This is a genomic window from Asanoa sp. WMMD1127, from assembly GCF_029626225.1.
GTDB lineage: Bacteria > Actinomycetota > Actinomycetes > Mycobacteriales > Micromonosporaceae > Asanoa.
Window position 1 is genome coordinate 5,682,427 of sequence record NZ_JARUBP010000001.1, and the last position, 902,996, is coordinate 6,585,422.

The 902,996-nt window shown below is 72.5% G+C and carries 865 protein-coding genes, 1 tRNA gene, 1 other RNA gene, 9 pseudogenes and 2 riboswitches (2 of these 878 only partly in view); of the genes and pseudogenes, 419 read left to right on the forward strand and 457 right to left on the reverse strand.

Annotation, left to right across the window (positions count from 1 at the left end):
- The 6 genes in view from O7635_RS27075 to O7635_RS27100 are tightly spaced (at most 38 nt apart) and all read right to left on the reverse strand, a layout consistent with a single transcriptional unit that may run on beyond the window.
- A protein-coding gene (locus O7635_RS27075; RefSeq protein WP_278083298.1) for an NAD-dependent epimerase/dehydratase family protein crosses the window boundary here: on the reverse strand, window positions 1-978 show its 5' portion. The gene continues 51 nt to the left of window position 1, outside the view; 978 of the gene's 1,029 nt are visible here — the first part of the coding sequence; its start codon is at window positions 976-978; its stop codon lies beyond the left edge, outside the window.
- A gap of 38 nt (window positions 979-1,016) precedes the next feature.
- Window positions 1,017-2,012, reverse strand: coding sequence for a branched-chain amino acid ABC transporter permease (locus tag O7635_RS27080; RefSeq protein WP_278083299.1), 996 nt, complete (start codon window positions 2,010-2,012; stop codon window positions 1,017-1,019).
- A complete protein-coding gene (locus O7635_RS27085) occupies window positions 2,009-2,890 on the reverse strand; it encodes a branched-chain amino acid ABC transporter permease (protein WP_278083300.1) in 882 nt (293 codons plus the stop codon). The genes O7635_RS27080 and O7635_RS27085 overlap by 4 nt, the downstream gene beginning before the upstream one ends.
- Complete coding sequence (locus O7635_RS27090) at window positions 2,887-4,131, reverse strand: ABC transporter substrate-binding protein (protein WP_278083301.1); 1,245 nt, start codon at window positions 4,129-4,131, stop codon at window positions 2,887-2,889. Before O7635_RS27090 ends, O7635_RS27085 begins: the two co-directional genes overlap by 4 nt.
- A 21-nt stretch (window positions 4,132-4,152) precedes the next feature.
- Window positions 4,153-4,845: an ABC transporter ATP-binding protein gene (locus tag O7635_RS27095; RefSeq protein WP_278083302.1), complete on the reverse strand. Its 693-nt coding sequence runs from the start codon at window positions 4,843-4,845 to the stop codon at window positions 4,153-4,155.
- A complete protein-coding gene (locus O7635_RS27100; protein WP_278083303.1) occupies window positions 4,832-5,590 on the reverse strand; it encodes an ABC transporter ATP-binding protein in 759 nt (252 codons plus the stop codon). The genes O7635_RS27095 and O7635_RS27100 overlap by 14 nt, the downstream gene beginning before the upstream one ends.
- A 178-nt stretch (window positions 5,591-5,768) precedes the next feature.
- Between O7635_RS27100 and O7635_RS27105 the strand changes: the two genes are divergently transcribed.
- From O7635_RS27105 to O7635_RS27155, 11 genes are all read left to right on the forward strand, one after another.
- On the forward strand, window positions 5,769-6,956 hold the full coding sequence (locus O7635_RS27105) for a sensor domain-containing protein (RefSeq protein ID WP_278083304.1): 1,188 nt from the start codon (window positions 5,769-5,771) through the stop codon (window positions 6,954-6,956).
- The gene (locus O7635_RS27110; protein WP_278083305.1) at window positions 6,944-7,588 is read left to right on the forward strand and encodes a response regulator transcription factor; all 645 of its coding nucleotides are present in this window, start codon (window positions 6,944-6,946) and stop codon (window positions 7,586-7,588) included. Before O7635_RS27105 ends, O7635_RS27110 begins: the two co-directional genes overlap by 13 nt.
- 47 nt (window positions 7,589-7,635) lie before the next feature.
- On the forward strand, window positions 7,636-8,100 hold the full coding sequence (locus tag O7635_RS27115) for an SRPBCC family protein (RefSeq protein WP_278083306.1): 465 nt from the start codon (window positions 7,636-7,638) through the stop codon (window positions 8,098-8,100).
- Window positions 8,101-8,158: 58 nt separating this feature from the next.
- Window positions 8,159-8,902: a class I SAM-dependent methyltransferase gene (locus O7635_RS27120; RefSeq protein ID WP_278083307.1), complete on the forward strand. Its 744-nt coding sequence runs from the start codon at window positions 8,159-8,161 to the stop codon at window positions 8,900-8,902.
- Window positions 8,903-8,932: 30 nt separating this feature from the next.
- Window positions 8,933-9,499, forward strand: a complete 567-nt coding sequence (locus tag O7635_RS27125) for a TetR/AcrR family transcriptional regulator (RefSeq protein ID WP_278083308.1) — start codon at window positions 8,933-8,935, stop codon at window positions 9,497-9,499.
- On the forward strand, window positions 9,489-10,145 hold the full coding sequence (locus tag O7635_RS27130; RefSeq protein ID WP_278083309.1) for a maleylpyruvate isomerase family mycothiol-dependent enzyme: 657 nt from the start codon (window positions 9,489-9,491) through the stop codon (window positions 10,143-10,145). The genes O7635_RS27125 and O7635_RS27130 overlap by 11 nt, the downstream gene beginning before the upstream one ends.
- A 9-nt stretch (window positions 10,146-10,154) precedes the next feature.
- Entirely contained in the window at window positions 10,155-10,508 is a 354-nt protein-coding gene (locus O7635_RS27135; protein ID WP_278083310.1) for a cupin domain-containing protein, read from the forward strand.
- Window positions 10,509-10,570: 62 nt separating this feature from the next.
- The gene (locus O7635_RS27140; protein WP_278083311.1) at window positions 10,571-10,858 is read left to right on the forward strand and encodes a DUF1905 domain-containing protein; all 288 of its coding nucleotides are present in this window, start codon (window positions 10,571-10,573) and stop codon (window positions 10,856-10,858) included.
- 35 nt (window positions 10,859-10,893) lie between these two features.
- Window positions 10,894-11,898, forward strand: a complete 1,005-nt coding sequence (locus tag O7635_RS27145) for a hypothetical protein (protein ID WP_278083312.1) — start codon at window positions 10,894-10,896, stop codon at window positions 11,896-11,898.
- A 7-nt stretch (window positions 11,899-11,905) separates the two neighbouring features.
- Window positions 11,906-12,565, forward strand: a complete 660-nt coding sequence (locus O7635_RS27150) for a M23 family metallopeptidase (protein WP_278083313.1) — start codon at window positions 11,906-11,908, stop codon at window positions 12,563-12,565.
- Window positions 12,562-13,158: a DUF4291 domain-containing protein gene (locus tag O7635_RS27155; protein WP_278083314.1), complete on the forward strand. Its 597-nt coding sequence runs from the start codon at window positions 12,562-12,564 to the stop codon at window positions 13,156-13,158. Before O7635_RS27150 ends, O7635_RS27155 begins: the two co-directional genes overlap by 4 nt.
- A 7-nt stretch (window positions 13,159-13,165) precedes the next feature.
- On the opposite strand, the gene O7635_RS27160 is transcribed toward O7635_RS27155, so the two are convergent.
- Complete coding sequence (locus tag O7635_RS27160; protein WP_278083315.1) at window positions 13,166-13,792, reverse strand: VOC family protein; 627 nt, start codon at window positions 13,790-13,792, stop codon at window positions 13,166-13,168.
- Window positions 13,793-13,839: 47 nt separating this feature from the next.
- On the opposite strand from O7635_RS27160, the gene O7635_RS27165 reads away from it, so the two are divergent.
- The 3 genes from O7635_RS27165 to O7635_RS27175 all read left to right on the forward strand — a co-directional run bounded on the left by O7635_RS27165 (window position 13,840) and on the right by O7635_RS27175 (window position 15,991).
- A complete protein-coding gene (locus O7635_RS27165) occupies window positions 13,840-14,556 on the forward strand; it encodes an SDR family oxidoreductase (protein WP_278083316.1) in 717 nt (238 codons plus the stop codon).
- Between the two features lie 72 nt (window positions 14,557-14,628).
- Complete coding sequence (locus O7635_RS27170) at window positions 14,629-15,021, forward strand: SCO5389 family protein (RefSeq protein ID WP_278083317.1); 393 nt, start codon at window positions 14,629-14,631, stop codon at window positions 15,019-15,021.
- Window positions 15,011-15,991 carry an LLM class flavin-dependent oxidoreductase gene (locus O7635_RS27175; RefSeq protein WP_278083318.1) on the forward strand — a complete coding sequence of 327 codons (981 nt, stop codon included), beginning with the start codon at window positions 15,011-15,013 and terminating at the stop codon, window positions 15,989-15,991. Before O7635_RS27170 ends, O7635_RS27175 begins: the two co-directional genes overlap by 11 nt.
- Window positions 15,992-16,011: 20 nt before the next feature.
- Here O7635_RS27175 and O7635_RS27180 read toward each other — a convergent pair whose 3' ends face one another.
- The 6 genes from O7635_RS27180 to O7635_RS27205 all read right to left on the reverse strand — a co-directional run bounded on the left by O7635_RS27180 (window position 16,012) and on the right by O7635_RS27205 (window position 22,271).
- A complete protein-coding gene (locus O7635_RS27180) occupies window positions 16,012-17,094 on the reverse strand; it encodes an aldo/keto reductase (RefSeq protein WP_278083319.1) in 1,083 nt (360 codons plus the stop codon).
- Between the two features lie 70 nt (window positions 17,095-17,164).
- Window positions 17,165-17,536, reverse strand: coding sequence for a VOC family protein (locus O7635_RS27185; protein WP_278083320.1), 372 nt, complete (start codon window positions 17,534-17,536; stop codon window positions 17,165-17,167).
- 11 nt (window positions 17,537-17,547) lie between these two features.
- Window positions 17,548-18,447: an NADP-dependent oxidoreductase gene (locus tag O7635_RS27190; protein ID WP_278083321.1), complete on the reverse strand. Its 900-nt coding sequence runs from the start codon at window positions 18,445-18,447 to the stop codon at window positions 17,548-17,550.
- 175 nt (window positions 18,448-18,622) lie between these two features.
- Complete coding sequence (locus tag O7635_RS27195; protein ID WP_278083322.1) at window positions 18,623-19,243, reverse strand: SRPBCC family protein; 621 nt, start codon at window positions 19,241-19,243, stop codon at window positions 18,623-18,625.
- 146 nt (window positions 19,244-19,389) lie between these two features.
- Window positions 19,390-21,468, reverse strand: a complete 2,079-nt coding sequence (locus tag O7635_RS27200; protein WP_278083323.1) for a PQQ-dependent sugar dehydrogenase — start codon at window positions 21,466-21,468, stop codon at window positions 19,390-19,392.
- Window positions 21,469-21,806: 338 nt separating this feature from the next.
- Window positions 21,807-22,271: a hypothetical protein gene (locus tag O7635_RS27205; protein ID WP_278085580.1), complete on the reverse strand. Its 465-nt coding sequence runs from the start codon at window positions 22,269-22,271 to the stop codon at window positions 21,807-21,809.
- Between the two features lie 84 nt (window positions 22,272-22,355).
- Between O7635_RS27205 and O7635_RS27210 the strand changes: the two genes are divergently transcribed.
- From O7635_RS27210 to O7635_RS27220, 3 genes are all read left to right on the forward strand, one after another.
- A complete protein-coding gene (locus O7635_RS27210) occupies window positions 22,356-23,519 on the forward strand; it encodes a M20 family metallopeptidase (RefSeq protein WP_278083324.1) in 1,164 nt (387 codons plus the stop codon).
- Window positions 23,520-23,654: 135 nt separating this feature from the next.
- On the forward strand, window positions 23,655-24,023 hold the full coding sequence (locus O7635_RS27215) for a hypothetical protein (protein ID WP_278083325.1): 369 nt from the start codon (window positions 23,655-23,657) through the stop codon (window positions 24,021-24,023).
- A 55-nt stretch (window positions 24,024-24,078) separates the two neighbouring features.
- The gene (locus O7635_RS27220; protein ID WP_278083326.1) at window positions 24,079-24,396 is read left to right on the forward strand and encodes a hypothetical protein; all 318 of its coding nucleotides are present in this window, start codon (window positions 24,079-24,081) and stop codon (window positions 24,394-24,396) included.
- 236 nt (window positions 24,397-24,632) lie between these two features.
- On the opposite strand, the gene O7635_RS27225 is transcribed toward O7635_RS27220, so the two are convergent.
- From O7635_RS27225 to O7635_RS27235, 3 genes are all read right to left on the reverse strand, one after another.
- Window positions 24,633-26,117, reverse strand: coding sequence for an MFS transporter (locus tag O7635_RS27225; RefSeq protein WP_278083327.1), 1,485 nt, complete (start codon window positions 26,115-26,117; stop codon window positions 24,633-24,635).
- A gap of 165 nt (window positions 26,118-26,282) precedes the next feature.
- A complete protein-coding gene (locus tag O7635_RS27230) occupies window positions 26,283-27,161 on the reverse strand; it encodes a hypothetical protein (RefSeq protein ID WP_278083328.1) in 879 nt (292 codons plus the stop codon).
- Between the two features lie 57 nt (window positions 27,162-27,218).
- On the reverse strand, window positions 27,219-27,674 hold the full coding sequence (locus O7635_RS27235; RefSeq protein ID WP_278083329.1) for a hypothetical protein: 456 nt from the start codon (window positions 27,672-27,674) through the stop codon (window positions 27,219-27,221).
- 71 nt (window positions 27,675-27,745) lie between these two features.
- On the opposite strand from O7635_RS27235, the gene rpsD reads away from it, so the two are divergent.
- Complete coding sequence (rpsD, locus tag O7635_RS27240; protein WP_278083330.1) at window positions 27,746-28,354, forward strand: 30S ribosomal protein S4; 609 nt, start codon at window positions 27,746-27,748, stop codon at window positions 28,352-28,354.
- A 50-nt stretch (window positions 28,355-28,404) separates the two neighbouring features.
- On the opposite strand, the gene O7635_RS27245 is transcribed toward rpsD, so the two are convergent.
- The 16 genes from O7635_RS27245 to O7635_RS27320 form a co-directional block, all read right to left on the reverse strand.
- Complete coding sequence (locus O7635_RS27245; protein WP_278083331.1) at window positions 28,405-30,519, reverse strand: M14 family zinc carboxypeptidase; 2,115 nt, start codon at window positions 30,517-30,519, stop codon at window positions 28,405-28,407.
- Window positions 30,520-30,580: 61 nt separating this feature from the next.
- Window positions 30,581-31,213 (reverse strand): hypothetical protein, encoded by a 633-nt coding sequence (locus tag O7635_RS27250; RefSeq protein ID WP_278083332.1) that lies wholly within the window; start codon window positions 31,211-31,213, stop codon window positions 30,581-30,583.
- Window positions 31,214-31,241: 28 nt separating this feature from the next.
- The gene (locus O7635_RS27255; RefSeq protein WP_278083333.1) at window positions 31,242-32,042 is read right to left on the reverse strand and encodes an endonuclease/exonuclease/phosphatase family protein; all 801 of its coding nucleotides are present in this window, start codon (window positions 32,040-32,042) and stop codon (window positions 31,242-31,244) included.
- 21 nt (window positions 32,043-32,063) lie between these two features.
- Complete coding sequence (locus O7635_RS27260; RefSeq protein WP_278083334.1) at window positions 32,064-32,357, reverse strand: DUF202 domain-containing protein; 294 nt, start codon at window positions 32,355-32,357, stop codon at window positions 32,064-32,066.
- Window positions 32,354-32,707, reverse strand: coding sequence for a DUF202 domain-containing protein (locus tag O7635_RS27265; RefSeq protein WP_278083335.1), 354 nt, complete (start codon window positions 32,705-32,707; stop codon window positions 32,354-32,356). Before O7635_RS27265 ends, O7635_RS27260 begins: the two co-directional genes overlap by 4 nt.
- The gene (locus O7635_RS27270; RefSeq protein ID WP_278085581.1) at window positions 32,700-33,575 is read right to left on the reverse strand and encodes a formylglycine-generating enzyme family protein; all 876 of its coding nucleotides are present in this window, start codon (window positions 33,573-33,575) and stop codon (window positions 32,700-32,702) included. The genes O7635_RS27265 and O7635_RS27270 overlap by 8 nt, the downstream gene beginning before the upstream one ends.
- Window positions 33,576-33,673: 98 nt before the next feature.
- A complete protein-coding gene (locus O7635_RS27275) occupies window positions 33,674-35,170 on the reverse strand; it encodes an arylsulfatase (RefSeq protein ID WP_278083336.1) in 1,497 nt (498 codons plus the stop codon).
- Window positions 35,167-36,795 carry a hypothetical protein gene (locus O7635_RS27280; RefSeq protein WP_278083337.1) on the reverse strand — a complete coding sequence of 543 codons (1,629 nt, stop codon included), beginning with the start codon at window positions 36,793-36,795 and terminating at the stop codon, window positions 35,167-35,169. Before O7635_RS27280 ends, O7635_RS27275 begins: the two co-directional genes overlap by 4 nt.
- 20 nt (window positions 36,796-36,815) lie before the next feature.
- Window positions 36,816-38,216 carry a sulfatase gene (locus O7635_RS27285; RefSeq protein WP_278083338.1) on the reverse strand — a complete coding sequence of 467 codons (1,401 nt, stop codon included), beginning with the start codon at window positions 38,214-38,216 and terminating at the stop codon, window positions 36,816-36,818.
- Complete coding sequence (locus tag O7635_RS27290) at window positions 38,213-39,097, reverse strand: carbohydrate ABC transporter permease (protein ID WP_278083339.1); 885 nt, start codon at window positions 39,095-39,097, stop codon at window positions 38,213-38,215. Before O7635_RS27290 ends, O7635_RS27285 begins: the two co-directional genes overlap by 4 nt.
- Window positions 39,094-39,993 (reverse strand): sugar ABC transporter permease, encoded by a 900-nt coding sequence (locus tag O7635_RS27295; protein WP_278083340.1) that lies wholly within the window; start codon window positions 39,991-39,993, stop codon window positions 39,094-39,096. Before O7635_RS27295 ends, O7635_RS27290 begins: the two co-directional genes overlap by 4 nt.
- Window positions 39,990-41,390, reverse strand: a complete 1,401-nt coding sequence (locus O7635_RS27300; RefSeq protein WP_278083341.1) for an extracellular solute-binding protein — start codon at window positions 41,388-41,390, stop codon at window positions 39,990-39,992. Before O7635_RS27300 ends, O7635_RS27295 begins: the two co-directional genes overlap by 4 nt.
- On the reverse strand, window positions 41,387-43,429 hold the full coding sequence (locus O7635_RS27305; RefSeq protein ID WP_278083342.1) for an ADP-ribosylglycohydrolase family protein: 2,043 nt from the start codon (window positions 43,427-43,429) through the stop codon (window positions 41,387-41,389). The genes O7635_RS27300 and O7635_RS27305 overlap by 4 nt, the downstream gene beginning before the upstream one ends.
- Entirely contained in the window at window positions 43,429-43,812 is a 384-nt protein-coding gene (gene rbsD, locus O7635_RS27310) for a D-ribose pyranase (protein WP_278083343.1), read from the reverse strand. The genes O7635_RS27305 and rbsD overlap by 1 nt, the downstream gene beginning before the upstream one ends.
- Window positions 43,805-44,710, reverse strand: a complete 906-nt coding sequence (locus O7635_RS27315) for a ribokinase (protein ID WP_278083344.1) — start codon at window positions 44,708-44,710, stop codon at window positions 43,805-43,807. The genes rbsD and O7635_RS27315 overlap by 8 nt, the downstream gene beginning before the upstream one ends.
- Complete coding sequence (locus tag O7635_RS27320; protein WP_278083345.1) at window positions 44,707-45,729, reverse strand: LacI family DNA-binding transcriptional regulator; 1,023 nt, start codon at window positions 45,727-45,729, stop codon at window positions 44,707-44,709. Before O7635_RS27320 ends, O7635_RS27315 begins: the two co-directional genes overlap by 4 nt.
- 193 nt (window positions 45,730-45,922) lie before the next feature.
- On the opposite strand from O7635_RS27320, the gene O7635_RS27325 reads away from it, so the two are divergent.
- Genes O7635_RS27325 through O7635_RS27350 form a run of 6 tightly spaced genes read left to right on the forward strand, consistent with a single transcriptional unit; the run spans window position 45,923 to window position 51,734 of the window.
- Window positions 45,923-46,309, forward strand: coding sequence for a GntR family transcriptional regulator (locus O7635_RS27325; protein ID WP_278083346.1), 387 nt, complete (start codon window positions 45,923-45,925; stop codon window positions 46,307-46,309).
- A complete protein-coding gene (locus O7635_RS27330; RefSeq protein WP_278083347.1) occupies window positions 46,306-47,196 on the forward strand; it encodes an ABC transporter ATP-binding protein in 891 nt (296 codons plus the stop codon). Before O7635_RS27325 ends, O7635_RS27330 begins: the two co-directional genes overlap by 4 nt.
- Complete coding sequence (locus O7635_RS27335; RefSeq protein WP_278083348.1) at window positions 47,196-48,116, forward strand: ABC transporter permease subunit; 921 nt, start codon at window positions 47,196-47,198, stop codon at window positions 48,114-48,116. Before O7635_RS27330 ends, O7635_RS27335 begins: the two co-directional genes overlap by 1 nt.
- 35 nt (window positions 48,117-48,151) lie before the next feature.
- Window positions 48,152-48,682 (forward strand): 2Fe-2S iron-sulfur cluster-binding protein, encoded by a 531-nt coding sequence (locus tag O7635_RS27340; RefSeq protein ID WP_278083349.1) that lies wholly within the window; start codon window positions 48,152-48,154, stop codon window positions 48,680-48,682.
- Complete coding sequence (locus tag O7635_RS27345; RefSeq protein ID WP_278083350.1) at window positions 48,679-49,668, forward strand: xanthine dehydrogenase family protein subunit M; 990 nt, start codon at window positions 48,679-48,681, stop codon at window positions 49,666-49,668. Before O7635_RS27340 ends, O7635_RS27345 begins: the two co-directional genes overlap by 4 nt.
- Window positions 49,665-51,734 (forward strand): xanthine dehydrogenase family protein molybdopterin-binding subunit, encoded by a 2,070-nt coding sequence (locus O7635_RS27350; protein ID WP_278083351.1) that lies wholly within the window; start codon window positions 49,665-49,667, stop codon window positions 51,732-51,734. The genes O7635_RS27345 and O7635_RS27350 overlap by 4 nt, the downstream gene beginning before the upstream one ends.
- Here O7635_RS27350 and O7635_RS27355 read toward each other — a convergent pair.
- Both O7635_RS27355 and O7635_RS27360 read right to left on the reverse strand, forming a co-directional pair.
- Window positions 51,731-52,360: a maleylpyruvate isomerase family mycothiol-dependent enzyme gene (locus O7635_RS27355; protein WP_278083352.1), complete on the reverse strand. Its 630-nt coding sequence runs from the start codon at window positions 52,358-52,360 to the stop codon at window positions 51,731-51,733. The genes O7635_RS27350 and O7635_RS27355 overlap by 4 nt on opposite strands.
- Window positions 52,357-52,971 (reverse strand): TetR/AcrR family transcriptional regulator, encoded by a 615-nt coding sequence (locus O7635_RS27360; RefSeq protein ID WP_278083353.1) that lies wholly within the window; start codon window positions 52,969-52,971, stop codon window positions 52,357-52,359. The genes O7635_RS27355 and O7635_RS27360 overlap by 4 nt, the downstream gene beginning before the upstream one ends.
- Before the next feature lie 72 nt (window positions 52,972-53,043).
- Between O7635_RS27360 and O7635_RS27365 the strand changes: the two genes are divergently transcribed.
- The gene (locus O7635_RS27365; protein ID WP_278083354.1) at window positions 53,044-53,949 is read left to right on the forward strand and encodes a homocysteine S-methyltransferase family protein; all 906 of its coding nucleotides are present in this window, start codon (window positions 53,044-53,046) and stop codon (window positions 53,947-53,949) included.
- Between the two features lie 13 nt (window positions 53,950-53,962).
- Here O7635_RS27365 and thiD read toward each other — a convergent pair.
- The 10 genes and pseudogenes from thiD to O7635_RS27415 form a co-directional block, all read right to left on the reverse strand.
- Window positions 53,963-54,751: pseudogene (gene thiD / locus O7635_RS27370) on the reverse strand (bifunctional hydroxymethylpyrimidine kinase/phosphomethylpyrimidine kinase); the annotation flags it as partial.
- A complete protein-coding gene (locus O7635_RS27375; protein WP_278083355.1) occupies window positions 54,748-55,323 on the reverse strand; it encodes a thiamine phosphate synthase in 576 nt (191 codons plus the stop codon). The pseudogene thiD and the gene O7635_RS27375, both read right to left, overlap by 4 nt.
- Entirely contained in the window at window positions 55,320-56,093 is a 774-nt protein-coding gene (locus O7635_RS27380; protein WP_278083356.1) for a thiazole synthase, read from the reverse strand. The genes O7635_RS27375 and O7635_RS27380 overlap by 4 nt, the downstream gene beginning before the upstream one ends.
- A 5-nt stretch (window positions 56,094-56,098) precedes the next feature.
- Complete coding sequence (gene thiS / locus O7635_RS27385; RefSeq protein WP_278083357.1) at window positions 56,099-56,296, reverse strand: sulfur carrier protein ThiS; 198 nt, start codon at window positions 56,294-56,296, stop codon at window positions 56,099-56,101.
- Entirely contained in the window at window positions 56,293-57,390 is a 1,098-nt protein-coding gene (thiO, locus tag O7635_RS27390; RefSeq protein ID WP_278083358.1) for a glycine oxidase ThiO, read from the reverse strand. The genes thiS and thiO overlap by 4 nt, the downstream gene beginning before the upstream one ends.
- A complete protein-coding gene (thiE, locus tag O7635_RS27395; protein ID WP_278083359.1) occupies window positions 57,387-58,004 on the reverse strand; it encodes a thiamine phosphate synthase in 618 nt (205 codons plus the stop codon). The genes thiO and thiE overlap by 4 nt, the downstream gene beginning before the upstream one ends.
- Window positions 58,001-59,311, reverse strand: a complete 1,311-nt coding sequence (locus tag O7635_RS27400) for a cytosine permease (protein ID WP_278083360.1) — start codon at window positions 59,309-59,311, stop codon at window positions 58,001-58,003. The genes thiE and O7635_RS27400 overlap by 4 nt, the downstream gene beginning before the upstream one ends.
- A riboswitch (TPP riboswitch) is annotated at window positions 59,305-59,416 on the reverse strand. (Overlaps the previous gene by 7 nt.)
- Window positions 59,417-60,552: 1,136 nt before the next feature.
- Window positions 60,553-61,038, reverse strand: coding sequence for an MSMEG_6728 family protein (locus O7635_RS27405; RefSeq protein ID WP_278083361.1), 486 nt, complete (start codon window positions 61,036-61,038; stop codon window positions 60,553-60,555).
- The gene (locus O7635_RS27410) at window positions 61,038-62,843 is read right to left on the reverse strand and encodes a glycoside hydrolase family 15 protein (protein ID WP_278083362.1); all 1,806 of its coding nucleotides are present in this window, start codon (window positions 62,841-62,843) and stop codon (window positions 61,038-61,040) included. Before O7635_RS27410 ends, O7635_RS27405 begins: the two co-directional genes overlap by 1 nt.
- Before the next feature lie 11 nt (window positions 62,844-62,854).
- A pseudogene (locus tag O7635_RS27415) lies at window positions 62,855-63,802 on the reverse strand (glycoside hydrolase family 5 protein); the annotation flags it as partial.
- 156 nt (window positions 63,803-63,958) lie between these two features.
- Here O7635_RS27415 and O7635_RS27420 point away from each other — a divergent pair.
- From O7635_RS27420 to O7635_RS27440, 5 genes are all read left to right on the forward strand, one after another.
- Window positions 63,959-65,386, forward strand: coding sequence for an MFS transporter (locus O7635_RS27420; protein WP_278083363.1), 1,428 nt, complete (start codon window positions 63,959-63,961; stop codon window positions 65,384-65,386).
- Window positions 65,387-65,867: 481 nt separating this feature from the next.
- Window positions 65,868-66,503: a DUF1275 family protein gene (locus O7635_RS27425; protein WP_278083364.1), complete on the forward strand. Its 636-nt coding sequence runs from the start codon at window positions 65,868-65,870 to the stop codon at window positions 66,501-66,503.
- A gap of 9 nt (window positions 66,504-66,512) precedes the next feature.
- Window positions 66,513-66,863, forward strand: a complete 351-nt coding sequence (locus O7635_RS27430; protein WP_278083365.1) for a hypothetical protein — start codon at window positions 66,513-66,515, stop codon at window positions 66,861-66,863.
- Between the two features lie 118 nt (window positions 66,864-66,981).
- Window positions 66,982-67,617 carry a DUF998 domain-containing protein gene (locus O7635_RS27435; RefSeq protein WP_278083366.1) on the forward strand — a complete coding sequence of 212 codons (636 nt, stop codon included), beginning with the start codon at window positions 66,982-66,984 and terminating at the stop codon, window positions 67,615-67,617.
- 38 nt (window positions 67,618-67,655) lie between these two features.
- Window positions 67,656-68,141: a GNAT family N-acetyltransferase gene (locus O7635_RS27440; RefSeq protein ID WP_278083367.1), complete on the forward strand. Its 486-nt coding sequence runs from the start codon at window positions 67,656-67,658 to the stop codon at window positions 68,139-68,141.
- Here O7635_RS27440 and O7635_RS27445 read toward each other — a convergent pair.
- Together O7635_RS27445 and O7635_RS27450 are read right to left on the reverse strand one after the other, a co-directional pair.
- On the reverse strand, window positions 68,138-69,166 hold the full coding sequence (locus O7635_RS27445) for an ATP-dependent DNA ligase (RefSeq protein WP_278083368.1): 1,029 nt from the start codon (window positions 69,164-69,166) through the stop codon (window positions 68,138-68,140). The two genes, O7635_RS27440 and O7635_RS27445, sit on opposite strands and share 4 nt — an antisense overlap.
- Before the next feature lie 61 nt (window positions 69,167-69,227).
- Window positions 69,228-70,373: a serine hydrolase domain-containing protein gene (locus O7635_RS27450; RefSeq protein ID WP_278083369.1), complete on the reverse strand. Its 1,146-nt coding sequence runs from the start codon at window positions 70,371-70,373 to the stop codon at window positions 69,228-69,230.
- Window positions 70,374-70,537: 164 nt separating this feature from the next.
- Between O7635_RS27450 and O7635_RS27455 the strand changes: the two genes are divergently transcribed.
- From O7635_RS27455 to O7635_RS27470, 4 genes are all read left to right on the forward strand, one after another.
- Window positions 70,538-70,993 carry an SRPBCC domain-containing protein gene (locus O7635_RS27455; RefSeq protein WP_278083370.1) on the forward strand — a complete coding sequence of 152 codons (456 nt, stop codon included), beginning with the start codon at window positions 70,538-70,540 and terminating at the stop codon, window positions 70,991-70,993.
- The gene (locus O7635_RS27460; protein ID WP_278083371.1) at window positions 70,990-71,337 is read left to right on the forward strand and encodes a metalloregulator ArsR/SmtB family transcription factor; all 348 of its coding nucleotides are present in this window, start codon (window positions 70,990-70,992) and stop codon (window positions 71,335-71,337) included. Before O7635_RS27455 ends, O7635_RS27460 begins: the two co-directional genes overlap by 4 nt.
- 3 nt (window positions 71,338-71,340) lie before the next feature.
- Window positions 71,341-71,784, forward strand: a complete 444-nt coding sequence (locus tag O7635_RS27465) for an SRPBCC domain-containing protein (protein ID WP_278083372.1) — start codon at window positions 71,341-71,343, stop codon at window positions 71,782-71,784.
- Window positions 71,785-71,849: 65 nt separating this feature from the next.
- The gene (locus O7635_RS27470) at window positions 71,850-72,224 is read left to right on the forward strand and encodes a DUF6220 domain-containing protein (RefSeq protein ID WP_278083373.1); all 375 of its coding nucleotides are present in this window, start codon (window positions 71,850-71,852) and stop codon (window positions 72,222-72,224) included.
- An 18-nt stretch (window positions 72,225-72,242) separates the two neighbouring features.
- On the opposite strand, the gene O7635_RS27475 is transcribed toward O7635_RS27470, so the two are convergent.
- Window positions 72,243-73,493: a hypothetical protein gene (locus O7635_RS27475; protein WP_278083374.1), complete on the reverse strand. Its 1,251-nt coding sequence runs from the start codon at window positions 73,491-73,493 to the stop codon at window positions 72,243-72,245.
- Window positions 73,494-73,587: 94 nt separating this feature from the next.
- On the opposite strand from O7635_RS27475, the gene O7635_RS27480 reads away from it, so the two are divergent.
- A complete protein-coding gene (locus O7635_RS27480) occupies window positions 73,588-74,553 on the forward strand; it encodes a GNAT family N-acetyltransferase (RefSeq protein ID WP_278083375.1) in 966 nt (321 codons plus the stop codon).
- Here O7635_RS27480 and O7635_RS27485 read toward each other — a convergent pair.
- Together O7635_RS27485 and O7635_RS27490 are read right to left on the reverse strand one after the other, a co-directional pair.
- A complete protein-coding gene (locus O7635_RS27485) occupies window positions 74,545-75,486 on the reverse strand; it encodes a hypothetical protein (protein WP_278083376.1) in 942 nt (313 codons plus the stop codon). The genes O7635_RS27480 and O7635_RS27485 overlap by 9 nt on opposite strands.
- A gap of 32 nt (window positions 75,487-75,518) precedes the next feature.
- Complete coding sequence (locus O7635_RS27490; protein WP_278083377.1) at window positions 75,519-76,232, reverse strand: alpha/beta hydrolase; 714 nt, start codon at window positions 76,230-76,232, stop codon at window positions 75,519-75,521.
- Between the two features lie 154 nt (window positions 76,233-76,386).
- On the opposite strand from O7635_RS27490, the gene O7635_RS27495 reads away from it, so the two are divergent.
- Window positions 76,387-77,142 (forward strand): SDR family oxidoreductase, encoded by a 756-nt coding sequence (locus tag O7635_RS27495; protein WP_278083378.1) that lies wholly within the window; start codon window positions 76,387-76,389, stop codon window positions 77,140-77,142.
- Between the two features lie 71 nt (window positions 77,143-77,213).
- Window positions 77,214-78,584, forward strand: a complete 1,371-nt coding sequence (locus O7635_RS27500) for a peroxidase family protein (RefSeq protein ID WP_278083379.1) — start codon at window positions 77,214-77,216, stop codon at window positions 78,582-78,584.
- 3 nt (window positions 78,585-78,587) lie between these two features.
- Here the strand turns inward: O7635_RS27500 and O7635_RS27505 are convergent, their stop codons facing one another.
- A complete protein-coding gene (locus O7635_RS27505; protein ID WP_278083380.1) occupies window positions 78,588-79,076 on the reverse strand; it encodes a MarR family transcriptional regulator in 489 nt (162 codons plus the stop codon).
- Between the two features lie 92 nt (window positions 79,077-79,168).
- Between O7635_RS27505 and O7635_RS27510 the strand changes: the two genes are divergently transcribed.
- From O7635_RS27510 to O7635_RS27525, 4 genes are all read left to right on the forward strand, one after another.
- Window positions 79,169-79,801, forward strand: a complete 633-nt coding sequence (locus tag O7635_RS27510) for an NAD(P)H-dependent oxidoreductase (protein ID WP_278083381.1) — start codon at window positions 79,169-79,171, stop codon at window positions 79,799-79,801.
- 23 nt (window positions 79,802-79,824) lie between these two features.
- Complete coding sequence (locus O7635_RS27515; protein ID WP_278083382.1) at window positions 79,825-80,694, forward strand: hypothetical protein; 870 nt, start codon at window positions 79,825-79,827, stop codon at window positions 80,692-80,694.
- 145 nt (window positions 80,695-80,839) lie between these two features.
- On the forward strand, window positions 80,840-82,330 hold the full coding sequence (locus O7635_RS27520) for an RICIN domain-containing protein (protein WP_278083383.1): 1,491 nt from the start codon (window positions 80,840-80,842) through the stop codon (window positions 82,328-82,330).
- A 124-nt stretch (window positions 82,331-82,454) separates the two neighbouring features.
- Entirely contained in the window at window positions 82,455-83,420 is a 966-nt protein-coding gene (locus tag O7635_RS27525) for a hypothetical protein (protein WP_278083384.1), read from the forward strand.
- Here the strand turns inward: O7635_RS27525 and O7635_RS27530 are convergent, their stop codons facing one another.
- Both O7635_RS27530 and O7635_RS27535 read right to left on the reverse strand, forming a co-directional pair.
- Window positions 83,421-84,317, reverse strand: coding sequence for a hypothetical protein (locus O7635_RS27530; RefSeq protein ID WP_278085582.1), 897 nt, complete (start codon window positions 84,315-84,317; stop codon window positions 83,421-83,423). It abuts the gene before it with no gap.
- A complete protein-coding gene (locus tag O7635_RS27535) occupies window positions 84,212-84,841 on the reverse strand; it encodes a hypothetical protein (RefSeq protein WP_278083385.1) in 630 nt (209 codons plus the stop codon). The genes O7635_RS27530 and O7635_RS27535 overlap by 106 nt, the downstream gene beginning before the upstream one ends.
- Window positions 84,842-85,017: 176 nt before the next feature.
- On the opposite strand from O7635_RS27535, the gene O7635_RS27540 reads away from it, so the two are divergent.
- Window positions 85,018-86,901 (forward strand): GAF domain-containing SpoIIE family protein phosphatase, encoded by a 1,884-nt coding sequence (locus tag O7635_RS27540; protein WP_278083386.1) that lies wholly within the window; start codon window positions 85,018-85,020, stop codon window positions 86,899-86,901.
- Window positions 86,902-86,946: 45 nt separating this feature from the next.
- On the opposite strand, the gene O7635_RS27545 is transcribed toward O7635_RS27540, so the two are convergent.
- Window positions 86,947-89,208 carry a catalase gene (locus O7635_RS27545; RefSeq protein ID WP_278083387.1) on the reverse strand — a complete coding sequence of 754 codons (2,262 nt, stop codon included), beginning with the start codon at window positions 89,206-89,208 and terminating at the stop codon, window positions 86,947-86,949.
- Window positions 89,209-89,295: 87 nt separating this feature from the next.
- The gene (locus O7635_RS27550) at window positions 89,296-89,790 is read right to left on the reverse strand and encodes a GNAT family N-acetyltransferase (RefSeq protein ID WP_278085583.1); all 495 of its coding nucleotides are present in this window, start codon (window positions 89,788-89,790) and stop codon (window positions 89,296-89,298) included.
- Window positions 89,791-89,864: 74 nt separating this feature from the next.
- Between O7635_RS27550 and O7635_RS27555 the strand changes: the two genes are divergently transcribed.
- On the forward strand, window positions 89,865-90,785 hold the full coding sequence (locus O7635_RS27555) for a PfkB family carbohydrate kinase (protein ID WP_278083388.1): 921 nt from the start codon (window positions 89,865-89,867) through the stop codon (window positions 90,783-90,785).
- A 109-nt stretch (window positions 90,786-90,894) separates the two neighbouring features.
- A complete protein-coding gene (locus O7635_RS27560; RefSeq protein ID WP_278083389.1) occupies window positions 90,895-91,500 on the forward strand; it encodes an N-acetyltransferase in 606 nt (201 codons plus the stop codon).
- 37 nt (window positions 91,501-91,537) lie between these two features.
- Here O7635_RS27560 and O7635_RS27565 read toward each other — a convergent pair whose 3' ends face one another.
- Together O7635_RS27565 and O7635_RS27570 are read right to left on the reverse strand one after the other, a co-directional pair.
- Window positions 91,538-92,095 carry a GtrA family protein gene (locus O7635_RS27565; protein ID WP_278083390.1) on the reverse strand — a complete coding sequence of 186 codons (558 nt, stop codon included), beginning with the start codon at window positions 92,093-92,095 and terminating at the stop codon, window positions 91,538-91,540.
- A 61-nt stretch (window positions 92,096-92,156) separates the two neighbouring features.
- Window positions 92,157-92,465, reverse strand: a complete 309-nt coding sequence (locus O7635_RS27570) for a hypothetical protein (RefSeq protein ID WP_278083391.1) — start codon at window positions 92,463-92,465, stop codon at window positions 92,157-92,159.
- 131 nt (window positions 92,466-92,596) lie between these two features.
- Between O7635_RS27570 and O7635_RS27575 the strand changes: the two genes are divergently transcribed.
- From O7635_RS27575 to O7635_RS27600, 5 genes are all read left to right on the forward strand, one after another.
- Window positions 92,597-95,134, forward strand: a complete 2,538-nt coding sequence (locus tag O7635_RS27575; protein WP_278083392.1) for a tetratricopeptide repeat protein — start codon at window positions 92,597-92,599, stop codon at window positions 95,132-95,134.
- Window positions 95,135-95,226: 92 nt separating this feature from the next.
- A complete protein-coding gene (locus tag O7635_RS27580; RefSeq protein WP_347405304.1) occupies window positions 95,227-99,138 on the forward strand; it encodes a ThuA domain-containing protein in 3,912 nt (1,303 codons plus the stop codon).
- Window positions 99,139-99,199: 61 nt separating this feature from the next.
- Window positions 99,200-100,807 (forward strand): SpoIIE family protein phosphatase, encoded by a 1,608-nt coding sequence (locus tag O7635_RS27590; RefSeq protein WP_278083393.1) that lies wholly within the window; start codon window positions 99,200-99,202, stop codon window positions 100,805-100,807.
- Window positions 100,808-101,326: a 2'-5' RNA ligase family protein gene (locus O7635_RS27595; RefSeq protein ID WP_278083394.1), complete on the forward strand. Its 519-nt coding sequence runs from the start codon at window positions 100,808-100,810 to the stop codon at window positions 101,324-101,326.
- Window positions 101,327-101,406: 80 nt separating this feature from the next.
- Window positions 101,407-102,300: an aldo/keto reductase gene (locus tag O7635_RS27600; RefSeq protein WP_278083395.1), complete on the forward strand. Its 894-nt coding sequence runs from the start codon at window positions 101,407-101,409 to the stop codon at window positions 102,298-102,300.
- A gap of 80 nt (window positions 102,301-102,380) precedes the next feature.
- On the opposite strand, the gene aceB is transcribed toward O7635_RS27600, so the two are convergent.
- A complete protein-coding gene (aceB, locus tag O7635_RS27605) occupies window positions 102,381-103,922 on the reverse strand; it encodes a malate synthase A (RefSeq protein ID WP_278083396.1) in 1,542 nt (513 codons plus the stop codon).
- On the reverse strand, window positions 103,922-105,187 hold the full coding sequence (gene aceA / locus O7635_RS27610; protein ID WP_278083397.1) for an isocitrate lyase: 1,266 nt from the start codon (window positions 105,185-105,187) through the stop codon (window positions 103,922-103,924). The genes aceB and aceA overlap by 1 nt, the downstream gene beginning before the upstream one ends.
- A 173-nt stretch (window positions 105,188-105,360) precedes the next feature.
- Between aceA and O7635_RS27615 the strand changes: the two genes are divergently transcribed.
- Both O7635_RS27615 and O7635_RS27620 read left to right on the forward strand, forming a co-directional pair.
- Window positions 105,361-106,749, forward strand: coding sequence for a short-chain fatty acyl-CoA regulator family protein (locus tag O7635_RS27615; protein ID WP_278083398.1), 1,389 nt, complete (start codon window positions 105,361-105,363; stop codon window positions 106,747-106,749).
- 23 nt (window positions 106,750-106,772) lie between these two features.
- The gene (locus O7635_RS27620) at window positions 106,773-108,425 is read left to right on the forward strand and encodes a RecQ family ATP-dependent DNA helicase (protein ID WP_278083399.1); all 1,653 of its coding nucleotides are present in this window, start codon (window positions 106,773-106,775) and stop codon (window positions 108,423-108,425) included.
- A 57-nt stretch (window positions 108,426-108,482) separates the two neighbouring features.
- On the opposite strand, the gene O7635_RS27625 is transcribed toward O7635_RS27620, so the two are convergent.
- From O7635_RS27625 to O7635_RS27635, 3 genes are all read right to left on the reverse strand, one after another.
- Entirely contained in the window at window positions 108,483-108,878 is a 396-nt protein-coding gene (locus O7635_RS27625; RefSeq protein ID WP_278083400.1) for a DUF805 domain-containing protein, read from the reverse strand.
- A 93-nt stretch (window positions 108,879-108,971) separates the two neighbouring features.
- On the reverse strand, window positions 108,972-109,772 hold the full coding sequence (locus O7635_RS27630) for an SDR family NAD(P)-dependent oxidoreductase (protein ID WP_278083401.1): 801 nt from the start codon (window positions 109,770-109,772) through the stop codon (window positions 108,972-108,974).
- Window positions 109,769-110,275 (reverse strand): emopamil-binding family protein, encoded by a 507-nt coding sequence (locus O7635_RS27635; protein WP_278083402.1) that lies wholly within the window; start codon window positions 110,273-110,275, stop codon window positions 109,769-109,771. Before O7635_RS27635 ends, O7635_RS27630 begins: the two co-directional genes overlap by 4 nt.
- Window positions 110,276-110,337: 62 nt before the next feature.
- Here O7635_RS27635 and O7635_RS27640 point away from each other — a divergent pair, with 62 nt between their 5' ends.
- The 6 genes from O7635_RS27640 (at window position 110,338) to O7635_RS27665 (ending at window position 113,876) form a co-directional block, all read left to right on the forward strand.
- On the forward strand, window positions 110,338-111,114 hold the full coding sequence (locus tag O7635_RS27640; protein ID WP_278083403.1) for a hypothetical protein: 777 nt from the start codon (window positions 110,338-110,340) through the stop codon (window positions 111,112-111,114).
- Between the two features lie 70 nt (window positions 111,115-111,184).
- Window positions 111,185-111,490 carry a hypothetical protein gene (locus tag O7635_RS27645; RefSeq protein ID WP_278083404.1) on the forward strand — a complete coding sequence of 102 codons (306 nt, stop codon included), beginning with the start codon at window positions 111,185-111,187 and terminating at the stop codon, window positions 111,488-111,490.
- 18 nt (window positions 111,491-111,508) lie between these two features.
- Window positions 111,509-112,183 carry a hypothetical protein gene (locus O7635_RS27650; protein WP_278083405.1) on the forward strand — a complete coding sequence of 225 codons (675 nt, stop codon included), beginning with the start codon at window positions 111,509-111,511 and terminating at the stop codon, window positions 112,181-112,183.
- Window positions 112,184-112,196: 13 nt separating this feature from the next.
- Complete coding sequence (locus O7635_RS27655) at window positions 112,197-112,625, forward strand: YbaB/EbfC family nucleoid-associated protein (protein ID WP_278083406.1); 429 nt, start codon at window positions 112,197-112,199, stop codon at window positions 112,623-112,625.
- Between the two features lie 9 nt (window positions 112,626-112,634).
- Window positions 112,635-112,799 carry a hypothetical protein gene (locus tag O7635_RS27660; protein ID WP_278083407.1) on the forward strand — a complete coding sequence of 55 codons (165 nt, stop codon included), beginning with the start codon at window positions 112,635-112,637 and terminating at the stop codon, window positions 112,797-112,799.
- Between the two features lie 273 nt (window positions 112,800-113,072).
- The gene (locus tag O7635_RS27665) at window positions 113,073-113,876 is read left to right on the forward strand and encodes an SDR family NAD(P)-dependent oxidoreductase (RefSeq protein ID WP_278083408.1); all 804 of its coding nucleotides are present in this window, start codon (window positions 113,073-113,075) and stop codon (window positions 113,874-113,876) included.
- Here the strand turns inward: O7635_RS27665 and O7635_RS27670 are convergent.
- The gene (locus O7635_RS27670) at window positions 113,857-115,080 is read right to left on the reverse strand and encodes an MFS transporter (RefSeq protein WP_278083409.1); all 1,224 of its coding nucleotides are present in this window, start codon (window positions 115,078-115,080) and stop codon (window positions 113,857-113,859) included. The two genes, O7635_RS27665 and O7635_RS27670, sit on opposite strands and share 20 nt — an antisense overlap.
- A gap of 126 nt (window positions 115,081-115,206) precedes the next feature.
- On the opposite strand from O7635_RS27670, the gene O7635_RS27675 reads away from it, so the two are divergent.
- From O7635_RS27675 to O7635_RS27700, 6 genes are all read left to right on the forward strand, one after another.
- Complete coding sequence (locus O7635_RS27675; RefSeq protein ID WP_278083410.1) at window positions 115,207-116,364, forward strand: exo-alpha-sialidase; 1,158 nt, start codon at window positions 115,207-115,209, stop codon at window positions 116,362-116,364.
- A 35-nt stretch (window positions 116,365-116,399) separates the two neighbouring features.
- Window positions 116,400-117,098, forward strand: a complete 699-nt coding sequence (locus O7635_RS27680) for a cation:proton antiporter (protein WP_278083411.1) — start codon at window positions 116,400-116,402, stop codon at window positions 117,096-117,098.
- Window positions 117,099-117,166: 68 nt separating this feature from the next.
- Window positions 117,167-118,033: a LysR family transcriptional regulator gene (locus tag O7635_RS27685; protein ID WP_278083412.1), complete on the forward strand. Its 867-nt coding sequence runs from the start codon at window positions 117,167-117,169 to the stop codon at window positions 118,031-118,033.
- A gap of 2 nt (window positions 118,034-118,035) precedes the next feature.
- On the forward strand, window positions 118,036-118,911 hold the full coding sequence (locus O7635_RS27690) for a LysR family transcriptional regulator (protein WP_278083413.1): 876 nt from the start codon (window positions 118,036-118,038) through the stop codon (window positions 118,909-118,911).
- 100 nt (window positions 118,912-119,011) lie between these two features.
- Complete coding sequence (locus O7635_RS27695) at window positions 119,012-119,227, forward strand: DUF3311 domain-containing protein (RefSeq protein WP_278083414.1); 216 nt, start codon at window positions 119,012-119,014, stop codon at window positions 119,225-119,227.
- A 29-nt stretch (window positions 119,228-119,256) separates the two neighbouring features.
- Window positions 119,257-120,981, forward strand: coding sequence for a sodium:solute symporter family protein (locus tag O7635_RS27700; RefSeq protein ID WP_278085585.1), 1,725 nt, complete (start codon window positions 119,257-119,259; stop codon window positions 120,979-120,981).
- Here O7635_RS27700 and O7635_RS27705 read toward each other — a convergent pair.
- Window positions 120,952-121,260, reverse strand: a pseudogene (locus O7635_RS27705) (GNAT family N-acetyltransferase); the annotation flags it as partial. The gene O7635_RS27700 and the pseudogene O7635_RS27705 sit on opposite strands and share 30 nt — an antisense overlap.
- Window positions 121,261-121,949: 689 nt before the next feature.
- Between O7635_RS27705 and O7635_RS27710 the strand changes: the two are divergent.
- Window positions 121,950-122,639 carry a hypothetical protein gene (locus tag O7635_RS27710; RefSeq protein WP_278083415.1) on the forward strand — a complete coding sequence of 230 codons (690 nt, stop codon included), beginning with the start codon at window positions 121,950-121,952 and terminating at the stop codon, window positions 122,637-122,639.
- Here O7635_RS27710 and O7635_RS27715 read toward each other — a convergent pair.
- Window positions 122,636-123,379 (reverse strand): TIGR04222 domain-containing membrane protein, encoded by a 744-nt coding sequence (locus tag O7635_RS27715; protein ID WP_278083416.1) that lies wholly within the window; start codon window positions 123,377-123,379, stop codon window positions 122,636-122,638. The genes O7635_RS27710 and O7635_RS27715 overlap by 4 nt on opposite strands.
- 290 nt (window positions 123,380-123,669) lie before the next feature.
- Here O7635_RS27715 and O7635_RS27720 point away from each other — a divergent pair, with 290 nt between their 5' ends.
- A complete protein-coding gene (locus O7635_RS27720) occupies window positions 123,670-124,359 on the forward strand; it encodes a DUF1152 domain-containing protein (RefSeq protein WP_278083417.1) in 690 nt (229 codons plus the stop codon).
- On the opposite strand, the gene O7635_RS27725 is transcribed toward O7635_RS27720, so the two are convergent.
- Window positions 124,325-125,086 (reverse strand): phytanoyl-CoA dioxygenase family protein, encoded by a 762-nt coding sequence (locus tag O7635_RS27725; protein ID WP_278083418.1) that lies wholly within the window; start codon window positions 125,084-125,086, stop codon window positions 124,325-124,327. The two genes, O7635_RS27720 and O7635_RS27725, sit on opposite strands and share 35 nt — an antisense overlap.
- 114 nt (window positions 125,087-125,200) lie before the next feature.
- Here O7635_RS27725 and O7635_RS27730 point away from each other — a divergent pair, with 114 nt between their 5' ends.
- The 5 genes from O7635_RS27730 (at window position 125,201) to O7635_RS27750 (ending at window position 131,019) form a co-directional block, all read left to right on the forward strand.
- On the forward strand, window positions 125,201-126,217 hold the full coding sequence (locus O7635_RS27730) for a beta-L-arabinofuranosidase domain-containing protein (protein WP_278083419.1): 1,017 nt from the start codon (window positions 125,201-125,203) through the stop codon (window positions 126,215-126,217).
- Between the two features lie 115 nt (window positions 126,218-126,332).
- Window positions 126,333-127,682, forward strand: coding sequence for an extracellular solute-binding protein (locus O7635_RS27735; protein WP_278083420.1), 1,350 nt, complete (start codon window positions 126,333-126,335; stop codon window positions 127,680-127,682).
- Window positions 127,683-127,696: 14 nt separating this feature from the next.
- Entirely contained in the window at window positions 127,697-128,647 is a 951-nt protein-coding gene (locus O7635_RS27740; protein ID WP_278083421.1) for a sugar ABC transporter permease, read from the forward strand.
- A gap of 2 nt (window positions 128,648-128,649) precedes the next feature.
- Window positions 128,650-129,513 carry a carbohydrate ABC transporter permease gene (locus tag O7635_RS27745; protein WP_278083422.1) on the forward strand — a complete coding sequence of 288 codons (864 nt, stop codon included), beginning with the start codon at window positions 128,650-128,652 and terminating at the stop codon, window positions 129,511-129,513.
- A gap of 9 nt (window positions 129,514-129,522) precedes the next feature.
- Window positions 129,523-131,019, forward strand: a complete 1,497-nt coding sequence (locus O7635_RS27750) for an alpha-N-arabinofuranosidase (protein ID WP_278083423.1) — start codon at window positions 129,523-129,525, stop codon at window positions 131,017-131,019.
- On the opposite strand, the gene O7635_RS27755 is transcribed toward O7635_RS27750, so the two are convergent.
- Together O7635_RS27755 and O7635_RS27760 are read right to left on the reverse strand one after the other, a co-directional pair.
- Window positions 131,008-132,021 carry a LysR substrate-binding domain-containing protein gene (locus O7635_RS27755; protein ID WP_278083424.1) on the reverse strand — a complete coding sequence of 338 codons (1,014 nt, stop codon included), beginning with the start codon at window positions 132,019-132,021 and terminating at the stop codon, window positions 131,008-131,010. The genes O7635_RS27750 and O7635_RS27755 overlap by 12 nt on opposite strands.
- Before the next feature lie 91 nt (window positions 132,022-132,112).
- Window positions 132,113-133,138, reverse strand: a complete 1,026-nt coding sequence (locus O7635_RS27760) for a LacI family DNA-binding transcriptional regulator (RefSeq protein ID WP_278083425.1) — start codon at window positions 133,136-133,138, stop codon at window positions 132,113-132,115.
- 145 nt (window positions 133,139-133,283) lie between these two features.
- Here O7635_RS27760 and O7635_RS27765 point away from each other — a divergent pair, with 145 nt between their 5' ends.
- Complete coding sequence (locus O7635_RS27765; RefSeq protein WP_278083426.1) at window positions 133,284-136,286, forward strand: bifunctional diguanylate cyclase/phosphodiesterase; 3,003 nt, start codon at window positions 133,284-133,286, stop codon at window positions 136,284-136,286.
- On the opposite strand, the gene O7635_RS27770 is transcribed toward O7635_RS27765, so the two are convergent.
- Both O7635_RS27770 and O7635_RS27775 read right to left on the reverse strand, forming a co-directional pair.
- On the reverse strand, window positions 136,287-136,856 hold the full coding sequence (locus O7635_RS27770; protein WP_278083427.1) for a universal stress protein: 570 nt from the start codon (window positions 136,854-136,856) through the stop codon (window positions 136,287-136,289).
- The gene (locus O7635_RS27775; protein ID WP_347405305.1) at window positions 136,853-138,103 is read right to left on the reverse strand and encodes an SLC13 family permease; all 1,251 of its coding nucleotides are present in this window, start codon (window positions 138,101-138,103) and stop codon (window positions 136,853-136,855) included. The genes O7635_RS27770 and O7635_RS27775 overlap by 4 nt, the downstream gene beginning before the upstream one ends.
- Window positions 138,104-138,270: 167 nt before the next feature.
- Between O7635_RS27775 and O7635_RS27780 the strand changes: the two genes are divergently transcribed.
- A complete protein-coding gene (locus tag O7635_RS27780; RefSeq protein ID WP_278083428.1) occupies window positions 138,271-139,821 on the forward strand; it encodes an alkaline phosphatase D family protein in 1,551 nt (516 codons plus the stop codon).
- On the opposite strand, the gene O7635_RS27785 is transcribed toward O7635_RS27780, so the two are convergent.
- From O7635_RS27785 to O7635_RS27795, 3 genes are read right to left on the reverse strand one after another with little or no spacing between them, the layout of a single operon-like run.
- Window positions 139,818-141,479 carry a TlrC/CarA/OleB/SrmB family ABC-F type ribosomal protection protein gene (locus O7635_RS27785; protein WP_278083429.1) on the reverse strand — a complete coding sequence of 554 codons (1,662 nt, stop codon included), beginning with the start codon at window positions 141,477-141,479 and terminating at the stop codon, window positions 139,818-139,820. The genes O7635_RS27780 and O7635_RS27785 overlap by 4 nt on opposite strands.
- A gap of 20 nt (window positions 141,480-141,499) precedes the next feature.
- Complete coding sequence (locus tag O7635_RS27790) at window positions 141,500-142,120, reverse strand: TetR/AcrR family transcriptional regulator (protein ID WP_278083430.1); 621 nt, start codon at window positions 142,118-142,120, stop codon at window positions 141,500-141,502.
- 51 nt (window positions 142,121-142,171) lie between these two features.
- A complete protein-coding gene (locus O7635_RS27795; protein ID WP_278083431.1) occupies window positions 142,172-143,098 on the reverse strand; it encodes a sensor domain-containing diguanylate cyclase in 927 nt (308 codons plus the stop codon).
- A gap of 182 nt (window positions 143,099-143,280) precedes the next feature.
- On the opposite strand from O7635_RS27795, the gene O7635_RS27800 reads away from it, so the two are divergent.
- Both O7635_RS27800 and O7635_RS27805 read left to right on the forward strand, forming a co-directional pair.
- A complete protein-coding gene (locus O7635_RS27800; protein ID WP_278083432.1) occupies window positions 143,281-145,644 on the forward strand; it encodes a phosphoketolase family protein in 2,364 nt (787 codons plus the stop codon).
- Entirely contained in the window at window positions 145,641-146,738 is a 1,098-nt protein-coding gene (locus O7635_RS27805) for an acetate/propionate family kinase (protein WP_278083433.1), read from the forward strand. Before O7635_RS27800 ends, O7635_RS27805 begins: the two co-directional genes overlap by 4 nt.
- Here O7635_RS27805 and O7635_RS27810 read toward each other — a convergent pair whose 3' ends face one another.
- Together O7635_RS27810 and O7635_RS27815 are read right to left on the reverse strand one after the other, a co-directional pair.
- Window positions 146,739-147,626, reverse strand: coding sequence for a fructose bisphosphate aldolase (locus O7635_RS27810; protein WP_278083434.1), 888 nt, complete (start codon window positions 147,624-147,626; stop codon window positions 146,739-146,741).
- Window positions 147,627-147,722: 96 nt separating this feature from the next.
- On the reverse strand, window positions 147,723-150,398 hold the full coding sequence (locus O7635_RS27815) for a cellulose binding domain-containing protein (protein WP_278083435.1): 2,676 nt from the start codon (window positions 150,396-150,398) through the stop codon (window positions 147,723-147,725).
- Between the two features lie 193 nt (window positions 150,399-150,591).
- Between O7635_RS27815 and O7635_RS27820 the strand changes: the two genes are divergently transcribed.
- Window positions 150,592-150,879 (forward strand): hypothetical protein, encoded by a 288-nt coding sequence (locus O7635_RS27820; RefSeq protein ID WP_278083436.1) that lies wholly within the window; start codon window positions 150,592-150,594, stop codon window positions 150,877-150,879.
- A 16-nt stretch (window positions 150,880-150,895) separates the two neighbouring features.
- Here the strand turns inward: O7635_RS27820 and O7635_RS27825 are convergent, their stop codons facing one another.
- Both O7635_RS27825 and O7635_RS27830 read right to left on the reverse strand, forming a co-directional pair.
- Window positions 150,896-152,044 (reverse strand): site-specific integrase, encoded by a 1,149-nt coding sequence (locus tag O7635_RS27825; RefSeq protein WP_278083437.1) that lies wholly within the window; start codon window positions 152,042-152,044, stop codon window positions 150,896-150,898.
- A gap of 3 nt (window positions 152,045-152,047) precedes the next feature.
- Window positions 152,048-152,602 carry a hypothetical protein gene (locus O7635_RS27830; RefSeq protein WP_278083438.1) on the reverse strand — a complete coding sequence of 185 codons (555 nt, stop codon included), beginning with the start codon at window positions 152,600-152,602 and terminating at the stop codon, window positions 152,048-152,050.
- A gap of 164 nt (window positions 152,603-152,766) precedes the next feature.
- On the opposite strand from O7635_RS27830, the gene O7635_RS27835 reads away from it, so the two are divergent.
- From O7635_RS27835 to O7635_RS27870, 8 genes are all read left to right on the forward strand, one after another.
- Window positions 152,767-152,955 carry a helix-turn-helix domain-containing protein gene (locus tag O7635_RS27835; protein WP_278083439.1) on the forward strand — a complete coding sequence of 63 codons (189 nt, stop codon included), beginning with the start codon at window positions 152,767-152,769 and terminating at the stop codon, window positions 152,953-152,955.
- A gap of 165 nt (window positions 152,956-153,120) precedes the next feature.
- Window positions 153,121-153,876, forward strand: coding sequence for a hypothetical protein (locus tag O7635_RS27840; protein ID WP_278083440.1), 756 nt, complete (start codon window positions 153,121-153,123; stop codon window positions 153,874-153,876).
- The gene (locus O7635_RS27845) at window positions 153,873-154,055 is read left to right on the forward strand and encodes a hypothetical protein (protein ID WP_278083441.1); all 183 of its coding nucleotides are present in this window, start codon (window positions 153,873-153,875) and stop codon (window positions 154,053-154,055) included. Before O7635_RS27840 ends, O7635_RS27845 begins: the two co-directional genes overlap by 4 nt.
- Window positions 154,052-154,315, forward strand: a complete 264-nt coding sequence (locus O7635_RS27850) for a hypothetical protein (protein ID WP_278083442.1) — start codon at window positions 154,052-154,054, stop codon at window positions 154,313-154,315. Before O7635_RS27845 ends, O7635_RS27850 begins: the two co-directional genes overlap by 4 nt.
- The gene (locus O7635_RS27855; protein ID WP_278083443.1) at window positions 154,312-154,797 is read left to right on the forward strand and encodes a hypothetical protein; all 486 of its coding nucleotides are present in this window, start codon (window positions 154,312-154,314) and stop codon (window positions 154,795-154,797) included. The genes O7635_RS27850 and O7635_RS27855 overlap by 4 nt, the downstream gene beginning before the upstream one ends.
- Window positions 154,794-155,177 (forward strand): hypothetical protein, encoded by a 384-nt coding sequence (locus O7635_RS27860; protein ID WP_278083444.1) that lies wholly within the window; start codon window positions 154,794-154,796, stop codon window positions 155,175-155,177. Before O7635_RS27855 ends, O7635_RS27860 begins: the two co-directional genes overlap by 4 nt.
- Before the next feature lie 19 nt (window positions 155,178-155,196).
- Window positions 155,197-155,880 carry a hypothetical protein gene (locus tag O7635_RS27865; protein WP_278083445.1) on the forward strand — a complete coding sequence of 228 codons (684 nt, stop codon included), beginning with the start codon at window positions 155,197-155,199 and terminating at the stop codon, window positions 155,878-155,880.
- Between the two features lie 514 nt (window positions 155,881-156,394).
- Window positions 156,395-156,622: a hypothetical protein gene (locus O7635_RS27870; RefSeq protein ID WP_278083446.1), complete on the forward strand. Its 228-nt coding sequence runs from the start codon at window positions 156,395-156,397 to the stop codon at window positions 156,620-156,622.
- Window positions 156,623-156,743: 121 nt separating this feature from the next.
- Here O7635_RS27870 and O7635_RS27875 read toward each other — a convergent pair whose 3' ends face one another.
- From O7635_RS27875 to O7635_RS27885, 3 genes are all read right to left on the reverse strand, one after another.
- A complete protein-coding gene (locus O7635_RS27875) occupies window positions 156,744-156,953 on the reverse strand; it encodes a hypothetical protein (RefSeq protein ID WP_278083447.1) in 210 nt (69 codons plus the stop codon).
- 112 nt (window positions 156,954-157,065) lie between these two features.
- Window positions 157,066-157,263 (reverse strand): hypothetical protein, encoded by a 198-nt coding sequence (locus O7635_RS27880; RefSeq protein ID WP_278083448.1) that lies wholly within the window; start codon window positions 157,261-157,263, stop codon window positions 157,066-157,068.
- Window positions 157,264-157,470: 207 nt separating this feature from the next.
- Window positions 157,471-157,902, reverse strand: a complete 432-nt coding sequence (locus O7635_RS27885) for a hypothetical protein (RefSeq protein ID WP_278083449.1) — start codon at window positions 157,900-157,902, stop codon at window positions 157,471-157,473.
- A 92-nt stretch (window positions 157,903-157,994) separates the two neighbouring features.
- Here O7635_RS27885 and O7635_RS27890 point away from each other — a divergent pair, with 92 nt between their 5' ends.
- The gene (locus O7635_RS27890) at window positions 157,995-158,678 is read left to right on the forward strand and encodes a cyclase family protein (protein WP_278083450.1); all 684 of its coding nucleotides are present in this window, start codon (window positions 157,995-157,997) and stop codon (window positions 158,676-158,678) included.
- A 114-nt stretch (window positions 158,679-158,792) separates the two neighbouring features.
- Complete coding sequence (locus O7635_RS27895; protein ID WP_278083451.1) at window positions 158,793-159,596, forward strand: PRC and DUF2382 domain-containing protein; 804 nt, start codon at window positions 158,793-158,795, stop codon at window positions 159,594-159,596.
- A gap of 7 nt (window positions 159,597-159,603) precedes the next feature.
- Here the strand turns inward: O7635_RS27895 and O7635_RS27900 are convergent, their stop codons facing one another.
- A complete protein-coding gene (locus O7635_RS27900; RefSeq protein WP_278083452.1) occupies window positions 159,604-159,867 on the reverse strand; it encodes a hypothetical protein in 264 nt (87 codons plus the stop codon).
- Complete coding sequence (locus O7635_RS27905; protein ID WP_278083453.1) at window positions 159,864-160,769, reverse strand: DMT family transporter; 906 nt, start codon at window positions 160,767-160,769, stop codon at window positions 159,864-159,866. Before O7635_RS27905 ends, O7635_RS27900 begins: the two co-directional genes overlap by 4 nt.
- Window positions 160,770-160,839: 70 nt before the next feature.
- Here O7635_RS27905 and O7635_RS27910 point away from each other — a divergent pair, with 70 nt between their 5' ends.
- The 3 genes from O7635_RS27910 to O7635_RS27920 all read left to right on the forward strand — a co-directional run bounded on the left by O7635_RS27910 (window position 160,840) and on the right by O7635_RS27920 (window position 168,222).
- Window positions 160,840-161,757: a LysR family transcriptional regulator gene (locus tag O7635_RS27910; protein WP_278083454.1), complete on the forward strand. Its 918-nt coding sequence runs from the start codon at window positions 160,840-160,842 to the stop codon at window positions 161,755-161,757.
- A gap of 19 nt (window positions 161,758-161,776) precedes the next feature.
- Entirely contained in the window at window positions 161,777-162,571 is a 795-nt protein-coding gene (locus O7635_RS27915; protein ID WP_278083455.1) for a methyltransferase domain-containing protein, read from the forward strand.
- Window positions 162,572-162,774: 203 nt separating this feature from the next.
- Window positions 162,775-168,222, forward strand: coding sequence for a biotin carboxylase N-terminal domain-containing protein (locus O7635_RS27920; protein WP_278083456.1), 5,448 nt, complete (start codon window positions 162,775-162,777; stop codon window positions 168,220-168,222).
- Window positions 168,223-168,260: 38 nt separating this feature from the next.
- Here the strand turns inward: O7635_RS27920 and O7635_RS27925 are convergent, their stop codons facing one another.
- The 3 genes from O7635_RS27925 to O7635_RS27935 form a co-directional block, all read right to left on the reverse strand.
- A complete protein-coding gene (locus O7635_RS27925; protein WP_278083457.1) occupies window positions 168,261-169,001 on the reverse strand; it encodes an MBL fold metallo-hydrolase in 741 nt (246 codons plus the stop codon).
- On the reverse strand, window positions 168,998-169,786 hold the full coding sequence (locus O7635_RS27930) for an alpha/beta hydrolase (RefSeq protein ID WP_278083458.1): 789 nt from the start codon (window positions 169,784-169,786) through the stop codon (window positions 168,998-169,000). The genes O7635_RS27925 and O7635_RS27930 overlap by 4 nt, the downstream gene beginning before the upstream one ends.
- 81 nt (window positions 169,787-169,867) lie before the next feature.
- The gene (locus O7635_RS27935; protein WP_278083459.1) at window positions 169,868-172,585 is read right to left on the reverse strand and encodes an AAA family ATPase; all 2,718 of its coding nucleotides are present in this window, start codon (window positions 172,583-172,585) and stop codon (window positions 169,868-169,870) included.
- 104 nt (window positions 172,586-172,689) lie between these two features.
- Between O7635_RS27935 and O7635_RS27940 the strand changes: the two genes are divergently transcribed.
- Complete coding sequence (locus O7635_RS27940) at window positions 172,690-173,628, forward strand: BTAD domain-containing putative transcriptional regulator (RefSeq protein ID WP_278083460.1); 939 nt, start codon at window positions 172,690-172,692, stop codon at window positions 173,626-173,628.
- Window positions 173,629-173,639: 11 nt separating this feature from the next.
- On the opposite strand, the gene O7635_RS27945 is transcribed toward O7635_RS27940, so the two are convergent.
- Window positions 173,640-175,982, reverse strand: coding sequence for a helix-turn-helix domain-containing protein (locus O7635_RS27945; protein WP_278083461.1), 2,343 nt, complete (start codon window positions 175,980-175,982; stop codon window positions 173,640-173,642).
- A 42-nt stretch (window positions 175,983-176,024) separates the two neighbouring features.
- Window positions 176,025-176,918 (reverse strand): arginase family protein, encoded by an 894-nt coding sequence (locus O7635_RS27950; protein ID WP_278083462.1) that lies wholly within the window; start codon window positions 176,916-176,918, stop codon window positions 176,025-176,027.
- Window positions 176,919-177,001: 83 nt separating this feature from the next.
- On the opposite strand from O7635_RS27950, the gene O7635_RS27955 reads away from it, so the two are divergent.
- The 5 genes from O7635_RS27955 to O7635_RS27975 are packed head-to-tail and all read left to right on the forward strand — an operon-like array spanning window position 177,002 to window position 181,758.
- Window positions 177,002-178,255, forward strand: a complete 1,254-nt coding sequence (locus tag O7635_RS27955) for a M48 family metallopeptidase (protein WP_278083463.1) — start codon at window positions 177,002-177,004, stop codon at window positions 178,253-178,255.
- 39 nt (window positions 178,256-178,294) lie between these two features.
- A complete protein-coding gene (locus O7635_RS27960; protein ID WP_278083464.1) occupies window positions 178,295-178,894 on the forward strand; it encodes a sigma-70 family RNA polymerase sigma factor in 600 nt (199 codons plus the stop codon).
- The gene (locus O7635_RS27965) at window positions 178,878-179,957 is read left to right on the forward strand and encodes a hypothetical protein (protein ID WP_278083465.1); all 1,080 of its coding nucleotides are present in this window, start codon (window positions 178,878-178,880) and stop codon (window positions 179,955-179,957) included. Before O7635_RS27960 ends, O7635_RS27965 begins: the two co-directional genes overlap by 17 nt.
- On the forward strand, window positions 179,954-180,922 hold the full coding sequence (locus O7635_RS27970) for an ABC transporter ATP-binding protein (protein WP_278083466.1): 969 nt from the start codon (window positions 179,954-179,956) through the stop codon (window positions 180,920-180,922). The genes O7635_RS27965 and O7635_RS27970 overlap by 4 nt, the downstream gene beginning before the upstream one ends.
- Complete coding sequence (locus O7635_RS27975) at window positions 180,919-181,758, forward strand: ABC transporter permease (protein WP_278083467.1); 840 nt, start codon at window positions 180,919-180,921, stop codon at window positions 181,756-181,758. Before O7635_RS27970 ends, O7635_RS27975 begins: the two co-directional genes overlap by 4 nt.
- Here the strand turns inward: O7635_RS27975 and O7635_RS27980 are convergent.
- The 9 genes from O7635_RS27980 to O7635_RS28020 all read right to left on the reverse strand — a co-directional run bounded on the left by O7635_RS27980 (window position 181,755) and on the right by O7635_RS28020 (window position 188,995).
- The gene (locus tag O7635_RS27980) at window positions 181,755-182,678 is read right to left on the reverse strand and encodes a hypothetical protein (RefSeq protein ID WP_278083468.1); all 924 of its coding nucleotides are present in this window, start codon (window positions 182,676-182,678) and stop codon (window positions 181,755-181,757) included. The genes O7635_RS27975 and O7635_RS27980 overlap by 4 nt on opposite strands.
- Window positions 182,679-182,747: 69 nt before the next feature.
- Window positions 182,748-183,434 carry an NAD(P)-binding domain-containing protein gene (locus O7635_RS27985; RefSeq protein ID WP_278083469.1) on the reverse strand — a complete coding sequence of 229 codons (687 nt, stop codon included), beginning with the start codon at window positions 183,432-183,434 and terminating at the stop codon, window positions 182,748-182,750.
- A 1-nt stretch (window position 183,435) separates the two neighbouring features.
- On the reverse strand, window positions 183,436-184,467 hold the full coding sequence (locus O7635_RS27990) for an LLM class flavin-dependent oxidoreductase (RefSeq protein ID WP_278083470.1): 1,032 nt from the start codon (window positions 184,465-184,467) through the stop codon (window positions 183,436-183,438).
- 145 nt (window positions 184,468-184,612) lie between these two features.
- Window positions 184,613-185,440, reverse strand: coding sequence for a MauE/DoxX family redox-associated membrane protein (locus O7635_RS27995; RefSeq protein WP_278083471.1), 828 nt, complete (start codon window positions 185,438-185,440; stop codon window positions 184,613-184,615).
- 15 nt (window positions 185,441-185,455) lie between these two features.
- Window positions 185,456-186,058, reverse strand: coding sequence for a cell wall protein (locus tag O7635_RS28000; protein WP_278083472.1), 603 nt, complete (start codon window positions 186,056-186,058; stop codon window positions 185,456-185,458).
- Between the two features lie 12 nt (window positions 186,059-186,070).
- The gene (locus tag O7635_RS28005; RefSeq protein ID WP_278083473.1) at window positions 186,071-186,481 is read right to left on the reverse strand and encodes a hypothetical protein; all 411 of its coding nucleotides are present in this window, start codon (window positions 186,479-186,481) and stop codon (window positions 186,071-186,073) included.
- 114 nt (window positions 186,482-186,595) lie between these two features.
- Window positions 186,596-187,525, reverse strand: a complete 930-nt coding sequence (locus O7635_RS28010; RefSeq protein ID WP_278083474.1) for an NAD(P)-dependent oxidoreductase — start codon at window positions 187,523-187,525, stop codon at window positions 186,596-186,598.
- A 50-nt stretch (window positions 187,526-187,575) separates the two neighbouring features.
- Window positions 187,576-188,349 (reverse strand): NmrA family NAD(P)-binding protein, encoded by a 774-nt coding sequence (locus O7635_RS28015; protein ID WP_278083475.1) that lies wholly within the window; start codon window positions 188,347-188,349, stop codon window positions 187,576-187,578.
- Window positions 188,350-188,437: 88 nt separating this feature from the next.
- Window positions 188,438-188,995 carry a TetR/AcrR family transcriptional regulator gene (locus O7635_RS28020; protein WP_278083476.1) on the reverse strand — a complete coding sequence of 186 codons (558 nt, stop codon included), beginning with the start codon at window positions 188,993-188,995 and terminating at the stop codon, window positions 188,438-188,440.
- 120 nt (window positions 188,996-189,115) lie between these two features.
- Between O7635_RS28020 and O7635_RS28025 the strand changes: the two genes are divergently transcribed.
- On the forward strand, window positions 189,116-191,287 hold the full coding sequence (locus tag O7635_RS28025) for an MMPL family transporter (protein ID WP_278083477.1): 2,172 nt from the start codon (window positions 189,116-189,118) through the stop codon (window positions 191,285-191,287).
- Window positions 191,288-191,443: 156 nt separating this feature from the next.
- Entirely contained in the window at window positions 191,444-191,722 is a 279-nt protein-coding gene (locus O7635_RS28030) for a hypothetical protein (protein ID WP_278083478.1), read from the forward strand.
- A 50-nt stretch (window positions 191,723-191,772) separates the two neighbouring features.
- Here O7635_RS28030 and O7635_RS28035 read toward each other — a convergent pair whose 3' ends face one another.
- From O7635_RS28035 to O7635_RS28065, 7 genes are all read right to left on the reverse strand, one after another.
- Window positions 191,773-192,126: a hypothetical protein gene (locus tag O7635_RS28035; protein ID WP_278083479.1), complete on the reverse strand. Its 354-nt coding sequence runs from the start codon at window positions 192,124-192,126 to the stop codon at window positions 191,773-191,775.
- A gap of 52 nt (window positions 192,127-192,178) precedes the next feature.
- Window positions 192,179-193,504, reverse strand: a complete 1,326-nt coding sequence (locus O7635_RS28040) for a hypothetical protein (protein WP_278083480.1) — start codon at window positions 193,502-193,504, stop codon at window positions 192,179-192,181.
- Window positions 193,501-194,001, reverse strand: coding sequence for a SigE family RNA polymerase sigma factor (locus O7635_RS28045; RefSeq protein WP_278083481.1), 501 nt, complete (start codon window positions 193,999-194,001; stop codon window positions 193,501-193,503). The genes O7635_RS28040 and O7635_RS28045 overlap by 4 nt, the downstream gene beginning before the upstream one ends.
- Before the next feature lie 148 nt (window positions 194,002-194,149).
- On the reverse strand, window positions 194,150-194,752 hold the full coding sequence (locus tag O7635_RS28050) for a hypothetical protein (RefSeq protein ID WP_278083482.1): 603 nt from the start codon (window positions 194,750-194,752) through the stop codon (window positions 194,150-194,152).
- Entirely contained in the window at window positions 194,745-195,341 is a 597-nt protein-coding gene (locus tag O7635_RS28055; protein WP_347405306.1) for an RNA polymerase sigma factor, read from the reverse strand. The genes O7635_RS28050 and O7635_RS28055 overlap by 8 nt, the downstream gene beginning before the upstream one ends.
- Window positions 195,342-195,546: 205 nt before the next feature.
- The gene (locus O7635_RS28060) at window positions 195,547-196,167 is read right to left on the reverse strand and encodes a DAK2 domain-containing protein (RefSeq protein WP_278083483.1); all 621 of its coding nucleotides are present in this window, start codon (window positions 196,165-196,167) and stop codon (window positions 195,547-195,549) included.
- 7 nt (window positions 196,168-196,174) lie between these two features.
- Entirely contained in the window at window positions 196,175-197,191 is a 1,017-nt protein-coding gene (locus O7635_RS28065; RefSeq protein ID WP_278083484.1) for a dihydroxyacetone kinase subunit DhaK, read from the reverse strand.
- 118 nt (window positions 197,192-197,309) lie between these two features.
- Here O7635_RS28065 and O7635_RS28070 point away from each other — a divergent pair, with 118 nt between their 5' ends.
- Entirely contained in the window at window positions 197,310-198,893 is a 1,584-nt protein-coding gene (locus O7635_RS28070; RefSeq protein WP_278083485.1) for a glycosyltransferase 87 family protein, read from the forward strand.
- A 252-nt stretch (window positions 198,894-199,145) separates the two neighbouring features.
- On the opposite strand, the gene O7635_RS28075 is transcribed toward O7635_RS28070, so the two are convergent.
- Window positions 199,146-202,175, reverse strand: a complete 3,030-nt coding sequence (locus tag O7635_RS28075; protein WP_278083486.1) for a BTAD domain-containing putative transcriptional regulator — start codon at window positions 202,173-202,175, stop codon at window positions 199,146-199,148.
- Between the two features lie 68 nt (window positions 202,176-202,243).
- Here O7635_RS28075 and O7635_RS28080 point away from each other — a divergent pair, with 68 nt between their 5' ends.
- The 4 genes from O7635_RS28080 to O7635_RS28095 are packed head-to-tail and all read left to right on the forward strand — an operon-like array spanning window position 202,244 to window position 206,459.
- Window positions 202,244-202,765, forward strand: a complete 522-nt coding sequence (locus O7635_RS28080; protein ID WP_278083487.1) for a PadR family transcriptional regulator — start codon at window positions 202,244-202,246, stop codon at window positions 202,763-202,765.
- The gene (locus tag O7635_RS28085; RefSeq protein WP_278083488.1) at window positions 202,762-203,433 is read left to right on the forward strand and encodes an ABC transporter ATP-binding protein; all 672 of its coding nucleotides are present in this window, start codon (window positions 202,762-202,764) and stop codon (window positions 203,431-203,433) included. Before O7635_RS28080 ends, O7635_RS28085 begins: the two co-directional genes overlap by 4 nt.
- A complete protein-coding gene (locus O7635_RS28090) occupies window positions 203,430-205,664 on the forward strand; it encodes an FtsX-like permease family protein (RefSeq protein ID WP_278083489.1) in 2,235 nt (744 codons plus the stop codon). Before O7635_RS28085 ends, O7635_RS28090 begins: the two co-directional genes overlap by 4 nt.
- A 30-nt stretch (window positions 205,665-205,694) precedes the next feature.
- Window positions 205,695-206,459, forward strand: coding sequence for a YaaA family protein (locus O7635_RS28095; RefSeq protein ID WP_278083490.1), 765 nt, complete (start codon window positions 205,695-205,697; stop codon window positions 206,457-206,459).
- 26 nt (window positions 206,460-206,485) lie between these two features.
- On the opposite strand, the gene O7635_RS28100 is transcribed toward O7635_RS28095, so the two are convergent.
- The 4 genes from O7635_RS28100 to O7635_RS28115 all read right to left on the reverse strand — a co-directional run bounded on the left by O7635_RS28100 (window position 206,486) and on the right by O7635_RS28115 (window position 213,010).
- Window positions 206,486-207,616 (reverse strand): Gfo/Idh/MocA family oxidoreductase, encoded by a 1,131-nt coding sequence (locus O7635_RS28100; RefSeq protein ID WP_278083491.1) that lies wholly within the window; start codon window positions 207,614-207,616, stop codon window positions 206,486-206,488.
- On the reverse strand, window positions 207,613-210,027 hold the full coding sequence (locus O7635_RS28105) for a hypothetical protein (protein ID WP_278083492.1): 2,415 nt from the start codon (window positions 210,025-210,027) through the stop codon (window positions 207,613-207,615). The genes O7635_RS28100 and O7635_RS28105 overlap by 4 nt, the downstream gene beginning before the upstream one ends.
- The gene (locus tag O7635_RS28110) at window positions 210,024-211,892 is read right to left on the reverse strand and encodes a beta-L-arabinofuranosidase domain-containing protein (RefSeq protein WP_278083493.1); all 1,869 of its coding nucleotides are present in this window, start codon (window positions 211,890-211,892) and stop codon (window positions 210,024-210,026) included. The genes O7635_RS28105 and O7635_RS28110 overlap by 4 nt, the downstream gene beginning before the upstream one ends.
- A gap of 71 nt (window positions 211,893-211,963) precedes the next feature.
- Entirely contained in the window at window positions 211,964-213,010 is a 1,047-nt protein-coding gene (locus O7635_RS28115) for a LacI family DNA-binding transcriptional regulator (RefSeq protein WP_278083494.1), read from the reverse strand.
- A gap of 329 nt (window positions 213,011-213,339) precedes the next feature.
- On the opposite strand from O7635_RS28115, the gene O7635_RS28120 reads away from it, so the two are divergent.
- The 6 genes from O7635_RS28120 to O7635_RS28145 are packed head-to-tail and all read left to right on the forward strand — an operon-like array spanning window position 213,340 to window position 222,321.
- Window positions 213,340-214,746: a sugar ABC transporter substrate-binding protein gene (locus tag O7635_RS28120; protein WP_278083495.1), complete on the forward strand. Its 1,407-nt coding sequence runs from the start codon at window positions 213,340-213,342 to the stop codon at window positions 214,744-214,746.
- Entirely contained in the window at window positions 214,743-215,699 is a 957-nt protein-coding gene (locus O7635_RS28125) for a sugar ABC transporter permease (protein ID WP_278083496.1), read from the forward strand. The genes O7635_RS28120 and O7635_RS28125 overlap by 4 nt, the downstream gene beginning before the upstream one ends.
- A gap of 11 nt (window positions 215,700-215,710) precedes the next feature.
- A complete protein-coding gene (locus O7635_RS28130) occupies window positions 215,711-216,562 on the forward strand; it encodes a carbohydrate ABC transporter permease (protein ID WP_278083497.1) in 852 nt (283 codons plus the stop codon).
- Window positions 216,563-216,566: 4 nt separating this feature from the next.
- A complete protein-coding gene (locus tag O7635_RS28135) occupies window positions 216,567-218,633 on the forward strand; it encodes a hypothetical protein (protein WP_278083498.1) in 2,067 nt (688 codons plus the stop codon).
- Window positions 218,630-221,269 carry a sugar-binding domain-containing protein gene (locus O7635_RS28140; protein WP_278085587.1) on the forward strand — a complete coding sequence of 880 codons (2,640 nt, stop codon included), beginning with the start codon at window positions 218,630-218,632 and terminating at the stop codon, window positions 221,267-221,269. Before O7635_RS28135 ends, O7635_RS28140 begins: the two co-directional genes overlap by 4 nt.
- Window positions 221,269-222,321, forward strand: coding sequence for a glycoside hydrolase family 172 protein (locus tag O7635_RS28145; protein ID WP_278083499.1), 1,053 nt, complete (start codon window positions 221,269-221,271; stop codon window positions 222,319-222,321). Before O7635_RS28140 ends, O7635_RS28145 begins: the two co-directional genes overlap by 1 nt.
- 5 nt (window positions 222,322-222,326) lie before the next feature.
- Here the strand turns inward: O7635_RS28145 and O7635_RS28150 are convergent, their stop codons facing one another.
- Window positions 222,327-224,285: a glycoside hydrolase gene (locus O7635_RS28150; RefSeq protein ID WP_278083500.1), complete on the reverse strand. Its 1,959-nt coding sequence runs from the start codon at window positions 224,283-224,285 to the stop codon at window positions 222,327-222,329.
- 95 nt (window positions 224,286-224,380) lie between these two features.
- On the reverse strand, window positions 224,381-224,956 hold the full coding sequence (locus O7635_RS28155) for a dihydrofolate reductase family protein (RefSeq protein ID WP_278083501.1): 576 nt from the start codon (window positions 224,954-224,956) through the stop codon (window positions 224,381-224,383).
- A gap of 41 nt (window positions 224,957-224,997) precedes the next feature.
- Here O7635_RS28155 and O7635_RS28160 point away from each other — a divergent pair, with 41 nt between their 5' ends.
- Window positions 224,998-225,954 carry an RNA polymerase subunit sigma-70 gene (locus tag O7635_RS28160; protein ID WP_278083502.1) on the forward strand — a complete coding sequence of 319 codons (957 nt, stop codon included), beginning with the start codon at window positions 224,998-225,000 and terminating at the stop codon, window positions 225,952-225,954.
- A 3-nt stretch (window positions 225,955-225,957) separates the two neighbouring features.
- On the opposite strand, the gene O7635_RS28165 is transcribed toward O7635_RS28160, so the two are convergent.
- Window positions 225,958-226,824, reverse strand: coding sequence for a hypothetical protein (locus O7635_RS28165; protein WP_278083503.1), 867 nt, complete (start codon window positions 226,822-226,824; stop codon window positions 225,958-225,960).
- 148 nt (window positions 226,825-226,972) lie between these two features.
- On the opposite strand from O7635_RS28165, the gene O7635_RS28170 reads away from it, so the two are divergent.
- From O7635_RS28170 to O7635_RS28180, 3 genes are all read left to right on the forward strand, one after another.
- Window positions 226,973-231,226, forward strand: a complete 4,254-nt coding sequence (locus tag O7635_RS28170; protein WP_278083504.1) for a hypothetical protein — start codon at window positions 226,973-226,975, stop codon at window positions 231,224-231,226.
- Between the two features lie 89 nt (window positions 231,227-231,315).
- The gene (locus O7635_RS28175; RefSeq protein WP_278083505.1) at window positions 231,316-231,816 is read left to right on the forward strand and encodes a hypothetical protein; all 501 of its coding nucleotides are present in this window, start codon (window positions 231,316-231,318) and stop codon (window positions 231,814-231,816) included.
- Window positions 231,817-231,882: 66 nt separating this feature from the next.
- Complete coding sequence (locus tag O7635_RS28180) at window positions 231,883-232,281, forward strand: DUF630 domain-containing protein (protein WP_278083506.1); 399 nt, start codon at window positions 231,883-231,885, stop codon at window positions 232,279-232,281.
- Window positions 232,282-232,330: 49 nt separating this feature from the next.
- Here the strand turns inward: O7635_RS28180 and O7635_RS28185 are convergent, their stop codons facing one another.
- A complete protein-coding gene (locus tag O7635_RS28185) occupies window positions 232,331-233,251 on the reverse strand; it encodes an anti-sigma factor (RefSeq protein ID WP_278083507.1) in 921 nt (306 codons plus the stop codon).
- On the reverse strand, window positions 233,248-233,919 hold the full coding sequence (locus O7635_RS28190; RefSeq protein ID WP_278083508.1) for a sigma-70 family RNA polymerase sigma factor: 672 nt from the start codon (window positions 233,917-233,919) through the stop codon (window positions 233,248-233,250). Before O7635_RS28190 ends, O7635_RS28185 begins: the two co-directional genes overlap by 4 nt.
- 105 nt (window positions 233,920-234,024) lie before the next feature.
- Here O7635_RS28190 and O7635_RS28195 point away from each other — a divergent pair, with 105 nt between their 5' ends.
- From O7635_RS28195 to O7635_RS28205, 3 genes are read left to right on the forward strand one after another with little or no spacing between them, the layout of a single operon-like run.
- Entirely contained in the window at window positions 234,025-238,260 is a 4,236-nt protein-coding gene (locus O7635_RS28195; protein WP_278083509.1) for an FtsK/SpoIIIE domain-containing protein, read from the forward strand.
- On the forward strand, window positions 238,257-238,820 hold the full coding sequence (locus O7635_RS28200) for a hypothetical protein (RefSeq protein WP_278083510.1): 564 nt from the start codon (window positions 238,257-238,259) through the stop codon (window positions 238,818-238,820). Before O7635_RS28195 ends, O7635_RS28200 begins: the two co-directional genes overlap by 4 nt.
- A 49-nt stretch (window positions 238,821-238,869) precedes the next feature.
- Complete coding sequence (locus O7635_RS28205; RefSeq protein WP_278083511.1) at window positions 238,870-240,150, forward strand: hypothetical protein; 1,281 nt, start codon at window positions 238,870-238,872, stop codon at window positions 240,148-240,150.
- On the opposite strand, the gene O7635_RS28210 is transcribed toward O7635_RS28205, so the two are convergent.
- Complete coding sequence (locus tag O7635_RS28210; RefSeq protein WP_278083512.1) at window positions 240,147-240,617, reverse strand: PPOX class F420-dependent oxidoreductase; 471 nt, start codon at window positions 240,615-240,617, stop codon at window positions 240,147-240,149. The two genes, O7635_RS28205 and O7635_RS28210, sit on opposite strands and share 4 nt — an antisense overlap.
- Before the next feature lie 9 nt (window positions 240,618-240,626).
- Entirely contained in the window at window positions 240,627-241,640 is a 1,014-nt protein-coding gene (locus O7635_RS28215) for an aldo/keto reductase (protein ID WP_278083513.1), read from the reverse strand.
- A 55-nt stretch (window positions 241,641-241,695) separates the two neighbouring features.
- On the opposite strand from O7635_RS28215, the gene O7635_RS28220 reads away from it, so the two are divergent.
- A complete protein-coding gene (locus O7635_RS28220) occupies window positions 241,696-242,391 on the forward strand; it encodes a TetR/AcrR family transcriptional regulator (RefSeq protein ID WP_278083514.1) in 696 nt (231 codons plus the stop codon).
- A gap of 10 nt (window positions 242,392-242,401) precedes the next feature.
- Window positions 242,402-243,241, forward strand: coding sequence for an aldo/keto reductase (locus tag O7635_RS28225; protein ID WP_278083515.1), 840 nt, complete (start codon window positions 242,402-242,404; stop codon window positions 243,239-243,241).
- On the opposite strand, the gene O7635_RS28230 is transcribed toward O7635_RS28225, so the two are convergent.
- On the reverse strand, window positions 243,238-244,623 hold the full coding sequence (locus O7635_RS28230) for an amino acid permease (protein ID WP_278083516.1): 1,386 nt from the start codon (window positions 244,621-244,623) through the stop codon (window positions 243,238-243,240). The two genes, O7635_RS28225 and O7635_RS28230, sit on opposite strands and share 4 nt — an antisense overlap.
- 128 nt (window positions 244,624-244,751) lie before the next feature.
- Between O7635_RS28230 and O7635_RS28235 the strand changes: the two genes are divergently transcribed.
- Window positions 244,752-244,988: a hypothetical protein gene (locus O7635_RS28235; RefSeq protein WP_278083517.1), complete on the forward strand. Its 237-nt coding sequence runs from the start codon at window positions 244,752-244,754 to the stop codon at window positions 244,986-244,988.
- A 73-nt stretch (window positions 244,989-245,061) separates the two neighbouring features.
- Window positions 245,062-246,192, forward strand: coding sequence for a hypothetical protein (locus O7635_RS28240; protein WP_278083518.1), 1,131 nt, complete (start codon window positions 245,062-245,064; stop codon window positions 246,190-246,192).
- Window positions 246,193-246,257: 65 nt separating this feature from the next.
- Here O7635_RS28240 and O7635_RS28245 read toward each other — a convergent pair whose 3' ends face one another.
- The 4 genes from O7635_RS28245 to O7635_RS28260 all read right to left on the reverse strand — a co-directional run bounded on the left by O7635_RS28245 (window position 246,258) and on the right by O7635_RS28260 (window position 250,703).
- The gene (locus O7635_RS28245) at window positions 246,258-246,692 is read right to left on the reverse strand and encodes a TetR family transcriptional regulator (RefSeq protein ID WP_278085588.1); all 435 of its coding nucleotides are present in this window, start codon (window positions 246,690-246,692) and stop codon (window positions 246,258-246,260) included.
- A gap of 176 nt (window positions 246,693-246,868) precedes the next feature.
- Window positions 246,869-247,051, reverse strand: coding sequence for a hypothetical protein (locus tag O7635_RS28250; protein WP_278083519.1), 183 nt, complete (start codon window positions 247,049-247,051; stop codon window positions 246,869-246,871).
- 47 nt (window positions 247,052-247,098) lie between these two features.
- Window positions 247,099-249,852, reverse strand: a complete 2,754-nt coding sequence (locus O7635_RS28255) for a glycoside hydrolase family 2 TIM barrel-domain containing protein (protein ID WP_278083520.1) — start codon at window positions 249,850-249,852, stop codon at window positions 247,099-247,101.
- Complete coding sequence (locus O7635_RS28260; protein WP_278083521.1) at window positions 249,849-250,703, reverse strand: SMP-30/gluconolactonase/LRE family protein; 855 nt, start codon at window positions 250,701-250,703, stop codon at window positions 249,849-249,851. Before O7635_RS28260 ends, O7635_RS28255 begins: the two co-directional genes overlap by 4 nt.
- Window positions 250,704-250,763: 60 nt before the next feature.
- Here O7635_RS28260 and O7635_RS28265 point away from each other — a divergent pair, with 60 nt between their 5' ends.
- Complete coding sequence (locus O7635_RS28265) at window positions 250,764-251,414, forward strand: class I SAM-dependent methyltransferase (protein ID WP_278083522.1); 651 nt, start codon at window positions 250,764-250,766, stop codon at window positions 251,412-251,414.
- On the opposite strand, the gene O7635_RS28270 is transcribed toward O7635_RS28265, so the two are convergent.
- Entirely contained in the window at window positions 251,398-251,643 is a 246-nt protein-coding gene (locus O7635_RS28270) for a hypothetical protein (protein ID WP_278083523.1), read from the reverse strand. The genes O7635_RS28265 and O7635_RS28270 overlap by 17 nt on opposite strands.
- Window positions 251,644-251,720: 77 nt before the next feature.
- Here O7635_RS28270 and O7635_RS28275 point away from each other — a divergent pair, with 77 nt between their 5' ends.
- The gene (locus tag O7635_RS28275) at window positions 251,721-252,680 is read left to right on the forward strand and encodes a hypothetical protein (protein ID WP_278085589.1); all 960 of its coding nucleotides are present in this window, start codon (window positions 251,721-251,723) and stop codon (window positions 252,678-252,680) included.
- Between the two features lie 78 nt (window positions 252,681-252,758).
- Here the strand turns inward: O7635_RS28275 and O7635_RS28280 are convergent, their stop codons facing one another.
- Entirely contained in the window at window positions 252,759-254,186 is a 1,428-nt protein-coding gene (locus tag O7635_RS28280) for an OFA family MFS transporter (protein WP_347405347.1), read from the reverse strand.
- Between the two features lie 148 nt (window positions 254,187-254,334).
- Between O7635_RS28280 and O7635_RS28285 the strand changes: the two genes are divergently transcribed.
- Window positions 254,335-255,435, forward strand: coding sequence for a pyridoxal phosphate-dependent aminotransferase (locus O7635_RS28285; RefSeq protein WP_278083525.1), 1,101 nt, complete (start codon window positions 254,335-254,337; stop codon window positions 255,433-255,435).
- Here the strand turns inward: O7635_RS28285 and O7635_RS28290 are convergent.
- Window positions 255,425-255,793 carry a hypothetical protein gene (locus tag O7635_RS28290; RefSeq protein WP_278083526.1) on the reverse strand — a complete coding sequence of 123 codons (369 nt, stop codon included), beginning with the start codon at window positions 255,791-255,793 and terminating at the stop codon, window positions 255,425-255,427. The genes O7635_RS28285 and O7635_RS28290 overlap by 11 nt on opposite strands.
- A 186-nt stretch (window positions 255,794-255,979) precedes the next feature.
- On the opposite strand from O7635_RS28290, the gene O7635_RS28295 reads away from it, so the two are divergent.
- Both O7635_RS28295 and O7635_RS28300 read left to right on the forward strand, forming a co-directional pair.
- Window positions 255,980-256,840, forward strand: coding sequence for an arylamine N-acetyltransferase (locus tag O7635_RS28295; RefSeq protein ID WP_278083527.1), 861 nt, complete (start codon window positions 255,980-255,982; stop codon window positions 256,838-256,840).
- Window positions 256,841-256,883: 43 nt separating this feature from the next.
- Complete coding sequence (locus tag O7635_RS28300) at window positions 256,884-257,747, forward strand: endonuclease/exonuclease/phosphatase family protein (RefSeq protein ID WP_278083528.1); 864 nt, start codon at window positions 256,884-256,886, stop codon at window positions 257,745-257,747.
- A 134-nt stretch (window positions 257,748-257,881) separates the two neighbouring features.
- Here O7635_RS28300 and O7635_RS28305 read toward each other — a convergent pair whose 3' ends face one another.
- Complete coding sequence (locus O7635_RS28305) at window positions 257,882-258,355, reverse strand: lamin tail domain-containing protein (RefSeq protein WP_278083529.1); 474 nt, start codon at window positions 258,353-258,355, stop codon at window positions 257,882-257,884.
- Window positions 258,356-258,597: 242 nt separating this feature from the next.
- Here O7635_RS28305 and O7635_RS28310 point away from each other — a divergent pair, with 242 nt between their 5' ends.
- Window positions 258,598-259,776, forward strand: a complete 1,179-nt coding sequence (locus tag O7635_RS28310; RefSeq protein WP_278083530.1) for a cytochrome P450 — start codon at window positions 258,598-258,600, stop codon at window positions 259,774-259,776.
- A gap of 160 nt (window positions 259,777-259,936) precedes the next feature.
- On the opposite strand, the gene O7635_RS28315 is transcribed toward O7635_RS28310, so the two are convergent.
- The 5 genes from O7635_RS28315 to O7635_RS28335 form a co-directional block, all read right to left on the reverse strand.
- Complete coding sequence (locus tag O7635_RS28315; RefSeq protein WP_278083531.1) at window positions 259,937-260,266, reverse strand: metalloregulator ArsR/SmtB family transcription factor; 330 nt, start codon at window positions 260,264-260,266, stop codon at window positions 259,937-259,939.
- Window positions 260,253-260,687, reverse strand: coding sequence for an SRPBCC family protein (locus O7635_RS28320; protein WP_278083532.1), 435 nt, complete (start codon window positions 260,685-260,687; stop codon window positions 260,253-260,255). Before O7635_RS28320 ends, O7635_RS28315 begins: the two co-directional genes overlap by 14 nt.
- A gap of 88 nt (window positions 260,688-260,775) precedes the next feature.
- Complete coding sequence (locus O7635_RS28325) at window positions 260,776-261,546, reverse strand: D-Ala-D-Ala carboxypeptidase family metallohydrolase (protein ID WP_278083533.1); 771 nt, start codon at window positions 261,544-261,546, stop codon at window positions 260,776-260,778.
- Between the two features lie 113 nt (window positions 261,547-261,659).
- Complete coding sequence (gene ligD, locus O7635_RS28330) at window positions 261,660-263,246, reverse strand: non-homologous end-joining DNA ligase (protein ID WP_278083534.1); 1,587 nt, start codon at window positions 263,244-263,246, stop codon at window positions 261,660-261,662.
- The gene (locus O7635_RS28335; RefSeq protein ID WP_278083535.1) at window positions 263,243-263,572 is read right to left on the reverse strand and encodes a DUF3040 domain-containing protein; all 330 of its coding nucleotides are present in this window, start codon (window positions 263,570-263,572) and stop codon (window positions 263,243-263,245) included. Before O7635_RS28335 ends, ligD begins: the two co-directional genes overlap by 4 nt.
- 39 nt (window positions 263,573-263,611) lie before the next feature.
- Between O7635_RS28335 and O7635_RS28340 the strand changes: the two genes are divergently transcribed.
- Window positions 263,612-264,181, forward strand: a complete 570-nt coding sequence (locus O7635_RS28340; protein WP_278083536.1) for a GNAT family N-acetyltransferase — start codon at window positions 263,612-263,614, stop codon at window positions 264,179-264,181.
- Here the strand turns inward: O7635_RS28340 and O7635_RS28345 are convergent.
- The 5 genes from O7635_RS28345 to O7635_RS28365 form a co-directional block, all read right to left on the reverse strand.
- Window positions 264,178-264,942, reverse strand: a complete 765-nt coding sequence (locus tag O7635_RS28345; protein ID WP_278083537.1) for an isocitrate lyase/phosphoenolpyruvate mutase family protein — start codon at window positions 264,940-264,942, stop codon at window positions 264,178-264,180. The genes O7635_RS28340 and O7635_RS28345 overlap by 4 nt on opposite strands.
- A 41-nt stretch (window positions 264,943-264,983) precedes the next feature.
- Window positions 264,984-265,592 (reverse strand): response regulator transcription factor, encoded by a 609-nt coding sequence (locus tag O7635_RS28350; protein WP_278083538.1) that lies wholly within the window; start codon window positions 265,590-265,592, stop codon window positions 264,984-264,986.
- On the reverse strand, window positions 265,589-266,662 hold the full coding sequence (locus tag O7635_RS28355) for a sensor histidine kinase (protein ID WP_278083539.1): 1,074 nt from the start codon (window positions 266,660-266,662) through the stop codon (window positions 265,589-265,591). Before O7635_RS28355 ends, O7635_RS28350 begins: the two co-directional genes overlap by 4 nt.
- On the reverse strand, window positions 266,659-267,804 hold the full coding sequence (locus O7635_RS28360) for an alpha/beta hydrolase (protein ID WP_278083540.1): 1,146 nt from the start codon (window positions 267,802-267,804) through the stop codon (window positions 266,659-266,661). The genes O7635_RS28355 and O7635_RS28360 overlap by 4 nt, the downstream gene beginning before the upstream one ends.
- Before the next feature lie 71 nt (window positions 267,805-267,875).
- Window positions 267,876-268,496, reverse strand: coding sequence for a DUF998 domain-containing protein (locus O7635_RS28365; RefSeq protein ID WP_278083541.1), 621 nt, complete (start codon window positions 268,494-268,496; stop codon window positions 267,876-267,878).
- A 233-nt stretch (window positions 268,497-268,729) separates the two neighbouring features.
- Between O7635_RS28365 and O7635_RS28370 the strand changes: the two genes are divergently transcribed.
- Together O7635_RS28370 and O7635_RS28375 are read left to right on the forward strand one after the other, a co-directional pair.
- Window positions 268,730-270,265, forward strand: a complete 1,536-nt coding sequence (locus O7635_RS28370) for a DHA2 family efflux MFS transporter permease subunit (protein WP_278083542.1) — start codon at window positions 268,730-268,732, stop codon at window positions 270,263-270,265.
- Window positions 270,266-270,530: 265 nt separating this feature from the next.
- Entirely contained in the window at window positions 270,531-271,397 is an 867-nt protein-coding gene (locus O7635_RS28375; protein ID WP_278083543.1) for an expansin EXLX1 family cellulose-binding protein, read from the forward strand.
- An 86-nt stretch (window positions 271,398-271,483) separates the two neighbouring features.
- On the opposite strand, the gene O7635_RS28380 is transcribed toward O7635_RS28375, so the two are convergent.
- A complete protein-coding gene (locus O7635_RS28380) occupies window positions 271,484-273,250 on the reverse strand; it encodes a discoidin domain-containing protein (protein ID WP_278083544.1) in 1,767 nt (588 codons plus the stop codon).
- A gap of 180 nt (window positions 273,251-273,430) precedes the next feature.
- Between O7635_RS28380 and O7635_RS28385 the strand changes: the two genes are divergently transcribed.
- On the forward strand, window positions 273,431-276,490 hold the full coding sequence (locus O7635_RS28385) for a discoidin domain-containing protein (RefSeq protein WP_278083545.1): 3,060 nt from the start codon (window positions 273,431-273,433) through the stop codon (window positions 276,488-276,490).
- Window positions 276,491-276,545: 55 nt separating this feature from the next.
- Here O7635_RS28385 and O7635_RS28390 read toward each other — a convergent pair whose 3' ends face one another.
- Window positions 276,546-276,911 carry a VOC family protein gene (locus O7635_RS28390; protein ID WP_278083546.1) on the reverse strand — a complete coding sequence of 122 codons (366 nt, stop codon included), beginning with the start codon at window positions 276,909-276,911 and terminating at the stop codon, window positions 276,546-276,548.
- 122 nt (window positions 276,912-277,033) lie between these two features.
- On the opposite strand from O7635_RS28390, the gene O7635_RS28395 reads away from it, so the two are divergent.
- The 3 genes from O7635_RS28395 to O7635_RS28405 are packed head-to-tail and all read left to right on the forward strand — an operon-like array spanning window position 277,034 to window position 280,245.
- Entirely contained in the window at window positions 277,034-278,479 is a 1,446-nt protein-coding gene (locus tag O7635_RS28395) for an MFS transporter (protein ID WP_278083547.1), read from the forward strand.
- A gap of 1 nt (window position 278,480) precedes the next feature.
- Window positions 278,481-279,368 (forward strand): SDR family NAD(P)-dependent oxidoreductase, encoded by an 888-nt coding sequence (locus O7635_RS28400; RefSeq protein WP_278083548.1) that lies wholly within the window; start codon window positions 278,481-278,483, stop codon window positions 279,366-279,368.
- Window positions 279,369-279,384: 16 nt separating this feature from the next.
- Window positions 279,385-280,245, forward strand: a complete 861-nt coding sequence (locus tag O7635_RS28405) for a fumarylacetoacetate hydrolase family protein (RefSeq protein WP_278083549.1) — start codon at window positions 279,385-279,387, stop codon at window positions 280,243-280,245.
- Here the strand turns inward: O7635_RS28405 and O7635_RS28410 are convergent.
- Window positions 280,242-281,474 carry an acyl-CoA thioesterase/bile acid-CoA:amino acid N-acyltransferase family protein gene (locus O7635_RS28410; protein ID WP_278083550.1) on the reverse strand — a complete coding sequence of 411 codons (1,233 nt, stop codon included), beginning with the start codon at window positions 281,472-281,474 and terminating at the stop codon, window positions 280,242-280,244. The two genes, O7635_RS28405 and O7635_RS28410, sit on opposite strands and share 4 nt — an antisense overlap.
- Window positions 281,475-281,503: 29 nt before the next feature.
- The gene (locus tag O7635_RS28415; protein ID WP_278085590.1) at window positions 281,504-282,292 is read right to left on the reverse strand and encodes an endonuclease/exonuclease/phosphatase family protein; all 789 of its coding nucleotides are present in this window, start codon (window positions 282,290-282,292) and stop codon (window positions 281,504-281,506) included.
- 107 nt (window positions 282,293-282,399) lie between these two features.
- Between O7635_RS28415 and pgm the strand changes: the two genes are divergently transcribed.
- Window positions 282,400-284,043: a phosphoglucomutase (alpha-D-glucose-1,6-bisphosphate-dependent) gene (gene pgm, locus O7635_RS28420; RefSeq protein ID WP_278083551.1), complete on the forward strand. Its 1,644-nt coding sequence runs from the start codon at window positions 282,400-282,402 to the stop codon at window positions 284,041-284,043.
- Between the two features lie 3 nt (window positions 284,044-284,046).
- On the opposite strand, the gene O7635_RS28425 is transcribed toward pgm, so the two are convergent.
- On the reverse strand, window positions 284,047-284,475 hold the full coding sequence (locus O7635_RS28425; RefSeq protein WP_278083552.1) for a DUF1810 domain-containing protein: 429 nt from the start codon (window positions 284,473-284,475) through the stop codon (window positions 284,047-284,049).
- 70 nt (window positions 284,476-284,545) lie between these two features.
- Here O7635_RS28425 and O7635_RS28430 point away from each other — a divergent pair, with 70 nt between their 5' ends.
- Window positions 284,546-285,022 (forward strand): GNAT family N-acetyltransferase, encoded by a 477-nt coding sequence (locus O7635_RS28430; protein ID WP_278083553.1) that lies wholly within the window; start codon window positions 284,546-284,548, stop codon window positions 285,020-285,022.
- Here the strand turns inward: O7635_RS28430 and O7635_RS28435 are convergent.
- The 7 genes from O7635_RS28435 to O7635_RS28465 all read right to left on the reverse strand — a co-directional run bounded on the left by O7635_RS28435 (window position 285,019) and on the right by O7635_RS28465 (window position 289,622).
- Complete coding sequence (locus tag O7635_RS28435) at window positions 285,019-285,600, reverse strand: TetR/AcrR family transcriptional regulator (RefSeq protein WP_278083554.1); 582 nt, start codon at window positions 285,598-285,600, stop codon at window positions 285,019-285,021. The genes O7635_RS28430 and O7635_RS28435 overlap by 4 nt on opposite strands.
- Window positions 285,601-285,632: 32 nt before the next feature.
- A complete protein-coding gene (locus O7635_RS28440) occupies window positions 285,633-286,871 on the reverse strand; it encodes an MFS transporter (RefSeq protein WP_278083555.1) in 1,239 nt (412 codons plus the stop codon).
- Between the two features lie 83 nt (window positions 286,872-286,954).
- Window positions 286,955-288,139, reverse strand: a complete 1,185-nt coding sequence (locus tag O7635_RS28445) for a PP2C family protein-serine/threonine phosphatase (RefSeq protein WP_278083556.1) — start codon at window positions 288,137-288,139, stop codon at window positions 286,955-286,957.
- On the reverse strand, window positions 288,136-288,438 hold the full coding sequence (locus O7635_RS28450) for an STAS domain-containing protein (protein WP_278083557.1): 303 nt from the start codon (window positions 288,436-288,438) through the stop codon (window positions 288,136-288,138). Before O7635_RS28450 ends, O7635_RS28445 begins: the two co-directional genes overlap by 4 nt.
- 4 nt (window positions 288,439-288,442) lie before the next feature.
- The gene (smpB, locus tag O7635_RS28455) at window positions 288,443-288,943 is read right to left on the reverse strand and encodes an SsrA-binding protein SmpB (RefSeq protein ID WP_278083558.1); all 501 of its coding nucleotides are present in this window, start codon (window positions 288,941-288,943) and stop codon (window positions 288,443-288,445) included.
- A gap of 46 nt (window positions 288,944-288,989) precedes the next feature.
- Window positions 288,990-289,370: a hypothetical protein gene (locus tag O7635_RS28460; protein ID WP_278083559.1), complete on the reverse strand. Its 381-nt coding sequence runs from the start codon at window positions 289,368-289,370 to the stop codon at window positions 288,990-288,992.
- Window positions 289,371-289,418: 48 nt separating this feature from the next.
- Window positions 289,419-289,622 carry a DUF3072 domain-containing protein gene (locus O7635_RS28465; protein WP_278083560.1) on the reverse strand — a complete coding sequence of 68 codons (204 nt, stop codon included), beginning with the start codon at window positions 289,620-289,622 and terminating at the stop codon, window positions 289,419-289,421.
- Between O7635_RS28465 and O7635_RS28470 the strand changes: the two genes are divergently transcribed.
- The 10 genes and pseudogenes from O7635_RS28470 (at window position 289,621) to O7635_RS28515 (ending at window position 300,760) form a co-directional block, all read left to right on the forward strand.
- Window positions 289,621-290,772, forward strand: a complete 1,152-nt coding sequence (locus O7635_RS28470) for a hypothetical protein (protein WP_278083561.1) — start codon at window positions 289,621-289,623, stop codon at window positions 290,770-290,772. The genes O7635_RS28465 and O7635_RS28470 overlap by 2 nt on opposite strands.
- A 79-nt stretch (window positions 290,773-290,851) precedes the next feature.
- Window positions 290,852-292,486, forward strand: coding sequence for a carbamoyltransferase C-terminal domain-containing protein (locus tag O7635_RS28475; protein ID WP_278083562.1), 1,635 nt, complete (start codon window positions 290,852-290,854; stop codon window positions 292,484-292,486).
- On the forward strand, window positions 292,483-293,526 hold the full coding sequence (locus O7635_RS28480) for a glycosyltransferase (protein WP_278083563.1): 1,044 nt from the start codon (window positions 292,483-292,485) through the stop codon (window positions 293,524-293,526). The genes O7635_RS28475 and O7635_RS28480 overlap by 4 nt, the downstream gene beginning before the upstream one ends.
- Window positions 293,447-295,060 carry an HAD-IIIA family hydrolase gene (locus O7635_RS28485; RefSeq protein ID WP_278083564.1) on the forward strand — a complete coding sequence of 538 codons (1,614 nt, stop codon included), beginning with the start codon at window positions 293,447-293,449 and terminating at the stop codon, window positions 295,058-295,060. The genes O7635_RS28480 and O7635_RS28485 overlap by 80 nt, the downstream gene beginning before the upstream one ends.
- The gene (locus tag O7635_RS28490) at window positions 295,057-296,019 is read left to right on the forward strand and encodes a glycosyltransferase (RefSeq protein WP_278083565.1); all 963 of its coding nucleotides are present in this window, start codon (window positions 295,057-295,059) and stop codon (window positions 296,017-296,019) included. Before O7635_RS28485 ends, O7635_RS28490 begins: the two co-directional genes overlap by 4 nt.
- Complete coding sequence (locus tag O7635_RS28495) at window positions 296,004-297,185, forward strand: glycosyltransferase (protein ID WP_278083566.1); 1,182 nt, start codon at window positions 296,004-296,006, stop codon at window positions 297,183-297,185. Before O7635_RS28490 ends, O7635_RS28495 begins: the two co-directional genes overlap by 16 nt.
- Window positions 297,182-297,739: pseudogene (locus tag O7635_RS28500) on the forward strand (SIS domain-containing protein); the annotation flags it as partial. The gene O7635_RS28495 and the pseudogene O7635_RS28500, both read left to right, overlap by 4 nt.
- 17 nt (window positions 297,740-297,756) lie before the next feature.
- Complete coding sequence (locus tag O7635_RS28505; RefSeq protein ID WP_278083567.1) at window positions 297,757-299,136, forward strand: PfkB family carbohydrate kinase; 1,380 nt, start codon at window positions 297,757-297,759, stop codon at window positions 299,134-299,136.
- Window positions 299,133-299,831 carry an SDR family oxidoreductase gene (locus O7635_RS28510; RefSeq protein WP_278083568.1) on the forward strand — a complete coding sequence of 233 codons (699 nt, stop codon included), beginning with the start codon at window positions 299,133-299,135 and terminating at the stop codon, window positions 299,829-299,831. The genes O7635_RS28505 and O7635_RS28510 overlap by 4 nt, the downstream gene beginning before the upstream one ends.
- The gene (locus O7635_RS28515) at window positions 299,828-300,760 is read left to right on the forward strand and encodes a glycosyltransferase family 9 protein (protein WP_278083569.1); all 933 of its coding nucleotides are present in this window, start codon (window positions 299,828-299,830) and stop codon (window positions 300,758-300,760) included. The genes O7635_RS28510 and O7635_RS28515 overlap by 4 nt, the downstream gene beginning before the upstream one ends.
- Here the strand turns inward: O7635_RS28515 and O7635_RS28520 are convergent.
- Together O7635_RS28520 and O7635_RS28525 are read right to left on the reverse strand one after the other, a co-directional pair.
- Entirely contained in the window at window positions 300,687-301,853 is a 1,167-nt protein-coding gene (locus tag O7635_RS28520) for a sigma-70 family RNA polymerase sigma factor (protein ID WP_278083570.1), read from the reverse strand. The genes O7635_RS28515 and O7635_RS28520 overlap by 74 nt on opposite strands.
- A 63-nt stretch (window positions 301,854-301,916) precedes the next feature.
- A complete protein-coding gene (locus O7635_RS28525) occupies window positions 301,917-302,654 on the reverse strand; it encodes an STAS domain-containing protein (protein WP_278083571.1) in 738 nt (245 codons plus the stop codon).
- Window positions 302,655-302,740: 86 nt separating this feature from the next.
- Between O7635_RS28525 and O7635_RS28530 the strand changes: the two genes are divergently transcribed.
- Genes O7635_RS28530 through O7635_RS28540 form a run of 3 tightly spaced genes read left to right on the forward strand, consistent with a single transcriptional unit; the run spans window position 302,741 to window position 306,441 of the window.
- Window positions 302,741-303,781, forward strand: coding sequence for a chemotaxis protein CheB (locus O7635_RS28530; RefSeq protein ID WP_278083572.1), 1,041 nt, complete (start codon window positions 302,741-302,743; stop codon window positions 303,779-303,781).
- Between the two features lie 40 nt (window positions 303,782-303,821).
- The gene (locus O7635_RS28535; RefSeq protein WP_278083573.1) at window positions 303,822-305,684 is read left to right on the forward strand and encodes a CheR family methyltransferase; all 1,863 of its coding nucleotides are present in this window, start codon (window positions 303,822-303,824) and stop codon (window positions 305,682-305,684) included.
- Window positions 305,685-305,703: 19 nt separating this feature from the next.
- A complete protein-coding gene (locus tag O7635_RS28540; RefSeq protein WP_278083574.1) occupies window positions 305,704-306,441 on the forward strand; it encodes a GAF and ANTAR domain-containing protein in 738 nt (245 codons plus the stop codon).
- A gap of 1 nt (window position 306,442) precedes the next feature.
- Here the strand turns inward: O7635_RS28540 and O7635_RS28545 are convergent, their stop codons facing one another.
- Entirely contained in the window at window positions 306,443-306,808 is a 366-nt protein-coding gene (locus tag O7635_RS28545; protein WP_278083575.1) for an STAS domain-containing protein, read from the reverse strand.
- A 131-nt stretch (window positions 306,809-306,939) separates the two neighbouring features.
- Window positions 306,940-307,458: a DUF6328 family protein gene (locus O7635_RS28550; RefSeq protein WP_278083576.1), complete on the reverse strand. Its 519-nt coding sequence runs from the start codon at window positions 307,456-307,458 to the stop codon at window positions 306,940-306,942.
- Window positions 307,459-307,553: 95 nt separating this feature from the next.
- Between O7635_RS28550 and hrpB the strand changes: the two genes are divergently transcribed.
- The 5 genes from hrpB to O7635_RS28575 all read left to right on the forward strand — a co-directional run bounded on the left by hrpB (window position 307,554) and on the right by O7635_RS28575 (window position 314,223).
- Window positions 307,554-309,950, forward strand: a complete 2,397-nt coding sequence (gene hrpB, locus O7635_RS28555; RefSeq protein ID WP_278083577.1) for an ATP-dependent helicase HrpB — start codon at window positions 307,554-307,556, stop codon at window positions 309,948-309,950.
- Window positions 309,951-310,011: 61 nt separating this feature from the next.
- Window positions 310,012-311,406, forward strand: coding sequence for a M1 family metallopeptidase (locus O7635_RS28560; RefSeq protein WP_278083578.1), 1,395 nt, complete (start codon window positions 310,012-310,014; stop codon window positions 311,404-311,406).
- Window positions 311,403-312,425: a nitronate monooxygenase gene (locus O7635_RS28565; protein ID WP_278083579.1), complete on the forward strand. Its 1,023-nt coding sequence runs from the start codon at window positions 311,403-311,405 to the stop codon at window positions 312,423-312,425. Before O7635_RS28560 ends, O7635_RS28565 begins: the two co-directional genes overlap by 4 nt.
- A 340-nt stretch (window positions 312,426-312,765) precedes the next feature.
- On the forward strand, window positions 312,766-313,134 hold the full coding sequence (locus O7635_RS28570) for a UBP-type zinc finger domain-containing protein (protein ID WP_347405307.1): 369 nt from the start codon (window positions 312,766-312,768) through the stop codon (window positions 313,132-313,134).
- 81 nt (window positions 313,135-313,215) lie between these two features.
- Window positions 313,216-314,223 carry a LacI family DNA-binding transcriptional regulator gene (locus O7635_RS28575; protein ID WP_278083580.1) on the forward strand — a complete coding sequence of 336 codons (1,008 nt, stop codon included), beginning with the start codon at window positions 313,216-313,218 and terminating at the stop codon, window positions 314,221-314,223.
- 394 nt (window positions 314,224-314,617) lie between these two features.
- On the opposite strand, the gene O7635_RS28580 is transcribed toward O7635_RS28575, so the two are convergent.
- Genes O7635_RS28580 through O7635_RS28590 form a run of 3 tightly spaced genes read right to left on the reverse strand, consistent with a single transcriptional unit; the run spans window position 314,618 to window position 316,907 of the window.
- Entirely contained in the window at window positions 314,618-315,193 is a 576-nt protein-coding gene (locus tag O7635_RS28580) for an AAA family ATPase (RefSeq protein ID WP_278083581.1), read from the reverse strand.
- Window positions 315,190-315,627: a hypothetical protein gene (locus O7635_RS28585; RefSeq protein WP_278083582.1), complete on the reverse strand. Its 438-nt coding sequence runs from the start codon at window positions 315,625-315,627 to the stop codon at window positions 315,190-315,192. Before O7635_RS28585 ends, O7635_RS28580 begins: the two co-directional genes overlap by 4 nt.
- Window positions 315,628-315,668: 41 nt before the next feature.
- The gene (locus tag O7635_RS28590) at window positions 315,669-316,907 is read right to left on the reverse strand and encodes a beta-ketoacyl-[acyl-carrier-protein] synthase family protein (RefSeq protein ID WP_278083583.1); all 1,239 of its coding nucleotides are present in this window, start codon (window positions 316,905-316,907) and stop codon (window positions 315,669-315,671) included.
- 29 nt (window positions 316,908-316,936) lie between these two features.
- Here O7635_RS28590 and O7635_RS28595 point away from each other — a divergent pair, with 29 nt between their 5' ends.
- Window positions 316,937-317,515 (forward strand): TetR/AcrR family transcriptional regulator C-terminal domain-containing protein, encoded by a 579-nt coding sequence (locus tag O7635_RS28595; protein WP_278083584.1) that lies wholly within the window; start codon window positions 316,937-316,939, stop codon window positions 317,513-317,515.
- 95 nt (window positions 317,516-317,610) lie between these two features.
- Here the strand turns inward: O7635_RS28595 and O7635_RS28600 are convergent, their stop codons facing one another.
- From O7635_RS28600 to O7635_RS28620, 5 genes are all read right to left on the reverse strand, one after another.
- Complete coding sequence (locus tag O7635_RS28600; RefSeq protein WP_278083585.1) at window positions 317,611-318,387, reverse strand: ABC transporter permease; 777 nt, start codon at window positions 318,385-318,387, stop codon at window positions 317,611-317,613.
- Complete coding sequence (locus O7635_RS28605) at window positions 318,384-319,343, reverse strand: ATP-binding cassette domain-containing protein (protein ID WP_278083586.1); 960 nt, start codon at window positions 319,341-319,343, stop codon at window positions 318,384-318,386. Before O7635_RS28605 ends, O7635_RS28600 begins: the two co-directional genes overlap by 4 nt.
- Window positions 319,344-319,423: 80 nt before the next feature.
- Window positions 319,424-320,266: a DUF4097 family beta strand repeat-containing protein gene (locus O7635_RS28610; RefSeq protein WP_278083587.1), complete on the reverse strand. Its 843-nt coding sequence runs from the start codon at window positions 320,264-320,266 to the stop codon at window positions 319,424-319,426.
- A 34-nt stretch (window positions 320,267-320,300) separates the two neighbouring features.
- The gene (locus O7635_RS28615) at window positions 320,301-320,813 is read right to left on the reverse strand and encodes a toxin-antitoxin system HicB family antitoxin (protein ID WP_278083588.1); all 513 of its coding nucleotides are present in this window, start codon (window positions 320,811-320,813) and stop codon (window positions 320,301-320,303) included.
- A 39-nt stretch (window positions 320,814-320,852) separates the two neighbouring features.
- On the reverse strand, window positions 320,853-322,034 hold the full coding sequence (locus tag O7635_RS28620; protein WP_278083589.1) for an FAD-dependent oxidoreductase: 1,182 nt from the start codon (window positions 322,032-322,034) through the stop codon (window positions 320,853-320,855).
- A 133-nt stretch (window positions 322,035-322,167) separates the two neighbouring features.
- On the opposite strand from O7635_RS28620, the gene O7635_RS28625 reads away from it, so the two are divergent.
- From O7635_RS28625 to O7635_RS28640, 4 genes are all read left to right on the forward strand, one after another.
- Complete coding sequence (locus O7635_RS28625) at window positions 322,168-323,169, forward strand: Ku protein (RefSeq protein ID WP_278083590.1); 1,002 nt, start codon at window positions 322,168-322,170, stop codon at window positions 323,167-323,169.
- Between the two features lie 20 nt (window positions 323,170-323,189).
- Window positions 323,190-324,143 carry a Gfo/Idh/MocA family oxidoreductase gene (locus O7635_RS28630; RefSeq protein ID WP_278083591.1) on the forward strand — a complete coding sequence of 318 codons (954 nt, stop codon included), beginning with the start codon at window positions 323,190-323,192 and terminating at the stop codon, window positions 324,141-324,143.
- A gap of 604 nt (window positions 324,144-324,747) precedes the next feature.
- Entirely contained in the window at window positions 324,748-325,077 is a 330-nt protein-coding gene (locus tag O7635_RS28635) for a hypothetical protein (protein ID WP_278083592.1), read from the forward strand.
- Between the two features lie 103 nt (window positions 325,078-325,180).
- Complete coding sequence (locus O7635_RS28640) at window positions 325,181-325,330, forward strand: hypothetical protein (RefSeq protein ID WP_278083593.1); 150 nt, start codon at window positions 325,181-325,183, stop codon at window positions 325,328-325,330.
- Here the strand turns inward: O7635_RS28640 and O7635_RS28645 are convergent.
- From O7635_RS28645 to O7635_RS28660, 4 genes are all read right to left on the reverse strand, one after another.
- Window positions 325,327-325,965, reverse strand: a complete 639-nt coding sequence (locus O7635_RS28645; RefSeq protein ID WP_278083594.1) for a dihydrofolate reductase family protein — start codon at window positions 325,963-325,965, stop codon at window positions 325,327-325,329. The two genes, O7635_RS28640 and O7635_RS28645, sit on opposite strands and share 4 nt — an antisense overlap.
- 51 nt (window positions 325,966-326,016) lie before the next feature.
- The gene (locus tag O7635_RS28650; protein ID WP_278083595.1) at window positions 326,017-326,601 is read right to left on the reverse strand and encodes a DUF6597 domain-containing transcriptional factor; all 585 of its coding nucleotides are present in this window, start codon (window positions 326,599-326,601) and stop codon (window positions 326,017-326,019) included.
- Window positions 326,602-326,705: 104 nt separating this feature from the next.
- Window positions 326,706-328,328, reverse strand: coding sequence for a glycoside hydrolase family 9 protein (locus tag O7635_RS28655; protein ID WP_278083596.1), 1,623 nt, complete (start codon window positions 328,326-328,328; stop codon window positions 326,706-326,708).
- A complete protein-coding gene (locus O7635_RS28660) occupies window positions 328,325-329,674 on the reverse strand; it encodes an AI-2E family transporter (protein WP_278083597.1) in 1,350 nt (449 codons plus the stop codon). Before O7635_RS28660 ends, O7635_RS28655 begins: the two co-directional genes overlap by 4 nt.
- Before the next feature lie 117 nt (window positions 329,675-329,791).
- Here O7635_RS28660 and O7635_RS28665 point away from each other — a divergent pair, with 117 nt between their 5' ends.
- From O7635_RS28665 to O7635_RS28680, 4 genes are read left to right on the forward strand one after another with little or no spacing between them, the layout of a single operon-like run.
- A complete protein-coding gene (locus O7635_RS28665) occupies window positions 329,792-330,529 on the forward strand; it encodes an ABC transporter ATP-binding protein (RefSeq protein ID WP_278083598.1) in 738 nt (245 codons plus the stop codon).
- Window positions 330,526-331,833, forward strand: a complete 1,308-nt coding sequence (locus O7635_RS28670; protein WP_278083599.1) for an ABC transporter permease — start codon at window positions 330,526-330,528, stop codon at window positions 331,831-331,833. Before O7635_RS28665 ends, O7635_RS28670 begins: the two co-directional genes overlap by 4 nt.
- The gene (locus O7635_RS28675; protein ID WP_278083600.1) at window positions 331,830-333,047 is read left to right on the forward strand and encodes a sensor domain-containing protein; all 1,218 of its coding nucleotides are present in this window, start codon (window positions 331,830-331,832) and stop codon (window positions 333,045-333,047) included. Before O7635_RS28670 ends, O7635_RS28675 begins: the two co-directional genes overlap by 4 nt.
- Before the next feature lies 1 nt (window position 333,048).
- Entirely contained in the window at window positions 333,049-333,702 is a 654-nt protein-coding gene (locus O7635_RS28680; RefSeq protein ID WP_278083601.1) for a response regulator transcription factor, read from the forward strand.
- A 278-nt stretch (window positions 333,703-333,980) separates the two neighbouring features.
- Here the strand turns inward: O7635_RS28680 and O7635_RS28685 are convergent, their stop codons facing one another.
- Complete coding sequence (locus O7635_RS28685; RefSeq protein ID WP_278083602.1) at window positions 333,981-334,628, reverse strand: SDR family oxidoreductase; 648 nt, start codon at window positions 334,626-334,628, stop codon at window positions 333,981-333,983.
- A 10-nt stretch (window positions 334,629-334,638) separates the two neighbouring features.
- Window positions 334,639-335,424, reverse strand: coding sequence for a helix-turn-helix domain-containing protein (locus O7635_RS28690; protein ID WP_278083603.1), 786 nt, complete (start codon window positions 335,422-335,424; stop codon window positions 334,639-334,641).
- Between the two features lie 63 nt (window positions 335,425-335,487).
- Between O7635_RS28690 and O7635_RS28695 the strand changes: the two genes are divergently transcribed.
- Window positions 335,488-336,063: a TIGR03086 family metal-binding protein gene (locus tag O7635_RS28695; RefSeq protein WP_278083604.1), complete on the forward strand. Its 576-nt coding sequence runs from the start codon at window positions 335,488-335,490 to the stop codon at window positions 336,061-336,063.
- A gap of 97 nt (window positions 336,064-336,160) precedes the next feature.
- Complete coding sequence (locus O7635_RS28700; RefSeq protein WP_278083605.1) at window positions 336,161-339,127, forward strand: glycosyl hydrolase; 2,967 nt, start codon at window positions 336,161-336,163, stop codon at window positions 339,125-339,127.
- A 19-nt stretch (window positions 339,128-339,146) separates the two neighbouring features.
- On the opposite strand, the gene O7635_RS28705 is transcribed toward O7635_RS28700, so the two are convergent.
- The 4 genes from O7635_RS28705 to O7635_RS28720 are packed head-to-tail and all read right to left on the reverse strand — an operon-like array spanning window position 339,147 to window position 341,726.
- Window positions 339,147-339,485: a DUF952 domain-containing protein gene (locus O7635_RS28705; RefSeq protein WP_278083606.1), complete on the reverse strand. Its 339-nt coding sequence runs from the start codon at window positions 339,483-339,485 to the stop codon at window positions 339,147-339,149.
- Window positions 339,482-340,039 (reverse strand): GNAT family N-acetyltransferase, encoded by a 558-nt coding sequence (locus O7635_RS28710; protein WP_278083607.1) that lies wholly within the window; start codon window positions 340,037-340,039, stop codon window positions 339,482-339,484. The genes O7635_RS28705 and O7635_RS28710 overlap by 4 nt, the downstream gene beginning before the upstream one ends.
- An 11-nt stretch (window positions 340,040-340,050) precedes the next feature.
- A complete protein-coding gene (locus O7635_RS28715; protein WP_278083608.1) occupies window positions 340,051-340,881 on the reverse strand; it encodes an ABC transporter permease in 831 nt (276 codons plus the stop codon).
- Window positions 340,878-341,726 carry an ABC transporter ATP-binding protein gene (locus O7635_RS28720; protein WP_278083609.1) on the reverse strand — a complete coding sequence of 283 codons (849 nt, stop codon included), beginning with the start codon at window positions 341,724-341,726 and terminating at the stop codon, window positions 340,878-340,880. The genes O7635_RS28715 and O7635_RS28720 overlap by 4 nt, the downstream gene beginning before the upstream one ends.
- 145 nt (window positions 341,727-341,871) lie before the next feature.
- Here O7635_RS28720 and O7635_RS28725 point away from each other — a divergent pair, with 145 nt between their 5' ends.
- The 3 genes from O7635_RS28725 (at window position 341,872) to O7635_RS28735 (ending at window position 345,025) form a co-directional block, all read left to right on the forward strand.
- Window positions 341,872-342,777: a MarR family transcriptional regulator gene (locus O7635_RS28725; protein WP_278083610.1), complete on the forward strand. Its 906-nt coding sequence runs from the start codon at window positions 341,872-341,874 to the stop codon at window positions 342,775-342,777.
- A gap of 100 nt (window positions 342,778-342,877) precedes the next feature.
- Window positions 342,878-343,780: an MHYT domain-containing protein gene (locus tag O7635_RS28730; RefSeq protein ID WP_278083611.1), complete on the forward strand. Its 903-nt coding sequence runs from the start codon at window positions 342,878-342,880 to the stop codon at window positions 343,778-343,780.
- A gap of 18 nt (window positions 343,781-343,798) precedes the next feature.
- A complete protein-coding gene (locus O7635_RS28735; RefSeq protein WP_278083612.1) occupies window positions 343,799-345,025 on the forward strand; it encodes an FAD-binding protein in 1,227 nt (408 codons plus the stop codon).
- Here O7635_RS28735 and O7635_RS28740 read toward each other — a convergent pair.
- The 4 genes from O7635_RS28740 to O7635_RS28755 all read right to left on the reverse strand — a co-directional run bounded on the left by O7635_RS28740 (window position 345,022) and on the right by O7635_RS28755 (window position 350,985).
- The gene (locus O7635_RS28740; protein WP_278083613.1) at window positions 345,022-345,585 is read right to left on the reverse strand and encodes a TetR/AcrR family transcriptional regulator; all 564 of its coding nucleotides are present in this window, start codon (window positions 345,583-345,585) and stop codon (window positions 345,022-345,024) included. The two genes, O7635_RS28735 and O7635_RS28740, sit on opposite strands and share 4 nt — an antisense overlap.
- Window positions 345,578-346,390, reverse strand: coding sequence for an alpha/beta hydrolase (locus O7635_RS28745; RefSeq protein WP_278083614.1), 813 nt, complete (start codon window positions 346,388-346,390; stop codon window positions 345,578-345,580). Before O7635_RS28745 ends, O7635_RS28740 begins: the two co-directional genes overlap by 8 nt.
- Window positions 346,391-346,422: 32 nt before the next feature.
- Entirely contained in the window at window positions 346,423-348,888 is a 2,466-nt protein-coding gene (locus O7635_RS28750; protein ID WP_278083615.1) for an FUSC family protein, read from the reverse strand.
- Between the two features lie 1,233 nt (window positions 348,889-350,121).
- The gene (locus tag O7635_RS28755; RefSeq protein WP_278083616.1) at window positions 350,122-350,985 is read right to left on the reverse strand and encodes an NAD(P)-dependent oxidoreductase; all 864 of its coding nucleotides are present in this window, start codon (window positions 350,983-350,985) and stop codon (window positions 350,122-350,124) included.
- A 91-nt stretch (window positions 350,986-351,076) separates the two neighbouring features.
- On the opposite strand from O7635_RS28755, the gene O7635_RS28760 reads away from it, so the two are divergent.
- Window positions 351,077-351,667 carry a TetR/AcrR family transcriptional regulator gene (locus O7635_RS28760; protein ID WP_278083617.1) on the forward strand — a complete coding sequence of 197 codons (591 nt, stop codon included), beginning with the start codon at window positions 351,077-351,079 and terminating at the stop codon, window positions 351,665-351,667.
- Between the two features lie 529 nt (window positions 351,668-352,196).
- On the opposite strand, the gene O7635_RS28765 is transcribed toward O7635_RS28760, so the two are convergent.
- Both O7635_RS28765 and O7635_RS28770 read right to left on the reverse strand, forming a co-directional pair.
- Window positions 352,197-353,519, reverse strand: coding sequence for a GMC family oxidoreductase (locus O7635_RS28765; RefSeq protein ID WP_278083618.1), 1,323 nt, complete (start codon window positions 353,517-353,519; stop codon window positions 352,197-352,199).
- A 42-nt stretch (window positions 353,520-353,561) separates the two neighbouring features.
- Complete coding sequence (locus O7635_RS28770; RefSeq protein ID WP_278083619.1) at window positions 353,562-355,220, reverse strand: MFS transporter; 1,659 nt, start codon at window positions 355,218-355,220, stop codon at window positions 353,562-353,564.
- A 19-nt stretch (window positions 355,221-355,239) separates the two neighbouring features.
- On the opposite strand from O7635_RS28770, the gene O7635_RS28775 reads away from it, so the two are divergent.
- Complete coding sequence (locus tag O7635_RS28775; RefSeq protein ID WP_278083620.1) at window positions 355,240-355,812, forward strand: CGNR zinc finger domain-containing protein; 573 nt, start codon at window positions 355,240-355,242, stop codon at window positions 355,810-355,812.
- Here the strand turns inward: O7635_RS28775 and O7635_RS28780 are convergent.
- From O7635_RS28780 to O7635_RS28800, 5 genes and pseudogenes are all read right to left on the reverse strand, one after another.
- Window positions 355,779-356,756 (reverse strand): Gfo/Idh/MocA family oxidoreductase, encoded by a 978-nt coding sequence (locus O7635_RS28780; RefSeq protein WP_278083621.1) that lies wholly within the window; start codon window positions 356,754-356,756, stop codon window positions 355,779-355,781. The two genes, O7635_RS28775 and O7635_RS28780, sit on opposite strands and share 34 nt — an antisense overlap.
- A gap of 10 nt (window positions 356,757-356,766) precedes the next feature.
- A complete protein-coding gene (locus tag O7635_RS28785) occupies window positions 356,767-358,461 on the reverse strand; it encodes an MFS transporter (RefSeq protein WP_278083622.1) in 1,695 nt (564 codons plus the stop codon).
- An 88-nt stretch (window positions 358,462-358,549) separates the two neighbouring features.
- Entirely contained in the window at window positions 358,550-360,253 is a 1,704-nt protein-coding gene (locus O7635_RS28790; protein WP_278083623.1) for a glycerol-3-phosphate dehydrogenase/oxidase, read from the reverse strand.
- A gap of 68 nt (window positions 360,254-360,321) precedes the next feature.
- Window positions 360,322-361,839 carry a glycerol kinase GlpK gene (gene glpK / locus O7635_RS28795; RefSeq protein WP_278083624.1) on the reverse strand — a complete coding sequence of 506 codons (1,518 nt, stop codon included), beginning with the start codon at window positions 361,837-361,839 and terminating at the stop codon, window positions 360,322-360,324.
- Window positions 361,840-362,160: 321 nt separating this feature from the next.
- Window positions 362,161-362,925 (reverse strand): annotated as a pseudogene (locus O7635_RS28800) (MIP/aquaporin family protein); the annotation flags it as partial.
- A gap of 541 nt (window positions 362,926-363,466) precedes the next feature.
- Between O7635_RS28800 and O7635_RS28805 the strand changes: the two are divergent.
- The 3 genes from O7635_RS28805 (at window position 363,467) to O7635_RS28815 (ending at window position 365,684) form a co-directional block, all read left to right on the forward strand.
- Window positions 363,467-364,957, forward strand: a complete 1,491-nt coding sequence (locus O7635_RS28805) for a HAMP domain-containing sensor histidine kinase (RefSeq protein WP_278085592.1) — start codon at window positions 363,467-363,469, stop codon at window positions 364,955-364,957.
- Window positions 364,958-365,028: 71 nt separating this feature from the next.
- Complete coding sequence (locus tag O7635_RS28810; protein ID WP_278083625.1) at window positions 365,029-365,403, forward strand: DUF1622 domain-containing protein; 375 nt, start codon at window positions 365,029-365,031, stop codon at window positions 365,401-365,403.
- An 11-nt stretch (window positions 365,404-365,414) separates the two neighbouring features.
- Entirely contained in the window at window positions 365,415-365,684 is a 270-nt protein-coding gene (locus tag O7635_RS28815; RefSeq protein WP_278083626.1) for a hypothetical protein, read from the forward strand.
- Here the strand turns inward: O7635_RS28815 and O7635_RS28820 are convergent.
- On the reverse strand, window positions 365,681-366,280 hold the full coding sequence (locus tag O7635_RS28820) for a dihydrofolate reductase family protein (protein ID WP_278083627.1): 600 nt from the start codon (window positions 366,278-366,280) through the stop codon (window positions 365,681-365,683). The two genes, O7635_RS28815 and O7635_RS28820, sit on opposite strands and share 4 nt — an antisense overlap.
- Window positions 366,281-366,374: 94 nt before the next feature.
- Here O7635_RS28820 and O7635_RS28825 point away from each other — a divergent pair, with 94 nt between their 5' ends.
- The gene (locus tag O7635_RS28825) at window positions 366,375-367,697 is read left to right on the forward strand and encodes an N-acetylmuramoyl-L-alanine amidase (RefSeq protein ID WP_278083628.1); all 1,323 of its coding nucleotides are present in this window, start codon (window positions 366,375-366,377) and stop codon (window positions 367,695-367,697) included.
- 73 nt (window positions 367,698-367,770) lie between these two features.
- On the forward strand, window positions 367,771-369,105 hold the full coding sequence (locus tag O7635_RS28830; RefSeq protein WP_278083629.1) for an N-acetylmuramoyl-L-alanine amidase: 1,335 nt from the start codon (window positions 367,771-367,773) through the stop codon (window positions 369,103-369,105).
- Here O7635_RS28830 and O7635_RS28835 read toward each other — a convergent pair.
- Window positions 369,069-370,070 (reverse strand): AraC family transcriptional regulator, encoded by a 1,002-nt coding sequence (locus tag O7635_RS28835; RefSeq protein WP_278083630.1) that lies wholly within the window; start codon window positions 370,068-370,070, stop codon window positions 369,069-369,071. The two genes, O7635_RS28830 and O7635_RS28835, sit on opposite strands and share 37 nt — an antisense overlap.
- A gap of 82 nt (window positions 370,071-370,152) precedes the next feature.
- On the opposite strand from O7635_RS28835, the gene O7635_RS28840 reads away from it, so the two are divergent.
- The 5 genes from O7635_RS28840 (at window position 370,153) to O7635_RS28860 (ending at window position 373,450) form a co-directional block, all read left to right on the forward strand.
- Window positions 370,153-370,968, forward strand: a complete 816-nt coding sequence (locus O7635_RS28840) for an NmrA family NAD(P)-binding protein (RefSeq protein ID WP_278083631.1) — start codon at window positions 370,153-370,155, stop codon at window positions 370,966-370,968.
- Window positions 370,965-371,852 carry an oxidoreductase gene (locus tag O7635_RS28845; protein ID WP_278083632.1) on the forward strand — a complete coding sequence of 296 codons (888 nt, stop codon included), beginning with the start codon at window positions 370,965-370,967 and terminating at the stop codon, window positions 371,850-371,852. Before O7635_RS28840 ends, O7635_RS28845 begins: the two co-directional genes overlap by 4 nt.
- A gap of 145 nt (window positions 371,853-371,997) precedes the next feature.
- On the forward strand, window positions 371,998-372,333 hold the full coding sequence (locus O7635_RS28850; protein WP_278083633.1) for a heavy metal-binding domain-containing protein: 336 nt from the start codon (window positions 371,998-372,000) through the stop codon (window positions 372,331-372,333).
- A gap of 115 nt (window positions 372,334-372,448) precedes the next feature.
- Window positions 372,449-372,898: a hypothetical protein gene (locus O7635_RS28855; protein WP_278083634.1), complete on the forward strand. Its 450-nt coding sequence runs from the start codon at window positions 372,449-372,451 to the stop codon at window positions 372,896-372,898.
- Window positions 372,899-372,952: 54 nt separating this feature from the next.
- Window positions 372,953-373,450 (forward strand): hypothetical protein, encoded by a 498-nt coding sequence (locus O7635_RS28860; protein ID WP_278083635.1) that lies wholly within the window; start codon window positions 372,953-372,955, stop codon window positions 373,448-373,450.
- Window positions 373,451-373,553: 103 nt separating this feature from the next.
- Here O7635_RS28860 and O7635_RS28865 read toward each other — a convergent pair whose 3' ends face one another.
- Complete coding sequence (locus O7635_RS28865) at window positions 373,554-374,891, reverse strand: diacylglycerol kinase family protein (RefSeq protein ID WP_278083636.1); 1,338 nt, start codon at window positions 374,889-374,891, stop codon at window positions 373,554-373,556.
- Between the two features lie 108 nt (window positions 374,892-374,999).
- Between O7635_RS28865 and O7635_RS28870 the strand changes: the two genes are divergently transcribed.
- The 4 genes from O7635_RS28870 to O7635_RS28885 all read left to right on the forward strand — a co-directional run bounded on the left by O7635_RS28870 (window position 375,000) and on the right by O7635_RS28885 (window position 380,341).
- On the forward strand, window positions 375,000-377,885 hold the full coding sequence (locus O7635_RS28870) for an AAA family ATPase (protein ID WP_278083637.1): 2,886 nt from the start codon (window positions 375,000-375,002) through the stop codon (window positions 377,883-377,885).
- A 101-nt stretch (window positions 377,886-377,986) separates the two neighbouring features.
- A complete protein-coding gene (locus O7635_RS28875) occupies window positions 377,987-378,406 on the forward strand; it encodes a VOC family protein (RefSeq protein ID WP_278083638.1) in 420 nt (139 codons plus the stop codon).
- Window positions 378,403-379,521 (forward strand): serine hydrolase domain-containing protein, encoded by a 1,119-nt coding sequence (locus tag O7635_RS28880; protein WP_278083639.1) that lies wholly within the window; start codon window positions 378,403-378,405, stop codon window positions 379,519-379,521. Before O7635_RS28875 ends, O7635_RS28880 begins: the two co-directional genes overlap by 4 nt.
- A 19-nt stretch (window positions 379,522-379,540) precedes the next feature.
- Window positions 379,541-380,341 carry a class I SAM-dependent methyltransferase gene (locus O7635_RS28885; RefSeq protein WP_278083640.1) on the forward strand — a complete coding sequence of 267 codons (801 nt, stop codon included), beginning with the start codon at window positions 379,541-379,543 and terminating at the stop codon, window positions 380,339-380,341.
- On the opposite strand, the gene O7635_RS28890 is transcribed toward O7635_RS28885, so the two are convergent.
- Window positions 380,327-381,301 carry a serine hydrolase domain-containing protein gene (locus O7635_RS28890; RefSeq protein WP_278083641.1) on the reverse strand — a complete coding sequence of 325 codons (975 nt, stop codon included), beginning with the start codon at window positions 381,299-381,301 and terminating at the stop codon, window positions 380,327-380,329. The genes O7635_RS28885 and O7635_RS28890 overlap by 15 nt on opposite strands.
- A gap of 195 nt (window positions 381,302-381,496) precedes the next feature.
- Here O7635_RS28890 and chvE point away from each other — a divergent pair, with 195 nt between their 5' ends.
- From chvE to O7635_RS28945, 11 genes are all read left to right on the forward strand, one after another.
- Window positions 381,497-382,627, forward strand: coding sequence for a multiple monosaccharide ABC transporter substrate-binding protein (gene chvE, locus O7635_RS28895; protein ID WP_278083642.1), 1,131 nt, complete (start codon window positions 381,497-381,499; stop codon window positions 382,625-382,627).
- Between the two features lie 71 nt (window positions 382,628-382,698).
- The gene (mmsA, locus tag O7635_RS28900; RefSeq protein ID WP_278083643.1) at window positions 382,699-384,237 is read left to right on the forward strand and encodes a multiple monosaccharide ABC transporter ATP-binding protein; all 1,539 of its coding nucleotides are present in this window, start codon (window positions 382,699-382,701) and stop codon (window positions 384,235-384,237) included.
- On the forward strand, window positions 384,234-385,475 hold the full coding sequence (mmsB, locus tag O7635_RS28905) for a multiple monosaccharide ABC transporter permease (RefSeq protein WP_278083644.1): 1,242 nt from the start codon (window positions 384,234-384,236) through the stop codon (window positions 385,473-385,475). The genes mmsA and mmsB overlap by 4 nt, the downstream gene beginning before the upstream one ends.
- Window positions 385,476-385,480: 5 nt before the next feature.
- Window positions 385,481-386,539, forward strand: coding sequence for a LacI family DNA-binding transcriptional regulator (locus O7635_RS28910; RefSeq protein ID WP_278083645.1), 1,059 nt, complete (start codon window positions 385,481-385,483; stop codon window positions 386,537-386,539).
- Window positions 386,540-386,542: 3 nt separating this feature from the next.
- Window positions 386,543-388,207 carry a ribulokinase gene (gene araB / locus O7635_RS28915; RefSeq protein WP_278083646.1) on the forward strand — a complete coding sequence of 555 codons (1,665 nt, stop codon included), beginning with the start codon at window positions 386,543-386,545 and terminating at the stop codon, window positions 388,205-388,207.
- Window positions 388,204-388,887: an L-ribulose-5-phosphate 4-epimerase gene (locus O7635_RS28920; protein ID WP_278083647.1), complete on the forward strand. Its 684-nt coding sequence runs from the start codon at window positions 388,204-388,206 to the stop codon at window positions 388,885-388,887. The genes araB and O7635_RS28920 overlap by 4 nt, the downstream gene beginning before the upstream one ends.
- An 11-nt stretch (window positions 388,888-388,898) precedes the next feature.
- Window positions 388,899-390,410, forward strand: a complete 1,512-nt coding sequence (gene araA, locus O7635_RS28925; protein ID WP_278083648.1) for an L-arabinose isomerase — start codon at window positions 388,899-388,901, stop codon at window positions 390,408-390,410.
- A 91-nt stretch (window positions 390,411-390,501) separates the two neighbouring features.
- Window positions 390,502-391,410, forward strand: coding sequence for a LysR family transcriptional regulator (locus tag O7635_RS28930; protein WP_278083649.1), 909 nt, complete (start codon window positions 390,502-390,504; stop codon window positions 391,408-391,410).
- A gap of 75 nt (window positions 391,411-391,485) precedes the next feature.
- Window positions 391,486-391,917, forward strand: coding sequence for a nuclear transport factor 2 family protein (locus O7635_RS28935; RefSeq protein ID WP_278083650.1), 432 nt, complete (start codon window positions 391,486-391,488; stop codon window positions 391,915-391,917).
- 44 nt (window positions 391,918-391,961) lie between these two features.
- A complete protein-coding gene (locus O7635_RS28940; RefSeq protein ID WP_278083651.1) occupies window positions 391,962-392,345 on the forward strand; it encodes a MerR family transcriptional regulator in 384 nt (127 codons plus the stop codon).
- Window positions 392,324-392,656, forward strand: a complete 333-nt coding sequence (locus O7635_RS28945; RefSeq protein ID WP_278083652.1) for a thioredoxin domain-containing protein — start codon at window positions 392,324-392,326, stop codon at window positions 392,654-392,656. Before O7635_RS28940 ends, O7635_RS28945 begins: the two co-directional genes overlap by 22 nt.
- 160 nt (window positions 392,657-392,816) lie before the next feature.
- Here the strand turns inward: O7635_RS28945 and O7635_RS28950 are convergent, their stop codons facing one another.
- Complete coding sequence (locus tag O7635_RS28950; RefSeq protein WP_278083653.1) at window positions 392,817-393,722, reverse strand: hypothetical protein; 906 nt, start codon at window positions 393,720-393,722, stop codon at window positions 392,817-392,819.
- Window positions 393,715-394,218 carry a sigma-70 family RNA polymerase sigma factor gene (locus O7635_RS28955; RefSeq protein WP_278083654.1) on the reverse strand — a complete coding sequence of 168 codons (504 nt, stop codon included), beginning with the start codon at window positions 394,216-394,218 and terminating at the stop codon, window positions 393,715-393,717. The genes O7635_RS28950 and O7635_RS28955 overlap by 8 nt, the downstream gene beginning before the upstream one ends.
- A gap of 206 nt (window positions 394,219-394,424) precedes the next feature.
- Between O7635_RS28955 and O7635_RS28960 the strand changes: the two genes are divergently transcribed.
- Window positions 394,425-396,374, forward strand: coding sequence for a TetM/TetW/TetO/TetS family tetracycline resistance ribosomal protection protein (locus O7635_RS28960; RefSeq protein ID WP_278083655.1), 1,950 nt, complete (start codon window positions 394,425-394,427; stop codon window positions 396,372-396,374).
- Here O7635_RS28960 and O7635_RS28965 read toward each other — a convergent pair.
- From O7635_RS28965 to O7635_RS28980, 4 genes are all read right to left on the reverse strand, one after another.
- Window positions 396,371-396,901: a hypothetical protein gene (locus tag O7635_RS28965; protein WP_278083656.1), complete on the reverse strand. Its 531-nt coding sequence runs from the start codon at window positions 396,899-396,901 to the stop codon at window positions 396,371-396,373. The two genes, O7635_RS28960 and O7635_RS28965, sit on opposite strands and share 4 nt — an antisense overlap.
- Before the next feature lie 63 nt (window positions 396,902-396,964).
- Window positions 396,965-398,419, reverse strand: a complete 1,455-nt coding sequence (gene gndA, locus O7635_RS28970; protein WP_278083657.1) for an NADP-dependent phosphogluconate dehydrogenase — start codon at window positions 398,417-398,419, stop codon at window positions 396,965-396,967.
- 119 nt (window positions 398,420-398,538) lie between these two features.
- Window positions 398,539-400,449: a 4-alpha-glucanotransferase gene (malQ, locus tag O7635_RS28975; protein ID WP_278083658.1), complete on the reverse strand. Its 1,911-nt coding sequence runs from the start codon at window positions 400,447-400,449 to the stop codon at window positions 398,539-398,541.
- Window positions 400,449-400,799 carry a hypothetical protein gene (locus O7635_RS28980; RefSeq protein ID WP_278083659.1) on the reverse strand — a complete coding sequence of 117 codons (351 nt, stop codon included), beginning with the start codon at window positions 400,797-400,799 and terminating at the stop codon, window positions 400,449-400,451. The genes malQ and O7635_RS28980 overlap by 1 nt, the downstream gene beginning before the upstream one ends.
- Window positions 400,800-400,947: 148 nt before the next feature.
- On the opposite strand from O7635_RS28980, the gene O7635_RS28985 reads away from it, so the two are divergent.
- From O7635_RS28985 to O7635_RS29015, 7 genes are read left to right on the forward strand one after another with little or no spacing between them, the layout of a single operon-like run.
- The gene (locus O7635_RS28985) at window positions 400,948-401,424 is read left to right on the forward strand and encodes an Asp23/Gls24 family envelope stress response protein (protein ID WP_278083660.1); all 477 of its coding nucleotides are present in this window, start codon (window positions 400,948-400,950) and stop codon (window positions 401,422-401,424) included.
- 11 nt (window positions 401,425-401,435) lie between these two features.
- Window positions 401,436-401,753 carry a hypothetical protein gene (locus O7635_RS28990; RefSeq protein ID WP_278083661.1) on the forward strand — a complete coding sequence of 106 codons (318 nt, stop codon included), beginning with the start codon at window positions 401,436-401,438 and terminating at the stop codon, window positions 401,751-401,753.
- Window positions 401,750-401,950, forward strand: a complete 201-nt coding sequence (locus O7635_RS28995) for a hypothetical protein (protein ID WP_278083662.1) — start codon at window positions 401,750-401,752, stop codon at window positions 401,948-401,950. Before O7635_RS28990 ends, O7635_RS28995 begins: the two co-directional genes overlap by 4 nt.
- Window positions 401,947-402,417 carry an Asp23/Gls24 family envelope stress response protein gene (locus tag O7635_RS29000; protein WP_278083663.1) on the forward strand — a complete coding sequence of 157 codons (471 nt, stop codon included), beginning with the start codon at window positions 401,947-401,949 and terminating at the stop codon, window positions 402,415-402,417. Before O7635_RS28995 ends, O7635_RS29000 begins: the two co-directional genes overlap by 4 nt.
- On the forward strand, window positions 402,417-402,950 hold the full coding sequence (locus O7635_RS29005; protein WP_278083664.1) for a DUF6286 domain-containing protein: 534 nt from the start codon (window positions 402,417-402,419) through the stop codon (window positions 402,948-402,950). The genes O7635_RS29000 and O7635_RS29005 overlap by 1 nt, the downstream gene beginning before the upstream one ends.
- On the forward strand, window positions 402,950-403,525 hold the full coding sequence (gene amaP / locus O7635_RS29010; RefSeq protein WP_278083665.1) for an alkaline shock response membrane anchor protein AmaP: 576 nt from the start codon (window positions 402,950-402,952) through the stop codon (window positions 403,523-403,525). The genes O7635_RS29005 and amaP overlap by 1 nt, the downstream gene beginning before the upstream one ends.
- Window positions 403,526-403,558: 33 nt before the next feature.
- Window positions 403,559-405,199: an AMP-binding protein gene (locus O7635_RS29015; RefSeq protein ID WP_278083666.1), complete on the forward strand. Its 1,641-nt coding sequence runs from the start codon at window positions 403,559-403,561 to the stop codon at window positions 405,197-405,199.
- A gap of 100 nt (window positions 405,200-405,299) precedes the next feature.
- On the opposite strand, the gene O7635_RS29020 is transcribed toward O7635_RS29015, so the two are convergent.
- Both O7635_RS29020 and O7635_RS29025 read right to left on the reverse strand, forming a co-directional pair.
- A complete protein-coding gene (locus O7635_RS29020) occupies window positions 405,300-406,283 on the reverse strand; it encodes a sporulation protein (RefSeq protein ID WP_278083667.1) in 984 nt (327 codons plus the stop codon).
- A gap of 115 nt (window positions 406,284-406,398) precedes the next feature.
- Window positions 406,399-407,292, reverse strand: coding sequence for a L,D-transpeptidase family protein (locus tag O7635_RS29025; RefSeq protein ID WP_278083668.1), 894 nt, complete (start codon window positions 407,290-407,292; stop codon window positions 406,399-406,401).
- Between the two features lie 29 nt (window positions 407,293-407,321).
- On the opposite strand from O7635_RS29025, the gene O7635_RS29030 reads away from it, so the two are divergent.
- Window positions 407,322-408,050 (forward strand): M15 family metallopeptidase, encoded by a 729-nt coding sequence (locus O7635_RS29030; protein WP_278083669.1) that lies wholly within the window; start codon window positions 407,322-407,324, stop codon window positions 408,048-408,050.
- Here the strand turns inward: O7635_RS29030 and O7635_RS29035 are convergent.
- On the reverse strand, window positions 408,031-408,624 hold the full coding sequence (locus O7635_RS29035) for a GNAT family N-acetyltransferase (protein WP_278083670.1): 594 nt from the start codon (window positions 408,622-408,624) through the stop codon (window positions 408,031-408,033). The two genes, O7635_RS29030 and O7635_RS29035, sit on opposite strands and share 20 nt — an antisense overlap.
- A gap of 48 nt (window positions 408,625-408,672) precedes the next feature.
- On the opposite strand from O7635_RS29035, the gene O7635_RS29040 reads away from it, so the two are divergent.
- Both O7635_RS29040 and O7635_RS29045 read left to right on the forward strand, forming a co-directional pair.
- Window positions 408,673-409,035 (forward strand): hypothetical protein, encoded by a 363-nt coding sequence (locus tag O7635_RS29040; RefSeq protein ID WP_278083671.1) that lies wholly within the window; start codon window positions 408,673-408,675, stop codon window positions 409,033-409,035.
- Complete coding sequence (locus O7635_RS29045; protein WP_278083672.1) at window positions 409,032-409,652, forward strand: NIPSNAP family protein; 621 nt, start codon at window positions 409,032-409,034, stop codon at window positions 409,650-409,652. The genes O7635_RS29040 and O7635_RS29045 overlap by 4 nt, the downstream gene beginning before the upstream one ends.
- A gap of 11 nt (window positions 409,653-409,663) precedes the next feature.
- Here O7635_RS29045 and O7635_RS29050 read toward each other — a convergent pair whose 3' ends face one another.
- The 3 genes from O7635_RS29050 to O7635_RS29060 are packed head-to-tail and all read right to left on the reverse strand — an operon-like array spanning window position 409,664 to window position 412,823.
- Window positions 409,664-410,428: an ABC transporter permease gene (locus O7635_RS29050; RefSeq protein ID WP_278083673.1), complete on the reverse strand. Its 765-nt coding sequence runs from the start codon at window positions 410,426-410,428 to the stop codon at window positions 409,664-409,666.
- The gene (locus O7635_RS29055; RefSeq protein WP_278083674.1) at window positions 410,425-411,903 is read right to left on the reverse strand and encodes an ABC transporter permease subunit; all 1,479 of its coding nucleotides are present in this window, start codon (window positions 411,901-411,903) and stop codon (window positions 410,425-410,427) included. The genes O7635_RS29050 and O7635_RS29055 overlap by 4 nt, the downstream gene beginning before the upstream one ends.
- Window positions 411,900-412,823 carry an ATP-binding cassette domain-containing protein gene (locus tag O7635_RS29060; protein WP_278083675.1) on the reverse strand — a complete coding sequence of 308 codons (924 nt, stop codon included), beginning with the start codon at window positions 412,821-412,823 and terminating at the stop codon, window positions 411,900-411,902. The genes O7635_RS29055 and O7635_RS29060 overlap by 4 nt, the downstream gene beginning before the upstream one ends.
- Before the next feature lie 135 nt (window positions 412,824-412,958).
- Here O7635_RS29060 and O7635_RS29065 point away from each other — a divergent pair, with 135 nt between their 5' ends.
- From O7635_RS29065 to O7635_RS29085, 5 genes are all read left to right on the forward strand, one after another.
- Window positions 412,959-414,044 carry a sensor histidine kinase gene (locus O7635_RS29065; RefSeq protein ID WP_278083676.1) on the forward strand — a complete coding sequence of 362 codons (1,086 nt, stop codon included), beginning with the start codon at window positions 412,959-412,961 and terminating at the stop codon, window positions 414,042-414,044.
- Window positions 414,041-414,703: a response regulator transcription factor gene (locus O7635_RS29070; protein ID WP_278083677.1), complete on the forward strand. Its 663-nt coding sequence runs from the start codon at window positions 414,041-414,043 to the stop codon at window positions 414,701-414,703. Before O7635_RS29065 ends, O7635_RS29070 begins: the two co-directional genes overlap by 4 nt.
- A gap of 84 nt (window positions 414,704-414,787) precedes the next feature.
- The gene (locus tag O7635_RS29075) at window positions 414,788-415,120 is read left to right on the forward strand and encodes an Lrp/AsnC ligand binding domain-containing protein (protein WP_278083678.1); all 333 of its coding nucleotides are present in this window, start codon (window positions 414,788-414,790) and stop codon (window positions 415,118-415,120) included.
- Window positions 415,056-416,405 (forward strand): diaminopimelate decarboxylase, encoded by a 1,350-nt coding sequence (gene lysA / locus O7635_RS29080; RefSeq protein WP_278083679.1) that lies wholly within the window; start codon window positions 415,056-415,058, stop codon window positions 416,403-416,405. Before O7635_RS29075 ends, lysA begins: the two co-directional genes overlap by 65 nt.
- Window positions 416,406-416,449: 44 nt before the next feature.
- On the forward strand, window positions 416,450-417,082 hold the full coding sequence (locus O7635_RS29085) for a LysE family translocator (protein ID WP_278083680.1): 633 nt from the start codon (window positions 416,450-416,452) through the stop codon (window positions 417,080-417,082).
- Here O7635_RS29085 and O7635_RS29090 read toward each other — a convergent pair.
- A complete protein-coding gene (locus O7635_RS29090; RefSeq protein ID WP_278083681.1) occupies window positions 417,079-418,059 on the reverse strand; it encodes a LysR family transcriptional regulator in 981 nt (326 codons plus the stop codon). The two genes, O7635_RS29085 and O7635_RS29090, sit on opposite strands and share 4 nt — an antisense overlap.
- A 56-nt stretch (window positions 418,060-418,115) precedes the next feature.
- Between O7635_RS29090 and O7635_RS29095 the strand changes: the two genes are divergently transcribed.
- The 7 genes from O7635_RS29095 to O7635_RS29125 all read left to right on the forward strand — a co-directional run bounded on the left by O7635_RS29095 (window position 418,116) and on the right by O7635_RS29125 (window position 429,935).
- Complete coding sequence (locus tag O7635_RS29095; RefSeq protein ID WP_278083682.1) at window positions 418,116-418,997, forward strand: serine hydrolase; 882 nt, start codon at window positions 418,116-418,118, stop codon at window positions 418,995-418,997.
- A gap of 121 nt (window positions 418,998-419,118) precedes the next feature.
- The gene (locus O7635_RS29100; RefSeq protein ID WP_278083683.1) at window positions 419,119-420,090 is read left to right on the forward strand and encodes an MBL fold metallo-hydrolase; all 972 of its coding nucleotides are present in this window, start codon (window positions 419,119-419,121) and stop codon (window positions 420,088-420,090) included.
- A complete protein-coding gene (locus O7635_RS29105) occupies window positions 420,087-420,647 on the forward strand; it encodes a DUF4232 domain-containing protein (protein WP_278083684.1) in 561 nt (186 codons plus the stop codon). Before O7635_RS29100 ends, O7635_RS29105 begins: the two co-directional genes overlap by 4 nt.
- Complete coding sequence (locus O7635_RS29110; protein WP_278083685.1) at window positions 420,644-421,273, forward strand: LysE family translocator; 630 nt, start codon at window positions 420,644-420,646, stop codon at window positions 421,271-421,273. Before O7635_RS29105 ends, O7635_RS29110 begins: the two co-directional genes overlap by 4 nt.
- Window positions 421,274-421,614: 341 nt before the next feature.
- Window positions 421,615-424,731, forward strand: coding sequence for a family 16 glycoside hydrolase (locus tag O7635_RS29115; protein ID WP_278083686.1), 3,117 nt, complete (start codon window positions 421,615-421,617; stop codon window positions 424,729-424,731).
- Window positions 424,732-424,746: 15 nt separating this feature from the next.
- Window positions 424,747-425,937, forward strand: coding sequence for a multicopper oxidase domain-containing protein (locus O7635_RS29120; RefSeq protein WP_278083687.1), 1,191 nt, complete (start codon window positions 424,747-424,749; stop codon window positions 425,935-425,937).
- A 29-nt stretch (window positions 425,938-425,966) separates the two neighbouring features.
- Window positions 425,967-429,935 (forward strand): ThuA domain-containing protein, encoded by a 3,969-nt coding sequence (locus O7635_RS29125; protein ID WP_278083688.1) that lies wholly within the window; start codon window positions 425,967-425,969, stop codon window positions 429,933-429,935.
- A 40-nt stretch (window positions 429,936-429,975) separates the two neighbouring features.
- On the opposite strand, the gene O7635_RS29130 is transcribed toward O7635_RS29125, so the two are convergent.
- Window positions 429,976-431,109 (reverse strand): anhydro-N-acetylmuramic acid kinase, encoded by a 1,134-nt coding sequence (locus O7635_RS29130; RefSeq protein WP_278083689.1) that lies wholly within the window; start codon window positions 431,107-431,109, stop codon window positions 429,976-429,978.
- Window positions 431,110-431,170: 61 nt separating this feature from the next.
- Between O7635_RS29130 and O7635_RS29135 the strand changes: the two genes are divergently transcribed.
- Window positions 431,171-431,992, forward strand: coding sequence for a hypothetical protein (locus O7635_RS29135; RefSeq protein WP_278083690.1), 822 nt, complete (start codon window positions 431,171-431,173; stop codon window positions 431,990-431,992).
- On the opposite strand, the gene O7635_RS29140 is transcribed toward O7635_RS29135, so the two are convergent.
- Window positions 431,968-433,125 (reverse strand): hypothetical protein, encoded by a 1,158-nt coding sequence (locus O7635_RS29140; RefSeq protein WP_278083691.1) that lies wholly within the window; start codon window positions 433,123-433,125, stop codon window positions 431,968-431,970. The two genes, O7635_RS29135 and O7635_RS29140, sit on opposite strands and share 25 nt — an antisense overlap.
- Before the next feature lie 124 nt (window positions 433,126-433,249).
- Here O7635_RS29140 and O7635_RS29145 point away from each other — a divergent pair, with 124 nt between their 5' ends.
- Together O7635_RS29145 and O7635_RS29150 are read left to right on the forward strand one after the other, a co-directional pair.
- Window positions 433,250-433,801, forward strand: coding sequence for a carboxymuconolactone decarboxylase family protein (locus O7635_RS29145; protein ID WP_278085593.1), 552 nt, complete (start codon window positions 433,250-433,252; stop codon window positions 433,799-433,801).
- A 68-nt stretch (window positions 433,802-433,869) separates the two neighbouring features.
- Window positions 433,870-434,694: an NmrA family transcriptional regulator gene (locus tag O7635_RS29150; RefSeq protein WP_278083692.1), complete on the forward strand. Its 825-nt coding sequence runs from the start codon at window positions 433,870-433,872 to the stop codon at window positions 434,692-434,694.
- A gap of 162 nt (window positions 434,695-434,856) precedes the next feature.
- Here O7635_RS29150 and O7635_RS29155 read toward each other — a convergent pair whose 3' ends face one another.
- The 8 genes from O7635_RS29155 to O7635_RS29190 form a co-directional block, all read right to left on the reverse strand.
- On the reverse strand, window positions 434,857-435,222 hold the full coding sequence (locus O7635_RS29155) for a hypothetical protein (RefSeq protein ID WP_278083693.1): 366 nt from the start codon (window positions 435,220-435,222) through the stop codon (window positions 434,857-434,859).
- An 87-nt stretch (window positions 435,223-435,309) separates the two neighbouring features.
- On the reverse strand, window positions 435,310-437,148 hold the full coding sequence (locus O7635_RS29160; RefSeq protein ID WP_278083694.1) for a xylan 1,4-beta-xylosidase: 1,839 nt from the start codon (window positions 437,146-437,148) through the stop codon (window positions 435,310-435,312).
- On the reverse strand, window positions 437,145-438,683 hold the full coding sequence (locus O7635_RS29165) for a glucoamylase family protein (RefSeq protein ID WP_278083695.1): 1,539 nt from the start codon (window positions 438,681-438,683) through the stop codon (window positions 437,145-437,147). The genes O7635_RS29160 and O7635_RS29165 overlap by 4 nt, the downstream gene beginning before the upstream one ends.
- A gap of 8 nt (window positions 438,684-438,691) precedes the next feature.
- Window positions 438,692-439,543 (reverse strand): carbohydrate ABC transporter permease, encoded by an 852-nt coding sequence (locus O7635_RS29170; protein ID WP_278083696.1) that lies wholly within the window; start codon window positions 439,541-439,543, stop codon window positions 438,692-438,694.
- Window positions 439,540-440,484: a sugar ABC transporter permease gene (locus O7635_RS29175; protein WP_278083697.1), complete on the reverse strand. Its 945-nt coding sequence runs from the start codon at window positions 440,482-440,484 to the stop codon at window positions 439,540-439,542. The genes O7635_RS29170 and O7635_RS29175 overlap by 4 nt, the downstream gene beginning before the upstream one ends.
- 16 nt (window positions 440,485-440,500) lie before the next feature.
- Entirely contained in the window at window positions 440,501-441,763 is a 1,263-nt protein-coding gene (locus O7635_RS29180) for a sugar ABC transporter substrate-binding protein (RefSeq protein WP_278083698.1), read from the reverse strand.
- Window positions 441,760-442,806, reverse strand: a complete 1,047-nt coding sequence (locus O7635_RS29185; protein ID WP_278085594.1) for a LacI family DNA-binding transcriptional regulator — start codon at window positions 442,804-442,806, stop codon at window positions 441,760-441,762. The genes O7635_RS29180 and O7635_RS29185 overlap by 4 nt, the downstream gene beginning before the upstream one ends.
- A 94-nt stretch (window positions 442,807-442,900) precedes the next feature.
- Complete coding sequence (locus tag O7635_RS29190) at window positions 442,901-443,821, reverse strand: endonuclease/exonuclease/phosphatase family protein (protein WP_278083699.1); 921 nt, start codon at window positions 443,819-443,821, stop codon at window positions 442,901-442,903.
- A 118-nt stretch (window positions 443,822-443,939) separates the two neighbouring features.
- Here O7635_RS29190 and O7635_RS29195 point away from each other — a divergent pair, with 118 nt between their 5' ends.
- From O7635_RS29195 to O7635_RS29210, 4 genes are read left to right on the forward strand one after another with little or no spacing between them, the layout of a single operon-like run.
- The gene (locus tag O7635_RS29195; protein ID WP_278083700.1) at window positions 443,940-444,761 is read left to right on the forward strand and encodes an ABC transporter ATP-binding protein; all 822 of its coding nucleotides are present in this window, start codon (window positions 443,940-443,942) and stop codon (window positions 444,759-444,761) included.
- Window positions 444,758-445,738, forward strand: a complete 981-nt coding sequence (locus O7635_RS29200; protein ID WP_278083701.1) for an iron-siderophore ABC transporter substrate-binding protein — start codon at window positions 444,758-444,760, stop codon at window positions 445,736-445,738. The genes O7635_RS29195 and O7635_RS29200 overlap by 4 nt, the downstream gene beginning before the upstream one ends.
- Window positions 445,738-447,846, forward strand: a complete 2,109-nt coding sequence (locus O7635_RS29205; protein WP_278083702.1) for an iron ABC transporter permease — start codon at window positions 445,738-445,740, stop codon at window positions 447,844-447,846. Before O7635_RS29200 ends, O7635_RS29205 begins: the two co-directional genes overlap by 1 nt.
- Complete coding sequence (locus tag O7635_RS29210) at window positions 447,843-448,727, forward strand: siderophore-interacting protein (RefSeq protein ID WP_278083703.1); 885 nt, start codon at window positions 447,843-447,845, stop codon at window positions 448,725-448,727. The genes O7635_RS29205 and O7635_RS29210 overlap by 4 nt, the downstream gene beginning before the upstream one ends.
- Window positions 448,728-448,773: 46 nt before the next feature.
- Here the strand turns inward: O7635_RS29210 and O7635_RS29215 are convergent, their stop codons facing one another.
- From O7635_RS29215 to O7635_RS29235, 5 genes are all read right to left on the reverse strand, one after another.
- Window positions 448,774-449,694 (reverse strand): NAD-dependent epimerase/dehydratase family protein, encoded by a 921-nt coding sequence (locus tag O7635_RS29215; RefSeq protein ID WP_278083704.1) that lies wholly within the window; start codon window positions 449,692-449,694, stop codon window positions 448,774-448,776.
- Between the two features lie 125 nt (window positions 449,695-449,819).
- Window positions 449,820-450,380 (reverse strand): AAA family ATPase, encoded by a 561-nt coding sequence (locus O7635_RS29220; RefSeq protein WP_278083705.1) that lies wholly within the window; start codon window positions 450,378-450,380, stop codon window positions 449,820-449,822.
- Between the two features lie 126 nt (window positions 450,381-450,506).
- Window positions 450,507-451,133, reverse strand: coding sequence for a hypothetical protein (locus O7635_RS29225; RefSeq protein WP_278083706.1), 627 nt, complete (start codon window positions 451,131-451,133; stop codon window positions 450,507-450,509).
- A gap of 157 nt (window positions 451,134-451,290) precedes the next feature.
- The gene (locus O7635_RS29230; RefSeq protein WP_278083707.1) at window positions 451,291-451,515 is read right to left on the reverse strand and encodes a DUF2188 domain-containing protein; all 225 of its coding nucleotides are present in this window, start codon (window positions 451,513-451,515) and stop codon (window positions 451,291-451,293) included.
- Window positions 451,516-451,527: 12 nt separating this feature from the next.
- The gene (locus tag O7635_RS29235) at window positions 451,528-452,712 is read right to left on the reverse strand and encodes an MFS transporter (protein ID WP_278083708.1); all 1,185 of its coding nucleotides are present in this window, start codon (window positions 452,710-452,712) and stop codon (window positions 451,528-451,530) included.
- Between the two features lie 53 nt (window positions 452,713-452,765).
- On the opposite strand from O7635_RS29235, the gene O7635_RS29240 reads away from it, so the two are divergent.
- On the forward strand, window positions 452,766-453,719 hold the full coding sequence (locus O7635_RS29240; protein WP_278083709.1) for a TAXI family TRAP transporter solute-binding subunit: 954 nt from the start codon (window positions 452,766-452,768) through the stop codon (window positions 453,717-453,719).
- On the opposite strand, the gene O7635_RS29245 is transcribed toward O7635_RS29240, so the two are convergent.
- Together O7635_RS29245 and O7635_RS29250 are read right to left on the reverse strand one after the other, a co-directional pair.
- On the reverse strand, window positions 453,716-455,110 hold the full coding sequence (locus tag O7635_RS29245; RefSeq protein WP_278083710.1) for a HAMP domain-containing sensor histidine kinase: 1,395 nt from the start codon (window positions 455,108-455,110) through the stop codon (window positions 453,716-453,718). The two genes, O7635_RS29240 and O7635_RS29245, sit on opposite strands and share 4 nt — an antisense overlap.
- Before the next feature lie 6 nt (window positions 455,111-455,116).
- Window positions 455,117-455,806, reverse strand: a complete 690-nt coding sequence (locus O7635_RS29250; protein ID WP_278083711.1) for a response regulator transcription factor — start codon at window positions 455,804-455,806, stop codon at window positions 455,117-455,119.
- A 131-nt stretch (window positions 455,807-455,937) separates the two neighbouring features.
- Here O7635_RS29250 and O7635_RS29255 point away from each other — a divergent pair, with 131 nt between their 5' ends.
- Genes O7635_RS29255 through O7635_RS29265 form a run of 3 tightly spaced genes read left to right on the forward strand, consistent with a single transcriptional unit; the run spans window position 455,938 to window position 458,958 of the window.
- Entirely contained in the window at window positions 455,938-456,966 is a 1,029-nt protein-coding gene (locus O7635_RS29255) for a tripartite tricarboxylate transporter substrate-binding protein (protein ID WP_278083712.1), read from the forward strand.
- 1 nt (window position 456,967) lies between these two features.
- Window positions 456,968-457,429: a tripartite tricarboxylate transporter TctB family protein gene (locus O7635_RS29260; RefSeq protein WP_278083713.1), complete on the forward strand. Its 462-nt coding sequence runs from the start codon at window positions 456,968-456,970 to the stop codon at window positions 457,427-457,429.
- A 20-nt stretch (window positions 457,430-457,449) separates the two neighbouring features.
- On the forward strand, window positions 457,450-458,958 hold the full coding sequence (locus tag O7635_RS29265) for a tripartite tricarboxylate transporter permease (RefSeq protein ID WP_278083714.1): 1,509 nt from the start codon (window positions 457,450-457,452) through the stop codon (window positions 458,956-458,958).
- Here O7635_RS29265 and O7635_RS29270 read toward each other — a convergent pair.
- Together O7635_RS29270 and O7635_RS29275 are read right to left on the reverse strand one after the other, a co-directional pair.
- Window positions 458,915-460,705 carry a hypothetical protein gene (locus O7635_RS29270; RefSeq protein ID WP_278083715.1) on the reverse strand — a complete coding sequence of 597 codons (1,791 nt, stop codon included), beginning with the start codon at window positions 460,703-460,705 and terminating at the stop codon, window positions 458,915-458,917. The two genes, O7635_RS29265 and O7635_RS29270, sit on opposite strands and share 44 nt — an antisense overlap.
- 437 nt (window positions 460,706-461,142) lie before the next feature.
- Complete coding sequence (locus tag O7635_RS29275) at window positions 461,143-461,739, reverse strand: TetR family transcriptional regulator (RefSeq protein ID WP_278083716.1); 597 nt, start codon at window positions 461,737-461,739, stop codon at window positions 461,143-461,145.
- Window positions 461,740-461,912: 173 nt separating this feature from the next.
- On the opposite strand from O7635_RS29275, the gene O7635_RS29280 reads away from it, so the two are divergent.
- Window positions 461,913-462,413, forward strand: a complete 501-nt coding sequence (locus O7635_RS29280) for a universal stress protein (RefSeq protein ID WP_278083717.1) — start codon at window positions 461,913-461,915, stop codon at window positions 462,411-462,413.
- 3 nt (window positions 462,414-462,416) lie between these two features.
- On the opposite strand, the gene O7635_RS29285 is transcribed toward O7635_RS29280, so the two are convergent.
- Window positions 462,417-462,797, reverse strand: coding sequence for a helix-turn-helix domain-containing protein (locus O7635_RS29285; RefSeq protein ID WP_278083718.1), 381 nt, complete (start codon window positions 462,795-462,797; stop codon window positions 462,417-462,419).
- A 98-nt stretch (window positions 462,798-462,895) separates the two neighbouring features.
- Here O7635_RS29285 and O7635_RS29290 point away from each other — a divergent pair, with 98 nt between their 5' ends.
- Entirely contained in the window at window positions 462,896-463,765 is an 870-nt protein-coding gene (locus O7635_RS29290) for an SDR family oxidoreductase (RefSeq protein ID WP_278083719.1), read from the forward strand.
- On the opposite strand, the gene O7635_RS29295 is transcribed toward O7635_RS29290, so the two are convergent.
- Entirely contained in the window at window positions 463,762-466,734 is a 2,973-nt protein-coding gene (locus O7635_RS29295) for an alpha-mannosidase (RefSeq protein ID WP_278083720.1), read from the reverse strand. The two genes, O7635_RS29290 and O7635_RS29295, sit on opposite strands and share 4 nt — an antisense overlap.
- Window positions 466,735-466,798: 64 nt before the next feature.
- Here O7635_RS29295 and O7635_RS29300 point away from each other — a divergent pair, with 64 nt between their 5' ends.
- Both O7635_RS29300 and O7635_RS29305 read left to right on the forward strand, forming a co-directional pair.
- Complete coding sequence (locus O7635_RS29300) at window positions 466,799-466,999, forward strand: hypothetical protein (RefSeq protein ID WP_278083721.1); 201 nt, start codon at window positions 466,799-466,801, stop codon at window positions 466,997-466,999.
- 94 nt (window positions 467,000-467,093) lie between these two features.
- Complete coding sequence (locus O7635_RS29305) at window positions 467,094-468,746, forward strand: MDR family MFS transporter (RefSeq protein ID WP_278083722.1); 1,653 nt, start codon at window positions 467,094-467,096, stop codon at window positions 468,744-468,746.
- Window positions 468,747-468,975: 229 nt separating this feature from the next.
- Here O7635_RS29305 and O7635_RS29310 read toward each other — a convergent pair whose 3' ends face one another.
- Entirely contained in the window at window positions 468,976-470,322 is a 1,347-nt protein-coding gene (locus O7635_RS29310) for a hypothetical protein (RefSeq protein ID WP_278083723.1), read from the reverse strand.
- Between the two features lie 177 nt (window positions 470,323-470,499).
- Between O7635_RS29310 and O7635_RS29315 the strand changes: the two genes are divergently transcribed.
- The 3 genes from O7635_RS29315 to O7635_RS29325 are packed head-to-tail and all read left to right on the forward strand — an operon-like array spanning window position 470,500 to window position 472,625.
- A complete protein-coding gene (locus tag O7635_RS29315) occupies window positions 470,500-470,739 on the forward strand; it encodes a hypothetical protein (protein WP_278083724.1) in 240 nt (79 codons plus the stop codon).
- A 24-nt stretch (window positions 470,740-470,763) separates the two neighbouring features.
- Window positions 470,764-471,591 (forward strand): class I SAM-dependent methyltransferase, encoded by an 828-nt coding sequence (locus O7635_RS29320; RefSeq protein WP_278083725.1) that lies wholly within the window; start codon window positions 470,764-470,766, stop codon window positions 471,589-471,591.
- A complete protein-coding gene (locus O7635_RS29325) occupies window positions 471,588-472,625 on the forward strand; it encodes a zinc-binding alcohol dehydrogenase family protein (protein ID WP_278083726.1) in 1,038 nt (345 codons plus the stop codon). The genes O7635_RS29320 and O7635_RS29325 overlap by 4 nt, the downstream gene beginning before the upstream one ends.
- On the opposite strand, the gene glgA is transcribed toward O7635_RS29325, so the two are convergent.
- Entirely contained in the window at window positions 472,604-473,797 is a 1,194-nt protein-coding gene (glgA, locus tag O7635_RS29330) for a glycogen synthase (RefSeq protein WP_278083727.1), read from the reverse strand. The genes O7635_RS29325 and glgA overlap by 22 nt on opposite strands.
- A gap of 80 nt (window positions 473,798-473,877) precedes the next feature.
- Here glgA and glgC point away from each other — a divergent pair, with 80 nt between their 5' ends.
- Window positions 473,878-475,110 carry a glucose-1-phosphate adenylyltransferase gene (glgC, locus tag O7635_RS29335; protein WP_278083728.1) on the forward strand — a complete coding sequence of 411 codons (1,233 nt, stop codon included), beginning with the start codon at window positions 473,878-473,880 and terminating at the stop codon, window positions 475,108-475,110.
- Between the two features lie 424 nt (window positions 475,111-475,534).
- On the opposite strand, the gene O7635_RS29340 is transcribed toward glgC, so the two are convergent.
- The gene (locus O7635_RS29340; protein WP_278085688.1) at window positions 475,535-475,696 is read right to left on the reverse strand and encodes a hypothetical protein; all 162 of its coding nucleotides are present in this window, start codon (window positions 475,694-475,696) and stop codon (window positions 475,535-475,537) included.
- A 430-nt stretch (window positions 475,697-476,126) separates the two neighbouring features.
- Here O7635_RS29340 and O7635_RS29345 point away from each other — a divergent pair, with 430 nt between their 5' ends.
- Window positions 476,127-478,076, forward strand: a complete 1,950-nt coding sequence (locus O7635_RS29345) for an alpha-1,4-glucan--maltose-1-phosphate maltosyltransferase (protein ID WP_278085595.1) — start codon at window positions 476,127-476,129, stop codon at window positions 478,074-478,076.
- Window positions 478,077-478,124: 48 nt separating this feature from the next.
- Window positions 478,125-480,227 carry a 1,4-alpha-glucan branching protein GlgB gene (gene glgB, locus O7635_RS29350; RefSeq protein WP_278085596.1) on the forward strand — a complete coding sequence of 701 codons (2,103 nt, stop codon included), beginning with the start codon at window positions 478,125-478,127 and terminating at the stop codon, window positions 480,225-480,227.
- 43 nt (window positions 480,228-480,270) lie between these two features.
- On the opposite strand, the gene O7635_RS29355 is transcribed toward glgB, so the two are convergent.
- Complete coding sequence (locus O7635_RS29355) at window positions 480,271-480,897, reverse strand: SGNH/GDSL hydrolase family protein (RefSeq protein ID WP_347405348.1); 627 nt, start codon at window positions 480,895-480,897, stop codon at window positions 480,271-480,273.
- 154 nt (window positions 480,898-481,051) lie between these two features.
- Between O7635_RS29355 and O7635_RS29360 the strand changes: the two genes are divergently transcribed.
- The 22 genes from O7635_RS29360 to O7635_RS29470 all read left to right on the forward strand — a co-directional run bounded on the left by O7635_RS29360 (window position 481,052) and on the right by O7635_RS29470 (window position 495,727).
- A complete protein-coding gene (locus O7635_RS29360) occupies window positions 481,052-481,696 on the forward strand; it encodes a hypothetical protein (RefSeq protein ID WP_278083729.1) in 645 nt (214 codons plus the stop codon).
- A gap of 198 nt (window positions 481,697-481,894) precedes the next feature.
- A complete protein-coding gene (locus tag O7635_RS29365) occupies window positions 481,895-482,377 on the forward strand; it encodes a WhiB family transcriptional regulator (RefSeq protein WP_278083730.1) in 483 nt (160 codons plus the stop codon).
- A 90-nt stretch (window positions 482,378-482,467) separates the two neighbouring features.
- A complete protein-coding gene (locus O7635_RS29370; protein ID WP_278083731.1) occupies window positions 482,468-482,830 on the forward strand; it encodes a hypothetical protein in 363 nt (120 codons plus the stop codon).
- Window positions 482,831-482,902: 72 nt separating this feature from the next.
- Window positions 482,903-483,736, forward strand: a complete 834-nt coding sequence (locus O7635_RS29375; RefSeq protein WP_278083732.1) for a PD-(D/E)XK nuclease family protein — start codon at window positions 482,903-482,905, stop codon at window positions 483,734-483,736.
- Window positions 483,729-484,157, forward strand: a complete 429-nt coding sequence (locus O7635_RS29380) for a hypothetical protein (RefSeq protein WP_278083733.1) — start codon at window positions 483,729-483,731, stop codon at window positions 484,155-484,157. The genes O7635_RS29375 and O7635_RS29380 overlap by 8 nt, the downstream gene beginning before the upstream one ends.
- Before the next feature lie 62 nt (window positions 484,158-484,219).
- Window positions 484,220-485,029, forward strand: coding sequence for an AAA family ATPase (locus O7635_RS29385; protein WP_278083734.1), 810 nt, complete (start codon window positions 484,220-484,222; stop codon window positions 485,027-485,029).
- The gene (locus tag O7635_RS29390) at window positions 485,022-485,231 is read left to right on the forward strand and encodes a hypothetical protein (RefSeq protein WP_278083735.1); all 210 of its coding nucleotides are present in this window, start codon (window positions 485,022-485,024) and stop codon (window positions 485,229-485,231) included. Before O7635_RS29385 ends, O7635_RS29390 begins: the two co-directional genes overlap by 8 nt.
- A gap of 638 nt (window positions 485,232-485,869) precedes the next feature.
- Window positions 485,870-486,541, forward strand: a complete 672-nt coding sequence (locus O7635_RS29395; protein WP_278083736.1) for a toprim domain-containing protein — start codon at window positions 485,870-485,872, stop codon at window positions 486,539-486,541.
- The gene (locus O7635_RS29400) at window positions 486,534-486,899 is read left to right on the forward strand and encodes a dATP/dGTP diphosphohydrolase domain-containing protein (protein WP_278083737.1); all 366 of its coding nucleotides are present in this window, start codon (window positions 486,534-486,536) and stop codon (window positions 486,897-486,899) included. The genes O7635_RS29395 and O7635_RS29400 overlap by 8 nt, the downstream gene beginning before the upstream one ends.
- On the forward strand, window positions 486,883-487,287 hold the full coding sequence (locus O7635_RS29405) for a hypothetical protein (RefSeq protein ID WP_278083738.1): 405 nt from the start codon (window positions 486,883-486,885) through the stop codon (window positions 487,285-487,287). Before O7635_RS29400 ends, O7635_RS29405 begins: the two co-directional genes overlap by 17 nt.
- Window positions 487,284-487,964, forward strand: a complete 681-nt coding sequence (locus O7635_RS29410) for an RNA ligase family protein (RefSeq protein ID WP_278083739.1) — start codon at window positions 487,284-487,286, stop codon at window positions 487,962-487,964. Before O7635_RS29405 ends, O7635_RS29410 begins: the two co-directional genes overlap by 4 nt.
- Window positions 487,961-488,161, forward strand: coding sequence for a hypothetical protein (locus tag O7635_RS29415; RefSeq protein WP_278083740.1), 201 nt, complete (start codon window positions 487,961-487,963; stop codon window positions 488,159-488,161). Before O7635_RS29410 ends, O7635_RS29415 begins: the two co-directional genes overlap by 4 nt.
- Window positions 488,154-488,936 (forward strand): ribonuclease H-like domain-containing protein, encoded by a 783-nt coding sequence (locus tag O7635_RS29420; protein ID WP_278083741.1) that lies wholly within the window; start codon window positions 488,154-488,156, stop codon window positions 488,934-488,936. Before O7635_RS29415 ends, O7635_RS29420 begins: the two co-directional genes overlap by 8 nt.
- Window positions 488,936-489,607 carry a hypothetical protein gene (locus O7635_RS29425; protein WP_278083742.1) on the forward strand — a complete coding sequence of 224 codons (672 nt, stop codon included), beginning with the start codon at window positions 488,936-488,938 and terminating at the stop codon, window positions 489,605-489,607. The genes O7635_RS29420 and O7635_RS29425 overlap by 1 nt, the downstream gene beginning before the upstream one ends.
- On the forward strand, window positions 489,604-491,682 hold the full coding sequence (nrdJ, locus tag O7635_RS29430; RefSeq protein WP_278083743.1) for a ribonucleoside-triphosphate reductase, adenosylcobalamin-dependent: 2,079 nt from the start codon (window positions 489,604-489,606) through the stop codon (window positions 491,680-491,682). The genes O7635_RS29425 and nrdJ overlap by 4 nt, the downstream gene beginning before the upstream one ends.
- A gap of 93 nt (window positions 491,683-491,775) precedes the next feature.
- Window positions 491,776-492,510, forward strand: coding sequence for an FAD-dependent thymidylate synthase (gene thyX, locus O7635_RS29435; RefSeq protein ID WP_278083744.1), 735 nt, complete (start codon window positions 491,776-491,778; stop codon window positions 492,508-492,510).
- On the forward strand, window positions 492,503-492,670 hold the full coding sequence (locus O7635_RS29440) for a hypothetical protein (protein WP_278083745.1): 168 nt from the start codon (window positions 492,503-492,505) through the stop codon (window positions 492,668-492,670). The genes thyX and O7635_RS29440 overlap by 8 nt, the downstream gene beginning before the upstream one ends.
- Before the next feature lie 246 nt (window positions 492,671-492,916).
- Window positions 492,917-493,300 carry a hypothetical protein gene (locus tag O7635_RS29445; RefSeq protein WP_278083746.1) on the forward strand — a complete coding sequence of 128 codons (384 nt, stop codon included), beginning with the start codon at window positions 492,917-492,919 and terminating at the stop codon, window positions 493,298-493,300.
- Window positions 493,301-493,612, forward strand: coding sequence for a hypothetical protein (locus O7635_RS29450; protein WP_278083747.1), 312 nt, complete (start codon window positions 493,301-493,303; stop codon window positions 493,610-493,612). It abuts the gene before it with no gap.
- Window positions 493,613-493,614: 2 nt separating this feature from the next.
- The gene (locus O7635_RS29455) at window positions 493,615-493,968 is read left to right on the forward strand and encodes a DUF2493 domain-containing protein (protein ID WP_278083748.1); all 354 of its coding nucleotides are present in this window, start codon (window positions 493,615-493,617) and stop codon (window positions 493,966-493,968) included.
- Between the two features lie 756 nt (window positions 493,969-494,724).
- Window positions 494,725-495,390, forward strand: coding sequence for a hypothetical protein (locus O7635_RS29465; protein ID WP_278083750.1), 666 nt, complete (start codon window positions 494,725-494,727; stop codon window positions 495,388-495,390).
- Window positions 495,391-495,541: 151 nt separating this feature from the next.
- Window positions 495,542-495,727, forward strand: a complete 186-nt coding sequence (locus O7635_RS29470; RefSeq protein ID WP_278083751.1) for a hypothetical protein — start codon at window positions 495,542-495,544, stop codon at window positions 495,725-495,727.
- Window positions 495,728-495,948: 221 nt separating this feature from the next.
- Here the strand turns inward: O7635_RS29470 and O7635_RS29475 are convergent, their stop codons facing one another.
- Window positions 495,949-496,191, reverse strand: coding sequence for a GntR family transcriptional regulator (locus O7635_RS29475; protein WP_278083752.1), 243 nt, complete (start codon window positions 496,189-496,191; stop codon window positions 495,949-495,951).
- A gap of 173 nt (window positions 496,192-496,364) precedes the next feature.
- Here O7635_RS29475 and O7635_RS29480 point away from each other — a divergent pair, with 173 nt between their 5' ends.
- From O7635_RS29480 to O7635_RS29520, 9 genes are all read left to right on the forward strand, one after another.
- Window positions 496,365-496,718, forward strand: a complete 354-nt coding sequence (locus O7635_RS29480; RefSeq protein ID WP_278083753.1) for a hypothetical protein — start codon at window positions 496,365-496,367, stop codon at window positions 496,716-496,718.
- 190 nt (window positions 496,719-496,908) lie between these two features.
- Window positions 496,909-497,049, forward strand: a complete 141-nt coding sequence (locus O7635_RS29485) for a hypothetical protein (protein WP_278083754.1) — start codon at window positions 496,909-496,911, stop codon at window positions 497,047-497,049.
- Between the two features lie 46 nt (window positions 497,050-497,095).
- Window positions 497,096-497,698, forward strand: coding sequence for a DUF2637 domain-containing protein (locus tag O7635_RS29490; RefSeq protein ID WP_278083755.1), 603 nt, complete (start codon window positions 497,096-497,098; stop codon window positions 497,696-497,698).
- A gap of 11 nt (window positions 497,699-497,709) precedes the next feature.
- On the forward strand, window positions 497,710-498,051 hold the full coding sequence (locus O7635_RS29495; protein WP_278083756.1) for an Lsr2 family protein: 342 nt from the start codon (window positions 497,710-497,712) through the stop codon (window positions 498,049-498,051).
- A gap of 146 nt (window positions 498,052-498,197) precedes the next feature.
- Window positions 498,198-498,464, forward strand: coding sequence for a hypothetical protein (locus O7635_RS29500; protein WP_278083757.1), 267 nt, complete (start codon window positions 498,198-498,200; stop codon window positions 498,462-498,464).
- Between the two features lie 145 nt (window positions 498,465-498,609).
- On the forward strand, window positions 498,610-498,795 hold the full coding sequence (locus O7635_RS29505) for a hypothetical protein (protein ID WP_278083758.1): 186 nt from the start codon (window positions 498,610-498,612) through the stop codon (window positions 498,793-498,795).
- A 153-nt stretch (window positions 498,796-498,948) separates the two neighbouring features.
- The gene (locus tag O7635_RS29510; protein ID WP_278083759.1) at window positions 498,949-499,242 is read left to right on the forward strand and encodes a hypothetical protein; all 294 of its coding nucleotides are present in this window, start codon (window positions 498,949-498,951) and stop codon (window positions 499,240-499,242) included.
- 69 nt (window positions 499,243-499,311) lie between these two features.
- Window positions 499,312-499,635 (forward strand): hypothetical protein, encoded by a 324-nt coding sequence (locus O7635_RS29515; protein ID WP_278083760.1) that lies wholly within the window; start codon window positions 499,312-499,314, stop codon window positions 499,633-499,635.
- Window positions 499,636-499,886: 251 nt separating this feature from the next.
- The gene (locus O7635_RS29520) at window positions 499,887-500,375 is read left to right on the forward strand and encodes a hypothetical protein (RefSeq protein ID WP_278083761.1); all 489 of its coding nucleotides are present in this window, start codon (window positions 499,887-499,889) and stop codon (window positions 500,373-500,375) included.
- A 249-nt stretch (window positions 500,376-500,624) separates the two neighbouring features.
- Here the strand turns inward: O7635_RS29520 and O7635_RS29525 are convergent, their stop codons facing one another.
- Window positions 500,625-500,972, reverse strand: a complete 348-nt coding sequence (locus O7635_RS29525) for a hypothetical protein (RefSeq protein ID WP_278083762.1) — start codon at window positions 500,970-500,972, stop codon at window positions 500,625-500,627.
- A 237-nt stretch (window positions 500,973-501,209) separates the two neighbouring features.
- On the opposite strand from O7635_RS29525, the gene O7635_RS29530 reads away from it, so the two are divergent.
- Both O7635_RS29530 and O7635_RS29535 read left to right on the forward strand, forming a co-directional pair.
- Window positions 501,210-502,100 carry a helix-turn-helix transcriptional regulator gene (locus tag O7635_RS29530; protein ID WP_278083763.1) on the forward strand — a complete coding sequence of 297 codons (891 nt, stop codon included), beginning with the start codon at window positions 501,210-501,212 and terminating at the stop codon, window positions 502,098-502,100.
- Window positions 502,072-502,260, forward strand: coding sequence for a DUF397 domain-containing protein (locus O7635_RS29535; protein ID WP_278083764.1), 189 nt, complete (start codon window positions 502,072-502,074; stop codon window positions 502,258-502,260). The genes O7635_RS29530 and O7635_RS29535 overlap by 29 nt, the downstream gene beginning before the upstream one ends.
- A gap of 375 nt (window positions 502,261-502,635) precedes the next feature.
- Here O7635_RS29535 and O7635_RS29540 read toward each other — a convergent pair whose 3' ends face one another.
- From O7635_RS29540 to O7635_RS29625, 18 genes are all read right to left on the reverse strand, one after another.
- Complete coding sequence (locus tag O7635_RS29540) at window positions 502,636-502,914, reverse strand: hypothetical protein (protein WP_278083765.1); 279 nt, start codon at window positions 502,912-502,914, stop codon at window positions 502,636-502,638.
- Between the two features lie 12 nt (window positions 502,915-502,926).
- Entirely contained in the window at window positions 502,927-503,760 is an 834-nt protein-coding gene (locus O7635_RS29545) for an N-acetylmuramoyl-L-alanine amidase (protein ID WP_278083766.1), read from the reverse strand.
- On the reverse strand, window positions 503,760-504,101 hold the full coding sequence (locus O7635_RS29550; RefSeq protein ID WP_278083767.1) for a hypothetical protein: 342 nt from the start codon (window positions 504,099-504,101) through the stop codon (window positions 503,760-503,762). The genes O7635_RS29545 and O7635_RS29550 overlap by 1 nt, the downstream gene beginning before the upstream one ends.
- The gene (locus O7635_RS29555) at window positions 504,098-504,622 is read right to left on the reverse strand and encodes a hypothetical protein (RefSeq protein ID WP_278083768.1); all 525 of its coding nucleotides are present in this window, start codon (window positions 504,620-504,622) and stop codon (window positions 504,098-504,100) included. Before O7635_RS29555 ends, O7635_RS29550 begins: the two co-directional genes overlap by 4 nt.
- A gap of 71 nt (window positions 504,623-504,693) precedes the next feature.
- Window positions 504,694-507,636, reverse strand: coding sequence for a hypothetical protein (locus tag O7635_RS29560; protein WP_278083769.1), 2,943 nt, complete (start codon window positions 507,634-507,636; stop codon window positions 504,694-504,696).
- Between the two features lie 43 nt (window positions 507,637-507,679).
- Complete coding sequence (locus O7635_RS29565) at window positions 507,680-509,587, reverse strand: phage tail tape measure protein (RefSeq protein WP_278083770.1); 1,908 nt, start codon at window positions 509,585-509,587, stop codon at window positions 507,680-507,682.
- A 301-nt stretch (window positions 509,588-509,888) separates the two neighbouring features.
- A complete protein-coding gene (locus tag O7635_RS29570) occupies window positions 509,889-510,209 on the reverse strand; it encodes a hypothetical protein (RefSeq protein WP_278083771.1) in 321 nt (106 codons plus the stop codon).
- A 16-nt stretch (window positions 510,210-510,225) separates the two neighbouring features.
- Window positions 510,226-510,642: a hypothetical protein gene (locus tag O7635_RS29575; RefSeq protein WP_278083772.1), complete on the reverse strand. Its 417-nt coding sequence runs from the start codon at window positions 510,640-510,642 to the stop codon at window positions 510,226-510,228.
- A gap of 86 nt (window positions 510,643-510,728) precedes the next feature.
- Window positions 510,729-511,697 (reverse strand): phage tail tube protein, encoded by a 969-nt coding sequence (locus O7635_RS29580; protein WP_278083773.1) that lies wholly within the window; start codon window positions 511,695-511,697, stop codon window positions 510,729-510,731.
- Between the two features lie 136 nt (window positions 511,698-511,833).
- On the reverse strand, window positions 511,834-512,259 hold the full coding sequence (locus O7635_RS29585) for a hypothetical protein (RefSeq protein ID WP_278083774.1): 426 nt from the start codon (window positions 512,257-512,259) through the stop codon (window positions 511,834-511,836).
- A complete protein-coding gene (locus tag O7635_RS29590; protein ID WP_278083775.1) occupies window positions 512,256-513,065 on the reverse strand; it encodes a hypothetical protein in 810 nt (269 codons plus the stop codon). The genes O7635_RS29585 and O7635_RS29590 overlap by 4 nt, the downstream gene beginning before the upstream one ends.
- A gap of 3 nt (window positions 513,066-513,068) precedes the next feature.
- Complete coding sequence (locus O7635_RS29595) at window positions 513,069-513,296, reverse strand: hypothetical protein (protein ID WP_278083776.1); 228 nt, start codon at window positions 513,294-513,296, stop codon at window positions 513,069-513,071.
- A 62-nt stretch (window positions 513,297-513,358) separates the two neighbouring features.
- Complete coding sequence (locus tag O7635_RS29600) at window positions 513,359-514,582, reverse strand: phage major capsid protein (protein ID WP_278083777.1); 1,224 nt, start codon at window positions 514,580-514,582, stop codon at window positions 513,359-513,361.
- A gap of 98 nt (window positions 514,583-514,680) precedes the next feature.
- A complete protein-coding gene (locus O7635_RS29605; protein ID WP_278083778.1) occupies window positions 514,681-515,304 on the reverse strand; it encodes an HK97 family phage prohead protease in 624 nt (207 codons plus the stop codon).
- Complete coding sequence (locus O7635_RS29610; RefSeq protein ID WP_278083779.1) at window positions 515,291-516,556, reverse strand: phage portal protein; 1,266 nt, start codon at window positions 516,554-516,556, stop codon at window positions 515,291-515,293. The genes O7635_RS29605 and O7635_RS29610 overlap by 14 nt, the downstream gene beginning before the upstream one ends.
- A 117-nt stretch (window positions 516,557-516,673) precedes the next feature.
- On the reverse strand, window positions 516,674-518,440 hold the full coding sequence (locus O7635_RS29615) for a terminase TerL endonuclease subunit (RefSeq protein WP_278083780.1): 1,767 nt from the start codon (window positions 518,438-518,440) through the stop codon (window positions 516,674-516,676).
- A gap of 16 nt (window positions 518,441-518,456) precedes the next feature.
- On the reverse strand, window positions 518,457-519,254 hold the full coding sequence (locus O7635_RS29620) for a hypothetical protein (protein ID WP_278083781.1): 798 nt from the start codon (window positions 519,252-519,254) through the stop codon (window positions 518,457-518,459).
- The gene (locus O7635_RS29625) at window positions 519,247-520,083 is read right to left on the reverse strand and encodes a hypothetical protein (RefSeq protein ID WP_278083782.1); all 837 of its coding nucleotides are present in this window, start codon (window positions 520,081-520,083) and stop codon (window positions 519,247-519,249) included. The genes O7635_RS29620 and O7635_RS29625 overlap by 8 nt, the downstream gene beginning before the upstream one ends.
- A 16-nt stretch (window positions 520,084-520,099) precedes the next feature.
- On the opposite strand from O7635_RS29625, the gene O7635_RS29630 reads away from it, so the two are divergent.
- On the forward strand, window positions 520,100-520,384 hold the full coding sequence (locus O7635_RS29630; protein WP_278083783.1) for a hypothetical protein: 285 nt from the start codon (window positions 520,100-520,102) through the stop codon (window positions 520,382-520,384).
- On the opposite strand, the gene ssrA is transcribed toward O7635_RS29630, so the two are convergent.
- Both ssrA and O7635_RS29640 read right to left on the reverse strand, forming a co-directional pair.
- Window positions 520,383-520,463: a transfer-messenger RNA gene (gene ssrA, locus O7635_RS29635) on the reverse strand. The two genes, O7635_RS29630 and ssrA, sit on opposite strands and share 2 nt — an antisense overlap.
- A 166-nt stretch (window positions 520,464-520,629) precedes the next feature.
- Window positions 520,630-521,082: a phage terminase small subunit P27 family gene (locus O7635_RS29640; RefSeq protein WP_278083784.1), complete on the reverse strand. Its 453-nt coding sequence runs from the start codon at window positions 521,080-521,082 to the stop codon at window positions 520,630-520,632.
- 958 nt (window positions 521,083-522,040) lie between these two features.
- Between O7635_RS29640 and O7635_RS29645 the strand changes: the two genes are divergently transcribed.
- The 3 genes from O7635_RS29645 (at window position 522,041) to O7635_RS29655 (ending at window position 523,843) form a co-directional block, all read left to right on the forward strand.
- Window positions 522,041-522,268, forward strand: coding sequence for a hypothetical protein (locus O7635_RS29645; protein ID WP_278083785.1), 228 nt, complete (start codon window positions 522,041-522,043; stop codon window positions 522,266-522,268).
- Window positions 522,269-522,597: 329 nt separating this feature from the next.
- A complete protein-coding gene (locus O7635_RS29650) occupies window positions 522,598-523,131 on the forward strand; it encodes a hypothetical protein (RefSeq protein ID WP_278083786.1) in 534 nt (177 codons plus the stop codon).
- Between the two features lie 304 nt (window positions 523,132-523,435).
- Window positions 523,436-523,843 (forward strand): hypothetical protein, encoded by a 408-nt coding sequence (locus O7635_RS29655; RefSeq protein ID WP_278083787.1) that lies wholly within the window; start codon window positions 523,436-523,438, stop codon window positions 523,841-523,843.
- Between the two features lie 315 nt (window positions 523,844-524,158).
- Here the strand turns inward: O7635_RS29655 and O7635_RS29660 are convergent, their stop codons facing one another.
- The 4 genes from O7635_RS29660 to O7635_RS29675 form a co-directional block, all read right to left on the reverse strand.
- Complete coding sequence (locus tag O7635_RS29660) at window positions 524,159-525,214, reverse strand: site-specific integrase (protein WP_278083788.1); 1,056 nt, start codon at window positions 525,212-525,214, stop codon at window positions 524,159-524,161.
- A 132-nt stretch (window positions 525,215-525,346) separates the two neighbouring features.
- On the reverse strand, window positions 525,347-525,535 hold the full coding sequence (locus O7635_RS29665) for a hypothetical protein (RefSeq protein ID WP_278083789.1): 189 nt from the start codon (window positions 525,533-525,535) through the stop codon (window positions 525,347-525,349).
- 173 nt (window positions 525,536-525,708) lie between these two features.
- Window positions 525,709-526,809, reverse strand: coding sequence for an epoxide hydrolase family protein (locus O7635_RS29670; protein ID WP_278083790.1), 1,101 nt, complete (start codon window positions 526,807-526,809; stop codon window positions 525,709-525,711).
- Between the two features lie 204 nt (window positions 526,810-527,013).
- Window positions 527,014-529,086, reverse strand: a complete 2,073-nt coding sequence (locus O7635_RS29675; RefSeq protein WP_278083791.1) for an EAL domain-containing protein — start codon at window positions 529,084-529,086, stop codon at window positions 527,014-527,016.
- 270 nt (window positions 529,087-529,356) lie between these two features.
- On the opposite strand from O7635_RS29675, the gene O7635_RS29680 reads away from it, so the two are divergent.
- The 5 genes and pseudogenes from O7635_RS29680 (at window position 529,357) to O7635_RS29700 (ending at window position 538,194) form a co-directional block, all read left to right on the forward strand.
- Window positions 529,357-531,081: an endo-1,4-beta-xylanase gene (locus tag O7635_RS29680; RefSeq protein ID WP_278083792.1), complete on the forward strand. Its 1,725-nt coding sequence runs from the start codon at window positions 529,357-529,359 to the stop codon at window positions 531,079-531,081.
- 843 nt (window positions 531,082-531,924) lie between these two features.
- A complete protein-coding gene (locus O7635_RS29685; protein WP_278083793.1) occupies window positions 531,925-533,379 on the forward strand; it encodes a hypothetical protein in 1,455 nt (484 codons plus the stop codon).
- 550 nt (window positions 533,380-533,929) lie between these two features.
- Window positions 533,930-534,457 carry a 2'-5' RNA ligase family protein gene (locus O7635_RS29690; RefSeq protein WP_278083794.1) on the forward strand — a complete coding sequence of 176 codons (528 nt, stop codon included), beginning with the start codon at window positions 533,930-533,932 and terminating at the stop codon, window positions 534,455-534,457.
- A 54-nt stretch (window positions 534,458-534,511) separates the two neighbouring features.
- A pseudogene (locus O7635_RS29695) lies at window positions 534,512-537,034 on the forward strand (DUF4118 domain-containing protein); the annotation flags it as partial.
- A gap of 476 nt (window positions 537,035-537,510) precedes the next feature.
- Complete coding sequence (locus O7635_RS29700; protein WP_278083795.1) at window positions 537,511-538,194, forward strand: response regulator; 684 nt, start codon at window positions 537,511-537,513, stop codon at window positions 538,192-538,194.
- A 12-nt stretch (window positions 538,195-538,206) separates the two neighbouring features.
- Here the strand turns inward: O7635_RS29700 and O7635_RS29705 are convergent, their stop codons facing one another.
- Window positions 538,207-538,701, reverse strand: coding sequence for a GNAT family N-acetyltransferase (locus tag O7635_RS29705; protein WP_278083796.1), 495 nt, complete (start codon window positions 538,699-538,701; stop codon window positions 538,207-538,209).
- Complete coding sequence (locus O7635_RS29710) at window positions 538,701-539,348, reverse strand: DUF899 family protein (protein ID WP_278083797.1); 648 nt, start codon at window positions 539,346-539,348, stop codon at window positions 538,701-538,703. The genes O7635_RS29705 and O7635_RS29710 overlap by 1 nt, the downstream gene beginning before the upstream one ends.
- Window positions 539,349-539,405: 57 nt before the next feature.
- Here O7635_RS29710 and O7635_RS29715 point away from each other — a divergent pair, with 57 nt between their 5' ends.
- The 3 genes from O7635_RS29715 to O7635_RS29725 are packed head-to-tail and all read left to right on the forward strand — an operon-like array spanning window position 539,406 to window position 542,662.
- Window positions 539,406-540,410, forward strand: coding sequence for a DUF4037 domain-containing protein (locus tag O7635_RS29715; RefSeq protein WP_278083798.1), 1,005 nt, complete (start codon window positions 539,406-539,408; stop codon window positions 540,408-540,410).
- 9 nt (window positions 540,411-540,419) lie between these two features.
- Window positions 540,420-541,523 carry a Xaa-Pro peptidase family protein gene (locus tag O7635_RS29720; protein WP_278083799.1) on the forward strand — a complete coding sequence of 368 codons (1,104 nt, stop codon included), beginning with the start codon at window positions 540,420-540,422 and terminating at the stop codon, window positions 541,521-541,523.
- Complete coding sequence (locus tag O7635_RS29725; RefSeq protein WP_278083800.1) at window positions 541,520-542,662, forward strand: acyl-CoA dehydrogenase family protein; 1,143 nt, start codon at window positions 541,520-541,522, stop codon at window positions 542,660-542,662. The genes O7635_RS29720 and O7635_RS29725 overlap by 4 nt, the downstream gene beginning before the upstream one ends.
- Here O7635_RS29725 and O7635_RS29730 read toward each other — a convergent pair.
- Window positions 542,645-543,760 carry an epoxide hydrolase gene (locus O7635_RS29730; RefSeq protein WP_278083801.1) on the reverse strand — a complete coding sequence of 372 codons (1,116 nt, stop codon included), beginning with the start codon at window positions 543,758-543,760 and terminating at the stop codon, window positions 542,645-542,647. The two genes, O7635_RS29725 and O7635_RS29730, sit on opposite strands and share 18 nt — an antisense overlap.
- 63 nt (window positions 543,761-543,823) lie before the next feature.
- Between O7635_RS29730 and O7635_RS29735 the strand changes: the two genes are divergently transcribed.
- Both O7635_RS29735 and O7635_RS29740 read left to right on the forward strand, forming a co-directional pair.
- On the forward strand, window positions 543,824-544,789 hold the full coding sequence (locus O7635_RS29735; RefSeq protein ID WP_278083802.1) for a YafY family protein: 966 nt from the start codon (window positions 543,824-543,826) through the stop codon (window positions 544,787-544,789).
- 9 nt (window positions 544,790-544,798) lie between these two features.
- Window positions 544,799-545,962: a DUF6596 domain-containing protein gene (locus O7635_RS29740; RefSeq protein WP_347405308.1), complete on the forward strand. Its 1,164-nt coding sequence runs from the start codon at window positions 544,799-544,801 to the stop codon at window positions 545,960-545,962.
- 14 nt (window positions 545,963-545,976) lie between these two features.
- Here O7635_RS29740 and O7635_RS29745 read toward each other — a convergent pair whose 3' ends face one another.
- A complete protein-coding gene (locus tag O7635_RS29745; protein WP_278083803.1) occupies window positions 545,977-546,327 on the reverse strand; it encodes a YciI family protein in 351 nt (116 codons plus the stop codon).
- 105 nt (window positions 546,328-546,432) lie between these two features.
- On the opposite strand from O7635_RS29745, the gene O7635_RS29750 reads away from it, so the two are divergent.
- Window positions 546,433-546,903, forward strand: a complete 471-nt coding sequence (locus tag O7635_RS29750) for an Lrp/AsnC family transcriptional regulator (RefSeq protein WP_278083804.1) — start codon at window positions 546,433-546,435, stop codon at window positions 546,901-546,903.
- Here O7635_RS29750 and O7635_RS29755 read toward each other — a convergent pair.
- Entirely contained in the window at window positions 546,875-547,447 is a 573-nt protein-coding gene (locus tag O7635_RS29755; RefSeq protein WP_278083805.1) for a histidine phosphatase family protein, read from the reverse strand. The genes O7635_RS29750 and O7635_RS29755 overlap by 29 nt on opposite strands.
- Window positions 547,448-547,563: 116 nt before the next feature.
- On the opposite strand from O7635_RS29755, the gene def reads away from it, so the two are divergent.
- Window positions 547,564-548,067 (forward strand): peptide deformylase, encoded by a 504-nt coding sequence (def, locus tag O7635_RS29760; protein ID WP_278083806.1) that lies wholly within the window; start codon window positions 547,564-547,566, stop codon window positions 548,065-548,067.
- 165 nt (window positions 548,068-548,232) lie between these two features.
- On the forward strand, window positions 548,233-548,742 hold the full coding sequence (locus O7635_RS29765) for a hypothetical protein (protein ID WP_278083807.1): 510 nt from the start codon (window positions 548,233-548,235) through the stop codon (window positions 548,740-548,742).
- Between the two features lie 12 nt (window positions 548,743-548,754).
- Here the strand turns inward: O7635_RS29765 and O7635_RS29770 are convergent, their stop codons facing one another.
- The gene (locus O7635_RS29770) at window positions 548,755-549,402 is read right to left on the reverse strand and encodes a hypothetical protein (RefSeq protein WP_278083808.1); all 648 of its coding nucleotides are present in this window, start codon (window positions 549,400-549,402) and stop codon (window positions 548,755-548,757) included.
- 42 nt (window positions 549,403-549,444) lie between these two features.
- Between O7635_RS29770 and O7635_RS29775 the strand changes: the two genes are divergently transcribed.
- On the forward strand, window positions 549,445-550,458 hold the full coding sequence (locus O7635_RS29775) for an arginase family protein (protein WP_278083809.1): 1,014 nt from the start codon (window positions 549,445-549,447) through the stop codon (window positions 550,456-550,458).
- 140 nt (window positions 550,459-550,598) lie between these two features.
- A complete protein-coding gene (locus O7635_RS29780; protein ID WP_278083810.1) occupies window positions 550,599-552,590 on the forward strand; it encodes a sigma-70 family RNA polymerase sigma factor in 1,992 nt (663 codons plus the stop codon).
- On the opposite strand, the gene O7635_RS29785 is transcribed toward O7635_RS29780, so the two are convergent.
- The 4 genes from O7635_RS29785 to O7635_RS29800 are packed head-to-tail and all read right to left on the reverse strand — an operon-like array spanning window position 552,572 to window position 557,500.
- Entirely contained in the window at window positions 552,572-553,372 is an 801-nt protein-coding gene (locus O7635_RS29785) for a hypothetical protein (RefSeq protein WP_278083811.1), read from the reverse strand. The two genes, O7635_RS29780 and O7635_RS29785, sit on opposite strands and share 19 nt — an antisense overlap.
- Window positions 553,373-553,381: 9 nt before the next feature.
- The gene (locus tag O7635_RS29790) at window positions 553,382-554,506 is read right to left on the reverse strand and encodes an alanine racemase (protein ID WP_278083812.1); all 1,125 of its coding nucleotides are present in this window, start codon (window positions 554,504-554,506) and stop codon (window positions 553,382-553,384) included.
- On the reverse strand, window positions 554,496-556,088 hold the full coding sequence (locus tag O7635_RS29795) for an IucA/IucC family protein (RefSeq protein WP_278083813.1): 1,593 nt from the start codon (window positions 556,086-556,088) through the stop codon (window positions 554,496-554,498). Before O7635_RS29795 ends, O7635_RS29790 begins: the two co-directional genes overlap by 11 nt.
- Complete coding sequence (locus O7635_RS29800; RefSeq protein ID WP_278083814.1) at window positions 556,085-557,500, reverse strand: IucA/IucC family protein; 1,416 nt, start codon at window positions 557,498-557,500, stop codon at window positions 556,085-556,087. The genes O7635_RS29795 and O7635_RS29800 overlap by 4 nt, the downstream gene beginning before the upstream one ends.
- A 189-nt stretch (window positions 557,501-557,689) precedes the next feature.
- Here O7635_RS29800 and O7635_RS29805 point away from each other — a divergent pair, with 189 nt between their 5' ends.
- The 3 genes from O7635_RS29805 to O7635_RS29815 all read left to right on the forward strand — a co-directional run bounded on the left by O7635_RS29805 (window position 557,690) and on the right by O7635_RS29815 (window position 559,613).
- Window positions 557,690-558,487 carry an endonuclease/exonuclease/phosphatase family protein gene (locus O7635_RS29805; RefSeq protein ID WP_278083815.1) on the forward strand — a complete coding sequence of 266 codons (798 nt, stop codon included), beginning with the start codon at window positions 557,690-557,692 and terminating at the stop codon, window positions 558,485-558,487.
- 212 nt (window positions 558,488-558,699) lie between these two features.
- Window positions 558,700-559,047 (forward strand): hypothetical protein, encoded by a 348-nt coding sequence (locus tag O7635_RS29810; protein WP_278083816.1) that lies wholly within the window; start codon window positions 558,700-558,702, stop codon window positions 559,045-559,047.
- 119 nt (window positions 559,048-559,166) lie between these two features.
- Entirely contained in the window at window positions 559,167-559,613 is a 447-nt protein-coding gene (locus O7635_RS29815) for a GNAT family N-acetyltransferase (protein ID WP_278083817.1), read from the forward strand.
- Here the strand turns inward: O7635_RS29815 and O7635_RS29820 are convergent.
- Window positions 559,600-560,058, reverse strand: a complete 459-nt coding sequence (locus tag O7635_RS29820; RefSeq protein WP_278083818.1) for a hypothetical protein — start codon at window positions 560,056-560,058, stop codon at window positions 559,600-559,602. The genes O7635_RS29815 and O7635_RS29820 overlap by 14 nt on opposite strands.
- Window positions 560,059-560,528: 470 nt before the next feature.
- Between O7635_RS29820 and O7635_RS29825 the strand changes: the two genes are divergently transcribed.
- From O7635_RS29825 to O7635_RS29840, 4 genes are all read left to right on the forward strand, one after another.
- A complete protein-coding gene (locus O7635_RS29825) occupies window positions 560,529-561,368 on the forward strand; it encodes a patatin-like phospholipase family protein (protein ID WP_278083819.1) in 840 nt (279 codons plus the stop codon).
- A gap of 91 nt (window positions 561,369-561,459) precedes the next feature.
- Window positions 561,460-562,209 (forward strand): hypothetical protein, encoded by a 750-nt coding sequence (locus tag O7635_RS29830; protein ID WP_278083820.1) that lies wholly within the window; start codon window positions 561,460-561,462, stop codon window positions 562,207-562,209.
- A gap of 3 nt (window positions 562,210-562,212) precedes the next feature.
- Window positions 562,213-562,689 (forward strand): pyridoxamine 5'-phosphate oxidase family protein, encoded by a 477-nt coding sequence (locus O7635_RS29835; RefSeq protein ID WP_278083821.1) that lies wholly within the window; start codon window positions 562,213-562,215, stop codon window positions 562,687-562,689.
- 194 nt (window positions 562,690-562,883) lie between these two features.
- The gene (locus O7635_RS29840; RefSeq protein ID WP_278085599.1) at window positions 562,884-563,684 is read left to right on the forward strand and encodes a lysophospholipid acyltransferase family protein; all 801 of its coding nucleotides are present in this window, start codon (window positions 562,884-562,886) and stop codon (window positions 563,682-563,684) included.
- A 134-nt stretch (window positions 563,685-563,818) separates the two neighbouring features.
- Here O7635_RS29840 and O7635_RS29845 read toward each other — a convergent pair whose 3' ends face one another.
- Window positions 563,819-564,343 (reverse strand): LuxR family transcriptional regulator, encoded by a 525-nt coding sequence (locus O7635_RS29845; RefSeq protein WP_278083822.1) that lies wholly within the window; start codon window positions 564,341-564,343, stop codon window positions 563,819-563,821.
- A gap of 13 nt (window positions 564,344-564,356) precedes the next feature.
- Window positions 564,357-567,281, reverse strand: a complete 2,925-nt coding sequence (locus tag O7635_RS29850) for a LuxR family transcriptional regulator (RefSeq protein ID WP_278083823.1) — start codon at window positions 567,279-567,281, stop codon at window positions 564,357-564,359.
- 73 nt (window positions 567,282-567,354) lie between these two features.
- On the opposite strand from O7635_RS29850, the gene O7635_RS29855 reads away from it, so the two are divergent.
- From O7635_RS29855 to O7635_RS29870, 4 genes are all read left to right on the forward strand, one after another.
- Window positions 567,355-567,510, forward strand: a complete 156-nt coding sequence (locus O7635_RS29855; RefSeq protein WP_278083824.1) for a hypothetical protein — start codon at window positions 567,355-567,357, stop codon at window positions 567,508-567,510.
- The gene (locus O7635_RS29860; RefSeq protein WP_278083825.1) at window positions 567,507-569,027 is read left to right on the forward strand and encodes a dynamin family protein; all 1,521 of its coding nucleotides are present in this window, start codon (window positions 567,507-567,509) and stop codon (window positions 569,025-569,027) included. The genes O7635_RS29855 and O7635_RS29860 overlap by 4 nt, the downstream gene beginning before the upstream one ends.
- A gap of 70 nt (window positions 569,028-569,097) precedes the next feature.
- Window positions 569,098-570,945 carry a dynamin family protein gene (locus tag O7635_RS29865; RefSeq protein WP_278083826.1) on the forward strand — a complete coding sequence of 616 codons (1,848 nt, stop codon included), beginning with the start codon at window positions 569,098-569,100 and terminating at the stop codon, window positions 570,943-570,945.
- Window positions 570,942-571,565: a hypothetical protein gene (locus O7635_RS29870; RefSeq protein ID WP_278083827.1), complete on the forward strand. Its 624-nt coding sequence runs from the start codon at window positions 570,942-570,944 to the stop codon at window positions 571,563-571,565. The genes O7635_RS29865 and O7635_RS29870 overlap by 4 nt, the downstream gene beginning before the upstream one ends.
- Before the next feature lie 46 nt (window positions 571,566-571,611).
- On the opposite strand, the gene O7635_RS29875 is transcribed toward O7635_RS29870, so the two are convergent.
- From O7635_RS29875 to O7635_RS29920, 10 genes are all read right to left on the reverse strand, one after another.
- On the reverse strand, window positions 571,612-572,055 hold the full coding sequence (locus O7635_RS29875; protein ID WP_278083828.1) for a VOC family protein: 444 nt from the start codon (window positions 572,053-572,055) through the stop codon (window positions 571,612-571,614).
- Window positions 572,056-572,168: 113 nt separating this feature from the next.
- Window positions 572,169-573,851, reverse strand: coding sequence for an acyl-CoA dehydrogenase family protein (locus tag O7635_RS29880; RefSeq protein WP_278083829.1), 1,683 nt, complete (start codon window positions 573,849-573,851; stop codon window positions 572,169-572,171).
- A gap of 355 nt (window positions 573,852-574,206) precedes the next feature.
- Window positions 574,207-574,896 carry a hypothetical protein gene (locus tag O7635_RS29885; RefSeq protein ID WP_278083830.1) on the reverse strand — a complete coding sequence of 230 codons (690 nt, stop codon included), beginning with the start codon at window positions 574,894-574,896 and terminating at the stop codon, window positions 574,207-574,209.
- Between the two features lie 263 nt (window positions 574,897-575,159).
- Entirely contained in the window at window positions 575,160-576,755 is a 1,596-nt protein-coding gene (locus O7635_RS29890) for a hypothetical protein (RefSeq protein ID WP_278083831.1), read from the reverse strand.
- Complete coding sequence (locus tag O7635_RS29895) at window positions 576,752-577,630, reverse strand: ABC transporter ATP-binding protein (RefSeq protein ID WP_278083832.1); 879 nt, start codon at window positions 577,628-577,630, stop codon at window positions 576,752-576,754. The genes O7635_RS29890 and O7635_RS29895 overlap by 4 nt, the downstream gene beginning before the upstream one ends.
- The gene (locus O7635_RS29900) at window positions 577,627-578,424 is read right to left on the reverse strand and encodes a hypothetical protein (RefSeq protein WP_278083833.1); all 798 of its coding nucleotides are present in this window, start codon (window positions 578,422-578,424) and stop codon (window positions 577,627-577,629) included. The genes O7635_RS29895 and O7635_RS29900 overlap by 4 nt, the downstream gene beginning before the upstream one ends.
- Window positions 578,421-578,966, reverse strand: coding sequence for an RNA polymerase sigma factor (locus O7635_RS29905; RefSeq protein ID WP_278083834.1), 546 nt, complete (start codon window positions 578,964-578,966; stop codon window positions 578,421-578,423). Before O7635_RS29905 ends, O7635_RS29900 begins: the two co-directional genes overlap by 4 nt.
- Before the next feature lie 55 nt (window positions 578,967-579,021).
- On the reverse strand, window positions 579,022-579,693 hold the full coding sequence (locus O7635_RS29910; protein ID WP_278085600.1) for a thymidine kinase: 672 nt from the start codon (window positions 579,691-579,693) through the stop codon (window positions 579,022-579,024).
- A 55-nt stretch (window positions 579,694-579,748) separates the two neighbouring features.
- Entirely contained in the window at window positions 579,749-581,149 is a 1,401-nt protein-coding gene (locus tag O7635_RS29915; RefSeq protein WP_278083835.1) for an MFS transporter, read from the reverse strand.
- 21 nt (window positions 581,150-581,170) lie between these two features.
- Window positions 581,171-581,974 carry a glycerophosphodiester phosphodiesterase gene (locus tag O7635_RS29920; protein WP_278083836.1) on the reverse strand — a complete coding sequence of 268 codons (804 nt, stop codon included), beginning with the start codon at window positions 581,972-581,974 and terminating at the stop codon, window positions 581,171-581,173.
- Here O7635_RS29920 and O7635_RS29925 point away from each other — a divergent pair.
- Window positions 581,973-583,277: an Hsp70 family protein gene (locus O7635_RS29925; protein WP_278083837.1), complete on the forward strand. Its 1,305-nt coding sequence runs from the start codon at window positions 581,973-581,975 to the stop codon at window positions 583,275-583,277. The two genes, O7635_RS29920 and O7635_RS29925, sit on opposite strands and share 2 nt — an antisense overlap.
- Before the next feature lie 13 nt (window positions 583,278-583,290).
- Complete coding sequence (locus O7635_RS29930) at window positions 583,291-583,887, forward strand: dihydrofolate reductase family protein (protein WP_278083838.1); 597 nt, start codon at window positions 583,291-583,293, stop codon at window positions 583,885-583,887.
- A gap of 159 nt (window positions 583,888-584,046) precedes the next feature.
- Here the strand turns inward: O7635_RS29930 and O7635_RS29935 are convergent, their stop codons facing one another.
- The 5 genes from O7635_RS29935 to O7635_RS29955 are packed head-to-tail and all read right to left on the reverse strand — an operon-like array spanning window position 584,047 to window position 588,137.
- Window positions 584,047-584,925, reverse strand: a complete 879-nt coding sequence (locus O7635_RS29935) for an ABC transporter ATP-binding protein (protein WP_278083839.1) — start codon at window positions 584,923-584,925, stop codon at window positions 584,047-584,049.
- A 12-nt stretch (window positions 584,926-584,937) separates the two neighbouring features.
- The gene (locus O7635_RS29940) at window positions 584,938-585,750 is read right to left on the reverse strand and encodes a hypothetical protein (RefSeq protein WP_278083840.1); all 813 of its coding nucleotides are present in this window, start codon (window positions 585,748-585,750) and stop codon (window positions 584,938-584,940) included.
- Window positions 585,747-586,427 carry a hypothetical protein gene (locus O7635_RS29945; RefSeq protein WP_278083841.1) on the reverse strand — a complete coding sequence of 227 codons (681 nt, stop codon included), beginning with the start codon at window positions 586,425-586,427 and terminating at the stop codon, window positions 585,747-585,749. Before O7635_RS29945 ends, O7635_RS29940 begins: the two co-directional genes overlap by 4 nt.
- Before the next feature lie 52 nt (window positions 586,428-586,479).
- Complete coding sequence (locus tag O7635_RS29950) at window positions 586,480-587,574, reverse strand: zf-HC2 domain-containing protein (protein WP_278083842.1); 1,095 nt, start codon at window positions 587,572-587,574, stop codon at window positions 586,480-586,482.
- A complete protein-coding gene (locus O7635_RS29955) occupies window positions 587,571-588,137 on the reverse strand; it encodes a sigma-70 family RNA polymerase sigma factor (RefSeq protein ID WP_278083843.1) in 567 nt (188 codons plus the stop codon). Before O7635_RS29955 ends, O7635_RS29950 begins: the two co-directional genes overlap by 4 nt.
- A gap of 130 nt (window positions 588,138-588,267) precedes the next feature.
- Between O7635_RS29955 and O7635_RS29960 the strand changes: the two genes are divergently transcribed.
- Together O7635_RS29960 and O7635_RS29965 are read left to right on the forward strand one after the other, a co-directional pair.
- Window positions 588,268-588,699: an Hsp20/alpha crystallin family protein gene (locus O7635_RS29960; RefSeq protein WP_347405309.1), complete on the forward strand. Its 432-nt coding sequence runs from the start codon at window positions 588,268-588,270 to the stop codon at window positions 588,697-588,699.
- 65 nt (window positions 588,700-588,764) lie between these two features.
- The gene (locus O7635_RS29965; RefSeq protein WP_278083844.1) at window positions 588,765-589,079 is read left to right on the forward strand and encodes a helix-turn-helix domain-containing protein; all 315 of its coding nucleotides are present in this window, start codon (window positions 588,765-588,767) and stop codon (window positions 589,077-589,079) included.
- Here the strand turns inward: O7635_RS29965 and O7635_RS29970 are convergent, their stop codons facing one another.
- Together O7635_RS29970 and O7635_RS29975 are read right to left on the reverse strand one after the other, a co-directional pair.
- A complete protein-coding gene (locus O7635_RS29970; protein ID WP_278083845.1) occupies window positions 589,080-590,330 on the reverse strand; it encodes an MFS transporter in 1,251 nt (416 codons plus the stop codon).
- Window positions 590,327-590,902, reverse strand: coding sequence for a metalloregulator ArsR/SmtB family transcription factor (locus tag O7635_RS29975; protein WP_278083846.1), 576 nt, complete (start codon window positions 590,900-590,902; stop codon window positions 590,327-590,329). Before O7635_RS29975 ends, O7635_RS29970 begins: the two co-directional genes overlap by 4 nt.
- A 91-nt stretch (window positions 590,903-590,993) precedes the next feature.
- Between O7635_RS29975 and O7635_RS29980 the strand changes: the two genes are divergently transcribed.
- Window positions 590,994-592,169, forward strand: a complete 1,176-nt coding sequence (locus O7635_RS29980; protein WP_278083847.1) for a winged helix DNA-binding domain-containing protein — start codon at window positions 590,994-590,996, stop codon at window positions 592,167-592,169.
- Between the two features lie 379 nt (window positions 592,170-592,548).
- Here O7635_RS29980 and O7635_RS29985 read toward each other — a convergent pair whose 3' ends face one another.
- Window positions 592,549-593,511, reverse strand: coding sequence for a tyrosine-type recombinase/integrase (locus tag O7635_RS29985; protein ID WP_278083848.1), 963 nt, complete (start codon window positions 593,509-593,511; stop codon window positions 592,549-592,551).
- Between the two features lie 54 nt (window positions 593,512-593,565).
- Complete coding sequence (locus O7635_RS29990; protein ID WP_278083849.1) at window positions 593,566-594,351, reverse strand: AraC family transcriptional regulator; 786 nt, start codon at window positions 594,349-594,351, stop codon at window positions 593,566-593,568.
- Between the two features lie 50 nt (window positions 594,352-594,401).
- On the opposite strand from O7635_RS29990, the gene O7635_RS29995 reads away from it, so the two are divergent.
- On the forward strand, window positions 594,402-594,815 hold the full coding sequence (locus tag O7635_RS29995; RefSeq protein ID WP_278083850.1) for a DUF2000 domain-containing protein: 414 nt from the start codon (window positions 594,402-594,404) through the stop codon (window positions 594,813-594,815).
- Here O7635_RS29995 and O7635_RS30000 read toward each other — a convergent pair.
- The gene (locus O7635_RS30000) at window positions 594,790-595,368 is read right to left on the reverse strand and encodes an XRE family transcriptional regulator (protein ID WP_278083851.1); all 579 of its coding nucleotides are present in this window, start codon (window positions 595,366-595,368) and stop codon (window positions 594,790-594,792) included. The two genes, O7635_RS29995 and O7635_RS30000, sit on opposite strands and share 26 nt — an antisense overlap.
- A 68-nt stretch (window positions 595,369-595,436) precedes the next feature.
- Between O7635_RS30000 and O7635_RS30005 the strand changes: the two genes are divergently transcribed.
- Window positions 595,437-596,360, forward strand: coding sequence for an NAD(P)/FAD-dependent oxidoreductase (locus O7635_RS30005; RefSeq protein ID WP_278083852.1), 924 nt, complete (start codon window positions 595,437-595,439; stop codon window positions 596,358-596,360).
- Between the two features lie 394 nt (window positions 596,361-596,754).
- Here the strand turns inward: O7635_RS30005 and O7635_RS30010 are convergent, their stop codons facing one another.
- Complete coding sequence (locus O7635_RS30010; protein WP_278083853.1) at window positions 596,755-597,978, reverse strand: MFS transporter; 1,224 nt, start codon at window positions 597,976-597,978, stop codon at window positions 596,755-596,757.
- Window positions 597,979-598,025: 47 nt separating this feature from the next.
- Between O7635_RS30010 and O7635_RS30015 the strand changes: the two genes are divergently transcribed.
- Window positions 598,026-598,439 (forward strand): helix-turn-helix transcriptional regulator, encoded by a 414-nt coding sequence (locus O7635_RS30015; RefSeq protein ID WP_278083854.1) that lies wholly within the window; start codon window positions 598,026-598,028, stop codon window positions 598,437-598,439.
- Here O7635_RS30015 and O7635_RS30020 read toward each other — a convergent pair.
- The gene (locus O7635_RS30020) at window positions 598,436-599,104 is read right to left on the reverse strand and encodes a nucleotidyltransferase domain-containing protein (RefSeq protein WP_278083855.1); all 669 of its coding nucleotides are present in this window, start codon (window positions 599,102-599,104) and stop codon (window positions 598,436-598,438) included. The two genes, O7635_RS30015 and O7635_RS30020, sit on opposite strands and share 4 nt — an antisense overlap.
- Before the next feature lie 56 nt (window positions 599,105-599,160).
- On the opposite strand from O7635_RS30020, the gene O7635_RS30025 reads away from it, so the two are divergent.
- Window positions 599,161-599,808 (forward strand): HAD family hydrolase, encoded by a 648-nt coding sequence (locus O7635_RS30025; RefSeq protein WP_278083856.1) that lies wholly within the window; start codon window positions 599,161-599,163, stop codon window positions 599,806-599,808.
- A gap of 2 nt (window positions 599,809-599,810) precedes the next feature.
- On the opposite strand, the gene O7635_RS30030 is transcribed toward O7635_RS30025, so the two are convergent.
- On the reverse strand, window positions 599,811-600,713 hold the full coding sequence (locus tag O7635_RS30030) for a phosphotransferase (RefSeq protein WP_278083857.1): 903 nt from the start codon (window positions 600,711-600,713) through the stop codon (window positions 599,811-599,813).
- A 141-nt stretch (window positions 600,714-600,854) separates the two neighbouring features.
- Between O7635_RS30030 and O7635_RS30035 the strand changes: the two genes are divergently transcribed.
- Window positions 600,855-601,616: a nucleotidyltransferase domain-containing protein gene (locus tag O7635_RS30035; protein WP_278083858.1), complete on the forward strand. Its 762-nt coding sequence runs from the start codon at window positions 600,855-600,857 to the stop codon at window positions 601,614-601,616.
- Between the two features lie 59 nt (window positions 601,617-601,675).
- Here O7635_RS30035 and rox read toward each other — a convergent pair whose 3' ends face one another.
- The 5 genes from rox to O7635_RS30060 form a co-directional block, all read right to left on the reverse strand.
- Window positions 601,676-603,106: a rifampin monooxygenase gene (gene rox / locus O7635_RS30040; protein ID WP_278083859.1), complete on the reverse strand. Its 1,431-nt coding sequence runs from the start codon at window positions 603,104-603,106 to the stop codon at window positions 601,676-601,678.
- A 150-nt stretch (window positions 603,107-603,256) separates the two neighbouring features.
- Entirely contained in the window at window positions 603,257-603,676 is a 420-nt protein-coding gene (locus O7635_RS30045; RefSeq protein ID WP_278083860.1) for a VOC family protein, read from the reverse strand.
- A 24-nt stretch (window positions 603,677-603,700) separates the two neighbouring features.
- Window positions 603,701-604,051 (reverse strand): helix-turn-helix transcriptional regulator, encoded by a 351-nt coding sequence (locus O7635_RS30050; RefSeq protein WP_278085602.1) that lies wholly within the window; start codon window positions 604,049-604,051, stop codon window positions 603,701-603,703.
- Window positions 604,052-604,118: 67 nt separating this feature from the next.
- Window positions 604,119-605,069, reverse strand: coding sequence for a pyridoxal-phosphate dependent enzyme (locus tag O7635_RS30055; RefSeq protein WP_278083861.1), 951 nt, complete (start codon window positions 605,067-605,069; stop codon window positions 604,119-604,121).
- A 144-nt stretch (window positions 605,070-605,213) separates the two neighbouring features.
- A complete protein-coding gene (locus O7635_RS30060) occupies window positions 605,214-605,996 on the reverse strand; it encodes an alpha/beta hydrolase (RefSeq protein WP_278083862.1) in 783 nt (260 codons plus the stop codon).
- A gap of 50 nt (window positions 605,997-606,046) precedes the next feature.
- Between O7635_RS30060 and O7635_RS30065 the strand changes: the two genes are divergently transcribed.
- Window positions 606,047-607,252 (forward strand): sigma-70 family RNA polymerase sigma factor, encoded by a 1,206-nt coding sequence (locus O7635_RS30065; protein ID WP_278083863.1) that lies wholly within the window; start codon window positions 606,047-606,049, stop codon window positions 607,250-607,252.
- Here the strand turns inward: O7635_RS30065 and O7635_RS30070 are convergent.
- On the reverse strand, window positions 607,237-607,518 hold the full coding sequence (locus O7635_RS30070; protein ID WP_278083864.1) for a DUF2087 domain-containing protein: 282 nt from the start codon (window positions 607,516-607,518) through the stop codon (window positions 607,237-607,239). The genes O7635_RS30065 and O7635_RS30070 overlap by 16 nt on opposite strands.
- Window positions 607,519-607,560: 42 nt before the next feature.
- Window positions 607,561-608,304, reverse strand: coding sequence for a TetR/AcrR family transcriptional regulator (locus O7635_RS30075; protein ID WP_278083865.1), 744 nt, complete (start codon window positions 608,302-608,304; stop codon window positions 607,561-607,563).
- Between the two features lie 83 nt (window positions 608,305-608,387).
- Here O7635_RS30075 and O7635_RS30080 point away from each other — a divergent pair, with 83 nt between their 5' ends.
- Window positions 608,388-609,338: an ATP-binding cassette domain-containing protein gene (locus O7635_RS30080; RefSeq protein ID WP_278083866.1), complete on the forward strand. Its 951-nt coding sequence runs from the start codon at window positions 608,388-608,390 to the stop codon at window positions 609,336-609,338.
- Window positions 609,335-610,135, forward strand: coding sequence for an ABC transporter permease (locus O7635_RS30085; RefSeq protein ID WP_278083867.1), 801 nt, complete (start codon window positions 609,335-609,337; stop codon window positions 610,133-610,135). Before O7635_RS30080 ends, O7635_RS30085 begins: the two co-directional genes overlap by 4 nt.
- Here O7635_RS30085 and O7635_RS30090 read toward each other — a convergent pair.
- Entirely contained in the window at window positions 610,132-610,761 is a 630-nt protein-coding gene (locus O7635_RS30090) for a class I SAM-dependent methyltransferase (protein ID WP_278083868.1), read from the reverse strand. The two genes, O7635_RS30085 and O7635_RS30090, sit on opposite strands and share 4 nt — an antisense overlap.
- 104 nt (window positions 610,762-610,865) lie before the next feature.
- Between O7635_RS30090 and O7635_RS30095 the strand changes: the two genes are divergently transcribed.
- On the forward strand, window positions 610,866-611,975 hold the full coding sequence (locus tag O7635_RS30095) for a hypothetical protein (protein ID WP_278083869.1): 1,110 nt from the start codon (window positions 610,866-610,868) through the stop codon (window positions 611,973-611,975).
- 265 nt (window positions 611,976-612,240) lie between these two features.
- Window positions 612,241-612,582 carry an RNA polymerase-binding protein RbpA gene (locus O7635_RS30100; RefSeq protein ID WP_089243573.1) on the forward strand — a complete coding sequence of 114 codons (342 nt, stop codon included), beginning with the start codon at window positions 612,241-612,243 and terminating at the stop codon, window positions 612,580-612,582.
- Between the two features lie 285 nt (window positions 612,583-612,867).
- On the opposite strand, the pseudogene O7635_RS30105 reads toward O7635_RS30100, so the two are convergent.
- The 9 genes and pseudogenes from O7635_RS30105 to O7635_RS30145 form a co-directional block, all read right to left on the reverse strand.
- Window positions 612,868-613,314 (reverse strand): annotated as a pseudogene (locus O7635_RS30105) (FxsA family protein); the annotation flags it as partial.
- A gap of 45 nt (window positions 613,315-613,359) precedes the next feature.
- Window positions 613,360-614,157: a polyprenol monophosphomannose synthase gene (locus tag O7635_RS30110; protein WP_278083870.1), complete on the reverse strand. Its 798-nt coding sequence runs from the start codon at window positions 614,155-614,157 to the stop codon at window positions 613,360-613,362.
- Window positions 614,154-615,731 (reverse strand): apolipoprotein N-acyltransferase, encoded by a 1,578-nt coding sequence (gene lnt / locus O7635_RS30115; RefSeq protein ID WP_278085603.1) that lies wholly within the window; start codon window positions 615,729-615,731, stop codon window positions 614,154-614,156. The genes O7635_RS30110 and lnt overlap by 4 nt, the downstream gene beginning before the upstream one ends.
- A gap of 1,109 nt (window positions 615,732-616,840) precedes the next feature.
- Window positions 616,841-618,331, reverse strand: a complete 1,491-nt coding sequence (locus O7635_RS30120) for a glutamate mutase L (RefSeq protein ID WP_278083871.1) — start codon at window positions 618,329-618,331, stop codon at window positions 616,841-616,843.
- The gene (locus tag O7635_RS30125; protein WP_278083872.1) at window positions 618,328-618,699 is read right to left on the reverse strand and encodes a hotdog domain-containing protein; all 372 of its coding nucleotides are present in this window, start codon (window positions 618,697-618,699) and stop codon (window positions 618,328-618,330) included. The genes O7635_RS30120 and O7635_RS30125 overlap by 4 nt, the downstream gene beginning before the upstream one ends.
- On the reverse strand, window positions 618,696-619,427 hold the full coding sequence (locus O7635_RS30130; RefSeq protein ID WP_278083873.1) for an OAM dimerization domain-containing protein: 732 nt from the start codon (window positions 619,425-619,427) through the stop codon (window positions 618,696-618,698). The genes O7635_RS30125 and O7635_RS30130 overlap by 4 nt, the downstream gene beginning before the upstream one ends.
- Window positions 619,424-620,983: a lysine 5,6-aminomutase subunit alpha gene (locus O7635_RS30135; protein WP_278083874.1), complete on the reverse strand. Its 1,560-nt coding sequence runs from the start codon at window positions 620,981-620,983 to the stop codon at window positions 619,424-619,426. Before O7635_RS30135 ends, O7635_RS30130 begins: the two co-directional genes overlap by 4 nt.
- Window position 620,984: 1 nt before the next feature.
- Window positions 620,985-622,541, reverse strand: coding sequence for an amidohydrolase family protein (locus tag O7635_RS30140; RefSeq protein ID WP_278083875.1), 1,557 nt, complete (start codon window positions 622,539-622,541; stop codon window positions 620,985-620,987).
- Between the two features lie 4 nt (window positions 622,542-622,545).
- On the reverse strand, window positions 622,546-623,571 hold the full coding sequence (locus O7635_RS30145) for an L-erythro-3,5-diaminohexanoate dehydrogenase (RefSeq protein WP_278083876.1): 1,026 nt from the start codon (window positions 623,569-623,571) through the stop codon (window positions 622,546-622,548).
- Window positions 623,572-623,696: 125 nt separating this feature from the next.
- Here O7635_RS30145 and O7635_RS30150 point away from each other — a divergent pair, with 125 nt between their 5' ends.
- On the forward strand, window positions 623,697-625,073 hold the full coding sequence (locus tag O7635_RS30150) for a lysine 2,3-aminomutase (RefSeq protein ID WP_278083877.1): 1,377 nt from the start codon (window positions 623,697-623,699) through the stop codon (window positions 625,071-625,073).
- Window positions 625,074-625,118: 45 nt separating this feature from the next.
- Here O7635_RS30150 and O7635_RS30155 read toward each other — a convergent pair whose 3' ends face one another.
- On the reverse strand, window positions 625,119-625,310 hold the full coding sequence (locus O7635_RS30155) for a CsbD family protein (RefSeq protein WP_278083878.1): 192 nt from the start codon (window positions 625,308-625,310) through the stop codon (window positions 625,119-625,121).
- Window positions 625,311-625,389: 79 nt separating this feature from the next.
- Window positions 625,390-625,836: an SRPBCC domain-containing protein gene (locus O7635_RS30160; protein ID WP_278083879.1), complete on the reverse strand. Its 447-nt coding sequence runs from the start codon at window positions 625,834-625,836 to the stop codon at window positions 625,390-625,392.
- 137 nt (window positions 625,837-625,973) lie between these two features.
- Between O7635_RS30160 and O7635_RS30165 the strand changes: the two genes are divergently transcribed.
- The 4 genes from O7635_RS30165 to O7635_RS30180 all read left to right on the forward strand — a co-directional run bounded on the left by O7635_RS30165 (window position 625,974) and on the right by O7635_RS30180 (window position 630,268).
- A complete protein-coding gene (locus tag O7635_RS30165; RefSeq protein WP_278083880.1) occupies window positions 625,974-626,672 on the forward strand; it encodes an NUDIX domain-containing protein in 699 nt (232 codons plus the stop codon).
- Window positions 626,673-626,852: 180 nt separating this feature from the next.
- Window positions 626,853-627,350: a hypothetical protein gene (locus tag O7635_RS30170; RefSeq protein ID WP_278083881.1), complete on the forward strand. Its 498-nt coding sequence runs from the start codon at window positions 626,853-626,855 to the stop codon at window positions 627,348-627,350.
- Between the two features lie 78 nt (window positions 627,351-627,428).
- Window positions 627,429-629,384 carry a hypothetical protein gene (locus O7635_RS30175; protein ID WP_278083882.1) on the forward strand — a complete coding sequence of 652 codons (1,956 nt, stop codon included), beginning with the start codon at window positions 627,429-627,431 and terminating at the stop codon, window positions 629,382-629,384.
- Between the two features lie 8 nt (window positions 629,385-629,392).
- Window positions 629,393-630,268, forward strand: a complete 876-nt coding sequence (locus tag O7635_RS30180) for a hypothetical protein (RefSeq protein ID WP_278083883.1) — start codon at window positions 629,393-629,395, stop codon at window positions 630,266-630,268.
- Here the strand turns inward: O7635_RS30180 and O7635_RS30185 are convergent.
- Entirely contained in the window at window positions 630,265-631,566 is a 1,302-nt protein-coding gene (locus O7635_RS30185) for a chorismate-binding protein (RefSeq protein WP_278083884.1), read from the reverse strand. The two genes, O7635_RS30180 and O7635_RS30185, sit on opposite strands and share 4 nt — an antisense overlap.
- A gap of 122 nt (window positions 631,567-631,688) precedes the next feature.
- Here O7635_RS30185 and O7635_RS30190 point away from each other — a divergent pair, with 122 nt between their 5' ends.
- The gene (locus O7635_RS30190; protein WP_278085604.1) at window positions 631,689-631,892 is read left to right on the forward strand and encodes a DUF5999 family protein; all 204 of its coding nucleotides are present in this window, start codon (window positions 631,689-631,691) and stop codon (window positions 631,890-631,892) included.
- A gap of 1,264 nt (window positions 631,893-633,156) precedes the next feature.
- On the opposite strand, the gene gcvP is transcribed toward O7635_RS30190, so the two are convergent.
- Entirely contained in the window at window positions 633,157-636,012 is a 2,856-nt protein-coding gene (gene gcvP, locus O7635_RS30195) for an aminomethyl-transferring glycine dehydrogenase (RefSeq protein ID WP_278083886.1), read from the reverse strand.
- Window positions 636,013-636,097: 85 nt separating this feature from the next.
- A riboswitch (glycine riboswitch) is annotated at window positions 636,098-636,196 on the reverse strand.
- Between the two features lie 64 nt (window positions 636,197-636,260).
- On the opposite strand from gcvP, the gene mgrA reads away from it, so the two are divergent.
- The 3 genes from mgrA to O7635_RS30210 are packed head-to-tail and all read left to right on the forward strand — an operon-like array spanning window position 636,261 to window position 639,033.
- Complete coding sequence (mgrA, locus tag O7635_RS30200; protein ID WP_278083887.1) at window positions 636,261-637,259, forward strand: L-glyceraldehyde 3-phosphate reductase; 999 nt, start codon at window positions 636,261-636,263, stop codon at window positions 637,257-637,259.
- A gap of 31 nt (window positions 637,260-637,290) precedes the next feature.
- Entirely contained in the window at window positions 637,291-637,965 is a 675-nt protein-coding gene (locus O7635_RS30205) for an ElyC/SanA/YdcF family protein (protein WP_347405310.1), read from the forward strand.
- A gap of 24 nt (window positions 637,966-637,989) precedes the next feature.
- On the forward strand, window positions 637,990-639,033 hold the full coding sequence (locus O7635_RS30210; protein ID WP_278083888.1) for a hypothetical protein: 1,044 nt from the start codon (window positions 637,990-637,992) through the stop codon (window positions 639,031-639,033).
- On the opposite strand, the gene O7635_RS30215 is transcribed toward O7635_RS30210, so the two are convergent.
- The 17 genes from O7635_RS30215 to O7635_RS30295 all read right to left on the reverse strand — a co-directional run bounded on the left by O7635_RS30215 (window position 639,030) and on the right by O7635_RS30295 (window position 649,869).
- Window positions 639,030-639,644: a dihydrofolate reductase family protein gene (locus O7635_RS30215; RefSeq protein WP_278083889.1), complete on the reverse strand. Its 615-nt coding sequence runs from the start codon at window positions 639,642-639,644 to the stop codon at window positions 639,030-639,032. The two genes, O7635_RS30210 and O7635_RS30215, sit on opposite strands and share 4 nt — an antisense overlap.
- Window positions 639,641-640,108 carry an SRPBCC domain-containing protein gene (locus tag O7635_RS30220; protein WP_278083890.1) on the reverse strand — a complete coding sequence of 156 codons (468 nt, stop codon included), beginning with the start codon at window positions 640,106-640,108 and terminating at the stop codon, window positions 639,641-639,643. The genes O7635_RS30215 and O7635_RS30220 overlap by 4 nt, the downstream gene beginning before the upstream one ends.
- Window positions 640,105-640,437, reverse strand: coding sequence for a helix-turn-helix transcriptional regulator (locus O7635_RS30225; RefSeq protein ID WP_278083891.1), 333 nt, complete (start codon window positions 640,435-640,437; stop codon window positions 640,105-640,107). The genes O7635_RS30220 and O7635_RS30225 overlap by 4 nt, the downstream gene beginning before the upstream one ends.
- Before the next feature lie 53 nt (window positions 640,438-640,490).
- Window positions 640,491-641,081, reverse strand: a complete 591-nt coding sequence (locus O7635_RS30230) for a MerR family transcriptional regulator (protein ID WP_278083892.1) — start codon at window positions 641,079-641,081, stop codon at window positions 640,491-640,493.
- Between the two features lie 204 nt (window positions 641,082-641,285).
- Window positions 641,286-641,753: a bifunctional nuclease family protein gene (locus O7635_RS30235; RefSeq protein WP_278083893.1), complete on the reverse strand. Its 468-nt coding sequence runs from the start codon at window positions 641,751-641,753 to the stop codon at window positions 641,286-641,288.
- A gap of 175 nt (window positions 641,754-641,928) precedes the next feature.
- Window positions 641,929-642,606 (reverse strand): MerR family transcriptional regulator, encoded by a 678-nt coding sequence (locus O7635_RS30240; protein ID WP_278085606.1) that lies wholly within the window; start codon window positions 642,604-642,606, stop codon window positions 641,929-641,931.
- 72 nt (window positions 642,607-642,678) lie between these two features.
- Entirely contained in the window at window positions 642,679-643,131 is a 453-nt protein-coding gene (locus tag O7635_RS30245; protein ID WP_089243529.1) for an FHA domain-containing protein, read from the reverse strand.
- A 172-nt stretch (window positions 643,132-643,303) separates the two neighbouring features.
- Window positions 643,304-643,681 carry a glycine cleavage system protein GcvH gene (gene gcvH, locus O7635_RS30250; protein WP_278083894.1) on the reverse strand — a complete coding sequence of 126 codons (378 nt, stop codon included), beginning with the start codon at window positions 643,679-643,681 and terminating at the stop codon, window positions 643,304-643,306.
- Between the two features lie 17 nt (window positions 643,682-643,698).
- On the reverse strand, window positions 643,699-644,610 hold the full coding sequence (locus O7635_RS30255; RefSeq protein WP_278085607.1) for a DUF881 domain-containing protein: 912 nt from the start codon (window positions 644,608-644,610) through the stop codon (window positions 643,699-643,701).
- A 276-nt stretch (window positions 644,611-644,886) separates the two neighbouring features.
- Window positions 644,887-645,219: a small basic family protein gene (locus tag O7635_RS30260; protein ID WP_278083895.1), complete on the reverse strand. Its 333-nt coding sequence runs from the start codon at window positions 645,217-645,219 to the stop codon at window positions 644,887-644,889.
- Window positions 645,220-646,086 carry a DUF881 domain-containing protein gene (locus tag O7635_RS30265; RefSeq protein WP_278085608.1) on the reverse strand — a complete coding sequence of 289 codons (867 nt, stop codon included), beginning with the start codon at window positions 646,084-646,086 and terminating at the stop codon, window positions 645,220-645,222.
- 38 nt (window positions 646,087-646,124) lie between these two features.
- Window positions 646,125-646,739, reverse strand: coding sequence for a CDP-alcohol phosphatidyltransferase family protein (locus O7635_RS30270; RefSeq protein ID WP_278083896.1), 615 nt, complete (start codon window positions 646,737-646,739; stop codon window positions 646,125-646,127).
- 168 nt (window positions 646,740-646,907) lie between these two features.
- Complete coding sequence (locus O7635_RS30275; protein ID WP_278083897.1) at window positions 646,908-647,684, reverse strand: alpha/beta hydrolase; 777 nt, start codon at window positions 647,682-647,684, stop codon at window positions 646,908-646,910.
- Window positions 647,685-647,882: 198 nt separating this feature from the next.
- Entirely contained in the window at window positions 647,883-648,215 is a 333-nt protein-coding gene (locus O7635_RS30280) for a type II toxin-antitoxin system PemK/MazF family toxin (RefSeq protein WP_278083898.1), read from the reverse strand.
- A 25-nt stretch (window positions 648,216-648,240) separates the two neighbouring features.
- A complete protein-coding gene (locus tag O7635_RS30285; RefSeq protein ID WP_278083899.1) occupies window positions 648,241-648,522 on the reverse strand; it encodes a DUF6510 family protein in 282 nt (93 codons plus the stop codon).
- 10 nt (window positions 648,523-648,532) lie between these two features.
- Window positions 648,533-649,300, reverse strand: coding sequence for a ferredoxin reductase (locus O7635_RS30290; RefSeq protein ID WP_278083900.1), 768 nt, complete (start codon window positions 649,298-649,300; stop codon window positions 648,533-648,535).
- On the reverse strand, window positions 649,270-649,869 hold the full coding sequence (locus O7635_RS30295) for a sulfite oxidase-like oxidoreductase (RefSeq protein WP_278083901.1): 600 nt from the start codon (window positions 649,867-649,869) through the stop codon (window positions 649,270-649,272). The genes O7635_RS30290 and O7635_RS30295 overlap by 31 nt, the downstream gene beginning before the upstream one ends.
- Window positions 649,870-650,038: 169 nt before the next feature.
- On the opposite strand from O7635_RS30295, the gene O7635_RS30300 reads away from it, so the two are divergent.
- Window positions 650,039-650,608: a sugar O-acetyltransferase gene (locus tag O7635_RS30300; RefSeq protein ID WP_278083902.1), complete on the forward strand. Its 570-nt coding sequence runs from the start codon at window positions 650,039-650,041 to the stop codon at window positions 650,606-650,608.
- Here O7635_RS30300 and O7635_RS30305 read toward each other — a convergent pair.
- The 8 genes from O7635_RS30305 to O7635_RS30340 form a co-directional block, all read right to left on the reverse strand.
- Window positions 650,592-651,818, reverse strand: coding sequence for an MFS transporter (locus tag O7635_RS30305; protein WP_278083903.1), 1,227 nt, complete (start codon window positions 651,816-651,818; stop codon window positions 650,592-650,594). The genes O7635_RS30300 and O7635_RS30305 overlap by 17 nt on opposite strands.
- Window positions 651,818-652,384 carry a TetR family transcriptional regulator gene (locus O7635_RS30310; RefSeq protein ID WP_278083904.1) on the reverse strand — a complete coding sequence of 189 codons (567 nt, stop codon included), beginning with the start codon at window positions 652,382-652,384 and terminating at the stop codon, window positions 651,818-651,820. The genes O7635_RS30305 and O7635_RS30310 overlap by 1 nt, the downstream gene beginning before the upstream one ends.
- Before the next feature lie 39 nt (window positions 652,385-652,423).
- Window positions 652,424-653,824: a Si-specific NAD(P)(+) transhydrogenase gene (gene sthA / locus O7635_RS30315; RefSeq protein ID WP_278083905.1), complete on the reverse strand. Its 1,401-nt coding sequence runs from the start codon at window positions 653,822-653,824 to the stop codon at window positions 652,424-652,426.
- A 45-nt stretch (window positions 653,825-653,869) separates the two neighbouring features.
- The gene (locus O7635_RS30320; RefSeq protein WP_347405349.1) at window positions 653,870-654,304 is read right to left on the reverse strand and encodes a DUF4383 domain-containing protein; all 435 of its coding nucleotides are present in this window, start codon (window positions 654,302-654,304) and stop codon (window positions 653,870-653,872) included.
- Between the two features lie 76 nt (window positions 654,305-654,380).
- Window positions 654,381-655,736 carry a M20/M25/M40 family metallo-hydrolase gene (locus O7635_RS30325; RefSeq protein ID WP_278083907.1) on the reverse strand — a complete coding sequence of 452 codons (1,356 nt, stop codon included), beginning with the start codon at window positions 655,734-655,736 and terminating at the stop codon, window positions 654,381-654,383.
- A gap of 14 nt (window positions 655,737-655,750) precedes the next feature.
- On the reverse strand, window positions 655,751-656,683 hold the full coding sequence (locus O7635_RS30330) for a metallophosphoesterase (RefSeq protein WP_278083908.1): 933 nt from the start codon (window positions 656,681-656,683) through the stop codon (window positions 655,751-655,753).
- Window positions 656,684-656,709: 26 nt separating this feature from the next.
- Window positions 656,710-657,804 carry a glutamate--cysteine ligase gene (locus O7635_RS30335; RefSeq protein WP_278083909.1) on the reverse strand — a complete coding sequence of 365 codons (1,095 nt, stop codon included), beginning with the start codon at window positions 657,802-657,804 and terminating at the stop codon, window positions 656,710-656,712.
- A complete protein-coding gene (locus tag O7635_RS30340; RefSeq protein WP_278083910.1) occupies window positions 657,801-658,766 on the reverse strand; it encodes a class I SAM-dependent methyltransferase in 966 nt (321 codons plus the stop codon). Before O7635_RS30340 ends, O7635_RS30335 begins: the two co-directional genes overlap by 4 nt.
- An 83-nt stretch (window positions 658,767-658,849) precedes the next feature.
- Here O7635_RS30340 and O7635_RS30345 point away from each other — a divergent pair, with 83 nt between their 5' ends.
- Window positions 658,850-659,581, forward strand: a complete 732-nt coding sequence (locus O7635_RS30345; RefSeq protein WP_278083911.1) for an alpha/beta fold hydrolase — start codon at window positions 658,850-658,852, stop codon at window positions 659,579-659,581.
- Here the strand turns inward: O7635_RS30345 and O7635_RS30350 are convergent.
- Together O7635_RS30350 and O7635_RS30355 are read right to left on the reverse strand one after the other, a co-directional pair.
- Window positions 659,548-659,895: an STAS domain-containing protein gene (locus O7635_RS30350; protein ID WP_278083912.1), complete on the reverse strand. Its 348-nt coding sequence runs from the start codon at window positions 659,893-659,895 to the stop codon at window positions 659,548-659,550. The two genes, O7635_RS30345 and O7635_RS30350, sit on opposite strands and share 34 nt — an antisense overlap.
- Window positions 659,892-661,103 (reverse strand): PP2C family protein-serine/threonine phosphatase, encoded by a 1,212-nt coding sequence (locus tag O7635_RS30355; RefSeq protein WP_278083913.1) that lies wholly within the window; start codon window positions 661,101-661,103, stop codon window positions 659,892-659,894. The genes O7635_RS30350 and O7635_RS30355 overlap by 4 nt, the downstream gene beginning before the upstream one ends.
- Window positions 661,104-661,242: 139 nt before the next feature.
- Here O7635_RS30355 and O7635_RS30360 point away from each other — a divergent pair, with 139 nt between their 5' ends.
- Window positions 661,243-661,584, forward strand: coding sequence for an STAS domain-containing protein (locus O7635_RS30360; protein WP_278083914.1), 342 nt, complete (start codon window positions 661,243-661,245; stop codon window positions 661,582-661,584).
- Window positions 661,585-661,596: 12 nt separating this feature from the next.
- Here O7635_RS30360 and O7635_RS30365 read toward each other — a convergent pair whose 3' ends face one another.
- A complete protein-coding gene (locus tag O7635_RS30365; protein ID WP_278083915.1) occupies window positions 661,597-661,845 on the reverse strand; it encodes a hypothetical protein in 249 nt (82 codons plus the stop codon).
- A gap of 420 nt (window positions 661,846-662,265) precedes the next feature.
- Window positions 662,266-662,655: a nuclear transport factor 2 family protein gene (locus tag O7635_RS30370; protein ID WP_278083916.1), complete on the reverse strand. Its 390-nt coding sequence runs from the start codon at window positions 662,653-662,655 to the stop codon at window positions 662,266-662,268.
- A gap of 88 nt (window positions 662,656-662,743) precedes the next feature.
- On the opposite strand from O7635_RS30370, the gene O7635_RS30375 reads away from it, so the two are divergent.
- On the forward strand, window positions 662,744-663,529 hold the full coding sequence (locus O7635_RS30375; protein ID WP_278083917.1) for a helix-turn-helix transcriptional regulator: 786 nt from the start codon (window positions 662,744-662,746) through the stop codon (window positions 663,527-663,529).
- A gap of 227 nt (window positions 663,530-663,756) precedes the next feature.
- On the opposite strand, the gene O7635_RS30380 is transcribed toward O7635_RS30375, so the two are convergent.
- The 5 genes from O7635_RS30380 to O7635_RS30400 all read right to left on the reverse strand — a co-directional run bounded on the left by O7635_RS30380 (window position 663,757) and on the right by O7635_RS30400 (window position 669,039).
- Window positions 663,757-664,212, reverse strand: a complete 456-nt coding sequence (locus O7635_RS30380) for a MaoC family dehydratase (RefSeq protein ID WP_278083918.1) — start codon at window positions 664,210-664,212, stop codon at window positions 663,757-663,759.
- Complete coding sequence (locus O7635_RS30385; RefSeq protein ID WP_278083919.1) at window positions 664,209-665,381, reverse strand: acyl-CoA dehydrogenase family protein; 1,173 nt, start codon at window positions 665,379-665,381, stop codon at window positions 664,209-664,211. Before O7635_RS30385 ends, O7635_RS30380 begins: the two co-directional genes overlap by 4 nt.
- A gap of 514 nt (window positions 665,382-665,895) precedes the next feature.
- Window positions 665,896-666,657 (reverse strand): 3-oxoacyl-ACP reductase FabG, encoded by a 762-nt coding sequence (gene fabG, locus O7635_RS30390; protein WP_278083920.1) that lies wholly within the window; start codon window positions 666,655-666,657, stop codon window positions 665,896-665,898.
- Window positions 666,658-666,687: 30 nt separating this feature from the next.
- A complete protein-coding gene (locus O7635_RS30395; RefSeq protein ID WP_278083921.1) occupies window positions 666,688-667,872 on the reverse strand; it encodes an acetyl-CoA C-acyltransferase in 1,185 nt (394 codons plus the stop codon).
- A gap of 18 nt (window positions 667,873-667,890) precedes the next feature.
- On the reverse strand, window positions 667,891-669,039 hold the full coding sequence (locus tag O7635_RS30400) for an acyl-CoA dehydrogenase family protein (RefSeq protein ID WP_278083922.1): 1,149 nt from the start codon (window positions 669,037-669,039) through the stop codon (window positions 667,891-667,893).
- A gap of 94 nt (window positions 669,040-669,133) precedes the next feature.
- On the opposite strand from O7635_RS30400, the gene O7635_RS30405 reads away from it, so the two are divergent.
- From O7635_RS30405 to O7635_RS30415, 3 genes are read left to right on the forward strand one after another with little or no spacing between them, the layout of a single operon-like run.
- The gene (locus O7635_RS30405) at window positions 669,134-669,817 is read left to right on the forward strand and encodes a TetR family transcriptional regulator (protein ID WP_278083923.1); all 684 of its coding nucleotides are present in this window, start codon (window positions 669,134-669,136) and stop codon (window positions 669,815-669,817) included.
- A gap of 3 nt (window positions 669,818-669,820) precedes the next feature.
- Window positions 669,821-671,272 carry an aldehyde dehydrogenase family protein gene (locus O7635_RS30410; protein WP_278083924.1) on the forward strand — a complete coding sequence of 484 codons (1,452 nt, stop codon included), beginning with the start codon at window positions 669,821-669,823 and terminating at the stop codon, window positions 671,270-671,272.
- Window positions 671,273-671,311: 39 nt separating this feature from the next.
- A complete protein-coding gene (locus tag O7635_RS30415) occupies window positions 671,312-672,391 on the forward strand; it encodes an alcohol dehydrogenase catalytic domain-containing protein (protein WP_278083925.1) in 1,080 nt (359 codons plus the stop codon).
- 143 nt (window positions 672,392-672,534) lie between these two features.
- On the opposite strand, the gene O7635_RS30420 is transcribed toward O7635_RS30415, so the two are convergent.
- From O7635_RS30420 to O7635_RS30445, 6 genes are all read right to left on the reverse strand, one after another.
- Window positions 672,535-672,945 carry a VOC family protein gene (locus O7635_RS30420; protein WP_278083926.1) on the reverse strand — a complete coding sequence of 137 codons (411 nt, stop codon included), beginning with the start codon at window positions 672,943-672,945 and terminating at the stop codon, window positions 672,535-672,537.
- A 53-nt stretch (window positions 672,946-672,998) separates the two neighbouring features.
- Window positions 672,999-674,435 carry a sugar porter family MFS transporter gene (locus tag O7635_RS30425; protein ID WP_278083927.1) on the reverse strand — a complete coding sequence of 479 codons (1,437 nt, stop codon included), beginning with the start codon at window positions 674,433-674,435 and terminating at the stop codon, window positions 672,999-673,001.
- Between the two features lie 397 nt (window positions 674,436-674,832).
- Window positions 674,833-675,441, reverse strand: a complete 609-nt coding sequence (locus O7635_RS30430) for a TetR family transcriptional regulator (protein ID WP_278083928.1) — start codon at window positions 675,439-675,441, stop codon at window positions 674,833-674,835.
- On the reverse strand, window positions 675,438-676,193 hold the full coding sequence (locus tag O7635_RS30435; RefSeq protein WP_278083929.1) for an SDR family oxidoreductase: 756 nt from the start codon (window positions 676,191-676,193) through the stop codon (window positions 675,438-675,440). Before O7635_RS30435 ends, O7635_RS30430 begins: the two co-directional genes overlap by 4 nt.
- A complete protein-coding gene (locus O7635_RS30440) occupies window positions 676,190-677,275 on the reverse strand; it encodes an acyl-CoA dehydrogenase family protein (RefSeq protein ID WP_278083930.1) in 1,086 nt (361 codons plus the stop codon). Before O7635_RS30440 ends, O7635_RS30435 begins: the two co-directional genes overlap by 4 nt.
- On the reverse strand, window positions 677,272-678,480 hold the full coding sequence (locus tag O7635_RS30445) for an acyl-CoA dehydrogenase family protein (RefSeq protein ID WP_278083931.1): 1,209 nt from the start codon (window positions 678,478-678,480) through the stop codon (window positions 677,272-677,274). Before O7635_RS30445 ends, O7635_RS30440 begins: the two co-directional genes overlap by 4 nt.
- A gap of 211 nt (window positions 678,481-678,691) precedes the next feature.
- Between O7635_RS30445 and O7635_RS30450 the strand changes: the two genes are divergently transcribed.
- The 3 genes from O7635_RS30450 (at window position 678,692) to O7635_RS30460 (ending at window position 680,984) form a co-directional block, all read left to right on the forward strand.
- The gene (locus tag O7635_RS30450; protein ID WP_278083932.1) at window positions 678,692-679,114 is read left to right on the forward strand and encodes a TOBE domain-containing protein; all 423 of its coding nucleotides are present in this window, start codon (window positions 678,692-678,694) and stop codon (window positions 679,112-679,114) included.
- Window positions 679,115-679,127: 13 nt separating this feature from the next.
- Window positions 679,128-679,757, forward strand: a complete 630-nt coding sequence (locus tag O7635_RS30455) for a maleylpyruvate isomerase N-terminal domain-containing protein (RefSeq protein ID WP_278083933.1) — start codon at window positions 679,128-679,130, stop codon at window positions 679,755-679,757.
- A 117-nt stretch (window positions 679,758-679,874) separates the two neighbouring features.
- Window positions 679,875-680,984, forward strand: coding sequence for an acyltransferase family protein (locus O7635_RS30460; protein ID WP_278083934.1), 1,110 nt, complete (start codon window positions 679,875-679,877; stop codon window positions 680,982-680,984).
- Window positions 680,985-681,036: 52 nt separating this feature from the next.
- On the opposite strand, the gene paaK is transcribed toward O7635_RS30460, so the two are convergent.
- Window positions 681,037-682,311 (reverse strand): phenylacetate--CoA ligase PaaK, encoded by a 1,275-nt coding sequence (paaK, locus tag O7635_RS30465; RefSeq protein ID WP_278083935.1) that lies wholly within the window; start codon window positions 682,309-682,311, stop codon window positions 681,037-681,039.
- A gap of 8 nt (window positions 682,312-682,319) precedes the next feature.
- Window positions 682,320-682,610: a DUF4287 domain-containing protein gene (locus tag O7635_RS30470; protein WP_278083936.1), complete on the reverse strand. Its 291-nt coding sequence runs from the start codon at window positions 682,608-682,610 to the stop codon at window positions 682,320-682,322.
- A gap of 198 nt (window positions 682,611-682,808) precedes the next feature.
- Here O7635_RS30470 and O7635_RS30475 point away from each other — a divergent pair, with 198 nt between their 5' ends.
- From O7635_RS30475 to O7635_RS30485, 3 genes are all read left to right on the forward strand, one after another.
- Window positions 682,809-685,601 carry a M14 family zinc carboxypeptidase gene (locus O7635_RS30475; RefSeq protein ID WP_278083937.1) on the forward strand — a complete coding sequence of 931 codons (2,793 nt, stop codon included), beginning with the start codon at window positions 682,809-682,811 and terminating at the stop codon, window positions 685,599-685,601.
- A gap of 111 nt (window positions 685,602-685,712) precedes the next feature.
- Entirely contained in the window at window positions 685,713-686,921 is a 1,209-nt protein-coding gene (locus tag O7635_RS30480; RefSeq protein WP_278083938.1) for an FIST N-terminal domain-containing protein, read from the forward strand.
- 4 nt (window positions 686,922-686,925) lie between these two features.
- Window positions 686,926-689,253, forward strand: coding sequence for a GGDEF domain-containing phosphodiesterase (locus O7635_RS30485; protein WP_278083939.1), 2,328 nt, complete (start codon window positions 686,926-686,928; stop codon window positions 689,251-689,253).
- A gap of 162 nt (window positions 689,254-689,415) precedes the next feature.
- On the opposite strand, the gene O7635_RS30490 is transcribed toward O7635_RS30485, so the two are convergent.
- Window positions 689,416-689,964, reverse strand: coding sequence for a hypothetical protein (locus tag O7635_RS30490; RefSeq protein ID WP_278083940.1), 549 nt, complete (start codon window positions 689,962-689,964; stop codon window positions 689,416-689,418).
- A 158-nt stretch (window positions 689,965-690,122) separates the two neighbouring features.
- Between O7635_RS30490 and O7635_RS30495 the strand changes: the two genes are divergently transcribed.
- The 8 genes from O7635_RS30495 (at window position 690,123) to O7635_RS30530 (ending at window position 698,357) form a co-directional block, all read left to right on the forward strand.
- On the forward strand, window positions 690,123-691,130 hold the full coding sequence (locus O7635_RS30495) for a LacI family DNA-binding transcriptional regulator (RefSeq protein ID WP_278083941.1): 1,008 nt from the start codon (window positions 690,123-690,125) through the stop codon (window positions 691,128-691,130).
- 109 nt (window positions 691,131-691,239) lie between these two features.
- Window positions 691,240-692,598, forward strand: coding sequence for an extracellular solute-binding protein (locus O7635_RS30500; RefSeq protein WP_278083942.1), 1,359 nt, complete (start codon window positions 691,240-691,242; stop codon window positions 692,596-692,598).
- The gene (locus O7635_RS30505) at window positions 692,599-693,567 is read left to right on the forward strand and encodes a sugar ABC transporter permease (protein ID WP_278083943.1); all 969 of its coding nucleotides are present in this window, start codon (window positions 692,599-692,601) and stop codon (window positions 693,565-693,567) included.
- A complete protein-coding gene (locus O7635_RS30510; RefSeq protein WP_278083944.1) occupies window positions 693,564-694,391 on the forward strand; it encodes a carbohydrate ABC transporter permease in 828 nt (275 codons plus the stop codon). The genes O7635_RS30505 and O7635_RS30510 overlap by 4 nt, the downstream gene beginning before the upstream one ends.
- Window positions 694,375-695,253: an NAD(P)-dependent oxidoreductase gene (locus O7635_RS30515; RefSeq protein ID WP_278083945.1), complete on the forward strand. Its 879-nt coding sequence runs from the start codon at window positions 694,375-694,377 to the stop codon at window positions 695,251-695,253. The genes O7635_RS30510 and O7635_RS30515 overlap by 17 nt, the downstream gene beginning before the upstream one ends.
- Complete coding sequence (locus O7635_RS30520) at window positions 695,250-696,500, forward strand: enolase C-terminal domain-like protein (RefSeq protein ID WP_278083946.1); 1,251 nt, start codon at window positions 695,250-695,252, stop codon at window positions 696,498-696,500. The genes O7635_RS30515 and O7635_RS30520 overlap by 4 nt, the downstream gene beginning before the upstream one ends.
- 106 nt (window positions 696,501-696,606) lie before the next feature.
- Window positions 696,607-697,593 (forward strand): ATP-binding cassette domain-containing protein, encoded by a 987-nt coding sequence (locus O7635_RS30525; RefSeq protein WP_278083947.1) that lies wholly within the window; start codon window positions 696,607-696,609, stop codon window positions 697,591-697,593.
- Window positions 697,590-698,357 carry an ABC transporter permease gene (locus O7635_RS30530; RefSeq protein ID WP_278083948.1) on the forward strand — a complete coding sequence of 256 codons (768 nt, stop codon included), beginning with the start codon at window positions 697,590-697,592 and terminating at the stop codon, window positions 698,355-698,357. The genes O7635_RS30525 and O7635_RS30530 overlap by 4 nt, the downstream gene beginning before the upstream one ends.
- Here O7635_RS30530 and O7635_RS30535 read toward each other — a convergent pair.
- Together O7635_RS30535 and O7635_RS30540 are read right to left on the reverse strand one after the other, a co-directional pair.
- Window positions 698,312-701,395, reverse strand: coding sequence for a BTAD domain-containing putative transcriptional regulator (locus tag O7635_RS30535; protein WP_278083949.1), 3,084 nt, complete (start codon window positions 701,393-701,395; stop codon window positions 698,312-698,314). The two genes, O7635_RS30530 and O7635_RS30535, sit on opposite strands and share 46 nt — an antisense overlap.
- A gap of 59 nt (window positions 701,396-701,454) precedes the next feature.
- Window positions 701,455-702,378, reverse strand: coding sequence for an EamA family transporter (locus O7635_RS30540; protein WP_278083950.1), 924 nt, complete (start codon window positions 702,376-702,378; stop codon window positions 701,455-701,457).
- 72 nt (window positions 702,379-702,450) lie between these two features.
- On the opposite strand from O7635_RS30540, the gene O7635_RS30545 reads away from it, so the two are divergent.
- Complete coding sequence (locus tag O7635_RS30545; RefSeq protein ID WP_278083951.1) at window positions 702,451-703,371, forward strand: LysR substrate-binding domain-containing protein; 921 nt, start codon at window positions 702,451-702,453, stop codon at window positions 703,369-703,371.
- Between the two features lie 141 nt (window positions 703,372-703,512).
- Complete coding sequence (locus O7635_RS30550) at window positions 703,513-704,292, forward strand: alpha/beta hydrolase (RefSeq protein WP_278083952.1); 780 nt, start codon at window positions 703,513-703,515, stop codon at window positions 704,290-704,292.
- Here the strand turns inward: O7635_RS30550 and O7635_RS30555 are convergent.
- The 9 genes from O7635_RS30555 to O7635_RS30595 all read right to left on the reverse strand — a co-directional run bounded on the left by O7635_RS30555 (window position 704,245) and on the right by O7635_RS30595 (window position 712,512).
- Entirely contained in the window at window positions 704,245-705,108 is an 864-nt protein-coding gene (locus tag O7635_RS30555; protein ID WP_347405311.1) for an alpha/beta hydrolase, read from the reverse strand. The two genes, O7635_RS30550 and O7635_RS30555, sit on opposite strands and share 48 nt — an antisense overlap.
- A gap of 12 nt (window positions 705,109-705,120) precedes the next feature.
- A complete protein-coding gene (gene rhaI / locus O7635_RS30560; RefSeq protein WP_278083953.1) occupies window positions 705,121-706,278 on the reverse strand; it encodes an L-rhamnose isomerase in 1,158 nt (385 codons plus the stop codon).
- Window positions 706,278-706,604 carry an L-rhamnose mutarotase gene (locus O7635_RS30565; RefSeq protein WP_278083954.1) on the reverse strand — a complete coding sequence of 109 codons (327 nt, stop codon included), beginning with the start codon at window positions 706,602-706,604 and terminating at the stop codon, window positions 706,278-706,280. Before O7635_RS30565 ends, rhaI begins: the two co-directional genes overlap by 1 nt.
- A 21-nt stretch (window positions 706,605-706,625) precedes the next feature.
- Window positions 706,626-707,687 (reverse strand): rhamnose ABC transporter substrate-binding protein, encoded by a 1,062-nt coding sequence (rhaS, locus tag O7635_RS30570; RefSeq protein ID WP_278083955.1) that lies wholly within the window; start codon window positions 707,685-707,687, stop codon window positions 706,626-706,628.
- Window positions 707,684-708,721, reverse strand: coding sequence for an ABC transporter permease (locus tag O7635_RS30575; RefSeq protein WP_278083956.1), 1,038 nt, complete (start codon window positions 708,719-708,721; stop codon window positions 707,684-707,686). The genes rhaS and O7635_RS30575 overlap by 4 nt, the downstream gene beginning before the upstream one ends.
- Window positions 708,711-709,724, reverse strand: a complete 1,014-nt coding sequence (locus O7635_RS30580) for an ABC transporter permease (RefSeq protein WP_278083957.1) — start codon at window positions 709,722-709,724, stop codon at window positions 708,711-708,713. Before O7635_RS30580 ends, O7635_RS30575 begins: the two co-directional genes overlap by 11 nt.
- Entirely contained in the window at window positions 709,721-711,202 is a 1,482-nt protein-coding gene (locus O7635_RS30585; RefSeq protein ID WP_278083958.1) for a sugar ABC transporter ATP-binding protein, read from the reverse strand. Before O7635_RS30585 ends, O7635_RS30580 begins: the two co-directional genes overlap by 4 nt.
- Window positions 711,203-711,285: 83 nt before the next feature.
- Window positions 711,286-711,960 carry a hypothetical protein gene (locus O7635_RS30590; RefSeq protein ID WP_278083959.1) on the reverse strand — a complete coding sequence of 225 codons (675 nt, stop codon included), beginning with the start codon at window positions 711,958-711,960 and terminating at the stop codon, window positions 711,286-711,288.
- Window positions 711,961-711,972: 12 nt separating this feature from the next.
- A complete protein-coding gene (locus tag O7635_RS30595) occupies window positions 711,973-712,512 on the reverse strand; it encodes a CGNR zinc finger domain-containing protein (protein WP_278083960.1) in 540 nt (179 codons plus the stop codon).
- A 55-nt stretch (window positions 712,513-712,567) separates the two neighbouring features.
- On the opposite strand from O7635_RS30595, the gene O7635_RS30600 reads away from it, so the two are divergent.
- Window positions 712,568-713,518 carry an EamA family transporter gene (locus O7635_RS30600; RefSeq protein ID WP_278083961.1) on the forward strand — a complete coding sequence of 317 codons (951 nt, stop codon included), beginning with the start codon at window positions 712,568-712,570 and terminating at the stop codon, window positions 713,516-713,518.
- Here O7635_RS30600 and O7635_RS30605 read toward each other — a convergent pair.
- Together O7635_RS30605 and O7635_RS30610 are read right to left on the reverse strand one after the other, a co-directional pair.
- Window positions 713,510-713,899, reverse strand: a complete 390-nt coding sequence (locus tag O7635_RS30605) for an Imm1 family immunity protein (RefSeq protein WP_278083962.1) — start codon at window positions 713,897-713,899, stop codon at window positions 713,510-713,512. The two genes, O7635_RS30600 and O7635_RS30605, sit on opposite strands and share 9 nt — an antisense overlap.
- A gap of 4 nt (window positions 713,900-713,903) precedes the next feature.
- The gene (locus O7635_RS30610) at window positions 713,904-714,440 is read right to left on the reverse strand and encodes a hypothetical protein (protein ID WP_278083963.1); all 537 of its coding nucleotides are present in this window, start codon (window positions 714,438-714,440) and stop codon (window positions 713,904-713,906) included.
- A 141-nt stretch (window positions 714,441-714,581) separates the two neighbouring features.
- On the opposite strand from O7635_RS30610, the gene O7635_RS30615 reads away from it, so the two are divergent.
- A complete protein-coding gene (locus O7635_RS30615; RefSeq protein WP_278083964.1) occupies window positions 714,582-715,742 on the forward strand; it encodes an acyltransferase in 1,161 nt (386 codons plus the stop codon).
- A 6-nt stretch (window positions 715,743-715,748) separates the two neighbouring features.
- On the forward strand, window positions 715,749-716,351 hold the full coding sequence (locus tag O7635_RS30620; protein WP_278083965.1) for a dihydrofolate reductase family protein: 603 nt from the start codon (window positions 715,749-715,751) through the stop codon (window positions 716,349-716,351).
- Here the strand turns inward: O7635_RS30620 and O7635_RS30625 are convergent.
- From O7635_RS30625 to O7635_RS30635, 3 genes are read right to left on the reverse strand one after another with little or no spacing between them, the layout of a single operon-like run.
- Window positions 716,344-716,910, reverse strand: a complete 567-nt coding sequence (locus O7635_RS30625) for a class I SAM-dependent methyltransferase (protein ID WP_278083966.1) — start codon at window positions 716,908-716,910, stop codon at window positions 716,344-716,346. The genes O7635_RS30620 and O7635_RS30625 overlap by 8 nt on opposite strands.
- 9 nt (window positions 716,911-716,919) lie before the next feature.
- Complete coding sequence (locus tag O7635_RS30630; protein WP_278083967.1) at window positions 716,920-717,327, reverse strand: HIT family protein; 408 nt, start codon at window positions 717,325-717,327, stop codon at window positions 716,920-716,922.
- 48 nt (window positions 717,328-717,375) lie between these two features.
- Entirely contained in the window at window positions 717,376-717,666 is a 291-nt protein-coding gene (locus O7635_RS30635) for a DUF2277 domain-containing protein (RefSeq protein ID WP_278083968.1), read from the reverse strand.
- Between the two features lie 173 nt (window positions 717,667-717,839).
- Between O7635_RS30635 and O7635_RS30640 the strand changes: the two genes are divergently transcribed.
- A complete protein-coding gene (locus tag O7635_RS30640) occupies window positions 717,840-718,940 on the forward strand; it encodes a ricin-type beta-trefoil lectin domain protein (protein ID WP_278083969.1) in 1,101 nt (366 codons plus the stop codon).
- 142 nt (window positions 718,941-719,082) lie between these two features.
- Here O7635_RS30640 and O7635_RS30645 read toward each other — a convergent pair whose 3' ends face one another.
- A complete protein-coding gene (locus O7635_RS30645; protein ID WP_278083970.1) occupies window positions 719,083-720,249 on the reverse strand; it encodes a hypothetical protein in 1,167 nt (388 codons plus the stop codon).
- Between the two features lie 271 nt (window positions 720,250-720,520).
- Between O7635_RS30645 and O7635_RS30650 the strand changes: the two genes are divergently transcribed.
- Complete coding sequence (locus tag O7635_RS30650; protein ID WP_278083971.1) at window positions 720,521-720,982, forward strand: hypothetical protein; 462 nt, start codon at window positions 720,521-720,523, stop codon at window positions 720,980-720,982.
- 83 nt (window positions 720,983-721,065) lie between these two features.
- Here O7635_RS30650 and O7635_RS30655 read toward each other — a convergent pair whose 3' ends face one another.
- From O7635_RS30655 to O7635_RS30675, 5 genes are all read right to left on the reverse strand, one after another.
- On the reverse strand, window positions 721,066-722,265 hold the full coding sequence (locus O7635_RS30655) for an RtcB family protein (RefSeq protein WP_278083972.1): 1,200 nt from the start codon (window positions 722,263-722,265) through the stop codon (window positions 721,066-721,068).
- A 23-nt stretch (window positions 722,266-722,288) separates the two neighbouring features.
- Window positions 722,289-722,376: transfer RNA gene (locus tag O7635_RS30660), tRNA-Cys, on the reverse strand.
- Window positions 722,377-722,684: 308 nt separating this feature from the next.
- A complete protein-coding gene (locus tag O7635_RS30665; protein ID WP_278083973.1) occupies window positions 722,685-728,801 on the reverse strand; it encodes a type I polyketide synthase in 6,117 nt (2,038 codons plus the stop codon).
- Between the two features lie 20 nt (window positions 728,802-728,821).
- Window positions 728,822-730,141, reverse strand: coding sequence for a beta-ketoacyl synthase N-terminal-like domain-containing protein (locus O7635_RS30670; RefSeq protein WP_278083974.1), 1,320 nt, complete (start codon window positions 730,139-730,141; stop codon window positions 728,822-728,824).
- An 88-nt stretch (window positions 730,142-730,229) separates the two neighbouring features.
- A complete protein-coding gene (locus O7635_RS30675; protein ID WP_278083975.1) occupies window positions 730,230-731,231 on the reverse strand; it encodes a LacI family DNA-binding transcriptional regulator in 1,002 nt (333 codons plus the stop codon).
- Between the two features lie 101 nt (window positions 731,232-731,332).
- Between O7635_RS30675 and O7635_RS30680 the strand changes: the two genes are divergently transcribed.
- Genes O7635_RS30680 through O7635_RS30700 form a run of 5 tightly spaced genes read left to right on the forward strand, consistent with a single transcriptional unit; the run spans window position 731,333 to window position 736,910 of the window.
- A complete protein-coding gene (locus tag O7635_RS30680; RefSeq protein ID WP_278083976.1) occupies window positions 731,333-732,847 on the forward strand; it encodes an alpha-N-arabinofuranosidase in 1,515 nt (504 codons plus the stop codon).
- Between the two features lie 16 nt (window positions 732,848-732,863).
- Window positions 732,864-734,192, forward strand: coding sequence for an ABC transporter substrate-binding protein (locus tag O7635_RS30685; RefSeq protein ID WP_278083977.1), 1,329 nt, complete (start codon window positions 732,864-732,866; stop codon window positions 734,190-734,192).
- Window positions 734,193-734,215: 23 nt separating this feature from the next.
- On the forward strand, window positions 734,216-735,100 hold the full coding sequence (locus O7635_RS30690) for a sugar ABC transporter permease (protein WP_278083978.1): 885 nt from the start codon (window positions 734,216-734,218) through the stop codon (window positions 735,098-735,100).
- Window positions 735,100-735,924 (forward strand): carbohydrate ABC transporter permease, encoded by an 825-nt coding sequence (locus O7635_RS30695; protein ID WP_278083979.1) that lies wholly within the window; start codon window positions 735,100-735,102, stop codon window positions 735,922-735,924. Before O7635_RS30690 ends, O7635_RS30695 begins: the two co-directional genes overlap by 1 nt.
- Window positions 735,921-736,910, forward strand: coding sequence for a glycoside hydrolase family 43 protein (locus O7635_RS30700; RefSeq protein WP_278083980.1), 990 nt, complete (start codon window positions 735,921-735,923; stop codon window positions 736,908-736,910). The genes O7635_RS30695 and O7635_RS30700 overlap by 4 nt, the downstream gene beginning before the upstream one ends.
- On the opposite strand, the gene O7635_RS30705 is transcribed toward O7635_RS30700, so the two are convergent.
- Window positions 736,907-737,638 carry an OBAP family protein gene (locus O7635_RS30705; protein WP_278083981.1) on the reverse strand — a complete coding sequence of 244 codons (732 nt, stop codon included), beginning with the start codon at window positions 737,636-737,638 and terminating at the stop codon, window positions 736,907-736,909. The two genes, O7635_RS30700 and O7635_RS30705, sit on opposite strands and share 4 nt — an antisense overlap.
- Before the next feature lie 111 nt (window positions 737,639-737,749).
- Between O7635_RS30705 and O7635_RS30710 the strand changes: the two genes are divergently transcribed.
- The 5 genes from O7635_RS30710 to O7635_RS30730 all read left to right on the forward strand — a co-directional run bounded on the left by O7635_RS30710 (window position 737,750) and on the right by O7635_RS30730 (window position 744,443).
- On the forward strand, window positions 737,750-739,450 hold the full coding sequence (locus O7635_RS30710) for a family 43 glycosylhydrolase (protein WP_278083982.1): 1,701 nt from the start codon (window positions 737,750-737,752) through the stop codon (window positions 739,448-739,450).
- A 205-nt stretch (window positions 739,451-739,655) separates the two neighbouring features.
- The gene (locus tag O7635_RS30715; RefSeq protein WP_278083983.1) at window positions 739,656-740,714 is read left to right on the forward strand and encodes a 3-deoxy-7-phosphoheptulonate synthase; all 1,059 of its coding nucleotides are present in this window, start codon (window positions 739,656-739,658) and stop codon (window positions 740,712-740,714) included.
- Between the two features lie 114 nt (window positions 740,715-740,828).
- Entirely contained in the window at window positions 740,829-742,766 is a 1,938-nt protein-coding gene (locus O7635_RS30720; protein ID WP_278083984.1) for an acyltransferase family protein, read from the forward strand.
- A 28-nt stretch (window positions 742,767-742,794) separates the two neighbouring features.
- Entirely contained in the window at window positions 742,795-743,979 is a 1,185-nt protein-coding gene (locus O7635_RS30725; protein ID WP_278083985.1) for a zinc-dependent alcohol dehydrogenase, read from the forward strand.
- A 239-nt stretch (window positions 743,980-744,218) separates the two neighbouring features.
- Window positions 744,219-744,443 carry a hypothetical protein gene (locus tag O7635_RS30730; protein ID WP_278083986.1) on the forward strand — a complete coding sequence of 75 codons (225 nt, stop codon included), beginning with the start codon at window positions 744,219-744,221 and terminating at the stop codon, window positions 744,441-744,443.
- Here the strand turns inward: O7635_RS30730 and O7635_RS30735 are convergent.
- The gene (locus O7635_RS30735; RefSeq protein ID WP_278083987.1) at window positions 744,406-745,275 is read right to left on the reverse strand and encodes an alpha/beta fold hydrolase; all 870 of its coding nucleotides are present in this window, start codon (window positions 745,273-745,275) and stop codon (window positions 744,406-744,408) included. The genes O7635_RS30730 and O7635_RS30735 overlap by 38 nt on opposite strands.
- A gap of 25 nt (window positions 745,276-745,300) precedes the next feature.
- On the opposite strand from O7635_RS30735, the gene O7635_RS30740 reads away from it, so the two are divergent.
- Window positions 745,301-746,020 (forward strand): TetR/AcrR family transcriptional regulator C-terminal domain-containing protein, encoded by a 720-nt coding sequence (locus O7635_RS30740; RefSeq protein ID WP_278083988.1) that lies wholly within the window; start codon window positions 745,301-745,303, stop codon window positions 746,018-746,020.
- 362 nt (window positions 746,021-746,382) lie between these two features.
- Window positions 746,383-747,204: a class I SAM-dependent methyltransferase gene (locus tag O7635_RS30745; RefSeq protein ID WP_278083989.1), complete on the forward strand. Its 822-nt coding sequence runs from the start codon at window positions 746,383-746,385 to the stop codon at window positions 747,202-747,204.
- Here O7635_RS30745 and O7635_RS30750 read toward each other — a convergent pair.
- The gene (locus O7635_RS30750) at window positions 747,127-747,840 is read right to left on the reverse strand and encodes a VOC family protein (protein WP_278083990.1); all 714 of its coding nucleotides are present in this window, start codon (window positions 747,838-747,840) and stop codon (window positions 747,127-747,129) included. The genes O7635_RS30745 and O7635_RS30750 overlap by 78 nt on opposite strands.
- Window positions 747,841-747,949: 109 nt before the next feature.
- Between O7635_RS30750 and O7635_RS30755 the strand changes: the two genes are divergently transcribed.
- On the forward strand, window positions 747,950-749,116 hold the full coding sequence (locus O7635_RS30755) for an FAD-dependent monooxygenase (RefSeq protein ID WP_278083991.1): 1,167 nt from the start codon (window positions 747,950-747,952) through the stop codon (window positions 749,114-749,116).
- Between the two features lie 10 nt (window positions 749,117-749,126).
- Here the strand turns inward: O7635_RS30755 and O7635_RS30760 are convergent, their stop codons facing one another.
- Window positions 749,127-750,086 (reverse strand): sensor histidine kinase, encoded by a 960-nt coding sequence (locus O7635_RS30760; RefSeq protein ID WP_278083992.1) that lies wholly within the window; start codon window positions 750,084-750,086, stop codon window positions 749,127-749,129.
- Window positions 750,086-750,874 carry an MEDS domain-containing protein gene (locus O7635_RS30765; protein ID WP_278083993.1) on the reverse strand — a complete coding sequence of 263 codons (789 nt, stop codon included), beginning with the start codon at window positions 750,872-750,874 and terminating at the stop codon, window positions 750,086-750,088. Before O7635_RS30765 ends, O7635_RS30760 begins: the two co-directional genes overlap by 1 nt.
- Window positions 750,875-751,005: 131 nt before the next feature.
- Here O7635_RS30765 and O7635_RS30770 point away from each other — a divergent pair, with 131 nt between their 5' ends.
- Window positions 751,006-752,529 carry an alkaline phosphatase D family protein gene (locus tag O7635_RS30770; protein WP_278083994.1) on the forward strand — a complete coding sequence of 508 codons (1,524 nt, stop codon included), beginning with the start codon at window positions 751,006-751,008 and terminating at the stop codon, window positions 752,527-752,529.
- A 15-nt stretch (window positions 752,530-752,544) separates the two neighbouring features.
- Window positions 752,545-753,753, forward strand: a complete 1,209-nt coding sequence (locus O7635_RS30775) for a hypothetical protein (protein WP_278083995.1) — start codon at window positions 752,545-752,547, stop codon at window positions 753,751-753,753.
- Between the two features lie 288 nt (window positions 753,754-754,041).
- On the opposite strand, the gene O7635_RS30780 is transcribed toward O7635_RS30775, so the two are convergent.
- The 5 genes from O7635_RS30780 to O7635_RS30800 form a co-directional block, all read right to left on the reverse strand.
- Entirely contained in the window at window positions 754,042-754,872 is an 831-nt protein-coding gene (locus O7635_RS30780) for an alpha/beta hydrolase (RefSeq protein WP_278083996.1), read from the reverse strand.
- A gap of 85 nt (window positions 754,873-754,957) precedes the next feature.
- On the reverse strand, window positions 754,958-755,890 hold the full coding sequence (locus O7635_RS30785) for a Dyp-type peroxidase (RefSeq protein ID WP_278083997.1): 933 nt from the start codon (window positions 755,888-755,890) through the stop codon (window positions 754,958-754,960).
- A 23-nt stretch (window positions 755,891-755,913) separates the two neighbouring features.
- Window positions 755,914-756,234, reverse strand: coding sequence for a hypothetical protein (locus tag O7635_RS30790; protein WP_278083998.1), 321 nt, complete (start codon window positions 756,232-756,234; stop codon window positions 755,914-755,916).
- Window positions 756,235-756,273: 39 nt separating this feature from the next.
- A complete protein-coding gene (locus O7635_RS30795; protein WP_278083999.1) occupies window positions 756,274-759,009 on the reverse strand; it encodes a hypothetical protein in 2,736 nt (911 codons plus the stop codon).
- Window positions 759,006-760,778, reverse strand: coding sequence for an HSP90 family protein (locus tag O7635_RS30800; RefSeq protein WP_278084000.1), 1,773 nt, complete (start codon window positions 760,776-760,778; stop codon window positions 759,006-759,008). The genes O7635_RS30795 and O7635_RS30800 overlap by 4 nt, the downstream gene beginning before the upstream one ends.
- Window positions 760,779-761,122: 344 nt before the next feature.
- Between O7635_RS30800 and O7635_RS30805 the strand changes: the two genes are divergently transcribed.
- Entirely contained in the window at window positions 761,123-761,857 is a 735-nt protein-coding gene (locus O7635_RS30805) for a Crp/Fnr family transcriptional regulator (RefSeq protein WP_278084001.1), read from the forward strand.
- A 7-nt stretch (window positions 761,858-761,864) separates the two neighbouring features.
- On the forward strand, window positions 761,865-762,281 hold the full coding sequence (locus O7635_RS30810) for a hypothetical protein (protein ID WP_278084002.1): 417 nt from the start codon (window positions 761,865-761,867) through the stop codon (window positions 762,279-762,281).
- A gap of 1,047 nt (window positions 762,282-763,328) precedes the next feature.
- Here the strand turns inward: O7635_RS30810 and O7635_RS30815 are convergent.
- Entirely contained in the window at window positions 763,329-764,489 is a 1,161-nt protein-coding gene (locus tag O7635_RS30815) for a low temperature requirement protein A (RefSeq protein ID WP_278084003.1), read from the reverse strand.
- Window positions 764,489-765,271, reverse strand: coding sequence for an SDR family oxidoreductase (locus O7635_RS30820; protein WP_278084004.1), 783 nt, complete (start codon window positions 765,269-765,271; stop codon window positions 764,489-764,491). The genes O7635_RS30815 and O7635_RS30820 overlap by 1 nt, the downstream gene beginning before the upstream one ends.
- A 68-nt stretch (window positions 765,272-765,339) precedes the next feature.
- On the opposite strand from O7635_RS30820, the gene ppk2 reads away from it, so the two are divergent.
- On the forward strand, window positions 765,340-766,260 hold the full coding sequence (gene ppk2 / locus O7635_RS30825; RefSeq protein ID WP_278084005.1) for a polyphosphate kinase 2: 921 nt from the start codon (window positions 765,340-765,342) through the stop codon (window positions 766,258-766,260).
- Here the strand turns inward: ppk2 and gap are convergent.
- From gap to O7635_RS30840, 3 genes are all read right to left on the reverse strand, one after another.
- A complete protein-coding gene (gene gap, locus O7635_RS30830) occupies window positions 766,257-767,267 on the reverse strand; it encodes a type I glyceraldehyde-3-phosphate dehydrogenase (RefSeq protein ID WP_278084006.1) in 1,011 nt (336 codons plus the stop codon). The two genes, ppk2 and gap, sit on opposite strands and share 4 nt — an antisense overlap.
- Window positions 767,264-767,848 (reverse strand): TetR/AcrR family transcriptional regulator, encoded by a 585-nt coding sequence (locus tag O7635_RS30835; RefSeq protein ID WP_278084007.1) that lies wholly within the window; start codon window positions 767,846-767,848, stop codon window positions 767,264-767,266. Before O7635_RS30835 ends, gap begins: the two co-directional genes overlap by 4 nt.
- A gap of 73 nt (window positions 767,849-767,921) precedes the next feature.
- Window positions 767,922-768,881 carry a YihY/virulence factor BrkB family protein gene (locus O7635_RS30840; RefSeq protein ID WP_278084008.1) on the reverse strand — a complete coding sequence of 320 codons (960 nt, stop codon included), beginning with the start codon at window positions 768,879-768,881 and terminating at the stop codon, window positions 767,922-767,924.
- 121 nt (window positions 768,882-769,002) lie between these two features.
- On the opposite strand from O7635_RS30840, the gene O7635_RS30845 reads away from it, so the two are divergent.
- Window positions 769,003-769,605 carry a hypothetical protein gene (locus O7635_RS30845; RefSeq protein ID WP_278084009.1) on the forward strand — a complete coding sequence of 201 codons (603 nt, stop codon included), beginning with the start codon at window positions 769,003-769,005 and terminating at the stop codon, window positions 769,603-769,605.
- Window positions 769,606-769,608: 3 nt separating this feature from the next.
- Here the strand turns inward: O7635_RS30845 and O7635_RS30850 are convergent, their stop codons facing one another.
- Together O7635_RS30850 and O7635_RS30855 are read right to left on the reverse strand one after the other, a co-directional pair.
- A complete protein-coding gene (locus tag O7635_RS30850) occupies window positions 769,609-771,339 on the reverse strand; it encodes an ABC transporter ATP-binding protein (RefSeq protein WP_278084010.1) in 1,731 nt (576 codons plus the stop codon).
- Window positions 771,336-772,952 (reverse strand): ABC transporter ATP-binding protein, encoded by a 1,617-nt coding sequence (locus O7635_RS30855; protein WP_278085610.1) that lies wholly within the window; start codon window positions 772,950-772,952, stop codon window positions 771,336-771,338. Before O7635_RS30855 ends, O7635_RS30850 begins: the two co-directional genes overlap by 4 nt.
- A 196-nt stretch (window positions 772,953-773,148) precedes the next feature.
- On the opposite strand from O7635_RS30855, the gene O7635_RS30860 reads away from it, so the two are divergent.
- Window positions 773,149-773,913: a peptidoglycan DD-metalloendopeptidase family protein gene (locus O7635_RS30860; protein WP_278084011.1), complete on the forward strand. Its 765-nt coding sequence runs from the start codon at window positions 773,149-773,151 to the stop codon at window positions 773,911-773,913.
- A gap of 78 nt (window positions 773,914-773,991) precedes the next feature.
- A complete protein-coding gene (locus O7635_RS30865; protein WP_278084012.1) occupies window positions 773,992-774,729 on the forward strand; it encodes a ZIP family metal transporter in 738 nt (245 codons plus the stop codon).
- Window positions 774,730-774,773: 44 nt separating this feature from the next.
- On the opposite strand, the gene O7635_RS30870 is transcribed toward O7635_RS30865, so the two are convergent.
- Window positions 774,774-776,303 carry a M1 family metallopeptidase gene (locus tag O7635_RS30870; protein WP_278084013.1) on the reverse strand — a complete coding sequence of 510 codons (1,530 nt, stop codon included), beginning with the start codon at window positions 776,301-776,303 and terminating at the stop codon, window positions 774,774-774,776.
- 170 nt (window positions 776,304-776,473) lie between these two features.
- Between O7635_RS30870 and O7635_RS30875 the strand changes: the two genes are divergently transcribed.
- Window positions 776,474-777,013, forward strand: coding sequence for a hypothetical protein (locus O7635_RS30875; protein WP_278084014.1), 540 nt, complete (start codon window positions 776,474-776,476; stop codon window positions 777,011-777,013).
- Between the two features lie 175 nt (window positions 777,014-777,188).
- Here the strand turns inward: O7635_RS30875 and O7635_RS30880 are convergent, their stop codons facing one another.
- Window positions 777,189-778,649, reverse strand: a complete 1,461-nt coding sequence (locus O7635_RS30880; RefSeq protein WP_278084015.1) for an aspartate aminotransferase family protein — start codon at window positions 778,647-778,649, stop codon at window positions 777,189-777,191.
- Window positions 778,650-778,729: 80 nt separating this feature from the next.
- Between O7635_RS30880 and O7635_RS30885 the strand changes: the two genes are divergently transcribed.
- On the forward strand, window positions 778,730-779,197 hold the full coding sequence (locus O7635_RS30885; protein ID WP_278084016.1) for an Lrp/AsnC family transcriptional regulator: 468 nt from the start codon (window positions 778,730-778,732) through the stop codon (window positions 779,195-779,197).
- Here the strand turns inward: O7635_RS30885 and O7635_RS30890 are convergent.
- On the reverse strand, window positions 779,175-780,125 hold the full coding sequence (locus O7635_RS30890; protein WP_278084017.1) for an AsnC family transcriptional regulator: 951 nt from the start codon (window positions 780,123-780,125) through the stop codon (window positions 779,175-779,177). The two genes, O7635_RS30885 and O7635_RS30890, sit on opposite strands and share 23 nt — an antisense overlap.
- Window positions 780,126-780,211: 86 nt before the next feature.
- Between O7635_RS30890 and O7635_RS30895 the strand changes: the two genes are divergently transcribed.
- The gene (locus tag O7635_RS30895; RefSeq protein WP_278084018.1) at window positions 780,212-781,600 is read left to right on the forward strand and encodes an MFS transporter; all 1,389 of its coding nucleotides are present in this window, start codon (window positions 780,212-780,214) and stop codon (window positions 781,598-781,600) included.
- A gap of 64 nt (window positions 781,601-781,664) precedes the next feature.
- On the forward strand, window positions 781,665-782,579 hold the full coding sequence (locus tag O7635_RS30900) for a zinc-binding dehydrogenase (protein ID WP_278084019.1): 915 nt from the start codon (window positions 781,665-781,667) through the stop codon (window positions 782,577-782,579).
- Here the strand turns inward: O7635_RS30900 and O7635_RS30905 are convergent.
- Entirely contained in the window at window positions 782,576-782,959 is a 384-nt protein-coding gene (locus O7635_RS30905) for a hypothetical protein (protein WP_278084020.1), read from the reverse strand. The two genes, O7635_RS30900 and O7635_RS30905, sit on opposite strands and share 4 nt — an antisense overlap.
- 47 nt (window positions 782,960-783,006) lie before the next feature.
- On the opposite strand from O7635_RS30905, the gene O7635_RS30910 reads away from it, so the two are divergent.
- Complete coding sequence (locus O7635_RS30910; protein ID WP_278085611.1) at window positions 783,007-784,080, forward strand: DUF3592 domain-containing protein; 1,074 nt, start codon at window positions 783,007-783,009, stop codon at window positions 784,078-784,080.
- A gap of 59 nt (window positions 784,081-784,139) precedes the next feature.
- Here O7635_RS30910 and O7635_RS30915 read toward each other — a convergent pair whose 3' ends face one another.
- The 3 genes from O7635_RS30915 to O7635_RS30925 form a co-directional block, all read right to left on the reverse strand.
- On the reverse strand, window positions 784,140-785,102 hold the full coding sequence (locus tag O7635_RS30915) for an acetylxylan esterase (RefSeq protein ID WP_278084021.1): 963 nt from the start codon (window positions 785,100-785,102) through the stop codon (window positions 784,140-784,142).
- 80 nt (window positions 785,103-785,182) lie between these two features.
- Window positions 785,183-786,820, reverse strand: coding sequence for a lectin (locus tag O7635_RS30920; RefSeq protein WP_278084022.1), 1,638 nt, complete (start codon window positions 786,818-786,820; stop codon window positions 785,183-785,185).
- Window positions 786,821-786,932: 112 nt separating this feature from the next.
- Window positions 786,933-788,822, reverse strand: coding sequence for a lectin (locus O7635_RS30925; protein WP_278084023.1), 1,890 nt, complete (start codon window positions 788,820-788,822; stop codon window positions 786,933-786,935).
- A gap of 114 nt (window positions 788,823-788,936) precedes the next feature.
- On the opposite strand from O7635_RS30925, the gene O7635_RS30930 reads away from it, so the two are divergent.
- Both O7635_RS30930 and O7635_RS30935 read left to right on the forward strand, forming a co-directional pair.
- The gene (locus tag O7635_RS30930; protein ID WP_278084024.1) at window positions 788,937-790,037 is read left to right on the forward strand and encodes a sulfite oxidase; all 1,101 of its coding nucleotides are present in this window, start codon (window positions 788,937-788,939) and stop codon (window positions 790,035-790,037) included.
- A 56-nt stretch (window positions 790,038-790,093) separates the two neighbouring features.
- The gene (locus tag O7635_RS30935; protein ID WP_278084025.1) at window positions 790,094-790,609 is read left to right on the forward strand and encodes a hypothetical protein; all 516 of its coding nucleotides are present in this window, start codon (window positions 790,094-790,096) and stop codon (window positions 790,607-790,609) included.
- A gap of 3 nt (window positions 790,610-790,612) precedes the next feature.
- Here O7635_RS30935 and O7635_RS30940 read toward each other — a convergent pair whose 3' ends face one another.
- Window positions 790,613-791,509, reverse strand: coding sequence for a LysR family transcriptional regulator (locus O7635_RS30940; protein WP_278084026.1), 897 nt, complete (start codon window positions 791,507-791,509; stop codon window positions 790,613-790,615).
- 62 nt (window positions 791,510-791,571) lie between these two features.
- Here O7635_RS30940 and O7635_RS30945 point away from each other — a divergent pair, with 62 nt between their 5' ends.
- Entirely contained in the window at window positions 791,572-792,426 is an 855-nt protein-coding gene (locus O7635_RS30945) for an oxidoreductase (protein WP_278084027.1), read from the forward strand.
- Here the strand turns inward: O7635_RS30945 and O7635_RS30950 are convergent.
- Window positions 792,406-793,437 (reverse strand): NAD(P)H-binding protein, encoded by a 1,032-nt coding sequence (locus O7635_RS30950; RefSeq protein ID WP_278084028.1) that lies wholly within the window; start codon window positions 793,435-793,437, stop codon window positions 792,406-792,408. The genes O7635_RS30945 and O7635_RS30950 overlap by 21 nt on opposite strands.
- 71 nt (window positions 793,438-793,508) lie before the next feature.
- Here O7635_RS30950 and O7635_RS30955 point away from each other — a divergent pair, with 71 nt between their 5' ends.
- Window positions 793,509-794,456, forward strand: a complete 948-nt coding sequence (locus tag O7635_RS30955) for a helix-turn-helix domain-containing protein (protein WP_278084029.1) — start codon at window positions 793,509-793,511, stop codon at window positions 794,454-794,456.
- Here the strand turns inward: O7635_RS30955 and O7635_RS30960 are convergent.
- Window positions 794,446-795,201: pseudogene (locus O7635_RS30960) on the reverse strand (methyltransferase domain-containing protein); the annotation flags it as partial. The gene O7635_RS30955 and the pseudogene O7635_RS30960 sit on opposite strands and share 11 nt — an antisense overlap.
- A gap of 217 nt (window positions 795,202-795,418) precedes the next feature.
- Between O7635_RS30960 and O7635_RS30965 the strand changes: the two are divergent.
- Both O7635_RS30965 and O7635_RS30970 read left to right on the forward strand, forming a co-directional pair.
- Window positions 795,419-795,865, forward strand: a complete 447-nt coding sequence (locus O7635_RS30965; protein ID WP_278084030.1) for a hypothetical protein — start codon at window positions 795,419-795,421, stop codon at window positions 795,863-795,865.
- Window positions 795,866-795,925: 60 nt separating this feature from the next.
- Window positions 795,926-796,651, forward strand: a complete 726-nt coding sequence (locus tag O7635_RS30970) for a Type 1 glutamine amidotransferase-like domain-containing protein (RefSeq protein WP_278084031.1) — start codon at window positions 795,926-795,928, stop codon at window positions 796,649-796,651.
- A gap of 51 nt (window positions 796,652-796,702) precedes the next feature.
- On the opposite strand, the gene O7635_RS30975 is transcribed toward O7635_RS30970, so the two are convergent.
- The gene (locus O7635_RS30975) at window positions 796,703-799,039 is read right to left on the reverse strand and encodes an AbfB domain-containing protein (protein WP_278084032.1); all 2,337 of its coding nucleotides are present in this window, start codon (window positions 799,037-799,039) and stop codon (window positions 796,703-796,705) included.
- Window positions 799,040-799,307: 268 nt separating this feature from the next.
- Here O7635_RS30975 and O7635_RS30980 point away from each other — a divergent pair, with 268 nt between their 5' ends.
- Window positions 799,308-800,330 carry a LacI family DNA-binding transcriptional regulator gene (locus O7635_RS30980; protein WP_278084033.1) on the forward strand — a complete coding sequence of 341 codons (1,023 nt, stop codon included), beginning with the start codon at window positions 799,308-799,310 and terminating at the stop codon, window positions 800,328-800,330.
- Between the two features lie 1,623 nt (window positions 800,331-801,953).
- Here O7635_RS30980 and O7635_RS30985 read toward each other — a convergent pair.
- Window positions 801,954-803,141: a hypothetical protein gene (locus tag O7635_RS30985; protein WP_278084034.1), complete on the reverse strand. Its 1,188-nt coding sequence runs from the start codon at window positions 803,139-803,141 to the stop codon at window positions 801,954-801,956.
- A 325-nt stretch (window positions 803,142-803,466) separates the two neighbouring features.
- Here O7635_RS30985 and O7635_RS30990 point away from each other — a divergent pair, with 325 nt between their 5' ends.
- Window positions 803,467-806,400: an AAA family ATPase gene (locus tag O7635_RS30990; protein ID WP_278084035.1), complete on the forward strand. Its 2,934-nt coding sequence runs from the start codon at window positions 803,467-803,469 to the stop codon at window positions 806,398-806,400.
- On the opposite strand, the gene O7635_RS30995 is transcribed toward O7635_RS30990, so the two are convergent.
- The 8 genes from O7635_RS30995 to O7635_RS31030 form a co-directional block, all read right to left on the reverse strand.
- On the reverse strand, window positions 806,370-807,413 hold the full coding sequence (locus O7635_RS30995) for a phosphotransferase family protein (protein WP_278084036.1): 1,044 nt from the start codon (window positions 807,411-807,413) through the stop codon (window positions 806,370-806,372). The genes O7635_RS30990 and O7635_RS30995 overlap by 31 nt on opposite strands.
- On the reverse strand, window positions 807,410-808,147 hold the full coding sequence (locus tag O7635_RS31000) for an SDR family oxidoreductase (RefSeq protein WP_278084037.1): 738 nt from the start codon (window positions 808,145-808,147) through the stop codon (window positions 807,410-807,412). Before O7635_RS31000 ends, O7635_RS30995 begins: the two co-directional genes overlap by 4 nt.
- Window positions 808,140-808,751 carry a TetR/AcrR family transcriptional regulator gene (locus O7635_RS31005; protein ID WP_278084038.1) on the reverse strand — a complete coding sequence of 204 codons (612 nt, stop codon included), beginning with the start codon at window positions 808,749-808,751 and terminating at the stop codon, window positions 808,140-808,142. The genes O7635_RS31000 and O7635_RS31005 overlap by 8 nt, the downstream gene beginning before the upstream one ends.
- Window positions 808,748-810,709 (reverse strand): acetoacetate--CoA ligase, encoded by a 1,962-nt coding sequence (locus O7635_RS31010; RefSeq protein WP_278084039.1) that lies wholly within the window; start codon window positions 810,707-810,709, stop codon window positions 808,748-808,750. Before O7635_RS31010 ends, O7635_RS31005 begins: the two co-directional genes overlap by 4 nt.
- Entirely contained in the window at window positions 810,706-811,914 is a 1,209-nt protein-coding gene (locus O7635_RS31015; RefSeq protein WP_278084040.1) for a hypothetical protein, read from the reverse strand. Before O7635_RS31015 ends, O7635_RS31010 begins: the two co-directional genes overlap by 4 nt.
- Window positions 811,911-812,678, reverse strand: a complete 768-nt coding sequence (locus O7635_RS31020; protein WP_278084041.1) for an ATP-binding cassette domain-containing protein — start codon at window positions 812,676-812,678, stop codon at window positions 811,911-811,913. Before O7635_RS31020 ends, O7635_RS31015 begins: the two co-directional genes overlap by 4 nt.
- Window positions 812,679-812,734: 56 nt before the next feature.
- Window positions 812,735-813,739: a substrate-binding domain-containing protein gene (locus O7635_RS31025; protein ID WP_278084042.1), complete on the reverse strand. Its 1,005-nt coding sequence runs from the start codon at window positions 813,737-813,739 to the stop codon at window positions 812,735-812,737.
- A 227-nt stretch (window positions 813,740-813,966) separates the two neighbouring features.
- Window positions 813,967-815,721: an NAD(P)/FAD-dependent oxidoreductase gene (locus O7635_RS31030; RefSeq protein WP_278084043.1), complete on the reverse strand. Its 1,755-nt coding sequence runs from the start codon at window positions 815,719-815,721 to the stop codon at window positions 813,967-813,969.
- Window positions 815,722-815,858: 137 nt separating this feature from the next.
- Here O7635_RS31030 and O7635_RS31035 point away from each other — a divergent pair, with 137 nt between their 5' ends.
- Complete coding sequence (locus tag O7635_RS31035; RefSeq protein ID WP_278084044.1) at window positions 815,859-817,016, forward strand: acyl-CoA dehydrogenase family protein; 1,158 nt, start codon at window positions 815,859-815,861, stop codon at window positions 817,014-817,016.
- Here the strand turns inward: O7635_RS31035 and O7635_RS31040 are convergent, their stop codons facing one another.
- From O7635_RS31040 to O7635_RS31050, 3 genes are all read right to left on the reverse strand, one after another.
- Window positions 817,017-817,700 carry a class F sortase gene (locus tag O7635_RS31040; RefSeq protein WP_278084045.1) on the reverse strand — a complete coding sequence of 228 codons (684 nt, stop codon included), beginning with the start codon at window positions 817,698-817,700 and terminating at the stop codon, window positions 817,017-817,019.
- Window positions 817,684-818,109: a hypothetical protein gene (locus O7635_RS31045; protein WP_278084046.1), complete on the reverse strand. Its 426-nt coding sequence runs from the start codon at window positions 818,107-818,109 to the stop codon at window positions 817,684-817,686. The genes O7635_RS31040 and O7635_RS31045 overlap by 17 nt, the downstream gene beginning before the upstream one ends.
- Before the next feature lie 108 nt (window positions 818,110-818,217).
- Window positions 818,218-818,559 carry a VOC family protein gene (locus O7635_RS31050; RefSeq protein WP_278084047.1) on the reverse strand — a complete coding sequence of 114 codons (342 nt, stop codon included), beginning with the start codon at window positions 818,557-818,559 and terminating at the stop codon, window positions 818,218-818,220.
- Between the two features lie 28 nt (window positions 818,560-818,587).
- Between O7635_RS31050 and O7635_RS31055 the strand changes: the two genes are divergently transcribed.
- Complete coding sequence (locus O7635_RS31055) at window positions 818,588-819,196, forward strand: class I SAM-dependent methyltransferase (RefSeq protein WP_278084048.1); 609 nt, start codon at window positions 818,588-818,590, stop codon at window positions 819,194-819,196.
- On the opposite strand, the gene O7635_RS31060 is transcribed toward O7635_RS31055, so the two are convergent.
- Together O7635_RS31060 and O7635_RS31065 are read right to left on the reverse strand one after the other, a co-directional pair.
- Complete coding sequence (locus O7635_RS31060) at window positions 819,186-821,510, reverse strand: DUF4132 domain-containing protein (protein WP_278084049.1); 2,325 nt, start codon at window positions 821,508-821,510, stop codon at window positions 819,186-819,188. The genes O7635_RS31055 and O7635_RS31060 overlap by 11 nt on opposite strands.
- Window positions 821,507-821,839 (reverse strand): hypothetical protein, encoded by a 333-nt coding sequence (locus O7635_RS31065; protein WP_278084050.1) that lies wholly within the window; start codon window positions 821,837-821,839, stop codon window positions 821,507-821,509. The genes O7635_RS31060 and O7635_RS31065 overlap by 4 nt, the downstream gene beginning before the upstream one ends.
- Before the next feature lie 143 nt (window positions 821,840-821,982).
- Here O7635_RS31065 and O7635_RS31070 point away from each other — a divergent pair, with 143 nt between their 5' ends.
- Window positions 821,983-822,963 carry a polysaccharide deacetylase family protein gene (locus O7635_RS31070; protein ID WP_278084051.1) on the forward strand — a complete coding sequence of 327 codons (981 nt, stop codon included), beginning with the start codon at window positions 821,983-821,985 and terminating at the stop codon, window positions 822,961-822,963.
- A 19-nt stretch (window positions 822,964-822,982) separates the two neighbouring features.
- Here the strand turns inward: O7635_RS31070 and O7635_RS31075 are convergent, their stop codons facing one another.
- Window positions 822,983-823,786 carry a carbon-nitrogen hydrolase family protein gene (locus tag O7635_RS31075; RefSeq protein WP_278084052.1) on the reverse strand — a complete coding sequence of 268 codons (804 nt, stop codon included), beginning with the start codon at window positions 823,784-823,786 and terminating at the stop codon, window positions 822,983-822,985.
- A 114-nt stretch (window positions 823,787-823,900) separates the two neighbouring features.
- On the opposite strand from O7635_RS31075, the gene O7635_RS31080 reads away from it, so the two are divergent.
- Entirely contained in the window at window positions 823,901-825,832 is a 1,932-nt protein-coding gene (locus O7635_RS31080; RefSeq protein WP_278084053.1) for a peptidoglycan recognition family protein, read from the forward strand.
- Window positions 825,833-825,957: 125 nt separating this feature from the next.
- Here the strand turns inward: O7635_RS31080 and O7635_RS31085 are convergent, their stop codons facing one another.
- Window positions 825,958-826,857, reverse strand: coding sequence for a phosphotransferase (locus O7635_RS31085; RefSeq protein ID WP_278084054.1), 900 nt, complete (start codon window positions 826,855-826,857; stop codon window positions 825,958-825,960).
- 77 nt (window positions 826,858-826,934) lie between these two features.
- Between O7635_RS31085 and O7635_RS31090 the strand changes: the two genes are divergently transcribed.
- From O7635_RS31090 to O7635_RS31105, 4 genes are all read left to right on the forward strand, one after another.
- Window positions 826,935-828,404, forward strand: a complete 1,470-nt coding sequence (locus O7635_RS31090) for an APC family permease (RefSeq protein ID WP_278085612.1) — start codon at window positions 826,935-826,937, stop codon at window positions 828,402-828,404.
- A 48-nt stretch (window positions 828,405-828,452) separates the two neighbouring features.
- Window positions 828,453-829,586, forward strand: coding sequence for a Vms1/Ankzf1 family peptidyl-tRNA hydrolase (locus tag O7635_RS31095; protein ID WP_278084055.1), 1,134 nt, complete (start codon window positions 828,453-828,455; stop codon window positions 829,584-829,586).
- 105 nt (window positions 829,587-829,691) lie between these two features.
- Window positions 829,692-830,408, forward strand: coding sequence for an SPW repeat protein (locus O7635_RS31100; protein ID WP_278084056.1), 717 nt, complete (start codon window positions 829,692-829,694; stop codon window positions 830,406-830,408).
- 478 nt (window positions 830,409-830,886) lie between these two features.
- Window positions 830,887-831,372: a hypothetical protein gene (locus tag O7635_RS31105; RefSeq protein WP_278084057.1), complete on the forward strand. Its 486-nt coding sequence runs from the start codon at window positions 830,887-830,889 to the stop codon at window positions 831,370-831,372.
- A 5-nt stretch (window positions 831,373-831,377) separates the two neighbouring features.
- On the opposite strand, the gene O7635_RS31110 is transcribed toward O7635_RS31105, so the two are convergent.
- The 16 genes from O7635_RS31110 to O7635_RS31185 form a co-directional block, all read right to left on the reverse strand.
- Window positions 831,378-831,806, reverse strand: a complete 429-nt coding sequence (locus O7635_RS31110; protein ID WP_278084058.1) for a hypothetical protein — start codon at window positions 831,804-831,806, stop codon at window positions 831,378-831,380.
- A 53-nt stretch (window positions 831,807-831,859) separates the two neighbouring features.
- Complete coding sequence (locus tag O7635_RS31115; RefSeq protein WP_278084059.1) at window positions 831,860-832,417, reverse strand: hypothetical protein; 558 nt, start codon at window positions 832,415-832,417, stop codon at window positions 831,860-831,862.
- Window positions 832,401-833,003, reverse strand: a complete 603-nt coding sequence (locus O7635_RS31120; protein ID WP_278084060.1) for a hypothetical protein — start codon at window positions 833,001-833,003, stop codon at window positions 832,401-832,403. Before O7635_RS31120 ends, O7635_RS31115 begins: the two co-directional genes overlap by 17 nt.
- Window positions 833,004-833,062: 59 nt before the next feature.
- A complete protein-coding gene (locus tag O7635_RS31125) occupies window positions 833,063-833,716 on the reverse strand; it encodes a class I SAM-dependent methyltransferase (RefSeq protein ID WP_278084061.1) in 654 nt (217 codons plus the stop codon).
- Between the two features lie 10 nt (window positions 833,717-833,726).
- The gene (locus O7635_RS31130) at window positions 833,727-834,434 is read right to left on the reverse strand and encodes a DUF6390 family protein (protein WP_278084062.1); all 708 of its coding nucleotides are present in this window, start codon (window positions 834,432-834,434) and stop codon (window positions 833,727-833,729) included.
- Between the two features lies 1 nt (window position 834,435).
- Window positions 834,436-835,491, reverse strand: a complete 1,056-nt coding sequence (gene hypE, locus O7635_RS31135; protein ID WP_278084063.1) for a hydrogenase expression/formation protein HypE — start codon at window positions 835,489-835,491, stop codon at window positions 834,436-834,438.
- Window positions 835,488-836,594, reverse strand: a complete 1,107-nt coding sequence (gene hypD / locus O7635_RS31140; RefSeq protein WP_278084064.1) for a hydrogenase formation protein HypD — start codon at window positions 836,592-836,594, stop codon at window positions 835,488-835,490. The genes hypE and hypD overlap by 4 nt, the downstream gene beginning before the upstream one ends.
- The gene (locus O7635_RS31145; protein ID WP_278084065.1) at window positions 836,591-836,839 is read right to left on the reverse strand and encodes a HypC/HybG/HupF family hydrogenase formation chaperone; all 249 of its coding nucleotides are present in this window, start codon (window positions 836,837-836,839) and stop codon (window positions 836,591-836,593) included. The genes hypD and O7635_RS31145 overlap by 4 nt, the downstream gene beginning before the upstream one ends.
- A gap of 14 nt (window positions 836,840-836,853) precedes the next feature.
- Window positions 836,854-839,391 carry a carbamoyltransferase HypF gene (gene hypF / locus O7635_RS31150; RefSeq protein WP_278084066.1) on the reverse strand — a complete coding sequence of 846 codons (2,538 nt, stop codon included), beginning with the start codon at window positions 839,389-839,391 and terminating at the stop codon, window positions 836,854-836,856.
- A gap of 1 nt (window position 839,392) precedes the next feature.
- Window positions 839,393-839,869, reverse strand: coding sequence for a hydrogenase maturation protease (locus O7635_RS31155; protein ID WP_278084067.1), 477 nt, complete (start codon window positions 839,867-839,869; stop codon window positions 839,393-839,395).
- A gap of 112 nt (window positions 839,870-839,981) precedes the next feature.
- Entirely contained in the window at window positions 839,982-841,334 is a 1,353-nt protein-coding gene (locus O7635_RS31160; protein WP_278084068.1) for a hypothetical protein, read from the reverse strand.
- Window positions 841,331-841,969, reverse strand: coding sequence for a DUF6084 family protein (locus O7635_RS31165; protein WP_278084069.1), 639 nt, complete (start codon window positions 841,967-841,969; stop codon window positions 841,331-841,333). Before O7635_RS31165 ends, O7635_RS31160 begins: the two co-directional genes overlap by 4 nt.
- A complete protein-coding gene (locus O7635_RS31170) occupies window positions 841,966-842,592 on the reverse strand; it encodes a DUF5947 family protein (RefSeq protein WP_278084070.1) in 627 nt (208 codons plus the stop codon). The genes O7635_RS31165 and O7635_RS31170 overlap by 4 nt, the downstream gene beginning before the upstream one ends.
- On the reverse strand, window positions 842,589-843,137 hold the full coding sequence (locus O7635_RS31175; RefSeq protein WP_278084071.1) for a hypothetical protein: 549 nt from the start codon (window positions 843,135-843,137) through the stop codon (window positions 842,589-842,591). Before O7635_RS31175 ends, O7635_RS31170 begins: the two co-directional genes overlap by 4 nt.
- The gene (locus O7635_RS31180) at window positions 843,134-844,924 is read right to left on the reverse strand and encodes a nickel-dependent hydrogenase large subunit (RefSeq protein ID WP_278084072.1); all 1,791 of its coding nucleotides are present in this window, start codon (window positions 844,922-844,924) and stop codon (window positions 843,134-843,136) included. The genes O7635_RS31175 and O7635_RS31180 overlap by 4 nt, the downstream gene beginning before the upstream one ends.
- 19 nt (window positions 844,925-844,943) lie before the next feature.
- Entirely contained in the window at window positions 844,944-845,999 is a 1,056-nt protein-coding gene (locus O7635_RS31185) for a hydrogenase expression protein HypE (RefSeq protein WP_278084073.1), read from the reverse strand.
- Window positions 846,000-846,115: 116 nt separating this feature from the next.
- Between O7635_RS31185 and O7635_RS31190 the strand changes: the two genes are divergently transcribed.
- The 3 genes from O7635_RS31190 to O7635_RS31200 all read left to right on the forward strand — a co-directional run bounded on the left by O7635_RS31190 (window position 846,116) and on the right by O7635_RS31200 (window position 848,051).
- Window positions 846,116-846,445, forward strand: a complete 330-nt coding sequence (locus O7635_RS31190; protein ID WP_278084074.1) for a hydrogenase maturation nickel metallochaperone HypA — start codon at window positions 846,116-846,118, stop codon at window positions 846,443-846,445.
- Between the two features lie 45 nt (window positions 846,446-846,490).
- Window positions 846,491-847,123: a hydrogenase nickel incorporation protein HypB gene (hypB, locus tag O7635_RS31195; protein ID WP_278084075.1), complete on the forward strand. Its 633-nt coding sequence runs from the start codon at window positions 846,491-846,493 to the stop codon at window positions 847,121-847,123.
- Window positions 847,124-847,184: 61 nt separating this feature from the next.
- Complete coding sequence (locus O7635_RS31200; RefSeq protein WP_278084076.1) at window positions 847,185-848,051, forward strand: S41 family peptidase; 867 nt, start codon at window positions 847,185-847,187, stop codon at window positions 848,049-848,051.
- Here O7635_RS31200 and O7635_RS31205 read toward each other — a convergent pair.
- Window positions 848,040-849,311, reverse strand: a complete 1,272-nt coding sequence (locus O7635_RS31205) for an SGNH/GDSL hydrolase family protein (protein WP_278084077.1) — start codon at window positions 849,309-849,311, stop codon at window positions 848,040-848,042. The two genes, O7635_RS31200 and O7635_RS31205, sit on opposite strands and share 12 nt — an antisense overlap.
- Before the next feature lie 87 nt (window positions 849,312-849,398).
- Between O7635_RS31205 and O7635_RS31210 the strand changes: the two genes are divergently transcribed.
- On the forward strand, window positions 849,399-851,516 hold the full coding sequence (locus tag O7635_RS31210; RefSeq protein WP_278084078.1) for a glycoside hydrolase family 3 C-terminal domain-containing protein: 2,118 nt from the start codon (window positions 849,399-849,401) through the stop codon (window positions 851,514-851,516).
- Here the strand turns inward: O7635_RS31210 and O7635_RS31215 are convergent.
- Both O7635_RS31215 and O7635_RS31220 read right to left on the reverse strand, forming a co-directional pair.
- Window positions 851,473-852,063, reverse strand: a complete 591-nt coding sequence (locus O7635_RS31215) for a DUF1707 domain-containing protein (protein ID WP_278084079.1) — start codon at window positions 852,061-852,063, stop codon at window positions 851,473-851,475. The genes O7635_RS31210 and O7635_RS31215 overlap by 44 nt on opposite strands.
- A 39-nt stretch (window positions 852,064-852,102) precedes the next feature.
- Window positions 852,103-853,116, reverse strand: coding sequence for an iron-containing redox enzyme family protein (locus O7635_RS31220; RefSeq protein ID WP_278084080.1), 1,014 nt, complete (start codon window positions 853,114-853,116; stop codon window positions 852,103-852,105).
- A 71-nt stretch (window positions 853,117-853,187) separates the two neighbouring features.
- Here O7635_RS31220 and O7635_RS31225 point away from each other — a divergent pair, with 71 nt between their 5' ends.
- Genes O7635_RS31225 through O7635_RS31235 form a run of 3 tightly spaced genes read left to right on the forward strand, consistent with a single transcriptional unit; the run spans window position 853,188 to window position 855,692 of the window.
- Window positions 853,188-853,406: a CDGSH iron-sulfur domain-containing protein gene (locus O7635_RS31225; RefSeq protein WP_278084081.1), complete on the forward strand. Its 219-nt coding sequence runs from the start codon at window positions 853,188-853,190 to the stop codon at window positions 853,404-853,406.
- A gap of 34 nt (window positions 853,407-853,440) precedes the next feature.
- Window positions 853,441-854,151, forward strand: a complete 711-nt coding sequence (locus O7635_RS31230; protein WP_278084082.1) for a hypothetical protein — start codon at window positions 853,441-853,443, stop codon at window positions 854,149-854,151.
- Window positions 854,152-854,195: 44 nt separating this feature from the next.
- Window positions 854,196-855,692, forward strand: coding sequence for an MFS transporter (locus O7635_RS31235; protein WP_278084083.1), 1,497 nt, complete (start codon window positions 854,196-854,198; stop codon window positions 855,690-855,692).
- Window positions 855,693-855,934: 242 nt separating this feature from the next.
- Here the strand turns inward: O7635_RS31235 and O7635_RS31240 are convergent, their stop codons facing one another.
- Both O7635_RS31240 and O7635_RS31245 read right to left on the reverse strand, forming a co-directional pair.
- Window positions 855,935-856,954, reverse strand: a complete 1,020-nt coding sequence (locus tag O7635_RS31240) for a hypothetical protein (protein ID WP_278084084.1) — start codon at window positions 856,952-856,954, stop codon at window positions 855,935-855,937.
- A gap of 98 nt (window positions 856,955-857,052) precedes the next feature.
- Window positions 857,053-858,771: an IlvD/Edd family dehydratase gene (locus O7635_RS31245; protein ID WP_278084085.1), complete on the reverse strand. Its 1,719-nt coding sequence runs from the start codon at window positions 858,769-858,771 to the stop codon at window positions 857,053-857,055.
- Between the two features lie 46 nt (window positions 858,772-858,817).
- Between O7635_RS31245 and O7635_RS31250 the strand changes: the two genes are divergently transcribed.
- On the forward strand, window positions 858,818-859,834 hold the full coding sequence (locus tag O7635_RS31250) for an alcohol dehydrogenase catalytic domain-containing protein (RefSeq protein ID WP_278084086.1): 1,017 nt from the start codon (window positions 858,818-858,820) through the stop codon (window positions 859,832-859,834).
- A 29-nt stretch (window positions 859,835-859,863) separates the two neighbouring features.
- Window positions 859,864-860,334: a GtrA family protein gene (locus tag O7635_RS31255; protein ID WP_278084087.1), complete on the forward strand. Its 471-nt coding sequence runs from the start codon at window positions 859,864-859,866 to the stop codon at window positions 860,332-860,334.
- 46 nt (window positions 860,335-860,380) lie between these two features.
- Here the strand turns inward: O7635_RS31255 and O7635_RS31260 are convergent, their stop codons facing one another.
- Both O7635_RS31260 and O7635_RS31265 read right to left on the reverse strand, forming a co-directional pair.
- Window positions 860,381-860,983 (reverse strand): HAD family phosphatase, encoded by a 603-nt coding sequence (locus O7635_RS31260; protein ID WP_278084088.1) that lies wholly within the window; start codon window positions 860,981-860,983, stop codon window positions 860,381-860,383.
- Window positions 860,984-861,033: 50 nt separating this feature from the next.
- Window positions 861,034-861,525, reverse strand: a complete 492-nt coding sequence (locus O7635_RS31265; RefSeq protein WP_278084089.1) for a GNAT family N-acetyltransferase — start codon at window positions 861,523-861,525, stop codon at window positions 861,034-861,036.
- A gap of 143 nt (window positions 861,526-861,668) precedes the next feature.
- Between O7635_RS31265 and O7635_RS31270 the strand changes: the two genes are divergently transcribed.
- The gene (locus O7635_RS31270; protein ID WP_278084090.1) at window positions 861,669-862,841 is read left to right on the forward strand and encodes an acyltransferase; all 1,173 of its coding nucleotides are present in this window, start codon (window positions 861,669-861,671) and stop codon (window positions 862,839-862,841) included.
- A 100-nt stretch (window positions 862,842-862,941) separates the two neighbouring features.
- Here O7635_RS31270 and O7635_RS31275 read toward each other — a convergent pair whose 3' ends face one another.
- Window positions 862,942-863,559 carry a sigma-70 family RNA polymerase sigma factor gene (locus O7635_RS31275; protein WP_278084091.1) on the reverse strand — a complete coding sequence of 206 codons (618 nt, stop codon included), beginning with the start codon at window positions 863,557-863,559 and terminating at the stop codon, window positions 862,942-862,944.
- Window positions 863,560-863,645: 86 nt separating this feature from the next.
- On the opposite strand from O7635_RS31275, the gene O7635_RS31280 reads away from it, so the two are divergent.
- The 3 genes from O7635_RS31280 to O7635_RS31290 all read left to right on the forward strand — a co-directional run bounded on the left by O7635_RS31280 (window position 863,646) and on the right by O7635_RS31290 (window position 867,987).
- The gene (locus O7635_RS31280) at window positions 863,646-864,458 is read left to right on the forward strand and encodes a zf-HC2 domain-containing protein (protein WP_278084092.1); all 813 of its coding nucleotides are present in this window, start codon (window positions 863,646-863,648) and stop codon (window positions 864,456-864,458) included.
- Between the two features lie 31 nt (window positions 864,459-864,489).
- Complete coding sequence (locus O7635_RS31285) at window positions 864,490-865,806, forward strand: DUF1254 domain-containing protein (RefSeq protein WP_278084093.1); 1,317 nt, start codon at window positions 864,490-864,492, stop codon at window positions 865,804-865,806.
- A 96-nt stretch (window positions 865,807-865,902) separates the two neighbouring features.
- Entirely contained in the window at window positions 865,903-867,987 is a 2,085-nt protein-coding gene (locus tag O7635_RS31290; RefSeq protein ID WP_278084094.1) for a PAS domain-containing protein, read from the forward strand.
- Here the strand turns inward: O7635_RS31290 and nhaA are convergent, their stop codons facing one another.
- Window positions 867,988-869,379, reverse strand: coding sequence for a Na+/H+ antiporter NhaA (gene nhaA, locus O7635_RS31295; protein ID WP_278084095.1), 1,392 nt, complete (start codon window positions 869,377-869,379; stop codon window positions 867,988-867,990). It lies immediately after the preceding gene.
- A 7-nt stretch (window positions 869,380-869,386) separates the two neighbouring features.
- A complete protein-coding gene (locus O7635_RS31300; protein ID WP_278084096.1) occupies window positions 869,387-869,893 on the reverse strand; it encodes a thioredoxin domain-containing protein in 507 nt (168 codons plus the stop codon).
- A gap of 68 nt (window positions 869,894-869,961) precedes the next feature.
- Here O7635_RS31300 and O7635_RS31305 point away from each other — a divergent pair, with 68 nt between their 5' ends.
- Together O7635_RS31305 and O7635_RS31310 are read left to right on the forward strand one after the other, a co-directional pair.
- The gene (locus O7635_RS31305; protein ID WP_278084097.1) at window positions 869,962-871,170 is read left to right on the forward strand and encodes an MFS transporter; all 1,209 of its coding nucleotides are present in this window, start codon (window positions 869,962-869,964) and stop codon (window positions 871,168-871,170) included.
- 127 nt (window positions 871,171-871,297) lie between these two features.
- Window positions 871,298-871,612, forward strand: a complete 315-nt coding sequence (locus O7635_RS31310; protein ID WP_278084098.1) for a hypothetical protein — start codon at window positions 871,298-871,300, stop codon at window positions 871,610-871,612.
- A gap of 16 nt (window positions 871,613-871,628) precedes the next feature.
- On the opposite strand, the gene O7635_RS31315 is transcribed toward O7635_RS31310, so the two are convergent.
- On the reverse strand, window positions 871,629-872,606 hold the full coding sequence (locus tag O7635_RS31315; protein WP_278084099.1) for an aldo/keto reductase: 978 nt from the start codon (window positions 872,604-872,606) through the stop codon (window positions 871,629-871,631).
- A gap of 76 nt (window positions 872,607-872,682) precedes the next feature.
- Window positions 872,683-874,167 carry an APC family permease gene (locus O7635_RS31320; RefSeq protein WP_278084100.1) on the reverse strand — a complete coding sequence of 495 codons (1,485 nt, stop codon included), beginning with the start codon at window positions 874,165-874,167 and terminating at the stop codon, window positions 872,683-872,685.
- Between the two features lie 178 nt (window positions 874,168-874,345).
- On the opposite strand from O7635_RS31320, the gene O7635_RS31325 reads away from it, so the two are divergent.
- Window positions 874,346-875,026, forward strand: coding sequence for a GPP34 family phosphoprotein (locus O7635_RS31325; protein ID WP_278084101.1), 681 nt, complete (start codon window positions 874,346-874,348; stop codon window positions 875,024-875,026).
- 56 nt (window positions 875,027-875,082) lie between these two features.
- On the opposite strand, the gene O7635_RS31330 is transcribed toward O7635_RS31325, so the two are convergent.
- From O7635_RS31330 to O7635_RS31350, 5 genes are all read right to left on the reverse strand, one after another.
- Entirely contained in the window at window positions 875,083-876,978 is a 1,896-nt protein-coding gene (locus O7635_RS31330) for a primary-amine oxidase (RefSeq protein WP_278084102.1), read from the reverse strand.
- A 58-nt stretch (window positions 876,979-877,036) separates the two neighbouring features.
- Window positions 877,037-879,142, reverse strand: a complete 2,106-nt coding sequence (locus tag O7635_RS31335) for a xanthine dehydrogenase family protein molybdopterin-binding subunit (RefSeq protein ID WP_278084103.1) — start codon at window positions 879,140-879,142, stop codon at window positions 877,037-877,039.
- Complete coding sequence (locus tag O7635_RS31340) at window positions 879,139-880,122, reverse strand: xanthine dehydrogenase family protein subunit M (RefSeq protein ID WP_278084104.1); 984 nt, start codon at window positions 880,120-880,122, stop codon at window positions 879,139-879,141. The genes O7635_RS31335 and O7635_RS31340 overlap by 4 nt, the downstream gene beginning before the upstream one ends.
- Window positions 880,122-880,619 (reverse strand): 2Fe-2S iron-sulfur cluster-binding protein, encoded by a 498-nt coding sequence (locus O7635_RS31345; protein WP_278085613.1) that lies wholly within the window; start codon window positions 880,617-880,619, stop codon window positions 880,122-880,124. Before O7635_RS31345 ends, O7635_RS31340 begins: the two co-directional genes overlap by 1 nt.
- Before the next feature lie 62 nt (window positions 880,620-880,681).
- On the reverse strand, window positions 880,682-882,052 hold the full coding sequence (locus O7635_RS31350; protein WP_278084105.1) for a DNRLRE domain-containing protein: 1,371 nt from the start codon (window positions 882,050-882,052) through the stop codon (window positions 880,682-880,684).
- 119 nt (window positions 882,053-882,171) lie between these two features.
- Between O7635_RS31350 and O7635_RS31355 the strand changes: the two genes are divergently transcribed.
- Genes O7635_RS31355 through O7635_RS31370 form a run of 4 tightly spaced genes read left to right on the forward strand, consistent with a single transcriptional unit; the run spans window position 882,172 to window position 886,344 of the window.
- On the forward strand, window positions 882,172-883,410 hold the full coding sequence (locus tag O7635_RS31355) for an MFS transporter (protein WP_278084106.1): 1,239 nt from the start codon (window positions 882,172-882,174) through the stop codon (window positions 883,408-883,410).
- The gene (locus O7635_RS31360; RefSeq protein WP_278084107.1) at window positions 883,407-884,378 is read left to right on the forward strand and encodes a hypothetical protein; all 972 of its coding nucleotides are present in this window, start codon (window positions 883,407-883,409) and stop codon (window positions 884,376-884,378) included. The genes O7635_RS31355 and O7635_RS31360 overlap by 4 nt, the downstream gene beginning before the upstream one ends.
- Window positions 884,379-884,409: 31 nt before the next feature.
- Window positions 884,410-885,105 carry a phosphatase PAP2 family protein gene (locus O7635_RS31365; RefSeq protein ID WP_278084108.1) on the forward strand — a complete coding sequence of 232 codons (696 nt, stop codon included), beginning with the start codon at window positions 884,410-884,412 and terminating at the stop codon, window positions 885,103-885,105.
- Between the two features lie 12 nt (window positions 885,106-885,117).
- Entirely contained in the window at window positions 885,118-886,344 is a 1,227-nt protein-coding gene (locus tag O7635_RS31370) for an MFS transporter (RefSeq protein ID WP_278084109.1), read from the forward strand.
- Here the strand turns inward: O7635_RS31370 and O7635_RS31375 are convergent.
- Window positions 886,341-886,889, reverse strand: a complete 549-nt coding sequence (locus tag O7635_RS31375; protein WP_278084110.1) for a hypothetical protein — start codon at window positions 886,887-886,889, stop codon at window positions 886,341-886,343. The genes O7635_RS31370 and O7635_RS31375 overlap by 4 nt on opposite strands.
- 64 nt (window positions 886,890-886,953) lie before the next feature.
- On the opposite strand from O7635_RS31375, the gene O7635_RS31380 reads away from it, so the two are divergent.
- Window positions 886,954-887,880, forward strand: a complete 927-nt coding sequence (locus tag O7635_RS31380) for a 5'-3' exonuclease (RefSeq protein WP_278084111.1) — start codon at window positions 886,954-886,956, stop codon at window positions 887,878-887,880.
- Here the strand turns inward: O7635_RS31380 and O7635_RS31385 are convergent.
- Window positions 887,870-890,641 (reverse strand): DEAD/DEAH box helicase, encoded by a 2,772-nt coding sequence (locus O7635_RS31385; RefSeq protein ID WP_278084112.1) that lies wholly within the window; start codon window positions 890,639-890,641, stop codon window positions 887,870-887,872. The genes O7635_RS31380 and O7635_RS31385 overlap by 11 nt on opposite strands.
- A gap of 124 nt (window positions 890,642-890,765) precedes the next feature.
- Here O7635_RS31385 and O7635_RS31390 point away from each other — a divergent pair, with 124 nt between their 5' ends.
- On the forward strand, window positions 890,766-891,485 hold the full coding sequence (locus O7635_RS31390) for an HAD family hydrolase (protein ID WP_278084113.1): 720 nt from the start codon (window positions 890,766-890,768) through the stop codon (window positions 891,483-891,485).
- Here O7635_RS31390 and O7635_RS31395 read toward each other — a convergent pair.
- The 6 genes from O7635_RS31395 to O7635_RS31420 form a co-directional block, all read right to left on the reverse strand.
- Window positions 891,472-892,380, reverse strand: coding sequence for a diacylglycerol kinase family protein (locus O7635_RS31395; RefSeq protein WP_278084114.1), 909 nt, complete (start codon window positions 892,378-892,380; stop codon window positions 891,472-891,474). The two genes, O7635_RS31390 and O7635_RS31395, sit on opposite strands and share 14 nt — an antisense overlap.
- A 39-nt stretch (window positions 892,381-892,419) precedes the next feature.
- Complete coding sequence (gene tatC, locus O7635_RS31400) at window positions 892,420-893,358, reverse strand: twin-arginine translocase subunit TatC (protein WP_278084115.1); 939 nt, start codon at window positions 893,356-893,358, stop codon at window positions 892,420-892,422.
- A 21-nt stretch (window positions 893,359-893,379) separates the two neighbouring features.
- Window positions 893,380-893,661, reverse strand: coding sequence for a Sec-independent protein translocase subunit TatA (gene tatA / locus O7635_RS31405; RefSeq protein ID WP_278084116.1), 282 nt, complete (start codon window positions 893,659-893,661; stop codon window positions 893,380-893,382).
- Window positions 893,662-893,813: 152 nt separating this feature from the next.
- Window positions 893,814-894,065, reverse strand: a complete 252-nt coding sequence (locus tag O7635_RS31410) for a hypothetical protein (protein ID WP_278084117.1) — start codon at window positions 894,063-894,065, stop codon at window positions 893,814-893,816.
- A 10-nt stretch (window positions 894,066-894,075) separates the two neighbouring features.
- Window positions 894,076-895,065, reverse strand: coding sequence for a YafY family protein (locus O7635_RS31415; RefSeq protein WP_278084118.1), 990 nt, complete (start codon window positions 895,063-895,065; stop codon window positions 894,076-894,078).
- Window positions 895,062-896,051 (reverse strand): WYL domain-containing protein, encoded by a 990-nt coding sequence (locus tag O7635_RS31420; protein WP_278084119.1) that lies wholly within the window; start codon window positions 896,049-896,051, stop codon window positions 895,062-895,064. Before O7635_RS31420 ends, O7635_RS31415 begins: the two co-directional genes overlap by 4 nt.
- A gap of 146 nt (window positions 896,052-896,197) precedes the next feature.
- Between O7635_RS31420 and O7635_RS31425 the strand changes: the two genes are divergently transcribed.
- Window positions 896,198-897,151 (forward strand): cation diffusion facilitator family transporter, encoded by a 954-nt coding sequence (locus O7635_RS31425; protein ID WP_278085614.1) that lies wholly within the window; start codon window positions 896,198-896,200, stop codon window positions 897,149-897,151.
- Between the two features lie 11 nt (window positions 897,152-897,162).
- Window positions 897,163-898,239, forward strand: a pseudogene (locus O7635_RS31430) (DUF3866 family protein); the annotation flags it as partial.
- 30 nt (window positions 898,240-898,269) lie between these two features.
- Here the strand turns inward: O7635_RS31430 and O7635_RS31435 are convergent.
- The 4 genes from O7635_RS31435 to rfbA form a co-directional block, all read right to left on the reverse strand.
- Window positions 898,270-898,449 carry a hypothetical protein gene (locus O7635_RS31435; RefSeq protein WP_278085615.1) on the reverse strand — a complete coding sequence of 60 codons (180 nt, stop codon included), beginning with the start codon at window positions 898,447-898,449 and terminating at the stop codon, window positions 898,270-898,272.
- A 110-nt stretch (window positions 898,450-898,559) separates the two neighbouring features.
- Entirely contained in the window at window positions 898,560-899,918 is a 1,359-nt protein-coding gene (gene pafA / locus O7635_RS31440) for a Pup--protein ligase (RefSeq protein WP_203716865.1), read from the reverse strand.
- Between the two features lie 100 nt (window positions 899,919-900,018).
- Window positions 900,019-900,612, reverse strand: coding sequence for a dTDP-4-dehydrorhamnose 3,5-epimerase (rfbC, locus tag O7635_RS31445; protein WP_278084120.1), 594 nt, complete (start codon window positions 900,610-900,612; stop codon window positions 900,019-900,021).
- Complete coding sequence (gene rfbA / locus O7635_RS31450) at window positions 900,609-901,490, reverse strand: glucose-1-phosphate thymidylyltransferase RfbA (RefSeq protein ID WP_278084121.1); 882 nt, start codon at window positions 901,488-901,490, stop codon at window positions 900,609-900,611. Before rfbA ends, rfbC begins: the two co-directional genes overlap by 4 nt.
- A 47-nt stretch (window positions 901,491-901,537) precedes the next feature.
- Here rfbA and rfbB point away from each other — a divergent pair, with 47 nt between their 5' ends.
- On the forward strand, window positions 901,538-902,524 hold the full coding sequence (gene rfbB / locus O7635_RS31455) for a dTDP-glucose 4,6-dehydratase (protein WP_278084122.1): 987 nt from the start codon (window positions 901,538-901,540) through the stop codon (window positions 902,522-902,524).
- A protein-coding gene (gene rfbD, locus O7635_RS31460; RefSeq protein ID WP_278084123.1) for a dTDP-4-dehydrorhamnose reductase crosses the window boundary here: on the forward strand, window positions 902,521-902,996 show its 5' portion. It continues 388 nt past the right edge of the window; the window shows 476 of its 864 coding nt (coding positions 1-476); its start codon is at window positions 902,521-902,523; its stop codon lies off the right edge, out of view. Before rfbB ends, rfbD begins: the two co-directional genes overlap by 4 nt.

A 902,996-nucleotide genomic window follows, 5' to 3' on the forward strand; every position in this document is an offset into this window, starting at 1 on the left:
GCTGGCGGCGCCGGCCCCGCGGGCGGCGGCGCGGCGGGTGGCGAGCACGGTCAGCCGCGCGTCGTGGGCGGGGCGCCAGCCGAGCTCGGCGCGGGCCCGGGCGCAGTCGAGCAGCGGCGTGTCCATGACGAGGTCCAGCCAGGATCCGTCGAGGGGCTGCAGCCGCAGGCACCAGCTCGCGTCCATGGCGGTGCGGAGGGCGGCGCGGGGGACGGCGAGGTGGCGGCCGCCGAGGAGCCGGGCCAGCACGGACGGGGTGATCGGCGGTTCGTCGGCGGCGTTGAAGGCGCCGGTCGCGCGGGCCAGGATCGCCCGGCCTGCCAGGCTCGCGACGTCGTCGGCCGCGACGACCTGTACGGCCGCGTCGCGCGGCAGGGGCAGCAGCGGCACGCGTCCGCGTACGACCCGGACGAGGGGCGCCGCCCGGCCGGCGATCATGGTGACGATCTCGCTGGCCGCCGCCGGCTGCACCACCGCGGGCGGCCGGATGCGGGTCACCCGGAGCCCGTCGGCCTCGACCTCGTCGAGCCGGTCCTCGACGTCGACCTTGTCGCGGCTGTAGGCGGAGGTCGCGATGCCCCGGCGCGGCCACTCCTCGGTGACCGGGGTGCGCTGCCGGTGCGGCGAATAGACGGCGGCGGAGGAGAGGTGCACGAGGTGCGGCACCCGGGCGCGCACGACGGCATCCACGAGGTTGCGGGACCCGACGCGGTTGGTCCGCGCGTGCGCGGGCCGGTGGTGGGCGGGGACGATGTCCCAGGCGAGATGCACGACGGCGGCGGCGCCGTGCACGATCTGGGCCAGGTCGCCGGCGGTCCGCAGATCCCGCTCGAACCAGCGCACCCTGTCGTACGGCGCGTCGGCGGGCGGCCGGCGGCGCGCGAGGCCGACGATCTCCGTCACCTCGGCCCGCCGCGCCAACCAGCGCACCAGCGCCGTCCCGATGTTGCCGCTCGCCCCCGTCACCGCTACCCGCATAGCGCGAAAATGCCCCGAAACGGGCGGCATACACCCGCCTAGGTTCTCGGCGTGCGGCGGGCGCGGCGGCGCAGGAGGTCGGCGGCCGTGCCCCAGATGCCGCGGCGGAAGACCAGGACCACGACGACGAAGAGGCCGCCGGTGACCAGGCCGACCGCTTCGAAGCCCGAGAACGACAGCCAGTCCTCCAGGCGCACCAGCAGGCCCGCACCCAGCACGCCGCCCCAGAGGGTGCCGATGCCGCCGAGGACGACCATCACCACCGCCTTGCCGGAGGTGGTCCAGTGCAGCGTGTCGAGGGTGACGAAACGGTGCGCCATCGCGAACAGGCCGCCGCCGAGGCCGGCCAGGAACGCGGAGAGCACGAAAGCCAGCAGCTTGTAGCGGTGGACCGGATAGCCGAGCGCCCGCGCCCGCGCCGGATTGTCACGGATGCCGACCAGCACCCGGCCGAACGGCGAGTTGACGATCCGCCAGGCCGCCCAGAGACCGAGGGCCACGATCGGCAGGGCCGCGTAGTAGAAGTAGTACGCGTCGGTCAGGTCGAGCCCGAACAGCTCGCGCGGAACGCTCTGCAGCCCGTTCTCGCCACCGGTCAGGCCGCGCCGGTTGTTGGCGATGTAGTAGATCATTTGCGCGAAGGCCAGCGTCACCATCGCGAAGTAGATGCCGGTCCGGCGCACGGCGAGATAGCCGATCGGCACCGCCAGCGCGGCGGCGAGCAGGGCGCCGGCGAGCACCGCCACCGGGAACGGCACGCCGAGATGGATCGCGACGAGCCCACTGGCGTACGCGGAGGTGCCCCAGAACGCGGCGTGCCCGAACGAGAGCAGTCCCGTGTAGCCCAGCAGCAGGTCCACCGCGACCGCGAACAGCGCCCAGCACAACATGTCGACCGCGACCGCCGGGTAGAGCCCGTTGGGCAACCAGAGCGCGACCGCCAGGCCGGCCACCAGCAGCACCCACCGCAACCAGCGCGGCGCCCCGACCGCCGCCCTTAACAGGGACGGCGCGGGCTTCGTCACCACGCTCATGCCGGTGCCTCCTCGCGCCCGAACAGCCCGGCGGGGCGCCACAGGAGCACCACCGCCATGATGACGAAGACCGAGGTCTGCGCGACGATCGGCCACTGGTCCAGATAGGACTCGCCCCAGGCCTGCACCAGCCCGATGCCGAAGCCGGCCGCGACCGAGCCGAAGATCGAGCCGAGCCCGCCGATCACCACGACCGCGAAGACCACGATGACGAGGTCGGCGCCCATCAGCGGGTTGACGGCCCGCATCGGCGCGGCCAGCACCCCGGCCACGCCGGCCAGCGCGATCCCGAAGCCGAACACCGGCGTCACCCACCGGCCGACGTCGATGCCGAGCGCCCGGGTCAGCTCCGGCCGCTCGGTGGCGGCCCGCACCACCATGCCGACGCGGGTGTGGCCGAGCAGCCACCAGACGGCGACGCAGGCGACGGCGGCGAAGGCGAGCACGAACACGCGGTACGCCGGGAAGTCGAACAGTCCGAAGTCGACGGTTCCGGTGAGCCCGGCCGGCGTGCCGTAAGGGCTCGACGTCGTGCCGTACCGCAGCTTGACCAGATCCTGCAGCACCAGCGTCAGGCCGAAGGTGAGCAGGAAGTTGTAGAGCGGGTCGAGGCGGGCCAGCGGGTGCACCAGCGTGCGCTCGACGGCCATCCCCGCCAGCCCGAGCACCAGCGGCACGACGAGCAGCGCCCACCAGAACGGGATGCCGAACTCGGTCAGCAGCAGGTAGGTGCCGACCGCGCCGAGCATGTAGAAGGCGCCGTGCGCGAAGTTGACGACCCGCAGCATGCCGAAGATGACGGACAGGCCGAGGGCGAGCAGGGCGAGGAACGCCCCGCTCACCAGGCCGTCGAACGTGTGCTGGAGGAAAGAACTCATAGCTTGCAGTCGGGCGACGGGGTACGGAACGCCTCGGCCGCCGGGATGGTCTTGAGGATCTTGACGTAGTCCCACTCCTCCGTCACCTCGGCCGCCGGCTTGACCTGGGCCAGGTAGGCGTCGTGGATGACCCGGTGGTCCTCCGCCCGGATCTTGCCGTTGCGCAGGAAGACGTCGTTGATCTCCTTGCCCTCCAGCTGCTTGACCACCGCGTCGGCGTCGTCGGTGCCGGCCGCCTGGACCGCCTCGAGATATTGGAGCGCCGCCGAGTAGTTGGCCGCGTGGGCGAAGGTGGGCCGCGAGCCGGTCTCCTTGAGGAAGCGGTCGGCGAAGGCCCGGTTCTCGGCGTCGAAGTTCCAGTACCAGGCGTCGGTGTAGGTGGTGCCGGCCAGCGCCGCCGGGGTCAGCGAGTGGATGTCGGTGAGGAACATCAGGCCGACCGACAGCCCGACGCCCTTCTCCCGCAGCTTGAACTCGTTGTACTGCTTGACCAGGTTGACCAGGTCGCCGCCGGCCTGCATGGTGCCGAGCACGTCCGGCTTCGGGTTGAGTGTCGGCGCCTTCAGCAGGAACGTCGAGAAGTTGTCGTTGGGGAACGGCGTCGCGTCCTTGCCGACGATCGTGCCGCCGGCCCCGGTCACCGCGGTCGAGAAGCTCTTCTCCATGTCCTGCCCGAACGCGTAGTTCGGGTAGACGATGTACCAGTTCTTCGCGCCCTCCTGGGTCACCGTCTTGCCGGTGCCGTTGGCCAGCATGTACGTGTCGTACGCGTAGTGGAACGTGTACTTGTTGCACGACTTGCCGGTCAGGTCCGTGGTGGCGCCCGTGATGTTGAAGTAGAGCTTCTTCTTCTCCTTGGCGACGTCGGCCACCTTGAGCGCCGCCGACGAGGTGGGCACGTCGAGGATGGCGTCGACGCCCAGCCGGTCGTACATCTCGGCGGCCTTGGTGTTGGCCACGTCCGGCTTGTTCTGGTGGTCGGCGCTGGCCACCGTGATGTCCTGGGTGATCGCGTCGCCACTGTGCTTCGACTTGAAGTCGGCGATGGCCATCTCGACGGCCTTCACCGAGTTGGTGCCGGACAGGGCGAGGTAGACGCCCGACTGGTCGTTGAGCACACCGAGCACGATCTTGTCGCCGGACAGCTTGCTATCCGAGGACCCCTGCGGTCCGCCGCCACCGCAGCCCGTCACTAGAAGCGCGAACGCGGCCGCGGCCGCCACACCGGCACGTCTATCCATTGCGGAGCCTCCACTGTGTAGTCAGATGCCCAGGTACGTGAGCAGCTCGCCTTCGCGCTCGCGTACCTCGTCGTTGCGGAGCGTCTCGACCATCCGGCCCTCCGCGAGGAGGTGATGGCGGTCGGCGACGCCGGTGGCGAAGCGCAGGTTCTGCTCGACGAGCAGCACCGCGACGCCCTGGTCGCGGACCTGGCGCAGGATGTCGCCCACCCGGGCGACCAGCAGCGGCGATAGCCCTTCGGTCGGCTCGTCGCAGAGCAGCACCCGTGCGCCCATCCGCAGCACCCGGGCCAGCGCGAGCATCTGCTGCTCGCCGCCGGAGAGCTGGGTGGCGGCGGAGGCGCGGCGCTCGCGCAGCACGGGGAAGGTCTCGTAGACGCGGTCCAGCGACCACGGGTCCGGGCCGACCGCCGGCGGCAGCGTGAGGTTCTCGGTGACGGAGAGCGAGGCGTACGCGCCGCGATCGTCGGGCACCCAGCCCAGCCCGAGCCGGGCCCGGCGGTGGGCGGCCAGGGGTCGCAGGTCGCGGCCGTCGAGCGTGACCGTGCCGCTCTGGCCGGGGTGCAGGCCCATCACGCAGCGCAGCAGGGTGGACTTGCCGGCGCCGTTGCGGCCGACGAGCGTGACCACCTCGCCCGGCGCCACGCTCAGCGCGACGTCGCGCAGCACGGTGGCCTCGCCGTACCAGGCGCGCAGGCCCTCAATGCGCAGCATCGGCCGCTCCCAGGTAGGCGGTGATCACGCGTTCGTCGGCGCGGACCTCGTCGTAGGGCCCCTCGGCGAGCACCCGGCCGGCCTGCAGCACGGTGACCCGGTCGGCGAGGCGGCCGACCACGCTCATGTTGTGCTCGACCAGCACCACCGTGCGGCCTTCGCGGATCCGGCCGACCAGCTCGACGGTGCGGTCGACGTCTTCGAGGCCCATGCCGGCGGTCGGCTCGTCGAGCAGCAGGACCCGCGGGTCGAGGGCCAGCGCCAGGGCCAGTTCGAGGGCGCGCTTGCGGCCGTACGGCAGGGCGTCCGACGCGACCTCGGCCAGCTCCTCGAGGCCGACCATGGCCAGCAGCTCGTCGGCCCGCTCCCGGAACCGGCCGAGCAGCTTGGCGGAGCGCCAGAACCGCCAGCCGAGCCGGGTGGTGCCCTGCAGGGCCAACTCGACGTGCTCCCGGGCGGAGAGCATCGGGAACAGGCTGGTGATCTGGAACGAGCGGGCCACCCCGAGGCCGGCGATCCGCTCCGGCGGCAGGCCAGTGATGTCGTGGCCGGCTACCTCGATCCGCCCGGAGGTGGGTCGCAGGAACCCGGTCAGCAGGTTGAACAGCGTCGTCTTGCCCGCGCCGTTGGGGCCGACCAGCGCGTGGACGGTGCCGGCCGCCACCGCGAGGTCCACGCCGTCGACCGCCCTGAAACCCCGGAAGTCGCGGGTCAGGCCGTGGGTGGCGAGCACCGTCTCCGCCATTCGCGCCTCCCGTCCCTGTAGCCTGCGTCACACCCCCGCGACGCATTCCGGAAACTTACGAGCGGATGAGTGCCCGTCGATATGTCGACCGGCCACATAAAGCGACCCAGTTCGATGTGTGCTGGTGGTGGGGTTTTCCCTACCGACATCCGGGCGCTGAGCGGCCACAATGGCAGCGATGGACTGGGAACAACGGATCCGGGCGGCCCGCACCGCCATGCGGCGCGGGGTCGAGCTGGCGGCGCGGTCGCTGGCGCTCGGGCTGCCGCTGTTCGTGGCGACGGTGATCTCGATCGCCCTGGTGCCGGCCGGCCTCGGGCTGCTGCTCGCGCCCCGGGCGCTGGCCGCGGTGAGGCGGTTCGCCGACGCCCAGCGGGAGCGCGGGCAGGAGTGGTCCGGTGTGCGGGTCGACCGTCCCTACCGCGGCCCGGCCCGGGGCCTGCGCCCGTTGGCCGACCCGGCGACGTGGCGCGACCTGCTGTGGCTGATCCTCAACGTGCCGATCGGCACGGCGACCGGCCTGGTCCCGCTCGGGCTCGCCGCGTGGGCGGGGTTCGGCCTCGTGATCGCTCCCGTCGTGACCGCGACCGGCGGCGAGGGTGACTTCTGGCCCGTCGCCATCGCCATCGGCCTGACCGCCGCCGGCGTCCTCGTGCTCGGCACACCGGCCGTCCTCGACCTGTACGCCCGGTTCAGCGCCGCGCTGCTCGGCCCGCCGCGCGGCTTCCTGGCCGCCCGGGTCGACCGGCTCGAGGAGACCCGCGCCGACGCGGTCGACGCCGGCGCCGCCGAGCTGCGCCGGATCGAGAAGGACCTGCACGACGGCGCCCAGGCCCGGATCGCCGCCCTGGGCATGACCATCGGGCTGGCCGAGCAGCTTGTCCGCACCGACCCGGCGAAGGCCGAGGCGCTGCTGGCCGAGGCCCGTGACACGAGCGGCCAGGCCCTGGCCGACCTGCGCCGGCTCGTCCGCGGCATCCACCCGCCCGTGCTGGCCGAACGCGGCCTGGTCGAGGCCGTCCGCGCGCTCGCCGTCGTGTTGCCGGTGCCGACGGAGGTGGCCGCCGATCCCGGCGTGCGGGCGGCGCCGCCGATCGAGGCCGCGCTCTACTTCGCGGTCGCCGAGGCCCTGGCCAACGTGGCCAAGCACAGCGGCGCGGCGCACGCCTGGGTCAGCCTGCGCGCACCGGAGGGCCGGTTGGTGGTCGAGGTCGGCGACGACGGCACCGGCGGGGCGGCGGTCCCGGCGGCCGGCGGCCTGGCGGGGGTGCGGCGGCGGTTGGCGGCGTTCGACGGACGGCTCGCGGTGGCCAGCCCGCGCGGCGGCCCGACGGTGCTGACCATGGAGGTGCCGTGCGGGTCGTGATCGGCGAGGACCAGGCGCTCCTGCGCGACGGTCTGACGAGGATCCTGACGGCGTACGGCGAGACGGTGGTGGCCGCGGTCGCCACGGCCCCGGAGCTACGGGCCGCGCTCGCCGACGTGCCGGCCGACGTCGCCATCGTCGACGTGCGGCTGCCGCCGTCGTTCACCGACGAGGGACTGCGGGTGGCGACCCAGGCGCGGGCGCGTATCCCCGGTTTCCCGATCCTGGTGCTGTCGCAGCACGTCGAGGTGCTCTACGCACGGGAGCTGCTCTCCGACGGCCGGGGCGGGCTGGGCTATCTGCTCAAGGACCGGGTGGCCGACGTGGCCCGGTTCGTCGAGGCGATGCGGATCGTCGCGGCCGGCGGCACGGTGCTGGATCCGGACGTCGTCGCCGACCTGCTGACCCGGCGCGGCCACGAGTCGATCGGCCGGCTGACGCCGCGCGAGCGCGAGGTGCTGCGGTTGATGGCGGAGGGGCGGACCAACGCGGGCATCGCGAACCGCCTCGGCGTCACCGAGAAGGCGGTCAACAAGCACATCAACAACATCTTCGCCAAGCTCGGCCTGCTGCCGGACCACAACGACAACCGGCGCGTGCTGGCGGTGCTCAACTACCTCGAAGCCCCGTAGGGTGAATGACCACCATGGACACTGCGACCGGCGTACGCTGACAGGCCGTGACCGATACCTATAGCGTCTCGCGGTCGGTCGAGATCGCGGCCCCGCCGGCCCGGATCTACGACCAGATCGCCGACTTCCACAAATGGACACAGTGGTCGCCGTGGGAGGATGTCGACCCGGCGATGGAGCGCGAATACTCGGGGGCCGACTCGGGCCCCGGCGCGGCGTACGCCTGGTCGGGCAACAACAAGGCCGGCAAGGGCCGCATGGAGATCGTCTCGGCGTCGGAACCGTCCGCGGTCGACATCGACCTGGCGTTCGAGAAGCCCTTCAAGTCCCGCAACGACATCCACTTCACCATCGAACCCAGCGGCGCCGGCTCGAAGGTGACGTGGACGATGGTCGGCCCGAAGACCTTCGGCATCCGGCTGATGTCGCTCGTGAAGCCGATGGACAAGATGATCGGCCCGGACTTCGAGAAGGGCCTCGGCCGCCTGAAGACCCTCTCCGAGACGGGCTGACGCCCCTGGACCCGGAAACCGGTGGCGCGGGCCGGTGGAGGTGGTTAGCGTCCCGGCGATGAGTGACGCTCCCGCGGTGGGTTCCGGCACGCGACTCGACTTCAACGGGCCTCTGTCCGGCGCCCGGGCCGACCGGCTAGCGGCGGAGCTGGCCCGTGGCCGGCCCGCGACCGTCGTCGACCTGGGGTGCGGGTGGGGTGAGCTGCTGCTGCGCGTGCTGGCGGCGGCGCCCGACGCGCGGGGCGTCGGTGTCGACAGCCACGGTCCGGACGTGGTCCGGGCCCGCGCCAACGCCGCCGAGCGCGGCCTGGCCGAGCGGGTCACCTTCGTCGACGGGCCGGCCGCCGCGCACCAGGAGCGGTCCGACGTGGTGCTCAACGTCGGCGCGTACCACGCGCTCGGTGACGTCGACGGCGCCCTGCGGGCGCTGCGCGAGCTCGTCGCGCCGGGCGGTCGGCTGCTCTTCGGCGCCGAGTTCTGGGAGCATCCGCCCCCGCCGGAGCGGCTGGCGCGCATGTGGCCCGGCGCCACCGCGGCCGACTGCGACGACCTGCCCGGTCTCGTCGACCGCGCGATCGCGGCCGGCTTCCGCCCGCTGCGGATCGAGACCGTCACGGCCGACGAGTGGGCCGAGTTCGAGTCGGGGCTCGCCGCCGACGGCGAGGAGTGGCTGCTGGCGCACCCTGACGACCCGGCGGCGGCCGAGCTGCGCGCCCGGCTCGACAGCCAGCGCGACACCTGGCTGCGCGGCCACCGCGGCCTGCTGGGCTTCGCCTACCTCACGCTCGGACTACAGTTGTAGTGGAATGCACTACGGATGTAGTCTGACCGGGTGAGCCGCCGCGACGACGTGCTGGACGCCGCGATCAGCCTGCTCGGGCAGGGTGGGGTGCGGGCCGTGACGCACCGCGCGGTCGACGCCCGGGCCGGGCTGCCCGCCGGCGCCACCTCCAACCTCTTCCGCACCCGCGACGCCCTGCTCGGCGCCGTCGTCGAGCGGTTCGCGGAGCGCGAGAAGGCCAACTGGGACGAACTCGCCGCGCACGGCACCCCGGCGACGCCGGCGGAGCTGACGGCCTTCCTGGCGGCCGTCGCCCGGGACGCGGTCGGTCCACACCGGACGCTGACGCTGGCCCGCTACGTCATCCTGGTCGAGGCAGCGCACCAGCCCGCGCTGCGCGCCCCGCTGCTCGCCGCCGGCCGCCGGGCCGACACCTGGTTCACCACCTGGCTGCGGCTCTGCGGGTCGGCCGATCCGGGGCGCGACGCGGCCATCCTGGCCAACGCCTACAGCGGGCTCGTCCTGCACGAGCTCGCGAACCCCGACCCCGACTTCGATCCCGGCCGGCGGCTCGGCCCGATCGTGGCAGCGCTGATGGGAGGCACCGATGGACCGTGACGAGCTGTGGCGGGTCGTCGACGACCAGCGCGAGGCGCTGACCGCGCAACTCGAGGACCTCACCGACGAGGAGTGGCGGCGACCGTCGCTGTGTGCACAGTGGTCGGTGCGCGACGTCGTGGCCCACCTGACGTTGCAACACGTCGGGGTCGGGGAGGCCCTGGCCGGGGTCGTGCGGGCGCGCGGCAACGTCGCCAACGCCATCCGCGACGCCGCCCGGGCCAAGGCGGCGGCGCCGACGGCCGCGCTGACCGCCGAGATCCGCGGCCACATCGGCTCGCGCCGGCACGTGCCGTTCATGACGGACCACGAGGCGCTGATCGACGTCGTGGTGCACGGTCAGGACATCATGCTGCCGCTCGACCGGCGCCTCGACGTGCCGCCGCACGCGGCCGCGGCCGCCGCCGCCCGGATCTGGGCGCGACCGTCGCTGTTCGCCGCGATGAAACCCCTGCGGGGGTACGCGTTCGCGGCCACCGACACCGACTTCCGGGTCGGCGACGGGCCGCTGGTCGAGGGGCCGGCGGTGGCGGTGCTGCTGCTGATGACCGGCCGCCCGGTGTTGCTGCCCCGGTTGACCGGCCCCGGCGCGCACGCGCTGCGGGGCCCCTCTGAAACGGCCCCCGGCGGCGCCACCGGTGGTTAGCGTCGAAGGATGGAGAGCAGGTCCTTCGACACACCCGACGAGACCCGGCCGTTCCAGGGCAACGGGTTCGCCGAGTTGATCAACATTGCCGGGCGGCCGGTCAGCCGCGGGACGTTCGAGCCCGGGTGGCGCTGGTCGACCAACCTCAAACCGATCGTCGGCACACCGTCCTGCCAGACCTCGCACCTGGGCTACGTGCTGTCCGGCCGGATGCGGATCACCATGGACGACGGCGCCACCATGGAGGTCGGGCCGGGCGACCTGCTGGCGATCGAGCCGGGCCACGACGCCGAGGTGCTCGGTGACGAGTCGTGCGTGATGGTCGACTTCGGCGAGATCGGCGACTACGCCCGGCCCCGCTGAGCGGGCGCCACGTACCGGTGATCTAGGGAGCGATCTGCCGTGTCGCGCTGGATACTGCTGTTATGACTGGTAACGCAGGTGCGCTCGACAAGGCGTTCACCGCGATGTTGGTGAAGAGCCCGGCGAAGGGCGGACATACCTATGTGGTCTGGCCGGAGTCGGTCGCGTACTTTGGCACCCGGGGCCTCGTGAAGGTGCGCGGCACGATCGACGGTCACCCCTTCCAGAGCTCCTTCATGGCGATGGGCGACGGGCGCCACAAGCTTCCCGTCAAGGCCGAGGTACGCAAGGCGATCGGCAAGGAGGCCGGCGCGTCGGTGACCGTGGTGCTGGCGGAGCGCATCGGATAGCACCGCCGTAACCTGAGTGGTCTACGGTTTCCGCCATGCGTGTTGGCTGGCGGACTGCGGTGGCGATCGGGTGTGCGCTCGGCGCCGCTGTCCTGTGGGGGGTCGACCTCGCGCGGTGGCAGCCGGTCCTCGAGTTCGGCATCGGCCAGAACAACACCTACTGGGCCCGCGACCTGCGCTTCTCGGCGATCGTCGCGATCGTGCTGGCGGTGCTGCTCGCCGGCCGCGGCACCCGGCTGTCGCGGTGGGCGGGTCCGGCGGTCGGCATCGGCTGGATCGGCGCCGACCTCGCCATCGACCGGGCCGGCATCGAGGGCGGCGGGGTCGCCGTGGCGCTGGCGGCCGCCGGTGCGGCGGTGGCGGTCGCCGCCGCCGTGCTGGTGTCGCGCCGCGCCGAGGGCGAGCCGGGCCGGCGCACGCTGACGGTGAGCGCCGCGATCGCGGCGGCGCTGACCCCGCTGGTGGCGGGCATCGAGTCGCCGACCGACACCGAGGCGGCTCTCACGCCGGCCGCCGTGTCGCTCGGGGCGGTCCTGGCGACGCTGACGGTCGCGCTGGCGCTGACCACGGCGCCCCGCCGGGCGTACGCCGTGGCGGTGGTGGTGGGTTTCGTCGCCGTCGTGGGGCTGGTGCTCTGCCGGGTGCTCGACCCGGGCAACCGGCTAGCGCCGATGATGCTGCTCGGCACGGCGCTGCTGGCCGGTGTCGCCCTGCTCACCGGCGACCTGCCCCGCGGCGCGCTGGAGGTGCTGCGCCACCTGCCGAAGCTGCTGGTCCTGCTGGTGCTCTACCCGGCGGTGGTGCTGTTCATGGTGCTGGCCACCGCCTACCTCGTCCCGGTCCCGGCGTGGCTGACCGCGCTGAGCGGCAACGCGCCCGTCAACGCCGCCGACTCCGACACCCTCTACGCCCTCGTCGGCGTCGCCACCGGCTACGTGATCGGCTGGCTCCTGCTAGCCATCGACCGCGCGTTCGTCCCGCCGCCCGTCCCGGCCGAGGAACCGCCTTCCCGCGTCTCCGCAGGACACGCCCTAGACTGAGCTGGCCATGGATCCGGTCGTGCTGAGCCTGCCGTTCCGCGGGGAGTGGCTGGCCCGCAACAGTCCCGCGCGGCGGGTGCCCAGCCACGGCACCCACCTGTTCGCCACCACGTACGCCATGGATTTCATCGCCGTGCGCGGTCGGCGCACCGCGGCCGTGCGGGACTGGCGGGCGCTGCTGACCACCGAGCCCGTCGAGCGGTTCCTCGCCTTCGGCCAGCCCATCCTGGCCCCGGCGGCGGGACGGGTGGTGGCGGTCTACGACGGCCGCTCCGACGAGGTGGCGCGGCGCTCGGTGGTGGCGCGGATCCCGTACGCGCTGACCCAGGCGAGACGCGTCAGGGCCGGCTCGGGCGCGATCGCCGGCAACCACGTGGTGCTGGAGGTGGGCGACGCCTTCGTGCTGCTGGCCCACCTGCGGGCCGGCTCGGTCCAGGTGCGGGTGGGCGACGCGGTGACGGCCGGCCAGCAGCTCGCCGCCTGCGGCAACTCGGGCAACTCGACGCAGCCGCACCTGCACATCCAGGCGATGGACGGTCCGGACGCGTACGTGGCCCGCGGCCGCCCGATCGCCTTCCGTTCCTACCGGGCCCGCCGCCGCGGCCGCGCGCCGGTCGAGGTGGCCGAGGGCGTCCCCGCCGAGGGCGAGGTCGTCGAGCCGCGGTGAAGCCCCGTTACGAGGTTCGCGCCCGCTACACCGCCGAGACGATCACGGTCTACCAGGCGTACGCGCCGGAGATCGCCCTGCCGGCCCTCGCGCGCGGCCGGTTCGGGCCGCCGTTCAAACGCGAACGGATGACCTGGATCAAGCCCTCGTTCCTGTGGATGATGTACCGCTGCGGCTGGGCGACCAAGCCGGGCCAGGAGCACGTGCTGGCGGTCGAGATCACCCGGGCCGGGTTCGAGTGGGCGCTGGGTCGCGCCTGCCTGAGCCACTTCGACCGGGACCGCCACGGCACGAGCGAGGCGTGGTCGCGGCAGTTGAAGGCGAGCCCGGTGCGGGTGCAGTGGGACCCGGAGCGCGACCTCGACCTGCGCCCGCTCGACCACCGGTCGCTCCAGGTGGGACTCTCCGGCGAGGCCGTCCACCGGTACGTCGACGAGTGGGTCACCGGCATCACCGACGTCACCGCGACGGCGCGGCGGGTGCACGCGCTGGTCCGCGCCGGCGACCGGGCCGCCGCGACGGCGCTGCTGCCGCCCGAGCGGCCGTACCCCCTGCCGCCGGACGTGGCGGCCGCCGTGACGCCCGGGCCGTGACCGCGGGTCAGGTCGGGAGGTCGGCGCCGGACTGTTCGTTGACCATGTAGAGGGCGTACCAGTCCGGCCAGTTGGCGTCCTCCGCGCCGATGCGCTTCTCGTGCTCGCCGTGTGCGGCGGACGCGCGGCGCATCGCGTCGGCCAGGTCCGCCACCGACGCGTACGTGGTGGTGGCCGGGTCGACGCGGCCCGGCAGGCGGGTGGTGACCTCCTGGAGGAGCCAGGTGTTGCCGTCCGGGTCGCGGAAGGACGCGAACGAGCCGTAGCTGCCGCGCTCCGGCGCCGGTCCGCTGGCCGGGCCCGAGGCCGTGACGTGCCAGGTGTCCTCGACCGCGGCGCCGTGCGCGGCCAGGGCCGCCCGCGCCGCCTCGATGTCGGTGACGATCAGCCACAGGCCCTCGGCCGAGCCGGGCGCCGCCGAGGTCTTGTTGACGCCGAACTGGACCGAGCAGCCCGAGCCGGGCGGCGTCAGCTGGATCGTCCGGACGTCGCCCTGCGCGATGTCGGCGTCGAGCCGCCAGCCGAGGCCCGCGTAGAACTCCTTGGCGCGGTCGGGGTCCGACACGGGAATGACGACCACCTCGAGCTTCATGTCGATGGTCGGGGCGTCGCTCATCGCAGCCTCCAGATTCATGCCACTATCGTCCGAGTTGCCAGTATCGCGCGGGGGCGGTGGGAGCCATGGCGGAACTCGCCGGGCAGACGGTGGTCCTGATCGGCGGCAGCGCGGGGATCGGGCTCGAGACCGCCCGCCGCGCCCGCGCCGAGGGCGCCGACGTCGTCCTCACCGGCCGCGACCCCGACCGGCTCGTCCGGGCGGCCCGCGAGGTGGGGGCGCGCGACACGGCTGCCTTCGACGCGACCGACAGTGCGGCCCTGGCGATGTTCTTCGAGGACCTGCCGGCCGTCGACCACGTGCTCGTCACCGCCGGCGGCCCGCGCTACGGCCCGATGCTGGAGATGACCGCCGACGACGTGCGGGGCGCGCTGGCCGACCACGTGCTGGTCGCGCTCGACGTCGCGCGCAGCGCCGCGCCGAAGATGCGGCCGGGAGGCACCCTGCTGTTCATGGGTGGCACGGGCGGCCGGCGGATCAGCCGCGAGCTCGGCATCGCGTCGGCGGCGACCGCGGTCCTGCCGCCGTTCACGGCCGCGCTGGCGCTGGAGCTCGCGCCGGTGCGGGTCAACCTGATCGCGGCCGGCTTCGTCGACACGCCGCTCTCGGCGACCCTGCTGGGCCAGCGCCTCGAGGAACGCCGCACCCAGCTGCGCTCGACCCTGCCGATCGGCCGTGTCGTCGGCCCGACCGACGTGGCCGCGCTCGCCGTGCACATCATGACCAACACCGCCTTGACGGGCGCGACGTACGACATCGACGGCGGCCAGCAGTTCGTCTGACACGAGGCCCTGGTCATCGACGGCGATCACTAATAGTATTCGGGCGGATACCGTCCGAAGGGAGAACCGCCCGTGTCGCTCACCGTTTCGCCTGACCTGCTCGCCGAAGCCGAACGCGGCGAGGTGGCGCCCGCCGACTTCGTCGCCTGTGTCCGCGAGTCGCTGCCCTACGCCTGGCAGCTGATCAGCCGCGTCGTCGACGACCTGGCCCGCGGCGATGCCGAGTTCGCCGACAACGTGGTGCCGCCACCGTCCGAACAGGAGCGTGGCCAGTTGTTGCGGGCGCTCGCCAGCGACGCGATCCGCGGTGGGTTGGAGCGGCATTTCGGCGTGAAGCTGGCCTTCCAGAACTGCCACCGCGTCGCCGCGTTCCGGCCGGAAGCGGTCGGCGGCGACACCTATGCGCGGTTCACCTCGGCCCGCGGCCAGCTTCTCAACCAGTCGCCCGAGCTGCGTGACTGCTGAGCGACACCTGTTCCTCCTCGCCGGGCGGTTCCCCGGCGTTAGTCACGCGGACACGCTGGCGTCGGCGGTCGGCTACGCGCTGACCGCCGAACGCGTCGGGTTCGCCGGCGTCTGGCTGGCCGAGCATCACTTCATCGGGTACGGCACGTGCCCGTCCGCGATCGCTTTCGCCGGCCACCTGCTCGGCGCCACGAGCCGCATCCGGGTCGGCACGGCCGCCTGCGTGCTCTCCAACCGGCATCCCGTGGCGCTCGGCGAGGAGGCGGTGCTGCTCGACGAGCTCTCCGGCGGCCGGTTCGCCCTCGGCGTCGCCCGCGGCGGCCCGTGGGTCGACCTCGAGGTGTTCGGCACCGGCCTCGACCGCTTCGCCACCGGCTTCCCGGAGGCGCTCGACCTGCTGCTGGCCTGGCTGTCCGGCGCGCACCGGATCGGCGCCACGGGTCCGCTGTTCCGGTTCCGGCCGGTCGACGTGGTGCCCCGCCCGCGCCGTCCTCTGCAAACCTGGGTCGCGGCGACCTCGGAGGACACGGTGGACCTCGCCGCCGCCCGCGGCCTGCCGCTGCTCCTGGGCATGCACGCGACCGACGCGGAGCACGCCGGCCTGCTGGCCCGCTGGCGGCGCGCCGCGCGAGAGCACGGCCACGACCCGGACGCCGCGCCGCACGCCAGCGCCCACCTGGCCCAGGTCGGCAGCGCCGCGCTGGTCCGCGAACGCCTGCCGAAGCTGCTCGCCGGAACGCGCGACTACGTGCGGCTCGACGGCCGGCCGCCGAAGCACCGCGACCTCGACGCCTACACGGAGCACCTGATCAGGATCGGCGCGGTCGGCGACGCGGCGGAGGTGCGGCGCCGGCTGGACGAGTCGGCCGCGACCACCGGCGTACGCCATCAGCTCCTGATGGTCGAGTCCGCCGGGACGCGCGCCGAGGTGACCGCGAACATCGAGGCCCTCGCCGCCGCGCTCCGTTAGGCGGTCGTGGCCCACCGCTTTCAGTAGCGCACCGTGCTCTGCAGCAGCGGCGGGTAGACCGTCGACTCTCGACCGTCCACTGTGGTGCCGGCGAACTGCAGCATGGCCTGCTGCGCGCCGTGCATCGGGGCAGGGTAGTCGAGGTCCGGCGCGGAGACGGCGTCGAGGGTTCTGCGCTGTTCCGCGGTCAGCCGCACGGTCAGGCCGGCGAGGTTGTCCTCCAGGTGGGCCACCTTGCGGGCGCCGACGATCGGGACGACCGTGCCCGGGCGGGCGCGCAGCCAGGCCAGCGCGACCGCGGCCGAGGTGGTGCCGAGCTCGTCGGCGACCCCGGCGACCGCCTCGATGACGTCGTAGTCGGCCTCGCTCGGCCCGCCCACGAAGGCGGTGCGGGCCGAGTCGGCGACCTGGCCGCCGCGCCGGTACTTGCCCGACAGGAAGCCGTTGCGCAGCGGGCTCCACGGCACCAGCGCCAACCCCTGGTCGAGCGCCAGCGGGCCGATCTCGCCCTCGACGGTGCGGGCCAGCAGCGAATATTCCACCTGCAGCGCGACCAGCGGCGTCCAGTCCTTCAACCGGGCCATGGTCTGCGCCTGCGCGGTGACCCAGGCCGGCGTGTTGGAGAAGCCGACGTAGCGGATCTTGCCGGCCCGGACCAGGTCGTCCAGGGTCCGCATGGTCTCCTCGATCGGCGTGTGCCGGTCCCAGTTGTGCATCCAGTAGAGATCGAGGTAGTCGGTCCGCAGCCGGCGAAGGGTCTGCTCCAGCTGGGCGATGATCGAACGCCGCCCGGCGCCGCCGCCGTTGGGGTCGCCGGGGAACATGTTGAAGAAGAACTTCGACGCCAGCACCACGTGGTCGCGCCGGCCCGGCCGGGCGGCGAACCAGTCGCCGAGGATCTTCTCCGAGTGGCCGTTGGTGTAGAAGTTGGCGGTGTCGACGAAGTTGCCGCCGCGCTCCAGGTAGGTGCCGAGGATCTTCTCGGACTCGGCGACGTCGCAGCCGGCGCCGCCCGGGTCCGTGCCGAAGGTCATCGCGCCGAGCGCGAACGGGCTGACCCGCAGGCCGGATCGGCCGAGGGTGACGTAGTCGGTGAGTGCCATGTGTCCATCGAACGCCGCCGGCGCCGCCGCGCGTAGACCGATCGGCGCGGGCTCTTGCCTGATCCTGCCGTCACGGAAGCACGGCTTGCGCCCAGCTCGGGAGCGGGATCAGGCAGAACGGGTGCCCGGCCGGGTCGGCGTAGACGCCCTCGCCGTCGAGCTTGCGGGCGCCCAGGGCGAGCACGGCGGCGCCGGCCGCGGCCGGGTCGTCGACCATCACGTCGAGGTGGATCTGCTGCGGCACGGCGGGGTCGGGCCAGGTCGGCGGCCGGTGGTCGGGCGCCCGCTGGAAGGCCAGGCCCGAGGCCCGGTCCGAGGACGAGACGACCGCGAAGTCGTCGTCGCGGTAGGTGACCGGCAGCCCGAGCAGCGCGCTGTAGAACCGCGCCGACTCGTCCGGGTCGGGACAGTCGATGATCGTGTGGTGCAGCCGTCCAATCATGTGTCCGCACGCTAGACCCTCAGGACGACCTTGCCCCGCCCGTGGCCGGCCTCCACCTCGCGGTGGGCGTCCGCGGCGGCCGCCAGCGGATAGCCGCGGCGCACATGGATCCGCAGCCCGCCGCGCTCGTGCAGCGCGACCAGGGCGGCCAGGCGGGCGGCCGAGCGCAGCGGCGGGGTCACCCGTACGCCCAGCTCTTCGGCACGACCGTGGTCGACCAGGGTGAGGATCCGGGAGCGGTCGGGCACGAGCTCCAGTGAGACGTCGAGGGCCGCGCCACCGGCCCCGTCGAGGGCGGCGTCGACACCGTCGGGCGCGGCCGCGCGGACCCGGTCGGCCAGGCCGTCGCCGTACGCCACCGGAATCGCGCCCAGGTCCCGCAGGTAGGCGTGGTTCTCGGGACGGGCGGTGGCGATCACCGTCGCGCCGGCCGCGCGCGCGAGCTGCACGGCGACGGTGCCGACCGCGCCGGCCGCGCCATGCACGAGGAGCGTCTCGCCGGGCGCGGGCGCCAGCCCCGCGAGCGCGATGTGGGCGGTCTGCGCCCCGGCCGAGAAGCCGCCCGCGACCTCCCACGGCATGCCGGCCGGCTTGGCGACGACCTGGTCGGCCGGCACGGCGAGCAACTCGGCGTACGCACCGAGCTGGCCGAAGCCGAGCACCTCGGTGCCGGCCGGCAGCCCGGGCGCGCCCACCTCCAGCACGCCGGCGAACTCGTTGCCGGGGATGCGGGGGAGCGTGGGCGGCACGCCGGCCGGCAGCCACCCCGCGCGGACCGCGCAGTCGTAGGGCTGCACGCCGGCGGCCCGCACCCGGACCAGCACCTCGCCGTCCGCCGGCACCGGATCGGGCAGCTCCATCAGGCGCAGGACGTCGGGACCACCGGGTGTGTCGAAGGCAGCGGCACGCATGGGCGCCAGTCTGCGACCTCAACCCGACTTGAGGTCAACGCGTCGGCAGGCGTCCTCCGCGGCCTGCACCTTGGCCAGCGCGCTGGTCCGGTCGAACGGCGGCAATGGTGGTCGGTCGCTCACCCGCCGACGGTATCCCCGCCCTGCCCTGCGCGGCCGGGCGTGGATCCGGGGCTCAGCCTTCGGGAGCGAACTGCGCGACGGCCATCTCCCGGCCCGCGGCGGTCTGCTCCGCGGTCGCGGTGCCGGACGCGGCGACCACGGCCTCCCAGGCGTCGATCGAGCCGCGGTTGAACTCGATGACCTCGGGCGAGCCGGCCATGGCGATCGGGTCCTCGACGACCTCGCCGGCCAGGAAGAGGGCGAGGCCCAGCAGCGCGCCGTCCCAGCCCGGGCCGACGAACAGCGCGCCGGCGCCGCTGCCGGCCATCTCGATCGGGACGGTGTGGGTGAGCTCGAGCTCCGTCTGCTCGCCGGCGCCGGGGGAGAGGCGCAGGTCGACGACGCTGGTCGGGCCGCCGAAGGTCACGGTCAGCCGGCGCGGCGGCTCGCAGTGGCGGATGTCGCCGCCGGCGTTGCCCTCGAGCTGGAAGGTGCCGCCGGCCCGCAGGTCGCCGGTGAGCGGGTAGAACCAGCGCTTGATCCGGTCGGGGTCGGTCAGCGCGTTCCAGACGTCGTCGACCGGGGCCGCGTACGTCCGGCGGAGCACGACCCGGACCTCTTCGCCACCGCCCTGCGCCGGGCCGGTCCCGACCTCGCGGTGGATCTCCTTGAGGTGGTGGACGATGTCGATCATCGCGGCTGTCCTCTCGGTCGGCGGCGGGCCGGTTGCCCGCGCGGTGCCGGAAGACAGTCTGGCAGTAGCCGCTTATATAAGTCCAGAGTTAATTCAAAGGTGGCGCCGGGGTGGCGCGGACCGGGTCCGCGCCACCCCGGGAGCCGTCAGGGGTTCGTGCTCGGGGTCAGGACGACCTGGTCGGTGCCGACCAGCCCGTCGGAGTCGGTGTAGGTCGCCACGAACACGGCGGCCAGGTCGTCACCCGGCCCGTGCCCGGGCGCCGACGTGGTGATGGTGCCGCTGCACCCGGTCGCCGAGGTGATCGGGTGGCCGTGCTCGTCGTGGCCGAGGATGTAGTTGACGGTCACGTTCGCGCAGTTGACCGGCTCGTTGTCGAGCACGTCCACCTGGAAGCTGACGGTGTCGCCGAACTCGAAGGCCTGGCCTTCCTGCGGCTGCGTCAGCGTGACCTCCGGGGCCCGCGGCCCGACGACGAACTGCGGGATCTCGGCCGAGGCCGAGCGGCCGGTGCTGTCGGTGACCTTCAGCGTGGGCCGGTAGGTGCCGCTCTCGGTGAACGTGTAGGTCGGGTTCGCCTCGCGCGAGTCGACCGTGCCGTCCGCGTCGAAGTCCCACGCGTAGCGCAGGGCGTCGCCGTCGGGGTCGGTGGTGCCGGCGCTGGAGAACTGCACGGTCAGCGGCGGGTCACCGGCCAGCGGGTCGGCGCTGATCACCGGGATCGGCGTGCGGTTGCCGCGCACGAAGTCGATGCGGGCCAACTGCGCGTCCGGGTTCTCGGAGAAGAAGCCGTCGCCGTACTCCAGGACGTAGAGCGCGCCGTCGGGGCCGAACTCCATGTCCATCGGGTTGTCGAAGACGATCGACGGCAGCACCGGCCGGATGTCGTCGACGTTGCCGCGCCGGTCGAGGCGGAACTCCTTGACGTAGTCGCGGCTCCACTCGTAGAACAGCGGCACGCCGTCGTAGTAGGCCGGCCACTTGAACCGCGAGTCGCTGCGCCGGCTGTAGTCGTAGGCCGGGCCGCCCATCGGGCCGATGCCGCCCTCGCCGAGCTCGGGGAACTCGGCCGAGACGCCGTAGGAGTATTCGACCTCGGCCTGCTCGACCGGCGGGAGGCGGGTCAGCCCCGTGTTGTGCGGTGACTCGTTGACCGGCCGCCGGCAGTCGAACGGCTCGCCGGACGTGTTGGTCGCGAAGTCATAGTCCACATAGGGCAGATCCGGGCTCACGCAGTACGGCCAGCCGTAGTTGGCCGGCTTGTCGACGCGCATCCACCGGCCGTGGCCGGCCGGGCCCCGCTCGGGGTCCGGCTCGCCGGCGTCCGGGGAGTAGTCGCCGACGTAGACGTCGTTCGTGCGCCGGTCGACCGCGAAGCGGAACGGGTTGCGGAAGCCCATCGCGTAGATCTCGGGGCGGGTCTTCGGCGTGCCGGGCCGGAACATGTTGCCCGACGGGATCGTGTAGCCGCCGCCCGGCTTGACCCGGATCCGCAGCAGCTTGCCGCGCAGGTCGTTGGTGTTGGCCGAGGTGCGCTGCGCGTCGAACGCCGGGTTGCGGTTGGCCCGCTCGTCGATCGGCACGTAGCCGTCGGAGAAGAACGGGTTGGTGTCGTCGCCCGTCGACAGGTAGAGGTTGCCCTTGCCGTCGAAGTCGATCTGACCGCCCACGTGGCAGCAGATGCCCCGGTCGGTGTTGACCTGGATGATCTTCTGCTCGCTGGCGAGGTTGAGGGTGTTGCCCTCCAGCTTGAACCGGGAAAGCTGGAGGTGGCCCTTGAACGGCGCGAAGTCCTCGGCCGTGCCCTCGAACGGCGCGTCGCCCTCGTTCTCGTCCGGCGTCGCCGGGTCGTCGGTGGGCGTGTCGAGGACGGGGGAGTAGTAGAGGTAGACCCACTTGTTGCGGGCGAAGTCGGGGTCGATCGCGACGCCTTGCAGGCCTTCCTCGTCGTGTTCGTAGACCGGCACGTCGGCGGCCAGGATGTTGAGGCCGGAGCGCGGGTCGTGGATGCGCACCTCACCGGTGCGGGCGGTGTGCAGGACCCGGCGGTCGGGCAGCACGGCGAGGCTCATCGGCTCGCCGGGGAAGTCGTTGAGGGTCACTTTCTGGAAGTTGCTGTCGGCGGGTGGTCCGCCGGATGGTGCGGCCGCGGCCGGTGACAGCGATATGCCGCCTCCGGTTACCGCCAGGAGCGGCGCGACGACCAGGGCAAGCTTCTTGCGCAACTGACGCCTCCAGGGCTCGGGTGAACAGAGCGCACCCGGACCGGCGCAGCGTCACGCGCCGTTCGTCGCCGACACGAAGGCACGCCGGACGCCGGATCGGTCTCGAGTGACCAGGCGTTCGCCGGCTGGTGCCACCAGGGGCCGACGAGGATGGTGACCACGGCGAGACCGCCGCGCGCGGGCCGGCGCTTGGTGCGGGCCTTGCCAGGGGCCCGCGCACCGATCGGCGGCGAGGATCTCGCACAGCGTTGTGAGTTCCGGACCCCCCATCGATTGATCGGAACGTCTCGATCCTGCTCGACACCCTACGCGCGGCGCTCGTGACGCGCAAAAGCTGGTCAGGTCCGCTCCAGCGCGACCAGCGTGGCGTATGTGACGGTGCCGTACACCAGGTGGGGGATCAGGTCGCTGAGCCAGTCCGTGACCGACCACGTGCGCGGATCGGAGACGCGCAGACCGGCCAGCGAGCTGTCGGAGACGGCCATGGCGCCCAGGCCCACCGCCGCCGCCCCGGCGGGCAGGGCCGGCCGCCAGCCGGCGGCGTGCAGCAGCCCGAAGGCCGCGCCGACCGAGATGCCGGTGAGCACGCCGGAGAGGCCGCCGAGGCCGTTGAGCCGGTTCTGGCGATGGGAGTTGTGGCCGGGGACGTCGAGGTGGAGATGCTTGGCCAACGCCTCGACGGTTTCGGCCGGCACGGCACTGCTCGGGCGTCCGCGTACCGCCATGTCCAGATAGGTGGTGGCGTCGAGCGCCGCACATCCCGCGGCCCCCGCCGCGGCGCCGGCGGTGGCGCCGGACAGCATCGTGAGTTCCATGGGTCCACCTCCGCCCCGCACATGCCCCTGCCTGCCGCGACCAAACGGCTGCGGAGGCATAGGGTGGCGGCCGTGGACATCCCCAGCGCGGCGCTCGACCTGTCCCCCGTCCGGCGCTGGGTGGTCGACCACCGCGCCGACATGCTGGCCGAGATCGGCGACTACGTGTCGCGGGAGACCCCCAGCAACAGCAAGCCGCACCTCGATGCCGGCCTGGACTGGCTGACGGAGCGGCTGCTCGCCGTGCTCGGGCCGGCGGACTCCGTGGAACGCGTGCCGGCGCCCGCACACGGCGACACGCTCGTCGCCGACTTCGCGGGTTCGGGCGCGCGCCGGCTGCTGGTGCTCTGCCACTACGACACGGTCTGGGACGCGGGCACGCTCGCGCAGCGACCGTTCACTGTGGATGGTGACGCGGCGCGCGGGCCGGGGGTCTTCGACATGAAGGCCGGCCTGGTGCAGTTTCTCTGGGCGGTGCGGGCGCTGGACGCGGCGGGCCTGTCCCGCCCGCCGCTGCGGGTGGTGCTCAACGGCGACGAGGAACTGGGCAGCCTCGCGTCCCGCCCGACCATCGAGGCGGCGGCGGCCGGGGTCAGCGCGGCCCTGGTGCTCGAGCCCGGCCTCGGCGGCGCGCTGAAGACCGCCCGCAAGGGCATCGGCCTGTTCGAGGTCGACGTCACCGGCGTGGAGGCGCACGCCGGCCTCGACCCGGAGAAGGGCGTCAGCGCGATCGACGAGCTCGCCCGGGTCGTGCTGCGCCTGCGGGCGCTGGAGGACCTGGGCCGCGGCACGAGCGTCAACGTCGGCACGATCGCCGGGGGTACGCGCAACAACGTCATCGCCGGCCACGCCCGGGCCACGCTCGACGTGCGGGTGAGCGAACCGGCCGAGGCGGCCCGCATCGACGCGGCGCTGGCGGCCGTGCCGAGCGACCCCCGCCTGACGGTGACGGTCGGCGGTGGCTGGAACAGGCCGCCGATGCCGCGTACGCCGGGGATCGCCGCGATGGTCGACCTGGCCCGCGCCCTCGCCGTGCCGCTCGGCGACGACCTGCCGGAGGTGGCCGTCGGGGGCGGCAGCGACGCCAACTTCCTGGCCGCCCTCGACGTCCCGCTCCTCGACGGCCTGGGCGCGGTCGGCGCCGGCGCCCACGCCCTCGACGAACACATCGACATCCCCGCCACCGTCGCCCGCACGGCCCTGATCGCCGGGCTCATCCACGCGTTCGCCCATTAATCCGGGTGCCCGCGACGGCGTCCGCTGGCACCCTCGTCCTATGAACGACCGGTTCCGCGACCCGGCGGTCTGGGTCGAGAGCTTCTCGGTGAACCCGATCGACGTGTCTGCCCCCGCTGCGCCGGCCGTGCGCGCGTGGTTTCCTTGCCGGACGCCACCGAGCCGCTCTGGCGCCGGCCGCGCCGGCTGGTCTGTGACAGCTGCGGCCATGCGGCGTCGTGGGCGCCGTCGAGTTCGGCCACCATGTGGGGCGGTCCCGTCGATCCGTTCTTCCGCCGCCCGTTGTGGCTGCGGGCCGAGTGCTGTGGTGGCCACACCCTCTGGGCGTTTAACCGGGCGCATCTCGACCTGCTGGCCGAGTTCGTCGGCGCGGGCCTGCGCGAGCGCGCGCGGTCACCGCACCGGATGACCATGGTGGCGCGGCTTCCGGCCTGGCTCAAGGCGGCCAAGCACCGCGACGAGGTGATGCGCGTGCTCACCCGCCTGCGCACGACGCTCGACTGAGCTGTCAACGAACCGGGCCGGGGCGGCGTCTGATGTGGTGTTAGACAACGCCGCTGTGCCCAACCAGACCTCGCCGGTCGAGGTCGGCGGCAAGCCCGCGGTGCTGTCGCAGGAGCAGTTCGACTGGGGCCCGCACCAGTGGATCACCTGGCACCCGGCGGACGGGCTCACCGCCCAGGTCAGCCTCGTCGCGCCGGAATCCCTGTCCGTCGACGGGAGCGCGCCGCCGAATGCCGCGGGGATGGTGAGCCTCGCCGACCTGACCGCGTTCGCGAACGCCGTCGGTCCTCGACGCGACGACCGCGTGCGCCGCACCGCTGCCGCATCCTGTCGACGGACCAGACCCCGACGAGGTCGGTACGACCGGGCCTGAGCGCCTGGGCCTCCTACCAGCCCGGCGGCGAGGCGGAAGCCACCGCGGTGGTGGACGGCCTGACGCCCGCCGGCGACCCCGACGATCCGTCAACCTGGCCACGCCCCTAGACCCGGCCTGCTCCGGCCCGCCGCCCGGCTTGTCCCGCGCGGCCTGGGCCGGGCCGCCCGCGCGGCCCGCCTGGCCTGGCCCGCCCGCCGCGGCGCCGGGCCTGTCCCGGCCGCGCCGCCCGCGGGTCACACGCCGACGTGTTCGGGCGCTTCCTTTCCGACGTTGCGGCGGAAGGCGGCCAGCAGGGGTGGCGAGTACCAGGCGTCCTCGCCGCCGAACCACTTCGCCAGCGACGGGGTGGGTGGGCGGCGGACGCCGCCGGTGAGGTAGAGCGAGATCGCCGCCAGCGTTCCGGCGCCGGCGATGCCGAGCGCGATCCACAGTGCGGTCCGGATGCCCGCCTGCTGAGTCGCCCCGACCGTCAGCGCGATGTAGACCAGGATCGGCGCGATCATGAAGGCGGCCACCGCGCGGAGCAGTTCGATGATGGCGAAGACCCGTTGCAGGTTGGTGTTGCGTAACGAGAAGCCCGCGATGAACAGTGACGGCGCCACGGACGCGCCGACGCCGAGGCCGATCAGCGCCGTGCCGACGAGGGCCACGATCGTCGACGGTGGCAGGCTCGTGGCGATCAGCGCGATGCCCGCGGTGAGGCTGAGCAGGCCGCCGAGAGCGAAGAAGTGCAGCCCGCGGGAGGCGAACAGCACGGCGAACAGGATCGCGGTGAGCACCGCCCCGCCGAACTCGGGCAGGTAGATCAGGCCGAGCTTGAGCGGCGAATAGCGGTCGGTGAGCAGGATGCCGGTCAGCGTGATCGCGGAGACCGACGCGGCGGCGGCCGACATGGCCGCGATGATGCCGGCGACCGGCAGCGTGGTGGTCAGCGGCCGCAACACCAGCAACGGGCGCCGCGCGCGATATTGCTGGACCAGCAGGACGAGGATCAGCGCCACGCCGGCGATCAGCGGGGCCAGGGTCGCGGCGTTGAGGTCCTGGTGGGTCAGCAGCTGCGCCGCGCCGTAGAACGCGGCGATGCAGCCCGCCGCGGCCATCAGCACGGCGGTGGGCGCCTTGGTCGACGTGGGGTCGGCGGGCGGCGCGTAGCGGTAGGTGGCCAGCACGAGGAGCAGCGCCACCATGGCGATCGCGGCGATCACCCAGAACATCGGGCGCCAGCCGTTGGCGTCGGCCTGGATGCCGCCGATCAGCGGGCCGAGCGCGACCGCGCCGAAGATGGACAGGTTCAGCACGACCGCGGTGTAACGCACCTTGGCCGGTGGGAATCCGGTGACCAGCGGGGGCACGGCCGCGATCAGCAGGAGGCTGGTGCACAGGCCCTGCAGCACGTGGCCGGCGATGAAGGTGACGGGCCCGACCGCGGCGGCCGCCAGCACGGAGCCGATGACCAGCACGACGGCGTAGACGATCAGCATCCGCCGCTGTGGCAGGTGCTGCGCCAGTTGCACGGACAGGACGGTGCCCAGCGCGTAGCCGGCGTTGGCCAGGCCGGTCGCCAGGTTGATCTCCTCCGTGCTCATGCCGAGCTGTTGCTGGAGGACCGGCATGACCGGTTCCAGCGCGGCCGAGAGCACGAGGTAGGGAATCAGTGCCAGCACGACCATCGCCGCCACGGCGGGATAGTGCCCAGCGAACGGACCTTGCCTCGTCATCAGCGGAACCCCCCGGGCGCAGGCCGGCGTGCAGTTCCGTGCCGGCGGCACCGATCCGTGCGCCTGTGCGGGGACGACCCGCCGTGGGCGGCCCGCGAGCGACGCGGGCAGCCAGCTCAGGCGTCAAGCCCAAGCTACCCCGGCCGAACACCCGTCCGGGCGACATTACGGAGCTTCGAGGCGCCCGTAGGAGACCAGCGTCCGCAGGTTTTCCAGGGTGACGATGCCGCGCCACTCGAGGACGGCGGCCTGGCCCGGCGGCTCCCAGGTGATCGGCCAGCCGCCGTCGTCCTGCTGGTCGCGCTCCATGCGGTCGAGGTGGCCCTGGATGACGTCCTCGTCGAAGAGCGCGCGCCACGGGCTCTCGGCCGAGGAGGCGAGGCCGAGCGGGGTCACGCCGTATTCCGGCGCGTCGGGGTCGAGGTTGAAGTGACTCGCCGTGTCGAGGGCCGCCCGGACCTTGGCCGCCGCCGCGGTGGCCCGGTCGCGCTCCGTGCCGTGCTCCAGGAACACCAGGATCTCCCGTAGGGCGTGGGCGTCGGTCGGCAGGTCCTCGTCGAGCCGGGCCCAGCACCAGGCTGCCGCCGTCGTCACCCACGGGTGCTCGACACCGAGGCGGTGGAGCAGGCCGACCAGGCCGGCGGTCGGGTTGAGCGAAGGCGCGTAGGTCCACTCCGTCATGTGATCCGCCCGCGGATAGCCCTCGATCACCGGATCGGCCAGCGGGACGGCGCCGCCAGCGTCCACATCGGACGCGACGCGGGCGAGGAAGTCGGCCGCGCCGCGGGCCAGGGGCAGGTCGACGACGCCCGCCGTCGCCATCGCCTGCAGGGCGACCTCGACGTCGAGGGGAAGGCTGGCGGGACAACGCTTGTCGGGCTCGAGCGCGTGACCGAACCCGCCGTCGTCGTTGGCATAGCCGCGCAGCACGTCGACGACGCGGCCCCCGGGCGCGCCCTCGAAGCAGGTGGCGAACAGCCGGCGCTCGAGCAGCCGGCCCTCGCGTCGCAGGAACTCACGCCCGTCGGCGAATCGCTTGTCCATGCGGGGGACGCTACCCGCGGCGTACGACAGTTGTATTGAACGAATCGGACGCGCGGCTCAGCCCTCGGCGTACGCCTCGGGATCGATCTCGATCCAGCGGCCGTCCGGATGTTCGAGGCGGACCTCGGCGACGTCCATGCGGTGGAGAGCGTGGCCCTGGCCCACGTCGAGGAGGTCGGCGACCGGCCGGTGGGCAGCGAACTCGAGCGCCGCCCGGCGTGCCAGCGGCTCGCGCAGTCGGGTCGACCAACCCGAGATCCAGATGCGGCTGCCGTCGGGCGCGGCGATGCCCAGGACGGCCGCGACGTCGTGGCTGTCGGGCGCGGTCAGCGCGAGGTCGACCGGGTCGTCGGCGGTGACGAGCAGCAGCGGCGAGCCGGCGCCGTCGAGCGCGTGCCGGACGGGGTAGGGCCCGCGGCGGCCGGTCGCGCCCCGGGCCACCTGGACCATCCCTGGGTGCTGTCCGGCGGCGAGCGCGCGGACGTGCGCCACGAGGTCGGTGGACTGCGTCATGGTGCCTCCCGGGATGCGTCTCCTCATTAGGTTAGGCTAACCTCTGGCACAAGCCAACCAGTGGAGGCAAGGTGAACCAGTCGCGGCCGAAGGCGAGACTCTCGCGGGCCCTCGGCATTCCGCTGACGCCGAAGTGCGTCAAGTACTTCGAGCGCCGGCCCTACCCGCCGGGCGTGCACGGCCGCGCGCGCCGCAAGGAGACCGACTACAAGGTGCGGCTGCTGGAGAAGCAGCGGCTGCGCCATCAGTACAACGTGAGCGAGGTCCAGCTCCGCCGCGCGTTCGCCGAGGCGCACCGCAGCAGCGGCAAGACCGGTGAGCGCCTGCTGGTCACGCTGGAGTGCCGGCTCGACGCGCTGGTGCTGCGGGCCGGTTTCGCGCGCACCATCTACCAGGCCCGCCAGGCCGTGGCGCACGGGCACATCGCCGTCGACGGACGCAAGGTCGACCGGCCGTCCTACCGGGTGCAGCCGTACCAGACGATCGAGGTGCGCGAGAGGAGCAGGGCCAAGACGCCGTTCCAGGTGGCCGCGGCCGGCGCCCACGTCGGCGCCCGCACCGCGCCCTACCTGTCGACCTCGATCGAGGACCTGCGCACGACCCTGGTGCGCCTGCCCGAGCGCACCGAGATCCCGGTGCTCTGCGACGAACAGCTCGTCGTCGAGTTCTACAGCCGCTGAGACGGGGGACGGCCCCCGGGCATCGCCCGAGGGCCGTCCACAATAGAAGGTTACGGCTGGACGGCGCCCTCGGCGCTGAGGTCGCGGGCGACCCGGACCAGCTCGACCAGGCCGGCCGCGTACTCCTGCGACTCCGCGTGGGCTTCCTCGTAAGGCGGCTGGAAGCCGACGCCCTCCCACTCCTGGGTCTCCGCGTTCCACAGGTCGTTGCCGACCTCGAAGTCCCAGGCCAGGATGCCCAGCTCGTAGTAGAGCTGGTCGGCCGAGTTGCCGGCCGCGGAATAGAGCACGTCGGCGACCGGCCCGGTGTACGACGGCCAGGTGACCGTGCCGCGCGAGCTGCGGATGGCGCCGATGATGCGCTTGGCGCTCTCCATGAAGTACGCGGACTCCTCGATGGACGGACGCGGCAGCGTGATGCGGCCGTCCGCCTTGTAGGCCCCCGGCGGCCACATGAAGTAGCCACCGTAGCTGTGCACGTTCATCGCGAACTTGATGTTCGGATGCGCCGACGCCAGGGCGATGACGTTGCGGCTCTCCGCCTCGGACAGCTCCGCCGTGCCGGAGTAGGTGCCCGACAGGCAGTTCGCGCTGCCGCCCACGTACCCGTCGAAGTAGGAGCCGACCGTGTAGTTGCGGTTGATGTCGACGCCCCACGAGTTGGCCAGCCGCGGGTCGCGTTGCGCGCCCGTGCAGTGGTTGACCAGGTTCTTGCGCTGGAAGTTGTAGTCGTTGAACGAGTAGTTCGCGCCGTCCGGGTTGACCATCGGCAGCACGAACACGTCGACGTTGTCCAGCAACGACTTCGTCTCCGCATCGGTCGCGTAGTTGGCCAGCAGGCGCTCCGCGAACTCCAGGGTCACCAGCGGCGTGGCCCATTCACGGGCGTGCTCCTGCGAGTACGCCATGACGCCGATCTTGGAGCCGTCGCGGACCGACCCGATGCGCATGGCCTGCACCGTCCACGGCTTCTTGGACACCTCGCTGCCGTCGAGACCGTCGTCGAGCCGCGCCGGGCCGGCGACCGGCATGACCTGGCCGGCCGAGCCGTCCTCGACGAACGCCCGGAACACCTGCGGGTAGCGCGCGCTGATGAACGCGGCGACCTGGTCGGTCGTGCTGATCACCGCGCCGGTGCTGTCGGTGGCCAGCGAGACGGTCAGGACCCGGTCCTTGTACGTGGCGTTCAGCGGCCGGTTCCGCCGCCCCGGGTCGACGGTCTTGACCTGGACGCCGTTCATCTTCTGGTCGCCGAACTTGACCGACTCGACCACGACGGCGGTGACGGCCGGGTCACCGAGGTACGCGGTCGCGGTGCGCCGGTAGCCCTGGGTCTTGTTGGGCAGGTCGATGACGTCGACCAGCGCCGGGTACTGCCGCGCGAGCCGCTTGATCCGCGCCTGGATGTCGGTCGGCGTCATGTAGGCGGCGATGAAGTCCTTCTGGTAGCCGGCGGGCAGGGGCGGCGGCGCCGCGCCGGGCCAGGCGCTCGGCCGGATGGCCCGGGTGGTGCCGCCCAGGCTGGAGCTCGCGGTGACGGTCACCGGCTGCGCGGGCACGGGCTGGGGGAGGGCGACGTGGTACTGGTATTCGCCCGAGTCCTCGAACCGGGAGAGGGGGAAGGATCCGGTGGTGCCGTCGGCCGTCTTCCACGTCACGGTGATCTCGACGTCGGGGTCGTCGGTCGCCGTCGTCGCGACCTGCACGGCGAGGAAGGTCTGGCCCTCGGTGCTCCACCAGTAGGACTGGAGGAACTGGAGGGTGTCGGCGGCGAGCGTGCGGGCGCCGGCGGCGCGCTTGCTGGCCGCGACCCGGGCGGAACCCTCGGACGCGGTCTGGATGAGCTGGGTGGCCACGGCGCCGCGGGCGGTCAGCGCGGCCAGTTCCTGGTCGGTGACGACCAGGTCGACCTGGACCTGGCCGAGCGTGGTGCGCGGCCGGGCGGCGACGTCGGCGCCGCTGGCGACCAGGTCGCGCAGCATCGCCTCGTCGGGAAGGCGGAACCGGACGAGCGCGGTCTGGCCGGCGGCCAGCTTGACGGCGGGACCGGCGGCGGGTGCGGCGGTGTCGGGCGGGGCGGCGACGCTCGACCCTGGTGCGGCGAGCAGCCCGACGGTCAGAACGGCTGCGGTGGCGCCGGCCACCCAGATCCGTCTGGTTGACATGAAACCTCCTGCGGACATCGAAGGACGTTGGGTCCTACATCAGTCCACAGATCGAGGTATGTCAACCGTTCGAAAGATACGCCAAGATAACTTCCGGATGATCGCCCCAGCGGCCGGCGAGCGCGGCGGCTGGAAGGTCACCGTCCGTGAATCGGCGGTTGATGACGATCCGTAGCGAGCCCACGTGGACCACCGTGCGGTCGCCGTGGTCCTCGATCCGCCGGATCTCCTCGACCGGCGGCACCGTGCCGCCGGGCACGCCGGTGCCCCGCGCGGTCATCGCCGGCGCCCGACGCTCCAGCGTGCCCCGGCCGTCGACGTCGACGAACTCCTCGGCCTCGCCCGTGCCCGCGACGATGGCGCCGGCCAGCGCACACAGGTAGACCGGGTCACTCGCGCCGTCGTAGACCCAGCGCTTGCCGAGCACGGAGTGTTCCGCGGTGCCGAGCAGCCAGACGTCACAACCGGGGATCGGCGCGTCACGGTAGGTGAGGGGCACGTGGTGGACCGGGCCGTCGCCGTAGCGGACGAGCATGGTCTCGATGCCCACCGCCCCGGCCGGATCGTCGAACCGGAACGCGGCGACCCGTTCCAGGTCGCCGGCCGCGCCCTGGTGCCAGCGCCGGCCGGGCAGCCAGCCGGCGATCAGGTCGAGCTTGCTGGGCGTCACGGTGGCCCGGTGCAGGAGCGCCATTGCCGGATCGTACGCCGGTCGCCTGTGCTCAGGTCGGCCCGGTCAGGCCCACGGTGACCAGCAGCCCGGGGTGGTCGGTGCTCCGGGCCAGGTCGACCGCCCGCATGGTCGGCTCGGCGAGGTCGGTGGTGGCGAGCACGTGCTGCAGCCCGCCGTCGCCGAGCCACCGGTAGCCCGCCGGCATGCAGTCCCGCAGGTCCGGCGGTGCGCCGTAGCGCAGGTTGAGGTCGCCGGCCACGATCGTCGGGTGGTAGCCGGCCCGCCGGTGCAGCGCCGGCAACGTCACCCCGAACAGGTGCTGGCACTGGTGCAGCGCGGCCTGCGGGTCGAAGCCGGCGAGGTGGGTGGTGCAGACGTCGACGGCGGCGAGCAGGCAGAGCCAGACCCGTTCCTCCGGGTCGACCGGGTCCTGCACGGGATAGGCGCCGCCGACCACCTCGTGCGGCACTGCCGGGCGGCGGGCGACGAGGCCGATCCCGTACGGCTGGCCGTTGCGCCCGCAGATCGTCGGACCGCCCGAGGGCCGGTCGGGCGCCGCCCGGAACCCGGACGCGACCGGCTCACCGTGCACCTCGCCGAGCACCGCGCCGAGGGTCGCGATGTCGCCCTCGCAGATCTCGTTGAGCGTGACCACGTCGGGCCGGGTGGCCCGGATGACCCGAGCGGCCTCGTCGATCGACCGGCCGGTGTAGCAACCGGCCTGCCCGCTGGCGCACAGGTTGAGCTGGAGCAGCCGCACGGCCCGTTCGGTGGGCGTCACCGAACCGCCGAGCAGCGCCGCGGCCGCGAGCAGCCAGGCGACGAGCAGGAACCACCGCCGGGACGCCATCGTGGATCAGTCTAGGTAACGTCAGGCGGCGGCGAGTACCCCGGCGACGGCCAACACGCCACAGGCCGTCGCCAGGCCGGTGAACACGAGCAGCGCCCGGGGCCGGACCGCCGTCGTGGCGGTGACCACCCGGCGCCGCCGTCGCCAGCCGGCCAGCACCGCGAGCGCGCCGGCGGCCGCCGCTCCCACGAACGGCAGTGGCGCGCCTCCGTGCAGGCCGAGGCGGGCGAGCAGGACGCCGGTGACCAGCGCGACCGCGGCGGTGCGCGTCCACGCCAGTGCGGTGCGCTCGGTCTGCAGACCGGGTCGGGTCACGACACCACCGCGAGCACCACCAGGCCCGCGCCGAGCAGGCCGACGACACCGGACACCACGGCCAGCAGCGGAGTGAACGGCAGCGGCCGGTCGTTGCGCATCGCCCGCTGGACCGCCGACCACCGCCGGTAGGCGACCACCGGCAGCAGCGTGCCGCCGATCGCCAGCACGGCGGCGAAGGCTGTCCGCAACCCCGAGAGGGCCGAGCTCGGCAGGAACTGGATGACCGCGATCGCGCCGGCCAGCAGCGCCAGCGCCGTCCGGATCCAGGCCAGGAAGGTGCGCTCGTTGGCCAGCGAGAACCGGTAGTCGGGCTCCGCGCCCTCCCGCTGCCAGCGTGGTTCAGCCACCCGCGCGGTCCGGTTCGTCGATGGCGCACCGGAAGCCGGCGTGCCCGGTCGTGCTGTCCGGTGTGGACGACGTCCGCGCCGAGACCCGGTAGCGGTTGCAGTAGGACTCGTGGCAGAGGTAGGAGCCGCCGCGCATCACCCGGGTGGCGCCGTCGGGCGGGCCGGTCGGGTCGCGCCGGGTGGCGTCGGATGCCGGCGCGTGCCAGTCCGCGCTGAACCAGTCGGCGCACCACTCCCAGACGTTGCCGGAGGTGTTGTAGAGGCCGTACCCGTTGGGACGGAAGGCGTTGGCGGGCGCGGTGCCGAGATGGCCGTCGGCGCCGGTGTTGTGCCGGGGAAACGTGCCCTGCCAGGTGTTGCAGCGGTGCTGCCCGCGAGGCGTGAACTCGTCGCCCCACGGGAAGGTGGCCCGCTCGAGCCCACCGCGGGCCGCCTTCTCCCACTCGGCCTCGGTCGGCAGCCGCTTGCCGGCCCAGGCCGCGTAGGCGCTCGCGTCCTGCCACGACACGTGCACCACCGGGTGGTTGGACCGGCGCGCGACGTCGGAGCCGGGTCCCTCGGGCGTCCGCCACGCCGCGCCCTCGACCGGCAGCCACCACGGCGCGCCCGGGACCTGCCCGTCGAGCACGCGGTGCGCCGCCTCGCCCCGGACGAACGCGTGGAAGACGTACGACCACCCGAACCGCTCCGCGTCGGTGACGTGCCCGGTCGCCTTGACGAACGCGGCGAACTGGGCGTTGGTCACCGCCTTGGGATCGATCCGGAAGGCCGCGACCTCGACCTCGCGGACCGGCCCTTCCCCGTCGTCCGCGAACGTGTCCTCGTCGTCGCTGCCCATCCAGAACGCGCCGGCCGGGATGCGCGCCATCCCCCGGGCCGCCTCGTGGGGGTCGACCCGGCGCACCGGCAGCGCCGGCGGCGCCGGGGACGACCCGTGGCCGCCGCCCGGGGCGCAGCACGAAGCACTCAAGACGGCACCTTGACGTCGAACGGCAGGCCACTGCTCTCGTCGCGGCAGATCTCCCGCAGCTGGTCGTAGAGCCCGGCGACCACCTCGGGCTCGTCGGCCCACCGGTCGGTCGTCTCGAAGGGGTCGGCGTGCACGTCGTAGAGCTGGCCGGTCGGGTGGTCGGCGTCCCACGGCGGGTTGGCGTGGGCCTTTCCGGAGCCCGAGGCGAACAGCGCGTCGATCGACGGCTCGGAGAAGCCGCCGCCGGAACCCTCCGCGAACACCGCCTTCCACCGGCCCGCCCGCAGCGCGAACCGGCCGCCGAGGCTGTGGTGCACGATCGGGCGGTCGGCGGGCGGGGGAGCGGCCTGGCCGGTGAGGGCGCCGAGAAGGTCGACGCCATCCTCGGCCGCGCCGCCCGGCAGCGACACGCCGGCCGCGGCCGCGACCGTCGGCAGCACGTCGGTCAGGCAGACGGGCGCGTCGAGGACGGCGCCGGCCGGGATGCGGCCGGGCCAGTGCGCCACGAACGGCTCGCGGTGGCCGCCGTCCCAGAGGTCGCCCTTCTGCCCCCGCCAGTCGCCGTTGGGCCGGTGTGCCGAGACGTCACCGTCGTCGGTGAAGATCGTCGGTGCGCCGTTGTCGCTGGTCACGATCACCAGCGTATTGTCGCGCTGACCACGGGCGTCGATGGCGGCGACCAGCTGCCCGACCGCCCAGTCGACCAGGCAGACGCCATCGGCCCGGTCGCCCAGCCCGGAGTGCCCGCGCACCACGTCGGGCGGGACGTTGGGCCGGTGCGGGGCCGACGGCGTGACGTAGCAGAGGAACGGTTGGTCGGTCGACACGGTCGACAGCCACCGCACCGCCTCACCGACGAACCGGACATCCGCCTCGTCCTCCCGGAAACCGGGCGCCTCGAGCCCGGGTCGCTGCTCGGTCAGGTAGACCTGCTTCTCCCGATCGGGCACGCCGACGGTGCGATCCTGGTCGATGAAGGCGTACGGCGGCATGTCGAGCGACCCGGCGATGCCGAAGAACCGGTCGAAGCCCAGCGCGGTCGGGCCGCCGCTGACCGGCGCCGTGTAGTCGATGTCGTGCCCGAAGTCGGTCTCCACGTCGTCGTGCAGGGTCGCGCCGGGCGCGAACGCGTCGCGGACCGACCCGTCCCGGTGCCGCCAACCGAGTCCCAGATGCCATTTGCCGAACGCGCCGGTGGCGTAGCCGGCGTCCCGCAGCACCGATGCCAGCGTGGGCCGGTCGGGCTCGATCAACGCCGGGCCGTGCCCCATCAGCACGAAGTTCTTGAGCGGCCCGCGCCAGGCGTAGCGCCCCGTCATCAGCGCGTACCGGCTGGGCGTGCAGACCGCGGACGCCGAGTGCGCGTCCGTTGCCCGCGCACCGCCGGCGGCCAGCGCGTCGATGTGCGGTGTCGGGATGGTGGACCCGTAGCAGCCGAGGTCACCCCAGCCCATGTCGTCGGCCAGCACGACCAGGATGTTGGGTCGAGTCACGTGCGGCAGCTCCCGTCGGTGCTGCGGTAGATCCGTACCGCGTTGGTGGTCGCCGGGTCGATGTCGAAGGAGCCGGCGTTGTTCAGGCACGCCCCGTTGGCGTACACGTTCTGGAAGTTGATGTTGCGCATCTTGTGCGTGCTGTCGATGCCCCGCACGATGTTCGGCTTGGTGTAGCTCGTGTAGGCGTGGATGTTCCGGAAGATGAGCTGCTCGATCTCGCCGTAGCCGCGCGCCGGGTCGTACCACTTGTTGTTGTCGATGGTGAGGTTGAAGAGCCGGAAGGTGGCGTTCTCGATCCGGATGTCCTCGAACAGATAGCGCGACAGCGTGCCGCTGCCGGCGTGCAGCGCGCGGAAGATGCCGGACTTCTCGATCTGGTAGTGCTCGGCGTGGATGACGTCGTTGTCGTAGACGTGGAACGTCGAGCTGTCCTCGTGGATGTTCCAACTGATCATGAACGGCGCGCCGTTCTCCAGCTGCCAGATGGTGTTGTGGCGGGCGATCGTGTCGCCCCAGAACAGCTTGATCGAGTCGTCGTTCGACTTCACGAAGTTGTGCTGCAGCACGCTCTTGTTGCCGCCGACCATCCCGTCGGTGCTGTACCACCAGGACATCGTCTTGACATTGTGGATGGTCGTGTACCGGGCCAGCGCACGGACGTTGAACCGGGGAGCGTCGACGAACGTGATGCCCTCGACGAGGAGGTTCGACGAGGTCTGGTCCGCGATGTCGATCATGCCGGGCTGGTTCTTGTTGGCGTCCTGGTCGCCCGTGTCCATGAACAGTCCGGAGATGACGCCGCGGCCCTTGATGGTGACGTCGTGCACCGAGCCGGTCGCGATGAACGCGGCCGAGACGAACGCACCGCCCGCGACGTAGATCGTCTGGCCGGAGGTGATCGGCTGGCCTGACCCGACATTGTGGACACCGGGGCCGAAGTAGCGGACGTTCGGGTCGCTCGGCGACGGCACGTCCACCTCGGGCGGGTTCGCGAACACCAGCATCGGGTGGAGAACCGGGTTGTGGATCTCGGGCTGGAACTCGACGGACAGGTTGCCGGGCCGGGTGAGCGTGAACGTGCAGGTGCTGCCGGCGAAGCTGGTGACCACCGCGGCCGAGTAGGGGCGCACCAGGCAGCCGGTCGCGCCGGGCGTGGTCTTCGTGACCCGCACGGTGACCGCGCCGGAGAACGAGAACGAGGTCCACGAGGTGTCCGCCTCGCGGTTGGTGTCGGCCTTCTTGGCGGTGGACCTGTAGACGAACGACGGCACCGGGCCGCCCGCCTGTTGCACGGTCACCGCGTACTGGTCCGAGGCCGGGATCCCGGCCGGCCCGGGGTAGGTGGTGAGCTGGTCGGGCGTGCCCGGCGCCGGGTCGATGCCGCCGTAGGGCAGCGTCGCCCGGTGCGCGGCGATCTCGTCGACGGTGGCCGCGGTCGACGCCGCGATGCTGTCGGCGATGTCGTCGACGACCGGCACGGTCCCGCTGATCGGGGTGACCGTGCCGCCGAAGTCGTACTGCGCTCCGGTGTAGGGCGGTCCGTCCGCGCGCGCGGTGCCCGCGGGCAGCAGGGCGGCCACGAGCGCGGCGACGGCGACGAGGGGGCGGAGGGTGCGTGGCATGGGCGTACCCGCTTCCTGGCTCAGCCGAATCGGCGTTGGTGTTTGGCTTCCGGGTCCCACTCGTTGAGGCCCGCGGCACCGAAGGCCGGCGCCAGCACGTAGTGGTCGTAGGTCTGCGCCAGGCGGTCCCGCAGCAGCGCGTGGTGCCGCGCCACCTCATCCGCGTGCGCCGGGTCGTCGACCAGGTTGGTCAGCTCGCACGGGTCGTTCTCGAGGTCGAAGAACTGCCAGGGCCGGCCGCCGTGCGCGTCGCCGAGCACCGTGTACTTGTAGCGGCGCGTCCGGATGCCCCGCCACGTCTCGTCGTGGAACGGCAACCCGGGCCGCATCTCGGCCACGAACTCGAGCAGCACGCCCTCCCGGTCGACGGAGGAGCTCTCGCCGCGCACCAGCGGGCTCAGGTCGATGCCCGGCTTCGGGTCCCGGGGCGTCACGCCGGCCAGGCCCAGCAGGGTCGGGAAGAGGTCCTCGGTGCAGACCGGGTCACCGACCACGGACGCGGGCGTGCCGGCGCCGGAGACGATCAGCGGGATGCCGAGCGACTCCTCCCACGGCCGCTGCTTGGCCAGCAGGCCGTGGGAGCCGAGCAGCTCGCCGTGGTCGGCGGTCAGCGCGATGACGGTGTTGTCGAGCTGACCGTTGGCGCGCAAGGCGGCCACCAGCCGACCGACGTTGTCGTCGAGGTTCTCGATCATCGCGTAGTAGACGCGCAGGTCGTCGAGCAGGTCCCGGCCGTGCGGTCCCCGCTTGTTGTAGTCCTTGCCGAGCTCGACGTTGTCGCGCAGGACCAGCTCCCGGTCGCGCCAACGCTCGACATATGACTCCGGCGCGGTGAAGATCGGGTGCGGCGGCTCGACCGACAGCACGGTGGCGAACGGGCGGTCGCCGACCGCGCCCAGATGTTCGATGGCCAGGTCGAAGAGCCCGTCGGTCTGGAACCCCTCGATCTTGTGGGGTGTCGGGTCGTCCTCGTTCCAGAAGTAGGTGTCCCACGGGTCGTTGCAGATGTCGAAGCCGCCGAACCGCTCGAACCGGCCCTGGAACGGCCGGGGGACGGGCGTACGCGACGCCTTGACGACGTTGTGGCCCGGATAGTGGCCGAAGTTGCCGTAGAGGTGCCACTTGCCGAACAGCGCGGTGGCGTAGCCGGCGTCGTTGAGCTCGTCGGCGAGGGTCCGCTCGGCCGGCGACATCCGCCACTCGATCGACGGGATGAACCGCGTGTGCGCGTACTCCCCGGTCATCAGCGTGAACCGGTAGGGGACGCAGACCGGATAGGTGGAGGACGCGGCATCGAACCGCGTGCCCGCGGCCGCCAGCGCGTCGATGTGCGGTGTGCTGACGTTGGGGTCGCCGTAGCAGCCGAGCGCCTGCCGCCGGAGCTGGTCCGAGATGATGAGGATGATGTTGGGCCGGCTCACTTGATGCCTCCAGAGGTCAGGCCGCTGACGAACTTGCGCTGCAGGGCCAGGAACAGCAGCACGACGGGCGCCATCATGAAGATCGCTGCCGCGCTGGTCAGGCCCCAGTCGGTGGAGTTCTGGTCCTGGAAGGCGAGGAAGCTGGTCGACACCGGCCGCAGCTCGGGCGTGTGGATGAACGTGATCGCCCAGAAGAACTCGTTCCAGGACCACAGCGCCACGATCAGCGCGACGGTCAGGAAGCCCGGCCAGGCCAACGGCAGCACGACCCGCCAGGCGATCTGCAGGCTGGACGCGCCGTCCAGCCGGGCCGCCTCGGTGAAGTCCTTGGGAATCTTCAGCAGGAACGACCGCAGCAGCAGCGTCGCGAACGGCGCGTCAGTGGCCCAGTAGATGATGATCAGGCCGAACAGGTTGTCGGTCAGGTGCAGCTGGGTCCAGAGGAAGAACAGCGGCACCAGGAACAGTTGGACGGGCAGCGCGCTGCCGAGGAACAGGTAGCCGATGACCGCGCCGCCACCCGGCACGTTGAGCTGGCTCAGCGCGAACGCCGCCAGCCCGGCGATGACGCACGTGCCGAGCACCGACCCCGCGCAGATGATCAGGCTGTTGCGCATGGTCGTGGCGAAGTCGCCCTGGGTCCACGCGGTGGTGAAGTTGTCGAGCGTGAACGAGGTGGGCGGCGCCAGCGGGTTGCTGCCGATCTCCGCGTTGTTCTTGAACGCGTTGAACAGCACGGCGACCAGCGGCCCGACCGCGAACAGCGCGAGCACGATCAGGATCAGGTAGTACGTGCCGCCCTGCAGTCCGAACCGGCGGCGACGCGGCGCGGGCGGCGCCACACCGGGCGAAGCCGGTCGTTGGAGAGTCGTGGCGCTCATGCGTCCTCCCAACCCTTGCGGCGCATCCACTGGTAGACGGCCAGGATCACGGCGGTCACCAGGGTCATCGACAGGCCGAGGGCGGCGGCGTAGCCGGCCTCGTACTCGTTGAACGCCTGCTTGTACATCAACGTGGAGACGACCTCGCTGGAGCCGGCCGGCCCACCCTGGGTCATGATGAAGATGTAGTCGAACGCCTTGAGCGTCCAGATGACCGTCATCAGCACGATGAACACCATCGTCGGGCGAATGCCGGGCAGCGTGATGTGGCGATACTGCTGCCAGTTGCTGGCACCGTCCACTTTGGCCGCGTCGTAGAGCGCCGGGTCCACGCCCTGCATCGCTGACAGGAAGATGACGGCCAGGAAGCCCCACCAGTGCCAGTCGACGACGAAGTTGACGCTCAGCAGCGAGGTGCGGGTGTCACCGAGCCACGACTGGTCCGAGCCGAGGAGATGGCCGACCCCGCTGGTCGGCGAGAGCAGCATCTTCCACACCGCCGCGTTGACCACGCTGGCCACCACGTACGGGATGAAGTAGAGCGCCCGGAACAGCATCTGGAAGCGCGTGACCTGGCTGAGGAGGTAGGCGCCGAGCAGGCCCATGGCGCCCGGCACCGACAGGAACAGCACGAACCAGATCAGGTTGTGCAGCAGGGCTTCGTGCACCTTGGCGTCGCGGAACGCCTCGACGTAGTTGTCGAGACCGATGAAGGTGGCCGGACCGAGGCCGGACCAGTCGGTGAACGAGTAGTACACGGTCGCCACGGACGGCCCGGCCACCACGACCAGGTTCAGCAGGAGCAGCGGCGCGAGGAACGCCCAGCCGACCACCGCCGCGCGCCGCCGTGCCCGGCGGGCGCCCGACCCGGTTCTGGGCGCGGCGGTGGCGGTCACTGGCCGGACCCCTTGGCAGGCAGTTGCGGCAGGTTCCCGTCCGCCTTCTCCTCGGTGAACATCTGGTCGAGCTGCTTGCAGTAGTCCGCCGGCGTCAGCTTGCCGGTCAGCACCTGCTCCAGGCCCTCGTAGACGAACACGTCGGTCTTCGGCGGCCACCAGGTCCAGGTGACGAAACCGTAGTCACCCGAGGCGACCGCCTTGTTGACCGCGGCCAGCGCGCGCCCGGAGCGGGGGTCGATGCTGGTCGGAACGTCGCTGTCGGCGAAGTCGATCGGGATGTTGTAGGTCGAGGGGACGTCGGCCATCCGCTTGAGCGCGGCCGTCTTGTCGCCGTAGTACCAGTTCAGATATTCGGCGGCGGCGTCCTTGTTCTTGCTCGCCTCGTTGATGGCGAACGAGCCGCCGATGCCGATCGGCAGCATGTCGGCCTTGACCTCGGCCCGCAGCGGCGGAGTGGGCATCCAGTCCCACTCGTTGTCGTTCTTGGCCTTGGCCCCGAAGTACTGGCCGACCTGGCTCATGAACCAGTTGCCCTGGGGCACCATGGCCACCTTGCCCTTGCCGAAGTTGGCCCCGATCTCCTGCGACGGCACGGCGAAGTACTTCTCGACGCTGCCGCCGATCCAGCCCTTGTCGAAGTAGCCCTTGATCAGGTTGACCGCGTCGACGAACACCGGGTCGGTGAACTTGATCTCGCCCGTCAGCGCCTGGCGCAGCGCGTCCGGGCCGGAGTAGTGGTTCCAGAAGACCGTCATCAGCCATTCGCCGGCGGCCTTCCAGTCGACGTTCGACGAGCCGAACGGTGTGATGCCCTGGCCGGCCGCCTCCGTGGCGAGCGCCTCCAGCGACGCCCGGTCGGTCGGCTGGCTCCAGCCCTTCTGCTCGAACAGCGTCTTGTTGAAGTAGAGCAGCATCGTGTCGACCCGCATCGGCAGCGCGTAGAGCTTGCCATCGGTCGTGAACGCGTCCATCGCCCAGCGCGACAGCTTGTCCTTCAGACCGAACTTCTCGACGTACGGGTTGAGGTCCGCCAGCAGGTGCGCCTTGCTCCAGGCGATCGTCTGGGTGGCGCTCGGGCCGCGCACGACGTCCGGGCCGGACCGCGACTGCAGCGCCGTCTGCACGAGCCGGCGCAGGTCCTCGCCCTTGTAGAACGTGGTGTTGAGGTCGATCTCGGGCTTGGCCTTCTCGAACGCGGCGGCCACGTTCTCGGTGAAGTACTTCTGGTTGGCGTCGCCCTGGATGTCGAGCCAGAGGTCGACCTTGCCGGTCCCGGTGCCGGCCGAACCGCCGCTGTCGCCGCAGGCGGCGAGCAGGAGGCTGGGGCTGGACAGGCCGAGGGCGGTCAGGCCCGCGCCGGCGAGGAAGCGCCGGCGGGACAGCGATGCGGTCATGCTGCGTCCTCCGAGGGGATGGGGGTGATCTGGACGGACTGCGTGGCGGTGCGGCCCTGCTCGATCAGCAGCGCCACGCCGCCGCAGTCCAGGGCGGTGTCGTCGAGGTCCAACAGCTCGGCGCCGTCGACGAAGGCGGTGATCCGGGTGCCGGCGACGCGCAGCGCGAGCTGGTGGGTGTCGCCGTACGCCCAGGGAAAGGGTTGGGAGGCCAGGACCTCGGGCGCCGGGGCGTCGAGGTGCCGGACCAGCTCGACCCGGTCGCGGCCGGCCAGCCGCAGCGCGTAGTAGCGGCGCAGACCTTGCACGCGCGCGGCGACGCCGGTCGACTCGGCGAGGTGCGGCGTGACGTCCGCCGTGACGGTGTAGTCACGCCACTCGCGAGCGCCCTGGATCAGCAGGCCGGTGCCCCGGTTCTGCACCAGCCGGAACGGCTCGGGCCAGTGCGGGTCCCAGCGGTCGACGGCCTTGACCCAGGCCCGCCGCCACATCGCGCCCGGGTCGCCACCGTGCCCGACGTGCGCGTTGGCGGGCCGGGTGAAGGTGACCGTCGGGGCGCCGTCCCAGGTGAGCGACTCGAGCTCGATCGGGCCGGTGGATCGCAGGCCGATGTAGACGACCGGCTGGCCGCCGAGGTCGGGCACGGTCCACTCGGTGGCCCCGGCCGGCCCGTCGACCCAGGCGAGCGTGTCACCGTCGTCGGCGTAGTGCGCGAGGGTGAGGTGGAAGCCCGCGCCGCCCCGGACCTGGGCGCGCACGGTCTGCCCGCTGTAGAGGGTGGGGCTGGCGATCAGACCGTAGATCGGCATGTCCCGCGCCTCGGGCGGGATGAACGTGGGCGTGACCACGGTGGCGGCCCCGCCGACGGCGAGCCGGCCGCCGGGGTTGTGCAACCGGGCATCGCCGTCGTGCACGGAGAAACCCTGCAGGCTGTCCGGCAGTCCGAAGTGGAACCGCTTGCCGCGGGCCAGGTCACGCTCCGGCTGGCCGGCCCACGCGCGGCCGTGCGCGGCGAGCGTGAGCGCCTCGCGGGCCGCGTCGGTGACGGTGGAGCCGCCGTCGGTGCTGGGCAGATACATCCGGTCGGCGATCGGCCCCCGCCAGTCCGGGCCGTCGGCGATGCCGACCAGCCCGCCGAAGACGCCGCAGATCGCGCCCACGTCACCGGCGTTGGAGTCGGTGTCCCAGCCGGAGGTGTTGACCACCGTCATCGCCGGCAGGAAGGCGCCGCCGCTGCGCGCCAGGGCATGGACGACGGTCGCGTGGTTGGGCACCACATGGCAGTTGCCGCCGAAGAGGTGGTAGCCGTAACGCTCGTCGATCCGGGCTCGCGTGGTGGTCCAGTCAGCGTCGGCCGCGGCCCACTCGCGCACGTCGTCGACGACCCGCCGGATCAGGCTGTCCGCCGGTATGAGGCTGACCGCCACGTTCAGCAGCTTGTCCATGTCGGTTTCGGTGAAGGCGCCCGCGACGAGGGCGGCCACGACCCGCGCGGCGTGCACGGACTCGCCGTCGTGGCTGACCCGGGCGGCCCGCTCGACCAGGTCGGCCGCCGCCTCCGGGTCGCCGGGCCTGGTCATGGCGAAACCCTCGACGAAGATCTGCGCACCGACCTGCTCGGCCACGACGACGCCGTTGCGGGCGACCGAGCCGCTGTCGGGCGCGCGTACGCCGTCCTTGAGGTGGAGGTAGGCGGTGTGCTCCGTGGAGTTGCCGACGCCACCCCACCAGAGCACCGACGTGCCCTCGAGGATCTCGTTGAGCCAGGTGTCGCCGATCCGCTCCGACGCCGGCTCCGGGCCGTGGTCGCGCAGCGCCCGCGGGAACACGAAGGTGCCGCTGATGTCGTCGTCGGTGACCACCAGCAGGTGGTTCTTCAAGGGCAGGTCCACACGGTGGTTGACGTATCCGGTGATCTCGCCCAGCTCGCGGCTGATCCGGTCGTAGGTCCAGCCTTCGAACGGGCGGCCGAGGTAGACCGCGATCACCTTGCCGAGCACGCCGGCGTAGACGCGCTCCTCGTAGTCGGTGGGGAACATCAGAAGGGCACTCCCGCTCGCAGGATCACATTGGCGTACGGCGTGGCCTCACCGGTCCGCACCACCGCGCTCGCCGTCGCGCAGCGGTGCTTGAGCTCCGTGTGCGGCACGCTGTCGACCGGCACGCCCAGCGCGCGGACGCCGGCGAGCACCGCCTCGTCGGTCAGCTCGGCCGCGACGGTGGCCGCCTCGATCACGAGGTCACCCGCCATCGCCGCCAGTACGGCGCGGAACGACGGCACGCCGCGGGTCAGCGCGAGCTGAACCGTCTCGACTCCCGCGGGCACGGGCAGGCCGGCGTCGGCGACCACGATCGTGTCGGTGTGGCCCAGCCCGGCGACCAGCGAGGCCAGGCGCGGATGCCACAGTCCGGTGTCACGCATGAGCAGCCTCCTTCTCGGCGGCCAGGAACAGGTCGAGCTCGGCGCCGGTCGGCATCGCCGACTGCGCGCCCATCCGGGTCGTGGCCAACGCGCCGGCGGCACACCCTCGGCGCACCGCCTGGTCCAGGTCGATCCCCGAGGCCAGTCCGACGGCCAGCGCGCCGCAGAAGGTGTCGCCGGCCCCGGTGGTGTCCACGGCGTCGACGGGGAACGGCGGGTGCGTGCGGGCGCCGGTGCCGTCCGCGCTGACCGCGCCCCGGGCGCCCAGCGTCACCACGCAGGCCGCCGGCCCGTGCCGCAGCAACGCCCGCGCGTCGCCGCCGAGCTGCCGCGCCTCGCCCTCGTTGACGACCAGCACGTCGACCACGCCGAGCAGCTCGGTCAGCGCGGCGGCCCCGGCCGGCGGCAACGGCGCCGCGTTGAGCAGCACCGAGGCGCCGGCATCGCGGGCGCGCCGGGCCGCGGCGAGGCAGGTCTCCAACGGGATCTCGAGCTGCAGCACCAGCACGTCGCCCGGCGCGAACAGGCCGTCCAACGAGGAATCGTCGAGCCGCGCGTTGGCGCCGGGCGCCACCACGATCGTGTTCTCGCCGGCCGCCTCCACGACGATCAGCGCGACGCCGGTCGCGATGCCGGCCCGGGTGACGAGGCGGTCGAGCGGCAGCCCTTCGCGGGCGAGCGCGGCGCGCAGGTCGGTGCCGAACCGGTCGTCGCCGAGCGCGGCGACGAGCAGCGTCTCGGCCCCCAGCCGGTGCGCGGCGACCGCCTGGTTGGCGCCCTTGCCCCCGGGGCCGGTGACCACGTCGGATCCGAGCACGGTCTCGCCCGGTGCGGGTAGCCGCGGCACGCCGACGACGAGGTCCAGGTTGGCGCTACCCACGACGACCACGCGGCTCATGCGCCTGCCTCCTCGCCGGCCGGGTCGCCGCCGGGTGGGTCGGGGCAACCACACGAGCCGCGTCTGACCAGCGTGACCGGCAGCACGTCGGTGGGCGCCGTGGGCTGGGTGAGCAGGTGGTTGACGGCGGCGCGGCCCACGGCGGCGATCGGCTGGGCCATCGTGGTCAGCGCGGGCAGCGTGTAGGCGGCGCCGGGAATGCCGTCGAACGAGGCGACCGCGACGTCGTCGGGGCAGCGCAGCCCCGCCTCGGCGATGGCGCGCAGCACGCCGACCGCCTGCTCGTCGCTGGCGACGAAGACGGCGTCGGGTCGTTCGGGCCGGCCGAGCAGCTCGCGGGCCGCGCCGTAGCCACCCCGTCGGCCGAACGGCGCGTGCACGACCGGCATGGAGATGCTCTCCGCGTCGAGCGCGTCGCGCCAGCCCTCGACGCGGTCGGTCGCGGGCCGGACGTCCCGCGGCCCGCCGACGCAGGCGATGCGGCGGCGGCCGTGGTCGAGCAGGTGCCGGGTGGCCGCGAAGGCGCCACCGCGGTTGTCGACGAGGACGCCTGGCGCGGCCGCCCCGGGCACCTGGCGGTCCAGGCACACCCACGGCGTGCGCGCGCGCTCCAGGTCGCCGAGGAAGCCGGCGGGGCCGTGGGCGGGCACGATGAACAGCCCGTCCACCTGGCGGGCGAGGAAGGTCCGCACGTACGTCGTCTGCCGCTCGTCGCTCTCGGCGGCGTTGCCGATCAGCAGCGTGTAGCCCTGTGCGAACGCCTCTTCCTCGATCGCCCGGGCCAGCTCCGCGAAGAACGGGTTGGCGTTGTCCGGGATGACCAGGCCGAGCGTCATGGTGCGGCTCATCCGCAGCGAACGGGCGATGCCGTTGGGGCGGTAACCGAGCTGTTCGATGGCGGCGAGCACCTTCGCCCGGGTCTGCGCGGAGACCGGACGCGGTCCGCCGTTGACCACGTAGCTGACCACCGCGGGTGAGGTCCCGGCGAGCCGGGCCACGTCGGTGCGTCGAACCGCCACGCTGGTACCTCCGGTCAACACGAGTTGCGCGAGATGTGCTGCACATCATGCGAAGCGGTTCTCAGGTTGCGCAACACGTGTTGAATGGCCGTTACCGGACCGAGACCCGTGATCATCGCGTTGCGTTCCGTGCGGATTGACATCACCCGAGCGCTAATCCACCATTCCACTAACCACTTAGTGGAGGATGCAGATGATCGCCTTCCGGCTCGACGCGCGGTCGGGCGTGCCGACCTACCTGCAGCTGGTCAACCAGGTCAAGCACGCGCTGCGGCTGGGCCTCCTCGAGCCCGGCGACCGCCTGCCCACCGCCGCCGAGGTGGTCGCCGCGCTCGCCATCAACCCCAACACCGTGCTCAAGGCCTACCGGGAGCTGGAGCGCGAGGGCCTGGTCGCCGCCCGGCCCGGCGCCGGCACGTTCGTGCAGCGCACGCTCGGGCGCGTCAGCGCCATCGACCGGGCCCGGCTCCGGCGGCAGCTCGTCGGTTGGATGCGGTCGGCGGCCGAGGCCGGCCTCGACCGGGAGGACATCGACGCCCTCGTCGCGGCCGCCCGCCTGGACGCGGAGGCGGCCGCGTGACGGCCGCGGTGGAGACGGTCCGGCTCGGCCGGCGGTACGGGCGGACCTGGGCGCTGCGGGACTGCGGCCTGACCGTCCCGAGTGGACGCGTCGTGGCCCTCGTCGGGCCCAACGGCGCGGGCAAGACCACACTGCTCAACCTGCTGGCCGGGCTGATCCGGCCGTCGGCCGGCCACGTGCTGCGGTTCGGTGAGCCGGTGCGCGACGACACCGCGTCGCTGTCCCGGGTGGCCTACATGGCCCAGGACTCGGCGCTCTACCCGACGTTCCGGGTCGAGGAGCTGCTCACCTTCGGCCGCCGGCTCAACCCGGGCTGGGACGACACGCTGGCCCGCGACCGGCTGGGCCGGCTCGGCATCCCGCTCGGCAGGCGGGTGCGGCAGCTCTCCGGCGGCCAGCGCGCCCAGTGCGCCCTCGTGCTCGCCCTGGCCAAGCGGCCCGACCTGCTGCTGCTCGACGAGCCGCTGGCCAGCCTCGACCCGCTGGCCCGGCACGACGTGATGGCGGTGCTGATGGAGATGGTCGCGCTGCACGACACGACCGTCGTGCTGTCGTCGCACATCATCGCCGACCTGGTGGAGACCTGCGACTGGCTGGTCGCCGTCAACCGGGGGCGGGTGCAGCTCAGTGGCGCCATCGAGGAGCTGCTGGCCGGGCACGCGGTGGTCGGCGGACCGATCGAGGCGCGGCCGATGCTGCCGGACCGGTTGCCGGTGGTGACCGAGACCGCCCGGGGACGGCAGGTCGACCTGCTGGTCCGGTCGACCGCGGAGGCGCACGGGCCGGCCTGGACCGCGCGGCCGCCGTCGCTCGACGAGCTGGTCCGCGGCTATCTCGGCGCGCCCGACGCGAGCGCGCTGCCCGGCCCCACAGCGGTGGTGCGCTGATGCTCTGGCTCGTCTGGCGCCAGCACCGCTGGCAGTTCCTCGCCGTCACTGCGGTCACAATCGTCTACTGTGGATACATTGCCCGGATCGGCCTCGGGGCGCCCGCGGCGGTGCGCGCCTGCACTGGCGCCTGCGAGGCTCTCAACGCCGCCAGGAGCGACTGGAGCGGCGCCGTCTACCTCGGCAACCTCCTGCCGGCCGCGGTCGGCATCTTCTGGGGCGCGCCGCTGCTGGCCCGCGAGACGGAGCAGGGGACGATCCGCCTGGCGCTCACGCAGTCGGTCAGTCGCCGCCGGTGGCTCGCCACCAAGCTCGGCGTTCTCGCGGCCGTCGCCGCCGTGCTCGGCCTGACCGTCGGGACGACGGTCAGCTGGGCGGGCGCCCGGTTCGGAGCCTTCGCCGACCGGCCGTTCGGCAACGACGTGGTGTTCAGCCAGGCGGGACTCGTCCCGGTCGCGATGTGGGTGTTCGCGCTGCTCGCCGGCGCCGCCCTGGGCGCTGTCCTGCGGCGGCTGATGCCCGCCCTGGCGGCCACGGTGCTGGTGCTGGCGCTCGCGTTCGGCGGCCTCGTCGCGCTGCGTCCCCATCTCGTGCCACCGGTGACGGCCGTCGCCGGAGCGGACCGGATGCTGCCCGACCCCTGGATGGAGGCCGACGAGCGCGGCTGGATCCAGGACGTGTCCTACGTGGACAGGGACGGTCGCGTGCTGAGCCCGGCCGGCGCCGGCCTCGTCTGCGCCGATCCGGCCAACACCTACCCGACACCCGCGTGCCTCGCCCGGACGGGCCTGCGCCAGCGGGCGGTATACCAGCCGGCCGACCGTTACGTCTGGTTCCAGCTGATCGAGATGGGCCTGTTGCTGGTGGTCTCGGCGGGACTGGGGGTGGTCGTACGCCGGAGGGTGGTCGACGCCGTTTAGCTGAGCCCTCGAAAGCCCCCGCGTAAGGTCGGGGTGTGGTCGACTCCGACCTGCTGCGCGGCGAGGTGGTGCTGCGCGTCAACGGCGCGGACCGGGTCCTGCACGTGGACAACCGGGTCACCCTGCTCGACGCCCTCCGGGAGCACCTCGGCCTCACCGGCACCAAGAAGGGCTGCGACCACGGCCAGTGCGGCGCCTGCACCGTGCTGCTCGACGGCGACCGGGCAAACAGCTGCCTGCTGTTCGCGGTGGCCGTGGACGGCCGTGCCGTGACCACGGTGGAGGGCCTCGCCGACGGCGACGACCTGCACCCGTTGCAGCGCGCGTTCATCGCGCACGACGGTTTCCAGTGCGGCTACTGCACACCCGGTCAGCTGTGCTCCGCGGTGGGCATGCTGGCCGAGGCGGCCGACGGCATGCCCAGCTGGATCAGCCCCGACCTCGACGACCGGGCGCCGATCGACCTCGACGACGAGGAGATCCGCGAGCGGTTGAGCGGCAACCTCTGCCGGTGCGGCGCGTACGCCGGGATCGTCGCCGCGGTCCGCGAGGTGGCCGACGGATGAGGGCGTTCCAATACGCGAAGGCCGGCGAACCCGGCGAGGCCGCGGCCCTCGTCGCCGGCGTGCCGGGCGCGGTGTACCTCGGCGGCGGGACCAACCTGGTCGACCTGATGAAGCTCGGCGTGCTCCGGCCGGGGCTGCTGGTCGACGTGAGCGCGCTGCCCTATGACGCGGTCGAGCACCGGCCCGACGGCGGCGTGCTGATCGGCGGGACGGTCCGCAACCACCGGCTGGCGCTGGACGCCGGGATCCGGCGGCGCTTCCCCGCCGTCGCGCGGGCCGTGCTCGCCGGCGCGTCCGGCCAGATCCGCAGCCAGGCGACCGTGGCGGGCAACCTCCTGCAGCGCACGCGCTGCCCGTACTTCCAGAACACCACCACGCCGTGCAACAAGCGTTCCCCCGGCACCGGCTGCTCGGCGATCCGCGGGCACCACCGGGACCTGGCGGTGATCGGCACCTCCGACGCCTGCGTGGCGTCCCACCCGTCGGACCTGGCGGTCGCGTTGGCCGCGTACGACGCGGTCGTCGAGGTGCGCCGGCCCGACGGGGTCGAGCGGTTGGTGCCGATCCACGACCTGCACCGGCTGCCTGGTGACACGCCGTGGATCGAGACCGTGCTCGAACCCGGCGACCTGCTCACCGGGGTCCAGCTGCCGGCGCCGCCGGAGGGCGCGGTGGCCACCTACCGCAAGGTGCGCGACCGGTGGTCGTACGCGTTCGCCGTGGTCTCGGTCGCGGCCGTGCTCCGCCGCGGCCACGGCGGCCGGCTCGACGAGGTGCGGCTCGCGCTGGGCGGGGTCGGGCCGAAGCCGTGGCGGTTGTGGGCGACGGAGCGGTTGCTGATCGGCGCCGATCCCGGTGACGACGACGTGCGGGCGGCGGTCGAGGCGGGGCTGGCCGACGCGCGGCCGTTGCCCGACAACGCGTTCAAGCTGTCGCTGGCGGCCGACCTGGTCGCGGCGGTGCTGCGGCCGGGAGGCGCCCCGTGACCGCCGGCACCGGGCTGTCCAGGCTGGAGGGACGCGACAAGGTCACCGGCGCGGCCCGCTACGCCTACGAGTACGAGGTGCCGGGCGCGCTGTACGTGTGGCCGGTCGGGTCCACAGTGGCCAGCGGTGTGGTGACCTCGGTCGAGGGCGCGGCGGCGCTGGACGAGCCGGGCGTGGTCGCCGTCCTCGACCACACCAACGCGCCGCGGCTGCGGGCGGGCGTCGCCGAGGACCAGCTGGTGCTCCAGACGCCCGAGGTCTCCTACCGGGGGCAGGTCGTCGCCGGGGTCGTCGCGACGACGCCGGAGGCCGCGCGGGAAGGCGCCGACCAGGTGCTGGTCCGCTACGCGGAGCGCCCGCACAAGGTGGTGCTCGACCCGGACGACCCGGACCTTTCGCTGCCCGAGGTCACCAACGCCGGCTTCCCGGGCCTGTCGGTGATCGGCGACGTCGATGCCGCCCTCGCCGCGGCGGACGTGGTGGTGGACGCGGTCTACCGCACCCCGCCGCAGCACAACAATCCGATGGAGACGGTGGCCGTCATCGCGTCGTGGTCCGGTGACCGGCTCACCGTGTGGGACTCCAACCAGGGCCCGTGGCGGGCTGCGGTGGGGTTCGGGATGCTGTGGGGGATCCCGCCGGAGCAGGTCGAGGTGATCACCGAGCACGTCGGCGGTGGCTTCGGCAGCAAGGTCTGGCCGACGGCCGGCGCGGTGCTCGCGACGCTGGCCGCCCGGGTGACGGGCCGCCCCTGCAAGCTGATGCTGACCCGGCAGCAGATGTTCACGATGGCGCCGGCCCGCACCGCCACGCGCAGCCACGTCCGGCTCGGCGCCCGCCGCGACGGCACGCTGACCGCGATCGACCACGACGCGCTGCAGTACAGCTCGGTGATCCACGAGTTCGTCGAGCAGACGGGCACGGCCACCCGCACCATGTACGCGTCGGACGCGCTGCGGATCCGGCATCGGCTCGCCCGGCTGCACCTGCCGACGCCGCGGGTCATGCGGGCGCCGGGCAAGACCCCCGGCATGTACGCGCTGGAGTCGGCGATGGACGAGCTCGCGTACGCCCTCGGGCTGGATCCGTTGGAACTGCGCGTGCGCAACGAGCCGTCGGTCGAACCGGCCACCGGCCTGCCGTTCGGCGGCCGCCACCTGGTCGAGTGCCTGACCACCGGCGCGGACCGGTTCGGCTGGTCGTCCCGCGATCCCACACCGGGCGTGCGCCGCCGCGGCCGCTACCTGTTCGGCACGGGCCTGGCGTCCTCGGTCTACCCGGTCTACCAGGGCCCCGCCCGGGCGACGGCCCGGGCGGAGCCGGACGGCACGTTCCAGGTGCGGGTCGGCGCGGTCGACATCGGCACGGGCGCCCGCACGGCGCTGTGGCAGCTGGCCGCCGACGTCTTCGGTGTGGCCCCGTCGCAGGTCACCATCCACCTCGGACGGTCCGCCTACGGCGAGGCGGCGGTCGCGGGCGGCTCGGCCGGCACGGCGTCCTGGGGCGGCGCGGTCCGCAAGGCGTGCACGGAGCTGTGCCGGCGGCTGGCCGAGCACGGGGGAGCGGTCCCGGCCGACGGCCTGGAGGTGGTCGCCGACACCACCGAGGACCAGCCCGCGCCGGACCACGCGTGGCACTCCTACGGCGCCCACTTCTGCGCGGTCCGGGTCGACGCCGACACGGGCGAGGTCCGCGTCGACCGCCTGCTCGGCGTCTTCTCCCACGGCCACGCGCTCAACGCCCGCACGGCACACTCCCAGCTCATCGGCGGCATGGTCATGGGCGTCTCGATGGCGCTCGACGAACAGACGGTGATCGACCCGCACCTGGGCCTGTTCGTCAACCACGACCTGGCCCAGTACCACGTCGCGGCGAACGCGGACATCCGCGGCCTGGAGGCGCATTCGCTGGAGCACGCCGACGACGACGTCACCCTGGTCGGCGGCAAGGGCATCGGCGAGCTCGGCATCGTCGGCGCGGCCGCAGCGGTGGCCAACGCGGTTTATCACGCCACCGGCGTACGCGTCCGCGACCTCCCCATCACCCTCGAGCGCGTGCGGGCCTAGAGCCGTTCCCGCAGCACCGCCACGCCAGGGCCCGTCAGGTCGTCGAGGTATGCGGGCCGGCCGGCGATCGCCATGGTGAGCGCCAGCGTCGGGCCGCTCACCAGTGGGCCCGTGCCCGTGGCGAACGGGCCGTCGGTGGCTTCCAGGCGCAGGTCCTTGGCCTTGGTGCGGCTGTCGACGGTGAAGTCGCGGCTCGTGAAGAACGTCGCGACCGCGGTGGCCGACTCGACCGACGGGGTGCGTGGCAGGCCGAGCGGGCGCCGGATGTCCTGGCCGTGCACGACCACCTCGCCGAGCCACGCGGCCGTGTCGCCGGTCGGGGCCGTGGTGGAGGTGACGACGTGGCGGAAGCGGTCGAGCGTCTCCGCGGGCGTCGCGCCGCGGTGCTCGGCCATCCGCCGCTGGTTGTGCACGTCCGCGTCGAAGCGCGCGCCGACGATGCTGGCCAGCCAGCGGAACCGGCCGGTGCTGGCGCCGGCGGTGAGGTGGGCGACCACGTCCTCGACGGTCCAGTCGCCGCACAGCGTCGGCCTCGACCAGTCGTCGTCGGCCAGCGTGGCCAGGTCCTCGGCGAGCGCCGCACGCTCGGCGCGGACGGCTTTCCAGAGCGGGTCGGTGCTGGTCACGGATCAGCTTCTTCCTTGCCGAGGAGGGCCTGCAGCAGTTGACGGTAGACCCGCAGCTGGGCCCGCATCGCCGAGGGGTCGGTGTAGGTGCGGCACAGGATGAACGCGCCTTCGAACGTGGTGTAGAGATGGTCGGCCAGCGCCTCCACGTCGATGTCCGGCCGACCGGCCAGCGCCGGCCGCAGCAGGTCGGTCAGGGCGTCGCGCCACGCGCGGGTGGCCTTCGCGACCTGGTCGTTGATCTCGCTGCCGGTGAACTCGCGCTCCGCCAGGACGGTGGCGTAGAGGCAGCCCGACTGCTCCGACATGAGCGCGTCCGCGCCGTCCTCGTAGTGGCGGACGAAGGCGACCGCCCGTGCCGCCGGGTCGGTGTGGTGGGCGGTGGCCGCGAGGCCCGCGTCGAGGTGGGCCAGGTCCGCGGCCACGTAACGCTCCACGAGCTGGACCGCCAGGTCGGTCTTCGAGCTGAAGTGGTGGAAGAACGCGCCCTTAGAGCTGGCCGCCTCGGCGATCACCTGGTCGACCGAGGTGGCGCTGTAACCCTGGTCGGTCATCAGCCGCTCGGCGACGCGCAGGATCCGCTCCCGTGTCGGGTTCCCGTCCCTCGGCATTTCTCCGTTGTACCAGACCAACTGGTCTGCTAGTAACAGACCATTCAGTCTGGTACGCGAGAGGACCCGCTCATGCCCGCACTGCCGCAGCTCGCCGGCCGCCCGGTGGTCACCGACGGCGGCCTCGAGACCGACCTCATCTACCACCACGGCGCCGACCTGCCCGAGTTCGCCGCCTTCCCGCTCCTCGCCGACGACCACGGTCGCGACCTGCTGCGCGCCTACTACGCCGGCTACGTCGACATCGCCCGCCGGGCCGGGGCCGCGCTGCAGCTGGACACGCCGACCTGGCGCGCGAGCGCGGACCACGGCGCCCGGGTCGGCTACGACGCCGCCGCGTTGCGCGGCGCCAACCGCGCCGCCGTCGGCCTGCTCCACGAGGTGCGCGCCGGCGCCGGCCTCGAGACCGTGCTGATCAGCGGCTGCGTCGGCCCACGCGGCGACGGCTACGTGGCCGGCGAGCGGGTCGACCCGGACGAGGCCGCCGCCTATCACGCGCCGCAGATCGAGGCGTTCGCCGAGGCGGGCGCCGACCTGGTCACCGCGCTGACCCTGACGGGCGCCGGCGAGGCGATCGGCGTCGTCCGCGCCGCCCGCGCGGCCGGCCTACCGGTGGCGGTCTCGTTCACGGTCGAAGTGGACGGACGCCTGCCCGACGGCACCGGCCTCGGCGACGCCATCACCGCCGTCGACGCCGCCGGGAGCCCCGACTACTTCATGGTCAACTGTGCGCATCCCACCCACATCGCGCCGGCGCTGGGTGACGGGCCCTGGCGGGACCGCATCGTCGGCCTCCGCGCCAACGCCTCGACGCGCAGCCACGAGGAACTGGACGCGGCCACCGAGCTCGACGAGGGCGACCCGACCGCCCTGGCCCACGCCCACGACGCCCTGCGCCCGCACCTGCCGAACCTTTCGTTGCTCGGCGGCTGCTGCGGCACCGACGCCCGCCACGTCGCCGCTCTCTGGGGTGTCTAGCCGGCCCAGCCGAATGGTCGAGGGGGCCGTGGCCAGCGCCGAGGTGCCAGGCGGCGCCGCCGGCGATGCCGCGGCTGACGAAGGCCTTCGCGGCCGTGAGGGCCGTCCGGAGGTCGTCGCCTAGGGCCAGGTGGGCGGCGGTCGCCGAGGCGAACGAGCAGCCCGTGCCGTGGTTGTTGGGCGTGTCGACCCACGGCGCGGTCAGCTCGTAGGTCTCCTTGCCGTCCCAGACCACGTCGACCGCCGTGTCGTCGCTGTCGGGCGTCGGGTGGCCGCCCTTGACCACGACGGCGGCCGGGCCCAGGTCGCCGAGGGCCTGCGCGGCCGCGTGCTGGTCGGCGCGCGTGCGGATCTCCTTGCCCAGCAACGCTTCCGCCTCGCGCCGGTTGGGCGTGACCACCGCCGCGTGTGGGAAGAGCGTCTCGCGGTAGGCGGCCTCGGCGGCCGGTTCGAGCAGCCGGTGGCCGCTGGACGACACCATCACCGGGTCGACGACCAGGTGGGGGAGGCGGCCGCGGGCGGCCAGCGCGGCGACCGCGTCGACCGTCGCGGCGGTGGCCAGCATGCCCGTCTTGACCGCGCCCACCGGCAGGTCGTCGAGGACCGCCTCGATCTGGGCGACCACGAACTCCGTCGGCGTGGCGTGCACGCCGCGTACGCCGAGGGTGTTCTGTGCCGTCAACGCGGTGATCGCGGTCGTGCCGAAGACCCGCAGGGCCGCGAACGTCTTGAGGTCGGCCTGGATGCCGGCGCCACCGCCCGAGTCGGAACCGGCGATGGTCAGCGCGACGGGCGGGTTCACGGGCGGTCCTCCTCGAGTGCGTCCACATAGTCAGCGACGGAACCCGGGTCGCGCATCACCGCGCCCATCACGGCCACGCCGCGCGCGCCGGCCGCGCGGCACGCCGCCACGTCCGACGGCCGCACACCACCCAGGGCGTACGCCGCCGGCGCGGGCCGGGTCAGCGCGGCCAGCCCGGCCAGGCCCAGCGGCGGGCCGTAGCCGGGCTTCGACGGGCTCGGGAACACCGGCGAGACGGTCACGTAGTCGCAGCCCTCGGCGGTGGCCGCCGCGACCTCGGCCGCGTCGTGGCAGGACCGGCCGACCAGCGCCGGGCGGGGCGCGGGGAACGGGTCGCGGGCGGCGAGGTGGACGGCGTCGCCACCGGTGCCCGCCCGGATCAGCGTCCCGTCCACGAGACTCAGTATGCCACCGAGCTCCGCCGCCAGCATGGCGCGCGACTCGGCGGGCAGGTCCTTCTCGCGCAGCACCACCGCTCGCGCGCCCGCCTCGACGGCCGCGGCGACGGTCGCCACCAGCGATCCGGCGCACTGCGTGCGGTCCGTCAGCACGAGCAGGCGCGGCAGCCTCACAGCGCGGCCAGGCCGGCGTTCTGCGTCGACGCCTCGGCGTGCCAGCGGCGCTCGATCCGGCCCGCGCGCAACGCCAGCCGGCCCGCGTCGACCGCGTGCCGCATCGCCAGCGCCATCCGCTCCGGGTCGCGGGCCCGGGTCACCGCGGAGGCCAGCAGCACCCCGTCGCAGCCGAGCTCCATCGCGAGCGCCGCGTCCGAGGCCGTGCCGAGGCCCGCGTCCAGGATGACCGGCACGTCGACGGCCTCGCGGATCAGCGCGATGTTGTGCGGGTTGCGGATGCCCAGGCCGCTGCCGATCGGCGAGCCGAGCGGCATCACCGCGACGCAGCCGGCGTCGGCCAGGCGGCGGGCGGTGATCGGGTCGTCGTTGGTGTAGGGCAGCACCTGGAAACCGTCGGCCACCAGCTGTTCGGCCGCGTCGAGCAGCTCGACCGGGTCCGGCAGCAGCGTCCGGTCGTCGCCGATCACCTCGAGCTTGACCCAGTCGGTCTCGAACGCTTCGCGGGCCAGCCGGGCGGTCCGCACCGCCTCGCGGGCGGTGAAGCACCCGGCCGTGTTGGGCAGCAGCCGCACGCCGCACCGCTCCAGCACCTCGGAGAGCGCCCCGCCGGTGGTCGCCTCGACCCGCCGCAGCGCGACGGTGACCAGCGCGGTGCCCGACGCCACCACGGCCCGGGACAGCACGTCGAGGCTCGGCACGCCGCCGGTGCCGAGGATGAGCCGGGACGGCAGTTCCTCGCCGGCCAGGACGAACGGGTCGTCGGTCATCGCCGTCACCCGCCCGCCACCGCGGCGAGGATCTCCACCTCGTCGCCCTCGGCCAGCGCGGTGGTCACCCACTGGCTGCGTGGCACCACCTCGCCGTTGCGGGCCACCGCGATCCGCCGCTGGTCGGTCCGGCTCGCGACCAGCGCGGCCACGGTGACCGGCGGCGTCAGGTCGACGGCCTCGCCGTTGACGGTCAGCGTCATGGCATCCTCCCGTCCACTGTGAACGGCGCCGCGTACGGCGGCAGCGTTCCGTCGGTCAACAGGTCGGCGATCGCGTCCGCGGTCGCCGGGGTGAGCAGCACACCGTTTCGGTGGTGCCCGGTGGCCAGCACCAGGCCCGGCAGCGGTGACGGGCCCAGCAGCGGCGCGTTGTCGGGCGTGCCGGGCCGCCACCGGGCCAGGGTCTCCACGAGCTCCAGCTCCGCGACCTCGGGCACCACCTCGATGGCGTCGCGGAGCAGGTCGTGCACGGCGCCCGCGGTGACCGTGCCGTCGAACCCGCGTTCCTCGACGGTGGCGCCCACCACGAGCCCGTCGGCGCCGAACGGCACGAGATAGACCGACTCCCCCCGGACCAGCGCCCGCACCGTGCCCGTCAGCAGGCCCTCCGCGCCGCCGCGCAGGCGCAGGATCTGGCCCTTCACCGGCCGGACCGGCAGCGGGGGAGCGCCGGGCAGGCTGCCGCTCCACGCGCCCAGCGCCAGCACCACGGTGTCACCGGTCAGCACCGCGCCGTCGGCGAGGCGCAGCCCGACCGCCCGGCCGTCCTCGACCACCAGCGACCCGATCCGCGACCGTACGATGTGGACGCCGGCGTCGGCCGCCGCCGCCAGCAGCGCGGCGTGCAGCCCGCGTGGCTCGATCGAGTGGTCGGACGGCGCGTGCAGGGCGCCCCGCACACGCGGGCTGAGCGCCGGCTCGCGCCGCCGGGCCGCGCTGCCGGTGAGCCGGGTGACGGGCAGGTCGGACTCGACGTAGTAGGCGTGCAGCCGGTCGAGGGCCGCCATGTCGTCGGCGTCGAAGCCGACCTCCAACGTTCCCTCGGTCCGCAGCTCGACCCCGCCGCCGAGCTCGGCGAGGAACGCCGGGTACCGGGCGAGCGACTCGCGGCTCAGCGCCCGCAGCGCCTCCTCGCCGTACGCCGCCTCGGTCAGCGGCGCCAGCATGCCCGCCGCGGCCCGGGACGCGCCGGAGCCGGGCGCCTCGTCGACCACGGTGACCGCGAGCCCGCGCCGCGCCGCCCGCCACGCGATCGCGAGCCCGATCAGGCCGCCGCCGGCCACCAGCACGGTCATCGGGCGCCGTCCAGTGCGGACAGGAGTGACGCGGCCGCGGCTGCCGGGTCGGGCGCGTCCGACACCGCGGACACCACCGCGACACCGTGCGCGCCGGCGGCACGCAGCGACGGAACCCGGGCCGCGGTCACGCCGCCGATCGCGATCACCGGCACCTTGACGGCGGCCGCGACCGCGCCGACCCCGGCGGGTCCGATGGGGTCCGGCAGCCCGTCCTTGGTGACGGTCGCGAACGCGGGACCCACGCCGAGGTAGTCCGCCCCGGCCGCGACGAGCTCCGCCGCCCGCGCCGGATCCCGGGCGGTGCCGCCGATCAGGTGGGCCGGCCCCGCGATCCGGCGCACCACCTCGACCGGCAGGTCGTCGGCGCCGACGTGGGTGCCGTCGGCCCGGGCGGCGAGCGCCAGGTCGACCCGGTCGTTGACGATGCACAGCGCCCCGGCCGCCCGGCAGAGCAGCACCACCTCACGCGCGAACGCGTACCGCGACCGGTCGTCGCTCGTCTTGGTGCGGACCTGGACGACCGGCGCCCCGCCGGCCAGCGCGGCCCGCACGGCCGCGAGCGCCGCCGCGCCCCCCGCGGCGGAGGTGACCACGTGCAGCCGGCCGATCATGCCGCCACCGCCCGGCGCCGGCCCGGCAGCAGGAACAGCGCCGTCAGCACCGCCGCGACCGCCAGGCTGACCAGGGACGCCGACCAGCCGTTGGCGGGATCGATGCCGAGGTCCTCCTGGCGCGCCGTCCACCAGGCCGTCCAGCCCTGGCCGGCCGACGGGAACAGCGTCGGCAGGGTCAGCTGGTAGGCGACGAAGCCGGCGGCCCACGGGATCAGCAGCCACGGTCGCGACGGCGCGGTCGCGGAGACGTCCCAGCGGCCGCGCGGCAGCACGAAGTAGGCGACGGCGAAGACCGCGACCAGCGGCACGAACACCGCGCCGATGAGGAACAGGAACGGCTCGTACGAGACGATGTCGACGGCCAGGGCCAGCAGCGTGGCGAGGGCGCCGACGGCCACCGCGAGCACCCGCCGGTCGACGCGCTCGAGGATGTTGTTGCCCGACACCGAGGTGGAGTAGACGTTGGCGAACGCCTCGTCGACCTCGACGACCACCAGCACGGCCAGCGCCACCGCGCCGAAGGGCACCGCCAGCAGCGCGTCGACGACGTCCAGCCCGCCGGCCCCGTACGCGGCGAGGGCGAGCGCGCCCAGCACGAAGCAGGCGATCGTCGCGGTGCCGTAGCCCACGGCGGCGCCGGCGAACGCGGCCCGGCCGCTGCGGGTGTAGCGGGTGTAGTCGGCCACCAGCGGGAACCAGGAGACCGGCATCGCGATGACCAGGTCGACCGAGGTCCAGAACGAGCCGCCGTCGCCGCTCAGCGGTTGGGGTGAGGCCCGGAGCACCTCGACGAACAGGTACGCGCCGGCGATCAGCGCGGCCCAGACGGCGTAGCGGGCCAGCAGTCGGAAGGCGCCCAGCGGCCGCAGCGCCATCAGCGTGGCCACGGCGCCGCCGATCAGCACGAACGGCCACCGCGGCGCGTCCAGCACCCGGGCGGCGGCGGACGCGATGATGAAGATCTCGAAGGTCGCCCAGCCGACGCACTGGAGGAGGTTGAACACCGTCGGCAGGTACGAGAGCCGGCGGCCGAGCAGACCGCGCAGCAGGACCATGGTCGGCGCGCCCTCCCGCGCGCCGGCGGCCGCGCCGAGGCCCAGCAGCAGGGAGCCGATGACGGCGCCGACCACGATGGCCAGGACGGTGACGCCGAGCGGCCGGCCGGGCAGCACGGCAAAGGTGGCGGCCACCGGCAGGAGCAGGCTGACGCCGAGGCTGCCGAAGAGGCCCGCGGTGTCGCGGAAGCCGAGCGCGCGCGTGGGGGCCGCCGACTCGGCGACGGCGGTTGACGAGGAAAGAGACACCTTCAGACGCTCCCTACGCCGGCATTACCCGGACCAGGTTCCGACGGTCGGCGGCGCCTCAGCCGCCCTCTCAGCCCGGTGCTCCGAGCTCCCGTTTGTGACTTCCGGCAGGCTAGTGACCGGCACCGCCCACGGTCAACCAGGGTGGCGCAGGTCTCCTACCGTCGACATTACGCTCCAGGCCGCCAGACCACGGCCGAATCTCTCCGTTGTCCGCCCAAGGGCGAGCGACTCACAGACCACCGCGCACTCGCCGCGACAACGACCTTGTTCACGCCGGATGGCGCTCGCGCGACCCGAAGGCCAAGTGTCTACTATGGATTACATGCGGTTTCCGATTTGGCACAGCGATAATTTCACTGACGGAATTTACGGGGAGATCGAATGGTGGCTGCGTGAGCTGGCGTTCGAGACAACTCTTCTATGCGGCAGCTCCAACTCTTTCCGGCGGCTCAATCGGCCGCCGTGCGGGATAGGAATCGGCGCAATTATTCGGTCGCGGGTGAGGATTTTCGTCGTGAGCATGCGCGGCATCGGGAATGGGGTCTGGGTCAGCGGCATGCTCGGAAGTTGCGCCGCGCGTATGGTTATGTTCCCGATGACGCGGAGGTGCTGGCGGCGTGGGATCAGCGGTTGAGAGCGGCTCGGACGGTCGAGCCCATCCCGGCGATGCCGGCCGAGCGAGTTCCGCCGCGAGAATGCGGAGTTTCGGGCCTGGTGCCTGGGTGCCGCGGGTGCGCCGCCGGCTGGCCGATCCCTAGCCGGGCCGAGCACGGCCGGTCCTGTCGAGCGCACGGCGATCAGCGTCCCGTCCGGTGGGCTGACCTCGACTCGGGTCGCGTCTGCCGAACCCGTCGCGGCCGGTCCTGTCGAGCCCGGGGCGATCAGCTCCGCTTCCGGGGAGATGGCCCCGACTCGGTCGCGCTTCCTGAGCCGGACGCGAACGGACCGGTTGAGCGTTGAATGGCGAAGCCGGTGGCGGCCAATCCGGCCCTTGTCGAAACCGAATCGTATGGTTATCAGAGCCGCCATCGACTGCGGGATGCCAGATCCGCGCAGTTATATGTCGAAGATTAGACGCAAGCGGCGGTTCCGTTTCGGCGGCAGGCCGTCGACTCTGGACGACCGCTGCGGACGCAGACCTGAACAAGCAGAGAAGCATGCGACGCCGAGCGGTTGGCGTGTCGAAAGCTCCGGCGATTTCCGGCCGCAGCCACGTAGGCGGACCGGGACGGGAGCGCCTATTCACCCGGCGCGCAGCCGTTGGGGCGGTCCGAGGGTGGCCAGACGTAGGGGAGGTCCGGTGGGACGTCGCCGAAGATCGGGGCGTAGAAGGTGGCGTCCTTGCGCATCAGGGCCGACTGGTGTGAGCGGTGGAAGGCCTCGTCGCCCAGCCAGGGTGGCAGGTCGCCGGCGGCGGACAGGGCCGGGACCTCGCGGACCTCCGTGATGCCGCACGACGCGGCCAGGTCCGTCGTCAGGGTCGTGGCCGTCGTGTCGGCGCGGCCCGTCGCCGTCCAGGTCGCGGCGACGATCAGGCCGTAGCGGACCAGGGCCTCCTCGTAGCCCGCCCACATCTTCACCGCCGGGTGGTGGCGGAAGCCGTGGCCCGCCACGGTGAGGCCGCGCAGGATCTGGACGTTCTCGACGCGCTGCTTGCCCAGCCGGGGTGGGTCGAGGACCGCCGCCGACCGGGCGAAGTCGGGGAAGGGGAGGAACGTCTGCATCAGCCGAGCGCGCGGTCGATGTTGAACGCGGCGCTGATCAGCGCGAGGTGCGTGAACGCCTGCGGGAAGTTGCCGAGCTGTTCGCCGGTCGGGCCGAGCTGCTCCGCGTACAGGCCGAGGTGGTTCGCGTAGGTGATCATCTTTTCGAAGGCGAGGCGGGCCTCGTCGACCCGGCCGGCGCGGGAGAGCGCCTCCACGTACCAGAAGGTGCAGATGGACATCGTGCCCTCTTCACCCTCCAGGCCGTCGGGACTCAGGTGCGGGTCGTAACGGTACACCAGGGTGTCGGAGACCAGCGTGTCACCGAGGAGGTCCAATGTGGTCAGCCACCGCGGGTCGGTCGGCGCGACGAACTTCGACAGCGGCATCATCAGCACCGACGCGTCCAGGGTGTGGCCGTCGCGGTGCTGCACGAACGCCCGCAGGTCCGGGTCCCAGAAGCGGTCCATGATCTGGTAGTAGATGGCGTCGCGGGCCTGGCTCCAGCGCACCAGGTCGGCCGGGAGCCCGCGCTGGTGCGCCACCCGGATCGCCCGCTCGATGGCGACCCAGCACATCAGTCGGGAATAGAGGAAGTCACGCCGCCCGCCGCGGATCTCCCAGACGCCCTCGTCGGGCTGGTCCCAGTTCTTGCAGACCCACTCGACGAACGTCGTGACGCCCTGCCAGACGCCGCTGGAGATCGGTTGGCCCCACTTGTTGTAGAGGTAGATGGAGTCGACCAGCGCGCCGTAGATGTCGAGCTGCAGCTGGTTGATCGCGTCGTTGCCGACCCGCACCGGCGCCGAGCCCTCGTAGCCCTCGAGGTGGTCGAGGCGGCGTTCGGAGAGCGACTCGCTGCCGTCGACCCGGTACATGATCTGCAGCGGGCCCTCCGGGTCCGGGTCGCTCTCCCGCACCCGGGCGGCGAGGAAGGTCATGAACTGGTCGGCCTCCTCGGTGAAGCCGAGCCGCAGCAACGCGTAGATGCAGAACGCGGCGTCGCGCACCCACACGTAGCGGTAGTCCCAGTTGCGCTCGCCGCCGAGCCGCTCCGGCAGGCTCGTCGTCGGCGCGGCCACGATCGCCCCCGTGGGGGCGTAGGTCATCAGCTTCAGCGTCAGCGCCGAGCGGTGCACGGCCTCCCGCCAGCGGCCGCGGTAGCGCGAGGCGGACAGCCAGCGCCGCCAATATTCCACTGTCGACGTGAACGCTGCCTCGGCCTCCTCGGCCGTGCCGTAGCGCGGCGGGGTGGTCGTCTCGGCCCGGTCGAGGCAGAACACCACCGTCTCGCCCTGCTTGAGGCGGAACGAGCTGAGCACGTCGCCGTCGACCATCTCGAACGGCGCCGTCGAGTTGAGCGCCAGGGCCATCGACGCCGACTCGAAGACCGCCCGGCCGTCGTGCTCGCGCAGGGTGTGCGGCTGGAGCCCGTAGTCGAACCGCGGCGCGATGTGGGCGCGGAACGGCAGCTCGCCGCGCACGCAACTGACCCGGCGGATCAGCCGGAAGCTCTCGGCCTCGTGCCGGTCACCGGGCACGGGCATGAAGTCCTGGATCTCCGCGATGCCGTCGTCCGACAGGAAGCGGGTGATCAGCACGTTCGTGTCGGGGAAGTAGAACTGTCGTGTGGTCGCCGCGACATCTGTGGTCAGCGAGAAGAAGCCACCCCGGTCACGGTCGAGGATCGAGGCGAAGATGCTCGGCGCGTCGAAGCGGGGCACGCAGCACCAGTCGATGGTGCCGTCGGTCCCGACGAGCGCCACGGTCCGAAGGTTACCGATGAGGCCATGCTCGCCGATGGGGAGATATCGCTGCTCGTCCACCGCCTCCGACGTTACGCGCCGGGCGGGGCGGCGGGTGCGGAAACCGGCGTACGCAGGCGGTCGCGCACCCAGCGGCCCGCCGGCTTCAGCCGCGCCGGGTCGGCGTACGCCCCGGCCTTGCACGTGCCCTTGGTGAACACGGCGCCGGAGCGCTTGTCGTCACTCCAGTTCCAGTTGACCCACCCGATCCGTTTCGTCGCCATCAGGTCCAGATAGGACTGTGAGCGCGCGAAGTCGTTGCCGCCGTCGCCGGTGTAGGTCTGGGTGCCGAACTCGGTGACGAAGATGGGCAACGTGTCGGCGGCCCGGGACAGGGTCTCGAGATAGCGCCGGCCGTGTGAGGCCGCGTAGAAGTGGAACGTGTACATCACGTTGCTCGCCCGCACAGGGTTGGCGACGATCTCCCGCTCGTCCGCGCCGTCCGAGACGCCCAGCGACGACCACCCGCGGGTGCCGACCAGCACGACCGCGTCCGGGTCCGCGGCCCGGATCACCGGGATCACCTGCTCGGCGTACGACCGGATCCGGCTCCAGCTGACGCCGCTGGGCTCATTGGCGACCTCGTAGAGGATGTTGTCGGCGCCCCGGTGGCGACCGGCGATCTCGGCGAAGAAGGTGCGGGCGCGCTCGAGGTTGGCCCACGGGTCGCCGGGGTCGAGGATGTGCCAGTCGACGATCACGTAGAGTCCGCGCGCCGTCGCCAGGTCGATGTAGTCGTCGACGAGCTCCGTGAACCGGCGCGGGTCGCTGGCGTAGCCGTCCTCCTGGACGTACATCGAGACGCGGAGCACGTCGGCACGCCAGTCGCGGGCCAGCACGTCCAGCGCCGGCCCGGTCACGCAGTTGCCGTACCACTGGATGCCGTGGGTCGACATGCCGCGGAGCTGGACCGGCCGGCCCGCGCGGTCGCACAGGTGCGTGCCGCAGACGCGCAGCGCGCCATGCGTGGAGACCGGGGTCGGAACGGGCGCCGCCATCGCCGGTCCTATACCGACAGTGAGTGCGCCGATGACGCCGAGTAGCCAGATCCGCATGACATGAAGAGATCACGCGATCCGGGCAGTGACCGGGCACACCCTGGCGTTGTCACCCATCCGGGTGGAAGGTGGGAAGACGTGCCTGCCACCCCCTCTGTCACCCCCTCCGTGACCTCCGGCGTCGGCCTGCGGTCCGAGCGCGGCCCCGTGCTCGCCGCCGTGATGCTCTCGACCGCGCTGGTCGCCATCGACTCGACCATCATCGCGACCGCCGTCCCGTCGGTGGTCGACGACATCGGTGGGTTCACCCAGTTCCCCTGGCTCTTCTCGGTCTATCTGCTGGCCCAGGCGGTGACCGTGCCCGTCTACGGCAAGCTCTCCGACCTGTTCGGACGCAAGCCGGTGATCCTGTTCGGCATCGCCACGTTCTTCGTGGGCTCCGTGCTCTGCGGCCTGGCCACCAGCATGACCATGCTGATCGTCTTCCGCGTCGTGCAGGGCCTGGGCGCCGGCGGCATCGCCCCGGTGACCGTGACCATCGTCGGCGACCTCTACACGGTGGCCGAGCGGGCCAAGGTGCAGGGCTACGTGGCCAGCGTCTGGGGCATCTCGTCGGTGGTCGGCCCGACGCTCGGTGGCGTGTTCAGCGAGTACGTGTCCTGGCGCTGGATCTTCTTCATCAACGTCCCGCTGTGCCTGCTGGCCGCGGGGATGATCTGGCGCAGCTACCACGAGCGGCGCACGCCGGCCAAGCCGGTGATCGACTACCGGGGCGCCGTGCTGCTCACCGCCGGCCTGACACTGGTCATCCTGGGCGTGCTGGAGGGCGGGCAGGCCTGGGCCTGGGACTCGCCGGCCAGCATCGCGGTCCTCGGCATCGGCGCGCTGCTGCTGGCCGGTTTCCTGCTCGCGCAGCGCCGCACCAGCGAGCCCGTGCTGCCGCTGTGGGTGTTCCGGCGCCGGCTGCTCGTGGCCAGTGGGGTGGTCTCCGCCGGCGCGGGCGCGATCCTGCTGGGCCTGAGCTCCTACGTGCCGACGTACGCCCAGGAGGTGATCGGCGTCGGACCGCTCGTGGCCGGCCTGGCGCTCGCGGCGCTGACGCTCGGTTGGCCGATCGCGGCGTCGCAGTCCGGCCGGCTCTACCTGCGGTTCGGGTTCCGGGCCTGCGCGCTGGCCGGCGCGAGCATCATCGTGCTCGGCAGCGCCCTGCTGCTCCTGCTCGGCGGTGGCAGCAACGTCTGGCAGGTCGGCCTGACCTGCATGGTGATCGGCTTCGGGATGGGCCTGACCGTCAGCCCGACCCTGATCGCGTCACAGTCCAGTGTGGGCTGGACGGAACGCGGCGTGGTGACGGCCAACAACCTGTTCCTGCGCTCGGTCGGCAGCTCGCTCGGCACCGCCGTCTTCGGCGCGGTCGCCAACGCCCGGCTGCGCGGCGGCCACGACGCCGTCCGGCTCACCAGCGCCGTGCACCACGTGTTCGTCGGCGTGCTGCTGGTGGCGGTCGTGGTGGCCGGCGCCGCGTTCCTGTTCCCGCGGGGCGACGTCGCGGCGGCGGCCGAATAACAGAAAGTTTCCGGCGACTTTCCGTTATTCATCATCGGTCTCGCGGCGGCCGGTCGAGTGACTTGTAAAGCCCGCTTATGTTCGGCTTAACCGGCCGGCCGCGGGCGCTCACCCGTACCTACATTCAGGTCCCGGCCGCCACGCGCCGACTGGCGACCGCGGGGTGCTCGCCTCCACGGCCGTGGCCGTCCCGCCGGCCGTGGCGGCGGCATCCGCCTCAAGGTCCGCTTAGGTTCGGGTTAAGGACGCACCGGACCCGCCGATCGCCTCGTAGAGTCGGGCCGCACCGCCCACCGAAAGAGGCCCCTCGATGCACCGTCCACGTTGGTCCGCCCGGTGACCTCCCGACCGCCGGACCCGCGCCGCCGCCCGCGCGTCGCTCCGCGCCGGCCGCGGCGTCGCCTGCCCTCGGCCCGCCGACCACCCCGCCGAGTGGGCTGATCCGTTTTCACCGCACCTGTCCGGATCTGCCGGTACGGTGATGCCTGTGGTGCTGGCGGGGTTGGCCCGGCGCGGCGGGCGCCGGGTCACCCCGCTCTCCCTTGCCGCCTGCGCCGGCGTGGTCGACCTCGTCGCGATCGCGGCGCTGGGCGGCGCGTTCGCCAGCATCGTGACCGGCAACCTGGTCACCGTCGGGCTCGGCGTCGGCGCCACCGACGACCACGTCTTCGCGCCGCCGGCCGTGGCGGTCGGGGCCTACAGCGCCGGCGTGCTGGCCGCCCAGGCGACGATCCGGCTGCGCTGGCCCGGACACCTGCTCGCGGAGTTCGCTCTGCTGGGCGCCCTGGCCGCCGGCTTCGCCGCCACCGACGGCCGGCCGGGCCGGACCACGTCGCTGCTGCTGCTCGCGACCGCGGCGCTGGCGATGGGTGTCCAGAGTGTGGTGGCGCAGCGGATGCACGAGTCGACCACCTATCTGACCGGCACCCTGACCGGCGCGCTGCAGGAGCTCGTGTCCGGCCGGCGTGGCCGGCGCGGTGTGGCGCTCGGCCAACTGGCCGCCCTGACCGCCGGCGCCGCGGTCGCGGCCGCGCTGCTGCAGGCGGTGCGCTGGACGCCGCCGCTGCTGGCGCTGGCCCTGCTGGTGGTGGCGATCGTGGCGCGGCGCCGTGACTAACCTGTCGGCATGGCGTCTGCTGACGATGTGCGCACGCTGGCGCTCGGGCTGCCGCACGTGGTCGAGATCGACAGCGACGGCTTCGACTTCCGGGTGGCCGACAAGGGCTTCGTCTGGTCCTATCCGGAACGCGTCCCGGGTCAGAAGCGCGTCATCCGCACCGACATCGCGGTGCTCTACGTGGGCGACGAGGCGGAGAAGCAGGCCCTGTTGCTCGGCGAGCCGGACCTCTTCTTCACGACGCCGGCGTACGACGGCCTGCCGCTGGTGATGCTCCGCCTGGCGCACGTCGACGTCGACCGCCTGCGCGAGCTGGTCACCGACGCGTGGCACATGCGCGCGCCCGCCGACTTCTCCTGAGCCCCTTGACGCCCGAACGACAACCGATAGGTTGTACAACCAACAGGTTGTTTAGAGAGTCGGGCGGTGCTCCATGGTCGATGACAAGCAAGCGAGAGGCGCGTTGGCGGCCGGTGCCGTGGCCGGACCTTTGTTCGTCGGTTCGTCCGTCGTGCAGGGTCTGCTGCGGCCCGGGTTCTCCTTCACCCAGCACCCGCCCAGCGCGCTCGCGCTGGGCGCGGCCGGCTGGGTCCAGACCGTGACGTTCGTGGTCGCCGGTTGCCTCTTCGTCCGCGGCGCGTGGGGTCTGCGGCGGGTGATGACCGGGCCGGGAGCGAGGTGGGCGCCGCGGCTGATCGCCGTGTTCGGCGCCGCGCTGGTCGCCGGCGGGGTGTTCCGCATGGACCCGGCGTTCGGCTTCCCGCCGGGCACGCCGCCCGGAGCGGGCGACAGCGTGTCGTGGCACGCCGCCGTGCACGGCGTGCTCTTCCCGCTCGGTTTTGCCGCGCTCGTCGCGGTCGCGTTCGTCATGGCCCACCGGTTCCGCCGGCAGGGGCGCCGTGGCTGGCAGTGGAGCGGCATCGGCACCGGACCGCTCGCTCTCGCGCTGTGCCTGTGGCCCAACCTCGCCGCCCGCCCGGACGGCCGGTTCCTGCCGATGTGGTTCGGCGTGGCCGCGGCCTTCCTCTGGACCAGCGCGGTCATCGCCGACGCGCGGCGTCAGGTCATGCCGACCCGTCCAGCCGTGACCGACGCCCACCCTCGCCGGATCTGACAGGATCGGGCGGTACGCGACGGAGGGGAGCCGGGCTCATGACGCGCATCGTTGCCTACGAGCCGAGGTACCGTGCCGCTCTGCTCGAGTTGTCCATGCGGGCCTGGGAGCCGGTGTTCCCGATGATGGCGGACGACGTGCCCGCCTTCGTCTACGAGTCGTTCTGGCCCAACGGGTGGCGCGAGCGCCAGCACCACGAGCTCGCCGCGGTCATGGACGGCGAGCCGGAGCACATCGACGTCGCGCTCGACGGCGACCAACCGACGGGCTGGGTGTGCACGCGGCTGCACCCCGAGGACAACATGGGCGAGATCCACGTGATCGCCGTCGACCCGCGCCACCAGCGGCGAGGTGTCGGTCGCGCCCTCATGGAGCGGTCGTTCGCCCGGGTACGCGAGGCCGGGATGCGGATGGTCATGGTCGAGACCGGCGGCGACAGCGGGCACGCCCCGGCCCGGGCGGTCTACGAGTCCGCGGGCTTCGAGCGCTGGCCGGTCGCCCGCTACTTCAAGGACCTCGCCTAGTCCTCGACGCCGAGCAGCGGCACGTCGTAGACGGACAGGTCGCGGCGCGGGCGGACGTAGTGCACCGGGTGGCGGTAGCGGCCCTGGTCGACGGCGGTGTCGACGAGCAGCTCCGCGACGACCTCGGGTTCGACCTGGGCGTACCGCTGCGGCTCCGGGCGTTGCCACGATCCCGACCAGGCCGCCGGCAGCGGTTGGGGCCACGGGTGGGCCACCGGGGCGCCGCGGCGGCGGGCGGCCGGCGGGGAGAGCAGCGGCGCCAGCTCGACCCGCTGCTCGTCGGTCAGCGGCAGCGACCGGCCGAGGTAGCGCAGCCGGCCACCGGCGTCGAACCGGCCCACCAGGACGGTCTGCGGCGCACTCGGCCAGCCGGTCACGCCGCCGATGACCGCCTCGGCGGTGGTGCGGACGCGCAGCTTGCGCCAGCCGCCGCGGCCGGCCCGGTAACGCTGGTCGCGGCGCTTGGCGACGACGCCCTCGATGCCGGTGCTGGTCCACGTGTCGATCCACTCGCGGGCGACGGCGGGGCTGGTGGTGTGCGGGCAGAGCACGAGCTGGTTGGGCACGTCGGCGAGCAGCCGTTCGAGGTGCTGCCGGCGCTCGGCCAGCGGCGCCGGCAGCAGCGACTGCTCCGGCGTGGCCAGCAGGTCGAAGACGACGAAGTGGGCGGGGTAGCGGTGGGCCAGCCGCAGGGCGTGCCGACCGGCGGCGGCGCGGCGCTGGAGCAGCGCGAAGCTGGACCGCTCCCGGTCCTCGTCCCAGACGACGAGCTCACCGTCGAGGACCGTGCCGGCCGGGACCGTCTCGCGCAGGGCCCGGGTGATGTCGGGGAACTGCAGGCCGATGGGGTGCCCGTTGCGGGTCTGCAGCTGCACCCGGCCGTCCCGCACCCAGGCGACCTGCCGCCAACCGTCCCATTTCGGCTCGTACGCCCAACCCGGCCCGACCGGCAGCTCCGGCACCGAGGTCGCCACCATCGGCGCGAGCGGGTAGCGCAGGCTCGCGCGGTCGCGTTCCGCCGCCACCTCTCGATCGAACGCCCGCCCGTGCGCCCGGCGTGCGCAGATGGACCGGAACGAATGCCGGTCACACCTGCGGCGGGTTGTCCGGGACGAGCAGGGTGGCGATCTCCCTGCCCAGCGGCAGCGCGTTGTCGACGTCGGCGTCGGACGTGGGCCCCAGCGTCACGTAGGCGACGACCAGGGTCCGCGTCTGCGTGTCGTAGTAGACGACACCGTGGTAGCCGCCGTAGGCCGGGTTCATGAAGAACCAGCTGCCGGCGTGCCCCACACCGTAGGCGAAGTACTTGTCCTCCGTGAGCGCACCGAGGCCCGCCGTCGAGGGCGCCATCATGGCCTCGTGCTGCTCCGGGGTGAGCAGCGTGCCGTCGGCCAGGGCGCGGATCCAGGTGGCCACGTCGGCGACCGTCGTCGTCATGTTGCCACTGTGGAGGAACGCCGTCGGGTTCCAGAACGAGGAGTCCTCGAAGACGCCGCGCTCGTTGGTGTAGCCGTGCAGGTAGGGCTCGTCGATCTGCGCCGTCAGCACGACATTACTGTCGTCCATGGACAGTGGGTCGAGGATGCGCTCCCGCAGCAGGTCCGCGAGAGGCTCGCCGGTCGCCTTCTCCAACACCTGGCCCAGCAGGACGAGATCGCTGTGGGCGTACGCGAAGTCCGTGCCGGGCGCGAAGAGCGGGGGTCGCTCGTTGGCCAGCGCGATCAGCTGCTCGCCGGTGAACCCAGTGAACGGGTTGGCGTAGAACTGCTTCAGGAAGTTGGGGTTGGTCACGTAGTCCGAGACGCCCGACGTGCTGCTGGCCAGCATCCTGGGGGTGATCTCGGCCGCGCGCGGGAAGTCGGGCAGCCACGTCGCGAGAGGCGCGTCCTGGTCGAGCACGCCTTCGCCGTCGAGCTGGAGCAGCACGGTGGAGAGCATCGGCTCCATCGGCTGACCGATCCGCACCCGCATGTCGGTGGCGGCCGGCAGGCCGATGGGCGAGTCGCCGACGGCGCCCGTGGCGACCAGCTCGTCGCCCTGCCACACGCCGTACACCGCGCCCGTGAGGTCCTGGTCCCGCAGGTTCCGTTCGACGATCTCGGCGACCCGCTCGGCGGTCGGATCGGCGACCTGCTCGGGCGGGGCGCCGTCGCTCGCACTGATGAGGCCGACGGCGAGAGCCGCGACGCAGAGGGTGGACGGCCAACGCCGCAGCCGGCTCGAAACGATCATCGACGGCCTTCCTTTACGGAGAAACGAAGGAGCCTCGTGTTCGTGAAGTTACCGGCAGTGACCTTGGGGTGACGGTGTTTTGCCAAACGCAACCGATGGTTGCGCATAACGATGATCGCGGGTAGCCTCTGGAGCAACCAAAGGTTGCGAAAGGTCGCATGAGCATGGAGTACGGATCGATCGAGCGGGACATCCACGTCGACGCCTCGCCGGAGGTGGTCTTCGAGGTGATCAGTCGGCCGGAGCACATCCAGGAGTGGTGGCCCGACGAGGCGCGCTTCGACCCGGTTCCCGGGGCGCCGGGCGAGCTCGTCTGGCACGACGCGGACAGCGGCGACACGATGACCGTCGCGCTCTCCGTCGTCGAGGTGGACCCGCCGAAGCGGTTCTCGTTCCGGTGGGCCTACGCGGAGCCGGAGCGGGCCGGGCCGGCGCTGCTGGTCACCTTCGACCTGCTGCCGGCCGGCGGCGGCACCCGGATCCGGATGACCGAGACCGGCTTCCGCGAGATGGGCTGGGAGGTCGCGGTCCTCGAGGAGCAGTACCGCGAGCACGTCGAGGGCTGGGACCGCTTCCTGCCCGCGCTGGGGAGCTATGTCGCGCGGGTGTCGTCGTCATGAGCACCGCGGTCGACGACGACCTGTGGTCGGCGATCGGCGACCCGACCCGGCGCACGATGATCGACCTGCTGTTGGCCGGCGGCCCGGGCACGGCGACGTCGCTGAGCGACCGCCTGCCGGTCACCCGCCAGGCCGTGGCCAAGCACCTGGCCGTGCTCGACCGGGTCGGGCTGGTGCACGGCGCGCCGGCCGGGCGTGAGCGCCGCTACCGGGTCGACGAGGCCCAGCTCGCCCGCGCCGTCGCCCAACTTTCGGCGGTCGGTGCCAGCTGGGACGCCCGGCTGCGCCGCATCAAGCGGATCGCCGAGGCGATCCACCGCAACCGTGAGTCCGAAGGAGACTGAGACATGGTGGACATCCTGCACAGGGTGGGCATGGTCGCGCCGCTCGACGACGTCTATCAGGCGATCGCGACGCCGGAGGGCATCGCCGGCTGGTGGACCGTCGACACGGTCGGCAAGAGCGAGGTCGGTGGGCAACTGGTGTTCCGGTTCGGCGACCTCGGCGGTTTCGACATGGAGGTGCTCGAGCTCGACCCCACCGGCCGCGTGCGGTGGCGGGTCACCGACGGGCCGGCCGAGTGGATCGGCACGGAGGTGGACTGGCGGCTCGAGCGACGCGGCGACTGGACGGTCGTGCTGTTCACACACGCCGGGTGGCGCGAACCCGTCGAGTTCATGCACCACTGCAGCACCAAGTGGGCGACGTTCCTGCTGAGCCTCAAGGACCTGGTCGAGACCGGTCGCGGCCGGCCGGCGCCCGACGACGTGCGGATCAGCGACTGGCACTGAGCCTGTCACGTTCCCGGCCGCTGTCTCGTCCGACGGGGCGAGACAACGGATCCGGGGGAGGAAACGTGCGGAAAGCGTTCGTCGGCCTGTCGGCCCTGCTCGTGCTGGTCGTGGTGGCCCAGTTCTACTTCGCCGCGACCGGCGCGTTCGGCAGTGACTTCGCGGCCCACCTGGCGCTCGGCTGGGCGGTGTTCTTCCTGCCGGTCGTCCTGGTGCTCGTGGCGGCGGCCGGCCGGCTGCCGGGGCGGCTGATCGGGCTGCCGGCCCTCGTCGCGGGGCTGGCCGCGCTGCAGGTGGGCATCGCCGCGGTGGCCGACGCGCTGGGCGACGACAGCACCGCCGGTGTGCTGGTGTTCGGCCTGCACGCGGTCAACGGCCTGGCCATCCTGGGGGTTTCGGTCGCCATCCTGCGCGCGACCCTGGAGCGGGCTCTCGAGTGAGAGCCCGCTCCCGGCCGGTCAGCTCGTGACGATCCGGCCGTCCGGCTGGCGTACGCAGGCGATCGTGCGGTTGCCGGTCGTGGCCGCCGCGGCCAGGCACTGGCCGAGCACCTGGTGGCCCGTCGAGTTGGGGTGCCAGGACTCCTGGCACGTCTGGAAGTACGTGACGCAGGCGTTGGCGATCCGCTGAATGGCGATCTTGTCCTTGCCGGACAGGCTGGTCACCGGCACGCCGGTCGGCCCGTCCTGCAGCCGGATCGGGGTGGCCAGCGCCCCGGCCGGGCTGGCGTCGAACTCGCAGAGCCGGGCGCCGTCGAAGGCGCGCTGCACGTTGAGATAGACGATGTCCTCGCCCGGGAACTCGGCGGCCAGCGTGTTCTGTCCATTGCGGACGATGGTGCCCAGCCCGGCGGAGAACCAGTGTCCGGCGGCGAGACTGGCCCGGTGGATCGGGCAGCCGGCCGCGTAGCGCTCCGCGCCCAGGTCGCGGAACTTGTCACGGTCGTCGGCCCGGCCGTCCTCGGTCCAGAACCGCTGGGCGAGGTCGAACGGCAGCGGGTTCGTGTAGTCCTGCAGCACGATCCGGTGCTGGCCGTCGGCGTCGACCTGGCGCAGCGTGGTGACGATCTGCCGCACGGCGGCCAGCGTCTCCTGGCCGGCCGCGGCCATCTGGGCGTCGGTGGCCAGGTCGCTGGTAGCGCAGGGCGCCTGCTCGACCGGGCCGTTGAGGTAGGCCCAGAACTCCCACCAGCCGGTCCAGGCGTCCGCGATGAACCGGTTGGCGCACTTCTCCGCCACGTTGCCGAACGTGAACTGGCTGTTGTTGGAGCCGAGGCCGACCAGCACCACGTCGATGTCGTGCGTCTGCGCGACGGCCCGCAGCTGGTCGAGCTGCGACGCGACCGTGCGGCCCTTGGCCCGGGTCGCCGACGCTGAGGCGATGTCGTAGGGCTGCCCGCCCGAGCACGCGAGGTTGAACCGGGCGGCGATGCCGGGCAGGGCCGCCTGCTGGATCGAGGCGTTGGCGGAGCGGTGACAGAAGAAGGCGTTGCTGTTGGCCGCCGACCAGCCGGGGAAGCTCTGCGCCACCCCGTTGAGGTCGGTGACGGGCTGGTAGCTGCCCGCCCCTTCACCGCTGACGAAGCTGTCGCCCAGCGCCACGGCGGCGGTCGGCAGCGCGGCGGACGCGGGTGGACTGCTGCCGAGCACGGCGACGACCCCCGCGGCGAGCGCGGTGAGCGTGGCGGCCAGGAACGCGGGACGACGCATGCGACCTCCAGAACATGAAAGAAACTCTGAGATCGCGATCAGATCATCGCCGCACGACGTACGTCAATGCGTCGATCCGTGGGATCGTGAGCCGGTGACGGTCGCACCGTTCCACCCCGGACTGGCGACGCCCGCCGACCTGGCCGCCTGGGCCGCGGTGTTCAGCGACGGGCAGCTCGCGTTGGCCGGAAGCTCCGCGTCCGCCGACGAGGTCGCCCGCCGCCTGTCGACTCCGGACGGCGCACGCCGGTGGGCGGCGCGGTCGTCGGAGGGACGGATCGTCGGCGTCGCCTCGCTGAGCCCGCAGCCGCACGATCGCTCCATCGGCTTCCTGCGGTTGTTCGTCGCGCCGCAGGCCCGCCGCCGGGGCATCGGGTCCGCGTTGCTCGCCGCCGTCCGGGCGGAGGTGGCCGGCCTGCGCGCCGTCCAGTCGACCGTCCTGGCCGGACCGCCCGGAGAGCCGTTCGCCCGGACGCACGCGGGACTGCGGGTGCTGCTGCGTCTCGAGCTCCAGCGCCAGCCGGTCGACGCGCCGGACACGCTGCGGCGGTGCCGGGAGATCGTGGCCGTTCCGCCCGACGGCTACACGCTGCGGCACTGGTCCGGGCCGGCCCCGGAGGCGGCGGCGGCCGGGCTCGGCACCGTGCTGGCGCGCGTGCGGGACGCCCCCGGCGCGGTGCTGCAGCTGCCGGACCGGCACTGGGACCCGGCGGCCGTGCGCGCGTGGGAGGCCGAACTGACGGCCGGCGGCGCGCGGTTGCTGGTCGGCGCCGCGACGCACCGCGGAGAGGTCGTCGCCGCGACGGCGCTCACCGTGCCAGCGGCCGGTGGGCCGCTGGCCGACCAGCACGACACGGCGGTGCTGCCCGCTCATCGCGGCCGCGGTCTGGCCCGCTGGATCAAGGCTGACCAGACGCTCCGGCTGGCGGCGGCCTTCCCGGCCGTGCGGGCCGTCACCGTGACCGTGAACCAGGACAACGGCCCGATGCTCGCGGTCAACCGCGCCGTCGGCTACCGGCGTTCCGCCGAGCGCCTGCTGCTGGAAGCGCCCTTAGCGTAGGAGGTCGCGGCGTTCCGTCTCGATCGCGGTCAGGCGGGCGCGGGCGGCGGCGGTGCGGTGTTCGAGGCGGGCGTGTACCTCGTGCACCAGCTGCTGGCACCGCTCGACGTTCGCCTCCGCCTGCCGGATCCGGTCGCGGACCGCGAGGTCGGTGAAGATGTTGTCGAACCAGACGTCGACGAACCGGGTCAGCCCGTCGATCGCGAGCTGCGGCGCCGCCACCGCGGCCCCGTCGACGTCGGCCAGCTCCGTGCGCAGCACGGCGAGGCTCCGGTCGGCGCGGGCCGCGGCCTCGGCGGTCTCGTCGAGCCGCGAGTGCTTGATGGCGCTGCCGATCACGCCGCCCCCGAAGAACGTGTCGTACGTGGACCAGCCCGACGCGCTGCGCAACCTCTCCTGGACCCGCGCCAGGTCGGCCGCCGCCGTGCGGGCCGCCTGGATCGCCTCGGCGATCTCCCGCAGCTCCCCGCCGAGCCGACCGCGCTCGTCGGCTAGCGCGAGGAGCCGGGACCGGCGCGGATCGCCGGACGCCGCGAGGTGGCGCTCCTTCTCGTCGAGAGCGGCCGCGTAGCTCGCCGGCGCCGCGGCGAGCTCCTCGTGCCGGGCGACCGCGGCGGCGTGCTCCCGGCGCAAGGCCGCGAGCCGGGCCTCGGCCTCCGCCACGCGGTAACGCGCGGCGTCGGCCTCGGCCCGCTCGCGACCCAGGGCGTCCTCGCGGGAGCCGCGCAGCGCCGCCAGCACCCGGGTCAGCGAGAGCCCTTCGAGCCGGTCGACGTCACCCTGCTCGGCCGCGTGCTCGGCGCGCAGGCTGGCCAGCCGGTCGGTCAGCTCGTCGACCCGCTGCCGCAGGTCGGCGACCCGGCGGCCGACCACCTCACGCTCGCGGACCGCCTCGGCCGCCGTCGCCAGCCGCTGCTCGATGTCGTCGACCATGCCCTCCATGACACACCGCCCGCGCAAGCGGCTCAGGCCGCCACGGCCGCGCGGATGGTCTCGGTGACCGCGGCGGGCTGCGACACGCTGAGCGCGTGCGACGCGCCCGCGATCTGGTGTGTCTCCTTGGCGCCCGCCCGGTCGGCCATCCACCGGTGCAGCGCGACCGGGATGTTGCGGTCCTGGTCGCCGAAGACGAACCAGGACGGCCGCGACCGCCACGCCGGTGACTCGGTCGGCAGCCCGGCGATGAGGGCGGCCTCCGTGACCGGGCGCTGCGTCGCGGCCAGCACCGCCGCCTGCTGCGCCGGCACGTCCGCGGCGAACTGCGCGTGGAACGCCTCCCGGCGGATGGCGAACTCGTTGCCACCGAACGACAGGGGGTACGCCGTCAGGGCGTCGCCGAGCGTCCCACCGGGGAACTTCGTCGACAGCTGCAGCGCCGACTCGTCGTGGTCGGGCGCGAACGCGCACACGTAGACCAGCCCGGTCACCCCGTCGTTGCCGGCCGCCGCCTGCGTGATCACCATGCCGCCGTACGAGTGGCCCACCAGCACCACCGGCCCGGGGATCGACGCGACCACGTCCCGCAGGTAGGCGGCGTCCCGGGCGATCCCGCGCAGCGGGTTGGCCACCGCGACCGCCTCGATCGACCGCGCCCGCAGGCGTTCCACGACGCCGGACCAGCTGGCCGACTCGGCGAAGGCCCCGTGCACCAGGACGACGGTCGGTTTCCGCTCACTCATGTCGTGCTCCCTTCGAAAGGTTCCGTCGCCAGCTGAGACCGCGCGGGGGACGCGGCGCGTGACGGCCGCGCGGCACGTCACACTTCGCCGCGCGACCCGGTCCTAGCTGGTGTCGGGGCCGCACGGGGCGCCCCACGAAACCGGAGGAGTGGACATGAAGGTCGTGGTGATCGGTGGTACGGGCCTGGTCGGGTCGCAGGTCGTGCGGGAGCTGGGTGATCTGGGCCACGAGGCCGTGGTGGCGGCGCCCCGGACCGGTGTGAACGCGCTCACCGGCGCCGGGCTCGACACGGCGCTGGCCGGAGCGGCGGTGGTGGTCGACGTGTCCAACGCACCGTCCTTTGCGGACGATGCCGTGCGGGAGTTCTTCGAGACCTCGACCCGCAACCTGCTCGCCGCCGAGGTCGCGGCGGGCGTGGGCCACCATGTGGCGCTGTCGGTGGTGGGCACCGACCGGCTGCAGGACAGCGGCTACTTCCGGGCCAAGCAGGCGCAGGAGAAGCTCATCGAGAGCTCGGGCCGCGCGTACACGATCGTGCATGCCACGCAGTTCTTCGAGTTCGCGGGGAGCATGGCGGACGCGGCCGCCGACGGTGCGACGGTGCGGTTCGCGCCGGTCCTCTTCCAGCCGATCGCCAGCGCGGAGGTCGCGGCGGAGGTCGCCCGGGTCGCCGTCGCCGAGCCGGTGAACGGCATCGTCGAGGTCGCCGGGCCGGAGCGGTTCCGGATGGACGACTTCTTCCGCGAGGCGCTGTCGTTCCGCAACGACACGCGCTTCGTGCTCACCGACCCGCACGCCGCCTACTTCGGCGCGGAGCTCGGCGAGCGGACCCTGCTGCCGGGAACCGACGCAACCCTGGGCCGGATCCGGTTCGGCACGTGGCCGGGCCGGGACGGCTCCCGGCACTGATCGCACCGGACGCACCGGCCACAGTCGTCACACCAGGAGTGGACATGAGCAGCCCGACATACCCTCGGCGGATGGGCACGCCACACGTGCACGGCGTCCACGCCGCCGCCCGGGACCACTGCCTCGGCCCCGGCCGAGGGGCGGTGGACCGGCCCACCGGACCGGCCCGCTACGGCCACATGTTCCGCGACGTCGCCCCGCTCGGCGCCGACCCGTGGGTGCTGATGCGGGCGGGCAGCCACGGCGGTGTCTGTGACGCCGCGGCGGTGCTCGACGAGCTCAACGCCGACGCGGACGACGCCACCGAGGCGGCCGGCTGGCCGTTCTTCGGTCAGCTCGTCGCGCACGACCTCACCGCCGACCGCTCGCCGATCACCGGGGGAGTGGCCGCCGAGGCCCTCCGCAACGCCCGCGCCCCGATGCTCAACCTGGAGATCCTCTACTCCGACGGCCCGATCGGCTCCGCGTTCCTCTTCGACGTGCACGACCCGGCCCGCTTCCTGCTGGGCCCGGACGGCGGCGACGTGCCTCGCAACCAGCAGGGCGTGGCCCTGATCGGCGACCCGCGCAACGACGTGCACCTGTTCACGCTGAGCCTGCACGTCGCCCTGCTGCGCGCGCACAACGGCATCGTCGACCGGCTGCGCCGGCAGGGCGTGCCGGAGGGCGAGGTGTTCACCTGGGCGCGGGAGTCGCTGGTCCGGCACTACCAGTGGATCGTGGTGCACGACTTCCTGCCGCGGCTGGTCGGCCGCCCGCTGGTCGACGAGGTGTTGGCGGAAGGCGGGCGGTGGTTCGCGCCGGCGCCGGGCGAGGCGTTCATCCCGCTGGAGTTCGCGGACGCCGCCTACCGCTACGGGCACGGGCAGATCCGCCACCGCTACCGGCTGGTCGAGGGCGGGCCGGCGGTGCCGCTGTTCCCGGACCTGGTCGGCTTCGGCCCGCTGCCGGCCGACCGCCGGCTCGACCTCGCGCAGATCTTCGACCTGCCGGGCCATCCCCCGGCCCAGCGCGCGAAGCGCCTCGACGGCACGCTGGCCGCGAGCCTGATCGGTCTCCCCGAGCAGGTGACCGGGGCGGTCGACGCCGACGCGTACCGGTCGCTGGCGGTCCGCGACCTGCTCCGCGGCGAGACCACCGGCCTGCCCAGCGGCGAGCAGATCGCCCGGCTGGTCGGCGTCGAGCCGTTGAGCATCGACGAGCTCGGCATCGAGTGGTCGCACGGCACGCCGCTCTGGTTCTACGTCCTCAAGGAGGCGGAGCACCGCGGCGACGGCGACCGGCTCGGCCCCGTCGGCGGCCGGATCGTGGCCGAGGTGCTGATCGGCCTGCTGCGCGCGGACCCGGCCAGTTACCTCAGCGAGGACCCCGACTGGACCCCGGACCTGACGGCGGCCGGCGATCGTTTCGGCCTGGCCGACCTGCTCATGGTGGGCCGGTGAGCGTCAGGAGCGGTCGTCGGGCGACGGGAACGGCACGTGCGCGTATCCCTCGGCGGCCGCCACCCGCTCGGCGATCGTGGCCAGCTGGTCGATCTCGGCCGGACTGAGCCGGTCGACCAGCACGGCGCGGACCGTCTCGACGTGGCCGGGCGCCGCCGCGGCGATCTTCTCGTAGCCCTTGTCGGTCAGCCGCACCATGGTGCCCCGGCCGTCCGTCACGCAGTCGGCGCGCGTGATCAGGCCCCGCTGCTCCATCCGCCGGAGCTGGTGCGATATCCGGCTGCGGTCCCAGTTGAGCCAGGCACCCAGATCGCGTACCCGCAGCGTGCGCTCCTCGGCCGTCGACAGCGGGACGAGCACCTCGTACTCGGCCCGGGTCATCCCGGCGGCGCCGAGCTGCCGGTCGACGGCGACCTCGATCGCGCGCTGCATGCGCAGGAAGGCCACCCACATCCGGCCCTCCCGCTCGTCGAGCCAGCGGGGTTCGGTCATGCGTCACAGCGTACCGCCTTTTGTTGACGCATCAGCAATCGCGGCCTAGCTTTGCTGACACGTCAGCAATACCGATCCGAGGAGTACCTCCCATGTCCCTGTTCCGGCTCGACGCCAGCATCCGGGTCGACGGCTCGCACAGCCGCGCGATCGCCGACATCGTCGAGAGCGAGTGGCGCGCCGCCCACCCCGACGACCGCGTCGTGCGCAGGGACGTGGGCACCGCCGTCATCCCGGCGACGACCTGGGCCGACGCCGCGACGGCCCGCTACCTGCCGCCGGCGGACCGGAGCCCGGCCCAGCGGGCCGCCGCCGGGCTGGCCACCCGCTTCACCGACGAGCTGATCGACGCCGATGCGCTGCTCTTCGCCGTCCCGCTCTACAACTACGGCGTCTCGCAGCACTTCAAGGCGTGGGTGGACGTCGTGGTGGCCGACCCGCGGATGGGCGCCGGCGCCGAGCCGATCCTCGCCGGCAAGCCCGCCGTGCTGGTCACCGTGCGCGGCGGTGGCTACGGATCCGGCACGCCGCGGGCCGGGTGGGACCACGCCACCCCGTGGATGCGCCGCATCCTCGGCGACCTGTGGCAGCTGGACCTGAAGGTCGTCGAGGCCGAGCTCACCCTCGCCGCCGAGACTCCGGCGATGGCCGCGTTCGCGGCGCTCGGCGCGACGTCCCGGGCCCGGGCCGAGGAGCTCGCCCGCGCACACGGCCGCGCGCTGTAGAACCGCTATACTCATCGGGGTCGATGCGATCCGGAGTGGCCGTGATGGACGCCGTGCTCTTCACCGGACCCTTCCATCTGGCGCTCCGGAAGGCGATCCGGGACCGTGGCCTGACCCTCGACCGGGTCTGCGCCCACCTCGCCCGCCGCGGCGTCTCGCTCGCCCTGTCCAGCCTCAGCGACTGGCAGACCGGGCGCTGCCGGCCGGTCAACCTCGACACGGTGGCCGCGCTCGAGGACGTGCTCGGGCTCGAGACCGGCGCGCTCGCCCGGCTGCTGGCCGACAGCGGCCGGCTCGCCGACATCGGACCGGTGGCCGAGCTGCTCGACGTCGTCGCCGACTCCGACCCGCGCGACCTCGAGCTGGTCAGCGTCCAGCAGCGCATCGACGTCGGGGACGACGGGCGGCTCGCCCGGCTGTGGGTGCGCACCGCCATCCGCGCCCGGCGGGACGGCGTCGACCGCTACGTCGCCCGCTTCTACGGCGACCACGGCTGCGACCCGCACCGCGTACGCACCCGGGCGTTGCGCAATTGCCGCCTCGGTCGGCGCCTCACCCACCCGTCGGCGCCGGCGCTGGTCTACGAGCTCGTCTTCGACCAGGCACTGCGGGCCGGCGACACCTGGGTGTTCGAGAGCCAGCTCGTCGACCCGAGCGCGGGCGTGTGCGCGGAGGCCGCGTTCGGCTTCCGCTATCCGGCCGAGCAGTGCCTGCTGGAGGTGCAGTTCCACCGGGGCGCGGTGCCGACCGGCACGCGCGCGTTCGCCCAGCGCGACCTGGCCGGCCCGCGGCACGGCCTCGGCGGCCTGCCGGTCAACCGGCACCACGCCGTGCACCTCATCGCGTCGGGCGTCGACTCGGGCGTGCTCGGCATCGCCTGGGACTGGCGCTGAGCCGGCGGCACTTTACGGACCGGCCCGGCGGGGGTCAAGCGGCGGAATTCCGCAGGTTGCCGGGGCGCGAGGGGGATGGGACAACGAACGGCACAGCGGCGCGCGCGTGCCGCTCACCGTCCCCCAGCGTCAAGGAGTGTCCACCATGCCCCTCCGACCGATCATCGCCCGCACAGCCGCCCTCGGCGGGCTCGTCGCGGCGCTGCTGACCGGCTCGCCGGCCCACGCCGCGGCCCCGCGCGACCAGGTGCCCCTCGTCGACGCGGCGACCGTCGTCCGCTCCGCCGCCGAAGCGCTCGGCGGGGCCGGCCTCGCCTCCGTCGTCATCGAGGAGCGGACCGTCGCCGTGTTCTGGAAGGGCGACCTGCCGCCGGCCGTACGCGCCGCCGTCGCCCGGGCGCGCTCGATCGCGCCGGTCCGCGTGGCCGCGGCGAAGTACTCCAAGGCCGAGCTGCTCGACGCCTCCGCGCGGATCGAGGCGCAGCTGGCGGCCGATCCCGGCTTCCACGGCATCAAGGCCCGGCCTGACGGCTCCGGCCTGGTCGTCAAGGTCGACGCGTCCGGCGCCCGCACGCTCGCGGCCACGGGCGGCGTCCCGGTCACGTTCAGCGTCGAGGAGCGGCTGCGGCCGGTCGCCCGCAACAACGACAGCGCGCCCTGGTCGGGCGGCGCTCAGATCATCAACACGTCGATCGGGGCTGGCTGCACGGGCGGCTACGGCGTCAACACCCCGAGCGGGCCGGCCATCCTCTCTGCCGGCCACTGTGGACAGCCGGGCAACCGGATCACCGACGGTGGCGGCGAGTTCATCGGCAACATCGGCGGCGACGACAACACCTACGACGTGCTGGTCATCCCGACCAGCACGGTCAGCAACCGGATGTACGTCGGTGGCGGCGCCAGCAACCAGCAGTTGACGGTCACCGGCGGCGGGGCGCCGTTCGTCGGCGAGCGCCTGTGCCAGTCGGGCAACACCAGCGCCAACGCGGTCGGCGGCCAGATCTGCAACCTGCAGGTGCGGTTCGAGGGCACCGACTCGCAGCGGCTGTGGGAGGCAACGCAGACGGACGGTCAGATCGCCGCCCGACCCGGCGACAGCGGCGGCCCGGTCTACCTCGACCGGGGCGACGGCACCGTGACCGCCCGCGGCACCACGACCCGGGTCGCCGGTTCCGGGTTCGGCTTCGCGGGCTTCGAGAAGGCCCAGCAGCGGTTCGGGGTGTCCATCCCGGGCGGCAGCGGCGGCGGCCGGACCGGCCAGGTCGTCGGCGCCACGAGCGGCAAGTGCCTCGACATCAACGCCGGCGCCACGGCCGACGGCACGAAGATCCAGATCTGGACCTGCAACGGTACGACCGCGCAGCGCTGGACGATCGGCGCCGACGGCACGGTGCGCGGGCTGGGCAAGTGCCTGGACGTGCGGTCGAGCGGCACCGCCAACGGCACGATCGTGCAGCTGTGGGGCTGCAACGGCACGGGCGCGCAGGTCTGGGCCGCCGGGGCCAACGGGTCGCTGGTCAACCCGCGGTCGGGCCGCTGCCTCGACGTGGCCGGCAACGGCACCGCCGACGGCACGCAGATCCAGCTCTGGGACTGCAACGGCACCGGCGCGCAGCGCTGGACCCTGCCGGCCTGACCGGATGTCGGCGGGCCGCCCACAGCGGCCCGCCGACGGGACAGCGGCCGGGACGCGGGCGCATTATCTTGATGCCGGTCTGTGGCCGACCGCGGCGACAGCGCGTGACCCAGGCAGAGGCGAGATGACCGGCTGGCAGCCCCACGACCCTTATTCCACCGGGCAACCACAGCCCTGGCCGGCCGGCGTGCCCGCCGGTGGTTACCTGCCGCCGCCGCAGCTGGGGCAGCCGGGCGCCGACCCGCTGGTCAGCCTCGACTTCAACGGCTGGTGGCAGCGGGGCATCATGATCGTCCGGCGCGGCTGGCGACCGCTGGCGGCGGTGCAGGCGGCCGGCGTGCTGCTGACCCTGCTCGTGCAGGCGCCGCCGGCCATCTACCTCGTGCTGACGGCGGACGACCTCGAACGGACGTTCACCACGACGGACACACCGGTGGCGGCCGACTTCGCGCCGCTGCTCGGTGTGCTGGGCCTGACGGTGCTCGCCACCCTGCTCGGCGTCGTGGTCAGCGCGGTGATCACGCTCGCAGTCGTCCACATCGGAGTGAGCGCCGCGCTGGGGGCGCCGCAGCGGGTCAACGACGCGCTCAAACTCGCCGCCCGCCGGGTCCTACCGCTGATCGGCTGGCAGCTCCTCGCGATACCCCTCTACGTGGTCGCCGTGTGCTTCTGCGTTCTCCCGGTGTTCTACGTGATGGCGGTGTTCGCGGTGCTGCCCGCGGTGGTGGCCGTCGAGCGGACCAACGCGTTCAGCCGGTGCTTCACCCTCTTTCACCGCGACTTCGGCGCGTCCGCAGCCCGGATCGGCACGGTCATCGGCCTGCTGATCGCCACCGGCGTGGTCGGGGGCCTGCTCGGCGGCCTTGCCGAGGCGGCGATCAACGCCGCCGTCCCGGGCACCGGCGGCCTGGTGGCGGGCGCCGTTGTCGCGACGCTCGTCGGCGCGCTCCTCGGGGGAGCGGCAGCCGTGTTGGTCGCGCCGCTCACCCTCACCGCCTACGCGGACATGCGCGCCCGCACCGAACCCGTCAACGCACTGGTCATCGCCCAGGAGCTGGGCATCGCGGCGCCGGCCAGCCAGCCGTGGTGATCAGCGCACGACGCGGAACGTCTCCAGCGACGGGTCGGACGCGTCGGGAATCGTCATCCCGGCGGCCTTTCCGGCCCGCAGATAGTCGACCACCGCGGCGTTGAAGCGCTCGCCCGGCAGGATGGCCGGCACGCCCGGCGGGTAGGGGCTGACCATCTCGGCCGACACCCGGCCGACCGGATCGGCGACCTGCTCGGTGCGGGCGAAGAAGGCGTCCCGCGGCAGCATCGCCTGCTCGAGGTTGAGCTCGTCCAGCGGCGGCACCCGCGGCGCCGGGCGGTCAGGCTCCGGGCGTCGCCGCACCAGATCCTCCAGCGCGGCCGCCAGGCGGTCGAGCGCCTCGTCGTCGTCGCCGAAGGTGAGCGAGAAGATCACCCGGCGGGCGTCGCCGAGCTGCACGACCAGCTCGTGCTCGGCCAGCATCCACTCCTTGACCTGGTACCCGGACAGGCCCAGGCCCGACACGTCCACGGAGAGCTTGTAGGGATCCCATTCCGCGACGCCGTCCTGGCCGATGATCGAGTCGTCGATGACCGTGAGGTCCGGCAGCTCGGCGAGCCGGTCACGCAGCCGGCCGACCCGGTGCAGGCCGTCGCCGATCAGCCGCTTCCCGTCGGCGACCATGCGGTGCCGGAAGCCGTCGATCGAGCCGTACATCAGGGCCGACGGGCTCGTCGTGGTGATCAGGTCCAGCCGCAGCCGCAGGTCGACCGGGTCCACCAGGTCGCCGCCGACGATGATGATCGACGACTGGCAGAGCCCGCCGTCGGCCTTGTGCAGGCTCTGCACGCTCAGGTCGGCGCCCGCCCGGACGGCCGGCGTGGGCAGGTCCGGGTGGAACGGGTAGTGGGCGCCCCAGGCCTCGTCGACCAGCAGCGGGATGCCCCGGCGTGGCAGGCCTCGGCGGCGCCGTGCACGTCCGCGCCGGTGCCGTACTCCGTCGGGGTGATCATCAGGACGGAGCTGATGTCCGGGTCCCGGTCGAGCGCGGCGGACAGGTCGTCGGCGGTGGCCGGATGGGCGATCTGCCGCTCCTCGTCCCAACGGGGCCGCAGCCAGACCGGCCGGGCGCCGGCGAGGATCAGCGACGCCAGCACCGACTTGTGGATGTTGCGGTCCACCAGCATCGTGCGGCCGGGCCCGGTGACGGTCAGCACGGCGGTGTGCACGGAGATGCTGGAGCCGCAGGTGGTGAAGACGGTGTCACGGGCGCCGATCGCCTCCGCGAAGAGCCGTTCGGCCTTACCCACCGCCTGCTTGGCGCTGATGACGTCGGCCGCGAAGGCCCCGGGCGACAGCACGTCCGCGGCGCGCTGGTCCATGCTGCGGCCGAGCCGGTGCCCGGGTAGGGCGAACGTGTAGCCGCCGGCCTCCCGGAGCTCCTCGATCGCCGTCAGCACGGGTGTCTGTTCCTGTCCCATCCCGGCGGCGTACCCGGTCCGCGGTGGCCTAATCCGCCTACCGCTCGTCTATGGCCTCGATCAACATCGGGTGCGTACCCGCCTCGTTCGGGGGTACACGCCGGCCGGTCGGCGGCCGAACTGGCGCTAGAATTTCCGTGCCATCGGGTCGCACTGGAGAAGGGTGCGGGGTGCACGTGATCGAGGCATTCCGCGTCACGGAGCTCGGGCTCGCCGAAGCGCTGCGCCTGGGCGCCGGCCTGCGCGCCGCCGCCACCCCGGCGACCGACCTCGCCGCCGCCTGCGCCGCCGTCGCCGACGCCCTGCACGCCGCCCTGGTGGGCGACGACGCCGACCTCGCGTTGATGTCGGTGCGCCTCTACCTCAGCGAGCCCGGGGCCGATCCGGCGCTCGTCGCGGCCGCCGGCGACGCGCCACCGCAGATGGCCACCGTTCGGGTGACGGCCAACCCGGCGCCGATCGACCTGGTCGTCGCCACCCTCGGCCCCGCGGCCGAGGCGGCGCCGCGCACCGTGTCGCCACGGCACGCCGTCGTGCACGCGCACCCCACCGACGACCAGCCGCTGCTCGTCGACGGCGCGGTGTCCGCGTTCGGGTTCGGCGCGGCGCTGCCCGGTGGCCGGCTCTTCGCGGTCGCGGCGTTCGCGCGGGTGCCGCTGCCGTGGGGCATCGGTCACCGGTTCGACATCGTCGCCGCCAACGCCCGGGTGGCGCTCCGCGCCGCGCTCGCGGAGCCGGGCGACGAGGCCTGGAGCGATCTCGCGGCGCTGCTGACCGACACCGCCCGCGCCGAGGCCGACCGGGTGGACCTGATGGCCGCGCAGGCCCGGGCCGAGGCGGAGCTGGTCGGGACCCTGCAGCGGGTCGGCCGCGACCTGACGGCCGAGCTCGACCTGACCAGCCTCGTGCAGGCCGCCACCGACGCCGCCACCCGGGCGACCGAGGCCGGCTTCGGGTCGTTCTTCTACAACGTCACCGACCAGCGCGGCGAGTCCTACATGCTCTACACGCTGTCGGGCGTGCCCCGCGAGGCGTTCGCGCGGTTCCCGATGCCCCGCAACACGGCGGTCTTCGCCAACACGTTCGAGGGACGCGGCACGGTCCGCAGCGACGACATCGTCGCCGATCCACGCTACGGGCGGATGGCGCCGCACCACGGCATGCCGGCCGGCCACCTGCCCGTGCGCAGCTACCTCGCCGTCTCGGTGGTCTCACCGTCCACCGGCAACGTGCTCGGCGGGTTCTTCTTCGGGCACCCGGAACCGGCCCGGTTCAGCGACCGGCACGAGCGGCTGGCGGAGGGGATCGCCGGCCACACCGCGATCGCGATGGACAACGCGCGCCTCTACGCCCGGCAGCGTGGCACGGCCGCGACGCTGCAGCAGGCGATGCTGCCCGACCTCCCCGAGGTGCCGGGCATGACGGTCGTGTCCCGCTACCTGCCCGCCGCGACCGGCGTCGAGGTCGGGGGCGACTGGATGGACGTGATCCCGTTGGCGTCCGGCGGGCGGACCGCCTTCGTCGTCGGCGACGTGATGGGCCGCGGCGTCCACGCGGCCGCGCTGATGGGCCAGATCCGCACGGCCGCCCGCGCGTACGCCCTGCTGGACCTGCCGCCCGCCGAGGTCATGACGCTGCTGTCCCGCACCGCCCGGGGCCTGCGGGCCCACTTCATCACCTGTCTGTACGCCGTGCACGACCCGGCCGCCGGCACGCTCACCTACGCCAGCGGCGGCCACCTCCCGCCCGCGGTGATCGACCCCGACGGGCAGGTGCGGCTGCTGATGGAGCGCATCGGCATCCCGCTGGCCGTCGGTGACCGCTACGCGCAGCGCGAGATCGCGTTCCCGCCCGGCAGCGGCCTGTTCCTCTACACCGACGGGCTGGTCGAGGACCGGCGGCGCGTGCTCGACGACGGCCTGGACGCGCTCGTCGGGCGGCTGCGCGACCTCGCGGCCGCGGCCAACCCGGAGGACGAGTGCGACAAGCTGATCGTCGACCTCACCCAGGGCCAGCACGACGACGACATCGCGATCCTGTACGCGCGCCACAGGGGCTGAGCCGGGGCGGCGCGATCGCCGCGCCGCCCCGGCTGCCTGCGTGACTCAGGCGACCGTCGCCAGGAACCGGTCCCAGACGCGGTGCTTGGCCATCAGCGCCGACACGGCCGTGAGCGCGTCGGCGCCCGTCTCCGCGCCGACCACCCCGGGCGCCTCGGCGACGTCGGCCAGGTCGAGCGCGGCCCGGCCGGGACCCCACGCGCCGATCGCCTTCGCCTGCCGCCAGCACTCGTCGATCAGCAACGAGACCCGCGGGTCGAGCAGCGGCGAGCCCGGGGCGCCGGCCTTGTCGTCGCGGGCCGGCAGGGCGTCCGGCGCGGGCACCGGCGCGGTGGCCAGCAGGAGCGCGTCGAACTCGATCGACCGGGCGGTCGCGAACGTGCGCTGGACCGGCAGGTCGCCGACCATGCCGCCGTGCGGCGCGATCAGCAGTGGCACCATGCCGGCGGCGAACACGTCCCGGCGTACGCTCGCCACCTCGCTCAGGTCCGCGTCGGTGTCGACGACGATGCCCACGATCCGGCCGTCCGGCGGCCACTCCTGGCCGACCTGCGACAGCGCCGGGCTCGGCTCGACGTCGGCCAGGGGCACCGTCGGCTCGGGCGCCGGCAGGCCGAGGGCGGTCGCGACCTGCGAACACAGCACCGGGTCGATGTTGGCCAGGCAACGCAGCTGGCGCTCCTTGATCGCCTGTTCGTAGCACTTGCCGAGCTCGAACGCGTACGCCCGGATGATGTGCTCCTTCTCGACCGGCGACATGCTGCGCCAGAAGAGCCGCACCTGGCTGTAGTGGTCGTCGAAGGACACCGGGTTCGCGCGCACCTTGGGCGCTTCGGCGACGACCACCGGCACGTCGAGGAACGCGTGCTCGGCGTCGCCGGCCGTGAACGGGTTGCCGCCGTCGAGCGAGTTCGGCCGGTACGGCGCCACGCCCGAGTGCACGGCCTGCTGGTGGAAGCCGTCGCGGAGCATGTCGTTGACCGGCGCGTGCGGGCGGTTGATCGGGATCTGGTGGAAGTTCGGACCGGCCAGACGGGTCAGCTGGGTGTCCAGATAGGAGAACAGCCGGCCCTGCAGCAGCGGGTCGTTGGTCACGTCGATGCCCGGCGGCAGGTGGCCCAGGTGGAACGCGACCTGCTCGGTCTCGGCGAAGAAGTTGCTCGGCACCCGGTTGAGCACGAGCCGGCCGACGGCCTGCACCGGCGCCAGCTCCTCGGGCACGATCTTGGTCGGGTCGAGCAGGTCGATCCCCGCGAACGTCTCCTCGGGCGTGTCCGGCAGCAACTGCAGCCCCAGCTCCCACTCGGGGAACGCGCCGGCCTCGATGGCATCGTAGAGGTCGCGCCGGTGGAAGTCCGGGTCGACGCCGGCCGCGATCTGCGCCTCCTCCCAGGTCAGCGAGTGCACGCCGAGCTTGGGCTTCCAGTGGAACTTGGCCAGCGTGGTCTCACCCGCCTCGTTGACCAGCCGGAAGGTGTGCACGCCGAAACCTTCCATCGTCCGGTACGAGCGGGGGATGCCGCGGTCGGACATGTTCCACATCGTGTGGTGCTGCGCCTCGGTGTGCAGGGAGACGAAGTCCCAGAACGTGTCGTGCGCGCTCTGCGCCTGCGGGATCTCCCGGTCCGGGTGCGGCTTGCCGGCGTGGATGATGTCGGGGAACTTGATCGCGTCCTGGATGAAGAAGACCGGGATGTTGTTGCCGACCAGGTCGAAGGTGCCCTCGTCGGTGTAGAACTTCGTCGCGAAGCCGCGGGTGTCACGGACGGTGTCGGCCGAGCCCCGCGAGCCGAGGACGGTGGAGAAGCGGACGAAGACCGGTGTCTCCACGCCCTCCTGCAGGAAGCGCGCCCGGGTGACGTTGGCGGCGCTGCCGTAGGCGGTGAACACCCCGTGCGCCCCGGCGCCGCGCGCGTGCACGACCCGCTCGGGAATCCGCTCGTGGTCGAAATGCGTGATCTTCTCGCGGAAGTGGTGGTCCTGAAGGAGGATCGGGCCGCGCGGGCCGGCCTTGAGGGAGTGGTCGGTGTCGCGGAGCCGGGCCCCCTGCGCGGTGGTGAGGTATTCGCCGTGCTGGGCGTTGACGGTCGGCGGCGAGCCGTACTCGGCCCCGGTCGGGGTGCGGTTCTCCGGCGTGCCGTGCTCGTGCTTGGGCGGCAACGGGTCACGCGGCGCGGTCGGCTCGTCGACCGTCGGCGGCTCGCTGCCGGGCGCCCCCGGCACCTTGTCGGTCAGTATCTCGGCCACCTTCGACGCGGCGGCCTCCACGGCGCCCTTGACCTTTTCGGTGGCTTTGCGCGCTTCCACGTATCCGGCCCTTTCGTCAGCTATTGCACGTCCGGGGCCGGGCTACCCGCGTTTCGGAAGGTCAAACTCCGTGGTGCCCCGATCCGGTCATCGGCCGAGGTCCTTCACGAGGAAGCGGCACGGGTCGGCCACCTCGTGGCGGGTGCCGGCCTCGTCCACGTAGCTGTAGTGGTCCACGTAGCGGCAGTTCGGGTCGGTGTAGCCGAGGCGGGCGTACAACGCCGCCGCTCGGGGGTTGTGGTCGTCGACGCCCAGGCCGACGCGGTGGTGGCCGCGCTCCGCGGCGAGCGCCTCGGCCGCGCGGACCAAGGCCGTGCCGATGCCCTGCGACTGCCGGCCCGGGGCGACCGCCAGGCCGTTGATCTCCGGGCAGTCCGGGATCCGCTCCCGTACCGCCGGCTCCTTCGCACCCGCCCACAGGACCTCGCCGCAACCGACCAGTACGCCGTCGATCTCGGCGACCAGGAAGGTGCTCAGCCCGTCGGCCTGGCGGCCGTAGCGGGCCTCGTGGAAGCGGCTCGGGCCCGTGGGCATGGTCTGCTCGAGCCGTTCGACGTCGGCCGGCCGGCTTTGTCGGATCATCACGGTTCACTACTTTGCCGGATGTTCACCCAGTTCGTTGGTCAGGCTGCTTGCCGGTGGGCAAGCTTGGAGGCATGGGTGATGACCGGGTCATGGTGTTCGCGCCGGCGCCGCAGCTGACGATTACCGTCGAGCAGCCCGCCGACCACGTCGAGATCCACGTGCATCCGGGTGGTCAGGGTGTGTGGCAGGCCCGCATGCTGGTCAACCTCGGCGTCGAGGTGGTCTTCTGCACGACGCTGGGCGGCGAGCTCGGCCGTGTGCTCCGGCCGCTGCTCGCCGCCGAGGACGTGGACCTGCGGGTGGTCGAACGCGAGATGAGCAGCGGCGGCTACATCCACGACCGGCGGGCGGGGCAGCGGGAGGAGATCGCCGACGTGCCGGGGCACCCGCTCAGCCGCCACGACATGGACGAGGTCTACGACGTGGCGCTCGCCGCGGGGCTGCGTACCCCGGTCAGCGTGCTGTCCGGACCGTCCGACCCGTCGATCGTCGACGCGGACCTCTACCGGCGGCTGGCCACCGACCTGGGCGCCCACGGCGGGCGGGTGGTGATCGACCTGTCGGGCGACTACCTGAGCGCCGCGCTGCCCGGACGGCCGGCGTTCGTCAAGGTCAGCCACGAGGAGCTGATCGCCGACGGCCGCGCCGCCGACGACTCCGAAGCGGCCCTGCTCGCCGCGCTCGAGTCGCTGTGCGCCGACGGCGCCGGGTCCGCGCTGGTCAGCCGGGCCGGCGCGGGCGCGCTGGCGATGCTCGACGGGAAGCCCTACCGCGTCGCCGCGCCACGGATGGAGGCGGTCGACCCGCGCGGCGCCGGCGACTCGATGACCGCCGGCGTCGCCGCCGTGCTGGCGCGCGACGGCGACCTGCGGGACGCGGTGCGCACCGGCGCGGCCGCGGGCGCCCTCAACGTCACCCGCCACGGCCTCGGCACGGGCCACGCCGAAGCCATCGCCACCCTCACCGAACGCGTCACCCTCGAAGCGCTGTAGGGCGAGCCAGGGCAGAGTGATCTTGCGCACCACCGTCGACATTGCTCTTCGCGAGCCGATCGCATTAGTCTCCGCGCGACTGTCGCACCCCGACACCACAGGAGAGCTTGTGTCGACAACCCCTCGTGTACGCCCCGCCTCGGCAACCGATGTGCCGGCCCTCAAGTCGGTCATCGCGGCGGCGTTCATGGCCGATCCGATCGCCGACTGGATCTTCCGGGACGAGGCGACGCGGCACGCCGAGCACCTCGTGTTCTTCGGCGCGTTCGTGGACCTCGCCCTGGCCGCTGGTACGGCGGAGACCGTCGACGACCACAAGGGACTCGCGCTCTGGCTCGACGTGGACGTCGACGCGCCGGAGCCGGAGGACGACGGGTCGATGGGCGCCGCGTTCGAGGCCGGTCTCGACGGGGAGACACTCAAGCGGGTCGGGATGCTCGACGAGCTGATGGCCGCCGGTCACCCGCACGACCGCAGCCACGCGTACCTGCCGTTCATCGCCGTCCACCCGGAGCACCAGGGCGCCGGCGTCGGCGCCGCGCTGCTCCGGCACCGGCTGGCGGAGCTCGACGCGGCCGGGCGTCCGGCGTACCTCGAGGCGAGCAACCTGCGCAACGCCGCGCTCTACGAGCGGCTGGGCTTCGCACGCCTGCCGCGCACGATCGACCTGCCGGAAGGGCCGTCGCTCTACCCGATGTGGCGCGACCCGCGCTGAGCGCACGAGGGGCGCCGCACGAGCGGCGCCCCTCGGCCTACGCGACCTTGCGGTCGGAGTCCTCCGCGCCGAAGCTGACGCGGGCGACCTTGCGGCCCCGCCGGGCGGCCGGCCGGGCGTCGGTCTGCGGGAAGACCCACTTGCGGTAGGCCCACAGCCGGAACACCATGGCCAGCAGCGTGCCGATGATCATGCCCCAGGCGAAGTCGGAGACTTCCTGGGCGGTGCGCGAGATGTGCGGGGTCTGCAGCTGGAACGCGTACCGCGCCAGATAGAGCGGCGCCGAGTTGAGCGCGATGCCGACCGCGTTGATCAGGATGTAGAGGCCGAGCTCGTGGTGCGCCCGCCGGCCGCCCCGGGTGCGGAAGGTCCACTCGCGGTTGAGCGCGTAGGACACGAACGCGGCGATGACGGTCGCGACGGTCAGCGCCGTCACCGGCTTGCTGGCGAAGACGGTCACCTTGAGCGCGTAGTTGATGACCGCGGTGAGCGCCCAGCAGAACCCGCCGACGGCGATGAACTTGACCGCCTCGCGGCGCCGGAACACCTGCTTTCGCAGCGGCGCGGGCAAAATCTGCAGCAGTCGGCTGGTCATGCGCACCGGCGCACTCTACTGCTCCGGCATGAGTGCCGGAAATCAACCGGCGCGTCGCGGGTCAGCCGCGCGGCGGGCGCCGATCGGCGGCGACGTAGGAGGCGGCCGCGGTCAGGGCCGACACCGCCAGCACCGAGGGCCACGAACCGATCCGCCTGGCGAGGGGATGGGAGAGCCCGAAGGCGCCGACGTACGTGGCCACGAGCGCCCCGGTCACGGCGGGGCTGGTCCGCCGGGCCCACTCGCGACCGGCCAGCACCCCGCCCGCGGCGAGCACGGCCCCGCCGAGCGGCCGGACGCCGGTCTGCCGCGCCAGCTGCCACCCACCGATGAGCGAACCGGCGGTGATGACCGCGGTAGGAATGCGCATCTCCCGACCGTACACCGCCCGCTGTGACCACTGTGGACGGATCGACGGGCAGCGGCAATGATCACAGCGAATGGATAAATACCCCAAATCGGGGTAATGTGAGTGCGCCTCGAACGGGGGGATGGGGCGACATGGTTCTTCAGGGCAGCACGGACGAGGCCGCCTTCGTCACCCGTACGCCGGATCGCCGGTTGCGGGTTTTCGTCTCGTCGGCGCTCGACGAGCTCGAACCCGAGCGGCTCGCCGTCCGCGACGCGATCGCCCGGATGCGGCTGGTGCCGGTGATGTTCGAGTTGGGTGCCCGCGCCCGCGAGCCGGCCTCAGGCGACGTCTACCGCGACTACATCGAGCCCAGCCAGGTGTTCGTCGGCATCTATTCGGAGCGCTTCCACCCGGCGATCGAGGAGGAGTTCGACCTCGCCGGTGACCTGCCGAAACTGATCTACGTCAAGTCGCCCGCGCCCGAGCGGGACCCGCGCCTGGGTGCGCTGCTCGACCGGATCCGCGACGACGCCCAGGTCAGCTACCGGCACTTCCGCACGGCCGACGAGCTGCGGCGGGTCGTCGGCGAGGACGTCGCCCTGCTGCTGACCGAGCGGTTCAACCCGCCCGAGCCACCGGCCGTCGGCGAGGACCTGCCCGTGCGCCCGGGCCGGCTCTACGGCCGGACCGCCGAGCGGGAGCGCCTGCGCGAGCTGCTGACCGGCGATGTGCGCCTCGTCACGCTGATCGGGCCGGGCGGCGTCGGCAAGACCTCGCTCGCCGTGGAGTGCGCCGCGTCTCTGCGGTCCATGTTCGCCGACGGCGTGCGGTTCGTCGACCTGTCCGCGGTCCCCGAGCCCGAGCTGGTGCCGCCCGCGCTGGCCCACGCGCTGGGCCTGCGCACCATGCCGAACCGGCCGGCGGTCGACGACATCGTGACCTACCTGCGCGACCGCGAGCTGCTCCTGCTGATCGACAACTGGGAGCACCTGGTCGACGCCGCGCCGCTGATCGGCACGATGCTCAACGCGGCCCGCGGCGTCTCCGTCATGGCCACCAGCCGCGTGCCGCTGCGGCTGACCGGGGAGCACGTCTTCGACGTCCCGCCGCTGCCGGTGCCCGGCCCCGACGACGACCCCGAAGGAGCGATCCGGGGCGACGGCGCCGCCCGGCTGTTCGTCGAGCGGGCCCGGGCGGTGGCGTCCGACTTCGCGGTGGGCCCCGAGAACGCCGCGGCGATCGTCGAGATCGTCCGCCGGCTCGACGGATTGCCGCTGGCGATCGAGCTCGCCGCGGCCAAGGTGCGGGTGCTGACCCCGCAGGGCCTGCTCGACCGGTTCGGCGGCCGGCTCGGCACGCTGGCCGGCGGCCCCCGCGACCTGCCCGCCCGGCAGCGCACGCTGCGCGACACCATCGCCTGGAGCTACCACCTGCTGCCGGCCGAGGGGCAGGAGGTCTTCGCCCGCCTCGGCGTCCTCGCGAGCCCGTTCGACCTCGACGCGGCCCGCGCGGTCGCCGGCCTCACCGAGCCCGGCGCCGGGCTGGAGGCGCTCGGCGCGCTGATCGAGAGCAGCCTGGTCACCCAGGCCGGCGACCAGGAGCCCCGGTTCGCGGTGCTCGGCGTCATCCGGGAGTACGCGCTGGAGAAGCTGCACGAGGCCGCCGACTGGCGCGAGGTCTGCGACCGGCACGCCCGCTACTTCCTGGACTTCGCCGAGCACACGTCGCCCCGGGTCGGGCAGATCTCCACCGATCCCGAGGCCGTGCACCGGCTCGAGGTCGAGCACGCCAACCTGCGGGCCGCGATGAACTGGTTCCTGCTGACGGACCAGATGGAAGAGGCGGTGCGGCTGGGCTGGATGCTGTGGCCACTGTGGTGGCTGCGCGGCCACGCCGAGGAGGGCGCCCGGACCATCGGCCGGATGCTCGAGCACGCCGACTCGCTGTCGCCCAGGGCGTACGCCCACGTGTTGTTCGGCGAGGGCGCGCTGGCGTTCATCAGCGGCGACCACACCCACGCCCGGCCCACCCTCGAACGGCTCCTGCCGATGCTGCGCGAGCTCGGCGAGCAGGACGTGACCGCCCGCACGACCGGGATGCTGGGCCAGCTGGCGCTCGCCCGCGGCGACTGGGAGCAGGCCCGCGAGCTGCTCGAGGAGACGAGGCGGATCAGCGAGGGGCTCGGCGAGCACTGGATGGCCGGGCTCTACCACACCCGGCTCGGGACGATCCCGCTCACGCAGGGCGACTACGCCGCGGCGACCGAGCAGTTCGCCGACGGCCTGCGGGTCGCCCGGGAGACCAACGACCACCTCGGCGCGGTCGTGGCGCTCTACAGCCTGGCCGTCACCGCGACGACGGAGGGCGACCAGGAACGCGCGGCCGAATACCTGGCGGCCGGCCTGCAGGAGTCGGCGGACGCGCGCGACGAGGCGGGGGCGGCGCTCTACCTCGCCGCGTTCGCGGACCTGGCCGTGCTGGTCGGCGACGAGGAGCGGGCCGTCCGGCTGGCGGCCGTGGCGCAGAAGCTGCAGACCCGGGCCGGCGCCGCCTGGATGCAGGCATATGTGCCGCCCTGGCCGGCTCGGGCCTTCACCCTCGACACCCGCGCCTACGCCCGGGCCTATGCGCGGGGCACCGCGGACACCCTCGCCTCCGCGGTCGCGTACGCCCTCGGTGAATATTGAGGGATTGACGGAGAGCGCTCTATCGGACATCGTGTGGGCACGGCGTGGTCGGCGCACGTCTTCATGACCGTCCCCATGAGAAAGGTCCGATCATGTTGCGCAGAGCGCTGCTCTGCGTCGCCCTCGTGGCAGCGACTCTCGTCGGTATTCCGGCGAGTCCCGCTCTCGCGGCCGACTTCACCGTGCTGGTCTTCAGCAAAACGGCGGGGTTCCGGCACGACTCGATCCCGGCGGGCATCGCCGCGATCCAGCAACTGGGCGCGCAGAACAACTTCACCGTCGAGGCCACTGAGGACGCCACGGCGTTCACGGCGGCCAACCTGGCGAGATTCCAGGCCGTCATCTTCCTGTCCACCACGGGCGACGTGCTCAACGCCGCCCAGCAGACCGCGTTCGAGGGGTACATCCGCGCCGGCGGCGGCTACGCGGGCGTGCACGCCGCCGCGGACACCGAGTACGACTGGTCCTGGTACGGCAGCCTGGTCGGCGCCTACTTCCTGCAGCACCCGGCGATCCAGCAGGCCACGGTGCGGATCGAAGACGCCACCCACCCGTCGACGGCCGGCCTGCCGGCCAACTGGGTCCGCACCGACGAGTGGTACAGCTACCGCACCAACCCGCGGTCCAACGTGCGCGTGCTGGCCAACCTCAACGAGGCCACCTACACCGGCGGCGGGATGGGCGACCACCCGATCGTCTGGTGCCGCGCCTACGACGGCGGCCGGAGCTGGTACACCGGCATGGGCCACACCCAGGAGAGCTACGCGGACACCAACTTCCGCAACCATCTCCTGGGCGGCATCCGGTACGCGGCCCAGGGCACCGGAAACTGCTCGACAGGGTCCGGCCCGGTCGACCCGCCGGGCTCGTTCGCCCAGGTGACGCTGGCCAAGGGCGTGGCCGAGACCGGTGAGCCGATGGGCCTGACGGTGCTGCCCGACCGGGGCGTGCTGCACACCTCGCGCGACGGCACGGTCCGCTACACCGACGCCGCCGGCAACACCAAGGTGGCGCTGACGCTGCCGGTCTACACGCACGACGAGGAGGGCCTGCAGAGCATCAAGGCCGACCCGGCGTTCGCCACGAACCGCTGGGTCTATCTCTACTTCGCGCCACCACTGTCCACACCGGCCGGTGACTCGCCGACGACCGGCACGGCGGCGCAGTTCGCGCCGTTCAACGGCGTCAACCGGTTGGCCCGCTTCACGGTCCGGGCCGACAACACCATCGACCCGGCGTCGGCGGTGACGGTCATCGAGGTGCCGTCGAGCCGCGGCCAGTGCTGCCACGTCGGCGGCGACATCGACTTCGACGCGGCGGGCAACCTCTATCTGTCCACCGGTGACGACACCAACCCGTTCGACTCGGGTGGCTACGCGCCGCTCGACGAGCGGGCCGACCGCAACCCGGCCTTCGACGCGCAGCGCTCCTCGGGCAACACCAACGACCTGCGGGGCAAGGTCCTGCGGATCAAGCCGTCGGCGGCCGGCGGCTACACGATCCCCTCCGGCAACATGTTCGCCCCCGGCACGGCCAACACCAGGCCCGAGGTCTACGCGATGGGCTTCCGGAACCCGTTCCGGATGAGCGTCGACAAGGCGACCGGCATCGTCTACCTCGGTGACTACGGGCCGGACGCCGGCACCGCCGACCCCAACCGCGGGCCGGCCGGCACGGTCTCCTACGAGCGGATCACCCAGCCCGGCTTCTACGGCTGGCCGTACTGCTCCAACTACAACACGCCGTACCACGAGTACACGTTCCCCAGTGGACCGTCGCTGGGCACCTACAACTGCGCGGGCGGCCCGACCAACAACTCGCGCAACAACACCGGCCTGACCACCCTGCCGGCGTCGCGGGCGGCATGGCTGCCCTACGGCGGCGGCCAGGACCCGCCCGGCATCTGCTGCGGTAGCCTCTCGCCGATGGGCGGCGCGGTCTACCGCTACAACGCCGCGCTCAACTCGTCGGTGAAGTTCCCGCCCTCGTACGACGGGAAGTTCTTCGCCACCGAGTTCGGCCGCCGGTTCATCAAGACGATCAACATCAACGCCAACGGCACGCCCGGCACGATCACGAACTTCCCCTGGACCGGCACCCAGGTGATGGACTACGAGTTCGGACCGGACGGTGCGCTCTACGTGCTCGACTACGGCACCGGCTGGTTCGGCGGCGACGCCAACTCGGCCGTCTACCGCATCGAGTACCAGGTCACCGGCGGCAACCGGCCACCGGTCGCGGTGGCGTCGGCCAACCCGACGGGCGGCAACGCCCCGCTGACGGTCCAGTTCTCGTCGGCCGGCTCCACGGACCCGGACGGCAACCCGCTGACGTACGCCTGGGACTTCCAGACCAACGGCTCGGTGGACTCGACCGCGGCCAACCCGTCGTTCACCTACACCGCCAACGGCCAGTACACGGCGACGTTGACCGTGCGCGACCCGTCCGGCGCGACCGCCACGGCCAGCGTGGTGATCGGCGTGGGTGGCCCGACGGTCAGCGTGTCGCTGCCCCAGCCGGGTCGCCTGTTCAACTTCGGTGACCAGGTGCCGTTCACGGTCAACGTGACCGACCCGGCCAACCCGACGATCGACTGTTCCCGGGTCACGGTCAGCTACGTGCTCGGGCACGACTCGCACGGCCACCCGATCACCAGCGTCAACGGCTGCTCGGGCAACATCCAGACGACGGTGGACGGCGAGCACGACGTCTCGGCGAACATCTTCGGGATCATCAACGCCGCGTACACCCCGCCGGGGTCGACCACGGCGATCAACGCGACCCCGGTGGTGCTCCAGCCGCGCCAGCGCCAGGCCGAGCACTTCGGCGGCCAGCAGGGCGTCAGCATCGTGACGTCGAGCGCGGCCCAGGGTGGCAGCGCGGTCGGCAACGTCTCCAACGGCGACTGGATCTCGTTCAACCCGTACTACCTGTCCGGGCTGGCCACCGGGTTCACCGCCCGGGTGTCGGCGCCGGCGGGCGGTGGCGGCACGATCACGCTCCGTTCGGGGTCGGCCACCGGCGCGGTCGTCGGCACGGCCACGGTCGCGGCGACGGGCTCGTTCGACACGTTCGCCGAGGTCAGCGGCACGATCACCGCGCCCACCGGGTCCGGGCCGCTGTTCCTGGTGTTCACCGGCGGGGCCGGGGCGGCGCTGTTCAACGTCGACTCGTTCGCGTTCACCAGCGGCGGCACCCCGCCGACCGGGACCAACCTGGCGCTGAACAAGCCGGCGACGGCCTCCAGCACCGAGGACGCGGTCGCCTACCCGGCCTCGGCGGCCGTGGACGCCTCGGCGACCACCCGCTGGTCGAGCGCGTTCGGCGACCCGCAGTGGATCCAGGTCGACCTGGGCCAGACGTACGCGATCGACCGCGTGCGGCTGCTCTGGGAGGCGGCGTACGGGTCGGCGTACCGGATCGAGACCTCGACCAACGGGACCACCTGGACCGTCGCCCGGACGGTGACGGGCGGCAACGGCGGCGAGGACGACAACACCGGGCTGAACGCCAGCGGCCGCTACGTGCGCATCTACGGCACGGCCCGCGGCACCGCCTGGGGCTACTCGCTGTTCTCGTTCGAGGTCTACGGCGGTGGCGGCCAGCCTCCGACGGCGACCAACGTGGCGCTCAACAAGCCGGCGACGGCGTCGAGCGTCGAGAACGCGGCGTTCCCGGCCTCGCAGGCCGTGGACGCCTCCACCACCACCCGGTGGTCGAGCGCGTTCGGTGACCCGCAGTGGATCCAGGTCGACCTCGGCCAGACCTACTCGATCAGCCGGGTCCGGCTGCTCTGGGAGGCGGCGTACGGGTCGGCGTACCGGATCGAGACCTCGACCAACGGCACCACCTGGACCGTCGCCCGGACGGTGACGGGCGGCAACGGCGGCGAGGACGACAACACCGGCCTCTCCGCGAGCGGCCGCTATGTCCGGATCTACGGCACCGCCCGGGGTACGGCGTACGGCTATTCCTTGTTCAACCTGGAAGTGTTCGGAAGCTGACCGGGTCCGGTGGGGGGTGCGCTGCCGCACCCCCCACCGCTTCCGGAGTTAGGCTGTGCGCGTGATCGAAGCGGCCACCGACAGCGACGAGCGCCTACGGCGCCTCGAAGCCGTCACCGACGCCGCCCTTTCCCACCTCGACGTCGACGAACTGCTCGCGGAGCTGCTCGAGCGGATCCGTGACCTGCTGCACGTCGACACCGCGGTGATCCTGCTGCTCGACCCGCACGCCCGGCAGCTGGTCGCCTCCGCCGCGACGGGTCTCGACGAGTCGTTCCGGCTCGGCGCGCGCGTCCCCGTGGGCCGGGGGTTCGCCGGCCGGATCGCCCGCGACCGCAAACCGGTGATCGTCGACGACGCCACCGAGGAGAGCGACACCAGCCCGCTGATCCGCGGGCGCGGCATCCGGTCGCTGCTCGGGGTGCCGATCTACGGCGGCGGCGAGCTGGCCGGCGTGCTCCACGTCGGCAGCATGCGGCCGCGGGCGTTCAACGCCGACGACGTGCGCCTGCTGGAGATGGTCGCCGACCGGGCCAGCGTCGCGACGCACACCCGGGCCGGCACCGTCGACCGCGACACCGCGCTCGCCCTCCAGCGCAGCCTGCTGCCGACCGCCCTGGCCGAGGTGCCGGGCGTCGAGATGGCGGCCCGCTACCTGCCGGGCCACGACTCCGGCGTCGGCGGCGACTGGTACGACGTGTTCACCCTGCCCTCCGGCTGGCTCGGTGTGGTGGTCGGCGACGTGTCCGGCCACGGCCTGCAGTCCGCCGTGGTGATGGGCCGGCTGCGCAGCGCGCTGCGGGCGTACGCCCTGGTCTGTGCCGATCCGGCCGACGCGCTCGTGCACCTCGACGCGAAGGTGCACCATTTCGAGACCGGCAACCTGGCCACCGTGCTCTACGCGATGATCCCGCCGGAGCGCGACAGCATCCACGTCTCGGTCGCCGGCCATCCGAGGCCGGTGCTGGTCGACGCGGCCGGGCACGTCGAGCTGCTGCGCGCGCCGGCGGACGTGCCGCTGGGGATGGGCCGGCCGAGCACGCGGCGGCGCACCACCGTCGTCGACTTCCCGCCGGGCGCGCTGCTGGTCTGCTACACCGACGGGCTGATCGAGCGCCGGCGCGAGTCGATCGACGTCGGCCTCGACCGGCTCCGCGCCACGGTCTGGCCCGGCGAGCCCGACGAGGTCTGCACCGCGCTGATGCTCTCCGTGGGCGCCGAACGCCCGTCCGACGACACGGCCCTGCTGGCCATCCGCCGGATCGGTCCGCCGCCGGCGCCCGAGCCGCGGGTCCTGGTCGACGCCGCGTTCGACCGGGCCGGGGTGGCGTCGCTGCGCCGCCGGGTCGCCGACGCGGCGGAGCGGCACGGCATGACCGAGGAGGCCGCCGACGACTTCATCGCCGCGGTCAACGAGGTGATGACCAACGCGATCCGGCACGGCGGCGGCACCGGGATGCTGCGCCTGCTGGGCGACGGCCGGCTGGTCTGCGAGGTACGCGACCACGGCGGCGGCTTCCCGGCGGCCGACTTCCTGGCCCGGCGCGAGCGCCCGATCCCGTCGTCGACGGGCGGCATGGGCCTGTGGATCGCCCAGCAGACCAGTCACGCCTTGGAGATCGAGAGCACTCCGGCCGGAACGCTGGTGCGGATCACCGCGGCCGGCTGAATGGTCGCGGCGCTCGAGCTCTACCTCGACACCGACGCCACCCGCCGCCTGCGGGCGCTGTGGCAGGCGCTCGAGGCGGAGGGGATACCGACGCTGGCGTCGCTGCAGGACTCGAAGCACCGCCCGCACGTCTCGCTGGCGGCGGCGTCGCGCCTGTCACCGGCGGCGGTGGCCGACGCCCTGGGCTCTTTCCCGGTCGGTCGTGGGCTGGAGCTGGAGATGGACTTCGTGGGCCAGTTCGTCGGCCGGGTGCTGTGGCTGGGCGTGACGCCGACCGCGGAGCTGCTGGACCGCCACCGGGCGGTGCACGACCGCCTGGCGGCGGGTGGGGTCGAGGTCTGGGAGCACTACCGCCCGGGTCGCTGGGTGCCGCACTGCACGGTCTCGCTGCGCGTCCCGAACCCGCTGATGGGCCAGGCGGTCCGCCGCTGCCTGGAGATCCTCCCGCTGCGCGCGACGGCCACCGGCGCCTCGATCACCGACCACGCCAACGACATCGCCCACGCCCTGCCGGGCTGACCCTTCCTAGGATGCCCTACGCCATGTGGCGGTCCGCGGGTCTGAGCAGCGGCGGCGGCGGGAGAGGGCATGCTGTCTGGGTGGGTTTTGATCGACTGGATCTGACGGCGCCGGTCCGCCGGGTGGGGTTGGGGCTCGCGGCGTTGGGGCGGCCCGGCTACATCAACCTCGGGCGCGACCGGGACCTGCCCGCCGAGCGCACCGTTGATGCCATGCGGCGCCGCACGCACGAGGTTCTCGACGCGGCGTACGCGGCCGGGATCCGCTACTTCGACGCCGCGCGCTCGTACGGTCGGGCCGAGGAGTTCCTCGCCAGCTGGCTGCACGACCGGCCCGACGTCGTGGTCGGCTCGAAGTGGGGCTACACCTACGTGGCCGGCTGGCGGGTCGACGCCAAGGTGCACGAGACCAAGGACCACAGCGTCGGTACGTTCGACCGTCAGGTGGCCGAGACCCGCCAGCTGCTCGGCGACCGGCTCGACCTCTACCAGATCCACTCGCTCACGCCGGAGAGCAGCGCGCTGACCGATCCCGTGTTGCACCGCCACCTCGCCGACCTCGGCGCCCGAGGGGTGACCGTCGGCGTGTCGACCAGCGGCCCGCGGCAGGGTGACGCGATCCGGGCCGCCCTGGCGATCGAGGTCGACGGCGCGCCGCTGTTCCACAGCTTCCAGGCCACCTGGAACCCGCTCGAGCCGTCCGCCGGGCCGGCGCTGCGCGAGGCCCACGAGGCCGGCCGCCACGTGATCGTCAAGGAGGCCGTGGCCAACGGCCGGCTCGCCGCCCGGGACGCCGACGTGCTGGCGCACGCGCTGGCCCAACCCTGGGTCGACGTGGTCCTCTCCGGCGCGGCGACCACGGCCCAGCTCGCCAGCAACCTGCGGGCCCTCGACGTGACCGACCCGGGGCCGCTGCCCGCGGCGGAGACGCCGGCGGACTACTGGCAGCACCGCGCGTCGCTGCCCTGGTCATAGTCGGCCGAGGCCGACCGGCAATGACCCCGACGGCTGCCGTTGTCCGTCGGGGCCACTGTCGCCGGGGTCACCGGCAAGCGTCAGACCAGATAGCGGGCGTACGCGTCGGGCGTGAAGAACGCCGGCAGCTCCTCGGCGAGCGCGGTCTCCAGGAAGATCCGCGCGGCGGCGGGGCGCAGCCCGGCCTCTTCGTCGTCCACGATGGACCGCACCAGGTCCTCGGTGACGACGCCGCCCTCGAACAGCGGCGTGCGGTGGTGCACCCACTGCCACACCTGGCAGCGCGCGATCTCGGCCGTCGCCGCGTCCTCCATGAGGTCGAAGATGGCCGCGGCGCCGTTGCCGCGCAGCCACGCGTCGAAGTAGCGCAGCGCGATGGCCACATTGGACCGCAGCCCGGCCGCCGTGACCGCGCCCGGTGTCAGGTCGACGGCGAGCAGGTCGTCGGCGTTGACGGCCACCTCGTCGCGGCGTCGGTCGAGCTGGTGCGGCCGGTCGCCGAGCACCGCGGTGAACGCCGTCTCGCACGTCTCGACCAGGCCCGGGTGGGCGACCCACGAGCCGTCGAAGCCGTCGCCGGCCTCCCGCTCCTTGTCGGCCCGCACCTTGGCGAACGCCGTCTCGTTGACCGCCGGGTCCCGGCTCGGGATGAACGCGGCCATGCCGCCGATCGCGTGCGCGCCGCGCCGGTGGCAGGTCTTCACCAGCAGCTCCGTGTAGGACCGCAGGAACGGCACGGTCATCGTCACGTCGGCGCGGTCCGGCAGCACGAAGTCGGCGCGCTGGCCGAACTGCTTGATGATGCTGAAGATGTAGTCCCACCGGCCGGCGTTGAGCCCGGCCGCGTGGTCGCGCAGCTCCCACAGGATCTCGTCCATCTCGAACGCGGCCGTGATGGTCTCGATCAGCACGGTCGCCCTGATCGTGCCCTGCGGGATGCCGAGGTAGTTCTGCGCGAAGACGAAGATGTCGTTCCACAGTCGAGCCTCGCGGTGGCTCTCCAGCTTGGGCAGGTAGAAGAAGGGACCCTTGCCGGCGTCGAGCTGCCGCTGCGCGCAGTGGAAGAAGTGCAGCCCGAAGTCGACCAGGCTCGCCGAGATCGGCCGGCCGTCGACCACGATGTGCTTCTCGGCCAGGTGCCAGCCGCGCGGCCGGACCACGATGGTCGCCGGGTCGCCGCCCACGGCGTACCGCTTGCCGGAGGCCGGGTCGGTGAAGTCCAGCTCACCGTCCAGGGCGGCGATCAGGTTGGCCTGGCCCTGCATCAGGTTGTCCCACGTCGGCGCCAGCGCGTCCTCGAAGTCGGCCAGCCACACCCGGGCGCCGGAGTTGAGCGCGTTGACGGTCATCTTCCGCTCCGGCGGGCCGGTGATCTCCACCCGCCGGTCGACGAGCCCGGGCGCCGGCGGGGCCACCCGCCAGCTCGCGTCCTTGCGGATGTGCGCCGTCTCGGCCAGGAAGTGCGGCAGCTGCCCCGCCGCGTAGCGGGCCCGCCTGGCCCGCCGGGTGTCGAGCAGGGCCACCCGGCGACCGGCGAACTCACTGTCGAGCGCGACCAGGAAGTCGAGCGCCTTCGGGTCCAGGATCTCGTCGTAGCCGCTGCCCAGGACCTCGATCCTCATCAGAACTGCTCCTCTTCGGTCGATCCGCGCAGTGCGGTGGTCTCGCCGGCCGGGTTCAGCACCGTGCTGATCAGGTCGAAGTAACCGGTACCGACCTCACGCTGGTGCTTGACGGCGGTGTAGCCGTGCTCCTCGGCGGCGAACTCCTTCTCCTGCAGCGACACGTACGCCGGCATGCCGTCGGCGGCGTAGCCGCGCGCCAGGTCGAACATCGAGTAGTTGAGCGCGTGGAAGCCGGCCAGGGTGATGAACTGGAACGCGTACCCCATGTGGCCGAGCTCCCGCTGGAACTTGGCGATCGTCGCGTCGTCCAGGTGCTTGCGCCAGTTGAACGACGGCGAGCAGTTGTAGGCCAGCAGCTGGTCCGGATAGCGCTGCTTGATCGCCTCGGCGAACGTGCGCGCCTCCTCGAGGTCCGGCGTGCTGGTCTCCATCCAGATCAGATCGCTGTGCGGGGCGTACGCCAGTCCGCGCGCGATGCACGGCTCGATGCCGGCGTGCACCCGGTAGAAGCCCTCGGCCGTGCGCTCGCCGGTCAGGAACCGCTGATCCCGCTCGTCGATGTCGGTGGTGAGCAGGTTCGCGGCGTGCGCGTCGGTGCGGGCCACGATCAGGCTCGGCACCCCGGCGACGTCGGCCGCGAGCCGGGCCGCCTCCAGCGTGCGGATGTGGTGGCCGGTCGGGATCAGCACCTTGCCGCCCAGGTGGCCGCACTTCTTCTCGGAGGCGAGCTGGTCCTCCCAGTGCACGCCGGCCGCGCCCGCGGTGATCATCGCGGTCATCAGCTCGTAGGCGTTGAGGACACCGCCGAAGCCGGCCTCGGCGTCGGCGACGATCGGCGCCAGCCACTCGGTGTCGTCGTTGCCCTCGGCGTGGGTGATCTGGGCGGCGCGCAGCAGCGCGTTGTTGATCCGGCGCACGACGGCGGGCACCGAGTTGGCGGGGTAGAGGCTCTGGTCCGGGTAGGTCTGGCCGGCCAGGTTGGCGTCGGCCGCGACCTGCCAGCCGGACAGGTAGATCGCCTTGAGCCCCGCCCGCACCATCTGCACGGCCTGGTTGCCGGTGAGCGCGCCGAGCGCGTGCACGTAGTCCTCGTCGTGCAGCAGGGTCCAGAGGCGTTCGGCGCCCCGGCGGGCCAGCGTGTGCTCCTCCTGGATCGCGCCGCGCAGGCGGACCACGTCGTCCGCGCTGTAGGTGCGCTCCACGCCACGCCAGCGCGGTGCGGTCGCCCACTCCTGCCGCAACTGCTCCGCCGATATGGTCATCGCCGACTCCTTACGTCGAAAAGCCTCCTGCCGGTCACCGTCGCACAGTGCGGAATGAGCGCGCGAGACACGGAAACAGCCAATTCTTGAAAAGTCCGCACCCCCATTTTGCGAAGTTGCGAATGGCCGATTGGCAACGTGCTAACATCGCGACAGGTGTGGGAGGTGAGGTTATGGCGAAGACCTTTGCCGGCGCCCGCCTGCGCCGCCTGCGCGAGGATCGCGCCGTGTCCCAGATCGACCTGGCGCGGCAGCTGGGCATCTCGCCGAGCTACCTCAACCAGATCGAGCACGACACGCGGCCGCTGACCGTTCCGGTGCTGATGCGGATCACCGAGGTGTTCGGGGTCGACCCGGCGTTCTTCGCGCCGCACGACACGCCGCGGCTGGTCGCCGACCTGCGCGAGGCGCTGCCGACCCGGGCCAGCCTGCACGACCTGACCGAGCTCGCCACCAAGCTGCCCGAGGTGGCCGAGGCGGTGATCGACCTCTACCGGCGCTACCGGCAGACCGACGACCAGCTGGCCGAGGTCGTCGGCGACCGTGACCTGGTCGCCGGCCGCAGCCCGCACGACCAGGTCAGCGACTTCTTCTACCGCCGGCAGAACTACATCCCCGCGCTCGACGAGGCCGCCGAGGAGCTGGCCGCCCGGATCGGCGCGGCCCGCGGCGAGATCATCGAGGCGTTGCGTGACCGGCTGGCGCAGCGGCACGGCGTGCGGATCGTCCGCGAGGACCACGGCCGGCTCGGCGGCGACCTGCACCGCTATCAACCGCAGTCCCGCACGTTGCATTTGTCGCTGTCATTGCGACCGGGCCAGCAGGCAATTCGGATGGGTGCGCAGATCGCGTTGCTCGAATATGCCGATGCGATCGACGAAATCATCGAGGAAGAGAAGTTCGACGACGTCCAGACGCAGATTCTCACGCGGGTCGGGCTGGCCAACTATTTCGCGGCCGCGCTGATTCTGCCCTACGGGGCGTTCCTGGCGGCCGCGGAGCGCATGCGCTACGACATCGGCCTGCTGACCGAGCACTTCGGGATGGGCTGGGAGAGCGTCTGCCACCGCCTGTCGACGCTCCAGCGGCCCAAGGCGCGCGGCGTCCCGTTCTCGTTCGTGCGGGTCGACCGGGCGGGCAACATGTCCAAACGCCAGTCGGCGACCGGGTTCCCGTTCTCGCGCTCCGGCGGCACGTGTCCACTATGGAACGTCTACGAGGCGTTCAACGCGCCCGGCCGGGTGATCACCCAGATCGCCGCGATGCCCGACGGCCAGCGCTACCTGTGGATCGCTCGCACGGTCATCCACCAGCACGCCGGCTACGGTCAGCCGGGCAAGGCGTTCGCGATCGGGCTCGGCTGCGAGATCCGGCACGCCGGCCGCCTGGTCTATTCCGCGGGAATGGACCTCGACGCCGTCGACGGCGCCACTCCGATCGGTCCGGGCTGCAAGACGTGCGAGCGACTCACCTGCCCCCAGCGGGCCGCCGCGCCGATCGGCCGCCGGCTCGATCTCGACGAGAACCGCAGCACGTTCATCCCATATCCGCTGATGAGCTGAGCCCCTGACGTAGCCTCGGTGCGATGGGGGAAATCGACCGCGTCGCGCAAGCGGTCTTCGGGTTCGACCTGCGGCCGGGGCAGCGCGCGGCCGCGGACTCCGTCGTCTCGGGGCGCGACACGCTGGCCGTGCTGCCGACCGGCAGCGGCAAGAGCGCGATCTACCAGGTCGCCGGGCTGGTGCTGGGCGGGCTGACGGTGGTGGTGTCGCCGCTGATCGCCCTGCAACGCGACCAGGCGGCCGCGCTCGGGCGCCGGGTGAAGCCGTCCGGCGAGCCGGTCCGGGTGGTGCAGCTCAACTCGTCGCAGCACCACGGCGAACGGGCCGACGCGCTCGCCGGCCTGCGCGCCGGCCAGGTCGACTTCGTGATGCTCGGCCCGGAGCAGCTGGCAAACCAGGAGTCGGTGTCGGCGCTGTCGGGCGTCAACCTGTTCGCCGTCGACGAGGCGCACCTGGTCAGCCAGTGGGGTCGCGACTTCCGGCCCGAATATCTCCGGCTGCCGATGGTGGCCGAGGCGTTGGGCGGCCCGACGGTGGTCGCGCTCACCGCGACCGCGGCGCCGCCGGTGCAGGCCGACATCACCCGCGAGCTCAAGATGCGCCGACCACGTATCGTCGTCACCGACTTCGACCGACCCAACATCCACCTGGCCGTCCGCCGCACCCGCCACGACCTGCCGGAGGACCGGGCGATCGACGACCGGACGGTCGAGGTGGTGCTGGCCAACGACAGCCCGACCCTGGTGTACGCGCTGACGCACGCCCGCTGCGAGTCCCTGGCGTCGCGGCTGGACCTGGACGCGTACCGGGCGGCGCCCTATCACGCGGGACTGCCGGCGGCGCGCCGCGCGCAGGTGCAGGACGACTTCCTCGCCGGCAAGCTCGACGTGGTCGTGGCGACCAGCGCGTTCGGCATGGGGATCGACAAGCCGGACGTACGCACGGTCGTGCACGCGGGCGTGCCGGGCAGCCTCGACGAGTACTACCAGGAGATCGGCCGGGCCGGCCGCGACGGGCGGCCGGCCCGCGCCGTGGTGGTCTACGACCCGCGTACCGTGCGGATCCCGCGGTTGCTGGCCGCCCGTTCGCGGATCTCGGCCGACACCGTCCACAAGGTCGTCGACGCGGTCGAGGCGGCGCCGGGCCGGGTCGCGGTCAAGGCGGTCGTCGACGCGAGCGGGGTCAGCCGGCAGCAGGTCCTGCGGGTCGTCCAGGAGCTGGCGGAGCTGGGCTTCCTCGAGCCGGACGGCAGCGACGGCGTGGTCCGCGCGGACCAGCTGCCGCCGGACACGTTCGCGCTGGTGACCCGGGAAGGCGGCCGCCAGCAGTCGATCCTGCGGTCGCGGATCGAGGCGGCCCGCGAGTACGCGGAGACCGACCGGTGCCGCCGGTCCGAGCTGCTGGGCTACTTCGGGGAGCACTACGACCCGCCGTGCGGGGCCTGCGACAACGACGAGGCGGCCGCGGCGGCGCGGGCGCAGCCGTCCAAGGCCCAGGTCGGTCGACGCCACCACACCCCGGACCCGGCGGCGAAGCGGGTCCGGCACCGGTTGTGGGGCGAAGGGACGCTGTTGTCGCAGGACGACCACGAGCTCACCGTCGCGTTCGACTCGATCGGCTACCGGCACCTGACCCCGGCGGTGCTGGAGAACGGCATCCTGACCGTCGAGGACTGACGTCCACTGTGTACGCGGCGGCGGCCGGACCTCGACGGGCCCGGCCACCGCGGTGCGTCACGCGAAACCCGGGGCGGCGACCGCCTGCTCCTTGGGGTTGGCGCCGAAGCGGTTCTGGCCCGGCTTGCTGTCGCCCACCATGAAGACCAGCAGGACGATCGCGCCCACGAGCGGGATCAGCGCGATCAGGATCCACCAGCCCGAGCGGTCGGTGTCGTGCAGGCGGCGCACCGCGACCGCCAGGCCCGGCAGGAACAGGGCGAGGCCGACGATGATGCCGAAGATGCCCGGGCGGCCGGGAGTCGCGTCGAACAGCGCGCTGTCGAGGATGCTGGCGACGGCGTTGACGAGGAAGGAGAAGAGCACGAACCACCAGTACTCGGACCGGCGGGCGCGGCCGCTGAATCCGACGTACTGGGTGAGGACGGACTTGATGGCGGTGGTGAAGGACATGACCGTCTCCGGTGTCGATGGATGGGGCTGCACGAGCGCAGCCAAGGGAGCGAAACAGATCGACGTACCGGAATCAATGGCCGAGCAGCCAGTTCAGGAAAGCCCGCTCGGTTGATCATTTCTCGTCAGGTCGCGGGAGGCGCGGGCGATGACGGCGATCGCGGCCCGGCGGGGGAGCAGCCGTGTCATCACGACCGAGGAGACGCGCATGCCCAGCCCGGGCACCACCCGGGGGCCGCGGCCCAGGCCGCGCAGCGTCGCGCGTACCACCTGGTCCGGGGTTTGTGTGCCAGGAGCGGGGCGGGCCTTCGCGTCCGCGAGGTTGGGAGTCGCGACCGCGCCGGCGACACAGGTGACGACGTCGACGCCGGTGCCGCGCAGCTCCGCCCACAGGCCCTCGGCCAGGATGGCGCCGAACGCCTTCGTGGCCGCGTAGGCGCTGATCGGCGGTGACCCCTGCTGGCCCGCCAGCGACGACATCACCACGAAACCGCCGTGGCCGCGGGCCGCCATCGGGGGCAGGAAGTGGTGCGCGAGCGCCAGCGGCATGTGGCAGTTGAGGTCCAGGGCGCGGCGGGTCTCCGCGGGGTCCAGGTCGAGGAAGCGGCCGATCGGCGAGTACGCCGCGTTCGCCACCACCAGTCCGACCTCGCGCCCGACGGCCGCGTCGGTCACCGTCCGCACGCCGTCCACTGTCGACAGGTCGGCGGCCACGGTGACGGTTTCCGTCGGCAGGGTGTTGGCCAGGGCGGCGAGTGGCTCGGGGCGGCGGGCGGCGAGGACCAGGTTGAGGCCCCGCTCGGCCAGCCGGCGGGCGAAGGCGGCGCCCAGCCCCTCCGACGCGCCGGCCACGAGCGCCCACGGCCCGTAGCGGTCGGCGAAGCGGGCCTTCACGCCGCGGCCAGGCGGGTGAAGGGGCGGTCGTGCCACATGCGCCAGATCATCAGGAACGGCGTGAGCAGCCACATGGCGTTGGCCGCCACGACGATGGCGAAGTTGGGCGCCGGGGTCACGCCGTACCGCTCGTCCATCAGGATGATCAGGACGTTGGCCAGCATCGTGCCGGACCAGACCAGCGCCGGGACGCGGATCCAGTCGCGACCTCGGATGAACGCGTAGAGGGCGAAGAGGTAGAACGGCCCGAAGAACACCAGATCGATCCAGATGGTCATCCGCCAGAACGGTGGGCGGGCCATCAGCAGCGGGTCGTAGTGCGATCCCCACCAGTGCACGAGGTCGATCGCCGGGCCGGGCGGCCACAATGGATAGTCGAAGTCGGCCGGGTCGGCGACGACGATCTGCTCCAGGTCGACGACGTAGGTGATGACGGTCGCGTTGAGGGCGAGGAACGCGACGAAGTACAGGTCGTACTTCCGGTCGCGCAGCGGGACGGTCATGGCCCCGATCCTGGCGTCCGCCGGCCGCGCCAACAAGGTCTGAGCCGTGACACAGTGGGCGGATGGTCGCGCGGTGGGTCGACGGGGCGGTGGCCGGGCTGTTGACGGCCGGCGGTGTCGCCGCGACGTCGGTGGCGCTCGCGGACCGCGACTTCGGCGCGACGGCCGGGCCGATCGCCGGCGTCTGGGCGGCCGGGCTCGCGACGACGGCCGTGGTGGCGGTCTACACGCTGGTGCGGCGGCTGACGGCGGCGCACGTCGCGGTACCGCTGGTCGCGATCGTCCTGGTGCCGTTGGGGGTCGCGATCGGCGGTCCGGCCCGGGACGGGCCGGCCGTGGCGGTCTGCTGGGCGGCTGCCGCGTTCGTCGCCCACCTCGCCGTCGCCCACGGCGCACGGCTGGCCGGCGCGGGCGTCGTGCTGCTGGTGGTGGTCGCGGCGGTGGCCGTCGGGCGGCTCGGGCAGCCGGTCTGGCGAGCCGGTGACTTCCGCGCGGTGGGCGTACCGCTGATGGTGGTCGACCTTCCCGGTTTCGCCCCGACGCGGGCGGGCGCCGGCCGGTGGAGCGTCCAGGTGGTCGTCGCCGAGCGGCCCTATCCCGACGAGGCCGCCGGCCGGCAGCTGACCGTGACGATCGCGCCCGCGTGGACGCCGTGCGGTGCGGCGGGACCCACGGTCGTCGCGCCGGACACCGCGCGGTGGTGCCTGACCGAGCACGTCGTGTTCGTCCACACCCGGGGGTGGCGCGTCGAGTCGGCGCTGCCGGCGATGGCGTTGCGACCGGTCGAGGCGAAGGAGTTGGCCCGGCTTCCCGCGGCGAGCCTCTGGGAGGCCGACTGAGCGGGGGCGGCGCGGTTGCGACGTGGCCGGTACGGTGAGTGGCGACGGCGCGGCTAAGGAAGGAAGCCCGATGGCCAAGCACATCTCGTCGGAGGCGATCGACGCCGTGGCGACCTACCTGCGCGACCAGGTCGCCGACGGGGACAACGGCGTCGCCGGCGCCAAGGCGCAGCTGCCCGCGACCGAGGTGGGCTTTCCGGGCTTCGGCATCGTGGGCATCCCGCTCGCGGTGTCCTACGGCGACCTGTGCCAGCGTGTCGAGACGACGCTCGACGAGATGGGGCGCACCGTCGACGACTACGTGACCGAGCTGGGCAGGGCGCGCGACGCGTGGGTCGCCGCCGAGAACGCCAACACCGTCGTGGTCAAGGGCTGAGGGAAAGGATCGGGAGCCGTGCCAGGAGTCGAGGGCGCGATTCTGTTCGCGCTCGTCATGACCAAGCTCAAGGCCAGCGCCGGCCTCGCGCCGACGGCCGCCTGGGGCGTCGCGCTCGCGGCGTCGCTCGCCGCCAACCCGCTGGGCATGTACGACGCGAAGAGCGAAGGCTGGGAGCAGATCTCCAAGCGGCTCGACGGCATGGTCAGGCACATCGACCAGGCCCTGCTCGAAGGGATCGACTGGGTCGCCGACGACAAGGACGCGTTCAAGCGGTCGCTGATCGACTTCAAGGTCGAGGTGCTGGCGCTGAAGAAGGCGGCCGACGACGCCGGGGCCATGCTGGCGGTGACCGGCACCGCGTTCATCACGACCTACGTGGCGATCCTGACCTTCGTCGGCGCCGTCCTGCTGACGCTGATGGCGCTCCTCGTGCTCCGTCTCAACCCGATCACCGCGGCTCCCGCCACGGCGATGTCACTGCAGCTCGGCAACATGATCAGCTTCTTCATCGCCCAGGCCTCGGTGATGGTCAAGGCGCTCGTCGTGGCGCTGGCGGCCGCCGTCGCCTCCGTCGGTGTCGGTTTCGCGCAGACCAAGGCCGCCAAGGACGGCGTGCCCACCCCGGAGCGACTGCGGCAGTTGCAGATCGACTACCGCACGCCGACCGTGTTCGAGGCCAAGAGCGTCTGACGGAGGAGCCGACATGGACGATGCGCGACTGGAAGACCTCGACCGGTCGATCCGCGAGACCGAGCAACGCATGCGCGGCCTCGGCGACCTGCAGCGCACCCTCGCCGAGACCACCGCGGCGTTCACCACCGAACGCGGCCTCGTCACCGTCGAGATCGGCGCCGACCAGGCCCTTCGCGGTCTGGAGATCCACCCCACCGCGCTGCGGCTGACACCCCAGGAGCTCGCCGCCGAGATCATGACCGCCCACGCCGGCGCCCGCGAAGCGCTGGCCACGTCGGTCAACGCGGCGCTGGCCGGCGTGCTCGGCACCGACAGCCCGACCGACGTCCTGCGCGACGCCGCGAAGCTCGAGGACACCATGACCGAGACCCTCGGCGAACTGAGCCGCTCGATGAACGACGCGATCGTCGCCGTGAGTCGCCTGCAGTCGCGGAGTTAGGCGGAAACCATGCGCGGAGCCGTCGTCGGCGCCATCCTCTGGCCGGTCTTCGTCATCGTCTTCTTCACGGCCCTCTGGTACGGGCTGCACGCGTACTTCCGCCGGCGGCGCGCGCGCAAGGAGCGCGAATTCCACGAGAAGCCCCCGCACAAGCGCCCCCGCCGGCACTTCTGACGCGCTGGGCCGTCCCGCCGAGGAGGGCCGGGGTGGCGGCGGAGTCTTAGGGCACGTCACACAGAGTGAACCAACCGGGTGGTCTCGACCTGCGCGGCAAGCGGGCCGTCGTCACCGGCGCCACGTCGGAGATCAGCCGCGGGACCGCGCTCGCCCCGGCCCGGGCCGGGGCGATGTCACGATCACCGCCCGCGACCTCGCCGTCGACCCGCGACTCGCCGACCGGATGTGAGACGCCACCCTGGCGACGCTCGACGGCTAGATTGATCCACGATGGACCCGACCGACCGCACCGTGGTGCTGACCGGCGCCACCGACGGCATCGGCCGCGCCACGGCGGTCCGGCTCGCGGGCCGGGTCGGTCACCTGGTCCTGCACGGTCTCGAGCCCCGGGCCGAGGTGGAGGGCTTCCTGAGCGGCCTCGGCGGCCGGGTCACCTACCTGCCGGCGGACTTCGGTCACCTCGACCAGATCGCCGCCCTCGGCGCCGCGATCGGCGAGACGGCGGACCGCGTCGACCTGCTGGTCAACAACGCCGGCCGGCCCGGGGCGCGGCGCCGCACGGTCACCGACGACGGCATCGAGGCGACGCTCCAGACCAACTACCTGTCCACAGTGGTGCTCAGCACCGTGCTGCGGGACCGCGTCGGCCGGATCCTCAACATCGCGTCCGCGACCCACCTGTCCGAGCGCCTGGACCTCGCGGACCTCGGCCTGGCGGTGGGCGGCTACTCCGGCGTCACCGCGTACGCCCGATCGAAGCTCGCCATCGTCACGTACACCTGCTGGCTGGCCACCCGCCTCGACGGCACGGCGGCCGAAGCGGTCAGCATGCACCCGGGCGTCATCCACTCGCGCCTGCTGAGCGGCATGTTCTCGATCCAGGGCGACCCACCGGAGGTCGGCGCCCGCAACATCCTGCATGTGGCCGGCCTGCCGGGCCCGCTCAACGGCCGCTACTTCGACGAGAGCGAACCGGCCCGCCCGAACCCGGCCGCCACCGACCCGACCATCCAGCACGATCTCCTCGACCGCACGGCCGCCCTGCTGACCCCCATCACCATCGACCCACGCTGACCACCGACTCAGCCGGCGGCCGGACCCGCCACGTCGCCGGCACCGCCAGTGCGGCCAGGGTGACGACGACCGCGAGCACGCCCACGGCGGTCAACGTCGTGCGGGTGCCCACGGCGGCCGCGATCGGGCCCGCGAAGGCCATGCCGATCGGCGCCGCGACCACGCCGCCGAGGGTGAGCACCGATGTCGCGCGGGCGATCAGGTCGGCGGGCAGGTCCTGCTGGACCGTCGTCGCCTGGAAGACGTTGTAGACGGTGGCCTGCGCGCCGCCCAGCAGGCTCGCGGTCACGACCAGCCACAGCGGCGCCGGAGCGGCGAGCGCGGCCGCCAGCGGCACGATCAGCAGGAAGCCGGCCAGCGCGGCGGCCATCGGGCGGCCCGCCGGCCACGCGGAGCTGACCACCCCGCCGAGCAGGCCGCCCACCGTGTAGCCGATGCCGACCGTCGCCCACGCCGCCGCACCGCCGAGGTGGCGGTCGGCGACGTACGGGCCCAGCACGAAGAGGGGCGCGATGACCAGCATGTTGATGAGGCTCGCGTGCGCCGTCCACAGCCAGAACCAGCCGCGGCCCCGCAGCGCGGTCAGGCCCTCCCGGATGCCCGCGAGCAGCCCCGGGCCGGCCGTCGGCGTCCCGGCGACCCGCAGGCCACCGAGGAAGGCCGCGCTGACCAGGAACGTGAGCGCGTCCACCCCGATCGCCCACCCGGGCGCGGTCAACGCCACCAGCGCTCCGGCCGAACCCACCGCCAGGATCGCGGTCGCGCTGCGCGACATCGCCAGCAGCGAGTTGGCCCGCCGCAGTCGCCCCGCGTCGACCACCGACGCCACCAGGCCCTGGGCCGCCGGGGTGAAGAACGCCGCGCCGGCACCGGCCACGAGTTGGAGCACGATCAGCATCCACAGCGACGCCACGCCGGTGAGCAGGACCGTGGCGGTCAGGCCCTGCGCGACGAACCGCACGACGTCGGCGGCCACCAGCACCGTCCGCCGGGCGAACCGGTCGCCGACCGCCCCGCCGACCAGCGCGAGCACGATGACCGGCAGGCGCGTGCTCAGCAGCACCACCCCGAGCGCCGAGGGCGAGCCGGTCAGCTCCAGCACCGCGAAGGCCAGGGCGAAGGGCGTCAACGCGTCGCCGTACGCCGAGGCGGTGAACCCGACGTAGTAGCGCCGGAAGTCGCGTACCCGCAGCAGGTCGATCATGGCCGTCAGGCTGGGCCCTCGACCGGGTCGAGGGTCAAGCGGTTGACATGGAACGATGTTTCATATGAACTTCCATCGATCCAGCGCGCGCCAGGAGCTCCTCCGTCGAAAGGGATGACCGCGCAGATGAACAGCAGAAGACTGTGGGCAGCGCTCGTGGCCGTCGTCGTCGCGGCGATGGCCGTCGGAGTCAACCCGGCGCCGGCGGCCGCCGTCACCCAGCTGATGAAGCTCTACCAGGAGCCCGGCGACTACGAGGCCCGGTTCCCCGACATCCTCAAGCTCGCCGACGGCCGGCTCATGGCGGTCTGGCACAAGGCGAAATCCCACCAGGGCGACCCGGGGACGGTGCAGCTGTCCTACGGCACCGCCAACGGCACGAGCTGGTCGGCGCCGGTCCCGGCGCTGGCCCACCCGTCGCTGATGGCCGGCAAGGACATGCGCGACCCGAAGCTCGGCAAGATGAACGACGGCGCGGTCGTGATGACGTTCTTCGTGCCGGGCGACGGCGTCTACTCGTCGGTCTGGAAGCCCGGCTGGACCAGGTTCGACGACCCCGAGAAGCTCGTCGTCGCCGGCATCCCGGGCAGCGTGCCCGCCCAGCACGCCAGCGTCCTCGCGCTGCCCGACCAGGGCGGCTCGGTCAACCAGGTGCTGATCGCCGTCTACAACAACACCGGCGCCTGGTTCGTGCGGGCCACCTGGCGGCCGGTGACCGCGCCGCGATTGCTGGCGGCCGACGCGTTCCAGCTCGCGGCCAACGCCCCGGCCGCCAACGGCTTCACCCACACCTACACGGAACCGAGCTTCGTGCAGATCGACGGCACGGTCGTCGCGGTCGTGCGGCACGAGCTCAACAACGGCTCGGTGTCCAACGGCGCGCCGGCCAAGGTGCTGAAGTGGAACCCCTACACGTTCGCCGGGCCACAGAGCTACTACGACGTGCAGGACCTGCCGGTCCAGGCCAGCTCCCACCACCTGCTGGTGACCCAGGACAAGAAGGTGCTGTTCACCTTCGGCGACAAGGCGGTCAGCCTCCGCCCGACGCAGGGCATCCTGATCGACAGCCCGCTGGCGCCGTGGCCGACGACCGGGCTGCGGAAGGTGCTGATCTACAACTCCGGCTCGGGCGACCAGGCGAACCCGTCGAGCGTCGAGGTGTCGAGCGGGCGCTTCCTCACCCTGGCCTACAACGCCAAACCCAAGAGCACGGTCGAGGGCGGCGGCGCCTCACCGAACGGCGGCTCGCTCTGGATCATGCAGAGCTACGCCAGCGAGTACTGAGCATCCGGCGGCGGCGTCGGGCACGATAGCAGCCTATGGAGGGACTGCTGCTGGTCGTCGTGCTCGGCGCCACCGTTCTGGTCGGCACGGCGATCGGTCAGCGGTACAGCGTCGCCCCGCCGGTCCTGCTCATCACGTTCGGCGCCCTGCTCGCCCTGATCCCCGCGCTCTCGGACGTGCGGCTGCCCTCCGACGTGGTGCTGCTGCTCTTCCTGCCGCCCATCCTCTACTGGGAGAGCCTCAACACCAGCCTGCGGGAGATCCGCTCCAACCTGCGGGTCATCATCCTGTCGGCGGTCGTGCTGGTCATCGTCGTGACCGTGCTGGTGCAGGGCCTGACGCTGCCGGCGGTCGTGCGCTGGTCGGGCCAGACCGGCGACGAGGCGCGGGAGGAGGAGACCCGGCTGGCACGGATCCGGGCGTCGGAGGAGGCGTTGCGGGCGCTGCCGGACGTCGCGACCCGGTTCGGCGCGCCCGACGAGGTGGTCGCGCGGATCCGCGAGGACTACGAGGGGCACCTGGAGCAGCTGCGGGCCGAAGGCCCGGACCACGGCGTGCAGGCGTGGCAGGACCAGGTCGACCGCCGCGTACGCCTGGAGGTGCTCGACCACAAACGCCGCGCGGTGACCCGGATGCGCGACGACCGCGAGATCGACGACATCGTCCTGCGCGACCTGCAGGCCTCGATGGACATCGAAGAGGTGCGCCTGCTCGGCCCGGCGCCCACCGACTAGGGTTCGCGGCTTCCCGCCGCCGGGTGGACGGGATGGCGGGAGCCGGGCGGGGGCGTAACACTGACGCAATGGACCCGCGTCAGGTGCGCAACTTCCTCGCGGTGGTCGAGCACGGCGGGTTCGGGCGTGCGGCCGCCGCGCTCGGTCTCGCCCAACCGACGCTCTCCCAGTCGGTCAAGGCGCTCGAGCGGGAGCTGGGCGTGGCGCTGTTCCGCCGGGTCGCCCACGGGGTGGTGCCGTCCGGCGCCGGGCGCCGGTTCGTCGGCCCGGCTCGGCAGCTCATGCACGACGTCGCGCGGCTCGGTGCCTCCGTCGGCGGCCACCAGCGGGCGGTCCTGGAGCTGGTCGCCGGCGCACCGCTGGCCGTCCATCCCGGGGCGCGGCTTGTCGGCTCCTTCGTGGCGGCCCACCCGGACGTGCTCGTGCACCTCGACCGCGCGCCGGACTGGTCGGCCGGCGACGCGGTGGTGACGCGGGTCCGCACCGGCGTCAGCGAGCTCGGCCTCGACTACCTGCCGGCGCCCCTCGACGACCTGCACACCGTCGCGCTGGGCCGGCACACCTTCGTGCTCGCCTTCCCGCCCGGCACGTCGGTGGCCGCCGGGCCGGTGCCGCTGTCGACCCTCGACGGCCATCCCCTTGTCGGGGTGCCGCACGGGTCCACCCAACGGCGGCTCGTCGAGGCGGCGCTGCGGGACGCCGGCGTCCGGCCGCGCCTGGTCGTCGAGTGTGGACAGCGGGACCTGTCGACGGCGCTCGTGCTCGCCGGCGTCGGCGCGGCCTTCCTGACCGACGCGGCGGCGCCGGAGGTGGCCGCCCGGGGCGCGGTCGTGCGGCCGGTCGAACCACCGCTGCGGCTCGCCTACGGTCTCGTGCACCGGCCCGGCGCGCTCACCGCGATCGCCGCCGCCTTCGTCGACCACGCGCGGGCGTGAGCGTGGACTTCCGGCGCCTGGCCTACTTCGTCGCGGTCGTCGAGCACGGCGGCGTGAGCGCGGCGGCGGCCGCCCTGCACGTGGCGCAACCGTCCCTGTCACAGTCGATCCGCGCGCTGGAGCGGGAGCTCGGCGTGGCGCTGTTCGAGCGGCGGCACCGCGGGCTCACGTTGACCGCCGACGGCAAGGCGCTGCTCGACCCGGCCCGCCGGGTGCTCGACGACCTGGCCGCCGCCCGCGCCGCCGTGCCCGGTCCGTCGAGTGTGGACCTGGCGGTGCACGACGGGCTCGCGGTCGAGCTCGCTCCGGTGCTGGCCGACCTCCAGCGGGCGCGGCCGGACCTGTCCGTGCGGCTCTTCGGTCCCAAGGACGACGACGACCTGGTCCGCATGCTGGTCGACGGGCACTGCGAGGTGGGCCTGACCTACCTGCCGGTGCGGCATCCGGAGCTGCGCAGCCACGTGCTGGAGAGCCGGCTCGTCAGCCTCGTCCTGCCCGCCGACTGCGCCGCCCTGCCGGACCCGGTGCCGCTGGCCGCCCTGGCGGGCCGGCCGCTCGTGGAGACGCCGAAGGGATCCACGGCCGCCCGGGCCGCCGTCCGCGCCGCCCTGGCCCGGCATCGGGTGGCGATGCGGCCCGCGGTCCGCACGGCGCACCGCGAGGCGGTCGTGCCCCTGGTGCTGGCCGGCGCCGGCGTCGCGTTCGTCTCCGAGGCCTACGCCCGGGACGCGGCGGCCCGCGGCGCCGTGGTCCGCCGGCTCGACCCGCCGATCCCCGTCGCCTACGGCCTGCTGTTCCGGGCGGGCGCGCTGTCGGCCGCCGCCCAGCTGTTCGTGCGGCGGATGCGCCAGGCCGCGACGCCGGACACATCGATGTAGAGCACTGGCCTATGGGGACAGTGACGTTTCGTCTTTGCTTTCTCGCCCTGCACCGTTTGTGATCGAGCGCGTCCCGATCGGTGACAGTCGAGGAGGAGACGTGGCGCGGCCCGCTCGCCCATCCCGGACGTGGCACCTGCTGCTGGTGCCGCCGACGGTCGCCCCGTTGCTCACGCCGCTCTACAACCGGGCCGAGCCGGCGCTCTGGGGCCTACCGTTCTTCTACTGGTACCAGCTGCTCTGCGCCGTCTTCGCCAGCGTCGCCATCACCGTCGTGCACCTGGCCACCCGCGAGCGGCGGGACAGCTGGCGGTGACCGTCGAGGTCGGGGTGTTCCTCGCGTTGATGGCCGCAATGCTGCTGCTCGGCTTCGCGGCGGCCCGCTGGCGGCGGCCGACCGACATCCACACGCTGGAGGAGTGGGGCGTCGGCGGCCGGGCGTTCGGCAACTGGGTCACCTGGTTCCTGCTCGGCGGCACGATGTACACCGCCTACACGTTCGTCGCCGTGCCGGCGCTGACGTACGGCGTGGGCGCGATCGGGTTCTTCGCCGTGCCGTTCGCGATCATCACGACGCCGCTGGCCTTCGTGTTCACCGCCCGGATCTGGTCGGTCGCCCACCGGCACGGGCTGCTCACCCCGGGGGAGTTCGCCCGCGCCCGGTTCGGCTCGCCGGGCCTGGGCGCGCTCGTCGCCGTCACCGGGATCCTCGCGACCATGCCCTACGTGGCCGTCCAGCTGCTGGCCCTGCGGGCCGTCTTCCGCACGGTCGGCGTGACGGGCGAGTGGCCGCTGCTGGCCGCCGTCGCGGTCGTCTCGCTGAGCACCTTCCGGTCGGGCCTGCGCGCCCCGGCGCTGCTGTCCATCGCCAAGGACGTGCTGCTGGCCTGGATCGTCGTCTCGGCGCTGCTGGTCGTGGCGATGTCCAGCGGCTGGGCGGGCATCTTCCGGCGCGCCGGTGCGTACTTCGCCAGCACGCCGTCGCCCAACGACGGGCTGCTGCTCGCGCCGACCGGACAGCTCGGCTTCGTGACGCTGGTGGTGGGTTCGGTGCTGTCGGTCTTCGCCTACCCGCACGCCGTGACCGGCATGCTCGCGGCCAAGGACCGGGCGACGGTACGCCGCAACATCGCCGCGTCGCCGGTCTACTGCCTCGTGCTCGGGCTGATGGCGCTGCTCGGCTTCTTCGCGCTGTCGGAGGGCATCCGGCCGATCGACGGCGACCTCAACACCGTCATGCCGCAGATGTTCCACTCGCTGTTCCCGGGCTGGTCGGCCGGGATCGCCTACGCGGCACTCGGCATCGCCGCGCTCATCCCGGCCGCGGTCATGTCCATCTCCGCAGCGAACGCGTTCACGCGCTCCATCTACCGGTGCTACCTGCGCCCGGACGCCTCGCCGGCCGAGGAGGCCCGGGTGAGCCGGTGGACCTCGCTGGTCGTCAAGTTCGGCGCCGTGGCGTTCATCGTGCTGCTCGACCCGTCGTACGCCGTCGACCTGCAGTTGATCGGTGGGGTGATCATCCTGCAGACGATCCCCGCCGTCTTCTTAGGCCTGCTGACGGGCTGGTTCGACCGCCGGGCGCTGGTGGCGGGCCTGGTCACCGGCCTGGCCGCCGGCGTCTTCCTCCTGTGGGACACCGCGCAGACGGGCGCCGACGGCCGGGTCGTCAAGGCCCACTTCGGCGGGTCGAGCATGCCGGTCGGCGACAGCACCATCTACATCGGACTCGTCGCGCTCGCCGTCAACCTGTTGGTCGTGCTGGTGTTGACGGCGCTCCTGCGGCTGCTGCGGGTGCCGCCTGGCCGCGACGAGACCCGGCCGGACGACTACGTCGCCGACGCCGACGACCCGATGGTCAAGCGGCTGGACGAGATCCTCGACGGGTTGCCGAACCGGCCCGCCGGCGCGCACGCACGAGCCGGCGGGCCGCGCTCGGGGTCAGTCCCAGGTCATGTCGACCTGTCGCTCGAACACGTGGTACCCGGCCCGCGCGAACGCCCGCGCCATCGGCACGTTGCCGACGTCGGTCGCCGCCCGGATCCGCGGAACACCTTCGGCCGCGAGTAGCCGGGTGCCCTCCGCCAGCAGCTCGTCGACGTAGCCCCGGCCACGGTGCGCCGGCGCCACACCGATATAGGCGATGATCGGGTTGTACGAGTTGCGGGCGGGGATCACGAACCCGACGGGGTTGTCGTCGGCGTCGACCCCGATCCGCCACCACTCTCGTGGGGACGGGTAGCCGAGCAGCTCCTCGTCGTACTGCCGGGCGGCCTGTTCGGCCGGGGTCGTGCCGGCGAGCTCGGCGCGGCTGTGGGCGTCGAGGGTGCCCTCGAGCACGTCGGCCATGAGGGCGACCAGCTCGGCGCGGCTGTCGACGGGGCGGAAGGTGAGCGTGCGTTTCGGCCGCGGCACCGCGCGCTCCGGCAGCCATTCGAGCCGGAGGCGTTCGACGAGCAGGCGCGCGCCGGTCCGTTCGAGGGCGGCGATCCGGTCCTCGATCGGACCCTTCGCCCCGGGGTCGTCGTGCCAGTCGGGTGGGGTGAACCGGATGTAATGGGGCAGCGTGCCGCCGTCGGGGAAGACGGCCTTGGTGGCGGCCGCGAACAGGTCGAGGGCGACCGCGACGCTGCCGGGGGAGTCGTCGAAGTCGAAGAAGTCGAGCGCGTACGGCGACTCGCCGCGTCGCCAGGTCCACCAGCCGAGGCGGGCGATCACCCGATCGTCGCGGACCGCGACCCAGAGCCACTCGGGCCTGCGGCGGCCGTCGGCCAGGTCACGGTCGAGCTCACCGTCGAGCTGGTAGCGGAGTTGGCGGAACAGGGGCAGTTCGTCCGGCCCGCTGATCGGGCGCAGGATCGTCTCGGTCAAGGCACATCCCTCTGTGTTCGGGTGGTGTGCCCGCCTCACGTCTCACACGGAGGTCGGGGCACGACGGCGTTCATCAGCGCGACCTCCCTTCGTGTTCGTGGACCCTCATCCTTGGAGTGATCCCGGCATGCCGCAACCGATTTTCGTCGGCCGACGTTGGTCCCGGCATGGATGTGGCGGTCGCACCTGCGCGGGTGACCACGGCGGCGGCCGGCGGCCTGGTCCTGGTGTGCGCGCTGGCAGCGTCCGCCGCGGCGGCCGTCCCTGGGCGGAACGAAAGGGCGAACGGCCTCGGCACCGAGTACGGCTGGAACTATCCGTTCACCGTGTGGCCGATGCTGGCCTGTCTCGCGGCGGCGGGCCTGGTCATCGCGTGGCGGCGGCCGGGTTGGGCGCGTCCGGCCGCGGTGGTCGCGGCGATCGTGGGGGCTCAGGTCGCCGGCTTCGGCGTGGTCGCGGTCCGGGACTGGTTCAACGTGAACGGCGCCTGGTCGATGGGGCAGCACAACCTTGCCACGGTGGTGACCTTCGCGGCCGGGGTCGCGGTGTGCGGCGCGGTCGCGACCTGCGTCGCCGTGGGTGTGGTGTGGCGCGAGCCGGACGACTGGCGTCCGGGCCGGCCCGCCCAGGTCGGGCTCGGCGCCGTCGTCGCGGTGGGGTTGCCGCTCGAGCTCGGCCTGGCCTTCGGGGACCCGGACATCACGAGCCTCGGCCAGTACGCGCTGACGTACTCCCTGCCCTGGGGTGTGGCCCTGGCCGCAACCGGCTGGCTCGACCGCACGGCCGCACTCGCGGCGCGCGCGACGGTCGCCGGGTCCGCCGTCCTCGTAACCCTCGCCGGCTGGGCCTGGCACTAGGGTGAGGCGGGGTTGTTGTCGTTCATCTGGTTCGACGCGGTCTCGGTCCAGTCGCCGTAGCCGCCGTTGCCGTGGTGGACGAATCGGCTCCATCGGCCGCCGTCGAGCAGTCCGACGCCGCGGGCGAGGCGCGGCATGATGCGCAGCAGGGCCGCGTCGCCGAAGAGCGCCACCGCCAACCCCTGCTGTTCCGGGGACAGGTTCTCCTCGGCGTCGATGAGGCCGGCGTGGGCGGCGCGCAACCGGCGCAACTCCCGCGCGCCGGCCAGCCGGCGGCGGGGCAGGAAGAAGCAGGCCGCGACCGCGCCGCCCGCGACCAGCCACACCGCGACGGTCGGCGAGACGACGCCCCGACCGGCCAACCGGGCCACGAGCCAGCCGGGCACGACGGTCAGCGCGAGCGGCGCCAACACCCGCACATACCAGCGCCGGAGCAGCCCGCGCCGCTCGAGGCCGCGGCGCAGCTGGACCAGGGCGCGCCGCATTCGTGGCTTCTCCGCCACCTCGCGCGCGCCGCTGCGGCCGACCAATGCCGTGAACAGCGCCCGCTCCAGCGGCTCGCCGGCCCGCGGCGAGCTCCCGCGCCGCTCTATCCGCCCGGCCATGTTGGTGCCGAGCAGGCCGCGCGCCAACAACATCACCAGCCCGGTGCGGGTCGCCCCCCACCGCCCGCCTGCCAGACAGGCGACCTCCGTCACGAGAAGCTCGCGTCGCGCCCCCATGCCGGCAGTGTGCGCCATCCGCGCACGCGTATGCCTACCCTGTAGCGATCAAAACCAACGCGCTCTTCTCCGCCCTCGCCACCTGCGAGCACATACTCGTCGCCGGAGCCGGCGGCGGCTTCGACGTCTATTCGGGCCTGCCGCTGGCGCTGTCGCTGCGGGCCGAGGGCAAACGGGTTCACCTCGCGAACCTCTCGTTCACCGAGCTCCACCTGCTCGACCTCGACGTCTGGGACGACGAGAACGTCGCTCGAATCACCCCGGCCACGGCCGGCCCGGACGACTACTTCCCGGAGCGCACTCTGGCGGTGTGGCTGGCGAACAACGACCTACCCTCCACCGTGTACGCCTTCCCGCAGATCGGTGTCCGGCCGCTGCGTGCGGCGTACCAAGGCCTGGTCGACCGGCTCGGCATCGACGCGATCGTGCTCGTCGACGGCGGCACCGACATTCTGCTGCGCGGCGACGAGGCCGGCCTGGGCACGCCGGCCGAGGACATGACCAGCCTCGCCGCCGTCGCCGGCCTCGACACGGTGCCCGTGCGGCTCGTGGCGTGCATCGGCTTCGGCATCGACGCCTATCACGGGGTCAACCACACCCAGGTCCTCGAGAACATCGCCGACCTGGACGCCGCGGGCGCGTACCTCGGCGCCTTCTCCGTGCCGAGCCGATCCACGGAGGCGGCGCTCTACCGCGCCGCGGTCGCCCACGCCCAGGCCGCGACGCCGCTGCGTCCCAGCATCGTCAACGGCCAGATCGCCGCGGCGCTCGCGGGTCGGCACGGCGACGTCCGCTTCACCCGGCGCACGAGCGACACGCGCCTGTTCGTCAACCCGCTGATGGCGATGTACTTCACCTTCGACCTCGCGGGCATCGCGGCACGGAACCTCTACCTGGACCGGCTCGAGCAGACTGTCGGCATGCGCCAGGTCTGGACCCGCATAGAGCAGTTCCGCGCCGAGATCACACCACGGACGCCTCGGGCCTTCCCGCACTGAGCCGGGAGATGATCTCGACCAGCATCATCCGCGGGGTGGGACCGGTGTTGGGGGACGGCGCGTGCAGGGTGCGCGGGTGCATGAGGACCACGTCGCCGGGGTTCCCGGTCAGTTCGCGTACCTCGACGCTGATTCCGTCCAGGACGGCCTCGTCGCCTGGTTCGCGGTTGCCGCGCCAGGTTTCGCGCAGCCACGGGTGCGCGGCGGTGAGGGCGGCCTTCACCTCGGCCGGTCGCCAGGTGCCGGTCGTGGCGATGTGCCGGTTGACCAGGTGGTGCGAGCCGGCCAGCACGGCCGTGCCGCCGCCGGCCGCGGCCACCGGGAGCAGGAACGCGAAGACGGTCACGCCCGGGAGGTCGTGCTCGGGCCCGTACGAGTCGACGTGCCAGCCGGTGGCCGGCAGTCGCCAGCGGCCGGTGCGGGGGAAGGTGACCAGCGGCAGGCCCCAGGAGGTCGGGCGCCGCCAGACACCCAACAGATCGTCGAGCGCGCCGACCACCTGTGCGCCGCCCAGCGGCGCGAACGCGCCCGACCGCCGCAACGCCTGGAGGTGGCGGGGATGCTCGACCGTCCACGTCACCGGGTCGTCAGGCCGCAGTCCGTGCTCGGCCGTCAGGAATGACCAGAACCGGTCACGCATGGCGGCGACGTCCGGGTCGGGCAGGGCGGCCGGCAGCCGCAACAGCCCATGAAGCGCGAACGCGGCGCGTTGCGGCGAAGAGAGCATCGGCTGTCCTCCAGAGCATGGAGCCCGGCGGGCGACAACTTATCAGTCGCGGCGAAAAGTGCCTGCGCGATTCGGTGGTTGCGGCCACCCGGCCACGGAGCGTTCGCTGGCGGCATGCCGAGCGCGGGGCCTGTCGCCCCCACCGCCGCCGCGGCCTGCAGGCTGCGTCCGCTGCCGCTCGGGGCCGTCCGGATCACCGGCGGGCCGTGGGCGGCCCGCCAGCACGTCAACCGGACCGTCGCGATCCCCGCCGGCCGCACCGACTCCGGGCACGTCTGCCAGTGGCTCGAAGCCCTCGCCTGGGAGTACGCCAGGCAGCCCGCGCCCGATCTCCTGAGCGCTCAGCGGGAGGCCACCGCCGAGCTGCTCGCGACCCGGCCCCCGCCGACCGCCGACCTGATCCACGCCGCTATCGCCCAGGTGAGGGCGACCGGCGACCGCGACCTCCTCGCCGTCGCCACCGACGTAACCGACGACGACCCCGACGCGGCGAGGGCGCTCGTCGAGCTGTTCCGCGAGACCGACAACCGCCGCTTCCTCGACCTGGCCGGCAAGCTCGTGAAACACGACACCGCCCAGGCCGCGGCCGGCGCCGCGGACGTCGCCACCGAGTGTGACGACCGTGAGCTGCTCGAGACGCTGGCCGCCCGGTTCGCCGCCACCGCGTTGACCGCCGACCACGCGTACCCCATGGTGCAATGGGCCTGGCGCATGCTGCTCGCGACCGGTGACCCACGCTACGCCCATGCCACCGATCGCCTGCTGCACAACGGTTTCGCCGCCGGCCCCGCCCGTGACACCAGGCGGATCCTGTCCACCATGGACAACTACCTCGCCACCGCCGACGCTGACGGCGTCCAGATCCAGCTGCACGCGCCGTGCGTGCTGACCGCTCGGCTGGGCGACGGCCGCATCACGCTCGCCGTCGAGATCGCCAGAACCGACGTGACGGTACGCGTGTGCGAGACCCCGGCCAGGGAATGGACGCTGTCGCTGCGGGTGCCGCCCTGGGCCACCCGCGCCGAGCTGACCGTCGCCGGCGGGCGACCACAGCCGACCCGCGCCGGCACCTACGCCGACGTCGAACGCGCCTGGCGACCCGGTGACGAGCTCACGCTGCGCGCACGGTGACGATCTTTCGCGATTCGCGCCCGGGCCATCTTGATTTGCGAAGATCAACCCGTGGACGTCCCGTCCGCCCGGCGGCAAGGCTCAGTCAACGCGCCGGCGCGGAAAGGACGGAGCAATGACGCTTGATCCTGATCGGCGAGAATCGACCGGCGGCTGGTCCCGACGCCGCCTGCTGGGCGCCGCGGCGGCGGCCGTCGGGCTCGGCGCGACCGCCGGGTGCTCGTCGGTGGCCAGCGGCCTCACCGCCGCCCGGGACACCGGGACCCTGGACTACTGGAACCTGTTCGGCGGCGGCGACGGCGTGCGCATGCAGCAGATGCTCGACGCCTTCCAGCAGGAGCACCCCGGGATCGAGCTCGCCGCGGTCACGCTGGCCTGGGGCAATCCCTACTACACGAAGCTGTCGCTGGCCACGCTCGGGGACCGCCCGCCGGAGGTCGCCATCTCGCACCTAACCCGGATGAAGAACCTCGTGCGGGCCGACCTGCTGGAGGAGCTCCGCCCCGAAGACCTGGCCCGGCACGGGATGACGCCGGACAAGTTCAACCAGCGGGCGTGGGAGGCGGGTCTGGTCGACGGCAAGGCGTACGCGATTCCGATCGACACCCACCCGTTCGTGATGTTCTACAACACCGACATCTGCCAGGAGGCCGGCCTGCTCGACGCGGGCGGCAAGCTCAAGCCGATCGACAGCCCCGAGGCGTTCGTCGACGCCATGCGCAAGGCGAAGGAGGTCACCGGCACGGTCGGCGGGGTGGTCGCGTTCGTCTCGGAAACCTCGACGCCGTGGCGGATGTTCCAGTCGTTCTACTCGCAGCTCGGCGGGCAGATGCTGGCCGACGACGGCACGCGGGTGGTGATCGACGACGCGAAGGCGACGCAGGTCCTCGAGTTCATGCAGGCGCTCACCCGCGACGGGTTGTTCCCGAACCCGATCGACTACCAGGGCTCGATCGCGATGTTCGCCAACGGCGACGCCGGCTTCTTCTTCCAGGGCGAGTGGGAGATCACGACCTTCCAGACCGCGAAGCTGCCGTTCAGCATGACGCTGTTCCCGAACGTGTTCGGCGGCGGCAACTACGCCGTGCAGGCCGACTCGCACACCTTCGTGCTGCCCCGCCAGCCGCACCGCGACCAGGCCCGGATCGACCGCTCCCTGACCTTCGTGCGGTCCATGTTGGACCAGTCGAAGACGTGGACCGAGGGCGGCCACGTGCCGCTGTGGCTGCCGTTCGCCCAGAGCAGCGAGTTCGCGCAGATGACGCCGCAGTCCAACTACGCCTCGGCCGCCGACGCGGCCGCGTACGACGCCGAAGGCTGGTACTCCGGCTCCGGCTCCAACTTCGAGATCATCACCGGCTCCGCCATCGGCGACGTTCTGGCCGGCGCCTCGACACCGCAACAAGCCATCGCACAGATGCGCGGCAGCCTGGAGCAGTTGGCTGCCACCGCGTCGCCGCTGTAGACCGGGAGGCGCCCGTGTCCACACAGACCTCACCCCAGACCGAGACCGACACCGGTCGCGGCATCGCGCCGACCGCGCCCCCGCCGGGAGCGCCGGCGCGGCAGGGGCGGCCGGCGGCGGCGTTCCTCGCCCCCTTCGTGGTCCTCTATCTGGCCTTCGTCATCGGCCCGGCGCTCTACGGGCTGGTGCTCAGCTTCACCGACGCCAGCCTGGTCAAGCCGGGCCTCAACGGCGCGGCCGGGTTCGGCAACTACACCGAGGCGTTGGGCAGCGCCGACTTCTGGTCGTCGCTGTGGCACACGCTGTGGTTCACGATCCTGACCACGCCGCCGCTCGTCATCCTCGGGTTCGGGCTGGCGCTGCTGGCCAACCGGGTCGGGCGGGGACGGTGGTTCTACCGGCTGGCGTTCTTCGCGCCGTACATCCTGCCGTCCGCGGTGGTGGCGCTGATCTGGATGTGGCTCTACACCCCGGCGCTCGGCCTGTTCGACACGGCGATCACCAAGCTGGGCATGACGCCGCCGAGCTGGTTGGGTGACGCCGCCTGGGCGATGCCGTCGCTGGCCATCACCACCATCTGGTGGACGCTCGGCTTCAACTTCGTGCTCTACCTCGCCGGTCTGCAGGAGATCCCGCGCGACCTCTACGAAGCGGCCGCGATGGACGGGGCGAGCCCGTGGCAGCAGATCCGCCGCATCACCATCCCGATGCTCGGCCGCACCACCACACTGGTCGCGGTGCTGCAGGTCATCGCCTCGCTCAAGGTCTTCGACCAGATGTACCTGATGACGGCGGGCGGCCCGAACTTCGCCACCCGCTCGATCCTCCAGTACGTCTACGACGAGGGCTTCACCAACTACCGGGTCGGCTACGCCGCCGCCGTGTCGATGCTGTTCTTCCTCGTGGTGCTCGCGGTCTCGGCGATCTGGTTCACGCTGGTGCGCCGGCAGGAGAGGGTGATGTGACGATGGCCAGCACGACGACCGACGCCGGCGTGACGATGGAGCGGATCCACAGCCGGGAGAAGCTGTTCAACCGCATCTGCGCCGGCGTGCTGATCGCGTTCGCGCTGCTGTGGCTCGTGCCGTTGCTGTGGGCGGTGGACACGGCGATCAAGCCGAACGCCGAGACGACCCGCACCACCTGGCTCATCGACAACCCGACGTTCGACGCGTTCACCCGCACCCTGCGTGACACCGACATGTGGAGCTGGTACGGCGCCTCGTTCATCGTCTCCAGCCTCGCCGCGCTCGGCACGGTGGTGGTGGCCAGCATGGCCGCGTTCGCCCTGTCGCGCCTGCGGTTCCGCTACAAGAACGTGGTCTTCTGGGCCATCCTCGCCGGCATCATGATTCCCGGCCAGGTGCTGATCGTGCCGTGGTTCCGCGAGTTCGACGCGCTGCGGCTGCTCAACACCTACTGGGCGGTGATCCTGCCGCAGATCCCGGCCGCCATCGCGGTGTTCATCTTCAAGCAGTTCTTCGACGGTCTGCCCCGCGACCTCGAGGAGGCGGCCAGGATGGACGGGGCCGGCTTCTTCCGCGTCTACCGGCGGATCGTGCTGCCGCTGGCCCGGCCCGCGGTCGCCGCCGTCGCCATCTTCACGTTCGTCACGACCTGGAACGACCTGCTGTGGCCACTGCTCGTGCTGAGCAACCCGGACCTGATGACCGTCCCGGTCGGCCTGGCGACGGTCCAGGGCGCCTTCGGCATCCGGTACGCGGACACGATGGCCTCCGCGATCCTCGGCGCGATCCCGCTCGTGGCCGTCTTCCTGCTCTTCCAGCGCCAGATCGTCCAGGGCATCGCCGGCTCCGGACTCAAGGGCTAAGGAGAATTCGTGCACTTCGCCGCGCTCACCGTCGATCCCGCGTTCCGCGTCGGAGAGGTGGATCCGCGCCTCTACGGCAGCTTCGTGGAGCACCTCGGCCGCTGTGTCTACGACGGCATCCACGAGCCCGGTCACGCGGAGGCCGACGAACACGGCTTCCGGCGCGACGTCGCCGCGCTGACCCGCGAGCTGGGCGTGCCGATCGTGCGCTACCCGGGCGGCAACTTCGTGTCCGGCTACCACTGGGAGGACGGCATCGGGCCGGTCGCCGAGCGGCCGACGCGGATCGATCTCGCGTGGCGGAGCATCGAGCCCAACCACGTGGGCGTCGACGAGTTCCAGCGGTGGGCCGGCTCGGTCGGTGCGGAGTCGATGATGGCGGTCAACCTGGGCACGCGCGGCATCGACGCCGCCCGCAACCTGGTGGAGTACTGCAACCACCCGTCCGGCACCTACTGGTCGGACCGGCGGCGGGCCAACGGGGCGGCCGAGCCGCACGGCATCAAGGTCTGGTGTCTGGGCAACGAGATGGACGGTCCCTGGCAGATCGGCCACAAGACGGCGCTCGAATACGGCCGGTTGGCGGCCGAGGCCGGCAAGGCGATGCGGCTGGTCGACCCGTCGATCGAGCTGGTCGCGTGCGGCAGTTCAGGGCGGGGCATGCCGACGTTCGGGTCGTGGGAGGCGACCGTGCTCGGCGAGACCTACGACGTGGCCGACTACGTCTCGCTGCACGCCTACTACCAGGAGCGCGACGGCGACCGCGGCAGCTTCCTGGCGTCGGCGGTCGACATGGACGCGTTCATCGAGGCGGTGATCGCGACGGCCGACCACGTGCGCGCGGCTGGCCGCCACCGCAAGCGGATCAACCTGTCGTTCGACGAGTGGAACGTCTGGTACCAGAGCGACTTCGCCGGCGAGGAGAACCTGCCGATCCAGCGGACGCCGAGGCTGATCGAGGACGTCTACTCCGTGACCGACGCCGTGGTGGTCGGCAACCTGCTGATCAGCCTGCTCAAGCACGCCGACCGGGTGCGCATCGGCTGTCAGGCCCAGCTCGTCAACGTGATCGGGCTGATCATGACCGAGCCCGGCGGGCCGGCGTGGCGGCAAAGCAGCTACCACCCGTTCGCCCTGACCTCCCGGCACGGCCGCGGCACGGTGCTGCGCACGGAGCCGACCGGCCCGACGTACGAGACCGCGGTGCACGGCGAGGTGCCGGTGCTCGACGCGGTGGCGGTGCACGGCGACGAAGGTGTGGTGCTGTTCGCGGTCAACCGCGACCAGGAGCGGGAGCTGACGCTCGACGTCGACGCCCGGTCACTGCCGGAGCTGGCCGTGGCCGAGCACGTCACGCTGGCCGACGACGACCCGGACGCGGTCAACACCGCGGCCGCGCCCGACCGCGTGGCGCCGCGTCGCCTCGACCCGCCGAAGGTCGACGGTGGACGGGTTCAGGCCGTCCTGCCGCCCCTCTCGTGGAACATGATCCGGCTAACTCGCTAGCTCGACGCGGCGCGGATCCCGCCAGCCCTCGGCCCGGGACAGCTCCCGGGCGATGGCGACGAACGCGCGCACCTCCGGCGACGGCCGTTCCGCGCGCCACAGCACCGACCACGGATAGCGCGGTACGGCCGGGGCGAGGGGGCGCCACCGGGTCGGCGCCGCCAGGTCCGCGCTCGACGCGGGCGCGCACATCACGCAGGCGCCGGCCGCCACCAGGTCGACGGCGGCGCGCAGGTTCTGCACGGTGCCGGGGTGAGCCCTGGGCACGAAGCCCGCCGCCCGGCAGACCTCGGCGACGAACTCGGCGAGCTCCGGCGCCCGGGACTCGTCCGGCAGCAGCACGGGCTCGTCCGCCAGCGCCGTGACCGGCACGACGGGCAGCCGGGCCAGCCGATGGCCGTCGGGCACCAGCACGCCGAGCGGGTCGAGCCGGAACAACTCGGACGCGATCTGCGCCGGCGCGCCGCAGCTGCGCCCGATGCCGACGTCGAGGCGCCCGTCGGCGAGCAGCCGGCACTGTTCGGGAACGCCCGCCTGGACCTGGTGCACCTCGACATCCGGATGGCGGTCGCGGAGCGCCCGGAGCACCGGCCGGGCGGCCTCGTAGCCGTCGTCGAGCAGCCCGACCCGCAGCGCGGGCGGCGTCTCGGTCAGCCCCTGGGCGAGCCCGGCGGCCCGGTCGACGTGCTCCAGGATCTGCCGCGCCTCCAGCAGGAACCGGGCGCCGGCCGGCGTCAGCTCGATGTGCCGGGTGGTGCGCCGCACGAGCAGCACGCCCAGGGTGCGCTCGAGCCGCTGGACCTGTTGGCTGAGCGCGGACTGCACGATGTGCTCCCGGGCGGCGGCCCGCCCGAAGTGCAGCTCCTCGGCCAGGGAGACGAAGTAGCGCAGCTGGCGCAGCTCGATGCGGGCCGCGGCGACGGCGTCCGGGACGCCGGAGGTCGGTCGGTTGACGGGTGCGATCTGGCGATGGAAGGCGGGGGATGCGCCCAACTCGGCCATGTCGGCGCGCCTCTCGTGATACGAAAATGAATGTTAGCGTTAACATTCATCGATCGGCGGCGGGATGTCAACCGTGTGACGCGACGGTTAATCAGCGGATGGAGCTCTGCCGGATCACCAGCTCGGCCGGCACGACCGCCCGGCGCTCCAGCGGTCGACCGGCCGCCACCTGCTCGACCAGCAGCTCGATGCTGCGCCGGCCGACGGTGGTGAAGTCCTGCCGCACGGTGGTCAGCGGCGGCGTGAAATAGGCGGCCTCGGGCACGTCGTCGAAGCCGGCCACCAGCACGTCGCCGGGTACGCGTACGCCCGCCTCGTGGAACGCCCGGAGCAGCCCGAGCGCCATCTGGTCGTTGGCGACGAACACGGCCTCGACGTCGTCGCGCGCCGCGAGCCGGCGCCCGGCCTCGTAGCCCGACGACGGGCTCCAGGTGCCCCGCAGCGGCCGGTGCACGGTGGCGCCGGCCGCACGCAGCTCACGCCGCCAGCCGAGCACCCGGCCCTCGGCCTCGATCCAGTCGCCCGGCCCGGCCACGTGCCACACGGTGGACGCGCCCTGGTCGAGCAGGTGCCGCGTCACCCGCCGGGAGCCGTCCTCCTGGTCGACGCTGACCGCGCCGAGGCCGGGGACCGTGCCGCCCTCGACCACCACCGCCGGCAGCTCGCCGGCCAGCGCCGCCAGCACCTCGGCGGTGCCGGACAGCGGCGCGATCACGATGATGCCCTCGACCGCCTGCTTGCCCAGCCGGTCGAGGGCCGCGCGGACGGACGTCGCGGTGAGCGCGGTCAGGCTGTCGATGGTGACCACGAAGCCGGCGTCGCGGGCGGCCTGTTCGATGCCGAAGAGGGTGCTGGCCGGGCCGTACAGCGTGCTGTTGAAGGTGATCACGCCGAGCGTCTGCGAGCGCCGGGTGACGAGAGCGCGAGCGGCGGAGTTGCGGCGGTAGCCGAGGTCTTCGATCGCCTTGAGCACGCGGGCGCGGGTGTCGGGCCGCACGAGCGGATGGTCGTTGAGCACCCGCGAGACGGTCTGGTGGGACAGGCCCACCCGCCGGGCGACATCGGCCATCGTCGCGGGCCGGCGCGGCGCCCGGTCCCCATCGGCGGTGCCAGCCACTCGTCCGATCCTAGTCGGGGCCGCTCGCGTTTGACCACATAGGACGGCGGTGTGGCCCGTGAGGCCGTCGGGGCGGCAGGGAGCGAATTGGCGGGATATGAGCTGAATGACCGTGTAAGGACGAGGCCCCGGGGTACCCCACGGCGTGACCGACGCGCGGCGGGCAGGGCGGCGGCTTCCCGGCTGGGGACCCGCCGCCATCGTGCGGGAGCTCGGCCGCCGCCTGACCGTGTGGCACTGGCTCTATCTGGCGATCGTCTCCGTGATCGGCCCGGTGCTCTACGTCTTCGGCCTGACTCGGACCACCGCGGTGGTGCTCGTCGGCGGGGCCAGCGTGGTGTCCATCCTCGTCGGCGTGCACCGCCGCACCGTGCGCCGGCCGGGGGCCTGGCTGTTGATCGCGCTCTCGGCGACGCTGCTGACGATCGGCGACGCGTTCTTCGCCACGGCCACCACCGGGGTCATCCGACCGTCGGACTTCCCGCAGATCCTCGATCTCGTGTTTCTGTGCGCCTACCTGCCACTGGCGATAGGCGTGCTGCGGCTGACCCAGCCGTCGCCCACCTCCCGCAGTCCCCTGCTGGTGCTCGACGCCGCCGTTCTCACGCTGGCCGGATCGCTCATCACGTGGATTCTCGTGCTGCGCCCGGCGATCGAGTCGATGGACCAGGACCGGTTCACCGCGACCGTCGCGGTGGCCACGCTGGTCGGCTACGTCCTCGTGGTGGCCGCCGCCGTCGGCGCCCTGATCACCATCGGCCGCAGTGTCGCGCTGCTGCTGATCGCGGTCGGCACGGGTGTGTTCCTCTTCGCCGATCTCGCCTACGTCCGCGCCCGCGTGCTCGGCACCTGGGGCGACTCGGCACCGGTCGGGTTCCTCCTGCTCACCTTCGTGGTCGCCTGCGGCCTGGCGGCCCAGCTGCCGGCGCGCGAGAGCGTGCCCGAAGCCCCCCGGATCAGCCGCGGGTTCGGCCCGGTCGGCCTCGGGATCATCGCGGTCGCGTTGGTCGCCGCGCCGACCGCGCTGCTGGTCGAGGCGGGCCGCGGCGTGGTGCGGACGGGAGCGGTCATCGGCATCGTCGCGATCCTCGTCGCCGTCCTCGTCGTGGCCCGGATGGCGGTCTACGCCCAGGCGAGCCGGCGGCGGGCCGGGGTGACCTCGGTCGTGCGTGACACGCTGCGCATCCTCGCCGTCGCCACCGACGAAGGCCAGGTCCGCGGGGCCATCCGCGCGGCCGTCCGGGACGTGCTGCCCGACAGTGAGGTCAAGCTGGTGCGCGACGGGCGCCGGGGCGCGTTGCCGGAGGTGCGCGCCGGGCCGGGGGACCGCGGTGAGCTGGTCTATCCACTGGACACCGGTGCGGCGATCACGACGGACGCCGTCACGACCACCGGCGGTGTCGCCATCGTGACGGCGCCGGTCAGCCTGCTCGAGGACTACTACCAGGCGCTGCAGGCGATGCTCGACCAGGCCGCGCTCGCCCTCGACCGGATCGACCTGATGCACCGGCTCCAGGAGCGCGAACGGGAGCGCTACTTCCGCAGCATCGTGACCACCAGCACCGACGTGATCCTGATCAGCCAGGAGGACCACATCGAGTACGTCAGTCCGTCCGCACAACGGATGTTCGGGCGCGACGTCCGGGGCGAGCGCTTCGACCGCCTGGTGACGCCGACCCAGCCGGACCGGACGGGATGGCGCAGCGTCGAGGACGGCGCCGAGGGGCACGTCGACGCGCCCGACGGCAGCACCTCGGTGGTGCAGGTGTTCCGGCGCGACCTGACCGCGGATCCGACTGTCCAAGGGGTGGTGACCACGTTGCATGACGTCACGCAGGAACGGCTGTTGCGCCGCGACCTCGAGCGCCGGGCCAACGAGGACCCGTTGACCGGCCTGGCCAACCCGAACCGGTTCGGCGAGCAGTTGCGGGCCGGCTCGGGCTCGGCCGGGTGGGCCGCGCTCTTCGTCGACCTCGACGACTTCAAGGCCGTCAACGACACCTTCGGGCACCAGGTCGGCGACGGCCTGCTCGTGTTCGTCGCCCGCCGGATCGAGGACTGCGTACGCGCGGAGGACCTCGTCGCCCGCCTCGGTGGGGACGAGTTCGGCGTGCTGCTGCGCGACCTCGACGTGGAGACGGCGCGCGGGATCACCCAGCGGATCTCCGACGCGCTCGCCGAGCCCGCGATGATCAACGGCCTCCGGGTCGACGCGCAGGCCAGCATCGGGCTCGCGTTCATCGCCGACGACAGCGATCCCGACATGCTGATGCGCGAGGCCGACAGCGCGCTCTACAGCGCGAAGGCCGCGGGCAAGGGCCGCTGGCGGCAGTACCGGCCCGGGATGCCCGCGCCGACCCGGCAGCACCTCGGCGCCCGTGACCGGTTGGCGCGCGCCCTCCGGTCGGACACGCTCACGTTGCGCTACCAGCCGATCGTCGAGACGGCCACGGCGCGGCCGGTCGGTTTCGAAGGGTTGCTGCGGCTGCGCGACGGTGGGCCGCCGATGACCGCCGCCGAGATCATCCGGATCGCCGAGTCGACGGGGCTGGTCGCCGAGGTCGGCGACTGGGTGCTGGCCCGGGCGCTCGAGGACCTGCCGAGGCTCAACGACGGCACGGCGGCCCGGCGCTACGTGTCGGTCAACGTGGCGCCGCGCCAGCTGCGCCTGCCCGACTTCGGCGACCGGGTCGTCCAGCAGCTGACGCACTCCGGCGCCCGGCCGGACTCGCTCGTGCTCGAGATCACCGAGGGCGACCTGGTCGGCGAGGACGAGCGGGCCTGGACCTACCTCGACGACCTGCGGGCCGAGGGCGTGCGGGTGGCGATCGACGACTACGGCACCGGCTACGCGTCGCTGTCCTACCTGCGCCAGTCCGCGATCGACATGGTCAAGGTGGACGGCTCGTTCCTGGCCGACCCCACGTCGGCCCGATCGCGCGTGCTGGTTGAGACGGTCGCGGACCTCGTCGACCGGCTGGGGCTCGACATGGTGGCCGAGGGCGTGCACGACCCCGCCAGCCGCGACCTGCTGCTCGACGTCGGCTGCCGCTACGCGCAGGGCTACCACTTCGCCCGGCCGATGCGGGCGGACGCGGCCGCCGGCTGGCGCTTCAGCGAGGGCGTGCCCGCGGTCGACCGCGGTTGATCATGGCGGTGGCGGCGGGGCCTTACGCGGTGGGGCGGCCTTGTGCGGCGCGGCCTTGTGCGGCGCGGCCTTGTGCGGTGGGGCGGCCTTGTGCGGCGGTGGCGGTGGGATCGTCTCCACCGGTGGCGGCGCGGTCGGCCAGACGAGCAGCACCGCGCAGGGGGCGTGGTCGAGCACGAACCGGGTCGGCGGGTTGAGGCTGCGCGGGCCCAGCCGGGTGACCGGGCCGTCGCGGGCCACGACCAGCAGGTCCGCGCCCTCGGCGGCGGCCACGACCTCGCGTTCGAGCCGCCCGTGCCGCCGCACCGGGTCGGCCGGCCGGTCGAGGCGGGCCGCGGCGGCGGCCAGCAGCGCCTCCTCGGCGTGCGCGGCTGCCGCCCCGACGGCGGCCCCCGGATCGTCGCGGGAACCCCGGCCCACCATCCCGGCGTAGGCGTCGGACACGTCGGAGGCCAGCGCCGGGTCGGTGACGTGCAGCAGGGTGATCGAGGCGGACGGCGGCGCCACCTCGGCGGCGGCGTCGACGCACGCCTGCCAGGTGCCCTCGGCCAACCAGACGACGACCCTCACGACACAGTGGATAGTTTCAGAGCCACCCACAGCGCCGCTACCGCCGCGAGCAGACACGCCGGCACGGAGATCGCGCCCAGGCGCAGGAACGCCGCCGTCGCCGGTGGCTCGTCGCGGGCATGCAGGATGCGCCGCCAGAGCAGGGTGGCCAACGAACCGACGTACGTGAGGTTGGGTCCGACGTTGACGCCGATCAGCGCGGCCAGCACGAGCCCGGGGGTGTGCGCGACGACGGGCACCAGCACCAGCGTCGCCGGGACGTTGTTGACCAGGTTGGCCAGCAGCGCGGCGAGGCCGGCGACCGCGAGCAGCCCGAGCAGGTCGGCGTGGCCGGGGGTGAGCGCGGCGATCAGGTCGTCGAGGCCGTTGCGGCGCAGGGCGAGCACCACGACGCCCAGGCCGAAGACGAAGAAGCAGAACAGCGGGTTCGTCGACAACGCGATCCGCACCGCGGTGCGGCGGTGGTCGGTCGCGCGTACCACGAGAGGGATTGCGAGGACGAGGGCGCCGGCGGCGGCGACCCAGGCCGGCGCCACCCCCATCGGCTCGGCGGCGGCGAAGCCGGCCAGCGTCAGGGCCAGCACGACCAGCGCGAACCGGGGCGGCGGCGGCGCCTCGACGGCGGCCGGGCGGGCCGGCGTGGCGAGGTCGCCGGCGAAGAACCAGCGGAACACGGCGTACTCGACGGCGAGCACCGCGAGCCACGGCAGCGCCATCAGGCCGGCGAAGCCGAGGAACGTGAGGCCGGTCGCGCCGAACGCCAGCAGGTTGGTCAAGTTGGCCACCGGCAGCAGCAGCGAGCCCGCGTTGGCGAGATGGGTGCAGGCGTACACCTGCGGACGGGCCCGCACCCCCGCGGCGGCCGCGGTCGCGAACACCACCGGGGTGAGCAGCACCACGGTCGCGTCGAGACTGAGCACGGCGGTGACGGCGGCGGCGATCCCGAAGACGACGGTGAGCAGCCGGGTCGGGCTGCCCCGGGCCGCCCGGGCCGCGAGCGCGCCGGCGTAGGCGAACACGCCCCACCGGTCGGCGAGGTGGGCCAGGGCCAGGATCGCCGCGAGGAACCCGACCGTCGGGCCGAGCATGATCATCTCGTCGCGGGCCGCCGGCCACGGCACCAGTCCGCCGCCGACAGCGATGGCACCGGCCGGCACGGCGGCGGCCGCCTCCGGCAGCCCGCGGGGCCGGACCACGGCGAACGCCAGCACGACGGCCAGCAGCAGCACGGCCCACACGGTCGACACAGAGCGCCAGGGTACGGCCGGTAAGTGGCCTCCGCCCGGCGGCGGCGCGCCGGAGACCCGTCAGCCGGTCGCCGCCGGATGCTCAGCCGGACGCAACCCGTACCTCATCTCAATCGTGATCATCAATGGGGAATGCGTTGTCCATCTGGAAGGGCGTATCCCGACCCATGTCGTACCGCATCGACCGACGCCAGCTCCTCACTCTCGCCGGCGCCGGTGGCGTCGGCCTGGCCGCCACCGTCGCCGGCGTCAGCGCCGCGCCCGTCATGGCCGACCCCAAGCACGAGCTCGACCCGTTCACGCTCGGCGTCGCCTCCGGCGACCCGTTGCCGGACGGCGTCGTCCTCTGGACCCGGCTCGCCCCCGAGCCCCTGATCGCCGACGGCCTCGGCGGGATGAGCGGGCACGTCGTGCCGGTGCTCTGGGAGGTCGCCGAGGACGAGCGGTTCCGCCGCGTCGTCAAGCGCGGCCTCGAGCGGGCCACCCCGGAGCTCGGCCACTCGGTGCACGCCGAGGTGCACGGGCTGCGTCCGGACCGCGAGTACTACTACCGTTTCCGCACCGGCGGCGCGGTCAGCCCGGTCGGCCGCACCCGCACCGCGCCCTCGGCGCACTCCCGGCCGCGCGAGCTGTCGTTCGCCTTCGTGTCGTGCTCCAACTATCCGACCGGGTACTTCACCGCCTACCGGCACCTCGCCGAGGAGGAGCTGGACCTGGTGCTGCACCTCGGCGACTACATCTACGAGGGTCCGGCGGCGGGCACGCTCGGCCGGCCGCACCTGCCGGCCGCGGAGATCTTCTCGCTGGCCGACTACCGGGTGCGGCACGCGCAGTACAAGACCGACCCCGACCTGCGGCTCGCGCACGCCCGGTTCCCGTGGGCGGTGACCTGGGACGACCACGAGGTCGAGAACAACTATGCCGACGAGACCTCGGAGGACGCGGCGCAGAGCCCGGAGTCGTTCCTGCGCCGGCGGGCGGCGGCCTACCAGGCCTACTACGAGCACATGCCGCTGCGCCGCTCGGCGGTGCCGCACGGCCCCGACATGCGCATCTACCGGCGACTGCGGTACGGCCGGCTCGCCGAGTTCAACCTGCTCGACGGGCGCCAGTACCGCTCGGACCAGGTGACCACGCCGGAGGAGCTCGCCGACCCGGCCCGCTCGATGCTCGGCGCGGAGCAGGAGCGGTGGCTGACCGACGGGCTGAGCCACTCGGCCGGCACCTGGAACATCCTGGCCCAGCAGACGGTGATGGCGGAGGCCGACCGCGACCCCGGCCCGGGCGAGCTGCTGCCGAACGACAACTGGAACGGCTACGAGCCCGCCCGGCAGCGCCTGTTCGACACGGTGGCCCGCCGCCGGATCGAGAACCTGGTCGTCGTCACGGGCGACGCCCACTGCAGCATGGTGGCGGAGCTGAAGCAGGACTTCGACGACCCGGCCTCGCGTACGGTCGGCGTCGAGTTCCTGGGCACCTCGGTCACCTCGGGCGGCGACGGGGCGCCGATGGACACCCGCGGCACGGAATGGCTGGCCTCGAACCCGCACATGAAGTTCTACGACGGCCGCCGGGGCTACGTCCGGGTCACGGCCGACCATCGCGCGCTGCGCACGGACTACCGCGCCGTGCCGGCAGTGTCCACCCCGGACGCCGCCGTCTCGACGATCGCGAGCTTCGTGGTCGAGGAAGGCCGCCCAGGCGTGCGCAGCTCTTAGCAGGCGGTCGCCAACGGGGTGGTCTCCCGCAGGTGTGCGATGTGGCCCCCGCGCAGCTCCAGGTGGGTGCCGGTGAAGCGGGCGCGCATGCGGCGGTCGTGGGTGACGATGACGACCGCGCCCGGGTACGACGCCAGGGCCTGCTCCAGTTCCTCGACCAGCGCGGGGGAGAGGTGGTTCGTCGGCTCGTCGAGCAGCAGCAGGTCGACCGGTTCGCTGACCAGCCGGGCCAGCTCGATGCGGCGTCGTTGCCCGTACGACAGTTCGCCGATCCGCAGTCTCAGGTCGGCCGGGCGGAACAGGCCCAGGGAGAGCAGCTCGTCGGTGTGCTCGTCCGGGTCGCCCGGCCGGCCGTGGGCGAATGCCCGCGGCAGCGTCAGGTCGGCGGGCCACGGGGATTCCTGTTGGCGCAGGTGCCCGATCCGGCCGTGCGTGCGGACCGTTCCGGCGTCCGGTCGCAGTTCGCCGGCCAGGACCCGGACGAGGGTGGTCTTGCCCGCTCCGTTGGGGCCGGTGACCAGGAGCCGTTGCCCGGCCCCGATCCGCAGCGCCGGCACGTGGAGCCGGTCGGCGACGCGGATCCCGGCCAGCTCCGCGGCCGCCTCCGGCGCTTCGCCGTCGGCGCCGGCGATGGTCGGGGCGAAGACGAGCGGGTCCGGCGGCGGCGTGACGGGGTTGCCGGTGAGGCGCTCGATGCGCTCCTTGGCGTTGCGGATGCGGCCCATCGCGCCGTGGTCGCGGCCGCGGGCCCGGAAGGCGCCGTGCCCGAACTTGGCCATCGGGGACCTGCGCGGGATGGCGTCCAGGCGGACCGCGTTCGCGGCGGCCAGCCTCCGGTTGCGGGCCAGTTCGGCGCGCCAGTCGTCATATTCCTGGAGCCGGCGTCGGCGTTCGGCGGCCTTCGCGGCGAGGTAGCCGTCGTAGCCGTCGCCGTGGCGCGTCACCGTGCCCTCGCCGACTTCCAGGATGGTGGACGTGACCCGGCTCAGGAACTCCCGGTCGTGCGTCACGGCGAGCACCGTGCCGCGGTGCGCCCGCAGGTGCGTCTCCAGCCACCCCACCGCCTGGTCGTCCAGGTCGTTGGTCGGCTCGTCGAGCAGCAGGAGTTCCGGCTGGGACGCCAAGGTGGCGGCCAGGGCCAGCCGCGACCGTTCACCGCCGGACAGCGTGCCCAGCGGCCGCGTCCGGTCCAGGGCCGGCAGGCCCAGCCCGTGCAAGGCGATGTCCACGCGCGTGTCGGCCGCGTACCCGCTGCGCGCCTCGTAGCGGGCGACGAGGTCGGCGTATGCCTCCAGCGCGGCCGCGAGCCGTGCACCCGCCAGGCCGTGCAGTGCGGTCTCGGCGTCGCGCATCCGCGACTCGAGCGCGCGCAGGTCGGCCAGGGCGAGGTCGATCGCCTCCTGGACGGTCGCCTCGGCCGGCAGCGCCAGCGACTGGGGCAGGTAGCCGATGCCACCGGGCGCGACCACCGTCACCTCGCCGTTGTCGGGCCGGTCGACCCCGGCGAGGAGCCGCAGCAGCGTGGACTTGCCCGCGCCGTTGTCGCCGATGATGCCGGCCTTCTCGCCCGGCTTGACGGTGCAGGAGACGGTGTCCAGCACCACGCGGTCGTCGTAGCGGCGGGTGACGTGGTGCAGCGAGAGTTGAGCGGTGAGCAAGAAGGCGATCTCCTGTCGGTTCAGCGGTGGGCCGGGCGTGGGCGCAGGCCGTCGAGGGCGGTGGTGACGAGGCGGTCGGTGTAGTCGGCGGTGAGCGGCCCGCTGCGGTGCAGCCAACGGTTGAGGACGGGCCCCCAGATCAGCTCCGCGGCCACGTCGAGGTCGAGGTCCCCGGCGAGTTGCCCGGCCTGCTGAGCGCTGCGCAGCCGTTGTCGCTTGGCCTCCTTCAACGGCCCGTCCAGCCGTTGCGCGTAGGCGGCGGCCAGCTCCGGGTCGTGCGCGATCTCGGTGGCCAGCGCGCGCATCGGCTGGTCGTAGCCCGGATCGTTGAGCTCCGCGATCGTGGCGCGCAGCACCGCCTTGAGGTCGGCTTCCAGGTCGCCCGTGTCGGGCAGCACCGGGGGCTCACCCTCGGCGCCTTCGCTGAGCAGGAGGAAGGCGTCGAAGATGACGGCGCCCTTGGACGGCCACCAGCGGTAGATGGTCTGCTTGCCGACCCCGGCCCGCGCGGCGATGCCCTCGATGGTGAGCCGGCCGTAGCCGACCTCCCGCAGGAGGTCGAACGCCGCCGTGAGGATCGCCCGGCGTGAGGCTTCCTTCCGGCGGGCCGCGTCGGGCGCCGCTCTGCGCTGCGTCGTCATGCGGCGACGATAGCACAGACGAGACGGACCGTCTCGTCTCGCTTCAGGGTGTCAGTCCCTCGACGCCCAGGTGCCGCGCGCGGTGCGCTTCGCGTGATAGAGCGCCGCGTCGGCCTTGCGGAGCAGCCCGTCCAGGTCGAATCGGTGGTCGGAGAACGCCACACCCACGCTGGCCGACACGCTCAGTCGCATGCCGTCGATGCTGAACGGCGGGGCCAACGCATGGATCATCCGGTCCGCCGTCGCCCCCACCTCGTCGACGTCGCGGGGGTGGGCGATCAGCACGACGAACTCGTCGCCGCCGAGGCGTCCGAGCAGGTGCCTCGAGGAGTCCGCCAGCCGCCGGAACCTGTCCGCGACGGCCGCCAGGAGCCGGTCGCCCGTACCGTGTCCATAGTGGTCGTTCACCTGTTTGAACCCGTCGAGATCAACGAAGCAGATGCCGAGCCGCATGTCGCCGTCGGAACGCGCGCGGTCCTGGACCCACTCGTGCAGATAGGCACGGTTCGCCAACGCGGTCAGAGGATCCTGCCGGGCCTGGTCACGCAGCCGGATCCGCAGCAGGTGCTGCTCGGTGATGTCGACGCCGATCACCAGCACGAACGGCGAGCCGTCGATGATGCGGGACAGGACGAGCAGGGTCCAGCGACCATGGCCCGGTGAGTCGCGTACCCGCGCTTCAACCTGGAAGGCGTCCGGTGGCGCGGGGCCCATGGCGCCGAGCTGGCCGACGACGTGGTAGAGGTCCAGTTCCTGGTTGGCGGGTTCGAACAGGTCCGCGAGCAGCCGCCCGGCCGTCGGTCCGTGCTGCGACCCGACGATCGTGTCGAAGGCCGGATTCACGTCGACGAGCTTCCCGGCCTGGTCCACCACCGCGATGCCGACGCCCGCGTGATGGAACGCCGCCTTGAACCGCGGGATGACGCCGTCGCTCGGGTCGTCCGCGCCGGGTTCTCCCATGAAGATGGATCCCGCCACGCCCATGGGACCTACCCGGGCTCAGCGCAGGGAAACCCGGCGGACGGGCGCCGCGGCGTGGGCGGCCCGCGAGGTTTGCGACCGGCCGTTCTCCGTGACCGGACCCCGGATCGAGAACCGGCGTAACCGACTGTCCCGCGGGTACGCAGGGACAGCCGGCCCGCGTACCGAGGGGATCGAACATGACACAGTCGACGGCTCCGGCCGTTCCGGACGCCGCGCTGCTGGCGCGTTACCGGCGGACGGCCGACTATCTCGCCGCGGCGATGATCTTCCTGCGGGACAACACACTGCTGCGGGAGCCGCTGCGCCCGGAACATCTCAAGCCGCGCCTGCTGGGCCACTGGGGCACCTGTCCCGGTATCACCTACGTCTACGCGGGACTGAACCGGCTCGTCCGCCGGACCGGGCAGCGGACCCTGCTCGTCACCGGGCCGGGCCACGGCGCCCCGGCGATCCACGCGAACCTCTGGCTCGAGGGCACGCACGGCGACGTCGACCCCCGGCTCGGCCGCGACGGTGCCGGGCTGGCCGAGCTGGTCCGGCGGTTCTCGTGGCCGGGCGGGTTTCCTAGCCACCTCTCACCCGAGGTGCCGGGCGTGATCCACGAGGGTGGTGAGCTCGGCTACGCGCTGGCGACGGCGGCCGGGGCCGCGCTCGACGACCCGGACCTGTTGGTGGCCTGCGTCGTCGGCGACGGCGAGGCCGAGACCGGACCGACCGCCGGGTCCTGGCACGTCACCAAGTTCCTCGACCCGGCCACCAGCGGCACCGTGTTGCCGATCCTGCACCTCAACGGATACAAGATCGCCTCACCGACCATCTACGCCACCATGAGCGACGGCGAGCTCACCGACTATTTCGCCGGGGCCGGTTGGTCACCCCGCCTGCTGGACGTCACCGCGGTGGACGATCCGGACGCCGCGTTGGCGGAGGCACTGGACGCCGCCCGGACGGACGCGGCGGATCTCCGCGAGCGATGCCTGGCGGGGGACCGGCCCGACCGTCCGGTGTGGCCGATGCTGGTGGTCCGGAGCCCCAAAGGCTGGGGCGTGCCGGACACCGACGCGCACGGGGAGCCGCTCGGCGGCACCTTCCACGCCCACCAGGTGCCGCTCGAGGACGCCGCCGACGACCCCGACACGCTCGCCCTGCTGGAGCGCTGGCTGCGCTCGTACCGCCCGGACGAGTTGTTCGACGACAACGGCCGGCCGGACCCAGGGCTGCTGTCCGTGCCGCCGGAGGGCGGCCGGCGGTTGGGCAGCGTGCCGCAGGCCAACGGTGGGCTACTGCGCCGGGACCTGCCGCTGCCGCCGGTCGCGCCGGCGGCGGTCGAGGTGGGTGGGCCCGGCGAGACCTTCGCGAGCCCGACCGGCGCGCTGGCCGGATGGCTGACCGAGCTGTTCCGGGCCACCGCCGGCACGCGCGACTTTCGCATCATGTGCCCGGACGAGTTGGCGTCCAACAAGCTCGACGCCGTGCTGGCGGCGACCGGACGGGCCTACCAATGGCCCGTCCACGAGTACGCCGAGCACCTGGCCACCGACGGCCGGGTCATGGAGGTGCTGTCCGAGCACCTCTGCCAGGGCTGGCTGCAGGGTTACCTGCTGACGGGCCGGCACGGCCTGTTCCCCTGCTACGAGGCGTTCGTCTCGATCGTCGACGGGATGGTCAACCAGTACGCCAAGTTCCTCAAGATCTCTCGCGAGGTGCCGTGGCGGGCGCCGGTGGCCGCGCTGAACTACCTGCTGACCAGCGACGGCTGGCGCCAGGAACACAACGGCTACAGCCACCAGGGGCCCGGGTTCATCAACAACCTCCTGACCAAGAAGGCGTCCGTCGCCCGGATCTTCCTGCCGCCGGACGCCAACACGCTGCTGGTCACGATGCGCCGTTGCCTGACCTCGACAGCCGTGATCAATCTCGTCGTGGCCGGCAAGCAGGACGGTCCACAGTGGTTCGACATCGACACCGCGGAGGCGCACTGCCGCGCCGGCGCCGGCGTGCTCGACTGGGCGTCCACGTCGGACAGCCCACAGGTCGTGATCGCCTGCGCCGGAACGACTCCCACCACCGAGGCGGTGGCGGCGGCGTGGCTGCTGCGCCGGCACGCGCCCGAGCTTCGCGTACGCGTGGTCAACGTCGTCGACCTCATCGGCCTGGCGCCGCGGGACCGGCACCCGCGCGGGATGACGGAGGACGACTTCACCGGGCTGTTCGGCGCCGACGTGCCGGTGGTGTTCGCGTTCCACGGCTACCCGTCGGCCGTGCACGAGGTGCTCCACGGTCGCACCGACCCCAACCGGTTCCACGTGCACGGCTACCTCGAGGAGGGCACCACCACCACGCCGTACGACCTGCTAGCGGCCAACGCGATGACCCGGCACGACCTGGCGGCGCATGCCGTGTCGCTGGCCGACGGCTGGTCGTCGCGCGGTGGCGACATCGTCGACGACCTGAGCCGCGAGCGGGACCAGTGGGTGGCGCACGCCTATCGCACCGGCGCCGACCCGAGCGCGTTCACCGACTGGCGGTGGACGTCGTGACGGTGCTGACCGTCAACGCCGGCTCGCACAGCCTGCACCTGGTGTTCGTCGAGGGCGAGCGGCCCGGCGCGCGGCTCGACCGGTCGGACCCGCCCGGTTCCGGTGAGGCGGCGGACGCGGTTCGGGCGTTCGTCGCCGCGCACAACCGGCCCCGGGCCGTCGCACACCGGCTCGTGCACGGCGGCGCCGTGGTGACCCGGCCGGTCACCGTCGACGACGACCTGCGACACCGGCTCGACGCGGTGGCCGACCTCGCCCCGCTGCACGTGCCGCCGGCGTTGGCGCTGCTGGACCTCTTCCGGGACCTGCTGCCCGACGTCCCGCACGTGCTGTGCCCGGACACGGCCTTCCACGCCGACCTGCCTCCGCGGGCCGCGACCTTTCCGCTGCCGGCCGAGTGGCGGCGCCGGTTCGACCTGCGCCGCTACGGGTTCCACGGGCTGTCGTACGCGTACGCCACCCGGCGCGCCGCCGGGCTGCTCGGCCGCCCGGTCGACCAGCTCCACCTCGTGCTGGCCCACCTCGGCGGCGGTGACTCGGTCTGCGCGGTGCGCGCGGGCCGCAGCGTCGACACCTCGATGGGCCTGACGCCCCTGGACGGAGTGCCGATGAGCACCCGCTCCGGCGCGGTCGATCCCGGGATGCTGCTCTGGCTGCTCGACACCGGCCGGCTGACCCGCGACGAGCTCGCCGAGGGCCTCTACCGCTCGTCCGGGCTGCTCGGACTCTCCGACGGCCGCTCCGGCGACACCCGCGTTCTGGTGGCGGCGGCCCGCGACGGCGACGCCGACGCGGCCCTCGCCCTCGACGTCTACACCCATCGCGTGCGCCGGGAGATCGCCGCCGCCGCGACCTCGCTCGGCCGCCTCGACGCGCTGGTCTTCACCGGTGAGATCGGCTGGGACCAGCCGGAGGTACGCGCCGACATCTGCGCCGGCCTGCAGCTGCTCGGCGTCGCCGCGCCCACGATGGGCAACCGGCCGGACGACGGCCCGGTCAGTGCCCCGGACGCCGCGGTTGCCGTGCTGGTGATCCGCCCGCAGGAGGAGGTCCAGCTCGCCCGGGACACCGCGACCGCGCTCGCGGTGGACTGATCAGGTCGTCGAGGCCGCGTAGATGGCGGCGACGGACGCGTCGAGATTGCGGTCGAACTCCTCGTCGCTCTGCTTCCGTTCCAGACCCTCCGTGAAGGCCCGGGAGAAGCTGGCGATGAGGTCGTGGTTGCGGGCGAGCCGTTCGGTGGCCTCCGGCCGGGAGTAGCCGCCGGAGAGGGCCACCACGCGGGCCACCTTCGGATGCCGGACGAGGTCCAGATAGAGATCGTCCTGGGTCGGGATGGAGAGCTTGAGCATCACCTGCCGACCGTCGGGCACGCCGCCCAGGCGGTCCGCCACGCCCTGCTTGAGCAGGTCTTCGGCGCGCGCCTTGGCCGGGCTTTCGATGTCGACCTCCGGCTCGAGGATCGGCATCAGGCCGGCGTCGAGGATCTGACCGGCGTACGCGAACTGCTGGTCCAGCACGGCGGCGATGCCACCCGGGTCGGCCGCGCTGATGAACGACCGCATCTTGGTGCCGAAGACCTGCCGATCGGTCGCCCGTCGCAGGAGGGAGTCCAGCTTCGTGAACGGCTTCATCAGCCGCACGCCGTCGGCCTCGTCGGCGAGCCCCTCGTCGACCTTGACGAAGGGCACCACGTTCTTCCGCTCCCACAGGTAGTGCGGGGCAGGCAGGTCGGCGATGTCCCGGTCCATCGTCTGCTCGAACAGGATGGCCCCGATGATCCGGTCTCCGGTGAACGCGGGGGAGGTGATCAACCGGCTGCGGAACTCGTGCATCAGGTCGAACATCTGCTTCTCGCCCGAGTAGTCCGACTCGGGCACGCCGTAGAGGGCCAGCGCCTTCGGGGTGCTGCCGCCGCTCTGGTCGAGGGCGGCGATGAAGCCGGTTCCCCGTGCAACCTTGTCCAGCTGAGCCTGATTCATGGTCCCGTCTCCTCTGGGGCCCACCTACCCATCTCTCGGTGACCGAAACCTGAGGCCGCATGGAGTGCGTCGGGGACGCACTCCATGCGGCTCGGCTCAGCCGCGTTGACAGCTCACTGTGGAGGGTGGGGTGGCGTTGCCGTTGGCCAGCAGGCCGAAGGTGGTGGTGAGGTTCGGTGCCAGGGCGCCGTTCCAGGACGCGTTGCGGACCGTCACGGTGGTGCCCGACTGGGTGTGGGCGCCGCCCCAGAGCTGGGTGACCTGGGTGCCGGTCGGGTAGGTCCAGGTGACCGTCCAGGCGCTGGTCGGCGTGCTGCCCGTGTTGCGGACCGTCACCTCCGCCTGGAAGCCGCCCTGCCACGAGCCCGTCACCCGGTAGGCGGCCGAGCAGCCACCCGGGCCCGGCGACGCGGTCGGCGACGCGGTGGGCGTCGCGGTGGGCGTCGCGGTGGGCGAGGCCGTCGCCGTGGGCGTCGGCTCCGGGCCCGTCCGGTCCGCGACCAGGATGCCGCGGCCGTTCGTGCCCAGGTAGACCCGGCCGAACACCCGTGGGTCGCCGGTCAGGGCCTCGCCCGCGTTGCCGTACTGGTGCTGGTCGTCGTTGATCCGGACCCACGTCGCGCCGGTGTCGTCGGAACGGAACACGCCCCGGACGCCGTCGACGGTGCCGACCAGGAAGACCGCCGGGTACGCACGCCCCGGCGCCGCCTTGCCGAAGCCCACGTTGACCGCGCTCGACACCGACGCGAGACGGCCGAACGTGGCGCCGTTGTCCGTGGACCGGTAGAGGCCGTCCGAGCCGGCGACCCAGACGTCACCGCCGACCGTGCGCAGCTTCCCGTCGGACGGCAGGCCCGACGCGGCCGCCGCGAAGGTGCGGCCCCCGTCCGCGCTCGCGTAGACCCGGCCCGCCGCCAACCCGAAGAAGCGGGACGCCGCGCTCCGGCTGGCCTCGACCGTGGCGCCCGCAGGGATGCCCGACGCCGGGCTCCACGAGCTTCCGCGGCTCGTCGAGAAGTGCACGCCGGCGCCCTGCGGGCTCCAGACGACCGCGCTGGCGTCGGTCGACAGCGCGACCGTGCCGCCGCCCGTGACACCGCCCGGTTCCTGGCCCTGGTACCACGTGCGGCCGCCGTCCGTGGACACCCCGATCCGGTTCAGGTTCGGGTTGGCCGCCCGGTCGCCGTTGCCCACCCGGACCATCACCGCCGGGTTCGCCTCGGCGAAGTCCAGGCTCGTGTTGCTGCCCAGGTTGGGCGTGTCGTGGAACGACGCCGGCACCGCGGTCAGGTCGTCGTGCCGGAAGCCGCCGATGTCGCCCAGCGCGCTGACGAGCGGCGGTCCGGACGGCGGGCTGGCCAGGTCCAACACGGCGGTCTCCTCGAGCCCACGGGCCATCGGCCGGACCGTGAACGTGCCCGTCGCGCCGTCCCACGCGGTGAGGTCGGTGGTCGCGTACACCGTGGCGCCGGTGCCGTAGAGCATCCGGTCGGAGTCGAACGGGTCGATCTCCAGCGACTCCGTCATCCAACCGAGCTTGGGGGTCTGCTCGGGGGCCGACGGCGCGGTGTTGAAGTCGAGCCACGGGTTGGCGGAGATGTCCATCGTGTAGCGGTTGACCCGGTTGGGATAGCCGTTGTAGTCCCACACCCGGGACCACGTGGCGCCGCCGTCGCGGGTGCGGAAGAAGACGACGTCGGGCCACCACGAGATCTGCGTGGCGACGACCAGGGTGCCGGGGTTCTGTCGGTCGATCGTCAGTCCACTGTAGCCGAAATAGGCGTCGGCGCTCGTCGACGGAACCGGGCTGATCCGGGTCCACGCACCGGTCGACCGGGACAGCTTCCAGACGTCACCCTTGCCACCGTCGTACGGGCCGCCGGTGTCGCTGGTCGCGATGTAGAGGAACCCGCCGGCCGGGTCGACCACCGCCTTGTGCGCGAGATAACCCGTCGGCTGGTCCGGGATCCGTTGCCACGTCACGCCGGCGTCCGTGCTGCGGTAGACCGGGTTCTGCTTGTCGGCCACCCCGACGTAGATGGTGCGCGTCGGCGATCCGGTCGACCCCGTCGACGGGTCGAACTCGACCCACGTGACGCCCTGGTTGCCGGTGAGATAACCGTTGGGATCGGCGGGATCCTGCGTGTAGTTGCCGGCGTTGGGGAACGCGGTCACCCGCGACCAGGACACCCCGTAGTCGGTGCTGCGCCACAGGCCGTTGCCGCCCTCGGCGCCGTAGTAGAGGACCCGGCCGTCGTTGGGATCCACCGCCAGCCGCTCGCCCTGCCCCCGCCCGGGCATGTTGCCGCCGACCTTGAACGGCAGCTGGTACGCCGACCAGCTGTTGCCCCGGTCGGTGGAGCGCAGGATCGCCCCGTTGTTGGGGTCCCAGCTGTTGGTGTACATGCCGACGGCGGCGTACACCCGGTTGGTCTGCACCGGGTCGGCGGCGATGCTGAGCACGCCGTTCCAGCCCCAGCGGTCCCAACCGACCCAGTCGAGCAGAGGGATCCACGAGCCGGTCGACGGATTCCACCGGTACGCCCCGCCGATGTCCGTGCGGGCGTAGATGAGGTCGCGCTGGCCCGGGTTGAAGACGATGCCGGGCACGAACCCGCCGCCGTCGATCCGGACGTTGCGCCAGTTGTAGGTCTCGGCCGCGGCCGCGACCGGTTGCAGCGCCGGTCTCGGCGCGACGAAGGTCAGGGCGGCCGCCGCGGCCAGCACGGTCGCGGCGAGGGCGGCCGGCCCCCAAGAGCGGATCGATCGCATTGTTGCCTCTCGGTGTGCGTGCGCAGCGCACAGCGGAGGCCCACGACCGGCGCTGACGGGGGAACGGCGATCGGGCGGCGCACCTGCCCTGGCGCCGCACCCGGCCCGGCTCCCGCGCTCGGCCTCGCCGCCGAGGTTCACACGTGCGATCGGACCCTGTCAATGGTGCGGCCGGAGTGGTGTGATGGTCGGCATGTGCACGACGCAGGAGTGTCCATCACGGACGACCACGACGGCCGCCACCGTCACCCGGCGGGCGGCCCTGTTCGGCGGCGCGCTCGTCGCCGCCGGCGCGGCGCTGCCGACCGCGCCGGCCAGCGCACACGGCCGGCGCGGGCTGGCCGACCTGACCTATCCGCTGACCACCACGTTCCCGGCGTTCGCGCCGGGTGAGGAGGCGGCCCGGCGGACCTACGTGACCATCGAGGACAACGGCTACTACATGCAGGAGTGGACGGGGGAGGGCGGGCACGTGCTCTGACCTGCGTCAAAGGAGATCACGCCTCCTTCGCGGGGCGCACCTGGGGCACATCGCGTCGGAAAGCGTCGTCGATCGCCTGCCGCGACCGGTCCTCGTCGCTCGGCCACAGGTGGCTGTAGACATTCAGGGTCATCGCCGCGTTGGCGTGACCGAGCAGCTTCGCGACCGCCTTCGGTGACAGACCGGCCGCGATCAGGAGGCTCGCGTAGAAATGCCGCGTGTCGTGGTAGCCGGCGTCCGGCACCCCGGCGGCCACCCGGGCCGGTGCCCACACCTCGTCGTTGAAGCGGTTCCGCACCAGCGGGCGCCCCTTGGCGTCGCTGAACACGAACCGCGCCAGCCGATGCACCGGGCGCTTCCCGGTGGTGTCGAGCACCTCAACCTCGACCGGCGGGTACGCCTTCATGTGCGCGGCGAGCTCGGCCACCGCGACGTCGCCGAGCGGCACCGGCCGGTACGACGCTTTCGACTTCAGCGGGCAGACCACCACGCCGCCGCCGCGCTGCGGCTGTAGCTGCTGGTCGATCTTCACCGACTTGCGCAGGAAGTCGATTCGGTCGACCTCGACGGCGAACGCCTCGCCCTGCCGCGGGCCGGCCGCCGCGCCGAGCACGACCAGGCCGCGGTATCGCGGCTCGATCCGGTCGGCGAGCGCGTCGACCTGGTCGATGGTCAGCGGCACGATCTCGGCGTGCGTCAGCTCGGGCAGCTTCACGCCGAGCGTCGGGTCGACGCCGATCGCGCGGTCGCGCACGGCCGCGGCGAAGACGGCTCGCACCGTGCGCCACACCGACCGGGCAGTCGACGGCGCCAGCTCGAGGCCCGTCACGAACCCCTGTAGCTCGCTGAACCGCAGAGCCGCGACGGGCCGGCCGCCAAACGCCGGGTACGCATGGGTGTGCAGCTGCGACTTCACCCGGTCGCGGGTGTTGGGCCGATGCGGCTGGGCCACGCGCCACCGCTCGGCGTACGCCTGGAAGGTCTCCTTGCCGGCCTGCGGGTCGACGTACGCGCCGGTGTTCAGGCTGTGCTCGATCGACGCCCGGAACCGGTCCGCCTCGACTTTGCGCGCGAAGGCTCGCTTCCGCTGCCGGCCGGCCTCGTCGCGCCAGCGGACCTCCCACGGCTTCGGCCGGTCGTCGGTGCGTCTCTTGACGGTCGCCATGGCTCAGCCCGCCCGACCGCGCCGCGCGGGCGGCAAGTGGCCGCGTCGCCGAGCCTCAGCGATCCACCGGTGCACGGTCGGCACCGGCACGCCAGCCTCGTCGGCGAGCGCCGGTGCGACTGCCTTCGTGTTGGCCAGCTCGGCGACGTACCGCTCGGCGACCAACCGGTAGAACGCCTCCGGGTCGCTACCGTCGGGTCGACTCAGCTTCTGCTTCGGCGCCTCGTCGTCGAGCACCTCGGGCAGCTCACCGAACAGGAACTCAGCTGAGAACTTGTGGATGGCTACCGCGAGCGGGTCCTTCCGCGGGCTGTCGGACTCCATCCCGTTCAGCGTCGCCAGTGCCGCCGGAGTGTTGATCATCCGTTCTAGCCAGCCGATCGGGAACGACTTCAGGGTCGCCGACGTGACGCCGGGCGGCCACGGGTCGGTGAGCAACATGAGTCGGCTGATCAGCCGACGCCCGTCCTTTTCGACGGTGTGGGCGTAGGCGGCAGGTAGGCCGTCGATTCCGTCGACCCGGACCCATCCGTGCTTGCCGTAGGTCACCAAACGCATGGCGCACATCCTCCACCATGGCGGTTAACCGCGCAAGTAACGATTCTCTCGCGCTGACGTTGCGCTACTTGCTCGCTCATGATCGCTCGTGTTAGACCTATCGCATAAGCAGCGCGACTTACTCGGTGACGTCGCGCGGACCACCGCTTTCGGAGGGGAGCACGATGAGCGACAGACGACCGCTCGGCACGCCTGCGGAGGTCGCCGAATACCTGCGCAAGCCGGTCCGAACCTTGGAGCAGTGGCGGTACGTGGGCACCGGCCCGAAGTTCGTCAAGGCAGGTCGTGACGTGCGCTACCGATGGTCCGATGTAGACGCCTGGCTCGACCAGCAGACCGCGGCGGCCGCCTGAGATGACCAAGAACGCCGAACGCCGCCCCGGGGGTAACGGGGCGGCGCCAAAGACGGCCGGCGAGGACGTCGCGGTCAAGGTACCGCGACCGATCGAGCGCGTCGAGATTGACCGCTGCCCCCGCGGCACGTGGGGCGTCTACGCCTGGCGGCCGGCGGCGTCCTGATGGCCAAAGCACCAACCCACCAGGGGCCAACGTGGGCCCAGATCTTCCGTGACGCCGTGTGGGAGGCGGACCCGGACCAGCTGTCCTCCACAGAGGCGCTGGTGCTGCTCGCGTACGCCGACCACCTCAAGGGCGGCGACACCGCGTGGGTTGCTCAGTCGCGGCTGATCCAGCGGTGCAAGTTCGGGTCCAAGGGCACACCCTCCCGCGTCCTGGCCACCCTCGTGGCAAAGGGCTGGATGGAGCTGCTGAGCCCGGCGCAGTGGGCGAACAAGCAGTCGCCGCGATACCGCCTGCGGATCCCAACCGCCCCGATGAGCGGGGCGGTCGAGGCGGTCGAACCGCCCCGATCGGAGACGAAAGCGCCCCGATCGGAGACGAAAGCGCCCCGATCGGTGGCCCAAACCGCCCCGCTCATCGGGGCGAAGCTCCCCGCTGATGAGTACCGACCCTCTATAGAGGGACCCTCTAGACCCTCTATAGGGGAGAGCGCACCGCGCACGGCTACGCCGCGCGGCGCACTCCCCGAAGACGAAGACCCGTCGGACAGCGTCGAGCCGTTGGCGAACGCAAGGGAAGTGGCGCTCGCTCTCGCCGCGGCGGCGAAGCGCCGCGACGTGGTGATCAGCCGGTGGCCGACGAAACCGCCGGCCGACCCGAACCCGGACTACGACCGCGGCGTCGCCGCCCTGGCCGCGATCGCGGTAGCGGGGCAGTGGCAGCCCGCCGGAGACGAACCAACGGAGGAGCCATGAGCGACGCCGCCAACTTCGTGCCGACCGAGGACGAGATGCAGCAGCGTCTCCGCGCGGCCGTCGCGAAGACGCTGCGCCACCGGGCGGACCGCCGACGGCAGCGGGCCGACTTCGCCAGCGCCCGGGCCGTCGGCCTCACGCGGCGCCACGCCGACAAGCTCGCGAGGCGGCAGCCATGACCGCCGTCCCGCCCGTCAGTCGGTCCGAGGCGCCCGATCTCGTCGTGGCCGCCCTTCGGTATGCCGCCGCCGCGATGCGGCAGGACGGGGCGACGCTGGCCGCCATCACGTCGGAGTGGGGCGACCGGCTCGCGCAGCCGCTCGCGTCGTTGGTCGGCGCGCTGGCCACCACGGTCCACGGCGACGGCGCCGTCGACTACCTCGACCACCTGGCGCTGACCGCCGACGTCAACGCCGCCTGCCGGACGGACGAACCGTGAGCGACCGTACGCCGCCGTGCTGCGTCGACGACCCGCGCGGCCAGTGCCCGCAGCACCGCCAGGCCGCCAAGGTCGTCGGTCACGTCGGGCTGCGCACCCACGGCCCCGCATGGCGGCCGTCCGGCTACTCCCGCCGCGACGTCGCCGCAGGGGAGCGGGCCAACCAGGAAGCGGCCCAGCGACGCGCTGAGCGGGCCGACCGAGCGACACCACGCGGCACCCGCGGAACGAACCGCGGCCGCGGACCAACCGAAGGAGAGGCCATGTCCATCCGCCTGACCGATGCCCAGTACCGCGTGGCGCTCGGCGACGTCGACGGGCGCACGTTCACCGTCGTCGCCGCCCTCGTCAGCCTGCCCGTCATCGACGACAACGGCGTCGCCGCCTGGCGCGACTTCCACGCCGGTGACACCGCGACCCGGGTGCCCCGGATCTTCGCGGTCGCCGCCGTCAATGAGCGCGAGATCGAGGTGTCCCTGTGACGCTGCCCAACCCCGCCGAGCGGATCCGCTCCGTCCGCGACTTCATCCGCAACGAGACCGCCAAGCTGCCGCCCGTCGACCACAACGGGCACACGCTGCCCGTCGACGAGCCGCCGGCCGACGACGACGGCGCGGCGATTCTTGAGCCCGTCGAGCCCGCCGACGGCGCCGCCACGGTCCCCGCTGCCGAGCCGCAGCGACGCAACCCGGTGGCCGACCCGTCGCAGGGCGGCGCCGTCACGCCCACCGTCACGCCGTCACGCGAGCAGCAGATGGCCGACGCGAAGGCCCGCGGCGACGTCCGCGAGCAGCTCCGCTTGATCAACTCTGCCGCCGGCCAGCCCCGGCGGTTCCCCGGCATGCCGCCGTACGCCGCCTGAACCGAGAGGACCAACCACCGTGAGCACCACCACCAACTCCGCCAGCTACCTGCCCGCAGCACCGCCGCCCGGCACCCGCGTGCTGCCCGAACCGCCCAAGCTGCCCCGGACCACCGGCTGGTACACCGATCCGGAGAGCATCGAGGACGAAGGCGTGCGCGCCGCCGTCGCCCACGTCCACCAGCTCGCCGCCAACTACCAGGCCGCCAACCAGCACTACTCGCAGATCGGCGACAGCGCCCGCGACCGCGAAGCTGCGATCGCCGACCTCGAGCTGGCCCGCCAGGCCGCCGAAGCGGGCGGCGAGTTCGTCGACCCGGGCACGCCCACGCTCGACAAGCTGGCCGAGGACCGCGCCGCCGCCCACCGCCAGGCCCTCGCGACCGGCGACGTCTACGCCATCGCGCACGTCAAGCTGAGCACAGCCATCCGCAAGGGCGTCGGACTCACGGCCGCCGAGAAGTACCGCCAGCGGCGCGCCGCCGCCGCCAACGAGGCCGCGGCCATGCTCGAGCGGCTCGCCGAGCTCGGCGCCGAGGTCGACTGGTGCGACGCGTGGACGGCGTGGCTCGCCGCCCCGATCAACCAGCAGGCCGGCGATGGTCGGCTCTCCCGCGTGCCCGGCAGTCGTCGCACCCCCACCGCGGGCGCGGTGGGCGACGCCGTCGAGGCCATCCGCGCGCACCTCGGGCGCGGGCAGTAGACCCGTGGATGCCGCCGCCCGCGTCAACGTCACCGCTCTCTCGTCGGTACCGCCGAGCGCACACGAGGGCAGGGGAGCGATGGTCGCGAGCGCGTCCTTTCCGCGCGGAGACCGGCCAGCGCGGGCGGCGGCATCCACACCGCATCCCTTCCCCACCAACGAAAGGCGGCCCTGATGCCGACGAACACGTTCGTGCGCCGCGGTGGCGCATGGGTCCCGGTAGGCACGGTCACGCCCCTGCCCGGCCCGGACCCGGCCGACCTGCCGCCGCAGCCGTCGGACATCACCCACGGCATCCAGCTTCCCCGCACGTCGCTGGCCGCCCTCGACGTCATCGGCCCGCGCGGGACGCTGACGCCCTGGACGGCGTCGACGACGCTGTCCGGCACGCAGGTGATCGAGGGCCGCACCTTCAACAGCAACATCACGATCGCCGCCGGCGTCTGGGCCCGCCCGGTACGCGTTCGCCGAGCCGGCTACCGGTGGCGAGGCCTTCATTCCGCGCAACGGCAACATGTCCCGCTCGCGAGCGATCGCCGAGCGGGTCGTGGAGAACTGGCTCGGCGGCGCCGTTCAGTGGCGCGGCCAGGCCGGCACCGCGGCGTCTGCCGCGCCGGCAGCGAACGTGACGTACGACAACCGGCTGCAGGTCTACCCGCGCGAGGCGACGTTCAGCACGGCGCAGCTTCAGCGCGAGCAGCAACGCCAGGAGGTCCGGGCCCGGGTCGGAAGGGACAACTAGCGAGCGCACGACAACGGCCGGGCACCCCAGGGAGGTTGGGTGCCCGGCCGTTGCTGTGCCGAGAGGAAAGTCGGCGGCCCGCCGCGCACGGGTGCCAACCCAGGGCGCGCGGCGGGCCTGTCTAGATGGCCCGGTACACCGCGCCCAGGCCGCCGTGGTGGATCAGGCGCCGGATCGCGCAGCGGAAGGCCTGGCACCGCTCTGGGTCGTCGCTCGGGCAGACCAGGCAGGTGCCCTCGACGTGGACCCGCACCGTGTACCGGGCGGCCGCGACCTCGAAGGGGATCTCGATCTCGGTCACGGTGCTGAGTTGGAACACGCTCGCTCTCACGACTGACCGTCCAGCCACAGCGTGTAGATCGTGACGACCGCGGTGATCGCGATGATGACCAGGCCCGGCCAGTCCGCGCGGTGCAGCCGGCGCAGGAACTCGCGCAGCGGGCTCACCACCGGCCGCCGTTGCGTCGCACCTCGTCGAGCAGCCGCTCGCGTGCGGCGATCTGCTGGGCTTCCTCGCGCGCATCCAGCGCCGCGGCCGTGACGCGGGCGCGTTTGGCCGCGATTCTCGCCGCTCGCCGCCGCCAGGGTGTCAGCCACATCGGTAGCCTGAACATCGGGTCGACCTCCAACCGGTCGATCAAGGCCCCTCGTCGGCGTTCCTGCGCTGGCGTGGGGCCGTCCTACTTTGAGTAGTCGGACCTCCACAGGCTGGCATAGGGTTGAACAGCTATCAACCCCCCGGTTGACCCGTGTTCAACGGGTGCACCGAGAGGTTGACGGCTGTGGCTGAGGTGATGGCGCTCGCGGAGATCGCCGACTACCTCGGCGTGTCGAAGCAGCGGGCCGCACTACTCGCCAACCGGCCCACCTTCCCCGAGCCCGTCGCGCACCTGAGCGTCGGCCGGATCTGGCGCTCGGCGGACGTCCGCGAGTGGGCCAGCAAGCGCGCCGGTCGCGACGAGGCCTGACGCCCGCAACCCCTCGATCTGGTACGCGGCCTCCTGCAGCGCGACGGAGAAGACCCGCGCCTCGGCAACACTGAGGACACCGTCTCCCGCGTCCGCCTGCACTGCGAGGTCGCCGATGCTGCCGGCGTCCTGGTCGTCGGTGTCGATCGCGACGTCAGCACGGGAAACCACGACCCGCAGGCCGCGTCCCCCCTCGAAAATCTTCTTCGTGTGCAGCCGGACGTCGAGCGGCGCGAACTGGTCTTCGTGCTCTTCCTGGCACCAGGCCGGGCAGGGCAGGAACGTGAACGGGACCGAGGGCAGTACGGTCATGGGGGGTCGCCTCCTGGGGCGATTCAGGGGGCCCGGCGCTCAGGTGTTCCAGCACCTGCCGGGCCCGTCTAGTTGGGGCACATCTGGGGCACATGCCGCCGCGAAATGCCGTGAGTGAGTGTGAGTCCGCGTGGGGTCAAATCCCCTGGTCACGGGCCGTTTGCGCGTACCTCCGCAGGTCAGGGCGCTGCGGGGGTTTCTCCATGCAGGAGTGGCGGATCCTCGAGCACTACGGCACGCACGTCGACGCGCCCGGCCACTTCGTCGCGGGCGGCCGGCTGGCCACCGAGATCGGCATCGACGAACTCGTGGCGCCGGTCGTGGTCGTCGACATCGCCCGCCGTGCGGCCCGCGACCCCGACGCCACGGTCAGCGTCGACGACCTGCTGGCCCACGAACGCCGCTACGACCGCATCCCGCGCGGCGCGGCGGTGTTCATGTTCTCCGGCTGGGGCGCGAAGGTCGGCGACCCGGACGCCTACCGGGGCACCGACGCGGCCGGCACGCTGCACTTCCCGGGGTTCAGCGTCGACGCGTGCGAGTGGCTGCTGCGCCGGCGCGGCATCCGCTGCCTCGGCGTCGACACGCTCAGCATCGACCCCGGCGTCTCGGCCACCTTCGACACCCACCTGGCCCTGCTCGGCGCCGACCGCTACGGGGTCGAGAACGTGGCCAACCTCCACCGCCTGCCGAGGCGCGGCGCGACGGTCATGGTGGGCCTGATCCCCTACGAAGGGGGCTCCGGCGGTCAGGCACGCGTGTTCGCGACCTGGTAGGCAGGTTCTCCCTTTCTCCACTACACACCCGCGATCTCCGGTGCGGGGCGCAATTCACGAAATATGTGGGTTTTGCCTGGTCGCGGGTACCGGCGGGGAGAGAGGAGCTGCACAATGATCAACGCTCAAGATGCCGCCAAGCTGACCGGCCGGGACGTGTACGGCAGCAACGGCGAGAAGATCGGCACAGTCGGGCACGTGTGGGGCGACGCCGCGGGCTCGCCGGCATGGGCCAGTTTGAAGACCGGCATGTTCGGTTCCAAGGAGTCGATGGTGCCGCTCGCGGACGCGGACATGCGACGGGGCCGGCTCATGGTGCCGTTCGACCGGTCCGCGGTGAAGGACGCGCCACGGATCGACGGGTCGAGCACCGAACCGCTCGCGGCGGACGAGTTCGCCCGCCTCTACGACTACTACGGGATGTCGGGTGCGGGTGGGAGCGCGGGCATGGCCACCGGAAGCGCCTCGGCCGCGGGAGGCGCGTCGGCCGCCGGCTACACGGCCGCCGACGTGGTCGAGGACCGGGCCATGGCCGACAACGTCATGACCCGATCGGAGGAGCGGCTCACGGTCGGCACCGAACGGGAGCGCATCGGCGTCGCGCATTTGCGCAAGTACGTGGTGACCGAGGAACAGCAGATCACCGTGCCGGTCTCCCACGAGGAGGTCCGCCTGGTGCGCGAGCCGATCACCGAGGAGAACTGGGCGGCCGCCACGTCCGGCGCGGACCTCACCGAGTCGGAGCTCGACATCGAGCTCTACGGCGAGCACGCGATCGTCAGCAAGGAGACGGTCCCGATCGAACGGATCCGCATGGTCAAGGAGACCGTGACGGACCAGGAGACCGTCCGTGGCGAGATCCGCAGGGAGCACATCGAGGCCGCCCTGCCCAACGAACAGAAGATGGACCTCGACTGAAGCACCGCTACTCGGCCGGGCGGCGCAGCGAGTAGGTGACGCCGTAGAGGCGGTGCGGCTCGTTGGGGAAGTAGGTCGCGCTGCGGTCGTAGGCCTGCCAGCCCGCCGCGCCCGCCCGGTTGAGGTGGCGCATGTCGTTGAAGCGCTCGTCGGTGCCCCACCGCTGCGCGCCGCCGGCGTGGTGGAAGGTGGCGTTCCAGTCCATGAACTGGTCCTCACCGTAGGTGCCGGCGGCGCGGTACTCGAGCCGGGCGTACTCCCATTTCGTCACATCGAGGATTGTGCCGGGCTGCGGGTCTCGCGGGCCAGAGCGGGCGCCGCCGGGGCGGTCGGGCGGGTGGACAGCCAGCAACCGGCGACGATGAGCGCGAAGCCGAGCACCGTGCTCAGCCCTATGGGCTCGTCCAGGATGGCCACGCCGAGCAGGACGGCGACCACCGGGTTGGCGTAGGTGACCAGGCCCGCGCGGCCGGGGCCGGCCTCGCCGATCAGCCGGTAGAAGGCCAGCAGCGCGACCGCGGTGCAGAGCAGGCCCAGCGCGAGCAGTGCCGTCCACGAGCCGGCGCTGACCGGCGCGGTCGGCAGCGTGAACGCCGCGAACGGCGCGAGCACCACCGTGCTGACCGTGGTGGTGCCGGCCACCAGCGCGGTCGGGGGCAGGTCGGCGGCTTTGCGCTGCACGTACACCGTGGCGACCGCGTACATCAGGGTGGCCAGCAGGATCATGCCCGCGCCCAGCAGGCCCCAGCGGTCGCCGGAGACGTCGAGGCCGACCAGCACACCGACGCCGACCAGGCCGAGCGCCAGGCCGGCGACCCGCACCCGGGTGAGCGGCTCGGCCCGGATCATCAGCAGCGCGATCAGCACCGGCTCGATGGCGATCAGCAGGCCGGTCAGCGACGAGCTGATGTGCACCTCGCCGTAGGTGATCAGCAGGAACGGGCCGACGATGTGGACGATCCCGAGGAACACCACCGGCGGCCAGTGGCGGCGCAGCGCGCCCAGCGTGCCCTGCAGGGCGGCGACCGGCACCAGGACCGCGGCGGCCACCGCCACCCGGCCGGCGACCACCATCATGGGCGAGAGCTCCTCGATGGCGATCTTGATCAGCAGGTACGGGATGCCCCACAGCACGGCGACGATGGCGAAGAGGATCCAGGCTCGACGATTCACAGCATGAGCTTCGCGCCGTACCGTATGAAGCGGTAGTGATGATTTGGGTTGCTCGTGTTAAGGAAAACTGATGATCGATGTGCAGCGCCTGCGCGTGTTCCGTGAGGTCGCCCGGCACGGCAGCTTCAACCGGGCCGCCGCGGCGCTGCGGTTGACGCCGTCGGCCGTCTCCCAGCAGATCAGCGCGCTGGAGCGGTCGCTGGGCACCAGCGTCGTCTGCCGCAGCACCCGGGGTGTCGAGATCACCGAGGCGGGGCGCGTGCTCGTCGACACGGCCGACACGATCGCCGCCGAGCTCGACTGCGCCGCGCGCGAGATCGCCCGGCTCTCGACCGTCGGCCCGCGGTTGACCGTGGCGACCTTCGCCAGCGGCGGCCAGCGGCTGCTGCCCGGGGCCCTCATCCGGTTCCGGGCGACGCATCCCGAGGTGTCGCTGACCGTGCTGGAGAGCGAACCCGACGAGAGCCTCCTGCAGGTGCGCTCGGGCGCCGCCGACCTCGCGCTCACCTATCACTTCGAGGGCCCGCCACCGGTACGACCGGACGACCGCTCCGGCCTGACCTGGATCCCGCTGCTCGAGGATCCGATGTGGATAGTCCTGCCGGCCGGTCACCGGCTGGCCGGCCGCGAGTCGCTGACCATGACCGACCTGGCCGGCGAGCGGTGGGTGCAGGGCTGCCTGTCCGCGACCGACATGCTCGACCACTACGCGGCGCTGGCCGGCTTCGAGGTCGACGTGGCCTGCCGCGGCACCGACTACGTGTTCGCCCAGTCGCTCGTCCGGGTCGGCGTCGGGATCAGCCTCGTGCCGCACACCGCGCTGACCGCCGACGCCGACGGGCTCGCGATGGTGCCGCTGGAGGCGCCGCGGCCGGCCCGGCACATCGGCGTGGCCGTCGCCCGCCGCCGGTCGCAGGACCCGCCGACCCGCGCGCTCGTCGACGCCCTGTCCCAAGAAGTAGGAGTGCCCTCCCGCATCTCAGGATGACCGGCGTACGGTCGGCGGCATGGCCGTCTACACCCACGGGCACCACGAGTCGGTGCTGCGCTCCCACCGCTGGCGCACCGCCGCGAACTCCGCCGCCTACCTGCTGCCGCACCTGACACCCGGCGCGCGCCTGCTCGACGTCGGCTGCGGACCCGGCACGATCACCGCCGACCTGGCGGAGCGGGTCGCCGCGGTCACCGCCGTGGAGACCGCCCCCGCCGCGCTCGACGCCGCCCGCGCGGTGGCGGCCGACCGCGGCCTGGCCGTCGACTTCGCCGTCGAGGACGTGCACGCGCTCAGCTTCGCCGACGACACGTTCGACGTCGTGCACGCGCACCAGGTGCTCCAGCACGTGGCGGATCCGGTCGCGGCGCTGCGGGAGATGGCCCGGGTGTGCCGGCCGGGCGGCGTCGTCGCCGCCCGGGACAGCGACTACGCGGCCTTCGCCTGGTGGCCCGAGGTGCCCGCGCTCGCCGAGTGGCGCGACCTCTATCGCAGGGTCGCCCGGGCCAACGGCGGCGAGCCCGACGCCGGCCGCCGGCTGCTCTCCTGGGCCCGGGCCGCCGGCCTGGACGCCACGGCCACGGCGTCGGCCTGGTGCTTCGCCACGCCGGCGGACCGCGCCTGGTGGGGCGGCATGTGGGCCGACCGCGTGGTCGGCTCGGCGCTGGGGGAGCGGGCGGTCGCGCTCGGCCTGGCGGACCTGTCCGACCTGCGCCGGCTGGCCGACGGCTGGCGCGAGTGGGCCGCAGCGGACGACGGCTGGTTCCTCGTGCCGCACGGCGAGATTCTGGTCAGGTCCGTCGCCACCTAGCGCGCGGGTTCACCCGATCAGAATCGGTCCGCTACGGACAGTGATTCGTGTTTTGTGGAGTCTCCACAACGTGTCGGCCACGCCGTGCGCGGGTGGTGCGTTGGTGTACCGGAGGGTAATCGGGCAAGGTGTGGGCTGGTGCAGGCGACAGCCCGAGATCCGGACGCCGCCTCCCGCAGATGCGCCAGTAGGAGGCTCAACCGGTGTTCAGTCGTGTCGCCATCGTCAACCGTGGAGAGGCCGCGATGCGGCTCATCCACGCCGTCCGGGACCTGTCGGCGGAAACCGGTACGCGGATCGAGACGGTCGCGCTCTACACCGACGCCGACCGCACCGCCACGTTCGTGCGCGCGGCCGACATCGCGTACCCGCTGGGTCCCGCCTCGGCCCGGCCCTACCTCGACCACGCCGTGCTGGAGCGCGCCCTGGTCGAGACCCGCGCCGACGCCGCCTGGGTCGGCTGGGGATTCGTCGCCGAGGACCCGGCGTTCGCGGAGCTCTGCGAGAAGCTGGGTGTGACGTTCGTCGGCCCGAGCGCCGAGGCGATGCGCAAGCTCGGCGACAAGATCGGCGCGAAGCTGATCGCCGAGGAGGTCGGTGTCCCGGTCGCGCCGTGGAGCCGCGGCGAGGTGGCCACCCTCGACGACGCGTTGGCGGCGGGCGAGCGGATCGGCTACCCGCTGATGCTCAAGGCCACGGCCGGTGGCGGCGGCCGCGGCATCCGGATGGTCGCGTCGGGTGCGGACCTGGCGGAGGCCTACGAGCGGACCAGCCAGGAGGCCCTGCGCGCCTTCGGCTCCGGCGTCGTCTTCCTGGAGCGCCTGGTCACCGGCGCCCGGCACGTCGAGGTGCAGGTCATCGCCGACGGCCAGGGCACGGCGTGGGCGCTCGGCGTCCGCGACTGCTCGGTGCAGCGCCGCAACCAGAAGATCATCGAGGAGTCGGCGTCGCCGGTGCTCGGGCCCGAGCAGACCGCCGAGCTCAAGGCGTCGGCCGAGCGGCTCGCGGTCGCGGTCGGCTACCGGGGCGCCTGCACGGTCGAGTTCCTCTACCACCCCGGCGAGAAGCTGTTCGCGTTCCTCGAGGTCAACACCCGCCTCCAGGTCGAGCACCCGATCACCGAGATCACGACCGGCACCGACCTGGTCCGGCTCCAGCTGCACGTGGCCGCCGGCGGTCGCCTGACCGGCCCGCAACCGCCCGAGTCGGGGCACGCCATCGAGGCCCGGCTCAACGCCGAGGACCCCGACCGCGACTTCGCGCCCGCGCCCGGCCGGATCGCCCGGCTGGTGCTGCCCGCCGGCCCGGGCATCCGGGTCGACACCGGCGTCAGCGAGGGCGACACGATCCCGGCCGACTTCGACTCCATGATCGCCAAGATCATCGCGTACGGGCACGACCGCGAGCAGGCGCTCGGCCGCCTCCGCCGGGCGATGGCCGAGACCACCGTGATCATCGAGGGCGGCGCCACCAACAAGAGCTTCGTGCTCGACCTGCTCGACCAGCCCGAGGTGGTCGACGCGACCGCCGACACCGGCTGGATCGACCGCGTACGCGCGCAGGGCCGCCTGGTCAGCCACCGGCACTCCGCGGTCGCGCTGGCCGTCGCCGCGATCGAGGCCTACGAGGACGAGGAGGAGATCAGCCTCCGCCGGCTGCTCGCCACCGCCCACGGCGGCCGTCCGCAGGTGCAGCACGACCCCGGCCGCCCGCTCGACCTCAAGCTCCGCGGCGCCGGCTACCGGGTCAGCGTCGCCCGGGTCGCGCAGCGGCGGTTCCGGGTCGGGATCGGCGACGCGTGGGCCGACGTCGAGCTCGACCGGTTCGACGCGCACAGCGGCCAGATCGTGGTCAACGGCAACCGCTTCCGGATCGTCTCGGCCACCCACGGGCCCGTGCACCTCGTCGAGGTCGACGGCGTCACCCACCGGGTCAGCCGGGACGAGGGCGGTGTCGTCCGCTCACCGGCCCCCGCGCTGGTGGTGGCCAAGCCGCTCGCGGTCGGCGACGAGGTCGAGGCCGGCGCCCCGATCCTCGTGCTCGAGAGCATGAAGATGGAGACGGTGCTGCGCGCGCCGTTCCGCGCCCGGGTCCGCGAGTGCCCGGTGGCGGTCGGCAGCCAGGTGGAGACCGGCGCCCCGCTGATGCGGCTCGAGCCGCTGGGCGGCGAGGAGGCCGTCGAGGCCGCCACTGCCGCCACGGAGATCGAGCTTCCCGCTCCGCCGGCCGACGGCTCGGCGGCCGAGCGGGTCGCCCGGGGCCTCGCCGACCTGCGCGGCCTGCTGCTCGGCTTCGACGGTGACGCCCGCGACCACAAGCGGGTGCTGTCGGCCTACCTGGCGGCCCGTGCCGAGCGCAACGTGCCGCCGATCGAGGGCGAGCTGGGCCTGCTCACCGTGTTCGCCGACCTGTCGGAGCTGAGCCGCAACCAACCGGCCGGCGAGATCGACGCCGAACCCGAGGGCCCGGTGCACAGCCCGCGCGAGTTCTTCCACAGCTACCTGCAGAGCCTCGACGTCGACCGGGCCGGTGTCACCGAGAGCTTCAAGGCCAAGCTGACCACGGTCCTGGCCCACTACGGCGTCGACGGGCTCGACCCGACGCCGGAGCTCGAGGCCGCGGTCTTCCGGATCTTCCTGGCCCAGCAGCAGATGAGCACCTCGGTCGCGATCGTCTCGGAGCTGCTGCGCCAGTGGCTGGCCGGCGCCCCGCCGGCCGAGGCGCTCGGCGAGCGCGCCGGCCTGGCGCTCGAGCACCTGGTCGCGGCCACGCAGGTGCGCTTCCCGGCGGTCTCCGACCTGGCCCGCGGCATCGTGTTCCGCTGGTTCGCGCAGCCGCTGCTGCGCCGCAACCGGGCCAAGGTCTACGCCGCCGTCCGCGCCGACCTGCGTCACCTCGACCAGCACCCGGACGCACCCGATCGGGCCGAGCGGATCCAGGCCATGGTGGCCAGCAACGAGCCGCTGGTCCGGCTGATCGGCCAGCGGGCCGGCCGGGCCGGCCGCGACCACGCGCCGCTGCTGGAGGTGCTGACCCGGCGCTACTACGGCAACCGGGCGCTGTCGGCGGTCACCGTGCGCGAGTCGGCCGGCTGTCGGTTCGTCACCGCCGAGCACACCGGCGCCCGGGGCGCGACCCGGGTCGTCACGACGGCCGTCGACATCGCGGCGCTGCCCGACGCGTTGGGCGCGGTCGCCGGGTTCGCCACCGACGCGTCACCGCGGGGACTGGTCGCCGACCTCTACGTGACCTGGGAGGACCAGCCCGACGCCGACGCGGTCGCGGTGCGGCTCCAGGAGCTGATCGACGCGTGTCCGCTGCCCGAGGGCGTACGCCGGATCACCACGACGATCGCCGGCACGAGCGGCGCCGTCGTGCACCACCACTTCACGTTCCGGCCCGAAGGCGCGTCCTTTGTGGAGGACCGGCTGATCCGGGGCCTGCACCCGCAGATCGCCCAGCGGCTGCAGCTCCAGCGGCTCCGCGAGTTCGACCTGACCCGCCTGCCGTCGGCCGACGAGGAGATCTATCTCTTCAAGGCCGCGGCGCGGAGCAACCCGGCCGACGAGCGCCTGATCGCCATGGGCCAGGTCCGCGACCTGACGCCGCTGCGCGAGGCCGACGGACGGCTGGTCGCGCTGCCCGCGCTGGAGGACGCGATCACCGCGGGCCTCGACGCGATCCGCAACATCCAGGCCCAGCGGCCGCAGAACCGGCGCTACGACACCAACCGCATCATGATGTACGTCTGGCCGTCGACCGAGCTGACCCGCGAGGAGCTGGAGGCGCTGGTCCAGCGCATCCTGCCGACCACGGCCGGCGCGGGGCTCGAAGAGGTGCAGTTCATCGCGCGGCAGCGCAACGCGGCGGGCGAGCTGGCCGAGGCGGCCGTCCGGATCACGCTCGACCCGGGGCACGGCGCGACCCTGCACGTCGACAAGCCGTCGACGGAGCCGCTGCGCCCGATCGACGACTACCGGCAGAAGGTGCTGCGGGCGGCCCGGCGGGGCAACGTCTACCCGTACGAGCTGACCGCCATGCTCGGCGACTTCGTCGAGCACGACCTCGTCGACGGCGCGCTCGTGCCGGTCGACCGGCCCAAGGGGCGCAACGCGGCGGCGATCGTCGCCGGTGTGGTGACCACCCCGACCGAGCGGCACCCGGAGGGCATCACCCGGGTCGTGCTGCTCGGCGACCCGACCAAGGCGCTGGGCGCGCTGTCGGAACCGGAGTGCGCGCGGGTGATCGCGGCCCTCGACCTCGCCGAGCGCATGCGGGTTCCGCTGGAGTGGTTCGCGCTGTCGGCCGGCGCCCGGATCTCGATGAGCTCCGGCACCGAGAACATGGACTGGGTCGCGGCGGCGCTCAAGCGGATCGTCACGTTCACCCAGGCCGGCGGTGAGATCAACATCGTCGTCGCGGGAATCAACGTCGGCGCCCAGCCGTATTGGAACGCCGAGGCGACGATGCTCATGCACACCAAGGGCATCCTGGTGATGACGCCGGACTCCGCGATGGTGCTCACCGGCAAGCAGGCGCTGGACTTCTCCGGCGGCGTGTCGGCCGAGGACAACTACGGCATCGGCGGCTACGACCGGGTGATGGGGCCCAACGGCCAGGCGCAATATTGGGCGCCCAACCTGGCGGCCGCGCGCGACGTGCTGATGGCGCACTACGACCACACCTACGTGGTGCCGGGGGAGCGCACGCCGCGCCGGGCGCGCACCAACGACCCCGTCGACCGCGACGTGTCGGACTTCCCGCACGTCTTCGCCGGCAGCGACTTCACCACGGTCGGCGAGATCTTCTCGGCCGCGCACAACCCGGACCGCAAGCGGGCCTTCGACATCCGCACGGTGATGCGGGCGCTGGCCGACCAGGACCACGCGGTGCTGGAACGGTGGGCCGGGATGGCCGACGCGGAGACCTCGGCGGTGCAGGACGTGCACATCGGCGGCTATCCGGTGTGCCTGATCGGCATCGAGTCCCGCTCCGTGCCGCGGCGCGGCTTCCCGCCCACCGACGGCCCCGACGCCTACACGGCGGGCACGCTGTTCCCCTGGTCGTCCAAGAAGACCGCCCGGGCGATCAACGCCGCGTCCGGCAACCGGCCGCTGGTCGTGCTGGCCAACCTGAGCGGCTTCGACGGCTCGCCGGAGTCGATGCGCAAGCTCCAGCTGGAATACGGAGCGGAGATCGGCCGGGCGATCGTCAACTTCGAGGGCCCGATCGTGTTCTGCGTGATCTCGCGCTACCACGGCGGCGCGTTCGTGGTCTTCTCGAAGGCGCTCAACCCCAACATGACGGTGCTGGCGTTGGAGGGCTCGTTCGCCTCCGTGCTCGGCGGCGCGCCGGCCGCGGCGGTGGTCTTCTCCGGCGAGGTCAACAACCGCACCGCCACCGACCGGCGGGTCACCGACCTGCAGGCGGCGGTGTCGGCGGCCAGCGGCGCCGAGCGGGCCGCGCTCAACGCGCAGCTCGCCGAGGTGCAGGCGGCGGTCCGGGCCGAGAAGCTGGGCGAGGTGGCGGCGGAGTTCGACCGGGTACACAGCATCCAGCGCGCGGTCGAGGTCGGCTCGGTCGACGCCATCATCAGCGCGGCCGAGCTGCGCCCGCGGATCATCGAGGCGATCGAGCGCGGGCTGGCCTGAGCCGCGCTGGGCCGGGCCGGGGGGCCCGGCCCGGCCGCTCAGACCTCCTGCGCGACGCCCGGCGTCAGCCAGGTCAGGGTGTCGGGCGGGAAGGCCGCGGTGATCTCGGCGCGACCCTCGTGGAAGTGCGACCAGCCCTCGTAGTGCACCGGCACCACCCGCCGGGGCTTGAGCTGCGCGACCAGCCGGGCCGCGTCCCTACCGGCCATCGTGTACTTCACCGGGCCGGTCAGCCCGAAGCCCACCTTGCCCAGGTGCAGGACGGCGGTGTCGACGGTGAGCCGCTCGACGACCTCGCGGACGCCGCCGAAGAAGACGGTGTCCCCGGAGATCCAGACGACTGCGTCGGCGCCCGGTGGCCGCAGCGCGAAGCCGATCGAGTCGCCGACGATCGGGCGGCTCAGCGGTGGCCCGTGCCGGGACGGCGTGGCGGTCACCTCGACCTCGGCGACGGTCGCGCTCTGCCACGGCGCGAGGCCGGTGGCGTTGCCGCCGAGCCGGCCCGCGCCGCTGACCGTGGTGAGCACCCGCGGGACGGACGGCAGCAGCGCCCGGCCCGCGTCGTCGAGGTTGTCGGCGTGGTGGTCGTGGGTGAGCAGCACCGCGTCGATCCGGCCGAGCGCGGACACCGGCACCGCCGGCCCGGTGAGCTTCACCGACGACGTGCCGAGGCCGAACGCGTACCGCCGGCCCGGCTCGTCGAAGGTCGGGTCGGTGAGCAGCCGTACTCCGGCGATCTCGATCAGCGTGGTCGGCCCGCCGATGTGGGTGATCCTCATTTGGCGTGCGCCAGCGCCCACTCCAGCACCTCGTCGGCGATCCGCTCCCAGCCCGCCTGGGCGGGCAGGAGGTGCGCGTAACCCTCGTACTCGCGGATCTCGGTGACGGTGTTGGACTTGTAGTGCTTGTGGTTGGAGCGCTGGATCTCCGGCGGCATGATGTGGTCCTCGGAGCCGGAGACGAACAGCAGCGGCGCGCGGTTGTCGTTGTGGTAGTCGACCCAGGTGTCCTGGTGGCCCGGCTGGAAGTTGGCGAGCACGCTGCCCCAGAGGATGCCGCCGTTGGCCGGGATCGCGTAACGCTCGTAGAGGGCGCGCGACTCCTCCGGCGTGAACGTGTTGGTGAACGCGTAGGTCCACTGCTCCAAGGTCAGCGGGACCGCCTTGTGCCGGTTGGCGGGGCTCTTCAGCACGGGGAAGGTCGACTTCACCTGCGACAGCGGCACGACCCGGACGCCCTCGGTCGGCGCCGAGTTGAGCGCGACGCCGGCCGCGCCGAAGCCGTGGTCGAGCAGGATCTGGGTGAACGCGCCGCCGGCCGAGTGGCCGATGATGATCGGCGGCTCGGGCAGCGCGCGGATCTGCTCCTCGATGTGCTCGATGATCTGCGGCACGGTCACGTTGACGATCGGGGTCGGGTCGGCGTTGAGCGCCTCGACCTCCACCTCGAAGCCCGGGTAGCCCGGCGCGATCACCTGGTGGCCCTTGGCCTCGTAGTGCGTGATCCAGTTTTCCCAGCTGCGCGGGGTGACCCAGAAGCCGTGGACCAGAACGATCGGTTTCATGCGTCGTGCTCCTTCAGAAACGGCGGCATGGCGCGATCGTCGTGGGAACGCGCCCAGCGCCGCATCCCGTGCGGCACGTAGTCAGTCGTGTAACACGTCGCGCAGCTCGCGCCGCGAGGCCACGCCGAGCTTCCGGTAGACCTTGCGCAGGTGGTAGTCGACGGTGTTGGCGCTGAGGAACAGGTGGGCGGCGATCTCGGCGTTGGTGCCGCCGGCGCGGGCGAGGCGGGCGACGGCGGCCTCCTGCGGGGTCAGGGCGGTCTGGTCGTCCATGGGCGCCGGTCGGTCGAGAGTGTGGCCGAGGGCGGCCAGCTCCCGGCGGGCCCGGTCGACGAACGCGGTCGCCCGGACCCCCTCGAACATCTCCAGCGCGGTCGTGAGCTGTTGGCGGGCGTCGCGCCGGCGGCGGCGCCGGCGGAGCCACTCGCCGTGCACCAGGTGCGCGCGGGCCAGGTCGCCGTGGGCGAGCGTGCCGGTCAGCGTCTCGGTCGCCTGCCGGTAGTGCTCCTCGGCCTGGTCGGCGCCGGCCAGCAGCGCCCGGGACCGGTGCAGCAGGCCGCGCGCCCACGGGGTGCCGGCCCGGCGGGCCGCCTCGGCGAGGTCCGCGCAGGCGCTCTCGGCGGTCCGGCGGTCGCCGGCCCGCAGGGCGGCCTCGACCAGATCGGGCAGGACGCGGGCGTAGCGGCCCGGCCGGCCCGGCTCGACCAGCGGGCGCAGGCGGTCACGGGCCGACGCGTAGTCGCCGTGGCCGAGGTCGCTGATCGCCAGGCTGTGCTGGGTCAGCGTCACCATCGAGCCGAGGCCGACCTGGTGGAAGAGGTCAAGGGCCGGGCGCAGCGTGTCGCGTTCGGCCCGCCCGAGGCGCCAGGCGACCAGTTCGGGATGGCGCCAGACCAGCTCGCGCTCGGCGGTGATCCCGATCGCCCGGCGCAGCCGGATCCCGGCCATGTCGTGCCGGTCGGCCTCCGTGAGCCGGCCGAGCGCGGTGTCGCTCATCGTCGCCATGAAGTGGATGACGCCCAACGCCTGCAACGCGCCGGTCCGCCGGGAGGCCGCCTCGCCACGGTCCAAGATGGACTGTCGTGCCCGGTCGTCCCAGAGCACCGTGCACAGGTGGACCGCCACGACGAGATGCGGGAGCAGCTCGGCGGCGGGCAGCCGCGGGTCGTTGACGGCCGCGACCGCGCGCCGCAGGGCCTGCGCGCCGGGCCCGATGCCGTCCTCGATCAGGGCCGCGTAGCCGGCGAGGAGCAGCGCGGCCGTCCCGGTCGGCCGGTCGCCGGCGAGCCGGCGGGCCGCGGCGGCGAGGTCGGCCTCGGTGGTGTCCTCGATGAGGTGCTCGACGGTGATGGCGTGCTCGACGGCGTGCAGCACGGCCGCCCTGGCCTGCTCGGGCCGGGTCGCGCCGAAGGCCTCGGCGGCGGCGAGGCAGATCGCGGAGGCGCGCCGGTTGGCCTGCGGCACCCCGGCGGTGACGGAGGCGTTCGCCTGGATCAGCAGCGCGGTGCCCCGCTCGGGTTCGACGGCGCGCGCCCCTTCCTTCAGCAGGTGCAGGGCCCGGGTGGCGGCGCCGGCCTTGTGCGCGGCCTCGGCCGCCCGGACCAGGCGGACGGCCCGTCGCTCCGGGTCGACGGTCAGCTCGGCGGCCTTGGTCAGGAACGCGGCCCGCGCGGTGTGGCCGCCCCGGGCGCCGGCCCGGTCGGCGCCGCGTTCGAGCTCGGCGGCGACCGCCTCGTCCGGACCGGTGCTGGCCGCGGCGAGGTGCCAGGCGCGCCGGTCGGCGTCGGTGCCCGGGTCGGTGACGGCGGCGAGGGCGGCGTGCACGGCGCGGCGCTGGGCGGGCGCGGCGCTGCCGTAGACCGCCGAGCGGACCAGCGGATGCCGGAACTCGACCGGCGGCGACCCGGTGACCAAGCGGTCCGCTTCGGCGGGGCCGGCGGCCGAGGCGTCGATGCCGAGCCGGTCGGCGGCGGCCAGCGTGCTCGTGCTGCGGCCCGCGTTCGCCGCGACGAGCAACAGCCACGTGCGTGTCTCGGCCGGGTAGCCCCACACCTGCGCCGAGTAGTGCGCCTCCAGGCGGCTGCCGATGGGCGCCGGGTCGGGGAGCGGGGCGGAACCGCGCAGCTGGGCCGTGGTCAGCTCGCGGGCCAGGTCGGTCAGGGCGAGCGGGTTGCCGCCGGTGGCGTCCGCGATCCGCCGCGCGAGGTCCGGGTCGACGGGCGCGCCGACCACCTCGGCGAGCAGGCGCGTCGCCTCGTCCGGCGGCAGGCCGCCGATCTCCAGGACGGGCAGGCCGGCGAGCAGGTCCGCGTCGCCGGCCTCGGGTCGCACGCCGAAGAGCAGCACCACGCCCTCCGCGTGCAGGCGGCGGCCGACGAAGGCCAACGCCCGCAGGGACTCCCGGTCGAGCCACTGGGCGTCGTCGACGACGAACAGCCGCGGCGTTCTCGCCAGCAGGGTCAGCGCGGCCAGGCTCACCAGGAACAGGTCAGCCGGTGGGCCGTCGGCGAGGCCGCAGGCGACCTCGATGGCCGCCCGCTGGCTGTCGGGCAGCCGGTCCCGCTGCGGGAGCAACGGGAGGAGAAGCCGGTGCAGGGCGGCGTACGGGAAATCGGCCTCGGACTCGACGCCGCTGATCGTGTGGGCCGCGGCCGCCGACCGCTCCGCGTGCCGCAGGAGGGCGGTCTTGCCGACGCCGGCCTCGCCGCGCAGCACGAGGGCCGCGCTGTGCCCCGACCGCGCCTGCGCGAGCAGGGCGTCCAGGGTCGCGCACTCGGAGTCGCGCCCGACGAGCCGCACGCCGGCAGCTTATCCAGCCACTGTTGCGCGGCCGCGTCGGAACTTCGGGTCAACTGCGGCCCCACTGCGTGGTCTGCGTCCCGCCAATGGGACACCGTGAGCGCATGGTGCTCATGCGGATCGCCCTCCTCGGACCCGTGCGGGTGTACGCCGCCGACGCCCCGGTCGCCGTCCGCGGCCTGCGCGCCCGGCGGGCGATCGCGTTGCTGGCGTTGAACGCGGGCCGCCCGGTCGCCGTCGACCACCTCGTCGACACGCTGTGGCCTGAGGACCCGCCGGCGACCTGCCGGGAACAGGTCTACAACTGCGTGGCCGGCCTGCGCCGCGCGCTGGGCGCGACCGTGATCCGCGGCGACGGCGGCTACACGCTCATGGTCGCCGCCGACCGCGTCGACGCGCTGGCGTTCGAGGCGTCGGTCCGGTCGGCCGCGGCGCCCGACCGGGCCGCGGCGGTCGCGGCCCTCCGCGCCGGCCTGCGCCTCTGGCACGGCGACGCGCTCGAAGGAGTGGCCGGCGGGCCGCTGGGCCGGGTCGCCACCCGCCTGGACACGCTGCGCGGGGACGCCTGGGAGCGGCTGTTCGACCTGGAGCTGGCGGCCCGCCGGGACACGGACCTGCTGGCGGAGCTGGCGGCGGTGGCCGAGCGGTATCCGCTCCGGGAGCGCCTGACCTGCCAGCTGGCGACGGCGCTGTGGGAATGCGGTTGGGCGGCGCGGGCGCTCGAGGTGTGCCAGGAGCACCGCCGCCAGGTCCGTGCGGAGTTCGCGGTCGAGCCCGGGGCCGCCGTGCGAGAGCTGGAGGCCCGCATCAGATCGGGCCAGACCGCACCCGCCCGACCCGCTGCGTCGCCCGCCGCCGGCACGGCTGCGAGCCGGAGCCCGGGCCGCCGGCCCAGGCCGGCGCCGCATGCCGGTGCGGCGCCGGTCGAGCGGGCTCGGGTCGATCGGTTGCTGGCCGAGGTGCGGGTGCTGCTGGCGGAGGTGCGCGGCCTCGTGGCCGATGCCGGCGGCTTCAGCTGCCCGACGTGCCCGCCGGGGACGTGACGGCGCCGCCGCTATCCCGGGTCGGCCGCGCTCGTCGGGTCGGCCGCGCCTGTCGGGTCGGCCGCGCCTGTCGGGTCGGCCGCGCCCGCTGGTTCGGCCAGGCTCGCTGGGTCCGCCGCGCTCGCCGGGTCGGGGAGTTTGATCGAGTCGCGCCAGAGCTGTTGGGCTGTGGGCAGGTCGCCGAGGGCGCGGTGGGCCAGGCCCAGGACCACGCGGTAGGTGTCGGCCGCGTTGCGGTCGCCGAGGCGCTCGAAGTCGTGCACCGCCTCCGTCAGGTCGTCGCGGGCCGCGGTGGGCTGGCCGGCGGCGAGGTGGGTGAGGCCGCGCTCGCTCAGCACATAAGCCGCGCCCTCGCGCATTCCGTGGCGCCGGGTCGCCTCGAGGCAGGTCTCGTGCTCGGCGAGCGCCTCGGCGTGGCGGCCCAGCGCGTGCAGGCAGCGCGCCGTCTGGTGGCGGAGCATCACGCCGGCCACCTCGGCGCCGGGTGGGACCTGGCGGCGGGCTTCGGTCAGTACGGCCAGGCCCTCGGCGCCGCGGCCCTGGGTGGCGAGGCATTTCGCGAGGTTGATGCGGGCGTTGACCGCTCCGGCCACGTTGCCCAGCGTCTCGAAGAGGTCCAGCGCCGACCGGTGGGCCTCGATCGCCGCCCGCGGGTTGGCCTCGCAGAACCGCAGCAGCCCGATCAGGTTGAGGGTGCGGGCCTGCGCCGCGCGGTCGCCGAGCGTGCGGGCCAGCGCCGCGGCGGCCGACAGGTGCCCGCCGGCCAGTGTGTAGTCGGTGCGCAGGATCGCCAGGTGGCCCAGGTTCATGGTGGCCAGCAGCGCCGCGGGGCCGTTGCCGTCGCGGAGGGCGATCTCGCGTACGGCGTCGGCGAGCCGTTGCCACCCGTCCCACTCGCCCGCGGCCCGCAGCTGGGGACCGAGGGCGCGGACCAGGTCGGCGCAGGCCTCCGGGTCGACGTCGGCCCGCACCTCGGCCGCGAGCGCGACCGCGGCCACGATCAGCGGGGCCTCGGCCGCCAGCCACCCGGTCGCCGCGGCGGCGTCGGCGAACGGTGGCGTGGGCAGCTCGTCGATCGTCTGCAGCGCGGCGACGGCCGTCTTGCGGTAGCCGTCGACCAGCCGGCGGACGAGCCGGGCCGTGGTGTCCGGCGGGTCGACGGCGTGCGAGACCTCGCGGGCGAACAGCCGCGCCAGGTCGTGGTAGCGGTAGCGGCCGGGGCCCGGCGAGAGCAGCAGCCGGGCGTCGACCAGCTCCTCGGCGATCTCGGCGGCGGTGCCCGCGTCGAGGTCGAGCGTGGCGGCGGCCGAGTCGACGGAGATGTCGCCGAGCCGCGGCCGGGCGAGCAACCGGAAGGCGTCGGCGAGCCGGGGTGAGAGCGCCTGGTAGCTGAGCGCGAAGCTGGCCCGCACCGCCTCCTCGGCGCTGGGGCCGAGCTCCCGCAGGCGGCGGTCGCCGATGAGCCGGTCGGCCAGGTCCCGCATGGACCAGGCCGGCCGCGCGGCCAGGCGGGCCGCGGCCAGCCGGACGGCGAGCGGCAGCCGGCCGCAGGCGTCGACCACCGCGGCCACCGCCGCCGGGTCGGCCGCCGTCCGGTCGGCGCCGGTGACCGTCGACAGCAGGCGCGCGCCCTCGTCGACCGAGAACAGGTCGAGGTCGACCGCCACCGTCACCGGCAGGCCGGCCAACGGCGCTCGGCTGGTCAGCAGCAGCGCCGCGGGCCCGGCGCCGGGCAGGAGCGGCAGCACGCCGCGGGCGCCGGGGACGTCGTCGACCACCATGAGCACCGACCGGTCGGCCAGCACCGACCGCAGCAGCGCGGCCCGCTCGGCGGCGTCGGTCGGCACGGCCCCGGCCGGGGTGCCGAGGGCGCGCAGGAAGCGGCCGGCGGCCTGGTGCGCCTCGGCCGGCCCGGCGTGCCGCAGGTCGACGAAGAGCTGCCCGTCGGGATAGCGGCCGCGGACCCGGTGCGCCACGTGCAGCGCAAGGCTGGTCTTGCCGACGCCGCCGAGCCCGGAGATCGCGACCACCACCGGCTGGCCGCCCGGCCGGAGGGCCTCGACCAGCCGCTCGACGACCGGCTCCCGCCCGGTGAAGTCGGGCAGGTCGGCCGGGAGCTGGGCGGGGGACGGCACAAGGTCGTCGCCCGTCAGCGCCCGCACGAAACGGTCACGCTCGGCGTCGCGGAGGCCGAGGGCGTCGGCGAGCAGCCGGATCGTGGTCGACCGGGGCGAGCGGACCCGCCCGGACTCGAGCGCCTGGATGCTCCGCACGCTCAACCCGGTGGCCGCCGCCAGCTCCTCCTGCGACAGCCCCAGCCGCCGCCGCAGGACCCGCAGTGGGTGTGCCGCCATGTCCACATCGAACACCTTCTGTGTGTGCCGGCCCAGCGGATATCACCCAGTGGCGAGCGACCCGGCGAAGGTGGTCACGAACCGGCGCAGATCGGCCGGCTCGGGGGCGTGGTCGGGGTTGATCTCGGTCAGCACCAGCCCCGCGAAGCGCGGGCTCGCGGTGAACACGGCCAGGCTCGCGGCCAGCTCGCCGAGGCGCAGGCCGGTGGGTTCGTCGCCCGAGTCGGGGACGTCGGCCAGCGGGGTGTCGTTGAACGACAGCACGTCGACGTCGCAGTGCAGCACGAACCGTGGCCCCGCCGCCTCGATCGCCGCCAGGGCGCGAGCGGCCGCGCCCGCCGGATCGGCATGGACCTCGTCGGCGTGCACGTGGAAGATGCCGAGCTTGTCGAGCAACGCCAGCTCCACGTCGCCCTCGGGCAGCGAATGGCCGTAGGAGACGACCTCGCCCGCGGTGAGCAGCGGCGCCCGCGGCCCGGCCACCTCGGGGACGTGCCCCGGGATCGCCAGCAGATGGGCCACCCCCATCGCGTCGAGGTTGCCGTTGGCCCGCGTGTCGGGCGTGTAGAGGTCGGGCCCGCCGTCGACGTAGAGGAGCGCCGGCGGCGATCCGTGCGCGACGAAGCCCGCCACCACCCCGACGGTGATCGAGCAGTCGCCGCCGACGACGAGCGGCGTCTGCCCGGCGGCCAGGATCCGCGCGGTCGCGGCGGCGGTGTCGGCGGCCACGCGGGCCACCGCCGCGGCGTTCTTCGCCGTGGGCCGCCCGGGATCGGGCCGCCAGCGGAACCCCGGCACGTCACCGTGGTCGGCCACCCCGCCGGGCAGCAGCTCGGCCAGACCGGCGGCCCGCACCGCGGACGGCCCCTGCTCGAGCCCGGGCGTGTGCGCGCCGGCGCTGGACGGCACCCCGAGCAATCCCCACCGAACATCCATGCCCGTCATGCTCACACGCACCACCGACAAGAATCCGATCGGCCGATGCCAGCCGCGGCGAACCGGTGGAGGATCTCGCGACGATGAGCGCCGAGACCTGCCCCCGCTGCCTGACGACCACCGTCACCCTGGACCGCGCCGCGCCCTGGTGCCCCCGCTGCGAGTGGAACCTGGACGCCTTCGACCAGGACCGCCGCGCCCCCGAGCTGGGCTGGCGCTGGGTCGACCGGCGGCTGCACCGGCTGGCCTTCCGCCTGGCCCACGGCCAGTACGCCGACCTGGTCAAAGCCGACCTCGCCCAGCGGGCCACCCTGCCGCGCGTCGTGATCGGCACCGTCTCGGTGATCCTGCTGGCCGTCTTCCTGGCCCTCGTGGTGGGCGGCGTGCTGCTGATCGCCCGCGGCTTCCCGAGCTGGTGGCTCGTGCCCGGCGCCGTCCTGCTCGCGGTGGCCTGGATCCTCCGCCCCCGGCTGGGCCGCCTGACCGACCTGGACGGCGACGAGATCACGAGGGACGACGCGCCGCACCTGTTCGCCCTTCTCGACGAGGTGGCCACGGCGGTCGGGACGACCACGCCGCCGACCGTGCTGGTCGATCACGAGGTCAACGCGTACACCACGACCGTCGGTTTCCGCCGCAGGCGGGTGCTCTGCCTGGGCCTGCCGCTCTGGGCCGTGCTCGAACCGCAGGAGCGGGTCGCCCTGCTCGGCCACGAGTTCGGCCACTTCGTCAACGGCGACGGCCGCCGGTCGATGCTGGCGCAGCCGGCCCTGCGGATGCTCGGCGAGGCCGCGATGCTGATCCGCCCGGGGTACGAGTCTCCGGGCGGCAACGTGCTGGTGATCCTGGCGGAGCTGGCCGCCCGGGGCGTGCTGCACGTGCTGAGCAACCTGCTGCTCCTCGGCCAGGTCGTGCTGCTCTGGATCGGGCTGCGCGACGGGCAGCGGGCCGAGTACCAGGCCGACGGCATCGCGGCGCGGGTCGGCGGGAGCACGGCCACGAGCACGCTGATGGAGATCATGGCGGCCGGCGACGTAGTGCACATGCTGATCCGCCGCGACGCGCGGGTCGGACTCGGCCCGGCGGACTGGCGGTCGTCGGTCGCCGGGAGCGGCCTGCGCGGGGGCCCGCGTACCGCCGCAAGGCTCCAGCTCTCCGTCCGGGACGACGCGTCGCTGTTCGCCACCCACCCGCCGGCCGGGCTGCGGTCCCGGATGCTCCGCGAGCGGACCCACCTCACCCCGGCCGTCACCCTGACCCCCGCCCGGGCCGAGAAGATCGACGCCGAGCTGTCCGCGCTCCAGGAGGCGTTCCGCCGGGAAGCCACCTACGCGTAGGGGGTGTCACATACTCGGTGGCGGCGGTGCTCTCCAGATGTGGACGTCGAAGGGCAGGGGAGCGCACTGCCGATCACGCTGGCCGGAGGCGCCCGGCGCACCGGTCGGAAGGGCGGTTCGGTGTCGAGTCCGTCGAGCCGGGAGGCCGTCCGGGGCGATCTCGAACAGGTGTTCCGCTCCGCGTACCCGCGGGTGGTGGCCGTCGCGGCCCGGGTGCTGGGCTCCCGCAGCGAGGCCGAGGACGTGGCCCAGGAGGTGTTCCTGACCTTCGGCCGGTCGGCGGTGCCGGCAGCCGAGGCGATGGGCTGGCTCTCCGTGGCCGCGGCCCACACGGCCCTCAACCACCTGCGCACCCACCGGCGCCGCGCGGCCCGCGAGGTCGCCGTCAGCAACGGGCACGGCGCCGAGCCCGACGTCGCCGACGCGGTGGTGACCCTCGACGAGCGCCGGCGGGTACGCGCGGCGCTGTCCCGCCTGCCCCGCCGGCAGGCCACCGCCCTCATCCTGCGGCACAGCGGCCTGAGCTACGCCGAGGTCGCCGCCGCCCTCGACCTTTCACCCGGCAGCGTGGGCACCACCGTCCGGCGCGCCGAGTCCGCCCTTCGCGAGGAGTTGAAGCGCCATGCGTCATCCGAATGACGGCACGCTGCGCCGGCTGCTGGACGAGCCGGCCGGGGTCGCCGACGCCGACCGCGCCCACGTGACCGACTGCCCGTCGTGCCGGACCACCCTCGCCGCGATCCAGCGGGACGCCGCGGCGGTCGCGACCGCCCTCGGCGCCGACGTCACCGCCGACGTCGACGCCGGCTGGCAGCGCTTGAGCGCCGCGGCCACCGCCGAGCGCCCCCGGGCCACGGCCCGCCCCGCCCGCCGCTGGCGGACCCTGCTGCGCAGCCCGGTCGCGGCCGGCGTCGGCGTCGCGGTCGTGCTGGTCGGGGCCGGCGCCGCGGCCGCCGGCGACTGGCTGCAGGTCTTCCGCACCGAGGCGATCGCGCCGGTCACCGCGCCCGAGGCCGACCTGATCCAGATCCCCGAGCTCGACGAGTTCGGCGACCTCGTGGTCACCGAGCCGGTCCGCATCCGGCCGGCGACCGGCGCCGACGAGGCGGCCAAGGTCAGCGGGCTGGCCGTGCCCACGGTGGCGAGCCTGCCACGTGGGGTCTCGGGCGAGCCCAGCTACCACGTCGGTGCGCGGGCCAGCGCGCTGTTCACCTACCGGGCCGCCAAGGCGGAGCAGACCGCCCGGGCCAAGGGGCACACGCTGCCGCCTCCGCCGCCCGGTCTCGACGGCAGCCAGTTCCGGCTCACCGCCGGCCCCGGCCTCGCCGCGGTCTGGTCGGCCGACCGCCCGACGCCCGGCCTCGTGGTGGCGCGTGCGGTGGCGCCGACGGCGTACTCCACCGGTGTGCCGTTCGGGACCGCCCGCGACTATCTGCTGTCGCTGCCGATCCTGCCGGCGAACGTCGCGGCGCAGCTGCGGAACTTCTCGGCCGACGGCACGACGCTGCCGCTGTTCACCTCGGTCGAGCACATGAAGACGTCGACGGCCGAGGTCGGCGGCCTGCCGGCCACGGTGCTCAGCTCGCGTGACGAGACGCTGTCGGCCGTGGTCTGGCTCGACGGTCCGGTCGCCACGGTGGTCGCCGGCCCGCTGCGGACCGACGAGGTGCTGGCCGTAGCGCGTGCGCTGGGGTCCCGTTGACGGCGGGGGAGGCGCAGCTCGACACGATGCTCGCGGAGCTGCCGCCGACGGCCGCGGTGTGGGCCTCGGGCCTGCGCAAGCGCTACCGGAAGCGGACGGCGGTCGACGACGTCTCGTTCACCGTCGGCCGGGGCGAGGTGGTCGGCCTGCTCGGCCCCAACGGCGCCGGCAAGACCACGGTGATCAAGATGTTGCTCGGGCTCGTTCGGCCGGACGCGGGGGAGGTGCTGCTGCTCGGCCGGCCGGCCGGCGACCCCCGCGCCCGGGCCAAGGTCGGCTACCTGCCGGAGCTGTTCCGCTATCAGCCGTGGCTGAGCGCCACCGAGGTGCTCGCGCTGCACGTGCGGCTGGCCGGGGCCACCGTACCCGTGGCGGAGCGGATGGAATGCCTCGAGCTGGTGGGCCTCGCGGACCGCGCCGGCGACCGGGTCGGCGGCTTCTCCAAGGGCATGCAGCAGCGGCTCGGGCTGGCGGTCGCGCTGGTGGCCCGGCCCGAGTTCGTGGTGCTCGACGAGCCGACCAGCGCGCTGGACCCGCTGGGCCGGGCCGACGTGCGCGACCTGCTGCTCTCGCTGCGGGCCCGCGGCGTGGCCGTGCTGCTCAACTCGCACCTGATCGGCGAGGTCGAGCGGGTCTGCGACCGCGTGGTCATCCTCGACAAGGGCCGGATCGCGGCCGCGGGCACGCTGGCGGAGCTGCTGGGCCAGCGCGAGCTGCGGCTCCGTCTGGACAAAGTGGACGCTGTGGCCGAGGAGCGGCTCGCGGCGGCGGGTCGGGTGGCGCGCGACGGCGACGACTGGACCGTCGAGCTGCCGGCCGAGACGGATCCGGCGGTCGTCCCGGATCTGGTGGCCGATCTGGTCGGGCTCGGGGTGCGGGTGCACGCGGTCGAGCCGGGCCGGATCAGCCTCGAGGAGCGGCTGCTCGACATCCTGCGCACCGGCCAGCACGAGGAGAACCGATGACCGTCCTCACCGTCGCCGCCCTGACGCTGCGGGAGGCCGCCCGCCGCAAGGTGCTGCGCGCCCTCGCCGTGATGACCGTTCTGCTGCTCGGGTTGAGCGCGTGGGGCTTCTACCGGCTGGACGCCGAGTTCGGCGGGCTCACCAGCGGCGAGGCCCGGATCGCCTCGTCGATCGTGCTCAACCTGGTGATGTTCGGCCTGAGCCTGATCGCCGCGCTCGGCACCGCGTTCCTCGCCGGCCCGACGATGGCGGGCGAGATGGAGTCCGGCACGGCGCTGGCGATGCTGGCCCGGCCGGTACGCCGGTCGGCGGTGCTCGTCGGCAAGTGGCTGGGCCTCGCCGTGTTCGGCAGTGGGTTCGTCGCGGTCGCCGGGCTCGCCCAGTTCCTCATCGTCTGGATCACGATGGACTACTGGCCGCCCCGACCGGTGCTCGGCCTGCTGCTCCTGGCCGCCCAGACCACCGCGCTGCTCACCCTCGGCCTCCTGCTGTCCACCGTCATCTCGCCGATGGCCTCGGGCATCGTCGCGGTCGGACTGTTCGGCGCGACCTGGATCGCCGGCGTCGTCGGCGGGGTCGGGCAGGCGCTCGGCAACGCGAGCGTCGAGCGCATCGGCACGGTCTCCCGCGTCATCCTGCCCACCGACGGCCTGTGGCGCGGCGCGATGAACGCGATCCAGGACCCGTCGGCGCTGCTGGGCCTCGGCCCGGGCATGCGGGGCCACCCGTTCATGAGCGACGCTTCGCTGACCCCGGTGTACGGCGCGTGGGCGATCCTCTGGGTGGCCCTGATCCTCGGCCTGGCCGCCCTCTCGTTCCGCCGCCGCGATCTCTAGTAGAGGTCCTCGCAGCCGGTGACGGTGTCGACGCCGTCGAAGTCGCAGCGGTCGCCGGCGCCGGCGCCGCCGTTGAGGGTGTCGGTGCCGGCGTCGCCGACGAGCCAGTCGGCGCCGCCGTAGCCGAACAGCAGGTCGTCGCCGCCGTAACCGAACAGGGTGTCGTCGGCCGGGCCGCCGATCAGCACGTCGGCGCCGGCGTTGCCGGTCAGGCTCACCTGGCCGGCCCCGGCCACGAGCCCGTCGTCGTGCGCGCTACCGGTCAGTCCCGCGATCCCGCCGCAGACGGTGTCGCCCTCGCCCGGCATCCCGTCGTCCCCGGCCGGCCCGCCGCCGACGGATACGAACACCCCTGCCGGATGGTCGGCGTAGCTGACGTAGCCGCCCACCGCGCACAGATCGTCGGCACCGGCGCCGCCGTCGATGCGGACGAAACTGTCGCCGGCCGTACGCGTGATCACGTCGTCGCCGTCCCCGCCGTACGCCTCGACGTAGGGGTCGGCGTCGTCGGCGATGGTGATGGTGTCGTCGCCGGGACCACCGCGGATCCGGGTGTACGTGTCGAAGAAGGCGTCGAAGACGATCGTGTCGTCGCCGGCGCCGAGGTAGACGCCGAACCAGGAGATGGTGTCGTCCTGCTCGGTGCAGACGACCTTCGTGTTGTCACCGGTGACGGTGGCGCAGCCGGCGCCGGCCACGATCGGGCTGCTGTCGTCGATCAGCCACTGCGTGACACCCGGCAGCCGGCCGTAGTTGGTCACCGTGACGGCGTTGGTCTTGCCGATCCCGCCCTCGTAGCGCAGAACGTTGTCGTCGAGCCAGTAGGCCTGGTTGGGCGTCGGCTGCGGCGCGGCGGTCGCGGCGGTCGGCACGACGATGGCGAGCAACGCGCCGAGCGCGGCGGCGCAGACCCTTCTCATGTGCGACAGCGTGGGGGACGGGCGGACTGTCCACAGTCACCCTTCCGACGCTGCGACCGGCAGAAGTGCTCAGCCGGTGACCGCGGCCGACCGTGCCTCGGCGACGACCCGGCCGCGGTCGGAGTTCGGGAAGTCGTCGAGCATCGCCCGGATGTCGGCCGCGTCGGTGTTGGCGCCGAACACGCTCGTGCCGGGCTCCATCCGCATGCCCTCGGCGAGGCCGCCGGCGTTGACGGGGTCGAAGCCGAGCGCGTCGACGATCTCCGCCACGGCGGCCACCGCGGCCGGGTCGTCGCCGGCGACCGCGATCGCCTTGCGGTCGGGCGCACCGGTGGGGCGGGCGCCGTCCTCGAGGTCGTGGTAGCCCATGTGGTTGAACGCCTTGACCACCCGCGACTCCGGCAGGAACGCCTGCACGATCTCGCTGGACGAGGTGAGCGGATCGGTGAGGTCGGCGCGGATCCCGTCGACCTCCCACCAGTAGTTCATCGCGTCGATGACCAGCTTGCCGCGCAGCGCTTCGGTCGGGAGCGCGCGGTGCTTGCCGAGCGGCAGGGCGAGGATGACGACGTCGGCCCGTTCCGCCGCCTCGGCTGAGGTCACCGCGACCGCGCCCGGCGCCAGGATCTCGACGACCAGCGCGATCCTGCCCGGGTCGCCCGAGCCGGCGATGACGACGTCATAGCCGGCGGCGACCGCCAGCCGCGCGAGAACCGTGCCGACCTTGCCGGCGCCGATGATGCCGATGGTGGTCATCTCAACCCGCCACCATGTCGCGGACCATGGGCGCCACCTTGCCGCCGAACAGCTCGACCGCGCGCATCCGGGCGCTGGCCGACGCGGGCCCGGCGCCGTAGATCATGTCGAACCGGCCGACGCCGAGCGCCTTGACCGCCCGCGCGATCTTGCGCGCCACCGTCTCCGGCGAGCCGACGTAGAGGGAGCCGTGCGCCACCTCGGACTCGAACTCCTCGCGGCGCAGCCGTGGCCAGCCGCGCTGGGCGCCGATCCGGTCGCGCATCACCTTGTAGGGCGCGTAGTAGCGCTCGACGGCCTCCTCGTCGGTGTCGGCGACGAACCCGGGCGAGTGCATGCCGACCGGGTGCGCGACGGTCCCGAGCTGGTCGGCGGCGCGGCGGTAGAGGTCGATGTAGGGCCCGAACCGCTCAGGCGCGCCGCCGATGATGGCCAGCATGAGCGGCAGCCCGTAGCGGGCCGTGCGCACCACGGACTGCGGCGAGCCGCCGACGCCGACCCAGGCGGCCAGCCGACCGGAGTCGGTCTTGGGAAACACGTCGGCGTTCTGCAGCGGCGCGCGGGTGGTGCCGCTCCAGGTGACCGGCTTCTCGTCGAGAAGCTTCACGAACAGCTCGAGCTTCTCCTCGAAAAGCTTGTCGTAGTCGGCCAGGTCGTAGCCGAACAGCGGGAAGGACTCGGTGAACGAGCCGCGTCCGAGGATCACCTCGGCCCGGCCGTCCGAGAGCCCGTCGAGGGTCGCGAAGCGCTGGAACACGCGTACGGGGTCGTCGGAGCTGAGCACCGTGACGCCGGAGCCGAGCTTGATGCGCCTGGTGCGACCGGCGATGCCGGCGAGGACGGTCTCCGGCGTGGAGATCGAGTATTCCGGGCGGTGGTGCTCGCCGAGCGCGATCGCGTCGACGCCGAGCTCGTCGGCCAGCACGGCCTCGTCGACCACTTGCCGAATGGCGGCGCCGTAGGACACCAGCTGGCCGGCGTCGTCCACCGGCACGTCGCCGAACGTGTCGAGGCCGAGAATCAGGTCGGTCATCGCGCGCCACCCCTAAGTACTTGACTCGTCAATCAGTCTAGCTCCGATACTTGACGCGTCAACGAAGAGGGGTGGGCCGTTATTCCGGTGGCGTCAGGCGGGCCACGGGGATCACCGCCGATGGTGACCCCCGTGACAGCTGGTGCTAATGCTGTGCGGCCAGGAGGTCGGTGTCCCGCAGGGACAGGAGGGTGGCGCCGGTGGTGTCGTCGACGAGCGCCACCCGGACCGCTTCCGGGGTGTACGCGGACAGGGGCACCGCGAACACCGCCGTCGCCGCCCGACCCTGGTAGCGGGCCGCGTAGCAGATCATCCGCCAGTCGTCCTCGTCCCAGTGCTCGCGCACGTCCGAGTTGACCAGCGCGCCCACCCGGCGGAACACCGCGCTCTGCTGCAGTTGCTGCATCGACCGCAGCAGCGGCACGCCCGACCCGCCACGCAGCGGATGGGTCACGTCCGCCCACGCCTGCCGCAGGGGCAGCAGCCACAGGTGGTCCAGCTCCGGCGACAGCGAGACGACGACCGCCAGCGACGCCGCCACCACGGCGGTTCCGCGGAGCGGGTGTGCCGCGAGGACGTCGTACCAACCGGTGGTCGACGAAGCGGCGACGGCGCTCGCCAGCACCAGAACACCGGCCCGGGCGATGCTGCGGCCCGACACCGGGGCCGACGCCGCGCTCAGGCAGCCGCACGAAGCGTCCGGGGCCGCGCGTCGCGCGTACACCAGATAGCCCAGGAAGCCCACCGACAGCGCCGTCGCCGCGTATCCCTCCAGCGCGACCAGCGGAGGCAGCAGAAGCGACGCGCCGACGACGAGCTCGACGCCGCCCAACAAGCGGTACGCCGGCAGGGCGCGGGACGGGCCGACCAGCCGGGTCAGCGCCGACCGTCGGGCGCTGGCCTCCGCGTGCCGGCTGAACAGTTTGACGCGCGCCGCCCACAGCAGCACCGCGCCGACGACCAGGGTTTGCAAGGCCGCGATCATCGGTCAGGCCGCCGCGTAGACGGTCGCGATGGAGATCTCGTTGGTGTCGGGGTGCCAGGCGCCCAGCACCTGCACGTGCCGGCCGACCTTGAGCAGCGACAGGTCCGAGACCGCGGGGGTGCTGTTGTAGACGGCCGCCGACAGGCCGGGTACGACGTGCGCGACGATCCGCTGTCCTTTGTGGTCAAGGTGCAGCAGGTTGCGGCCCACCGCGGCGATGTGGGCATGCAGGTTGACGATGTTGACCCAGATCGAGTCCGCGGCCAGGGTGCCGTCGGCGAGCCGGACGCCGCGCGCGTAGAGGCCGTCGCCGACAGCAACCTGGTCGAAGGTGGTGGGATAGAGCTTCCAGATGCTGGTGCCGTTGGTGACGTGGATCGAGTGCAGCACGCCGTCGGAACCGTTGGCCAGCAACGTGTTGCCGCTTATCTTGCTGATCCGGCCCTCGGCGAAGTTGGGGTCCGGAGCGCCGGGCTCGATCTGTTGCGCCTCGGCCGCGAAGGCCGCCTCGGGGGCGAGCGAGCCGAGTGTGGTCGCGCCGACCAGGCCGGCGCCGCCGAGCACGGCGGTGCTGAGCAGCCGCCGCCGGTCAATCCTGTTGGACATCGGGACCTCCTGTCACACCACGTCGACCGAGCAGGGGCGCAGACCCGACGAGAGGCTGGCGATCACGCTGTACGCCGCCGGAGTCAGGTCGATGATCCGGTTGGAGCCGCAGGCCGATCCGCAGCAGCTGCGCTCGCCGCAGAAGAGGTCGGTCTGCGGGCCGCAGTCGGCGATCGTGGTGCCGACCCGCGCCCCGTTGCACCGGTTGGTCGTGTAGTGCCGGAAACCGCAGCCACGCCGGGCCATGCTTACGCCGCAGCTGTCCGGCCGGGTGATGGTGAAGCAGGCGGCCGAGGCGTTCGGCCAGGCGTGCTGGTAGTTGCCCGAGCTGCAGGTGCCGCAGGCCCCGCGGCCGACCGAGCCGCACGGGCCCCAGGCGTTGCCGCAGCAGAACCAGGACATCTCTCCGATGATTGCCGCCATGGTGCCTCCTTCCACGCTCAACTAGAGCGACGGTCATCAATATTGACAACCATCCTTGAAAGGAAGCGACGAAGTCAACGACTTCGATGAAGTTTTCCTACCGCAGCGTCAGGATCAGGAGCCGACCCAGGCCGGGAAGCCGTCCCGCCAGCTGGGGAAGCGGGGCCGCCAGTCCAGCTCCCGCTTGGCCTTCGCGTTGGAGACCCCGCGGGCCTCCGTCATCTGCGTGACCACGAACTCGCCGGCGAGCGGCCGGGCGAGCCAGGCCGGCAGGTGCCGGGGCGGTTTGGCGCCGGCGACCTCGGCGAGGTAGGGCAGCCACTCCTTGACCGGGGCCGGGTCGTCGTCGGCGATGTTGTAGACGCCGGGCTCGCCGCGCTCGATGGCGGCGAGGGTCGCGGCGGCGCCGTCGCCGGTCTCGATGAACGACCAGACCCCGGTGCCGCCGCCGACCACGGGCATCTGCCGCTTCCGCACGGCGCTCACCATCGGATCCGCGTCGGGGTTCCCGCCGTAGAACGTGCCGTACCGCAGCACGATTCCTTCCGGCACCGTGTTGGGCACGACGTCGTCCACGTACCGGATCGCCGCCATCGCCTGCGCCGCGGACCGCACCGGTCGCTGGTCGAGCGGGTCCTCCTCGGTCTTCACCGGGCCGCCCGAGCGCTCGTAGATGAAGTTGTGGCCCTGTGCCACGACCCGGCGGGTGCCGGCCTCGGCCGCGGCCGCCAGCAGGTTGTCGGTGCCGCGGGTACGCAGCTCGCTGGTCGCCGCGAACTCCTCGTCGAGCTTGCGGAGGCTCTGCATGTCGGACAGGGCGGTCATCTGGTGCACGATCACCTCCGGCTCGGCCTCGAGCACGGCGCTGATCACCGCCTCCCGGTCGAGCGCGTCGACGACCACCGGCTCCGCGCCCGCCGCGCGCAGCCCCTCGACCTTGTCCGGGGACCGCGTCGTCGCGGTGACCTCATGGCCCGCACCGACCAGGGCCGGCACAAGATGCCGGCCGAGCGCTCCAGTCCCACCGGTAACGAAGACTCGCATGTCCGCACCTCCACGAGCCGCATTCCCAGTGGAGGCGGGTACTCAACACGTCAGGCCAGGGCGATCGGCGGGCGACCGGTCAACTTCTCGACCGCGTCGCCGGTCGCCGCCCAGCGACCCTGGCGAACCGACGCGAACATCGAGGCGTACGCGTAGATCCACCACTGTTCCTCCCCGAGCCGGCCCAGCGCGGCGGCGAACTCGGCCGGGCTGGTCTCGGCGTACGCGTACCCGGCCGCCGTGGCGACCTCGGCCATCGTCAGGCTGGCCGGCCCCGTCACGTCGTGGTGCGAGTCGGTGGGCTCGCCGAGCGCGAGCGCGGCGAGGCAGGCGGCCACGTCGTCGCGGGCGACCAGGCTGACGCGGTCGTCAGCGGCGGCCGGCAGCGCGACCGACCCGGTGCCGGCGGCGACCTGCCGCATGAGGTCCAGGACGAACTCGGTGTAGAGCCCGGCCCGGACGACGGAGTGCGGCTGCCCGCCGGCGCGCAGCAGGCGTTCGGTGTCGCCGTTGGTGAACGCGTAACAGAACGGGGACTCCAGCGCGACGTCGAGCCCGCTGAGCTGCACGACGTGCCTGACGCCCCGGTCGGCGGCGGCCGCGAGCACGTTGCGGTGGTGGACGACCACCCGGGCCGCCTCGCCGTCGCTGGACACGAACACGAGCGTGTCGACCCCGTCGAGCGCGGCCCGCAGGGCGCCGGGATCGTCGTACGGCGCCGTCCGGCTCGACAGCGCGACCACCTCGTGCCCGCCCGTCGCCGTCAACAGCTCGACGACCCGCCCGCCGACGCGCCCCGTGCCTCCGGTGACCGCGATCCTCATCCACGCCTCCCCATACTCGGCGCCTACAGCCTGCCCTCCACCGCCGACCGCCGCGTCGGCAGCGGCGCGGGCGCCGGCAACGGTCACACTAGGGCCCGGTCAGCACGAGCTCGGCCGTCTCCAGCAGCGTCCGGCGGACCAGGGCGTCCGGCACGTCGCCGAGGGTCGCGCCGGCGGTCAGGGCCGCGCGCAGCAGTTCCATGACCGCTACCGCGCGGATCCGGGCCACCGGTGTGGGCGCCGGGCCCGCGAGCCAGTCGCGCAGCCGGCTGTTGGTCTCGACGATGTCGCCGATCAACGGCGCCAACGCGGGGAGGATGCCGGCGGTGTCGCGCAGGAAAAGGTTGGCGACCGCGCGGTGGGCCAGCATCGTGTCGACACAGCGGCGGAGCACCCGGCGTACGTCCTCGGGGGTGTGCGGGCTGGCCTCGGCCGCCGTGACGACGTCGTGCCACTGCGTGAGCAGCGGCCGGACCACCGCGACCAAGAGGTCCTGTTTGGACGGGTAATGGTAGTAGAGCGACGCCTTCGTGATGCCCACCCGGTCGGCGATCTCGCGCAGGCTCGCAGTGGCGTACCCGCGGTCCAGGAACAGCGCGAGCGCCTGCTCGCGGATTCGGTCGCTCGTCGCGCCGCTGACGTCCATGGGCCACCTCGTCACGCCAACTCAGCCGGCTCTCAGCCGCGCCCCGCGAGGATATGGGGCGGCGCGGGGCGGCGCCAGCGGCGTACGATCTCATCTACCGTGCGGCAGGTTGGGGGAGCGATGTTCGAACGGTTGGGGCGGTTCGTCGTCTACAAGCGATGGTGGGTCATCGGGGCGTGGCTGATAGCCGCGGCCGCGACGGTCGCCTTCGCGCCGTCGCTCGGCGACGTGACGACGTCTGATCAGGCAGAGTTCCTGCCGAGCCGCTACGAGTCGATCCAGGCGACCGAGATCGCCCAGAGCGCGTTCGGGCGCACAGACGGCGCCACCGCGACGATCGTGGTCAAGCGGGCCGACGGCGGGCCGCTGACCGAGGCCGACCAGGCCACCGTGGGCAAGCTGGCCGAGACGATCTCGGCGGCCGGCATCCCCAAGGTGACCGGCGCCGTCACCGCGCCGCAGGCGGTCTCGCCCAACCGGCTCGTCCAGCTCGTCACCGTCGGCCTCGGCGACAACCCGCAGGACCCGACGTTGACCGCGGCGATCGCCGACATCCGCACCGCCAGCGATCCGGTGCTCGCCGACACCGGGCTGCAACGCCTGGTCACCGGCGACATCGCGATGTACGCCGACAACGAGGACGCGTTCAACGACGCGTTGGTCATCGTCGGCGCCGCGACCTTCATCCTGATCATCGCGCTGCTGCTGATCATCTATCGGAGCCCGCTGGCGGCCCTGCTGCCGATCGTCACGGTCGGCGTCGTGACCACGGTCTCGACCGGCCTGATCGCGACGATGGCCAAGCTGTTCGGCATGGACGCCGATCCGTCGATCGAGATCATTTTGACCATCGTGCTGTACGGCGTCGGCACCGACTACATCCTGTTCCTGCTCTTCCGTTTCCGTGAGCGCCTGCGCGCCGGCGACCAGGTGAAGCCCGCGCTGGTCACCTCGGTGCACCGGGTCGGTGAGGTGATCGCCTCCGCGGCCGGCGCCATCGTCATCGCGTTCCTCGCGCTGCTGCTCGCGGTGTTCGGCGCGTTCCGCAGCCTCGGCCCGGCGCTGGCGATCGCCGTCGTCATCATGGGCCTCGCGGCGGTCACGCTCGTCCCGGCCGTGGTCTCGCTGACCGGCACGGCGGTGTTCTGGCCGTCCAAGAGCTGGAAGCGCACCCCGAAGGGCACGACCTTCCAGCGGCTGGGCCGGTTCACCGGTCGCCGGCCGGTGGTGGTCGCCGTGCTCTCCGGCGGCCTGATGATCGGCCTGGCGGTCGGCTCGCTGTTCATGAAGACCGACTACGACCAGAACGCGCAGCTGCCCAGCGGCACCGAGTCGGCCGAGGGCTACGAGGCGCTGCAGGCGGGCTTCCCGGCCGGCGCGCTGGCGCCGACCCAGATCGTGTTCAAGGCCGACAACGGTGGGCGGATCGACCCTGCCTCGTTGACCGCGGCCGCCGACAAGCTGCGCGGCGTGCCAGGCGTCGGCAGCATCATGCCCGGCCCCGACGGGAGCCCGGCCACGGTCAGCCCGGACGGCACGGTCGCGCGCGTCGACCTGTTGCTGGCCGGCAGCCCCTATTCCAACGAGGCGCTCGACCTCGCGGGCGGTGAGCTGCGCGACGTGGCGCACGCGGCGGCACCGCCGGGCACGCAGGCCTACGTGGGTGGCCTCAGCTCGGTGTTCGCCGACATCAAGGACGCCAACGACCGCGACCTGCGGGTCATCTTCCCGGTCGCCGGCCTGCTGATCGCCGTGATCCTCGCGCTGCTGCTGCGCAGCCTGGTCGCGCCGCTCTACCTGATCGTCGCTGTCGTGCTCGGCTTCTTCGCGACGCTCGGCGCGACGGTCATCGCGTTCCAGGGCATCGGCGGCCGACCGGGCCTGTCGTTCACGCTGCCGATCATCCTCTACCTGTTCGTGGTCGCGATCGGCACCGACTACAACATCCTGATGATCGCCCGACTACGCGAGGAGGCGCGGCTCGGCCACGATCCCCGCACCGCCGCGGATCTGGCGGTCGAACACGGCGGCCCCTCCGTGGCCGCGGCCGGGCTGATCCTCGCCGGCACGTTCGCCTCGATGTTGTTGGCCGGCATCGCGTTCCTGATGGAGATGGGCTTCTCGGTCTCGGTCGGCATCCTCATCGCGGCGTTCGTGATGGCCATGTTCCTCGTGCCGAGCGTCACGGCGCTGGTCGGCCGCCGCGCCTGGTGGCCCGGCCACACCGACACCGGGCCACCGGCGCCGGCCGAACCGGACCTCGCGTTGGCGGGCCGGCCCGCCAACGAATGACGGTGTCCACTGTCGATTGACGACGGACCGAACAGGAAAGGATGCGGAGCGCAGCCGGCCGATGATTTCTCGATCGCATGCATTGACAGCGGTCGAGAAACCTGGGACACCTATCAGGTCATCGGCTCCTCGAGAAAGAGAAAGGCTGTATCCGACATGAATTTCCTCTTCGCCGTCATCATCGGCGTGGTCATTGGTCTGGTTGGTGGGCTGGCTCTGCGGGGCCGGCAGCCCAACGCCATCTGGCTCGCCCCCGCGCTCGCCGTGGCCGGCGCCCTCGTCGCCGCGGTGCTCGCGCTGATCTTCGGCGACGACCGGCAATACGGATGGAAGGAAATCACGCTGCAGATCGTCCTGGCGATCGCCGGCGTGGCCGTCACCTATTTCCTCGGCGCCCGCAAGCCGGCCGACACCGCGGCCACGCCCGCGCCGTGAGATAGCTGTGGCGGTCCGGGAAACCGGACCGCCACATCGGCACTCCCGCCTCAGAGCGCGGCATCCGCCGCCTGGATCTCCTTGCGGAACTTGGCGTGCGACCACGTCTTCTCGTCGCCGACGTTGATTCGCGCCCAGATGCCCTTCGCAGGGCCGATCCGCGTCTGCCGGGGCAGGCGGCGCACCACGTCCTGCGGCTTGGTCCCGTTCCAGTCGGTCGCGAAGACCACAATGGACCGATCCGTCACGGCGACGATCCGCCGCCGCACCATTGCCTGACCGAACAGGCCGGCGAACCCGCTGAGCCAGGGCGACGCCCCGGACTGCGCCAGGAAGACCTGTTGCACCTGCTCGCCCGGCAGCAACGGCTGCGTCCGAGCGACCAGCTTGTCGCGCATACTCATCCCCGTGCGTTCCTCTCCACTGCGTTGATCAATCGCCGCAGTGTAGAGCCTGTCACCACGGCACGACGTCCGGATGGGGCGGCGGATCCACGGAGACCTTTCCGGTGCCTACCACCGCTCCGGCGGTGTCGAGGGCTTCGAAGGTGAGACGGGGCGCGTCCGGAGCGAGCAGCGTGGCCGCCCGGCCGCGTACGTCGGCGCTGTCGATGACCGTCCCGTCGCGGACGGCGCGCACCGTGCGGACGCCGTCGGGCACGAGGACCAGCACGTCGGCGCCGCCGCCGAACTGCACGGGCAGCACGATGTCCGGATCGGCCGGGTCCTGGGCGACCCAGGTGCCTGTGACCTCGTCGCCGACCCCGACCCTGAGGTGCCAACCCCCGCCGGCCCCTGGGGTGGTGACGACCGCCGCTTTCGCGCCGTCGAGCACGCCACCCCAGAGCACCCGGGCGGGGCCGGTGGTCTGGTTGGCGTTGGTCCGCATGGCGTCGAGGGTCTCTCGCGCCTGTTCCCGGTCGACCTGACCACGGGCACCGACCACCGCCGCTTCGAGCTCGGCGTCGGTGACCGGCTCGGTGCCCCGCACGGTCGGCGCGGGCCGCTCCTCCTTGACCACGCCGTCGCACACGACGCGCCACCACTCCGCGCGTTCGGTCGCGGCGTCACGCACCACATAGGACCCCGTCGGCTCGGCCGTCCACGTGTCGACGGCGGGCAGTGGCGCGGACTCCACGACGCATCCGGCCGGGGCCAGCCCGACCGCGACGGCGGACGCCTCCGCACCCGGGCTCGAGGGCTGGAAGCGCACCTCGAACGGCTCGAGCCCGTCCCCGATGCCGGCCGTAGCGGCGGGATCGGCCAGCTCCGCCGCCGACGCGCCCGGTCGGGCCACCAGCCACGCGTTGGCGTTCTCCCACGCCGTCACCGGGTCCGGCACGGCGAGGTGGAACGCGACGAACGCCACCCGGGCCGCGCCGACGTCGTCGACGTAGAGGACGTTGACCTCGCTGACCGCGTCGGTCACCCCCTGGTACGCCCCGGCCCGCTGCCGCTCGCCCACCAGCCGGGTCAGGTCGGCGACGAAGCGCGGATCGGATGCGCCGACCGCGCCACGCGCCGGACTCAGCCGCAGCCGCTCGGCCCAGCCGTGGATGTCCTGCGGCTGCTCGGTCCGCCCGATCGTCGGGTCGCCCTCGGGCAGCTGGGGCACCGCGACGGTCACGGCCGCGACCACCGCCAGCGCCGCACCCGCCACCGCGATCCGGCGCCGCCGCACCCGGGTCCGCCGGATCCGCAGGCGCCCGTAGGGATCCGGCGCGGACCGCACGTCCGTCGCGACCTCTTGCAGCGCCGCACGGACGCGTTCGTCCACGGTCATCGCTGTGTTCCCTTCGTGAGTTCGCGGTCGCCGAGCGCGGCCCGCAGCCGGGCCAGCCCGCGCGACGCATGGCTCTTGACCGTGCCGACCGGCCACCCGAGCAGCGCCGCGACCTCGGCCTCGGGCAGGTCGTCGAGATAACGCAGGACGACCACCACACGGGTACGCGGCGGCAGGTCGCGCAAGGCGGCCAGCACCGCGTGCCGGCGCACGACCCGCTCGGCCGTATCGTCGCCGCCGTGCTCGGGCGGTTCGGCGCCGACCACCTCGCGGGAGCGCACCCGATGCCACACGCTGATGTGCTGGTTGGCCATGGCCCGCCGCAGGTAGGCGAACGGATCGTCGATCCTCCGCCAGCGCCGCATGACCTTCAGCAGCGCGGTCTGCACCAGGTCCTCGGCGTCGTGGGCGGAGCCGGTGAGCAGGTACGCGATCCGCAACAGCTCGCCGTACCGCAGGTCCACGAACTCCCGGAACCCGCCGTCGTCATCCGCCACCCGCACCCCTCCGAAGGCCGTCGCTACCTACACGACCCGAGCGGCGGCAGAAACGTTGCGACGCCCGCGCGGATTGTCCGGGCGGCGCCGGCCGGTGCCCAGCGGCCACTCGGAGGGTGCCGTCGTCCTGCCTGCGCGCCTGACCCGGTCAGCCGGCGTGACCGGGCGGCGTGGCGTGATCCGGCTTCTTGGACTGCCCGGGCGGTTCCGGCTTCTTGGGTGACTTCGACGGTTTGGGTGACTTCGATGGTTTCGCCGGCTTCGATGGCTTGCCGATGCCGTGCCCGCGGCCCCAGCCGTTCCCGTTGCCCTCGCCGGCCGGTCCGCCGGACGTGGCGGGCGCCGACGGTGGCACCGCGGTGGGCGGCGGCAGGACCGGCGGTGGTGGCGCGTCGCTCGTGCGGTCGTTCACCACGCCGCCGGGGCGGCCCGGTGTGCCCGGGTCGACGCCGGCCGGCCGGTCCGGGAGCGGGCCGGGCAGCGTGCCGGTCGCCGCGGCGACCGCGAGCCCGCCGCCGGCCAGCACGACACCGGCAGCGGTGATCTTGATCGCGAGCGCCCGACCGACCAGCCGCGCCCGCCGGCCGGCTGTCGGCGTGGGCCACGACTCGCGGGCCGCGCGGAACGCCGCCGTCGCGGCCTCCTCGCCGCGCAGCTCCGCGGGCTGGGCCGGGCCCCGCAGCGCCGCGGCCAGCGCGGGCGGCAGCATCCGCTCGAGCTCCGCGTCGTCGGGCGGCAGGCGGTCAGCCATGGTGTTGCTCCAGTGTCTCGGCGAGCTTGCGCAGCCCGCGGTAGGCCGCCGTGCGTACCGCGCCCGCGCGCTTGCCCAGCACCCGGCCGGCGCTTTCGGCGTCGAGCCCGACCACCACGCGCAGCAGCACCGCCTCCGCCTGGTCGCGGGGGAGGGTCGCGACCAGCGCCAGCGCCCGCTCGGTGGCGATCGCGTCGCTCGCCGCGAGCGCGGTGTCGGCCGGGCCGGCGAGCGTGGCCAGGTGGTCCTCGCCGGCCACCGTCTCCGGGCGGCGGCGCACGCGGCGCAGGTGGTCCAGGGCCCGGTGCCGGCCGACGGTGGCACACCAGGCCCGGAAGCCCGCCGGGTCGCCGGTGAACGACGGCAGGTCGCGGCAGACCTGCAACCAGGTCTCCGACGCGACGTCCTCGGCCTCGGCGCCGACCAGGACCCGCAGGTAGCGCAGCAGGCCCGGGTGCACGGCCCGGTAGACCAGGCGGAACGCGGTCTCGTCGCCGGCGCGCGCGGCGGCCAGCGCCGCGGCCAGCGGGTCGATCGCGGGGCGATCGCCGGGCTCGGGCGGCGACGGACGGCGGGACGCTAGAACCACGGCATGGCGGGGCAGCGGTCGGACGGCACGGAACGCTCCTCCCCGAGTGGAAGCCGGACGCGTGGTGACGATTCCACCACTGCGCCCGGCGCACAACCCGGGGCGCCCGCCAGTGCCCCGCCGGCGGGCTGTCGCGGGCCCGCTCATCCCGACCCCGGGCCGTGCAGCTCCCACGACATCAAGAGCGCCGGCCGGCGGACGGATGTCACATCGGTCGGCCGGGATCGGGCAGCCGGTCACGCGCGGTGGGGTCGCGGTAGACGGCGAGTGCCCAGAACAGCAGCGCCATCCCCATCGCGCCGGCGTCAGGGGTGCCCACGGCGCGCTCGCCGACGTACGACGCGCGGCCCATCCGCGGTGACAGCTCGGCGGTCGCGCGGGCGTGGTCGAACGCCTGGTTGGCGATCATCGTCCAGTCGACCGGCGGCCGGGCGGTGTGCAGGTCGTCGAGGGTGGGGCCGAGACAGTCGAGCATGGTCCGGTCGCCGACCTTGGCCTCACCGACGCGCGAGATCGCGGCCGTGCCGGCGTCGAGGCCGGCGACCAGGGCGGCGTCGTCGTCGCCGCCCCGCTCGAGGCTGGCGCCGACGTCGGTGAAGAGCAGCCCCACCAGCGGCCCGCTGGTGCCGCCGACCTGGTCCAGGAAGTACGTGCCGGCGGTCTCGAACTCGGCCGCCAGGTCCGCGTCGTCCGGGATGCGGCCCACCGCGCCGCGCAGCCCTTCGCGCAGGTTGTCGCCGTAGTCGCCGTCACCCGCCGCCTGGTCGAGCCGGGTCAGCTCGCCGTACGCGTCCTGCGCCGCCGACAGGTAGAGCCGCATCAGCATGGCGACCTCACTTCCGGTAGCCCGCGGTCCAGGCCGGCGCGTCGAACAGCGCCGTCCACCCGCCGGAGGGGTGCGCCTCCATCGTCGGCTCCAGCATGGTGAGCGTGATCGAGAAGCCCTTCATGTCGAGCGCCGGCGTGTACGGCCCGACGAGGCTGCGCTCCACCGCGATGTCCCGGGCGGCGAGCGCGTCGACGGCCTCGGCGAACACGTTGTAGAGCTCGATGTACGTGGTGCCGCCGAGCCCGTTGACGAACAGGAACACCGATCGGCCGCCGGGCAGGTGGCTCACCACGTCGTCGACCATCCGCTCGACCAGCTCCTCCAGCGGCGGCCGCGGGATGGTGTGCTGCGCCCGTTCGCCGTGGATGCCGACGCCGTACTCGAGCTGGCCGGGCTCGAGGTCGAACCCCGGCCGGCCGGTGACGGGCGACGTCTGGGCCAGCGAGGCGACCGCGATGCTGCGCGACCGGCCGACGACCGTCTCGCCGAGCGCCACCAGCTCGTCGAGTCCGGCGCCCCGGTCGGCGGCGGCGCCGAGCAGCTTCTCGGTGAGCACGGTGGCCCCGGTGCCCCGGCGTCCGGTCGCGGTCCGCTGGCTCTCGGTCGCGACGTCGTCGTCGACCAGCACCCGGGCGACCGGGATGCCGTCGTGCCGCAGCCGCTCCGCCGCGATGCCGAAGTTGATCCGGTCGCCCGTGTAGTTCTTCACGATGTGCAGCACGCCGGCCGGTCCGGCAGCGGCGCGGCTCCCCTCGTACACCTGGCGGTTGTGGGGTGAGGCGAAGACCCGGCCGGGCGCCGCGGCGTCGAGCATGCCCCGCCCGACGAGGCCGACGTGCATCGGCTCGTGGCCGGAGCCGCCGCCGGAGAGCAGGCCCACCTGCCGGCGCGGGTGCCGGTCGACCGACCGCACGAAGACCGGGTCGGTGGACAGCTCCACGATGTCCGCGTGGTCGCGGGCGAAGCCGAGCAGGGCGCGGTCGACGTACTCGGACTTGGAGGCATAGAAGGGTTCCGCCATCGGCCTCTCGATTCCTGGTCGGTGAGTCCATCATGCGACGGGCCCCGGGCCGCCGTCCGGGCCTCGGCGAGGCGTCACGTTCCCCCCACGACGGGCGGAATGTGGCTAGATTGCCGGCATGGGACAGCCGGGCCGCCGGGCGGTGGCGCTCTGGATCGTCTTCGGCGCGGTGGCGGTGATCTCCTGCGCGCTCGTCCTGCGCCGCCCGGACCGCCTCTCCGACCTGCACATCTACTACGGCGCTGTCGAGCACCTGCGCTCCGGCCAACCGCTCTACGGCTACGTCGCGGAGAACGGCGGCCCGTTCACCTACCCTCCGTTCGCCGCGCTGGCCCTCGGGCCGATCGCGTTGGTGCCGGAGGGTCTGCTCCAGCCACTGTGGATGGTCGCGACGATCGCCGCGCTGGCCGCGATCGCGGCCGCGGTCGGCCGGGGTCGGCCCGACGTGGTCGCCGCGGTCGCCTGCGGCCTGCTGCTGTCCGCGCCCGCGCAGAGCAACCTGCGGTTCGGTCAGGTGAGCGTGTTCGTCGTGCTGCTGGCCCTGGTCGACGCGCTCGGGCTGACCCCGGCCCGCTACCGAGGTTGCCTGGTCGGCCTGGCCGCCGCGGTCAAGCTCACGCCGCTGCTGTTCGTGGTCTACTTCCTGGCCGCCGGCCGCCGTCGGGACGCCGCTCGCGCGTTCGGCGCCTTCGTGGGCGCGGCGGCCGTCGCTGCCCTGGTGCTGCCGGGGGAGAGCTGGACCTACTGGACCGGCACGATGCTGGAGACCGCACGCATCGGCGACCTCGCGTCGCTGGGCAACCAGTCGGTGCAGGGCATGCTCCTGCGCCTAGGGCTGCCACCCGCGGCGCTGCCGCTCGTCTGGGCCGCGCTCGTCGGCGCCGTCTGCCTCGCCGCGTTGCTGCGGGCCCGCCGGCTGTTCCATGATGGACATTCGACGAAGGCCGCCGTGCTGGTGGGTTGCGCCACCGTCGCCGCGTCGCCGGTCTCCTGGACGCACCACCAGCTCTGGCCGGTGCTCGCCGCGATGCTGCTGATCGGCACGCGCGGCGCGGTGCACCGGGCGGCCGGCGGCGCGCTGCTCGCCGCCATGGTGCTCTCCCTCGGCGTCGTGCTGGCCGGCGTCTCCCTGACCCCGGGCGTCCAGTTCGTGCTGGAGAACGCCCGCGCCCTCGGCACCGTCGGCATCTGCGTGCTCGGCTTCGGTGCGGCTGCGGCCGCGGCCGCGCGCCGCACGGCCCGCCGGTGGACGCTCGCGGGCGCGGCCGCCGTGGCGATCGCCGTGGTCGCCGTCCAGCCGCTGCCGGCCTCGGCCGACCCGACCTTCAAGGCCTACCGGCTCGCCGACACCGCGAACCCGCGCTACTTCTACGTCTGCCGCGACGACACGAGCTGCGCGGCGTTCATCGGTGACCTGTCGATCCGCTTCGGCGTGGTCGCCGAGAAGACGAAGGTACGCGTCAACGGCGTGGTCGGCCCGGCCGTGGCCCGGCTGGAATACCGGTCGGCGCCGGGCGGACGGCCGCGCGAGATCCCGTTGCTCCCGCTCTGGGACGCTGGTCGGGTGTTCTCGTTCCGTTCGGCCAGCCTCGCCCACGGGCGCCTGGTCGCCTACGACTCCGCCGGCAACGAGATCGCCAGTTACCGCCGCGAGCTGACGCCCGCGGCCGCCCTGGCCGGCGAGCCGCGCGGCGGGCGGTAGGGAGGACGAACCCGCCCGCCGCACAGCCCGCCGGCGACGCGTCCGGGCCGGCGCGCCGGCCGAACCGGCGCCAGGCGGATGCCGGGCAGCTTCCGCCTCCCCCGCTCGGCCCACGCCGAACCTAGGGAACAACGCCGTCGTCCGACAGAGCCGCCGGCGCGCGGCCGCCGCCTCAGATCGGGGCAGAACCCCGGTGACCTCGGGGTTAGGGCCGTCTTCAAGATCGCAGACGGATGGCGGCCGGATGGCGGTTCAGTGCGGGAGGTCGGCCAGGGCGGTCCCGGCCCGCTCGTCGAGCCGGGGAAAGCCGTGCTCCCGGGCCAGGGCGCGGCCTTCGTCGATCCGTTGGCGGGCCGCGTCGGCCCGGCCCAGCCGGCCGAGCGCCACGCCCTGGGCGATCGCCACCTCGGCCCGCTGGTAGGCCAGGTCGCACTCCCGGCTGCGCCGCTCCGTGGCGGCCAGCACGGTGAGCGCCCGCTCCAGTCGCCCTTCGGCGATCGCCAACTCCGCCTCGGCCAGCTCGATCAGCCCGATCACGACCGGGTCGAAGGAACCGGGCGACCGGTCCCGGATCTCCGCTGCCAACCGTCCGCTGCGCCGTGCCTCGTCCAGGTCGGAGCGTTCGACGGCGAGCAGGCTCAGCTCGGCGTACGCGTGCGCCACGGTGTCCTGGCGGCCCAGCTCGTCGAGGAGGGCGGCGGCGCTCTCCAGCCGGGTGCGCGCCAGCTCGAGTTGCCCCGCGTCCCGGGCGGAGAGGCCGGCGTTGAAGGTCACCATCGCCAGCAGCCGGCTCGACCCGGTCTCGCGGGCGATGTCGCCGGCCCGCTCGAAATGCGCCAGGGCCTCGACCGGCCGGCCCGCGTTGTGCTCGAGGTTGCCCAGGTTGCCGAGGGCGACGCCTTCCGCGTTGCGCCAGCCGAGCTCGCCGCTGAGCCGCAGGTCCTCCTGGAAGCACTGGGCTGCCGCCGGCACGTCACCCATCCGCGAGTGCACGAGACCGAGGTGGCCCACGGCGACGGCCTGGCCCTCCCGCCAGCCCACCGAACGGGCCAACCGCACCGCTTCCTCGTACGAGCCGGTCGCGTCGGAGTGCCGTCCGCGCCGGCGCTGGGCGTCGCCCAGGCCGAGGTGGTGCAGCGCCCGGCCGTGCGTGGCGTCGTCGGCCTCGGCCGCGGCGAGGCCGGCGGCGGACACCGCCCCGAGGTCGAGCCAGGCGGCCGTGCCCGCCAGGTACCCCCGCAACCGGGCCGCCAGCCGCCAGGCGAGACCGTCCAGGCCGGACTCGCGTGCGACGTCGACCGCCCGCAGCAGGTTGCCGCGCTCCGTCGCGAGCCAGGACCGCGGGTCGCCCGGGTCGACTCGGGGCGGTCGGGCCGCGACGGCGCTCGCGAGCAGCGGCTCGGCCTCGGGATAGAGCCGGCGGCCGGCCGCGTCGAGGCCGTCCAGGAACCAGTCGAGCGTCGCGGCCGCCGCCGCCCGCCGGGCGTCCGGCGCATCGTCGGCGAGCAGCTCGACGCCGAACGCCCGGGGCAGGTCGTGCAGCACCAGCCGCCCGGGCGCTGGCTCCTCGACGAGGTGGACGGCGCGCAGCCGCTCGATGTCGGCGCTCGACGCGAACTCGGCGACGGCCGCCACCGGCAGGGCGTCGAACGGCAGGCCGGCGAGCAACCGGAAGGCCCGCTGGGCCTGCTCCGGCAGCCCGGCATAGGTCGAGCCCAGCACCGACCGCACTCCGGCTGCCATGTCACCCGGGTTGTCCAGGGCCGTCAGCCGCTGGGCGCGCAGCGCCCCGACCTGGGCGTCGAGCCGCTGGGCGGGGGCGTCGGCGAGGTTGGCGGCGACGATCCGGATCGCCAGCGGCAGCCCGCCGCACAGCTCGACCAGGTCCGCCGCCGCGGCCGGCTCGGCCGCGACGCGCGCGGCGCCGACCACGCGGGTGAGCACGTCGAGCCCGTCGCGCGGCCGGAGCGTCCGCAGGCGCACGCGGTCGGTCGCGTGGCTGGCCCGCAGGCCCGGCAGGGTGTCGCGGCTCGTCACCAACACGAAGCTCGCGCCGCCGCCCGGCAGCAGGTCGCGCACCTGGGCCGCGGATCGGGCGTTGTCGAGCACGACCAGGCAGCCCTTGGCGGCGGTGCGGGCCCGGAACGAGGCGGCTGCCTCGTCCACATCGGACGGCAGCTCCGCGCGCGGCACGCCGAGGGCGACCAGCAGGCGGTGCAGCGCGGCCAATGGCGCCAACGGCTGCTCGTGGGCGTCGTAGCCCCGCAGGTCGACGAACAGCGTGCCACCGGGGAAGCGGGCGGCGTGCCGGTGCCCGAACCGCACGGCGAGCGCGGTCTTCCCGACCCCGGCGATGCCGGTGACCAGGGCGATCCGCGGCCCGGCGAGGTCGTCGGCGAGCGCGGCGAGGGCGGCCAGCTCGCTGTCGCGCCCGCTCAGCAGGGGCACGTCGAGGGGGAGCTGGTTGACCGGCGTCGCGGGCGGGGCGGGCGGTGGCGAGGGTGGTGGCGCGGCCGGCAGCCCGCCCTCGTGCAGCACCGGATCGTCGCGCAGGATCCGCCGCTCGAGCTCCGCCACCAACCAGGCCGGGTCCAGCCCGTGCCGGTCGCGCAGCAGCCGCCGCACGTCCCGGACCACCGCGAGAGCGTCCATCCGCCGGCCGGCGCGGAACAACGCCAGCATCAGCAGCGCCACTGCCCGGTCCCGTTCGGGGTCGGTGTCGACGAGCTCGCGCAGCATCGCGATCGGCTCGTCGTGAGCGCCCAGCCGGATCCGCGCCTCGGCCAGCACCTCGATCGCATCAGCCCGTTGGGCGGCGAGCCGGTCCCGCACCGGCCCGGCGTACGGCGCCTCGACGTCGGCCAGGGCCGGACCGGTCCAGAGGCCCAAAGCCGTGCGGGCGGGGCGGACCACGGCCGTCCAGGCGCCCCGGCCGGCCGCGGCGGTCGCCCGGGCCAGGTGGCGCTGGAACACGCGCTCGTCGACGTCGGTCGGGTCGGTGGACAGCTCGTACCCGCCGCCGCGGGTCCCGATCGTGACCTGCGCGCCGGCCAGCTCCTTGCGCAGGGCGGCGACGTCGTTCTGCAGCTGGGTGCGGGCCGTGGCCGGCGGTGCGGCGCCCCAGATCGCGGCGCCGAGCTCCTTCGTGGACACCGCCCGGCTCCCGGCCTGCAGCAGGTAGGCGAAGACGGCCCGCCGCCGAGGCCGCTCCAGCCGCATCCAGCCGGCGCCGTCGCGCACCTGCACCGGCCCGAGCAGGCGGAACCGAACTTGATCACCCATGGCGCGACATCATACGGCTCCACTCGGTGTATACGCTCAGCGTATACATGTGGTGTATGGTCCTCGTCATGAGCGTCCCCCTGACCCTGCTCGGCCTGCTCGAGCGCGAGCCCAGCCACGGCTACGACCTCAAGCGCGACTACGACACGTTCTTCGGCCGGGGCAAGCCGCTCCCGTTCGGCCAGGTCTACGCGACCCTGGCCCGGCTGGCCCGCGACGGCAAGGTGGTGATCGCGGTCGAGCCCGGCGACGGTCCGGAGCGCAAGCGCTACGTCATCACCGAGACCGGCGCCTCCGAGGTCGACGCCTGGCTGGTCGAGCCGCTCGAGCCCGAGCCGCACCTGCAGACCGTGCTGTTCGCCAAGGTGGTGCTCGCGCTCATGCTCGGCCGCCCGGCGGAGGAATATCTCGACACGCAGCGCCGGGCACACCTGGCCCGGATGCGCGAGCTGACCGAGGTCAAGCGCTCCGGCAACCTGGTCGACGGGCTGCTGGCCGACCACGGCCTGTTCCACCTGGAGGCCGACCTGCGGTGGATCGACACGACGGTCGCCCGGCTCGGCGCCCTGGCGAAGGCGGTGGCCCGATGATCGAGGCGCGCGACGTCACGCTCTCCTTCGGGGAGACGCCGGCGCTGCGGGGCGCGAGCCTGGCGGTGGCCGAGGGCGAGATCCTCGCCGTCATGGGCCCGAGCGGCTCGGGCAAGTCGACACTGCTGCACTGCCTGGCCGGCATCCTGGTGCCCGACTCGGGCGAGATCCACTTCGCGGGCCGGCGGATCGACCGCCTCGACGAGGGCGCCCGCAGCGCCCTGCGCCGCGACCGGTTCGGCTTCGTCTTCCAGTTCGGCCAGCTCGTCCCCGAGCTGACCGCGGTCGAGAACGTGGCGTTGCCGCTGCTGCTGGCCGGCACGCGGCGGCGGGCGGCGGTGGCTGAGGCGAGCGCCTGGTTCGGCCGCCTCGACCTCGACGGCCTGCAGCAGCGCCGCTCCGGCGAGCTGTCCGGCGGCCAGGCGCAGCGGGTCGCGCTGGCCCGGGGGCTGGTGGCCCGGCCGCGGGTGCTGTTCGCCGACGAGCCGACCGGCTCCCTCGACTCGCTGACCGGCGAGCAGGTGATGGACCTGCTGGTCGGCTCGGCCCGCGAGCAGGGCACCACCGTCGTCGTGGTCACCCACGAGGCCCGGGTCGCCGCGTACGCCGATCGGGAGGTCATCGTCCGCGACGGTCGCGTGGCCGTGGGCCAGGCGGCGCTGTCGTGATCGGTCTCGGACTCCGGCTCGCGGTGGCCGGCGGGCGGGAGGCGGCCGTCCGGCTGGTCGTGCTGGCCGCCGCGGTCGCCCTCGGCACGGGCCTGCTGCTCGCCACCCTCGCCGGCATCAACGCGACCAAGACGCAGAACCTGCGCTACGCCTGGCTCAACACCGGCAGCGCCGAATCCACCACTGTGCAGCGTCCCGGGGTCGACCCGGTTTGGTGGCTCATCCGGGGCGACCAGTTCCGGGGTCGGGAGCTGGGCCGGATCGACGTCGCCCGGACCGGGCCGGCCGCCCCGGTGGCGCCTGGCCTCCCCACGCTGCCCGGGCCAGGGGAGTACTACGTCTCGCCGGCGCTGCACGACCTGCTCCGCACGACGCCGGCGGACGAGCTGGGCGACCGGTTCCCCGGCCGCGAGGTCGGAGTGCTCGGCGACGCGGCCCTGCCCTCGCCCGACAGCCTGCTGGCCGTCGTCGGGCACGCGCCGGAGACGTTGGCCACGCAGCCCTTCGCCAACCGCGTCAGCGCCGTGCTGACCACCGATCCGGCCGGCTGCAGCCGGTGCATCGTCGGGCTCGACAACACGATGTTCACCGTCTCGCTGTCGGTGATCGCGGCGGCGCTCATCTTCCCGGTGCTCATCTTCATCGGCACCGCGACCCGGCTGTCGGCCGCCCGGCGCGAGCAGCGGTTCGCCGCCATGCGGCTGATCGGCGCCACCCCGCGGCAGGTCTCGCTGCTGGCCACCATCGAGTCGACAGCCGCGGCCGCGGTCGGCGCGCTGCTCGGCTTCGGCGTCTTCTTCGCGGTCCGGCGCGGGCTGGCCGAGATCCCGTTCACCGGCGCGACCTTCTTCCCGAGCGACCTGGTGCTGCGCACCGTCGACGTGCTCGCGGTGGCGCTCGGCATCCCGCTGGGCGCCGCGGTCGCGGCCCGGCTCGCGCTGCGCCGGGTGCGGATCTCGCCGCTCGGCGTCACGCGCCGGGTGACGCCGAGGCCACCGCGCGCGTGGCGGCTGATCCCGCTCGTCGCCGGTGTCGCCGAGCTGGCGTACTTCGTCGGGCGCAAGCCGGAGACGACCGACGGGCAGACGTTGGCCTACCTGGTCGGCGCCGTGCTGATGGTGATCGGCCTGGTGCTCGCCGGGCCGTGGCTGACCATGCGCGCGGCCCGGTTGGTCGCCCGCCGGGCGCAGCGGCCCGCCGCGCTGATCGCCGGGCGGCGCCTGGCCGACGACCCGATGGCCGCGTTCCGTGCCGTGAGCGGCCTGGTGGTCGCCCTGTTCGTGATGACGGCCGCCAGCGGGGCGATCACCTCCTACGTCGCCGAGCGGGTCACCCCCGCGGGCGAGTCCGTGGCGGCCACCGCGCTGACGCAGGCGTTCTGGCCGGAGCGGCTGCCGCCGGGCGTACCGTCACCGACCACATCGGACATTCCCGCCGGGCTCTCGGCGATCCCGGGCGTCGAGGCGGTGCTCGTGGTGCGCGAGAACGACCCGGAGATCGTGCGGAACCTGCCCGGTCCGACCGGCTCGGGGCTGGTCTCCTGCGCCGACCTGGCCCGTGCGCCGGGCTTCGGCGTGTGCCCGCCGGGCGCGAGCGTGGTGTCCGTCTGGCACGACCTGATCGGCGTCCGCGAGCCCGGCGTGTCGCCGGAGCAGCGGGTCTGGCCGGCGGCCGAGGTGACCGACCTCGAGTCCAAGCGGATGCTCTCCGTGGTGGTGCAGACCGACGGGTCCGACGCCGCCAAGGAACGCGCCCGCACGATGCTCGCGACGATGGCCCCGTTCGCGGAGCCGGCCGCCACCGACGCGGAACACGAGACGGACTCGACGCGGACCCTGGTGCAGTTCCAGCGCCTGGCCGACGTGGTGATCCTGGCCAGCCTGCCGATCGCGGGCTGCAGCCTCGCGGTCAGCGTGATCGCCGGCCTGACCGACCGCAAGCGCCCGTTCAGCGTGCTGCGGCTGACCGGGGTCCGGATGCGGATGCTCCGCGCCGTGGTCGGTCTGGAGACGGTCGTGCCGATGCTGCTGGTGGCCGCCGTGGCGATCGGCGCCGGCTTCCTCGCCGCCGCGCTGTTCCTGCGGGCCCAGCTCGACTATCCGCTGCACGCCCCCGGCGCGGGCTACTACGCGCTGGTGGGCGGCGGTCTGGTCGCCTCGCTGGCCATCATCGCGGCCACCCTGCCGCTGCTGCGCCGCATCACCGGCCCGGAGACCGCCCGCAACGAGTAACCCCAGGCCCGGGCGGGCAGAATGGGCACCGTGATCATCCTGATGCACAGCTCGAAGACGATGCGCCGGCCGAGCACGGGCCACCGCCCGACCGGCGCACCGGCGCTGCTGGACCGGGCGCAGGAGCTCGTCGACGAGCTGCGGGCGCTGCCGGTGGCCCGGCTGGCGAAGATCATGGCCGTCTCGCCGGACCTCGCGGAGAAGACCCGCCAGCAGTACGCGGACTGGTCGACCGACCCTGACGCGCAGGCGCCGGCCGCGGAGTCGTTCGTGGGCGACATCTACAGCGGGCTCCAGGTCGACACGTTCACCGCCGCCCAGCGCCGCTACGCCGACACTCACCTGCGGATCCTGTCGGGCCTCTACGGGATCCTGCGCCCGTTCGACGGCATCGCGCCGTACCGCCTGGAGATGGGTTACAAGCTGCCGAGCGGCAACCTCTACGCGTTCTGGGGACAGGCGATCGCCGACCAGCTCCCGGCCCGCGGCCCGATCGTCAACCTGGCGGCGGTCGAATACAGCAGAACGGTGACGAAGTACGTCGACGCGGCGCGGGTGGTCACGCCGAAGTTCCTCACGGCCGACCCGAAGACCGGCAAGCCGAAGTTCGTCACCGTGCACGCGAAGATCGCCCGGGGCGCGTTCGCCCGGTGGCTGGTCACCTCCGGCGCCAAGGACCTGACCGCCTTCACCGACATCGGCTACCGCCACGAGCCGGAGCACGGCACCGACCGCGAGCCGGCCTTCGTCTGCACGGAGTTCGGTGGCAAAGGCCTGTCCATCCGGCTGACCTGACCATCGCCGCCGCGCACAGCGAAGGTTCAGAGGCCGACCTGGGTGCGCAGGTCGGCCACCTCGACCGAGGCGCCGCCCGCGCGGGCCGAGCGACGGACCGCCTCCATCAGGCAGAACGTCTCGATTCCCTCGACGAGATCGGGAGAGTGCGGCGTACCCGAGGTGAGGGCGTCGGCGAAGTGTTGGAGGTAGTTGGCGAACTCGCCGTAGTGCATCCCGTGCACCTCGTTGTTGAAGTGGAAGTGCCGGTACTCGTAGAGCATGTCCTCCACCACCTCCGTTCCGTCCGGGGCGGTGTGCAGGTAGCGCATGTCGTGGTACTGCGCCATCGACGTGCCGGCCGAGCCGTAGAGCAGGCATTCGATCGAGTTGCGGGCCCGCGGGAGCTCGTGCGTGCCGTAGTGGCCGAACACTCGACCCAACCGTCCGTCGGCCGTGGTCGCGTTGACCGAATAGATGTCGTACGACGCGCAGCCGTGCTCCCGTGCCAGCGCCGACCGGCTGCCCACCGCGGACACCGTGGCGACCGGACCGAGGTACCAGCGCAGCAGGTCCAGCGGGTGGCTGAGTCCGAGGTACACCCAGTCGGTGCCGTCGACGATCCACGGCGCGCGGTCGTAGTACCAGTCCATCCGGTGCGTGTAGTGGGCTTCCACCACTTCGACGTCTCCCACCTCGCCGCGTTCGAAGGCGGCCCGCTGCCGGCGGAACGACTCGAAGAAGCGGGTCGACTGCCCGACCAGCAGCCGCCGGCCGGTGCGCCGGGCCGCGGCCAGCACCGCGCGCGCGGCCGCGGCGTCGTTGACGATGGGCTTGGTGCAGACGACGTCCTTGCCGGCCTCGAAGGCCGCGACGATGTGCTCGGCGTGCAGGTGGTCCGGGGTGTAGACGCCGACGATCGCGACGTCGTCACGGGCCAGCAGGTCCGCGTACGACGCCGTCATCGCCACCTCCGGCGCCTCCGCCGCCACCGCGGCGCGGGTCGCGGCGTCGAGGTCGCAACCGGCCACCGGGCGGACGCCGCGGGTGCGGTACGCCGCCAGCAGCGCCGTTCGCCCCTCGTGCAGGCCCACCACGCCCAGGCCGAGCGGCGCCGGGTCCGAGTCGTCCCGCGGGTAGGAGTGCACTCCGCGGGCCACCCGGGGGAAGTAGCTCATGACGCCTCCTCGGTGCGGTGGACGGTGGCCCAGACCTCGCGGTGCGCGTCGAGGTCGCGGTCCTGCTTGCGGGCCTCGACCAGGTCGAGCACCACGGTGGTGATCTCGAACGGCCGCAGCGGCACGGACACCACGCCGTCCTCGACGGCGAGCGGCTCGCGCAGCTCGCCGAGCGTGCTGGCCCGCCACGCGGCCGCCACCGTGCCGGCCACCACGAGCGACGCCGCACCGCCCGTGCCGGCGAACTCGACCAGCCGCATCAGCACCGGCCGGTCGAGCGTCGCCGCGGCGTGCCCCGGCAGCCCTGTCCCGGCGTACGACGTCTCGCGGTAGACGGCGGTGATGGCCGCGCCGGGCACGCCGTCGAGCCGGGCCAGCGAGAAGGCCGTGGGTCCGTGGCCGGCCTCCGTCGGGCGGGCGACCAGCACCGGCCGGGTGAACTCCTGCGCGAGCCGCCACCGGGTGGCCGGATCGAGATCCCCGCCGTGCGGCACGACGCGCATCCGGGCGTGCAGCGCCGCCGAGAAATGCGACTCGTCCCAGGGGTCCCGCATGGACAGCACGTTCCAGAAGCCGGACTCGGCCCGCAGGAAACCCTGGCTGCCGTCGTGCAGCCAGAGCAGCCCGCTGCCGTCGGCGGTCACCAGGTCGACCAGTTGCAGGCCGGTGAACGGGTCGACGATCTCCTCGAACTCCTGCGGCGAGGTCATCCAGTCGCCGGTGGGGTACTTGCGTGGATAGCGGCCGCGACCGGTCACCGATGTCACCGCGTACGGGGTGTCGTGCAACACCGTCCGCACGTCGACGGCCGGCTCGACCAGGGTCATCAGGCTGGCGTGGTGTCGCCCGTCGGGTGGCGCCAAGGCGTCGGTGTCGAACGACAGGTCGACCGCGTCGAGCTCCGGCGCGAGCGCCACCGTCAGCCGCAGCTCGTCACCGGCCGGAGACGCCAGGCGCACGACCACCTGGTCGCCGGCGACGTCGACGGCGGCCGGCGTGTAGAGCTGCTTCATTCCGCCGCGCTCGCACCGCAGCCCGCCGAGGCCGGAGGGTCCACAGTCGACCCCACCGACCCGCGTCACCACCCCGCGCCGCCGGTCGACCGTCACGGCGAAGCCTCCCCGGCGCAGCGTGACCTCGACGCCGCTGACGTCGACCGCCACCGGCGGCACCGCCGGACCGGCGTCCGGACACACGGTCCAGCCCAGCGCAGGCACCTCGACCCGCCACCCGTCGACCACAGTGGACCGGCCCCAGCCGAGCGGGTTGAGCACCACGGTCCGGCCGGCCGGGCCGCCCACCCGGTCGGCCAGCGTCGCCACGGTCCGGTCCAGCACCGCCCGGCCCAGTGCGTGGCCGCGCTCGAGTCCCGCGTACCCGACGTGCCCGCACAGCCCTTCGCACTCGTCGTTGTCGTGGTGCTGGAAGGCCAGCAGCTCGCGCCAGCCTTCCTCCAGCTCCCAGACCGGATAGACGTCCCAGTGCGGATACGGTCGCCCCAACCGCCCGGCCAGCACGCTGAGCGCCTCGGCGGAGAGCAGCACCTGCTCGGTCTCGCGGCTGCGCCGGTGGCCGCGGTCGCCGTTCTTGCCGAGGCTCATGCCGTGGAAGACGTCGTCCATGGTGTAGCGCCGCACCGGAGCGTCCGACCCGACCGCGTCGAGCACCTCCGACAACGTGCCGAACCGGATGTCGACGCCCGGCATGGCCAGCAGCTCCGTCATCCCGTCGACCAGCAGCTCGGACCGGCACATCCAGTCCGGCGAGGGCAGCAGCTCCAGCCACTGCTGGACGACGGGAGCGGGCGAGTCGGTGAGCAACGGGTGGGAGCGCAGCGCGGCGAAGTCCTCCGGCCACTGGTGCAGGTTGAGTGGACCCCGGGGCGTGCTGAGGATCCGGGTGCCGTCGAGGCCCTCCCACCGGATGGCCGGCGCGTCCTCGACCGGGACGTGCGGCGTGTGCCAGGTCCACTGGAAGAACAGCGACGCGTAGCGGTAGCCGGTGTCGGCCAGGAGCTGCGGCAGCTGCGGGTAGAAGGAGAACTCCTCCTCCCAGAAGCTGACCGGCCGGACCCCGAGCAGGCGGGTCACGGCCCGGATCCCGTACGTCAGCTGGCGCACCGCCGACTCGCCGTGGTGGAACAGCGGGTACGGCTGACCGTAGCTGGCGCCGACGACCTCCACCGTGCCGTCGGTCACCGCGGCCCGCAGCGCGTCGAGGGCCGCCGGCTCCTCCGCCGCCATCCGCTCGAACCCCACACCGTCGACGTTCAGGTTGCCCCGGGCGCCGGTGGCCGCGCTGAACGCCAGCATGTCCCGCACGGACGCGCCGAGCACGCCGTACCCCCACAGCCACTGCATGTCGACCCAGTGGAAGTGGTTGCCGAACGTGTACCAGACCGGCCGGCTCACCGGTCGGCCAGCGGCACGAACACCCGCATCGCGCCGGGCTCCCGGTTGGCCCAGGCGTAGTAGGGGATGGCGGTGACCCGCGCGGCCGTGCCCGGCGCGGGAGCGGCGGCGAGCGGCCGGTACAGCGGGCCGTCGTCAGGCGCGACGGCCGACCCGTCGGCGGTCAGCGTGGTGACGCCGCCGAGCAGATCCGGCCGGTGGTCGGCCGTCCACGCCTCCGCGCCCGTCAGCCGCAGGTCGTCGACCGGCACGTCGTGGTCGGCCTGCTCGACGCAGTAGACGAGGGGCCCGCGGGCCAGCGCCACCCGGTGGTGGGTGGCCGCCACCCGCGGGTGCGCGACCAGCGCCCGCACCGGCGTGCCGAAGGTCAGCTCCACGACGTCGCCGGGGGCCCAGGTCCGCCGCAGCGACACCCATGGCCCGGAGACGGTTACCGGCGCGCCGTTGACCACGACCGTCACGTCGTCACCGGCCCAGCCCGGCAGGGGCAGGAAGAGCGTGAACTCGCTGGGAGCGGCCGGCGACACGGTCACCCGCACGGCGCCGTCCCACGGCAGCGAGGTGTCCAGCGCGACGGACACCGGCGTGCCGTCCGCCAGCCGCAGCGCGGCCTCGTTGCCGATGTAGAGCTGCGCCCACAGCCCTTCCTCGCTGGTCGTCCACAGGTAACCGGGCAGCGAGGCCAGCAGCCGCGCGATGTTGGGTGGGCAGCAGGCGCAGTCGAACCACGGCTCCCGGCGATGCCGGCCGGCGTCCGCGAGCGGGTTCTGGTAGAAGAACTCCGTCCCCGACTGCGACAGCCCGGGCAGCACGCCGTTGTGCAGTGCGGTCTCCACGACGTCGCGGTACTGCGGCTCGCCGGTGAGCAGCAGCAGCCGCCAGGCCAGGAAGATGTGCGCGATCGAGGCACAGGTCTCGTTGTAGGCACGGTCCGGCAGCTCGTACGCGTCGCCGAACGCTTCGCCGTCCCATCGCGCGCCGACTCCCCCGGTGACCGCGGTCTTGCCCCCGGCCAGGTCGGCCCAGAGCCGTTCCAGCGCCGCCCGCAACGAGGCGTCGCCGGTCTCCAGCACCACGTCCGCCATCCCGGCGTAAAGGTAGAGCGCCCGCACCGCGTGCCCCGTCACCCGGTCCTGCGCGCGCACCGGCTGGTGGTCGATCAGGTACTCGCTGCCGTCCAGCACTCCCCGACCGCGCGAGTCCAGCTGCCAGGTGGCCAGCCTCAGCCAGCGCTCGTCGCCGGTGGTCCGGTAGAGCTCGACCAGCGCCATCTCGAGGCCGGGGTGACCGCACGTGCCCGGCGCCTCGCCGGGGGCGAAGCGGGTGGCGATGTGGGTGCAAGCCGCCACCGCGACGTCGAGCAGGTCGGTTCGCCCAGTGGCCCGCATGTGCGCGACAGCCGCCGCCACCAGGTGCCCGATGCAGTACATCTCGTGCCGCACCACCAGGTCGGTCCAGCGCTCGCCGACCCGGTCGACCGAGAAGTACGTGTTGAGATAGCCGTCGGCGTCCTGCGCCCCGGCCACCAGCTTGATCACCGCGTCGAGCCGGTCGGCGAGCTCCGGGGACGGGTCGGTGGCAAGGGTCCACGAGGCCGCCTCGATCCATTTGTACACGTCGGAGTCGGAGTAGTAGCGGCCGCTGAAGCCGCCGCCGACGCTGCCGGCCGCTCGGGCGAAGTTGCGCAGCGCGCCGGTCGTCTCGCACTGCTGGTGCTGCGCCGGGATGGTCACCTCACGGTTGCGCCGCAGCCGGGGCGCCCAGAAGTCGTCGGTGATCCGGACGTCCCGTGGCGCGACCGGCCGGAGCCGGGCGTGCCCGCTGGCGGTGGTGTCGACGACGGGGCCGGGGCGGTGCTCAGACATGCGGAACTCCCATGCGGTCGTGCGGGGGCGCCGCGCCCGGCGGCCGGGCACGGTGCGCGATGGTGAGAGGGTCAGGCGTCGGGTACGAGCGGTGAGTCGTCCAGCCATTCGGTGCTGTCGGTGATCGGGGCCGGGCAGGACGCGCGGACTGCGAGCGAGCAGGGCAGCTTCTGGATGCCGGGTTCGGGTGCGCCGTCGATGGCCCGCAGCAGGCTCTCGGCGGCCAGCCGGCCCAGCCGGTAGAGGTTCATGTCGACCGAGCAGAGCGCCGGCCGGGTGGCCGCGGCGATCAGCGTCCAGTTGTCGAAGCCGACCAGAGCCACGTCGTCGGGGATCCGCACGCCCAGGCCGCCGAGCGCGTCCGCGACACCCCGGCCGATCTGGTCGCTGCCGCAGAAGATGCCGTCGACCTGCCGCTCGGCCAGCAGCTTCTGCGCGGCCTGGAAGCCGGTGCGCTCGGTGAACGGCCCGTACGTGATCAGGTCGTCGGGCAGCTCCAGGTCGGCCTCGGCCAGCGCCCGCCGGGCCCCGGCGATCCGCTCCCGGACGGCGAGCACCGACGCGGGCCCGGTGATGTGCGCGATCCGCCGGCAACCTTGGCGCAGCAGCTGCCGGGCCGCCAGCCAACCACCATGCTCGTCGTCGACCGTGAGGCTGCTGTCGGCGGGATCGCGCGACGTGGTGTACGCGTAGACGACCGGGAACGGCAGGCTGCGGGGCAACGGTGGGGCGGGGTCGGTGGCCCGACCCGTGATGATCAGCCCGTCCACCCGGCGGGCGGCCAGCACGTCGAGGTAGTGCCGCTCCCGCACCGCGTCGCGGCGGGCGTCACAGAGCAGCAGGCTCGCCGTGTCGACCGACAGTGCGTCCTCGACCCCGCCCAGCAACGGTGGCGTGAATCGGCCGTAACCGTCGCGGGTCAGCAGGCCGACCGTGTAGGTGCGGCCCGTGGTCAGCGAGCTCGCGTTGCGGTTGGGCCGGAACTCCAGCTCCCGCGCGACGTCGAGGATCCGTTGCCGGGTCTCCGGCCGCATCCGTCCCTTGCCGTTGAGGCCCTTGGAGGCGGTGGCCACGGAGACGCCGGCAGCACGGGCGATGTCGCGGATCGTGGACGCCACTGCCACCCCTTCAGGCCAGGTTGAGAAAACGCTTGCGCGGTTTCGGGAAGCTTGCGGGCCGAGCTCGCGATGCGGCTCAGGCTCGGATGGCTACCGAACGTAGACGGGCGCGGCGGTGAACGCCAGAGGTCGAGCGCGGTTCATGTTGGGAAACTGGTTTCCCTGAGCTTGACCATTGACGCCGTTTCCCTGGCGTGGTTACGGTCCCAGCCAAGTTTCCGGCGGAACGTTCCCTGGCGACAGCGAGGTGTCGGCCCTCGCTCCGCCCTCGTGTCTGCATCCCGGCGTCCGTGCCGGGCCCACGTCCCACCCCCCACGGCAGGAGCGAGATGAACGACAACGACATGCGCGGCGGCTCGACGAGCCGCCGGACCTTGTTGCGCTGGGGATTCGGCGCCGCGGCGGCCGTGACCGCCGGCCCGCTGCTGGCCGCCTGTGGATCAGGCGACGACGAAGCGTCGGCCGACGGCGAGGTCACGCTCAAGGTGGTCGGCTTCCAGGTGCCGCCCGAGGAGAAGGGCTCCGACCTCGACAAGGCGTACCAGAAGTTCCTCGGCGACTTCCAGGCGGCGAACCCGAAGATCAAGATCGACTCGATCCAGGCGCCGCCGAACTTCGACACGCAGATCATCGTCGACCTGGCCTCCGGCAGCGCCCCCGACCTGTGGTCGCAGGACGCCTCCAGCCTGGCTCCGCTGATCCAGCGCAAGCTGCTGCTCGACATGCGGAAGATCACCGAGGCGCTGCCGGCGCTGGACACCGGCCGGTTCTTCCCCCAGGTGCTGGAGATCCACAAGGGCGAGGACGGTGGCATCTACGGCCTGCCGAACGACTTCACCCCGATGGTCGTCTACTACAACCCGACGCTGTTCACCAAGGCCGGCATCACGCCGCCGCAGCGCGGCTGGACCTGGGACGACCAGCTCGCCGCCGCGCAGAAGCTGACGCTCGACAACAAGGGCCGCAACCGGCTCGACCCCGCGTTCGACGAGAACAACGTGGTGCAGTGGGGCTACCGGCTCAGCCAGTACGCGTACCAGTGGGTCTACCGAATCTGGCAGAACGGCGGCGACGTGGTCTCGCCCGACCACAAGACAGCCACCGGTTTCCTGGACGCGCCGGCCGCGGTCGAGGCGATCCAGTGGTACGCCGACCTGGTGCTCAAGCACAAGGTGGCGCCGCCACCGTCCACGTTGGAGAAGATGACGAACGCCTCGGACGCCAACGCGCTGTTCCTCGACGGCAAGTTCGGCATGTACGACAGCGGCCACTGGGCGCTGGTCGGCCTGACCGGGGCCAAGGGCTACTCGCCGGACAAGGTGGGCGTGGTGCCGCAGCCGAAGCGGGCGACCGAGGCGACCGCGCTCTACGAGTCGAGCTTCGTGCTCCGGCACGACCTGCCCAAGGCCAAGCACAAGGCGGCCGCGCAGTTCATCGAGGCGGCGACGAACCGCGGCTACCAGGACACCAAAGCGATCACCGGTATCGCGATCTCGGCCAATGCGCAGGCGGCCGACGCGTCGCTGTCGAGCGACGCCGCCAAGTTCGCGACGCTGGACAAGGTGTTCGTGGACGCGACGACGGCCGGGCGACCCCCGTACGGCTCCAAGATCGGCGCTTACCCGACGATCGAGAAGGCCCTCGACGGCATGATGGAGAAGATCCTCCGGGGCGAGCCGGTGCAGGCCCAGATAGCCGCGACGATCACCGCGATCAACCGTGAGCTAGGCAAGTGACCAGCGCCGTCGAGGCCGGCGCCGGGCCGGACGCACCCGCCACGAGCGGTGACCGTCCGGCCCGGCGCCGCCGGCGCCGGCGCTCCGAGCGGGCCGGCTACCTGTTCATCCTGCCGGCCACCGCCCACCTCGTGCTGTTCGCGCTGGTGCCGATCCTGTTCAGCCTCTACCTGTCGTTCCACGAGTGGACCTCGCCGAGCTTCCTTGAGGCGCCGTTCGTCGGCTTCGACAACTACGTCTCGCTGATGAGCGACGATCCGTTCTGGCACGCGATGTGGAACACCGCCTACTACACGGTGCTGTCGGTGCCGATCGGGATGGCGGTCAGCCTCGCGCTCGCGGTCGTGGTCAACACGAAGCTGCGCGGCGTCAACGTGTTCCGCGCGGTCTTCTTCCTACCCGTGATCACCTCTTGGGTGGCCGTGTCGGTCATCTGGATCACGCTGCTGTCCCCGGACGCCGGCCTGCTCAACTACCTGTTCCGCCTGGCGCATCTGCCCGAGCAGAACTGGCTGGACGACCCGCACTTCGCGATGTTCGCCATCGTGCTGATCAACACCTGGAAGACCGCCGGCTTCAGCATGGTGATCTGGCTGGCCGGGCTGCAGGCCGTGCCGCGCGAGCTGCTGGAGGCCGCCTCGATCGACGGCGCCGGCCGCTGGCGGCAGTTCTGGCACGTGACGCTGCCGCTGCTCGCGCCCACGACCATCTTCCTCGTCATCACTGGCGTGATCGGCGGGTTCCAGGTCTTCACGCCGATGTACGTGATCACCGAGGGCGGGCCGCTGGGCGCCACCGACGTCGCGGTCTACCACATCTACCAGCGGGCCTTCGAGGAGTTCTCGATGGGCTACGCGTCCGCGCAGGCCTGGGTGCTGTTCGCGGTGATCTTCGTAGTGACCCTGGTGCAGCTGTGGTTCATCCGCCGGCGCGGCGAGTCGAACCTGATCTGACGGAGAGCCTGATGTCCCGACGCAAGACCCTGCTCGGCGCGCTGCGCGCGGTGCCGCTGTACGCGATCCTGGCGCTGGTCGGCGCCTTCATGCTCGTGCCGTTCCTGTGGATGGTCACGACGTCGCTGAAGCCGTCCGGCACGACGTTCTCGTACCCGCCCGACCTGATCCCGGACACATTCGACTTCGGCAACTACGTCAACCTGTTCACTCTCGCGCCGTTCGCCACCTACGTGCTGAACAGCGTGGTGGTCACGACGGTGACGGTGGTCGGGCAGGTGGCGTTCTGCGCGAGCGCGGCCTACGGGTTCGCCCGGCTGAACTTCGCCGGGTCGAAGTCCATCTTCGTGCTGTTCCTGGCCACGATGATGATCCCGTTCCAGGTCACGATGATCCCGCTGTTCCTGATCGTCTTCAAGCTGAACTGGGTCAACACGTACCAGGGGCTGATCGTGCCCGGCGTCTCCAGCGCCTTCGCCATCTTCCTGCTGCGCCAGGCGTTCCTGACGATCCCGCGGGACTACCAGGACGCGGCCCGCATCGACGGCGCGAGCGAGTTCACGGTCTTCTTCCGGATCTTCCTGCCGCTGGTGAAGCCGGCCCTGGCGACCGTGGCCGTGTTCGCGTTCATGGGCACCTGGAACGACCTGCTCTGGCCGCTGCTGATCGCCCGCGACGAGAACATGCGCACCGTCGAGCTCGGGCTGGCCTACTTCAACGTGACCTCCTCGGCGTACGAGCAGCCGAACTGGCCGTTGATGATGGCCGCCTCGGTGGTTTCGCTTGCGCCGGTCGTGTTGGTCTACCTGTTCGCGCAGCGCTACTTCGTGGCCGGCATCTCGCTGTCCGGCGTGAAGGGTTGAACCCGTGGTCTTCCCGCTCGACGACTACACCCCGCACGGCTACCTCGACATCCCGGCGCACACGCGGCGACTCAGCCCGCACGGCGTGGTCCGCTCGCACGACGTCGGTTTCCGCTGGCACTTTCCGGCGTACGCCCGTAACTACGGCGGCCGCCGCGAGGTCTACCGGGCCGGCGTGCGGATCGTGGCCGACGGGGTGACCGGCGCCGAGAGCGCGCCCTACCACTCCAAGGACCGCGTCGAGTTCCGGGCCGGCCCGGTCACGGCCGAGTTCCACCTCGCCGGCCCCGACGTGCTGGTGGCCCGGGTGCGCGGCCGGGTCGGCGCGCGCCTGACCGTGCGGGCCGACTACACCCGGCAGATCGGCGCGGACCTCGGCTGGGGTGAGTCGGGCCTCGTGGGGCGGCAGGACGGCGACACCGTGGTCCTGCAAGGTTTCGAGGACGGCGAGGCGTTCGCGCTCTGGGTCTCGGAGCCCGGCGGCGCCGTCGCGGTCACCACCGACGCCGGCGCGGCCGACGGCTGGACGACGGACGGGTTGCCCGCCGCCGCGGCCGGTCCGGTCACGGCGCTGGGGGAGCGGGGCGAGCGCGTCGACCTGGCCGCGGTGGTGGAGTTCGCGGGCGCCCGGGACCACGACCTCGTGGTGCTGCTCGCTCGCGGCGGAACCGCGAGCCAGGCGCGGGAGCGACTGGCCGATGCCCGTGGGACGCACTCGGCCGTGCGCGCGGCGCTGGTCGAGGAGGACCGGCGGTTCTGGTCGACCGCGCCCGTTCTCGCGGGCGACTGGCCGGCCCACTGGCGTCGCGGACTGGTCTACGACCTCGAAACGCTGCGGATGATGGTGAAACCACCCGTCGGCGTCTACTCGCTGCCCTGGGACGCCATGCAGATCCAGGCGCCGCGGGTCGTCCTCGGCGAGGCGGCCATCGACGCCCTGTTGCTCGGCTACGCCGACCCGGCGCTGGCCCAGCGCCTGCTGCTCGGGACGTTCCTGGACGCGGCCGAGCCCAACGTCCCGTGCTCGCGCGAGGACGGCAGCTACAACATGGTGGCCGCCGACGGCAGCGCGTGCGGTACGGGTCCACAGTGGGGATATCCGTGGCTGGTCCTCGGCCACCTCTGGGACGCCAACCCGGACCGCGACTGGCTGGAGCGGATCTACCCGGCGTTGGCGTCCTATCTGGACTGGTGGCTCGCACACCGGTCCGACGGCGAGGGTTGGCTCGGGCACGCCTGCAGCTGGGAGTCCGGCCAGGACCTGTCCCCGCGGTTCGGCGACCAGCCGCTCGGCGGCGGCCACCCGACCCGCCACCTGCGCCCGGTCGACCTGCACGCCTCCGTCGCCCACGCCGCCCGGACCATGTCCCGCTTCGCCGGGATCCTCGGCCGGGACCGGGACGTCACCGGCTGGGCCACCGTGGCGGACCGCTACGCCGCGGCCACCGCGAAGCTGTTCACCGGCGACCGCTACGCCGACGTGGACGCCCGGACCGGCGCGCCGACCGATGTCGACGACGTGATGCTGTGGTCGCCGCTGGCGCTCGGGCTGGCCGGCCCGGACCAGGCGGACGCCCTGCGGGCCGCGATCCGCGCCGTCGACCCGGCCGACCTGGTCTGGCCGATGTTCGTCTGGACCGTCGTCGACGCCGCCCGGGCGGCCGGTGAGCACGGGACCGCGGCCGCCGTGGCCGCCGACATCGTGGACCGGGCCTACACATTCTGGGACGCCCGCACCACCGACGACGAGCGGACGCTGCCCGGCATCGCCTGCGAGTACTGGCCGCTGTCCGGCCGGTGCGGCGGCGAGGGCTACGGCTGGGGCGCCTTCGGCGTGCACCTGCTGCTCGGCGTCCTGGTCGGTGCCCGGTTCGCCGGTGACCGGCTGCTGGTGCGCCCGAACCTGCCGGCCGTGCTGCGCACGCCGGGAGGCCGTTACGAGGCGCGGCTGAGCCACCACGGGCGGCCGGTGCCGGTGACGCTGCGGCCCACCACCGACGGCTGCGACGTGACGGTGGCGGGCCGGTCCACCGTGCTCGCCTGGGGCGAGGAAGGCAGTTGGGAACTGTGACGACCCTGGTCGAGGGGTGGGAATGCCGGCTGGCGGGTGAGCCGGAGTGGCGGCCGGTGCCCGTGCCGGGCTCCTGGGAGCAGGTCGGGATCCCGTTGGACCACCCGGGGCCGGTCGAGTACCGCGCCACCCTGGACGTGCCGGCGTCCGCCGTGGGCCGGCGGGTCCGGCTGCGGTTCGGCGCCGTCAGCTACGCCTGCGAGGTGCTGGTCGACGGGCGCGAGGTCGCGCGGCACGTCGGCATGTGGGACCCGTTCGAGGTGGACCTCACTGGCGTTGTGACCCCGGGCCGGCCGGCCGCGCTGCTGATCCGCGTCGAGAAGCCCGCCAGCCTGACCGGCGGCCCGGACGCGCCGCCGGTGCCCGGCCGCTACCCGGCGCGGGAGACCCTGGCGGGCTTCCTGCCATACGTCTGGGGTCACTCGCACGGCGGCGTCTGGCAGCCAGTGTGGTTGCTCGTGACCGGCGACTGCGCCCTCGGCGACGTGGACGTCTCCGGCGGGGCCGAGGGCCGGCTCTCGGTCGCCGCCACGCTGCTGGCCCCCGGCGAGCTCACCGTCGAGGTGCACGATCCGGACGGCAAGCCGGTCGCCGAGGCGCGGCAGCGCGGCGACGGCCGTATCACGGTGGTGCTCACCATCCCCGACCCGCGTCCCTGGTCGCCGCACGAACCGGCGAGGTACGCCGTCACGCTGCGCACCTCGGACGGCGACGAGCGAACCGTCCACACCGGACTGCGTACGTTCGCCGCCGACGGTTCGCTGCTGCGACTCAACGGCGACCCGGTCTATCCGCGGATGATCCTGTCGTGGGGCTGGTACCCGGACCGGCTGCACCCGGATCCCGGCCCCGAGCGGGTCCGGGCCGATCTGCTCGAGCTGCGCCGGCTCGGCTTCAACGGCGTCAAGCTGTGCCTGTGGTTCCCGCCCGACTACTACTTCGACCTGGCCGACGAGCTGGGCATGCTGCTCTGGGTCGAGCTGCCGATGTGGCTGCCGCATCCAACCGCGCACTTCCGGCAGCAGCTGTTCGCCGAGTCGGAGCGGCTGGTCCGCGCTGCCGCCAACCATCCGTCGGTGGTGCTGCTCACGCTCGGCTGCGAACTGTCCGCGGCCGTCGGGGCGGACGTGCTCGGGCCGCTCTACGACCTGGTGAAGCGGCTCGCGCCCGGCACGCTGGTCCGCGACAACAGCGGCTCCGGCGAAGCGTACGGCGGCCTGCTGGACGAGTTCGCCGACTTCGACGACCACCACTTCTACTGCGAGCCGGCCTGGTTCCGGGCCACCCTCGATCACTTCGCGCCGCGCTGGCGGGCGCCTCGGCCGTGGCTGTTCGGCGAGTTCTGCGACCTCGACACGTTCCGTGACCTGCGCCGGTTCGGCGCCGACCGGCCCTGGTGGACCAGCGCCGACCCGGAGGTCAACCCGCAGGGCGCGCGCTGGCAGTACGACGTGCAGCGGCACGAGGAGACGTTGCGGGGCAACGGCTTCTGGGACCGCGGCGCCGAGCTGGAACGGATCTCGGTGCGGCAGGCCGTGTTGCACCGCAAGGTGACCCTGGAGGCCGTCCGGGCCCGCGCCGACACCAGCGGTTACGTCATCACGGGTGAGCGGGACACCCCGATCAGCACGGCCGGCGTCTTCGACGACTTCGGCGCGCTCAAGGTGGCGCCGGACGACTTCGCGCGGTTCAATGCCGATCTGGTGGTGAGCCTCGACTGGGACCGCCGGCGCGCGTGGACCGCCGGAGGCGATCGGCCCGCGCCCTGGGACACCTGGTGCTACGTCGCGGGCGCCCCGGTCCGGCCTCATCTCGTGCTGGCCCACCACGGAATGGCCGGCGGGCGGGCCGACGTGCGCTGGCGGGTCGACCTCGCCGACGTGGGTCAGGTGGCGTCCGGCCGGCTGGCGGCGGACGTCGTGGCCGGGACGATCTCGGGGCTGGGCATCGCGGCGTTCACCGCGCCGGCGGTCGACCGGCCGCGGCGGGCGGTCCTCCGCGTCGAGGTCACGTGCGCCGGCCTGCGTACGGCCAACACCTGGTCGTTCTGGTTCCTGCCCGACGACGGCTGGTCCGGTGCCGGGCCGGTGTCCGTCGTCGACCCGGCCGGCCGCCTCACCGGTGTCGCCGCGCTCGCCCCGGAGACGGTCCCGGCCGACACGACCGACGCGGTGCTGCTGGCCAGCGCCTGGACCGAGGCCGCCCGCCGGCACGTACGGGCCGGCGGCACGGCGGTGCTGCTGGTCGACGCCGCGTGCGCGCAGCCGCCGTTGCCGGTCGTGGAGATGCCGTTCTGGCGCGAGGCGGTCAAGGTGGTCGAGCCGCACGAGGCGTGGGGCGACTTCCCGCACGACGGCTGGACCGACCTCCAGTTCGCCGGGATGTCGCCGGACCTCGCCCTCGACGTGTCGGCCGCACCGGTCGGCGCCCGGCCGCTGCTGCGCCGGGTCGACACCCGGACCTGCGCCGTGCACGACTACGCGGTCGAGGTGCCGCACGGCGCCGGCCGGCTGATCGTCACCTCGTTGCGGTTCGACGGCTCGCGCGGCGACCAGCCGTTGGGGTTGCGGCGCAACACGGGCGCCGCGTACCTGCTCGGACAGTGGGTCCGGGCCCTGGGCCAGGGTAGGCACTGATGCTGGGACCGTCGTTGCTGACGTCCGGGCGGAGCCGGTCGATCAGTCCGGAGAACCCGACCGGCGCGCCGGGCGCGGGCGGAGGCGCGACCACGGGGACCGGCGCGGCGGCGGCGCGCGACCTCGGCCCCGGCTGGAAGGTCTCGCCCAGCGTCGAGATCCCGGCGGGTGCCACCTACGTGCTCGGGGAGATCGGCGGGCCGGGCGTCATCCGGCACCTGTGGTGCACCACGCACCAGCGGCACTGGCGGTCGCTGGTCCTGCGCATCTACTGGGACGGCGCCGCCGAACCGGCCGTCGCGGTGCCCCTCGGCGACTTCTTCTGCTCCGGCTGGGGCGAATTCGCGCAGGTGAGCTCCGTGCCGGTGGCGGTCAACCCGCACGGTGGGTGCAACGCGTACTGGGAGATGCCGTTCCGGGGCGGCGCCCGGCTCACGGTCGAGAACCTCGGAGCCGATCCGGCGGTGCTGTACTACCAGGTCGACTACGAGCTCACCGATGTGCCGGACGGCGCGGCCTATCTGCACGCCGCCTGGCGGCGCAGCAACCCGCTCCCGGACCGACAGCCGCACACGATCCTGGACGGTGTGCCAGGGCCCGGCCACTATGTCGGCACCTATCTCGCCTGGGGCGTCAACAGCTCGGGCTGGTGGGGCGAGGGCGAGGTGAAGTTCTATCTGGACGGTGACGACGCGCTGCCGACCATTTGCGGCACGGGCACGGAGGACTACTTCGGCGGCGCGTGGAACTTCGACGTCCCAGGGCAGGGCTACACGCCCTTCACCACTCCTTATCTCGGCCTGCCGCAGGTGCTCCGACCCGACGGCCTCTACCGCAGCCAGCAGCGGTTCGGCATGTACCGCTGGCACCTGCCCGACCCGATCCGATTCGTGTCCGACCTGCGGGTCACCGTGCAGGCGCTGGGCTGGCGGTCGGGCGGCCGCTACCTGCCGCTGCGGGACGACATCGCCTCGACGGCCTGGTGGTATGCGGCCGCGCCGGACCACGGGCCGGTCGGCGCGTTCGACGTGGACCAGCTCGAGGTGGTCTGAGCGGCTCAGTCGCTGAACGCTACCGTGTCCACATCGAACAGTTGACCCCGGCCGCCGCGGAAGACCAGGTAGAGGTCGTGGAATCCGTTGGCGGCCCCGGGGCTGGTGTCGATCCAGGTCGTCGCCGTCACCCACCCGTCGCCGGGCGGGACCGTCACCTGCCCGACCACCTTTCCGCGGGGGCCGTCGACGCGGGCCTCGATGACGCCGCCGGCCCGTGGTGCGACCGTGGCGTGCAGGCGCAGCTCGCCCTTCTGGTCCGCGAAGCCGGCCGCCGAGCCGTCGGCGAAGTTCACATTGGCCCACCGGATGAAGCTGCCGTCGCGTACGCCGGTGATGATCGGTCCTCGTTCGTCGGTGCGGCGGACCCGCAGGCCGGGGGAGTGGCCGTCGTTCTCCTCGGCCAGGTAGGTCGAGAAGACGTCCTTGCGGTCCGGGAACGCGGGCTGCGCCGCCCGGGCCGGCACGAACGTGGTCACGCTCTGGCCCCGCAGCGTCGTGGTGAACGACCGGCCGCGTGTGTGGACGGCCGGCAGCTTCCGCATGTTCTCGCTGGCCGAGGTGCGGTAGGGCACGACCGCCTCGTGGCGGCCCAGGTCGACGTCGATCGTCACGTCGGCCGGGTTGTCGTTGACCACCACGATCGCGAAGTCGCGGCCGCGCTTGTAGGCCGTCAGCGTCAACCCTGGCGCCGGGTGCTTCGTCGCGCCGACCATGACGCTGCCCTGGTCGACGAACCGGCTGTACTGGCCGATCGTGTAGTAGCGCTTGAAGATGCGGTACTGGCCGTTCTCCGTGGGGTTGCCGCTCTGCGGCGTGCCGGTGTTGACGAGCCGGATCAGGTCGGAGCCGTCGGCGCCGTTGTTGGCGACGGGCCACCACCAGAAGTACGCGTTGAGCCGCGTCTCGTCGAACAGGTTGGCGATCAGCTTGGCGTAGCGAAGGCCGTCGCTGATCGTGTTGTTGACGAAGAGCCGGTCCCGGGGCGCGCCCTGGTTCATGTATTCCGTCTGCCAGATCGTCTTTCCCCGCGCCCGTGCGTTGGCGAAGGCGTCGGGCGCGGCGCGGGTCGCCTCGTCCACCAGGCCGGCGTAGCCGTGCGCGGCCACCACGTCGACGTAACGGTCGGCCGCCGGGTCCGTGATGGCGGGCAGCGCGAACCGCTCGTCGAACGCGACACCCTCGCCGAGCACGATCTTCGCCCGTACGCCCCGGCGCTCGAACGTCGGACCGAGGTGGTCGCGCACGAGCGTCCGCAGTTCCTCGGCCGTCCACTGGCTGCTCGAGTAGCCGGTGGTCACCTCGGGCTCGTTGGTCGGCGAGACGTGCGTGATGCGGATGCCGAACTCGCGCTCGTAGCCGAGCACATATTCCGCCAGGTAGTCGGCGAACGCCTGGAACATGTCCGGCCGGATCTTGTTGGGTGGGCCGTCCGGGCCGGACGACACGACGCTGTTGTTCTGCTTCATCCACGCCGGCGGGCTCCAGACGCTCGCCATGAACGTGGTGACGCCGCGCTCGCGGGCCTCGCGCATGAGCCAGATCTGGTGGGAGTCGAACGACGCCTTCTTCGCCGGCCAGTCCGGCTGGTCCCAGACGAAGACGCCCGGCTGCGGTTGGATCGTCTCGGTCGGGCCGTCGTAGAGCTGGTCGCCCCAGACACCGACGCCGCCGTCACCGACCATGACCCGCACGATGTCGAGCCCGATGCCCGTGCGGTCGTCGAAGACCATGTCGAGCAGCTGCGAGGTGAGCGGCTCGCCGAGGCGCTGGATCCCGCCGGCCTTGTGGAACGCGAAGGACCCGCCGAACCCGTCGATCGTCTGCCGCTCGTCGTGCCAGTCGACGACGGCCGTCGGCCGGGCCGGTGGATGGGCGGCGCCGCCGGTGGGCGCCAACAAGGTGCCGGCGGCGCCGACCACGACGGCCAACCCGATCGTCCACCCGCCGCGCCGTCGTCGCACCGCGCCACCTCCATCGATATCCGCAAATCAAGCTAGAAGCGGTGGAGCGCGGCGGCAAGAGTCCCAGCTTGTCCAACATTTCCGGAAATCAGACATCAGCGTACGCACCGGTACGTGAGCCGGGCGATCCCGTCGCCGACGGCGCGGGTCCCGACGAGGCGCAGGGGGCCGGCGGCCAGTCCGGTGTGGCCGAAGAGTCGCGGGCCGTCCCCGAGGACGAACGGGAACACCATCAGCCGCACCTCGTCGACGAGGCCGTGGTCGAACAGCGCCGGAATCAGCCCGTGGTTCGCGTAGACGACGATGTCACCATCCACAGTGGTCTTCAGCGTGGTGATCGCGTCGATCGGGTCGCCGTCGAGCACGGTGGAGTTGGCCCAGGTCGCGTCCAGCGGGCGGCTGGTGACGACGTGCTTCGGGAGGGCGCGCAGGCGGTCGGCCCAGGCCCCGGTGCGGACCGACCAACGGCCGGCGAACCAGTCATAGCTGCGCCGGCCCAGCAGCAACGCCGCCGCCGACTCGGCCTCCGCCGCCTCCGCCGCGGCCCAGGCCGCCCGATCGGCCTCAGCGACGCGCTGGAACCAGCCGCCGCGGTCGAACCCTTCGTCGCCGGTCGGGTCCTGCCCGACGCCGTCAATGGTGCTGTTCTCGCTGATGATGATGCGTCCCATGCCCAGGTAGACACCACACGACCGGCGAAGGGGGCGGCAGGATGGACGGTGTGACGGAGGACGTGGTCGCGCGGGCGCGGGCCGGGGACGATGGGGCGTTCCGCGAGCTGACCGCGCCGCACCACCGTGAGCTCCTGGTGCACTGCTACCGGATGCTCGGTTCGATACAGGACGCCGAGGACGTGCTGCAGGAGACGCTGCTGGCCGCCTGGCAGGGGCTCGACGGCTACGCGGGTCGCGCGTCCGTCCGCACCTGGCTCTACCGGATCGCGACCAACCGCTGCCTCAACGCGCTCCGCGCCACCGCCCGGCGACCGGCCAAGGCGTGGGACGTGCCCCAGGTCGACCCGCCCGAGCCGACCCGCCTCGGCGAGGTCCCCTGGCTCGAGCCGATCCCCGACCCGCTGCTCGACCCGGAGGCCCGGTGGGAGCGGCGGGAGTCCGTCTCGCTGGCGTTCGTGACCGTGCTGCAGTCGCTGCCGCCGCGCCAGGTCGCGGTGCTGTTGCTGCGCGACGTGTTGGACTTCCCGGCAGTCGAGGTGGCGGCGATGCTCGACACCACCGTCGACGCGGTGAAGAGCACGCTCAAGCGCGCCCGCGCCGGTGTGGCGCGGCGTGACCGGGCCGCCGCGCCGCCGGCCGACTCGGCTGCCGAGCGGGCGGTCGTGGCCCGGTTCGTCGACGCGTGGCAGTCGGCCGACGTCGCCGCCCTGGTCAACCTGCTGACCGACGACGTCTTCATGTCGATGCCGCCGATCCCGTTCGAGTACGTGGGCCGCGCCGCCGTCGCCCGCTTCTGCACGGCGATCTTCGCCGCCGGCCGCCGGTTCGACCTCGTGCCGACCCGGGCCAACGGCCAGCCGGCCTTCGGCGCCTACCTGCGCGGTGGCGGCGGTGTCGGGCTCTACGTGCTGACGCTGTCCGGCGACCGGATCAGCGCGCTGACCCGCTTCGAGAGCCACCTCCTGGGCCGCTTCGGCCTGCCGCCGGCGCGCTGACCGTCACGCCGCGCGGCCGGCGCTGTCGAGGGCCGCCAGGTGGCCGACGTGCTGCACGACGATGTCGACGTCGAGCGCCGACCCGACCGCCCGGGTGACGTCGTCGCGGAGCCGGGCCAGCGCCGTGTTGCCCAGGTCCCGCAGCCAGGCCCGGATCAGCAGCAGGCGGACCTCCGACCCGGCCAGCTCCGCGATCTCCAACCGGCCGGCCTCGTCGACGCGGGCCAGCAGGCGGTCCGCCAGCGCGTCGGGCGCCTCGATCTCGCGGCCCGTCAGGCTCAGCACCAGCCGGTGCTGCTCCATGCGGGCGGCGAGGGCGTCGGCGACCAGGACGACGCCGGTCGTGGCCCAGTGCCGCACGACCGGGTTGTGCCGGCACACCGCGGCCATCACCGGGCTCAGCCCGAGGTGGTCGGCCTCCCGACGCACTTCCAGAAGGTACGTCGTCGTCAGCGCCTGCAGCCGCCGCTGGGCGCGACTGACCGGGTCGAGGCCGGCGACCCGCTTGACGCCGCCCGACAGTGGCCGCAGCGACTGCAGCGCCCGCTTGGGGCTGTCCTCGAATGCGTCCACCACGGCCTCCTCGAGCTCCGCGCGTTCCTCCGCCGTGATCGCCTCGCCGGCCATGAACTCCGTGAACGCCACCACCTCGGCCAGGTGACCGCGGGTCAGGCTGAATCCCCGAGCCCGTGCGACGACCGTCCGGTGCGGCTCGGCCGGCGGGCCGGCGGTGACGATCCCGCCGGCGGGGAAGCCGCTGCGCCCTTCGAGCCAGTGCGCGGTGGCCAGCGGAGTGCCGGCCCAGCGGGCGGCGGCGTCGGCCTGGGCCTGCGCGGGGTCGTACACCGGATCTTTGACCTGAGTGGACATGGTGGCCTCCCGGGGCTCGCGTCGCGGATCGACGTCGGGCTTTCGTCGCGGACCGGCCCGGCGGTTCCCGGGAACCGCTCGGGCCCCACGCGGCGAACCCCAGCTGTCGTGACCTCAGCCGGGGGCGCGCGGGGGAAGGAGCCGGACGATGGCGTACGTCGGTATCGACACGCAGGGCGCGCGGAACCTGGGCCAGCAGCTCCGCGAGTCGGCGGCCAGGGCGGAGGCCGCGCGGCGGCAGACGGTCGGGGCGCTGGAGCTGGCCGACCTCACCAGCCAGGCCCCGCTGCAGCTGGCCCTGGTGCAGGACGGCTTCACCACCCTCGGCGCCGGGCTCGTCGAGAAGGCCGAGCTCGCCGAGCGTTTCGCGATCGACCCACGGCGCACCGCGGAGACCATGGGCACCGGGCAGGCCGAGCTCGGCAGCGCGCTGGCCGCGCTGCTCGGCTTCGCCGGCCCGCGCGACCTCCGCTCCGTCCTCATCGGACTGCCGCCGCGCGGACGCGACGCGCGCCTCGACGCCGCGCTGGACCGCCTCACACCGGCGCTGCTGCCCGCCCTGCTGGCTGGGCAGCGCCCGTCCGTGCCCGTCGAGCTCGCGCCCGACCTGCGCCTGCTCGCCGTGGCGCTCGGCATCGAGCACGCTGGGCCGCCGGCGTCGGCGGTGCCACAGGTCGTGGAGCGTGGTGGCGGGTTCCTCGGGCTGTTCCGCCGGAAGGTGGTGGAGACGCGTACGACCGAGGTGTTCTGGCAGGACTTCTGGTCCGGTGGCGGGACCGTCGCCGACGTGCTCACCGACCCGGACCGGCTGCTGGACTGGGTGGCCGGCACGTTCGAGCTGGACCAGCGGCTGTCGCGGGCAGCCGCCCCGCCCACCCTCGGCGACGTGCTGGCCACGCATGACTTCGCGACGGCCAACAGCGACCCGGCCCAGGTGGAAGCCATGATCGCGGCGGCCCGGCAGGAGTTCGCGGCGATCGAGGCGTATCTCCCGTCGCTGCTGGCCGGCCGGACCGCCGCGGCGCCGGACCCGACCCAGCTCGCGCAGACGCTGGCGTTCGGTGCCCGGGTGGGTTGGACGGATCCGGGCGCGGCGGTCGCCACGCCCGACGCGCGGTTCGCCGCGGCGGTCGCGTTCCTGCGCGCCAACCGGATGCTGCAGAGCGCGCTGCTGCCCGTCGGGTTCGAGGGCGACTCCGAGCCGCTCGCGTTCTTCAACGCGCCCGGCATCGCGCTGACGCTCCAACACGGGCTCACCTCGGGCGTGATCGACTCGTCCTATCTCAGCGGCCTGGCCGGGCTGGTCGACCGGGCGCTGGCGACGGTCGACGTGGACCTGACCGCGGCGACCGCCGCCCCGCTGACCGAGCCGGCACAACAGGTGCTCTTCGGGCTCGTGGCGAGCCAGATCCCGCGGTCCCTGGTGGAGTCTCCGGCGATCCAGGCGCAGTTCGTGGCGGCGCTGAGCCACCTGCGCGGCGCGACCAGCGGTCCGGAGCTGCGGGCGCGGATCGTCGAGGTCGTCGCGGCGTTCCGCACGCTGGCCGTGGCCGGCGCGCCGGCGCTCACCGAGCGCGAGCTGACCGCCGTGGTCGGCGCCAACGCGCTCGGCGTGCTGGGCCGCTCCCGCCTGCGGCTGCGCACACGCGCGGCGGTCGAGGGCAGTCCCGAGTTCCTCATCCTGGCGCGGCAGTTCGGGATACCGGGCAGTCGCAAGCAGAAGCTCGGCAAGTACACCTTCGGGTTCACGTTCGACGAGCTGGGCGTGTTGACGGACATCGCGCGGAAGAAGCAGAAGAAGAAGGGCCTGCTCGGGCGGATCGTCGACACGGTCAAAGGGATCGGCAAGGCGATCGCGGCCGCCTGGGACGACAACCCGTTCAAGGCCATCTTCCAGGTGGGCAAGATCGCGCTCGGCGTGGCCAGCCTCGTCGTGCCGGGTCTGCAGGTGGTCGGCCTGGCATCGTTGGCGGTCAACGCCGTCGAAGCGGTCTCACATGCCATCGACGGCAACTGGTTGGGCGCGATCGGCGCCGGCCTGGCGGCGGTCACGGGCGGCGCCGACATCCTGGGCACGGCGGCCGGCGCCGCCCTGATCACTGGCCAGAGCACAGTGCTCGGCGACCTCTTCGGCAACGGTGCGGCGCTCGAGGTGCTGCGCAACGCCAAGCGCGCGTTCGACATCGGCGCATCGGTGTTCCAGGCGACCCGGGCCGACTCGCTGGCCGGTGTGATCGGCGCCGGCCTGGGCGCGGCCGCCAGCGCGCTCGGCAACGGCGGCAAGCTGCTGGAGAGCATCGACGCGATCGACGAGAGCTTCGCCCGGGACCTGGCGCGGCTGGGCACCTCCGTACGCGACGTGTCCCGGTTGGTCACCCCGGCCGCCGGGTTCGTGGCGGCGCTCGAACGGGGCGACGCGCTCAACGCGTTCGCCAGCGGCCTGTCGGTGGTGTCGGCCGGAGCGGCGGCGCTCGGCAACCCGAACGGTGTGCTGGTGTCGGGTACGGCGTTCGACTTCACGGCGGGCGACCGGGCCACGCTGGCCTCGCTGGCGACCGGGAGCGGGATCGCCGCGAACCTCGCCCGGGCGGTCGCCGCCACCAACGCGGGCAGCCCGTTCGCGGCCGGCCAGGCGCTGGCGCAGGCGGCGCAACTGGCGAACGGTCTGCCGCGGGCCGGCACCGTCGACCAGGCCGAGGTGGCGAAGCGGGTCGCGGAGGTGGGCATCGTCCTGGAGGCGGTGTTCCGCGGCGCCGACCCGCGCCTCGCGGCGCCGGTGGTGCTGCAACGCCTCAACACGGCGATCGCGTCACTCCGGCCGGCGTCCGCGGCCCGGCCCACGGACCCGTTCGCACCGGTCCCGGTGGGTTCGGCGCCTGAGCCGGTCGACGGCGACACCGTGGTGACTCTCGGGTCGAGCACGCTGCTCTCGTCCGAGTCGGCCGACCTGCTGGTCGGCGGCAGCGGCGCCGACACGCTCGACGGCGGGGCATCGGGCGATCTGCTGCTGGCTCAGGCGCCGGGCGGTGGGGGCGACGGGCAGGTGCACATCCGGTTCCCCGACGGGACGGTCATCAGTCCGCAGGAGGGCATGTTCTTCGTGCCGCGGGGCGCCGAGGTGGTCACTCCGGACGGCCAGGTCTACGGCGGTCCGAACGGACTCGACCTGCTCGACCGTGGCCTGTTGACGGTGCCGGAGCGGGAGTCCATTCCCGGCGGCTCATTGGACATCCCGGGGTTCCCGAACCTTCAGCTGTTCTTCCCGGACGACGACGAGCGGATCCCGGTGTCCCAACTGGACCTGTTCGGCACCACGCTGTCCGGCGGCTCGGGCGATGACCTCCTCGTCGGCGGAGGCGACGACGACGAGATCGGCCGCATCGACCTGGGTGACGGGCTGCCGTTCGGCCTCGACCCCAACTTCTACGAGCGCGTGCCGGAGCGGGCGCCCCTGGACCCGCTGGAACTGATGTTCGCGGACCCGCCGACCGGCGAGCCGCCGTACGTGTGGGCCGCCGCCGACAACCTCGCCTTCGTGCCGAACCACGTGCTGGACGGCGGGCCGCGTACCAAGGAGTTCATCCTGCCGTTCCTCGGCTGGGGCGCCTCGGCGCGCGGGGCGTTCGAAGCGTCCGAGAGCGCGTACGTCGGTGCCAAGCTCGGCTACGCCCTGGTCGACAACGGGTCCTCGCCGGTCGACGGCGTGACCGTCGGCGCGACGGCCAGCGTCGGCGCGCAGTTCGGCACCAGCGGCGGGCTCATCCAGGGCGCCGGCGAGCTCAACCTCGGCCCGATGCTGGATCTGGAGCTGCCGACCGCCACCACGGACTACATCGCCGGCGGGAACTTCGCGCCGACCGACACGACGCTCGGCTTCCGGGCGACCAACGGCGAGACCCGCTGGCTGGAGTCGGGCGACTTCTCGGACGCCCGCTACGTCGGGCCGGCGGTGATGCTCGGCGTCAAGTATCCGATCTACGGCGACCTGGCCGTGCAACGGATCGCCGAGCTGGCCGAGGTCTCCGAGGACGACGTGCTGCTCGCCCAGCAGCTGCCGCCCGGCAGCCAGCTCGCGTTCGACGTGCGCGACGGGTTCGGGGCGCCGTTCGACCCGGGGTTCGCCGGCCTACCCGGTTTCCCGCCTCCGCTCGACGACGAGTTCTGGAGCCAGTTCGATGTGCCCATGGCCGACGATCCGGGCACGGCGCCGCTGATGGGCTCGGCGTTCGGCTCGGCGTGGGACGACAGCGCGCCGCCGTCCTTCGACGCGGAGCCGTCCTTCACCGACCTGTCCGTTCCGGACGGTTTCTCGCTGGACTACACGGCGCCGGACTTCGGTGGCGAGTTCGACAGCTTCGACAGCTACGACCTCGGCGGTGACGACGCCTGGTCGGAATGGTGAACGAGGGAACCAAACCGTTGCACCGCAACGAATGCAGATGACCGCGGCGACACACGGGTCGTCCGGGCAACAGATCGGGAGGAGCAGTCATGAACGTCGGAATGCTCGGTGGGGACGTCGCCCAGATCCAGGAGCAGGCCAGCCAGTACCGGGTTCTCGGCGAGAACCTCGTCGCCTGCGGCGGCAACGTCGTGTCGACCACGGACGCCGCCGTCGCCGGCCTGCAGGAGCAGATCAGTAGCGCGCAGACGGCGGTCGAGTCGGCGCTGCAGGCGGTCAGCCAGGAGTCCCGCTCCGTGACCGCCGGCTTCGGTGGCATCTCCTGGACCGGCGCCAACCGCGCCCAGGCCGAAGAGGTCGGCGTGGAGCTCGACGCGCGGGTCAGCGAGACGACGGCCCGGGTGCAGGAGATCTTCGAGACCTTCCGGGCCGACCTGGGCCGGCTCGGCGGCGAGCTGACCGACGTCGCCACGCAGTTCCAAGCCGTGACGGCCGCCGCGGGCGAGTCGGCGGGCTCGCTGAGCCAGGCGATGGACGCCCAGGCGCTGCAGCTCGACGAAGTGATGAACACCGGCATCACCCGGGCCTGACGGGTACGACGGTCGATGGCCGGGGCGGTTCGACCGCCCCGGCCGGCGCATGGAGGAGGACGGGCGATGCCATTCGCCGAGGACTACGAGGCCGCGGCCGCCGCCCTGGACAGTGCGGCGCAGACGACCGGCACCCTCATGGAGTCCGCCCGGGCGGCGATGGGCGCCGGCGTCATGGTCGGCGGCCAGGTCACCGCGGTCGTGACCGACGAGCTGGACGCCGGCGCCGCCGTCCTGGACCAGGTCACCACCGAGCTGACCCAGCTGGCCGCCACCTGCCGCGAACGCGCCGAGGCCTGTCGCCAGGCGCTCGGGGCCGAGCGGGACTACGCCACCGCGCACGCGGAATATCGCACCGAGCTGCGCCAGTGGCAGGACGACGCGGACGCCGGCGCCGCGGATCCGGGAGAGCCGCCCCGGCCGCCCGAGCCGCCGGCCACACCGCCGGAGTGGGCCAACCGCTGAGGAACAGAGGCCCCGCACCGAAATCCGGGTGCGGGGCCGCTCGCTGTCGTCAGCGGGTCAGGGACGCCGTCATGACGACCAGGCCCGACGGTGTCGGCGGGTCGCCCTCGGCCTGCAACGTCACGCTGAGGGTGGTGTAGTCGTCGACGTCGACGCCACTCCACAGCTCGATCGGCACACCGGTGCGCCGCTCGTGGAACGACCCGATCGGCACGGTCCCCTTAGGACCTTTCAACCAGGCGGCATAGTACGAGCCCGGCGCCGCGGCCGGCAGTCCCGCCGGCTCGAGCACGATGGAACTGCCCGACGGCGTGTCCACGACGGACACCTCGGCCGTCGCGCCGGGCGCCAGCCCGGTGCCGGTGGCCGCATAGACCTCGCCCCGCGGCGGGTCCGGCGCGAGCGCCCGGTCGACCGCCAGCACACCGGCCGTGAACACGGCGGCGGCGAGCGCTCCGACGGGGATGGCCCAGGTGAGCCGCCGGGCCCGCGGTCGCCAGCTACCCGGTCGCCACCACGCCGCCGCGGGCCGGTCCCGCTCCGGCCGGTGAACGGGCCGGTCGACCGGCTCCGGCGCGGCTTCCGGCTCCGGAAGGGGGTCAACCGCCTCCGGCTCCGCCGGCTCGGCCACCTCTGGCTCGGCCAGCTCAACCGGCTCCATCGGCTCGGCCGCCTCCGGCTTCGCAGGCGCCGCGGCCTCCCGCTCGGTCGCGATCGGTGACGGGGAGACGGCCTCGTCTGTCGCATCGCGGGTCTCGGTCCGGATCCGGGCCAGGATCATGTCGCGCAGGCCCGGTGGCGGGCCGCCCCACGTCGCTTCGGCGGAGAGCTGGTCGGTCACCGCGCCGAACAGCGCCTCCCGGCCGGCGTCGGCGTCACCGCCGGCGGCGGGCGCCAACGATCGCTCCGCGCGCTCGTCGAGGTGCGCGGTCAACAGGTCGGCGAACCGGTCGTCACGCTCGGTGCTCACCTGTCATCCCTCCCCTCTCTGCGCGATCCTCCGATTGGCATTCGCCCCGTCCCGCCCGGCTGGTTCCCGCTGTCGTCGAAATCGGGCACGTCGCGTAGGTGCGCCAGCAGCTCGGCCAGCCTGCGATGCGCCCGGTGCGAGCGCGACTTGACCGTACCGATGGGCAGGTCCATCCGCTCGGCTATCTGGGTGTGGGTCAGGTCGTCGAAGAAGGACAGGCGCACGATCTCACGCTCGTGGTCGGCCAGCTGGCGCAGGGCGCCCTGCACCGCCCAGGCCAACCACGCGTGGTCGATCTCCGGCGCCTCGACCACCGCGTCCTGCTCGGCCTCGTGCCCGCCGCGGGTCGGGCGCAGCTCACGCCGCAGCAGGTCGAGGGTGGTGTAGCGGGCGATGGTGAGCAGCCACGGACCCAGGTCGCGCCCCGGATCGTAGGTCGCCGCCGACTTCCACGCCCGGATGAACGTCTCCTGCACCGCCTCCTGCGCGAGGTGGTCCGCGTGGGTGACGGTCATCGCCAACGCCCAGACCGACCTGGCGTAACGGTCGTAGACCTCACCCAGCGCGTCGGCGTCACCGTCGCGGAAGCGCACCAGCACGGTTTGCGGCAGCTCGTCGCGACCGGCCCCCGTGGACGGTGGCGCCGGCGACGTCATGCTTTCGGCCACCGGCCCACCCTACGTGGTGGATCAGAACTTGTGGATCCGCCGATGTGGAACCGCTCACGGTCGCCGCGGCGAAACCCCTGCAGGAGCGGGCTTCGGGAGGATCGGATGAGAGTACGCCTCAGCGTCTGCGACCGGCGCGGGAACGGCGGGCAGATGATCGACGTGACGCTGGGCGCGGTCGCCGCCGACGCGACCGTCGCCGAGCTCCTGGCGCAGCTCACCGGCAGCAGGCCGACACCCTCGGACGAGGTCGACCTCGACGGCACACCGGTGGACTCCACCGACCGCCTGGTCGACCTGCCGTGGTGGGCCGGTTCGGTGCTCACGGTGCGGTCCACACACCTACTGATCGAGCGCCCGACGAGCGCCGACCGCCCGGTGGTCGACCTGGTCCGGGTCGCCGGCCCCGACACCGGCCTGGCCCTGCCGCTGACCAGCGGCACGTTCGCGGTCGGCCGGACCCGGACGAGCGGGCTGACGCACGGCCCGGTCGCCCGGCCGATCGCGACCCTGGAGATCGACCCGGACGGCGCCGTCCGGATCGCGGGAACCGGACGCGTGGACGGCCGCGAGGTCACCGGCGACGACCCGGTCGACGGCACCTTCCTGCGCGTCGCCGATGCCGCCTTCCGCCTGGCCCCGGCCACCGGGCGCCGCGCCGCCACCCTGGACGCGGCGCCCGACGAGGCCGGCCGCGAGCAGCTCATCCGCACGCCCCGGGTGGCCGGTGCGACCCCGCCGGCCCACGTGCCGGTCCCACCGCCGCCGGCGCCGGCCGCCGTACCCGCGCCGTTGTCGTGGCTCCTGCTCATCGCCCCGCTGCCGATCGGCATCGTGATGGCCTTCGTGTTCAGCCCGTTCTTCCTCGTCATGGTCGCGATGACGCCGATGATGGCGCTGGCCCGCTGGGTGGAGTCCAGGCACCGGGCCAAGAAGGACAAGGTCCGGATCGCGGTGGAGACGGCGGCGGCCGCGGAGCGCTTCGCGGCCGACCTCGACGCCATCCGCGCCCGGATCGCCGCCGCCGCCCGGCTGGCCCACCCCGACCTCGCCGACCTGGGCCGCCGGGCCGTCGACGGCCGCGGCCTGTGGGAGGTGCGCCCCGGCGACCCGGACGAGCTGCGCGTGCCGGTCGGCGTCGGCGCCAGGGGCTGGCTGCCCGAGCTGGGCCGGCGGGGCGGCGACGAGCTGGCCGGGCGTCCGGAGCTCGCCGAGGCGCTGGCCGGGCGGGCCTGGCTGGACGACGTGCCGCTCCACGTCGACCTGCGGGAGCGCACCGGCCTCGGTGCGGTGGGCCCGGACGCGCGGCGCGTCGTCGCCACCGTCGTGCTCGACCTGGTCATCCGGCACGGACCGGCCGACCTCGCGCTGGCGTTGGTCGTCGAGCCGGCCCACCTCGGTGAGTGGGACTGGCTCAAGTGGCTGCCCCACCTGGCCGGCGACGACGGCACGCTGCGGGTCGCGACCGAGCCCGCGGCCGCCGAGCACCTGTTGACCCGCGTGGTCGCGGACACGGCGCCGCCGGCCCGCGGCGCGGCCGCCCCCGCGCGGCCCACCGGAACCACGGTGGTCGTGGTGGACGGCGACGACCTGCTCACCGGCCGGGTGGCGGCGCTGCTGGGCCGGCTGGCCCGCGGGTCCGGCCGGGCGCTCGTCGTGGCGTCCACAAGGGACCGTCTGCCGTCCGTCTGTGGTGCCTTCCTCGAGCTGGGCCCGGACGGCACGGCGGAGCTGACGGACGCGATCACCGGCGAGCGTACGACCGGACTGCTCGCCGCCCGGGCCGCCGGCGCCGTCTGCCGCCGCACCGCCCGCGCGCTCGCCCGGTGGACCGACCCCGAGCAGGCCGCGGCGGCCGCGCTCCTGCCGACCCGGGCCCGGCTCGTCGAGCTGCTCAAGGCCGTCGTCGCCAGCCCGCAGGGCCTGGCCCGCCCGGTCGACGACCTCGACAGCACGGTGATCGAAGCCTGGTGGCGCCGTGACTCCCGCGGCCTCGAGGCGACGATCGGCGTGACCGAGCGGGGGCCGTTCACCCTCGACCTGCTCGCCGACGGCCCGCACGGCCTGGTGGTGGGCACGACCGGCGCCGGCAAGAGCGAGCTGCTGCGCACCGTGGTGGCGTCGCTGGCCTGCGCGTACTCGCCGGATGACCTGACCTTCCTGCTCGTCGACTTCAAGGGCGGCGGCGCCTTCGACGCCTGCGCCGGCCTGCCGCACACGGTCGGGCTCGTCACCGACCTCGACGAGCACCTGGCCGCCCGGGCCCTGCGCTGCCTGCGGGCCGAGGTGCGGCACCGGGAGCGGCGCCTGCGCGAGGCCGGCGTGAGCGACCTCGGCGACCTGGTGGCGCCGGACCGGCCGTTGCCGCGGCTGCTCATCGTCATCGACGAGTTCGCGACGCTCGCCGTCGAGCTGCCCGGTTTCCTCTCGGCGCTGGTCGACGTGGCGCAACGGGGCCGCAGCCTCGGCATCCACCTGCTGCTGGCCACCCAGCGCCCGCAGGGCGTGGTGGACGGCAAGATCCGGGCGAACACCAACCTGCGGGTCGCGCTGCGGGTGCAGGACGAGGCGGACTCCCGTGACGTGCTCGGCACGAAGCAGGCCGCCGACATCGACCGGCGCCGGCCCGGCCGGGCGTACGTGCGGCTCGGCGCGAGCGAGGTCGTCGGTGTCCAGACGGCCCTGGTCTCCGCGAGCACCCCGCAGGGCCAGCGGGACCGGATCGAGGTGACGCCGTTCGCACTGGTGTCCGAGCTGGAGCCGGCCCCGGCCGACGTCCCGGGCGTCCCCACCGACCTGGAGCGGCTCTCGGCCGCCATCGCGGAGGCGGCCCAACTGGGCGGCTACCAGCCGCCACGGGTGCCGTGGCCGCCACCGCTGGCGACCGAAGTGGACGCCTGGACCTTGCCGGCGGGCGGCGCCGACGACGCCGTCCCGATCGGCACTGTCGACCTCCCGGACGAACAGCGCTCCGACGTCTGGCGCTGGTCGCCGGACGCCGGCGGAACGCTGGTGTTGGCCGCCGACCCCGCGGCGGTGGGCGCTGCGCTGACCACCGCGGTGCTCGGGCTCGCCCGGTGCCGGCCGCCCGATCGGCAGCAGGTCTTCGTGCTGGCCGGCATCGACGCGGGCCTGCGGCCGCTGGCCGACCTGCCGCACGTGGTCGCCGTGGTGGGCGTCGACGAGCGGGAGCAACTGGGGCGCGTCCTGGACAGGGTGGAGCGGGAGATCGCGGCGCGCCGGGCCGGCGGGCCGCGCGGCGCGGACGTCCTGGTCGTGGTGGTCGGCTGGGACGCCTTGGTCGAGGGGGCCGAGCAGGCCGGCATCGTCGAGGCGGGCGCGCGGTTGGAGCGGTTCCTGCGCGACGGGGCGCCGGTCGGTGTCCGGTTGCTGGTCTCGGCCGCGCATGAGCGTGGCGTGCCGGGGCGGGTGCTCACCCAGCTGGCCACGAAGCTGTGCCTGCGGCTGGCGGACGCCGCGTCCTACACGGCCCTGGGGCTGCGCGCCCGCGACGTGCCGGAGCTGGCCGGGCTGCGCGCGATCGACCTCCAGACCCGGCACGAGCTGCAGATCGGCCGGTACGGCCCGGACGCGGTGGCCCGGATCGCGGCCGCCTATCCCGGTGCGGCGCCGACCGGCGGCGTGACGGTGCTGCCGGAGCTGGTGCCGGCCGGTGAGGTCCTGCCCGCGTCCACCGTGGTCGGTCAGACCTGGCGGCTCGGTGTCGGTCGCCACTACCGGGATCTGGCCGTGGCCACCATGGACCTGGGACCCGGCATGCACGCGGTGGTCGCCGGCCCGGCGGGCAGCGGCCGCACCAGCGCCCTGCGCCTGCTCGCCGCGGCCGCGCGCGCCGGCGATCCGGCGGCCACGGTGGCGGTGGTGACCGCCGACCCGGACGTCTGGGCCGGCGCCGCGGTGACCTGCGCCCGCGCCGTGGGCGACCTGCCGCCGTGGACCGCCGCCGGGCGCGGACTCCTGCTGGTCGACGGCATGGAGTCGCTGGGCCCCGATGCCGGGACGGCGCTGGACCGGCTGCTGCCGGGTCTGTCGCCAGGCGTGCACCTGGTCGTCGCCGGCCGGGCCGACACGTTCCGCGGCATGCAGCCGTGGCAACGCGCGGTCACCATGTCGCGGACCGGTCTGCTGCTGCGGCCGGCCGCCGACGACGGCGAGGTGCTGCGGATCCGCCTGCCCCGCGAGGCGCCGCCGCGGCCGCTGCCCGGCCGGGGCTATCTCGTCGAGGCCGGCGGGCTCGCCCAGGTCCAGGTCGCAATGTTGCCACTGCCGCCGGCACCGCTGACGCTGCCGGTCGGCGTCTTCGCCGGAGGTGCGCGATGAAGCCCGCGTACGCCGTCGGTGTCTGCCTCACCGCGACCGGCGCCGTGATCGCCGCCGTCCGGACCGACCCGCTCCGGCTGGCCGCGCTGGCGGAGGTGGCCACGCCGTCGGGCCTGTGGACGTCGGACGCGGGTGGTCGGCCGGCCGCGGCCGCGGGCCGGACGGTGGCGCGGGCCCGGCGACGGCTCGGCCTGTCCAGGTGGTGCCCCGTCACCGTCGTCGGTGGACCGTCGCTCGGCGCCGAGGTCGCGGCGGGGTCCACCGCCACGCTGCTCGCCCGGGCGGGCCTCGCCGTGGCCCGGGTGGTGGAGGCCGAGCGACTCGGCCTCCACACCGACGGCGTGGCGGTCGACGAACCGCTGCGGGCCGCGCTGGTCGACGCGGAACACGCGCTGGCGTTGGCCGCGGCCCTGTGCATGCTGGACGGACCCGGCCCGGCGGCCGACGATGACAGGTCAGGCATCGGTGACGGAGAATGGGACGCCGCTGCGGGATGGGCCGTCGAACGGATCGGTCCAGCCCGCGAACCGCTGGCGCCGACGACGACGAACTCCCGGTGAGCGGCTGTCCACGGCAGCCGGCGGTGGAACGGAGGACACCATGCCTGGCGTGAAGGTGATCAGGGCGAAGGGCGAACGGGGACGCCTGCGGTCGGTGGGCCGCTGGCTGGTCGTCGCCCTCTGCATGGTGGTGGCGTCGGCGGCCGTGCTGGTGGGCGCGCGGTTCGCGGCGAACGCCGGCACCGACGAGCAGGCGGCGCCGCCGGCCACGCCGGCCACCGCCCTCGACGCGCGGGCGGTGGAGTCGGCCGCCCGCGACGTGCCGGGGTCGGCGCGGCTGACCCCGGTCGGCCCCGAGCTTCTCCTGGACACCCGCGAGACCGAGCCGGTGCCGGCCGGCGCGGAAGTTACCGTGCCGGTGCCCGGCCTGCCGGCGGGCGTCGGCACGGTGCTCGTGGAGGTGACCATCCTGGCGGCCACGAAGGCCGGCGAGGTCACGGTGGGCTCGGGCGCCGAGGAGACCACGGTGCTCCGGGTGGCCAGGGCGCGGGCCCAGCAGTCGGCGACCGTGGTGGCCCGGCTCGAGGACGGCCGGCTGCGCTTCGGCGTCACCGGCGGGGGTGACCTGCTGATCCAGCTCGTCGGCGTGTTCGAGACCGCGCAGAGGTCCGGCGCCGGTCGGGTCGTGGCCGTGCCGGCCACCCGGGTCGTGCGCCTGGTGCCGCGGGTCGACCGGAAGAAGACCGCGTTCACGCTCGCCGACGTGCCCCAGCTGCGCAGGGCCGGGCCGATCGCGGCGGTGCTGCTGCGCGTGTCGGCGGACGTCGGCCGGCACGGCGGCTTCGTCAAGGCCGGTCCGGCACCGTCCAAATTGGAGCAGACCGTCTACTGGTCCGCGACCAGCGGCGCCGACCGCACCCGTGGCGGCCTGCTGTTCGTACCGGTGACCGGCGGTTCGGTGCACATGCGCTACGAGGCGGGCACCGAGATGCGGGCCGACCTCGTCGGCTACGTCACCGGTGATGGCGCCACGGAGGAGGTCGCGGGACTGGTGGTGCCGCTGCCGCCACGCGGGGCCGAGCCGGTCCGGGTGGCCGCGCGCGGCGGGGTCGACCTCGACCTGACGGCCACCGCCCGGCTCGCGGGCGTGCCGGCCGACCGGATCGCCGCCTCGTTGCTGACGGTGACCGCCCGCGGTGACGCCGTGGGCGGCGTCACCGTGCGCGGGCCGGGTGCGGCGAAGCCGAAGACCCCGACCCTGGTGGCACCGAAGAGCGGCGCCCGGCCGGAGCTGACCCTGGTGCCGGCCGCGTCCGGCAAGGTCCGGGTCGACAGCGCCGTCGGCGCCGACATCACCGTCACCCCGCTCGCGCTGGTCCTGACCGGTTAGGCCGGGGCCCGGCCCGGCGGGAAGCCGCCCGTGGCGATCGGGCCCCAGGAGTCGATGGTGATGCGAACGAGCGACTTGCCCTGGCGGCGCATCGCCTCGCGGTATTCCGCCCAGTCCGGGTGCTCGCCGGAGATGCAGCGGAAGTATTCGACCAGGGCGTCCTCGGTCTCGGGGGCCGGCATGTCGAGGACCTCGGCGGTGCCGTCGAGCTGGACGTACGGGTCGTTCCAGTCGTCGGAGTGGACCAGCACGCTGGCGGCCGGGTTGCGGCGGAGGTTGACCGCCTTCGCACGGTCCGGATAGGTGGAGATGACGATCCGGCCGTCGTTGTCGACGCCCCCGGTGACGGGGGAGAGCTGCGGCCGGCCGTCGCGGCGGAAGGTGACCAGGGTGAGCCGGTGGCGGGCGCGGACGAACTCGAGGAGCTCGGCGCGCCCGACCCGGTCGGCAGTGGCGATCTTGGGCACGGGCCCAGGCTACCCCCGTTCGCTGTCGAGCAGGTGAAGCTGCGCGTCCATGTAGCGGTTGCCGGCCGCGGCGCCGGCCGGGATCGCCGCCTCGATGCGGGCGAGCACCTCGGGGGTGAGGGTCAGCCCGGCCGCGCCCAGCGACTCGGTCAGCCGGTCGACCCGGCGGGCGCCGACGAGGGGCACGATGTCGGCGCCCTGGGCCGCGACCCAGGCGATCGCGACCTGGCCGGTGGTGGCGCCCAGCTCCGCGGCGACGCGGCCGAGCTCCTCGACGAGGCGCAGGTTGGCGGCCAGGTTGTCGCCGTTGAACCGGGGCAGGGCGGCGCGGAAGTCGTGGGCGCCGACCTCACGGTCGACCGACCAGTGGCCGCTGAGCAGACCGCGGGACAGCACGCCGTACGCCGTCAGGCCGATGCCCAGCTCGCGCAGCACCGGCAGGATCGCCTCCTCGGGGCCCCGCGACAGTAGCGAGTACTCGATCTGCACGTCGCTGATCGTGGCCACCGCGGCGGCCCGGCGGATGCTGTCGGCGCCCACTTCGGACAGTCCGATGTGGCGGATCCAGCCGGCCTCCTGCATCTCGCGCAACGCCCCGACGGTCTCCTCGATCGGGATCTCCGGGTTGAGGCGTGACGGCCGGTAGATGTCGATGTAGTCCGTGTCGAGCCGGCGCAGGGACTGGGCGAGCCGGTCGCGCACGGCGACGGCCGAGACGTCGTAGGGCGCCGGTTGGAACGAGCCGTCCGGGTTCTTGCGGCTGCCGAACTTCACGCTGAGCACGACGTCCTCGCGGCGCCGCTCGCGCAGGGCGCGGGCGATGAGCAGCTCGTTGTGGCCTGAGCCGTAGAAGTCGGCGGTGTCGATCAGGTTCATCCCCGCGTCGAGCGCGGCGTGGATGGTGGCGATGCTCTCGCGCTCGTCGGCCGAGCCGTAGAGGTCGGACATGCCCATGGCGCCGAGGCCGAGGGCGCCCACGACCGGTCCGGTCGTGCCGAGCTTGCGCGTGCCGATTGTCGTCATGCCCGCCACGTTAGCACCGCTCACGCAAGAACGTTATCGGTGCTAACATGTGGTGATGACGACACCTCGCGCGCGGATCCTCGACGCGGCGGCCCGGCTGCTCGCCGAGGGCGGCCGGGACGCCGTCTCGACCCGGGCGGTCAGCGCCGCCGCGGGTGTGCAGGCCCAGACCATCTACCGCCAGTTCGGCGACATGGCGGGCCTGTTCGCGGCGGTCGCCGACGAGGCCTGGGCCCGCTACCTGGGTCAGAAGAAGGCGGGCGAGCACCGCGCGGACCCCGTCGCCGACCTCGTCGCCGGGTGGGACCTGCACGTCGAGTTCGGGCTCACCAACCCCGCGCTCTACAAGCTGATCTACGGCGACCCGCGACCCGGCGACCCCTCGGCGGTCAGCGGCGAGGGCTTCGACCTGCTCACCGGCATCCTGCGCCGGGTCGCGGCCGCCGGGCGGTTGCGGCTGCCGGTGGAGGCGGCGGCCCCGATGGTCTACGCCGCCAGCGTCGGCGCCACCCTCGCGCTGATCGCCGCGCAGAGCGACGGCACGCTCGACGCGCATGCCGGCCTCTCCCGCAACCTGCGTGACGCCGTCATGGCCGCCGTGCTGACCGAGGCGGCGGCCGGCGGGGTCGCATCGCGCGCGCTGGCGTTGAAGGCCGCGCTGCCGGCGGTCGCCGACCGGTTCAGCGCCGCCGAGGAGGTGCTCCTCACGGAATGGCTCGACCGCATCGCCGCTGCGCCGCGGCCGACCTAGGCTGGGGATCATGGCTTCGATCGACATTCCGACCCGTACGCTCAACGACGGCCACGAGATGCCCTGGCTCGGCCTCGGCACCTATCCCGCGAAGGGCCGCCAGCTGGTCGAGGCGATCCTGGCCGCGGTCGAGTCGGGCTACCGCCTGCTGGACACCGCCTACAACTACGGCAACGAGGACGCGGTCGGCACCGCGATCCGGGAGAGCGGCCTGCCGCGCGAGGAGTTCTTCGTCACCAGCAAGCTGGCCGGGCGCCATCAGGGAAAGCCGTACGTGCGGGACGGTTTCTCAGCGTCGTTGGACCGGCTCGGACTGGACTATGTGGACCTCTACCTCATCCACTGGCCGCTGCCCAAGGTCGGTCGCTACGTCGAGTCCTACGAGGAGATGCTCGCCCTGCGGCAGGAAGGGCTGATCCGCTCGGTCGGCGTCTCCAACTTCCTCGACGAGCACATCCGGGCCGTGGTCGACGCGACCGGGGTGGTGCCCGCCGTCGACCAGCTCCAGGTCTCGCCCAACCACGCCCGGGTCGACGTCGTCGACGAGGTGGCCCGGCACGGCACGGTCGTGCAGGCGTGGAGCCCGCTGGAGCGCAACAGCGGCGTGCTCGAACACCCGACGGTCGTCGGAATCGCCGACCGGCTGCGGATCACCCCGTCGCAGGTCGTGCTGCGCTGGCTGGTCGACCGCGACATCACCGCCGTGCCGGCCTCCACCAACCCGGACCGCCAGCTGCTCAACGCCGACATCTTCGGCTTCGCCCTCGAACCCGACGACGTCGCGGCCGTCAACGCCATCGACGTCGGCGCGCCCGTGAAGCAGGACCCGCGTACGTGGGAGGAGTTCTAGCGGTTGAGGCTCGAGTGCCGGCGGCTGTAGGCGAAGTAGACGGCCAGGCCGAGCAGTAACCAGACGGCGAAGCGCAGCCAGGTGACCGGGCTCAGGTAGGTGATGAGCCAGATCGAGAAGGCGACGCCGATCAGCGGGACCACCGGCATGAGCGGCAGCCGGAAGGTGCGCGGCAGGTCGGGCCGGCGGTAGCGGAGCACCACGACCGCGACGCAGACGACGATGAAGGCCAGCAGGATGCCGATGTTGGTGAGCTCGGCGGCCTCCTCGATCGGCAGGAAGCCGGCGATGAGCCCGGAGCCGATGCCGACGATCCAGGTGACCCGGGTGGGCACCCTGCGCACCGGGTCCAGCTTGGCGAACCAGCGCGGCAGCAGGCCGTCGCGGCTCATCGAGAACCACACCCGGGTCACGCCGAGCATGAAGGTGAACATCACCGTCAGGATGCCGATGATCGCGCCGACCGCGATCACGCTGGCCAGGCCGGACAGCCCGACCGACTCGAACGCCGAGGAGAAGCCGCTCTGCGGGTCGACGTCGCGGTAGTTCTGCATGCCGGTCAGCACCAGCGTGGCCAGCACGTACAACACCATCGAGATGGCCAGTGAGTAGATGATGGCCTTCGGCATGTGCCGGCGCGCGTCGCGCGACTCCTCGGCCGCCGTGCTCATCGCGTCGTAGCCGAACACGGCGAAGAACACGGTCGCGGCGCCGGTGATCGCCCCGCCGACGCCGAACGGGAAGAACGGCGTGTAGTTGGCGGTCTTCACGTGGAAGAAGCCGACGACGATCACCAGCAGGACGACGGCCACCTTGAGGCCGACGACGAACGTCTCGAACCGCGCGGCGCTGCGGATGCCGAGGGTGAGCAGGTAGGCGATCAACAGGCAGAGCACGAGGGCGAACAGGTCGACCACGTGACCCTCGCCGGTGCCGGGCGCGCCGAGCATCCAGTCCGGCAGGTCGGCGCCGAGCTGGTTGACCAGGAAGCCGAAGTAGCCGGAGATGCCGATCGCCACGACGGCGACGATCGCGGTGTATTCGAGCAGGAGGTCCCAGCCGATGAACCAGGCCGCCAGCTCGCCCAGCACCGCGTAGCCGTAGGTGTAGGCGGACCCCGCCTGCGGGATGAGCCCCGCGAACTCGGCATAGGACAGCGCGGCGGCGGCGCTCGCCACGCCCGCGATCAGGAACGAGACCAGTACGGCCGGGCCGGCGGTCTCGTTGGCCACGGCGCCGGCGAGGGCGAAGATGCCCGCGCCGATGATGCCGCCGACGCCGATCGCGGTCAGCTGCCAGAGTCCCAGCGTCCGTGACAGGCCGGTGTCCGCGGTCTCCGCGGCCTCGACCGGCTTGCGCCGGAACAGTCCAGACTCGCGCACGGGTCGCTCCCTCCACACCGAGGACATCGACATATAGCAATCTAGTCGGCCTAAGAGCATTCGCAAGTCTGGATTAGATGAGCGTTAATTCGCGGTCGCTCCGCCGGCCGTCCGGCTACCTTGTTGGCGTGTCCGAGCCCAGCCACCGCGCCGTGGTCGTCCGCCGGCTGCTGCGGGCCGGCTTCATCGCGCTGGCCGTCGTGGTCGTGACCGTGCTGTTCTTCGCGCCGTCGGCCGAGGGGCGGGCCCGGCCGCCGGTCGCCGATCCGGGCGCGTGGCCGATGGTCTCCCTGGTCGCGCTGGCCGTGCTCGCGATCGTGGTGCCGGCCAGCCTCGTGGTGCTGGTGCTGCGCCGCCGGTACTAGCGTCTGTCGTGGGAGCTGCGTCACCGTACCGTCGCATGATCTTGGGTTTTGTGATGATGTTGCCGGTGTGATCGTGACCCGACGGGGGCTGGTCGGCAGCGCCGTGGCCGCGGCGGTGACCGGCGCGTTCGGCACCGCCGGCGCCGGCTACTACTTCTCGGGCGAGCTGCTCGGCGTCTCGCACACGCAGGAGCTCGCCGTGCGGGTGCTGGCGGTGGCGGGCGACGAGGTGCGGCTGCGCCGCGACGTCGACACCGTGAAGCCGATCGAGCTCGGGCTGATCTGGCCGGAGGGCGCGGCCCGGTTGACGCCTGCGGTGCGGCTGGCCGGCAACGCCGTCGTGCGCCGGGTCGCCGAGGTGGAGCTTGGTGCGCTGCGGCCGGGGCTGGCGGCGGCGGTGGACTACAACGTGTTCAGCACCGACCCGAAGGCGGCGTTCGGGCTGGACTTCGCGACCGTCGCGGTGCCCGGTGAGCTCGGCGAGCTGCCGGCCTGGCTGGTGCCGTCGCCCGGCGGCGCCGGGGTGTGGGCGATCGCGATGCACGGTCGGGGCGCGACCCGGCACGAGGCGCTGCGCGTGCTGCCGTCCGTGGTGGACGCCGGTCTGTCCACATTGGTGATCGGCTACCGCAACGACCCGGACGCGCCGGCGAGCCCGGACGGCTACTACCACCTCGGCGACACGGAGTGGCGGGACCTGGCCGCGGCGATCCGGTACGCCCGCGACGGCGGCGCCACCGGGGTCGTCCTGTTCGGCTGGTCGATGGGCGGCGGCGCGACGCTGACCGCGCTGCGCCGGCTGCCGGTGGCGGACGCGGCGCTGGTGCGCGGGCTGGTGCTCGACAGCCCGGTGCTGTCCTGGGACGCCGTGATCGACTACCAGGCGGAGTTGCGCCACCTGCCCGCGCCGATCACCTGGTCGGCGAAGCGCTTCACGGAGTGGCGGGGTTCGCTCTCGCTGGCGCGCCTCGACCAGCACCCGGGCGACCTGACCGTGCCGGCGCTGCTCTTCGTCGACGAGGCGGACCAGCTGGTGCGCACGGACCGGGCACACGCGTACGCGTCGGCCCGGCCGGACCTGGTGACGCTGGTGTCGACCCGCGACGGCGGCCATGTCGCGTCGTGGAACGTGGACCCCTCGGGGTACGCGGCCGCGGTGACCACGTTCCTCGAGCGCGTCGCTTCCGCCACGCGGGCGCGCTGACGACGTTCTTCGGCCCGCCGCGGCGGGCGTCTCAGCCGGTGGGTCGGCGTGCGGGTGCGGCGCGGTCAGGTGTGGGCCTTTGCCGGTGGGCCGGCGATCAAGGTGCGTAGGTCGGCGAACGACGCGCGGATGATGGCCGGCAGGTCCGGCTCGCCGGGGTCGCGGACCCAGCGCTCGAAGGCCACCCGGAACACCGCCATCGCGGCCTGGCTCGTCAGGCTGGCCGCCGGTTCAGGGATGCCGCGGTCGCGGAGGGCGGCCGCCAGCGTCGTGGCCAGCGTCGCCAGCTTGATCAACTCGCGTTCCTGCAGCTCAGGGGTCGCGTCGATGATGGCCTGACGCCGGCGGGAGTGGTCGTGGCGGCCGTCGAAGATCGCGCCCACGGATCCGAGGGCCGCGGTCACCAGGTCGATCGGCGCGGCGCCGGCGGGAGCGGCGGCGACCGGGCCGACCAGGGCCTCCGTCAGGGCCTCGAGCCGCCGAAGAGCCGCCGTGACCAGCGACCTGCTGCACTGGCACCCGACCCAGCCGGGCCTCGTCGACGACCTGGACAAGGGCCACTACTTCAGCGGCGTGCGCTGAGGGGCAGGGTCAGTCCCGAAGTCTTGACCCGGCTGCGGCGGCCCAGCCGACGCCTGGGCCTCGCCTCGCTGCGGCCACGACGTCGAGACAGAGGCTAGGGATAGCGCCAGTGGCTGTCGTCCAAGTGGTTCTCCGGGCGGAGTGGACGCTGGTCGGTCTCGTGGAGCTCGACCAGGTCCTCCGGTAGCACCCGGGCCGGCAGCTCGCCGAACCGGACATGCCGAAGGAAGGCGGCCTCCTCGTCGGTGAACAGCACGTGCTCGTCCTCGTCGGCCACGGCGCACCCCCTTGGGCTCATTGTGCGCCGCGGGGGCGGCCGTCCGCTCAGAAGATCGGGCGGAACGTGATGGTCAGTTCGAACGGTTCGGGATGCAGCACGGCCCACGGCGCCGGGCCGGGGCCGCAGGCGGCGGTGCCCAGGCCGTGGTGGCGGTGGTCGAGGTGCAGGTGGATGTCGGGGCCCGGCACGAGGTCGCTGGTGTGCCGGGCGGCGGTCAGCTGCGCCGTCGACCACCGGCGGGCCGTCAGCTCGACGGTCGGGTGTCCGAGGATCTCCAGCCCCGCGCCGGCCGGGTCGGTCAGCCGGGCCCACCGCACCCCGGTCCGGTTGCCGTTCTCCTGGGGCCGCACATAGGGGGTCTGCAGTCCATCAACGGTGGACCGATAATGGCCGATCAGCGCCGCCTGGCGAGAGTCCACATAAGCCTCGCCCGGCCCGCCGCCGAACCACTCGACGGAGCCGAGCAGGCCCGGGACCGCCATGGACACGCCGGCCCGGGGGAGCGGCACGTCCCAGTCGCCGGTCGGCTCCACCCGCAACGCCAGCGTCACCGCGTCGTCGTCGGCGGTCCACGTGTAGGTGGCCAGCAGCGCACGGTCCGTGCCGGCCGCCGCCACCCGGGTCGACACGACGAGCCCACCGGCGGTGCCCGCCACCGAGACCGTGCGGTGGGTCATCCGGTCGAGGCCCGCGGCCCGCCAGCGCTCGGCGACCGGGTCGGGCCCGAACACGTCGTTGTCGATCGGCGCCCGCCACACGTCGAGCCGGGGTCCGCGCACCGGAAGGTCGCCGATCGCCACGAGCGCGCCGTCGGAGCGGAACCGGGCGAGACCCGACCGCCGCGCGCCCCGGCGCGGAGCGCGCGCCTCCGCCGGCCGCAGGCAGGTCTGCCCCGCGCCGACCTCCTGCCCGTCGGCCAGCCGCGCGGTCACCGTCAACCAGGCCTCGCCGTCGCCGGGCGGCGCGACCGCCTCCGCCGGCAGCGGCACCGGGGCCGACGCGCCGGGCGACAGCGAGGGCGCCGGCACGGTGCCGGCCGCGACCGGCGCCCCCTCGACGGCCACGGTCCAGTCGAGCGTCACGCCGGCCAGGTCGCGATGGTCGTACCCGTTGCGGATCGTCCCGTCCGTGAACCGCACCGGCGCGAACACCGCGCCCAGCTCGGTCAGCCCCGGCGACGGCGTGCGGTCCGGGAACACCAGGCCGTCGATGACGAAGTTGCCGTCGTGCACCGGCTCGCCGAAGTCGCCGCCGTAGGCGAAGTGGTCGCCGACCCTGATGCCGTGGTCGAGCCACTCCCAGATGAAACCGCCCTGACAACGCGGATAGCGCTCGAACAGCTCCCGGTAGCTGGTGAGCAGGCCGGGTCCGTTGCCCATCGCGTGCGCGTACTCGCACAGGATGAACGGCAGCCCCGACTGCGCCGCGCCGATCTCCTCGACCTCGGAGGGCGTCGCGTACATCCGGCTGTGGACGTCCGTGTGCGCGCAGGACCGGTCGCCCTCGTAGTGCAGCGGCCGGTCGGGGTCGATCTCCCGGGCCGCGGCGGCCAGCGCGGCCAGGTTGCGGCCCACGCCCGCCTCGTTGCCCAGCGACCACATCACCACGCAGGGATGGTTCTTGTCGCGGTGGACGGTGCGGCGCATCCGGTCGACCAGCGCGTCCGTCCATCGTGGATCGTCGGTCGGGTTTCCGCGCCAGTCGTTCTGCTCGAAGCCGTGCGTCTCGAAGTCGTTCTCCACCACCACCCATAAGCCGAGCTCGTCGCAGAGGTCGAGCAGCGCGGCGTCCGGCGGGTAGTGGCTCGTGCGGATCGCGTTGACGTGGTGGGCCTTCATCAGCTCGAGCTCGGCCCGGACGACGTCCTGGGGCACCACCCGGCCGAGGTCGGGGTGGAACTCGTGCCGGTTGACGCCGCGGAAGAAGATCCGCCGGCCGTTGGCGGTGAGCAGACCGTCGACGACGGCCACGGTACGGAAGCCGATGCGCAGCGAGACGGTCTCCGCGGCAGTCGACACGGTGGCCGGGTAGAGCGCGGGAGTTTCCGGCGTCCACGGTGCGACGCCGTCCAGCACGTGGTCGGTGTTGACCGCCACGTCGCGCAGCCCCAGGTCGGGCACGGACAGCAGTGCCCCTGAAGGCGCGTCGACCCGCAGCGTGCCCCGCCCGGCCGAGAAGGCCGCGTGCACGAACACGTCGTCGAGCCCGCCCGCCGGCCGCACCGACAGGCTCACCCGCCGGAAGATGCCGGGCAGCCACCACATGTCCTGGTCTTCGAGATAGGAGCCGGCCGACCACTGCCGCACCCGCACGGCCACCACGTTCGCCGCGCCCGGCCGCAGGTGCGCCGTCACGTCGAACTCGTGGGTCAGCCGGCTGCCCTGCGTCGACCCGACCTCGACCCCGTTGACCCACACCTGCCCGTACGAGTCGACGCCCTCGAAGCGCAGCAGCACGCGTTGCCCGGCCCAGTCGGCCGGCACGTCGAACACCCGCCGGTGGTCGCCGGTCGGGTTCTCGTCGGGCACGTAGGGCGGGTCGACCGGGAAGGGATAGGTGATGTTGGTGTACGCCGGCCGCCCGTACCCGTGCAGAGGCCAGCTCGACGGCACCGGCAGCACGTCCCAGCCGTGGTCGTCGTAACCGTCGGCCCAGAACTCGTCGTCCGGCGCGACGGCGGGGGAGAAGCGGAACCGCCAGACGCCGGACAGGTCGATCGACGGCGCGTCGGTGTGCAGCGCGGCCCGCGGCGCCACCGTGCCGTGCGGCCGACCGAAGTCGCCGATGTGGTCGGTCATCCGGCGAACCGGTAGTCGGCGAACCCGGTGACGCCCGGTCGCGCCCGGAACAACGCCCCGCTCGGCTCCGGGTCGTCCGGCCCTTGCCGCGACGTGGTGATGTAGAGCTCGTCCAGGGAAGGGCCGCCGAACGCGCACGCGGTCGGCCGGGCCACCGGCATGGGGATCACCGCGGCCAGCTCGCCGTCGGCGTCGTAGCGGTGCACCGCCGCGCCGTCCCACAACGCCACCCAGACCCCACCCTCGGCGTCGAGGCAGAGCCCGTCCGGCGTGCCGACCTCGGCCGGCACCGTCACGAACGGCCGCCGGTCGACCAGCTCGCCGGCGCCGTCCACGGTGAACAGGTCGATCCGCTGCGTCCCGGAGTCGACGTAGTAGGCCGTCCCGCCGTCCCGCGTCCAGGCCAGCCCGTTGGAGATCGACACACCCTCCAGCACGACGGTGACGGACAGGTCCGGATCGAGCCGGTAGAGCGCGCCTCCGCCGGGCCGCTCGTCGGTCGCCATCGAGCCGCAGTAGAACCGGCCGCGAGGGTCGCAGCCACCGTCGTTCATCCGGACCGTCTCGTCGGACCACACCTCGGGCAGGATCCGCGGCGCGCTCGACCCCGGGTCCAGCAGTGCGAACCCGCGTTCCACGGCGAGCACCAGACCACCGCCGCGCCGCGGTCGGATGGCGCAGACGACCGACGAGACGGGCGTACGCGTGACCGCGCCGTCGCCCGGCGCCAGTGAGAGCATGTCGCCGGCCATCATGTCGACCCAGTGCAGCCGCCCGGTCGCGGCGTCCCACGCCGGCCCTTCACCGTGCCCGGCCAGCCGGTCGGTGACCTGTTCAACGTCGATCTTCATTATCGGCTCATCCTGCCATGCGCCGCGCGACGCCGCCGAGGCCCGGAATAGGCTGCGATCATGGCCGACATCACCAGCCCGGCGATCAGCGACTACCTGCTCGCCCACTCCTCGCCCGCCGACGACCTGCTCCGCGAGCTCGCCGCCGAGACCACGCGGACGTTCCCGGACGCGGCCGGGATGCAGATCTCGCACGACGAGGGTGAGCTGCTCACCATGCTCGTCCAGCTGGTCGGCGCGACGAAGGCGGTCGAGGTCGGTGTGTTCACCGGCTACTCGTCGATCTGCATCGCCCGCGGCCTGGCGCCCGGCGGCTCGCTGCTGGCCTGCGACGTGAGTGACGACTGGACCTCGGTCGCCCGCCGCTACTGGGACCGGGCCGGCGTCGCCGACCGGATCGAGCTGCGGATCGCGCCGGCGATCGAGACGCTGCGGGCGCTGCCGACCGACGAGGACATCGACTTCGCGTTCGTCGACGCCGACAAGCCGGGCTACCCGGCCTACTACGCGGAGCTCGTGACGCGGCTGCGGCCCGGCGGCCTGATCGTGCTCGACAACGTGCTGCGCGGCGGCCGGGTGGTCGACCCGAACGCCGCGGGCGAGGGCGACGTCGCGATCCGTCAGGTCAACGAAGCGGTGGTCGCCGACCCGCGGGTCAGCGTGGTCATGCTGCCGGTGCGCGACGGCGTCACGCTCATCCGCAAGCGCTGATCGGCTGCTGCTCGTCCGGGCCCGGCCGGGTCGTGAGGTCGAGCGCCGCCCGGAGGCGTTCGGCGTCCGCGACGGCCAGCCGGAAGGACGCCCGGCAGAACACGCCGGACCAGAGCGAGAGCACCACCATGTCGCGGTCGGTGTGGACGCTGACCCGCATGGTCCGGCCGCCGTCGCGTACGTCGTCGAACGTGTCGCCGACCCCGGGGAACGGGTAGACCTCACCCATGGATCGAGGATGCCGGAAGCGGGCCCGGGAGGGAACCCTCGTTCGGTAACGTCGCATCCGTGGCATCCCAGGTCAAAGTGCCACCAAACATCTTCGGCATGCCGTTCGGACTGACCGGCCTGGCGCAGGTTTGGGCGATCGCGGAGTCGTTCGGCGTCACCCCGGCGGGGGTCACCGACGCGCTGCTCATCCTGGCCGCCGCCGTCTGGGTGCTCTGCTGCCTGCTCTACTTCAGCCGGCCGCGGGACGTGCGCGCGGACGCGCTCGACAACATCGGGGCGCCGTTCATCGCGCTGGCCTTCATCATCCCGATGCCGCTCGCCGCCCTCGGCCTGCAACCCCGGGCGCACACCGCCGCCGTGGTGGTGGTCGACGTCTTCCTGACCCTCACCGTCCTCTACGGAGGCTGGCTGACCGGCCAGTGGATCTACGGGCCGGTGGACGCGGCCAAGATCCATCCCGGCTACTTCCTGCCGACCGTCGCCGGTGGACTGGTCGCCTCCGCCGCCGCGACCGCCGTGGGGCAACGGCGGCTCGGCGAGTTCATGTTCGGGCTGGGCCTGATCTGCTGGCTGGTGTTCGGCTCGGTCATCATGAACCGGCTGTTCGTCAACCCGTGGTACCCGCCGCCGCTCGTGCCCACGCTGGCCATCGAGGTGGCGCCGGCGCCGGTGGCGAACCTGGCCTACTTCGCGCTCGACGGCCGGCGGATCGACGCGTTCGCCGCGGCCCTGGCCGGCTACGGCATGCTGCTCGTGCTCGCCCAGTTCCGCTTCCTGCCGGCGTACGCCCGCCTGAGGTTCGGTCCGCCGTTGTGGGCCTTCACCTTCGCCTATGCCGCCGTGGCGAGCGTCTTCCTGTTCTGGATCAACCTCGGGCGGCCGCCGGGGCAGCGCGCGCTGAGCTGGCTCGTGCTCGGCGCGATCACGCTGCTGGTCGGCGGCATCGCCGTGCGGACGGTGGTCGCGGTCGCGCGCGGCCGTTACTTTCCGCCACGGGCGACGCCGCCGCCGGCGGGCGTCATTGGAAAAGCTTGACCGCCGTGATCACGGTCTGCACCACCCCGTAGCCCAGGAGAACCGCCACCAAGGCCCAGGACACCACCAGTCGCGCAGTCATGCCGTCGCCCCCTTCACGGGCTCGGTCGGTTTCGCCTGGGCCGGCACGCTCGTGGGTTCGTCGTGACCGGTCTCGTGGTAGCGCTCCGGCACCGGCCGGATCAGCAGGTTGGCGACGAACCCGATCGCGAGGACGCCGACCATGGTGAACAGCGCCGGCCGGTACGCCTCGGCGGTCAGCGAGCCCGGCTTGCCCTGCGCGTCGAGGAACCCGTTGATGATCAGCGGGCCCGCGACGCCCGCCGCCGACCAGGCGGTCAGCAGCCGGCCGTGGATCGCGCCCACCTGGTAGGTGCCGAACAGGTCACGCAGGTAGGCCGGGACCGTGGCGAAACCGCCGCCGTAGAACGACAGGATCACGCCCGCGAGCAGCACGAACAGCGCGGTCGCGGAGTGGCCGAGCGAGGCCAGCAGCGCGTAGAGCACCATGCCGACGCCGAGGTAGACCATGTAGATCGGCTTGCGCCCGATCACGTCCGAGGTGGAGGACCAGGCGAACCGGCCGGCCATGTTGAACAGCGACAGCACGCCGACGAAGCCGGCCGCCGCGGCGACGCTGACGCTGGACGTCGTGCCGTCCCGGAAGAAGTCCTGGATCATCGGGCTCGCCTGTTCGAGGATGCCGATGCCGGCGGTCACGTTGCAGAACAGCACGATCCAGAGCAGCCAGAACGAGCGGGTCCTGATCGCGTTGGCGGCCGACACGCTCGCGGTGGTGACCAGCGGCTTGGCGGCCACGGTGGCCGGGTCGAAGCCCTCCGGTCGCCAGCCCTCGGCCGGCACCCGCACGTTGAAGACCCCGAACATCATGATCAGGAAGTACGCGATGCCGAGCGTCAGGAAGAGCGCCACCAGCGCCCCGCCCGAGGCGACCGAGGTGGCGACGTTGGGGTCGTACCCGGAGTCGTAGAACGACAGCAGCTGGCGCGAGGCCGGGCCGGCGATCAGCGCGCCGCCGCCGAAGCCCATGATGGCCAACCCCGTGGCCAGGCCGGGCCGGTCCGGGAACCACTTGATCAGGGTCGACACCGGGGAGATGTAGCCGATGCCGAGGCCGATGCCGCCGATCGCGCCGTACCCGAGGTAGACGAGCCAGAGCTGTTCGGTGGCGATGCCGAGCGCGCTGACGAGGAAGCCGGCCGCCCAGAACGAGGCGGAGACGAACATGGCCTTGCGCGGGCCGTTGTTCTCCACCCAGGTGCCGGCCACCGCCGCGGACAGGCCGAGCATCACGATCGCGATGCTGAAGATGATGCCGATCGCGGTCTGGCTGGTGCCGAAGTGCGCGACGAACGAGTTCTTGTAGACGCTGGTCGCGTACGCCTGGCCGATGCACAGGTGGACGGAGAGCGCCGCGGGGGGAATCAGCCACCTGCTGAACCCCGGTGGCGCGATGGTGTGCTCACGATCGAGAGCGGATAACAGGGCCATGGTGTGCCTCCTGCCGCATGAACCGTTTCGATGCTAAGACGATCATGGATGCTTCGCATTTCGGGGCGAGCGGGGTTACCCCCGCGGCGGGCGGTCATGCCGGCGCGTTGACCGGCGCGCCGTTGCTGGTCAGGATCGGCGGATGGACCGCTTCCCGCCCACGCCGATGTCCGACCTCGTCGACGAGCCGTGCCGCTACGACCTGGCCGAGAGCACGAGCCCGCCGCTGCGGCTGGGCACCCTGCTCACGCCGGCGGTCCGGGACGAGCTCGACCAGCTCGCCGTCGCCTACGGCACCACGCCCGGCGACGGGCCGCTCCGCGCGCTGATCGCGAAGGACCTCGACGTCGCGGCCGACCAGGTCCTGCTCACCCCGGGCGGCGTCGCCGGGATGTTCCTGCTGGCCCTCGTCAGCTGCGAGGCCGGCGACCACGCGGTGGTGGCCACGCCCTGCTTCCCGCCGGCCCGTTCGGTGCTGACCTCGTTGCGGGTCGAGGTCACCGACGTGCCGCTGCGCTTCGACGACGGCTACCGGCTCGACGTGCCGGCCGTCCTCGCCGCCGTGCGGCCCACGACCCGGCTGGTCTCCGTCGCCTCACCCCAGAACCCGTCGGGCGTACGCATGGCCGCGCGCGACCTGGCCGACCTCGTGGCCGGGGTGGCCGCCGTCGCACCGGACGCGGTGGTGCTGGTCGACGAGACCTACCGGGACGCGGCGTACGACGACGCGGTGCCACCGTCGGCCGCCACGCTCGGCCCGTCGGTGGTGACCTGCTCCTCGCTCTCCAAGGCCTACGGCGTGCCCGGCCTGCGGCTCGGCTGGCTGACGGCGACCGATCCCGCCCGCTACGAGCGACTCCGGCGGGCCAAGTTCACCACGCTGATCACCGGATCGGGCGTCGACGAGCTGCTGGCGGCCGAGGTGCTGCGGCAACGCCGGCGGATCCTCGGCGAACGGCGGACGGTGCTGCGCGACGGGCTGGCCACCCTGACCGACTGGGCCTCGTCGCGTCCCGAGGTCGAGCTGCTGCGGCCGGACGCCGGCGCCCTGTGCTGCGTGCGACTGCGCCCGTCGGTGTCGCCGGAGCGCTTCTACGCCGCCCTGCCCGCGCTGGACGTACGCGTGGCCAGGGGATCGTGGTTCTTCGAGTCGGATCGCGTGTTCCGGGTGGGCTTCGGGCACCTGCCGCCCGCCGACTTCGCCGCCGCGCTCGAGCGGCTCGGCGAGGCGCTCAGGCCTTGACCGTCCCGCCCGCCGCCCGGGCCGCGGCTGCGGTGGCCACGTCGGCGCGGTAGGTGCGCCGGGCCCGCACGAGCAGCAGGCCGTTGAGCAGCAGCGGCACCAGCATGAGGAGGAACGCGTCGCGCAGCCCCGCGCCGCGCCCGCCCGAGCCGCCGAACTCGTCGGCGACGAAGCCGAACGCGATCGGGCCCGCGGCCTCGGCGGCGAGCTGCAGCACGGTGCGGACGCTCTCGGCCCGGCCCCAGAGCGCGGCGGGGACGATGTCGAGCCGGGCGGCGCCCAACGGCGGGTTGGCGGCGGCGAGGAAGCCCGCGCCGAGCGTGAAGAAGCCGAGCGACACCCAGATGTCGGCCGCCACCAGGCCGGGCCGATCGTGAGCGCCAGCAGCCGGATCCGCGCGGTGCGGTCGGCGGGGACCGGCCCGCCGAGAGCCGCCGACAACCGGGCGGGCAGCCGGCCCCACACCGCTGCCGCATACCCGTCGGTCCGGCCCCGATGCGCTGGGGGACCGAAAACGTCGTACGCCGGCGGTAGCGTGCCCGCCATGGTCGACGTCCCCGCCTACCTGCGCCGGCTCGGGCTGCCGGCCGCGCCGCCCAGCGCCGCCGCGCTGGCCGCCATCCACCGCGCCCACGCCGAGCGCATCGCCTACACCACCTTCGACATCCACCTCGGCCGCACCACGACCGTCGACCCGGCCGAGTCCGCCGACCGGATCGCCCGGCTGGGCCGTGGCGGCTACTGCTACCACCTCAACGGCGGGCTGTCGGCGCTGCTGACCGCGCTCGGCTACGACGTGCGCTGGCACGTGGGCGGTGTGCAGGGCCACGGTGAGCCCGAGCCGGTCGGCGCCACCGCCAACCACCTCGTGCTGACCGTGCACGGTCTTCCGACGCCCGAGTGCCCGGCCGGCGTGTGGTTCGTCGACGTCGGTCTCGGCGACGGCCTGCACGAGCCGGTCCCGCTGGCGCCGGGCCCGATCCGCCAGGGCCCCTACGCGTTCGACCTCGACCGCTCGACGGTCGTGCCCGGCGGCTGGCGGCTGACCCACGACCCGGTCGGCGCCTTCGTGGGCATGGACTTCGCGGTCGGCGAAGCGGGGCCGGCCGACTTCGCCGCGATGCACACCGAGCTGTCCACCTCGCCGACGTCCGGCTTCGTGCGGGTGCTCACCGCACAGCGCCGCCACGCCGCCGGCGCCGACATCCTGCGCGGCCTGACGCTGACCACCGTCACCTCGACCGGCCCGGCCCGGCGCGAGGTGACCAACCGGGAGGAGTGGTGGGGCATGGTGACCGGCCTGTTCGGCGTGGGTGTCGACGACGTCACCCCGGCCGAACGCGCGGCGCTGTGGGACCGCGTCCGCTCGTCCCACGAGGCGTGGGTGGCCGCCGGCCGGGCCTGAGCCCGCGGTTTGGCACCGTCCACGATGGGTAGGCCGGGTTCCCATGCGAGTTCTCACGGCCAACATCTGGGCGCGCAGCGGCCCCTACGCCGTGCGCGAGCCGCTGCTCCGGCAGGAGCTGGCGTTGCTGGCCGCGGACGTCGTCGCGCTGCAGGAGGTCGCCGCCGGCGGCGCGGGCGGCAACCAGGCCGCCGAGCTGCTGGGTCCGCTGGGCTACGAGGTCGCCTACGAATACCGGGAGGGCGACAACGTCGGCGACCCCGGCATCGCCGTGGCGTCGCGCCATCCGATCGTCGACCGGCGGCTCATCGAGCTTCCGCACGGCGGCGCGGCCGTCGCCACCCGGATCCAGGCGCCGGAAGGCACGTTCTGGTTCTGCTCCGCCGCGCCCTCGGCCTGGCTGCCGGGCCAGGAAGGGCAGCGGGAGGACGACGTGCTCGCCCTCGACGAGGCGCTGACCGGCATCGCCGCCGGCGACGACCTGCCGCCGATCCTGGCCGGCGACTTCAACGCGACACCGGACTCGGCCGGCATCCGCTTCCTCTGCGGGCTGCAGAGCCTGCGCGGCCGCGACACCGCCTGGTACGACGCGTGGGCGCTGGCCGGCGACGGCGGCCCGGGGCACACGTGGACGTCCGACAACCTCTACGTGGCGCCGTTCGCGGCCGCGGTCTTCGCACAGCCGACGCACCATCGCCGCATCGACTACGTCTTCGTGGCGGCGCCGACCCGCTGGCGCCCGCGCGTCGTGGTGCGCTCGTGCCGGGTCGTACTGACCGGCACCACCCAGGCGGCGCCCTCCGACCACTTCGGCGTGCTGGCCGACCTCGACCTCGACGGCATCGCGCTCGGCGACGGCCGGGGCCTGGAGACCTGGCCCGCGACCGAGGCGACGCTCTGGCCCTGAACCACGCCGTTCCGGCCCGCGACCCGGCTGCTCCGTCGTCCGCTACGCCGTGCCGACGAGCTGATCCGCTGCCCGCACGGCCGTGCGGGCCCCGGTGGCCGATGCCACCGAGGCCCGCAGGCGTTCCTGAGGTGTCAGCAGATGACGCGGCTGCGGCCGGCGCGCTCGCGGTAGGTGCACGAGTCGAGCGTGCGACCCCGCGGTCCGCTCAGCGTGGCGGTGTCGCCGTTGTTGTTCCAGATGTAGCTGCGGCTGTCCCAGAACAGCTGGCGACCCTCGTCCTGGCCGAAGCCGGTGTGCACGACGAGGCGGCCGCCGTCGCCCTGGATCCAGACGTTGCCGAAGCGGTAGACGTGGTTCGCCCGGTCGCTGATCGTGTAGCCACGCAGGTTGACGGCCCGGCGGCCGTTGTTGACCAGCGAGATCCATTCGGCGTTGCGGCTCGCGTTGGTGCCGGTGTCACGGCCGGGGGAGTCGTACTGGATCGCCGCGATCTGGACGTTGGCGATCGGCCGCTGCGGGCCGCGGGGGCCACGGTCGCCCGGGTGGTGCGGGTCGGCCGAGGCCGCGCCCGCCGCGCCCGCGAGCACGGCGCCGAAAGCGATCAAGGACGCAGACGCGAGTCCGATAAATTTGCGCATGATTCCTGTTTCCTCCGGAGAAGTTCCGTGTGGTGCTGGATGTCCCAATCAAACAGGACAAACACGTCCCCGTCATCAGGAGAAACATGCCTCGGCGTCCGTTTCGTCTGATTCATCCGGTTGCGGTCGCCGGTGCGGGCAGGGCCGGCTGACCGGTCGGCGAGGGCCCTCGGCCGTTAGGGTGGCGCAGAGCCGGGGGAGGGCAGCGGATGGACTACGAGACCGCGCTGACGTCACTGTTCACGCCGGAGGGTCGCGACGATCCCTACCCGGCGTACGACGTGCTCCGCGCGCACGCGCCGGCGTTCCAGGCGCTCGACGGCCGCTGGTTCGTCACCACGCACGCGCTGACCAACCGCCTGTTGCGCGACCCCGGCCTGCGGGTCGCCGACGCCGCTGACTACGACCGGTTCTGGCCGACCTGGCGCGAGAACCGCGGCGTCGCGTCGATCGTGCAGTCCATGCTGATGACCAACGCGCCGGACCACACGCGGGTACGCCGTGCGGCCGCCGCCACCTTCACCGCCCGGCGTGTCGCGGCGATGCGGGACGTGATCGCCGGCCTGGTCGAGGAGCTCATCGACGCGATGCCGGCGCGGGCGGACTTCATGACCGCGTTCGCGTACCCGTTGCCGATCGGGGTCATCTGCGCGCTGCTCGGCGTGCCCGACGCCGACCGGCAGTGGTTCCGGCAGCGGGCGGCCGACCTGACCGTCGTGCTCGAGCCGATCAGCACGGAGGAGGAGATGCGGCTGGCCGACGTGGCCGGGCGCGAGCTCGAGGACTACTTCGTGGGCCTGATCGCCGAGCGCCGCCGGTCGCCGCAGGAGGATCTGACCACCGCCCTGGCCGACGCGGAGCTGACGGGCGCGGAGCTGCTGTCCAATGTGGTGCTGCTGCTGGTCGCCGGCTTCGAGACGACGACCAACCTGCTCGGCACGGGCCTGCGCGTGCTGCTGGACGAACCCGCGCAGGCGGCCCGCTTGCGCGCCGACGCGGACCTCGCGCCGGCCTTCGTCGAGGAGCTGCTGCGGTACGACTCACCGGTGCAGCTCACGTCCCGGTTCGCCGGCGCGGCGCTGGACCTGGACGGCCTCGCGCTGCCGGCCGGCGCGGAGCTGACGATGCTGCTCGGCTCGGCCAACCGCGACCAGGCCCGCTACCCGGACCCGCACCGCTTCGACCCCGACCGGCCCAACGTCCAGCCGGTCTCCTTCGGCGGCGGCGCCCACTACTGCCTCGGCGCGCCGCTGGCCCGGCTGGAGGCGCAGGTCGCCTTCCCGCTCCTGTTGACCCGGCTCCCCGCCCTGACCCTGGCCGGCGAACCCCGCCGCCGCGACCGCCTGGTCCTGCGCGGCTACGCCGAGCTGCCGGTCGCCACCGGTTAGGGCCTGTCCTGCCGATCAACGCGGCCTGCGACGGGCCCAGCTGCCGCCTGGCGGCGTCCCGGAATCACCCGGATACAACACCGGTATCCGGGTAATTCCGGGCCACCCCCAGACGACACCTGGACTCCGTCTCGGCTCACGTTGATCGGCAGGACAGGCCCTAGCCCAGACGGTCCCGCAGCGCGGCGAGGGGGCCGTCCCAGTCGCGGGCCAGGGCCGCCAGGAACTGTTGGGCGACCTTCATCGGCCCCGAGTCCAGGCGGTAGCGGACCCGCCGTCGTTCGCCGGGTTCCGCCGTCACCAGGCCCGCGTCGGCCAGCAGGCCGAGGTGCTTCGCGATGGCCTGGCGCGTGATCGGCAGCTGGGCGGCCAGGTCCGTCGCGGTGGCCGGGCCGCCGGACGCCAGCGCGGCCAGGATGGCGCGTCGGCTCGGGTCGGCGAGGGCGCTGAAGACCTCCTGCGCCACCGCCTCCAGGTCAGGCTCGGGCATCGAGGTAGGCCACCAGCTCGCCCAGTTCCCTCGTCCACCCGTCGTCGTTGCCGGGGAAGGCGGCGCGGTGCTCGGCGTCGGGCAGCTGGGCGAAACCGCTCTCGACCATCGTCAGCGTCGTGCCGCCGTCGCGGGGGGTCAGGGTGAACTCCACATAGGTCCGGCGCGGGTCGTCGTCCGGGAGCCCGTAGATGGGCCACGTGTAGCCGAACACCCTTGGCGGCTCCAGCCGCTCGATGGTCAGCACCGCGGTGTCGCCGCTGTCCCAGGTGAGCGTGGCGTGGCCGCCGACCCGCAGGTCGACCTCGGCCCGGTTGCCGAACCAGGTGCCGAGCCCGTCGGCGGTCGTCAGGGCGTCCCAGACCCGCTCCGGGGGTTGGGCCAGCTCGATCGTCCGCTCGATCTGGTCGGGGAATGCCATGTCCGCCTCCGTGTGGCAACCGTTCGGTTGCCACCAACGGTAGCGGTGCGGCCCGGGGCGCGCCATCGCGCCCCGGGCCGGGTGCGTGTCAGCCCTCGATCGGGTCGCGCATGCTGCGGCTTCCGACGCCGCAGCTCGGCGCCGACCAGAAGCGGCTCGGGCGGCCGTCGACGTGGGTGTGGTCGTTGTGGCCGGGGTAACCCGGGCCGAGGATGCCGGCGAAGCCGTGGTTGCGGGCGGCCTGGGCGAACGTGCAGAGCGAGTGCGGGCCGGCGCCGAGGTCGGCCGCGTCGCCGTAGAGGTGGCGGCTGCTGGTCGCGCCGCCGACCGCGGCGTTGCAGGACTGGCTGCGGAAGCCGCTGGTGACCCGGATCTGCTGGTCGCCCAGGGCGTGCCGCATCGCCTGCAGCTTCCACATGGTCACCAGGGCGTTGAACCGCGCGGTCGCGGCTGAGACGTTGCCGCCGGCCCAGGTGCTGTTGCAGGTGTTGAGCTCGGCGTAGGAGAAGTTCACCGGCGTGCAGTCGTTGTCCTGCAGCGCGTAGAGCCGGTTGAACGTGTTGGGGCCGGCGATGCCGTCGGCGGCCAGGCCGTACGCCTGCTGGAAGCGGATCACCGCGGACCGGGTCGCCGGGCCGAACGCGCCGTCGATGCCGAGAACGCCGCCGGTGCCGGGGTAGCCGGCGACCCGGATCTGGAGCTGGCGCACGTCTTCGCCGGACATGCCCTGGGACAGCTGGCGACCCCAGGTGTAGCAGCCGTCGGCCTGCGCGGCGCCGGTGGTGGTGACCAGGCCGACGGCCGTCGACGCGACGGCCAGTGCGAGCACCGCGAGAGTCTTGGTGAGAAATCGGCGCATGAAGCGCCTCCCGTCAAGTGGTGGGGGCAGCATTGACGGATGGAAGTATCTCTATGCTGAGTGGACTCGTCAATAATCGCCGGCTAACCTGGCCGGGACGGCGAAAAGCTACATCAGCGGAGCTTCGGGAGCTTCTGCCGGGCGAGCAGCACGTCGTGGAACGGGTCGCCCTCGGTGGCCAGCCGCTTGAGGATCGTGCGCACGGTGAACCTGTCGGGCTTGAGCTTCGGGTCGTCGAGCTCGTCCCAGTGGATCGGCGCGGACACCGGCGCGCCGGCGGCGGGGCGCGGGCTGTAGGGGGCGACGAGCGTCTTGCCGATGACGTTCTGGGTGTAGTCGAGCCGGGCCAGGCCCTGCCGCTCGTCCTTCTGCCACTTCCAGCTGACCAGCTCCGGCACCGCGGCCGCGACCGACTTGGACAGTTGCTCGACCCAGGAGCGCACGGCGGCGTACGACGGCCCGCGGGTGATCGGGATCCAGATCTGGATGCCGCGCTTGCCGGTCAGCTTGGCCCGCGCCACCAGGCCGAGGTGGTCCAGCGCCTCGCGGTGCAGCTTGGCCAGGGTAACCAGGTCGGCCCACGTGGTGTCGGCGCCCGGGTCCAGGTCGATCAGCGCGTACGTCGGCTTGTCGGGCTTGTCCACCTGGGACGTCCACGGGTGCCACTCCAGGCCGCCGAAGTTGGCCGCCCACAGCAGCGCGGCCGGCTCGTCGACGACCAGGTAGGTTTGCGACTCGCCGGGGTCGGCATCGGGGTTGTCCCACCGGGCCAGCCACTCGGGCGCGTGCGACGGCAGCTCCTTCTGCCAGAAGCCGCGCGTGCCGGCGCCGTCCGGATAGCGGTGCAGGTTGATCGGCCGCCGGGTCAGGTAGGGCAGGATCGTCGGCGCGATCTGCGCCGTGTAGCGCAGGAGGTCCCGCTTGGTGATCGGCTTCTGCCGCCCCTTGCCCGGGAACAGCTCCTTGTCGAGGTTGGTGACCCGCAGGTCGCGGCCGAAGACCTGCCAGGTGCCCTGGTTCTTGAGCTTGTCGAGGGCCTTCAGCTCGTCGGGATCCACCTCGTCGGCGGCGTCGGCCTTCAGCGCCAGGCTGGCCGTCGCGGCGGGCAGGTCCGACCGCCACAGCCGGTCCGGGTCGGCCTTCACCTCGTCGTTGGTGCGCCCCGACAGCACCGACTTCGGGTGCTTCTCAGGATCCCAACCGGGCTTCGCGTACGCGTCCTTCTTGTGCAGCAGGATCCAGTCGTCGGCCCGCGTGCGGACGAACACGAACCGGCCGTTGAGCTTCTCGCCGTGCAGGTCGGCGTGCAGCTCGCCATCGGCGATCGCCTTCGCCGGGTCCTCGCCCTCCGCCGGGTCCCAGGTGCCGGTGTCCCAGACGATCACGTCCCCGCCGCCGTACTCGCCCGCCGGGATGACGCCCTCGAAGTCGATGTACTCCATCGGGTGGTCCTCGACGTGGTACGCGCCGCGGCGCACCCCGGGCGCCAGCGTCGGCCCCTTCGGCACCGCCCAGCTCACCAGCACCCCGTCGACCTCGAGGCGCACGTCGTAGTGCAGGTTGCGGGCCCGGTGCCGCTGCACCACGAACCGCCGGTGCCCGTCGGCACCGGGCGTGGTCGCGCCGGACGGCTCGGGCGTCTTCCCGAAGTCCCGCTTGCGGCGGTACGGCGCCAGCTTCTGGCGCGGCGTCGTCGTCACCGTCGTCGCCAGCGCGGGCCGGCGTTGCGGCCCACCATCCAGGTCAGCGCGGCGAGCGCGGCGCAGACGCCGAGCGCGGCCACGCCGGGGCGGTCCCAGGTGATCAGGAGCAGCGGGACCAGGGCGAGCAACGCGACGACGATGACCATCGGCACCACCAGCCGCACCCACTGCCGGTTGCGCCCCCGCATCCGTCTGGCGAACCGTGGATCCTCGGCCGCCAGGTGGCGTTCGATCTCGGCCAAGCGCTGCCGGTCGCTCTGACTGAGCACGGCCATCGCCTCCGTACACACCGTCGTCGTGTCGTACACCGCGCCCATACCCATGCTTCGGGACGCTTATGCCGCCTGATTTAGGGTCGGACCGTGCCTTCTCTCGCTGCTCCCGCGGTGCCGCCCGGCACGCTGGCCGGAACGAAACAGCCCGTGATCGACGGTGCCGGTGTCCGGTTGCGGCCCTGGCGTCCGGATGACCACGAGGTGGTGCGCGCCGCCTACGCCGACCCCGCGGTGCAGCGCTGGCACGTCCGTTCGATGGACGCGCTGGAGGCGCAGGCGTGGGTCGCCGCGTGGTCCGGGCGGTGGAAGGGCGAGAGCGGCGCGGGGTGGGCCGTCGAGCGGGACGGCGCCGTCGCCGGGCAGATCAGCCTGCGCCGGATCGACCTCCACGACGGGCTGGCCGAGGTGTCCTACTGGGTGCTGCCCGCCGCCCGGGGCGCCGGGCTCGCCGGCCGGGCGCTCACCGCGCTGACCGCGTGGTCGTTCGGCACGCTCGGGCTGCACCGCATCGAGGTCGCCCACTCGACCGCCAACCCGGCCTCGTGCGCGGTCGCCGCGCGCGCCGGCTTCGCCCTGGAGGGCACCAAGCGCAGCGAGGCCCGGCACGCCGACGGCTGGCACGACATGCACCTGCACGCCCGCCTGGCCACCGACTAGCCGCGGGCGTAGCGGAGCAGGCGGTCCTGCATCACCTGGTACGGCGTGGCCGCGGGCGGTGGGGCGCCGTCGCGGACCGCGGTGGCGACCGCGACCGCGGCGTCGAGGGCGGCGCGGTAGGGCAGCGAGCCGGTGCTGACCCGCCGGATGCCGAGGTCGGCCAGGTGGGCCAGGGACAGCTCGGGGATCACCAGCACGTTGACGGGTACGGGCAGGTTGGCGGCCAGGTCGCGCAGCTCGGCGGGCTTCGTCGCGCCCGGCACGAAGACGCCGTCCGCCCCGGCCTCGACGTACGCCGCCGCCCGCTCCAGCGTGGCCGACAGGGTGGCGTCCTGGCCGAGCCAGTACGTGTCGGTGCGGGCGTTGACGTACACATCGGGGTTGCGGGCCTTGACCGCGGCCACCTTTGCGGCGTGCGCGGCCGGCTCGACCAGGCGGCCGCCCGTGCTGTCCTCGAGGTTGACGCCCGCGACACGCAGACCCGCGACGTAGTCGGCGACCTCCTCGGGCGATTCGGAGTAGCCGTCCTCGACGTCGACCGAGACGTGCGCGGGAAGGGCGGCGAGGGCGTGCGCCAGCGCGCGGGTCGCGTCGCGGGTGGCGCCCCGGCCGTCGGGCGCGCCGGCGCCGGCCGCCACGCCGAAGCTGGTGGTGCCGACGGCGGGGAAGCCGGCCTCGACGAACGCGATCGCCGAGGCGACGTCCCAGGCGTTGGGCAGCAGCAGGGGCAGCGCGCCGTCGTGCAGCTCGCGGAACGTCATGATCGGACGCTACCGGGCCGGACCCCGTCGCGCGGCGGCAATCAGAGCCAGCCATGCTCCCGCGCCCGGGTCAGCGCCTCGCCGCGGTTGCGGGCGCCGGTCTTGCCGATCGCCGCGGACAGGTAGTTGCGGACCGTGCTGGGTGACAGGTGCAGCCGGGCCGCCACGTCGCCGATCGTCGCGCCGCCCGCCGACGCGGCGAGCACCTCGCGCTCCCGGTCGGTCAGCGGGTTGGGCCGGGCGCTGAGCGCCTGCGCGGCCAACGCCGGGTCGACGACGATCTCACCGGCCAGCACCCGGCGGATGGCGGCCGCCAGGTCCTCGACGGGGTCGTCCTTGACCAGGAAGCCCCGGGCGCCGGCCTCGAGCGCGCGGCGCAGGTGGCCGGGTCGCCCGAAGGTGGTCACGATGACCACCCGGCAGCCGGGCCGGGCGGCGGACACCTCCGGCACCAGGTCGAGGCCGCTGCGACCGGGCAGCTCGATGTCGAGCAGCACCACGTCGGGCGCGCTGTCGCGGACCCGCGCGACGACCTCGTCGCCCCGTGCGACGGTGGCGACCACGGTCAGGTCGTCCTCCAGGTCGAGCAGCGTGGCCAGCGCCGAGCGCATCATGCCCTGGTCCTCGGCGATCAGCACGCGGGTGGTCATGCCGCCGGCACCCGCGCCGAGAGGGTGAAGCCGCCGGCCGTCGACGTCGTGGTGAGGGCGCCGCCGGCCGCCTCCAGGCGCTCGCGCAGGCCGCGCAGCCCGCTGCCGGGCGCGCCGCCCGGGTCGCCGTGGCCGTCGTCGGTGATCTCCACCCGGGCCACCTCGTCGTCGACCGACACGGCGATCCGGCAGGTACGCGCCTGCGCGTGCCGCAGCACGTTGGTGATGCCCTCGCGGACGACCCAGCCGAGCAGCGCGTCGACCTGGCCGGCCAGCGTGGCGGGCGCGGGGGAGACCTCGGCCCGCACGTTGCCGGCGGCCAGCGCGGTGCGGGCGTTGGCCAGCTCCTCGCCCAGGCTCATCGCCCGGTAGCCGCTGACGGTCTCGCGTACCTCCGTCAGCGCCTGCCGGCCGATCGCCTCGATGTCGCGGGCGTGCTCGGCGGCCGCCGGCGGGTCACGGTCGAACAGCCGGTGCACCGCCTGCGCCTTGACGACGATCACCGAGAGCGTGTGGCCGAGCAGGTCGTGCAGGTCGCGGGAGAAGCGCAGCCGCTCGGCGGCGACGGCGGCCACGGCCAGCCGCTCCCGGGTCTCGGTCAGCTCGGCCACGACGCCCACCAGGTAGCGGATCAGGAACGTGGCGACGCCGGCGACCAGCGTAGCGAAGCCCAGGAACAGGCCGGTGTCCAGCGAGCGGGCCTCGATGCCGGCGGCGACCGCGCCGCTGATCGTCACGGAGGTGACCAGTCCCAGCGCCCAACGCTGCCGCACGGCCAGCGCCGCCGCGATCGACAGCAGCGGGAAGACGAACTGCCGGTCGGTGTGCCAGAGCACGAGGTAGCCGGTGCACAGCGCGGTGAAGCCGACGAACGCCCAGGTGCCGCGGCGCAGGACGGCCAGCGTGAACGCGACCGCCAGCGCCACCAGGTAGCCCGCGCGGCCCGGCTGGCCGCCGGTGATCGCGTCGACCAGCGGCGCGATCAGCAGCACGGGCGCCCAGATCAGGCCGAACCACGGGCCCGGATGGCGGGCGAGCCAGTCCAGCGTGGGCTCGCGCTCGACCGTCATCGGATCATCGTAGGCGCGGGCCGGCGAGCCGACACCCAGGCCGCGAACGCCTCGATCCCGTCGATCACCGCCGCGTTGCGGACCGAGTGGAACAGGTCGAAGGCGTGCTGGCCGCCGCGCAGCTCGGCGTGGACGACCGGGTTGGCGGAGACCGCGCGCACGCCGGCGACGTAGTCGCGGGCCATGCTCGCCGGCACCTGCGAGTCCCGGTCGCCGTGCACCACGAACATCGGCGGCATCGCGGGGTTGGCGTAGTCCAGCGGGGCCGAGCGCACCGGCGGGTCGTCGTAGTAGCCGCCGAACCAGCCGTAGAGCGGGATGGCGGCCGCGATCGTGGTGTCGACGTCCTCGAAGCCGGGCTGGAATTCGGGGGCGTTCGGGGTGGCGGCGCAGATCGCGGCCAGGTGGCCGCCCGCCGAGCCGCCCGCCACGACGATCTGGTCGGGGTCGGCGCCGTACTCCGCCGCGTGCGCCCGGACCCAGGCCAGCACCTTCTTGGCATCGATCAGGTGGTCGGGCCAGCCGACCTCGGGCCGCAGCCGGTAGTTGGCGCTGACGCAGATCCAGCCCTGGCCCGCCAGCCGGTGCAGCAGCGGCTTGCCCTCGCGCCGCTTGTGGCCGCTGTAGTAGCCGCCGCTGTGGAAGTAGACCAGCACCGGCCCGGCGGCCGGGCGTGACCGGTGGCGGTAGACGTCGAGGGTGTTGCGCCGGTGGTCGCCGTAGCGGAGGTTGCCGACTCGCCGCACGTGGCGGCCGCCACGACCGGCCAGCGGGGCGAGCAGGATGCGGGCGAGGTGGTTGCGGCGTCGGGTCCGGATCCCGAGCGTGTCGGCCAGCGCGGCGTCGATCGTGGCCCGGGCGGTGCCGGCCCGCGCCACGAGGACGCCGAGCCCGGCCAGGGTGAGCGCGGCCAGGCCGGCCGCCAGGGCGCCGCCCGGGCCGGCCAGGTCGCCCTGGACGAGCGCGAGGACCGTCGAGGCGACCAGGCCGTACGCGAAGAGGAAGGGAAGCTCGTTGACCACGAGGCTGCCGATGTAGCCGACCCAGCGGACGGGGCGCGGGCGGCGGGGCGGCGCGAGCGCGGACAGCACACCGATGCCGAGGATCACGACGCCGGCGAGGTAACCGAACGGAACATCCATGACCCGACGCTATGGCCGGGCCCCCTGGCACCGGCAGATGTCGATGTCCTCGGTTCGGCAGGACGAATGTCCTAGCTCGGCTCGTCGGAGACCAGCTGTTGGGCGAGGGCGGGCTTGAGCGCACGGGCGTTGAGCACCACCACGAGCGGCCAGATTGCCTCGGCGGCGGCCAGGAAGCGCTCGGTGATGCCGATCTGGTCGCCGCGGTTGAACAGCTCGGTCGCGAACCAGAACATCAGCCCGATCATGATGGTGGTGGCGAGTATCGACGCGGTCGGGCGCAGCGACCAGGGCGCGGTCGGCTCGGTGCGGAACGCGAACGCCGGCCAGACCGCGAGCGCGATGAAGCCGGCGCCGGCCATCAGCCCGTGGACCAGGGAGGCGCCCTGGATCGGTTGGGGGAAGAAGACGGCGGTCATGGAGACGATGCCGCCGAAGATCAGGGCGAACCGGCCGGCCGGGTACGCCGGGCGCAGCCCGATTCCGGTCAGCGTGAAGCAGATGCCCATCCCGGTGAACGCGACCACCATGATCCAGCGATCGGTGGCGCCGAGGCCGGCCAGCGCGCTGATCGTGTCGCGGGTCGAGCTGTAGCTGGCGGACTGCCGGGCAGGGGACAGCACCAGTCCACCCAGGAGGAAGATCGGGGCCAGGATCGCCGAGACCACGGCCCACCCCGGCACAGCTCGCACCGCGCCAGTTTGGCATGATTTTTCGCTTTCGAGCGTGCCTTTGCCGATCACCGTGTGCGGCCGCATCGATAACCGCGAGTAAGCGGACCAATGCGGTCAATTGTGGATGGATAGCCTTGCCCAAACGTGAGCGCCGTCACCCAACGTGAAATTCGTTTCAGCATTCGTACGCGTGTCTGGGACCATGCTCTGGCCTCGATCGGGGCATGTCGATCCTGGGGGGATGATCGCGGATGACAACGCAGGCGGTGCCGTCGGCTGGCTCCGACAAGCTCGACAGCGGCGTGCTCAAGGTCGCTGGTGTGGTGGTGCTCGGCGCCATCATGTCGATCCTCGACATCACCGTGGTGAGCGTCGCGCTGCCGACGTTCCAGCGGGAGTTCAACGCCACCTACGCCACCGTCGCGTGGACGATGACGGCCTACACGCTGGCCCTCGCGACGGTCATCCCGATCACCGGTTGGGCCGCCGACCGGTTCGGCACCAAGCGGCTCTACCTGCTCTCGCTGGTGCTCTTCGTCGGCGGTTCGGCGCTGTGCAGCGTCGCCTGGGACATCGGCCCGCTGATCGTCTTCCGGGCGCTGCAGGGCCTGGGCGGCGGCATGTTGATGCCGCTCGGCATGACGATCATGACGCGGGCCGCGGGCCCCGACCGGGTCGGCCGCGTGATGGCCGTGCTCGGCGTGCCGATGCTGCTCGGTCCCATCGGCGGCCCGATCCTCGGCGGCTGGCTGATCGAGGCCGCGAGCTGGCACTGGATCTTCCTCATCAACGTGCCGATCGGCATCGTGGCCTTCGTGCTCTCGCTGCGGATCCTGCCCAAGGACCGGCCGCAGCCGTCGGAGTCGTTCGACTTCCTGGGCATGCTGCTGCTCTCGCCGGGCCTCGCGCTCTTCCTCTACGGCGTCTCGTCGATCCCCGGTGAGGGCAAGGTCGGCTCGGCCAAGGTCCTGATCCCCGCCCTGATCGGCCTGGCGCTGGTGATCGCGTTCGTGCTGCACGCCCTGCGCAAGCAGCACGCGCTGATCGACCTCGGCCTGTTCAAGAACCGCAACCTGACCGTCTCCACGGTCACGCTGACGCTGTTCACGGTCGCGTTCATGGGCGCGATGCTGCTGCTGCCGAGCTACTTCCTGCAGGTGCGGGGCCAGTCGACGCTCGACGCCGGCCTCCTGCTCGCGCCGCAGGGCCTCGGCGCCATGGTCACGATGCCCATCGCCGGCCGGCTGACCGACAAGATCGGGCCGGGCAAGCTGGTGCTGCCGGGCCTGCTGCTGATCGCGCTCGGCATGGCCACGTTCACGCAGGTGACGCCCGACTCGTCGTACCCGCTGCTGCTCGGCTCCCTGTTCGTCAGCGGCCTCGGCATGGGCATGACGATGATGCCGATCATGTCGGCCGCCCTGGCGTCGTTGACCCACCAGCAGGTGGCCCGCGGCTCGACGATGATGAACATCGTCCAGCAGACCGCCGGCTCGATCGGCACCGCGGTGATGTCCGTGATCCTCACCAACCGGGTGCTGGACAGCCAGGAGGCCACCGCCTACAGCGCGGTGACCCAGGGCCAGGTGCCCGCCTCGCAGGTGCCGCCGGAGGTCCTCACCGCCGGCCAGGCGTCCCTCGCCGACGCGTTCGGCCACACCTGGACGGTCGCGGTCGCGCTGCTCGTCCTCTGCCTGGTGCCGGCCCTGTTCCTGCCGCGCCGCCGGATCGAGAAGGCCCCGGACCCGTCCGGCGAGGCCGTCGCCGTCCCGGTGGCGATGCACTGACCCGGTACGACCCGATCGCGGCGTCCGCTGGCCTCGTCCGGCGGTCGCCGCGTCCCGGATCCGCGTTCCGGCTCGGCCGATGGTGGCGCGGTGGCCGCCCAATGCGGACGCCCTCCGCCCGGATTGACGCCGCACGCGGCCGCGCCTAGTCCGGATCGCCGGCGCCCGGGGCCGAGTGACCAACGCGGACGAACCGGGCGGACTACGCCCGGCGGCTGACCTCCGGCCTGGCGGGGGCGGCGTGGTTGCGGCAGGATCGGTCGCCGTGACCGGAGCATGGCAGCGGCGCTGGTGGTTGGTCGGCGGGGTGCTCGTCCTCGCCGCCGCGGTGACGGCCGTCTTCGCGCTGCGCGGGGCGGGCAGCGCCTGCGCGGCGGCGGCGACCAGCGGCAAGGCGACCTTCTACACCGACAGCGGTGGCAACTGCTCGTTCCCGAGCCCGCCCGACGACCGGCTGTTCGTCGCCCTCTCGCCCGACGAGTACGCCGACGGCGCCAAGTGCGGCGGCTACCTGGACGTGAAGGGGCCGGACGGCAGCGTGCGGGTCAAGGTCGTCGACCAGTGCCCGCCCTGCGAGTCCGGCCACATCGACCTGAGCCGCGAGGCGTTCGCGAAGATCGGCGACCCGGTCGACGGGATCATCCCGGTCACCTACACGACCGTGGCCAGCCCGCGCACGGACAACCTGACCTTCCGGATCAAGGAAGGCGCGTCCGCGTACTGGTTCGCCGTCCTGGTCGACAACACCGGCAACGCGCTGCGGTCGGTGCAGGCCAAGGGGCCCGGCGGCAGCTGGCGGTCGGCGCACCGCGAGCCCTACAACTACTGGCTGATCGACGGCGGCATCGGATCGGGCCCCTACAGCATCCGCGTGACCGACGTCCGCGGCCGCCAGGCCACCGCCACGGGCGTCAAGCTGTCGCCCGGCACGACCCAAACCTCCGGCGTACGCCTCGGCGGCGCCGGCACCGCCCCCGCGGTCAAGAAGTCGCCGACGAAGAAGCCGACCCCGAAGCCGACCGCGTCGCCGACCCCGACCGCCGTCGCGCCCACCACCCGACCGGCCGTCCCGCCCACCGAGGCCGCAGTCCTGGCCGGCGGCGAAGCGGGGTTGGGCAGCCGCTGCGACTGACCGGGGACCGGTGGCCCGCACCTGATGCCTGGGCGGACAGCCGCCGGCGCTACCCGGCCCGTGGGTGGGCCGGGTAGCGACGAGCGTCACCAGCCGACGGCCACCAGTAGCCACTGCGGGTTGCCGTGGGAGATGAACGAGGACTGTTCGGCGTAGTCGTCGTACGGGAAGCCGTACGACAGGTTGTTGATCGCGCGGTCGTGCCAGAACTTCGAGTAGTAGTTCGCCGGCGGGGCCTGGTAGAAGTTCGCCGGGTTCGACCACTGCGACTGCGGCAGGTGCGCCACGTGGCGGTTGAGCGCCGCGCAGCCCGCCGCGTTGTTGGCCAGCGGGCCGGCGCAGCCGAAGACGTCCGAGGTGGACGCCGGCAGGCCGTTCTGCGCCGCGTAGGTGGACATGTAGTTCTGGTAGACCCCACCGGCCCGGAACTGGGGTGAGTTGCCCGGCGACGGGATCCGGTACGGCGCCTGGATGGTGGCCAGGTGCTTGAACTCGGCGGGCATCGCGTCGGAGAAGCGCTGGAACGTGACCGCCCGGTCCTCCGCGAACGTCGCCTCCGTCTCGCCGACCGCCGCGTCGTAGCCGTCGCGGGCGTGCAGCCGCATGGCCAGCTTGAGGCCGAACGCGTCGACCCGGGTGGTGTTGCCGTTGAACACCGCCGGCCCGACCGTGAACTCGATGAAGTCGCTGTACTGGCTGTTCGGCGACCCGAGGTAGAAGTACATCCGGCCGGCGGTGTTGGCCGGCATGTCGAAGTAGGGCTGCTCGGCGATCGAGTGCGTCTGCCCGTTGTAGCTCCAGTAGACCTGGCTGTCCGGGTAGCGGCCGTTGGTCCGGTTCAGGATCTTGACCATGACGACGTTCTGGGCGGCGGGGATGGTCGACGTGTCACCCCAGAAGCCACCGGTCGGCGGCGGGTTCGTCGTGGGCGGCGGGGTCGGCCCGCCACCGGTGGTACGCACGACGAACTCCCAGAGCGAGTACCCGTACGCCGTGGCCCGCGCGGTCCCGTTCATCCGCACGTAGCGACCCGACCCGGAGACCGCGAGGGTCTGCGTGCCGCCCGTGCCGGTGGTCGTCGAGTAGACCGTCTGCCACGGACCGTCCGGCCCGGCGGAGACCTGGATCTGGAAGGCCCGGGCGTACGCGGGCTCCCACTGCAGCACCACCTGGCAGAGCGTCTGCGTGCTGCCGAGGTCGACGCGCAGCCACTGCGGGTCGCCGAACGCGCTCGACCAGCGGGTGGCCGCGTTGCCGTCGACGGCGGCCGAGGCCGGCATGGTGGCGTTCTCGACCGACGACGCGGCGGCCGGCCGGTTGAGCGCGGCGTTGCCGGAGCAGGTCTGACCGGTGTCGATCAGGCCGTAGACCTGGAACTCCCAGAGCGAGTAGCCGTAGGGCGTGCCCCGCGCGGTGCCGTTCATCCGCACGTAGCGGCCCGTGCCGGAGACGGTCAGCGCCTGGGTGCCGCCGGCGCCGGTGGTGGTCGACCAGATCGTCGTCCACGGCCCGCCGGCGGCCGCCGCGACCTGGATCTGGAAGGCGCGGGCGTACGCCGCCTCCCACTGCAGCACGACCTGCGCGACCTGGGTGGTGGCGCCGAGGTCGACCTGGATCCACTGCGGGTCGCCGAAGGCGCTGGACCAGCGGGTGCCGGCGTTGCCGTCGACGGCCGCGGAGGCGGGCGACGCGGCGTTCTCGGTCGACGAGGCCGTGGCCGGCTTGCCCTGGGAGACCAGGACGAGCGCGGCGTCGGCGGCCGACCGGGTGGTCACGACGAACAGTGCGGTGAGGAGGATGACCGCGGCGGCCACGGCGAGCGCGGCGCGGCGGCGGGACAGGGCATGGGGCATCGCGACTCCTGCGGGGACGGAAGCAGGGCGAGAGAGCGCTCTCAGGCGGAGACGTTCGTCCGGCCGGGCGCGCTTGTCAAGAGACCAGCACGAATATTTGCGCCCTTGACTGGAGCGCCCGTAGTCACGACTCTGTTGGAGAGCGCTCTCCAAACCGTCCGTCCCCGCATTGGAGTGCACATGCCAGCCCCGCCCCGCCGCCGGCTGCTCGTCGCCGGCGCGATCCTCACCCTGCTCGTCGCCGGGGCCCTGCGGGCCACCCCGGCCGCCGCCGCCGGCCCGCTGATCTCCCAGGGCAAGCCGGCCACCGCCTCGTCGGCCGAGAGCGCCGGCACGCCCGCCTCGGCCGCGGTCGACGGCAACACCGGCACCCGCTGGTCGAGCGCCTTCAGCGACCCACAGTGGATCCAGGTCGACCTCGGCGCCACGTACGCCGTCGACCAGGTTGAGCTCGTCTGGGAGGCCGCCGCCGCGCGGTCGTTCCAGATCCAGGTCGCGGCCGCGGCCGGCGGGCCCTGGACCACCGTCTACTCGACCACCACCGCGACCGGCGGCACGCAGACCCAGGCCGTCACCGGATCCGGGCGCTACGTCCGCATGTACGGCACCGCCCGGACCACCGGCTACGGCTACTCGCTCTGGGAGTTCCGGGTCTTCGGCACCACCGGCGGCGGCGGGCCGACCGACCCGCCACCGGCCGGCGGCACGCCGATCTCCGCCTTCAAGAACGTGGCCGCGTCGTCGCACGAGGGCGGCAACGCGCCCGCCGCCGCGGTCGACGGCCGCACCACCACCCGCTGGTCGAGCCAGTTCAGCGATCCACAGTGGATCAGCATCGACTTCGGCGGCACGGCCAGCATCACCCAGGTGGTGCTCAACTGGGAGGGCGCCTACGCGTCCGCGTACCGGCTGGAGACCTCCGCCGACGGCAGCTCCTGGACGCCGATCCACACGACCACCGCCGGGCGCGGCGGCGTCGAACGGCTCGCGGTCACCGGCACCGGGCGGTTCATCCGGATGTACGGCACCGCGCGCGCGACCGGCTACGGCTACTCGCTGTGGGAGTTCCAGGTCTTCGGCACGGTCGACACCAGCGCGTCCACGCCGCCGCTGCTGTCGGGCCCCACCCGGCCGCCGGGCACCACGGGCCAGTTCGCGCTCACCGCGCCCGGCGACGGCGCCATGGTCACCACCACCCGGCGCCCGACGCTGACCTGGGCCGCGGTCGGAGGTGCCACCCGCTACCAGGTGTGGATCAACGTCAGCCGCACCGACTACGACTTCGCGGCGTCCGGCAACCTCATCGACCTCTACACGCGGGTCGCCGACGTGACCGGCACCAGCTACACGCCGAGCTGGGACCTGGCCGACCGCTGGACCTACAAGTGGTACGTGACGGCCGGCAGCAGCACGTCGTCGATCCGCCGGTTCAGCGTCTACGTGCCGACGCTGGAGACCGTGGCCGACGGGGTCAACCTCGTGGCCGGCGCGCGTGACCTCGACCGCAACGGCACGATCGCGCCCTACGAGGACTGGCGCCAGCCGGTCGAGACCCGGGTCAACGACCTCCTGGGCCGGATGACGGCCGAGGAGAAGGCGTACCAGATGTTCTACAACGCCCAGGCGTTCCCGCGCGCGGGCTGGCACTTCGGCCCGGCCGGCGCGGCCGACCTGCACGCCGCGCTGCTGGGCTCCTCCGGCACGCGGCTCGGCATCCCGTTCATCTCGGCCGGCGACACGATCCACGGCTACCAGACCACCTATCCGACCCAGAGCGCGCTGGCCGCGGCCCGCAACTACCCGCTGCAGTACAAGCTCGGCGACATGCAGCGCCGCGAACAGCTCGAGGTCGGCACCCGCGGCGTGCTCGGCCCGCTGGCCGAGGTCGGCACGAAGGTGCTCTACCCGCGCATCCAGGAGGGCAACGGCGAGAACGCGACCGTCGCCGCCGCGCAGGTGCGAGCGCTGGTGGCCGGGCTGCAGGGCGGTCCGGAGCTCAACCCGCGCTCCGTGCTGGCCACGGTCAAGCACTGGCCGGGCGAGGGCGCGGGGGGCGAGGCGCTGATCGTCTACGACGGGGTCACGATCAAGTACCACATGATCCCGTTCCGGGCCGCGATGGAGGCCGGCGCGGTCAACATCATGCCCGGGTACGCCGGCTCGTCCTTCCTGGACCCGGGCGGCCCCGGCGCCGGGGACAGCGCGCCGATCCTCGCGTACCTCCGGCAGAACCTCGGCTACCAGGGCCTGATCACCACCGACTGGCTGCCCTGGGGCGCCTGGGTCGGCGCGGCGCGGGCCGGCTCCGACGTGATGGGCGGCGCCGACCCGGGCGCGGCCGGCTTCTCGATGGCGACGTTCACCGCCAGCGTGCCGGCGGCCCGGATCGACGACGCCGTGCGCCGGGTGCTGCGGATCAAGTTCCAGCTCGGCCTCTTCGAGAACCCGTACGGCGATCCCGTCAACGGGCCGTACCGCATGCACCAGCCCGCTTACACGGCGCTGGCCAACCAGGCGTCCCGCGAGGCGATGACGCTGCTGAAGAACGACGGCGCGGTGCTGCCCCTGCGGCTCGCGGCGGGTGACACGGTGGTCGTCGCCGGCCCACGCGCCACGGACACCTCGGCGTGCTGCATCTGGACCAGCTACTTCCACCAGGAGTACGGGTCGCTGACGATGCTGGACGCGATCCGGGCCCGCGGGCAGCAGGCCGGGGTCAACGTGGTGTCCGGTGACGCCCCGGCGCCGAAGCTGGTGATCGTGGCGGTCGGGGAGGGCTCCTACACACACGGGACACAGTGGGTGAAGGAGCAGCCGTACCTGCCGCCGGACCAGCTCGCGCTGATCCGCAACTTCCGTGCCCGGGGCATCCCGGTGGTGGTGGCGCTGGTGATGCCGCGGCCCTACGTGATCACGGACTGGCACAACGACGCGAACGCGATCGTGGTGACCTACCGCGGCGGCGAGGAGATGGGGCCGGCGCTGGCCAGCCTGCTGTTCGGTGACTACGCGCCGAGCGGCAAGCTGCCCTGGCAACTGCCGCGCAGCCTGGCCGACGTGCTCCGGCCGGGCGGCAGCGACGTGCTGGCCGACGCGACCGAGGCCTGGGACCTGCCCTACGACCTCGGCGCCACGGCCGCGCAGCGCACCACGCTGCGGTCGCAGATCGACGCGGGCCAACCGCCGACACCGACGGGCAACCCGCTCTACCAGTACGGCGCCGGGCGCACCGGCTTCTAGCGGTGAAAGGAACGGTCCGTTGTTAACGCTATGCGTTAACAACGGACCGTTCCTTTCACCTGACCTGGGTCAGGGCGAGGTTGTGGCCGTCGGGGTCACGGAAGAACGTCATCCACAGCTCGCCCTGCTCGTCGCGATGCACGGCATGCGGCTCGTCGAGGAACTGGACCCCCGCCTCGACGAGCCGCGCACGCTCGCCGTCGAGATCGTCGACACCGAAGTAGAGCGTCACCTTGCTGGCGAACGCCTCGGACTCGGGCACGCCGAGGTAGAGCCGCACGTCGCCGCTCTGGAAGAACGCCATCGACTGCCCGGGCACGGCGAAGAGGAACGGCACCCCGAGCACGTCGCGGTAGAACACCACGGACCGCTCGATGTCGCTGACACTGATGTGGATCTGCGAGACCGCACCGACCGCCATGCGCTCCACCTCACCAGCCCGCCGTGAGCGGCGCAACACGACGCGTCATCCGACCGACCAGTGGTCGCTGGTGACGGCCGCGAAACCCGGCGGATCCGCCGAAAACGTCACAGAATCATCTTATGGGCAGCGCGGGGGAGCTCGGCACCATCCGGACGAACGTGCCCGCGCGGCTCGACCGGCTGCCGTGGGCGCGGTGGCACTGGCTGATCGTGATCGGACTCGGGACCGTGTGGATCCTCGACGGGCTCGAGGTCACCATGGTCGGCAACCTGTCGGGCCAGCTGTCCAAGCCGGGCAGTGGCATCGACATCTCGCAGTCCCAGATCACCGGGCTCGGTGCCGCGCTCTACGTCGCCGGCGCGTGCACCGGCGCGCTGTTCTTCGGCTGGCTGACCGACCGGTTCGGCCGCAAGAAGCTCTTCATGATCACGCTCGTCGTCTACCTGGCCGCGACCGCGCTCACCGCGATCTCGGTCGAGGCCTGGATGTTCTTCCTGTTCCGGTTCCTGACGGGCTTCGGCATCGGCGGCGAGTACGCGGCGATCAACTCGGCCATCGACGAGCTGATCCCGTCGCGGCACCGCGGCCGGATCGACATCATCATCAACGGCACCTACTGGGCCGGGGCGGCGGCCGGCGCCCTGATCACGATCCCGCTGATCAACTTCCTGCCGGTCGACGTCGGCTGGCGGATCGCGTTCGGCGTCGGCGTGGTGCTCGGCCTGGTCATCCTGCTCGTGCGGCGCAACGTGCCGGAGAGCCCGCGCTGGCTGTTCATCCACGGTCGCGAGCGGGAGGCCGAGCGCCTCGTCGGCGGGATCGAGCAGGAGGTCGAGCGGGAGACCGGCAAGCGGCTCGACCAGCCGGACCGCTACATGACGATCCGCCAGCGGCACTCGATCGGGTTCGGGACGATCGCGAAGACCATGGTCCGCAGTTATCCGAAACGGACGGTGCTCGGCTTCTCGCTCTTCGTCGGCCAGGCGTTCCTCTACAACGCCATCACGTTCGGGTTCGCCCAGATCCTCGAGACCTTCTTCGACACGCCGTCAGGGAGCACCGGCTACTACTTCGCGGTGATCGCGGTCGGCAACCTGCTCGGCCCGCTGCTGCTCGGGCCGCTGTTCGACACCGTGGGGCGCAAGCCGATGATCGCCGGCACGTACCTCGTCTCCTCGGTCTCGTTGCTGGTCACCGCCTGGCTGTTCAACGAGGGCCACCTCAACGCCGTCACCATGACCGCGGCCTGGAGCTTCGTGCTGTTCTTCGCGTCCGCCGGGGCCAGCTCCGCGTACCTCACCGTCAGCGAGGTCTTCCCCATGGAGACCCGCGCGCTGGCGATCGCGTTCTTCTACGCGATCGGCACCGCCGCCGGCGGCATCACCGGCCCGCTGCTCTTCTCCAAGCTGGTCTCGACCGGCGTCGTCACCGACACGGCCTGGGCGTTCACGATCGGCGCCATCCTGATGGGCCTGGCCGGCATCGTGGCCGCGTTCCTCGGCGTCAAGGCCGAGCGCCGCGGTCTGGAGGACATCGCGAAACCGCTCACCGCGCAGGAGGCGTGACATGGCGTTCGGCGCCGAGACGACCGCGGCCGAGGTGCTGGCCGGCATCGACCTGGTCGGCCGGCGGGCGGTGGTCACCGGCGGCGGCTCCGGCATCGGCCTCGCCACCGCGCGCGCCCTCGCGGCCGCCGGCGCGGACGTCACGATCGCCGTGCGCGACCCCGCGCAGGGGCGGGCCTCGGGGCTGCGCTGGGAGCTGCTCGACCTGGCCGACATCGGCTCGGTGCGGGCGTTCGCCAACCGGTGGACCGGGCCGCTGCACATCCTGGTCAACAACGCCGGCGTCATGCGCACGCCGTTCGCCCACTCGGCGCAGGGCTGGGAGCTCCAGTTCGCGACCAACCACCTCGGCCACTTCGCGCTGGCCGTCGCGCTGCACCCCGTGCTGGCCAACCCCGACGGCGCCCGGGTCGTCGCGGTCACCTCCGCGTCGCACCTGCGGGCGCCGGTCGACTTCGACGACATCAACTTCGAGCGGCGGCCGTACGGTCCGACCATCGCGTACGACCAGTCCAAGACGGCCAACATCCTGTTCGCGGTCGAGGCCGCGCGGCGCTGGATGCACGACGGCGTCACGGTCAACGCGGTCAACCCCGGTGGGCTGCGGGGCAAGCTCCAGCGGCACCTGTCCGAGGCGGAACTGTCCGAGATGGACGCCCGGGCCGTGCGGGGGCCGGGCTGGAAGACGCCGGGGCAGGCGGCCGCGACGTCGGTCCACGTCGCCACGGCGCCGGGGCTGGCCGGGGTGTCGGGCCGTTACTTCGAGGACTGTCACGAGGTCGGCCTGCACCAGCCGGGCACGGCCACCGGCGTCGCCCCGTTCGCGGTCGACCCGGCCAACGCGGCCCGGCTGTGGGAGATCTCCCTGGAGGCGATCGGCGGGGCATAGCCGTACGCTGCCCGTCATGCACATCGTCCGCTACCGCCGGGAGCACGACGAGACCGCCCGGGTGGGCGTCCGGGTCGACGGGGTCGTCCGCGAGCTGCCCGTGCCGTCCGTCGCCGCCCTCCTCCGCGAGCCCGTCGCGGCCATCCGGACCCTGCTGGACTCGCCCGGCGACGAGGTCGGCGACGCCCGGCTGCTGGCGCCGGTCGACGGGGCCACCGAGGTCTGGGCCGCCGGGGTGACCTACCTGCGCTCCCGCGAGGCGCGGATGGAGGAGAGCAGCGAGGCCGACATCTACGGCCGGGTGTACGAGGCCCCGCGCCCCGAGCTGTTCTTCAAGTCCGCCGCCTGGCGGGTCGTGGTCGACGGCGACCCGGTCGCGATCCGCGCCGACTCCGGCCTCGACGTGCCCGAGCCCGAGCTGGCCCTGGTCGTCAACCGGCTCGGCGAGATCGCCGGCTACCTCGTCTGCAACGACATGAGCTCCCGCGCCATCGAGGGGGAGAACCCGCTCTACCTCCCACAGGCCAAGGTGTACGCCGGCGCGTGCGCCCTCTCGGCCGGCATCCGCCCCGCCTGGGAGGTGGACGGCGCCGACCTGCCCGTCGCGGTGCGGGTGACCCGCGAGGGCGTGGCCGTCTGGTCGGGCGCCACGTCGACCGCCCGGATCAAGCGGCCGCTCCAGGAGCTCGTCGACTGGCTGTTCCGGGCCGACAACTTCCCGGACGGCGCGGTCCTCTCCACCGGCACCGGACTCGCGCCGGCGATGGACTTCACCCTCCAGCCCGACGACGTCGTCACCATCACCATCGACGGCGTGGGCGAGCTGACCAACCCGGTCGTCGTGGGCAAGGAGCACTTCGCCTTCCAACACCCCTAATCCGCCGCTAGGGCGAGAACCCGGGGCCAGCTGTCGATGCGGGCCGCGGCGTTGGCGTCGCGGGTGCCGCCCATCATCCGGCCGCCGACGATCGTGCCGGCGGGGAGGTAAGGGAAGCTGCCGACGTGGTGGCCCGCTTCCGGGTAGATCAGGACCTGGTGCGCGGCGGTCACCTCGGCGTCGTCGAGGCGTCGCATGATGCGCTGCGCCTGCTCGGCGGAAGACCAGACCCGGTCATCGCCGCCGGCGATGGCGAGGACCGGGCCGCGCACGCGGGTGACCGGTATCGCGCTCTGCGGCACCGGTTCGCCGTCGATGGTCCACGCGTTGCCCCGCTTCGGATAGCCCGCCCAGACGGTGTCGCTGGGCGCGTACAGGATGGTGCCGTGGACGAGGTCGGGGTAGTGCTGTGCGAGCAGCAGCGCCGCCTCCGATCCGCGGGAGTAGCCGCTGACCACCACGTCGTCGGGGTCGGCCCCGGGCTGCCTCGTCAGCAGTCGCGCCGCCGTGGCGAAGTACTCCAGCGGTATGTCGTCGAGGTATTTGGGGAGACCGGGTGCGCCGAAGTAGCCCAGCGCCAGCGTCGGGTGGCCGCGCGACGCGAGCAGGGCAGCTTCGTACCTCCTCCCGATGCCACCTTCCGAGCCCCCGAAGAGCAGAACTCCGGTGCGGCGCTGCCCACCGGGAGCGGGCAGGAAAATGACACCGGCGAGTCCGTCGGCGCCAACCGTCAGAGTGCGGTGGGTCACGCCCGGCGCGACCCACCGCCGGGTCACCGTGCGGGCCGCGATCTCCCGACCGGCGGCTGACACGGTCAGCCGGACCTCGTACGCCCCCGCCTCCTCGGGATAGCCCAAGCGGAAGAGGGCCCACTCCGGATCACCGGTGGCTGGACGCATCGACCAGAACAGTCCCATCCCGTCGACTCCGCTGTAGGTGCCCGACGCGGGTGCGGAGCGGGCGAGGTCGACGACGCCGTGTCCATCCGCCTCGAATGTCGCGTCGGCGCTCCACCGCTGGCCGTCGCGATCGTCCACCTGCGACGCGACGGTTACGGTCTCACCGGCTCTCAGGCCCGACACCCGCACATGAATGGGCTGATCGGCCAAGGCGACAGCCGCGTCGAACTCGATCGTGGCATTTGTGGAAACGACTGCCGAACAACCAACGACGCCACCACCGGTCACGAGGACCGCGGCGACGCCGGCAAGCCATCGACGGACGCCCATGCTGGCCAAGATAGCGACCGCGACACACCCTAGTCGCTCAGGTCGGCCACCACGGCCGCGTGGTCGGTGGGCCAGACGCCGGCGACCGGGGCGGTGCCGGCGCGGTGGACGGCCTGGACCCGGCCGGCGCGGTGGGCGCTCTGCAGCACGTGGACGTAGTCGATCCGGCCGCTCGGCGCGACCCAGGCCGCCGCGTGCGGGTTGGCGCGGTCCCAGGTGAAGCCCGGATCGCCCGGGTCGGCGAACCACCACGCGTCGAGGAGCACCTGCTCCGGGACGTAGCCCGTGGTCAGCACCCCGGTGAAGCGGCGCAGCTCGTCGGAGTCCGGCATCGCGTTGAGGTCGCCGACGACCACCGGTGGGTGACCGTCGTGCGGCAGGCCGGCGACGTGCCGGGCCAGCCAGTCGAGCTGCGCCGAGCGGCCCGCCGAGCCGGACAGCACGCTCAGGTGGGTCGTCACGAACGGGATCGTCCCGTGTGGAGCGTCGACGAGCACGCTGAGCGCGGCCCGGCTCGGGTCGCCGGGCAGGTCGTACGCCTTCTCGGTGCGGATCGGCCAGCGGCTGAGCACCGCGACGCCGTTGCGCAGGCCGGGCCCCCCGCCGACCCGCACCCGCCAGGTCTCCTGGTCGCTGCCGCAGCCGAACGCCCAGTGCAGGCCCAGCTCGTCGGCCAGCCAGCCGGCCAGGTTCTCGTCGCCGTCGGCCCAGACCTCCTGCAGGCCGACGAGGTCGGGCCGCTGGTCGCGGAGCACGGCGAGGATCGCCGCCCGCCGCCGCTCCGGCTCGCCGAACCGCCACCACAGGTTCCACGTCATCACCCGCACGCCGATCACCGTCGCACATCCCCGCCCGGGGCCGCCGACCCCACTCCGCCGCGGCGGAGATCCGAGCCGGGTCCGATCACCGGCGTTACGATGCGGGCGTGGCGAACAACCCGCGGGCCGGGCAGCCGGCCGAGCCCGGTGACCTGATCGACGTCGACGCCGTGCTCGGCGCCTACCACGACCTGCACCCGGACCCGGCGGTGCCCGCGGAGCGGGTCGCCTTCGGCACATCGGGGCACCGCGGGTCGAGCCTGCGGAAGGCGTTCAACGAGGACCACATCGCGGCGACCAGCCAGGCCATCGTGGAATATCGGGCGCGGCAGGGCACCACCGGCCCGCTCTTCCTCGGCCGCGACACGCACGCGCTCTCGGAGCCCGCGACGCAGACCGCGCTCGAGGTGTTCGCCGCCAACGGCGTGCCGGTGCTGATCGACAGCCGCGACGGGTTCACGCCGACGCCGGCGGTGTCCCACGCGATCCTGACCTACAACAAGCGGGGCCCGGCCGCGCGCGCCGACGGTGTGGTGGTCACCCCGTCGCACAACCCGCCCGACGACGGCGGCTTCAAATACAACCCGCCGCACGGCGGGCCGGCCGACACCGACGCCACCAGCTGGATCCAGGACCGGGCCAACGAGCTGCTCCGGGCCAAGCTCGACGGCGTGCGCCGGATGCCGTACGGGCGGGCCCGGGCGGCCGAGACCACCCAGGAGTTCGACTTCACCGCGTCCTATGTGGACGACCTGCCCTCGGTCGTCGACCTGGCGGCCGTCCGCGACGCCGGTGTGCGCATCGGCGCCGACCCGCTCGGTGGGGCCAGCGTCGGCTACTGGGCCGAGATCGCCGAGAAGCACGGGCTCGAGCTCACCGTCGTCAATCCGGCCGTCGACCCCCGGTTCGCGTTCATGACGCTCGACTGGGACGGCAAGATCCGGATGGACTGCTCGTCGCCCTACGCGATGGCGTCCCTGATCGCCAAGCGCGACCAGTACCAGGTCGCCACCGGCAACGACGCCGACGCCGACCGCCACGGCATCGTCACGCCCGACGCCGGCCTGATGAACCCCAACCACTACCTGGCCGTGGCGATCGACTACCTGTTCCGCAACCGCGAGGGCTGGCCGGCCGACGCCGCCGTCGGCAAGACGCTGGTCTCCTCGTCCCTGATCGACCGGGTCGCCGCCGACCTCGGCCGCACGCTCCTCGAGGTGCCGGTCGGCTTCAAGTGGTTCGTGCCCGGGCTGCTCGACGGCACGGTCGGTTTCGGTGGCGAGGAGAGCGCCGGCGCGTCGTTCCTGCGCCGCGACGGTGGTGTGTGGACGACCGACAAGGACGGCATCATCCTCTGCCTGCTCGCGTCGGAGATCATCGCGAAGACCGGGCGCACGCCGTCGCAGCACCACGCGGCGCTGGTCGAGCGGTTCGGCAACCCGGCCTACGCCCGGGTCGACGCGCCCGCCACCCGCGAGCAGAAGGCGGTCCTCGGCAAGCTGTCGCCGTCGCAGGTGACCGCCACGTCGCTGGCGGGCGAGCCGATCACGGAGATCCTGACCGAGGCGCCCGGCAACGGCGCGGCGATCGGCGGCCTCAAGGTCAGCACCGAGAACGGCTGGTTCGCCGCCCGCCCGTCCGGCACGGAGGACGTCTACAAGATCTACGCGGAGTCGTTCCACGGCCCGGACCACCTGGCCCGCATCCAGGAAGAGGCGCGCGCGGTGGTCGGTGCGGCGCTGAAGGGCTAGGCCCTAGCGCAGCCGGGACAGCGTCGCGTCGTCCTCGGCGCCGCCGTAGAAGCGGTCGAGGACCGCGCGGAACACCGGCTCGTCCGGCGCCGCGTGTGCGAACAGGGTCATCGACGAGCGGAGCTTGAGCGCGTCGACCGGGCCGAAGATCCGCTCCGCGTCGCTGGCCGCGCCGTCGACCAGGGCGGTCGCGGACTCGCGCAGCCGCGGCCCGAGCACCGGGTGCGCCAGGTAGGCGCGGGCCTCGTCGAGCCCGGAGATCGCGTACGCCTGGGCCATGGAACTGCGCCCCAGGCCGGCGATCTGCGGGAAGACGAACCACATCCAGTGGCTGCGCTTCGCACCGGCGCGCAGCTCGGCCAGCGCCCGCTCGTGGACACCGTCCTGGGCGTCGACGAAGCGGCTCAACCGGTAGGGATCGTCGTCGGTCACCGCCCCAGCCTGGCCACCCCCGCCCGCGTCGGTCAAGGCGCCGCTCCGTGCCGGCTACCCTTGACGCATCATGACGTTCACTCTCGTTCCGTTCACCGCGGACCGGGCGGCGCTGGTCGCCGGCTGGGTCCGGTCCGCCGACGAGGCCGACATGTGGTGTTCCCGCGCCGAGCATCCGTTCCCCGCCGACGTCGTCGCCGGGTGGTCCACGCAGGACGACGTGGCCGCCTACCTGCTGCTCGACGGTGGCCGGGCGGTCGCGTACGGCGAGGTGTGGTCCGACGACGAGGAGGACGAGGCCGAGCTCGCCCGCCTGCTGGTCGACCCGGGGGAGCGGGGCCGGGGCGTCGGCAAGGCGCTGACCCGCGCGCTGGCCGACCGGGCCGGGTTCGACGACGTGTTCCTGCGGGTCCGGCCCGACAACGCCGCCGCGCTGGCGACCTATCGCGGCGCGGGGTTCGCCGACGTCGCGCCCGAGCTGCAGGAGGCGTGGAACGCGCCGCAGCCCCGCCCGTACGCCTGGCTGCGCTGGACCGGCAGGCCTTAAGCGGGGCCCAGTTCGGTGTCGAGCAGGGTCGCCGCCAGCGCGCGGCCCGAGCGGACCGCGGCCGCCGGGTCGCGGTCCATCCGCGTCGAGATCGCGACCCCGTCGTAGATCATGCGTAGCTGGTAGCCCAGCGCGTCCGGGTCGGCGGCGCCCGCCTGCGCGGCCAGGTCGGTGAACAGCCCGCGCACCCAGGCCCGGTAGTCGTCGGCCGCCGCGACCGCCGCCGTGCCGGTCGCGGCCGTCTCGGCGGTCGCGGAGACGAACGGGCAGCCACGGAAGTCCGGCTCGGCGAAGCGCGCGCCCTGGACGTCGAAGACGCCGAGGATCTTCTCGCGGGCGCTGGGGTAGGCGGCCAGTCCCTCGGTCACGCGCTTCTCGATCGCCCGGTGCCGACCCTGCAGATAGGCCCGGATCAGCTCGTCCTTGCTGCCGTAGGTGTTGTAGAGCGTGGCCTTGGCGACGCCGGCGTGCTCGATGACGCGGTCGATGCCGACCACGTGCACACCCTCGCGATAGAACAGCTCGTCCGCCGCCGCGAGGAGCCGCTCGCGGGCCGTCGGCCGGGTAGCCGTCGCCATGTCGGTCACCGCCTTTCCGCGCCCATCGTAGGTCAGCCCGCCGTCCGGATCCGGGGCGTGCCGCGGCGCAGCAGGCCGACCCCGGCGAGGGCGGCCAGCACGATCACGGCGACGCCGTACTCCCGGGCGGTGTCGAGGAGGCCGCCGGCGTGCACCACCAGGTAGCCGGCGACCACGGCGGGCAGGCCCAGGCCGAGGTACGAGACGACGTAGAGCAGCGACAGCACGCCGGCCCGCTCGTGGGCGGCGACCAGCGGCACCACGATCCGGATGGCGCCCTGGAAGCCACTGCCGAAGCCGATGCCCGCGACGCCCGTGGCGATCAGGAAGCCGACCGTCGAGCCGGCGGAGATGGCCACCAGCGTGCCGGCCACCCCGACGATGAGGCCGACGATGCCGACGCTGAGCGCGGTGCGGGCGGGTCGCTTGTCGATCGCCAGTACGGCCAGGGCGGCGACGGCGGCCAGCACGAACAGGCCGAGCCCGCCGTAGACCGCCGAGGTCGACGACGCGAGGTTGCGGACCAGGGCCGGGCCGAGCGAGGCGTAGAAGCCGGCCAGCGCCCAGACGGAGAAGAGCACGGGAGCGGCGATGGCCACGGGGCCGCGTACCTGGCGGGGCAGGCGGATCTCCGGGATCAGCGAGTGCCGGGCGCCGGGCGCGCGGGACACCGTCTCGGGCATCAGGGCCACGCCGACCGCCTGCGCCGCCAGCACGCCGAGCAGCACCAGGTAGATCAGGTGGGTGGGAGCGGGGAGGAACTGCACCACGAGGGCGGAGAGCAGGGCACCGCCGCCGGTGCCGATGCCGGGCGCGACCGCGTTGGCGGTGGTGCCGCGGACCCGGTCGATGTCGAGCATGCCGGCGCCGAGCGCCGCGAGGGCAGCGCCGGTGGCCAGGCCCTGGACGACGCGGGCGGCGAGCAGGGCGGGCACGCCGCCGGCGAACGCGAACACGACCAGCGCGGCGGCCTGGACCAGCAGGGCGACGAGGAGCACCGGGCGCCGGCCGACGTGGTCGGAGAGGCGGCCGAAGACGAGCAGCGACAGCAGCACGGCGACCGCGTACACCCCGAAGACGACCGTGGTGGTCATCGGCGAGAAGCCCCATTCCGCCTGGTAGGTGGCGTAGAGCGGGGTCGGCGCGCTCGACGCGGCCAGCAGCGAGACGACGATCGAGGCGAGCAGGACGAGGGAGCCGGTGCCGCCGAGGCGCCTGGTGCGTGGCGTGCGGGTCCCCGGCCGCTCGGCGAGGGTGACGGAGTGGCTCACGGGACTCCTTAGGTAGACCAGTCTGTCTAACGCGCAGCCAACGTTAGACAGACCTGTCTAGAAGAGTCAACGTGATCCAGGTCTTACGGCACCGCGCGGTGAGCGGCGGCCGCGGACCACTCGAGCAGCACGAGGGTGGCGTCGTCGCGGGGCGGGCCGTTCTGGTGGTCGATCACCGCGTGGGACAGCCGTCGCAGCGTCTCGGGCGCCGGCAGGTCGGTCTCGCCCACGCTCTCCACCAGGTCGACCAGGCGGTCGAGTCCGAACTGGACGCCGGCGGGGTCGCGGGCCTCGGTGACGCCGTCGGTGTAGAGGAGCAGGCGGTCGCCGGGCTCGAGGGTCGTCTCCGCGACGGTCGGCGGGTCGGCCGGCACGCCCAGCGGGGTGCGGTTGCCGTCGTCGAGGGTCCGCACCGCCCGGCCGGCGCGAAGGAGGACCGGTGGCGGGTGGCCGGCGTTGACGTAGCGCAACCGGCCGTCGTTCAGCGAGAGCTCGGCGAGCACGGCCGTGACGAAGCGGGAGTCGGTGAACTCGCCGAGGAGCATCCGGTCGACGGCGGCCGCCCGGGCGGCGAGGTCCGCGCCGGCGATCCGCTGGGCCCGGGACGTGCCGATCGCCGCCGCGGTGGTCAGCGCCGCCCGCATGCCCTTGCCGACGCCGTCGTAGATGGACAGCCGCGCCACGTCGCCGTCGACCGCGTAGTCGAACGCGTCGCCGCCCACGTCGTAACAGGGCTCCAAGGACGCGGTGATGACCATCCGCTGGTTGGCGAACGTCAGTGGCGGCAGCAGCCTCCACAGCAGATCGGCGGCCGGCGTCATCGGCCCCGACCGGCGGATCCGTTGGAGGTCGTCCCCGTAGTGGTTCTTCGCGGTGATGAGGTGTCCGGCCATGCCGGCGACCAGCCGGGCGCCGGCGAGCAGCGCATCCGGGTCAGCGCCGGCCGGCGGCGTCACCCGCAGGACGCCGAGCCGTTCGGTGCCGTTGACGACCGGCAGCCAGGCCGGTGGCCCCGCGACGGGGCGGCCGGCCGCGAAGGCATGTCCGGCGTCGCTGCCGTCCACCGGCTCGGGACCGCCGCGGCCGGGCGGCACGGGCCGCAGTGCCCGTTGCTCGTAGTCGACCAGGTAGAGCACCACCTCGGCGCCGGTCGGCGCGACCGCCTCGGCGAGCAGGTGGCCCAACTCGGCCGGGCCGGTGAGGTGCCCGGCTTCGACCAGCGTCGCGAGCGCGTCGCGCCACTGTGCCCGGCCGGTCGGGCCGGTCATGCCGGCGGGAGCCCCAGCAGCGGCGCCACCTGGGTGAGGCGGAGCACCTGGGCGACGATCGGCTGCGGATCGCGGACGGTGAGCCGGGCCTGGCGATCGAGGGCGACGTTGCGGGCGTGGATCAACGCGCGTACGCCGCTGGAGTCGAGAAACGGCACCTCGGAGAGGTCGACGACCACGGGATCCGCCCCGGCCTCGATCGCCGAGACGATGGCGGCTTCGACGTCGAGGTGCGAGTCGAGGTCGACGTCGCCCGTCAGGTGGATCACGGTCCCGCGGTCGGGCTGCTCTCCGGTCATCGGGTCAGCGTAGGTCACGCCCGGCCGGTCGGCCCTTGAGCCGCCGCCCGAACTCCCGCGCGATCTCCCGGTTGGCGTCGCGCTCGGCCAGGACCTGCCGTTTGTCGAAGGACCGCCGGCCGCGGCCGATGCCCAGCTCGACCTTGGCCCAGCCGTTGTCGAAGTAGAGCGCCAGCGGCACGAGGGTCAGCCCCGGCTCGCGGATCTTCGCCAGGATGCGGTCGATCTCGACCCGGTGCAGGAGCAGCTTGCGGGTGCGCCGGGGTCCGTGTGGCGACCAGCCGGCCAGGCCGTACTCCGCGATGTGGAGGCCGTAGAGCAGCAGCTCGCCGTCGCGTTCCTGGGCGAATGCCTCGGCCAGCGAGGCGTGCCCCAGCCGCAGCGACTTGACCTCGGTGCCGAGCAGCACGAGCCCGGCCTCGTAGGTCTTGAGGATCTCGTATTCGTGGCGGGCGCGCTTGTTGGTGGCGATCATCCGCCGCGGCGTCTCGCGCTCCCGGCTCATGACGGTCAAGTCTGCCGCACCGGCGCCGGTCGGCGCCGCCGCTTTATCAGCGCTCCCGGAACCCTTCGCGCATGCGGCGGAAGAAGCCGCCCTCGCGCGGCAGGGCCGGCGCCGGCGCGACCGGCCGCGCGGCCCGGCGGGCCACCGGCTGCTCGTAGTCGGTGTTGGCGATGGCGTCGACGACCTGCGTCTCCGAGAAGTCCTCGGAGCCCGCGATCGCGGGCACGAAGCCCACCAGCATGCCGTCGCGCATCACCTGCGCCTCGAGCCCGGCGGTGCCGTCGGTGTCCCAGAGCGCCTCGCGGTCGCCGGGGAGCACGACCCGGATGCCGGTCTGCGACCGGCCGGCGCTGGCCTGTGCCACGTGAGCCGGAACGCCGCGGTCACGCAGCGCGTCGACCACCCGGCGGGCGCGGTTCTCGTCCATGCCCAGGACGGTAGCGCCCGCCGTTGGGAATCGGCTGTACGTCGCCTGTCAGCGGCCTCGGCCGGTCTTGGCCTGCAGCTCCTCGATCAACTTGGCGGCATCGGCCTTGGTCAGCTCGGCCGGTGCCTCCTCGCCGGCCTCCCGCGCCAGCGTCTCGAGGTAGGACCGCTGCGCCGCGGTCGATGGCTCGTCGCCCGTGACCCACTCGTCCGGGTCCTTGATAGCCGCATTGTCCGGGTTCTGATCGCTCATGTGTTCGAACTACCCCGTCGACGGCGTCGCGAACCACCTGACGTTCTCGCGACTCGTCACGATTATGCGAAGCCTCGGCGCGGCCCTCGTCCTGCTCCTCGCCGGCTGCTCGACCGCGGCGCCGGCGCCGCCCACGATCGTCCCGTCCGGCGGCGCGACCGTGATGCGGCTCGCACGGGCCGCGCACACCGCCACCCCGCTGCCCGACGGCCGGGTGCTGCTGGTCGGCGGCTGCGCGACCGACGGCTGCGGCGGGACCACGGCCGAGTCGGAGATCTTCGCCGGCGGTCGGTTCGGCGCCGGGCCGCCGCTGGCCGAACCACGCTTCAACCACACGGCGACGGCGCTCGCCGACGGGCGGGTGCTGGTCGCCGGGGGCTTCCCGAGCGAGACCGCCGGGCCGAGCGGGACCGCGGAGATCTTCGCCGGCGGGCGCTTCGGTCCCGCCGTCCCGCTCACCGCGCCGCGGGCCAACCACACCGCGACCCGGTTGCGCGACGGCCGCGTCCTGTTGGCCGGCGGCGTCTCGGGCCGGTCCGCACTGGCGTCCGCGGAGGTGTTCGACGGCACCGGGTTCCGGGCGGTGGCGGCGATGCCGGACGCGCGCTCCCGGCACGGCGCCGCGCTGCTCGCCGATGGGCGTGTGCTGGTGGTCGGCGGCCAGGGCGGCACGGCGCACGGCGACCGGCTGCTGGACACGGCGCTGCTGTACGACCCGGCGCGGGACGTGTGGCAGGAGGTGCCGGGGCGCATGCCGGCGCCGGCCTACAAGCTCGCCGTGGCCGCGCTGCCGGACGGCCGAGCGCTGGTGGTCGGCGGGCAGACCGCCGACGACCCGGCCGCCCGGCTGTCCACCACGCTGCTCTTCGACCCGCGGACCGGCGGGTTCACCGCGGGCGCGCGGATGGCGGAGCCGCGCTACAAGATCTCCGACGCGGTGGTCGCCCTGCCCGGCGGGCGGGTCGCGGTCGCGGGCGGCTTCGGTGTCGAGGTGTACGCCGAGGGCCGCTTCCGCCCGGCCGCGCAGGACACGGTGGAGCGCCAGTATCCGGCCGTCGCGGTGCTGCCCGGCGGCGCGCTCCTCGTCACCGGTGGCTACGACGACCGCACCCGGGTCACCGCGACGGCGCTGGTGGTCGACGTCGCCTGAGCCCACGATGTCAGCGGCGCCCGGCCCTGGCGGGCCACGAGCGCCGGTTAAGCGGGCCGAAGGCGGGTATGGCCGCGCCATGCGCGTACTCGGGATCAACGCCATCTTCCACGACCCGGCGGCGGCCCTGGTGGTCGACGGGCGGGTGGTCGCCGCGGCCGAGGAGGAGCGGTTCAGCCGGCGTAAGCACGGCAAGCGGCCGGTGCCGTTCGCCGCCTGGGAGCTGCCCGACCTCGCCGCCGCGTGGTGCCTGGAGGCGGGCGGGCTGCGGCCGGCGGACCTCGACGCGGTCGCCTACTCGTTCGACCCCTCCCTGTGCCGCGACGCCGCCGATCTCGGCCTCGCGGACCCGTGGGACTGGCTGCGCGTCGAGTACGCCAAGCGCGCCCCCCAGTTCCTCGCCAGCGCGCTGCCCGGCCTGGACCCGGCGAAGGTGCGGTTCGTGCCCCACCACGTCGCCCACGCCGCCTCGGCCGCGCTAGCGATGCCCCGCGACGGCGATGCCGCCGTGCTCGTGCTCGACGGCCGGGGCGAGGTCGCCAGCCACCTGGCCGGCGTCTACCGCGGCGACGCGCTGACCCCACTGTTCACCCAGGAGCTGCCGCACTCGCTCGGCCTGCTCTACGAGGACCTCACGCGGCACCTCGGCTTCCTGCACTCCAGCGACGAGTACAAGGTCATGGCCCTGGCGTCGTACGGCAAACCGCGCCACCTCGCCGCCTTCCGCGACCTGGTCCGCGCCGCCGACGGCGGCTTCACGGTCGCGCCCGTCGACTGGGCCGGCTTCGCGCCGCGCCGCACCGGTGACGCCGAGCTGTCCGAGGACCACGCCGACCTGGCATCCACCGTGCAGACCCGCCTGGAGGAGGTCATCCTCGACCTCGGCCGGTGGCTGCACGACGCGGCCGGCGGCCCGACCACGATCGCCCTGGCCGGCGGTGTCGCGCTCAACTGCGTCGCCAACGCCCGGCTGGCCCACGAGGGCCCCTACGAGCGGGTCTGGATCCAGCCCGCCGCCGGCGACTCGGGCACCGCGCTCGGGGCCGCGCTGCACGTGGCCACGACCGGCGCCGACCCGCTCCAGCCGATGCCCGGCGTCGACCTCGGTCGCGGCTGGTCCGACGAGGAGATCGAGGCGGAGCTCCGCCGCGCCGCCCTGCCCTACGAGCGGCCGGACTCGATCGCCCACGCGGCCGCCCGCGTGCTGGCCGGCGACGGCGTGGTGGCCTGGTTCCAGGGCCGCAGCGAGTACGGACCCCGCGCGCTCGGCCACCGCTCGCTGCTGGCGCACCCGGGCCGGTCGGACACCACGGCGCGGATGAACGACATCAAGGGCCGCGAGCAGTTCCGCCCGATCGCGCCGATGGTGCGGGCCGAGCGGGCCGCCGAGGTGTTCGAGGGCGTGCTGCCCAGCCCCTACATGCTCTTCGTGCACGGCGTCCGTCCCCAGTGGCGCGACCGGATCCCGGCGGTGGTGCACGTCGACGGCACGGCCCGCGTGCAGACCGTCGACCCGGCCGACGAGCCGCTGGTGGCGGCGATGCTGGCCGAGTTCGACCGGCTCACCGGCATTCCGGTCGTGGTCAACACCTCGCTCAACACGGCCGGGCGGCCGATGGTCGACACGCCGCGCGAGGCGATGGAGCTGTTCGGCAGCGCGCCGGTCGACCTGCTGGCGATCGGCCCGTTCGCGGTGCACCGGCGGCGCCTGTGATCAGCCTCGTCGTGCCGACGCTCGGCCGGCCGTCGCTGCGCGTGCTGCTGGACGCGCTCGCCGCGCAGATCGGCGCCGATCCCGTCGAGATCATCCTGGTCGACGACCGGGCCGACGGGGCCGCGCTGGAGACCGGCTTCCGGGTGCTGCGCGGCGGCGGGAACGGCCCGGCGGCCGCCCGCAACGTCGGCTGGCGGGCCGCGCGCGGCGACTGGGTGGTTTTCGTCGACGACGACGTTGTGCCCGATCCCGGCTGGTGGGCGCGGTTGCGGTCCGACCTGAAGGTTCCTGGCGACGTGGGCGGTGTGCAGGCCCGGGTGAGCGTGCCGCTGCCGGCCGACCGCCGCCCCACCGACTGGGAGCGCAACACCGCCGGCCTCGCCGACGCGCCGTGGATCACCGCCGACATGGCGTACCGCCGGGCCGCCCTGGCCGAGGTCGGCGGCTTCGACGAGCGCTTCCCCCGCGCGTTCCGTGAGGACGCCGACCTGGCCTACCGCGTCCGCGCCGCCGGGTGGCGGCTGCGCCGGGGCGAGCGGAGCATCACCCACCCGGTGCGGCCCGCCGACCTGTGGGCCAGCGTGCGGGTGCAGGCCGGCAACGCCGACGACGCGCTGCTGCGTCGCCGCTACGGCGCAGACTGGCGGTCCCTGCTGGAGATTCCCCCCGGCCGGCGGCGGCGGCACGCGGTCGTCACCGGCGCCCTCGCGGTCGGCCTCGCCGCCGCGACCGCCGACCGGCTGCGCGGCGGAAGCGGGCCGCTGCGGGCCGTGGCCGCCGCGGGCGGGCTGGTCTGGGCGGTCGGCACCGCCGAGTTCGCCGCCCGGCGCGTCGCGGCCGGGCCGCGTACGCCCCGGGAGATCGCCGCCATGGCATTGACCAGTGTGGTCATCCCGCCGGTCGCGATCGGCCACTGGATCCGCGGTTGGATCCTGGCCGCGACCAGGGGAGAAGTCGTTGATGTTTACTTCTCTTCTCCCCGGGCAAGCGCTCCCGGTGACGGCAACCACTTCGATCAGTGCAGGTCAGAGGCTGTTTGACGCGGTCCTCTTCGACCGCGACGGCACTCTGGTCGAAGATGTGCCCTACAACGGCTCGCCGGACAAGGTGCGCCCGATGCCGGGTGCCCGGGAGGCTGTCGACCGGGCCCGCGCCGCGAATCTCCGGGTAGGAGTGGTCAGCAACCAGTCGGGGCTGGCACGCGGTTTGTTCAGCGCTGCGGACCTCGCCCGGGTGAATGCCCGGGTGTCCGAACTGCTCGGGCCGTTCGACACCTGGCAGATCTGTCCACACGGGCCGGGCGACGGCTGCGCCTGCCGCAAGCCCGCGCCGGGTCTGGTCCGCGCTGCCGCCGCCGACCTCGGCACCGTGCCCGAGCGGTGCGCCGTGATCGGCGACATCGGCGCGGACGTCGCGGCGGCCGAGGCCGCCGGCGCGACGCCGGTGCTGGTGCCCACGCCCGTCACCCGGCCGGAAGAGGTGGCCGCCGCCCCGGTGGTGGCCGCGACCCTCGGCGAGGCGGTGTCCCACCTGCTCGAGCGGCAGGACCGGGTGGCGCCCGCCGCGCCGCGGCGGGGCGGCCGGGTGCTGGTCGTGCGCACCGACTCCGCCGGCGACATGCTGGTCACCGGCCCGGCCATCCGGGCCGTGGCCGCGGGCGCCGAGTCCGTCGTGCTCCTCTGCGGGACCCGGGGCCAGGACTCGGCAGCGCTCCTGCCGGGCGTCGACGAGGTCGTCACCGCCGACCTGCCCTGGATCTCACCCGACCCCGCGCGCGTCGACCCGGGCGCGATGACCGGCCTGGTCGACCGGCTGGCCGCCCTGGCCGTCGACGAGGCGATCGTCTTCACCAGCTTCCACCAGTCCGCGCTGCCACTGGCCCTGCTGCTGCGGATGGCCGGCGTCGCCCGGGTCAGCGCGATCAGCGACGACTACCCGGGCAGCCTGCTCGACGTCCGGCACCGCGTGCCCTACGGCATCCCCGAGCCGGAACGGGCCCTGTCGCTCGCGGCCGCCGCTGGCTACGGACTGCCGGCCGACGACCAGCCGACGCTGCGGGTCGCGACGGGACCCCGCCCGGCGCGGCGGTCCTATGTGGTCGTCCACCCCGGCGCCTCCGCGCCCGCCCGCGCCTGTCCGCCCGACGTCTGCGCGGCCATCGTCGCCGCCCTCGCCGCGGCAGGCCGGCGGGTTTTGGTGACCGGTGGACCGGACGAGACCGACCTCACCGCGTACGTCGCCGCCAACCATGCCGTCGACCTCGGCGGCGCGCTGACCTGGGCCGAGCTGGCCGGCGTGCTGGCCGGCGCGGAGTGCCTCGTGGTCGGCAACACCGGCCCCGCCCACCTGGCGGCCGCGGTGGGCACGCCCGTGGTCAGCCTCTACGCGCCCACCGTGCGGTTCGGCGCCTGGGCGCCCTACCGCGTGCCCACCGTGCGGCTCGGCGATGCGGCGGCGCCGTGCCGGGACACCCGGGCGACCGCCTGCCCGGTGCCCGGCCACCCCTGCCTGTCCACACTCGACCCGGCCGCCGTCGCCGACGCGGTCCGCGTGCTCACCGGAGGTCCGGCGTGAACATCCTGGTCTGGCACGTGCACGGCTCCTGGATGACGGCGTTCGTCCAGGGCCGGCACCGCTACCTCGTCCCGGTCAACGCCGCCCGCGACCCGTGGGGCCTCGGCCGGGCCCGCACCTACGACTGGCCGTCGTCGGCGGTCGAGGTCACGCCGGAGGAGCTGGCGACGGCCGACATCGACGTGGTGATCGCGCAGCGGCCCGAGGAGATCGCCCTGGCCCGCCGGTGGACGGGCCGCCGGCTGCCGACCGTCTACGTCGAGCACAACACCCCCAAGGGCGACGTCCCGGCCACCAGGCACCCCGTGGCCGACCGCGACGACCTGCTGCTGGTCCACGTGACCGGGTTCAACCAGCTGTTCTGGGACGCCGGTGGCACCCGCTCAACGGTGGTGGAGCACGGGATCGTGCCGCCTCTCGCGTCGTACGAGGGTGATCTGCCTCGGCTGGCCGTGGTGACCAACGAGCCGGTCCGGCGCTGGCGGGTGACCGGCACGGACCTGATGCCGCGGTTCGCCGACGTGGCGCCGCTGGACGTCTTCGGCATGGGCGTCGCCGGGCTGCCGGCGCGGCTCGGCCTGCCGCCGCAGCGGCTCACGCCGCACGAGGACGTGCCGCAGGGCGCGCTGCATCCGGCGGTCGCGCGCCGCCGTGCGTACCTGCATCTGTGCCGCTGGACCTCCCTGGGCCTGAGCCTCATCGAGGCGATGGCGATGGGGATGCCGGTGGTGGTGCTGGCCAGCACCGAAGCGGTCGAGGCGGTGCCGTCCGGCGCGGGGGTCCTGTCCACCAAGGTCGACACGCTCGTCGAGGCGGCCCGTTGGCTGCTCGACGACCCGGCCGCCGCCGGGGAGCTCGGCGCCGCCGCTCGCAAGGCGGCCACCGCCCGCTACGGACTCGATCGGTTCCTGGCCGACTGGGACCACCTCTTGGAGGAGGAACGATGCGCATCGCGATGATCTCCGAACACGCCAGCCCGCTCGCGGCGCTCGGCGGCGAGGACGCCGGCGGCCAGAACACCCACGTCGCCGATCTGGCGTCGGCGCTGGCCGGGGAGGGACACGACGTGCGCGTCTACACGCGACGCGACGGCGACCTGCCCGAGTCCGTGCGGGTCCGCCCGGGCGTGACGGTGGTGCACGTGCCGGCCGGCCCGGCCGAGCCCATCCCGAAGGACACGATGTTGCCGCACATGGGCGCGTTCGGTGCCTGGCTGGCCGACGACTGGGCCCGCTGGCGGCCCGACGTGGCGCACGCCCACTTCTGGATGAGCGGGCTGGCCGCCCTGACCGCCCGGAAGCGCACCGGCGTGCCGGTCGCGCAGACCTACCACGCCCTCGGCACCGTCAAACGGCGGCATCAGGGCGACCGGGACACCAGCCCACCCGGCCGGATCGGCTTCGAACGCACGCTGGGTCGGCAGGCCGACGCGGTCGTCGCCCAGTGCCAGGACGAGGTCGACGAGCTGCTCCGGATGGGCGTGCCCCGCGCCACGATGAGCGTCATCCCGTCCGGAGTGGACAGTGAGCGGTTCACGCCCGACGGCCCGGTCGCACCGCGCACCGACCGGCCGCGGCTGCTCAGCATCGGGCGCCTCGTCGAGCGCAAGGGCGTGGCCGACGTGATCGCCGCGCTGCCCCGGATCGGCGACGCGGAGCTGGTCGTCGTCGGCGGCCCGCCCGTCGCCGAGCTCGACGCGGACCCGCTGGTGCGCGACCTGCGGGCGCAGGCCGTGCGGCTCGGCGTCGACGATCGGGTGCGGTTCGTCGGCGGGCAGTCCCGCGACGAGGTGCCCGCCTGGTACCGCTCGGCCGACATCATGGTGACGACACCCTGGTACGAGCCGTTCGGGCTCACCCCGTTGGAAGCCATGGCCTGTGGCGTGCCGGTGGTGGCGGCCGAGGTCGGCGGGCTCACCGACACGGTGGTCGACGGCGTCACCGGCGACTTCGTGCCGCCCCGGGACCCCGCGGCCCTGGCCGACACCGTGCGGCGGCTGCTCGCCGACCCGATGCGCCGGGTCGCGTACGCCGCGGCCGCGCTCGACCGGGCCCGGATGTCCTACAGCTGGAAGCGGGTGGCCGCCCAGGTCGGCGTCCTCTACGACGGGCTGGTGGTCGCATGACCAGCCTGGTCGACACCCACCTGAGCGGGCTCGCCGGGGCCCTGCCGGCGTTCGCCCGCGAGGCCGCCAAGCTGGCCCGCTGGGGGGCCGAGCTCGCGCACACGCTGTCCGGCGGCGGCCGGCTGCTGGTCGCGGGCAACGGTGGCAGCGCCGCCGAGGCCCAGCACCTGACCGCCGAGCTGGTCGGCAAGTTGCGCGACGACCGCACGCCGCTGTCGGCGATCGCGCTGTCGGCGGAGACCTCGTCGCTGACCGCGATCAGCAACGACTTCGGCTACGACACCGTGTTCGCCCGGCAGGTGCGGGCCCACGGCCGTCCCGACGACGTGCTCCTGCTGCTGTCCACGAGCGGTGCCAGCGCCAACCTGCTCGAGGCCGCGGCCGCCGGCCGGGACGCCGGGCTGCGCACCTGGGCGATGACCGGCCCGGCGCCGAACCCGCTCGCCGACGCGTGCAAGGAGGCGCTCGCGGTGCCGGCGCCGGACAGCCAGGTCGTCCAGGAGCTGCACCTGGTCTCGGTGCACCTGCTCTGCGAGTACGTGGACCTCGCCCTGGCCGGCGGGAGCGCGCGGTGACGGCGCACGTGGTGGTCGTCGGCGACGTGCTGCTCGACCGCGACGTCGACGGCACCACCACGCGACTGGTCCCGGACGGCCCGGGCGCCCCGGTGCTCGACGAGACGTCCTCGGTGGAGCGGGCCGGCGGGGCCGGGCTGGCGGCGTCGTTCGCGGCCGCCTCCGGCGCCCGGGTCAGCCTGGTCACCGCGCTCGCCGACGACGAGGCCGGCGCCCGGCTGGCCGGCCTGTTGACCGGCCTGGGCATCGAGCTGTTCCCGCTGCCGGTGACCGGCGGGACGACGGTGGAGAAGATCCGGCTGCGGGCCGGCGGACGGACCCTGCTGCGGCTGGACCGCGGTGGCGGCGCCACGCCGGCGGACCCGCCGGACGCCGTCACGGACCTCGTCGCCGGCGCCGACGCGGTGCTGGTGAGCTGCTACGGCAACGGTTTGCTCCGGGTGCCCGGGCTGCGCCACGCGCTCGCCGGCGCCGGGGGACCGGTCGTCTGGGACCCGCATCCCCGCGGGCCGATCGCCGTGCCGGGTGTCGCCCTGGCCACGCCCAACGAGGGCGAGCTGCGGGCGCTGACCGGCGACGACGGCGGCGGCCGGCGGTTGGCCGCCGCGACCCGCGGCGCGCAGCGACTGCGCCAGCACTGGCGGGCCTCCGCGGTGGCCGTCACGCTCGGTGCGGACGGCGCGCTGCTGTCCCATGCGGCGGCCGCTCCGCTGGTGCTGCCGCCGCCGCACGGGCTCGTGCCTCCCCCTGGCGCGGACCCGTGCGGCGCCGGCGACCGGTTCGCGGCCACCGCGGCCATCGCCCTGGCCGACGGCGCGTTGACCTCCGAGGCGGTGGCCGCGGCGGTCACCGAGGCCTCGCGGTACGTCGCCGAGGGTGGCGCCGCCACCCGGCGGCCGCGCGCGGAACCGCACGACGTGGTCGCGCACACGCGGGCCGCCGGCGGCACCGTGGTGGCCACCGGCGGCTGCTTCGACCTGCTGCACGCCGGCCACATCGCCACGCTGGAGGCGGCCCGCCGGCTCGGGGACTGCCTCGTCGTCTGCCTCAACTCCGACGCCAGCGTGGCCGGGCTCAAGGGCCCCGGCCGCCCACTGACGCCGCAGGCGGACCGCGAGCGGGTGCTGCGCGGATTGTCCTGTGTGGACGACGTCGTCGTGTTCGACGAGTCGACACCGGAAGCGGTGCTGTCCTGGCTGCGCCCCGACGTCTGGGTCAAGGGCGGCGACTACACGGGCGCCGAGCTGCCCGAGTCGGCCCTCGTGGAGCGGTGGGGCGGCCAGACCGTGGTCGTGCCCTACCTCGGCGGTCGGTCCACGACCGCCACCATCGCCGCCGTCCGCGACGGCGGTCGCCAACTGGAAGGAGCATCATGACGATCGACCCCTCCACCGGACGGGCGGTGCTGGTCACCGGCGGCGCCAGCGGACTCGGTGCGGCCGTGGTCGACGCGGTGGCCAAGGCCGGCGGCCGGCCCTTCGTGCTCGACCGGCAGCCCTCCGCGGCCGGAGTGCCCTGGGTCGAGTGCGACCTGGCCGACACCCGCGCCGCCGAGCGCGCCACCGTCACGCTGGCCGAGCAGGCCGGCGGCCTCGACGGTGTGGTCACCGCGGCGGGCACGGATCTCCCCGGTCGGCTCTCCGACATCCCCGGTGACCGGTGGGACATGGTGGTCACCGTCGACCTGCTGGCCACCGCCGCGGTCGTGCGGGCGGCGCTGCCCTACCTCGAACGGTCGCACGGCACGGTCGTCACCGTGGCCTCGACGCTGGGCCTCAAGGCGGTCAGCGACGCGACCGCCTACTGCGCGGCCAAGTTCGGCGTCGTGGGCTTCACCCGCGCGCTGGCGGCGGAGACGGCCGGCCAGATCGGCGTGACGCTGCTCATCCCCGGCGGCATGCGGACCGCGTTCTTCGACGGGCGGACCGAGCAGTACAAGCCCGGCCCGGACGCGGTGCTCAACGACCCGGCCCAGGTCGCCGCGGCGGTGCTGTTCGCCCTCGAACAGCCGCCCGGAAGCGCGATCCGGGAGATGGTTGTCTGCGCCGAGCAGGAGTCGTCCTACCCGTGATCCTCGTGCTGCGGGCGCTCGGCCTCGGCGACCTGGCGACCGCCGTGCCGGCCCTGCGGGGCCTGCGGGCCGCGTTCCCGGGCGAGGAGATCGCGCTCGCCGCGCCCGGCTGGCTGGCGCCGCTGGTGCCGCTGACGGGCGCGGTCGACCGGCACATCGCTGTGCCCGGCTTGAACCTGCCACAGTGGACGCTGCCGGAGCGGCCGGCGCTGTCGGTCAACCTGCACGGCCGTGGCCCGCAGTCGCACCGGCTGCTGGCCGTGGCCGGCGCGCCCCGCATGTGGGCGTGGGCGCTGCCGGGCGAGGATGGTCCCCTGTGGACGGCCGACGAGCACGAGGTCGACCGCTGGTGCCGGCTGCTGCGGGAGCACCGCGTCGAGACCGACCGGGACGACCTCGACCTGCTGCCGCCGCCCACCGCCGGGCCGCCCGGGCTGACCATCGTCCACCCGGGCGCGAAGGCGGCGGCCCGCCGGTGGCCCGTCGACCGCTTCGCCGCGGTCGCCCGTGAGCTGACGGCCCGCGGCCACACGGTCGTGGTGACCGGTTCGGCCGTCGAGCGGGGACTGGCGGAACGCGTGGCGGCCGGAGCGGGGCTGCCGCGGTCGGCGGTGCTGGCCGGCGACACCGACGTGGGCGACCTGGCGGCGCTGGTGTGCGGCGCGCGGCTGGTGGTCGCGGGGGACACCGGGATCGGTCACCTGGCGACCGCGTACCGGATCCCGTCGGTCCTGCTTTTCGGTCCGGTCGCGCCGCGGTTGTGGGGGCCGCCCGCCGACCGGCCCTGGCACCGGGCGCTGCATCCGCCGGCCACCGGCGATCCGGTGGACGGCGTCGACCCGCGCCTGGCCGCGGTCAGCGTGGCCGACGTGGTGCGGGCGGCCGAGCTGGCGCTGACGTGCGCACCTGACCGCCCAGTCCGGCGATGACCAGCGACCGGGCCACGGTGCGGCCCGGGTTGACCAGCACGAGCCGGACGCCGCGCCGCCACGCGAGCCGGTAGGCGTCGGCCAGTGCGCCGATCGCCGCCGCGTCGACGAACGGCACGTGCCGCAGGTCGACGGCCACGCCGGCCCGGGCGTTGCGGCAACAGAAGACGAGGGTGGGCCGCAGCTCGTCGACGTTGTCGTGGTCGATCTCGCCGCGGACAGCGATCCGGGCCACACCGCGGTCGTTGCTGACCGCGATCTCCAGGGTCCGCTCGTCGGGACCCTCGTCTCCCATGCCGGGGTAGGGGGCCGCGGTGTCCGTCAGCAGGCCCGCCCGCAGCCACTCCAGCGTGCGGGACAGCAACCGGGAGACGTGCATCTGCGAGATCCCCGTCGCGGCGGCGATCTCGGCCTGGCTCCGGTTGCCGTAGAACCGCAGCGCGAGGATCTCGCGTTCCCGCGCGGGCAACCGGGTGATCAGGCCGCGGACCGTCTGGACGTCGTCGACCTTCGCCAGATCGCGGTCCGGGGCGCCGATCAGGTCGCCGACCTCCTCTGACTGCTCGCCGGCGTCCTCGCTGGCGGCCGGGCGGTTGAGGGACCGGGCGCGGTAGGCCTGCCGGGCCTGCAGCGCCAGTTCGAGCTCGTCGGCCGGCACGTTCAGGCGCTCGCAGAGCTCCGACCGGGTCGGTTCGCGGGACAGCTCGTACGTCAGCTCCTCGATCGCGCGCGAGGTCTCCAGCATCAGCTCCTGGACGCCGCGCGGCACATGGGTGTCCCAGCAGGCGTCGCGGAAATAGCGGCGCAGCTCGCCGCGGACGGTGGTGGCGGCGTAGCCGGTGAAGGACCCGCGGTCCGGAGCCACGCCGTTGACGGCCTTGACCATCCCCAGCCGGGCGACCTGGCGCAGGTCGTCGATCGGCTCACCACGATGGGCGAACGAGCGGGCGAGCCGGTCGGCCATCGGCAGGGCCTGTTGCCACAGCAGCTCCTGCCGCTGGGCGACGTCCTGGCCGGTGCGCCGGGCCTCGGCGTACTCGCGCGCGATCGCGTCGAGCGGTGCTTCGGGGCCGGCTCCTTGTGTCAAGGGCATCTTGGGCATCTACCCACAACCCGGTGTGGTAGTCGTCCGTGGGCCGCTTTCATCCGGGAGATGTCACACCCGCAGGACCGCCCAGACGACCTTGCCGGCGTCCGTGGACAGCCAGCCCCAGCGGTGGCTGAGCGCTTCCACCAGGCCCAGGCCACGCCCGGGACCGCCGTCGTCGTGTGCGGGCATCGGCAGCCGTTCGGGCAGGCCGGCGCCGCCGTCCTCGACCGCGAGCAGGAGCCAGCGCCCGCGATGTGACAGTCGCAATGTCATGGTGGTGTCGGCGTGCCGGGTGGCATTGCTGATGAGCTCCGTCGCCACCGCGCACGCGGGACCGACCACGCCGGCGAATCCCCAGCTGAGGCAGCTTTCCGTGATCACCGCGCGGGCGTGTCGGGCGGCGCCGCGGATCGGGGGCAGAATCTCGCGTACGGTCGGTTGCGCCTCACCCTGGTCGATCGACTCGAGCGCCGCCGCCACCGTCGGACGCACCGGGACGGCGCGGGAAAATCCCAGCCGGTCGAGGTCGGTCAGGACGTCCCGCCGTGACTCGACGACCACGAACGGCACCGCCGGCCAGATGCTCGCCTGCCGCGCCACGGCCGACAGGACGGTCAGACACCCTCGCTCGGCCACCTCGATGCGGGTGAGGTCGAGGATCACGGCACTGGGCTGGTCGACGAGGCACTTGTGCAGCGTCGAGCGCAGCGCGCTGGACGTGCCCGCGCTCAGCGTCCCGTCCGCCGTGACGACGGACGCGCGTTCGTCGGACTCGACGGCGAACCGCAGCTGACTTTCCCGCATGGTACGTAAAGTCTGCCCCGCCGGGCCGTTCGCCGCCACTTGCCGGGGGGAGGCATGACCATGGTGCACAGGGGTATACCGGAAAGGTGACGCCACATGTGATCGTCGCCGGCGCCTCGGCCGGAGGCGTCGAGGCGCTGCGGGCCATGGTTGCCGGGTTGCCGGCCGACCTGCCGGCCGCGGTGCTGATCGTCCTGCACGTTCCGCGCACCTCGCCGAGCGCGCTGCCGGCGATCCTGAGCCGGGCCGGCAAGCTGCCGGCGCACACCGCGCGCGACGGCGAGACGCTGGAGCACGGACACATCTACGTCGCCCCGGCCGACCATCACCTGCTCGTGCTCGACCACCGCCTGCGGCTGTCCCGCGGACCGTCCGAGAACGGCCACCGCCCGGCCATCGACCCGCTCTTCCGGTCGGCCGCTCGGGCCCTCGGCCCACGGGTGGTCGGCGTCGTGCTGTCCGGCGCGCGCGACGACGGGGCCGCGGGCCTCGGGACGATCGCGCAGCGCGGCGGCCAGTGCGTGGTCCAGGAGCCCGACGACGCGCTCCACGCGTCCATGCCACGGGCCGCGATGGAGCGCGTGCGGGTCGACGCGGTCGCCTCCGCCGCCGCCATGGGCGAGGTGCTGACCAAGATGGTGAAGGCCGCCGCGGAGCGGCTCACCGCCGGGGACGATGAGTCCCGACCCCTGCTCGACGGAGAGATTGCCATGTCGGAGCTCGCCGACCTGACCAGTGAGGATCTGGCCCTCGAACCAGCCGGTTACGGATGTCCGTCGTGCGGGGGATCGCTGTTCGAGATCAGCGACCAGCCGGTGCCGCGCTACCGCTGCCGGGTGGGGCACGCCTGGTCGCCGCAGAGCCTGCTCGACGAGCAGGCCGTCGCGCTCGAGGGAGCGCTCTGGATGGCGCTGCGGGCCCTGGAGGACAAGGCCTCGCTGAGCCGGCGGATGGCCGAGAGCGGCCGCCGCCGCCACGTCGGCACCGAGGCCCAATACACGTCGAGCGCGGACGAGGCCGACCGGGCCGCCTCGCTGATCCGCGACCTGATCGGACGGATCGGCTCGACCGCCACCGAGGAGGCGGCGATCGTACCTGGGCTGATGCCGGGCGACCGCGACGAGTAACGTCAACCGGGCGAAGTCACCATCGACGACGAAGGCGCCCATGACGAGTCCCGACCCGCACTTCGAGTCGCTGCTGCTCTATCTCAAGGAGCAGCGCGGCTTCGACTTCACGGGCTACAAGCGGTCGAGCCTGATGCGGCGCGTCGGCCGGCGGATGGACCAGGTCGGCACCTCCGACTACGTCGAATACCTCGACTACCTGCAGGTCCATCCCGACGAGTTCACCGCGCTGTTCAACACGATCCTCATCAACGTCACCGGCTTCTTCCGCGATCCGGAGGCCTGGGACTACCTCTCCGACCAGGTGCTGCGCCCACTGATCGACGCGCTGCCACCGACGGCGCCGTTCCGCGTGTGGAGCGCCGGGTGCGCGTCCGGCGAGGAGGCCTACACGCTGGCGATCGTGCTCGCCGAGCTGATGGGCGTCGACGCGTTCCGCCAACGCGTCAAGATCTATGCCACCGACGTCGACGAGGAAGGGCTGGCGGAGGCCCGGCTGGCCACCTACGGCGAGCGCGAGATCAAGGGCCTGCCCGAGCGCTTCGTTAGCACCTACTTCGAACCCGTCGCCAACCGCTACGCATTCCGCAAGGACCTGCGCCGGTCGGTCATCTTCGGCCGCAACGACCTCGTCCAGGACGCCCCGATCTCCCGCATCGATCTGCTCGTGTGCCGCAACACGCTCATGTACCTCAACGCCGAGACGCAGGCGCGGATCCTCGGCCGCTTCCACTTCGCCCTCGGCGACAGCGGCGTGCTCTTCCTGGGCAAGGCGGAGATGCTGCTCAGCCACGGCCACATGTTCCTGCCGGTCGACCTCAAGCGCCGCATCTTCAAGAAGGTGCCGCGCAGCAACGGCGGCAACGGCTCGCTGTTCGCCACCATCAACGAGAGCGCGACGCGGCAGCAGCTGATCGGTCTCGACCAGCTGCGTGACCAGGCGTTCGTGGGCAGCCCCGTGGCGCAGATCGTCGTCACCACCGAGGGCCTCGTGGCGCTGACCAACCGCACCGCCGACGCGATGCTGGGCGTCTCGGCCCGCGACATCGGCCGGCCGTTCCGCGATCTGGAGATCTCCTACCGCCCGACCGAGCTGCGCAAATACATCGAACAGGCGCAGGTCGAGCGGCGCACCGTCCAGATCAACGACATCGAGCTCGAACCCCTCACGGGTGATCGGGTCCACCTCGAGATCCAGGTCAACCCGATCGTCGGCAGCGACTCGGGCCTGCTCGGCGTCTCGCTGTTCTTCCACGACGTCACGGCGACCCGGCGCATGCAGGACGAGCTCCGCGACGCCAACCGCCAGTTGGAGACCGCCTACGAGGAGCTGCAGTCCACCAACGAAGAGCTGGAGACCACCAACGAGGAGCTGCAGTCGACGGTCGAGGAACTGGAGACGACCAACGAGGAGCTCCAGTCGACCAACGAAGAGCTCGAGACCATGAACGAGGAGCTCCAGTCGACCAACGACGAGTTGCAGAGCATCAACGACCAACTGCGTGACAGCAGCATCGAGCTGGACTCCGCGCGTACCTTTCTCGAATCGGTCCTGTCCAGCCTCGAAGCGGGCGTCATCGTCGTGAGCCCCGACCTCCAGGTGCAGGCCTGGAACCGCGGCGCCGAGCAACTGTGGGGCCTGCGCCGCGAGGAGGTGGTGGGGCAGCACCTCCTCAACCTCGACATCGGACTGCCGATCGACGACGTCCGCCCCGCGCTGCGGCGGGCCCTGGCCGCCACCGACAACAGCCAGAACGCGCGCGAGGAGATCCGCGTCGGCGCGGTCAACCGGCGTGGTCGTCCGGTGACGCTGCGGCTCACCTGCGCGCCGCTGCTCGCCGGCGGGTCCGTGTCAGGGGCGATCATGGCGATGGAGCCCATCGAGGTCGCCCAACCCGGCTGACGGTGGGATCATCGCAGGTGTGACCGAACGACAGACGGCGCAGGGCCGGCCGTCGGAAAGCTTCGCGGCGGACCCGGCGGTCCTGGAGACCCTCGCCACCAAGTTGAGCGATCTGGCCCGTGCGCTCCAGGCGGAGAGCAGCCTCGGCGGGACGCTGGACGCGATCGTGGCGACGGCGATCGGCACCGTTCCGGGAGCGGACTTCGCGGGGATCTCCCAGGTGGAGAATCGACGTCGCGTCCGCACGACCACCGGCACCGACGACCTGGTCTTCGACGTGGATCAGTTCCAGTACGACCTCGGCGAGGGGCCGTGCCTCGACGCGCTCTACGAGCACCGCACGGTCCGGGTCGACGACATGGCGGTCGAGGGCCGGTGGCCGCGGTTCAGCGCCGCGGCGCACGAGCGCGGCATCGCCAGCATGCTGGCGTTCCAGCTCTACGTGGTGAGCGGCAACCTCGGCAGCCTCAACCTCTACTCCCGGCACGTCGGCGCGTTCGACGACGAGTCCGAGCGGATCGGCCTGCTGTTCGCGGCGCACGCGGGCGTGGCGCTGGCGGACGCGCAGCAGCTCAACCAGCTCTCCCGCGCCCTCGACGTCCGCGATCTGATCGGTCAGGCCAAGGGCATCCTGATGGAGCGGCACAAGCTGACCGGCGACCAGGCGTTCGCCCTGCTGGTGGCGGCGAGCCAGACCACCAACACCAAGCTGCTCGAGGTGGCGCGCTACCTGGTCGAGACCGGCGAGCTGGGCTGACTCAGTCGCCGGCCAGCTGCACGTCGAGGGTGTCGACCAGGCCGCACAACAGCAGCATCCGATAGATCAGCGGCTGCGGATTTCGCACCAGGAAGGTGAGGCCCGCGTCCTTCACCTGTTTGCGGCATCGCAGCAGCGCGCTGATCCCGCTCGCGTCCATGAACGTGACGCCGGTGAGGTCGACCTCCACCGTGGCGCCGGGACGAGCGGGCAGCACGCGCGCGAGCGCGTCTTCCAGCGGCTCGAGCACGTCCATGTCGACCTCACCGACCACGGTCACGACGGTGGTCAGCGGATGACGGCGCTCGAGGGAGACCTGGAGACCCGCGGGAACCGGTGTGGCAACGTATGTGCGGAATTGTCGCATTCGAGAAAGCCTTTAGGCCGCTAGTTTCAACCCTCGCTGCAGAAGGCGTGAACCCACCTAGAACCGTAACACCGATCACGGCGAACGGCCCGGCGCGGGGCGCCGGGCCGTTCGCGGACCACAATGGAGCGTCACTTCACCTCATAGGGCTCCGGGTTCTCCCGCCGCTCGTCGGTCTGCTCCTCGGTCTTGTCGGGCTCGCCCCAGTCGCGGCGGGACCACGGAAGGATGGCCCAGAACGAGACGAAGAAGAGCCCGGTGCACAGCGAGATGACCAGCGCGGCCGGCCATGGCAGCACGTAGTCGGTGATGAGCAGGACGGCGGAGACCATCGACACGAACATGAAGAACAGGCCGCCGGTGGCCACCTTGTGCGCGTACTTCACCAGTTCGGGTTTGCGACCCTGCCGGAACAGCGCCCGGTGGAAGGCGACCGGCGAGATGATCAGCGCGGTGGCGCAGGCGGCCGCGATCAGCGCGACGATGTAGACGTCCTTCTGGAACGGCGTGGTGCGCGGGAACCCGTTACTGAACGGCAGCGTCAGCAGGAACGCGAAGAGGATCTGCACGCCCGTCTGCGCGACGCGCAGCTCCTGCAGCAGGTCGCTGAAGTTGCGGTCCCACCTCTGCTTCTCGGTCTCTTTGACCATGCCGTCCCCTCCGCCAGGATGTGAAAGTCCGGGCACATTTCCCGATCGCGTTGCGGGCGAAACGTCGGGCGCCGCCGATCGGCCATCATGGTGCCGTGCTGCCCGACGAACCCGACCTGCCGATCCGCCGTGTGCTGCCGCAGGTGCGGGCGGCGTTGGACGGCCACGGGAGCGCGGTGCTGGTCGCGCCCCCCGGCACCGGCAAGACCACCCTCGTGCCGCTGGACCTCGCCGCGCACGGGCGGGTGCTGGTCGCCGAGCCCCGCAGGCTGGCGACCCGGGCGGCCGCGCGGCGGATGGCGGTGCTCGTCGGGTCCAGGGTCGGTGACGCGGTCGGGTACGCCGTGCGCGGTGACCGCCGCTCCGGTCCGGCGACCCGGGTCGAGGTGGTCACCACCGGGCTGCTGGTGCGCCGGCTGCAGCACGACCCCGCCCTGGACGGCGTCGACACCGTCATCCTCGACGAGTGCCACGAGCGGCACCTCGACTCCGACCTCGCGCTCGCGTTCTGCGTCGACGTGCGGGCCAACCTCCGGCCGGACCTGCGCCTGCTGGCCACCTCGGCGACGGCCGACACCGCCCGGCTCGCCGACCTGCTCGGGCCGACCGTCACCGCCGACGACGCGTTGCACCCCGTCGACGTCGTCTGGGCGCCACCACCGAAGGTCGACCCGCCGCACGGCCTGCGCGTCGACCCCCGGCTGCTCGACCACGTCGCCGCCGTCACCCGTCGCGCCTTCCACGAGCGCGACGGCGACATCCTGGTGTTCCTGCCGGGGGCCGGCGAGATCGCGGCGGTCGGCGAGCGGTTGCGGGACCTGCCGGTGCATTCGCTTCTGGGGCGGCAGGACGCGGCCGCGCAGGACGCCGTGCTGCGGCCGTCGGCGCGGCGCCGGGTCGTGCTGGCCACCGCGGTCGCGGAGAGCAGCCTGACCGTGCCCGGCGTACGGGTCGTCGTCGACGCCGGGCTGGCCCGGGTGCCCCGCACCGACCACGCGCGCGGGCTCGGCGCGCTGGTGACCGTGCCGGTGTCGAAGGCGGCGGCTGAGCAGCGCGCGGGCCGGGCGGGCCGCGAGGCGCCGGGCGCCGTCTACCGCTGCTGGTCGCAGGCCGCCCACGACCGGCTGCCGGCTCGGCCCGAGCCGGAGATCGCGGCCGCCGACCTCACCGGGTTCGCGCTCGACCTGGCGCTGTGGGGCGCGCCGGGCGGGTCGGGGCTGGCGTTGCCCGACCCGCCGCCGGCCGGGCCGCTGTCTGTGGCCACGGAGACGTTGCGGGCGTTGGGCGCTGTCGACGCCGCCGGGCGGGTGACCGAGCGCGGCCGGCGGATCGCGGGGGTCGGCACCCACCCGCGGCTGGCCCGGGCGCTGCTCGACGGGGCCGCGCTGGTCGGCGCCGAGCGGGCGGCGTCGGTGGTCGCGCTGCTCGACCGGGATCTCGCCGGCGCGGACCTGGTCGCGGGCTGGCGCCAGGTGCGGGGCGAGCCCGCGTTCAGGGAGGAGGCGCGCCGGCTGCGGAACGCGCTCGGGCCGGTGCGCGACGGGCCACGGGCTCCGGACGATCTGGCCGCCGGGCTTGTGGTGGGGCTCGCGTACCCGGAGCGGTTGGCGAAGGTTCGCACGGCGGGCGGGTCCGCGTACCTGATGACCGGTGGGACCGCGGCCGACCTGCCGCCGGGGTCCGGGCTGGCCGGCGCCGACTGGCTCGCCGTCGCGGCCGCCGACCGACCGCCGGGGCGGGCCTCCGCGCGGATCCGGGCGGCGGTGGCGATCGACGAGGCGACCGCGCGGGAGGCGGGCGCGGACCTGCTGACCACCGACGAGGAGGTGCGGTGGTCGGGCGGCGACGTGGTGGCCCGGCGGGTCGAACGGCTCGGCGCGGTGCCGCTTGTCGAACGTCCACTGTCGACGCCCGCGCCGGCGTTGGTCGCGGCGGCGCTGGCCGACGGGTTGCGCCGGGAGGGCCTGGGCCTGTTGCGGTGGGACCGGGCGGCCGTGGCGCTGCGGCAGCGGCTGGCGTTCGCGCGGCAGGCGCTGGGCGAGCCGTGGCCGGACGTGTCCGACGCGGCCCTGCTCGACCGGGCCGGCGAGTGGCTCGACCTCGGGGCGGCGCGGCGGCGGGCCGACCTCGGCCGGATCGACGTGGCCGCGGCCCTGCGCCGGCTGCTGCCATGGCAGCTCGCCGGCCGGCTGGACGCGGTCGCGCCGGAGCGGGTGGCCGGGCCGGGGGAGCGGCGGCTGCGGGTCGACTACAGCGATCCGGAGGCGCCGGTGGTCGCGCTGAAAGTGCAGGAGGCGTTCGGTTGGCTCACCACGCCGTTGGTCGCCGAGGGCCGCGTACCCGTGCTGCTCCATCTGTTGTCCCCCGCCGGGCGGCCGGTCGCCGTGACCCGTGACCTCGCGTCCTTTTGGGAGAACGGCTATCCGCGGGTACGGGCGGAGCTGCGCGGCCGGTACCCGCGGCACGCCTGGCCCGCCGATCCGACCGGCTGACTCGTTTTTGTCGGTGGGTGGTGCGAGGATCGGCTCGCCGCTCTCGACGAGGAGGACCGCCGTGCCGTCTGTCCTGTTGCGACGCGCCGCCGCCGCGGCCGTCGCCGCGCTGACCGCCCTCGCGGTCGCCACTCCGGCCGCCGCGGGCGGGTCCACGATCGGCTCGCCCGGCCTCGGCGACCCCTACTTTCCGCTCGCGGGCAACGGTGGCTACGACGTCCGGCACTACTCGCTCGACCTCGACTACCGCCGTGCCGGCAACCAGCTCGACGCGACCGCCGTGATCACCGCCCGGGCCACGCAAAACCTGACGCGGTTCGACCTCGACCTGCGCGGCTTCACCATCAGCTCGTTGCGGGTCGACGGCGCGCCGGCCTGGTTCACCCGCGACGGCCAGGAGCTGGTCGTCAGTCCGCGCCGGCTGCTGCGCGCCGGCCGCACGTTCACGGTGCGGGTCGACTACGCCGGCCAGCCCACCGAGGTGATCGACCCCGACGGCAGCAGCGAGGGCTGGGTGACCACACCCGACGGCGCGTTCGTGGTCAACGAGCCGCAGGGCTCGCCGGGGTGGTACCCGGCCAACGACAACCCGCGCGACAAGGCCACCTTCGACTTCGCGATCACGGTGCCCAAGGGGATCACCGCGATCGGCAACGGCCGGCTGGTCTCGGCGCGCTCCCACCAGGGCCGCACCACCTGGCGCTGGCGCGAGGACTCGCCGATGGCGCCCTACCTGGCGACGGCCACCAACGGTGTCTTCGAGCTGCGGGTCAGCCGGGCGGGGCAGATCCCGCTCTACCACGCGGTCGACCCGGCCGAGGTGCCCAACGGCGCGTTCGACCGGTTGGCCGCCGAGGCATCGGTGATCGAGTTCTTCTCGGAGCTCTACGGGCCCTACCCGTTCAGCAGCGGCGGCGGGGTGGTCGACCACGCTCCGGAGGTGGGCTACGCGCTCGAGTCGCAGACCAAGTCGCAATACGACCAGACGCCCGATCCGTCCACCGTGGTGCACGAGATCTCCCACCAGTGGTTCGGCAACAGCGTCAGCCTGACCGTCTGGCCCGACATCTGGCTCAACGAGGGCTTCGCGGCCTGGTCCGAGTGGATCTACGACGAGCGGCACGGTGGGCAGACGGCCCAGCAGGCCTTCGACGCGTCCTTCGCGCGGCCGGCGTCGGCCTCCTTCTGGCAGCGTCCGCCGGCCGACGTGGGCGGTCCGGAGGTCATGTTCAGCGGCCCGGTCTACGACCGCGGCGCGATGACGCTGCAGGCCCTGCGGGTGAAGATCGGTGACCGCGCGTTCTTCTCCCTGCTCCGCGACTGGTACCACCGCAACCGCGACGGCAACGTCACCACCGCCGACTTCATCCGGCTGGCCGAGAAGCACGGGCGGCAGCAGCTCGACACGTTCTTCGACGTCTGGCTCTACCAGCCGACGAAGCCGACCACCTGGTGACCGGCCCGCTTCCCGACCTGTCGCTGCCGGTCGTCGCGGCGCCGATGGCCGGCGGCCCGGGCGCGCCGTCGCTGGCGGCCGCCGCGGGCCGGGCCGGCACGCTGGGCTTCGTGGCCGGCGGATACCTGCCCGCCTCGGCGCTCGCGGCGGAGATCGCCACGGTGGCGTCGGCCGGTGTGCCGTTCGGGGTCAACCTGTTCGCGCCCAACCCGGTGCCGGTCGCTCTTCCCGCCTACGAGTCCTACGCGGCGTCGCTGGCGCGGGAGGCGGCGCGCTACGACGTGGCGCTGCCGGCGTCGCCGGTCTCCGACGACGACGCGTGGGCGGCCAAGATCGAGGTGCTGCGGGAGCGGCCGGTCCCGCTGGTCAGCTTCACGTTCGGCCTGCCGCCGGCCGCCGACGTGGCCCTGCTGCGGGCGACGGGGGCGGTGCTGGCGCAGACCGTGACGTCGGTCGCGGAGGCCCGCGCGGCGGCCTCGGCGGGCTTCGACGTGCTGGTGGTGCAGTCGGCGGCCGCGGGCGGCCATTCCGGCACGTTCACGCCGTCGTCGCCGGTGCCGGACGTGCCGCTGCCGGAGCTGGTCAGGGCCGTGCGTTCTGCCGTCCCGCTGCCGGTGATCGCGGCGGGCGGCGTGGGCACCGCCACCGACGTGGCGGGGGCGCTGGGCGCGGGGGCGTCGCTGGTCGCGGTCGGCACGGCCCTGCTGCGGTCGCCGGAGGCGGGGACGTCTTCGCCCTATCGGGCGGCGCTGGCCGACCCGAGCCGGATTGGCACGGCGGTGACGCGGGCGTTCACGGGGCGGCCGGCCCGCGGCCTGCGCAACGACTTCCTGGACCGCCACAGCGCGGCCGCGCCGCTCGGCTATCCGGCCGTGCACCACCTGACCCGCCCGATCCGCCGAGCGGCGGCCGCCGCCAACGACCCGGAACGCCTGAACCTCTGGGCCGGCACCGGCTTCCGCCATGCCACCGCCGACCCCGCGGCGACCACCCTCACCCGCCTGTCGGCGGCAGCCTGACCGCACCACTCCAGCCGGCGCGGCCGCCCTTGCGGACGCGGGCGGGTGCGATGTTCGCGTCGCGGTCGCGGTCGCGGTCGCGCAGGTGCCAGTGCCGGCGATGGCAGGCCGGACCTTGCCCCCGCATGGTCTGCGGAGTGGCCAAACGGACTACCAGAGGGTCCGCGCTTGCGTGCACTCCTGCCCGGCGCCGCCCTCGTCATGGCCGCGCTGGCCCGCGCAGTCGTGGTCCGCCGCCGCCCTCCACGCCGCCGATGATCGCCGCCGCGCCACGACACGGCGGGCGTCGTCGGCGGACACCACGACCCGCGCTGTACGTTGGCCGGGTGGGAGCGACATCGTGTTGAGGCGGCATCGGGGCGGGTCCGGAGAGGCGGACGACGAGCGCCGTGACAAGCCGTTACGCCTGTTCCGGCAGCTCGTCCGCTCGGGCCAGCTGCCCGTCTACCAGCCGGAGCTGTGCACGCACCTCGACGCGGCGCCGGCGCGGGACGTCGGCCGGCCGGACACGTGCGAGGACCACCTGCCGACCGACGAGCCGGTGGTGCACCTGCGGGTCTGCCTGACCTGCGGGCACGTGGCCTGTTGCGACTCGTCGCAGCCCCGGCACGCGACCAAGCACGCCCACGCCACCGGCCACCCGGTCATCCAGTCCGCCGAGGTCGGCGAGTCGTGGCGCTGGTGCTACCCCGACGAGCTGCTCGGCTGAGAGTTTCGATAACGGTTTCGCTTTCCCGACCAGCGGTGTACGGTGCCCGAACACCCCTGCGATCGAAGGTTTTCGAAATTTATGGCGGGCACCGGCCGACCGACCATGGCGGAGATCGCCAAAGAGGCCAACGTCGCGATCTCCACGGTGTCCAAAGTGCTCAACGGCCACACCGACGTGTCGGCCGCGACCCGCAGCCGGGTGGAGCGCCTGCTCGCGGAGCGGGGCTACCGCCGACCACGTGCCGTGCGCCGCGCCGGCCGGGGCAGTGACCTCGTCGACCTGGTGATCAACGACCTCGACAGCGTCTGGGGCCTGGAGATCCTCTCGGGCGTCGAGGAGGTTTTGGAGGCGGCCGGCCACGCCCTGGTCGTCTCGACCGTCCACAACCGCCAGTCACTGACCCGCCGCTGGGTCGAGTCGGCGCTGGCCCGCGGCTCCCTCGGCGCGATCCTCGTGCTCTCGGAGCTCACCGGCCGCCAACACGCCGACCTCGACCGGCGCGGCCTCCCGATCGTCGTGGTCGACGGCGTGAGCCAACCGCCACCCGAGGTGGCGTCGATCGGAGCGACCAACTTCGCCGGCGGGTACGCGGCCGCCGAGCACCTCATCAGCCTTGGCCACCGCCGGATCGGCGCGATCGGCGGCCCGGAGCGCCTGCAGTGCACCCGGGCCCGCATCGCCGGCTACCGCGCGGCCCTGGAATCCGCCGGCCTGCCCGTGGACCGCCAACTGGTCCGCTACGGCAACTTCATGCACGAGGGCGGCCTCCGCGGCGCCCAGGCGCTGCTGGCCCTGCCGGACCCGCCGACCGCCATCTTCGCGGGCAGCGACCAACAGGCGACCGGCGTCTACGAAGCGGTGCGCCGCGCCGGCCGGACCATCCCCGCCGACGTCAGCGTGGTCGGCTTCGACGACCTGAACTTCGCCGAATGGACCGCGCCACCGCTGACCACGGTCCGCCAGCCCCTGCACGAGATGGGCGTGGCCGCGGCCCGGACGCTACTCCGCATCGTCAACGGCGAACGCCTCGAATCCACCCGCATCGAACTGGCCACCCACCTGGTGGTCCGCGGCAGCACGGCCTGACCGCCGTCGGCCGAGCATTCGGGCCGATCCGCCGTTGCGGCCGGCCCCCGGCTGGGCGGCGGGCTGGGGCGTCGCCGATCCGACCGCGGTCGCGGCCGAGGAAGTTGAGGCCGGTGCCCGAAACGCCGTGTGGTTGGCCGGACGAGCTGCCCGGGCTGGCCTCCTCTGCGGCCCGACTCGGTGGGCCATGTGCGTACATGCGAAGCATGTCGGCTTCGGCAGCGACTCACCGCCCTTCGGTGACCCCTCCACGCAGGCTTTGCTCTGCAGCCAAATACGCAACGCCCGACGGAGAGGGTGTTGCGTATTTGGCTGCAGAGCAAAGCCTGCGTGCCGAGGATCGCCGCCCGCCCGCCGGCCGGCCGGCTCGGCTAGGCGGCGGCGGAGCGGACGGTCAGGTGGTCGACTTGCGGAGTGGGCCCGTGAGCCAGGCTCGGGCCTCGTCGCGGTCGCGCAGGCGCACCACCGGGAGGTCGGGGCGGTCCTGTGCGAGGTGCAGCACGCGGGCGGAGTTCGCGTGGTGGGTGCGCCACGCCCAGCGCAGGATGTGGTCGCGGTCCGTGAAGACCGTCCACAGCGGACTCTCCACGTTGCCGTTCCACAGCTCCTGCCGCCGGAAGCGGCGCACGAAGGTGCGGCGGGTCAGTTGGCGCATGACCACCCCGCGCGGCAGGTCGAGCCAGATCAGCAGGTCGGCGCGGGCGGCCAGGCGGGCGCGGACCGCGCTGTACTGCCACTCCGTCACCCACTCCGGCTGCGCCGCGAAGCGCTCCACGTCCGCCTCGAAGGTCGGGCGCGGCGTCCACCCCGGGCCGTGGAAGAGGGAGTCGATCTCGATGTGCGGTGCGCCGAGCGTCGTGGCCGTCTGCCGGGCGACCGTCGTCTTGCCCGAGCCTGAGGTGCCCGCCACCAGCACCCGGTGCGGTCGGGTCGGCAGCGGGTCCGCCGCCGTGAGCAGAGGCGGGCTCATTCCGCGTGTTGGGCGAGTTCGGTCGCCGCCGCTTCCAGGCGGGCGGGGAACGCCGCCGGTTCCACCAGGTGGGTGACCAGCAGGACGGCGTGGCGGGCGGAGACGTCGGGTTCGACCGGTGGGTCGTCCGGGTCCGGCTCGTGGACGCCCAGCGCGCCGGCCAGCAACAACAGGAACACCTGCGGGTCGAGATCGGTCTGCCATTGTCGGGCGTCCGTGACGACCGCCGTCAGGGTGTCGCGGATGTCGTCGCTGCCGAGACCGTCCGGATGGCCCGACTCGAGGGCGTGGCGCACCACCGTGCCGAGCAGCAGGCCCACCTGGGCCGGGTCGTACGTGCCCAGCCGCGCGACGGCCGACGCGAAGGACGGCGCGTCGAGGGCGCCGGCCGCGCTCACCGCCTCCTCCGCGGCGTCGGCGATCGGTCGCGCCACCGCCGGTACGGCACTCCACCTGCGTCCCACGAGAGCCCAGCCTACGGGGTGAAGATCACGCTGACGTTCTGGCCGCCGAAGCCGAACGAGTTGCTCAGCACCGGGCCCGGCCGGACGCGGCGGGTGTCGCCGGCGACCACGTCCAGGGTCACGTCCTTGTCCTTGGACTCGAGGTTGAGCGTGCGCGGGATCACGCCCTCGACCGCGGAGAGCAGCGCGACGATGCCCTCGACCGCGCCGGCCGCGCCCACCAGGTGGCCGATGCTCGACTTCGGCGCGGTGAGCACCGCGTCGGGGCCCAGGGCCGCCACCACCGCGGCCGACTCGCCGACGTCGCCGACCACCGTCGACGTGGCGTGGCAGTTGACGTGGACGATGTCGGTGGGCGACAGGCCGGCGTCGGCCAGCGCCTTGCGGATCGCGCGGATCTGGCCGGCGGCGGTCGGGTCGGGGCCGGTGATGTGGTAGCCGTCGGCGGTGATGCCGAAGCCGGCCAGGCGGCCCAGCACCCGGGCGCCGCGGGCGGCGGCGAAGTCGGCGCGTTCGAGCACCATCGCGCCGGCGCCCTCGCCGAGGACGAAGCCGTCGCGTTCGGTGTCGAACGGCCGGGACGCGGCCTGCGGGTCGTCGTTGCGCCGGCTCAGCGTGCGGGCCTGGGCGAAGCCGGCGATGGTCAGCGGGTTGATGGCCGCCTCGGCGCCGCCGGCGATCACCACGTCGGCCTCGCCGTCGCGGATCAGCCGGGCGCCCAGCGCCAGCGCCTCGGCGCCCGACGCGCACGCCGAGACCGGGGTGTAGACGCCGGCGCGGGCCCCGTACTCGATGCTGATCCAGGCCGCCGGGCCGTTGGGCATGAGCATCGGGACGGTCAGCGGCGAGACCTTGCCCGGGCCGCGGGCTTCGATGAGGTCGTCCTGGTCGAGCAGCGTGTTGACGCCGCCGATCCCGGTGCCCATCGCCACCGCCAGCCGCTCCGGCTCGACCCCGGGCGCGCCGGCCGCCGCCCAGGCCTCGGCGGCGGCGACGAACGCGGCCTGCTCGGCGCGGTCCATCCGGCGCGCCTGCACCCGGGTCAGCACGTCGGCGGGGGAGACCGCCATCGGCGCCGCGATCTTGGCGGGCAGGTCGTCGGCGAACGCGAACCCGGCGACCAGGTCGTCGATCCGGCGGACCCCGGAGCGGCCGGCGAGCATGCCCTGCCACAGGGCCTCGACGTCGCCGCCGAGCGGGGTCGTCGCACCCAATCCGGTGACGACGACGTCGGCTGGGGTGGTGGACATGCCATAGTTGTATCGCATACAACTTAAGAGTGTCCACCGCAGTGCCGCCGCGGCTGCGCGGGCGGCGCACCCGTGCGCTGATCCTCGAGCAGGCCGTCCACCTCTTCGCCGAACGCGGGTTCGACCAGGTCAACGTGGCCGAGATCGCCGCGGCGGCCGGGGCGCATCCCCACCAGATCACCTACTACTTCGGCTCCAAGGACGCGCTCTTCGTGCACGCGGCGTTCCTGATGCTGTTACGCGACGCGGCCCGCATCGAGCCGATCGGCCGCCGGCAGCGCACTCCGGCGGCCTTCCGGGCGGCGCTGGCGCGCACCGCGTTGGCTCTGCCGTCCGTGCCCGCCGTGGTCGAGGCCATGTCGATCACCCGGCGCCGGCCGGAGCTGCGGTCCCTGGCCGAGCAGAATCTGACCGTGCTGTTCCGCCAGGCCGAGCACTACCTGACCGCGATCCTGACCCGCCGCGGCTGGAGCGTCGACCGCGCGCCGGAGGTCGAGGCCCGCACCTTCTGGAGCGCCGTGCTGGGCGCCCGGCTGATCGCGGAGTCCGGCTACCCGGGCACGTCCGCCGACGTCGACGTCGCCGGCGTCCTGACCGTCCACGCGTGACGGACCCGACGCGGCCGCGCGCCGCGCCGGGTCCGGGCGTTAGGAACGGTCCGTTCCTATGCGGAAAGCGTTAGGAACGGACCGTTCCTTGCCCTTCAGGTGCCGCGGGGGCGGTTGTAGAGGGCGCGCGACCAGAAGAAGCCGACGATCGACAGGACCACGCACCAGCCGACCGCCCACAGTGCACTGTCGCCGATGCCCGACCCCATCAACAGGCCGCGGATCGTTTCGATGACCGGGGTGTACGGCTGGTGCTCGGCGAACCAGGCGACCCCGGCCGGCATGGAGTCCGTGGGCAGGAACGCGCTCGAGATCAGCGGCAGGAACTGGAGGATCAGCGAAAGGCTGTTGGCACCCGCCACCGTCTTGGTGAGCAGGCCGAACGCCACCGCCAGCCAGGTCAGCGCGAACGTCAGCATGGCGAAGACGCCCAGCGCCGCCAGATATTCCACCGGCGTCGCCGACGGCCGGAAACCCAGCGCCAGCGCCACCCCGACGACCAGCACGACGCTGAGGATCGTGCGGACGAGGCTGCCGACCACCTGGCCGGTCAGCACGGACATGCGGGCGATCGACATCGTCCGGAGCCGGGCGATGAGGCCCTCCTGCATGTCCTGGTTGATTTTGATCGCGGTGGCGGCGGTGCCGGTGCCGGCGGCCATCAGGATGATGCCGGGCGCGATGTAGTCGACGTAGCGGCCGCCGCCCTCCGGCAGGAAGTCCGCGCCCAGCGCGTCGCCGAACACGCCGACGAACAACAGCAGGAAGAAGGCCGCCGTGCCGATGCCGCTGATCGTCATCATCGGGAAGCGCAGCGCGTGCGTGATGTCGCGGCGGAACAGCGTCACGGAGTCGAGCATGGCGGTGGTCATCGGGCACCATCCTTGGTGGACAGAGCGGCGGGGGAGGCCGGCGCGGTGGCGGTCAGGGCGAGGAACACGTCGTCGAGGTCGGGGGTGTGCACGGCCAGGCCGTCGGGCTCGACCCGCTCGTAGGCGAGCCGGTCCAGCAGCGTGCGCAGCGAGGCCACGCCGCCGTCGCCGGGCACGTCGAGGGTGAGCGCGTCGTCGTCGCGCGTACCGTCGGCGAACCGGCCCGCCGCGTGGTCCAGCCGCGCCGGGTCGCTGAACTGCAGCCGGACGTGGCCGCCCGGCACCAGCCGCTTCAGCTCGGTCGGCGAGCCCTGCGCGACCAGCACGCCCCCGTTGAGCACCGCGATGCGGTCGGCGAGCTGATCGGCCTCCTCGAGATATTGCGTGGTGAGGAAGATGGTGGTGCCGGCGGCGACCAGCTCACGGATGCTCTGCCACATCGTGTGCCGGCTGCGCGGGTCGAGGCCGGTGGTCGGCTCGTCGAGGAAGATGATCCGCGGCGTGCCGACCAGCGTCATGGCCAGGTCGAGCCGGCGTCGCATGCCCCCGGAGTACGTGGACGCGGGCCGCCCAGCCGCGTCGACCAGGTCGAAGCGCTCCAGCAGGTCGCTCACCCGCTGCCGGCCGGCGCGCTTGCCGAGGTGGCGCAGGTCGGCCATCAGCTGCAGGTTCTCCCGGCCGGTGAGGATGTTGTCGACCGCCGAGAACTGGCCGGTCACGCCGATCGCACTGCGTACTCCCTCGGGATTCCTGGCCAGGTCGTGGCCGCCCACGACGATCCGGCCGGCGTCCGGGGCCTGCAGGGTGGTGAGGATCTCGACGGTGGTGGTCTTGCCGGCGCCGTTCGGGCCGAGCAGCGAGAACACCGACCCCTCGGCGACGTGCAGGTCGATGCCGTCGAGCACGGTGTGCTTGCCGTACGCCTTGCGCAGGCCGGACACCTCTATCGCGGTCATGGTGCGTCCTTTCCAGGGCAGCATTGGTAGCCATGGCAGCACTGCTGCCGCGGCGGTGGGCGGGATTGATCGGGGGAGGGTCAGGCGCGCTGGATCGAGATGTCTCCGAAGTACGTGCGGGCGCGGATCTCGACCTTCTCGTCGGTCTCGTCGGGACCCGTCGTGCCGGCGAGGTTGTTGCGCACCGCGCCGTTCTTGACGTCGAGGTCGAGCCAGGCCGCGGTGCCGGTGGGGATGCCGACCTCGATCGAGCCGGCCGCCGTGTCGAGCGTGACCTGGCCCCGCACGGCCTCCCGGACGCGCAGGCTGCCGTTGGCGGTCTTCAGCGTCGCGCCGCCGGTGACCCGGTCGACGTCGATGCTGCCGTTGGCGCCGTTGGCCCGCAGCGTCCCGACGGCCTCGCCGATCCAGGTCTCGCCGCTGGAGTTCTTGACCACGGAAGCGCCCTCGACCTTGCCGACGTGCACCCGGCCGGTGCCGGTGGTCACCTCGGCGTCGCCGGCGGCGCGGTCGACCGTGATGTCGCCCGCCCCGGTCTCGAGCCGCAGCCGGCCGGTCTCGCCCAGCCGCAGCGCGCCGAAGCCGGACTTGTAGCGGGTCTCACCGAGCGCGCCGACGACCCGCAGGTCACCCGCGTCGGTGCTGCCGGTGAGCCGGGAGCCGGCCGGGACGGCGATGTCGACCTCGATCCGGCCGCTCGAGCCGGCGAACCAGCGCGCGAGGCCCTTCGGGGTGCGCACGGTCAGCCGGCCGTCGGCGTAGGCGACCTGGGTCTCCTCGACCATCTTGCGCGACCTGGCGTTGTTGTTGCCGGGCCGCACCTCGACCTCGGTCGTGTCCCGTTCGCTGGCGGTGACCCGCACGTGGCCGACGATGATGCTGATCTCGACGTCGATGGGCGTCGGGGTGTCGAAGGTGGGCATGGTGGTCCCCTCGTGTGGTGGTGACGATCGGTGGCTAGCGGACCCAACCGGTGAAGCGCTGGCCGGCGCCGCCGTCGGGGGCGCTGGTCGCGGGGCGGTGGCGGTCGGCGTCGAGCGCGGCGGCCGCGGCCCGGACGAGCCAGGTGTTGACGGAGACGTGGCCACTGGCCGCGGCGGCCTCGACCCGCGACTTGAGCTCATCGGGCAGGCGCAGGTTGATCCGGGCCGAGGCGGCGCCCGCGGTGAGCGCCTCGTCGACGGCCGGCTCGGCCGGTGCCGGAGTTGGTGTCGCCGTGGTGCCACTTGGCACCACGGCGACGACGAACTGCGGGTCGCGCCCCCGCAGCCGCACGTCGACCGAGCCGGGCGCCAGCTCACGGGTGATCTCGTCGGCCGCGGCGGAGAGCGCCTCGAGGAAGGCCAGGCGGACGGCCGAATCCAGGGGAGCGGTCAGCCGCTCGGCGAGCGCGCGGGCCTCTTCGCCACCGGCCTCGGCGGCGACGGCCAGCTCCTCGCGAAGCTTGTCGACGTAGGGCGTCAGGTCCATGGCACTACTATGGCACCACGTGGCACCACGCGCAAGTGCTCAGTAGCTCGGGAGGTCGATCGCCGTCGCGGCCCGGTGGATCGGCTCGACGACCTTGGCCAGCATGCGCTCCTTGCCGGGCAACCGGTTGACCACGGCCAGCATGCGCATCGACATCCGCACCTGGCCCCGGCTGCGCAGCACCATGCGCTTGATGTTGGCCGGGCCGAGCTTCTGGTTGGCGGCGACGAACGGGCGCATCAGCCGCTCGTAGCGGGCCGGACCCTGGTCGAGGCCGGCCGCGGCCAGCTCGCCGGCCAGGACGTAGGCGCCGACCAGGGCGAGGCTGGTGCCCTGCCCGGACGCGGGGGAGGCGCAGTAGGCGGCGTCGCCGATCAGCGTGACCCGCCCACGGGACCAGCTGTCGAGGCGGGCCTGGCTGACCGTGTCGAAATAGAAGTCGGTGGCCCCGGGCAGCGCGTCGAGCAGGCGCGGCACCTCCCAGCCCTCACCGGCGTACGCACTGGTCAGGAACGCGTGTTGGGCCGCTCGCCCGCTGGGTCGCGGACCGCCGGGGTCGGTGAACAGGCACATCGCCTTGGCGTCGGCCTGGCCGGCGGTGCTGTAGACCAGCGCGGTCCGCCCCGGCCCGACATAGGTCAGCTCCTCGCGGTCGAGGCCGAGGTGGTTGGGCACCGACCAGATCGCGACGTAATGGCCGAGGTCGTGCACGCCGCCCCCGCCGAAGGCCAGCTCCCGGGTCCGCGAGCGCAGACCGTCGGCCCCCACCACCAGGTCGTACGCCGTGCGCTGCCCGCTCTCGAAGGTGACCTCGCCGCCGGCGGAGACGCCGGCCACCGCATCGCCGAACCGGAAGTCGACGCCGGACGCGCCCTCGCGCAGCAGCCGGGCCAGGTCGCCGCGGAGGAGCTCGGCGTCGTCGTGCACCCGGCCGCCGAACGTGTCGGCGTCCATGCTGGCCACCCGCCGGCCGGTCGCGTCGACCACCGAGCCGGTGCGCACCCCGGTGCGGTGCGCCCGCACCGACTCCAGCAGCCCCATCCGCTCGACCACGGCCAGCGCCGCGCCGCGGATGTCGACCTTGTAGCCGCCGTCGCGCGGGGACTCGGCCCGCTCGACGACCGTCACCCGCGCCCCGCGCTCGGCCAGCCACCAGGCGAGCGCGGTGCCCGCGATGCCGGCGCCGCAGACCAGGATCTTCGCGTTCTCGATGCGTGTCATGCCGCAGATGGTACGCACGTCTGAGACATATGTGCAAGACGATTGTTTCACACATGGTGGGCGGATTGTGATGCGAGGCTCGCGGGTAGTACCGCCGGAAAGCGACGGGCGGCTGGCTGCGGAGGTGGTGGGGATGGCGCGTCCGATCTGGACCGGCGTGATCAGCTTCGGACTGGTGGCGGTCCCGGTGCGGATGTACTCGGCGACCCGCGAGCACGAGGTCTCGTTCCACCAGTTCGAGAAGGGCACCAGCGACCGGATCCGCTACCAGCGGGTCAACGAGCGCACCGGCAAGGAGGTCGACTACGCCGACATCGTGAAAGGCGCCGACGTCGGCGGCGGCCAGTACGTGATCCTCGACCCGGACGAGCTCGACGCCGTCGCGCCCGGCCGGTCGCGCAGCCTGGAGATCCACGCGTTCGTCGACCTGGAGGAGATCGACCCGATCTACTACCAGAAGACCTACTTCCTCGGGCCGGGCAGCGACGAGTCGACCCGTACCTACGCGCTGCTGCGGGACGCGATGGCCGACGCCGGCCGGGCCGCGATCGGCACGCTGGTGATGCGCGGCAAGGAGTACCTCACCGCGATCCGCAGCGACGGCGACCAGCTCGTGCTGCAGACCATGTTCTTCGCCGACGAGGTGCGCGACCCCGGCGACATCGCCGACATCCCCGGCAAGGTGAAGCTGAAGCCGGCCGAGCTGAGCATGGCCGCGCAGCTGCTCGACTCGATGACCTCCGCGTGGAAGCCCGAGGAGTACCGCGACACGTACACCGATCGGGTCAACGAGCTGATCGAGGCGAAGAAGTCCGGCGAGGAGATCACCGAGACCGAGGCGGCTCCCGAGGCGACCGGCGTCAGCGACCTGATGGAGGTGCTGCGGCGCAGCGTCGAGGACGCCCGGTCGCGGCGCGGTGGTGCCGGCCGTGCTTCCGGCGCCGCTTCGAAGAAGGCGGCGAAGAAGGCCCCGGCCAAGAAGAGCGCTGCCAAGAAGGTGCCGGCGAAGAAGAGCACCGCGAGGAAGACGCCGGCCAAGGCCGCGGCGAAGAAGAGCACGAAGTCGTCCACTGCCAAGAAGTCGTCCGCGGCGAAGAAGACGACGGCGAAGAAGGCAACCCGCAAGGCTGCGTAGCGGGTGGCGACGGGGGCGTCATGATCGGTGTGGGCATCATCGGCACGGGCTACATCGCGGCGGCGGCGCACGGGCCGGTGGTGATGGCGTCCCGGGACGCCCACCTGGCGGCGGTGCTGTCCCGTCAGGAGGCGGCGGGCCGGGAGTTCCTGGCCGGGCTGGGCGCCGACGACGCGCGGGCGTACGACGATCTGGGTGCGTTCCTCGGCGACCCACGGGTCGAGCTCGTCATCGTCGCCTCGCCGGACGGGCTGCACTTCCCGCAGGCCGAGGCGAGCCTGCGGGCCGGCAAGCACGTGCTGGTCGAGAAGCCGATGGCGTTGAGCGTGGCCGAGGCCCGGACCTTGGTCGACCTGGCCGCGACCCAGGACCGGGTGCTCGCCGCGAGTTACCACCTGCGCTGCCATCCCGGCCACGTGGCGCTGCGCGAGCGGGTCCGCGCCGGCGAGCTGGGCACGATCCGGCATCTCCGGCTGATCTGGGCGTACCCGATCCCGGAGTCGAACTGGCGCGCCCGCGGCGACGTCGGCCGCTGGTGGTCGATGTCGGCCACCGCCACGCACTGCCTGGACCTGGCCCGCTGGTTCGCCGGGGATGTGGCTGACTGGGCCCAGTACAAGGCGGTGCTGAGCACGGCGAGGTGGCACACCGGCCGCGACGAAACCGCGGCGATCGCGGGGCAGCTGGCCTCGGGCCCGACGGTCGAGGTGCTGAGCACGGTGCAGGTCGGCGAGTACACGCGGCTCGAGATCTTCGGTGACGGCGGGACCGCCTTCTGCGACGGCACGTTCGGCCCGGACGGCACCGGCGAGATCGTCCTCAATGGACGGCGGCTCGACTTCACGCCGGTCAGCCCGTTCGTGCCGCAGCTCGCCGCGCTCCTCGCCGCTGTCAAAGGCCAAGGCCCACCGCCCGCCGACGGCGCGGTCGGCCTGCGGGCGGTCGAGGATCTCGTGCTCGCCGACGACCGCTAGCGGGGCCGGGTCGCCCCGACGGCGGTTGGGTGGCGTCGCTCCCAGGACGTCGTTGAGTTCCAGGTGGTTGCGGCTACCGACCTGCTGGGTGAGCAGCCGTCCGTCCGGGCTCACGTGCTCCGGGGCCAGGCGCCCGTGCCAGCTGAGCACCAGGTCGAAGCCGCCGGCGACATCCTCTATCCGCGTCTCGAGCGCACGCCGAGTCGCTCGCGCGCCACCTCGATGTTGGGCGCCCAACTCTCGACGGCCACGGTGCGCCGGGGGAGCGGCCCGAGCCCGGCAAGGAACTCACCGCCGCCGGTGTCCACGTCGAGCAGCTACGCGGCCTCCCGCACCAACACCCGAGCCCCGCTCCCGGTAATCCCACGGCGGCTCCGTGCCCTCGACCCGCCCGGCCAGCCAGGAGAAGTCCCACCCCGCGCGCGGTACGGTCCAGGCCGCGGCGATCTTCAGCGTCACCGCGCAATCCTTCCATCCTGGCGCAGACTGCCTGCGTTCTCAGCGTGGCTGGGCGTCCAGGAAGCGCAGGAACGCGCGGACGCGGCGTCTCGGAGGAGGGTCGGGGACCGGGCAGCGCCCCGGTAGGAACCGTATGGTGCCTTCCATGCCCGAACTCGGCCAGTACGACCGTTACCAACGGGATGCCGCTGTGCTTGCCACCCTTGGAAAGAGCCTCCTAGTGGACATGCCCCGTATCGCGGTGCGCATTCCGGTCGAACTTGCGGACGCCGCGTCGGCCGCGTGGAGCCGTGACGAACTCGACGAGACGCGCGGCGAAACGCCCGAGCAGGAGAGGCTGCGCTCCCTCGCCGGCGACCTGGCGCTCGTCGGCCTCGCCATTGAAGAGCGGGGCCAGCGTTCGAAGGCGTGGGTGAACGTCACTCTTGATGCGGCAGTCTTCGCGTCCGCGATCCGCGCCTCCGAGGACACCTGAACCGGTTCTTAGGTCGGGCCGAACCGTCCCTGGACGACGACTTCGAGGTCTACCTGGAGGCCAAGAGCGCGGCCGACGCCGCGGTCCGCGGCACCGATCTGGAGTGGACCGCAGCAGCATCCCCCGCGCCGACGTCGCCGCGTCCCTGGCCGCCGTCGTCACGGGCAACCTGGCGGTCCGTCGCCAGTTCGAACTGACGGGCGGCGACACGCCGATCACCGAGGCGATCGCCGCGCTGTCGACCAGCGCTTAGCGACGCACCCTGAACCGCAGGTGCAGCACCCGCTCGCCCTGCACGACCACGTGGGGATCCTCGAGCAGGTGCTGGCCGTCGATGCGGCCGAAGTAGCGTTTGCCGGACCCGAACACCACGGGCACCACATCCATCGCCACCTCGTCCACGAGGCCGGCCGCGAGGATCTGGCTGCCCACCTCGCCGGCGTTCACCGCGATGGTCCGCTCCCCGGCCAACTCCTGGGCACGATCGATCGCGGCCCGCACGCTGCCGACGAAGTGGTACGACGCCTCGGGGTGCCAACCGTCAGGCTTGGGCCGGTGGGAGACGACCACCACGTGGTCTCCCGTCGGCGGGCTACCCTCCCAGCCGTTCACCAGGTCGAACAGGCGGCGGCCCTGAACGATCACGCCGATCGAGGCCCACATCGCCCGGACGTACTCCGCCGACGCCCGGGAGACCTTGAACCCGCTCCCCGACCCGGAGTGGTCGAACCGCTGGTCACCGTCCCCGGTGATCGGAGTGTTCCCGCTGAAGTACCAGTCGTGCAGCGGCCCGACGTCGTCGTTGTCGTCGGCGATGAAACCGTCCACCGACACACGTTGTGCATGATCACCGTGCCCACAGGCTCTCCTCGCAATCGCTTGCCGCATCAGCACCCGATCGTGCCGCCCGCGGCGGCGGGAGCGCATGTAAGAAATCAATCAACCGGCATGGGACCGTTGTCGGGTGGGAATCCCGGCTCGGCGGGGAACCGACGCCGCAAGGCCAGGTACTCCGTCGGAGTATGGCCGGTGAAGTCCCTGAACTCCCTGCCGAAGTAGGCCCGGTGGAAATAGCCCGCCGCGTGCCTTGAACAGCGTGGCCAGATGATTGCCACTCACGCCGACCGCACCAGCGAGAGCACCGACCTGCGCCGCGCCGTGCGACGCCGCCAAGCGTTGGCCAGTGTGCAGCACCAGGTCCAGTCCACGCGACGGTTCTTCGGCAAGTCGCGACCGCAGCTCCGCCTCCAGGACCCGCAAGGTTTCGGTGGCCGACGCGAGATCGCCGACCTGGTTGCGGATCCGGTCCGAACTCCGCCGCCAGACGGCGTCGGCCGACAACCATCGGTCCCCCAGTTCCGCGGCGGGCACGTCGACGAACGGCGACATGCCCCACGGCTTGAAATGCACACCGACCAGCCGCACGCGCGAGGGGTACTCCATGAGGAAGCGCCGGGTCCGGACGCCCATGAACCACGCATCGGTGAGCACTGCCGGCGGCGCCGAGGGGTCTCCGTCCCACATACGGACGGGATCGCCCAGGTTGATGAACAGTGGTCAGGCAGTAGATGTCGTCGGTGAACCGGTCCAGCGGCGGGGCGGGCACCCGGCTGACGTAATCCATGGACTCAGTGTGGCAAGGCGAGATACGTCGCGACGTAGGCCAGCGGTGCGTTCCAGCGGATGCAGATGTCGTTCGTCGTTTCCGATGTGGGCTCGTCGAGGTAGTGGGCCTGCGGCGGCAGGCCACGCAGGCGCGGGTCGCTCGGGAAGCCAGCAGTCTCGACCGAGTTGGCCCCGCCGGCCAGCGCGCCCGGTGGCGGGGGCGGCAGGGACGGGTCGAGGTCGTGGCCGAACTGCCGCGTTCGCAGGTGGGCGGTGGCGTCCGTGCCGTAGCCGGTGACGTAGCTCTGCCCGAGCGCGTTGCGGCCGAACAGGTAGTCGACGCCCGTCGCCACCGCGTCCCGGTAGCGCCGGTCGCCGGTGAGCTCGTGCGCCGTCGCCAGGACGACGAGGTTATTGAGGATGCGGCCGTTCGAGCCCCACTGCCAGCCCGTCGCCGGGGCGTAGGGCTGGCCCCACGGCTGCGCGCGTTGGAGGTCCAGCAGGCGCTCCGCGGCCGCGCGGACATCGTCGGACAGCCGGCCCGTCGCGGTCGCGACGTCCAGGGCCGCCGGTGCACCGACCCGGTCGTAGTCGAAACCGTCGAGGTCGAACTCCTGCGGCGGCACCGCGTACGGCGAACCGGTCGCCAGCCCCAACTCGGTGGCCGCCCACGCGAAATCGTCGGCCAGCCACGGATCGCCGTACGGCCCGCCGCCGTGCCGGCCCTCGTCGTCCGGCGCGATCAGGTCGGGATGGGCGCGGGCGGCGCGATACGCGGTGCGGGCGACGGCCAACAGCTTGTCGTCGTCTAACAGTCGAGCGCCCATAGCCGCGACCGCCGCCATGTGCAGGGTCGCCGCCGTGGACGGTCGGTGGAGGACCCGCGTCGTCGGATCCTCGTGCGCGAACCCTGGCATCGGCGACCACGTGCTGCCGTGCACCCGGTGGAACGCCATGCCCGCGTACGGCTGACCCGGCGGCACCTGCATGCGCACCAGCCAGTCGAGCTGCCAGCGGCACTCCTCGACGACCTCGGACTCGGTCACCAGTCCCGCCCGGGCGGCGGCCGGGTGACGGCGCAACAGCCGCAGCAGGTTCAGCAGCTGCCAGAGGGCGATGCTGCCGCTGACCACGTACTTGCCGTAGTCGCCCGCGTCGTACCAGCCGCCCGAGACGTCGAACGCTCCGCTCGGCCGCCAGCCGGGATACAGCTCGGCGCAGCAGGGAACCGCGACGTCGCCGAGATGCCCGGCCGGTCGCCCGTACCCCGGCGCTCGTTGCTCGTCGATCTCGCAGCCCGAACGCAGCAGGTAGAAGAGCCGGAACGCGTCCCGGCTCAAACGGTCGTAAAGGTCCGGGGCGATCCGGAACGGGTGGCTGCGATCCGCGCCGACCAGCAGCCGATAGCCGTCGCCGACCGTGTCGAGGGCGGTCAGGTCCAGGACGTGGACCGACACGCCGGACGTCGGCTCGGGTCGCGGCGACCACGGCGCAGAACGCCCCTGCAACGCGACCGCACCGCTCGAGGCCCGCACCGTGAACGGCGCGGGTTCGAGGGCGTCGGTGATCCAGGTCGCCCGCTTCGGCGCGCCCGGCCGGTAGCCCACCTGGTTGACGCGCACCCGCGGGCGCACGCGATCGGTCACTCGCGGCGCGGTGTCGCGTCGACGGACGACTCGACCGGTGGCGGGTTCGCCGGGTCGGCGGCCTCGGCCCGGTCCTCCACCCGGTCCTCCGCCTCCGCCTCGTCGTCGTCCGTCGGTTCCGTGCCCGGTGGCTCGCGGTCCGGTGTCGGTTCGCCGCTCGGATGGTCGGCCAGGTAGCGCACCGCCGTGTTGGCGACCGCCAGGATCGGCACGGCGACCAGGCCGCCGACGATGCCGCCGACCACGATGCCGGTGGCGATCGCCAGGATGACCGAGAGCGGGTGCAGCGCGACCGCCCGACCCATGATCAGCGGCTGCAGGACGTGCCCTTCGAGCTGTTGTACGCCGATGACGATGGCCAGCACGATCAGCGCGCTGATCGGCCCCTGGGTGACCAGCGCGACCAGCACGGCCACGGCGCCCGTGACGGTGGCGCCGACGACCGGGATGAACGCGCCGAGGAAGACCAGGGCGGCCAGCGGCAGCGCGAGCGGGATCCGGAGGATCGCCAGGCCGATGCCGATGCCGACCGCGTCGACGAAGGCGACCAGGACGGTGGCCCGCACGTACGAGACGAGGGTGTGCCACGAGTAGTGGCCGGCCCGGGCGACCGGGACGCGGGCGCCGCGGGGCAGCAGCCGGCACAGGAACGTCCAGATCTGCTCGCCGTCGCGCAGGTAGAAGAAGAGCGTGAACAGGGCCAGGAAGAAGCCGGTGGCGACCTCGCCGATGGTGGTCGCCGTGCTGAGCGCGCCGGTGAACAGGCTGTCCCGGTTGTCCATGAACTGCCGCTGCAGCTGCTCGATGCCGTCGCTGACCTGGGCCTGCGACAGGTGCAGCGGGCTGCGGGCGAGCCAGTCCTGCACCTCGTCGATGCCCTGCCCGACCTGGTCGGAGAGGTTGTCGAACTGTGAGATGAACGTCTGGATGATCAGGCTGAGCCCGCCGAAGACGACGATCAGGCCACCGATCAGCACCAGCGCCGCGGCCAGCGACTTGTTCATGCCCCGCCGTCGCATGGCGGCGGCGACCGGCTCGAGCAGCGCCGCGAGCAGGATCGCGACGACGACCGGGATGAGCACCACCCGGAGGAGCCCCATGACCCGCAGCAGGAGGTACGCGGCCGCGACGAACAGGATGATCCGCCACGCCCAGGCCCCGGCCAGGCGGATGCCGCGGGGTATGCCGTCGTCGACCGTCGGCGCCTTGTCGACCACCACGACGGGAGCGGCGCTGGGCGGCGGCGCCAAACGCTGGTTGGGGGTGAAGGGCGGCGGCGCGCCGCGCCGGCCCGCTGTGCTCAGGGTGGTGCGCGCCCGCTGGCGGACCGAGTCGACCCACGTCATGCCGCATGCGTTGCCCTGCGGAGGGTCGCCGGAAACCACGAAGGTGCGGTGGACCGCACCACGGTCGGGCGGCCGGCCCGGTCGATCAGGCCGCCACAGCCGGCGAGGCTGGTCGGCATGGATGACGCGCCGGTGGTGGCTGAGGGTCTGGGACGGCGGTACGGCGAGCGGTTGTGGGCGTTGCGGGACGTCTCGCTGGCCGTACCCTCGGGGCAGTTCGTGGCCGTGATGGGCGCGACCGGGTCGGGCAAGAGCACGCTGCTGCACTGCCTGGCGGGGCTCGACCGGCCGACCACGGGTCGGGTGCGGCTGGCCGGCCGCGACCTCACCCGGCTGCGCGAGGCGGCGGTGACCCGGCTGCGGCGGGACCGGGTCGGTTTCGTCTTCCAGTCCTACAACCTGCTCTCCACGCTCACCGTGGCCCGCAACGTCCTGCTCCCGGCCCGGCTCGGCGGCCCGAGGGCCAGCCGGGCCGACGTCGAGGCGATGCTCGAGGCGGTGGGGCTCGGCGGGCTCGGTGACCGGCCGGTCGGCGACCTGTCCGGCGGGCAGCGCCAGCGGGTAGCGGTGGCCCGGGCGTTGATCACCCGGCCGGCCGTCGTGTTCGCGGACGAGCCGATGGGCGCGCTCGACCCGACGACCGGCGGCCAGGTGCTGCGGCTGCTGCGGGCGGCCGTCGAGCGCGACGGCGTGACGGTGGTCATGGTCAGCCACGACCCGGTCGCGGCCGCGCACAGCGACCGGCTGCTGCTGTTGCGGGCCGGCCGGCTGGTCGCGGACACGCGTACGCCGGATGCTTCGACCATCGCCGAGCTGTTGCGCAACGTGACGGAGCCCGCGGCGGTGCCGGCGTGAGGGCGGGGATCGCGGCGCAGGCCCTGCGCGCCCACCGCTGGGCCTTCGCGGGCCCGGCCAGCACCCAGCTCGTCGCCGCGGTGGTCATGACCGCGACCCTGACGGTACGCGTGTCCGTGCCCGACGCGACCGGCGACCTGGCCGACGCGCTGACCGCCTTCGCGCTGATCGCGGTCTATCTCACGGTGCTGCTGGTCGGCGTCACGATGAACGCGGCGATCGCCCAGCAGGCCATGGACGTGGCGCTGCTCCGCGCGGTCGGCGCGACCCCGGCCCGGATCCGGCGCGCGGTCGCCCTGGAGGCCGCCGCGGTCGCCGTGCCGGCCGGGGTCGCCGGGTACCTGCGCGGCCTGCTGGCCGGCTGGGCCTGGCTCGGCCTGCTGGTCGACCACGGCATCGCGCCGCCGGACGCCCGCTTCGCGCCGGAACCGCTCCTGCTGCCACCCGTCGTCGCGGTGCTCGTGCTGACCTCGGCGCTCGGTGGGCTGATCGCCGCGATCCGCCCCTCCCGGGTCCGGCCCGCCGTGGCGCTCGCCGACGCGGCCACCCGGCGCGCTCGGTTCACCGCGGTCCGGGTCGGCCTCGGGCTGCTGCTGGTCGCCGGCGGCGGAACCCTTTCGGTGCTGATCGCCGGCCTGGCGGCGGACGCGGCCGACGACGCGGCGTTCTTCGTGATGCTCGCGCTGTGCACCGGCGTGGGCCTGCTCGGGCCGTTCGTGCTGCGGGCCACGATCGGGCTGGCCCGCCCACTGCTCCGGCTGGCCGGCGGGACCGGGCGGCTCGCCGCCGACAGCGTCGCCGTGCTGTCGCGGTCGCTGTCCGGCGCCCTGGTCCCGCTGGTGCTCGCGGTCGCGTTCGCCGGCGTCAAGGTCGCGGCGCACACCACCACGGCCCACGTGACCGGGTTCGCCGGGCCGGCCGCGGAGGTCTGGCTGGACTACTCGGGCACCGCGGTGTACTGCCTGTTCGCCGCCGTCGCCGCGGTCAACACGCTAATAACGGTCATGGTCGGGCGGCGCCGGGACCTCGCCCTGCTGGGCCTGGCCGGCGCCACCCGGCGGCACGTGCTGGCCGTGGTGATCTGCGAAGCTGGCATCGTGACGCTCACCGGGCTGGTCCTCGCCGCCGTGGTCGCGGCCGTGACGGTCACGCCGATCGTGCGCACGGCGCTGGGCGCGTGGCCCTACGTGCCGCCGGCCACGCTGGCCCTGGGCGTCCTCGCCACCGCCGCGGTGGTCGCCGCCGGCACGGTGCTGCCCGCCGCGCTGCTCACCCGGGGCCGCCCCGTCGAGGCCGTCGGTTGACGGCGGTCCTGCTCGCCCCGTTCACCGGCCGCACGTGGCGGATGGTCGGCTACGCGTACGCCAGCCTGCTCCTCGCCGCCCCCGCCGTGCTCGTGCCGGCGGCCCTGCTGGTCGCGGCCCCGCTGGCGCTGACCGTGATCGGGCTGCCGCTCCTGGTCGGATTGCTGCTGCTGGCCCGCCACCTGCCCGGCTGGTTCGGTGCGGTGGCCCGCCCGCTGCTCGGCTGGGACCTGCCGCCGCCACCGCCGCTGGAGGGCCGCACGGTGGTCGCCCGGGCGCGGGAGGTGCTGGTCGACGACCGGGCCTGGCGAGCCGCGGTGTACGCGTTCGTCAAGGCGCCGCTGGCCTTCGTCACCGCCTACCTGACCCTGCTCGGCACCGTCTTCGGCGTCGCGCTGCTGACCTCGCCGGCGTGGTGGTCAGCGGGCGAGCTCGCAGAGCTGGGTGTCGACCGGCGGCTCGACACGGCGTACGTGGTGGCGATCGGCGTGGCCGCCTTGTTCGTCTTCCCGTGGGTGCTGCGCGGCCTGGTCGCCGTCGACCGGAGCCTGGCCACCCTGCTGCTCGGCCGCGGGCGCGCCGCCGAGCGGATCGACGAGCTCGTCACCAGCCGGGCGGCGCTGACCGCCGACGCGGCCACCACCCTGCGCCGGCTGGAACGCGACCTGCACGACGGCACCCAGGCCCGGTTGGTGGCGCTGGGCATGACGCTCGGGCGGATCGAGAAGCGGCTGGGCCCCGCCGACGGGGAGGCGGCCGAGCTGGTCGACGGAGCACGCGCGGCGGTGACGGACGCGCTCGACGAGTTGCGGGAGATCGTCCGGGGCATCCACCCGCCGGCTCTGGACGCCGGGCTGCCGACCGCGCTGGGCACGCTCGCCGCCCGCAGCGGCCTGCCGGTGTCGGTGTCGGTCGCCCTGGACCGGCCACCACCGCCGGACGCGGCCGCCACCCTCTATTTCACGGCGGCCGAGCTGCTCAGCAACGCCACCCGGCACGCGGGCGCCAGCACGGTGCGGCTGTCGCTCACGTCCGCCGACGGTTGGATACGGTTGGTCGTGACCGACGACGGCCGCGGCGGCGCGGCACCCTCCACAATGGGCTCCGGCCTGCGCGGCCTGATCGCCCGCGCCCAGGCCCTCGACGGCCGCCTCGACGTGACCAGCCCCGACGGCGGCCCGACCACCGTCACGATGACCCTGCCGGCGGCCTGACATGCGGGTGGTGATCGCGGAGGACAACGCCCTGATGCGCGACGGCATGGCGGCCCTGCTGACCGACCACGAGGTCTCGGTGGTGGCCACGGTGGCGGACGCGGCCGGCCTGGTGGCCGCGGTCGATACGCACCGGCCGGACGTGGCCATCGTCGACGTGCGCATGCCGCCGACCTTCACGGACGAAGGCGTACGGGCCGCGATCGCCATCCGCGCCGCCCACCCGGCCGTCGGCGTGCTGGTGTTCTCACAGTGGGTCGAGACGGTGTACGCGCACCAACTGCTCCGCGACCACCCGGAGCGCGTGGGCTACCTGCTGAAGGACCGCATCGTCAGCACGGCCGCCTTCCTGGACGCCCTGCACCGCATAGCCGACGGCGGCGTGGCCCTGGACCCGGAGGTGATCCGGCAGCTGCTGTCGGCGCCCACTGTGGACGCCGGCCTGGCCCGACTCACGGCGCGGGAGCGGGAGATCCTGGCCCTGGTGGCGGAGGGCCGCTCCAACACGGCCATCGCCGCTGACCTGCACCTGGCGAGCCGCAGCGTCGAGAAGCACGTGACCGCCATCTTCACGAAACTCGACCTGCCGCCGACAACGGAGGACCACCGCCGCGTCCGCGCGGTCCTACGCTTCCTGGACGCCCAGCCACGCTGAGAAGCCGGTCCCGGTCGCTGATCGCGTCAACTTTGGAGCTGGGCTTACCGCGGTCTACCGGACTCGGCTCGTCAGATACCCGTTTCACCGCCCGCAGGTGCATCGCGTCGATACTGGCTCGCGACCAGTCGATCTGGTCTGCGGCGCCGACGGCCGGACCGGTCCGCCGTGGGGGGTGACCACGGTCGGGCAGAGTCGGCGAGTTGCCGCCCTGCCGCTGTGCGGGTTGACCAGGCCGGACCGTCGGCAGCCGTGATCGCGTAACATCGTCGGCTGTCCTACAGCGCCGCGATCGCCTCGGGGATCGGGGTGTCGCCGCCCGTCAGTTCGAACTGGCGACGGACCGCCAGGTTGCCCGTGACGACGGCGGCCAGGGACGCGGCGACGTCGGCGCGGGGGATGCTGCTGCGGGTCACCGTTTCGGCGACCGTCACCTTGCCCGTGCCGGGCTTGTCGGTGAAGCCGTCCGGGCGCAGGATCGTCCACTCCAGATCGGTGCCGCGGACCGCCGCGTCGGCCGCGCTCTTGGCCTCCAGGTAGACCTCGAAGTCGTCGTCCAGCGACGGGTCGAAGTCGTCGGCGCCGATCGCGGACAGCAGCACGTAGCGGCGTACGCCGGCCGTCTCCGCCGCGCGGGCCAGGAGGATCGCCGCGTCCCGGTCGACCGTCCACTTGCGGGCCGGGCCACTGCCCGGGCCCGCGCCCGCCGCGAAGACCACCGCGTCCGCGCCCATGAGGGCCGCGGCGACCTCGTCGCGGGTCGCCCGTTCCAGGTCGAGGACGACCGGCTCGGCGCCGGTGGCGACCACGTCGTCCGTCTGGGCGGCGTTGCGGAAGATGGCGACGGGGGTGTGCCCGGCGTCGGCGAGCTGCCGGCTGAGCAGCCGGGCCACCTGGCCGTGGCCGCCGGCGATGACGATCCTCATACCCGCGACGCTACGCCTGACCCGGCTGCGCGCGGGCGTAGCGGGCCGGTGGCTCGCCGACCACGGCGGTGAAGTCGCGGGTCAGGTGGGCCTGGTCGGCATAGCCGAGGCGGGCGGCCAGGGCGGCCACGTCGAGGCCGTCGCCCTGGGCCGAGGCGGCGGCCGCGGCCTCGTGCAGCCGGTAGCGGCGGATCACCCACTTCGGCCCGACGCCCACGTGCTCGGCGAAGAGGCGCTGCATCCGGCGGGCGCCGATGCCGAACGCGTCGACGAGATGGTCGACCCGGGTGATCGTCGAGTCGTCGGCGGCCCGGGCCATGATCGCCTCCACCGTCTCGGCGACCGGGTCGGGCGCGGTCGGGGCCTGCGCGACCAGGAAGCGGTCCAGCAGCGCGGTCGCGGCCGCGTCGTCAGCGGCGAGGATCTCCGCGGCAGGCACGCCGGCGCCGAACACCTCCTCGACCCGCAGCGACCGGTCCGTGATCGTCGCGACGGGGGCGCCGAGGAACGGCCGGAAGCCGGTCGCCCGGAACCGCGCGCCGAACACCCGGCCCACGCCCGACAGCACCTCGGTGAAGCGGCCGCGCGGCACACCGGTGACCCGGCACCGGCCGGGCAGGAACGTCATGTTCACCGCCGGGTACGGGAGCACCCGCTGCTCGTGCGGCGCCCGCCCCCGCAGGTCCCAGTGGATGACCCAGTAGTGCGCCACGAACGGCGCGAGCGCGGCGGCCGGCGGCCGGGTGCTGAACCGGAACGCCTGGTGCGCCCGCCCGGCGTGCAGGATTCCCGGCATCGGCCCAGCGTATGTCGCGTTTGTTCAAGCCTCCCCGGCACCCGGAGCCCTAGCGTGGGCCACATGCAGTTCGACACCGTGATCTCCCACGCCGCCCGGCAGACCGGGGCGGTCCTCCGCGACGTCCAGGCCGGTCAGCTCGCCGCGCCCACGCCCTGCGTCGACTGGGACGTCCGCACGCTGGTCAACCACGTGCTCCAGGTCGGGACGGCGCTGGCGCTGGCGGCCCGGGGCGGTCCGGTGCCCAGCGAGCTGTGGACCACGGAGCTCGTCGACGACAGCTTCGCCGAACGGTTCGCCGCGGACGCCGACGCCGCGGCGGCCGGCTGGGCGGTCGCCCCGGCGGCCCCGATCACCTTCGGCGCGTACGAGATGCCGCCCGCGACCGTCGCCTCGATGCTGGCCACCGACCTGACCATCCACGGCTGGGACCTGGCCCGCGCGACCGGCCAGGACTACCGGCCGGACCCGTCGGCGGTGGACCTGAGCACCCGGTTCATGACCGAGATGGGGGAGCAGGGGCGGGCGATGGGCGCGTTCGGCGGGCCGGTCCCGGTGGCGCCGGACGCCGGGGCGTTCGCGGCGGTCCTGGCGGCCAGCGGGCGCGACCCGGAGTGGCGGCCGGGTTCCGCTCCCTGAGAGCGCTCTCTCACGGGCTGAGAGGCCATTGACATCTGCCGCTGGGTTTGGTGACCTGCTCAGCAACAGAACGCCCCCGACCGTCCCCGGAGGCTCCATGAAACCGTTCTCTCGCCGGGCCCGTGCGTCCGCGGCCGTGCTGGCCGTGGCGCTCGTGAGCACCGTGCTCTCCTTCACCATGCTCGACCGGGCCGGCGCCGCACCCCTGGGCGCCGGCAGCTACGCCACCACCCGTCCGGCCGGCGCCGCGGCCCCCGTGGCCTGCGCCGGCGTGTCCGCCAACCCCCGCCTCTACGTCACCGCCAACGCCCCGGCCGGCGCGGTGCCGACCAACGACTGGTGGTCGTCGCTGCTCTACAAGCGCGACAACGTCGGCTGCCAGTACTCCGCGCCCCTGCACGCGCACCCGATGTCGTTCCAGCCGGGCGCCGACGGCCTCGGCGTCTCCTACACCACCACGCCGTCGATCTCCGGCACGCCGACGACCGTGGGGGAGTACCACTACTCGTACAGCCGGGAGTTCACCCTCGGTGTCGCCGGGCTCAGCTCGCCCGACGTGAAGGTGGACGGCTGGACCGACTGGACGGTCTCGCCCTACTGGTCCGGCAACGGGCGCACGCTGCGGGCCACCATCGGGCACGGGCTGCCGTTCGTGTACGCCCAGGTGACCGGCGGCAACGCCCAGCTCGGCTTCCCGGGCACGCCGGCGGTCTGGCTCAACTCCGGCAACCGGGTCGGCTTCACCATGCGCGGGCACGACTACGTCGCCTACGCGCCGGCCGGGGCCGCCTGGACCGTCAGCGGCACGACCATCACGTCCACATTGGCCGGTCGCGGCTACTACTCGGTGGCGCTGCTGCCCACCACGACCTCGACGCCGGCCGCCGAGCGCACCGCGCTGGCCGACAGCTGGGCCGCGTACGCACACCGGCACGTCACCGGCACCACGGTGAGCTGGGCCTACAACCAGTCCACCAGCACCGTCAACGCCACCTACGCGTTCACCACCACCGCGCGCGAGGGCGCCGGCGGTGGCACCGTGGTGAGCCTCTACCCGCACCAGTGGAAGAACCTGGCGTCCGGCACGCCGATCTCGCCGACCTACGTGTCGGCCCGCGGTCCGATGCGGACACTGGTCGGCGTCTCCTCGTTCACCACCGCCACGCGCTTCAACGGCGTGCTGCCCGAGGTCCCGGCCGTCGCCACGTCGACCGGCGGCGACCTGACCACCCTCGGCACGTTGCTGGACCAGGTGGCCAACGGCGACCCGATGGCCGGCGTCGGCAACGACACCTACTGGACCGGCAAGGGTCTCGGCCGGGCCGCGCGCCTCGCCGAGATCGCCGACCAGCTCGGCCGCACCGCGCAGCGCGACCGCATGCTGGCCGCCATCCGCACCCGGCTCACCGACTGGTTCACCGCCTCGCCGGGCAAGACCCAACGGGTCTTCGCGTACGACGGCGCCTGGGGCACGCTGGTCGGCTACCCGGCCTCGTACGGGTCGGACACCGAGCTCAACGACCACCACTTCCACTACGGCTACTTCATCGCGGCGGCCGCCACCCTGGCCCGGTTCGACCCCGGCTGGGCGGCCCAGTCGCAGTACGGCGCGATGGTCAACCTGTTGATCCGCGACGCCAACAGCTGGCAGCGGACCGACCCGATGTTCCCGTTCCTGCGCGACTTCGACATCTACGCCGGTCACGACTGGGCCTCCGGCCACGCCGCGTTCGGCGCCGGCAACAACCAGGAGTCGTCGTCGGAGGGGATGAACTTCGCCAACGCCCTGATCCAGTGGGGCATCGCGACGGGCCAGACCGCGATCCGCGACGCCGGCCTGTTCATCTACACCACCCAGGCCCAGGCCATCCAGGAGTACTGGTTCGACTCGTCCGACACCAACTACCCGGCCGCGTTCGGGCACAGCACCGTCGGCATGGTCTGGGGCGACGGCGGCGCGTACGCCACCTGGTTCAGCGGCGAGCCCGAGATGATCCAGGGCATCAACCTGCTGCCCATCACCGGCGGCTCGCTCTATCTGGGCCAGCGGCCGTCCTATGTGAACACCAACTGGGACGAGCTGGTCCGCAACAACGGCGGGCAACCGACGGTGTGGCAGGACGTGCTCTGGTCGTTCCGGGCACTCGGGGCCAACGGGGCCGGTGACGCCGCGCTGGCGGCGCTGCGGGCCAACCCCAACTACCCGCCGGAGGACGGCGAGACGCGGGCCCACACGTTCCACTGGGTGCGCAACGTCGCCGCGCTCGGCACCGTCGACACCACCGTCACCGCGGACACGCCGTTGCACGCGGTGTTCACCAAGAACGGCGCCCGCACCTATGTGGCGACCAACGTGTCGGCGAACCCGCTGACCGTCCGCTTCTCCGACGGCCGCACGCTGACCGTGCCGGCGGGGCGGACCGCCACCACCGGCGCGTTCACCTGGAGCGGCGGCGGCGGGGTGGCGAACCCACCCACCGGCGAGCCGAGCAACCCGCCGACCAGCAACCCACCGACCAGCAACCCACCGACCGGTGAGCCGAGTAACCCGCCGACCAGCAACCCGCCGGTGGGCTCCAACCGGCTGTTCGTGCGCTCCGGCGGCCTGCTCTCCACGTCGGCCGGCGGCGGCGCGGCCACCGTCACGCTGGCGGCGGCCAACGGCAACTGGGACGGCACACCGCACAACCCGGCGACGTTCAACCTGTGCGGGCTGCGCGGGCCGGTCAGCGGGGCCACGGCGTTCCAGCTGCACGTCGACGCCGGTGGCGCCGTCGCGCAGGGTGTCCAGGCCCGGGTCTCCTACGACCCCAACGGCACGGGGAGCTTCAGCCGGGTGGAGACCTACCACTACTTCGCCACGGATCCGGTGCCCGGCACCGAGTCCTACACGCAGGCGGTCGGGCTGCGCTCGTCGTCGGGCACGTTGGCCGCGATGAACGGCGGCTGCGTGCGGCTGGAGGTCTGGAACGCGATCGGCAACGCGTCGACGACGATCCGGGTCGACGCGACCAGCACCGAAGGGCGGCAGTCGACGGTCACGGCGCCGTTCACCGTCTCCTGAGGAGGGTCGGCCGCGGCGCTCACGGCAGCGCCGCGGCCACCGCCTCGTCGACCGGGATGTCGTCCCGCAGGGTGATGACGGCGACCACCGCGTGCAGCGGCATCGGCCCGTAGAGGTGCGGGAAGAGCGCGCCGCCGCGCGAGGGTTCCCAGCGCAGCTCGGAGCCGAGCACGTCCGGGTCGACGCTGAGCATCGTCAGGCCGGTCTGGCCCCCGAACACCCGGGCCGCCGTCTCCACCACCTGGTCGGCGGCGGAGAAGTGGATGAAGCCGTCGCCCTTGTCGAACTCGGAGCCCGCGTAGACGCCGGCGGCCTCGGCGGCGCGCCACTCCGCGGTGGTCAGCAGCTTGTAGATCACGCGGAGGAGCCTACCGGCGCGGTCGGCACCCAGAAGCGCAGCTTGCCGTCGCGCTCGTCCTCCAGCACACCGCCGTTGCGCTCGATGGCCTTGCGGGAGCCGACGTTGTCGACGTCGCAGGTGACCAGCGCCGCTTGGATGCCCAGCGCGCGGGCGACGGGCCGGGCCGCGGCCAGCATGGCGGTGGCGTGCCCGCGCAGCCGGGCCGACGGCCGCACGTCGTAGCCGATGTGGCCGCCGCGGTCCAGCAGCTGCTGGTTGAGCCGGTGCCGGATGGCGAGCCGGCCCAGGTAGTCCGCGCCGTCGAGCCACCACAGCGTGGTCGAGGGCACGAAGTGCGCGGGCCGGGGCGTCTCCTCCAGCGCTTCGGCCCGCAGCGCGGCGACGTACTCCGCGAACACGCCGGGGTCGGCCCAGCGGTCCGCGTACGTCCGGATCTCGCGGCCGATCATCGTGTCGTCGTCGGGGCCGCCGCGGCCCTCGGCCTGGAACTCGGCCATGGCGGCGAGGTAGGAGACGTGGACGTCGGTGGTGGGTGGCAGCAACGAAGGCACGCCCGATCCTGTCATCCGACCCGCTGGAGCGCGCGCTCGCGTCGGGCCGCCACCAGCGAGCCGGACTCCCGCCGGGCCATCCGGCGCAGCACCACCGGAGCCAGCAGCAGGCCGGCCACCGCCCAGGCCGACAGCACCCCGAGCGTCTCCAGGTGGCGCCACGAGTCGCCGATCTCGACCGCGACCGCGGTGTCCGGCAGCAGCGCCGCGCGCATGCCGAGCCCCAGCCAGTAGAACGGGAAGACCTGGGCGATCGCCTGCAGCCAGCCGGGCAGCGCGGCCAGCGGGTAGAAGATGCCGGAGATGCCGACCAGCGCCAGGATCGGCAGGGTGAGCAGCCCTTGCGCCCGGGCGGTGCCCAAGGCGGCGCCGAGCACGACGCCCAGCGGCAGGGTCGCGACCATGGCCAGGGCGAGCAGGGCCACGACGGTGAGCCAGGTGCCGGCGCCGCCGGTGACCAGACCCGGCACCAGCAGGGCGGCCGGCGCGAGGAAGACGGCCAGGTCGACCAGGAGACCGCCACCGACCAGGAGCAACGTGCCCAGGACGTACGCGGGCAGGCCGTGCGGGGTGGCTTTGGCCCGCAGCAGCGTGCCGTCCTCGCGGTCGGCGGTGAGCTGCTGGCTCAGCGAGACCATGCCGAGGGCGGCGTTCATGCCGAGGATGCTCGGGACGGCCAGGGCGCCGACCGAGAAGCCGCCGAAGTCCCGGCCCCGCAGGGCGACCGCGGCGCCGACCATCAGCAGCGGCCAGAAGAGGTGGGCGAACAGCTCGGCGCCGTTGGTGAACGACTGGCGGAGCAGGATCAGGCCCCGCTGCCAACCGTTGCGAAACGCGATCATGCCGTCGCTCCCGTGGTCTCGGCCCGGTGGACGAGCGCCAGGTAGGTCTGCTCCAGTGAGGCGCGGTGGACCTCGAGCTCCACGACGTCGGGGTCGGTGAGCAGGTCGCGTACGAACGCCGTGGAATCGCTCGTCGACCGGCGCAGCCGCTCGTCGCCGCGCCGCCAACGCACCTCGTCGGCACCGACGATCGCCCGGGCCAGCTCCGCCGCCGTCCCGTCGGCCACCACGCGACCGCCGTCGAGGATGACGATCCGGTCGGCGAGCCGCTCGGCCTCGTCGAGGTCGTGCGTGGTGAGCAGCACCGTGGTGTCGAGGCCGGTCACGAGGTCGTGGAACTCGCGGCGGGCGACCGGGTCGAAGCCGGCGGTCGGCTCGTCGAGGAACAGCACGTCGGGCCGGCCGACCACGCCGATCGCGACGTCGAGGCGGCGGCGCTGCCCACCGGAGAGCGTCCGGATCTTCTGACCGGCCTGGTCCGTGAGCCCCACCGCGGCCAGCAGCGCGTCGACCGGCCATGGGCGCGGGTAGTAGCCGGCCAGGTGCGCGAGCAGCTCGCCGACCCGCCACTTGGCGTGGTCGCGCCAGGACTGCAGCACGACGCCCACCCGGGCCCGCCACGCGTCGCCGCCGCGCATCGGATCGGCGCCGAGCACGGCGACCCGACCCGCCGTGCGCTGCCGGAAGCCCTCGAGGATCTCGATCGTCGTGGTCTTGCCGGCGCCGTTGGGGCCGAGCAGCGCGACCGTCTCGCCGGCCGCGACCTGGAATGTCACGTCGTGCAGCACCTCGGTCGCGCCGTAGCGCATCCGGACGCCGTCGACGTCGATGACCGTCGTCGTCATACCGGCGGACGGTAGGCTTCGTTTCCGGGGCCGTCAACGCTAGAGTCGTTGCCTGACAACGGAATCGGCCAATCATTGCAATGGCGCTGCGCGGAAACGCAACGGGCGTTGCAATGGGCTTCTGGTGAACGCAACGGAGGGCGCCATGCCCGGCGGCAGGCTCACGCACGACGAGCGGGTGGCGATCGCGGCCGGGCTGGCCGAGGGCTACGGCTACGCCGAGATCGCCCGCGGCCTCGACCGGCCGACCTCGACCGTGACCCGCGAGGTGGCCCGCAACGGCGGCGCGCGCGGCTACACCGCCGACCGGGCGCACCGGGCGACCGCCCGGCGGGCCCGGCGCCGACCGCCGGCCGGTCCACCGGCCACCACGGCCGCCGACCGGCAGGCGTTCGTCGAGGAGTTCGCGGTGATCCTGGCCGCGGCCGGCATGCCCCGCATGGTCGCCCGGGTGCTGTCGTGCCTCTACACCAGCGACGACGGCGCGCTCACCGCCGCGGAGCTCGTGGAGCGGCTGCGGGTCAGCCCGGCCGCGGTGTCCAAGGCGGTCGGCTACCTCGCCGGCCTCGACCTCGTGCGGCGCGAGCGGGCGGGGCGGCGGGACCGCTACGTCGTCGACGACGACGTCTGGCTGCGGGCGTGGGAGGGGAGCGCGCGTACCCACCTGGTCTGGGCTGAGGCCGCGGAGCGGGGCGCGGGGGTGTTCGGCCGGGACACGGCGGCCGGCGCGCGCCTGGCCGACCTGGCCGGTTTCTTCGGGCGCCTCGGCGACGACATGTCGGGTGGGCCGTCCGACGCCGCGGTCGCCGACGTGCTGACGGTCGCGGCGGCCCTGGTGCACGCCGGCGTGCCGGTGCGGCCCGCCGATCTGGCGGCCGGGCTCGGCTGGCCGCCGGCGCGCGTCCGTGACGCGATCCACGACGCCGTTCGCCGCCCCGATCTCACGGGACCGGTTCTGATTCGCCGTACGCGCTCGGGACTTTATCTGGCATTGCCCCGACTGACCGAAGCGGAACAGAAAGCATTGACTGCCGCCGTTCGGTCATCGTGACATCACCGTGCGGTTTCTGGCCGAACGTGGCATGGTCAATTGTCCCATCGGTAGGACATTGTTGATCTCACAACAAGCTGGCGGACGACGAAAGCGAATCATGGCGCACATCGACCAATTCGGGTACGGCTGGATTACCCCGACCTTGAGCTACGCGCTGTCGGTGCTGGGCTCGGTGCTCGGCCTGATCTGCGCCCAACGGGCCCGCGAGGCCCACGGCACCGCCCAGCGCGCCTGGTGGCTGATGCTCGCGGCCTGGGCCATCGGCGGCACCGCGATCTGGAGCATGCATTTCATGGCGATGCTCGGATTCTCGGTCACGGGCGCGCCGATCCGTTATGACATCGGCCTGACCGCCGCCAGCGCGCTGATCGCGATCGTGATGGTGCTCATCGGTCTGCTCATCGCCGGTCTCGGCCGCCCGATGCTGATCAAAGTGATCATCGGCGGCGTGGTGGCCGGCCTCGGCGTCGCGGCGATGCACTACACCGGCATGGCGGCCATGGAGCTCAACGCCGACGTCCACTACGACACCACCCGGGTCGGCCTGTCGATCGCCATCGCGGTCGTCGCGGCCGCCGTCGCGCTCTGGCTCGCGACCAACGTCCGGGGCACCCTGGCCGTCATCGCCTCCGCCCTCGTCATGGGTGTCGCCGTCAACGGCATGCACTTCACCGGCATGTACTCGATGTCCGCCACGCTCCACGAGGACCAGGGCACGCTCTCCGGCGCCACCGCCTCGGGCCTGCTCGTGCCGATCGTGCTCGCCGTGATCCTGGTCGTGATCGGCCTGGTCTACGCGGTACTGGCCGCGCCGACAGCCGACGACCGGGCCGGCGTCGAATACATCCAGGCCCGGATGGCCGACCGGCTCGACCGGCTGCCGACGAGCGCGGCCGAGCCCGACCCGCACGGCCTGGCCGCCCGCGTCGACCCGGCGCCACCGGCCAAGCCGGGCCCCGACCCCAACGGCCTGGCGTCCCGGTTCCAGAGCCGCCGCTGACCGCTTAGGTTTGGGCCCATGGAGTTCAACTGGGCCCGAAGCCACGAGTACGGCGCCGCGCGGCTGGCCCGCCCCTCGACCGTCGACGAGGCGCGCGAGCTGGTCGCCGGCGCCGATCGCGTGCGGGCGCTCGGCACCCGGCACTCGTTCACCGGCATCGCCGACACCACCGGCCTGCTGCTGGCCACCGGCGGCCTGCCGGCGGACCTCGTGCTCGACGAGTCCGACCGCAGCGTGACGGTCGGCGCCGGGGCCCGCTACGGCGAGGTCGCCGTCGAGCTGGACGCCCGCGGGTGGGCGCTGGCCACGATGGCGTCGTTGCCGCACATCTCGGTCGCCGGCGCGGTCGCGACGGGCACGCACGGCTCGGGGGACCGGACCGGTTCGCTCGCGGCGGGCGTACGCGCGCTCGAGGTGATCGGCCCCGACGGCGCGCTGCGCCGGGTGGCCCGCGGCGAGCCGGACTTCCCCGGCAGTGTGGTCGCGCTGGGCGCGCTCGGCGTGGTGACCCGGGTGACCCTCGACGTCGAACCGTCCTATGTGGTGCGCCAGGCGGTCTACCGCGACCTGCCGTGGTCGCTGGCGTCGACGTCGCTGGACGCGCTGACCGGGGCGGCCTACAGCGTGAGCCTGTTCCTCGACTGGGGCACTGACCGGATAGCCCAGGTCTGGTTGAAGAGCCGCGGCGAGCTGCCCGAGGCGCTCTTCGGTGTGGCGGCGGCCGACGAGCCGGTGCACATGCTGGCCGGCGCGACCACCGAGGCGGTGACCGGGCAGCAGGGCGTGCCGGGTCCCTGGCACGAGCGGCTGCCGCACTTCCGGCTGGCGTTCACGCCGAGCCGCGGCGAGGAGCTCCAGAGCGAATACCTCGTGCCGCGTGGCTCCGTGCAGGAGGCGTTCGCGTCGCTGCGGCCGCTCGGACCACGAATCTCGCGGGTGCTGCAGATCTCCGAGATCCGCACGGTCGCGGCCGACGACCTCTGGCTGAGCGGCGCCTACGGCACCGACGTGGTCGGGATCCACTTCACCTGGGTCAAGGACGCCGAGAGCGTGTACGCGCTGCTGCCCGACATCGAGGCCGCGCTGCTGCCGCTCGGGGCCCGGCCGCACTGGGGCAAGTGCTTTGCCACCACCGACGTGGCCGGCCTCTACCCGCGGATGGCCGACTTCCGCGCGCTGCGGGCCCGCGTGGACCCGACCGGCAAGTTCGGCAACTCGATGGTGGACCGGCTGCTCGGCGGTTAGCGCCAGCTCCGCAGCGCGCGGTCGAGGGCGGCGACCAGGTGGTCGAACGAGGCGTCCAGGCTCTGCGGCAGGCCGAAACCGCCGGCCGCGTCGATGGCCACGAAGCCGTGCAGGGCGCTGCGGGCCACCCGGGTGGCGTGGATGGCGCGGTCGCCCTCCAGGCCGTACCCCTTGAGGATGGCCAGGAAGACGGCGACCGCGCCCTCGGCCGCGGCCTGGTGGTCGACGTCGCCCGGGTCCGGCGCGCGCAGCGACGCCGCGTAGGGCCCCGGGTTGGCCAGCGCGTAGCCGCGGTAGGCCGCCGACACCGCCCGCAGGGCGTCGGGGCCGCTGAGCCCGACCGCCGCGTTGGCGGTGGCGGCGGTCAGCTCGCGGACGCCGCGCAGGGCCAGCAACCGGCGCAGCCCGTCGAGCCCGGCGACGTGCTTGTAGAGGCTGGGCAATGTCACACCGAGCTGGCTGGCCACCTTGGCGAGGGTCAACCGCTCCAGCCCGACCTCGTTGGCCAGCCGGGCCGCCTCGTCGACGACCACCGCCGGTGTCAGGCCCGCCCTAGGCACTGGGGAACGCCTTGCCGAGGAACGCCACCAGCGCCGGGTTGACCAGGTCGGGGCGCTCCGCCATCGGGTAGTGGCCCGCCCCCGGCACCAGCACGAGCTCCGCGCGCAGGGCGTCGGCGACGAACCGGGCCTCCTCCGTCGGGTCCGGCCAGTCCGGGTCCTTGTCGCCCATCACCACGAGCGCCGGCTGGTCGACGGAGGACAGCCGCTGCTCGGCGGGCGCGTGCGAGGTGCCGGCGGTGGCCCGGAAGGACGCCAGGTGGTCGCCGCCGCGCAGGCTCTCCTTGATGCGGCGCTGGTGGTCGGCCAGGTCCGCCGGCGGCCGGCCCGGGTAGTAGCGCTTGTAGTAGGACGCCCACGCGCCCGGCCCCCACGGCTTGCGGAGCAGCAGCGAGATCGACAGCTTGGCCGCCGCGCTCAGCTTGGGGTCGCGGACGAACGGGCCGAACAGGCCGAGGGCGGCGACGGCGTCGGGGCGCTCGGCGGCGGCGTAGACGGCGGCGCCGGCGCCCATGCTGTTGCCGAGCAGCGCCGCCGGCCCGCCGCCGAGGTGGTCGATCAACGCGAGCGTGTCGGTGGCCTGAGCCACGTCGTCGTAGGCGTCGAAGCCGTCGGAGCTGTCGCCGTGGCCGCGGGAGTCGAAGGTGGCGACCCGGTAGCCGGCCTCGACCAGCGCGGGGACGGTGAACCGGTAGACCGAGCGCAGGTCGCCCATGCCGTGCAGGCCGATCACCAGCGGGCCCTCGCCCTGGACGTCGTACGCGATGCGGCGGCCGGTGCCGCGCTCGAGGTAGTTAACTGCCATAGCCGCAAAGTTAATACAACTAGCCTGGATCGTCAAGCCCGGCCGGCCGCTTCGGCCAGACCCTCCTCGAGCCGGCGGGCCGCGTCGAGGTGGTCGGCGGTCCAGATCACCCGCACGGCGGTCGAGGTCGCCCCGCGGTCGCCGCCGCTCAGGTCGCGGCGGACGGCCTCGAGCAGCCGGCCGTCGGTCGCCAGGTCGGGCGGTGACGGCGCGGGCGTCCGCCGGTCGCCGGTGATGCTGCCGGCCAGGTCGGTGTACCAGCGTTCGACGGTGCGGCTCGTGCTCAGCAGCAGCGAGCGGGCCGCCGCCCGGTCACCCTCGGCCGGCTGGCCCCGCTGCCAGAGGTCGAGCACCGCGTCGGCCGCGATCCGCAGACCCGCGACGCCGTTGACCAGGCTGGTGATCTCGGCGAGCGGCATCGGCTTGGCGCCGCGCTCGGTCAGGTAGGTGCGGAAGGTGTCGTCGAGCCGGCGGGCCGCCGCCGCGGCCCGCTGCGCCTGCGCCGTCGGGGCCGGTGGGCGGGCGGTGCCGTCGCAGCAGAGCGCCGCGTACGCGACGGCGGCGTGCAGGTAGCGGGCGCTCTCGTCGTACGCGTCGGCCAAGGCTCGGCGCAGTTCCTGGCGCGCGCCGCGGGGCCACAGCAGCAGGCCCACCAGGATGCTGATCCCCACCCCGATCGCGATGTCCTCGATGCGGATGAGCCCGAGCTCCCACCCGGCCGGCTGGATGATGTTGAACAGGATCAGCAGCGTGACGGTGAACGCCGCCTGCCCGGCCGCGAACGAGATCAGCGCCGGCGCGATGCCGGCCATCAGCACGGCGATCGGCAGCAGCGCCCAGAGCACGTCGATGTCGGTGCCGATGCCGATGAGGATCACCGCGCCGATCACGAACCCGACGACGGTGCCGGCAATCGCCCGCACCGCGTTCTGCCCGGTCGACAGGGCGTTGGAGCGGAGCACGGCCAAGGCACCGAAGATCACCCAGAACGAATGTTGTACGCCGATGTAGTGCACGACCGCGACGGCCGCCGCCACGCCGACGGCGCCGCGGAGGCTGTTGTGCAGCCAGGTGGAGTGCCACTGGAGGTGGGCCAGCGCGCGCTCGCGGGCGGTGGCGAACGGCCCGGCCAGCCCGCCCGGCTGCTGCCCGAGGGCGCGCTGCAGCCAGGTCCGCCGCTCGGCCGCCACGCTGAGGGTGATGTTGCGGGCGACGAGCTGGATGGCGTACGCCACCTCCTGCACGCGGAAGCTCGGCTCGAGCGCGCTGATGAACTCGGCGGGCGGACTCTCCCGGGTGGCCATCGCCGCCTGACCCATGCGGGCGCGCGCGGAGTCGAGGCGGCGCTGGGCGGCGTGCACGAGGTCGGGGTCGGTGTCGGGGTGTTCGAGCAGGGTGGCGGCCGCGTCGAGCAGATCGGCGGCGGCGTCTTTGACTGTCGCCACGGCCTCGGAGGGGGTGTCGTGGGCGGCCGGGTGCCGCATGATGTCGCGAATCCAGGCGAGCTCGTCGATCAGGCGTACGCGGGTGCGGTCCGAGCTGGTGAGCCCGGCGGGCCTGGTGGGGGCGGCGAGGAACTGCTGATGGAGCGCGGTGACGGCGGCGGCGGCCTGCGTGGTGCGGTCGTCTGGTGTTTCGTCGCCGTGCTCGCTGCGGGCTTCTTCGGGTAGGGCTTCGGTGGGCGCCTGCTGCGTGCGCTCGTCTCTTCCTCCGTTGTCCCGCTCGCTGCGGGCCTTTTCGCGTAGGGCTTCGGCGGGCGTTTGGTGTGTGCGGTCGTCTCTTCCTTCGTTGCCGTGCGGGCGGTGGGCTTTTTCGCCCGAGGCCTCGGCGGGCGTTTGGTGTGTGCGGTCGTCTCTTCGTCCGTTGTACCGCTCGCTGCGGGCCTTTTCGCGTAGGGCTTCGGCGAGCGCCCGGCAGGCGGCGACCGTGGGTGGGCGGAGCGGGTCGCGGGCCGGGGCGGGCCAGAGGAAGCGGACGGCGAGGAGGGAGGCGCCCGCGGCCAGCCCCCAGCCGGCGAGACGGGGGATGACCTGGGCCGGTCCGGCCGGGAGGGAGACGGCCAGGATCACGGCGAGGAGCAGGGAGAGGCTGGCGCTGGCGAGCACGGAGCTGACCACGCCCGAGAAGAGGATCACGAACGCCACCAGCAGGATGAGCGGGGCCGCCAGCCAGACGTGCGGCGAGATCAACGTGCCGATCGCGATCAGCGTGCCGCCGGCGACGATCAGCGCCAGCTCCGCTTCGATCCGCTCCCGCATCGGGCCGACGAACTCGACGAGGAGCAGCAGACAGAAGACGCCGATCGCCGAGAAGGTGCCGATCTGGACGTCGCCGATGCCGAGGAGCCCGATCGCGAACACGCTGGGCATGACGACCGCGGCCCGGGCCGCCCGGCGGACGGCGCCGTCGTGCCAGAGCCGCTTCGCGAACCGGTTCGTGGCGCGCGTGGCCGTCGCGGGCCAGGCGGTGGCTTGATCGCGAGCTACGACCCGAGTCATCACCGGCCCCAATACCGACATAGCGGAAATACCGAACCTTTTTCCGAGGCTAACACCGCCTCGGGCCCCTCGCGCCCACGTCGATCTCCGTCCGGTCAGCCTCTTCCTGGCCCTGCGGTCGGGCCGGTCACGCTGATCGGGCCGGCACCCGGACCGGGGCTGAAGACCCGAGCGTCGGCGCGGTTCGTTCCTGGGCCGAAGGTCGGGCCGGATTGGTGTGGGGCGATCGAGCCGGTGGGCACCCACGGCCTATGCGGCGCAGCGCCGATGCCAGCTTGGTCATGTGCAGCCCATCAGCAGATCACGACCCGACACCCATGATCATGTGCACGTCGCTTGGAGCGCACTCGGCGTGTCGCCCAGACGACGCACACCTGATCAAGCAGGTGTCCCGTTTGGAACCAGATCCCGTGCACATGATCTGTGAGGCGCGTCCGCAGGACGGTGATGCCGCACCCTGCCACCAAACACTGGGTTTCCTTGTCCGCGGAAAGCGCGGACAGGGGAACCTCCTTCATGACGCAGCCCTTCCACGCAGGCGCGGTCCCGGAGTGCGCGGCGCGTGGTGCCGATCGCGCTCACCTGATCATGAAAACGAGGCGATCGCGTCGGTCCAGGCCGCCTGCACGACGGGGGCGTGCTCGACCGGGGCGATAGCCGCGTGCCGAGTCGTGGCCAGGCCCTCGGCGCCCGACTGCAGACCTGGCCTGAAATGCATGATCACGGGCGCCCTGGGAGGTCTCGCCGCCGCGGTGGCCGACCAACGTTCCGCCATCCGCGGTTGGCAGTCGCGCTTGTGGGTGTCGACGGCGGTGGGGGTCGCTGCCGCGGCGGTCGCGACCGATCGGATTCCCATCCGGCGCCGGCAGGTCGAGTTAGGTGGGAGCCGGCGGCGGCGCGGTCTCGCTGTCGCGGCGGCTGCGACCGATCGGTCCGCCATCCGGCGCCGGCAGGTCGTTGGTGGGTGCCGGCGGCGTGCTGCGGCGGTCGCGGTCGATCGGTTGTCATCTGGGGTCGGCAGGTCGTTGGTGGGTGCCGGCGGCGTGCTGCGGCGGTCGCGGTCGATCGGTTGTCATCTGGGGTCGGCAGGTCGAGTTGGTGGGTGCCGGCGGCGTGCTGCGGCGGTCGCGGTCGATCGGTTGTCATCTGGGGTCGGCAGGTCGTTGGTGGGTGCCGGCGGCGTGCTGCGGCGGTCGCGGTCGATCGGTTGTCATCTGGGGTCGGCAGGTCGCGTTAGTGGGTGCCGGCGGCGGTGCGGTGTTCGATGGCGTGGAGGACCGCGGCCATGTCGGCGGGGCCGTGGCCGAGGTCCTGGGTCTCGGCGTAGAGGGCGTGTGCCGCGTCCAGCAACGGTGAGGCCAGGCCGGCGGCGCGGGCGGCCTCGGCCACCAGGCGGTTGTTGTCGAGGACGTTGGTGATCGAGGCCTGGACGGCGAAGTCGCGGTCGACCAGCTTGCGGGCCTTGACGCGGGAGACGGCGCTGGCCATCGGGCCGGCGTCGAGCACCGTGACGAACTGCTCCAGGTCGAGGCCGTGCCGCGCCGCGAAGTGGACCGCCTCGGCCAGGCCCGTGACCAGCGTGATGAGGAACAGGTTGACGGCGAGCTTCATGGTCAGGGCGCCGGGCACCGGGCCGCAGTCGAAGGTGCCCCGGGACAGCGGGGCGAGCAGCGGTCCGACGGTGGCCACCGCGTCCGGGTCGCCCGCCAGCATGACCACGAGCTCGCCGGCTTCGGCGGGCTTGCGCGAGCCGGAGACCGGCGCTTCGACGTAGCGGCCGCCCCGGGTCCGCACCTCCTCCGCCAGGGCGCGTGAGTGCTGCGGTGACGTCGTGCCCATGTGGACGACGGTTTTGCCCGCCAGTGGGACGCCGGCGAGCGTCTTCTCGATCGCCTCGGCGTCCGCCAGCATCATCAGCAGCACGTCGACCGACGCGACCAGCTCGGCCGGGCTGCCGGCGACGCGCGCCCCCGCGGCCCGCAGCGGCGCCGTCCGTTCGGGCGTGCGGTTCCACACCACGAGCGGCACGCCCGCCCGCGCGAGGTTGAGCGCCATCGGCGCTCCCATCACTCCCAGCCCCGCGAACCCGATCCGCACGACCGCACCACCTTCCGCGTTATGACAGCTGTCATAGTAGGCCCACTATGACGGCTGTCATAGCCCTCGGAGAGCCGGTAAACTGCCGGCCGTGAACGGAGAGCGGGGTCCGCGGGAGCGGATGGTCTTCAGCGCGGCCCAACTGATCCGCCGCGACGGCGTCGCGGCGACCGGCGTCCGCGACGTGGTGTCGCACGCGGACGCGCCGCGCGGGTCGCTGCAGCACTACTTCCCGGGCGGCAAGGAGCAGCTGGTCATCGAAGCGGTCGAGTGGGGCGGCCGCTACGCGGCCAACCGCATCGACCGTTTTCTGGCCGGCATCAGCCGACCGACACCGGCCCGCCTCTTCGCCGCGATGGTGCGGCAGTGGACCGACGAGTTCCGCACGATCGGCTACGGCCAGGGCTGCCCGGTCGCCGCCGCGACGGTCGACGGCGGCAGCACGGACGCCACCCGGGCCGCGGCCGCTGCCGCCTTCGCGGCCTGGCGCGCCCCGATCGTCCGCGCACTGACCGACATGGGCGTCCCGGCCCGCCGCGCCCCGTCCGCCGCGATGCTGATGCTCAGCACGCTGGAAGGCGCGATCCTGATCGCGCGGGCCGAGCAGAACACCCGCGCCCTCACCACCGCCACCCGCGAGTTGGGTCCACTACTCGACAGCTTCGTCCCACCGCGCCCATAATCGCGGCGGCGCCACCGCGCCACCTGCGATGCACGACCCGCGGTGGCGGCGGGGGGATATCGGTCGTCGCTGTCGAGCCCCGCGAAGCGCGATTGGTGCGGGTGTCAGCCCTGGACACTGTTGTCGCCGCGTGCGAAGCGGTACTGGGTTGCGGGTGTCGGCCCTGGACGCCGTTGTCGTCGGGTGCGAAATGGGACTCGGCGCGGCTGCCGGCCCCGGACGCCATCGCAGCCGACTACGAAGCGCGACCTCCCGCGGCGCTGGGGACATCGGACCCTGCTGGCCGAGTCTGGCACCTTTTCTCAACGGCTTCGTGGCGCTGCGACGATGACCGTCACGACGCCGGGACGTCGCGGCGGGTCTCTCTCCAATGCGCAGTGCCAGCGGCCTGTCGAGGCAGCGGACCCGGCCAGCGGCAGGTCCGGTAGCCGGTCTGGGCTTCCGCTGTCCTACCTTCCGTTGCGCCGCAACGGACCATCCAGCGCCCCGTGCCGAAGCGCGCCGCCGGCGCTGACGGCCAAGGTCCGGGTCAGTCGGCGGACGTCAGCATCGCCGCGGCGCGTTCGGCGATGGCGTGGGCGGCCGCGTGGGTGTTGCCCGTGACGATCGACGGCACGACCGACGAGTCGGCGATCCGCAGGCCGTCGATCGCGTGCACGCGGAGCAGCGGATCGACCACCGCGGACCCGTCGTTCCCCATCCGGCACGTCCCCGCCGGATGCCGGCACGGCGTCACGGTGTCCCGCACGTACTGGGCCAGCACCGCGGAACTGTCCACACCAGGACCCGGAAACTCCTCATCGGAACGCACGCCGGCCAGAGACCCGATCTCCCGGGCCAACCGCAGACCGGCGACCATCCGGTCGACGTCGCCGTCATCCGTGAGCAGCGCGGGATCGATCAACGGCTCGGCGTACGGGTCCGGCCCGCGTAGGCGGACCGTTCCCCGACTCGCCGGCCGCGTCAGGGCGAACACCACCGAGTAGCCGGTCTCGTCACCCGGATCGCTGCGCGGATGGATCGGGCGGTCCTCAAGTCCGATATGGACGTCAGGTGGCTCGTCCGGATCCGTGCCCGCGACAACGTGCGCGGCGGTGGGTGGCAGCGACCGTTCGGCCGCGTACGCCACCTGTGATCGGGGATGGTCGTGCAGGTTGCCGCCGACGCCGGGCAGGTCCGCGACCACCTCGACGCCGACGTCGCGCAGGTGGTCGCCCGGGCCGATGCCCGAGAGCAGCAGCAGCCGCGGCGAGCCGATCGCGCCCGCGGTCAGCACCACCTCGCGGTCGGCCCAGGTGACGCCGGCGCGACCGTCGACGCGGTACGCGACGCCGCGGCACCGGCCGTGCGTGACCACCAGCCGCACCGCCTCGGCCTCGGTGAGCACCGTCAGGTTGCCGCCCGCCCCGGCCAACGACTCGTCGCCGCCGGGCAGGGCCGCGCCGTCCGGCCACGCGACCAGGCCCGCCCCGGCGGCCGCCGCCCCGAGCGGGTCGTCGCGGGACACGGCCGCGAGCGAATCGTCGCCCAGATACGGCAACAGCGACGCGTACGTCCAGCCCGCGGCCCCCGCCTCCGCCCACGCGTCGTAGCTGGCCGGGTCGCCGTGCCCCGGCATGAGGCCGTCCGCGCCGCTGGAGCCGCCGAGCCCACGGCCCAACGGGTAGGGCAACGCCTGGCGGTCCGCGTTCAGTTGCGGCACGGTCGCGTACCCCCAGGTGGCTCCCGAGCGGGGCGGAAACGCGGCGCCGGCCTCCAGCAGCAGCACCGAGGCGTCGACGGTGGCCAGACGGGCGGCGAGCGCGCAGCCGGCGGTGCCGGCGCCGACCACGATGAAGTCGTACGTGCGCATGGCGGGCCCCCTCTCCCGAAGAACCGGGCCCATCCGTCGAGCCTAGGCCGGTGCTCGGCTCGATTCGGGTGTTCGCCGGTCAGCCGGGTCGGGACGAGGCGGGACATCGCGGTCAGTGGTGGAGAGACGGGGACGTACCGTCGCCAGCGGCAGCAACGCGACCAGCTGGACCAGGCCGACCAGGAGCACCACGCCCCGCGGCGGCAGCCAACCGGTGACGGGCCCGGTCGCGGCGGCCCCGAGCGCGAACGCGCCCACCTTGATGCTGGCCGCCGTCGCGACGACCTGCCCGTACCGCCGGCCCGGTGCCGACTGCTGCCGCACCGCGAGCGTCGCCGCGAGCATCGGCCCGACCGCCACCCCACCGGCCGTCGCGGCGGCCAACGCCAGCGGAAGCGTCGGCGCCCCGGCGACGCCGGCCAACGCGACACCCAACCCGGCCAACGCGGCGCCGAGCACCGGGATCGGCCGGAACCGCGCCAGCAACCGGGCCGACGCGAGCGCGCCGCCGAGCGACCCGGCGCTCATCGCGGTCAGGAACCACGCGCCGTGCGCCGCCGGGTGTCCGAAGTGGATGGCCAGCAGGGGGAACGCGACCGGCAACAATCCTTGCGCCGCATAGCCGACTGTGGTGGCGAGCGTCGCGGCCCGCAGCGCCCGCGCCCGCCACAGCAGACCGAGGCCGTCCCGAAGGGCGGGGAGCAGAGGATCCTTGCCCGGGTCCGCGGTGGGCGCGACCGTCGCTCCCGCCGGGGACCGCTCGCTCCGCTTCGCTGCCAGGTCCGCCGTGGGACCCGGCATCGGCGCCGCGGCTACCAGTACGAGCCCGGCCGCGCTCAGCGCGGCGGCCGCCGCCAACGCCGGCCCGGCGCCCGCCAGACTCGCGATCACCGCGACCAGCGCCGGCCCACCGAGCCCGGCGACGTCGTAGCTCGCCGCGTCGAGCGCGTTCGCCCGCGCCAGCCCGCCGGCGGGCACCGCGGTCGACGCATCATCCGCCGTGCCGGCGGCACCGCCCCTCACTGACGCCGCCCGGTCCCGGCGGCGCCGGAATAGCGGGGGGAGAAGGGCATGCGGTGCCCGGTCCGGGCGGGGCCGGAATAGCGGTGGGAGAAGGGTATGCGATGCCCGGTCCGGGCGGGCCCAAAATCGCGGGGGGCGAAGGGCATGCGATGCCCGGTCCGGCGGGCGCGCCGGGAATCGCGGAGGAGGAAGGGCATGCGATGCCCGGTCCGGCGGGCGCGCCGGAAATCGCGGGTGAGGCGGGGCAAGCGATGTCCGCTCTGGGCGAGGCGGGGTTCGCGGGTGGGGAGGGGCATAGGCCACGGCGCGCGGGACCAGGGCGCTGTAGCCGCCGGTCAGGATCGGTGCGGTCAGGCCCGCGACGAGGCCGAGGCCGACCAGCACCGCGCTCGGAGCGCGGCCGGCGAGCGCCAGGATGCCGGTCAACGCCCCGGCCAGCGCCACCTGGTTGGCCAGGAACAACCCGCGCGGCCGGCGCAACCGGTCGAGGAGAGCGCCCAGAACCGGCCCGGTGACCGGCGTCGGCAGCGCGAACGCCGCCACCACCAGGCCGGCCAGGCGGGCGTCGCCGGTGCGGGCGACCACGAGCAGCACCACCGCGACCGCCGCCGCCTCGTCGGCCAGCCGGGAGCCGGTCGCGGCGACCAGCAGCCGGCCCGGTGCGGTAACGGGTAACACGTCGAGTACCGTAACAGGGGTGACGGCGTTCGGATATGCGCGCTGGGCCGCGCTCGCGACCGCCCTGGTCAACACCGAGCCCGGCCGGCGGCACCCCGACCTGCTCACCGCGCCGGCCGACCTGGCCGCGCTGCTGCGCGCCCACGACGAGCCGGAGCCGGTGGACCCGGACGGGACCGACCTGCGCGACGCGCGCGAGGCCCGCAAGGCTTTCAGCGAGATCTTCGACGCGGCGCCAACTGAGGCGGCGCTGGCGACGAAGCTCAACGCGCTCCTCGCCCGCAGCGCCAGACCGCGACTGGTGACGCACGCCGGCGTACCCCTGCATCTGCACGTCGACGCCCCCGGCTCCTCGTGGGGCGGCTGGCTCGCGGCGTCCGGCGCGATGGGCCTCGCGCTGCTCGTCGCCGAACACGGCGCCGACGTGCTCGGTCGCTGCGCCGCGCCGGACTGCCGCGACGCCCTGGTGCGCACCGGCGGCGGCCCGGCACGGCGGTTCTGCTCGGCGACCTGCGCCAGCCGCGTACGCGTCGCCGCGCACCGGGCGGCCGCCCGCGCTCAGGGCCGGGGCGGCAATCCGGCGGCGGAATAGATCGCGTCGATCAGCGTCATCGTCCGCACCGAGTCGTCGGGCGGCGTCAGGTTGGTCGGCCGGCCACCGACGGCGTCGCGGAAGGCGCGCAGCTGGTGCACGTACGTCGGCTCCCCACCGAACCGCTCCCGGCGCCGCCGCCCGTCGACGGTCAGCGAGAACCGCGACGGCAGCTGCGGGGTGGCGTAATTGAACACCGACATCGTGCCGCGCGTGCCGACCACGCGGGCCCGGATGCGCAGCAGCGTCGACGACCACATCGACGCCTGGATCCGCCCGGTGCCGCCGCCCGGCAACACGAACTCCGCCGTCATCGCCCGGTCGATCCGCCGGTCGCGACGCAGCGTGCGGGCGCGCGCCCAGGTGACCGACGGCTCGCCGGGGCTCAGCATGCGCAGGCAGTGCACGGCATAGCAACCGGCGTCCATCAGCGCGCCGCCGGCCAGGTCCCACTGGTAGCGGATGTCGCCGAAGCGGGGGAGCGGGAAGCACATCGAGGTCTCCACGCGCTCGATCGCGCCGAGGTCGCCCTCCCGCACCACGCCGGCCATCCGCCGCGCCAGCGGGTGGTAGCGGTAGTGGAACGCCTCCATCACCACGAGCCCGGTCCCGGCCGCCGCGTCCCGCACGGAGACCGCCTGCGCCGCGTTGCTGGTGAATGGTTTCTCGCACAGCACGTGCTTCCCGGCCGCGACGGCGGCCAGCGTCCACCGGGCGTGCAACCCGTTGGGCAGCGGCACATAGACCGCGTCGAGGCTGGGATCGTCGACCAGGGCGGCGTACGAGTCGTGCACGGTCGCGATGCCATGCCGCCGGGCGAACGCCTCCGCCCGCCCGCGGTCCCGTGCCGCGATCGCCGCGACCTCGACCCCACCGACGACCGCCGCGGCCCGCACCAACGCCGCCGGAGCGATCCGCGCCGCACCGAGCACTCCGATCCGCACGGGCACGAGTCTAGGCCCGCAGCGCGGCCAGCGCGGCCGGCGTCAACTCCTGCGGGTCGACATCCGGCCGGAGCAGCAGCACCCGGGTGGTCGCCGCGGCGGTCAGGGCCGCCGTGAAGCTGCCGTCGGCGAACTGGGCCAGCGGGCCGCGCGGCGACGGTCCCAGCGCGACCGCGCGAGCGTCCACTTCGGACGCGTGTGCCGCCAGCACCCGGGCCGCGGCCGCGTGGTCGCCGACGCTGTGCAGCAGCTGGCCGCTGGCCGCGATGCCGAGCGAGCCCAGCCGATCGAGATGCGCGGCGAGGGCCGAGCGGGCCGACTCCTCCGACTCCGGGTCGATCGCCAGCTCCTCGACGACCACCGTCTCGCGGACGTGCACCACCTCCAGCGGCGCCCCGAGGCCGCGGGCGACCTCGGCGGCCGCGTCGACCGTCGACGTCGCGTCCGGGACCGCACCGACGGCCACCACCACGGGCGCCCCGGCCGACAACGCGCCGACCGGCTCGAGCGCGGGCGCCGGCGTGGCCAGGCTCCGCTCGGCCTCGCCGAGCAGCCGGTGGCCGGTCGCCAGCACCGCGATCGCCAGCACGAACGTCACGCCGCCCAGGTAGAACGGGACAGACAGTGACCACGCGTCGGCCAGCTTGCCCGCCACGAACGGGGCGAGGCCGCCGCCGATGAAGCGCACGAAGCCGTACGCCGACGACGCGACCGGGCGCTCGACCGGCGAGACCAGCATGACCGCCTGGGTGGTCAGCGTGTTGTTGATGCCGATGAACGCGCCGCTGACGATCACGGCGACGATCACCACGGTCGGCGTGGCGACCCCGAAGCCGATGACGGCCATCACCACGCCGAGCGCGGCCAGGTTCACGTACAACACCGGGGCCGTGCCGAAGCGGGCCTGCAGCCGGGGCGCGAAGACCACGCTGAACAGGGCGACCAGCAGCCCCCACCCGGTGAAGACCAGGCCGAGCTTGTGCGCGTCGAGCTCCATGGGATAGGGCGCGTAGCCCAGCATCGTGAAGAAGCCCCAGTTGTAGAGCAGCGCGGTGAGGCCCATCACCAGCAACCCGCGGTGGCGCAACGCCTTGAGGGGAGCGGCGACCGACGTCGGCGCGGCGGGCTTCGGCAGCGACGGCACGAACGCCAGCGTCGCGACCAGCGCGATGAACATCAGCGCCGAGACGCCGAAGAACGGGCCCTTCCAGCTGATGCTGCCGAGCTCCCCACCGAGCAGCGGGCCGACCGCGATGCCCAGGCCCAGCGCCGTCTCGTAGAGGATGATCGCGCCCGCGAAGCCGCCGCTGGCGGACGCCACGATGACGGCCAGGCTGGTCGCGATGAACAGCGCGTTGCCGAGGCCCCAGCCGGCGCGGAAGCCGACGATGCCGCCGATCGAGTCGGACGTGCCGGCCAGCGCGGCGAACACCACGATGACGGCGAGGCCGACGACCAGCGTGCGCTTGGCCCCGATCCGGCTCGAGACGGCGCCGACCAGCAGCATCGCGACCGCGGTGACCACCAGGTAGCTGGTGAACAGCAGCGACACCTGGCTCGGCGTGGCGTGCAGGTCGTCGGCGAGCGCCGGCAGGATCGGGTCGACCAGGCCGATGCCCATGAACGACACGACGCAGGCGAACGCCACGGCCCAGACCGCGCGCGGTTGCCGGAACGGGTTGGTGCGGGTTCGTGGTGCGGACAACGGGGGCTCCCAAGGCGTACGAGCGATAGCTGTACTATACACCTATTAGGCCGAGGACAAGGGCCCCCGGAGGGACCCTCGTCACTGCTCAGCCCAGGTCGACGGCGACGAGGCGGGCGGCCTCGGCCGTCTCGTCGTCGCTGGCCTCCTGCGCCTTGCGGTCGGCCTCGATGGCCTGCTCGTAGGCCGCCACCTCGCGGTCGACGTCGGCCTCCGTCCAACCCAGCACCGAGCCCATCAGCCGGGCCGCGTCCGGCGCCGCGCGCACGCCGCGCGAGAACGTCTCGAAGTACGCCCGGGTGCGCCGCGACAGCACGTCGTCGAGGTGCATCGCTCCCTCGTGGCTGGCGCCGTAGACGACCTCGGCCCGCAGGTAGTCGTCGGCGCCGTCGAGCGGTTCGGCCAGCCCACGGTCCTGCGCGATCAGCCGCAGCACCTCGAAGATCAACGAGCCGTAGCGGTTGAGCAGGTGCTCGATCCGGTGGACGTGCAGGCCCCAGACCTCGGCCAGCTCGTGCCGCTGGTTCCAGAGCGCCTTGTAGCCGTCGGCCCCGAGCAGCGGGATGTCCTTGGTCGGCGAGTCAGGCACGTTCTCCTGCTCGAGCCCGCGGACGGCCTCGTCCACAGTGTCCTCGGCCATCTTGCGATAGGTGGTGTACTTGCCGCCGGCCACCACCACCATCCCGGGGACCGGGCGGGCCACCGAGTGGTCGCGGGACAGCTTTGCGCTCGACTCGGCGGCTCCGGCGACCAGCGGCCGCAGGCCCACGTAGACGCCCTCGATGTCGGCCTCCGTCAGTGGGTTCACCAGCACCCGGTTGACGTGCTCCAGCAGATATTCGATGTCGGTGGCGGTGGCCGCCGGCCGCGCCTTGTCGAGCTCCCAGTCCGTGTCCGTCGTGCCGATCAGCCAGTGCCGGCCCCACGGGATGACGAACAGCACGCTCTTCTCCGTGCGCAGGATCAGCCCCGTGTCGAGCTGGATCCGGTCGCGCGGCACGGTGAAGTGCACACCCTTGGACGTACGCACGTGGAACTGGCCCTGCGTGTCGGCCAGCTGCTGCGTGTCGTCGGTCCAGACGCCGGTCGAGTTGATGACCTGCTTGGCCCGGATCCGGTGGGTGGCCCCCGTCATCAGGTCCTCGACCAGCGCGCCGACGACCTGGTCGCCCTCGCGCAGGTAGTCGACCACGCGCGCGCGGTTGGCCACCAGCGCGCCGTAGCTGGCCGCCGTGCGTACGACCATCATGGTGTGCCGTGCGTCGTCGACCTGGCCGTCGTAGTACTGCACGGCGCCGACGAGCGCCGACTTCTTGAGCCCCGGCGCCACCTTGAGCGCGCCGCGGCGGCTGAGGTGCTTGTGGTGCGGAAGGCCGCGGGCGGTGCCCGACGTGATGCCCATGGTGTCGTAGAGGATCAGGCCGCTGCCGACGTACGGGCGCTCCCAGATCCGGTGCTTGAGCGGGTAGAGGAACTGCACGGGGTGCACCAGGTGCGGCGCGATCCGTTGCAGGAGCAGCCCGCGCTCCCGCAGCGACTCGGCGACCAGGCCGAACTCGAACTGCTCCAGGTAGCGCAGCCCGCCGTGCATCAGCTTGCTGGACCGGCTCGACGTGCCCGACGCCCAGTCGCGGGCCTCGACCAGGCCGGTCGACAGGCCGCGGGTCACCGCGTCGAGGGCGCAGCCGGCGCCGACGACGCCGCCGCCCACCACCAGGATGTCGAGCTCGCGCTCCGCCATTCCGGCGAGGGCCCGGTTTCGTTGTGCTGCGGAAAGGGCCACGGCCTCCACGGCAACCTCCTGCTCTCATGCGATGGGGCGCCGCACGCGCGTACGCCTGCGACGCCCCGGTCGGTACCTCAGTCGACCTCGACCCAGCCCATCGTGCGGTCGACGGCCTTCTTCCACATCTTGTAACCCTCGTCGCGTTGCTGGTCGGACCACTCGGGCGTCCACCGCCGGTCCTCGTGCCAGTGCGCCCGCAGCTCCTCGACGGAGTTCCAGTACTTCACCGCCAGACCGGCCGCGTACGCGGCGCCCAGCGCGGTGGTCTCGGCGACCACCGGCCGGCTCACCGGCACGCCCAGGATGTCGGCCTGCATCTGCATCGCCAGGTCGTTGGCGGTGATGCCGCCGTCGACCTTGAGGATGTCCAGCGTGACCCCGGAGTCCTTCTGTGCCGCTTCCACCACGTCCTTGGACTGGTAGGAGATCGACTCCAGCGTCGCCCGGGCGAGGTGGCCGGCCGTGTTGAACCGCGACAGGCCGACGATCGCGCCACGCGCGTCGGACCTCCAATATGGAGCGAACAGGCCGGAGAACGCGGGTACGAAGTAGACACCCCCGTTGTCGCGGACACTGCGCGCCAGGGTCTCGCTCTCCGCGGCGTTGCGGATGATGCCGAGCTGGTCGCGCAGCCACTGCACGGCCGAGCCGGTCACGGCGATCGAGCCCTCCAGCGCGTACACCGGGTCCGTGTCGCCGAACTTGTAGCAGACCGTGGTGATCAGGCCGGCCTTCGACCGGACCACCTCGTTGCCGGTGTTGAGCAACAGGAAGTTGCCTGTGCCGTAGGTGTTCTTCGCCTCGCCGACGGCGAAGCAGACCTGGCCGACCGTGGCCGCCTGCTGGTCGCCGAGCGACGCGGGCAGCGCCACCTCGCCCCGGAACGGGCCGCTGGACTTCGTCATCCCGTAAAGGTTCGGGTCCGACGACGGTCGGATCTCGGGCAGCATCTGCCGCGGGATGTTGAAGAACGAGAGCAGCTCGTCGTCCCAGTCGAGCGTCTCGAGGTTCATCAGCATCGTCCGGCTGGCGTTGGTGACGTCGGTGATGTGCAGCCCGCCGTCACGCCCGCCGGTGAGGTTCCACAGCACCCATGCGTCGGTGTTGCCGAACATGGCCTCGCCGTTCTCCGCGGCCTCGCGGACCCCGTCGACGTTCTCCAGAATCCACTGGATCTTCCCGCCGGAGAAGTACGTCGCCGGCGGGAGACCGGCCTTGCGCCGGATCACGTCGCCCCGGCCGTCGCGGTCGAGCGCGGAGGCGATCCGGTCGGTACGGGTGTCCTGCCAGACGATCGCGTTGTAGTAGGGCCGCCCCGTTCGGCGGTTCCACACCACGGTCGTCTCGCGCTGGTTGGTGATGCCCACCGCGGCGAGGTCGCTGGCCGACAGGTTCTGCCGGGACATCGCCGTGGTGATCACCTCCTGGGTGCGCTGCCAGATCTCCAGCGGGTCGTGCTCGACCCAGCCGGCCTGCGGCAGGATCTGCTCGTGCTCCAGCTGGTGGCGCCCGACCTCGCGCCCCTCGTGGTCGAAAATCATGAACCGTGTGCTTGTCGTGCCTTGGTCGATAGCGCCTACGTAATCCGCCATCTCAGTGTTTCCTCCCGGGTTCGTGGGTCCGGTCGCCTACCGCAGTGGATCTGTGCCTGGCCCCGGATCCGTCGGTCCAGCACCCGGATCTCGCCCGGTACCCGGATCGATTCGTCCTGTGCCGGGATCGAAGCGCCGGCCGGTGCCGGTGTCTCTCCCTCCGGAACCGGGAATCGCGCCCCCGGAACCACGCTCGATCGGGCCGGACTCGCCGGTCGGCGTGCCGCCCCGGCCGCCACCGGCCTCGCTGCCACCGACGGCGTCGACCGGAACCTCTTCCACCCCGGCGCGGCCGGGAGGCGGAGCGGTCGTCTGCAGGAACGGCAGGACACGGCCGATGAACACCACGTAGATCAGGCCACCGATGAGGCCGCCGATGATCGGCGCGGCGATGGGTACCCACCAATAGAGCTGGTTGTACTGATCTCGCCACGCTGTTTCGTATCCGGTGATGTAGGACGCCAATCGAGGCCCGAAGTCACGGGCCGGGTTGATGGCGTAACCGGCGTTCGTGCCCCATGCCATGCCGATCGCGACCACGACCAGACCGACGATGAACGGCGTCAGGTTCGACAGCGGCGGGTCGTTGAGCCGGTCGGTCAGCACGAAGATCAGGAACACCAGGATCGCGGTGCCGATGACCTGGTCCAGGAAGCCGCCCCACAGGCTGACCGGCAACGTGCCGTTACCGGGCAGGGTGGAGAAGACGCCCTGGGACTTGGCCGTCAGCCCCGGGTCGAAGTTGTGCAGTACCGAGTTGTACGCCCAGCGCACGAGCAGCGCGCCGCAGAACGCGCCGAGGACCTGGGCGAAGATGAACGGCACCACACTCTTCCACGGGAACTTGCGGAACGCCGCCAACGCGATCGTCACCGCCGGGTTCAGGTGGGCACCACTGATCCGTGCCGCCGTATAGACACCCAGCACCACACCGAAGCCCCATGCCCACGAGATGCTGTCGTGGTCGCCGAGGGCGGAGCCACCAGCAACCACCTGGGCAACGACACCGATACCGAAGAGCAGCAGAATCATCGTGCCCAGGAACTCGGCGATCATCTGGACCACGATGTTCTGTCTGCTGAGAATTCCTCGAATTCCAGCCACAGCTTTCTAGCCCCCCAACAGCGTGCAACCTGGCGAATCGCTGATGGCAGTCACCGCTCGGAGCGCGCCTCAAGGCCAACAAAAGGATGAAGGCCCCAACCGGGGGATAGACACGTAACTAACGGCTATGTCTGAATATTCGGATTCGCCCTCTCTCACCGTCAGTCAAGCACGGGACCTCCGAAAGGGCTACGGCCAATCGCTTTAAACCCGAGAATCGCTCATTCTTTTGCCCGAATCTGGGGTACGTGCGAGGTCTCGGCCGGTTTCCGGCGGGCTCGGTGGCGGCCGGGCCGGATCACGTATGTCAGGCTAACCCGCCCGCCGTCGCCGGACGTCCGGATCGGCAGCATCCACAATGGTCCGTGACGCACGTGGCCCGTGGGTGGTCTTGTGTCCTCTGTGGTCACCGCCACAGCGCATCGACGAACGTAAGATTGTCACAGCTTTCTCTTAGCCCGCTCCCAGCCACTTTTGAGCATCGACCCGTAATAGATACGGTGTGCGGCCTCGTCTGACCCGGATGCCGCGGCGCTGGCGGCACTGGACCCTGCGGGCCCGGCTGGTGCTCGCGATCGCGACGCTGAGCGCGTTCGCCCTGCTCGTCGCCAACGCGATCGGGCTCGGCCTGCTGCGCCGCAACCTCACCGACCGGGTCGACGAGCAGCTGCGGGCGATGGGGCAGGCGGCGGTGGAGCGGCGCACGTGGGACGCGGTGGCGCCAACCTCGAACCCGATGTTCCCGCGTGGGCGGTTCGACGCCGACCGGGCCGTCGCGCTGGTCCCCACCGACGGCGGCACCCCGCTGCTGGTCGTGGCCGACGGAGTGCCGCCGCCCGCCCTGCCGGCGCGGCAGGAGCTCGTGGCCCGGGCCGGCGGCGAGCCGTTCACCGTGCGCTCGGTGGACGGCACGATGTCGTGGCGGCTGCTGGTGGTCGACCGCCGGGATGGCACGCTGGCCGTCTCGGGCGTCTCGCTCAAGGCCGTCGAGGGCACCGGTGACCTCCTGCTGGCCATCGACGTCGCGGTGATGCTGGTCGTGCTCGCGTTGCTGGCGGCGGTGGCCGCACTGGTGGTGCGGATGGGCCTGCGCCCGCTGACCCGGATGGAGCGCACGTCGGCCGCGATCACCGCCGGCGACCTGTCGCTGCGGGTGGGCGACGCCGACCCGCACACCGAGCCCGGCCGCCTGGGCATCGCGCTCAACTCGATGCTCGACCGGATCGAGGCCGAGGTGTCGGCGCGGACGACCTCGGAGCGCCGGCTGCGGCAGTTCGTCGCGGACGCCTCGCACGAGCTGCGTACGCCGCTCACCTCCATCCGCGGCTTCGCCGAGCTCTACCGGCGCGGGGGAGCGGCGCCCGGGCCGGTGCTCGACGAGATGATGGCGCGGATCGAGGCCGAGGCGGCCCGGATGGGGCTGTTGGTGGAGGACCTGCTGCTGCTGGCCCGGCTGGACCTGCAACGGACGCCCGAACGCCGGCCGGTGGACCTGCTGGCGATCGCGGCCGACACGATCCGCGACGCGTACGCCCGGGAGCCGGACCGTCCGGTGCGGCTGGCGGCGCTCGAGGGTGACGATGCGCCCTTCGAGCCCGTCACCGTGCTCGGCGACGGGCCCGGGTTGCGCCAGGTCGCCACCAACCTGGTGGCCAACGCGCTGCGGCACACCGGCGCGCCGGCCGAGGTGGTGGTGCGGGTGGGCCGGTGCGCCGCGGCGGCGTCCGCTGTCGCCGCCGTCGGTGAGGTGCCGACGGACCGGCCGCTGGCCGTGCTGGAGGTGGCCGACGGCGGGCCGGGCGTGCCGGCGGAGCACGCGGATCGGGTGTTCGAACGGCTCTACCGTGCCGATCCCAGCCGCAACCGGCGCAGCGGCGGCGCCGGACTCGGTCTGTCCATCGTGGCCGCGATCGTCACCGGCCACGGCGGGCGCGTCGAGCTGCACCCCACGCCGGGCGGCGGCGCGACGTTCCGGGTGCTGCTGCCCGAGGACGGCCGCGGGCCGGTCAGCTGAAGATCACCCATCCGGGTGACTGGAACGCCGGATGCCGGCGGGACCGCGTGGCCCGATGAGTAGGTTGACGGGTGAGCGTGCAGGAGCGGGTCGACGACGCCGTCAACGTGCTCGTGACGATCGTCGAGGCGGGTGGCGCGATCGTCATCGGCGCCGGCGCGCTGTACGCGTTCGGCCGTCTCCTGTGGCTCGCGGCGCGCGATCGCACCACGGCGTCGTTCGTGCTCGTTCGGCTCGACCTCGGCCGCTTTCTCGCGCTGGGACTGGAGTTCCAGCTCGCCGGCGACATCCTGCGCACCGCGGTCTCACCGTCGTTCAACGAGATCGGCCAGCTCGCGGCGATCGCGACGATCCGCACGGCGCTCAACTGGACGCTGCGGCGGGAGATCGAGGAGGAGCGCCGCCAGCTGACCGCCGGCCAGCACGACCGGCCGGCGGGCCCGTGACCCTGGGCGCGTTGACCGACGCCGCCGGCGCGGTCGTGGGAGCGATGGGCATCGTCGCGGCGGCGGCGACGCTGGCGAACGGCCGCCGCCCGCTGGCCGCGCTGGCGGTCCTGCTCGACTTCCTCACCGCCGCGGGCCTGCTGCACCTGGCCGCCGACCCGAGCTACCTGCGGGCGTTGTCGGCCGGCATCGTGCTGGTCATCCGGCACCTCGTCACGTGGACGCTGCAGACCGGCTCCCGCGACCTCCTCCCGCCGGCCCTCGGCCGCAGGAAGGGCTAGAGCGCCTTCTTCGCGTCCTCGTAGGTCCCCTGTGGCTGCTCGGCGGCCGGGCTGTAGAAGAGGTTCAGCACGCCGGTCTTGAAGGTGTCCGCGCGGTTGAGGGTGAGCGGGATCGGCTGCTCCCCGTCGGCGAACAGCTTCATGCCCGTGCCGACCACGATCGGGTGCACGAGCAGGTGCAGCTCGTCGAGCAGGCCGGCGGCGAGCAGCTGCCGGACGACCGAGACCGAGCCCGACATGCCGATGGCGCCGCCCGGCTCGTTCTTGAGCGCGGTGACGGCCTGGATCAGGTCGCCGCCGAGCAGCTCCGAGTTGCGCCAGGTGAACTCCAGCGGCTGCCGTGAGACCACGATCTTCCGGGTGTCGCCGAGGGTCTTCGCCATCTCGGCGTCCTCCTCGCCGGCCAGCTCGCGGTCGGGCCACGCCCCTGCGAAGCTGTCATAGGTCTTGCGCCCGATCAGGTACGTGTCGCAGGCGCTGAGCGTCTCGCCGACCGCCCGGCCCATCTCGTCGTTGAAGTAGGGGAAGTGCCACTGGTCGGGCGCCTCGACGACGCCGTCGAGCGAAATGAACAGCTGCGCGACGATTCTCCGCATAACGGCGACCCTAGCAGCGTTGACGTGAAAGCCTTATCCGGCACATGTGGCATCGGCGGATCGACATCCGCGCCCCCGGAAAGGAATCGTCGCGATGGTCCGTCCTGCCTTGGTCGCTGTGGTGACCGCGGCCGCGCTGGTGCTCGGCGCGGCCGGACCGGCCGCGGCCACCGGCCCCAACTCGTCGCTCGATTCGGCGTTCTCGGCCGCGTCCGCCCGCTACGGCGTGCCCCGGGACGTGTTGGTGGCGCTCGGTTGGGCGCAGTCCCGGTTGGACCAGCGGGCCGCCGGGCGCACCGGCGCTTGTGGAGTGATGCAGCTGACCGACGACGGCGCCACCCGCACGCTGCCCGAGGCGACGGCGCTGACCGGGCTGTCCCGGGCCGAGCTGTGCGGTGGCGCGGTGGCCAACGCGTCCGGCGCCGCCGCGGTGCTGCGCTCCTACGCCGACCAGGAAGGGCTCGACCGGGCGGCCCGGTCCGACGCCAACCGGTGGTACGTGGCGGTCGCCCGGTTCGCCGGCGCCGTCGACGACGGGATCGCCCGCCTCTACGCCGACACGGTCTTCGACCACCTGGCCGCCGGGTTCGCCGGGCCGCCCCGGCTGGCGCCCCGGGCGGTGGCGCCGGTGCGCGGGCGGCTCGCCGACGTGCCCGCCTGGGGCAGCGCCGGCCCGCGCAGTCCCGACCACCCTGAGGCGGTGTGGTCGCCGGCGCACAAGGACAACTTCGCGGTCGCGGACCGGGAGAAGAGCCACCCGATCGACTTCGTCGTCATCCACGTCACGCAGGGTGCGTACGCCGGGACCCTCGCCTGGTTCAAGAACCCGCGGTCGGAGGTGAGCGCCCACTACACGGTGCGCTCGACGGACGGCGCGCTGGCGCAGTCGGTGCGCGAGAAGGACATCGCCTGGCACGCCGGCAACAAGGACTACAACGCCCGGTCGATCGGCATCGAGCACGAGGGGTTCGTCGACAACCCGGCGTGGTTCACCGACGCCATGTACCGGGAGTCCGCCGCGCTGACCCGGGCGCTGACCCGGAAGTACAAGATCCCGCGGGACCGGGCGCACATCGTCGCCCACCGCGAGGTGCCCGGCGCCGACCACACCGACCCCGGGCCGCACTGGAACTGGACCTACTACCTGCAGCTGGTCAACGGGGTCTGGGGCAAGGGCACGGGCACGGCCGGTGCGCGGCTCAACGTGCGCGGCGGGCCCGGCACCGGCCACCCGGTGGTGGGCACGGTGGCCAAGGGCGCCAAGGCGACCATCTGGTGCCAGCGCGCCGGGAGCAGGGTGACCGGCACCTACGGCACGAGCACCGTCTGGGACCGGATCGGCACCAACCGGTGGGTGGCGCACAGCTACCTGAAGACCGGGCATCCGGGATTCATCCCGGGCGTGCCGCGCTGCTGAAGAAAACTTTCACTTCCTTAGGGCTTGGTGAATCTACTTTACATCGAAGTTCATCACCATGTACGGTTCGCGCATGGTCCGCCGTCCGTTGCTCTCGCTGGTGCTGGCCGTGGCCCTCGTCGCCGCCGCGCCGGCCGCTCCGTCCGCCGCCGCCGACCGCACGCCGTCCGCCGCCTTCACCGCCGCGGCCGCGCGCTACGACGTACCCCGTGATCTGCTGGTGTCGTTGGGTTATGCCCAGTCCAGGTTGGACGAACGGGCGGCCGGGCGGTCCGGCGGCCACGGCATGATGCAGCTCGCCGACAACGGGGTTTCGCGCACCCTGTCCGAGGCGTCCGCGCTGACCGGGCTGTCCCGGGCCGCGCTGCGCACCAGCTCACCGGCCAACGTCGCCGGCGCGGCCGCGGTGCTGCGCTCCTACGCCGACTCCGCCGGGCTCGACGCGGCCGCCCGGGCCGACCTCGACCGGTGGTATCCGGCCGTCGCACGGTTCGCCGGCGCGGTCGACGACACGGTGGCGCGGCTGTTCGCCGACACCGTCTACGACCAGCTGGCCACCGGGTTCGAGGGCCCGCTGAGCGTCTCGGCCCGGCCGGTGGCGCCGGACCGCGGCAAGCTCGCCCGGGTGCCGGCCTGGGGATCGGGCGACGTGGGGGTGCTCAGTGCCGACTACCCGCCGGCCGCGTGGGCGCCGGCCAACAGCGCCAACTTCACCGTCTCCAGCCGGGAGAGCAGCTACCCGATCGACTTCGTGGTCATCCACGTGACGCAGGGGTCGTACGCCGGGAGCATCTCCTGGTTCCAGAACCCCGCCTCGAAGGTCAGCGCGCACTACACGTTCCGGTCGTCCGACGGGGCGGTGACGCAGTCGGTGCGGGAGAAGGACATCGGCTGGCACGCCGGCAACTGGGACTACAACACACGGTCGATCGGCATCGAGCACGAGGGCTTCGTCGACAACCCGGCGTGGTTCACCGACGCGATGTACCGGGCGTCGGCCACGCTGACCCGCAACCTGACCACGAAATATGGCATTCCGCGCGACCGGGCGCACATCATCGCCCACCGCGAGGTGCCCGGCGCCACCCACACCGACCCCGGTCCACACTGGAACTGGACCTACTACATGCAGCTCGTCAACGGCGTCACCGGCACGGGCAGCGGGACGGTCGACACGGCGTCGACCAACCTGAACGTCCGGGGTGGACCGGGCACGGGCTACGCGGTGGTCGGCTCGGTGGCCGACGGGGCGCGGGTGACGGTCTGGTGCCAGGCGACCGGCACGACCGTGACCGGCACGTTCGGCACGAGCAACGTCTGGAACCGGATCGGCACGGGCCGCTGGGTCTCCGACACCTTCGTCAACACGGGTCACAACGGGTTCATCCCCGGCGTCCCACGCTGCTGAGCCGACGGCGCGGCGCGGTGCTGCCGTGGGGTGGCGCCGCGCACGCGTTTGAACGCCACGCTCAGCGCGAACGCGTTGGCGTAGCCGACCTCGCGGGCGATCGCGCTGACCGTCGCGTCGGTGTTGCGCAGCGCCTCGGCCGCCAGGTCCAGGCGCCAGTGCGTCAGATAGGTCATCGGCGGCTGCCCGACGAGCGCGGTGAACCGGCGCGCGAACGCCGCCCGGGACGCGCCCGTGGCGGCGGCCAGCGTCGCCACCGTCCAGGGCCGGGCCGGATCGTCGTGGATCACCCGCAGCGCCGGTCCGACGAGCGGATCGCCGTGGGCCTTGTACCACCCGGGCGGGTCGGCGCCGGGCCGGGCGAACCAGGCGCGCAGCGTGGCGACGAGGGCGAGGTCCAGCAGCCGGTCGAGGACCACCTGCTGGCCCGGCTCGTCGCGGCTCACCTCGGCCGCCAGCAGGTCCAGCACCGGCTCGGACCGCACGTCCTCCCGGGGGACCCGCAGCACGGTGGGCAGCGTGTCGAGCAGCCGCCGGTTGACATGGGCCGAGACCTGGTAGGTGCCGCTGGCGACGACCGATTGGGTGTGCGGCGCGCGGGCGGCCGGGCCGGCGCGGGGACCGAGCGCGCTGGTGTTCGTGCTGAGGCGGAACGCCGCGGTGACGTCCTGACCGTCCTCGTCGGTCAGCCGGTTGTCCGGGTGGACCACAAGGGACGGACGGGTGTCGGGCCGGTCGGCCACGGTGTAGGGCTCGGGCCCGCGCACGATCACGACGTCGCCGGTGTGGACAAGGGTCGGCTCGGCGCCGTCGGGGACGACCCAGGCGTGCCCGCGCAGGGGCGTGGCCAGGGCGAGCGGCGCGCGGTCGGCGATCCGGAGCGCCCACGGCGGCTCCAGGACGGCCTGGCAGAACGCGGCGCTGCGGGCCCGGACGCCGTCGAGCAGGTCTCCCAGCGGGTCCATGCCCTGACAGCGTAGACGGTCTGACAGGCGAACGAGCCGGACAAACATGGATCGTCTCGCCGGCCGGCCGTTCACTGAAGGCATGTATGCGATCACTGGTATCACGGGACATGTCGGGGGAGCGACCGTCCGCGCGCTGCGGGCCGTCGGGGAGCGGGTGCGCGCCGTGACCAGAGGCCCGGGCGGCGCGGATTTCATGGACCGGCGCGCGTTGGCGGCCGCCTTCGCGGGCTGCGACGGCGCATTCGTCCTGCTGCCGACGGATCCGGCGTTGGACGACGCGGGGCATCGGCGGATGGCGGACTCCATCGCGGCGGCGGTCGAGGCCAGTGGGGTGCCGCATGTGGTGGCGCTCTCGTCGGTCGGCGCCGACCAGCCCGACGGGACCGGCCCGATCCGCTGGCTGCACCATCTGGAGAACGGGCTGCGGGCGACCGGCGCACGGGTGACCGCGCTGCGCTCGCCGCACTTCCAGGAGAAGGTCTCGGCCGTCCTCGGCGCGGCGGCCGGCGGGATCTATCCCGTGTTCGGGTCCGCCGACGTGCCGACGCCGATGGTGGCGACGCGCGACGTCGGTGCTGTTGTCGCACGGGCCCTCGTGTCGCCACCGGCGGCGAGCGAGGTCGTCGACCTGGCGGCGCCGCGTTATACCGAGCGCGAGGTGGCGGCGGCGCTGGGCGCGGTGCTCGGCCGGGCCCTGTCGTTGGTCACCGTGCCGCGGGCCGGCTGGGCCGATGCGCTGCGCGGGGCGGGTGTGCCGCCGACGCTCGTCGGTGAGCTGGTCGCCCTCTACGACGCCGAGGAACGCGGATCGCTGCGGCCCTGCGGCGACCGGATGGTGTCGTGCGCGACACCCCTCGCGGAGACGTTGCGCACCGTGGTCGGGGTGCCGGCATGAGCGGGTGGGATGCCGGGGACGTGCCGGACCAGCGTGGGCGGACGGTGGTCGTCACCGGGGCCAACGGCGGTCTCGGGCTGGAGGTCACTCGCGTCCTGGCCGGCGCCGGCGCGACGGTGGTGATGGCGTGCCGCGACGTCGCGAAGGCACGTTCGGTCGCGTCCGGGATCGACGGCCGGACCGTGGTGCGGGCGCTCGACCTGAGCGACCTTTCGTCCGTGCGGTCGTTCGCCGGCGGGCTCGGGCCGGTCGACGTGCTGGTCAACAACGCGGGGGTGCTGGCCGTGCCGTGGGGCGTGACGGCGGACGGGTTCGAGCGGCACATCGGCGTCAACCACCTCGGGCCGTTCCTGCTCACCGGGCTGCTGATCAACCGGGTACGCGACCGCGTCGTCACCGTGACCAGCGGCCTGCACGTGCTCGGCCGGATCGACGACGACCTGCAGTGGCAGCGGCGGCGCTACCGGCGGTGGTCCGCGTACGCCCAGTCCAAGCTGGCCAATCTGCTCTTCGCCTATGAGCTCCAGCGGCGGCTGGTCGCGGCCGGTCGACGGACGATGTCGGTGGCGGCGCATCCGGGTGTCGCCGCCACCGAGGGGCAGCGGCGGGACACGTCGCTGTCGGGCCGGATCCTGGCCGGCGGGCCGGCGCAGAGCCCGCGGATGGGCGCGCTGCCAATCCTGTACGCGGCGACGGTCGCCGACGTGCCGGGTGGCGGGTGTGTGGGGCCGGACGGGTTGTTCGGTCGCACAGGCCATCCCACGGTGGTGCGGACGAGCCGGAGGTCCCGTTCCCCGGTGGCTGCGGCGCGGCTGTGGTCGCGGTCGGAGGAGCTGGTCGGCGCGCGCTACGACATCGTCCCGCTGACGGCCGCGCCGGCCTGAACCGCGCCGGCGCGGCCACGGTCGTCGTGGCCGTCAGCCTGCTCGGATGTCATGCGGCGCGGGTGCCCCAGGCGCGGCTCCGGACCTGCCGCGGCGTGGCCGGAAACGGTCATATCGCTGCTCTGCGGGCACAAGGATGGGAACCATGACGACGTCCGAGTTTCTCGCCTCGACCACGTTCGAGGTGCCGGGGTACCGCGTCGAGCGCACGCTCGGCATAGCTTGGGGAATCATCGTGCGCAGCGTCGGTGTGGTCCGCGGGGTGACCGGCGGGCTCAAGGCGCTGCGGCAGGGCGAGGTCTCCGAATATACGTCGGTGGTCGACGCGGCCCGGCACACCGCTTTCGAGCGGCTGGTGGCGCACGCCCACGAAGTCGGTGGCAACGCGGTGGTCGGGGTGCGGTTCGACTCGTCCGACATCGGCAACGGGCTGTCCGAGATCGTGGCCTACGGCACAGCCGCGGTCGTCACGCCGGCCTAGTTTCCGCAGCTCAGGGCGTGGCGTCGGTCACGCGCCGCGCGGCCCTCCGGTCGGCCTCCGCTCAAGATCGGTTAGTGTCGCAGCCGCTCAGGTGTCCCACTATTTAGGAGCGGTAATGCGGCGCGGTCTCGCCACGGTGGTCATGCTCGGACTCGTCGGCCTTGGCGCCGCCGCGTGCGGCTCGGACGGCGACGGTGCCGCGGTGGATCCGTCGGGCGCGGCCGCCTCGGCGCCGGTCGACGACGTGGAGGTCACGACGGTGGCGGCCTGCGACGCGGCGATCGCGGACAGCGAGGCCCGCCGCAAGGAGGTCGACGACTCGCTGGCGAAGCTGGCCACCGCGGGCGGCGCCGAGGCCGCGCCGGTCGAGAAGGCGGTGGACGACACGATGACGTGGTGGGCGTACCAGCTCACGGTCCTGGCCGCCAAGGACATCGACAGCGACGTGCGAACGGTGCTGACCGAGGCCGCCGCCACCATCGAGAAGCTGAACACGCCGAGCCTGGCGCAGAACGTCTCCGCCCTCGACAGCATCCCGACGAAGATCAAGAACGTCTGCGCGTAGTCGTCAAGATCAGATAGCATGCGGCGCTCACCCCCCCTTTATCGAGGAGCAAGCATGCGGCGAAGTATCGCCACTGTCGTTCTGGTTTCGGTCGTCGCCCTGGGCGCGGCGGCCTGCGGATCGTCCGACGGGGACACCGCCGCCGGCGGCGCGTCGCCGTCGGCGGCCGCCACCACCGCCGGCGCGTCGGCCGCGACCCAGGCCGCCTGCCAGGAAGCGATCGCGGCCAGCGAGTCGGGCGCGAAGGCGTTCGGCAGCGGCATGGAGGAGATGCAGAAGCTGATCCTCGAGTACACGAAGAACCCTGACGACAAGGCCATGGAGGCCAAGGGCACCGAGCTCGAAACCAAGATGCGCGGCGATCTGAAGGCGTGGGGCGAGAAGCTCACCGCGCTGGCGGGCCAGGACGTCGACGCCACGGTGAAGACCGCCCTGACCGACGCGGCCAAGACCGTCACCGACATGAACGCCGACGACAACGAGGCGACCGGTCCGGAGGCCCAGGCCGCCCTGGACGGCGTCGTAACGAAGATCAAGACCGCCTGCGCGTAGCTTCGGCGCCAACTGAAGACCGCCTCCCGCCTTCGCCGCGAGAGGCGGTCTTGCTTGTGGTCTTTCGCGACAGCGGCTTCGGTCGGTCGAGGTTCGGATCGGCTCAGGGGTTGTCGCGGTTGCCGAAGGGCAGTGCCGTGCGGATCAGGGCGACCCAGTCGAGCGCGGCGCGGGCGGCGGGGGCGCCCGGGCGGTGGCGGGGGACCCGGACCCGCAGGGCGGCCGGGCGGATGCGGCACCGCAGCGGTGCCGGCAGGAGCAGGGCTTCGCCGTCGACGCCGACCGGGACCTCGGCCGCGTCGGCCGAGACGACGGCCTCGCGGGCGGTCAGCAGGGTCACCGACGCCGAGTCGCGGCCCCGCAGCAGGCGCACCGCGTCGAGGGTCGAGTCGACCGTCAGCGCGAGGACGCCGAGCTTCCCCCGGTCCAGCCGCGGGCGGTGGCCGAGGCCCGCCACATCGTCCACCGTGTACGGGTTGTTGCTCACCAGGATCGCCTGCGGCGCCGGGCAGACCGTGTCGCCGACGCGGAGGCACAACCGCGGACCCGAGTGCGCGGCCAGCAGGTCGGGCAGGAGGGCGAGGGCGGTGCCGGCCTTGTCGGCCCGGTACGCGTCGCTCTGCACGATGGCCGCGTACACGCCGAACGAGGCGTTGTTGACGAAGGTTCGGCCGCCGATCGCGCCCAGGTCGACGCGGACCTCGACGCCGTCGGTCAGCGCGTCGAGGCACGTGGCCGGGTCGTCGCGGTCGAGGCCGAGGTCGAGCGCGAAGTGGTTGCGGGTGCCGGCCGAAATGACCAGGAACGGCAGGTCGTACGCGGCCGCGACGCCGGCCACGATCGCCTGCGTGCCGTCGCCCCCCGCCACGCCGAGCAGGTCCGCACCGCGTCGGACGGCATCGCGGGCCAGCGCCTCGACGTCGACCGCGCTGCCGTCGAGCACCGCCACCTCGGCGCCCAGGGCCTCGGCCCGTCGCACGAGGTCGAAGCGGCCGACCTTGCCGCCGCCCGAGCGTGGATTCATGATCAGGAACGGTCGTCTTGGCGGTGGCACGAGGAACTCGCGGGGGGCCCGCGTCGCTCGGGTCAGTGCGCGCCGGCCCAAGCCGCCGGCCAGCATCAGTAGCCCCGCCGACACGGCGGCGACCCAGACGAGCCGATGCGACGCGAAGACCACCAGCACCGCGGCCGGCGCGCCGAGCAGCAGGACCGCGGCGAGCCAGCGCAGCACGCCGGCGTTGGTGAGGAACCACCAGATCGCCGCGACGGTGGCGACCAGGCAGCCCACCGTGATCAGCAGCATCGCGACGCTGCCACGCAGCCCCGCGACGAGCACGGGCACCGCGAACGCGGCGGCGACCGCCACGAACGCGGCGCGGGCGAGCCACCGATACGACAGCGACGACCCGGAGCGCCCTGGGCCTGTCGACTCCATGCGCATATCTACCGATTTTACCGCTGACGAAGTCCAGCAGTACGGGTGTGGCCGGCCGACCACTGCGCGCCGGCGGACCGTTCCTTCGGCGGTACGGGCCGGGATACTGACGGGATGCGACAGGTGCTCTGCCCGGTGCTGGTGGGGCGGGACGCGGAGGTCGACGTCCTGCATGCCGGTCTTCGCGCCGCGGCCGACGGCCACGGCGGCGCCTTCTTCGTGATGGGCGAGCCCGGCGTCGGCAAGTCGCGGCTGGCACGCGAGGCTGCCCGGCTCGCCCGGTCGAGCGGCCTGACCGTCCTGTCCGGACGGTCCGTGGCGGGTGGAGTCCCGCCGGCCTTGCGGCCACTGGCCGAGGCGGTGCTGGGCGCGCTGCGCGGGCGTGGCGAGATCGACGCCGGCGACCTGCACGGGTTCCGCCCGGTGCTGGGCCGGTTGGTGCCGCAGTGGCTCCCCGCCGATCCCGCACCGGAAACCGCCTCGCCGGTGCTGCTCGGCGAAGGGCTGCTGCGCCTGATCCGCGCGCTCGGCGGCGGCGGGCGGGGTTGCCTGCTCGTCCTCGAGGACCTGCACTGGGCGGACGCGGAGTCGCTGGCGGTGCTGGAGTACCTGGCCGACAACGTCGCCGACGAGCGGACCGTCTGTCTGGGCACCCTGCGTCCGGAGAGCGCCGGCGCCGGTCGCGAGCTGGTGGACAGGCTGGTCGACCGGCGGGCGGCGACGGTGATCGAGCTCGGCGGGTTGCCCGCGGCGGCGGTCGCCGAGCTGGCCCGGACAGCTCTCGCCGCCGCGGCGCTGCCCGCCGAGGTGACCGAGTTCCTGGTCGAGCGGGCCGACGGCCTGCCCTTCCTGGTCGAGGAGCTGCTGGCCGGCCTGGTCGGGGCCGGCGTCCTGGTCGAGCGGGACGGGTGCTGGGTGATGACCGGCCGGCCGGGCGGCGGCCCGCCCCGGAGCTTCGCCGACGGCGTGCGGCGCCGGGTCGCCGGTCTGGCGACCCCGGCCGGCGAGGTGCTGCGTGCCGCCGCCGTGCTCGGACGCGAGGTCGACTGGTCACTGCTGCCCGCCCTCACCGGCCGGCCCGCCGCCGAGGTCGCGGCCCTCCTGCGCCCGGCCGTCGCCGCGCAGTTGGTGACGGCGGACGGTGGCGCTTTCCGGTTTCGGCACGCGTTGACCCGCGACGCGGTGCTCGCCGACCTGTTGCCACCCGAGCGCGCGACCCTGGCCGCACAGGCGCTGGCCACCCTCCTGCGGATCGATCCCGAGCTGACCGGCTTCCGGTGCGAGCTGGCCGCCGAGCTGGCCGAGGCCGCCGGCGACCGACCGAGGGCGGCGGAGCTGCTGGTCGAGGTCGGCCGCCGGGCGGTCGCCGCGGGGGCGTTGGCCTCGGCCGAGGCGACGCTGCGCCGGGCCGGTGAGCTGGTCGACGACCCGACGACGCGGATACCGGTCGACGACGCCCTGACCGAGGTGTTCGCCCTGACCGGCCAGGTCGACCTGGCCCTCGACCTCGGCCAGCGCCTGCTGGCCCGCCTGGACGTGCGGTCCGGCCCGCGCGTCGCCGCGCTGCATCTGCGGCTGGCGCGTGCGGGCGTGGCCGCGGGTCGTTGGCCGCTGGCGGTCGAGCACCTCGCCGCGGCGCGCGGCCTCGCGGGCGTGGAGCCCCACCTGGCGGCCCGCGTCGATGCCCTCGAGGCGCAGGTCGCCCTGGGCCAGGGCCGCCTCGACGACGCCGGCCGGCTGGCCGCGACCGCCCTGGCGGTGGCCGAAAGAGCTGGGCTGGCCGAGCTCGCCTGCGAGGCGCTGGAGGTCGTCGGGCGGGTCGCCCGCCAGCGTGACCTGCGCGGGGCCGAGGCGGCGTTCGCCCGCGAGCTCGCCGTGGCCACGGCACACGGCCTGCGGCTGTGGCGGTTGCGCGCCCTGCACGAGCTCGGCACCGTGGCGCAGCTGCGCACCGAGAGCGTCGACGAGCTCCTGGCGGCTCGCGGCCTGGCAGTCGAGGTCGGCGCCCTGGCCTTGGTCGCGACCCTGGACCTGCAGATCGCGGCGGGCCTGGTCAAACAGTTCCGCGCCGACGAAGGGCTGGCCGCCGCCAGCCGCAGCGTCGACGCGTCCCGGTCGTTGCGCCTGGCGACCCTGCCGATGGCGCTGGTGCAGGCGGCCGCCGCCCACGCGCAGCGCGGCCGCGCCGACGAGATGGCGGCGTGCCTGGCTGAGGCGTCGGCCCTGGCGCCAGACGATCTCGACGTGCGGGGGAGCGCCTGGGGCCATTGCCGGGCGACCGCCTCGTTGCTGGCGGAGGACCGCGGGCGGGCGCTGGCCGAGATGACCACCGGCGCCCGGCTCCTGCGCAGCTCTCCGGCGACGGTGGCGCCGCCGTTCCTGGGGCTGCGGATCCTGCTGCTGGCGGTGGATGGCGACGCGGCGACCGCCCGGATGGAGGCGGACACCGCCCGCGCGTCGGCGGCCATCCGCCACCAGCTCGTCGCCAGCCTCCTCGGTTACGCCGAGGCGGTGCTCCTGGGCCGGTCGGGTCACGCCGCGCGGGCCGAGACCGCGTTCCACGCCGCCGACGCGGAGATGGGACCACTGGTGGAGTGGCACAGGCAGTACGCGCGCCGGTTGGCGGCCGAGGCGGCGCTGGCCGACGGTTGGGGGGCGCCGGTGCGCTGGCTGCGCGAGGCGGCGGCGTTCTTCGCGGCCGCCGGACACGGGAACGTCGCGGCCGGCTGCCGGGCCCTGCTGCGCGGCGCCGGCGCGCCGGTACCGCGTACCGCCCGCACCGCTGGCGCCGTGCCCGCCGACCTGCGCGCGTTAGGGGTGACGGCCCGGGAGGCCGACGTACTGGCGCTGGTCGTCGAGGGCCTCACCAACCGCGAGCTGGCGGCGCGACTGCACCTGTCACCGCGCACGGTCGAGAAACACGTGGCCAGCCTGCTCGCCAAGACCGGCAGCCGGCGGCGGGCCCAACTGGCTGGGTATTCGGCGAGGTTGAGCGGGTAGGTCCGCGTCCGCGGGGCGGGTGTTCCTACCGAAGCGGACGGGGCGCGACCGCGGTGACGATCGACGGCGAACCATTCGCCTCGACACACGGGAGCCACCCGATGACCTCGTTTCCCGCCGCGTTCCACCACGTCGCGCTCACTGTCACGGACCTCGACGCCAGCCGGGACTGGTACCGCCTGTTGCTGGGCGCCGACCCGGTGCTGGACGAGGACGTGCCGGCGCTGCCCGGCCACCACCAGGGCTTCCACCACACAGTCTTCGCGTTGCCGAGCGGCGCCGTCCTGGCGTTGCACGCGCATCGGGGCACCGACTCCGGCGCGCGCTTCGACGAGCTGCGTCCCGGTCTCGACCACATCGGGTTCGCCTGCGCCGACCGCGCCGAGCTGAGCGGGCTCCGGACGCGGCTGGACGAGCTGGGCATACCGCACGGCGGCATCGCGGACGACGCTCTGGGCCACGGCCTGTCCTTCCGCGATCCGGACAACGTCGCACTCGAGTTCTGGGCACGCCGGTCATGAGCCGGCGCGTCGATGCGGCGTTGCGCGCGGCCGTCGACGGCGGCGCGGCGCCCATGGTCGTCGGGATCGCGGCCGATTACGACGGCGTCGTCTACGAAGGGGCGGCCGGACCGCGCACGGTGGGGTCGGACGAGCCGGTCAGCGTCGACAGCGTCTTCCGGATCGCGTCCATGACCAAGATCGTCTGTACCGTCGCGGCCCTCGCGTTGCGAGACAGCGGCGGTCTCGATTTCGCCGCGCCGGTCGACACCTACTGCCCCGACTTCGCCGACCTCCTCGTGCTCGACGGCTTCGCCGACGACCGGCCGATCCTGCGTCCGCCGGCGACCCGGGCGACCGTACGCCAGCTGGTCACCCACACGGCCGGGTTGGCCTACGGGTTCTGGAACGCCGATCTGCGGCGCTGGGCGGGGGCCGGGCACGGTGGCCTCTTCACCACGCCGTTGGTCGCGGATCCCGGCCGTAGGTTCGAGTACGGCATCGCGACCGACTGGTTGGGCCGGGTCGTGCAGGCGGCCAGCGGTCAGTCGCTGGACGACCACCTGGCCGCGCGCGTCTTCGCCCCGCTCGGCATGACGGCGACGGCGTTCCGGCTGAATGGTGAGCAGCGGGCCCGTTGCGTGCCCGTGCACGTCCGGGACGGCGGCGGCGGATGGACGGCCACGGACTTCGACTGGGATCCGCGCCCGGACCACTGGCCGGCGGGACACGGCCTGTACTCCACGCCGCGGGACTTCCTGCGGTTCCAGCGCATGCTGCTGGACGGCGGCGCGCCGATCCTGCGCGTGTCCACGGTGCGGGAGGCGTTCACCAACCAGATCGGCCCGATGTCGTTCCCGGCCCGGATCCACACCGCCGACCCGGCCTGGAGCAGCGACTTCCTGGCCGGCCCGGGCCACACCTGGGGTTGGGGCCTGTTCCTGCGCGCCCACGGCCGGCCCGCGATGCGCCGGGCCGGCAGCGGCGGGTGGGCCGGGGCGTTCAACACCTACTTCTGGGTGGACCCCGCCGCCCGCCTCACCGCCGCGTTCTACACCCAGTGCCTGCCGTTCGTGGACCCACCCGTGGTGCGGGCCTGCGACGAGTTCGAGCGGGCGCTCTACGCCGACCGATGACCGGGAAGGAGACCAGCCGATGGGATCAGCGAAGGAGCAGGGACGGTTGTGGGGCGCGGCGGTCGACGACTGGGCCGCGGTCTGCGAACCGTGGTCGAGGCCGTTGTACGCGGCGACGCTCGCGGCGGTGTCGTCGCTGGCCGGCATGGACCTGCTCGACGCCGGCTGCGGCAGCGGCCTGGCGCTGAAGCTGGCCGCCGACCGCGGCGCGCGGGTGGCCGGCCTGGACGCGGCCGCGGCCATGGTCGAGCGGGCCGCGGATCGGGTTCCCGGCGCCGACCTTCGGGTCGGCGACATCGCCGACCTGCCGTTCGAGGACGGCGTGTTCGACGTGGTCACCGCGTTCAACTCGGTGCAGTACGCCGCCGACCCGGCCGCCGCGGTGGCCGACCTGGTCCGGGTGACACGTCCGGGCGGCCGGGTCGCGCTCGGCGTCTGGGGCGACCCGGAGCGGTGCGAGACGGAGATCCTCTTCCGGCGCATCCGCGACCTCGCCCCGTCGTCCGCGGCCCCGCTGGCGATCTCGGCGCCGGGCGTGGTGGAGGGACTGCTGGCCGGGGCCGGTCTGGCCGTGGCCACGGTCGGTGAGGTCGAGTGCCCGTTCACCTTCCCGGACCGGGAAACCGGATGGCGTGGACAGTCAGCCATCGGGCCGCTGCGGGCCGCGATCGACGCCGCGGGGGAGTCCGCGGTCAGGGCGGCGTACGCCGACGCGGTGGACCGCTTCCGGCAGCCCGACGGCAGCTACCGCCAGCGCAACGTCTTCCGGTACGTCGTCGGCCGCAAGCCCGCCCAGGTCGAGTCGTCAGCCGCGACGTGAGTCAGCCGGCCGGCGCCCGTGCAGAGCGGGCAGTAGGTCCTCGGTCGGCGGTAGGCCGCCGGCGCTCGCGGTGGTGGTGGTCGCCGACAGCGTGAGCTGCCGTTCGCCGTCCGCGCTGTGCCAACTGCGCGCCTGGAAGCCGAAGAAGCCGCCGTTGTAGCCGTACACCGGCCCGTCCGGAGTCTCGAGCCGGCCGAGCCCGAGCCCGCCGGCCCGCATCGCGTCGAGAGCGGCCGGCGGCAACAGGTCCTCGGCCAGCAGCGCACGGAAGAACCGGTTGACGTCGGCCAGCGTGGAGACGACGACGCCGGCCGCGCCGGCCTGGCTCGGGTCGAAGTCGGTCACGTCGACGGGCCGGCCGTCGACGGTGAGGTAGCCGTGCGCGTGCGGCGCCGGCAGCCGGACCGCCCCGGTGTGGGTGCCGGTCAGGCCGAGCGGCTCGACGAGCGACGCGGTGACCTCCTCGGCCCACGAACGGCCTGAAACCCTTTCGATCACCAGGCCGAGCAGCAGGTAGCCGGTGTTGCAGTAGGAACGGCCGGCGCCCGGCGCGAAGTGCCGGGGCCGGTCCAGCGCGGGCCGCACCAGATCCCACGCGTTCCAGGCGGTGTGCCGGCCGGCGACCACCGCGGCCAGGTCACCGAAGTCGTCGGTGTAGTTGTGCAGTCCACTGCGGTGGGTGAGCAGGTGGCGCAGCGTGATCCGGTCGTCGCCGATGGGCAGCCAGCGGGTCACCGGCCGGTCGATCTCGCGGTGGAGCCGCTGCAGGACAAGGGCGGCGGTGTACGGCTTGGTCACGCTGCCAAGACGGAAATATCCGTTTACGTCCGGCGAAGCCGCACCCTCGGACAGCACCACCCGCCCCGCGGCGGCAGTCTCCACCGTGGCACCATGACGCCGCGCGGCGATGACTCCGACGGCGCCGGCCGCCACGAACCGGTGGGCGAGGGCATCGAGCACGGTGTCACTCTAGGTGCCCGCCGGGCCCGTTGCCTGTTAGCGCTCACAGCTCCCACCAGCGCCGCTGCCTTGTTACGAGACCGTGACCACCAGATTACGACGTGAAGGCTTGACGCGTTTGTTGTTAGCGCTAACACTGTGGCATCTGCAACCCCGGAACGTTGATGGCACCACACCCCGGAGGGGGGACAGCTAGTGAACAAGCGACTTCTGGCCGCTCTGGGCGCCGCGGCGGTGGCGCTGAGCATGGCGGCATGCAGCGGTGAGGGCGCCGGCAGCGGCACCGACACCGCCAACCAGGCCCCGACCGAGCTGACGATCGGCGTCTCGATGCCGACCCAGACCTCGGAGCGCTGGATCGCCGACGGCAACTCCGTCAAGGAGAAGCTGGAGGCCAAGGGCTACAAGGTGGACCTGCAGTACGCGAACGACGACATCCCCACGCAGTCGCAGCAGGTCGACCAGATGATCACCCAGGGCGCGAACGTGCTGGTCATCGCGGCCATCGACGGCACCGCGCTCAGCGGTCAGCTCCAGGCCGCCGCCGACAAGAAGATCCCGGTCATCTCCTACGACCGGCTGATCCGCGACAGCAAGAACGTCGACTTCTACGTCAGCTTCGACAACTACAAGGTCGGCGTCGCGCAGGCGACGGCGCTCCTCGTGGGTCTCGGCGTGCTCAACAAGGACGGTTCGCCGGGCAGCGCCAAGGGGCCGTTCAACATCGAGCTGTTCGCCGGCTCGCTGGACGACAACAACGCGCACTTCTTCTTCGACGGCGCGATGGACACGCTCAAGTCGCACATCGACAAGGGCACGCTCGTCGTGAAGTCGAAGCAGACCTCCATCGAGCAGGCGGCGATCCTGCGGTGGCAGCAGGAGACTGCGCAGAAGCGGATGGAGGACCTGCTGACCTCGAGCTACAACGACGGCGCCAAGGTGGCCGGCGTGCTCTCCCCGTACGACGGGCTGTCCCGCGGCATCATCACCGCGCTGCAGAACGCCGGATACAGCGGCAAGATGCCGGTCGTGACGGGTCAGGACGCGGAGATCGCGTCGGTCAAGCTGATCAACGACGGCGTGCAGAGCTCGACCATCTTCAAGGACACCCGACTGCTGGCCGAGCAGGCCGTCATCGCGGCCGAGGCGTTCCTGAAGAAGCAGACGCCGGAGGCCAACGACACCAAGACGTACGACAACGGCGTCAAGGTCGTGCCGTCGTACCTGCTGCCCGTCGAGACGGTCTACAAGGACGACATCCAGAAGTCCCTGATCGACTCGGGCTACTGGACGGCCGACGAGGTCAAGGCCGGCCAGGCCAAGTGACCGACCGGCAGGCCCGGTGACCGAGCGAGGTCGCCGGGCCTGCCGCCCGCACGCACGCAGAAGGAGGACGGATGGCCGACGTGCTGCTGGAGATGCGCGACATCACCAAGACTTTCCCCGGCGTGAAGGCGCTCGAGGACGTGTCGATCACCGTCCGGCGCGGTGAGATCCACGCGATCTGCGGCGAGAACGGCGCCGGCAAGTCGACCCTGATGAAGGTGCTCTCCGGGGTCTATCCGGCCGGTTCCTACACGGGGGAGATCCTCTTCGACGGCGAGCCCGTGCACTTCAACGGGATCCGCGACAGCGAGGCCAAGGGCATCGTCATCATCCACCAGGAGCTGGCGCTGGTGCCCTACCTCTCGATCGCCGAGAACATCTTCCTGGGCAACGAGCGGCGCGGCACCGGCGGCCTGATCGACTGGAACCTCGCCAACGCCGAGGCGGCGAAGCTGCTCGCGCAGGTCGGCCTCGACGAGAACCCGGTCGCCCCGGTCATCCAGCTCGGCGTGGGCAAGCAGCAGCTCGTCGAGATCGCCAAGGCCCTGTCCAAAGAGGTCAAGCTGCTGATCCTGGACGAGCCGACCGCGGCGCTCAACGACGTCGACTCGGCCCACCTGCTCGACCTGCTCCGGCGCCTGCGCGACCGGGGCATCACGTGCATCATGATCTCGCACAAGCTCAACGAGATCACCGCGATCGCCGACTCGACGACGGTCATCCGCGACGGCCGCACCGTCGAGACGCTCGACATGACCGACGCGGACGCCACGCAGGCCCGGATCATCCGCGGCATGGTCGGCCGCGACCTCGACAGCTTCTACCCCGACCGCGAGTCGGCGCCGGGCGAGGAGGTCCTCCGCATCGAGGACTGGACCGCCTGGCACCCCACCCAGGACCGCAAGGTGGTCGACGGCGCCAGCCTCAACGTCCGCGCCGGCGAGGTGGTCGGCATCGCCGGCCTGATGGGCGCCGGCCGCACGGAGCTCGCGATGAGCGTGTTCGGCCGCTCCTACGGCCGCGACATCAGCGGCCGGCTCTTCATGCACGGCAAGGAGGTACGCGCCCGCACGGTCGCCGAGGCGATCCGCAACGGCATCGCGTACGCCACCGAGGACCGCAAGCGCTACGGGCTCAACCTGATCGCCGACGTCTGCCGCAACATCTCCGCCGCCGCCCTCGGCAAGCTGTCCCGCCGCGGCTGGGTCAACGGCAACGAGGAGATCAAGGTCGCCGAGCAGAGCCGGCGTGACATGAACATCAAGACGTCCACCGTGATGGCCACGGTCGGCACGCTCTCCGGCGGCAACCAGCAGAAGGTCGTGCTGTCGAAGTGGCTGTTCACCGACCCGGACGTGCTGATCCTGGACGAGCCGACGCGGGGCATCGACGTCGGCGCGAAATACGAGATCTACACGATCATCAACAAGCTGGTGGCGCAGGGCAAGGCGGTCATCGTCATCTCCTCCGAGCTGCCCGAGCTGCTCGGGATCTGCGACCGCGTCTACACCCTCTCGGCCGGCCGCATCACCGGTGAGCTGCCGGTGCACGAGGCCACCCAGGAAAGCCTCATGGCGCTCATGACCAAGGAGAAGGAGCTCGCCGGATGACCAGCACGAAGCCGCCCGAGACGCGGGAGTCCGGCACCGCCCCGGCGGCGGCCCTGCACACCGGGACCAGCGACCCGCGTACGTTGATCATGCGTAACCTGCGGCAGAGCGGCATCTACGTCGCGTTCGTCGTCATCGTGGCGCTGTTCGCGATCCTGACCGACGGTGTGTCGCTCAGCCCGGGCAACATCACGAACATCGTGCTGCAGTACTCGTACATCCTGGTCCTCGCGATCGGCATGGTCATCCTGATCATCGGTGGCCACATCGACCTGTCGGTCGGCTCGGTGGTGGCGCTGACCGGCGCCGTCTCCGCCGTGCTGGTCATCCAGCAGGGCCTGCCGTGGTGGGTCGGCGTGGTCGCCGCGATCGCCGTCGGCCTCGTGGTGGGCGCGTGGCACGGCTTCTGGGTCGCGTACGTCGGGATGCCGGCGTTCATCGTGACGCTGGCCGGCATGCTGCTGTTCCGCGGCCTGACGCTGCAGGTGCTCGACAACATCTCGCTGTCGCCGTTCCCGTCCGAGTACCAGAAGGTCGCCAACGGCTTCCTCAACGGCCTGCTCGGCGGCCAGGGCTACGACGCGTTCACGCTGCTGATCGGCGGGCTCGCGGTCGCCGGGATCGCGGTCAGCAGCTATCGCACGCGTCTGGCCCGCGTCCGCTACCAGCAGTCCGTCGAGTCGTTCCCGCTGTTCGTGCTGCGGATCCTGCTGGTCGGCGCGGTGATCATGTATTTCGCCTGGCAGCTCGCCCACGCCCGCGGCCTGCCGATCGTGCTGATCATCCTGGCCGCCCTGGTGCTCGTCTACGGCATGGTCACCCGCCGCACGGTCTTCGGGCGCCAGGTGTACGCGATCGGCGGCAACCTGTCCGCGGCGCTGATGTCCGGCGTGAAGGTGAAGTCGGTCAACTTCTGGATGTTCGTCAACATGGGCTTCCTGGCCGGCGTCGCGGGTGTCATCTACTCGTCGCGCTCCAACGGCGCCCAGCCGGCGGCCGGCAACATGTTCGAGCTCGACGCGATCGCCGCGGCGTTCATCGGCGGCGCGGCCGTGGCCGGCGGCGTGGGCACCGTGGTCGGGGCGATGGTCGGTGGTCTGATCATGGCTGTGATGAGCAACGGCATGCAGCTGATGGGCATCGACCAGTCGGTCCAGTCGGTGATCAAGGGCCTGGTGCTGCTGTTCGCCGTGGCGTTCGACATCTACAACAAGCGGCGCGTCGGCGCCAACCGCTAGCCGTCATGGACACACCGATCCCAGACTCCGCGCCGACGCGGCCACTGGCCATGTCGGACGTCGCCGCCCGGGCCGGCGTGTCCCACCAGACCGTGTCGCGGGTGATCAACCGCCATCCCCACGTGGCGGTGGCCACCCGCGCACGGGTCCTGGCCGCCATCGAGGAGCTGGGTTACCGGCCCAACGGCGCGGCCCGCGCGCTGGCCACCGGCGAGACCCGCACGATCGGTCTGGCCACCGCCAACATCAGCCAGTACGGGCCGGCGCAGACGATGGTCGGCCTGGAGCACGCGGCCCGGGCGGCCGGCTACTCGCTGACCGTGCAGGTGCTCGACGACACCACCGCCCGCACGATGACCGCCGCGATCGACCGGCTGGCGACGCAATCGCTGGCGGCGATCATCGCGCTGAGCACCTACGACGAGACGGTGCGGGCTGTCCGCCAGGCGCAGAGCGCGGTGCCGCTGATCGCCGTGCAGGCGCGCGAGGCCGGCCACGGCCCGGCGGTCTGGGTCGACCAGACGGCGGGCGCCGCGCTGGCCACCCGGCACCTGCTCGACCTCGGCCATCGCACCGTCCACCACGTCACCGGGCCGGCCGGCTCGATCGAGGCGACCGCCCGTCGCCGGAGCTGGCGGGCCGAGCTCGAGGCGGCCGGCGCGCCGGTGCCCTCGGTGCTGCGCGGCGACTGGTGGCCGGCGTCGGGGCACGCCGCCGGCCGGGAGCTGGTCGCCCGCCGGCGTGGCGGCGAGTCGGTCACGGCGGTGTTCGTCGCCAACGACCAGATGGCCTTCGGGCTGCTCAACGCGTTCTACGAGGCCGGGCTGCGGGTGCCCGAGGACGTCAGCGTGGTGGGCTTCGACAACGTGCCGGAGGCGCCGTACTCGATCCCGCCGCTGACCACGGTCCGGCAGGACTTCGCCGAGCTGGGGCGGCGCGGCGTGCAGCTCGTGCTCGAGCTGCTCCGTGGTGAACAGGCGCGGCCGCGACCGGTCGCGCCACAGTTGCTGGTGCGGGCCACCACCGCACCGCCGGCTCGCGGCCCGGGCCGCGGGGAAGGGTGAGCCATGTACGTCGTCGGGGTCGACTTCGGCACGCTGTCCGGTCGGGCGGTCGTCGTCCGGGTCGCGGACGGGGCCGAGCTGGGCAGCGCCGTCTCGGTGTACGCGCACGCCGTGGTCGAGAACCGGCTGCCGGCCACCGGTGAGCAGCTGCCGCCGGACTGGGCGTTGCAGATGCCGGAGGACTGGCTGGCGGTGCTGCGCGACGCGGTGCCGGCGGCGGTGCGGGCCAGCGGCGTCGATCCCGCCGAGGTGGTCGGCATCGGCACCGACTTCACCGCCTGCACGGTGCTGCCGACCACCACGGACGGCACGCCGCTGTGCGAGCGCGACGGGTTCCGGGCGCGGCGGCACGCGTACCCGAAGCTGTGGAAGCACCACTCCGCCCAGCCGCACGCCGACCGGATCAACGCGCTGGCCGCCGCCCGGGGCGAGCCCTGGCTGGCCCGCTACGGCGGGAAGATCTCCAGCGAGTGGGAGTTCGCCAAGGCGCTGCAGGTGCTGGAGGACGACCCCGAGGTGTACGCGGCGATGGACCGCTGGGTCGAAGCCGCGGACTGGATCGTCTGGCGGCTCTGCGGCCGCTACCTGCGCAACGCCTGCACGGCCGGCTACAAGGGGATCTACCAGGACGGCGCCTACCCGTCGGCCGACTACCTGGCCGCCCTCAACCCCGCTTTCGCCTCCTTCGTCACGGACAAGCTGGAGCACGAGATCGGGCAGCTGGGCGCGCTGGCCGGGGGCCTGACCGCGGAGGCGGCGGGCTGGACCGGGCTCCCGGAGGGCATCGCGGTCTGTGTGGGCAATGTGGACGCCCACGTGACCGCGCCGGCCGCCAAGGCCACCGAGCCCGGCCAGATGCTGATGGTGATGGGCACGTCGACCTGCCACGTGATGAACAGCGACCGGCTCGGCGAGGTGCCGGGCATGTGCGGTGTGGTCGACGGCGGGATCGTGCCGGGCCTCTACGGCTACGAGGCGGGGCAGAGCGGCGTCGGTGACATCTTCGCCTGGCACGTCGACAACTTCGTGCCGCCGTCCTATGTGGAAGCCGCCGCCGCGGCGGGTGTCGGGGTGCACGAGCACCTGACCGCGCTGGCCGCCGCGCAGGAGGTCGGCCAGCACGGGTTGGTCGCGCTCGACTGGCACGGCGGCAACCGGTCCGTGCTGGTCGACCACGAGCTGTCCGGCGTGCTGGTCGGCACGACGCTGGCCACCCGGGCCGAGGACGTCTACCGGGCGCTGCTGGAGGCGACCGCGTTCGGCACCCGGACCATCGTCGAGGCGTTCGAGAGCAACGGCGTCGCGGTGTCCGAGCTCGTCGTGGCCGGCGGGCTGCTGCGCAACGCGTTCCTCATGCAGCTGTACGCCGACGTCTGCCGCCGTCCGCTGTCGGTGATCGACTCGGAGCAGGGGCCGGCGCTCGGATCGGCCATCCACGCCGCGGTGGCCGCGGGCGCCTACCCCGACGTGCACGCGGCGGCGGAGGCGATGGGCAAGCTCCGCCGGGCGGTCTACGTGCCGGACGACGAGCGGGCGGCCGCCTACGACGCGCTCTACGCCGAGTACCGGCTGCTGCACGACCACTTCGGCCGGGGCGGCAACGACGTGCTGCACCGGCTGCGGGACATCCGCCGCACCGCGATGACCGGGTCCAAGGAGGACGCGTGACCGTTCCGGCTCAGCGCACCGAGCAGGGCTCGCACCGGGAGCAGCGGGCCCACGTGGCCGCGTTGCACGGCGAGCTCGTCCGCTACGCCCTGGTCACCTGGACCGCGGGCAACGTCTCCGAGCGGGTGCCGGGGGAGGACCTGTTCGTCATCAAGGGCAGCGGCGTCTCCTACGACGGGCTCTCCTGGGAGGGCATCACCGTCTGCAACCTCGACGGGGCGGTGGTCGACGGGGTGCGGGCGCCGTCCAGCGACACCGCCGCGCACGCCTACGTCTACCGCCACCGGCCCGACGTCAACGGCGTCGTGCACACCCACAGCCCGTACGCCACCGCCTGGTCCGCCCGGGGTGAGGCGATCCCGTGCGTGCTGACCGCGATGGCGGACGAGTTCGGCGGCCCGATCCCGGTCGGCCCGTTCGCGCTGATCGGCGACGACTCCATCGGCGCGGGCATCGTGTCCACACTGGCCGGTCAGCGCTCGCCGGCCGTGCTGATGCGCAACCACGGTGTCTTCACCATCGGCGACAGCGCGCGGTCGGCGGTCAAGGCGGCGGTGATGTGCGAGGACGTCGCTCGCACCGTCCACCTGTCGCGGCAGCTCGGCGAGCCGCTGCCGATCGCGCCGGCCGACATCGACTCCCTCTACGAGCGGTACCAGAACGTCTACGGGCAGCGTTGAAAGGACACATCGTGATCGACGATCCCTTCGCCAGGCGGGAAGTGTGGTTCCTGACCGGAAGCCAGGGCCTGTACGGCGAGGACACCCTGCGCCAGGTGGCCGACCAGTCCCAGCGCGTGGCGGCCATGGTCGACGCGGCCGCCGACGTCCCGGTCCGCGTCGTCTGGCAGCCGGTGCTGACCAGCTCCACGGCCATCCGCGAGGTGATCGGCCGGGCCAACGAGACCCCGTCGTGCGTCGGCGTGATCGCGTGGATGCACACGTTCTCGCCGGCCAAGATGTGGATCGCCGGCCTCGACGCGCTGCGGCGCCCGCTGCTGCACCTGCACACCCAGGCCGACGCCGCCCTGCCGTGGGCGACGATCGACATGGACTTCATGAACCTCAACCAGGCCGCGCACGGCGACCGGGAGTTCGGCTACGCGCTGACCCGGCTGCGGGTGCCGCGTACGACGGTCGCCGGTCATGTCAGTGACCCGTCCGTGGCCGCGCGGATCGGGTCCTGGGCCCGCGCCGCGACGGGCGTGGCCGAGGCGCGGTCGCTGCGGCTGGCTCGGTTCGGCGACAACATGCGGGACGTCGCGGTCACCGAGGGCGACAAGGTCGAGGCCGAGCTGCGGGTGGGCGTGTCCGTCTCGACGTGGGGCGTCAACGACCTGGTGTCGGTGGTGGACGGTGTCGCCGACTCGGCGGTGGACGCGCTGGTCGACGAGTACCTCGACAGCTTCGAGCTGGCCGACGACGTGAAGCCGGGCGGCGACCGGCACGAGAACGTCCGCTACCAGGCGCGGCTGGAGGCCGGTCTGCGGTCGTTCCTGACCGACGGCGGGCAGCGGGCGTTCACGACCAACTTCGAGGACCTGGGCGGCCTGCGGCAGCTGCCGGGGCTCGCGGTGCAGCGGCTGATGGCCGACGGCTACGGCTTCGGCGGCGAGGGCGACTGGAAGACCTCGGCGCTGCTGCGCATCCTCAAGGTGGTCGGCGCCGGCCGGCCGGGCGGCACGTCGTTCATGGAGGACTACACGTACCACCTCGGTCCGGGCACGCCCAAGATCCTCGGCGCGCACATGCTGGAGGTCTGCCCGTCGATCGCCGGCGAACGGCCGCGGATCGAGGTGCACCCGCTGTCGATCGGCGACCGCGCCGATCCCGCCCGCCTCGTCTTCAACGCCGCCACCGGCCGGGGCGTGGTGGTCGGCTGGGCCGACCTCGGTGACCGGTTCCGGTGGGTGGCCAACGACATCGACCTGGTCCCGCCGGACGAGCCGCTGCCCCGCCTGCCCGTGGCGCGCGCGGTCTGGACGCCGCGGCCGGACTTCTCGACGGCGACGGAGGGCTGGCTGACCGCGGGCGGCCCGCACCACACGGTCCTGTCGACCGCGGTGACGGCCGACGAGATCGGCATCCTCGCCGACCACCTGGGCATCGAACTGGTGCACATCGACGCCGACACGACCCGTCGGGGGCTGGCCAAGGAGCTCCGCTGGAGCGCCGCGTACCACCGGCTGGCACAGGGCATCTGACGGGCCCGACCGCGGCCGGGACACCCTGCTCCCGGCCGCGGTCGCCGGCGTCAGCCGACCGCCGGCCGCCGGGCGGCGGTAGGTTCGGACTGTGACACCCGATCTTCGGCAGTTCCGGTACTTCGTGGCCGTCGCCGAGGAGTCCAGCTTCACCCGCGCCGCGAGCCAGCTGATGATCACCCAGCAGTCGCTGTCGCAGCAGATCAGCGCGATGGAGCGGATTCTCGGTGCGAAGCTGTTCGAGCGGGACAGCCGCGGCACCAAGCTGACCGGCACGGGGGCGCTGCTGCTGCCAGGGGCGCGCGAGGTGCTGGCCCGGGCCGACGACGCGGTGGCGCTCGTCCGGCGGGCCGTCCGCGGCGAGACCGGCGAGCTGCGCCTGGCCTTCCTCACCAGCACGGCCAACCACCTGCTGCCGCCGATCGTCAGAGTGGCCCGTGACCGCCTGCCCGACCTGCGGGTCACCACCGCGGAGACCGCCATCGGGCCGCTGGTCGACGGCGTACGCGACGGGGACTACGACCTCGCCTTCACCCGCCCGCCCCGCGTGCCGGGCCTAGGCCTGGCCGAACGCGTGGTGGCCACCGAGCGGGTGTGTGCGGTGCTGCCCGTGGGCCACCGGCTGGCCGACCGGGTCGAGCTCGAACTGGCCGAGCTGGCCGGCGAGCGGTGGGTGATGAGCCCGCGTAGCTCGTGGGAGCCCTGGCACCGCGCCTTCGACAAGCGATTCCGGCAGGCCGGTTTCACGCCGGACGTCGTCGCGGAGGACGCGAGCGCGCAGGGGCTGCTCGGCCTCGTCGCGGCCGGCGTCGGGATCAGCCGGCTGGGCTGGTCAGCCCGGCACCTGCGGCGCACGGGCGTCGTCTTCGTGCCGCTCGCCGGCGAGGAGGCGCCGACCGAGATGGTATGGCGGCCGGACAACGACAATCCGGCGTTGCCGCGGCTGGTGGACGTGGTCACCGAGCTGGCCGCCAGCACGGACCTGACCGCGGCGGGGTGACACAGGCCCGACCTGTCGGCGTGTCAGGCATTCTGTGTTGGTCGGGCTGCGCGGGGCCCGGCCACGATCGTCGGTATGAATGAGCACGATGACCGCCAGGCCCTGCGGGACCTTGTCGACGCCTACGCCCGGCTCGCCGACCGGCGGGACGGGGCAGGGCAGTCCGCCCTGTTCACGCCCGCGGGCCGGGTCGTGGTCGAGGCGGGCGCGACCCGGCAGGTTCTCGAGGGCCGGGCCGCGCTGGCAGCGGCGTTCGAGGAAGGGCTGCGGCCGTACGCCCGGACCACGCATTTCAACGGGCAGAGCACCGTGGCGCTCGACGGCGACCGGGCGACGGGGGAGACCTACTGCCTGGCGCACCACCTCTGGACCGAGGGCGCGGAGCGGACCCTGATGGTCATGTCGATCCGCTACCTCGACAGTTTCGTCCGCTCGGAGGGGCGTTGGTTGATCGCGGAGCGCCGGTTGATCGTGGACTGGGTCGACCGCCGGCCGTCGGCGGCGTGAGCGGTGTTGCCTTGACGCCGGTGGCAAGGTCTAGCGTCGGTTCCATGCTGATCGGGGAGTTGGCCGAGCGGGCCGGCACGAGCACCCGGGCGCTGCGCTACTACGAGACCCACGGGCTGTTGCGGGCCGGGCGCTCGGCGAACGGCTACCGCGTCTACGACGACGCGGAGCTGCGGGTGGTGCGGGAGATCCGGGCCCTGCTCGCGGTCGGGTTCGGGCTCGACGACATCAAGCCGTTCGTCGCCTGCCTGCGCGCCGGGCACCCGTCCGGCGACGTGTGCCCGGACTCGGTGGCGGTGCTCCGCCGCCGGATCGCCGAGGTCGACGCCGGCATCGAGCGGATGCGGGAGGTCCGCGACCGGCTCCACGCTCAGCTCACCGTCGCCATCGAGAGCCGGGAGACCACATGCTCCGGCAGGACCTGCTAGTCACCGTCACCGACGACACCTTCGCGGCCGAGGTGCTGGCCGCACCGACCCCCGTGGTGGTCGACGTCTGGGCCGAATGGTGCCCGCCCTGCCACGCGATCTCCCGCAGCCTGGGTGAGCTGGCCGAGGAGCTCGCCGGCCGCCTGGTGGTCGCCACCCTCGACGCCGACGAGAACCCGGCCACGACGCGGGCCTACCAGGTCCGCTCGCTGCCCACCCTGCTGATCTTCCGCGCCGGCGAACTGGTCAGCGCCACGGTCGGCGCCCGCCCGAAGTCCGCCCTGCGCACCCTCCTCACCGAGCACTGTTAGGGTCTGTCTCGAAGTCCTGACCGGGCTGCGGCGGACCCAGGCGCCGCCTGGAACCGCGCCGGTCACGACCGGATACAACACCGGTATCCGGCCGCGCCCGGCGCGGCCCCAGCCGGCGCCTGGGCCTCGCCTCGCTCCGGCCATGACTTCGAGACAGACCCTAGCTCCGCCACTCCTCGATCGTCTCGATCGCCAGGCGGGCGAACAGCCGGAGGTCCGCCGGGTCGCTCGGGAAGTCCTCCCAGCCGTCGACCGTCACCACTGTCACGACGTCGCCGACGCGGACGATCACGGCGCGGAGGTCCCACTGCCGTTGGCCCTGCTTGACCACCTCCAGCACCTGGATCGCCTCGTCGCCGTAGGACGGTGGCGGCTCGGACGTGATCGTGGTGGTCAGGCCCTCCGCTGTGCGCGTGTCGCAGCTGTCCAGGTCCGCGCGCACGCGGCGCATCAGGTCGTCGGCGCCGCCGGGACGGTAGGCGATGATGGTCTGCGTGACCACGCCGGCCGGGACCGTGCCCTCGTCCTCCTCGTTCGCACCCTTGTAGATCTGGTTGAACGAGCGGCGCGCCGTCGACGCGGCGTCGTCCCGCAGCGGGTTGTCACACAGCATGGGCGCCTCGAGACCGGCGGGCGACGGCGACCGGGAATTGCCCTCCTTGGTCATGTCGCGCGGCAGGTCGAAGAACGCCCGCTCCGGGATCGACCTGATCACCGGGCGCGCCGAGGTGACCGACGGTGACGACGGCGACGCCGGCGACGCCGGCGACGCCGGCGGAGTGGTGGGCGCGGTCGTCGGCGGCGCCGAGGTGGCCGCGGGCAACGGCGTCGGCGTGGGCATCGCCGGGGCGGTCGGGCGCGGTGGCTCGGGCGGCGTCGTCGCCGGGCCGCCCAGCAGGGCCACGCCGCCGCCGGCGGTCAGGGCCGTGACGACCGCGCCGCCGACCACCGAGGCGCGGCGGCGGGCGTGCCGGTCGGCGGCCCGGCGCAGGTCGCCGGCGCTGGGCAGGCCGCTGCCGTCCACATCGGACGCGAGTGCCGCGTACCAGGTCTCCAGGTCACGCATCCCGCACCTCCAGGTCGGTGTCCGCCGTGCCGAGTTGGGCCGCGAGGCGTTCGCGGCCGCGGGAGAGCCAGGACTTCACCGTGCCGGGCGGCGCGCCGGTCTCGGCCGCGATGTCCTCGATCGACATGTCGCAGAGGTAGTGCAGGGCCAGTGCCCGGCGGAGGTTGACCGGCAGGGCCCGGAGCGCGGTGACCAGCACGACCGTGTTCTCGCCCGGTGGTGGCGCGGGTGGCGGCGGGCCCGTGCGGCGCAGGAGCGCCGCCACCCCGCCGAGCCGGCGCCAGCGGTCGTTGGCCAGCCGGCTCACGACGAGTCGCACCCACGCCTCCGGCGCCGGGTGCGCCGCGACGGCCTCCCACCGCCGCCACGCCCGGGCGTACGCCTCCTGGACCGCGTCCTGCGCCTCCGTGGCGTCGCCGACGACGGCCACGGCGTAACGCAAGGTGCGGACGGCCGTCGTCCGGTAGAACTCGTCGAAACTTCCCGCGTCCCGCACAGAAGAGCTCCTCCCCGTTTCGTAATCCTCTTACGGGCCGCGGGCCGGTCAGGTTGCGGGGCGCTCTGTCGTAAATCCGTTGCGACGGCCCCGCAGCCCGTGATGGGCTGGCCGAAACACCGACAGAAAGGAAATCTCCGAGATGCGTGCAGCTCGCGTGTTCGTTCCGATGGCCTATATCCACGCCTTCGTAAAGGACCGCTCGCTTGCGTACGCTCAATCTCGGGATTCTCGCTCATGTCGACGCCGGTAAGACCAGCCTGACCGAGCGGCTCCTGCATGCCGCCGGCGTCATCGAAGCGCCCGGCAGTGTCGACGACGGCAGCACGCAGACCGACTCGCTCGCCCTCGAACGGCAGCGCGGCATCACCATCAAGTCCGCGGTGGTGTCGTTCCCGATCGACGGCGTCACCGTCAACCTGATCGACACGCCCGGCCACCCGGACTTCATCGCCGAGGTGGAGCGGGTGCTCGCCGTGCTCGACGGCGCCGTGCTGGTCGTCTCGGCCGTCGAGGGCGTGCAGCCGCAGACCCGGGTGCTGACCCGGGCGCTGCGCCGGCTCGGCATCCCGCTGCTCGTCTTCGTCAACAAGGTCGACCGCGCCGGCGCCCGGCCCGACGCGGTGGTCGCCGACCTCGCGCGCCGGCTCGGCCTGACCCCGCAACCCATGGGGACCGTCCGTGGCGCCGGCGCCCGCGACGCCACCTTCCACGACGGCGCGGCGGGGCTGGTCGACCTGCTGGCGCAGCGGTCCGACGCGGTGCTGCGGACGTTCGTCGACCACGGCCGTGTCGCCGCCGAGCGGCTCCGCGCCGAGCTCGCCGCCCAGACCGCCCAGGGCTGGATCCACCCGGTGTACGCCGGTTCCGCCATCACCGGCGCCGGCGTCGCCGAGCTGATGACGGGCATCCGCGACCTGCTGCCCACGGCGACAGGCGACCCGGCCGCCCCACCGTCCGGCGCCGTGTTCAAGGTGGAGCGCGGCGCGGCCGGCGAGCGACTCGCCTACGTGCGCATGTTCGACGGCACCCTCACCGTCCGCGACAAGGTCCAAACAGGACAGGCGGAGGCCAAGGTCACGGGGATCGACGTGTTCGACGGCGGCGCCCGGGTGACCCGGCCGGCCGTGTCGGCGGGCCGGATCGCGGTGGTGCGCGGCCTCACCGGCGTCCGCGTCGGCGACCCGGTCGGCACGCCGCGTCCCGGCGCCCGCCGACACTTCCCGCCGCCGTCGCTGGAGACGGTGGTGGTCCCGGACCGGCCGGGCCGGGCCGGCGCGCTGCACGCCGCCCTCACCGAGCTCGCCGAGCAGGACCCGCTGATCAACCTGCGCCGCGACGACGTACGCGACGAGACCTCGGTGTCGCTCTACGGCGAGGTGCAGAAGGAGGTCATCGAGGCCACGCTGGCCGACGAGTACGGCCTGGCCGTCACGTTCCGCGAGTCCACCACCATCTGCGTGGAACGGGTCCAGGGCACCGGCGCGGCGCACGAGCTCAAGCACGAGGCGCCGTTCCTCGCCACCGTCGGCCTGCGCGTCGAGCCCGGCCCGGTCGACTCGGGCATCGCGTTCCGGCTCGGTGTCGAGCTCGGCTCGATGCCCCCGGCCTTCTTCGCCGCGGTCGAGGAGACCGTGCACGAGGTGCTGCGCGCCGGCCCGCACGGCTGGCAGGTCGTCGACTGTGTGGTGACCATGACGCACTCGGGCTACTACGCGCGCCAGAGCCACGCCCACGGCACCTTCGACAAGAGCATGTCGAGCACGGCCGGCGACTTCCGCAACCTCACGCCGCTCGTGCTGATGGCGGCGCTGCGCCAGGCCCGGACGGCGGTGCACGAGCCGGTGCACGCGTTCCGCCTGGAGCTGCCGGCCGACCTGCTCGGCGCCGTCCTCCCGGTGCTGGCCAAGCACGGCGCGCTGCCCACCGGCACGCAGACGACCGGGGCGACCGCGGTCGTCGAGGGCGACATCCCGGCGGCCCGGGTGCACGCCCTGGAGACCCGCCTGCCGTCACTGACCCGCGGCGAGGGCGTGCTGGAGTCGGCGTTCGACCACTACCGCCCGGCCCCGTGCCCGTGGCCGGAACGCCCGCGCACCGACCACAACCCGCTGGACCGCCGCGAGTACCTGCTGCACGTACAGCGCCGTGTCTAGGGTCGAGTCAGCTCCGGTGGGACGGGCAGGTCGACCTTGCGCAGGACGGCGGCGATGGCCTCTTCGACCTGCGTGCCGTGGGCGACCAGGTCCGGGATCGCGTAGCCGCCGAACAGGTCGCACGGCTTGTCGAAGGTCAGCGTCGAGTCGCCGCCGGGCTGCTCGGAGATGGTCAGCCGGACCGGCAGATATTCGATCACCGCCGGGTCGTGTTTGTAGAGGCCCTCTTCGATGACCAGGTTGTCGGCCAGGTAGGTGACCGCGCGGAGCTGGTGGCCGGCGAGCCGCATCACCGGGCTCGGATCGAACGTCGAGATGTTCACCAGGCCGTCGCCGGCTGTGCGGTCCGAGAGGTTCTCCAGCGCCGGCCAGCCGCCGCCGCCCTTCGCCTCGGCCACCGCCGTGCCCCAGGACCAGGCCGGCACGGCCCGCTCCCACTGCTTGCGGAACTGGTCGTAGGACCGCCCGGTGTTGATCACGAAACGCCGGACCGGCCGGTTGAGCACCGACACTGCTGGTGAGCTCATCTCTCTCGCCTCTCCCCGTCGCCGCGGCCCCGTCCGATGCGGGGCCGCGGCTGGAGGCCGCGCCTAGGCGTCGACCTCCCGCTTGTCCTCGGCCCACATCGTGTGGAAGGAGCCGTCGCGGTCGACGCGCTGGTAGGTGTGCGCGCCGAAGTTGTCCCGCAGGCCCTGGATCAGCGCGGCGGGGAGCCGGGGGCGGCGCAGCGCGTCCAGGTAGGCCAGCGAGGAGGAGAAGACGGGGGTGGGCACGCCGCCGCGGATCGCGGTGACCAGCACGCGGCGCCAGCTGTCGAAGCCGTTGGCGACGGCCTCGGCGAAGTAGGGAGCGACGAGCAGGCTCTCGAGGTCGGCGTTCTCGGCGTAGACCTCGCGGATCCGGTCGAGGAACTTGGCCCGGATGATGCAGCCGCCGCGCCAGATCGTCGCCATGGCGCCGGGGTCGATGCCCCAGTCGTTGTCCTTGCTGCCGGCCCGGATGTGGTCGAAGCCCTGCGCGTACGCCACGATCTTGGAGGCGTAGAGCGCGTTGCGGACGTCCTCGACGAACTGCTTGCGGTCCTCGACGAGCCCGGCGATGTCGGTGTCGGCCGCGCGACCCGCGTAGGTCTCCTGCGCCGCCGCCCGCTGCTCGACGTGCCCCGACAGCGACCGCGCGAAGGTGGCCTCGGCGATGCCGGTGATCGGCACGCCCAGGTCGAGCGCGCTCTGCACGGTCCAGCGCCCGGTGCCCTTCTGCTCGGCGCGGTCGGCGACCACGTCGATGAAGGGCTGGTCGGTCTTGCCGTCGGTGTGCGCGAGCACCTCGGCGGTGATCTGGATCAGGAAGGAGTCGAGGTCGCCGCTGTTCCACTCGCGGAAGATCTCGGCGATCTCCGCCGGCGAGGCGCCGAGACCGGCCCGGAGCAGGTCGTAGGCCTCGGCGATGAGCTGCATGTCGGCGTATTCGATGCCGTTGTGCACCATCTTGACGAAGTGGCCGGCCGCCCCCGGACCGACGTGGACGCAGCACGGCGTGCCGTCGACCTGGGCCGCGATCTTCTCGAAGATCGGGCCGAGCTTGCGGTAGGACTCGGCGGACCCGCCGGGCATGATGCTCGGGCCGAGCAGCGCGCCCTCCTCGCCGCCGGAGACGCCGGTGCCGACGAAGTGCAGGCCCTTGGCGGCGAGGTCACGCTCCCGCCGGGCGGTGTCGACGAAGTGGGCGTTGCCGGCGTCGATGACGATGTCGTCCTTCTCGAGCAGCGGCACGAGCTCGTCGATCACGGCGTCGGTGGCCTTGCCGGCCTTGACCATGATGATGACCGCGCGCGGCCGCTGCAGCGAGGCGACGAAGTCGGCCATCGACTCGCTCGGGATGAAGTCGCCCTCGTCGCCGTGGTCCGCGACCAGGCTGCGGGTGCGGGCGACGCTGCGGTTGTGCAGGGCCACGCTGAACCCGTTGCGGGCCAGGTTGCGGGCGAGGTTTCGCCCCATCACCGACAGACCGGTCACGCCGATCTCGGCCCGGGCTTCAGTGCTCATCTACCCCTCCGTGCTCTTCTGTCACGGCCCGCGGCGCCAGGACCAACGCTGGTCGATGGGCCGCCGTCCGTATTGACGCGGGTGCCCCGGTGGGGCAATAGCAAACCCTGTTTGCCCGATTAATCCCGCCTGCGCCGTGGCCGCGCGGCGGCCAACAGACGCGCGATGTCGCGTACTCCCGGATGGTCCTGGATCTCCTCCCGTGGGAGCGGCAGCGGCAGCCGCCAGTTGGGGTACTGGTCGGTCGTGCCCGGCAGGTTGGGCTGGCGGGTCTCGCCGAGGACATCGTAGAGCGAAGCGGCGATCAACCGGGCCGGGCTGGCCGCGAGCGCGGCGTGCAAGGCTGTGACGATCGCGTCATCGTCCGTAGTGGACAGTAGGCCGGCCTGCCGCAACATGTCGGTCAGCGCGGCGCGGTCGGCCCGCGCCCGCTCCCGTTCGGCGCTCTCGCCGGTGGCCAGCAGGCCCAGCCGCGCCCGGACGTCGACGTGCTCCTCGGTGAGAAAGCCCTTGGCGGTCGGCAGGTCGTGGGTCGAGACCGAGGCCAGCGCGGTCCGCGGCCACTTCCGCGGCGGGATGAACGTGTCGCCGTCGCGGGTGAACCAGAGCACCGTCGAGCCCAGCATGTTGCGGCCGCGCAGGGCCCGGGTCACCGACGGTTGCACGGTGCCGAGATCCTCGCCGACGACCACCGCGCCGGCCCGCTCCGCCTCCAGCGCGAGGATGCCGAACATCGCGTCGGCGTCGTAGCGGACATAGGTGCCCTCGGCCGCGCCCGCGCCCGGCGGGATCCACCACAGCCGGGACAGGCCGGCGACGTGGTCGACCCGCAGGCCGCCGCCGTGCCGGAGCAGGGCCCGGAGCATGTCGCGGTAGGCGGCGTAACCGGTCGCGGCCAGCCGGTCCGGGCGCCACGCGGCCAGGCCCCAGTCCTGGCCGAGCTGGTTGAACGCGTCCGGCGGGGCGCCCACCCGCACGCCCTGGGCCAGCACGTCGCCGAGCTGCCAGCCGTCGGCGCCGCCCGGGTCCACGCCGACGGCCAGGTCGTGGACGATCCCGACCGGCATGGCCCCGGCGGCTTCGGCGGCGGCCGCGAGCTGCTCGTCGCAGAGCCGCTGGAGCCAGGCGTAGAAGCCGACCCGGGCCGGGTCCGCGGTGGCCCGGGCCGGGTCGCGCAGCTCCGCCGGCCACTGCCGCCAGTCGGTGCCGTGCTCCTCGGCCAGCACGCAGTAGGTGGCGAAGGCGGCCAGGTCGGGGTCGACGTCCGCCGCCGGGCCCGGATAGAGCAGCTCCAGCGCCGTCCGCTTGGCCCGCCACACCGCGTCGTAGTCGATCAGCTCGCCGCCGTCGGGCCGCAGCGCGTCGACCTTGGCCCGGACGGCCGCGTCGGCCGCCGCGTATTCGGCCGTGTCGGTGACCCGGATGTAGAGCGGGTTGGCGAACCGCCGGCTGGAGGGGGAGTACGGCGAGGCCTGCACCGGATGGTTGGGGCCGATCGCGTGCAGCGGGTTGAGCAGCACCAGGCCGGCGCCGGTGCCGGCGGCCCAGCCGGCGAAGGCCCGCAGGTCGCCGAGGTCGCCCATGCCCCACGAGTCGCGGGACCGCAGCGAGTAGAGCTGGAGCATCCAGCCCCAGGCCGGTGGTGGCGGCGGCAGCCGGCGGGGAGCGACGACCAGCGTCACCTCCTGGTCGCCGCAGGCCAGCCGGTGCCAGCCGAGCGGCAGCCCGTGCAGCTCCGGCCCGACGCCCCGCGTGCTGCCGTCCTCGAGGGTGACCGTGCCCGGGCCGGGCAGGGTGCGGCGGTCGCCTTCGCGCAGCACCACGGTGGGCGGCAGCCGGTCGCCGGCCTTGGCCGCCTCGGCGGTGGCCAGCGCGTCGCGGACGGCGGCCGGGCTGCTCGCGTCGACGTCGAGGAGGCCGAGGACGCGTACGACGGTGTCCCGGTCGACCTGGGCGCGGCGACCGTCGGCCGCGTCGTAGGCGGTGACCACTCCGTGTGCCGCGGCGAGGCGGCGCAGGTCGCGTTCCATCAGCCGCTGACCTTGTCGAGGTACTGCAACAGGTCGTGGGCGGCCAGCTCGACCTCCTTGTGCCGGAAGGACGAGGCGCGGTAGACCACCGCGATCAGCCCGCTGCGGTGCAGCCGGCGCAGGTCGCCGTAGACGAAGGCGTAGCGGGCCTTGGTCTCGTCGGCGGCGCCCTCGGTCAGCCCGAGGTGCCACTCCGACAGCTCGGCCCACGAATGCCGCTCGAGGTAGGAGTTCTCGTCGTCGGCCCGCGGTTGCGCGGCGCCCCAGTCGCTGTTGAGCACGTACTGCCTGTTGTCGATCAGCTGCCGGGCCTTCTTGACGGCAACCGGGTTGACCGCGTACCTCGCCATGCGGCCATGTTCCCGCAACCAGGGTGCGCCATGCCTGCCCCACGCCGGGTCCGACTATTCCGTCTCGTGGTGGTTTAGCAGCAACGATTACGGTAAGTCAGGTGTCATTGCACAACCTGTCGTCAATCCTCACGAACGGGACGTAGTGATGACGCAGACTGCCAGCAGGACCGCCCAGACCACCGACCCGCAGCAGCACCTACGCGGCGGTGGTCAGGACGGCGGGAAGATCACCGTCGCGGACGGTGTCGTTCAGAAGATCGCCGGGATGGCCGCGCGCGAGGTCTCCGGTGTGTACGCCATGGGCTCCGGCGCGGCGCGGACCGTCGGTGCCATAAAGGAACGGATTCCGGGCAGCACCGGGGCCAGCGTGTCGCAGGGTGTCGGGGTCGAGGTCGGTGAGAACGAGGCCGCGGTCGACCTGGACATCGTGGTCGAGTACGGCGTGTCCGCCAACGAGCTCGGCCGGGGCATCCAGCGCAACGTGCGGTCGTCGATCGAGCGCATGACCGGGCTCGACGTCGTCGAGGTGAACGTCAACATCAACGACGTGCACCTGCCGGACGATGGTGACGGCGCGAGCGGCGGCTCCGCCACCAGCACCGGCGAGTCGCGGGTGTCATGACGGCGCAGCCGATGACGGACGCCGACACGACGGTCGACGGCGTCGACGTCGAGCAGCTGGCGGCCGCCGTCGAGGACTGCCCGGCCGTCGACGCGCTGGTCGAAGGGCCGCCCGCGATGGCCGCCACGTACCTGCCCCGGCGCCGGATCACCGGGATCCGGATCGACGGTGACGTGGTGACCGCCCAGGTGCGCCTGCGCTTCGGGTCGACGGTCGGGCAACTCGCCCGGCAGGTCTGGCGGGCGGCGACGCCGCTGGCCGGGCCGCGCCGGGTGGACATCGTGGTGGCGGACATCTCGGAGCCACCCACGGGGGGTGCAGGGCAATGACAATGGTGAGGACCATCTTCGGTACGGCGGTCGGCATCGCGCTCGGGTTCGCGGTGGCGTTCGGGAACTTCGGCGACATGGCCATCGTGGGCGCGTTCGCCATCGTCGGCTACGGCATCAGCAAGGTGGTCGGCGGTCAGGTCGACGTCGGCGCCACGCTGCAGCCGCTGCGCCGCTCGCAGCGGAGTCAGCAGTGACGCAGGACCGGCCGGTCGGCACGGCGCATCCGACGACGACGCCGCGGGCGGAACGGCACCTCGCCGAGGCCGCCCCGGCGCCGCCGCCGGCACCGCCGGACCCGGACTGGCTCGGCGAGGTGAACATCTCGCCGCAGGTCGTGGCCAAGCTGGCGGCGCAGGCGGTCTACGAGCACCCGGTGGCCGGCGCGGCCGCGCCGCGGATGTTCGGCAGCACCCTGCCCGGCGCCGGCCACCTGGGCATCCGGGGCACCGACCTGACCTCGCGGCCCAAGGTCAGCGCGTGGATCGACGGGTCGGTGGCCTACGTCGACATGTCGATCAGCGTCCGCTGGGCCGAGTCGCTCGGCGAGGTGACCGAGCGGATCCGCAACACGGTGGAAGACCGGATCAAGGCGTGGACGGGGCTGACCGTGGCCCGCGTACGCATTTCGGTGACCGACCTCGTCGTCGACGGAGCGTCCTGATGAAACAAGTCAACCGGCTGTTGGCGATCCCCATCTCACTGGGCTTCGTCTTCCTGGCCGTGCTGGTCGTGGTCGAGCTGATCGCGGAGCGGGCCGGCGCCGGCCCCGTGATCGTCAACTGGCACGGCATGTACGACTGGATGGGCAGCCGCACCTGGGACTCCACCAGCGTGCGGATCATCGGCGGGCTGTGCGCGCTCGGCGGGCTGTTGCTGCTCGCGCTCCAGTTCATCCCACGCAAGCCCGAGCGCCTGCGGGTACGTGACGCCGGCGACGGCATCGACGCCGCGATCGACCGGCGCAGCGTCGTGCGCACGGTGCAGCAGGCCGTCGGCGACCTCGACGGGATCAGCCGCGCCCGGGTCGCGCTGCGGGGCAACAAGGTCACCGTGGACGCCCGCCGTCGGGCCGAGGCCGCCGAGGGGATCACCACCCAGACCGTGGCGGACGCCACCCACCGGGCGGTCGACGACCTGCACCTGCGCCGGCCACCCCGGATCACCGTCAAGCTCGACACGGCCAAGGAGCGGTGATGTTGCGCGGACACGCTGACCGGATCACCCGGACCGTTCTGATCATCCTGGGCTTCTGCTTCGTCGCGATCGGCGGCGCCATCATCGCCGCCAACACCGGCGTCTTCGCGAGTGGCTTCCCCTCGCGGACGCTGCTGGAGAACCCGGCCGTCGCCTGGATCGGCGGCCACAGCACCTGGTTCTGGCCGATCGCCGCGGCCGCGCTGACGCTGATCGGCGTGTTCTCGCTGTTCTGGTTCTTCGCGGTGCTGCGCCCGCCGCGCAAGTCCCGCGACATCTCGATCGACGGCACGGCCCGCACGACCCTCGGCTCCGCCGCCCTGCGGGACGCGCTGACCAACGAGATCCAGAGCTACCGGGGCGTGGAGAACGCCAAGGTCCGGGTGTACGGCGACCCGGTCGAGCCGCGGCTCGGCGTGCGGGTCAACCTCACCCACGACGCCCGTGTCGCCGAGGTGCGCGACCGCATCGAGCACCAGGCGCTGGCCCACGCCCGCGAGGCGCTGGACGCGCCCGAGCTGCCCGTCATCCTGGACCTGGGCGTGACCGGCAAGAGCGGGGCCCGCGTCGAGTGACCGCCTGGTCCGATTCCCGGTACGGTGCCGGGTATGACCGGCGAGCTCGCGTACGCCAGTGGACCGTCCGACATCCCGCTGCTGGCCGACACCATCGGGCGGAACCTGGCCCGCAGCGCCGCTGCCTTTCCTGACCGGGAGGCCCTCGTCGACGTGCCGAGCGGTCGCCGGTGGATTTACCGGTCGTTGGCGGCCGACGTCGACTCGCTGGCGCGGGCGCTGCTCGCCCTGGGCGTGGCGAAAGGCGACCGGGTCGGGATCTGGGCGCCGAACCGGCCCGAGTGGGTGCTGGTGCAGTACGCGACCGCGGCCGTCGGGGCCATCATGGTCAACATCAATCCGGCGTACCGGCGGCACGAGGTCGGTTTCGTGCTCCGGCAGTCCGGGGTCTCGGTGCTCGTGTCCGCGTTGGCGCACAAGGGCAGCGACTACCGGGCGATGGTGGAGTCCGTGGCGGGGGAGTGCCCCGGGCTGCGTACCGTCGCGTATCTGGACGATCCGAGCTGGACCGCTCTGGTGGCCCACGGCGCCGATGTCACCTCGGCCGATCTGGAGTCGCGCGCGGCCACGTTGACCAGTGACGACCCGATCAACATCCAGTACACCTCGGGTACGACCGGGTTCCCGAAGGGCGCGACGCTGTCGCACCACAACATCCTCAACAACGGGTACTTCGTCGGCGAGTTGCTGGGCTACACCGAGGCCGACCGGATCTGCATCCCCGTGCCGTTCTACCACTGCTTCGGCATGGTGATGGGCAACCTGGCGGCGACGTCGCACGGGGCGTGCATGGTCATCCCGGCGCCGTCGTTCGAGCCGGCCGCGACGCTCGCGGCGGTGGCGACGGAGCGGTGCACGTCGCTCTACGGGGTGCCGACGATGTTCATCGCCGAGCTCGACCTGCCGGACTTCGCCGACTACGACCTGAGCAGCCTGCGTACGGGCATCGTGGCCGGCTCGCCCTGCCCGGTCGAGGTGATGAGGAAGGTCGTCGACCGGATGCACATGTCCGAGGTGTCGATCTGCTACGGCATGACCGAGACGTCGCCGGTGTCGACGCAGACCCGGGTCGACGACGACCTCGACCGGCGCACCGGCACGGTCGGGCGGGTGCTGCCGTTCCTGGAGGTCAAGATCATTGATCCGGCGACCGGGGTGACCGTGCGGCGGGGCACGCCGGGGGAGCTGTGCACGCGGGGCTATTCCGTGATGCTGGGCTACTGGGACGAGCCGGAGAAGACCGCGGAGGTGCTCGACGCGGCGCGGTGGATGCACACGGGCGACCTCGCGTCGATGCGGGACGACGGCTACGTCAACATCGTGGGTCGGATCAAGGACCTGATCATCCGCGGTGGCGAGAACGTCTATCCGCGCGAGGTCGAGGAGTTCCTCTACCGGCACCCGAAGATCTCGGACGTGCAGGTGATCGGGGTGCCCGACGACCGTTACGGCGAGGAGATCATGGCCTGCGTGATCCTGCGTGCGCCGGACGACTCGTTGACCGTCGAGGAGGTCCGCGAGTTCTGCCAGGGGCAGCTGGCGCACTACAAGATCCCGCGGTACGTGCGCGCGGTCGAGTCGTTCCCCATGACCGTCAGCGGCAAGGTCCGAAAGGTCGAGATGCGCGAGTGGGCGGTCCGGGAGCTCGGCCTCTCGGGTGTGGCGACCGCCTGAGCACCGCCCGCGTCCGTTTCGATTCGGCGAGCGGCCGCGGCGCGGGCTGGCCGGATTTGGCGCGGGGGCGGCCCGCACCGGGCCGCCCCCGCCGATCCGGTCACTCGCCGCCGAAGTCTCCGAAGTCGCCGCCGTCGTCCTCGAAGGCCTCTTCGATCATCTCGCCGGCGATCATGCCGCCGGCGACGCCCAGGGCCGCGCCCGCGACGACGCCGCCCATCCCGCCGCCGCGGTGGCCGTGCCCGCCGTAGCCGTGACCGCCCGGACCGTGGCCGCCGGGAAACCCGCCGCGGCTCGCGAAGAAGGCCTGCCGACCGTCGAGGGCCTGGCGGACCCAGCCGTCGACGACCTGGCCCCAGTCGGCGCTGTCGGCGTGCGAGTGCGGCACCGTGTAGCGCCCGTAGGCGTCGTGGCCGCCGACGAACAGGCCGCCGCGCTTGTCGAACTCGAGCACCACCTCGACCGTGTGGGGGTTGGCCACGAAGGTGAGCTCGACCTCGTTGATGCCGTGCCCGTATTGCGGCGCCGGCCAGAACTCGATCTCCTGGAAGAAGGGGAGGGTCTGGTGCACGCCGTGGATGCGGCCGTATTCCAGGTCGGCGTGCTTGAAGCGGAAGCCGAGGCGGGCGAACGCCTCGAGGATGCGCTCCTGCACCGGCAGCGGGTGCACCGCGACCGGGTCGAGGTCGCCCTTGTCGACGGCGCGGTCGATGGCGACCTCGGTGCGCAGGCCCATCGTCATGCCGCGCAGGCGCTGACCGTAGACGTCGGTGACCGGGGTCTCCCACGGCATGTCGACCTGGAACGGGATGGACAGCTGCTGGCCGGCGGCGAGCTTGGTGCGGCCGGCGACCGCGGTGCGGTGGAACTCGCCGACGGCGCCGTGGTCGCCGTGGCCGGTCTCGACCTCGATGCGGGTGACCAGGCCGAGCGTGATGTGCGCGAGATCCACGTCGCTGGTGCCACCGGTCAGGTTGACCTGGCCGGTCAGCGGGAGGCCCGGGCGGGTGTTGGGATTGGACAGCACCGTGTCGACGCTGGGCCCGCCGACCCCGAGGGCGCCCAACATCTTCTTGAAAACCACGTCGTTCTCCTGGTGTCGACATCCGGGTCCGCCACGACTCTCCACATCGGAGAGTGCGCGCCGTCGGAGGAACGTACCAGGCGAATCTGACAGTTCGCTGAGAGTGACCGGTGCGTCAGTAGCGGTCGAGCTCGCTGGCCGGCGCCATCACGATGCGTGGCTTGGCCGCCGGGTCGAGCCAGCGGAGCACCTTGACGAGGTCGGACTCGGAGATCGCGACGCAGCCCGCGGTCGAGCGGCCGACGGACACGTGCAGGAAGATGCCGCTGCCGCGCGGCGGGTCGTCCTTGACCACCGGGATGTTGTAGTTGATCACCGCGAAGTAGTGGTATTGCGGCGCGATCTCCCAGAGAGCCTCGCTGGCGCCGCCAGGGTCGGCGCCGTGGAAGAACGTGTTGTAGCCGGCGGTGTCCGGGTTCTCGTTCCACCAGTCGTTCTCGACCAGCTTGTGGTAGCCGTAGCGGACGCCGGGGTTCGTCCTGATGCCGTACATCGTGGTGCCGATGCTGTAGACGCCCGTGGGTGTGCCCACGTCGCCTTCGGTCTTGTTGTCGGTGAAGCCGTTGCCGCCCAGCCGGGCCGGCATCAGGTCGAACGCGGGAGTCCACCCGCCGGAGCGCTTGCTGAACGCCTGCAACGTGCCCGTGCTGGTGTCGAAGCCGTTGGCCTTGACCACGATCACCTGGGTGGTGTCGGCGGGCAGCGTGCGCAACCGGGACGCGTCGTTGGCCGGCAGATGGACGTCGTTGCCGCCGGGGCGGGCGCCGCTCGGCCAGCTGGTCGGCTTGGGCTTCGACCTCGGTGTCGCGGTCGGGGTGGCGCCGGGCGTGGCCAGCAGCTCGGCGCGCCGGGCGAGCTGGTCGCGGGCGGCCTGGGGAGCATCGGCGGCGTTGCCGCCGGGCTTACCCGGTCGCTGCTCGGCGCCGGTGCGCTCGGCCGGCACGGCGCCGCACGCCGTCAGCGCGAACAACAGCAGGACTGCCAGCGTCGACCGCCGCAGTGTGCTCACTCCGGACCCCGATCCGTATCGTATGGACGATGGCGCGCTGGAAACCCTACCGGCTGGCGGCGCTGGCCGTGGTCCTGGTCGTCGCGGGCTGCGGAGCACGACCGGCTGAACCCGCGGTGTGGTCGCCCGCGCCGGTTTCGCCCTCCCCGTCGCTGTCGCCCTCCGCGCCGGCGGCCCGCGCGGCGCCGACGGCGGTGTTCGCGGCCGCGTCCACCCGCGTCACCGCCGCTGACCTGGGCAAGAGCTGGCGCGCGGGCTGCCCCGTCGGGCCGGCGAGCCTGCGGCTGGTGCGGCTGACCTACTGGGGTTTCGACGGCCAGCCCCACGTCGGCGGGATCGTCGTGCACAAGGACGTGGCGGCCGACGTGACCACGGTGTTCGGGACGCTGTTCGCCAAGCGGTTCCCGATCCGCCGGCTCGAGCCGGTCAGCGAGTACGGCGGCAGCGACGACAGGTCGATGGCGGCCGACAACACGTCGGCGTTCAACTGCCGCAACGCGGTCTCCTCGGGGGCGCCGTCGTGGTCGGTGCACGCGTACGGCAAGGCGATCGACGTCAACCCGGTCGAGAACCCGTACCTGTTCGGTGACGAGGTGTTGCCGCCCGAGGGGCGTGCCTTCGTCGACCGCTCCCGCTATCGCCCCGGCATGGCGGTCAAGGACGGCGTCCTGGTCAAGGCGTTCGCGGCGGTGGGCTGGAAGTGGAACGTCGGCGGCGACAACCCCGACTACCAGCACTTCAGCACGAGCGGCCGGTGACGCGCTTCATCGAGACGTAGTGCGTGAACCCGGCGCGGCCGGCGAAGCGCACCCGGCGGCGGCGGTACTCCGCGAAGCCTAGCTTGCGGTAGAGGGACAGGGCGGGCTCGTTGGTGTCCTTGATGTCCTCGAGCACGAACTCCCGGTGGCCCGGCAGCGCGAGCAGGTGGCGCAGCAGCGCGGTGGCGACACCGCGGCCCTGGTGGGCCGGCGCGGTCGCGACGAAACCGATCTCCGTCGGGAAGTCCGGCGGCCGCGGTCGCATGAACTGGGTACGGATGATCTGGTGCGTCACCGTGCCGCGGACGAGGCCCAGGTGGCGGCGGATGTCGGACGCCGACGGCGCGAAGATCTGCTCGCCGGGGCTCGTCAGCGTCGCGACGCCGGCCGGCTCGCCGTCGACCCGCGCCACGTGGAAGCGCTCGAGGATCAGCATCGGGGCGAAGACGTCGGTGAGTGTCGTCTCGTCGCGGGAGAAGGAGGCGAAGTCGTCGGCGAACCCGCTGACCAGGACCTCGGCGACCCGGCGGCGGAAGGGCTCACCGAGCGCGTCCGCGCGGGTGACCTCGATCATCAATGCCTCCGGTCTCCGATCGTACGCCCGCCGTGGCACGATCCGTTGGTGGACATCCGCCGGCTCGCCGCGGTCGACATGCACGGGTCGGCCGGCGCCTCGTGGCGGCGGTGGGTCATCCTGGCCGAGTTCCTGCTCGGGGTGGTCGGCGGGCTGGCGCTCGGCTTCTTCGTCATCCTCTCGGCCGACGGCGGCCCGGGCCGGACCGTCTTCGGCGCATGGCTGCTCGGGGTCGCGCTCAACTACGCGCCGCTGGCGGCGCACGCGCTGTCGCTCATCCGGCCGGGCGCGCTCGAGCGGGAGCTGGCCGGCGTCGACGTGCCCGCCGCGTTGCGTCACTACACGACCCGGCAGTTCGCCGTGCTCGTGCCGTTGTTGTTCGTGGTGTGGGAGGTCAGGCGGCGGCTGTGACCATTGTGGAGCTTCGGCAGTACACGCTCGTGCCCGGCGGCCGCGACACCCTCGTGGCGCTCTTCGACCGGCATTTCGTCGACTCGCAGGAGGCGGCCGGGATGCGGATCGTCGGCCAGTTCCGTGACCTCGACCGGGCGGACCGGTTCGTGTGGGTCCGCTCCTTCCCGTCGATGGCGCAGCGGCACGCGGCCCTGACCGCGTTCTACTCTGGGCCGGTCTGGGCGGAGCACCGCGACGCCGCCAACGCCACGATGCTCGACGTCGACGACGTGCTGCTGATGCGCGCGATCCAGCCGTTCGGCGGCGGCGGCGCCGGCCTCGTCGTGGCGGGCCTCTGCCCCCTCGCCCGCGTGGACTACGCGGACCACTTCGAACAGAAGGTACGGCCGTCCCTCGGCGAGGTGATCGCGACCTGCCAGACGATCCACGAGCCGAACACCTATCCCGCGCTGCCGGTGCGCGAGGGCGAGGACGTCTTCGTGTGGTTCGCCAGCGTCGAACCCGCCGCCGTCGACGACTTCGCGGCGCGGGTGGCCGCGCTCGACGGCGACGGGTTGAGCGGGCCGGTGCGGCTGCTGCGGCTGGCGCCGACTCCCGGATCCAGGCTCCGCTGACAGCTCGGCCGTCAGGCGTCCCGGAGGCGGAGGAGCAGGCCGCCCAACAGGAGCGACGCGACGGACCACAGGGCCAGCACGCCCAGGCCCGGCCAGGGACCGACGGGCAGGCTCGGCAGGTCGACGGTGTGTTGGATCGACAGGCCGGCGCTGCTCGGGGTGATCTGCTGCAGGCGGCGTTGCCAGTCCGGATCGCTGACCACCGAGGCGAGGATCGGGCCCAGGTAGAGCACCGCGAGCACGACGCCGACGCCGGTGGGCGCGTCGCGTACCGCCGCCGCCAGACCCAGGCTCAGCAGCGCGACCAGGGTCAGGTAGAGCACCGAACCGGTCACCGCCCGCAGCGTCGCGCCGTTGGTCAGCGACAGCTGGGCCGCGGTGAAGCCGTGGTCCGGCATGATCAACCGGCCGGCGAGCCAGGCGCCGAGGACGCCGGGCACCGCGGCGGCCAGCGTCGCCCCCGCCACCACCACGGACTTGGCCGCCAGCACCCGCGCGCGGGACGGCATCGCGGCCAGGGTCGTGCGGATCACGCCGGTGCGGTACTCGTCGCCGACCACCATCACCGCCAGCACCGCGACCACGGCCTGGCCCAGTTGCACGCCGGTCAGGGCGATCCGAGGGCCGTCCAGGGTGCAGGCCGGCGCCGGGCAGGTCACCGCAGCCGCGGTGGCGGCGCTCAGGGCCGCGGTCAGGACCGCGGCCGCGACGACCAGCCAGGCCGGGCCCGCCACCGTGCGCAGCTTGGTCCATTCGGCGTGCAACGCGGCGGTCATGCGTCCCTCCGGCGCAGCAGCACCGCGGCCAGCGCCAGCGCCGCGGCGGTCCAGCCGCACAGCACCGCGAAGCCGCCCCACAGGGGGAGGGGGAAGTAGCCGAACGCCGGGGTGTACGCCTGGTGCACCTGCGGCCAGACCGGCACCGTCTGCTGGATGGCGAACGCCGCCGCCGGGGTCAACCGCAGCACCCACTGCGCCGGCACGACGGGCAGCACCGCCGCCACCGAAAGGATGTAGGGCAACGTGGTGAGCACGACCACCGCCGCCACCGCGCCGGCCCCGCGCCGCAGGATCGTGCCGATCGCCAGGGCGAACACCGCCGCCACGGCCAGCAGGGCGGCCGTGCCGGCGACGAGCCGCAGCTGCGTCGCCCAGCCGACCGGATAGTGGTCGCCGCCCCGGAACGCCGAGCCGACGAACAGCGCCGCCGTGGTCGCGACCAGGCCGACGGCGAACGTGATCCCGCCGAGCACCACCGCCTTCGCGGCCAGCACCCGCACCCGGCCGGGCGTCGTGGCGAACGTGGTGCGGACCAGCCCGCGCCGGTACTCGGTCGTGACGAACAGGACTCCGAGCACCGCGAGCACCGTCAGCGCCGCGAAGCCGCCGACCAGCGTCTGCTCCAGCTTGGGCCCCGCGCCGCCGCCGGCCGGCGCGACGTCGCCGGCCGCGTTGACGGTGACGGTGTCGCCGGAGCGGCTCGACCCGAGCCCGTCAGGGTCATCGCGATCGTCACCCAGTGTCAGCGTGCGCCAGTCGCCGCCGGCGCCGGCCACCGTCAGGTTGTCGAACGTGCCGGTCGCGATGACCTTCCCCCCGATGCTGCTCGTGCCGCCCAGGAACTGGTCGAACTCCTCGTGCGGCGGCGTCGCGACGAAGATGCCGGCGGTCGCCGCGCCGGTGGGCACGGCCGCCGACCCGACCCGGGTCCAGGCGCTGCCGTCGACGGACGCGTACGCCGTGACCGTCCCACCGGCCCGAACGAGCCGCAGCCAGCGGGCGTCGCGCGGCCCGGCGAGGTCGTGCACGAAGTCGTGCTGCAGGCGTACGCCGTGTGCTCCGGTCACCATCACCGCCGCGTAGGGCGACCCGGGCGCGGTGCCGGACTTGACGATCAGGCCGGCCTTGGCCCACGGCTCGGCCGCGGCACCCGGCGAGGCGGGCGGCGCGGCGCCGTCCGGACCCGGCAACGAGAGCCCGCTGCCGGTCAACGACGCCACCCGCACCGTCAGCGTGCCGTCGCCGGCGAGACCCTGCGCGAACAGCGTCGGGCCGTCGATCACCGGCGTGCCGTCGGGACCCTTCGGGGGCTCGCCACCACCGCGCGGCCCGCCGGTGTCGCTGGTGCCCGCCCCGGCCAGCATGGCGAAGAACACCATCAGCACGACCGCGACCCCGCACCCGACGAGCCACCCGCGAACGGACCGGAACTTGGTCAACTCGGCCCGGACGAGCCACCCGAAGCCGCTCATCCCGCCACCTCCGAAGCCCGGAACTCGACGGCGTCGCGGGTCAGCTCCATGTAGGCCTCCTCGAGGGTCGCCCGGTGCGCGGAGATCTCCGAGAACGGCACGCCCGCCTCGCTCAGCAGCGTCACCACGCGGTCGGCCGGCAGACCTTCGACGGTGAGCACGTCCCGGTCGGTGGCCGCGACCGTGGCCCCGGCCCGGGCCAGCGCGGTCATCGCCTCGGCGCGGGCGCTCGTACGCAGCGTGACCCGGTCCTGCGACGCCGCGGCGATCAGCTCGGCGACGCTGGTGTCGGCGACGACCGTGCCCCGGCCGACGACGACCAGGTGGCCGGCGGTGTCCTGGAGCTCGCTCATCAGGTGGCTGGAGACGAGCACGGCCCGGCCCTCGGCGGCCAGCGCGCGCAGGAAGCCGCGCATCCACCGGATCCCCTCCGGGTCGAGCCCGTTGAACGGCTCGTCGAGCATCAGCACCGGCGGGTCGCCGAGCAGCGCGCCGGCCACGCCGAGCCGCTGCCGCATGCCGAGCGAGTAGCCGCCGGCCCGGCGCCGGCCGACGTCGGCCAGACCGGTCAGCCGCAGCACCTCGTCGACCCGCGTCCCGCGCAGGCCCTGCGAGTGGGCCTGCCAGAGCAGGTGGTCGCGGCCGCTGCGGGCCGGGTGGAGGGCCGACGCGTCGAGCAGCGCGCCGACGTGCCGCAGCGGTGTGCGCAGGCTGCGGTACGGGCGCCCCCCGACGAGGGCCGTGCCGCGGTCGACCCGGTCCAGCCCGAGCACGACCCGCATGGTGGTGGACTTGCCGGCGCCGTTGGGCCCGACGAACGCGGTGACCCGCCCCGGCGTGACGGTGAACGTCATCCCGTCCAGCGCGACGGTCGACCCGTACCTCTTGTGCAGGCCGTCGACCTCGATGGTGGCTTCCATGACCGCAGACGCTACGAACCGCGGCGGCCGTGGTCGTCCCGCGTGGGAGCCATCTTCGGCGTCACCGACAGGAGGGGTGCGCGCGTCCCTGGCACGAGGGACGACCTCGGCGCGAGCAGCGGACAGAATGGCAGCGTGCGGAACCTGCAGGCGGCCACGCTGGCGCTCACGGTCGCCGCCGTCGTCGAGGCGCTGGTCCGCACGGCGCCGGCCGACCCGCCGTTCCTGGTGCTCGTCGGCGCGCTGGCGATGGCGTCGACGGCGCCGCTGGCCCTGCGCAACGCGACCGTCGCCGCGGCGGTCGTCACCGTCGCCATGACCGTCTCGATCGCCGGGTTCCGGCTCGCCACCGTGGCCGGCGTGCTGGCGCAGCTCGTCGCGGCCTACCTCGCCGGCCGCCGCGGCGCCCTCGCGATCGCCGTGCCGCTCGGCCTGCCGTTCCTGGTGCTGGCCTTCGGCCACCCGGTCGCGGTGGTGCTCGCCGGGCTCGTGCCGGCGTGCGCGCTGGCCGGCGCCGCCCGCCGGGTCAGCCGGGCCGACGCCGCGCACCTGGCCGCCCGCGACGCGTACGCCGGGACGCTCGTCGAACACACCGCCCGCGGCGAGCGGGCAAGGATCGCCCGCGAGCTGCACGACGTGGTCGCGCACCACATCTCGATGATCTCCGTGCAGGCCGAGAACGCGCGGTTCACGACACCCGGGCTGCCGGCGGCCGGCGCGGAGCGGTTCGCCGCGATCGGCGGCACGGCGCGGGCGGCGCTGACCGAGATGCGCCGGCTGCTGGGCGTGCTGCGCGCCGACGCCGCGCCGGTGACGCCGGAACGGCGGCCGCAGCCGGGCCTGCGCGAGCTGGCCGCGCTGCTCGACGAGGCGCGCGACGCCGCGGGCAGCGGGGCGCGGCTGATCCTGCGCGGGCCGCCGGTGCCGTTGGACCCGGGAGTGGAGCTCGCGGCATACCGCATCGTGCAGGAGGCCCTGACCAACGCCCGCCGGCACGCGCCCGGCGCCGCCGTCGACGTCGAGATCACCTATCGTGCCGACGGGCTCGGCCTCCGGATCCGCGACAACGGTCCGGGGCCCGAGGGGGCCGCCGCCGGGCACGGCCTGTCGGGGATGCGCGAACGGGCCGTGGCGGTCGGCGGCCGGCTGCGCACGGGCGTGGCCGGGCCGGCCGGCGGGTTCGTCGTGGAGGCCACGCTGCCGATCCGGGAGGACACATGATCCGCGTAGTGGTGGCCGACGACCACGAGGTGGTGCGGGGCGGTTTCGCCGGCCTGCTCGCCACGCAGCCCGACATCGAGGTGGTCGGCACGGCCGCCGACGGCGCTGAGGCGGTGCGGGTCTGCGCGACGGCGGCGCCGGACGTGGTGCTGATGGACGTCCGCATGCCCGGCGTCGACGGCATCGAGGCGACCCGGCGGCTGACCGCGTCGGCGGCCCACCCGCGGGTGCTCATCCTGACGACCTTCGACCTGGACGAGTACGTCTACGACGCGATCCGGGCCGGCGCCAGCGGCTTCCTGCTCAAGGACGTCCGGGCCGAGGCGCTCTTCGACGCGGTCCGGGTGATCGCCGCCGGCGAGGCCCTGCTCGCCCCGACCGTGACCCGCCGCCTCATCAGCGAGTTCGCCCGCGCCCACCGCCCGTCGGCACCGTCACCGGTGGCGCTGTCGGCGCTGACGCCCCGCGAGACGCAGGTGCTGCGCCTGGTCGCGGAAGGCCTGTCGAACCCGGAGATCGCCGCCCGCCTGGTGGTCACCGAGGAGACGGTCAAGACCCACGTCAGCCGCATGCTCACGAAACTGGGCCTCCGCGACCGCACCCAGGCCGTGGTCGCCGCCTACGAAACCGGCCTCGTCATCCCCGGCGCCCGCGACTAGGGCGCGTCAAGGATCAGGCGCGCGGCGTACGGACGGCGTCAAGGGCCTGTTCCTCCCCACCGCGGGCGGCGCACGATCGGTGGCATGAGCGGAGAGGTCGAGGCGGTCGTCCTGGTGTGGCTCAACCGGGCTCAGGACGCGCCGTGTCTGGAGGCCCACCTGGCCGGGCGGCCGGAGGTGGTCGACGCCGTCTGGGTGGCGGCCGACTCCGATGCCGTCGTGCGGGTGCGGTGCGCCGACATGGCGGCCCTCGACGACCTGGTCCGCGGGCTCCGGCACCACGCCGGAGCCGGGCGCACGCTGACCCACCTCGTGCTGCGTCCTTTCGATCCGCACCACACAAGGAGCAGGCATGAGCCTCTCGGATCTCATCCCGTCCCTGCGGACCTCGCTGCCACCGCAGCGGCTCTGCGCTGAGATCTGGCCGGCGTCGACCCGCCACACCGGGCACGGCGCGATCAGCGTCGGCGGGGTCGACCTCGCGACGCTGGCGGAGGAGCACGGCACACCGGCGTACGTCATCGACGAAGGCGAAGTGCGTGACCACTGCCGGGAGTACGGCGCGGCGTTCGGGCCGGGGCGGGTCGTCTACGCGGCGAAGGCGTTGACGAGTCGGGCCGTGCTGCGGTGGGTCCGCGAGGAAGGGCTGGGGCTGTCGGTCTGGTCCGAGGGGCAGCTGTCGGTCGCCGCGGCGGTCGGCTTCCCGGCGGAGCGGATCGTGCTGCACGGCGACGCCAAGACGCCGGCCGACCTGCGGGCGGCGTTGGACTACGGCGTCGGGCGGGTGGTGATCGAGTCGGCGTCGGAGGTGACCCGGCTCGCCGCCCTCGCCGAGCGGCGGCAGGAGGTGCTGATCCGGGTGTTGCCGCCCCACGACGAGCTGTTCGACGGTGGCGCCGGGATTCCCGCGGCCCGGGACGCCGACCGGTTCGGCGTGTGCGCGCCCGGCGCGGCGTTCGACGACCTCGTGCGGCGGATCGTGGCCCAGCCGAAGCTCGCGCTGGTCGGGCTGGACTGTTACGTCGGCTCGCAGATCAGCCGGTTCGGCGGCTACGAGCGGGCGATCCAGCGGCTGGTCGCGGTGGCGGGGCACCTCGCGCGTACCCACGGGATCCTGGTCCGGGAGATCAACATCGGTGGGGGTCAGGCCGCCCCCGCTGTCGACGGCGAGTCCCCCTTCGCCGTCGCCGCGTTCGCAGGCCGGGCCCGGGCGGTCCTGGGTCTGGCCTGCGAACGCGCCCACGTGCCGGAGCCTGACCTGGTGGTCACCCCGGGGCGGGCGGTCGTGGCGCGGGCCGGGGTGGCCCTGTACCGGGTCGTGGCGGTTCGCCGCGAGCCGGAGGGTGCCCAGCTCGTCGCCGTCGACGGTGGGCTGAGCGACAACCCCCGGCCGGCCCTCTACGGCGCCCGCTACACGGCCGTCCTGCTCGGCCGGGCCGGCGCCGGCCCCGCGGTGTCGAGCACGATCGTCGGCCGGCACGACGAGGCCGGCGACGTGCTCGCCCGGTCGGTGCCGCTCCCGGCCGACCTGCGGCCCGGTGACCTGCTGGCGGCGCCGGGGGCGGGGGCCTACCAGCTGCCGCTCGCGTCGAACTACAACCTGGTCGGGCGGCCGCCGCTGATCGCGGTGCGGGACGGTGTCGCGCGGGTCATCGTGCGCCGGGAGACCATCGACGACGTGCTGAGCCGCGATCTGGCGTAAATCCGCTGGCTTGGCGGCGGTGCTGCCGGCGATGATGGATCGCCATGGACGTGTCGCTGTTGCTCGCCTTCGTCGTGGCGTGCGCCCTGTTGTCCCTGGCGCCCGGGCCCGACCTGCTGTTCGTCGTGGCCAACGGGGTGGCCGGCGGGCGCCGGGCCGGGGTGCTGGCCGCCCTCGGCATGTCCACCGGCCTGGCCATCCACACGGTCGCGGCGGCGTTCGGGTTGGGCGCGCTGATCCAGGCGGCCCCACAAGCCTTGACCGTCGTACGCCTCGCCGGCGCCGTGTTCCTCCTCTACCTGGCCGTGGCGACGTGGCGGGCCAGCCGCGCGGCGGCCGAACCGACCGCGGTGGTGCCCCGTCGTTCGCTGCGCCGCACCTACCTCATGGCGACGCTGACCAACCTGGCCAACCCCAAGGTGATCCTGTTCTACCTGGCCTTCGTCCCGCAGTTCCTGGGCACCGGGCCAGGCGCCTGGCCGGTCACCGCGCAGCTGATGACGCTCGGGCTGGTGTTCATCGTGATCGGGCTGGCCGTCGACGGCACCGCGGGGCTGCTGTCCGGCGCGCTCGCCGAGAAGATCGCCGCGCGGCCGGGCTTCCGCCGTGGCATGGAGCGACTGTCGGCCGCCGTATTCGCCGGCCTGGCCGCCCGCCTGGTGCTCGACTCCCGCTAGGGTCGCTGTCCGACCTCGCCCTTCGGCGGCTCGTAGACGACCGCCCACGGCTGGGCCCGGGACGTCCCGGCGACCGGACGGATCGGCTCGGGGCCCGCGAGGATGGCGGCCGCGACCGCGCCGAACGTCGGCGCCGCCGGATGGGGGGAGCGGTCCGGCCAGACCGCCGAGGTGCGGCGTTCCAACCCCTCGCCGGCGAGGGGGCGCCACGCGACGCGGGGCTCGCGCCGGGCGGTGGTTTCCGGTTCGAAGGCCACGCACTGCCGGCCCAGCACCAGGCCGAGCAGGAAGTCGGGGTTGCGGGCGTGCCGGATCCGGCCCGGGGTGAAACCGTGGTGGCGGCAGGCGTCGAGGATGGCGTCGTACCACTCGGGCGCCGTGGCCCGCGGGAAGACCGCCAGGTCGTGCCCGGCCAGGTCGGCCAGGTCGAGCTCGCGGAGGCGGGCCAGCGGTGACGTGCGCGGCAGCACCACCCCGAGGCGGGCGCCGACCACCGGGCCGGCCCGCAGGCCGTCAGCCAGGTCGACCGGGTGGTGCACCAGCCCCACGTCGAGCCGCGCCTCGGCGAGCATCCGGAGCTGCTCGGCGCTGGTCAGCTCGTGCAGGTCGACGTCGAGCCCGGGCGCGCGCTCGGCCATGCCGGCCAGCAGGGCCTGCAGGGTCGCGGCGGGCAGCTCCGGCGGCACGCCCGCCCGCAGCGTGCCGATCTCGCCGTCGCCGGCCTTGCGCATGACCAGCCGGAGCCGCTCCTCGGCGGCGAGCAGCGCCGGCGCCTCGGCGGTGAGCAGGCGGCCGGCGCCGGTCAGCGCCACCTGCCGCCGCGACCGGTCGAACAGCGCGACGCCCAGCTCCCGCTCCAGGCGCGCGATGGCCTGGCTCAGCGGCGGCTGGGCGATCCGCAGCCGTTGCGCGGCCCGCCCGAAGTGCAGCTCCTCGGCCACGACGAGGAACTGCCGCAACTGCCGGCCCAGGTTCACCGCCCGAGGATATGCGTTCGCATATCGGTGGCGAGGGGGCGGTAGCGTCGGTCGACGTGTCAGTGGAGGACCGGATCACCAAAATCTTCGACGCGGCCGGGGTCGACGCGCGGTTGCATGCCGTCGACGTCGATCGGGGCGGCGAGGTCGCCCTCGGGGCCGACGAACCGGTCGTGCTCGCCTCGATCTTCAAGGTCATGCTGGTGCTCGAGTTCGCACGGCAGGCCGCGGCCGGGCAGCTGGACCCGACCGAGCGGGTGGTCGTCCGGGCCGCGGACCGCCTCGGCGGGTGGGGCACCTCGGGCTGCGCCGACGACGTGGAGGTCTCGCTGCGGGACCTCGCGTACTTCGCCATGTCCGTCACCGACAACACGGCCGCCGACCTGCTGTTGCGGCGCGTCGGGCCGGACGTGCTGCCGCTGCTGCCGGCCGAGCTCGGCCTGGAGCGCACCCGGATCGTCGGCGGGCCCCGGGAGCTCCTCGCCTCCATGTACGCCGACGTCGGCGCGGGCGGCGACGACGAGTTCGTGGCCCGGTTCCCGACCCTGTCACCCGACCGGATCCGCGCCATGCGGGTCTTCGACCCCGAGCGGACCACCTCCAGCACTCCCCGCGAGGTCACCCGGCTGCTGGAGCTCATCTGGCGCGACGAGGCCGGCCCGCCCGCCGCGACCGCCATGGTGCGCGCGCTGATGGGCCGCCAGATCTTCTGGACCCGGATCGCCTCCGGTTTCCCGCCGGGGGTGCGGGTGGCCGCCAAGACGGGCACGCTGCCGGGCCTGCACATGGAGGCCGGCGTGGTCGAATACCCGGACGGCGGCCGCTACGCCCTGGCCGTCTTCGCGCAGACCCGGTCGCTCGAGTTCCGCCGCATCGACGTCGACCTGGCGATCGGGGAGGCCGCCCGGGCCGCCGTCGACGCGCTGCGCGCGGCGTGAGCCAGATCTCGCCGACGCCGAGCATCAACCACCAGGACCAGGCCCGATATGCGTACGCGTATGAGTCGTTATCGATCTTGGTCTTGGACCCCGCCGCCGCGCCGCTGGTTGGGTGCATCCCATGACGAATCACCACCTCGACCGCCGTGGCCTGCTGCGCACCGCGGCCGCCGCGACCGGCCTGGCCGCCACGGGGGCGGCCGGACTGACCACCGCGACCCCGGCCGCCGCGTCCCCGCGGCGCGCGTGGCGGCCCGGCGCCGCCACGTTCCGCTGGTTCGGCACCGCCGGCTGGCGCATCGACATCGGTGACCGCACGGTCCTGGTCGACCCGTACCTGAGCCGCTACCACACCGGCCTCTTCGACGGCGGCATGAACCCGGAGACGCTGTTGAAGGTCGCGACCGACACCGTCGACACCCACGTCGGCCGGCCCGAGACCGTGCTGGTGACGCACTCGCACTGGGACCACTTCAACGACGTGCCGCACATCGCCACCACCACCGGCGCCCGGGTGCTGGGCACTCTGACCACCTACCAGCTCGGGCTCGCGATGGGCATCCCGTCGGGTCAGCTCGGCCCGGTCAAGGGCGGCGAGGTGCTCGACTTCGGCGCCTACACCGTCGAGGTGGTGGCGTCGTTGCACAGCCGCAACGCCGCGTACTCGATCGGCATCCCCGGCGTGCGCCCGAACCAGCCGGACCGGCGGCCCGCCACGGTGGCCGACCTGCCGGAGGGCGACACGCTCGCGTTCCTGCTGTCCGTCCACGATGGACCGAGCGTGTTCTTCATGGGCGCCAGCGACTTCGTCGCCCGTAACGTCGACGGGATGCGGCCCGACATCGCGATGGTGGCGATGGCATCGGCCACCACCACCCACGAGTACGTCCCCCGCCTGCTGGAGGCCCTCGGCAAGCCGCGGGTCGTGGTGCCGGTGCACTGGGACAACTTCGAGAAGCCCCTCGAGAACCCGCCGCCCGCGGTGCCCGACGACCGCGCGAAACTGGAGACCATGATCGCCACCATCCGCCGGGTCGCCCCGCGCACCAGGATCGTCGTGCCCGACTATCTGACGCCCTACACGTTCGCGTGAGAACCGCCAGGCGCGCCGGCGCGTCGCTCGTCGTGGGCATCCTGCTCGCGGCGTGCGACGCGCCGAACCCGGCGCCGGTGCCCGTGCCCGTCCCGCCGGCCCCGGCCCCGTCGCTGACCGCCACGGCCGCGTGCGCCGACGGCTTCCGGATCACCGCCACCGACGTCGAGGCCGCGATGGGCCTGCGCGCGATGGGCCTGGTGCTGGAGAACTGCGGCGCCCGCCCGTACGAGCTGAACGGTTTCCCGGTCATCCGCCTCCTCGACGACCGACACGCCACGCTGGGTGTGACCGTCGGCAACGGCTCCCAGCCGGTCAGCGCCCCCGACGCCTGGGACGCCCCCGCGAAACCCGTGACCGTGCCACCCGGGGAAACGGCCCGCGCCCGCGTGCTCTGGCGCAACACGGTGACCGACGGCGAGGCGGTGACCGCCACCCACCTCGCGGTGACGCCGGCCCCGGACGCGCCGGAACAGCTGGTCACCCCCGACGGCGGCATCGACCTCGGCACCACCGCGCGGCTCGCCGTCAACGCGTGGGTACTGTCGAAGGAATGAGCTGGACCGCGTACGGATCGTTCGTCGTGTTCGCGATCGTCCTCATCGCCATCCCGGGCGCCGACTTCGCGGTGACGGTGCGCAGCACCCTCGTCGGCGGCCGGCGCCAGGGCCGATGGAGCGCCGCCGGCATCGCCTCGTCCAACGTGGTCCAGGGCCTGCTCGCGGTGGCGGGCCTCGGCGCCGTCGTCGTGCACGTCGAGCCGCTCTTCCAGGCGATCAAGTGGGCGGGCATCGGCTACCTGCTCTACCTGGCGGCGCAGTCGTTCCGCTCCGCCTGGCGCGGCGACTACGCCTCCCTCGACGCCGCTGCCGGCGACCGCACCGGCACGGCCTGGACCGGTTGGCGGCAGGGCTTCCTGTCCAACATCACCAACCCGAAGGTCCTGGTCTTCTACCTGGCGGTGCTGCCGCAGTTCCTGGGCCCGGGCACACCGGTCGCGGTGCTGGTGCTGTTCGCCCTGACCCACGCGGCTCTCGGCCTGCTCTGGTCGCTGCTCGTCGTGGCCGCCCTGCACCGGGTGCGCCGCGTTCTCCGCCGCCGCACGGTCCGCCGCACGCTCGACGCCGCCACCGGCACGGCCCTGACCGCCTTCGGCGCCCGCCTCGCAGCCGAGAGCGCCTGACGTCCTTAGTGGACACTCAGCCACCCGCGTAAGGTGCGGGGAGCGTCCTATGTGCGTACCGCCGGATGCTTGTGATCAGGAACCGCCCTACTTTTGCTGCCATAGATAAAAGTCTGCTCAAGCTGATCGAAAGCTGTGGACATGTTGAAGATCAGCGATTAGGGTCGGTCGCACACCACGTTGTTTCGTCGATGTAAACGGCTCGCGAGCGGTGCACCTCGCGCGTCGTTTCACACGCCCACGTCCCCGACCCCCAGGCATCGCCGACCCGTTCCACCAGGGTCAGCGAGGTCTGCCTTGCCATGTCATCCGTCGGTCGACTTGCGGAAGGTATGCCGGACATGCCCATTGTTTCCAGGCGAAGGCGCCTGCTCTCGAGACTCGGACACGGCCGGTTCGCCCGGCCCACGTCCGCGTTCGCGGCCGTCACCGTCATGCTGGCCAGCGTCGTGCTGGCCGGGGTCCTGTCGGGCACGCGCCCGGCCGGGGCCGAGCCACCGGCGGACGGCGGCGCCGCCGCCCCGCAGCAGCTACAGGCCCAGGTGCTCACCTGGACGGCCGGGGACAGCTTCACCGCGTACGCCTCGGTGCCCGGCTCCGCCGTCGCGGGCCCGACCACCATCGTCTTCGAGAACAGCGCCGCCACCGGCAACACCACCGGGATGCAGCACACGCTGACCTTCGACACCGGCGACCCGCGCTACAACAACGACGTCAACGTCAACATCATCGCCGACCCCAACGACGCCAACGGGGGCCGGCACACCGTCGACGTGACGCTGACGCCGGGCACCTACCGCTTCTTCTGCGCGATCCCCGGGCACGGCCAGATGACCGGCCTGCTCACCGTCACCGGCGGCGAGGGCGACACCACCGCCCCCGAGGTGACCGCGCAGGTCGCGGGCGAGCGCGACGGCGACGGCAACTACGTCGGCGCGGCCACCGTCACCCTGAACGCGACCGACGCCGGCTCGGGCGTCGCGCGCGTCGAGTACGCCCTGGACGGGGGCCCGTTCGGCACCTACTCGGCGCCCGTCACCGTCAACGGCCCGGGCGCGCACACCGTGCAATATCGCGCGACCGACGTCGCCGGCAACACCTCGGAGATCGGGTCCACGCAGTTCACGGTCGTCGAAGGCCAGGAGGAGGACACCACCGCGCCGACCGTCACGGCCGCGGTCGGCGGCGACCAGGACGAGAACGGCGCCTACGTCGGCGCGGCCACCGTCACGGTGACCGCCACCGACACCGAGTCGGGCGTCGCCAGCGTGGAGTATTCGCTGGACGGCGGGGCCTACGCGGCCTACACCGCGCCGGTCACCGTCAACGAGGCCGGCGCGCACACCGTCACCTTCCGCGCGACCGACGGGGCCGGCAACACGTCCAACCCGCAGTCGGTCGCCTTCACGGTGGTCGACGCCGCGGACCCCGACGAGACCGCGCCCGAGGTGACCGCCACGGTCGCCGGCGAGCAGAACGAGCAGGGCGCCTACGTCGGCACGGCCACCGTCACGGTGGCCGCCACCGACGCCGACTCCGGCGTGGCCACGGTGGAGTACTCGCTCGACGGCGCTCCGTACGCCGCCTACAGCGACCCGGTCGCGGTCACCCAGCCCGGCGCGCACACGTTCAGCGCCCGCGCCACCGACGAGGCCGGCAACACCTCCGAGCCCGAGACGGTGCAGTTCACCGTCGCCGACGCCGGTGGCGGCGACACCACCGCGCCGACCGTCACCGCGGCGGTCGACGGCGACCAGAACGAGCAGGGCGCCTACCTGGGCAGCGCGACCGTCACCGTCACCGCGACCGACACGGAGTCGGGTGTGGAGACGGTGGAGTACGCGGTCGACGGTGGGGCGTGGGTCGCCTACACCGCGCCGGTCACGGTCAACACGACCGGCGCGCACACGGTCACCTTCCGGGCGACCGACGAGGCGGGCAACACCTCCGAGCCGGGCAGCGCGCAGTTCACGGTCGTGGACGCGCCCGACCCCGACAACACCGCGCCGACCGCGACCGCCACGGTGGCCGGCAACCGCGACAACGCCGGCGCGTACGTCGGGGCCGCCACGGTCACCGTCAGCGCCACCGACGCCGACTCGGGCGTGGCCACGGTCGAGTACTCGATCGACGGCGCCCCGTACGCGGCCTACACCGCACCGGTCACCGTCAACCAGCCGGGCGCCCACACGGTGAGCTACCGGGCGACGGACAACGCCGGCAACACCTCGGCGCCGGGGACCGTGCAGTTCACCGTGGTCGCGGCCAACGACGACACCACGCCGCCAACCGTCAACGCCGCCATCAGCGGCCAGCTCAACAGCGGCTGGGCGTACGTCGGCAGCGCGACCGTCACGCTCACCGCGAGCGACAGCGGCTCCGGCCTGATGCGCGTCGAGTACGCCCTGGACGGCCGCGGCTACCTGGTCTACACCGGGCCGGTCACGGTCAACACCCCGGGCGCGCACACGTTCACCTACCGGGCCACCGACCGGGCCGGCAACGTCAGCACCACCGCCTCGACCACGTTCACCGTGGTGGAGAGCGCGCCGCCGGCGCCGACCTGCGAGGTCGCCGACAACCGGGTCACGGTCTGGATGGGCACCCACGACACGGGCGTGGCCAACCGGGTGATCGAGGGCGGCTGCAGCATCAACGACCTGGTGCTCGACGAGTCGCCGTGGCCCAGCGCCGCCGACTTCGTCGCGCACGTCACGGCGCTGGCCGACCGCTGGCACCAGCGCTCGCTGATCCCGCTGAAGGATCGCAACGGCCTGGTCCGCGGCGCCCGCGAGTCCAATGTGGGCAGGGCCGAGTCCGTGCAGGGCTACGCGCCGCTGCTGGACGCCAAGGCCGCCTCGTTCCGGCTCTGGGAGCAGGTCGGCGCCGGCGGTTTCCGCCGCAACGCCGACGGCTCGATCACCAGCAGGCCGGAGGACGGCCTCGGCATGCTCTGGTTCCCGGTCCGCACCTACGGCGACTTCTCGCTCAAGCTCCAGTGGCGCGACGACGCCCCGGGTGAGGCGCGGGTCAACAGCGGTGTCTTCGTCCGCTTCCCGCAGGTGCACCAGCACCCGCAGGAGCCGCGGCCGGAGTGGGTGGCCATCAAATACGGCCACGAGCTGCAGATCTTCGACAGCCCGACCGGCGACCAGTACAAGAGCGGCTCGGTCTACGGCTTCGACCGGGTCGACCTGGCCGACGCCGGCGTGCGGGACAAGGGCGTCTGGAACGACTACGAGATCCGCGTGGTCGGCCAGCACTACTCGATCTTCCGCAACGGCAAGCTGATCAACCAGTTCACCAACGCGCCCGGCCTCACGTTCGACCCGCCGCGGGCCGACGACCCGGGCACCGACGGGCGGCAGCACGCCGAGGGCTACATCGGCCTGCAGAACCACGGCGCCACGGACACGGTCAGCTTCCGCAACATCCGCATCGCCCCGCTGACCCCGTAAGCAAAGGACAGACCAGTGGAGAAGGAAACCTCACGCCTGGGATCGGCGGGCGGGCCGCGCATGCTGGCCATCGCGATCCTCGCCGTGACCCTGGTCGGTGCGGGAGTCCTCCGGTTCGGCGGCCAGCAGGCCGCCGCGCCGGGGGCGCCCGCCGAGGCCCCGGCCGTGGCCGCCGAGAAGGCGGCGCTCGCGGCCCTGGCGCCGGGCGACCGCCCGGAGGGTTGCATCCAGCCGGACCGACGGATCCAGCTGTACGCGGTCGAGCTGCCCAAGGACGGCACGCAGGTCCGGCTCGGCTACGGCCTGACGCCGGAGACGGCCTCGTACCCGGGTCCCCTGATCGAGATGATCGAGGGGGAGTGCCTGGCGATCACGCTGCACAACCAGATCCCGGAAGCGACGCTCGCCGCGCTGCGGACCGAGCCGAACCATCCGCTGGGCGTGTCGCTGCACACCCACGGCGTGAAATACACGCCGACCTCCGACGGCACCGTCCACACCGACTCGTGGGTTCCGCCGGGCGGCCAGCGCACCTACATCTGGTTCGCCAAGCCCCGCAACGCGACCACCGGGGCCCAGGGCACGGCCGGCTACTGGTGGTACCACGACCACATGGTCGGCGGCGCCCACGGCACGCGCGGTCAGGGCGCCGGCCTCTTCGGCGGGCTGGTCGTGCGGCGCCAGGGGGACCTGCGGCCGCACCGCACCTATGTCACGGCCTTCGGTGACCTCCAGTCGATCAACCTGCGCCGCGGCGCGGCCACCGACACCTGTGACCCGGCCAACCCGGTGCCCGGCCCGACCTGCCTGGTCGCCAAGCCCGGCGAGCGGGTCGAGTTCGTGGTCATCGGCATGGGCAACGACATGCACACCTTCCATTTGCACGGCCACTCCTGGGCGGACACCCGCACCGGGACGGTCGACGGCACCAACCGGGCGCTCGTCGACTCGGTGCCGGTCATCGACAACAAGACCCTCGGCCCCGGCGACTCGTTCGGTGTGACGGTCGTCGCCGGCGACTCGGTCGGCCCCGGCAACTGGATGCTGCACTGCCACATGCAGTTCCACTCCGACCTGGGCATGGCCACGATGCTGCACGTCCTCAACCCCGACGGCACGCTTCCGTCGCACGCCCACGACCACGCGCCGGCGGCGGCCGCGGGCGCGCCGGCGGCACACGCCGGCCACCAGGCGAGCTCGAAGTGACCACCCGAGAGCCCCACGAAGGAGCAGGAATGGCACACCGAAAGCGGCCGACGCTACGCCGCGCGATCGCGCTGGCGTCGGCGGCCGTGCTCACGCTCGGCATCATGACCGGCCCGGGATCGCCGCCGGCCTCCGCCGCGGCGCCGACCTGGGGCGCCAACGCGGTCAACGTGCTCGTCTTCCACGGCCCGGTGGACCAGCAGAGCGACCCGGTCACCAAGGCCGTGGCCGCGGTGCGCAGGCTCGGCACGGAGAACGGCTTCACCGTGCGGGTGTCCAGCAACCCGGCCGACTTCAACCGCGACAACCTCGCCAGGTACCGCGGCGTGGTCTTCCTGTCGGCCAACGGCGTCACGCTCGACGACGCACAGGAGGCCGCGTTCCAGGCGTACGTCAAGGGTGGTGGCGGGTTCGTCGGCGTCCACGACGCGGCCCGCGCGCAGCCCACCTCGGAGTGGTTCACCGGGCTGGTCGGCAGCCGGCCGGCGCCGAGCCTGCCCAACGCCGAGAAGGTCGTCGAGTCGGCGGCCAGCGGCCAGAACCCGCCCAACGAGACCGTCGCCAACCTGTTCGACGGCCGCACCGGCACCAAGTGGCTCACGTTCGCCACCACCGGCTGGGCCCAGGGCAAGCTCGCCGCCCCGACGGTGATCAACCGGTACGCGCTGACCTCGGCCAACGACTTCGCCGGCCGGGACCCCAAGAACTGGAAGCTGCAGGGCTCGGCCGACGGGCAGAGCTGGACCGATCTGGACACCCGCACCAACGAGGTGTTCCAGCAGCGCTTCCAGACCCGGCAGTTCTCGTTCGAGAACACCACCGCCTACCAGTACTACCGGCTCGACGTCTCCGCGAACAGCGGTGAGCCGATCATCCAGCTCGCCGAGCTGTTCCTGATCGGCCCGGACGCCGGCCCGCCGCCGGAGGCCAACGTGCAGCGGGCGACCGTCAGTGTCGTCGACCGGCAGCACCCGGCCAACGACGGCCTGCCGCTGACCTGGACCCGGGAAGACCAGTGGATCAACTGGGACCCGAACCCGATCGGCAACGTGCACACCGTCGCCCAGGTGCAGGAGCACACCTACAACGCGGGCCTGTCCGGCAACGGCGCGTTCCACCCGATCTCGTGGTGCCGCGACTACGACGGCGGCCGCTCCTTCTACACGGGCATGGGGCGCACCGACGCCAGCTACACCACCGACACGAAGTTCCTCGGCCACCTGCTCGGCGCGATCAAGTGGACCGCCGGCCTCGTCCGTGGTGACTGCCAGGCGACGATCGCGTCGAACTACAAGGTCGAGCGGCTGACCGCGGTCAACCAGCCCGGCCAGCTCGACCAGATCGGTGAGCCGCACGGCCTGACCATCGCCCCCGACGGCACCGTGTTCTACATCGGCAAGGCGGCCTGCCCGTCCGGTCCGATCGTGGACTGGAACGACCCCAACGTCGGCAAGGGCTGCGGCACGATCCATTCCTTCGACCCGCGTACGAAGCAGGTCAAGCTCCTCACCACGCTCGAGGTGATGGGCAACCGGGGCAGCGGCAGCGAGCTCGTCAAGAACGAGGAAGGTCTGGTCGGTCTCACGCTCGACCCGAACTTCGCCGAGAACGGCTGGGTCTACGCCTACTGGATGCCGCACGCGTCGATCGACCGCGAGAAGCGGATCGGCCAGCGCACCGTGTCGCGGTTCACCTACGACAAGGCCGCCCAGACGATCGACCAGGCCACCCGCAAGGACCTGCTGCACTGGGACACCCAGATCCACAGCTGCTGCCACGCCGGCGGCGGCATGACCTTCGACGAGTCCGGCAACCTCTACATCGGATCCGGCGACAGCAACTCGTCCGGCGGCTCCGACGGCTACTCCGGCAACAACTGGACCCAGGAGTACGCCGGCACGTCGTTCCAGGACGCGCGGCGCACCGCCGGTAACACCAACGACCTGAACGGCAAGATCATCCGGATCCACCCCGAGGCGGACGGCACCTACACGATCCCCGAGGGCAACCTGTTCACCGGCCAGGAGGGCGGTGGCGGCAAGGCCCGCCCGGAGATCTACGTGATGGGCGTGCGCAACATCGCCCGCATCGCCTGGGACCCGGTCAACGACTGGCTCACCGCCGCGTGGGTCGGCCCGGACGCCGGCGCGCCCAGCCCGGAGCTCGGCCCGGCCAAGTACGAGACGGCGACCATCATCACGCAGGCCGGCAACCACGGCTGGCCGTACTGCATGGGCAACCGGCAGCCGTACCGGGACCGCAGCAACACCGACGCGACCCAGCTCACCGGGTGGTACGACTGCGACAACCCGAAGAACGAGTCGCCCCGCAACACCGGTCTGGTCAACCTGCCGCCGGTCCGCGACAACATGATCTGGTACTCGCCCCAGGGCGGTGGCCCGGTCTTCCCGAAGCGGGCGGACGGCAGCGGGATCCCGACCTACGTGCAGTCGGAGACCACCTACACCCAGCCCTACCTCAGCGGCGGCGGTCAGGCCATCATGGACGGTCCGACCTACCACCGGAAGAACGTCGACGTGAACAGCGGCGTGGCGTGGCCGGCGTACTGGGACAACAAGTGGTTCATCGGTGACCAGTCCAACGCCAACAACCGCGTGGCCATCACGGTCAACCCGGAGACGGCGCGGGAGGCCGGCGCCCCGGCGTTCGCCGAGGACCTCCGCCGGATCATCCCCGGCGGCACCAACCCGCAGACCCAGCTGCAGTCCTGGATGGACGCCAAGTTCGGCCCGGACGGCGCGCTCTACATGCTGGACTACGCGGGCGGCTTCTTCAGCCTGCACAACAACCAGAAGCTGATCCGGATCACCTACAACGGTGGCCAGGCGACCCCGAACCCGGGTCTGGCCACGGCGGTCTCGGCGACCCCGACGACGCCGCGCACCATCGAGTTCTCCAGCAACCGGGTCGGCGGCGTCGCCTGGCAGTGGGACTTCGGCGACGGCACCGCGGGCTCCACCGCGCCGCACCCGAAGCACACCTACCGGCGCTACGGCACGTTCACCGCGAAACTGAAGGTGACGTACGCCGACGGTGAGGTCGTCGAGTCGTCGATCCCGGTCACCGCCGGGTGTGTGGCGGCCGACGCCCGGCCCACGGTCTATTTCCTCGAGACCGACAGCGGGGTGGCCAACCGGCAGGTGGGCGGCGGCTGCACGATCAACGACCTGATCGACGACGAGACGACCTGGCCCAACCGCGGCGCCTTCGCCGACCACCTCGAGACGGTGATCGCGGAGCTCACGGCGGCCCACGTCATCGACAACCGGGAGGCCGGCACGCTGCGGCGCACCGGCACCCAGTCGCCGATCGGCGCCACCAACGGCTACCAGACGATCTTCAACGGCTCGGCGTACTCGCTGGCCGGCTGGCGTCAGGCGCCCGGTGGCTCCTTCGGGCTGCGGCCCGACGGGTCGATCCGCAGCAGCGGCGGCCTGGGCATGCTGTGGTACGCCGACCAGGAGTTCGCGGACTACTCGATCAAGCTGCAGTTCAAGGACATCTCACCGGACGCCGTCCGGGCCAACAGCGGTGTGTTCGTGCGGTTCCCGGACCCGCGTACCCCGCTGGAGCAGCGTCCGCCGGGCAGCTGCGGCACGGTCGGGTCGGCGCGTTCCTCGCAGGCCTGGGTCGCGATCTTCTGCGGACACGAGATCCAGATCTACGACGGTGAGACGGGCGAGCCCCAGAAGACCGGGTCGGTCTACAACTTCGACCCGAACAACCTCGCCCAGTCCGGCGCCACGGCCAAGGGCGTCTGGAACGACTACGAGATCCGCGTGGTCGGCCAGCACTACACGATGATCCGCAACGGCGTGGTGATCAACGAGTTCGACAACACGCCGGGCAAGCAGTCGTCGCGCGCGGGCGACCCGCCGACCGACCTGCGGCAGTTCATCAGCGGTTTCGTCGGGTTGCAGAACCACGGCAACAACGACGTGATCGAGATCCGCAACGTGCGGGTCCGCACCTACTGATCCAACCCGATGACCGGGTACGGGCGGCGCCCGTACCCGGTCATTCCATTGTCAGCCGGCGCGGCAGCGTGGCCAGCGGGGTCGGGAGCCGCAGCGCCTCGGCGCCCGGGGTGATCGCGCCGACCACCCGCGGCCCGCGGGCCCCGGTGGCGGCCGGCACCGCGCCGGGCAGGCCGTGCCAGGTGAGCCAGCCGATCAGCGCGAACAGCACCGCCTCCTTGGCGTCGGCGGGCAGCCCGACCTCCTCGGAGCGGACGAGCGTGACACCGGGCGCGTGGGCGGCGAGCCGGGCGAGCAGCGTGCGGTTGTGCACGCCGCCGCCGGAGAGCAACAGGTGGTCGAGGCGGTGCCGGCGCACCTCGTCGGCCACCGTCACCGCGGTCAGCTCGGTCAGCGTGGCCAGCAGGTCGGCCGGGGGATAGCCGCCGGCCCCCTCGAGGTAGGCCGCCGAGAACAGCTCCTTGCCCGTCGACTTCGGCGGCGTACGCGCGTAGTAGGGCTCGACCAGCAACCGGTCCAGCAACTCGGTCCGGACCGTGCCGCCGGCCGCCAGCGCGCCGCCGCGGTCGTAGGGCTCCCCGGTCACCGCCAGCGCGGCGGCGTCGACCAGCGCGTTGCCCGGCCCGGTGTCGTAGGCGCACACCTCGCCCGGCACCGCGACCGTCAGGTTGGCGATGCCGCCCAGGTTGACCGCGCCCCACCGCCCCGCGCGGCCGGCGAGCAGCATCAGGTCGAGCACGGGCACCAGCGGCGCGCCCTGCCCGCCGGCGGCGACGTCGCGGATCCGGACGTCGGCGACCACCGGCAGCCCGGTCCGCTCCGCGATCCAGGCCGGCTGCCCGAGCTGGAGGGTGCCGTCGGTGGCGGCGTGGAACAGCGTCTGCCCGTGCGAGCAGACCAGGTCGGCGGCCCCGGCCGCGTCCAGCGCCGCGGTCGCCGCGCCGGCGAACGCCTGACCGAGCCGCGTGTCCAGCGCGCACACGTCGCCGAGCCGGACCTTCCCGGGCGGCAGCGCCTTGCGGATGGCGGCGCGCACCGCCGGCTCGTACGCCGTGGTGGCGTGGTGCAGCAGCCGCGCCCGCAGCTCGTCGCCGCCGGGCGTCGCGGTGAACGACACCAGGGCCGCGTCGATGCCGTCGTGCGAGGTGCCGGAGCTCAGGCCGAGGACGCGCATCGATCCACCCTGGGCCAGTCGTGGGCTGCGCGTCAATGCGTGGGCGGCGCAGAATGACGCCATGACCGAGACGCAGCGGTACGCGCTGGCCGGCATGTCCGTCGTCGAGCGCGACCTGGTGGCGAGAGCCGACGCGCGGCAGCTCCGCCGGGTGGCCCGCGGCCGGGTGCTCGAGCAGCAGCCGGCCGGCACGCCGCCCGCGGGCGAGGCCGGGCAACGCCGGCTGGCCCGGTTGCGCGAGTTCCACGGCGGCACGGTCGAACGGGCCCGGGCGCCCCGCCCGGCGCCGGTCGCGCTCGGCACCGTGGCGACGCCGCCCTACGAGTTCGAGTGGACGTGGAGCCACGCGGTCAACGACACGCGCGTCGACGCGCTGACGGCCGCCCGGGCCGACGGCGCCTGCGAGCTGACCGGCATCGCGACCGGCGAGACCGGCGACGCCACGCTGAGCCTGCGGGCGGCCGTGGGCCTGGCCGTGCGGCCGGGCGTCGACGGGCTGCTGACCCTGGCCGCGGCGCCGGCGCTGAGCTGGCGCTGGATGACCCTGGTCAACCTGCAGGACGGCGCGAGCGCCGGGTTCACCGGTTTCGTCGTGCAGCGGTTCCGGGTCGCCGACAACGCCTTCGAGGGCACCGAGGTCCAGCAGATCGGGCCCTACCTGTGGAGCGAGAACTCCTGGTGGGGCGGGGCCAACGGGGAGGCGACGACCGACGCGCACCCGCTCGCCGCGACGATCCCGGTCAGTGCCGCACACTGGTACGCGGTCTGGGTCTGGTGCGGCACGATCGCCGACGCGGGTCACGACTTCGGCATCTTCTGGTGGGCCAGCGCCCGCTCGTCGCTCGCGCTGCGCCTGCCCTATGTGGCCTGGAACGTCGCCTGAGGCGGTGGCGGCACCTCGTCCGGCGCCTCCGCCGGCGTGGCGGCGCGCGGCGGCAGCTCGACCCGGGCGAGCCGACCGCGGTCGACGTCGGGCCGGCGCAACGCGACCCGCCAGCTGAACGGCAGCGTGTTGCGCCCGCCGCGCAGCTCGCGCACCTCGAAGCCGCCCGGCGTCCGCTCGCCGATCCGCAGCCCCTCGGTCTCGCCCTCCGGCGTCAGGAAGACGTGGTAGTCGTCGCCCGGGCGCGCCACCGCCGCGAGGTCGTCGTCGAGCGGCACCCAGGCCCGTCCCTCGACGAGCTCGGCCCGGCCGAAGTCCTCCCACCAGCTCAGTGGGCTCTCCACCGCGTAGAGCGCCCGGTCGGTGCCGTCCGGGTGGCGCACCACCGCGGACTTGGCGCCGAGCACGAGCAAATCCCGCCAGACGGTGGCGTCCTCCTCGATCAGCACGCTGCCGCGGAACGCGCCGGCCCACGGCCGCAAGCCCGGGCGGCCCTTGCCGGGTACGCCCTCGACGCCGATGCCGCCGTCACCCTCGATCGTCAGGCCGACCCCGCGCACGCCCACCGTGTTGCCCGAGCCGCGCACGCCGACGCCGGCGCCGCGGAAGCTCTCGCCGACGACCCCGGTGGCGCCCTTGTCGGCGCGCCCGTAGACGCCGGCGTCGCCGCGCAGCACGGAGGTGGTCAGGCCGACGACGCCCTGGCCGACCGGGCCGCGGGCGTCGCCGATCACGCCGATACCGCGATGGCTGGCCCCCACGACGCCGGTGCCGACGTCACCGGTGCTCGGCGTGCCGGCCGCGCCGGGCACGCCGGCGGTGAAGGCGCCGGCCACGTTCGGCAGGGCGATCAGGGCCTCCGTGAGCTGGTGGTCGGCGCCCTGGCGGACCTGCACGTTGCGGACCTCCACACAGGACGGATAGGACTCCGCCGCCGGGTTGACCGCGCCACCCGGCAGGTACTGATCCTCCGTGCTGCGCTTGGTCAGCGTCAGCATCGGGCCCGGTCCGGCCGGGATGCCCTCGGTCGCCGCCCGCACCAGGTCCGCCGCCCAGCTGGTCGGCGCGCTGGAGCAGTTGACGTTGGGGTGCGCCGTGTCGGCGCCGGTCAGCAGGGGATCGCCGTTCGCCATCGCACCAGCGTCGCCCCGACGCCCGCCGCGGCACAACGCGCCTGCCGCGCACCCGACACGGCGTGCCGCCGGGCCGCGCGCATGGCAGGCTCGCCGTCAGGAACGACGTGGGGAGAGTGACGTCATCGCACACATCGACCTGGGGTTCGACGAGAAGGAGTGGCCCGGGATCACCGGGCTGATGCGCTACCGGCCCGAGACCGCCGGGCCGTTGCAGGCGCTGGCCGACGCGCTGCTGCGGGCGCCGAACTCGTTGCCGGCGGGGGAGCGGGAGCTGATCGCCGCGTACGTGTCGGCGCTCAACGACTGCGCGTTCTGCCGCGACTCCCATTCCGCGGTGGCCGCGGCCCGGCTCGAGCCCGGCATGGCGCTGGTCGAGCAGGTCCGGGCCGACCCCGAGACCGCGCCGATCCCGCCAAAGCTGCGCGCCCTCCTGCGGATCGCCGCCGCCGTGCGCGAGGACGGCCGCGCCGTCACGCCGGCGCTGGTCGAGGCCGCCCGCGCGGCGGGCGCCACCGACGTCGAGGTGCACGACACCGTGCTGATCGCGGCGGCGTTCGCGATGTTCAACCGCTACGTCGACGGCCTCGGCACGCACGCCCCCGACGACCCGGCCGCCCACGCGGCGTCGGCGCGGCGGATCATCGAGTTCGGCTACGCCGGCCGGCGTCCGTGAGACTGGCGCTTATGCGGGTGAGCGTCTGAGCCATTCAGAAGCGCGTCGGACCGGGCTGTACTCGATGCATGACATCCAACGAGCAGATTCTCGTCATCGGCGGCACGGGCAAGACGGGGCGGCGGGTCGCCGATCGGCTGCGCGGGCGCGGCATCCCGGTCCGCGTCGGGTCGCGCGCCGGCACGCCCCGGTTCGACTGGGCCGACCGGACGACGTGGGCGCCGGCGTTGGCCGGCGCGCGGGCCGCGTACGTCTCCTTCTATCCGGACCTCGCCGTGCCCGGCAGCCCGGCGCTGATCGGCGAGCTGGCCCGGGTCGCCGCCGACGCGGGCGTCGGCCACCTCGTGCTGCTCTCCGGCCGCGGCGAGGAGGAGGCACAGGCCAGCGAGGCGGCCCTGGCCGCGGCGGTCGACGGCACCGGCACGGCGTGGACGGTGGTCCGGGCGAGCTGGTTCATGCAGAACTTCAGCGAGGCCTTCATGGCCGACGGCGTCCGCGAGGGCACCGTGGTGCTGCCGGCCGGCGACGTGCCGGAGCCGTTCGTCGACTGCGACGACGTCGCCGACGTGGCGGTGGCCGCGCTGACCGGCGAGACGCCGTCGGGCCGGGTCTACGAGGTGACGGGGCCGCGGGCGCTGACGTTCGCGGAGGCGGTCCAGGAGATCGCCAAGGCGGCCGGCCGCGAGATCGCGTTCGTGCCGGTGCCGCTGGACGCGTACGCCGCGGAGCTGCCCGCGTACGGGCTGGGGGAGGAGGAGATCGCCCTGATCACGTACCTGTTCGGCGAGGTCCTCGACGGCCGCAACGTGGCCACGACCACCGGGGTCCGCGAGGCGCTGGGCCGCGAGCCCCGCGACTTCGCCGACTACGCCCGCGACACGACCTGGGGTTAAGGCCGATCCGGTGGATCATGCCGGCGCTCCGGCGGGCCCAGACGACGACCGACCGCACGTGGGGAGGGGCCGGATACGACACCGGTATCCGACCCCTCCCCACGCACGCCCGGACGCCGTCTGGACCTCGCCGGAGCACCACCCTGATCCACCGGATCGGCCTTAGGACGCGTCCGCGATCGCCGTGAGGAGCTCGGCGCCCGCGCGCATGCGGGCGGCGGCGTCCGAGCGGCCGGCCAGCTCGTAGTGGGCGGCGGCGGCCAGTCGGTCCGCGGCCTCGGCGCGGACGATGCGCTGGACCTCCGCGCCGTCCAGCGGGCGGCGGGCCACCTCGGCCGCGCCCACGCCCGGCACCCCGAGCGGCTCGGTGCCGAACCGGTCCGGGCCGGCGTCGACCGCTTCGGCGTTGTCGATCGCGGCGATCGCGGACCGCAGCGCGCCGGCGGCCACGGCGTCACGGGCCCGGAGAGCGTCACGCAGCGTACGGCGCAGCCGGTCGCGCAACCCGCACGGTTCGGTCGGAGGCACGGCGGTAACGCTAAGCCACGGGACCCCGTTGTGCCATAAGCCGAGCGAGGGCCGGGGCAACACTGCCCCGGCCCCCGCGACACCGCGTCAGCGGAGCTCGACCACCTCGACGTACGCGATGGCCGGGTTCGGCAGGTCCACCGTCACCTCGACCACGCCGCCGGCCGCGGCGACGGTGGTCGCCGGCCCCGACTCCGGCAGCCGGTCCTCGGCCGCCAGCGTCGACCACTGGTCGTCGGTCGGCCAGTCGCCGCCGCCCATCGACTGCCATCGCGCCGCGACGTTGCCGTGCGCCGCGTCGACCCGCCACTGGCGCACCTCGTAGCGGGCGCCCGGCAGGCCCTCGAACCGCACCGTGACGCAGCGGTCGAGCGCCTTGTCGCCGTCGCGCTTGGCGTGGTCGAGCGTGCCGTTCCAGACCAGCGCGCCCACCGTGCCGTCGGCGTGGCGGGCCGTCCACGTCTCGACCAGGCTGCTGGCCCCGTCGCCGGCGATCCGGGCCGGGATCGCCGTGTCGCCGAGGCGCTGCGCCAGCCACAGGGCCCAGAATTTCGGCTTGGCCAGGTTGCCGACCGTGAGCAGCCCGAAGCCGCCGTGCAGGAAGCGCGGCGGCCGGCCCAGCTCCTCGAAGTGGTCCGAGGCGACCCACGGCGCGAGCGACTCGATCCGCCCGGCCGCCGAGCGCATCCCGCGCAGCAGGAACGTGGCGGCGAAGACCGTGTCGTTGATCTCGTTGCCGTGGGTCGCGGTCACGCCCCACTCGGTCCACCACAGCGGCAGGTCGGCCCGGATGCCGCGCAGGTCGAGCGGCGGGCTGCCGTAGATGTGGGTCGACAGGAAGTCGACCGGCGCGTCCACGGCGAGCTGCTCGGAGATCCACCCGACCGCCGCGGTCGCCGGCCCACCGACCCGCAGGCCCGGGTCGACGTCCTTGACGGCCCGGGCGGTGACCTCGTAGAGCCGCCAGTACTCGGCCGGCGTGCCCGACCAGAACACCGACAGGTTCGCCTCGTTCCACACCTCGAACGCCCACCGGTCGCGCACCTCGGCCAGGCCGTAGCGCTCCACCAGATGGGCCACGAGGGAACGAACGAGATCGGCCCACCGGTCCCAGTCCTTCGGCGGCGAGATGATCCCGCGGTACGTGAAAACGGTGCGCGCAGGATCACTGGCGAGATCGCGGGGCATGAAACCCAGCTCCACGATCGGCCGCATGCCCAGCTCGCGCACCGTGTCGTAGACCCGGTCGACGCCGGCCCAGTCGTGCACCGGCTCGCCGTCGACCTCGCGGTAGACGCCGAGGTCGTCGCAGAGAATCCCGTGCGCCCGGACCGTCTCGACGCCGAGCTCGCCGTGCACCCGGGCCAGCGCCGCCCGCAGCTCCGGCCCGATCTCCCGGCCGCCGGTGCGATCGGTCTCGAGCAGGTGCGACAGGTGCTCGGAGCCCACCATGAACCGCCACGGCCGGTGCAGCGGTCCGTCGTCGCCGGCGGCGTCGACGGTCAGCAGCAACGGCGTCACGGTGTCGGACGGGCCGAACGCGGCGCCCCGCACCGGCGGACACAGTGGACCCATCGCGGTCACGGTGGCCAGCGGGGCGACCGCGTACCAGTATTCGCGTTCCGGCTCGACGGTGGTGTCCGCGTAGGGGCCGTGCGGCACGGCGAGGACGTCGCCCCCGCCGTGGTCGACGACGGCGAAGGGACCCGTGGCGCTGGTGGCGCGGTGCACGGCGTACCCGATGGCGCCCTCGACCGGATCCCAGCGGAGGGTGACCTGGCCGCGGCCCCCGACCGCGACGAGCCCCGTCGGCGCGGGCAGGTCGGCCGTGTCGGGCTCACCCGGAGCGCGGTCCTGCGCCCCGCCGCTGCCCATCATCGCGACCCACTGTGCCCGCGCCTGCGCGGCGATGTCGCCGACCGTCATGCGCCCGCTCCCCGCAGCTGGGGCAGGTCCTGGTCGGCCGGCACGTTGAACGTCTCCTGCCCGATCAGCGGCCGGATCCGCTGCTCGAACCGCTTGTCGACGAACGCGCGCCGGATCACGTCGTGGGACAGCTCGTTGCCGAGCGCGCCCATGATCATCGCCTGGTCGAGCGACAGGTAGCGCTTGGCCACGGTGCCGCTGCCGACCGCGACCGCGTCGTAGAAGCCACCCGGCCCGTACGAGTCGAAGTCGGCCTTCAGGCGCGCCAGGTTGTCGACGACCGGACCCTTGGCGTACGGCAGCGCGAGGAACGCCGCGTGCGGTGTCACCACGCCGTTGCCGTAGTCGGGCGCCGGACCGGCCGGGCGGCAGTCACCGAAGCCGGCGTCGTACTTGGAGGCCTCCACATCGGAGGGATAACCGTCGGTGTCCATGCCCATCGCGTCGACGCCGTAGACCCCGTAACCGCCGTTGGGGTTGCTGGCGGGGGAGAAGCCCCAGTAGCCGTAGCCGGCGTCGTGGAGGCCGTGCTCGATCTGGCCGGCGACGGTCGCCTTGTGGTTGCGGCCCCAGCTGTTGGGCGCCCAGCGCTCCTCGGGCACGAAGAGGTCGGGCATCAGCGCCTCGAACATGTCGCCGCCCCAGCTCGGCACGAACTGGATGCCGCGGTAGCGGTACGCGCCCTCGTAGACCGGCACGCCCAGGTAGCTGGTGTCGAACCCGACCGGCTGCATCTCGTGCCAGCTCCAGTCACAGGTGGCCGGCAGTGTCCGCATGGTGTTGTAGTAGGCCTCGGCCGGGATCTGGCCCGCGCCGATGCCGAGGTAGGTCGCGATCCGCGGCTCGGTCACCGTGATGTCGTAGTGGTTGCAGGTGAACCAGACGCCGTCGCGCTGCTGGGAGCAGCCGGGCGGCGCCTCGTCCCAGAAACCGCCCGCGATCAGCCCGCTGGCGCCGAACGGCGTGGTGGCCGCGGGGTTGTAGTAGAACCCGAAGTCCATCGTGGACAGGATCCGGTCGGCCTTGCCGCGCAGCTCCGGCACTGCGCCCTTGACCACCCGCAGCGCCGCGGCCAGCCAGCCGTTGTCGACGCTGGACATGAACGGATAGACGGTGCTGCCGTCGTCGGGCCAGACCCGGACGACCGAGCCGTCCCGCGGGTCGTACCAGTTGTAGTACATGCCGGACGCCTCGTGGTGGTCCAGGCGCGACAGCGTGTCGAGCGTCTTCCCGATCCGCTCGCGGGCCTCCTTGCGGGAGATGAACCCGAGGTCGCGGGCGACCACCGCCGACCACATGTAGCCGCCGATGTTGGTCGGCGAGGTGTAGGTCGAGGGGGTCTTCAGGTCACCGGTGATGTTGTCGGCCACCAGCCCGGTGCGCGGGTCGGTCATGGCGACCATGGACCGCCAGGTGTCCTTCGCGTAGGCGGTCAGGGCTCGGTCGGCTCCGCGCGTGTCCGGCGCCGCGACGGCGGCCGAGCCGCCGACGAACACCAGCGCGAGCGCGACGACAGGGGCGAGGATGCGTCGCATGAGTCTCCTTACTTGAGTCCGGTGGTCGCGATACCGCGCATGAAGTGCCGCTGGAGGAGCAGGAACACGATCAGCACCGGCAGGACGACCACGACCGCGCCGGCCAGCAGCAGGCCGAAGTCGGTGCGGTTCTGCCCGATGCTGTAGAGCGCCAGGGCGACCGGCAGCGTGTACTTGTCCTCCGTGCTGGCGACCACGAGGGGCCAGAGGAAGTTGTTCCAGGACGCGAGGAACGTCAGGATCCCGAGTGTGGCCAGCGCCGGCCGGCACAGCGGCAGCACCACCCGCCAGAAGATCCGGAACTCGCCGGCGCCGTCGACCCGGGCGGCCTCGATGAGGTCGTCGGGGATCGACTGGAGGAACTGGCGCATCAGGAACACGCCGAACGGGCCGACGAGGAACGGCAGGATCAGGCCCGCGTACGTGTTGGTCAGGCCCATGTTGCTGACCAGCACGAACTGCGGGACGAACGTCACCATGCCGGGCACCATCAGCATGCCGAGCACGGCCAGGAACAGCACCCGCTTGCCGGGGTAGCGCAGCTTGGCCAGCGCGTACCCGACCAGCGAGCAGAACAGCAGGTTGCCCGCCGTCACCGCGAGCGCGACGAAGGCGGAGTTGAAGAAGAACAGCGGGAAGTCGAGGCGAGAGAACAGCTCGCGGAAGTTGTCGAGCGTCCACACGTCCGGCAGCCAGGTCGGCGGGACCGAACGGATCTCGCCCTCGGGCTTGAGCGACGAGAGCGCCATCCACAGGAACGGGCCGACCACGACCAGCATCCCGACGCTCAGGATCGCATAGAGCACCGCCTTGGCGACGCGGTCGCGGCCGCGTACCGCCCGATTGTCGACTGTGGTCATTTGCGCTCTCCCAGCAGGCGGAACTGGAGCACCGACAGCGCCACGATCGCCACGAACAGCACGTAGCTGGCGGCGGCCGCGTAGCCGTAGTTGCCGAACCCGAACTGGTTGTAGATGTGGTAGCTCACAGACAGGGTCGACGAGAGCGGTCCGCCCTGGGTCATCACGAACGGCTCCTCGAAGAACTGGAGGTAGCCGATGCCGGTGACCACGCCGCCGAAGAGCAGCGTCGGGCGCAGCAGGGGCAGCGTGACGTTGCGGAACTGCTGCCACCGGCTCGCGCCGTCGAGCGTGGCCGCCTCGTAGAGGTCGCCCGGGATGGCCTGCAGGCCGGCCAGGAAGATCACCATGAGGAAGCCGAAGTTGCGCCAGGCCGCCATCAGGATCAGCGAGGGCAGCGCCAGCTTGGTGTCGAACAGCCAGCTCGGCCCGTCGATGCCGACGACCCGCAGCAGGTTGTTGACCAGGCCCACCTCGGGGTCGAGCAGGAACCGCCAGACCACCGCGACGGCCACGATGCTGGTGACCACCGGCAGGTAGAAGCCGACGCGGAACAGCGCCCGGAACCGGATCAGGCCCGAGTTGAGCGCCGTGGCGGCGGCCAGCGCCAGCACGATGGTCAGCGGCACGCCGATCACCACGAACACGAGCGTGTTGACCGCCGACCGCAGGAACAGGTCGTCGCCGAACAGCCGGGTGTAGTTGTCGAGACCGATGAAGTTGACGGCGAACGGGTTGCGCAGGTCGGTCGAGCGCAGGTCGGTGAAGCTCATCACCAGCGACACGACCACCGGCACGAGCATGAAGACCAGGAACAGCACGGTGTACGGCGCGGAGAAGGCCCAGCCGGTCAGCGCCCGCCGCAGGCGCTGCCGCCGCCGGATCGACCCGGCGGGCCGGTCGGGGGTGTCCCCGGCCGGCCGCGCCGGTGCCGTCGCCACGGGGGCGCTCGTCACCTCAGGCCCCGGTTCCGATGGCGCTGGCCTTGTCCTGGATGGCCTTGGCGGCCGCCGCCGGGTCCACATTCGACTTGCAGAGCTTCTCGACCTCGAGGTCGAACGAGGCCGCGATCTGCTCCCAGGTCGGGATCGCCGGCGGCGCCTTGGCGTCCTCGAGCTGCTTGCCGAACACCGCCAGGTACGGGTCGCTGGAGAGCGTGCTGTCGTCCCAGGCCGACTGCACGGCCGGCAGGTCCTTGACGGCCTGGTACCACTTGACCTGGACGTCGGGCTTGCTCAGCCACTGCACGAACTTCCATCCGGCGTCCCGGTTCTTGGCGTCCTTGAACACCGCCAGGTTGCTGCCGCCGATGAACGAGGTGGCCGACTTCTTCATCGGCATCTGCGCGACGGCGAACTTCTCGCTGAAGCCCGCGCCGCCCTTCTCCTCGAGCAGGCCGATGTGCCACGGCCCGGAGATGAACGCGCCGATCTTGCCGCTGACGAAGTCCGGCTCCAGCGCGCCCTCGGGCAGGTCGGTGCCCGACAGCCCCTCCTTGAAGAACGACTGGTAGTAGGCCAGCGCCTCGGTCATCTCGGGGGAGTCGAAGGAGAGCTTGTCCTCGGTGAGGCCCTCGGCGCCGTTGGACCAGGCGAACGGCATCACGGACTGCCAACTGCCGGTCTTGCCGGGCTGCAGGTGGAAGCCCTCGCGGACCCCCTTGTCCTTCATGCCCTTGGCCATCGCCTTCAGGTCGTCCCACGTCTTCGGGCCGTCCGGGAAGCCGGCCTGCGCGGCCAGGTCCTTGCGGTAGAAGATGCCGCGGGTCTCCACGTACCAGGGCACGCCGTAGGAGGTGCCGTCGACCATCGTGGTGTCCCAGGCGCCCGGGAAGAAGTCGTCCTTCTTGATCAGGTCCGGCGGGGTGGGGTCGAGCGCGCCGGTCTTGGCGAACTCGCCCTGCCAGGTCGTGCCGATCATCGACACGTCCGGGGTCTGCTTGGCCGCGATCGCGCTGGCGATCTTCTGGTGCGCCGCGTCCCACGGCACCGCGGTCACGTTGACCTTGGCGTCCGGGTTCTCGGTCATGAACTCCTTGGCGAACTCGCCGAGCTTCTCGCCCTCGGTGCCCATCGCCCAGACCGTGATCTCGCCGCTGGCCTTGCCTTCGGCCACGGACTGGGCCTCGTCGTTGCCGCCGCCCGAGTCGCGACCACAGGCCGTCAGGGCCACCGTGGCGGCCAGTGCGACCGCTGCGGCCGCGAACCTGCTCCTTCTCATGCCGTACCTCCGAGGGGATCGGTGTTTTCCACGGGGTGTGCGCCGCAGCTGCGCCGGACGACGAGCTGCGTAGGTAGGACCCGGCGCCGCGGGGTGGCGCGCTCCGGGCCCGCGTTGCGTTCGCCGATGCGCTGGTCGAGCCAGCGCGCCGCGGTGGCGCCCAGCTCACGCATCGGCTGCGAGACGGTGGTCAGGCCGGCGAACCGGGCAGCGAGCACGTCGTCCCATCCGGTCACGGCCAGGTCATCGGGTACGGAGCGGCCGGCGGCCTCGGCGGCCAGGTGCACACCGAGGGCGACCTCGTCGTTGGCGCAGACCACGGCGTCCGGCGGGTCGGCCATCAGCGCGGCGCCGACCCGCTCGCCCGCTTCGACGTCGTAGGAGCACGGGCGGCACTCCGGCCGGGGCAGGCCGCAGGCCCGCAGGGCCTTGGCCAGGCCGGCGTAGCGGCCCGCCATGTCGGGCGCGGCCTCGGGGTCGCCGACGAACACCATCCGCCGGTGCCCGTGCGCGACGAGGTGGTCGGCGAGTGCGGTGGCGGTGCGCTCGTTGCGGGTGCGGATCGTGTCGATCCCGTCGACCGGAGGCCGGGCCAGCAGCACCAGCGGCACGCCGGTGGCCGCGATCGCCCGCACGGTGTCGTCGCCGACCGTGTTGCCCATGACGGCCAGCCCGTCGACCCGGCCGGCCAGGTCGAGCACCGCTGCCTCGGCGTCGCGCCGGCCGTGCGTCGTCAGGATCAGCACGCTGCGGCCCAGCTCGGAGGCGGCTTCCTCGTAGCCGAGGACGACCTCGGCGTAGTAGGGACCGGTCAGGTCGGGGAAGACGATGCCGTTGGCCGCGTGCCGGCCCTCGGCCAGCGACCGGCCCAGCTGGTTGGGCGTGTAGTTGAGCGCTTCGACGGCGGCGCGCACCCGGGCGCGGGTCGCCTCGGTGACGAGATCCGAGTCGCGCAGGGCGCGCGAGACGGTGGCTATCGACACGCCGGCGTGCCGGGCCACTTCGTAGATCGTCGCAGCCTTCGACTTTGAAAGCGCTTTCATCGCCACGGCGCCGAAGCTACCCGTGGTGAACGTTCACAAAACTTCGCGTTCGCTATGTGCGCCTAGCGACAAATCAGGCAAGGTGCACGGTAGCTCAGCTGAAACTGAAGCCCGCCAGCACGGCCCGGTGGTCGGTCGCGGGCGTGCGCACCACAGTGGACATCGTGGCGGTGAGGCCCCGATAGAAGATCTGGTCGGGGCGGATGACCGGCAGGCTGGCGGGCCAGGTGGCGCCCGGGCCGCGGCCGGCGTCGGCCTGCGCGTCGCGGACGAGGTCGCGCAGCGGGGCCATCACCCGGTCGGTGACGGCGGTGTTGAGGTCGCCGAGCACCACGAGCCGGTCGGCCGGGTCGGCGGCCACCGCGTCGGCCAGCGCGCGCAGCGAACGGTCGCGGGTGGCGGTCACGCCGGGGCGGGCCGAGCCGAGGTGCACGGCGTACACGGTGAGCCGGCCCTGTGGCGTCTCGACCACCGCGCGCAGCGCGCGCTCCCACCCCAGTGCCGTGTCGACCGGCGCGTAGTCGACGATCGGGTAGCGGCTCCACAGCTCCACCGTGGACACCCGCACGTGGTGCGCGTAGCGCGCGGCCATGGTGTCGGCGGTCGGCTCCCGCAGGCCCTCGGCCACCTCGACGAGCGCGACCAGGTCGGCCTCGGTGTCGGCCACCGCGCCGGCCGTGGCCGCCGGGTCGGGGTTGGCGGCGTTGACGTTCTGGCTGGCCACCCGCAGCTGGGTGGCGGCCGGGTCGCCCTTGGGCAGCCAGGCGCCGCCGAACATGAGCCCCCAGACCAGCAGGGGCGCGAGCACGGCCGCGACGGCCAGCTTGGTGCGGGCGACCACGGCGCCGAGGACGAGCACGGGCACCGCGAGCAGCAGCAGGGGCGCGGCGGTGTCGAGCGCGCTGCCGAACCCGGCCACGTTGGGCACCGACCGGTGGAAGGCGAGCGCGGCCGTCACGACGACCGCGAGCAGGACCATTACGGCGGTGACGAGTCGGCGGCGCAGGGAGAGCACCGCATGACGTTACCCGGCGCGGTCACGCCGCGTCGGCGCTTGTGCACCGTGTCGTCACGGCGAGTGTGCACGCTGGAGGTTAGGTTGACCTGAGCAGAAGATAGGCTAGCCTAACCCCGTGTCTGAGGGGGAACTTCGCGGCGCGTCACTCGACCTCGCCTACCACGGTGAGCCGGTCGTCCACGGCGCGTCGATCACGCTGCGTCCGGGCCAGGTGACCGCGCTGGTCGGGCCGAACGGCAGCGGCAAGTCGACGCTGCTGCGCGCCCTGGCCCGGCTGCACAAACCGGTCAATGGCGACGTGCTGCTCGGCGACGAGTCCGCGCTGGCGCTGTCGCCGCGCGACTTCGCCCGCCGGGTCACGCTGCTCGCCCAGAGCCGCCCGGTGCCCGCGGGTGTGAGCGTCCACGACGTCGTCGGCTACGGCCGCCACCCGTACCGGGGCCGTTGGCGCGCCGACGACCCGGACGGGCCACGGGCGATCGCCTGGGCGATGGAGGTCACCGGCGTGACCGGCATGGCCGACCGTGCCGTCGACGAGCTGTCCGGCGGCGAGCGGCAGCGGGTCTGGCTGGCCACCTGTCTCGCCCAGGACACCGGCGTGCTGCTGCTCGACGAGCCGACCACGTTCCTCGACCTGCGCTACCAGGTGGAGATCCTCGACCTGGTCCGCGACCTGGCCGACGACCACGGCGTGGCGGTCGGCGTCGTGCTGCACGACCTCGACCAGGCCGCTGCCGTCGCCGACCAGGTCGTGCTGCTCTCCGGCGGGCGCGTCGTCGGCGCCGGCGACCCGCGGGACGTGTTCACCGAGCCGGCGCTGACGGACACCTACGGCATTCCGGTCGAGGTCCTCGTGGACCCGGAGACCGGCCACCTCTCCACCCGACCCGTCGGCCGGCACCACAGCCGGTCGCGCACCGAAAGAGAAACCGTATGAAGCGATATTCCCTGCTCGCCCTCGCCGCGGTCGCGGCCCTGGCGGTCGGCGCCTGCGGCACCACCGAGGAGGCCGGCGCGCCCGCGGCCGGCGCCACGTCCGAGGCCGCGGCCGGTCCGGTCACCGTCAAGGACGGCCGGGGCAAGGAGATCACGCTGCCCAAGCCGGCGACCCGCGTCGTCAGCCTCGAGTGGGGCGAGACCGAGATCCTCACCAGCCTCGGTGTGACCCCGGTCGGCAGCGCCGACAACAAGGGCTACGCCGTCTGGAACACCGCCGCGCCGCTCGACCCGTCGGTCAAGGACGTCGGCACCCGCGGCGAGCCCAGCGTCGACTCGGTCGTCGCCCTGCAGCCCGACCTGGTCGTCATGGAGGCCGAGCGGGGCGCGCCGATCGTCGCCCAGCTCGAGAAGTACGTGCCGGTGCTGGTCACCATCGGCAGCGACGCCAAGCGCAACCTCGACCGGCTGCGCGAGGACGTCACGATGATCGCCACCGCGGTCGGCAAGCAGACCGAGGGCGAGAAGCTGCTCTCCGACCTCGACGCCCGCATCGCCTCCGCCAAGACCGAGCTCGGCGCGGCCACCGGCAAGCAGTTCGCGATGGCCGACGGCTGGAAGGAAGGCAGCACCGTCTCCATCCGGATGTTCGGCCAGGGCGCGCTCGTCTCCGACCTCGCTACCGCGATCGGGCTGCAGAACGCCTGGACCGCGGCCGGCGATCCACAGTGGGGACTCGGCCAGACCGACGTCGAGGGCATGAAGGCGCTCGACGGCAAGGACCTGCGGTTCTTCTACAACGCCTCGGACGGCGTCGACGTGTTCGCCGACGGCCTGAAGGGCAACGCCATCTGGGACAACCTCCAGTTCGTCAAGGACGGCAAGGTCACCAAGCTGCCCAACGGCATCTGGACCTTCGGCGGGCCGAAGTCGTGCATCCAGTGGATCGACGCGGTCGTCGCGGCGTACAAGGCCTGATGAGCCTCTCCACAGTGGAGTCGGCGGCGCCGGCGGAGACGCCGGTCGCCGCCGCGCTCCCGGCGCCGAAGCGGGTGCGGGTGGCGGCGGCCTTCGTGGTCGCCGTCGCCCTCGCCGCGCTGCTGGCGCTGGTGCACCTCACCCAGGGCACCTCGGCGGTCGGCGCGACGGATCTCGTCAAGCTGCTCTTCGGCGCCGGCGACACCGGTGCGGCCGACGTGCTTCTGGCGTCCCGCCTGCCCCGGCTGCTCGCCGCCGTGGTGATCGGGCTGGCGCTCGGCGTGGCCGGCGCCGGCCTGCAGTCGCTGGCCCGCAACCCGCTCGCCGCACCGGACACCCTCGCCGTCAACGGCGGCGCCTACCTCGCCGTCGTCGCGGTGTCCGCGTTCGGGGTCAGCCTCGGCGTGCTGCCCTCGGGCGGCATCGCGTTCGTCGGCGGCCTGCTCGCCGCCGGCCTCGTGCTGGCCCTCTCGTCGGGCGGCCGGTCCGGCCCGACCCGGCTGATCCTCGCCGGCACCGCGGTCGCGCTCGCCCTCAACTCGCTGACCATGCTGCTCCTGCTGCTGTTCGAGCAGAACACCATCGGCCTCTACGCGTGGGGCAACGGCTCGCTGGTGCAGAGCGACCTGCAGGCCGTCACCCGCCTGGCGCCCGTCGTCGCGCTCGGCGTGGCCGGCCTGCTGGTGGCCGCCCGCCGCCTCGACATCCTCATGCTCGGCGACGACCCGGCCACCTCGCTCGGCGTCGACGTGCGACGCACGCGGGTCGTCGTGGTGGTGCTGACCGTGCTGCTCGCCGCGGCCGCGGTCACCCTCGTCGGCCCCGTCGGCTTCGTCGGCCTGTGCGCGCCGGTCATCGTCCGGCTGCTGGCCCGGGTCGTGCCCGGCGTCCAGCGGCACCTGGTGCTGCTGCCGCTCTCGGGCATCGTCGGCCTGCTCGTCGTCGTCGGCTCCGACGTGCTGCTGCGCGCCGTGGTCGGCGCCCAGGCCGGCGTCGAGGTGCCGACCGGCGTCGTCACCTCCATCTTCGGCGCGGCGTTGCTGGTCTGGCTGGCCCGCCGGCACCGCGACGCGGGCAGCACTCCACAGTCGACCTCGGGCCGCATGCGCTCCCGCGCCGCCTTCCTCGTCGTGCTGACCCTGAGCGCGGTGCTGACGGTGGCCGCGGTCGTGCTCGGCATGCTGGCCGGCGACACCTGGGTGCTGCTCGGCGACGTGGTGAACTGGCTGTCCGACAAGACCGGGCCGGCGTACACCTTCGTGCTGGACCAGCGCTATCCCCGTGTGTTCGCGGCGCTGCTGGCCGGGGCGGCGCTGGCCGTGGCCGGCACCACCGTGCAGGCCGTCTGCCGCAACCCGCTGGCCGAGCCGGGCCTGCTCGGCATCTCCGCCGGCGCGGGCGTCGGCGCCGTCATCCTCATCTCGATCGCGCCGCTGGCCTCGGTGTGGCTGATGTCGGGCGTGGCCGGCGCGGGCGCGCTGGTGGCCTTCGCGATCGTCTACGGGCTGTCCTGGCGGGGCGGCCTGAGCTCCGACCGGCTCGTGCTCGTCGGCGTCGGCATGCAGACGGGCCTGTTCGCGTTGATCACGATGATCATCATCGCTACCGACCCGTGGAACACCGGCAAGGCGCTGACCTGGCTGTCCGGCTCCACCTACGGCCGCACGGCCGGCCAGGTCGTGCCGGTCCTGGTGGCACTGGCGATCACGGTGCCCCTCCTGGCGTACGCCCGGCGTGATCTGGATCTGCTCGCGCTCGACGAGGACACGCCGCGAGTGCTCGGGGTGCGGCTCGAACGCACGCGCATGATCGCCCTGGTCGCCGCCGCGCTGCTCACCTCGACCGCGGTGTCGGCCGTCGGCGTGATCAGCTTCGTCGGCCTCGTCGCGCCGCACGCGGCCCGGGCCCTGGTCGGCGGCCGGCACGCCCGGGTGCTGCCGGTGGCCGCGCTGCTCGGCGCGCTGATGGTCAGCGTCGCCGACACCCTCGGCCGCACCGTGATCGCGCCGGCCCAGATCCCCGCCGGGCTGGTGACGGCGCTGATCGGCACGCCCTACTTCATCTGGTTGCTGTGGCGGTCGCGTACCGCGTCTGGAGGCATGTCATGACCGCTTACCGCTTCTTCGACGTGACCGTCGGGTCGGTGCGGCGGTTGAGCCCGTCGTTCGTCCGCGTCACGTTCGTCGGCGACTGCCTCAAGTCCTTCGCCGACAACGGGTACGACCAGCGCATCAAGCTGTGCCTCCCGGTGCCGGAGCACGGCTTCGCCCACCTGCCCCTGCACGAGGACTGGTGGTCGCAGTGGCGGGCGCTGCCGGACGAGCACCGCAACCCGATCCGCACCTACACGGCGGCGGCCGTCCGGCCCGACGCGGGCGAGGTCGACGTCGACATGGTCCTGCACGGCGACGGCGGGCCGGCCTCCACCTGGGCGCTGGCGGCGGCGGTCGGCGACCAGCTGGTGCTGATGGGCCCCAACGCCGACCACGACGGTGACCACGGCGGCCTCGAGTTCCGCCCGCCGGCCGGGGCGCGGCTGCTGATCGCCGGCGACGAGACCGCGGTGCCGGCCATGGCGGCGATCCTGGCCCGCCTGCCGCAGGACGCCCGCGGCGAGGTGGTGCTGGAGGTGCCGTTCGCCGACGACGTGGTGCCGTTGGCGGCGCCGGAAGGCATGCGGGTGTCGTGGGTGTCGCGGGACGGGGAGCACGACTACGGGGCCCGGCTGGTGGCCGCGGTCCGGCACGTCGTGGCCGGGGCCCGCACCCCGGTGCCGGCCGGAGTGCGGGCGCAGGTCGACTATCTCGAGCCCGACGGTGACATCTGGGAGGTGCCGGAGGACGGCGCCGCGGGTGACCGTTACGCGTGGCTGGCGGGGGAGTCAGCGGCGATCACGACGCTGCGCCGGCACCTCGTCAAGGAGCTGGGCTGGGACCGGAAGTCGGTGGCCTTCATGGGCTACTGGCGCCTGGGGCGCGCGGAGTCCTGACCCTTGTCGCGGCGGCCGCCGGGAGACCCCGGCGGCCGCCGCCGCCTCACCCGCCGAGCAGGCGGCGCTCGTCCTCGGCCGAGAGCGGTTCGCGACCGTTGCGCGGGCCCCGGTCGCCGGCCAGCACGGCGTCGATCGTCTCGGCGACCGGTCGGGTCGTCAGCCCGGCCGCGCGGGCGCGGCTGCCGTCGACCAGATTCGCCGCCCGCCACCGCGGGTCGCCGATCCACAGCGGCACGCCCATCCAGGGATCCACGCCGGCCGCCAGAAGGTCCATCGTGGACACCCACCGGATCTCGTGGTCGCCGCCGGTGGCCGCGCGGCAGGCGGCGAGCAGGTCGGCCATCGGCATCGGCGACCCGACCACGTTGTGCGCGCCGTCCGCCGTGGCGCCGACGAGGAACGCGGCCAGGTCGCGCACGTCGACGAACTGGGCGGGATCGGCCGGGTCGCCGGGCGCGAGCACCGGACCCGGCCGCCGGAACCGGCGGGGCCAGTAGGCGAACCGGTCGGTCCAGTCGTGCGGACCGACGATGAGGCCGGGGCGGGCGATCAGCGCACGGTCGCCGTAGCAGTGCTGGACGACCTGCTCGCAGGCCGCTTTCCGGCCACCGTAGGAGTCGTCGTCGAGCACCGCGGCGCCTTCGACGGGGGGAACGCTCTGGTCGGCGTAGACGGAGACCGACGAGACGAACACGTAGCGGTCGACGCTGTCGCGCAGCGCGTCGGCCGAGATGGCGACGACGCCGGGGCCGTAACCGGCGCAGTCGACTACGAGATCGAACCGCCGACCCGCGAGCGCGTCGACGTCGACGGTTCGGTCGCCGATGACGGTTTCCAGCTGCGGATAGAGACCCGGGGCGGACTGCCCGCGGTTGAACAGGGTGACCTCGACGCCGAGCGCGAGGGCGTGGTCGACGACGGCACGACCGACGAAGCGGGTGCCGCCAAGCACCAACAGACGCATGGTGGGAAGAATCCTTCTCAGGCAGTGATGGTCAGGGCATGCGAAAAGAGGCTCTGCACCCGCATGGCCTCACCCCGACGACTCACTGCCCGCCCCTCACCCGGAGGCGGCGCTCGCGGGTCAGCTTAGCGCGGCACCCGCAGCCGGTCGAACGCCTTCGGGCTCTCGAGGCTGTCGAGCGCGGCGGCGATCGCCTTCGCGCAGTCGGCGGGGCTGGTGTCCGTCGTGTCGACGGTGAGGTCGGGGTCGCCGTGGGCGTAGACGGCGGTCTGCGAGCGGGCGAGCCCCACCGGCCGGTCGCCCCGCTCCCGTTCACGGCGCTCGAGCACGTCGGGGGAGCAGCGGACGTCGACGAGCGTCACGTCGTAGCCGTCGAGGGTCGCCAGCAGGTCGGCCAGGCGCCACGGCTCGCTGAGCGGATAGTCCATGATCACGTCGTTGCCCGCGGACGCGAGCGCGGCGACCGCGCGGTGGTAGCCGAGCCGGGTCCGGCGGAGCATCACGTCGATCTCGGCGTCGTCGAGGACGCGGGTGTGCACCGTGGAGCGCATGGCGCCGATGGCATCGGCCGGCACGAAGAACCACGGATCGGGCAGCAGCGGCAGCAACGCCCGACCGACGCTGGTCTTGCCTGAGCTGGACGTGCCGTTGAGCAGAATGACCCGACCAAGCCGCGATGACGTCACGCGGGCACCCTAACGACCGGTCGGTCAGGCCGTCGGTGAGGTCCGACAAATACGCCTACGTCCCCGACGCTGAGGGCAACCGGTCCGGTCAAGCGCCGAAACCGGCACCTCTTCGTGCTCGCGTCGTCAGTTCGGCATCTGGTGGGCGAAAGCTCCGGTCAGCGCGCGCGACCCTGCGGGCAGCACACTGAGCGAGCCCGCGAGGCTCCCTTCCCACGCCCGCACGCCATCGGGATCCGCGCCCACCACGTAGAACCGGCGCCACGAGCCCGGATCCGCGAGCCGCAGGTCGGCTTCGACCCGGTGCTCGCCCGTCTCCGGCGGGACCCGTCCCTTGAGTTGGTACCCGGTGTTGTGGTGCACGACCAGCAGGTACTCGGTGCCCTCCGATGGCGGCCCGGACACGCGAACGGTGGCGTCGACAACGCCGGGACGGTCCGCCAGCTGGAGGATCCTGACGACGTCGCGGGCGTCGGCCTGGCCGCCAGCCGAGGTCGCGCTGCCGGACGGAGATCGCGGCGTCGCGGATCCAGGGCTTTCGGGCGACCCTGTCGACGGCTTGTCGGCCGACTGCTCGGCCTGCACGCCGAAGAACACGGTCGCCCCCAACGCCAGCAGCGCCACGACGAGATCGGGCATCCGCACCGCGGCTTGGGCGTCCGTGCGGCGGACGTACCGGACGACGCCGAGGACAACGACGACGGCGGCCACCACCGCGGCCGCAGCCATCGCGAAGGGCCACACCGACTCCATACAGGGACCGTACGGTCGTGGCTCGGCTCGGATCAGTGCCTGAACGAGTGACGCCGTGCGTCACCCGGCTCGACACCGCCGGCGCCGGCCCGTCGCCACATACGACCGCGCCGGAGGCGACCGGTGGGGGATCGGCTCCGGCGCGGAGTGGGCCAGGTCAGCCAGCCGGGGGGAACGGGTCGTCCTGGTACGTGAACTCGGTTTCGATCTTGCCGTCGGTGTTGTGGACGACCAGCTGGCTCGGCTGGTTGCCCTTGGCCACCTTGCGGCCGGCGGCGATGGCTTCGTCCTTCGTGGCGTGTGTGCTGTCCGAAGACGAGCCGTGCTCGACCTTCCAGCCGCCGCCGTCCGGAACAACGTGGTACTGGCTACGCGAAGTCATGGCACCTCTCCACTATTCGGGATCTGCCGTCTTCCCTACCCAGTTCGGCGCGGGAGGAACCCGAACCGCCAGACCACTCGTGCGCAGCAGCGGCGGCGCCAGCACGAACAGGGCGACCGCGAGCGCCGCGACCGCCACCATCGCGCCGCGCAGGCCGGTCGCGTCCGCCCACAGTCCGACGTAGACCGGGCCCACGACGAAGCCGAGGTACGAGACCGCGGTGACCACCGAGATCGCCCGGCCCCGGTGTGCCTCGTCCACGTCGCGTGAGGCGACGCCGACCAGGGTCGGGAACAGCACCGCCGTGCCCACCGCGGCCAGCGCCAGGCCCACGCCGGCGACGAGCAGCGTCGGCGCCACCGCGATCACCAGCGCGCCGGCCGCGGCCACGGTGGCGCCGGTCAGCAGGATGGCGCGCGCGTGGTCGACGCCGAGACCGCCGGCGGCGAAGCGGGTGATCGCGACCGTGCCCGCGAACACCGCCGGGGGGACCGCGCTGAGCCCGCCGCCCGCCCCGAGCTCGTCGGTGGCGAAGACGGCGCTCCAGCTCTGGTGCGCGTTCTCGCTCGCGAAGGCCAGCGAGCCCAGCACCCCGACCAGCACGAACGGCGCCACCCGCCACCCGCCGGCCGAACGGGCCGCGGCCGGGGCGCGCGGGGCGGCGCCGGCCGGCAGGTCCCGCACCATGGCGACGCCCACGGCCACCGACAGCACGGCGACGACGACGAACGGCACCGCGAGCGGCCACCCCGCCGCCGACACGAGCCCGGTGGCCAGGCTGCCGAGCACCACGTGCAGCGAGAACATCCCGTGCGCCCGGGTGATGACGGGCCGGTCGGCGACCTTCTCGGCCCGCCCCGCGACCGCGTTCTCGGCCACGTCCGCCGCGCCGCTCGTCGCGCCGACCAGGGCCAGCCCGACACACAGCGCCGGCAGCGAGCGGGCGGTCAGCGCCAGACCGGCGCCGGCCACGCCGAGCGCACCGATGGTCAGCGGCGCGACCCGCAGGCCCCAGCGGTCGAGCGCCCGGCCGACCAGCAGCATCGCGGGCAGCGCGCCGGCGCCGACGAAGAGCAGCGCGACGCCGAGCTCGCCGGCATCGACGCCCGCCTGTCGTTGCACCCGCGGCACGGACGCGCCCCAGACACCCCAGAACGCGCCGAACACAGCGAAGGCGGCGTACGCCGAGCGAACCATGGAACGTCCGATACCTCTCTGGCGCGGCGGCAAACCCTCCGTATCATCGCCGCATGGCAGCCAAGCCGGGTCTGCGCCGGCGCACCCTGCTCCTCGCCGCCGGCGGTCTGCTGGTGGGCTGTGACGCCGAACCCGCGACCGGCCCCGTCCACCTGCGGCTGGCGACCGGCCCGGCCGGCGCCGTCTACCGGCGGATCGGCGGCGCGCTGGCCGCCCACATCAGCGAGCAGGTGCCCGGCGCCACGGTCACCACCGTGCCGAGCGGGGCCTCCACCGACAACATCCGGATGCTCCGCGCCGGTGTCGTCCACCTCGGACTGTCGAGTTTGGACGCGACGATCACCGAGGACGGCAGCGCGCCCGAGGGGATATCGGCCCTGTGCCGGCTCTACGACAGCCACCTGCACCTGGTCGTGCTGGCGGGGTCGGCGATCGACGAGTTCGGCGACCTGCGGGGCAGACGGGTCTCCCTCGGCGCCCACGACTCGGGCACCGAGTTCACCGCGCTGCGCGTGCTGCGGCTGCACAAGGTCGACCACGACGGCCGCTACCTCAGCCAGGCGGAGTCGGCGGCCGCGCTGCGGGACGGCGCGATCGACGCGATGTTCTCGCTGACCGGGGTGCCGACGCCGGCCATCACGGAGCTGGCGCAGCGGCAGCCGGTGCGGCTGATCCCGCTCGACGCGCAGGCCGACGCGCTCGTCACCGCCTACCCGGGTCCCTACGCGCCGGCACGGATACCGGCGACCGCGTACGCCGGTGTCTCCGCCACCAGCACCGTCGCCGTGCCCAACGTGCTGCTGGCCCGCAACGACCTGCCCGAGGACCTGGTCTACGCGATCACCGACACGATCTTCACCCACACCGGCGGGATCACCGCGGCCGGCCGGGACGGTGCCGAGGCGCTGCCGGAGGCCTGGCAGATCAACGTGCGCACGGGCATCTCCACGTCGTCGATCCCGCTGCATCCCGGCGCGGCCGCCTGGTTCCGCGACCGCAAGCGTTAGGCGTCGACCACCGGCAGCGCCACCACGGCCGCGAAGCCGTGGCCCGAGCCGTCCGGCCGCGGCAGACCGTCCTCCAGCCGCAGCTGGCCGCCGGCCGCACCGACCAGGTCCGCGCAGATCGCCAACCCCAGCCCGGTGCCCGGGACGTTCTGGTGCCGGGGCGATCGCCAGAACCGCCGCAGCGCCTTCGTCCGTTCGTCGACCGACAGCCCCTGACCGTCGTCGCGCACCGCGATCGCGACAACGTCGGTCGCGGCCGTCGCCGACACCGCGACCGCGCCCGCCCCGGACAACCGCAACGCGTTGCTGATCAGCTCGTCCAGCACGCTGCCCAACCCACCCGGCGGTTCCAGCAACCGCAGGCCGGGCGGCACGTCGACCGCGAGCGTCTGGCCGGCGGACGCGGTCAGCGCCCGCCACCGCTCGACCCGGGTGGCCAGCACCTCGTCGAGGTCCACCGGGGACGCCGTGCGCATGCTCTCCATCCGCGCGCTGGCCTGCAGCGAGTTGAGCATGCGCTGCATCGCCTTGAGCTCGTCGACGGCGACGTCGAAGACCGGGCGGCCGCCGGGCGACAGGTGCGGCGCGAGGCTCTCCACCGCGAGCCGCAGGCTGGTCAACGGGTTGCGCAGCTGGTGCGAGGCGTCGGAGACGAACGCGCGCTGGCGCTGCACGGCGTTCTCCACCGCGTCCATCATCGTGTTGAACGAGGCGGCGAGCCGGCGCAGCTCGACCGGGCCGGCCTCGGCGTCGGCCCGGGTGGTCAGGTCGCCCTCGGAGATCCTCGACGTCGCCGCGTCGAGCTCCCGCACGGGCCGCAGCACCCACGCCGACACCGGCCAGGCGACCGCGGCCAGCGCCAGCAGCGGCAGCAGGCCGAGGCCGGCGAGCCGGGCCCAGCGCACCAGGATCCGCGACCGGGTCTCCGACAGGTCGGAGATCGCCACCACCGCGCCGACGACCTCGCTGTCGCGGCCGACCGGCTCGGCCACCACCAGCGCCGAGTCGGCCCACGGGGCCCACTCGCCGGACGGCTCCGAGCGGGCACCGGCGAGCGCCGCCGTGACGATCCGCACCAGCGCGGGCTCGGTGCGGGCGGCCTCCTCGTACGGGCCGGCCGGCCCGAGCAGCACCGCTCCCGAGGTGTCGATCAGCGCGACGGGTATCCCGTACAACTCGTGGTAGCGGGTCAGCTCCTGGTGCAGTGCCTCGGTGCGACCGGTGGACAGGGCGGTCTCGGCCAGCGAGGCGAACCGGCCGACGTCGTTGAGCCGGTCGACGTAGGTCTCCTGCATCTCCCGCTCGGCGACCGTGACGCTGAGCGGCACCCCGAGCGCGGCGACCAGCAGCACGGCCAGGGGCACGAGGACGACCAGCAGGCGACGGTGCACGGCGGGTCAGCCCGGCCCGATCAGCTCCGGCTGGTCGGCCAGCAGCCGGTAGCCGACCCCGTGGATCGTGCGGATGGCGACCTCGGCGCCGAGCTTGTGCCGCAGCGCCGCGATGTGCGTGTCGAGCGTGCGGCTCGACGACTCCCAGGTGGCGCCCCAGATCTGGTCGAGGATCGCGTCGCGGCTCACCACGTTGGGCGCCCGCCGGGCCAGCAGCAGGAGCAGCTCGAACTCCTTGCGGGTCAACGTGACCGAGGTGCCGCCGACGGTCACCTCGCGGGTGCCGGCGGCGATCCGCAGCGGGCCGATCACCAGCGGGGCGTCGGGGTTGCGCTGCGCCCGGGCCGCCCGGGTGCGGCGCAGCACGGCCTCGATCCGGGCCAGCAGCTCCGGCACCCCGAACGGCTTGACGATGTAGTCGTCGGCGCCGGCGCGCAGGCCGCGTACCCGGTCATCCTCCTCGGACCGGGCCGTCACCGCGATCACCGCGGTCTCGGGCCGGTCGCGCAGCCTGCGGATCAGCTCGAGGCCGTCGCCGTCGGGCAGCCCGAGGTCGACGAGCACCACATCGGACGGATCGGCCCGCACCGCCTCGGCCGCCGTGGCCACGCGGTGCACCTCGAAGCCGGCCTGCGCCAGCACGGTCACCAGCCCGCGCGCGACCCGGTCGTCGTCCTCGATGACCGTGACCCGCATACCGGCGGATTGTACGGGCCGGCGCACCCCGACCCCAGCCATCGACTTCTTGGGATTCCTCTGACACCATGCGCCGCGCCGCGGCCCGAAACTGGTGCAGCGCATCCATCGACATGAAGGAGGGCCGCGATATGAGTACGACCGGCAGCCACCGGGTTGCCGCACGGATGATCGCCGTGGCCGGCGCCGTCTCGCTGCTCGTCGCCTGCTCCGACAACGGCGGCGGCGGCAGTGGCACCGGCGGCGACGCCGCGGGCTACCCGCAGCAGAACATCACGTTCGTCGTGCCGTTCAGCGCCGGCGGACCGACCGACACCGTCACCCGCATGATCGCCGACCCGATGGCCAAGAAGCTCGGCGGCAAGATAGTCGTGCAGAACGTCGAGGGCGCGGGCGGCACCGTCGGCGCCGGCGAGGTCGCCCGGGCCGAGCCCGACGGCTACACCGTGCTGATGCACCACATCGGCATGTCGACCGCGCCGGCGCTCTACGCGGACCTGGGCTACAAGCCGCTCGAGGACTTCGAGATGGTCGGGCTCGTCACCGAGGTGCCGATGACGGTGGTGGCCCGCAAGGACTTCGAGCCGGCCACGTTGCAGGACCTGGTCACCTATGTGAAGGCCAACTCGGGCAAGGTGACGCTGGCCAACGCCGGCATCGGGGCGGCGTCGCACCTGTGCGGCCTGCTGTTCCAGTCGGCGGCGGGCGTCAAGCTGCAGGAGGTGCCCTACGAGGGGACCGGGCCGGCGCTGACCGACCTCGTCGGCGGCCAGGTCGACTTCATGTGCGACCAGACGACCAACACCAGCGGTCAGATCTCCGCGGGCAAGGTCAAGGCGTACGCCGTGACCACGCCCGAGCGGGTGAAGAGCCTGCCCGACCTGCCGACCACGGCCGAGTCCGGCATGCCGCAGCTGCAGGTGAGCGTCTGGCACGGGCTCTACGTGCCGAAGGGGACGCCGCCGGAGATCGTCACCAAGCTGACCGACGCGCTCAAGGCCGCGCTGGCCGACCAGGGCGTGATCGACCAGATGGCCAAGCTCGGCACCGCCCCGGTCCCGGCGGAGGACGCGACGCCGGACGCCCACCGGGCCAAGCTCGACGAGCAGATCCAGACCTGGGGCAAGATCATTGCCGACGCCGGGGTCAAGGCATCCTGACGTGGAGCGCCAACGGTCCTTTCCGGACGTCCTCGCGGGAGGACTCTTCGTCCTGATCGGGGCCGCCTTCGTGGTGGGGTCGCTCGGCTACTCGCTGGGCACCCCACTGCGGATGGGCCCGGGCTACTTCCCGCTGCTGATGGGCGCCATCCTGGCCGCGTTGGGCCTGGCGGTGGTCGTCAAGGGCCTGATCGCCGGCGAGGTGATCGAGTTCGGGGCGGTCCCGTGGCGGGCGGTCGTCGCCATCGTGCTCGCGATCGTGTTCTTCGGGTTCACGGTGCGCCGCCTGGGTTTCGTACCCACGTCGCTCGTGACCGCGTTCCTCACCACCATGGCCAGCACCCGGGTGCGGCTGCTGACGGCGCTGGCCGTTGCCGCCGGGCTGACCCTGGCCAGCACGCTCATCTTCGTCGTCGGCCTGCAACTGCGGATCCCGTTGTGGGGCCCGTGGCTCGGCCTGTGACGCGCACTGCGGATTGAGGCATGGAACTTCTCGACAACCTCGCGCTGGGCTTCTCGACCGCGTTCCTGGTCCAGAACGTCCTGTACTGCTTCGTCGGCGTGCTGCTCGGCACCGCCGTCGGCGTGCTGCCCGGCATCGGGCCCACGGCGACGGTGGCGATGCTGCTGCCGATCACGTTCAACTTCGAGCCGGTGACGGCGCTGATCATGCTGGCGGGCATCTACTACGGCGCCCAGTACGGCGGCTCGACGACGGCCATCCTGATCAACCTGCCGGGCGAGTCGTCGGCGGCGGTGACGGCCCTGGACGGGCACGAGATGGCCCGGCAGGGGCGGGCCGGCCCGGCGCTGGCGGCGGCCGCGATCGGGTCGTTCGTCGCGGGCACGGTGGCGACGGTCGCGTTGGCGGTGGCGGCGCCGCCGTTGGCCGACGTCGCCCTGCGCTTCGGCCCGGCCGAGTACTTCTCCCTGGTGCTGCTCGGCCTGATCGTCTCGATCGCGCTGGCCCGGGGCTCCGCGCTGAAGGCGCTGGCGATGATCGCCCTGGGCGTGCTGTTCGGGACGGTGGGACAGGACATCTACACGGGTACGCCGCGGTTCGTCTTCGAGCAGCGGGAGCTCTACGGCGGGATCGACTTCGTGTCGGTCGCGGTCGGCCTGTTCGGCGTGGCGGAGATCCTGCGCAACCTCGAAAACGAGGACTCGCGGGCGGCCATGGTCAGCAAGGTCAAGAACCTCTGGCCGACGCGGGAGGACCGGCGGCGGATCGTGGGGCCGATCCTGCGGGGGACCGGCCTGGGTTCGGCGTTGGGCGTGCTGCCCGGCGGTGGCCACGTGCTGGCGTCGTTCACCTCCTACGCGGTCGAGAAGCGGATCTCGAAACGGCGCGAGGAGTTCGGCCGGGGCGCCATCGAGGGGGTCGCGGGCCCGGAGTCGGCCAACAACGCGGCCGCGCAGACGTCGTTCATCCCGCTGCTGACGCTCGGACTGCCGGCCCACCCGGTGATGGCGCTGATGGTGGGCGCCTTCATCGTGCACGGCATCACGCCGGGCCCCAACGTCATCACGGACGAGCCGGCCCTGTTCTGGGGCCTGATCGCCTCGATGTGGATCGGCAACGTGCTGCTGGTGCTGCTCAACCTGCCGTTGATCGGCATGTGGGTACGCATGCTCCGCATCCCGTACGGCGTCCTGTTCCCGATGATCATCCTGTTCGCCGCCATCGGCACGTACTCGTTGAGCTTTAACGCGTTCGACGTCTACGCGATCGTGTTCTTCGGACTGCTGGGCTACATCCTGATCAAATGCGGCTGCGAGCCGGCGCCGCTGCTGCTGGGGTTCGTGCTGGGGCCGCTGCTGGAGGAGAACCTGCGGCGCGCCCTGATCATCTCCCGCGGCGACGCGACGGTGTTCTTCACCCGCCCGATCTCGGCGGCGCTGCTCGCGGTGGCGGTGGCGGCTCTGGTGATCTCGGTCCTGCCCGCGATCAGCAGGCGCCGCGAGAAGGTCTTCGTCGAGGAGGAGGGTTGACCGCACCCGGCTCGAGTCGCTCGCGTCCGCCTTCTCGTTGCGCTGGGGCGACGGGCGTCTCGAACTCGGCATCGTGGGATAGATGGCGATAGCACAGGTAGATGGCAATGCGTCTGGCCATGGCGACGTCGATTCCACGGAAGTACTGGATCCGCTTCTCTTCGTCCGAGAGCGACAGTGCGACGAAGTACAAAAGCGAGAAGAGGGCGAGGAACGCGGAGACGCGAAGCCACGGACTCGCCCACAACGAGCGGTCCATGGCGATCACGACCAGCTCCGACGCTCTTGCCGACTGGCCGTCGCCGAAAATCCACTCTGCCGCAACAGCCGATGGAACCGCCAGTAGCACCAATCCGAGAAACGCGACGAACAGCGTCAACACCACCGCTCCCAGCGTGAACGACTGGTAGACCAACAGCACCAGTAGCGCGTTCAGCCAGGCCATCGCACGTAGACGCCGAGCCGAAGGCCGGCCGCAGGGACGAGTGCGGAGAAGATGTGCAAGGCGGTGCGGCAGATCGCCGTACTCGTTCCGATCGCACCCATCGAGCACCGCTTCGACGTCCGTCCAGTGGGCGAAACGCAGGTTTTCGATCAGCGCGACCGACCAGCCGATGACGAGCATCGTGGTCAGCCCTAATAGCACCGCCAACAGGGCGAGGAGTTGGGCAATCGGGAGGTTGGCCGCTATCTGCCAGGTCTCCGCAGTCAACGCGAAAAAGATCACAAAGATCAGGAGAAGAGGAGTTGCTCCCGCCATACGCTTGAGCGTGTCCCCGCGTTTACGCCACGCTTCGATCGCCGCCCAGCTCGATACCCGATCAAGGCCGAAGCCGACGAGGAACCAGACGACCAGCACGTAGGCGCCGTTGAAGCCGATGAGGACGGTCACTTCCACGAACGCGTTTACGTCGTTGCCGAACATGACGCTGCTCTCCAAGCCCGTGCTCGTCCGGTTGAGCCAAGCCTGAATCGCGGCAAACAGTGGGTAGGCCAAGATGAAGATCGGTATCCAGTAGCGCAGCTGGGGTTCGTCTATCAACTTTCGTACCCTTTCGCCCGCGTCCACACCCGCCTCCTTGACGACCACCCGCCAGCCGCGGACGGACGCAGCCAGCCGATATGCCGCCCAGCCGACCAGCAACGCGCTGAGGACCTGGTTGACGACGAACACCACCTCGAAGAAATACGCCAGGAGCCCGTGCGTGAGGCCGAAGACGGCGACGAGGATGGCGCTCGGCGTCCGGGGTCCGTACAGCGGTCGACCCGGGTCCACCGACGAAAGCCGCTGGGCGCGCAAAGCCAGACACAACATGCCCGCTGCGACGAGAAGAGAAAAGATTGAGGCGTGCCACAGGATGCCGTCGCCTTGGAACCAGATCGGGTACAGGGCACCGTTGGCGAAATGGCTGACCGCAGCCAGTAGCAGGATGATCCACAAAAGCCGGCGGACCCGAGCGGACGCAGGTCGCGAAGAAGTGAGGAGCAGGATCGCGGCGGTGTAAAGCGACACGAGGATGACGGCGGCGTCACTCCAGATCGGCGGCCAGGACCACATCGGGTCGGCACTTCGAAGTGGGATCAAGGTCATGCGTACGATGAAAAAAGTTCCTGCCGGAACGACGGCGATAACAAGTAGCCCCCACCGATACTTGTTCCGCTCGATGCCAAGAGCGCTCGCCGAGATTGACCGAGTGAGAAATGCGGCGAGGGCGACCGGGAACGCGGCGATGATCAGCGTCGTCATCGGTATGTCCGCGGACACCGCTGTCGCGACTCCAAGCTCGAAGGCCAACATCCATAACAATGGGATGATGCGGCCGTGGTTCCATGTCGGCCCATTGCTGGCGAAAGCCGGGACGCCGAGGCGTCGAACGTCCGCTTCGCTCGTTGTCTTCAGGCCAGAGCGCTGCGATGATCGCGGGAGATGTTCGCCGAGAGCTTCTCGGGTATTCGTGTCCATCGCCAACACCGCCTCGCGTGTCGGCACCATGCTAAGCCAGACGCGTAGAGGATCGACACGCGTTTACAAGCGTAAATGGGTGATGCGCCCGATCGAGTGAGACCGGCGGCGCATGAGTCCCGGTGTTGATTCACTGGCGCGACGCGCTGGTGGGCGAAGGCACGGTTGGTGCTCGACGGCCATGAGCTGGATGGGTTACCCACGCAGTCCCTCGGCGGCGGTCAGTCGAAGCGGTCGCCCATCGTGGCGAGCATTTCGTCGATCTCGTCGCTCAGGGACGAGCCTTCGCCGCGGCGTTCGAGCCAGATGTCCGTGCCCACGCGCAGGCAGGCCGTGAAGGCCGCCGCCATCAGACGGGCGCGGAGGAGGCTGACCGCGCGGTGGGTCAGTTCCTCGGCGATGTCCGCCTCGAAGGCGGTGTGGCGGGCCAGCTGCTGGCCGATCAGCGACGGGTGGCGGCGGATCAGGCGGCTCTGGACCACCCACTCCGGGTCGGGCTCGCCCTCGGCGTCGAAGAGGGCGCGGGTGCTGGCGCGGATCGCCTGCCAGGCCGACTCGGTCCCGGGTCGTGCGCGCAGGGCGCGGACCATCCGGTCGAGGCGTTCGCGTTCGCCGTGGAGGAGGGCGTCCTCCTTGTTGGCGAAGTAGTTCGAGAACGTCCGCCGGCTGACCTCCGCCGCCTCGACGATGGCCTCGACCGTCACCTCGGTGAGACCGCGGTCGATCGCCAGCTCCATCGCCGCGCGATGGAGAGCGTCGGCGGTCGCCGCCTTCTTGCGCTCGCGAAGGGTCTGGGCCTCCGCCGTCGCCGTCTCCACGCCTTGCACGATATCGCGAAGCGTGGCACTTGCCCAATGAGCAACTTTGCGCACTAGGAAATCTGATGGCAAGCTGGACGCGTGCGCCGCTCGTGTCCGGCTGCCGCGTGGTGGCGGGGTGCCTGGTTGGCGGCAAGGATGGGACGGGGCGAACCCGAAAGGATCGAAGCGGGATGGGCACCTCGGTGGCGCGGCATCCGGACGAGGAGCACTACGGTCCGGCCGTACGCCCGATGAAGTTCGAACGCGGCACGGACGGTCCGCGAGTCGTCATGGTGGGCGTCGACGGCACCGAGACCTCGCTGCGCGCGGCGGCGTCGGCGTTCGGCGTCGCGCGGCGCCAGGGCTGCGGCCTGACCATGGTCTTCGTGGCGGCGCCCGGGCTGCTGGCCTCGCTGGCGCCGCAGGTCGGCTACGCCCAGCAGGAGGCCTTCGACGAGGTCGCCGCCGAGCTCAAGCGCGAGGCACACCGGGCGGCGGAGGAGTACGGCGTCCCCGTCACCCTCGTCACCCGCCGCGGCGACGCCTTCTCGGAACTGGCCGCGGTCGCCGACTCGATCAAGGCCGACTTCGTCTTCGTCGGCGCCTCGGCCCAGGCCGGCCACAAGTTCGTCGGCTCGATCGCCACCCGCCTGGTCCGCCTCGGCCACTGGCCCGTCGTCGTCGTTCCCTAGCGGCTATCCGGCGCGGGCCTGGTCGTACGCACCCCGCGCCTCGAACACGTCGTCGAGGCGGGCCTCGACCCAGCGCGCCAGCGACGAGATCCGCTCGGCGACCTCGCGGCCCATCGGCGTCAGGGAGTAGTCGACGCGTGGCGGGATGACCGGTTTCGCGTCGCGGTGGACGAAGCCGTCGCGTTCCAGGGTCTGCAGCGTCTGGGCCAGCATCTTCTCGCTCACCCCGCCGATCTCGCGGCGCAGCTCGCTGAACCGGTGCGGCCGGTCGAGCAGCACCCCCAGCACGAGCACGCCCCAGCGGCTCGTGACGTGTTCCAGCACCGCCCGCGAGGGGCAGTCGGCCCGGTAGACGTCGGGCGTGCGGATCTCACTTACGGCCACGCCAGTACCTTACGTGAAGGTTGGTACTTACGGCTAGGACAGTACAAGACGTAGCGTTAGCCGCGACCAGCCGTCAAGAACACCGAGGACCACACACCATGAGCATCGTCGTCACCGGCGCCACCGGCCAGCTCGGCCGGCTCGTCATCGGAGACCTCCAGACCCGCGGCGTGCCGGCCGCGGAGATCACCGCGGTCGTGCGCAGCGCGGAGAAGGGCGCCGACCTGGCGGCCCAGGGGGTACGCCTGCACGTCGCCGACTACGACCAGCCGGAAACCCTCGACGGGGCGTTCGCCGCCGCTGACCGGGTGCTGCTGATCTCGGCCAGCGACGCCGGCCGGCGCGTCCCGCAGCACAAGGCCGTGATCGACGCGGCCGCGGCCGCCGGGGTGGCCCAGCTCGCCTACACCGGCGTGTTCGGCGGCCCGGACGCCTGGTTCGCCCTCGCCGCCGACCACCACGGCACCGAGGACCTGATCACCGGGTCCGGCCTGCCCTACACGTTCCTGCGCAACAACTGGTACGCGGAGATGTACACCGGCGACCTCGCCGGCATCATCGCCCGCGGCACGGTGGCCAACGCCGTCACCGCCGAGGGTCGCATCGCCACCGCGCCGCGCAAGGACTTCGCCGCCGCCGCGGCCGCCGTGCTCACCGAGGAGGGTCACCTCAACCGGGCGTACGAGCTCGGGGGCGACACGGCCTGGTCGTTCGGCGAGTACGCGGCCGAGGTGAGCCGCCAGAGCGGTAGGCCGGTCACCCACACCACCGTCGCCCCCGCCGAGCTGAAGGCGATCCTCGTCGGCGCCGGCCTGCCGGACGGGTTCGCCGACATCCTCGTCGAGGTCGACGACGCCATCAGCAAGGGGGCGCTGGCCGCCACCCCGGGCGACCTGAGCCGCCTGATCGGCCGCCCGACCACCCCGATCGCCGACACGATCGCCGAAGAGCTGGCGAAGCTGGGCTAACCCCGGCGGAGCCGCAACGTGACGATCTGGAACGGCCGCAGCCGCAGCGTCAGATCGGATCCGCCCGTCTCCCGTTCCAGCAGGTCCGTCTCGACCGCGCCGGCCACGGGGAAGGACGCCGCCAGCGTCGCGGTGGCCCGGCCGCCGAGCGACTCGTAGAGCCGGACCACCACGTCGCCGCTGCGGTCGTCGGCCAGCTTCACCGCCTCGATCACCACCGACTCGGGTGGCGACGAGGCAACCGAGACCAACGGCGCCACGGCCGGGCCACGCCCGACCCGCGACGGCAGGTTGATCTCGTAGCCGGCCCGCACGGCGTCGGCGACCGCGGCGCCGGGCGCCAGCGCGTACGACATCGTGTGCCGCCCCTGATCGGTCTCCGGGTCGGGGAAGCGGGGCGCGCGCAGCAACGACAGCCGCACCACGCTCGACGTCGAGCCGGCGGGAAGCGCCACCCGCCGCACGTCGTGCCCGTAGGTCGAGTCGTTGACGAGCGCGACCCCGTACCCCGGCTCGGCGACCCGGACCCACCGGTGCGCGCACACCTCGAACCGGGCCGCGTCCCACGAGGTGTTGTCGTGGGTGGGCCGGGTGACGTGCCCGTACTGCGTCTCGTACTCCGCCCGGTCGGTGTGCACGTCCAGCGGGAACGCGACCTTGAGGAACTTCTCCCGCTCGTGCCAGTCGACCTCGACCCGGAAGTCGACCCGGCGCGCGCCGGCCGCCAGGGTGATCTCCTGCAGCACCGTCGAGGCCCCGAACGCCCGCGAGACCCGCACCGTCGAGTCCGACAGCGTCAGCTCGACCACACCGTCCACAGCGGACACCACGTCGCGGTAGAAGGGGTCCACGTCCCAGGCGTCCCACTGGTTGGGCTCGTCGCGGTGGAGCTGCAGCAGGTTGGCCGGCCCGGCCAGCACCTCCCGCCCGGCGAGGAGGTCGAGCACCGAGACGACCAGGCCCCGCTCGTCGACCTCGACCCGCAGCAGCCCGTTGTCGAGGAACCAGCCGCCGCCGTCGCGCGACTCGGTCCGCACCAGGCCGGCGACGGCCGCCGGGGGAGCGGCGCCCAGCGCGGGCACGCCGTCGCGCGCGAACGGGGACGCGTTGAAGAGGACCTCGTGCCCGCCGCCACCGAGCTGGGCGAGCGCGGACGAGATCAAGGACGACAGCCACGAGGCCACGGCGGCGTACGTCGTGCGCGCCTCCCGGTGCACCCAGGCGATCGACGACCCGGGCAGGATGTCGTGGAACTGGTGCAGCAGCACGGTCTTCCACAACCGGTCGAGCTCGTCATACGGGTACGCGGCCCCCGCCCGCACGGTCGCCGTCGCGCACCACAGCTCCGCCTCCCGCAGCAGGTGCTCGGCCCGCCGGTTGCCCTGCTTGGTCGCCGCCTGCGATGTGTAGGTGCCGCGGTGCAGCTCCAGGTAGAGCTCGCCGACCCAGACCGGCGCCCGGGACCCGTACTCCTCCTCGGCGGCGGCGAAGAACGCGGCCGGCGCCTCGATCGCGACCCGGGGCGAGCCCTCGAGGTCGGCGACCCGGCGCGCCCGAGCGAGCATCTCCCGCGTCGGCCCGCCACCACCGTCGCCGTGCCCGAACGGCAGCAGGGACCGCGTCGCGTCGCCCTTGTCGCGGAAGTTGCGCACCGCGTGGGCCAGCTCCGCCGCGGTCAGCTCGCCGTTGTAGGTGTCCGCCGGCGGGAAGTGGGTGAACACCCGCGTGCCGTCGATGCCCTCCCACCAGAACGTGTGGTGCGGAAACCGGTTCGTCTGGTTCCACGAGATCTTCTGGGTGAGGAACCAGCGCGTCCCGCTCAGCGCGACGATCTGCGGCAGCGCCGCCGAGTAGCCGAACGAGTCGGGCAGCCACGCCTCCCGCGTCTCGATGCCGAACTTCTCCAGGAACCACCGCTTCCCGTGTACGAACTGGCGCGCCATCGCCTCGGAGCCGGGCATGTTGGTGTCGGACTCGACCCACATCCCGCCCACCGGCACGAACCGTCCACTGCGGACGTGCGCGGCGATCCGGGCGAACACCTCCGGCCGGTGCTCCTCCAACCAGGCGAACTGCTGGGCGGACGACATCGCGTAGACGAGGTCCGGATCGCTGTCGAGCAGGTCCGCGACGTTGGCGGCGGTACGCGCGACCTTGCGCACCGTCTCCCGCTGCGGCCAGAGCCAGGCGGTGTCGATGTGGGCATGCCCGACGGCGCTGATCCGGTGGGCGCTGGCGTGCGCCGGCCGGCCGAGCACCTCGGCCAGCGTGGCCCGGGCGGCGGCGGCCGTGCCGGACAGGTCGCCGGGGTCGAGCGCGTCCATCGCCCGCGCCAGCGCCCGCAGGATCTCGTGGCCGCGCGGCTCGCCCTCCGGCAGCTCCGCCCGCAGCCCGGCGAGCACCTCGAGGTCGTCGGCCAGCGCGGCCAGCTCCTCGTCGCGCACGGTGACGTCGGCCCGGACCAGCCGGTAGATCGGCGTGGCGCCGGCGGTGGCCAGGTCGCCCAAGGCCGTGGGGCGGAAGGAGGTCAGCACCGTCGGGTTGGCGGCGGCCTCCACGAACAGGTCCACCGCCGGCCCCGACACCGGCACCCAGTCGTTGCGCGGATGAAGTCCCTTGTGGACCGACCCGTCGGGCCGGTAGACGAGACCCTCGGCCTGGAAGCCGGGGGAGGTGGCGTTCCAGCCGAGGTCGACGACCACCTCGACGCGGGCGCCGGCCGGCAGGTCGCCGGGCACCGTGCCGGTCAGCCGGAACCAGGTCGTGCCCCACGGCGGGCCCCACGGGTCACCGACGGCGAACGGCGCGAACTCACCCTCGGCCAGCGCGACGGCCGGCGGGACGGGCTCGCCCGGGACGGCCCAGGCGGTGACGTCGAGGCCGGCGACCACGCGGTGCACCGCGGGCCGGAGCCGCTCCGTCAGCAGCCGCGCGAGCCGAGCTTCGACAACGGTCCGGTCGTCATGCACGCGCGTAGCCTATCGATCATCGATTTGCCGGCTATGTCGGAAAGGCGAGCCTAGCGTCGGAACCGTGCAAGTGTGGAACACGCCGGCGGACCGGCTCGGGCTCGAGTGGCGGATCGAGGTGCGCGACGCGGGCCGGGTCAGGGTCTTCCGCCGGACCGGCCGGCGCGTCGGTCATGCGCCGCTGCGGCATCCGAAGGATCTCCATGAACTGGGTGAGTGGTTGGTCGAGCGGGGTATCGACCCGGAGCGCCTGAGGGCGGCGTGACTCGTTTCTCAGTGGGAAAAGTTGCCCACAGCGCAAGATCAGGAGGATGCTGAAGGGGATCGAACAGATTCCGGTTCCGGAGGATCCCCCTGCGATGAGTGCCACCACCACCACGGCCCGGCCGCCGACCGAGGCCAGCCAGATGAGCCACCGGCAGACCCTGGAGGCGCTCAGCGGGCTGCTCCTCGTGCTGTTCGTCGCCCTGATCAGCAGCACGGTCGTGTCCACCGCGCTCCCGCGGATCATCGGGGCGCTCAACGGCTCGCAGACCCAGTACACGTGGGTGGTCACGGCGACCCTGCTCTCCGCGACCGCGACCACGCCGATCTGGGGCAAGCTGGCCGACCTCTTCAACAAGAAGCAGCTGATCCAGCTCTCGATCGTGATCTTCGTGATCGGCTCCGCGATCGCCGGCATCAGCCAGAACGCCGGCCAGCTGATCGCCGCCCGGGCGTTCCAGGGCATCGGCGTCGGCGGCCTGCAGGCGCTGGTCCAGGTCGCGATCGCCGCGATGATCCCGCCGCGCGAGCGCGGCCGCTACAACGGCTACCTCGGCGGCGTCATGGCGGTGGCCACGGTCGGCGGCCCGCTGCTCGGCGGCCTGATCGTCGACACCTCCTGGCTCGGCTGGCGCTGGTGCTTCTTCGTCGGCGTGCCGATCGCGGTCATCGCGCTGGTGCTGCTCCAGGCCACCCTGCGGCTGCCCACCGTCCGCCGCGACAACGTGAAGATCGACTACCTGGGCGCGACGCTGATCGCCGCCGGCGTCAGCCTGCTGCTGATCTGGATCTCGTTCGTCGACGGTTCGTTCGCCTGGCTGTCCTGGCAGACCTTCGTGATGGTGGCCGGCTCGGTGGTGCTGCTGGGCCTCGCCGTGCTGGTCGAGGCCCGGGCCAAGGAGCCCGTCGTGCCGCTGGGCATCATCAAGCAGCGCACCACCGCCCTGTCGATCCTCGGCAGCCTCGCGGTCGGCATGGCGATGTTCGGCGGCGCCGTCTTCCTCGGCCAGTACTTCCAGATCGGCCGCGGCTACTCGCCGACCGAGGCGGGCCTGCTGACCATCCCCATGATGGCCGGCGTGCTGCTCTCCTCGATCATCGCCGGCCGGCTGATCACCAAGACGGGCAAGATCAAGCCATACATCGTTGTCGGCGCGATCGTGCTGGTGGCCGGCTTCGCCATGCTCGGCACCATCGACCACGCCACGTCGCTCGTGTTCGTCGGGGCCGGCATGCTGCTCGTGGGCATCGGCGTCGGCATGACCATGCAGAACCTGGTGCTGGCCGTGCAGAACACGGTGCCGCTGCGGGACATCGGCGCGGCCAGTGCGTCGGTCGCGTTCTTCCGCTCGCTCGGCGGCACGATCGGCGTCTCGGTGCTCGGCGCGGTGCTGGCCCGCCGGGTCACCGACCAGATCACCCACGACCTGACGGCCGCGGGCGTGCCGGCCGGCGGGACGTCGTCGGGCACCAGCGCGCTCAACCTCAACGCCCTGCCGGACGCCGTGCAGCACATCGTCCGGGCCGCCTACGGCGACGCGACCGGCCACATCTTCCTGATCTCGGCCGCGATCGCGGTGGTCGGCGTGATCGCCGCCCTGCTGCTGCGCCCGGTCACCCTCCGGTCGAGCCTGGACCTGGCCGACACGGAGAAGTCGGTCTCCACCGCCGCCGGCGCCATCGACGGCATGCCGGAAGCGGAGCCCGCCGTCACCTCCCCGAACGGCGGTCGCCCGAGCGGCCGCTGACGCGTCAGGCCGCGGCCGGCGCCCGCGTGGCGCCGGCCGTGCTGCCGGGCGGTGGCTGGCGTGCCCGGTCCACGGCCCGCGCCGGCCGCGCTGCTCGTGGGTGACCGGCGCGTCCGGTCCGCGGCCCGCGCCGGCCGCGCTGCTCGTGGGTGACCGGCGCGTCCGGTCCGCGGCCCGCGCCGGCCGCCAGAACGACCGCGGCCGGCGCCTGAGCGCCGGCCGCGCGCGATCAGGGGCAGGCGGGGAACAGGCGGCGGGTGCCGGTGGTGTAGGCCGCGCGGTCGCTGAAGCGGCAGCCGTAGTCGGGTGCCGCCACCGAGCGCGGGTCGAGCCGGTCGCCGGCCGGGCGCCGGTCGTGGCGTACCCACGTCACGAGGTCGTCCCAGGCCGCACCGACCTCGGCCGGGCTGAACTCGCAGTGCTCGACCGCCCGGATCGCCCGCTGCACCACCAGCCGGCCGCGACCGTTGCGGTCCACGTCGGCCTTGTATTGCAGCTCGTTGGAGAACGGCACGAACAGGTCGCCCAGGTCGTGCAGCGACAGCACCGGCACCCGCGGCCGGCCCTCGATCCGCGGCACCTGGGTCAGCCAGGGTGACAGCCGCTGCCAGGGTTCCTCGGGCGCGACCCGCCGCACCTCCCGGTTGACGTCGACCGGGGCGTTGGGCGTGTAGCGGGTGAACAGGTTCGTCGCGATCAGCCCCGGGTCCTGCGCCGGCGTGTCCGACGACGCCGACGGGGCGCCCAGGCCGAACACGAAGTCCTTCCAGTAGGCGAACGCCGCCGCCGCGCCCGGCCGGGGCCCGCCGGTCAGGTTGACGGTGATGTCGCGGAACTGCCTGCCCCGCGCGTTGGCCGGCTCCGGCGCCAGCGGCGTCAGGCCCGCGATGCCGAGTTCCTGCTGGACCGCCGGCACCACCGCGGTCAGGTAGTCCGCGCCCGGCGGGTAGGACTTCACGCCGCTGAGTGTCTCGGCGGTGAGCTGGTAGTCGAGGAAGTAGTCGATCAGCCGCTGGTCGCCCATGACGCCGCAGAGCGGCAGACCGCCGGCGTAGAGGCCCGGGTATTCCTCCAGCGAGCGGCCGATGACGTAGCCGCCCATGGAGACGCCCGCGATGTAGACCCGGTGCGGCCGGCGGACGGACGCCGCGAACCGTTCGACGAGCTGCTTCGTGCTGACCACGCCGGCGCGGATGTCGAAACCGTTGCCGGAGTACGAGGACGCCGCCCACGCGTACCCCTGGCCGAGCAGTTTCTGCCGCAGGCCGTAGCTGGGCGGGTCGACGGTGAGCGTCATGCCCTGGCCGCGGTAGCCGTGCGCCCACATCACGAGGTCGCCGTTCCAGCGGGGAGGCACTTCGATGATGTACGCGGCGTGCTCGTGCGTGCCCTGGCGCACCGTGGTCGGCCGACCGTCCACGGTGGCCGGCGCGAGCGGCGGGTTGACGATCGTGTAGCCGGGCAGCGGTTGGTTGCCGGGTGTGCCGCCGGCGGACGCCGCCGTCGGGAGGGCGGTCACGGCGGTGACGGCGACCACCGTGGACACCAGGACGCGGAACAGGAGGGTACGGCGCATCGTCGCGCTCCTCCCAGACGGGGCGGGGGACATCGACGTTAGGCAGCCGGTGCGACAGGTGTCAATACTGCACTGCCAGTGCGCAAACCCCGGGGCATCGAAAGGCTTGACCGGCCCGGGTCCGCCTGGCTAGCGTCCGAGACCGACGTTGGTCGATTCTCACGGGGAGGCTTCACCATGCGCGCACGCACTTCTGTCGTCCGGCTCGCCGTCGTCGGGGCGGTCGCCGCCGCGGTCACCGCGATCGCCGCCGCGCCCGCCCAGGCCGGGATCTACACCTGGAAGCACGCGGGCAGCTACGCCAGCAACGCCGACTGCGTGGCCGCCGGCACCGCCGAGGTCCGGATCGGCGAGGCCGACACCTACCGCTGCAGCGGCACGGGCGGCACCGAGCTGTATCTCGGTTACATCTGGTAGGTCCCGGGCGGTAGCTTCTCCGCCGTGACCGACTACCGCACCGTCAACCGCGCCAACTGGGACGAGCGCGCCCCCGCGCACGCCGCCTCGCCGGACTACGGCCTGGACAGGTTCGCGGCGGATCCCGCCTACCTGCACCCGGTGGTGCGGTTCGACCTGCCGCGGCTCGGCGACGTGCGCGGGCTGCGCGGCGTCCACCTGCAGTGCCACATCGGCACCGACACGATCTCGCTGTCGCGCCTCGGCGCCCGCATGACCGGCCTGGACTTCTCGCCGGCGGCGATCGCCGAGGCCCGCCGGCTCGCGGAGCGGCTCGACGACCCGACCGAGTTCGTCGAGTCCGACGTCTACGGCGCCGCCGACGTGCTGCCCAACGAGTCCTACGACCTGGTGTTCACCGGGATCGGGGCGCTCTGCTGGCTGCCTTCGGTCGACCGCTGGGCGGCGGTGGTGGCGCGGCTGCTCAAGCCGGGCGGCCGGCTGTTCATCCGCGAGGGCCACCCGATGCTGTGGACCCTCGACGACGCCCGGCCGGACCTGCTCGTGGTGCGCTACCCCTATTTCGAGACGGCCGAGCCGATGGTGTTCGAGGACGGCGGCACCTACGTCAACACCGACGCCGTGTTCACCCAGAACGTCACCCACGAGTGGAACCACGGCCTCGGCGAGATCGTCACCGCGCTGCTGGCCCACGGGCTGCGGCTGACGGCGCTGGAGGAGCACGACAGCGCGCCCTGGGAGGCGCTGCCGGGCCGGATGACGCTGGGCGACGACGACGAGTGGCGGCTGGTCGAGGGGCGTGCGCGGGTTCCGCTCACCTACACGCTCCAAGCGGTCAAGATGGACGGGTGAGCGATCTCCCGGAGGCGATGACCGCCTGGCAGGTGGTCGATCCCGGCCCGCTGGACACCCATCCGCTGCGCCGGGCGACGCTGCCCGTGCCGGTGCCCGAGCCCGACGAGGTGCTGGTCCGGGTCGAGGCGTGCGCGGTCTGCCGCACCGACCTGCACGTCGCCGAGGGCGACCTGCCGCCGCACCGCAGCCCGGTGGTGCCCGGTCACCAGATCGTCGGCCGGGTCGTCGGTCGGGGCGCCCAGGCGACCGCCTACGCGCCCGGCGACCGGGTCGGCGTCGCCTGGCTGCGGCACACCGACGACACCTGCGTCTGGTGCCGGCGAGGGAGCGAGAACCTCTGCCCGGCCTCCCGCTACACCGGCTGGGACGCCGACGGCGGTTACGCCGAGTACGCGGCCGCCCCGGAGGCGTACGTCTATCCGCTGCCGGGGGACCGCGACGCGCGCGAGCTCGCACCGCTGCTCTGCGCCGGGATCATCGGCTACCGCGCGTTGCTCCGGGCCGAACTCCCGCCCGGGGGGACGCTGGGCATCTACGGGTTCGGCGCCTCGGCCCACCTGACCGCGCAGATCGCCATCGCGCAGGGTGCGACCGTACACGTGATGACCCGGTCCACCGTCGCGCAGCGACTGGCCCTCGAGCTCGGCGCGGCCTCGGCGGGCGGCGCGGCGGACCGGCCGCCGGACAAGCTGGACTCGGCGATCCTGTTCGCGCCGGTCGGCACGCTGGTGCCCGTGGCCCTCGCGGCGCTCGACCGGGGCGGGACGCTCGCCGTCGCGGGCATCCACCTGACCGACATCCCCGCGCTCAACTACGAGAAGCACCTGTTCGAGGAGCGCACGCTGCGCAGCGTCACCGCGAACACCCGCGCCGACGGGCGGGCCTACCTCGAGGCGGCGCGGGCCCATCCGCCGGTCGTGCACCGCCAAGAGTACGCGCTGGCCGACGCCGACCGGGCCCTGGCGGACCTGGCCGGCGACCGGGTCGACGGCGTGGCCGTGCTGGTGCCTCAGGCGATGACCTCGCGGTAGACGGCCATCGTGCGCTCGGCGATCGACGCCCAGGAGAAGTGGTCGACCGCGCGCTCGCGGCCGGCGGCGCCCATGCGCTGGGCCCGGGCCGGGTCGGCGAGCAGCGTGTTGACGGCGGCCGCGAGGTCGGCGACGAAGCGGTCCGGGTCCAGCGGGGTGCCGGTGCCGTCGCTCGCCTGGTCGATCGGCACCAGCAGGCCGGTCACGCCGTCGTCGACCACCTCCGGGATGCCGCCGGTCGCGGTCGCGACCACGGCCGTCTCGCAGGCCATCGCCTCCAGGTTGACGATGCCCATCGGCTCGTAGATCGACGGGCAGACGAACACCGTGCTGTGCGTGAGCAGCTGGATCACGTCTGGCTTGGGCAGCATCTCCGGCACCCAGAAGATCCGCTCGTGGCTTTTGCGCAGCTCGTCGACCAGCTCGGTGACCTCGGCCGCGATCTCGGGCGTGTCGGGCGCGCCCGCCAGCAGCACCAACTGCGCCTCGGCCGGCAGCTCCCGGGCGGCCCGCAGCAAATAGGGCAGGCCCTTCTGGCGGGTGATCCGGCCGACGAAGATCACCGTGGGGCGGGCCGGGTCGGCGCCGATGCGCTCCCAGACGCCGGTGCCGCGGTCCGGCGCGTACTGCGTGGTGTCGATGCCGTTGTGCACCACGCGGACCCGGTCCGGGTTGACGGCCGGGTAGGCGGTGAGCACGTCGCGGCGCATGCCCTCGGAGACCGCGACGACAGCGTCGGCAGCCTCGATCGCGGTGCGCTCGGCCCACGACGAGAGCCGGTAGCCGCCGCCCAGCTGCTCGGCCTTCCAGGGGCGCAGCGGCTCCAGGCTGTGCGTGGTGACGACGTGGGGCACGCCGTGCAGCAGCTTGGCGGTGTGGCCGGCCAGGTTCGCGTACCACGTGTGGCTGTGCACCACGTCCGTGCCCGCCGCGCCGGCGGCCATCTCCAGATCGATGCCGAGCGTACGCAGGGCCGGGTTGGCGTCTGTCAGCCCCGGTGGGTCGGGATAGGCGGTCACGCCCGGCTCGGTGCGCGGCGCGCCGAAGCAGTGCACCCGGACATCGGCGAGCCGCCGCAGGTCACGGGCCAGATATTCCAGGTGTACGCCGGCGCCGCCGTACACCTCCGGGGGGTACTCGCGGGTGAGGAGATCGACTCGAATCCGGTCCACAGCGGAAACCTTAGACGGCTCGGGCCGACCAGCCGCCCCCTCCGCTGGTGTACGGGCCGCGAGGTGGTTAGCGTCTGCTCATGGCACCCAAGGTCCTCGCGATGGTTCTCGCCGGCGGTGAGGGCAAGCGCCTGATGCCGCTGACCGCCGACCGCGCCAAGCCCGGCGTCCCGTTCGGCGGCATCTACCGGATGATCGACTTCGTTCTGTCGAACCTGGCCAACGCCGGCTATCTCAAGATGGTCGTGCTGACCCAGTACAAGTCGCATTCGTTGGACCGGCACATCACCAAGACCTGGCGGATGTCGAACCTGCTCGGCAACTACGTGACCCCGGTGCCGGCGCAGCAGCGCCTCGGCCCGCGCTGGTTCGCGGGGTCGGCCGACGCGATCTACCAGAGCCTCAACCTGGTGCACGACGAGAAGCCCGACTACGTGATCGTCTTCGGCGCCGACCACATCTACCGCATGGACCCGGCGCAGATGGTCAGGCAGCACATCGACTCGGGCGCCGACGTGACCGTGGCCGGGATCCGGCAGCCGATCTCCATGGCCGACCAGTTCGGCGTGATCGAGGTGGCCGGCGACGGCAAGCGGATCCAGGCGTTCCGCGAGAAGCCCACGGACGCCCGCGGCCTGCCGGACGCGCCCGACGAGATCTTCGCCTCGATGGGCAACTACGTGTTCACCGCCGAGGCGCTGATCGACGCGGTGACCCGCGACGCGCAGAACCCGTCGAGCAAGCACGACATGGGCGGCAACATCATTCCCATGCTGGTCGAGAAGCAGGCGGCCAACGTCTACGACTTCGCCGACAACGCGGTGCCGGGCAGCACCGAACGCGACCGCGGCTACTGGCGCGACGTGGGGACGCTGGACTCGTTTTACGACGCCCACATGGACCTGATCTCGATCCATCCGGTGTTCAACCTCTACAACTTCGAGTGGCCGATCTACACCGACTACATGCCGTGGCCGCCGGCGAAGTTCGTGCACGGCTGGCAGGAGCGCGTCGGCCGGGCGGTCGGCTCGATGGTCTCGCCCGGCGCGGTGATCTCCGGGTCGCTCGTCGAGAACTCCGTCGTCTCGCCCAACGTCAAGGTCCACTCGTGGGCACACGTGTCCGGTTCGGTGCTCATGGAAGGCGTCGACATCGGCCGACACGCCGTGGTCCGCAACGCGATCCTCGACAAGAACGTCGTGGTCCCCGAGGGCGCCGAGATCGGCGTGGATCTGGAGCGCGACCGCCGCCGCTTCACGGTCTCCGACAACGGGATCGTGGTGATCGGCAAGGGCCAGCGGGTCGAGGGCTGAGGGGGCCGCCCCGAGCGAAACAGACAAGGGCCACAGGGCGAACATTCCTCGTCCTCGACGCGACGCGGGCCGACGACCCGACTACGGTGGAGATCATGGCTGAGGTCGATCCCGCGCCGACGACGAACCCTGCCGCCGGGGCTTCCCGGCCGCCGGCCGAGAGCGCCCGCCCGGCGCCCAAACCGGGCCCACCCGGCGCCAGACCGGCCGCCCCGAAGCCCGGCCCGCCCGCGGACGCCAAGCCCGCGCCACCTGCGGCGAAGCCCGGCCCGCCCCCGGACGCCAAGCCCGCTCCGGCCGCGGCCAAGCCCGCTCCGGCCGCGGCCAAGCCCGCTCCGGCCGCGGCCAAGCCCGGTCCGCACGCCGCCAAGCCCGCGGCGCCCGCGCCGAAGCCGGGTCCGCCGGCGGCCAAGCCGGCGTTGATCTACAGCAGCTCCACCCCCGCGGAGCCGGCCAAGCCTGGGTCGGCGACGCCGGCCTCGCCGAAGCCGGGGCCGGCGGCGGCGAAGCCGGAAGGCTCCGAGCCCGCGCCGGGCTCGGCGAAGCCGGCCGACCCGGCGGCCGAGGCGCCCTCCGCGGACACCACCGCGGCGCCCGCGCCCGCTCCGCCGGCCGCCCCTCCGCCGGCGCCTGCGGCCGAGTCGCCGGCCGCTACTTCTGCGGCCGAGTCGCCGGCCGCCGCTCCCGCGACTCCGACTCCTTCGGCGGCTCCCTCGGCATCGCCGGCCGCTGTTCCCGCGACTCCCGCAGCTGCGCCGGTTCCTGCTGGTTCGCCTGCCGACGCTGCGGCGGCGCCTGCGGCGACCGCGGCTGACCCGGCTCCTGCGGGGCCCGCGACTTCAACGGCTCCTGCCGCTTCGCCTCCTGCGGCTCCTGCTCCTGTCGCGTCGCCCGCCCCCGCCTCGACGGCGACGGCGACCGCGGCGCCCGCTGACGCGGACTTCGCGGACGCGCCGGCGGAGGCGCCGCGCTCCGGCAGGCAGGCGCCGGTCGAGCCCGACCCGGCCGACGGCCGGATCCCGATCGACGAGGTCGGCCCGTCGGTGAGCTGCGGCAAGTACCCGGCCAAGGCGGTCGTCGGCGAGATCGTCCCGGTCTCGGCCACCGTGTTCCGCGAAGGTCACGACGCCGTCGGCTGCAACGTGGTGTGGCGGGATCCGAGCGGCGCTGAGGGGCCGTTCACCCGGATGACCCCCGGCGCCACCGGCACCGACCGCTGGCACGCCGCCTTCACCCCCGACTCCGTCGGCGAGGGCAGCTTCGTGATCGAGGCGTTCAGCGACCCGTACCTCAGCTGGCGCAGCGCCGTCGACAAGAAGATCGCCGCCGGGCAGGACGTCACCGACCTAGCCAACGACCTCGTCGAGGGCGCGGCTCTGCTCGACCGGGCCGCGGAGGGCGTGCCCGACGACCAGCGCTCGCGCGTCACCAAGGCGGCCGAGGCGCTGCGGGCCGACGACCTGCCCCTCGGCGTGCGGGTGTCCCCGGCGCTCGGCCTGCAGGACCTGCTCTGGCAGCACCCCGTCCGTGAGCTCGTCACCGCGAGTGACGCGTACCCCGTCTGGGTCGATCGCAAGAAGGCCCTGTTCTCGGCCTGGTACGAGTTCTTCCCACGCTCCGAGGGCGCGGTCGTGGGCGACGGGCACAGCCGGCACGGCACGTTCACGACCGCTCAGAACCGCCTGCCGGGTGTGGCGAAGATGGGCTTCGACGTGCTCTACCTGCCGCCGATCCACCCGATCGGCCGCGTCAACCGCAAGGGGAAGAACAACGCGCTGGTCGCGGAGGAGGGTGACGTCGGCTCGCCGTGGGCGATCGGGGCCGAGGAGGGCGGGCACGACGCGATCCACCCGGCGCTGGGCACGCTCGACGACTTCCGGGCGTTCATCGCGAAGGCCGCCGAGCACGGGCTCGAGGTCGCGATGGACCTCGCCCTGCAGTGCGCGCCCGACCACCCGTGGGTCACCGAGCATCCGGAGTGGTTCACGACCAGGGCCGACGGCACCATCGCGTACGCCGAGAACCCGCCGAAGAAGTACCAGGACATCTACCCGTTGAACTTCGACAACGACCCCGAGGGGATCAAGCAGGAGATCCGGCGGGTCGTCCTGCACTGGGTCGAACAAGGCGTCAAGATCTTCAGGGTGGACAATCCGCACACCAAGCCGGTCAACTTCTGGCACTGGTTGATCGCGGAGGTCAAGGACGTCGATCCGGACGTGTTGTTCCTCGCGGAGGCGTTCACCCGCCCGGCGATGATGAACGGGCTGGGCAAGATCGGCTTCAGCCAGTCGTACACCTATTTCACCTGGCGGACGACCGCCTGGGAGATGCGCGAGTACTGCGAGCAGCTGGTCGCGGCGGCCGACCACATGCGACCGAACTTCTGGCCGAACACGCCCGACATCCTGCACGAGAGCCTGCAGCACGGTGGTCCGCCGATGTTCAAGATCCGCGCGGTGCTGGCCAGCATGCTGATGCCGTCGTGGGGCGTCTACGCCGGCTACGAGCTGTTCGAGCACGTCGCGCGGCCCGGGGCGGAGGAATATCTCGACAACGAGAAGTTCCAGCTGCGGCCCCGGGACTGGGCCGGCGCCGAGGCCGCGGGCCGTTCCCTGGCCGGCTTCCTGGGCCGGCTCAACGCGGTCCGGCGCGCCAACCCGGCCCTGCACTGGCTGCGCAACCTGCGCTTCCACGAGATCGACAACCCGGCTCTGCTCTGCTGGTCCAAACGGGATCCGCGGGTCGACAACACCATCCTGGTCATCTGCTCGTTCGACTCGGGCGGGGTGCAGTGGGGAAACACCACGCTGGACATGCCGGCGCTCGGGATGGACTGGCACGAACGGTTCGTTGTTACGGACCAGCTGACCGGGGGCACGTACGACTGGGGCCAGCGCAACGCGGTCCGGCTCGACCCGTTCCTCGAGCCGGCGCACATTCTCTCGGTGCGTCCGCGTCGGTGACACAGACCGCGCCGAAGGGCGTGGGGTGAGGTAGGGACTGACCAGATGATGGACGAGCTGATCTCGGGCGCGACGCACGACCCGCACGCCACTCTCGGCGCGCATCCACGCGACGGGCGCACCACCATCCGGACGCTGCGCCGGGGCGCCGGCACGGTCACCGTCGTGGTCGGCGACGAACGGCACACCGCGTCGCGCGTACACCCGGATGGGGTTTTCGAGGTCGAGGTGCCGGGTGAGGTCGTCGACTACCGGATCGACGTCGACGGCCGGCTGGTCGACGACCCCTACCGGCACGGCCCGACGATCGGCGAGCTCGATCTGCACCTGATCAACGAGGGCCGGCACGAGAAGCTCTGGGACGCGCTCGGCTCGCACGCCCGCGACGGCGGCGTCTCGTTCACCGTGTGGGCGCCGAGCGCGCGCGGCGTGCGGGTGGTCGGCGACTTCACCGGCTGGGGCCCCTACGAGGGCTGGCCGATGCGCTCGATGGGCAGCAGCGGCGTCTGGGAGGTGTTCGTGCCGGGCGCGGCGGTCGGCGACCGCTACAAGTACCGGATCCTCGGCCGCGACGGCGTCTGGCGCGAGAAGGCCGACCCGATGGCCCGGCGCACCGAGATCCCGCCACGCACGGCCTCGGTCGTCGACGAGTCGTCGTACGACTGGAAGGACGCCGAGTGGATGTCGCGCCGCTCGTCGGCGAAGCCGCACCAGGAGGCGATGAGCGTCTACGAGGTGCACCTCGGCTCGTGGCGGCCCGGCCTGGGCTACCGGGAGCTGGCCGACCAGCTCACCGAATACGTCGCGGAGATGGGCTTCACCCACGTCGAGTTCCTGCCGGTGATGGAGCACCCGTTCGGCGGCTCGTGGGGCTACCAGGTGACCGGCTACTTCGCGCCGACGGCGCGGTTCGGCGACCCCGACGACTTCCGCTACCTCGTCGACCGGCTGCACCAGTCGGGCATCGGCGTGCTGCTCGACTGGGTGCCGGCGCACTTCCCGCGCGACGAGTGGGCGCTGGCCCGGTTCGACGGGACGCCGCTCTATGAGCACGGCGACTGGCGGCGCGGCGAGCACCCCGACTGGGGCACCTACATCTTCGACTACGGGCGGCGCGAGGTGCGCAATTTCCTCGTCGCCAACGCGCTCTACTGGTGCGCGGAGTTCCACGTCGACGGGCTGCGGGTCGACGCGGTCGCCTCGATGCTCTACCTCGACTACTCGCGCGAGGAAGGGCAGTGGGAACCGAACCAGTACGGCGGCCGCGAGAACCTCGACGCGATCGGCTTCCTGCAGGAGACCAACGCGACCGTCTACAAGCACCACCCGGGCGTCGTGATGATCGCCGAGGAGTCGACAGCCTATCCGGGCGTCACCTGGCCCACGTCCGGTGGCGGGCTCGGGTTCGGCTTCAAGTGGAACATGGGCTGGATGCACGACACGCTGCTCTACACCTCGAAGGAGCCGGTGCACCGGCAGTACCACCACAACCAGGTGACCTTCTCGATGGTGTACGCGTGGTCCGAGAACTACGTGCTGCCCATCTCGCACGACGAGGTCGTACACGGGAAGCGGTCGTTGCTGTCCAAGATGCCCGGTGACCTGTGGCAGCGCCTGGCCAACGTGCGGGCCCTGCTGGCGTTCATGTGGGCCCATCCGGGCAAGCAGCTGCTGTTCATGGGCTGCGAGCTCGGCGACGACGAGGAGTGGAACGAGGAGCGGGGGCTCAACTGGGGCCTCACCTCGGATCCGCAGCGCTCCGGGCTGCAGCGGCTCGTGCGCGACATCAACCTCGTCTACCGCGAGGCGCCGGAGCTGTGGTCGCAGGACACGACGCCGGCCGGGTTCCGCTGGATCGTGTCCGACGACGCGGCCAACAACACGCTGGCGTTCATCCGGCTGGCGCCGGACGGTTCGCCGCTGGTCTGCGTGGTCAACTTCGCGGCCGTGCCGCACGAGGACTACCGGATCGGCCTGCCGCGGGCCGGGGCGTGGGTCGAGGTGCTCAACACGGACGCGGCCGACTACGGCGGCTCAGGGGTGGGCAACATGGGCACCGTGACGACCGACGAGGTGCACTGGCACGGGATGCCGGTGTCGGCGAAGCTGCGGGTGCCGCCGCTTGGCGCGCTCTGGTTGCGACCCGCGTGATGTGTCAGTGGGGCCCCCGGATGCTTCCGGGGGCCCCTTGCTGTCACCAGTTGAAGCCGGCGGCGTAGCTCACCTGGGCCAGGGCCGTCTGGCCGGCCGCGTTGGGGTGGAAGTAGTCCCAGCCGGAGACCTGGCTGAAGGCGAACGGGTAGTTGAAGACCGCGTTGCCGTCCCAGTCGCAGTTCGGGCCGTAGGCCGCGCAGGCCTGGGCGAGCTGGGTGTTGAAGTCGATCACCCGCTGGCGTACGCGGTCGCGCCGGGCGGTGTCGGCCGCGGCCGTCGAGGTCGGGTTGGCCAGCATCGACCTGCAGATGCCGAAAAGCGACCAGGCTGTGCGGGCGCTGCCACTGGTCCGGCCGACCTCCCAGAGCCGCTTGATGTCGGGGATGCTGATCACGGCGACCTTGGCGTTGGGCAGGCCGGCCTTGAGCGTGGCGAGGGCGGTGTCGATGTGGCCGCGGAACGTGCTCACCGCGGTCATCGAGCTCTCGGAGCTCGTGCAGGCGTCGTTGGCGCCGATCAGGATCGTGACGTACTGCGGCGCGCGGCCGACCGTCGCCGTGGCCTGCGCCGGCATGTCGTCGGCCTTGGCGCCGGACTCGGCCTGGTTGTAGTTGCGCCCGTTGATCGCGCTGTTCTTCGCGCGGATCCGCAGGTAGTGGCTGTTGATGCCGGACTCGGAGCCGGTGCTGAACGACCGCGACGTGCAGTCGAACTAACATCTGGTGCCTGACCTGGACAAACGTAGCCCTTAAACGGTTACCGAGAGTGCCTCATACCGAGTGCAAACCGGGGCAGACCTGGACATGCTTAGGTTGGGAGCGATGGGGGTCCGTGACCGCATCGTGACCCGATGTCTGGCCGAAAGGATGATTGGGGCCGCGTGTCCGAATCTGTGGTTGAGTACGCTGGACATAGCTTCAACCGTGAGTCACAATCTAAGCATCACCCACCGCGAGGGTGCCCACGAAGGAGTTTCAACGATGCCTGCCCGTAGGGTTCTGCCGGACAACAGTGTCCTTGTGCAGCTCCGCCACGACGGATGGCAATACTCGGACATAGCAGCGCACTACGGGACGACGGAGAACGCGGTCTACCTCCGTCTCCGCCAGGCGAACGCGGTCAAGCCGCGCGCCCGGCACGATGACTTCATTCCCTGGCGAGTGGCCAAGGAGCACACGTACGCACACCCGGCCCTGATGCTGCGTTACCTAGCTCAGCGCGAAGCCGGCGAGAGCCCCCTACCCCCGGCGAAGTCGAGGATGGTCGATAAGTGGCTACGGGGCATCCGGGAGAACGGGCTAGTCCTGTGCTACGACCGGGAGCAGCCACCGAACGACGCCTCCCCGAAGACGGGTGGCTTCTTCTACATGCGGCGTAGGCCAGAGGATGGCGACAACCTGATCAGACCCCCTGAGTTGGTCGAGGAGATCCGCGCAAGCGCCGGCCGCCACCGGGGCCGCGGGTAGCGCGACCGACAGCGAGAGCCCTTCCGGGAGCCACCCGGGAGGGCTTTTCGCTGGTCAGGGCCAGTGTCACGGCTCACTAGTGCCAAGTGTCGTACCCTCAAGCTATAGTTGGGAACGTAAGAGCGAAGGGGTCAGGCCCGCTACGGCGGGCCTTCCAAAGCCCCCGAAGCTTAGATTGGGAAACTCAGGAGGTGGCCGGTGTCAGACGGTAGCCCGTGCGAACGCAACCCGGAGCTTTGGTTCGCCAGTCGCGGTAAGGACGTTGAGGCCGCGAAAGCCGGGTGCGAGGAGTGCCCCCTGAGCCGGTACAACGCGTGCCGCGAAGAGGGCTGGAAGCATGAGTTCGGCGTCTTCGGTGGGCTGTCCCACGTCGACCGCCAGGCCATCGACCCTAAGCGTTGGAACGACATTCGGCTTGCCAACCGTCGCGACTCGAACGCCCGTGACGAGATGATCCGGGCTTCGGAAAACCTGGCCCGACTGGCGGGTGAACTTTCGGAGGATCAGCGCGGCGTGGCCCGTGGGATTCTTGCGACGGAACGGGATCGAGTTACCGCCGGGCAGCGAATGATGTCCGAGTTGGGAATGAACGCGTCCCAAGTCGCTTCTCTGTTCGGTGTTACCCGTGACTCGGTTTATCGGTGGGTGACGTGGGAGCGCCGCGGGGCGCGTGCGGCCTAGCCGATCGGATGATGTGCGTTTCCGCACGTCAGCCCTAGTGTCTGCCTCACGTGTCAGCAAGGTTTCAGCCCGAACGGAGTACGGCCGAAAGTGAACACCGAAGCACGCCTTGAACTGCCTACCGTCGACCTCACTTTGCCGTTTGTCCGGCTCGATGCCGGCGACGTGACGGAGCTTCGTGAGCTTGATGTCCTGATCGACCTCCCTAACGTTCTCTCCCTCGTCCGCTTCCATTTCCGGAGCGGAACGGGGTTCGAGATGATCTCATCCGGCATGTGCGACGGTGAGGACTACAACGCCGCCGTAACCGCCATGGAGGGCGCAAAGCTGATCGCGGTCAACTCCCACGGAGTGAACGGCTTCGGCGAGCCCATGAACCGCTCTTGGTATTGGGCCGACACCGGCACCCCCGATCACATCCGCGTGATGCGGCAGCAGCTCCGCCCGTACTGACACTTGAGGGAGGCCCCCGACCGGGGCCTTTCTTTAAGCCCTCAAGCTTAGATTGGGAACCTTGGGAGGTAGATGGACGAGACCAAGAAGCACCGAAGGAGCGTCAGCCAATGGTCGAGCTTCGTGAAGTGCTCAGAGGGCTACCGGTTGGAGAAGATCGCGAAGGCCCCCGCGCGACCCGCAGCGTGGTTCGCGCAAGGGATCGCGGTGCACAGCGCGTGCGAGTTCTGGGAAGAGGGCTTCCGCCAGGCGCACCCTGACGACGTTGTCGACCTGTACGAGACGGAGTTTGACCGCCTCATCGCGGAAGCGACGGAGACGGAGCCGGATCTCGGTCGGTGGCTAACCGGGGGACGCGTCAGGGCCTCCGACGACATAGGTAGGCGTAGGACCAGAGGGGCCGAACAGGTACTTGGGTACCTCCGGTATGCCTCCGAAGCTCAAGAGCGGGTTTGGCTAATCGGTGGCCAAGAACCGGCCCTCGAAGTCGAGTTCGAACTAGACCTTGATGGCGTAACGGTGAAGGGCTTCATCGATCAGATCATCGAGTGGCCAACCGGGCAGATTGGCCCTAGGGACGTCAAGACCGGTAGCAAGCGCCCGGACTGGCCCTTTCAGCTAGGCGTGTACCGCCTGGCCATCGAACAGGACTACGGCTACTTGCCGACGTGGGGCGATTTCTACATGGCCAAGGACAACCGGCCGGATGCCCCCGTGGATCTCAGCGCGTTTACACGCTCTCGTGTCACTCGCTGGTTTCACGACATGGATAGGTCTGTGAACGCGGGCCTCTTCCTACCCAACCCCGGAGATCACTGCCGCACGTGTGGCGTCTCCGACTTCTGTTCCGCGGTCGGCTCACGTGCCGACGAATACCCACCCAAGGAGGAAACACAGCTTGACTGACACTCGCGATGACTTCGTGGTGAGCTTCAAGCCGCACCCCGGCTACGACGCTCCGCTGTTCGTGATCAAGGGCAGCACTGCCGCGGAGATCGCTGACAAGATCGCCTCGGTTGAGGCAACGGGCCTGTTCGCAACCGTGGGCAACGCCGACAAGACCTTTAAGGGGTTCTTCCTCGTCGGTAGCGAGCTTGGCGGACAGCCGGTCGAGCACCCGTCAACCGTTCAGGCCAACGGCTACACGCCGCCGGCTACGCCGCCCCCGGCAGCTCCCGCCGGCACTCCGCCCGGCATGACTGCCCCCACGTGCCCCCACGGCACGAAGGTCTTTAAGACGGGCCAGGGCAAGCGCGGGGAGTGGAAGGCGTGGATGTGCCCGGCTCGCCAGGGTGACCCGTCACAGTGCAAGCCGGAATGGCTCTGAGCCTCTGACCGCGTACGCCTGGCCGGCACCGACGACCGGCCGGGCCTCCGGAAGGGGGCCGAATGCTCACGCTCACTAGGGCCAAGCTTTCCCGGGGCAGTGCGGGTGAACCACTCCCGACCGTCTTCAAAAGCCTGGCCGGGGAAGGCGTTCACATCCGCCGTGGACAGCTAACGCTGATCGCCGCGGCTCCGGGTGTGGGTAAGTCCGTCAAGGCTCTTACGGTCGCTCTCAGGTCCGGGGCACCCGGGTATTACGCCTCCGCTGACACGGATGCATTCACGATGTATCTCCGGGCCGGTGCGATGTTCACGGGTTGGTCAACCCACGACATCGAAAACGCCGTGATGGCAGAGAACACCGCACAGGTAGACGCGCTTCTTGAGGCCAAGAGCAACGTCCGAATGGACTTCGCGGGCCGCATCGAGCTTGATTACCTCGAACAGGATCTCTACGCCTACGCGGCAACCTACGGGGAGTGGCCGCACTTCATCGTGATTGACAACATCTCGAACCTTGAAAGCGAAGGGGAGGGATACCAAGCGCTTGAGGCTTCCTGCGACTACCTACACGAGCTAGGACGCAAGACCGGAGCCGCAATCATCGCGCTTCATCACGTGACCGGCGAGTTTGACGACGGGATCAAACCCGTTCCGCTCTCCGGACTCCGCGGGAAGATCAGCAAGGTTCCTGAGCTGATCCTGACGCTTTACCGGAACGCCGAATCAACCCGGCTGTTCGTGTGCCCGGTGAAGAACCGGACCGGGCGCAACGACAGCTCCGCCCAATGGCAAGTGCCGCTTGCGTACGACCCTTCGCGGATGCGGCTCGCAGACATCAGCACAGAATCGGAGGCCACCCCTTATGGCTAAGGTCAAGGTCGAGAAGAACCCCGTTATCACTCTCACGATGACGGGCCAGGAGGCGCGGGCCTTGTTCCTCTCGATCAAGCCGGACAACGTCCGCACGTTCGCGAACATGGCGAACCGGGCTGGTCTTGAGTCGGACGCACGGGCCATCGAGAACAAGCTTGGTGACATCCTGGCCGATCTCGGTATCCGTATTGCCGACTAGGGAGTGCGTCGTATGCGGGGGCGCGCTATCTGGCTCGCAACGGCTGTACGACAAACCCGAGTGTGCCAAGCGGAAGGCACGTGCCGATTGGGTCCTGAAAACCTACGGGATCACCCTCGAAGAGTGGGACCTGATCTGGAAGCACCAAGGCGAATGCTGCGCGATATGCAAGCGGAAGCCGCGGGATGGGGAGACGTTCCATCTCGACCATGAGCACGCGTTTAAACAGGCTGGCCCTGTGCGGGGCATCCTCTGCCCCTATTGCAATACGCGGTTGGTCGGACGCCTTAAGAGCGCCGACCGTGCCCAAGCCCTAGCCGACTACCTCAAGAACCGGCCCGCTGTTCAAGCTCTCGGCCGGGAGGTCATCGCGCCCGGAAGGCCACCGCGGAGAAGGGTCCGCCGGCGTACCCGATGAAAAGGAGGTTCCCGAGTGACTGAGAAGCCACCGATTGACGCCGTTCTAGAACACTACGGGGCCGCCTTCGTGCCGCTAGCGCCGAGATGGCGACGCATGAAATGCCCATTCCATGAGGACCGTACGGCTTCGGCATCGGTTCACGGGGAGCTTCAACGGTTCCGCTGTTTCGCTTGCGACGTAAACGAAGACGCCTACGGGCTAGTCATTTGGAAGGGGGATGCAAGAGATTTCCCTGGTAGTAAGCAATTCTTGGAAGACCTTCTTGGGCGAAGCTACGGAGACGTATCACAAGGCTCTGATGGCAAACCCGGCAAGTCCCGCCGTCGAGTATTTGAAGGAGACCCGGGGCCTGTCAGGGGCCAACGCTCAATTCTTCAAGCTGGGTCTCGTAGAAAGCCCCTTGCCGGGGCATGAGCAATACGAGGGAAAGCTAGCAATCCCCTACCTGACCCGCTCCGGAGTCGTGAGTATGCGGTTCCGGGCCATCCCTCCCGGCGACGCTACCGGCCCGAAATACCTTTCGGTCCCTGGCGACATCCCGCGGCTATTCAACCCCGCAGACCTCGATAGGCGAGAGCACTTCGTGTGTATCTGCGAAGGGGAGTTCGACGCGATGACCGCGCACCAAGCGGGATTGCCGGCAGTCGGAATCCCCGGAGTCAACGGCTGGAAAGAGTATTACAGCCATTGCTTCAAGGGATACGAGAACGTGTTCATCCTGGCGGACAACGACGACAAGGGCCAGGGGGAGACGTTCGCGGAGAAGGTCGCTAGCCAAGTGGCCAACGCTCGAATCGTGTTGATGCCATCCGGTCATGACGTCAACTCTTTTGTCTTGGCCGAAGGGCCGGACGCACTCACCAAACGATTGGAGGTCAAGAGTGCCTGACTTCGAAACCAAGGATTCCGGGGTGCGCTGGTCCTACCCAACCGGGATGGTGCGGGACACCCAAGACGGTAAGCCGCGGTTCGATCTGCTCATTCCGAAAGGCATCCCGTACGACGAACAGATGATTACCCGGTTCGCGGCCCTGCTAGCCCGCGGAGCCGTGAAGTACGGGGATCGGAATTGGGAGAAGGCCACCACCCAAGAGGAGCTTGACCGCTTCCACGCATCCGCCTTCCGGCACTTCATGCAGTGGCTAGCCGGCGAGACGGACGAGGATCACGCCGCCGCAGTCACCTACAACGTGTGGGCCGCCGAGAAAGTCAAATACGAAATGAGGAACCTTGCTGAGACTGTTTAAACGCCGCCGAACCGTCCAGGCCGAAGAGGTCGAGGTTCCCATGGTCCGCCTGTTCGAGGAGCCGATTCAAGAGGACATCCCGGAAGCGTTCGACTTCGAGCTTGAGATGTCGGTCGGGCCTCGGAAGATCGCGGCAATCTTCATGGATCAGGGTTGGCAGCTTGCCGTTGGCGACACCATCGGTATCCCACTCCCGTACGGGATCGCGCAATTCATCGCGGAACAGTCCGCGGCCCTGCTCGAATCCCCGGAAGCGGCAGCTTACGCGCCTATCGGCCGAATGCTGTTCCTGAAAGACGACGTTGACTTTCCGGATTCCGTCGACATCTACCTACACCTCGGTACCGCGGCCCGCGTGCACACCGACGAAACGGAGGAGACCCTTTGAGCGACTACCCGAGTTGGCCGAAGATCCCGCGACTCAGCAAAGACGCTGTGATCACGGAGAAGATCGACGGGACGAACGGACTTGTCTCGATCACCCGGGAGACGTTCGGAACGGGCGTCGATCGGCCAGACGGTGTAAACGTCGTGTTGGACTACACCACCATTGACGAAGAGGGCATTCCCCAATGGGAGTGGCACATTCGAGCCGGCTCCCGGAACCGATGGCTTACCCGGCAGCAGGACAACGCGGGCTTCGCCGCATGGGTCGAGCGGAACGCGGGAGCGCTGGTCCAGCTTGGCCAGGGCAACCACTACGGGGAATGGTTCGGCTCCGGTATTCAGCGCAACTACGGACTTGCCGAGAAGCGGTTCGCTCTGTTCAACGCTGGCCGTTGGTACGACCCGCGGGACGAGGAAGCGAACGACTTCGTACGCGAATACTTCCCGAAGGTTCAGCCGTGCCCCGACGTGTGCACCGTGGTCCCGATCCTTTGGGTTGGCTCCGGTGCCGAGATGGGGAATGCGATCGACTTCCTTCGCGACGCGATGAAGGGCCGCATGTCGATTGCGGTTCCCGGATTCGAGCACCCGGAAGGGCTGATCGTCTACCACACCGGGGCGAGTAACTACTTCAAGGTTCTGTTCGATGGCGACACCCCGAAGGGAGCGACTAAGTGATTGCGATTTTCAAGATTCAAATGGACCCGGCGATGGTTCCCCCGGGGCAGACAACCCCGCGGCTGGTCGAGGGAGAGGATCAGTTGACTACCACGCTGACCATGCTCCGCAACCGATGGGGCCAGACCGTCATTCAGAGCATCACCCTTATTGCTGCTGAGCCCATCGACGTTACGGCTTCGTACCCGGGTGAGTGACCCGCGCATCGCCGTACTCGACATCGAGACGGCACCCTTGATTGCCCAAGTGTGGGGCACCTTCGATCAGAACATTGGCCTAGGCCAGATCGAACGTGATTGGTCCATCCTTTCCTTCGGTTGGAAATGGCTCGGTAACCCGCGGTTCGTGTACCGCGATCAGAGCGAAGCCGACGACATCGAAGACGACACCGCGCTTCTCGAAGCCGTGTGGAATCTCCTCGATGAAGCCGACATCGTGATTGCGCACAACGGGCGGAAGTTCGACTTCAAGAAGCTGAACGCGCGGTTCATCCTTGCCGGGATGTCTCCGCCGGCTCCGTATCGAGTCATCGACACGTTGGTTGAGGTCCGTCGCGTTGCCGCGTTCACGAGCAACAAGCTTGCCTACCTGACTGACAAGCTGACGGACACGAAGAAGGGCAGTCACGCCCGTTACCCCGGTCACGCGCTTTGGAAGGCGTGCCTTAAGGGTGACCCTGCCGCTTGGCGGGAGATGAAGAAGTACAACCGGTTGGACGTGCTTTCGCTTGAGGAGCTGTACCTAAAGCTCCGGCCGTGGATGCTGTCGCATCCCAACGTCGCGACGTTCTCTCTTAGCGACGACCCGAACGAATTCACGTGCACCCGGTGCGGCTCGAAGGACATGCAGAGCCGCGGACACCGCATCACCCAAGCGGGCCGCTACCGGCGCTTTCAGTGCCAGGACTGCGGAGGTTGGTCGAACGGCCGACTCATGGAGAAGGACAACCGAGAAGGGCTGTTGACTAACTGATGACTGAGTTTGACGTTTCCCCGCTACTGCCGATCATCGAGAAGGCCGCACGGGATGTGCACTACACGCACGGCATCGAGGAAGACGAAGCGTTCAGCGTGCTTTCGCTCGAAGCGGTCGAGCACGCGCGTAACTATCTGATCCTCTTCCGGGAGGGTCAGACGGGTCTGATCGAGACCCGCCTTAAGAACGTGGCCCGGGTGTACGCGCGGAAGGAACGCGTACAGCGGATGTCGGACGCGGACCAGTATTTCTATGACCCGGAGTACGTCCGCCTGTTCCTGCCGTTCTTCTTCGACTACGAGGATTGGACGAACGGGCCGACCCCGGAAGACGTGTCCGCGAAGTGGGTTACCGGCGAGGCAATCGACACCGCGCTAGACATCAAGGCCGCTTGGCCGCGGCTCCGCGACTGGCAGGCAACCGTCATTCAGGAGCGCCACCTTGGCGCACCGAACGAGGATGGCGGACCGGATTGGGACCGGATCGCCGGGGCGATGGGCCGGAAGTCCGCGGACTCTGCCCGGAACGCGTACGGGCAGGCAACCCGTGAGCTGACCGTCGAAATGAACGTGTCGCGTGCCGCTCGCATCGACAACCACGAGGGGCCGGGTGCCCGCCACGCAATCAGCAACGCCGCCGCCGGCTTGGCCATCAAGGGGGACATGTGACCGAACCGAAATGGGGGCCTACGGGCGAGACCGTTTACACGCGGACCTACCAGCGACCCAACCCGGACGGCACCCGGGAGACGTGGGCCGACACCGTGAACCGGGTAGTGACCGGCAACCTCGGGTTGGTGTACGGGGAGCCTGACACGTGGTCGGCTGAGGTCCAGGCGGAGGCGGAGCAGCTCCGCGCGCACATGGGCGACTTCCGGATCATCCCGGCCGGTCGCCACCTTTGGGCGAGCGGCGTACCCGGTCGGCAATACCTGTTCAACTGCCACGTGTCCGGCTGGTCCGCGGAGCGTCTGTCGACGCACTTCGAATTCAGCTTCATGCGCCTCATGGAGGGTGGGGGAGTAGGGGCGAACTACAGCTCCCGCTTCTTGGAGCCGTACGGGCGTGTACGCCGTGCCCTTACCGTGCACGTGGTCTGCGACCCTGCCCACCCCGACTACACCCGGATGCGGGATGCGGGCCTTCTGAGCAATGCCTACAGCCACGAATGGACGGGTGCGTTCGCTGTCGAGGATTCGCGGGAGGGTTGGGCCGCCGCCCTTGTCGACCTGATCGACACGTACATGAGCGACACCGACCCGAAGCACGTCGACCGGGTGTACGACGTGAGCCGGGTACGGGCGGAAGGTCAGCCGCTCCGCACCTTCGGCGGTACCGCGTCCGGGCCGGGCCCGTTCGCTCGCATGATGAACAACATCGGTCGAGTCCTCAACAGCTCCCGCGTCAGCTCCAAGCACATCACGCCGCTTGAGGCCATGGAGATTGACCACGAGATCGGGGCGTGTGTCGTTGCGGGTGGTGTCCGGAGGTCCGCCCGGATGTCGATGGTTCATTGGGCCGACCCGCACGTGTTCGACTTCATCGATTCGAAGTCGGACCCGGCGAAGCATTGGACAACCAACATTTCGGTCGAGATCGATGAGCACTTCATCCGGCACCTTCGCCAGGCCGCGAAGGGTGCGCCGGCTGTCGGCAAGCGGAAGCTTGCGCTCGACGTTCACCGGGCCGTGGTTACCGGGATGCTCGCCAACGGTGAGCCGGGGTATTGGAACAAGACCCTCTCAAACGAGGGTGAGCCAACCGAGGTAGTCACCACCAACCCGTGTGGCGAGATCGCGCTGACCGAGTGGGAAAACTGCAACCTCGGACACGTCAACCTGGACGCGTTCGCAGGCACCCCGGACGAGATATACGACATCGACGGGATGGCGGAGGCTCACCGGCTGATGACCCGCTTCCTGATCCGGGCCACCTTCGGGGACGTGACAGACCCGAAGCAGGCGGACCGGTTGGCCGCACAGCGGCGAATCGGGGTTGGTCACTTCGGGGTTCAGGGCTTCCTTGCCAAGCGGGGAATCCCGTTCACCCAAGCTCCGCTTGGGATGGGCTCGATCCCGAACATGCTCCGCTACCTCCGCCAGGCGGTACGGGATGAGGCACGGGCGTACGCGTTCGCTCTCCGCATCCCGGAACCCGTCAAGGTCACCACCGTTGCCCCCACGGGCAGCATCGCGAAGATGCCGGGCCGGACCGAAGGAATCCATCCGGTCTACGCGCGGTACTTCATCCGGCGAGTCCGCTTCTCGTCCGTCGACCCGGTTCAGTGGGCGAAGGTCATGGAGTACGCCGCGGAGGGCTACACGGTTGAGCCGTGCCAGTACGCCGCGAACACATGGGTTGTCGAGTTCCCCACGAAGGAAAGCCTTGTGGAGGAAGTCGAAGCGTTGGGCCTTGACCCGAACGCCGTTGTCCAGTCGGCAGACGAGATCCCGCTTGGCTCGATGCTGGCCTTCCAAGCCATGTATCAGGAGCACTACGCGGACAACGCCGTGAGCTTCACGGCCAACGTGCCCGAAGGCGTTTACACGGTCGATGGCGTGATGGAGCTGTTGACCGAGTGGCTTCCCAACTTGAAGGGAACCACGATCATGCCGGACGGCACCCGGCCGCAGGCACCCTATGAGCGGCTGACGCTCGCACAGTGGCGGGAGATCACAGCGCCAACGGTCGTCGCGGACAGCGTCGATGAGGAGTGCTCCAACGGAGCCTGCCCCATCCGTTAGGGCCTTTCGTCGTACCTCGAAGCTATGATTGGGAACGTTGGGAGGCCCGGTAGGGACCGGGCCTCCCGCCCCTAGGGAAGGAGCTACAACCCTTTGCGCGTAACGCCTATCGCTCACACGCTGGTTGATTGGGAAGCCGTCCGCGGCGTCCTCGGTGGGACCGCCTTTGCGGACCAAGCCGGCGAAGAGTTCGACGTGACCGACGCCGATCACCTGGCGGAGCTTGCCGGCCGTGCCTGCTACAAGGCTTGGGGCCGGAAGCGGCCAGCGACAGCGACAACCGCCGGCTACCTGGACAACATCCTTGATCAGGGTCACTACAGCGTGCTTGAGCACTCTTCGGTGACGTTCTATGTCGAGGGCGTCTCCCGTGCCCTGCTCGTCGAGCTTGAGCGACACCGGTTCCTGTCGTTCTCCGTCGAGTCACAGCGGTACGTCGACCAAGAGGTTTCGCACCCGGTGCCGACCCTGCCGCCCCTGTTCGATGCGCTCCCGGAGCGCACCCTCTGGGAAGCCCTGGAAGGCCACTACCAGCGCTCCCTAGACCTGTACCGGGCCGCGGTTGCCGAGACCGCCAGGCACGGCTACAGCGTGAAGGAGAGCCGGGAAGCGGCCCGTTCCTTCCTGCCCAACTCGACGCCCGTCGACCTGATCGTTACGGGCAACCTCCGGGCCTGGCGGGATGTGCTCGCCAAGCGCTACCACTCCGCGGCTGACGCGGAGATCCGCGGCTTCGCCGCGATCGTCCTTGGCCACCTCCGGGAGCTAGCTCCCTTCTCTGTTCAGGACTTCCCGACTACCCCGATTGCGGAGGCTGCTCATGCCTAAGGCTGTTACCACCATCGTTGCCAACGACCCGAAGAAGGGCCTCACGGCCGGGGAGATCCGGACCGCTCTGCGGTTCGTCAAGCCTGAGTCGACCGTCAAGGTTCAGCCCGGTTTCGGTGGCCAGATCAAGGCCCTGACCGTGGTCGAGGATCACGGTTGATCGGGAAGCATCGCGCCGCGGAGCCGGCGACAGAGCGGGACGTGATCGAGGAGTGGGTTACGTCCCTGCGGTCCGCGGATTGGGTCGCTCCGTTCACTGAGCCGACCACGGAGCACCCGCTAGCGCGCAGCGTTTACACGGCCGGATTCTCGAGTTCGAGAACAAACCGGACATGGCGGGATCGCGTCGACCAGCTCCGGGAGCGGGTCGGTATCGCGGTCGGTTCGTGGATCGCGGGTTACCGGCTTGACCTCGATTGAGCCGGACCCGCGGGAGGAACGGCTACCGAAGTGGGCGCGGGATCGGATGGCCTACTACCGCCGGCTAGCCACTACCGCGGAGGCCCGTGTAAACGCCGCGAAGGCGTACGCCGAAGGGGCCAGGGACGGAACGAAGCCGGGGGAGACCGACACCGTTCTTGACCCGTACGACCCGCACCCGATCGGACTCAAGCCGGGAACGCGGGTGCGTTTCAAGGTTGACCTCGGGTTGCCGCCCAAGATGGCGGACCGAATCGGCTACGTCGACATAACCGCCAGGGGCGGACACGTCGAACTGATGGCGGGTGGCCCGATGACTCTTCACCCGCAGGTTTCCAACGTCCTTCACGTAAAGCTAAGGGGGCACTGAGTGCGCGCAATCATGATCGGTGGCCCTAAGAACGGTCAGCTAGTCGAGCTTCGGACCGGTGACGAATCCGTGATGATGATCGACTCTTCTCGCCTTCGCGCAATCAGCTTCCGCGATTGGGACGACATGTCCTATCGGTATCCGGAGGCTCTTGAGGTTCCTAGCCTTCGCTGCGACGTGATCCGGATGCGGCTTGGTGGGCGAACCGTGTACGGCATCCACCACCCGGAAATCAGCCGGGATACCGCGGAGCGCTATCTCGGGGATCTCGTGGCGAACGCGTGGGAGCAGACGCTTAAGGACCGCCGGTAGTGGTGAGAGTCCTTGTCACGGGTAGCCGTGACTGGCAGGAGCGGGGCCGCATCCGCGCGGCCCTGCTCCGCCTGGACGGGCCGGGGCGTCTCCTCGTGTCGGGTGCCTGCCCGACCGGAGCGGACCGGATGGCAGAGGAAGAGGCAGAGCTACTCGGTTGGGGTGTCGAGCGTCACCCGGCCGATTGGGAGCGCTTCGGCAAGCGAGCCGGCTTCATCAGAAACGCCGAGATGGTGAAGTTAGGTGCGGATATCTGCATAGCTTTCATTCTCAACAACTCCCGCGGAGCAACCATGACCGCGGGTCTAGCTCAAGCGGCAGGCATCATGACCGTCATAGACCGGATGGTCTGTTGACCGCTCAAGAAGAATCGCGGCCCGATTGGGATGAGTATTTCTTGGGGATTGCGAGGTCTGTTGCCGCACGCGCGGATTGCTCACGGCGCAAGGTTGGTGCGGTTGTGGTCCGTGATAACCGGATCATCTCAACGGGCTACAACGGGAGCCCACCAGGTAGACCGTCCTGTCTAGCCGGCCGTTGCCCCCGGGCAACCTCCGGAGTCCTACCCGGCAGTAGTTACGACACGGGGGCCGGCTCGTGCATCGCGGTACACGCTGAGGCAAACGCCGTGATCTACGCCGGACGTGACGGATGCGAAGGAAGCACGCTGTATATCACTGATCCACCCTGCCAGGGGTGCGAACGGCTGATCGAGGCCGCGGGAGTGCGTCGAATCGTGTACCCGTGAGCGCTTGCGTGCTAGCGTTCGACGCGGGTAACCCCCCGGGGACGGTCTTCTCTGGCCTCTTTCGGTGTTGTGCCTTGCTGACACTTGGAAACAACGAAGGGGTTCCCGGAGGTCCCCCGGCTTCGGCCGGGGGGCCTTCCTTCGTTTAGGGCCAGGCCGCGGAGCCGGCCGCCGGGGTACACCGCCGTACCGGCGCACCTCTCCCATTGTACCCAATCTAAGCTTCGCGCCGCTCCGAGTCAACGTTTAAACGGTGTGGCATACCGCACTTGAAGCTTTGGTTGGGAAGCTTGACTTCGTTTAAACGGTGCCGTAAAGTTCTTCATGTCAGCAAGGAACACAGCACAACGAGAAAGGCACCGACATGGAGACCAACGTTAAGGACACCCGCGAGGCTTGGCTTCACCGCGCAGTCGAAATCTTCCGCGCGAAGTTCATCGAGATTGGCACTCCGCTTCCGGAGACCATTCACGTGTCGGTTGGATTCGCGGCCGGTGCCCGCGCCGAGAACGGCAAGATCCTTGGCTGCACCTACAAGCGCGAGCTTTCCGAGGATGGCAACTCGCACGTGTTCATCTCCCCGGAGTCGGGCGACACGGTCGAGGTTCTTGAGACCCTGCTTCACGAACTGATCCACGTTGCCGACAACTGCGAGAGCGGCCACAAGAAGTTCTTCGCGGAAGCCGCCACCCGGCTTGGCTTCCTTGGCCCGGCGACGATGACCCCGGCTAGCCCGACCCTGATGGCGGAGCTGGTCCTGATCATTGACTCTCTCGGCCACTACCCGCACTCGGCGATGACGCTCCCGACGCGGGTTACCGCGGCGAACATCCCGGGTGTTCTGGTCGGCGCTTCGGGTGGCCCGATCAAGTGGAGCAGCGGCCCGGCGAAGCAGGGTACGCGGATGCTCAAGATGGTCTGCGACAACAGCGAGTGCCCCGCGCACGGGTACACGGTCCGCCTGTCGGCTAAGTGGATCGCGATCGGTGCCCCGCGGTGCCCGATGGGTCACGAGATGACCGCGGCCTAAGCGGAAAGGAAAGGGAGGCCCCTCCGGGGGTCTCCCTTTTTTGTGGCCTAAGCCACTCGTTTAAACGGGCCGTGAAGCTTGTGTTGGGAACCTGTGGTGCGCTAATCTATTCATGTCAGCAAGACACAACTCCACAGAGAAAGGCCAGTCCATGGACTACGACCTTCGCCGCGCGCTTGAGGCAATCGAGCGGTGCGATCCGGACGGGGGAGAGATCGAGCCGACTGAGACCGCGTACGCGGTTCACAAGGCTTGGGCGATCGACCGCTACGGGGAAGCCGTTTGGAAGACCTACGTGCGGGGCGGTTGGGGAGATTACGGCCTGGACATCGTCTGACAGGAAGGGCCTCCGCTACGGGGGAGGCCCTTTCCCTTTCTCTCGGAGCCACACCGAAAGGGAACAGCAATGGAACCGAGTTACCCGATGACCGCGGAGACGTTGAGCGATCACGGTTTCTGCGTCTGCTCGGACTGCTTGGAGTCCTGGCGGAAGGCGGGTCTCCTCATCGAGGAAGACGAAAGCTAGCCGCTAAACGGGAGGCCCCTCCGGGGGCCTCCCTACCCGCGTTTGACGAAGCTCCCGCGCCCGTGGGTGGTCTCGATCAGGCCAGCGTCTCTAAGGACCGCTACAGCCTTCCTAGCCGTCTCCCTGGCTACGCCGTAGGTCTGCGTAAGGGTCGTCTCTGACGGGATGCGTACGCCCGGCTGTAGCCGGCCCTCCTCGATGTCCTCACGGAGGTAGTCGGCTAGTTGCCGGTAGACCGGTCGAGGGTCGTCTTCCCGGATCTCCCGCTCTGCCATCCGCCCATCGTGGCGGAGCCGGGGGAGTGGTGTCAGCCGCTCTCGTCTGCCCATGTCTACAGACAACTGGAGTGGACTAGATCACACGAACCAAGCTTGTGTTGGGGAAGCTGTGGTTGGTAATGTTTGGTGTGTCAGCAGGGAACACCAACACCCAACAGAGGGAGCCCCAAATGTTCGGCATCACGGAGACCCGCTCGGCCGCCTTCACCGTCGAGACGACCACGGACGCCGTTCGCACGGTCGTCACGGAGGTTGTCCTTCGGACGGAGGTCCGGGTTCCGGTGATCGAGGAAACCCCGTGGGGTTTCTACCGGGCGGAGGAGATCGAGCCGGGCGCGGTCATTCAGGACCGCGACGGTAACCGGTTCCTCGTGACCGGGACTCTCTTCGGTGCCGGTGCGGGCCTTGACCTGGCCGTGCTGGACCTTCTCGACCTCTACACGGGCGAGGTGTACGCGGGTGACCGCGGCTGGCGTGGCGAGACCAGCTCCTACGTCCGCGCGGAGCGGACCCGCCTCCCCTAAGCGGGTCGGAAGGGGCCTCCTTCCCCGAGGCCCCTTCCTTCCCCTCTCTCGCCTCAGATTCGCTCTCAGCCCGTTTAAACGCACCCGGAGGAAACCGTGTCCCGCTCGATCAAAGGCACCGACCGTCGCGCCATCAAGTCCGTTCGCAAGGCGGAGCAGCAGACCCGCCGTATCCGTCAGGAGATCAGCCGTGCGCAAGGCCGCTAAAGACCTGTGGAGCCGCATTGAGCGGCGGGTGGTGTTCGCCTCCCTGGCCCTGTTCTGTGTCGCCTTTTGGATTGTCGCAATCTTCGGCGTTACCGGTCTTGCCGGTCGAAGCTTTGGTTGGTAAGCTTAGGTTGTCAGCAAGGCACAGCGGCTAAGAAAGGGCCGAACCAATGAAGACGCTAGACAAGATGGTCGGGCGCGCAGTTGTCACGCTCGCCTTCGGAGCCTTCGTGTTGAGCTTCGAGAAGCTGTTTCACGTGGCTATCAACTCCGGGATTCACCCGAAGCTAGCGTGGATTTACCCCCTGATCGTTGAGGGCTTCACGACGGTTTCGACCTTGGCCGCATTCCTGCGACGCGGACAGTCCGGCGCTTGGTACCCTTGGGCCGCGGGCCTGATGGCCTTCGGGTACTCGCTTTGGGCGAACGCACTCCCGGAGAGCGTTCCCGGTTCGGTTGTCCGGGCTGTCCCCGTGATCTGTATCCCGCTTATGGTTCACATGTACGTAATCATCAAGGGCCACGCTGACGCGGTTGAGACCGCAACGGTTCAGGCCGCGGTTGTGGCAGCTACTATGCCGCCGGTTCAGCCGGCTACGGTTGCGACTCCCGCGACTCCCGCGGCCCCTGTGGTAAAGCCGGCTCCGCCGGTTACTTCGAAGGCTGCACGGACGTTCCTCGATCAGGCGAAGCACGCACCGTCCCCGGCCGCACGGAAGTTCTGGCTCGACAAAGCGGCTGAGGCCGCAGGTATGACCCCCGCAACTGCCTAGGAGGCAAGGCAATGGCTAAGCAGATCATCCACCGGGTTACCGATGACCTGGACGGTTCGGATGCTGAGCACTCGATCGAATTCGCTCTCGATGGTGTGGCGTACTCGATCGACCTCAACGACAAGAACGCCACGGAGTTCCGGGAGATCATGTCCCGCTACGTCGGGGTAGGGGAGCGGCTTGGACGGGTCAAGGTCATGCGGGTGACGCACCTTCCGACCGCCGGCCCCTCGAAGTCGACCAAGATGCGGAACGACGCGATCCGGGCATGGGCGAAGAAGCAGGGTAAGGAGATCAGCGACCGGGGACGCATCCCGGCCGCGATCGAGGAGGAGTACGACCGGGCGCACTGAGCTTGTTCTTGCTGACACGGGGAGGCCCCTTCGGGGGCCTCCCCTCTTTTGTGCTCTCGGAAACTCGGCCCGTTTAAACCTTGTGTTGGGAACCTAGGGTTTGCTACTGTTCTCTTGTCAGCAAGGACAACGGAAAGGGAAGCCCGATGATCGCCTTGGAAATCCACATCTGCGACCAGCGCCGGTCCTACACCGCCCGGTTCGCTACCGAGGATCAGGCCCTGACCTTCCTCACCGTCCGGGGCATGACTCACGCCTTTCACGAGATCAAGGCGGAGCCGGTTGATTGGGCCGCTTTCCCGCGGCTGTACGACTACCTCTACCCGGAGTGCGAGCACGGGATGCGCGGGGACTGCTACGGGCCTCAGCACTACTACATGACGGATGATGAACGGCGTCACGCGGGTTGGTGACCAGCTCGACCGAATGGGGCACCCTCCGGGGTGCCCCTTCTTTGTGGCCTACCGCACACCGTTTAAACGGCTCCGAATGATGCTTAGGTTGGGAATCTCTGGTAACGTATCTCTTGTCAGCGAGGGAACAACACAGGGAGCCGAAATGCTGTACTTCACCAGCGCGCGGGGCGGGAACCAGATCCACGAGAGCACCGCGACCGAGACCGACGAATACCAGGTGTTCGGGGCGTTCGCGAAGTGCACCAAGCGGAAGATGACCGGCTACGTTTCCGCCCACGCTAACGATGAGCTGTTCAAGCGCTGCCCGAAGTGCTTCCCCGCTAACTGAACGGGAACGGACCGAGGCCCCTCCGGGGGCCTCTTTCCTTTTGTGCGGTACGCCACACGTGTAAACGGTCTCCAAGGTTGTGTTGGGAACGTGTGGTCAGGTAGAGTTCTCCTTGTCAGCAAGACACATTGAAAACTCCAAAGGGGAAACGAGATGGCGACCACCGTTTACAACCGGACTCCGGAATTCCTCCGCGCCGCGGAGGGCCTGATTTCCTACGACACGGACATGGTCAAGCGGTTCCGGATCTACTTCGCCGGGTTGGTCGAGAAGGGGATTGCCCTTCCTGACACGCTCGATGCGATCGACAGCACGCTTGAGCTTCGCGAGTGGCTGACCCTCCGGGCGGACGCCGCGGACATCAACCAGCTTGCCGCGGAGTACGCGGGGCGGGACCTGGACGAGATCGAGGATGAATACGGCCGGATCTGCGGACCGACCGCCTAGCAGCAGGGGAGGCCCCTCCGGGGGCCTCCCTCCTAGCGGGCCTCGGTTCCGGAAGGGGAGGATGACGGCATGTCCGATGCGTTCTATGAAGACGACGAACCGGCCGCGGACGTCAAGTCCGCGTTCGAGCGGGGAGAGAAGGGCTCAACCGGTCGGATGATCACCTACACCGTTTACTACGGAGACCCGCGCCGAGACAACACCCCGGGCAAAGCAAGTCACACGCTGCACAAGCCGGGTTGCTCCCACACGCGAGACGCCGACCGGGGCGTCATGCCCATCGAAGCGCCGGACCTAGAAACGGCTATCCGCCTGGCGGAGCACCAAGGCGAAGACACCAACGACGAAGCGATGTTCATTGGGGACGTCGACCCGGCACCCTGCCTCAAGTAGCCAAGCAACACGATTCGAGGAGGCCCCTTCGGGGGCCTCCTTTTTCGTGCCCGTCGATCGGCACCAGCTCCCGCCGGCGAACCACGGGGAGTAGCGCGAGCTCTTACCGTCCGTGACGCTGTTTCCGCAGGTCAGACCCGTTTAAACGTGATCATGGATAGCCGTTCGGACGATGGCAGACGACCGTAGACAACTGCACTCTTGAGCGGCCAGCAAGGAACAACACGCGCGGACGCGAAGGAGAACCAACCTTGAAGCTTGGAATGAAGATCGGCCTCGGTATCGGGGGCCTGGCCCTGCTCGGTTGCTGCGGGATCGGCGGGTGCACCGCCGTTCTCTCCGGGGGAGACGACGCAACCACGGGCACGGGGGCCGCGGTTGCTACTGCCGCCGCGGAGGGTGCGAAGGCGGGAGCCGCGGTCGGCACCGGTACGCCTACTCCGGTCGCGACGGTCGAGGGGGCCGCCGCTACCACCAAGCCGCCGGCTCCGCCGAAGCCGGCTACGCCGACCATCGAGGATGGGACCTGGACGGTTGGGGACGACATCCCGGCCGGTACGTACAAAGTGCGGGAGCCGATCTCCGATGGCCTCTGCTACTGGTCGATCACGAAGACCGGCAGCAACGGAGCCGACATCGTTCAGAACGACTTGGGCGGGAAGGGTCGCCCGTCCGTGGTCCTCAAGAAGGGCCAGGACTTCGAGACCGCCCGTTGCGGCACGTGGGTCAAGACCAAGTGATCCGAGGTCGCTAGCATTAGCTCAGAGACACGAGAAACCCCCGGCCCTACCTCGGTAGGGGTCCGGGGGTTTCGTCGTTTAAACGGGTTAGGGGGCGGGCCTCCGGGAGCCTGGCGACCCGCCCCCACCCGACCGCCGGCACGGTCGAGCTTGGGGCAACGAACCGTGAGGGATGGATGCCGACGACCGGGAGCTAGGTGGGGGCGGGCCGTGTGCCGTCGATCGACCCGCCCCCGGTGCTCCGCCCTCTTACAGACCGGCTACGGGCCTAGCGTCGGTCAGGGGCGGAGTGGTCACCTTGCGGGACGCGATCACGGCCGTTCGCACGTCGACCGTCACGCGATCGAGAGAGCGGGTGTTGTTGAACAGGCTCACCTTGCGACCCGTGATCCCGATCCACTCGACCGCCGGGTGGTCGATCAGGGGGCCGAAGGACTCGACTTCGAGGAGAAGCGGCCCGGACCCGTACATGTAGTCCTCTAGCCGCAGGGACAGCACTTCCCCGGCTCTCAGTCGCCGAGACTCCGTGATCGGGTCCATGTTGCCCGGGTGCAAGTAGCTTCCCCGCTTCACCGTCGCACCATCCTTCGCTGCCATCGATGACCGCGGACCTCGAACAGCCCGCAGTGAGGGCACCGGTAGTCACGGACCTTGGGCAGCACCCACCCGAGCAGGGCACCGACGATCAACGCGGCGACGATCACTAACACGGGTCACCTCCGTTGCACTCCGTTGCGTCCTGTATCATGCTGCGCCATCACATGATGCGGCGCAACCCCCGCCGCGCAGAAACCGAGAATCAAGAGTATTCCCAGCTAGGAGGGCCGCCGTCACATGAGGGAAGATCCCAGCGTGCCCAGATTCAGCCCACCAACCCCGCGATCGAAGCGTCTCGGTCGCGAGCTTCGAAGGCTCCGCGAAGCCGCCGGCATGACCGGCGAACAGGTGGCGGACCGGATCTCAAGCTCAGCTAGCCGGCTGTCCCGCATCGAGTCGGGGCACATCAAGCCGTCATCCGGCGGAGTGATGGAACTACTCGATCTCTATGCGGTCACCTGGAAGGACGGACCGGGGAAGGCACTCGTCGACCTGGCCCGTACGCTCAAAGAAACCGGTTGGTGGGCGAGGCTTGGCACCCTCTCAAACCAGTACGCGACTTACATTGCGTACGAGGAAGAGGCGTTGGCCCTGCTCAACTATGAGCCGACGATCATTCCCGGGTTGCTACAGACGAGGGACTACGCACTAGCCGTCAGTGCCGTAGGAAGGGAGACGGATGCAGCAGGGATCAAGCAGCGAGTAGACGCGCGGATGACGCGTCAAGAGGTGTTGACCAAGAGGGAGAAGCCGCTCCGGTTGCACGCGATCGTCAGCGAGGCAGCGTTGCGGACCGAGGTAGGCGGACCGGACCTCTTGGCGGACCAGCTCCGCCACGTGGTCAAGATGGCCGCCAGGCCGAACGTCACCGTTCAGGTACTCCGGTTCGCCGCGGGAGCACACCTAGCCGACCGGGGCGGATTCGCGGTCCTCACGTTCGACACAGACGAGAGCCCGTTGGGCTACGTCGAGACGCCTGCCGGGGAGTTGTTCCTTGAAGGGCCACGAGAGATCGCCCGGCTAACCGGGGTGTTCGACAACCTCCGCGAACTGGCGATGTCGCCCGCGGAGAGCATCAAATGGATCAAGGGGATGGCTGATGGACAAGAACCGTTGGATCACGTCTAGCCGTAGCGGCAGCAACGGCCAGTGCGTAGAGGTCATGGACACCGGGGAAGGCTTCCGTGTCCGCGACAGCAAGGACCGGAGCGGACCCGTCCTCAAGTTCACCCGCGCCGAGTGGGACGCGTTCACGGGTGGCGTCAAGGATGGCGAGTTCGACGCCTGAGCACAGCCTCAGAGACACGAAAAGCCCCCGGTCCCTACCAGAGGTAGGGCCGGGGGTTTCGTCTGTGCAGAGGCAAGGAGAGCGGGACGTTTAAACGCCCGTCCTCGAGTTTTCCAAAGTGGACCGGTCAGCCTGCCAGGACCGCGGCAACCTCCGGAAGGCACTCAACCCCGGAGCCCGTGTAAACGGTCTTGCCCTCCGCGTCGACCAGCCGGACCGAAGGGACGGAGCGCACGCCGTGCAGCTCCGCCACCGCCGGCTCAGAGTCAACGTCGACCACGGTCACGGGAACCCCGTGCCGGGCCGCCAGGGCGTCAAGGAGCGGCCCTGCGGTCTTACAGGGCCGACACCAAGAAGCCGTGAAGCGGAGCAGGATCAACGGACAGTCGGGATGAACGAAGTCTCGTCCGGCTCCGCGCGGTGCCGACCACCGGTAGCGACGTCGACCGCCTCCGCCACAACCTCATCAACCCGGCCGTTCGGCGTGACAGCCGACCGGGTGATGAACGACAGCACGGCCACAACGGCACCCGCGATCAGGACATCGAGGCCCGGGGGGACCGGGATACCGAACAGGATCAGGGCCGCAAGGACGTACTTGAGAAGGTCGAGCAGCAGAACCGGGTTGTCCTTGATGAAACGAACGTACGACATTGTTTCCTTCCCTTACTTAGTGATGAGTGCAGTCCAGGTGTTCCGGCCGATCTCGCCATCCGCCGAGAGCTTCCGGGCACGCTGAAACGCCTTAGTGGCGGTATCGGTCGCCGGGCCAAAATCGCCATCGATGGTGATCCGGTAGCCGTGCGAGTTCAGAAGGGCCTGCGCGTTCCGGACAAGCTGTCCCTTAGAACCGCGCTTCAAAGTGGCGAGAGCCATGATGAGAGAAACCGTCCAATCGGTCGGGGTGGCGGGAGGCTTAGGAGTGGTCGGAGGCTTCGGAGCCGCGGGAGGCTTCGGCGGAGCCGGGGGAGTGGGAGTGCCCATCGCGGCCTTGACCCGCTCGATCAGGTACGACTCCGGGAAATTGGGGCCAGGGTCCGTGTGGGTCGTGCCGCCCCATGCCTGCCGCATGTCGTCGTGGGTGACGAAACCGCCAACGTTCTTCGCCTTCGCCTGAGCAACGGAAAGGTTCTGAACGGGGATGCCGTGCGCCTTGCACACCTTCGCGATGACCGGGGCCACTCGGTCAATGACCTTGCGCCAGTACGCTTCCGAGGAACCGTTGGTGCCGACCAGCTCGAACGCGATAGCGCGCTGGTTGCCCCACGAGGAGCCGGCGTGCCAGGCGTCATAGTTGGTGTCGAGCGACTGAATGACCGTAGAAGCGTCCGCGTAGAAGTGGCTCGAAACGCTGTCCGTCCGGCGCTTCGCGTAGCTCGCTTCGTTCTTCGGCGGAGCGTCGTTGCTCGTGTTGTGAATGGCAATGTAGAGCTTCTTCGCTCCCGAGTTGCCGTAACCGCGGGGCGGACCGTCATAGGCCACGCCGTCAAACTTGGGCATTACTTCCCCTCTTCTAGGGACCGGATGAGAGTGGCCAGGCCGGCGAAGCCGTCCGTGATAGCGGCCCGAAGGTCCGCCATTTCCTGGCGTGAGTCGTGGAGTTGCCGCAACATGACGTTCTCTGCTTCGAGGTGACCGACCCGCTTCTCAAGCGACGCGAACGCGGCCTCAAGCCGCTCCGCTTTCGACTTCCACGCTTGCGCCTCCTCTTTCCAGAGGGCCGCGGTAGTCTCGTCAGCCGCGGTACGGAACCGCGCCCAAAACACGCCGCCGAGAGCGACCAAGCCAAGAAAGCCGGCGAGACTCGCAATGACCGTTCCGGCGATAGCGAGTGCGCTCACTTCGAAACCCACTCCATCATCAGGAATGAGCCCGCCAAGCCGTCCGGGCCACCGGTCGGACAGTTGTTGCAAGCGACGCTGGTTTCAGAGTTCACGGAAAGCGTTTCATTGACACTGAATCGAGCCGTACAAGTCCATTGCACCGTTGTGACGTTTGCCGGGGTGGCAGGAACCTTGGGGGCCACCCAAGGACCGGAGCTGTTCCTGTAGAGGTTGATTCCCCGATGGCCGCCGCTAGCGTTCGCGTATGTCACCTGTGCGGTAACGCGGTATAGGCCCGCAGTCCGAACGATCACCCGGCCGCCCGTCTGGCCGACCGTCATTGAGTCCGTGTCGTCAATGAGGTCATCCATCGGAACGGCCAGGTTGCCGACACCGGCATTAAAGGTGTTTAGGTTCGCAATGTGAACAAAGGGCTTGTAGTGAACGGCAGCCTCGATCGCACCCTTAGTGTGCTCATTGAGCTTCGCCGCACGGACCTTCTCGCCCACAAGGAAGCCGACGAGATCAGGAATTGCCAACGGTGGCCATCCTTTCGGGCACACGAAAAGGGAGGCCCCCTCGTGGGGAGCCTCCCGGATCGTTTAAACGGTCAGTAGGAAAGGACGCAATGGGAGTCATCGAGGATGCCGGAAAGGTCATCCTCCAAAACCCAAGCGTCGGAGTTGGTTGCCGGGGCAATCTGCAATGTCGTCACGACATCGAGCACGCCGCCCACAAGCTGAACCTTCCGAGTAATGCCCTCAACGAAGAAGTCACCCTCATCGAAGGGGGCAGTGTCCGGGAGGTCTGTCAACCTGATCCGGTCACCGATCGCTACTCGGGTAGCGAGTGGAAGCAGCGCGAGCGAAGCTCCCGCGTCAACCTCGATCGTGTCGCACCAGGGGGCCAGCGTCCCGTACCGGTGAGCAACCCACCCGGCAGCCTGTAGCACCTCTTCGTCATCGGCCACCTCCCGCTTCACGGTGGCTTCCTTCGCGCCGTAGCGCTCCACCGATTCCTCGTTGGTGACAGTGCGACTGAGGCCCGTCGACCGCTCCGCGGTCACGACGTTGAACAGCCGGCTATCGTCCAGGAAGAAGCGAAGGCCCGGGGTGACATCGGAGATCGTCCAACGCACCTTTGCCGAGAGCCGCCTATCCCGGTTCTGATAGATCAGCTCCCGCGCGGGACTGGCGAGGAACTGACCGGAGGCAGACTCCGCGCCTTCGTTCAGGATGTCGAGTGCGGGAGTGCCCGCCTCCCACCGGGGCGACAGCAGCTCCGATCGCGCGTCATCCTGCAAGACCGGGCCAACCCAACCGATCGCATCGAGCACCCGTGAAATGCGGGCCGACTCATTTTCAGGCGTACTCACGCCTAGCGCGTACAGCTCGTCAAGGTCCGTCTTGGTGAGCGAACCGCCGATCAGTAGCGCGGCGTGACCTATCGAGCCGCGGAACGGTCCCGCCGGCGTAACCCCTTCGACCGCGTATCCGCCAAACATCGTGTTAGCCGGGGTGACGTGAGCAGGGGCCAACGCGAAGGTACTCACGAACGGAGTCCGGTTGTTCACTTGCAAACGAAGCTCAGTCCTAAGCGGGACCCCAACCGCCGCTTCCACCGTCACCTGAATTAGCGTCGGAGTGTTGATCGGGAACGACGCGTTATCAGTAGTGGTGAGCACACCCGTAAGCGGCTGGCCGCCGAATTCGCCATAGGGGAAGTTGTAAACCGCTTTGATCTGGCCACCGCCATACGACACCGTAAGGATTGGTGCGTTCTTCGCGTTCGCCGTCCGGAATAGGATCATAGGGTTAGCGGTAGTCGCCGCGGATGTGGCCTTGAACCACATCAGTACAGAGAATTTGTTTTGGCCCCTCGTGTCGACCATGGGCCGGCTTCGTGCGTTCAGCCGCATAACCGCAATCTCAGTGCCAACGTCACCATCACCGAGTGCGACTTGGAATGCGCTCGAACCCATTCCGTCCGCGTGCACCATCACAGGATCTCCGCCCAAGCCGGCGTAGCCGGAAGGAACAGGGTTGCCCGTGTACAGGTTCAGGGGCAGACTCCCAACGGTGGGGGCCGCGGTCTTATTCTCCGATGGGTCCGTGAGCGGCCAATAGAACTTCGTTCCCGGAAGCTTCGAGAGCTTGCCGAGCAGAGCAGCGCTGTACGCGGAAGGCGTTGGCGTATCCGATAGCAGCGCCAACCCGTCGACACACTCAACCCGGGCAACCGGAAAGGTTCCGTCGTATTCGACGTGCCACTGTTCGACCGTGCCATAGAACATCGGGGCGACCCCGGAAGCGTCGCTATCGACCGTCTCGGAACCGATACCGTTTAAACGGAGCTTGACGTCAGTCATCCGGAATTCCGCGCCCGGCTCCAAGTAGATCCACACCGCACCCGCCTTCGCGGCGGTATGCGTAATGGTCCTGGTAGCCCATCCGGTCGGAGCCGTGAATAGATCAGAGGTCTCGACCGAGGTCCCGTCAAAGTTGCGCTGAAAGAGCCCTAGGAAAATCTGGGCTCCGTCACAGCGGTACTGAAACGACAGGGTTACGGTGTCCCCGGCTTCGACCTGAAACGAATCCGTATACCCGCCAACGCCGAACACGATTTGGTTAAACGTGTTCGAGAATCCCGGGTCAGAGAAGAAGAACACCTCATCGTTGAGGGTGTTGTCCCACTCCGTGTAGATGCTCCGGGTGGTCGGCTCCCACGGGAATTGGTCAGCCTCCCGGAAGAAGCGGAGCTTCTGCCTGTCGGACTGCTCCGGGCAGACGTTCTCGGCCCGAAGGTGGTTGTCGTCGTAGCGTGTAAACGCCCGGACCCGCTTACGCGGTTCGAGCTTCCCGAAGTACGGGGCAGGGATCTCCAGTCGCACGCGGGCAAACGTGGCAGTGAACGTGCCCGCCTGGCCGCCGTTGTGCCAGAGCTGTGCAACGGGGCGAGCGAACGCCGCACCAGCCGGAACCGTGAACGTCGCGCGGGCCTTAACGAACACGTCGTTCGAGTTGGTACCCGGGCCGTTCTGGTTGGATACCTGCTGCCCCGCCGCATCGTGGAAGACGACAACGGGAATGACGTTGGCGGAGCCGCCGTTGGCGGAGTCCTTCGCCTTCGCGTAAACCTCGATGGTCACCTGATCGCCAGGTTTGACCGCGGCCATCTTGTTCGAGGGGGCGAACGCAAGCTCACCGAAGCCACCCGCTGGGTTGTCCGTGAAGACAGCGCGGAGACCCCCGCCGGCTACGGGGGTCACGCTCTTACTCGCGCCGTTGTGGTTCGTGAACCAACGGCCGGTGTCCGCGGTAAAGCTCATGTCCGGGTAGATCGGCCCCATGGAAGAGAACCGCTCCGAGAAGATCCGGACCGTGTCCCTTCCAGGGGTGAACCGACCATCACCGTTGTCTAGCTCGAACTGGCAGCTACCGGCTTCCATTCGGTCAAGCTCGAAAGAGCGACCCTGCTTGGTGGTGACCTCATTTACGAATGAGGAAACGTCATCCCATTTGACTAGCTGGTCATCATCGAACAGCGTTGACATGGGTCCGTTGAACAGAGCGTCAAACGCAATCTGTACCCGGAAATCACCGCGTACCGCCAAGGCCCGAACCCCCGTTCCTCTTTCCGTTGCGCGCGATCTCGTCTCGCACGCTGACCGCAATAGCCTTCGCCAAATCACGCTCTGCGGTTACGTGACCGCGAACGTTAACCTCGACCTTTACGCCGCCCGATCGCGACGGAGCGGTAAGCGCACCCGTCGAAACATTGGAACCGGTACGGGCGATATCCCACGTCACGCGGTTGAACGTCTTCTTGACGTTCGGCGATTCGTCATCGACACCGCGGATAAGGCCACCCATGATTGCCTTACCGGCGGGACGCAAAAGGACCTTGTCCTTATCGAGCGGTCCCTTCCAATCGGGAATCAGGTTCGTTACCGAATTGAACTTCTCTTTCAGACTCCCGATCATGTCAGAGACGCCTTGAATCAGGCCGCGAATGATCGACTTGCCGGCTTCCTTTAGCCACGTGCCCGCACTCTTAAAGAATCCGAGCACCTTGTCTTTAATTCCGGTCACCTTGTCGACCGCGCCTTTTATCGCGCCAGTCACGGCATTCTTTATGCCGGTCGCGATATTGACTACGCCGTTCTTCGCACCGTTAAACAATGCGACGCTTCGGTCTTTGATCCACCCCCAAGCAGCAGGGATCTTGACCTTTAGCCAGTTGATCGCGGCCATCACGCCGCCCTTTACCGCATTCCAAACCGCAATCACGATCTTGCGGAATTTCTCGGAATGGGTCCATGCATACGCGATACCGGCAGCAAGGGCGATCAACGCCAAAATGATAATGCCTATTGGGTTAGCGTTGAGCGCTACGTTCAATAGCCATTGGTACGCGGTGTAAACCTTAGTCGCAATCGCAACGACACCAAGTGCCGCACCGATAGCGAGAAGGCCAACCGCGATAGGCATAATCCATTCCTTGTTACGGCTGAACCATTGCCCAAACGAAATGATGATTGGCAGAGCAGCGCTTACCTTTTCGACAATCGCCTGTTGCACACTCCGTTTGAACTTTTGGAGAGCGGCCCCCGGAGTGTCCATAGCCTTGCCTGCCTTCTCGGCAGCGCCGGACACATCTCCCATTGCGGTAGTCGCCTTAGACGGATCGAGCTTGAGAAGGGCTTCGCCCAAGTCCTCAGCCTGAGTGCCGAACAGCGCAACCGCGGCTTGGTTCTGCTTTACGGGGTCCTTGATCCCACGGAGCTTGTCAAGAACGGTGTCGAGCCCCTTCGAGGCATCGTCACCACCCTTACCGATTTGCTTCGCCATCTTGCCCGCATCAAGACCAAGCATCTTGAAGCCTTCGGCCGTCAGCTTCGAACCATCGACAGCGCGAATGCTGAATTCCTTCAAGCTGTCCGCCACAATGTCCGCGTCTCGCGCACCGCCCTTAAGGCCCTGCTGAATGAGACCCATTGCGGTAGTGCCGTCAAGGCCAAGCTTACGGAATTGCGTGCTGTACTCGGAAACGGTGTCGAGCAGGTCACCGGCGTTGTCGCCGGTCTGCTGAAAGCCGCGGGTAAGGATGTCGAATGCCTCGTCAGCATCCTTAGCGAGACCCGTACGGACCATTTGACCGGCAGCCCTAGCGGACTGTGCCACGTCCTGGCCGAAGACCTTGGAAAGCGTCTGAGCCTTAGCCGTAATCCGCTCAATGTCAGCGTTGGACGCATCCTCCGAAAGGAGGCCCGTACTCATGACCCGCCGGATAGCGTTCATGTTGTCTTCGACCGACTCACCGAAGTTGCTCGTGTAGAGCTTGCCGGCTACGTCTCCAAGCTCCGCGGCATAACCCGCGTCGCCCATTTGGGCCGCGAATTTGCCCTTCACGGCATCGAGGTTCATTGCCTCAGCGAAGGCCACACTCAAGCCGCCGGCCGCGGCGACAAGGCCAGCGAAAGCCAAGCCCGCCTTGTCAGCCATACCGGTAATGGAAGTCCCGAGACCCTTAACGCCTTTGCTCGCTTGCTGAGCTTCCCGGTCCGCCTTGTCAAGGCCAGTGCCAAGAACCTTAAGCGCCTGCCGTGCACTCTTCGCGTCACCCGCGATTACGACTTTAAGTTGACGCGTCTCCGACATGCCCCTTAGCCCTTACTGGCTTGCGCCTGGTTGTATTCGTTCATCCAAGACACGAAAGCCCGGTATTCGAGTACGGTCAGAGAACGCATCTCCCCGGGGGTCATGCCGTAGAAGTGACAGAACGCGGCTTGGTCCCTAAGCCGCTTTAGCCTTTTTCCTGGCCGTCCTGCGGAGCCTCGGAAAGGGTCAGCGAAGTAACCCGCACGTTCCGCGCGTCAGCCACGGTGAAGTCAGGATTCGACTTCCGGACCACGATCCACACAAGGCAAACCAGCGTCTTCGCGCTGACCTCCGTAGTCGTGATCGGTCGGCCCTTCTCGTCAAAGAGCCGTTCCCCGGTCTCGTCATCGAAGACGGGAACCGTCTTGAACGCCTTATCGATCGTGGTCCCGGTGTGAGCCTCGAAGTCTTCGAGGTCACCAAGCGTCAGCTCATCCGGGTTCAAGTTCAGGTCAAGGGCAGTCACGTTTAAACGCTCCGTTCTATTGCGGAAAGGCTTGGGCGGTTAGAGCGTCGATACGCTCCATGTAGGCATCGATTAGCTGTTTGGCATCACGCCGAATGGTTGGGTGCAGGAAGTAGCCGGGGCCGCCTTCCCAACCTCCCCATTGGTTGCCGCGCCAACTCTTGAGCTGATCGCGGCCTTGTCCTTGGTATTGCCGCCGCGCGTACCAACCGGACCGCCGGTCCTGGCCAAACTCCGCGGCGAAGAAGTACGGATAGCGGGGGCCGCCACCGGCAATCACTGACTGATTGGTCGAGCGGTACGACTTGAGCGAACGAGCAGCCTTAGCGTGAAAGCGGCCCTCTTGGGCCGCCATCGTCCGGGCACGGTCGATTAGCTCGCCCGCAAGGTCATAGTTGGCATCCCGAAGCGACTTCGGATACTCGTCATTCACAGACTTGAGGGCCTTCGCGAAAGCGCGAAGACCCTCAATCTGGACCGCGTTAGAGCTGTTCGTTATTGCCCGCGAACGGGCAGCCATTACGGAGTAGCGTCCTTGGACTTGTAAGCGACCGAGACCGGCGAAGCCGACCCGTCCCAAAGGGCCATACCCGAAAGCGCGTGGTCGATCAGCTTCGCGCCATCGAAGTTCACAGCGCCCGCATCGAAACGGCCAACCGGGATCGTCAGCTTAAGCTCGCCACCCTGCGGACTCGCCCACGTGCAATCAACCGCAGCGATCGTGCCCGAAGCGAGAAGGGCCGCTACACGCTGCGCGTGCGCGAGTCCTTCGAATTCGCCCTTAAGCTCGAAGCTGTATTCGCGAAGGCCCTCTTCGACCGGCTCTCGCTTACCGACCGTCGACCACCGGTCATCCTTAAGCTTGTTCTCACCCTTAATCGAGATGTCAGAGACACCGAAAGGTGCGCCGGCGATGTTCACGACACCGCCAACGAAGGTGAACAACTGAGCCGTAGTGCTGTACGTCGGAGTAGCCGGGGCAAGAGGCCCGGCACCCGCACCGATGTTCTCCTTAGCGGAGTCCAGGTCGAACGACAGGTTCATTACCCCGTCGACCGCGTTGGACAGCTCCCAACCCTTCACCTTGCAACCGGTGTAGGTAAACGGGTGCAGCACACCCGCGTTATCCACGCGGCCAACCTGGACCGTCAGGGACTTACCGCGGAGATCCCCCACGGTCGCGGTGTGAGTGGTGAAGCCGCCAGTCGGAGCACCCGAGGAGATCGAGCCGAGAGCGTGCTTCAACAGCAGGCCAAGCCCGGAGTCCATTCCCTCAAGCTTGATCGAGCCTTCCGCACCCTTCGGGTTGGGCTGGAAGCGGTCCTTGTGAAGGACACGCTGACCCGCCCGGAAAGCCTCGGAGTCGATTCGCTCGTACTTGCCCTTAAGGTCTTCCCCGGTCATCTCAAGGAAGCGAGCAACCGCAACGGCAGTGCCATAGGTAACTTCCTCGACCATGCCAAGGTATGAGTCGTGAACGGCAGCCATTACTCCGCCCCCTCCTTCTCTACGATCCGGAACGCGGAACCAAGCGACTCCGCCAGGTCCGCGGGAACCTCGACCGGCTCACCGCGGACAAAAAGAAAGCCCCCGCCCTCTACGGCGGAGGCGTGACCCTCGTAAATCACACTCGACACGTAACGCTGACCTCTGTTTCAAACTGACACTCGTAGGTGTCGCGGTCCGAAGGGAACGCACGCATACTCCGCGGCTGGAAGCCGGAAGTGATCGCGAGCCCGCCAAGCGATGGATCAGCCATCAGTGCGGCCAGGAAATCCCGCGACATCAGTACCGCGTACGCCTCAACTTCTTTGGCCGTAGCGCCGGACATCTGCACATCGAAAATCACCTGAACCGAGAAGGCTTCGTTGCGGCTCCGGTTCGTCGCCCACTCGGACGACTCCCAACGGATCTCGCCAACGGCAATCCATTTCTTCTCGGGAGCACGCATCGGGAATCCGTACGTGACCTGAACCTGATCGGTAGGGACAACCGGCATTCCCGCGGCCACCGTTTCGAGGTAGCTCTTGACCTCAACCGCCTTGGTCACAAGAACACCGAATCCACTACGTCAAAGGTGTAGTCATCAAGGACCGCATCAACATCGGGAATGCCCGTGTGGTAGCCGGCTCGCCCGGCTGTCGCCAGGGTGTACGTGCCGCCGTCGACCGGCTGATACGAAGTCGCCCGGTCCGGGATCGCGGAGCGATCCTCGGTCAGCACCCACCGAAGCCGGACCAGCCCAACCCGCCGGATGTCCTCGGGAACCTCGGTGAACCCGTACTCGATCTCAACCCCGGCCGTGCCGTGCGGCAGCTCCGGTACGTACGCGAACGGTCCGACCCGATCGAGCGTCAGCGAAACCGGCCCGTCCGGGGTGCCTAGCGCTACCACAGACCGCACATCGCGCACGGGTAGGAGATCCGTACACCCGCCAAGGTCCGAGGCTTCTACGTAGAGCGTGCGGGGCGTGAAGCTCCGCCCGGTGATGCGCTCGAACTCGCGCTCGACGACATCGCGCGCCTGGCGGACCTCGGCCGCCGGGTACCGGGTGGCCGGCAGCTCAAGCGCCGGCTTCCGAACCTCCGGGATGCCGAACAGGAAGCCGCCCACGACTTCGATACGTAGCGTGTCCGTCACGGCAGAACTCGAGAATCGGACCGTGTAAACACCCTGCGGGAGCAGGCCCGCGGAGAACGTGTAAACGGTCCCGTCCCGGGTGGCTGGCCCCTCCGCGGTAGGCGTACTAGCGCCGTCCCGAGTGACCGTCACGGTCACGTCATCCGGGGTAAGCGCATCCTCGTCATCGAGGAAGGTGTGTGTGAGCGTGACCGCCCGACCGCTAAGGAACCGCACCCGTCAGCCCTCCTTGCGGGGACGACCGGGGCCGCGCCGCGGAGCAGCGTCGGCAGTCTCGCGACGTTCGGCCGGGGTAGCGCGACCAACGGCAGCAGGGCCGATCATCTCGGCGTAGCCGTCTTCCATGAGGGAGACCGCCGTAGTCGGCTCTACCTCGATCTCGTCACCGGGGACGAGGATGCGACCCAACAGCAGGCCGGGAACGGGGAACAGGATTCGAATGCGCAACTTGCCTCCTTCCCGCGCACAGAAAAGGGGGCCGCCCGAAGGCGACCCCCTATCCCGATGGATCAGGCAGTGACGGTCAGGGCCTTGACGCTGTTCAGGTCGAACAGGTCACCCGAGCCACGCCACGACACCTTGAACGCGATCACGTCACGGTCAAAGCCGTACTCGTCCGACCGCGTAACCCGCAGGCTGTTGACCTGACGGATCATGTACTTCGACGGGTCACCGAACAGGACCGTCTTCGCGGCAGCACCGGCAATCGCCATGTTGGGATCGGTCAGAACCGCCTTGCCCCAAATGGTGTCCGGCTCGCCAGCCTGGACCGAAGGACGCCACACGTAGTTGCCCGTGCCATCCACGATCTTCGACAGCACCGGAACCGCAGCGTCGTTGAACATGTAAGCGCCGTTGCGCCGGTACGGAGCGGTAACCGCGTACTGGAGATCGAGCAGGTTCTGGAAGGTGATACCCGCCAGGTTCGCCGCGTTGACGCCCGAAGTCGTCGCGCGAGTGACCCAACCCCACGGCTTGTTCGTGCCGTTACCGAGCAGCAGGTCAGCCACGATCGCATCCGCGACAGTCTCACCCGCGTCCGCGGCCAGCATCGACAGGATCGGCAGAGCCGAGTCCGCGACGATTTCCTGAGTGGCCTCAACGATGACGCCGTACTTGTAGGCACCGATGTTCGTCTTGGTCCAAGACGTGTTCGCCTTGTTGTACGCCGTGTTCTCAGCCTTGAGGATGGTGCCGCTCTCAAGCGTCACCGGGGGAGTGGCCGGGTTCAGAGCGTTCTTGATCGGGAACTCCATGACCTCACCACCGGAAGTGGTGAGCAGGCGAGCCCGGCCGAAGAACTGGCTCCGGTTCCGCATGGCCTCAAGCACCTGAGCGGCAAACGTGGTCGGCTTGGTGTTGCCGCCCTTCGTCTGGTCCGCGTTGGTGGACTCCGCGGTACGAAGGTCGAACTCGACCGCCTCCCGGCGACCAAGCGCCAGGTCCCGAAGCTCCTGAGCTTCGTCGCGGACCTCGGTCCGACGCTCGACACCCCGGCCGCCGGAAAGCTTCGCGGCACGCTCGTTGATCGAGCGCACCTCCGCCTCAGCCTCAGCCGCGCGAACGTGACCGTCCGCCTCCTTGGCAAGCTCCGCCATGTGCGCGTGAATGGCCTCGACCCGCTGACGCTTGTCAGCCTCGGTCAGGGTCGCGTCCTCAAGAACCGCCTTGCGCTGCTCGTCCGCACGGGCACGCTTCGCCAGGGCCGCGTTAGCGGCCTCGATGTAATCCACTGTTAGTGAACCTCTTTCAATGCTTGGGCTAAGAGCCCGAAATTGGGAATGAAAAAGGCCCGCACCCCCGAAGGGGCCGGGCCTATCTGCTCTGGGCCTTAGCCGCGCAGAGAAAGGGCCGCAAGTCGCGACCGGATGGCGAACGCCTCAACGTCAAAGTCGGGAGCCGCCGGGGGAGTCCAAAGCTCGCTACCGAAGGAAGCCGCCATGTCGAGTGCGCGCTTCGCAACCTGCGAATCGGACGTCAGGTAAGCCGGGTAAGTCACAGGGCTTACGTCGAACAGCCGCAAGCTCGAAACCGAGCGAAGCGGGAAGTCGTCTTCATCGCGGGTCCAAGCCTCACCCTGCGGGTTGACCTGGAAACCGAAAGACGACTGAGAAACGTCACCGCGCTCAAGCGCGATCAGAAGGTCACGCACGTAGCTAATTCGCTCGTCCGCGTCGATCTCGTAATGCAGACCGTTGGAGTCCTCCGCAACCCGAAGCGTCTCCGCCCGGTTGCGACCAAGGATCAGGTTCGGATCGTGGTTCATGAGAGCCCGGATGTCGTCAGCCTTGACGCTCTCCGCGCCGGCCCCTTCAAGGATGGTCTCCTTGAAGCCGCCCAAGTTCTGACTCCGCGCATTGAACCGGTACGCGTAACCGACAATCGTGTGTCGGTTCTCGCCAGCCGATCGAACCTCAACCTCGGAGAGGAACACCCGACGCTCAATCTCCGCCATCAGTGCTCTCTTCCTCTTTATCCTCGGCCGCGGGATCATCCGCCGGCTTTGGTTCCGGTTCAGGCTTGGGAGCGGGAGCCGGCTCCGGCTTGACCCCCAATTCCTGTAGGTTCATGGGGATGTAGTGCTTGCTGCCCTTGCCGCCCGGGATTGGCTCCATGTCCTCAAGCGCTCGAACCTCATCGAGCGTGAAGAAGCCATTCGTGACCGCGTACACGTACGCCTGGAATCGCTCCATCGTCTTAGCGCGGAGCTTCGCGGCAACGTTGAACTTGATGTACTGGCCATTCACCAACAGCCGGGAGAAAGCCTGCTCAAGTCGAGTCAGCCACGGAACAAGGGTGTACTCAACGAAGAACGAATTCTGTTCCTCGACACCGGAGCCCCACGACGATTGCACCGAAGGGTCAATCATGTGCGGAGGCACCCGGTAGATTTGCGCAATCTGGATGTTCTGAAAGCGCCGCGTTTCGAGGAACTGAGCCTGTTCGGGCGTGATGGAAATCGACTTCCACGTTGCCCCGCCCGTGAGGATGCCGACCGCGTGACTGTTCTTGAGTCCCGCGTGACTCTTCCGGAGCATCTTCCCGAGAATCGCGACTTCGCCAGGCTTCGGCGTACCCGGGTGTTCGACAACACCCGCCATCGTCGTGCCCTGCGAGAAGAACCGTGCGCCGAACTCTTCGGCCGCCAGGCCAAGCCCGATCGCTTCCTTCGCGTGGTCAATCGGGGAGATTCCGCGACGCTGGCCCGGCACAGTGAAAGCCGGGATGTGCAGGATGTCTTTAGCGCCGTAGGTCTTGCCGTTGTACGTGTACCGCGGCTCCGCCGAATCCTCGTCAACGACAACCTGAGTGGGATCGAGCACCCAAAGGGAAACAACCTGGCCCTTGTCATCCCGCGGAGTCAGGATGAACGCGTTTCCATCCTCACCCAACAGCGAGATCATGACTTTGTGCCAGAACGTGTAAGGCGTATCGAACGGGTTGGGCTCGATCAGCCACCGCGGGGAATCGACCGAAGACTTCCGGCCCTTAGCCTTCTCCCGCCGGTACGTGTCGACCGGCAGCGAAGCCACACCGTCAGCCACGAGGGACTGAGCCGCCCACACGGACACAAGCTGTCGAGCCCGGTCCGGGTTCACCTTGACGCCGCTCGCTGTCGGAGCTGCTGTCTCAACGTCCCGCGCCCAATCGGAAGCAGGGCCGCCCACGGAGGCCATCCGCTTCTCGACCCGTTTAAACAGGCTCACTCGTCAACCGCCCAACCGATCAGGCAGAGGAAGCCGCCGGCTAGGAACAGCCCAAGCCACAACCCGAGAGCGAAACCGCCGGCAGCGAACACGGCCAGGCCCGCAATCTGTAGCGCGCTAGCGCGGGTCGAACGATCTCCAATCGTCTTCCTGATCGCCGTCATTCCACGCTTCCATGAACTCATCAAGCGCGTCTCGTTCCTCATCCGTCAACACCTCCTCTTCTTCTTCTAAGCCGAATTGCATAAAGGTCACGTCCGCGTCACCCTCGAATGGGATCGCAGCGACAAACAGCGCGGAGACGAGAGCGGCGATACCGTCGATCTTTTCGCCGGACTTCTTCCGGGAAGGCTTCATCAAGCCGTCTCCCGTGATCTCCAATTCCACGTTGTCAGCCATCCACCGAAGGATCGGATTCGAACCGTGGTGAAGCTGACGTTCGGCAAGCGCACTCTCAAGCGCTTTGCACGGATCGTTTAAACGCGGAGCCGTCTGAGGCACCTTTACCGTTGCCTGCCCGCGTTCCTCAATCAGGCTGATTAGGTGCGTTGCGTTCCATGGGTCGTAGCCGACCAAATGAATCCGGAACCACTCCGCGTCTAGTGAGACGTGGTTAAGGATCACGTCGTAATCGGTCGTCTTCCCTTCGGTGACGGTTAGCCAACCGTCCCGCTCCCACGTCTCCATTTGGTCCCGCATATTTGACCGCGCTTCAAGCGCCGGACGGGGCAGGAAGAAGTGGGGGAGAACCGTAAAGCCGGGATCGTCCGCCGAAGTCGGAGAGCCGCGGAACAGCAGCACCCAAGCCGTGAAGTCCTGAGTTGACGCCAGGTCGAGCGCACCAACGCACTCCCGGCCCTTAAGCGCTTCCCGGGTGATCTCGGCCGTACCGTTCTCATCCCAAAGCGCCATGTCCAACCAGCGCTCCGCCTGGCTCACCCATTGGTTGAGGCGGAACACGCGGAACGCGTTCTGAGCGGACGGCTTCTCCCGCGCCTCCTTGGCTTCCGCCCGGAGGTTGTTGATGTTCAGGAAGTCACCCAAAGCCGGGTTAGCGAAATACCAACCCGTACCCTTCGGATGTTCGGCGGAAGGAGGTTCCCCTTCATCCCGCCAGTCCCAATCGCGGGGCACGTTCCGGCGGAACACGAACCGAGCAGGGTCCGTTTCCGGCTTCTTCTCGATCAGCTCCCCGTACTCATGCTCCGCAAGCGCGAACGCCGCGGTTGTGTACGCCGCGGTAGTAGCGGCCAACAGCAGAGGCTCTTTACGGGTACCGAAGCCCTGGCGTAGCGAGTCCCAAAGGTGCCGGTCCTTCTGCGTCAGCACCTCATCGAAGAGGACCGCTGACGGGTTGGTGCCGAGAGCGCCGGCAGCGTCACCGGGTAGCACCTGATAGAAGCTGTTCGTCTTCGCGTACACGAGACGCTTCTTGCTGTCGATGATCTCGACAACCTTGGAGAGAGCCGGCGACAGCTCGACCATGCGCTTAGCCGTGTTGTAGACCAAGGACGCTTGGTCCTTGTCAGCCGCTACGGAGTAAACCTCCGCGGACTCTTCACCATCCGCGACCAAGTGATACAGCGCCAGGGCCGACAAGACTTCACTCTTGCCGTTCTTCCGGGCCATCTCCATCCACGCGATCCGGTACTGCCTGACCCATTCGTCGTACTGATCGTCATAGGCAACGGTCGCGTACAGCGGACGAATGATCTCGTCCTTCTGCCAAGCGGCCAGCAAGAACGGAGCCCGTGCGTGCCTACCTTTGGTGTGCACGATGAAGCGTTCAATGAAGTTGATTACGCGTTGAGCCCGCTTCTCGTCGTAACGAAAAAGGCCCGCCTCCGGGGAGGTCGGGCCGTGTGGGGCGAGAGGGTATTCCAATCCCGCCCCCTTCCGTTTACGAGATCGCGAAGTTGAACCCCGGAGGAGGGTCGGTTGTGTCGACTGACGTTCCGGTGATCGCTGTCTGATTCGCTCCGCCCCCGGTGATGTCGGGTACGGGCGTACTGATGTCGGCTTGGTTGAACAGCCACATGGCGTTAGGCCCGCGGGTCAGCCATGCCGCCGCACTGAGATGCATCCCTGATGCCTCAATGGCCGCGTCGCCCGCGGTGTCCGCCGCGAACGGCAGAGCGTTCGACCAAGCGGCCCGTACCGCGACCTTCGCCAACGGGAAGTCAGAGCCGGCCGCCGACATCTTGATTGAGCCGCCGACCCCCGCGGGAGTCCAGGCCGCGCGAGCGTTCGCACCGTTGACGTGCTGCCAGGTTCCGCCCGTGTAGTCGTAGGAGCTGAACCGTGGAGTAGACGTGCCCGCCGGCTTCCTGGCGACCACGAAGAACCAACGGTTGTTCGTGAGCGCTCCACCGATGGACGCTGCCCCGCTATACCACTGCCAGGCGTTACCCGTGCTGGTCCCAACCTCGCCGCGGAACGTGCCGTCCGAAGAGTGCGGGGCGAACATGGCCTCGACCGCACCGGAGCCGGTTCGCTTCATGATGAACGCGACCGTTCCGTGCGTCATGGCGGACAGCGCACCGACACCGGTCACGATCTCGTCATCGATGCCATCGAACGCCCGGACGTACGGGAGAGCCGGCTCCGGGGAGCCGCCGGCTAGCGTGATCCACTGGCCGTTTAAACGCACCTTGCGGACAGCCGGGAACCAAGCTCCGCCAACGCGGGCCTTACGCATCCGTGTCATCCCAAACGGAGCCGTCAGGGACAGCTCCGGGGTCCTGCGGTCCCGGGTAGTAGCCCGCTCCGGTAGCCGGTACATAGGCTGTGCCGTCCCAACGGAACGCGGCCAGTAGGGCAGTGTGGGTGTGGCCCGTATCGGCTTTCCCTGTAAGGGAAGCAGCGAGCCCGATCACGTCAGACTGAGCGTGCGAATGCGTCGCCGCGGCCTTGCCAGCAAGGGCCGCATCGAGCCCGCTTACGTCCGCCGTCGAGTGCCCGTGAACCGCGGGAGCGTAGGTGCCAGCGTGGGTGTGGGTGGTGTCGCTCTTGCCCGCCAGGGCCGCCGTAAGGCCGGTCACGTCCGCCAGGGCGTGACTGTGCACCGCGGGGGCGTAAACGCCCGCGTGCGTGTGAGCTAGGGCCGCGTAGCGGTCCGCCAGGGTTACGACGCCAGTCCGGCCGTCGACCGATGACACCGCGCCGTCTCCGCCCCCACCCACCGGGTATAGCGGGTCCGGGCCAACCGGAGCCGTGACGAGGATCGAGCGGACGTCGAACGGGCCGGGGGAGCCGGACGGAACCGCGACCGTGTAAACGGTCCGCGCGGACGGCCCGCGATCCTCCGTGATCCGGTAGTGCGTGTTGGTCGGAAGGATGTCTTCGTTCGGGACCAGCTCGACCGACCAAGCTCCGTCAGCTCCGGTCGTGAACCGGCGGACGCCGCCGATCGTGCCGCCGGCTACGAAGCCGGGAAGGTCCCGCCCGGAGACGAGAGCCACGGAGACCTCCGCACCCCGTACCGGGTTGCCGTCCGGCCCCCGGACGATGTTGGTAACGGTGGCCACCTTCTAGGCTCCCTTCATGGCTGACTACTGCGAGGTTTTCGAGGGCGTGCTTGCGGAAGCGCGAGCCGCGCACCCGGCTTCCTCCCGGGTGTCGTTTGACCACGCGATCGGAACCGGCGACGAAGCCGCCGAGAAGCTGTTGAGCGAAGCCATCGACCGGGCCGCGAACCGCGGCCTACCGCCCGTCGACCGGGTGATGCGGATACAGCGGCACACGTGGCTACGTCGGCAGCTTGAGCCGGACCTACGCGCTTACCGTGTGGCGTGTAAACGCCTTGCCGGCAGACCGCCGGCTGAGTAGGTGGACCTACGGGGATTCGAACCCCGCTCCGCCCGGGGTCCGCGTGCGGCTTTCCCGAGCGTCGAAACCAGATAGGCCCTCACCGACCGCACCGGAGCCGGACTAAACCGTCCGGTCTTACCAACGGTGGGTATCGGCTGTACGCGCGCCCCCGGGGGAGTCCTCACCGTCCCGCCCAAGTGACGGGGACTCGACCTCCGGGGGCAAGTGCTACCCGGAGTGGGGATCAACCCGCCTCCGGTGTCTTAGAGGCCCGCAAGCTCCTTCTCGAAGGAGTCGCCTTCGCCAGGGTCGGAAGTGATCCCGAGGTTCTGACGATCGCGCGGCGTGAAGCCGAACTTGGAGCCGTAGTTGAGCATGATCGCGGCAGAGTCCTTCATGATCTGAGCCGCGGGGTTCTTGACCAAGAGTCCGTCTCGACCCTCGACCAACGTCCCGTACTTCGCTAGCGCCTGGCGAGCGTCGTTGAACGCCGCCCATGATGCGCAGTAGACGACTAGCGCCGCGTGGTCGATGCTCTCGATCCGTCCCGCCTTATCGAGGAACGAGACGATCCGAGACCACTCAGCGAAGGCTTCGCCTTCCAGATCCGCGGGAGGCAACGGCCGACCAGTGAGCGACTTCGCCTTACCGCCTTGGGGGCGGTTGCCGGGATTGCCGTGGAGGTAATGAACCTCCGCGGCTTTTCTGTCTGCCATGTGTTACCCTCCCTCCGTTGGGATCAAGAGCGATTGCGCGCTATCGCGCTTCGCCTACGCTGAATCAGATCCGCCTTCCCCTCGATTCCCACCAACCTAGGGAAATGTGCAGCCGCGCCAACGGAGCTAAGGCGTGGGTCTTAGGGGGAGTTGCCGGAAAGTTTCTGGTCCCCCCTCCATGGGGGAAAGTCAAGAGTGAGCAGGCACTTTGTGATTTTTCCTGTGTGCTCTTGACTAAGACTTTATTTGAGTCGCAAAGGCCGATTGCCTTTGCTTGTGTTGCATCTCTTGTGGGCTGGCTTGAGATTAGAGAGGCGGTTACTACCGCCTCTTGATAGGGGTATTACATGGTCTGCTGTATCAGCACCATAGCCACCACATAACCAACAGACCGTACTCTTACTGAGTACGATCCTACGATTGGTTAGGTATTCCCTATCGTATCCTCGTTGTGTACTGGATAGGGTATGTTTAGGCCGGTGCTCTGTGCACCGGCTTTCCCCTAGGGGTATTAGGCGTTTGCATTTAGTGCAGCTACTAAAGCTCACTGCTAAACCCCTTATTAAGGGCAGCCTTTGAGGGCTGCCCGTTATAGAACCCCTATCTAGGAGGCCCCTTGAGGGGGCCTCTACTAGTAGTAGGTAGGCCGCTCGGTCGTCGGGAGGTCCGCCTTCGGCTCCCCTCCCTCCTCCCTCACTACCTATAACTAGGTTCACCGTGGGACGGGTGAACATGGGATGTGACCCACTTCACTCGCTAGGGCTGTCTGTCGTACCTCCGCTCTAATGTTCAGCCCAACAGGGAAGCTGTGGTTGGGAACGTTAAAGGAGGTCACGATGGCAAAGGCGCACAACCGGCCGGGCCGCAGGATCGGCCACGTGGGGCAGGCGTACTTGGAGGCCCGTGCAGCACAGACGGAGCGCACCAAGCAGGCCCTTCGGAAGATCGCGGAGGCCAAGTGAGCAACCCGACTGACCTCATCGAGCCCTACCGCGCACACCGGCTCTACGGAGCCGCTTACGGCGCTATCAAGATGGCGGAGGCCCAAGAAGGCGAGTTCGCAGCGTTGTTCCTTGCGAACCGCATCCGGATCGAGTTCGAAGAGGTCACCCTTCGGGAAACGGCCAATCGGATTCGCCTGACGATGGAAGAAGCGCCGGAATCAACGAAAGGGGATTGCGAGTGACCGCACTCGCACTCTTCCTCTACTGCGTATCCGAAATCGGCCCTTTCTGGGCCGCCCATTGGTTCGGGAGGTTCAGGGATGGCTTCATTCTGGGCCGGGGTCGCCTTCGTAGCCCTGCTGACGCTCAACATCGTGATTCGGAGGCTCCGTGACTGAGATTATCGCGAACGCGATCCTAACCGCGTTGGCCTTGGGAGTGTTCGCCTTCGTTGTCGGCTCGATCTTCACGGATGGCGACTCTGAGAATCACGATTGAGGCTCCGGAGCTAGCCCGTGTCCTTGGGAACGCGTTGGCGTTCATTCCAGCGGCTTCGAAGATCCAACACGCGATGATCGAGGTAACCCCGGAGACGGTTTACGCCGTAGGGACCGATGGATACGCCGCGGGAACCGATTGGGCCTCCGTCAACGATCACGAAGGCGAGAAAGAGACCCGCCGGCTAGTGATCACGAAATCGGGGTTGGCGGACCTCGAAAAGTCCGCCCGGATGGCCAAGAAGACCGTAGCCGAGATCAAGGTCTTTCCTGACTTCCTGCTGTTGAGCGTGGAGGAAGGCGAAGGCGTAACCGTGCCCCTCGTCAAGGGCCACAACCACCAACCGGCCCTCGAAGCGATCCCGGCGATGATCGGGGAGGCGGAGAAGCGCCCGGAGACGATCCCTGGACTCATCATGCTCGACCCGTCTCTGTTGAGCCGCTTTTCGAAGGTCAAGGCAGACAAGGGCGACCGGAGGGCCGATTTCCTGTTCGGTCACGAAGGTGAGCCTGTTCTAATCAAGGTAGGCCCGTTCTTTAAGGGCCTGATCATGCCGATTGACCGGGAAGTGCATTCGGAGAACGTCGGCCCGGAAGGTCTGTGGTGAAGCGTTTAAACGTGTCCGCACCAATCGGCAGAGACGGGAGACCGTACGGCACGAAGTGTGCCGCCGGCTGTCCCAAGGCGAAGGGCCTCGAAGCCCATTGCACCGTCTGTCACAACCACTTCTCCGGTGTGACGTACTTCGACGCTCACCGGAGCGACGGCTACTGCCACAACCCCGCATCACTCGGTCTACGGCTCGAAGACGGCTTGTGGGCTACCCCGGAGGGTCATGAGTCCCGCCGGGCCGCATCTGAACGCATGGCGATTGCCCGCGCAGGCCGCGGGAAAGACAAGGAGGCTGACCAGTGATCGAGTCTGTTAAAGAGCAGTGGCTGACCGCGCTTCGGTCCGGCGAGTACGAGCAGGCGCAAGGCACCCTCTACGAGGATGGCGGTTACTGCTGCCTCGGTGTCCTGTGCGACATCGCGGTCAAGAACGACGCGATCCCGGAGCCGACAGACTTCCCCTACCCAAGGTGGGATGGCGTCATCCGAACCGATGTCACCCGCCGCGCCTACATGGCCGAAAAGATGGTTCTTCCGGCCGCGGTGGCGGAGTGGGCTGGCCTCACTGACGTTGACCCGATGGTGAACGTCCCGGAAGAGGACTACGACACTGAGCTTGTCGTCAGCGTCGAAAAGCACCTGTCGGAGCTGAACGACGACGGCTCAACGTTCGCTGAGCTTGCGGACCTGATCGAAGCACAGCTCTAACCGAGAGCGTTTAAACGGAAGAAGCCCCCGGCATCTGCCGGGGGCCTCTTCGTGTTTGTGGAGGGTGTTGGACTCTCCGCCTACCAAGCTATCAGTCGATGGGCACCATTCGGTGTCCGTGTCGCTCCCTGGCCTGAGGCTCCATCGGTTCTTCCGGGGGTCCGGCGGACAGTTGGTCCCAAAGCTTCTGTAGCGGCTTCATGTGGGTTTCGCAGAGGACCGCACCCTTGATCTCGGTCCCGATGTTGATCGTCACGGGAGGGGCCGTCTCCGCGGCCTTGCCGCAGATCGAGCACCGGCGAGGAGCCGCCATCGTCATGCCACCTTCCATCGGTCGATGGGAACCACGTTACCGCTGGCCTGGCCGCGGGAGATGAACGGCTTCCCGCGTAGGGCCGCATCGACGTTGCGCCGTTCGTGGTCGAGCCCAAGGTAAAGCTCTGTCGTCTTCACGCTCGCATGGTCAAGGAACGCCTGAGTCATCCGGAGCGCCGCATCCCACCCGTCTTCGAGGCAGTCATTGAAGAACAGGCGAGCCGCGGACCGCCGTAGGGTGTGCCACCCGTCACCCGGCTCAAGCTCGATCCCTGCCCGCTCCGCCAACGGTTGGATGATCTCCCGGGCCGCCGTGATCCTCGCATCCGGCCGGTAGCCCTCCGGTTGGAACGGGTCACGCGGACCGCGGAAGCGGGCCTTGTGTCGAGCAGGGAACAGCCGGTACCCCTTCTCAAGCGGCCCGTCGACCGAGGCCGCGTAGTGGGTCAGCCACACCCGAAGCTCTGCGTCCAGGTCCGACGTGATCGGGAACGTCTGCACCCGCTCCGTCTTGAAGCGGGTCAGGTACATCTCCTCACGGTCTAGCCGAAGGTCCCCGATCGTCATCCCGACCGCCTCAGAGATCCGGCACGCTGTGTTGGCCGTGAACGCCACAAGCGCGCGGTCCCGCGGGTCGGTGGCCGCTTCCATGAGATCGAGGATCTGAGGCCGGTTCAGGCGGAACCGGTCGCGGTTCGGAGTCATCCGCTTCTCACGGATGCCGGCTAGCAGGAAGTCCCCCGTGTGCGGAGTCCAACCGCGTCGGTGGCAGAAGTCTAGGAAGCCCTTCAACGTCGAGCGGTAGTTCGCAAGGGTCGTCTTGGCTACCGGCTTGCCGTACTTGCCCCCGGAGAGCCCACCCTTGCCGTAGAAGAACCGTTCGAGGTGCGCCGGCTCAAGCGAGCCGACGTGACAGTCACGGGAGAACCTGACGAACCGTTCGAGGATCGATCGGTGGCTGTACCGCGACTGCTGCGACCCGTTCCCGGATGCTTCCCGGATGTCGCGATACTCCGCCGCAGCGATGCTTAGGTTGGGTGTCTGCTTCCGTGCCACGTGCCCCTCCGGGGTGTCCCTGCCTGCTGACGGAGGCGAGCGTACGGCACGTAACCCCTGCTTGGGAACACTGAGTGACGTAGGAAGCTTGGGTTGAAACTGTGTTTGGGAAGCTCATACCCAACTAAAGCTTCAGTCGAAGTAGAAGCCGCACGCGTTGAAGCCGCGGGTGATGGAGTCACCCATGCTGGCCATCGACGAGGGCGGCGGGCCGGGGTCGGCCTGGGCGGGGGAGCTGAGCGCTGCGGTGCTGACGGTGGCGCTGAGCGCGGCGGCGGCCAGCACGGCGATCAGCCGGCGGGGGGATCTGACAGGACTCACGCGACCTCCCATGGGTGCACGAGTTACCGCCGGGTAACGGCGAGTGCACGCACGTTAACTCGCTGTAAGATCGATATCAATGGCTGTGTACGAGGTTTCGCCCCAGCCGCAAGGATCAGCATTCCTGGTTGGCGGCGTGTGGGCGGTGCGCCACGCCGGCTCGTTTGTGCTGGTCAGCGCGCGTTCTGGAAGAACGCCTCGAGGTCCTGGGCGAGCAGGTGCGGCTGTTCGGTGGCGAGAAAGTGGCCGCCGCGGTCGAGGCGGGTCCAGCGGCGCAGGTCGGCGTAGGCGCGCTCGGCCCAGGTCCGTGGGGCGTCGAAGTTCGGCGTTCTGATGACGGCCGTCGGCGGGGTGATCCTTTTCGGTAGGGGCCGGCCGTCGGCGCCGGGCGGGGCGTCGGGGTAGAGGTCGGCGGCCGGAGGGACGGCGGCGGTGGCCAGGCCCAGGTCGGCGTACGCGTGGCAGGACGACAGGGCCGTGCCGGTCAGCCAGTAGAGGGTGACGGTGGTGAGCAGGTCGTCGGCGTCGGGCTCGTCGTCGCTCCACCTTCGCCACTTGTCGGCGATCCAGGCGGCCAGGGCGACGGGGGAGTCGTGCAGGGCGTACCCGATGGTGGTCGGGTCGGAGCGCTGCAGGTGCGCGTACGCCTGGTCGCGTTCGTGGTTCCTGGCTCGGCGCTCGAGGTATTCGCGTTCTTCGTCGGTGAGCGGTGCCGACGTGGTGTCGGGCTCGGCGACGGCGGTGACGTGGATGCCGATCAGCGGCTCGGGGAAGTCGAGGGCCATGCGGTTGGTGACGTAGGCGCCGATGTCGGTGCCGTGCGCGCCGAAGCGGTCGTAGCCGAGGACGTCCCGCATGAGCGTCGTCCATAGGCGTGGCGTTTCGCGGATCAGGTGGCGGCCGGGCGGGCCGGGGGTGAAACCGAAGCCGGGCAGCGACGGGACGACGACGTCGAAGGTGTCGGTGAGGAGGGGGAGGAGGGGCAGGAACTCGGCGTACGAGCTGGGCCAGCCGTGGGTGAGCAGGAGCGGAATCGGGTTCGTTGCTCGGCTTCGCAGGTGTACGAAGTGGACGGTGTGGCCGTCGACGTCGGCGGTGAACTGGTCTGGTTGGTTGAGGCGGCGTTCCTGTGTGGGCCAGTCGAAGTCGGTGCGCCAGTGTTCGATAAGCTCGCGCAGGCCGGCGGTGTCGGTCGGTGGCCAGCGGGTCGTGGCGAGGCGCTCGCGGAGGTCGTCGAGATCTTTCTGCGGCGCATGGAATCGGAACGGTCTCACCGGCATCGTCGGTCGCCCATCGGGTGGTCGGCCCGTGTGCCTACCCGCGGGCCGGGCGGGCCAAACGACGGGCCCCTCCTTCTGCGGCTGTAGCCCTCCGCCAGTCGGCGTGGCGCCACCGCGAATCCGTCGGCGGACGCTCCGACCAGGCCGCCGCGCGGCGGAGCTGCGCCTCGTCGCGCCGCTGGGCACGGCTGCCGGGGCTCAGGCCGGTGTGGGGTGGCGGTCCAGCCAGGAGACGACGGCGTCGCCGGGCATGGCGGGCGCGTATAGGTAGCCCTGGGCCAGGTCGCAGCCGGCTTCGGCGAGGAGGCGGGCCGTGTAGTGGTTCTCGACGCCCTCCGCGACCACCCGCAGGCCGAGCGCGCGGGCCAGGTCCACTGTCGACCGGACGATGACGGCGTCGTCGGCGTTGTGGGCGATGCCGGCGACGAACGAGCGGTCGATCTTGATCTCGCGTAGCGGTAGCCGGCGGAGGTGCTGCAGCGACGAGTAGCCCGTACCGAAGTCGTCCAGGGAGATCGCGACGCCGGCGTCTGCGAGGCGCTCGATGGTGGCGCGCAGCTGGCCCAGGTCGGCGGTCAGCGCGCTCTCGGTGACCTCGACCTGGATGAGGTCGGCGGGCACGTTGTGCTCGGCCAGGCGGGCGGTGAGCTGGGTGAGGATCTCCTCGCCGTGCAGGTCCCGGATGCTGACGTTGAGCGAGCTGCGCAGCTTGACGCCGGCGGCGAGCCAGCGGCCCTGCTGGGCCACGACCTCGTCGATCACCCGCTGGGTGATCATGCGCATGACCGGGGTGTGCTCGGCGATCCGGAGAAGATCGCCGGGCGGGATGGCGCCGCGGGTCGGGTGCTCCCAGCGCAGCAGCGCCTCGAAGCCGACGACCCGGCCGGTGGCGAGGTCGATCTGCGGCTGGTGGTGCAGGGCGACCGAGCCGTCGCCGCTCTCCAGCGCCTGCCGGAAATCGGTGAGCAGCCCCAGCCGTTCCGGGGAGTTGTGGTCGTCCTCGGCCCGGTAGGTCTGGATCGGCCGGCCGCGCTGCTTGGCCAGGTACATGGCGACGTCGGCGTGCCGCATCACCGTCGCGAAGTCGTCGCCGTCGCGCGGGGCGAGGGCGACGCCGATCGAGCCGGTGATGTCGACCTGCAGACCGTCGAGCACGACCGGCGTGGCCATCGCCTCGGTGACCGACTCGGCCAGCCGGCGGGCCTGGCACTCGTTGTTGGCCGGGGCGACGACCGCGAACTCGTCGCCGCCGAGTCGGGCCGCGACGGCGCCGGCGGGCAGCGCGGCCCGCAGTCGCTGGCCGACCGCGATCAGCAGGCGGTCGCCGACCTCGTGGCCGAGCGCGTCGTTGACGTACTTGAAGCGGTTGAGATCGAGCAGCAGCATCGCGAGGGGTTGGCCCTGGTTCGGATGCAGCCCGTTGGGCCGGAGCCGACCGAACGCGGCGCGCAGGCCGGTGCGGTTGGCGAGGTCGGTCAGCGGGTCGACCCGGGCGGTGCGGTCGCGTTCGGCGGAGAGCCGGGCCATCCGCTCGAACGCGTAGAGCGGCACGAAGACCAGCGGTACGAACGCGGCGCTGACGTGGGCGGAGACGGCGAGCAACGGGCTGAGCAGGAGGAGCGCGGCGATCGACAGCAGCTCGTAGGCGGGTGCCGGGCGGAGCATCTGCACGCCCGTGCGCCGGCGGGAGGCGACCCGCGCGAGCGTGCGCAGGAGCTGGTAGGCGATCAGCCAGACCGCGGCGGCCGCGACGACGGAGACCGCGTCACGGACGGCGTCGACGGTGCCGATCGAGTTGAACGGGTCGGGGCGGCCGATGACGAGCACCCCGAACGCCGCGGCCGTCGCCACCGAGAACTGGCCGGCCATCAGCGCGGCGCGGGCCGGTGGGTAGCGCATCCGCCAGGCGACCACGGCCGCGGCCGCGGCCTGGACGAGGATCGCCGGTCCCAGCCCCCAGCAGAGCAGGATCGCGAACGTGAAGCAGAGCGACGGGCAGATCATCACGGGTTTGCCGTGGCGCCCGAGCGCGATGAACGCACGCGCGTCGGCGAGCAGGGCCAGCGACGCCATCAGCCAGAACTCGGGATGCGAGAAGCCCGCGGCCAGCTCGCCGGAGATCGTGGACAGAGTGAGGCCGACCACACCGAGCAGCACCACGCCGATGCCGTAGGCGGCGAGGAGGGAGAAGCGCTGGCGGCGGACGGACCCCTTGACGGCCTGGCCGACACGCGGGGTCAGGGGTGCCGGGGGTGCCTCGACCCTGAACATCCCGTAAACCGTAACGGATGATATCCGGATAAGTAACCATCTGAGACGACTTTTCTTGGTTGATCGGAGGCACGTCCGAGTATCGAAAGGTGTTGACGTCCTGCTGGGCGTCGCCGCACGATGGGAGCGCTTCCATAGATGTAGCTCCGCGGATGGGCGTCCGTGGCGGGCTCCGTGGTCCTCCGGGCGGGCACGGCGCGCGAGCGGGCACCCGGCGGTCGTCCGTGGCGCGCTGCCGCCTGTAACCCATCGCAAGGAGGAACCGTTCCCATGATCACCCTTGCCCGCGGCGCCCGCCCGGCGCGGACGGCCGTCATCGCCGTCGCCGCGGCGCTCGCGGTACCGCTCGTCGTGGCGCCCCCCGCCGCGGCTGACGCACCGCTGCGCGTGCACGCCGCCGCGCGCGGCAAGTTCATCGGCTACGCGGCCGCCACCAGCCCGCTCGCCAACGAGGCCGCCTACCGCACGATCGCGGCGTCCGAGTTCAACCAGGTCACCGCCGAGAACGCGATGAAGTGGGAGTCGACCGAGCCGTCGGACGGCAACTACACCTTCGCCGGCGCCGACCAGGTGGTCGCGTTCGCGACCGCCAACGACCAGCAGGTGCACGGCCACACGCTGGTCTGGCACAGCCAGACGCCCGGCTGGGTGCAGAACCTGTCGGCCACGGCGATGCGGACCGCGATGCAGGACCACATCGCGACCGTGGTCGGCCGCTACGCCGACAACCCGGCAGTCGTGTCGTGGGACGTCGTCAACGAGGTGTTCGAGGAGAACGGCAGCATGCGGCCGAGCTTCTGGTACAACACCCTCGGCACGTCGTTCATCGCCGACGCCTTCCGTTATGCCCGCGCCGCCGACAGCAACGCGCGGCTGTGCATCAACGACTACAACGTCGAGGGCATCAACGCGAAGAGCACCGCGATGTACAACCTGGTGCGCCAGCTCCGCGCCGACGGCGTGCCGGTGGACTGTGTCGGTTTTCAAGGTCACCTCGCTATCCAGTACGGGTTCCCGTCGTCGCTGCGCGAGAACATGGAGCGCTTCGCCGCGCTCGGTGTGCAGGTGCGGGTCACCGAGCTCGACGTGCGGATGCAGATGCCGCGCGACGCCACCAAGGACACGACCCAGGCGACCTACTACCGCAACGTCGTGCAGGCCTGCCTTGCCGTGACCGCGTGCGCGGGCATCACGATCTGGGGCTTCACCGACAAGTACTCGTGGGTGCCAGACACGTTCAGCGGCGAGGGTGCGGCGCTGCCGTGGGACGCCAATTACTCGCCGAAGCCGGCGTACACCGCGATCCACGACGCCCTCGACGACGGCTCGGGCCCTGGTCCGGACCCGGACACGACGCCACCGACCACGCCGGGTACGCCGGTCGCCTCGGGGGTGACCTCGTCCGGTGTCTCGTTGTCATGGACGGCCTCCACGGATGCTGTCGGTGTCGCGGGTTATGACGTGTTGCGGGCGACCGGCGCGAGCGGCGGCACGTTCGCGGTGGTCGGCACGCCGTCGGCGGCGTCCTTCGTGGACAGTGGCCTGACGGCCTCGACCACCTACCGCTACCAGGTGCGCGCCCGCGACGCCGCCGGCAACGTGTCGGCGCTGTCGCCGGTCGTCTCGGTGACCACGACCACCGGTGGCGGCGGTCCTGGTCCTGGTCCGTCGTCCTGCCGGGTGGCCTACACGATCAGCCCCTGGGGCGGCTCGTCCGGCTTCACGGCGAGCGTCGTGCTCACCAACACGGGTACCTCCTCGCTCTCGGGTTGGACACTGGCGTTCGCTCTGCCGAGCGGTCAGCGGATCACTCCGCCGGGCTGGTCGGCGACGTGGACGCAGTCCGGCCAGGCGGTGACCGCGGCACCCCTGTCGTGGAACGCCACGCTCGCGCCGGGCGGCTCCACGACGATCGGCTTCAACGGCACGCACACCGGCGGAACCGGGGAGCCGACCACGTTCACTGTGGGCGGTAGCTCCTGCACTGTCGTCTGATCCATCGTTGTTCGCGGTGGGCGGCCCGTTCTGGCGGCGGGCCGCCCACCGTTCGCGTTTCACCCCCTTTCCGGGCTCGGCACACCCGCCCGACACGTAGCCCGCGGCGGCACCTCGCGGCGTGTCAGCGGTGTGCGATCTGTCGACTTGCCTGCGCGCCGACGGCCGGCGGTGGCCACGTGCGCGCGGCAAGCCGCGGTGTTGCCGGTAGTGGTGCGGTTGGTGGCGGCTCTCCACGGTGCGGTTGGTGGTGGCTCCCAGCGGTGCGATGGCCGGCGGGTTTCCACGGTGCGGTTGGCGGCGGCTCCCAGCGGTGCGATGGCCGGCGGGTCTCCACGGTGCGGTTGGTGGTGGTTCACAGCGGTGCGATGGGCGGCGGGTCTCCACGGTGCGGTTGGTGCGGCTCTCAAGTTGCGGTGGCCGGCGGGTCTCGATGGTGCGGTTGGCGGCGGTTCGCGAGGTGTGGTTGGCGGCGGCTCCCGAAGGTGGCGACCGGCGGCGCTGTTGCTGGTTGCCGACCGTGCTGCCCGGCTGGGCACACGGTGGCTGTAGTTGGATGAAGGGGCAGGGCTGGCGTACCGCGGCGAAGCATGGCCGTTGCTCCAGCGCTGAGCTTTGCGTCGGACGGAACCGCCTGCAGAACGGTGTCCGGTAGGGCTGTTGGTGGTGCGCCGCCGTGATCGAACGTACCCATGGCTGTCGGGCGGCGGTAGCGGCGTTTTTCGAGCCAGCGCACGGTTTCCCGGGCAATCGCGCGTCGCTATATCGATTCGTGACGTGCGGCGACGCCGGCGGCGGGGCGCGGGCGGTGCGCGTGTCGGTGGGGCGCGCGATGATGTGCCCGTGACTGAACCGAGCGGCGTGATCTTCCCGCCCACCACCAGCGGCACCGGCCTGACCTCGTCGTTGGGGCGGGCGGTGGTGGGCGACGCGCTGCGGGCTGTCGACCCGATCGGCGCGGCGGCGGCGCAGCGCGAGACCGACTGGCGACGGGGCTACCTGGTGCATTTCCGCCGCCTGGTCGAGGCCGGGCTGGGTGACGGCTCGGCGGCGCGGCGGATCGCGGCCGAAGGGCTGGCATCGGTCAACGAGCGCATGCGGTTCCGCACCGCCGACGGCGCCGTGAAGCCGCTGGCGGACGCGTTCGCGGGGCCGGTCGAGCCGCCGACGACGGCGACGGTGGGGGGCCAGGGGCGGGTCGACAAGGAGCTGACGTTGCCCTACCGTGGCGAGCGGCTACGTGGCGACGGCATCAAGCGGCGGCTCGATGCCTGGCTGGCGGCGGGCATCATCGAGCCGTCCTGTGCGGAGGCGGTCCGCACGGTGCAGGCCAACCCCGACTGGCTCGACCTCGGCGGCACGACGGTCGTGGCGCTGGGCGCCGGCGCCGAGATGGGTCCCGTCCCGTCGCTCCTGCGGTGGGGCAATCCGGTCGTGGCGGTCGACCTGGCGCGGCCGGCACTGTGGTCGCGGTTGATCGACACGGCGTCCAAATACGGCGGCCGCCTGCACGTCCCGGCCCTGAAAGGCGACGGTGACCTCGCCGAGCGGGCCGGCGCCGACCTGCTCCACGGCGTCGCAACCGTCGCCGCCTGGCTCGACGGCTTCGACGGCCGGTTGGTGCTGGGCAACTACGTCTACGCCGACGGTGCGATCAACGTGCGGCTCAGCACCGCGGTCGACGCGCTGACCGGGCACGTGCGGCAGTCCCGGCCCGACACGGCCCTGGCGTTCCTGGCGACGCCGACCGACGTCTTCGCGGTGCCGGGCGATGCGGTGGCGCACGCCGAGCGCGCCTACGGATCGCCGCAGGGGGTGGCCCGACTACGCCGGCCGCTACGGCTGCTGTCGGGCGGACGGATGCTGCGGCGGAACTACGCTCCGGGCGACGACCCGGGGATTTGCGATTCCCTGGTCGCGCAACAGGGCCCGAACTACGCCCTGTCCAAACGGATCCACCGTTGGCGGGCGACGGTGGCCCGCGCGGAGGGCGCGACGGTCAGCATGAACGTCGCGCCGCCGACCCGCACCCGGTCGGTGGTCAAGAACCGCGCGCTGGCGGCGGCCTACGCGGGCGCACACCGCTTCGGCGTCGAGGTCTTCGAGCCGGCCACGAGCAACACCCTGATGGCGGCGCTGCTGGTGCACGACCTGCGCAACCCACCTCGCCCGGCGGCCGAGGTGTGGCACGAGGAGGCGGAGTACGCGGCCCACGGCGGCCTGTGGCGCTGCGCCTACGCGCCTCGGAGCGCCCTGGGCATCGCCGCCCTGCTCGGCCTGGGAGCGGCCCGCGGCTGACTGCGCCGGCCGGGCCGCCGGCTCTGTCGGAAGGCTCGGCGGCGTGCGGGGACGGCCAGGGCGGACGGCGGCTTCGGTTAGAACGCGGCGGCAAGGCTGGGGTGGGACGGCAAACGGCGGACGGCGGCTTCGGTCAGAACGCGGCGGCAAGGCTGGGGTGGGACGGCAAACGGCGGACGGCGGCTTCGGTCAGAACGCGGCGGCAAGGTTGGGGCGGGACGGCAAACGGCGGCGGGCGTCTTGCGTGAGATAGCGGGGCGGACGGCGGCTTCGGTCAGAACACGGCGGCAAGGCTGGGGCCGGACCGCATGCGGGCATGGCGTTGCACCCTGTGAAACGCCATGCCCGCGAAGCGCCGCCGACCCGGCGGCACTTGCATGCGCATCAGCCAGTCGAGCTAGACGGCGCGTCTCCTAAACGAGCGGCGGTCTGGGCGGCGCGCGCTACCAGCCGGAACCATCATCCTAGGACGGTCTAGAGGGTGTGCGAGGTGGCATGGAAGGAGAGGGAGGTTCTTGATCTCTGCGACCGCGACACAGACACTTGCGGCGTGCAGGCGATCGAGACCGCGTTGATCGTGCCCGTGCCCGAGGCCGAAGAGGTGGTCGGGGAGCATCGGGCGCGGTTCGACACGGCCGCGCGCTGGGGAGTGCCGGCTCATGTGACCGTGCTCTACCCGTTCGTCGCGCCGGACGAGGTGACCGACGACGTGCTGGCTGCCGTCGCCGAGACGGTCGCCGCCCACCCACGGTTCGACGTCGAGTTCGCGCGCGTGAGCTGGTTCGGCGATCACGTCGCCTGGCTGGCGCCGCGCCCCGACCAGCCGTTCCGGGCGCTGACCGCCGCGCTGTGGGAGCGGTTTCCGCAGCACCCGCCGTACCGTGGGGAGTTCGACGACGTCGTGCCCCATCTGACGATCGGGCACGACGTGCCGGTCGATGACCTGCGGGCGGCGGCCGACGCGGTCAGCGCGAGCCTCCCACTACGGGCGAGAGCGCGCGAGGTCTGGCTCATGGTGGGCGCGCCGGAACCGGACGCCTGGCGCACCGCGGCACGCTTCACGTTGGGCGACACGTAGCGATCCCGTCAAGATCGGCCGCTGCGGCGCCGCGACGCGCGAATATGGAACGCGATGGCTCGTGGACAGTTGCGGATCTACCTCGGCGCCGCGCCCGGTGTCGGGAAGACGTTCGCCATGCTCGAGGAGGCGCAGCGGCGGGCCGGGCGGGGCACCGATCTGGTGATCGGGTTCGTCGAGACGCACGGGCGGCCGCACACGGCGGAGCTGCTCGACGATCTCGAGGCGATGCCGCGCCGGGAGATGGCGTACCGCGGCGCGCGGTTCACCGAGATGGACGTCGACGCGATCCTGCGCCGCAACCCGCAGGTCGCCGTCGTCGACGAGCTCGCGCACACCAACGTGCCCGGCTCCCGCAACGCGAAGCGCTGGCAGGACATCCAGGAGCTGCTCGACGCCGGGATCACCGTGCTGTCGACGGTCAACATCCAGCACCTCGAGTCGCTCAACGACGTCGTCGAGCAGATCACCGGGGTGGTGCAGAGAGAAACCGTTCCGGACTCGGTCGTACGCGGCGCGGACCAGGTCGAGCTCGTCGACATGACGCCCGAGGCGCTGCGGCGGCGGATGGCGCACGGCAACGTGTACCCGCCGGAGAAGGTCGACGCGGCGCTGGCCAACTACTTCCGCGTCGGCAACCTGACCGCGCTCCGGGAGCTCGCGCTGCTCTGGCTGGCGGACAAGGTCGACGAGCAGCTCGACCGCTACCGCGAGCAGCACGGCATCGGCACCACCTGGGAGGCCCGCGAACGCGTCGTGGTCGCGTTGACCGGCGGGCGCGAGGGGGAGACGCTGATCCGCCGCGCCGCCCGGATCGCCGCCCGCAGCAAGGGCGCCGACCTGCTGGCCGTGCACGTGTCGCGCAGCGACGGCCTCGTCGACGCCGACCCGGCCCTGCTGTCCCGGCAGCGGCTGCTGGTGGAGAGCCTCGGCGGCACGTACCACCAGGTCGTCGGCGCCGACGTGCCGCGCGCATTGCTCGACTTCGCCCGCGGTGTCAACGCCACGCAGCTCGTGCTCGGCGCCAGCCGGCGCGGCCGCGTCCAGCAGATCCTCTCCGCCGGCGTCGGCGTGACCACGACGGCGCTGTCCGGCGCGATCGACGTGCACCTGGTCACCCATGAGGAGGTCGGGGCCGGCCGGCGGCGGTGGCGCAGCGGCGGCGCGGCGCTGTCGCGGAGCCGGCGCGTCGCCGGGTACCTGGTCGCGCTCATCGGCCTGCCGGCGCTGACCGCGATCCTGGTGCCGTTCGTCGACGAGCTGTCGCTGGCCAGCGACATGATGCTCTTCCTGCTGTGGGTGATCGTGGTCGCGCTGATCGGCGGACGCCTGCCCGCTATCGCCGCCGCGGTGGCCGGGTTCCTGCTGCTCAACTACTTCTTCACGCCGCCGCTGCGACGCTTCACGATCAACGAGACGGAGAACGTGCTGGCGCTGATCGTGTTCGTCGCGGTGGCGATAGCGGTCAGTGCCGTCGTCGACACCGCCGCCACGCGGACCCGGGAGGCGGCGGCCGCGAGCGCCGACGCACAGACCCTGGCAACCGTGGCAGGAAGCGTGCTGCGCGGCGTACGCCCGCTGGAAGCCCTGTTGCGCCAACTGCGCGACATGTTCGGTCTGGAGTCGGTGGCGCTGCTGGAACGCGCGCCCGGCGCGGTCGACGTGCCGGACCTCCGTCGCGACCCGGCCGCGTGGCGCGTCGCCGCCGTCGACGGGGCAGAGCCGAGCCGAGCCCCGGCGGAGGGTACGAGCGACGTGCCGATCGGCGACGACCTCGCCCTCGTGCTGCGGGGGAGCACCCTGGAGGCCAGCGACCGCCGGATCGTCGAGGCGTTCGCGGCCCAGGCGGCGGTCGCGTTGCGCCAGGAGCGCCTGGCCGAGCAGGCGGCCGAGGCGCTCCCGCTGGCCGAGGCCGACCGGATGCGCACGGCGCTGCTCGCGGCGGTGAGCCACGACCTGCGTACGCCGCTCGCGTCCGCCAAGGCGGCGGTGACCAGTTTGCGCAGCGACGAGGTGGAGTTCTCGCCCGAGGACCGCGACGAGCTGCTGGCCACCGCCGACGAGTCGCTGGACCGGCTCGGACGGCTGGTCGCGAACCTGCTCGACATGAGTCGCCTGCAGGCCGGCGCGCTCGGGGTGGTGCCGGCGTCGCTGGGTTTGGAGGAGGCGGTGCCGCGGGCGCTGGACGAGATCGGCGCGGCCGCCGCCCCGGTGGTCCTGCGGATGCCGGACGACCTGCCGCTGGTGGTCGCGGACCCGGGCCTGCTGGAGCGGATCCTGGTCAACGTGATCGGCAACGCGATCCGGTTCAGCCCCGACGACCGGCCACCGAAGATCACGGCGAGCGACCACGCCGGCTGGGTCGAGCTGCGGGTGATCGACCGCGGCCCCGGCATCCCGGACACGGACCGCGACCGGGTGTTCCAGCCGTTCCAGCGGCTCGGCGACCGCACCAACCACGCGGGCGTCGGCCTCGGCCTGGCGCTGTCGCGCGGTTTGGCGGAGGCGATGGGTGGCTCGCTGGTGCCGGAGACGACACCGGGCGGCGGGCTGACGATGGTGCTGACCCTGCCGTCGACCGAGGCGTCGGTGGAACCGACGGAGACCCGCGCGACGGAGATCGCCGACCAGGCGATCCGGGAACGCCTACGGCGCTGGCCGCGCGACCCGCAGCCGATCCCGCGGCTCGGCCCGTCGGACCTGGAGCTTCGCGGACCTGGACCGGTCGACGGCGCCCCGGTGCCGGAACCGGTCCATCCGTCGCGGCTCGCAGACAGCGCCGCTGTCGACCGGAAGGGGCGCGACCCGGTCAACGGCGGCTCGCCGCCTCGGCTCACGGAAGACGACTCGGCCAACCGCCGGCCGCGTGACGCCGCCGCGACCACGGGCCAGGGCGCGCCGGGCAGTCACGTTCAAGGACGTGACCGGCCCCGGCGCGGCCACGGCGTCCGGCACGGCGGCGGTGGCGCGGGCGGCGCCGAGAGCGACCCGCGGAAGGCGGAAGGTGAACACATGAGCGAGGGCGACGAGCAGCCGCCGAACGGTGGTGTGCGGTGACGCGGATCCTGGTCGTCGACGACGAGCCGCAGATCCTGCGGGCCATGCGGATCAATCTGCGGGCCCGCGACTACGACGTGGACGTCGCCGCCGATGGTGGGACGGCGTTGAAGGCCGCCGCGGCCCGGCCGCCCGATCTCGTCGTGCTCGATCTCGGCCTTCCCGACATGGAGGGCACCGATGTGATCCGCGGGCTCCGCGGGTGGACCGCCGTGCCGATCATCGTGCTGTCCGGCCGCGCGGACAGTGCCGACAAGGTGGCCGCGCTCGACGCCGGGGCGGACGACTACGTGACCAAGCCGTTCGGGGTCGACGAGCTGCTCGCCCGGATCCGGGCCGTCACCCGGCGGATGGGCGCCACCAGTGACGCCGCGCCGGTGATCAAGGTGGGTGCGTTCACCGTCGACCTGGCGGCGCGGACCGTCGACCCGCCCGACGGGGCCGGCGAGGTGCGGCTCACCCCGACCGAGTGGCATCTGCTGGAGATCCTCCTGCGCAACCCCGGCAAGCTGGTCAGCCAGCGCCAGCTGCTCCAGGACGTCTGGGGGCCGCAGTACCAGACCGAGACCAACTACCTCCGCCAGTACATGGCTCAGCTCCGGCGCAAGCTCGAGGTCGACCCCGGCCACCCGCGGCACCTGCTGACCGAACCGGGGATGGGTTACCGCTTCCAACCCTGAGCTGCGGCAGGGTCACCGCAGGGATTTGACCAGCATCGTGATCGTCTCGGGGACCCAGCGCTTGACGCCGTCCCTGCCGACCCAGTCGTACCCCGTCGAGATCAGGCCGTGGGGCCACTCGCCGTAGCCGAGCCGCTCGTACAGCCGTCGCGCGCCTGGGTTGTCGACCGCCACGCCGAGCGCGATCCTCGCGTGCTCGCGGGAGCGGGCCAGCGACTCGGCCGCCCCGATGAGCGACGTGCCGAACCCGCGGTTGCGCAGCACCGACACCACCTCGAGGTGGACCAGCACCGGCACCCCGCCGAGGTGCTCATTGACCTCGCGCTCCGGCACCGGCGACAACGCCACCCACACGTCGGCGACCGGCGAGCCGTCGAGGCACCCGACGAGCAGCACCCCCTCGCCGCGGGACTGCGCGGCGAGCTTGGCGGCGAAGAACTCCCGTTGCCCGAGCAGCGCGACCAGACCGTCCACATGGGACGCGGCACCACGGGCGACGGTGAACATCAGTACTCGTCGTGCAGGCGCCACCAGGAGTACGGCTCCGTCTGCGGCCAGCCCAGCGGCGAGTCCTCCCAGCTCTCCTGCCGCCCGTACGGCGTGAGGTCGAGGATGTTGAAGTCGAAGCGCAGCCGGTCGACGCCGCGGTCGCTGGTGAGGTAGGTCTGGTAAGCGTCGACGCCGTCGGTGACGAACACGGCCAGCGCGAAGCCCCGCCCGGCCCCGATGTCGGCGCTGAACGTGGTGCCGCGCGACGAGTAGACCGGCACCGTCCACTCCATCCGCGTCCGCACCGACCGGAGCTGGTCCAACGGCATGTCGGAGACGACGGCGTACGAGGTGCCGCGCGCGTGCAGGTGCTCGAGCCGCCCGACGTTGTCGGTGAAGCTGGCGCAGCCGGAGCAGATGTCGTCGGGGCCGTTGTCCATGAACTGGTAGACGACGAGCTGGTCGCGACCCTCGAACAGGTCCCGCAAACTCGCTTTCCCGTCGGGCCCGTCGAACGCATAATCGGCCGGCATCCGCACCATCGGCAGCCGTCGTCGCTGGGCGGCCAGGTCGTCCAGCGCCCGGGTCGCCTCCTTCTCCTTGACCAGGAGCGCGTCACGGGCGGTCTGCCACTGTGCGCGGGACACGACTTCGGGGAGCGCCATCGCCTCGTCCTCTCGTCACCGACAGTGATCGTCTCCAGCCTAACCCGGGAGGGGCGCATGGGGTTCACACCCGGCATCGACGTCAGTCGCAGGTTGTACGCGGAGCTGGTAGCGCCGGCCCTGACCGCCCTGCCGCACGCGGCCGGCCGCGTCGACAGCGGCTCGGACGTGCTCGGCTTCGACACGGAGCGTTCCATGGACCACGACTGGGGCCCGCGCCTGCAGGTCTTCGTCGCCGACCGGGCCGCCCGGGTGATCGCAGAGAACGCCATCGTCCTGCCGCCCACCTTCCACGGCATCCCCACCTCCGGCGGCGGCGAGCAGATCGGCGTCAAGGTCGAGATCCTCGCCGACTACCTGGTGCCGCTGCGCACGGAGAGCGCCGGCGACTGGCTCGCCCTGCCGACCCAGCGCCTGGCCGAGTTCACCGGCGGCGCCGTCTTCCACGACGACCTGGGCCTCGACGCGGCCCGGCGACGCCTGCGCTGGTACCCGGACGACGTCTGGCGGCACGTCCTGGCGGCCCAGTGGACCCGGATCGACCAGGAGGAGCCGTTCGTCGGCCGCTGCGGGGAGCTGGGTGACGACCTGGGCAGCCGGATCGTCGCCGCCCGCCTCGCCCGCGACCTGATGCGGCTGTTCCTGCTCCTGGAGCGCCGCTATCCGCCGTACGCCAAATGGATCGGCACCGCCTTCGCCCGCCTCGAGAACGGCCCGCACGAGGCGCTCGCCGGCGCCCTGGCCGCGGCCGACTGGCGCGACCGCGAGCGCCACCTGGTCGCCGCCGCCAGCGCGGCGGGGGAGCGCACCAACGAGGTCTTCGGGACGACCGTCGACCCCGCCCCGCGCCCGTTCCACGACCGGCCGATCATGGTGGTCGGCGGGGCCCGGTTCGCCGAAGCGCTCGTCGCCACCATCGCCGATCCGGCGCTGCGGGCCCGGCCCTTGACGGGCGCCGTGGACCAGTGGGTCGACAGCACGGACGTGTTGTCGCATGTCGGACGCGCCCGGGCCGCGGCGCGCGGGCTCGACGGGGCCGAAAGCCGCCCGAACGACCGTTAAGCTAGGGGCGTGCTCAGTGCGGAGCTCTACCCACCCGAGCGGCTCGTGGCCGCCCAGCGCGCGACGGCCGCGGTCGGCCTCGACGCGCTGCTCGTCACACCGGGCTCCGACCTGCGCTACCTCACCGGCTACGACGCCCACGCCCAGGAGCGGTTGACCTGCCTGGTGCTGCCCGCCCGCGGCGAGCCCACCCTGATCGTCCCGACGCTGGAACGCCCGGCCGCCGAGACGGCGACGACGAACGTGCGGATCGTCGACCACCCCGACGGCGCCGACCCGTTCCCGCTGGTGGCGCGGGCCCTCGACGGCGACCCCAGCGTGGTGGCGCTCAGCGATCGGATGTGGGCCGCGCACGTGCTCGGCCTGCGGGCCGCCCTCCCCGGCGCCGAGCAGCGGCTGGCCGGCGACGTGCTCGGTGAGCTGCGGATGCGCAAGTCACCGGCCGAGGTCGAGGCGCTGCGGGCGGCCGGCGCCGCCATCGACGCGGTGCACGCCCGGATGGGCGAGTGGCTGCGCCCGGGCCGCACCGAGCGCGAGGTCGGCGTCGACATCGCCGACGCGATCCTGGCCGCCGGCCACGCCACCGTCGACTTCGTCATCGTCGCGTCCGGGCCCAACGGGGCGAGCCCGCACCACGCCACCGCCGACCGGGTGATCGGGCCCGGTGACCCGGTGGTGGTCGACATCGGCGGCACGATGCCGTCCGGCTACTGCTCCGACTCGACCCGCACCTATGTGGTCGGTCGCCCGGCGCCCGACATGGCCGAGCTCTACGCGGTGCTGCACACCGCCCAGCGCGCCGCCGTCGAGGCCGTGCGGCCGGGTGTGACGTGCGCGCAGGTCGACGCCGCGGCCCGGGAGGTGATCGCCGACGCCGGCTACGGTCCGGCGTTCCTGCACCGCACCGGGCACGGGATCGGTCTAGACGGCCACGAGGAGCCCTACATCGTGGCGGGCAACGATCGTCCCCTGGAGCCCGGCATGGCGTTCTCGATCGAGCCGGGCATCTACCTCGCGGGCCGCCACGGCGCCCGCATCGAAGACATCGTCGTCTGCACCGACGGGGGCGCGGACGTCCTCAACACCACACCCACGGAGCTGGCCGAACTATGACCATCGACCGCGTCCTGCCCACCGAAGAGGCCGGAGACCTCCTCGACCTCGCCACCGAGATCGCCGACCGCGAGCTCGCGCCGAAGGCCGCCGACTACGAGGCCCGCCGCGAGTTCCCGCGCGAGCTGGTCCGCACCATCGGCCGGGCCGGGCTGCTCGGCCTGCCCTACCCCGAGGAGATGGGGGGCGGCGGGCAGCCGTACGAGGTCTATCTGCAGGTCCTGGAGATCCTCGCCTCCCGCTGGCTGGTCGCCGCCGAGGCGGTCAGCGTGCACACCCTGGCCTGCTACCCGGTGGCCTCCGCCGGCAGCGAGCAGCTGCGCAAGCTGCTGCCCGACATGCTCGGCGGCGAGCTGCTGGGTGGCTACTGCCTCTCGGAGCCGCAGGGTGGCTCCGACGCGGCGGCGATGACCACGCGGGCGCGGCGCGACGGCGACGCCTACGTCATCGAAGGCACCAAGGCGTGGATCACCCACGCCCACGACGCCGACTTCTTCAACGTGTTCGCCCGCACCGGCGGCCCCGGCGCCCGGGGCATCTCGTGCCTGCTCGTCGACGCGAGCACGCCCGGCATCGTGCCGCAGGCCCCGGAGCGCACGATGGGCCTGCACGCCTCGCCGATCTCCCAGATCGCGTTCGACGGCGCGCGCGTGTCCGCGGACCGGCTCGTCGGCGACGAGGGCACCGGCTTCGGCATCGCGATGCGGGCCCTCGACTCCGGCCGGCTCGGCATCGCCGCCTGCGCCGTCGGCCTGGCCCAGGCGGCCCTCGACTACGCGGCCGGCTACGCCCGGGAGCGGGAGCAGTTCGGCACGCCGATCATCGACTTCCAGGGCCTGGGCTTCATGCTGGCCGACATGGCCACCCAGGTCTCCGCCGCCCGCGCGCTGACCCTGTCGGCGGCCCGGCTGCGGGACCACGGCCGCCCCTACTCGGTCGAGGCGGCCAAGGCCAAGCTGTTCGCCACCGACGTCGCGATGAAGGTGACCACCGACGCCGTCCAGGTGCTCGGCGGCTACGGCTACGTCGCCGACCACCCGGTGGAGCGCTACATGCGCGAGGCCAAGGTGCTGCAGATCGTCGAGGGCACCAACCAGATCCAGCGCCTGGTCATCTCCCGGTCACTGGCGAAGGGCTGAGAAGAAGGCGACGATGTCGGCCGCGTGCGCGGCCGGCTGCTCCATCGCCACGAAGTGGTTGCCGGGGTTCCCCTGCGGCCAGTGCGTGATCGTGTTGTCCCGCTCGGCGAGCCTGCGCATGAGTGGGGAGCCGCCCCCGTAAACGCCCGACGGGACCGCCTTCTGCCCCTGCGGCCAAGCGAAACCGCCACCCGGCGCGAGCGTCAGCAGGTCGTACATCGGCCACGACGACGTGCCCGCCGTGCCGGTGAACCACCACAGGCTGGCGTTGGTCAGCATCAGGTCGCGGTCGATCACCTGGTCGGGGGTCTCGGCCATGAACGCGAACTCCTTGAACTTGTGCGTCAGCCAGGCCAGCAGGCCGACGGGGGAGTCGGTCCAGGCGTACGCGAACGTCTGCGGCGCCGCCCGCAGCAGCGCGTGATGGTCGACGCCGCCGGCCATCCACTCCTGCATCTGTTCCCACTCGACCCGCTCCGGCTCCGTCATCGAGGGCACGTCGGCCTCGGTCGGGAAGCCGAACCCGCCGTCGATGTGCACGCCGACCACGTGGTCCGGCGCGACCCGGGCCACCGCCGGCGCGACGTAGGCGCCGAGGTCGCCGCCCTGCGTGCCGTAGCGGTCGTAGCCGAGCCGGCGCATCAGCTCCGCCCACATCCGCCCGACCCGCTCCACGGTGAACCCGGTCTCCGCCGGCGCGGCCGAGAAGCCGAACCCGGGCACCGACGGCACGACCACGTGGAAGCCCGCGCCGGTGAGCCGCCCGATCAGGTCGGTGAACTCCACGAACGAGTTGGGCCACCCATGGGTCAGCAGCAGCGGCAACCCGTCGGAGGCCGCTTCGGAGCGCGCGTGCAGGAAGTGCACCGTGAGCCCGTCGATCTCCGTCACGAACTGCGGGAACTCGTTGAGCCGGGCCTCGTGGGCGCGCCAGTCGTACGTCGTCGCCCAGTGATCCGCGAGGCCGCGCAGGTAGTCGACCGGCACGCCGCGGCTCCACCCGTCGCCGGGCAGCTGCCGCGGCCAGCGGGTCCGGGTGAGCCGGTCGCGCAGGTCGTCGAGGTCGGCTTGCGGGATGTCGATCCGGAAAGGCGTCATGCGGGCCACGCTACGGACCCAGTAGGTCAGTTCCTGTCACATATGGCTGGCATTCTGGCGGACATGGCGAACACCCCGGCGCGGCTGCTGACCCTGCTGTCGCTGTTGCAGACCCCGCGCGAGTGGCCCGGCGGCGAGCTCGCCGACCGGCTGGGCGTCAGCCTGCGCACCGTCCGCCGCGACGTCGACCGGCTGCGTGAGCTCGGTTACCCGGTGCGGGCGACGATGGGCGCGGTCGGCGGCTACCGCCTCGTCTCGGGCAAGGCGATGCCGCCGCTGCTGCTCGACGACGAGGAGGCGGTGGCGATCGCCGTGGGCCTGCGCAGCGCCGCCTCGCACGCGGTCACCGGCATCGACGAGGCCGCGGTGCGCGCCCTGGCCAAGCTCGAGCAGGTGCTCCCGGCCCGGCTGCGACACCGGGTCGGCGCGCTCGGCCGGGCCACCGAGCCACTGCTGGCCTGGTCCCCGCCGACGGTCGACCCGGCCCGGCTGAGCGACCTCGCGGCGGCCATCGGCGGCGGCGACCGGCTGCGGTTCACCTATCGCCGCCACGACGGCGCCGACGCGGAACGCCACGCCGACCCGCACAAGCTCGTCTCGGCCGGGCGGCGCTGGTACCTGGTCGCCTACGACCTCGACCGCGCCGACTGGCGGGTCTTCCGCGTCGACCGGATCACCGACGTCAACCCCACCGGGTCCCGGGCCACGCCGCGCGAGCTGCCGGCGGCCGACGCGGCCGCGTACGTCACCGGCAAGCTCACCGAGTTCACCCCCGTCCACCGGGCCGTGGCGACGCTGCACGCCCCGATCGAGCGGCTGGCCGGCCGCGTCGGCGACTCGCCCGCCGACCTGACCGCGATCGACGCCGACACCTGCCTGCTGCGCGGCCACTCCGACACCCTCGAATACCTGGCCTGGCGGCTGCTCACCCTCGGCTGCGCGTTCGAGGTGCACGAGCCGCCGGAGCTGATCGCCTACCTGGCCGAGATCGGCGACCGGGCCACCCACGCGGCCGGCCGGGCGGTCTAGCCTCGGAGCGTGGTCGACGCAGCCGGCGCCCTGGACGCGGTCTGGCGGACCGACGCGCCCGGGATGCGGGCGGTGCTGGCCCGCCGCCTCGGCGACCTCGACCGGGCGGAGGAGGCCCTGCAGGACGCGGTGTCGGAGGCGCTGCGGCGCTGGCCGGCCGAGGGCGTCCCCGACCGGCCCGCCGGCTGGCTGGTCACCACCGCCTGGCGCAAGGCCCTCGACGCGCTGCGCCGCGAGGCCACCGGCCGTGCGAAGGCCGCCCAGCTGGCCCTGGAACCGCCGGCCGAGCCGACCGGCGACGACCGCCTGGCCATGATCTTCGCGTGCTGCCATCCGGCGCTGAGCGAGCCGTCGCAGGTGGCGCTGACCCTGTCGGCCGTCAGCGGCCTGGCCACCGAGGAGATCGCCGCCGCCTACCTCGTGCCGACCTCGACGATGGCCCAGCGCCTCGTGCGGGCCAAGCGCGCCCTGCGCGGCGCGACCTTCGAAGCGCGCCCGGATCGGCTGTCGGCCGTGCTCGCCACGGTCTACCTCGTCTTCAACCAGGGCTACGACGCGGCCCGGCGCGACCTCGCCCGCGAAGGGCTCGACCTGGCCCGGCAGCTCGCCGACCTGCTCCCCGCCGAGCCCGAGGCGGCCGGCCTGGCCGCGCTGCTGACCCTGCACGAGGCCCGGGCCGCGACCCGCGTCGACGACGCCGGCCGCCTGGTGCTGCTGCCCGACCAGGACCGGTCCCGGTGGGACCGCGCCATGATCGCCGACGGGGTACGCCGCCTCGGCCGCGCCGCCGCCCTCGACGCACCGGGCCCCTACCAGCTGCAGGCCGCCATCGCCGCCCAGCACGCCCTCGCGCCGTCCTGGGCGGCGACCGACTGGACCGCCGTCCGCGGCCTCTACGACCGGCTGCTCACCCTGACCCCGTCGCCGGTGGTGGCGCTGTCCCGGGCGGTCGCCACGGGCTTCGTCGAGGGCCCCGGAGCCGCCCTGGCCGAGGTCGACGGCCTGGCCGAGCGGCTCGCCGGCTACCGCATGTGGCCCGCCACCCGGGCCGACCTGCTGGTCAAGCTCGGCCGGCGCGACGAGGCGGCGCAGGCCACCCGGCGCGCGCTGGCGCTGGCCACCAACGACGCCGAGCGCGACCTGCTGCGCCGCCGCCTCGCCGACCTGACCTGACCTGACCTGACCGGCTAGCGCCCCGTGGTGGGCCGGACCTCGACCTGGTCGCCGACCGCCTCGATGCCCGGCCAGGTCGCGGCGCAGGCGACGGCCTCGTCCATCGAGTCGGCCTCCAGCAGCATGAAGCCGCCGACCACGTCCTTGAGCTCGATGTAGGGCCCGTCGGTGACCATGGCCTTGCCGTCGGCGCCCCGGCGGACCGTCTTCGCGGTGGCCACGGGCTGCAGCTCCGCGCCGCCCTGGATGACCACGCCCGCGGCGTGCCACTTCTCCCACCACGCGCCGACGGTCGCCATCAGCTCCTCGACGTGCTCGCCCTCCCAGTTCGACTCGGGGCCGCAGATCATCATCACGTACCGCATGTGTTCACCTTTCCTGCCTCGTACGGCGTTGTCGTGGGGATGACGAACGGCGCCGTGTCGGGATCGACATCGCCGCGCCGCCGGCCGACCGGTATTTTCACTGCCGTGGAGGACATCGACCGCGCCATCGTCGCAGCCCTGACCGCCGACGGCCGGCTGTCCTACACCGACCTCGCCGAACGGGTGGGGCTCTCGGTGTCGGCGGTGCACCAGCGGGTCCGCCGGCTCGAGCAGCGGGGAGTGATCCACGGTTACACGGCCAAGGTCGCCTACGACGCGATCGACCTGCCCCTGGCCGCATTCGTGGCGATCCGGCCGTTCGACCCGTCACAGCCCGACGACGCCCCCGAGCGGCTGGCGCACATCCCGGAGATCGAGTCGTGCTACTCGGTCGCCGGCGACGACTTCTACCTGCTGCTGGTACGCGTGGCCGGGCCGGCCGACCTCGAACGGGTGCTGCAGGAGATCCGGACCGCGGCCAACGTCACGCACCGCACGACGGTGGTGCTGTCGACGCCGTACGAGGGACGCCCCCCGAAGGTGTCGCTCAGCGACCCGAGTTCCACTGCAGGATGACCCGCGTGCCGTGCTCGAAGCCGAGCACGGAGATCGTGGCGGTGTCGAGCTTGAGCAGCCCGCCGCCCTCGGGGCCGAGCCCGATCCAGCGTGCGCCGACCACGCGCAGGGTGTGGCCGTGGCCGACCAGCGCCACGTCGCCCTGGTCGAGCAGCTTGGCGGCCTTGGCGAGGACCCGGTCGACGCGCGCGCCGACCTGGGGCGGGGTCTCGCCCTCGGGCGCGCCGTCGGTCCACAGCGACCACGTCGGGTCGTACCTCTCGTGGATCTCCTTCGAGGTGATGCCCTCGTAGCGGCCGTAGTTCCACTCCGCGAGGTCGTCGTCGATCTCGGTGATCCGCAGGCCGGCGAGCTCCGCGGTGCGCACGGCCCGTTCCCGCGGTGAGCTGATCACCGCCGCGAACGCGCGGTCCTCGAGCCGGGCGCCGAGCTCGGCGGCCTGCCGTTCGCCGGTCGGGGTCAGCTCGATGTCGCTGTAGGAGGTGTGCTGCCCGCTGGCGCTCCACTCGGTCTGCCCGTGCCGCACGAGGACGATCTCCGCCATGCGTCCATCCAACCGGTTCCGCTCCGCTCCCGCTGGACGAACCATCATCCTAGGACGGCTTAGGGGGTGTGCGCCGGGCCGAAGATCGACCGGCGGCGGGGGATAGGGTTCGGCCCATGACCGTTCGCCCGATCCGGATCATCGGAGACGCGGTGCTGCGCGCCGAGTGCGACCCCGTCCGCGCGTTCGACGCCGAGCTGCGGGCGCTGGTCACGGACCTGATGGACACGCTGCTGGGCGTGCCGGGGCGCGCGGGCGTCGCCGCCAACCAGATCGGCGTCGCGGCTCAGGTCTTCGTCTACGACGCCGAGGGCCGGCGCGGGCATGTGGTCAATCCGTCGATCACGGTGTCGGAGGAGCTCCAGGAGGGCGACGAGGGCTGTCTGTCCATCCCGGAGCTGTACTTCGCGACCCCACGCGCCATGCACGCGACGGTGACCGGCTTCGACCAGCACGGCGAGCCGCTCACGGTGTCGGGCAGCGGCTTCCTGGCGCGGGCGCTGCAGCACGAGACGGACCATCTGGCGGGCAAGCTGTTCGTCGACGGGTTACGCGGCCAGACGCGCCGCGAGGCGCTACGCGAGATCCGCTCCGCGCCCTGGGCGCGCCGCGCTACCTGACGCGCGGACCACACCGCACCCTGACGGCGCAGATCTCCCCGCCGCGGACCTCGCTACCGCGGCTGAGCCGCTGGGCGCGGCCGGAGGCGTGGTGCTCCCTGATCGGGTGACGGACGGGCCGGGAAGCGAGCCCGGCTGCTTCACCCTCTCTCTGTCATGTCCGGTTTGAGCACGAGCGATCGGTTGGCGCTGGTCGGGATTCTCGTCGCCGCGGCGGCGATCGTCACCGGGATGTACGCGACCCGGCGCTGGGGCACCCGCCGGCGGACGATCACGCTGGACTGCGTCAGCACGCCGTTGATCTCGTCGCAGCTCGGGGCGATGGGGCGGGACCTGCTCAAGGTCACCTACCGCGACATCGAGGTGATGGACCCGCATCTCGTGCAGATCCGGATCAGGAACGTGGGGCCCAGCGACGTGGCGAGCGCCCATTTCGACGGGGAGACGCCGCTGACCGTCGAGCTGAGCTGCCGCGTGCTCGGCGTGACGAATCCGGGGCCGGTGCCGGCGGGTGTGACGTCGATGGGGGCGCAGGGGCACATCACGTTCCGGCCGGGGCTGTTGCGCCGCAACGAGGAGTGGGTCCTCGGCGTGCTGGTCGAGGGCAACCCGCGGCCCGAGATGGTCAGCTCGCTGATCGACACCGACGTGATCGTGCGGGCGGGTGGTCGCTGACGGAGCGGCGCCTCAGGTGGTGGTCCACTGTGCGCCGACGTGGGTGCGGGTCGCCGTCTCGCCGGGCGTCAGGTCGAGCACGTCGAGCAGCGTCGGGTCGGCGTCGAGGGCGTGGTAGAGGTGGCCGATCTTGCCGGTGCTGGCGGCCGCGTCGGTGGTGCCGATGAGCTGCCACAGCTCGTCGTCGGCGTCGTGGGTGACGAGCAGGACCGGTTCGCGGCGTTCGAACACCTCGAGCGTCTGGATGCAGTTGGTGCCGAGCACCCAGTGCCGCATCCACCAGGCGCGGCGGTCGCGTTCCATGACGCGGTCGACGACGAACCAGATGAACGGCAGGTCCTCGTGGGCGCGGGCCTCGTCAGCGGTGAGGTCGGGGCCGCCTTCAGGCACGCTCTCGAAGGGCTCGTCGGTCAGGGCGTACGCGATCTGTCCGCCGTTGTCGAACACCCGCGCGTGGAACGTGCCGCCGCCCGGGTTGCCCGCGCCGATGCCGACGGTCAGCCAGCCGGCGTGCGGGTCGGCGCCGGTGGTCCAGCCGAACGCGTAGGACGCGAGCTCGCCCTGGGGTCCGACGAACTCACCGAACGCGCGCCGGTCCATGCCGGTGGCCGCGGCGTCGGGTCCCTCGAGGAGCCGGCCTTCCACCACTTGGATCTTCACGCGGCCCACCCTAGGGTCTGCCCGGCCGATACGCTGCCCGGGGTGACGATCATTCGCGTTCCGTTCCATCAGGACGAGCGGCTGCCCGACGACAGTGTCCCGGTGGGCGGTGAGACGGTCGAGCCGGCGCTGCCGGACGGCGCCATCTGGGAGCGGCTGACCGCGTTGCACGACGCGGTCGCCGACCGTGTGGCGCGGCAGATCCGGGCCGGCGCGGTGCCGACGGTGGTGTCGGGCGACTGCCTGGTCGCGCTGGGCACGGTGGCCGGCGTGCAGCGGGCCGGCGTCGACCCGGGCCTGGTGTGGTTCGACGCGCACGGCGACGTCCACACGCTCGACACGACGACGTCGGGCTACCTCGGCGGCCTGTCGCTGCGGTTGGCCCTGGGGGCGCACCCGGACCTGGTGGCCGGACCGCTCGGCCTGCGGCCCGTCGAGCGCGCCCTCCTGGTCGGCGCCCGGGACCTGGACCCGGCGGAGGTCGCCTACCTGTCCGGCGACACCGCGCCCGCGGTGCGTGCTGTCGACGACCTGGGCGCCCGGCCGCGAGACCGGGAGGCTGCGGCGCCCATCGTGGACGACCTCGGCGCGTTGCCGCGACGCTCGGACGGCGATGTCCCGGCGGCGCCGATCGTGGACGACCTGGGCGCGTTGCCGCGAGGCTCGGACGGGGATGTCCCGGCGGCGCCCGTCGTGGCCGACCTGGGCGCGTTGCCGGATGGTCCGTTGGTGTTGCACGTCGACGACCTGGGCGCGTTGCCGCGAGGCTCGGACGGGGATGTCCCGGCGGCGCCCGTCGTGGCCGACCTGGGCGCGTTGCCGGATGGTCCGTTGGTGTTGCACGTCGACGTCGACGTGATTGACGACGCCGAGCTGCCCGGCCTGCTCTTCCCGGCTCCCGACGGCCCGTCGGCGGCCGCGGTGCACGAGGCGATGCGGCGCATCCTGGCTACCGGCCGGGTCGTCGCCCTCGACATCGCCTGCCCGTGGCATCCCGCCCCGACGGCCGAGATCCAGGCCGCCCGCCGAGACCTCCTCGCCACCCTTACGTCCTAGGACGCTTTACGGAGTGTGCTGCCGGTCGCGATGACAAGCCAGGCCCCGACAAACAGCAGGGGTGCCTTAAATCTGTTATCCGGCGGTCGCCCCGGTCGTCTCCTGTGCGCCACGATGAGGCGGCTTCGAGGAGAGGTGCGATGCGCGAAGGGTACGAGCAGGCGTTGGTGTCCGCTGCTCGCGACGGTGATCCGCGGGCGGTCGACCGGCTGGTGGCGGAGTACCTGCCGCTGGTCTACAACGTCGTCGGTCGCGCGCTCGACGGGCACGCCGACGTCGACGACGTCGTGCAGGAGACGATGCTGCGCTGTGTCACCGGTCTGCGTCAGCTGCGCGACCCGGCGCGGTTCCGGGCGTGGCTGGTCGCGATCGCGGTGCGGCAGGTGCGCGACCGCCAGGCGGACCCCTACCGGGCGCGGCAGGCCGGCCACCTCGGCTACCCCGGCGACCATGACGTCAGCGACCCGGGCGCGGACTTCGCCGACCTGACGATCCTGCGGCTGGAGCTGTCCGGGCAGCGGCGCGAGGTGGCCGAGGCGACCCGCTGGCTTGACGCGGACGACCGCGAGCTGCTGTCGCTGTGGTGGCTCGAGGCGTCCGGCGAGCTGACCCGCGACGACCTGGCGCAGTCGCTGGGGCTGTCGAACCAACACGCGGCGGTACGCGTCCAGCGCATGAAGGCCACCCTCGACACCGCCCGGATCGTGGTGCGGGCCCTGGCTGCCCGGCCACGCTGCGCGGAGCTGGCCGACGTGCTCGCCGGCTGGTCGGGCCGGCCGGACGCGTTGTGGCGCAAGCGGCTGGCCCGGCACGTCCGCGAGTGCCCGCACTGTGGTGTGGCGGTGGGGCAGCTGGTGGCAGCGGAGCGGCTGCTCGCCGGCATCGGCCTGGTCGCTCCGGCGGCGGGGCTGGTGGCGGCGATGGTCAGCGCCGCTGGTGGCGCGATCGCCGGAGGAGCGGTCGGCAGCGCGGCGGGCGCCGCCTGGAACGGTGCGACCGGCTCGGCCACGGGCGCCTGGAGCACCACGACGGCCGTGCCAGGCGCCGGAACCGCTCAGCTCGGCGGGGTGGCGGCCACGGGAGCCGGCGGGCCCGGGAGCGTGGGCACCGCGGCCAAGGGTGCGGCGTGGGTGTTGAAGGGTGTCGCGATCAGCAAGCCGGTCGCGGCCGCGGTCGCCACGGTGGCGGTCGCCGCCGCGGCCGTGGTCACGTTCGGTGTCGTGCGGAGCGGGGACCCGGTTCCGGCCGCGGCGGTGTTGCCTCCTGCGGCCTCGAGCGCCCCGCCGCGCGTATCCCCTGATGCGACGCCGCCGCCGACGGCGTCGCCGTCGGCGGCGGTCTCGCCCACCGCGAAGCCGTCCCCGAAGAAGAAGCCCGTGGCGCCGTTGCCGCCGACGCGTAAGACGGCGAAGAAGGGCGCGGCGGTGTGGGACTTCCCGGCGGTGAACGCGGGTCTGAAGGCGGTCGGGGCGTCCTGGTACTACAACTGGGGGGCCGACAACGACCGGATGCCGGCGTCGGGGGTCGAGTTCGTGCCGATGATCTGGGGCACGGCGAACGTCACGGACGCGACCCTCGCCAAGGCGAAGCGGGAGGGTGACACGCTGCTCGGGTTCAACGAGCCCGACATGGCGGAGCAGTCCAACATGACGCCGGGCAAGGCGCTGGAGCTGTGGCCGCGGCTGCAGGCGACGGGGATGCGGTTGGGCAGCCCGTCGGTGGCGTTCGGGGCGGCGGACAGCGGGAAGTGGCTGGACCAGTTCATGGCGGGCGCGAAGCAGAGGGGCTACCGGGTCGACTTCATCACGCTGCACTGGTACGGCGGTGACTTCTCGTCGGCGGCGGTCGGGCACCTGAAGGGCTACCTGCAGCAGGTGTACGCGAAGTACAAGCTGCCGATCTGGTTGACGGAGTTCGCGTTGATCCGGTTCGACGGTTCGGGGGCGTCGTATCCGAGTGACGCGCAGCAGGCGGCGTTCATCGAAGGTGCGACGGACATGCTGCAGGGCCTGTCGTACGTGGAGCGTTATTCGTGGTTCGGTCTGCCGTCGGCGGGTGACAGCCGGACGGGTCTCTACAAGGAGAACGGCACGTTGACGCCGATGGGCAGCGCCTACCGGGCGGCGGGCTGATCGGCGAGCAGGTGTTCGTAGGGGAAGCCGTCGACGAGCTCGGCGCGGTGGGCTGACAGGTCGCGGAGCCGGGCCTCGATGTGGGCGAGGTCGACGAGGTCCGGTGCGGCGCTGTGGCGCAGTTTGAGGCGTTGGCCGATGGCGGCGCCGGCGAGGTCCTCGGCGAGGCGGTCGGCGGGTACGCCGCAGGTGGTGCGGTGTTCGGCGAGGCGGACGCGTTCGAAGACGTAGCCGCCTTCGCGGAGTTGGAGCCAGGCCCAGCCTTCGGCGGGTCCGCCGGTCCAGCGGACGCGGATGCCGCGGATGATGGGGTCGAAGAGCTGGCGGGCGGCGTACGCGTCGACGGCGGCGGCGCGGGCGACGGAGGAGAGGTCGTTGACGTAGCCGGTGCGGCCGTCGGGGAGGCGGCCGACGATGTCGCGGTAGCCGCCGGTGCCGTCGTCGGCGCCGAACGCGCGGGCGTCGAGGATGTAGTGCAGGATCTGCGCGCCGTGGTCGGCGGCGGTCAGGGTGGGTGAGGTGACGCGCAGGAACGGCAGGCCGACGGCGTCGCAGACGGCGGCGGTCATCCGGGCGGCGCGCTGGTTGGCGGTGTCGTCGGTGATGAACAGCGCGAAGTCGGGCTGGTCGGTGGCGGCGTCGGTGACGAGGTGGTCGACGACGACGGCGCTGGCGGTGTTCCACTGGCCGGCGGTGACGCCGGTGGGTTTGCGGCCGATCACCTGGCCGAGGCGGCGTCCGGTGTGGACGCGGCGGCCGCCGCGCAGGTTGGATGGCGTCACGGGCCGACGCTAACCCACGGCGGGCAGGACGGTCACTTCCGGGTACGGGTGACGGAGGAAGTCGTGGTGGGAGATGTCCCACCCGTAGGCGCCGGTGCGGGCGTAGACGAGCACGTCGCCGACGCGGAGCCGGTCGACGTGCTGGCCGCGGGTGAGGACGTCGCGTGGGGTGCAGAGCTCGCCGGTGGCGTCGACGGGGACGTCGGTTACCTCCGGACGGGGGAACGGGTGGGGCCAGTCGTCGACGGCGTGGATCGTGAACGGGTGGCTGTAGCCCCAGGCGGCGGGTAGCCGGAAGTGGTGGGTGCCGCCGCGCAGGACGGCGAACCAGCGGCCGTGGTTGCGTTTGAGGTCGATGACTTCGGCGGCGTACCAGCCGGCGTCGGCGGTGATCCACCGTCCGGGTTCGACGGTGACCGGTGTGCGGATCGTGCGCAGGGCGGTGAGGTCGAACCGCTGGTCGCCGGTGTAGTCGATGCCGAGGCCGCCGCCGACGTTGACGTAGGTGAGGTCGATGCCCAGTCGCGCGGCGGCGGCGGTCGACCAGCGCACGGCGTCGTCGATGAAGGCGGCGTGGGCGGCGGCGTCGAGGTTGTTGGAGACGGCGTGCAGGTGGAAGCCGCTGATCGGCAGGTCGCGGGGCAGGGTGTCGAGGTCGTCCTCGGCGATGCCGAACGGGGTGGGTGTGCCGGTCATGCGGTGGCTGCCGCTGGGGGTGTCGGCGGCCCGGTTGACGCGCAGGGCGACCCTGGTGGGCCGGCCGGCGGCGAGGTGGGTGAGGCGGCGCAGCTCGTGGGCGCTCTCGACGTGGATCATCGCGCCGGCGGTGACGGCGGCGGCGAGCTCGTCGTCGGTCTTGGCGGGGCCGGCGAACGCGATGGTCCTGGCGCCGGCGGCTTGGGCGAGGGCGAGCTCGCCGCCGGAGGCGACCTCGAGGCCGTCGGCGTGGGCGGCGATGGCGCGCAGCAGGTCGGGGTTGCCGTTGGCCTTGACGGCGTAGAGGACCTGGGTGCCGGCAGGCAGCGCGGCGCGCAGGGCTGCGATGCGGTCGATGGCGACGGTGGGGTCGTAGACGTAGGCGCAGACCGGGCGGCGGGCGGCGCGCAGGGCGGCGGCGACCGGTTCAGGGACCATGGAGCGGATTCTGCACGGCGACGTAGCGGTCGCCGTCGCCGGCCAGCCGCATCCGGACCAGAGCCTTGTGCGGGACGGTACGGGCGGTCAGGGCGGCGTGGTCGGCCCGGGCGGCGGCGCTGGTGGCGGGGTCGCGCAGGAGTGGCTCGTACGCCTCGTCCAGGGCTTCGCGGATCTCCTGCCAGGCGCGGTCCTCGTCGAGGTCGTGGGAGCGGGTGAGGCGCACGACGATCTCACCGAGGTGGGCCTGCAGGGCGGTGTAGCCGAGCTTGGCCCGCATGACGTCGACGTCGGTGGTGGCGACGACGGAGCCGGGCCAGAGGGTCGGCGGGTCGGCCAGCCGCGGCAGGTGCAGGCGCAGGCCGGCGAAGTCGCGGAAGACGATGCGGTGCGGGCGACCGGCGACGAAGGTGGGCAGGCAGTTCTGCAGGTGGGCTTCGAGGGCGATGCCGTGCCGGGCGGCGAGGGTGACCAGGGGCGGCAGGAGCAGCCGGGCGTACGCGGAGACGAAGCGGAGGGCGTTGTCCGGTCCCGCGGGGACGAGGTGGTCGAGGGTGTCGCCGGCGGTGAGGCCGCCGCCGGGTATCGCGGTCTCCCCGTCGCTGAGGTGGCGGTCGAGGCCGTCGCGCAGGATCGCGGACCCGTCGCGGCCCTGTCCGGCGGTGAGCGCCGCCCCGTGGGTCTCGGCCAGGAGGACCACGGTCGGCTGGTCGGCGAGGAGCCGGTGCAGCAGGGTCGAGATGGCGGGGCCGTTGCGGGTGCTGGCGGTGGAGATGCTGCGCCGGGTCGAGGTGACCTGGATGTCGAGGGAGAGCTTGAGGTAGCGGCGGTGGCCGTCGCGGGCGGGTGGGAGCAGCAGGGTGCGCACGGCGGCGGTGGGCGCGGCGTCGAGGGCGCCGTCGAGGTCCCGGAGGCGGCCGTCCGCGTAGAGGTCGGCGTAGCGGGTGCGCAGGACGGTGTCGCGCTGCCACCGGTGGACGGGCACGACGGCGTGGCCGGCCGGTGTGTCGTAGAGGTCGGCGAGGGTCGCGCCGAGGTCGTCGCCGACGTGCAGGTCGGGGTGCACGGCGACGAACACGACGGTGGTGGCGCCGGCCTCGACGTCGTGGTGGAGGGTGTCGGCGGTGTCCCAGCCCAGGCGGGTGCGGCCGCACGGGTGCAGGTTGTGCCCGTCGACGGCGAGCCGCTCGTACGCCAGGGCAAGCCCGTCCGGATCGTCGCCGGCATCGGGTGGTGGCTGCCGGCGGGCGTACGCGAGGGCGAGGTTGACCGTCGCGTCGGTGAGCTCCTCGGCGAGCTGGCGTCCGCCGGGCAGGCCGGGCGGCAGCAGCTCGGCGGGGCCGGTGGGCGGCTCGTCGAGCTTGTCGACCTCGAGCCGGTCGAAGCCGTGGCGGCGGCCGCGGCCCGCGAACCGTTCCCGGGCGTCGCCGATGTTCTCCCGGTAGAGGGCGCCGGCGAGGCGGCGACCGACGGTGGTGGCGGCGCGCGGCAGGGCGGCCCGGAACGGCGCGACCAGTTCGGGCGCGACGCGGTTGAGGCGGCCGGCGGTGTGCCGGGCGGCGGTGTCGAGGTCTGTGCTCACCGGTGCTCCGTCAGCGGGTTCGGTACGTGGGCCCAGCGCGGTTCGAGCGGGTCGTCGGCGAGGCGCATGGTGGTGGTGGCCTTGATCGGCAGGGTGTCGCGGCGGGTGAGCTGTTCCCCCGCGGTCGTGGCGGCCGCCGCCCACAGCTCGGTGGGCGGGGTGGCGGTGCAGTCGGCGAGGGTGGCGACGAGTTGGCCGAGGACGACGGTGAGAGCCGCGAGCACGGTCGTCTCCGGCTCGTCAGGGGTGGCGGCGGCGATGTCGCCGTGCAGGGGCGGCGCGTCGGTGAGCCGGCGGGGGTCGATGCGGATGCCGCCGACGTCGCGGTAGAAGAGGGTGGCCGGGCGGCCGTGGTCGAGGGTGACGAGGGTGTTCTGGCCGTGCGCTTCGAGGCCGACGCCCCGCTGCAGCAGGCGCATCGGGCCGGTGACGAGCAACCGGGTCAGGTCGGCGAGGAACGGTCTCGGGTCGCCGCGGTAGGCGAGGCGGACCGCTTCCCGGGCGATCGGGGCGCCGTCGGCCGGTGATGGCGCGGACAGGGCGGCGACCGGGATGGCGCGCGGCGGCGGGGCCTGGCGGTGGACGACGGCGAGGCGGCGGTCCGGGCGGCCGTCGGTGCGGACGGCGCCGGCGGCGTGCTCCCGCAGGATCACCATGTCGTCGGTGAGGTCGGCGAGGAATGCGGTCAGGGTCGGTCCGTTTTCGACGGCGGCCGCGGAGACGGTGCGCACGGCGCTGGTCAGCTGCGCGTCGACGGCGGTTTTCAGGTGCAGGGCGGGTTGGTCGAGCGGGGCGAGGGTGCGCAGCGACATCAGCGGGCGGGCGCGGGTGGTGCCGGTCGGGCGCAGGTCCTGTCGTTCGTCGAGGACCCTTCGCGCCTGCCAGGGATGGAGGTGGAGCACGGGTGGGAGGCCCTTGCCGGTGGTGTGCCAGCGGTCGGCGGGCACGGCCACCTCGACGAGATCGACGACCGGGCGGTGCTCTGGCGCGTAGGCGAGGACGTCTTGCGTGTCCATGCCTGAGCGGGTGCGGCAGCCGGGGTGCAGGGGGTGGCCGTCGACGACGAGCTGCTCCCAGTGCGGCGGGCGCGGGCGGGTGATGACGGGTGGGCCCCCGTCGGGGCGGGGCTGGGTGGCGTGGGCCAGGGCGAGGTTGGCGACGCTGTTGTCGACCTCGGCGGCGAACCGGTCGTGGCCCATGGCGCGCAGCAGGGCGGCCGGGTCGGCGTACCCCTTGGGCGCGTGGAGGTTTTCGCGGTCGATGCCGGTGGTGAGGCGGCGCATGACGGCCGCGCGGGCCGCGGGGAGCTCACGCTGGAACGCGGGATGCAGGTCGGGGCGGTGGCGTGCGAGCCATCGCGCGGTTGCCGACGGGTCGGGCCCGCCGAGGGGCGCCGCCGTCGTGCCACTCACGGAGCCCAGCCTACTAAGGGAAGCCTTACCTAGCCCGTGGGGGCCGTGGCGTGTCGCCCGGTTCAGCGGTCGCGCGACCGTCGCACGTAGATGCCCGCCATCCCGATCAGGATGAACACGAGCGCGGCGCAGACCAGGACCTTGAAGATCACGCGGCCACCCTGCCACAAGAACCCGTAGGGTGCATAGGTGCGGTTGGCGACCTTCAACGTGCTACATGGCCGGTCCATCGACGACGGGATCGTCGACCGGCAACGGTTCGCCGAGTCGGTGGCGAAGATCGACGCGGACGTGCTCGCCCTGCAGGAGGTGGACCGGCTGCAGCCGCGGTCGGGCTCACTGGACCTGACCGCCGTCGCCGCCGAGGCCGCCGGCGCGGTCGCGTGGCGGTTCGTGGCGGCGGTCGTGGGCACGCCGGGGGAGACCTACCGACCCCTGGCGTACGACGACGACGGCGCCGCCGAGCCCAACTACGGCATCGGCCTGGTCAGCCGCTATCCGGTGCGGTCGTGGCGGACGGTGCGGCTGTCGGCGTCGCCGGTGCCCGGGCCGATCTACGCGATGGGTCCCGGCGGCCGCGGCCGGCCGATGCTGCTGCGCGACGAGCCGCGCGCCCTCGTCATGGCGGTCCTGGACACGCCGTGGGGCCCGGTCTCGGTCGGTGCGACGCATCTGTCGTTCGTGCCGGGCTGGAACGTGTGGCAGCTGCGCCAGGTCGTCCGGGCCATGCGCACCCTGCCGGCGCCGCGGCTGCTGCTGGGTGACCTGAATCTGCCGGCGGGGGCGGCCGCGGTCGGGTCGGGGTGGCGTCCGCTGGGCCGACTGCCGACGTTCCCGTCGTCGGAGCCGCGGGTGCAGCTCGATCACGTGCTGGCGGACCCGCGGGGCTGGGGGAGCTGGCCGTCGTCGGCGGAGGCGTCGACGCCGGCCCTCACGGTCTCGGACCACCGCCCCTTGGTCGTCGACCTCCCCTTGAACGGATCATGAACGCGCCTTCGCTGAGTGGATCATGGGTGGGGCAGGGGAGAGGGAACACTTGCTGCGCTGTGGTCCGGACGCGAGAGCCCGCCGCGCACACGGCCGCTGGAGGACCACCGCGATGAGCGACCTCGACGACCTGGAGCGGCGGACAGCTGCGATCGAGGATCGGCTTGGGGTGGAATCCAAGCTGCGTACACGGCCGCTGGAGGACCACCGCGATGAGCAACCTCGAGGACCTGGAGCGGCGGATCGCTGCGATCGAGGATCGGCTTGGCGTGGAATCCGGGCTGCGTGCCAGCGGCGGCGACCGTGCGGCCCTCGAGCACCGCGGCGAGGGCGCGCCCGGTCCGCCGGGCGGTGGTCGGGTCGAGGGCCGTGGTCGCGACCTCGCCGACATGGCTCAGACGCTGCGCGCCCAGCAGCACACCATCCAGGCGCTGGCCATCGCGCAGTCGCAGCACAACGAGAAGCTCGACCGACACGAGGATTCGCTGACCGCCGCGCACGGCAGGCTGGACCGCGTCATCGCCATGCTCGACCGACTGCTCGACCCGGACGGCCGCTAGGCCGGGGCTCCCAGGTCCCTTCCGGCCGATCTTCCAGATCCGCAACCCTTTCACGTCCAGTTCGCAGGTTTACATAATGCGCATTATCGAACAACCGAGAATCGGGTGGGTGTCCTGACATGTTCCGTGCGGCGGGTCCGGGCGATCTGGAGGCGATCCTCGGCCTCTACCGGCAGCTACATCCGTCCGATCCGCCTCCGACCGACGCCGCAGGCACCTTCGAGCGGATCTTGGACTCACCCGGGCTGCACCTCTTCGTCCTGGACCGCGACGGCGCCGTCGTCGCCACCACCTACCTCAACGTGATCCCGAACCTGACCCGCACTGGCGCGCCGTACGCCGTCATCGAGAACGTCGTCGTCGACCAGTCCCACCGCGGCACCGGACTCGGGCGCGAGATCATGGCCGCCACGCTCCAGGCCGCGTGGGACGCCGGCTGCTACAAGGCGATGCTGCAGACCGGCTCGCGCACCCCGGCCACGCACGCCTTCTACCGCGCCTGCGGCTTCTCACCCGACGCGAAGCAGGCCTACCTCGCCAGGCCACCGGCTGTCACAAATCCCTGATTTCGGACACAGTGGACAGGATGTCGGCCACGGTCGCCGGGCGGTCCGCAGGCTGGTCAAGCCAGAGGTCCGACAGGACGACGAGCCGGAGCGCCAGGTCGTCGGTCCGCTCGTCCGACTCCGCGAGTCCGCACAGCAACGCGGCGATGTCCTCCGCGGCGTTCGGCGGCGCGGCCCGCCGCGTGAACAACCGGTCGGCGATGTCCCGGATCCGGGCCCACGCCACCGCATCCTTCGACCGCGGTGGATGCCCGAGTTCCGCCATCGCGCGCTCGAACAGCTCGGCCGCCTCCCGCACATCGCTTCGCCCGAGCCCGGCCAGCTCCCGCAACGCCGGCGAGTCGACACCCCGCGCCAACGCCTCCGCGGCCACCATCGGCAGCTCCTCGCTCCGCCCGCGCCCCAGCACACGGTCGTCAGCCACCCGGACAAGGCGCTCCACCATGATCTCCCGCACTGCGAACGCGAGTCCCGCCGACGCCGGCCAGGGCCGACCGTCGACAAGTGAATCATCAGTCCACCCGGACCGCCCAAACGGGCCCGGGTGGGGCCCGACCTGGGGTCCGGCGACGAAGCGGGCGAAGCGGCGGCCCGACCTGGGCCGGTCCGCTGCCCACAATCGGCGCCCCGGGCGGTCAACCAACATGGCCCAGTCCTGCTGTGCGGTCCGTTCGTCGCCCGCGAGCCGCGACCTGCGGCCTCCACCGCAGACCGAAAAACCCGGAACGCACGCCGGCAGGCAGATGCCGCTCCACCCCGATGGCGGCCCATCTGGTCGCATCCACCGTTCCCCACCTCTCCCCCGCCCCGGGCCATGATCAACAGCCGGTGACACCGCCGCCCCGGCTTCGGTGCACAGGTGAGCGGGAGCGGGCGCGTGCCCGTACCCTGTGGGCACTTTCAGCGGAGGTGCGCATGGGTGGCAGGGCCCTGGTGTGTGGCGGTGGCGGGGTCACCGGGATCGCGTGGGAGATCGGCATGCTGGCCGGGCTCGCGGACGCCGGTGTGGACCTCTCGGCCGCCGACGTCGTGATCGGCACGTCGGCGGGGTCGTTCGTCGGCACGGGCGTGGCGGCCGGCGTACCCCTGAGCGATCTTTACGAGTCCCAGCTCGCGCCGCCGGAGACCGGGACGCCGGCGAAGCTCGGGTGGGGGTCCGTGGCGTCGTGGGTGTGGGCGTCGGCGACGTCGCGGGACCCGGTGCGGGCGGCGGCGCGGGTCGGCGCGATGGCGTTGCGGGCGCCGACGATGCCGGAGGAACGGCGGCGGGCCGCGATCGCCTCGCGGCTGCCGGCGTTGGAGTGGCCCGAGCGCGAGCTGCGGATCGTGGCGGTCGACGCGGTCAGCGGCGAGACGTCGGTGTTCACCCGCGAGTCCGGCGTCGAGGTCGTCGACGCGGTCGGTGCGAGCTGCGCGGTCCCCGGGGTGTGGCCGCCGGTGACGATCAACGGCCGGCGGTACGTCGACGGCGGCGTGCGCTCCACCACCAACGTCGACCTGGCGGCGGGGTGTGACCGGGTGGTGCTGCTGGCGCCGATCCCGCGCTCGTTGGGCCGGCACGGCCGGTTGGACCGGCAGCTGACGACGCTGCGCCGGGCCGGGGCCGAGGTGGTCGTGGTGGCGCCGGACGCGGCGGCGCGGCGGGCGATCGGCCGCAACGTGCTGGATCCCGCGGCGCGGGCGCCGTCGGCGCGGGCCGGGCGGGCGCAGGCGGCGGCCGAGGCGGAGCGGGTCGCGGCGGTCTGGTCGGCCTGAGGCGGCGCGCCGCGTTCATTTTTGTCGCAGCCGCCTGGTAAGAAGAGCCTGCACAAAATCAAACATGTGTACGGATGAGAGGGGTTCCCCGATGGCCGCCGCGCGCACCGCTGTCCGCGGTCTGTCCACCGACGAGTTGTCGTCGATCCGCGACAGTCTCGCCGCCGGTCGCAAGCCCAAGGTGGTGTTCACCGCGTCGGCGGGCCAGATCGAGGGCCAGACCGGCCAGGTGGTCGAGCTGACCGACCCGGACGTCTCCGACGAGTTCGTGGTGGTCCGGTTCGGCCGCGACGAGTTGCCGTTCTCCCCCACCGACCTGGCGGTCGCGCCGCGTGGCGCCGGCCGGGCCGCCGCGGCGAAGTCGACCGCGGCCAAGGCGGCGCCGCCGGCGGAGGAGCCGCCGCCCGGGCCGGGCCTGCTACCGCCGGCCGCACCGGCCCCAGCCCCCGCCAAGTCCGCCGTCCCGGCGCCACGTGAGGAGACCAAGGTGACCACGTCCACGGTGGAGGAGCCGGCGGAGGCCGCCCCGCGTCCGGCGAAGCGGGCCGCGAAGACGGCCAAGCCGAAGGGTCCGGCCGGGCTGACGGTGACGCTGGCCTACGCCGACGGTGAGTGGACGGTGGCCGCCGCCCAGGGCAGCAAGAGCCTGGCCAAGCCCTATGTGATCCGCCCGGCCGAGGCGTTGAAGATGGTCGCCCTGGTCGACGTGCCGGGCGTCCACGAGGCCGTCGAGCAGATCATGGCGTCGGAGCGGGCCGAGGCGGAGTCGCAGGCGGAGAAGCTACGCGCGGAGCTGGCCGAGATCGAGGCGCGGCTGGCCGAGCTACGCGACGTGGGCTGAGCCGTGACGTCCTGGGCGGTCTTCGTGGCGGAGGCGCCGGACCTGGCGGTCCGGGTGCGGGCGGCGCTCAACGCCAACAAGCACAAGACGCTGGCCACGATCCGCGGCGACGGCGCGCCCAGGATCAGCGGCATCGAGACCATGGTCGCCGGCGACGACCTGTGGCTGGGTTCGATGTGGCAGGCCCGCAAGGCGCAGGACCTGCTACGCGACCCACGGTTCGCGCTGCACTCGGGCACGATCGACCCGGGCGACGACCCGAGCTCGTGGCCGGGCGAGGCGAAGCTGTCCGGCCGCGCGGAGGCGGTCACCGACTTCGACCGCTTCAGCGCCGTCGTCCCCGACGGTTCACCGGACAGCATGCACCTGTTCCGCCTCGACCTGCTGGAGGTGGTCCACACGGGGTTGTCGCCGGCGATCGACAAGCTGGTCATCGAGCTGTGGCGGCCCGGCGCCGCGGTGCGGCGCTTCGAGCGCTGACCATCTCGGCTCCTGGCGGAGCCGTCCCGGCGCCCGGCGGAGCGTCCGAGCGCCCGGCGGCAACTACGGCTGTGGGTTGCGTCCGCGCCGGCGGGTCGACAGCCCGCAGCGCGTCGACCCGCCGGGCGGAACCGCCGTCCGACCTGGGCCGGTCCGCGTCCCATGATCGGCGGGTGTGGCACGATCAACTGTTGATGGAGCCCGCGACCGTATCTCCGACGCCTGCCGCGACCTGGCAGGCGCCGCGGTTCTGGCTCGGTCTGCAGACCTTCGCCCGTGTGGTCGTGTCGTCGGTGGCGCGGGTCAGGGTCAGCGGTGAGGTGCCCGACGAGCTGCGCCGCGGGCCACTGATCATGGCGGTCAACCACATCAGCCCGTTCGACCCGGTGGCGCTGACGGTGGCCACCCGCATGATGGGGATCGCTCCGCGGATCATGGCCAGCGGCGGCCTGTTCCGGGCGCCGATCGTCGGCCCGGTGATGCGCGCGTCGGGGCACATCCGGGTCGACCGCCGCACCGCCACCGTCGGTGACGCGCTCGGTGTCGCGGCCGAAGCGGTCCTCGAGGGATCCGTGGTCATGGTCTACCCGGAGGGCCGCATCGGTCTCGACCCCGCCATGTGGCCGGAACGCGGCAAGACCGGCGCGGCCCGTCTCGCGTTCGCGACCGGCGCACCGGTCATCCCGGTCGCCCAGTGGGGCTCCCACGAGGTCATGCCGTACGTGACGTCCTTCCGCAACGTCACCCGCGGCTTCGCCCGGTCGCTGCTCCGGCGGCCGGTCATCCGCGTCCACTTCGGGCCGCCGATAGACCTGTCCGACCTGACCCCAGGCACGCCCGGCGCGGCCATGCGGGCGACCGAACGCATCATCGACGCGCTGACGGACACCCTGGCCACGATCCGGCCGGATGAGCTCGACGGTCCGCGCTACGTCGACAAGTCCCGACCCGTCGACCTCACCCGCCGCCACCGCCGCCGCGCACCGGAGGCATAGGCCGGAAGAGGCGCGCCAACCTTGGCCTGAGGGCCAGTGCCGGGTCTTGCACGACCCGCGCGCCAGCGGCACGCGCCTCCACCATCCTCGACGACGACCCAAACCGTGCGGGCGATGCGACCGCGGCGGCGCGGTTAGTTGCTGCGTTGGCTGAGGTAGGCCAGAACGGCTTCGCGGGTGGTGCGGACGCCCAGGGTTTCGCGGGCCTGGGCTATGCGGCGGTTGGCCGTGCGCAGCGACAGGAACTCCGCGGCCGCCGCGGCGGCGATCGTTTCGCCGTTGGCGAGGCGGTCCAGCAGCGCCCGCTGTTCCGGGAGCAGCTCCCCGGACGGCGCCGGTCCCGGGTCGGCGCCCGGGTCGCGGTGCACGGGGCCCAGGCGGGTCAGGTCGGCGAGCAGTGACCGGCCGATGTCGCCGGTGGCGTCGGTGATCGCGACCACCCCGGCACCGCGGGCGGCGGCGAGCACGACCAGGCGTACGGTCTCGCGGTCCGGCACCCGGCCGAACAGCAGCAGCCGGTTGCCGGTCAGGTCCCATGCCTGCTCGGTGAGGGCGAAGCCCTCCCGGGTCGTCCAGCCGGAGCGGGCCAGGCGGCGCAGCACCGCCGTCGCGTCGCCGGCGCTCGGCAGGACGTAGCGGGGCTGGTCGTCGCCGTTCACGGCCTCCCCTTGGTCATCGCAGCTGCTCCAGCGCCATCGCGGCGGCCGCGGTGCGGGTGCGGGCGCCGAGTTTGCGCATGCCGGCCCGGATGTGGGTCTCGACGGTCTCGGCGGAGATGCCGAGCTGGCCGGCGATCCGGCGGCTCGGCTCGCCGCGGGCGACCAGGCGCAGCACGTCGCGTTCGCGTTCGGTCAGGTCGGCGCCGGCGCGTGGGCCCCGGGTCTCGCGTCGGACCGCGTGGCGGCGCAACGCCCGGCGGGCCCGGCCGAGCAGCACCACCAGGCCCGCCGACTCCGCGAGCCCTTCGGCCGCGAGCAGCGCCGCCACCGCCCGCTCCGGGTCGGTCTCGTGCAGGCCGGCCGCCAGCAGGCAGCGCACCTCCTCGCGGACGACCAGGTCGTGCCACGCCGCCGCGGCCCGGTCGAAGCCGCCCGTACCCGACCACGCCGAGAGGGTCTCGCGTACGGCCGTCGGCAAGGCGGACGGGGCGTCCGTCGCGTCGAGATCGGCCGGGTCAGGATCGCCACCGTCGTACGCCGCCCAGCGCGCGGTGATCCGCCGCAGCCCGTCGACCAGCGGTGGCGCCGCACCACCGGCGGGGTTGGCGGCCCGGTCCGGCTGCCCGTCGAGCCACGCGGCCTCGCGGGCCACCCAGTCCAGCAACGCGGCGGCGGCCGGCGCGGGCGCGGCGGCGGCGATCCGCGCGCGGGCCGGGGCGAGCAGGCCTCCGTCGGCCTCGACGAGGCTGGCCGCCGCGACCGCGTACGCCCGCGCCACCGTCGGCACCGTCCGGTCCGTGAGGTCCGCGGCCCGCCGGACCACGTCGTCGGCCGGGGTGCCGGCCGGGTCACCGCGCAGCGCCTCGCACCACAGGGCGGCGGCGAGGAATCGGGCCTGCCAGCTGTACGCGAGGTCGGCCGCGCACGCCGCCGCCGCCCGCTGCGCCGTGGCCGCGGCCTCGGTGAGCCGCCCGTCGGCGGCGAGCGTCTCGACGAGCAGCCACGCGCTCCACCGGGTCGCGAGCGCGTCACCGGCCGCGGCGGCGGCCTCGGCCGCGGAGGCGAGCCCGTACTCCCAGCCCGGGACCCGCCCCGCCGCCCGCACCGCGGCGACCGCGGCCCGCAGCCCCGCGTGCGATGGCGCGTCGCCGTGCCGGGTGGCCGAGGCGAGGGCGCCGGGCAGGTCGGTGGCCAGCTGGACCAGCAGCAGCACCCGGTCGCGGCCGGCCTGCACATCGGGCGGCGCGTCGTCGGGCACCGGCGAAGCGGCCGCCCGCGCTGCCGACAGGTCGCCGGTCTGCAGCAACGCCTCGGCCCGCAGCACGGCGGCGGCGACGCCGAGCGGGCCACCGGCGGCGAGCACCCGTGCCGCGTCGCGGGGCCGGCCGGCGGCGAGCGCGGCCTGCGCGGCGGCGATCCGGGTCTCGTCGGTCGGGCGGGCGCCCGGCAGGCCGCACGCGAGCAGCAGCAGCTCCGCCCGCTCGCCCGCGGTCGCGGCCCGGTCGACAGCGGCCAGGGCCCGCGCGGCCGCGGCGGTGTCGTCACCGGCGGCTGCCAGGTGCCGGGCCGCCTCCCGGTCAGGTGTCAGCTCCGCGAGCCGCCGGTGCAGGGCGGCGCGCGCCGCCGGATCGAGCATGCCCGCGGCGACCTCGGCCACATACGGCGAGGCCGGCCCGACCAGCTCGCCCAGGTCGCCGGCCGAAGCCAGACCGGCGAAGACCGACCCGACCGACTCGTCCTGCTCTTCGGCGCCATCGACCGGCCGCCCGTGGGCGGCCGTACCCGACTCACCCTGCTCCTCGGCCCCGCCGACCGGCCGCCCGTGGGCGGCCGTACCCGACTCACCCTGCTCCTCGGCCCCGCCGACCGGCCGCCCGTGGGCGGCCGTACCCGACTCACCCTGCTCCTCGGCCCCGCCGACCGGCCGCCCGTTGGCGGCGGCAGCCGTGTCGCCGTCGTCCAGCGCTGACGACGCTGCGACAGGCCCGCCGCCGGGCCCACCGGTTGCGGCGCCGAGCGGCACATCCGCGGCCCCCGCCGCACCAGGCCCACCGTCGACGGACGCGGGCGGCGCCATGACCGTGACCACAAGCCCCGCCGCGCGCAACTCGTCGACTCCCGCGCCCAGCAACCCCGCCAGGGCGGGCCGGCCGAGCAAACCCAACGCCGCCATGGCCGTGCGGGCCGGGCGGGTCAGGTCGGCGAGCGCCTCGGCGACCGCGTACGCCACCTGGTCGACCTCCGCCGTCACCGGCGGCACCACTGGCAGCGCGCCGGTGACCTCCGCGCCAAGATCTGGCGCACGGCCGGCCGCGTGCCGGGCCAGCGCCGTCACCGCCAGCGGCACCCCACCGGCCCGGCGCACCACCTCGGCGACCGCCGCGGGATCGAGGGACGGCGCCACCCGCCGCGCCAGGTCGGTGGCTTCCGAAGCCGTCAGCGGCGGAAGCGCCAGCCAGCCCGCCGCCGCCCGGCGTAGCGCGCCGACCGCCTCGGCCGGCAGCCGGTGCGGGGTCCGCAGCGCTACCGCGACCCGGGTGTGCGCGGCCAGGGCGGCGACGGCCTCGACCGTGGCCGGGTCGGCCCACTGCAGGTCGTCGACGACGAGCAGGCCCGACCGGACCCGGGACCGGACCGCCTCGGCGAGCAGGGCCGCGTCGTGGGCCGGCAGCCGCACCCGGACCGCCCGGGACAGCGCCAGGGCCGGCACGTCCTGGAGCATCGCGAGGCCGCCGCCGGCGTAGACCGGGCCGCGGAACCCGGCCGCGAGCTCCCGCAGCGCCGTGCTGCGGCCGCTGCCCGGCGCGCCGGTCAGCACCACCAGGCCGGGCGTGGCCAGCAGGGCGCGGGCGTGCGCGACGACCCCGTCGGGCGCCGTGCCGGCGGGTTCCCCGGCGGCACGGTCGGCGACGCCGGTGCCCGGTGCGTGCGGCGGCACTCATCCTCCGACCCTCGGCGGCAGACTCCCCGTGGCACGAACTTGGGATCCTGCCGCCGGCAGGATATTCGTAGTGTTGGTCGAGCGACCCAGCCAGGAGGACCACGCCCCGATGACCGCGCACCCCCGCCGGGCCACCGTCATTGTCGCCGACGGCTCGCGCCGTGACGACCCCAGCACGGGCGGCATGCCCGGTTCGGGCGGTTTGCGGGGGAGTGTGGCGGCGTGACGGCGCCCGTCGCGCTGCGCCAGGTCGTCGCCGGGCTGTGTGACGAGGTCGGGCCGCGGCTCACCTCCGACGCCGCCCGCACCCAGGTGCGGCGGGTGCGGCAGCGCCTCGACGAGCCGCTGCGGGTCGCGATCGCCGGGCGTCTCAAGGCCGGCAAGTCGACGCTGGTCAACGCGCTGATCGGCCGGCGGGTGGCGCCGACCGAGGTCGGCGAGTGCACCCGCGTGGTCACCCAGTTCCGCTACGGCACCGCCGACCGGGTCGACGTGGTGCGCCGCGACGGCAGCCGGGTCAGCCTGCCCCTCGACGAGACGGGGATGATCCCGCAGAGGTTGGGCGTACCCGCGGCTGAGGTGGCTTTTGTCGACGTGGCCCTGACCAGCGCCAACCTGCGGGACCTGACCGTCGTCGACACGCCCGGGCTGTCGTCGACGAACGCGTCCGTGTCCGCCGGCGCCCGGCGCTTCCTGTTCGAGGACGCGACGGCCCCCATCGACGACGGGATCGACGCCGACTCCGCAGGCGCGATCTCCGGGGCAGAGGCGATCGTGTACGTGTTCACCCAGGCGGTCCGCGACGACGACCTCGCGGCGCTCGAGGCCTTCCGGTCGGTGTCGGCGCGGCTGGCCAGCAACCCGATCAACTCGCTGGGCCTGTTCAACAAGGCCGACAAGCTCGTCGAGGGCCCGTCGGACCCGTGGCCGGTCGCCGAAGGCCTCGCCCAGGACCAGGGGCGGACGCTGCGGCGGGTCGTGTCCGGGGTCGTGCCGGTCGTCGGGCTGCTCGCCGAGACCACCGAGGCCGGCCGGCTCACGGCGGCCGACTGCGAGGCGCTGCGGCAACTGTCCACATTGCCGGTCGCCGAGCGTACGCTGCTGCTCGCGTCCGTCGACCTGTTCGTGTCCCGGCCGGCGCCCGTGCCGCGCGAGCACCGGGAACGGCTGCTGACGCTGCTCGACCTCTACGGCATCGGGTTCTCGCTCGCCCAGCTGGCCGCCCACCCGGGCCTGGGCAGCGGCGACCTGGTGCGGATGCTCTACCAGGCGTCCGGGTTCCCGCGGCTGCGGCACACCCTCGACCACGCGTTCCGGTGGCGCACCGACGCGATCAAGGCCGGCTGGGCGCTGTCGACCCTGGAGAAGACCGCCGGGCACGCCGACAGCATCCCCGACCGGGAGGTGCTGCGGGACGCGATCGAACGGGTGCTGCAACGCCCCGAGTACCACCGGCTGCGGCTGCTCGAGGTCGCCCAGCAGGTCAGCGGCGGCGCCGTCGAGCTGCCCGCGCCGATGGAGCAGGAGCTGACCCGGCTGGCGCTCTCCCAGGATCCACAGTGGATTCTGAGCCTGCCCGCCGCCGGCGTCGACGAGCTGCGCACCGCCGCCCTCGAGGCCGCCGCCCGCTGGCGGGTCTACGCCGTCGCCGGGGCCAGCCCCGCCCAGTCCCGGGTCGCGCTCGTCGTGCACCGCGGCTTCCACCTGCTTTCCCAACGCCTGCGTACGGAGGTCGGGGCATGAGGGAGCTCGCGACCGAATCATCCAGCTCAGTAGCCAGGTCATGCTCCTCCGAGCGAAGCGAGGCAGGCGCATGAGCGATCTGGCCCCGCTGCTCACTGAGGCGGTCGACGGGTCGCTGGCGTTCCTGCGCCGGGCCGACGCCGACGCGGCCGCCGACATCGAGGCGATCCGCCGCCGGGCCGTCACGCGACCGTCCATCGTGGTCGTCGGCGAGACCAAGCGCGGCAAGAGCTCTCTGGTCAACGCGCTCATCGGGGTCCCCGACCTGTCCCCGGTCGACGCGGCCGTGGCCACCGCCACCTACCTCGAGTTCGTGCCCGGCAGCCCGCCGGCCGCGCAGGCGTGGCTGCCCGACCGCGCGCAGCCCGTACACCTGGAACTGGCGCAGTTGCGCGACTGGGCGACCACCCTCGGGCAGCTGCCCGAGGGCACCCGGCCGCCGCGGCGCGTCGAGGTCACCCACACCGCGCCGCTGCTGCAATATCTCAGCCTGGTCGACACGCCCGGCGCCGGCGGCCTCGACCCGCTGCACGCCGAGGTCGCCCTGGACGCGGCCGCGCAGGCCGGCGCGCTGCTGTTCGTCGTCGACGCGTCCGGGCCGTTCACCCGGCCCGAGCTCGAGTTCCTGATCGAGGCCAGCAAACGGGTCAACGTGGTGGTGTTCGCGCTGACCAAGACCGACGCGTACCCGGGCTGGCGCACCATCCTCGCCGACGACAAAGCGCAGCTGCAGACCCACGCGCCCCGGTTCGCCCAGGCGCCGTGGTTCCCCGTGTCGGCGCGGCTCGCGCAACTGTCGATGACGCTGCCGGGCGAGGCGGGCGCCGAGCTCGTACGCGAGTCCCGGATCGCCCCGCTCCAACACGCGCTGATCGAGCTGGCCGGCAAGGGCCACCTGCTGCGCCAGGCCAACGTGCTGCGGGCCGTCCGCAGCGAGCTCGTCCGCCTCGACCTGCGGGCCGGCGAGCGCCTCACCGCCAGCGACCCCGACCCCGCCGACGTCGCCAAGGCCCGCGCCGACCGCGCCGCGCTCGCGGCCCGCAAACGCACCGAGTCACGGCAGTGGTCGCTGACGCTCAACACCGAGACCCAACGCGCGCGGGTCGAGGCGACCGGGAAGCTGCGCACGTACGTGTCGCAGCTCCAGGAGGACCTCCTCACAAAGATCGACAAGGCGAAGAGCGACGAGCTCAAGGCCCTGCCCAGCGACCTCGACACGGCGCTGCAGGCCCTGTCGGTGCGGCTGTCGCAGGACCTCGAGTTCCGGTTCCGCAAGGTCGCCGAGAAGGTCCTCGCCCAGGTGTTCGGGGCCGAGGAGCTGCAGTTCGTGCTGGCCCGGCTCAACGCGACGCTGCGGCACGCGCTGACCAGCCGCCCGCCCCGGGACACCGGCACCGACAACATGATGATCGCGATGTCGGCCGGCGGGATGGCGTTCATGGCCGGGCGCGGCGCGATGGCCGGCGCGTCCGCCCTCGGCGCCAGCGCGCTGCTCGGCGGCGGCCTGCTCGTCCCCGTCGCCGGCCTCGGGCTCGGGTTGGCCGCGGGCGCGTTCATCCTCTACCGGCGGCGCGCCCAGAGCGACCGGGCCCAGGCCCGGCTCTGGCTGCGCGACGTGCTCAGCGAGGCCCGCGCCGCCCTCTCCGACGAGATCATGCACCGATTCACCGACCTGCAGTACGCGCTGACGTTGGCGCTCGACGACGCGATCGAGCGGCGGCTGGCCCAGCTCGACGCGCACATCGCCGAGATCGACAAGGCGCTCGCCGACGACAAGGCCGAGCGGACCCGGCGGCGGGCCGCGATCGCCGCCGAACGCGAGGCGATCCGCTCGCGCATCAAGCAGGTCGACACGGTGCTGGTCCGCGCCCGGACCCTGGCGCCCGCGCCGACCACCGACGACCAGGAGCTGCCATGACGGACGACTGGACCTGGGACGACGGGCACCACGACGATCCCGGCCACCACGATCCAGGATTCGAGGAACACCACGACCTGAGGTACGACGGGACCGAGGACACCGACCCGTTCGGCGCCGACCTCGGCGGCGGCGACCTGGCCGGACACGACGATCTCCCGGGTCACGACGACCTCGGCGCCGCCGACTGGGACGCCGGCGACGGCTTGGGCGCGGCGGACGACCCGTTCGCGCCCGACGCGCTGGTCAGCGACCACCACGACTGGGCGGCCGGCCTCGACGACGACGGCGACTCCATCGGCCCGGTCGAGCCGGCGGGGCTGTTCGGGGCCGACCCGGACGTCGCCGCGTACGCGCTGTGGCCCGCGCCGGAGTTCCCCGCGCCGCTGGACCTCGGCGCCGACCTGCCGGCGCCCGTTGACGGTCCACCATGGACGGATGCGGCGCTGCTCGGCTCCTACGGGCCCGCCGACCTGACGACGGCGGCCGCGCCGGAACCGTCGGACCTGGCCGGCTACGCGGGCCTGGACCCGGCGACCGCCGGCTGGGAGGCCCTCGCCGGCTCCGACGACCCGGCCACCGCCGCACTGGCCCGGTTCTGGGCACCGCCGCCGGCCTGAGCGCTCAGCCGCGCAGCCGGGGCGTTGAGGCGGGCGGCCTGCCGCGTCAGGTGGTCGCGTTCAGTTGCTCGGCCAGCCCGACGAGGATGCCCTGGGGGCCGCGGACGTAGCAGAGGCGGTAGCTGTCCTCGTAGCGGGCCAGCTGGCCGACGACCTCGGCGCCGTGGCGGCGCAGGCGGGCGACGACGTCCTCGATGTCCTCGACGGCGAACATCACGCGGTGCAGGCCCAGGGTGTTGGGCGCCGGCGGTGGGGCGGCGATGGCCGCCGGGGCGAGGTACTTCGTCAGCTCCAACCGGCCGTGGCCGTCCGGGGTGCGCATCATCGCGATGTCGGTGCTGACGCCGTCGAGGCCGACGGTGTGGTCGGCGACGAGGCCCTCGATGTGCGCGCGGCCCTCCACCTCCATGCCGAGCTCCTCGAAGAACGCGACGGCGGCGTCCAGGTCGTCGACGATGATGGCGACGTTGTCCATCCGTTTGATGGTCACGCGGTGGTTCTCCTTCACTTTCGACGCACGGCCCGTCGTGGGCGCGTGATGCACCTGGGACGGAGCCGGCGCCGCGTTCTCGACATCCGCGGCTCGCCGTTTCTCGGGTTTGTTCAGCAGAGAACGTCGGCGTAGTTGGCGGCGTCGACCGCGATGTCGTCGCCGCGCAGGTGGCGGCGGGTCCACAGCCGGGCGGCGGTCTCGGCGAGCTCGTCGCGCTCGGCCGCCTGCTCGACGAGCAACGCCCCGGCGAGGGCGTACGCGGTGCGCAGCGCGAGCCCGCGGGCGCCGGCGACGACCGGCGCGGCGGTCGGGTCGGCCGCCGCCTCGGCCAGGCGGGCGCCGAGGTCGCGGGCCGTCGCGGCGAGGGTGTCGGCGACGGCCGGCGACAGGCCGCGGGCCAGGTCGGCGGCCGCCGCCACGCGGGCCAGGACCGGGGTGGCGGCGTCGTCGCGGGCGACAGCCCGCAGCGCGTCGAGGGCCAGCACGTTGGTGGTGCCCTCCCAGATCGGCAGGACCTGGGCGTCGCGGAGCAGGCGCGGCACGCCCGTGTCCTCGACGTAGCCGGCGCCGCCGAAACACTCGACGTATTCACTGGCCGAGCTGACCGCCAGCCGGCCCGTGGCCAGCTTCGCCAGGGGTGCGACGAGGCGCAGCTCCGCCGCGGCGGCCGGGTCGGACCCGACCTCGACCCGGCCGAGCAGCGCGAAGGCGTGACCGGCGAGGACGAACGCGCCGTACGCGTCGACGGCCAGCGTGGCCAGGGTGGCGCGGTGCAGCGGCGAGTCGTAGAGCAGGCCGCCGGCGACCTGCCGGGCTTTCGCGAAGGCGATCGCGTAGTCGAGCCCGCGCCGCATCCCACCGGCGGCCGCGGCGGCGTTGTGGAGGCGGGTGACCACGACGAGGGTCATCGCGCGTACGAGGCCCGGCTGGGCGGGGTCGCCGAGCGGGACGCCTTCGGCGTCGGTGAGGCCGATCTCGGCGGTCGGCAGGGCGCGGGTGCCGAGCTTGTCCTTGAGCCGGTGCACGGTGACGCCGGGTGCGGGGGCGCCGCGGTCGGCGCCGTCGGCGTACCGGGGCATCAGGAACGGCACCAGGGCCCGGCTGCCGGGCCGCGCTCCCTCGGGCCGGGCCAGCGCGACCGCCATCGCGGAGTCGGCGGCCGAGCAGAACCACTTGTCGCCGGTGAGCAGCCACCGGTCCCCGTCGCGGCGGGCGACGGTCGAGGAGCGCGCCAGGTCGGACCCGCCCTGCGACTCGGTCATCCACTGCCCGCTGGTGATCGCGGTATCCGGGTCGGTGGACAGCAGCCGCGGCAGCCACCGGTCGCGGACGGACCGGTCGACGTCACCGCGGCTGAGCAGCGCGGCCGCGCCGTCGGCCATCGCGACGGGGCAGGAGAACGTCGCGGACTCGGGGCCGTAGAGGTGCAGCAACGCGTGCTGCACGCTGCGGGTGGCGGCGCCCCAGGTGCCGCGCGCCTCGTCGAGATAGGGCAGCGCGACCACCGCGTGCCGGGCGGCCGCGGCCCGCTGCGCCTGCCAGCCGGCGGACGTGTCGACCCGGTCGACCCGGGCCCCCCACGGGTCGTAGCGGACCAGCTCCGGCGGATGCGCCTCCGCGTCCGCGTGCGCGGCCCGCAACGGCCCGACCACGTCGGCGGCGAGCTCGGTCAACCGCCCCTTGGCCAGCGCATGCCCCGCGGAACCGAGCTGCCGGTCGAGCCAGGACCGCAGAAACCGATCCCCCGCATAAGGATCCTCCGGCGGTGGCAGCGGCTGCACGAACCGGGCCATGGGCGCTCCTTCGCGGCGGGGAACGGGTTGGCCCCGACGGTAATGGACACGGCGCCGACCCGACCAGGCAACAGCCCGGGACGGCGCGCCGCGATCGCCACGGGCGGCTCGTCACCGTGCCGGCGGTCGGGGCACAGCGCGAGACCGGATTGGACGCTGGGCCGCGCATGCGCAGCGATCCGAGAGCGGCGCACCTCGACCCAGCGCAGCAACAGCGAGCCGAGGGCGCGAGCCGCTGGCGTGGCCCGCCGACGGCGGCCCCGAGCGCGCGGCGGGCTGGGCCGCACGGCGGCCAGCAGCCCAGCGCGCCAACGGCGCGCCCCGTGGGCCGCGCCAACGGCGCGCCCCGTGGGCGCTAGCTGGCTCGGGCGTCGGGCGAGGCGATCGCCCGCCGCCGGCGTAGGTGGGGCGGTGACCACGTCGCACCGACGACCGTGGCCAACGCCGCCGCCCCCAACAACGCCGCCCAGCGGTCGTGAGCTGCCGACCAGGCCGGATGGTCCAGCGCCACCAGCAGCGCCACCCGGTCGGGTAGGAAACCCGCCGCGAACGCGGCCGCCAGGAACGCCGGCGCGGCCACCAGGCCGACCGTGCCACGCGCCGCCCGGCGCCAGACCACTGTGGCCACCGCCAGGACCACGACCGCGACCGTCGCCGCCTCCAGGGTCAGGTCGCCGCGCGGCAGCCCGACGGCGGCCGGACCCGCCGCGACGGCGGCGGTCGCCAGCGTCGCCCACCACCAACCGGCGACCAGCACGCCGCCGCCGGCCACCCGCGCGGCGAGAGGGAGCCAGGCCGGCGACGGCACGGTCTCGGTCGTCGGCCGGGCCGGATCGTCGAACAGGAAACCGATCCCCAGGCCCGCGCAGAGCGCCGCCAGCCGCAGCAGGACCACGACCAGCAACGGATCCAACGGACCGGTGGCCGCGACCGGCACTCCGAGCATCGCGTAGCCGACCAGCAGCGCCGCCAGGAGCGGCGTCCAGCGCGTCGCCCGCAGCGCCGGCGGCGCAGCCGCCAGGCCGACCCGAAGCCACCGGACCACCGCCGGGCCGCCCACCGCCGGCCCGCCGGACGCCGGCCCGCCGGACCCTGGCCCCCCAGACCCCGGCCCCCCGGACCCCGGCCCGCAGGACGCCGGCCCGCCGGACCCTGGCCCGCCGGACCCTGGCCCGCCGGGCGCCGGCCCGCCGGGCGCCGGCCCGCCGGGCGCCGGCCCGCCGGGCGCCGGCCCGCCGGGCGCCGGCCCGCCGGGCGCAGAGCCCGGAGCGGCCCCGTCGATGCCCGGGGCGACCGGCTTGTGGGTGGTCATCGCTCGCACGACATGTTGGCGAACGCCGGATCCGGCGCCGGACCGACCTCGACCCCGAACAGTGAACCCACCTGCTCGATCGTCGCCCCCGGAGCGGTCAGCTCGGCCCAGTGGTCGGCCACCACCGGGGCCACCTCGGCCGCCGGCCGACGGAGCAACGCCAGGCCGACGGCGGCATCGCGGTCCTCGACGAACAGGCCGTTGTCGATCGAGTGGTCGATCAGGGCCAGCGACCCGCTGCTCTGGTTGTCGAGCTGCCGCACGCCCGCCGCCGTCCGCGCGTTGGCCTGGCCCGCGAGCCAGACGACCAGCGCGCCCCGCGCCCCGCACAGGGTGGCGTCGCCGGCCACGGCGCGGCCCGTCACGAGTCGGTAGGCCACGCCGCCCGCGAACGCCGCCGCGGACGGTGGGTCGCCCCACTCCGTGCCGACCGGGATCGCCTCCGGTGTGCCGCCGGCCCGGTCAGCGGCGCGTTGGGCGCGTTCGCGGGCCTGCTCGTCCTCCGGGCCGAAGACGCCACCGCGCACCGGATAGCCCTCGGCCCAGACCCACTGCCGCACCGCCAGCCGCGGGACGGCAGCGGGCGGCACTGCCTTCGTCACGTCGCGCAGGACCGCGTCCCAGGCCGGGACCCAAGGGGTGAAGTCGTCGAACGCGCAGTAGGTGACGCCGTCGCGGGTCGTGCACGTCTGGACCGGCGTCGGGTCGGCGTTGACGGCGGCCCGGGTCGCCCGAACCCCGCTGTCGTGGCCGAGTTGGGCGGCGCCCGCCGCCACGGTCACGGCCAGGGCCGCCGCCAGCGCCGGCACGGCAAACCCACGACGGGCGCCCGAGCGCAGCAGCGCCAGCGTCGCCAAGACGGCGGCCACGCCGGCCAGGTAGGCGAGGTGCCAGCCCGACGGCCGGTCGACCAGCGCCCACGGCAGGGCCAGCGGCAGGTCGTCGGGGAGCACCGGCAGCAGCCGGCCCCAGGTGGTGCCGGTGGCGACCGACGCGACGGCGACGAAGCCGACCGCGGCGAACACGACCGCGGCCAGCGGCGCGACGACCGGTGAGCGCAGCAGGCGGCCCAGCAGCACGCCGGCGGCGCCGAGGACCGCGACGATGCCCGCCGGGATCGCCACGTCGAACGGGTCGACCGTGCCCGCGCTGCCGGGCAGTAGGGACAGCGTGGCGACCTGACCGACCACGACGGCGAGGGTCAGGGCCGCCGGGGCGAGAACCGCCAGCAGGAACGCGCCCGTGCGCCATGCCTGCGGCAGCACTAGCAGGTCGGAGACCGCGTCGGTGCGGTGGCGCCGCTCGCGCAGCACCGCCAGGTTGCCGACCACCATGGCCGCCCCGCCGAGCACCAGCATCGCCGCCATCTGCAGCGGCACCACGTCGGCGTGCACGACCGGGAAGCGGTCGGCGCCGGGCTTGGCGAGGGTCCACACCCACGGCCCGAGGTAGAGCAGGAACGCCGCCAGCGTCACCGGGTGACGCAGCATCCGGACCGCCTCGAACCGCGCCAGCGCCAGCATCGCCCGCCGCCCCGAGCCGGCGGGCGCCACCGGCGACGGCGCCAGCGGCGCCTCGGCCAGCGCCGTCACCGCTGGCCCTCCGTCGTGCGTAGGTCGACCAGCGTCAGGTAGCCGTCTTCGATCGTCGGCTCCAGCAGGCGCGCGCCGGCCGGCGGATCGCCGACGTTGCGGAACTCGCCGCTGCCCGTGCGCCACGAGGCGAGAGCGCCCGCCACCCGGTCGCTGCTCGTCCACACCCGACCGGCGGCCAGGCCGGCGAGGTCGGCCGGCGGACCGCTGAACCGCACGCGGCCATGGTCGAGGACCACCACCTCGCGGCACAGCGACATGACGTCTTCGGTCTGGTGGGTGGACAGCAGCACAGAACGGTCCTCGCCGAGATCGGCGAACAACTCGCGGAAGCGCAGCCGCTGCTCCGGGTCGAGGCCGACCGTGGGCTCGTCGAGGATCAGCAACCCCGGGTCACCGACCAGGGCGGCGGCCAGCGCGACCCGCTGCCGCATGCCGCCGGACAGCGCGCGGATGCGTTTGCCGCGCTGCGCGTCGAGGCCGACGAGGGCGAGCACCCGGCGCACCTCGGCGTGCCGGGCCGACCGCACGGTGAGCTCCTTGAGGATCGCGACGTAGTCGACGAACTCGAACGCCGTGAACGACGGGTGGAAGCCCGGGTTCTGCGGCAGGTAGCCCAGCCGGCGGCGGACCGCGAGCCGGCCCGGGCCGCGCAGCGTGTCGTGACCGAAGGCCGTGACGTCACCGGCGTCGGGCCGGACCGCGGTGGCGATCACCCGCAGCAGCGTGGTCTTGCCGGCGCCGTTGGGACCGAGCAGGCCGGTCACGCCGGTGCCGAGCGACAGGGAGACCCCGTCGAGGGCGGTCGTGCGCCCGTAGCGCAGCACCACACCGTCGGCGCGGACCGCCACGTCGGTCGCGGATGTCAGGGTCATCGGAGCCTCCGGGTCGGAAGGACGTCGAACAGCGCGGCCCGGCGGGCCAGCAGCACGGACAGGACCGCCGCGGCGGCGAGCAGGGACAGCTGCCCGGCGGCGGTGAACGGGACCGAGCCGGCCCAGGTGACCGTCAGCAGCCACAAGGAGCCGACCAGGAGCGCGGACCAGGCCGCGCCGAACCGGGGCGAGAGCACCAGGGTCGCCACGGTCAGCGCGAGCGACGGCAGGAACCAGCCGACGATGCTCAGCCCGTAGTCGGGGACGAACGCGGTCGCCGCCACGCACAGGACGGTGTTGGCGGACAGCACGGCCACGCACCGCAGCAGCAGGAGCCGGAACGCGTGGACCGGCGACGTCACCGTGATCTCGTAAGTCGGGTCGACGCCCGGACCGAACGACACCGCCACCCCGGCCAGCGTCAGCAGCGGCGCCGCGCCGAGGAACACCATGGCCCCGCCGAACACCCGGGCCAGCAGGGCCGTCAGCACCAGCGTGGTCGCGACCGCCAGCAGCCACGACAGCCGCATCGCCGGAGTGGCCGTCAGCAGCCGCGCCGTGTGGTCGGGCACCCCGACCGCCACCAGCAGCCGCTCGACCGGCCCGGGCCGCGGCGCGTCCAGCGCCGCGTCCAGCCGGGCCCACCCGACGTCGACGGGCACGAGCGAGGCGAGCCGCCCTCGGCAGACGGCGCACGACGCGAGATGGGTCTCCGTCGACCACAGCAGCGGCGGGCCGAGCCCGCGGCCGGCATAGGAGCGCAGGTCGTCGTCGGGAACATGCCACGTCGTCATGTCAGCTCCGCACGTAGCTGTTGGCGGGCCCGCATCGCCCGGGACTTGACGGTGCCGGCGGGAATGCCCAGCAGGACCGCGGCCTCGGCCGTCGAGAGGCCGTCGATCACGGTCGCCTGGATGACGGCGCGTAGCTCCGGCGACAGCCGGGCCAGCGCGCCCGACAGGTCGCCGTGCTCGACGCCGAGCAGGACCTGCTCCTCGGCCGACGGCTCGTCACGGCGGCGGAACCGGCCCAGCAGCCGGCCCAGCCGGTCACGGGAATGGCGTTTGCGTAGCGCGTCGACCAGCCGCCGCGAACCGACCCGCCACAGCCAGCCCGCCACGTCGGCGGACGGCGACGCGTGGAACCGCGCCGCACCCCGCCAGACGTCGAGGAACGTCTCCTGCACCACCTCGTCGACGAGCCCGTCGTCGGGGCACCGGTGCCGTAGTCGCAGCAGCAACCACGCGGCGTGCCGCCGGTAGAAGGCCTCGAACGCGGCCCGGTCGCCGGCCGCGACATGGGCCAGCAGATCGGCGTCGGTCGGTGGTGGTCTCACACCCTCTTCATCGGAACGGGAGACCGATCTGGTTCGCGTACCGAGGAAGAATTTCTCACATGCCCGGCAGCGCCGGCTGCGGCAAGGCGGCACCCAGGTCGCCGGCCATGAAATGCCGCCGGCACAACACCTGGTAACGGACATCCGCGTCCGCGACCGTATCCCCGATCACGACCTGCTCACCCGACCGCGCGACGACGCCGTCGACCACCCGCGCGTTCAACGCCCCCGCCCGGCCGCACCAGCACAGCACCTCGACCTGGATCCGCTCCACGGAGTCGGCCAGCTCGAACAGCCGCCGCGCCGCCGGGAACAGCACCGACCGGAAGTCGCTGGCCAGCCCGAACGCGAACACGTCCACGTCGTAGCAGTCGACGAGCTCCACCAGCTGCTCGATGTGGTGCTCGCCGTAGAAGCAGGCCTCGTCGCAGATCAGATAGTCGACACCGACGCCGGCGGCCCACTTGGACCGCACCAGGGCGACCAGATCGAGGTCGTCGGTCACCTCGATCGCGTCGTGGGCCAGCCCGATCCGGGTCGTGACCTGCGGCCCGAGTGACCGGTCGATCCGGGTCAGCACCAGCCCGCGCCGCCCCTGCCGCGCGTGGTTGTAGTTCATCTGCAGCGCCATCGTCGACTTGCCGCAGTCCATCGGCCCCCAGAAGAACTTGAGGGCCGCGCCGTGGCGCAACCGCCCGTCGCCGGCGGCGTGGCAGGTCGTGGACAGGGCGGAGTCGTCGGTCACGATCCGGCAGCCTAACCGCCGGATACGCGAGAACGGCTCACAGCACGCGCGGCGGCGTGTTCCCCGCGGCCACGATCGCGCGCCGGACCGGCACCGCGAGCAGCAGGAAGAAGCCCACGACGAAGAAGAACACCAACGACACGATGCCCACGCGGTACGAGTCAGTGAGCTGGAACACCAGACCGAACGCCAGCGGGCCGAGCCAGCTCGTACCCTTGTCGCTGATTTCGTAGAAACCGTAGTATTCGCCCTCTTTGCCCTCGGGGATCATCTGGCTGAACAGCGACCGGCTCAACGCCTGGCTGCCGCCCAGCACGATGCCGATGCACGCACCGAGGATCATGAACGGTACCGGCGCGCCCTCCGGCAGCCAGAACGCCGCGACGATCACGCCCGTCCACAGGACGAGGCTGAGCAGCACGGTCTTCCACGCGCCGATCTTCTCCGCGAGCCGGCCCAGCCCCAGCGCCCCGCCGAACGCCAGGAACTGCACGATCAGGATCGTGATGATCAAGGTGTTCTGCTCGAGTTTCAGCTCCTCGGTGCCGTACTGGCTGGCCAGGGTGATCACCGTCTGGATGCCGTCGTTGAACACCAGGAAGGCGAGCAGGAAGAACAACGTCAGCGGGTACGCCTTGAGGTGCCGCAACGTGCCCCCGAGCTGCCGGAACCCGTCGGTCAGCACGTTGCCCCGCGCCCGCGGCGTGGTCTCGTCGACCACGACGGGCCGGTCCCGCAGCCAGAGCAGCGGCAACACCGTGAACGCCGCCCACCAGATGCCCGCCGACACGATCGACCAGCGGGCCAGGTCCATGGTGCGCTGGTCGTTGCCGTCCTCGCTGAGCAGCATCACCGCGACGAGGTTGAGCAGCAGCAACAGGCCGCCGCCGAGGTAGCCGAGGGCCCAGCCGCGACTCGACACCCGGTCACGGTCGTCGGGGGCGGCCAGCTGCGGCAGGAACGAGTTGTTGACCACGAACGCCGCGCCGAACGAGATGTTGGCGACCAGGAACAGCACCCCGCCGAGCAGGTAGCGGTCGCCGGTGACGAACGCGAACAGGATCGTGGCGAGCGAGCCCAGGAACGCGAAGCCGGCCAGCAGCCACTTCTTGCGCGGCGTGCGGTCGGCGATCGCCCCGACGATCGGCAGCACGAAGACCTGGAGCAGGACCGACAGCGAGATCAGGTACGGGTAGAAGGAGCCGGCCGCGATGCTGATCCCGAGTGGGTGGACGCGACCGGAGCACTCGTCGGCGCCCAGCGCGCACCCGGCGGCGAGCTCGGTGACCGTGGTCAGGAAAGGCCCGAGGAAGACCGTGATGACCGTGGTCTGGAAGGCCGAGTTGGCCCAGTCGTACATGTACCAGCCGGTGCGCTCCCGCTTCGTGCTCGGCGGCGGCGCCGCGTCGACGGGGGTGGCGGCGGTGACCTCGGCCATCGGGTGATCCTCGGGGGTGGGTCAGGCGGGCCAGTGGCCGCGCGCGATGAAGACGTCGCGCAACACGTCGACGCGATCGGTCATGATGCCATCCACGCCGAGATCAAGTAAGTGGTGCATCGGGTCGGGATCGTCGATCGTCCAGACATGGACCTGCAGGCCGAGCCGATGGGCGTACGCGACGAAACGCGGATCGACGACCGTCAGGCGGCCGTAGCGGGGCGGCACCTGGGCGGCGACGACGCTCGGGTGCAGCTTCACCGGTCGGTTGCGGCGCGAGGCGAGCCAGAGTCTCGTGACGCCGCGCATGCCCAGGCTCGTCGCGATGGTCGGGCCGGCGAGGGCGCGGATCCTGGCCAGCCGGGCGTCGCTGAAGCTCGCGAGCAGGACCCGGTCGCCGGCCTTGGCGTCGTTGACCGCCTGGACGGTGGGCGCGATGCCCGGGCTCGCCTTGACGTCGATGTTGAAGCGCACCTGCGGCCAGGCGGCCAGGACGTCGTCGAGCCGGGGCACGGCGGCCGAGCCCGCGACGCGTACCGACTCCAGGTCCTTGATCGTCAGGTTCTTGATCTGGCCCGGCTGGCCGGTCAGGCGGCGCAGGTCAGGGTCGTGGAAGACGACCGCGACGCCGTCGCGGGTGCCGTGCACGTCGGTCTCGACATAGCGGTAGCCGAGCGCGATCGCGCGGCCGAACGCCTCGGCGGTGTTCTCGTCACCGTCGGCGGCGCCGCCCCGGTGGGCGAACGCGATCGGCGTGGGCGCGTCAAGGTACGGGTGCACGGGACGGAGTATGCCGGCCGCGACCGACGATAGGGTGACGGCCATGCGGGCGGTGGGCATCGATTTCGGCACGTCGCACACGGTGGCGGTGGTCGCCGTCGATGGCGCCCCGGCCCGGCCGCTGCTCTTCGACGGCTCGCCGCTGCTGGCGTCGGCGGTCTACCTCGATCCGGGCGGGCGGCTGGCGGCCGGTTCCGACGCGGTCCGCGCGGCCCGGCTCAACCCGGCGCGCTTCGAGCCCAACCCGAAACGCCGGGTCGACGAGGGCGAGGTGCTGCTCGGTTCGACTTCGGTGCCGGTGTCGTCGCTGGTCGGGGCGGTGCTCGCCCGGGTCGCGGCGGAAACCCGGCGATGGGCGGGCGAGGAGTACGCGGTGGTGCTGACCCATCCGGCCGGCTGGTCGGCGCTGCGCCGCGGTGTCCTGGTCGAGGCCGCCGCGACTGCCGGTCTGCCCTCGCCGGTGTCGTTGCTGCCCGAGCCGGTGGCGGCGGCCCGCTATTTCACGACCGTGCTGCGGGGGTCGCTTCCGGTCGGGGCGGCGCTCGCGGTCTACGACCTGGGCGCCGGCACCTTCGACGCCGCGGTGGTGCGGCGCTCCCCCGCCGGCCTCGAGGTGCTCGCGTCACACGGCCTGCCCGACGTCGGTGGGCTCGACCTCGACCAGGCGCTGGTGGAGCACCTCGGCGAGGCGTACTCGCCGTCGCGGACCGCCCTGTGGGACTCGGTCCTGGCGCCGGTGGACATGGAGCATCGCCGGCAGCGGGCACTGCTCTACGACGACGTGCGGGGCACGAAGGAGGCGCTGTCGCGGTCGGCGTCGGCGGACGTGCACCTGCCGGCGTTGGAGGTCGCGGCCCACGTGACGCGCGACGAGCTGGAGCGGCTGGCCCGGCCGATGCTGACGCGTACGGTCGACTGCCTGGCCCGCACGATCGCCGACGCCCGGCTGGAGGAGGACGACCTGGTCGGCGTGTTCCTGGTCGGCGGGTCCAGCCGCATGCCGCTGGTGGCGCGGTTGATCCACCAGGAGCTGGGGATCGCGCCGACGGCCATCGAGCAGCCGGAGACGGTGGTGGCCCAGGGGGCCGTCAGCGTGGAGCCGGTGGCGCGGGTGCCGGCGCAGCGCGGCCCGTCGGACCGGCCCGTGTCGGCGACGATCCCGACCCAGCGGGTGCCCATGCCGCCGGATCCCAGCACGGTGCCGGTCGGCCACGCCGGTCCGGCCGTGCCTGCCCCGCCCGCTCCCCGGCCGGCCGCGAACCGGGCAGGGCTCGCGTGGGTGGTGATCCTGAGCGTCCTGGTCGCCGTCGCCGCTGTAGGGTTGGCGATCCTTCTCCTGAACGGCTGAAAGAGAGCTTCTGTTGCGCAAGCTGGTGTACTACATCGCCGCCACCCTCGACGGTTTCATCGCCGGCCCGGACGGCGCCGACCCCACCGGCCCGAACGGCTTCTGGCCGTTGCCCGCCGACTACATCCAGCACATCGCGACCCACTACCCGGAGACGCTGCCCGCCCCGGCCCGCGCCGCCCTGTCGATCACCGCCGAAGGCACCCACTTCGACACCGTGCTGGAAGGGCGCCGCACCTACGAGATCGGCGTCCAGGCCGGGGTCGCCAACGCCTTCCCGCACCTTCGCCACATCGTCTTCTCGCGGACCCTCACCGAGAGCCCCGACCCCGCCGTCGAACTCGTGGCCACCGATCCGGCCGAGACGGTACGTGACCTCAAACGCCGCGACGGCAAGGACATCTGGCTGATCGGGGGCGCCGAACTGGCCGGGGCGCTCTACCCGGAGATCGACCGGCTGATCCTCAAGGTGGGTGCGCTGACGATCGGCGCCGGCATCCCGCTGTTCTCCCGCACGACCGCCTTCGACCCGCGTATGTGGCAGCTCACGGACCACGTCGTGCTCGATAGCGGCGCCGCCTTCCTGACCTACGACCGCCCGGCCGCGTAGGGCCGACCGCGTAGGGCCGACCGCGTAGGGCCGACCGCGTAGGGCCGACCGCGTAGGGCCGACCGCGTACCGGTAGAACCACGTTGTGGGAGCCTGGGAACGTGCGGCCGGCGGCCCAGCCGCGACCGCGGGTAGCGCGCCCCGCCGGGGCAGCGGGGGTCAGCCGACGGGCGTTGGTGTCGCGGAGCGCATCAATGCGACATAGCCCTCCTCCAACGACGGGCTGACCGGCAGGGCGTCCGGCGCGGGCGCCTGCCGGCTGACGACGCGGTAGTGGGTCCCGTCCGCGCGGGCGATCGCCGACACCACGACCCCGTCGGTGGGTGGTGGGCCTGGGGTGACGATCTCCCAGGTGAGGCCCTCCGCGCGGGCCGTGAGGTCGGTGACCGCGCCGTTGAAGAGGACGCGGCCCGCGGCCAGGACGGCGGTGTGGCGGCAGGTTTGGGCTACGTCTTCGACGATGTGGGTGCTGAGCAGGACCGTGCGGTTGCCGGCCAGGGTGGATAGGAGCGTGCGGAAGCGGATGCGTTCCTCCGGGTCGAGGCCGACCGTCGGTTCGTCGACGATCAGCAGCGTCGGGTCGCCCAGCAGCGCCTGGGCGATGCCGACGCGGCGGCGCATGCCGCCCGAGAAGCCTTTGAGCTTGCGGCCCGCCACGTCGGACAGGCCGACCAGGTCGAGCAGCTCGCCGACCTGGCGGCGGCGGGCGGTGCGGTCGTCGAGGCCCTTGAGCAGGCCGATGTAGTCGAGGAACTCCGTTGGCGTCAGGTCGGGATAGAGGCCGAGGTCCTGTGGCAGGTAGCCGAGGCGGCGTTGCACCGCGACCCGGCCCGCGCGGGTCGACAGGTCGTGGCCACCGACGACGACCCGGCCGGAGGTGGCGGAGAGGACCCCGGCGAGGATCCGCATCAGGGTCGTCTTGCCGGCGCCGTTGGTGCCGAGCAGGCCGAACATCCCGCTGGACACGGTCAGGTCGACGCCGTCGAGGGCGGTCACCCGGCCGAACCGGCGTCGCAGGTCAGCGATCTCGATGTGCACGATGTGGTCCTCTCAGGCCTCGGCGGGCCAGGTCTGGCGGGTCTTGCGGAGGGCGACGGCGGCGGACACGGCCAGCGGGATGAGGCCACATAGGACAATGGTGGCCACGCTGGCGGCCGCGGTGGCCGCGCTCGGGTCGGGGCTCAGGAAGGGCAGGAAGCCCGGCGTGCCGGCGAACAGCGCGATGGCGCCGTTGTCGAGCATCCAGGTGGCGGCGTAGTCGCCGATCGGGGTCAACAGCGTCCCGGTCAGCGTCGGCAGGAACGCCGGGGCGAGCATGTTGCCCCAGAACCAGTAGCCGACGAAGAGCACGCGGAACAACGGCACCGAGACGATCGTCGGGCAGACCAGCGCGAAGCCGGCGATCATCGCGATGCCTGGCAGGGTCACCACGGCGAAAGCGACCAGGGCCCAGCCGAGCAGCGCCGGGTCGTGCCGCTTGGGCAGCTCGGTGACCGCGGCGATCAGCAGGGCGGTCAGGCCCGGCAGGGCGCAGGCGGCGACGCCGCCGAGGTATTTGCCGAGCAGGCGGCTGGCCGGGCCGAGCGGCAGGCTCTCCAGCAGCGGCTCGACGCGCAGCTTGCGGTCGCGGACGAGCCGGTCGGCGAGCAGCATGCCGTAGGCCAGCGGCATCAGGATCGAGAACAGCAGCGCCCAGGTGCCCATCACCTCGCGGACCGGAGTGCCGACCGGAAGGCTGCGCGGCCCGCGGTCACCCTGCAGCACGACCAGCGCGCCGCCGAGCAGCAACGCCGCGATCCACAGGGAGCGTTTGCGCGCCTGCATGCGGAACTCGTAGCGGGCCACGGCCAACAGCGCGCTCACGCGTCCTCCTCGGTCAGCAGTCGCTCGGGTCGGCTCAGCAGCGCGGCCGTCGCCGCGAACAGGACCAGGCCGCCGGCGAGCAGGCCGACCCGGTTGGTGGTCCAGCCGGCGCTGTCGCCGATGCGGCTGGTGAAGAACAGGAACAGCGGTCGCAGCACGGCGTTGTCGGTGAACTCCGACGCCCACATCTGCTCGGCCAGCCACACCAGCGCGACGAGGCTGCTCGCGAGCACCGCGCTGCGACTGATCGCCGCCGCCAGCACGGCGAAGCCGGCCAGCCACAGCGTCGGCGCCGCCCACACCAGCAGGGCGCCGCCCGGACCGAGCCGGTGCCCGGCCAGCGCGGCGCCGGCCGTGTAGAGCAGGCAGAGCGCGGCCGTGCTGACGCCGAGCACCGTGAGCCGGCGGCCGATCGTCGCGAGGTGGCGGGTGGGCAGGGACAGGTGCAGCTCACGGCAGCTCTCGCGGATGACGACGGTCAGCGCCACCATCGCGACCGCCAGCGGGACGATCGCCTCGAGCCCGGCGGCCAGGAGCAGCCGCGCCCGCGCGTCGCCACCGCCGCCGAGTTGGATCGCGGTGGCGAGGCCGGCGGTGAGCAGCAACGCCGCCGGCGGCGCGAGGATCGCGGCCGGCCCCGCCCGCCGCGCCTCGTGAATCCAGATGGTCAGTCTCACGGGGATGAGTACCGGTGGGGAGGGGAAAGGTTCACGGTGGATCGGGAAAATCTCATGACGCCGCCGCACGCAGCCCGCGCCGGCCGGTCAACGGCGCCAGCACGATCGTGGCCGCGGCGACCGCCACCGCGCCCAGCAGCAGCGGCAACCCCGGCTGCCACAGGGCGTCGAGCACCGGCACCAGCCCCCGGTCGAGCAGCGCGCTCGGCGCCAGCATCCGCACCACCCAGCAACCCACCACGGTGGCGGCGCCGACCTCCGGCCGCCACAGCACGGCCAGCGCGAAGCTGAGCGCCGACAGCGGCACCAACGGACCGAACCAGGTCAGGAACAGTTCGGCGAGTACGAGGTCCCCGCGCGGCAACGCCATCGCCATCGAGGCCAGGGCGCCGACGCCCACGGTGACCGCCAGGACGAGAGTCAGGCGGGCCAGGACGAGCACGCGGGTCGACGTCGGCGTGGCCCGCACCAGCTCGGCCGCCTCCCCGTCGGCGCCGCAGGCGGCGGCCACGGCCAGCGCCGCGACCAGCGGGACGACCAGCGACAGCAGCTCCCCGGCGCGGCTGGCGGGCGCGGTCGCCGCGAACCCGGCCCCGGCCCCGATCACCAGCACCGCGAACGCCCAGACCCGCCAGCCGACCAGCCGCAGCTGCCGCACGAGCAGCCCCCACGCCACTCGGGCAGCCGCCGACCGCCGCGGCGCCGACGCCGCCGCATAACGCGGCACCCCGGCCGACGACAGCCGGGCCCGCACGGCCTCGAACGACGGCACATCAAGGCCGCCGTCGTCGTCGCGCGCCGCGCCCTCGGCGAGCCGGGCAGGCACCGAGTCGAACGAAGGCACCCTCTGTCGGCCGCCCTCGTCGGGCGCCGCGCCGTCGGCGAGCCGGGCCCGCACCGACTCGAACGGTGGCGCCTCCAGGCCGCCGTCGTCGGCCAGCCGGGCGCGCACCGCCGCGAACGGTGGCGGGTCCGAGGGACTCAGGGTGAGGGTGGCCGCGCGTATGCCGGCTGCCAACGTGGACCACGACGCGGCGTCGGCCGCGCACGAGGCGCAACGCCGCAGATGGCCGGCGATCTCCTCCGCCGCGGGCGGAGACAGGGTGCCGGCCGCGAACGCCGGGAGCTGGTCGATCGGGTGGCTCATCGGCCGGTCTCCTTCGCGGTGAGGTGGTCGACGGGTAGCGCCCGCGCCAGGGCGGCGCGGGCGTTGAACAGGCGGCTCTTGACGGTGCCGAGCGGGAGGCTCAGCAGCGCGGCTATCTCGACCAGGGTCAGCTCGGCCGCGAACACCAGGTGGAGCACCTCGCGGTGGCCGGCGGGCAGGCGGGCCATGGCCGCGCCGACCGCGGTGACGTCGGCGCGGGCGAGGGCGACCTGGTCAGGGCCGGCGCCGGCGCTGGCCACGGACGCGGCGGCGTCGATCGGCAGGGCCGGCGGCGGCACGGTGCGTAGTCGTTTGCCGGCCTGGCGGCGGCAGATGCCGAACAGCCACGTGCGCACGGTCGACTCACCGGCGAACCGGGCCGCGGCGCCCTGCCAGACCGCCACGAACGCGTCCTGCAGCGCTTCTTCCGCATGGCCACGGTCTCCGGTGAGCTGAACCGCATAGCGCAGCAGCGCCGCCGCGTGGCGGGCGTAGAGCTGCTCCAACGCATGCTCGTCGCCGCCCGCCACGCGGCGCACCAACGCCTCGTCGGACCCGTCCATCGCATGTGGGTACCACCGCGAGGCAAAAAGGTTCACCACGGGTTTTGAAATCTGCATCGCCGGATATAGAATTTCCGCGTCGCCAGGCACAGGAAACCTGGCCACCCATACGACCGGAGGTGTGCTGATCATGATGCGTTTCGACCCGTTCCGCGACTTCGACCGGCTCGCCAGCGAGGTGTTCGGCGCCGCCCGCACGCCCTCGCTCATGCCGATGGACTGCCTGCGCACCGGCGACACGTTCGTCGTGCGCTTCGACATGCCGGGCATCGACGTCGACACCCTCGACGTCTCCGCCGAGAACAACACCCTGACCGTCCAGGCCGAGCGCCGCCGGCACGACCCGGACGACGCGACCTACCTGGTGTCCGAGCGGCAGGCCGGCACCTACCGGCGTCAGCTCGTGCTGGGTGAGGGCCTCGACATCGACGCGATCCGCGCCGAATACAGCGACGGCGTGCTGCACCTGACGATCCCGGTCGCCGAGCGGGCCAAGCCGCGCCGCATCGAGGTGACCCGCGCCGGCAACGACCACAAGGTCATCGAGGGCGCCAGCGCCTGAGGAAAGCGACCGCGACGGACCCGCCGGCCCCCGCTGCACCGGCGGGTCCGCGATCAGGAGGAACCATGCAGACACCCGGCGCCGGCGCGCTCGACGACGCGAACTATCCCGCGTACGCGATGGGCGCCGCCGCCGACACCCTCGGTGTCACGCCCGCGTTCCTCCGCGCCGTCGAGCAGGCCGGGCTCTTCGAGGCGCACCGGTCCGGTGGCGGCCACCGCCGCTACAGCCGCGCCGACCTGCAGCGGGCCGACCGCGCCCGGCATCTCGTCGACGACGGGCTGCGGCTGGACGCGGCCGTCCGGATCGTGAGCCTCGAATACCAGCTCGCCGCGGCGACGACGATGATCGAGGTGCTCCGCCGCCGCCTCGGCGAGTGATCACACCGGCTCTTCGACCGGAGCGGCCTTCGGCTCGGCCGACTGCGCCGGCGCCGGCCGCACGTCCAGATCGCGCCACGCCGGCTGGATCAATGGCAGCAGCGTGACCGCCAGATAGAGCAGACCGGTGCCGATCAACGCCACGTGTACGCCCACCGCGCCCGCCGCCGCGCCGCCGAGCAGGCCGCCGAGCGGTATGCCGGCCCAGGTCACCGCCGTGAGCGCGCCCTGCACGCGGGCCATCATGTGCGCCGGAACCCGCTCGTAGATGACCGCGCCGAGGATCGGGTTGATCGCCGCGATGCCCAGGCCGGCAGCGAACGAGACGGCGTAGAGCAGCCACACCTCGTCGCTGAACCCGGCGGCGAGATAGCGGGGCGCGCCGCCGACCATGAACCCGATGGTGAACAGGGCCCAGCGCGGTGCCCGCGGCGCGTACGCCGTGAAGACGATGTTGCCCAGCACCGCGCCGATCCCGAACGACGCGCTGGCCAGCCCGAGCAGGACGGGCGAACCGAGCAGCTTGGCCCAGGTGGGCAACAACACCGAGTTGTACGCCGCGTCGAAGAGGTTGGTCGCGAAGATCATGACGACGACCGCCCCGACCAGCCGGTCACGGCGCAGGAAGGTCAGACCGGACCGCAGAGCCTTGGCGTACGGCTCGTGCTCCTCGGGCGCTTCGGCCGGTGGCACGCGGACCAGCAGGAGTACGACCACCGCACCGAAGGCGAAAGTGGCCGCGTCGAAGAGCAGCACGATCGGCGCGTCGAGAACCGCGAGGAGCGCGCCGCCGGCCGGGGCGCCGAGCAGCGTGGCCAGCCGGTGCAGCCCGTCCTGGAGGCTGGCGGCCCGGGTCATCTCCATCCCGGACTCCCGGGCCACCCGCGGGAAGATCGCCTCCTTGGCGGTGTCGCTGAAACCGCGCAGGCCGCCCGCGATGCCGACCAGCACCAGCAGGCCCCCGAACCCGATCCGCTCGTGCAGCAGCGGGATCGCCGCCAGGGCGAGCGCGCTGACGGCGTCGGCGCCGACGCTGAACCGGCGCCCGCCGATGCGGTCGATCAGCGGACCGCCGGCGGCCGCGGCCAGCACGTAGGGCAGCATCTCGACGAACGCGACCACACCGGCGCGGGTGGCCGAACCGGTGCTGACCAGGACGAACCACGGCAGCGCGAGCGCGCTCATCCGGGTGCCGACGGCCGAGATCGTGTCGGCCGTGAGCAGCGCTGTCAGGGCCCCGCGGCGGCTCACCGGCCCTCCTCCGGCGGCTCCGGGAACGGCAGGATCTGCACCTGCAGCACGACCCGCTCGGCGCCCTCGGGGTGCGGGGTGTCGGCGTCGTCGCGCCGGTAGCGCTCCGCGAAGGCGAAAATCGCCTCGTGCAGCTCCTTGGCCTCGGCGGCCGTGAGCCGCAGCGGGAAGTCGCTGATCGTGAACGGCTCGATCCAGTGCGGCGGCAGTGACGCCATCTCGTCGAGGTAGCGGACGACGCGGTCCGCGTACTGGTTGGCGACGGCGCGCAGGTAGCCCTCCGTGTCAGCGGACGGCATCTCCGGGTTGATGTCGAGGCGGGTGCCGCGGTGGGCGGCCTTCCACCAGCGCTCGCGGCCGACGTTGCGCTCGGGGTCGTCGACCACGAAGCCGTAGTTGGCCAGGATCCGCAGGTGGTAGCTGGTCGCCCCGGTCGACTGGCCCAGCCGCTCGGCCAGCGTGGTCGCTGTCGCCGGGCCGTGTTCGCGCAGCAGGCCGAGGATGCGGACCCGCAGGGGGTGGGCCAGGCCCCGCAGCAGGGTGGCGTCGAGGTTCACTTCGCGGTCCGTCATGTATGCAAAGCTATCTTTGCCAAGGAGTCTTTGCAAGTGTTGCTTTGCATCGGGGCGGTTTCTGTCGGTGGGCCGTGCGACGATCCTTGGCGTGACGCGACACATCGACGTGACCGAGCACCGGGCCCGCCTGGCCGTGCGACATCGCCTGGCCGGCCCGTCCGCCCACGACCCGGTCGAGGTCACCCGCGACCTCGTCGTGCTGCACGCCACCGACGCGGCCACCGTCTATCTGGGCGCCGCGGCGCGGATGCACGCGCCGGTCATCAAGGACATCGAGCACGCGTTATACGCGGACCGCACGCTGATCCGGATGCTCGGCATGCGCCGCACGATGTTCATCGCCCCCGTCGAGCACGCCCCGATCGTGCAGGCGGCCTGCACCGACGCGATCGCCGTAGTGCAACGCAAGCTGCTCCTCAAGCACCTGGCCGAGGCGGGCCACGACTACGGCGACGACTGGCTGCGCGACGTCGAGCAGGGCACGCTGGCCGCGCTGCGGTCCCGCGGCTCGGCCACCGCGGCGCAGCTGGCGGCCGACGAACCGCGCCTACGCACGCTGCTGTCGATCGACGAGGACAAGAGCTACGGCGCGAAGCCGGCGATCACCTCCCGCGTGCTCAACCTGCTGTCGATGCAGGGCCTGATCGTCCGCGGGCGACCGCGCGGCACCTGGCTGTCCACCCAATACGAGTGGGCGCCGGCCGAGGCCTGGGTCGAGGGCGGCCTGCACCGCCACGACGCGCCGACCGCGCGGGCGGAGCTGGCCCGACTATGGCTGGCCCGGTTCGGGCCCGGCACGCCGGCCGACCTCAAGTGGTGGACGGGCTGGACCGGCGCGCAGACCAAGGCCGCGCTGGCCGCCCTCGACGTCGAAACGGTCACCCTCGACGGCGGCGAGACCGGCGTGGTCCTGGCGTCCGACATCGCGCCCGTCGAGGCGCCCGAGCCGTGGGTGGCGCTGCTGCCCGCGCTCGATCCGACGATCATGGGTTGGGTCGGCCGCGAGTGGTATCTGGGGCCGCACGCGCCGGCGCTGTTCGACCGCTCGGGCAACCCCGGGCCGACGGTATGGGTCAACGGGCGGGTCGTGGGTGGCTGGACGCAGCGCCCCGACGGTCGAGTCGTCCACCGGCTGCTCGAAGAGGTGCCGGCCGCCACCGCGAAGCGGATCACCGCGGCCGCCGGCGAGCTCGAGGACTGGCTGGGCGACGCCCGGGTCAAGCCGAAGTTCCGCACGCCGCTGGAGAAGGAGCTCGCCGGCTAGGACCGCTCGGCCCGCTGCCGGATCAGCTCCTCGACCGCGCTGCGCAGCGTGGTCTGGCGCGGGTGCGGCGCGACGCACCGAAGCGATGCGGCGCGAGGCGCGGCTGCAGCGCAAGCGTGCGGCACGAGGTGCGGCACGAGGTGCGGCGCGGGTGCGGCGCGGGTGCGGCGCGGGTGCGGCGCGAGGCCCGCTGAATCGATGCCGCGCACGGCGCGGCCCGCGGCATCGGGTGCGGAGCACGGTGCTCGGGGTGGCAGGGCTCGCGCAGCGCGGAGAGCGGTCCGGCGTGGCCGGACGAGGCGCCTTTGCAGTGCAAGCGTGCGACGCGCAGCGTGGCTCGCGGAGTGCAGCGCGTGGGCTAGCGTGCGGGCGCGGCGGCTCAGGGGGTGCGGCGGGCGCGGGCGGACCAGATGGCGTAGGCCGGGTCGCGGTCGAGGTTGTGGCGGTCGCGGTCGTAGCGGCGGGTCGTGCGCGGGTCCGCGTGTCCCATCGCGTCCTGGACGTCCTCCAGGGCGACGCCTTCCGCACGCGCCGTCGTAGCGAACGCGTGCCGCAACGAGTGCGGCGACAGCCTGTCGGCGGCCGGGATGCCGGCCTCCCGGGCCACCTTGCGGACGAGCCGGAACACCGCGTGTCGGTCCAAACGCCCGCCCGACGCCGTGGCCAGCAGCGGACCGGTCAGCTCCGCGACCGGGACGCCGCCGGCCGCCGCGCGTTCGGCCAGATACGCGTCGACCGCCGCCGCCGTGCCGGGGGTCAGCGCCCGCCGGCGGTGCTTGCCGCCCTTGCCGGTGAAGCGGATGCTGCGGTGCCCGCGCTCCTCCCCCAGGTCTGCCACATCCAGCGAGACGAGCTCGCCCACCCGCAGGCCGAGATCGGCCAGCAGCGCCAGGGCGGCGCGGGTCCGGGCGGCGGTCGGGCCCGTCATAGCGGCCGCCGACCGCAGCAGCGCGTCGACCTCCTCCGGCGCTAGGCCGACGGTTGCCGAGTGGTCGCGGTCGACCCGGGGACGGTCGGCGCCGGCCACCGGGTTCGCGTCGAGGGCGCGGAGTTTGACGAGGAAGTCGTACCAGCTCGACAGGGCCGATATCTTCCGGGCGACCGTCGTGGGCGCGGCGGTCTCCTCCGCATGGCGGGCATAGGCATTCACGTCGAGGAACGACGCGGCCAGCGGATCGACACCGTGGTCCGTGCACCAGCGCAGCCAGGCGCTCACGTCCCGCCTGTAGGCCGCTCGCGTGTGGACCGACAGCCGCCGGTTGGCGAGCCAGGCGTCGGTGAACTCGCCCGCACCGGTACGCGGCGCCGGCACGCCGCGGGCTGCCGGCACGAGCGAGGTCACGCGGCGAACGCTAGCCACGGTTCGCCGCGGCGGCCCGCCGCCACGCCGCGCCGCTCACCGGGACGTCGCGAACTTCGCCGGCGTCGTGCCGAGGTAGCGGCGGAACGTTCTCGTCAGGTGGGCCTGGTCGTAGAAGCCCGCCGCCGCTGCGACCGACGCCGCCGGCTGTCCCGCCAGCAGCAGCCGCCGGGCGCGGTCGACGCGGCGGCCGACCAGATAGGCATGCGGTGGCAGCCCGAACGCCGCCGTGAACGCCCGCACCAGATGGGTCGGGTGCGCCCCCAACGACTCGGCCGCCGCGGCCAGGGTCAGACCGGCCGGCACGTGCGCGTCCAGCAGATCACGCAGGTCCCGCGCCAGACCGCGGCCCGGCGACGGCGCCGGCGCCGCCCCGCCGAGGTGGCCGCGCAGCCGCTCCACGACCAGCGCCAGCCGGCTCTCCGCGTGCATCTCGTCACCCGGACCGTCGAGCACCAGATGCAGCTCCGCGACCCGGCGCCGCAGCAGCGGATCGGCCAGCGCCGGATGGTCGACCGCCGCGCCCGTCAGGTCGCGACCCACCACGTCGGCCTCCAGGTAGACGACCCGCTTCACGAAACCGGACGGCGTCGCGGCCCGGCCGTCGTGCGGCACGTCCGGCGGCAGCAGGGTGACCACGTCGGCGACCGCGCCGTGGCCGTGGCGGTCCAGGTCGTAGTGGATCGCGCCGTCGTCGACGACCAGCAGCGTCCACGCGTCGTGGGTGTGCGGAGGGTAGGCGTGCGTCACGAACCGGGCGTGCAGCACCTCGGCGACGCCGGGCACCGCCGGTCGCCAGGCCCGCAGCCGCTGGCCGTCCATGTCAGGAACGTACAAGACCGGCCACCCGGACCGGCGGCACGCTACTACGCATGCTGAGGTTCGACACCAAGATCGCCGTGCTGCTCCGGGACGACCTGGCCGGGTGGCAGCGGCTCAACGTGACCGCGTTCCTGGTCAGCGGCATCGCCGGCACGCGGCCCGAGACGATCGGCCAGCCGTACGCGGATGCGGACGGCACCCCGTACCTCCCGATGTTCCGGCAGCCCGTGCTGGTCTTCGCCGGTGCCGCCGCGCTGCTCACGACCGCGAGGGAGCGGGCGCTGCGCCGCGGCCTGACGCCGGCGGTGTTCACCGCGGACCTGTTCGCGACCGGCAACGACGCCGACAACCGGGCCGCGGTCGCCGCCGTCCACGCCGACAAGCTGGACCTCGTCGGCATCGCCGTGCACGGCCCCCGCGCCGACGTCGACAAGATCCTCAAGGGCGCGACCCTGCACCCTTAGGCCGCGCCCGCACGTGCATCCGCTCCCCCTGCGGCCCGAACAGGCTGAGCACCTCGGCCGGCTCGGCGAAGGGATTGCTGATCGCGTGCGGCGTCCGCGTGTCGAACTCCGCCGCCTCCCCGTCACGCAGGGTCAGATCATGATCCCCGAGCTGCAGGCGTACGCGGCCGGAGAGCACGTACATCCACTCGTACCCCTCGTGTCGTTGCAGCTCGTGGTCGTGTCCCGGGTAGCGGGCCGGCAGGATCTGCTTGAACGCCTGCAGCCCACCCGGTCGGCGGCTCAGCGGCAGCCACGTGACGGCGCCGTGCCGGATCGGGCGGGCGTGCACGCGCGGGTCGCCGGTCTCGGGCGCGCCGACCAGCTCGTCGAGCGGCACCTGGTGCGCCCGGGCCAGCGGCAGCAGCAGCTCGAGCGTCGGTCGGCGGCGGCCGGCCTCCAGACGCGACAGGGTGCTGACCGAGATGCCGGTCGTTTCGGAGAGCTCGGCCAGGGTGGCGCCACGTTGCTTGCGCAGCGCCCGCAACCGTTCGCCGACCGTACGCGGGTCCATGTGCTCAAATTTGCCAGAGCGGCAACGAATGTTGCCACCGTCCCGCCAGCCGAGCGACCGTGGACCGCATGGAAACGTATGACGTCATCGTCGTCGGCGGCGGCCCCGCTGGGCTGGCCGGCGCGCTCACCCTGGCCCGCGCGCGGCGCTCCGTGCTGGTCGTCGACAATGGCACCCCGCGCAACGCGGCCGCCGGCCACGTGCACAACTTCCTCACCCGCGACGGCACGCCGCCCGCGGAGCTGCTCGCCCTCGGCCGGTCCGAGGTCGCGGGCTACGGCGCCACCTTCGTCACGGGTACGGCCATCGCGGCCAAGCCCGACGGCGACGGCTTCACGGTCGCGCTCGACGACGGTCGGGAACTGCGGGCGCGCCGGCTCCTGGTGACGACCGGGCTGACCGACGAGCTGCCCGACATCCCCGGCGTGGCCGGGCGGTTGGGCCGGGATGTGCTGCACTGCCCGTACTGCCATGGTTGGGAGGTCCGCGACCAGGCGATCGGCATCATCGCGACCACGCCGGCGGTCACCCACCCGGCCCTTTTGTGGCGGCAGTGGAGCGCCGACGTCACCGTGGTCCTCCACGGCCAGCCGGCCCCGAGCGCCGAGGACGCGAAACTGCTCGCCGCCCGCGGCGTCACCGTCGTCGACGAGCGCATCACCGCCCTCGACCCGGACCGCACCGCCCACCTGTCCGGCGGCGACACCCTGACCCGCGACGTGTGGGTGACGCCGACCCGGATGACGGCCCGCGACGAACTGCTGAGCGGCCTGGGCGTGGAGACCGAGCCGGTGAAGATGGGGGACGTCGAGGTCGGCGTGGCCGTCAAGGCCGACGCCAACGGGGCCACGTCCGTGCCGGGCGTCTATGTCGCCGGCAACGTCACCGACCTGCGCGCCCAGGTGATCGTCAGCGCGGCCGCGGGCCTGAACGCCGGCGCCATGATCAACGCCGACCTGGTGATGGCGGACGCCCACGCCGCGGCCGGCTAGGTCGGAACGCTGGTTGCCGGCACGGCACCGAGGTCTGCGCCGTGCCACGCGGGCGGCCGGCCGCGTCGGTCGCCCAGCGGACCGAGCGGCCGGCGCAACGCGGTGCCGCGCGGACACCAGCAGGCCGCGTCGCCCGCAGGGACCGGCCGAGGCGGACGGCGCCGCGCGGGTGGGAGGCCGCGTCGCCGCACGCACCGGCCAACGCGAGCGGCGCCGCGCGGGTGGGAGGCCACGTCGCCGCACGCACCGGCCAACGCGAGCGGCGCCGCGCGGATGGGAGGCCACGTCGCCGCACGCACCGGCCAACGCGAGCGGCGCCGCGCGGATGGGAGGCCCGGTCGCCGCACGCACCGGCCAACGCGGGCGGTGCGGCGCGGCACGCCGCGTGCGTCGGTCAGCGGACCGCATTGCCAGCGCGGGCGGTGTGCTCGTCGCCCGGGTCAACGTCATGACGCCACGGCCACGAAACGGCGCCGGCTGGAAGCAGGGCCATCGCGAGCAGACCCACGGCGACAACCGTCAGGCTCAGCAGGACCAGTGCCAGCGGAAGACCGGCCATCCCCAGCAGCAGCGGCGCCAGCAGGGCGCCGGTCACCGCGGCCAAGGCGTCGGTCAGGTGGAAGCCCGCCGCGACCCGGCCGAGCACCGCGTCCGGTGTGGACACCTGGATGCGGTGCCCGACGGCGATCTGGCACACCGCGCCCGGCACGCCGCTCAGGCCGACCGCGACCAGCGCCCGCGGCACCGACCCGGCGGTGAACGCGACCAGGAAGCAGACCCCGACCAGCGCATAGCCGAGCGACACCACGGTCCGCGTCGCGTACCGCAGGATGAGTGGGCGGGCCAGCGCCGAACCAGTGAGGTAGCCGAGGCCGAGGGCGGCGATCAGCCAGCCGACCACCTGGCCGGATCCGCCGAGCCGGTCGACCGCGAACGGGATCAGCAGCACCGTCAGCGCCGCGTTCGCGGTCCAGTAGAGGCTGCTCGCCACGGCCAGCCCGCGCAGCACCGGCGTCCGGGCCAGGGCGCGCACACCGTCGCGGATGAGCACCCGGGCGCCGGCGCTGCGCCCGCCGGGCAGGCCCACGACCAACGCGGCCGCGACCACATAGGACAGCGCGTCGGCCGCCACCACCGCGGGAAACCAGCCCGCGGCCACGAGCGCGGTGCCGAGCGGTGGACCGATCATGCGGTACGCGCTGTCGGTGAACGTGGTCAGGGCGTTCGCCGTCGCCAGGTCGGCCGGATCCGGCACGACCGTGGGGGTCAGCGCGCGCAGGGCCGGGCGCAGGAAACAGCCGGCCGCGGCCTCGACGAACAGGCCTACGAAGATCAGGTCGGGGCTGAGCATCAGGGCGACCCCGGCCGCGCTGGCGAGGTTGGCCAGCACGATGATCCGGACCCGCGGCCACCGGTCGACGGCGACGCCCGCCCACGGCGCGACCAGCAGGGCCGGCACCGCCTGCACCGCCAGCGCGAGCCCGGTCGACATGGCGGAGCCGGTCACCGCGTACACGTGCAGCGGCGCGGCGAAGACCAGCAGCCACGAGCCGAAGCCGTCGACCGCGCCGGCCACATAGAGGCGGCGGTACGCGCGGTTGCGGCGCAGCAGTCCCATGGCCGCGGACACTATTCTCACGGGACAACATCTGGCAAGATGCTCGTGTGGAGATAGTCGAGCTGGGTCGGCGGCTGCGGGTGCGGCGCACCGCGGCCGGTCGCACGATCGCCTCGGTCGCCGCCGACGCCAGGCTGTCGGTCCCCTACATCGCCAACCTGGAGAACGGTCGCGGCAACCCGACGCTCGCCGCGGTCACCGCGCTGGCCGCCGCGCTCGGCGCGGAGCTGCGGGTCGACCTGAGCGACGGCGACGGCGACGCCGGGCCCGCGGCGCTGCCCGACTCGCTGGTCCGGTTCGCCCGCTCACCACGGTTCGCCGCCGAGCAGATCCCCGACCGCGAACGCGTCCTGACCGCGATGGCCAGCCTCGGCGCCCTCGCCGACCGCCCGCTGACGGACCTCGACTGGCACCGCGTCCTGGACACCGTCGTGCTGCTGACCCGGCCGGCGCCGCCCTAACGCAGCAGGTCGAGGTCGTCGCCCCAGGCGTCGACCACGTCACCGAAGCCGCGCTCGCGGGCGAGTCGCTCGAGAGGTGCGAACAACGCCGACGGCCGCCCGGTCAACGCCGGAACCAGCCGCTCAACGGTCCACGGCGCGGGCAGCGGATGGTTGTCCAGCTCCCACCGCAGGTACTTGTTGTAGGGACGCACCCGCCCGTACAACGCGAACAGCGTCCACATGAACCACGGCGCCGCCTCGATCTCGTCGAGCCGGGCCAGGTCGTCGTGGCCGTCACGGCGGCTCTTCGCGGCCCGGTAGACGAAGTTCACGTACCCGTCGAGGTTCTCCCGCACGAACCCGTCCACTTCGGACGGTGCCAGCTCGCCCTGGGCCCGCACCAGCGCCGCGATGCGCCCGTCGAGCCGGTCGAGGAGCACGACCGCGCCACGGTACGCGTAGCGCTGCCACCGGTCGGACGTGTCCGCGAGCTCCTCGACGGTCAGGACGGCGAGGTCGAGCCCGGCCCGCACCCTGACCCACTGACCACCGTGTTCCCGCACGACGACGAACACGTCGTGGTCGGAGTGCGGGCCGCCCATCCCCCGGGCCTGCGAGCCCGACAACACCAGCCCCAGCACGTCGGGATCAGCCTCGGCCCGGGCCCGCAGCGCGTCCAGCACGGTCCCGTTCTACCCGACCCGCGCCGCCGGGCGCACCGGCATTTACGATCGGCGGCGTGTACGCGGCGGTGCTGTGCGACGTCTACGGCACGCTCGTGCGCGACGACGAGACGTGGGCCCACGAGGTCGTCGCGGCGATCGCCGCCCGGGCCGGCGTCGACCCGGAGGACGTCGCCACCGAATGGGACACCCGCATCTGGGCGATGGCCGACGCCGCGCACGGGCCGGCCTTCCGCACCCTCGCCGACCTCAACACCAGCAGCCTCACCGCAACGGCAACCCACTTCGGCGTACGCGTCGACGTGGCGCCGCCACCCCCACCGCGGCCGCCGCTGTTCGCGGACAGCCTCCCGTTCCTGGCGGCCGTAAAGGTCCCTGTCTGCCTGGTCTCGGACGCCGACAATGACCGCCTCCGCGCGGTACTGGACCACCACCGCATCACCGTGGCCGCCGTGGTGACCAGCGAGGACGCCCGCGCCTACAAACCGCGACCGGAGCCGTTCGCCCTGGCGCTGCGGCGGCTGGGCGTGGCCACCGGCGAAATGGTGCATGTCGGCGACTCACCCGCGGCCGATGTCGTCGGGGCCGCCGCGCTGGGCATCGCCACCGCGTTCCTCAGCCGCGACGGCCGCCGCCTGCCACCCCATCTCACGGCGACGCACACCATCACCACCTTGACCGATCTCGTTCCCCTGCTCGGCTGACCTCAGAGCAGGGCCGCGAGGAGCGGCCGGATGGCGATGGCGCGACGGGCCTGCCAGCCGCGCAGTGTCGGATGACCGGATAGGGCCGGCAGTGTCGAGCGGTAGCGCCACATCCCCGCCAACGCGGCGACGAACCGGACCGCTTCGCCTGGCAGCGTGTCCAGCACCTCGACGGCGGCCGCGAGTGCAGCGCCGTCGCGGTGGCCGGCGCAGACGATGTCGGCGGCGAGCCGCGCCCGGTCCAACCACGGCGCCCCGGCGCAGCCGAAGCTCCAGTCGACCAGCGTCGCGCGGCCGCCGGGCCGGTCGACGACCGCGTTGTCCCCGCGCACGTCCTGGTGCACCAGACGGTCGCCGGCAGTCCAGGCACGCCAGCCCGAGGCCAGGGCCACCAGGGCCGGCGCATGCCGTCCCTCCCACTCGTCCCGGTCGGTCAGTCGTTCCCAACCGTCGAGGTCCGTGAGCAGCGCCGCGATCGGCGGCAGCGTCGGCGGCGCGGCAAGGGACCCGATGGTCGCGCACGCTGCTCCGACGAGCCTGACCCCGTCGGCCGTCCACGGCGGGTCGGCGGCCTCCCCGGCGGCCACCGACATCACCAGCGCCAGCCAGCCACCGACCCGGGCGCAGCCGAACAGCTCCGGGGCGGGCGCGCCGGCTGGTAACGCCGCGAGGGTGGCCGCCTCCCGCTCGTAGGCGCGATGCGAGCCGATGCTGGCGTCCCGCGAGACGGCCTTCACGAACACCTGGCGCCCGTCGGCCAGGTCCAGCAGCGCGGCTGGGCCCGGGGACATTCCGCCGTGCACGTCGCGGCTGCCGACGACCGGGGAGCCGCAGATCCGGTCGACTTCGCGGCGCAGCGCCCCGGGCGTCGCTGTCCACGACGGCCGCCGCGCGAATCCGGTCACGGCGTCACCCTAATCGCGGGCGCAAAGGGCGTTACACCATAACGGTCATTATGGTGTAGCCGGAATTTCGGTCGCGGACCTCCGTTCGAGATTATTGAATTACCGGTATTGGTAATTCGCTAATCGAGCGGAACGGGTCTGATGACTGACGAAGCGTTCCTCCAGGCTGTCGCCGACCGGTTGGCGGCCCTGCCGACGGTCGAGGCGGTGACGCTCGGCGGCTCCCGGGCCGCCGGCACCCACCGGCCCGACAGCGACTGGGACGTCGCGGTCTACTACCGGGGCGCCTTCGACCCGGAGCGGCTGCGGGCGATCGGCTGGCCCGGCGAGGTGTCCGAGATCGGCGGCTGGGGCGGCGGCGTGTTCAACGGCGGTGCATGGCTCACCGTCGAGGGGCGTCAGGTCGACGTGCACTACCGGGACCTGGCCGCGGTCGAGCACGAGCTCGCCGAGGCCCGGCAGGGCCGCTTTCACTGGGAAGCGCTGCTGTTCCACCTGGCCGGCGTGCCCAGCTACTTGCTCGCCGCCGAGCTGGCCAACAACCGGGTGCTGCGTGGCACGTTGCCGCACCCGCAGTTCCCGGCGCCGCTGCGCGAGGCCGCACCGCCGGTGTGGCGGCGGCGGGCCGCCATGACGCTCGGCTACGCCCGGTCCGCCTACGCCCCGCGCGGCCAGGCCACCGAGGTCGCCGGCGCCTTGGCCACCGCCGCGATGCAGACCGCCCACGCCGTCCTCGCCGAACGCGGCGAATGGGTCACCAACGAGAAGCGCCTCCTGCAGCGCGCCGGCCTGCGCCCGCTCGACGACATCATCGCCCGCCTGCGGCCGGACCCCGAGGTGCTGCTCCCCGCCGTCGCCGACGCGAAGGCCCTGCTGGAACCGCAAGGAACGGCCCGTTCCTAGCGGTTTCCGCATAGGAACGGGCCGTTGCGATCGCGGCGTGAGCGGCCGCGCGCCGCCGTTCAGCTGGCGGCCGCCCCGAACCAGCGTGACAACTCACCGTCCAGCGAGGACTGATCGTCGCCCACCCAGGCCACGTGGCCGTCGGGCCGCAGCAGCACGGCCGGCGCGTCAAGCTCCTCGCTCACCTCCACCACGTGGTCGACCCGGTCGGGCCACCCCGTCACCGACAGGCGCCCCGTCTGGTCGAGGAGCAGCCCACGCCCGCCGCGCATGAGCTCGTACAGCCGCCCGCTCTTGAGCCGCACGTCGCGCAGCCGCCGCCCGACGAGGTCAGGGACGTCAGCGCCGAAGTCGTACCGTACCGAGATCGCGGTGATCTTCTCGGTCAGGTAGCGGGACACCTCGTCGAAGTCCATCAACTCCGACAGGAGCTGCCGCACCGCCTGCGGGCCCGGCTCCGTCGACATCAGCTCGATCTGCGCCCGGGTGTTGTTGAGCACGTCCGCCGCCACCGGCCGCCGCTCGGTCTCGTAGCTGTCCAGCAGATCGTCCGGCGCCCATCCACCGACCGCGGCCACCAGCTTCCACCCCAGGTTGAACGCGTCCTGCACACCAAGGTTGAGGCCCTGCCCACCGGTCGGCGGGTGGATGTGCGCGGCGTCGCCGGCCAGGAACGCCCGCCCCACCCGGTAGCGCCCCGCCAGCCGCGTCGCGTCGCCGAACCGGGACAGCCACCGCGGCGAGTGCACCCCGAAGTCGGTGCCCGTCAGCGACACGAGCGCCGCCCGCACCTCCTCCAGCGTCGGCGGAGCGGCCCGATCAGCGGAAACCCCAGGAGCGGGGACGATCATCCGGTACGTGCCGTCGCCGAGCGGCATGAACCCGAAGCGCTTCTGCGTCTCGCGGACGGACGCGGTCACCGACGCCACCGTCTCCGGCGACGCGGTGATCTCCATCTCGCCGATCAGCGTCTCCACCCGGCTGGGCTCGCCCGGGAAACCGACGCCGAGCAGCTTGCGCACGGTGCTGCGCCCGCCGTCGCAGCCAACGAGGTAACGCCCCGCCACCGACGACCCGTCGGCCAACGTGACGGTCACCCCGTCGGCGTCCTGGCGAAGGTCGACCACCTCGGCGCCGCGCCGGATCTCGGCGCCGCGCTCGACCGCCCACTCCTCCAGCAGCCGGTCGATGGTCGTCTGGGGGATGCCGAGCACGTACCCGTGTGCCGTTTCGAGCCGCGACGGCGCGGGCTTCTGGATGCCGGCGAAGAAGCCGCCGAGCGGGTACTGCGTGCCGAGCGCGAGGAACCGGTCCAGCACGCCGCGCTGGTCCATGATCTCGATGCTGCGCACGTGCAGGCCCATGGCCCGCACGAACGGCGGCGGCACCCGCTCCTTCTCGAGCACCACCGTCCGCAGGCCGTGCAGCCGCAACTCGGTGGCCAGCATCAGCCCGGTGGGTCCGCCGCCGGCAATGACTACGTCAAACATGAACCGCCCATTCGCCGAAGTGTCGCGAGGCCCGCGTTTACGCAGGTCCTGGCTTCGGCTGGCAATTCTGCGACAAGACGGGGGTCTTGCCGCAAGACCCCCGGTGCGCTATACGTTAATAGTGGCAGGGAGATGATTCCCCTGCCTTTCTCATTGCCGCGGCCGGGGCTGGTTGAAGCGCAGCATGTTCCCTGAGGGGTCGCGGAAGGCACAGTCCCGCACCCCGTAGGGCTGGTCCATCGGCTCCTGGAGCACCTCGCCACCCGCGGCCCGGATGCGTTCGAACGTGCCGTCGACGTCGTCGGTGGTGAAGATGACCCCGCGCAGCAGCCCCTTGGCCAGCAGTTCCGACATGTTCTGCTTGTCGGCCGGCGAGGCGTTGGGGTCGGCCAGCGGCGGTTCGAGGACGATGTCGACGCCGGGCTGCTCGGGCGAGCCGACGGTCACCCAGCGCATGCCTTCGAAGCCGACGTCGTTGCGGACCTCCATGCCGAGGACGTCGCGGTAGAACGCGATCGCCTTGTCGAAGTCGTCGACGGCGATGAAGCAGGTGGAGAGCGAGATGGCCATGCCGGTCACGCTACGGGGTCGCGGTCACGCCCTCCGGACCGGGCGCGTGTGGATCTTGGCCATGCAGGCCGGGATGGTGGCGCCGTCGTCGTGGCTGCGGGCCCGGTACGCGCTCGGGCTCTCGCCGACGAGCTCGGTGAAGCGGGAGCTGAACGACCCCAGCGACGTGCAGCCGACCGCCATGCAGACCTCGGTGACGGTGAGGTCGCCGCGGCGCAGCAGGGCCTTGGCCCGCTCGATGCGGCGGGTCATCAGGTAGCTGTAGGGCGTCTCGCCGAACGCGGCCCGGAAGCTGCGCGCGAAGTGCCCCGGCGACATCAGCGCGACCCGGGCCAGCGCCGGCACGTCGAGGGGCTCCGCGTAGTCGCGGTCCATCGCGTCGCGGGCCCGCCGCAGCCGGACGAGGTCTTCCAGGTTCACCCGTCAACCTTCCCACACATGGTCAGCTGGCCAGCAGGGCCGCGAACCGGGTTGTGTCGACGTTGCCGCCGGAGAGGATCACCCCGACCCGGCCGCTGAGCCCGCCGGTCAGCACGGCGGCGAGCCCGGTCGCGCCGCTGGGTTCCAGCACGATCTTGAGCCGGTCGAACGCGAACCGCATCGCGTCGCGGATCTGGTCGTCGCTCACGAGGACGATCTCGTCGACGAGCCTGCGGTTGACGGAGAAGGTCAGCTCGCCGGGGATGTCGGCGGCCTGCCCGTCGGCGATGGTGCGCGGCACCGGGATCCGGACCCGCGATCCGGCGGCCAGCGACCGGCGGGTGTCGTCACCGTCGACCGGCTCGACCCCGACCACCCGGATGCCGGGAAACAGGCCCTTCGCGGCGGTGGCGGTGCCGGCGATCAGCCCGCCGCCGCCGACCGGCGCCACCACCACGTCGAGCGCGCCGGCCTCGTCGAGCAGCTCCAGCGCAGCGGTGCCCTGGCCGGCGATCACGTGCGGGTGCTCGTACGGCGGGATCAGCGCGAGCCCCCGCTCCGCCGCGAGCGCCTCTCCGAGCGCGACCCGGTCGCCGGTGTAGCGGTCGTAGGTCCGGATCTCCGCTCCGTAGCCGGCGACCGCCGCCTGCTTCGACGACGGCGTGTCCTCGGGCATCAGGATGACCGCGGTGCTGCCCAGCTCCCGGGCGGCGAGGGCGACGGCCTGGGCGTGGTTGCCGGACGAGTACGCCGCGATGCCCCGCGCCAGCTGCGCCGCCGAGAGCCGCGACACCGCGTTGTAGGCGCCGCGGAACTTGAACGCCCCGATCCGCTGGAGGTTCTCGCATTTGAGGAACACCTCGGCGCCGGCCCGCGCGTCGAGCGTCCGGGAGCGCACGACCGGGGTGCGGTGGGCGACGCCGGCGATCCGGTCGGCGGCGGAGCGCACGTCGTCGAGGGTGGGAGCGATCATGTAGGCGATTCTCGCATCACGGCCCGGCGCGCTCCGCCGACCGGGCGCGCAGGAACGACCGCCCGAGCCAGCCGGCGACCAGCCAGCCGCCGATGATGCCGAGCGCGGGCGCGTAACCCGCCTATTCGGCGCCGCCCTAAGTGATCAATGACCGTCCTCGAGGACCGCGACCGCTCTCGCGACGGCGGCGTGGAGGGCGGCGCGGGATTCGCCGGTGTCGTCGAGCACGTCGAAGGAGTGCTGGCCGTCGGGGACGTCGATGATCTCGAGCGGGGCCGCGGCCGCGGCGGCGACGAACGCGGCCACGAAGCCGGCGAGCAGCGGGCGTTCGCGGCCGGCGCGGGTCAGGACGATCGGCGGGGCGTCGGCGCCGGCTCCGGCGACCGCGTCGATCGGGGCGAAGCGCGGGTCGAGGTGCAGGCGGTCCTCGGCCGGCAGATGCGGCGCGGGCGACGCGAGCAGCGGGTAGCTGAGGAAGATGGCCCGCAGCCACGCGGGCCGGTCCCGCAGCCAGTCGGCGCAGAGCAGCCCCGCGCCGGAGAACGCCCAGAGGACGACGCGGTCGCCGGCGACGTCGGGGTGCGCGCGCAGCGCCTCGACGGCGGCAGCCACGTCGGCGGCGGCGGTGACCGCGTCGACGGTCGGGCCGTCGGGGCCGTCGACGACGTGGTAGCGGTGGTCGACGACGGCGGCCGCGACTCCGGCGGCCCGCAGCAGGGCCGCGTATCCGATGTAGACCGGCCAGGCCCGGGGTGTCGGGGCGAAGTCGTCGGGGATCGGTCCGCCGTGGACGAGCAGCACGACCGGGTGCGGACCCGACACGGCGTCGGGCAGGTAGAGGTCGAGGTTGGGTGCGACCGCCACGGGCGACGGCAGGTCGGGATGCTCGGCGACGAACGGGCGCAGGAACCGCGGGATCTCGTTCACGCCCGGCAGTGTGCCCGCGCGACGGCGACACCGCGAGCGAGAATCGTGCGGTGGGCGACCTCGAACCGCTGCTGCGGGACCTCGCGCCGCAGGTCCTCACCGCGGTCGTGCGTCAGCACGGCGATTTCTACGCAGGCGAGGACGCGGTGCAGGAGGCGCTGTTCGCCGCCGCGACGCGGTGGCCGGTCGACGGTGTGCCGGACAACCCGCGCGGTTGGCTGGTCACGGTGGCGTCCCGGGCGTGGATCGCGGCGTGGCGACGCGACACCGCCCGCGCGCGGCGGGAGGAGAAGGCGGCCACGCTGGACCCGCCGGCGCCCGCGCCCGCCACCGGCGATGACGACACGCTGACGTTGCTGCTGCTGTGCTGCCATCCGGCGTTGACCCCGGCGTCGCAGGTCGCGTTGACGTTGCGGGCCGTCGGGGGGCTGACCACGGCGGAGATCGCGCGGGCGCTGCTGGTGCCGGAGACGACGGTGGCGCAGCGGATCAGCCGCGCCAAGCAGAAGATCCGGGACGCGGGCGCGCGGTTCACGATGCCCCCGCCGGAGGAGCGGGCGGCGCGGCTGGCCGCCGTACTCCACGTGCTCTATCTGATCTTCAACGAGGGTTACACCGCCAGCTCCGGGCAGCGGCTGCACCGGGTCGAGCTGACGGCGGAGGCGATCCGGCTGGCCCGGCAGCTGCACGACCGGCTGCCCGGCGACGGCGAGGTGGCCGGGCTGCTGGCGCTGATGCTGCTCACCGACGCCCGCCGGCCGGCCCGGACCCGTGACGACGGCGCGCTGGTGCCGCTGGCCGAGCAGGACCGCGATCGCTGGGACCGGGACATGATCGCCGAGGGGGTGGCGCTGGTCAGCGCGGCGCTGACGACGACGGCGGTCGGCCCCTACCAGCTGCAGGCGGCGATCGCGGCGGTGCACGACGAGGCGCCGACGGCCGCCGACACCGACTGGCCGCAGATCCTGGGGCTCTACGACGCGCTGGATCGGATCGCGCCGGGGCCGATGGTGACGTTGAACCGGGTGGTGGCGGTGGCGATGGTGCACGGGGCCGTCGCGGGCCTGGCGGCGCTGGAGGCGGCCGAGCCGGCCCTGGCGGGCCACCACCGGGTCGCCGCGGTACGCGCGCACCTGCTGGAGATGGCCGGCGACGGCGCGGGGGCGCGGGCGGCGTACGAGCAGGCGGCCCGGCAGACGCTCAGCGAGCCGGAGCGGGCCTATCTGGCGGCGCGGGCGGCTCAGACCTCGACGTAGCCGCCGGTGCGCCAGTAGAGCCCGTCCTCGCGGGCCATCAGCCCGGTGTCGATCAGGTAGCGGCGCAGCGAGACCCAGTCGCGCTCGTAGAAGGCGCGCAGGGCCGCGTCGACCTCTTTCTCGCGGAACTTCACGCCGGGCTCGAAGACGGTGACGATGTGCTCGAGCACGACCTGGCGCTTGGCGGCGCGCGCGGGGATCGACGTGAGCCGGCCGTCGCGCAGGAACGCGCCGAGAATCCGCTCACGCCGCTGATCGAGGTCCATGTGGCCACCGTAGCCGCGGTGCCACGCCACCGGCATCCCGGTTTACCCGCGCCGCAGGTACGCCTCGATGCCGTCGAGCAGCCGACGCAGGCCGAACTCGAAGGCGTGGTCGGCGTCGACCAGCCCGTACGCCTCGCCGGCGGCGGCGCCGACCCGGGCCGCGACCGGGAACCGCTCCGGGTCGAACACCTTCTCCAGCAGCGGCGCCTGCACGGCCCACCACTGGTCGTCGGTCATGCCGCTGCGGTCGGGCGCCTGGGCGAACTCGACGGCGGTCTGGGCGGCGCCGCTCACGTAGGCGAGCACCGACGTGAGCGCGGTGTCCATGTCCACGTCGGACAGTCCGGCGCCTTCGAGCGCGCCGAGCTCGTAGTCGTATTTCGCGATCAGGTTCGGGCCCATCGGCGGGCGGGACGTGCCGATCTGGAGCAGCCACGGGTGCCGGCGGTAGAGCGCGAGATTGGCCCGGGCGACCTGCTCGAGCCGGGCCCGCCACTCGGGGGCCGGTTCGGGGCGCTCGGTCTCGCCGAGCACCTGGTCGATCATCAGGTCGAGCAGCTCGCCCTTGCCGGGCACATAGGTGTAGAGCGACATCGCGCCCACCCCCAGCCGCTCGGCGACGCGGCGCATGGACAAATTGGCCAGCCCGTCGCCGTCGGCGATCTCGATGGCCGCCGTGACGATCCGGTCGACCGACAGGCCCGTGCGGCCCTCCCGGTCGGCGGAGCGCCAGAGCAGCGCCATGCTGCGCGCCGGGTCGCCGGTTCCGCTGTGTTCGACCGCCATGGTGTTTGGCACCTCGTTCCGTACGGTGTACCGTACGCCGTACGGAGTGTTCCGTACAGCGTACCGATCATAAGGGGTGACCCATGGAAGCGGTGACGGCGCATGCCCTGCGGCGCCGGTTCGGTCCGGTCGAGGCGCTCGCCGGCGTCGACCTGGCGGTGCCGGCGGGCACGGTGCACGGCCTGCTCGGACCCAACGGCGCCGGCAAGACCACCCTGGTCCGGATCCTGACCACGTTGCTGCGCCCGACCGGCGGCACGGCGACGGTGGCGGGCTTCGACCTGCGCCGCGACCCGTTCAAGGTCAGGGAGAACATCGGCCTCGTCGGGCAGCACGCGGCGGTCGACGAGATCCTCTCGGGCCGGCAGAACCTGGAGATGTTCGGCCGGCTCCACCACCTGGGCCGGGCGCGGGCCAAGTCGAAGGCGGTCGAGCTGCTGGAGCGGTTCGGGCTGGCGGACACCGGGTCGCGCGCGGTCAGCACGTACTCCGGTGGCATGCGCCGCCGCCTCGACCTGGCCGCCAGCCTGATCACCGCGCCACCGGTGCTGTTCCTCGACGAGCCGACCACGGGCCTGGACCCGCGCAGCCGCAGCGAGGTCTGGGACGCGGTCCGCGGCCTGGTCGCCGGTGGCACGACGGTGCTGCTGACGACCCAATACCTCGAGGAGGTCGACCGCCTGGCCGACCGGGTGACGGTGATCGACCACGGCACCGTGATCGCCGCGGGCACGCCGACCGAGCTGAAGGGTCAGCTGGGCGGCGACCGGATCGACGTGGTGGTCTCCGACCCGGCCGACCTGCCGGCGGCGGCCGCGCTGCTGGCCCGGCTGAGCGGCGACGACCCGGAGACCGACGCCGACAACCGCCGCGTGGGCGTCGCGGTCGGCGACCGGATGGCGGCCCTGACCGGTGTCGTACGCGGCCTCGCCGACGCCGGGATCGCGGTGGAGGACGTGACGCTGCGCCGCCCCACCCTCGACGAGGTGTTCCTGCACCTGACCGCCACCGACCGGGAGAAGGTGACCGCGTGAACCGGCTGCGCTGGGCGCTCGCCGACGGCGCCACACTGACGCGCCGCGACCTCGACCACTGGATACGGCAGCCGGCCCAGGTGGTCATCGGGCTGCTGTTCCCGGTGATGCTCGTGCTGATGTTCGGCTACCTGCTGGGCGGCGGCATGACCGTGCCCGGCGCGGCCGGCGGCTCCGCGTACCGCGAGTTCCTCATCCCCGGCACGCTCGCCCTGACGATGGTGTTCGGGCTGGAGGGCACGTTCCAGGCCATCAAGACCGACGTCGCCCGTGGCGTCACGGACCGGTTCCGCTCGATGCCGATGGCGTCGTCGGCGGTGGTCGTCGGCCGCAGCGTCGCCGACCTGCTCAACGCGGTCGTCTCGCTGGGCGTGCTGGTGCTGGCCGGCCTGGCGATCGGCTGGCGCTGGCATTCGGGCCTGGCGGCGGCCCTGGCCGCGTTCGGGCTGCTGCTGCTCCTGCGGTTCGCGATGCTGTGGGTGGGGATCTATCTGGGCCTCGTCGTACGCGGCGAGGGCGCGCTGGTCGCCGTCCAGATCCTGGTCTGGCCGCTGGGCTTCCTCTCCAACACCTTCGCGGCGCCGTCGAGCATGCCGGGCTGGCTGGGCACGATCGCGGAATGGAACCCGCTGTCGTCGACGGTCGGCGCGGCCCGGGAGCTGTTCGGCAACCCGGGCTGGGGCGGCGACTCCTGGGTGGCCCAGCACGCGATCCTGATGGCCGTCGTCTGGCCGGCCCTCCTGATCGCGATCTTCTTCCCCCTCTCGGTCCACCGCTACCGCAACCTCGACCGCTAGCGCGACGGCGGGCGGCGGGCGCGGAACAGCTGGTGCCCGCCGCCGCCTTCGGGCACGAACTCGTCGGACTCGACGACGAGGCCGACGCCGGCGATCCAGGCGCGGTAGGTGGCCGCGTCGGCGTGGCTCCACCACATGGTGGCGTCGCCGCCGAGCCAGCCGTCCTCGGCGCCGGTCCACGCCGTGGCGCCGGTGGTCGCGAGCAGGATCCCGCCGGGCCGCAGCCAGTCGGCGATCCGCCCGATCAGCCGCGGCTGGGCCGGCAGCGGCACGTGGATGAGCGCGTAGAGGCAGACGACGGCGTCGAACGCGGCCTCAGGGAAGCGGACCTCGGTGGCGTCGGCGCGCAGGAACGTCGCGGTGGGTACGAGGCGGCGGGCGCGGTCGACCTGGACGGCGCTGATGTCGACGCCGGTGACGTGGTGGCCGTCGTCGGCCAGGGCCCGTGCCACCGGGACACCGCAGCCGCAGCCGAGGTCGAGCACATTCGCGCCGGGCGGAAGGCGCCGGCGCAGGTCGGCGAGCCAGGCCAGGTACTCGACCGGGGCGTCGTCGTCGCCGCGGTAGCGGTAGGAGACGCTGTCGTAGCCGCGGCGGACGATCTCGGTGGGGTCGTTCCGGTCCATGCCTGGGCATGCTGGTCCGCGCGGCGGCCGTCGGCGACCGGTTTTCGGCCGGCCCGGCGCGGCGCGGTGTGCGGGCCCTTGGTCCTCGGTAGCGTGCGTTGTCCGTGGAGACCGTTGCCGCCGAGACCAGGCCCTGCGCCCACTGCGGGCGTCCCGTCGAGCAGAACGTCGGCGCCGGGCGGCCGTTCCGCTACTGCCGCGACAACGACGGCGAGTGTCAGAAGGCGTCCCGCAACGCCCGGATGCGCCAGCGTGGGGCGCCCGGCCTGTCGGGGCAGATCGCGCGGACGTGGGAGGTCGTCGACCGGCTCGACCAGGTCGTCGAGACGCTCTCCGACGCCCTGCACGCCGAGCTGTCGCCGGCCGGGGTGGAGCGGCAGGTCGCCCAGGTGCGCGCGGAGGCGGCCGCGGCGGTCGCGGCGGCGCAGACCGAACGTGACGACGCGCGCCGGGCCGCCGAGCAGGCCGCGGCCGACGCCGGCGCGGCCCGGCTGGAGCGCGACGCCGCCCGCCGGGAGGGGACGGCCGCCAAGGACGGCGCGGAGGCGGCGCGGCGCGAGGCGGACGAGGCGATCGTCCGGGCCCGGGACGCCGAACGGGCGCGGGACGGCGCGCAGCAGGCCGCGTCGGCGGCGGCCGCGTTGCGGGCGCAGGCGGAGGCCGACCGGGACGCGGCCCGGCGGGACGTGCGGGCGCTGCGGTCCGAGGTCGACGCGGCCGGCCGGCAGGTCGCGGACCTGGCCCGGGAGCGGGACACGGCGCTCGCCGACGCGCGCCGGGCCACCGACAACGCCGCCGCGGCGGTCGAGCAGGCGGCGCGGTTCCGGGCCGAGGCCGCCACGGCCGGGCAGGCCGCCGCGGAGGCCCGCGCGCAGGCCGACCAGGCCCGGGCGGCCGCGGAGGAGGCGCGGGCGGCGACCGACGCGGCGCGGGCCGCGGTGACGGCCCGCGAGCGGGAGCTGGCCGCCGAGCGGGACGGTGCGGCCCGCCGGGAGGAGGCCCTGGTGGCGGAGGTGCGGCAGGCGCGGGCGGCGGCCGAGGCCGCGCAGGTCGACCTGCGTGCCCGGATCGCCGACGCCACCGCCGAACGGGACGCCGCCCGTGACCGGGCCGCGCAGCTGGCCGGTCAGGTGGGTGACCTGGCGGCGGCGCTGGCGGCGCTCGGGGCGGCCCGGACCGCGCCGGAGCTGCCCGCGCAGCCGGCCGTGCGGTGAGGTCGACGGCCGGTGACGTAGATCGCACCGGCTGAACGGTCGTTTGCCCGCGGACGTGCCGCACATCCTCGACATAATCGGGCAAAACTCCCGGCGCGCGTGGAAGTAGAACCGCTCATGAACGCGCGTCTGCCGCTACGCTCTGACCGTTTACGACGACGTACCTTTGTAAGGAGCGAGACGCGCGTGAGCGCCGGGAATCCCCCGGCTCCTCCCGTCGTTGTTTCGTGAGGACAAGCAACACGACCGAGGGGAAGAGCCGATCATGGGCGAGCGCATGCTGCGCGGCAGCCGGCTAGGCGCAGTCAGCTACGAATCCGACCGCAACACCGAGCTCGCCCCACGCCAGACCCGCGAGTACCTGTGCGCGAAGGGCCACCAGTTCGAGGTCCCGTTCGCGGTCGACGCCGAGGTCCCCATGACCTGGGAGTGCAAGTTCGACGGCAGCGTGGCCCGGCTGGTCGACGGCAGCGAGCCGGAGCAGAAGAAGGTCAAGCCCCCGCGTACGCACTGGGACATGCTCCTGGAGCGGCGCTCGATCGCCGAGCTCGAGGACATCCTGGCCGAGCGCCTCGAAGAGGTCCGGGCCCGGCGCGGCGGCAAGTAACAGCCCGCCCCACCGAACGCAGCGAAAAGCCCCCGCCGACCGCGGGGGCTTTCGCATGTGCGCGTCTGTCGGTCAGCGGCGCGGGCCGGGCTCGACGATCTCGCCCTCGACGACCTCGCCCTCGATCACCGGGCCCGGGTCGGTGCCCGTGGCGCCCTGGGAGTCGGCGTGGATCCGCGGGCCGGGCTCGGCCGGGCCGGTCACGGTCGGGCCGCCGCCGCCCGTCGGGCCGGGACCCGTCGGCGGGCGCTCCGCTCCGCCGACACCGCCGCCGCCGCCGTTGGACGGGGGGCGTGGGTCGCCGCGCCGGACGCGTACCCGGCGGGGTCCGAAAAGATCACCGGCCTGGGCCGAGGAGAGCCGCCGCTCGGTGGAGCGGCGCGCGACGTAGCGGGCGATCTGCCGACCGGGCGGCAGCGCGAGCAGGATGCCGAGGACGCCGGTGACCAGGCCCGGGATGGCCAGCAGCACGCCGGCGAGCAGCCCCACGAACCCGTCGGTGACCTGCTCCCCCGGCGGTTGGCCGGCGTCGGCCGCGGCCCGGAACCGGCGCCACGCCCGCATCCCCTCGCGGCGCAGCAGGAACACGCCGGCGGCGGAGGCGACCACCACCAGCAGCACCGTGAAACCGAAGCCGATCAGGTGCGCGACCAGGATGAAAACGGCGATCTCCACCAGCACGGTGAGCAGGATCGCCAGCGGCAGCCAACGGATCAGACCTCGACGTCGCATCAATCCAGCATGACACGCGGGAGCACGGGCGACGTCAGGGTCGCGTCAGGGTTTCCCACCGGACTTGCCGCGCCCGAACAGCGCGTCCCGGCGGGACCGCAGGCCCCACACGGTGACCCGCATCAGCGCCTCGCGGACGATCGACGAGCTCATCTTGCTCGCGCCCCGCTCACGCTCGGCGAACGTGATCGGCACCTCGACGATCTTGAATCCGGCCTTGTGCGTACGCCAGGTCAGCTCGACCTGGAACGAGTAGCCCTGCGAGGCCACCGACTCGAAGTCGATCTTCTCCAGCACGGGCACCTTGTAGACGCGGTAGCCGCCGGTCGCGTCGCCGTGCGGCATGCCCAGCGCGAGCTTGACGTAGGTGTTGCCGACCCGGGAGATCACGAAGCGGTGCCAGGGCCAGTTGACGACCTTGCCGCCGGGCGTCCACCGGGAGCCGATCACGGCGTCGGCGGTGCGGGCGGCGTCGAGCAGGTGGGGAAGCTGCTCGGGGGCGTGGGAGCCGTCGGCGTCCATCTCGACGACGGCGTCGTAGCCCCGGTCGATCGCCCACCGGAAACCCTGCACGTAGGCGGCGCCGAGACCCTGCTTGCCGGGCCGGTGCAGCACGTGGATGTGGTCGTCGTCGGCGGCGAGCCGGTCGGCGATCTCGCCGGTGCCGTCGGGGCTGTTGTCGTCGGCGACCAGGATGTCGGCGGCCGGCACGGCCCGGCGGATCCGGCCGGTGATGAGCTCGACGTTGTCGGCTTCGTTGTAGGTGGGCACCACGACGAGCACCCGTCCGACACCCGGGTAGCCCTCCGTCACGTCGCCAACCGGCGTGTTGCCCTCGCTCACCCTGCCTCCGTTCGCGCGCCGTCGGCCCCGTCCGCCGCCGTCGATGTGTCTGGTGTTGCTGGTGCGATTGTCCCCCGCACCGCCCGGCGGCGCCGGATCACGGCCGCGACGACCAGCGCGGCCACCGCGAACCCGGACAGCACCATCTCGGGCCAATAGCCCAACTGCGTAGCAAGCGTACGCGTTGCGCGTGGCGTCATCTCGGCGACCACGACACCGGGGGTGTTGAAGCCGGTCTCCTGGTGCACGGCGCCGTCGGTGGTGACGAAACCGGACACCCCGACCGTCGAGGCCATCAGCGCGTCCCGGCCGTGCTCGACGGCCCGCAGCCGCACCATCGCGAGCTGCTGGCGGGCCTCCGACTCGTCGAAGGTCGCGTTGTTGGTCTGCACGGCGAGGATGTCGCCGCCGGCGGTGACGGTGTCGCGGACGATCCCGTCGTAGGCGACCTCGAAGCAGATCACGTCGCCGATGGTGGCCGGGCCCATGTCGAGCACGCCGGGCCGGTCGCCGGCGACGAAGTCGGACCGGACCCGGTCGACCTCCTTGCTGACCATGCGGGCGATGTCGCGCAGCGGCACGTACTCGGCGAACGGCACCGGGTGCTGCTTGATGTACATGCGGCCCGCGTCGTTCTCGTCGGCGCCCTGCCCGGGCAGCCACACGACACCGGCGTTGCGGACCTCGTTCTCGCCGGGCCCGCGCAGGACCGCGCCGACCAGGATCGGCGCCTTGATCGAGTCGGCGGCGCGGCTGATCGCGGCCGCCGCCTGCAGGTCGAGGAACGGGTCGACGTCGCTGGAGTTCTCGGGCCAGATCACCAGGTCGGGCTGCTGCGCCTGGCCGGTGGTGACCCGGCCGGCGAGCTCGACGGTGCCGGTGACGTGGTTGTCGAGGACGGCGCGGCGCTGGGCGTTGAAGTCCAGGCCGAGGCGGGGGACGTTGCCCTGCACGATCGCGACCCGGACCGGCTTCTCGCCGGCGCCGCCGCCGGTGGGGATGACCAGGCCGACGGCGGTGAGGGCGATCGCGGCGGCGGCGAGGCCCGCGCTGGTCACGCTCCACTTCCGCTTCCGCCAGGCGGCCGCGACGAGCAGGCCACCGGCCAGGGCCACGACGAACGTGACCAGTGGGGCGCCGCCGAGGGCCGCGAACCGCAGCGTGGGCGCGTCGGCCTGGCTGAACGCGAGCCGGCCCCAGGGGAAGCCGCCGAACGGGAGCCGGTCACGGGCCGCCTCCTGGGCGACCCAGAGCAGGCCGGTCAGCAGCGGCCAGGTCCAGCGGTGGCGGTCGACGAGCGGGCTGGCGTACGCGGCCGCGGCGCCCAGCAGCGCGACGAACAGCGACTCGGCGACGAACAGCAGCACCCACGGCAGCACGCCGGTGTGCAGGTTGGTCCACTCGAGCAGCGGGCCGAAGAAGACGAGGCCGGCGACGAGACCGAGGGCGGCGCCGGCGCGGGCGCGGCGGCGGTGGACGGCCGCGGCGAGCAGGGCGACGGAGATCGGGGCCAGCCACCACAGGTCGTAGCGCGGGAACGCCAGCAGCTGCGTCACGCCGGCCGCGACCGCCATCGGCGCCGCAACGCGCAACGGCAACGGCCGGGGCGCCGGCGACGCGGCCACCTCGGGCGCCGCCTCGACGATGGTCACCATCGCTCACCCATGCGGGGAAGGGTACGGCAGCGGAGTACCAAGATCACGAGCCGCACCGGAACGGAAATCGGGGCGTGACCTCACGGTCACGCCCCGATGCTCCCAGGCCCATCCCCGGCCGGTGCGGCAAAGGCCGTCCGCGTGACCTTCGTTCCGACCGGACGACGGTTGGCTACCCCCGCCGGGCCGTTGTCTACTGGCCGCGCCTACCCCCTTGCCCTGACACCGGAATCGGCGAGCAATCGTTCGTGGCGGCCCGGTGCGCCGCCCCGCGCCGGCCGTCCCTCGCCCCGCTGGACCTGGCCGCCGCGGCTGCCGGATGGTCGCGGACCACCGGCCCCGCTCGGCCAGCGGGTGTGAGGGATGTGCGAACGACAGATCGCTTCCCGTTGTAGGACTCAACGACGGTACGCGGCAAACCCCCAGCCGTGTCAACCGTTGCGCGACACCGGATTCGGCGGCCCGGCGTGTCGCGGCCGGCGTGTTGGGAATGCCGGTCGATCGGCCGCCACGGATGCCCGATCAAGCCCCATCGACCACCGGATCATGCGTCCAAGCCCGGCCGATTTTGCATCGTGGAGGGTGATCCGCGTCCGCCGCCGACCGATGCGGATCACTCACGCGGCGAGGCGGCGATGGGGATGGCATAGGGCCCAGCAACCGAGTGGGACCGGCCGGCGTCGGTGGCGGGTTCGGCGCGCGTCGCGGTGGCGGATTGGGCGCGCGTCGCGGTGGCGGATTGGGCGCGCGTCGCGGTGGCGGATTGGGCGCGCGGCGCGGTGGCGGATTGGGCGCGCGGCGCGGTGGCGGATTGGGCGCGCGGCGCGGAGGCGAGCTGCGCGCGCGGCCCGGATGCCGGTGCGCGCGGCCCGGAGGCGGTGCGCGCGGCCCGGAGGCCGGTGCGCGCGCGAGGCGGTCGACCAGATCGGAACCGCACCAACCGCCTTGCCGGCGGGGCGACGGTCGGGGCGCAGCGCGGCCGCTCCGCGGTCAGCGCCAGCAACGCGGCGATGCCGCGTGGCGGAGGGCTATGCCGCGGCTAGGTGGTGGTCCAGGAGGGCGCGGGCGGCGGCCGGGTGGTCGGCGGCGAGCAGGCCGGCGGCGGCGAGCACATAGGACGTGTCGATCACCGGGCGCGCGGCCCGGGGCACCGGCCAGCCGCCGGCGTAGTCCGTGAGGACCGCGTCGAGGACCTCCTTGCCCTCTCCTGCCGTGCCGTGCCGCAACACGCCGCCGGAGCCCACCAGGAGCCGCACGTCGCGCAGATCCCGCCCGGTCCTACCCGCGGGACCCCGGGCGTGCCTACGGACCGCCACGGTGGCCGCCAGGGCCGCGATTCGCCGGTCCATCGCCCGCTCCGCGGCGCTGTCCGGCACGAAACCCGGCGTCGCCGCCCGCATGGCTGCCGCGGCCTCCAACGCCGCCAGCTCTCCGGCCGTGCCCGCCAACGCCGCCAGTTCGCCGGCCGCGCCCGTAGCCGGCCGCGCCGACCCGTCGCCCTCCGACCGACCGCCCGCCGGCCCGCCGGCCCCCGGCCCGCGCGCTGCGCGCGCCACCGGCCCGCCGGATTCGCCGGCGTTAGGAAGGGTCCCTTGCGCTGCGGAACCCGATACGAAGGGGCCCTTGCTCACCAGGCGTTCGGTGGCGGCGGCGCGGATCACGTCGGGAGCGGTCCAGCGCATGCCGAGGTCGCCTTCGACCGTGCGGGAGCGCCACAGGGCGCCGGCTACGTCGTCGGTGCGGCCGTCGGGGGTCAGGACCGAGTAGACGTCCGTGGTGGCGCCGCCCACGTCGACGACGAGCAGGTCGCCGCCGATGTGGTCGGCGAGGGTCTCCACGCCGGTCAGGACCGCGTCCGGGGTCGCCGCCCGCACCAGCGACGGGAACCGCCGCCCCCGCGACAGTCGCTTCCCGCCGATCACGTGCGACAGGAACACCGACCGGATCGCCGCGCGGGCCGGCTCCGGCGCGAGCACCCCGATCCGGGGCAGCACGTTGTCGGTCGCCGTGACCGGGACCCCGGCCGAGCTCAGCAGCGCCGACAGCGACTCGCGGGCGTCGGCGTTCCCGGCCAGCACCACCGGCACCCGCCACCGCCCGCGGGCGAGCCGCGCGGCGTTGTGGGCCAGCACCGCGGCGTCACCGCCGTCGGTCCCGCCGACCAGCAGCACCACGTCCGGCCGGGCCGCCCGCAGCGGCCCCAACGACGACAGCGGCCCCGTCGACACGTGCACGACCCGGGCGCCCGCCGACAGCCCCACCCGGTGCCCGGCCTGCGCCGTCACCAGCGACTCGTAGCCCACGACCGCCAGCCGCAGCCCGCCGCCGGCCGAGGAGCACACGTACCAGCGATCCTGCGGCACGGAAAACCCAGCCGCCGCCGCGTCTAGGCCGTCAAGGACGTCGGTGGTCGCGGTCGTGGGGTGATCGGCCGCGCCGACGACCGCGCCGCCGTCGAGGTCGACGACGATCACCTTGGTGTACGTCGAGCCGACGTCGGCGCACAGCGCCAGCCTCACGACGCCGGCACGACCACGGTGCCAGTCGCGGTCGTCGCCACGATCGGCGGGTCGAGCACCTCCGCCGCCGACTCGCCGTGCGACGGGCGGGACCGGCACACGACCCGGGCCTCGAACTCGATGCGCCGCGACCGCCGCCCGACCGACACCACCGTGGCCGACACCTCGATCACGTCACCGGCCCGCACCGGCGCCCGGAACTGCACGTCGTCATAGGACGCGAACAGCCCCTCGTCGCCGTCCATGACGATGCACACCTCGGTCGCCACGTCACCGAACAGCCCAAGGACGTACGCGCCGTCGACCAGGTTGCCGCCGTAATGGGCGTGCGAGTAGGGCACGTAGCGCCGGTGAGTGACCGTCGTCATGCCGCCACCAACGCGTGCACCAGGTAGGACGCCACCTCGCCCGGTGTCGTGCCCCGCCCGAAGATCCGGTCCACGCCCAGCTCACCTGCCATCGTCTCGTCGAATCGCGGCCCGCCGACCACCAGCAGCGGCCGTTTGTCGGCCGGCAGCGCCTCCCGGAACGCCGCCGACATCTCCCGGGTGTTGTGCAGGTGCGCGTCGCGCTGGGTGACGACCTGCGAGACCAGCACCGCGTCGGCCTTCTCCCGCTGCGCGGCCGCCACGAGCTCCGGCACCGTCACCTGCGCGCCGAGGTTGGTCACCTTCAGCTCCCGGTAATATTCCAGGCCCTTCTCGCCCGCGATGCCCTTGACGTTGAGGATCGCGTCGATGCCGACCGTGTGCGCGTCGGTGCCGATGCAGGCGCCCACCACCGACAGCTTGCGCCGCAGCCGCCGCTTCACGACCGCGTTGACCTCCTTGGCCGACAGCAGCGGGTAGTCCCGCTCGACGACCTCGACCTTGGACAGGTCGACGAGGTGGTTGACCCGCCCGTACACGACGAAGAAGGTGAACCCGTCACCCATCTCCTTGGCGTGCACCAGCATCGCCGGGTCGAGGCCCATCTTGCCCGCGAGCTGCAGCGCCGCGCCCTCGGCCCGCTTGTCGTGCGGGACCGGCAGCGTGAACGAAAGCTGCACCATCCCGTCGCCGGTCGTGTCCCCGTAGGGACGGACGATGTCGCTCACGACGCCTCCAACAGCGAGGTGGCCGGGTTGAAGTAGTCGTCGGCGTGCGCGGCCACCCCGTCGAGGCCCTTGCCCCGGTCGGCGGGCCGCTTCATGATCCCGAACGTGCCGTCGGCGATCGCCTTCAGCAACGTGTCGCTCTCGATCTTCTCCAGCAGCGTCACCGCCGACGCCAGGACCTGGTTGGCGCGCTGCTGGATGAACCCGCCCGGTGCCGGCACGAAGTCCTCGTGCAGCCCGCCGGCCGCGCCGAGGACGTAGCGGACGTTCTGGAGGGCGATGTCGCGGTCCGACAGCCACGGCGTGACCACGGCCTCGGTCATCATGCCGACCAGCAGGATGCCCTGCCCGGTCATCGTCCCGGCGAGGTTGAAGAACCCGTCGAGCAGGTTGCCGCGGAACACGTCGCCGGTCATGTGCTTGGTCGGCGGCATCCACTTCAGCGGCGCGTCCGGGAACAGCTCCCGGGCCAGCAGCGCGTGGGCGAGCTCCAGCCGGAACGACTCCGGCACGTCCGGGTTGATCTCGAACGCGTGCCCGAGCCCCAGCTGCCAGTCGGCTAGCCCGGCCTCGTGGGCGAAGAACTCGTTGAGCAGCTGCGACACCGTGACCGTGTGGGCCTCGTCGACGGCGTCGGCGGTGGTCAGGTAGTTGTCCTCGCCGGTGTTGATGATGATCCCGGCCCGGGCGTGCACCTGCCGCGAGAACCGCTGGTCGACGAACGTGCGGATCGGGTTGATGTCGCGGAACAGGATCCCGTACATCGAGTCGTTGAGCATCATGTCGAGCCGCTCGAGGCCCGCGAGGGTCGCCATCTCCGGCATGCACAGGCCCGACGCGTAGTTCGTCAACCGGACATATCGCCGAAGCTCCCGCGACGACTCGTCCAGCGCCGCGCGCATCAGCCGGAAGTTCTCCTGCGTCGCGTACGTCCCGGCGAAGCCCTCCCGGGTCGGCCCCTCCGGCACGTAGTCCAGCAGCGACTGCCCCGTCGACCGGATCACCGCGATCACGTCCGCGCCGGCCCGCGCCGCCGCCTGCGCCTGCGGGATGTCCTCGTAGATGTCGCCCGTCGCCACGATCAGATAGATCCACGGCCGCTGCTTCGGGTCGCCGAACCGCTTCACGAGCCGGTCCCGCTCGGCCCGCCGCCGGTCGATGGTCTTCAGACCCACGGCCGTCGCCCGCCGCGCCGCCGTCCGGGCCGCGGCCGCCTCCTTGCCCCTGGGTACGCCGAACCGGACGCTGCCCGCCGCCGCCTTCTGCGCCAGCAGCGTCAGGTCGCCCGCCGTCAGCCCCTCGTGCTGCAACGCCGCGAACACCGGCAACGCCACCCCGTGCTCCAGCCCGACCTCGCCGACGACCGCGTCGACCAGCCGGTTGACCCACGGGATCCCGTCCGGGTCGGCGCCGGTCACCCCGGCCAGCCGCAGCACCGCCCGCTCCACCGACACCGTCGTGTGGCTGCGGGCCAGGTCCACGACCGGCTGCCCGGCCCGGCGGGCCAGCTCCCGGGCCCGGGTCACGAGCGCCGGATCGAGATCCAGCTTCGCCATCTCACTCCTCGAAGATCGTCACTCCGCGTACGACGGTGCGCAGGCACCGCGGCAGCGGCGTCGGGTCGTCCGGCCCCCGCTCCTCCGGGTTCGTCGACACCAGGTTCGGCAGGCCGCCCGTCACCCCGGCCGGCGTCTGCCACACGGCGAACGTGGCCGCCGCCCCCTTGGCCAGCACACCCTCGCCGTCGCGCTGGATCGACCGCCACGCCCCCTTGGTGTGGGCCGCGAACGCCGACCGCAGCGCCATCCGGTGCGCCGGGTTGAAGTGCGACATCGCCGCCCGCACCGAACCCCACGGGTCCAGCGGCGTCACCGGCGAGTCCGAGCCGAACGCCAGCGTCACGCCGACACCGTGCATCGCGCCCATCGGGTTCGACTCCATGGAGCGGGCGACGCCGAGGCGCTGCGCGTACATCTGCTTCGGGCCGCCCCACAGCCGGTCGAACGCGGGCTGCATGCTCGCCGTCAGGTTCAGCTCGACGAACGCCGCGATCATCGCCTTGTCGACCAGCTCCACGTGCTCCACCCGGTGCCGGGCCTGCCGGACCGCGTCGAGGCCGAGCAGCTTCGCCGCGCCCGCGAAACCTTCGAGGACCTCGTGCACCGCGGCGTCGCCGATCGCGTGGAAACCGCCCCGCATGCCGTGCTCGTGGCAGTCGACGATGTGGTCGCGGGCCTGCTCCGCCGACACGTAGGAGAAGCCGTGGCCGCCACCGCCGAGGAACGGCTCCCGCAGGTACGCGGTCCGCGAGCCCAGCGCGCCGTCGGCGTAGAGGTCGCCGCCCGCGCCGACCGCCCCGAGCTCCTTGGCCTTGGCGGCGGCCATCAGCTCGCCCCACCAGCCGTAGACCTCGGGCAGCCCGTGCTCCGGGCCGGCCAGGGCGAGCAGGCCCGTGAAGTCCGCCTCGTTCGACGTGCCGGGGCCGCCGCACTCGTGGACGGCGGCGATGCCCAGCTGGGCGGCGCGGTGGAGGGCGGTCCGCTGGGCGTGGGCCCGCTGTTCCGGAGACAGGGAGCCGAGCGCGACCTCGCGTACCGCGTGGTGGGCTTCCTCCCGCACCCAACCCGTCTCCGAGAAACCGGGCTCGGCGGCCGCCCGGGGAGCCGCGGCCAGCAGCGCGCTCGACGCCAGCGCCGAGTGCACCGACGCCTGCGTCAGGTAGACCCGCCGGCCGCCGGCGACCCGGTCCAGGTCCTGCGCCGTCGGCGGGGTCTGCTCCGGCCACTTCGACTCGTCCCAGCCGTGCCCCATCACGATCGCGTCCGCCGCCTGCGTGGTCGCGTAGAGCGCCACCGCGTCGAGCAGCTCGCCCGCCGACGCGGCCGCGCTCAGGTCCAGGCCGCCGAGCACCAGGCCCGTGTCCGTGGCGTGCACGTGCGCGTCGACGAACGCCGGCGTGACCAGGGCGCCACCCAGGTCGACGATCGCGTCGGCGCGCGGGGCGTCGGCGGCCGGGCCCAGCCAGGCGATCCGGCCGTCCGCGACCAGCAGGGCGGTCGCCTGGGGCTCGGCCGGCGCGTAGAGGGCGCCGCCGGTGTAGAGCGTGGATTCCATGGGTTCAGTCTGCCCGCAGGCGCTGCTCGAAGAGGGTTCGAACGGCGGGCTCCGAGCGCAGCAGGTCCAGCGCGAACTCGGCGTGGCCGGGCACGTACCCGTTGCCGACCAGCATCGTCACGTCGGCGGCCAGGCCCTCGGCGCCCAACGCCGCCGCCGCGAAGCTCGTCGCCATCGAGAAGAAGATCACTGTGCCGCCGTCGTCGGTCGCCAGGATCGCCCCGTGCTCGCAGCCCGGCACGTCGACGCAGACCACGGTCACGTCGGCCGGCTTGCCCAGGGCACGGGTGACCGCCTCGGCCAGCGCCACCGGGTCACGGGCGTCCGCGATCGCCACCTCGTCGGCGATACCGGCTGCCCGCAGCCGGGCCGCCTCGTGCTGCGTCGGCACGATGCCGACCGTGCGACGCGCGCCGGCGCGGCGGGCAGCCGCGAGCGCGAGCGAACCGCTCTTGCCCGCACCGCCGAGCACCGCCACCGTGTCGCCGGTTTGGACCACCCGTTGCGTCAACGCCGGCGCGCCGCACACGTCGAGCACCGCCAGGGCGAGCTCGCCGGGCAGGTCGTCAGGGAGCTTGGCCACGATCGAACGGGCGAACAGGATCGCGTGGCCCTCGGCCGGGACCTGCTCGCTCGCGCCGTCCCAGCCCTTGAGGCCGTCGGTGATCCGCAACGGGGTCAACGTCAGCGACACCAGCGTGGCGACCCGGTCACCTTCCGTGAGACCTAGTGGAGACCGGACGCCGGCCGCCTCGACGACGCCGATCAGCATGCCGCCCGACCCCGTCACCGGGTTGTGCATCTTCCCGCGGCTCTCCACGATCCCCAGCACCTCGGCCCGGACCGCCTCGCCGTCACCGCCGTGCTTCTCGTGCAGCTGCCGGAAGCTCGCCGCGTCGAGATTGAGCCTTTCGACCCGAATCCGCACCTCGTTCGGCCCGATTTCGGGACGATTGTCCACACGCCACGCTGCCTGCGGCAGCACGCCGGCCGGCTCGACGACGCGGTGCAGACCGACGGGTGAGGTCACGGAGGCTCCTTGATCAAATCGGCGTGACAGGAAAACTTACGGCAGAATAGTTTGTGGACGAAAGATTTTCCAGTAGCCTTCGCTCGCTGCGGTACACCCCCACCGGCGGAAGAGGAGGAGCCCACGTGACCGTCGACCTCGGCCCGCGGACCCCGTCAACGACTTCGACCGACCAGCCGTACGAGTACCAGAGGCGCCCTCTGGTCGAACCCGACTGGACCCGCTTCCCCGGCTGGCGGCACGTCACCCGCGACCAGTGGGAATCCGCCCAGTGGCAGCGCGTCAACTGCGTCAAGAACGTCAAGCAGCTGCAGGCCGTACTCGGTGACCTGGTCGGTGAGACCTTCTACAAGGACCTCGTCGAGGACCAGAAGGCCCTCGCGACCATGTCGATGCTCGTCACGCCGCAGATGCTCAACACGATGATGCCCACCGGCGCCATGAGCACCGAGGCGTTCTACCTCGACCCCGTGCGGCGCTACATGATCCCCGTCGCCTCCGACCGGCGCACCGACTGGCCGTCGCACCCCTACGCGTCACGGGACTCGCTGCACGAGCACGACATGTGGGTCGCCGAGGGCCTCACCCACCGCTACCCGACCAAGGTGCTCGCCGAGCTGCTCTCCACCTGCCCCCAGTACTGCGGGCACTGCACCCGGATGGACCTCGTCGGCAACTCCACGCCGGCCGTCGACAAGCTCAAGCTGACGCTCAAGCCGGTCGACCGGTATGCGGCGCACATCGACTACCTGAAAGCGCACCCCGGCGTACGCGACGTCGTGGTCTCGGGCGGCGACGTCGCCAACGTGCCGTGGCGCAACCTCGAGTCGTACCTCATGAGCCTGCTGTCCATCGAGACCGTCCGCGACATCCGGCTCGCCACCAAGGCCCTCATGGGGCTGCCGCAGCACTGGCTGCAGCCCGACGTGGTCGAAGGGCTCGAGCGGGTCGCCCGCACCGCCGCCCGGCGCGGCGTCAACCTGGCGATACACACCCATGTCAACCACGTGCAGTCGCTGACCCCACTGGTTGCGCGCGCCGCCCAGACCGCCCTCGAGGTCGGCGTCCGCGACGTGCGCAACCAGGGCGTGCTCATGCGGGGCGTCAACGCCACCACCGCCGACCTGCTCGACCTGTGCTTCGCGCTGCAGGGCGAGGCCGGGATCCTGCCGTACTACTTCTACATGTGCGACATGATCCCCAACGCCGAGCACTGGCGGGTGCCGGTCTGGCAGGCCCACCAGCTGCAGCACGACGTGATGGGCTACCTGCCCGGCTACGCCACCCCGCGGATCGTCTGCGACGTGCCGTTCGTGGGAAAGCGGTGGGTGCACATGCTCACCGAGTACGACCGCGAGCGCGGAATCTCGTACTGGACCAAGAACTACCGCACGTCCATCGAGGCCGCCGACGGCGAGGCGCTCAGCAAGCGGTTCCCGTACTACGACCCGATCGACACCCTGCCCAAGTCGGGCCAGGACTGGTGGGCTTCGCAGGCATAGCGAAAGGGGCCCGCGTCGTTGCGGGCCCCTTTCCGTTTGTGCCTCTTACTTGAACGCGTCCTTGATGTCCCGCCCGGCGTCCTTCACGTGCTCGCCGGCCTGCTTGGCGTGCGCGCTCGTCTGGTCGGCCTGACCCTCGGCCTGAAGCTGCTCGTCATCGGTCGCGTCGCCGTACTGCTCCTTGGCGCCGCCCTTGAGTTCCTCGACCTTGTTCTTAATCTTGTCGGTGAAGCTCATCGTCACTCCAGTTCGGCTCGCCGATCGTTTCCATCGGACAACCACTGGATTTCCCTGGTCGGCATCCACCGAAACCTGATCAACTTCGGTCGCGTACGACCTCGGCGAGCCGCGGCAGGAAAAACTCCCAGCCGTCGCGGTGACTCTGCGCCTCGTCCCGGTCGACCTGGCTGCTCAGGTCGTAGTCACCCTGGGCGAGGTTGAGCACGGCCCCTTGGTCGACAGTGACCTCGACGTGGCGCCTCGGCAGCTGCGGCGCGTGGTCCCAGGACCAGTCGAACCCGAACCTGCCGCGACCCGGGTCGATGGTGGTCACGGTGCCGCGCATGGTCTGGTCGAGCCGATCGAAATAGGCGACGTACGGGCCACCGACCTCTTCCTTGACGGTCAGCTCGGCGCCACCCCACCAGAGCCGCACGGCCGCCGGGTCGACGAAAGCGTCGACCACTTGCGCCGGCGACACGCCCGGCACGTCCACTGTGATGCGCAGCAAGGCGTCCGTCTCGCTCGGCATCGAAACCCGCATGGGCCCTCCCCCGTCGTCGCTGTGAGTCTGTCAGGTGCGGCACACCCTGTAAGGCATCCTAGGACGATAGGGCACCTACGGTGACGGATCTGCCGGCCACTTCGTGTCACAGTGACACCTCGCTATGCTGCGAAACTATGGCCCGCGAGCATGCCGTTCTCCGCCTCGCGGTAGATCTATGCATCTTGACCGTCCGCGAGGGCTCGCTCCAGGTGCTCGTGGTCGAACGCGGCAATGAGCCCTACCGCGGCCGGTTAGCGCTTCCCGGGGGCTTCCTACGCGGCGATGAGGAGCCCTCCGCTGCGGCCATCAGAGAGTTAGGCGAGGAAACCGGTCTCGACGGAACGCGTCTGCACCTGGAACAGCTGCCGGTGTTCGGTGCCCCGGACCGAGATCCAAGCGGGCGGGTTGTCAGCGTGCCCTACCTCGCCATCGCTCCCGATCTGCCGGTACCGAGGCCAGGATCTGACGCGACCGGTGCTCGATGGTCGCCCGTCGCGTCGCTGGTAAGTGGTGGCACGCTTGCCTTCGATCACCATGACATCCTCGATCTTGCGGTCGAGCGCGCACGAGCAAGCCTGGAGAACACCACTGTCGCGGCGGTCTTCTGCGATGACCTGTTCACCATGGGTGAGCTGCGGGGCGTCTACGAGGCGGTCTGGGGGATATCCCTTGATCCTCGGAACTTCAGCCGCAAGGTCACGAAGACAGCCGGCTTCGTCGAGCCGGCAGGGGCACGCCGAACCGATGGCGTGGGACGCCCTGCTGCGCTCTACCGCCGCGGGCCAGTTGGACGGCTTAACCCGGCCATGCTGCGCAGCTCGATGTCTTCCTGACCAGTCACCCGGCCGACCGCCGACGGCGACCCTCCGCGAAGATCGACAAGTTTCTTAATTGTCATATTGACAAGAACACGATGGAGTTCGTACCTTCGATATAGGTAGTCGTCGCTGCCCTCAGTTGGAGGGACCATGCGCAACCCCGGATGCCGGATGTCGTCACATGACCCCAGAGACTTGGCGCTTCTCGAGTATCAACAGCTCAAAGAGGAGCAGCGACAACGCATCGCGAGCCGCGACCATCTCCTGTACGGGACGCTCGGCGCGACGGGCGCGGTGGGCGCCGCTGCGCTTCAAGCGGGCACCAGCACGATCCTGCTGCTGCTTCCGGTCGTGTCCGTGGTCCTTGGCTGGACCTACGCGAGCACCGACCGGAAGGTCTCCCAAATCGGGCGCTACATCGAGCACGTTCTCGCTCCCGAACTGACCACCACGGCGGACACCTTCGGTTGGGAAACCGACCATCGGCGCCGCGCGGGCTACCGCCTGCACAAGCGCATCCAGGTAGCCGTCACGCTCTTAGTCTTCTGCGGGCCCACCATGGCCTCGCTCGTCGCGAATGCCGACAACGCATTGTCCTCGCCGCCGCTCCTAGCCAGCGCCACTGCGGGACTGCTTGCCACTGCCGTCATCGCACAGCAGCTCGCCACGAACACCGACATGGATCCGGCGTAACCCGCCAGGCGCCCTTCTGCCGCGACACCGTTCCGCGCGCTCGACCTGTCCCCTTCTCCTCTATCGAGAGGCGAGTCAATGCTGGACTCGAACTCCATGGGCTGGCGCAACCGCCAGTCCCAGCGCCTGCAGCTCTGGAGATCCAGCCTGACGAAGTTCGTCGGCGACAACGCTCGGCCCTCTGACAGTCCGCCTCACAGTGGTAACCGCAGTCCAAGCTTCGGCGGTCTCGACCCTGACGCGGAGGTGCTGACACACTCACCGAGGTCACTCGGCGCCGCCCCCGCCGAAAGGACTCCACTCAACGATCCGACAAGGACCCTGTGCGCCCTCGTCTACACCGACGAGGAACTGCGCAATCTCGTTCGCGAACACTTCATCGACCGGCGCCACCAGTCGTGGCCGCCCGCCTACGCAATCGACCTCGTAGCCCTCCTCCGCCATGCCGCGCTCGCCGAACGCCTGTACATCTTCCGGGACTGGGTCATCACCTCCGTCCTTGTGATGGTCATACTTATCGTCAGTGTGGCGATCTTCGGTCCACGCCCCGACGGGATCGTCGTCGTTGCCGCAGCGGTCCTCGCCATCGCGATCGCCCGGGTAACGATGGTCCGGTCCAAGATGACGACACGACGGGTTTACGGCAGCGTCAAACGGGGTTGGAAGAAGTCAGGCGGGAAAGCCAGGCTCATCGCGACGACGCTCGTAGCCGTGGCCCTAGCAAACGTCGTGCTGACCCCCACTGGCCGCGGCTGCGTCATGGTCGTCCTGTCGGGGTTGGTCGCGGTTTGGATAGTCACCGTTCTGATCGCCATGCTGGCCTACGTCTTGGCAGTAAGGGTCAAGGTCGGCAAGCTGAACCGTGCGCCCGCTCTTCCACGTCGGATCGAGGAGCGGGCGCGGTCGACGGAGTCCGCCAACCTGCTGGTCTATGCCCGCGACCGCGCCAAGGGTCCGCGCTCGCCGCTCGGCCCGTTCGTCGGTGCCGGTCATCGGCTCGCCACGTGGCGAACGCCGCTCATTGACACGAAGCGAAGAGGGTCGGACGACGAGAGCCGAGCCGCGCTGATGCCGATCAGCTTGAGCAGCCTCTATGACCACCTGAAATCCGGCATCGGAACCGCCGACGTTCCGGTCAACGTCCGTGCTCGCCTCTACGTAGACGGCCGGTCGTTCGCGTCTGGCCCGCCAAGGGTCGGCGTGCCCGCCGGCATCCCGGCCGAGAAGCTACTCGTGGCCTCGCCCGCCGGACCGCCGCTGTCAATCCTCGATAAGAGGCTGATTGATCATGGCCTGCGTACGCCGACCGACTATCAGCGGGCTTACCTGTGCTTCGAGATGACCGACAGGGACGGTCACGTGGTGGTCACCACTTTCGTACGGGCGGTCTTAATCGACGATCTCCTGCAACTCGAGGTCGCCACCCATGCGCTACCAGAGGTCATCGGAAGGGCGGAGGCCAATGCCGATCCGTTCGACCGTCTGCTGCGGCGGGCCGCCGGCTTGGAGCTGGAGAAAGACACTGATGAGGATCCTGAGAAAGAACTGATCCCAACGGTGGAGGCAGCGCTCGGGCGAGGGCTGGCAATTGGGACGCGACACTATTGGCCGATCCTGTTCGGCGCCATGGCGCGGGCGATGCGGTCCGTATCCCGCCCGCTCCTTCAAGTGCTCCGCGGATGGCACCACTCCTATCGACTCCGCCGGGGGGCAGAATTCGATTTTGGCGCTCGACTTTCATTCCGCGAGGAGCTCGCGCTTGGTCAACGCTTGCACGTCATCGCCCTGGGCGACACGCTGGATCGGGTGATTCGCCTCAACCGGCGCTTGACCGAGTCGATGGCAGCGTATCTCGTTGCGCATGGCATCGATCCCGCCGATTTCATCGCGAAAGCTGAAACGGTGATCAACAATGTACAGAACAATTATTTGAACGATGTTACGGCCGGGTCCATCAACTTTGGTTCAGGATCATCCAGCGGGAGTGTCAATGGCGCGAGCGGGTCCTCATCCCCCGCGCAGTCCAATTCTTAGGAGCCGTCATGACGCACCAGAACAACTGGCTTTCCGACGTGACCGCGGGAGCGATCAATTTCGGCAGCGGAACGGCCCAGGGCGCCGTGCATCCAGCCAGCCGCGTGCAATCGGGAAGCCCCGGCGGAACGCTCATCATCGTCGTTGAGCCCGTCGAATTCACCGCCGTTGCAGCTGCGGTGGCCGCCGTGAACAGACAAGAACTCAGCCCGAGGTTCCTCCACGGCCAAACGGTGTTCGAGCTGGGCCGAATCCGCCAGACCGAACTTTTTCTGGCACAGGTCGGCCCTGGTGCTGAGACACCGCATTCAGCAGGTCCCAGCGTCGGTGAGTTGATCGCTGAACTACGACCGACGCACGTCATCCTTACGGGGATCTGTTACGGCCTCAAGGAAGACGATCCCAAGGATCCACAGCAGATCGGCGATGTGGTTGTCGCCGATCAACTTCGATTGATCGGTCATCGGAAGATGGCCCAAGATCCCGCCTCCACAGCGTCTCGACGACTCACACGCGGCGGCGAGGTCCACCCGTCACACAAGCTTCTCGACCGGTTCCGGACAGCCAGCATCCGATGGACCCGGTCGCCAGTTCGGTTCGGACCTGTCGTCACAGAGAGCGTGCTGGTCAACTCATACGCTTACCGGCAGGAAATCCGCGAGATAGCCCCCGAGGCGATCGCCGGCGAGATGGAGGGGCGAGCGGTCTACACCGCCGCGGTACGCAACAAAATCGACTGGATCTTGGTTAAAGGCATCTGCGATTGGGGTTACGACAAGCGGGACAGCGATCAACCGCACGCCGCCGAGAACGCTGCGGCATTGCTCGTACGCATGGTTGAGATGGGTGGTCTAGATCCAGTCACATCGGCCAAGGCTTCCTAGGATGAAGCCAGTAGGCGGCGGATGGGGGCGGCTTTGGCTGCTGCTTCGGCTACCTCGGCGGCTGGGTCGCTGTCCCAGGTGATGCCGCCGCCGGCCCAGAGGTGCAGGCGGTCCGCGTCCGCGGCCGCTGTGCGGATCGTGAGGCCCAGGTCGAGATTGCCCGAGGCGTCGATCCAGCCCAGGGCGCCCATGCTGGGGCCTCGGCCGACCGGTTCCAGGGCGGCGATGTGCTGCAGGGCCGCCAGCTTCGGGGCGCCGGTGACCGAGCCGCCGGGGCAGGTGGCACGGAGCAGGTCGGCCAGGCCGATTCCGTCGGCCAGGTCGGCGGAGACGACGGACTCCGCCTGCCACAGGTCGACCCAGCGGCGGATCGCGAAGAGCTCGTCCACCCGTACCGAACCGGTCCGGGCCACGCGCGCGAGATCGTTGCGTTCCAGGTCGACGATCATGATGTGCTCGGCGCGCTCCTTCGCGGAGCCGAGCAGCTCGCGCCGGCCGGCCTTGGTCGCGGCGCGGGTGCCCTTGATCGGGCGGGTGATCGCTCTGCCGTCCACCACCTGGATCAGCGTCTCCGGCGACGCGCAGCCGACCGCCCAGCCGGCGCCGCTGAGCAGGCCGCCGTAGCGCGCGCCCGGCAGCTCGCTCAGTCGGGCCAGGGCCGGCAGCGGGTCCCCGACGTACGGCGCCGACGCGTGGCCCACGACGTTGACCTGGTAGACGTCGCCCCGGCCGATCGCCGCCCGGACCGCCGTCACCGCCGCCGCGTGCTGCGCCGGCGTCCAGCTCGGGCGCCACTCCCCCAGCTGCCAGCCGGCCGTCCCACCCAGCGGACTCCGGCCAGATTCTTTTGCGGAAATCAGCGGCATCGAGGGTACGTGACCATGCGTGCGGACCACGTTCCTGTTCGTAGTCGCAGGCGCATCAGGGACGTCGGCGTGCTCGTATACCACGGCCACGAGGTCCGGGATCGCCGGCGCCGGGGTGGGCCTGGCCACAGGGCCACGCGGGAGCATCGCCGCAGCCCCCGCTGCGGAGATCAGAATGGCGGCGCCGCAGACCGATCCGGACTGGTTTTCGGCTACGGAGCGTGACAGGCTTGGGGATGTCAGGGACCGCACGTCCAGTCCGTCGGCAGCGAGGAAATCTTCGAGATGCTGAGCCGGATCGCCACCGTCCGTAGAGCGCCACTCCCATCTGGAGCGCTCTCTTATACGGAGAGTGCACGGCTTGCCGCTACCAGCGACACGGGTAGCGAAGTCTGGAAGCGTTCCCACTCCGACCGGCCCATGGTTACTCATACGAAGGGTGGATTCTTTCGTGTTAGGGCCGCTACTTGCTCGTAGGCGCACCCGTTGAGGGAGTAGCCTCCGTCACTGTCATGTGAACCATGACACAGCACCCCCATCGTCCGGAGACCCCGATGTGCCAGCACCAACCGACCTGTCCCTCCGCCGAAGCGGTTGACCGCGACGCCGCCCGGGCCCTAGCCGCGTTCCCGGAGCAGGGCTGGAGCCTGCTCTGCAACGGCGTGATCCTCTTCGAGGACACCGGCGAACTGCTCCCCGACGGCCGCACGATCGCCCCGCACCGCGGCCCCGCCCGCCACGCCCTCGCGGCAGCCTGAGCCACCACGGTTTCTCAGGGCTTTCGCCTAGATCGTAGGGCCGCCACCCAGGGGGAGCGCACCTGGCTCCCCCATCCGAGCACCGTCGCTCACCCGCACCCGCCACACACCGGTCTCGAGACCGGCCCCGCCCCGCGCCCGCAACCGGAACGCCGGGTTGGCGACGCCGCTACCGGCGTCGTAGAAGAAGCCAGCGCCTGACCCCGGATAACGCGCCGCTGGCAGAGCTGCGTTCCGCGACGTGGCCAGCAAAGCCGCGACGGGCCCGGGTCAGATCGCCTTCGGATCGGAGCCGATCACCCGACTCGAACCCTGGTTGCGGTCGAAGTCTCGGGCCGCGCCCGTTCGAAACTCCAGGTCTCCGCGAGTTCGGCCAGAAACGGCCCGCACCGGGCCGACTCAGGTCGCCCGACGTCCGCCGCGCACGATGCCACCTCCAATAGGCCACCCACGCCAGTGGTCGTCCCGCCCGGGGAGGACTCCATCAGCGTTGCGCCGGGGAACCCACCACCCCACGCCGACTCCATCGGCCTCCCGGCGGCGCAAGCTGGCCCGGACCCGGACCCCGGGCCGTCCACGCCGGCCATGCATGACCTCGCGGCCGACGCCGGTGCCGCGGTGGAGCGCCGGCTGTTGCGAGGCCATCCTGCGGACCGGCTGATGCATCCCGGCCCGCCAACGGCGCCGACGCGAGGGCCTGCCACAACACGTCGATTTGCCCAGCCTGCGCGCCCACGAGCCCGGTAACCGGCGCCGTTCCCTAGCGTGGCGGGCCCCAGTGCAAGGGCGGCGGGTGTCGTCGTGCGGGCCGACATGCCTTGGCGTGTGCGCACATGCGAGAGCATGTGCGGCGTTGGAGCGACCTCCACCTCCGGCGCGACACGCCGGAGCGGGCGATGCTCCGGGCAGCCTGCGGACGCAATCGCGGTTCGAAAGAAGCGTCGAGCTCACGCGGGCGACGCGCTGCCGACCGGACCACGCCCATGGCCGGACCGGGCGGCAGCTCGACCTCACACGGGCGACGCACTGCCAACCGGACCACACCCATGGCCAGACCGGGCGGCAGCTCGACCTCACACAGGCGACGCACTGCCAACCGGACCACACCCATGGCCAGACCGGGCGGCAGCTCGACCTCACACGGGCGACGCACTGCCAACCGGACCACACCCATGGCCGGACCGGGCGGCAGCTCGACCTCACACAGGCGACACACTGCCAACCGGGCCACGCCCGTGGCCGGGCCGGTCGGCTGCTCGACCGGCTACTCGAAGGCCTCCGGAGGCGGGCATGCGCAGACCAGGTTGCGGTCGCCGAAGGCGCCGTCGATGCGGCGGACCGGGGCCCAGTACTTGCCCACCCGCGACACGCCGAAGGGATAGGCCGCCACGGAGCGTGGGTAGGCGTGGGTCCACTCGTCGTCCGAGACCATGGCCGCCGTGTGGGGGGCGTTGCGGAGCGGGTTGTCGTCGCGCGGCCACGTGCCCGCGGCCACCTGGGCGATCTCCTCGCGGATCGCGATCATGGCGTCGCAGAAGCGGTCCAGCTCCGCCAGGTCCTCGCTCTCCGTCGGCTCGACCATGAGGGTGCCGGCCACCGGAAACGACATCGTCGGCGCGTGGAAGCCGTAGTCGATCAGGCGCTTGGCCACGTCGTCGACCGAGACGCCCGTGGCCTTCGTGAGCGGGCGCAGGTCGAGGATGCACTCGTGGGCGACCAGGCCCTTGTTGCCGCTGTAGAGCACCGGGTAGTGCTCCCGCAGCCGCACCGCCACGTAGTTGGCCGCGAGCACCGCCGCGCCGGTCGCGCGGGTGAGGCCCTCGGCGCCCATCATCCGCAGGTACGCCCACGGGATCGGCAGGATGCCCGCCGAGCCGTGGCGGGCCGCCGAGACCGCCGCGCCGCCCGCGGTGCCGCCGGCGCGGGCCGAGTGCGAGGTCCGCGACGCGGTCGCGCCCAGCGGGTCGCCGGGCAGGAACGGCGCCAGGTGGCCGCGTACGCCGATCGGGCCGACGCCCGGGCCGCCGCCGCCGTGCGGGATGCAGAACGTCTTGTGCAGGTTGAGGTGGGACACGTCGGCGCCGAAGCGGCCCGGCTTCGCGAAGCCGACCAGCGCGTTGAGGTTGGCGCCGTCGACGTAGACCTGGCCACCGGCGTCGTGCACCTTGGCGCACAGCGACGCGATGCCGGTCTCGTAGACCCCGTGGGTCGACGGGTAGGTGACCATGATGGCCGCGAGCCGCGACGCGTGGGCGGCGATCTTGGCGTCCAGGTCGACGAGGTCGATGTTCCCGTCGTCGTCGCAGGCCACCACGACGACGCGCATGCCCGCCATGACCGCCGACGCGGCGTTGGTGCCGTGGGCCGACGACGGGATCAGGCACACGTCGCGCTCGTGGTCGCCGCGCGAGCGGTGGTAGCCGCGGATCGCCAGCAGGCCGGCCAGCTCACCCTGCGAACCCGCGTTGGGCTGCACCGACACCGCGTCGTAGCCGGTCACCTCGGCCAGCCACGACTCGAGCGAGGTGATCAGCGAGCGGTAGCCCTCGGTCTGCGCGGCCGGCGCGTGCGGGTGGATGTCGGCGAACTCCGGCCAGCTGATCGGCTCCATCTCCGTGGTCGCGTTGAGCTTCATCGTGCAGGAGCCCAGCGGGATCATGCCGCGGTCCAGCGCGTAGTCCAGGTCGGACAGCCGCCGCAGGTAGCGCAGCATCGCCGTCTCGGACCGGTGTGCGTGGAAGACCGGGTGGGTCAGGAACTCGGTGGTACGCGAGAGCGCGGCCGGCAGGGCCGACGACACATCGCCCGTGTACGCGGGCACGCCGAACGCCGACCACACGATCGCCAGGTGCGCCGGCGTCGTGGTCTCGTCGCACGCGATGCCGACCCGGTCCGCGTCGACCTGCCGCAGGTTGACCCCCCGGGCCGCCGCCGCCGCGACCACGGCCGCCGCCCGCCCGGGCACCGACGCGGTCACCGTGTCGAAGAACGCGTCCGACTCGACCGTCACGCCGCCGGCCCGCAGGCCGGCCGCCAACCGGGCAGCCGAGGCGTGCGTACGCCGGGCGATCTCTCGCAGCCCGTCGGGCCCGTGGTAGACCGCGTACATGCTGGCGAGCACGGCGAGCAGCACCTGCGCCGTGCAGATGTTGCTGGTCGCCTTCTCCCGCCGGATGTGCTGCTCGCGGGTCTGCAGCGCCAGCCGGTAGGCCGGCGCCCCGTCGGCGTCGCGGGACACCCCGACCAGCCGGCCCGGCAGCATCCGCTCGAGCCCGGCGCGCACCGCGAGGTAGCCGGCGTGCGGGCCGCCGAAGCCCATCGGCACACCGAAGCGCTGCGTGGTGCCGGCCGCGATATCGACCCCGATCTCCCCCGGCGCCCGCAGCAGCGTCAGCGCCAGCAGGTCGGCCGCCACAGACACCAGCGCGCCCACCTCGTGCGCGGCGGCGACCAGCGCCTCGTCGTCGCGGACCGCGCCCGAGGCGCCCGGGTACTGCAGGTGGAGCCCGAAGAACTCCGCGGGCAGGGCGGACGGGCCCGCCGACAGGTCGACGACGGAGACCGTGATGCCCAGCGGCTCGGCCCGCCCCTCGATCACGGCGAGCGTCTGCGGCAGGGTGTCCGCGTCGACGACGTACACCGGGGACTTGCTCTTCGACGACCGCCGCGCCAGCGTCATCGCCTCGGCGACCGCCGTGCCCTCGTCGAGCATCGACGCGTTTGCGGTGGCCAGCCCGGTCAGGTCGGAGACCATCGTCTGGAAGTTGAGCAGCGCCTCGAGGCGGCCCTGGCTGATCTCGGGCTGGTACGGCGTGTAGGCCGTGTACCAGGCGGGGCTCTCCAGCACGTTGCGGCGGATCACGGCCGGCGTGTGGGTGCCGTAGTAGCCGAGGCCGATCATCGAGACGTTGACCGTGTTGCGGTCGGCCAGGCCGCGCAGCTCGGCGATCACCTCGGCCTCGGAGGCGGCCGGCGGCAGGACGAGCGTGCCGTGCCAGCGGATCACCTCGGGGATGGCGGCGTCCATGAGCTCGTCGACGGTGCCGTAGCCGACCGTGTCGAGCATCCGGCGTTCGCTGTCGCGGTCAGGCCCGATGTGGCGGTCTGCGAACTGGGTCATCGGCGGAACTCCTGGAGGGCGAGGAATCGAGGTCGACGAGCAACCTCCCCCTCTGTCGTACCCGCGAAGGGCCCTCCAGAGTCGCCATGTCCGCGTGGTCCTTTTGCCTGAGAGGTTCCGGGGAGGATTTGCCCCTTCGGCGCCGCCCGGCCGCAGGCCCGGCGAGCTCTCCCACGCGAATGTGTTCGGCTCAGTCAAACGGTAGCAGTGTTGATGTTCCCGAGGGGCATTCGCCTACGCTGACGCGCGTGACCTACCTCGCCGCCGATGACCGTTACGACTCGATGACCTACCGCCGGGCCGGCCGCAGCGGGGTCCGGCTCCCCGCCGTCTCCCTGGGCCTCTGGCACAACTTCGGCCACGGCCGCCCCTTCGACACCCAGGCCGACATCTGCCGCCGGGCGTTCGACCTGGGCGTCACGCACTTCGACCTGGCCAACAACTACGGGCCCCCGCCCGGCTCGGCCGAGGAGAACTTCGGCCGGATCATGGCGCGCGACCTGAAGCCGTACCGCGACGAAATGATCATTTCCACCAAGGCCGGCTATCTGATGTGGCCGGGGCCCTATGGCGAGTGGGGTTCCCGCAAATATCTGATCTCGTCGCTGGACCAGTCGCTCAAGCGGATGGGTCTCGACTACGTCGACGTGTTCTACCACCACCGGCCCGACCCGGACACGCCGCTGGAAGAGTCGATGGGCGCGCTCGACCACGCGGTCCGCTCGGGGCGTGCGCTCTACGTCGCGATCTCCAACTACAGCTCGGCGCAGACCGCCGAGGCGGTCCGGATCCTGCGCGACCTGGGTACGCCGCTGCTGCTGCACCAACCCTCCTACTCGATGCTGAACCGGTGGATCGAGCGGGACAACCTGCTCGACACGCTGGAGGAGGCGGGGGCGGGGTGCATCGCCTACAGCCCGTTGCAGCAGGGCCTGCTGACCGACCGCTACCTCGACGGCGTGCCGGCCGACTCGCGGGTGGCCACCGGCGGGTTCCTCAAGGAGAGCGCCCTCGACGAGCAGACGATGCGGGTCGTCCGCGAGCTCAACGAGATCGCCCGGGAGCGCGGCCAGACGCTGGCCCAGCTGGCGTTGGCCTGGGCGCTGCGCGACGAGCGGATGACCAGCCTGATCATCGGCGCCAGCAGCGTCGCCCAGCTCGAGGACAACGTCGGCGCGCTGGCCGACCTGAAGTTGTCGCCGCAGGAGCTCGACGCGATCGACGGGGCGCTGACCGACCCGGCCTGACCGGGTGGCGTCCGTGATCCACAATCAGGGCGTGAAGCCCCGCCGCCGTCGCTGGTTACGGGCGCTGCTGATCACCGCCGTCGTGCTGGTGGTCGCGGCGCCCGCCGCCGTGGTCGGCACGGGCCTGTGGCTGCGCCACACCGCCCGGGGCCACGTCTACGCGCTGGACGAGGTGCCGGCCGCGCCGGTCGTGCTGGTGCTGGGCGCCCAGGTCTACCCCGACGGCACCCCGTCGCCGTTCCTGGCGGCCCGGCTCGATTTGGCCCGGCAGCTCTACGACGCCGGCACCGTGCGGGCGGTGCTGGTCTCCGGCGACCACCGGCAGTGGCACTACGACGAGCCGGGGGCGATGAGCCGGTGGCTGGTCGAACGGGGCGTGCCCGAGCGCAAGGTCGTGCAGGACCACGCCGGCTTCGACACCTACGACTCCTGCGTACGGGCGAAGAAGATCTTCGGCGTCGACCGGCTCGTCGTGGTGACGCAGGAGTTCCACATCGACCGGGCCGTGGCGCTGTGCCGGGACGCCGGCATCGACGCGGTCGGGGTCGGCGACGAGACGGTGAAGCGGTTCGGGCGGGCCTGGAACTACGGGGCGTTCCGCGAGCAGCTGGCCGGGGTCAAGGCGGCGTGGGACGTGGTGACCGGGCGCGACCCGGTCTTCCTCGGCCCGCGCGAGACCGGCGTGCAGGACGCTCTCGCCAACTGATCGCGACCCTGGCACGATGCCCGGGTGCGTGCTCGTACCGTGGCGGTTGTCGCCCTCGTCGCGTTGTTGGCCGGCTGTGGCGGCGACGAGCCGGCGCCGGCCGGCACCGCGCCCGTCCCGACGACCGCGGCCGCGACGCCCGCCGAAGGCACCGACGCCCTGGGCCGCGGCCCCGCCAAGCCAAGCCCGACGCCGACGCGGGCCGGCTGCACCGGACAGTTCCCGGCCGACAACGTCTGGCGGGCCGACGTGTCGAAGCTGCCCGTGCACCCGCGCTCGGCCGCCATGGTCGCCAGCATCGGCGGCGGCGCGGCCATGCACCCCGACTTCGGCTCGGGCACCTGGGAGGGCGCGCCGATCGGCATCCCGGTGACGACCGTCCCGGCCGGGCAGAAGAAGGTCACCGTCACCTTCGAGTACGCGGCCGAGAGCGACCGCGGCCCGTACCCGATCCCGGCCAACGCGAAGATCGAGGGCGGCCCGCAGGCGGACGGCGACCGGCACGTGATCGTCTACGACAAGGCGGCGTGCAAGGTCTACGAGCTGTTCGCGGCCTACCCGCAGGGCGGCGGCTGGCGGGCCGGCTCGGGCGCGGTGTTCGACCTGCGGTCCAACAAGCTGCGCCCGGCCGGCTGGACGTCCGCCGACGCGTCCGGGCTGTCGATCTTCGCCGGGCTGGTCCGCTACGACGAGGTGGCCGCCGGGCGGATCGGGCACGCGATCCGGATCACGGTGCCGAAGACCCGCACCGGCTACACGTGGCCCGCCACGCACTCCGCGTCGTCCGCGACCGACACCGCCCTCCCCCAGCTCGGCCAGCGGCTGCGGCTCAAGGCGTCGGTGAAGACGTCGGCGATGCCGAAGCAGGCGCGGATCGTGGCGGAGGCGATGCAGCGGTACGGCGTCATCGTGGCCGACCACGGCTCGCCCTGGTTCATCTCCGGCGCGCCCGACGACCGCTGGGACAACGACGCCCTGCGCGCCCTGAAGACGTTGACCGGCAACGACTTCGAGGTGGTCGACGCCGGCGGTCTGGTGACCGGCAGGACGTCGGGCGCGGTGCGCTAGACCGCCGAGGCGCCCTGGTAGTCGGCGACCGGCGCGTCGCCCGTGGGCTCGTACTCGAGGAGCAGCATGCCGGCCGGGGTCGCCTCGTGGCTGACCAGGCGCAGGCCGACCGCGCGGCCCGGGTGCTCGAGCAGCCGCCGGCCGGCGCCGACCACCGTCGGGGCGACGACGAGCCGGACGGCGTCGACGAGGCCCGCGGAGAGCAGCGCGTTGCCGAGCCGGGCACTGCCGTGGATCTGCAGCTCCCGCCCCGGCCGGGCGCGCCGCGCGGCGACGTCGTCGAAGCGCAGCAGCGTCGCGGGCTGCCACGGCGCCTCCGTGAGCGTCGCGGTGACCACGTGCTTCGGCAGGGCGTTCATCCGTTCCGTGAACGGGTCGTCGGGGTCGGTGATGTGCGGCCAGGCGGCGGCGAACTCCTCGTAGGTGCGGCGGCCGAGCAGCAGGCCGTCGGCCAGCGACAGCCAGTGCGACGCGGCCTCGATGAACCGGCCGTCGGCGTGCGGGGTCAACCAGCCGCCGCGGGTGAAGCCCTCGCTGCGGTCCTCGTCGGCCGAGCCGGGGCCCTGGCTGACGCCGTCCAGCGAGACGAACTCGGTGATCGTGACCCTCATGCCGCCTCCACCTCGCCGGCGAGCTGCGCGGTGACCGTGCCCCAGCCGTCTGCGAAGCCGAGCTTCTCGTGCCGGGCCCGGGCGGTCGGGTCGCCGTGCCGCACCAGGATCCGGTAGTCGGTGCCGTCGGGGTGGTCGTGCAGGGTGATCTCGGCGGTCATGGCGATGCCGCCGGCGTCGGCGGGGCGCCAGGTGCTGTCGATGGCCGTGGTGAAGACGATCCGGGTCTGCTCGTCGGCGGCGAGGAACGCCGCGTCCAGGTGCGGGACGAACAGCTCGCCGTCCTCGCTGAGCCGGGTGACGAACGCGCCGCCCGGGCGCACCTCGAGGCGCTCGACGCGGCAGCGGGCCGGCGCGGGCACCCACCAGCGGGCCAGCCGGGCGGGGTCGGTCCAGGCGCGCCAGACGGCGGCGCGGGGGGCCCTGATCACCCGGTCGAGGGCGAGGTCGAGGTCGGGGTTCATGGTTGGTCCTCCTCGGTGAGCAGACGCTCCAGCCGGTCGGTGCGGTCCTCCCAGAGGCGCCGCTGCTCGGCGAGCCAGTCGTCGACGAGCGCGAGCCGCTCCCGGTTGAGCACGCAGGTGCGTACCCGCCCGGATTTGACGGTGCTGATCAGGCCGCTGGACTCGAGCGTGTGCACGTGCTTCATGAACGACGGCAGCGTCATCGGGAACTCGCGGGCCAGGTCGCCCACGCTGGTCGGGCCGCGACCGAGGCGCCGGACGACGCCCCGTCGGGTCGGGTCGGCCAGGGCGACGAACACGCCGTCGAGATCGGCCGAATACTGTGCCATGAGGCTAAGTATTGCGGCCGATGATAGTTAGCGCAAGGGCTAAGTGTTTCCGGTCAGCCAGCCCGGCGGCGGGCGCGGCGGGCGGCGAGCTCGTCGCCGGCGGGGGCCTCGTCGGCCGGCTCCTCGGCGGCCGGCTCGGCCGGCTCCGCGGGCAGGTGCGACAGCGAGCCCTGGATCTCCTTGAAGGCGCCGCCGATCGCGATGCCGAACACGCCCTGGCCGCCCTGGAGCAGGTCGACGACCTCCTCCGGTGACCGGCACTCGTAAACCGTGGTGCCGTCGGAGATCAGCGTGATCCCGGCCAGGTCGTCGACGCCGCGGGAGCGCAGCGTCTCGATGGCCTTGCGGATGTTCTGCAGCGAGACGCCGGCGTCGAGGAGGCGCTTGACCACCTTGAGCACGACCAGGTCGCGGAACGAGTAGAGGCGCTGCGTGCCGGAGCCGGACGCGTCGCGCACGCTGGGCACCACCAGCGCCGTGCGGGCCCAGTAGTCGAGCTGGCGGTAGCTGATGCCGACCGCGTGGCAGGCGGTGACGCCGCGATATCCGACGGTGTCGTCGTCGGTGGGCGCCGGCGCCGCGGCGTCGGTCGGGCCCGCGGGGTCGGGTCTGCCCGCAGGATCAGGATCACGTGGGTCGGGCATGTGGCTACCTCCCCGCCAGCGGGGTGCCGCGCCGTGCCGGGACGCGCACCCGTCAACAGCGCCAACCCTATAGCTCACATCGAGGCTCCGGGCGCAGGCTTTGCCCCGACACGCCGCGAACGCAGGACGGTTCCCCGCTTACGGGTTGGTCTCTTGCCACGGCCCTTGCCGCAACGGACATCCCGGCGGCCCCGCGACGCGGGGTCAGCCCGCGAAGTCCTCCGGCCGGACCTGCTCCAGGAACTCCCGGAACTTCTCGACCTCGTCCTCCTGCTCGTCAGGAATGACGATGCCGGCCTCGGAGAGCACCTGCTCGGCGCAGCGGATCGGGGCGCCGACGCGCAACGCCAGCGCGATCGAGTCGCTCGGGCGGGCGGAGACCCGCAGGTTGTTGTCGCCGATCAACAGGTCCGCGTAGAAGACGTTTTCCTTGAGCTCGACGATCTCCACGGCGTTGAGCGGCTGCTTCAGGGCGGCCAGCACGTCGCGGAGCAGATCATGGGTCAGCGGCCGGGCCGGCTTCACGCCCTGCTGCTCGTAGGCGATCGCCGTCGCCTCCACCGCGCCGATCCAGATCGGCAGGTAGCGGTCGCCCTCGACCTCTCGGAGCAGCACAATCGGCTGGTTGCTGGGCAACTCGACCCGAACCCCGACCACGCTCAGCTCACGCACTGCGCCTCCGTGTCGTTGTCGTCGTTCCCAGTGCCGTCGCCGGCCCCTTCCTTTGCACGGTACACGCGCGGGCGGAGTGCGTCCCGCACGCGCGGTCGGTGCCGAGGGGGAACCAGGTTCGAGCCTACGTGATCTGGGTGACCGGGCCGCAACCCGGCGGGGCCGCCGTGCGGGCTCAGCGGCCCAGGGTGTCCCGCAGGCCCGCCCGCACCAGCGCCGCGCGCAGCTGCTGGGCCAGCCCCGTCAGCTCCTGCGCGGCCGCCGCGGCGCGCGCCCGGGCCGCCGGGTCCTTCTGCCGGGCCAGCGGGCCGACCAGCTGCGCGAAGAGGCCGACGTCACGGTCGGCGGCCGCCTTGTAGCCGCGCAGGTGCCGCACCTCGATCCCGTACGAGGCGAGGCCCGCGACCGCCGCGGCGATGACGAGGGCGTCGGCGTCGTACCAGCCGGGCGTGCGCTGGGTCACCATGCCCAGCTCCTCGAGCTCGGCGAGCGCGCCCGGGTCGATGGCGGTGCGCTCGACCAGCTCCGCCCGGCGCACGAGCGCGTCGGTGGGCGCCGCGGCCGGCTCGCCGCTGTCGGGCACCGCAACCAGCACCGGACGGCGCGGGGCGACGTCGTCGCCGGTGTCCCGCGCCTCCAGCTCCGCCCGGATCACCCGCAGGGGCAGGTAGCGGTCCCGTTGCGCGGACAGCACGAAGCGCAGCCGGTCCAGGTCGCGCCAGCTGTACTTGCGGTAGCCGGCCGGCGTGCGCTCCGGCTCGACCAGCCCCTCCGCCTCGAGGAAACGCAGCTTGGAGATGGTGGTGTCGGGAAACTCCGGGCGCAGCTCCGCCAGGACCTCACCGATGCTCATGCGCGGCACCTCGCGCGGGTCGGCGCCGGCCGCCGCGCCCGGGGCACGTTCGGTCACGCGTCGCCTCCCGAGTCAGCCGCGCGCGGACTCCTCATCCGGGCGGGGGCCCGCGATGAACACCAGGCGGAACTTGCCGATCTGGACCTCGTCGCCGTTGCTCAGCGTCGCCGCCTCGACCCGCTCGCGGTTGACGTAGGTGCCGTTGAGGCTGCCCACGTCGCGCACCGTGAAGGTGCCGCCGTCGCGGTGGAACTCCGCGTGGCGCCGGGAGACCGTCACGTCGTCGAGGAAGATGTCACTGTCGGGGTGCCGGCCGCTCGTGGTCACGTCGTGGTCCAACAGGAACCGCGCGCCCGCGTTGGGCCCCCGCCGGACGACCAGCAAGGCCATCCCGGGCGGCAGCGAACCCGACATGCGGCCGGGCACGACGTCGGCGTCGGGGCCCTCCAGCACTTCGTCGAGCGAGCCCAGGTTGAGCGTCGACGTGACGTCGAGTGGGGGAAACTCGTCGTCGGGGCGCGTCATCGGTCCACCTCACGGATCTTTCGGCAGCGGCGCCGGACACCCCGGCCCCTAGTGGGCAGCAGCTTTGGAACAAGTCAAAAACAACCTCGCGAGCCTAGCCAGCCCTGAAATCCAGGGTCAACCAGACGCGCGGGCACATCTTGGGCCGCGCTCGGGCTGGTCAGCCCCGCGGTCAGCTCTCCGTCAGCTCGCGGTAGGCGTCGGCGGTCAGCAGGCCGTCGAGCGCCGCCGGGTCGCCGGGTTCGATCTCCACCAGCCAGCCCTCGCCGTACGGGTCCGAGTTGATCGTCTCGGGCTCGTCGACGAGCTTGTCGTTGCGCGCCACGACCGTACCGGTGATCGGTGCGTAGATCTCCGAAACGCTCTTGGTCGACTCGACCTCGCCGAACGAGTCGCCGGCGTTGACCTGCGCGCCCTGCTCGGGCAGCTGGACGTAGACGATGTCGCCCAGCGCGTCCTGGGCGAAATGGGTGATGCCCACCCGCACCGGGCCGTCGCCGCCGCGCACCCACTCGTGCTCGGCGGTGTATCGCAGGTCGTCAGGGATCACGGCACATCCTTCGTCATTCAGCTCACCGGCTTGGCGTGCTCGAGGTCGACGGGCGCGGCGGTCGCCGTGACGTCGACCGTGTCGCGTTCGTCGACGATCACGTTACCGCCGTCCGCTTTGATCGACGGCACCAGCCCGTCCGGAATGTTGAGCGCGGTCCGCATCGTCGGCGGATCGCCGATGACCGTGATCGTGTAGGGGCCGGTCAGGCGCTTGCCGGACACCTCGATCCCACCGTCGACGTCGACGAAGTAGGTGCTCGCCACGATCCGCACCAGCGTGCCGTCGACGCCGGCGATCTGCATCGCCTCCGCGTCCGCGCCCCGCAGCTCCTGCACCGCGTTGAGGATGTCGGACGCCGCGATCGGCTGCGGCCCCGCCACGAACCGGATCGTCAGGCCCGGCCCCGTCGCGGGCGCGGTCCCGGCCAGGATGGCGAGCTCGTCGGCCCGTCTGGTGGCCTCCTCCAACGCCGCGGCCCGGCCCTGGGCGCCCGACTGGAGCTGGCGCTGACTGTCCTGAAGGGACGCTATCTCGCGCTGGAGGCGGTCCTCCTGCGCCTGCAGGTCCGACTGGAGCCGCACCAGGTCGTCCTCGCGCATCGCGGCGAGGTCGGAGTCGACGGATCTCCCGCGCAGCTGGACGGCCAGGGTGAAGCCGAGCAGCGCCAGCAGCACGAGAATGATCACACCCGCGGCGCCCCGCTTCTTGCGGGTCGGCCGGCCGGCCGCCGCCGCCTCGTCCGTGGGTTCCGCTTTCCCGGCCGGCGGTTCCTCGTCTTTCTCCGTCGGATCCGCGACATGATCGTCCGGTGCCGGAAACGTGTCCCCGCTTGCGCCCTCGGTGAGCGGAGAGATGCGCACCGTCTCGCTCTCCGTCGGTCGCACCGGATCGCCGCCCGGGCGGCCCGTCAGCGGCGTGACGCGCATCGTGGTGGTGTCCGGGTCCGCGGTGACCGGGGTCAGGCGGACCGTCCGCTCATCGGCGTCGGGCTCGACTGCCTGGGCCGGCTCGACCATCCCGGCCGGCTCGACCACCCCGGCCGGCTCGACCGGCGGGGCGGGCTCGGCGGGCCGCGCCGGCGCCGGGCGGCCCGGGGTGGGCCGGCGGGCCGCCTTGGCGCCCTCCTGGCGCGGTGGCGTCTGGATCGGCTCCGTGCGGTCGTCCTCGCGCGGGTCGTCGGTCATGTGATCGCTCCTCCCGCGTCAGGCCCGGAACAGGTGGCGGCGGATGGCGGCCACGTTGCCGAAGATGCGCACCCCGAGCACGACGACGACGCCGGTGGACAGCTGGCCGCCCACGCCGAGCTGGTCGCCGAGATAGACGATCAGGGCGGCCACCAGCACGTTCGAGATGAACGAGATGACGAACTGCTGGTCGTCGAAGATGCCGTCGAGCTTGGCCCGGACGCCGCCGAAGACCGCGTCGAGGGCCGCGACCACCGCGATCGGCAGGTACGGCTCGAGCCAGCCGGGCACGGTCGGCCCGAAGACCAGGCCGAGGACGACACCCACGATCAGGGCGAGTACGGGGATCATCTAGCCGCCTCCGGACGGGCTCGAGGAGGTTGTGCCGGGCGTCGGTGTCGCGCTGGCTGTCGCGCTGGGTGGCGCCGGGCGGGTCGCGTAGTTGAGCTGCGGCTCGGTGGCCGCGGGCAGGTTGAGGTCGTCCGCGCGGCGCGTGTCGAAGCCGATGTGCTCGCCGTCGGCCACCTTGCGCATCAGCGCCGCCGCGGTCGTGTCGTGGAACTTGTCCTCGAGGTCGCGGTCGCCGATCGCCCGTATCTCGTAGGGGCTGGTGACCGGCCGGAAGTCCACCAGGATCGCCCCGCCGGCCTTGCGGATCGTCGACGTCGCGGTCAGCCGCTGGTCGTTGATCGCGATCGCCTCCGCGCCGGACGCCCACAGCGCGTTGACCACGAGCTGCAGGTCGCGGTCGAAGATCCGGCCGAGGTCGCTGGCGTCGCCACCCTTGTCCGCGGCCGCGGAGTCGGTCAGCCGCACCACGAGCCCGTCCCCGGTGACCCGGCGCAACCCGGTGGCGGCCTCCGTGGCGCGGCGCTGCGCGGCCTGGTCGGTGCCGAGGGCCGCGTCCCGCTCGCGCGCGACCTGGTCGCGCAGGGCGTCGGCCCGCGCGCGCAGGTTGTCGGTGGTCTCCTGGCGCGCCTTGATCTGGCTGACCAGGTCGGCCCGGGCCTGGCTGCGGCGCGGCTCGTCCTCGACGGTCTGCCGGTAGGCGACCGCGAACAGCACACCGATCAGCCCGGCGACCAGCACCGCCGTGGTCCGCCGGGCGGTCTGGCGCCACCCCGTCGGCGGGCCGTCCTTGGCGCGGCGGGCGGCCGCGTCCGCGTACCCCGGGTCGAGGGGGTTGCTGAACAGCTCCGACAGGAAGTCCGGGGACATCCAGCGGCGCGCCGGCGGTTTCTCCTCCTCGGGCCCGGTCACGCCGGCTCGCCCTCACGAGCGGCGGCGGCGGCCCGGCCGGCGCGGATCACGCGGGCGGCCTGGCCGACGTAGAGGAAGCCGGCGATCCAGTAGAGGACGATGCCCCACCAGGCCAGGCCCCAGCCGACCGCGGCGGCGCCGGTGGCGATCGGTGGCGCGGCGTGCACGAGCAGCAGCACCGGGAACGCGGCGAGCAGGATGAACGTGGCGGTCTTGCCCAGGTAGTGCACCTGCGGCGGCCCGAACCCGTTGCGGCGCAGCACCGCCAGGCAGATCACCATCATCAGCTCGCGGGCGACCAGGGCGGCGGTGAACTCCCAGGGCACGATCTCGCGGTAGGTGAAGGCCACCAGCACGGCCAGGATGTAGAGCCGGTCGGCGAGCGGGTCGAGCAGCTCACCGAGCCGGCTGACCTGGCCGAGCCGGCGGGCGACCCAGCCGTCGATCCAGTCGCTGCTGCCGCCCACCGTCAGCACGATCACGGCGGCGACGTCGTGCTTGGGGCCGATCATCAGCCAGAGGAAGACCGGGACGCCGGCGAGGCGCAGGAAGCTGATCAGGTTGGGCAGGGTGAGCACACGGTCGCGCGCGACGGTGGGCGTACGCGACACCGCTGCCTCCTCCACCGCGACGGGCCTCCCCTGGCACTGCTCGGCAGTGCCGCCCACCACCGGCGGCCGCGAACGGACGCGGACGGCGCGCGGGACCAACCCCCTGATCATTGGCCGTGCCACTATATCGGCCATGACATGACACGCCGAGCCCACCGGGGTTCGCGCTCAGCGGGTCAGCAACGCGGCGATCTCGGCGGTGATCAGTTCCGGTCGTTCGATCGGCAGCAGGTGGCCGGCGCCCGGGATCTCCACGAGGCGCGCGTCGCGGATGCCGGCGGCGAGGTCGCGGGCGATCAGCGGGTAGTCGTCGGCGTCGGCGTCACCGACCGCCACCAGCGTCTTCGCCCGCACCACGTGGAGCAGGGTCGATGGCCGGGCCGTGTCGTCGGGCAGCTCGAACGACCCTGTGACCGTCTGGTTGACCAGGCTCGTCCGCATCGCGCCGTCGATCTCGTCGGCGATCGCGGTCAGCTCGGGTGACCATTCGCGGTGCGGGCCGCGTACCCACATGTCCTTGTTGAGCGCCGTCGCGCCGTCGATGTCGCCGGCCTCGAGCAGGCTCTCCTCGGCGGCGCCGTAGTCGCGGACGGTCCGGCTCCAGTCCCAGCCCGAGACCGGCGCGGCGAGCAGGCCGAGGTGGGTGACCCGCTCGGGCCAGCGGGTGGCGAACTCGAGCGAGATGTAGCCGCCGAGCGAGTTGCCGACGACGGCGGCCCGCTCGAGGCCGAGACCGTCGAGCACGGCGGCGAGATCGTCGCGGTGACGGAAGCCGGCGGTCGGGGGCGGCGTCCGGCCGAACCCGCGCAGGTCGTAACGGATGACGGTGTGCTGCGGGACCAGCCCGGCGGCGACCCGGTCCCAGCTGTGATGATCGCTGACCCCGTTGTGCACGAGCACCACCGGAGGCCCGCTGCCTTCGACGGCAACGGCAATGTCCGACAAACGACACTCCTCTATCGAGCGACAAGATGGCGCGGCCAGTGAACCGCATCGCGCTCCCCCGCACGACCGGTTTTCGGCACACCCTCTATGGCGTCCTAGGATGTTGGTCGTGGGGCCGCGGGCCTGGCTCGACGCGGAGCGAGATTTGTCCGGCGGGAGCGACGGTCGTGCCCCCGGCGGGCCCGGGCAAACCGGTTTTTAAAGGTCGAAGAGCTCGCGCAGGCTCGCGGAGATCTTGGCCATGCTCGCGCCCGTGAGGAGGCCGAGGCGTTCGGCGCCGATGGCGGCCGGGAGGCGGCGCATGCGGTTGAGGACGACCACGCCGGAGATCGGGTCGGTCTCGGCCAGGGCGATCGCGAACGGCGGCAGGTCGTCGGCGGCGCCGCGCTGGCGGACGACGGGCGCGCAGAAGGGCGCGGCGGATGGGCGGTCGTTGTGGGCTTCCGAGGAGAGGACGACGACGCGGTAGCGCAGATCGGCGCGTTGCCCGATCGTCCACACCTCGCCCTGTTTCAACCCGCGCTCACCCACCAATCACCGCCGATCGTACGGCCCTTCACGCCTGATCGGTGGGCGCCGCCAGCGGTATTTCGAGCGCGACCACGCCCCGGAGGTCGAGCCAGGCCCGGTCGGGGCCGCGGACCAGCCGCATGTTCACTTCCTGACAGTTCGGGCATCGGGCCACGGTGCCGGCGGCGTGGTCGTAGACGTGCATCTGGGCGACCATGCCGCGGTCGCCGCAGTGGGCGCAGGTGCCCTTCGCCATCGACATGTCGACCGCGAAGATGTCCATGAGCGGGCCGGCGAGGGAGTTGCCGTCGGTGTAGAGGTCGGTCATCGCGTTGCTCCTAGGATCCGGTCGGCCCGAAACGCTCGGTCTTGACCTTCCGCGGGTCGTGGCCCTGTGCGACCAGGATGTCGGCCACCGCCTCGACGAAGCCGGTCGGCCCGCAGACGAAACAGGCCGGCATGAGGTCCGGCGGCCAGCCGTGCGTCGCCACGGTGGCGAGCTTCACCCGGCCCACCTCGCCGGGCCATTCGGGCGGCGCTTCGCGGGTGTACGCGTACGCGATGTCGAGTCCCATGTCGTCGCGGATCCGCGTGCGCAGCTCGTTGGCGTAGAGCACCTCGGCCGGGGTCCGCACCGAGTAGATCAGCCGGAACGGCACGCGGCTCTTCGCGTCGGCCCGCGCCCGGACCATCGCCATGAGCGGGACGAGGCCGGAGCCGCCGCCGATCAGGATGACCGGGTCGGTGTCGGTGTCGCGCCACACGAACCAGCCGCCGATCGGGCCGCGGATCTCGATCGGGTCGCCGACGCGCATGCCCTCCAGCAGATACGGGGAGACCTCCCCGTCGTGCACGCGCTGGATCGTCAGCTCAACCCGGTCGCCCTGCGCCGGATTCGCGATCGAGTAGCTGCGCTCGGTCGAGTAGCCGTCGGCCGCGGTCAGCTTGATGTCGACGTGCTGCCCCGGCAGGTGGCCGGGCCAGTCGGGCACGTCGAACACCAGCGTCGCCGCCGTGTCGGTCTCCGGCCGCCGCTCCGTCAACGTGGCGACCCGCCACGTGAGGCGGCCGCCGGTCAGTCGCCTTGGTACCGCTGCTCGCGCCATGGGTCTCCGTAGTCGTGGTAGCCGGCCGTTTCCCAGAAGCCCGGTTCGTCGGCCAGCATCAGCTCGAGGCCGCGCACCCACTTGGCGGACTTCCAGAAATACAGATGGGGTACGAGCAGCCGCGCGGGACCACCGTGCTCCGGTGGGAGCGGCTCGCCGTCGTACTGGTAGGCGATCCAGGCCTGGCCGTTGAGCAGGTCCTCGAGCGGCAGGTTCGTGGTGTAGCCGCCGTAGGAGTGCGCCATCACGTAGTCGGCCGCGGTCTCGACGTCGCCGAGGAACGTCTCGACCGGCACGCCCTTCCACTGGGTGCCGAGCTTGGACCACTTGGTCACGCAGTGGATGTCGGTGGTGACGTCGTCGGCCGGCAGCGCCATGAGGTCCTGCCAGGACCACTGTTTCTGCAGGCCACCCTCGGTGCTGACGGTGAACTGCCACCGGTCGAGGTCGATCCGCGGCGTGGGGCCGGCGGAGAGGACGGGAAAGTCGTGGGTGAGGTACTGGCCGGGCGGCAGCTTGGCGTCTCCCGACCCCCGCCGCCCGAAGAACCCCGGTGAGACGATGCCCATCTCCACAGTCTTACCAGTCCCACCCGCCCACCGGTGCGATCCACGACGGAGCGGTCCGGTAATCGGCCCGAGTCACCGTTTGCCGGGTTCGCGGCCTAGCGAGCGCCGTCGTCGCTCAGGTGCCGGTCGGGCAGGTCGGGATGGTGACCGTGGACGTAGCGTCCTGCGCATGAGCGAGCGCGCGAAGAGCATGCGGGAGCGGATGCTGGCCGGCGAGCTGTACATCGCGGACGATCCCGAGCTCGCCCGGGACTCGGCGCGGGCGCAGCGGCTGACGCACCGGATCAACACGACCGATCCGACCGACCACGCGCGGATCCGGGAGCTGTTCACCGAGCTGCTGGGCGGGTACGGGGTCGGCAGCGAGATCCGGCCGCCGTTCCGCTGTGACTACGGCTACCAGACGGTGGTCGGGGCCCGTACGTTCGCGAACTGGGGGTTGGTCTCCCTCGACGTGGCGACCGTGACGATCGGCGACGACGTGCAGATCGGGCCCAACGTGCAGCTGCTGACCGCCACCCACCCGATCGAGGCCGGCCCGCGCCGCGACAAGTGGGAGGCCGCCGAGCCCATCGTCGTCGGCGACAACGTCTGGCTCGGCGGCGGCGTCATCGTCTGCCCAGGCGTCACCATCGGGCCGAACACCGTGGTCGGCGCCGGGTCGGTGGTGACCCGCGACCTGCCGGCCGACGTGGTCGCGGTCGGCTCGCCGGCCCGGGTGGTCAGGCGGCTGGGGTGAGGCTGTCGTCGCGGTCGGCGACCGGCGCGGCGGGCGCCAACGGCCGCACGCTGGAGCTGATCAGCGCGGCCACCCCCAGCAGCACCGCGACGACGGCCAGGGCGCGCAGCACGCTGCTGTGGTCGCCGAGGAAGCCGATCGTGGGCGGGCCGGCGAGGAAGGCGCAGTAGCCGATCGACGCGATCACGCTGACCCGGGCGGCCGCCCGGCGCGGGTCGTCGCCGCCGGCGCTCATCCCGACCGGGAAGCCGAGCGAGACGCCCACACCCCAGAGCAGGGTGCCGGCGAACGCGTACGCCGGGGCCGGCCCGAAGACGAACAGCGCGACGCCGGCGACGGCGACGACCGACAGGGCACGCACGACCGGTACGCGGCCGTAGCGGTCGAGCAGCCCCGGGCCGAACCAGCGGCCGACCGTCATGGCGGTGAGGAACGCGGCGAAGGCCAGCGTGCCGAGGGCGGCCGGCACGTGGTGGCCGTCGATCGCGGCGACGGTGATCCAGTCGTTGCCGACGCCCTCGGCGAACGCGAACGCGAGCACGAAGACGCCGACCAGCAGCGTGCGCGGCTCGCGCCAGGCCGTCAGCGCGCCGCCGCGGGGCGCCTCGCCGGCCGCCGTCGTCCGGTCGTCCTCGTCGGTCAGGAACCGCCGGGCGTAGAGCGGGACGAACGCCGCGACCAGCGCCGCCACCGCCGCGAGGTGGGCCGCGACCGGCACGTCCAGCGCGACCATGGCCGCGCCGACCAGCGCGCCGGCGACGGTCCCGAGGCTGAAGCCAGCGTGGAAGCGGGCCATGACGGACTTCCCGAGCCGGTGTTCGACGACCGTGCCCTGCACGTTCATGGCGACGTCCCAGGCGCCGTTGCCGAAGCCCAGCAGGAACAGCCCGACGACGACCGGCACGACCCCGACCAGCGAGCCGACCGCCGCCGTGGTGAGGCCGACGGCGAGCACGATCGCCATCACCATGACGGTGCGGGCCGAGCCGATCCGGGTCACCAGCGGGCCCGAGAGCGGCAGCGCGAGCAGCGAGCCGGCGGCGATGGCCAGCAGCACCAGGCCGAGCGCGGCCGGGTCGAGCGCGAGCTGGTCGCGGACCTGCGGGATCCGCGCCGCCCAGCTGGCGAACGCGAAACCCGACCCGATGAACGCGGCATAGGTGGCGGCGGTCGCGGCACGGACCGCGACCGGGGTGGTGGACGGCGTCATCAGGGCCTTTCGGGGGTGTGCACGGCGCGGGCGACCGCGGCGCGGGTGACCTCGCGGGGAAACGGGGTGGTCGACAGCATGCGGTGCATCAGCAGGCCCTCGACCAGGGCGTCGAGGCCACGGGCGGTGTCGGGGTCGACGAAGCGCTCCAGCACGGTGCGGCTGGTGCGCATCCACTCCTCGGTCACGGCGCGCAGGGCCGGGTCGCGCAGGGCGGCCAGGTAGAGCTCGTAGCTGACCGCCCACTCCCCCTGGTCGGCGCCCGCGTTGCCGTGGACCATGTCGGTCACCGCGTCGACGAGGTCGTCGAGGTCGCGTACGCCGTCGAAGTGGGCCGCGTAGGCGCCCGACAGCCGCTGGGCCAGCCGGGTGAAAGCCTGCGCGAGCAGCTGGTCGAGGCCGGTGAAGTGGTAGGTCAGCGAGCCCAGCGGCACGTCGGCCGCGGCGGCGATCAGGCGGTGGGTCGTGCCCCCGACGCCGTGCTCGGCGATGACCTCGATGGCGGCGTCGAGGATGCGCTCGCGCCGCCCCGGGTCGTAGCGCCGGGGGCGCGCCTGGGTCCGCATGCGTACGAACGTACACATGGATTGTGCCGGTGTGCCACCTCAGCGCAGGCGGGACAGGTGGCGCATCTTGTTCATCGCGTCGAGGGCGGCGACCTTGTAGGCCTCGGCCAGGGTCGGGTAGTTGAACACCGCGTCGACGAGGTAGTCGACCGTGCCGTCGCAGCCCATCACGGCCTGCCCGATGTGGAGCAGCTCGGTGGCGCCGGTGCCGAAGATGTGGACGCCCAGCAGGCGGCCGTCGTCGGGGGCGACGAGCAGCTTGAGCATGCCGTACGAGTCGCCGATGATCTGGCCTCGGGCCAGCTCGCGGTAGCGGGAGATGCCGACCTCGAACGGGATGCGGGCCTCGGTGAGGTCGTCCTCGGTGCGGCCGATGAAGCTGATCTCCGGGATCGTGTAGATGCCGATCGGCTGCAGCGCCGGCATCGCGCGGGCCGGCTCGTCGCAGGCGTGGTGGGCGGCCAGGCGGCCCTGCTCCATCGACGTCGAGGCCAGCGCCGGGAAGCCGATCACGTCGCCGACCGCGTAGACGTGCGGCACCGAGGTGCGGAAGTGCTCGTCGACGCTGAGCCGGCCGCGGGCGTCGGCCGAGAGCCCGGCGGCGTCGAGCTCCAGATCGGGGGCGGTGCCCTGGCGGCCGGCGGAGTACATGACGGTGTCGGCGGCGATCTTCTTGCCGCTCTCGAGGACCGCGACGGCGCCCTGGTCGTAGCGCTCGACCGAGGCGACCGACTCGCCGAACCGGAACGTCACCGCGAGGTCGCGCAGGTGGTATTTCAGCGCCTCGATCACCTCGAGGTCGCAGAACTCGAGCATGCGGTCGCGGCGCTCGACCACGGTGACCTTGGTGCCGAGGGCGGCGAACATCGACGCGTACTCGATGCCGATCACGCCGGCGCCGACGACCACCATGGACCGCGGCACCCGTTCGAGGTTGACGATGCCGTCGGAGTCGATGATGGTGCGCTCGTCGAAGTCGACCGACGACGGGCGGGCCGGCCGGGTGCCGGAGGCGATGACGATCTTCTCCGCGCTGGCCCGCGACTCGCGCCCGCGGCCGTCGGTGACGGTCACCGTGTGCGGGTCGGCGAACCGGCCGGTGCCGCTGAGCAGCGTGACCCGGTTGCGCGCGAGCTGGTTGCGGATCACGTCGATCTCACGCCCGATGACGTGCTGGGTGCGGGCCGCGAGGTCGGCGACGGTGATGTCGTCCTTGACCCGGTAGCTCGACCCGTACATCTCCCGTTGGTTGAGGCCCGTCAGGTAGAGGACCGCCTCGCGCAACGTCTTGGACGGGATGGTGCCCGTGTTGATGCACACCCCGCCGATCATGTTGTCGCGCTCGACCACGGCGACGCGGCGGCCGAGCTTCGCCGCCGCGATCGCCGCCTTCTGCCCACCTGGTCCGGACCCGAGCACCAGCACGTCGAAGTCGTACATGCGGCTCAGTCTGACAGCCGCAGGTTACGTTTGGGATCGTCGATCTCAGTCGCGCCGGGCGTCGCGGGACAGGGCGAGGCCCAGACCGACCATGCCGACCGCGAGGGCCAGGTGCAGCCAGTTGTCGGCGTTGTTGAGCGGCACGAAGTTGGCGCCGCTCTCGTGGTCGACGACCAGGCCGTAGAGCCACAGCAGCGCGTAGACGGCGCCGCCGCCGACGAGGAACAGCCGGGCGCCGGAGACCGTGCGGGCCAGGGCGAGCCCGGCGACGCCGTACAGCAGGTGGACGATGTTGTGCAGGATCGACACCTGGAACACGCCGAGCAGCATGGCCTCCGACTCGTGGCCGGCGAACGACATCTGGTCGTAGTTCGTCGTGATGCCCGGGATGAATCCGGCGAGGCCCACGAGCAGGAAGACCACGCCGGACGCGGCGGCGACGGTGCGGATGAGCGGGCGGGCGGTCGTGCTGCGGGGCATCGGATCCGATCGACTGGCCATCAGCAACCTCCAAATGAGAGTGCGAGCGCCGCCGAGTGCCCAGCCGCGTGATCGACTAACGGGCCAATCGCTCCCACAGCGAGGCGAGCGTGGCGGCGCCCTTGACCAGGACGTCGATCGACACCCGTTCGTCGCTGTCGTGCCAGCGGTCCTCCGGCAGGCCGGTGCCGAAGAAGAGCACGGGCGCGCCGACCTTGCGGGACAGCAGCTCGGCCGGTCCGCCGCCCGCGTTGCCCATCCGGCCGGCCGGCTTGCCGAAGCCGTCGGCCATCGCGTCGGCCAGCACCTGGACCGCGGGCAGGTCGCGCGGCGTGTGGTAGGCCTCCTGCGCCACGAGCTCCGGGATCGTCAGCTCGTAGTCGACGCCCGGGGGCATCGTCTCGGCGACCCAGCGGCGCAGCTGGTCGGCCACGTCGTTGATCTTCTGCTCCGGTACGGTGTGGACGGTCAGGCTCGCGCTCGCCATGGACGGCACGGCGCCGCGCGACGGCCCGTCCGGGTCGCCGGCGACCACGGTCAGCACCTCGATCCCCGGCCGCGCCCAGAGCCGCTCCAGCGGGGTGTAGCCCGCCTCGCCGTCGACGCTGCGGCTCTCGGTGCGGGCCAGCCAGTCCTCGTCGGTGTACGGCAGGTCGGCGTAGTCCGCCCGGGTCTGCTCCGGGATCTCCGGCACGGTGTCGTAGAACCCCGGCACGGTCACGCGTCCCTTGTCGTCGTGCAGCCGCGCGATGAGCGTCGAGAGGGCCACGATCGGGTTGGGCGCCACGCCGGAGACCACACCGCCGTGGATGTCGCGCCCGGGTCCGTACACCTCGAGCTCGGCGTTGACCATGCCGCGGACGCTCAGGCAGACCGCGGGGTGGTCGGCCCGCCAGAGCAGCGTGTCGGAGAAGACGATCAGGTCGGCGCTGACCTCGTGCTCGTCGAGCAGGTCGGACAGGTGCGCCGAGCCGGTCTCCTCCTCCCCCTCCACGAGCAGCTTGAGGTTCACCGCCGGGGCGTCGCGGTCGGCCACGTGGGCGCGCAGGCCCCACAGGTGGGCGAGCACCTGGCCCTTGGCGTCGGAAGCGCCACGGCCGTAGACCCGACCGTCCCGCACCGCCGGCTCGAACGGCGGCGTCTCCGCCCACAGGTCGTCTTTGGCCGCGCGCACGTCGTGGTGGCTGTAGACCAGGACCGTCGGGGCGCCGGGCACGGCGCACCATTCCGCGTAGACCGCCGGCGCGCCGTCGGCCGGCCACACCTCGACGGTCGGGAACCCGATGCCGCGCAGCACGCCGGCCAGCCAGTTGGCCGACCGGGCGACGTCGGGGCCGTGCTCCGGCACGCCCGCCACCGAACGCAGCCGCAGCCAGCCGATCAGCTCGGCGATCATCTCGTCGCGGTGGTCGTCCAGGAACGGTCGCGTCATCCGGGTGCTCCTCGTCAGTGGCAGGTGCCGCGGCCGGCGTCGCCCTCCCCACCGCTGACCGGCACGAAACGCCACTCGTACGCGTCGGCGGTCAGGTCGAGGCGCAGCACGCCCGGCGTACCGGCCAGCCGCTTCTCGCTGTGGGGGGTCGGCGTCCCGAAGCCGTACTTCGTGTCCCCGCCGGTGCCGACGACAAACTCCCGGATTCCGCGGCGGTCGTCCCTGGCGCCGCGGGGATCCTGCGGCGCGAACCGCTCGTACTGGTGGTTGTGGCCGGTGAGCAGGACGTCCACGCCGCTGTCGTGGAGCGCCCGGAACAGCGGGAGCGTGCTGGCGGTCGGTGGGTGCACCGCGCTCGAGGTGAACAGCGGGTGGTGCCACATGGCGACGGCGCACCTGGTCCGGTGCGCGGCCAGGTCGGCCCGGAGCCAGCGCTCCTGCGCGGATCCGGCCGCGCACCCGCCCGGCACGACGTCGCAGTTGCTGTTGAGGACGACGACGTGCCAGGCCCCGGCCGCGTACGAGTACCAGCCCTCGCCGGGCCGGCCGGCCGACCGTCCGAAGTAGTCGAAGTAACCCTGCGCGCCGTCCGTGTGGTACTCGTGGTTGCCGATCACCGGGTGGGTGCGGTCGCGGTGGCGGCCCCAGGTCGGGCCGTAGCAGCGCGCGAACTCCTCCGGCGTGCCGTTGTTGTAGGCGTTGTCGCCGAGGGTGAAGACCTCGCCCGGGATGTCGTCGAGGAGGTCGGCGGTCCCCGTGTCGGCGGTGTGGGCGCAGGAGGCGATGTCGCCGGCGCCGACGAGGGTGACGGCCTGAGCCTGCGCCGGCGCCGGGCTGCTGGGCGGCGTGCCGGTTGGTGGCGGGTCGGTCGGCGGGCTGTCGGTGCCGCAGGCGGAGAGCGCGAGCAGCACCGCCGCGGCGCAGGCCGCGGCCACCCGGGTAGCCATCCCGCCAGTAGACCACCACATCGGCGTCAGCCGTCGAGCGTCTGGTGGGCCAGATCGGCGAGGACGGCGGTGACGTCGCCCGTCCGGGCGTGGACGCGGCGCTGCCGGGCCGCGCCGGTCCCCCGCTCGCGGAGCCGGGCCAGGCCGGCCCGCACGGGTTCGAGGTCGCCGTGCCGGCGCAGGGCCGGGGTGGCGGTGGTGAGCAGGTCGTCGACCAGCTCCTGGGCCGGCCGGGCCCGGCCCGAGGACAGGTCGGTCAGGGTGCCGTCGAGGCCGGTGTGCGCGGCGTTCCAGTGCGCGGCCCGCACGAGATGGTCCGGGACGGCCGGGGCGGGGCGGCCGGCGGCGATCTCGTCGAGCGCCGTGCCGACCAGGCCACGGACGAGGCCGGCGAGCAGGACGGTGTCGGCCACGGTCGGGCAGGCGTCGGCCACGCGCACCTCGACGGTCGGGTAGCGGGCCGACGGCCGGGCGTGCCAGAGCACCATCGTCTCGTCGAGCATGGCTCCCGCGCCTACCAGCGTCGCCACGGTGCGGTCGAAGTCGGCGGCGTCCGCGAAGTACGGCGTCGGGCCGAGGCTCGGCCAGCGGTCGAGCTGCATCGCGCGCCAGCTCGCGTGGCCCGTGTCGGCGCCGGCGTGCAGCGGCGAGTTGACACCCATCGCCTGCAGCACGGGCAGCCAGATCCGCAGGTGGTTGCCGACCTCGATGGCCGTGTCGCGATCCGGGACGCCGACGTGGACGTGGCAGCCGCAGACGGCCGGGTCGGCGACGATCGGGCCGTAGTGGTCGGCGATCTGCCGGAACCGGGGGTCGTCGGCCACGGCCAGGTCCGGCTCGGCGACCGGGGTGGCGCCGATCGCGACCAGCTGGGCGCCGGCCGTCGCGGCGGCCTTGGCGGCCTCCTGGCGCAGCCCCAGCAGGTGCTCGCGGAGCTGGCCCAGGTCCGTGCAGACCGGCGTGACTATCTCGACCATGCTGCGGCGGAACTCGCGGCGGCTGTGCGCCCGGACGTCGTCCGGCAGCGCGGCGGTCGCCTGCTCCGCCACCGGCAGGTTGTGGCCGGTGAACGGGTCGAGGAGCAGGAACTCCTCCTCGACGCCCACGGTCGGGCCGGTCACCGTGGCCGGCTCGCGGTGAGCAGGACGACGGCGATCCGCTCCGCGTGCGCGTACGCCGGGCCGTCGAGCTCCTCGCCGTAGACGTCCGGGTCGACCTCGCGGTAGGTCCACTCGAGGCCGGTGCCGGCCAGCCGCTCGGCGGCGGCCGCGCGGAACGGGTCGCGGCCGTCGACCACGCCGGTGCCCGCGAAGAGCACCAGGTCGCCGCCGGGCGCGAGGCGCCGGTGGGCCGCGTCGATGATCTTCATGGGCAGCTCGTGCCCGTTGGGACCGCCATGGCGGTACGCCCGCCCCGCCGGGTCGATCATGAACGGCGGGTTGGAGATGATCAGGTCGAAGGCCCCGTCGACGTCGTCGAGCAGGTCGCTGTGGCACGCCTTGACGTTCGTGGCGCCGGCGAGCGCGGCGTTGACGTCCGCGTACCGCAGGGCCGTGGGGTTGATGTCGACGGCCAGCACCTCGGCCTGCTGCGTCCGCTTGGCCACCGCCACGGCGCCGGCGCCCGTGCCGCAGCCGATGTCGACGGCCCGCCGGACCGGCTCCCCGCGCCCCTCGACGTGGGCGACGGCGGCGTCGGCCATCCGGTAGGTGTCCGGGCCGAGGAACACCGCGTCGGCCGCGTCGGTGGGGAACGCGGAATGGGCGAACAGCTCGTCGTCGTACGTCGAGAACCGCACGCTGCTCCGCCAGCCGGCGCCGTGCGGCTCCCGGACGCCGGCCCGGTCCATCAGCGCGACGATCCGCGCCGGCAGGGTCTCGTCGCTGAAGGGCCGGCTCCAGCCGAACACGCCCCGCAGGTCCGTGGCCCACGCGTTCTCCGGCCGGCGGTTGACCCGCGCGTGCGTGGCGGGAGTGACGGTCGTGAAGCGGTAGCCGGCATCCCGGAGGGCGGCGCCGAGCTCGCGCAGAGCGGCGTCGCCCTGTGCCGAGCCGGACCGCGCGGCGCTGTCGGTCAGGGTCATGGCCCGCGAGTGCCCGGTTTCCGCGCATTCAATCCTTGATCGTTTGGTCACCGCGCCCGTGGGTACGCCCGCATCCCGTGGGCGTGACCGTGGTTTCCACCTATCACCGTGCGTTTCCGGGGCCCGCCGGGGCGCCACCGGTCGTGCTGGTGCACGGTCTCGCCGTCTCCCACCGCTACCTGCTCCCGCTGGCCGCCGCGCTCGCCGATCGGCATCCGGCCTTCGTGGTGGATCTCCCCGGGTTCGGCCGGAGCGGGAAACCGGCTCATGCGCTCGACGTCGGGGCGCACGCCGCACACCTGCTGGCCTGGTTGGCCGCCCGTGGCCTCGACCGGGCCTGCCTGCTCGGCCACTCGTTCGGCGCGGAGGTGGTGGCCGCCGCCGCCGCGCGCGACCCGCGGCGGGTCGGCGCCGTCGTGCTCGCGTCGCCGACCAGTGACCCGGCGGCCCGCAGCCGGTCGCGGCAGATCGGGCGCTGGCTGCGGGACGTGCCGCGGGAGGAGCTGTGGCAGGTGCCGGTGTTCGTCCGCGACGTCCGGGACGCCGGGCCGGTGCGGATCTTCCGTACGCTCGGCCATTCGGTCCACAACGCCATCGAGGACGACGCTGCCCGCCTGCGCGTGCCGGTGCTGGTCGTCCGCGGGGCACGCGACCCGGTCGTACCCCGGGCCTGGGCGGAGCGGCTCGGCCCGACCGTGACGGTTCCCGGCGCCCCGCACAACGTCGTGGCCACCGCGCCCGGGGCCGTGGCCGACGCGGTAGCCGGCTTCCTGTCGCCGGCTCAGCCCGCCGCGGCGGCCGCCACGTTGCGGTAGGTCGCGAAACGCTGGTCCAGGTTGGTGGTGCGCAGGAGCCGGCGCGGCTGCGCGGCGAGGTCGGCGAGGCGCAGCCAGCCACCGGCCGCCTCGGCCCGGCGGTGGGCGGACAGCAGCGCGGCCAGGCCGGTGGAGTCGACGAACGGCACCTGGCCGAGGTCCAGCACGAGGCGGGCAGGCCCGGCCGCGAGGACGCGGTCGAGGTGGCCGCGCAGCAGTTCGACGCTGTCGAAGTCGAGGGTGCCGCGGACGCGTACCAGCTGGAACTGTTCCCGTTCCTCGACGTCGACCGCGAGGCCCTCCGCGTGGGTCATGGCTGGGTCCGTTCCGCGGCCGCGCCGGACCAGTCCATGAGCAGCAGCGTGGCGTCGTCGGCGGGCGGGCCGTCCTGGTGGGAGATGGCGGCCCGGGCCAGGCGCCGCAGCGTCTCGGGGCCGGGCAGCGCGTCGGCCGCGCACCGTTCGGCCAGGTCGACCAGCCGCGGCACGCCGAACCGGTCGCCGCCGGCGCCCGGCGCCTCGACCACCCCGTCCGTGTAGAGCAGCAGTCGGTCGTCGGGTTCGAGCATCTCCTCACCCACCTCGATCGTGCTGTCGTCGATCCCCATCGGCATCCGCCGTCCGCCGGCCAGCGCCCGCACCGCCTTGCCGTGCCGCAGCAGCAACGGCGCCGGGTGACCGGCGTTGATGTAGCGCAGCTTGCCGGTGTCCATGTCGAGCTCGGCCAGCACGCCCGTGACGAACCGCAGATCCGGGAACTGCTGGGTCAGGGCGGCGTCGGCCGCGCGGGCCAGCGCGTAGAGGCCGTGGCCGTCGCGGCGGGCCGCCCGGATCGCGGAGAGCGCGGCGGCGCAGGTCAGGCCGGCGGTGAGCCCGCGGCCCATCGCGTCCAGCACGGCCAGCTTGATCACGGCCCCGTCCGCCGCGTAGTCGTAGGCGTCGCCGCCGACGTCGTAGCAGGGTTCCAGGATCGCGCTCACCGTGGCGCGGCGGCAGCTGAAGGTCAGCGGCGGCAGCAGGGACAGCAGCAGCTCCCCGGCGGGGGACATCGCCTGCGTACGGCGTACCTGCTGCAGCCCGTCGCCGTAGGGCATCTTGACCGTGATGAGGTGGCCGAGCAGTCCGACGAGGTCGACGGCGTGCCGCTCGAACCGGGCCGGGTCGGCGGGCGCCTCGTGGGCGATCACCTCCGCGACCCCCAGCCGTTCGGCGCCGTCGACCATCGGGATCCAGAGCCGGTAGGCGCCGTCGTCGTCGCCCGCAGCGAGCGGCCGGATGGTGGTGAACGCGCGACCGGCCAGCGTGCCGTGCACCGTCAGGGGCGGCGGCGTGGGCTTGCCACGCTCGGGCATCGCCCGCAGCCGGAGTTGCTCATGGTCGATCAGATAGATGGTGACCTCGAGCGCCAACGGCCGCGTGGCCGTGTTGATCTCGCCGGCCAGCTCGTCCGGTTGGGCGAGCCGCACCCGGCGGAGCAGGTCCACGATGGCCGCGTGCCAGGCCCGGTCGCTGACCGCCGCCACGCCGCACCTCCGTCCTGGGGAAGGGCCGCATGCCCGCCACCGAAACCGCTAAACGGCGGTTAGACCATGGACCGGAGGGGGTACGCATCTCCGGTTGCATCGATTTCGTCGTCGATTTGTTGAGATTTGGGGAGGCGTCGTGGACTGGGACTGCATGGTCGAACGGACACCGGACGGCATCGTCGTCAAGCCGGTCGGGCCGCTCGACCTGGACAGCGCCGCGGCCCTGCGGGGCGTGCTGCAGGCGGCGGTGAAGACCGGCGCGCACCGGGTGGAGGTCGATCTGGAGAACGTCGACTTCGTCGACTCGACCGCCATCGGGGTGTTCGTCGCCACCCGCCGGGCCGCGGACGACCGGGCCGCCACGTTCGGGTTGCGCAACGCGGGTCCGATGGTGCGGATGGTGCTGCAGATCGCCAACCTGACGACGCTGCTGGCGCCGGACGAGCGGCCGGCGGCCGCGGCGGGCTCCGGGGCCTGACTCGCCGCTTGGTCACCGCCAGGGCAGCAGGCGCCGAGCCACGCCGCGGGCGGTGGCCGCGGTCCGGTAAGACTGCACCAGGTACGAGCCGCAGGCGATGTTGGCGCCGGCGAGCACGGGCACGACGTACTGGGCGACCCGCTGGCGCCGCTGCCACCGCGCGAGCTCCGGGGGCGTGCCCTCGGTGGGCTGCGAGGCGTCGCGCACCTCCAGCTTCTCGCCGGCCGCCTGCCGCTGCTCGGCGAGCTTGCCGATCTGCATGCCCGAGTACGCGGCGTAGGCGGTCGCCCCCGCGCCGGCCAGCGCCAGCCCGGCCTTGAGGGCGCCGACGGTGCCGAATCCCTGCTGCAGGGCCAGCCGTCGCCCACCGACCCGGGTCAGCTGCAGCCCGGCGAGGAGCGTGGCGCCGATCCCGGCCCACTGCGCGGACGCGAACCGCTGCCAGGCCGACGAAGCGACCCGGATGCGGTCGATGCCCTACTCGAGGTCGGCACCGGACTTGTTGACGCCGGCGACCCCCATGACGGTGCCGCCGAACCAGAGCGCCGACCCGAGGTCATGCACCGCTTGCGCCGCGGCGTGATTGTCAGTACGCATGAGGGCCGCGTACCCGACGCGCCGCGACACAAACGGGCTCGGTCTCCTACCCGACCACTTTGGCCGCTCGACGCGGCGGCTGGGTCAGCGTTCGGCCGGCTGCCACCAGGAGAGGTTGGCCTTCGCGTGGGCTGCCGGCTCGATGACCTCCCAGATGTCCGTCACCAGCCCGCCGTCGAAGCGGAAGATGTCGACAACGGTGATCTCGGGGCCGCCGTCCGGAAGCCAGCGCCGGGAATGCATCACGACGTGGTCGCCGTCGGCGACGACGTGCTGGATCTCCACCCGCATGTCGGCCAGCGGCACCAGGGCGGCACCCACCGCGTCGAGCCACTCGGCCTTGGTGGCCGAGGTCGCGTCCGGCCGGTGGTGCGTGAAGTCGTCGCTCAACACCGACCTGAGCCCGTCGACCTTGCCTGTGCCGAGAAGCTCCGCCAGCGCCCGTTCGATGATCGCCTTGTTGTCCGTCGTCATGCCGGCAATGTTTCGGCGTCTGGCGCCGCCTGTCGATGACATCGGATTTCATGGCCACGCGGCGGTCGGCTGGGTACCGTCGCTGATCATGAGCACGGTCGGCGAGCTGTTGCGGCAATGGCGCCATCGACGCGGCGTCAGCCAGCTCGACCTGGCGATCGCGGCCGACGTCTCGGCGCGGCACGTCAGCCTGGTCGAGACGGGCAAGTCGAACCCGAGCGCCGACATGGTGCTGCGGCTTGCGGAGCAGCTGCACGTGCCGCTGCGCGACCGCAACCGCCTCCTGCTGGCCGCCGGCTTCGCGCCGCGCTATCCCGAGCGCCCACTGTCGAGCGAGGCCATGTCCGCGGCCCGCCAGGCGGTCGCGCGGGTGTTGCGGGCGCACGAGCCGTACCCGGCCCTCGTCTTCGACCGCCGCTGGAACATCATCTCGACCAACCGCGCGGTCGACCCCTTCTTCGCGCACGTCGACCCCGATCTGCTGCGCCCGCCGGTCAACCTGGTCCGGCTGGGCCTGCACCCCCGCGGCCTGGCGTCGCTGGTGGTGAACCTGTCCGACGTGCGCGCGGTCTTCCGCTCACGGATCGCCCGCCAACTCGCGGCCAGACCGGACCCCGAACTCACCACGCTGTACGAGGAGCTACTCGCGCCGACGTCCCCTGAGGACACCGCCGGCGAGCGGCCTGGAGCGGACGTCGTGATCCCGATGATCATCCGAATCGCGGACCGCGAGCTGCGACTCTTCTCGACCATCACCACCTTCGGCACGCCGCTGGACATCACCCTGGACGAGGTCGCGATCGAGTCGTACTACCCCGCCGACGAAGCCAGCGCCGCCTACTTCACGAAGGCCGACGACGCCGACCCGCCATGACGGCGCCCGGGCTCGCCGACGAGGCGATGAACCGACGGCGGTGGCGGCGGGGCAAGGCAGCGCCGGACCCGCCGACACGGCCGCGACCGACGGTGGCGGCGGCGCGGCAAGGCGGCCCAGAACGGAGCGACCAATCATCAGGTGCCGGTCGAAGAACCGTTCGCGCACACGAAGTGCGCGCGTCGCCCCGGCCCAGGCGTCGTGCCGCGACGTCGGCGCAGCGGCCGTCAGACGTAGATGCGGCTGACGGTTTCCGCGACGCAGACCGGCTTGTCGCTGCCGTTGTTCTCGACCGTGACCTTGGCGACGAGTTGCACGCCGCCCGGGACCGGGTCGACCGCGGCGATTTCCGCGCTGACGCGGACCGATGTGCCGACGCGGACGGGGGCCGGGAAGCGGACGCGGTTGAGGCCGTAGTTGACGCCCATCCGCGTGCCCTTGACCGTGTAGAGGTCGCCGACCAGGGCCGGCAGGAGCGACAGGGTCAGGAAGCCGTGGGCGACCGGGCCGCCGAACGGGCTCGTGGCGGCGCGCTCCGGGTCGACGTGGATCCACTGGTGGTCGTCGGTGGCGTCGGCGAACAGGTTGACGCGGGCCTGGTCGACCTCGAACCACTCGCCGGGGCCCAGGGTCTCGCCGACCGCGGCGGCCAGGTCCTCGACGGATGCGAACTCGCGTTTCATGCCAGGTGTCCTCCGATTTCGGTGTAGCCGCGGAGCAGGTCGCGGGAGATGATCAGGCGCTGCATCTCGTCGGTGCCCTCGAAGATGCGCAGCAGGCGCATCTGCCGGTACCAGCGTTCGATCGGCAGCTCGCGCGTGTAGCCCATGCCGCCGTGGATCTGGAGCACGCGGTCGACGACGTCGTTGACCATGCGCGCACCGTACAACTTCGCCATGGACGAGGCGTGCCGCGCGTCGGTGCCCTGGTCGACCGTCCACGCGGCGCGCAGGATCAGCCAGCGCGCGGCCTCGAGCTCGGTCTCGGAGTCGGCGATCATCCACTGGATCGCCTGGTTGGTGGCGAGCGGCTTGCCGAAGGTCTCGCGCGTCTTGGCGTGCTCGATCGCCATCCGCAGCGCCCGCTCGGCGACCCCGACCGCGTGCGACGGGATGATGTAGCGGCCCTTGCCGATCCACTGCATCCCCAGCGCGAAGCCCTGGCCGACCTCGCCGAGCACGTTACGCCCGGGCACCCGCACCGAGTCGAAGACGAGCGACGCCGGGCCACCCTCACCCATCGTCTGGATGAACTCCGACCGCCACCCCATCGACCGGTCGACGAGGAACGCGGTGCTACCGCCGGAGCGTACGTCCTGATCGGGATCCGACACCGCCACCACGATCGCGAAATCGGCGTCGTTGCCGTTGGTGATGAAGGTCTTCTCGCCGTCGAGGATCCAGTCGTCACCGTCGCGGCGCGCGGTCATCCGGATGTTGGCGGCGTCGGAGCCGGCGCCGGGCTCGGTGATCGCGAAGCAGGAGATCCGGTCACCCTCGATCGTGGGTACGAGGAACTCGGCCTTCTGCTCCTCGTTGGCGAAGAAGAGGATGTTGTCGGCCTCGCCACCGAACCGGAACGGCACCCACGAGCGCCCGATCTCGGTCCAGATCAGCGACTGCATGACGGCCGGCAGGTCCATGCCGCCGTACTCCTCCGGCGTCGCCAGCCCCCAGAACCCGAACGCGCGCGCCTTGCCCTGCAACTCGCGCAGCTCGTCGAGGCGCAGCCCGGGCTCGTGCGCCCGCTCGCGCCGCAACACCTCCTGCTCGAGCGGCATCACTTCCTTACGGATGAACGTCCGGGCGGTCTCCCGGATCGCCTTCTCCTCGTCACTCAGCGAAAAGTCCACAATGGCCCTCCCCAGAACCCAATCCGACGGCGTAGCGATTGATCAGTTGTCTGGCTTGCCGCGTCATCCGGACAGGAGTAGTCCGCATGACGCCTCTATGTTTGCCGCGGCCACAGCCGTCGACGTTGTGGCACTCCGCGCCGGCCAAGCGAGCTCCGGCGCCTGGCCGCAGGCGAGGCCAGCGTCCGCCGTAACCACAGCCACGGCCGTCGCCGTCGTGCGCGTCGCGCACCGCACAGGCAGCCAAGCCCGCGCCCGGTAGCAAGCCGCGGCCGGCGTCCGCGGTGACCGCCGGCCGGTTCCGGTGGCTTGGGCCAGTGCTTGCACCGTCGCCCGCGCCGCGGACCGCCCGGCGTCGGCCGCGCCCTGCCGCCGCTGCGGCACGGATTCGGCCGCCTGCGGGCGGCGGCGCCCGGCGTCGGCCGCGCCCTGCCGGCACTGCGGCATGGCTTCGGCCGCCTGCGGGCGGCGGCGCTGGCGCATCATGACGTCCTCAGCTCGACGCGGCCCCGGCCTAGCGGGCGCCGCCGTTGATGTACAAGGTCTGGCCGCTCACGTAGGACGCGTCGTCGCTGGCCAGGAACGCGATCGCGGCCGCGACCTCCTCCGGCTGCCCGACGCGGCGCAGCGGAGTGACCTCGGCGGCCATCTTCTGGTGGTCTTCGGGCGCCGCGCCCACGCGGGTCGCCGTCGCGGCGGTCATGGCCGTGGCGATGTAGCCCGGCGCTACAGCGTTGACGTTGATGTTGAACGGACCGAGCTCGATCGCCAAGGTCGCGGTCAGGCCCTGGACGCCGGCCTTGGCCGCCGCGTAGTTGACCTGGCCCCGGTTGCCCAGCGCCGACCGGCTGCTCAGGTTGACGATCTTGCCGTAGCGGGCCGCGACCATGTGCTTCTGGACCGCCTGGCAGCAGTGGAACATGCTGGTCAGGTTGGTGGTCAGGACCGCGTTCCACTCGTCGGCGGGCATCTTGAACAGCAGGTTGTCGCGGGTGATGCCCGCGTTGTTGATCAGGATGTCGATCCGGCCGTGGTCGGCGACCACCGCCTCGACCATTGCCGCCACCGCGTCGGCGTCGGTGACGTCGCAGCCGTAGCCGGTCGCCAGGCCGCCCGCGGCCTTGATCTCGTCGGCCGCGGCCGCGCTGCGGTCGGCGTCGAGGTCGACGACCGCGACCCGCGCGCCCTCGGCGGCCAGCCGGCGGCCCGTCGCGAGACCGATGCCCTGCGCCCCGCCCGTCACGATCGCGACCCGGTCGGCGAACCTCTCGCTCATCTGCACAATCTCCTTGCTCGAGTGGTTGTCTCAGCGCTCAACGATGACGGCGGTGCCCTGGCCGACGCCGACGCACATGGTGGCCAGCCCCCGCCGCGCGCCGGTGCGGCGCATGCGGTGCAGCAGCGTGGTGAGGATGCGGGCGCCCGAGCAGCCCAGCGGGTGACCGATCGCGATCGCCCCGCCGGACGGGTTGACCCGTTTCTCGTCGATGCCCAGCTCGTCGACCACCGCTAGCGCCTGGGCCGCGAACGCCTCGTTGAGCTCCGCGGTGTCGATGTCGTCGAGCGTCCACCCGCGCCGGTCGAGCAGCTTGCGTGTCGCCGGGACAGGACCGATTCCCATCACATCCGGGTGTACGCCCGCGCTGGCCCCGCCGACCCACCGCCCCAGCGGCTCGACGCCGAGCTCGCCCAGCGCCTCCTCACTGACCAGCACCAGGGCGGCGGCGCCGTCGTTGAGCGGCGAGGAGTTGCCGGCCGTGACCGTGCCGTCCGTGCGGAAGACGGGCTTGAGCTTGCCGAGCTTCTCCAGCGTCGTGTCGGCCCGGATGCCCTCGTCGGTCTCGACCGTCGCGCCGTCGGGCAGCTCCACCGGCAGCAGCTCGGCGGCGAAGTCACCGGCCGCGGTCGCCGCGGCGGCGGCTTGGTGACTGCGTAGCGCGAACGCGTCCTGCCGGTCGCGCCCGATGCCGTGGCGGCGGGCCACCTCCTCGGCCGTCTCCCCCATGCTGAGCACGCCGTGCAGCTCGCGCATGCGCGGGTTGGTGAGCCGCCAGCCGAGCCGGGTGTCGAAGATCTCCATGCCGCGCGGCAGGCCCTCGTCGGGCCGGGGCAGCACGAACGGCGCCCGGCTCATCGACTCGGAGCCGCCCGCCACCACGACGTCGGCGTCGCCGGACGCGATGGCCCGGGCCGCGCTCGTCACCGCCTCGAGGCCGGACGCGCACAGCCGGTTGAGCGTGGCGCCGGGGACGGTCTCGGGCAGCCCGGCAAGCAGCACCGCCATCCGGGCGACGTTGCGGTTGTCCTCGCCCGCCTGGTTGGCCGCGCCCCAGTAGACGTCGTCGACCCGCGCCGGGTCGAGCCCCGGCAGGTCGGCGAGAACGCCCGACAGCGCCCGCGCGGCGAGGTCGTCGGCGCGGACCGCCGACAGCGCTCCGCGCAGCCGTCCGATGGGCGTGCGCCCCGCCGCGGCGAAGTAGACCGGTCGCATGCTCGTGCCTGACCTTTCTCAGAAGGCGGAGACGCCGGTGAGCGCCCGCCCGATGAGTAGTTGCTGGATCTCGGTGGTGCCCTCGTAGAGCGTGGTGACCCGGGCGTCGCGGAGGTATTTGCCGACCGGGTATTCGTCGATGTAGCCGTAGCCGCCGAACACCTGCACCGCCCGGTCGGCGGCCCGGACCGCGGCTTCGCTGGCGAACAGCTTGGCCATCGACGCCTCGGTGCCGAACGGCTGGCCGCGGTCGATCAGGTCGGCGACGCGCCAGACGAGCAGCCGGGCGGCGGCGGTGTCGACGGCGATCTGGGCCAGGTGACGCTGCACGAGCTGGTGGCCGGCGATCGGCTTGCCGAACTGCGTGCGTTCGCCGGCGTAGCGCACCGCCGCGTCGAGGCAGGCCTGGGCCAGCCCGACACAGCCGGCGGCGAGCGACATGCGGCCCTTGTCGAGAGTGGACATGGCGATCTTGAAGCCCTGGCCCTCGGCGCCGACCCGGGCCGCGTCGCTGACGCGTACGCCATCGAAGGTCAGCTCTGCTGTGGCCTGGCCGCGGAGGCCGAGCTTGCCGTGGATCTCGCGGCGGGTCAGGCCCGGCGTGTCGGTCTCGACGAGGAACGCGGTGACGCCGCGCGGACCCGGGCCACCTGTGCGCGCGAAGACCAGGGCCACGTCGGCCCACGTGCCGTTGGTGATGAACAGCTTGGAGCCCGTGAGCAGCCAGTCGTCGCCGTCGCGGACGGCGCGGGTGGCCAGGTTGGCCGCGTCGGAGCCCGTGCCGGGCTCGGTCAGCGCGAAGCAGCCGAGCGCCGTGCCGGCGCACAACCGCGGTAGCCAGGAGGAACGCGAACTGTCGGACCCGTGTGCTGCGATGGTCTTCGCCACCAGGCCCAGCGAGACCGAGACGATGCCCCGCACCGACGAGTCGCCCCGACCGAGCTCCTCGAGGACAAGGCAGTAGGTGAGATGGTCGCCGCCCGAGCCGCCCAGCTCCTCCGGGATCGTCAGCCCGAGGAAGCCCAGGTCGCCGAGGCGCTTGACGATCGCGCCGTCGACCGCCTCGCGCCTGTCCCACTCGGCGGCGTGCGGGGTGACCTCGCGGGCGACGAACTCGGCGGCGAGTGCGCGGCTCGCTTCGTGCTCGGGTGACAGGATGAGGTCCACGCGAATAAACTAACGGTGGTAGTTTTCCCGTGTCCACCCCGCCACCCGAGTTGGCACACCGCACCGAACACGACCCGGAGAGAGGAGCGACCCGATGCCCCGACCGCGTCAGGCGCTGCTCACCCGGCAGCGCATCATCGAAACGGCGGCCGAGCTGATCGACGCCGAAGGGCTCGAGGCGGTGTCGACCCGGCGGCTGGCGGCGCAGCTGGGGGTTCGTGGCCCGTCGCTCTACAACCATTTCGCCAACAAGGACGCGATCCTGGACGCGGTCGCCGACGAGATCACGGCCGACGTGGACATCGAGTGCTTCGCGACCCACGACTGGCCCGACGCGCTGCGCATCTGGGGCCGGTCCTACCGGGCGGCGCTGGCCGCGCACCCGCACATCGTCCCCTACCTAGCCCGCGGCCCGGGCCGGCGACCGCGCGCGTTGGCCATGGCCGACGCCGTCTACGGCGGTCTGGTCCGGGCCGGCTGGCCGCCCGCGCGGGCCACCCACATCGGCGCGCTGATGCGCTACCTGGTGGCCGGGTCCGCGCTGGGCTCGTTCGCCCGCGGCTTCGCCTCCGATCCCAAGATCTACGTGTCGTCCGACTACCCGCACCTGGGCCAGGCCCACCGCCTGGCCGCCCACCAGCGCGAGGTCGACGAGGGCGCGTTCGAGCTCGGCCTGGAAGCGGTCATCACGGGCCTCGCGATCACGTATGAAGAGGTGGTCGGCGACCCGACCCACCGACTGCACGGCACGACCCGCTCCGCGCGCACCCGGAGGTAACGCATGGACCAGACCGACGCCGGCCGCGCCGCCGCGAAGGTGGCCGACCGCGACCGGCTCTACATCGACGGCGAATGGGTGAAACCGCTCGACGCCCTGCCGATGCCGGTGCAGGACCCGGCGACCGAGGACGTCGTCGCCCACGTGCCGGCCGCGGGCAGCGCCGACGTCGACCGCGCGGTCGCGGCGGCCCGTGCGGCGTTCGACCCCTGGGCGAGCCTGTCCCCCGCCGACCGCGCCGATCACCTCGACCGGCTGCTGGCCGCCCTGAGCGCCCGGTCCGAGCAGATCGCCGCGACCGTAGCGATCGAGGTCGGCACGCCCATCAAGGTGGCCCAACGGGTGCAGACGGGCCTGCCGCTGGCGGTGCTGCGCGGCTACGCGGCCCGGGCGCGCGCCGGGTTCGAGCCGGAGACGATCGGAAACTCCCTCGTCGTACGCGAGCCCGCCGGTGTCGTCGGCGCCATCACGCCCTGGAACTACCCGCTGCACCAGGTGATCGCCAAGGTCGGCGCCGCGCTCGCGGCGGGCTGCACGGTGGTGCTCAAGCCGGCCGAGCTGACGCCGCTCACGGCCTACCTGCTCTTCGACGCGATCGACGAGGCCGGCCTGCCGCCGGGCGTGGTCAACCTGGTGAGCGGCTCCGGCCCGGTGGCCGGCGCCGCGCTGGCCGCGCACCCCGACGTCGACGTCGTGTCGTTCACCGGCTCGGCCGCGACCGGGGCCGCGATCAGCCGCCTGGCCGCCGACCGGATCGCCCGGGTGACGCTGGAGCTGGGCGGCAAGTCCGCCAACGTGATCCTGCCCGACGCCGACCTGGCCAAGGCGGTCAAGGTCGGCGTGGGCAACGCGTTCCTCAACGCCGGCCAGACCTGCACCGCGTGGACCCGCATGCTCGTGCACCGGTCCGTCTACGAGGAGGCGGTCGAGCTGGCGGCGACGGCGTCGGCGGGCTACCCGACCGGCGACCCGTTCGACCCGGCGACCCGGCTGGGCCCGCTGGTCTCCGAACGCCAACGCGACCGGGTGCGCACCTATGTCGACAAGGGCCTGGCCGACGGCGCCCGCCTGGTCTCGGGCGGCCCCGACGCGCCAGTGCCGGCCCGCGGCTGGTTCGTCGCCCCGACGGTCTTCGCCGACGTCGACCCGGACGACACGATCGCTCAGGAGGAGATCTTCGGCCCGGTCCTGTCGATCATCCCGTTCGCCGACGACGACCAGGCGGTCGCGATCGCCAACAACTCCCGCTACGGGTTGGCGGGCGGGGTCTGGTCCGGAGACGAGGAGCGCGCGCTCGCGGTGGCACGGCGGCTGCGCACCGGCGCGGTCGACATCAACGGGGGCGCGTTCAACCCGCAGGCCCCGTTCGGCGGCTACAAGCAGTCGGGCATCGGGCGCGAGTTGGGCGAGCACGGCCTGTCGGAGTTCCTTGAGACGAAGTCGATCCAGCGCTGACGAAGGCCGTGTGGAACTGGCGGGTGGAGAGTGAGTGGCATGAAGGCGTTGATCGTCGCGGGCAAGGGCGACACACCACGCGTCGCCGATGTGGTGCTGCCGCCGGCCGGTCCCGGTGAGGTGCGGGTCCGGATCCAGGCGGCCGGCGTCTGCCACTCTGACCTGTCGATGGTCAATGGCACGCTGTCACCGTCCTACCCGTTGGTGCTCGGGCACGAGGCCGCCGGCGTGGTAGTCGAGGTCGGTCCCGGCGGGGGCGAGCGGGTCGGCGTGGGCGACCACGTGGTGCTCAACTGGGCGCCGCCGTGCCGGGAGTGCTGGCACTGCACGCACGGAGAGCCGTGGCTGTGCGCCCACAACGGTCGGCCGTCGGCGCCGCGGGGCAATCTGGCGTCGGGCGAAAACGCCCACGTGACGCTGGGGCTCGGCGCGCTGGCCGAGGAGGTCGTGGTGCCGAGCCACGCCGTCGTGCCGGTGCCGGCCGACCTGCCGGCCGACATCGCCGCGCTGCTCGGGTGCGCGGTGCTGACGGCTACCGGGGCCGTCAACCGCACCGCGGCCGTGCGGCCCGGCCAGTCAGTGGTCGTGGTCGGGCTCGGCGGGGTCGGCCTGGCCGCGCTGATCGCCGCCCGCTCCGCCGGGGCCGACCCGGTTATCGGGGTGGACCTCAGCGAGGCGAAGCGGGACCTGGCGCTCAAGGCCGGCGCCACCGACTTCGTGGTGTCGGACGACGGCATGCCCAAGGCGGTGCGGGGGCTCACCGAGGGCCGCGGCGCCGACCACGCGATCGAGTGTGTCGGCCGGTCCGCCACCATCGGCGCCGCCTGGCGGGCCACCCGGCGCGGTGGTCAGGTCACCGTGGTCGGCATGGGCGCCCGCGACGACCTGGTCAGCCTCGGCGCCCTCGACATCTTCCACTCGGCGCGGACGCTGCGGTCGTCGGTCTACGGTTCGTCCGACCCGGACCGCGACCTTCCGGCGCTGGCCGCCGCGGTCCTCGACGGCTCGCTCGACCTGACGCCGCTGATCACCGACCGCATTCCGCTGGAGTCGGCACCCGCCGCCTTCGAACGGATGGCCCGCGGCGAGGGCGCCCGGTCCGTCGTCCTCTTCGGCTGAACCGCCGGACGTCAGCGCCGGCCAACGCACGACGCCGGCTCACCACGCGGTCGTCGCGGGCGCCGGCGGCGTCCGGTCAATCAGCCAACGCACGACGCCGGCTCACCACGCGGTCGTCGCGGGCGCCGTCGGCGTCCGGTCCGTCAGCCGGCGCCGGCCTCGTTGACGTGCTCGTCGTCGACGTACAGACAGAACGGATGTCCGGCCGGATCGAGCATCACCCGTACGTTGCGCTGCGGCTGGAAGCCGGCGACCTCAGCGCCGACGCTGATCGCGTACTCCACGGCTTCGTCCAGGTCGTCGACCTCGATCTCGAGATGCATGGACATCTGCGGCGCGCCCGGCTCGGCCGGCCAGACCGGCCGGACGTAGTGGGCTTCGGTCTGGAAGCCGAGGTTGAAGCCCGCGTCGTCCGACGGGGCGACCGACCCTCCATCGCCGTCGCCGGAGTACAGCTCCCAGTCGAGAAGGCGGGCGTAGAAGCGGGCGAGCTCCAGACCGTCCGGGGCATCCAGGGTCACACCCCACCAACGCTTTCGCGTACGCAGCGGCATCCGTGCCCTCCTGTCCGTCGAGAGGGCCAAGCTTGCCAGACAGGCAGCGCGTCCTACATCGTTTCCAGTTCGCGGCCCTTGGTTTCGCGGACCGCGGCCGCGACGAACACCAGCGCCAGCAACGCGAACGCGGTGTAGAGGCCGTACGCCAGGGTCAGGCTCACGCCGGACAGCGTCGGGAACGTCTGGGAGATCGCGAAGTTGGCCAGCCACTGCGCCGCGGCCGCCACGGCCAACGCCGTCGCGCGGATGCGGTTGTTGAACATCTCGCCCAGCAGCACCCAGACCGCGGGGCCCCAGCTGAAGGCGAAGGAGAGGACGTACACGTTGGCCGAGTACAAGGCGATCGTGTCCCACGGGCTGGCCAGGCTCACGTCCGTGCCGGAGCCGGAGGCCTTGCTGAAGCAGTAGGACAGCAGGCCGAGTGTCACGAACATGACGCTCGCCCCGATCAGGAGGAGCGCCTTGCGGCCGATGCGGTCGATCAGGGCGATGCCGATGAACGTGCCGACGATGTTGACCAGGCTCGTGATCACCGAGATCAGCAGCGCGTCGTTCTCCTGGAAGCCGACCGAGCGCCACAGGGTCGTCGAATAGTAGAAGATCACGTTGATGCCGACGAACTGCTGGAAGACCGACAGCAGGATGCCCGTCCAGACGATCGGCTGCAGGCCCAGGCGCGGGCCGCGCAGGTCGCGCAGGCGCACGTCCTCCGCCCCGGTGCCGAGCGAGTGCTGGATCTCCTTGATGCGCTCGTCGGTGTCGCCGCCCACGTACCGCCGCAGGGTCTTGCGGGCCTGCTCGACGTTGCCGCGGCGCACGAGATAGCGCGGCGACTCCGGGATGGTCAGGGAGATGAGCCCATAGAGGATCGCGGGTACGGCGGCCGTCGCGAACATCCAGCGCCAGGCCTTGCCGCCCAGGGCGAGCTCGTCGGCCGCGCTGCCGGCGATGTTGGCGAGCAGCGCGTCGATCAGCAGCGCGACGAAGATGCCGAGGACGATCGCGAGCTGTTGCAACGAGCCGAGCCGGCCGCGCAGCCTGGCCGGCGCCATCTCGGCGATGTACGCGGGCGCGATCACGCTGGCCGCGCCGACCGCCATGCCGCCGATGATGCGCCACACCGTCAGCGTCACCGGACCGGTCGCGAGGGCCGATCCGATCGCCCCGATGAAGAACAGGACCGCGGCGATCACCATCGAGCGGACCCGGCCGATCCGGTCCGCGATCGGTCCCGCGAACCACGCGCCCACCGCCGCGCCCAGCAACGCCGACGACACCACGAAGCCGAGCAGCTCCGACGACATGTTGAACTGGTCCTCGATGGCGTCGACGGTCCCGTTGATCACCGAGGTGTCGTAGCCGAACAGGAACCCGCCCAGCGCCGCCGCCGAGCTGACCAGCACGACCCCGCCGCGCCGCCGCCGGGGCGTCGAGCCGCCGTCGGCGTCCACATCCGACGGCTCCGGCCCTGACGCGTCACGGCTCATCCATCCATATTGCCCGGTTTGCTCCTGATAAGGGCGAAGATCGGCGAACCGCAGGTCACGCGGTAAAGGTCTCCCAGGACAGTCCCGAGGCACGAAGCGGTCGGAGCGCCGCCCGGTGCCGCGCACCGGCGTGCACCTCGACCCAGCCCTCCCTCATGTCGCAGACCATGACGACGACTCCTGGGCCGACGAAATGCCGGATCGATCCCCCGACAGCTCCCCAGCCGACACGTCGACGCACTGTTCGAACGAGTCGGCGTACCAGGCTGGCGGATCCGCAGCCGATGGGGACACGCACACCTCGAAGGCCCCGTCGCTCTCCACCCCGATCACCAGGCCTTGCCGGGATTCGCCAACCAGCCGAATGCAGGCGAGCGTAAGGGGGCGGCAGGTCCGGCTAGGGCTCGGCGGTCATCAGCAGCGCGGTGATCGTTCGCGTCATCACCGCCTCGGCCTCGGTCGCCGAGAGTGACAGGCCGTCGCGCAGCATCGACCAGGCCGGCCACATCGAGGCGGCCATGACCGCGTTCCGGAGGGTGGCGCCGGCCGGGCCCGCGGCGGCGAACTCCGCCGCGAAGAGCACGTCGACCTCCTCCCGCAGCCGTTCGACGTGCTTCTGCCGGTTGCGGCGCAGCTGCGGCGAGAACGGCTCCCGCATCGCCGCCGCCCGGGCCGGCATCGCGATCAGCTGGAGCAGCCGGGCCCGCTGGCGGCAGTAGCGCGCCACCCGCTCGGCCCGCGGGAGGTCGGGCGGCACGGGCGTGAACGCCGCGTCGTACGCCGCCAGCACCTGCGCGCCGCTCGCCTCGAACAGGGTCTCCATGTCCTTGAAGTTGGTCCACAGTGCCCGCAGCGAGACCCCGGCCCGCTCGGCGATCCGCTCCCCCGTCGGCCGCAGGTCGCCCTCGTTGATCAGCGCCAGGTGGGCGTCGACGATCGCCGCCCGGGTGCGTTCGGCCCGCGCGGTGCGCCCGTCGACGCGCTCCTCGGGCGCCGGTGCCGTCACGCGCCGCGCCCCGTCAGCGTGACCCCACCGTCGATGACCAGCGTCTGCCCCGTGATCCAGGCCGCCTCGTCCGACGCCAGGAACGCGACCGCGGCGCCCACGTCCTCGGGGATGCCGAGGCGGGCCAGCGGATAGGAGGCGGCGACCTCGGACTCGCGGCCCTCGTACAGCAGCGTCGCGAAGCGGGTCTTCACCACCGCCGGCGCGACCGCGTTGACCCGCACGTGCGGCGCGAGCTCCACCGCCAGGCAGCGGGTCAGGTGCTCCAGCGCCGCCTTGCTCACCCCGTAGAACGAGATGCCCGGCGGCGGCACCCGGCCACCGACCGACGACACGTTGACCACCACGCCCGGCCGCGGGCCGGCGCCGCCGAAGACGGCCTGCGCCCAGCCCAGCGCGGCCAGCACGTTGACCTCGAAGATCTTCCGCGCGGCGCCCAGGTCGAGGTCCAGCAGCGGCCCGAACACAGGGTTGATCCCGGTGTTGTTGACGAGAATGTCGACGGGCCCGAACGCCGACGTCGCGGCCTCGACCGCCGCGGCCTGGTGCGCCGGGTCGTCGGCCCGCCCGGCCACACCCAGCGCCACCGCCGGACCGCCCAACGTGGACACCGCCTCGGCCAACGGCTCCGGCTTGCGCGCCGTCACGCAGACCCGCGCGCCGGCGGCGGCCAGCCGGGCCGCGATCGCCAGGCCGATGCCGCGGCTCGCGCCGGTCACCAGGGCCACCCGGCCGGACAGGGATGCCGTCACGAATCCTCCAGGTGCAGGTCGACCAGATTCGCCAGGCGGGCGCGGTGGCGGTCGGGGGAACCGTACGCGATCGCGGTGGCCTTGGCCCGCTTGAGGTAGAGGTGGGCGGGGTGCTCCCAGGTGAAGCCGATCCCGCCGTGCATCTGCACGCACTCCTCGGCGGCCCGCACCGCGACCTCCGAGCCGACGACCTTCGCCAGCGACGCCGCCACCGACGCGTCCTCGCCCCCGGCGGCCAGGTCGGCGACCGCGTAACCGACCACGGCCCGGGCCTGGGTCAGCTCGACCCACAGATCGGCGAGCCGGTGTTTGAGCCCCTGGAAGGACCCGACGGGTCGGCCGAACTGGTGGCGCTCCTTGAGGTAGGCCACCGTCGTCTCCAGGCACCACGACGCGAGCCCCACCTGCTCGGCCGCGACCATCGTGGCGGCGACCCGCAGCGCCGAGGGCACCGCGGCCAGCGGGCCGACCCGGCGCGCCGGCGTCGCCGAGAACTCCAGATCGCACAGGGGCCGGGTCTCGTCCAACGACACCACGTGGGTACGCCGGACCGCCGCCCCGTCGACCGCGTAGAGACCGTCCTCGCCGGGCACCAGCAGCAGCCCGGCCCCCAGCCCGTCGGCGACGCCCCGGACGGTGCCGGTCACCGCCCCGTCCGGCACCGACAGCAGCGGCGGCGCCGACCACAGCCCGTAGGGCACCGCCAGCGCGGCCGTCAGCTCGCCGGACGCCAGCCGCCCGAGCAGGTCCGGCGCCTCCGACGACCCCAGCGCCGTGGTCGCCACGACCGCGCTGGACAGGAACGGCACGGGCGCCACGGCCCGGCCCAGCTCCTCGACCACCACCGCCGCCGCCCGCCACTGCGCGCCGGCCCCGCCCTGCGCCTCGGGCACGAGCAGCCCGGCCAGGCCCATCCCGGTGGCCAGCGTGCGCCAGAGCTTGGGGTCGAACGGCTCGGGGGACGACGAGGTCACGAACGACAGCACCGACTGCCACGGCGCCTCGGCCGCGAGCATCTCCCGTACGCTCGCCCGCAGGTCACGCTCGTCCGGTGACTCGAGCAGGTCCAGCATGTCGCTCATCGGGGCAGGTCCTTCCACGCGACGCGGGTGTCGACCCGCGGCTCGGCCGGCAGGCCCAGCACCCGCTCGGCGATGATGTTGCGGAGCACCTCGGACGTCCCGCCCTCGATCGAGTTGCCCTTGGCCCGCAGGTAGCGGTAGCCGGCGTCGCGCCCGGTGAAGTCGACCTCCTCGGGCCGGCTCATCGCCCACGAGTCGCGGCGCAGCGCCTCGTCGTTGCGGAAGTCGAGCTCGGCAGCGGAGATCTGCTGGTTGAGCGTCGCGAACGAGAGCTTGACCGCGGACCCGTCCGGCCCGGGCACGCCGGCCGCGAGCTGCTGGCGGACCCGCAGCCCGGTCAACCGCGCCGCCTCGGCCCGCACCCAGAGCCGCATCACGGTGTCGTGCATGCCGGGGGTACGCAGGTGCGGGTGGTCCCGCCAGGCCTGGGCCAGCACGCCGATCATGCCGCCCTCGCGGGGCAGCGCGCCACCGCCGATCGAGACCCGCTCGTTCATCAGCGTGGTCTGCGCGACCTTCCAGCCGGCCCCGACGTCACCGAGCCGGTGCGAGTCGGGGATCCGCACGCCGGTCAGGTAGACCTCGTTGAACTCGGCCTCACCGGTGAGCTGGCGCAGCGGCCGCACCTCGACGCCGGGCGCGGTCATGTCGAGCACGAAGTACGTCAGGCCCGCGTGCTTGGGCACGTCGGGGTCGCTGCGGGTGAGCAGGATGGCCCACCGCGCGACGTGCGCCATCGAGGTCCACACCTTCTGCCCGTCGACCACCCAGTCGTCGCCGTCGCGGCGGGCCCGGGTGGCCAGCCCGGCGAGGTCGGAGCCGGCGCCGGGCTCGCTGAACAGCTGGCACCACACCTCCTCGCCGGTCCACAGCGGACGGAGCCAGCGCTCCCGCTGCTCGGGCGTGCCGTGGGCGAGGACGGTCGGCGCGGCCATGCCGAGCCCGATGCCGATGCGGCCGGGCCGGTTGTCGGGCGCGCCGGCCGCGACGAAGGCCTCGTCGACGACCGTCTGCAGCGCCCGCCCGGCGCCGAGCCCGCCGAGCCCGGCCGGGAAGTGCACCCAGGACAGTCCCGCGTCGAACCGCGCGCGCAGGAACGCCAGCCGGTCCGCCGCGCTGCCACCGGCCGCGGCGGCCGGGTCGTGCGCGGCCAGGAACGCCGAGATCCGCTCGCGCAGCTCGGCCTCGGTCACCACCGACGCCATCGCGCCTCCCCACTGCCGCGGAGCCAGCCGCCCCGGAAGAATTTGCACTCGCAATGCAATCTATCGGTTTGACCGGCGCTGACGCCATCCGCGACCCGCCTGGCGTCAATCCACCCGGCGGGCAGGGGCGTGTCGCACGGTTGCGGGGGCACGACGCGAGGGGAGGATGGCACGGACAACGCGTACCAAATGCTCGCGAATGGACACGCCCATGCGACTCAGCATCCGCAACCAGCTCGAAGGCACGATCCTCTCGGTGGCCCGCGGCGAGGCGATGGCCGCCGTGAAGACGAGGCTCGCCAGCGGCCAGGACCTGACCGCGGCGATCACCCGGGAGAGCGCCGACGAGCTCGAGCTGATCGCCGGGCAGCCCGTCACGATGCTGGTCAAGGCGACCGATGTCGCGCTTGCCACCGGCACCGTCGGCGACGTGAGCATCCGCAACCAGCTCCCCGGCCGGATCACCTCGCTGACCGCGGGCGCCGCGATGACCACGCTCAAGGTGGCGGTCGACGGCGGCGGCGCGCTCACCGCGGTCGTCACCAACGACGCCGTCAACGACCTCGACCTCACCGAGGGCGACGAGGTGCTGGCCCTGGTCAAGGCCACCGAGGTCAGCGTCGCGATCGACTGAGTACGCTCGCCGCATGCACAGCGGCGCCTACCTCGACGCGGCGACCATCGCCGCCGGCCTGCTCGCCGATCCGGCGGTCGCCGGCCGTTGGGACGAGCCGTCCGCCCTGCCCGAGTTCTCCGTCGCCGGCCTGGCCGGACACCTCGCGCGGCAGGTGCACCTGGTCGCCACCCTGGTCGACGCGCCGGTGTCGGACCAGCGACCGCGTGACCTGATGGCCCACTACGGCGACGCGGCCTGGCTCGGCGAGGACGTCGACTCCCCGGCCAACGTGGCGATCCGCGCCCAGAGCGACGAGTTCGCCGCCGGCGGCCACGCGACCGTGGTCGACCAGCTGCGAGAAGACCTCGCGGCCGTGCGCGCGAAGCTGCCGGGCGCCGACCCCGACCGCGCCGTGCCACTGTGGACCGGCTGGGCCCTGAGCCTCGACGACCTCCTCCTGACCCGCATGATGGAGATCTCGGTGCACTGCGACGACCTCGCCGTCAGCGTCGGCGTCGCGACGCCGGCCTTCCCGCCGGCGGTGCTCCGGCCGGTGTTCGGGCTGCTGACCGATCTGGCGGTGGCCCGTTACGGACAGACCGCCGTGCTGCGGGGCCTCAGCCGCCGGGAGCGGGCGCCCGAGACGATCTCGGCTCTCTGACCCGCCGACCCACGAACGTTACGGCTCGACCGGGCGGACATTAGGAGCCGGACGGCCGTCCCCCGCGCGGCGTACGAAGCACCGACGGAGACCGCGAGCCGTGGCTATCGTCGCCCCGTGACAGCGACCAGAGACGGCTGGGTCGGACCGCCGCGTTACCACACGGCCACCGCCCCGCCGTGGCAGGCGACCACGCAGGCGCTGCCCACAGTGGACAGGGACCGGTGGTTCGACTTCCTGCGGGCCGCGGCGATCCTGCGGGTCGTGCTCTACCACATGTTCCCGGTCGCCTGGCTCGGCCTCGGCTTCCCGGCGATGGGCGTGATGTTCGCGCTCGGCGGCTCGCTGATGGCGAAGTCCGTCGACCGCTCGGCCACCCGGGCGGTACGCGGCCGCCTGCGCCGCCTGCTGCCCGCGCTGTGGCTGCTCGCCGCCGTGGTCGTACCCGCCATGCTGGTCCTCGGCTGGGACGACCACCCGGCGTGGCCGGCCTTCCTGTTGTGGCTGCTACCGATCGCCGAACCGCCGGCCAGCGCGTGGGCCGAACCGGTCAGCGGCATCCTGTGGTACCTCGTCACCTACCTCTGGCTCGTGTTGCTCTCGCCCCTGCTGCTGCGCCTCTACCGCCGGGCCAGGGTGGTGGCCGTGCTCGCACCGCTGGCCCTGCTCCCCCTGTTCCAGGTGGCGCCGTGGCCGTTCGGCGACCGATCGGCTTCGGTCATCGAAGACGTGCTGACGTTCGCGGCCTGCTGGCTGCTCGGCTTCGCCCACCGCGACGGCGACCTGCGCCGGCTGCCTTTCGGCGCGGTCCTGGCGGTCTCGGTGGTGGCCACCGGCGGCGCGGTCGGCTGGGTGGTCACGCACCACGGCGCCGCGGGCGTCGACCTCGCCGACAGCCCGGTGGCGTACGCCGTCTACTCCATCGGTTTCGTCCTGGTGCTGCTGCGCCTGGCGCCGCGGATGGACTGGCTGACCAGCCACCGGCGCGCCGACGCCGCGGTGACCCTGCTCAACTCCCGCGCGGTGACCATCTACCTGTGGCACAACGCCGCGATCACGGCGGCGTTCCCGCTCGGCGACCTGCTGCACGTGTGGGCGTTCGGCGACACGGTCGCCGAGGTCGGCTACACCGCGATCGGGCTGTGGCTGCTGGCCCTGGTGGTCCTCCACGTCGGCTGGGTGGAGGACCTCGCCGCCCGCCGCCGCCCGCGACTCGTCCCGGTGTAAGGAACGGTCCGTTCTTAACGCTATGCGTTAAGAACGGACCGTTCCTTGCCCCTCAGCGGTTGTCGACGATCCGGCGCATCTTGCCCATCGACCGCTCGACCTGGTCGGGGTCGAGCACCTCGACCGCGATCGTCACGCCGATCGTCTCCTTGACCTTGGCGGCCAGCGCGTCGGCGGCCGCCGCGGCCGACGCCGGCGTGACCTCCGGGCGCCGCTCGACCCGCACGGCCAGCTCGTCGAGCCGCCCCGACCGGGTCAGCACGCACTGGAAATGCGGCGACAGCTCGGCCGTGCCGAGGATCAGCTCCTCGATCTGGGTCGGGAACAGGTTGACCCCGCGCACGATCATCATGTCGTCGGTCCGGCCGGTGATCTTGGCCATCCGGCGCATCGGCCGGGCCGTGCCGGGCAGCAGCCGGGTCAGGTCGCGGGTGCGGTAGCGGACGACCGGCATCGCCTGCTTGGTCAACGAGGTGAACACCAGCTCTCCGAACTCGCCGTCGGGCAGCACCGCTCCGGTGACCGGGTCGATGATCTCCGGATAGAAGTGGTCCTCCCAGATGTGCGGGCCGTCCTTCGTCTCGACGCACTCGTTGGCCACGCCGGGACCCATCACCTCGGAGAGCCCGTAGATGTCGACCGCGTCGATGCCGAGCCGCTCCTCGATCTCGCGGCGCATGTCCTCCGTCCACGGCTCGGCGCCCAGGATGCCGAGCCGCAGCGAGGTCGACCGCGGGTCGACGCCCTGCCGCTCCAGCTCGTCGACGATCGCGAGCAGGTAGCTCGGCGTCACCATGATGATCGACGGCGCGAAGTCGCGGATCAGCATGACCTGGCGCGACGTCATCCCACCGGACACCGGCACGACCGTGCAGCCGAGCTCCTCGGCGCCGTAGTGGGCGCCGAGGCCGCCGGTGAACAGGCCGTAGCCGTACGCCACGTGCACGATGTCGCCCGGCTCGCCGCCGGACGCCCGGATCGACCGGGCCATCAACCGGGCCCAGGTGGTGATGTCGTCCCGGGTGTAGCCGACCACGGTCGGCCGGCCGGTCGTGCCCGACGAGGCGTGCACCCGGACCACCTGCTCGCGCGGCACGGCGAACATCCCGAACGGGTAGTTGGCCCGCAGGTCGTCCTTGCTCGTCGTCGGGAACCGCGCGAGGTCGTCGAGGGACTTCAGGTCGTCCGGGTGTACGCCGGCCGCCGCGAAGGCGGCGCGGTAGTGCGGGACGTTGTCGTGGGCGTGCCGCAGCGACCAGCGGAGCCGTTCCAGCTGGAGCGAGCGCAGCTCGTCGACCGACGCCCGCTCGATCGGTTCAAGCGGCATGCGGCCCACTATGCCGGCCGGCTGGCCTTGCCGTCGAGCCAGAGCACGTCGGACGCGTCGCCGTGCGACCCGGCCCGGCCCACGTGCTTGCCGGAGATCTGCGGGCCCTTCTTGATCACGTGGACCATCGCCATCGCGTGACCGCGGCCGAGGCCGTAGTCGTCGCGCAGCCACTCGACGATGACGGTCGCCTTCACCGCCGGCGCGTCGAAGCCCTTGGCGCGCGCCTCGTCGAGCAGCTCCCGCGGCGTCTTGCCGGTCTTGGTCTCCACCGCGTCGAGGTAGGCCTGGAACGACATGTCGGTTCTCCTTCTGGGTGTCGTGGTGCTCTTCACCGACGCAGCGAACGAGCCGGACCGGTTTCGACATCCGGCTGGGACAATTTCTAGGGCCCACAGTGGACGGGGTCCGACGTTCGGACGTTGACCATGAAGAATGCCAGGTCCTAGGCTCGTTTTGCCTTTCACTCCACCTTTCCGGGAAGGGAAGCGGGTTAAATGCGACTACCGAACCGCGCGAGACGGCTGGCGGGTGCCGCGACAGCGCTCCTGCTCGCCGGCACCCTGCCGCTGCTCAACGGCGTCCCCGCCGGCGCGCACCCCACACGTCCGGCCTGCGACCCCGACCCGCAGGCCCGCCTGGCCGACGTGCCGAGTCCGGAGTCGTTCTTCGGCTTCCCGCTCGGCCTCGGCCAGCCACGGGTCGTCACCAACGACGAGATCCGGCGGTACGTGGCCGCGGTCGACGCCGCGTCGGACCGCGTCGTCACCGGCACGATGACCACCAGCGTCAACGGGCAGCCGCTGCCCTACGCGATCGTCTCGGACCCCGCGCACGTCACCAAGTCGGGGCTGGCGGCGATCGCGGAGAACATCCGCGACCTGCGCGACCCGCGCACGATGGCGCCGTCCAAGGCGGCCCGGATCGCCAACAACGACCCGGCCATCGTCTACATCGCCGGCAACGTCCACGGTGGCGAGACCAGCGGCGCCGACGCCGCGCTGAAGTCCCTCTACGAGCTGGCCGCCGGCCTGTCGTGCGACGTCCGCGACCGCAACGACAACCTGCTCAACATCATCGTTCCGACGCAGAACCCGGACGGCCGCGACGCCCTCCGGCGGCAGAACGAGTACGGCTTCGACCTCAACCGCGACTGGTTCGCCCGCACCCAGCCGGAGACCGACGGCAAGATCGAGCTGCTCCGGAAGTATCCGCCGCAGGTCTTCGTCGACGCACACGAGATGGGCAGCCGGCGCTACTTCTTCCCACCGAACGCCGACCCGATCCACCACGAGATCGCCAGCGAGCCGGTCGACTGGATCAACCGGATCGGCGACGCCAACAAGGCCGCCTTCGGCTACAACGGCGCCTGCACCGACACCGTGACCACCGAGTGCTACTTCAACTACGACGTCTACGACCTCTTCTACATGGGGTACGGCGACACCGTGCCCGCGGCCGGCTTCGGCGCGGCCGGCATGACCTACGAGAAGGGCAGCGCCTCGGCCGTCCAGGACCGGGTGCAGCAGCAGTTCAACACCCAGTGGGCGACGATCGGCTGGGCCTCGGCCAACAAGCGCGAGGTGCTGCGCGGCTGGTTCAAGGTCTGGAGCGACGCGCTGGCCGAGGGCCGGGCGGGCACGCTCGAGCCCAACGAGGTCGTGCAGCCCGACAACACGGTGCAGTTCCCGGTGCCGGACATCAAGATCAAGTCGTACTTCCTGCTGCCCGACCGCCAGCTCGCCGACGTGCGCAAGCTGGTCGAGCGGCTGCGCGCGATGGACGTCGAGGTCTACGAGGTCAAGGAGCCGGTCACCGTCCCCAACGCGCGGGTGTTCGGCGGCCGGTCCGCCGCCGACCTGACCGTGCCGAAGGGCGCCTACTGGATTCCTATGGCCCAGCCGCAGAAGCACTGGATCCAGGCGACGCTCGGCGAGGACCCGTACGTGCCGTTCCCGTACTTCTACGACGTGTCGTCCTGGAGCAACCCGCTGCTGATGGGCATCGACACCATCTACACCGGTGACGACCTGCACCCCAAGGTGCAGCGGGTCGCGCGTCCGCAGGGCGGCAAGGCGGCCACGGCGCCCAAGGGCGGCTCCTACCAGTACCGGCTCGACTCGGCCAACGCGTCGGAGTTCACCTTCGCGCTGCTCGACGCGGGCGTCGCGGTCCGCCGTGACCTCGCGACCAACGTGGCCACGCTCCCCGAGGGCGGCCTGACGCGGGCGCTCGACGAGCGGGCCCGCGGCCTCGGCGTGACGCTGAGCGCCAGCCGCAAGCCGCCGGTCGGTGATGCGGTCGACCTGCCCGACGTCGGCCTGTTCCGTGGCACCGGCGTCTCGACCACCTCCGGGTCCTACGGCGAGGCCCGCTACGTGCTCGGCAGCCGCTGGGGCCTCGACCTCCAGCCGGTCACGACCGCCGACATCAACGACAACACGGCCGCGTTCACCGACCGCTCGGTGCTCCTGGTGCCCGACGGCAGCAGCCCGACCGGCGGCCTGACCGCGGCCGGCCAGCAGCACCTGCGCGACTGGGTGGCCGCCGGCAACACCTACATCGGCCTGCGCCGGGAGGGCACCCGGGTGGCCCGGTCGGCCGGGCTCACCTCGACCACCGAGTTCGAGCCGCCGGAGGAGGCCGAATACACCGTGATCGGCTCGCACTTCCGGGTCGACGTCGACCACGCCAGCCCGGTCGCCGCGGGCCGGCCGGCCGAGGACTTCGAGTTCAACAACGAGGATCCGATCCTGACCGCGAGCACCACCGGCACCAACGTGCTCACCTACCCGACCGACGACACGTTCTGGCACAACGGCTTCACCGTCTCCGAGGACCTGCTCAAGGGGACCGCGGCGCTGGTCGACGAGCCGACGGGCGCCGGGCGGGCGGTGCTGTTCGCGTTCAACCCGCTGTTCCGGGCCTACAACGAGAGCGGCCTGCACCTGCTGGCCAACGCCGTGCTCTACCCGGAGGGGCAGTCGGTGGCCCGCAAGGCGGCGACCGCCGACCCGGCCCGGGCGGCCGCGGCGGCGCAGCCGGCGCCGGAGAACCTGGGCGGCGAGTGGCGACCCATCACCATTCGGGTCGCCGCGAGCGATCTGGCCCGCGTCAGGTCGGTCGTCACCGGTTACACCGACACCGCCCGGTTCAGCCAGGCCGGCGGCTCGGCGTCCGTGCTGATCCCCAACCCCGAAGGCCGGCTGGCCGACGAGCACCCGTACCTCCGCGACCTGGTCAGTGACCTGCGCGCGGCGGGGATCCCGCTGCGGTCGGTGGTGGGCTGAGACACCGCTGTGGTGGTCCCGGCCCCCGGTCGGGGCCACCACGGCACGTTATGACCACGGCCACGGTCGTGAGCCCTGAAGGCGAGATCCGCTCACCACTACAATCGGTGGTTGTCTGACCACGCGCTCGTGGGGGTGAGCACCCTGACCAGCACCAAAGCCCGGCGCGGCGTCGGCACCGGCGAAGGTCCCGACGCCCGTCTGGCCACCGAGAAAGCCCTCGGCGAGGCATTACGGCCGCTCGAGGGGCAGCAACCCGATCTGATCCTGGTGTACGCGTCTGTCCGGTACGACCTGCCGACGGTGCTGAAGACCGTCAACGCGGCCGCCGGTTCGGCCGTCGTCGCCGGCGCCACCAGCTCCGGCCAGCTCCAGTCGGGCCGGCTCACGGAGCCCGGCGACGGCGTGGCCGTGCTGGCGCTCGCCGGTGGCGGCTACCGCTTCGGGCTCGGCCACGCCACGGGCCTGCAGGCCGACGCCACCAGCGCCGGCCGCGCGCTGGCCCGCGCGGCCCTCGACGCCGCCGGCCCGGTCCGCTCGCCGCACGAGGCGGTTCTGATCTTCTCCGACGGGCTGGCCGGCGACCAGCAGGAGCTGCTCAACGGCATCCACAAGGTGACCGGGTTCCAGATCCCGGTCATCGGCGGCGCGGCGGCCGACGACCGCCGGCTCGCGGAGACCTTCGTGTTCGCCGGCGACCGCGTGCTGCGCGACGCCGCCGTCGCCATCTGGATCGGCTCCGACCGGCCGCTGCGGGTGGTCGGCGGGCACGGCTGGCGGCCGACCAGCCTGCCGCTGATGCTCAGCGGCGTGGAGGGGCAGATCGTCAAGGAGCTCGGCGGCCGGCCGGCGCTCGAGGTGTTCTGGGAGAACTTCCGCCCGCGCGGCGGCCCCGACACCACGCTCTACGAGCGGGCCGGCGGCTACCACTCCGAGCACGCGTTCGGGCTCATCCAGCCCGACGGCTCGCTGCTGATCCGGGGCGCGTTCATAGACGCCGACGGCAAGCTGCGCACGTTCTCGCCGATGCCGCCGTACTCGGCGGTCCAGGTGGTCTCGTGCGAGCCCGACGACCTCCTCGAGGTCGGCGAGCAGGTGGTGGAGAGCGTCGTCGGCGACGAGGAGCCGGCCGTCGTGCTGGTCTTCGACTGCGTGGCCCGGCTCGACATCCTCGGCAAGCGCGGGCACGAGGAGGCCCGCCGGCTGCAGGAGGCGGCCGGCGGCGCGCCGACGTTCGGCTACTACACCTACGGCGAGTTCGCCCGCACCACCGGCGTCGCGGGCTACCACAACGCCACGATCGCCGCGATGGCGTTGTAGCCCGTTGGTCGCGTACGGGGACCCGCAGGCGCCCCGCTTCGAGTCCGAGGCGGAGTCGCTGCGGGCTGCCCTCTCCCGGGCGGAAGGGGCGGCCGCGGCCGCGTACCGCGACACGGCCCGCCTGATCCGGCTGCTGACGGTGATCGGCACGCCGTCGTCGCCCGGCCGGTTGATAGACCGCACGCTGACCGTGCTCTCCGAGGTGTTCGCGGCCGACGTCGTGTGCATCGCCGAGGCCGTCGACGACCGTTTGCTCGTCACCGCGTCCTGCGGGTTGCCCGAGGACGACCCGGCGTTCACCACCGGCTGGGCGCTCGGCCCGACGGCCCGCCGCGTCATCACGTCCGGTGGCGCCGCCGCGCGGCACGGCGTCGAGGCCGCCGACCTGCCGCCACCGCTGAGCGACGCGCACAACGCGTCCGCGGCCTGGATACCCCTGTCCGGTGTGGGCTCCGAGTTCGCCGGCGACCTGCTCGTCCTCTACCGCACCGGCGGCGACCTGTTCACGCCGGCCGACCTGCAGGTCCTGCTCTCGATGGCCTACCGGATGTACTCGGCCGTCGAGGCCCGTGAACGCGGCGTCGCGATCGAGCGGCTCGCCCAGGCCGGCCCGGACCTGGCCCGCCACCTGGAGCTGGGCGCCCTGCTCGACGACGCCGTGCTGCTGCTGCGCGAGCTGACCGGCACCGACGCGACCTGGATCCTGAGCGTGCGCGACGAGCTCGCCGAGGTGGCCGCCGCGGCCGAGACCGGCGCGGACACCGGCCGCCGGTGGCCGATGCCCGCCACCGAGCTGCCGGGCTGGCCACGGCTGGCGGCCGGCGAGGCTTACGTCGGGCCGGGCGCCAACAGCGAGGACCCGATGCTGCTGGTGCCGGTCATGCGGGACGACACGGTGATCGCCGTGCTGGCCGCCCGCGGGCAGCGGGCCCGGTCGTTCGGCAAGTCGTCGGTCGAGGTCGCGCAGGTGCTCGCCAGCTACCTGAGCGTCGCCATCAGCAACAGCGAGCTCTACCGCCGGCTCAAGGCCCGCGAGCAGGAGCTGCACCGGCGCGCGTCGCGTGACCCGCTGACCGGCCTGGCCAACCGGATGACGGCGGCGCAGCGGATCGACGAGACGCTGGCCGGCTCGCCGACCGGCGTGGCCGGCCTGCTCTTCTTCGACCTCGACAAGTTCAAGGCCGTCAACGACCGGCTCGGCCACGAGGCCGGCGACGAGCTCATCCAGCAGGTCGCGCAGCGGCTGCGCAAGGTCGTCCGGCCGGGTGACATGCTGGCCCGGTTCGGCGGCGACGAGTTCGTCCTGCTGATCAACGGCGCGTCGGACCTGACGGACCTGACCGACATGGGCCGCCGGATCCAGGTGGCGCTGGGCGACGCGTTCCCGCTGCGCGGCGAGCGGGTCGAGGTCACGGCGAGCATCGGCGCGGTGCTCGGCCGGCGTGGCACGGCGTCGGCCAGCGCGATGCTGCGCGACGCCGACGCCGCCATGTACGCGGCCAAGGCCCGCGGCAGCGGCCGGCTCGAGGTCTTCGACGACGAGGCGTCACACCGCTCGATCGACCGGCTCGACCTGCGTTCCGACCTGTCCGAGGCGCTCGAGCACGGCCAGCTCTCGGTGGTCTTCCAGCCGATGGTCGAGCTCAAGAGCAACACGATCCGCTCGTTCGAGGCGCTGGCCCGGTGGCGGCACCCGGAGCGCGGCACCGTGCCGCCCGACGAGTTCATCCCGTTGGCCGAGGAGACCGGCGCGATCGTCCCGATCGGCGCGTGGGTGCTCGACCAGTCCTGCCGGCAGCTCGCGGCGTGGCAGCGGGAGTTCCCCGAGGCGCACCTGACGATGAGCGTCAACATCTCGGCCGTGCAGCTCGAGCGCGGCCACGGCGACCTGCTCGAGGTGATCCGGTCGACGGGCGTCGACCCGGCCGACATCTGGCTCGAGGTGACCGAGCACATGGACACCGCCGAGGACATCTCGTCGCAGGTGGACGCGCTGCGCGACGCCGGCGTGCACTTCGCGCTCGACGACTTCGGGATGTCGTACTCCAGCCTCGCGTACCTGCAGCGGTTCCCGGTCGAAGGGTTGAAGATCGACCGGGCGTTCGTGGCCGCGATGAACGACGCCGCCGACAGCGGCCGCGGCATCGTCCGCGCCATCATGGCGGTGGCCGACTCGCTGTCGATGAAGGCGTTCGCCGAGGGCATCGAGGAGCCGGCCCAGCTCGACGCGCTGCTCGACCTGGGCTGCGGTTACGGCCAGGGCCACCTGCTCTCACCGCCGCTGTCGGTCGAGCAGGCCACCGCCGCCCTGCGGGCCCAGCGCGACCGCTAGGGGGTGTCTCGTGGATCAGGGTGGTGCCCCGGCGAGGTCCAGGCGGCGTCCGGGCGTGCGCGGAGGTGGGTCGGATACCGGTGTTGTATCCGGCCCGGCTCCGCGTGCGGTCGGTCGTCGTCTGGGCCCGGCGGGGTGCCGGCATGATCCACGAGACACCCCCTAGACCAGGGCCGAGCGGTCGATCGTGCCGTCGGCGGTGCGGGGGAAGCGGTCCAGGACCGTGATCTCGCGCGGCACGCGCGGCGCGGCCACCCGGGCCGCCAGATAGTCGCGGAGCACCGTCGGGTCGGCCCGCCAGCCGGGCAGCAACGTCACGTATCCGACCAGGACGGCGCCGGCCTCGTGCCGGCGGACCACCACGGCGCACTCGTCGACCTCGTCCGCCGCCGCCAACGCGGCCTCGGCCACTTCCGGGTCGGACCGGCCGCCGCGGATGCGGACGCTGGGCCGGCGGCGCTCCGGTGCGGGTCGGACGTGCGCCAACGGCACGCCCGCCGCGAGCGGCAGGGCCACGGACGGCGGAAGCCACAACGTGGTGTGCGGCGGCGGCGCCAGAACCCGCGTCGGGACCAGTCGCGGGTAGGTGGCGCGCAACAGGGCGCGGATCGCGCGCGGGTCGGCGTCGTCGGCCACGGGAATGTCCCGCTCCGCGGCCCATCGCCGGATGGCGGACAGCTCGTGCCCCCAGTCCCGCAGCAACGATCCCATTCCCCGTGACTCCCCTGTTGTGGCAAACGCCGGTAACTTTAGGTCACAGAGCAACTACGTTCAGACATCGCGCGGTTCGGCGTGTCCCGGTTAGTTCGACGGCTGTCACTGCCGACGCGGTAGGATCCGGCCGCAGGAGACTCACCGAGGAGGTCCGGGTGGCGTTTCGCGGCGACCGGCCGCGGATCGGCCAGGTCGCGCAGCTCGCGGGCGTCAGCGCGACCACGGTCTCGCACGCGCTCAACGGGCGCCGGCCGGTGTCGGCGGAGACCCGGCGGCGGATCATGGACGCGATCGCCGAGCTCGGCTACCGGCCCAATGTGGTCGCCCGCGGCCTGCGCGCCGGCCGCAGCCTGACCGTGGGCCTGGTAATCCCCGACATCACCAACCCGTTCTATCCGGTCCTGGCCCGGGGCGTGCAGGACGTGCTCGGCCCGGCCGGCTACGACGAGATCATCACCAACACCAACGGCGTACGCGACCTCGAACGCGCCGCTCTCGACAAGATGATCTCGCGACAGGTCGACGGTGTCGCGTTCGCGGTCTTCAACACGCACGCCGACGACCTGCAACCGGTGATCGACGCGCAGATCCCGGTGGTCCGGCTCGGTGGGCGGCAGAGCCAGCCCGGTGTCGACCTGGTGCACAGCGACGACGAGGGTGGCGCCCGCGAGGCGGTCCGCTACCTGCTCCACAGTGGATACCGCCGGATCGCCTTCATCTGCGGGCCGGCGGCCGTGGGCCCGGCCGCGGAGCGGGTCGCCGGCTACCGCGCCGCGCTGGCCGAGGCCGGCGTCGGTCCACAGCAGAACCTGGTGGTGCACACCGACTTCAGCCGGGCCGGCGGCGCGCACGGGGTCGAGAAGCTGATCCGGCAACGGAAGCGGCCCGACGCGGTGCTCTGCGCCAACGACATGATGGCGATCGGCGCGCTCGACGCGGCCCGGGAGCGCGGTCTGCGGGTGCCGGACGACCTCGCGGTGATGGGCTTCGACGACATCGAGGCGGCCACCCTGGTCACCCCGCAGCTGACCACGATCGCCAACCCGGCGCGGGAGATCGGCATGGCCTGCGCCCGGCTGCTGCTCGACCGGATCAACGGCGCGGCCGGCCCGCCGCACGAGCTGGTCATCCCGACCCGGCTCGTGCGCCGCCAATCCGCCTGACGCTCGTCCATATAGAGGGTCTTGACTTCCATGGGATTGCGCGTAGATTGCCGGTCAGTCTTAACGATTTGCTAGCCCGATAGATCCCCTTCGTCCCGGGAGGGCAACCATGATCGGTAACAGACGCATCCTCGCGGTGGTGGCCGCCGCCGCGCTCACCCTGACCGCCACCGCGTGCGGTGGCGACGACGAGGGCGGCGAGGCCGGCGCCGCCTTGACGATGTGGACGTTCAAGCGCACCCACGTCGAGGCGCTCCAGCAGGCCGCGACCGCGTTCAAGGCCAAGACCGGCATCGACGTGAAGATCGAGGCCTTCACGCCCGACGACGTCTTCACCGCGAAGATCCAGAGCGCGGCGCAGACCAAGGACCTGCCCGACGTGCTCGAGCTGCACTCCGGCGGGGAGGACCTGCGGGTCGGCGGCGGCGGGCTGCTCACCGACCTCAAGGGCGACTTCGACGGCAAGCTCGACCGGTTCCTGCCCAGCACCCGCGAGTCCGGCCGGGTGACGCAGCAGCGCAAGGACAGCATCGAGGAGCTGGCCGGCGCGTCGGTCGGCAGCCTCTACAGTGTCCCGTTCACCGCCGGCACGTTCGGCATCGTCTACGCCAACAAGAAGAAGCTGGAGGCCGCCGGGCTCGACCCCACCAAGCCGCCGGCCACCTGGGAGGAGTTCCTCGACCAGCTCAAGGCGACCACGGCCGCCGACAAGCAGCAGGGCGGGCTGTCCCTCGGGCTCAAGGTGACCCAGACCGGCTTCAACTGGATCTACGAGCAGCTGGCGTTCGCGTACCTCGGTCAGCAGAAGTTCGAGGCGCTGTTCGGCAAGGGCACGACGGCCGGCTTCGGCTCCCCTGACGGCGTCCGCACGCTCGACCTCTACGCCCAGCTCAAGCCCTACTGGATCCCGGGCGTCAGCGCCTTGGGGATCGACGAGGCCGACATCGCGTTCGCGCAGGGCAAGTCGGCGTTCAACGTCGGCGGCACGTTCACCCTGGCCTTCCTCGCGCAGAACAACCTGAAGCCCGAGGACGTGCTGGCGTTCCCGATCCCGCCGGCGAAAGGTAGCTCAGTGCGCGACCTCAGGCTCGCGCCGCTCGCGCTGACCGGGCTGTCGGTCACCTCGACGACGGCCAACAAGGACGGCGCCGCCCAGTGGGTCGACTTCCTCACCTCGGCCGAGGGCGCGGGCATCTTCGCCAAGGCGTCGCTCGACCTGCCCGCCACCGACCTCGGCACGCAGGCCGAGTCGCTGATCGGGCCTGAGCTCGCGGCGCTGCAGGAGTTCTTCACCGGCCCGGCCCAGGACACCTACGACGCCGGCAACCGCGGTTTCCGCCCGCCGGACTACGACGAGGTCGAGATGGGCAACCCGTTGCTGAAGCTCGCGCCGCTGGGCGAGGCCGACGCGGCCACCACGGGCCGGACGCTCGACACCGTCATCAAGGCGATGTGGGACGCGAAGTAAGTGGCCACCACCACCGACACCACCCTCGCGGCGCGGCTCGTCATCGAGCCGCGCCGCACCGCCCGCCGCCGGGTGCGTACCCGGCGGGCTTTGGTCGGCTACGCGTTCATCGCCCCGGCCGTCGTGCTCTTCCTCGTGCTGGGCCTCTACACGCTCGTCTACAGCCTCGGCCTGAGCTTCGCCAAGTGGAACGGCTTCTCGCCGAGCTGGGACTGGGTTGGCCTGCAGAACTACCGGGACCTCCTCTGGGCGGACCCGCGGCTCGCGCCGGAGATCCGCAACGCGGCGCTCAACACCGGGATCGCGATGGTGGTGGTCTCGTTCGGCACGGTGCTGATCGCCCTCCCACTGGCCACGCTGCTCAACAGCGTCACCCGGCTGCGCGGCACGCTCCGGTCGGTCTTCTTCCTGCCCTACGTGACGGCCGGCATCGCGGTCTACTACGCCTGGCTCTACGTGCTCGAGCCCGAGGGCGCGGTCAACCTGGCGCTGCGGGCGGTGGGCCTGGGCAGCCTGGCCCGGCCGCAGGGCTTCCTGGCCGACCCCGACACCGCGCTGCCGACGCTGATCGTCATCATGATCTGGGGCAGCGTCCCGGTCGCGATGCTGCTCTACCTGGCCGGCCTGCAGGCGATCGACCCGGCCGTGATCGAGGCCGCCGCCCTCGACGGCGCCGGCGCGGTCCGCCGGCTGCGCCACATCACCTGGCCGCTGCTGGTACCGATCACGGTCGCGGTGGTGCTGCTCGGGCTGCGCGACACCATGCAGGGCTTCCAGATCTTCCTGATCATGACAAACGGCGGGCCGGCCGGGCACACCGACGTGCTGGGGCTGAAGGCCTACCAGCAGGCGTTCTTCCAGAGCCTGTCACCGACGCTCGGCGTGGCCAGCGCGCTCGGCTGGCTCATCTTCGTCGCCGCGCTGCTGCTCGCGGTGGTCAACGCGCGGGCGTTGCGGGGCCAGCGGTGAGGCGGCGGCCGAGCGCGGGCCAGGTGGTCGCCTACCTCGCCCTGACCGTCTACGCCGCCGTCAGCCTCTACCCGTTCGTCTGGATGGTGTCGGCCGCGTTCAAGGACCGCCTGGAGGTGCTCGAGGGCGGCCACCTGATCCCGCACCGGCCCACCCTGGCGACGATCGCCGACACCTGGAGCCGGCTGCACTTCTTCGACTACTTCCTCAACAGCCTGCAGGTCACCGGGCTCACGGTGCTGGGCGTGCTGGTCGTCTACAGCCTGGCCGGCTACGCGTTCGCGATGATCGACTTTCCGGGCCGGCGGTTCGTGTTCTGGTTCTTCGTCGCGCTGCTGTTCGTGCCCAGCATCACCGTGCTGCTCCCGCTGACGATCCTGGAGAACCGGCTCGGCATCCTCGGCACGCACGCCGGCCTGATCCTCCCGTTCGTCAACGGCACCGCGCCGCTGGCCGTCCTGATGCTGACCAACGCGTTCCGGTCGGTCCCGCTCGACCTGCACGACGCGGCGACGGCCGACGGCGCCGGCGAGTGGCGCATCTTCTGGCGGGTCTACCTGCCGCTGGCCCGGCCGACCCTGATCACCATCGGCGTGCTGACCGCGGTGCCGACCTGGAACGAGTACGTGCTGACCCGGGTGTCCCTGAACGACGAGTCCCGCTACACGCTGCCGCTCGCGCTGGAGCGGCTGGCGTCCGGCACCGTCCCCTCGTACAACGAGATCATGGCGGGCTCGCTGATCCTGGTGATCCCGGTGATCGTGCTGTTCCTGGCCCTGCAGCGCTACTTCGTCAACGGGCTGTCCGGTGCGGTCAAGAACTGACCGGGTGCTGGTCACCGGCGCGGCCGGACTGCTCGGCCGGGCGGTGCTCGCCGCCCTCGCCGGCCGCCCGGTCACCGCCCTGGACCGCGCCGACCCGGGCGACCTGCCGGCCGACCGCGTCGTGACGGGGGACGCGGGCGACCCGGCGGTGGTCCGGGCGGCGCTGGAGGGCGTCGGCGCCGTGGTGCACCTCGCGGCCATCCCGGCGCCGACGCTCGACACGCCGCTGCGGGTCTTCGGCGGCAACACCCGGGCCACGTTCGTCGTGCTGCACGAGGCCGCGCTCGCCGGGGTGCGACACGTCGTGCTGGCCAGCAGCATGTCGGTGCTTGGGCTGGCCTGGGCCCAGGTGCCGCTGCGACCGCTCTACCTGCCCGTCGACGTGCGGCACCCGCTCCAGGTCTCCGACCCGTACGCGCTGTCGAAGCAGGCGGACGAGGCGACGGCGGCGATGGTCGCCCGGCGGCACGGGATCGCGGTGACGGCGCTGCGCTTCCCTTTTCTGGGCGGCGACGAACGGCTGGCCCGGCGGTCCGCCGAGTTCGCCGCCGATCCGGGGTCGGGCGCGCTGGAGCTGTGGACTTACCTGCACACCGCGGACGCGGCCGAGGCGTGCCTGCGGGCGCTGACCGTGCCGCCGCCGGGCGCGCACGTGCTGTTCGTGGCCGCCGACGAGACGCTCGCGCCCTACCCGACCGAGGACCTGCTTGCGAAGTTCCTGCCGGACGTGCCGCTGCGGGCCCGCTTCCCGGGGCGGGCGGTGCCGGTGGCGCTGGAACCGGCCCGGCGGCTGCTGGGCTTCACGGCGGCCCATCCCCTGCCGTTAAGCTCACGTCCGCTCGACGAGGAGGAGCCGGCATGACGATGACGGAGACCCAGCCGCCCTGGGCCGCGCGCGACGGGCTGCGGATCACCGGTGTGCGACCGATCGTCACCGCGCCCGAGGCGACGCTCGTCGTGGTGCGGGTCGACACCTCCGAGCCCGGGTTGTACGGCCTGGGCTGCGCGACGTTCACCCAGCGGGCGACGGCCGTGGCGGCCACCGTCGAACACCTGGCCGCGCTCGTGGTGGGCCGGCACCCCGCCGACATCGAGGACATCACCAGGATGGTGCACCTGTCCTCGTACTGGCGGAACGGGCCGGTGCTCAACAACGCACTGTCCGGATTGGACATGGCGCTCTGGGACATCGCCGGCAAGCGGGCCGGCATGCCCGTCTACGAGCTGCTGGGCGGCCGCGTCCGGTCGGCGGTGCCCATCTATCTGCACGCCAGCGGCGCGACCATCGGCGACACCATCGGCCACGCCAGGGAGCTGATCGGCCAGGGGCTGCGGCACGTCCGCCTGCAGACCGGCGGCCCGGGTGTCGGCACCTACGGCGCGCCCGGTGTGGCGGGCGCCTATCCCACCGCGCCCAACCCGGACGGCTGGGACGTCGAGCACTATCTGGCGCAGACGCCGAAGCTGTTCGCGCAGGCCCGCGCGGCGCTGGGCGACGACGTCTCGCTGCTGCACGACGTCCACAGTCGACTGACGGTCAAGCAGGCGCTGGTGCTGTGCCGGGCGCTGGAGCCCCACCGGCTGTTCTTCGTCGAGGACCCCATCGCGCCGGAGCACTACGACCGGCTGCCGGAGCTGCGTGCGCAGGCGGCGGTGCCGATCGCGGCCGGCGAGCAGGTCGGCTCGGTGCCGGACGCGGCCCGCCTGGTCACCGCGGGCGGCGTGGACCTGCTGCGGCTGCACATCTCCGCGATCGGCGGCCTGACCCCGGCCCGCAAGCTGACGGCGCTGTGCGAGCTGTCGGGCGTGCGTACGGCCTGGCACTCCCCCGCCGACGTGTCACCGGTCGGCATGGCGGCCAACCTGGCGCTCGACGTGTCCAGCCACGCGTTCGGCATCCAGGAGGGTCACGTCTACGCGGACGCGGTGCACGAGGTCTTCCCGGGCACGCTGCGCCCGGTCAACGGCTACCTGACGCCGTCGGACGCCCCGGGCTGGGGCATCGACCTGGACGAACGGGCGGCGGCCAAGCACCCACCGACCCACTACGGCCACGAACGCTGGTCAACCCGCATCCGCCGCCCCGACGGCGCCCTCGAACCCCCGTGAGCCGGTGTCAGGGGGCGACACCGGTGTGAAGCCGGGGTGACACCGGGGGGTCGCATCCTTCCTCGCAGACGTGGCCGACGGGGCCGCGGTGCGGGGAGGAAAGGCGATGGCCAGCGTTCCATCATCGGCGGCGATCGTGGCCAGTGGGCTGCGGAAGTCGTTCGGTGCCAAGGTGGTGCTCGACGGGCTCGATCTCGAGGTCCGGGGCGGCACCGTGTTCGCGCTGCTCGGTCCCAACGGGGCCGGCAAGACGACGGCGGTGCGGATCCTGTCGACCCTGATCCGGTCCGACGGTGGGCAGGCCCGCGTCGCCGGGCACGACGTCGCGGCCGAGGCCGACGCCGTGCGCGGCGCGATCGGGGTGACCGGGCAGTTCTCGGCCGTGGACGACCTGCTCACCGGCGAGGAGAACCTCGTCCTGATGGCGGACCTGCACCACCTCGGCAAGGCCGAGGGGCGGCGGCGGGCGGCCGACCTGCTCGAGCGGTTCGACCTCACCGACGCGGCGAAGAAGCTCGCCTCCACCTATTCCGGCGGCATGCGGCGCAAGCTCGACCTGGCCATGACCCTGGTCGGCGACCCGAGCGTGATCTTCCTCGACGAGCCGACCACCGGGCTGGACCCGCGGAGCCGGCGGACCATGTGGGAGATCATCCGGAGCCTGGTGGCGGGTGGCGTCACGATCTTCCTGACGACGCAGTACCTGGACGAGGCCGACGAGCTCGCCGACCGGATCGCCGTGCTCGACCAGGGTCGGGTCGTCGCCGTCGGGTCCGCGGAGGAGTTGAAACGGGGGCTGCCGGGCGGTCACGTCCGGCTGCGGTTCGCCGACGCGGACGGGCTCGCCGCCGCCGCGGCCGAGTTCGCCGGCGCGGCCCGCGACGACGAGGCGCTCACCCTGGAGGTGCCCGGCGACGGCGGCGTACGCGCGCTGCGGGCCCTGCTGGATCGCCTCGAGCGCGCGGGAATCGAGGTCGAGGACCTGTCGGTGCACACGCCCGATCTCGACGACGTGTTCTTCGCCCTGACCGGGCACCCGACGGGCGATGCCGCCGAGACCGCCGAGACCGCCGAGAAGGAGGCCGTCCGATGAGCGACGCGATGACGATGGTGCGGCGGAACCTGCGGCACAACCGGCGGAATCCGGTCTCCCTGATCATGACGATCGCGCTGCCGGTGTTCATGCTGCTGCTGTTCGTCGGGATCTTCGGCGGCGCGCTCAACGCCGGCTTCGGGTCGGCCGCGCAGGGCGCCGACTACATCGACTATGTGGTGCCGGGCATCCTGCTGATGGCGGTGGGCTACGGCGCCAGCCAGACCGCGATGGCCGTCAACCAGGACGTGACGACCGGCATCATCTCCCGGTTCCGCACGATGCGGATCTCCCGCGCCTCCGTGCTCACCGGGCACGTGGTCGTGTCCACCGCGCGGACCCTGGCCAGCTCCGTGCTGGTGGTGGGCGTGGCCGTCCTGCTGGGCTTCCGGCCCGAGGTCGACCTCGCCGGCTGGCTCGGCGCGGCCGGCCTGGTCGCCCTGCTCACCCTGGCGCTGACCTGGCTGGCCGTGGCGGTCGGCCTGGCCGCGAAGTCGCCCGAGGGCACGACGCCGTTCCTGTTCGTGGTGCAGCTGCTGCCGTTCGTCAGCAGCGCGTTCGTGCCGCCGGAGTCGATGTCGGGCGCCGTGCGCTGGTTCGCCGCCAACGAGCCGTTCACGCCGATCATCGACGCGATGCGGGCCCTGCTGCTCGGCACGCCGGTCCCGCACGGCGGCGTGGTCGCCCTCGCCTGGTGCGTCGGGCTGGGGCTGGCCGGCTACGGCTGGGCGCGGCTGCTGTTCCGCCGGGACCCGGTGACCTGATCCAGGGCGGCGGCCCGCAGGCCATCCAGGTCGAGGCCGGCGTACGACGACACCGCGTCGTCGTACGCCGGCCCGTCGGCCGCGCGGCCGAGTTCGCTGATCCGCTCGGGGGTCAGGTCCGGCTGGAGACCGCGGAGCACGCCGAAGCGCTCCGCGAGCGCGATCAGCCGGGCCGCCCGCGGGCCGGATTCGGCCACGCCGAGGGCGAGCAGGACCGACCCGCAGACGGGGAACATCATCGGCGTCGCCGTCGGCAGCAGCGCGCCCAGCATGGCCGGCAGCGCCGCCACGACGTCGCTGACCTCGTCGAGCCGGCCGTGGCGGGCATGCACGAGCACCGTGACGGCTTCGACCTCATAGGGCCACAGGCCGAACTCGGTGCCGACGGGCGCCGCGGCGCCGAGGGGTCCGACGGCCTGCCGCCACAGCCGCAGGCCGCCCTCGACGTCACCGCGGCCGAGCTGGATCTGAGCGCGGGCGCACAGCGCGAACCGGGCCGCGTCGATCGGGTCGTCGCCCGTGCCGTACGACGCTTCGGCCAGTCCGCGTTCGGCCTCGTCGTACGCGCCGCGCAGCAGGTTGGCCTGGATCAGCGCCCACCGGCCCCGCCTCATCGTCGACCAGCCGAGCCGCTCGGCGATCGACAGGGCGGCGTCGAGGTGGTGGTACGCCGCCTCCCCCGGCTCGACGTAGAGGCACAGCTCGCCGACCCGGCTGTGGGCCAGCGCGCGCATCAGGGGCTGGTCGTCGCCGGCCAGGCCGGCCAGCATCCGCCGGGCCGCGACCAGCGCCCGCTCCGGGTCGTTGACCTGCTCCCACCGGTAGCTGAGGACGTAGTTGGCCATGGCCGCCACCAGCGGCCGGGGGTCGGCGGCCAGCTCCTCCAGCGCGGCCGTGTCGCGGACCCGCAGCGCCAGGTCCAGAGCACGGACCGGGTCGTCCGGCGGCGCCGGCGGCAGCCGGTGGAGGGTGAGCAGGAACCGCAGCGGGCTGAGGTCCGGCATGACGAAGCCGAACAGCGCGCCGAGCACCGCCGCCGTCCGGGCCGCCTCGACCAGGTCGGGGCCCGCCCGGAAGTGCGACAGAAGCCACCCCGTGTCACGGGCCAGCGTCGCGAGGCGACCGAGGTTCGACTCGGTCAGCCACAGGCCGCCGAGCAGGGCCGCCGTGGCCACGACCGCCCCGCCGTCCGCCCGCTCGAGCCCATAGCGCAGTGCCTGCACCAGGTTGTCCTGCTCGGCCCGGACCGCCTCGACGTCCGGGAAACCGAGGTCGGTGTCGGCCCAGCGGGCGCCGGCCGTGCGGGCCCAGCCGAGGAAGCGCGCGATCGCCTGCTCGGTCTCGCCGGCCTCCTCCCGGCGGGCGACGCTGAACTCCCGCACCGTCTCCAGCATCCGGAAGCGGGCGCCTGACGCGCCCTCGCTCAGCCGCACCAGGGACTGGTCGACGAGCTGCTCCAGGACCGCGTCGTCGCCGAGGACGTGCCGGGCGGCGTCGGCGGTGAAGCCGCCGGGGAAGACGGACAGGGTGCGCATCGCCGCCTGGGCGGCCGGATCCAGCAGGTGCCAGCTCCAGTCGATGACCTCGTGCAGCGTGCGATGCCGGCCCGGGGCGTCCCGGCTGCCGCCGCGCAACAGGGCGAACCGGTCGTCGAGCCGCCGGGCGATCTCGGCGACGGACATCACGCGTACGCGCGCCGCCGCCAGCTCCACGGCGAGCGGCAGTCCGTCGAGGCGGCCGCACAGCTCGTTCACCAGCGCGGGCGGCACGTCGGCGTCGGGTCGGGTCGCCCGGGCCCGCTGGCCGAACAGCTCGACCATCGTCGGCAGGTCGAGCTCCGGCAGCGGGTAGACCGACTCCGCGCTCAGCCGCAGCGGGGCCCGGGTCGTGGTGAGCACACGGATGTCGCGGCTCGCCGACACCAGGGCGCCGACGAGGTCGGCGGCGCCCCGCACCACGTGTTCGCAGTTGTCCAGCACCAGCAGGGCGGGGCCGGGACCGAGCGCCTCGACGACCACCGCGAGCAGGTTCGGCGCACCAGGCGTCAGGCCCGCCGGCCGGACGCCGAGGGCGGAGGCCACCTCGCCGGCCACGTCGTCGTCGGCGGTGACGCCGGCCAGGCCGACGACCTGCACCCGTGGTTGCTCGGCCTGGCGGGCGACCGCGTTGGCGAGCCGGGTCTTGCCCAGGCCGCCCGGTCCGAGGATCGACACGACGCGGGAGGTGCGCAGCAGGTCGGCCACCGCGGCGACGTCCTTGTCGCGGCCGAGCATCGTGTTGGGCTCTTCCGCGACCCCGCGGCGGACCGCCGGCGCGTCGACCGCCAGCAGGTCGCGGTGGACCTCCCGCAGCGCGGGGCCGGGGTCGCTGCCCAGCTCGTCGCGCAGCTCGCGACGGTAGGCGTCGTAGCGGCCCAGCGCCGCGGCGGGGCCGAGCACGGCCGCTTCGCAGCGCAGCAGCTCCGCCAGGACCTCCTCGTCGCGCGGGTGCCCGCCGGCCAGCTGGCGGAGTGGCTCGATCGCCTCCGTGGGGCGGCCCAGCCGCGACAGGGCCAGCGCACGGTCCCGGGCCAGCGCGTGGACGGTGGGCGCCGTCGCGGCCCGCAACGCCGACAGCGGGTCGTCGTCGGCGGAGGCGGCCCAACCGGTGGCGCCGTCAGACAGCGCGAGACCGGCCTCGGCCTGGCGCAGCGCCTCCGCGTGGTCGCCGGCCCGGGCCGACCGGTCGCTCGCCTGGGCGTGCAGGGCCACCGCCGACGCGTCGATCTGGTCCGGAGCCAATGCGAGCCGGTAGCCGGTCGGTGTGGAGACGATCACGTCGGGGCCCAGCCGGGCCCGCAACCGCGACACCAGCAGTTGCAGGGCCTTCGTGGGGTGTTCCGGCAGGTTCTCCCGCCAGAGCCCGTCGACCAGCCGGGCGGTGCTGGCGCCGGCGCGCGGCTCGGCGGCCAGGAGGGCCAGCAGGCCCCGCGGTCCGGAGCCGGTGATCTCCTGGCCGCGGAAGGCCACCCGCGACAGCAGGACCAGCTCGACGGTCACTCCGGTGAGTCTAGCCAGCGGCGCGGGGCCGCCTCCGACCGCGAAGCGCCGCGGGCGGGTTAGGAACGGTCCGTTCCAATCGGTATCCGGTTGGAACGGACCGTTCCTAACGCCTCGTTGGCGGAGCGGGACGGGAAGGACAGAAGGCCGGCCAGGACGCCGCCGACGACCAGGAGGCCGCCGAGCACGTCGGTGGGGCGGACCGGCTCCCCGAGGAGCAGGGCGGCGCTGGCGATGCCGAAGATCGGCACCAGCATCGAGAACGGCGCGATCGTCGAGGCGCCGTACCGGCCGATGAGGTGGCCCCAGGCCGCGAACCCGCCCAGGGTGGCGGCGCCGGCGACGAACAGGACGGCGAAGACGGCCGGGAGGTCGACGGCGCGCAACGCCGCCAGGTCGGCGGCCGGGCCGTCGACGAGCAGCGACAGCGCGATCAGCCACGGCGAGGCCAGGGCGCTGACCCACACCATGAAGCGGAGCATGTCGGTCGCACCGGCGCGGCGGGTGGCCACGTTGGACAGTCCCCAGGCGGCGGCCGCGCCGATGACGAGGGCGAAGGCGCCACCCCGCAGGTCGGCGCCGAGGCCCACCCCGACGACGACGATGCCGAGCGCCGCGACGCCGAGGCCGGCGAGCCGGCGGCGACCGGGCCGCTCGCGCAGCAGGAACACCGCCAGCAGCACCGTGAAGACGGCCTGGCTCTGCAGGACCAGCGAGGACAGGCCGGCCGGCATGCCCGCGGCCATGCCGGCGAACAGCAGCGAGAACTTGGTGACGCCGAGGGCCAGCGCGACGGCGAGCACCCAGCGCCACGGCACCCGCGGGCGGCCGACGAAGAAGACCGCCGGCACCGCCGCGACGGTGAACCGCAGCGCGTTGAACAGCAGCGGCGGGAAGTGGTCGAGGCCGACCCGGATGACGACGAAGTTGACGCCCCACAGGGCCGCCACCCCGACGGCCAGGGCGATGTCGCGTGGTTTCACGGCGTCATCGTCGGCGCCACCGACGATGTAGCACCAGCGAGGTTTTCTGAACCCTTCGAGTAGCCTCGCTACATGATCGAGGTCGGTCGGCTGCGCGCGCTCGACGCCGTGGCCAGCTACGGAACCGTACTCGCGGCCAGCGCCGCCCTGCACTGCACGCCGTCGGCCGTGTCGCAGCAGCTCGGCAAGCTCGAGCGGGAGACCGGCGCCACACTGGTCGAGAAGGACGGCCGGCGGATCCGGCTGACCACGGCCGGCCGGGTCCTCGCCGACCACGCGGCCCGGGTGCTGGCCGCTCTCGACGAGGCCGAGGCCGCGCTCGCGGCCCAGCGGGACACGGTCACCGGCCGGCTCACGATCGCCGCGTTCGCGACCGCCTGCCGCGGGCTGCTGCCACACGCGCTGCACCGGTTGGCGGCGGACCACCCGGAGCTGCGTACGGGCCTCGTGGAAGGCGACCCACACCACGCGCTCGACCTGCTCCAGCGCGGCCACGCGGACCTGGCGGTGCTCGACGACTGGCCGGAGGCCGCGCTGACCTTTCCCCCCGGCATCACCGCGGCGGAGCTCGGCGCCGACGTCGCCGACCTGGTCGTGCCGACCGGCCACCGGCTCGCGGCGACGACCGGCCCGGTCCGCCGCGACCAGCTCCGCGGCGAACGCTGGATCGCCGCTCCGCCGGGCGCGATCTGCTACGAGTGGCTGCTGCGGGTGCTGCCCGGCGTCGAGCCGGACTTCCTGGTCGGCGAGTTCGAGACCCAGCTGACCCTGGTCGCGGCCGGCCTGGGCGTGGCCATGCTGCCCCGCCTGGCCCGGCCGACGCTCCCGGCCGGCGTGGTCACGCTGCCGGTCGCGCCGCGGCCGACCCGCCGGGTGACGGTGGCCTGGCGGACGGCGTCGGCCGCCCGACCCGCGGTCAAGGCCGCCGTGGCGGCGCTGCGCGACTCGTGGGAGCGACGAAACCCGGGTGCCGTCGTCGCCGCCGCGGCGTAGCGTGGCCCGCGACCGACCCGGCCCGAGGAGGTGAGACCCATGAACCCAGCATCCGTGGGTGCTCCCCTCGCCGTCCCGGTCCGGCGTTCGACCTAGCCGGTCGCCCGGGAGTGCGCACACCACTCCCGAAAGGCGACAGCCATGCGATCTTTGACTTTCACCGCACAGACGTCGGCGGACGGCGTCACCGAGCGCGACTTCACCGTCGGCGACATGCCGGGCGTCCTCTGGTCGCCCGCGTCCGGCCCCGACCGCGCCCCTCTCGTCTTCATGGGGCACGGCGGCGGCACCCACAAGCGGTGGCCGGCGATGACGGGCCGGGCCCGCCTGCTGGTGGCCAGGGGCTTCCACGTCGCGGTCGTCGACGCGCCCGCGCACGGCGAGCGGCCCCGCACGGCCTACGACGAGCAGGAGGTCGCGGCCCTCTACGCGGCCCGCGCGGCCGGCGAGCCGGAAGGCCCGATCGTCGTCCGCTACAACGCGGACCTCGCCCGGCGGGCCGTGCCCGAGTGGCGGGCGACCCTCGACGCCCTCCAGGAGCTACCGGAGATCGGCGCCGCGGGGCCCGTCGGCTTCTTCGGCCTCAACATGGCCACCGCGATCGGCGTGCCGTTCGTGGCCGCCGACGACCGGATCACCGCCGCGGTGTTCGGCCTCCACTGGCCCGACGCCCTGGCCGGGACGGCGAAGGAGATCACCGTCCCGGTCCAGTACGTGCTGCAGTGGGACGACGAGCACATCCCGCGCGAAGCGGGGCTCGCGCTGTTCGACGCGTTCGGCTCGGCGGAGAAGACGCTGCACGCGAACGCGGGCCGGCACAAGGACCTGCCCCGGTTCGAGAGCGAGGACGCGGTCGCCTTCTTCGCCCGGCACCTAGCCGCGGTCGAGGAAGTCCAGCACGACCGCGGCGAACAGCGGTGAGCTGAAGATGGAGTAGTGGGTCAGGCCCGGCAGGACGGCCAGCGCGTGGCCACCTGCCGGCCGGCCCTCGCCACCCCAGCCGCCGTCCTGTTGGGCGCCGCCGAGCAGCTTGTAGATCTCGACGAACGACGACGGCGGCACCTGGTCGGCGTCGGCGCCGACGACCATCGTGGGGACGGTCAGGCCGCGTACCTTCTCGGTGAAGTCGAAGCTCTGCGCCATGAACGCGCCGATCTTGTCGAGCAGCCGGCCGAAGTCCTCGGGGCGCGGCGCGACCTTCTGGTAGAGCTGGTACATCGGAGTGTCCACCATGAACTCCGCGGCCGCCGCGTTGACCTGGCCCTGCATGGCCCGCAACTCCGGGTAGACCTCGTCCGGCCTCAGATAGGTCGACGCCATCACCATGCGGCCCACCTTGTCGGGGTGGTTGGCCGCCGTGTGCATGGCGACGCCGCCGCCGAGCGAGTAGCCGACCACGTCGGGCCGGTCGAGGCCGAGATGGTCGATCAGCGCGGCGATGTCGGCCGCCATGGCGTCGAGGGTGATCGGGCGGTCGATGTCGGCGGTGCGGCCGTGGCCCTGCAGGTCGACGGTGATGACCTCGTGCTCGGCGGCCAGCAGCGGCAGCACCGGGCCGAACATCTCCCCCGATCCGAGGCCGCCGTGCAGCAGGATCAGCGGCCGGCCGGCGCCGTAGCGCTCGTAGTAGAGGTTGATGCCGTTGACGTCGGCGTAGCCGCCGGTGCCCTCGGCGTCGGCGGTCCAGTCGGTGTCGGTCACGGTGCGGGCCTCCCCTGGGTCGACGATGACCCGCACCATGCTAGGGGGTCAGGCGCCCCAGCCGGCGCCCGTGCCACCCACGCGGGTGTCCTGGACCGTCTCGTAGTAGCCCGACCGCTTGTAGGCGCCGATCGGGTCCGGGTCGAGCCCCATCTCTTCGCGCAGCGACCGCAGCAGGGGCCGGACGTCGGTGTGGTACGCGTCCATCAGCACGTCGTTGGCCTCGAGCACGTCGCCGGCGCGCTGGGCCGCCGCCAACGCGGACGCGTCGACCGACAGCGCCTTGGCCGTGGCCTCCTGCACGTTGAGCACCGAGCGGATCACCGCCTGGATCTTCGGTTCGATGTTGTGGCACTGGTCGAGCATGAAGGCGATCCCGGCGTCGGGGCGCAGCGCGTCCGCCGAGACGATCTCGCACATGATGCGGAACAGCTGGAACGGGTCGGCCGCACCGACCATCAGGTCGTCGTCGGCGTAGAACCGCGAGTTGAAGTCGAACCCGCCCAGCTTCCCGGCCCGCAGCAGCACCGCCACGATGAACTCGATGTTGGTGCCCGGCGCGTGGTGGCCGGTGTCGATCACCACCTGGGCCCGATCGCCCAACGCCAGGCAATGGGCGTACGCCGTGCCCCAGTCCGGCACGTCGGTGGTGTAGAAGGCCGGCTCGAAGAGCTTGTATTCCAACAGCATCCGCTGGTCGGCGCCGAGCCGCTCGTGGACGGCCGCCAACGCCGACGCCAACCGGTCCTGGCGCGCCCGGATGCTGTCCTGCCCCGGGTAGTTGGTGCCGTCGGAGAACCACAGCTTGAGGTCACGCGAGCCCGTCGCGTCCATGATGTCGACGCACTCCAGCAGGTGCGCCAGCGCCTTCGCTCGTACGCCCGGATCGGGGTGGCACACCGAGCCCAGCTTGTAGTCGTCGTCCTGGAACACGTTGGAGTTGATGGCGCCGAGCGCGATCCCGCGTTCCTTGGCATAGCCCGCGAGGTCGGCGTAGTCGTCGACCTTGTCCCACGGGATGTGCAGCGCCACCGTGGGCGCCACGCCGGTGAACCGGTGCACCGTGGCGGCGTCCGCGATCTTCTCGTAGGGGTCCCGGGGCACGCCCGGCTGCGCGAACACCTTGAACCGCGTGCCGGAGTTGCCGAACGCCCACGACGCGGTCTCGACGCGCTGGTCGCGCAGCGCCGCCCGGATGTCGGTCATCAGTGTTCCTCCAGGTGGAAGACCTCGTCGAGGACGACGAACCCGCGGTCGGGCCGCCCGCCCGGCAGGTCGGCGAAGAACGGCGCCATCTCGGCCTGCCAGCGGGCGTTGACCTCGGTCGCCTCCATCGCGTCCAGCGACGCGTCGAGGTCGTCGGTCAGGAAGTAGCCCACCAGCAGGCCGTCGTCGCGCAGGAACAGCGAATAGTCGTGCCAGCCGGCCGCGCGCAGCGCCGCGCGCATGTCGGGCCAGACGGCGGCGTGGCGGCGCCGGTATTCCTCGAGCCGCTCCGGGCGCACCTGGAGCGTGAAACAGATCCGGCGCACGCCACCCTCCACAGTAGAACCTCAGAAGTCGAACTGGTCGATGTTGGACGAGTCGTAGGTGAACGGGTCGCCGAGCACGATCTCGCCGCCCGCGCCCACGGTGTATTCACCGAGCTTGCCGGCGGTGAACTTGTCGCCCTCCTTGCCGGTGATGATGCCCGAGGCGAGGGCGCCACCGGCGTACGCGGCCAGGTAGCCGAGGTCGGCCGGGTTCCACAGCGCGAACGCCTTCACGGTGCCGTCCTTGACGTACGCCCGCATCTGGTTGGGGGTTCCGAGGCCGGTCAGCTGCACCTTGCCCTTGTAGGAGGAGCCCGACAGGTAACGCCCGGCGGCCGCGACACCGACCGTGGTCGGCGAGATGATGCCCTTGAGGTTGGGGTGCTTGGCCAGCAGGCCCTGGGCCTCCTGGAACGACTTCTCGTCCTGGTCGTCGCCGTAGACGGTGTCGACGAGCTTGAGCTTGCTGTATTCGGGCTTCGCGAGCTCGGTCTTCATCATCTCGATCCAGGCGTTCTGGTTGGTCGCGTTCGCCGTCGCCGAGAGAATCGCGATCTCGCCGCCGTCGGGGCCGACCGCGTCGGAGATCAGCTTGATCTGCGACTTCGCGATGCCGTCGGCGGTCGCCTGGTTGACGAACACGTCGCGGCACTCCGGCTTGGTGTCGGAGTCGTACGTGACGATCTTCGCGCCCGCCGTCTTGGCCTCGGTCAGGGCGCCGCAGATCGCGTCCTTGTCGTTGGCCGACACCACGATCACGTCGGTCTGCTGCTGCGACAGTGTGTTGATGTAGGACACCTGGGCCGACGGGCTCGCCTCCGACGGGCCGGTCTGCGAGAACTGGCCCTTGAACTCCTCGACCGCCGACTTGCCGCCCTTGTTGTCGGACGTCTCGAAGTACGGGTTGTTGACCTGCTTCGGCAGGAAGGCGATCTTCAGGCCCTCCTTGATGGTGCCGGAAGAGTTGCCGCCGCCACTATCGGTGCCGGAACCGGCGTCGCCGCCGCCGTCCTCCGCGCACGCGCCGAGCGCGAGGGTCAGCGCCGCGAGCGTGGCGACGACGCGTACACCTGTGATCCTCATGTCTGGGTCCTTTCCTCAGGGGGTCGTCGCCGGCCCAGCCGGGCACGGGTCATCCGCGCCACGTTGGGCCCGACGACGGAAGCGATGAGCAGCGTTCCGGTGACGATGGTCAACGCGTTGGCCGGGACGTCGGCCAGTTGCAACGCGTTGCGTAAGGTGCCGAGGAGCGCGACCGCCGCGACCACACCGAGCAGGCCGCCGCGACCGCCGAAGATGGACACGCCGCCCAGCAGCACCGCCGCCACCACCGACAGCTCGAGGCCGTTGGCGTTGTCGGCGCGGGCCGACGCGAACCGGAACGTCCAGAAGACGCCCGCCAGAGCGGCGACCACACCCGTCGCCACGAACAACCAGAACTTCGTCTTGAGAACCGCGATCCCCGAGTACGCGGCCGCCTCCGCGTTGTTGCCGATCGCGTAGAGCCCCCGGCCGACCGGGGTCGCGTGCAGCAGCACGCCGAACAGCAGCGCCAGCACGGCGACCACGAGCACGAACCAGGGCACCACCGTGCCCGGGATCGGCGCGATCATGTTGGTCGTCCAGTCGACCGGATAGTCGGCCACCGCCCGGTCGCCCAGCACCACGTAGGCGAGACCGCGATAAAGGGCCAGCGTGCCGATCGTGACCGCCAGCGACGGCAGCCCGAAGACCGTCACGAACACGCCGTTGACCGCGCCGAGCACCGCGCCGAGGACCAGGCTGATCGCGATCAGGGCGGGCAGCGAGGTGAGGCCGGCCTGCCACAGCGCGCCGAGCACGCTGCAGGTCAGGCCGACGGTGCTGGCCACGCTCAGGTCGATCTCGCCGGTGATGACGATGAGCGTCATCGGCAGGGCGATCAGCGCGATCGGCATCGCCTCGAGGATCACGAAGCGGTAGAAGCGCGGGTTGCCGACCCCGTCGACGGTCAGGCTGCCGACGACGATCACCAGCACCAGCGCGACGAGCACCAACAGGTCCCAGGAGCCGAGCACGCCCCGACCACGGGTACGGGGTGGGGTCACCGGTTCGCGGACCGGCGTGTCAACGGCCACGGTCGGCGCCTCCTCGGAGTCGGCGGGCCAGGCGCACGGCCAGCGAGCGGTCAAGGCCGATGGCGGCGAGGATGAGCACGCCGACCGCGGCCCGTTGCCAGAACGGGTTGATGCCGAGCACCGGCAGCGCGCTGCCGATCGTGGTCAGCAGCACCGCGCCGAGCGCCGCGCCGTAGACCGATCCGCTGCCGCCGAAGATGGCGACCCCACCGACCACGACGGCGGCGACCACGTTGAGCTCCTGCCCGAGGCCGGCGTTGGCGTCGATGGTGCCGAACCGGGCGGCGTGCAGGACCCCGGCCAGGCCGGCCAGCGCCCCGCTGGTGACGAACGCCCAGAACACCCGCCGGCCGACGGGGATGCCGTGGAGGCGGGCCGCGTCCGGGTCGGACCCGATGGCGTAGAGCTCACGGCCGCTGCGGTACCAGCGCAGGAACAGGCCGGCCGCGACCAGCACGACGACCGCGAACAGCGCCAGCACCGGCACGCCGAGCACGCTGGCGGTGCCGAGCCGGAGGAAGCCGGCGGGCATGTCGGCCGCGTTGATCTGCCGGCCGGTGGCCCAGGTGTAGTCGAGGCCGCGGAAGACGTAGAGCGTGCCGAGGGTGACCACCAGCGCCGGCACCCGGGCCGCGGCGATCAGGCCGCCGTTGACCGCGCCGCAGGCCGCACCGAGGGCCATGCCGATCAGGACGGCCAGCGGGATCGGCAGGTTCGGCGTGCCCTGCAGCAACACGCCGGTGGCGAACGCGGCCAGGCCGAGGATCGAGCCGACCGACAGGTCGACGTTGCGGGTGATGATGACGATCGCCTGGCCGACCGCGAGGATCGCCAGGATCGTCGAGCTGAGCAGCAGGTCCTTGACGTTCTGGGCCGACAGGAACCGGGTGTTGACCGCGAACGTCACGCCGACCAGCAGCACGAGGGCGAGGGCGATGCCCAGCTCGCGGACCACGAAGACGCGGTGGACGGCCGTGGTCGGGGCGGCGGTCTGTGCGGTCATGCGTTCGCTCCCGTCGCGGCGACCATCACGGACTCCTCGTCGGCGCCCGACCCGGGGATGTCGGCGACCAGCCGGCCCTCGCGCATCACCAGCACCCGGTCGGCCATGCCGAGCACCTCGGGCAGCTCGCTGGAGACCATCAGCACCGCCACCCCGTCGGCCGCGAGCTCCGAGAGCAGGCGGTGCACCTCGGCCTTCGTACCCACGTCGATCCCGCGGGTCGGCTCGTCGACGATCAGCACCTTGGGCGTCGTCGCCAGCCACTTGGCCAGCACCACCTTCTGCTGGTTGCCGCCGGACAGCGTCGCCACCGGGTCGGTCGGGCGGCCGGCCTTGACCCGCAGCCGTCGGGTCCAGGTGGCCGCCGCCCGCCGCTCGGCCCCGCCGAAGAGCAGCCCGCCCTTCGCGAGCTGCCAGCGCCGGGGCAGCGTGGCGTTGCGCTCGACCGAGAGCTCCATCACCAGGCCCTGCTGGCGGCGGTCCTCGGGGACGAGCGCGAGGCCGGCGGCGATCGCGGCGGGGGTGTCGCCCGGTGGCAGCGGCTTTCCGTCGACCCGCACCTCGCCGGCGTCGGGCCGGTCGACGCCGAACACGGCCCGCACGACCTCACTGCGGCCGGCGCCGACGAGCCCGGCCAGGGCGACGATCTCGCCGCCGCGCACGGTGAAGCTGACGTCGTCGAAGAAGCCCTGCCGGGTCAGCCCGCTCACCTCGAGCCGGACGTCGCCCGGCGTCGTGTCGACCTTGGGGAACAGCGTGGCGACGTCCCGGCCGACCATCTTGCGGACGACCTCGTCGACGGTCAGCTCGCCGGCCGGCGCGGTGTCGACGTGGCGGCCGTCGCGCAGCACGGTGATCCGGTCGCAGAGGGCGAACACCTCGTCGAAGCGGTGCGAGATGAACAGCACCGCGGCGCCGTCGTCGCGCAGCGACCGGGCGACGGCGAACAGCCGCTCGACCTCCACACCGGACAGTGCCGCCGTCGGCTCGTCCATCACCAACAGCCGGGCGTTGGTGGACAGCGCCTTGGCGATCTCGACGAGCTGCTGGTCGGCGATGGACAGGCCGCGCGCCGGCCGGTCGGGGTCGAGCCCCACGCCGAGCCGGTCGAACAGCTCGCGGGAGCGGGTCCGCATCGCGGCGGTGTCGATCCGGCGCAGGCTCCGGCGGGGCTGCCGGCCCATGAAGATGTTCTCGGCGACCGAGAGGTCCGGGAAGAGCGTGGGTTCCTGGTAGATGACGGCGATGCCGGCCGCGCGCGCGTCGGCCGGGCCGCCGAAGCCGACCGGCGCGCCGTCGAGCAGGATCGTGCCGGAGTCCGGCGGGTGCACGCCCGCCAGGATCCGGACCAGCGTGGACTTGCCGGCGCCGTTCTCACCGACCAGCGCGTGCGCCTCGCCGGCCGCGAGCGCCAGGTCGACGTCGCGCAGCGCGGCCACAGCGCCGAAGGACTTGCTCACCCGCTGCAGCGCCAGCATCGCACCTCCCGGCCGTGAAACGTTTCACCGTGACTGTGCTTGAAGACACTAGGGATGCACATGCATCACCGTCAAGGGCTTGGTCAGCCCCCGGTGTGGCCCTCTTCCTCGCCGTCCGGGGTGAAGGCGCCGGAGCCGTGCTCGGTCTCGAGGTAGACGTGCTGGTGGCCGAGGCCGGCGTCCACATTGATCTGGTCGAGCTGGGCCGCGGCGACGGACCAGGCGGTCGCGGCGGCGGTGCGGGCCCGCTCGGCGATCTCCAGCAGGCGGGGCCGCTGGTCGGCGGGAGCGGCGACGGCGGACGCGTAGACGTCGACCGCCACCTGGAAGTCCGCGACCGCGATGCGGAAGCCGCCCCGGGCAACGTTGGTGGCGGTGGTGCCGGACGGGCTGTCGGCGTGGGCGGTCACCAGCTTCCTGACGCTCTCCTGCCAGCCGGCCACGGTGGCGGCGTCGGCCGGCTGCCCACTGTCGACGGCGGCGTCGTACGCCGTGAGCATGGTGGTGAGCGCCTCCTGCGACTGGCGGGCGACCGTGGTCAGCTGTTGGATCTGGTCGCGGTCGCGCACGGCCTCCTGCTTCTTCAGGTCGTCGATCGCCCGGGTGGTGGCGTCGGGGCGGCCGATCAGGAAGCCGACGAGGCCGGCGGCCACCGCGGCGGCCACGATGCCCGCGATCGTCGCGGCGAGCGGGACACGGCGGGCGCGGGCCTGCTCGGCCTGGCGCACGTAGGACGGCTTGCCAGTCTTGCGCGACATCGATGGAACGTATTACGCCTCGGGTGGGCGGATCAAGGCTGCCCGGCGCGCCCGATAGGCGTTGACGGCGGCGCGGTTGCCGCAGCCGGCGTCACAGAACCGTTTCGACCGGTTCCTGGAGAGGTCGACGAGCACGTTGCCGCAGTCCGGGTACGCGCACAGGCGCAGCCGGTCCGACGCCTGCGTGCGGACCACGTCGACGAGCGCCATCGCGGCCTCCACGGTCATCCGCACCGCCAGCGGCGCGTCGCGGGGCACCGCGTGCAGGTGGTAGTCCCAGCCGTCGTGCCGGACCAGCTGGGGCAGCGGGCGGCTGTCCCGCAGCAGCCCGTTGACCAGCTCGACCAGGTCGTCCTCGCCGAGCTCCCAGAACCGCCGGAACACCGGGCGCAGGGCGCGCACCTCGGCGAGCTCGGCCTCGGTGCCGGCCCGGACGCCGCTGTCCTCGTGGTCGACCAGGAAGGCGTCGAGCGCGGCGACGTCGGCCAGCGGCGTGTTGACCAGCGCGGCGACCTGCACGAGAGCCGCCTCGGTGTCATGAGCGAAAACCACCTTGACCCCTAACAGCCCGGCACCCTAGCGTCATCAGCGTAACCCGCCTTTGGTCATGACAGGGGACGCCATGCCACCGACCCGCTCGTTCGGCCTGCTGCTCGCGCTGCTGTCGGCGCTGACGTTCAGCACGTCCGGCCCCTTCGCGCGGGCGCTGCTCGACGCCGGCTGGACGGCGCCGGCCGCGGTGGCCACCCGGATCGGCGTCGCGGCGGTGGTGCTGGCCGTGCCGGCCGCCCTGCTGCTGCGCGGGCGGTGGGGCGTCATCCGGCGCGACCTGACCGGCGTCGTGCTGTTCGGCGTGCTCGGCGTCGCGGCGGCCCAGGTCGGCTTCTTCAACGCGATCCGCTACCTGCCGGTCGGGGTCGCGCTGCTGCTCGAATACCTCGGCGTGGTGCTCGTCGTGTTCTGGATGTGGGCGGTGCACGGCCAGCGGCCACGGGCCCTGACGGCGGCCGGCGCGATCACCGCGATCGTCGGCCTGGTGCTCGTGCTCGACCTGCGCGGCGGCGCCGGCGGGCTGTCGCTGGTCGGCGTCGCGTGGGGCCTGTTCGCCGGCGTCGGGCTGGCGTCCTACTTCGTGCTCGGCGCGCGCGAGAGCGGTTCCGACGACGACGTGCCCGCGCTGGCGCTGGCCACGGCCGGCATGGCGATCGGCGCGGTGGTGCTGGTGCTGCTCGGCGTCACCGGCCTGTTGCCGATGCACGCCACCTTCGGGCAGGTGAGCCTCGGCGGGCGGGAGCTGAGCTGGCTCGTGCCGGTGGTCGGGCTGTCGCTGGTGGCGGCCGTGGTCGCCTACGTGGCCGGCATCCTCGCGGCCCGCGCCCTCGGCGCCCGGCTCTCGTCGTTCGTCGGGCTGACCGAGGTGCTGTTCGCGGTGCTGGTGGCCTGGCTCGTCCTCGACGAGCTGCCGGCGCCGGTGCAGATCGCCGGCGGGGTGCTCATCGTCGCCGGCGTCGCGCTGGTCCGCCTCGACGAGCGCAAGCCCGCCCTCGTCTCAGCCTGACTCCCAGCACAGTGTCCCGTCCGGGTGGCCGTCGGCGAGGAACGTGCGCAGGGCGCACAGCACGGTGTCGAGGTCGACGATCCGGCGGCGCGGCACCCGGCGCACCCGGCCGGCGGCGACCAGCAGCGCGTCCCCGACCGGCGCGTCCGGCGCGCACACCACGATGACGTCGTCGTGCTCGTCGGATCCCAGGTGGACCGTGTAGCGGCCGGCGCCACCCTCGATCGCCAGGTACTGGCCGTCGTGGCCGGTCACCACGACCTCCGTGTGCTGCCGCTGGTCGAGCGCGCGCACGGCCGCCTCGACGGCGGCCGGCCCGGGCTCGTCGTCGTGGAACCGCTCGGCCTCGCCGCCTCGCCAGCGGTCGCGTTCCAGCCGCACGGGCTCAGTGAGGGGCGGTGAGCTCGTCATACAGCTCGTCATAACGGGCCTGGTCGGCGTGCAGCCGGCCGTCGGGGCTGACGGTGAAGCCGCCGCGGCGGTAGCACTCGACGAACAACTCGACCATCGCGGCGAGATCGGCGAACTCGATCCGGGTCGGCTCGCCGGCCCGCACCGTGACCACGCGCGGCTCGTGCGCGCCGGACCAGAGGGCCGCGAACAGGTCGCCCTCCTCCGAGGCGAGCAACGGCAGCCAACCGTCGCCCAGGCAGAGCACGTTGTCGTCGTCGTAGCGCGGCTTCATCCCGATCGCCTCGGCCAGCGCCAGGGGCGCGTACCCCGGGATGACCTCGACGTCCTGATGGTCCTGGCCGGGGGCGCGCGTGACGCCGTCGTGCCAGGCGAACCACTCGACGACGGCCGGCGGCAGCGGGCCGTGGCGGGTGGTCTGATCCGCCGGCAGGCCCGGCACCAACAGGTCGACGACCGGGCGGCGCAGCATGCGCAACCACCACTCCAGGTCGTCGAGGCGATCGGTCAACGACTCCTCCACACGATCACCAGCGCCACCGGGCCGCCCGATGTCACACCTGCCGGCCGCCGTTGGTGATCTGAGGGGTAGTCCACAATCCAGGGCCGTCCGGATGCGGCGCCCGGGGACCCTCGATAGGGTCGCTTCTCGATGCCCGACTCCCCCAGGGCCGCCGCCCCCCGCCTGCCCTCCCTCACCGGTTTGCGCTTCGCCGCCGCGTTGCTCGTCTTCGGTGTCCACGCCTATTCGTTCATCCCGGTCGGGGGCTTCGCCCACGACCTCGGACACCTGCTGCTCGACCCCGGCGACCTCGGCGTCTCGTTCTTCTTCGTGCTCTCCGGCTTCGTGCTGACCTGGGCGGCCCGCGGCGCGGGACCGGCGCCGGGCCGCGGGCTGGGCCGGTTCTTCGCGGGGCGGTTCCTGCGGATCTATCCGGCGTACGTGGTGGCGCTGGGCCTGGCCGTGGTGTCGAAATGGGTCGGCGACCTGGTGGACCCCGTGGGCAACCGGATGAACCAGGTCAACGGGCACAACCTGGGCACGAGCCTGTTCCTGGTGCAGGCCTGGTACCCCGACGACGTCACCTATCTCGGGATCAGTCCGGTCGCCTGGTCGCTCTCGTGCGAGATCGCGTTCTATGCCGCTTTCCCGCTGCTCTATCCCCTGCTGCGCCGTCTCGCCGGCCGCGCGCTCGCGCTGACCGCGGTCGGGCTGGTCGGGCTGGGCCTGCTCCTGCCGCTGATCGCGCACCTGTTCGTCGACCCGGCCTACCAGCGCTGGTTCGTCTACGTCCTGCCGCTGACCCGCGGGGTCGAGTTCGCGCTGGGCATCGCGCTGGCGCTGCTGGTGCGGTCCGGCGCGTGGCGTGGTCCCGGTCTGCCGGTGGCGTCCGCGCTGTTCGTGGCCAACTATCTGATCGTCAACCTGCTGCCGCATTCGGTACGCGACACCGCCGCGGTGCTGGCGACCACGGCGCTGCTGATCCCGGCCGCGGCCACCGCCGACCTGACGGCCGCCCGGTCGGTGTGGCGGCACCCGCTGCTGATCAAGCTGGGCGACGCGTCGTACGCCTTCTTCCTCGTGCACCTGACGATCGTCACGACCGGCATGACGATCCTGGGGCGGTCGCACGACTACCCCGTCTGGCAGGCGGTGCCGCTGGGCCTCGGGTTCCTGGTCGTCTCGTACGCCGTGGCCCTGCCGTTGCACCGCTGTGTCGAAACGCCCGCGATGCGCCTGCTGCGCCGCCGTCCGCCGGCCGTGGTCCCGGCGCCACGTACTCCTGCGAGGGAGCGGATCGGCGTAAGATAGACCGATATGGGCAAGGTTGTCGCTGACATCTCGATGTCACTCGACGGATACGTGGCCGCGCCCGGCGCCGATCTGGAGCACGGTCTGGGCATCGGCGGTGAAGTGATCCACGGCTGGGTCTTCGCCGGCCACCCGATCGACGCGGAGATCCTGCACCGCGGCCTCGACGAGACCGGCGCGGTGGTGATGGGTCGCCGCCTGTTCGACTTCGTCGACGGCCCGCACGGGTGGACCGACGAGCTGGGCTACGGCGCCGGCACCGACCAGGCGACGGGCGGCCCGCCGGTGGTCGTCGTGACGCACGCGCCGCCGTCGTCGTGGCGGCTGGGGCCGCGGTTCCGCTTCGCGGAGGACATCTGCGAGGCGGTGGCCCGGGCCCGGTTCGCCGCGGGCGACCGGACGGTGGTCGTCATGGGCGGCGCCGAGGTCGTGCGGCAGAGCGTGCTGCTCGGTCTCGCCGACGAGCTGCGCATCCACCTCTCGCCGTGCCTGACCTGCGGCGGCACGCCGCTGTTCCCGCCGGGGGCCGCGGCCGCGCCACGGTTGCGCCAGGTCGACGTGGTGGCGTCGCCGCACGCGACCCACCTGACCTACGAGGTGCTCACCTGATCCGGGTGCCGACGAGCGCCACCATGTCGGGGGTCAGCCGGAGGGTGGTCGCCCGCAGCCGCGGGTGGTTGAGCCAGCGCATCCGCGCGTGGTCGGTCCCGCCGCCGACCACGGGCGGCCAGCCGGTCGTGGGCGTGAAGTCGTCCATGACGACGGTGCCGCCCGGCCGCAGCCAGGTCTCCGGCTCGGCGAATCCGGCGTCCGGCGTCTTGCCGCTGCCGCCGCCGTCGAGCGAGAGCAGGTCGAACGGACCGTAGGCGGCCAGGTCGCGCCAGTCACCGTGCAGCACGGTGATCCGCGGGTCGGCGGCGAACAGGTGCTGTGCCGCGCGGGCCCGGTCGGGGTCGATCTCGACGCTGACGATCCGGGCGTCCGCGGGCGCGCCGGCGGCGAGCCAGGCCAGGCCCACGCCGCAGCCGGTGCCGGTCTCGCCGACGAGGCCGCCGCCCGGGACACCGCCGGCCAGGACCTGCAACAACCGGCCGTGCGCCGGCACGCTCGAGTGGGCGAACCCGGTCCGCTCGGCCAGCCGCATCGCTTCCTGAATGCGTTCCTCCATGGTCGCCGGCTACTCCTCCGCGGTCTTCAAGGCGGCGAGCAGGCGCTGGTGTGCGTCGTCGAGCGCGGCCGGCGCCGGGTCGTGGTCGACGCGGGCGAAGTCGAAGTCGGCCATGCCGCGGGCCGGGAAGACGTGGACGTGGGCGTGCGGCACCTCGAAGCCGGCGATCACCAGGCCGGCCCGGGGCGCGTCGAACGCGGTGCGCACCGCCGTGCCGACGCGGGCGGCGACCGCCATCACGTGGCTCCACAGCGCCGGGTCGAGGGTGGTCCAGTCGACGACCTCCTCGACCGGCACGACCAGCGTGTGCCCCGGCGTGAGCGGGGCGATGCTCAGGAACGCGACCACGCGCTCGTCCCGGTGGACGAACCGGCCGGGAAGCTCGCCGGCGATGATCCTGGAGAAGACGGAAGGCATGCCACCTCTTCTAGCACGCCGCGGGCCGCGCCGCGGGCCGCGGCGCGGTCAGGCGCTGGCCGGCTCCGGGCGGGGGCCGTAGCGCTCGGCGGCGCGGGCGCGGGCCTTGGCGGCCTCGGTCTCGCGGTCGCGCGGCGGCGCCTTGATCACCAGTTCGTCGAGCAGCGTGCGGGTCGCCTCGGTGACCGCGCGTACGGCCTCGTCGAACGCCTCCTGGTTCGCCGCCGACGGCTTGGTCGTGCCGCTGACCTTGCGCACGTACTGCAGCGCGGCGGCCTCGATCTCGTCGCCCGTGGCCGGCGGCTCGAAGTTGCTCAACACCCGGATGTTTCTGCACATCCACCCAGCATGTCAGCCGCGCCCCGCGACCCGCCACCGTGATCGCCGACCGTTCGGCGCACGCCACCGGGCGTTCGCCGCCGAGGGACTCCCCCACCCGCCCATAGATCGCCGACTCTCGATGCATGGCCGTCCTCCGTCCCGGACGGCACCGAACGAGAGGAACGCGCGCCATGCGATGGAGACTGGCCGGACTCGGCCTCGCGCTCGCGGTGGTGGCCACGGTGCTGCCCGCCACCGCCGCCCACGCCGAGTCCAACGGCGGCGTACGGGTCATGCCGCTCGGCGACTCGATCACCGACGGCTTCAACGTGCCCGGCGGCTACCGGATCAACCTGTGGCAGCGGCTGGTCGGCGGCGGGCACACGGTGGACTTCGTCGGATCGGGCTTCAACGGGCCGGCGAGCCTCGGCGACCACGACCACGAGGGCCACTCCGGCTGGCGGATCGACCAGATCGACGCCAACGTCGTCAACTGGCTGCGCACCTACATGCCGCGCACCGTGCTCCTGCACATCGGCACCAACGACCTGAACCAGAACTACGACATCGCCAACGCGCCCGCGCGGCTGTCGGCGCTGATCGACAAGATCCGGGCGACGGCGCCGGACGTCGAGCTGTTCGTCGCGCAGATCACGCCCGAGACGGACCCGACCCTGGAGCAGCGGGTACGCGCGTACAACTCGGCTATTCCGGGCATCGTCGCCGGCAAGGGCGCCAGGACGCACCTGGTCGACATGCACGCGGCCCTGACCACCGCCGACCTCGCCGACGGCGTCCACCCGAACCAGGCGGGCTACGACAAGATGGCCGCGACCTGGTACGCGGCGCTGAGCGCGGTGCCCGGCAGCCTGCAACCGCCGGCGACCACCGGCCCGCCCGTCGGCGTCGCGGTCTCGCTGGTCAACCCGCAGTCGGCGCGCTGCATGGACGTCTCCGGCGCCGGCACCGCGGCGGGCACGCAGATCATCATCTGGGACTGCCACAACGCGACCAACCAGAAGTGGACCCGCACGGCGGCGGACGAGCTGCGCGTCTACGGCAACCGCTGCCTGGACGTCAACGGCAACGGCACGGCCAACGGCACGAAGATCCAGATCTGGGACTGCAACGGCACGGCGGCGCAGAGGTTCACGTTCCAGGCCAACGGCTCGATCGTCGTGCCGGCCTCCGGCAAGTGCCTCGACGTGACGGCGAGCGGCACCGCCAACGGCACGAAGGTGCAGCTCTACACCTGCAACGGCACCGGCGCCCAGCGCTGGGCCACCGCCTGACAACGGCTGGCATCAGGCTCTTCCGGCGCGCGCGGGTCTGTACCGAGCACCGTCCCGCGCGCCGCCGCCGGCTGGCGTGCCTCGGAGAGGTGAGATCTCCCGGCCCTTCGACACTGAGTGCCCAAACGGCGCAGCGGCCTGATCAGCCGGTGGTGATAGTGGCCTGCCAGTAACGCAAGATATCCGGGATCGACGTATAGATACAATCCGTGAAACTGTATCCAGCCTTGATGATGCCGACGGCGATCACGCCACCCCGGCCGTCGCGGGCAAAGACGGGCCCGCCGCTGTCGCCACCTTGACACCCGATGTAACTACCCTGGTGAACCGCTTCCCACAAGCCGCAGGAGTAGTCGCCCCCCGCCATGGTCTCGCAGTAGGGTCCGCGGACGACCTTCATCAATGACTCACCGGTGAACGAGCCGTCGAAACTGACAAGGCAATTCGTGCACGAGTTCTGTGCCGAACGAACAGGGAGCGATGTGGTGGTCGCCGGCCCGCCGACCCAGATCCGTCCGCTATAGCGTGCTCCGCCGATGAGTGCGTTGTCGAGGTTGCCGCCGCCGAGCCTCTGGAACTGGACGGTCCCGAAGTAGCTGGCGTTGTTGGTCTCGACGCGCCTGCCGACCGGCGCGCAATGACCCGCGGTAATTGCGTATCGTACGCCGGAGGCGTTGGTCAGCGTGAACCCCGACGAACAGCGCCCGACGGGAGCCCCGACATCGAGCATGTCGCCGCCGTAGTACGGCGGAGTGTCGGTTCGGCGGCCGACCAGGTCGATGGACCGCGATCTCCTGGTCACCGTGACCTTGTCGCCGTAGGCCTCCCTGGCCTTGGCGAGCAGTTCGGGAGTGACCTCCGCGACGCCCACCTCGACGGAGTTGGTGTCCGGATTGATCCCCCAACGGGTGAGCCCCGAGTCAGTGGCCGCAAACGGTCCCTCGACGGGGATCGAGACGTTGACCTGGTTGAGCTCCCGCAGGCTGTGCTTCTGGTAGTCGACCGACACCTTGATTCCGGCGGATGTGGCCGTCTGCTGGAGTTTCGCCGTATCGGCGGCCGCCGTGGCGGAGCGGCTGTTCAGCAGGTGGATGGTGACTCGACCGGCACCGTCCGTCGAGAGCCCGGCATAACGGTCTGACTGCCCGTCTACGATGTCCCGCAGCTGCTGGAGGCCGACGAGTTGTCTGGCCATCGTCTGTTGCGCCACCGCGGCGGGAGTCGCGGCCGCCTGCGTCGAAATGGCGACCACGCTCGCGACGAACACAAGAGCCGACAGCGACACACCAGAAATCAACTTTCTCGCCAAAGTAACCGCCTACGTGAGAATTGGGCACGCCCTGAGACGTCGGGCCTGCCGATGCGTGCCCGCCAGTATGGGCGACGTCGACTTCGTTGCGGTTTCATGCGATTGACCAGCACCGAACCCGCGCCATGCGACTGTAGATTCAAAGATCGAACGGCCGGCGGACCTGCGGCCCGGGTGATGGGACACGCACCAGTTGCCACGGTGAAGCCGAAATGAGTGCAGCCGGCGATAGGGTGCGGAATACCTGACTGCCATGAGGAAGGGCTGATGAATGCGGTTACGTGTCAAGAGCGCTATTTCGGCAGCGGCGATTTTCGGGATGATAATGTCGACCGGTACGGCCGCACACGCAGAGGCCGCCACGGCGTTGAACCTGAAAAATCAGTATTTGATCGCCAACCCCACCATTTACTATCCAGTTTCGAGCTTCGAGCGCGAAATCTGGCTGGATCCCGGGGTTTACGGCTTCTTCCACTGGGTCAAGCCCGACGTGCGTCCAATGCCGGGTAAAACCTGCTACAACTGGCTGGGAAAACTGGAAGGCAACGCCAAGTATCGTTGGCATTCTGACCTCGGCCCGATAAATTTCGGTCCTGGCAGTCAGGGCTACTACATTCTATATACCAGGCTCACCAATCTCACCACCGGTTCAATTCGGGATATCGAGTGCGACATCTTGGTCCCCGCTGACGGCACTTACGACTGGGGATCAGGTCTCGACCCCCACTTCTAGCGGGTGGTGAGTCCCGAGGGGCGAAGCCGAAAGCCCGAGCCGGACGGCCGCGGTTGAGCCCAGCAACCGCGGCCGCAGGCCCCCTAGCCCTTGACGCAGACCACCTGCTTGAGGTGGGCCACGACCTCGACCAGGTCGGCCTGTTCGGCGATGACCGTGTCGAGGTCCTTGTAGGCGCCGGGGATCTCGTCGACGACCCCGCCGTCCTTGCGGCACTCGACGCCCGCCGTCTGCTCCGCGAGGTCCGTGACCGTGAAGGTCTTGCGGGCCTTGGTGCGCGACATCCGGCGGCCGGCGCCGTGCGAGGCCGACTGGTAGGCGTCCGCGTTGCCGAGGCCGCGGACGATGTAGGAGCCCGTGCCCATCGAGCCCGGGATGATGCCCAGTTCCCCGCGCCCCGCCCGGATCGCGCCCTTGCGGGTGACGAGCAGGTCGACTCCGTCGTAGGTCTCCTCGGCCACGTAGTTGTGGTGGCACGAGATCGGCTCGTCGTAGCGGACGTGCGGCACCGCCTCGCGCAGCACCCGGCTGAGCAGCCCCAGCATCACGGCCCGGTTGCGGGCCGCGTACTGCTGCGCCCAGGTCAGGTCCCGGCGGTACGCGTCCATCTCCGGCGTGCCGGCGACGAACACCGCGAGGTCGCGGTCGGGCAGGCCGGCGTTGTGCGGCAGCTTGCGGGCGACCGCGATGTGTCGCTCCGCCAGCTCCTTGCCGATGTTGCGCGAGCCCGAGTGCAGCATCAGCCAGACCCGCCCGGCGTCCGGGCCGCCCTGCTCGACGCAGACCTCGATGAAGTGGTTGCCGCCGCCCAGCGTCCCCAGCTGCCGGCCGGCCCGGGTCTCCAGGGCGGAGACCCCCGCGGTCAGCGAGCCGAACCGCGCCCAGAACTCCTTCCAGCCGGCGGTCGGCAGGCCGTGGATCCGGTGCGGGTTGACCGGCTCGTCGTGGGCGTTGAAGCCGACCGGGATGGCGGACTCGATGGCCCGGCGGAGCTTGCCGAGGTCGTCGGGCAGGTCGGCCTCGGTGAGGCTGGTCCGCACCGCCGACATGCCGCAGCCGATGTCCACACCGACCGCGGCCGGCGCGAGGGCCTGCCGCATCGCGATCACCGAACCGACCGTCGCGCCCATGCCGTAGTGCACGTCCGGCATCACCGCCACACCCTCGACCCACGGCAGGGCGCCGATGTTGCGGAGCTGCTGGGCGGCCTGGTCCTCGATCGTCGCCGGGTCGGTCCACACCCGGACCGGCGCCCGCGTGCCCGGCAGCAGCGTGTAGCTCATCGTGACACTCCTTTGTAGACGAGAGGCCTGACGGGGAATCGAACCCTCGCATGCCCGTTGCCGGGATCTGGTTTTGCGGACCAGCCGCCGCACCAGCGACGCGATCAGGCCAGGAGGGAGAAACAGAAACGCCGCCCAGTCCCGGGTGCGGGAGGGCGGCGCGAGCGCGCGGTCCGCGCTCAGCTCAACCGTCGCCCCGCGAGGCGTAGCTGTTGGAAGGCGGGTCGCCCGACCGAGGGCACACCCGCGACGGCGCACCGACAGTGCCGCGCCGCTGTGGTCAGCCTCGTCATCTCGGGATCCCTCCTGGAACGTCTCGGGTCAACGGTATGCCCGAGGCCGCTTCCGGGCAACATCAATAAAACGTCGCGGCCGGGGCTTCGTTGCCCCGGCCGCGACGGATCTGGTGGACCCCGACCTCAGCCGTCGGACTCCAGGGACAGGTCCATGTGGCCGGCCAGGCCCTCGGCCAGCGCGGCCAGGGTCGGGTGCTGCCACACGAAGTTGCCGGCCAGCTTGACGCCGAGACCGGCCTCGAGGCGGGCCCGCAGCTCCATCGCCAGCAGCGAGTCGAAGCCGAGCGCCCGCAACGGGGTCTGCGGGTCCAGCGCGCTGTCGCCCAGCCGCATCACCGCCCGGACGTGGCCGCCGACGTAGGACTCCAGGGCCGTCCGCCGGGCCAGCCCCGCCGGCGTCGCCGCGAGGTCGGCCCGGACGTCGACCGTCGCGGCAGCCGGCGCCGCGGCCGCCGGGGACGTGTCGGCCACCAGGTCCGCGAAGAACGGCGACGACGGTGCCGGCACCCACGACGACGGGGCCCCGGGGATCACGCCGGTGCGCACCCGTTCGTGAGCCAGCAATGTGGACAGTGCCGCGAAACCGTCGGCCGTCCCGATCGTGGTGTAGCCGCGCGCCGCGAAGTCCGTCGCCGCGCCCGTCTCGCCCCACGGACCCCAGTTGACGGCCAGCGTCGGCAGCCCCTGCGCCGACCGCCATTCCGCGAACCCGTCGAGCCACGAGTTGGCCGCCGCGTAGACGGTCTGGCCCGCGTTGCCGATCAGCGACGCCATCGACGAGAACACCACGAACCAGTCCAGCTTGTGCCCGGCCACCGCCGCGTGCAGCGCGCGGGCGCCCTGCACCTTGGGCCGCCACACCGTCTCGAACTGGTCGTCGGCCACGGTCAGCAGCGCCGCGTCGGCGAGCACCATGGCCGCGTGCAGCACCCCGCACAACGGCCGCTGGTACGCCGTCGCGGCGGCCACCAGCGCCTCGGCCGTCTCCGGGGACGCGACGTCGCCGCGCACCACGGTGACCCGCGTGCCACCGGCCCGCAGAGCCGCGATCGCCTCCGCGGCGGCGGCCGACGGCGCCCGCCGCCCGTTCAGGACCAGATGCCCCGCGCCCCGCGACGCCAGCCACGACGCCGCCGCCAACCCGACACCCGTCAGGCCACCGGTGATGACGTACGACCCGTCGGAGCGCACCGGCGGCCCCTCGGGCCGGGCGGCCTTCAGCAGACCCGACCCCGGGACGGTCAGCACCAGCTTCCCGTGGTGCGCCGCCGCCGCCATGGTCCGGAACGCCTCGGTCGCCGAGGTCAACGGGTAGGACCGCACGGGCAGCGGCGGCAGCGACCCGTCCGCGAGCCCGCCGAGCACCTCCCGCAGCACGGTCGCGAACACGTCCGGCCGCCGCTGCTGCAGCTCGATCAGGTCGACAGTGGCGAACGTGATGTTGTGCCGCAGCGGCGCCAGCCCGACCGCCCGGTCCGCGAGGATGTCCCGCACGCCGAGCTCCACGAACCGCCCGAACGGCCGCAGCGTGGACAGCCCGGCCCGGATCGCCGGCCCGGCCAGCGAGTTGAGCACCACGTCGACGCCCTCGCCGCCCGTGGCCGCCCGGGTCTCGGCCGCGAAGTCCAGCGACCGGGAGTCCATGACGGTCGCGATGCCCAGCTCGCGGAGCCGGGCCCGCTTCTCCTCCGTGCCGGCCGTGGCCAGCACGGAGGCGCCGAGCTTGCGGGCGACCGCGATCGCCGCGAGCCCGGTGCCGCCGGTTCCACTGTGGATGAGCACCCGCTCGCCGGACCGGAGGCCGGCGACGTGCCGCAGCGCGTACCAGGCCGTGAGGTAGCCGGTGAGCTGGCCCGCGGCGACCACCGGATCGAGCCCGCGCGGCATCCGGGCCACCGCCGTGGCCGGCGCGGTGAGGAACGAGCCGAACGCGCCGCCGCGCAGGTCCACGGCCAGCACGGTCTCGCCGACCTCGAGCGACACGCCGGAGCCGACGGCGCTGACCACGCCGGCGCACTCGAAGCCGATCCGGTAGCGCACGTCGTGGCCGTCGCCGGGCAGCAGGCCCAGCACGGTGAGCACGTCGCGGAAGTTCACGCCGGCCGCGGTCACCCGGATCTCGACCTCGCCGGGGCCGGGCCGACGCCGGTGGACCGCCGCCAACGCCAGCTCCGACAGGTCGCCCAGCCGGTTCGCACGGAGCCGGAACCCGTCGACGCCGCAGCGGACGTCCACGGTGGACGAGTCGGGCGCCGGCGCGTACGCCAGCCGGGCCACCGACCGCTCCCCCGCCCGGTGCCGCACCTCGTCGTCGACGCCGTCACCGAGCAGCTCGTCGGCGAGCAGGTCGGCGTCCGAGGACTCGACCACGGTCGCCCGCAACTCGGGGTGCTCGATCGCGAGCACCCGGACCACGCCGCGCAGCGCCGCCTCGTCGAGCGCGCCGCCGGTCGCCAGCACCAGCCGGGGCGGCGACGCCTCGGCACAGAGCGCCTGCGCCACGGCCACCACCCGCCGGGTCCGGTCGAGGGCGACGTCGCCGCCGCCCGCGACACCACCGCAAACCAGCGCGACCACGCCCGGCAGCACGCCGCCGAGCAGCCCGGTCACCGGCTCGGCCGGCGGCACGTCCAGCACGTCGACCGCGACGCCGCGGGCGCGCAGCGCGGCCGCGACCGGCGCCACCACCCCGCCGCCCTCGCCGACCAGCAGGACCCGCCCGACGGCCCGGGCGGTCGACACCGGCGGCGCCGGCACCCACCGCGGCTCCAGCAGCCACGATCCGGGCAGCGCCTCGGCGCCGGGCACCCGCTGCCGCACGCACCGCAGCCCGCTGACGGTCATTAGGGGCGCACCCCCGCCGTCGCGCAGCACCACGTCCCCGGCGAACTCGGCGGCGTCCGACGCGACCAGCCGGGCCTCGACGAACGCGGCCAGCGACAGGTCACCGGTCACCGCGACCCGCGCGATCCCGACCGGCAGCACCAGACCCTGCCCCGGCGCGTCGAGCACGGTGGCCACCAGCGCCTGGGCGCACAGGTCCAGCAGCACCGGATGCGCGGCGAGCGCACCGGGCGGCGGCCCCGGCGGCGTCACCCGCGCCTGGGCCTGCGTGCCGTCGGCGGAGCGGGCGAGCCCGCTCAGCCCCGCGAACGCCGGCCCGTGGAGGATCCCGCGCGACCGCATCGCGGCGTAGAGGGCCGCGGCGTCACCCGGCACGTCGCAGGTGACCACCGGAAGGTCCGAAGTGGACCGGCCCGACCGCAGCACCGCCCGGGCGTGCGACACCCAGGCACCGTCGGCGTCCCGCGCGAAGATCTCGCATTCCGCCCGGTCGGCCGCGACCATCGTCACCGTGGTGCTCACCTCGGTGTGGTCCCCGAGCCGGAGCAGCTCGCGGAACGACAGGTCCTCGACCACCACCTCGTCGGCCGGCGCCGCGAACACGGCGCAGGCCGCGCTCAGCGCCAGCGCGTGGTACGCCGCGCCCGGCAGCACCGGCTCGTCGTGCACCTGGTGGTCGGCCAGGAACGGCAGCGCCAGCAGCCCGGCGTCGCCGACCCAGGTGTGCCGCACGGGATCACCGGCCACCTCGGCGTGCGCGCCGGGCAGGCCGGCCGGCGCCACCGAGGCGGAGACCGGCGCGACGTCGACCCAGTGCCGCCGCCGGTCGTAGGTCAGCGTCGGCGGGTCGGCCAGCTCCGCGTCGCCGTAGAGCACGGACCAGGCGACCGGCACGCCCGCGCAGTGCAGGGCGGCCAATCCGGTCCGGAACGTCACCAGCTCCGGCTCGTCACGGCGCAGCGTGCCCAGCACCACGGACTCGGCGCTCACGCTCTCGCGGATCGCGCCGGCCACCACCGGGTGCGGCGCCACCTCGAGGAACACCTGGTGCCGGTCCGCGGCGGCGGCCTCCACGGCGGCCGCGAACCGCACCGGCTGGCGCAGGTTGCGGCACCAGTAGTCGGCGTCGAACGCCGGCACCTCCGAACGCGGGTCCAGCACGGTGGAGTAGAAGCGCACGGCGGGCTCGCGCGGGCGCAGGTCCTTGAGCACGGCCTCGAGGTCCGACAGCAGCGGGTCGACCTGCGGCGAGTGGGACGCCACGTCGACCGCGACCAGCCGCGCCGGCACGCCCTCGGCGTCCCAGGCGTCGACCAGCAGGCGCACCCACTCGTCGTCGCCGGCGATCACCGTGCTGGACGGGGCGGCGACCACGGCGACGGAGACGACGTCGCCCGCGCCGGCCGCCGCGATGTCGGCCTCGACCTGGGACCGGCCCAGGCCCACGCTGGCCATGGCGCCGGCGCCGGCGATCCGCTCCAGCAGCGCCGAGCGGCGGCAGATCACCGCGACGCCGTCGGCCAGCGACAGGGCGCCGGCGACGACGGCGGCGGCCACCTCGCCCATCGAGTGGCCGAGCACGCCGGCCGGGGTCACGCCGTAGGACCGCCACAGGTCCGCGAGGGCGATCTGCACCGCGAACAGCACCGGCTGCACGAACCCGCAGCCCGAGACCGGCTGGCCCGAGCGGACGACGTCGAGCACGGAGAAGCCCGCCTCGGACGAGATCAGCGCGTCGGTGCGGGTCAGGCTGGCCGCGAACGCCGGCTCGGTGGCCAGCAGCTCGCGACCCATGCCGGCCCACTGGGAACCCTGCCCGGAGAAGACCCAGACCGCGCCGCGGGTGACGCCGGTCTGCACGGATCCCTCGACCACGAGCGGATCGATCCGGCCGGCGGCGTACGCCCGGAGCCGGTCCGACAGCTCCTCGGTGTCGGCGGCGACCACGCCGAGCCGCCCCCGCCCGGCGCCCCGGCGCAGCGCGAAGGTGTGTGCGACGTCGCGCAGCGGCACGTCCCGCCCGTCGCCGTCGAGCCAGTCGGCGACCCGGGTGGCCGCCGCCGGCAACGCCTCGCGCGAGCCGGCCGGGATGACGACGACCTCGGGGTCGCCGGTGGACCGGGCGGCCGTCGCGCCGGCGGCCGGCAGGTTCGGCGCCTCCTCCAGCACGACGTGCGCGTTGGTGCCCGAGAAGCCGAACGACGACACCGCCGCCCGGCGCACCGCGGCGCCGTCCGGCCAGCGGGTGGTGCCGGTCGGCACGAACAGCCCGGCGGCCGACGGGTCGGTTCCCGGGGTCCAGCCGGTGTAGTGCAGGTTGCCCGGGATCAGGCCCGAGTCGAGGGCGAGCACGGTCTTGATCAGTCCGGCGATGCCGGCGGCCGGCTCGAGGTGGCCGAGGTTCGTCTTGATCGAGCCGACGGCGACGGCCCGGCCCTGGCCCCCGTACACCCGGGTCAGGCTGGTCAGCTCCGTCGGGTCGCCGAGCCGGGTGCCGGTGCCGTGCGCCTCGACGTAGCCGACCTGGCTGGCGTCGAGGCCGGCGCGCACCAGCGCCGCGCGGTAGCACGCCTCCTGCGCCTCCGCCGACGGCGCGCTCAGTCCGTCGGACTTCCCGTCCTGGTTGACCGCGGAGCCGCGGACGACGGCGAGGATCCGGTCGCCGTCGCGCAGCGCGTCGCCGAGCCGCTTGAGCACGACCGCGCCCGCGCCCTCGGAACGGACGAAGCCGTCGGCGTGCGTGTCGAACGCCCGGCAGCGCCCCGTCGGCGAGAGCATCCCGAACCGGGTGAACTCCCGGGTCGTGCGCTCGTCGACGATCAGGTTGACGGCGCCGGCCACCGCGACGTCGCACTCCCGGTCGCGCAGCGCCTGGGCGGCCTGGTGCACCGCGACCAGGCCCGACGAGCAGGCGGTGTCGACACTGACGGCCGGGCCGTGCAGACCGAGGAGGTACGAGATCCGCCCGGCCGCCACGCAGTGCCCGTTGGTGAGGATGCCGCCGGCCAGCTCCTCCGGCGCCCCGGCGAGGCGGGCCATGTAGTCGTCGTAGCTGAGCCCGAGGAAGACGCCGGTCGGCTCGCCGGCCAACCGGTCCGGTGGGAGGCCGGCGTGTTCGAACGCCTCCCACACGACCTCGAGCATCAGCCGGTGCTGCGGGTCGAGCACGTCGGCCTCGCGCCGGGAGACGCCGAAGAAGTCCGCGTCGAAGCCGGCGACGTCGGTCAGCCAGCCGCCCTCGCCCGGCGTGCCGGCGCCGAGGGCGGGGCGACCCGCCGGAAAGGGACCGACGGCGTCGCGGCCATCGGCGAGGAGTCGCCACAGGGCGGCCGGCGAGTCGACGTCGCCGGGCAACCGGCAGCCGATCCCGACGATCGCGATGTGCTCGTGTTCCACTGATGCAGAACCTTTCGGATTCAGAGGGCGTCGGGGCTGCCGAGCAGGATCGCGCTCTGCACGCCGCCCAGCTGGTAGGTGAAGCTCAGGGCGTGGTCGAAGGCCAGCGGCGCGGTCTCGTGGCCGGGCAGCGGGTTGAACGGCAGGAAGTCCAGCGGCTCCACGCAGTTGGCGGTCGGGCAGACCGCGCGGTTGCGCATCATCAGCAGGGTCAGCGCGACACCGAGGGCGCCGGTCGGCGCGCCGTTGTGGCCGAAGCAGCCCTCCTGCGAGGTCATCAGCAGGTCGCCGGCGCGGTCGCCGAACAGCGTCCGGATCGCCTCGGCCTCCTGCACCGCCATGCCGCCGTCGCTGCCGCCGTGCACGTAGCCGACGGACTCGATCGGCCGGTCGCCCAGCGCCTGCCGGACCGCGGCGACCAGGCCGGCGCCGGTCTGGTCGCTGGCCAGCGGGTGCGGCAGCCCGTCGCGGGTCACGGCCTGGTTGAGCACCTGGCCGTAGATCGCCGCGCCGCGCCGCTCCGCGTGCTCGCGGCTCTCCAGGATCAGCGTGACCGAGCCCTCGCCGTAGTTGACGCAGCCCTGGCGCCGGTCGTAAGGGCGCATCAGGCGGTCGAACTCGATCGGCTCGTCGGGCAGCGCGTTGGTCGGACGGCTGTCGGCGTCCTGGTCCTGGACCATCTTGACGAGGTCGAAGACCTTCTTGAGCAGGGGGTAGTAGAAGTTGTCGACGCCGGTCACGGCGATGACGTCCGAGGCGCCGCTGTTGATCAGCAGCCGGGCGTTGTTGATCTGCACGGACGACGAGGAGCAGCCGGCGTTGGCGGTGTAGCAGGGGCCGGTCGTCCGCGCGAAGGCCGACTGGGCCAGCGCGACGTCCGACGAGGTGACCGCGATCGAGCTCTCGATGAACAGCGAGGTCGCCTCGAGGATGTTCAGGTCGCCGATCTCGGTGTTGAGCACCTTGAGGTAGCCGGCGATGTTGGTGTCGACGCCGCCGCGGCCCACCAGGATGCCGGCGTTGGTGAGCGCGCCGGCCCGCACGTCGAGCTTGGCGTCGGTGCAGGCCTCCAGGAAGGACATGAGCCCGAAGCGGTGGGTGTCGGTGAAGTGCGCGGCGAAGATGCCCGGGATCTCCGGGAAGTACTCGGCGAACTTCTCCGCCGGCAGGTCGACGGAGCCGTAGAAGACGCCGTCGTCGCGCGAGGTGATCGCGGTCTTACCCGTCGAGACGATCTCCCAGACGTCGTCCGTGGTGATCGTCGCGCGGCCGATGCCCGGCAGGCAGAAGCCCATGCCCGTGACGACGACGTCGCGGGCGTCGGTGGCGGACCTCATCATGTTCATTCCTTCCCCGAAGGTCGCTCGTTCGGGGAAGAGAGTACGTCCTAAACGGACAAATCAGATGTACGCCCCTTAGGCGGGCGTTTCAGGCACTCTCCCGCAGTTCCAGCCGGTGTCCGGCGGTCAGCTCGGCCGGCGCGCCGTCGGCGCCGGGGGCCAGCCGCTTGGCCAGGAGCTCGACGGCGAGCCGGGCGATCTCCTCCTTGTCCGGCGCGACCGTGGTCAGCGTCGGCGTCGAGAACCGGCCGTCCTCGATGTCGTCGAACCCGACCACCGCGACGTCGTCGGGCACCCGCAGGCCGCGCTCGTGCAGGGCGCGCATCGCGCCGAGCGCCAGCGTGTCGTTGAAGCAGAAGAGCGCGTCCGGGCGTACGCCGGAGTCGAGCAGCTTGCGCACCGCGGCGGCGCCGTCGGCCCGGTGCCAGTTGGCCGCGGCCGCCACCCGGCGGGGGTCGAACCGGATCCTCGCCGCCGCGAGGGCCTCCTTGTAGCCGGTCAGCCGCATCCGCGCGCTGGCGCCGGAGGTGGCCCGCTGCGCGCCGATGGCCGCGATCCGCCGCCGGCCCGACGCGATCAGGTGCGCGGTGATCTCGCGGGCGGCGGCCACGTTGTCGACCGCGACGTGGTCGGCCGGCCCGTGGTCGTCGCGCTCGCCGAGCAGCACCATCGGGCGGGTGTCGGCGCGCCGGGCGAGCTCGGCGCCGGTGAGCGCCAGCGGGCTGAAGATGAGGCCGTCGATGAGCTGGTCGCGGATGCCGTCGGCGACGATCCGCTCACGGTCGGGTGATCCGCCGGTCTGGTCGATCAGGACGGTCCAGTCGTGCGCGGCGGCGGCGTCGACCACGTGCCGGACCAGCTCGGCGAAGTAGGGGATGTCGAGCTCGGGCACGGCCAGCGCGATGACGCCGGTGCGGCCGGTGCGCAGGCTGCGGGCCGTCAGGTTGGGCCGGTAGTTGAGCTCGGCGATGACCGCCTCGACCCGGGCCCGGGTCTCCGGCCGGACGTGCGCGTAGCCGTTGACCACGTTGGACACGGTCTTGACCGAGACGCCCGCGCGCTCCGCGACGTCCTTGAGCCGGTTGCGCACGCCCACCTCCATCACGGTCAGAGGACGACAGCATACCTACGCTTTACAACGTTGTATGCAACGTTGTAGAAAGGCTGCACGTCACCCGAAAGGCTGAGAGATTGCGCACCGCTTCGCTTACCGTCGACCCCGCGTTCCGGGTCGGCGCCGCCGATCGGCGGCTCTTCGGCTCGTTCGTCGAGCACATGGGCCGCTGCGTCTACGGCGGCATCTACGAGCCCGGCCACCCCACCGCCGACCCGTTGGGCCTGCGCGGTGACGTGCTCGACCTGGTCCGGGAGCTCGGGGTGAGCGTGGTGCGCTATCCGGGCGGCAACTTCGTCTCCGGCTACCGCTGGGAAGACGGGATCGGGCCGGCCGGTGACCGACCGCGCCGGCTCGATCTCGCCTGGAAGACGGTGGAGACCAACCAGTTCGGCCTCGACGAGTTCATGACCTGGGCCAAGGCGGCCGGTGTCGAGCCGATGATGGCGGTCAACCTCGGCACCCGGGGTGTCCAGGAGGCGCTCGACGTCCTGGAATACACGAACCACCCCGGCGGCACCGAGCTGTCGGACCTGCGGCGCAAGAACGGCGCCGCCGAGCCGTACGACGTGAAGCTCTGGTGTCTCGGCAACGAGCTCGACGGGCCGTGGCAGGTCGGGCACAAGACGGCCGACGAGTACGGCCGGCTGGCCGCCGAGACCGGCAAGGCGATGAAGCTGGTCGACCCGTCGATCAGCCTGGTCGCCTGCGGCAGCTCCAACCGCGGCATGCCGACGTTCGGCCAGTGGGAGGCGACCGTCCTCGAGCACGCCTACGAGCAGGTCGACTACATCTCGGCGCACACCTACTACGACCCGTCCGACGGCGACCGGGCCAGCATCCTCGCCTCGGCGGTCGACATGGACGCGTTCATCACCGAGGTGGTCGCCACCGCCGACCACGTGGCGGCCAAGCGGCGGCACACCCGCAAGCTGAAGGTCTCGTTCGACGAGTGGAACGTCTGGTACCAGTCGCGCCTGCAGGCCGACCTGGACCGGCGCGGCTGGGTCGAGGCGCCCGCCCTGATCGAGGACGACTTCACCGCCGTCGACGCCGTGGTGGTCGGCGACCTGCTGGTCACCCTGCTGCGCCACGCTGACCGGGTGGGCGTCGCCTGCCAGGCCCAGCTCGCCAACGTGATCGGCCCGATCCGCACCACCAACGGCGGCCCGGCCTGGCGGCAGAGCATCTTCCACCCGTTCGCGCTGACCGCCCGGCACGCGGTGGGCACCGTCCTGCGCACCGAACCCGTCTCGCCGGTGCACGAGACCGCCCGCTACGGCGCGGTGGAGTCCCTGTCCACCACCGCCGTCCACGACGAGGAGACGGGCGCGCTGTCCGTCTTCGCCGTCAACCGCGGCGACGAGGACCTGGTCGTCGAAATCGGCCTGCGGGCGCTGCCCGGCATCGCCGGTCTCGCCCACGTCACCCTCGACGCGGGCGCGGACCCGGACGCGGTCAACTCAGCGGACGCGCCCGCCCGGGTCACCCCTCGCGAGCTGGGCCGACCTGATGTTGAGAGCGGCGTTTCGCGGGTAGTCCTGCCCGCCGCCTCCTGGAACCTCCTGCGCTATTCACCCCCATCCCGATAGATCCGAGGAGCGACCCATGGACAACCTGATCTCCCGACGGCGTGTGCTCGGCCTGGGTGTCGGGCTCGGCACGGCCGCCGCCCTGACCATCGCCGGTTGCGGCAGCGGTGACGACGACTCGACCGCCGCCTCGGGCGACGGCGGCAAGACGTACTCCGGCCCCAAGGTCGACCTCAACCTGTGGAACGGCTTCACCGGCGGTGACGGCGACATCTTCAAGAAGCTCGTCGACCAGTTCAACACCGAGCACCAGAACATCAAGATGGGCGTGGCCACCTACCGGTGGGAGGACTACTACGCCAAGCTGCCCGGCGCGGTCTCCTCCGGCAACGGCCCGGACATCGCGGTCATGCACATGGACCAGCTCGCGACGTTCGCCGCGCGGCAGATCATCCAGCCGCTCGACGACGTGGCGTCCGCGCTGAGCCTGACCGAGGCCGACTTCGCGCCCACCGTGTGGCAGGGCGGCATCTACAAGGGCAAGCGGTACGGCATTCCGCTGGACATGCACCCGCTCGGCTTCTACTACCGCACCGACCTGATGGAGCAGGCCGGCCTCGACCCGAACAAGCCGCCGACCAACCGGCAGGAGTTCGAGGCGGCGCTGACCGCGCTCAAGGCCAAGAACATCCAGGGCTTCTGGATGAGCCCGTTCCAGTTCACCGGCGGCATGGCGGGCTACTCGCTGGTGCACCAGTTCGGCGGCTCCCTGTTCAACCAGGACACCACCCAGGCCGTGTTCAACTCGCCGGAGGCCGTCGAGGCGGTCACCTGGTGCGTCGACCTGGTCAAGAACGGGCACTCGCCGGCCAACGTGGGCCAGGACGCCGACTACGTCGCGTTCAAGGCGGGCAAGAGCGCGTTCAACTGGAACGGCATCTGGCAGATCAACGACCTCAAGAAGAGCCCCGAGGTCAAGTGGGGCGTCGCGCCGCTGCCGCAGATCGGCTCGAAGCCAGCCGCCTGGGCCAACTCGCACAACTTCACGATCGTGCAGCAGAAGCGCGGCGCCGACGCCAACAAGATCGCCGCGGCCAAGGTGTTCATCAACTGGCTCAGCGAGCACTCGCTGGACTGGGCGGCCGGCGGCCAGGTGCCCGCGCGCAAGGCCGTCCGCGAGGGCAGCGGCTTCCAGGCGCTGACCGAGGTCGGCAAGCTCGCGCCCGAGCTCGACTACGCCGCGTTCCCGCCGGCCCTGCCGGGCGTCGGTGACGCGATCACCCTGTTCTACACCGCGTTCAACGAGGCGGTGCTCGGCAAGAAGGACCCGAAGAAGGCGATGGACGACGGCGTCGCGAAGGCCAACCAGCTGCTCGCGGACAACGCCAAGAAGTACGGGGCCTGACCTTGGCTTCGCCCAAGTCGGCGGTGCGGCGTCGCGGAACCGCGACGCCGTACCTCTTCCTCGCCCCGTACCTGCTGCTGTTCGCGGTGTTCGCGCTGTTGCCGGTGCTCCTCGGGATCTGGCTCAGCCTGCACCAGTGGGACTTCCAGCTGCCGAACAAGCCCTTCGTCGGTCTCGACAACTACAAGGATCTGTTCACCAGCGGCTCGGTGGTCTACAGCGACTGGTGGGAGAGCGTCAGCGCGACCGGCATCTTCGTCGTGCTGTCCGTGCCGCTGCTGGTGGTGCTCCCGCTCGGCCTCGCGGTGCTGCTCAACCGGGCGTTCCCGGGCCGGACGTTCTTCCGGGCGGTGTTCTTCGCGCCGTACGTGCTGGGCGTCGCGGTCATCGGCCTGCTGTGGCGGTTCCTGCTCGACGCCAACCTCGGCCTGGTCAACCGTCTGCTCGGGGTCGTCGGGCTGCCGGACGCCACGGCCTGGGTGACCGACCTGCCGTGGGCCTGGATCTCGCTGGTCGGCGTCACGGTCTGGTGGACCGCCGGCTTCAACGCCGTCATCTACCTGGCGGGGCTGCAGGACATCCCGGCGGAGCTCTACGAGGCGGCGAAGGTCGACGGGGCGACCGCCTGGCAGCGGTTCCGCAACGTGACCCTGCCCGGGCTCCGGCCCGTGCTGCTGTTCGTGGTGACCACCACGATCCTCGCGTCGGCCAACATGTTCGGGCAGTCCTACCTGATCACGCAGGGAGCGCCGGGCAACTCGACGCGCAGCGTGGTCTGGTACATCGTCGAGCGCGGCATCGCGCAGAACGACGCCGGGCGGGCCGCGGCGATGAGCGTCACCCTGACCCTGATGCTGGTCGTGGTCAGCATCGCCAACTTCCGCATCTTCCGGTACCGGGAGGACTGATGGCGCTCCGCCGGATCGGGCTATACGCCATCCTCGTCGCGCTGACCGCCGTATTCGCGGTCCCGCTGATCTGGATGCTGCTCACCTCGCTCAAGTCGTACCCGGACGCGCAGCAGATCCCACCGACCTGGCTGCCCGACCCGTTCGTCACGTACGGCTACAAGCAGCTCCTGCAGGCCGGCTCGCAGAACCCGGTGCTGCGCTGGTTCTTCAACAGCCTGCTGGCCGCGGTGCTGCAGGCCGCGCTGGTGCTGGTCACCGCCTCGATGGCGGCGTACGCCCTGGCCCGGATGCGGTTCCGCGGGCGCGGCCTGGTGTTCGCGCTGATCGTGGCCACCCTGTTCGTGCCGCCGGCCACGCAGATCATCCCGAACTTCCTGATCGTCGACACGCTCAACTGGCTCGACACCCTGACGGTGATCGTGGTGCCGGGCGCGGCCAGCGCGTTCGGGGTGTTCTTCCTGCGGCAGTTCTTCCTGTCGCTGCCCCGCGAGCTCGAGGAGGCGGCCACGCTGGACGGCGCCAACACCTGGCAGATCTTCACGCGGGTCGTGCTGCCGCTGTCGAAGCCGGCCCTGGCCACACTGGCGGTGCTGGCGTTCCTGACCAACTGGAACGACTTCCTGTGGCCCATCTTCGTGCTGTTCAGCGGCGACCAGCTGACCCTGCCGGCCGGCCTCGGCCTGCTCCAGGGCGCCTACCAGACCGACTTCCCGGTCGTGATGGCCGGCGCCGTGCTGGCCAGCGTGCCGGCGATCATCCTGTTCGTGATCGCGCAACGGCACATCATCGAAGGCGTGTCCCGCAGCGGACTCAAGGGATGATCCGGAGGGTCGTGGTGGCAGTGGTGGCGGCGGCCGCGCTGGGTGGTTGCGGCGGTTCCTCCCCGGCGGAGCCGCCGCCCGACACGTTCACCAACCCGGTGTACGCGTCGGACGCGCCGGACCCGCAGGCGATCCGGGTCGGCGAGACCTGGTACCTGTTCCACACCAACACCCCCGAGGCGAACGTCCCCGTGCTGACGTCCCCGGATCTCGTGACCTGGACGCCGGCCGGGGACGCGTTGCCGGAGCTGGGTTCCTGGGCCGCGGCCGGGAAGACCTGGGCGCCGGAGGTGCTGGCGGTCGCGGCGGACCGTTACGTGCTCTACTACACGGCCGCGTCGGCGGCGACGGGTCGGCAGTGCATCGGGCGGGCCGTGGCGTCCTCGCCGGCGGGTCCGTTCGTCGACGACGCGGCCGATCCGCTGGTCTGCCAGGCCGACCAGGGCGGGTCGATCGACGCGAGCCCGTTCCGGGACACGGACGGCACGCTGCACCTGCTGTGGAAGAACGACGGCAACGCGATCGGCCAGGACACCTGGATCTGGTCGGCGCCGCTCGCGGCGTCCGGTGTCTCGTTGGCGGGCGAGCCGGTCCAGCTGATCAAGCAGACCGAGGCGTGGGAGGGCACCCTCGTCGAGGGCCCGTTCCTGTGGCGCCGGCCCGAAGGGCTGTTCCTGTTCTACGCCGCCAACGCCTATGACAAACCGTCCTATGCGGAGGGTTACGCGGTCTGTGACTCGCCCGCCGGCCCGTGCCGCAAGGCGCCGGAGAACCCGATCCTGCGCTCGGCCGGCGGCGCGTCCGGGCCCGGCCACGCCTCGATGGTCGAGAAGGACGGCCGCACCTGGCTGATCTACCACGCCTGGCCCACCGGCCAGGAGGGCGCGGTCGACCCGGGCCGCCAGCTCTGGCTGGACGAGGTGGTCTGGACCGACGGCAAGCCGGTCGTCCGCGGCCCGACGGACGGCCCGCAGCCGCTGCCTTAGCCCTGCGCGGCGCGGATGTCGACGACTCCCGGCACCGGCGTGGTGCCGGTGAAGTCGTCCTTCATGTCGTCGACGCCCCACTGCGGCCGGGCCAGCTCCAGGAGCGACTGCCGCTCGGCCCGCTTCTTCTCCGGGTCGACGTTCATCGCCGTGTTGCGGTCCTGCTTGATCGCCTCGTCGGCCTCGCCGTCCCGGTTGAACGACCACATGAGCTTCGGGTCGCCGAACGGCAGCGGCATGCCCTCGTGCCCGGCCGTGCTGTGCGTGTGCCAGGTGTGCCAGGTCTTGCCGTACGAGTTCATCAGCTGCTTCATCAGCGCCTTCTCGGCGGCCGCGGGCAGGCCGGGCGCGACGAGCTCGCCGGAGAGCACCTCGAAGTTGTGCGGATGCCAGTAGCCGCGCTCCTCCTCGGGAACCGTGTCGAAGAGCCGCCCGGAGATGATGTATTCCACGCCGATCAGGTTGGCGTCCTTGGTGTTGCCGTCGAAGAGCACGCACTGCAGCACGTCGTCGTTGACCACCCGGCAGAAGTGGTGCGCCTCCATCTGGAAGTCCGGCTCACCCTTGGCGCAGTGGAAACCCACGACATAGACGTCGAAACCTGACATCGGTGCGCTCGTCTGCAGCAGGTGCGACCCCTGCTCCAGGATCGACCGCCAGGCGCCCTTGCTCTCCCCCGCCGCGACGGTCGAGGTGCGCCGGTTCTTGATCGTTGGTTGGACGGGCACGGGACGGCTCCCTTCGTCGGTGATCCAGGGCTGCGTACCCGGCCGCCGCCCGTCCAACCACCTGGCCCGCTCGTCCTTACAACGATGAATGCAACGTTGTAAGAACGATGGATGCGTCGACTGCTCGCCGTGCTCGCCGGCCTCACGCTGGTGACCGTCGCGGCTCCGGCCCCGGCTTCCGCCGCTCCACAACCGACACCGCGCAACCCGGTCACCGCCGGTGTCGCCGACACGTTCGCCGACCCCGCCGTGATCCGCGGGGACGACGGCTACTGGTACGCGTACGGCACCAGCGACCCCCTCCGCTCCGGCGAGGGCACGCCGCACCTGCTGCCGATCCTGCGCTCCCCCGACCTGGCCCGCTGGTCTTATGTGGGTGACGCGTTCATCGCCGCCAACCGGCCGGCCTGGGCCACGCCGACCGCCGGCCTGTGGGCCCCCGACATCCGCCGCGCCGGCGACACCTGGCTGCTCTACTACACCGTCACCGACACGACGCTCAACGCCGGCGACGACTCCGCGATCGGCGTGGCCACCGCGCCGGGCCCGACCGGACCGTGGACCGACTCCGGCGCCCCGCTGGTCGGCCCGCGACCGGCGCCCGGCGGCGGCTTCCTGTGGACCTTCGACCCGGCCGGGCTGGTGGACGCTTCCGGGCAACGCTGGCTCTACTACGGCTCGTACTTCGGTGGCATCTGGACCGTGCCGCTGTCGTCCGACGGGCTGCGCGTCACCGGCGCCGCGACCCAGGTCACGATCGACAACCGCTACGAGGGCGCGTACGTGGTCCGGCGCGGTGGCTGGTACTACCTGTTCGGCTCGGCCGCCAACTGCTGCGCGGGCCCGACCACCGGCTACAGCGTGTTCGCCGGCCGTTCCAAGTCGCCCACCGGGCCGTTCGTCGACCGTTCCGGCGCGTCCCTGCTCGACTCGCGGGTCGGCGGCACGCCGGTGATCCAGCCCAACGGCAACCGCTGGATCGGCACCGGCCACAACGCCGTGGTCACCGACGAGCGCGGCCGCGACTGGTTCGTCTACCACGCCATCGACCGCGACGTGCCCTATCTCGACGAGCCCTACGGGATCAACCGGCGCCCGATGCTGATCGACCGCCTCGACTGGCACGGCGGCTGGCCGACCGTCCGCGGCGGCGAGTGGGCCTCCGACCCGGGCGCGCGCGACGAGTCGTGGCGCTGGGCCGACAAGGTCAGGAAGCCCGTCTGGTCGGACGACTTCACGGCCGGCCTCGACCCCGCCTGGAGCTGGGTGCGGCTCGACCCCGACGCGGTGGTCACCGGCGGCGCGCTGCGCTGGCCGACCCAGGCCGCCGACCTGGTCGGCACCGTCAACGACGCGGGCGTGCTGCTGCGGGACGCCCCGGCCGGCGACTACGTGGTCGAGACCAAGCTGACCATCGATCTCGGGGTCGACACGGTGCGCAACTACCAGCAGGCCGGCCTCGTCGTCTACGCCGGCGACGACGACTTCGCCCGGCTCAGCCACGTCGCGATCTGGAACACCCGGCAGATCGAGTACGGGCGGGAGCTCCCGTACGCCGGCCGGCTCTCCTACGGCGGCATGGTCGAGACGCCGCCGGCCGACACCACGTGGCTGCGCCTGGCCCACCGGGTCGACGCGACCGGGGAGCACGAGTACCGGGCCGCCACCAGCCTCGACGGCCGGCACTGGACCTGGGGCGGCGTGTGGACCTTCCCGGCCGGGGTCACGCCGCGGATCGGCCTGGTCAGCCACGGCGGCGACAACCCGCAGGCCACGGCGCGGTTCGACTACGTGCGGCTCTGGCGGCGATGACGCTTCGCGGCGGCCCGGGCACTCCGGGCCGCCGCCCGGCCGGCCGGCCTGCTAGGGTTGCGCCCGTGCAGCGCTGGTATCGGTTTACACCTCCGGCCCGGAACGGGTCGGCGGGCGTTCCGCTGCGCTGACCTTCACCCCGAGCCGGATTCCTGAGCCGGCTCGGCGCTCGCGTCCGGGGGCGGCTCGCCCACGAGAGGACGCCATGTCTGTCACCGCCGCGGCGCTCGACGATGCCCGCATCGCCCGGATGAGCCCGCTGATCTCCCCCGCGCTGCTCCGCCACGAGTTCCCGGTCACCCCCGAGGTCGCCGACGTGGTCAGCCGCGGCCGGGCCGAGGTCGTCGACGTCCTCGACGGCCGCGACGACCGCCTGCTGGTGATCGTCGGGCCGTGCTCGATCCACGACCCGGACGCCGCCCTCGACTACGCGCGGCGCCTCGCCGCCGTCTCCGCCCGGCTCTCCGGCGACCTGCGGATCGTGATGCGCACCTACTTCGAGAAGCCGCGTACGACCGTGGGTTGGAAGGGTCTGATCAACGACCCCGGGCTGTCCGGCGGCTTCGACGTCAACCGCGGCCTGCGGCTGGCCCGCCAGCTGCTGCTCGACGTCTCCGCGCTCGGCCTGCCCGTCGGCTGCGAGTTCCTCGACCCGATCACCCCGCAGTTCATCGCCGACATCGTCAGCTGGGGCTCGATCGGCGCCCGGACCGCGGCCAGCCAGACGCATCGGCAGCTGTGCAGCGGCCTCTCGATGCCGATCGGGATCAAGAACTCCACCTCGGGCGAGATCGGCGACGCGGTCGACGGGCTCGGGGCGGCGGCGGCCAGCCACGTGTTCATGGGCATCAACCTCGACGGGGTGGCGGCCCTGGTCACCACGACCGGCAACCCCGACTGCCACCTGATGCTGCGCGGCGGCTCGGCCGGCCCGAACTACTCGGCGGCGCACGTCTCCGACGCCCTCGCCAAGCTGGCGGCGGCCGGGCTGCCGGAACGGCTGATGATCGACGCGAGCCACGGCAACAGCGGCAAGGACCACCACCGCCAGCCCGGCGTCGTACGCGACATCGCGGCCCGGCTGGCGGCCGGCGAGCGCGGCATCGCCGGCGTGATGATGGAGAGCTTCCTGGTCGCCGGCCGGCAGAACCTCGGCGGGGCGACCATGGTCCGCGGCCAGTCGGTCACCGACGCCTGCATCGACTGGGACACCACGGAGACCCTCCTCGACGAACTCGCCACCGCAGTCCGCACCCGCCGCTGACCGCCGCAAGGAACGGCCCGTTATTAACGCTTCGCGTTAGGAACGGGCCGTTCCTATGCGGAAAGCGTTAATAACGGGCCGTTCCTTCATCCGCCTCGGTAGATTTGAGGCGATATGTCCGGGGCGCGCCTTCCGTACCAGCCGGCGCTCGACGGGGTCCGGGCCTTCGCCGTCCTGGCGGTGCTGCTCTTCCACGGCGGAGTCGCGGCGCTGCCCGGTGGCTTCCTCGGCGTCGACGCGTTCTTCGTGCTGTCCGGGTTCCTGATCACGTCGCTGCTGCTGGTGGAACGCGCCGGGACCGGCCGGACCGACCTGGTCGCCTTCTGGGGCCGCCGGGCCCGCCGGCTGCTCCCGGCGCTGCTGCTGGTGCTGGTCACCGTGGCGGTCGTGTCCCGCTGGCTGCTGCCGCCGACCGAGCTGCCGGCGCTGCGGCTGGACTACCTCGCCGCCGTGGCCTATCTCGCCAACTGGCGGATGATGTTTCGCGACGGCGACTACTTCGCGGCGACCGGCGCGCCATCGCCCCTGCAGCACACCTGGTCGCTGGGCATCGAGGAGCAGTTCTACCTGATCTGGCCGCTGGTCTTCGTGGCCGCGGCGGTGCTCGCGCGCGGGCGGCGTACGCGGCTGGTCCTCCTGGCGATCTGCCTGGTCGGCTCGGTCGCCTCGGCGGTGGCGTCGGCGCTGCTCTTCTCCCCCGCCGACGTGGATCGGGACTACTTCGGCACCGACACGCGGGCCGTGACGCTGCTGGTCGGGTGCGGGCTGGCGGTGCTGCTCGTCGGCCGGGTCGGTGGCGTGCCCGGCCGGCACCGGGTGCTCGGCGCGCTGGCCCTCGGCGGGGTGGTGATCACCGCGTTCTTCTGGGCCACCGCGGGCGGCGGCGACCCGTGGCTCTATCGGGGCGGGCTGACGCTGATCGCGCTGGCCACGGCCGCGGTGATCGCGCACGCCGTGGCCAGTCCGCGCTCCCCCACGGCGCTGCTCCTCGGGCTGGCGCCGCTGGTCTGGATCGGGCGGATCTCGTACGGCCTGTACCTCTGGCACTGGCCGATCTTCGGCTGGCTGACGGCGGACCGGACCGGGGTGGGCGGGCTGCCGCTGCTCGGGCTGCGGTTCGCGGTCGTGTTCGCCGTCTCGGTGGCCTCCTATCTGCTGGTCGAGCGGCCGATCCGGCGGGCGCGGTGGACCCGGCGCCGGCCCCGGCTCAGCGGCGCGGCGGCGCTGTCGGCGGCCCTGGCCACGGCGGCCGTCGCGGTGCTGCTGACGGCGCCGCCGCCGGCCCGGCCGGCGCCGCAGATCGCGCTCGACACCCGGCCCGCGCCGTCCGCCTCGGCCTCCGCCGCGCCGCCGATCCAGCGGCCGGGCCGCACGCCCGGGGCGCTGCCGCGGATCGCGTTCATGGGCGACTCGGTGTCGTGGTCGCTCGGCACGTACCTGCCCCAGCAGGACAAGCTCCAGGTGACCGCGCGGGGCGTGCCCGGGTGCGGGATCGCCCGGTTGCCGGAGATCGTCTACGTCGGCTCGCCCCACCCGAACTATCCCGGCTGCGACAAATGGGACCAGCGCTGGAAACGCGACATCGGCAGCGACGACCCCGACGTGGCGGTGATCCTGCTCGACCGCTGGGAGCTGATGGACCGCAAGCTCAACGGGCGTTACCAGCACGTGGGCGAGCCGGAGTTCGACGCGTACCTGTCCCGCGAGCTCAACCTCGCCATCGACGTCGCCGGCTCGCGCGGTGGGCACGTGGTGGTGCTGACCGCGCCGTACACCCGGCGGGCCGAACGCCCCGACGGCGGCCTGTGGCCGGAGGACCAGCCGGACCGGGTGGACGCCTGGAACCGGCTGCTGCGGTCGACGGCCGCCGCGCGCAAGGCCACCGTGCTCGATCTGCAGGGCGTGGTCTGCCCGGACCGCCGGTTCACCTGGGACGTGGGTGGCGTCCGCGTCCGCAGCGACGGGCTGCATTTCACGCCGGAAGGCGTACAACAGGTGATCGCGCCGTGGCTCCTGCCCCAACTCGCCCGGATCGCCACGACCGGGGCATAGAACGCCCGGTTGCGGGCACCCGCGTCGTATGAAGGCTGTGACATGGCAGGGCACCGCGAAGGTCGCCGTCGAGTCCGTACCCGATCCCAAGATCCAGGAGCCCACCGACGCGATCGTCAAACTGACGTCGACGGCGATCTGCGGCTCGGACCTGCACCTCTATGACGTGCTCGGACCGTTCCTCGACCAGGGTGACGTGCTCGGGCACGAGCCCATGGGCATCGTCCAGGAGGTCGGCCCCGAGGTCACCCACATCAAACCCGGCGACCGGGTGGTGGTGCCGTTCAACATCTCGTGCGGGCACTGCTGGATGTGCGGCCACGGTTTCCAGGCACAGTGCGAGACGACCCAGGTCCGCGAGTACGGCAAGGGCGCGGCCCTGTTCGGCTACACCAAGCTGTACGGCCAGGTCCCCGGCGGCCAGGCGGAGTACCTGCGGGTGCCGCAGGCCCAGTACGGGCCGATCAAGGTGCCGGACGGCCCGCCGGACGAGCGTTTCCTGTTCCTGTCCGACGTGCTGCCGACGTCGTGGCAGGCGGCCCGGTACGCCGACGTCCAGCCCGGCTCGACCATCGCCGTGATCGGCTTGGGCCCGATCGGCCAGATCACCGCCCGGGTGGCCCGCTTCCTGGGCGCCGAGCGCGTGATCGCGGTCGAGGGCGTGCCGGAGCGCATCGAGATGGCCCGGCGCCACGGCATCGAGATCATCGACACGACGTCCGTCGAGGACGTACCCGGCGCGATCATGGACCTGACCAGCGGCCGCGGCGCCGACGGCGTGGTCGACGCGGTCGGCATGGAGGCGGAGGGCTCGCCGCTGCAGGAGTTCGCCCAGCGCGCCGCGGGCCTGCTTCCGGACCCGGTCGCCCGCAAGGCGATGGAAACGGTGGGCATCGACCGCATGGCGGCGCTGAAGGTCGCCTTCGACTGCGTACGCCGCGCGGGCACGGTGTCGATCATCGGCGTGTACGGCGGCCAGGCCGACCCGTTCCCGATGCTGGACCTGTTCGACAAGGCGGTCACGATCCGCATGGGCCAGGCGAACGTACGCCGCTGGGTCGACGAGATCATGCCGGCCCTGACGGGCGAGGGCGACCCGCTGGGCGTCGAGGATCTGACCACACACCGCCTGCCCCTCGACGAGGCGGTGCACGGCTACGAGATCTTCAAGAACAAGGAGGACGGCTGCATCAAGGTGGTCCTCAAGCCCTGATGTGGTCGACCCACGACCGCCTGACCGACGAGCTTAAGGTCAGGCGGTCGTTCCTTGCTCCGACGACCTCCTTCCACGCACCGGCCGCACGGGCAGAGCCACGCCGGCCTGCCCACACCCACCCACCTCTCGGCCTGGGCGGTCCCGGCACGCCCGCAACCCTCGCGCGGCGGGCTCGCGTTGCCGGCCTCCCGCGCCGGAAATCTGCTGCAGGTCAGTCGGGCCGGGTGGCGGCGGTGATGAGGGCGGACGATCAGCAGCAGGTCGCCGCGGGCGGCGCGGGCGTTTTGGTCCGCCACCTCCGCGCCTACCGGGACGCGGTGGACGTCCGGATCCGGGCGCTCGAGGCGGCCCGGGAGATGCTCGACCATGCGGCGCGGTGCCCCGTCGAGGACTTGACCGCCTGCCCGAGTTTCCGGGCGGCGGTCACCCGGCCGCGGGTTGGTCCGTGGCGCGGACGCTGAGGGAGTCGGTGAGCCAGGGGGTCAGGATCGGCAGCACCGTTTCGGCGCGCATGACGGTCATGTGGTCGCCGTGCGGGACGACGTGGACGGTCCAGCCGAGCCCTTCGAGCTCACGCCGGTGGCGCGCCAGCGGCTCGCCGATAGCGACGTGGGCGTCGTCCCACCTGGGCCCGTAGCTGATGTTGTCGTCGGCGCCGGCGAAGGCCAGTCGCGGGATGGTCAGGCGGCCCAGCGCCGCCCGCTCGTCGAAGTCGCGCAGTGACCGGTAGAGGGTCAGGTACTGCGCGGTCTGGTCGGGGTGGCGGGTCACCTCGGCCGTGTCCCAGTCGCCGGGCTCGGCCGGCGCGAACTCCTTGCCCTGGTTGGCGACCGCCATCCGGTGGGCGATGGCGGTGACGGTGAGCATCGCGTCGTAGGGGCCGCCCAGCGGTGGGTAGCCGCCCATGGCGAGCGCCGTGAGCCGATCGGTGCGCAGGGCGAGCTGCAGGCCGAGAACCGCCAGCCAGGAGTAGCCGTAGTAGGCGAAGCGGTCCGCGCCCGCCGCGTCGGCGATGGCCAGCATGTCGGCCGCGGCGGCGTCGGCGGTCAGCGTCGTCGGCTTGGGGTGGTCGGTCAGGTGGCCCTCGTAGTCGGCGGTGACCACCCGGAAGCCCGCGTCGGCGAGACCGCCGGCGAGGTGGTGCCCGAGCGCCGGATCGGCACCCCAGGCGCGGGCCTGCTCGGCCGCCTCTCCCTCGATCACGGTGGTGCCGACCGGAAGCAACACCGCCGGGCCGTCGCCCCGGACCGACACCTCGATCGTTGTGCCGTCATGCATGCGTGCGGTAGTCATGAAAACACTATACACTGTAAGGACTATGACAGCCGACATAGACAATCACGTACGTCGACTCTGGCGGCACCGCGGCACCACCCTGCCGGCGCCCCGCCGAGGCCCGGCCCCGCAACTGGACCTGGACGAGATCATCGCGACCGCGATCGCGATAGCGGACGCCGAAGGGCTCACCGCGGTCTCCACCCGAGCGGTGGCGGCCCGCCTGGACAGGACCGCGATGGCCCTCTACCCGTACGTGGGGACGAAAGAGAATCTCCTCGCCCTGATGCAGGACCAGGCCAGCGCGATGCCACAGTGGCCGGACCCGCAGACGTCGCTGGCCGACGGACTGCTCGCCTGGTCGACGGCGCTGTTCGAGGTTTATCTCGCGCATCCGTGGCTTACGGAGCGGCCCTGGTCGCAGGCCGGCCAGGGCCCCAACGAACAGGACTGGCTGGAGCGCCTGCTGGGCGTCCTGGCCAGGTGGCAGGTCCCCGCCGACCGTCAGGCCACCGCGGTCACCATGCTGTACGCGACGGTCCGCGCCACCGCCGCCACGACGGCCGCCTATGACCGGATGTCCACCGACGACACCGACGCCTGGCTGGCTCGCGCGTCGGCTATCCAGGCGGCGGTGCCGGACCTGGCGGAGCGCTACCCGCTGTCGACGTCGCTACGCCCGGTCACACCGGACTGGCGCGCCAACCCCCGCGCCGCCGTCACCGCCGCGATCCACCTACTCGCCCCGGCCCTCACGGCGTGAGGCGCTTACGTCCCGCAGACCGTCGCTCGAGCCCCCCGACCGCCGGCGTCGCGTCGGCACAGCCACAAACCGGGTAGCCGGCCGCGGGTGCGCCGGTCGATGCTGATCGCCGTGGTCGCGGCTCGGGTTGCGCGGTGAGGGCACATGCCGGCCGACCCGCCCGTCCATCGCACGGCCGCCGGCAGCGGAACGGCGCTCGCACCCCCGGCCTACTCGCATCCCAGCCGATCACGCGGCCGGCGGCAAGTGGCAGCCGGCGGCGATCGGTCCCGGCGCTCCGGTGGCTTGGCTCGCATGTGGACGGGTCCGGAGTGGTCGGTTATTCGGTGGACATGGTTGGCGGGCGTCGCGATCGTGGCCGTATGCGGCAGGACGAGATCTGGGACGAGGACACGGCGCGGCGTTATGACACGCCTGGGGTCGGCATGTTCGCCGACGACGTGTTGGGGCCGACCGTGGAGCGGTTGGCCGAGTTGGCCGCCGGTGGGCGGGCGCTCGAGTTCGCGATCGGGACCGGGCGGGTCGCGGTGCCGTTGGCCGCGCGAGGGGTCGACGTCACCGGCATCGAGTTGTCGCGGCCGATGCTGGAGCAGCTTCGGCGCAAGGTCGACGACGACGTCATTCCCGTCGTGGTCGGTGACATGGCGACGGCGACGGCGCCCGGTGCGTACTCGCTCGTCTATCTGGTCTTCAACACCATCTCCAATCTGTTGACCCAGGCGAAGCAGGTCGCGTGCTTCCGCAACGCGGCGCGGCACCTCGTCGCCGGCGGGCGGTTCGTCGTCGAGCTCGGCGTGCCCGACCTGCGCGTCCTGCCGCCGGGCCAGAGCGGGCTGCTGTTCGCCAACGAGGAGGGCTATCTCGGTGTCGACACCTACGACGTGCTCAACCAGCATCTGGTCTCGCACCACGTCAGGTACGCCGCCGACCGCACCGCGCGGGTGTCGCGCAGCCCGCACCGCTACGCCTGGCCCGCCGAGCTCGACCTCATGGGCCAGCTCGCCGGCTTCACGCTCGAGAGCCGCCACGCCGACTGGCGAGGCGCCGAGTTCACCGCCGACTCGCCTTCGCACGTCTCCGTCTATCGCCTCGGCGGACGGGCACAGTCAGCCCGGGATCGTCAGGCAGAACGGCTTGCCGGCCGGGTCGGTGAAGACGCGGAAGGTGTCGGTGCCGGCGGGTAGTCGGGTCGCGCCGATCGCGATCGCGGACCGTTCGGCCGCGTCCAGGTCGTCGACGTGGACGTCGAGGTGGAGCTGCTGCGGGTATGCCGGGTCCGGCCACCGCGGCGCCGCATAGTCGGCGACCTCCTGGAACATCACCGGTTGAGCGCCGTCTTCGCCGATCATGGCCATGCCGGGGGCCTCGTAGGTCACCGGCTTGCCCAGCAGCTCCGCGTAGAACGCGCTGAGGGCCGCGGCGTCCGGACAGTCGAGCATCACGCCGGCCACGGTGGGCGCGGGGTTGTCGGCCTTGAGGCACAGGTCGAAGGGGTGGCCGGCAGGATCGGCGACCGTGTGCCACATATCGTCGCGGCGCAGGACGGCGCCGCCCAACGAGACCGCCTGCGCCGTGGCGGCGTCCAGGTCGGGCACGCGCACGTCGAGGTGGGCCTGCTGCGGGCGCTCCTGGGTCGGCCACGTCGGCGGCCGGTGGTCGGGCGCCGACTGGAAGCCGATCCGCCAGCCGTCGGGCGTCTCCAGCGTTATCCAGTCGTCGTCGGCCCAGACCTCCTTCCAGCCGGCCAGCGACTGGTAGAACGCCGACAGCCGGGCGATGTCGGGCGCGTCCAGCACGACCGTGTCCAGCTTTCCGATCATCATCCGCTCCCTCGATGTCGTCCGCGGGGAACAGAGTGCCCTACGGGTACGACAAGAAGTCGTCAACCAAAGTTGACACAGCGCCAAGCCGTCAACTACGGTTGACACCATGGTCGTGATCGTCGGCGCCGGCCCAGTCGGGCTCATGGTCGCCCTGGAGCTCACCCGCCGAGGCACCAAGCCGGTCGTCCTCGAAACCCTCGCCACCCCGAACCGACTCCCCAAGGCCAACGGCATCGTCGGCCGCGCCGTCCCGATGCTCCACGAGCGCGGCCTCTACGAACCCCTCACCGGCAAGAAACAGCCACGACCCGCACCCCGCTTCATGTACGGCGGCTTCCCGCTCGACCTGCGCCGCCTGGCGGACAACCCGGTCCACCTCCTGCCGGTCCCGCAACGCCGGCTCGAAGCCGTTCTCGCGCAACACGCGGAGGCGGCCGGCGTGGAGATCCGCCACGCCCACACCGTCAACGGCATCACGCAGACCCCCGACACCGTCACCGTCGACGTCGAAGGACCGACCGGGCCGTACACGATGCGGGCGACCCATCTCGTGGGCGCCGACGGGGCGCACAGCAGCGTCCGCAAAGCGGTCGGCATCACCTTCGACGGCACCTCGGCCGACGACGTCGTCACCCGCAGCGGCCACCTGGTCCTCCCGCCCCGGGACCTCACCCGCGTGACCGGCCGGCTGCGCGGCCCGGGCGGCCCCTACCGCCCGTACCTCTTCCATTGCACCCCCAAGGGCGTCTTCTCCTTCGCCCGCTTCAGCGGCGCAGGCCCACACCTGGTGACCACCCTCGAATGGGGGCAAGAGGTGGACGACACGGTCCCGATGACCGTCGGCGAGCTACGCGACAGCCTGACCCGCGTCCTCGGCCGCCCCGTGCTGGCGGCCGCTCCGCCGCCGGCCGAGGGACCGCACGTCCTCCGCCGCGGCACCAGCCGCCAGAACCGGATCGCGTCGACCTACCGCGCGGGCCGGATCCTCCTCGCCGGAGACGCCGCCCACGTCGTGGCCGGCTTCGGCGGCCCGCTGCTCAACCTCGGCCTCCTGGACGCGATCGACCTCGCCGCCCGCATCACGACCGACGACGTCGACGGCTACGACCAGGCCCGCCGCCCGCACGCCGACAACGTCCTCGCCGCCGCGAAGGAACAGGAAGCCCTCCTGCGACCGGGCCAGGAGACGGACCAGCGACGCAAGGAGTTCGCCGCCTACCTCGCCACCGAAACCGGCCTACGCCGAGTCGCGAACACCATCGCCGGCGGCTAGGCCCTAGGCTCTAGTACGGATTCCCCGCCGTCAACCGCAGCGTGAACCCGTCGGCATCCCGCGCGAACGTCACGTAGTTGCACGACTGATGGGTGATCCACAACCCCAGTCCACCGGTGGCGTTCTCCCGCGACGGCAGCAACCCCGCGAACGGATCCTCCGGCCCCGTCCCACCGTCGGTCACCGCCACCACGATCCGGTCGGCGCCCGACCAGTAGCGCACCCGCACCGGCGGCAACCCGTGCCGCAGCGCGTTGGTCACCACCTCGCTGACCGCGACCACGAGCTCCTCGATGTCGTCGACGGGCAGCCCCGGGTCGACGAGCCGCACCGCGTGCCGGGCCTGCGCGGCCGTCGGGTCGACGAGCGTCACCCGCGGCGGCCCGGCCTGCAGCGGGTCGGGCGCGGCCGGCGGCCAGGCGGACAGGAACGCGGACGGCGCGACGTAGGTCGGGCTCGGCTCGTGCCGCCCGTCGGCCTGCAGCGACCGCGGGTGGGTGCGGGCCACGTCGTCGAGCACGGCGGACGGCGTGATCCGGGTGTCGTAGGCGCAGAGGCTCCAGAGCGGGTAGTCGTCGTAGGCGTGGTTGATCGCCGACTCGTAGCGGGCCCACCAGTCCCAGGTGGCGCCGAGCGACGGCCGCGGGATCTCGCCGACGATGCGGATCTGCATCGCGCCGTCGGCGACGTGGCCCGCCAGCAGGTCCTGGTAGGCGCGGATCGCGGCGGCGGGTCGCGCGTACATGCTGCCGCCGGTCAGGAACGTGACACCGGAGGCGGCGGACGGTGGCAGTGCGCGGCGCACCAGGTCGGCCTTCTCCGGGCCGAACGCGACCACCGTCGGCTCCTTCTCGTCCACGCCACCGACGAGGAACGGCAGCACGATCGCGAGCAGCTCCTCGTCGGCCTGGTAGTAGACGGCCTCGTGGAAGTAGCCGACGTGGTCGGCGGCAGCGCCGGTGCGGGTCATCAGGCCGCCTCGACCCGGATCCCGGGGACACGGAGCAGGCCGACCAGCCGGGCCGCAGCCGGCAGGGGCGTCCGCAGCACCGCCGTCGCGCCGCGGTCGCGGGCGTAGCCGGCGAGTTGGAGCAGAGACCGGTGGTCGACGAAGTCGAGGGACGACGCGTCGACGACCAGCTCGCCGTCGACGACCGGCGGGGCGGCCCGATCGAGCGCCCGCGCCAGGATGGCCGAGCCGGTGACGTCGAGTTCGCCGGACAGCGCGACGTCGCCGGTCCCTGGCGCACCGTGCAGGCGGAACGCCACCTCGACGACGTTGTGCCGGGCGTGCATGCAGGCGAGATCCGCCACCGCGGCCCGGTCGAGCAGCCGCCGGTCATAGCCGCACATCGCGGAGAAGGGGTGATCTGCCATATAGCGGTCTACCTGGTGCTCATAACTGGCAAAAGCCTCGAGTTGTGCGGCGGTCCGGACCAACGGCGTCGCGTCGGCGACCACCCGGAGACCCGCGTAGCCGTCGGCCAGGGCGGCCTCGGTGGCAGCCGCGTAGGTCTCGACCTGGCCGGCGGGGTCGACGACCGTGCCGGGCGGATAGAGCTCGTGGATCGGCATGGGCACCACGCCGTCGACCGCCGGCAGATCATCTCCGACCAGCCAGAGCCGTTCGCCCGCGGCCCGACCCTCGGCCAGGAACTCCGCCGCGGCGGCGAGGAAGCCCGCGCGGTCGGCATATGCCCAGCCCAGATGGCGCCCGGCCGCCGGTGGCCGGGCGACCGGAGCACCAGCCGCGCGCATTACGACAGCCTACGCTGCCACCCGCCGGGAAGCCGCGTCACCTGATGCTCAGCCGCCGGCCACCCCGTCGCCAGCGCGCCGGGCACCTGGAGATCATCTTCCGTTCATCTAGGGCCGTCAATGTGCCTCGCATGACGAGGCTCAGCCGACGCATCTTCGTCCTCGGTGGACTGGCCACTGTGGGCACGACGATCGTCCCCCTCTCGGGCGCCCTGGCCGCGCCCCCGTACCCCTTCAAGCTCGGTGTCGCCAGCGGCGAACCCGCCGCCGACAGCGTCGTCCTGTGGACCCGCCTGGCGCCCACCCCGCTCAACGCCGACGGCCAGGGCGGCATGCCCAACGCCGACGTGGTGGTGGACTGGCAGGTGTCCACAACGGACAGGTTCACGTCGCTCGTCGCGCAGGGCACCGTCACCGCCCGCTACGCCGACGCGCATTCCGTGCACGTGGTGGCGGGCGGCCTCGCCGCGGACGCCGATTACTACTACCGGTTCCGGGCGCAGGGCCACATCTCGCCGGTCGGCCGCACCCGCACGGCCCCGGCCACCAGCACCGTCGGCCGCGACTTCACGATGGCGTTCGCCTCCTGCGCGCACTACGAGAGCGGCTACTACACCGCCTACCGGCGGCTGGCCGAGGACCGGCCCGACCTCGTGCTGCACCTCGGCGACTACATCTACGAGGGCGGCGTCGGCAGCGGTGTGCGGCAGCACGTCGGCGCCGAGATCGTGAGCCTGGCCGACTACCGCCGCCGGTACGCGCTCTACAAGTCGGACCCGGACCTGCAGGCCGCGCACCAGGCGGCCCCGTGGCTGGCCGTGCCCGACGACCACGAGGTGGAGAACAACTACGCCGGCACGGTGCGGGAGAACAACACCCCGGTGCTGACCGCGGCCCAGTGGACCGCCCGGCGCACGGCCGCCTACCAGGCGTACTACGAGAACATGCCCCTGCGCCCGACCAGCGCGCCCAGCGGCAACAGCATCCCGCTCTACCGCCGGGTCCGCTGGGGCCAGCTGGCCACCTTCCACATGCTCGACACCCGGCAGTTCCGCGACGACCAGGCCTGTGGCGACGGCAGCAAGGTGTGCGCCGACGCCGACCTGGCCAGCCGCAGCATCACCGGCGCGACCCAGGAGGCCTGGCTGCTCGACGGGCTCGGCCAGCGGCTCGGCACCTGGGACATCATCGGCCAGCAGGTCTTCTTCGCCCGCCAGTTCACCGCCTCGGGCGCGGCCAGCATGGACGCGTGGGACGGCTACCGAGCCTCGCGGGCCAGGATCCAGACCGGCTGGCAGCAGCGCGCCGTGCGCAACCCCGTGGTGCTCACCGGCGACGTGCACCGGGCGTGGGCCAACGACCTCAAGGCCGACTACGCCAACCCGAGCTCGGCGACGATCGGCACCGAGCTGGTCTGCACCTCGATCTCGTCGACCGGCAACGGCACGGGCGACACCGCGGTCCCCAACGTGGCGACCAACCCGCACCTGCGCTTCTACCAGGACCGCCGCGGCTACACCCGCACGACCATCACCCGGGCGCAGATCCGCGCCGACTTCCGCGCGGTCGCGAGTGTCACCGAGCACGGGGCGCCGGTCACCACGTCCCGTTCGTTCGCCATCGAAGACGGCCGCCCCGGCCTGCAGGCCCTCTAGGAGAATCAGTTGCTAGTGCCCATCATCGCGGCGGCCCTGCTGGCCGTGCCCGCGGGCGTCACCGTCTCGACCGCCAACAGCGTGGCGACCGGCGACCAGGACGGCGGCGCGGTCGCCACCAACCGGATCGGCGACGTCGCCGTGGTCTGGGAGGACGACCGCGCCGAGTCGAACCCCGGCGACAACACCAACTCCGAGATCTTCGTGCGGCTGTTCCGCAACGGCACCTCGGCGTACGAGAAGAAGCTCTCCGCCGGTGGCACCGCCGGCGTGCCGTGGAAGCATGTCAGCCCCGACGTCGGTCTCGACGACAAGGGCAACGCGGTCGTGGTCTGGAACGACGACCCCGACGGCAACGGCACCTACAACGTGGTCTACCGCGTCCTCTCCCCCGCCGGCACGGTGCTCGGCCAGGGCCAGGTCAACGCCAGCGCGGCCGGCCAGCAGCTGACCCCGAAGGTGGCCGTCGACCCCGACGGCACGCCGGGCACGCCGTCCGCGGTCGCGTTCTCGGTCGTCTGGGAGGACGTGCAGGGCGCGGTCACGACGACGAAGGCGGCCGGCTACACCAACGTCGCCACCAAGGTGTACGAGGTGGTGGCCAGCCAGTCGACCGGCGCGCACCACCAGATCGACATCGCGGTGTCGGCGCCCGGCGACGCGTTGATCGTGTGGGACGAGGACAGCGACGGCAACGGGTTCTACCAGATCGGCCTGGTCCGGCTGGCGAAGGGCAACGGGGCGGTCAACCTGAGCCGCCGGGCGGCCAGCCTCGACGGCGGCGGCCAGCAGCGGCGGCCGGCGATCGCGGCCAACTTCGCGGGCGACTTCGTGGTGGCCTGGCAGAGCGACCACACGGGTACGCCCGGCATCTGGCTGCGGTCCTTCGCGGCCAACGGCGACCCGAGACACGGGGACGTCGAGGTGACCGGCGCGGCGGGCGCGGCGGCGCCCGCCGTGGGCATCGACGACCAGGCCAACGCCGTGGTCGGCTGGACCACGCAGGGCCTCGACGTCTCGGCCCGCGGCTTCAACCCGGACGGCACGACCACCGGCCGGCTTCCCGCACAGGGCTACAGCGGCACCGCGACCGGCCGGCAGGACCAGCTCAGCCTCGCGGTGTCGCCGTGGGGCGAGATCGTGGTGGGCTACACGGACGACAACGACGGCAATCTCTACGACCAGGTGCTGCTCGCGCTCGGCGGAGCGAACTCGAGCTGGTGACCCGGGCGGGGCGCCTGGACCCGTGCGGTCCAGGCGCCCCTGTCGCGTCAGAAGAGGATGCCGCCGAGGCCGGTCAGCAGGCTGCCCACGATGCCGACAACGCCACTGAGAGTGCCACCAAGCAGGTCGAAGAGCGACATTGCGAAACCCCGTTCGTTCGATGTGTCGATTCCGGAACACGGCGCGCGCCAACAGCCGTTTCGTAACTGACTGCACCGATACGGTAACAGCGGGCAATCGCCTGCGCCCCGATCTTCACATTCGCCACGCGAGGTTTCTGACCAGGGTTTATTCGTCCATGAAGTCCTTGATCGCGGCGTTGCACTCGTCGGCGTGGGTCCACGGGATGCTGTGCGGCGCGCCCTCCAGCGGGACCAGCTTGAGGTCCTTGACCAACGGCGGGAGCCGCTTGCCGGTCGACTCGAACGGCAGCACCTTGTCGGCGGTGCCCTGGACCGCGAGCAGCGGCACGTCGATCTGGCCCACGTCCTCGCGGAAGTCGGTCAGCCACGAGTCCACGCACGCGTAGGTCGCGGTGGGCGACGCGGTGATCCCGACGTTCCAGTGCGCGTTCCAGGCCTCCTGGGACACCCGGTCGCCCATGGTGTCCTCGACGTTGAAGAACAGGTCGAAGAACTGCTTGATCCAGAGCGGCCGATCCTTCGCGGCGGTCTCCTTGGCGCCTTCGAAGACCGCACCGTCGACACCCTCGGGGTTGTCGTCCGTCTTGAGCAGGAACGGCGCCAGCGGGCTGAGCATGACGGCCCGCCGCACCCGGTCCGAGCCGTACTGGCCCAGGTAGCGGGTGATCTCGCCGGTGCCCATCGAGTGGCCGATCAGCACGGCGTCCCGGATGTCCAGCGTCTCCATCAGGATGTTGAAGTCCGAGGTGAACGTGTCGTAGTCGTAGCCGCTGCCGGGCTGCGACGACTTGCCGAACCCGCGCCGGTCGTACGTGACGATCCGGTGCTCCTCCTTCAGCGGCGGGACGATCTTCTCCCAGGACTGTCCACTGAGCGGGTAGCCGTGGATGAGCACGACCGGCGGGCCCGAGCCGTGGTCCTCGTAGTAGATCTGGATCGGCTCGGTGTTCTCCTGACCCACGGTCACGTACGGCATCAGCGGACCCCCCGTCCTGTCGGAACCGACGGTTCCGACGCTGCCGCCGGCCCGAGCGCCACGCATCACGCGAACACGTGAGGTCTCAGTCGCCGCCGAGCGTGTCCAGGAGCGTCAGGGACGGCACGAAGAACAGGTTGCCGGTGACGGCGCGGGAGAAGTCGAGGATGCGGTCGTAGTTGCCCGTGGGGTTGCCGATGAACATGTTGCGCAGCATCTGCTCCAGCACGGTTGGGCTGGCGGCGTACCCGACGAAGTAGGTGCCGAACTCCCCCTTGGCCGGGCTGCCGAACGGCATGTTGTCCCGCATGATCTTGACCTCGTCGCCGTCGGCGTCGGTGATCGTCGTCAGCAGGCGGTGCGCCGACGACGGGATCGCGTCGTCGGGAAGCTCCACGTTGGACAGTTTGTCGCGACCGATGACGCGGTTCTGCTGCTCGACCGGCAGCGCGTTCCACGCGTCCAGGTCGTGCAGGTACTTCTGCACCACCAGGTAGCTGCCGCCGGCGAAGTCCGGGTCGTCCGCGCCGATCAGTGCGGCCTTCGCCGAGGCGTCGCCGGTCGGGTTCTCGGTGCCGTCGACGAAGCCGAGCAGGTCGCGGAAGTCGAAGAAGCGGAAGCCCTGCGCCTCGTCGACCGGCGTCACGATGCCGGCCAGCCGGGTCAGGATCTGCGTGGCGAGCTCGAAGCACAGGTCGGGCCGGCCGGCCCGGATGTGGAACACGACGTCGCCCGGTGTCGAGGGCGCCTCGTGCTTCTCGCCCCGGATGCGCGGCAGGGCGTGCAGGCGGGCCGGCGCCGGGCTGTCGAACAGCCGGCCCCAGACGGCCGCGCCGAACCCGACCACGCAGGACAGCTGCGCGTCGAGGTCGCGGAAGCCCACCGAGCGCACGAGACCGGACAGGTCGCCGCACAGCTTCCGGGTACGCGCGGCCGCCTCGTCGCCCTCGTGGACGGTGACGACCAGCACGAGCGCGGCCCGACTGAGCGGCGCGAGCACCGCCTGTGGTTCGATCATGGCGCCACGCTACCGCGCCCCGCTCAGTCGACGGCGCGCTCGACCTCGGTCCAGCTGACGTTGAGGGTGACCAGGGCGCCGTCGCCGGTGCCGGTCACGTGGTCGACCTGGGCACCGCTGACGTAGACGTCGTTCTCGAACTGCTCGCCCCGGTCGACCAGCAGGTAGCCGGTGGACATGTAGAGCTCGGCCGGGCCGGCCGGCAGCTCCGGGCGCACGTCGGTGTCGGGCTGCTGCACGGCCCCCACCTTGCCGACCGCCACACCGGCGGCATCCTGGACTTCCATGCCCGGCGAGACCTGGGCGATGGCGGGCTGGTCGGCGGTGGCGTCAACGGTGGACATGTGATCGAGGTTTCCCCGATCGTGCTCGATCAAAACCGGTCAGCCCGCGAGCGCCCGCTCGAGCTGACCGCGCAGCGCCGCCTCGTCGTCGGGCACCAGGGCCAGCGCGTCGGACAGGACCGAGCGAGCCTCGTCCGACCGGCCCTCCGCCTGCAGCAGCTGGCCGTGCAGCAGGCCCGCGAAGCCGACCTGGGTGCCGGCGCCGAGCGACCGGAACCCGTCGACGGCCCGGGCCGCCCGCAGGATCGCCTCGGCGACCCGGTCGGTGCGGTCCAGCAGCCGGGCCGCGTCGTAGTCGAGCATCGCCCGTTCCCAGACGGCGTGCGGCTCGGCGGGCAGCGCCGCCGCGGCCGTGTCGGCCTCGGCCAGCGCGGCCAGCGCGGTCTCGGGCTGGCCGGCCCAGAGCAGCGAGGTGGCGTGCCGGCGGCGGGCCCGCAGCGCGTCGACCGGGCGGCCGGCGACGCTCCAGCTGGCGGCCGCGTCGGCGAACCGGCCGGCCGCGCTGGCGTCGCGGTCGAGCCGGTCGAGCGCCTCCGCCAGCCGCTCGGTGACCCGGGCCAGCTGCTCCGGCTCGTCGCGGGCGGCGATCGCGGTGGTCAGCGCGGTCAGCTGGGCGACCACGGACTCGTGTTCGGACAGTTCCTGGTAGACGGCCACCAGCAGGTCGCGCACGGCCAGCGCCTGCTCGTCGCCGGCGGCGTCGAGGGCGGCCAGCGCCTCCTCGCCGACCTCGGCCGCGTCCAGCGCCCGGCCGGCGTTGAGGTAGGCGATGGCCAGCTCGTACTGGGTGTGCGGCACGGTCTCCCGGTCGCCGGCGGCGGTCAGCGCGGCGATCTCCTCGACGAGCGGGGCGATGGCCTCGGCGGCGCGGGCCGAGTTGGCCAGCAAGCCGGCCCGTTGCCGCGCGACCAGCCGGCGCAGCGTGGCGCCGCAGGGCACCGCGTGCCCCTCGTCGAAGGCGTCGAGGGCCTCGTCGAAGCGGCCGAGCTGGCGCAGCGTGACGCCGTGCAGCAGGCAGGCGTGGGCCAGCTCGTCCGGCGGGCCGGCCGGCCGGAACCGCTCCCGGGCCGCGCCGGCCGCGACCTCGGCCTCCTCGATCTCGCCGAGCCGGCCGAGCGCCTGCGCCCGCAGCGCGAGGATCTGGCCCCGCACGGACGGGTCCTCGGCCACGTCGGCGTGCTCCTCGGCCACCCGGCCGGTGGCGACCGACTCGGCGAGCCGGCCGGCGGCGGCGTGCGCGTAGGCCAGCCGCAGGTGGGCCCGGGCCAGCCGCTCGGCGCCGCCGTGCCCGAGCAGGAAAGCGGTCGACTCCTCGATCAGCGCGCCGCCCTCGTCGACGCGACCCTGCCGGAGCAGGCCCATCCCGAGCCGGCCGCGGACGACCTGGCGGCGCACCTCGTCGCCGGCCGTCGCGTAGAGCGCGTCCGCCTGCCGCCAGGCCTGTTCGGCGGCCGCGTCGTCCTCGCGGTCGGCGGCCGCGCTGCCCGCGCCGTCGAGCCGCCGGGCCTGCTGCAAGGGGGTCAGCGGACCCGCACCGTAGCGGTCGTCGAACGCCGCCCAGGCCGCGAACGCCGCCTCCTCACGCCGCTCCCGGAACGCGGTGTCGGCCAGGTCGAGCAGCTCGTCGGGCCCGTCGGTCGGCGGCACGGGCTCGGTCCACACAGGAGCGACTGGCACCGGCGCGGAGGTTGGCGGCGGCGCCAGCCGGGAACCCGCCGCGGCCAGTGCGACACCCTCTCCGAGCGGCGTCGCGGCCAGCGTCCGGCGCACCTGCTCGGACTGGTGGCCGGTGCCGTTGCGCGCGTCGAACCGGGCGGCCAGGTCGAGCGCCCGCGCCGTCAGCTCCTCGGCGACCGCGCCGACCGGTCGCCCGCCGACGGTCAGCCCGGAGTGCCGGTCGAGCCGGCCCAGCACCAGCGCCGCCGCGGCCGAGAAGTTCATCGTCGCGAGCGGGGTCGGCGACCGCTCCAGCCAGTCGAGGTGCCGCTCGACGATCTCCAGGCCGAGCGCCTCGTTGCCGGTCAGCGCGCAGAACACGACGTGGTCGGCGATGTCGGCGAGGTCGGCCAGCCGCGTGCGGTGCAGCCGGTACGCGCGGCGGTGCGCGTCGCGGGCCGCCTCGGCCCGCCCGGTGCGCAGGTAGGGCCGCAGCAGCGTCGTGTAGATCGACTGAGGCTGCTCGGTGCAGGAGAGCCGGCCCGCCAGCACCGGCTCGGCGAGCGCGATGGCCTCCTCGTCGCGGCCGCGCACGGCCAGCCAGTGTGCCTTGCCGGTCGGGTCGCAGCCGACGCAGTCCGACAGGTCGTCGCGCGGCGCCGCGCTCCACCGGTCGAACCACCGCTCCGCGGCCTCGAGGTCGCCGACGTGCCGGGCGACGTAGTGCCGGTGCGCGTAGACCGCGTGCGGGCTGTGCCCACCGGCCCGCCAGCGGCGCTCCATGTCGTCGAGCACGTCGGTCGTGCGCGCCAACGGGATCTCCGGGAACTTGGTCATCGCGCTGACCATGGCCTTGAACGACCAGAGCAGGTGGTGCGTCCACCGGCCGTACCGCACCGGGTCCTGATCGAACTCGGTCAGGCACCAGCTGAACGTGACGAACGAGCGCGCCGGCTCGCCACCGTAGACGTAGCCCGTCGTGGCCAGCATCCGGGCCTCGAACGCCTCGTCGGCCAGGCGCTGCGCGTCGGCGTGGGCGATCGCCTGCTCCAGCAGGGCGATCTGGGCGGCGCCGTAGGGCATCTCGCGGGCCTGGTCGAGCATGTCGGTGACGTTCACGCGCCGCCCTCCTCGGTGGGCACGGCGCGGTCGAGCAGCCCCAGGAACGAGCGGTTGAGCAGGGCGGCGTCGGCCGGGCGGATGGGGTGGTAGCCGAGCAGCAGCGCCTGGCCGTAGAGCGCCTCGACGGCGAGCTCGACCAGGTCGGCGGCGGGCAGCACGATGACCCGGCGGACCAGCGCGTTGCGGTGGTTGAGCACGAGCTGCGGCCGGGTGTCGGCCCGCCGGTCGTCGAGCGCCGACAGCACGTCGGCCCAGACCGGGTCGGCCTTGTCGCGGGTGGCCCGCAGCTCCTGCCGGAACGCGGTCTCGCGGTCGACCAGGTAGAGCGCCGGCACGGTGGCCGGGTCGAAGGCCCGCAGCACCACCTCGCAACCGAGGCGGTCCATGGCCCGCTGCGCGGCGACGGCGAACCCGCGCAGACCGATCTCGACGCCCGGGTCGAGGGTCTCGAACCGGGTGGCCAGGTCGCTCGGGTCGAGGCGCTCGATCCGGACACCCCGCTCGACCTGGGCCAGCCGCTCGATGATCTCGGTGTCGTAGGTGTAGCCGGCGTTGACCAGCGCCAGGTCCTGCGCGGCGGCGACGCCGGCGAGCTGCCGGAACTGGTCGGTGGTGGCGCTGTAGCGGATCACGCCGTGCCGCTCGCCGAACTCGCGCAGCGTCATCCGGCCGACGTTGGTCTCCATCGGCCACCAGGTCGCGACCAGGTCGAGCATCACGTCGTCGTGCAGCGCCAGCGCCTTGACGCCCAAATGGTGCACGTGGAGGAACTCGCCCAGCCGGCGCGGGTCGGTGCGGGCCAGCCGGACCAGCCAGCCGCGCAGCTGGTCGCCGAGCGCCTCGCGGGTGCTGTCGAGCAGGCCGTCCTCGTAGAGCGCCTCGCGGCTGGCGGTCGGGCGCAGCTCGCTCGTGTCGACCACGCAGCGGGCGAAGAACGCCCAGTCCGGCAGCAGGCCTTCGGCGCTCTCGGCGAGCAGCATACGCTTGAGGTAGACCCGGTGGCCGCCGCGGTGGGCCGGGTTGAGCGCCTGCGGCATGACGAACGCGGCCCCGGTCAGGCCGGCCTCGGGCACCGACAGCGGGATCACGTCGAAGGGGGTCAGGCCCATGGTGCGTTCGGCGTACGCCGTCCAGGCGCGCCCGCCACCGGACTCCCACGGCGCGCTGACGACCGGACCCGTGGTCGGCGTGCCGTCGACGGTGACCTCGACCGGGAGCTGGTCGCCGTAGAGCCGGGCCAGCTCGAGCACCGTGGTCGGCCCGAACCAGCTCTGCGCCCCCGGCCGCGGCACCAGCGTGACGGTGGTGCCGACGGGCCGCTCCTCGTCGACGGTCTCGACCAGGTAGCGCCCGTCGTCGTAGCCGGTCCACCGGACCGTCTCGCCGCCGGCCGCCCGGGTCAGCACGACGATCTCCCGCGCGACCAGGAAGCACGAGAGCAGGCCGATGCCGAACTGCCCGAGGAACTCGTGGCGGGCGAACCCGAGGTCGTCGCGTTTGGAGCTGCGGCCGATCGTGGCGAGCAGCTCGTGCACCTGGGCCCGGGTCAGGCCCACGCCGGAGTCGGTGACCCGCAGGCCGTCGCCGGTGGTCTCGATCGCCACCACGCCCGGCGCGCCCGGCTCGGCCAGGCGGCGGGCGGTGATCGCGTCGACGGCGTTCTGCAGCAGCTCGCGGACGTAGACCCGCGGGCTGGCGTAGAGATGGTGGCTGAGCAGGTCGACCAGGCCGGCGAGGTCGACCTGGAAGGTGCGGTGAGCGTCCATGGCGGTGCCAAGGTACCGCCTGCCCGGCGCGCCCGTGGTCCCGCTGGTGGGCGACGTGCACGGTGGCCGCCGTCGGGCCACGGCGGCCACCCTCGGCAATGTCCGGGGCACTTCTGTCGCCGCAATGACAATTGCCATTGCCGCAACCCCATGGTGTGCGATTGACTTGCGTTCGTCAGCATCCATACTGGACATCGGACGACGTGGTTTACCGACCGCCGATCCATATGCAACGCTTGTTGGTTCAGCAGAGCCCGACCAACGAATGAACCAACAAATTCATTTCACGCGACAGGTGATTCACCCGGAACGACCACCCGCTCCACCCGAGTCGAGGGAGCCCGATGGCCGACGATTCCGCGCGCGCCTTCACCGCCACGCTGTCCCGGTGCCCGCTGTTCCGCGGGCTGCCGCCGGGCGCCCTGGCCGACCTGTCGGCGCAGGTGACGCCGTTCACCGTGAGCCCCGGTTCGATCCTCTGGAACCAGGGCGACGAGCCGCTGGACCTGGTCGTGGTGCAGAGCGGGCTGCTCTGCGAGTTCCAGCCCAGCGCCTCCGGTCGCCGCTCGGTGCTCCATGTCAAAGGCCCGCCGCACGCGGTCGGCGACATCGCCGTATTCGACCGCCGCCCCCATCTCGCGGCCGTGGAAACACTCCGGGAAAGCGTCATTCTCGCGATTCCCGCGGAACCGGTGGTCGCGCTGGCCGCCGCCTCGGTCACGCTCACCCAGAACGTCATCACGCAATTCGCGGGGCACGTGCGGAGCCTGGCCGAACAACGCGCGGACCTGATGATTCTCGACCTGGCCCGCCGCGTCGCGAAGGCGCTGTTGCGAATGGCCCGCCACAGCGACCCGATGACCGTCGACATCGGCGTGACGGTGTTGGCCAACCTGGCCGGCGGCGCACGCCAGTCGGTCAGCGCGGTGCTGTCGCGCCTCGAACGCCGCGGCTGGCTCGCCCTCGAACCGGGCCGCATCCTCCTGCTCGACGTCGCCGCCCTCCGCCGCTACGTCGGCCTGGCCGCGACCAACGCGCCGACCGAGCCGCGCGACACGGTGCCGCCGCTGGCGGGATGATGCCGGCATGGCGACGTTCCTGCTGACCTGGAACCCGAAGGCCTGGCCGGACGCCGACTACGCGGCCGCGGTGGCCGCCACGGCGGCCGGTCGGCCGGTGACCCGCCGGTGGGGCGTGGGCCAGCGCCGGTCCGGCATCTCCCCCGGTGACCGCGCCTTCCTCGTGCGGGTGGTACGCGACCGGGGCATCGTCGGGGCCGGTCGGTTCACCGGCGAGCTCTACGTCGAGCCCCACCCGGACCGCCCCCGCGCGTACGCCGACGTGGAGTTCGACCTGCTGCTCCCTCTGGCCGACCGGTTGCCACCCCACCTGCTCAAGGCCCGCGTGCCAGGCGTGGCCTGGGACCACCTCCAGGCCAGCGGCATCGCGGTCCACCCACCCCACGACGCCGCCCTCGAAGACCTGTGGGCGACCCACGCGTAGAACGCTTTCCTGAGCGCCGCATCTCATTCGTATCTTTTCCGACCCGATCAAATTGCCTACTCCGCAGATTGGCATATCGCTCTTCGCCATTTGGGGCGGACAGGAGCGTCGATGCCTTGAACAATATAAGCATGCGGCAGCTCCAGTTGTTCACCAGGCACGAAGTGGCTGCCATGCGCGACCGGAGCAGGGCCCGCAACTATTCTCCGGAAGGTCAGGAATTCCGTCGCCAACACGCACGCCACCGGGCGTGGGGGTTGGCGCGACGCCACGCCGAGAAGCAGCGCCACATCCGCGATCGCGCGATGACTCAGCCTGACCCCGGACGGATGGGCGGCCGAGCCGTCGGCGCCCGTCGGCGAGGCTGGCGTCGTCGTAACGCCAGCATCTGCGCCTGGCACCATCGACCTAAGGGGCTCCCACAGCGAGCAGCCCGACCAACCGCGAGGTGGTCAACCATCGGCGAACTCCGACAGGCTCGATAGTCGGATCTACGGAACCGAGCCAGTAGAGATACAGGGCCCGACAAGGACCGGATCAAATCTGTTCGGGACGTTTCATTCGAGAGGATCAGCGTCTCCAGAGCCGATCAGCATTCGCCATCCCGCCTTTCCGACCCACCGCCTCGTTCTCAGGGAAACTGGCCTTCTTCGGAAAGAATTAACCTGTGGCCGCCCGAGACCGAGACCGCCCCGCGCAGTTCACCACCGCTCAACCGCTTTCCCACGTCTCCTGTCCCCGCCCGCGATCGCCTCGGCGCCCGTCGTAGCCGCGACCCAACCCGTCGCCGCCGCGACCGCCCTGCGCGATCCGCGACTCCTCGAACGCCTTCCCATGACCTGTCTCGGCCCGCGACCAATCGGCGCGGCCCTAACCCGACCGTGTTCCCGCCACCCGACGCGGCGCGCGACAGCCCGGCCGCTTCCCCGCGACCACCCAACGCGGTGCGCGACAGCCCCGACCGCGTCCCCGCCTTCAGGCCCCCGCCTTCAGGCGCGGCATACACCGGCCGACGCTCCAAGGAAGCGACCTGGCAGGGGCCCCGGCTCAACCGGCGTCGGCGGGGTGGCGGCGGGCGTAGCGGACCTGCCAGAGCGCGACCCCGACCAGGATCAGCGCGAGCCAGCGCGCCTCCAGCGGGCCGCCGAACGCGCCGAGCAGGGACGCGGCGACCGTGGCCGGCAGGGCGCGGCCCAGCAGCCACGCCCGGGGAGCGCCCGCGAGCGCGCCGACCACCGTCGTGGTCAGGAAATAGAGGGCCAGGCCACCACAGAGGACCCAGCGGGCGGCGAGGCCGAGCGGTTCGGCCGGGTCCTCGGCCAGCATGCCGAGGCCGGCGGCGACGCTGGTGATGGCCATCGTCATCGCGAAGTGGGCCGGCAGGGCGAGCCACGCCTCGATCCGCTGCGCGCCGAACCGGGGCACCGCCAGGGCGCCGTACTCCAGCGTCAGCCACCACAAGCAGACCAGCAGGCCGAAGCCCGCGAGGGCCGCGACGAACAGCGGCCTGGTCCAGTCCACCTCGGACGCCGCCAGCACGACCTGGGCCACCGCTTCGCCGAGCACGATGATGACGAACAGGCCGAGGCGCTCGCCGAAGTGCGCCGGGTCCAGTCGCGCCGGGAGGATCTGCGGCGCCCGCGAGCGGCGCGCGGTCGAGGTGCGCATCCGCTCCAGCATCTGCTGGCCGCGGCTGCCCTGCACCGCCGACAGGATCACGTCGAGCACGACGCCCGCGGTCCAGAGCCAGTAGCGGGCCGGCGGCGGCACCCAGATCGACGCGATCCACGGCACGAAGCCGGCGCCGGCCTGGGCCGCCGGCCACGAGAACAGCATCTGGCCGGTCCGCCGCCAGCTCAGCATGCCCAGCCAGCGGCAGAGCACATAGGCGATGGCGAACGCCCGGCCCCGGTCGCCGTCGGCCTCGGGGATCGCGGCCGCCATCACGGCGATACCGAACATCGCCACCAGCATCGCCCGGGTACGCGTCTTCGTGGCGGCCACGTTCGCGTACAGCGTGAAGCTCGTCCACACGCTCCAGACGGCGTAGAAGAGCACCACGAACAGGCCGGCGTCGACCAGCCCCGGCGAGCCCTCGAGGAGGTGCGCGAGCTGGGCCACCGCCACGACCACGACGAGGTCGAAGAACAGCTCCAGCCACGACGCGTGCCGTTCCTCCCGGGCGGTCGGCGTCGCCGGCTCCGCCATCAGGGCAGGATCGCGTCGACGTAGCCGCCGTCGACGCGCAGCGCGCCGCCGGTCGTCGCCGAAGCCTGGGCCGAGCTCAGGTAGACCACCATGTTGGCGATCTCGTCGGGCTCGATGAGCCGCTGGATCAGGGACTGCGGCCGGTGCTCGCGCATGAACTGCCGCTGCGCCTCGTCCCACGGCAGGTCCTTCGGGACCAGCTGGTAGACGAAGTCCTCGACGCCGCCGGTGTGCGTCGGCCCGGCGATCACCGTGTTGACGGTGACGCCACTGCCGGCCGCGGTCTTGGCGAAGCCGCGGGACACGCCGAGCAGCGCGGTCTTGGTCATGCCGTAGTGGATCATCTCGGCCGGCGTGACGACGGCGGAGTCGCTGGCGATGTACTGCACCCGGCCCCAGCCCCGCTCCATCATCCCGGGCAGGTAGTGCCGGGTGAGCCGGACGGCGGCCAGCACATTGGTCTCGAAGTAGCGCCGCCACTCGTCGTCGGGGATCTCCAGGGCGGGCTGGGCCGCGTACACCCCGAGGTTGTTGACCAGGATGTCGACGTCGGGCTCGGCCTCGAGCAGCGCCCCGGCGTCCCCGGCGAGGTCCACCGCGACCCCACTGGCTTGCGCACCCGACGAACGCAGCGAGTCGACGGCGGCCGAGACACGGCCCTCGTCGCGACCCGTGAGCACGACCCGCGCGCCGGCGCCGGCCAGCCCGGCGGCGATCGCGAGGCCGATGCCCGAGGACGAACCGGTCACCAGGGCGGTCTTCTCCGACAGGTCGATCCGCATGGTGATCACGCTACCGCTGTTCACTTGATCCGGGATTGGCGGTCACCTGCGCTGGGTAGCGTCACGACATGAGCGCGGAAGACACCCCGGACCTGCTGCACCGGTTCGACGGATATCAGGTGCTCGACGACGACGATGACGACCCGGTGCTGGTCAAGGCCGACGGCGAAGTGGTCGACACGTGGCGCGAGAACTACCCCTACGAGGAGCGCCTGGACCGCGCCGACTACGAGCGCGAGAAGCGGCTCCTGCAGATAGAGCTCCTCAAGCTGCAGAACTGGATCAAGGCGAACGACCAGCGACTGGTGATCCTTTTCGAGGGGCGGGACGCGGCGGGCAAGGGCGGCACGATCAAGCGCTTCATGGAGCACCTCAATCCGCGCGGTGCCAGGGTGGTGGCGCTGGAGAAGCCCAGCGAGCGCGAGCAGACCCAGTGGTACTTCCAGCGCTACGTCGCCCACCTGCCGGCGGCCCGCGAGATGGTGTTGTTCGACCGGTCCTGGTACAACCGGGCCGGGGTCGAGCGGGTCATGGGCTACTGCACCCGCGCCGAATATCTCGAGTTCATGCGGGAGACGCCGGAGCTCGAGCGGATGCTGGTGCGGTCGGGGATCAACCTCGTCAAGTTCTGGTTCTCGGTCACGCGGCACGAACAGCGCACCCGGTTCCTGATCCGGCAGGTCGACCCGGTGCGCCAGTGGAAGCTCTCGCCGACCGACCTCGCCTCGCTCGACAAGTGGGACGACTACACGGAGGCGAAGGAGGCGATGTTCTTCTACACGCACACCGCCGACGCGCCCTGGACGATGATCAAGAGCAACGACAAGAAGCGGGCCCGGCTGGCGGCGATGCGGTACGTGCTGAAGAAGTTCGACTACGACAACAAGGACGAGGAGATCGTCAACACGCCGGACCCGCTGATCGTCGGCTCGGCCAGCGAGCTGTTCGAGGACGGCGAGCCGCCGGCCAAGGCGTTCACCGGCTTCTAGGCCGAGCCGCCGCCGCCGATCCGCTCGCTGAACTCGACGAGCCGGTTGGCGAAGCCCCACTCGTTGTCGTACCAGCCGAACACCTTGACCTGGTTGCCGACGGCCTCGGTCAGCGGCGCGTCGAAGACCGACGAGTAGGGGTTGCCGACGATGTCCGCGGAAACCAGCGGCGCCTCGGAATATTGCAGGTAGCGCCGCAGCCGCGGCGCGGCGGCCGCTGCACGGAACGCCGCGTTGACCTCCTCGACGTCGGCGGCGCGCCGCAGCACCACGGTGAGGTCCGTGATCGAGCCCACCGGGACGGGTACGCGCAGCGCGGCGCCGGTGAGCCGCCCGTCGAGCTCCGGGATGACCTTGCCGATCGCCTTCGCCGCCCCCGACGACGTGGGGATCGTCGAGACCGCGGCCGCCCGGGCGCGGCGCAGGTCGGAGTGCGGTGCGTCGTGCAGCCGCTGGTCGCCCGTGTAGGCGTGGATCGTCGTCATCAGGCCCGACTCGATGCCGAAGGCGTCGTTGAGGACCTTGGCCAGCGGCGCCAGCGAGTTGGTGGTGCACGACCCGTTGGAGAACACGTCGTGGCTGTCCGGGTCGAGCGTGTCGTCGTTGACCCCGAGGACGAACGTGGGGACGTCGCCCTTGGCCGGCGCCGAGACGACGACCTTGCGCGCGCCGCCCTTGAGATGGGCCGCGGCCGCGACGCCGTCGGTGAAGTGGCCGGTGGACTCGATCACCACGTCGGCGCCGACGTCGCCCCACGGGATGGCGGCCGGGTCGGACTGCGCGAAGACCCGCATGCGCCGGCCCGCCACGACGATCGCGTCGCCGTCGACGGCCACGCCGTCGAGGTGGCCGGAGACGGAGTCCCACTCCAGCAGGGTGGCCAGCGTGCGGGCGTCGGTGAGGTCGTTGACCGCGACCACCTCGACGTCGGCGTTGCTCGCCAGGGCGGCGCGCAGGTAGCTGCGGCCGATCCGCCCGAACCCGTTGATGCCGATGCGAACCATCACTTCCCCTTCTCGTCGGGCCTGGTGGGCGCCGCGGCCCGGAGCAGATCGAGCGCGCCGGCGCGGGCGTCGTCGAACGGGCCCGGGTCCTGCTGGGCGATCGCCAGCACGTAGCCGCCCTGCAGCACGGCCATCAGCGTGTGGGCGAGGCGCTCGGGATCGAGGTCGGCGCGCAGCTCCCCGGCGGCGACCGCCTCGCGGAGCACGCTGACCCAGCTGCCGTGGACCTGCGCGAACGCGCGCGCCACCGGGGCCAGCAGCACCGGGTCCTCGCGGACCTGCGGGTCCTGGGTCATCCGGCCGACCTTGCAGCCCTTGAGGGCGGCACGCGGGCGCATCAGGTAGGCCTCGATCCGGGCCATCGGGGCGCCCGGCCCGTCGAGCTCGGACGCCGCCGGCAGCAGGTCGGCGACGTTGCGCTCGAGGGCGGCCAGCGCCAGGTCGCGCTTGGTCGGAAAGTGGTGGTACATGCTGCCCTGGCCGACACCGGAGCGCTCGCGCACGGCACGTGGGCTCGTGTCGGCGTAGCCGCGCTCCCACATGAGCTGGCTCATCGTCTCGACGAGCAGGTGGCGCGAGTCCATGCCCCAGTCTGTACATACCAGTAGGTACAGCGCAAGCCCCTTTCGCACCGGCAACGGCTCGAACGGGGCGCCGCTAGCGCTTCTTCTTCTTGAGCTTCCGGTCGTCGCGCAGCTCGACGTAGGGCTCCTTGTCCTCGGGGTGCCCGCTGACGATCGCCCGGCTGCGCTGCAGCTCCGCGTCGTATTCCGCGCCCAGCAGGATCGCGTTGTTGGACAGCCACAGCCAGACCAGGAAGACGATGACGCCGGCGACGGCACCATAGGTCTTGTTGTAGGACGCGAAGTTGGCGAGATAGACCGCGAAGAGTCCGGACAGGACGATCCACAGCAGCACGGCCAGCAAGCCGCCGGGCGTGACCCACTTGAACTTGCCGTGGCGGGCGTTGGGCGAGGCCCAGTAGAGGATCGAGAACATCAGGCTGACGAGGATCACCAGCACCGGCCACTTCGCGATGTTCCAGGCGGTCACGGCGGCCGAGCCGAGCCCGATCGCGTCGCCGATCGACTCGGCGAACCGGCCGGTGAAGACGACGATCAGCGCGCAGGCGATCAGCAGCAGCCCGACCGCGGCGGTCACCCCGAGCCGGATCGGCAGCGTCTTCCAGATCGGCCGGCCCTCGGGCACGTCGTAGATCGCGTTGGAGGCCCGCATGAACGCCCCGATGTAGCCGGACGCCGACCAGAACGCCAGCACGGCGCCGATCACCGCGCCGACGCTGGCCAGGGACGCGTTGCCGGCCACCTGGTCGATCGCGGCGACCGTGAAGTTGGCGATGGTCTCCGGCAGGGTGGTCTGCAGGTTGTTCTTGACGGCCGTGATGGTGTCCGGACCGAGCAGGCCGAGGATCGAGACGATCACCAGCAGCCCCGGGAAGATGGACAGCACGCCGTAGTACGTCAGCGCCGCGGCCCAGTCGCTGATCGAGTCGTCCGAGAACTCCTTGGCCGCCCGCTTGGCGCTCGCCCACCACGAGCGGGCGGGCAGCTTGGCCGGGCTGTCCGGCGCGGGTCGGGCGGATGCGTCGTTGCTCATGGGCACCTCCGGTCTCACCCGGCCATTTGCCCCGCTCGTTGCGGTTCAACCACATGATGCGTCCGCTGAGCGGGACACCTGCGGATCACCGTGCGCGCGGCGTGCCGCGTACCCTCTCGCCATGGTCGATGCCCACCCCCAGGAGGCGCTGGTCGATCTCGACCGGCCACCGCCGCAACGACCGCTGGTCGAGCCCGGTGACCGACTGCGCGCCGGGTGGCGGCGGCTGCGCAACGCCCGCCTCCAGGCCGGCGCGGTGGTGCTGGCCGCGGTGGTCGGCGCGGTCGCCGGCGGGGTCGGGGTGCACCGGTGGGAGGCGCGGCAGCGGCTGGCGGCCGAGACGGGGACCGTCGAGCTGAGCGCGCAGCTGACCGACCCGGGCAACCTCGACGCGTCCGCCGACGGCGTCAACGCGTCGATCGTGACCAACCTGACGCTGGTCAACCTCGGCCCGCTGCCGATCCAGGTGCTGGACCTCGACGCCGCCCGCGACGGGCTGGAGCTGCGCAACGCCGCCGAGAACGCCACGGTCCGCCCGGGGTTCCGGACGGTCGCGGTGTGGCTGACGTTCGCCTGCGTCCACCGCGACATCTCCACCGATCCGCTGCCGCTGCACGTGCGGGTCCGCACGCAGGACGGGCGGACCCGCGCCGTCGAGACGACGATGGAGATCGGCCGGGCGCAATGGCCCGCGCTGCTCGAGTCGAGGTGCGCGGGCCGCTGACGGTCAGCCGTGCCAGGAGCGCCAGAGCGCGGCGTACGCGCCACCGGCGTCGACCAGCTCGTCGTGGGTGCCCAGCTCGGTGACCCGGCCCGCCTCCATCACCGCGACGCGGTCGGCGTCGCGGGCGGTGTTGAGCCGGTGGGCGATCGCGACGACCGTGCGGCCTTCGAGCACCGCGGCGAGGGCGCGCTCGGTCCGCCGGGCGGTGGTCGGGTCGAGGGCCGCGGTCGCCTCGTCGAGGATCAGCGTGTGCGGGTCGGCCAGCACGATGCGGGCCAGCGCGAGCTGCTGGGCGTCGGCCGGCCCGAGCTCGCGGGCGCCCTCGCCGAGCCGCGTGTCGAGGCCCTCCGGGAGGTCGGCGTACCAGTCGGCGCCGACCGCGAGCAGCGCGGTGAGCATGTCGGCGTCGCTCGCGTCCGGCGCGGCGAACGACAGGTTGTCACGCAGCGTGCCGATGAAGACGTGGTGCTCCTGGGTGACCAGCGAGATCAGCTGCCGCCGCTGGGCCGGGTCGATGTCGGCGATCGGCACGCCGCCCAGGGTCACGGCGCCGCTGTCGGGCGCCTCGGTCCCGGCGAGCAGCCGGGCGAGGGTGGACTTGCCGGCGCCGGACGGCCCGACGATCGCGAGCCGCTCCCCCTGCCGCAGCTCGAGGTCGATCCCGTGCAGCACGTCGTGGCCGGAGCTGTAGGCGAACCGGGCGCCGCGCACCACGATCCGCTCGTCGCCGGGCGCGGGCGGCAGGCCGCGTTGCTCCGGCACACCGACCCCGACCCCGAGCACCCGGGCGTACGAGGCGATGCCGCGCTGGGTCTGCTCGATGAACTGGAGGATCCGGTCGAGCGGGTCGATCGCCTGTTGCAGCAGCAGCGCGGCGGCCACCACGTCGCCCACGGTCACGCCGCCGCCCCGGGTCAGCACGCCGCCGGCCAGCAGCACCAGCGCGATCGGCACGGCGTAGCTGGCCTCGACCACCGGAAAGAACACCGTGCGCAGCGCGAGCGTCGCCCGCCGGGTGGCCCACAGCCGGCCGACCCGGGCCGTGCCGTTGTCGATCCGGTCGTCGGCCAGCCGCAGCGCCTCGATCGTGCGGGCACCCTCGGCGGTGGTGGTCAGCGACTCGGTCAGGTCGGCGCTGGCGGCCCCCTCGGCCAGGTAGGCGGGCGTGGCCCGGCGCAGGTACCAGCGGGTGACCGCGAGGATCGTGGGCAGCCCGGTCAGCGCCACCAGCCCGAGCCACGGGTCGATCAGGAAGATCGCGCCGAACAGGAGCACGAGCTGGACGAACGCGATGACCATGATGGGCACGACGTCGCGCACCATCGTGCCGACCGTGGCCACGTCGACCGAGCTGCGGTTGGCCAGGTCGCCGGCGCCGGCCCGCTCGACGACGGCGGTCGGCAGGTTGAGGGTCCGGCGCACGAACTGCTCGCGGAGCCGGGCGATGGCCCGCTCCCCCAGCCGGTAGCCGACGAGGTGCCCGTAGCGCAGCAGCGCGCCCTGCACCAGCGTGCAGGCGACGATGGCGAGCGCCAGCTTGTCGACCGCGGCCGCGCCCTTGCCGGCGATCACCTCGTCGACGATCGCGCCGAGCAGCCGGGGCGCCGCGAGGCCGGCGGCGACGGCGGCGCCCTGCAGCAGGAGCACCAGGACGACGGCGCGGCGCTCCCCCGCCACCAGGTCCCGGGTCGCCCGGCGGGTGGTCGCCCGGTCGGCCACCGGCAGCCCGGTCATCCCGCCACCTCCGCGTCGCTGTCGCGGGCGACCAGGGCCCGGTAGCCGGGCACGCGTTTGACGAGGTCGCCGTGCGCGCCGGTGGCCGCGACCCGGCCGTCGGCCAGGAACGCCACCTCGTCGGCCTGCCCGAGCAGCAGCGGCGAGGTGGCCAGCAGCACGGTGGTGCGGCCGGCCCGCGCCGCGCGCAGCCGTGCCGCGATGCGGGCCTCGGTGTGCGCGTCGACCGCCGAGGTCGGGTCGACCAGGATCAGCACCTCGGGGTCGGTGTGCACCGCGCGGGCCAGCCGGACCCGCTGCCGTTGGCCGCCGGAGAGCGTCCGGCCCTGGGTGTCGACCTCGGTGTCGACGCCCTCGGGCAGCGACTCGACGACGTCCTCGGCGGCGGCCGCGTGCACGGCCGGGCCCACCTCGCCGGGGCCGCCGCGGGTCAGCGTGGTGCGCAGCGGGCCGGCGAACAGGAAGGCGTCGTGGTCGCCGACCAGGATGCGGCGGCGCACGTCGGCCAGCGGCACGGCCGCGATCGGCACGCCGCCCCAGGTGACGTCGCTGTGGGTGAACCGGGCCAGCCGGTCGGCCAGCGCGGCCGCGGCGCCGGGGTCGTCGGCGGCGACCGCGACCAGTCGCCCCGCCGGCACGGTCAGCCCGCTGTCGGGGTCGTGGAGGTCGGCCGGCGCCGGGGGCGCCTCGTGGACCACCGGGCCGCCCGCGGTCTCGGGGCCGACGGCGAGCAGGGCCAGGATGCGCCGGGCGGCGACCCGGCCACGGATGACGTCGTGCGCGGAGCCGAGCAGGAACCAGCACGGCACGGCCAGGATGGCGACGTAGCCGTACACCGCGACCATCTCGCCGACCGAGATGGTGCCGGCGGCGGCCATCCGGGCCGCCAGCCAGACGACCAGCGCGAGGAACAGCGCCGGGATCGCGATGGCCAGCGCCTCGATCCAGCTGTTGACGGTCGCCACGCGGTAGCCCTCGGCCATCAGCTCGCGCGACCGCCGCTCGTAGCGCCGGGCGAACAGGCCGCGACCACCGACGCCGGCCAGCACCCGCAGCCCCGCGACGATGTCGCCCGACCGCGCGGTCAGCGCGCCCTGCTTGTGCCGGTAGTCGGTCTCGACGGCCTCCAGCCGGCGCAGCAGCGGCGAGATGACGGCGACCACGCAGGGCACGCCGAGCAGCACGGTGAGCGCCAGCGGCGGCGCGGCGTCCCAGAGCACGACCGCGACGGCGGCGTACGCGATGACCGCGCCGACGCCCGGGCCGGTGAACGTGAGCACCTGCGAGACGTAGCTGATGTCACGCCCGCCGACCGTGGCGACCTCACCGGCCGCGAGCCGCCGGGGCAGGGACGCGCCGGTGCGGGACAGGTGGCGCAGCAGCACCTCGGCCGAGCGGGCGGTGGCGTCCTCCCGGACCATCGTCATCGTGCGGTGGCGCATGATGCCGAGCCAGGCGAGCGCGAGGCCGCAGACCAGGATCGCGGCGACCCAGAGCACCAGCGCCCGCCGGTCGCCGTGGCGCAGGCCGTCGTCGACCGCGCGCGAGATCAGGTAGGGGCGCACGGCGAGGCCGACCATCCAGGCGGTGCCGACGACGGCACCGCGCAGCACCCGCCAGGGTTGGCAGCGGGTGAGCCACCACATGTAGCGGAACGGTCCCCGTGTGTCGGGCACCCCGGGATCGGCGTGAGGGATCTGCGGGGGCACGCGTTCAACCTACCGTCGGCCCCTGTTCCGCCCCACGCAGTTTTCTGCCAGGATCATATCCAAGCATTGAAGTATTTCTTCATATGACTCGGAGGTGTGCATGAAGCATCGGTGGTGGCGCCTGCTCGGTGCCGCGTGTGTCGCGTTCCTGCTGCTCCCGCCGGCTCCCGCGCTGGCCGCGCCGACGTTCAAGGTGCCGTTCCCGTGCGGGCAGGCGTGGTCGGGGCAGACCCGCACCAACCACAGCCCGGCCAACGCTATCGACTTCAACCGCACCAACGACGACGGCGACCCGGTGGTGGCCAGCGCGCCCGGCACGGTCGACGTGGTCACCAACCTGGGCAACACCAGCTACGGCCGGTACGTGCGGATCAACCACGGCGGCGGCTACACCACGTACTACGCGCACCTGAGCGCGTTCAACGTGTCGGTCGGGCAGTCGGTGGGCTACGGCCGGGTGATCGGCTACGTCGGCACGAGCGGCGGCTCGACCGGCCCCCACCTGCACTACGAGCAGCGGCTCAACGGGTCGGCGGTGCAGGTCCGGTTCAACGGCGCGCTGGCGCTCTACTGGGGCACCAAGACCTACACCAGCGACAACGCCTGCTCCGGCGGCAACGCGACGGTCAACACGGCCGGCACGCCGCTGACGGTGCGGTCCGGCCCGGGCACGTCGTACGCCTCGGTGGGGACCGTCGCCGACGGCACGCGGGTGACCATCGCATGCCAGACTACCGGCACCTCGGTGACCGGCACCTACGGGACCAGCAACATCTGGGACCGGATCGGCTCCGGCCGGTTCATCGCGGACGCGTACGTCTACACGGGCTACGACGGGTTCATACCTGGCGTGCCGCGCTGCTGACGGTCCGGGGGCGCGCGGGGTTCCGCCCCGCGCGCCCGCCCGCGTCGCACCGCTGCCCGGACTTATCGTCAGTTCATCATGATCGGGCCCATCCTCCTCGCGCTGGCCTCGGCCGCGACGACCGCCATCGGCGGGCTGGTCGCCATGCGCGTCACGGACCGCCGCCACCTGGTGCTCGGTGCGGTCGGCGGGGTGGTGCTCGGCGTGGTCGCCTTCGACCTGCTCCCGGAGGCGTTCGCCGGCTCGTCGGCCACGGTCGTCGGCATACCCACCGTGATGGTGCTGTTCGTCGCCGGCTTCCTGACGATCCACGTCATCGAGAAGGCGCTGGAGTCCTACCGGACGAGCGGCGCCCACTACACCGCGCACCGCCACGACCTGCGCCCGCTGGGCCTGCTGGCCGGCGGCGCCCTGGTCGTGCACAGCTTCCTGGACGGCCTCGGCATCGGCGTCAGCTTCGCCGCCGGCGCGGCCACCGCGACCACGGTCGCGATCGCGGTGCTCGCCCACGACTTCGCGGACGGCTTCAACACCTTCACCCTGACCGCGATGTACGGCAACGCCCGCCGCCGTGCCGTCCTGCTGCTGACCGCCGACGCCCTGGCCCCGGTGGCCGGCGCGATCGTCGGCTCGGCCATCCACCTGTCGGAGTCCGCGATCGCGCTCTACCTGGCCTATTTCGCGGGCTTCCTGCTGCACATCGCGACGGCGAAGATCATCCCGGAGGCCCACGCGGACCACCCGGCCTGGGGCACGCTGGCCGCCACCATCCTCGGCGTCCTCTTCATCGCGGTCGTCGTCGCCGCCGTCGGCTGAACCGGGCGTCCCTTGTCGGGACGCCCGGCCCATCTCCCTCGAAATCAGCCGCCGTGTTCGAACGGGTGGCCGTGGTGCGGTGTCTCGCCGGAGAGGACGCGGTCGACGTACTCCTTCGCCGCGCCTTCCGTCCTGGTGGTGGCCGTGCCGCCCGGGTGCGGGGGCTTGCCCGGCTGGTTCAGCCACGCGTCGAAGAGCGCGTCGAGCTGCTTGCCGGAGATGCGTTCCGCCAGGGCGATGAACTCCGGTGTGCTGCCCGTGGCGAAGCGGTTCTGCGCCAGCCACGCCCGGACGATGCGCCAGAAGGCGGCGTCGCCGACCGTGACCCGCAGGGCGTGGACGGTCATGCCGCCGCGGGTGTAGACCGACAGGTCGAAGAGCTCGTCGGTGCCCGGGTCGCCGGGCGGCGGGTCCCAGTACGGCGCCGACAGCGGGGCCGCGTAGAAGTCGTCGAAGATGCTCTGCGGCGTGCCCTCGCCGATCTGGTCCAGCCAGAGCCACTCGGCGTACGTCGCGAAGCCCTCGTTGAGCCAGATGTCCCGCCAGCGGTCGACCGCCACGAGGTCGCCGAACCACTGGTGGGCCACCTCGTGGGCGACGACCTGGGTCTCCAGCGGGTTGACGCCCGGCGCGAACCAGCTCGCCGCGTAGATCGAGCGGGTCTGGTTCTCCAGCGCGAAGGCCAGCGGCGGGTGGTCGTCGACGATGGCCCCGTTGGACTCGAACGGGTACGGCCCGAACCTGGTCTCCAGGAAATCGGTGATCTCGTCGGTACGGCCGACCGCGTCGTCGGCGAAGCCCGGCGGCAGGTCCGGGTCGATCGCGATGATCGTCGGCCGGCCGTCGTGCCAGGTGGTGTCGACGTCGAACTCGCCGATCGTCGCCGTCGCCAGATAGCTGATCATCGGGGTGAGCTGCACCCACCGTGACGTGGTCCAGCCGCCACGGGTGGTGTTGCCCAGCGGGAGCCCGTTGCAGATGACCTCGAGCCCCGCCGGCACGGTGACCGCGAACGAGTAGCTGGCCCGGTCGCGCGGATGGTCGTTGACCGGGAACCAGGTCGCGGCCACCTCGGGCTGGCCGGCGACGACCGCGCCGTCGTCGGTGTGCATGAACCCGGCCTCGTAGGGGAGTCCGGGCAACGTGAGGGTCTGCGGCACGCCGTGGTAGCGGACCTCGACGGCGAAGAACCGCCCGTCGCGGAGTCCGCTGCGCGGCCGGATCGTGAGCTCCTGGCCGGCCCGCGACCAGGTCGCCGCGCGACCGTCCACCGTGACCGCGTCGACGGTCAGGCCCACGAGGTCGAGGTTGAACGCGGACAGGCTCTGCGTGGCGCGGGCCCGGATCGTCGCCTTGCCGGTGAGCTGGTCGCTCGCCGGGTCGTAGCGGACGTCGAGGCCGTAGTGCGCGACGTCGTAACCCCCGTTGCCGTACGTCGGGTAGTAGTCGTCGCCGACGCCGGGCGCGCCGGGGGTGAAGCGGGGGCCCGCCACCGCGGGCGAAGGCGCGGCCAACGCCGCGATCAGCAGGCCGGCCGCGACAGCCGCGCCGGCCCTGGTGTGCTTCCTGTGCATAGACGTTCCTCCCACCGAACGGGTGTTGGGCCTGTGCACCCCGGCAGACCTCCTGGCCGGGCCTACGGGTTGTCGGCCCCGCGCCGGTCGAGGGGCAGGTCGAGGGACAACCCTCACCGGCGACCTTCACGGCGACCGGATCGGTCACGACCGGCACGTACGGCGCCCGGTTGAGCGCGTCGCTCTTCTCCGACCCGGCCATCACCTCGGCGCCCGTCGACCTCGGCGAGGCGTTCACCGTCTCCTACTCCGTCGACGGCGGCGCGTTCACCACCCTCGAGTCGGCGCGCACCGCGACCGGCGCCGCCTCGTTCGACCTGCCCGCCTCGGTCGAGGGGCGGGACCTGCGGCTGCGGTTCGCGCTCGACGCGAGCAGCCCGCTGGAGACGCTGACCGTCGACAACGTGCTGATCGCGGCCGGCGACGGGGAGGAGCCACCGGGTGGGTCACTGCCGCCGGTGGCCGACGTGACCCGGGCCGGGCCGTACGCCGTGACGGTCGACCGGACCGCCGGCCCGGGCAACGACGGGTGGCTCGTGCACCCGACGAACCTCGGCCAGAACGGCGTGGACCACCCGATCTTCGTCTGGACGAGAACGCCCGCTCGGGCAGCCCGCTCGCCGCGCGCCTCGACACGTCGGCGGTGGCGTTCGGCGGGCACTCGCGCGGGTCGATCGGAACGTTCGACGTCGCCGACGAGGCGCGGCTGACCACCACGATCCACGTGGCCGGCGGCTCGTTCGACGGCAACGGCCCCGACAGCCTGCGGCGGCCCACCCTCTACATCGGCGGTGACGAGGATTTCGCCACCGCCAACATGGAGCGCGACTACACCGACACCGACGTGCCGGTCTGGTTCTCCATCCTCGACGACACCGACCACATCTACGCGACCCGCAACGGCCAGCACATCATCACGGCGTGGCTGCGCTGGCAGCTGGCGGGCGAGACGTTCCGCCGCACGACCGACTTCCTGAGCGGCGCCTGCACGTTCTGCGGCATCGGCGAGGAGCGGTTCAAGAAACTGGTAGCGGTCAACGCGTCGTCGAAGATGGCCAGGGCGTCGTCGATCTCGGCGTCGGTCACGGTCAGCGGGGGCGCGATGCGCAGGATGCTGCTGCTGCCGGGGAACTGCACGATGTTGAGGTGCAGGCCGCGCGCGAAGCAGGCGGCGGTGACGGCCTGACCGAACTCGTTGGCCGGCGCCTTCGTGGCGCGGTCGGTGACCAGTTCGACGCCCTGGAGCAGACCACGACCGCGTACGTCGCCGACGGCTTCGTGCCGGGACTGCACCTCCAGCAGCCCGGCGCGAAGCCGTTCGCCCTGCCGGCGGGCCACCCCTTCCATGCCGTTCGCGGCCAGGAAGCGCACCACGCTCAGGCCGACCGCCGCGGCCAGCGGGTCCGACACGTGGGTCGTCCCGAAGTAGAAGCCGCGCTCGTGGCACCGCTGTTCGATCTCCGGGCTGGTGACCACCGCCGACACGGGCAGCCCGGCGCCGAGGGTCTTCGAGAGCGTGAGGATGTCCGGGGTGACGCCGTCACGCTGGAACGCGTACCAGTCGCCGGTGCGGCACAGGCCGGTCTGCGCCTCGTCGAGGATCAGCAGCATCCCCCGCTCCGCGCACTTGCGCTTGAGGGCGGCCAGGTAGCCCGGTGGCGGCTCGATGACGCCGCCGGTGCTCAGGATCGGCTCGGCGATGAACGCGGCCAGGCTGCCGACCGACTGCCGGTCGACGATGTCGAACGCGAAGTCGAGCTCGGCCTGCCAGTCGTGCCGGCCGTCGCGTTCCAGCATCGGCCGGTACGGGTTGGGCGTCGGCACGACGATGTTGCCCGGCGCCACCGGACCGTAGCCGGCGCGCGGGATGCTGTAGGTGGCGGCCAGCGAGGCGTGCGTGACGCCGTGGTAGGACCGGTCGAACGCGACGACCTCGTAGCGTCCTGTGTAGAGCTTCGCCATCCGGATCGCGGCCTCGTTGGACTCGCCGCCGGTGCTCAGCAGCAGCACCTTGGACAGCTCGGCCGGCAGGGTCCCCGCCAGCGTGGCGGCGAACTCGACCAGCGGCCGGCTCAGCATCCAGCTGAACAGGTGGTCGAGCTCGCCGATGCCGTGCCGGACCGTGTCGACGATCGCGGGATGCGAGTGGCCGAGCAGGGCGCTCATCTGCCCCGAGGTGAAGTCCAGGATGGCCCGGCCGGTGCTGTCGTACACATAGGACCCGGCCGCGCGCTCGATGATCGCCGGGGTGAACTCGTTGGTGGCGTAGCGGGTGAGGTGCCGCCGGGCCAGCGTCCAGAACTCGTCGGTGTCGGTGGTTCCTGGGTTCGCCGCGAGCGTCGTCATGCCATCGAGGTTAGGCAATCCGAGCCGGTGCGCGATTGCGAGTGCTGCGCGTGCGGGGCGGTTGCGCGCACAATCCTGCTGTGGACCGCATCGATCGAGCAATAATCGACCAACTGCGCCGGGACTGCCGGATGACCAACACCGAGCTGGCCGACCGGGTGGGGTTGACGCCGTCGCCGTGCCTGCGCCGGGTGAAGCAGCTCGAGGACAGCGGGGTGATCGTGGGCTACCACGCCCGCGTCGACCCGCGCGCCATCGGCCGCGCGTTCGAGGTCAACGTCCAGCTCGGGCTGGCCGCCATGGATCGCGGCACCGTCGAACGGTTCGAGGCCCGGCTGACGTCGTACGACGAGGTGGTCGAGATCCGCCGGCTCTTCGGCTCGCCCGACTACCTGATCCTGGTGGCGGTCGAGGACCAGACGGCGTACGAGCGGTTCCTGACCCAGGAGCTGATGGCGGTCCCGGGCCTGGCCACCCTGACCTCCCACTTCACCATGAAGGTCATCAAGTCCGAGGCCCCGCCGATCAGACCGCGCCGACCTGCTTGACGTGGCGGACCATCGGCGCGGTCTCGACCCGCTCGACCCCGTCGAGGGGGCCGATCCGCTCGGTGAGATAGCGATAGAGGTCGGGCATGTCGTGGCAGACGACCGTGGCCAGCACGTTGGTCGGGCCGGTGGTCGCGGCCGCGAACACGACCTCCTCGTGAGCCGCCAGCGCGGCGCCGACCGCGGCCAGGCGGGCCGGGGCGACCGAGAGCCAGAGCAGCGCGCGGGCACGGTAACCCAGCACGTCGGCGTCGACCTCGACGTCGAAGAAGAGGGCCCCGGTGGCGACCAGTTCGGCCAGCCGCCGGCGGACGGTCGACTCGGGCCAGCCGGTGACCGCGGACAGGTCGGCGTAGCCGCGGCGGCCGTCCCGCGCGAGGGCGTCGACCAGCGGCTGGTCGGCGTCGACGAGGACGGCCGGGCGGTCGCCGGCCGGCGGCAGGGTCAGCGCGGCCACCTGCTCGGGCCTGAGCACCGGGTCGCGGGCGTCGGGACCGACGGCACCGCCGGCGAAATGGTGGATCATGCAGTGGGCGCTGACGGACACGAGGCGGGGCGTACGCGGCAGCTTGCCGAGCAGCAGCGCGTCGCGGTCGGCGGTCGCGGGCAGCCGGACGTTGCAGGCGATCTCGGTGCCGCCGGAGGTGAGGCTGACCCAGCCGGTGTCGGACCGGCGGGCCAGCGCGGCGGCGATCGTGGCGGCCGCGTCCGGGGCCGTGCGCAGGCGGATCATCCACATCTCGTAGCCGAGGGCGATGGCGTTGGGCGAGGCGACGACCCGCACGCCGGCGTGCTCGCGCAGGCGGCGGTAGCGCCGGGCCACGGTCTGGTCGGACACGCCGAGGACGCCGCCGATCTCGCGGAACCCGGCCCGGCCGTTGATCCGCAGCGCCTGGATCACTTGGCGGTCGAGCATGTCGACTTCCATGGCTGAAGGGTAGCGTCGTGTCGAAATCCGCCATCATCCACCGCCTACGTGGTGCCGGGCTCGGGGCGCGACGCATGGTCCGAGGCATGCGCACATGGTCACCGCTGATCGCGGTCTGTCTCGGAACCTTCCTGCTGCTCGTCGACGTCACGGTCGTGGTCGTCGCGCTGCCCGCCATCGACGCCGACCTCGGCGCCGGCTTCGCGGGCCTCCAATGGGTGCTCGACGGGTACGCGCTCGCGCTCGCCACCCTGCTGCTCGGCGCCGGATCACTGGCCGACCGGTACGGGCGCCGCCGCGCGTACCTCGTGGGGCTCGGGTTGTTCGCGGCGTCGTCGTTGCTGTGCGCGCTGGCGCCCGACGAGCGGGTCCTCGTCGCCGCCCGGGTGCTGCAGGGCGTCGGGGGCGCGGCGATGTTCGCCACCACGGTGGCGCTGTTGCACGTCAGCTACCACGGTCGGGACCGCGGGGTGGCCTTCGGCGTGTGGGGGGCCGTGAACGGCGCCGCGGCGGCGGCCGGGCCGGTGGTCGGCGGGCTGCTCACCGAACACGCCGGATGGCGGTGGATCTTCCTGGTCAACCTGCCGATCTGCCTCCTGGCCGCGTGGCTGACCGTGCGGACGGTGGCCGAGTCGCGGGCCGGGGCCGGCCGGTTCGACGTGCCGGGCACGGCGGCGTTCACGGTCGCGGCCGGCGCGACGACCTACGGGCTGGTGCGGGCCGGTGACGCGGGCTGGACCGACGGGGTGACGCTGGGGGCGTTCGCGCTGGGGCTCCTGGCGGTCGTGGTGTTCGTGGTCGTCGAGCGCCGCCGCGCGTACCCGATGCTCGATCTCGCCCTGTTCCGTCGCCCTTCCTTCACCGCCCTCGTGGTGGCCGCGCTGCTGGCGCAGGCGGCGGCGTTCGCCTATCTGCCCTTTACGACCGTGTGGCTGCAGCAGGTGCTCGGGCACGGTCCCGTCGACGCCGGGCTGCTCGGCGCGCTCCCGATGAGCGCGGCCGCGTTGGTGGTCGGCGCCGTCGCGGGCGAGCGGCTGCAACGGTGGAGCCCGCGGTGGACGGTGGGGATCGGGTTGGTGCTCGTCGCGGTCGGCGACCTGCTGCAGTCGACGGTCGGCGCCGACAGCGGTGGTGCGGTGCTGGTGCCAGGTCTGGTCGTCGCGGGGCTGGGCGTCGGCGCCGTCCTGCCGACGCTGTCGTCGGCGGTGCTGGCGTCGGTGCCGCCGGAGCGCAGCGGGATGGCCGGTGGAGCGTTGAACACCGCGCGACAGCTCGGGTTCGCCCTCGGGGTCGCGGTGTTCGGCGGGGTCTTCCGGTCCACTGTGGATCAGGGCTTCGCGGACGGGCTCGGCACGACGCTCACGGTGGCGGCCGGCGTCGCCGCGTTCGGTGCGGTGCTGGCGCTGGTGTTCGTCCGCCGTCCGGCGCCGGCCTCGTCCCCTCGCGCGTCGAGGGTTCCGAGCGGCGTTTCCTAGCCGCTTCGTCCGGATATGGGTCGGCGGGGTCGTGCGGTGGCGCGAGTCGATCCATACTGGACGGATGTATGGCGTGATCGTCGCGGCGCACGGTGGGCCCGAGGGACTGCAGGTCGCCGAGCTGCCGGATCCGGTGGCCGGCGCCGGGCAGGTCGTGGTGCGGGTGCGGGCGGTGTGCGTCCAGCCGGCCGACATCGCGGCCCGGGTCGGGATGATCCCGGGTGGCCCGGTGCCGCCGCCGTTCCTGCCCGGCTGGGACGTGGCGGGCGAGGTTGCCACGGTCGGCCCGGACGTGACCGACCTGGCGGTGGGCGACCCCGTGGTGGGCATGATCCCGTGGTACCTGACCCGTGGCACGCCCGGCGGCTACGCCGAGCTGGTCGCGATGGACGCGCAGTGGCTGGTCCCACTACCCGCCGGCCTCGACGCCGCGGCGGCGGCGACCGCGCCGCTCAACGCGCTCACCGCCCACCAGGCCCTCTCGCTGCTTTCCCTGGCGGAGCCGACCACGTTGCTCGTCACCGGGGCGAGCGGCGGCGTCGGTGGCTTCGCGGCCCAGCTCGCCGCCCAGCGTGGCCACCGGGTGCTCGCCCAGGCCACCCACGACGACGCGGCCTGGGTCGGCGGTCTCGGCGCGGCCGAGGTGATCGCCCGCTCCGCCGACCTGGCCGCGGTCGGGCCGGTGCCGGCGGTGGTCGACGCGATCCCGCTCGGCGACGCCGCGGCCGCCGCGGTCGGGTCGGGCGGGGCCGTGGTCACCACCCGACCGACGCCGCCGCTCGACCCGAGCCGCGGGGTCCGACAGCACCTCCAGCTCATCCACCTCGACCGGGAGCCGCTGGCCGAGCTGATCGGTCAGCTGGCGGCGGGCAAGCTCCGCACGCGGGTGGCCGCCACGATGCCGCTCACCGAGGCGGCCGAGGCACACCGCCTGGTCGAGGCCGGGGGCCTGCGGGGCAAGGTCGTCCTGACGGCTTAGGAACGCTTGTCCTCGACGTGCACGACGGTGAGCTCGTGCCCGTCGCTGTCCCGCTTGCCGCGCCCGTGCAGCCCGATGGCGAGGTCGCCGTCGTCGTCGTCGACCTCGTCGGGGCCGACGTAGGTAAGGACGTCGTTGTGGTGCCCCCAGACGACCCAGCCGGGCCCGTCCTCCAGCTCGATCGTGCCGAAGTCACCGGCCGGCGAGCCGGGGTGGACGGGCCCGTACTCCCGCAGGATGTCGATCGCCCGCTTCGCCAGATCGTCCCTGGGCCGCGGCGCCGGCAGCACCACGCAGGTGCCGTGCGCGAACGCCACCCACGACTTGCCCTCGCCCCGGATGATCCGCCGCCACACCGCCGCCAGCTCATGCTCCGCCATGCCGCAGATCATGGCGCATCACCGCCTACCCTGTCGCCGTGCGACGGATGATCGAGCGGGCGGCCGTGCTGCTGGTGCTGGCGGCCGCGGGCGCCGGCTGGTGGTTCGGTGGCGAGGCGATGTCGGCGATGCTGGAACGGCGTGTGGCGTCCGGCGTGCCGGTCACCGCCGTCGTCACCGACGCCAACTTAGCGGTGCGGCCGGGGATCTACCACAGCGTCGACATCGCGTACGCCTATGCCGGCCGCCACTACACCGGCACGCTCGGCTGGCGCGACCGCGCCGGTGGGCGGCTCCGCACCGGTGAGCCGGTCGAGGTCTTCGTCGACCCGGCCGCGCCCCGGCGGGTGGCCAGCGCCGACGGTGGTGGCAGCGAGGGTCCGCTCCTGGTCCTGCCGGACGTCGGGCTGCTCTTCGCCGTCCTGGCCGTGCTCGCCGCGGCCCAGGTCCGGATGGACGGCCTGGGCCGGGTCAGCCGGCGCGAGCTGGGCCGCTCTCCCACCGGCGGCACAGTCTTCCGGTCGACCCGCTTCCTGACCGCCCTGCCCGGCGCCGTCGTGGTTCTCGCGGTGGCGGTGGCCGCCGCGCTCGCGCCGCATCCGGTCGGCCTGGCGGTCGGCCTGGTCGGCGCCGGAGGCGGTCTGTGGTACCTGCACACCGTCGTCTTCGGCACCAGGGTCGTGATCCGGGACGGCCGGCTGGTGATCCATAACCCGCGCCTGCACGCGGTGATCCCGCTCGCCGAGGTCGCGGCCATCACCCACCGCCCCAGCGGGGGCGTCGCCGCCAACCCGACGGCCGTTCCGGTGGTCGCGGCGGCCAGCGCCGTCACCGCGGGGCCGATCGCCGCCGCAGTCGGTGGCGTTCTGGACGCCGCGGTCGCCGGAACGGTCGTGACCACCAGGGACGGCATCGCGATACCGGTCGCCGCCACGCGGCACCGGGATCATGCCGACGCGGAGCGGCAGGCCCGCCGGATCGTCGCCCTCGCCGACGCGCACACCGAGCGGGCGACCGGCCCGGTCTTCGTCCGACGGAACTGGCGCTACCTCGCCGTCCAGGCCGTCACCCTTACCGCGGTCGCGGCCGGCCTCGCGGTGCTCCTCGCGACAGCCGGATAGCCCTCGCCGCCTTCGCCAGGTCGACCGCTTCGCCGGCCGCCGCCTGCCGCGGCGTGGCGTCAGCCGAACAGCTGCCGCAGCACCTTGATCGTGCGGATCGTGTCCTCGACACCGCCGCCGTCGTGGTCGTTGAAGGGCCACACGGCGATCTCCTTGGGGCCGGCCCAGACGTTGTGCGCGGCGTACACCGTGGACGGTGGGCAGATCGGGTCCATCAGCGCCACCGAGAACGAGCCGAGGCAGGTCGCGCGGCGGGCGAACGACGTGCCGTCGAAGTAGGCCAGCGTCGCGAACGCCTGGTCGGCCAGGTCGCGGTGGGTGGCGCACCAGCGCACGATCTCGGCGTACGGGTTGGCGTCCGTGATGACCGTGGCCCGCCTGAACGCGGACAGGAACGGGACATGCGGCACCGCCGCGGCGATGTCGTGGCGCAGCCCGCCCACCGCCACCGACAGCGCGCCACCCTGGCTGCGTCCGGTCACCGCCACCCGGGTCGGGTCGACGTCGGGATGCGCCCGCACGGCGTCGACGGCCCGGTACGCGTCGACGTAGAGCCGTCGGTAGTAGTAGTCGTGCGGGTCGCGGATCCCCCGGGTCACGTAGCCCGGCACGGCCGGCCCCGAGGCGCCCGGGTCCGGTGTGTCGCCCGTCCGCCAGGTGCTCCCCTGCCCCCGCGTGTCCATCACGAAGTGCGCGTATCCGGCGCTCGCGTAGGCCAGCCACTCGATCGGCCGCCCGCGGCCCCCGCCGTACCCGATGTACTCGACGATCGCCGGAAGCGGCCCCGACCGGTCCGCCGGCAGGATGAGCCAGCCCTTGATCGGGTCGCCGCCGTAGCCGGCGTAGGTCACGTCGAACGCCTCGACCGTGCGCAGCAGCCCGTCGTGTGGCGCGAACTCGGCCGCCACCGGGATCCGGCCGGCCTCGTCCAGCGTCCGCCGCCAGAACTCGTCGAAGTCGGCCGGCTCGGGCTCCTCGTAGCGGTAGGCGGCGAGCTCGGCGACGGACAGGTCGAACTGCATGCGCACTCCTAGCGGCGGCCGGGCTGGTACGACGTGGTTCTACCAGCCTGCCCCCGCCGCCGCCAGGACCTGCGCCACGCTCAGGAGGTGGCCAGGTCGAACTGCTCCCAGGGCCCGATCGCGGTGCGGTTGGCGATCAGCGGGTTGGCGCCGGCGTTGTCGGCGCAGACGTAACGGCCGTTGATCGTCGCCTGCAGGCTGACCGTGCCGTTGGCGTTGCGCACCAGCCGGAACGTCTCCCAACCCCCCACCGCCGTGCGGTTGGCGACCAGCGGGTTCGCGCCGGCGTTCTCGGCGCAGACGTAGCGGCCGTTGACCCGCGCCCGCAGCGCCACGTTGCCGCCGCTGAGCTGCACCAGGTCGAACTGCTCCCACGCGCCCAGCGCGGTGCCCCGCGCGGCCAGCGGTCCGTTGCCCGCGTCCCCGGCCTGCACCCAGAGGTTGTTGGCGCGCGACCGTAGCCCCACGAAGGCCGGCGGCGGCGTGGTCCCCACCACCGGCTGGGTCGGCCGGGTCGCGGTCAGGGCGAGCTGGCCCTTGAGCATCCGGCCGCCGTCGGCGGTGATCCGCAGGTAGTAGTCCGAGGAGCAGAACGTGCCGTCCTCGTCGAGAGCGCGGATGTTGGCGCCGGCCGGCGTGGTCGCCTGCGTCTCCGAGGTCTTCGCGATCTGGTTGCCCTCGTTGTACTCGTCGAACATCGACACATAGAGCCCGGCCGCCCCGAGCCGCACCATGTTGTAGATGTGCCGCCAGTAGAAGTCGCCGTGCCGCCGGTGGCCCGACGACAGGTCGCCCGGCATGACGCACGGCTGGTAGTCGATGCCGCTGGCCAGGCAGTCGGCCTGGTCGGGCACGTTGACGTTGGCGTAGAAGGAGTCCAGCCCGGCCAGGTCGCCCGTGCGGCCGACCATCCACGGCGAGATCATGTTGAAAGCGTGGTAGACCGCCGAGAACCCGGCGCGGGAGTCGTTGATGCCCTGCCGCCAGTAGGTCGGCACGCCGCCGATGACGTAACAGCCCTGCGCCTTGAACCAGTTGACGACGTCGAGACAGGGCGCGGGCGCGAACGGGCGGCCAGGGTCGTTGAACCCGAACCCCCAGATGCACACGACCGGCTTACCGTTCTGCCGGGCGTACGCCGGCGAGGCCACGTGCGCCGACATCTTCGTCGTCCAGTCGGTCTTGATCTCCGACTGCATGTTCGTCCAGCTGGTGACGTCGTACATGATGTAGAACTTGCGGCCGTACTTCTCGGCCGCCGCCCGCACCTTCTGCGTCATCGCGTCGCGGGTCGGGCCCTCACCCGAGACCGGGTTGAACCGCTGCAGCGCCGCGGTGTCGCAGTTGTACTGCTGCATCCACTTGAAGTGCGTGTCGACAGTCTGGTCGTCATAGGAGGAAAACAGTTGGGCGGGCTGCCCGTTGCCGAGATTCGGGTACGCGGTCGTGTAGCCGCGGGTGTATTCGCGCATGTCGGGCCAGGACACGATGGTCGTGTTGGCCGGCGACGGCGGCTGGAACCGGTCCCTCGACCAGTGCCACCAACCACCGATCGGCGCGCCGTCACCGGGGCAGGCGAACCAACCCTGGTAACCGACGGAGACCTTGCCGACGACGTCACCCGGCGGGCTGGGCGCGGCGGCGGCCGGCTGACTCACGGCGAGGGCGGCGGCGCTGGCGCCGGCGCCCGCGAGCACGGTTCGGCGGGTGATACCCATCGGGTCTTTCTCCCTTCGGGCCACCGCCGAATGGCCGCATTGTGTCGTTTGTTGGCTGAGCGGACCCCACGGTAGACCCGAGAGGTCCGATCAGTCAACGATCGTCGATGTGTCAGGCCGGCACGGTCCACTTCTGGTTGCCGGCGCCGGTGCAGGTCCAGATCTGCGCGGGCGTGCCGTTGGCCGAGTTGTTGTCGACCACGTCCAGGCACTTGTTGGCGCTGGCGCTGACCAGGTCCCGGGCCGCGGTCGCCGTCCAGCGCTGGTTTGCCGACCCGGTGCACGACCAGATCTGTGTCCGCGCGCCGTTGGCGGTCGAGTTGTCCCGCACGTCGAGGCACTTGCCCAGCGCCCGCACGGTGCCGTCGGCGCCCACCGTCCACTGCTGCGCCGCGGTGCCGTTACAGTCCCAGAGCTGCACCGCCGTACCGTCGGCGCTGTTGGCCCCTGCGACGTCCAGGCACTTGCCGGCGAGGCCGACGATGGGACCGGTCCGTCCGGTGGGCGGGTTGGTCGGCCCGCCCGGGCCCTGGGTCCCCGACCACGTGAACGTCGCGGTCGTCCGGGCCGGCAGGGTGTAGGTGAACGACTGTCCACCCCAGACGACCCGGACCGACTGGCCGCTCGTGCCTCCATTGTGGGCGATCAGCGCCTTGGAGCCGTCACTGTTGCGCCAGGCCACGTTCTGCACGGTGCCGTTGGCGGTCGAGTCGATCCGCTGCGCGCCCGGCCGCACGAACTTGGTCAGATGACCGGTCGTGTAGTACTCGATGGTGTAGTCGACCTGACCGGCCCGGGCGCCGCCCTCCTGCACGGTGACCAGCCCGGTGCAGGTGCCGCAGCCGCCGTTGTGCGGGCCCATGTTCTGGTTGAGCGCGAGGCTCCACTTGACGACCGACTCGCTCCAGTTGCGGGTGTAGTTGACGATGTCGGCCATGTCCTCGTTGTGCTGGTTGCCGATCCAGGTGCCGCCGGAGTGCTCGGTGGAGAACATGTGCACCGCGGGGTACTGGCCGTGCACCTGTGAGCCGACCGACGGGTTGCCGCTGTAGCCGTGCCAGGCGATGCCGCCGAACAGCGGGTCGTTGCGCAACGCCGCGTCCGACACGATGCCGGCGCCGATCTGGTTCCAGTCGCCGTAGTTCCAGTCGTGCACCATCACCTTGGTCGTGATCCCGGCCGCCCGGAACGCCGGCAGCAGGTGGTTCTTCGTGAACTCCAGCAGCCCCGACGAGTTCCAGCTCATCCCCGGGTAATTCATCGCCGTCGGGTTGCCGGCCTGGCAGCAGTTGGGCTCGTTCTGCACGGACACGTAGTTCACCGGGATCCCGGCGGCCTGGTACATCTGCACGTACTTCACGAAGTACTGGGCGTACATCGGGTAGTACTCCGCCCGCAGCCAGCCCATCTGGTCCATCCGGCCGTTGTCCTTCATCCAGCCGGGCGCGCTCCACGGGACGCCCTTCACGCGCAGGGCGGGGTTGAGCTGCTTCGCCTGCTGGGTCAGCAGCCGCACGTTCGTGTCGTACCCGTTGCTGTGGAAGTCGTTGAGGTTGCAGCACGTGTCGTCGAGCGAGACGTTGCCCGGCCGGGAGAGGTCGGACGCCCCGATCGGGTTGCGCACGAAGGAGAGCCCGATGCCGTCGGTGGGGTGGAACAGCCTGCGCATCACGGCGTCGCGGGTGGCCGCGCTGACGGGACCACCCCGCAGGAGGTACGCGGTGGTGTCGGTGATCGACGCGCCGGCGCCCTCGAACGTCTGGTAGCGGGTGTTCTCGTTGACCGTGATCGTGTGCGTGGCGCCCGGGCTGGTGGCCGCGAACGCGACGTTCGGCTGCTGCTGCAGGCCGCGCGTGACGGTCCGGCCGCCGCCGTCGGAGGTGGTGGTCAGCCAGACGCTGACCGGTTCGTTCGCGGCGTACGCGGGTGGGCTGAGCGCGAACGCGGTGGCCGCCGCGACGACGCCCAGCGCGATGCTGCCGGCGATCCTGGCGCGTGACATGCTGCTCCCCTTCTCATCGATGGATGTCACCGCCCCCGCCGACAGGGCGTTAACAGGAAACACCCTTTACAGATCGATGTCAATGCGTACGCACGGCGGGGGTACGCTCTGCCCGTGAGACTCGACGAGATCAGCACCCCCAGCCGCGTGGCCGACGCGGACGAGGGCGTCAGCGGCGCGGAGCTCGGCCTGGCCGCCCGAAACCACGGCATGCCGCTGGAGGCCATGCGTTACGACGTGACGCCGGCGGGCCTGCACTACCTGCTGATCCACTACGACATCCCGTTCGTCGACCCGGCCGCCTGGCGGCTGACCCTCGACGGCCTCGTCGACCGCCCGCTGACCATCGACCTCGAGACCCTGCGGGCCATGCCGGCCACCACCGTCCGCTCGACCATGGAGTGCGCGGGCAACGGCCGGGCCCGCCTGGAGCCGCGCCCGGTCAGCCAGCCCTGGCTGGTCGAGGCCGTGGGCACCGCCGAGTGGACCGGGGTGCCGCTGCGGGACGTGCTGACCGCCGCCGGCGTGCGGGACGGCGCCGTCGACGTGGTCTTCACCGGCGCCGACCACGGCGTCGAGCGCGGCGTCGAGCAGGATTACCAACGCAAGCTGACCGTCGCCGAGGCCCTCTCCCCCGACGTGCTGATCGCGTACGCGATGAACGGCGCGCCCCTGCTGCCCCAGCACGGTTTCCCGGTCCGGCTGCTCGTGCCCGGCTGGTACGGCATGACCAACGTCAAGTGGCTCACCCGCATCGAGGTGCTCGACCACGCGTTCACGGGGTTCCAGCAGAAGGCGTACGTGGTGCGGCAGAGCGCCGACGAACCGGGCGAGCCGATCACCCGGATCGCACCGCGGGCCCTGGTCATCCCGCCCGGCTTCCCGGACTTCATGACCCGCGGCCGGGTGGTCCGGCCCGGGCCGGTGCTGATCGAGGGCCGCGCCTGGTCGGGCCGGGCCCCGGTCGAGCGGGTCGAGGTGTCGGTCGACGGCGGTGAGACCTGGGCCGAGGCCGCGCTCGCGCCGGACGGCGGTCACCGCTGGGCGTGGCGGCGGTGGAGCTGGTCGTGGGTCGCCGAGCCCGGGCAGCACCTGGTCACGGCCCGCGCCACCACCTCCGACGGCGAGGTGCAGCCGGTCGACGCGCCGTGGAACCGGGGCGGCTTCGCCAACAACGCCGTGCACCGGATCCCGGTCACCTGCCTCGAAGCCTGAGCCACGCGCGTAGCGTCGGCCTTTGGATCTGTTTCATCGGGGGAAGGAACAGCGCCATGGCTGGGAGGCCAAGGAGTTTCTGGGCGAAGATCGGGGTCGGCGTGGCCGGTGCGGCGCTTGTGGTGGTCGGCGCCGCCGGTGCGACGACCGCCGGCGCGGCCGAGGCGAAGGGCGCGCCGCCGGCCAGCGTGACGGTGCAGGTCACCAACGGGCACTTGGCGGACGCGCAGGGCAACTCGCTCTACCTCTTCGTCGCCGACACCGGCAACACCTCGACCTGCAACGGCGCGTGCGCGGCCCAGTGGCCGCCGCTGGTCACACAGGGCGCGGTGCAGGCCGGCAACGGCGTCGACGCGAGCAAGCTCGGCACGTCGAACCGGCAGGACAACACCAAGCAGGTGACCTACAACAACCACCCGCTGTACCGGTTCATCGCCGACACGGCCCCGAACCAGACCAACGGCCAGGGCGTCAACGCCTTCGGCGCGCTGTGGTGGCTGGTCAACCCGAACGGCGACGCCATCACCAGCGGCGGCCAGCAGCCCACACCGGGCGGCGGCGTCACCTACTGAGTTTCATGGTCGACCGGTGGCCTGCCGCACGGCGGTGCGCAGCGCGTGCAGGAGCGGGCGGTCGTCGCCCGCGCGCCAGGCCAGCACCAGCTCCGCCGGCGGCAGGCCGGTCACGGGCCGCAGGGCGACGTCGGGCCGGCGCAGCAGCGCCGCGTTGCCGGCGGCCAGCAGGACCACACCGAGGCCGGCGGCGACCGACTCGGCCGTCTCCTCCGATGTGGACACTTCGGCGGCGATCCGGACCGGGTGGCCGGCGCGCTGGTCGGTGGCGAGCCAGAAGTCGCGCAGCGGGCCGCTCGACGGTGGCAGCGCGAGGAACGGCTCGTCGCGCAGGTCGGCGAACGCGATCGTGTCCCGCCCGGCCAGCGGGTGGGACGCGGCCAGCGCCACCAGCCGGTCCTCGGTCGCGACGGTGACCCACGCGAACCGCTCGTCGTCGGGCAGCGGCAACCAGACGAACGCGGCGTCGGTGGCCGCATCGCCGAGCCCACCGGTCGGGTCGCTCCACGGGACCTGGCGGAGCCGCAGCTCGGCGTCGGGCGCGGCCGCCGCGAACCGGGCCCGGACCGCCGGCAGCAGGGACCGGCCGACGCCGGTGCTCATCCCGACCACCAGCTCGGCGGCCTGCCGGGCCAGCGCCGCCGCCAGGTCGGCCTCCGCCGCGGCCCAGGCCTCGAGCGCCGCCCGGGCACCAGGCAGGAGCGCCTCGCCGGCCGCGGTCAGCCGCACGGTGCGACGGTCCCGCTCGAACAGCGGCGCGCGGAGCTGCGTCTCCAGCGCGTGGATCTGCTTGGAGAGCGCGGGTTGGCTGACATAGAGCGCCTCGGCCGCCCGGGTGAAATGCAGCCGCTCGGCCACGGCGACGAAGTAGCGCAGCTCGCGCAGGTGCACGTCGGTCATGACTCCTGGTTATCACAGCGGGTCTTGGACACCGACCGGGGCGGCGGTGGAGCGTTGACCTCATGGACGTATGGCTGATCACCGGCGCCGGAAACGGCCTCGGACGGGCGATGGCGGAAGCGGCGGCGGAAGCCGGCAACGTGGTGGTGGCGACGTCGCGGAGGGTGGACGGGCTGACCTACGCGTACCCCGACCGGATCGAAGCCCTTCCCCTCGACGTCACCGACCCGACCGCGGTGGCGGCGGTCGTGGCCGACGTCGAGGCCCGCTACGGCCGAATCGACGTGCTCGTCAACAACGCGGGCCGCGGCCAGGTCGGCGCGGCCGAGGAGACCACCGACGCGGACCTGCGCGACCTCTTCGAGGTGCACGTCTTCGGCCCGGCGGCGCTGGTGCGGGCGGTGCTGCCCGGCATGCGCGCCCGGCGCTCGGGAACGATCGTGCAGATGTCCTCCTACGGCGGCGTGGTCGGCAACGCGGGCTTCTCGGCGTACTGCGCGACGAAGTTCGCTCTCGAGGGCTACTCGGAGTCGCTGGCGGCCGAGGTCGCGCCGCTCGGGATCCGGGTGCTGATCGTCGAACCCGGCAACTTCCGCACGGGACTGCTCGGCCCGCGCATGCACGAGACGAAACCGACCAGCGCGTACGCCGAGACGGTCGGCGCCACCCGCGCGTTCCTGACGGCCTCGCACGGCGCCCAGTCCGGCGACCCGGCCCGCGCCGCGGCGGCGATACTGCGGGCCCTCGCCGCCGACGAGCCGCCGCTGCGCCTGCCGCTCGGCGGCGACGCGGTCGACGGCATCCTGGCCCACCTCGCCGCGGCCACCGAGGAGGTGCGCGCGTGGTCGGAGGTCTCCCGCGACACGTCGTTCACCGACGCGGGTCCGGCCAGGTCGCTACCGCGTCCCGGCCGGTAGGTCCGGCTCCACCGTGAGGTGCTCGGACAGGGCGCGGAGGAAGTCGGGCGCGTCGAACATCTCGCCCGCCGAGGCCACGCCGGTGGTCCTCGCGCGGCCGGTGCGGAGGCGGTGCACGGCCTCGACGGCCAGCGGCGCGCTGACCGCGTAGATGTCCTGGCCACTGGCGGTGATCCGGCGGCGGGTCGCGCCGCGCCGGACGACGACGTCGACGGTGAAGGTCTGGTCGGACCGGCCGCGCTCGTCGACCGCCGTCGGAGCGCGGTGATCCAGGGCCGCCAGGTCGCCGGCCGCCTCGGTGGTCATGTAAGTGCGTACCTCCGGGATGGCCAGGTGGTGCGGGACCGTGACGATGTCGGCCATCGAGAAGTCGCCGAGGACGGTGCGGCGGCCCAGTCCAGGGAAATCCCAGTCGAGCGTCGGCAGGGGTGCGTCGGCGGTGTGGTAGTCCAGCTTTCCGCCGGTGTAACGAACCCGGCGGCCGTCGCGCCGCCGGCGGGAGACGGCGCCCGACGCGACGGTGCCCGGGGTGGGGTGCCAACTGCTCAGCGCGTACGCCACGTGCGCCTCGTCCGCGGCCGTCCAGTCTCCCATCGCGGCGGTGACCAGCAGATCGCCGAGCCCGCCGTAGAACGCCATCGCCGGGACCACCGCCGTGTGGGCGCGGTCGGCGAATTCACGGAAGGTGTCGAGGTTGGCCTCGATCTCGGCGGCGACGTCGACGTACGGGATGCCGGCGCGCAGCGCCGCCTCGACCAGCGGGCGGGCGGTCTCGGCGAAGGGACCGGCGCAGTTGACGACGGCGGCCGCGCCGGCGAGCGCACGGTCGAGCGAGTCGGGGTCGGTCACCTCGGCCGCCCGGTGTGCCCGGCCCGGGTGAGCCGCCGCCAGCTTGGCCGGGTCGCGGCCCAGCGCCAAGGGGACGAACCCGCGATCGTGCAACTCCGCGACGACGAAGCGGCCGGTGTGCCCGTACGCGCCGTACACCGCGACGGTCTCGTTCTCTGTCATGCCGATGATCGTCGCGCCGGCGGGCGGAACCGGACAGTGTCTGGAACGCCGTGCCCCGTACAGTTTCGGACATGGCCACGATCGCGCTCGCCGCCACCGACGGCATGCTGCACTTCGAGTTCGCGCTGGCCTGCGAGATCTTCGTCCGCGACCCGTCGGGCCTGGCCGACCCGTGGTACGACCTGGTGGTCTGCGGCCCGGGCCCGGTGCGGATGGGCCGGTTCCAGATCTCGCCCGACGCGGGCCTGGACCGCCTCGTCGGGGCGGACACGGTCATCGTCCCGTCGATCGAGGACGTCGACGCTCCGCTGCCGCCGGCCCTGCTTGACGCTGTGCGCGCCGCCCACGCCGCCGGCGCCCGGCTCGTCTCGCTGTGCACGGGCGCGTTCGTGCTGGCCGCCGCGGGCGTCCTCGACGGCCTGCGGGCGACGACGCACTGGGCGCACACGGACGAGCTGGCCGCCCGCCACCCGCTCGTGCGGGTCGACGCGGACGTCCTCTACGTCGACAACGGCACGGTCCTCGCCTCCGCCGGCAAGGCCGCCGCGATCGACCTCTGCCTGCACCTGATCCGCCGCGACCACGGCGCCACGGTCGCGAACGCGGTCGCCCGCCGCCTGGTCGTGCCACCCCACCGCGAGGGCGGCCAGGCCCAGTACGTCACGACCCCGGTGCCGGCGCGCGCGGACCACCCACTGGCGGCGCTGCTGCCGTGGGCGCTGGAGCGCCTGGACCGCCCGCTGACGGTCGAGGACCTGGCCCGCCGGGCCAACATGAGCTCCCGCAACCTGGCCCGCCACTTCCGCGCGGCAACCGGCGCGACCCCGCTGCGATGGCTGTCGACACAACGGATCCGCCGGGCCCAGGAGCTGCTGGAAAATACGGACCGCACCATCGACACGATCGCCGCGGAGTCGGGCCTCGGCACGGCCACCACCCTCCGCCGCCACTTCCACCGCACGCTCGGCGTGCCCCCGGAGTCCTACCGCCGCACCTTCCGGACGGAACTCAGGCGATGAGGAGGCGCAGGCCGAGCTCCGCCGCGTCCCGGTCGAGGAGGTCGCGGTTGCGGTCCGCCCAGTGGCCGGAGTCGAGGTCGGCGCGGAGCGCGTTCACCGCCCGGTGTTCGGCTCGGGCACCGACCTTGGTCCAGACCGAGGTGCCGCGGCGGACGCGTTCGTCCAGGTAGGCCTGCGGTCGGCGCCAGTAGGCCTCGAAGAAGCCGTCGACGCAGTCCCACGGCACGGGCACCGGCTCGGTGCGGCCGCCGATCGCCTCGGCCAGCTCGGACAACGACGGCCGGCCGGCGACGAGGTCGCCGACCTCCGGCAGGTAGTCGCGGGTCAGCCAGAACCTGTCCAACCACCCGGCCGCCGTCGTCTCGTGCGTGAACACCACCACCCGCCGCGCGACCCGGCGAAGCTCGCGCAGCCCCGCGATCGGGTCGGGCCAGTGATGGATGGTGGCGAACGCCATCGCGGCGTCGAACGACTGGTCCGCGAACGGCAGGCGGTCGGCCGACGCGGCCACGCACGGCGCGGCATCCGCGGGCCGCTGTGCCCGCATGAGCGCCGACGGCTCGACGGCGGTGACGTCGCTGTGCGGCGGCTCGTAGGAGCCGGTGCCGGCCCCGACGTTGAGCACGGTCCGCGCGGGCCCGAGCGCCTCCCACAACTGCGCCGCGATCCGCGGCTCGGTCCGCCGGGTCACCGTGTAGGTGGCGCCGATGGTGTCGTACAGCTGCGCGCTGGTCATTCTCTCCCGCCTTCGTCACGCCCGGCTCCAGGCGCGTTGACCGAAGCGTCTCCCCTCACCCGCACCGCCGTCAAGGTATGCCGTCCATTGTAGACGTTGAATGCCGAACCAGCCCACATGCCTCATCCGACCCAGATTTCCGTTCATCGGTTCCCGCCCGCGAACCGCCCTACGCTCGAAATGGGGGCCGCCTGGGCGGCCGATTCATAGTGGCGGGAGGAACGTCATGGCGCGCGAAGTGAAGGATGTTGAAGTGGTCCTGGAAGCTCTCCAGTGCACGAACGCCGAGGGCGACTCGGGCACCAATATCGAAGTCTTCGGTCAGCTCGAGGCACGCGGCGTCTTCATCGACGCCAACGGCGAGCCGCGGGCGGGCGCCCGCAAGGTCATGTGGCAACAGGACGACGGGATCAACCTGGCGCCGCGGACCGAGCTGAGGGTGAACAGTGTCGCGGCGTTCCCGGTGTTCAAGGGCGACTTCCTCTGGATCGGCGGACGGATCGTCGAGGAGGACGACTTCGACGACGACCTCCTCGGCGACGGCTTTCGCAAGCTGCGTTACCCCGAGATCAAGAACGGCATCGTCAACGTAGGCTTCAACAAGGACGAGCAGGAAGTCATCGCCCGCTACAACATCAACGTCAAGGACATCCGCATCGACCCGAACGCCTGACGGCGGCGCACCGGTCGGACGGGCTCCCTTGCGGGAGCCGGTCCGACTAGTGTCGGGCGCATGCGAGCTCTGCTGACCTCGTCCGGGGTCAAGAACGCCAGCATCAACGACGCCCTTGTCGATCTGCTCGGTAAGCCGATCGACCAGGCGAACGCGTTGTTCATTCCTACCGCGATCTATCCCTTTCCCGGCGGGCCGGCCATGGCGTGGCACGCGCTCTCCGGTCAGGCGCTGCCGCAGCTCGGGTGGAAGTCGTTGGGGATCCTGGAGCTGACCGCGCTCCCGCACATCGAGGAGGACGCCTGGGTGCCGACCGTGCGCGACGCCGACGCGCTGCTCGTGTGGGGTGGCGATCCGCTGTTCCTCGCCAACTGGCTGCGGCGGTCCGGGCTCGCCGCGCTCCTGCCGACGCTGCGGCCCGAGGCGGTCTACGTCGGGGTCAGCGCCGGCAGCATGGCAGCCACCACGACGTTCGTCGAGACCTACCCAGAGCCGCCGCGTGGGACCGACGGGCCGTTCGAGACCGCGCCCGTCGTCTTCGAGACGCCCGAGGGCGACCTCGACCGGCTCTTGGTCACCGGGCAGGGGGTGGGCCTCGTCGACTTCGGGTTCATCCCGCACTTCGCGCATCCGCACCACCTCGACGCGTCCCCGGCCAACGCGGAGCGGTGGGCGGCGCACATCCCCGCGCCCACCTACGCGATCGACGACGAGACCGCCATCAAGGTGGTCGACGGCGCCGTCGAGGTCGTGTCCGAAGGGCAGTGGCGGCTGTTCAAGCCATGACCGCGGGACGCGGGTGCGGCGGCGCCGACGCCGTCGCACCCGCGCGGTCCACTAAGGCGCCCAGGGTGCCGCGATGTTCCAGGTGCTGTCGGCCGTCCACAGGCCCGGCGCGTTATAGGCGGCGCCGCCGGCACCGTTGGAGAGCCAGACCTCCGAGTTGTAGTGCCTCAGGTACGAGCCGCGGAAGTTCCACGACTCCAGCGACACGCCCGAACCCGTCAGGCCCGTCCGCGCGCACCACGTGGCGTCCGCCCGCAGCAGGGCCGAGCCGTCGTTCGGGGAATTCTGCACCCGCGAGTTCGCGTGCCGCAGGAACTGGCCCGGGAAGTTGACCGACTCGAACGAGTAGCAGGACCCGTCGGCGAGACCCGGACGGATCGTGTACGTGGCGTCGCTCTTCAGCAGCGCCGACGACCCGGCATTGACCACCTCGGTGTACGCCAGGCTGTTCTGGTGCCGCAGATAGCGGTCCGTGAAGCCGGGCGTCGTCACCTGCAGCGACCGTCGCTGGTTGACCGGCAACGTCGTCGGCGCCAGCGCCGGCAGTGACCGGGACGCCGCGATCAGCGCCTGGTTGGCCGCCCGCACCCGGGCCTGGTCCATCTTCACGACCTGCCGGTCGTACGTCACGAACCCGTTCAGCTCGCCCTCCAGATCGGTGATCTCCGTGTAGATCGCCGCCGACAGGCCCTTGCCCAGCATCAGGTTCTGCACCCCGGCGACCAGCCCCACGTACCGATCGGTCAGCGCGGTCGCGTTGGCCTGCCACTCGTACGCGAAGAAGCCTCCGCTCGGCGACCACTCGTGGCCCGGCGTGTGCAGGCCCAGGCCGCCGAACTCGCCCAGCACCGAGATCCGCGACGATGCCACGGGGGCGTCCGGGCCGAGATAGACGTGCCAGTCGTCGATGTCGCCGTTGCCCGGGTTGCCCAACGACTGACAGCAGTTGTGCCCACTGTGGACGTTGACCAGCCGGGTCGGATCCTGCGCCTTGACCGCGTTGCCGAACCGCTGGGTGTCGACCAGCGACCGCTCGCCCCAGCCCTCGTTGTAGACCGTGTAGGCGACGACCGCCGGCGACGACCGGTGCTCGTTGACGATCTCCCGCGCCTCGGCCTCGAGCTGGGCCTGCTGGGCCGCGTTCGGGTCGACGTTCTGTGCGGTCAGCGACGGCACGTCCTGCCAGACGAGCAGCCCCAGCCGGTCCGCGTGGTAGAACCAGCGCTGCGGCTCCACCTTGATGTGCTTGCGCACCATGTTGAAGCCCAGGTCCTTGTGCTTCTGCAGGTCGAACGCCAGCGCCGCGTCGGTCGGGGCCGTGTAGACGCCGTCCGGCCAGTAGCCCTGGTCGAGCGTGCCGGTCTGGAACACGAACTGGCCGTTGAGCAGCGGGCGGCGTACCCCGTTGACCAGGCCCGTCGTGATCTCCCGCATCCCGAAGTAGTGCGTCGTGCGGTCCACGAGCGCCCCGGACGCGTTGCGCAGCGTCACCTGCAGGTTGTAGAGGAACGGGTCGTCCGGCGACCACCGCCGCGCGGCCGGCACCGGCACGGCGAACTCGGTGAACCCGCCGGTCGCCGAGCCGACCACGGTGGACCCGTTCAGCGCCTCGGCCAGCACCGAGTGGCCCGAGACCGAGCCGCGCGTGAACACCCGTACCCGGATGGTGTTGTTGGCGAGGTTGGGATAGAGGTCGACCGAGCTGATCGACGACGCCGGCGTCGGCTCGAGCCACACCGTCTGCCAGATGCCGGAGCTCGGCGTGTAGAAGATGCCGTTGGGGGTCTTGGTCTGCTTGCCGATCGGCGGCAGGCTGCCGTTCTGCCGGGTGTCGCTCGGGTCCCAGACCTTGACGACGAGCTCGTTGGTGCCGCCGTTCAGCGCGGGGGTGATGTCGAACGTGAACGCGTCGTAGCCACCGACGTGCCCGCCGACCTGCTGCCCGTTGACCCAGACGGTGGTCTGGTAGTCAACGGCGCCGAAGTTGAGCTGCACCCGCCGCCCGGCCCAGCCGGGCGGCACGGTGAACGTCCGCCGGTAGAACAGGTAGTTGCGGTTGTCGCCCGGCGCGCGCATGACACCGGACAGGGCCGACTCGACCGGGAACGGCACGTTGACGCGCTCCGGCAGGTTGGTGTTGAACTGCGGCGCGTCGTCGGTGGCCGACTGGCGCAGCTGCCACTCGCCGTTGAGGTTCTGCCAGTCGGGCCGGGTCATCTGCGGCCGCGGGTACTCCGGCAGCGGCGTGCCGTTGAGCGCCTGGGCGGTCCACGGCGTGGTCAGCGGCGGCGGTTTGGCCGGCGCGGCCTGGGCGGTGCCCGGGGCCGCCAGCAACCCGACCGCCAAGGCCAGGAGAGCGACAACGGAGGTACGACGGGACGGTTTCATACCTTGCTCCGTTCCAGTGAAGTAGAGATCGCGCCAGTGGTGGCCGGCCTGATACATCGATGGTTGGCTCTATAACGTTATAGAGACCGATCGACTTCTACAACGGGCACCGGGCCCGACCCGATCGCCGCGGTCGTGGTCGGCGGTACCCTGCTGGTCGGCGGCGCCGGCACGATCAGCGGCACCTCTCTGTTAGTCGTGATGGTGACGCCGAGTCGTTTGAGCCGGATCAGACGGCTCCGCTGATGGGGGTGTACGGGTGGGCGGCGTGAGCCTGAAGGACATCGCGGCGCGGGCCGGGGTGTCGTTGTCGACGGTGTCCAATGTGGTCAACGGCTACCGGCCGGTCGGCGAGGAGCTCCGGCAACGGGTGCAGTCGGCGATCGACGAGCTGGGCTACGCGCCGAACCTGTCGGCCCGCCACCTGCGCCTGGGCCGCACGGGCATCATCGCGCTGGCGATTCCGGAGCTCGACAACCCGTACTTCGCGGAACTCGCGGGCGCCGCGATCCGCGAGGCGGCGGGGCTGGGCTACACGCTGGTCATGGAGGACACGGCTGGGGCGTACGACCGCGAGCTCTCGATGATCGAGAACTCCCGCCGCCAGATCATCGACGGCCTCATCTTCAGCCCGGTCGCCGTCGCCCGCGAGGAGGTCCTGGCCCGCCCACCGGCGACACCGATGGTCCTGATCGGCGAGGGCGTCTACGACGTGCCCCACGACCACATCGCCATCGACAACATCGCGGCAAGCCACGTCGCGGTGCAGCACCTGGTGTCGCTGGACCGCTATCGCATCGCCTTCATCGGCGCCCAGGCCGGCGACCATCGACAGTCGGCCCACCTGCGGCTGCGCGGGTATCGCGAGGCGCTGGCCGGGGCGGGGCTGCCCTGGGACCCGGCGCTGGCGGCGCCGACGTCGGCCTTCGGGCGGGCCGACGGGCTGCTCGCGATGCGTGATCTGCTGGCGCGGACGCAGCCGCCGGACGCGGTGTTCGCCTACAACGACCTGGTGGCGATCGGCGCTATGCGGGCGGTGGCCGAGGCGGGGTTGCGGATTCCGGACGATGTCGCGGTGATCGGCATCGACGACATAGAAGAGGGACGCTTCAGCAACCCGACGCTGACCACCATCTCGCCGGACAAGGAACACATCGGGCGGCTGGCCGTGCAGGCGTTGGTCGCCCGCATCGAAGGAAAGCCGGTCCAGCCGCCGTACGACATCCAGCCCCCGTTCCGCCTGTTGACCCGCGAGAGCACCCTGGGCGGCCATCGCCCGGTGCGGCCCTAAAGCCTTCCGTGCCTCGCACACCGTCCGTCACCGGACAGTGTCACATGGCGTAGATGACATTGACGCATTTGCGGAGCCGCAACTGACCGACAACATGGATCCGGCCCTGCTCGCTGAGATGCGAAGGCAGTCAGAACTCGCGCCCGCGACCACAATCCCTACCGAAGCGGCGATGAAGGATCCAGCGGGTGGCTTCACCTCGGTGGCATTCGAGGGTGATGGCTTGACTTGACGTCGGCCCGAGGCGTCGCACCGGTCGCGGTTCGGCCAGCCCGCTTCTCGAAGGCCGAGCTCGAAGCGGAAGCGGAGAAGATCTGGACTGCGGTGAAGCACGCGGGCGTGATCCAACCCATCACTGTCAAGTACGACGGCAGCGGATTGGGTGTTGAGCAGATGCCGGCGGCGGAGGCAGCCGCGGCGCGTGCCAAGGCCGGCCGCCTTCTCCCCGACGCCAAGGCGGTGGTCAACGCTGTGCGACCAGCGGTGCCGGTCGAGGTCACCGAAGCCGACCAGTCCATCGACTTCCTGGCCTGCCCGTCATCTGGCTGCACGAGGCGAAACACCATCCGCGTGGAACTCCGGCACCTACATGTGCCTCCCCGATGCGGGCGTCGGGCCGGGATCGTGTACCACGGGCTTCGGCGTCAACGTCGCTGCCCACGGCACGAACTATGTGCTCACCGCAGCCCACTGCGCCACCTGGTACGCCGACGGCGTTGACAACGCCTACGACGGCGCTAGGGAGCTGATCGGCCGCGCTACTCCGTCGGAGGATTGGGATCGGGACCTGTTGCTCATCAGCGCGCGGGGCTCGTACTGGATGTTCGACGGTGGCCCGAAATCTGCCGCCAAGAAGACGGGCAGACCGCAGGTCGCAAGGGGGACAGCGGTGGACCCGTCTTCTCGCTCGATGGCAGCGGCGTTCGTGCCAAGGGTGTGGTGTCCGCTGGTTCAGGATCGCGGATGTACGTCCAGGACATGGCCGACGTGACGACCTCGCGATCGGGCAGTTCGCCATGGAGCGGCGCCATTCCGCGGACTGGCGTGGTGACCGATACGGCGACACGCACGATCGCGCAACGGCGAGCGGGTTTGTCAGCGGGCGTCGTGGCGTTGGCGCTCGGGCTGTCAGCGTGCGCGCCGGCGCCCGTCCCAGCGGCCGCCCAGACGACGGAGATCACGCCGTCCAGTCCAGGCGCCGAGGGGTGCGCGGGATCCTTCGGCGCGCCAAGCGGCGTGCCCGTCGGCGACCAGTCGGTCGAGCTGGTGCCGACGGGTGCCGCTGAAGCTGTCGTTTGCAGCCATTTCGATCCGATGGCTTCAGACAGCCCTCCGCTGACGGACGTCATCGCCGTGCCTGGCGACCCTGGGCGCCTCGTCGCCTATCTCAACGGTCCCTCGAAGGTCGGTGTTGACGACGGAACCGCTTCTCCTACTCTGACCAACACGACGTCGCCGTCAACGTGCAACCCACCTGTGCAGCCGTCGAAAGAGAAGGCGTCCTGCGTCGCCTCGAGAGCTGCTCCGCGCTTCAAGAGTATTGGCGTGGCTGACTGCCTGAGGGGGCCTTCTCCACTACCTGGACCGACGGTGTGCGGCCGAGGCCGCACACCGTCGGGTGGGTCAGCGGCGCCAGCTCCAGGAATAGCTGACGTCGTAGGTGCCGTCGTGGTCCTGGAAGCGGAACACTCCGCCCGGTAGGGCGTCGTCGATGCTGTTCAGGGTGATGGTGGACGTGCCGGCCTGCAGGAACGTGTCGTCCTGGAACGAGTTGACGATCCAGGTGATGAGCTCGCCGGCGAAGTAGCCGGCCAGCTGGCCCAATGCCTGCGCGATCAGTTTGCTCTTCAGGATCGGTTCCAGGACCTGGCCGACGCGTTCTGCGATCTTCTGCTGCACCACTCCGCGGACCTGTTGCCAGACCGTGGTCAGGACGTTGGCGAAGCCGCCCGCGTCGACCTCCGTCAGGAGGACCGTCGCGGTGTACACCGCCGGGTACGTCAGCGGCAGGTCGAAGTTTCCGAAGACGTGGCCCTGGTTGTAGAACGTCCAGATCGTCCCGTCGTCAAAGCCTTGCGGGATCTCGTACGCCGTCTTCTGGATCGTCTCCCCGCCCGGCGTGACGATGAGGCCGCCGAAGGCGATCTCGTCCGAGCCCCACTCGGTGACGCCGCTGCCGGTCTCGTCGACGCAGGTCACGCGGTTGAGCATGAACTTCACGCCCGTCTTGGGGCGGGTCGGCAGCGGGTCCGGGTCGCAGTTGCCGAGCAGCTCGCAGTCCTCGTGCGGGTCCGGGCAGTCGCGGCAGACCGCATCCTGTTCTTCGCCGCCGCCGGCGACCGGACGCTGGGCCAGCGAGCCCTTCAGCGCGGCGCCGAAGCGGCCCGCGTCGACCGGCAGCGGGCTCTCCGCGTAGGCGCCGGCGAAGCCGCGGCCCGCGAAGTCACCGGGCCGGATGCGGCTGTACTGCCCGAACTCGCCGGACGCCAGCGCCGCCTTGGCGCCCGAGCGGTAGGCGTCCCGCCGGGAGGCCGGCATGTCCCGGAACCCGGCCGCGAGCTTGGCCTCGACGCTGCCGGCCGGCCAGGCCCGGCCCGGGTCGGCCGCGGTCACGGCGAACGAGTACCGCAGCGCGTCGGCCGCGTCCGCGTAGATGGTGCGGGCCATCGCGGTGACGTCGGCCTGGGTGAGCGCGGGCCGGGCCTGGGCGACGCCGGCGCCGAGACCGAGGGTCATGGCGACGGCGCCGAGGACGGCGACGGCCCGGGCGAACCAGGCAGGCAGGGATGGTGGTGTGTGGTGTGTCGACATGCGGACGATGCTCAGCGGGCCGGCCCGCCCACGGCATGGGTGCTCGCCACCCACATTTCCGCCGCCGCACGTCACGGCCCGGTCGAAAAGCTGACAACCGGAACCGCCGTCCAGCGCGCTTAAGATCTCGGGACACCGCTTACCAACTTGGGGGGAACATGGGAATCAGGCGGCGGATTCTGGCTGCGCTCGCGGCCGCGGCACTGGTCGGGGCACCAGTGATCGGCGGTGTGGCGACCATCACGAGTGGACCGTCCACCGCGGACAAGGTGGTCGCGGAGCCGGTCGATCCGCACGGCTGCGCCGGCTGCGGCAACGGCGGCGCATGACCGGTCCGACCCTGGCCGGCCTTCCCAAGGCGGCGGCAGCCACGTCTACCGTCCTCATCGGACGGACCCGTGAGCTGGACGTCATCGCCGAGGCGGCCGGCCAGGTTCGGCGTGGCGCCGGGCGGGTCGTGTTCGTCGCCGGCGAGCCCGGCATCGGCAAGACCCGGATGCTGCGGGAAGCGGCGGCGCTCGGCGCCGGCATGACGGTGCTGACCGGACGGGCCACCCCGACCGGCGCCTCGACGCCGTTCCGGCCGCTCGTGGAGGCGTTCAACACCCGCCTGCGGTCCGGCCCGCCACCGGCCGACCCGGCGCTCGAGCCCTTCCGCCCCGCGCTGGCCCGCCTGTTCCCGGAGTGGCGGACGGCCCACAGCGGCCCGACCAGCGAGTCCACCCTGGTCGTCGCCGAAGGCCTGCTGCGGTTGCTGGCCGCCCTGAGCCGCGAGCGGCCCGTCGCGCTGCTGCTCGACGACCTGCACGACGCCGACCCGGAGACCCTGGACGCCTGCGGCTACCTGGTCGCCAACATCGCCGCCCTGCCGGTGCTGGTGCTGGCCGCCGCCCGCACCGGACCGTCCCCGGCCGAGCGCCTCGCCCACCGCCTGCACCGCGACCACCAGGTGCCCGTGCTCAAGCTGCACGCCCTGACCAGGTCGCAGGTCGCCGAGCTCACGGCCCAGTGCCTGGGCACGCGACCCGACCGGCTTCCGGACACCCTCGCCGACCAGCTGGCCCGCGACTCCGACGGCGTCCCCTTCGTGGTCGAGGAGCTGGTGGCCGGCATGGTGGCCACCGGCGTGCTCCGCCACGACGGACACGCCTGGCACACCGACCGCGACCTCGCGGGACGCGTCCCGGTGACCGTCGTGCACACCGTCGAGGACCGCGCCGACCGGCTGGGCCCCGACGGACGCCGGCTGCTCGAAGCGGCCGCCGTGTTCGGCAGCCGGTTTCCCTTGCCCGTGGTGCGCGCGATGCTGGACTGCACCCCGGACGAAGCGCACCAGCTCATCCAGGCGGCGGCCGAAGCGCACCTGGTGCGCCCCGATCCCGCCGGCGACGGCTGGCACGCCTTCCGCCACGCGCTGACCGCCGATGCCCTCCGCACCCGGCTGACCCCGGACGACCGGCGCGCCCTCGCCGGCGCCGCCGCCCGCGCGCTCGAAGCGGCCCACCCGGACCTGCCCGGCGAGCTGGGCCCGCTCGCCGCCGAGCTGCGGCTGGCCGCCGGCGACGAGGTGGGCGCGGCCGACCTGTTCGCGACGGCCGGCAGAAGGGCGCTGGCCGAGGGTGCCGCCGCCTCCGCCGCGACCCTGCTCGAACGCGCCCACCAGCTGCTGCGCGACCGCCGCGACAAGCGGGACGCCGCGACCGCGGCCGCCGTGCTGGAGACGCTGCTCGTCGCCCTGGAGGAGACGGGCGAGTTCGACCGGGCCCGCCGCCTGGTCGACGCCATGCTGGCCCACCCCGACCTGCCCACCGACCAGGCGATCGCCCTGCAGTCTCGGCTCGGCTGGAACGCCTTCCACGGTGGCCGCACCGCCGACGCCGAGAGCCGGATCGCGGCGGTCCGCATGCTGCTCGGCCCGGACGCCGCGCCCGAGCAGCTCGCCGCGGCCGACGTCGTCGACGCCCACGTGCTCAGCCTCCACGCCGGCCGCGCCGACGAGGCCGAACAGGTCGCGCTGCGGGCGGTCGCGGCCGCGGAACGCGTACCCCTGCCGGAGGTGGTGTGTCGGGCCCGGCAGTTGCTGGCCCTGCTGGCCCGGCGGCACGGGTTCGCGGCGGCCGACCGGCATCTCCTCGCGATCCTGCGCATGGCCGACGAGCAGGACCTGCCACTGTGGCGTGTCCGGGCGGCGATCCGGCTGGCGTCCAACGAGATGATCCGCAGCGGGCGCAGCGAAGCGCTGCGGCAGGCCCGTGACGCGGCGTGGGCGATGGGCGCCGTGCACACCGGCTACGACGCTGACGCGAGCCTGGCGATGCACGAGGTCTTCTTCGGCCGGTACGCCGAGGCGGTCCGCCTGACGACCGAGTGCGCCACCGCCCTCACCCGGTTCGGCAAGGTCGTCGACCTCCAGTACGCGCTGGTGGTCCGGGCCGCCGCCCACGCCCACCGCGGCGCCCGCGCCGAGATGACCGCGACCCTCGCCGAGTACGACCGCCTCGGCGGCGCCGGCTCCTTCTACACCCCGCTGGTCCACGGCCTCTGCCGCGCGTTCAGCGCCCTGCTGGAGGAGGACCGGACCGGCGCCCGCGCCGAGCTCGAGGCGGCCCGCGCGTTCGAGGACCAGCACACCACCATCTACTACCAGTGGGGCCGCTACGGCCTGCTGCTCCTCCTCGACGCGCTGGCCGGCACCGCACCGAGGACGACCACGCACCCCGCGTACGCGCTGCGCTGGAACCGACAGTTCGTCCACTTCGCGAAGGCCGTGCGGCACGGCGCGGCCGGCGACCCGGAGGGCGCGACCAGAGCGCTCGCCCGCGCCCGAGAAGCGGCGAGCGTCTTCCCCACCGCCCACCGGCTCGGCCTGCGCCTGGTGGCCGAGTCGGCGCTGGAGCACGGCTGGGGTGACCCGGCGGCCTGGCTCCGCGAGGCCGAGCACCACTTCCGCGAGCTCGACGCCCCGCTCGTCGCCAGCGCCTGCCGGACCCTGATCCGCCGGGCCGGCCAGCGCGCGCCGCAGCGCCGGGCCGGGCACGACCGCCTGCCGGCCGCGCTGCGGGAACACGGCGTGACCGTGCGCGAGTACGAGGTGCTGCTCCTGCTCGCCGACCGCCGGCCCAACAAGGAGATCGCCGAACGCCTCTATCTCTCCCACCGGACGGTGGAGAAACACGTCGCCAGCCTGCTGCGCAAGACCGGCCAGCCGGACCGGTCGGCTCTCTGCGGCTACGCCGACGCACTCCCCCGCGCCGAGTGAGCCCGCGACGCCAACGCCCGCAAGCCCGCCGCCAGCAACGCCGGCACCGCCCGCTCCGCCTGCGCCGACGTCGCGTCCGCGGCCGCGCCCCGCCGGGCCCGGTAGCTGATGCCCTGCGCGATCACGGCCAGCTTGAAGTTGGCCAGCGCCAGATAGAACGGCCAGTGGTCGAGGTCCACGCCACGCCGCCGGGCGTACGCCTCGGCGATCGCGTCCGTCGGCGGGAGCCGGTCGCTGGCCCACGCGGCGTCGAGCCCGAGGATCGGGTCGAGCTCCGGCTGCCGGTAGACGCACATCAGCGCCACGTCGGTCAGCACGTCGCCGACCGTGGCCAGCTCCCAGTCGACGACCGCGAGCACCTTGCTGATGTCGGCGGCGTCGAGCAGCGTGTTGTCGATCCGGTAGTCGCCGTGCACCACACCGATGTGCGCGGACCGCGCCGGCAACGCCGAGGTCAGCAGGTCGTGCAGCCGGTTCGCGTCGGCGAGGTCGACACTCTTGACCTCGTTCCACTGCCGCCACCAGAGCCGCACCTGGCGGTCGAGGAACCCGTCCGGCCGCCCGAGACCGCCCAGCCCCACCGAGTCGACCGGCACCGCGTGCAGGTCGGCCAGCACCCGCACGAGTTCCGTGACGCACGCTTCCAGCGAGGCCGAACCATGGGCGGCCAACTGCCCCCGGGTACGCACGACCTGGCCGGCCACGAACCCGGTCACCGCGAACGGCGCGCCCAGCACGGTCTCGTCCGCGCAGAGCGCGACGGCCGGCGGCACGGGCACCGCGCTGTGCCGCAACGCCCGGGTGACCCGCCACTCCCGCGCCACGTCGTGGGCCGACTGGGTCAGGCCGGACAACGGCGGCCGGCGCAGCACCCAGCGGTGCACGCCGTCGAAGAGCGCGTACGTCAGGTTGGACCGGCCGCCGCTGATCAGCGACGCGGTCAGCTCACCGGCGACCGGGACGCCCTGCCCGGCCAGGAAGTCGCGCACCGCGGCCAGCGACGACGGGTTCATGCCGCGTACCCCCGGGTCCCGGCCCGGCTGAGCACGATCTCGTTGACCACCGTGCGCGCGGACAGGTCGAGCAGCGTGGTGACCGTGTCGACCACGTCCGAGACCGGGATCATCGACGACGGCGGCACCTCGTCGTGCACCCAGGCGCTCATGTCGGTGTCGACGTAGCCGGGCGCGATGGCGGTCGCCAACACACCGGCGGCCGACTCCTCCGCGTTGAGCCCGCGGCACAGCGCGAGCAGCGCCGCCTTCGTGGCCCCGTAGACGGCCAGCGACGGCTCGGCGTAGACGCCGCCGATGGAGGCCAGCGCGATCACCCGCGCGCCGTGGGCCGGATCGCGTCGCGCGGCGGCCCGCAGCAACGGCAGCGCCGACCGGATCAGCAGGAACGGCGCCCGGGTGTTCAGCGCGAACTGCTTGTCGTAGCGCCCGACCGGGTAGCCGTCCAGCGGAGCGGCCGAGCCGACGCCGGCGGCTAGCACGAGGGCGTCCAGCGCGTCGGGGCGATAACCGGACAGCACGGTCGCCGGCGCCGCCGGGTCGGCCAGGTCGACCGCCACCGTGTCCACATCGGACGCCCCGAGCTCGACGGCCGAGGCGGCGACGAGCGCCAGCCGGGCCGGATCGCGCGCGACCAGGGTGAGCCGCCAGCCCCGCCGGGCCAGGGCGAGCGCGATGCCCCGCCCGATCCCCCGCGACGCCCCGGTGACGACGGCCGATCGCGGCTCAGCCACCGATGCCCACGATCGACCGCGCGATCGTCAGGTAGCGGTCGAGCAGCGCCTCGACGGGCAGGGAGCCGTCGGGCCGGTACCAGGAGGCGACACCGACACAGAGCGACGCGATGGCCCGGCTGGCGTCCTTCGGGTAGGGCGTGGTGAACACGCCGTCGCGTACGCCCGTGAGGATCACGTCGTCGAGCATGCGCTGCTGCTCGTCCCGCTTGGCCACGTAGCGCTCGCGGTTGCCGGGTTCGAGGCTGCGCAGCTCGGCGGTGGAGACCATGGCGCCGGTGCGCCGGTACATGTGGAACCGCAGCAGCGACTCGACCAGCGCGTCGAACTGGGCCCGTGGCTCGGGCGGCGCGCCCGCCAGCGCGTCCCGGCTGCGGGTCAGCAGCTCGTCGATGACGACCATCATGAGGTCGACGAGGATGTCCTGTTTGGAGGCGTAGTAGTGGTAGACGCCCGGCACCGACAGCCCCGATCGGCGAGCCAGGTCGCGCGTGGTCGTGCCGTGGTAGCCGTGCTCGTAGAAGGCCCGCAGCGCGGCGTCGAGGATGCGCGGGAAATCGAGCGGCCCGTAGTCGCGCCAGTCGGACATCGTCACCTCGTTCATCGGGCCCGCCGTCGGGCGTGCGCGGAGCTGATCAGCGTGTCGAGCGCCGCCGGGTTGTCGACCGCGCCGCGGTTGACCACCTGGGCGGGGTCGGCGCCCTGCAGGATGCGTTTGACCGGGACCTCGAGCCGTTTGCCGGTGCGGGTGTGCGGCAGCTCGGTCACGACGATCACGTCGTCGGGCACGTGCCGAGGCGAGGCCCGCTCGGCGATCCGCCGCCGGATCCGCTCGACTAGGTCCGCGGGCGGCGGGTCGCCCTGCGGGACCACGAACAGCGGCAGCCAGTAGCCGCCGTCGGCCTCCTCCACGCCCACGACCAGCGCGTCGGCCACCTCCGGCAGCGAGAGCACCGCGTCGTAGATCTCCGCCGACCCCAGGCGTACGCCGTGGCGGTTGATCGTCGCGTCGGACCGGCCGAGGATCACGACCGTGCCCCGCTCGGTGATCATCGTGAGGTCGCCGTGCCGCCACACGCCGGGGAACGCGTCGAAGTAGGTGGCGCGCAGCTTGCGGTCGTCGGGGTCGTCCCAGAAGCGCAGCGGCATCGACGGCATCGGCTCGGTGATCACCATCTCTCCCGGTGTGCCGGGCGGGACCGGCTCGCCGTCGGCGTTCCAGACCTCGACGGCGGCGCCCAGCGCCGGAGCGCTGATCTCGCCGTCGAAGACCGGGGTCGTCGGCGCGCTGGCGACGAAGATGCCGACGATGTCCGTGCCTCCGCTCATCGATCCTAGTTGGACCCGCGCGCTGACGTGTTCCCGGAACCAGGCGTTGGCCGACGCGGGCAGCACCGATCCTGTCACCCCGACCAGCCGCAGCGCCGAGAGGTCCAGGTCCCGCCCGGGCGCGAGGCCCGCGCGCCGGGACGCCTCCAGGTACCCCGGACTGGTGCCGAGAACCGTCACGCCGAGGTCCGCGGCGACGCGCCAGAGCGCGTCGGGGCCCGGTGCGGTCGGGCGGCCGTCGTAGAGGACGGTGGTCGCGCCGTGCAGCAGGCCGCACACCTGCGCGTTCCACATCATCCAGTTGGGCGTGGTGTACCAGAAGAAGACGTCGTCGGCGCCGAGGTCCATGTGCAGGCCGGGCGAGACCAGCTGCTCCAGGAGCACGCCGCCGTGGCCGTGCACGATGCCCTTGGGCTTGCCGGTGGTGCCCGAGGTGAACAGCACCCAGAGCGGGTGGTCGAACGGCACGGGGAGGGCGTCGGCGACCGGTGCCGCCGCCAGCGCGTCCGCCCACGTGCTGTCGGCGACGGCGGTGAGCCCGGCGGTCGGGACCGTGACGGTGTGCCGCAGGCCGGGCAACAGCTCACGCAGCGCCGCCGCCTCGTCGCGCCGGTCGTGCACCACTCCCCCGAACCGGTAGCCGGTCCCGGCGAACAGGACGGTGGGGCTCAGCTGGGCCATCCGGTCCGCCGCCGCCGTGGCCCCGTAGTCGAGCCCGGTCTGCGCCCACACCCCGCCGACCAGCGCGGTGGCGACGAACGCGACGACACCTTCGACGCAGTTCGGCAGGTACGCGGCGACCCGGTCGCCCGGCTGGACCCCGAGGACCCGCAACCGGCCGGCGACGGCGTACGACTGGGCCCGCAGCTCCGCGAAGCTGATCGCGGTGCGCGCGCCGTCCTCGCCGACCAGCACCACGGCGTCCCGGTCGGCGGCGCCGGCCCGCAGCAGGTGCGCCCCGAAGTTCAGCGTGCCGCCGGGGAACCAGACCGCCCCGGGCATCCGCCGGTCGGCCAGCGCGCGGCGCGGCCAGGCCGTCCACTCGACGTCGAAGAACTCGGCGACCGCCGCCCAGAACTGGCCCGGCTGCGCCACCGACCAGGCGTGCAGCGCGCGGTAGTCGGTCACGTCGTCCAGCGACAGCCGGCCCTGCCCCTGGAGCCAGGCCGCGAACCGGACGATCCGGCTCTCCCGGACCGCGACCGGGTCGGGCACCCAGCCCGGAGCGGTCACAGCCGCCGCCCCGGCAGCAGCGACCCGCGGGTCAGCACCACGTCGACCGCCACGGCGACGATGAGCACGGCGCCGGTGGCGAAGTACTGCACCTCGGTCGAGAGGCCGAGCAGCTGGACGCCGTTGCTGATCGAGCCGATCACCAGGGCGCCGAGGAGGGCGGACCAGATGGAGCCGCGGCCGGCGAACAGGCTCGTGCCGCCGACCACGGCCGCGGCGATCGCGTTGAGCATCAGCGGCCCGCCGCCCGAGGTGACCGAGACGCCGAGCTGCCGGGACGCGTCGACCATGCCGGCCACGGCGGCGCAGGCGCCGAGGACCAGGAAGGAGTAGAGCACCATGCGGCGGACCGGGATGCCGGCGCGCTGGGCGGCCTCGCGGTCACCGCCGGCGGCGTACAGGTGGATGCCGTAGCGGGTCTGGGTCGTGGCGTACCAGGCGATGAGCATCATCACCGCGAGGATCAGCAGGGGCAGCGGCAGGCCGCGCTGGCGGGTCAGGGTGAACACGCCCCCGAACAGCACGACGGCGACGAGCAGCGAGGGCACGACCACCGCGGCGAGTGAGGTGAGCGAGCCGGTGGAGAGGCGCTCGCGGTGCTGGAACAGGCGGTACGCGGCGTACGCGAGCGTGCCGACCGCGGCCAGCCCGTAGCTCGCGCCCGCCGGGACCGCCGTGCTGGCGATCTTGGCGAACGGGGTGCCGGCGACGCTGACCGTGAACTCCGGCGGCAGCACGACCAGGATCAGGCCCTGCAGGATGACCATGCCGCCGAGCGTGACGATCAGCGACGGCACGCCGAACATGATGATCTGCGCCTCGACGAACGTGACGCCCATTCCGGCGACCACCGCGGCCGCGATCCCGACGGGCAGCGGGAGTCCACTGTTGACGGTCAACCCGGCCGCCACCGCCGCGCACACCCCGGACAGGACCGCCGACGACAGGTCGATCTCGCCGACGAGCAGCACGAAGACGACCCCGAGGGCGAGGATCGCGGTGGTCACGATCTGCAGGGTCAGGTTGGTGATGTTCTGGAAGCTGAGGTACGCGCTGCTCTGGCTGTAGAAGACGGCCCAGATGATCGCAAGCACGACGAGCACCGGGATGCTGCGGTGCCCCCGCGCGGCCGCCTCGATCGCCCGGGTGACCCGGGTGCGGGTGGCCGCGGGCGCGCCGACCGCGGGTGTGGTCGAGATGGTCACGGCTCTCCGCCTTCGTCGTCGGTGGACTCGGCCGCACCGGTCATCGCGCTGACCAGGTCCGCCGGGGTGTAGCCGCCGCGGGTGAACTCGGCGACCTTCGCGCCGAGCCGCAGCACGACGACCCGGTCCGCCACCTGCCGCACGTCCTTCATGTCGTGCGAGATGACCACCACGCCGCGGCCCTGCTCCCGGAGGCGGGCGATCAGGTCCAGCACCTCACCGCGCTGCGAGACGCCGAGCGCCGCGGTCGGCTCGTCGAGCAGCACCACCGCCGGGTCGCTGATCAGCGCGCGGCCGATCGCGATGCCCTGGCGCTGGCCACCGGAGAGCGCGACGACCGGCGTGTTGAGCGCCCGCAGCTTGACCGACAGCGACTCGAGCACGCGCTGCGCCTGCTCCTCCATGACGTGCCGGCGGACCCGCCGCCCGGACCAGACCGGGCCGTAGCGCTCCTGCCCGAGGAACAGGTTCTGCACCGCGTCGAGGTTGTCGCAGAGCGAGAGGTCCTGGAAGACGGTGCGGATGCCCGCCTCGGCGGCGGCCCGTGGGGACTCCAGGCGGCGGGCCTCGCCGCGGACGCGGATCTCGCCCTCGTCGTGCGGCTCCACACCGGACACGATCTTGACCAATGTGGACTTTCCCGCGCCGTTGTCGCCGACGAGGGCCACCACCTCGCCCGCGTGCACCGACAGGTCGACCTCGTGCAGGGCGCGTACGCCGCCGAAGTGCTTCGACACCTTCGTCAGCTCGAGTAGAGGGGTCATGCTTCCTTCCTCCGCCGGGCGGCCGGCGTGCCCGCCGGCCGCCCGCTGACGATGGGCTACTTGTTGCGGGTCTGGCAGGTCGGCGTCTGCGCCGCCGGGCCCGTGCAGATCTGCTGCCACGTGAACATGCCGAGGTCGACGGCCTGCTGCACCGCGTCGCCGGGGTCCTTGCCGTCCTCGAGGTGGATCAGCGTCGCGTCGAGCTTGGCCGTGGGCACCTGCATCGCGCCGTTGTCGATGGTGTCCTTGACCAGGTCGGCCGGCGGCTGCTGGCCACCGATAGCCGCAACGGCGATCTTCGCGGCGGCCTCGGCCTCGACCTTGAACGCCTTGAGCACGTTGTCCTGCTGGTCGCCGGTCAGCATGTACTGCAGGCCCGTGAGCTCCGGGTTCTGGCCGCCGTACACCGGGATCTGAACGCTCTTGCCCTTGAGCGCGGCGATGATGCCGGCCGTGATGCCGTCGTAGAAGCCGAGGAACGCCCCGACGCCGTTCTGCGTCTTGGTCAGGCACTGCTCGGTCGCCTTCGTGGCGTTGTCCGGCGCCCAGTCCTTGATGTAGTCCTCGCAGACCACCTGGATGTCGCCGCTGCTGATCAGCGGGTCGAGCACCTTGTTCTGCCCGGCCAGCATCTGCGTGGTGTAGACGTCGCCCTTGTTGCCGTACTGCCGAGCGATCTTGACCGGCTTCGCGCCGAGCTTGCCGCTGGTGACCTGCTCGGCGAAGTAGGTTGCCTGTTGCGCGCCGACCTTCTCCGGGTCGAACACGACCTGGGCGTAGAGGGTGCCCTTGATGGGCGGGTTCTCATAGCCGATGACCGGGACCTTGGCCTGCTCGGCGGCCTGCAGCAGGCCCGCGCTGGTGTTGGGGTCCGCGGCCACGACGACCAGCGCCTTGGCGCCGGCCGCGATCGCGGCGTTGGCCTGGGCGAGCTGCTGGTTGGAGTCGCCGCCGGCGTTGACGAACTTGACCTCGACGTTCGGGTCGAGCGCCTTGATCGCCTTCTCGAACGCCGGGCCGTCCTGCTGGATGTAGCGGGTCGGGGTGGTGTTGGGGGCCATGAAGTAGACGAGCTTCGAGCCGGAACCGTCGCCCGAGCCGGCGTCGTCGCCGCCGCACGCGGCGACCGAGAGGAGAAGGCTGGCGCTGGCCGCTCCGGCGATGACCGCCCGGCGGAACGCGCCATGAGACGCTTCACTGGGTACTCCTTCTGGTGAACATCGGTGTGGAGGCGCGCGGCATCGGGACGGGACCCGGGCGGGGCCGTCCGTTGTCGTGCCTGTGCCCGTCAGGGCGTAGGGAGTCCCGCGTGCTTCGCGGTGATCTGCAGGGCCAGGTGCTTGGAGTAGATGCGGACCCAGGCGAGCGGTCCGCCCATGTACCAGAACGCGGGGTGACCCGTGCGCCGGTACAGGCCGCCGATCTCGCCGTCTTCCCCGATGCCGAGGACGAGCGGGAGCCGGTCGGCGACCGCGTCGCCGAAGAGCCGGCGGGCGGTCTCGCGCATGTTCTTGTATCCCGTCGCGAGGACGACGAGGTCGGCCTCGAGCGTGCGGCCGTCCGCCAGGCGGATCCCGTCGGGCGTGAACGCGGCGAGGCCGGCGCCCTGCGCCAGCTTGATCTTCCCGTCGGCGATCAGCCCGGAGGCGCCCACGTCGATGTAGTAGCCACCGCCGTAGGCCAGCGCGTAACCCATCAAACCGGTGCCGTCGGGACCGTCGTTGCGCTTGAAGCCGACCGCGTCGAGGGCGGCGAGCAGCGCGGCGTCCTTCTCCGCGGTGGCTTTGACGCCGTCCTTGGCGAACTCCAGGACCAGCGGCCACGGGGTTCCGGCGGCCAGCAGGTCGGCGTACGCCGTCGGCGGGCCGCCCTCGACGAAGTTGCTGCCGAAGATGGCCGGGATGCCGTGCTCCTGGCTGATGATGTGGGTCGACGAGCGCTGCACGAGCGTCACGTCCGCACCGGCCTCGTAGAGGTCCTGCGCGATGTCGTGACCGCTGTTGCAGGCGCCGACGACGACCGCCTTCTTCCCCGCCCAGTCGCCGGCCGCGCCGTGACGGCTGGAGTGGTAGGTCGTCCCGGCGAACGACTCGCGGCCCGGCACGTCGGGCACGTTGGGCTCGCCGGCCGCGCCGGTCGCCAGGATGACGTCGCGGGGGCGCAGCTCGCGCTCGCCCTGCGGCGTGCGGACCCGCAGCGTCCACCGGCCGGCGGCCTCGTCGAAGTGGCTGTCGGTCAGCTCGGCCGACGTCCAGACATTGAGCTCCATCGCCGCGGCGTACGACTCGAACCAGTCGGCGATCTTGTCCTTCGGGCAGTAGACGGGCCACGAGTCCGGATAGGGCAGGTAGGGCAGGTGGTCGGCCCACACCGGGTCGTGCAGCACCAGCGAGTGGTAGCGCTTGCGCCACCCGTCGCCGACCCGCTCGCTCTTCTCGAGGATGAGCGTGTCGACGCCCATGAGGCCGAGGTTCGCGGCGACCGTCAGGCCGCCCTGGCCGGCGCCGATCACCACGACGTCGGGGTCGGGGTCGGCAATCCTCTGCTGCCGCTGTTGCAGCCAGTTGCGGCCGCCGGCCGGGTTGTGCCGCGGGCCGCGGGACCGGCGCGGGCCGATCGCCCGCTCGTGCCCCCGCAGGTCGTCGAGCTCGGTCAGCACGGTCCAGGCGACCCAGTCGCCGTTCTCCCGTCGGAGGCGCACCGCGCCGCGGCCGAAGCCGAGCGGGGTCTCGAACGTGATGAACGCTTCGACCGTGTCGCCGGCGAAGCGGGGGCCGAACTCCGTGGTCAGCCGGACGTTCGTGATCGCGTCGGGGGTCAGCCGCTCGGCCAGCATCGCGGCGACCTGCTCCTGGCCGTGGTAGGTGCCCAGGTCCCAGGTGAGCGCCAGCAGGTCGCGCCACCAGCAGTCGCGGGCCAGCAGCGCGGTGGTGCCCGCGACGTCGGCGGCGGCCAGTGTCGCGGTGATTCGGTCCAGCCACGCGGCGAACGTGGCCGCCGCCGTGGCTTCGGTCGCGATGGTCTGGTGTGTATCCGTCGCCATTGACGCGCCCTTCCGTCCGTATCAGTCTTGATACAGTCCGAGCGCTCGCTCGGTAGCGAGAGTCTGGACCCTCGACCTTGTGACGAGCAACACCTTCGTGAAACTTTCTCGCAACCCGGCCGACAAGTGAGGTGCCCATGACCGATCGGTTGACCGACCTCGTCGCGCGGACGAGGGCGTTCGTCGACGAGCACGTGATCCCCGTCGAGGACGCGTGGGACGGCGACGCCACCGCCGCGGGCGGCGACCGGCTCCGCGTCGACCTGCAGCGGGCGGCCCGGGCGGCGGGCGTGTTCGCCCCGCACGCGCCCCGCGAGTACGGCGGCCTGGGGCTTGGGATGGCCGACCGCGCGCCGGTGTTCGAGGCGGCCGGGCGGTCGGTGTTCGGGCCGATGGCGCTGAACCTCAACGCGCCCGACGAGGGCAACCTGCACCTGCTGGACCAGGTGGCGGTCGGCGAGCAGCGCACGCGCTACCTGGCGCCGCTGGCCCGCGGCGAGCAGCGGTCGGCGTTCGCGATGACGGAGCCGCCGCCCGGCGCCGGGTCGGACCCGAGCGCACTGTTGACCACGGCGCGGCGCGACGGTGCGGGGTGGCTGATCGACGGGCACAAGAAGTTCATCACCGGGGCCGACGGCGCCGGGTTCTTCATCGTGATGGCCCGGACCGATGGGGCCACCATGTTCCTGGTGCCGGCGGACCGGGCCGGACTGCGCATCACCCGGCATGTGCCCACAATGGACAAGTCGATGATCGGCGGACACTGCGAGATCGAGCTGTCCGGAGTGCGGGTGGGTCCCGACGACGTGCTGGGCGAGGTCGACGAGGGGTTCCGCTACGCCCAGGTGCGCCTCGGTCCGGCCCGGCTGACGCACGTGATGCGGTGGCTGGGCGCGGCCCAGCGGGCGCACGAGACCGCGGTCGCCTATGTCGCGCAGCGCTCGTCGTTCGGCCGGCCGCTCGCGGAGCAGGGCATGGTCGAGCTGATGATCGCCGACAACGAGATCGACCTCGCCGCGACGCGGGCCCTGCTGCTGACCGCGTGCCGGGCGATCGACTCCGGCGCCGCCGGGCGGGAGGAGACCTCGCTGGCCAAGGTGTTCGGGGCCGAGGCGGTGCACCGGGTCGCGGACCGGGCCGTGCAGCTGTGCGGCGGCGCGGGCGTGTCGGCCGATCTGCCGGTCGCCCGGATCGCCCGCGAGATCAGGCCGTTCCGGATCTACGACGGCCCTTCGGAGGTCCACCGGATGTCGCTCGCCCGGCGGGCCGTCCGAAGGTACGGCCGGCGCGACTGATCAGGCAGCCGTCGCGAACACGATGACATTGTCCTTGTAGGTGTGTGCCTTGTTGTCGAACACGCCGCCACAGGTGACGAGGCGCAGGCTCGGCTTGGCGCTCGGCCCGTAGACGAGCGTGGTCGGGAACGACTTCTTCGGGTACGACTTCACGCCGTCCACTGTGAACTTGGCGGTGCTGCCGTCCTTGCGGGCGATGGTGATGACGTCCTTCTTGCGCAGCGCGCCGAGCTGGAAGAACACCGCCGCGCCGGTCTTCGCCGTGGTCACGTGACCCACGACGACGGCGTTGCCGAGCTCGCCGGGTGACGGACCGCCGGAGTACCAGCCGGCCAGCTCGGGCTTGTCGAGCGGCGGCACCGCCAGGGTGCCGTCGGCCCTGAGCCCGAGCTTCATGATCTTGGCCTTCAGGCCGATCTTCTTGATGGAGATGCTGACGGGCGCCGACCGGGCCAGCTGCTTGACCTTGGTCTTGGCCTTGACGGTGCCGCCGGTCGGCGGAGCGAAGCTCGGTTCCGCCTCGGCGACCGGCGCGGGTGGGGTCGGCGTCTGCTTGAAGGAGGCGCCGAGCAGCGCGACGCCCGCGAGCGCGACGAGGGCAACGAGGACGACGCCGGCGGCGCGCCACGGAATACCGCGGCGGCCGCCGGCTCGTGCCGTCGAGGCCTCAGGCAACGGCGCCATCGGTCCGGCGGCGGCGCAGGAGCACGAGACCGCCGAGCGCGGCCACCCCGACCAGCGCGGCGCCACTGGTGGCGAGCGTCGCGTCGGTGCTGACGCCGGCGGCGCCGCCGTCGACCGCACCGCGAGGCGCGCAGTCGTCCCCGCCCTTGGGGCCGTCCTTCTTGTCGCCGTCGTGCTTGGCGGACTCTTCCTTCTGCGCCTGCCACGGGGCGCCACCCTCGGACGCCTCCCCGTTGGGAGCCCCGCCCTTCGGCCCGTGCCACTCGGCGCACTGTGCCTTGTCGTCGTGGCCCTTCGGCCAGTCCCCGCCGGGGCCGTCGCTGGCCTGCGCGATGCCGGGCGCCATGAGCAGCGTCGCCCCACCCAGCGCGAGGCCGGCGAGTACCTTCCCGACGAACTTCTTCGACATCGGTGTCCCCTTCTACCCCCGTGTGCGACCCGACGGAAGTCGAGCCACGACCGACACTAGCCCTCTTGGGCGTTTTAGGGGGATTGATCGGGTAGATCCGATTTGGGGCTACTGTGACGCACCGCCGAAACCGATCTCATTGCCCTCGGGATCGCGATAGGTGACCTTGCGTACGCCGTTCTCGTAGGTCTCGTCCTCGGCCGGCTCGAGCCCGCGCTCGGCCAGGCCGGCGACCCGCTGCGCGAGATCCTCGACGAAGAGGGTCGTCAGCGCATGACCGGCGTGCCCGGGTCGCTGTTCGATGTAGACGAACCGGTGCTCGGCCACCTCCCACACGGCCTCGACGTCGTTGGGCAGGAACGCCGGCGGCCCGCCGAACAGCCGCTCGTACCACGGAAGGGCGGCCTTCAGGTCCTGAACGGAAATACCCGCGAAGAGATCGACCGACATGTCGCCATGCTAGAGCTAGCCTCACCGCATGATCGAGCCGACGCGGGAGACACGCGAGACCTACGACCGGATCGCCACGGAGTACGCGCAGCGCAAGGCCGACGTGGACGCACGCCTGGTGCGCGACCTGAGCGAGCTCGCCGCCGCCGTGCCACCAGGCGGCGTCGTGGTCGACGTGGGGTGCGGGCCGGGGCGGGAGGTCGGACTGCTGCGCGAGCGCGGGTTCCTGGTGCTCGGGTTGGACCTCTCACTCGGCCAGCTGCGCGCCGGCCGTGTGGGCGGTGTCGCTCAGGCCGACATGCGGACGCTACCCGTCCGGAATGGATCCGTGGACGCGGTCTGGTGCCAGGCGGCGCTACTCCACCTGCCGCGGCCCGCGGTGCCCGCGGCCCTGGCCGAGTTCGCCCGGGTCGTACGCCCCGGTGGCGCGCTGTTCCTGGCCGTTGCGGAGGGCGACGACGCCGACTGGGAAGTCGCCCGCAACTACGGCTCGGACCTGCGGCGCTGGTTCACCTACCACCGCGAGCCGGACCTCACGGCGGCGCTGGCGACCGCGGGTTTCACCGTCCACACGGTGCGCCGGGAAACCGCACTCCGCGACTGGATGGCGGTGCACGCCCGGCGGGTCAGCGCCTGATCTGGCTGAGGATCGTCGCATCCTTGATCGTGCCGTCGGATGCCAGGAGCAGCGCCTTGGAAATGATCACCGACAACGTCGGGTCGTCGTCGAACGGCAGCGCGACGCGCGCCGGCGCGCGGCCCGGGACGATGCACAGGTACGCGTCGTCCGGCTCCATCAGGACGTTGCCCGAGCCGAGATGGATCCTGTAGGTCCGCAGGGATCCGCGCACCCGCAGGAAACGGTCGCCCAGCTCGCACCGGCCCGCGATACGCAGCTTCGGCAGCATCCGCGCCAACGCGTCGCGCCGCACCTCGGCCCGCGCGCTCAGTTCGCCGAATCCCGACTCCCGCCAGTAGGCGAAGAAGCGGTGCTCGCCCCGCTCGGCCCAGGCGTCGTCGGTGCCGATCGACGCGACACCGACGAAGAGGTCGACGTCGCGCATCGCCTCGGAGAACACCCGCGGCGGCACCTCCGTGAGCGGGATCGCCGTCCAGCGCCGGCCCTCCCGGCGGGCGAACCGCACGGTCCCCGTGGCGCAGTGCTCGATCGGCGAACCCGCTTCGCCCAGGTCGGCGATCTCGTGCGCCAGCCTGGCCCGCCAGCCGCCGAAGACCTTCGTCGCCTCGCTCTGGTAACCGCCGCTCCAGCCGCCCAGGAAGGGCGCCTCCCAGCCACGGGCGCGCATCAGGGCGCTCGCCTGGCGGTAACGCAGGATGTGCGTGGCGAACCGGGCCGAGGCGTCGCCGGCCGTGGCCTCGGCCGGGGTGATCACGTAGGCCTCGCGATAGACCTGCTTGAACGGCTGCCGCACCCCGCCCGCCGCGATCCGGTCGCGCCAGGCGGCGACCTCGGCACGGTCCGTCGACAATGGATGCCACAGGCGCACCACGCCGGCGGCGCCGGCGAACGTGCCCGGGTCGAGGGCCGGGACGCCCGCCGTCCACCTCGCGCCGTCGTGGGACACCTCCCACACCAGGCGCTTCGCGTGCGCGGACGTCACCGCATGGTCGAGATAGCGGGAGCGCCATTCGGCGAGCGGCCAGACCCGGTCGTGCGCCGACAAGCCCTCCAGGCGCTGGCGTTCGGCGGCCAGCGTAGCGGCGAGGCGCTTCTGTTCGGCCTTCGCTTCCCGGAACGCCGGCGCGGCGCGCACCGCGGCCGGCACCGTCTTGCGCGGCTCGCCGGCGTGCTCGTAGCGCAGTCGTGGCCCGTCCGTGGTCAGCTCCAGCACGATCGTCCACCCGTCGTGCGTCCAGGCGCGGCGGCCGTCGGCGTCGAGGCCGTGGTCGTCCACCGCGAGCTCCAGCACCTCTCCCTCCTGCCACCCCCGCCGGGCACCGAGGTGGTCCAGGGCCGCCCGGACCCGCGTCGCCAACGCCTTGTTGCGCACGGTCAGCGACAGCCGGGCCAGTGTCCGGGCGGGCTCGTCGCCGTCGCGTTCGGAAAGGATCCGGCACGCGGCGTGGGCGGTCCTGGGCGCGTGAGGGTAACCGGTGGCCCAGCGCGGCGCCGCGGCCGCGGCCCGGGCCACCTCACAGATCAGTTCGGTGGCCGACGTCGACGGGTCGAGACAGTGGAGGTAGGTCAGGCCCCGGAGGAGTTCGTCGGTGTCCGGGTGAAGATCCTGCGGGTCCGCCGCGAAGCGGGCGAGCAGCGCCCGGATCGCTTCGGCGGCCGGCGGTCGCACGGTCGCCGCGGTGGTCAGCCAGCGCGCGGACGGCTTGGGGTCGACCAGCGTCGCGGCGTGCACGAGGGCGTCGCGGACCCCCGGCGCCGCCAGGACGGGCGCCAGCGCTGCGCGGGCGCCGGGACCGAAGTCGTCGCCCTGGTGCAGCAGCCGGGTGGGCACCGGGTCGCCCGTCGCGCGGTCGATGGCCGCACCGAACAGCGCGACCAGCGGCCGGCGGACCGCCGCCGGAAACCTGCCGTCGAGCAGGTCACCGACCAGCGCCCGCAACGGCGCCACGAGGCCGGCCAGCTCTGCCGGCCCGAGAGCGGCGGCGATCCGCGCCGGAAGCTGGAACGCCTCGCCGTCGGCCAGGCCGCGCTCGCGCAGCAGCCGGCCGAGGCTCCAGACGAGGTCGGCGCGCGTCCACTCGATGCCGTTGTCGAGCAGGTCCAGCGCGTCGCCGTGGATGGTGGTCGGTGCGCCGCTGAGGGTCGCGTCGGCGTGCACCCCGAGGGCCGCGCCTCGGCGCTGCTCGGCCGACCAGGAGTGGAGGTCCGCCCGCGCGGCCGCGGTGTCGTCGTCGGTAACGCGCGAAGTCGCCCGGTAGGCGACCGCGGCCAGCGAGCCCCAACGGCCGACCAGCTCGACGGGCTTGTTCACCCGCCCACCAAAGGGACCAGGCGCACGAACGCCACCGACGGCTCCGTCCGGAGGTCGATCATCTCGTCGAGACTTTCGATCTGCCGGTCGCCGACCAGCATGACAAAGCCGTTGCGGTCGAAGGCCCGGCACGCCGCGTCCGCCTGCGCTGCCCAGGGCTCGGTCGGGTCGGCCGGGACGAGCCCGGTCGCCCGGCGGCGGGCGACCTCGTCGCGGACCCGCAACCGCAGCAACTCGCGCGCGGACATCTCGACCGGGAGGCCGGGCAGCGACCAGGACTCGATCGCCTGCCCGGTCATCGTCTCGTCGCGCACGACCACGTCCACCATATGTTGATCATGGCATACGACAGGCCGCCGAAGCGATCGGAGAGTTTCGGAAGTCGTTGACGAGTTTCGATGTGTGTGGCGAGACTGCAGCCAGTTGTCCATCGTCGCGGGCCGAGCGGCAGGGATCTGAGGAGGAGCTCGCCATGTTCGGTGCCCGCTTCGCTGCGCGGTTGGCGGTGGTCGCCGTCGCCGTGGCCGCCGGTGCTGCCGCCGTCGCCACGGCGCCCGCCGCCGCCGCCACCTGCAACGGTTACGTCGGCCTGACGTTCGACGACGGGCCCACCGGCAGCACGAGCGCACTGTTGAGCGTGCTGCGCGCCAACGGCGTACGCGCGACGATGTTCAACACCGGCCAGAACGCGCAGAACAACCGGTCGGCGGCGCAGGCGCAGGTCGCGGCCGGCATGTGGGTCGGCAACCACAGCTGGAACCACGCGCACCTGACGACGCTGAGCCAGGCGCAGATGCAGTCCGACCTGGCGCAGGCCAACAGCGCGATCCAGTCGGCGACCGGCGTACGCCCGCAGTTGTTCCGGCCGCCCTACGGCGAGACCAACGGCACGCTGCAGTCCGTCGCCTCGTCGCTCGGCCTGCGGCAGGTGATCTGGGACGTCGACTCGCAGGACTGGAACGGCGCCAGCACCGCGCAGATCGTCGCCAACGCCGGTCGGCTCCAGGCCGGGCAGGTCATCCTGATGCACGACGGCCCGCAGGCCACCCGCGACGCGATCCCGCAGATCATGGCCAACCTGACCAGCCGCAACCTGTGCCCCGGCATGCTCTCGCCGAGCACCGGCCGGGCCGTGGCGCCCGACGGCGGCGGTGGCACCACTCCCCCGCCCGGCGGCGGCTCCTGCACCGCCACGGCGGCGTACCCGAATGTCTGGGGTGACCGCTACAACACCTCGGTGACGGTCAGCGGCGCCGGCGCGTGGACCGTGGTGGTCGCCGTCACGGCGCCGCAGCGGATCGTGACCACGTGGAGCGGCGCGGCGAGCCGGGACGGCAGCGGCACCGTGCTGACGATGCGGTCCAACGGCAGTGGCAACACGTTCGGCTTCACGACGATGTTCAACGGCAACAGCGGCGGCCGGGCCCAGATCCGGTCGTGCGCCGCGGGCTGACGGTCAGCTCGGCACACGCTCAGACGGCGAGCGCCGCCCGCGCGGGGACGGGGCCGGCGGTCAGGGCCGGGTCGGTCAGCACCGGGTGCTCCGCCCGGGCCAGCGCGAGCACCTCCGGGTCGAGCCGGCCGACCGCGAGGGCCGGGTCGGTCGGGCCGGCGTCGGTCAGCAGGGTGCCGTCGGGATTCCAGATCGCGCTGCCACCGGCCGGGCCCGGATAGTCCGCCAGCACGGCGTACATCGTGTTGTCGAGCGCCCTGGCCGGCAGCTGGGTGGCGCGCCGGACGGCGCTCAGGCCGGGGCCGAAGAACGCGCCGACGACGTACGCGTGGCAGTCGTCGAGGGCGGCGGCGCGCGCGTGTTCCGGGAAGCCGGTGTCGGCGCAGATGCCGAGACCCAGGCGCCAGCCGTCGAGCTCGACGGTGCACCCGCCGGCGCCGGCCGAGACGCCGGCGACCCGCTCCGTCGCGGTCGGACACTGCTTGTCGTAGCGACCGGCGACACTGCCGGAGCGGTCCACCACCAGGGCCGAGATGTACGCGAGCCCGTCGGCCACCACCGGCGCGCCCACCACCGCCGCCGTGCCGGTCTCCGCGCACGCCTTGGCCAACGGCTCGAGGGCGTCCGGCACGGCGGCGGCGTGCGCGCGGATGCCGGCCAGCTCGTAGCCGGTCAGGAACAGCTCCGGCAGCACCAGCAGCGCCGCCCCGGCGTCGGCGGCCCGGCGGACCAGGTCGGCGGCGGTCGCCACGGTGGCCGGCACGTCGAGCGACACGGACCGCGCCTGGCCGGCGGCGACGGTGAGCGGTTCGGGCGGCAGCATCACCGCAGCCTAGCGGTGAAACTTACTTACGAAACGAGCGTACGGCGTGGCAGGTATTGACGCGGCTTACATCGATGGAGGAAGGTGACCCGAGGCATGCCCCCGGGAGGCACCGTGCGACGAATCCTCAGCTGTCTGTCCGCCGCGACGCTCACGCTCGCGGGACTCACCCTCGTCTCGGGGCCGGCGAGCGCCGCCCCGACCAGCCGCCAACAGGTCTACGCCGACGCCGCCGCCGAGTTCGGCGTGCCGGAGAGCGTCCTGCTCGGCGTGTCCTACCTGGAGTCCCGGTGGGACCGCAACGCCGGCAAGCCGAGCACCAGCGGCGGGTTCGGTCCGATGCACCTGACCGACGCCGCCAACGTGCGCGCCGTCAGCCATCACGACAGCGGGACCGAGGACCCGCGCGGCGACGACAGCCGGCCGTTGACGGTGCGCGCGGCCACCCCCGCGGCACCTTTGGCCGCGTCGCTGCAGACGATCGACGCGGCGGCCGCACTGACCGGCGCGCCCAAGGAGGCGCTGCGCACCGACGCCACGGCCAACATCCGCGGTGGCGCGGCGCTGCTCGGCTCCTACCAGAAGGCGCTCGGCGCGCCGACGGGCGCCGGCAGCGACCCGGCGGCCTGGTACGGCGCGGTGGCCCGCTACTCCGGCGCCGACACGACCGACGCGGCGACGGCGTTCGCGGACGAGGTCTACGCGACCATCGAGTCGGGCGCCGCGCGCACGACCGACGACGGCCAGGCGGTCCGGCTCGAGGGGCGGTCGGTGGCGCCCCAGCGGGCCCAGGCGAACCGGCTCGGCCTGCGCGCCGCGCCCCGGGCCGACGGCGTCGAATGCCCGGTCACGGTGTCGTGCGAGTGGATCCCGGCGCCCTACGAGGCGTTCGGCGACGGCGACTACGGCAACCACGACCTGTCGGACCGGCCGGCCCGGCAGAAGATCGAATACATCATCATCCACGACACCGAGGGCTCGTACGCCACGACGTTGAACCTGGTCCAGGACCCGACGTACGTGAGCTGGCACTACACGCTGCGCTCGGTCGACGGCCACATCGCGCAGCACGTGAAGACCAAGGACGTCGCCTGGCACGCGGGCAACTGGGACGTCAACGCCCGCTCGGTGGGCCTGGAGCACGAGGGCTTCGCGGCCGACGGCGCGTGGTACACCGAGGCGCTCTACCGCTCGTCGGCCAAGCTGGTGCGCTACCTCGCGCACCGTTTCGGCATCCCGCTGAACCGCCAGCACGTCCTGGGCCACGACAACGTCCCCGGCACCACGGCGGCGACGGTCCGCGGCATGCACTGGGACCCGGGTCCGTACTGGGACTGGTCGCACTACTTCGACCTGCTGGGCGCGCCGTTCTGGTCGACCGGCACCGCGCTGACCGGCCTGGTGCAGATCGATCCGTCCTATGTCGACAACCAGCCGGCGTTCACGGGCTGCGTCACCGCCGGGGTGCCGTGCGCGCCGCACGGCTCGTCGTCGGTGGTCCTGCACACCGCGCCGTCGTTCGACGCGCCACTGGTGACCGACCTGGGCCTGCACCCGGACGGCGCACCGTCCACGATGCACATCTCCGACCACGGCGCCCGCGCGTCGGCGGGCCAGACCTACGCGCTGGCCGGCCGCTCGGGCGACTGGACGGCCATCTGGTACCTGGGCCAGAAGGGCTGGTTCCACAACCCACGCTCGGCGCCGACCGCGAACTGGCAGATCGGCCTGGTCGCGGTGCCGAAGAAGGACAAGGCCACGATCCCGGTGTACGGCCGCGCGTATCCGGAAGCGGAGGCGTATCCGGCCGGCGTGCCGGTCCAGGCGATCTCGCCGCTGCAGTACACGCTGTCGGCGGGCCAGCGCTACGCGGTGGGCGCGGTGCTGCCGGGCCAGTACTACCGCGCGACCACCTTCGCGGGCACCTCACCGGGCGACTGGACGGTCATCCAGGGCGACAAGACCTACGTCGAGATCCAGTTCGGCCACCGGGTGGCCTTCGTCGACAAGGCGGACGTGGACCTGCGCCTCTCCATCGGAAGCTGACCGCCCGATCCAGCCGCGGCCGCCCAGGACATCGGGGTCCCGGGCGGCCCCGGCTTTTCAAGCCCGGCGGCGTTCCCGACGGCGGGGAGCTGGGGCCGATGAGCGAGTGGCGATGAGCCCTGACGTCAGCGGAGGCGGCCGAGCATCGCGTCGATCGCGTCCGTCGTCAGTGGACGCTCCAGCATCGCGGTGAGGCGGGCGGCCGACCGATCGCGGGTCTCGGCTGACTCGGCCGGGTCCAGCGACCGGCGGGCGTAGAGCTCGAACAGGTGGCCCTGCACCGCGATCGCCATCGAGAAGTCTTCCGGCCGCGGTGGCGGGCCGCCGTATGCCGCCAGCGCGGCCGGCGCGTCGTCGCCCACCTCCCACAGCAGCGCGGCCAGCTCCCGGCGGGGCTCGGCCGGGCCGCTGTTCTCCCAGTCCAGCACCACCAGCGGGCCCGCCGTCGTGTGGCGGATGTTCTCGGCGTTGACGTCGCGGTGACACGTCCGCACCTGCGCCGGGTTTGGTGGGCGGACCAGGGCCTCGACCCCGACCAGCTCCGCCAGTCGTGCCGCCATCGCCGGCAAGGCGGCGGCAACGGCCGACCAGCGCTCCCGGCCCAGCGGCGCCGCGAACCAGTCGCCCACCGGGCCGGCGGCCCGGTGCGGCACACGATGCAGGCGGGCCAGCAGGGCGCCCAGGTCCGCGGCCGACGGGTCCGGGGCGGCCGGATCCAGGTCGACCCACTCGTAGACCCGCCACACGGCATCGGCCCCACGGACCGTGACCTGCCCGTCGGTGGTCAAGACGGGCCGCGGCAGTGGCAAGCCCGCCGCCGCGGCCGCCAGCTGGAACGAGACGTCGGCGGCCGCGTCGGACTCGGCCACCGGGACCAGCGCCTCCTTGACCGCCCACACTCCGCGCGTCGTCGCCAGCCGCCAGATGCGGCCCAGCTCGCCGCGGGCCGCGTAAGCGGGCAAGCCGACCGCCGAGCCCAGCCCGTAACGCGTGGTGACCATGGCCACGACCTCGGCAGACATCATTCGATCAGTGTCCTTGACGCGGGGCGCGAAGGCGATCAATATCCACTCGATCGATGTCCACTCTGGAGGCGCATGCCATGTCCGCTCCGTCCCGTTCCGTCGACGCCGAGGCCACCAGCGGATCGCTGGCCGCCGGGCGGCTCGGCGTACCCGCGGTGCTCTTCTTCGTCATGTCGGCGGCCACCCCGCTGACCGTGGTCGCCGGCGTGGTGACCACCGGCTTCGCCACCACGGGACTGACCGGCATCCCGGTCGCGTTCGTCGTGGTCGGCCTCGTGCTCGCGGTGTTCTCGGTCGGCTACGTGGCGATGGCGCGGCACATGGCCAACGCGGGCGCCTTCTACACGTTCGTCGCCCGCGGTGTCGGGCGGCCCGCCGGCGTCGGCGCGTCCTGGGTCGCGCTGGTCGCCTACAACGCGTTGCAGGTCGGCCTCTACGGCGCCATCGGGTCCGCCGCCGGGCCGCTGCTCGACGAGTGGTTCGGCGTCAACCCCGACTGGTGGGTCGTCGCGCTGGTCTGCTGGGCGATCGTGGCCGTGCTCGGCGTGTTGCGCATCGACGTCAACGGCACCGTGCTGGCCGTACTCCTCTGCGCCGAGGTGTTGATCATCCTGGTCTACTCGATCGCCGACCTCGCCAGCCCGGCCGGCGGCGCGGTCAGCACGGCCACGCTCGATCCCGGCAACCTGTTCGGTGACGGCGTCGGCGCGATCCTGGTGCTGGCGCTGCTCGGGTTCGTCGGCTTCGAGGCGTCGGTGGTGTTCTCCGAGGAGGCCAAGGACCCGAAGCGGACCGTACGCACGGCCACCTATGTCGCCGTCGCCGCCACCGCCGTGCTCTACACGCTGGCGTCCTGGGCGATGACGGTCGCGACGGGGCCGGAGAACATCGTGGAGCGTTCGCAACAGGAGAGCGTCGGCCTCATCTTCGGCCTCGCGGGCGCCAACCTCGGCGACGCCTGGGTGACGATCGGCGAGGTGCTGTTCGCGACGTCGATCGTGGCGGCGATGATCTCGTTCCACAACACCATCGCGCGTTACATGTTCGCCCTGGGCCGCGAGCGGGTGCTGCCGGCCGCGCTCGGCCGCACCAGTGCCGGCTCGCGGGCGCCGCGCAACGCGTCGCTGGTGCAGTCGGTGATCGGGCTCGTCGTCATCATCGTGTACGCGATCGGCGGCTGGGAGCCCACCGTCCACCTGTTCTTCTGGGCCGGCACCTCCGGCGGCCTCGGCGTGCTGTTCCTGATCACGCTGACCGCCCTCGCGGTGCTGCTCTTCTTCCGCCGCGACGGCCACGGCGAGTCGGTCTGGTCCCGCCTGATCGCGCCGGCGGTGGCCCTCGTCGTGCTGGTGGTCGTCGTCGTGCTGGCCGTCGCCAACTTCGACGCCCTGCTAGGCGTGGCCCCGGACAGCGCACTGGCGTGGGCCATCCCGGTCGCCTTCGTGGTCATCGGCCTTCTCGGCGCCGCCTACGCGATGCGGCTGAAGACCAGCCAACCCGAGGTGTACGCGTCGATCGGCGCCGGTGGCGAACGAGCGGGGAGCTGAGCGAAGTCCGGCCGTGAGAAGCCCGCCAGGCCGGGTAGACGCTGGGGCATGGATCTCCACTACCTGCGGCCGATCTACGCGCAACCGGGGCCCTGGGCGTCGGTCTACCTCGACGCCTCGCGCAGTGACGAGAGTGGCGGGCGGGAGGTCGAGCTCCGCTGGCGGGCGCTCGCGCAGCAGCTCGCGGAGCTCGGCGCCGACCAGCCGACCATCGAGGTCATCGGTGACACGCTGCTGAACTACCCCACCCAGGAGGGCCGGTACGGCCTGGCGGCGTTCGCCCGGGCCGGCCGGGTCGCCCTGGTCGAGCCGATGAACGCGCCGCCGCCGGCCGACGAGGCGCGTTACTCGGCGCTTCCGCACGCGATGCCGCTCGTCGCCCTCCGTGGGGAGGACGTCCCCTATGTCCGGGTCCTGGTCGACCGGTCCGGCGCCGATCTGGAAGGGCTGGCGGTGGCGACCACACCCCGGCTCCGCGAGGTCGACGAGACGGTACGCGGCCGTGAGCAGTACCCGCTGCACAAGGCGCACGCCGGCGGACAGGACCGGCGGGGCGACGACTACCGGGTCGACGAGATCTGGAAGCGGAACGCCGGTGACGTCGCCGGCGCCACGGCGGAGCTGGCCGAGGCCGTCGGGGCCGAGGTCGTGGTAGTGGGCGGCGACGTGCGTACGGTGCCGATGTTCGTGGAGAAACTGCCGAAGCGCTGGCAGGAGCGGACGGTGCGGACCGACGCGGGTTCGCGGGCGCCGGGCGCCGACGAGGACGCGCTGGACGACGTGACCATCCAGGCGATCGCCGACGTCGCGGACCGGCACACGCAGGCGGCGATCGACCGCTACCAGGTGCAGCGGGGCGAGCACGTGTCGGCGACCGGGCTGCCCGACGTCGTCGCCGCGCTGCAGCGCCGGCAGGTGGAGACGGTGCTGATGGTCAACGACCTCTCGTCGACCGACACGCTGTTCATCGGTCGCGACGACCCGTCCTTGATCGCCCTCGACGCCGACACGCTGATCGCCGAGGGGGTCGAGGACCCGCTGCGCGTACGGGCGGACCAGGCGCTGTTGCGGGCCATCACGGGGACGGACGCGGAGCTGGTGCTGGTGGGGCCGGACGAGGCGCCGCTGGAGCACGGGATCGGTGCGGTCATGCGGTGGGCGGACCAGCCGGCCGGAGTGTGACTTACCAGACTTGTCAGAATCGCGCCGCTCATAGGGCGTTTTGCGGTGAGTTGCTAGGGGTAGCCAACCAGGAGCGTTGAGTAACTACGCGCACCTGGAGGAATGATGTCCAACCCACGCAGGTCACGGCCGGACGACCCGGTCCGTGACGGGGTCACGGACCGCAACGGCACCTCCGGCAACGGCATGCCCATGAACGGCACGACCCGCAACGGAATGCCCGGAAACGGGATGGCCGGCAACGGGATGACCGGCCGGCATGCCGCGGAGCCGATGGCGACCCAGGGCGGCCAACGGATGGAGTCGCGCTCCTACGCCGACGACGGCGGGACGACCGCGGCCGCCGACGCGGGCTACGCCCCGACGGCCCGAGCGGCGGACCCGGACCGGGTCCAGCAGAGCGCCATCTCGGCGCCCAACGCCCTGCTCCTGATCGCCGGCGTCTGGCTGATCATCTCGCGCTTCGTCTTCGACTACCCGCTGGCGGGCTCCACCGCCGGCGGCGTACTCAACGGCGTCGTGATCGGCATCTTCGTCGCCCTGCTGGCGCTGGTCCGCATGTCCGCGTACCGCTCGAACCCGATGATCAACCTGGTCACCGTCGTGGCCGGCGGCTGGATGATGGCGTCGCCGTGGGCGTTCGGCTACGCGCACTTCGGCAACAACGGCCGACCGGGCTGGAGCGACATCATCGTCGGCGGCGCGATCATCCTGTTCGGCCTGCTCGGCTTCGCCGGCCAGGCGGTCCGACGACCGCGCTTCAGCGGCGGCCGAATGGGCATGATGAACCGTCGCGGCGGAGGCCGCCTGGCAACCCGCTGACGCTCGACCCGTCGATGGGGCCGGCCCGCGCCGGCCCCATCTTCGGCGCCGTCGGGCGACGGATCTTCGACCATCGCGCCCGCTTTAGGACGTGGACGGGCGCTCGGGCGCGTCGCGACCGGGTGGCGTGGTGCTTCTGCGACCCGACATGTTTCGGCATGTACGCACACGCCGAGACGTGTCGGCGAACGACGAGGATGCCGACGCCGACCCGGGGTCGGCCGCGTCAACGCCGGCCGCGTCCCGCCGGTGCACATGATTCCGCGTGTGCGCACATGTCGCGATCACCGAAGCACCAGGCCGATCCGCGCAATGGAGTGATCGCGGCCCGCCGTCAGGGCCAGCTATCCGGTGACGCCGGTGGCCGGGGCATCGAGCTGGGCCGTCCACGGCGGCTCCGACAGGTTTGGTGCCATTGCTGCTTTGTGTCGCCCCGGCGGGGCACGGCGCCGGCCGGGTCTGTGGCAGGCTGCCTCGCATGCAGCAGACCGCTCACCTGGCCGGGTTCTTCGCCGCCCACGGCATCTGGAACGTGTCGGACGGGGGCGCGCTCATCCCGATGCTCGGCCACGAGGCGGCCGACGGCCAGCGCGGCATGATGCGGTTCGCCGGTGGGGACATCGCGGACGGCGCGCGGGCCGGTCGTGAGGTGCTGGAGTCCAATCCGGACGGTGCCGCGCGGGCGGTGCTGGTGGTCGACGCCTATCTGCACCTGCCGGCCGGACGGGTGGACGCGCTGATGGTCGACGCGGTGGAATACGGCCCGCGGCCGGTTTCGCTGAAGATCGCGGTCCCCTACCGTCCACAGTCGAGCGGGTTCGCCGTCCACCGACCCAAGGTGCTCCAGGTCGTCGGGGTGCCCGAGGGCGACCACCCGGCGTTGTTCGAGGCGTTCTTCGCCGGCGTCGACGCGCACGAGCCGGCCGCGGCCGTCTGGAACGCCTACCTCGACGAGTCGGTCTGAGCGGGTCAGCGCTCGTCCGCCCAGGCCTTCCAGGCGTCGAGCCAGGCCATCTCGGTGGCGGGGTCGCGCCGGTGGTGCCAGGCCAGCTGCGCCGGCCGGCTGCGGACCGCCGTGCGGAGCCGGGTGACATACAGCAGCGTCTCGGCGATCGCCTGTTCGCGCAGGCGATCGTCGGCGCGGAACCAGGCGGCGTTGTGCTGCAGCGCGCTCAGGTGGCTGGTGAGGGTCGACACCGCCCGCTGCGCCTCGGGTTCGGTCTGGTCCGCCAGGAGCATCTGGCGGGCGACGGCGGCTTCCCACAACGCCGCCCACGAGGCGGGCAGGCGCGGCTCCGGGCCGCCGTCGACGAGCCAGGCGGCGCGGGCGGCGCTGTTGCTCAGCACGGCGTCGACGAGCGGCCGGTGCGGCTCCTCGGGCACGTCCCGCTGTGTCACAGGGCCGAAACTAGTCGACGGAGGCTTCCCCCGGGTGAACGCCGCGTTTCGGGTCAGCGGAGTCGCAACCGACCGATGGGCACGGCGCCCGAGTCGAGCCACCGCTCGACGCTCTGGGCGTACGCCCGGACCAGCACGGCCTCGGTGCGGTGGTTGGCGATCAGCTCCGCGGCCTCGTCGGGCTCGCGACCGCGGAGGCGCAACACGGCGTACGTCAGCAGGATCGACCGCCGCCGTCCCTGGTGGCAGTGGATCAGGACGTTGGCCGACGACTCCTCGGTGAGCACGCCGGCGACGTAGCTGGCCGCCGCCGACCAGAGCCGCGGGTGCTGTGGCTGGCCGAAGTCCAGCATCGGCGCGTGCACCACCCGCGCCGGCCCGAACAGCGCCCGCTCGGCGGCCAGGTCCTGCGAGACCCAGATCTGCGCCCGGGACCGGCAGTTGATGACGTGGGTGACGCCCTCGGCCCGCAGGAGCGGCAGCGTGACCCCGGTCGGCAGGCTCCCGACGGCGATGCGCTCCTCGCCGATCCAGCTCAGCCAGGAGTTGCGCCGGTTCGGGCCGTAGAACCGGGTGCTGTGGCGGTGGTACCAGCTACGCCAGCTGTCCATCATGGACCTCGGGAAGGTCTTCGGGCCACAGCAGGACCGCGCGGGCCGCCGCGGACTGGATGACCGCCGCGTCGATGGTGGCGGTCGACTCGCCGATGCCGACCGCGGGCCACTCGCAGACGAAGGTGACCGGGCCGTCGGGCGGCAGCGGCCACACCCAGTATTTCAGCTCGTAGCGCCGGACGCCGCCACCGCCGCTGTCCGGCAGCAGGACGGGACCGTCGGGACGGCTCTCGTCGAACGGTGGGATCCGGCCGCCCACGTTGGAGGCGGCCGTGCCGTCGGCGAACTGGACGCCGAGCCGCAGGAACTCGTCGCGCAGCTCCCGCCCACCCCAGGTGTCGAAGCGATGGATGAGCTGGTTCTCCTCGCGGAGCACGGCGACGACGGTGAACGCGAAGCCGGCCGGGAAGGCCCGCAGCTCGCTGACCGCCACCGCGCCCTGGTCGTTGTGCGCGAGCAGCAGCTCGATGCCGACGGACCCGGGCAGCACGTCGTCGGGCCGCATCCACACCGGCGTCGGCAGGCGCGCCGGCGTCGGCTCCGGCTCGGCCGCCGCGGCGGCGAGGCGCTCGAAGAACCCCATGCGTCAATGGTCGCAGATCATCGGCGCGGCTCCGACGAGGTTTGTGCCCGGATGTCCGGTCAGCGGTGCAGCTCCACCCGCCAGCGGAAGATCGGGTCGTCGGGCTCGCGGATCTCCTCGCGCTGGCCGACCGTCAGCCCGTCGATCGCGAACGCGTCGATCTCGTCCGGCGTCAGGGGCCAGGGCGGCCCGGTGAAGTCGGTCTCGGGATCCCGCCCGGCCGCGATCACCAGCAGCATCCCGCCGGGCGCGACGAACCGGCCGACCTGCCCGATCGCCGCGCGCCGGGGCGGCTCGGGCAGCGACTGCACGGTCATGCTCTCCACCACGAGGTCGTACGCGCCGAGCCACTCCCCCGGCGGGTCCAGCAGGTTGGCCACCTCGTAGCGCACCGCCGAACCGGGATGCCGCTCCCGCGCCGAGGCGATCGCGGTGGCGGAGATGTCGAAGGCCACGACGTCGAAGCCGAGCCCGGCGAGGAACTCGGCGTCACGCCCGAGCCCGGCGCCGACGACCAGCGTCCGCCGCCCGTCACCCCGGACCGCACCGCGCGCCGCCCACTCGGCCAACAAACCGTGCGGCTCGGCCCGATCCCAGGGCACGACAGCGGCACCATCAGCGGCGGCGCTGTAGAGCCGCTCGAACCACCCCGTCGCGTCCCCGTCGGCGATCGCCCGATTGGCCAACTCCCGCGCGTACGTCTCGGCGTCCATGTGGCCAACCCTACGCAGCGGCGGCGTGGTAGCGGGCCTCGAGGGTTTCGATGCGGGCCGCCTGGTCCGGGGTGAGGGTGTCGCAGACCCAGTTCCAGTGCAGCGCCACCCGGTCGCCCGGGGTGAGGTTGGAGAGCAGTGACCAACCTTCCACCGACCAGCGCACCGTTTCCCGTCGAGGGGCGCCGCGCGACAGCGAGCCGTCCGGGCCCGCCACCAACGGTCGAGACTCGACCGTCGCGGTTTCGCCTGTCACCGCGACCACCACGCCCGTGCGGATGCGGCACTGGTCCAGCACCGAGAGCGCCTGTTGGTGGCCCGTGCGTCGCAAGAGGCCCGCCCACGGGTAGACCTCGAACACCTGGAACGTGTGGTGCGGCAGGGCCCGTTCGCCGGCCGAGCGCCAGCTGCCGCCCGACTGGCCGGCGAAGCGGGTCGTCAGGAACGAGACCAGCGACGCCGAGGACACGCCGGCGAGCAGATCGCCACCGACCCAGTAGGCCTCGACGACGCGCTCGTCCAGCGGGTCCGGTATGCCGGCCGTCGAGGCGAGGAACTCCAGATAGGACCACGCGCCCTCGAAGCGGCGGGCGCGGCGGGCGATGTCGGCCGTGGCGTCGCCGCGCAGCATCGCCTCCGCGCCGGCCGGGCCGCAATAACCCAGGGCGTTCGGGGGGTACGCGTACCGCGCGAACATCAGCGCGCCCTCGGCCGACATCTCAGCAGATCCGGGGCAGCTGCTCGCCGATCGGCAGGCTGATCACCCGCGTGCCGCCGAGCGCCGTCCGCGCGACCACCATGCCCGGGTGGTCCGCCACGCACTCGCCGATCGCCCGGGCGCCCGCGCCCAGCGGGTGGGCCCGCATCGCGTCGAGTACCGCGTCCGCAGCCGACCGGTCGACTATCGCGATCAGCTTGCCCTCGTTGGCCACCTGCAGCGGGTCGAGGCCGAGCAGGCTGCAGGCGTCGCGGACGGCCGGCGGCACCGGCAGGTCCCGCTCGACCAGCGTCACGCCGACCCCGGACGCCCGGGCGATCTCGTTGAGCGTGGCCGCCACCCCACCCCGGGTCGGGTCGCGCAGCACCCGCACGTCGCCGCCGGACGCCAGCATCGCCGCGACCAGACCGGCCAGCGGCGCGGTGTCACTGAGCACCGACGTGCCGAACGACAGGCCCTCCCGGCAGCTCATCACCGCGATCCCGTGCACGCCGATGTCGCCGCTGACCAGCACCACGTCGCCCGGCCGGGCCTGCCGGGGGCCGATCGTGACGTCGGCCGCCACCAGGCCGATGCCGGCCGTGGTCACGAACACCCCGTCGCCGCTGGCGCTGTCGACGACCTTGGTGTCGCCGGTGACCAGGCGCACCCCTGCCGCCGCGGCCGCGAGCCCCATCGCCTGCGCGATCCGCCCGACCACCGCGAGGTCGGTGCCCTCCTGCAGGATGAACGCGGTCGACAGGAACAGCGGCGTCGCGCCCGACATGGCCAGGTCGTTGACCGTCCCGTTGACCGCCAGGTCGCCGATCGAGCCGCCGGGAAAGAACATCGGCTTGACGACGTACGAGTCGGTCGAGAACGCCAGCCGCGCACCGCCCGCGGTGACCACCGCCGAGTCACCGAGGTCAGCCGCGGCAGCCGACCCGAACGCCGGCAGGAACAGCTGCTCCACCAGCTCCGCCGACATCGCCCCGCCGCCGCCGTGGCCCATCACCACGGCCGGCGTGTCCCGCAACGGCACCGGGCACGACCAGGCCGAGAAGTCCACAGTGGTCACGACGACACCCCGACCAGATCGAGCCGCCGGTACGCGTAGTAGGCCGCACACGCCCCCTCGGACGACACCATCGTCGCGCCCAGCGGGTTCCGCGGCGTGCACTCCTTGCCGAAGGCCGCGCACTCGTGCGGCTTGATGTGGCCCTGGAGCACCTCGCCGGCCCGGCACAGCGGCGACTCGTCCGTGCGGATCTCGCCGACGGCGAACCGGTCCTCGGCGTCGTAGTCGCGATAGCGGGACGACAGCCGCCACCCGCTGGCCGGGATCGAGCCGATCCCCCGCCACGTGCGGTCGGCGACCTCGAAGACGTCCTCCAGCATGGCCCGCGCCGGCACGTTGCCCGCGGACGGCACCACGCGCGGATAGGCGTTGGTCACCTCGTGCCGCCCCGCCTCCAGCTGCACGACGACCTGACGGATGCCCTCCAGGATGTCCAGCGGCTCGAACCCGGTCACCACGATCGGCACCCGGTAGCGCGCGGCCAGGTCGGGGTACTGCCCCGTCCCCATCACGCTGCACACGTGCCCGGCGGCTAGGAACGCCTGCACCCGGCAGCTGGGCGACTCCATGATGGCCGCGATCGCCGGCGGCACCAGCACGTGCGAGACCAGCAGCGAGAAGTTGCGGATCCCGAGCCGCCGGGCCTGGTGCACGGTCATCGCGTTGGCGGGCGCGGTGGTCTCGAACCCGATGCCGAAGAACACCACCTCCCGCGACGGGTTCTGCCGGGCGAGCTCCAGCGCGTCCAGCGGCGAATAGACCACGCGTACGTCGGCGCCCGCGCTCTTGACGGTGAACAGGTCCCGGCCGCTGCCCGGCACGCGCAGCATGTCGCCGAACGAGCAGAAGATGACGCCGGGTTGCGACGCGATGGCCAGCGCCTTGTCGATGGTCTCCAGCGGCGTCACGCAGACCGGGCACCCCGGACCGTGGATCAGCTCGATGCCGTCGGGGAGCAGCTGGTCGATCCCATGCCGGATGATGGAGTGCGTCTGTCCGCCGCAGACCTCCATCATCGCCCATGGGCGGGTCGTGACCGCGTGGATCTGGTCTAGCAGCCGGCGCGCGAGCACCGGGTCGCTGAACTCGTCGAGATACTTCATTTCGCCCCGAACTCCTCCTCGAGAATGCCCAGCTGTGCGAAGTTGGCGAGCGTCTGCTTCGCCGAGTCCTCGTCGAGCCGCTGGATCGCGAACCCGACGTGCACGACGACGTACTCGCCGACGGTTGCGTCGGGGACGTACTGCAGGCAGACGTCCTTGCGCACACCGCCGAAGTCGACGTCGGCCATCAGCGTCCCGTCGCGTTCGGCGATGCTCATGACCTGTCCGGGTACTGCCAGGCACACGGTGGTGGTCCCCTCTACGATGCGGCGGCGATCAGCAGCTGCCCCAGCGCGATGCCGCCGTCGTTGGGCGGCAGCAGGCACGGGCGCAGCACGGTGAAGCCCCGGTCGGCGAGCAGCCGTTCGGCCGCGTCGAGCAGGACCGCGTTCTGGAACACCCCGCCACCAAGCGCAACGGTCCGCAGGCCCGTGCGGTCGCGGGCCCGGTCGGCCAGGTCCGCGACCAGCGCGGCGACGGTGGAGTGGAAGACGGCGGCGACCTCGGCCGGGCGCACGCCGGCGCGCAGGTCGGCGACGACGCCCCGGGTCAGCTCGGCCGGGTCGGCCACCAGCGCCCCGTCGGCGCCGGTCACCACCATGGGGTACGTGCGCCCGGCCGGCCCGTGCGCGCGGGCCAGGCCTTCCAGCACGATGGCGGCCTCGGCCTCGTAGTCGACCGTGTGGGTGGCCCCGACCAGCGAGGCCACGGCGTCGAAGAGCCGGCCCATGCTGGAGGTCGGCACGCTGCCGAACGCGGTGTCGAGCTGGTGCGCGAGCACGTCCCGCTCGGCCTGCGGGCAGGCGGCCACCGCCGGGATGTCGTCGTCCCACTCGACGCCGGCGTGCCGCAGGTGCGCGAGCGCCATCCGGTAGGGCCGCAGCACGCTCGCGTCCCCACCGGCCAGTGGCACGTAGCCGAGGTGGGCGAAGCGTTCCGCCGACTTGTAGTCGCAGACCAGCACCTCGCCGCCCCAGACCGCACCGTCGGCGCCGTAGCCCGTGCCGTCGAACGCGACGCCGATCACCTGCTCCCCCGCGCCGATGCCGTGCTCGCCCATGACCGAGGCGATGTGCGCGTGGTGGTGCTGGACGCGGTGCACGGGCCGGTCGCCGGCGTGCTCCAGCGCCCAGCGGGTGCTGCGGTAGCCGGGGTGGGCATCGGCGACGAGCCGGGTCGGGCGCACGCCGGTCAGGTCCGAGAGTTGCGCGGCCACCGCGGTCAGCGCGTCCACGGTGCGCAGGTCGTCCATGTCGCCGACGTGCGGGCTCAGCCAGGCGTAGCGGCCCTCGGCCAGAGCGCAGGTGTTCTTGAGGTCCGCTCCGGCGGCCAGCGTGGGCGGCACCTCGACGGGCAGCGCGACGGGCAGCGGCGCGTAGCCACGGGACCGCCGCACGGGCAGGGGCGCGCCGCCGACCGTACGCGTGACCGAGTCGTCGCACGGCACGTGGATCGGCCGGTCGTGGCGCAGCCAGGCGTCGGCGAGCCCGGCCAGCCGCCGCACCGCGTCCGCGTCGTCGGTGACGATGGGCTCGCCGGCCACGTTGCCGGAGGTGAGCACCAGCGCGTCGGTGAACGGCTCGTCGCCGTCGAGGCCGAAGAGCAGCTCGTGCAGCGGCGTGTAGGGCAGCATGACGCCGAGGTCGGGGTTGCCGGGCGCGACGCCGCCGGCCAGGGCGCCGCGCGTGGGCGCCAGCACGATCGGCCGCTGCGGGCCGGCCAGCAGCCGCTCCTCGTCGTCGGTCAGCGTGGCGACCCGGCGGGCGGCGGCCAGGTCGGCGACCATCACCGCGAACGGCTTGCCGCCCCGGCGCTTGCGGCGGCGCAGCTCGGCCACCGCGTGCTCGTCGTGGGCGTCGCAGGCGAGGTGGTAGCCGCCGAGCCCCTTGACCGCCACGATCCGGCCCTGGGCCAGCAGCTCGCGGGCGGTACGCAGGGCCGTCTCGCCGTGCACCGGCGGCCAGGCGTGCCGCCCGGGGTCGCCGGTCACCAGCTCGAGCCGCGGCCCGCAGTCGGGGCAGGCGATCGGCTGGGCGTGGAAGCGCCGGTCGGCCGGGTCCTCGTACTCGCGGCGGCAGGCGTCGCACATCGGGAAGCCGGCCATGGTGGTGGTGGCCCGGTCGTACGGCAGCGCGGTGATGATGGTCAGCCGAGGGCCGCAGTTGACGCAGGTGATGAACGGGTGCCGGTAACGGCGGTCGGCCGGGTCGCGGAGCTCGGCGCGGCAGTCGGCGCAGGTGGCCACGTCGGGCGACGCCAGGGTGCGGGCGCGGCCGGTGGAGCCGGACTCCTCGATGGTGAAACCGGTCCCGCCGCACGGCTCCATGGTGGACTCCGCGACCGCCTCGACCACGGCGAGCGGCGGCGGCTCCGTGCGCAGGCGGCGCCCGAAGGTGTCCAGCGCCTCGGGCAGCCCCTCGACCTCGATCGTCACGCCCGACGCGGTGTTCGACACGCGTCCGCTCAGGCCGAGCGCGGTGGCGGTGGCGTAGACGAACGGGCGGAACCCCACGCCCTGCACCACGCCGGTCACGTCGTAGCGGCGGCGGGACCGCTGGCTCTCGTCGCGTCCGCGGCCCATCAGCTCCAGGCCCTCCAGGGCGCCCCGGGCCCGGGACTCGTCGATGAGCTCGACGGCGAAACCCATGTGGATGAGCACCCAGTCGCCGGGCGCGGGCGGCGCGTCCAGCATGCCGACGTTGACCCGGCGGTGCGCGCCCTCGACGTCGACGAGGGCGACCTGGCCCTCGTACCCGGGGACGAGTTCCACGACCTGTCCCGGGATGCCCAGGCACATCTCAGCTTCCTCCGGTGGTGAGCTTGCCGAGCAGGACGTCGACCGCGGCGACCGCTTCCGGCACCGCGGCGGCGACGGCGGGGTGCAGACCCATGCCCTCGTCGAGGGTGGCGGGCCGGCAACCGACCACATAGGTGGGTGGCAGCGTGCCGCCGAGCCGGCGCAGGGTGGCCAACACGGTCGCGGGATCCATGGCGTGGGCATCGACCCCGGCGACCGGGACGTCGGACGGGCCCACCTCGAGCACCGTGACGGTGCCCGGTGGGTCGTCGCCCGGCAGCGCGTCGACCAGCACCAGCGCGGCCACGCCGTCGAGCAGGTCGTAGGCGAGGTGCAGGCCGCGTACGCCGTAGTCGACGACGCGGACCTGGTCGGGCAGGTCGCCCCGCTCGACCAGGTGGCGGGCGACGGCCGGGCCGAAGCCGTCGTCGCCCAGGAACACGTTGCCGATGCCGGCGACCAGGACCGCCGTCGTCACATCGAGCGGATCTTCAGGTAGCGGCGGATGTCGGGCACCGACCGGACGGTCAGCACCAGGGCCGCCAGCGCCACCACGACGCCGACGCCCGCGGTCACCATGCCGAGCCTTCTCATGACCTGCTCTCCTCTCTCTCGACGGGTCGTTCCCCCTCGCCGGCGAGCGGTTCGAGCTCGTCCGGCGCGAAGTAGAAGTAGCGGCCGTACCAGTCGTGCAGGTCGGCCGCGGGGTCGTCGACGAGCACCAGCGCGACGTGCACGGCGCCGTCCACGTCGGACAGCACGGCGGTCACGCGGGCGACCTGGCCGGCGAAGAACAGGTCCTGGGCGTCGGCGCGCCGGCGTGGGTGCACCCGCACGAGGCTGCCCTTGCCGACGCGTACGCCGTCAACCAGGACCGTGTCCGTCTCCGGCGAGACGGCGGCGTCAGCGGCCGGGTCCCACCACGGCGCGCCGGCCGTGTCGAACGACGGCGGCTCGACGTTGCGCAGGTCGGTCGGGTCGCGCAAGATGCCGTGCAGCCTCTGCAGTTCCTCGGGAGTGAGACCGTCGCAGCGGTCGATGATGGCGGCGACCTGCGGGTCGGTGGCCCGCGCCTCGGCCTTCTCCGCCTCGGTCATCGTCATGACCCGCAGCACCAGGATCTCGTCGATCTCGGTCGCGTCGAACAGCGCGCCCGGGCTCTGCTCGGCCACCTCAGGGTGGTCGTAGAGGATGATCGGCGAGCCGAGCACGAGGTCGGTCGAGCCGGGCGGGCCGGCCAGCACCGGCCAGCAGCGGTGCTGCGCGCACCGGGCGGCGGCGGCCGCGGCCGCGTCGGGCGGGTCGATGACGGAGACGAACCCGGCCCCGACTGCCCGCAGCACCAGGTGGGCACCGAGCAACGAGCTCCGGGTGGCGTCGTCCTTCGTGGACACCGGTCCGTCGTAGGCGTTCTCCACGGCCACTGTCAGCCGGGTGTGCGCGCCGTCCGCCTCGGAGTTCAGCCGCACGTGCGCCCGGACGGGCCAGCGCCGGCGGACGACCTGCCCGACCACGGCGCCCGCCTCGTCGCGCAGCGGCTCGGTGTCCTCGCCGCCGGAGATCTCCACCCGCAGCTCGCCGTCCGGGACGATCGGCTGCGCGGTGAACACCGCCTCCCGTTCGACGGCCTCGTCCCAGGTGAACACCGTGCGACCACCGACCTCCAGGGCCGCCACGTCGGTCCCGTCCGCGCGTCGGACCTGGCGCGCCTGGAGCTGCAGGAACCGCAGGTGGATGTCGACCGTGGCGTCCGGGCCGTCCAGGAGGCACTGGACGGCCATGCCGGACTCCTCGCCCAGCCCGCGCTCGGCGGCGCCGGGCGGGCCGAGCACCCCGAACTGCCAGCGCGACCGGTTCTTCTGGGCGCTGGCGCGGTAGGGATAGAGCAGGTAGCCCTCGTAGAGCACGGCGTCGGCGACCGCGCGGACGGCGTCCAGGTTCACGCGACCACCCCGTCGGGTCGTGGCAACAGCGAACGGATCGTCTCGTCCCAGCTCACCTGGCCACGCCGGGCCCGCACGGCGGCGAGAGCGTCGAGCACCTCGCGGTCGAGCCGGATCCAGCCGGTGCCGGGGAAGTACTGCTCGATCAGCTGTCGCCACACGGCCACGGGCAGGCCGTAGTTGGCGGCCCGGTCCCAGGGCACCGGCTCGACCGCGAAGCCGGTGGCGCCGGGCACGAACACGGTGCCGGAGAACAGGAACGTCAGTGGCACGTCGCCGGCGGTGAGCGCGTGCAGGTAGCGGGTGCCGACCACGTCGAGGTCGTACGTGCACGGCAGCGCGACGTCGACCTCGGTGGCGCCGGCGAAGCCGGGCACGGTGGTGTCGCAGCGCAGCCACGGGAACGGCCGGACGGTGTCGAGCCAGCGTTCCCGGCCGTCGAACAGCCCGCGCAGCGCCTCGCCCTCGGCGGTGTCGTAGCCGCGCCGCTGTGGCTCGACCCGCACCTGGCAGCGCAGCGTCATGGCGTGCACCCGCCGGCCCGCGTCGTCGGCGATGCGCAGCTTGGCGGTCAGCTGCGGGGTCACGGCGTACGGTTCGGCGGCGATGTCGAGCACGGTGAAGCCGAGGGTCATCCGTCGACGCTCCGCTCGTCGACCGTGGCGAAGAACCCGGCGATCGCGGCCCGCGCCTCGGCGCCGCCGTCGAAGCCGCGCCAGCCCTGGCGCAGCCGCCCGACCAGCTCGTAGCAGACGTCGATCGGCACCAGGTGGCACGAGCCCGAGTGGGCCGCGCCGGGCGTGGTGCGGCGGACCAGCAGCGCCTCCACGTCGGCGCGCAGCGTGGCCAGCTCGGGGTGGGCGGCCCGCACGCCGGCCCAGGCGTCCATCGACAGCTCGGACTCGGTGGCGCCGGCCGGGCTCGGGTAGAAGGCGACCATCCGCTCCTGGACCGAGTTGTGGAACAGGAAGGCCAGGCCGACCGGAATGTCCAGCGCGTCGAACGCCGGGCCGTCGGCGGAGACGCCCGGGAACCGCAGGTAGCGGTCCGGGACGGCCCGGTAGCGCTGGTCGGCGTCGCCGGCGAACAGCAGGTAGCAGGGCCGGCAGGCGCACATCAGCGCCCGGCCCTCGAGGTGCACGACGTGGCCGTGCGCGCCGGGCACGGGTTGGGCGCACAGGTCGCAGCGCTCCCCCGCCACCCGTGGCGCCGGCCGGTCCCGGCTGATCCGGCGCAGCGCGCCCAGGGCCGGGCTCACGGCGCCTCCGCGGGCGCCGGCCCGACCCGGCTGAACAACGACCCGACCGGGATGACGGGCGCGGCGTCCGGCTGGACCACCTCGATGGTGACGACCTCCGGCGCGGCGTCGGCGATCGCGGACTCGACCGCGGCCTTGAGGGGCGCCGAGGAGCAACCGCTCGCCGCCAGGCGCACCCGGGCGACGCCCTCTGGTGTGATGCCGACCAGCGTCGCCTCGCCGTTGGGCGCGACCGTCGCGAGCGCCTTGGCCACCCGGGTCGAGGCGCTCTCGGGGTGCAGGCCGTGCACCAGCAGCAGGCTGGCGACCAGCTCGTCGGCGGCGAGGGCGTCGAGCACGTCGTCGCCGAGCGCGCCCCGCTCGTGCAGCAGCTCGAGCAGGCGTTCGAGGCCGGCGCCGTAGAGGTCCACGACGAGCCGGACGAGCTCCTCGGCGCGTTCCCGGGCCGCCGCGCCGCTGGCCGCGCTCGCGGTGATCAGCGCCTCGATGCGGTCCCCGGTCGCCTGCCAGGCGGCGGCCGGGGCCGCGGACTCCACTGTGGTCACTCGGCGCCGGCCGTCTGCGTCGGCGAGTGCAGCAGTTCGAGCTTCTTGCCGTTGCCGAGGTACATGTGCACGCCGCAGGGCAGGCACGGGTCGAAGCTGCGTACCGTGCGCATGATGTCGATGCCCTTGAAGTGCTCCCGGTCGTTCTCCTCGAAGATCGGCTGGCCCTGCACCGCGTCCTCGTAGGGGCCGGGCGTGCCGAGGCTGTCGCGCGGGCTGGCGTTCCAGGGCGTCGGCGGGTACGGGTGGTAGTTCGCGATCTTCCCGTCCCGGATCACCATGTGGTGCGACAGGACGCCCCGCACGGCCTCGGTGAAGCCCGCGCCGACGCCGTCCTTCGGCACCTCGAACTTCTCCCACGTCTTGGTGCGGCCGGCGCGGATCTCGACCAGGGCCTGCTCGGCGAAGTGCAGCGCGCAGGCGGCCGCGTACGCCTGGAAGTAGGTCCTGGCCCGGTTGCGCTCGAGCGTGTTGCTCCACTGGGGAATGTGCCACTCCAGCTCGACCGGGCCCTTGAGCGCGGTCTTCGGAAGGTTGATCTTCACGCTGCGGCCGGTCGCCTGCACGTAGCCGATGTCGACCAGGCCGGCCAGCGCCGTCGACCAGAGCCGGGCCAGCGGCCCACCGCCCGTGTCGAGCGCGAGGTAGTCCTTGCCGTCGAACCAGCGCGGCGACATCACCCAGCTGTAGTTGCCGTCGAGGTCGCGCTTCTGCGGCTGCGGGTTGGTGTGCTGGTTCCAGGGATGCCGCCGGTCGACCGGGTTGCCCAGCGGGTCCTGCGTCACGAACATCTCCTGCTCTTCCCAGTCCTGGTAGTAGGACGAGCCGAGCAGGATGCGGATGCCGAGGTTGATCCGGACGAGGTCGGTGGTGACCAGCTTGCCGTCGACGACGACGCCCGGGGTCACGTACATCTTGCGACCCCAGTCCGTCATGTCCTTGTACTCGAAGTTGCAGTGCTCCGGGTCCTGGAAGGAACCCCAGCAGCCGAGCAGGATCCGCCGGTTGCCCACCATCTCGTAGCCGGGCAGCGCCTGGTAGAAGAAGTTGAACAGGTCGTCGTGCATCGGCACGACCTTCTTCATGAACTCGACGTAGCGCATGAGCCGGCTCAAATAGTCGGTCATCAGCTGGATGGTCGCGACCGTGCCGACACCGCCCGGGTACAACGTGGACGGATGGACGTGGCGCCCCTCCATCAGGCAGAACATCTCGCGGGTCATCCGGCTGACCTGCAGCGCCTCGCGGTAGTGGTCGCCGGTGAACGGGTTGAGCGCCCGCATGATGTCGCCGATGGTGCGGTAGCCGTGGGCGCCGGCGTTGGGCGACTCGGTGCGGTTGGCCATCTCCAGCACGCCGGGGTTGGTCTCGGCGACCATCTTCTCGCAGTAGTCGACCCCGACCAGGTTCTCCTGGAAGATGTTGTGGTCGAACATGTACTCGGCGGCCTCGCCGAGGTTGACGATCCACTCGCCGATCGCGGGCGGCTTCACGCCGTACGCCATGTTCTGCGCATAGCAGGAGCAGGTCGCGTGGTTGTCGCCGCAGATGCCGCAGATCCGGCTGGTGATGAAGTGCGCGTCCCGCGGGTCCTTGCCCTTCATGAAGATGGAGTAACCGCGGAAGATCGAGCTGGTGCTGTGACACTCGGCCACGACCCGCTGGTTGAAGTCGATCTTCGTGTAGATGCCCAGACTGCCGACGATGCGGGTGATCGGGTCCCAGGCCATGTCGACCAGGGACTCGGTGCCCGTGCCCGGGGCGCGCTGCGGTTGCGTGACCGTCATCGGTTCGGCCTCTCTAGTGTCACCAGGTGCGCTTCGCGCCGGTGGTCAGTTCGCGGCCGCGCTTGCGCCACTTGGGCTCGCGGTCGAGCGTGTGGGTCGTGATGTGGCGGAGGCTGCGCATCGTCCTGCCGTAGGCCGCGACCGTGGTCGAGGAGAGCTTGCCGCCGGGCGGCTCGTCCATGAACGGCATGAACTTGTCGGGGAAGCCGGGCATCGTGCAGCCGATGCAGATGCCGCCGACGTTGGGGCAGCCGCCGATGCCGTTCATCCAGCCGCGCTTGGGCACGTTGCACTTGACGGCCGGGCCCCAGCAGCCGAGCTTGACGATGCACTTCGGCGAGCCGTACTCGGTGGCGAAGTCGGCCTGCTCGTAGTAGCCGGCGCGGTCACAGCCCTCGTGCACGGTCTGGCCGAACAGCCAGGTCGGGCGCAGGGCGTCGTCCAAGGGGATCATCGGCGCCTGCCCGGTCGCCAGGTAGAGCAGGTAGACGAGTGTCTCCGACATGTTGTCGGGCTGGATCGGGCAGCCGGGCACGTTGACGATCGGGATGCCGGCCTTGGACTTCCAGTCCCAGCCGAGGTAGTCGGCAACGCCCATCGCGCCGGTCGGGTTGCCGGCCATCGCGTGGATGCCGCCGTAGGTCGCGCAGGTGCCGGTCGCGACGATCGCGGTCGCCTTGGGCGCCAGGCGGTCCAGCCAGTTGGTCAGCGTGCGGGGCTGGTCGGTGGCCGGGTCGTTGCCGAAGCCGGTCCAGTAGCCCTCGCTCTTGAGCTCCTCGTTGGCCACCGAGCCCTCGACGACGAGGACGAAGGGGTCGAGCTCGCCGCGGTCGGCCTTGAAGTACCACTCGAGGAAGTCGTCGGCGCCGCCGTTGGGGCCGCACTCGAAGTCGATCAGTGGCCAGTGGACGGCCACCTTGGGCAGTCCGGGCAGCGCCCCGAGCGCGATCTCCTCGATGCTCGGCTGGGAGGCGGCGGTCAGCGACACCGAGTCGCCGTCGCAACTGAGCCCGGCGTTGATCCAGAGGACGTGGATGAGGGTTTCCTCGGCCTTGATCGCTTCCGCTGTCGGCATCGTGTCCGCCTTCCCGAGCGCGTCCGGCGTCGCTGAACGTAGGTAGCCCGGTGCTCAGCGTAATATCGGACTAAGGCTGCAAGTGGGTGCAACGCAGACAAATATCAAGGAGTACGGTGCACGAACTGTCGATCACCCAGAGCGTCGTGGACGAGGTCCGCGCCCGGGCCGGTGATCGCCGGGTGCACGCGGTCCGGCTGCAGGTCGGCGCGCTGACCGCGGTCGTACCGTCCGCTCTGGAGTTCTGCTTCGACCTGGTCACCGCCGGGACCGTCGCCGAGGGCGCGCGGCTCGACATCGACCTGACCCCGGCCCGCGCGGCGTGTCGCGCCTGCGGCGTGTCGTTCGACCTGCCCGACCCCGTGCTGCTGTGCGCCTGCGGAAGCGCCGACGTCTCGGTGCTCGCCGGCCGCGAGTTGAAGATCGTCTCGATGGAGGTGGGTTGACCGGTGTGCGGAACCTGCGGCTGCGCCGAGCACACGCATGAGCATGTGTCGGTCGAGCAGAACGTGCTCGCCAAGAACGACGCGATCGCCCGCGACAACCGGGCCTGGCTGCGCAAGCGGGACGCGATCGCGCTCAACCTGATGAGCTCGCCCGGGTCGGGCAAGACCACGCTGCTGGAGCGCACGCTGGTCGCCCTGGCCCGGGTGCGGCCGGCCGCGGTCATCGAGGGCGATCAGGCGACCTCGCTCGACGCGGAGCGCCTGCGCCGCACGGGCGCGCCGGCGGTCCAGGTCAACACGGGCGCCGGGTGTCACCTCGACGCGGCGCTGGTGCGGTCGGCACTGTCCAGGTTGGACCCGCCGACGGGCGCGGTGGTCTTCGTGGAGAACGTCGGCAACCTGGTCTGCCCGGCCATGTTCGACCTGGGCGAGCAACGCAAGGTGGTCGTCATCTCGGTCACCGAGGGCACCGACAAGCCACTGAAGTACCCCTACATGTTCGCGGCGGCCGACCTGGTGCTGATCAACAAGATCGACCTGCTGCCGTACGTCGACTTCGACCTGGACCTGTGCGCCAAGCACGCGCGGGCCGTGAACCCGGACCTGTCGCTGTTGACCGTCTCCGCCACCACCGGCGAGGGCCTGCCGGCCTGGTTGGACTGGATCGCCACCCTCTGACCTGCGTCGTGTTCGCCGTCGGCGTAGTCCTGGTGGTGGCTCGTTGGCCTACCGTCGGCGGGTGACCATCGAAACCGGGACCGCCACCGTGGGCGACGTCGCCGGCCGGCTCGTCGGCTGGCTGGAGCGGTTGATGCCCGACGGCGCGCGGCGCGACGCGTTGACGGCCGCCCTGACCGCCGGATTCGGCGGGGACGCTGCCCCGATCAGCGCGGCGGGCTGCGCGGCGATCGAGCGGGTCGCCTGGAAGTGGGCGCGGCATGTCGCGTTGTTCTGGGAGCCCGGCGGCACCGCGCCCGCCGACACCGAGGCCGGCGCGTGGCCGCCGCCGGATCCCGGCGCGGTGCGGTCGCGGGCCGCGGGGGTGTCCAACGTGCGGCGGCTCGACGACGGGACCGGCGTCGTGCGGATCGACACGCTCGACGCGATCGGGCTGGCCCAGCCGTTCGTCGATGCCGCGTTCGGGCTGGTGCGGGGTGCCCGGCGGATCGTGCTCGACCTGCGCGGCAACGGTGGCGGTGATCCGGCGACCGTCGCGCTGATCGCGGGCTGGCTGCTCGGCGACCGGGCGGTGCGGCTGTCCGACGTGGTCGACCGGGCCGGCACGCGGCAGTGGTGGACGCCCGACCGGGCGCCGGGCACCGCGCTGCGGCAGGACGCGTTCGTGCTCGTCGGGCCCGGCACGTTCTCGTCCGGCGAGGCGCTCGCCTATCACCTTCAGGCGCGCGAGCGCGTCACCGTCGTCGGCGAGGCGACCCCTGGGGCGGCCGACCACGTGTTGCCCATCCGGCTGGCGCCGACCGTGCTGGCCCACGTGCCGCGGGCGTACGTCGTCGACGCGGTGACCGGCGCCAACTGGGAGGGCACCGGGGTAATACCCGATGTGCCTTGCCCGGCCGACGACGCGCTGGAGAAACTACCGGGATAGCAGGCGCAGCGGGACCGCCTCGGCCATCGCCCGCATGCCGGCGTCGTTGGGGTGCAGCCCGTCGCCGCTGTCGTAGGCCGGCAGCATCCGCCCGGGCTGGGCCGGGTCGCGCACCGCCCGGTCGAAGTCGACCACGCCGTCGTACTCGCCGCTGGTCCGGATCCACGCGTTGAGCGCCTGCCGCTTGGCCTCGTTGGCCGGCGTGTAGTAGCCGGGGATCGCCGTGCCCTCGAACGGCGTCAGCGTCGCGCCGTGGATCCGCAAACCGCGTTCGTGCGCGCGGGCGATGAGCTGGCGGTGCGCGAAGATCAGGTCTTCGGCGCTGGCCGCCTCCTCCGCCGGCGCGATCGAGCCGGGCTGCCCGATGTCGTTGATGCCGAGGAGCACGATCACGTGCCGCACGCCGGGCCGGGCGGCCACGTCGCGGTCGAACCGGGACAGCGCGCTGTCCCCGAAGATCGGGCCCAGGCCGCCGAACACCGGATCCGGCAGGGTGTTGCCGTCGTAGAGCAGGCGGTTGCCGCCGATGCCCGCGTTGACCACGCCGAGGTCCCGCAGCTTGCGGTCGGCCCGCAAGCGGGCGGCCAGGAAGTCCGGCCAGCGGTGGTTGGCGTCGACGGTGGTCACCGCGCCGTCGGTGATCGAGTCGCCGAACGCGACCACCGCGCCGGACCGCGCGGAAGCGGCGACGGTGACGCCGGAGAGGAAGTACCAGGAAGTGGTCTCCTGCGCGCCGGGCAGGTCGGCCGCCCGGGTGACGTCGCCGGCGGCGACGTAGGTGCGCTGGAACGCCGAGCTGTGCAGCGTGGCCGCCGGGGTCGGCGCGGGCAGGTAGAGGCTGATCACGAGGTCGGCGCCGGCGGCGACCGGCAGCCGCACCGGGTCGCTGACCGCGGGTGCGCCGGGCGGGATCGAGACGGTGCCGCGGCCCCCGAAGGTGAGCGGGCGGTCGGTGCCGGGAACGATAGCCGAGCCGGTCGCGTGGCGGGCGATGCGGGCGGCGCCGATGGCGAGCGGCCGTGTCCCGTACTCGTTGGACAGTCGCACGCGGACCGCCGTGCCGCCGGCGCTCACGTGCACCACCTGCCGCAGGGTCTGGTCGTCGAAGGTCGTCGCGGGCTGCGGCGGCGTCGCCGCGCCGGTCACGGCCGTGCCCCACGTGGCCACCCAGGACTGCCCGCCGCCGGTGGCGCCCGCCGACCCCGTGAGCGTCACCGTGGCCAGGACCGCCGCGGTGAGCATTGTCAGCAACCGTCGCATCTGTCCCACCTCCCTCGTCCACCCCAGCGCAGGCAGTGACAGTTGTCAACCTGTGCCCGCTGCCGAGCCGCGGAGGATCATGAGCTGATGACGACCTTCGAGGACGCCGTGCGCCGGGTCCGCGCCGGATCGCTTTCCTCCGGCGCGGCCGCGGACGGGTTGGTCGCCGCGCTGACCGACGACGAGCTGCTCTGGCTGCTCGACGGGGACCTGCCGGTGCGCGCCGCCGTCCGGTTGCCGGCGCTGATCAAGGCCGGCCCGGTCGTCGCGGGCGCGATCCCCCGGCTCGGGATCCCGGGCATCCGGTTCAGCGACGGGCCGCGCGGTGTCGTGATGGGCCGGTCGACCGCGTTCCCGGTGACGATGGAGCGGGCCGCCACCTGGGACCCCGCGCTCGAGGAGCGGGTCGGGCTGGCGATGGGCGCGGAGGCGCGGGCGCTGGGCGCGAACTACTCCGGCGCGGTCTGCGTCAACCTGCTGCGGCATCCGGCCTGGGGCCGGGCGCAGGAGTGCTACGGCGAGGACCCCGTGCTGACCGGCCGGATGGGCGCCGCGCTGACCCGCGGGCTGCGGCGCAACGTGATGGCCTGCGTCAAACACTTCGCGCTCAACTCGATCGAGAACGCACGGTTCCGGGTCGACGTCGAGGTCGACGCGCACCCGCTGCACGAGGTCTACCTGCCGCACTTCAAGGCGGTCGTGGACGCGGGGGCCGAGTCGGTGATGAGCGCCTACAACGCGGTCAACGGGGCGCACGCAGACCAGAACGCGGTGCTGCTGACCGACATCCTGCGCGACGAGTGGGGTTTCACCGGCTTCGTCACGAGCGACTGGGTGTGGGGCACGCATGACGCGGTGACCAGTCTGGAGGCCGGGCTCGACGTCGAGATGCCGCTGCGGATGCACCGGGCCAGGCACCTGCGCGTCGGACCGGCGACGCGACCGCTCGTGCTCCGGTCGGCCCGGCGGATCCTGGCGACCACGGTGGGGCACTACGCGGCCCGGGATCCCGACGAACCGGCGGTCGACGCGTCGGCGCACCGGTCGCTGGCGCACGAGGTGGCCGTCCGCGGCGCCGTCCTGCTGCGCAACGAGCCGGTCGACGGCACGCCCCTGCTGCCGCTGCGGGGACCGATCCGCCGGCTCGCGGTGCTGGGCCGGCTGGCGACGGCCCCGAACCTCGGCGACCGCGGCTCGTCCATGGTCGACCCGCCGACGACCTCGTCCCCGCTGGCCGGCCTGCGCGCGGCGCTGCCCGCGGCGGAGGTGAGCCATGTGGACAGTGCCGCGGCGGCCGCGTCGGCCGACGCCGCCGTCGTGGTGGTCGGGATGGGTCCGGCGGACGAGGGCGAACGCATCACCAACGACGACCCGGCCAGCTTCGCGTTCCTGGGCTTCCCGTTCACCCTGCGGCCGGTGCAGCGGCTGGCGGCCCGGCTGGCCCGGCGGGCGACCCGGTTCGGCCCGGGCGGCGACCGCACGTCGTTGACCCTGCACGGCGCCGACGAGGCGCTGATCGCCGCCGTGGCCGCGGCCAACCCGCGTACCGTCGTGGTGGTGATCGGCGGCAGCGCCATCCTGATGGAGTCGTGGCGCTCACGGGTGCCGGCCATCCTCCTGGCCTGGTATCCCGGCATGGCCGGCGGGGCGGCGATCGCCGACATCCTGACCGGCGCGGCCGAACCGGGCGGCCGGCTGCCCTTCGCCGTCCCCACCGACGCGGACCACCTGCCGTTCTTCGACCGCGACGCGAAGACCATCCGGTACGACGCCTGGTGGGGCCAACGCAAGCTGGACCGCGACGGGCGCCGGGCCGCGTACCCGTTCGGCTTCGGCCTGGGCTACACCACGTTCGAGATCGCCCTGCGGGAGGTGTCCGATGTGGCCGGAGTGCGGGTCACCAACACTGGCGGGCGGGCCGGCTCGACGGTGGTGCAACTCTACGCGTTCGACGCCGACGCGGAGCGCCCGGTGCCGCAACTGATCGGCTTCCAGCGGGTCGCTCTCGATCCGGGCGCCGTGACCGACGTCGAGGTGGCGCTGGACCTGACACCCACCCGCCGCCGCGACCCGGCCACCCGCACCTGGTCACGCCGCCCGGGCCGGTGGCGGGTCGTCGCCGCGGCCCACCACCCCGACTCCTTCGCCGGCGCGGTGGACCTCACCAGCTCCAGCGACCGAGGCGGTACGGGCGACGGACGATGACCGTGCCGGCGGCGCTGCTGCCGGAGATGACGATGTGCGGGGCCGTCGAGCCCGGCTCGGGCAGGGACGGGACCCGGCAGAACGTCATGCCGCCGCTGGTGACCAGCCGGTCGAGGTCGACGGTGGCCCCGCGGGGCACGACCAGCACCGTGGTGCCGGCCTGGGTGGCCAGCTCGAGCTCCAGCACCCGGTGGCTGAACACGGCGTTCCGGAAGTCGAGCTTGACCGTGCCCGCCTTGCTCTTGACGACCAGCTTGCGCGGCACCGCCCACCGGCCCACCCGGCGGATCTGACCGGCGTGGCCGCGCAGCTCGACGACGTCGGTGGCGGCGATCGCCGGGACGGCGGCCGCGGTGCTGGGCAGGTCGGCGACGAACGGCTCCACGTCGCCGAACGTGCGCGAGGCCAGCACGCCGTCGACTCGCTCCTCGAACTCGGCCATGGTCAGGCGGCCCTCGGACACCGCGGTGTTGAGCCGCGCGAGCACGCTTTCCCGGTCGGCGTCGGACATCCGCATGTCGCGCTGCGAAGGGGGTTCGCCACTCACGCGAGTGACTTTACGGGTCGGGCGCCACGAATGTCAGCGTCAGGCGGCCCGTTCGACGGTCAGCGCCGGCAGCAGCGAGCTCCGGCCGGCCTCCCAGGCGGCGATGACGTGCCGGGCGAACAGGTCGTCGAGGGCGAGGCCGCAGCGGGCGCCGAAGAGGACGTCGCGGGCGCCGCCCGGGTTCTCGGCCGCATAGCTGCCCGCCAGGTCGTACGCGGCGACCTGCTCGTGCACGGCGTCGGCCTCGACGTGCTCGTCGAAGAAGCGGGCCGTGACGTCGTCCCCGCCGAGCCGGCGCACGGCCGCGGCCAGGTGCCGGTTGGGCGCCGTCGAGGTCATCTCGAACGCCGCGAGCTGCCCGACGAGCGCGCCACGCCAGCGTCGGTGCAATCCGAAGAACGACATCTGGTTGACGATGGCCAACGTGACCGCGGGGACCCGGTCGACGTGGGCGCCGTAGGTGCTGTCGACGCCCATACCGTCCATCGTGGTGCGGAACAGCTCGGCGTGCATGCGGGGCAGGCGGCCACCGCCGTACTCGTCGATCTGGATCTCGACCAGCGCCGCCTTCGCCGCGCCGCGCAGCCGCGGGATCGCGAACGTGTGCGGGTCGGCCTCCTTGAGCTGGTAGATCGAGCGGTGCCGGAGCAGCTCGCGGAACTGCTCGAGGGTGGCGTGCCGGCGGACGTGCTCGGCCAGCGACGGACCGTCCTGACTGGACACGAGGTCCAGCAACGCCTGCGGTACGTCGTCGCGCTGCGGGCCGAAGCCGGCCAGCACGCGCAGCGCCGACAGGAACGGGCGCTCGGCGGCGGCGCGCAGGGCGAGCAGGGCCGGCGACCACTCCCAGTCCGGGTCGACGCCGGCGAAACCCTGGAAATGCTGCTCGTAGCAGAGGTAGAGGGTGAGCTGGAGGTCCTCGTCGTGCAGCGGATCGGGCGCCGAGATCGGCGGGACGGCGAAGTCGGCGGGTGGCCCGGCGAGAGCGGCCAGCAGGGCGGCGGACACGGGTCCACGCGGGGCCGGCAACAGCGGCGCGGAGGTGATCGTCACGGCGCCCGGATGCCCCGGTCGGGCGAGATCAAACCTGGTTTCGTCGCGCGTACGCGGGGAACCGCCTGGTCATGCCACCTGTGGACGAGCCGGCCGCGACCGTGACCCCCTATCCCGACGGCCCGCTGCTGGTCAGGGGCGACTTCCAGCTGTTCACCGTCGACGGCGAGCGGATCGAGACCGGCCGGTCGACGGTCGCCCTGTGCCGGTGTGGATTGTCCGCGATCAAGCCGTTCTGCGACGGCACGCACCGGGCGACCCGTTTCAAGGCATCCAGCGGACGCGACTGATTCTGCCCCTCGCGCGACCGCCACAATGGCGGGCATGCCGTTCCCTGTGGTGCTGCAGGACAGCGTCGACCGGTTCGCCCGCTCGCTGGAGGTGCCGCGGCGGTTGGTGAGCCTGCACCCGCGTACACCCGGCAATGCCGGCAACTTCTCCGCCCTGCCGCCCGCGGTGGTGCTCGGGGTGATCTCGGCGTTCGAGGGGTTCGTCGAGGACTTCCTGGCGACGGCGTTGCACCAGCGGGGGTACGGGTTGGGCCAGATCGCGCGCCGGGTGGCCATGAACAACCCGACGGTGGGCGACTTCCACCGTAAGTGCGCGGCCGAGTTTCCCGGGATCGTCGCTCGGTTGGCCGGCGCGCCTGGCGTCGCGGTCTGGGACGTGCCGCCGATCGGGCGGGCGCCGGCGATCGAGACCATCCCACTGGCCGAGGTCACGCGGCGAGCGGACGGATGGATGCAGGTGCGGCACTGCCTGACCCACGGGCTCGTCTCGGGGTGGCGGGGCGAGGTCTGGCCGGGACCTCTGCGTGGAGTGACGGCGGCGAGCAGCGTGTTGCGGCCGCGGCCGGGCGGGCGCCACGCGATCGGGCTGGTCGGGGCCATCTCCTGCGCCCGGATCCACCTGCACGGCGCCCGGGTCGGGGCGGACGCGGTGGCGGCTGAGCTCGCGGTGACGCTCGACTGGGCGGGGCTGCCAGATTTTCCGTTGGGTGGGGCGGCGATCGGGCTGTCGAAATCCGGCACATGATTCCGACCTCCGGTCGTGAACCATTCACGACCGGAGAGGTACTCATGAACGTGAACAACCAGCGGGCGGGTCGCAAGGAGTGGGTGGGGCTGGCGGTGCTGGCCCTGCCGTCCCTGCTCGTGTCGATCGACCTGTTCGTGCTGCTGCTCGCCGTGCCGAAGCTGAGCGGTGACCTCGGCGCCGGCAGCACCGAGCAGCTCTGGATCATCGACATTTACGGGTTCCTGCTGTCCGGCTTCCTGATCACGATGGGCGCGGTCGGCGACCGGCTCGGCCGGCGACGGCTGCTGTTCGGTGGCGCGGCCGTGTTCGGGGCCGCGTCGGTGGTGGCGGCCTACGCGTCCGACCCGGTCATGCTGATCGCGGCGCGGGCCGTGCTGGGCATCGCCGGGGCCGCCATGGGTCCGGCGACCCTCGCCCTGATCACGGGCATGTTCCGCGACCCGAAGCAGCGTGCCACCGCGATCGGGGTCTGGCTGATGTCGCTGATGGGCGGCAGTGCGATCGGGCCGGTCGTCGGCGGCGTCCTGCTCGGTCACTTCTGGTGGGGGTCGGTGTTCCTCATCGCCGTGCCCGCGATGGTCCTGCTCCTCGCCCTCGGCCCGGCGCTGCTACCCAAGGACCGGCCGGCCGGCACGTCGGCGGCGCCGCTCGACCTGGTCAGCGTCGGGCTGTCACTGGCCGCGATCCTGCCGGCGGTCTACGGCATCAAGGAGGTCGCGCGGCACGGCGCCGCGCCGGGCGCGGTGGTCGCGCTGGTCGTCGGGCTGGGCTTCGCCGTCGCCTTCGTCAGGCGGCAACGGGCCCTGGCCGACCCGCTGGTCGACCTGCGCCCGTTCGGCGCGGCCACGTTCCGCACCGCCCTCGGCGCGATGTTCCTCAACACCATGCTCCCGGGCGCGACGATGGTGCTGATCACGCAATATCTCCAACTGGTCTCCGGCTACGAGCCACTGGGTGCGGGCCTGGCGCTGCTACCGGCGGTCGCGGCCGGCATCATCGCCACGCAGGTCGCGCCGCTGGCCGCCCGCCGGATCCGGCCGGCGCCGCTGATCGCGGGCGGTCTGGTCGTCTCGGTCGCCGGGCTGCTGCTGCTCACGGGGGCCGACAGCGCGGTCGCGGCCGTGACCGGGCTCGCGCTGTTCAACGTCGGCGCGGGGCCGCTGGTCACCCTCGGCACCGGCATCGTCGTGGGCGCGGTCCCGCCGGAGAAGGCCGGCTCGGCGGCCTCGCTGGCACAGACCGCCAACGAGTTCGGCTTCGCGCTCGGGGTCGCGGTGCTGGGCAGCGTGGCGGCGGCGGTCTACCGCCACGGCGTCCCCGCGGGCGCCGGGGACTCGCTCGCGACGGCGCCGCCGGCGCTGCTCGACCAGGCACGCGGCGCCTTCACCGACGGGCTGCACGTCGTTGCCGCGATCAGCGCGGTCGCCATGGCGGTCGCGGCCGTGGTCTGCCTCCGGGTGCTGCGCCATTTGCCGCCGGTCGGCCAGGAACAGCCGACCGCCGCGCCGGAACGGGAGCCGGCCCCGCAGATGCCGTGAGGAGGAGCCATCGTGCAGCGCCGAAGCGGTTGGGCGGCAGAGCCGCCGGGCCTTCAAGCGGAGGCCGCCCGAATCGCGAGCCGAGGCCGCCCGAATCGCGAGCTGACGCCGCCTGGGCCGCGAGCAGCCGGGGCCGCGGAGCGCTTGCATGGCGGAGGCCCCCGGGCCGCCAGCGGCGCCGGCCGCGAAGCTCTTTAACGGGGGAGGCCGCCTGGGCAACTGCCCGGGCGGCCTCCGCGTCGTCAAAGCATCGACATGTGCACGTGGTCCGTATGGTCGCTGTCCCCGCTGTAGGACTTCCAGCCCGTGGCGGGGAACCAGATGCGTTTGTACCAGATCACGTAGAGGATCCCGAGCGCGTCGGCGTTTCTGATGAGGAACGCGGCCAGGTTGTTGCCGTACATCTTCTCGTCGCGGTTCGAGGCTCTGGCGAAGCCGCTGGTGCGCAGCGACCAGTCGCAGGCGCGGCCCTTCGGATGCTCGTAGGGTCCGCCCGACCGGTAGCAGCCGACGAACCGTTTGAAGCCGGCCCGCTTGACCTCTTTGTAGGCGTGCAGCGTGCGCGGGGTGACGCAACCGCCGGTGGTCGGGTCCTCCTGGTTGCACGACTCGTCCGGCCAGCCGCCGTCGGCCGACCGCGGCGCCGGGCGGGCCTTGGGCGACGTCGCCACCACGTCGCCGCCGGTCAGGGAGAGGCCGCCGACCCGGTCGAGCTCCCGCTCGGCGGTGCGCTTCTGCTTGGCCATCGAGTCGGCCGCGGCCTTCTGCTCGGCCACCGCGGCGTCGATCTTGGCCTTGGTCGCCGCAACCTCCTCCTCCGCCGCGATGAGTGCGTTGAGCCGGGCCGCGTTGTACTGGTTGAGCCGCTCGAGCGCGGTCGCCTTCTCCAGAAAGCCGCTCTGGTCCGACGCGCCGAGCATGGCCACCATCGGGGTGAGACGGCCGGCGCGGTAGGACTCCGTGGCGAACTCCGTCACCTGGGGGCGCAGCTCCTCGACCCGCCGCTCGGCCGCCTGGAGCCGGATGTTCATCTGGAGCTGGCGCTGCCGCGACTTGTCCAGCACGGCTTTCGCCTTCGCGTACTGGCGGCCGGTCGACTCGAGCACGTCACCCAGGAGCGGCACTTCCTTCTCCTTGGGCGCGCCCGGTGACGGCGAGGGGTTGGGTGCGGCGTAGCCAGCGCTGCCTGGCGCGACGGCGACCGTGACGGCGGCGACCAGGGCCAGGACAGTTGCGAGCCAGCGTCGTCGCGCGGCGGTCATTCTTGTCGTTTCCCCTCCGTTAAACCGCGCACGAGCATACCCAAGGGTGATCCCGTCGCAACTGGTGCACAAAGCGACAGGGCCGTGGCAACACGTAATCAGTGCGAGTCACGTGGTACGCGGTCGCCGCTGCCGCCGACCAGAAAGTCCAGATCCGCCCCAGTTTCGGCGCCGCGGACGGTGTCCACGTAGAGCTTCTCCCAGCCCCGGGTCGGCCGGGCCAGCGCGTCGAGCATCGCCGGCGCGGGCTCGCGGGCCGCGAACTCGGCCGCCGGCAGGTCGACGTCGATCCGCCGCGCCTCGACGTCGAGCACGATCGGGTCGCCGTCGCGCACCTTCGACAGCGGTCCGCCGGCCGCGCCCTCGGGGGCGACGTGCAGCACGACAGTCCCGTACGCCGTGCCGCTCATCCGCCCGTCGCAGACCCGCACCATGTCGCGGACGCCCTGCTGCAGCAGCTTGCGCGGCAGCGGCAGGTTGGCCACCTCCGGCATGCCCGGGTAACCCTTGGGACCACACCCGCGCAGCACGAGCACCGAATCGGCGTCCACGTCGAGCGCCGGATCGTCGATCCGGTGGTGCAGGTCCTCGACGGAGTCGAAGACGACCGCCCGGCCACGGTGCTGCAGCAGGGCCGCGGTCGCGGCCGCCGGCTTGATGATCGCGCCGTCGGGCGCCAGGTCGCCGCGGAGCACCGCGATGCCGGCGTCGGCCATCAGCGGCGTCGCCCGCGGCCGGATCACCTCGGGGTCGTGGATCGCCCCGTCCGCCAGGTAGTCGCCCAGCGGCCGCCCCGTCACCGTCAACGCGTCGAGGTCGAGCAGGTCGGCGACCTCCCGCAGCACGGCGGTCAGGCCGCCGGCCCGGTGGAAGTCCTCCATCAGGTGCCGACCGGCGGGCTGCAGGTCGACCAGCAACGGGATGCCGTGGCCGGCGCGGTCGATCTCGTCGAGGGTCAGCGGCACGCCGAGCCGCCCGGCGATCGCCAGCAGGTGCACGACCGCGTTGGTCGAGCCGCCCAGCGCGCCCAACGCCACGATCGCGTTGTGGAACGACGCCTTCGAGACGACCTGGCTCGGCCGCCGGCCCTCCCGGACCATCTCGACCGCCAGCCGCCCGGACTCGTGGGCCTGCGCGGCCAGGCGGCTGTCGGGCGCGGGGATCCCGGCCGTGCCCGGCAACGTCGTGCCCAGCACCTCGGCCAGCAGGCCCATCGTGGACGCGGTGCCCATCGTGTTGCAGTGGCCCTTGCTCCGGATCATGGCGGACTGCGACGCCTGGAAGTCGCGGTTCGAGAGCGTGCCGGCGCGGACCTCCTCGGAGAGCCGCCACACGTCGGTGCCGCAGCCCAGCGGCACGCCGCGGAACGTGCCGGTGAGCATCGGCCCGCCCGGCACGACCAGCGCCGGCAGGTCGACCGAGGCCGCGCCCATCAGCAGCGACGGGATGGTCTTGTCACAGCCGCCGAGCAGCACCACGCCGTCGATCGGGTTGGCCCGGATCATCTCCTCGATGGCCATCGCGGCCATGTTGCGCCAGAGCATCGCGGTCGGCCGGACCTGGGTCTCACCGAGGGACACCACGGGCAGTTCCAGCGGTACGCCGCCCGCCTCCCACACCCCGTTGGCGACGCTGCGGGCCACCTCCGTCAGGTGCATGTTGCACGGTGTCAGGTCGGAGGCGGTGTTGGCGATGGCGATCTGGGGCCGGCCGTCGAACGCCGAGTCAGGCGCGCCGCGGCGCATCCACGCCCGGTGGATGTAGGAGTTGCGGTCCTGGCCGGCATACCACGCGTCGGAGCGGAGGGGGGCAGGCATACTGCCCATTATCAAGATTCGCCTGATCGGGTGGCAGGGGGTGGCGGTGCGGGCTTTCGTCGTCGTCGGGCCGGGCCGGGCCGAGGTGCGGGACGTGGCGCCGCCGGTGCCCCGGATCGGCGAGGTCGTCGTCGACGTCGAGCGGGCCGGCGTGTGCGGCACGGACGCCGAGTTCTACTCGGGGCACATGGCCTACCTGCGCAGCGGCGACGCGGCGTACCCGATCAGGATCGGGCACGAGTGGTGCGGCGTGGTCTCCGAGGTCGGCGCCGACGTCGACCGCGAATGGTTGGGCCGGCGGGTCACGGGCGACACGATGCTCGGCTGCGGCGACTGCTACCGCTGCCTGAGCGGCCGGCAGCACCTGTGCGCGGACCGCTTCGAGATCGGCATCCGGGGCGGCTGGCCGGGGGCGCTGGCCGAGCGGCTGCCCGTGCCGGTGCGCGCGTTGCACCCGCTGCCCGACTCGGTCGACGCGACGCTCGGCGCCCTGGTGGAGCCCGGCGGCAACGCGCTGCGGGTCGTCGAGGCGGCCGGCGTGACGCCGACGACCCGGCTGCTGGTGCTCGGCCCCGGCACGATCGGGCTGCTGGCCGCCCAGATCGCCGCGGCCCGGGGCGCCGAGGTGCATCTGCTGGGCCGCGACGAGCCGTCCCTGGCGTACGCCCGCGGTCTGGGTTTCACCCACACCTGGAGGCGGTCGAACCTGCCCGCCGACCTGGCCTTCGACGCGGTGGTCGACGCCACCAACGCGGCCGAGCTGCCCGGCTTCGCGGTGGGCCGGGTCGAGCCGGGCGGGCGGGTCGTCTACATCGGCATCGCCGAGGAACCGTCCCTGGTGGACTCCCGCGAGCTCGTGCTCAAGGACGTGACCGCCGTCGGCGTGCTGAGCGCGTCGGGCGGCCTGTCGGGCACGATCGAGCTGTACGCGACCGGCGCCGTCGACCCGCGCCCGTTGGTAGCGGCCACCGTCGGCCTGTCCGAGGCCGCCGACGTGCTCGCCGGCCGCCGGCTACCCGAATGGGGCGCGGCACCGAAAGTTCATGTCGACCCACGCCGGTGATCCCAGGTTGCGGGACTAGGGTGTCCCGCGTGGGTCAGGCCGAGCGGATCTTGCGACTCGCCTACCGCCATTCGCTGACCCGGTTCCTCGCCCTGGCCGGCCTCGGTTTCGGCTTCGACCTGGCCCTGCTGGCCCTGCTCGACGCCGTCACCCCCCTGCCGTCGGCGGCCACGGTCAGCATCGCCTTCTGGGTCACGTACGCGCTGAACTTCGCCCTCAACCGCACGTTCGCCTTCCACGCCGACGGCCACGGCGTACGCGGTCAGTTTGCCCGGTTCGCCCCCCAGGTGCTGGGCGACTACGTGCTGACCCTGGTCGGCGTCACGGCCCTCGGCGCGCTCGGCGTCGGCCTGGTCCCGGCCCGGATCATCGCGGGCGGCACCAACCTGGTGTTCAACTACGTGCTCTACCGCTGGTGGACGTTCCGCCGTCGCCCCGAGCGCGCCGACGTGGCGGCCCCTAAGCTCGCGCTGGCGGCCTCCGGGGTGGAGGGACCATGACCAGCGATGTCCACCCGGTTTGCAGCTTCCCGGGCGACCGCCTGCCCTAGCGGAGCAGGGCCTCGAGGTCGGCGATGACCTGGTCGGTGGTCCGGAACAGGACGGCCGTCATGCCGTGCGCCGCCGCGGCGGTCACGTTGCCCGGGAAGTCGTCGACGAAGACCATCTCGGTCGGCGCCACGTCCATGCGCCGGCAGATCAGCTCCCACGCGGCCGGGTCCGGCTTGCTCAGCCCGACCTCGTGCGAGTAGACGCAGTCGTCGACCAGGTCGGTCAGCCCGTAGGCGGCCTGCTCCCGCTCGCGCGCCCCGACGAAGCTGTTGCTCAGGATGCCGGTCCGATAGGCGGGACGCAGCCCGCGGGCGTACGCGATGAGGTCGGTGTTCGGGGTGCCCAAGTATTGCCGCCACATGTCGGCCAGCACCGCGTCGACCTGGTCGGCGGAGAGCCCCAGCCGCTCCCGGATCGCCGCGTGCACCTCCGCCTCGGTCACCGTGCCGACGGCGCCGCCGGCCCAGACGTCCGCCAGCGCGGCGTCGAACGCGCCGTCGGCCAGGCCGAGCGCCGCCTCCCAGCGCCGGTCGAAGTCCATGGGCTCGCAGAACTCCAGCACGCCACCGATGTCGAAAACCACCGCTCGAATAACCATGATCGAGACGGTACGGAGCGCCGCGCGTCCCACTCCATACGTAATCGGTCCTAGTACACGAGCGGGCTGCGGCGTTCGATCAGGACGGTGTCGCGCCAGGTGCCGTGCAGGCGGGCGATGCGTTCGCGGGTGCCGACGACGCGGAAGCCCGCGGCCTCGTGCAGGCGGAGGCTGGCCGTGTTGGTCGGGAAGACGGCCGACTGGATGGTCCAGACGCCGGCCCGCTCCGTCGACTCGATCAGCGCGCCCAACAGGGCCCCGCCCACTCCGCGGCCGTGGGCCGCCGCGTCGACGTAGACGCTGTGCTCCACCACCCCCGCATAGGCCGGCCGGGTCGAGACCGGGGAGGCCGCGACCCATCCGACTACACGTCCGTTGAACATTGCGACAAAGCGGTGTGAAGTCAATCGAGACGCGTCAAAGGCCGGCCATTCCGGCGCGATTGTTTCGAAGCTGGCCTCACCCGTGTCCAGACCCGCCTGGTAGATCCGGCGGCAGGCCGGCCAGTCCGCGGCCAGCAGCGGCCGGATCTCTGCGTCCATCGCACCCGAGCGTATCGGGACAAACCGTTTAACCGGTTGTCGCCGGCGAGTGACGAACCGCACGCTGACCCTTCGGGTGTCCCCGATGACGGGCTCCCGGTGGCAATCTTGAATGTGCGCCATTTTTTCGGAGGGGGGTCCGGATGGCCACGATGGCTTCGGCCACGCGGGTGGAGAGGCTTCCGCACGTCGACAACCTGCGGGCCGTGATGGTCGCGTGGATCATCGCCGGGCACGCGCTCCTGGGTTATTCAGCCATCGGGGGGTGGCCGTACGACGAAGTCCAGGAGACCACGTTCCATCCACGCTCGGAACTCGCCATGGCCGTCGTCGTCGGACCGACGGCCCTTTTCGTGATCGGCACCTTCTTCTTCATCGCCGGCCTGTTCGCGCCGGCCGCGATGGCACGCAAGGGCCCGGCCAAGTTCGCCGGCGACCGGGTGGTCCGCCTCGGCGTACCCTTCCTGCTCTTCGCCCTGCTCGTCTGGCCGCTGTTCATGTGGTTCGCCTACCTGGCCGCCGGCTACCGCGTCTCGTTCTGGTGGGAGTTCACCCACCGGCACCCGTTCCTCGACTCGGGCCCGCTCTGGTTCGCGGAGATCCTGCTCTACGTCTCCCTCGCGTACGCCGCGCTGGTCTGGGCCAAGGACCGCGCCCGCGCCGAGGGCAAGGCCGACGACGTCGACGAGGGCCCGACCGAGATCGGCGGCCGCCAGCTCGCGACGCTGATCGCGCTGGTCGCGGTCGCCTCGTTCCTCGTCCGGCTGTGGTTCCCGGCGCAGAGCAAGCAGGTGCTCGACCTGCACGTCTGGCAGTGGCCGCAGTGCGTCGCGATGTTCGGCCTCGGTGTCGCCGCCGCCCGCTTCGGCTGGGCCAAGCGCGTCCCGGAACGCCTGCGCCGCGGCTGCGGGGTCGCGGTGGTCTTCACGATCCTGTCGCTGCCGGTCTACGCCTGGACCGTGGGCCTCAGCAACCTGGCCGACGACGCCGCGCCCTACCAGGGCGGCTGGCACTGGGAGGCGCTGCTCCTGGCCACCGTCGAGGCGATCCTGGTGGTCGCCGGCTCGGTCTGGGTCCTCGGCCTCGCCCAGGACCGCCTCCAGCGCGAAAGCCCCCTCTGGCGCCGCTGCGCCCGCGGCTCCTTCGCCGCCTTCGTCCTCCAGGCCCCGGTCCTGCTCACCCTCGCGATCCTGCTGCGCCCCTTCGACCTCCCGGCCGAAGCCAAAGCGATCGCCGTCGGCGGCATCGGCGTCCCGGTCTGCTTCTGGCTGGGCTGGCAACTCATCGAACGCACCCGCGTGGGCCGCTACCTGTGATTCACGATCACCGCTGACTCGGGTCCGCGGTGGGCGCGACCGTCGCTCCCGCCAGGGACCGCTCGCTCCGCTTCGCTGCCAGGCCCGCGGTGGGACGCGGTCAGCTGGTGGGGCGGAGGCGGCGGACGTCGCGATCGGCCATGGCGGCGACCAGGTCGTCGCGGGCCCGGGCCACCCGGGAGCGGATGGTGCCCACCGGGCAGCCGCAGACCTCGGCCGCCTCGGCATAGCTGAGGCCCGCGATCTGGGTCGCGACGAACGCCTCGCGACGCTCCGGGTCGAGGGCCCGGACCAGCTCCGTCAGCGCGAACCCCGCCTCGAAGCCGGCCCCGCCCGGGTCGCGGGCGAGCTCCGCCTCGGCGACCGGCTGCCAGTCGTCGAGAGCGGCCAGCCGCGGGCGGCGGGACACGTAGCGGATGTGGTCGGCGCAGGCCCGCCGGGCGATGGCGAGCAGCCAGGTGCGCGCCGTCGAGCGGGCGTCGAACGCCGGGAGGGCGCGCATCGCCCGCAGGTAGATCTCCTGCGTCAGGTCGTCGGCCTCCCCCGGGCCGACCAGGTGCACGACGAACCGGCGCAGCTGGTGCTGGGTCGCCTCGACGAACGCGTGGGCGGCGGCCCGGTCGCCGGCCTTCGCCGCCAGGGCCCAGCCGGTGACCTCGTCGAGGTCGGCGGCGGGCTCACCCGAGCGGGGGCCGCGCGGCAGTCCGGGGAGACGCATGCCGGCAAGGCTAGCTTGTCCGGTTTCTCCGGCCTAGCCCGCGGTTGAACGGGAACCAAACGGCGTTCGGCGGCGACTATCAAGACGTGGACTGTGAGCGGATCCGGGAAATGCTGTCGGCGCGCCTCGACGGAGAGGACGCGCCGGGCGAGCGTGAGCTGACCGAGCGGCACCTGGCCGGCTGCGCGCGCTGCGCCGCCTGGCTCGACGCGGCGGCCGCGGTGACCCGCCTGGCGCGGACCGCGCCCGTGCCGCCGGCGAAGCCGGTCGACCTGACCGCCGTGCCGACCCCGCAGCCGGCCGGAAGCCGGCCGAGCCGGCCGGACGAGCCGAGCCAGCCCGGCGGGCCGGGCCGGCCAAGCCGGCTGAAGCCGCCCGGGAGCCGGCCCCGGCTGGCGATCGGGCTCCGGCTCGGTCTGGCCGTCATCGGGCTCGTCCAGTTCCTGCTCGGCGCCGCCCAGGTCGCCGGCCTCGGCCGCGACGACCACGCCCACGACGCCGTGCTCGGCTCGGGCCACCTCTGGCACGAGTCGGCCGCCTGGAACCTGGCCATCGGCGCCGGGTTCGCCTTCGTCGCCCTGCGCCGCACCCGCCCCACCGGTCTGCTGCCCACCCTGACCGCGTTCGTGGCCGTGCTCACCCTGCTCTCGGCGGGTGACATCGCCGCCGGCCGGGTCGAGCCCGGCCGCCTGGCCAGCCACGGCTTCCTGATCGCCGGCTGGTTGCTCACGTTCGCGCTCTCCCGTCCGGCCTTCGACCCGGGCGAGCCACCGGCCCGCGGCACCGGCCGGCGCTGGACCGCCACCTTCGACCCGGAGCCGGCCGCGACCACCCCGCCGCGCCTGCGCCTGGTCGAGCGCGGCACCGCCACCGCGGCAACTCACCGCAAGGCCGCCTGAACGCCGCCGACCAAGCACTAGCCTCGGAGGCATGGACCTCGCCGGGCTGGCCGCGGACGCCTACGTCTACGGCTACCCGCTGGTCGCGAGCCTGACCGAGGTCAGCCGGTTCACCCGCGACGGCATGGGCGCCGTTCCCGCCACCCCGTTCAACGCGTTCGGCCACGCCCACCGGCTCGCCACGCCCGACGACCGGTTCGTCAGCGTCAACAACGACACCGTCTACTCCGTCGCGCAGGTCGACGTCGGCGGCGGGCCGGTCCGGCTGAGCGTGCCCGACACCGGCGGCGCCTACTACGTGCTCCAGGTGGTCGACGCCTGGACCAACAACATCGCGTACGTGGGCCGCCGCGCGACCGGCACCGCCGCCGGCAGCTTCCTGATCGTGCCGCGCGGCCACACCGGCCCGGTCCCCGACGACACCACCGTGCTGCCCGCCTCGACCTCGGTGGTCACGATCGTCGGCCGGCTGGCCTGCGACGGCCCGGCCGACCTGCCCCGGGTCGAGCGCCTCCAGAAGGGCCTGCGGCTGCACGCCCCCACCCCGTCGGCACGCGCGCCGCTGCCCGCGGTCGCCGCCACCGGCGTACCCACCGATCTGCTGTTCTTCGCGCACCTCCGGGCCTGGCTGGCCGCCTTCCCGCCCGCCGTGCCGGACCGGGCCCACCAGGAGCGGTTCCGGCCGCTCGGGCTCCTGGACGCGGGGTCGCCCTATACGGACCCGCCGGACGACCTCGCGCAAGCCCTGGTCGACGGGGCCGCACAGGGGCTGGCGAGGATCGAGCACGCGTCGCGCGCCGGGCACAGCGTCAACGGCTGGCACCTGGCACCGCACGCGTTCGACTACAACGTCGACTTCCTCGGCCCCGGCACCGTCGACAGTCCGCAGTGGAAGATGACCGACCGGACGCACGGCTACCTGGCCCGGGCGGTGGCGGCGCGGGTCGGGCTGTGGGGCAACCACGGCTACGAGGCGGTGTACGCCCCGGTCTACGTCGACGCCGACGGCGCGCCGCTCAACGGGGCACACGCGTACGAGATCCGCTTCCCCGCCGAGCCGCCGGTCGACGCCTTCTGGTCGCTGACGATGTACGACATGCCCGACTACTACCTCGTACCCAACGCGATCGACCGCTATTCGATCGGTGACCGCACCCCGGGACTCCGTCGCGAACCCGACGGTACGTTCACCCTCCGGGTGAGTCATGCGCCGCCCGCCGACGGCGACACGGCCAACTGGCTGCCGGCCCCGCCCGGCGCGTTCCGCCCGCTCATGCGCCTCTACCAGCCACGATCCGAGATCCTGCAGGGTTCCTACACCCTGCCGCCGGTGGTCCGGGTCGGCTGAGCCCGCCGCGGTCCCCCTTTCGCACAGCCCACACACAGGTGAAGATGGTGTGTCAATGTGTGTGTCCAACCCCGACGCCCCCGGATCGGAGCCGCCATGGCGAGACGCTGGCCGGCGCTCGCCGGCGCCGTCGCCGTGGTGCTCGGCGGCGCGATCGTCGCGTTCCCGGGCGCGGCCGCCGCGCTCTGGGGCTCGGCCGGCGCGCTGGCCGCGACCGGGATCCTCTGGGGCATCCGGACCCACCAGCCCGCCCGGCGGGCGCCATGGGTCCTGCTCGCCGCGGCGGCGGCCGCTCTCGGCGCCGGTGACGTCGCCTACGAGCTGAGCACCGGCAGCGGCGACGCGTGGCTGATCGTCGCCGAGATCTGCTACCTGACCCTGTTCCCCTTGCTGGCGTACGCGCTGCTGGGCCTGACCAGGACGAGCGCCGCCCTGCGCGACCGGTCCACCGTGGTCGACCTGCTGTCCCTCGTCGTCGCCGCCGGCCTGGTCGGCTGGACGCTGACCGCCGGCCCGCTGACCGCCGCGTCGACCTGGCCGGTGTTCGACCGCTCGCTGGCCGCCGCCCACGTGCTCGGCTCCATCGTGGTCGTCGTGGTGACCACGGCGCTGGTCGTGGCGACCCGGGCCCGCAACGTCTCCGCGGTGCTGCTGGCCGCGGGCTCGGCCGGCCTGCTCCTCGCCGACACCTTGGACGCGGTCGCCGAGATGGGCAGCGGTCTCCCGGGCGGGCGGCTGTGGGAGCTGGGCTACCTCGTCTGTTACGCCGCCTGGGGCGCCGCCGCGCTGCCACCCTCGATGGCCCGGCTGACCCTGCCGGTCGAGCCGCGGGTCGACTCGGGACGCGGCCTGGGTGTGCTGCCCGTCCTGCTGATCGCGCTGACCGGCCCGGCCCTGCTGCTCGTCGGCGACATCCGCGACGACGTCGGCGTGGTGACGGTCGTGGCGATCGGCTCCGCCCTGCTGATCGTGCTGGTCGCGACCCGGCTCCACGACGCCCTGACCGCACAGCGCCGCGCCGTCGAGCGGGAACGCCTGCTCCGGCACGCCTGCGGCGAGCTCGTCGCGGCCACCGACGCGGTGACGGTCGCGGAGACGCTGGTGGCCGGCATCGACCGGCTGCTGCCAAAGGCCCAACCGCATCGGGTGATCTTCATCAGCACCGCCGGACCGGCCGAGGTCGACGAGACGGTGCCCCTGTCCGGTGTGGCCGCCTCGGCCCGGCTCCCCAGCGACTGGGAGCACGCCGGCGAAGCGGACCGGTCCCGGCGGGTCAAGGCCAGTGAGGAGACCGCCGACCTGCGGCCCGCGGTCGACCGCCGGCTCGACGCCGGGCGGGGTCGGGCCACCGGCAAGGCCGCGGTGCCGGCCGGGAGTTCCGACGACGCGCCGGCCGGCCCGGTCTTCGGCCGGGTCGACGCGGCCGACGCGCGCGCCTGGCGGCCGTTGGTGCTGCTCGACCACCAGCCACCCGCGACCGCCGGCGGCCGCCGCAGCCGGCTCAGCGCGACCCGGCTGCTCCACCCCGACCTGCGGGCGCCGCTCGCGGGCCTGCCGGCCACCCTGGTCGCCTCGCTGGCGGCCGAGCAGCCGGGCCGGCACCGCTCCCCCGTCAGCGCCGTCGCCGTCGCGGGCGACCACGCTGTGCTCGCGGGCCTGCAGGACACCATCGAGGTGCTGGCCAGCCAGGCGGCGCTGGCGCTGCGCCGGGTCGGCCACACGGTGGAGACGAGCCGGCGGGAGCGCGACGCCTACCTGAGCGCGGTCAGCGAGCGCACCGCCGACGTGGTGATCCTGCTCGACGCCGACGAGTGGATCCGCTACGCCAGCCCGTCCATGGCCGAGCTGCTCAACGTCTCGGTGCCGGTCTTCTCGACCTGGCGCGACATCATCCACCGCGACGACCACGGCCAGGTCGAGAACACGCTCGACCGGGCCCGCTCCGCGCTCGACGGCAGCGGCGTCAACACCGAGTGGACGCTGCGGCGCTCGGACGGCTCCTGGATCCAGGTCGAGGTCAACTGCCGCGACCTGCGCAACCACCCGGCGGTGCAGGGCCTCGTGCTGACGTTGCACGACGTGACTCCGGACCGCCGGGTCGACCTGCCCTCCACGCTGCGCCGGCTGGACCGCTCGGCGCCGGGCCGCAACCGCCGCAGCGTCTGGAAGCGGTTCGGCTGATCACGGGTTGGTCGGGTCGCGCCACGGCCCGGTCGGCAGCGCCGGGACCGCGTCGTCGTCCTCCACCATGCACAGCGGCAGCCGCTCCCCCAGGTAGCGCAGCGCCAGCGAGCCCACCACCGCCGAGACGACCGACGCCACCAGCACGCCGATCTTGGCGTCGTCGGTGATGACCGGGTCGTCGAAGGCCAGGTCGGTGATGAACAGGCCGATGGTGAAACCGATGCCGGCCAGCGAGGCACCGCCGATCAGGTGGCCGTAGCGGACCCGGCCCGGAAGCTCGCCCAGCTTCGTCCAGATGGCGATCGCGGTGCCGAGCGAGATCCCGACTATCTTGCCGACCACCAGGCCGACCACGATGCCGATGGTCACCGACGACTGCGCTGCCCGGGACAGGGTCTCCCCGCTTATCACCACGCCGGCGTTGGCGAGGGCGAAGACAGGCACGATGACGTACGCGCTGAACGGGTGCAGCACGTCCTGCAGCCGATCGTTGGCCGGCACGGTGGCCCGCGCCGCCTGGACGGTCAGCCGCGCCCGCTCGGCGTCCGCCCGCTCGATCAGCCCGCGGCCGTAGAAGCGCAGGAAGTCCAGCAGCCTTGGGTCGGTCGGGGTGGCGGGCACGACCAGGCCGAGGATGACGCCGGCCAGGGTGCCGTGCACGCCGGACTCGTAGACCGCGAACCAGAGGGCGACGCCGACCAGCGCGTACCAGCGGAGTTGCCAGACGCCCAGCCAGCGCATTCCCACCAGCACGGCGACCAGCACGACGGCGATGACCAGCGGCACCATGGCGATGTCCGGCGTGTAGAAGACGGCCAGCACCACCACCGCCACGATGTCGTCGACGATGGCCAGGGTCAGGAAGAAGAGCCGGAGCTGGTCCGGGCAGCGCGGGCCGAAGAGCGCGAGGATGCCCAGCACGAACGCGGTGTCCGTGGAGATCGGGATGCCCCAGCCGTGCTCGGCCGGCGTGCCCGCGTTGAACGCGTAGTAGATGAGCGCCGGCACGATGACGCCGCCGGCGGCGCCGAAGATGGGCGCCAACACGTAGCGCCGTCGGCGCAGCTCCCCGACGGTGATCTCGCGGTTGATCTCCAGCCCGACGGTGAGGAAGAAGATCGCCATGGCGGCGTCGTTGATCCAGTGCCGGAGATCCAGCGAGATGCCGTAGCCGCCGATCTCGATCGACGCCTCGGTCTCCCACACCCACTCGTAGCTGCCGCCTGGGACATTGGCCCACACCAACGCCGCGATCGCGGCCGCGAGCAGCAGGAAACCACTGCCGGCCTCGGTGACGAGGAAGCGGGTGACCGGTTGGGGCACCAGCGGCAACGCGCCGGCCAGCCGGGTCCGTGGCCCTGGCCGGGGCGGCATCGACGCCGTGCTCATCGCGCCCTCAGCGGCCGAGGCCGAGCGTACTGCGCAGGGCGCCGAGGTCCACCCGCCCGGTGTAGAGCCGGCCGTCGACGAAGAGGGTCGGTGTGCCGCGGACGCCGTCGGCCACGCCGGTCGTGTAGTCACGCTCGACGGCCGGCCGGAACGCCTGCGCCGCCTCGCCGACCACCGACTCGGGTTCGGGAACGCCGGCCTCGGTGGCGTAGGCCATCAGGTCCGGGTCGGTCAGCCGCGCCTGGTGCTTGAACAGCAGGTCGTGCATCGGCCAGAACCGGTCGCCGGCCGCCTCGGCGGCGAGCGCGGCGGTCAGCGCGTAGGGGTGCACGGTGAAGACCGGGAAGTGGCGGAAGACCAGCCGCACCCGCCCATCGGAGCCGTCGACCAGCTTGCGCAGCACCGGCTTGGCGGCGCCGCAGTACGGGCACTCGAAGTCGCCGTACTCGATGACGGTGATCGCCGCGCCGGGGTCGCCGTACGCGTGGCGGTCGAGGTCGATGGCGTCACTCACCCGTTCGATCGTGCCACCCGGACCGGCGCGGGGTGCGAAGATCGGAAATCCTCCGGTACGGTCCGCAAATGGTCGATCGATCAGCGGCGTTGGGCGGGGCGTTCTGGCGGTTCTGGGGCGCGTCAGCCCTGGCGAACCTCGGCGACGGCATCCGGGTGGCGGCGTTCCCGCTGCTGGCGGCGGCGTTGACCGCGTCGCCGGTCGGCGTGGCGGCGGTCGCGGCGGCCCAGTTCCTGCCGTGGCTGGTGACGGGCCTGGCGGCGGGCGCGCTGGCGGACCGGCGCGGCGCCCGCCAGCTGATAGTCGCCGCTGACGTGGCCCGGGTGCTGGTGCTGCTGACGCTGGTCGTCGCGGTCGCGTCCGGTTGGGCCACGGTGGGGCTGGTGGTCGCGGCGGCGTTCCTGCTGGGCGTCGGCGAGACGGTTCGCGACACCGCGGCGCAGACGGCGATCCCGCGTCTGGTGCACGACAGCCAGCTCGAGAAGGCCAACGGCCGCCTGGTCGCCGGCGAGATCGTCGGCAACGAGTTCGTCGGCCCACCGGTCGGCGCGCTGCTCTTCGTCGCGGGCGCGGCGCTGCCGTTCGCGGTCAACGGCGCGGCCCTGGCGCTGGCCGTGATGCTGGTCCTGTCGCTGCCGCTGAGCCTGGTCCGGGCGGCGCCGGCGACGTCGCCGTCGGCCTCGCCGGGCGTGCTGTCCGGCATGCGCTGGCTGCTCCGCCACCCCATGATGCGCACGCTGGTCGTGGTCAGCGCGGCGGTGGGCGCGGCTGACAGCGCGTGGTTCGCCATCTTCGTGCTTTACGCCCGCGACAGCCTGGGCCTCGGCGCGCTCGGCTTCGGTCTGCTCCTGGCCACCGGCGCGGCCGGCGGCCTGCTGGGCTCGTTCGCCGCGGACCGCCTGATCGCCCGCTTCACCCACCGCCCGGTCCTGGCGTGGTCCCTGGCCGTCACCGCCGGCGCGCCGGCCCTCCTGCTGGTGGCCCCGGACCGCTGGGCCGCCGCGGTCGTCGTGATCACCACCAGCGGCTCGTTCGCGGTCCTCAACGTGACGGCCCTGGCCATCCGCCAACGCGCGGTCCCGGCCGACCTCCTGGGCCGGGTGGTGGCGGCGTCCCGCACGATGACCTACGGGTGCGCGGCCCTGGGGGCGCTGCTGGGCGGGACGCTCGCGGGCACGCTGGGCACCGAGGCCCCCTTCTTCTTCAGCGCCGCGGTAGCGGTCGCCGCCACCGCGGCCTGGCTCTCCGCCTCCCGCCCCGACCCCCACCCGGCCTGAGCCCAGCCGCCATCACCTCGCGGCAACCACGTGCGGGGCCAGGGCGTCCGGAACCGCACATGCTCATCCATGTGCGCACATGCGAAACCATGTCCGGCCACTGAAGCGACCGTCAGAGAAGACCTGCATGAGCGGACAGGAACGGCTCACCGAGCCGCCAAGGCTGACGATGGCCGTGGCGTTTCCTGATGTGACCGCCCGGGTCGTGGCCGTTCTCCGCGAGATGGGCTACGGCGACCTCGCCGATTCGCTTCCAGCGCAACGCTTCTACGGCCACTGCCGCTGCAGGGACGGCTGCTCGTTCCTCCTGACCGCGCCACCAGGCAGCTCCGGCAGTCTCATGATCTGGCTGGAGGTGTCGGGCGAGGCGGTCGGTGAGGTGAGCCTCGACCCGCCGGGCCGGATGATCACCGAAATCGAGATCGGCGATGCGCCGCCCTGAGCAGCAGGCTTGCGGGCTAGAAGCCTTCCGGGACGTGGGGGATGTAGTGCTCCTCGAGCATCGCGGTCTCTTCGTCGGTGAGGGTCAGGTCGAGGGCCGCGAGCGCGTCGGTGAGGTGGTGGTCCTTCGTGACGCCGACGATCGGGGCCGTCACCGCCGCCTTCGACAGCACCCAGGCCAGCGCCACCACCGCTCGGGACAGGCCGCGGGGCGAGGCGATCTTGCCCACCGCCTCGACGATCTGGCGGTCCGCGTCCTGCGACTGGCGGTAGAGGGTCGCGCCGAAGCGGTCCGTGCCGCTGCGGTCCGTCGTGGTGTCCCAGCCGCGGGCCAGGCGGCCGCGGGCCAGTGGGCTCCAGGGGATCACGCCGATGTTCTGGTCGAGGCAGTACGGGAGCATCTCCCGTTCCTCCTCGCGCATCAGCAGGTTGTAGTGGTTCTGCATGGCCACGAAGCGGGTCCAGCCGCCCAGGTCGGCCGCGTGCTGCATGGCGGCGAACTGCCACGTCCACATGGACGACGCGCCGAGGTAGCGAACCTTGCCCGCGCGGACCAGGTCGTGCAGCGCCTCCATCGTCTCCTCGACCGGGGTGTCCGGGTCGAAGCGGTGGATCTGGTAGAGGTCGATGTAGTCGGTGCGCAGGCGGCGCAGGCTCGCGTCGACCTGGGTCATGATGGCGCCGCGGGACAGGCCTGCGCCGTTGGGGCCGTCGGCCATGCGGCCGTGCACCTTCGTCGCGATGACCACCTCGTCGCGCCGGGCGAGCTCGCCGAGGACCTGGCCGAGGATCTCCTCGCTCGAGCCGTACGCGTAGACGTTGGCGGTGTCGAACGTGGTCACGCCGGCCTCCAGGGCCTGGCGGATCAGCGGCCGGGAGTGCTCCAGGTCGAGGCTCCAGGCGTGGTGGCCGCGGCTCGGGTCGCCGAAGCCCATGCAGCCGACCACGATCTTCGAGATGACCAGGCCCGACGAGCCCAGGCGCGTGTATTCCATGCCGGGAGGCTACGCCCACGGGACGCGGAACGCCCGCGCGGCACAGCGGCCGCGCGGGCGTTCGGACCACCAGGAGTCAGTGCACCGGCACGTATTCCGGGCCGGTCTCGTCGCTCGCGGCGAGCGGCTGGCCGACGGTCCGGCCGATGCCCTCGTAGATCTCGGGCCGCGACGACCGCAGGATCGCTCCCCAGAGGACGCCGATGACCGCGGCCGCGCCGATCAGGCCCGGCAGCAGCCAGCGCAGGTAGCTCGGCGTCTCCGGACCGAGCAGGCTGTTGAAGTTGACGACCACCGTGATCAGCAGCGCGGTCAGGAGGATGGTCGCCAGCGCCGGGGCGATGGTGCCCTGCCACACCGACTCGTCGCCGCGGCGGGTGCGGAAGAAGCCGACGACCGCGGCCGAGGTCGACGCCATCAGCAGCACGACGCCGACGGCCGAGACACCGGACAGCCAGGTGAACAGGTCGAGGACCGGGTCCCTGCCGGCGATGACGAAGCCGACGAGCACGACGATCGCGATGACCGACTGGGTCAGCGAGCCGGCGACCGGCGCCATGGTGCGGCGGCTGGTGCGGCCGAGGAACTGCGGCAGCACCCGCTCGCGACCGAGCGCGAACAGGTAGCGCGCAACTCCATTGTGGAACGACAGCAGGGCGGCGAACACGCTGGTGAAGAACAGCACGACGGCGATGTCCGACACCGTGGTGTTGACCTGCTCCGCCAGGGTGCCGAACACGACGCCCGGGCCGGCCTCGGTGGCCGCCTGCTGCACGTTGTCGGGACCGACGACGACCGACATCGCCCACGCCGAGATCGCGTAGAACAGACCGGTGAACAGCACCGCGAGGAACGTCGCGCGGGCGACCGTGTGGTTGGGGTCCTTGACCTCTTCGCTGTAGATGGCGCCCGACTCGAAGCCCGTGAACGCCGCGATGCCCAGTGCGAAGACGGCGCCGACACCCGACGCGAACAGGTTGCCGAAGTCCCAACCGGCCATCGAGACGCTGCCGCCGGCGGGGTTGCTCAGGCCCACGATGTCGAACACCGCGGTCGCGATGATCTCGAGGATCAGCAGGACCGCCAGGACCGTCGCGTTGAGGTCGACCCGCAGCATGCCCAGCAGGCCGATCAGCAGCCACGCCGCCAGCGACCAGACCCACCACTTCACGTCGACGTCGAACTTCGTGTTCATGAAGTCGGCGAAGATGAAGCCGAACAGGCCGTAGAGGCCGATCTGGATCGCGTTGTAGGCGGTCAGCGCCACGAACGAGCCACCGACACCGGCGGGGCGGCCGACACCCTGCGAGATGTAGGAGTAGAAGGCGCCGGCGTTGGCGACGTGGCGGCTCATGGCCGCGTAGCCCACCGCGAAGATGCCCAGGATGAGCGCGAGCACCAGGAAGGACAGCGGGACACCCTTGGAGCCGGTGACCGCGAAGGTCGTGGTGACGCCACCACCGAGGACCGTCAGCGGCGCGGATGCCGCCACGACGAAGAAGAACAGGTGTACTACGCCGAGGCGTCGCCTGGCGAGAGTTCCTGCGAGCTGTTCGGACACTGGGGGGTTCCTCGATTCAGAGGGTCTTTGATCGGTTTCGCGACGCCCGATCGTACGACCCTGATCTCCACCACTCAAGACTGTGGAGGGTCCTTATCGAAGGATCACAACAGTTGAATGAAGTTCAAGATCGGCGTACGATTTGCCCCGCACAAAATCGGCGCCCCACCCCCCGCCGGTGATCTCCTCGACTCTTCGACTCCCGCCTGAGGTTATGAGCGACTTAGGGCTTGCCGACGAACTGTTTCTCGCCGGTTACAACGAATACACCGGCAAGACAGTCATCAACGCCGAGATGTTGGACGCCGGCCTGGCCGGCGCTGCCCTCGGTGAGTTGATCCTGCAGAGACGGATAACCGTGGTCGCCGGAAAGGTGGCCGTGGACGACCCGCGCCCCTGGGGCGACCCGGTCACCGACGTCGTGCTGCGGGAGATCCACACCAGAGCCAGCGAGTTCGTGCCCCGGGCCTGGGTCGAGCACCTCCGCGGCAACGTCGGCGAGGTGGTCGCGCAGCGCGTCGTCGCCGCGGGGATGGTCCGTCGCGACGAGCAGCGTGCCGGGCTGTCCAGGAAGCTTACTGTGCGTTATCCCGCGGTCAACGCGCTGACGGCGACGCGGCCCCTGGTGCGACTTTCCTACTACCTGCAGCGACCGGCTCAGATCGACGCGCAGACAGCCACGCTGGCCGCCCTGGTCAAGGCCACTGGCCTCGAACAACGCATCATGCTGGAGTGGACCCGGCAGGAGGTCGCCGACAGCATCTCGGCGATCACCGTGCGCCTGCCCGCACCGCTGCGCGATGTGATCCAGGGCGTCGAAGGCGCGGTCGCCGCGATGGCGGTCACTACTCGCCGTTAATTATCAAGGAATTGCATCGGGGGTACGCCCACCCGGGCGTACCCCCGATTTGATCGTCAATGACAGTGTTTCGCCGTGCTGGCCGGAACGTCCAATGTGGGGTTCCGGTCGAAGAATCCGGCCGGCCGCAACGAGAATCCGCAACGGTCGACGGGCATCACGGGCCAGTCCTCGACCCGCGGGAAATGCGTGCTGCCGAATGTGTGCCACACGACAATGTCCTCGCCGTCGATCGACTGGTCGTCGGCGATGAACGTCGGCAGGCCGGCCCCGCCCGGGTGCTGGTTGACGTGGTTGCCGGCCGGGTAGCGCTCGTCGGCGTCGTAGCGGGTGACCCACAGGTGCTTGGTGGCGAACGCCGCCCGCCGGGCGATCGACGAGGAGGCGTCGGCGAGCAGCGCCGGCTGACCCTCGGGCCGCAGCACGTACGCGACGGGCTGCCCGAGCCGGTTGGTCCTGTCCGGGTTGGAGATCCGCCAGACCCGGCCGACCGCGTTGTCGGCGCTGCGGGCCGCCTCCGACTCCCGGGCCAGCCGGGTCGCGGTGCGGGTGAACGCGTTGCCGTAGGGGTTGGCCTCGCCGACCGGCACCCGCCGCACGTCGAGCTCGTCGACCGCGTTCCCGACGCCGTCGAGCATCATGTCGAGCCGGGCGCTGAACAGGTGCTGGTGGTACGGCGCGCCGAGCCCCGGCGCGATCTCCGTGGCATATTCCGCGCCCTCGGCGTACGACGAGGTGAACACGACGCCGGTCGCCTTGACCTCCATCTCGATGGTGCCGTCGAGGTAGAGGTACCAGAAGAAGCCGTAGTCGTAGTTGCCGACGGTGGCCCAGTAGGAGATGACCAGGCGGCGCTGGCGGCGGGTCTCGGCGGCCTCGGTGAACAGGTCGCTGTGCTTCCACAGCACGCCGAAGTCCTCTTCGTGCAGGCAGATCGCGTTGCTGACGGCCCGCGGGTTGCCCTCGCCGTCGGCGAGCACGGCGTCGAAGTAGTAGATCTCACCGAGACAGTCGCAGCCGAGCACCAGCGAGTTGGCCTGCTGGCCGAGCAGATATTCGCCCGCGTCGAAGTAGTTCTGCCAGAACCGCACCGGGCTCGGGTCGGCGTAGGGCACCACCATCTCGGCGATCGACGCGCGGTAGATCAGCGGCCGGTCCTGGATGGCCAGCTGGTGCAGCACCAGGCCCTCGCGCGGGTCGAAGCCGACCCGGAACGTCCAGCCCTCCCAGGTCACCTGGTCGCCGTCGACCTGGAAGCTGGCGCCGTCTGGCTGGGTGATCTCCAGTGGCTTGAGCGTCTCCCGCGGCGGCCCGGTGTAGGCGGGGTCGTCGTAGTTGCCCTCCTCCTGCGGCACGGGCAGCAGGGCGTGGTCGATGAGCTGCACGACCTTCTTCTCGATCAGGTCGACGTACGCGACGACGCCGTCGATCGGGTGCGCCCAGCAGTGGTCCTCGGGCCGGTGCGCCACGAAGGACAGCACGCGCAGCAGGCGCTTGCCGCTCTCGCCCGGGATGTCGAAGTCACCGGCCGACAGCGGGCACGGCCGCACCAGGTCGAAGTCGGTGATGCCGCGCCGCTCGATCGCGGCCCGCCACTGCGGGTCGGCCTTGACGATCTCGTCGACCGAGATGAACTCGTCGAGCAGGATCGGCGGCTGGCCGTCGACGGCCGGGTCGATGTCGACGACCTCGTCGACCTGTTCGCGGGTCACCGAGGCGATCGCCGAGCGGACCTGCCCGGTGGCCACGTCGAGCAGCAGCGCGCGGACACGCCGGTCGAGCGGGTCGCCCGGGCGCCAGGCGAGCACCTCGTGCTTGGCCGGTTCCTCCAGCGCCAGCAGCGCGAACCGGGTGGTGGGTGTGAGCAGGTCCTGCTTCTGGAACAACGTGCGCGCCGCGTCGATCTCGGCGGCGCTCAGTCGGTCCAGAGGGTGACCGGCAGGGGCAGTCATCGGATCACCTCGTCGTGAGGGGGGTTACGACGATCGTCAAGCTAATCCGTGCGTTGATTCACTGTCCACTGATGATCGCGCGGGCCGGGCTGATCGGCAGCTCACGCTGGCGCACGCCGGTGGCGTGCCAGACCGCGTTGGCGATGGCGGCCGGGACACCGACGATGCCGATCTCGCCGAGCCCCTTGACGCCGGACGGGTTCAGCTCGTCGTCCGGGTCGTCGACGAACGCCACCTCGATGGCGCCCACGTCGGCGTTGGTGGCGACGTGGTAGTCGGCCAGGTTGTGGTTGACGAAGTCGCCGAACCGGCCATCCAGCGTGGACTCTTCGAGCAGCGCGGTCGACAGGCCCATCGTCATCCCGCCGATCAGCTGCGACGTGGCGGTCAGCGGGTTGACCACGCGCCCGACCGCGTAGACGCCGAGCAGCCGCGGCACCCGCACCTCGCCCGTGGCGACGTCGACGGCGACCTCGGCGAAGTGCGCGCCGAACGCGTACCGGGAGAACTCGGCGCGGGCGCCGACCGCCTCGGTGGAGTCGAACGTGCTGGTCAGGCCCTCGGGCGGCACCGGCTCGCCCGACGCGATCCGACGGGCCAGGTCGTGGCAGGCGGTGACCACCGGCCAGCTCCACGAGGCGGTGCCCATCGAGCCCCCGGCGCCCATCGCCGGGCCGAAGTCGCTGTCGCCGATCTCGACCCGCACCGCGTCGACCGGGACCTCCAGCGCGTCGGCGGCGAGCTGGGTCAGGGCGGTACGCGCGCCGGTGCCGATGTCGGTCGCGGCGACCCGGACCACGTAGCGGCCGCCGGGCAGCGCGGTCGCGTGCGCCGTGGTCGGGGCCGTCCGGGCCGGGTAGTGCGCACCAGCCACCCCGGTCCCCCGCCACCAGCGGGCCTCGCGGCGGGCGGCCGGCCGCGGATCGCGCTCGGCCCAGCCGAACCGGCGCGCCCCTTCCCGCAGGCACTCGGCCAGCCGGCGGCTGCTGAACGGCTGGCCGGAGGCCGGCTCGTGGCTGGTGTCGTTGCGCAGCCGGAGCTCGACCGGGTCGACGCCGCACGCCTCGGCCAGCTCGTCCATCGCGGACTCCAGCCCGAACGAGCCGGGCGCCTCGCCGGGCGCCCGCATCCAGCGCGGCGTCGGCACGTCCAGCGCGACCACCCGGTGGTCGGTGCGCAGGTTGTCGGCGGCGTACATGGCCCGCGCGTAGATCGCCGTCTGCTCGGTGAACTCGGCCAGGCGGGACGTCTGCATCGCGGCGGTGTGCTCGACGGCGACCAGGCGCCCGTCGGCGGTGGCGCCGAGCCGCAGGCGTTGCGCGGTCGGCGTGCGGTAGCCCGTCAGCGGGAACAGCTGCGGCCGGGTGAGGGTGACCCGCACCGGGCGGCCGACCAGCGTCGCCGCCATCACCGCGAGCACCGCGTCCGGGCGGGCCGGCATGCCCTTGTTGCCGAAGCCCCCGCCGACGTGCTCGGACAGCACCCGCAGCGTCCCGGGCGCGAGGTCGAAGAGCTTGGTGAGGCTCTGGGCCACGCCGTACGCGTACTGCGTGGAGGTGTGCACGGTGAGCCGGCCGTCGGCCCACTCCGCGGTGGCCGAGTGCGGCTCCATCGCGTTGTTGTGCTGCGCCGGCGTGCGGTACTCCGCGTCGACGACGACGGCGGCCCCGGCCAGCGCGGCCTCGACGTCGCCCTTCTCGGTCACCGTCGGGTTGCGCGGGTTGACGTGCTCCGGCCGGTAGAGGCCGGGATGGTCGGGGCGGAACACCGTGTCGGGCGGCTCGGCGAGGTAGTCGACCCGCATCCGCTCGGCCGCCTCCCGCGCCCGCTCCGGCGTGTCGGCGATGACCAGCGCGACCGGCGCGCCCCAGTGCGCCACCCGGTCACCCTGGAACAGGAACAGCGTGCCCTCGCCGATGTCGGTGAGCCGGGGCGCGTTGTCCTGGTGGAGCACGGCCAGCACGCCCGGCATGGCCAGCGTCGCCTCGACGTCGAGGCTGAGCACCCGGCCGCGCGGGATGGTGGCCGGCACGACCCACCCGTGCACGAGGCCGCGGCGGTCGACGTCGCCGGCGTAGCGGGCCTGCCCGGTGACCTTGTCGAGGCCCTCGACCCGGGTCAGCGGGTGGCCCACCGACGGCGCGGCCTGCCAGGTGCGGGTCATCGCAGCCCTGCCAGCTCGCTGAGCACCGCGGTGACCAGGGCCCGCATCAGCGGCACCTTGTAGCCGTTGTCGCGCAGCGGCCGGGCCGCGTCGAGCTCCGCCTCGGCCGCCGCCTCGAACGCCGGCACGGTGGCCGGCCCGCCGTGCAGGGCACGCTCGGCGACCCGGGCCCGCCACGGGTGCGAGGCCACGGCGCCGAGGGCGATCCGCACGTCGGTCACCAGGCCGCCCTCGACCGCCAGCACCGCGGCGACCGAGCCGATCGCGAACGCGTACGACGCCCGCTCCCGGACCTTGCGGTAGGCGGACCGCGTGCCGGCCGGCAGCGGTGGCACCGTCACGCCGGTGACCAGGGCGCCGTCGCTGGTCGTCACCTCCAGGTCGGGCCGGTCGCCGACCGGACGGTAGAAGTCCTCGAGCGGGATCTCGTGCGGGCCGGCGAGGTCCTGCACGTCGACGCGGGCGTCCAGCGCGCTCAGCGCCACCGCCAGGTCGGACGGATGCGTCGCGACACAGTGGTCGGACGCGCCGAGGATGGCCAGGTTGTGGTGGGCACCCTCGATGGCCGGGCAGCCGGAGCCCGGCATCCGCTTGTTGCAGGGCTTGGTCGCGTCGGTGAAGTAGACACACCGGGTGCGCTGCAACAGGTTGCCGCCGGTGGTGGCCACGTTCCGCAGCTGGCCGGAGGCGCCGGCCAGCACCGCCTGGCTGAGCACGGGATAGCGCTCGCGGACGACCGGGTGCGCGGCGAGGTCGCTGTTGCGGACGAGCGCGCCGATCCGCAGCGTGCCGCCGTCGTCGGTCACCTCGTGCATCGGCAGCCCGGTCACGTCGACGAGCAGCTCGGGCCGCTCGACGCCGAGCTTCATCAGGTCGACCAGGTTGGTGCCGCCGCCGAGGTAGCGGGCGCCGGGGTTGTCGGCGACCAGCGCGACCGCGGCGTCGACGCTGCGGGCCCGGGCGTACGCGAACTCCCGCATCAGTCTCCCCCGGCCACCTCGCGGATCGCGGCCACGATGTGTGGGTACGCGCCGCAGCGGCAGATGTTGCCGGACATCCGCTCGCGGATCTCGGCGTCGTCGAGGCGCACCTCGCCGTCGGTGACCGCGCTGGGCCAGCCCTCGGCCAGCTCGTCGAGCATGCCGATGGCGGAGCAGATCTGGCCCGGCGTGCAGTAGCCGCACTGGAAGGCGTCGTGCGCGACGAACGCCGCCTGCATCGGGTGCGGCTCGTCGTCGGCGAGCCCTTCGACCGTGGTCACCTCGCGGCCGTCGACGGCCACCGCGAACAGCAGGCACGAGTTGACCCGGCGACCGTCGAGCAGCACCGTGCAGGCGCCGCACTGGCCGTGGTCGCAGCCCTTCTTGGTGCCCGTGTGGTCGAGCCGGTCGCGGAGCAGGTCGAGCAGGGTGGTGCGGTTGTCGACCGTGACCTCCCGCGGCGCCCCGTTGAGCATGAGGCGCACGGTGCTCGTCAGCTCGGCCACGAGACGACGTTACCCGCCGCGCTGGTGACGCGGCGGGTAGTCGGACAGCGGGCTCAGTGACAGCTGCCGGTCCCGCTGTCGTTGTAGGTCCGGCCGGCCTCGGGCACGAACTGCCAGTCGTACGAGTTGCTGTGCAGCGTGAACTTGAGGACGCCGAACGTGTCGCTGTTGCGGGCCTGGCTGTTGGGCTGGATCGTGCCGAAGCCGTAGTGGTCGGCGCCGCCCATGCCGGCGACGAACGAGCGCAGCCCGCGGGCGTTGTCGAGGCCGCCGCTCGGATTCATCGGCGCGAACCGCTCGTACTGGTGGTTGTGTCCCCAGACGACCACGTCCGCGTTGTGGTCGTAGAGCGCCTGGTAGAGCGGACGGGTCGAGGTGGACGGCGCGTGGTTGGCGCCCGAGGTGTAGAGCGGGTGGTGCCAGTAGGCCAGCGTGCAGGGCCGGGTGTTGGCAGCCAGGTCGTTGCGCAGCCAGGTGACCTGGGCCGAGCTGGCCGACGTGCTGATGTTGGAGTTGAGCGAGACGATGTGCCAGTTGCCCAGGTTGTAGGAGTAGTAGCCCTGCCCCGCCGGGCCGGCCTGGGAGCCGAAGTAGCTGTAGTAGCCACTCGCGCCGGACGTGTTGTAGTCGTGGTTGCCCGGCGAGGGCCGGGTCCGCGACTTGAACGCGCCCCAGGTCGGCTGGTAGTAGCTGGAGAACTGGCCGCTGGTCCCATCGGGATAGACGTTGTCGCCGGTGGTGAACACCGTGCCGGAGATGCCGTTCACCAGCGCGGCGGTGGCGCTGTCACCGGATCCCGACGTGGCGATGTCGCCGGCGCCGACCAGCACCGGGTCGCCGCTCGGCGGCGGGGTCGTCGTGCCGGCGGTGACCTCGAGCTGCGGCGCGTCGGCGCCGCTCTCCCGCGCGTCGTAGTAGGCGCCGTCGGTGCTGCCGGACGTCGCGCCGAAGCTGAACGTGCCGTTGCCCCGCACGACGCTGGTGACGTCGAGCTCGTACCAGCCGTTGGCGGTGACGCCGCCGATCGAGCCGACCGACGCGCCGTCGATCGCCGGCTGGTTGTTCCACGTCGTGCCGGTCTCCGACCAGGTGGTGTTGGACATCGCCCGGAACGCGCCGCCGTCGTCGCTGCCGGAGTTGCCGGAGATCGTCCGCAGACGCAGCTTGGCGGAGCTGACCGTGCCGCTGACGCCGCTCACCGAGAAGCGCAGGAACATCCGGCGGACCGGGCTGTTGTCGACCGTGATCTGGGTCGACGTGCCGTAGTTGGTCGACGCCGTGTCGTTCTGCACGTAGGTGTCGGCGGACGGCCGGAAGGTGCTGGTGGCGGCGGCCGCGGGGCTGGTCGAGCCGAGTACGGCGGCGATGATGCCGCCGGCCAGGACGGTCGCCGTGGTGGCGCCGGCCAGGATAGGGGTGCGCATGGTCCAGGAATCTACGGGCTTGGATCAACTTGATCGGGTCGTCCGGGTGAACGGCGGACACCGATCTGTTCACCCCGCGACGGTTGCCTCGGGCCGATCCGACATGGAGGGTTTTCGGCGTGTACCTGTCGACGATCTCTCGGCCCGCCGCGGGGAACGGCCGGGGTCGGCGCGGCGCGGCGTTCGTCGGCGGCAACGTGCTGGCGCTGGGCACCGTCAGCCTCGTCACCGACGTGTCCGCCGAGATGGTCACCGCCGTCCTCCCGCTCTACCTGGTGCTCGGCCTGCACTTGAGCCCGCTGGCGTACGGCGTCGTCGACGGCGTCTACACGGGAGCGACCGCCCTGCTGCGGATCGCGGGCGGCTACGTCGCCGACCGGGTGCGGGCCCGCAAGACCCTCGCGGGGTTCGGCTACGCGCTGTCCGCCGTTGCCAAGCTCGGGCTGCTGGCCGCCGGCCGGTCGCTGGGCGCCATCGGCCTCGTGGTCGCGGTCGACCGGATGGGCAAGGGCCTGCGGACGGCGCCGCGGGACGCGCTGATCACCCTGTCGACGCCGCCGGGCGAGCTCGGCCGGGCGTTCGGCGTGCACCGCACCATGGACGCGGTGGGCGCGTTCCTGGGGCCGCTGGTCGCGCTGGCGGTGCTGGCCGCGTCCGGGCAGTCGTACGACGCGGTGTTCGTGACCAGCTTCCTCGTGGCGATCCTCGGGGTGGCCGTCCTGGTGCTGTTCGTGCGGGAGCGGTCCGCCGCGGTGCCCGCGACGCCGGTGCGGGTGCGGGCCGCGGTCGACCTGCTGCGCTCCGGCGACCTGCGCCGCCTGCTGCTGGCCGCCACCCTGCTGGGCCTGGCGACCATCGGGGACGGGTTCGTCTACCTGATGCTCCAGCGCCGCACCGAGATCGGGCTGCTCTGGTTCCCACTGCTGGCGGTGGGCACCAGCCTCGGCTACCTGCTGCTGGCCGCGCCGCTGGGGATGCTCGCCGACCGGATCGGCCGCCGACCGGTGCTGCTGGCCGGGTACGCGGCCCTCGCGCTGACCTACCTGCTGCTGGCCGCGCCGGTCGGCGGCTGGGTGCTGCTGGTCGCGGCGCTCGGCGCGTACGGTCTCTACTACGCCGCCACCGACGGCGTGCTGATGGCGCTGGCCGGCCCGGTGCTGCCCGACAACCTGCGGGCGACCGGTCTGGCGCTCGTGCAGACCGGGCAGGCGCTGGCCTACCTGGTGTCGTCGGTGCTGTTCGGGGTGGCCTGGGCCGCCTGGGGGCCGACCGCCGCCGTGCTGGCGGCGGCCCTGGTCGCGGTCGTCGCCGGCGGGGTCACCGCCGGCCTGCTCTTCCACAAGGGACGGTCGGCGTGAACGGCTGGAGTCTGCGGGCCCGGATGCTGTCGGTGCTCGCGTTCGCGGTGGTGCTGGCCGTCATGGCGACGGCTTACATCATGGGCGCGCGGGAGCCGTCCGCGGCCGGGCCCACGGCCGCCGTCACGCTCGACCGGGCGCCGGCCCTGCTGACGGTGACCGACCGGCACGTCGCGCTGGTGTCCACTTCGGACCCGGCCGGATCGCGGACGGTCTCGGCGGTCGAGTGCGTGCGGGTCTACGCGGCCGCCGGCACCGGGATCTGCCTGCAGCCGGCGACGCCGTGGACGTACAAGGCGGTGGTCCTCGACCGGAACCTGGCGCCCGTGCGGTCCGTCGACATCCCCGGCCTGCCGAACCGGGCCCGGGTCTCGCCGTCGGGGCGGTTCGTCGCGTGGACCACGTTCGTCGGCGGGGACTCCTACAACAGCGGCGGCTTCTCGACCCGCACGGGCATCCTCGACACCTCCGGCGGAACGCTGGTCGCCTCGCTCGAGGAGTTCACCGCGCTGCGGGACGGGGCGCCGGTGCGCTCCGTCGACCGCAACTTCTGGGGCGTCACGTTCGCGGCCGACGACAACACGTTCTACGCGACGATGTCCACGGGCGGCCACCGTTACCTGATGAAGGGCGACCTCGCCGGGCGTACGCTGCGGACCGTCGCCGACAACGTCGAGTGCCCGTCGCTGTCACCGGACGGGCGCCGGATCGCCTTCAAGCACGCGATCGACGGCGACCCGACCCGCGGCTGGCGGCTGTCCGTGCTGGACCTCGCGACGCTGGCGGTGACCCCGCTGGCCGAGTCCACGAGCGTCGACGACCAGCCGGCCTGGCTCGACGCCGGGACGATCGGCTACACGGTGCGGCAGGCCGACGGCCGGCCCGACGTGTGGTCGGTGCCGGCCGACGGGTCGGGCGCGCCGCGGCTGCTGGTGCCCGGCGCGGAGTCGCCCGCCGCCCTGGCATAGCGATCGGCGCGATCGGGTAAACCCTCCCGCCATGCGCCAGGTCCTGCTGAAAGTGCTGCTGCCGCTCGTCGCCCTCTACGGGCTGATGATCGCGATCGGGCTGTTCGTCACCAAGGTGGCCGACGGCTGGTGGCCGTTCACCGCCGAGGACGACGTCAACACGTCGTTGGAGGCCGCCCGTTCCGGGCCGCTGACCGCCGCGTCGCTGGTGTTCAGCACGATCGCCGACACCTGGTCGATCATCGCCGTCTGCACGTTCGCGGTGGTGATCCTGGTGGTCACCCGCCGGCCGTGGCGCGAGCCGCTGTTCCTCGCCGGCGCCGTCGCCGCGCAGGCCCTCATCTTCCTGCTCACCACCCTCGCCATCGACCGGCACCGGCCCGCGGTCGAGCACATGGACGTCTCGCCGCCCACCTCGAGCTTCCCGTCGGGCCACACCTCGGCGGCGACCGCGCTCTACTGCGGACTGGCGCTGCTGTTCGCGCTCCGCTCGACCAGCGGGCGCTGGGAGGCGGTGGTCTGGACGGTGTTCGTGCTGATCCCGCTCGGGGTCGCGATGACCCGGCTCTATCGCGGCATGCACCACCCGAGCGACGTGATCGGCTCGTTCATCAACGCCGGCCTCTGCCTCACCATCATGTACCACGGCGTGCTCCGCTGGCGTGGCGCTCCCCCGCCCCGCCCCGTCGACACGCGTAAGTCGGTATCGCTGGCGCGCTCCCGCTGATATGCATGGCGCATGGCGCCGCAGCTCTCCCCCGGTCGGGCCACGGCGGCGCTGATCGCGCTCTCGTTGGCCGCGTTCGCCTACGTGACCACGGAAGTGGCGCCCATCGGGCTGCTCACGGTCATCGCGTCCGACCTGGACCGGTCGCGCTCCGAGGTCGGGCTGCTGGTCACCGGCTACGCGTTCGTCGTCGTGCTGGCCTCGTTGCCGCTGACGCTGGTGACCAGGCGGATCCCGCGACGCCGGCTGCTGGCCGTGACGTTCGCCGTGTTCGTCCTGGCCACCGCGGCGGCCGCGCTGGCCACCGACTACTGGGTGCTGGCCGGGGCGCGGCTGGCCACGGCGGCCACCCAGGCCCTGTTCTGGTCGGTGGTCGGGCCCACGGTGACCGGCCTGTTCCCGCCCGAGGTGCGGGGCCGGATCGTGTCGCGGTTCGCCCTCGGCCCGTCGCTGGCCCCGGTGCTCGGCCTGCCGCTGGCCACCTGGGTGGGTCAGCAGGCCGGCTGGCGCACCGCGTTCGCCGTGCTGGCCGCGCTCGGGCTGGTCGCCGGCGCGGTGGTCACCGTGCTGCTGCCGTCGTTCGCGCCGGCCGACGGCGGCGCCGCCCGCGGCACCACGCCCGACCGGGGCCGGTTCCGCGTGCTGCTCGTGGTGACCGCGCTCGGCATCACGGGCAACTTCGTCGGGCAGACCTACATCACGCCGTTCCTGCTCGACGTCAGCCGCTTCCCCGACGCCTCGCTGTCGCTGCTGCTGCTCGTGGCGGGCGTCGCCGGCGTGGTCGGCACGATCGTTATCGGCCGGTTCATCGACAGCCGGCCGGTGGCCGCGCAGATCGTGCCGCTGGCGCTGGTCGGCGGCGGCATGCTGCTGATGTACGCGCTGGGCCAGTTCCGCCCGGTGGCCGTGGTGCTGCTCGCGCTGTTCGGAATGGCCTTCAGCGCCTTCGCCGCGACGGTGCAGGGCCGCACGCTACAACTCGCACCCGGCAACACCGACCTGGCCTCGGCCGCCTCCGGGTCCGCCTTCAACGCGGGCATCGCGAGCGGCTCCCTGCTCGGCGGCGTCGTGCTCTCCACGGCCGGCGTACGCCCGATCATGTTGTGCGGGGGTCTGATCGTCGCGGTCGCGTTGGTGGTGGCATTGAGCGACGCGCGTCGCCACCGCCCGGCGCCGGCGGACGTGCCCGCTCGGCGACGGCCAACGGTCACGGTGGAGCCGCGGGCCGGCGCGCGCTAGCCGATCGCCTGCCAGGTTCGGGCGGCCAGCGTCGCGACCGGAAGCTCGCCGTCGAGGACGAGGTGGGCCGTGTCGCGGGCGGGCTCGGTGTGCCGGGCGTGGGCGGTCCGTCGGTGCCGGACGTAGTTGGACAGCAGCCGGTCGAGCGGGACCGTGCCGCGGACACACTGCCGCTCGATCTTGCGCGCGAGGCGCAGGTCGGCGGGGACGTCCACGTACACGTCGAAGCGGGTGTGCGGCGAGGCCGGGGTCGTGCGGTGAGCGAACATTCCCTCCACGATGACCACGGTGGAGGCGCCCAGGGCCGTGGTCGCGTCGCGGTCGAGAGCGGCGAGGTCCAGCGAGCGCGGATCGCCGACGTCCAGCCGCGGGATGCCGCCGGCGTCGGGGAGCCAGACGCCGCGGGCCGGGTCGTCGTGGAAATAGAAGTCGTCCTGGTGCAGGACCGTGATCCCCGCACGGTCGGCGGCCAGGGCCGCTGCCAGGGTGGTCTTGCCCGCGCCGGCGCCGCCGGTCAACGTCAACAACAAGCCCGGGCGACCCACGTCGCGCAGCCTAGCCGTGCGGGGCCGTCGCGGAAGTGTCGGATCGGCATGGCAGGCTGTGACGATGACCAACCGACCGCTGCTGCTCGTGGACGCGCCGAGCCTCTATTTCCGGGCCTACTTCGGCATTCCGGAGTCGGCGGCGCAGGCACCCGACGGCAGCCCGGTCAACGCGGTCCGTGGTTTTCTCGACATGGTCGCCCAGCTCATCCGCACCCGCCGGCCCGACCGGCTGGTCTGCGCGCTCGACTACGACTGGCGGCCGGCGTGGCGGGTCAAGCTGATCCCGTCCTACAAGGCGCACCGGCTGGCGCCCGGCGGTGGACCGTCCACCGAGGTCGTGCCGCCCAACCTGGAGACCCAGGTGCCGCTGATCCTCGAGGTGCTGGCCGCGGTCGGGATCCCGGCGGTCGGCGCCAAGGGCTACGAGGCCGACGACGTGCTCGGCACGCTGGCCACCACGCAGCCGGGCCCGGTCGAGGTGGCGTCCGGCGACCGCGACCTCTACCAGCTCATCGACGACGCGAAGCCGGTGCGCCTGCTCTACTGCGGACGCGGCGTCAGCAAGCTCGAAGACAGCGACGACGCCGCGGTCCAGGCGAAATACGGCGTGCCGGCGTCCGGCTACGCCGACTTCGCGGCGCTGCGCGGCGACCCGAGCGACGGCCTGCCGGGCGTGCCCGGCGTGGGCGAGAAGACCGCGGCCCGCCTGGTCACCCGCTACGGCACCCTCGACGCGATGCTGGCGGCCCTCGACGACCCGAAGGCGGGCTTCGCCCCGGGCCTACGCGGCAAGCTCGACGCGGCCCGCGACTATCTGGCGGTCGCGCCCACGGTGGTCAAGGTCGCCCGCGACGTCTCACTGCCCGACCTGGACACCACGTTGCCGAGCGCCCCGGCCGACGGCGACACCCTGCTCGCCCTGGCGGAGAAGTGGAACCTCGCCGGCCCGTGCCGCCGCCTCGTCGACGCGATCGCCGCTACGCGTTGATATAGGCGAGGACGCCGCGGTTGATGCCGTTGATGGCCTGGCGGGCCGTGGTGCGGACCGTCGTCGAGGCGCCGCCGGCGTCCGCGATCTGGCCCAGCAGGTCGACGACCTGGCGGGCCCAGCGGACGAAGTCGCCGGCCGGCATGTCGCCGTCGAGGTTGTGGCCACTGGCCAGGACCTTGGCCAGCGCCTCGCCGCGGGTCCAGCGGACGATCGGCCACACGAAGCCCTGGTCGGGCTCGCGGGTGCGGTCGACGCCGCGGGCGGCCTCGTCGGCCTCCAGCTCCGCCCAGATCTTCATCGTCTCGTCGATCGCGTCGGCGATCGGGCCCCGCGGGATCGACGCGCGCTCGTCGTTCTCGCGGCGCGCCTCGTAGAGCACCACCGAGACCGCGCCCGCGAGCTCGTCGGGGGTCAGCGCGTCCCAGACGCCGCGGCGCAGGCACTCGGCGACCAGCAGGTCGGCCTCGGACCAGATGCGGGAGAGCATGCGGCCGTTGTCGGTGACCTCGCCCGCCTCGGTCAGGTAGCCGCGGGACGTCAGCAGCGCGCACACCCGGTCGAAGGTGCGGGCCAGCGAGCCTGTGCGGCTGGCCACCCGCTTGCGCAGCTCCTCGGTGTCGAGCAGCAGGCGACGCCGGCGTTCGGCCCAGCGGGCGTGCTCCTCGCGGTCGGGGCAGGCGTGGCACGGGTGCTTGCGCAGCTTGTCGCGCAGCTCGGTCAGGTGCGCGTCGTCGCCCGTGCCGCGGGCGCGGCGGCCGCGCCGGCTGTGCCGGTCGAGCCCCGTGCCGGTGACGGCGGCGGCCAGGTCGCGCCGGGCCGACGGGTTGCGGTGGTTGAAGTGCTTCGGCACCCGGATCCGGGCCAGCACCTCGGCCGGGGAGGTGAAGTCGGCGGAGGTCACCCGGCCGGCCCAGCGGTCCTGGGTGAGCACCAGCGGGCGTGGGTCGCCGAAGCCGGCCGCGCCCGGGTCGAGGACGACGGCGAGGCCGGCGCGCCGCCCGGACGGCACCCGGATCACGTCGCCGACCCGCAGCCGCTCCAGCGACGACACCGCCTGGGCGCGGCGCTGGGTCTGCCCCTGCCGGGCCAGGGCCCGCTCGCGCTCGCCGATCTGCATGCGCAGGTCGAAATACTCTTCGAAGTCGCCGTGGCTGCAGCGCACCTCGCCGGCGTACTGCTCGGCGGTCTCCTCGTTGCGCTGCACCTGCCGGGCGAGCCCGACCACGGACCGGTCGGCCTGGAACTGCGCGAACGACGCCTCCAGCAGCGCCCGGGAGCGCTCGGCGCCGACCGTCCCGACGAGGTTCACGGCCATGTTGTACGAGGGCCGGAAGCTCGACCGGAGCGGATAGGTGCGGGTCGACGCGAGGCCGGCGACGTGCCGCGGGTCGACCTCGGGCGACCAGACGACCACCGCGTGGCCCTCGACGTCGATGCCGCGGCGGCCGGCGCGACCCGTCAGCTGCGTGTACTCGCCCGGGGTGAGGTCGACGTGCGCCTCGCCGTTGAACTTGACCAGGCGCTCCAGCACCACGCACCGGGCCGGCATGTTGATGCCCAGCGCCAGCGTCTCGGTGGCGAACACCGCCTTGACCAGGCCGCGTACGAACAGCTCCTCGACGACTTCCTTGAACGCGGGCAGCATGCCGGCGTGGTGGGCGGCCAGCCCGCGCTCGAGCCCGTCGACCCACTCCCAGTAGCCGAGCACCGAGAGGTCCTCGCCCGGGATCGCGGTGATCCGCTCCTCGACGATCCGGCGGATCTCGACGCGCTCGTCGGGGGTGGTCAGCCGTAGCCCGGCCGCGAGGCACTGCTGCACGGCCGCGTCGCAACCGGCCCGGCTGAAGATGAACAGGATCGCCGGCAGCAGATTTTCCCGGTCGAGCCGCTCGACCACCTCGGCCCGCAGCGGGCCCTTCCAGCGGGGCCCGCGTCCGCCGCGGGCGCCGCCGCCGGCCCAGCCGTCGCGGCCCATCTCGAGCCGGCGCAGCATTTCGCGCGAGTAGCGCAGCAGCTCCGGGTGCACGTCGTGCTTGCGGGCGGCGGCCGCGTCGTGGAACAGGTCGAACATCCGCCGGCCGACGAGCATGTGCTGCCACAGCGGCACGGGCCGGTGCTCGCTGACCACCACGTCCGTGTGACCCCGGACGGTGACGAGCCAGTCGGCGAACTCCTCGGCGTTGGAGACCGTCGCCGACAGTGAGACCAATGTCACCGACGCCGGGAGGTGGATGATCACTTCTTCCCAGACCGCGCCCCGGAACCGGTCGGCCAGGTAGTGCACCTCGTCCATCACCACGTACGCCAGGCCCTGCAGCGCCGGCGAGCCGGCGTAGAGCATGTTGCGCAGCACCTCGGTGGTCATCACGACCACGGGCGCGTCGCCGTTGATGGCGTTGTCGCCGGTCAGCAGGCCGACGTTGGCGGTGCCGTGGCGCTCGACCAGGTCGTGGTACTTCTGGTTCGACAGCGCCTTGATCGGCGTGGTGTAGAAGCACTTTTTGGGCGGGGCGTCCGAATCTCCGGCGCCACCGGCCAGCGCCAGGTGCACCGCGAACTCGCCGACGACGGTCTTGCCGGCGCCGGTCGGCGCGCAGACCAGCACCCCGCTGCCTCGCTCCAGGGCCTCGCACGCCTCCCGCTGGAAGTCGTCGAGGTCGAAGCCGATGCCCAGGGCGAAGTCTTCGAGGGCCGGGAACGCGCTGGCCCGGGCGGCCCGGCGGCGCGCCGCGGCGTAGCGCTCGGCGGGGCTCGACATGCATCCAAGATTACGGCGTGCGCGCCGCGCCGACGCGGTAGGCCGTGCCGGACCCGCCCGGTGGGTCCTAGGTAAGGTCCACGGCGTGCCATTGCCAGACCACGCGGAACCGCCCAGTCCACGTGTGCCAGACGAGTCGGGTCAACCCGCCCGCCGGCCCGTCGAGGCCGTGCTCTTCGACTTCCACGGCACGCTCGCCCAGGTGGAGGACCCGGTCGCGTGGGTGCTCGCCGCCGCCGTCGCCTGCGGGGCGTCGCTCGACCGGGGCAAGGCGACCGTGCTGGCCGACCGGCTGGTCACCGCGGGCCGGGCCGGTGGGCCGCTGCCCGCCCGGGTGCCGGTGCACCTGGCCGAGGTGTGGGCCGACCGGGACCTCTACCCGCACGCGCACCGGGCCGCTTTCGTCGGGCTCGCGGCGACCGTGAACACCGACATCGAGGGACTGGCCGACGCCCTCTACGACCGGCTGCTCGGCGCCGACGGCTGGTTGCCCTACGCCGACACCGCCGAGGCGCTCAAGGCGTTGCGGCAGGCTGGGGTGCCGGTGGCCGTCGTCAGCAACATCGGCTTCGACATCCGGCCCCACTTCGACACCTGGGGCCTCGGCGAGCTGGTGGACGCGTTCGTCCTGTCGTACGAGGTGGGCCGGTGCAAGCCGGATCCGGCGATCTTCCTGCGGGCCTGCGGCGCGCTGGGGGTCGACCCCGAGCGGGCGCTGATGGTCGGTGACACGCCCGCCGACGCGGGCGCGGTGCGGGCCGGCCTGTCGGCGCTGGTGCTGCCGGCCGCCGACCCGGGCAAGGTCAACGGCCTGGGCGCCGCCGTGGCCCTCACGCGCCCCTGAGCAGCCGCAGCGCGCCCGGCACGCATTCGACGGTCACCGGCAGCGGCGCGATCCGCTCGCCGTCGGCGTAGCCGACGATCCCCTCCGCGGCCAGCTCGACCTTCCGCGCCGAGAACGTGTCGACGGCGGGGTGGTGCACGTGCGTGCCGGCGTAGATCTGCGGCTTCACCTTGACCAGCGTGCGGCGCGAGATGGGCCGCACCACGGCCACGTCGAGCCGGCCGTCGGTGACGTCGGCGTCGGGGCAGATCCGCATGCCGCCGCCGTAGCTGCCGCCGTTGGCCACCGCGACCAGCACCGCGTCGCGCTCCTGGGTGACCCCGTCCAGCGTGATCCGGTAGGACCGGGCCCGCAGCCGGGCGAGCTCCACCATGATGGCCAGGTCGTAGCGGACCGGGCCGCGCGGCCACCGCATCCGGTTGCCGCGCTCGTTGACGATCGCGTCGAAGCCGGCCGCGAGCACGCCGCCGAACCAGTGGGTGGCGCCCGCGCCGGTGGTCAGCCGGGCGAGGTCGATGGTGGCGTGGTCGCCACCCCGGGCCAGCGCGGCGCCGATCGCGCGCAGGGCGGCCGCCGGTGCGCCGAAACCCGCCGCGACGGCGAAGTCGTTGCCGGTGCCGGCGGGGACGATGCCCAGCGGCACGTCGGTGCCGGCGAGGGCCTGCAGGGCCAGGTGGACGGTGCCGTCGCCGCCGACCACCACGAGCGCGCCCGCGCCGCCGGCGACCGCGGCGTGGCACGCGGCCAGAGCCTCTTGCGGGGTACGCGCCTCGAGTGGCTCGACCGGCAGCCCGGTGTCACGCAGATGGGCCAGCACGAACGGCAGGACGCCGCGGTGCCGGCCCCGCCCCGCTCCGGGGTTGGCCAGCACCGCCAGCGGTCCGTTGATCTTCATCGCGGCACCCTATCTCCCGGTGCGGCGCCGCGACAGAGGTCAGGTGATGTCGTCGTCGAACCGGCGGTCGATCGGCCTCGGCGCCGCCACGGGCGCGATCGGCTCGATCGGTGCGCCGGCCGCGACCGGCTCACGCTCGTCTTCCAGCTGCGACATCTCGTCGTCGTCGACGCCTTCGTAGATCTCCCGACCGCGACCGCGCCGCCGGTCGTTGAGGAACGCGACCCCGACCGCCACGAAGTAGAGCAGCGACAGGCACGCCGCGAGCGCGGTCATGCCGAACGGGTCGGGCGTCGGCGTGACCACGGCCGAGAACAGGAAGAAGATGAAGACCAGCACGCGCCACCAGCCGAGCAGCTTGCGCGCGCTGAACAGCCCGACGAAGTTGAGCATCAGGATGATCAACGGGAACTCGAACGCCACACCGAAGATCAGGATCAGGTTGGTGGCGAACGAGATGTAGCGCGTGATGTCGAGCGTGGTGTTGATGTCGTCGCCGGAGAAGTCGAGCAGGAACTCGAGCCCCTTGTGGATGACGAAGTAGGCGAGCACCGCGCCGGCGATGAACAGCGGCGCGGCGATCGCCACGAACACGTAGGCGTAACGGCGCTCGTGCCGGTGCAGGCCCGGGGCGATGAACGCCCACAGCTGGTAGAGCCAGATGGGCGCGGCCACCACGAGCCCGACCCAGAGAGCGATCTTCAGATCGAGCAGGAAGACGTCGGCGGGCCCGAGCTGGATGAACTTGCACTTGCCCGTCACCGGGTCGGTCGAGCTCGGCAGGCTGCAGTAGGGCTCCGACAGCAGGCCGCGGACCTGACCGCGCACGGCGAAACCGACGGCGAAACCGACGAGGATGCCGAGCGACGCCTTGAACAGCCGGTTGCGCAGCTCGCGGATGTGCTCGATCAGCGTCATCGAGCCGTCGGCGGCCCGCTCGAACTCGGTCGTCCCCTTACGGCGCAGGGAGATGGCCATGACCGGACGGTGATCCGGTCGTCAGATCACGTCGCGCGAGCGCTGCACCGGGTCGACGACCGGCGGGTTCTGCGCGGGCTGCTGCTGCACCTGCTGCGGCGGCAGCGGCTGGCGGCCGGCCTGGGCGTCGGCCTTCTCGGCCAGGTCGCCCTTGTCGTCGTCGACGAGGCCCTTGGTCTCGGCCTTGATGATGCGCAGGGAGCGGCCGAGGGAACGCGCCGCGTCGGGCAGCCGCTTCGCGCCGAAGAGCAGGACCAGCACGACCACGAGTACGGCTATGTGCCACGGCTTGAGGGCGCCCATGGGAACTCCAAAGTCGATCAGTGTCGGACGGTGTGGTGCGTCGGGGTGACTCGCCCATCCTACGGGTGACATCTGACGATGCCACCGCCCGGGAGACCCCAATAGCCGGTGAAACTTGGAGGTCCAGCCGCCCTAGCTCGACAATTCGGGCGTCACGCGCGCCCGCGACCGGCCTTGATGACCGCGATGCGCTCCTGCGCGACTACGGCGCGTTCCTGCACGGCCTCGACCTGTTCCTGGAGGACGGCCAGCTCGGCGCCGAGCTGCTCGGCCCGGGCCTGCCGGTCCTCGAGCCGGCGCAGCGCCCGCGCCAGCTCGGGCAGCCGGCCCAGCACCGGGCGGGCGGCCAGCACGAGGATGACGAGGCCGAGCACCGCCGCGCCGATCACGATCCAGAGCACCACGGCGGACAGCTTAGAACGTTTCGCCCGCGGGTGCCGCGTACGCGTCGAGGGCGGCCGTGGCGGCGTCGCGGACCCGGGCGACCAGCTCCGGCGGCGAGACCGCGGTGGCGTCGGGGCCCAGGCCGAGCACGAAGCGTTGCGCCCAGGCCAGGTCGGTGACCCGCAGCGACACCACCCACTCGTCGGGGTCGCGCCGGTCGGGGTGCACGTCCTCGCACGGGTAGTACTCGGTGATCCACCGACCACCGCGGCCGACCCGCAAGGTGATCAGGGGCAGCTCCGGCCCGGGGCTGAAGACGCCGTCGCTGACGTCGTGCAGCTCGGCGCTCGGCGGTGGGGCGGCCGGCTCGTCGAGCTCGACGAGCGCGTCGATCCGGTCGGCCCGGAACAGCCGCACCGCCTCGGCGCGGCGGCACCACGCCTCCACGTACGCCCGGCCCTCGACCATCAGCAGTCGGATCGGGTCGATGACGCGTTCGGTGGTCTCGTCGCGGGTCTGCGCGTAGTAGGTGATCCGCAGCGCCCTCCCCCGCTCGACCGCGCCGCGCAGCGTGGCCAGCCGGTCGTCGCTGCCCGGCATCCGGACGGCGACCGGGGCGTCGGCCAGGTCGCCGGCTGCGTGCTCGATCTTGGCCAGGGCCCGCTCGATCGCGTCGCGGTTGCCCATCCCGGGCGTCTCGGCCAGCATCCGCAGCGCGACCACCAGGGCCAGCGCCTCGTCCGGGGTCAGCCGCAGCGGCCGGTCGATGCCGGCGTCGTAGGTGATGGTCACCCGGTCGCCGTCGAACGCCATGTCGATCAGATCGCCGGGCCCGTAGCCGGGCAGCCCGCAGACCCAGAGCAGCTCGAGGTCCTCCTTGAGCTGCCGCTGCGTCACGCCCAGGTCGGCAGCCGCCTGGGCCACCTCGATCCCGGGCCGGGCGAGCAGGTAGGGCACGAGGTTGAGCAGCCGCCCGAGCCGGTCGGCGCTCGGTCGTAGACCACCCAGGGAGGACGTCATGCGGGCACCGGGGTGGCGTCGTGGCGGGTCGCGGTCTCCTTGAGCCGCTGGATCACCGCCTCGCGGACCTCGGGCGGGTCGAGCACGCGTACGTCCGGCCCGTAACCGACGAGCTGGGTGGCGATGAAGTCGACGTCGGCGTAGCGCAGCACCACCCGGTCGACCTCGGCGCCGGGCGCCGTCTCCTGCGCCCACCGCCGCAGCCCGGCGGCGCGACCCTTGCGCACCAGCACGGTGGCCCGCCCGGTGCGCTCGATCGGCCCACTGAACCGGGCGACGTAGCTGATCAGGTCGAGGTCCTTGGGCGGCTGGTAGGCGCCGGGCCGGCCGGTGAGGCGGACCGTGCCGACCACCCGGGAGAGCCGGAAGCAGCGCGGGGCGCCGCGGTCGAGGTCGTGGCCCACCACGTACCACCGGCCCCGCCAGCACACCACGCCCCACGGCTGGAGGCGGCGGCTGGTCGGGCCGTCCTGCTCGGGCACCCGGTAGTCGAAATGCACCGTGTGCCGGTCGCGAGCGGCCGCCGTCAGCGGCGCGAAGGTCGGGTCGACCCGGACGATCGGCTCGACGCCCAGGGTCGCCTGCGGGTCGACGTCGACGCCGGCGGCGCGCAGCTTGGCCAGGCCCGACGACGCGGCGGCGGCCAGGCCGGCGTGCTGCCAGAGCCGGCCGGCGATGCCCACGGCGGCGGCCTCGTCGGGGGCCAGCGGGATGTCGGGCAGGGCGTAATCGCGGCGGGCGATCCGGTAGCCGGGCTCGGTGTCGAACGCGCTCGCGGCGCCGGTCTCCAGCGGAACGCCCAGCTCACGCAGCTCGGACTTGTCGCGCTCGAACTTGCGCTGGAAGGCCTCGTGGTCCTTGGGGTCCTCGGGGTCGTGCTCGTAGCCGGGGACGGTAGCCGCGATCTGCGCGGCGGTCAGGAACCGCCGCGTCGACAGGAGGCAGATCACCAGGTTGACCAGGCGCTCGGTGCGGGTCCGCGACACTCCCAAGACGCTAGCAGTGTTGGTACGCATGTGCGCACACCCGCGCGGGGCATAGCCTGGCCATCGTGAACTCGGAGCAGCCGGACCGCCCATCGGACCTCGACGACGTCGATCTGGAGGGCGAGCCGGAGGTCCGCCACGCCGCGATCCCCGACGCCGGCGACACGCCGTCGGAGTCCACGCTCACGGTTGTCGTCGCCGGTCTGGCCAACCTGGCGATCGCCGCCGCCAAGTTCGTTGCCGGCCTGTTGACCGGCTCGGCCGCGATCCTCTCGGAGGCCGCCCACTCGCTGGCCGACACCACCACCGAGGTGCTGCTGTTCACGGCCCTGCGCCGCGGCGCGAAGGACCCGGACGACCGGCACCCCTTCGGCCACGGCAAGGAGAGCTACGTCTGGGCGTTCATCGCCGCCCTGTTCACCTTCGTGGCCGGCGCCGGCTTCTCCGTCTACCACGGCATCGAGACGATCCTGGAAGGCGAGGACGTCGGCGACTTCACGGTCGCGTACGTCGTGCTGGCCGTCTCGTTCGTCCTCGAAGGCATCTCCTTCATCCGGGCGCTGCGCCAGGTCCGCGGCGAGGCGACCCGCTGGCGCACCTCGCCGTTCCGGTTCCTGCGCGCCACTCCGGACACGGCGGTCAAGGCCGTCTTCCTGGAGGACAGCGCGGCGCTGATCGGTCTCGGGCTGGCCACGGGCGGGTTGGTGCTGACCGAGGTGACCGGGGACCCGCTGTGGGACGGCGTCGCCTCCATCGGCATCGGCATCCTGCTGCTGATCGTCGCCATCGCCCTGTCGGTCGCCAACGTGTCGCTGCTGGTCGGTCGGGCGGTGCCCCGCCGGCTGCACGTGCGGTTGCGCCAGGAGCTGGCCGCGGTGCCCACCGTCGACCGGGTCGACCAGCTGCTGACCATGCAGCTCGGCCCGGAGGACGTGCTGGTCGCCGCCAAGGTCGACTTCGCCGACGACGCGACCGGCGCCGACATCGAGGCGGCCGCCGACGCCGCCGAGGAGCGGCTGACCAGCATCTACCCGTCCATCCGGTACGTGTTCCTGGATCCCACGCGCGGCCGCGCGGGACGCGACCGGCCGGACCGGTAACCTTTCCTGCCATGGTCAGGTGGCGTGCCGGGGTGGTCGCGGAGGTGCGGCGCCGCTGGCGTGGCGCGGTCGAGCTGGCGGTGACGGTCGACGGTCTGCCCGTGCGCGCCCTGGCCTATCCCCAGCTGGTCGGCGACCCGGTGCCCGGCGACCGGGTGCTGCTCAACGTCAACGCCCAGCTCATGGGCCTCGGCACGGGCGGCTACGCGCTGGTCGTCGCGTTGCCCGACCGGCTGCCGCCCGACCCGCCCGGCGCCGGCACCGACCGGGCCGGCGGCCACGTGGTCAAGGCCCGCTACACACCGTTGCAGGCGATCGTGCGGGGCGTCGAGGAGCCCTCGTCGCCGCACCACGCCGCGATCGCCGCCGCCGACACGTTGGCCGGCCTGCCGGTGGTCACCGCCGACCTGCACTCGGCGCTGCCGGCGATCCTGGCCGGCATCCACGCCGACCGGCCCGACGCCCGCGTCGCCTACGTGATGACCGACGGCGGCGCGCTGCCGGCCTGGTTCTCCCGCACCCTCGACGGGCTGCGCGACCGGCTGGCCGGCACGGTCACGGTCGGGCAGGCGTTCGGCGGCGACCTGGAGGCGGTGACGACCCACAGCGGGTTGCTGGCCGCCCGTTACGCGCTGCGCGCCGACGTGGCGATCGTCGCCCAGGGGCCCGGCAACCTGGGCGCGGGGCTGCCCTGGGCGTTCTCCGGTGTCGCGGTCGGCGAGGCGGTCAACGCCGCCGTGGCGCTCGACGGGCGGGCGGTCGGCGCGCTGCGGATCTCCGCCGCCGACCCGCGCGAACGGCACCGGGGGATCTCGCATCACAGCCTCACGGCGTACGGGCGCGTGGCGCTCGCTCCCTGCGAGCTTCCGCTGCCGGACGGCCTGGAGGCGGGGCTCGCGGCGAAGGTCGAGGCGCAGCTCGCGGAGCTGTCCGTGCGGCACCGCATCGTGCGGGTGCCCGACGACGGGCTGGACGCGGCGTTGCGGGACTCCCCCGTGCCGCTGTCGACGATGGGCCGGGGGCTGGACGAGGACTACGCCTATTTCCTCACGGCGGCGGCGGCCGGCCGCCACGCGGCGGCGCTGGCGAGCGAGGCGGCGCCGGCCGCCGAGGCTGAGCTAGCCGGCAAGAAAGACGAGCAGCAGCCAGCCGGTCAGCAGCGCGACCAGTAGGGCGGCCAGCACCCAGGTCGGCACGCGGTATTCGCCGCGCCGGTTGCGCTCGATCTCCTCGATCACCTTTTCGCGGCGCTTCTCCAGCCAGCCCCGCCGCGCGACCTCGGGCCGCGTCTCGGGCATGGACGGCCCGGACGTGCGGGTGGCGTCGGGCCACTGCTCGTCGCGCTGCTTCGGGGCGCTGTCGCGCTGCTCGGGGAGCGTCATGGTGTCCCCGAGCGTACCCGGATGTCTCACATGCTGGCGATCAGGCGTTCGACCCGCTCGTCGTAGGCCCGGAACGGGTCCTTGCAGAGGACGGTGCGCTGCGCCTGGTCGTTGAGCTTGAGGTGCACCCAGTCGACGGTGAAGTCGCGGCGCTTCTCCTGGGCGTGCCGGATGAACTCGCCGCGCAGCCGCGCCCGGGTGGTCTGCGGCGGGGTCTCCTTGGCCTCGAAGATCTCCAGGTCGGTGGCGACCCGGTCGACCTGGCCGCGCTTCTCCATGAGCCCGTAGAGGCCGCGCCCGCGCCGGAGGTCGTGGTAGGCGAGGTCCATCTGCGCGATCCGGGGGTGGGACAGGGGGAGGTCGAACTTGTCCTGGTAGCGCTCGATCAGCCGGAGCTTGGTCACCCAGTCGATCTCGCGGGACACCGGCTCCAGGTCGCCGGTCTCGATCGCCCGCAGCACCCGGCCCCAGAGCTCGACGACCCGCTTGGCGGTCTGGTCGCCGCCCCGGCGCTCGACGAACTCGGTCGCCTTGGCCAGGTATTCCTGCTGGATCTCGAGGCCGCTGATCTCCTTGTTGTTGGCGAGGCGGACCTTGCGCCGGCCGGTCACGTCGTGGGAGACCTCGCGGATCGCCCGGATCGGGTTCTCCAGGGAGAGGTCGCGCATCACCACGCCGGCCTCGATCATCCGCAGCACGATGTCGGCGCTGCCGACCTTGAGCAGCGTGGTGACCTCGTTCATGTTGCTGTCGCCGACGATCACGTGGAGGCGGCGGTAGCGCTCGGCGTCGGCGTGCGGCTCGTCGCGGGTGTTGATGATCGGCCGGGACCGGGTGGTCGCCGAGGAGACGCCCTCCCAGATGTGCTCGGCGCGCTGCGACAGGCAGTAGACCGCGCCGCGCGGGGTCTGCAGCACCTTGCCGGCGCCGCAGATGAGCTGCCGGGTGACCAGAAACGGGATCAGCACGTCGGCCAGGCGGCCGAACTCACCGTGCCGGGAGACCAGGTAGTTCTCGTGGCAGCCGTACGAGTTGCCCGCCGAGTCGGTGTTGTTCTTGAAGAGATAGATCTCGCCCGCGATGCCCTCGTCGTGCAGCCGCTTCTCGGCGTCGACGAGCAGCCCCTCGAGGATCCGCTCACCGGCCCGGTCGTGCGCCACCAGGTCGGCGACGTTGTCGCACTCGGGGGTCGCGTATTCCGGGTGGGAACCGACGTCGAGGTAGAGGCGCGCGCCGTTGCGCAGGAAGACGTTGCTCGACCGACCCCAGGAAACCACCCGCCGGAACAGGTAGCGGGCCACCTCGTCCGGCGACAGCCGGCGCTGACCGCGATAGGTGCAGGTGACCCCGTATTCGGTCTCGAGCCCGAAGATTCGCCGCTCCATAGCAAGACATTAGCCGGGAAACCCGGTCAGTGGTCAGTGCCGCGACGCGCCGTCATCTTCCCGATGGCGGAAAAGATTCACAGGGTACGTTTCGTCGGGTTCACCGCAGTCCCCGGACGTGGGCCCGGCAGGCCTCGTAGTCCGGGAGCAGCCCGTCCGCCCGGGCGGCGGCCAGTGACGGCGCGGCCTCGTCGCGGGCCGACAGGACCGGCGCCTCGGCCGGCCACTCGATGGCCAGGTCCGGGTCCAGCGGGTGCACGGTGTGTTCGCCGGACGGGTTGTAGCCCGTCGAGCAGAGATAGGTCAGCGTCGCGTCGTCGGTCAGGGCACAGAAGCCGTGCCCCAGGCCCTCGGCGACGTAGACGGCCCGGCGGTCGACGTCGTCGAGCCGGACGGCCTCCCAGCGGCCGAACGTCGGCGAGCCGACCCGGATGTCGACGATCACGTCGACCACGGCGCCGCGTACGCAGGTGACCCACTTGGCCTGGCCGGGCGGCACGTCGGCGAAGTGGATGCCCCGGACCACGCCGCGGGCCGACACCGACATGTTGGCCTGGGCGAGGGTGAACGGGTGCCCGGTCGCCGCCTGGAACGTCTCGGCCTTGAACCACTCGAGGAACAGGCCGCGCGGGTCGCCGTGCTGCTGCGGGGTCACCTCGAAGGCGCCCTCGATGCCCAGCTCACGAATCTTCATGCCGCGTGCTCCTCCTTCTCGGCGAGCAGGCCCAACAGGTACGCACCGTAGCCGCTCTTGACCAGCGGGGCGGCCAGGTCGCGCAGCGCGTCGTCGCCGATGCGGCCGGCGCGCCAGGCGACCTCCTCGACACAGCCGATCTTGAGGCCCTGCCGCTCCTCGATCACCCGCACGTAGTCGGCCGCCTGCATCATCGAGGTGAAGGTGCCGGTGTCGAGCCAGGCGGTGCCCCGGTCGAGCACCGTGACGGTCAGCTCGCCCCACTCCCGGTAGGCCTCGTTGACCGCGGTGATCTCCAGCTCGCCGCGGTCGCTCGGCTTGAGCCCGCGGGCGATCTCCACGACCCGGTTGTCGTAGAAGTAGAGGCCGGGGACGGCGTACCGCGACTTGGGCCTGACCGGCTTCTCCTCGATCGAGAGGACCTTGCCGTCGGCGTCGAACTCGACGACGCCGTACTCCCGGGGGTTGGCCACCGGGTAGGCGAAGACCTTGCCGCCCCGCAGCGGGCCGGCCTCGCCCAGCTGCCGGCCGAGGCCGACGCCGTGGAAGATGTTGTCGCCGAGGATCAGCGCCACCGAGTCGTCGCCGATGAACTCCTCGCCGAGCAGGAAGGCCTGTGCGATGCCCTCCGGGCGCGGCTGCGCCACATAGTCGATCTTGAGTCCCCACTGACCACCGTCGCCGAGCAGGCGCCGGAACTGGGCCTGGTCGTCCGGGGTGGTGATGATCAAGATCTCGTCGACGCCGGCCATCACCAGCGTCGAGAGCGGGTAGTAGATCATCGGCTTGTCGAAGATCGGCATCAGCTGCTTCGACACGGCCATCGTGATCGGCCACAGCCGCGATCCCGTGCCGCCGGCCAGAAGAATCCCTCGCACGGCGGGGAGCCTACTGGGTCGCGGCCATCCCGTAGACTCCGGAACCCGTGAGGATCCTCGTGACCGGCGGCGCCGGGTTCATCGGTTCGGAGTACGTCCGCATGCTGCTGACCCCGGGCGCGGGGCCGGACCTGGCCCCGAGCGTGGTGACGGTGCTGGACAAGCTCACCTACTCGGGCAACCGGGCCAACCTGGCCCCGGTGGCGTCCGACTCCCGGCTGCGCTTCGTGCACGGGGACATCTGCGACGCGGAGCTGGTCGACGAGGTCGTCCGCGACCACGACGTGATCGTGCACTTCGCGGCCGAGTCGCACGTGGACCGGTCGATCTCCGGCGCGAGCGTGTTCGTGACGACGAACGTCCTCGGCACGCAGACCCTGCTCGACGCGGCGCTGCGGCACGGCACGGGCCGGTTCGTGCACGTCTCGACCGACGAGGTCTACGGCTCGATCGACTCGGGCTCCTGGACCGAGGACTGGCCGCTGGCACCGAACTCGCCGTACTCGGCCTCCAAGGCGGGCTCCGACCTGCTGGCGCTGGCCTACCACCGCACGCACGGCATGGACGTGGTGGTCACCCGCTGCTCCAACAACTACGGGCACTACCAGTTCCCGGAGAAGGTCATCCCGCTGTTCGTGACCAACCTGCTCGACGGCGGCACGGTGCCGTTGTACGGCGACGGTGGCAACATCCGCGACTGGCTGCACGTGCACGACCACTGCGTCGGCATCGCGCTGGTGCAGGACAAGGGCCGGGCCGGCGAGGTCTACCACATCGGCGGCGGCACGGAGCTCACCAACAAGGAGCTGACCGGTCGGCTGCTGGAGGCCTGCGGCGCCTCCTGGGACCGCGTCGTGCCGGTGGCCGACCGCAAGGGCCACGACCGGCGCTACTCGCTGTCCATCGCCAAGATCCAGAACGAGCTCGGGTACGCGCCCAGCGTCGACCTCGACCGCGGGCTCGCCGCGACCGTGGCCTGGTACAAGGAGAACCGCGCGTGGTGGGAGCCGCTGAAGGCGGGCGCCGGCCGATGAAGGTCCTGGTGACCGGCGCGGGCGGGATGCTGGGTTCGGACCTGGTCGCGGTGCTCGCCGGCTTCTCTGGCTGCACCGTGACGGCCGCGCGGCGCGCGGATCTCGATCTGCTGTCGGCCGCCGAGGTGCGTTCGGCGGTCCCGGGGCACGACGTCGTGATCAACGCGGCGGCGTGGACGAACGTCGACGGCGCCGAGACGGCCGAGGACGCGGCGACGGCTCTCAACGGCGACGCGGTCGCCTCGCTGGCATCGGCGTGCGCCGCCGCCGGAGCGCGGCTGGTCCATGTCTCCACCGACTACGTGCTGTCCGGGTCGGCCTCGTCGCCCTATCCGGAGTCGGCTGAGCCCGCGCCGATCAACGCGTACGGGCGCAGCAAGCTGGTCGGTGAGCGGGCGGTGCTGTCGCTGCTGCCGTCGTCCGGTTACGTCGTGCGGACGGCGTGGCTCTACGGCGAGCACGGCCGCAACTT

Excerpts from the sequence above, each read along its gene's own strand:
- O7635_RS27080 (WP_278083299.1), bottom strand. The coding sequence starts at position 2,012 with ATGAGCGTGGTGACGAAGCCCGCGCCGTCCCTGTTAAGGGCGGCGGTC.
- O7635_RS27085 (WP_278083300.1), bottom strand. The coding sequence starts at position 2,890 with ATGAGTTCTTTCCTCCAGCACACGTTCGACGGCCTGGTGAGCGGGGCG.
- O7635_RS27090 (WP_278083301.1), bottom strand. The coding sequence starts at position 4,131 with ATGGATAGACGTGCCGGTGTGGCGGCCGCGGCCGCGTTCGCGCTTCTA.
- O7635_RS27095 (WP_278083302.1), bottom strand. The coding sequence starts at position 4,845 with ATGCTGCGCATTGAGGGCCTGCGCGCCTGGTACGGCGAGGCCACCGTG.
- O7635_RS27100 (WP_278083303.1), bottom strand. The coding sequence starts at position 5,590 with ATGGCGGAGACGGTGCTCGCCACCCACGGCCTGACCCGCGACTTCCGG.
- O7635_RS27105 (WP_278083304.1), top strand. The coding sequence starts at position 5,769 with ATGGACTGGGAACAACGGATCCGGGCGGCCCGCACCGCCATGCGGCGC.
- O7635_RS27120 (WP_278083307.1), top strand. The coding sequence starts at position 8,159 with ATGAGTGACGCTCCCGCGGTGGGTTCCGGCACGCGACTCGACTTCAAC.
- O7635_RS27130 (WP_278083309.1), top strand. The coding sequence starts at position 9,489 with ATGGACCGTGACGAGCTGTGGCGGGTCGTCGACGACCAGCGCGAGGCG.
- O7635_RS27135 (WP_278083310.1), top strand. The coding sequence starts at position 10,155 with ATGGAGAGCAGGTCCTTCGACACACCCGACGAGACCCGGCCGTTCCAG.
- O7635_RS27140 (WP_278083311.1), top strand. The coding sequence starts at position 10,571 with ATGACTGGTAACGCAGGTGCGCTCGACAAGGCGTTCACCGCGATGTTG.
- O7635_RS27145 (WP_278083312.1), top strand. The coding sequence starts at position 10,894 with ATGCGTGTTGGCTGGCGGACTGCGGTGGCGATCGGGTGTGCGCTCGGC.
- O7635_RS27150 (WP_278083313.1), top strand. The coding sequence starts at position 11,906 with ATGGATCCGGTCGTGCTGAGCCTGCCGTTCCGCGGGGAGTGGCTGGCC.
- O7635_RS27160 (WP_278083315.1), bottom strand. The coding sequence starts at position 13,792 with ATGAATCTGGAGGCTGCGATGAGCGACGCCCCGACCATCGACATGAAG.
- O7635_RS27165 (WP_278083316.1), top strand. The coding sequence starts at position 13,840 with ATGGCGGAACTCGCCGGGCAGACGGTGGTCCTGATCGGCGGCAGCGCG.
- O7635_RS27180 (WP_278083319.1), bottom strand. The coding sequence starts at position 17,094 with ATGGCACTCACCGACTACGTCACCCTCGGCCGATCCGGCCTGCGGGTC.
- O7635_RS27185 (WP_278083320.1), bottom strand. The coding sequence starts at position 17,536 with ATGATTGGACGGCTGCACCACACGATCATCGACTGTCCCGACCCGGAC.
- O7635_RS27190 (WP_278083321.1), bottom strand. The coding sequence starts at position 18,447 with ATGCGTGCCGCTGCCTTCGACACACCCGGTGGTCCCGACGTCCTGCGC.
- O7635_RS27195 (WP_278083322.1), bottom strand. The coding sequence starts at position 19,243 with ATGATCGACATCGTCCACCACCTCAAGGAGATCCACCGCGAGGTCGGG.
- O7635_RS27205 (WP_278085580.1), bottom strand. The coding sequence starts at position 22,271 with ATGCTGTCCGGCGCCACCGCCGGCGCCGCGGCGGGGGCCGCGGGATGT.
- O7635_RS27225 (WP_278083327.1), bottom strand. The coding sequence starts at position 26,117 with ATGACGAGGCAAGGTCCGTTCGCTGGGCACTATCCCGCCGTGGCGGCG.
- O7635_RS27230 (WP_278083328.1), bottom strand. The coding sequence starts at position 27,161 with ATGGACAAGCGATTCGCCGACGGGCGTGAGTTCCTGCGACGCGAGGGC.
- O7635_RS27235 (WP_278083329.1), bottom strand. The coding sequence starts at position 27,674 with ATGACGCAGTCCACCGACCTCGTGGCGCACGTCCGCGCGCTCGCCGCC.
- O7635_RS27245 (WP_278083331.1), bottom strand. The coding sequence starts at position 30,519 with ATGTCAACCAGACGGATCTGGGTGGCCGGCGCCACCGCAGCCGTTCTG.
- O7635_RS27250 (WP_278083332.1), bottom strand. The coding sequence starts at position 31,213 with ATGGCGCTCCTGCACCGGGCCACCGTGACGCCCAGCAAGCTCGACCTG.
- O7635_RS27255 (WP_278083333.1), bottom strand. The coding sequence starts at position 32,042 with ATGGCGTCCCGGCGGTGGTTCCTGCTCGTCGCCTGGCTGCTCGCGGCC.
- O7635_RS27270 (WP_278085581.1), bottom strand. The coding sequence starts at position 33,575 with ATGGCGCGCATCCCGGCCGGCGCGTTCTGGATGGGCAGCGACGACGAG.
- O7635_RS27280 (WP_278083337.1), bottom strand. The coding sequence starts at position 36,795 with ATGCCACGCACCCTCCGCCCCCTCGTCGCCGTCGCCGCGCTCGTGGCC.
- O7635_RS27290 (WP_278083339.1), bottom strand. The coding sequence starts at position 39,097 with ATGAGCGCCACGACTCTCCAACGACCGGCTTCGCCCGGTGTGGCGCCG.
- O7635_RS27300 (WP_278083341.1), bottom strand. The coding sequence starts at position 41,390 with ATGACCGCATCGCTGTCCCGCCGGCGCTTCCTCGCCGGCGCGGGCCTG.
- O7635_RS27305 (WP_278083342.1), bottom strand. The coding sequence starts at position 43,429 with ATGTTCCCCACCGACTACGAGGAGCGCGTCTACGCCGGCGTGCTCGGC.
- rbsD (WP_278083343.1), bottom strand. The coding sequence starts at position 43,812 with ATGCGTGACACCGGACTGTGGCATCCGCGCCTGGCCTCGCTGGTCGCC.
- O7635_RS27315 (WP_278083344.1), bottom strand. The coding sequence starts at position 44,710 with ATGAGCCGCGTGGTCGTCGTGGGTAGCGCCAACCTGGACCTCGTCGTC.
- O7635_RS27325 (WP_278083346.1), top strand. The coding sequence starts at position 45,923 with ATGATCGCCTTCCGGCTCGACGCGCGGTCGGGCGTGCCGACCTACCTG.
- O7635_RS27335 (WP_278083348.1), top strand. The coding sequence starts at position 47,196 with ATGCTCTGGCTCGTCTGGCGCCAGCACCGCTGGCAGTTCCTCGCCGTC.
- O7635_RS27345 (WP_278083350.1), top strand. The coding sequence starts at position 48,679 with ATGAGGGCGTTCCAATACGCGAAGGCCGGCGAACCCGGCGAGGCCGCG.
- O7635_RS27360 (WP_278083353.1), bottom strand. The coding sequence starts at position 52,971 with ATGCCGAGGGACGGGAACCCGACACGGGAGCGGATCCTGCGCGTCGCC.
- O7635_RS27365 (WP_278083354.1), top strand. The coding sequence starts at position 53,044 with ATGCCCGCACTGCCGCAGCTCGCCGGCCGCCCGGTGGTCACCGACGGC.
- O7635_RS27380 (WP_278083356.1), bottom strand. The coding sequence starts at position 56,093 with ATGACCGACGACCCGTTCGTCCTGGCCGGCGAGGAACTGCCGTCCCGG.
- thiS (WP_278083357.1), bottom strand. The coding sequence starts at position 56,296 with ATGACGCTGACCGTCAACGGCGAGGCCGTCGACCTGACGCCGCCGGTC.
- thiO (WP_278083358.1), bottom strand. The coding sequence starts at position 57,390 with ATGACCGTGCTGGTGGCCGGCGGCGGCCTGATCGGGCTCGCGATCGCG.
- thiE (WP_278083359.1), bottom strand. The coding sequence starts at position 58,004 with ATGATCGGCCGGCTGCACGTGGTCACCTCCGCCGCGGGGGGCGCGGCG.
- O7635_RS27405 (WP_278083361.1), bottom strand. The coding sequence starts at position 61,038 with ATGCAGACGTTCCTCCCCTTCCCCGACTTCGCCCGGTCGGCGGCGGTC.
- O7635_RS27425 (WP_278083364.1), top strand. The coding sequence starts at position 65,868 with ATGCCTGTGGTGCTGGCGGGGTTGGCCCGGCGCGGCGGGCGCCGGGTC.
- O7635_RS27430 (WP_278083365.1), top strand. The coding sequence starts at position 66,513 with ATGGCGTCTGCTGACGATGTGCGCACGCTGGCGCTCGGGCTGCCGCAC.
- O7635_RS27440 (WP_278083367.1), top strand. The coding sequence starts at position 67,656 with ATGACGCGCATCGTTGCCTACGAGCCGAGGTACCGTGCCGCTCTGCTC.
- O7635_RS27450 (WP_278083369.1), bottom strand. The coding sequence starts at position 70,373 with ATGATCGTTTCGAGCCGGCTGCGGCGTTGGCCGTCCACCCTCTGCGTC.
- O7635_RS27455 (WP_278083370.1), top strand. The coding sequence starts at position 70,538 with ATGGAGTACGGATCGATCGAGCGGGACATCCACGTCGACGCCTCGCCG.
- O7635_RS27460 (WP_278083371.1), top strand. The coding sequence starts at position 70,990 with ATGAGCACCGCGGTCGACGACGACCTGTGGTCGGCGATCGGCGACCCG.
- O7635_RS27465 (WP_278083372.1), top strand. The coding sequence starts at position 71,341 with ATGGTGGACATCCTGCACAGGGTGGGCATGGTCGCGCCGCTCGACGAC.
- O7635_RS27475 (WP_278083374.1), bottom strand. The coding sequence starts at position 73,493 with ATGCGTCGTCCCGCGTTCCTGGCCGCCACGCTCACCGCGCTCGCCGCG.
- O7635_RS27485 (WP_278083376.1), bottom strand. The coding sequence starts at position 75,486 with ATGGTCGACGACATCGAGCAGCGGCTGGCGACGGCGGCCGAGGCGGTC.
- O7635_RS27490 (WP_278083377.1), bottom strand. The coding sequence starts at position 76,232 with ATGAGTGAGCGGAAACCGACCGTCGTCCTGGTGCACGGGGCCTTCGCC.
- O7635_RS27495 (WP_278083378.1), top strand. The coding sequence starts at position 76,387 with ATGAAGGTCGTGGTGATCGGTGGTACGGGCCTGGTCGGGTCGCAGGTC.
- O7635_RS27500 (WP_278083379.1), top strand. The coding sequence starts at position 77,214 with ATGGGCACGCCACACGTGCACGGCGTCCACGCCGCCGCCCGGGACCAC.
- O7635_RS27505 (WP_278083380.1), bottom strand. The coding sequence starts at position 79,076 with ATGACCGAACCCCGCTGGCTCGACGAGCGGGAGGGCCGGATGTGGGTG.
- O7635_RS27510 (WP_278083381.1), top strand. The coding sequence starts at position 79,169 with ATGTCCCTGTTCCGGCTCGACGCCAGCATCCGGGTCGACGGCTCGCAC.
- O7635_RS27515 (WP_278083382.1), top strand. The coding sequence starts at position 79,825 with ATGCGATCCGGAGTGGCCGTGATGGACGCCGTGCTCTTCACCGGACCC.
- O7635_RS27520 (WP_278083383.1), top strand. The coding sequence starts at position 80,840 with ATGCCCCTCCGACCGATCATCGCCCGCACAGCCGCCCTCGGCGGGCTC.
- O7635_RS27525 (WP_278083384.1), top strand. The coding sequence starts at position 82,455 with ATGACCGGCTGGCAGCCCCACGACCCTTATTCCACCGGGCAACCACAG.
- O7635_RS27535 (WP_278083385.1), bottom strand. The coding sequence starts at position 84,841 with ATGGGACAGGAACAGACACCCGTGCTGACGGCGATCGAGGAGCTCCGG.
- O7635_RS27550 (WP_278085583.1), bottom strand. The coding sequence starts at position 89,790 with ATGATCCGACAAAGCCGGCCGGCCGACGTCGAACGGCTCGAGCAGACC.
- O7635_RS27555 (WP_278083388.1), top strand. The coding sequence starts at position 89,865 with ATGGGTGATGACCGGGTCATGGTGTTCGCGCCGGCGCCGCAGCTGACG.
- O7635_RS27565 (WP_278083390.1), bottom strand. The coding sequence starts at position 92,095 with ATGACCAGCCGACTGCTGCAGATTTTGCCCGCGCCGCTGCGAAAGCAG.
- O7635_RS27570 (WP_278083391.1), bottom strand. The coding sequence starts at position 92,465 with ATGCGCATTCCTACCGCGGTCATCACCGCCGGTTCGCTCATCGGTGGG.
- O7635_RS27575 (WP_278083392.1), top strand. The coding sequence starts at position 92,597 with ATGGTTCTTCAGGGCAGCACGGACGAGGCCGCCTTCGTCACCCGTACG.
- O7635_RS27580 (WP_347405304.1), top strand. The coding sequence starts at position 95,227 with ATGTTGCGCAGAGCGCTGCTCTGCGTCGCCCTCGTGGCAGCGACTCTC.
- O7635_RS27595 (WP_278083394.1), top strand. The coding sequence starts at position 100,808 with ATGGTCGCGGCGCTCGAGCTCTACCTCGACACCGACGCCACCCGCCGC.
- aceB (WP_278083396.1), bottom strand. The coding sequence starts at position 103,922 with ATGAGGATCGAGGTCCTGGGCAGCGGCTACGACGAGATCCTGGACCCG.
- aceA (WP_278083397.1), bottom strand. The coding sequence starts at position 105,187 with ATGACCATATCGGCGGAGCAGTTGCGGCAGGAGTGGGCGACCGCACCG.
- O7635_RS27615 (WP_278083398.1), top strand. The coding sequence starts at position 105,361 with ATGGCGAAGACCTTTGCCGGCGCCCGCCTGCGCCGCCTGCGCGAGGAT.
- O7635_RS27620 (WP_278083399.1), top strand. The coding sequence starts at position 106,773 with ATGGGGGAAATCGACCGCGTCGCGCAAGCGGTCTTCGGGTTCGACCTG.
- O7635_RS27625 (WP_278083400.1), bottom strand. The coding sequence starts at position 108,878 with ATGTCCTTCACCACCGCCATCAAGTCCGTCCTCACCCAGTACGTCGGA.
- O7635_RS27635 (WP_278083402.1), bottom strand. The coding sequence starts at position 110,275 with ATGACCGTCCCGCTGCGCGACCGGAAGTACGACCTGTACTTCGTCGCG.
- O7635_RS27640 (WP_278083403.1), top strand. The coding sequence starts at position 110,338 with ATGGTCGCGCGGTGGGTCGACGGGGCGGTGGCCGGGCTGTTGACGGCC.
- O7635_RS27645 (WP_278083404.1), top strand. The coding sequence starts at position 111,185 with ATGGCCAAGCACATCTCGTCGGAGGCGATCGACGCCGTGGCGACCTAC.
- O7635_RS27655 (WP_278083406.1), top strand. The coding sequence starts at position 112,197 with ATGGACGATGCGCGACTGGAAGACCTCGACCGGTCGATCCGCGAGACC.
- O7635_RS27660 (WP_278083407.1), top strand. The coding sequence starts at position 112,635 with ATGCGCGGAGCCGTCGTCGGCGCCATCCTCTGGCCGGTCTTCGTCATC.
- O7635_RS27665 (WP_278083408.1), top strand. The coding sequence starts at position 113,073 with ATGGACCCGACCGACCGCACCGTGGTGCTGACCGGCGCCACCGACGGC.
- O7635_RS27670 (WP_278083409.1), bottom strand. The coding sequence starts at position 115,080 with ATGATCGACCTGCTGCGGGTACGCGACTTCCGGCGCTACTACGTCGGG.
- O7635_RS27675 (WP_278083410.1), top strand. The coding sequence starts at position 115,207 with ATGAACAGCAGAAGACTGTGGGCAGCGCTCGTGGCCGTCGTCGTCGCG.
- O7635_RS27680 (WP_278083411.1), top strand. The coding sequence starts at position 116,400 with ATGGAGGGACTGCTGCTGGTCGTCGTGCTCGGCGCCACCGTTCTGGTC.
- O7635_RS27685 (WP_278083412.1), top strand. The coding sequence starts at position 117,167 with ATGGACCCGCGTCAGGTGCGCAACTTCCTCGCGGTGGTCGAGCACGGC.
- O7635_RS27700 (WP_278085585.1), top strand. The coding sequence starts at position 119,257 with ATGGCCGCAATGCTGCTGCTCGGCTTCGCGGCGGCCCGCTGGCGGCGG.
- O7635_RS27710 (WP_278083415.1), top strand. The coding sequence starts at position 121,950 with ATGGATGTGGCGGTCGCACCTGCGCGGGTGACCACGGCGGCGGCCGGC.
- O7635_RS27715 (WP_278083416.1), bottom strand. The coding sequence starts at position 123,379 with ATGGCGCACACTGCCGGCATGGGGGCGCGACGCGAGCTTCTCGTGACG.
- O7635_RS27725 (WP_278083418.1), bottom strand. The coding sequence starts at position 125,086 with ATGCTCTCTTCGCCGCAACGCGCCGCGTTCGCGCTTCATGGGCTGTTG.
- O7635_RS27730 (WP_278083419.1), top strand. The coding sequence starts at position 125,201 with ATGCCGAGCGCGGGGCCTGTCGCCCCCACCGCCGCCGCGGCCTGCAGG.
- O7635_RS27735 (WP_278083420.1), top strand. The coding sequence starts at position 126,333 with ATGACGCTTGATCCTGATCGGCGAGAATCGACCGGCGGCTGGTCCCGA.
- O7635_RS27745 (WP_278083422.1), top strand. The coding sequence starts at position 128,650 with ATGGCCAGCACGACGACCGACGCCGGCGTGACGATGGAGCGGATCCAC.
- O7635_RS27755 (WP_278083424.1), bottom strand. The coding sequence starts at position 132,021 with ATGGCCGAGTTGGGCGCATCCCCCGCCTTCCATCGCCAGATCGCACCC.
- O7635_RS27780 (WP_278083428.1), top strand. The coding sequence starts at position 138,271 with ATGTCGTACCGCATCGACCGACGCCAGCTCCTCACTCTCGCCGGCGCC.
- O7635_RS27790 (WP_278083430.1), bottom strand. The coding sequence starts at position 142,120 with ATGACGACGCAGCGCAGAGCGGCGCCCGACGCGGCCCGCCGGAAGGAA.
- O7635_RS27800 (WP_278083432.1), top strand. The coding sequence starts at position 143,281 with ATGACACAGTCGACGGCTCCGGCCGTTCCGGACGCCGCGCTGCTGGCG.
- O7635_RS27810 (WP_278083434.1), bottom strand. The coding sequence starts at position 147,626 with ATGAATCAGGCTCAGCTGGACAAGGTTGCACGGGGAACCGGCTTCATC.
- O7635_RS27815 (WP_278083435.1), bottom strand. The coding sequence starts at position 150,398 with ATGCGATCGATCCGCTCTTGGGGGCCGGCCGCCCTCGCCGCGACCGTG.
- O7635_RS27820 (WP_278083436.1), top strand. The coding sequence starts at position 150,592 with ATGTGCACGACGCAGGAGTGTCCATCACGGACGACCACGACGGCCGCC.
- O7635_RS27825 (WP_278083437.1), bottom strand. The coding sequence starts at position 152,044 with ATGGCGACCGTCAAGAGACGCACCGACGACCGGCCGAAGCCGTGGGAG.
- O7635_RS27830 (WP_278083438.1), bottom strand. The coding sequence starts at position 152,602 with ATGCGTTTGGTGACCTACGGCAAGCACGGATGGGTCCGGGTCGACGGA.
- O7635_RS27835 (WP_278083439.1), top strand. The coding sequence starts at position 152,767 with ATGAGCGACAGACGACCGCTCGGCACGCCTGCGGAGGTCGCCGAATAC.
- O7635_RS27840 (WP_278083440.1), top strand. The coding sequence starts at position 153,121 with ATGGCCAAAGCACCAACCCACCAGGGGCCAACGTGGGCCCAGATCTTC.
- O7635_RS27845 (WP_278083441.1), top strand. The coding sequence starts at position 153,873 with ATGAGCGACGCCGCCAACTTCGTGCCGACCGAGGACGAGATGCAGCAG.
- O7635_RS27850 (WP_278083442.1), top strand. The coding sequence starts at position 154,052 with ATGACCGCCGTCCCGCCCGTCAGTCGGTCCGAGGCGCCCGATCTCGTC.
- O7635_RS27870 (WP_278083446.1), top strand. The coding sequence starts at position 156,395 with ATGTCCCGCTCGCGAGCGATCGCCGAGCGGGTCGTGGAGAACTGGCTC.
- O7635_RS27885 (WP_278083449.1), bottom strand. The coding sequence starts at position 157,902 with ATGACCGTACTGCCCTCGGTCCCGTTCACGTTCCTGCCCTGCCCGGCC.
- O7635_RS27890 (WP_278083450.1), top strand. The coding sequence starts at position 157,995 with ATGCCGCCGCGAAATGCCGTGAGTGAGTGTGAGTCCGCGTGGGGTCAA.
- O7635_RS27895 (WP_278083451.1), top strand. The coding sequence starts at position 158,793 with ATGATCAACGCTCAAGATGCCGCCAAGCTGACCGGCCGGGACGTGTAC.
- O7635_RS27910 (WP_278083454.1), top strand. The coding sequence starts at position 160,840 with ATGATCGATGTGCAGCGCCTGCGCGTGTTCCGTGAGGTCGCCCGGCAC.
- O7635_RS27915 (WP_278083455.1), top strand. The coding sequence starts at position 161,777 with ATGGCCGTCTACACCCACGGGCACCACGAGTCGGTGCTGCGCTCCCAC.
- O7635_RS27925 (WP_278083457.1), bottom strand. The coding sequence starts at position 169,001 with ATGAGGATCACCCACATCGGCGGGCCGACCACGCTGATCGAGATCGCC.
- O7635_RS27930 (WP_278083458.1), bottom strand. The coding sequence starts at position 169,786 with ATGAAACCGATCGTTCTGGTCCACGGCTTCTGGGTCACCCCGCGCAGC.
- O7635_RS27940 (WP_278083460.1), top strand. The coding sequence starts at position 172,690 with ATGGTGCTCATGCGGATCGCCCTCCTCGGACCCGTGCGGGTGTACGCC.
- O7635_RS27945 (WP_278083461.1), bottom strand. The coding sequence starts at position 175,982 with ATGGCGGCACACCCACTGCGGGTCCTGCGGCGGCGGCTGGGGCTGTCG.
- O7635_RS27950 (WP_278083462.1), bottom strand. The coding sequence starts at position 176,918 with ATGGATGTTCGGTGGGGATTGCTCGGGGTGCCGTCCAGCGCCGGCGCG.
- O7635_RS27955 (WP_278083463.1), top strand. The coding sequence starts at position 177,002 with ATGAGCGCCGAGACCTGCCCCCGCTGCCTGACGACCACCGTCACCCTG.
- O7635_RS27965 (WP_278083465.1), top strand. The coding sequence starts at position 178,878 with ATGCGTCATCCGAATGACGGCACGCTGCGCCGGCTGCTGGACGAGCCG.
- O7635_RS27975 (WP_278083467.1), top strand. The coding sequence starts at position 180,919 with ATGACCGTCCTCACCGTCGCCGCCCTGACGCTGCGGGAGGCCGCCCGC.
- O7635_RS27980 (WP_278083468.1), bottom strand. The coding sequence starts at position 182,678 with ATGAGAAGGGTCTGCGCCGCCGCGCTCGGCGCGTTGCTCGCCATCGTC.
- O7635_RS27985 (WP_278083469.1), bottom strand. The coding sequence starts at position 183,434 with ATGACCACCATCGGCATCATCGGCGCCGGCAAGGTCGGCACGGTTCTC.
- O7635_RS27990 (WP_278083470.1), bottom strand. The coding sequence starts at position 184,467 with ATGACCGACCTGATTCTCGGCCTCGACACGTTCGGCGACGTGCCGGTG.
- O7635_RS28000 (WP_278083472.1), bottom strand. The coding sequence starts at position 186,058 with ATGTCCAACAGGATTGACCGGCGGCGGCTGCTCAGCACCGCCGTGCTC.
- O7635_RS28005 (WP_278083473.1), bottom strand. The coding sequence starts at position 186,481 with ATGGCGGCAATCATCGGAGAGATGTCCTGGTTCTGCTGCGGCAACGCC.
- O7635_RS28010 (WP_278083474.1), bottom strand. The coding sequence starts at position 187,525 with ATGCGAGTCTTCGTTACCGGTGGGACTGGAGCGCTCGGCCGGCATCTT.
- O7635_RS28015 (WP_278083475.1), bottom strand. The coding sequence starts at position 188,349 with ATGAGGATCGCGGTCACCGGAGGCACGGGGCGCGTCGGCGGGCGGGTC.
- O7635_RS28020 (WP_278083476.1), bottom strand. The coding sequence starts at position 188,995 with ATGGACGTCAGCGGCGCGACGAGCGACCGAATCCGCGAGCAGGCGCTC.
- O7635_RS28025 (WP_278083477.1), top strand. The coding sequence starts at position 189,116 with ATGTTCGAACGGTTGGGGCGGTTCGTCGTCTACAAGCGATGGTGGGTC.
- O7635_RS28030 (WP_278083478.1), top strand. The coding sequence starts at position 191,444 with ATGAATTTCCTCTTCGCCGTCATCATCGGCGTGGTCATTGGTCTGGTT.
- O7635_RS28035 (WP_278083479.1), bottom strand. The coding sequence starts at position 192,126 with ATGAGTATGCGCGACAAGCTGGTCGCTCGGACGCAGCCGTTGCTGCCG.
- O7635_RS28040 (WP_278083480.1), bottom strand. The coding sequence starts at position 193,504 with ATGACCGTGGACGAACGCGTCCGTGCGGCGCTGCAAGAGGTCGCGACG.
- O7635_RS28050 (WP_278083482.1), bottom strand. The coding sequence starts at position 194,752 with ATGGCTGACCGCCTGCCGCCCGACGACGCGGAGCTCGAGCGGATGCTG.
- O7635_RS28060 (WP_278083483.1), bottom strand. The coding sequence starts at position 196,167 with ATGCTGATGCGGCTCTACCTGTCGGCGGCGCAGGACGCGTACGGCGAG.
- O7635_RS28065 (WP_278083484.1), bottom strand. The coding sequence starts at position 197,191 with ATGGCGGAACCCTTCTATGCCTCCAAGTCCGAGTACGTCGACCGCGCC.
- O7635_RS28070 (WP_278083485.1), top strand. The coding sequence starts at position 197,310 with ATGGGACAGCCGGGCCGCCGGGCGGTGGCGCTCTGGATCGTCTTCGGC.
- O7635_RS28075 (WP_278083486.1), bottom strand. The coding sequence starts at position 202,175 with ATGGGTGATCAAGTTCGGTTCCGCCTGCTCGGGCCGGTGCAGGTGCGC.
- O7635_RS28080 (WP_278083487.1), top strand. The coding sequence starts at position 202,244 with ATGAGCGTCCCCCTGACCCTGCTCGGCCTGCTCGAGCGCGAGCCCAGC.
- O7635_RS28085 (WP_278083488.1), top strand. The coding sequence starts at position 202,762 with ATGATCGAGGCGCGCGACGTCACGCTCTCCTTCGGGGAGACGCCGGCG.
- O7635_RS28100 (WP_278083491.1), bottom strand. The coding sequence starts at position 207,616 with ATGAGCTACTTCCCCCGGGTGGCCCGCGGAGTGCACTCCTACCCGCGG.
- O7635_RS28110 (WP_278083493.1), bottom strand. The coding sequence starts at position 211,892 with ATGTCTGAGCACCGCCCCGGCCCCGTCGTCGACACCACCGCCAGCGGG.
- O7635_RS28120 (WP_278083495.1), top strand. The coding sequence starts at position 213,340 with ATGAACGACAACGACATGCGCGGCGGCTCGACGAGCCGCCGGACCTTG.
- O7635_RS28130 (WP_278083497.1), top strand. The coding sequence starts at position 215,711 with ATGTCCCGACGCAAGACCCTGCTCGGCGCGCTGCGCGCGGTGCCGCTG.
- O7635_RS28145 (WP_278083499.1), top strand. The coding sequence starts at position 221,269 with ATGCTGGGACCGTCGTTGCTGACGTCCGGGCGGAGCCGGTCGATCAGT.
- O7635_RS28155 (WP_278083501.1), bottom strand. The coding sequence starts at position 224,956 with ATGGGACGCATCATCATCAGCGAGAACAGCACCATTGACGGCGTCGGG.
- O7635_RS28160 (WP_278083502.1), top strand. The coding sequence starts at position 224,998 with ATGGACGGTGTGACGGAGGACGTGGTCGCGCGGGCGCGGGCCGGGGAC.
- O7635_RS28165 (WP_278083503.1), bottom strand. The coding sequence starts at position 226,824 with ATGTCCACTCAGGTCAAAGATCCGGTGTACGACCCCGCGCAGGCCCAG.
- O7635_RS28170 (WP_278083504.1), top strand. The coding sequence starts at position 226,973 with ATGGCGTACGTCGGTATCGACACGCAGGGCGCGCGGAACCTGGGCCAG.
- O7635_RS28175 (WP_278083505.1), top strand. The coding sequence starts at position 231,316 with ATGAACGTCGGAATGCTCGGTGGGGACGTCGCCCAGATCCAGGAGCAG.
- O7635_RS28180 (WP_278083506.1), top strand. The coding sequence starts at position 231,883 with ATGCCATTCGCCGAGGACTACGAGGCCGCGGCCGCCGCCCTGGACAGT.
- O7635_RS28195 (WP_278083509.1), top strand. The coding sequence starts at position 234,025 with ATGAGAGTACGCCTCAGCGTCTGCGACCGGCGCGGGAACGGCGGGCAG.
- O7635_RS28200 (WP_278083510.1), top strand. The coding sequence starts at position 238,257 with ATGAAGCCCGCGTACGCCGTCGGTGTCTGCCTCACCGCGACCGGCGCC.
- O7635_RS28215 (WP_278083513.1), bottom strand. The coding sequence starts at position 241,640 with ATGACGACAATCGGCACGCGCAAGCTCGGCACGACCGGACCGGTCGTG.
- O7635_RS28220 (WP_278083514.1), top strand. The coding sequence starts at position 241,696 with ATGACGACACCTCGCGCGCGGATCCTCGACGCGGCGGCCCGGCTGCTC.
- O7635_RS28225 (WP_278083515.1), top strand. The coding sequence starts at position 242,402 with ATGGCTTCGATCGACATTCCGACCCGTACGCTCAACGACGGCCACGAG.
- O7635_RS28255 (WP_278083520.1), bottom strand. The coding sequence starts at position 249,852 with ATGACCGACCACATCGGCGACTTCGGTCGGCCGCACGGCACGGTGGCG.
- O7635_RS28260 (WP_278083521.1), bottom strand. The coding sequence starts at position 250,703 with ATGAAGATCGACGTTGAACAGGTCACCGACCGGCTGGCCGGGCACGGT.
- O7635_RS28265 (WP_278083522.1), top strand. The coding sequence starts at position 250,764 with ATGGCCGACATCACCAGCCCGGCGATCAGCGACTACCTGCTCGCCCAC.
- O7635_RS28270 (WP_278083523.1), bottom strand. The coding sequence starts at position 251,643 with ATGGGTGAGGTCTACCCGTTCCCCGGGGTCGGCGACACGTTCGACGAC.
- O7635_RS28285 (WP_278083525.1), top strand. The coding sequence starts at position 254,335 with ATGGACCGCTTCCCGCCCACGCCGATGTCCGACCTCGTCGACGAGCCG.
- O7635_RS28295 (WP_278083527.1), top strand. The coding sequence starts at position 255,980 with ATGGTCGACGTCCCCGCCTACCTGCGCCGGCTCGGGCTGCCGGCCGCG.
- O7635_RS28300 (WP_278083528.1), top strand. The coding sequence starts at position 256,884 with ATGCGAGTTCTCACGGCCAACATCTGGGCGCGCAGCGGCCCCTACGCC.
- O7635_RS28310 (WP_278083530.1), top strand. The coding sequence starts at position 258,598 with ATGGACTACGAGACCGCGCTGACGTCACTGTTCACGCCGGAGGGTCGC.
- O7635_RS28315 (WP_278083531.1), bottom strand. The coding sequence starts at position 260,266 with ATGCCCGAGCCTGACCTGGAGGCGGTGGCGCAGGAGGTCTTCAGCGCC.
- O7635_RS28320 (WP_278083532.1), bottom strand. The coding sequence starts at position 260,687 with ATGGCATTCCCCGACCAGATCGAGCGGACGATCGAGCTGGCCCAACCC.
- O7635_RS28325 (WP_278083533.1), bottom strand. The coding sequence starts at position 261,546 with ATGCGCCGATTTCTCACCAAGACTCTCGCGGTGCTCGCACTGGCCGTC.
- O7635_RS28335 (WP_278083535.1), bottom strand. The coding sequence starts at position 263,572 with ATGGGTATGGGCGCGGTGTACGACACGACGACGGTGTGTACGGAGGCG.
- O7635_RS28345 (WP_278083537.1), bottom strand. The coding sequence starts at position 264,942 with ATGACGTTCCGCGAGCTGCACGACGGCGCGCTGCCCCTGCTGCTGCCC.
- O7635_RS28350 (WP_278083538.1), bottom strand. The coding sequence starts at position 265,592 with ATGACCACCCGCGTGCTGATCGCCGAGGACCAGGGCATGATGCGCTCG.
- O7635_RS28355 (WP_278083539.1), bottom strand. The coding sequence starts at position 266,662 with ATGACGGTCGAGCGCGAGCCCACGCTGGACTGGCTCGCCCGCCATCCG.
- O7635_RS28360 (WP_278083540.1), bottom strand. The coding sequence starts at position 267,804 with ATGGATGTTCCGTTCGGTTACCTCGCCGGCGTCGTGATCCTCGGCATC.
- O7635_RS28370 (WP_278083542.1), top strand. The coding sequence starts at position 268,730 with ATGACAACGCAGGCGGTGCCGTCGGCTGGCTCCGACAAGCTCGACAGC.
- O7635_RS28380 (WP_278083544.1), bottom strand. The coding sequence starts at position 273,250 with ATGCCCCATGCCCTGTCCCGCCGCCGCGCCGCGCTCGCCGTGGCCGCC.
- O7635_RS28385 (WP_278083545.1), top strand. The coding sequence starts at position 273,431 with ATGCCAGCCCCGCCCCGCCGCCGGCTGCTCGTCGCCGGCGCGATCCTC.
- O7635_RS28390 (WP_278083546.1), bottom strand. The coding sequence starts at position 276,911 with ATGGCGGTCGGTGCGGTCTCGCAGATCCACATCAGTGTCAGCGACATC.
- O7635_RS28395 (WP_278083547.1), top strand. The coding sequence starts at position 277,034 with ATGGGCAGCGCGGGGGAGCTCGGCACCATCCGGACGAACGTGCCCGCG.
- O7635_RS28400 (WP_278083548.1), top strand. The coding sequence starts at position 278,481 with ATGGCGTTCGGCGCCGAGACGACCGCGGCCGAGGTGCTGGCCGGCATC.
- O7635_RS28405 (WP_278083549.1), top strand. The coding sequence starts at position 279,385 with ATGCACATCGTCCGCTACCGCCGGGAGCACGACGAGACCGCCCGGGTG.
- O7635_RS28410 (WP_278083550.1), bottom strand. The coding sequence starts at position 281,474 with ATGGGCGTCCGTCGATGGCTTGCCGGCGTCGCCGCGGTCCTCGTGACC.
- O7635_RS28415 (WP_278085590.1), bottom strand. The coding sequence starts at position 282,292 with ATGACGTGGAACCTGTGGTGGCGGTTCGGCGAGCCGGAGCGGCGGCGG.
- O7635_RS28430 (WP_278083553.1), top strand. The coding sequence starts at position 284,546 with ATGACGTTCACTCTCGTTCCGTTCACCGCGGACCGGGCGGCGCTGGTC.
- O7635_RS28435 (WP_278083554.1), bottom strand. The coding sequence starts at position 285,600 with ATGGCGACGGCTACCCGGCCGACGGCCCGCGAGCGGCTCCTCGCGGCG.
- O7635_RS28445 (WP_278083556.1), bottom strand. The coding sequence starts at position 288,139 with ATGACCGGCCCGACCGGCCGGGCACAGTGGCGCGACGCGCTCGCGACG.
- O7635_RS28450 (WP_278083557.1), bottom strand. The coding sequence starts at position 288,438 with ATGACCGGAGAGCAGCCCGACCGCGGGACCGTGATCCACCTGACGGGC.
- smpB (WP_278083558.1), bottom strand. The coding sequence starts at position 288,943 with ATGAGCCGGGAGCGCGAGACGCCGCGGCGGATGATCGCCACCAACAAG.
- O7635_RS28460 (WP_278083559.1), bottom strand. The coding sequence starts at position 289,370 with ATGGACGAGAACCGCGCCCGCCGGGTGGTCGACGCGCTGCGTGACCGC.
- O7635_RS28470 (WP_278083561.1), top strand. The coding sequence starts at position 289,621 with ATGTGTTCGAACTACCCCGTCGACGGCGTCGCGAACCACCTGACGTTC.
- O7635_RS28465 (WP_278083560.1), bottom strand. The coding sequence starts at position 289,622 with ATGAGCGATCAGAACCCGGACAATGCGGCTATCAAGGACCCGGACGAG.
- O7635_RS28475 (WP_278083562.1), top strand. The coding sequence starts at position 290,852 with ATGCGCGTACTCGGGATCAACGCCATCTTCCACGACCCGGCGGCGGCC.
- O7635_RS28485 (WP_278083564.1), top strand. The coding sequence starts at position 293,447 with ATGTTTACTTCTCTTCTCCCCGGGCAAGCGCTCCCGGTGACGGCAACC.
- O7635_RS28495 (WP_278083566.1), top strand. The coding sequence starts at position 296,004 with ATGCGCATCGCGATGATCTCCGAACACGCCAGCCCGCTCGCGGCGCTC.
- O7635_RS28510 (WP_278083568.1), top strand. The coding sequence starts at position 299,133 with ATGACGATCGACCCCTCCACCGGACGGGCGGTGCTGGTCACCGGCGGC.
- O7635_RS28520 (WP_278083570.1), bottom strand. The coding sequence starts at position 301,853 with ATGCCCTTGACACAAGGAGCCGGCCCCGAAGCACCGCTCGACGCGATC.
- O7635_RS28525 (WP_278083571.1), bottom strand. The coding sequence starts at position 302,654 with ATGCGGGAAAGTCAGCTGCGGTTCGCCGTCGAGTCCGACGAACGCGCG.
- O7635_RS28535 (WP_278083573.1), top strand. The coding sequence starts at position 303,822 with ATGACGAGTCCCGACCCGCACTTCGAGTCGCTGCTGCTCTATCTCAAG.
- O7635_RS28545 (WP_278083575.1), bottom strand. The coding sequence starts at position 306,808 with ATGCGACAATTCCGCACATACGTTGCCACACCGGTTCCCGCGGGTCTC.
- O7635_RS28550 (WP_278083576.1), bottom strand. The coding sequence starts at position 307,458 with ATGGTCAAAGAGACCGAGAAGCAGAGGTGGGACCGCAACTTCAGCGAC.
- O7635_RS28575 (WP_278083580.1), top strand. The coding sequence starts at position 313,216 with ATGGCGGGCACCGGCCGACCGACCATGGCGGAGATCGCCAAAGAGGCC.
- O7635_RS28580 (WP_278083581.1), bottom strand. The coding sequence starts at position 315,193 with ATGAGCCCGCCTCTGCTCACGGCGGCGGACCCGCTGCCGACCCGACCG.
- O7635_RS28590 (WP_278083583.1), bottom strand. The coding sequence starts at position 316,907 with ATGTCCACCACCCCAGCCGACGTCGTCGTCACCGGATTGGGTGCGACG.
- O7635_RS28600 (WP_278083585.1), bottom strand. The coding sequence starts at position 318,387 with ATGACCACCGCCATGCTCGACTCCGTGACGCTGTTCCGCCGCGACATC.
- O7635_RS28605 (WP_278083586.1), bottom strand. The coding sequence starts at position 319,343 with ATGACCGCGATAGAGGTGTCCGGCCTGCGCAAGGCGTACGGCAAGCAC.
- O7635_RS28610 (WP_278083587.1), bottom strand. The coding sequence starts at position 320,266 with ATGCCCACCTTCGACACCCCGACGCCCATCGACGTCGAGATCAGCATC.
- O7635_RS28615 (WP_278083588.1), bottom strand. The coding sequence starts at position 320,813 with ATGGACCTGACGCCCTACGTCGACAAGCTTCGCGAGGAGCTGGCCGTC.
- O7635_RS28620 (WP_278083589.1), bottom strand. The coding sequence starts at position 322,034 with ATGACACGCATCGAGAACGCGAAGATCCTGGTCTGCGGCGCCGGCATC.
- O7635_RS28625 (WP_278083590.1), top strand. The coding sequence starts at position 322,168 with ATGGCGCGTCCGATCTGGACCGGCGTGATCAGCTTCGGACTGGTGGCG.
- O7635_RS28630 (WP_278083591.1), top strand. The coding sequence starts at position 323,190 with ATGATCGGTGTGGGCATCATCGGCACGGGCTACATCGCGGCGGCGGCG.
- O7635_RS28635 (WP_278083592.1), top strand. The coding sequence starts at position 324,748 with ATGCCCGAACTCGGCCAGTACGACCGTTACCAACGGGATGCCGCTGTG.
- O7635_RS28645 (WP_278083594.1), bottom strand. The coding sequence starts at position 325,965 with ATGCGGCAAGCGATTGCGAGGAGAGCCTGTGGGCACGGTGATCATGCA.
- O7635_RS28650 (WP_278083595.1), bottom strand. The coding sequence starts at position 326,601 with ATGTGGGACGGAGACCCCTCGGCGCCGCCGGCAGTGCTCACCGATGCG.
- O7635_RS28660 (WP_278083597.1), bottom strand. The coding sequence starts at position 329,674 with ATGACGTGGGTCGACTCGGTCCGCCAGCGGGCGCGCACCACCCTGAGC.
- O7635_RS28665 (WP_278083598.1), top strand. The coding sequence starts at position 329,792 with ATGGATGACGCGCCGGTGGTGGCTGAGGGTCTGGGACGGCGGTACGGC.
- O7635_RS28680 (WP_278083601.1), top strand. The coding sequence starts at position 333,049 with ATGCGGGTGGTGATCGCGGAGGACAACGCCCTGATGCGCGACGGCATG.
- O7635_RS28685 (WP_278083602.1), bottom strand. The coding sequence starts at position 334,628 with ATGAGGATCGTCATCGCCGGCGGCCACGGCCAGGTGGCCCGGCTGCTC.
- O7635_RS28690 (WP_278083603.1), bottom strand. The coding sequence starts at position 335,424 with ATGCCGGGAATCCTGCACGCCGGGCGGGCGCACCAGGCGTTCCGGTTC.
- O7635_RS28695 (WP_278083604.1), top strand. The coding sequence starts at position 335,488 with ATGCAGTTCGACACCGTGATCTCCCACGCCGCCCGGCAGACCGGGGCG.
- O7635_RS28700 (WP_278083605.1), top strand. The coding sequence starts at position 336,161 with ATGAAACCGTTCTCTCGCCGGGCCCGTGCGTCCGCGGCCGTGCTGGCC.
- O7635_RS28715 (WP_278083608.1), bottom strand. The coding sequence starts at position 340,881 with ATGATCGCGTTTCGCAACGGTTGGCAGCGGGGCCTGATCCTGCTCCGC.
- O7635_RS28720 (WP_278083609.1), bottom strand. The coding sequence starts at position 341,726 with ATGACGACGACGGTCATCGACGTCGACGGCGTCCGGATGCGCTACGGC.
- O7635_RS28725 (WP_278083610.1), top strand. The coding sequence starts at position 341,872 with ATGCCCGGCGGCAGGCTCACGCACGACGAGCGGGTGGCGATCGCGGCC.
- O7635_RS28730 (WP_278083611.1), top strand. The coding sequence starts at position 342,878 with ATGGCGCACATCGACCAATTCGGGTACGGCTGGATTACCCCGACCTTG.
- O7635_RS28735 (WP_278083612.1), top strand. The coding sequence starts at position 343,799 with ATGGAGTTCAACTGGGCCCGAAGCCACGAGTACGGCGCCGCGCGGCTG.
- O7635_RS28745 (WP_278083614.1), bottom strand. The coding sequence starts at position 346,390 with ATGGCAGTTAACTACCTCGAGCGCGGCACCGGCCGCCGCATCGCGTAC.
- O7635_RS28750 (WP_278083615.1), bottom strand. The coding sequence starts at position 348,888 with ATGACTCGGGTCGTAGCTCGCGATCAAGCCACCGCCTGGCCCGCGACG.
- O7635_RS28765 (WP_278083618.1), bottom strand. The coding sequence starts at position 353,519 with ATGCGCACGTACGACTTCATCGTGGTCGGCGCCGGCACCGCCGGCTGC.
- glpK (WP_278083624.1), bottom strand. The coding sequence starts at position 361,839 with ATGGCGGATTACGTAGGCGCTATCGACCAAGGCACGACAAGCACACGG.
- O7635_RS28805 (WP_278085592.1), top strand. The coding sequence starts at position 363,467 with ATGCCGCGGCGCTGGCGGCACTGGACCCTGCGGGCCCGGCTGGTGCTC.
- O7635_RS28820 (WP_278083627.1), bottom strand. The coding sequence starts at position 366,280 with ATGCGGAGAATCGTCGCGCAGCTGTTCATTTCGCTCGACGGCGTCGTC.
- O7635_RS28825 (WP_278083628.1), top strand. The coding sequence starts at position 366,375 with ATGGTCCGTCCTGCCTTGGTCGCTGTGGTGACCGCGGCCGCGCTGGTG.
- O7635_RS28830 (WP_278083629.1), top strand. The coding sequence starts at position 367,771 with ATGGTCCGCCGTCCGTTGCTCTCGCTGGTGCTGGCCGTGGCCCTCGTC.
- O7635_RS28835 (WP_278083630.1), bottom strand. The coding sequence starts at position 370,070 with ATGGACCCGCTGGGAGACCTGCTCGACGGCGTCCGGGCCCGCAGCGCC.
- O7635_RS28840 (WP_278083631.1), top strand. The coding sequence starts at position 370,153 with ATGTATGCGATCACTGGTATCACGGGACATGTCGGGGGAGCGACCGTC.
- O7635_RS28845 (WP_278083632.1), top strand. The coding sequence starts at position 370,965 with ATGAGCGGGTGGGATGCCGGGGACGTGCCGGACCAGCGTGGGCGGACG.
- O7635_RS28850 (WP_278083633.1), top strand. The coding sequence starts at position 371,998 with ATGACGACGTCCGAGTTTCTCGCCTCGACCACGTTCGAGGTGCCGGGG.
- O7635_RS28855 (WP_278083634.1), top strand. The coding sequence starts at position 372,449 with ATGCGGCGCGGTCTCGCCACGGTGGTCATGCTCGGACTCGTCGGCCTT.
- O7635_RS28860 (WP_278083635.1), top strand. The coding sequence starts at position 372,953 with ATGCGGCGAAGTATCGCCACTGTCGTTCTGGTTTCGGTCGTCGCCCTG.
- O7635_RS28865 (WP_278083636.1), bottom strand. The coding sequence starts at position 374,891 with ATGCGCATGGAGTCGACAGGCCCAGGGCGCTCCGGGTCGTCGCTGTCG.
- O7635_RS28870 (WP_278083637.1), top strand. The coding sequence starts at position 375,000 with ATGCGACAGGTGCTCTGCCCGGTGCTGGTGGGGCGGGACGCGGAGGTC.
- O7635_RS28875 (WP_278083638.1), top strand. The coding sequence starts at position 377,987 with ATGACCTCGTTTCCCGCCGCGTTCCACCACGTCGCGCTCACTGTCACG.
- O7635_RS28880 (WP_278083639.1), top strand. The coding sequence starts at position 378,403 with ATGAGCCGGCGCGTCGATGCGGCGTTGCGCGCGGCCGTCGACGGCGGC.
- O7635_RS28885 (WP_278083640.1), top strand. The coding sequence starts at position 379,541 with ATGGGATCAGCGAAGGAGCAGGGACGGTTGTGGGGCGCGGCGGTCGAC.
- mmsA (WP_278083643.1), top strand. The coding sequence starts at position 382,699 with ATGGCCGACGTGCTGCTGGAGATGCGCGACATCACCAAGACTTTCCCC.
- mmsB (WP_278083644.1), top strand. The coding sequence starts at position 384,234 with ATGACCAGCACGAAGCCGCCCGAGACGCGGGAGTCCGGCACCGCCCCG.
- O7635_RS28910 (WP_278083645.1), top strand. The coding sequence starts at position 385,481 with ATGGACACACCGATCCCAGACTCCGCGCCGACGCGGCCACTGGCCATG.
- araB (WP_278083646.1), top strand. The coding sequence starts at position 386,543 with ATGTACGTCGTCGGGGTCGACTTCGGCACGCTGTCCGGTCGGGCGGTC.
- O7635_RS28935 (WP_278083650.1), top strand. The coding sequence starts at position 391,486 with ATGAATGAGCACGATGACCGCCAGGCCCTGCGGGACCTTGTCGACGCC.
- O7635_RS28940 (WP_278083651.1), top strand. The coding sequence starts at position 391,962 with ATGCTGATCGGGGAGTTGGCCGAGCGGGCCGGCACGAGCACCCGGGCG.
- O7635_RS28945 (WP_278083652.1), top strand. The coding sequence starts at position 392,324 with ATGCTCCGGCAGGACCTGCTAGTCACCGTCACCGACGACACCTTCGCG.
- O7635_RS28950 (WP_278083653.1), bottom strand. The coding sequence starts at position 393,722 with ATGCGTGACCTGGAGACCTGGTACGCGGCACTCGCGTCCGATGTGGAC.
- O7635_RS28965 (WP_278083656.1), bottom strand. The coding sequence starts at position 396,901 with ATGAGCTCACCAGCAGTGTCGGTGCTCAACCGGCCGGTCCGGCGTTTC.
- gndA (WP_278083657.1), bottom strand. The coding sequence starts at position 398,419 with ATGAGCACTGAAGCCCGGGCCGAGATCGGCGTGACCGGTCTGTCGGTG.
- malQ (WP_278083658.1), bottom strand. The coding sequence starts at position 400,449 with ATGGAACGCGACCTGCGCCGCCTCGCCGCGGCACACGGAGTGGTCACC.
- O7635_RS28980 (WP_278083659.1), bottom strand. The coding sequence starts at position 400,799 with ATGGCGAGGTACGCGGTCAACCCGGTTGCCGTCAAGAAGGCCCGGCAG.
- O7635_RS28985 (WP_278083660.1), top strand. The coding sequence starts at position 400,948 with ATGACGCAGACTGCCAGCAGGACCGCCCAGACCACCGACCCGCAGCAG.
- O7635_RS28990 (WP_278083661.1), top strand. The coding sequence starts at position 401,436 with ATGACGGACGCCGACACGACGGTCGACGGCGTCGACGTCGAGCAGCTG.
- O7635_RS28995 (WP_278083662.1), top strand. The coding sequence starts at position 401,750 with ATGACAATGGTGAGGACCATCTTCGGTACGGCGGTCGGCATCGCGCTC.
- O7635_RS29005 (WP_278083664.1), top strand. The coding sequence starts at position 402,417 with ATGAAACAAGTCAACCGGCTGTTGGCGATCCCCATCTCACTGGGCTTC.
- amaP (WP_278083665.1), top strand. The coding sequence starts at position 402,950 with ATGTTGCGCGGACACGCTGACCGGATCACCCGGACCGTTCTGATCATC.
- O7635_RS29015 (WP_278083666.1), top strand. The coding sequence starts at position 403,559 with ATGACCGGCGAGCTCGCGTACGCCAGTGGACCGTCCGACATCCCGCTG.
- O7635_RS29030 (WP_278083669.1), top strand. The coding sequence starts at position 407,322 with ATGGCGCGCTGGAAACCCTACCGGCTGGCGGCGCTGGCCGTGGTCCTG.
- O7635_RS29035 (WP_278083670.1), bottom strand. The coding sequence starts at position 408,624 with ATGATCGAGGTCACCCGCGCGGACGCGCTCGGTGAGCCCTTCCGCCGC.
- O7635_RS29050 (WP_278083673.1), bottom strand. The coding sequence starts at position 410,428 with ATGACCGCCGCGTTGCACGCCGAATGGACCAAGCTGCGCACGGTGGCG.
- O7635_RS29055 (WP_278083674.1), bottom strand. The coding sequence starts at position 411,903 with ATGAGCGGCTTCGGGTGGCTCGTCCGGGCCGAGTTGACCAAGTTCCGG.
- O7635_RS29060 (WP_278083675.1), bottom strand. The coding sequence starts at position 412,823 with ATGGAAGCCACCATCGAGGTCGACGGCCTGCACAAGAGGTACGGGTCG.
- O7635_RS29070 (WP_278083677.1), top strand. The coding sequence starts at position 414,041 with ATGATCCGCGTAGTGGTGGCCGACGACCACGAGGTGGTGCGGGGCGGT.
- O7635_RS29075 (WP_278083678.1), top strand. The coding sequence starts at position 414,788 with ATGAGCGGAGAGGTCGAGGCGGTCGTCCTGGTGTGGCTCAACCGGGCT.
- lysA (WP_278083679.1), top strand. The coding sequence starts at position 415,056 with ATGAGCCTCTCGGATCTCATCCCGTCCCTGCGGACCTCGCTGCCACCG.
- O7635_RS29085 (WP_278083680.1), top strand. The coding sequence starts at position 416,450 with ATGGACGTGTCGCTGTTGCTCGCCTTCGTCGTGGCGTGCGCCCTGTTG.
- O7635_RS29100 (WP_278083683.1), top strand. The coding sequence starts at position 419,119 with ATGACGAATCACCACCTCGACCGCCGTGGCCTGCTGCGCACCGCGGCC.
- O7635_RS29110 (WP_278083685.1), top strand. The coding sequence starts at position 420,644 with ATGAGCTGGACCGCGTACGGATCGTTCGTCGTGTTCGCGATCGTCCTC.
- O7635_RS29115 (WP_278083686.1), top strand. The coding sequence starts at position 421,615 with ATGCCCATTGTTTCCAGGCGAAGGCGCCTGCTCTCGAGACTCGGACAC.
- O7635_RS29125 (WP_278083688.1), top strand. The coding sequence starts at position 425,967 with ATGGCACACCGAAAGCGGCCGACGCTACGCCGCGCGATCGCGCTGGCG.
- O7635_RS29130 (WP_278083689.1), bottom strand. The coding sequence starts at position 431,109 with ATGCGCGTCCTCGGCCTGAGCTCCGGCACCTCGCACGACGGCATCGAC.
- O7635_RS29135 (WP_278083690.1), top strand. The coding sequence starts at position 431,171 with ATGACCGAGACGCAGCGGTACGCGCTGGCCGGCATGTCCGTCGTCGAG.
- O7635_RS29140 (WP_278083691.1), bottom strand. The coding sequence starts at position 433,125 with ATGGCGAACGGCGATCCCCTGCTGACCGGCGCCGACACGGCGCACCCC.
- O7635_RS29150 (WP_278083692.1), top strand. The coding sequence starts at position 433,870 with ATGACATCCAACGAGCAGATTCTCGTCATCGGCGGCACGGGCAAGACG.
- O7635_RS29160 (WP_278083694.1), bottom strand. The coding sequence starts at position 437,148 with ATGACGGTCGGCGACATCGCCGCGCAGGCGCGGGCACAGTGGGTCGCG.
- O7635_RS29165 (WP_278083695.1), bottom strand. The coding sequence starts at position 438,683 with ATGCGACGCATCCTCGCCCCTGTCGTCGCGCTCGCGCTGGTGTTCGTC.
- O7635_RS29170 (WP_278083696.1), bottom strand. The coding sequence starts at position 439,543 with ATGACCACAGTCGACAATCGGGCGGTACGCGGCCGCGACCGCGTCGCC.
- O7635_RS29180 (WP_278083698.1), bottom strand. The coding sequence starts at position 441,763 with ATGAGAAGGAGCAGGTTCGCGGCCGCAGCGGTCGCACTGGCCGCCACG.
- O7635_RS29185 (WP_278085594.1), bottom strand. The coding sequence starts at position 442,806 with ATGAAAGCGCTTTCAAAGTCGAAGGCTGCGACGATCTACGAAGTGGCC.
- O7635_RS29200 (WP_278083701.1), top strand. The coding sequence starts at position 444,758 with ATGAAGCGATATTCCCTGCTCGCCCTCGCCGCGGTCGCGGCCCTGGCG.
- O7635_RS29205 (WP_278083702.1), top strand. The coding sequence starts at position 445,738 with ATGAGCCTCTCCACAGTGGAGTCGGCGGCGCCGGCGGAGACGCCGGTC.
- O7635_RS29210 (WP_278083703.1), top strand. The coding sequence starts at position 447,843 with ATGACCGCTTACCGCTTCTTCGACGTGACCGTCGGGTCGGTGCGGCGG.
- O7635_RS29215 (WP_278083704.1), bottom strand. The coding sequence starts at position 449,694 with ATGCGTCTGTTGGTGCTTGGCGGCACCCGCTTCGTCGGTCGTGCCGTC.
- O7635_RS29225 (WP_278083706.1), bottom strand. The coding sequence starts at position 451,133 with ATGGAGTCGGTGTGGCCCTTCGCGATGGCTGCGGCCGCGGTGGTGGCC.
- O7635_RS29230 (WP_278083707.1), bottom strand. The coding sequence starts at position 451,515 with ATGACTTCGCGTAGCCAGTACCACGTTGTTCCGGACGGCGGCGGCTGG.
- O7635_RS29235 (WP_278083708.1), bottom strand. The coding sequence starts at position 452,712 with ATGGTTCGCTCGGCGTACGCCGCCTTCGCTGTGTTCGGCGCGTTCTGG.
- O7635_RS29240 (WP_278083709.1), top strand. The coding sequence starts at position 452,766 with ATGGCAGCCAAGCCGGGTCTGCGCCGGCGCACCCTGCTCCTCGCCGCC.
- O7635_RS29250 (WP_278083711.1), bottom strand. The coding sequence starts at position 455,806 with ATGCGGGTCACGGTCATCGAGGACGACGACCGGGTCGCGCGCGGGCTG.
- O7635_RS29255 (WP_278083712.1), top strand. The coding sequence starts at position 455,938 with ATGAGTACGACCGGCAGCCACCGGGTTGCCGCACGGATGATCGCCGTG.
- O7635_RS29265 (WP_278083714.1), top strand. The coding sequence starts at position 457,450 with ATGGAACTTCTCGACAACCTCGCGCTGGGCTTCTCGACCGCGTTCCTG.
- O7635_RS29270 (WP_278083715.1), bottom strand. The coding sequence starts at position 460,705 with ATGACGACGCTGATCATCGCCGCGTTCCCGGTCGCCCTCGCCGCATTT.
- O7635_RS29280 (WP_278083717.1), top strand. The coding sequence starts at position 461,913 with ATGGGCACCTCGGTGGCGCGGCATCCGGACGAGGAGCACTACGGTCCG.
- O7635_RS29290 (WP_278083719.1), top strand. The coding sequence starts at position 462,896 with ATGAGCATCGTCGTCACCGGCGCCACCGGCCAGCTCGGCCGGCTCGTC.
- O7635_RS29305 (WP_278083722.1), top strand. The coding sequence starts at position 467,094 with ATGAGTGCCACCACCACCACGGCCCGGCCGCCGACCGAGGCCAGCCAG.
- O7635_RS29310 (WP_278083723.1), bottom strand. The coding sequence starts at position 470,322 with ATGCGCCGTACCCTCCTGTTCCGCGTCCTGGTGTCCACGGTGGTCGCC.
- O7635_RS29315 (WP_278083724.1), top strand. The coding sequence starts at position 470,500 with ATGCGCGCACGCACTTCTGTCGTCCGGCTCGCCGTCGTCGGGGCGGTC.
- glgC (WP_278083728.1), top strand. The coding sequence starts at position 473,878 with ATGGCACCCAAGGTCCTCGCGATGGTTCTCGCCGGCGGTGAGGGCAAG.
- glgB (WP_278085596.1), top strand. The coding sequence starts at position 478,125 with ATGGACGAGCTGATCTCGGGCGCGACGCACGACCCGCACGCCACTCTC.
- O7635_RS29360 (WP_278083729.1), top strand. The coding sequence starts at position 481,052 with ATGGGGGTCCGTGACCGCATCGTGACCCGATGTCTGGCCGAAAGGATG.
- O7635_RS29375 (WP_278083732.1), top strand. The coding sequence starts at position 482,903 with ATGGACGAGACCAAGAAGCACCGAAGGAGCGTCAGCCAATGGTCGAGC.
- O7635_RS29385 (WP_278083734.1), top strand. The coding sequence starts at position 484,220 with ATGCTCACGCTCACTAGGGCCAAGCTTTCCCGGGGCAGTGCGGGTGAA.
- O7635_RS29390 (WP_278083735.1), top strand. The coding sequence starts at position 485,022 with ATGGCTAAGGTCAAGGTCGAGAAGAACCCCGTTATCACTCTCACGATG.
- O7635_RS29395 (WP_278083736.1), top strand. The coding sequence starts at position 485,870 with ATGCAAGAGATTTCCCTGGTAGTAAGCAATTCTTGGAAGACCTTCTTG.
- O7635_RS29425 (WP_278083742.1), top strand. The coding sequence starts at position 488,936 with ATGACTGAGTTTGACGTTTCCCCGCTACTGCCGATCATCGAGAAGGCC.
- O7635_RS29440 (WP_278083745.1), top strand. The coding sequence starts at position 492,503 with ATGCCTAAGGCTGTTACCACCATCGTTGCCAACGACCCGAAGAAGGGC.
- O7635_RS29465 (WP_278083750.1), top strand. The coding sequence starts at position 494,725 with ATGGAGACCAACGTTAAGGACACCCGCGAGGCTTGGCTTCACCGCGCA.
- O7635_RS29470 (WP_278083751.1), top strand. The coding sequence starts at position 495,542 with ATGGACTACGACCTTCGCCGCGCGCTTGAGGCAATCGAGCGGTGCGAT.
- O7635_RS29475 (WP_278083752.1), bottom strand. The coding sequence starts at position 496,191 with ATGGCAGAGCGGGAGATCCGGGAAGACGACCCTCGACCGGTCTACCGG.
- O7635_RS29480 (WP_278083753.1), top strand. The coding sequence starts at position 496,365 with ATGTTCGGCATCACGGAGACCCGCTCGGCCGCCTTCACCGTCGAGACG.
- O7635_RS29490 (WP_278083755.1), top strand. The coding sequence starts at position 497,096 with ATGAAGACGCTAGACAAGATGGTCGGGCGCGCAGTTGTCACGCTCGCC.
- O7635_RS29495 (WP_278083756.1), top strand. The coding sequence starts at position 497,710 with ATGGCTAAGCAGATCATCCACCGGGTTACCGATGACCTGGACGGTTCG.
- O7635_RS29500 (WP_278083757.1), top strand. The coding sequence starts at position 498,198 with ATGATCGCCTTGGAAATCCACATCTGCGACCAGCGCCGGTCCTACACC.
- O7635_RS29505 (WP_278083758.1), top strand. The coding sequence starts at position 498,610 with ATGCTGTACTTCACCAGCGCGCGGGGCGGGAACCAGATCCACGAGAGC.
- O7635_RS29510 (WP_278083759.1), top strand. The coding sequence starts at position 498,949 with ATGGCGACCACCGTTTACAACCGGACTCCGGAATTCCTCCGCGCCGCG.
- O7635_RS29515 (WP_278083760.1), top strand. The coding sequence starts at position 499,312 with ATGTCCGATGCGTTCTATGAAGACGACGAACCGGCCGCGGACGTCAAG.
- O7635_RS29525 (WP_278083762.1), bottom strand. The coding sequence starts at position 500,972 with ATGGCAGCGAAGGATGGTGCGACGGTGAAGCGGGGAAGCTACTTGCAC.
- O7635_RS29530 (WP_278083763.1), top strand. The coding sequence starts at position 501,210 with ATGAGGGAAGATCCCAGCGTGCCCAGATTCAGCCCACCAACCCCGCGA.
- O7635_RS29535 (WP_278083764.1), top strand. The coding sequence starts at position 502,072 with ATGGACAAGAACCGTTGGATCACGTCTAGCCGTAGCGGCAGCAACGGC.
- O7635_RS29540 (WP_278083765.1), bottom strand. The coding sequence starts at position 502,914 with ATGTCGTACGTTCGTTTCATCAAGGACAACCCGGTTCTGCTGCTCGAC.
- O7635_RS29545 (WP_278083766.1), bottom strand. The coding sequence starts at position 503,760 with ATGCCCAAGTTTGACGGCGTGGCCTATGACGGTCCGCCCCGCGGTTAC.
- O7635_RS29560 (WP_278083769.1), bottom strand. The coding sequence starts at position 507,636 with ATGTCAACGCTGTTCGATGATGACCAGCTAGTCAAATGGGATGACGTT.
- O7635_RS29565 (WP_278083770.1), bottom strand. The coding sequence starts at position 509,587 with ATGGCTGACAAGGCGGGCTTGGCTTTCGCTGGCCTTGTCGCCGCGGCC.
- O7635_RS29580 (WP_278083773.1), bottom strand. The coding sequence starts at position 511,697 with ATGGCTGCCGTTCACGACTCATACCTTGGCATGGTCGAGGAAGTTACC.
- O7635_RS29605 (WP_278083778.1), bottom strand. The coding sequence starts at position 515,304 with ATGGCGGAGATTGAGCGTCGGGTGTTCCTCTCCGAGGTTGAGGTTCGA.
- O7635_RS29620 (WP_278083781.1), bottom strand. The coding sequence starts at position 519,254 with ATGCGTAAGGCCCGCGTTGGCGGAGCTTGGTTCCCGGCTGTCCGCAAG.
- O7635_RS29630 (WP_278083783.1), top strand. The coding sequence starts at position 520,100 with ATGGCTGACTACTGCGAGGTTTTCGAGGGCGTGCTTGCGGAAGCGCGA.
- O7635_RS29640 (WP_278083784.1), bottom strand. The coding sequence starts at position 521,082 with ATGGCAGACAGAAAAGCCGCGGAGGTTCATTACCTCCACGGCAATCCC.
- O7635_RS29650 (WP_278083786.1), top strand. The coding sequence starts at position 522,598 with ATGATCGAGGTAACCCCGGAGACGGTTTACGCCGTAGGGACCGATGGA.
- O7635_RS29675 (WP_278083791.1), bottom strand. The coding sequence starts at position 529,086 with ATGTTCAGGGTCGAGGCACCCCCGGCACCCCTGACCCCGCGTGTCGGC.
- O7635_RS29680 (WP_278083792.1), top strand. The coding sequence starts at position 529,357 with ATGATCACCCTTGCCCGCGGCGCCCGCCCGGCGCGGACGGCCGTCATC.
- O7635_RS29705 (WP_278083796.1), bottom strand. The coding sequence starts at position 538,701 with ATGTTCACCGTCGCCCGTGGTGCCGCGTCCCATGTGGACGGTCTGGTC.
- O7635_RS29710 (WP_278083797.1), bottom strand. The coding sequence starts at position 539,348 with ATGGCGCTCCCCGAAGTCGTGTCCCGCGCACAGTGGCAGACCGCCCGT.
- O7635_RS29715 (WP_278083798.1), top strand. The coding sequence starts at position 539,406 with ATGGGGTTCACACCCGGCATCGACGTCAGTCGCAGGTTGTACGCGGAG.
- O7635_RS29725 (WP_278083800.1), top strand. The coding sequence starts at position 541,520 with ATGACCATCGACCGCGTCCTGCCCACCGAAGAGGCCGGAGACCTCCTC.
- O7635_RS29730 (WP_278083801.1), bottom strand. The coding sequence starts at position 543,760 with ATGACGCCTTTCCGGATCGACATCCCGCAAGCCGACCTCGACGACCTG.
- O7635_RS29735 (WP_278083802.1), top strand. The coding sequence starts at position 543,824 with ATGGCGAACACCCCGGCGCGGCTGCTGACCCTGCTGTCGCTGTTGCAG.
- O7635_RS29745 (WP_278083803.1), bottom strand. The coding sequence starts at position 546,327 with ATGCGGTACGTGATGATGATCTGCGGCCCCGAGTCGAACTGGGAGGGC.
- O7635_RS29755 (WP_278083805.1), bottom strand. The coding sequence starts at position 547,447 with ATGGCGGAGATCGTCCTCGTGCGGCACGGGCAGACCGAGTGGAGCGCC.
- def (WP_278083806.1), top strand. The coding sequence starts at position 547,564 with ATGACCGTTCGCCCGATCCGGATCATCGGAGACGCGGTGCTGCGCGCC.
- O7635_RS29780 (WP_278083810.1), top strand. The coding sequence starts at position 550,599 with ATGCGCGAAGGGTACGAGCAGGCGTTGGTGTCCGCTGCTCGCGACGGT.
- O7635_RS29790 (WP_278083812.1), bottom strand. The coding sequence starts at position 554,506 with ATGGTCCCTGAACCGGTCGCCGCCGCCCTGCGCGCCGCCCGCCGCCCG.
- O7635_RS29810 (WP_278083816.1), top strand. The coding sequence starts at position 558,700 with ATGAGCAACCTCGAGGACCTGGAGCGGCGGATCGCTGCGATCGAGGAT.
- O7635_RS29815 (WP_278083817.1), top strand. The coding sequence starts at position 559,167 with ATGTTCCGTGCGGCGGGTCCGGGCGATCTGGAGGCGATCCTCGGCCTC.
- O7635_RS29820 (WP_278083818.1), bottom strand. The coding sequence starts at position 560,058 with ATGGTGGAGCGCCTTGTCCGGGTGGCTGACGACCGTGTGCTGGGGCGC.
- O7635_RS29825 (WP_278083819.1), top strand. The coding sequence starts at position 560,529 with ATGGGTGGCAGGGCCCTGGTGTGTGGCGGTGGCGGGGTCACCGGGATC.
- O7635_RS29830 (WP_278083820.1), top strand. The coding sequence starts at position 561,460 with ATGGCCGCCGCGCGCACCGCTGTCCGCGGTCTGTCCACCGACGAGTTG.
- O7635_RS29840 (WP_278085599.1), top strand. The coding sequence starts at position 562,884 with ATGGAGCCCGCGACCGTATCTCCGACGCCTGCCGCGACCTGGCAGGCG.
- O7635_RS29865 (WP_278083826.1), top strand. The coding sequence starts at position 569,098 with ATGAGCGATCTGGCCCCGCTGCTCACTGAGGCGGTCGACGGGTCGCTG.
- O7635_RS29870 (WP_278083827.1), top strand. The coding sequence starts at position 570,942 with ATGACGGACGACTGGACCTGGGACGACGGGCACCACGACGATCCCGGC.
- O7635_RS29880 (WP_278083829.1), bottom strand. The coding sequence starts at position 573,851 with ATGGCCCGGTTCGTGCAGCCGCTGCCACCGCCGGAGGATCCTTATGCG.
- O7635_RS29895 (WP_278083832.1), bottom strand. The coding sequence starts at position 577,630 with ATGACCCTGACATCCGCGACCGACGTGGCGGTCCGCGCCGACGGTGTG.
- O7635_RS29900 (WP_278083833.1), bottom strand. The coding sequence starts at position 578,424 with ATGACGACGTGGCATGTTCCCGACGACGACCTGCGCTCCTATGCCGGC.
- O7635_RS29915 (WP_278083835.1), bottom strand. The coding sequence starts at position 581,149 with ATGGCCGAGGTCACCGCCGCCACCCCCGTCGACGCGGCGCCGCCGCCG.
- O7635_RS29925 (WP_278083837.1), top strand. The coding sequence starts at position 581,973 with ATGCGGGCGGTGGGCATCGATTTCGGCACGTCGCACACGGTGGCGGTG.
- O7635_RS29920 (WP_278083836.1), bottom strand. The coding sequence starts at position 581,974 with ATGGCCGTCACCCTATCGTCGGTCGCGGCCGGCATACTCCGTCCCGTG.
- O7635_RS29950 (WP_278083842.1), bottom strand. The coding sequence starts at position 587,574 with ATGAGCCACCCGATCGACCAGCTCCCGGCGTTCGCGGCCGGCACCCTG.
- O7635_RS29955 (WP_278083843.1), bottom strand. The coding sequence starts at position 588,137 with ATGGACGGGTCCGACGAGGCGTTGGTGCGCCGCGTGGCGGGCGGCGAC.
- O7635_RS29960 (WP_347405309.1), top strand. The coding sequence starts at position 588,268 with ATGATGCGTTTCGACCCGTTCCGCGACTTCGACCGGCTCGCCAGCGAG.
- O7635_RS29965 (WP_278083844.1), top strand. The coding sequence starts at position 588,765 with ATGCAGACACCCGGCGCCGGCGCGCTCGACGACGCGAACTATCCCGCG.
- O7635_RS29975 (WP_278083846.1), bottom strand. The coding sequence starts at position 590,902 with ATGACGGACCGCGAAGTGAACCTCGACGCCACCCTGCTGCGGGGCCTG.
- O7635_RS29990 (WP_278083849.1), bottom strand. The coding sequence starts at position 594,351 with ATGGACGGCCAGCGGCTGCGGGCCTGGCGACCGGCGGTGCCCGGCGTC.
- O7635_RS29995 (WP_278083850.1), top strand. The coding sequence starts at position 594,402 with ATGCTGAGGTTCGACACCAAGATCGCCGTGCTGCTCCGGGACGACCTG.
- O7635_RS30000 (WP_278083851.1), bottom strand. The coding sequence starts at position 595,368 with ATGGACCCGCGTACGGTCGGCGAACGGTTGCGGGCGCTGCGCAAGCAA.
- O7635_RS30005 (WP_278083852.1), top strand. The coding sequence starts at position 595,437 with ATGGAAACGTATGACGTCATCGTCGTCGGCGGCGGCCCCGCTGGGCTG.
- O7635_RS30010 (WP_278083853.1), bottom strand. The coding sequence starts at position 597,978 with ATGGGACTGCTGCGCCGCAACCGCGCGTACCGCCGCCTCTATGTGGCC.
- O7635_RS30035 (WP_278083858.1), top strand. The coding sequence starts at position 600,855 with ATGACTGACGAAGCGTTCCTCCAGGCTGTCGCCGACCGGTTGGCGGCC.
- rox (WP_278083859.1), bottom strand. The coding sequence starts at position 603,106 with ATGTTTGACGTAGTCATTGCCGGCGGCGGACCCACCGGGCTGATGCTG.
- O7635_RS30045 (WP_278083860.1), bottom strand. The coding sequence starts at position 603,676 with ATGGCCATCTCGCTCTCCACCTGCTTCATCGCCGTCGACGACTTCGAC.
- O7635_RS30050 (WP_278085602.1), bottom strand. The coding sequence starts at position 604,051 with ATGGACCGCGACTACGCGGAGCCCCTCGACGTGCCGGCGCTGGCCCGG.
- O7635_RS30055 (WP_278083861.1), bottom strand. The coding sequence starts at position 605,069 with ATGATCGCTCCCACCCTCGACGACGTGCGCTCCGCCGCCGACCGGATC.
- O7635_RS30070 (WP_278083864.1), bottom strand. The coding sequence starts at position 607,518 with ATGGACCTCGATCAGCGGCGTGAGCGGATTCTCGGCGCGTTCCTGCGC.
- O7635_RS30075 (WP_278083865.1), bottom strand. The coding sequence starts at position 608,304 with ATGGCGGTCGAACACAGCGGAACCGGCGACCCGGCGCGCAGCATGGCG.
- O7635_RS30080 (WP_278083866.1), top strand. The coding sequence starts at position 608,388 with ATGGAAGCGGTGACGGCGCATGCCCTGCGGCGCCGGTTCGGTCCGGTC.
- O7635_RS30090 (WP_278083868.1), bottom strand. The coding sequence starts at position 610,761 with ATGGACCGGAACGACCCCACCGAGATCGTCCGCCGCGGCTACGACAGC.
- O7635_RS30100 (WP_089243573.1), top strand. The coding sequence starts at position 612,241 with ATGGGCGAGCGCATGCTGCGCGGCAGCCGGCTAGGCGCAGTCAGCTAC.
- lnt (WP_278085603.1), bottom strand. The coding sequence starts at position 615,731 with ATGGCGGTCGCGGCCGGCGTGACGCAGCTGCTGGCGTTCCCGCGCTAC.
- O7635_RS30125 (WP_278083872.1), bottom strand. The coding sequence starts at position 618,699 with ATGACGACGGTCACTCACCGGCGCTACGTGCCCTACTCGCACGCCCAT.
- O7635_RS30135 (WP_278083874.1), bottom strand. The coding sequence starts at position 620,983 with ATGGCGAAGCTGGATCTCGATCCGGCGCTCGTGACCCGGGCCCGGGAG.
- O7635_RS30140 (WP_278083875.1), bottom strand. The coding sequence starts at position 622,541 with ATGGAATCCACGCTCTACACCGGCGGCGCCCTCTACGCGCCGGCCGAG.
- O7635_RS30155 (WP_278083878.1), bottom strand. The coding sequence starts at position 625,310 with ATGAGCTTCACCGACAAGATTAAGAACAAGGTCGAGGAACTCAAGGGC.
- O7635_RS30160 (WP_278083879.1), bottom strand. The coding sequence starts at position 625,836 with ATGCGGGTTTCGATGCCGAGCGAGACGGACGCCTTGCTGCGCATCACA.
- O7635_RS30165 (WP_278083880.1), top strand. The coding sequence starts at position 625,974 with ATGGCCCGCGAGCATGCCGTTCTCCGCCTCGCGGTAGATCTATGCATC.
- O7635_RS30175 (WP_278083882.1), top strand. The coding sequence starts at position 627,429 with ATGCTGGACTCGAACTCCATGGGCTGGCGCAACCGCCAGTCCCAGCGC.
- O7635_RS30180 (WP_278083883.1), top strand. The coding sequence starts at position 629,393 with ATGACGCACCAGAACAACTGGCTTTCCGACGTGACCGCGGGAGCGATC.
- O7635_RS30185 (WP_278083884.1), bottom strand. The coding sequence starts at position 631,566 with ATGAGTAACCATGGGCCGGTCGGAGTGGGAACGCTTCCAGACTTCGCT.
- O7635_RS30190 (WP_278085604.1), top strand. The coding sequence starts at position 631,689 with ATGTGCCAGCACCAACCGACCTGTCCCTCCGCCGAAGCGGTTGACCGC.
- gcvP (WP_278083886.1), bottom strand. The coding sequence starts at position 636,012 with ATGACCCAGTTCGCAGACCGCCACATCGGGCCTGACCGCGACAGCGAA.
- O7635_RS30215 (WP_278083889.1), bottom strand. The coding sequence starts at position 639,644 with ATGAGGGTCACGATCACCGAGTTCGTCTCGCTGGACGGCGTCAGCCAG.
- O7635_RS30220 (WP_278083890.1), bottom strand. The coding sequence starts at position 640,108 with ATGAACCCCGACCTCGACCTCGCCCTCGACCGGGTGATCAGGGCCCCC.
- O7635_RS30225 (WP_278083891.1), bottom strand. The coding sequence starts at position 640,437 with ATGGCACAGTATTCGGCCGATCTCGACGGCGTGTTCGTCGCCCTGGCC.
- O7635_RS30230 (WP_278083892.1), bottom strand. The coding sequence starts at position 641,081 with ATGCCCGACCCACGTGATCCTGATCCTGCGGGCAGACCCGACCCCGCG.
- O7635_RS30240 (WP_278085606.1), bottom strand. The coding sequence starts at position 642,606 with ATGAGCATCGGTGAGGTCCTGGCGGAGCTGCGCCCGGAGTTTCCCGAC.
- O7635_RS30245 (WP_089243529.1), bottom strand. The coding sequence starts at position 643,131 with ATGACGCGCCCCGACGACGAGTTTCCCCCACTCGACGTCACGTCGACG.
- O7635_RS30255 (WP_278085607.1), bottom strand. The coding sequence starts at position 644,610 with ATGCGCGTCACGCCGCTGACGGGCCGCCCGGGCGGCGATCCGGTGCGA.
- O7635_RS30260 (WP_278083895.1), bottom strand. The coding sequence starts at position 645,219 with ATGATCCCCGTACTCGCCCTGATCGTGGGTGTCGTCCTCGGCCTGGTC.
- O7635_RS30265 (WP_278085608.1), bottom strand. The coding sequence starts at position 646,086 with ATGTCCCCGGACTTCCTGTCGGAGCTGTTCAGCAACCCCCTCGACCCG.
- O7635_RS30285 (WP_278083899.1), bottom strand. The coding sequence starts at position 648,522 with ATGACCGACCTCTACACCGACGGCAACTCCCTCGCCGGCCCGCTCATG.
- O7635_RS30290 (WP_278083900.1), bottom strand. The coding sequence starts at position 649,300 with ATGGCGCGAGCAGCGGTACCAAGGCGACTGACCGGCGGCCGCCTCACG.
- O7635_RS30295 (WP_278083901.1), bottom strand. The coding sequence starts at position 649,869 with ATGGGCATCGTCTCACCGGGGTTCTTCGGGCGGCGGGGGTCGGGAGAC.
- O7635_RS30300 (WP_278083902.1), top strand. The coding sequence starts at position 650,039 with ATGAGCGAGCGCGCGAAGAGCATGCGGGAGCGGATGCTGGCCGGCGAG.
- O7635_RS30305 (WP_278083903.1), bottom strand. The coding sequence starts at position 651,818 with ATGACGCCGTCCACCACCCCGGTCGCGGTCCGTGCCGCGACCGCCGCC.
- O7635_RS30310 (WP_278083904.1), bottom strand. The coding sequence starts at position 652,384 with ATGCGGACCCAGGCGCGCCCCCGGCGCTACGACCCGGGGCGGCGCGAG.
- sthA (WP_278083905.1), bottom strand. The coding sequence starts at position 653,824 with ATGTACGACTTCGACGTGCTGGTGCTCGGGTCCGGACCAGGTGGGCAG.
- O7635_RS30320 (WP_347405349.1), bottom strand. The coding sequence starts at position 654,304 with ATGCCCCGCAGCACGACCGCCCGCCCGCTCATCCGCACCGTCGCCGCC.
- O7635_RS30325 (WP_278083907.1), bottom strand. The coding sequence starts at position 655,736 with ATGACGCGACCGTTCCTGGACGACCACCGCGACGAGATGATCGCCGAG.
- O7635_RS30330 (WP_278083908.1), bottom strand. The coding sequence starts at position 656,683 with ATGGCTACCCGGGTGGCCGCGGCCTGCGCCGCGGCGGTGCTGCTCGCG.
- O7635_RS30340 (WP_278083910.1), bottom strand. The coding sequence starts at position 658,766 with ATGACCCTGACCGACAGCGCCGCGCGGTCCGGCTCGGCACAGGGCGAC.
- O7635_RS30350 (WP_278083912.1), bottom strand. The coding sequence starts at position 659,895 with ATGACCCACGCGGAGGGCCTCGCGGTCGACGTCGAGGAACGGGAACAG.
- O7635_RS30365 (WP_278083915.1), bottom strand. The coding sequence starts at position 661,845 with ATGCAGATCGGCAAGCTCGCCGAGCAGCGGCAGGCGGCCGGCGAGAAG.
- O7635_RS30370 (WP_278083916.1), bottom strand. The coding sequence starts at position 662,655 with ATGACGACGGACAACAAGGCGATCATCGAACGGGCGCTGGCGGAGCTT.
- O7635_RS30375 (WP_278083917.1), top strand. The coding sequence starts at position 662,744 with ATGAGCACGGTCGGCGAGCTGTTGCGGCAATGGCGCCATCGACGCGGC.
- O7635_RS30380 (WP_278083918.1), bottom strand. The coding sequence starts at position 664,212 with ATGAAACGCGAGTTCGCATCCGTCGAGGACCTGGCCGCCGCGGTCGGC.
- fabG (WP_278083920.1), bottom strand. The coding sequence starts at position 666,657 with ATGAGCGAGAGGTTCGCCGACCGGGTCGCGATCGTGACGGGCGGGGCG.
- O7635_RS30395 (WP_278083921.1), bottom strand. The coding sequence starts at position 667,872 with ATGCGACCGGTCTACTTCGCCGCGGCGGGGCGCACGCCCATCGGACGG.
- O7635_RS30405 (WP_278083923.1), top strand. The coding sequence starts at position 669,134 with ATGCCCCGACCGCGTCAGGCGCTGCTCACCCGGCAGCGCATCATCGAA.
- O7635_RS30410 (WP_278083924.1), top strand. The coding sequence starts at position 669,821 with ATGGACCAGACCGACGCCGGCCGCGCCGCCGCGAAGGTGGCCGACCGC.
- O7635_RS30415 (WP_278083925.1), top strand. The coding sequence starts at position 671,312 with ATGAAGGCGTTGATCGTCGCGGGCAAGGGCGACACACCACGCGTCGCC.
- O7635_RS30420 (WP_278083926.1), bottom strand. The coding sequence starts at position 672,945 with ATGCCGCTGCGTACGCGAAAGCGTTGGTGGGGTGTGACCCTGGATGCC.
- O7635_RS30425 (WP_278083927.1), bottom strand. The coding sequence starts at position 674,435 with ATGAGCCGTGACGCGTCAGGGCCGGAGCCGTCGGATGTGGACGCCGAC.
- O7635_RS30440 (WP_278083930.1), bottom strand. The coding sequence starts at position 677,275 with ATGAGCGACATGCTGGACCTGCTCGAGTCACCGGACGAGCGTGACCTG.
- O7635_RS30445 (WP_278083931.1), bottom strand. The coding sequence starts at position 678,480 with ATGGCGTCGGTGGTGACCGAGGCCGAGCTGCGCGAGCGGATCTCGGCG.
- O7635_RS30450 (WP_278083932.1), top strand. The coding sequence starts at position 678,692 with ATGCGACTCAGCATCCGCAACCAGCTCGAAGGCACGATCCTCTCGGTG.
- O7635_RS30455 (WP_278083933.1), top strand. The coding sequence starts at position 679,128 with ATGCACAGCGGCGCCTACCTCGACGCGGCGACCATCGCCGCCGGCCTG.
- paaK (WP_278083935.1), bottom strand. The coding sequence starts at position 682,311 with ATGCCGCTTGAACCGATCGAGCGGGCGTCGGTCGACGAGCTGCGCTCG.
- O7635_RS30470 (WP_278083936.1), bottom strand. The coding sequence starts at position 682,610 with ATGTCGTTCCAGGCCTACCTCGACGCGGTGGAGACCAAGACCGGCAAG.
- O7635_RS30475 (WP_278083937.1), top strand. The coding sequence starts at position 682,809 with ATGCGACTACCGAACCGCGCGAGACGGCTGGCGGGTGCCGCGACAGCG.
- O7635_RS30490 (WP_278083940.1), bottom strand. The coding sequence starts at position 689,964 with ATGGGATCGTTGCTGCGGGACTGGGGGCACGAGCTGTCCGCCATCCGG.
- O7635_RS30500 (WP_278083942.1), top strand. The coding sequence starts at position 691,240 with ATGATCGGTAACAGACGCATCCTCGCGGTGGTGGCCGCCGCCGCGCTC.
- O7635_RS30520 (WP_278083946.1), top strand. The coding sequence starts at position 695,250 with ATGACGATGACGGAGACCCAGCCGCCCTGGGCCGCGCGCGACGGGCTG.
- O7635_RS30525 (WP_278083947.1), top strand. The coding sequence starts at position 696,607 with ATGGCCAGCGTTCCATCATCGGCGGCGATCGTGGCCAGTGGGCTGCGG.
- O7635_RS30530 (WP_278083948.1), top strand. The coding sequence starts at position 697,590 with ATGAGCGACGCGATGACGATGGTGCGGCGGAACCTGCGGCACAACCGG.
- O7635_RS30545 (WP_278083951.1), top strand. The coding sequence starts at position 702,451 with ATGATCGAGGTCGGTCGGCTGCGCGCGCTCGACGCCGTGGCCAGCTAC.
- O7635_RS30550 (WP_278083952.1), top strand. The coding sequence starts at position 703,513 with ATGCGATCTTTGACTTTCACCGCACAGACGTCGGCGGACGGCGTCACC.
- rhaI (WP_278083953.1), bottom strand. The coding sequence starts at position 706,278 with ATGACCGACATCCGGGCGGCGCTGCGCGACCAGCGCGTCGAGACCGCG.
- rhaS (WP_278083955.1), bottom strand. The coding sequence starts at position 707,687 with ATGAGGATCACAGGTGTACGCGTCGTCGCCACGCTCGCGGCGCTGACC.
- O7635_RS30580 (WP_278083957.1), bottom strand. The coding sequence starts at position 709,724 with ATGACCGCACAGACCGCCGCCCCGACCACGGCCGTCCACCGCGTCTTC.
- O7635_RS30585 (WP_278083958.1), bottom strand. The coding sequence starts at position 711,202 with ATGCTGGCGCTGCAGCGGGTGAGCAAGTCCTTCGGCGCTGTGGCCGCG.
- O7635_RS30590 (WP_278083959.1), bottom strand. The coding sequence starts at position 711,960 with ATGTCGCGCAAGACTGGCAAGCCGTCCTACGTGCGCCAGGCCGAGCAG.
- O7635_RS30600 (WP_278083961.1), top strand. The coding sequence starts at position 712,568 with ATGACAGGGGACGCCATGCCACCGACCCGCTCGTTCGGCCTGCTGCTC.
- O7635_RS30615 (WP_278083964.1), top strand. The coding sequence starts at position 714,582 with ATGCCCGACTCCCCCAGGGCCGCCGCCCCCCGCCTGCCCTCCCTCACC.
- O7635_RS30620 (WP_278083965.1), top strand. The coding sequence starts at position 715,749 with ATGGGCAAGGTTGTCGCTGACATCTCGATGTCACTCGACGGATACGTG.
- O7635_RS30625 (WP_278083966.1), bottom strand. The coding sequence starts at position 716,910 with ATGGAGGAACGCATTCAGGAAGCGATGCGGCTGGCCGAGCGGACCGGG.
- O7635_RS30630 (WP_278083967.1), bottom strand. The coding sequence starts at position 717,327 with ATGCCTTCCGTCTTCTCCAGGATCATCGCCGGCGAGCTTCCCGGCCGG.
- O7635_RS30635 (WP_278083968.1), bottom strand. The coding sequence starts at position 717,666 with ATGTGCAGAAACATCCGGGTGTTGAGCAACTTCGAGCCGCCGGCCACG.
- O7635_RS30640 (WP_278083969.1), top strand. The coding sequence starts at position 717,840 with ATGCGATGGAGACTGGCCGGACTCGGCCTCGCGCTCGCGGTGGTGGCC.
- O7635_RS30650 (WP_278083971.1), top strand. The coding sequence starts at position 720,521 with ATGCGGTTACGTGTCAAGAGCGCTATTTCGGCAGCGGCGATTTTCGGG.
- O7635_RS30655 (WP_278083972.1), bottom strand. The coding sequence starts at position 722,265 with ATGAGCTACACGCTGCTGCCGGGCACGCGGGCGCCGGTCCGGGTGTGG.
- O7635_RS30670 (WP_278083974.1), bottom strand. The coding sequence starts at position 730,141 with ATGATGAGGTCCGCCACCGACGCCCGCGACGTCGTCGTCACGGGCATG.
- O7635_RS30685 (WP_278083977.1), top strand. The coding sequence starts at position 732,864 with ATGGACAACCTGATCTCCCGACGGCGTGTGCTCGGCCTGGGTGTCGGG.
- O7635_RS30695 (WP_278083979.1), top strand. The coding sequence starts at position 735,100 with ATGGCGCTCCGCCGGATCGGGCTATACGCCATCCTCGTCGCGCTGACC.
- O7635_RS30700 (WP_278083980.1), top strand. The coding sequence starts at position 735,921 with ATGATCCGGAGGGTCGTGGTGGCAGTGGTGGCGGCGGCCGCGCTGGGT.
- O7635_RS30710 (WP_278083982.1), top strand. The coding sequence starts at position 737,750 with ATGCGTCGACTGCTCGCCGTGCTCGCCGGCCTCACGCTGGTGACCGTC.
- O7635_RS30715 (WP_278083983.1), top strand. The coding sequence starts at position 739,656 with ATGTCTGTCACCGCCGCGGCGCTCGACGATGCCCGCATCGCCCGGATG.
- O7635_RS30720 (WP_278083984.1), top strand. The coding sequence starts at position 740,829 with ATGTCCGGGGCGCGCCTTCCGTACCAGCCGGCGCTCGACGGGGTCCGG.
- O7635_RS30725 (WP_278083985.1), top strand. The coding sequence starts at position 742,795 with ATGAAGGCTGTGACATGGCAGGGCACCGCGAAGGTCGCCGTCGAGTCC.
- O7635_RS30730 (WP_278083986.1), top strand. The coding sequence starts at position 744,219 with ATGAGGGCGGACGATCAGCAGCAGGTCGCCGCGGGCGGCGCGGGCGTT.
- O7635_RS30735 (WP_278083987.1), bottom strand. The coding sequence starts at position 745,275 with ATGACTACCGCACGCATGCATGACGGCACAACGATCGAGGTGTCGGTC.
- O7635_RS30740 (WP_278083988.1), top strand. The coding sequence starts at position 745,301 with ATGACAGCCGACATAGACAATCACGTACGTCGACTCTGGCGGCACCGC.
- O7635_RS30745 (WP_278083989.1), top strand. The coding sequence starts at position 746,383 with ATGCGGCAGGACGAGATCTGGGACGAGGACACGGCGCGGCGTTATGAC.
- O7635_RS30750 (WP_278083990.1), bottom strand. The coding sequence starts at position 747,840 with ATGATCGGAAAGCTGGACACGGTCGTGCTGGACGCGCCCGACATCGCC.
- O7635_RS30755 (WP_278083991.1), top strand. The coding sequence starts at position 747,950 with ATGGTCGTGATCGTCGGCGCCGGCCCAGTCGGGCTCATGGTCGCCCTG.
- O7635_RS30760 (WP_278083992.1), bottom strand. The coding sequence starts at position 750,086 with ATGACCCGCACCGGCGCTGCCGCCGACCACGTCGGCTACTTCCACGAG.
- O7635_RS30765 (WP_278083993.1), bottom strand. The coding sequence starts at position 750,874 with ATGCGCGCGGCTGGTGCTCCGGTCGCCCGGCCACCGGCGGCCGGGCGC.
- O7635_RS30770 (WP_278083994.1), top strand. The coding sequence starts at position 751,006 with ATGACGAGGCTCAGCCGACGCATCTTCGTCCTCGGTGGACTGGCCACT.
- O7635_RS30780 (WP_278083996.1), bottom strand. The coding sequence starts at position 754,872 with ATGCCGTACGTGACCGTGGGTCAGGAGAACACCGAGCCGATCCAGATC.
- O7635_RS30785 (WP_278083997.1), bottom strand. The coding sequence starts at position 755,890 with ATGATCGAACCACAGGCGGTGCTCGCGCCGCTCAGTCGGGCCGCGCTC.
- O7635_RS30790 (WP_278083998.1), bottom strand. The coding sequence starts at position 756,234 with ATGTCCACCGTTGACGCCACCGCCGACCAGCCCGCCATCGCCCAGGTC.
- O7635_RS30800 (WP_278084000.1), bottom strand. The coding sequence starts at position 760,778 with ATGGACGCTCACCGCACCTTCCAGGTCGACCTCGCCGGCCTGGTCGAC.
- O7635_RS30805 (WP_278084001.1), top strand. The coding sequence starts at position 761,123 with ATGGCCGACGATTCCGCGCGCGCCTTCACCGCCACGCTGTCCCGGTGC.
- O7635_RS30810 (WP_278084002.1), top strand. The coding sequence starts at position 761,865 with ATGGCGACGTTCCTGCTGACCTGGAACCCGAAGGCCTGGCCGGACGCC.
- O7635_RS30815 (WP_278084003.1), bottom strand. The coding sequence starts at position 764,489 with ATGGCGGAGCCGGCGACGCCGACCGCCCGGGAGGAACGGCACGCGTCG.
- O7635_RS30820 (WP_278084004.1), bottom strand. The coding sequence starts at position 765,271 with ATGCGGATCGACCTGTCGGAGAAGACCGCCCTGGTGACCGGTTCGTCC.
- ppk2 (WP_278084005.1), top strand. The coding sequence starts at position 765,340 with ATGAGCGCGGAAGACACCCCGGACCTGCTGCACCGGTTCGACGGATAT.
- O7635_RS30835 (WP_278084007.1), bottom strand. The coding sequence starts at position 767,848 with ATGGACTCGCGCCACCTGCTCGTCGAGACGATGAGCCAGCTCATGTGG.
- O7635_RS30840 (WP_278084008.1), bottom strand. The coding sequence starts at position 768,881 with ATGAGCAACGACGCATCCGCCCGACCCGCGCCGGACAGCCCGGCCAAG.
- O7635_RS30845 (WP_278084009.1), top strand. The coding sequence starts at position 769,003 with ATGGTCGATGCCCACCCCCAGGAGGCGCTGGTCGATCTCGACCGGCCA.
- O7635_RS30850 (WP_278084010.1), bottom strand. The coding sequence starts at position 771,339 with ATGACCGGGCTGCCGGTGGCCGACCGGGCGACCACCCGCCGGGCGACC.
- O7635_RS30860 (WP_278084011.1), top strand. The coding sequence starts at position 773,149 with ATGAAGCATCGGTGGTGGCGCCTGCTCGGTGCCGCGTGTGTCGCGTTC.
- O7635_RS30865 (WP_278084012.1), top strand. The coding sequence starts at position 773,992 with ATGATCGGGCCCATCCTCCTCGCGCTGGCCTCGGCCGCGACGACCGCC.
- O7635_RS30870 (WP_278084013.1), bottom strand. The coding sequence starts at position 776,303 with ATGCACAGGAAGCACACCAGGGCCGGCGCGGCTGTCGCGGCCGGCCTG.
- O7635_RS30880 (WP_278084015.1), bottom strand. The coding sequence starts at position 778,649 with ATGACGACGCTCGCGGCGAACCCAGGAACCACCGACACCGACGAGTTC.
- O7635_RS30890 (WP_278084017.1), bottom strand. The coding sequence starts at position 780,125 with ATGGAAGTCGACATGCTCGACCGCCAAGTGATCCAGGCGCTGCGGATC.
- O7635_RS30895 (WP_278084018.1), top strand. The coding sequence starts at position 780,212 with ATGCGCACATGGTCACCGCTGATCGCGGTCTGTCTCGGAACCTTCCTG.
- O7635_RS30900 (WP_278084019.1), top strand. The coding sequence starts at position 781,665 with ATGTATGGCGTGATCGTCGCGGCGCACGGTGGGCCCGAGGGACTGCAG.
- O7635_RS30905 (WP_278084020.1), bottom strand. The coding sequence starts at position 782,959 with ATGGCGGAGCATGAGCTGGCGGCGGTGTGGCGGCGGATCATCCGGGGC.
- O7635_RS30910 (WP_278085611.1), top strand. The coding sequence starts at position 783,007 with ATGATCGAGCGGGCGGCCGTGCTGCTGGTGCTGGCGGCCGCGGGCGCC.
- O7635_RS30915 (WP_278084021.1), bottom strand. The coding sequence starts at position 785,102 with ATGCAGTTCGACCTGTCCGTCGCCGAGCTCGCCGCCTACCGCTACGAG.
- O7635_RS30920 (WP_278084022.1), bottom strand. The coding sequence starts at position 786,820 with ATGGGTATCACCCGCCGAACCGTGCTCGCGGGCGCCGGCGCCAGCGCC.
- O7635_RS30925 (WP_278084023.1), bottom strand. The coding sequence starts at position 788,822 with ATGTCACGCGCCAGGATCGCCGGCAGCATCGCGCTGGGCGTCGTCGCG.
- O7635_RS30935 (WP_278084025.1), top strand. The coding sequence starts at position 790,094 with ATGGCTGGGAGGCCAAGGAGTTTCTGGGCGAAGATCGGGGTCGGCGTG.
- O7635_RS30940 (WP_278084026.1), bottom strand. The coding sequence starts at position 791,509 with ATGACCGACGTGCACCTGCGCGAGCTGCGCTACTTCGTCGCCGTGGCC.
- O7635_RS30945 (WP_278084027.1), top strand. The coding sequence starts at position 791,572 with ATGGACGTATGGCTGATCACCGGCGCCGGAAACGGCCTCGGACGGGCG.
- O7635_RS30950 (WP_278084028.1), bottom strand. The coding sequence starts at position 793,437 with ATGACAGAGAACGAGACCGTCGCGGTGTACGGCGCGTACGGGCACACC.
- O7635_RS30955 (WP_278084029.1), top strand. The coding sequence starts at position 793,509 with ATGGCCACGATCGCGCTCGCCGCCACCGACGGCATGCTGCACTTCGAG.
- O7635_RS30965 (WP_278084030.1), top strand. The coding sequence starts at position 795,419 with ATGGCGCGCGAAGTGAAGGATGTTGAAGTGGTCCTGGAAGCTCTCCAG.
- O7635_RS30970 (WP_278084031.1), top strand. The coding sequence starts at position 795,926 with ATGCGAGCTCTGCTGACCTCGTCCGGGGTCAAGAACGCCAGCATCAAC.
- O7635_RS30975 (WP_278084032.1), bottom strand. The coding sequence starts at position 799,039 with ATGAAACCGTCCCGTCGTACCTCCGTTGTCGCTCTCCTGGCCTTGGCG.
- O7635_RS30985 (WP_278084034.1), bottom strand. The coding sequence starts at position 803,141 with ATGTCGACACACCACACACCACCATCCCTGCCTGCCTGGTTCGCCCGG.
- O7635_RS30990 (WP_278084035.1), top strand. The coding sequence starts at position 803,467 with ATGACCGGTCCGACCCTGGCCGGCCTTCCCAAGGCGGCGGCAGCCACG.
- O7635_RS30995 (WP_278084036.1), bottom strand. The coding sequence starts at position 807,413 with ATGAACCCGTCGTCGCTGGCCGCGGTGCGCGACTTCCTGGCCGGGCAG.
- O7635_RS31005 (WP_278084038.1), bottom strand. The coding sequence starts at position 808,751 with ATGAACGAGGTGACGATGTCCGACTGGCGCGACTACGGGCCGCTCGAT.
- O7635_RS31020 (WP_278084041.1), bottom strand. The coding sequence starts at position 812,678 with ATGACCCCTCTACTCGAGCTGACGAAGGTGTCGAAGCACTTCGGCGGC.
- O7635_RS31025 (WP_278084042.1), bottom strand. The coding sequence starts at position 813,739 with ATGGCCCCCAACACCACCCCGACCCGCTACATCCAGCAGGACGGCCCG.
- O7635_RS31030 (WP_278084043.1), bottom strand. The coding sequence starts at position 815,721 with ATGGCGACGGATACACACCAGACCATCGCGACCGAAGCCACGGCGGCG.
- O7635_RS31035 (WP_278084044.1), top strand. The coding sequence starts at position 815,859 with ATGACCGATCGGTTGACCGACCTCGTCGCGCGGACGAGGGCGTTCGTC.
- O7635_RS31040 (WP_278084045.1), bottom strand. The coding sequence starts at position 817,700 with ATGGCGCCGTTGCCTGAGGCCTCGACGGCACGAGCCGGCGGCCGCCGC.
- O7635_RS31045 (WP_278084046.1), bottom strand. The coding sequence starts at position 818,109 with ATGTCGAAGAAGTTCGTCGGGAAGGTACTCGCCGGCCTCGCGCTGGGT.
- O7635_RS31050 (WP_278084047.1), bottom strand. The coding sequence starts at position 818,559 with ATGTCGGTCGATCTCTTCGCGGGTATTTCCGTTCAGGACCTGAAGGCC.
- O7635_RS31055 (WP_278084048.1), top strand. The coding sequence starts at position 818,588 with ATGATCGAGCCGACGCGGGAGACACGCGAGACCTACGACCGGATCGCC.
- O7635_RS31065 (WP_278084050.1), bottom strand. The coding sequence starts at position 821,839 with ATGGTGGACGTGGTCGTGCGCGACGAGACGATGACCGGGCAGGCGATC.
- O7635_RS31070 (WP_278084051.1), top strand. The coding sequence starts at position 821,983 with ATGTTCGGTGCCCGCTTCGCTGCGCGGTTGGCGGTGGTCGCCGTCGCC.
- O7635_RS31075 (WP_278084052.1), bottom strand. The coding sequence starts at position 823,786 with ATGCTGCCGCCCGAACCGCTCACCGTCGCCGCCGGCCAGGCGCGGTCC.
- O7635_RS31085 (WP_278084054.1), bottom strand. The coding sequence starts at position 826,857 with ATGATGTCTGCCGAGGTCGTGGCCATGGTCACCACGCGTTACGGGCTG.
- O7635_RS31090 (WP_278085612.1), top strand. The coding sequence starts at position 826,935 with ATGTCCGCTCCGTCCCGTTCCGTCGACGCCGAGGCCACCAGCGGATCG.
- O7635_RS31095 (WP_278084055.1), top strand. The coding sequence starts at position 828,453 with ATGGATCTCCACTACCTGCGGCCGATCTACGCGCAACCGGGGCCCTGG.
- O7635_RS31100 (WP_278084056.1), top strand. The coding sequence starts at position 829,692 with ATGTCCAACCCACGCAGGTCACGGCCGGACGACCCGGTCCGTGACGGG.
- O7635_RS31105 (WP_278084057.1), top strand. The coding sequence starts at position 830,887 with ATGCAGCAGACCGCTCACCTGGCCGGGTTCTTCGCCGCCCACGGCATC.
- O7635_RS31115 (WP_278084059.1), bottom strand. The coding sequence starts at position 832,417 with ATGGACAGCTGGCGTAGCTGGTACCACCGCCACAGCACCCGGTTCTAC.
- O7635_RS31120 (WP_278084060.1), bottom strand. The coding sequence starts at position 833,003 with ATGGGGTTCTTCGAGCGCCTCGCCGCCGCGGCGGCCGAGCCGGAGCCG.
- O7635_RS31125 (WP_278084061.1), bottom strand. The coding sequence starts at position 833,716 with ATGGACGCCGAGACGTACGCGCGGGAGTTGGCCAATCGGGCGATCGCC.
- O7635_RS31130 (WP_278084062.1), bottom strand. The coding sequence starts at position 834,434 with ATGTCGGCCGAGGGCGCGCTGATGTTCGCGCGGTACGCGTACCCCCCG.
- hypD (WP_278084064.1), bottom strand. The coding sequence starts at position 836,594 with ATGAAGTATCTCGACGAGTTCAGCGACCCGGTGCTCGCGCGCCGGCTG.
- hypF (WP_278084066.1), bottom strand. The coding sequence starts at position 839,391 with ATGTGCCTGGGCATCCCGGGACAGGTCGTGGAACTCGTCCCCGGGTAC.
- O7635_RS31165 (WP_278084069.1), bottom strand. The coding sequence starts at position 841,969 with ATGACCCTCGGCTTCACCGTGCTCGACATCGCCGCCGAACCGTACGCC.
- O7635_RS31180 (WP_278084072.1), bottom strand. The coding sequence starts at position 844,924 with ATGACGGTCACGCAACCGCAGCGCGCCCCGGGCACGGGCACCGAGTCC.
- O7635_RS31185 (WP_278084073.1), bottom strand. The coding sequence starts at position 845,999 with ATGCCGACAGCGGAAGCGATCAAGGCCGAGGAAACCCTCATCCACGTC.
- O7635_RS31205 (WP_278084077.1), bottom strand. The coding sequence starts at position 849,311 with ATGCGACGGTTGCTGACAATGCTCACCGCGGCGGTCCTGGCCACGGTG.
- O7635_RS31210 (WP_278084078.1), top strand. The coding sequence starts at position 849,399 with ATGACGACCTTCGAGGACGCCGTGCGCCGGGTCCGCGCCGGATCGCTT.
- O7635_RS31225 (WP_278084081.1), top strand. The coding sequence starts at position 853,188 with ATGCCACCTGTGGACGAGCCGGCCGCGACCGTGACCCCCTATCCCGAC.
- O7635_RS31230 (WP_278084082.1), top strand. The coding sequence starts at position 853,441 with ATGCCGTTCCCTGTGGTGCTGCAGGACAGCGTCGACCGGTTCGCCCGC.
- O7635_RS31235 (WP_278084083.1), top strand. The coding sequence starts at position 854,196 with ATGAACGTGAACAACCAGCGGGCGGGTCGCAAGGAGTGGGTGGGGCTG.
- O7635_RS31240 (WP_278084084.1), bottom strand. The coding sequence starts at position 856,954 with ATGACCGCCGCGCGACGACGCTGGCTCGCAACTGTCCTGGCCCTGGTC.
- O7635_RS31245 (WP_278084085.1), bottom strand. The coding sequence starts at position 858,771 with ATGCCTGCCCCCCTCCGCTCCGACGCGTGGTATGCCGGCCAGGACCGC.
- O7635_RS31260 (WP_278084088.1), bottom strand. The coding sequence starts at position 860,983 with ATGGTTATTCGAGCGGTGGTTTTCGACATCGGTGGCGTGCTGGAGTTC.
- O7635_RS31265 (WP_278084089.1), bottom strand. The coding sequence starts at position 861,525 with ATGGACGCAGAGATCCGGCCGCTGCTGGCCGCGGACTGGCCGGCCTGC.
- O7635_RS31270 (WP_278084090.1), top strand. The coding sequence starts at position 861,669 with ATGGCCACGATGGCTTCGGCCACGCGGGTGGAGAGGCTTCCGCACGTC.
- O7635_RS31275 (WP_278084091.1), bottom strand. The coding sequence starts at position 863,559 with ATGCGTCTCCCCGGACTGCCGCGCGGCCCCCGCTCGGGTGAGCCCGCC.
- O7635_RS31285 (WP_278084093.1), top strand. The coding sequence starts at position 864,490 with ATGGACCTCGCCGGGCTGGCCGCGGACGCCTACGTCTACGGCTACCCG.
- O7635_RS31290 (WP_278084094.1), top strand. The coding sequence starts at position 865,903 with ATGGCGAGACGCTGGCCGGCGCTCGCCGGCGCCGTCGCCGTGGTGCTC.
- nhaA (WP_278084095.1), bottom strand. The coding sequence starts at position 869,379 with ATGAGCACGGCGTCGATGCCGCCCCGGCCAGGGCCACGGACCCGGCTG.
- O7635_RS31305 (WP_278084097.1), top strand. The coding sequence starts at position 869,962 with ATGGTCGATCGATCAGCGGCGTTGGGCGGGGCGTTCTGGCGGTTCTGG.
- O7635_RS31310 (WP_278084098.1), top strand. The coding sequence starts at position 871,298 with ATGAGCGGACAGGAACGGCTCACCGAGCCGCCAAGGCTGACGATGGCC.
- O7635_RS31315 (WP_278084099.1), bottom strand. The coding sequence starts at position 872,606 with ATGGAATACACGCGCCTGGGCTCGTCGGGCCTGGTCATCTCGAAGATC.
- O7635_RS31330 (WP_278084102.1), bottom strand. The coding sequence starts at position 876,978 with ATGACTGCCCCTGCCGGTCACCCTCTGGACCGACTGAGCGCCGCCGAG.
- O7635_RS31335 (WP_278084103.1), bottom strand. The coding sequence starts at position 879,142 with ATGACCCGCACCTGGCAGGCCGCGCCGTCGGTGGGCCACCCGCTGACC.
- O7635_RS31340 (WP_278084104.1), bottom strand. The coding sequence starts at position 880,122 with ATGCGGGAGTTCGCGTACGCCCGGGCCCGCAGCGTCGACGCCGCGGTC.
- O7635_RS31350 (WP_278084105.1), bottom strand. The coding sequence starts at position 882,052 with ATGCGCACCCCTATCCTGGCCGGCGCCACCACGGCGACCGTCCTGGCC.
- O7635_RS31365 (WP_278084108.1), top strand. The coding sequence starts at position 884,410 with ATGCGCCAGGTCCTGCTGAAAGTGCTGCTGCCGCTCGTCGCCCTCTAC.
- O7635_RS31370 (WP_278084109.1), top strand. The coding sequence starts at position 885,118 with ATGGCGCCGCAGCTCTCCCCCGGTCGGGCCACGGCGGCGCTGATCGCG.
- O7635_RS31380 (WP_278084111.1), top strand. The coding sequence starts at position 886,954 with ATGACCAACCGACCGCTGCTGCTCGTGGACGCGCCGAGCCTCTATTTC.
- O7635_RS31385 (WP_278084112.1), bottom strand. The coding sequence starts at position 890,641 with ATGTCGAGCCCCGCCGAGCGCTACGCCGCGGCGCGCCGCCGGGCCGCC.
- O7635_RS31395 (WP_278084114.1), bottom strand. The coding sequence starts at position 892,380 with ATGAAGATCAACGGACCGCTGGCGGTGCTGGCCAACCCCGGAGCGGGG.
- tatC (WP_278084115.1), bottom strand. The coding sequence starts at position 893,358 with ATGGCCATCTCCCTGCGCCGTAAGGGGACGACCGAGTTCGAGCGGGCC.
- tatA (WP_278084116.1), bottom strand. The coding sequence starts at position 893,661 with ATGGGCGCCCTCAAGCCGTGGCACATAGCCGTACTCGTGGTCGTGCTG.
- O7635_RS31415 (WP_278084118.1), bottom strand. The coding sequence starts at position 895,065 with ATGACGTCCTCCCTGGGTGGTCTACGACCGAGCGCCGACCGGCTCGGG.
- O7635_RS31435 (WP_278085615.1), bottom strand. The coding sequence starts at position 898,449 with ATGCCCGAGACGCGGCCCGAGGTCGCGCGGCGGGGCTGGCTGGAGAAG.
- pafA (WP_203716865.1), bottom strand. The coding sequence starts at position 899,918 with ATGGAGCGGCGAATCTTCGGGCTCGAGACCGAATACGGGGTCACCTGC.
- rfbC (WP_278084120.1), bottom strand. The coding sequence starts at position 900,612 with ATGAAGATTCGTGAGCTGGGCATCGAGGGCGCCTTCGAGGTGACCCCG.